This is a genomic window from Corallococcus sp. EGB (assembly GCF_019968905.1).
Lineage (GTDB): Bacteria > Myxococcota > Myxococcia > Myxococcales > Myxococcaceae > Corallococcus.
Genome location: NZ_CP079946.1, coordinates 5,255,595 through 6,178,340, shown reverse-complemented (window position 1 = coordinate 6,178,340; position 922,746 = coordinate 5,255,595). Strand labels below are relative to the sequence as shown.

General features: G+C 70.1%; 713 protein-coding genes, 15 tRNA genes, 1 other RNA gene and 5 pseudogenes (2 of these 734 running past the window's edge). 407 read left to right on the top strand and 327 right to left on the bottom strand.

Annotated features, from left to right (window positions below):
* A protein-coding gene (locus KYK13_RS25360) for an NRDE family protein (protein ID WP_223634407.1) crosses the window boundary here: on the bottom strand, positions 1 to 640 show its 5' portion. 155 nt of this gene lie to the left of the window's left edge; 640 of the gene's 795 nt are visible here — the first part of the coding sequence; its start codon is at positions 638 to 640; its stop codon lies off the left edge, out of view.
* Between the two features lie 110 nt (positions 641 to 750).
* Here KYK13_RS25360 and metG point away from each other — a divergent pair, with 110 nt between their 5' ends.
* The 3 genes from metG (at position 751) to KYK13_RS25345 (ending at position 4,805) form a co-directional block, all read left to right on the top strand.
* Positions 751 to 2,877, top strand: coding sequence for a methionine--tRNA ligase (metG, locus tag KYK13_RS25355; RefSeq protein WP_223634404.1), 2,127 nt, complete (start codon positions 751 to 753; stop codon positions 2,875 to 2,877).
* Positions 2,878 to 3,057: 180 nt separating this feature from the next.
* On the top strand, positions 3,058 to 4,032 hold the full coding sequence (locus KYK13_RS25350) for a HEAT repeat domain-containing protein (protein ID WP_223634401.1): 975 nt from the start codon (positions 3,058 to 3,060) through the stop codon (positions 4,030 to 4,032).
* Positions 4,029 to 4,805: a TatD family hydrolase gene (locus KYK13_RS25345; RefSeq protein ID WP_223634398.1), complete on the top strand. Its 777-nt coding sequence runs from the start codon at positions 4,029 to 4,031 to the stop codon at positions 4,803 to 4,805. The genes KYK13_RS25350 and KYK13_RS25345 overlap by 4 nt, the downstream gene beginning before the upstream one ends.
* On the opposite strand, the gene KYK13_RS25340 is transcribed toward KYK13_RS25345, so the two are convergent.
* From KYK13_RS25340 to KYK13_RS25320, 5 genes are all read right to left on the bottom strand, one after another.
* The gene (locus tag KYK13_RS25340) at positions 4,792 to 6,759 is read right to left on the bottom strand and encodes an HD domain-containing phosphohydrolase (RefSeq protein WP_223634395.1); all 1,968 of its coding nucleotides are present in this window, start codon (positions 6,757 to 6,759) and stop codon (positions 4,792 to 4,794) included. The genes KYK13_RS25345 and KYK13_RS25340 overlap by 14 nt on opposite strands.
* Positions 6,760 to 6,764: 5 nt before the next feature.
* Positions 6,765 to 8,246, bottom strand: a complete 1,482-nt coding sequence (locus KYK13_RS25335; RefSeq protein WP_223634392.1) for an OB-fold nucleic acid binding domain-containing protein — start codon at positions 8,244 to 8,246, stop codon at positions 6,765 to 6,767.
* Between the two features lie 64 nt (positions 8,247 to 8,310).
* A complete protein-coding gene (locus tag KYK13_RS25330) occupies positions 8,311 to 9,450 on the bottom strand; it encodes a class I SAM-dependent rRNA methyltransferase (RefSeq protein WP_223646749.1) in 1,140 nt (379 codons plus the stop codon).
* Between the two features lie 129 nt (positions 9,451 to 9,579).
* Positions 9,580 to 9,951: a hypothetical protein gene (locus tag KYK13_RS25325; protein ID WP_223634389.1), complete on the bottom strand. Its 372-nt coding sequence runs from the start codon at positions 9,949 to 9,951 to the stop codon at positions 9,580 to 9,582.
* A 47-nt stretch (positions 9,952 to 9,998) separates the two neighbouring features.
* A complete protein-coding gene (locus KYK13_RS25320) occupies positions 9,999 to 11,594 on the bottom strand; it encodes an NAD(P)/FAD-dependent oxidoreductase (protein ID WP_223634386.1) in 1,596 nt (531 codons plus the stop codon).
* Positions 11,595 to 11,924: 330 nt separating this feature from the next.
* Between KYK13_RS25320 and KYK13_RS25315 the strand changes: the two genes are divergently transcribed.
* Complete coding sequence (locus KYK13_RS25315) at positions 11,925 to 12,137, top strand: hypothetical protein (protein ID WP_223634383.1); 213 nt, start codon at positions 11,925 to 11,927, stop codon at positions 12,135 to 12,137.
* A 325-nt stretch (positions 12,138 to 12,462) separates the two neighbouring features.
* On the opposite strand, the gene KYK13_RS25310 is transcribed toward KYK13_RS25315, so the two are convergent.
* Positions 12,463 to 13,107, bottom strand: a complete 645-nt coding sequence (locus tag KYK13_RS25310) for a diacylglycerol kinase (protein ID WP_223634380.1) — start codon at positions 13,105 to 13,107, stop codon at positions 12,463 to 12,465.
* A gap of 80 nt (positions 13,108 to 13,187) precedes the next feature.
* Here KYK13_RS25310 and KYK13_RS25305 point away from each other — a divergent pair, with 80 nt between their 5' ends.
* The 6 genes from KYK13_RS25305 (at position 13,188) to KYK13_RS25280 (ending at position 19,918) form a co-directional block, all read left to right on the top strand.
* Positions 13,188 to 16,085, top strand: coding sequence for an N-acetylmuramoyl-L-alanine amidase (locus KYK13_RS25305; RefSeq protein WP_223634378.1), 2,898 nt, complete (start codon positions 13,188 to 13,190; stop codon positions 16,083 to 16,085).
* Between the two features lie 97 nt (positions 16,086 to 16,182).
* The gene (gene gap / locus KYK13_RS25300) at positions 16,183 to 17,196 is read left to right on the top strand and encodes a type I glyceraldehyde-3-phosphate dehydrogenase (protein WP_223634376.1); all 1,014 of its coding nucleotides are present in this window, start codon (positions 16,183 to 16,185) and stop codon (positions 17,194 to 17,196) included.
* Between the two features lie 55 nt (positions 17,197 to 17,251).
* Complete coding sequence (gene pgk, locus KYK13_RS25295; RefSeq protein WP_223634374.1) at positions 17,252 to 18,445, top strand: phosphoglycerate kinase; 1,194 nt, start codon at positions 17,252 to 17,254, stop codon at positions 18,443 to 18,445.
* A 36-nt stretch (positions 18,446 to 18,481) separates the two neighbouring features.
* On the top strand, positions 18,482 to 19,243 hold the full coding sequence (gene tpiA / locus KYK13_RS25290) for a triose-phosphate isomerase (protein WP_223634372.1): 762 nt from the start codon (positions 18,482 to 18,484) through the stop codon (positions 19,241 to 19,243).
* A gap of 85 nt (positions 19,244 to 19,328) precedes the next feature.
* Entirely contained in the window at positions 19,329 to 19,751 is a 423-nt protein-coding gene (gene secG / locus KYK13_RS25285; RefSeq protein ID WP_223634371.1) for a preprotein translocase subunit SecG, read from the top strand.
* A gap of 85 nt (positions 19,752 to 19,836) precedes the next feature.
* Positions 19,837 to 19,918 (top strand) — tRNA-Leu (locus KYK13_RS25280).
* 450 nt (positions 19,919 to 20,368) lie between these two features.
* On the opposite strand, the gene KYK13_RS25275 is transcribed toward KYK13_RS25280, so the two are convergent.
* The gene (locus KYK13_RS25275) at positions 20,369 to 20,683 is read right to left on the bottom strand and encodes a pyruvate formate lyase family protein (protein ID WP_223646747.1); all 315 of its coding nucleotides are present in this window, start codon (positions 20,681 to 20,683) and stop codon (positions 20,369 to 20,371) included.
* Between the two features lie 21 nt (positions 20,684 to 20,704).
* Positions 20,705 to 20,872 carry a hypothetical protein gene (locus tag KYK13_RS25270; RefSeq protein WP_223634369.1) on the bottom strand — a complete coding sequence of 56 codons (168 nt, stop codon included), beginning with the start codon at positions 20,870 to 20,872 and terminating at the stop codon, positions 20,705 to 20,707.
* A 395-nt stretch (positions 20,873 to 21,267) separates the two neighbouring features.
* Here KYK13_RS25270 and KYK13_RS25265 point away from each other — a divergent pair, with 395 nt between their 5' ends.
* Positions 21,268 to 21,810: a DUF2378 family protein gene (locus KYK13_RS25265; protein WP_223634367.1), complete on the top strand. Its 543-nt coding sequence runs from the start codon at positions 21,268 to 21,270 to the stop codon at positions 21,808 to 21,810.
* Positions 21,811 to 21,921: 111 nt separating this feature from the next.
* On the opposite strand, the gene KYK13_RS25260 is transcribed toward KYK13_RS25265, so the two are convergent.
* Both KYK13_RS25260 and KYK13_RS25255 read right to left on the bottom strand, forming a co-directional pair.
* Positions 21,922 to 22,617 (bottom strand): pirin family protein, encoded by a 696-nt coding sequence (locus KYK13_RS25260; protein WP_223634365.1) that lies wholly within the window; start codon positions 22,615 to 22,617, stop codon positions 21,922 to 21,924.
* A 108-nt stretch (positions 22,618 to 22,725) separates the two neighbouring features.
* A complete protein-coding gene (locus tag KYK13_RS25255) occupies positions 22,726 to 23,631 on the bottom strand; it encodes a LysR family transcriptional regulator (RefSeq protein WP_223634363.1) in 906 nt (301 codons plus the stop codon).
* Between the two features lie 153 nt (positions 23,632 to 23,784).
* Here KYK13_RS25255 and KYK13_RS25250 point away from each other — a divergent pair, with 153 nt between their 5' ends.
* Complete coding sequence (locus KYK13_RS25250) at positions 23,785 to 24,333, top strand: YceI family protein (RefSeq protein WP_223634361.1); 549 nt, start codon at positions 23,785 to 23,787, stop codon at positions 24,331 to 24,333.
* A 12-nt stretch (positions 24,334 to 24,345) separates the two neighbouring features.
* Here the strand turns inward: KYK13_RS25250 and KYK13_RS25245 are convergent, their stop codons facing one another.
* From KYK13_RS25245 to KYK13_RS25220, 6 genes are all read right to left on the bottom strand, one after another.
* Positions 24,346 to 25,278 carry a DUF4382 domain-containing protein gene (locus KYK13_RS25245; RefSeq protein ID WP_223634359.1) on the bottom strand — a complete coding sequence of 311 codons (933 nt, stop codon included), beginning with the start codon at positions 25,276 to 25,278 and terminating at the stop codon, positions 24,346 to 24,348.
* A 76-nt stretch (positions 25,279 to 25,354) separates the two neighbouring features.
* Positions 25,355 to 25,846, bottom strand: coding sequence for a hypothetical protein (locus KYK13_RS25240; RefSeq protein ID WP_223634357.1), 492 nt, complete (start codon positions 25,844 to 25,846; stop codon positions 25,355 to 25,357).
* 217 nt (positions 25,847 to 26,063) lie between these two features.
* The gene (locus KYK13_RS25235; RefSeq protein WP_223634355.1) at positions 26,064 to 26,720 is read right to left on the bottom strand and encodes a hypothetical protein; all 657 of its coding nucleotides are present in this window, start codon (positions 26,718 to 26,720) and stop codon (positions 26,064 to 26,066) included.
* Positions 26,720 to 28,366: a caspase family protein gene (locus KYK13_RS25230; RefSeq protein ID WP_223634353.1), complete on the bottom strand. Its 1,647-nt coding sequence runs from the start codon at positions 28,364 to 28,366 to the stop codon at positions 26,720 to 26,722. The genes KYK13_RS25235 and KYK13_RS25230 overlap by 1 nt, the downstream gene beginning before the upstream one ends.
* Positions 28,363 to 29,160, bottom strand: a complete 798-nt coding sequence (locus tag KYK13_RS25225; protein ID WP_223634351.1) for a hypothetical protein — start codon at positions 29,158 to 29,160, stop codon at positions 28,363 to 28,365. The genes KYK13_RS25230 and KYK13_RS25225 overlap by 4 nt, the downstream gene beginning before the upstream one ends.
* A 3-nt stretch (positions 29,161 to 29,163) precedes the next feature.
* Positions 29,164 to 29,739, bottom strand: coding sequence for an RNA polymerase sigma factor (locus tag KYK13_RS25220; RefSeq protein WP_223634347.1), 576 nt, complete (start codon positions 29,737 to 29,739; stop codon positions 29,164 to 29,166).
* 122 nt (positions 29,740 to 29,861) lie between these two features.
* Between KYK13_RS25220 and KYK13_RS25215 the strand changes: the two genes are divergently transcribed.
* Positions 29,862 to 30,104, top strand: coding sequence for a hypothetical protein (locus tag KYK13_RS25215; RefSeq protein ID WP_223634344.1), 243 nt, complete (start codon positions 29,862 to 29,864; stop codon positions 30,102 to 30,104).
* 18 nt (positions 30,105 to 30,122) lie between these two features.
* Here KYK13_RS25215 and KYK13_RS25210 read toward each other — a convergent pair whose 3' ends face one another.
* Together KYK13_RS25210 and KYK13_RS25205 are read right to left on the bottom strand one after the other, a co-directional pair.
* Complete coding sequence (locus KYK13_RS25210; protein ID WP_223634341.1) at positions 30,123 to 30,548, bottom strand: OsmC family protein; 426 nt, start codon at positions 30,546 to 30,548, stop codon at positions 30,123 to 30,125.
* 175 nt (positions 30,549 to 30,723) lie between these two features.
* Entirely contained in the window at positions 30,724 to 31,344 is a 621-nt protein-coding gene (locus tag KYK13_RS25205) for a class I SAM-dependent methyltransferase (protein WP_223634338.1), read from the bottom strand.
* A gap of 189 nt (positions 31,345 to 31,533) precedes the next feature.
* Between KYK13_RS25205 and KYK13_RS25200 the strand changes: the two genes are divergently transcribed.
* Positions 31,534 to 31,869, top strand: coding sequence for a hypothetical protein (locus KYK13_RS25200; protein WP_223634335.1), 336 nt, complete (start codon positions 31,534 to 31,536; stop codon positions 31,867 to 31,869).
* A gap of 84 nt (positions 31,870 to 31,953) precedes the next feature.
* Here KYK13_RS25200 and KYK13_RS25195 read toward each other — a convergent pair whose 3' ends face one another.
* The 3 genes from KYK13_RS25195 to KYK13_RS25185 all read right to left on the bottom strand — a co-directional run bounded on the left by KYK13_RS25195 (position 31,954) and on the right by KYK13_RS25185 (position 35,239).
* Entirely contained in the window at positions 31,954 to 33,123 is a 1,170-nt protein-coding gene (locus KYK13_RS25195) for a zinc-dependent alcohol dehydrogenase (protein ID WP_223634332.1), read from the bottom strand.
* A 19-nt stretch (positions 33,124 to 33,142) separates the two neighbouring features.
* Positions 33,143 to 33,757 (bottom strand): SRPBCC family protein, encoded by a 615-nt coding sequence (locus KYK13_RS25190; protein ID WP_223634330.1) that lies wholly within the window; start codon positions 33,755 to 33,757, stop codon positions 33,143 to 33,145.
* 240 nt (positions 33,758 to 33,997) lie between these two features.
* Positions 33,998 to 35,239, bottom strand: a complete 1,242-nt coding sequence (locus KYK13_RS25185; protein WP_223634327.1) for an FAD-dependent oxidoreductase — start codon at positions 35,237 to 35,239, stop codon at positions 33,998 to 34,000.
* Between the two features lie 207 nt (positions 35,240 to 35,446).
* Between KYK13_RS25185 and KYK13_RS25180 the strand changes: the two genes are divergently transcribed.
* Entirely contained in the window at positions 35,447 to 36,463 is a 1,017-nt protein-coding gene (locus KYK13_RS25180; protein ID WP_223634324.1) for an SDR family oxidoreductase, read from the top strand.
* Positions 36,464 to 36,470: 7 nt separating this feature from the next.
* On the opposite strand, the gene KYK13_RS25175 is transcribed toward KYK13_RS25180, so the two are convergent.
* The 4 genes from KYK13_RS25175 to KYK13_RS25160 form a co-directional block, all read right to left on the bottom strand.
* A complete protein-coding gene (locus KYK13_RS25175; RefSeq protein WP_223634320.1) occupies positions 36,471 to 37,109 on the bottom strand; it encodes a hemolysin III family protein in 639 nt (212 codons plus the stop codon).
* Positions 37,110 to 37,218: 109 nt separating this feature from the next.
* Positions 37,219 to 37,362 carry a hypothetical protein gene (locus KYK13_RS25170; RefSeq protein WP_223634317.1) on the bottom strand — a complete coding sequence of 48 codons (144 nt, stop codon included), beginning with the start codon at positions 37,360 to 37,362 and terminating at the stop codon, positions 37,219 to 37,221.
* A gap of 24 nt (positions 37,363 to 37,386) precedes the next feature.
* Positions 37,387 to 37,605, bottom strand: a complete 219-nt coding sequence (locus tag KYK13_RS25165) for a hypothetical protein (RefSeq protein ID WP_223634314.1) — start codon at positions 37,603 to 37,605, stop codon at positions 37,387 to 37,389.
* 32 nt (positions 37,606 to 37,637) lie between these two features.
* Positions 37,638 to 39,704 carry a methyl-accepting chemotaxis protein gene (locus tag KYK13_RS25160; protein WP_223634311.1) on the bottom strand — a complete coding sequence of 689 codons (2,067 nt, stop codon included), beginning with the start codon at positions 39,702 to 39,704 and terminating at the stop codon, positions 37,638 to 37,640.
* 735 nt (positions 39,705 to 40,439) lie between these two features.
* Here KYK13_RS25160 and mprF point away from each other — a divergent pair.
* From mprF to KYK13_RS39370, 4 genes are all read left to right on the top strand, one after another.
* Positions 40,440 to 42,986, top strand: a complete 2,547-nt coding sequence (gene mprF / locus KYK13_RS25155) for a bifunctional lysylphosphatidylglycerol flippase/synthetase MprF (RefSeq protein ID WP_223634308.1) — start codon at positions 40,440 to 40,442, stop codon at positions 42,984 to 42,986.
* Complete coding sequence (locus KYK13_RS25150; RefSeq protein ID WP_223634305.1) at positions 42,983 to 44,527, top strand: virulence factor family protein; 1,545 nt, start codon at positions 42,983 to 42,985, stop codon at positions 44,525 to 44,527. Before mprF ends, KYK13_RS25150 begins: the two co-directional genes overlap by 4 nt.
* 137 nt (positions 44,528 to 44,664) lie before the next feature.
* Positions 44,665 to 46,227 carry a carboxylesterase/lipase family protein gene (locus KYK13_RS25145; protein WP_223634302.1) on the top strand — a complete coding sequence of 521 codons (1,563 nt, stop codon included), beginning with the start codon at positions 44,665 to 44,667 and terminating at the stop codon, positions 46,225 to 46,227.
* Between the two features lie 1,197 nt (positions 46,228 to 47,424).
* Positions 47,425 to 48,891 carry a FadR/GntR family transcriptional regulator gene (locus tag KYK13_RS39370; protein ID WP_370645158.1) on the top strand — a complete coding sequence of 489 codons (1,467 nt, stop codon included), beginning with the start codon at positions 47,425 to 47,427 and terminating at the stop codon, positions 48,889 to 48,891.
* Positions 48,892 to 49,034: 143 nt separating this feature from the next.
* Here the strand turns inward: KYK13_RS39370 and KYK13_RS25135 are convergent, their stop codons facing one another.
* From KYK13_RS25135 to KYK13_RS25120, 4 genes are all read right to left on the bottom strand, one after another.
* Complete coding sequence (locus KYK13_RS25135; RefSeq protein WP_223634300.1) at positions 49,035 to 49,427, bottom strand: hypothetical protein; 393 nt, start codon at positions 49,425 to 49,427, stop codon at positions 49,035 to 49,037.
* A 76-nt stretch (positions 49,428 to 49,503) separates the two neighbouring features.
* The gene (locus KYK13_RS25130) at positions 49,504 to 50,535 is read right to left on the bottom strand and encodes a hypothetical protein (protein ID WP_223634298.1); all 1,032 of its coding nucleotides are present in this window, start codon (positions 50,533 to 50,535) and stop codon (positions 49,504 to 49,506) included.
* An 87-nt stretch (positions 50,536 to 50,622) separates the two neighbouring features.
* Positions 50,623 to 51,027, bottom strand: coding sequence for a two-component system response regulator (locus KYK13_RS25125; RefSeq protein ID WP_223634296.1), 405 nt, complete (start codon positions 51,025 to 51,027; stop codon positions 50,623 to 50,625).
* A 65-nt stretch (positions 51,028 to 51,092) separates the two neighbouring features.
* The gene (locus KYK13_RS25120) at positions 51,093 to 52,316 is read right to left on the bottom strand and encodes a glutathione-independent formaldehyde dehydrogenase (protein ID WP_223634294.1); all 1,224 of its coding nucleotides are present in this window, start codon (positions 52,314 to 52,316) and stop codon (positions 51,093 to 51,095) included.
* Positions 52,317 to 52,673: 357 nt separating this feature from the next.
* Here KYK13_RS25120 and KYK13_RS25115 point away from each other — a divergent pair, with 357 nt between their 5' ends.
* Entirely contained in the window at positions 52,674 to 52,811 is a 138-nt protein-coding gene (locus KYK13_RS25115) for a hypothetical protein (RefSeq protein ID WP_223634293.1), read from the top strand.
* 506 nt (positions 52,812 to 53,317) lie between these two features.
* Here the strand turns inward: KYK13_RS25115 and KYK13_RS25110 are convergent.
* From KYK13_RS25110 to KYK13_RS25070, 9 genes are all read right to left on the bottom strand, one after another.
* A complete protein-coding gene (locus tag KYK13_RS25110; protein ID WP_223634291.1) occupies positions 53,318 to 54,700 on the bottom strand; it encodes an MATE family efflux transporter in 1,383 nt (460 codons plus the stop codon).
* A 119-nt stretch (positions 54,701 to 54,819) separates the two neighbouring features.
* Positions 54,820 to 55,176: a response regulator gene (locus KYK13_RS25105; RefSeq protein ID WP_223634289.1), complete on the bottom strand. Its 357-nt coding sequence runs from the start codon at positions 55,174 to 55,176 to the stop codon at positions 54,820 to 54,822.
* Entirely contained in the window at positions 55,173 to 56,798 is a 1,626-nt protein-coding gene (locus KYK13_RS25100) for an ATPase domain-containing protein (RefSeq protein WP_223634287.1), read from the bottom strand. Before KYK13_RS25100 ends, KYK13_RS25105 begins: the two co-directional genes overlap by 4 nt.
* Positions 56,799 to 56,820: 22 nt before the next feature.
* Positions 56,821 to 57,945 (bottom strand): hybrid sensor histidine kinase/response regulator, encoded by a 1,125-nt coding sequence (locus KYK13_RS25095; protein ID WP_223634285.1) that lies wholly within the window; start codon positions 57,943 to 57,945, stop codon positions 56,821 to 56,823.
* Positions 57,946 to 58,110: 165 nt separating this feature from the next.
* On the bottom strand, positions 58,111 to 60,342 hold the full coding sequence (locus KYK13_RS25090) for an FUSC family protein (RefSeq protein WP_223634282.1): 2,232 nt from the start codon (positions 60,340 to 60,342) through the stop codon (positions 58,111 to 58,113).
* Between the two features lie 94 nt (positions 60,343 to 60,436).
* A complete protein-coding gene (locus KYK13_RS25085) occupies positions 60,437 to 61,474 on the bottom strand; it encodes an ATP-grasp domain-containing protein (RefSeq protein WP_223634279.1) in 1,038 nt (345 codons plus the stop codon).
* Between the two features lie 4 nt (positions 61,475 to 61,478).
* Positions 61,479 to 62,546 carry a putative zinc-binding metallopeptidase gene (locus tag KYK13_RS25080; protein WP_223634276.1) on the bottom strand — a complete coding sequence of 356 codons (1,068 nt, stop codon included), beginning with the start codon at positions 62,544 to 62,546 and terminating at the stop codon, positions 61,479 to 61,481.
* 169 nt (positions 62,547 to 62,715) lie between these two features.
* Positions 62,716 to 64,755 carry a M20/M25/M40 family metallo-hydrolase gene (locus KYK13_RS25075; RefSeq protein WP_223634273.1) on the bottom strand — a complete coding sequence of 680 codons (2,040 nt, stop codon included), beginning with the start codon at positions 64,753 to 64,755 and terminating at the stop codon, positions 62,716 to 62,718.
* Positions 64,756 to 65,051: 296 nt separating this feature from the next.
* Complete coding sequence (locus KYK13_RS25070; RefSeq protein WP_223634269.1) at positions 65,052 to 65,375, bottom strand: hypothetical protein; 324 nt, start codon at positions 65,373 to 65,375, stop codon at positions 65,052 to 65,054.
* Positions 65,376 to 65,595: 220 nt separating this feature from the next.
* Here KYK13_RS25070 and KYK13_RS25065 point away from each other — a divergent pair, with 220 nt between their 5' ends.
* Positions 65,596 to 65,997, top strand: a complete 402-nt coding sequence (locus tag KYK13_RS25065; protein ID WP_223634266.1) for a VOC family protein — start codon at positions 65,596 to 65,598, stop codon at positions 65,995 to 65,997.
* A 73-nt stretch (positions 65,998 to 66,070) separates the two neighbouring features.
* On the opposite strand, the gene KYK13_RS25060 is transcribed toward KYK13_RS25065, so the two are convergent.
* Entirely contained in the window at positions 66,071 to 69,634 is a 3,564-nt protein-coding gene (locus KYK13_RS25060) for an endopeptidase (RefSeq protein WP_223634264.1), read from the bottom strand.
* Positions 69,635 to 69,855: 221 nt separating this feature from the next.
* Positions 69,856 to 71,358: a glycosyltransferase family 39 protein gene (locus tag KYK13_RS25055; protein WP_223634262.1), complete on the bottom strand. Its 1,503-nt coding sequence runs from the start codon at positions 71,356 to 71,358 to the stop codon at positions 69,856 to 69,858.
* A 101-nt stretch (positions 71,359 to 71,459) separates the two neighbouring features.
* Between KYK13_RS25055 and tesB the strand changes: the two genes are divergently transcribed.
* Entirely contained in the window at positions 71,460 to 72,329 is an 870-nt protein-coding gene (tesB, locus tag KYK13_RS25050) for an acyl-CoA thioesterase II (protein ID WP_223634260.1), read from the top strand.
* Positions 72,330 to 72,341: 12 nt separating this feature from the next.
* Here the strand turns inward: tesB and KYK13_RS25045 are convergent, their stop codons facing one another.
* Positions 72,342 to 72,914, bottom strand: coding sequence for a hypothetical protein (locus KYK13_RS25045; protein ID WP_223634258.1), 573 nt, complete (start codon positions 72,912 to 72,914; stop codon positions 72,342 to 72,344).
* Between the two features lie 88 nt (positions 72,915 to 73,002).
* Entirely contained in the window at positions 73,003 to 74,223 is a 1,221-nt protein-coding gene (locus KYK13_RS25040; protein ID WP_223634256.1) for a heparin lyase I family protein, read from the bottom strand.
* Positions 74,224 to 74,845: 622 nt separating this feature from the next.
* On the opposite strand from KYK13_RS25040, the gene KYK13_RS25035 reads away from it, so the two are divergent.
* A complete protein-coding gene (locus KYK13_RS25035; RefSeq protein ID WP_223634253.1) occupies positions 74,846 to 76,639 on the top strand; it encodes a sigma 54-interacting transcriptional regulator in 1,794 nt (597 codons plus the stop codon).
* 27 nt (positions 76,640 to 76,666) lie between these two features.
* On the opposite strand, the gene KYK13_RS25030 is transcribed toward KYK13_RS25035, so the two are convergent.
* Complete coding sequence (locus KYK13_RS25030) at positions 76,667 to 78,055, bottom strand: hypothetical protein (protein WP_223634250.1); 1,389 nt, start codon at positions 78,053 to 78,055, stop codon at positions 76,667 to 76,669.
* A gap of 414 nt (positions 78,056 to 78,469) precedes the next feature.
* On the opposite strand from KYK13_RS25030, the gene KYK13_RS25025 reads away from it, so the two are divergent.
* Both KYK13_RS25025 and KYK13_RS25020 read left to right on the top strand, forming a co-directional pair.
* Positions 78,470 to 79,186, top strand: coding sequence for a class I SAM-dependent methyltransferase (locus KYK13_RS25025; protein ID WP_223634247.1), 717 nt, complete (start codon positions 78,470 to 78,472; stop codon positions 79,184 to 79,186).
* Between the two features lie 12 nt (positions 79,187 to 79,198).
* Positions 79,199 to 80,032, top strand: coding sequence for a ThiF family adenylyltransferase (locus KYK13_RS25020; RefSeq protein ID WP_223634244.1), 834 nt, complete (start codon positions 79,199 to 79,201; stop codon positions 80,030 to 80,032).
* A 64-nt stretch (positions 80,033 to 80,096) separates the two neighbouring features.
* Here the strand turns inward: KYK13_RS25020 and KYK13_RS25015 are convergent, their stop codons facing one another.
* Together KYK13_RS25015 and KYK13_RS25010 are read right to left on the bottom strand one after the other, a co-directional pair.
* A complete protein-coding gene (locus KYK13_RS25015) occupies positions 80,097 to 80,546 on the bottom strand; it encodes a DofA protein (protein WP_223634242.1) in 450 nt (149 codons plus the stop codon).
* A 371-nt stretch (positions 80,547 to 80,917) separates the two neighbouring features.
* A complete protein-coding gene (locus KYK13_RS25010; protein WP_223634239.1) occupies positions 80,918 to 83,509 on the bottom strand; it encodes an acylase in 2,592 nt (863 codons plus the stop codon).
* Between the two features lie 139 nt (positions 83,510 to 83,648).
* On the opposite strand from KYK13_RS25010, the gene KYK13_RS25005 reads away from it, so the two are divergent.
* The 12 genes from KYK13_RS25005 to KYK13_RS24950 all read left to right on the top strand — a co-directional run bounded on the left by KYK13_RS25005 (position 83,649) and on the right by KYK13_RS24950 (position 102,287).
* Positions 83,649 to 84,302 carry a phosphatidylcholine/phosphatidylserine synthase gene (locus KYK13_RS25005; RefSeq protein WP_223634237.1) on the top strand — a complete coding sequence of 218 codons (654 nt, stop codon included), beginning with the start codon at positions 83,649 to 83,651 and terminating at the stop codon, positions 84,300 to 84,302.
* Between the two features lie 210 nt (positions 84,303 to 84,512).
* The gene (locus tag KYK13_RS25000) at positions 84,513 to 87,467 is read left to right on the top strand and encodes a choice-of-anchor D domain-containing protein (RefSeq protein ID WP_223634235.1); all 2,955 of its coding nucleotides are present in this window, start codon (positions 84,513 to 84,515) and stop codon (positions 87,465 to 87,467) included.
* Positions 87,468 to 87,646: 179 nt separating this feature from the next.
* Positions 87,647 to 87,982 carry a hypothetical protein gene (locus tag KYK13_RS24995; protein WP_223634233.1) on the top strand — a complete coding sequence of 112 codons (336 nt, stop codon included), beginning with the start codon at positions 87,647 to 87,649 and terminating at the stop codon, positions 87,980 to 87,982.
* Positions 87,983 to 88,083: 101 nt separating this feature from the next.
* Positions 88,084 to 90,804 (top strand): serine/threonine-protein kinase, encoded by a 2,721-nt coding sequence (locus KYK13_RS24990; RefSeq protein WP_223634230.1) that lies wholly within the window; start codon positions 88,084 to 88,086, stop codon positions 90,802 to 90,804.
* A gap of 20 nt (positions 90,805 to 90,824) precedes the next feature.
* Positions 90,825 to 92,939 (top strand): serine/threonine-protein kinase, encoded by a 2,115-nt coding sequence (locus KYK13_RS24985; RefSeq protein WP_223634227.1) that lies wholly within the window; start codon positions 90,825 to 90,827, stop codon positions 92,937 to 92,939.
* Positions 92,940 to 93,094: 155 nt separating this feature from the next.
* Positions 93,095 to 93,619, top strand: coding sequence for a MerR family transcriptional regulator (locus tag KYK13_RS24980; protein WP_223634225.1), 525 nt, complete (start codon positions 93,095 to 93,097; stop codon positions 93,617 to 93,619).
* A gap of 57 nt (positions 93,620 to 93,676) precedes the next feature.
* Positions 93,677 to 94,168: a sigma factor-like helix-turn-helix DNA-binding protein gene (locus KYK13_RS24975; RefSeq protein ID WP_223634222.1), complete on the top strand. Its 492-nt coding sequence runs from the start codon at positions 93,677 to 93,679 to the stop codon at positions 94,166 to 94,168.
* A gap of 106 nt (positions 94,169 to 94,274) precedes the next feature.
* A complete protein-coding gene (gene purH / locus KYK13_RS24970; protein WP_223634220.1) occupies positions 94,275 to 95,819 on the top strand; it encodes a bifunctional phosphoribosylaminoimidazolecarboxamide formyltransferase/IMP cyclohydrolase in 1,545 nt (514 codons plus the stop codon).
* A gap of 4 nt (positions 95,820 to 95,823) precedes the next feature.
* A complete protein-coding gene (locus KYK13_RS24965) occupies positions 95,824 to 98,802 on the top strand; it encodes a zinc-ribbon domain-containing protein (RefSeq protein ID WP_223634218.1) in 2,979 nt (992 codons plus the stop codon).
* A 1-nt stretch (position 98,803) separates the two neighbouring features.
* On the top strand, positions 98,804 to 100,063 hold the full coding sequence (gene purD, locus KYK13_RS24960) for a phosphoribosylamine--glycine ligase (protein WP_223634214.1): 1,260 nt from the start codon (positions 98,804 to 98,806) through the stop codon (positions 100,061 to 100,063).
* Positions 100,060 to 101,172, top strand: a complete 1,113-nt coding sequence (locus KYK13_RS24955; RefSeq protein ID WP_223634210.1) for an LptF/LptG family permease — start codon at positions 100,060 to 100,062, stop codon at positions 101,170 to 101,172. The genes purD and KYK13_RS24955 overlap by 4 nt, the downstream gene beginning before the upstream one ends.
* Positions 101,169 to 102,287, top strand: coding sequence for an LptF/LptG family permease (locus KYK13_RS24950; RefSeq protein ID WP_223634207.1), 1,119 nt, complete (start codon positions 101,169 to 101,171; stop codon positions 102,285 to 102,287). The genes KYK13_RS24955 and KYK13_RS24950 overlap by 4 nt, the downstream gene beginning before the upstream one ends.
* A gap of 639 nt (positions 102,288 to 102,926) precedes the next feature.
* Here the strand turns inward: KYK13_RS24950 and KYK13_RS24945 are convergent.
* Positions 102,927 to 104,102, bottom strand: coding sequence for an acetate/propionate family kinase (locus KYK13_RS24945; RefSeq protein ID WP_223634204.1), 1,176 nt, complete (start codon positions 104,100 to 104,102; stop codon positions 102,927 to 102,929).
* Positions 104,099 to 106,459 carry a phosphoketolase gene (locus tag KYK13_RS24940; protein WP_223634201.1) on the bottom strand — a complete coding sequence of 787 codons (2,361 nt, stop codon included), beginning with the start codon at positions 106,457 to 106,459 and terminating at the stop codon, positions 104,099 to 104,101. Before KYK13_RS24940 ends, KYK13_RS24945 begins: the two co-directional genes overlap by 4 nt.
* A 232-nt stretch (positions 106,460 to 106,691) precedes the next feature.
* Between KYK13_RS24940 and KYK13_RS24935 the strand changes: the two genes are divergently transcribed.
* Positions 106,692 to 108,161, top strand: coding sequence for an ELWxxDGT repeat protein (locus tag KYK13_RS24935; RefSeq protein WP_223634198.1), 1,470 nt, complete (start codon positions 106,692 to 106,694; stop codon positions 108,159 to 108,161).
* A 15-nt stretch (positions 108,162 to 108,176) separates the two neighbouring features.
* Here the strand turns inward: KYK13_RS24935 and KYK13_RS24930 are convergent, their stop codons facing one another.
* Together KYK13_RS24930 and KYK13_RS24925 are read right to left on the bottom strand one after the other, a co-directional pair.
* The gene (locus KYK13_RS24930) at positions 108,177 to 109,724 is read right to left on the bottom strand and encodes an alpha/beta hydrolase (protein ID WP_223634195.1); all 1,548 of its coding nucleotides are present in this window, start codon (positions 109,722 to 109,724) and stop codon (positions 108,177 to 108,179) included.
* Positions 109,725 to 109,912: 188 nt separating this feature from the next.
* Positions 109,913 to 111,382 (bottom strand): MDR family MFS transporter, encoded by a 1,470-nt coding sequence (locus KYK13_RS24925; RefSeq protein WP_223634193.1) that lies wholly within the window; start codon positions 111,380 to 111,382, stop codon positions 109,913 to 109,915.
* Positions 111,383 to 111,562: 180 nt separating this feature from the next.
* On the opposite strand from KYK13_RS24925, the gene KYK13_RS24920 reads away from it, so the two are divergent.
* Both KYK13_RS24920 and KYK13_RS24915 read left to right on the top strand, forming a co-directional pair.
* A complete protein-coding gene (locus tag KYK13_RS24920) occupies positions 111,563 to 112,834 on the top strand; it encodes an O-antigen ligase (protein WP_223634190.1) in 1,272 nt (423 codons plus the stop codon).
* Positions 112,835 to 112,861: 27 nt separating this feature from the next.
* A complete protein-coding gene (locus tag KYK13_RS24915) occupies positions 112,862 to 113,728 on the top strand; it encodes a GNAT family N-acetyltransferase (RefSeq protein WP_223634187.1) in 867 nt (288 codons plus the stop codon).
* A 39-nt stretch (positions 113,729 to 113,767) separates the two neighbouring features.
* Here the strand turns inward: KYK13_RS24915 and KYK13_RS24910 are convergent, their stop codons facing one another.
* The 4 genes from KYK13_RS24910 to KYK13_RS24895 form a co-directional block, all read right to left on the bottom strand.
* On the bottom strand, positions 113,768 to 114,745 hold the full coding sequence (locus KYK13_RS24910; RefSeq protein ID WP_223634185.1) for a hypothetical protein: 978 nt from the start codon (positions 114,743 to 114,745) through the stop codon (positions 113,768 to 113,770).
* A 177-nt stretch (positions 114,746 to 114,922) separates the two neighbouring features.
* Positions 114,923 to 117,229, bottom strand: a complete 2,307-nt coding sequence (locus KYK13_RS24905) for a patatin-like phospholipase family protein (RefSeq protein WP_223634183.1) — start codon at positions 117,227 to 117,229, stop codon at positions 114,923 to 114,925.
* An 18-nt stretch (positions 117,230 to 117,247) separates the two neighbouring features.
* Complete coding sequence (locus KYK13_RS24900; protein ID WP_223634181.1) at positions 117,248 to 117,505, bottom strand: hypothetical protein; 258 nt, start codon at positions 117,503 to 117,505, stop codon at positions 117,248 to 117,250.
* On the bottom strand, positions 117,502 to 118,572 hold the full coding sequence (locus KYK13_RS24895; protein WP_223646745.1) for a glycosyltransferase family 1 protein: 1,071 nt from the start codon (positions 118,570 to 118,572) through the stop codon (positions 117,502 to 117,504). Before KYK13_RS24895 ends, KYK13_RS24900 begins: the two co-directional genes overlap by 4 nt.
* Before the next feature lie 95 nt (positions 118,573 to 118,667).
* Here KYK13_RS24895 and KYK13_RS24890 point away from each other — a divergent pair, with 95 nt between their 5' ends.
* The 3 genes from KYK13_RS24890 to KYK13_RS39100 all read left to right on the top strand — a co-directional run bounded on the left by KYK13_RS24890 (position 118,668) and on the right by KYK13_RS39100 (position 125,856).
* Entirely contained in the window at positions 118,668 to 119,792 is a 1,125-nt protein-coding gene (locus KYK13_RS24890; protein WP_223634178.1) for a glycosyltransferase, read from the top strand.
* Positions 119,793 to 120,009: 217 nt separating this feature from the next.
* Positions 120,010 to 121,404 carry an undecaprenyl-phosphate glucose phosphotransferase gene (locus tag KYK13_RS24885; RefSeq protein ID WP_223634176.1) on the top strand — a complete coding sequence of 465 codons (1,395 nt, stop codon included), beginning with the start codon at positions 120,010 to 120,012 and terminating at the stop codon, positions 121,402 to 121,404.
* 135 nt (positions 121,405 to 121,539) lie between these two features.
* Complete coding sequence (locus KYK13_RS39100) at positions 121,540 to 125,856, top strand: hypothetical protein (protein WP_304504056.1); 4,317 nt, start codon at positions 121,540 to 121,542, stop codon at positions 125,854 to 125,856.
* A gap of 66 nt (positions 125,857 to 125,922) precedes the next feature.
* On the opposite strand, the gene KYK13_RS24870 is transcribed toward KYK13_RS39100, so the two are convergent.
* Positions 125,923 to 128,730 carry a vitamin B12-dependent ribonucleotide reductase gene (locus KYK13_RS24870; protein ID WP_223634174.1) on the bottom strand — a complete coding sequence of 936 codons (2,808 nt, stop codon included), beginning with the start codon at positions 128,728 to 128,730 and terminating at the stop codon, positions 125,923 to 125,925.
* A gap of 581 nt (positions 128,731 to 129,311) precedes the next feature.
* Here KYK13_RS24870 and KYK13_RS24865 point away from each other — a divergent pair.
* A complete protein-coding gene (locus tag KYK13_RS24865) occupies positions 129,312 to 129,647 on the top strand; it encodes a ferredoxin (protein ID WP_223634170.1) in 336 nt (111 codons plus the stop codon).
* Between the two features lie 15 nt (positions 129,648 to 129,662).
* Here KYK13_RS24865 and KYK13_RS24860 read toward each other — a convergent pair whose 3' ends face one another.
* The 3 genes from KYK13_RS24860 to KYK13_RS24850 form a co-directional block, all read right to left on the bottom strand.
* The gene (locus KYK13_RS24860; protein WP_223634166.1) at positions 129,663 to 130,298 is read right to left on the bottom strand and encodes a LysE family translocator; all 636 of its coding nucleotides are present in this window, start codon (positions 130,296 to 130,298) and stop codon (positions 129,663 to 129,665) included.
* A gap of 30 nt (positions 130,299 to 130,328) precedes the next feature.
* Entirely contained in the window at positions 130,329 to 131,045 is a 717-nt protein-coding gene (locus KYK13_RS24855; protein WP_223634164.1) for a Bax inhibitor-1/YccA family protein, read from the bottom strand.
* A 73-nt stretch (positions 131,046 to 131,118) separates the two neighbouring features.
* On the bottom strand, positions 131,119 to 132,576 hold the full coding sequence (locus KYK13_RS24850) for a hypothetical protein (protein WP_370645442.1): 1,458 nt from the start codon (positions 132,574 to 132,576) through the stop codon (positions 131,119 to 131,121).
* A 177-nt stretch (positions 132,577 to 132,753) separates the two neighbouring features.
* On the opposite strand from KYK13_RS24850, the gene KYK13_RS24845 reads away from it, so the two are divergent.
* The 5 genes from KYK13_RS24845 (at position 132,754) to KYK13_RS24825 (ending at position 137,012) form a co-directional block, all read left to right on the top strand.
* Complete coding sequence (locus tag KYK13_RS24845; protein ID WP_370645157.1) at positions 132,754 to 133,197, top strand: hypothetical protein; 444 nt, start codon at positions 132,754 to 132,756, stop codon at positions 133,195 to 133,197.
* Positions 133,198 to 133,480: 283 nt separating this feature from the next.
* The gene (locus tag KYK13_RS24840; protein WP_223634158.1) at positions 133,481 to 133,975 is read left to right on the top strand and encodes a hypothetical protein; all 495 of its coding nucleotides are present in this window, start codon (positions 133,481 to 133,483) and stop codon (positions 133,973 to 133,975) included.
* 49 nt (positions 133,976 to 134,024) lie between these two features.
* The gene (locus KYK13_RS24835; protein WP_223634156.1) at positions 134,025 to 134,636 is read left to right on the top strand and encodes a hypothetical protein; all 612 of its coding nucleotides are present in this window, start codon (positions 134,025 to 134,027) and stop codon (positions 134,634 to 134,636) included.
* Between the two features lie 10 nt (positions 134,637 to 134,646).
* Positions 134,647 to 136,389: a hypothetical protein gene (locus tag KYK13_RS24830; RefSeq protein WP_223634154.1), complete on the top strand. Its 1,743-nt coding sequence runs from the start codon at positions 134,647 to 134,649 to the stop codon at positions 136,387 to 136,389.
* 74 nt (positions 136,390 to 136,463) lie between these two features.
* Positions 136,464 to 137,012 carry an isochorismatase family protein gene (locus KYK13_RS24825; protein WP_223634151.1) on the top strand — a complete coding sequence of 183 codons (549 nt, stop codon included), beginning with the start codon at positions 136,464 to 136,466 and terminating at the stop codon, positions 137,010 to 137,012.
* Between the two features lie 30 nt (positions 137,013 to 137,042).
* On the opposite strand, the gene KYK13_RS24820 is transcribed toward KYK13_RS24825, so the two are convergent.
* The 6 genes from KYK13_RS24820 to KYK13_RS24795 all read right to left on the bottom strand — a co-directional run bounded on the left by KYK13_RS24820 (position 137,043) and on the right by KYK13_RS24795 (position 142,413).
* On the bottom strand, positions 137,043 to 137,915 hold the full coding sequence (locus tag KYK13_RS24820; protein WP_223634148.1) for a metal ABC transporter permease: 873 nt from the start codon (positions 137,913 to 137,915) through the stop codon (positions 137,043 to 137,045).
* Entirely contained in the window at positions 137,896 to 138,717 is an 822-nt protein-coding gene (locus tag KYK13_RS24815) for a metal ABC transporter ATP-binding protein (RefSeq protein WP_370645156.1), read from the bottom strand. The genes KYK13_RS24820 and KYK13_RS24815 overlap by 20 nt, the downstream gene beginning before the upstream one ends.
* Positions 138,704 to 139,567: a hypothetical protein gene (locus tag KYK13_RS24810; protein ID WP_223634145.1), complete on the bottom strand. Its 864-nt coding sequence runs from the start codon at positions 139,565 to 139,567 to the stop codon at positions 138,704 to 138,706. The genes KYK13_RS24815 and KYK13_RS24810 overlap by 14 nt, the downstream gene beginning before the upstream one ends.
* Positions 139,568 to 139,571: 4 nt before the next feature.
* Positions 139,572 to 140,495 carry a metal ABC transporter substrate-binding protein gene (locus KYK13_RS24805; RefSeq protein WP_223634142.1) on the bottom strand — a complete coding sequence of 308 codons (924 nt, stop codon included), beginning with the start codon at positions 140,493 to 140,495 and terminating at the stop codon, positions 139,572 to 139,574.
* A 22-nt stretch (positions 140,496 to 140,517) separates the two neighbouring features.
* Complete coding sequence (locus tag KYK13_RS24800; RefSeq protein WP_223634139.1) at positions 140,518 to 141,891, bottom strand: zinc-regulated TonB-dependent outer membrane receptor; 1,374 nt, start codon at positions 141,889 to 141,891, stop codon at positions 140,518 to 140,520.
* A gap of 102 nt (positions 141,892 to 141,993) precedes the next feature.
* On the bottom strand, positions 141,994 to 142,413 hold the full coding sequence (locus KYK13_RS24795) for a hypothetical protein (RefSeq protein ID WP_223634136.1): 420 nt from the start codon (positions 142,411 to 142,413) through the stop codon (positions 141,994 to 141,996).
* 342 nt (positions 142,414 to 142,755) lie between these two features.
* Here KYK13_RS24795 and folE point away from each other — a divergent pair, with 342 nt between their 5' ends.
* The 5 genes from folE to KYK13_RS24770 all read left to right on the top strand — a co-directional run bounded on the left by folE (position 142,756) and on the right by KYK13_RS24770 (position 148,486).
* Positions 142,756 to 143,340 (top strand): GTP cyclohydrolase I, encoded by a 585-nt coding sequence (gene folE, locus KYK13_RS24790; RefSeq protein ID WP_370645441.1) that lies wholly within the window; start codon positions 142,756 to 142,758, stop codon positions 143,338 to 143,340.
* Entirely contained in the window at positions 143,337 to 144,764 is a 1,428-nt protein-coding gene (locus KYK13_RS24785) for an FAD-binding oxidoreductase (RefSeq protein WP_223634131.1), read from the top strand. Before folE ends, KYK13_RS24785 begins: the two co-directional genes overlap by 4 nt.
* Before the next feature lie 230 nt (positions 144,765 to 144,994).
* Positions 144,995 to 145,738 (top strand): RNA polymerase sigma factor RpoD/SigA, encoded by a 744-nt coding sequence (locus KYK13_RS24780; protein WP_223634129.1) that lies wholly within the window; start codon positions 144,995 to 144,997, stop codon positions 145,736 to 145,738.
* Positions 145,739 to 145,877: 139 nt separating this feature from the next.
* Positions 145,878 to 146,618 (top strand): tetratricopeptide repeat protein, encoded by a 741-nt coding sequence (locus tag KYK13_RS24775; RefSeq protein WP_223634127.1) that lies wholly within the window; start codon positions 145,878 to 145,880, stop codon positions 146,616 to 146,618.
* The gene (locus tag KYK13_RS24770; protein ID WP_223634124.1) at positions 146,615 to 148,486 is read left to right on the top strand and encodes a long-chain fatty acid--CoA ligase; all 1,872 of its coding nucleotides are present in this window, start codon (positions 146,615 to 146,617) and stop codon (positions 148,484 to 148,486) included. Before KYK13_RS24775 ends, KYK13_RS24770 begins: the two co-directional genes overlap by 4 nt.
* 179 nt (positions 148,487 to 148,665) lie before the next feature.
* Here KYK13_RS24770 and KYK13_RS24765 read toward each other — a convergent pair whose 3' ends face one another.
* On the bottom strand, positions 148,666 to 148,899 hold the full coding sequence (locus tag KYK13_RS24765; RefSeq protein WP_223634121.1) for a twin-arginine translocase TatA/TatE family subunit: 234 nt from the start codon (positions 148,897 to 148,899) through the stop codon (positions 148,666 to 148,668).
* A gap of 77 nt (positions 148,900 to 148,976) precedes the next feature.
* A complete protein-coding gene (locus KYK13_RS24760) occupies positions 148,977 to 150,026 on the bottom strand; it encodes a sensor histidine kinase KdpD (RefSeq protein ID WP_223634119.1) in 1,050 nt (349 codons plus the stop codon).
* A gap of 199 nt (positions 150,027 to 150,225) precedes the next feature.
* Between KYK13_RS24760 and KYK13_RS24755 the strand changes: the two genes are divergently transcribed.
* From KYK13_RS24755 to KYK13_RS24720, 8 genes are all read left to right on the top strand, one after another.
* Positions 150,226 to 150,600: a response regulator gene (locus KYK13_RS24755; RefSeq protein WP_223634117.1), complete on the top strand. Its 375-nt coding sequence runs from the start codon at positions 150,226 to 150,228 to the stop codon at positions 150,598 to 150,600.
* 99 nt (positions 150,601 to 150,699) lie between these two features.
* A complete protein-coding gene (locus tag KYK13_RS24750) occupies positions 150,700 to 151,029 on the top strand; it encodes an SCP2 sterol-binding domain-containing protein (RefSeq protein ID WP_223634114.1) in 330 nt (109 codons plus the stop codon).
* A gap of 90 nt (positions 151,030 to 151,119) precedes the next feature.
* On the top strand, positions 151,120 to 152,298 hold the full coding sequence (locus tag KYK13_RS24745; protein WP_223634112.1) for a CaiB/BaiF CoA-transferase family protein: 1,179 nt from the start codon (positions 151,120 to 151,122) through the stop codon (positions 152,296 to 152,298).
* Between the two features lie 148 nt (positions 152,299 to 152,446).
* Positions 152,447 to 152,743, top strand: coding sequence for a hypothetical protein (locus KYK13_RS24740; protein ID WP_223634110.1), 297 nt, complete (start codon positions 152,447 to 152,449; stop codon positions 152,741 to 152,743).
* Positions 152,740 to 153,705: an acyl-ACP desaturase gene (locus tag KYK13_RS24735; RefSeq protein WP_223634107.1), complete on the top strand. Its 966-nt coding sequence runs from the start codon at positions 152,740 to 152,742 to the stop codon at positions 153,703 to 153,705. The genes KYK13_RS24740 and KYK13_RS24735 overlap by 4 nt, the downstream gene beginning before the upstream one ends.
* Positions 153,705 to 154,070: a holo-ACP synthase gene (locus tag KYK13_RS24730; protein WP_223646741.1), complete on the top strand. Its 366-nt coding sequence runs from the start codon at positions 153,705 to 153,707 to the stop codon at positions 154,068 to 154,070. Before KYK13_RS24735 ends, KYK13_RS24730 begins: the two co-directional genes overlap by 1 nt.
* Positions 154,071 to 154,109: 39 nt before the next feature.
* Entirely contained in the window at positions 154,110 to 154,526 is a 417-nt protein-coding gene (locus KYK13_RS24725; protein WP_223634104.1) for a thioesterase family protein, read from the top strand.
* A 14-nt stretch (positions 154,527 to 154,540) separates the two neighbouring features.
* Positions 154,541 to 157,471, top strand: a complete 2,931-nt coding sequence (locus KYK13_RS24720) for an AMP-binding protein (RefSeq protein WP_223634100.1) — start codon at positions 154,541 to 154,543, stop codon at positions 157,469 to 157,471.
* Here KYK13_RS24720 and KYK13_RS24715 read toward each other — a convergent pair.
* The 3 genes from KYK13_RS24715 to KYK13_RS24705 are packed head-to-tail and all read right to left on the bottom strand — an operon-like array spanning position 157,422 to position 162,279.
* A complete protein-coding gene (locus tag KYK13_RS24715; RefSeq protein ID WP_223634097.1) occupies positions 157,422 to 157,985 on the bottom strand; it encodes a MarR family winged helix-turn-helix transcriptional regulator in 564 nt (187 codons plus the stop codon). The two genes, KYK13_RS24720 and KYK13_RS24715, sit on opposite strands and share 50 nt — an antisense overlap.
* Positions 157,985 to 161,143 carry an efflux RND transporter permease subunit gene (locus KYK13_RS24710; RefSeq protein ID WP_223634094.1) on the bottom strand — a complete coding sequence of 1,053 codons (3,159 nt, stop codon included), beginning with the start codon at positions 161,141 to 161,143 and terminating at the stop codon, positions 157,985 to 157,987. The genes KYK13_RS24715 and KYK13_RS24710 overlap by 1 nt, the downstream gene beginning before the upstream one ends.
* Positions 161,144 to 161,178: 35 nt before the next feature.
* Complete coding sequence (locus tag KYK13_RS24705) at positions 161,179 to 162,279, bottom strand: efflux RND transporter periplasmic adaptor subunit (RefSeq protein ID WP_223634092.1); 1,101 nt, start codon at positions 162,277 to 162,279, stop codon at positions 161,179 to 161,181.
* A gap of 333 nt (positions 162,280 to 162,612) precedes the next feature.
* Between KYK13_RS24705 and KYK13_RS24700 the strand changes: the two genes are divergently transcribed.
* Positions 162,613 to 163,752, top strand: a complete 1,140-nt coding sequence (locus tag KYK13_RS24700) for an acyl-CoA dehydrogenase family protein (protein WP_223634089.1) — start codon at positions 162,613 to 162,615, stop codon at positions 163,750 to 163,752.
* Here the strand turns inward: KYK13_RS24700 and KYK13_RS24695 are convergent, their stop codons facing one another.
* Together KYK13_RS24695 and KYK13_RS24690 are read right to left on the bottom strand one after the other, a co-directional pair.
* Positions 163,753 to 164,040: a hypothetical protein gene (locus KYK13_RS24695; protein WP_223634086.1), complete on the bottom strand. Its 288-nt coding sequence runs from the start codon at positions 164,038 to 164,040 to the stop codon at positions 163,753 to 163,755.
* Between the two features lie 51 nt (positions 164,041 to 164,091).
* Positions 164,092 to 164,499: a hypothetical protein gene (locus KYK13_RS24690; RefSeq protein ID WP_223634084.1), complete on the bottom strand. Its 408-nt coding sequence runs from the start codon at positions 164,497 to 164,499 to the stop codon at positions 164,092 to 164,094.
* An 80-nt stretch (positions 164,500 to 164,579) separates the two neighbouring features.
* Here KYK13_RS24690 and KYK13_RS24685 point away from each other — a divergent pair, with 80 nt between their 5' ends.
* Both KYK13_RS24685 and KYK13_RS24680 read left to right on the top strand, forming a co-directional pair.
* On the top strand, positions 164,580 to 165,212 hold the full coding sequence (locus KYK13_RS24685; RefSeq protein WP_223634082.1) for an RlmE family RNA methyltransferase: 633 nt from the start codon (positions 164,580 to 164,582) through the stop codon (positions 165,210 to 165,212).
* 59 nt (positions 165,213 to 165,271) lie between these two features.
* Positions 165,272 to 171,343, top strand: coding sequence for an alpha-2-macroglobulin (locus tag KYK13_RS24680; protein ID WP_223634080.1), 6,072 nt, complete (start codon positions 165,272 to 165,274; stop codon positions 171,341 to 171,343).
* 44 nt (positions 171,344 to 171,387) lie between these two features.
* On the opposite strand, the gene KYK13_RS24675 is transcribed toward KYK13_RS24680, so the two are convergent.
* Positions 171,388 to 172,485, bottom strand: a complete 1,098-nt coding sequence (locus KYK13_RS24675) for an EndoU domain-containing protein (RefSeq protein WP_223634078.1) — start codon at positions 172,483 to 172,485, stop codon at positions 171,388 to 171,390.
* A 95-nt stretch (positions 172,486 to 172,580) separates the two neighbouring features.
* On the opposite strand from KYK13_RS24675, the gene KYK13_RS24670 reads away from it, so the two are divergent.
* Entirely contained in the window at positions 172,581 to 173,396 is an 816-nt protein-coding gene (locus KYK13_RS24670; protein ID WP_223634077.1) for an SDR family oxidoreductase, read from the top strand.
* 32 nt (positions 173,397 to 173,428) lie between these two features.
* Here KYK13_RS24670 and tyrS read toward each other — a convergent pair whose 3' ends face one another.
* The 3 genes from tyrS to ssrS all read right to left on the bottom strand — a co-directional run bounded on the left by tyrS (position 173,429) and on the right by ssrS (position 175,629).
* The gene (tyrS, locus tag KYK13_RS24665; protein ID WP_223634075.1) at positions 173,429 to 174,691 is read right to left on the bottom strand and encodes a tyrosine--tRNA ligase; all 1,263 of its coding nucleotides are present in this window, start codon (positions 174,689 to 174,691) and stop codon (positions 173,429 to 173,431) included.
* Positions 174,692 to 174,787: 96 nt separating this feature from the next.
* Positions 174,788 to 175,417, bottom strand: a complete 630-nt coding sequence (locus KYK13_RS24660) for a 5-formyltetrahydrofolate cyclo-ligase (RefSeq protein ID WP_223634073.1) — start codon at positions 175,415 to 175,417, stop codon at positions 174,788 to 174,790.
* Positions 175,418 to 175,436: 19 nt separating this feature from the next.
* Positions 175,437 to 175,629, bottom strand: a non-coding RNA gene (gene ssrS, locus KYK13_RS24655) — 6S RNA.
* A 158-nt stretch (positions 175,630 to 175,787) separates the two neighbouring features.
* On the opposite strand from ssrS, the gene KYK13_RS24650 reads away from it, so the two are divergent.
* The 3 genes from KYK13_RS24650 (at position 175,788) to KYK13_RS24640 (ending at position 178,078) form a co-directional block, all read left to right on the top strand.
* Positions 175,788 to 176,804 (top strand): hypothetical protein, encoded by a 1,017-nt coding sequence (locus KYK13_RS24650; RefSeq protein WP_223634071.1) that lies wholly within the window; start codon positions 175,788 to 175,790, stop codon positions 176,802 to 176,804.
* A gap of 77 nt (positions 176,805 to 176,881) precedes the next feature.
* Complete coding sequence (locus KYK13_RS24645; protein ID WP_370645440.1) at positions 176,882 to 177,793, top strand: serine/threonine-protein kinase; 912 nt, start codon at positions 176,882 to 176,884, stop codon at positions 177,791 to 177,793.
* A 108-nt stretch (positions 177,794 to 177,901) separates the two neighbouring features.
* On the top strand, positions 177,902 to 178,078 hold the full coding sequence (locus tag KYK13_RS24640; RefSeq protein WP_223634065.1) for a hypothetical protein: 177 nt from the start codon (positions 177,902 to 177,904) through the stop codon (positions 178,076 to 178,078).
* Here KYK13_RS24640 and KYK13_RS24635 read toward each other — a convergent pair whose 3' ends face one another.
* The 7 genes from KYK13_RS24635 to KYK13_RS24605 all read right to left on the bottom strand — a co-directional run bounded on the left by KYK13_RS24635 (position 178,079) and on the right by KYK13_RS24605 (position 185,578).
* Positions 178,079 to 179,221 carry a cysteine desulfurase family protein gene (locus KYK13_RS24635; RefSeq protein ID WP_223634062.1) on the bottom strand — a complete coding sequence of 381 codons (1,143 nt, stop codon included), beginning with the start codon at positions 179,219 to 179,221 and terminating at the stop codon, positions 178,079 to 178,081.
* The gene (locus KYK13_RS24630; protein WP_223634059.1) at positions 179,218 to 180,339 is read right to left on the bottom strand and encodes a bifunctional oligoribonuclease/PAP phosphatase NrnA; all 1,122 of its coding nucleotides are present in this window, start codon (positions 180,337 to 180,339) and stop codon (positions 179,218 to 179,220) included. The genes KYK13_RS24635 and KYK13_RS24630 overlap by 4 nt, the downstream gene beginning before the upstream one ends.
* Positions 180,340 to 180,352: 13 nt before the next feature.
* Positions 180,353 to 181,186, bottom strand: a complete 834-nt coding sequence (locus tag KYK13_RS24625; RefSeq protein WP_223634056.1) for a deoxyribonuclease IV — start codon at positions 181,184 to 181,186, stop codon at positions 180,353 to 180,355.
* A gap of 28 nt (positions 181,187 to 181,214) precedes the next feature.
* Positions 181,215 to 182,054, bottom strand: a complete 840-nt coding sequence (locus KYK13_RS24620; protein WP_223634053.1) for a Fic family protein — start codon at positions 182,052 to 182,054, stop codon at positions 181,215 to 181,217.
* A gap of 119 nt (positions 182,055 to 182,173) precedes the next feature.
* Entirely contained in the window at positions 182,174 to 183,511 is a 1,338-nt protein-coding gene (locus KYK13_RS24615; protein ID WP_223634050.1) for an AAA family ATPase, read from the bottom strand.
* A gap of 60 nt (positions 183,512 to 183,571) precedes the next feature.
* Positions 183,572 to 184,522 carry a branched-chain amino acid transaminase gene (locus tag KYK13_RS24610; protein WP_223634048.1) on the bottom strand — a complete coding sequence of 317 codons (951 nt, stop codon included), beginning with the start codon at positions 184,520 to 184,522 and terminating at the stop codon, positions 183,572 to 183,574.
* A 114-nt stretch (positions 184,523 to 184,636) separates the two neighbouring features.
* Positions 184,637 to 185,578, bottom strand: coding sequence for a MoxR family ATPase (locus tag KYK13_RS24605; protein ID WP_223634046.1), 942 nt, complete (start codon positions 185,576 to 185,578; stop codon positions 184,637 to 184,639).
* A 191-nt stretch (positions 185,579 to 185,769) separates the two neighbouring features.
* Between KYK13_RS24605 and KYK13_RS24600 the strand changes: the two genes are divergently transcribed.
* Complete coding sequence (locus KYK13_RS24600; RefSeq protein WP_223634044.1) at positions 185,770 to 185,997, top strand: hypothetical protein; 228 nt, start codon at positions 185,770 to 185,772, stop codon at positions 185,995 to 185,997.
* A gap of 118 nt (positions 185,998 to 186,115) precedes the next feature.
* On the opposite strand, the gene KYK13_RS24595 is transcribed toward KYK13_RS24600, so the two are convergent.
* On the bottom strand, positions 186,116 to 190,714 hold the full coding sequence (locus KYK13_RS24595; protein WP_223634042.1) for a response regulator: 4,599 nt from the start codon (positions 190,712 to 190,714) through the stop codon (positions 186,116 to 186,118).
* 99 nt (positions 190,715 to 190,813) lie between these two features.
* On the bottom strand, positions 190,814 to 193,573 hold the full coding sequence (locus tag KYK13_RS24590; protein ID WP_223634040.1) for a glycosyltransferase family 4 protein: 2,760 nt from the start codon (positions 193,571 to 193,573) through the stop codon (positions 190,814 to 190,816).
* A gap of 134 nt (positions 193,574 to 193,707) precedes the next feature.
* Here KYK13_RS24590 and KYK13_RS24585 point away from each other — a divergent pair, with 134 nt between their 5' ends.
* From KYK13_RS24585 to KYK13_RS24570, 4 genes are all read left to right on the top strand, one after another.
* Positions 193,708 to 196,185, top strand: a complete 2,478-nt coding sequence (locus KYK13_RS24585; RefSeq protein ID WP_223634038.1) for a DUF4912 domain-containing protein — start codon at positions 193,708 to 193,710, stop codon at positions 196,183 to 196,185.
* Positions 196,186 to 196,211: 26 nt separating this feature from the next.
* Positions 196,212 to 197,801, top strand: a complete 1,590-nt coding sequence (locus tag KYK13_RS24580) for a glycoside hydrolase family 57 protein (RefSeq protein ID WP_223634036.1) — start codon at positions 196,212 to 196,214, stop codon at positions 197,799 to 197,801.
* A gap of 103 nt (positions 197,802 to 197,904) precedes the next feature.
* Positions 197,905 to 199,416: a Do family serine endopeptidase gene (locus KYK13_RS24575; RefSeq protein ID WP_223634032.1), complete on the top strand. Its 1,512-nt coding sequence runs from the start codon at positions 197,905 to 197,907 to the stop codon at positions 199,414 to 199,416.
* 63 nt (positions 199,417 to 199,479) lie between these two features.
* Positions 199,480 to 200,073, top strand: a complete 594-nt coding sequence (locus KYK13_RS24570; RefSeq protein WP_223634028.1) for an SGNH/GDSL hydrolase family protein — start codon at positions 199,480 to 199,482, stop codon at positions 200,071 to 200,073.
* A gap of 18 nt (positions 200,074 to 200,091) precedes the next feature.
* On the opposite strand, the gene KYK13_RS24565 is transcribed toward KYK13_RS24570, so the two are convergent.
* Positions 200,092 to 202,017 (bottom strand): diguanylate cyclase, encoded by a 1,926-nt coding sequence (locus KYK13_RS24565; protein ID WP_223634025.1) that lies wholly within the window; start codon positions 202,015 to 202,017, stop codon positions 200,092 to 200,094.
* Positions 202,018 to 202,238: 221 nt separating this feature from the next.
* On the opposite strand from KYK13_RS24565, the gene pgeF reads away from it, so the two are divergent.
* The 8 genes from pgeF (at position 202,239) to KYK13_RS24525 (ending at position 211,108) form a co-directional block, all read left to right on the top strand.
* Entirely contained in the window at positions 202,239 to 202,997 is a 759-nt protein-coding gene (gene pgeF / locus KYK13_RS24560; protein ID WP_223634023.1) for a peptidoglycan editing factor PgeF, read from the top strand.
* 89 nt (positions 202,998 to 203,086) lie between these two features.
* A complete protein-coding gene (locus KYK13_RS24555) occupies positions 203,087 to 203,941 on the top strand; it encodes a tol-pal system YbgF family protein (protein WP_370645155.1) in 855 nt (284 codons plus the stop codon).
* A 27-nt stretch (positions 203,942 to 203,968) separates the two neighbouring features.
* Positions 203,969 to 205,183 carry a LysM peptidoglycan-binding domain-containing protein gene (locus KYK13_RS24550; protein WP_223634021.1) on the top strand — a complete coding sequence of 405 codons (1,215 nt, stop codon included), beginning with the start codon at positions 203,969 to 203,971 and terminating at the stop codon, positions 205,181 to 205,183.
* 146 nt (positions 205,184 to 205,329) lie between these two features.
* Positions 205,330 to 206,460 carry a DNA-processing protein DprA gene (locus KYK13_RS24545; RefSeq protein WP_223634019.1) on the top strand — a complete coding sequence of 377 codons (1,131 nt, stop codon included), beginning with the start codon at positions 205,330 to 205,332 and terminating at the stop codon, positions 206,458 to 206,460.
* 23 nt (positions 206,461 to 206,483) lie between these two features.
* On the top strand, positions 206,484 to 209,078 hold the full coding sequence (gene topA / locus KYK13_RS24540) for a type I DNA topoisomerase (protein WP_223634017.1): 2,595 nt from the start codon (positions 206,484 to 206,486) through the stop codon (positions 209,076 to 209,078).
* A 161-nt stretch (positions 209,079 to 209,239) separates the two neighbouring features.
* Positions 209,240 to 209,995, top strand: a complete 756-nt coding sequence (locus tag KYK13_RS24535) for a MotA/TolQ/ExbB proton channel family protein (RefSeq protein ID WP_223634015.1) — start codon at positions 209,240 to 209,242, stop codon at positions 209,993 to 209,995.
* Between the two features lie 10 nt (positions 209,996 to 210,005).
* Positions 210,006 to 210,530 (top strand): biopolymer transporter ExbD, encoded by a 525-nt coding sequence (locus KYK13_RS24530; protein ID WP_223634014.1) that lies wholly within the window; start codon positions 210,006 to 210,008, stop codon positions 210,528 to 210,530.
* 2 nt (positions 210,531 to 210,532) lie between these two features.
* Positions 210,533 to 211,108, top strand: coding sequence for a biopolymer transporter ExbD (locus KYK13_RS24525; protein ID WP_223634013.1), 576 nt, complete (start codon positions 210,533 to 210,535; stop codon positions 211,106 to 211,108).
* Between the two features lie 62 nt (positions 211,109 to 211,170).
* On the opposite strand, the gene KYK13_RS24520 is transcribed toward KYK13_RS24525, so the two are convergent.
* On the bottom strand, positions 211,171 to 211,563 hold the full coding sequence (locus tag KYK13_RS24520; RefSeq protein WP_223634012.1) for a TraR/DksA C4-type zinc finger protein: 393 nt from the start codon (positions 211,561 to 211,563) through the stop codon (positions 211,171 to 211,173).
* A gap of 230 nt (positions 211,564 to 211,793) precedes the next feature.
* Here KYK13_RS24520 and trmFO point away from each other — a divergent pair, with 230 nt between their 5' ends.
* Together trmFO and KYK13_RS24510 are read left to right on the top strand one after the other, a co-directional pair.
* Positions 211,794 to 213,158: a methylenetetrahydrofolate--tRNA-(uracil(54)-C(5))-methyltransferase (FADH(2)-oxidizing) TrmFO gene (trmFO, locus tag KYK13_RS24515; protein WP_223634011.1), complete on the top strand. Its 1,365-nt coding sequence runs from the start codon at positions 211,794 to 211,796 to the stop codon at positions 213,156 to 213,158.
* The gene (locus tag KYK13_RS24510) at positions 213,155 to 214,774 is read left to right on the top strand and encodes a gliding motility protein (RefSeq protein WP_223634010.1); all 1,620 of its coding nucleotides are present in this window, start codon (positions 213,155 to 213,157) and stop codon (positions 214,772 to 214,774) included. The genes trmFO and KYK13_RS24510 overlap by 4 nt, the downstream gene beginning before the upstream one ends.
* A 43-nt stretch (positions 214,775 to 214,817) precedes the next feature.
* On the opposite strand, the gene KYK13_RS24505 is transcribed toward KYK13_RS24510, so the two are convergent.
* Positions 214,818 to 216,389 (bottom strand): HEAT repeat domain-containing protein, encoded by a 1,572-nt coding sequence (locus KYK13_RS24505; protein WP_223634008.1) that lies wholly within the window; start codon positions 216,387 to 216,389, stop codon positions 214,818 to 214,820.
* Between the two features lie 195 nt (positions 216,390 to 216,584).
* Here KYK13_RS24505 and KYK13_RS24500 point away from each other — a divergent pair, with 195 nt between their 5' ends.
* The 9 genes from KYK13_RS24500 (at position 216,585) to KYK13_RS24460 (ending at position 227,604) form a co-directional block, all read left to right on the top strand.
* The gene (locus tag KYK13_RS24500) at positions 216,585 to 218,858 is read left to right on the top strand and encodes a kinesin (protein ID WP_223646738.1); all 2,274 of its coding nucleotides are present in this window, start codon (positions 216,585 to 216,587) and stop codon (positions 218,856 to 218,858) included.
* A gap of 64 nt (positions 218,859 to 218,922) precedes the next feature.
* Positions 218,923 to 219,825 carry a tyrosine recombinase XerC gene (locus KYK13_RS24495; RefSeq protein ID WP_223634006.1) on the top strand — a complete coding sequence of 301 codons (903 nt, stop codon included), beginning with the start codon at positions 218,923 to 218,925 and terminating at the stop codon, positions 219,823 to 219,825.
* 20 nt (positions 219,826 to 219,845) lie between these two features.
* Positions 219,846 to 220,235, top strand: a complete 390-nt coding sequence (locus KYK13_RS24490) for a DUF1801 domain-containing protein (RefSeq protein ID WP_223634003.1) — start codon at positions 219,846 to 219,848, stop codon at positions 220,233 to 220,235.
* A 79-nt stretch (positions 220,236 to 220,314) separates the two neighbouring features.
* On the top strand, positions 220,315 to 220,842 hold the full coding sequence (gene hslV, locus KYK13_RS24485) for an ATP-dependent protease subunit HslV (RefSeq protein ID WP_223633999.1): 528 nt from the start codon (positions 220,315 to 220,317) through the stop codon (positions 220,840 to 220,842).
* Between the two features lie 12 nt (positions 220,843 to 220,854).
* Positions 220,855 to 222,252, top strand: coding sequence for an ATP-dependent protease ATPase subunit HslU (hslU, locus tag KYK13_RS24480; protein WP_223633996.1), 1,398 nt, complete (start codon positions 220,855 to 220,857; stop codon positions 222,250 to 222,252).
* Positions 222,253 to 222,313: 61 nt separating this feature from the next.
* Positions 222,314 to 223,537, top strand: a complete 1,224-nt coding sequence (locus KYK13_RS24475; RefSeq protein WP_223633993.1) for an aspartate aminotransferase family protein — start codon at positions 222,314 to 222,316, stop codon at positions 223,535 to 223,537.
* 92 nt (positions 223,538 to 223,629) lie between these two features.
* On the top strand, positions 223,630 to 224,949 hold the full coding sequence (locus KYK13_RS24470; protein WP_223633990.1) for a J domain-containing protein: 1,320 nt from the start codon (positions 223,630 to 223,632) through the stop codon (positions 224,947 to 224,949).
* Between the two features lie 18 nt (positions 224,950 to 224,967).
* Complete coding sequence (gene dnaK, locus KYK13_RS24465) at positions 224,968 to 226,815, top strand: molecular chaperone DnaK (RefSeq protein WP_223633987.1); 1,848 nt, start codon at positions 224,968 to 224,970, stop codon at positions 226,813 to 226,815.
* A 3-nt stretch (positions 226,816 to 226,818) separates the two neighbouring features.
* On the top strand, positions 226,819 to 227,604 hold the full coding sequence (locus KYK13_RS24460; RefSeq protein ID WP_223633984.1) for a tetratricopeptide repeat protein: 786 nt from the start codon (positions 226,819 to 226,821) through the stop codon (positions 227,602 to 227,604).
* A 21-nt stretch (positions 227,605 to 227,625) separates the two neighbouring features.
* Here the strand turns inward: KYK13_RS24460 and KYK13_RS24455 are convergent, their stop codons facing one another.
* From KYK13_RS24455 to KYK13_RS24430, 6 genes are all read right to left on the bottom strand, one after another.
* On the bottom strand, positions 227,626 to 228,108 hold the full coding sequence (locus KYK13_RS24455; protein ID WP_223633981.1) for a MaoC family dehydratase N-terminal domain-containing protein: 483 nt from the start codon (positions 228,106 to 228,108) through the stop codon (positions 227,626 to 227,628).
* A gap of 2 nt (positions 228,109 to 228,110) precedes the next feature.
* Positions 228,111 to 228,506, bottom strand: a complete 396-nt coding sequence (locus KYK13_RS24450) for a MaoC/PaaZ C-terminal domain-containing protein (RefSeq protein WP_223633978.1) — start codon at positions 228,504 to 228,506, stop codon at positions 228,111 to 228,113.
* A gap of 124 nt (positions 228,507 to 228,630) precedes the next feature.
* Positions 228,631 to 233,748, bottom strand: a complete 5,118-nt coding sequence (locus KYK13_RS24445) for a myxosortase-dependent M36 family metallopeptidase (RefSeq protein WP_223633975.1) — start codon at positions 233,746 to 233,748, stop codon at positions 228,631 to 228,633.
* 538 nt (positions 233,749 to 234,286) lie between these two features.
* Positions 234,287 to 235,456 carry an SDR family oxidoreductase gene (locus KYK13_RS24440; protein ID WP_223633972.1) on the bottom strand — a complete coding sequence of 390 codons (1,170 nt, stop codon included), beginning with the start codon at positions 235,454 to 235,456 and terminating at the stop codon, positions 234,287 to 234,289.
* A 23-nt stretch (positions 235,457 to 235,479) separates the two neighbouring features.
* Positions 235,480 to 236,076 carry a dephospho-CoA kinase gene (gene coaE / locus KYK13_RS24435; protein WP_223633968.1) on the bottom strand — a complete coding sequence of 199 codons (597 nt, stop codon included), beginning with the start codon at positions 236,074 to 236,076 and terminating at the stop codon, positions 235,480 to 235,482.
* 3 nt (positions 236,077 to 236,079) lie between these two features.
* The gene (locus tag KYK13_RS24430) at positions 236,080 to 236,562 is read right to left on the bottom strand and encodes a hypothetical protein (protein WP_223633966.1); all 483 of its coding nucleotides are present in this window, start codon (positions 236,560 to 236,562) and stop codon (positions 236,080 to 236,082) included.
* Between the two features lie 135 nt (positions 236,563 to 236,697).
* Between KYK13_RS24430 and KYK13_RS24425 the strand changes: the two genes are divergently transcribed.
* From KYK13_RS24425 to KYK13_RS24405, 5 genes are all read left to right on the top strand, one after another.
* Positions 236,698 to 237,210, top strand: coding sequence for a multiheme c-type cytochrome (locus KYK13_RS24425; protein ID WP_223633962.1), 513 nt, complete (start codon positions 236,698 to 236,700; stop codon positions 237,208 to 237,210).
* Positions 237,211 to 237,221: 11 nt separating this feature from the next.
* Positions 237,222 to 237,842: a ribosome biogenesis GTP-binding protein YihA/YsxC gene (gene yihA, locus KYK13_RS24420; RefSeq protein ID WP_223633959.1), complete on the top strand. Its 621-nt coding sequence runs from the start codon at positions 237,222 to 237,224 to the stop codon at positions 237,840 to 237,842.
* Positions 237,843 to 237,881: 39 nt separating this feature from the next.
* Positions 237,882 to 239,543, top strand: coding sequence for a DUF6178 family protein (locus tag KYK13_RS24415; RefSeq protein ID WP_223633956.1), 1,662 nt, complete (start codon positions 237,882 to 237,884; stop codon positions 239,541 to 239,543).
* Positions 239,544 to 239,742: 199 nt separating this feature from the next.
* Complete coding sequence (locus tag KYK13_RS24410) at positions 239,743 to 241,026, top strand: O-antigen ligase (protein ID WP_223646736.1); 1,284 nt, start codon at positions 239,743 to 239,745, stop codon at positions 241,024 to 241,026.
* Complete coding sequence (locus tag KYK13_RS24405; protein WP_223633953.1) at positions 241,016 to 242,170, top strand: glycosyltransferase; 1,155 nt, start codon at positions 241,016 to 241,018, stop codon at positions 242,168 to 242,170. The genes KYK13_RS24410 and KYK13_RS24405 overlap by 11 nt, the downstream gene beginning before the upstream one ends.
* Positions 242,171 to 242,738: 568 nt before the next feature.
* On the opposite strand, the gene KYK13_RS24400 is transcribed toward KYK13_RS24405, so the two are convergent.
* From KYK13_RS24400 to KYK13_RS24365, 8 genes and pseudogenes are all read right to left on the bottom strand, one after another.
* Positions 242,739 to 243,701, bottom strand: a complete 963-nt coding sequence (locus KYK13_RS24400) for an ornithine cyclodeaminase family protein (RefSeq protein WP_223633950.1) — start codon at positions 243,699 to 243,701, stop codon at positions 242,739 to 242,741.
* Positions 243,702 to 243,818: 117 nt separating this feature from the next.
* Positions 243,819 to 244,028: pseudogene (locus tag KYK13_RS24395) on the bottom strand (dihydroorotate dehydrogenase (quinone)); the annotation flags it as partial.
* A gap of 16 nt (positions 244,029 to 244,044) precedes the next feature.
* Positions 244,045 to 245,442 carry a DUF1552 domain-containing protein gene (locus KYK13_RS24390; RefSeq protein ID WP_223633948.1) on the bottom strand — a complete coding sequence of 466 codons (1,398 nt, stop codon included), beginning with the start codon at positions 245,440 to 245,442 and terminating at the stop codon, positions 244,045 to 244,047.
* A 5-nt stretch (positions 245,443 to 245,447) separates the two neighbouring features.
* Entirely contained in the window at positions 245,448 to 247,769 is a 2,322-nt protein-coding gene (locus KYK13_RS24385) for a DUF1588 domain-containing protein (RefSeq protein ID WP_223633945.1), read from the bottom strand.
* 71 nt (positions 247,770 to 247,840) lie between these two features.
* On the bottom strand, positions 247,841 to 248,917 hold the full coding sequence (locus KYK13_RS24380; RefSeq protein WP_223633943.1) for a quinone-dependent dihydroorotate dehydrogenase: 1,077 nt from the start codon (positions 248,915 to 248,917) through the stop codon (positions 247,841 to 247,843).
* Positions 248,918 to 248,920: 3 nt separating this feature from the next.
* Positions 248,921 to 249,913 (bottom strand): adenosine deaminase, encoded by a 993-nt coding sequence (add, locus tag KYK13_RS24375; RefSeq protein WP_223633941.1) that lies wholly within the window; start codon positions 249,911 to 249,913, stop codon positions 248,921 to 248,923.
* Between the two features lie 36 nt (positions 249,914 to 249,949).
* Positions 249,950 to 250,657, bottom strand: a complete 708-nt coding sequence (locus tag KYK13_RS24370) for a Smr/MutS family protein (RefSeq protein WP_223633939.1) — start codon at positions 250,655 to 250,657, stop codon at positions 249,950 to 249,952.
* A 24-nt stretch (positions 250,658 to 250,681) separates the two neighbouring features.
* Positions 250,682 to 251,479: a TerB family tellurite resistance protein gene (locus KYK13_RS24365; RefSeq protein ID WP_223633937.1), complete on the bottom strand. Its 798-nt coding sequence runs from the start codon at positions 251,477 to 251,479 to the stop codon at positions 250,682 to 250,684.
* 90 nt (positions 251,480 to 251,569) lie between these two features.
* Here KYK13_RS24365 and folD point away from each other — a divergent pair, with 90 nt between their 5' ends.
* Both folD and KYK13_RS24355 read left to right on the top strand, forming a co-directional pair.
* Positions 251,570 to 252,421 carry a bifunctional methylenetetrahydrofolate dehydrogenase/methenyltetrahydrofolate cyclohydrolase FolD gene (folD, locus tag KYK13_RS24360; RefSeq protein WP_223633935.1) on the top strand — a complete coding sequence of 284 codons (852 nt, stop codon included), beginning with the start codon at positions 251,570 to 251,572 and terminating at the stop codon, positions 252,419 to 252,421.
* Between the two features lie 608 nt (positions 252,422 to 253,029).
* A complete protein-coding gene (locus tag KYK13_RS24355; RefSeq protein WP_223633933.1) occupies positions 253,030 to 253,506 on the top strand; it encodes an SMI1/KNR4 family protein in 477 nt (158 codons plus the stop codon).
* A gap of 604 nt (positions 253,507 to 254,110) precedes the next feature.
* On the opposite strand, the gene KYK13_RS24350 is transcribed toward KYK13_RS24355, so the two are convergent.
* Positions 254,111 to 254,425, bottom strand: coding sequence for a hypothetical protein (locus tag KYK13_RS24350; protein ID WP_223633932.1), 315 nt, complete (start codon positions 254,423 to 254,425; stop codon positions 254,111 to 254,113).
* Between the two features lie 185 nt (positions 254,426 to 254,610).
* Here KYK13_RS24350 and KYK13_RS24345 point away from each other — a divergent pair, with 185 nt between their 5' ends.
* Positions 254,611 to 256,065 carry an OmpA family protein gene (locus KYK13_RS24345; protein ID WP_223633930.1) on the top strand — a complete coding sequence of 485 codons (1,455 nt, stop codon included), beginning with the start codon at positions 254,611 to 254,613 and terminating at the stop codon, positions 256,063 to 256,065.
* 180 nt (positions 256,066 to 256,245) lie between these two features.
* A complete protein-coding gene (locus KYK13_RS24340) occupies positions 256,246 to 257,178 on the top strand; it encodes an ADP-ribosylglycohydrolase family protein (protein WP_223633928.1) in 933 nt (310 codons plus the stop codon).
* 5 nt (positions 257,179 to 257,183) lie between these two features.
* Here KYK13_RS24340 and KYK13_RS24335 read toward each other — a convergent pair whose 3' ends face one another.
* Genes KYK13_RS24335 through metF form a run of 3 tightly spaced genes read right to left on the bottom strand, consistent with a single transcriptional unit; the run spans position 257,184 to position 259,527 of the window.
* Positions 257,184 to 258,239, bottom strand: coding sequence for a hypothetical protein (locus KYK13_RS24335; RefSeq protein ID WP_223633925.1), 1,056 nt, complete (start codon positions 258,237 to 258,239; stop codon positions 257,184 to 257,186).
* Positions 258,236 to 258,658 (bottom strand): hypothetical protein, encoded by a 423-nt coding sequence (locus KYK13_RS24330; protein ID WP_223633923.1) that lies wholly within the window; start codon positions 258,656 to 258,658, stop codon positions 258,236 to 258,238. Before KYK13_RS24330 ends, KYK13_RS24335 begins: the two co-directional genes overlap by 4 nt.
* Complete coding sequence (gene metF / locus KYK13_RS24325) at positions 258,655 to 259,527, bottom strand: methylenetetrahydrofolate reductase [NAD(P)H] (protein ID WP_223633921.1); 873 nt, start codon at positions 259,525 to 259,527, stop codon at positions 258,655 to 258,657. Before metF ends, KYK13_RS24330 begins: the two co-directional genes overlap by 4 nt.
* A 101-nt stretch (positions 259,528 to 259,628) precedes the next feature.
* On the opposite strand from metF, the gene gcvT reads away from it, so the two are divergent.
* The 3 genes from gcvT (at position 259,629) to gcvP (ending at position 264,152) form a co-directional block, all read left to right on the top strand.
* The gene (gcvT, locus tag KYK13_RS24320; RefSeq protein WP_223633919.1) at positions 259,629 to 260,714 is read left to right on the top strand and encodes a glycine cleavage system aminomethyltransferase GcvT; all 1,086 of its coding nucleotides are present in this window, start codon (positions 259,629 to 259,631) and stop codon (positions 260,712 to 260,714) included.
* Between the two features lie 38 nt (positions 260,715 to 260,752).
* A complete protein-coding gene (gcvH, locus tag KYK13_RS24315) occupies positions 260,753 to 261,136 on the top strand; it encodes a glycine cleavage system protein GcvH (RefSeq protein ID WP_223633917.1) in 384 nt (127 codons plus the stop codon).
* Positions 261,137 to 261,248: 112 nt separating this feature from the next.
* Positions 261,249 to 264,152 (top strand): aminomethyl-transferring glycine dehydrogenase, encoded by a 2,904-nt coding sequence (gcvP, locus tag KYK13_RS24310; protein ID WP_223633915.1) that lies wholly within the window; start codon positions 261,249 to 261,251, stop codon positions 264,150 to 264,152.
* A gap of 72 nt (positions 264,153 to 264,224) precedes the next feature.
* Here the strand turns inward: gcvP and KYK13_RS24305 are convergent, their stop codons facing one another.
* From KYK13_RS24305 to KYK13_RS24295, 3 genes are all read right to left on the bottom strand, one after another.
* On the bottom strand, positions 264,225 to 265,124 hold the full coding sequence (locus KYK13_RS24305; RefSeq protein ID WP_223633913.1) for a cation diffusion facilitator family transporter: 900 nt from the start codon (positions 265,122 to 265,124) through the stop codon (positions 264,225 to 264,227).
* A gap of 51 nt (positions 265,125 to 265,175) precedes the next feature.
* Entirely contained in the window at positions 265,176 to 266,420 is a 1,245-nt protein-coding gene (locus tag KYK13_RS24300) for an energy transducer TonB (RefSeq protein WP_223633911.1), read from the bottom strand.
* 119 nt (positions 266,421 to 266,539) lie between these two features.
* Positions 266,540 to 268,408, bottom strand: a complete 1,869-nt coding sequence (locus tag KYK13_RS24295; RefSeq protein WP_223633908.1) for a SpoIID/LytB domain-containing protein — start codon at positions 268,406 to 268,408, stop codon at positions 266,540 to 266,542.
* Between the two features lie 22 nt (positions 268,409 to 268,430).
* Here KYK13_RS24295 and KYK13_RS24290 point away from each other — a divergent pair, with 22 nt between their 5' ends.
* Positions 268,431 to 270,086, top strand: a complete 1,656-nt coding sequence (locus tag KYK13_RS24290; RefSeq protein WP_370645154.1) for a nitrous oxide reductase family maturation protein NosD — start codon at positions 268,431 to 268,433, stop codon at positions 270,084 to 270,086.
* 76 nt (positions 270,087 to 270,162) lie between these two features.
* Here the strand turns inward: KYK13_RS24290 and KYK13_RS24285 are convergent.
* A tRNA-Cys gene (locus tag KYK13_RS24285) sits at positions 270,163 to 270,234 on the bottom strand.
* 133 nt (positions 270,235 to 270,367) lie between these two features.
* On the opposite strand from KYK13_RS24285, the gene KYK13_RS24280 reads away from it, so the two are divergent.
* The 4 genes from KYK13_RS24280 (at position 270,368) to fdxA (ending at position 273,578) form a co-directional block, all read left to right on the top strand.
* Positions 270,368 to 271,519 (top strand): acyl-CoA dehydrogenase family protein, encoded by a 1,152-nt coding sequence (locus tag KYK13_RS24280; RefSeq protein ID WP_223633902.1) that lies wholly within the window; start codon positions 270,368 to 270,370, stop codon positions 271,517 to 271,519.
* A gap of 100 nt (positions 271,520 to 271,619) precedes the next feature.
* Positions 271,620 to 271,970 carry a rhodanese-like domain-containing protein gene (locus tag KYK13_RS24275; protein WP_223646734.1) on the top strand — a complete coding sequence of 117 codons (351 nt, stop codon included), beginning with the start codon at positions 271,620 to 271,622 and terminating at the stop codon, positions 271,968 to 271,970.
* 69 nt (positions 271,971 to 272,039) lie between these two features.
* Positions 272,040 to 273,128, top strand: a complete 1,089-nt coding sequence (gene asd / locus KYK13_RS24270; protein WP_223633899.1) for an aspartate-semialdehyde dehydrogenase — start codon at positions 272,040 to 272,042, stop codon at positions 273,126 to 273,128.
* Positions 273,129 to 273,239: 111 nt separating this feature from the next.
* Complete coding sequence (gene fdxA, locus KYK13_RS24265; RefSeq protein ID WP_223633896.1) at positions 273,240 to 273,578, top strand: ferredoxin FdxA; 339 nt, start codon at positions 273,240 to 273,242, stop codon at positions 273,576 to 273,578.
* A gap of 113 nt (positions 273,579 to 273,691) precedes the next feature.
* Here fdxA and KYK13_RS24260 read toward each other — a convergent pair whose 3' ends face one another.
* Together KYK13_RS24260 and KYK13_RS24255 are read right to left on the bottom strand one after the other, a co-directional pair.
* A complete protein-coding gene (locus KYK13_RS24260) occupies positions 273,692 to 274,210 on the bottom strand; it encodes a hypothetical protein (RefSeq protein WP_223633892.1) in 519 nt (172 codons plus the stop codon).
* 458 nt (positions 274,211 to 274,668) lie between these two features.
* Positions 274,669 to 275,718, bottom strand: coding sequence for a hypothetical protein (locus tag KYK13_RS24255; protein ID WP_223633890.1), 1,050 nt, complete (start codon positions 275,716 to 275,718; stop codon positions 274,669 to 274,671).
* Between the two features lie 262 nt (positions 275,719 to 275,980).
* On the opposite strand from KYK13_RS24255, the gene KYK13_RS24250 reads away from it, so the two are divergent.
* On the top strand, positions 275,981 to 276,460 hold the full coding sequence (locus KYK13_RS24250; protein ID WP_223633889.1) for a GNAT family N-acetyltransferase: 480 nt from the start codon (positions 275,981 to 275,983) through the stop codon (positions 276,458 to 276,460).
* 17 nt (positions 276,461 to 276,477) lie between these two features.
* Here KYK13_RS24250 and hrpB read toward each other — a convergent pair whose 3' ends face one another.
* The 4 genes from hrpB to KYK13_RS24230 form a co-directional block, all read right to left on the bottom strand.
* On the bottom strand, positions 276,478 to 279,042 hold the full coding sequence (gene hrpB / locus KYK13_RS24245) for an ATP-dependent helicase HrpB (RefSeq protein ID WP_223633887.1): 2,565 nt from the start codon (positions 279,040 to 279,042) through the stop codon (positions 276,478 to 276,480).
* 45 nt (positions 279,043 to 279,087) lie between these two features.
* Positions 279,088 to 280,218, bottom strand: coding sequence for a hypothetical protein (locus KYK13_RS24240; protein WP_223633884.1), 1,131 nt, complete (start codon positions 280,216 to 280,218; stop codon positions 279,088 to 279,090).
* 42 nt (positions 280,219 to 280,260) lie between these two features.
* The gene (locus KYK13_RS24235) at positions 280,261 to 280,956 is read right to left on the bottom strand and encodes an HAD family hydrolase (RefSeq protein ID WP_223633881.1); all 696 of its coding nucleotides are present in this window, start codon (positions 280,954 to 280,956) and stop codon (positions 280,261 to 280,263) included.
* Between the two features lie 87 nt (positions 280,957 to 281,043).
* A complete protein-coding gene (locus KYK13_RS24230) occupies positions 281,044 to 281,700 on the bottom strand; it encodes a HEAT repeat domain-containing protein (protein ID WP_223633878.1) in 657 nt (218 codons plus the stop codon).
* Between the two features lie 81 nt (positions 281,701 to 281,781).
* Between KYK13_RS24230 and KYK13_RS24225 the strand changes: the two genes are divergently transcribed.
* The 42 genes from KYK13_RS24225 to polA all read left to right on the top strand — a co-directional run bounded on the left by KYK13_RS24225 (position 281,782) and on the right by polA (position 328,471).
* Positions 281,782 to 282,174, top strand: a complete 393-nt coding sequence (locus KYK13_RS24225; protein WP_223633876.1) for a DsrE family protein — start codon at positions 281,782 to 281,784, stop codon at positions 282,172 to 282,174.
* A 278-nt stretch (positions 282,175 to 282,452) separates the two neighbouring features.
* The gene (cglB, locus tag KYK13_RS24220) at positions 282,453 to 283,709 is read left to right on the top strand and encodes an adventurous gliding motility lipoprotein CglB (protein WP_255653986.1); all 1,257 of its coding nucleotides are present in this window, start codon (positions 282,453 to 282,455) and stop codon (positions 283,707 to 283,709) included.
* A gap of 78 nt (positions 283,710 to 283,787) precedes the next feature.
* Positions 283,788 to 284,762, top strand: coding sequence for a RimK family alpha-L-glutamate ligase (locus tag KYK13_RS24215; protein ID WP_223633872.1), 975 nt, complete (start codon positions 283,788 to 283,790; stop codon positions 284,760 to 284,762).
* A gap of 65 nt (positions 284,763 to 284,827) precedes the next feature.
* Positions 284,828 to 285,274 (top strand): hypothetical protein, encoded by a 447-nt coding sequence (locus tag KYK13_RS24210; protein ID WP_223633870.1) that lies wholly within the window; start codon positions 284,828 to 284,830, stop codon positions 285,272 to 285,274.
* Positions 285,275 to 285,279: 5 nt separating this feature from the next.
* Positions 285,280 to 286,080: a 23S rRNA (guanosine(2251)-2'-O)-methyltransferase RlmB gene (gene rlmB, locus KYK13_RS24205; protein WP_223633868.1), complete on the top strand. Its 801-nt coding sequence runs from the start codon at positions 285,280 to 285,282 to the stop codon at positions 286,078 to 286,080.
* 125 nt (positions 286,081 to 286,205) lie between these two features.
* A tRNA-Thr gene (locus tag KYK13_RS24200) sits at positions 286,206 to 286,278 on the top strand.
* Between the two features lie 82 nt (positions 286,279 to 286,360).
* Positions 286,361 to 286,444: transfer RNA gene (locus tag KYK13_RS24195), tRNA-Tyr, on the top strand.
* 9 nt (positions 286,445 to 286,453) lie between these two features.
* A tRNA-Gly gene (locus KYK13_RS24190) sits at positions 286,454 to 286,529 on the top strand.
* Positions 286,530 to 286,550: 21 nt separating this feature from the next.
* A tRNA-Thr gene (locus KYK13_RS24185) sits at positions 286,551 to 286,626 on the top strand.
* 16 nt (positions 286,627 to 286,642) lie between these two features.
* On the top strand, positions 286,643 to 287,833 hold the full coding sequence (tuf, locus tag KYK13_RS24180; protein ID WP_143901324.1) for an elongation factor Tu: 1,191 nt from the start codon (positions 286,643 to 286,645) through the stop codon (positions 287,831 to 287,833).
* Positions 287,834 to 287,927: 94 nt separating this feature from the next.
* Positions 287,928 to 288,092 (top strand): 50S ribosomal protein L33, encoded by a 165-nt coding sequence (gene rpmG / locus KYK13_RS24175; RefSeq protein WP_002617522.1) that lies wholly within the window; start codon positions 287,928 to 287,930, stop codon positions 288,090 to 288,092.
* A gap of 23 nt (positions 288,093 to 288,115) precedes the next feature.
* Positions 288,116 to 288,191: transfer RNA gene (locus KYK13_RS24170), tRNA-Trp, on the top strand.
* Between the two features lie 88 nt (positions 288,192 to 288,279).
* Positions 288,280 to 288,723, top strand: a complete 444-nt coding sequence (secE, locus tag KYK13_RS24165) for a preprotein translocase subunit SecE (RefSeq protein ID WP_223633867.1) — start codon at positions 288,280 to 288,282, stop codon at positions 288,721 to 288,723.
* Entirely contained in the window at positions 288,723 to 289,271 is a 549-nt protein-coding gene (gene nusG / locus KYK13_RS24160; RefSeq protein ID WP_120526763.1) for a transcription termination/antitermination protein NusG, read from the top strand. Before secE ends, nusG begins: the two co-directional genes overlap by 1 nt.
* 108 nt (positions 289,272 to 289,379) lie before the next feature.
* Complete coding sequence (rplK, locus tag KYK13_RS24155) at positions 289,380 to 289,826, top strand: 50S ribosomal protein L11 (RefSeq protein WP_120549811.1); 447 nt, start codon at positions 289,380 to 289,382, stop codon at positions 289,824 to 289,826.
* A gap of 28 nt (positions 289,827 to 289,854) precedes the next feature.
* A complete protein-coding gene (gene rplA, locus KYK13_RS24150; protein WP_223633865.1) occupies positions 289,855 to 290,568 on the top strand; it encodes a 50S ribosomal protein L1 in 714 nt (237 codons plus the stop codon).
* 397 nt (positions 290,569 to 290,965) lie between these two features.
* Positions 290,966 to 291,484, top strand: a complete 519-nt coding sequence (gene rplJ / locus KYK13_RS24145; protein WP_223633863.1) for a 50S ribosomal protein L10 — start codon at positions 290,966 to 290,968, stop codon at positions 291,482 to 291,484.
* Between the two features lie 92 nt (positions 291,485 to 291,576).
* Entirely contained in the window at positions 291,577 to 291,954 is a 378-nt protein-coding gene (rplL, locus tag KYK13_RS24140; protein ID WP_223633861.1) for a 50S ribosomal protein L7/L12, read from the top strand.
* A gap of 181 nt (positions 291,955 to 292,135) precedes the next feature.
* The gene (gene rpoB / locus KYK13_RS24135) at positions 292,136 to 296,362 is read left to right on the top strand and encodes a DNA-directed RNA polymerase subunit beta (RefSeq protein WP_223633858.1); all 4,227 of its coding nucleotides are present in this window, start codon (positions 292,136 to 292,138) and stop codon (positions 296,360 to 296,362) included.
* A gap of 132 nt (positions 296,363 to 296,494) precedes the next feature.
* Positions 296,495 to 300,706, top strand: a complete 4,212-nt coding sequence (gene rpoC, locus KYK13_RS24130) for a DNA-directed RNA polymerase subunit beta' (RefSeq protein ID WP_223633855.1) — start codon at positions 296,495 to 296,497, stop codon at positions 300,704 to 300,706.
* A 176-nt stretch (positions 300,707 to 300,882) separates the two neighbouring features.
* Positions 300,883 to 301,341 carry a hypothetical protein gene (locus KYK13_RS24125; RefSeq protein ID WP_223633852.1) on the top strand — a complete coding sequence of 153 codons (459 nt, stop codon included), beginning with the start codon at positions 300,883 to 300,885 and terminating at the stop codon, positions 301,339 to 301,341.
* A gap of 104 nt (positions 301,342 to 301,445) precedes the next feature.
* Entirely contained in the window at positions 301,446 to 301,796 is a 351-nt protein-coding gene (locus tag KYK13_RS24120; protein WP_223633850.1) for a phasin family protein, read from the top strand.
* Positions 301,793 to 302,554: a lytic transglycosylase domain-containing protein gene (locus tag KYK13_RS24115; protein ID WP_223633849.1), complete on the top strand. Its 762-nt coding sequence runs from the start codon at positions 301,793 to 301,795 to the stop codon at positions 302,552 to 302,554. Before KYK13_RS24120 ends, KYK13_RS24115 begins: the two co-directional genes overlap by 4 nt.
* A gap of 162 nt (positions 302,555 to 302,716) precedes the next feature.
* A complete protein-coding gene (locus KYK13_RS24110; RefSeq protein ID WP_223633847.1) occupies positions 302,717 to 303,400 on the top strand; it encodes a hypothetical protein in 684 nt (227 codons plus the stop codon).
* 23 nt (positions 303,401 to 303,423) lie between these two features.
* Entirely contained in the window at positions 303,424 to 303,888 is a 465-nt protein-coding gene (locus KYK13_RS24105) for a social motility and stimulation tgl protein (RefSeq protein ID WP_223633846.1), read from the top strand.
* A gap of 23 nt (positions 303,889 to 303,911) precedes the next feature.
* A complete protein-coding gene (gene tgl / locus KYK13_RS24100) occupies positions 303,912 to 304,670 on the top strand; it encodes a social motility TPR repeat lipoprotein Tgl (RefSeq protein ID WP_223633845.1) in 759 nt (252 codons plus the stop codon).
* Between the two features lie 21 nt (positions 304,671 to 304,691).
* Positions 304,692 to 305,078, top strand: a complete 387-nt coding sequence (locus tag KYK13_RS24095) for a RodZ family helix-turn-helix domain-containing protein (protein ID WP_223633844.1) — start codon at positions 304,692 to 304,694, stop codon at positions 305,076 to 305,078.
* A 9-nt stretch (positions 305,079 to 305,087) separates the two neighbouring features.
* Entirely contained in the window at positions 305,088 to 305,822 is a 735-nt protein-coding gene (gene recO / locus KYK13_RS24090) for a DNA repair protein RecO (protein ID WP_223633843.1), read from the top strand.
* A 29-nt stretch (positions 305,823 to 305,851) separates the two neighbouring features.
* Positions 305,852 to 306,868 carry a carbohydrate kinase gene (locus tag KYK13_RS24085; RefSeq protein ID WP_223633842.1) on the top strand — a complete coding sequence of 339 codons (1,017 nt, stop codon included), beginning with the start codon at positions 305,852 to 305,854 and terminating at the stop codon, positions 306,866 to 306,868.
* Positions 306,869 to 306,945: 77 nt separating this feature from the next.
* A complete protein-coding gene (locus KYK13_RS24080; protein WP_223633840.1) occupies positions 306,946 to 308,232 on the top strand; it encodes a DNA polymerase beta superfamily protein in 1,287 nt (428 codons plus the stop codon).
* Positions 308,229 to 309,017, top strand: a complete 789-nt coding sequence (locus KYK13_RS24075) for a DNA polymerase beta superfamily protein (RefSeq protein ID WP_223633838.1) — start codon at positions 308,229 to 308,231, stop codon at positions 309,015 to 309,017. Before KYK13_RS24080 ends, KYK13_RS24075 begins: the two co-directional genes overlap by 4 nt.
* Before the next feature lie 94 nt (positions 309,018 to 309,111).
* Entirely contained in the window at positions 309,112 to 311,379 is a 2,268-nt protein-coding gene (locus KYK13_RS24070; protein WP_223633835.1) for a serine/threonine-protein kinase, read from the top strand.
* Positions 311,380 to 311,468: 89 nt separating this feature from the next.
* Positions 311,469 to 312,461, top strand: coding sequence for a glycine--tRNA ligase subunit alpha (glyQ, locus tag KYK13_RS24065; protein ID WP_223633831.1), 993 nt, complete (start codon positions 311,469 to 311,471; stop codon positions 312,459 to 312,461).
* Positions 312,451 to 314,550: a glycine--tRNA ligase subunit beta gene (gene glyS, locus KYK13_RS24060; RefSeq protein ID WP_223633828.1), complete on the top strand. Its 2,100-nt coding sequence runs from the start codon at positions 312,451 to 312,453 to the stop codon at positions 314,548 to 314,550. Before glyQ ends, glyS begins: the two co-directional genes overlap by 11 nt.
* Before the next feature lie 159 nt (positions 314,551 to 314,709).
* Positions 314,710 to 316,245, top strand: a complete 1,536-nt coding sequence (locus KYK13_RS24055; protein ID WP_223633825.1) for a YncE family protein — start codon at positions 314,710 to 314,712, stop codon at positions 316,243 to 316,245.
* Positions 316,242 to 318,497 carry a hypothetical protein gene (locus tag KYK13_RS24050; protein ID WP_223633821.1) on the top strand — a complete coding sequence of 752 codons (2,256 nt, stop codon included), beginning with the start codon at positions 316,242 to 316,244 and terminating at the stop codon, positions 318,495 to 318,497. The genes KYK13_RS24055 and KYK13_RS24050 overlap by 4 nt, the downstream gene beginning before the upstream one ends.
* Before the next feature lie 63 nt (positions 318,498 to 318,560).
* Positions 318,561 to 319,421: an FHA domain-containing protein gene (locus tag KYK13_RS24045; RefSeq protein ID WP_223633818.1), complete on the top strand. Its 861-nt coding sequence runs from the start codon at positions 318,561 to 318,563 to the stop codon at positions 319,419 to 319,421.
* A gap of 112 nt (positions 319,422 to 319,533) precedes the next feature.
* The gene (locus KYK13_RS24040) at positions 319,534 to 320,070 is read left to right on the top strand and encodes a prepilin peptidase (RefSeq protein ID WP_223633816.1); all 537 of its coding nucleotides are present in this window, start codon (positions 319,534 to 319,536) and stop codon (positions 320,068 to 320,070) included.
* A gap of 46 nt (positions 320,071 to 320,116) precedes the next feature.
* Entirely contained in the window at positions 320,117 to 321,565 is a 1,449-nt protein-coding gene (locus tag KYK13_RS24035) for a type II and III secretion system protein family protein (protein WP_223633813.1), read from the top strand.
* A 153-nt stretch (positions 321,566 to 321,718) separates the two neighbouring features.
* A complete protein-coding gene (locus tag KYK13_RS24030) occupies positions 321,719 to 323,479 on the top strand; it encodes an ATPase, T2SS/T4P/T4SS family (RefSeq protein WP_223633810.1) in 1,761 nt (586 codons plus the stop codon).
* Between the two features lie 7 nt (positions 323,480 to 323,486).
* The gene (locus tag KYK13_RS24025) at positions 323,487 to 325,706 is read left to right on the top strand and encodes an FHA domain-containing protein (RefSeq protein ID WP_223633807.1); all 2,220 of its coding nucleotides are present in this window, start codon (positions 323,487 to 323,489) and stop codon (positions 325,704 to 325,706) included.
* A gap of 59 nt (positions 325,707 to 325,765) precedes the next feature.
* The gene (polA, locus tag KYK13_RS24020) at positions 325,766 to 328,471 is read left to right on the top strand and encodes a DNA polymerase I (RefSeq protein ID WP_223633804.1); all 2,706 of its coding nucleotides are present in this window, start codon (positions 325,766 to 325,768) and stop codon (positions 328,469 to 328,471) included.
* A 337-nt stretch (positions 328,472 to 328,808) separates the two neighbouring features.
* Here polA and KYK13_RS24015 read toward each other — a convergent pair whose 3' ends face one another.
* The 5 genes from KYK13_RS24015 to KYK13_RS23995 all read right to left on the bottom strand — a co-directional run bounded on the left by KYK13_RS24015 (position 328,809) and on the right by KYK13_RS23995 (position 332,328).
* Positions 328,809 to 329,351 carry a hypothetical protein gene (locus tag KYK13_RS24015; RefSeq protein WP_223633801.1) on the bottom strand — a complete coding sequence of 181 codons (543 nt, stop codon included), beginning with the start codon at positions 329,349 to 329,351 and terminating at the stop codon, positions 328,809 to 328,811.
* Positions 329,352 to 329,533: 182 nt separating this feature from the next.
* The gene (locus tag KYK13_RS24010; RefSeq protein ID WP_223633798.1) at positions 329,534 to 330,805 is read right to left on the bottom strand and encodes a peptidase MA family metallohydrolase; all 1,272 of its coding nucleotides are present in this window, start codon (positions 330,803 to 330,805) and stop codon (positions 329,534 to 329,536) included.
* Between the two features lie 8 nt (positions 330,806 to 330,813).
* Positions 330,814 to 331,113, bottom strand: a complete 300-nt coding sequence (locus tag KYK13_RS24005; RefSeq protein ID WP_223633794.1) for a DUF167 domain-containing protein — start codon at positions 331,111 to 331,113, stop codon at positions 330,814 to 330,816.
* Between the two features lie 9 nt (positions 331,114 to 331,122).
* Positions 331,123 to 331,650 carry a DivIVA domain-containing protein gene (locus KYK13_RS24000; protein WP_014397740.1) on the bottom strand — a complete coding sequence of 176 codons (528 nt, stop codon included), beginning with the start codon at positions 331,648 to 331,650 and terminating at the stop codon, positions 331,123 to 331,125.
* A gap of 108 nt (positions 331,651 to 331,758) precedes the next feature.
* Entirely contained in the window at positions 331,759 to 332,328 is a 570-nt protein-coding gene (locus KYK13_RS23995; protein ID WP_223633790.1) for a HEAT repeat domain-containing protein, read from the bottom strand.
* 144 nt (positions 332,329 to 332,472) lie between these two features.
* Here KYK13_RS23995 and KYK13_RS23990 point away from each other — a divergent pair, with 144 nt between their 5' ends.
* Positions 332,473 to 332,985: a J domain-containing protein gene (locus KYK13_RS23990; RefSeq protein WP_223633788.1), complete on the top strand. Its 513-nt coding sequence runs from the start codon at positions 332,473 to 332,475 to the stop codon at positions 332,983 to 332,985.
* On the opposite strand, the gene KYK13_RS23985 is transcribed toward KYK13_RS23990, so the two are convergent.
* Both KYK13_RS23985 and KYK13_RS23980 read right to left on the bottom strand, forming a co-directional pair.
* A complete protein-coding gene (locus KYK13_RS23985) occupies positions 332,904 to 333,911 on the bottom strand; it encodes a stage II sporulation protein M (protein WP_223633785.1) in 1,008 nt (335 codons plus the stop codon). The two genes, KYK13_RS23990 and KYK13_RS23985, sit on opposite strands and share 82 nt — an antisense overlap.
* Position 333,912: 1 nt before the next feature.
* Positions 333,913 to 334,698: an RDD family protein gene (locus KYK13_RS23980; protein ID WP_223633782.1), complete on the bottom strand. Its 786-nt coding sequence runs from the start codon at positions 334,696 to 334,698 to the stop codon at positions 333,913 to 333,915.
* Positions 334,699 to 335,195: 497 nt separating this feature from the next.
* On the opposite strand from KYK13_RS23980, the gene fruA reads away from it, so the two are divergent.
* The gene (fruA, locus tag KYK13_RS23975) at positions 335,196 to 335,882 is read left to right on the top strand and encodes a response regulator transcription factor FruA (RefSeq protein WP_223633780.1); all 687 of its coding nucleotides are present in this window, start codon (positions 335,196 to 335,198) and stop codon (positions 335,880 to 335,882) included.
* Positions 335,883 to 335,943: 61 nt separating this feature from the next.
* Here the strand turns inward: fruA and KYK13_RS23970 are convergent, their stop codons facing one another.
* A complete protein-coding gene (locus tag KYK13_RS23970; RefSeq protein WP_143901243.1) occupies positions 335,944 to 336,171 on the bottom strand; it encodes an MbtH family protein in 228 nt (75 codons plus the stop codon).
* A gap of 188 nt (positions 336,172 to 336,359) precedes the next feature.
* Here KYK13_RS23970 and KYK13_RS23965 point away from each other — a divergent pair, with 188 nt between their 5' ends.
* Entirely contained in the window at positions 336,360 to 337,367 is a 1,008-nt protein-coding gene (locus KYK13_RS23965; protein ID WP_223633776.1) for a DUF4105 domain-containing protein, read from the top strand.
* Between the two features lie 9 nt (positions 337,368 to 337,376).
* On the opposite strand, the gene KYK13_RS23960 is transcribed toward KYK13_RS23965, so the two are convergent.
* Positions 337,377 to 338,120, bottom strand: coding sequence for a hypothetical protein (locus tag KYK13_RS23960; RefSeq protein ID WP_223633773.1), 744 nt, complete (start codon positions 338,118 to 338,120; stop codon positions 337,377 to 337,379).
* 103 nt (positions 338,121 to 338,223) lie between these two features.
* On the opposite strand from KYK13_RS23960, the gene KYK13_RS23955 reads away from it, so the two are divergent.
* From KYK13_RS23955 to KYK13_RS38915, 3 genes are all read left to right on the top strand, one after another.
* Positions 338,224 to 338,808 carry a YdeI family protein gene (locus KYK13_RS23955; protein ID WP_223633770.1) on the top strand — a complete coding sequence of 195 codons (585 nt, stop codon included), beginning with the start codon at positions 338,224 to 338,226 and terminating at the stop codon, positions 338,806 to 338,808.
* Positions 338,809 to 338,941: 133 nt separating this feature from the next.
* Positions 338,942 to 339,442, top strand: coding sequence for an NUDIX hydrolase (locus KYK13_RS23950; RefSeq protein ID WP_223633767.1), 501 nt, complete (start codon positions 338,942 to 338,944; stop codon positions 339,440 to 339,442).
* 226 nt (positions 339,443 to 339,668) lie between these two features.
* Entirely contained in the window at positions 339,669 to 339,800 is a 132-nt protein-coding gene (locus KYK13_RS38915; RefSeq protein WP_255653980.1) for a hypothetical protein, read from the top strand.
* 48 nt (positions 339,801 to 339,848) lie between these two features.
* On the opposite strand, the gene KYK13_RS23945 is transcribed toward KYK13_RS38915, so the two are convergent.
* Positions 339,849 to 340,739, bottom strand: a complete 891-nt coding sequence (locus KYK13_RS23945; protein WP_223633764.1) for a cyclic nucleotide-binding domain-containing protein — start codon at positions 340,737 to 340,739, stop codon at positions 339,849 to 339,851.
* A gap of 214 nt (positions 340,740 to 340,953) precedes the next feature.
* On the opposite strand from KYK13_RS23945, the gene KYK13_RS23940 reads away from it, so the two are divergent.
* Complete coding sequence (locus KYK13_RS23940) at positions 340,954 to 341,949, top strand: hypothetical protein (protein ID WP_223633761.1); 996 nt, start codon at positions 340,954 to 340,956, stop codon at positions 341,947 to 341,949.
* Between the two features lie 10 nt (positions 341,950 to 341,959).
* Here the strand turns inward: KYK13_RS23940 and KYK13_RS23935 are convergent, their stop codons facing one another.
* The 5 genes from KYK13_RS23935 to dacB all read right to left on the bottom strand — a co-directional run bounded on the left by KYK13_RS23935 (position 341,960) and on the right by dacB (position 348,048).
* Positions 341,960 to 343,045, bottom strand: a complete 1,086-nt coding sequence (locus tag KYK13_RS23935; protein ID WP_223633758.1) for an alanine racemase — start codon at positions 343,043 to 343,045, stop codon at positions 341,960 to 341,962.
* A gap of 58 nt (positions 343,046 to 343,103) precedes the next feature.
* Positions 343,104 to 343,751, bottom strand: a complete 648-nt coding sequence (locus KYK13_RS23930; protein WP_223633755.1) for a TetR/AcrR family transcriptional regulator — start codon at positions 343,749 to 343,751, stop codon at positions 343,104 to 343,106.
* A gap of 48 nt (positions 343,752 to 343,799) precedes the next feature.
* Entirely contained in the window at positions 343,800 to 344,255 is a 456-nt protein-coding gene (locus tag KYK13_RS23925) for a hypothetical protein (RefSeq protein WP_223633753.1), read from the bottom strand.
* A gap of 87 nt (positions 344,256 to 344,342) precedes the next feature.
* On the bottom strand, positions 344,343 to 346,523 hold the full coding sequence (locus tag KYK13_RS23920; protein WP_223633750.1) for a prolyl oligopeptidase family protein: 2,181 nt from the start codon (positions 346,521 to 346,523) through the stop codon (positions 344,343 to 344,345).
* A 37-nt stretch (positions 346,524 to 346,560) separates the two neighbouring features.
* A complete protein-coding gene (gene dacB / locus KYK13_RS23915; protein WP_223633748.1) occupies positions 346,561 to 348,048 on the bottom strand; it encodes a D-alanyl-D-alanine carboxypeptidase/D-alanyl-D-alanine-endopeptidase in 1,488 nt (495 codons plus the stop codon).
* Between the two features lie 190 nt (positions 348,049 to 348,238).
* Here dacB and rdgC point away from each other — a divergent pair, with 190 nt between their 5' ends.
* A complete protein-coding gene (gene rdgC, locus KYK13_RS23910; RefSeq protein WP_223633746.1) occupies positions 348,239 to 348,889 on the top strand; it encodes a recombination-associated protein RdgC in 651 nt (216 codons plus the stop codon).
* Positions 348,876 to 349,565, top strand: a complete 690-nt coding sequence (locus KYK13_RS23905; protein WP_223633745.1) for a hypothetical protein — start codon at positions 348,876 to 348,878, stop codon at positions 349,563 to 349,565. Before rdgC ends, KYK13_RS23905 begins: the two co-directional genes overlap by 14 nt.
* Before the next feature lie 54 nt (positions 349,566 to 349,619).
* Here the strand turns inward: KYK13_RS23905 and KYK13_RS23900 are convergent.
* The 4 genes and pseudogenes from KYK13_RS23900 to KYK13_RS23885 form a co-directional block, all read right to left on the bottom strand.
* Positions 349,620 to 350,156 (bottom strand): annotated as a pseudogene (locus tag KYK13_RS23900) (DUF5953 family protein).
* On the bottom strand, positions 350,065 to 350,355 hold the full coding sequence (locus KYK13_RS23895; RefSeq protein ID WP_223633744.1) for a DUF6310 domain-containing protein: 291 nt from the start codon (positions 350,353 to 350,355) through the stop codon (positions 350,065 to 350,067). The pseudogene KYK13_RS23900 and the gene KYK13_RS23895 overlap by 92 nt, the downstream one beginning before the upstream one ends.
* A 160-nt stretch (positions 350,356 to 350,515) precedes the next feature.
* Positions 350,516 to 350,737: a hypothetical protein gene (locus tag KYK13_RS23890; RefSeq protein ID WP_223633743.1), complete on the bottom strand. Its 222-nt coding sequence runs from the start codon at positions 350,735 to 350,737 to the stop codon at positions 350,516 to 350,518.
* Positions 350,738 to 350,849: 112 nt separating this feature from the next.
* Complete coding sequence (locus tag KYK13_RS23885; RefSeq protein WP_223633742.1) at positions 350,850 to 351,599, bottom strand: hypothetical protein; 750 nt, start codon at positions 351,597 to 351,599, stop codon at positions 350,850 to 350,852.
* 247 nt (positions 351,600 to 351,846) lie between these two features.
* Here KYK13_RS23885 and KYK13_RS23880 point away from each other — a divergent pair, with 247 nt between their 5' ends.
* From KYK13_RS23880 to KYK13_RS23870, 3 genes are all read left to right on the top strand, one after another.
* On the top strand, positions 351,847 to 354,123 hold the full coding sequence (locus KYK13_RS23880; protein ID WP_223633741.1) for a hypothetical protein: 2,277 nt from the start codon (positions 351,847 to 351,849) through the stop codon (positions 354,121 to 354,123).
* A gap of 95 nt (positions 354,124 to 354,218) precedes the next feature.
* Positions 354,219 to 355,199 (top strand): HmuY family protein, encoded by a 981-nt coding sequence (locus tag KYK13_RS23875; protein WP_223633740.1) that lies wholly within the window; start codon positions 354,219 to 354,221, stop codon positions 355,197 to 355,199.
* Positions 355,199 to 356,752 (top strand): MXAN_6640 family putative metalloprotease, encoded by a 1,554-nt coding sequence (locus KYK13_RS23870; protein ID WP_223633739.1) that lies wholly within the window; start codon positions 355,199 to 355,201, stop codon positions 356,750 to 356,752. The genes KYK13_RS23875 and KYK13_RS23870 overlap by 1 nt, the downstream gene beginning before the upstream one ends.
* On the opposite strand, the gene KYK13_RS23865 is transcribed toward KYK13_RS23870, so the two are convergent.
* Positions 356,749 to 357,750: a hypothetical protein gene (locus KYK13_RS23865; RefSeq protein WP_223633737.1), complete on the bottom strand. Its 1,002-nt coding sequence runs from the start codon at positions 357,748 to 357,750 to the stop codon at positions 356,749 to 356,751. The two genes, KYK13_RS23870 and KYK13_RS23865, sit on opposite strands and share 4 nt — an antisense overlap.
* Before the next feature lie 223 nt (positions 357,751 to 357,973).
* Here KYK13_RS23865 and KYK13_RS23860 point away from each other — a divergent pair, with 223 nt between their 5' ends.
* Positions 357,974 to 359,506: a LysM peptidoglycan-binding domain-containing protein gene (locus KYK13_RS23860; protein WP_223633735.1), complete on the top strand. Its 1,533-nt coding sequence runs from the start codon at positions 357,974 to 357,976 to the stop codon at positions 359,504 to 359,506.
* Positions 359,507 to 359,597: 91 nt separating this feature from the next.
* Here KYK13_RS23860 and KYK13_RS23855 read toward each other — a convergent pair whose 3' ends face one another.
* From KYK13_RS23855 to KYK13_RS23840, 4 genes are all read right to left on the bottom strand, one after another.
* Complete coding sequence (locus KYK13_RS23855) at positions 359,598 to 361,193, bottom strand: aromatic amino acid hydroxylase (protein ID WP_223633732.1); 1,596 nt, start codon at positions 361,191 to 361,193, stop codon at positions 359,598 to 359,600.
* A 93-nt stretch (positions 361,194 to 361,286) separates the two neighbouring features.
* Positions 361,287 to 362,207: a LysR family transcriptional regulator gene (locus KYK13_RS23850; protein WP_223633728.1), complete on the bottom strand. Its 921-nt coding sequence runs from the start codon at positions 362,205 to 362,207 to the stop codon at positions 361,287 to 361,289.
* A 15-nt stretch (positions 362,208 to 362,222) separates the two neighbouring features.
* Positions 362,223 to 363,044: an NAD(P)-dependent oxidoreductase gene (locus tag KYK13_RS23845; RefSeq protein WP_223633725.1), complete on the bottom strand. Its 822-nt coding sequence runs from the start codon at positions 363,042 to 363,044 to the stop codon at positions 362,223 to 362,225.
* Between the two features lie 90 nt (positions 363,045 to 363,134).
* Positions 363,135 to 363,488 carry a hypothetical protein gene (locus tag KYK13_RS23840; protein WP_223633722.1) on the bottom strand — a complete coding sequence of 118 codons (354 nt, stop codon included), beginning with the start codon at positions 363,486 to 363,488 and terminating at the stop codon, positions 363,135 to 363,137.
* Positions 363,489 to 363,641: 153 nt separating this feature from the next.
* On the opposite strand from KYK13_RS23840, the gene KYK13_RS23835 reads away from it, so the two are divergent.
* Positions 363,642 to 366,326 carry a M1 family metallopeptidase gene (locus tag KYK13_RS23835; protein WP_223633719.1) on the top strand — a complete coding sequence of 895 codons (2,685 nt, stop codon included), beginning with the start codon at positions 363,642 to 363,644 and terminating at the stop codon, positions 366,324 to 366,326.
* Positions 366,327 to 366,344: 18 nt separating this feature from the next.
* Here KYK13_RS23835 and KYK13_RS23830 read toward each other — a convergent pair whose 3' ends face one another.
* The 3 genes from KYK13_RS23830 to KYK13_RS23820 all read right to left on the bottom strand — a co-directional run bounded on the left by KYK13_RS23830 (position 366,345) and on the right by KYK13_RS23820 (position 368,290).
* Positions 366,345 to 366,743 (bottom strand): hypothetical protein, encoded by a 399-nt coding sequence (locus tag KYK13_RS23830; RefSeq protein ID WP_223633716.1) that lies wholly within the window; start codon positions 366,741 to 366,743, stop codon positions 366,345 to 366,347.
* 84 nt (positions 366,744 to 366,827) lie between these two features.
* A complete protein-coding gene (locus KYK13_RS23825) occupies positions 366,828 to 367,172 on the bottom strand; it encodes an antibiotic biosynthesis monooxygenase (protein ID WP_223633713.1) in 345 nt (114 codons plus the stop codon).
* Positions 367,169 to 368,290, bottom strand: coding sequence for a cytochrome P450 (locus KYK13_RS23820; RefSeq protein ID WP_223633710.1), 1,122 nt, complete (start codon positions 368,288 to 368,290; stop codon positions 367,169 to 367,171). Before KYK13_RS23820 ends, KYK13_RS23825 begins: the two co-directional genes overlap by 4 nt.
* Positions 368,291 to 368,353: 63 nt before the next feature.
* Here KYK13_RS23820 and KYK13_RS23815 point away from each other — a divergent pair, with 63 nt between their 5' ends.
* Positions 368,354 to 369,037 carry a helix-turn-helix transcriptional regulator gene (locus KYK13_RS23815; RefSeq protein WP_223633708.1) on the top strand — a complete coding sequence of 228 codons (684 nt, stop codon included), beginning with the start codon at positions 368,354 to 368,356 and terminating at the stop codon, positions 369,035 to 369,037.
* On the opposite strand, the gene proC is transcribed toward KYK13_RS23815, so the two are convergent.
* Positions 369,019 to 369,870, bottom strand: coding sequence for a pyrroline-5-carboxylate reductase (proC, locus tag KYK13_RS23810; RefSeq protein ID WP_223633706.1), 852 nt, complete (start codon positions 369,868 to 369,870; stop codon positions 369,019 to 369,021). The two genes, KYK13_RS23815 and proC, sit on opposite strands and share 19 nt — an antisense overlap.
* Positions 369,871 to 370,799: 929 nt before the next feature.
* Here proC and KYK13_RS38910 point away from each other — a divergent pair.
* Positions 370,800 to 370,925: a hypothetical protein gene (locus KYK13_RS38910; protein WP_255653977.1), complete on the top strand. Its 126-nt coding sequence runs from the start codon at positions 370,800 to 370,802 to the stop codon at positions 370,923 to 370,925.
* Positions 370,926 to 371,760: 835 nt separating this feature from the next.
* Positions 371,761 to 373,026 (top strand): FadR/GntR family transcriptional regulator, encoded by a 1,266-nt coding sequence (locus KYK13_RS23805; RefSeq protein ID WP_223633703.1) that lies wholly within the window; start codon positions 371,761 to 371,763, stop codon positions 373,024 to 373,026.
* Here the strand turns inward: KYK13_RS23805 and KYK13_RS23800 are convergent.
* Positions 372,947 to 373,723, bottom strand: a complete 777-nt coding sequence (locus tag KYK13_RS23800) for a YdiY family protein (protein ID WP_223633701.1) — start codon at positions 373,721 to 373,723, stop codon at positions 372,947 to 372,949. The two genes, KYK13_RS23805 and KYK13_RS23800, sit on opposite strands and share 80 nt — an antisense overlap.
* 145 nt (positions 373,724 to 373,868) lie before the next feature.
* Between KYK13_RS23800 and KYK13_RS23795 the strand changes: the two genes are divergently transcribed.
* On the top strand, positions 373,869 to 374,756 hold the full coding sequence (locus KYK13_RS23795; protein WP_223633699.1) for a PhzF family phenazine biosynthesis protein: 888 nt from the start codon (positions 373,869 to 373,871) through the stop codon (positions 374,754 to 374,756).
* 289 nt (positions 374,757 to 375,045) lie between these two features.
* Positions 375,046 to 375,543, top strand: coding sequence for an Hsp20/alpha crystallin family protein (locus tag KYK13_RS23790; RefSeq protein ID WP_223633697.1), 498 nt, complete (start codon positions 375,046 to 375,048; stop codon positions 375,541 to 375,543).
* 17 nt (positions 375,544 to 375,560) lie between these two features.
* Here the strand turns inward: KYK13_RS23790 and KYK13_RS23785 are convergent, their stop codons facing one another.
* Together KYK13_RS23785 and KYK13_RS23780 are read right to left on the bottom strand one after the other, a co-directional pair.
* Positions 375,561 to 376,256 carry a hypothetical protein gene (locus KYK13_RS23785; RefSeq protein ID WP_223633694.1) on the bottom strand — a complete coding sequence of 232 codons (696 nt, stop codon included), beginning with the start codon at positions 376,254 to 376,256 and terminating at the stop codon, positions 375,561 to 375,563.
* A gap of 13 nt (positions 376,257 to 376,269) precedes the next feature.
* Positions 376,270 to 376,947: a Fic family protein gene (locus tag KYK13_RS23780; protein ID WP_223633692.1), complete on the bottom strand. Its 678-nt coding sequence runs from the start codon at positions 376,945 to 376,947 to the stop codon at positions 376,270 to 376,272.
* Between the two features lie 157 nt (positions 376,948 to 377,104).
* On the opposite strand from KYK13_RS23780, the gene KYK13_RS23775 reads away from it, so the two are divergent.
* On the top strand, positions 377,105 to 378,025 hold the full coding sequence (locus KYK13_RS23775) for a diacylglycerol kinase family protein (protein ID WP_223633689.1): 921 nt from the start codon (positions 377,105 to 377,107) through the stop codon (positions 378,023 to 378,025).
* Here KYK13_RS23775 and KYK13_RS23770 read toward each other — a convergent pair.
* The 8 genes from KYK13_RS23770 to KYK13_RS23730 all read right to left on the bottom strand — a co-directional run bounded on the left by KYK13_RS23770 (position 378,015) and on the right by KYK13_RS23730 (position 387,727).
* A complete protein-coding gene (locus KYK13_RS23770) occupies positions 378,015 to 378,911 on the bottom strand; it encodes a protein-glutamate O-methyltransferase CheR (protein ID WP_223633686.1) in 897 nt (298 codons plus the stop codon). The two genes, KYK13_RS23775 and KYK13_RS23770, sit on opposite strands and share 11 nt — an antisense overlap.
* The gene (cheB, locus tag KYK13_RS23765; RefSeq protein WP_223633683.1) at positions 378,908 to 379,978 is read right to left on the bottom strand and encodes a chemotaxis-specific protein-glutamate methyltransferase CheB; all 1,071 of its coding nucleotides are present in this window, start codon (positions 379,976 to 379,978) and stop codon (positions 378,908 to 378,910) included. Before cheB ends, KYK13_RS23770 begins: the two co-directional genes overlap by 4 nt.
* 11 nt (positions 379,979 to 379,989) lie before the next feature.
* Entirely contained in the window at positions 379,990 to 380,325 is a 336-nt protein-coding gene (locus KYK13_RS23760; protein ID WP_223633680.1) for an antibiotic biosynthesis monooxygenase, read from the bottom strand.
* 22 nt (positions 380,326 to 380,347) lie between these two features.
* The gene (locus KYK13_RS23755; RefSeq protein ID WP_223633677.1) at positions 380,348 to 381,877 is read right to left on the bottom strand and encodes an AarF/ABC1/UbiB kinase family protein; all 1,530 of its coding nucleotides are present in this window, start codon (positions 381,875 to 381,877) and stop codon (positions 380,348 to 380,350) included.
* A 34-nt stretch (positions 381,878 to 381,911) separates the two neighbouring features.
* The gene (locus tag KYK13_RS39095; protein WP_223633674.1) at positions 381,912 to 383,975 is read right to left on the bottom strand and encodes a methyl-accepting chemotaxis protein; all 2,064 of its coding nucleotides are present in this window, start codon (positions 383,973 to 383,975) and stop codon (positions 381,912 to 381,914) included.
* On the bottom strand, positions 383,975 to 384,463 hold the full coding sequence (locus KYK13_RS23745) for a chemotaxis protein CheW (protein ID WP_223633671.1): 489 nt from the start codon (positions 384,461 to 384,463) through the stop codon (positions 383,975 to 383,977). Before KYK13_RS23745 ends, KYK13_RS39095 begins: the two co-directional genes overlap by 1 nt.
* Positions 384,460 to 386,628 carry a chemotaxis protein CheA gene (locus KYK13_RS39090; RefSeq protein WP_304504055.1) on the bottom strand — a complete coding sequence of 723 codons (2,169 nt, stop codon included), beginning with the start codon at positions 386,626 to 386,628 and terminating at the stop codon, positions 384,460 to 384,462. Before KYK13_RS39090 ends, KYK13_RS23745 begins: the two co-directional genes overlap by 4 nt.
* Positions 386,629 to 386,803: 175 nt before the next feature.
* Positions 386,804 to 387,727, bottom strand: coding sequence for a PAS and helix-turn-helix domain-containing protein (locus KYK13_RS23730; protein WP_223633668.1), 924 nt, complete (start codon positions 387,725 to 387,727; stop codon positions 386,804 to 386,806).
* 282 nt (positions 387,728 to 388,009) lie between these two features.
* On the opposite strand from KYK13_RS23730, the gene KYK13_RS23725 reads away from it, so the two are divergent.
* The 3 genes from KYK13_RS23725 to KYK13_RS23715 are packed head-to-tail and all read left to right on the top strand — an operon-like array spanning position 388,010 to position 389,689.
* Positions 388,010 to 389,068: a DUF72 domain-containing protein gene (locus KYK13_RS23725; protein WP_223633665.1), complete on the top strand. Its 1,059-nt coding sequence runs from the start codon at positions 388,010 to 388,012 to the stop codon at positions 389,066 to 389,068.
* 38 nt (positions 389,069 to 389,106) lie between these two features.
* Positions 389,107 to 389,418 (top strand): hypothetical protein, encoded by a 312-nt coding sequence (locus KYK13_RS23720; protein WP_223633663.1) that lies wholly within the window; start codon positions 389,107 to 389,109, stop codon positions 389,416 to 389,418.
* Positions 389,351 to 389,689 carry a Smr/MutS family protein gene (locus tag KYK13_RS23715; RefSeq protein ID WP_223633660.1) on the top strand — a complete coding sequence of 113 codons (339 nt, stop codon included), beginning with the start codon at positions 389,351 to 389,353 and terminating at the stop codon, positions 389,687 to 389,689. The genes KYK13_RS23720 and KYK13_RS23715 overlap by 68 nt, the downstream gene beginning before the upstream one ends.
* Positions 389,690 to 389,701: 12 nt before the next feature.
* On the opposite strand, the gene KYK13_RS23710 is transcribed toward KYK13_RS23715, so the two are convergent.
* The 4 genes from KYK13_RS23710 to KYK13_RS23695 all read right to left on the bottom strand — a co-directional run bounded on the left by KYK13_RS23710 (position 389,702) and on the right by KYK13_RS23695 (position 395,648).
* A complete protein-coding gene (locus KYK13_RS23710) occupies positions 389,702 to 392,422 on the bottom strand; it encodes an SNF2-related protein (protein WP_223646729.1) in 2,721 nt (906 codons plus the stop codon).
* A 242-nt stretch (positions 392,423 to 392,664) separates the two neighbouring features.
* Positions 392,665 to 393,990 carry a DUF58 domain-containing protein gene (locus tag KYK13_RS23705; RefSeq protein WP_223633657.1) on the bottom strand — a complete coding sequence of 442 codons (1,326 nt, stop codon included), beginning with the start codon at positions 393,988 to 393,990 and terminating at the stop codon, positions 392,665 to 392,667.
* Entirely contained in the window at positions 393,987 to 394,922 is a 936-nt protein-coding gene (locus KYK13_RS23700; RefSeq protein WP_370645439.1) for an AAA family ATPase, read from the bottom strand. The genes KYK13_RS23705 and KYK13_RS23700 overlap by 4 nt, the downstream gene beginning before the upstream one ends.
* Positions 394,923 to 394,979: 57 nt before the next feature.
* A complete protein-coding gene (locus KYK13_RS23695) occupies positions 394,980 to 395,648 on the bottom strand; it encodes a hypothetical protein (protein ID WP_223646728.1) in 669 nt (222 codons plus the stop codon).
* Between the two features lie 402 nt (positions 395,649 to 396,050).
* On the opposite strand from KYK13_RS23695, the gene KYK13_RS23690 reads away from it, so the two are divergent.
* Entirely contained in the window at positions 396,051 to 398,183 is a 2,133-nt protein-coding gene (locus KYK13_RS23690) for a peptidylprolyl isomerase (protein WP_223633651.1), read from the top strand.
* 16 nt (positions 398,184 to 398,199) lie between these two features.
* Here the strand turns inward: KYK13_RS23690 and KYK13_RS23685 are convergent, their stop codons facing one another.
* On the bottom strand, positions 398,200 to 399,321 hold the full coding sequence (locus KYK13_RS23685; protein ID WP_223633648.1) for an HD domain-containing phosphohydrolase: 1,122 nt from the start codon (positions 399,319 to 399,321) through the stop codon (positions 398,200 to 398,202).
* A gap of 247 nt (positions 399,322 to 399,568) precedes the next feature.
* Between KYK13_RS23685 and KYK13_RS23680 the strand changes: the two genes are divergently transcribed.
* The 4 genes from KYK13_RS23680 to KYK13_RS23665 all read left to right on the top strand — a co-directional run bounded on the left by KYK13_RS23680 (position 399,569) and on the right by KYK13_RS23665 (position 403,780).
* Positions 399,569 to 400,570, top strand: coding sequence for a dihydrodipicolinate reductase (locus tag KYK13_RS23680; protein ID WP_223633646.1), 1,002 nt, complete (start codon positions 399,569 to 399,571; stop codon positions 400,568 to 400,570).
* Positions 400,571 to 400,590: 20 nt separating this feature from the next.
* Complete coding sequence (locus tag KYK13_RS23675) at positions 400,591 to 401,040, top strand: MaoC family dehydratase N-terminal domain-containing protein (RefSeq protein ID WP_223633644.1); 450 nt, start codon at positions 400,591 to 400,593, stop codon at positions 401,038 to 401,040.
* On the top strand, positions 401,040 to 401,747 hold the full coding sequence (locus tag KYK13_RS23670; RefSeq protein ID WP_223633642.1) for a MaoC family dehydratase: 708 nt from the start codon (positions 401,040 to 401,042) through the stop codon (positions 401,745 to 401,747). Before KYK13_RS23675 ends, KYK13_RS23670 begins: the two co-directional genes overlap by 1 nt.
* 188 nt (positions 401,748 to 401,935) lie before the next feature.
* Positions 401,936 to 403,780, top strand: a complete 1,845-nt coding sequence (locus KYK13_RS23665) for an acyl-CoA dehydrogenase (protein ID WP_223633640.1) — start codon at positions 401,936 to 401,938, stop codon at positions 403,778 to 403,780.
* 86 nt (positions 403,781 to 403,866) lie between these two features.
* Here KYK13_RS23665 and KYK13_RS23660 read toward each other — a convergent pair whose 3' ends face one another.
* Positions 403,867 to 404,322, bottom strand: coding sequence for a biopolymer transporter ExbD (locus KYK13_RS23660; protein ID WP_223633638.1), 456 nt, complete (start codon positions 404,320 to 404,322; stop codon positions 403,867 to 403,869).
* A gap of 15 nt (positions 404,323 to 404,337) precedes the next feature.
* The gene (locus KYK13_RS23655) at positions 404,338 to 405,069 is read right to left on the bottom strand and encodes a MotA/TolQ/ExbB proton channel family protein (protein ID WP_223633636.1); all 732 of its coding nucleotides are present in this window, start codon (positions 405,067 to 405,069) and stop codon (positions 404,338 to 404,340) included.
* Between the two features lie 42 nt (positions 405,070 to 405,111).
* Here KYK13_RS23655 and KYK13_RS23650 point away from each other — a divergent pair, with 42 nt between their 5' ends.
* The 20 genes from KYK13_RS23650 to KYK13_RS23555 all read left to right on the top strand — a co-directional run bounded on the left by KYK13_RS23650 (position 405,112) and on the right by KYK13_RS23555 (position 426,333).
* Complete coding sequence (locus KYK13_RS23650; protein WP_223633634.1) at positions 405,112 to 405,942, top strand: DUF4292 domain-containing protein; 831 nt, start codon at positions 405,112 to 405,114, stop codon at positions 405,940 to 405,942.
* Between the two features lie 59 nt (positions 405,943 to 406,001).
* Entirely contained in the window at positions 406,002 to 406,751 is a 750-nt protein-coding gene (locus KYK13_RS23645) for a general secretion pathway protein GspE (protein WP_223633632.1), read from the top strand.
* A gap of 9 nt (positions 406,752 to 406,760) precedes the next feature.
* Positions 406,761 to 407,753, top strand: a complete 993-nt coding sequence (locus KYK13_RS23640; protein WP_223633628.1) for a general secretion pathway protein GspE — start codon at positions 406,761 to 406,763, stop codon at positions 407,751 to 407,753.
* A complete protein-coding gene (locus tag KYK13_RS23635) occupies positions 407,750 to 408,775 on the top strand; it encodes an ABC transporter ATP-binding protein (protein ID WP_223633625.1) in 1,026 nt (341 codons plus the stop codon). Before KYK13_RS23640 ends, KYK13_RS23635 begins: the two co-directional genes overlap by 4 nt.
* Positions 408,772 to 409,827, top strand: a complete 1,056-nt coding sequence (locus KYK13_RS23630) for an ABC transporter ATP-binding protein (protein WP_223633622.1) — start codon at positions 408,772 to 408,774, stop codon at positions 409,825 to 409,827. The genes KYK13_RS23635 and KYK13_RS23630 overlap by 4 nt, the downstream gene beginning before the upstream one ends.
* Entirely contained in the window at positions 409,796 to 410,203 is a 408-nt protein-coding gene (locus KYK13_RS23625; protein ID WP_223633620.1) for a DUF2085 domain-containing protein, read from the top strand. Before KYK13_RS23630 ends, KYK13_RS23625 begins: the two co-directional genes overlap by 32 nt.
* 64 nt (positions 410,204 to 410,267) lie before the next feature.
* Positions 410,268 to 410,915: an RNA polymerase sigma factor gene (locus KYK13_RS23620; protein WP_223633617.1), complete on the top strand. Its 648-nt coding sequence runs from the start codon at positions 410,268 to 410,270 to the stop codon at positions 410,913 to 410,915.
* Positions 410,912 to 412,312 carry an anti-sigma factor gene (locus KYK13_RS23615; protein WP_223633614.1) on the top strand — a complete coding sequence of 467 codons (1,401 nt, stop codon included), beginning with the start codon at positions 410,912 to 410,914 and terminating at the stop codon, positions 412,310 to 412,312. The genes KYK13_RS23620 and KYK13_RS23615 overlap by 4 nt, the downstream gene beginning before the upstream one ends.
* Positions 412,313 to 412,375: 63 nt before the next feature.
* Entirely contained in the window at positions 412,376 to 412,615 is a 240-nt protein-coding gene (locus KYK13_RS23610) for a hypothetical protein (protein ID WP_223633612.1), read from the top strand.
* 232 nt (positions 412,616 to 412,847) lie between these two features.
* On the top strand, positions 412,848 to 413,663 hold the full coding sequence (gene cpaB / locus KYK13_RS23605) for a Flp pilus assembly protein CpaB (RefSeq protein WP_223633609.1): 816 nt from the start codon (positions 412,848 to 412,850) through the stop codon (positions 413,661 to 413,663).
* Between the two features lie 76 nt (positions 413,664 to 413,739).
* A complete protein-coding gene (locus KYK13_RS23600; protein WP_223633607.1) occupies positions 413,740 to 414,585 on the top strand; it encodes a type II secretion system F family protein in 846 nt (281 codons plus the stop codon).
* Between the two features lie 37 nt (positions 414,586 to 414,622).
* Positions 414,623 to 415,486, top strand: coding sequence for a type II secretion system F family protein (locus tag KYK13_RS23595; protein WP_223646726.1), 864 nt, complete (start codon positions 414,623 to 414,625; stop codon positions 415,484 to 415,486).
* 73 nt (positions 415,487 to 415,559) lie between these two features.
* Positions 415,560 to 418,544, top strand: a complete 2,985-nt coding sequence (locus tag KYK13_RS23590; protein ID WP_370645150.1) for an FHA domain-containing protein — start codon at positions 415,560 to 415,562, stop codon at positions 418,542 to 418,544.
* Between the two features lie 36 nt (positions 418,545 to 418,580).
* Positions 418,581 to 420,323: an FHA domain-containing protein gene (locus KYK13_RS23585; protein ID WP_223633605.1), complete on the top strand. Its 1,743-nt coding sequence runs from the start codon at positions 418,581 to 418,583 to the stop codon at positions 420,321 to 420,323.
* A complete protein-coding gene (xseA, locus tag KYK13_RS23580) occupies positions 420,320 to 422,056 on the top strand; it encodes an exodeoxyribonuclease VII large subunit (protein WP_223633603.1) in 1,737 nt (578 codons plus the stop codon). Before KYK13_RS23585 ends, xseA begins: the two co-directional genes overlap by 4 nt.
* Positions 422,057 to 422,097: 41 nt before the next feature.
* Positions 422,098 to 422,436 carry an exodeoxyribonuclease VII small subunit gene (gene xseB, locus KYK13_RS23575; RefSeq protein WP_223633601.1) on the top strand — a complete coding sequence of 113 codons (339 nt, stop codon included), beginning with the start codon at positions 422,098 to 422,100 and terminating at the stop codon, positions 422,434 to 422,436.
* 27 nt (positions 422,437 to 422,463) lie between these two features.
* Complete coding sequence (locus KYK13_RS23570) at positions 422,464 to 422,853, top strand: PleD family two-component system response regulator (RefSeq protein WP_014397650.1); 390 nt, start codon at positions 422,464 to 422,466, stop codon at positions 422,851 to 422,853.
* A 5-nt stretch (positions 422,854 to 422,858) separates the two neighbouring features.
* A complete protein-coding gene (locus KYK13_RS23565) occupies positions 422,859 to 423,752 on the top strand; it encodes a polyprenyl synthetase family protein (protein WP_223633598.1) in 894 nt (297 codons plus the stop codon).
* Positions 423,752 to 425,596, top strand: coding sequence for a 1-deoxy-D-xylulose-5-phosphate synthase (locus KYK13_RS23560; protein ID WP_223633596.1), 1,845 nt, complete (start codon positions 423,752 to 423,754; stop codon positions 425,594 to 425,596). The genes KYK13_RS23565 and KYK13_RS23560 overlap by 1 nt, the downstream gene beginning before the upstream one ends.
* Positions 425,593 to 426,333, top strand: a complete 741-nt coding sequence (locus KYK13_RS23555) for a TlyA family RNA methyltransferase (protein ID WP_223633593.1) — start codon at positions 425,593 to 425,595, stop codon at positions 426,331 to 426,333. The genes KYK13_RS23560 and KYK13_RS23555 overlap by 4 nt, the downstream gene beginning before the upstream one ends.
* A 10-nt stretch (positions 426,334 to 426,343) precedes the next feature.
* Here the strand turns inward: KYK13_RS23555 and KYK13_RS23550 are convergent, their stop codons facing one another.
* The gene (locus KYK13_RS23550) at positions 426,344 to 427,906 is read right to left on the bottom strand and encodes a hypothetical protein (protein WP_223633590.1); all 1,563 of its coding nucleotides are present in this window, start codon (positions 427,904 to 427,906) and stop codon (positions 426,344 to 426,346) included.
* A gap of 460 nt (positions 427,907 to 428,366) precedes the next feature.
* Between KYK13_RS23550 and KYK13_RS23545 the strand changes: the two genes are divergently transcribed.
* The 9 genes from KYK13_RS23545 (at position 428,367) to KYK13_RS23505 (ending at position 437,659) form a co-directional block, all read left to right on the top strand.
* Positions 428,367 to 430,865, top strand: a complete 2,499-nt coding sequence (locus tag KYK13_RS23545) for an ATP-binding protein (RefSeq protein WP_223646721.1) — start codon at positions 428,367 to 428,369, stop codon at positions 430,863 to 430,865.
* 6 nt (positions 430,866 to 430,871) lie between these two features.
* Positions 430,872 to 432,752: a tetratricopeptide repeat protein gene (locus KYK13_RS23540; protein ID WP_223633587.1), complete on the top strand. Its 1,881-nt coding sequence runs from the start codon at positions 430,872 to 430,874 to the stop codon at positions 432,750 to 432,752.
* 12 nt (positions 432,753 to 432,764) lie between these two features.
* Positions 432,765 to 433,601 (top strand): alpha/beta hydrolase, encoded by an 837-nt coding sequence (locus tag KYK13_RS23535; protein WP_223633584.1) that lies wholly within the window; start codon positions 432,765 to 432,767, stop codon positions 433,599 to 433,601.
* A gap of 53 nt (positions 433,602 to 433,654) precedes the next feature.
* Entirely contained in the window at positions 433,655 to 433,996 is a 342-nt protein-coding gene (gene bacN, locus KYK13_RS23530; RefSeq protein WP_014397642.1) for a bactofilin BacN, read from the top strand.
* Positions 433,997 to 434,059: 63 nt separating this feature from the next.
* Positions 434,060 to 434,383: a polymer-forming cytoskeletal protein gene (locus KYK13_RS23525; protein WP_120565586.1), complete on the top strand. Its 324-nt coding sequence runs from the start codon at positions 434,060 to 434,062 to the stop codon at positions 434,381 to 434,383.
* A 3-nt stretch (positions 434,384 to 434,386) separates the two neighbouring features.
* Positions 434,387 to 435,103 carry a polymer-forming cytoskeletal protein gene (locus KYK13_RS23520; RefSeq protein WP_223633582.1) on the top strand — a complete coding sequence of 239 codons (717 nt, stop codon included), beginning with the start codon at positions 434,387 to 434,389 and terminating at the stop codon, positions 435,101 to 435,103.
* 97 nt (positions 435,104 to 435,200) lie between these two features.
* On the top strand, positions 435,201 to 436,454 hold the full coding sequence (locus KYK13_RS23515; RefSeq protein WP_223633580.1) for a ParB/RepB/Spo0J family partition protein: 1,254 nt from the start codon (positions 435,201 to 435,203) through the stop codon (positions 436,452 to 436,454).
* A 3-nt stretch (positions 436,455 to 436,457) separates the two neighbouring features.
* Positions 436,458 to 437,033: an orotate phosphoribosyltransferase gene (gene pyrE, locus KYK13_RS23510; protein WP_223633578.1), complete on the top strand. Its 576-nt coding sequence runs from the start codon at positions 436,458 to 436,460 to the stop codon at positions 437,031 to 437,033.
* On the top strand, positions 437,030 to 437,659 hold the full coding sequence (locus KYK13_RS23505) for a hypothetical protein (protein ID WP_223633575.1): 630 nt from the start codon (positions 437,030 to 437,032) through the stop codon (positions 437,657 to 437,659). Before pyrE ends, KYK13_RS23505 begins: the two co-directional genes overlap by 4 nt.
* A 32-nt stretch (positions 437,660 to 437,691) precedes the next feature.
* Here the strand turns inward: KYK13_RS23505 and KYK13_RS23500 are convergent, their stop codons facing one another.
* From KYK13_RS23500 to nadB, 3 genes are read right to left on the bottom strand one after another with little or no spacing between them, the layout of a single operon-like run.
* Entirely contained in the window at positions 437,692 to 438,294 is a 603-nt protein-coding gene (locus tag KYK13_RS23500; protein ID WP_223633572.1) for a TIGR00730 family Rossman fold protein, read from the bottom strand.
* A 2-nt stretch (positions 438,295 to 438,296) separates the two neighbouring features.
* Complete coding sequence (locus KYK13_RS23495; RefSeq protein ID WP_223633569.1) at positions 438,297 to 439,061, bottom strand: rhomboid family intramembrane serine protease; 765 nt, start codon at positions 439,059 to 439,061, stop codon at positions 438,297 to 438,299.
* Between the two features lie 6 nt (positions 439,062 to 439,067).
* Positions 439,068 to 440,654 (bottom strand): L-aspartate oxidase, encoded by a 1,587-nt coding sequence (gene nadB / locus KYK13_RS23490; RefSeq protein ID WP_223633566.1) that lies wholly within the window; start codon positions 440,652 to 440,654, stop codon positions 439,068 to 439,070.
* An 88-nt stretch (positions 440,655 to 440,742) separates the two neighbouring features.
* Between nadB and KYK13_RS23485 the strand changes: the two genes are divergently transcribed.
* The 8 genes from KYK13_RS23485 to KYK13_RS23450 all read left to right on the top strand — a co-directional run bounded on the left by KYK13_RS23485 (position 440,743) and on the right by KYK13_RS23450 (position 448,991).
* A complete protein-coding gene (locus KYK13_RS23485; RefSeq protein WP_223633564.1) occupies positions 440,743 to 441,432 on the top strand; it encodes a transglycosylase SLT domain-containing protein in 690 nt (229 codons plus the stop codon).
* A complete protein-coding gene (locus KYK13_RS23480; RefSeq protein WP_223633561.1) occupies positions 441,389 to 443,128 on the top strand; it encodes a tetratricopeptide repeat protein in 1,740 nt (579 codons plus the stop codon). Before KYK13_RS23485 ends, KYK13_RS23480 begins: the two co-directional genes overlap by 44 nt.
* Before the next feature lie 11 nt (positions 443,129 to 443,139).
* Positions 443,140 to 443,829, top strand: coding sequence for a CDP-diacylglycerol--glycerol-3-phosphate 3-phosphatidyltransferase (gene pgsA / locus KYK13_RS23475; protein ID WP_223633558.1), 690 nt, complete (start codon positions 443,140 to 443,142; stop codon positions 443,827 to 443,829).
* 88 nt (positions 443,830 to 443,917) lie between these two features.
* Positions 443,918 to 443,992, top strand: a tRNA-Gly gene (locus KYK13_RS23470).
* Positions 443,993 to 444,023: 31 nt separating this feature from the next.
* Positions 444,024 to 444,098, top strand: a tRNA-Gly gene (locus tag KYK13_RS23465).
* Between the two features lie 153 nt (positions 444,099 to 444,251).
* Positions 444,252 to 445,031 (top strand): ABC transporter permease, encoded by a 780-nt coding sequence (locus KYK13_RS23460; RefSeq protein WP_223633555.1) that lies wholly within the window; start codon positions 444,252 to 444,254, stop codon positions 445,029 to 445,031.
* A complete protein-coding gene (locus KYK13_RS23455) occupies positions 445,032 to 446,381 on the top strand; it encodes an ABC transporter ATP-binding protein (RefSeq protein WP_223633550.1) in 1,350 nt (449 codons plus the stop codon).
* A gap of 63 nt (positions 446,382 to 446,444) precedes the next feature.
* The gene (locus KYK13_RS23450) at positions 446,445 to 448,991 is read left to right on the top strand and encodes a glycosyltransferase family 2 protein (protein WP_304504054.1); all 2,547 of its coding nucleotides are present in this window, start codon (positions 446,445 to 446,447) and stop codon (positions 448,989 to 448,991) included.
* A gap of 10 nt (positions 448,992 to 449,001) precedes the next feature.
* Here KYK13_RS23450 and KYK13_RS23445 read toward each other — a convergent pair whose 3' ends face one another.
* From KYK13_RS23445 to KYK13_RS23425, 5 genes are all read right to left on the bottom strand, one after another.
* Entirely contained in the window at positions 449,002 to 451,326 is a 2,325-nt protein-coding gene (locus KYK13_RS23445) for an HAD family hydrolase (RefSeq protein ID WP_223633548.1), read from the bottom strand.
* A 21-nt stretch (positions 451,327 to 451,347) separates the two neighbouring features.
* Entirely contained in the window at positions 451,348 to 452,394 is a 1,047-nt protein-coding gene (locus KYK13_RS23440; protein ID WP_223633546.1) for a hypothetical protein, read from the bottom strand.
* Complete coding sequence (locus tag KYK13_RS23435) at positions 452,391 to 453,668, bottom strand: glycosyltransferase family 4 protein (RefSeq protein ID WP_223633544.1); 1,278 nt, start codon at positions 453,666 to 453,668, stop codon at positions 452,391 to 452,393. The genes KYK13_RS23440 and KYK13_RS23435 overlap by 4 nt, the downstream gene beginning before the upstream one ends.
* 188 nt (positions 453,669 to 453,856) lie before the next feature.
* Positions 453,857 to 454,312, bottom strand: a complete 456-nt coding sequence (locus tag KYK13_RS23430; protein ID WP_223633542.1) for a hypothetical protein — start codon at positions 454,310 to 454,312, stop codon at positions 453,857 to 453,859.
* Positions 454,299 to 455,906 (bottom strand): glycosyltransferase, encoded by a 1,608-nt coding sequence (locus tag KYK13_RS23425; protein WP_223633540.1) that lies wholly within the window; start codon positions 455,904 to 455,906, stop codon positions 454,299 to 454,301. Before KYK13_RS23425 ends, KYK13_RS23430 begins: the two co-directional genes overlap by 14 nt.
* Positions 455,907 to 456,057: 151 nt before the next feature.
* Here KYK13_RS23425 and rfbB point away from each other — a divergent pair, with 151 nt between their 5' ends.
* From rfbB to KYK13_RS23400, 5 genes are all read left to right on the top strand, one after another.
* Positions 456,058 to 457,080: a dTDP-glucose 4,6-dehydratase gene (gene rfbB / locus KYK13_RS23420; RefSeq protein ID WP_223633538.1), complete on the top strand. Its 1,023-nt coding sequence runs from the start codon at positions 456,058 to 456,060 to the stop codon at positions 457,078 to 457,080.
* Entirely contained in the window at positions 457,077 to 457,991 is a 915-nt protein-coding gene (locus KYK13_RS23415; protein WP_223633536.1) for an SDR family oxidoreductase, read from the top strand. Before rfbB ends, KYK13_RS23415 begins: the two co-directional genes overlap by 4 nt.
* The gene (rfbA, locus tag KYK13_RS23410) at positions 457,988 to 458,869 is read left to right on the top strand and encodes a glucose-1-phosphate thymidylyltransferase RfbA (protein ID WP_223633534.1); all 882 of its coding nucleotides are present in this window, start codon (positions 457,988 to 457,990) and stop codon (positions 458,867 to 458,869) included. Before KYK13_RS23415 ends, rfbA begins: the two co-directional genes overlap by 4 nt.
* Positions 458,866 to 459,411 carry a dTDP-4-dehydrorhamnose 3,5-epimerase gene (gene rfbC, locus KYK13_RS23405; protein WP_223633531.1) on the top strand — a complete coding sequence of 182 codons (546 nt, stop codon included), beginning with the start codon at positions 458,866 to 458,868 and terminating at the stop codon, positions 459,409 to 459,411. Before rfbA ends, rfbC begins: the two co-directional genes overlap by 4 nt.
* 145 nt (positions 459,412 to 459,556) lie before the next feature.
* On the top strand, positions 459,557 to 460,618 hold the full coding sequence (locus KYK13_RS23400) for a YihY/virulence factor BrkB family protein (RefSeq protein ID WP_223633529.1): 1,062 nt from the start codon (positions 459,557 to 459,559) through the stop codon (positions 460,616 to 460,618).
* A 56-nt stretch (positions 460,619 to 460,674) separates the two neighbouring features.
* Here the strand turns inward: KYK13_RS23400 and KYK13_RS23395 are convergent, their stop codons facing one another.
* From KYK13_RS23395 to KYK13_RS23370, 6 genes and pseudogenes are all read right to left on the bottom strand, one after another.
* Complete coding sequence (locus tag KYK13_RS23395; protein ID WP_223633526.1) at positions 460,675 to 461,295, bottom strand: hypothetical protein; 621 nt, start codon at positions 461,293 to 461,295, stop codon at positions 460,675 to 460,677.
* A 17-nt stretch (positions 461,296 to 461,312) separates the two neighbouring features.
* Positions 461,313 to 463,004: a serine hydrolase gene (locus tag KYK13_RS23390; RefSeq protein WP_223633523.1), complete on the bottom strand. Its 1,692-nt coding sequence runs from the start codon at positions 463,002 to 463,004 to the stop codon at positions 461,313 to 461,315.
* Positions 463,005 to 463,345: 341 nt separating this feature from the next.
* Positions 463,346 to 464,914 (bottom strand): DUF4041 domain-containing protein, encoded by a 1,569-nt coding sequence (locus KYK13_RS23385; protein WP_223633520.1) that lies wholly within the window; start codon positions 464,912 to 464,914, stop codon positions 463,346 to 463,348.
* Positions 464,915 to 464,927: 13 nt separating this feature from the next.
* Positions 464,928 to 469,352, bottom strand: a complete 4,425-nt coding sequence (locus KYK13_RS23380) for an AAA domain-containing protein (RefSeq protein WP_223646719.1) — start codon at positions 469,350 to 469,352, stop codon at positions 464,928 to 464,930.
* Between the two features lie 81 nt (positions 469,353 to 469,433).
* A pseudogene (locus tag KYK13_RS39365) lies at positions 469,434 to 470,123 on the bottom strand (DUF4011 domain-containing protein); the annotation flags it as partial.
* A 177-nt stretch (positions 470,124 to 470,300) separates the two neighbouring features.
* Positions 470,301 to 471,899 carry an ABC-F family ATP-binding cassette domain-containing protein gene (locus tag KYK13_RS23370; RefSeq protein ID WP_223633518.1) on the bottom strand — a complete coding sequence of 533 codons (1,599 nt, stop codon included), beginning with the start codon at positions 471,897 to 471,899 and terminating at the stop codon, positions 470,301 to 470,303.
* Between the two features lie 267 nt (positions 471,900 to 472,166).
* On the opposite strand from KYK13_RS23370, the gene tgt reads away from it, so the two are divergent.
* From tgt to KYK13_RS23355, 3 genes are all read left to right on the top strand, one after another.
* On the top strand, positions 472,167 to 473,336 hold the full coding sequence (gene tgt / locus KYK13_RS23365; RefSeq protein ID WP_223633516.1) for a tRNA guanosine(34) transglycosylase Tgt: 1,170 nt from the start codon (positions 472,167 to 472,169) through the stop codon (positions 473,334 to 473,336).
* A gap of 133 nt (positions 473,337 to 473,469) precedes the next feature.
* On the top strand, positions 473,470 to 474,639 hold the full coding sequence (locus tag KYK13_RS23360; protein WP_223633515.1) for a nuclease: 1,170 nt from the start codon (positions 473,470 to 473,472) through the stop codon (positions 474,637 to 474,639).
* Between the two features lie 192 nt (positions 474,640 to 474,831).
* Positions 474,832 to 475,605, top strand: coding sequence for a transglutaminase-like domain-containing protein (locus KYK13_RS23355; RefSeq protein WP_223633513.1), 774 nt, complete (start codon positions 474,832 to 474,834; stop codon positions 475,603 to 475,605).
* 21 nt (positions 475,606 to 475,626) lie between these two features.
* On the opposite strand, the gene KYK13_RS23350 is transcribed toward KYK13_RS23355, so the two are convergent.
* A complete protein-coding gene (locus KYK13_RS23350; protein WP_223633511.1) occupies positions 475,627 to 476,187 on the bottom strand; it encodes a sugar O-acetyltransferase in 561 nt (186 codons plus the stop codon).
* 104 nt (positions 476,188 to 476,291) lie between these two features.
* On the opposite strand from KYK13_RS23350, the gene KYK13_RS23345 reads away from it, so the two are divergent.
* Complete coding sequence (locus KYK13_RS23345) at positions 476,292 to 477,065, top strand: HAD family phosphatase (protein WP_223633508.1); 774 nt, start codon at positions 476,292 to 476,294, stop codon at positions 477,063 to 477,065.
* Positions 477,066 to 477,160: 95 nt separating this feature from the next.
* Here KYK13_RS23345 and KYK13_RS23340 read toward each other — a convergent pair whose 3' ends face one another.
* The 3 genes from KYK13_RS23340 to KYK13_RS23330 all read right to left on the bottom strand — a co-directional run bounded on the left by KYK13_RS23340 (position 477,161) and on the right by KYK13_RS23330 (position 483,469).
* Complete coding sequence (locus tag KYK13_RS23340) at positions 477,161 to 478,774, bottom strand: OmpA family protein (protein WP_223633505.1); 1,614 nt, start codon at positions 478,772 to 478,774, stop codon at positions 477,161 to 477,163.
* Between the two features lie 42 nt (positions 478,775 to 478,816).
* Positions 478,817 to 482,071, bottom strand: a complete 3,255-nt coding sequence (locus tag KYK13_RS23335; RefSeq protein ID WP_223633502.1) for a kelch repeat-containing protein — start codon at positions 482,069 to 482,071, stop codon at positions 478,817 to 478,819.
* A 414-nt stretch (positions 482,072 to 482,485) separates the two neighbouring features.
* Positions 482,486 to 483,469: a hypothetical protein gene (locus KYK13_RS23330; protein WP_223633496.1), complete on the bottom strand. Its 984-nt coding sequence runs from the start codon at positions 483,467 to 483,469 to the stop codon at positions 482,486 to 482,488.
* A 48-nt stretch (positions 483,470 to 483,517) separates the two neighbouring features.
* Between KYK13_RS23330 and KYK13_RS23325 the strand changes: the two genes are divergently transcribed.
* Positions 483,518 to 484,363, top strand: a complete 846-nt coding sequence (locus KYK13_RS23325; protein WP_223633492.1) for a tRNA (5-methylaminomethyl-2-thiouridine)(34)-methyltransferase MnmD — start codon at positions 483,518 to 483,520, stop codon at positions 484,361 to 484,363.
* Here the strand turns inward: KYK13_RS23325 and KYK13_RS23320 are convergent.
* On the bottom strand, positions 484,314 to 484,931 hold the full coding sequence (locus tag KYK13_RS23320) for a DUF2378 family protein (protein ID WP_223633490.1): 618 nt from the start codon (positions 484,929 to 484,931) through the stop codon (positions 484,314 to 484,316). The two genes, KYK13_RS23325 and KYK13_RS23320, sit on opposite strands and share 50 nt — an antisense overlap.
* A 79-nt stretch (positions 484,932 to 485,010) precedes the next feature.
* Positions 485,011 to 486,012, bottom strand: a complete 1,002-nt coding sequence (locus KYK13_RS23315) for a LysR family transcriptional regulator (protein ID WP_223633488.1) — start codon at positions 486,010 to 486,012, stop codon at positions 485,011 to 485,013.
* Between the two features lie 84 nt (positions 486,013 to 486,096).
* On the opposite strand from KYK13_RS23315, the gene KYK13_RS23310 reads away from it, so the two are divergent.
* Positions 486,097 to 486,990, top strand: coding sequence for an NmrA family NAD(P)-binding protein (locus tag KYK13_RS23310; protein ID WP_223633486.1), 894 nt, complete (start codon positions 486,097 to 486,099; stop codon positions 486,988 to 486,990).
* Positions 486,991 to 487,131: 141 nt separating this feature from the next.
* Positions 487,132 to 489,900, top strand: a complete 2,769-nt coding sequence (locus tag KYK13_RS23305; protein WP_223633482.1) for a bifunctional acetate--CoA ligase family protein/GNAT family N-acetyltransferase — start codon at positions 487,132 to 487,134, stop codon at positions 489,898 to 489,900.
* 30 nt (positions 489,901 to 489,930) lie between these two features.
* Here the strand turns inward: KYK13_RS23305 and KYK13_RS23300 are convergent, their stop codons facing one another.
* From KYK13_RS23300 to KYK13_RS23285, 4 genes are all read right to left on the bottom strand, one after another.
* On the bottom strand, positions 489,931 to 490,746 hold the full coding sequence (locus KYK13_RS23300; protein ID WP_223633479.1) for a hypothetical protein: 816 nt from the start codon (positions 490,744 to 490,746) through the stop codon (positions 489,931 to 489,933).
* Positions 490,747 to 490,764: 18 nt separating this feature from the next.
* Positions 490,765 to 491,595 carry a hypothetical protein gene (locus KYK13_RS23295; protein WP_223633478.1) on the bottom strand — a complete coding sequence of 277 codons (831 nt, stop codon included), beginning with the start codon at positions 491,593 to 491,595 and terminating at the stop codon, positions 490,765 to 490,767.
* Positions 491,596 to 491,655: 60 nt separating this feature from the next.
* The gene (locus KYK13_RS23290; protein WP_223633475.1) at positions 491,656 to 493,317 is read right to left on the bottom strand and encodes a serine/threonine-protein kinase; all 1,662 of its coding nucleotides are present in this window, start codon (positions 493,315 to 493,317) and stop codon (positions 491,656 to 491,658) included.
* Between the two features lie 160 nt (positions 493,318 to 493,477).
* Positions 493,478 to 494,131 carry a DUF4142 domain-containing protein gene (locus tag KYK13_RS23285; protein ID WP_223633464.1) on the bottom strand — a complete coding sequence of 218 codons (654 nt, stop codon included), beginning with the start codon at positions 494,129 to 494,131 and terminating at the stop codon, positions 493,478 to 493,480.
* 191 nt (positions 494,132 to 494,322) lie between these two features.
* On the opposite strand from KYK13_RS23285, the gene KYK13_RS23280 reads away from it, so the two are divergent.
* On the top strand, positions 494,323 to 496,884 hold the full coding sequence (locus KYK13_RS23280; RefSeq protein WP_223633462.1) for an RNA helicase: 2,562 nt from the start codon (positions 494,323 to 494,325) through the stop codon (positions 496,882 to 496,884).
* A 3-nt stretch (positions 496,885 to 496,887) separates the two neighbouring features.
* Here KYK13_RS23280 and KYK13_RS23275 read toward each other — a convergent pair whose 3' ends face one another.
* On the bottom strand, positions 496,888 to 497,190 hold the full coding sequence (locus tag KYK13_RS23275) for a LysR family transcriptional regulator (protein WP_223646717.1): 303 nt from the start codon (positions 497,188 to 497,190) through the stop codon (positions 496,888 to 496,890).
* A 101-nt stretch (positions 497,191 to 497,291) separates the two neighbouring features.
* On the opposite strand from KYK13_RS23275, the gene map reads away from it, so the two are divergent.
* Complete coding sequence (map, locus tag KYK13_RS23270) at positions 497,292 to 498,065, top strand: type I methionyl aminopeptidase (protein ID WP_223633460.1); 774 nt, start codon at positions 497,292 to 497,294, stop codon at positions 498,063 to 498,065.
* Between the two features lie 89 nt (positions 498,066 to 498,154).
* Entirely contained in the window at positions 498,155 to 499,120 is a 966-nt protein-coding gene (locus tag KYK13_RS23265) for a YeiH family protein (RefSeq protein WP_223633456.1), read from the top strand.
* Position 499,121: 1 nt separating this feature from the next.
* Here the strand turns inward: KYK13_RS23265 and KYK13_RS23260 are convergent, their stop codons facing one another.
* Positions 499,122 to 500,036, bottom strand: coding sequence for a LysR family transcriptional regulator (locus KYK13_RS23260; RefSeq protein ID WP_223633453.1), 915 nt, complete (start codon positions 500,034 to 500,036; stop codon positions 499,122 to 499,124).
* 135 nt (positions 500,037 to 500,171) lie between these two features.
* On the opposite strand from KYK13_RS23260, the gene mltG reads away from it, so the two are divergent.
* Positions 500,172 to 501,188 carry an endolytic transglycosylase MltG gene (gene mltG / locus KYK13_RS23255; RefSeq protein ID WP_223633450.1) on the top strand — a complete coding sequence of 339 codons (1,017 nt, stop codon included), beginning with the start codon at positions 500,172 to 500,174 and terminating at the stop codon, positions 501,186 to 501,188.
* A gap of 9 nt (positions 501,189 to 501,197) precedes the next feature.
* Complete coding sequence (locus tag KYK13_RS23250) at positions 501,198 to 502,892, top strand: ATP-binding protein (protein ID WP_223633408.1); 1,695 nt, start codon at positions 501,198 to 501,200, stop codon at positions 502,890 to 502,892.
* Between the two features lie 4 nt (positions 502,893 to 502,896).
* Here the strand turns inward: KYK13_RS23250 and KYK13_RS23245 are convergent, their stop codons facing one another.
* The 3 genes from KYK13_RS23245 to KYK13_RS23235 form a co-directional block, all read right to left on the bottom strand.
* The gene (locus KYK13_RS23245) at positions 502,897 to 503,865 is read right to left on the bottom strand and encodes a hypothetical protein (RefSeq protein WP_223633405.1); all 969 of its coding nucleotides are present in this window, start codon (positions 503,863 to 503,865) and stop codon (positions 502,897 to 502,899) included.
* 89 nt (positions 503,866 to 503,954) lie between these two features.
* Positions 503,955 to 506,297 (bottom strand): glycosyltransferase family 39 protein, encoded by a 2,343-nt coding sequence (locus tag KYK13_RS23240; protein ID WP_223633398.1) that lies wholly within the window; start codon positions 506,295 to 506,297, stop codon positions 503,955 to 503,957.
* 117 nt (positions 506,298 to 506,414) lie between these two features.
* Positions 506,415 to 508,775 (bottom strand): immune inhibitor A domain-containing protein, encoded by a 2,361-nt coding sequence (locus KYK13_RS23235; RefSeq protein WP_223633396.1) that lies wholly within the window; start codon positions 508,773 to 508,775, stop codon positions 506,415 to 506,417.
* 201 nt (positions 508,776 to 508,976) lie between these two features.
* On the opposite strand from KYK13_RS23235, the gene KYK13_RS23230 reads away from it, so the two are divergent.
* The 3 genes from KYK13_RS23230 (at position 508,977) to KYK13_RS23220 (ending at position 514,398) form a co-directional block, all read left to right on the top strand.
* Positions 508,977 to 511,646 carry a phosphoenolpyruvate carboxylase gene (locus KYK13_RS23230; protein ID WP_223633393.1) on the top strand — a complete coding sequence of 890 codons (2,670 nt, stop codon included), beginning with the start codon at positions 508,977 to 508,979 and terminating at the stop codon, positions 511,644 to 511,646.
* 10 nt (positions 511,647 to 511,656) lie between these two features.
* A complete protein-coding gene (locus KYK13_RS23225; RefSeq protein WP_223633390.1) occupies positions 511,657 to 512,379 on the top strand; it encodes a hypothetical protein in 723 nt (240 codons plus the stop codon).
* 75 nt (positions 512,380 to 512,454) lie between these two features.
* Positions 512,455 to 514,398, top strand: a complete 1,944-nt coding sequence (locus tag KYK13_RS23220) for a CotH kinase family protein (protein ID WP_223633387.1) — start codon at positions 512,455 to 512,457, stop codon at positions 514,396 to 514,398.
* Here KYK13_RS23220 and KYK13_RS23215 read toward each other — a convergent pair.
* The 3 genes from KYK13_RS23215 to KYK13_RS23205 form a co-directional block, all read right to left on the bottom strand.
* Complete coding sequence (locus KYK13_RS23215; RefSeq protein ID WP_223633384.1) at positions 514,392 to 514,748, bottom strand: DUF2845 domain-containing protein; 357 nt, start codon at positions 514,746 to 514,748, stop codon at positions 514,392 to 514,394. The two genes, KYK13_RS23220 and KYK13_RS23215, sit on opposite strands and share 7 nt — an antisense overlap.
* 99 nt (positions 514,749 to 514,847) lie before the next feature.
* Positions 514,848 to 516,116 carry an SGNH/GDSL hydrolase family protein gene (locus KYK13_RS23210; RefSeq protein WP_223633382.1) on the bottom strand — a complete coding sequence of 423 codons (1,269 nt, stop codon included), beginning with the start codon at positions 516,114 to 516,116 and terminating at the stop codon, positions 514,848 to 514,850.
* 207 nt (positions 516,117 to 516,323) lie between these two features.
* Entirely contained in the window at positions 516,324 to 517,211 is an 888-nt protein-coding gene (locus KYK13_RS23205) for a hypothetical protein (RefSeq protein WP_223633379.1), read from the bottom strand.
* 127 nt (positions 517,212 to 517,338) lie between these two features.
* Here KYK13_RS23205 and KYK13_RS23200 point away from each other — a divergent pair, with 127 nt between their 5' ends.
* Complete coding sequence (locus KYK13_RS23200; protein ID WP_223633376.1) at positions 517,339 to 517,695, top strand: TIGR02266 family protein; 357 nt, start codon at positions 517,339 to 517,341, stop codon at positions 517,693 to 517,695.
* 70 nt (positions 517,696 to 517,765) lie between these two features.
* On the opposite strand, the gene KYK13_RS23195 is transcribed toward KYK13_RS23200, so the two are convergent.
* The 3 genes from KYK13_RS23195 to KYK13_RS23185 form a co-directional block, all read right to left on the bottom strand.
* A complete protein-coding gene (locus tag KYK13_RS23195; protein ID WP_223633374.1) occupies positions 517,766 to 518,233 on the bottom strand; it encodes a GNAT family N-acetyltransferase in 468 nt (155 codons plus the stop codon).
* 115 nt (positions 518,234 to 518,348) lie between these two features.
* On the bottom strand, positions 518,349 to 519,404 hold the full coding sequence (locus KYK13_RS23190) for an alpha-ketoacid dehydrogenase subunit beta (protein WP_223633373.1): 1,056 nt from the start codon (positions 519,402 to 519,404) through the stop codon (positions 518,349 to 518,351).
* A 2-nt stretch (positions 519,405 to 519,406) separates the two neighbouring features.
* Entirely contained in the window at positions 519,407 to 520,414 is a 1,008-nt protein-coding gene (locus tag KYK13_RS23185; protein ID WP_223633371.1) for a thiamine pyrophosphate-dependent dehydrogenase E1 component subunit alpha, read from the bottom strand.
* 345 nt (positions 520,415 to 520,759) lie between these two features.
* Here KYK13_RS23185 and KYK13_RS23180 point away from each other — a divergent pair, with 345 nt between their 5' ends.
* The 6 genes from KYK13_RS23180 (at position 520,760) to KYK13_RS23155 (ending at position 533,011) form a co-directional block, all read left to right on the top strand.
* Positions 520,760 to 522,559 carry a PP2C family protein-serine/threonine phosphatase gene (locus KYK13_RS23180; protein ID WP_223633369.1) on the top strand — a complete coding sequence of 600 codons (1,800 nt, stop codon included), beginning with the start codon at positions 520,760 to 520,762 and terminating at the stop codon, positions 522,557 to 522,559.
* A gap of 8 nt (positions 522,560 to 522,567) precedes the next feature.
* Positions 522,568 to 525,081, top strand: coding sequence for a tetratricopeptide repeat protein (locus KYK13_RS23175; RefSeq protein WP_223633367.1), 2,514 nt, complete (start codon positions 522,568 to 522,570; stop codon positions 525,079 to 525,081).
* On the top strand, positions 525,078 to 526,004 hold the full coding sequence (locus KYK13_RS23170) for a PhnD/SsuA/transferrin family substrate-binding protein (RefSeq protein WP_223633365.1): 927 nt from the start codon (positions 525,078 to 525,080) through the stop codon (positions 526,002 to 526,004). The genes KYK13_RS23175 and KYK13_RS23170 overlap by 4 nt, the downstream gene beginning before the upstream one ends.
* A 236-nt stretch (positions 526,005 to 526,240) precedes the next feature.
* On the top strand, positions 526,241 to 528,847 hold the full coding sequence (locus tag KYK13_RS23165) for a TonB-dependent siderophore receptor (protein ID WP_223633363.1): 2,607 nt from the start codon (positions 526,241 to 526,243) through the stop codon (positions 528,845 to 528,847).
* A 26-nt stretch (positions 528,848 to 528,873) separates the two neighbouring features.
* Positions 528,874 to 529,698, top strand: coding sequence for a hypothetical protein (locus KYK13_RS23160; RefSeq protein ID WP_223633355.1), 825 nt, complete (start codon positions 528,874 to 528,876; stop codon positions 529,696 to 529,698).
* 4 nt (positions 529,699 to 529,702) lie between these two features.
* A complete protein-coding gene (locus KYK13_RS23155; protein WP_223633353.1) occupies positions 529,703 to 533,011 on the top strand; it encodes a serine/threonine-protein kinase in 3,309 nt (1,102 codons plus the stop codon).
* A gap of 71 nt (positions 533,012 to 533,082) precedes the next feature.
* Here the strand turns inward: KYK13_RS23155 and KYK13_RS23150 are convergent, their stop codons facing one another.
* Together KYK13_RS23150 and KYK13_RS23145 are read right to left on the bottom strand one after the other, a co-directional pair.
* Entirely contained in the window at positions 533,083 to 533,475 is a 393-nt protein-coding gene (locus KYK13_RS23150; RefSeq protein ID WP_223633347.1) for a hypothetical protein, read from the bottom strand.
* Positions 533,476 to 533,571: 96 nt separating this feature from the next.
* Positions 533,572 to 533,796: a hypothetical protein gene (locus KYK13_RS23145; RefSeq protein WP_223633345.1), complete on the bottom strand. Its 225-nt coding sequence runs from the start codon at positions 533,794 to 533,796 to the stop codon at positions 533,572 to 533,574.
* 243 nt (positions 533,797 to 534,039) lie between these two features.
* On the opposite strand from KYK13_RS23145, the gene KYK13_RS23140 reads away from it, so the two are divergent.
* The 4 genes from KYK13_RS23140 (at position 534,040) to KYK13_RS23125 (ending at position 540,333) form a co-directional block, all read left to right on the top strand.
* Entirely contained in the window at positions 534,040 to 534,570 is a 531-nt protein-coding gene (locus KYK13_RS23140) for a molybdenum cofactor carrier protein (protein ID WP_223633344.1), read from the top strand.
* Between the two features lie 136 nt (positions 534,571 to 534,706).
* Positions 534,707 to 535,108: a hypothetical protein gene (locus tag KYK13_RS23135; RefSeq protein ID WP_223633342.1), complete on the top strand. Its 402-nt coding sequence runs from the start codon at positions 534,707 to 534,709 to the stop codon at positions 535,106 to 535,108.
* 17 nt (positions 535,109 to 535,125) lie between these two features.
* Positions 535,126 to 539,418, top strand: a complete 4,293-nt coding sequence (locus KYK13_RS39085) for an AAA family ATPase (RefSeq protein WP_304504052.1) — start codon at positions 535,126 to 535,128, stop codon at positions 539,416 to 539,418.
* Between the two features lie 84 nt (positions 539,419 to 539,502).
* Positions 539,503 to 540,333: an acyl-CoA desaturase gene (locus KYK13_RS23125; protein WP_223633340.1), complete on the top strand. Its 831-nt coding sequence runs from the start codon at positions 539,503 to 539,505 to the stop codon at positions 540,331 to 540,333.
* On the opposite strand, the gene KYK13_RS23120 is transcribed toward KYK13_RS23125, so the two are convergent.
* Positions 540,311 to 541,726: a radical SAM protein gene (locus KYK13_RS23120; RefSeq protein WP_223633338.1), complete on the bottom strand. Its 1,416-nt coding sequence runs from the start codon at positions 541,724 to 541,726 to the stop codon at positions 540,311 to 540,313. The genes KYK13_RS23125 and KYK13_RS23120 overlap by 23 nt on opposite strands.
* A 221-nt stretch (positions 541,727 to 541,947) precedes the next feature.
* Between KYK13_RS23120 and KYK13_RS23115 the strand changes: the two genes are divergently transcribed.
* On the top strand, positions 541,948 to 543,735 hold the full coding sequence (locus KYK13_RS23115) for a hypothetical protein (protein ID WP_223633336.1): 1,788 nt from the start codon (positions 541,948 to 541,950) through the stop codon (positions 543,733 to 543,735).
* Between the two features lie 57 nt (positions 543,736 to 543,792).
* On the opposite strand, the gene KYK13_RS23110 is transcribed toward KYK13_RS23115, so the two are convergent.
* The 3 genes from KYK13_RS23110 to KYK13_RS23100 form a co-directional block, all read right to left on the bottom strand.
* Positions 543,793 to 544,818 (bottom strand): inorganic phosphate transporter, encoded by a 1,026-nt coding sequence (locus KYK13_RS23110; RefSeq protein ID WP_223633333.1) that lies wholly within the window; start codon positions 544,816 to 544,818, stop codon positions 543,793 to 543,795.
* Complete coding sequence (locus KYK13_RS23105) at positions 544,819 to 545,445, bottom strand: DUF47 domain-containing protein (protein ID WP_223633330.1); 627 nt, start codon at positions 545,443 to 545,445, stop codon at positions 544,819 to 544,821.
* Positions 545,446 to 545,617: 172 nt separating this feature from the next.
* Complete coding sequence (locus KYK13_RS23100; RefSeq protein ID WP_223633327.1) at positions 545,618 to 546,280, bottom strand: TenA family transcriptional regulator; 663 nt, start codon at positions 546,278 to 546,280, stop codon at positions 545,618 to 545,620.
* Between the two features lie 221 nt (positions 546,281 to 546,501).
* Between KYK13_RS23100 and KYK13_RS23095 the strand changes: the two genes are divergently transcribed.
* Positions 546,502 to 547,386, top strand: coding sequence for a fatty acid desaturase (locus tag KYK13_RS23095; protein ID WP_223633324.1), 885 nt, complete (start codon positions 546,502 to 546,504; stop codon positions 547,384 to 547,386).
* Positions 547,387 to 547,446: 60 nt separating this feature from the next.
* On the opposite strand, the gene KYK13_RS23090 is transcribed toward KYK13_RS23095, so the two are convergent.
* A complete protein-coding gene (locus KYK13_RS23090; RefSeq protein ID WP_223633316.1) occupies positions 547,447 to 548,868 on the bottom strand; it encodes a M28 family metallopeptidase in 1,422 nt (473 codons plus the stop codon).
* 275 nt (positions 548,869 to 549,143) lie between these two features.
* On the opposite strand from KYK13_RS23090, the gene KYK13_RS23085 reads away from it, so the two are divergent.
* Entirely contained in the window at positions 549,144 to 549,959 is an 816-nt protein-coding gene (locus KYK13_RS23085) for a hypothetical protein (protein ID WP_223633313.1), read from the top strand.
* A 56-nt stretch (positions 549,960 to 550,015) separates the two neighbouring features.
* Here KYK13_RS23085 and KYK13_RS23080 read toward each other — a convergent pair whose 3' ends face one another.
* Complete coding sequence (locus KYK13_RS23080; protein ID WP_223633310.1) at positions 550,016 to 552,466, bottom strand: transglycosylase SLT domain-containing protein; 2,451 nt, start codon at positions 552,464 to 552,466, stop codon at positions 550,016 to 550,018.
* Between the two features lie 617 nt (positions 552,467 to 553,083).
* On the opposite strand from KYK13_RS23080, the gene menA reads away from it, so the two are divergent.
* From menA to KYK13_RS23055, 5 genes are all read left to right on the top strand, one after another.
* Positions 553,084 to 553,968 carry a 1,4-dihydroxy-2-naphthoate octaprenyltransferase gene (menA, locus tag KYK13_RS23075; protein WP_223633307.1) on the top strand — a complete coding sequence of 295 codons (885 nt, stop codon included), beginning with the start codon at positions 553,084 to 553,086 and terminating at the stop codon, positions 553,966 to 553,968.
* A 249-nt stretch (positions 553,969 to 554,217) separates the two neighbouring features.
* A complete protein-coding gene (locus KYK13_RS23070) occupies positions 554,218 to 556,128 on the top strand; it encodes a hypothetical protein (RefSeq protein ID WP_223633284.1) in 1,911 nt (636 codons plus the stop codon).
* Positions 556,129 to 556,143: 15 nt separating this feature from the next.
* Positions 556,144 to 557,256, top strand: a complete 1,113-nt coding sequence (locus KYK13_RS23065; RefSeq protein WP_223633281.1) for a hypothetical protein — start codon at positions 556,144 to 556,146, stop codon at positions 557,254 to 557,256.
* Between the two features lie 96 nt (positions 557,257 to 557,352).
* Positions 557,353 to 558,609 (top strand): c-type cytochrome, encoded by a 1,257-nt coding sequence (locus KYK13_RS23060; protein ID WP_223633278.1) that lies wholly within the window; start codon positions 557,353 to 557,355, stop codon positions 558,607 to 558,609.
* 158 nt (positions 558,610 to 558,767) lie between these two features.
* Positions 558,768 to 559,682, top strand: a complete 915-nt coding sequence (locus KYK13_RS23055; protein WP_223633276.1) for a DUF5995 family protein — start codon at positions 558,768 to 558,770, stop codon at positions 559,680 to 559,682.
* A gap of 18 nt (positions 559,683 to 559,700) precedes the next feature.
* Here KYK13_RS23055 and KYK13_RS23050 read toward each other — a convergent pair whose 3' ends face one another.
* Entirely contained in the window at positions 559,701 to 561,098 is a 1,398-nt protein-coding gene (locus KYK13_RS23050; RefSeq protein WP_370645147.1) for a BamA/TamA family outer membrane protein, read from the bottom strand.
* Between the two features lie 186 nt (positions 561,099 to 561,284).
* Between KYK13_RS23050 and KYK13_RS23045 the strand changes: the two genes are divergently transcribed.
* Positions 561,285 to 561,761, top strand: coding sequence for a MaoC family dehydratase (locus KYK13_RS23045; RefSeq protein WP_223633271.1), 477 nt, complete (start codon positions 561,285 to 561,287; stop codon positions 561,759 to 561,761).
* 95 nt (positions 561,762 to 561,856) lie between these two features.
* Positions 561,857 to 563,008: a fatty acid desaturase gene (locus KYK13_RS23040; protein WP_223633269.1), complete on the top strand. Its 1,152-nt coding sequence runs from the start codon at positions 561,857 to 561,859 to the stop codon at positions 563,006 to 563,008.
* A 3-nt stretch (positions 563,009 to 563,011) separates the two neighbouring features.
* On the opposite strand, the gene KYK13_RS23035 is transcribed toward KYK13_RS23040, so the two are convergent.
* Positions 563,012 to 563,506 carry a hypothetical protein gene (locus tag KYK13_RS23035; protein WP_223633261.1) on the bottom strand — a complete coding sequence of 165 codons (495 nt, stop codon included), beginning with the start codon at positions 563,504 to 563,506 and terminating at the stop codon, positions 563,012 to 563,014.
* Positions 563,507 to 563,644: 138 nt separating this feature from the next.
* Here KYK13_RS23035 and def point away from each other — a divergent pair, with 138 nt between their 5' ends.
* The 5 genes from def (at position 563,645) to KYK13_RS23010 (ending at position 567,985) form a co-directional block, all read left to right on the top strand.
* The gene (gene def, locus KYK13_RS23030; protein ID WP_223633258.1) at positions 563,645 to 564,271 is read left to right on the top strand and encodes a peptide deformylase; all 627 of its coding nucleotides are present in this window, start codon (positions 563,645 to 563,647) and stop codon (positions 564,269 to 564,271) included.
* Positions 564,268 to 565,335 carry an NADH:flavin oxidoreductase/NADH oxidase gene (locus KYK13_RS23025; RefSeq protein WP_223633255.1) on the top strand — a complete coding sequence of 356 codons (1,068 nt, stop codon included), beginning with the start codon at positions 564,268 to 564,270 and terminating at the stop codon, positions 565,333 to 565,335. Before def ends, KYK13_RS23025 begins: the two co-directional genes overlap by 4 nt.
* A 19-nt stretch (positions 565,336 to 565,354) precedes the next feature.
* On the top strand, positions 565,355 to 566,203 hold the full coding sequence (locus tag KYK13_RS23020; RefSeq protein WP_223633252.1) for an MBL fold metallo-hydrolase: 849 nt from the start codon (positions 565,355 to 565,357) through the stop codon (positions 566,201 to 566,203).
* A 30-nt stretch (positions 566,204 to 566,233) separates the two neighbouring features.
* Positions 566,234 to 567,394 carry an FAD-dependent monooxygenase gene (locus KYK13_RS23015; protein ID WP_223633249.1) on the top strand — a complete coding sequence of 387 codons (1,161 nt, stop codon included), beginning with the start codon at positions 566,234 to 566,236 and terminating at the stop codon, positions 567,392 to 567,394.
* A 279-nt stretch (positions 567,395 to 567,673) separates the two neighbouring features.
* Positions 567,674 to 567,985, top strand: coding sequence for a hypothetical protein (locus tag KYK13_RS23010; RefSeq protein ID WP_223633246.1), 312 nt, complete (start codon positions 567,674 to 567,676; stop codon positions 567,983 to 567,985).
* Positions 567,986 to 568,051: 66 nt separating this feature from the next.
* Here KYK13_RS23010 and KYK13_RS23005 read toward each other — a convergent pair whose 3' ends face one another.
* From KYK13_RS23005 to KYK13_RS22990, 4 genes are all read right to left on the bottom strand, one after another.
* Positions 568,052 to 568,816, bottom strand: a complete 765-nt coding sequence (locus KYK13_RS23005) for an alpha/beta fold hydrolase (RefSeq protein ID WP_223633244.1) — start codon at positions 568,814 to 568,816, stop codon at positions 568,052 to 568,054.
* An 11-nt stretch (positions 568,817 to 568,827) separates the two neighbouring features.
* Entirely contained in the window at positions 568,828 to 570,387 is a 1,560-nt protein-coding gene (locus KYK13_RS23000; protein WP_223633241.1) for a mucoidy inhibitor MuiA family protein, read from the bottom strand.
* The gene (locus tag KYK13_RS22995) at positions 570,387 to 572,621 is read right to left on the bottom strand and encodes a DUF4139 domain-containing protein (protein WP_223633238.1); all 2,235 of its coding nucleotides are present in this window, start codon (positions 572,619 to 572,621) and stop codon (positions 570,387 to 570,389) included. The genes KYK13_RS23000 and KYK13_RS22995 overlap by 1 nt, the downstream gene beginning before the upstream one ends.
* Positions 572,622 to 572,756: 135 nt before the next feature.
* Entirely contained in the window at positions 572,757 to 573,026 is a 270-nt protein-coding gene (locus tag KYK13_RS22990; RefSeq protein WP_223633235.1) for a hypothetical protein, read from the bottom strand.
* 353 nt (positions 573,027 to 573,379) lie between these two features.
* On the opposite strand from KYK13_RS22990, the gene KYK13_RS22985 reads away from it, so the two are divergent.
* Positions 573,380 to 574,588 (top strand): extracellular solute-binding protein, encoded by a 1,209-nt coding sequence (locus tag KYK13_RS22985; RefSeq protein WP_223633232.1) that lies wholly within the window; start codon positions 573,380 to 573,382, stop codon positions 574,586 to 574,588.
* Positions 574,589 to 574,808: 220 nt separating this feature from the next.
* Here the strand turns inward: KYK13_RS22985 and KYK13_RS22980 are convergent, their stop codons facing one another.
* Positions 574,809 to 575,387: a hypothetical protein gene (locus KYK13_RS22980; protein ID WP_223633216.1), complete on the bottom strand. Its 579-nt coding sequence runs from the start codon at positions 575,385 to 575,387 to the stop codon at positions 574,809 to 574,811.
* Positions 575,388 to 575,804: 417 nt separating this feature from the next.
* Here KYK13_RS22980 and KYK13_RS22975 point away from each other — a divergent pair, with 417 nt between their 5' ends.
* Positions 575,805 to 578,138, top strand: a complete 2,334-nt coding sequence (locus KYK13_RS22975; protein WP_255653969.1) for a PAS domain S-box protein — start codon at positions 575,805 to 575,807, stop codon at positions 578,136 to 578,138.
* A 20-nt stretch (positions 578,139 to 578,158) separates the two neighbouring features.
* Here KYK13_RS22975 and KYK13_RS22970 read toward each other — a convergent pair whose 3' ends face one another.
* The 7 genes from KYK13_RS22970 to dgcN all read right to left on the bottom strand — a co-directional run bounded on the left by KYK13_RS22970 (position 578,159) and on the right by dgcN (position 586,578).
* On the bottom strand, positions 578,159 to 578,704 hold the full coding sequence (locus KYK13_RS22970) for a D-alanyl-D-alanine carboxypeptidase family protein (RefSeq protein WP_223633210.1): 546 nt from the start codon (positions 578,702 to 578,704) through the stop codon (positions 578,159 to 578,161).
* A gap of 121 nt (positions 578,705 to 578,825) precedes the next feature.
* Positions 578,826 to 579,233, bottom strand: coding sequence for an MGMT family protein (locus KYK13_RS22965; protein WP_223633207.1), 408 nt, complete (start codon positions 579,231 to 579,233; stop codon positions 578,826 to 578,828).
* An 89-nt stretch (positions 579,234 to 579,322) separates the two neighbouring features.
* A complete protein-coding gene (locus KYK13_RS22960; RefSeq protein ID WP_223633204.1) occupies positions 579,323 to 580,870 on the bottom strand; it encodes a patatin-like phospholipase family protein in 1,548 nt (515 codons plus the stop codon).
* Positions 580,871 to 581,236: 366 nt separating this feature from the next.
* Positions 581,237 to 582,868 (bottom strand): cell division protein FtsK, encoded by a 1,632-nt coding sequence (locus KYK13_RS22955; RefSeq protein WP_223633202.1) that lies wholly within the window; start codon positions 582,866 to 582,868, stop codon positions 581,237 to 581,239.
* An 89-nt stretch (positions 582,869 to 582,957) separates the two neighbouring features.
* On the bottom strand, positions 582,958 to 584,595 hold the full coding sequence (locus KYK13_RS22950) for a DUF2339 domain-containing protein (RefSeq protein WP_223633200.1): 1,638 nt from the start codon (positions 584,593 to 584,595) through the stop codon (positions 582,958 to 582,960).
* A 180-nt stretch (positions 584,596 to 584,775) separates the two neighbouring features.
* Entirely contained in the window at positions 584,776 to 585,504 is a 729-nt protein-coding gene (locus tag KYK13_RS22945; RefSeq protein WP_223633198.1) for a YebC/PmpR family DNA-binding transcriptional regulator, read from the bottom strand.
* A gap of 60 nt (positions 585,505 to 585,564) precedes the next feature.
* The gene (dgcN, locus tag KYK13_RS22940) at positions 585,565 to 586,578 is read right to left on the bottom strand and encodes an N-acetyltransferase DgcN (RefSeq protein WP_223633196.1); all 1,014 of its coding nucleotides are present in this window, start codon (positions 586,576 to 586,578) and stop codon (positions 585,565 to 585,567) included.
* Positions 586,579 to 586,701: 123 nt separating this feature from the next.
* Here dgcN and KYK13_RS22935 point away from each other — a divergent pair, with 123 nt between their 5' ends.
* The 5 genes from KYK13_RS22935 to KYK13_RS22915 all read left to right on the top strand — a co-directional run bounded on the left by KYK13_RS22935 (position 586,702) and on the right by KYK13_RS22915 (position 592,553).
* The gene (locus KYK13_RS22935; protein ID WP_223633194.1) at positions 586,702 to 586,878 is read left to right on the top strand and encodes a hypothetical protein; all 177 of its coding nucleotides are present in this window, start codon (positions 586,702 to 586,704) and stop codon (positions 586,876 to 586,878) included.
* 173 nt (positions 586,879 to 587,051) lie between these two features.
* Positions 587,052 to 587,597 carry an RNA polymerase sigma factor gene (locus tag KYK13_RS22930; protein WP_223633192.1) on the top strand — a complete coding sequence of 182 codons (546 nt, stop codon included), beginning with the start codon at positions 587,052 to 587,054 and terminating at the stop codon, positions 587,595 to 587,597.
* Entirely contained in the window at positions 587,594 to 590,707 is a 3,114-nt protein-coding gene (locus KYK13_RS22925) for a CHAT domain-containing protein (RefSeq protein WP_223633189.1), read from the top strand. The genes KYK13_RS22930 and KYK13_RS22925 overlap by 4 nt, the downstream gene beginning before the upstream one ends.
* Positions 590,708 to 590,761: 54 nt before the next feature.
* A complete protein-coding gene (locus tag KYK13_RS22920; RefSeq protein WP_223633186.1) occupies positions 590,762 to 591,283 on the top strand; it encodes a hypothetical protein in 522 nt (173 codons plus the stop codon).
* 313 nt (positions 591,284 to 591,596) lie between these two features.
* Complete coding sequence (locus KYK13_RS22915) at positions 591,597 to 592,553, top strand: hypothetical protein (protein WP_223633183.1); 957 nt, start codon at positions 591,597 to 591,599, stop codon at positions 592,551 to 592,553.
* 14 nt (positions 592,554 to 592,567) lie between these two features.
* Here the strand turns inward: KYK13_RS22915 and KYK13_RS22910 are convergent, their stop codons facing one another.
* Positions 592,568 to 593,098: an FHA domain-containing protein gene (locus tag KYK13_RS22910; RefSeq protein WP_223633180.1), complete on the bottom strand. Its 531-nt coding sequence runs from the start codon at positions 593,096 to 593,098 to the stop codon at positions 592,568 to 592,570.
* 181 nt (positions 593,099 to 593,279) lie between these two features.
* Between KYK13_RS22910 and greA the strand changes: the two genes are divergently transcribed.
* The 5 genes from greA (at position 593,280) to thrC (ending at position 599,529) form a co-directional block, all read left to right on the top strand.
* Positions 593,280 to 593,792, top strand: coding sequence for a transcription elongation factor GreA (greA, locus tag KYK13_RS22905; protein ID WP_223633177.1), 513 nt, complete (start codon positions 593,280 to 593,282; stop codon positions 593,790 to 593,792).
* A gap of 110 nt (positions 593,793 to 593,902) precedes the next feature.
* Positions 593,903 to 596,812 (top strand): ATP-dependent DNA helicase RecG, encoded by a 2,910-nt coding sequence (gene recG / locus KYK13_RS22900; RefSeq protein WP_223633174.1) that lies wholly within the window; start codon positions 593,903 to 593,905, stop codon positions 596,810 to 596,812.
* Between the two features lie 91 nt (positions 596,813 to 596,903).
* Complete coding sequence (locus KYK13_RS22895) at positions 596,904 to 597,539, top strand: protein-L-isoaspartate(D-aspartate) O-methyltransferase (RefSeq protein WP_223633172.1); 636 nt, start codon at positions 596,904 to 596,906, stop codon at positions 597,537 to 597,539.
* Between the two features lie 98 nt (positions 597,540 to 597,637).
* On the top strand, positions 597,638 to 598,198 hold the full coding sequence (locus KYK13_RS22890) for a hypothetical protein (RefSeq protein ID WP_223633170.1): 561 nt from the start codon (positions 597,638 to 597,640) through the stop codon (positions 598,196 to 598,198).
* Positions 598,195 to 599,529, top strand: coding sequence for a threonine synthase (gene thrC, locus KYK13_RS22885; RefSeq protein WP_223633168.1), 1,335 nt, complete (start codon positions 598,195 to 598,197; stop codon positions 599,527 to 599,529). The genes KYK13_RS22890 and thrC overlap by 4 nt, the downstream gene beginning before the upstream one ends.
* 26 nt (positions 599,530 to 599,555) lie before the next feature.
* Here the strand turns inward: thrC and ribB are convergent, their stop codons facing one another.
* The gene (gene ribB / locus KYK13_RS22880) at positions 599,556 to 600,683 is read right to left on the bottom strand and encodes a 3,4-dihydroxy-2-butanone-4-phosphate synthase (RefSeq protein WP_223633166.1); all 1,128 of its coding nucleotides are present in this window, start codon (positions 600,681 to 600,683) and stop codon (positions 599,556 to 599,558) included.
* Between the two features lie 213 nt (positions 600,684 to 600,896).
* Between ribB and KYK13_RS22875 the strand changes: the two genes are divergently transcribed.
* From KYK13_RS22875 to KYK13_RS22860, 4 genes are all read left to right on the top strand, one after another.
* Positions 600,897 to 601,235: a hypothetical protein gene (locus KYK13_RS22875; RefSeq protein ID WP_223633164.1), complete on the top strand. Its 339-nt coding sequence runs from the start codon at positions 600,897 to 600,899 to the stop codon at positions 601,233 to 601,235.
* The gene (gene tmk / locus KYK13_RS22870) at positions 601,232 to 601,888 is read left to right on the top strand and encodes a dTMP kinase (RefSeq protein WP_223633162.1); all 657 of its coding nucleotides are present in this window, start codon (positions 601,232 to 601,234) and stop codon (positions 601,886 to 601,888) included. Before KYK13_RS22875 ends, tmk begins: the two co-directional genes overlap by 4 nt.
* A gap of 241 nt (positions 601,889 to 602,129) precedes the next feature.
* Complete coding sequence (locus tag KYK13_RS22865; protein ID WP_223633160.1) at positions 602,130 to 603,785, top strand: delta-60 repeat domain-containing protein; 1,656 nt, start codon at positions 602,130 to 602,132, stop codon at positions 603,783 to 603,785.
* Between the two features lie 161 nt (positions 603,786 to 603,946).
* The gene (locus tag KYK13_RS22860; RefSeq protein WP_223633157.1) at positions 603,947 to 604,330 is read left to right on the top strand and encodes a hypothetical protein; all 384 of its coding nucleotides are present in this window, start codon (positions 603,947 to 603,949) and stop codon (positions 604,328 to 604,330) included.
* 560 nt (positions 604,331 to 604,890) lie between these two features.
* On the opposite strand, the gene KYK13_RS39360 is transcribed toward KYK13_RS22860, so the two are convergent.
* The 3 genes and pseudogenes from KYK13_RS39360 to KYK13_RS22845 form a co-directional block, all read right to left on the bottom strand.
* Complete coding sequence (locus KYK13_RS39360; RefSeq protein ID WP_370645438.1) at positions 604,891 to 605,088, bottom strand: hypothetical protein; 198 nt, start codon at positions 605,086 to 605,088, stop codon at positions 604,891 to 604,893.
* 166 nt (positions 605,089 to 605,254) lie between these two features.
* Positions 605,255 to 605,746 (bottom strand): annotated as a pseudogene (locus tag KYK13_RS39355) (acetyl-CoA carboxylase biotin carboxylase subunit family protein); the annotation flags it as partial.
* Between the two features lie 410 nt (positions 605,747 to 606,156).
* Entirely contained in the window at positions 606,157 to 606,381 is a 225-nt protein-coding gene (locus KYK13_RS22845) for a hypothetical protein (protein ID WP_223633154.1), read from the bottom strand.
* 75 nt (positions 606,382 to 606,456) lie between these two features.
* Between KYK13_RS22845 and KYK13_RS22840 the strand changes: the two genes are divergently transcribed.
* Positions 606,457 to 607,194, top strand: a complete 738-nt coding sequence (locus KYK13_RS22840; protein ID WP_223633151.1) for a molybdopterin-binding protein — start codon at positions 606,457 to 606,459, stop codon at positions 607,192 to 607,194.
* 10 nt (positions 607,195 to 607,204) lie between these two features.
* On the opposite strand, the gene KYK13_RS22835 is transcribed toward KYK13_RS22840, so the two are convergent.
* Positions 607,205 to 612,277 (bottom strand): tetratricopeptide repeat protein, encoded by a 5,073-nt coding sequence (locus KYK13_RS22835; RefSeq protein ID WP_223633148.1) that lies wholly within the window; start codon positions 612,275 to 612,277, stop codon positions 607,205 to 607,207.
* Positions 612,278 to 612,543: 266 nt separating this feature from the next.
* On the opposite strand from KYK13_RS22835, the gene KYK13_RS22830 reads away from it, so the two are divergent.
* Entirely contained in the window at positions 612,544 to 613,761 is a 1,218-nt protein-coding gene (locus KYK13_RS22830; RefSeq protein ID WP_223633145.1) for a DUF1015 domain-containing protein, read from the top strand.
* 4 nt (positions 613,762 to 613,765) lie between these two features.
* A complete protein-coding gene (locus tag KYK13_RS22825) occupies positions 613,766 to 615,013 on the top strand; it encodes a threonine synthase (RefSeq protein WP_223633143.1) in 1,248 nt (415 codons plus the stop codon).
* Between the two features lie 20 nt (positions 615,014 to 615,033).
* Here KYK13_RS22825 and KYK13_RS22820 read toward each other — a convergent pair whose 3' ends face one another.
* The 15 genes from KYK13_RS22820 to hutH form a co-directional block, all read right to left on the bottom strand.
* The gene (locus KYK13_RS22820) at positions 615,034 to 615,885 is read right to left on the bottom strand and encodes an aspartyl/asparaginyl beta-hydroxylase domain-containing protein (RefSeq protein ID WP_223633140.1); all 852 of its coding nucleotides are present in this window, start codon (positions 615,883 to 615,885) and stop codon (positions 615,034 to 615,036) included.
* Positions 615,886 to 615,913: 28 nt separating this feature from the next.
* Entirely contained in the window at positions 615,914 to 616,876 is a 963-nt protein-coding gene (locus KYK13_RS22815) for a biosynthetic peptidoglycan transglycosylase (RefSeq protein ID WP_223633137.1), read from the bottom strand.
* A complete protein-coding gene (locus KYK13_RS22810; RefSeq protein ID WP_223633135.1) occupies positions 616,873 to 618,198 on the bottom strand; it encodes a glycosyltransferase in 1,326 nt (441 codons plus the stop codon). Before KYK13_RS22810 ends, KYK13_RS22815 begins: the two co-directional genes overlap by 4 nt.
* Positions 618,199 to 619,743 carry a hypothetical protein gene (locus KYK13_RS22805; protein WP_223633132.1) on the bottom strand — a complete coding sequence of 515 codons (1,545 nt, stop codon included), beginning with the start codon at positions 619,741 to 619,743 and terminating at the stop codon, positions 618,199 to 618,201.
* Positions 619,740 to 635,345, bottom strand: a complete 15,606-nt coding sequence (locus KYK13_RS22800) for a non-ribosomal peptide synthase/polyketide synthase (RefSeq protein ID WP_223633129.1) — start codon at positions 635,343 to 635,345, stop codon at positions 619,740 to 619,742. Before KYK13_RS22800 ends, KYK13_RS22805 begins: the two co-directional genes overlap by 4 nt.
* A gap of 44 nt (positions 635,346 to 635,389) precedes the next feature.
* A complete protein-coding gene (locus KYK13_RS22795) occupies positions 635,390 to 639,931 on the bottom strand; it encodes a type I polyketide synthase (protein WP_223633126.1) in 4,542 nt (1,513 codons plus the stop codon).
* Entirely contained in the window at positions 639,931 to 654,846 is a 14,916-nt protein-coding gene (locus tag KYK13_RS22790) for a non-ribosomal peptide synthase/polyketide synthase (RefSeq protein WP_255653967.1), read from the bottom strand. Before KYK13_RS22790 ends, KYK13_RS22795 begins: the two co-directional genes overlap by 1 nt.
* 8 nt (positions 654,847 to 654,854) lie before the next feature.
* Positions 654,855 to 656,375: an FAD-dependent oxidoreductase gene (locus tag KYK13_RS22785; RefSeq protein ID WP_223633121.1), complete on the bottom strand. Its 1,521-nt coding sequence runs from the start codon at positions 656,373 to 656,375 to the stop codon at positions 654,855 to 654,857.
* Positions 656,372 to 657,445 carry a Gfo/Idh/MocA family protein gene (locus tag KYK13_RS22780; protein ID WP_223633118.1) on the bottom strand — a complete coding sequence of 358 codons (1,074 nt, stop codon included), beginning with the start codon at positions 657,443 to 657,445 and terminating at the stop codon, positions 656,372 to 656,374. Before KYK13_RS22780 ends, KYK13_RS22785 begins: the two co-directional genes overlap by 4 nt.
* Before the next feature lie 47 nt (positions 657,446 to 657,492).
* Positions 657,493 to 659,136, bottom strand: coding sequence for a cyclic peptide export ABC transporter (locus KYK13_RS22775; protein WP_223633116.1), 1,644 nt, complete (start codon positions 659,134 to 659,136; stop codon positions 657,493 to 657,495).
* A gap of 70 nt (positions 659,137 to 659,206) precedes the next feature.
* Complete coding sequence (gene sbnB / locus KYK13_RS22770) at positions 659,207 to 660,220, bottom strand: 2,3-diaminopropionate biosynthesis protein SbnB (RefSeq protein WP_223633114.1); 1,014 nt, start codon at positions 660,218 to 660,220, stop codon at positions 659,207 to 659,209.
* 21 nt (positions 660,221 to 660,241) lie between these two features.
* Positions 660,242 to 661,201 carry a 2,3-diaminopropionate biosynthesis protein SbnA gene (sbnA, locus tag KYK13_RS22765; protein WP_223633112.1) on the bottom strand — a complete coding sequence of 320 codons (960 nt, stop codon included), beginning with the start codon at positions 661,199 to 661,201 and terminating at the stop codon, positions 660,242 to 660,244.
* Between the two features lie 109 nt (positions 661,202 to 661,310).
* Positions 661,311 to 662,696 (bottom strand): serine hydrolase, encoded by a 1,386-nt coding sequence (locus KYK13_RS22760; RefSeq protein WP_223633110.1) that lies wholly within the window; start codon positions 662,694 to 662,696, stop codon positions 661,311 to 661,313.
* 2 nt (positions 662,697 to 662,698) lie between these two features.
* Positions 662,699 to 663,733 (bottom strand): serine hydrolase, encoded by a 1,035-nt coding sequence (locus KYK13_RS22755; RefSeq protein WP_223633108.1) that lies wholly within the window; start codon positions 663,731 to 663,733, stop codon positions 662,699 to 662,701.
* A gap of 152 nt (positions 663,734 to 663,885) precedes the next feature.
* The gene (gene hutH, locus KYK13_RS22750) at positions 663,886 to 665,412 is read right to left on the bottom strand and encodes a histidine ammonia-lyase (RefSeq protein ID WP_223633106.1); all 1,527 of its coding nucleotides are present in this window, start codon (positions 665,410 to 665,412) and stop codon (positions 663,886 to 663,888) included.
* A 145-nt stretch (positions 665,413 to 665,557) separates the two neighbouring features.
* Between hutH and KYK13_RS22745 the strand changes: the two genes are divergently transcribed.
* The 4 genes from KYK13_RS22745 (at position 665,558) to KYK13_RS22730 (ending at position 670,610) form a co-directional block, all read left to right on the top strand.
* Positions 665,558 to 666,835, top strand: a complete 1,278-nt coding sequence (locus tag KYK13_RS22745) for an aspartate kinase (RefSeq protein ID WP_223633103.1) — start codon at positions 665,558 to 665,560, stop codon at positions 666,833 to 666,835.
* Between the two features lie 62 nt (positions 666,836 to 666,897).
* The gene (locus KYK13_RS22740; RefSeq protein WP_223633101.1) at positions 666,898 to 667,254 is read left to right on the top strand and encodes a helix-hairpin-helix domain-containing protein; all 357 of its coding nucleotides are present in this window, start codon (positions 666,898 to 666,900) and stop codon (positions 667,252 to 667,254) included.
* 9 nt (positions 667,255 to 667,263) lie between these two features.
* Positions 667,264 to 669,264, top strand: a complete 2,001-nt coding sequence (locus KYK13_RS22735; RefSeq protein ID WP_223633099.1) for a zinc-ribbon domain-containing protein — start codon at positions 667,264 to 667,266, stop codon at positions 669,262 to 669,264.
* A gap of 155 nt (positions 669,265 to 669,419) precedes the next feature.
* Complete coding sequence (locus KYK13_RS22730; protein ID WP_223633096.1) at positions 669,420 to 670,610, top strand: glycosyltransferase family 2 protein; 1,191 nt, start codon at positions 669,420 to 669,422, stop codon at positions 670,608 to 670,610.
* Positions 670,611 to 670,737: 127 nt separating this feature from the next.
* Here the strand turns inward: KYK13_RS22730 and KYK13_RS22725 are convergent, their stop codons facing one another.
* Positions 670,738 to 671,601 carry a CHAP domain-containing protein gene (locus KYK13_RS22725; protein WP_223633094.1) on the bottom strand — a complete coding sequence of 288 codons (864 nt, stop codon included), beginning with the start codon at positions 671,599 to 671,601 and terminating at the stop codon, positions 670,738 to 670,740.
* A 134-nt stretch (positions 671,602 to 671,735) separates the two neighbouring features.
* On the opposite strand from KYK13_RS22725, the gene KYK13_RS22720 reads away from it, so the two are divergent.
* The 7 genes from KYK13_RS22720 to KYK13_RS22690 all read left to right on the top strand — a co-directional run bounded on the left by KYK13_RS22720 (position 671,736) and on the right by KYK13_RS22690 (position 678,733).
* Complete coding sequence (locus KYK13_RS22720) at positions 671,736 to 673,424, top strand: HEAT repeat domain-containing protein (RefSeq protein ID WP_223633092.1); 1,689 nt, start codon at positions 671,736 to 671,738, stop codon at positions 673,422 to 673,424.
* Between the two features lie 46 nt (positions 673,425 to 673,470).
* Positions 673,471 to 675,525 (top strand): ATP-dependent helicase, encoded by a 2,055-nt coding sequence (locus KYK13_RS22715; protein ID WP_223633089.1) that lies wholly within the window; start codon positions 673,471 to 673,473, stop codon positions 675,523 to 675,525.
* Between the two features lie 152 nt (positions 675,526 to 675,677).
* Positions 675,678 to 677,303 carry an Hsp70 family protein gene (locus KYK13_RS22710; protein ID WP_223633086.1) on the top strand — a complete coding sequence of 542 codons (1,626 nt, stop codon included), beginning with the start codon at positions 675,678 to 675,680 and terminating at the stop codon, positions 677,301 to 677,303.
* 9 nt (positions 677,304 to 677,312) lie between these two features.
* Positions 677,313 to 677,738, top strand: coding sequence for a hypothetical protein (locus tag KYK13_RS22705; RefSeq protein ID WP_223633076.1), 426 nt, complete (start codon positions 677,313 to 677,315; stop codon positions 677,736 to 677,738).
* A 27-nt stretch (positions 677,739 to 677,765) separates the two neighbouring features.
* Positions 677,766 to 678,050, top strand: coding sequence for a hypothetical protein (locus KYK13_RS22700; protein ID WP_223633075.1), 285 nt, complete (start codon positions 677,766 to 677,768; stop codon positions 678,048 to 678,050).
* Positions 678,051 to 678,134: 84 nt separating this feature from the next.
* Positions 678,135 to 678,206, top strand: a tRNA-Val gene (locus tag KYK13_RS22695).
* A gap of 236 nt (positions 678,207 to 678,442) precedes the next feature.
* Positions 678,443 to 678,733 (top strand): hypothetical protein, encoded by a 291-nt coding sequence (locus tag KYK13_RS22690; protein WP_223633073.1) that lies wholly within the window; start codon positions 678,443 to 678,445, stop codon positions 678,731 to 678,733.
* 120 nt (positions 678,734 to 678,853) lie between these two features.
* Here KYK13_RS22690 and KYK13_RS22685 read toward each other — a convergent pair whose 3' ends face one another.
* Positions 678,854 to 679,855 (bottom strand): TerC family protein, encoded by a 1,002-nt coding sequence (locus KYK13_RS22685; protein WP_223633071.1) that lies wholly within the window; start codon positions 679,853 to 679,855, stop codon positions 678,854 to 678,856.
* A gap of 378 nt (positions 679,856 to 680,233) precedes the next feature.
* Between KYK13_RS22685 and KYK13_RS22680 the strand changes: the two genes are divergently transcribed.
* Both KYK13_RS22680 and KYK13_RS22675 read left to right on the top strand, forming a co-directional pair.
* Positions 680,234 to 681,277 carry a carbohydrate-binding protein gene (locus KYK13_RS22680; RefSeq protein WP_223646713.1) on the top strand — a complete coding sequence of 348 codons (1,044 nt, stop codon included), beginning with the start codon at positions 680,234 to 680,236 and terminating at the stop codon, positions 681,275 to 681,277.
* A 248-nt stretch (positions 681,278 to 681,525) separates the two neighbouring features.
* Positions 681,526 to 683,157: a Rieske 2Fe-2S domain-containing protein gene (locus tag KYK13_RS22675; RefSeq protein WP_223633062.1), complete on the top strand. Its 1,632-nt coding sequence runs from the start codon at positions 681,526 to 681,528 to the stop codon at positions 683,155 to 683,157.
* 39 nt (positions 683,158 to 683,196) lie between these two features.
* Here KYK13_RS22675 and KYK13_RS22670 read toward each other — a convergent pair whose 3' ends face one another.
* The 6 genes from KYK13_RS22670 to KYK13_RS22645 form a co-directional block, all read right to left on the bottom strand.
* A complete protein-coding gene (locus KYK13_RS22670) occupies positions 683,197 to 683,862 on the bottom strand; it encodes a hypothetical protein (RefSeq protein ID WP_223633059.1) in 666 nt (221 codons plus the stop codon).
* Positions 683,863 to 683,972: 110 nt separating this feature from the next.
* Complete coding sequence (locus tag KYK13_RS22665; protein ID WP_223633056.1) at positions 683,973 to 685,103, bottom strand: hypothetical protein; 1,131 nt, start codon at positions 685,101 to 685,103, stop codon at positions 683,973 to 683,975.
* Positions 685,104 to 685,141: 38 nt separating this feature from the next.
* Entirely contained in the window at positions 685,142 to 686,242 is a 1,101-nt protein-coding gene (locus KYK13_RS22660) for a hypothetical protein (protein WP_223633054.1), read from the bottom strand.
* Positions 686,239 to 687,594, bottom strand: coding sequence for a glycosyltransferase family 2 protein (locus KYK13_RS22655; RefSeq protein WP_223633051.1), 1,356 nt, complete (start codon positions 687,592 to 687,594; stop codon positions 686,239 to 686,241). The genes KYK13_RS22660 and KYK13_RS22655 overlap by 4 nt, the downstream gene beginning before the upstream one ends.
* A gap of 247 nt (positions 687,595 to 687,841) precedes the next feature.
* Positions 687,842 to 688,351 (bottom strand): hypothetical protein, encoded by a 510-nt coding sequence (locus KYK13_RS22650; protein ID WP_223633048.1) that lies wholly within the window; start codon positions 688,349 to 688,351, stop codon positions 687,842 to 687,844.
* A gap of 59 nt (positions 688,352 to 688,410) precedes the next feature.
* Entirely contained in the window at positions 688,411 to 689,616 is a 1,206-nt protein-coding gene (locus tag KYK13_RS22645) for a phosphatase domain-containing protein (protein WP_223633046.1), read from the bottom strand.
* A 100-nt stretch (positions 689,617 to 689,716) separates the two neighbouring features.
* Between KYK13_RS22645 and KYK13_RS22640 the strand changes: the two genes are divergently transcribed.
* The gene (locus KYK13_RS22640) at positions 689,717 to 690,511 is read left to right on the top strand and encodes a 4'-phosphopantetheinyl transferase superfamily protein (protein WP_223633043.1); all 795 of its coding nucleotides are present in this window, start codon (positions 689,717 to 689,719) and stop codon (positions 690,509 to 690,511) included.
* A 31-nt stretch (positions 690,512 to 690,542) separates the two neighbouring features.
* On the opposite strand, the gene KYK13_RS22635 is transcribed toward KYK13_RS22640, so the two are convergent.
* Positions 690,543 to 691,316: a thioesterase II family protein gene (locus KYK13_RS22635; RefSeq protein WP_223633040.1), complete on the bottom strand. Its 774-nt coding sequence runs from the start codon at positions 691,314 to 691,316 to the stop codon at positions 690,543 to 690,545.
* A gap of 234 nt (positions 691,317 to 691,550) precedes the next feature.
* On the opposite strand from KYK13_RS22635, the gene cysD reads away from it, so the two are divergent.
* From cysD to KYK13_RS22605, 6 genes are all read left to right on the top strand, one after another.
* Positions 691,551 to 692,456 carry a sulfate adenylyltransferase subunit CysD gene (cysD, locus tag KYK13_RS22630; protein ID WP_223633037.1) on the top strand — a complete coding sequence of 302 codons (906 nt, stop codon included), beginning with the start codon at positions 691,551 to 691,553 and terminating at the stop codon, positions 692,454 to 692,456.
* On the top strand, positions 692,456 to 693,721 hold the full coding sequence (locus KYK13_RS22625; RefSeq protein ID WP_223633035.1) for a sulfate adenylyltransferase subunit 1: 1,266 nt from the start codon (positions 692,456 to 692,458) through the stop codon (positions 693,719 to 693,721). Before cysD ends, KYK13_RS22625 begins: the two co-directional genes overlap by 1 nt.
* A 9-nt stretch (positions 693,722 to 693,730) precedes the next feature.
* Positions 693,731 to 694,291 carry an adenylyl-sulfate kinase gene (cysC, locus tag KYK13_RS22620; RefSeq protein ID WP_223633032.1) on the top strand — a complete coding sequence of 187 codons (561 nt, stop codon included), beginning with the start codon at positions 693,731 to 693,733 and terminating at the stop codon, positions 694,289 to 694,291.
* Positions 694,292 to 694,364: 73 nt separating this feature from the next.
* Positions 694,365 to 696,143 carry an FHA domain-containing protein gene (locus tag KYK13_RS22615; protein WP_223633028.1) on the top strand — a complete coding sequence of 593 codons (1,779 nt, stop codon included), beginning with the start codon at positions 694,365 to 694,367 and terminating at the stop codon, positions 696,141 to 696,143.
* Between the two features lie 8 nt (positions 696,144 to 696,151).
* Positions 696,152 to 700,243: a TOMM system kinase/cyclase fusion protein gene (locus KYK13_RS22610; RefSeq protein ID WP_223633008.1), complete on the top strand. Its 4,092-nt coding sequence runs from the start codon at positions 696,152 to 696,154 to the stop codon at positions 700,241 to 700,243.
* A gap of 1 nt (position 700,244) precedes the next feature.
* The gene (locus KYK13_RS22605) at positions 700,245 to 700,658 is read left to right on the top strand and encodes a BMA_0021/BMA_0022 family TOMM bacteriocin (RefSeq protein WP_223633005.1); all 414 of its coding nucleotides are present in this window, start codon (positions 700,245 to 700,247) and stop codon (positions 700,656 to 700,658) included.
* Positions 700,659 to 700,688: 30 nt separating this feature from the next.
* Here the strand turns inward: KYK13_RS22605 and KYK13_RS22600 are convergent, their stop codons facing one another.
* The 4 genes from KYK13_RS22600 to KYK13_RS22585 are packed head-to-tail and all read right to left on the bottom strand — an operon-like array spanning position 700,689 to position 707,403.
* On the bottom strand, positions 700,689 to 702,089 hold the full coding sequence (locus KYK13_RS22600) for a SagB family peptide dehydrogenase (RefSeq protein ID WP_223633001.1): 1,401 nt from the start codon (positions 702,087 to 702,089) through the stop codon (positions 700,689 to 700,691).
* Between the two features lie 10 nt (positions 702,090 to 702,099).
* Positions 702,100 to 703,257 carry an amidohydrolase family protein gene (locus KYK13_RS22595; RefSeq protein WP_223632998.1) on the bottom strand — a complete coding sequence of 386 codons (1,158 nt, stop codon included), beginning with the start codon at positions 703,255 to 703,257 and terminating at the stop codon, positions 702,100 to 702,102.
* A gap of 3 nt (positions 703,258 to 703,260) precedes the next feature.
* Entirely contained in the window at positions 703,261 to 705,213 is a 1,953-nt protein-coding gene (locus KYK13_RS22590; RefSeq protein WP_223632983.1) for a radical SAM protein, read from the bottom strand.
* Positions 705,214 to 705,216: 3 nt separating this feature from the next.
* Entirely contained in the window at positions 705,217 to 707,403 is a 2,187-nt protein-coding gene (locus KYK13_RS22585; RefSeq protein ID WP_223632981.1) for a TOMM precursor leader peptide-binding protein, read from the bottom strand.
* Between the two features lie 94 nt (positions 707,404 to 707,497).
* Here KYK13_RS22585 and KYK13_RS22580 point away from each other — a divergent pair, with 94 nt between their 5' ends.
* Together KYK13_RS22580 and katG are read left to right on the top strand one after the other, a co-directional pair.
* A complete protein-coding gene (locus tag KYK13_RS22580) occupies positions 707,498 to 709,183 on the top strand; it encodes a protease pro-enzyme activation domain-containing protein (protein WP_223632979.1) in 1,686 nt (561 codons plus the stop codon).
* A 143-nt stretch (positions 709,184 to 709,326) separates the two neighbouring features.
* Positions 709,327 to 711,519 carry a catalase/peroxidase HPI gene (gene katG, locus KYK13_RS22575; protein WP_255653962.1) on the top strand — a complete coding sequence of 731 codons (2,193 nt, stop codon included), beginning with the start codon at positions 709,327 to 709,329 and terminating at the stop codon, positions 711,517 to 711,519.
* Positions 711,520 to 711,569: 50 nt separating this feature from the next.
* On the opposite strand, the gene KYK13_RS22570 is transcribed toward katG, so the two are convergent.
* On the bottom strand, positions 711,570 to 714,113 hold the full coding sequence (locus KYK13_RS22570; RefSeq protein ID WP_223632976.1) for a response regulator: 2,544 nt from the start codon (positions 714,111 to 714,113) through the stop codon (positions 711,570 to 711,572).
* A complete protein-coding gene (locus KYK13_RS22565; protein ID WP_223632974.1) occupies positions 714,110 to 714,880 on the bottom strand; it encodes an ATP-binding protein in 771 nt (256 codons plus the stop codon). The genes KYK13_RS22570 and KYK13_RS22565 overlap by 4 nt, the downstream gene beginning before the upstream one ends.
* 229 nt (positions 714,881 to 715,109) lie before the next feature.
* On the opposite strand from KYK13_RS22565, the gene KYK13_RS22560 reads away from it, so the two are divergent.
* Together KYK13_RS22560 and KYK13_RS22555 are read left to right on the top strand one after the other, a co-directional pair.
* Positions 715,110 to 715,541 carry a response regulator gene (locus tag KYK13_RS22560; RefSeq protein ID WP_223632971.1) on the top strand — a complete coding sequence of 144 codons (432 nt, stop codon included), beginning with the start codon at positions 715,110 to 715,112 and terminating at the stop codon, positions 715,539 to 715,541.
* A gap of 1 nt (position 715,542) precedes the next feature.
* Positions 715,543 to 717,957, top strand: coding sequence for a PAS domain-containing sensor histidine kinase (locus tag KYK13_RS22555; RefSeq protein WP_223632970.1), 2,415 nt, complete (start codon positions 715,543 to 715,545; stop codon positions 717,955 to 717,957).
* A gap of 57 nt (positions 717,958 to 718,014) precedes the next feature.
* Here KYK13_RS22555 and KYK13_RS22550 read toward each other — a convergent pair whose 3' ends face one another.
* The 7 genes from KYK13_RS22550 to KYK13_RS22520 all read right to left on the bottom strand — a co-directional run bounded on the left by KYK13_RS22550 (position 718,015) and on the right by KYK13_RS22520 (position 727,572).
* Positions 718,015 to 719,604, bottom strand: coding sequence for an MBL fold metallo-hydrolase (locus KYK13_RS22550; protein WP_223632967.1), 1,590 nt, complete (start codon positions 719,602 to 719,604; stop codon positions 718,015 to 718,017).
* 184 nt (positions 719,605 to 719,788) lie between these two features.
* Complete coding sequence (locus KYK13_RS22545) at positions 719,789 to 720,469, bottom strand: Tfp pilus assembly protein FimT/FimU (RefSeq protein WP_223632965.1); 681 nt, start codon at positions 720,467 to 720,469, stop codon at positions 719,789 to 719,791.
* Positions 720,466 to 721,656, bottom strand: a complete 1,191-nt coding sequence (locus tag KYK13_RS22540) for a prepilin-type N-terminal cleavage/methylation domain-containing protein (RefSeq protein ID WP_223632962.1) — start codon at positions 721,654 to 721,656, stop codon at positions 720,466 to 720,468. The genes KYK13_RS22545 and KYK13_RS22540 overlap by 4 nt, the downstream gene beginning before the upstream one ends.
* A complete protein-coding gene (locus KYK13_RS22535; RefSeq protein ID WP_223632959.1) occupies positions 721,653 to 722,174 on the bottom strand; it encodes a pilus assembly protein in 522 nt (173 codons plus the stop codon). The genes KYK13_RS22540 and KYK13_RS22535 overlap by 4 nt, the downstream gene beginning before the upstream one ends.
* Positions 722,171 to 726,397 carry a DUF4114 domain-containing protein gene (locus tag KYK13_RS22530; RefSeq protein ID WP_223632956.1) on the bottom strand — a complete coding sequence of 1,409 codons (4,227 nt, stop codon included), beginning with the start codon at positions 726,395 to 726,397 and terminating at the stop codon, positions 722,171 to 722,173. The genes KYK13_RS22535 and KYK13_RS22530 overlap by 4 nt, the downstream gene beginning before the upstream one ends.
* On the bottom strand, positions 726,394 to 726,804 hold the full coding sequence (locus KYK13_RS22525) for a c-type cytochrome (protein ID WP_223632951.1): 411 nt from the start codon (positions 726,802 to 726,804) through the stop codon (positions 726,394 to 726,396). Before KYK13_RS22525 ends, KYK13_RS22530 begins: the two co-directional genes overlap by 4 nt.
* A 24-nt stretch (positions 726,805 to 726,828) precedes the next feature.
* Entirely contained in the window at positions 726,829 to 727,572 is a 744-nt protein-coding gene (locus KYK13_RS22520) for a pilus assembly PilX N-terminal domain-containing protein (RefSeq protein WP_223632948.1), read from the bottom strand.
* A gap of 330 nt (positions 727,573 to 727,902) precedes the next feature.
* On the opposite strand from KYK13_RS22520, the gene KYK13_RS22515 reads away from it, so the two are divergent.
* Together KYK13_RS22515 and KYK13_RS22510 are read left to right on the top strand one after the other, a co-directional pair.
* Positions 727,903 to 727,976: transfer RNA gene (locus KYK13_RS22515), tRNA-Arg, on the top strand.
* A gap of 216 nt (positions 727,977 to 728,192) precedes the next feature.
* Positions 728,193 to 728,426: a hypothetical protein gene (locus tag KYK13_RS22510; protein WP_223632945.1), complete on the top strand. Its 234-nt coding sequence runs from the start codon at positions 728,193 to 728,195 to the stop codon at positions 728,424 to 728,426.
* Positions 728,427 to 728,850: 424 nt separating this feature from the next.
* Here KYK13_RS22510 and KYK13_RS22505 read toward each other — a convergent pair whose 3' ends face one another.
* The gene (locus tag KYK13_RS22505) at positions 728,851 to 729,819 is read right to left on the bottom strand and encodes a helix-turn-helix domain-containing protein (RefSeq protein ID WP_223632942.1); all 969 of its coding nucleotides are present in this window, start codon (positions 729,817 to 729,819) and stop codon (positions 728,851 to 728,853) included.
* Positions 729,820 to 729,988: 169 nt separating this feature from the next.
* Between KYK13_RS22505 and KYK13_RS22500 the strand changes: the two genes are divergently transcribed.
* The 5 genes from KYK13_RS22500 to KYK13_RS22480 all read left to right on the top strand — a co-directional run bounded on the left by KYK13_RS22500 (position 729,989) and on the right by KYK13_RS22480 (position 734,566).
* Positions 729,989 to 730,465, top strand: a complete 477-nt coding sequence (locus tag KYK13_RS22500; RefSeq protein ID WP_223632939.1) for a hypothetical protein — start codon at positions 729,989 to 729,991, stop codon at positions 730,463 to 730,465.
* Between the two features lie 625 nt (positions 730,466 to 731,090).
* The gene (locus tag KYK13_RS22495) at positions 731,091 to 732,356 is read left to right on the top strand and encodes a histidinol-phosphate transaminase (protein WP_223632937.1); all 1,266 of its coding nucleotides are present in this window, start codon (positions 731,091 to 731,093) and stop codon (positions 732,354 to 732,356) included.
* 50 nt (positions 732,357 to 732,406) lie between these two features.
* Entirely contained in the window at positions 732,407 to 733,522 is a 1,116-nt protein-coding gene (locus tag KYK13_RS22490; protein WP_223632934.1) for a sensor histidine kinase, read from the top strand.
* Positions 733,488 to 734,231, top strand: coding sequence for a LytTR family DNA-binding domain-containing protein (locus KYK13_RS22485; protein ID WP_223632931.1), 744 nt, complete (start codon positions 733,488 to 733,490; stop codon positions 734,229 to 734,231). Before KYK13_RS22490 ends, KYK13_RS22485 begins: the two co-directional genes overlap by 35 nt.
* A gap of 149 nt (positions 734,232 to 734,380) precedes the next feature.
* The gene (locus KYK13_RS22480; RefSeq protein ID WP_223632929.1) at positions 734,381 to 734,566 is read left to right on the top strand and encodes a hypothetical protein; all 186 of its coding nucleotides are present in this window, start codon (positions 734,381 to 734,383) and stop codon (positions 734,564 to 734,566) included.
* A 431-nt stretch (positions 734,567 to 734,997) separates the two neighbouring features.
* On the opposite strand, the gene KYK13_RS22475 is transcribed toward KYK13_RS22480, so the two are convergent.
* Entirely contained in the window at positions 734,998 to 735,411 is a 414-nt protein-coding gene (locus KYK13_RS22475) for a hypothetical protein (protein WP_223632927.1), read from the bottom strand.
* Between the two features lie 187 nt (positions 735,412 to 735,598).
* Positions 735,599 to 736,876 (bottom strand): APC family permease, encoded by a 1,278-nt coding sequence (locus KYK13_RS22470; protein ID WP_223632925.1) that lies wholly within the window; start codon positions 736,874 to 736,876, stop codon positions 735,599 to 735,601.
* 192 nt (positions 736,877 to 737,068) lie between these two features.
* Between KYK13_RS22470 and KYK13_RS38895 the strand changes: the two genes are divergently transcribed.
* Positions 737,069 to 737,305: an Rdx family protein gene (locus tag KYK13_RS38895; RefSeq protein ID WP_255653954.1), complete on the top strand. Its 237-nt coding sequence runs from the start codon at positions 737,069 to 737,071 to the stop codon at positions 737,303 to 737,305.
* A 53-nt stretch (positions 737,306 to 737,358) separates the two neighbouring features.
* On the opposite strand, the gene KYK13_RS22460 is transcribed toward KYK13_RS38895, so the two are convergent.
* Positions 737,359 to 737,874, bottom strand: coding sequence for a glutathione binding-like protein (locus KYK13_RS22460; protein WP_223632922.1), 516 nt, complete (start codon positions 737,872 to 737,874; stop codon positions 737,359 to 737,361).
* Between KYK13_RS22460 and KYK13_RS22455 the strand changes: the two genes are divergently transcribed.
* From KYK13_RS22455 to KYK13_RS22440, 4 genes are all read left to right on the top strand, one after another.
* Positions 737,873 to 738,109, top strand: a complete 237-nt coding sequence (locus KYK13_RS22455; RefSeq protein ID WP_255653951.1) for a LysR substrate-binding domain-containing protein — start codon at positions 737,873 to 737,875, stop codon at positions 738,107 to 738,109. The two genes, KYK13_RS22460 and KYK13_RS22455, sit on opposite strands and share 2 nt — an antisense overlap.
* Positions 738,110 to 738,283: 174 nt before the next feature.
* Positions 738,284 to 738,550: a hypothetical protein gene (locus tag KYK13_RS22450; protein ID WP_223632917.1), complete on the top strand. Its 267-nt coding sequence runs from the start codon at positions 738,284 to 738,286 to the stop codon at positions 738,548 to 738,550.
* 313 nt (positions 738,551 to 738,863) lie between these two features.
* Complete coding sequence (locus KYK13_RS22445) at positions 738,864 to 739,622, top strand: hypothetical protein (protein WP_223632914.1); 759 nt, start codon at positions 738,864 to 738,866, stop codon at positions 739,620 to 739,622.
* Positions 739,619 to 741,079 (top strand): putative metal-binding motif-containing protein, encoded by a 1,461-nt coding sequence (locus tag KYK13_RS22440; protein WP_223632910.1) that lies wholly within the window; start codon positions 739,619 to 739,621, stop codon positions 741,077 to 741,079. Before KYK13_RS22445 ends, KYK13_RS22440 begins: the two co-directional genes overlap by 4 nt.
* A 4-nt stretch (positions 741,080 to 741,083) precedes the next feature.
* Here KYK13_RS22440 and KYK13_RS22435 read toward each other — a convergent pair whose 3' ends face one another.
* The 3 genes from KYK13_RS22435 to KYK13_RS22425 are packed head-to-tail and all read right to left on the bottom strand — an operon-like array spanning position 741,084 to position 743,299.
* On the bottom strand, positions 741,084 to 741,860 hold the full coding sequence (locus KYK13_RS22435; protein ID WP_223632907.1) for an SDR family NAD(P)-dependent oxidoreductase: 777 nt from the start codon (positions 741,858 to 741,860) through the stop codon (positions 741,084 to 741,086).
* Positions 741,860 to 742,525 (bottom strand): SDR family oxidoreductase, encoded by a 666-nt coding sequence (locus tag KYK13_RS22430; protein ID WP_223632904.1) that lies wholly within the window; start codon positions 742,523 to 742,525, stop codon positions 741,860 to 741,862. Before KYK13_RS22430 ends, KYK13_RS22435 begins: the two co-directional genes overlap by 1 nt.
* Before the next feature lie 54 nt (positions 742,526 to 742,579).
* Positions 742,580 to 743,299 (bottom strand): hypothetical protein, encoded by a 720-nt coding sequence (locus KYK13_RS22425; protein WP_223632901.1) that lies wholly within the window; start codon positions 743,297 to 743,299, stop codon positions 742,580 to 742,582.
* A 221-nt stretch (positions 743,300 to 743,520) separates the two neighbouring features.
* Between KYK13_RS22425 and KYK13_RS22420 the strand changes: the two genes are divergently transcribed.
* From KYK13_RS22420 to KYK13_RS22410, 3 genes are all read left to right on the top strand, one after another.
* Positions 743,521 to 745,215 carry an alpha/beta-hydrolase family protein gene (locus KYK13_RS22420; RefSeq protein WP_223632898.1) on the top strand — a complete coding sequence of 565 codons (1,695 nt, stop codon included), beginning with the start codon at positions 743,521 to 743,523 and terminating at the stop codon, positions 745,213 to 745,215.
* Between the two features lie 612 nt (positions 745,216 to 745,827).
* Positions 745,828 to 747,906 (top strand): sodium-translocating pyrophosphatase, encoded by a 2,079-nt coding sequence (locus KYK13_RS22415; RefSeq protein WP_223632895.1) that lies wholly within the window; start codon positions 745,828 to 745,830, stop codon positions 747,904 to 747,906.
* Positions 747,907 to 748,072: 166 nt separating this feature from the next.
* Complete coding sequence (locus KYK13_RS22410; protein WP_223632891.1) at positions 748,073 to 748,270, top strand: hypothetical protein; 198 nt, start codon at positions 748,073 to 748,075, stop codon at positions 748,268 to 748,270.
* Between the two features lie 48 nt (positions 748,271 to 748,318).
* On the opposite strand, the gene KYK13_RS22405 is transcribed toward KYK13_RS22410, so the two are convergent.
* Together KYK13_RS22405 and KYK13_RS22400 are read right to left on the bottom strand one after the other, a co-directional pair.
* Positions 748,319 to 749,848 carry a M20/M25/M40 family metallo-hydrolase gene (locus KYK13_RS22405; protein WP_223632888.1) on the bottom strand — a complete coding sequence of 510 codons (1,530 nt, stop codon included), beginning with the start codon at positions 749,846 to 749,848 and terminating at the stop codon, positions 748,319 to 748,321.
* A 124-nt stretch (positions 749,849 to 749,972) separates the two neighbouring features.
* Positions 749,973 to 750,989 carry an alcohol dehydrogenase gene (locus KYK13_RS22400; RefSeq protein WP_223632886.1) on the bottom strand — a complete coding sequence of 339 codons (1,017 nt, stop codon included), beginning with the start codon at positions 750,987 to 750,989 and terminating at the stop codon, positions 749,973 to 749,975.
* Positions 750,990 to 751,252: 263 nt separating this feature from the next.
* Between KYK13_RS22400 and KYK13_RS22395 the strand changes: the two genes are divergently transcribed.
* Positions 751,253 to 751,486, top strand: coding sequence for a hypothetical protein (locus tag KYK13_RS22395; RefSeq protein WP_223632884.1), 234 nt, complete (start codon positions 751,253 to 751,255; stop codon positions 751,484 to 751,486).
* A 12-nt stretch (positions 751,487 to 751,498) separates the two neighbouring features.
* On the opposite strand, the gene KYK13_RS22390 is transcribed toward KYK13_RS22395, so the two are convergent.
* The gene (locus tag KYK13_RS22390; RefSeq protein ID WP_223632881.1) at positions 751,499 to 752,383 is read right to left on the bottom strand and encodes an OmpA family protein; all 885 of its coding nucleotides are present in this window, start codon (positions 752,381 to 752,383) and stop codon (positions 751,499 to 751,501) included.
* A gap of 152 nt (positions 752,384 to 752,535) precedes the next feature.
* Entirely contained in the window at positions 752,536 to 753,579 is a 1,044-nt protein-coding gene (locus KYK13_RS22385; protein WP_223632878.1) for an NAD(P)-dependent alcohol dehydrogenase, read from the bottom strand.
* A 145-nt stretch (positions 753,580 to 753,724) separates the two neighbouring features.
* Here KYK13_RS22385 and KYK13_RS22380 point away from each other — a divergent pair, with 145 nt between their 5' ends.
* Positions 753,725 to 754,630: a LysR family transcriptional regulator gene (locus KYK13_RS22380; protein ID WP_223632875.1), complete on the top strand. Its 906-nt coding sequence runs from the start codon at positions 753,725 to 753,727 to the stop codon at positions 754,628 to 754,630.
* A gap of 8 nt (positions 754,631 to 754,638) precedes the next feature.
* Here the strand turns inward: KYK13_RS22380 and KYK13_RS22375 are convergent, their stop codons facing one another.
* Positions 754,639 to 755,628 (bottom strand): aldo/keto reductase, encoded by a 990-nt coding sequence (locus KYK13_RS22375; protein WP_223632872.1) that lies wholly within the window; start codon positions 755,626 to 755,628, stop codon positions 754,639 to 754,641.
* A 303-nt stretch (positions 755,629 to 755,931) separates the two neighbouring features.
* Between KYK13_RS22375 and KYK13_RS22370 the strand changes: the two genes are divergently transcribed.
* Entirely contained in the window at positions 755,932 to 756,222 is a 291-nt protein-coding gene (locus KYK13_RS22370) for a hypothetical protein (protein ID WP_223632870.1), read from the top strand.
* A gap of 50 nt (positions 756,223 to 756,272) precedes the next feature.
* On the opposite strand, the gene KYK13_RS22365 is transcribed toward KYK13_RS22370, so the two are convergent.
* From KYK13_RS22365 to KYK13_RS22350, 4 genes are all read right to left on the bottom strand, one after another.
* Positions 756,273 to 756,584 carry a hypothetical protein gene (locus KYK13_RS22365; protein ID WP_223632868.1) on the bottom strand — a complete coding sequence of 104 codons (312 nt, stop codon included), beginning with the start codon at positions 756,582 to 756,584 and terminating at the stop codon, positions 756,273 to 756,275.
* Between the two features lies 1 nt (position 756,585).
* Positions 756,586 to 757,206, bottom strand: a complete 621-nt coding sequence (locus KYK13_RS22360; RefSeq protein WP_223632866.1) for a DUF1877 family protein — start codon at positions 757,204 to 757,206, stop codon at positions 756,586 to 756,588.
* A 109-nt stretch (positions 757,207 to 757,315) separates the two neighbouring features.
* Positions 757,316 to 757,756 carry a DUF4326 domain-containing protein gene (locus tag KYK13_RS22355; protein ID WP_223632864.1) on the bottom strand — a complete coding sequence of 147 codons (441 nt, stop codon included), beginning with the start codon at positions 757,754 to 757,756 and terminating at the stop codon, positions 757,316 to 757,318.
* A gap of 71 nt (positions 757,757 to 757,827) precedes the next feature.
* Positions 757,828 to 758,217, bottom strand: a complete 390-nt coding sequence (locus tag KYK13_RS22350; protein ID WP_223632862.1) for a hypothetical protein — start codon at positions 758,215 to 758,217, stop codon at positions 757,828 to 757,830.
* Positions 758,218 to 758,434: 217 nt separating this feature from the next.
* On the opposite strand from KYK13_RS22350, the gene KYK13_RS22345 reads away from it, so the two are divergent.
* The 4 genes from KYK13_RS22345 (at position 758,435) to KYK13_RS22330 (ending at position 762,343) form a co-directional block, all read left to right on the top strand.
* Positions 758,435 to 759,700: a CCA tRNA nucleotidyltransferase gene (locus KYK13_RS22345; RefSeq protein WP_223632849.1), complete on the top strand. Its 1,266-nt coding sequence runs from the start codon at positions 758,435 to 758,437 to the stop codon at positions 759,698 to 759,700.
* Between the two features lie 92 nt (positions 759,701 to 759,792).
* Positions 759,793 to 760,839 (top strand): tRNA 2-thiouridine(34) synthase MnmA, encoded by a 1,047-nt coding sequence (gene mnmA, locus KYK13_RS22340; protein WP_223632847.1) that lies wholly within the window; start codon positions 759,793 to 759,795, stop codon positions 760,837 to 760,839.
* 172 nt (positions 760,840 to 761,011) lie between these two features.
* Entirely contained in the window at positions 761,012 to 761,953 is a 942-nt protein-coding gene (locus tag KYK13_RS22335; RefSeq protein WP_223632844.1) for an SPOR domain-containing protein, read from the top strand.
* 3 nt (positions 761,954 to 761,956) lie between these two features.
* Positions 761,957 to 762,343, top strand: a complete 387-nt coding sequence (locus KYK13_RS22330) for a cupin domain-containing protein (RefSeq protein ID WP_223646711.1) — start codon at positions 761,957 to 761,959, stop codon at positions 762,341 to 762,343.
* A 60-nt stretch (positions 762,344 to 762,403) separates the two neighbouring features.
* On the opposite strand, the gene KYK13_RS22325 is transcribed toward KYK13_RS22330, so the two are convergent.
* Positions 762,404 to 763,003: a hypothetical protein gene (locus KYK13_RS22325; RefSeq protein ID WP_223632842.1), complete on the bottom strand. Its 600-nt coding sequence runs from the start codon at positions 763,001 to 763,003 to the stop codon at positions 762,404 to 762,406.
* Between the two features lie 93 nt (positions 763,004 to 763,096).
* Between KYK13_RS22325 and KYK13_RS22320 the strand changes: the two genes are divergently transcribed.
* The 9 genes from KYK13_RS22320 to KYK13_RS22280 all read left to right on the top strand — a co-directional run bounded on the left by KYK13_RS22320 (position 763,097) and on the right by KYK13_RS22280 (position 772,584).
* The gene (locus KYK13_RS22320; RefSeq protein ID WP_014397342.1) at positions 763,097 to 763,279 is read left to right on the top strand and encodes a ribbon-helix-helix domain-containing protein; all 183 of its coding nucleotides are present in this window, start codon (positions 763,097 to 763,099) and stop codon (positions 763,277 to 763,279) included.
* A 24-nt stretch (positions 763,280 to 763,303) separates the two neighbouring features.
* Positions 763,304 to 764,263 (top strand): UDP-glucuronic acid decarboxylase family protein, encoded by a 960-nt coding sequence (locus KYK13_RS22315; protein WP_223646710.1) that lies wholly within the window; start codon positions 763,304 to 763,306, stop codon positions 764,261 to 764,263.
* 71 nt (positions 764,264 to 764,334) lie between these two features.
* Positions 764,335 to 765,279, top strand: coding sequence for an NAD-dependent epimerase/dehydratase family protein (locus KYK13_RS22310; RefSeq protein WP_223632839.1), 945 nt, complete (start codon positions 764,335 to 764,337; stop codon positions 765,277 to 765,279).
* A gap of 156 nt (positions 765,280 to 765,435) precedes the next feature.
* Positions 765,436 to 767,247 (top strand): translation elongation factor 4, encoded by a 1,812-nt coding sequence (lepA, locus tag KYK13_RS22305; RefSeq protein WP_223632836.1) that lies wholly within the window; start codon positions 765,436 to 765,438, stop codon positions 767,245 to 767,247.
* Between the two features lie 44 nt (positions 767,248 to 767,291).
* On the top strand, positions 767,292 to 768,500 hold the full coding sequence (gene lepB / locus KYK13_RS22300) for a signal peptidase I (protein ID WP_223632833.1): 1,209 nt from the start codon (positions 767,292 to 767,294) through the stop codon (positions 768,498 to 768,500).
* 80 nt (positions 768,501 to 768,580) lie between these two features.
* Entirely contained in the window at positions 768,581 to 769,474 is an 894-nt protein-coding gene (locus KYK13_RS22295; RefSeq protein ID WP_223632830.1) for an aspartate carbamoyltransferase catalytic subunit, read from the top strand.
* Positions 769,471 to 770,772: a dihydroorotase gene (locus tag KYK13_RS22290; protein WP_223632827.1), complete on the top strand. Its 1,302-nt coding sequence runs from the start codon at positions 769,471 to 769,473 to the stop codon at positions 770,770 to 770,772. The genes KYK13_RS22295 and KYK13_RS22290 overlap by 4 nt, the downstream gene beginning before the upstream one ends.
* The gene (gene carA, locus KYK13_RS22285) at positions 770,772 to 771,899 is read left to right on the top strand and encodes a glutamine-hydrolyzing carbamoyl-phosphate synthase small subunit (RefSeq protein ID WP_223632816.1); all 1,128 of its coding nucleotides are present in this window, start codon (positions 770,772 to 770,774) and stop codon (positions 771,897 to 771,899) included. The genes KYK13_RS22290 and carA overlap by 1 nt, the downstream gene beginning before the upstream one ends.
* A 19-nt stretch (positions 771,900 to 771,918) precedes the next feature.
* Positions 771,919 to 772,584: a hypothetical protein gene (locus KYK13_RS22280; RefSeq protein ID WP_223632813.1), complete on the top strand. Its 666-nt coding sequence runs from the start codon at positions 771,919 to 771,921 to the stop codon at positions 772,582 to 772,584.
* 36 nt (positions 772,585 to 772,620) lie between these two features.
* On the opposite strand, the gene pyk is transcribed toward KYK13_RS22280, so the two are convergent.
* The 3 genes from pyk to KYK13_RS22265 form a co-directional block, all read right to left on the bottom strand.
* The gene (pyk, locus tag KYK13_RS22275) at positions 772,621 to 774,021 is read right to left on the bottom strand and encodes a pyruvate kinase (RefSeq protein ID WP_223632810.1); all 1,401 of its coding nucleotides are present in this window, start codon (positions 774,019 to 774,021) and stop codon (positions 772,621 to 772,623) included.
* 210 nt (positions 774,022 to 774,231) lie between these two features.
* Entirely contained in the window at positions 774,232 to 775,032 is an 801-nt protein-coding gene (locus KYK13_RS22270) for a bifunctional nuclease family protein (RefSeq protein ID WP_223632807.1), read from the bottom strand.
* A gap of 129 nt (positions 775,033 to 775,161) precedes the next feature.
* Positions 775,162 to 775,521 (bottom strand): hypothetical protein, encoded by a 360-nt coding sequence (locus tag KYK13_RS22265; protein ID WP_223632804.1) that lies wholly within the window; start codon positions 775,519 to 775,521, stop codon positions 775,162 to 775,164.
* 95 nt (positions 775,522 to 775,616) lie between these two features.
* On the opposite strand from KYK13_RS22265, the gene KYK13_RS22260 reads away from it, so the two are divergent.
* On the top strand, positions 775,617 to 777,440 hold the full coding sequence (locus KYK13_RS22260; RefSeq protein WP_223632798.1) for a long-chain fatty acid--CoA ligase: 1,824 nt from the start codon (positions 775,617 to 775,619) through the stop codon (positions 777,438 to 777,440).
* Between the two features lie 81 nt (positions 777,441 to 777,521).
* On the opposite strand, the gene KYK13_RS22255 is transcribed toward KYK13_RS22260, so the two are convergent.
* The 8 genes from KYK13_RS22255 to aroF all read right to left on the bottom strand — a co-directional run bounded on the left by KYK13_RS22255 (position 777,522) and on the right by aroF (position 785,637).
* Positions 777,522 to 778,823 carry a citrate synthase gene (locus KYK13_RS22255; protein ID WP_223632795.1) on the bottom strand — a complete coding sequence of 434 codons (1,302 nt, stop codon included), beginning with the start codon at positions 778,821 to 778,823 and terminating at the stop codon, positions 777,522 to 777,524.
* Between the two features lie 86 nt (positions 778,824 to 778,909).
* On the bottom strand, positions 778,910 to 780,247 hold the full coding sequence (locus KYK13_RS22250; protein ID WP_370645144.1) for a 3-phosphoshikimate 1-carboxyvinyltransferase: 1,338 nt from the start codon (positions 780,245 to 780,247) through the stop codon (positions 778,910 to 778,912).
* Entirely contained in the window at positions 780,202 to 781,272 is a 1,071-nt protein-coding gene (locus KYK13_RS22245) for a 3-dehydroquinate synthase family protein (protein ID WP_223632790.1), read from the bottom strand. The genes KYK13_RS22250 and KYK13_RS22245 overlap by 46 nt, the downstream gene beginning before the upstream one ends.
* A complete protein-coding gene (gene aroC, locus KYK13_RS22240) occupies positions 781,269 to 782,288 on the bottom strand; it encodes a chorismate synthase (protein ID WP_223632786.1) in 1,020 nt (339 codons plus the stop codon). Before aroC ends, KYK13_RS22245 begins: the two co-directional genes overlap by 4 nt.
* Complete coding sequence (locus KYK13_RS22235) at positions 782,285 to 783,532, bottom strand: shikimate dehydrogenase (RefSeq protein ID WP_370645143.1); 1,248 nt, start codon at positions 783,530 to 783,532, stop codon at positions 782,285 to 782,287. Before KYK13_RS22235 ends, aroC begins: the two co-directional genes overlap by 4 nt.
* Entirely contained in the window at positions 783,532 to 784,131 is a 600-nt protein-coding gene (locus tag KYK13_RS22230) for a shikimate kinase (RefSeq protein ID WP_223632782.1), read from the bottom strand. Before KYK13_RS22230 ends, KYK13_RS22235 begins: the two co-directional genes overlap by 1 nt.
* Positions 784,112 to 784,801 (bottom strand): bifunctional demethylmenaquinone methyltransferase/2-methoxy-6-polyprenyl-1,4-benzoquinol methylase UbiE, encoded by a 690-nt coding sequence (gene ubiE / locus KYK13_RS22225; RefSeq protein ID WP_223632780.1) that lies wholly within the window; start codon positions 784,799 to 784,801, stop codon positions 784,112 to 784,114. Before ubiE ends, KYK13_RS22230 begins: the two co-directional genes overlap by 20 nt.
* A complete protein-coding gene (gene aroF, locus KYK13_RS22220; RefSeq protein WP_223632777.1) occupies positions 784,798 to 785,637 on the bottom strand; it encodes a 3-deoxy-7-phosphoheptulonate synthase in 840 nt (279 codons plus the stop codon). Before aroF ends, ubiE begins: the two co-directional genes overlap by 4 nt.
* Before the next feature lie 206 nt (positions 785,638 to 785,843).
* On the opposite strand from aroF, the gene KYK13_RS22215 reads away from it, so the two are divergent.
* From KYK13_RS22215 to KYK13_RS22185, 7 genes are all read left to right on the top strand, one after another.
* Positions 785,844 to 787,139: an isochorismate synthase MenF gene (locus KYK13_RS22215; protein ID WP_223632761.1), complete on the top strand. Its 1,296-nt coding sequence runs from the start codon at positions 785,844 to 785,846 to the stop codon at positions 787,137 to 787,139.
* Complete coding sequence (gene menD, locus KYK13_RS22210) at positions 787,139 to 788,908, top strand: 2-succinyl-5-enolpyruvyl-6-hydroxy-3-cyclohexene-1-carboxylic-acid synthase (RefSeq protein ID WP_223632758.1); 1,770 nt, start codon at positions 787,139 to 787,141, stop codon at positions 788,906 to 788,908. Before KYK13_RS22215 ends, menD begins: the two co-directional genes overlap by 1 nt.
* A complete protein-coding gene (gene menH / locus KYK13_RS22205) occupies positions 788,899 to 789,750 on the top strand; it encodes a 2-succinyl-6-hydroxy-2,4-cyclohexadiene-1-carboxylate synthase (protein ID WP_223632755.1) in 852 nt (283 codons plus the stop codon). Before menD ends, menH begins: the two co-directional genes overlap by 10 nt.
* Positions 789,751 to 789,758: 8 nt before the next feature.
* Positions 789,759 to 790,667 carry a 1,4-dihydroxy-2-naphthoate polyprenyltransferase gene (locus KYK13_RS22200; RefSeq protein WP_304504051.1) on the top strand — a complete coding sequence of 303 codons (909 nt, stop codon included), beginning with the start codon at positions 789,759 to 789,761 and terminating at the stop codon, positions 790,665 to 790,667.
* Between the two features lie 9 nt (positions 790,668 to 790,676).
* Positions 790,677 to 791,831 carry an o-succinylbenzoate synthase gene (gene menC / locus KYK13_RS22195; RefSeq protein ID WP_223632749.1) on the top strand — a complete coding sequence of 385 codons (1,155 nt, stop codon included), beginning with the start codon at positions 790,677 to 790,679 and terminating at the stop codon, positions 791,829 to 791,831.
* A gap of 87 nt (positions 791,832 to 791,918) precedes the next feature.
* A complete protein-coding gene (gene menE / locus KYK13_RS22190) occupies positions 791,919 to 793,382 on the top strand; it encodes an o-succinylbenzoate--CoA ligase (protein WP_223632746.1) in 1,464 nt (487 codons plus the stop codon).
* Between the two features lie 105 nt (positions 793,383 to 793,487).
* Positions 793,488 to 794,813 carry a cytochrome P450 gene (locus KYK13_RS22185; RefSeq protein WP_223632743.1) on the top strand — a complete coding sequence of 442 codons (1,326 nt, stop codon included), beginning with the start codon at positions 793,488 to 793,490 and terminating at the stop codon, positions 794,811 to 794,813.
* Between the two features lie 68 nt (positions 794,814 to 794,881).
* Here the strand turns inward: KYK13_RS22185 and KYK13_RS22180 are convergent, their stop codons facing one another.
* Positions 794,882 to 795,082: a hypothetical protein gene (locus KYK13_RS22180; protein WP_120619305.1), complete on the bottom strand. Its 201-nt coding sequence runs from the start codon at positions 795,080 to 795,082 to the stop codon at positions 794,882 to 794,884.
* 107 nt (positions 795,083 to 795,189) lie between these two features.
* On the bottom strand, positions 795,190 to 795,984 hold the full coding sequence (locus KYK13_RS22175; RefSeq protein WP_223632740.1) for a hypothetical protein: 795 nt from the start codon (positions 795,982 to 795,984) through the stop codon (positions 795,190 to 795,192).
* 444 nt (positions 795,985 to 796,428) lie between these two features.
* On the opposite strand from KYK13_RS22175, the gene KYK13_RS22170 reads away from it, so the two are divergent.
* Positions 796,429 to 798,069, top strand: a complete 1,641-nt coding sequence (locus KYK13_RS22170) for a bifunctional 3-(3-hydroxy-phenyl)propionate/3-hydroxycinnamic acid hydroxylase (RefSeq protein ID WP_223632738.1) — start codon at positions 796,429 to 796,431, stop codon at positions 798,067 to 798,069.
* 4 nt (positions 798,070 to 798,073) lie between these two features.
* On the opposite strand, the gene KYK13_RS22165 is transcribed toward KYK13_RS22170, so the two are convergent.
* Together KYK13_RS22165 and KYK13_RS22160 are read right to left on the bottom strand one after the other, a co-directional pair.
* Positions 798,074 to 798,817, bottom strand: a complete 744-nt coding sequence (locus KYK13_RS22165; protein ID WP_223632735.1) for an iron-containing redox enzyme family protein — start codon at positions 798,815 to 798,817, stop codon at positions 798,074 to 798,076.
* A gap of 10 nt (positions 798,818 to 798,827) precedes the next feature.
* Positions 798,828 to 800,975 carry a hypothetical protein gene (locus tag KYK13_RS22160; RefSeq protein WP_223632732.1) on the bottom strand — a complete coding sequence of 716 codons (2,148 nt, stop codon included), beginning with the start codon at positions 800,973 to 800,975 and terminating at the stop codon, positions 798,828 to 798,830.
* Positions 800,976 to 801,375: 400 nt separating this feature from the next.
* On the opposite strand from KYK13_RS22160, the gene KYK13_RS22155 reads away from it, so the two are divergent.
* From KYK13_RS22155 to rsmI, 18 genes are all read left to right on the top strand, one after another.
* A complete protein-coding gene (locus tag KYK13_RS22155) occupies positions 801,376 to 801,918 on the top strand; it encodes a sensor histidine kinase (RefSeq protein ID WP_223632729.1) in 543 nt (180 codons plus the stop codon).
* Between the two features lie 178 nt (positions 801,919 to 802,096).
* Positions 802,097 to 803,392 (top strand): NADP-dependent isocitrate dehydrogenase, encoded by a 1,296-nt coding sequence (icd, locus tag KYK13_RS22150; RefSeq protein ID WP_223632725.1) that lies wholly within the window; start codon positions 802,097 to 802,099, stop codon positions 803,390 to 803,392.
* Positions 803,393 to 803,421: 29 nt separating this feature from the next.
* Positions 803,422 to 804,363, top strand: a complete 942-nt coding sequence (gene mdh / locus KYK13_RS22145) for a malate dehydrogenase (RefSeq protein ID WP_223632722.1) — start codon at positions 803,422 to 803,424, stop codon at positions 804,361 to 804,363.
* 226 nt (positions 804,364 to 804,589) lie between these two features.
* The gene (sdhA, locus tag KYK13_RS22140) at positions 804,590 to 806,467 is read left to right on the top strand and encodes a succinate dehydrogenase flavoprotein subunit (RefSeq protein WP_370645437.1); all 1,878 of its coding nucleotides are present in this window, start codon (positions 804,590 to 804,592) and stop codon (positions 806,465 to 806,467) included.
* A 99-nt stretch (positions 806,468 to 806,566) separates the two neighbouring features.
* Positions 806,567 to 807,373, top strand: coding sequence for a succinate dehydrogenase iron-sulfur subunit (sdhB, locus tag KYK13_RS22135; protein ID WP_223632716.1), 807 nt, complete (start codon positions 806,567 to 806,569; stop codon positions 807,371 to 807,373).
* Positions 807,374 to 807,641: 268 nt separating this feature from the next.
* A complete protein-coding gene (sucC, locus tag KYK13_RS22130; RefSeq protein ID WP_223632713.1) occupies positions 807,642 to 808,802 on the top strand; it encodes an ADP-forming succinate--CoA ligase subunit beta in 1,161 nt (386 codons plus the stop codon).
* 32 nt (positions 808,803 to 808,834) lie between these two features.
* A complete protein-coding gene (gene sucD, locus KYK13_RS22125; RefSeq protein ID WP_223632709.1) occupies positions 808,835 to 809,731 on the top strand; it encodes a succinate--CoA ligase subunit alpha in 897 nt (298 codons plus the stop codon).
* 52 nt (positions 809,732 to 809,783) lie between these two features.
* Complete coding sequence (ndk, locus tag KYK13_RS22120) at positions 809,784 to 810,206, top strand: nucleoside-diphosphate kinase (protein ID WP_223632706.1); 423 nt, start codon at positions 809,784 to 809,786, stop codon at positions 810,204 to 810,206.
* Between the two features lie 150 nt (positions 810,207 to 810,356).
* The gene (locus KYK13_RS22115) at positions 810,357 to 811,172 is read left to right on the top strand and encodes a siderophore-interacting protein (protein ID WP_223632704.1); all 816 of its coding nucleotides are present in this window, start codon (positions 810,357 to 810,359) and stop codon (positions 811,170 to 811,172) included.
* An 88-nt stretch (positions 811,173 to 811,260) separates the two neighbouring features.
* On the top strand, positions 811,261 to 812,391 hold the full coding sequence (gene rlmN / locus KYK13_RS22110) for a 23S rRNA (adenine(2503)-C(2))-methyltransferase RlmN (protein WP_223632701.1): 1,131 nt from the start codon (positions 811,261 to 811,263) through the stop codon (positions 812,389 to 812,391).
* Between the two features lie 103 nt (positions 812,392 to 812,494).
* On the top strand, positions 812,495 to 812,755 hold the full coding sequence (gene rpsP, locus KYK13_RS22105) for a 30S ribosomal protein S16 (protein WP_014397299.1): 261 nt from the start codon (positions 812,495 to 812,497) through the stop codon (positions 812,753 to 812,755).
* Positions 812,756 to 812,778: 23 nt separating this feature from the next.
* A complete protein-coding gene (locus KYK13_RS22100) occupies positions 812,779 to 813,063 on the top strand; it encodes a KH domain-containing protein (RefSeq protein WP_223632690.1) in 285 nt (94 codons plus the stop codon).
* Entirely contained in the window at positions 813,060 to 813,599 is a 540-nt protein-coding gene (rimM, locus tag KYK13_RS22095; RefSeq protein WP_223632687.1) for a ribosome maturation factor RimM, read from the top strand. The genes KYK13_RS22100 and rimM overlap by 4 nt, the downstream gene beginning before the upstream one ends.
* Positions 813,596 to 814,333 carry a tRNA (guanosine(37)-N1)-methyltransferase TrmD gene (trmD, locus tag KYK13_RS22090; RefSeq protein ID WP_223632684.1) on the top strand — a complete coding sequence of 246 codons (738 nt, stop codon included), beginning with the start codon at positions 813,596 to 813,598 and terminating at the stop codon, positions 814,331 to 814,333. Before rimM ends, trmD begins: the two co-directional genes overlap by 4 nt.
* Positions 814,334 to 814,451: 118 nt before the next feature.
* Complete coding sequence (gene rplS, locus KYK13_RS22085) at positions 814,452 to 814,841, top strand: 50S ribosomal protein L19 (protein WP_223632676.1); 390 nt, start codon at positions 814,452 to 814,454, stop codon at positions 814,839 to 814,841.
* A gap of 101 nt (positions 814,842 to 814,942) precedes the next feature.
* A complete protein-coding gene (locus KYK13_RS22080) occupies positions 814,943 to 816,859 on the top strand; it encodes a chromosome segregation protein SMC (RefSeq protein ID WP_223632674.1) in 1,917 nt (638 codons plus the stop codon).
* A 38-nt stretch (positions 816,860 to 816,897) separates the two neighbouring features.
* On the top strand, positions 816,898 to 817,263 hold the full coding sequence (locus tag KYK13_RS22075) for a YraN family protein (RefSeq protein ID WP_223632672.1): 366 nt from the start codon (positions 816,898 to 816,900) through the stop codon (positions 817,261 to 817,263).
* A 13-nt stretch (positions 817,264 to 817,276) separates the two neighbouring features.
* A complete protein-coding gene (gene rsmI, locus KYK13_RS22070) occupies positions 817,277 to 818,110 on the top strand; it encodes a 16S rRNA (cytidine(1402)-2'-O)-methyltransferase (protein WP_223632669.1) in 834 nt (277 codons plus the stop codon).
* 41 nt (positions 818,111 to 818,151) lie between these two features.
* Here rsmI and KYK13_RS22065 read toward each other — a convergent pair whose 3' ends face one another.
* From KYK13_RS22065 to KYK13_RS22045, 5 genes are all read right to left on the bottom strand, one after another.
* Positions 818,152 to 819,435, bottom strand: coding sequence for a hypothetical protein (locus KYK13_RS22065; RefSeq protein ID WP_223632666.1), 1,284 nt, complete (start codon positions 819,433 to 819,435; stop codon positions 818,152 to 818,154).
* A gap of 78 nt (positions 819,436 to 819,513) precedes the next feature.
* Positions 819,514 to 820,548 (bottom strand): M23 family metallopeptidase, encoded by a 1,035-nt coding sequence (locus tag KYK13_RS22060; protein WP_223632662.1) that lies wholly within the window; start codon positions 820,546 to 820,548, stop codon positions 819,514 to 819,516.
* A gap of 74 nt (positions 820,549 to 820,622) precedes the next feature.
* Positions 820,623 to 822,047 (bottom strand): sigma-54 dependent transcriptional regulator, encoded by a 1,425-nt coding sequence (locus KYK13_RS22055; RefSeq protein ID WP_223632659.1) that lies wholly within the window; start codon positions 822,045 to 822,047, stop codon positions 820,623 to 820,625.
* A gap of 24 nt (positions 822,048 to 822,071) precedes the next feature.
* A complete protein-coding gene (gene encA, locus KYK13_RS22050) occupies positions 822,072 to 822,944 on the bottom strand; it encodes an encapsulin nanocompartment shell protein EncA (protein WP_223632656.1) in 873 nt (290 codons plus the stop codon).
* 60 nt (positions 822,945 to 823,004) lie between these two features.
* Positions 823,005 to 823,484 (bottom strand): ferritin, encoded by a 480-nt coding sequence (locus KYK13_RS22045; RefSeq protein WP_223632653.1) that lies wholly within the window; start codon positions 823,482 to 823,484, stop codon positions 823,005 to 823,007.
* Between the two features lie 200 nt (positions 823,485 to 823,684).
* Here KYK13_RS22045 and murJ point away from each other — a divergent pair, with 200 nt between their 5' ends.
* From murJ to KYK13_RS22010, 7 genes are all read left to right on the top strand, one after another.
* Entirely contained in the window at positions 823,685 to 825,322 is a 1,638-nt protein-coding gene (gene murJ, locus KYK13_RS22040; protein WP_223632650.1) for a murein biosynthesis integral membrane protein MurJ, read from the top strand.
* Positions 825,323 to 825,549: 227 nt separating this feature from the next.
* Positions 825,550 to 827,553 (top strand): S1 RNA-binding domain-containing protein, encoded by a 2,004-nt coding sequence (locus KYK13_RS22035; RefSeq protein ID WP_223632647.1) that lies wholly within the window; start codon positions 825,550 to 825,552, stop codon positions 827,551 to 827,553.
* A gap of 102 nt (positions 827,554 to 827,655) precedes the next feature.
* Positions 827,656 to 827,729 (top strand) — tRNA-Met (locus KYK13_RS22030).
* A gap of 70 nt (positions 827,730 to 827,799) precedes the next feature.
* Positions 827,800 to 827,873 (top strand) — tRNA-Met (locus KYK13_RS22025).
* Between the two features lie 198 nt (positions 827,874 to 828,071).
* A complete protein-coding gene (locus tag KYK13_RS22020) occupies positions 828,072 to 828,584 on the top strand; it encodes a MarR family winged helix-turn-helix transcriptional regulator (protein ID WP_223632621.1) in 513 nt (170 codons plus the stop codon).
* Positions 828,577 to 829,269, top strand: coding sequence for a GNAT family N-acetyltransferase (locus KYK13_RS22015; RefSeq protein ID WP_223632609.1), 693 nt, complete (start codon positions 828,577 to 828,579; stop codon positions 829,267 to 829,269). The genes KYK13_RS22020 and KYK13_RS22015 overlap by 8 nt, the downstream gene beginning before the upstream one ends.
* 325 nt (positions 829,270 to 829,594) lie before the next feature.
* Positions 829,595 to 830,806 carry a triacylglycerol lipase gene (locus KYK13_RS22010; RefSeq protein WP_223632607.1) on the top strand — a complete coding sequence of 404 codons (1,212 nt, stop codon included), beginning with the start codon at positions 829,595 to 829,597 and terminating at the stop codon, positions 830,804 to 830,806.
* An 18-nt stretch (positions 830,807 to 830,824) separates the two neighbouring features.
* Here KYK13_RS22010 and KYK13_RS22005 read toward each other — a convergent pair whose 3' ends face one another.
* Positions 830,825 to 831,412 carry an ABATE domain-containing protein gene (locus tag KYK13_RS22005; RefSeq protein WP_223632605.1) on the bottom strand — a complete coding sequence of 196 codons (588 nt, stop codon included), beginning with the start codon at positions 831,410 to 831,412 and terminating at the stop codon, positions 830,825 to 830,827.
* A 115-nt stretch (positions 831,413 to 831,527) separates the two neighbouring features.
* Here KYK13_RS22005 and KYK13_RS22000 point away from each other — a divergent pair, with 115 nt between their 5' ends.
* The gene (locus KYK13_RS22000) at positions 831,528 to 832,247 is read left to right on the top strand and encodes an SDR family oxidoreductase (protein ID WP_223632602.1); all 720 of its coding nucleotides are present in this window, start codon (positions 831,528 to 831,530) and stop codon (positions 832,245 to 832,247) included.
* 14 nt (positions 832,248 to 832,261) lie between these two features.
* Positions 832,262 to 832,789 (top strand): lipocalin-like domain-containing protein, encoded by a 528-nt coding sequence (locus KYK13_RS21995; protein ID WP_223632599.1) that lies wholly within the window; start codon positions 832,262 to 832,264, stop codon positions 832,787 to 832,789.
* Positions 832,790 to 832,806: 17 nt separating this feature from the next.
* Here KYK13_RS21995 and KYK13_RS21990 read toward each other — a convergent pair whose 3' ends face one another.
* The 4 genes from KYK13_RS21990 to KYK13_RS21975 form a co-directional block, all read right to left on the bottom strand.
* Positions 832,807 to 833,871 carry a patatin-like phospholipase family protein gene (locus KYK13_RS21990; protein WP_223632596.1) on the bottom strand — a complete coding sequence of 355 codons (1,065 nt, stop codon included), beginning with the start codon at positions 833,869 to 833,871 and terminating at the stop codon, positions 832,807 to 832,809.
* A gap of 38 nt (positions 833,872 to 833,909) precedes the next feature.
* The gene (locus tag KYK13_RS21985) at positions 833,910 to 834,104 is read right to left on the bottom strand and encodes a hypothetical protein (RefSeq protein WP_223632593.1); all 195 of its coding nucleotides are present in this window, start codon (positions 834,102 to 834,104) and stop codon (positions 833,910 to 833,912) included.
* Between the two features lie 105 nt (positions 834,105 to 834,209).
* Positions 834,210 to 834,941, bottom strand: coding sequence for a 2OG-Fe(II) oxygenase (locus KYK13_RS21980; RefSeq protein ID WP_223632590.1), 732 nt, complete (start codon positions 834,939 to 834,941; stop codon positions 834,210 to 834,212).
* Between the two features lie 79 nt (positions 834,942 to 835,020).
* Positions 835,021 to 836,079: a DNA topoisomerase IB gene (locus KYK13_RS21975; protein ID WP_223632587.1), complete on the bottom strand. Its 1,059-nt coding sequence runs from the start codon at positions 836,077 to 836,079 to the stop codon at positions 835,021 to 835,023.
* A gap of 224 nt (positions 836,080 to 836,303) precedes the next feature.
* Between KYK13_RS21975 and KYK13_RS21970 the strand changes: the two genes are divergently transcribed.
* From KYK13_RS21970 to KYK13_RS21955, 4 genes are all read left to right on the top strand, one after another.
* Positions 836,304 to 837,116: a hypothetical protein gene (locus KYK13_RS21970; RefSeq protein ID WP_223632585.1), complete on the top strand. Its 813-nt coding sequence runs from the start codon at positions 836,304 to 836,306 to the stop codon at positions 837,114 to 837,116.
* A 115-nt stretch (positions 837,117 to 837,231) separates the two neighbouring features.
* The gene (locus KYK13_RS21965; protein WP_223632583.1) at positions 837,232 to 839,394 is read left to right on the top strand and encodes a hypothetical protein; all 2,163 of its coding nucleotides are present in this window, start codon (positions 837,232 to 837,234) and stop codon (positions 839,392 to 839,394) included.
* Positions 839,395 to 839,433: 39 nt separating this feature from the next.
* On the top strand, positions 839,434 to 844,977 hold the full coding sequence (locus KYK13_RS21960; protein WP_223632581.1) for a DNA repair ATPase: 5,544 nt from the start codon (positions 839,434 to 839,436) through the stop codon (positions 844,975 to 844,977).
* Between the two features lie 120 nt (positions 844,978 to 845,097).
* On the top strand, positions 845,098 to 845,694 hold the full coding sequence (locus tag KYK13_RS21955; protein WP_223632572.1) for a hypothetical protein: 597 nt from the start codon (positions 845,098 to 845,100) through the stop codon (positions 845,692 to 845,694).
* Positions 845,695 to 845,726: 32 nt separating this feature from the next.
* Here the strand turns inward: KYK13_RS21955 and KYK13_RS21950 are convergent, their stop codons facing one another.
* On the bottom strand, positions 845,727 to 846,329 hold the full coding sequence (locus tag KYK13_RS21950) for an expansin EXLX1 family cellulose-binding protein (RefSeq protein WP_223632570.1): 603 nt from the start codon (positions 846,327 to 846,329) through the stop codon (positions 845,727 to 845,729).
* A gap of 214 nt (positions 846,330 to 846,543) precedes the next feature.
* Here KYK13_RS21950 and KYK13_RS21945 point away from each other — a divergent pair, with 214 nt between their 5' ends.
* On the top strand, positions 846,544 to 847,146 hold the full coding sequence (locus KYK13_RS21945; RefSeq protein ID WP_223632567.1) for a hypothetical protein: 603 nt from the start codon (positions 846,544 to 846,546) through the stop codon (positions 847,144 to 847,146).
* A gap of 101 nt (positions 847,147 to 847,247) precedes the next feature.
* On the opposite strand, the gene KYK13_RS21940 is transcribed toward KYK13_RS21945, so the two are convergent.
* The gene (locus KYK13_RS21940; protein ID WP_223632565.1) at positions 847,248 to 849,080 is read right to left on the bottom strand and encodes a VWA domain-containing protein; all 1,833 of its coding nucleotides are present in this window, start codon (positions 849,078 to 849,080) and stop codon (positions 847,248 to 847,250) included.
* A 143-nt stretch (positions 849,081 to 849,223) separates the two neighbouring features.
* Between KYK13_RS21940 and KYK13_RS21935 the strand changes: the two genes are divergently transcribed.
* Complete coding sequence (locus KYK13_RS21935) at positions 849,224 to 849,715, top strand: VOC family protein (RefSeq protein WP_223632564.1); 492 nt, start codon at positions 849,224 to 849,226, stop codon at positions 849,713 to 849,715.
* On the opposite strand, the gene KYK13_RS21930 is transcribed toward KYK13_RS21935, so the two are convergent.
* The 5 genes from KYK13_RS21930 to KYK13_RS21910 form a co-directional block, all read right to left on the bottom strand.
* Entirely contained in the window at positions 849,672 to 850,799 is a 1,128-nt protein-coding gene (locus KYK13_RS21930) for a heparan-alpha-glucosaminide N-acetyltransferase domain-containing protein (RefSeq protein ID WP_223632562.1), read from the bottom strand. The two genes, KYK13_RS21935 and KYK13_RS21930, sit on opposite strands and share 44 nt — an antisense overlap.
* A 68-nt stretch (positions 850,800 to 850,867) precedes the next feature.
* Positions 850,868 to 852,733: a hypothetical protein gene (locus KYK13_RS21925; protein ID WP_223632547.1), complete on the bottom strand. Its 1,866-nt coding sequence runs from the start codon at positions 852,731 to 852,733 to the stop codon at positions 850,868 to 850,870.
* Positions 852,734 to 852,836: 103 nt separating this feature from the next.
* Positions 852,837 to 864,920 (bottom strand): non-ribosomal peptide synthetase, encoded by a 12,084-nt coding sequence (locus KYK13_RS21920; protein WP_223632535.1) that lies wholly within the window; start codon positions 864,918 to 864,920, stop codon positions 852,837 to 852,839.
* A gap of 193 nt (positions 864,921 to 865,113) precedes the next feature.
* Positions 865,114 to 865,656 (bottom strand): DUF3105 domain-containing protein, encoded by a 543-nt coding sequence (locus tag KYK13_RS21915; RefSeq protein WP_223632532.1) that lies wholly within the window; start codon positions 865,654 to 865,656, stop codon positions 865,114 to 865,116.
* A gap of 41 nt (positions 865,657 to 865,697) precedes the next feature.
* On the bottom strand, positions 865,698 to 866,177 hold the full coding sequence (locus KYK13_RS21910; RefSeq protein ID WP_223632530.1) for a hypothetical protein: 480 nt from the start codon (positions 866,175 to 866,177) through the stop codon (positions 865,698 to 865,700).
* A 264-nt stretch (positions 866,178 to 866,441) separates the two neighbouring features.
* Here KYK13_RS21910 and uvsE point away from each other — a divergent pair, with 264 nt between their 5' ends.
* From uvsE to KYK13_RS21880, 6 genes are all read left to right on the top strand, one after another.
* Positions 866,442 to 867,377 carry a UV DNA damage repair endonuclease UvsE gene (gene uvsE / locus KYK13_RS21905; protein WP_223632528.1) on the top strand — a complete coding sequence of 312 codons (936 nt, stop codon included), beginning with the start codon at positions 866,442 to 866,444 and terminating at the stop codon, positions 867,375 to 867,377.
* A 45-nt stretch (positions 867,378 to 867,422) separates the two neighbouring features.
* The gene (locus KYK13_RS21900) at positions 867,423 to 869,258 is read left to right on the top strand and encodes a M2 family metallopeptidase (protein WP_223632525.1); all 1,836 of its coding nucleotides are present in this window, start codon (positions 867,423 to 867,425) and stop codon (positions 869,256 to 869,258) included.
* A 121-nt stretch (positions 869,259 to 869,379) separates the two neighbouring features.
* Entirely contained in the window at positions 869,380 to 869,583 is a 204-nt protein-coding gene (locus tag KYK13_RS21895; RefSeq protein WP_223632522.1) for a cold-shock protein, read from the top strand.
* Between the two features lie 76 nt (positions 869,584 to 869,659).
* On the top strand, positions 869,660 to 871,747 hold the full coding sequence (locus tag KYK13_RS21890) for a hypothetical protein (protein WP_223632519.1): 2,088 nt from the start codon (positions 869,660 to 869,662) through the stop codon (positions 871,745 to 871,747).
* 42 nt (positions 871,748 to 871,789) lie between these two features.
* Complete coding sequence (locus KYK13_RS21885) at positions 871,790 to 872,425, top strand: hypothetical protein (protein ID WP_223632516.1); 636 nt, start codon at positions 871,790 to 871,792, stop codon at positions 872,423 to 872,425.
* Entirely contained in the window at positions 872,422 to 872,667 is a 246-nt protein-coding gene (locus KYK13_RS21880) for a hypothetical protein (protein WP_223632508.1), read from the top strand. The genes KYK13_RS21885 and KYK13_RS21880 overlap by 4 nt, the downstream gene beginning before the upstream one ends.
* Before the next feature lie 43 nt (positions 872,668 to 872,710).
* Here the strand turns inward: KYK13_RS21880 and KYK13_RS21875 are convergent, their stop codons facing one another.
* Positions 872,711 to 873,454, bottom strand: coding sequence for an FKBP-type peptidyl-prolyl cis-trans isomerase (locus KYK13_RS21875; protein ID WP_223632505.1), 744 nt, complete (start codon positions 873,452 to 873,454; stop codon positions 872,711 to 872,713).
* 225 nt (positions 873,455 to 873,679) lie between these two features.
* Here KYK13_RS21875 and KYK13_RS21870 point away from each other — a divergent pair, with 225 nt between their 5' ends.
* The 16 genes and pseudogenes from KYK13_RS21870 (at position 873,680) to KYK13_RS21795 (ending at position 887,512) form a co-directional block, all read left to right on the top strand.
* On the top strand, positions 873,680 to 874,012 hold the full coding sequence (locus tag KYK13_RS21870; protein WP_223632502.1) for a PilZ domain-containing protein: 333 nt from the start codon (positions 873,680 to 873,682) through the stop codon (positions 874,010 to 874,012).
* Between the two features lie 203 nt (positions 874,013 to 874,215).
* A complete protein-coding gene (locus KYK13_RS21865; RefSeq protein WP_223632500.1) occupies positions 874,216 to 875,031 on the top strand; it encodes an LPP20 family lipoprotein in 816 nt (271 codons plus the stop codon).
* Positions 875,031 to 875,417, top strand: coding sequence for a PEGA domain-containing protein (locus tag KYK13_RS21860; RefSeq protein ID WP_223632483.1), 387 nt, complete (start codon positions 875,031 to 875,033; stop codon positions 875,415 to 875,417). Before KYK13_RS21865 ends, KYK13_RS21860 begins: the two co-directional genes overlap by 1 nt.
* A gap of 152 nt (positions 875,418 to 875,569) precedes the next feature.
* Positions 875,570 to 876,754, top strand: a complete 1,185-nt coding sequence (locus KYK13_RS21855) for an AI-2E family transporter (RefSeq protein ID WP_370645141.1) — start codon at positions 875,570 to 875,572, stop codon at positions 876,752 to 876,754.
* Positions 876,751 to 877,431 carry a uracil-DNA glycosylase gene (locus KYK13_RS21850; protein ID WP_223632479.1) on the top strand — a complete coding sequence of 227 codons (681 nt, stop codon included), beginning with the start codon at positions 876,751 to 876,753 and terminating at the stop codon, positions 877,429 to 877,431. Before KYK13_RS21855 ends, KYK13_RS21850 begins: the two co-directional genes overlap by 4 nt.
* 83 nt (positions 877,432 to 877,514) lie before the next feature.
* Positions 877,515 to 877,586 (top strand) — tRNA-Val (locus KYK13_RS21845).
* Between the two features lie 88 nt (positions 877,587 to 877,674).
* Positions 877,675 to 879,603, top strand: a complete 1,929-nt coding sequence (thrS, locus tag KYK13_RS21840; protein ID WP_223632476.1) for a threonine--tRNA ligase — start codon at positions 877,675 to 877,677, stop codon at positions 879,601 to 879,603.
* Positions 879,604 to 879,661: 58 nt separating this feature from the next.
* On the top strand, positions 879,662 to 880,366 hold the full coding sequence (infC, locus tag KYK13_RS21835; protein WP_370645140.1) for a translation initiation factor IF-3: 705 nt from the start codon (positions 879,662 to 879,664) through the stop codon (positions 880,364 to 880,366).
* Positions 880,367 to 880,466: 100 nt separating this feature from the next.
* Complete coding sequence (gene rpmI, locus KYK13_RS21830) at positions 880,467 to 880,673, top strand: 50S ribosomal protein L35 (protein WP_223632473.1); 207 nt, start codon at positions 880,467 to 880,469, stop codon at positions 880,671 to 880,673.
* A 92-nt stretch (positions 880,674 to 880,765) separates the two neighbouring features.
* Complete coding sequence (gene rplT / locus KYK13_RS21825) at positions 880,766 to 881,113, top strand: 50S ribosomal protein L20 (RefSeq protein ID WP_120524871.1); 348 nt, start codon at positions 880,766 to 880,768, stop codon at positions 881,111 to 881,113.
* 123 nt (positions 881,114 to 881,236) lie between these two features.
* Positions 881,237 to 882,286 (top strand): phenylalanine--tRNA ligase subunit alpha, encoded by a 1,050-nt coding sequence (gene pheS / locus KYK13_RS21820; RefSeq protein ID WP_223632470.1) that lies wholly within the window; start codon positions 881,237 to 881,239, stop codon positions 882,284 to 882,286.
* Between the two features lie 31 nt (positions 882,287 to 882,317).
* Complete coding sequence (gene pheT, locus KYK13_RS21815) at positions 882,318 to 884,732, top strand: phenylalanine--tRNA ligase subunit beta (RefSeq protein ID WP_223632468.1); 2,415 nt, start codon at positions 882,318 to 882,320, stop codon at positions 884,730 to 884,732.
* 94 nt (positions 884,733 to 884,826) lie between these two features.
* Positions 884,827 to 885,105 (top strand): annotated as a pseudogene (locus KYK13_RS21810) (integration host factor subunit alpha); the annotation flags it as partial.
* 195 nt (positions 885,106 to 885,300) lie between these two features.
* Positions 885,301 to 885,377: transfer RNA gene (locus tag KYK13_RS21805), tRNA-Pro, on the top strand.
* 194 nt (positions 885,378 to 885,571) lie between these two features.
* Entirely contained in the window at positions 885,572 to 886,873 is a 1,302-nt protein-coding gene (locus KYK13_RS21800) for a serine protease (protein WP_223632465.1), read from the top strand.
* Positions 886,874 to 887,227: 354 nt separating this feature from the next.
* On the top strand, positions 887,228 to 887,512 hold the full coding sequence (locus KYK13_RS21795; protein ID WP_223632463.1) for a hypothetical protein: 285 nt from the start codon (positions 887,228 to 887,230) through the stop codon (positions 887,510 to 887,512).
* A gap of 403 nt (positions 887,513 to 887,915) precedes the next feature.
* On the opposite strand, the gene KYK13_RS21790 is transcribed toward KYK13_RS21795, so the two are convergent.
* From KYK13_RS21790 to KYK13_RS21730, 13 genes are all read right to left on the bottom strand, one after another.
* Complete coding sequence (locus KYK13_RS21790) at positions 887,916 to 889,010, bottom strand: LuxR C-terminal-related transcriptional regulator (protein WP_223632460.1); 1,095 nt, start codon at positions 889,008 to 889,010, stop codon at positions 887,916 to 887,918.
* A gap of 47 nt (positions 889,011 to 889,057) precedes the next feature.
* Complete coding sequence (locus KYK13_RS21785; protein ID WP_223632457.1) at positions 889,058 to 890,836, bottom strand: DUF4091 domain-containing protein; 1,779 nt, start codon at positions 890,834 to 890,836, stop codon at positions 889,058 to 889,060.
* 126 nt (positions 890,837 to 890,962) lie between these two features.
* Positions 890,963 to 892,108 carry a CapA family protein gene (locus tag KYK13_RS21780; RefSeq protein ID WP_223632455.1) on the bottom strand — a complete coding sequence of 382 codons (1,146 nt, stop codon included), beginning with the start codon at positions 892,106 to 892,108 and terminating at the stop codon, positions 890,963 to 890,965.
* Positions 892,105 to 892,503 (bottom strand): phosphoribosyltransferase family protein, encoded by a 399-nt coding sequence (locus KYK13_RS21775; RefSeq protein WP_223632452.1) that lies wholly within the window; start codon positions 892,501 to 892,503, stop codon positions 892,105 to 892,107. The genes KYK13_RS21780 and KYK13_RS21775 overlap by 4 nt, the downstream gene beginning before the upstream one ends.
* Before the next feature lie 42 nt (positions 892,504 to 892,545).
* Entirely contained in the window at positions 892,546 to 892,722 is a 177-nt protein-coding gene (locus KYK13_RS21770; protein ID WP_223632447.1) for an FmdB family zinc ribbon protein, read from the bottom strand.
* 122 nt (positions 892,723 to 892,844) lie between these two features.
* Positions 892,845 to 894,002 carry an ABC transporter permease gene (locus KYK13_RS21765; protein WP_223632444.1) on the bottom strand — a complete coding sequence of 386 codons (1,158 nt, stop codon included), beginning with the start codon at positions 894,000 to 894,002 and terminating at the stop codon, positions 892,845 to 892,847.
* A 3-nt stretch (positions 894,003 to 894,005) separates the two neighbouring features.
* Complete coding sequence (locus KYK13_RS21760; protein WP_223632441.1) at positions 894,006 to 895,172, bottom strand: FtsX-like permease family protein; 1,167 nt, start codon at positions 895,170 to 895,172, stop codon at positions 894,006 to 894,008.
* Positions 895,169 to 895,864 (bottom strand): ABC transporter ATP-binding protein, encoded by a 696-nt coding sequence (locus tag KYK13_RS21755; protein ID WP_223632438.1) that lies wholly within the window; start codon positions 895,862 to 895,864, stop codon positions 895,169 to 895,171. The genes KYK13_RS21760 and KYK13_RS21755 overlap by 4 nt, the downstream gene beginning before the upstream one ends.
* Positions 895,861 to 897,099, bottom strand: coding sequence for an efflux RND transporter periplasmic adaptor subunit (locus tag KYK13_RS21750; protein ID WP_223632435.1), 1,239 nt, complete (start codon positions 897,097 to 897,099; stop codon positions 895,861 to 895,863). Before KYK13_RS21750 ends, KYK13_RS21755 begins: the two co-directional genes overlap by 4 nt.
* A 98-nt stretch (positions 897,100 to 897,197) precedes the next feature.
* The gene (locus tag KYK13_RS38890) at positions 897,198 to 898,103 is read right to left on the bottom strand and encodes a molybdopterin oxidoreductase family protein (protein WP_370645139.1); all 906 of its coding nucleotides are present in this window, start codon (positions 898,101 to 898,103) and stop codon (positions 897,198 to 897,200) included.
* Positions 898,104 to 898,108: 5 nt separating this feature from the next.
* Entirely contained in the window at positions 898,109 to 899,860 is a 1,752-nt protein-coding gene (locus KYK13_RS21740) for a molybdopterin-dependent oxidoreductase (protein ID WP_255653949.1), read from the bottom strand.
* Positions 899,848 to 901,317, bottom strand: a complete 1,470-nt coding sequence (locus tag KYK13_RS21735) for an NADH-quinone oxidoreductase subunit F (protein WP_223632433.1) — start codon at positions 901,315 to 901,317, stop codon at positions 899,848 to 899,850. The genes KYK13_RS21740 and KYK13_RS21735 overlap by 13 nt, the downstream gene beginning before the upstream one ends.
* Positions 901,318 to 901,407: 90 nt before the next feature.
* Positions 901,408 to 903,849: a penicillin acylase family protein gene (locus KYK13_RS21730; RefSeq protein ID WP_223632420.1), complete on the bottom strand. Its 2,442-nt coding sequence runs from the start codon at positions 903,847 to 903,849 to the stop codon at positions 901,408 to 901,410.
* Positions 903,850 to 903,989: 140 nt separating this feature from the next.
* Here KYK13_RS21730 and KYK13_RS21725 point away from each other — a divergent pair, with 140 nt between their 5' ends.
* The gene (locus KYK13_RS21725; RefSeq protein ID WP_223632417.1) at positions 903,990 to 904,352 is read left to right on the top strand and encodes a YciI family protein; all 363 of its coding nucleotides are present in this window, start codon (positions 903,990 to 903,992) and stop codon (positions 904,350 to 904,352) included.
* 318 nt (positions 904,353 to 904,670) lie between these two features.
* Complete coding sequence (locus KYK13_RS21720; protein WP_223632414.1) at positions 904,671 to 906,320, top strand: cyclic peptide export ABC transporter; 1,650 nt, start codon at positions 904,671 to 904,673, stop codon at positions 906,318 to 906,320.
* A 1-nt stretch (position 906,321) separates the two neighbouring features.
* Here the strand turns inward: KYK13_RS21720 and KYK13_RS21715 are convergent, their stop codons facing one another.
* Complete coding sequence (locus tag KYK13_RS21715) at positions 906,322 to 907,647, bottom strand: glycosyltransferase (RefSeq protein ID WP_223632388.1); 1,326 nt, start codon at positions 907,645 to 907,647, stop codon at positions 906,322 to 906,324.
* A gap of 61 nt (positions 907,648 to 907,708) precedes the next feature.
* Here KYK13_RS21715 and KYK13_RS21710 point away from each other — a divergent pair, with 61 nt between their 5' ends.
* Both KYK13_RS21710 and KYK13_RS21705 read left to right on the top strand, forming a co-directional pair.
* On the top strand, positions 907,709 to 908,662 hold the full coding sequence (locus KYK13_RS21710) for a glycosyltransferase family 2 protein (RefSeq protein ID WP_223632386.1): 954 nt from the start codon (positions 907,709 to 907,711) through the stop codon (positions 908,660 to 908,662).
* Positions 908,663 to 908,666: 4 nt separating this feature from the next.
* Positions 908,667 to 910,151 carry a GMC oxidoreductase gene (locus KYK13_RS21705; RefSeq protein WP_223632384.1) on the top strand — a complete coding sequence of 495 codons (1,485 nt, stop codon included), beginning with the start codon at positions 908,667 to 908,669 and terminating at the stop codon, positions 910,149 to 910,151.
* Between the two features lie 9 nt (positions 910,152 to 910,160).
* On the opposite strand, the gene KYK13_RS21700 is transcribed toward KYK13_RS21705, so the two are convergent.
* A complete protein-coding gene (locus KYK13_RS21700) occupies positions 910,161 to 911,459 on the bottom strand; it encodes a glycosyltransferase (RefSeq protein ID WP_223632382.1) in 1,299 nt (432 codons plus the stop codon).
* 417 nt (positions 911,460 to 911,876) lie between these two features.
* Between KYK13_RS21700 and KYK13_RS21695 the strand changes: the two genes are divergently transcribed.
* Positions 911,877 to 922,746: the 5' portion of a non-ribosomal peptide synthase/polyketide synthase gene (locus KYK13_RS21695; protein ID WP_255653948.1), read on the top strand. It continues 5,336 nt past the right edge of the window; 10,870 of the gene's 16,206 nt are visible here — the first part of the coding sequence; the start codon lies at positions 911,877 to 911,879; its stop codon lies off the right edge, out of view.

Below are 922,746 nucleotides of genomic sequence, written 5' to 3'. Positions count from 1 at the left end.
GCTGCTGGAGGAACTCCGCGGGCAGGTCGCTCTCCGCGAGCGGCCCCGTCGCGGCCTCCAGGGGCGGCAGGGAATGATCCGCCAGGGCCGTCTTCAGCCCCGTCACCAGCTCCGGCCAGGGGCGCGCCGCCACCTCGCCGGCCAAGGCGAGCGCCCGCCGCACCTTGGGGATGGCCCGGTTGTCCAGGGTGTCGTTGGGGAGCACGTGCACGCCGTCCGGGACGTCCTCGTGCAACAGGCGCGCGTGGCCCGGCCGCGCGTAGGCCACCCGCACGGTGCGCGCGTCCCCGTAGAGCAGGTTGAAGGGGAGGAACTCCGGGGCGGGCAGGGTGCCGAGATAGCGCTCGATGGCCTCCACCGACCCGGCCTGCAGGGCGCGCAGCACCACCTCGCCCCGGGAGCGGGGGGCCAGGCCCTGGACGCGCGCGCCGCGCTGGTTCGTCAGGGCCACCAGGATTCCGTCGTGGGTCACCCCCATCCACGTGCCGCCCCGCTCCACGTCCTGGCCGCCCACCACGCGTGGGGACTCGCAGAGGACCTTCGGCCCGTGGGCCGGACGCGCGTAGAACTCATCCCGGTTGGCGGCGACGACCAGCGGCCACTCCGGGTGGGCGTTACGGAGGATGAGGACGGTGCACATGGCGTCCGGTCGATAACATCCATCTTCGTGCCATGCAGCCCTCGGCCTGCATGTTGGCGATGACCTCGTTTCCCCAAAGCGGCTATGGTCCGCCGCCCTCAGGAGAGTCCATGGCGGAGAGAACCCTCGTCACCAGCGCCCTTCCGTACGCGAACGGCGCCATCCACCTCGGCCACGCCGTCGAGTACATCCAGACGGACATCTACGTCCGCTTCCTGCGCTCGTGTGGCCAGGACGTCGTCTATTTCTGCGCGGACGACACCCACGGCACGCCCATTGAAATCAACGCCGCGAAGCAGGGCATCCCGCCGGAGCAGTTCGTCGCGCGCTTCCACGAGGAGCACCAGCGCGACTTCCAGGGGCTGGACGTCCGCTTCGACTACTTCCACTCCACCAACTCGCCGGAGAACCGCCACTACGCGGAGCTCATCTACGGGCGCTTGAAGGACGCGGGCGACATCGACCGCCGCGACATCGAGCAGACCTACTGCGAGAAGGACAAGCGCTTCCTGCCGGACCGCTTCATCCGCGGCACCTGTCCCAACTGCCGGTCCACGGATCAGTACGGCGACGCGTGCGAGAAGTGCGGCAAGACGTACAACCCCACGGACCTCATCGACCCGAAGTGCGCGCTGTGCGGCACGCCGCCGGTGCGCCGCAACTCCGAGCACCTGTTCTTCCGGCTGTCGCGGCACGCGGACTTCCTCCAGGAGGTCCTCAAGCGCCCCGGCTTCATCCACCCGGGCCTGGCCGCCCAGCTCCAGGGCTTCTTCGAGAAGGGCCTGTCGGACTGGGACATCAGCCGCGACGGGCCGTACTTCGGCTTCGCGATTCCAGGGGAGACGGACAAGTTCTTCTACGTCTGGCTGGATGCGCCCATCGGGTACATCGCCACGACGGAGAAGTGGGCGAAGGCGTCGGGCCGCTTCCCGGACGCGCTCGCGTACTGGGGCAAGGACGCGCCCAGCCGCATCGTCCACTTCATCGGCAAGGACATCGTCTACTTCCACGCGCTCTTCTGGCCCGCGGTGCTGAAGGTCGCGGGGCTGCACATCCCCAATGAGATCAAGGTGCATGGGCACCTGACGGTGAACGGGGAGAAGATGAGCAAGAGCCGCGGCACCATGGTGGCCGCGCGTGACTACCTGGACCTCCTGGACCCCAGCTACCTGCGCTACTTCTACGCGGCCAACCTGGGCGCGGGCGTGGAGGACCTGGACCTCAACCTCAAGGACTTCCGCCTGCGGGTGAACGGCGAGCTCGTCAACAACGTGGGCAACCTGGCCAACCGCGCGCTGTCGCTGCTGGCCGGGCCGCTGGAGAAGAAGCTCGCGCCGGGCCGCGCGGAAGGGGCGGGGCGCAAGCTGGTGGAGGACGCGCTGGCGCGCGTGCCGGAGGTTCGCGAGGCGTTCGAGAAGCTGGAGTACCGCGTCGCCATCAAGGTGATCACGGAGATCGCCTCCGCCGCCAACGCGTTCCTCCAGACGGCGGCGCCGTGGGCGCTGGTGAAGAAGGACGCGGAGGCCGCGCGGGCGGACCTGTCGGACGCGGCGGACGTGGCGTACCTGCTGGGGGCGCTGCTGGCGCCGGTGACGCCGCGCGTGTCGGAAAAGCTGTTCAACCAGCTGGGGGCGGAGCCGCTGACGTTCCAGGCCCTGGCCACCGCGAAGTACCCGCTGCTCGACCGCACCCGTCCGCTGGGCACGCCGGAGCCGCTGTTGCCCCGGCTGGAGGAGGAGCGCGTCAACGCCATCATCAAGGTCCCCGAGGGGACGCCGGCCGCCGAGCCCGCGAAGGCAGGCGGCAAGGACAAGAAGACGGAGAAGAAGCCCGTGGAAGCGAAGCCCCAGGAAGCGGTCCCCACCACGCAGGCGTCCCCGGGAGCGGGGGCGGCGGAAGGCGCGCCCGCGGCCGACATCGAGTACGCGGACTTCGCCAAGGTGGTGCTGAAGGCGGGGCGCATCGTGGCCGCGGAGAAGGTGAAGGGCGCGGACAAGCTGCTCAAGCTGGACGTGGACCTGGGTGAAGGCGCGCCGCGCACCATCGTGTCCGGCATCGCGGAGGCGTACACGCCGGAGGCGGTGGCGGGCCGGCGCGTGGTGGTGGTGGCGAACCTCAAGCCGCGCAAGCTCAAGGGCATCGAGTCGCGCGGCATGCTGTTGACGGCGGGCGCGGGCGGCAAGGACCTGTCCCTGCTGGATCCGGGCGATGTGGCTCCCGGCGCCGAGGTGAAGTAGGCCGGTCCGTCGTCTCCGGGCCTCGCCGGAGGAGGGAGTGCCTCCTCCGGCCGGGCCCTGCCGGAGTCAGGCGGGGTTCAAGGGCGCGGGGGCGGAAGGGCCTCCGCGCCAGACAGCGACCGGGACACCCAGACCGCGCTGGAGCGCGGGAGGGCCCGGGCGCGAGAGAGGTGATGAGACGTGGCGGACTGGCGTGCCGAGCGGGACCGCGCCCTGCTGACCCTGGAGCGTGAGAAGCGTCCGGCGAGCCGGGCGGAGGCGGCGGAGCTGCTGTTCCACCTGGCGTCGGAGGAGCCCGCGCACGCCGGGGAGTTCACGGACGTGCTGGTGCGGCTGCTCGCGGACGCGCAGCCGGAGGTGCGCCGCTCGGGTGTGAGCCTCGCGTCCGTCATCCTGCCGCCGGAGCAGCTGCCGGACATGCTCCTGCCCCGGCTGCGCGACGAGGACACCCGCGTGCGGCTGGAGGCCACCGGGCGGCTGGCGGACCTGGCGCTGCCGCACGCGCGCGGGGCCCTGGCCGGCATGCTGGAGGACCCCACGCCCGAGGTGCGCTTCGAGGCCGCGCGAGGCATCGCCGCCCTCAAGCACCCGGCGGGCCTGGACGTGCTCGTGGCCGCGCTGGACGTGGACACGCTGCGCTTCCGGGCGCTGGGCGCGCTGGCGGAGCTGGGGGACGCGCGGGCGCTGCCGGCGGTGAAGCGCCTCTTCGGCAAGTGGCTGCTGCCGGCGTTCGACAAGACGCAGGCCGCGGGCGTGCTGCTGAAGCTGGGCGACCCGGAGGGCGCGGACTGGCTGATGCAGCGCACGCGCAAGAAGTGGAGCGGGGACCGGGCGCTCGCGGTGGAGCTGTGCGGCGAGCTGAAGGTCCCGGGCGCGCTGGAGCGGCTGCGGGAGATCCTCGCGGACGCGAAGGACCCGTGCCGGGGCGCCGCCGCGCGCGGGCTGGGACGGCTGGGGGATGCCCGGGCGCTGCCCTGGCTGCTCGCCGTGCTGGAGGACCGCGCCGCGCCAGAGGACGACCGGCTGGACGCGGCGGACGGCGTGTGGCGCCTGGGCGTGGCGGAGGGACTGGAGCGCGTGCGCGCCGCCGTGCCCACCTTCGCCTCGGAAGAGGCGCGGACGGAGTTGGAAGAGCTGTTTCAGGAGAAGCCATGAGACTGGTTGATGCGCACTGCCACCTGGAGCCGAAGGACTACGCGGACGTGGCGCCGGTGCTGGAGCGCGCGCGCGCCGCGGGGCTGGTGCACGCGGTGCTGGTGGGGCAGTTCCACGGTCCGGGGGACTGGGGGCACGCGCTGGAGGTCGCCGCCCGGCACCCGGACTTCCTGTCGCCCACGCTGGGCATCCACCCGCACGAGGCCGCCCGCGCCACGGAGGCCGACTTCGAGATGCTGGAGCGCACCTGCGCCCGCCCGGAGCTGCGCGCCGTGGGCGAGGCCGGGCTGGACTACTACTACGACCACTCGCCGCGCGAGGTGCAGGCCACCGTCTTCCGGCGGCAGTGCGCGCTCGCGAAGCGCCTGGGCAAGCCGCTGGTGGTGCACGTGCGCGACGCGCATGACGACTGCGACGCGGCCCTGTCCGCCGAGGACGTCACGAGCGGCGTCATCCACTGCTTCACCGGCGACACCGCCGCGGCCCGGAAGTACCTGGACCGGGGCTTCTTCCTGTCGCTGTCCGGCGTCGTCACCTACAAGAAGACGGAGGCCCTCCAGGACGCGGTGCGCTTCGCGCCGCTGGAGCGCCTGATGGTGGAGACGGACAGCCCCTTCCTCGCGCCGGTGCCCCACCGCGGCCGCAAGAACGAGCCCGCGCACGTGCTGGAGACGGCGAAGAAGGTGGCGGAGCTGAAGGGCGTGTCGCTGGAGGAGGTGGCCCGCGTCACCACGGCGAACGCGGCCCGCCTCTTCAACCTCACGCTGGGGTGAGCGCGTTGGCCAGGACCTCCAGGTCCTGGTCCAGCTGCGGCATGTCCAGAAGCAGCGCGTCCGGGTCGTAGACGAAGTCCGCCTGCTTCAGCTTCAGCAGGGCCTGCAGCGCGGGCTCGCCCGCGTGGCCGCCGAACGCCGCGTGCACCACGCGGCCGCGCTCCAGGTGCAGCGAGCCCTCCAGCGTGTGGCTCCGCAGCTGGAGCTTCCCGCTCTTCTTGCCACCGCCCAGCGTGCGCAGGAGCTCCTTGGGAGGCAGCTCGTCGAAGCTGCCGCGCACCACCCGGCCCGGGCCGTTGTGCTGCACGCGGTCCTGGAAGAGGGACAGCACCGTGCGCGCGACCTCCGCCTTGTCGCTGGGGGAGAGCACCGCCGTCGCGCCCGCCATCAGCAGCCGCTCGCGCGCCTGGGCATCCGGCTCGCCCACCACGGCGATGGGCAGGCCCGCGCTCTCCGGCATGGAGCGCACGGCCTCCAGCAGGTCCATCACCTCCTGCTGGCCCAGCCGCAGGCTCACCACCAGCACGTCGCAGTCCTGCCGCGCCAGGCCGTCCAGCGCGCCGTCCAACGTGGACAGCGCGTGCGCCACCAGCTCCTGCTTGAGCACGGCCTCCAGCAGCTCGCCGCGCGTGGTCTCGTCCGGCTCCGCGATGAGCACCTGCCGGCCCTCGCTGGCCAGCCGGTGCGCCAGCAGCTCGCCGCTCTGGAGCTGGCCGACGATGTCCGCCACCACGGGGTCGTAGAGCACGCCCGCGTTCGTGCGCAGGTGCTCCAGCGCCTGCGTCTTGCTGAAGACGCGGCCGAACGCGTTGCCCGGGTTCTTGGTCAGCTCCAGGAAGCTGTCCACCGCCGCCAGGATGCGCGCGCCCAGGGTGATGTCCTCGCCCTTGGCGCCCTGGGGCGTGCCGGAGCCGTCCCAGGCCTCGTACAGCTGCGCGAGGATGGTGTTCACCTGCGCGGGCAGGTGCACCGTCTCGAAGAGCTTCGTGGGCGCGCGGCAGCACGCCTTCGCCTGGGCCTTCCACTCCGGGTTCGCCGCGTTGCTCGCCAGCGAGAAGTGCCGCTCCGGAGGCTTGCCCAGGTCGTGCAGGTACGCGGCGATGGACAGCGCCGCCAGCTCCTTGTGGGGCATGCCCATGCGCTGGCCCACGATGCCCGCCTGCCGCGCCAGCTGCGCGGAGTGTCCCCGGTGGCGGGGCCGGTCCTGCTCCAGCAGGCCCACCATCAGGCTCAGCGTCTCCACGTAGTCCGTGTCGCTGATGAGGCCGCGCGGGCCGCCCGGCTCGCGCCGCTGGGTGGAGACGCGCGCCACGTTGGTGCCGCTGCCGGAGCGCTGCAGCCGCATCCGCGCGTCCGTCTCCAGCCGCATGCTCAGGCTGGTGGGGCTGCGCCCGGCGGACGACCCTCCGCGCCCGGGCTCCGTGCCCACGTGCGTGTTCGACGGGGTGTCCGGACGGCGGGGGCCGCTGTTGGGCGCGGGGCCCTCCAGCAGCGTGGTGAACGCCGTGGGGTCGCCGTAGTAGTGCTTGCGGATGGCCGCGGCGATGGCGCTGCGCAGGCCGATGTACGCGTAGACCTCCGACATGCCGGTGACGAGGGCGATCTCGTCGAGCAGCGACTTGTTCTGCGGCTCGGCTGCCACCACCGACAGCAGCTTGCGCTCCGGATCCACGGCCAGCGGGAGCACGTTCTGCGCTTCCGCCAGCCGCACCGGCAGCTTGTCCAACACCTTCGTGTCGATGCGGACCTTGGCCAGCTTGTCCGCGGTGACGAAGCGGGTCTGGAACTCGTTGGCCAGGAGCCGCAGCAGCGCGGCCTCCTGGAGCAGGCCCAGCTCCACCAGACAGTCCCCCAGCTTGTGGCCGGTGATCTTCTGGTGCTCCAGACCCTGCTCCACGGCCCCGGGGGTCACGAGGCCGGCCTCAATCAACCGCTCTCCCAGCCGCTTCGCCATGGACTTCAGCCCTCCGAGGAGCCACCACCCTCACCGCCGGACTTCACGGCGGGGGCCAGCGCGCTGAACGGCTTGAAGGTCAGCTCGCCGGGCAGGCTCTTGGGGTCGCGGGGCGGGCGCTCCTCGCGCGGCGGACGGGGCGGGCGCTCCTCGCGGGGACCCCGGTCCTCGCGCGGCGGACGCTCGGCGCGGGGCGGCCGCGGCGGGCGCTCCGGACGGGCCTCCTGGGACGGGGACGCGGGGGCGGCGGTGCCCTCGCCGGCCGGGGCGGACGGGCCCTTGTCGGCGCGCGCCTTGCGCTTCTCCTCGCGGTGCTTGCGACGGCCGCCCTCCACGGGGGCCCGGCCGCGGCCGGTGGGCACGAAGCCCTTCCAGAGCGACCGGTCATACGCGCGCAGGTGGTCCGTCCAGCGCTCGTTCGGATCGCGCTGCATGGACTCCACCCACCCGGAGATGCGCGCGTCGAGCGAGCTGAGCGTGTCGACGATCTGCGCCTCCAGCGTCACCGGCACCTTCGCGCCGGGGGCGCCGGACACGCCCTGCTGGGAGATGGCCAGGTGCGTCAGGTGCTGCTCCAGGAGCGGCGGGAAGCCCGGGATGCCCAGGGTCTTCTCGCGGATCTTCTGCGCGGCCAGCACCGCGTGGCCCACCAGCCGGCCCTCGTCGGAGGTGTCGAAGCCCTTGTCGGAAGCGTCGCCGGCCTTCATCACGTCGTGCAGGAACGCGCCGGCCAGGAGCAGGTCGCGGTCCGCCATGGGGTAGTGGTCCGACACGCGCAGCGTCAGGCGCATCACGGACAGGATGTGCTCGGCCAGCCCGCCGCGCCACGCGTGGTGCACGCCCTTGGCGGCCGGGGCCACCGGCAGCGCCGCGGACACGTGCGCGTCGTCCAGGAACGCCAGCAGCAGCTGCTTCACGTACGGGTCGTTGACGCGCTCGGTGACGAGCTCGCGGATCTGCCCCACCGCGCGCGGGCCACCGCCGCCGCCCTCGTGGCGCTCGGGCTTGCCTTCGCCGGACTTGGGCTCGGGCTTCGCATCGCCGGACTTCGCTTCGCCGGACTTCGCTTCGCTGGACTTGGGCTCGGTCTTCGCCTCGGCGGGCGGGGCGGGGGGCGGCTCGAACTCCTTGGGGTCCAGCGGCTCCGGATCCAGGCGCTCCATGCCCTCCACGACGACCTGGGTGCGGCCGTGGAAGACGATGACGCTGCCCTGCACGAGGACGAAGTCACCGCTCTGGAAGGCGGGCTCGAGCGCGTCCACCTTGTCGAACACACGCGCGTCCACCGTGCCGCTCTTGTCGGCCAGGGACAGCGACAGGAACACCTTGCCACTGCGCGCGGTCACCTTCTCCTTCTTGGTGACGCGGAAGACGGTATGGACCCGGTCCTTCTCGCGCAGGTCCGCCGCGTACACCTTGCGGACGGTCTCGACGGAAGCCTCCGGGGTGGAAGAGGTCGCGGCCTGGAACTCGTTTTCGGTTGTCATCGCGGCGCGGACAGTAACACCGAGGCGGCCCGCCGGAGGGTGAAACGACACAGGCCGCCCCGCTTCAGCTCACCTCGAGCGCCACCGCCTCCAGGTACTCGGCCCCTGGGGAGCCGACCGGCGCCGGGTGGTCCGGCGGCAGCCCCATCCGTACCAGCCGGAAGGCGATGCGCGCCTCCTGCTCGCAGGCCGTGGCCACGCACTCCGTGAACGAGCCCAACGCCAGCGGTGGGTGGTAACCGACCACGAGCAGCCGTCCCCCATGGCGGGTGCGCCGCAGGGCCAGCCGCACCTGGCCGATGAAGTCCTCCTCGGATGCCACCCCCAGCGTGTCGAGCAGCACCAGGTCGAAGGTCTCCTTGAGGGCCCGGAGCACCGCCAATGGCTCGCCCTGTTCCACCGTCACCCGGCCGAGCAGCCCGTTGGCCTCCGCGTTCTCCCGAGCCAGGTCCGCCGAGTCCGCGTTGCCGTCGAACGCGAGGATCTGCTTCGCTCCGTGGCGCCCCGCGTGGACGAAGAGGCCGCCCACGTTGCACGCCACGTCCAGCACGCGGTCCCCGTTGCCGGTGCGCCCCAGGAAGCGGCGCAGCTCGCGGTGATCATACCCGTAGCCCGTGCCCCGGCCGTAGGTGAGGTCCACGGTGAAGCGCGCGCCCATCTCCAGGAGGCGGCACCAGCGCGGCGGCGTGCCGTACATCACGTGCGGGCGCTGCGCGGGCAGGCCCAGCGCCTTGCGCCTTGGCGTGTCGTTGCGAAGCAGCACGGAGGCCGCCCCCGTCACCTCGCCCAACGTGCGGGTGATCTCCTCCTGCCGCGCGTCCATGGAGCGGGTGAGCGTCTGGACGACGAAGTGCTGATCATACCGGTCCACGATGAGGCCCGGCAGGCCGTCCCCGTCGTCATTGACGATGCGGCAGAAGCGTGGGTCGTCCACCAGCCGGGCGCGCCGCTCGAAGGCGTGGCGCACGTGGCGGGGAATCAGCCCCTCCACGGGCTCGTCCGGCATGCCCAGGCGGCGCACGGCGTAGGAGGCCTCGAGGTCCACGTCCCCCAGCCCCAGGACATGCCCGTCCTCGTCCTTCAGCTGCATGGGGGTGCCGGGCTGCGGCTCACCCTCGATGGAGACGATGTCCTCGCGGCGCAGCCAGGGGGCGCCATGGCGAAGCTTGCGGGCGGCTTCTCGGGACAGGTAGGTGCTGAGCAAGGTGCGGCCCTCCTCCAGCGCGATGGGAGGCACCGTGGCGAGGGTGCCTTCCACCAAACATGGGCCGTGTGGGGCCTGCTGGCGGCGAGGGCCGTGCCGCTGCCCCGGAGGGCAGGGGAGGGAGCGGCATCAGACAATCGGCGGTGGCCGCTTGTATGCCTTGAAGGTCACCCGCATGAGGATGCCGCTGACCACCAGCGCCAGCGCGATGCCCAGCATGCGCACTCTGGGCCCGTCCCCGATGACCATCACCGCCAGGGAGAGGAGGCCCAGGGCCACCGCGCCCAGGACCGTGAACGTCTGCGCCCGGGTCGCTTTGCCGCTGGCAGGTTTCTTCGCCCGGGCGAGCGCCGGCAGCGAGGACGCCTTGCGCCACTTCTCCGCGCCGTCCTCGCGCACCTCGTCGTCCGGCTCCACCAGTCCCTGCACGTAGGCGCGCTCGATGTCCCCCAGCGAGGGGAACATCAGCTCACCATCCGGAGTGCGCACGCGGTACGCCATGGGTCTTCCTCCCTCCCGGCCTACCCTGCCCGGCAGGGGCGGGGACCTCAAGCCAGCTCGGTGGCAATCTGCTCAGCGGCGCGCAGTCCATCAATGGCGGAGGACACGATCCCGCCCGCGTAGCCGCAGCCCTCGCCCACCGGGTACAGCCCGCGCATGGACACGGACTGCAGATCGTCACCCCGCGTGATGCGCACCGGCGAGGACGTCCGGCTCTCGATGCCGATGAGCTTCCCCTCGTCGCTGATGAAGCCCTTCATCTTCCGGTCGAACGTGCGCAGCGCGGCCTTGATGGACTGCGTCAGCCGCGCCGGGAAGAGCTTGTTCAGGTCCGTGTGCGCCAGGCCCGGGCGGTAGCTGGTGTCGCCCGGGTCCTTCTTCACGCGGCCGGCCAGGTAGTCCGGGATGGTCTGCGCGGGCGCGAAGAAGCGGCCCCCGCCCAGCTTGTACGCCTCCGACTCCCAGTGCCGCTGGAACTCCAGGCCCGCGAGCGGCCCGTGGAAGCCCTCGCGCGCGAAGTCCTCCACGGACACGGACACGACGATGCCCGCGTTGGCGAACTTCGCGTTGCGCCGCGAGTTGCTCATGCCGTTGGTGCACTGCAGCCCCTCTTCCGTGGGCGTGGGCACCACGATGCCGCCGGGGCACATGCAGAACGAATAGACGCCGCGCACCTCGCCGTCCACGTCCAGGTTCTCCGCCAGCTTGTAGTCCGCGGGCGGCAGCTTGGAGTGCTTCGCCGCGGCGCCGTACTGGATGCTGTTGATGAGCGTCTGCGGGTGCTCCGCGCGGAAGCCCAGCGCGAAGGGCTTGGCCTCCACGCTCACGCGGCCGTCGGCGGCGAAGCGCTCGTACAGCTCGCGCGCGGAGTTGCCCGGCGCCAGGATGACGCGGTCGCTCTCCAGCGTGCGCCCGTCCGCCATCTTCACGCCCGCCACGCGGCCGTCGCGGTAGAGCAGGTCGTCCACGCGCTGCTCGAAGTGCACCTGGCAGCCGCCCGCGATGAGCTCTTCGCGCAGCCGCGCCACCGCGCCGGGCAGCAGGTCGGAGCCGATGTGCGGCTTGCCCTCGATGAGGATGTGGTCCGGCGCGCCGTACTTCGCGAAGGCTTCAATCACCTTGCGCACCATGGGGTGGTTGATGCGCGTGGACAGCTTGCCGTCCGTGTACGCGCCCGCGCCGCCCTCGCCGAAGTTCATGTTGCTCTCGCGGTCGAGCGACCCGTCGCGCATGAGCTTCGCCACGTCCTTGCGGCGCGTGACGACCTCCTTGCCGCGCTCCAGCAGGATGCTGCGCACGCCGCGCTCCAGCAGGCCCAGCGCGCAGAACAACCCCGCAGGGCCGGTGCCGATGATGAGCGGCAGCTTCTCCGGCTCCTTCACGCGCGGCGGCGCTTCCGGCGCGGGCGGGGCCTCGCTCACGTCCGGCGGCAGCCGCGGCGCCTTGCGGCCCGGGGCCAGCTCCACCTCGAGCGTGTAGATGTAGCGCGGGCTGCCCTTCTTGCGCGCGTCGAGCACCGAGCGCACCACCCGCACGGAAGCGAGGTCGCTCCGGGTGACCCCCAGCTTCTCCGCCGCGCGCTGGCCGAGCAGCTCCTCCGGCTCGTCCAGCCACAGCCCGATGTTGTTCACCCGGTACGCCATTGTGTTCTGACTCCTCGGTGGGGGCGCGTATGTGCTCCACCCCCCGGAGGGAATGCAAGCACTTGAAAAGACAAGTGGGCCCGTCAATGGGACGCCGGGGTGGTGCGTACCCTCCGATGCACCCGCGCAGCGTTCCAGGCAGGGCGGACGTCCGGGTGCGTAACCCCCTTCGCACCATCCACGTTCCGTGCCGTCCGTTCCCGGGCTTCAACCCCCCAGGACTGCTGGAGAATCCGTTCGGAAGAGAACGGCTGGCACGGAGGTTGAACACCGGACTCCCACGCAGACGCGGCGGCCAGGCACCCGGCGCCGATTCCGGAGGCAAATCCCGTGAGTACCGACCAGAAGGGCACCCGCATCCTCGCGCGCACGTTCTTCAACCAGCTGCGCGCAAGCGGTTACACGCCGCACCAGGTCATCGGCATCGCCACGGAGCTGCTGGAGCTGGTGACGACCGACCTGAAGGAGGGCGACAAGGACGTCACCGCCGCCCAGGCGACGCCGCCCTCCGACGCCGGGGCGGGCTTTCAGCAGCGCGCGTAGCCCTTTAGAATCCCGCGCATCGACCCTCCGCGGGTGGGTGGGCTCCGGACCGGTTCCGGGGCCCCCGCCCGCGAGGTGATGGGAGCCTCCTCGCCGACGGCCCCCCGGGCTCCCGGTCCCGCGAAGCTCCGTTCCTGCCGCACGCTTCGAACGTCGAGCAACAACCGGGGAACGCTGTCGCTCCCCCAGAGCGTGATCGAGCTCCGGCCGTTCTTCGAGGCAGCGGGCAGGGCCGAGGCGCTGACGCCCGATGCCCGGCCGCGCGAGAAGCTCGGCGTCGCCTGGGACCGTCAGCCGGAGCCGGCGTGCTGTCGTCCTCGGGCCTTCAGGGCTGGGGATGGCGCCGGCGCTCGCGGGCCGCCGCGGCGGCGATGACGAGCAGCGCGGCGGTGAGGGCGGTGAAGACGAGGCTGGCGGAGGCGGGCGCGGTGAGCGCGAGCAGCCCCAGGCCGGCGACGAACGCGAGCACGTCCACGGCGACGGGCCGCGGCTGGGGCAGCACGAGCACCGTGGCGCAGGCCGCCAGCGGGACGCCGAGCGCGACCTGCCGGAGGATGGCGTCGGTGCTGGTGCGCACCGTCTCCCAGTAGTTGATCAGGATGGCGGCGAAGATGACCACCGTGCCGCCCGCGAGCACGAGCACGCCCGCGGCCGCCGCGTCCTTGGTGAGGCGGGCCTTCTCGTCGAACTGCTGCACGGCCAGGTCCACCAGCTGCTCCAGCGCGCTGTTGAGGATCTCCGCGAAGAAGATGAGCAGCACGCAGAAGATGAGCGTGACCTTCTCCGCGAGTCCCAGCGGGATGCCGCTGCCCACCATCCCCACCAGCACGCCGGAGATGAGGTGGATGCGCATGTTGCGCTGCCAGGCCACGGTGTGGATGAGCCCCGCCCACGCATGGCCGAACGAGGCGAACAGCCCGTTGCTGCGGCGGGAGGGAAACTGGGGACGGGAGGGTGCAGGAACGGTCATCGGACGGTGAAGGGGTGGGCAGGCTAGCACCCACGGGTCCGATTGAAGCGGCGGAGTGAAGGGGTAAGGTCGGCTGCGTGATGCGAACGTTCCCCCCGTCCTGGTCGCGCACGCTGGCGCTGACCCTGTTGTGCACCTCCGTCCTCGCGCACGCGCAGGAGACGCCCGAGCCCTTCGAGGGCGATGACCTGGGCATCGAGCCGCCAGGTGTTCAGTACCTGCCAGCTCCGGCGCCCCGCGAGCATGAGCAGCGCCGCCTGTCGCCGGACGCGCCCGCGGTGGTGCGCCGCGAAGCGCGCGACGTGAAGTCCAACGTGAAGACCGCGGGAGTCCCGCAGACGCGGCGGGGCACGGGCGCGCTGTCCGGCAAGGTCATCTACCTGAGCCCGAGTCACGGCTTCTATCGCGACAACGGCCTGAAGCGCTGGGCGACGCAGCGGCCCAACAGCCTGGGCGTGGTGGAGGACTTCATCTCCGCGGAGGTGGTGTCGCAGGAGCTGCAGCCCATGCTGATGGCCGCGGGCGCCACGGTGGTGTCCGTGCGTGAGTCGGACCTGAACCCGCTGCTCGCCATCGTGGACGACGGCGGCACGGGCTACGCGGAGGCCGGAGACGCCGCCCGCTTCCACGCCTCCGGGCAGAAGGGCTGGGCGCCGCCGCCCGTGCCCATGGCGAACAACGTGGAGCCCTTCACGCTGGGCACCACGCGCACGCTGGACACGGCGGCCACCTCCACCGCGCGCGCGACGTGGACGCCGGACGTGCCGGCGGACGCGGCCTACAACGTCTACGTCTCCTACGGCTCCGACCCGACGCGCGCGACGGACGCGCACTACGTGGTGAAGCACGCGGGCGGCGAGAGCCACTTCCGCGTGAACCAGCAGCGCCACGGCGGGACGTGGGTGCTGCTGGGGCGCTTCTACTTCAAGGCGGGCCAGCACCCGGACTCGGGCGCGGTGGTGCTGGAGAACGACTCGGCGCAGGGCGCGGGCGCGACGCTGTCCGTGGACGCGGTGCGGCTGGGCGGTGGCCGGGGCCTCCTGGGCGACGCGGCGCAGGGACCGCTGCTCCGTCCGCGCTTCGAGGAGAGCGCGCGCTACCACGTGCAGTACAGCGGCGCGCCCTTCAGCGTGTACGCGCCGACGGGGGCGAACGCGCTGTCCAACGAGCGCAACGCGGACGTGACGGCCCGGCCGCGCTTCGCCGCGTGGCTGCACGAGGAGGGCGAGGACGCCGTCTATGTCGCGTGGCACACCAACGCGGGCACGTCCGGCACGGTGCGGGGAACGGAGGGCTACGTCTACGGGCCCAACCCGGTGGACGGCACGCTCAACTTCACCGGCGTGAAGGACAGCGACGTGCTGGCGCGCGCGCTCCTGTCGCAGATTGAGACGGACCTGAAGCGCGACGTGGATCCGAACTGGCGGGTGCGCGGCCTGCGCTCGGCGAACCTGGGCGAGGTGAACCCCACGCACAACCCGGAGATGCCCAGCGTGCTGCTGGAGATGGCGTACCACGACAACACGACGGACGCGTCGTTCCTCAAGGAGGCCCGCGTCCGCCATGTGGCCGCGCGCGCCATCGTGCAGGGGCTGATCAAATACTTCGCGACCCGCGACGGCACGGCGGTGCACCTGCCGCCGGAGGCGCCCGGCGCGGTGGCCGCGCGCAACGCGACGCCCGGCGCGGTGGAGGTGAAATGGACGGCGCCCCCGCTGGTCGCATCGGAGGAGGGCCGCGACGCTCCCACGGGCTATCGGCTGTACCAGAGCGCGGACGGCTTCGGCTGGGACGAGGGCTCGGACGTCCAGGGCACGACGGCCACCGTCACGCTGGCGCAGGGCACGGTGCGCTACTTCCGCGTGGCGGCGGTGAACGCGGGCGGCGAGTCCTTCCCGTCCGCCACGGTGGGCGTGCGCGTGAAGGGCTCGGCGCCGGACACGGTGCCGGTGCTGCTCGTCAACGCGTACGAGCGGCTGGACGCGACGGTGGCGTGCGGCGAGGAGCTGAAGACCCCGTACGACCTGGAGGCCCCGCTGCGCGTCTACCTGGAGGCGATGAACGACGGCAGCTACCTGCGCCAGCACGGCGCGGCGTTCGCGCAGGCGGCGGTGGCGTTCGACAGCGCGACGGGCAACGCGGTGGCGGCGGGGCTGGTGTCGCCCACGGGCTACCGGCTGGTGGACTGGTCCACCGGGCGCGGGGGCGTGGCTGGCGCGGGCCTCTCGCGGACGGAGCAGGACGCCCTGCGCGCGTTCGTCACCGGGGGCGGGCACCTGATGGTGTCCGGTGGACGCACGGTCTCCTCGCTCGCGGCGGGCAGCGCGGACGACAAGCTGTTCCTTTCGGACATCCTGCGCGCGTCCATCGCCACGGGGGCTCCGGCGCTCCGGGTGGAGGGCTCGGCGGGGGGCATCCTCGCGAACCTGCCGGCCACGCCGCTGTCGGCGGGGACGACGCCCGGCGCCTACCCGGTGGGGGTGACGGACGTGGTGGCTCCCACGGGCGGCGGTGCGGACGTGCTGCGCTACGCCGGCACGTCGCTGGGGGCGGGGGTCGTCTCGGCGGGCGCGGCCCCCGCGGGGCAGGTGCTGGTGCTGGGCTTCCCGTTCGAGGGCCTTGCGTCCAACCGCGAGCGGTCGCGGCTGGTGGGCGCGTTCCTGGTGCGCTCGGGAATTCTCGCCCAGGAGCCCCCGCTGCCTGTCGCGGAGGTGTCGCCCGCGGTCAGCCCCTGGCCGCTGTCGTCCTGCGGGGCGGTGCGCGAGGTGGATCCTCATCCGCCGGTGAAGCCGGAGGAGCCGGAGGAGCCGCCGAAGCCGACGGTCGTCCCGGCGCTCCCGAGTGACTATTCTCCCAAGGGAGACAGCGGCTGCGGCTGCGGGGCCGGCGGGGGAACGGCCTCCGGGCTCTGGCTGTTGGTCGGGGTGATTGTTCAGCTCCGACGTGCGCGAGTGAAAGCAGCCCACTCGAAGCGTTGACTCGGCGGGGGCGCCTGCCTACGGTCGCCCGCCTTCTTTACGAGACTCACGACGGTGGGCCGCGAAGGCCCACGCCCTTCAAGGAGACGGAAACACCATGGCCATCAAGCTCGCCATCAACGGCTTCGGTCGTATCGGTCGCTGCATCCTGCGCGCCGCGCTCAGCCGCAAGGAAGACCTCGAGATCGTCGCCATCAACGACCTCGACAAGCCGTCGGCGCTGGCCCACCTGTTCAAGTACGACTCCGTGCACCGCACGTGGCCGGGCGAGGTGAGCCACACGGACAAGGGCATCGTCGTGAACGGCAAGGAGATCGCCGTCACCGCGGAGAAGGACCCCTCCGTGCTGCCGTGGAAGGCCATGAACGTGGACGTGGTGCTGGAGTGCACCGGCCGCTTCACCGCCCGTGACGCCGCCGCGAAGCACCTGGCCGCGGGCGCCAAGAAGGTCATCATCTCCGCGCCGGCCAAGGGCCCGGACATGACCATCGCGTACGGCATCAACCAGCACGAGTACGACCCGGCCAAGCACCACATCATCTCCAACGCCTCGTGCACCACCAACTGCCTGGCGCCCATCGCCAAGGTGCTGGTGGACAACTTCGGCGTCGAGAAGGGCCTGATGACGACGGTGCACAGCTACACCAACGACCAGCGCATCCTGGACCTCACCCACGAGGACATGCGCCGCGCCCGCGCCGCCGCGCTCTCCATGATCCCCACCAGCACCGGCGCCGCGAAGGCCATCGGTGAGGTGATCCCGTCGCTCAAGGGCAAGATGCACGGCATCTCCGTCCGCGTCCCCACCCCGAACGTGTCCCTGGTGGACCTGACGGTGAACACCACCAAGAAGGTCACCCCGGAAGAGGTCATCAAGGCGATGCGTGACGCCGCCAACGGTCCGCTCAAGGGCGTGCTCGAGTTCAGCGACGCGCAGACGGTGTCGGTGGACTACAACGGCAACCCGCACTCGGCCATCTTCGACGCCACCAACTGCTTCGTGATGGGCGACAACCTGCTCAAGGTCATGGCCTGGTACGACAACGAGTGGGGCTTCTCCAACCGCATGGTCGACACGGCGAAGTTCCTCGTGTCCAAGGGCGTGGCGTAAGCCGCACCGCACTGGCACCCCAGGCTGACCGAGACAGGCACAAGGGACACCCAAGATGATCCGCTACATCGATGACCTGCAGTTGACCGGCAAGCGCGTCTTCATCCGCGTGGACTTCAACGTCCCGCTGGAGGGGCGCCGCGTCACCGACGACACCCGCATCCGCGAAGCGCTCCCCACCATCCGGCGCGCGCTGGAGATGGGCGGCAAGGTCATCCTGGCGTCCCACCTCGGTCGGCCCAAGGGGCCGGACCCCAAGCTGTCCACGGTGCTCGTCGCGGAGAAGCTCGCGGAGCTGCTGGGCGGCAAGCACGAGGTCATCCACGCGGACGACTGCGTGGGTGACAACGTGAAGAAGCAGGTGAACGACCTGAAGGCGGGGCAGGTGCTCCTCCTGGAGAACCTGCGCTTCCACAAGGAGGAGGAGGCGAACGACGAGGCCTTCGCGCGCGAGCTGGCGGCGCTGGCGGACGTCTACGTCAACGACGCGTTCGGGACGGCGCACCGCGCGCACGCGTCCACGGCCGGCATGGTGCCCTTCGTGAAGGAGAAGGCCGCCGGCTTCCTGATGCGCAAGGAGATCGAGTACCTGGGTGACAAGGTGCTGCGCAACCCGCAGAAGCCCTTCATCGCCATCCTGGGCGGCTCCAAGGTGAGCGACAAGATCAAGGTCATCGAGAGCCTGCTGCCCAAGGTGGACGCGCTGCTCGTGGGCGGCGCCATGGCGTACACCTTCCTCAAGGCGCAGGGCATCGAGGTGGGCAAGAGCCGGGTGGAGGAGGGCGACAAGCTGGCGCTGGCGGCGAAGCTGCTGGACACGGCGAAGCGGCTGAAGACGCCGCTGGTGCTGCCCATCGACCACATTGTCTGCGCGGATCCGGACGGCAACGGCCCGGTGCAGGAGACGCCGGATCAGGAGATCCCCGCGGACATGATGGGCCTGGACATCGGGCCCAAGACGCGCGCGATGTACACGCAGCGCATCCGCGACGCGAAGACGGTGGTGTGGAACGGGCCCATGGGCCGTTTCGAGGTGGCGAAGTTCGCGGAGGGCTCCCGGTCGGTGGCGGCGGCGATGGCCATCAACAAGGACGCCACGACGGTGATTGGCGGCGGCGACAGCGCGGCGGCGGTGGAGCAGATGGGCTACGCGGACAAGATGAGCCACGTGTCCACGGGCGGCGGCGCGTCGTTGGAGTTCCTGGAGGGCCGGGAGCTGCCCGGCATCAAGGCGCTGGAGACGAAGTAGGCAACCCACGCGGTACGCACCGGGGGAGACACCACGATGGCTCGTCGGAAGATCGTCGCTGGCAACTGGAAGATGAACAAGACGGTGCCGGAAGCGCTCGCGCTGGTGCGGGAGCTTCGCGGCGCGGTGGCGGCGTTGGGCGACAAGGTGGAGGTGGCCATCGCGCCCCCGTTCGTGGCGCTGCAGCCCCTGCACGTCGCGCTGGAGGGAGCCCCCATCCAACTGGCGGCGCAGAACTGCCACTGGGAGTCCTCGGGCGCCTTCACTGGTGAAATCAGCGCGCCCATGCTGGTGGAGCTGGGGTGCGCCTACGTCATCGTGGGGCACTCCGAGCGCCGGCAGTTCTTCGGGGAGACGGACGCCACGGTGAACAAGCGCGCCAAGGCGGTGAAGGCCGCCGGGATGACGCCGATCATCTGCGTGGGCGAGACCCTGGCCGAGCGCGAGTCGAACCAGACGCTCACGGTGGTGGAGCGCCAGGTGCGGGGCGCGCTGGACGGGTTCTCCGCGGCGGACGTGGCGGGTTTCGTGCTGGCGTACGAGCCGGTGTGGGCCATTGGCACGGGCAAGACGGCCACGACGGCGCAGGCGCAGGAGGTCCACGCGGCCATCCGGGGGCTGCTCACCCGGATGTACGACGAGGGGACGTCCGGCCGGGTCCGGATCCAGTACGGCGGCAGCGTGAAGCCGGACAACGCGGCGGAATTGCTGGGACAGCCGGACGTGGATGGGGCGCTCGTGGGGGGAGCGAGCCTCAAGGCGGCCGACTTCGTGGCCATCGTCAAGGCGGCTGGCTGAAGCTGCCGGGTCCCGTTAGAAGTTGTCACCCCTTGAGCACTTTGTGTAGGTTGCGCCCTCTTTTCACGGAGCGTTGGGAACACCCATGCTGACCTTCTTCACGATCGTGCACGTCCTGCTCTGCGTGTTCATGATCTTCGTCATCTTGTTGCAGCCGGGGAAGGACGCCGGCATGGGTTCCGCCCTCGGTGGCGGCGCCGCGACGAGCGCCTTCGGTGGGCGCGGAGCGGTGACCTTCTTGAGCAAGCTGACGGGCGTCTGCGCCGGCTTGTTCTTCCTGACGTCGCTGGGCCTGTCGATGGTGGGCCTGCGTTCGTCGGTGGCCGCGGGTTCGGTGGCGACGCCGCCGGCGAAGACGGCCCCCGCGACGCCGGGAGCCACCACGCCGGCTCCGGCGGCCCCGGGAGCGGTGGAGCAGGAGCGTTCCGCGACGCCGCCGGCGGAGGGCCAGCAGCAGGCTCCCGCGCCGACGACGCCGGCCGCGCCGGCCCCTGCGCCCGCGCAGTAGCGGTCGGGAAGCACCGGATTCACGCGACCGTTGAAATGGTTGTTGCGTGAATCCACGGGGTCCGGTACATGGACCCCGCCGAAACGCCCAGGTGGTGGAACTGGTAGACACACCATCTTGAGGGGGTGGCGCCGAAAGGTGTGCGGGTTCGAATCCCGCCCTGGGCACTCCGAACAAGAGCCTCCGAGTCGAAAGACTCGGGGGCTCTTGTCGTTTCTGGGCCAGTTGCGAAGGAGGCGCCGTCGGCCATGAGGTGCCTCACGGTCTGCGGCGGAGCGCCCCATTTCACGCGTGCTGATCCGCCGGAACTGGTGCTGTTTCTGCTGCCCGGCGGAATTTCGGGACGCCGAACGCCGACGTGCCTCCCATGCACACCCAGAGCACACCGTACTTCGCCGGGGCCTTCGACGCGTGCTCGCAGGTCTCCGGGTTGGCTCAGGTGATGGTCAGGATGTTCGAATCCAGTCGGGGGGCGAACGCGTGCAGCCTCTCGCTCCAGTAGAGCTCGCCGAGAAGCCCTCGCGGATATTGAAGTCCGTAGGCGCCCCGCTCGTGATGCCCTCTGCTCCCGCGCCGGTGTAACCGCACAGCATGCACGAAGCCCTCCTTTTGGTGATTCACGGGTTGGCCTTGGGGATCCTCATGTAGCGGGCTCCTCCTCCGTAAAGGTCCAATCCCTTGTCAATGCAGTCGTCCATGAACACCGACAGCAACGGCGACGGGCACACTGCGCTCATGGTGCCGATGATGCCCACCATGCCGTCCCCCTGCTTCGCGTGCATCCAGCTCACATGCTGGAAGAACAGGTCCTGGAGCTGCTCGAACGTCTGGATGGCTGACGGCGGCGGCGAGGTGAAGGACACGCGCTGGCCCCGGAAGTACATGGGACCCGCCTTGCTCCAGCTCTTGCCCTCGTTGAGCGCGGCCTCCAGCGGCGACTGCGCCGTCGTCCCTCAAAGCGTGAACCAGCTCTGTCCGACGAGCTGCGGCTCGTAGCAGCCGTCGCAGGCGCAGTCCCACGCAGCCTGGAGCACCACCTCGCTGCTCCACGCGCGCCCGGCCTTCCCGGCCACCGCCGTGGGCTGCGTTCCCTGGCCCACGTCATCACCGCTGTGCAGCATCCCAGGGATGAGCTCAGGGGCGAGCCATCGATCAAGCCCCGACCAATCATTGTCATGTCACGACAAGTCGAAGGTCGATGTCGGGGAAGCCCACTGAGGCGGGTCCCGTATGGCATTCATTTCAAGCGGTTCCCGTCGACCCGAGCTGGGTCCGTGAGTGCCGCGGCTGTCATGTGGATGTGTCTTTGTGTGGCAGTGCCCTCGAGGGCTGGAGGGGGAGCCGCCCGAGCGGGAAATCCAAGAATCGCGACGTATCGCCAGCGGCTGTGAAACATCGATGGGACGTCTCAGACCCGGGTCGTAGCCCTGGAGGGCTTCGGGTTCACGAAGTGGATGGGTTACGCTCCGGTGCGCCCTGGCGGAATGGGACCGCCGGGCCGGGGCTGGGGGATTTCGTGGAAACAGAGATCGTCTATCGCCACACGGTGGAGGGGCTCTTCCGCTCCATTGGCGACCGTTTCACTCCGGAGCTGCGGGCGAAGCTGCGCGACGTGGGCCTCGACCTGGACTCGCAGGAGCCGCGGAACACCTCCCGGTCCAGCTTCGCGGACGCCCTCCGCGTCACCGTCGAGCACCTGTATCCGGACGCAGAGCCGGGCGAGGGCTACCGGCGCCTGGGCGTCGGCATCATCCAGGGGCTGGAGCAGACCGCGCTTGGCAAGGCGCTCGTGTCCATGTGGCCCATCTTCGGCCCCGAGCGCGTCGTCGTGCGCATCCAGGAGAGCTTCGCCACGGTGAACAACTACATGCAGTCCGAACTGCTCACCCAGGGCCCCGGTCACCACATCATCCGCGTCAACGAGTGCAACGGCAACCCGGGCTACCTGCGCGGCATCATCGAAGCGGGCCTCACCAGGGCCGGCGCCCGGAACCTGCGCGTGGAGCCCTTCGACTTCGACGGCCACGCCTGCTCCTACCGCATCCACTGGGCTCCCTGATCAACCAGGGAGAGGGAGAAGGCCTTCCTCGCTCGACGCCGTGGGGCGCTGGAAACGACAAGGCCCCTGGATCCACGCATGGATCCAGGGGCCTTCTTCGTGGCCCTCGCATCAGGCCAGGTCGAACAGCAGGGCCTCCAGCGGCTCGGTGGCGCTGAGCACGAGGCTCGACTCGTCGGACACCGCGACGCCGTCACCGGCCTTCAGGGCCACGCCGTTGAGCGTGCCCGCGCCGCGTGCAATCTGCACCCAGGCGTGACGCCCCTTGGGCAGCGTGTACTCCGCCTTCTCGCCCGGGCTCAGCAGCGTGCTGTGGAGCAGCACGTCCTGGTGCACGGTGAGGCTGCCTTCGCGAGCGTCGGGGCTGGCGACCACGCGCCAGCGTCCCTGCCGGTCCTTCTCCGGGAAGAGCTTCTGCTCATACTCCGGCTTCAGGCCCTTCTTCTCTGGGATGATCCAGATCTGCAGGAAGTGGACGTCCTCGTTGGAGCCGTTCATCTCGCTGTGCATCACGCCCGTGCCGGCAGTCATGCGCTGCACTTCTCCGGCTCGCAAGAGCCCCTGGCCTCCCGTGCTGTCCCGGTGCGCGATGGCTCCGCTCAGCGGGTAGGTGATGATCTCCATGTCCCGGTGCGGGTGCGTGTCGAAGCCCTCGCCGGCCTGCACGCGGTCCTCGTTGATGACGCGCAGGGCGCGGAAGCCCATGTTCTCCGGGTCGAAGTAGCTGGCGAAGGAGAAGGTGTGATGCGAATCCAGCCAGCCGTGGTTGGCGTGACCGCGAGCTTCAGAAGGGCGAACGTTGAGCATGGTGTGTGTTTCCTTTCGAGGCACAACATGCGCTCCGGGACGCCCCCTGGCCAGACGTGAACCTCGGGACACATCGTTCCATCCACGGAACGAAACGTCGTCACTGTCTCAGCGCTTCGCCCGCTTGAGCACTTCCTGCTGCACGGGCCAGTGCTCGCGCAGCACCTCCACGAAGGCCATCACCTTGGGCACGTGGTGGCGCGTGGGTGGGTAGACTGCGTGCACTGGCGCGCCCGCGGAGCTCCAGTCCGGCAGCACGCGCTGGAGCCGCCCGGACGCCAGGTCCTCGAGGCATTGCTGGCCCGGGATGAGCGCCACCCCGGTGCCCTCCGACGTCACCGCGCGCAGCATGTCTGGCTCGTTCACCACCAGCCGCCCGGAGACCTTCACGTCGACCGAACGCCCGCCTGCGTGCAGCGTCCAGACGTTCCCCTGGAGCGACGTGCCGAAGAAGAGGCAGTCATGCTTCGTGAGGTCCGACGGAGTCTTGGGCGCCCCCCGCGCCTGGAGGTACTCGGGCGAGGCCACGACCAGCCGCTCGATGTCCCCCAGCCGCCGCGCCATCAGCGACGAGTCCGGCAGCCGGCCGGCCCGCACCGCCACGTCGAAGCCCTCCTCCATCAGGTCCACCGCGCGGTCCGTGCAGAGCAGTTCCACCTGCACGTCCGGGTACTGCTCCATGAAGCGCGCCACCAGCGGCGCCAGGAAGCTGACCGACAGGGGCGTCGTCACGCGCAACAGCCCGTGCGGGCCCGCTTGAAGCCGCGTCACCGCCAGCTCCGCGGCCTCGGCCTCCGCGACGATGCGCTCGCAGTGCGCGTAGTACGCGCGGCCCACCTCCGTCAGGTGCAGCGTGCGCGTGGTGCGCTGGAGCAGCTGCGCGCCCACGCGCTCCTCCAGTTCGGACACCTTGCGGCTGACCGTGGACTTGGGCATGCGCAGCGCCTTCGCCGCCGCCGTGAAGCTGCCGGCCTGGACCACCCGGGCGAAGACGAGGAGTTCGTTGAGGTCCATGGCCTTTTTCCCCGGGAGCGCGGGTGACTGTTCCAGCGATGGAACAGTGCTTCCTGTCCGTCCCGTCTAATCCGGAACGTGGGGGGCCGCTACCTTCCGCTTCGTTGAAACACACCGCCGCTGCCGCGGCGCTCAACGACAAGGAAGACGACCATGGCCTCGACCCTCTGGAACATCGACACCACGCACACGGGCATCCACTTCACCGTCCGGCACATGGTGGTGGCGAAGGTGCGCGGCAGCTTCACGAAGTTCGGCGGCACCCTCACCCTGGATGACGCGAACCCGGCGGCGTCCTCCGTGTCCGTCTCCATCGAGGCGGCGAGCATCAGCACGGGCGTCGAGCCGCGCGACAACCACCTGCGCTCGCCGGACTTCTTCGACGTGGAGAAGTTCCCGGCCATCACCTTCCAGAGCACGAAGGTGGAGCCGTCCGGCCATCACCTGAAGGTGACGGGCCAGCTCACCATCCGCGGCATCAGCCGCGAGGTCGTCCTGGAGACCGAGCAGCTGGGCATCGCCAAGGATCCGTGGGGCAACACCAAGGCCGCGTTCGAGGCGAAGACGTCCATCAACCGCAGCGACTTCGGCCTGACCTGGAACCAGGCCCTGGAGGCGGGCGGCGTGCTGGTGGGGGAGAAGATTGAAATCGCCCTCGAGGTCCAGGCCGTCCGCGCGCAGTCGGGCGAGAAGGCGGCCTGAACCCCGGAGCCGTCACTGGACGGTGAAGGACGTCAGCACGAAGTGCACGTCGGACTCCGTGCCCGAGCCGACCGTCGCGGTCGCCGGGCGCGCGAGGTCCGTGGTGAAGGACACGCCCGCCGGCCCCACCAGCTCCACCTGGTAGGTGCCAGGCAGCAGGTAGTTGAAGTCCGCCACGTAGCGGGTGTTCGTGCTGGCGGCGAAGGACACGGTCTCACGGCTGCCCTCCGCGTTGATGAGGACCGCGGAGAAGCCGGCCAGCTGCGCCGGACCCTGGGGGAGGGACACGCTGCCCGCCTCCAGCGTGACCCGCACGTTGCCAGAGAACTTGAGGTCGGCGCCCTTGATGACCGGCCGCATGACCCACCGGCCGGAGTTGCCGGCCTCCTTGCCGAAGCTCTGCGCCACGTCGAAGTCCACCAGGATGACCTTCTGGTCCTCATCGCTGGTGATGCTCACGTCGGCGTCCTTGTCGAACTTCACCTTGAGGCCGGAGCTGCTGGCGCTCGGCATCTGCAGGTCGCCGTCCACGTGGGCCCCCGCGGGCAGCCCCTCGTAGTTGGCGGAGGTGGCGAAGATGCGGCTTCCGCCATCCTGCTTCACCTGGACGTAGCCGCCGGTGATGACGAAGCGCAGCTCCTTGTAGGTGCCGGGCGGCACCTCCGCGTCCTTCACCAGGTCTGCGGCGTCGTTGGCCAGGGTGAGCAGGTCGGTGGTGACGGGCTCGCTCAAGAGCACGACGTCGCCCTTGCCGTTCGCGTCTCCCTCCGCGCTGCCCTTCAGGTACACCTTCGAGATGGTCACCACGGCCTTCTCGAACGTGTCGCCCGGGGCGTCGGTCAGCTTCAGTGTGACGTGGGCCTTGTCACTGTTGCCGCACGCCGTGAGGCACAGCAGGCCCGTGGCCAGCAGCAGGGTGGAGGTCAGGTGTCGCAGGGGGTTCATGAAAAATCCTTGGTTGGAATCAGGGGTGAACGCGGCGGCCGGAGCCGCTCGCGTTCGGGACGGCAATGGCGCGCGGTCAGCCGATGACAGGCCAGCAATGGCCTTCCTGGCACGACAGCGAACCGCAGCAGCCCGTCTCGCTTTCGGTGGTGCACTCGCCGCCCTCGGGGATGCACTGCGGGCCAGCGTCGATGCCGCCGCCCGAACCACCATCCGTCGTGCCCGCGTCGGGCTCGCCGCTGCCGCCATCCGCGGGCGTCTCACCGCCATCGCCACAGGCGCCCACCGTGTCGCCGTGGCGCAGGTGCGCGGCCGCCGCGGGCACGCCCACCGTGATGGTGTGCGCGTTGGCGTGATTGCCGGGCGGAATGTGGCACAGGGTGATCTTCCCGCCGTTCCCCGGCGCGGTGCCACCGTCCATGTCGGACGCCTCTCCGGCGGCGCCGCCCAGGTTGTCATCGCCCGTCACGAGCGACGGCTCCTCCGCCTGCGTGGGGCCGCCGCAGCCAAGGGTCAGCATCGCAGCGCACAACACCATCCATGCCGCGGAAGCGGTCGGGATACGCATGATATTTCTCCTGTGAGACGAGGCTACGGGGGCCCCTTCGTCGGTGGGAGCGCCTCGTTGCCAGGAAGACCCGCGAGTTCGCGAGGTGGCCACAACTCCAGACGGACGGCGAAGGTCGCGTGGACGCGATGTCTGGATGCGTATGCTGTCGCGGAAAGCTTGATCCACAGCGGAAGCCATCGCGGGCTCGAGACGTCTTGCCGTGCCTGTCGTCAGGTCATCGCGCGTCGCGGTTGTGCATCGCGGAGTGGCTGTCATCCTCACAGCCCATCAACGCGCAGCGCTCCTCGCCGGAGGAGCCCTCCGGGACGAGCTCCACGTTCAGCACCGTCTGCTTGCCCGCGTCCACGCAGCCCTGGACAGCCGTGGAGACGAAGCCCGGCGCGGAGACGCTCACGCCGTAGCAGCCCTCGGGCATGGGCCCCAGGGAGTGGGGGGCCCTGTCATCGAGCTGCGTGGCCTGGATGGGCGTGCCGTCCACGGTGGCCGTCGCGTCCGTCAACTTCCGGCTGCCCTTCCCATGGAGCTTCACGAAGAAGGTGCCAGCGGCCCGGGGCGCCACGTCCTGGACGTCCACGGACTGACCGCCCTGCACGGTGAGCGGCACGCGCGCGGCTTTGTCCACGGTGGCCACGATGAAGAGCTCCGCCGGGCCCGCGGGCACGTCCGACAGCGCGAAGCGGCCCTGCGCGTCCACGCCGCTGCGCACGTCGGGCGCGCCGACCACGGACACCAGCGCGACGGCGGGGTCGAACTCCGTGAGCCTGCCGCGCACGGTGCCCGCGCGGAAGGGGTCGTTGTCCAGGCCGCCGCACGCACCCAGGCCGAGGAGCCCGAGCGAGGACAGCGTCAGGAGCAGGCCTTGGTGACGCATCAGAAGCGGTACCCCACGCCGGCGTTTCCGCCGATGACGCCCACGGCCTGTCCCCGTCCGTCCACCACCACGTACGTCAGCATCCCGTGGCCCTGGGCGGTGAGCTCCAGCCGCTCCCCCAGGCGCAACGCCAGCCCACCCACCACACCGGGGCTGACGGTGAAGTAGCGCTGGCCTCCCGAAAAGGCCTCCACGTCAAAAGACCTGCCCAGGTACAGCGCGGCCACACGCGGCCCCGCGAACAGCGTCAGCCGCTCCCAGCGCCAGAGGTACGGCACCGCCGCGCCCAGCGTCAGCGAGGTGTAGCCGAAGGGCACCTCGCTGCCCGGCGCCACCTGGAGCTTCTTGCGTCCGTGGCCCAGCTCCACGTCCAGGAGCAGGCCCAGGTTCTGGAGCGGAAGGTCCTCCAGCCGCAGCACGACGCCCACCTGGGACGCGGCGGGCAGCAGCTCCCGCCGGCTCTTGCCATCCGCGAAGGACATCATCCCGCCCACGAGCGACAGCGAGCGGCGCGGAATGGTCTCCGACAGCAGGCGCTCCAGCGGCAGGCGCTCGCCCCGGCCCACCTCCACCTCGCGCCGCACGAGCACGGCGTCGCCCTTGGTGAGCTCCACCGTGCGCCGGCCCGGGCCCACCGCGGCGCCGCCCGGCAGCTCCAGGCGCGGCTCGCCGTCCACCTTGAGCAGGAAGCCGTCCAGGCGCGGGTTGTAGGAGAAGAGCTCCGGCTGGCCCGCGCGGTCGATGCGGCCCGCGAGGATGACCGGATCCGCGCCCACCTCCAGGATCTCCGCGGACGGCCGCTGACGCCCTTCCGTGAAGGCGAAGGTGCGGCGGCGCGAATAGTCGTGCGCCTCCGTGGCGGTGACGGCGCCGTCGCCGTTGCGGTCCGCCGCGCCGTTCAGGCCCTCGATGAGGAAGTACGTGTAGATGTCGTTGCGCAGCCCCTCGTCCTCGCGCGCCGTCTCGCCCCAGTCGCTGGCGGCGAACACCATGGAGGCCCGCGAGGACTCCTCCAGGGGGCGCGCGTAGAAGCCGGACTTGATGCCCGCGAGCTCCTCCTCCAGCTCGCGGGGCAACAGCGACTTGCCGCTGCCGCTGTGGCAGGTGGCCAGCACCAGCAGCCGGCGCCGGCTGGGCAGCTTTTCGAACTCCGCCTTCAGCGCGTCCATGGAGAGCGCCGACTGCGGAATGGCGCGGTAGGACGCGTCGCGCGTGACGAGGTAGCGCGTGAGCTCCCCCCGGCCGTCGCGCGCGAGCGTGCCGTGCGCGGACAGGTACACCATGACCACGTCGTCGGGCCGGGTGGCCTCGCGCCGCAGCTGGCGCAGCGCTTCGAGGATGGCGTCGCGGGTCGTCTCCTCCGGGCGCGTGAGGACGCGCACCTGGTCGAAGTGGCCCCGAGCGGGGTCCCTCAGCGCCGCGGCGAGGTCGGTGGCGTCCTTGGCGGAGAATCGCAGGGAGCGCCATTGCGGATCATCGAACGACGACACCCCCACGAGCAGCGCGAGCCGCCGGGGCGTGTACGCGCGCGACAGGTCCGCCGCGTCGAGCCGCAGCGGAACGAGCCCGCCCTTGTCTCCGGCCGGCGCGGACGGGCCCGCGCAGGCGCAGAGGAGGACGAGCAGCAGGGGGAGCAGGCGCCTCACGGGGCCTGAGTCTGACCGGATTGGACCCGCACGTCGAACCTTGTCACGGTGCCCGGGCGTGCCTCCGGGGTTCCGTCCGCCGAGAGTGCGGCGAGTGCGTCCTGCTCCGAGGAGGGCTCACCGGCGGCGAAGGCGACCAGCACCAGCGACAGCCGGCCTTCGTCCGATTCCAGACTCACGCCCGTGAGGCCGTCGGGGCCCTCCAGGTCGTGCGTGCCAGCGTCCAGGGGGAAGCGGCCCAGCAGCTCCGGGGCCTGGTGCCCGCGCTGCTGGTAGAGCAGGGCGGTGCCGGACTCCGTCGCGTGGTAGCGCAGGAGCAGCACCTCGTCGCTCGCGACGTCCGCCCCGGAGTCCAGCCGGCGCAGGCCGCCGTCGGTGCTCCGGGCGACCACCGCCAGCTCCAGGGAGATGCGGCCCGGGCCCTTCACGCCCGTCCCTGCGTGGGTGTCTCGTGCAGGGCCCTTCACGCGCGGCACGAGCACGACCATCAGCACGGAGGCGGCGAGCGCGCCGGCCATCCAGCCCCAGTAGCGTCCGGGCGGCGGGGCGAAGCGGCGGGCGCGGGGCGGGGTGCGCAGCGGCGGCAGGATGGCGGCGTCCTCTGCTCCAGGCTTTCGCGGTGGCGCGAGCGCCAGGAGCAGGGCGTCCGTCCGCCCGTCGAGTGGATCCGCGTGCGTGGCGAGGAACGTCTCACAGACCTCACAGGGCGAGGCGAGGTGCTCGCGGAACCAGGCCACGGCGGCGGGGTCGCGCGCGGAGAGCTCGGCCATCGCGGCGGCATCCAGGTGTCTCATGGCTCAATCCCACCGTCCGGCGAGCACCCGCTGGAGGAGCTCGCGCTTGATGCGCCCACGAAAACGCTCCAGCCGCATGGTGATGGTGCTCTTGCCCACGCCGAACTGCTCGGCGATCTCCCGCGCGGAGAGTTGACCCTCGATGTAGAAGAGCTGCACGGTCTTCTTCTCCTCGCCTTCGGGCAGCTCCGCGATGAGCTGCCGCACCACCTCGATGTCGCGCTCCACCTGGAGCGTGGGTGGCAGGGCCGGCACCGTCTCCGGCGTCGGGTCCGACAGTTCCTCCTCCATCCGCTGGAGCAGGCTGCGGCGCTCCAGTCGCGTGCGCGCCCGGTTGCGCGCGATGGTCAACAGCCACGGGGTGAAGGCCCCCGCGGACTTCAGCTGCGCCAGCCCCCGGAACGCCCGCACATAGGACTCCTGGAGGACGTCCTCCGCCTCGTCGGGATCCAATGTGCCGAAACTGGCGACCAGCCGCGCCACAAGGGGGCGGGTGCGACGATAGAGCTCACTGAAGGCGGACGACTCCCCCCGTGTCGCGCGCCGCACCGCGTCCGTGACTTCGTCCGTCTCACCCACCTGGCCAGAAGACCTCCTGGCGGAGGAAACGGCCACGGGAATGGATTCTTCCACCCGCTTTCGCGGCTAGGTTGCGGCCGTCACCGTCAGGCGGAAGGGGTGCTCTTTCGGAGGAACACGCGGTGGGCGCTGGCCGTCGTGGGGGGCTCCTGGTGGCCTGTGGCCCCGCGGATGCTCCCCCTCCGGACAGGCCTCCGGTGGAGGACGGGAGGGACCCCGAGCCAGAGCCCACCGGCGAGGAGCCCGGCACGGCGGAACATGAGCTCACGCCGTGCCTGAACCCGTGCTACGCGACCTGCGTGGGCAACACCCCGGAGGTCGTCGCGTGCCGGCAGGACTGCCGGGACGCGTGCGCCGGCGGCTGATGCTGGCGGGCGGGCCCGTCAGGTCGCGAGCTTCGCCTTCAGCGTGATGTTCGCGCCGGCGAGCGCCTTGGAGACGGGGCAGCCCTTCTTGGTCTCCTCGGCGATCTTCTGGAACTGGGCGTCGTTGGCGCCGGGGACGGTGGCCTCGGTGGTCAGCTCGATGGTGGTGATGGCGAAGCCGTCCCCCTGCTTGTCCAGGTGCACGTCCGCGTTCGTCTGGATGCGCGTGGGCTTCAGGCCCGCCTTCTCCAGCCCCACCGACAGGGCCATGGAGAAGCACCCGGAGAGCGCCGCGCCGATGAGCTCCTCCGGGTTGCTGCCCTGCTGACCCTCGAAGCGGGTGCCGACCGAGAAGGGCACGTCCGAGCCGTGGCCGGGCTTCATGCTGCCCTTGCCGTCCTTGAACCCGCCGTTCCACTGCGCACTGCCCTTGCTGATACCCATGGCGTTCATCTCCCCATGCGCCGCGCGGCGCCCTGCCGCGTCTTCGCGCGCCGGAAGGTAGAGCGCCCGCCCCTGCGTGGCGGTCCTGTTGGCGGACGTGCGCCGGGTTGTGCACGAGACTGGACGCTCCCGCGCGCGAAGGCCTGGGTTCTGGACGGTTGGTGTCCTTGTGCCGTCACCGGCTGACGGTGGGCCGCAGGAAGAGGAGGTAGTGGTCGGGCAGGTCGTTGACCTCGGAGACGATGGCGTAGCCCGCGGCCTGCGCGGCGGCGACGAGCGGCGGCTTCATGGCCCGCAGGTGCGTCACCGCGATGCGGCCCTGGGGCGTGAGCGCGGGGCGCAGCCGCGTGAGGGAGTCCACCCGGTTCGCGAAGAAGTGATCCACCTCCGAGAGGAGGATCAAATCGTACGCGCCCCCTTCGAGTCCCGGCTCGTCCGGCTCCACCTTGCGCACCTCGACGTTCCTCCGGCCGAGCATGCGCGCGCGGAGCCGCTGGATGGCTTCGCCGTCGATGTCGGTGGCCACCACCTGGCCCGTGGGCCCCACCGCGTCCGCGAGCCGCGGCGTGAAGTAGCCCAGCCCGGCCCCCACGTCCGCGACCCGCTGTCCCGGCGAAAGCCCCAGCGCGGCCACGAACCGGGCGGGCTGACGGGAGCGGTCATACGCGGCATCCACGCCCTCGACGCCCCCCACGCCATGCATCTCCGCGGACGGCTCCGGCGCGGTAGCCGCCACCGGCGCGGGCGGCGCTTCCGCCTTGCTCTCCGAGCGGCAGGCGCAGGCCGCCGTGACCATGGCGAGACACAGACTCCACCGCGTCAGGAAATGAGACACCGCCAGCGGACGAAGGAGAGCCATTGCGGGCACCGGAGCAGGAAAGGAACAGCGGGGGTCGAAGCCAGACGTCAGGGTTGCGCAGAGTATCGCTTTCTGACGGACCGCGGGCGCGAGGCGCTCTTGTCTCCGCCACCTGGAGCATTCCGCATGCGAAACATGATCCGCGCTTTGGTTTTGACGACCTTCTCCGTGGGCCTCATGGCCGCCTGTGGCCCGGCGTCGGAGCCGGACGCGGCGCCGCCGGCCCCCGAGGCCGCGCAGGTGGAGCAGGGCATTGGCAAGACGCCCAGCTGTGCCATTGGCGAGTACCTGGCCAGTGACATCATCTGGTCCCCGACCTGCGCCGCGTGTCGCGAGGTGGGCGGCGACGGCAGCTGGCCGCAGGGCAGCTACGGCCGGTCCGGCTCGCTCTACCAGACGTGCTGCGGCGACAACGGCTGCGGCGGCTGGCAGCTCATCCGGCCGGTCTGCACCAGCTGCTAGGCATTGCCCTTCAGCGCTTCGGTGGATGCGCTCGCCCCTCCCACGCGCGGGTGTGGAGCTGTGGGAAGGGCGGCCGCATTCCGCTCAAGAAGTGAACACGGCCCGCACGCAGCCATCCTCCTTCTTCTTGAAGAGCTCGTAGCCCTTCGGCGCGTCCTCCAGGGAGAAGCGGTGCGTGGCGAGGAAGGACGGATCCAGCTCGCGCTTCACCACGTGCTCCATCAGGCGGTGCAGGTACTTCTGCCCGTGCTGCTGCGCGGTGCGCAGCGTGAGGCCCTTGTTCATGATGGCGCCCAGGGGGAACTTGTCCATCAGGCCGTACACGCCCAGCACGGACAGCGTGCCGCCCTTGCGGCAGGCGAGGATGGCCTCGCGCAGGGCCTGACTCCGGTCCGTGTGCAGGTGCAGCGCCTGCTTCGTCCGGTCATACGCGTAGGCCGGTCCGGTGCCATGGGCCTCCATGCCCACCGCGTCGATGCACGCATCCGGACCGCGGCCTCCGGTCATCTCCCGGAGCGTGTCCACCACGCTCTCCACCTGGCTGTAGTCCACGGCCTCCGCGCCCACGAACCGCTCCGCCATGGCCAGGCGCTCCGGGAAGCGGTCCAGGGCGATGACGCGCTCGGCGCCAAGGAGGTACGCGCTGCGGATGGCCATCAGCCCCACGCCGCCCGCGCCCCACACGGCGACGGTGGCGCCGGGTTGGATGTCGCAGAAGTCCGCGCCCATGTAGCCCGTGGGGGCCGCGTCGGAGAGGAAGAGGACCTGCTCGTCGCGCAGGTTCGGAGGCACGAGGAAGCAGTCGTTGTCCGCGTGGGGCACCCGGACGAACTGCGCGTGCGCGCCCGCGTAGCCGCCGAAGGCGTGCGTGTAGCCGTAGATGCCGGCGGTGGGATAGCCGAACGCCACCTGCTGATAGCCAGGCTTGGGATTGGTGTTGTCACACAGCGACCAGAGCTCATGGCCGCAGTACCAGCACTCGCCACAGACGATGAAGGAGGGCACCACCACCCGGTCCCCCTTCTTCACCTTCTTCACGTCGCGCCCCACCTCCACCACCTCGCCCATGAACTCATGGCCGATGATGTCACCCGCCTTCATCGTGGGGAGATAACCGTCGATGAAGTGCAGGTCGGAGCCGCAGGTCGTCGACAGGGTGACGCGGAGGATGGCGTCGTGCGGGTTGACGATCTCCGGGTCGGGGACCGTCTCCACGCGCAGGTCGTTCACGCCGTTCCAGCAAAGGGCTCGCATGGCTTCGTCCTCCTCCAGGTCAATCCGCGCTCGCGCGAGCGGAAGGGTTGTGGGCCAGCGTGGGCAGCTCCCCGGTCTCCGCCAGGCTCTTGAACCGGCGCAGCGCCGTCATCACGCGCAGGGCGGGGATGGCTTCCAGCCGCTGCGCCAGCGCCTCCACCAGCGCGCCTCCCGGAGGGAGGAAGGCCACGTGCATGGTCACCTCGGTGCCCCAGTCCGCCGGGGCGGGACGGAAGCGGATCCATCCGCGGGTCCTCACCGCGCTGCCCTCCGTGGACTCCCAGCTCATGAACTCCGCCGGGCGGTCCTCGACGACGCGGGAGTCGAAGCTCAGCTTCCCCAGCGGCTCGTGGATCTCCCAGTGCCGGCCGTCGCCCTCCGTGGGCGTCACGTCCGCGAAGCCCGCCATCAGGCGCCTCAGCGTGGAGGGTTCACGCCACAGGCGGTAGAGCTCCTCCGCCGGGCGGCCCACCGTGAGCGTGCGCTCCACCTCGACGAAGTTTCCGCGCCGTGCCCCCTCGCGCGCCGCCCCGCGACGCGCCGTCCGGCCGTGCAGGCCCCGGTAGAGCAGGGCGCCACTGGCCAGGGCCACCACCGTCCCCCCGAAGGAACGGCGCCTCAGGCCCAGGGACATCAGCGCTCCGGCGACCACCGCCGAAGCGGCCTTGCTCCATTGCCCTGAGCGGACCCCCTCCCAGGATTCTTCTCCCCGGGACCGGATTTCCTGCAGGGCCGTCGTCGTTCGTGAATTCGCCATGGTTCCTCCCGGCCTGACGCGCAGGAGGGTGATGCGCGGGCGTCAGGCACTTCCCGCGAACCTTGGGGCCGCGCCGCGCGGGGACACGGGCCGTGGGAACCGGCGGTTCGGCGCTCCTCAGTGAAGGGGCGCGGCGGCCGGCGTGTGGATGTGCTCGGGACGGATGCCCAGGCCCACCAGGCGCGCGGGGAGGCGGCGCAGCGTGGGGATGCGCTCCACCCACTGGAGGCTCAATGGCAGCCGGCCGTCGCCGAAGGCGTGCTGCCGGAGGCCCGGGGCCACCACGCGGTGCTGGATGAACACCTGCGCGCGCTGGGTGAGGCGGGTCGGGAGCTCGCGGCGCTGCTGGACGCGGCGCAGGTCCCCGGTCGTGACACGCCGGGCGAGCAGGGGGCCCGCGAGCAGGTTGGCGGCGGCCACCGCGTCCTGCACCGCCAGGTTGATGCCCACTCCGCCCACGGGCGACATCGCGTGCGCCGCGTCGCCGATGCACAGCAGGCCGGGCCGGTACCACGTGCGCAGCCGATCCACCTGCACGGTCAGCAGCTTCACGTCGTCCCAGCTTCGGATTTCAGCGGCGCGGCCCGCGAGGAACGGCACGCGCTTCGCGAAGTCCTCGCGGAAGGCCTCCAGGCCACGCGCCTGGATGGCCGCGATGCCCCCCTTGGGGATGACCCGGCCGCACTGCCACCGGTCGCCCCGGTTGATGATGATGAAGAACTCGCCGCGCTCGAAGCGGCCCAGGGGCGGGTCCGCGTCGTCGGGCCTGCGCGTCACGCCGAACCAGAGCACGTCCATGGGCGCGCCCAGGGTCTGCACCTCCAGGCCGGACTGCTCCCGCAGCGGGGACCTGCGGCCGTCCGCCGCGACCACCAGCGGTGCGCGCACCTCCAGCGGCCCCTCGGGCGTCCGCGCGCGGACCCCGACCACCTGGTCGTCGACGTCACGCACGAGGTCCGTCACCTCCGTGCGGCGGAGCAGCTGGAAGCCGGGATACACGGCGGCCTTGCGCGCGAGGAAGTCGAGCAGGTCCCACTGCGGCATGAACGCGAGGAAGCGCGCGTGCGTGGGGAGGTGGCGGAAGTCCCCCACGGTGATGTCATGACCGGAGAACTGGAAGCGCAGGTCCTGGACCTCGGAGTGGGGGAGGGCGAGCAGCTCGTCCAGCCAGCCCAGCTCGTGCATCAGCTCCAGCGTGGAGGGGTGGAGCGTGTCGCCGCGGAAGTCGCGGAGGAAGTCCGCGTGCTTCTCCAGCACCTTCACCTCCACGCCGGCCCGGGCCAACAGCAGCCCCAGCATCATGCCCGCCGGGCCTCCGCCCGCGATGCAGCACTGCGTGATGAGCGTCTGCGCGGCCATGGTGCTCCCTCCTCGGAGGAAGGTTCCCTCTCGCCACAGGCGCGGCACCTGGATGGCCGGCCGATGCGGCGTGCGGTGACCGACAATCACAGTTCGTGGCGCGGGCCGCGGTGTCACCCACCGGTCCGTTGACGTGAATGCCTTCTGCGCGTGGCTCCGGGACCCGCTTAGGTCGGGCGCCTTTCCCCCAAGCCCTGGAGTGACACGATGGAATCAGATGACAACGGCCACGCGCCTTCACGTCGCCAGGTGGTGGGCGGGCTGGCGACGGGCATCGCCGCGGTGTTCACCACCACTCCCGCCGCGGCGGCCCCGGACGCCGGGACGGCCGCCGCGCCCGCGCCGCCCTTGCAGAACCCCGTCACCCTGTATCCGAAGCCGCCGTTCGAGAAGCAGTCGCAGCCCTGGCCGGGCCTCGCGAGCAAGATGACGCCCCGGCCGGACCACGGCGAGAAGAGCTACAAGGGCTGCGGCCGGCTCGCGGGCCGCAGGGCGCTGATCACCGGGGGCGACTCCGGCATCGGGCGCGCGGCCGCCATCGCGTACGCGCGCGAGGGCGCGGACGTGGCCATCAACTACCTGCCGGCGGAGGAGTCGGACGCGCAGGAGGTGGTGAAGCTCATCAAGGCGGAGGGGCGCAAGGCGGTGGCGCTGCCCGGGGACATCCGGACGGAGGACTTCTGCAAGAAGCTGGTGGCGGACGCGGTGGCCCGGCTGGGCGGGCTGGACATCCTGGTCAACAACGCCGGCAGGCAGGTGTCGCAGGCCTCCATCCTGGACATCACCACCGAGCAGTTCGACTGGACGGTGAAGACGAACCTCTACGCGATGTTCTGGATCACCCGGGCCGCGGTGCCGCACCTCAAGCCGGGCTCGGCCATCATCAACACCACGTCGGTGAACGCGTATGATCCGTCGGAGAACCTGCTGGACTACTCGATGACCAAGGGCGGCATCATGATCTTCACCAAGGCCCTGGCGAAGCAGCTGGCGAAGCAGGGCATCCGGGTGAACGGCGTGGCGCCGGGCCCGTTCTGGACGCCGCTGCAGGTGAGCGGAGGCCAGACGCAGGAGAACCTGGTCAAGTTCGGGGAGAACACGCCCATGGGCCGCCCCGGCCAGCCGGCGGAGCTCGCGTCCGTGTACGTGGAGCTCGCCAGCGCCCAGGCCAGCTACATCACGGGGCAGATCTACGGTGCGTCAGGAGGCCGCGGCAATCCGTGACGCGCGCTCACCGCCCCACGAAGTCCATCAGCACGGCGTAGTGCGTGGCGGCCGCGGCGACGACCATGAGGTGGAACACCTCGTGGTAGCCGAACACCCGGGGGAGGGGATCCGGCCAGCGGCGCGCGTACACCACCGCGCCCACGGCGTAGAGCGCGGCACCGAAGAAGAGCCAGCCCACCCGGTCCCGTCCCATGACCCCGGGAAGGTTCCAGAACACCGGGGCCGCCACGCAGCCCAGCGCCACGTAGAGACCGGAGCGCAGCCCTCGCGACGCGGAGATGCCCGCGAGCGTCAGCGTGGCGCCCGTCAGCGCCGCGCCCCACATCACCCAGAGCAGCCGCTGGCTCAGGCCCCCCAAGGGCTCCAGCGTCGCCAGCGGCGTGAAGCTCCCCGCGATGAGGATGAAGATGGCCGCGTGATCGAACCGGCGGATCCGCTGGTACGTCGCCGCGCTCCAGGTGGGCCAGTGGTAGCCCCCGCTCACGCCGAACATCAGCACCAGGCTGCCGCCGAACACCAGGTTCGCCGCGTATTGAACGCCCTGCACGGGCATCAGCGCCAGCCGCGCGCACGCGGCCAGCGCCGCCACGAACGCGATGACGTGGGACAGGCCGCGCAGCCGGGGCTTCATGCTCTCTTCCATGCGGTGCTCGTTACTTCCGGCACGTCATGGCTTCGTCAGCGTCCGCGCATCGCATCGCTTCGGACGTCGCAGGGTCGACGCATCGCTCCGGGCGAGTGTCGCCAGGACATCAGCGCGCGGCCTTGGCCCGCGCCCGGCACGCGGCGTGGCCCAGGACGACGTCCCCGTCCACGGTGCTCGTCGGCGTGGGCGTCCAGCCGGCGCGCAGCCTCGCGTCCAGCAGCTCATCGGCGGTAGGGCAGTGGTCCCACACGGAGACCGAGGTGACCCCGCCCAGTCAGGTCGTGTCGAAGACGAGGTAGCGCTCCTCTTCCCAGGGCAGCACCACGTCGTGGGTGAACTCGTCCTGGACCACCACCGCGGCCACGTCGCGCGGCGGCGTGCCCGCGAAGCCCCAGCGCACCACGTCCTGCAGCAGCGTGAGCGGCGCCAGCTCCCGCTCCAGCGCGGCGCGCCGCTCGGGGGGCAGTCCGGAGTGGTCGGTCAGGGGCACCATGGCCCGGAGTGTAGCCGGACCAGTCCCGGGCTTCACGTGGCCGGGGGAGGCTGCTGGCCGTCCAGCTTGCCGGAGCGGAGCGCGTTGCTCGCGGCGCTCGACATGACCTCCGCCAGCGTCTGCACGGACTGGGTGACGGTGCGCGTCTCCTCCACCGCCTGCAGCGTGCGCTGCATCTGGCCGGACAGCTCCTGGATGGCCTGGGCAATCTGGTGCGTGCCCGAGTCCTGCTGGGCCACGGCCTGGGTGATCTGCCGCACGCTGCCGCTGGTGTCGCCGATGATGCTGGCCAGCTTCTGCAACTGGGCGCCGGAGTTGCGGACGGCGTCCAGGCTCACCTGCACGCGCGCCTCACCCTGTTCGCTCGTCTGCGCGGCCTCGCGCATGCTCATGCTCACGCCGTCGAGCACGTCGCGGATGCGCTCGGTGGCGCGGATGGACTGGTCCGCCAGCCGGCGCATCTCCTTGGCCACCACGCCAAAGCCCTTGCCGCTGTCGCCGTTGCGCACCGCCTCGATGGCCGCGTTGATGGCCAGCATGTTGGACTGGTCCGCCAGCGTCTTCACGTCATCGACGATGCTGGACACCTCGCGGGTGCGCTCGTCGAGCGCGAGGATGCGCGCGGCCATCTCCGACACCTCCGTGCGGATGGCGGCCAGGTCCGTCAGCGTGCGCTCCAGGGCCGCGGCGCCCTCGCGGCCCACGGCCTCCGCGCTCTCCGCGGACGCCGCGAGCAGACGCGCCTTCTCCGACGTCACGTGCGAGCCCTGACGGATCTCCTCCACGGTCTGCTCCAACTCGCGCAGCGCCGCCGCCTGACGGCTGATGCCCACGGTCTGCTCCTCGCTGGAGGCTTGCAGTTGCTGCACGACGGCGGCGAGCTCGTCCGCGCCGCGGCCCATGCCCTCCGCCAGCAGGTGCACGTCCTTGCGGCGCGCGTCCAACTGGTGGGAGTACTCCGCCAGCGCGCGCACCACCTCCGCGGACCGCCGGGCCACGATGGCCACGAGCGACAGCGTGAGCGCGAAGAAGCCCCAGTGCACCTCGCTGTCGGTGGCCTCCATCAGCCCCAGCATGGGCAGCGTGCTGAGCAGGAGCACGAAGGTGAGGATGCCCAGGCCCGCGACGAAGATGCGCGCGTCCTTGTCCCCCTTCCAGGCCTGGACCACCACGACGCCCACGCAGATGAGCAGCCCGGGCAGCGAATAGAGGACGAAGAGGGGCAGGAGGCGCCACGCGTCCGCCAGGTCCACGACCACGAGCACCGCCTGGATGATGGCCGGGACGGTGACCACGGCCGCGCCGCGGCGGAGCCAGCGCAGCTTGTCCGCGCCGACCGTATCGGAGATGAACCACGCGAGGCCGGGCAGGATGGCGTACGAACCCAGCAGCGTGAGGATGCTCCCGGTGGCCGGCTGGCCCCAGAGCGCCGGGAGCAGGCCGCTCGAGCCCAGCAGCAGCGCGCCCGAGCCCGCGGAGAACACGGCCAGCGCGACGAGCATCCGCCACTGGCGGCGCAGGAGGGCTGCGCCCAGCGCCACCGCGCCAACGCTCAGCAGCACCGTGCCCAGGACGAACGGCGCCAGGCCCATGCGCGTCACCTCCGCGAGCAGCTCCTGGCGCGAGCCCACCTTCGCGTCGCGCGTGATGCCGATGGCGGGCCCATGGGCCTGGATGCGCAGGAGCACGCGGTGGCCGAGCGACGCGGGAGGCAGGGGCACCAGGTGCCAGACCATGTTCTCCATCGTCTCCTGGCCGGTGGGGCTCAGGCCGCCGCTGACGTAGACGCGCTGGCCGCCGGAGTAGACCTCGAAGGCATTGGCGACGTTGCCCAGGAAGAGGGCGGGCTCCAGCCAGGCGCCCTGGGGCAGCGGGATGCTCAGCCAGAGGAACGTGTTCGTCCCGCGGCCCGGAGGCTCCTTGAGCGCGCCCACGTCCTGCCAGCCCGGCGCGTCCTCCGGCTCCGTCGCCCACGTGGGAGTGCCATCAGTCCCCTGTGGCGAGTCCCCCCAGCGAAAGCGCCAACCGTCGAGCGCGGGCCGCGCCACCTGCGCTCCCGCCGTGTCCGCCCGAGCGGTGGAGGTGAATGCGAGGAGCATCACCAGCACGGCTCCCACGGCCCCGAGCCGGGGTGCGAGGGGCTTCCGGGGGCCGCGGAAGAAGGGGCGCTGGGGCGGAGAGTCGAGAGCGAAGACGCGGGAGCGACACATTCGAGACACATGCTCCAGCGCAAGCGGGGGCAAAGTAAATTGGGTCCCGGATGCCTCCCCGCAGCCCCTCCGGCCGCTGCGCTTCACTCGCTGTTCACCGCGCTGATGAATTGGACCGGATAAAAGACGTAAAACATGGAATTGTTCTCAAGGCGGCCGTCACGCCGGTCCCGCCGTCAGGCCCTACCCTGGGGGGCTGGTGCTCCTCGGAAGGCGCCGTCTCGCACGTGGGGCGGGGTCGCGTGCCTTGACGGGGGATGGGCGTGTGATGGCCCGGCAGGGTGCCGCCCACGACAGCGCATGGAGTGAGGGCCGGTGCGCCTGTACCCAGGTCCCATGCGTGTCTTCAATACAACGGGGAGCGCGCCAACGCGGTTCGAGGCCGCGGGGTGAGCAGCTCCGGCGGCGTCCTGTGCCGACGCCTCTTCGTTCAGGCGGATGGGGCGTTCACGGAGCGCAAGCCCGGATTGGAGCCAGCCCTGGCCGCACGCCTGGCTGCTGCGTCCACGAGGGTGGGGCGGAATGCCCCGGCTGGGGCATTTCGGGCGGAGATTCGCCCCCGGGTTCCTCCCACGAGGCATCGGCACGCCGGATGCTGTGTTCCTTGTCGGGGGAGAGCCCGGCATGTCGAAGGTCCAGAGAGTCCTCACCACCGCGCTGCCGCTGTTGCTGTTGGGCGTGGCGGCGTACGTGCTGCACCGTGAGTTGTCGCATTTCCACCGCGACGACGTGAGCGCGGGGCTCGCCGCCGTGACGACCGGGCGCATCCTCGTGGCGCTCGCCGTGACGGTGGTGAACTACCTGGCGCTCACGCTGTACGACGTGCTGGCGCTGGGGCACGCGGGGCACCGGATTCCGTATTCCCGTGTGGGGTTCACGTCCTTCGTGGGCTACGCCTTCGGGCACAACCTGGGCGCGTCGTTCCTGAGCGGCGGCTCCGTGCGCTACCGGCTGTATTCCACGTGGGGGCTCACCGCCCTGGACGTCGCGCGCGTGTCCGTGTTCAACGCGCTCACGTTCTGGCTGGGCCTGGCCGCTGTCACCAGCGCATCGCTGCTCATCGAGGGCGGGGGCGGGGTGCTGTCCCTGTCCGCGCCGGTGGCGCACGGGGTGGGGGCGGCGCTGGCGTTGCTGCTCGTGGGCTACTTCGTGGCGTGCGCCACGGTGCGCAAGCCGCTGCGGGTGCGCGGCATGGAGTGGACGCTGCCGACGCCCGCGCGGGCCCTGGCGCAGCTGGTGGTGTCGTGCGGGGACTGGGTGCTGGCGGCGGCGGTGCTGTGGGTGCTGCTGCCTCCGGGCAGCGGCGTGTCGCTGCCGTCGCTCACCGCGCTGTTCGCGCTGGCCCAGCTGGCGGGCATGGCCAGCCAGGTGCCCGCGGGCCTGGGCGTCTTCGAGTCGGTGATGATCTCCGCGCTCACGCCCCGCGTGCCCGCGCCCCAGGTCGTGGGCGTGCTGCTGGTGTACCGGATCATCTACTACCTGGTGCCGTTCATGGTGGCGGCGCTGCTGCTCGCGGGGCACGAACTGCTCCAGCGCCGCCATCACCTCACGCGGCTGGCGAAGGTGGTGCACAGCTCGTTCGCGCCGGTGGTGCCATGGGTCGCGTCGGCGGTGGCGTTCCTGGCGGGCACGGTGCTGCTGTTCTCCGGCGCGACGCCCGCCGAAGCCGAGCGGCTCGCGCTGCTGCGCCGGCTGGTGCCCCTGCCGCTCCTCGAGGCATCGCACCTGCTGGGCAGCCTGGTGGGCGTATCGCTGCTCCTGCTCTCGCGCGGGCTCCAGCGGCGCCTGGACGCGGCCTACGTGCTGACGCAGGTGCTGCTGGTCGCGGGCGCGGTGTTCTCCGTGGTGAAGGGCGTGGACTACGAGGAGGCCTCGCTGCTGCTCATGCTGGCCGCGGCGCTGGCGCCGTTCCACCAGCAGTTCTACCGGCATACGTCGCTGTTCGCGGAGGCCTTCAGTCCCGGATGGCTCCTGGCCACGGCGGCGGTGGTGGGCGCGTCGGTGTGGCTGGGGTTCTTCTCCTACCGGCACGTCGAATACAGCCACGACCTCTGGTGGCACTTCGCCTTCTCCGGAGATGCGCCGCGCTTCCTGCGCGCCAGCGTGGGCGTGGTCGGGGCGACAGCCGTGGCGGGGCTGGCCGCGCTCCTGCGGCCGGCGGGGCCGCGCACGCACCCGCCGACGGTGGAGGAGCTGCAGCGGGTGCGCCCCCTGGTGGCGAGCGCCCAGGAATCCATGGCCTCGCTGGCGCTGGTGGGGGACAAGTCCCTGTTGATCAACGACGCGGGCAACGCGTTCCTGATGTACGGCGTGTCGGGGCGGGCCTGGGTCTCCATGGGCGACCCGGTGGGGCCGGCGGACGCGGCGACGGAGCTGGCGTGGCGCTTTCGCGAGCTGGCGGACCGGCACCACGCCTGGGCGTGCTTCTACCAGGTGGGCCCGGGCGCGCTGCCGCGCTACCTGGATCTGGGGCTCACGCTGCTCAAGCTGGGCGAGGAGGCCACCGTGCCGCTCCAGGACTTCAGCCTGGAGGGGCCGGAGCGCCGGAGCCTGCGCCACACCGTGCGCCGCATGGAGCGCGAGGGCTGGACCTTCGAGGTTCAGCCCCGCGAGGCCGTGCCGGGGCTCCTGCCCCAGCTGCGGGTCATCTCCGACGCCTGGCTCGAGGAGAAGCACACTCGCGAGAAGGGCTTCAGCCTGGGGTGGTTCTCCCCGCGCTACCTGGAGCAGGGGCCGGTGGCGCTGGTGCGCAAGGACGGCTTCCTCACGGGCTTCGCCAACGTGTGGGCGCCGGACACGAAGGAGGAATTGAGCGTGGATCTCATGCGCTACCTGCCGGGCAGCCCGCACGGGGCCATGGACTTCCTCTTCACCTCGCTGATGCTGTGGGGCCGGCAGCAGGGCTACCAGCGCTTCAACCTGGGCATGGCGCCCTTCAGCGGCTTCGAGGAGCGCACGCTCGCGCCGATGTGGAACCGGCTGGGCGCGCTCGTGTTCCGGCACGGCGAGCACTTCTACAACTTCCAGGGGCTGCGCCAGTACAAGGAGAAGTTCCGCCCGGATTGGGCACCGCGCTACCTGGCATCCCCCGGAGGGCTCGCGCTGCCGGGCGTGCTCACGGGGGTGGCTTCGCTGGTCTCGCGAGGGCTGGGAGGGGTGGTGGCGAGATGAAGAGGCGCGCGGGCTGGTTCGTGGTGGGCGCCGTGGGGATGTTGACCCTGGTGCTTGTTCCGTGGGCGCGAACGTGCGCGGAGACGCCCGGTGTTCCGGCGCCCGTGGCCGCTCCCGCGCCCGTGGCCCCGTCCCCGCCCCGAGTGGAGACGCTGCACGCCGGGGGCCGCTTTGGCCAGGTCACGGTGGTGACGCCGCCGGAGCGGCCCGGGACGGTGGTGCTGTTCCTCGCGGACGGAGCCGCGGATCAGGGCCGCGCGCTGGAGCTGTCCAGGGTCCTGGCCTCGCACGGCGCGTTGGTGCTCGCGGTGGATGCGAGGGCCTACCTGCACGCCCTGGAGAAGGGCGCCCGGTGCGGCTACCCGGCGGGTGATTTGGAGGTCTTGAGCCAGGGGTACCAGCAGCACGCGGAACTGCCCGAGTACCTGCACCCTGTCCTCGTGGGGGATGGCGTGGGCGCGGCGGTGGCCTACGCGGCGCTGGCCCAGGCGCCGCCGGGCACGTTCCGGGGCGCGGTGAGCGTGGACTTCTCGCCGGAGCTGGCGACGTCCGCGACCCTCTGTCCGGGCGCGGGGCTGGTGCGCTCGCGCGCGGAAAAGGGCGCGCGCGAGCGGCTGGCCCCCGCGCGAGCGCTGAAGCAGCCCTGGGTGGTGCTCATCGCGGACCGCGACCCGGACCATCCGGTGAAGGCGGCCCACGACTTCACCCGCGCGTTGGAGATGGCCCGAGTGTTGACGGTGCCGGGGCCGGGACTGGCCCGAATGCCGGTGGACTCATGGCAGGGGGCGCTGCTGGCCGCGCATGACGCCGCCGCCACGCCGCTCGGCTCGGAGAAATGGCCGCCCGTCTCCACGGGCGCGCCCGCGCCGGATGCGGGTGAGGGGGCACTCGCGGGGGATGCGTCGGTGGAGGGGCTGCCGCTGGTGGAGGTCCCCGCGACGTCGAACGTCCCGAGCGACACGCTGGCGCTCTTCGTCACTGGCGACGGTGGCTGGGCCAGCCTGGACCAGTCCGTGTCCGAGTCGCTCGCCGCGCAGGGCATCCCCGTCGTGGGTTTCAACTCGCTGCGCTACTTCTGGAAGCGCCGCACACCGGAGGAGACGTCCGCGGACGTGGCCCGGGTGCTGCGACACTTCCTCTCGGCATGGGGCAAGCAGCGCGTGGTGCTGGTGGGCTACTCGCGTGGCGCGGACGTGGTGCCGGCCATCGCCGCGCGACTGCCAGGGGAACTGCGTGAGCGCGTGCGGCTGGCCGTGCTGCTCGCGCCCGGCAAGGAGGCGGAGTTCGAGGTGCACGTCACCGACATCTTCGGTGGCAAGGGCCAGCCCACGAACGCGGTGCTCCCGGACGTGCAGGCCCTGAAGGGGACGCCCGTGCTCTGTCTTTACGGCGACGAGGAACTCTCCGACAGTCTCTGCCCCACGCTGTCCGGAGTGCCCGGTGCCCGAGCCGTTTTGCTCAAGGGGGGGCACCACTTCGACGGGGACTATGCCGCCATCTCCCGGCTCGTCCTGCGGGAACTCGGTATGGCATTGCCCTGATGCTCCGGAGTCGGGGCGCGAGTCGGCTGGCGGACGGAGATTGTCTTTGGGATGTCCTGCATTGACTTGCACGAACGGAATCTCTACTTCGCTCCGGCCCGGCCCTGGCGGGTCTGGCCTCGTGGGGGGTTCCAAACATGGTCCAGCAGTCCGCACCCGTCGTCAGCACCGTCGAAGGACAGCTCCAAGGCGTGGTCGAGGAAGGGGTGTATGCCTTCAAGGGCATTCCCTACGCCCAGCCTCCCGTGGGCGCGCTGCGCTGGCGTCCGCCCGCCCCGGTCGTGCCCTGGAAGCACATCCGGCAGGCGTCCACGTTCGGCAAATCCTCGCTCCAGTCTCGCGACGCCTGCATCGCGGGAGGCGGAGGGGATCCGTACCCGATGGGCGAGGATTGTCTCTACCTCAATGTCTGGACACCCCGCGCGGATCCCCAGGCGAAGCTGCCCGTCATCGTGTGGATTCACGGCGGCGCGTATGTGATTGGCGCGAGTGGTCTGCCCCCGTACAACGGCGTCCCCCTGGCGTCGCGGGACGCCATCCTCGTCACGCTCAACTACCGCTTGGGGCACCTGGGGTTCCTGGCGCATCCGGCACTCCTGCAGGAGCCGGGGGGCGGCGCCGCCAACTTCGGCCTGTTGGACCAGCTCGCCGCGCTCCAGTGGGTGAGCCGCAACATCGCGAAGTTCGGCGGAGACGCGAGCAACGTCACGATCATCGGCCAGTCCGCGGGCGCGAAGAGCGTGCTGGCCCTCTACTGCATGGAGGCTGCGCGACCCTACTTCCACCGGGGCGTGGCGATGAGCGTGTACGGCCTGGACGAGATGCCGCTGGAGAAGGCGCTGCTCAAGGGGGAAGCGCTGATCCGCGACATGGGCGTGGCGGACGCGGACGCGACGCCGGAGCGTCTGCGCCAACTGCCCGCGGAGTCCTTCTGGCAGCAGCCGCCAGAGCACTCGCTGGCGCCCGTGGCCGTGGCGGGGGACACGGTGCTGCCGCAGTCCATCCTGTCCACGTTCAAGGCGCAGCAGCAGGCTCGCGTGCCGCTCATCCTGGGCAGCACCAGCGATGACGTGAGCGTGATGGAGGCCATGGGCAGGGACCCCGTGGAAGTCCTCCAGGCGCTACGGGACAACAACGTGCCCATCGGCCTGCTCTATCCAGGAGTGTCGCCCGACGAGGAACTGGCGCGGCAGGTGTGCCGCGACATCGTCTTCACGCTGATCCCCCGGCAGGTCGCGGACCTGCACCAGAAGGTCTCCGACGCGTGGCGCTTCTACTTCGAGTACACGGCCACCGAGCTCCGCCCGGAATTCCCCGGCGGCGTCCCACACGGCTCGGACGTTCCATACTTCCTGGACACGGTGGCCCGCTGCCCGCCCACCCAGGACGTGCTCACGGATGAGGACCGCGAATACTCGCGCCAGGTGAGTGGCTGGCTGCTCCAGTTCGCCCGCACAGGAGCGCCCGCATCCGCGACGGAGTGGCCGAAGCACCAGCAGGGCGAGGACCGCACCCTGCGCATGCAGCAGCCACCGAAGATGGAGAACAACTTCATGCAGCTGCGCCTCAATGCCTTCCTGCTCGCGAGCGCCATCATCAACGGAGCGGACAGTGGCGCGGATGAGAAGTCCGGGACGCCGCGCAACGTTCATCACGGCGCCACGCCTCAGAAGAGGTCACGGCCTGAAGGCACGCCGTAGCACCCTGAGACGAAAGAGGGCGGCTGGCAGAGAACAATCGATGCCAGCCGTCTCCGGCACCCTGCCGACCGTGGCCTGAGCCGGCCGCCAGAAACACGCAGGCGAATCCCGAGGGCGATGAGTCTCCGTGATAACCAGAATCTCGCGGAGCGCAACCATGGCCCAAGGAGGTGTGCTCGAGCAGGCGCCAACATGGAATCAGGAGCACGGACAACCATGGTCCGCGGCGGAGTATTTACACATGCCAACAGGGGACGGCGGGCCGGGACCGCCACGGTCCGCGGAGGAGTGGTCGAACAAGCGCCAGCGTGGACCCATGGACAGGAAAAGCCATGGGCCACGACGGTGTAACCATGGGAACGCCAAGATGGGGCCATGGAAGCAGAGGCTGCCCGCCGAGGCCGCTTTCCAGAAACCTGTCCGACAGTCGGACAAGTTCTAATTGGCCAACGCCACCGTCGAGAACCTGTAGGACAGTCGGACCATCGGAGAGGTTTGTTCGCGCCCCAGGGCCCAGCCACGAGCTCGTAGGACAGTCGGACAAGTCTTTCGCAGCCCCGCAGCCTGCGGCCGCGAACCTGCAAAGCAGTCGGACAGGTCTTTTTCGTAACCCAAGGCTCACGCCGCGAACCTGTAGGACATTCGGACAGGCTCAGTGCAGCCCTGGGCGACCCGTCGCGAATCTGTAGAACAGTCTGACGGGTTTCGCCGCTTGGTGGCCCGCGCCGCATTCGTTTGCGTTGTCGGACAGGTCTTCGCCAATTTCGGACAAACACCGTGAGCGCGTTCGAAAGTCAGACGGCTTCAGTCTTGGGTTCAGGGACGCGAACATCCTTGATTGTCAGGCCGGTTTTCTCCGTATGGGATCCGGCCTGTGTGCATGTCTGGCTTTCGGAAGGGTCGACACGAAGCGGGGACACGGGCCTGCGAGCTTGTAGGACAGTCGGACAGGCTGTCACCGCATGAGGACGGATGCCACGAGCTTGTCCGACAGACGGACAGGTCTGCGCTGCGGCCTCCGCGTTCGTGAACCTGTCCGACAGACGGACAGGTTTTCGCAGACTGAGGCCCGGGGCGCGCTGTCCCGGAAGGAGACGCGGACAGTTTACCACCCGCGTCCATGTCAGACCCCTGTGGTTGGATGGCGATGCTGGGACGAAGACGAGGAAGGGGATGGGGATGGGACGGGGTGGGCTCGTGGCATATATCGAGGCGGAGTTGGAGCGCGATATCGCTCTGGGGCGGCTGCCGCCCTGCGGGCAGTTCGGCTCGGAAGTGAAGCTGGCGCGTCGCCATCACGTGTGTCGGGGCACCATTCGTGAGGCGCTGCGCCGGCTGGCGGCGCGGGGCCTGGTGGTGCAGCGTCCCGGACGTAGGACGCGCGCGGTGGCACTGGATGAGTCGCTGACGCTGGAGAACCTGGGGCTGGCGCTGCATGACGCGCGCTCGGCGGAGGCCCGGTGGCTCCTGGAGGGCTACTTCAGCCTCCGGCGGCAGGTGATGGTGGAACTCCTGGTCGACTGCTGCGCGAAGGCCTCGCAGGGGGATTTGAATCAGTTGTCGCAGGTCTGCTTCGGGCTTTGGGACGCGGGGAAGTGGGAATCGGGAGAGCGGTGCGCCCAGGTGGAGTTTGAGTTGCTGCGGCTGGCGGCCCGCGTGGCGGAGCGGCCCGGGCATGTGCTCCTTGTTCAGTCTCTGCAACGGGCCTTTCTGGGAGCCGCAGCCCGACTGCTGCCGTTCATGGGCGGTGATGCGTTGCGCGAGTGGGCTATTCGCGCCATGAATGCTCTGTCGGAGCGTGACGTGCGGGCGCTCCAGCAGGACCTGCCAATGCTGATGACGGTTCGCGATGAGCGTGTGCTCGAACAGTTCGCGCGTGTCTCCAAGGAGCCTGTGTCCCACGAAACCCATCGTGACGAGGAAAGCCACCTTGGCGTCCCTGTGTCAGCCACCCCGCAGGCCGATGCGATGGAGGCCGTTCCCGGCATGAATGTGTGTGGCCCTGGCTGGGTCGAACCCGTCGCCGAGCAGTCCGCTGCGTACGAGGTGCCCCTCAACATGGAGAAGCAGGGCCTCGGTCTTCCCGTGCAAAGCCCCGTGCGAGACGAACGGCCCGACGCACGTCCCTGTAGGGAGGTGGGTGGTCTTGCTCTCCTTGCGCCAGCTCTCGTACAGGACGGACGCGCCTCCGTGGAGGCGGATGGTCTTGGTCACCTTGCGCCGGTCGCTGATCAGGACAAAGCGGTCGCGGAACACACTTGCGTGAGAACGTGCGGCATCCGCTGTCTTGTGCCTGGCTCCGAGGACGGTGATGCGCTTGGGGTCGCTCGTTGCCTCCCTGGTGAGGACCGCTTGGGGGCGCCGGAGGCTGAGGGGCAGCGGCTCCCTTCTTCGCTGGGGCTCGAATCCAGTGATGCCGGGGATTTGTCCTCCGGACGGGAGTCCGTGCTGGGCTCAGCTTCGGGAGCGCGGACCAGTTGGAGGAATTCACCCTTGGAGGCGGGCCTCGCATCCGAGGTTCCTCCTGTCGACTCTCGCCGACACGTCCCTGGGGTGAAGCCCCGGGAGGATGGACTGTTTTGCGGCACATGGGGGCGCTTGGGCCGGTGGGTCGCGCACCTCTTGCTCTTTGTTGCCCAGTCCCTGGGCGCCCCGGCCCCGTGAGTGGTGCGGGGCGCTGTGTCCTGGATCGCTCCGGATGCTGGGTGCGCCCTCCCTATGCAGGGGGGCGCGTGCATCACTGACCTTCGCGTCCTTCCGTGCTTTGCTTTCGCGCTCGAAAGGGCTGGGGATGGCTGGCGGCCTGCTCAGGCGCTGAAGAGCACCAGGACGAAGGTGCTCGACTGGGGCAACTGAAACACGGTGCCCTGGCGCAGCGACCCCTTGAAGAAGGGCGCCGCGTCGTAGGCGGTGGCTCCCTTCAGTGCCTCGCGAGTGGCCACTGGCAGCCACCCGCCGTCATCCACCTTCACCGTCAGCCGCGTGGGCTTCAGCGTGGCCTGGAGCGCCTGGCCCTCCGCCTCCGGGTACTCCAGCACCGCGAGGAACTGTGTGTCCGTGGGGCCCAGCCCTCCCTGGATGCCTCGCGGCGACTGGCGCCACTGCACCGCCTGTGGGCGGCGCGGCAGCGTCACCGTCTTCTCCAGCGTCTCCAGGTCCGTTCCCGTCTTCGCCGCCGGCGCGGCCGTCTCTGTCGTCATGGATGCACTCCCCCCTGAGGGCTTGTCACATGCCAGCGAAACACACCCCGCGAGCAGGGTGGTAGCCAGCGTGCGCCTAACGGCCACCGATGGGACGCGACGTCGCATTCTCGGGGCTCCCCTGGTTCCACGTCACGTGCCGCTGCAGCGTGCCGTAGTTGGTGTACTGGTGCCCCAGGCCCGTGCGCTCCAGCCGGCCGTTGGCCGCGTCCGGCGTGCCGGTGTTGATGTCCTGCTGGCCCGGATTGAAGTTGTAGCGGTCCTCCGCGTGGAGCGTCATGTCCATCTCGAAGCGGGGCTTCCCGCCCGGTGTCTCCGGCGGATACACCGTCACCGTCGCGCTGTTCCAGATGGAGTGGCCGCCAATCGCCTTCTGCCAGTTCTCCGTCTCCGGGTACGGGAACTGCTCGCTCGAGCCCACGCCAATCTGCGAACCGGTGATCTGGAACGTCACCGGCTTGCCGGCCAGCGACGGGTCCTGCGCGATCATCTGGTTGTACGCCGCCTCCGCCGCCTGCTGCGTGTCGCGCGTGGAGTTGGTGAGCACCGCCTGGCCAGCGGGGTCCGTGCTCACGAAGCGCTCGTAGTCGAAGTGCCGGTCCGCCCCGTTGCCGTGCAGGAAGTGGTCGTACGTGTCCAGGCCGTCCGGGATGTTGTTGTGCGGTACACCCGGGATGCCCTGGACGGCGCGCGCGGCGTTGAGCTTCAACTCCCACTCGGCGCGCGCCGCGTAGTCACCCAGGCCCGGGCTCTCCGTGGGGATGGGGGTGGGGTCGTTGGGGTCGTTGGGGTTCTGCAGGAAGCCGTTGTCGTGGTGGATGTCCGGACGCCGGGGAGGACCCACCTGGTAGTCCGCCACCGTGCCGCCGTTCGTCTGCACCGCCGTGCCAGCCGTTCCCACCGGCGTGGGCGTGGGCGTGGCCGTGGGCGCCGGCGCTCCCAGCGCGGGGCCCCCTCGGCGGGCGGCATGTCCGGACTCGAAGGTGTCGGACGGGCGCCGCGCGGCGACCGGGGCCGGCGGCGGAGGAGGCGGGCGGACCGCCGGGGTCTGCGTCTGCTGCACTCGTGCCGCGGTGACACCGCCAGGCGACTCGCCGATTCTGGACATGTTGGGTCTCCCCCTCGAACCACCGGAGACGGTGGACGTTTGATGGATTATCGACCCTTGCCGCCCGGAGTTGCGGTCTATCCGTACCTATATCCGCCCACGGCGTGAACCGTCAGGCCGCGTCCGGTAGCGGTCCACGGCGGCCAGGAGCACCTCCGTGCGCACCGGCTTGCCCAGGAGGCCCACCGTCCCGGGCGGGGCCGCCTGGAGGTCTGGGTCCGCGGTGAGCGCCAGCACAGGCAGCTTGGAGGTGAGGTCCAGGTTGCGCAGCCGGGTGAGGAAGCGCTGGTCCTCCGGGTTGCGCAGCAACAGGCTGAACAGCACCAGGGAGGGAATCCGGGGGAGGTGGGACAGCACGTCCAGGGCCTGCGTGGCCGTGGCGACGGACAACACGGTGTAGCCCTCCAGCACGAGGAGGGCCACCAGCGCCTCGCGCAGGTCGTCGTAGCTCTCGACCACCAGCACGGTCGAGGGTTTGTCGAGGACGTCCACCGTCAAACCATATACCGCCGCAGTCCCAGGGGGCACACCCTGGGACCCGGGACAGGGCCTTGTGCCTAGGCGCGGGCCTTGGGGCTCAGCTGGGGCTTGAGGATGACCTTGGTGTAGCCATCCTTGCGCGCGTCGAACTTCTGGTAGGCGTCCGGCGCGTCCTGCAGCGGCAGGCGGTGACTGACGATCATGCTCGGCCGGGCGCGGCCCGCGATGATGAGGTCGCGCAGGAAGTGGTTGTAGCGCTTCACCGGCGTCTGGCCGGTGCCCACGGTGATGCCCTTGTCGAACACCTTGGCCCACGGCAGTGGGTAGATGCCCTGCCTGGCGTTTTCGTCTGGAGCGCCCGGATCCGGAGCCATGTAGACGCCCACGACGCCAATGGAGCCCGTGGGGTTCACCAGCTCCACCAGCTGCTCCAGCACCTGGGTGGGCTTCTCCCGGCCACCGTGCGCGTCCGCGGTCTTGATGTCCCGCGACTGGTAGCCCACGGCGTCGATGCCGCACATCACGCCCATGGCCTTCTCCTCACCGGGGCGCAGCGCGCCCATGATGAGCGGGTTCTTGCGGCGCAGGTCCATGATCTGCTTCACCGGGTCGCCCTTCGTGAAGTCGATGGGGATGGCGCCCATCTCCTTCACCTTGGCCAGGCGCTCGGGGACGCTGTCCACGACGTAGACCTCCGAGGCGCCGCGCAGCAGCGCGCAGTACCCGGCGAGCAGGCCCACCGGGCCCGCGCCGAACACGGCCACCGTGGCGCCCGGTCGCACGTTCGCGAGCTCGGTGCCATGGTAGGCGGTCGGGAACACGTCCGACAGCAGCAGGAAGTCATCCTCCAGGTCGTCACCCGGCTGCCCGGGCAGCTTCAGGCAGTTGAAGTCCGCCCAGGGCACCCGGAGCAGCTCCGCCTGTCCACCCCGGTACGGGCCCATTCCCGCGTAGCCGTAGCCGGCGTGCGGTGCCTCTGGGTTGGCGACGAGGCAGGCCTCCGTGCGGCCCCGCACGCAGTCGAAGCAGGTACCGCAGGCGATGTTGAAGGGCAGCACCACGCGGTCTCCCTTCTTGATGCTCCTGACGCCCGCGCCCACCTGCTCCACGACGCCCATGTTTTCGTGGCCGAACACCTGCCCTGGCTTGGAGGCGGTGCGGCCCTCGTACATGTGCAGGTCGCTGCCACAGATGCCCGCGGAGGTGACGCGGATGATGCAGTCCGTAGGCGCCTCCACCTTGGGATCCTCGACCTCCTCCACCTTCACCTGGCTGTTCTGCTTGTAGACGACTGCGAGCATGAGCCTCTCCCGGTTTGCGCCGTCACGCGGCCCACCAAAAGTGGGATGCCGCACGTCCAAGGGAAGCGGCGCACGAGATGGCGAGCTCGGCCGCCCCGTGCAGGCGTGCAGGGCGGGCGCGGGAGCAAGGGCTGCGGCTGGCGCGCTTCCTGACGGGGAATGCGCGTGGCTTCAGTCGGAGACGAGGTCGTCGTCGCAGGGGGCCTCGTCGTCCTCCTGGTCCTTGCACCTGGGCACACGTCCCGGTCCAGGTCGCCGCCGCAGGTGGCCAGGGACTTCGCCGCCTTCCCCGCGGCCTTGTTGCACCCCACGCATCGCGCCATGCGCTGGATGTCATTGGGGTGGACGTAGACGCGCGTGGGGCTGGACGCGGTGGTGCCGCTGTTCTTGCGCTTCTTGGAATGGGTGTCCTTGATGATGAAGTCCCGGATGGGGCTGCCGGGCATGTTGAAGTCCGGAGACCGCGAGTCGCTCACCAGGTCCGCGAAGCTGTAGGTGGGCGTGGTGTTCCGCAGGGCCTGGATGGGAGGAACAGGGTCACCCTCACAGACGTGCGCGTACCGCTTCCAAGCGAAACCCGTTCCCGGATCCGAGGGGGCGCCACGCGGAAGGTGACTCCCGTGCCGTCGTGTTGCCGGGTGAGCGTGTCGCTGGTGTAGAGGACGACGTGGCCCAGCACCCCGGGGGCCGGTCGCTGGCGGTGAAGCCCTTGGACTTCGCGCCGCTGCGCCCCACGAAGCCCGTCCGGTCCGGCTCGCAAGGGGGGACATGGAAGCGCTGCAGCGGCTTCGAGCCGGAGAGGACGCCCAGCAGCGACTGGCGGGGGCGTGGTTGTGGTTCCCCGAGGAGATGAACGCGGCGGTGGGCTTCAGGGGGGCGCCGTCCGGGTGGGTACACACGGGGGCGCCCCGCTTCGTGACACCCAGCTGCTTCAGGATGCGCAGCACATCCCGGCCGCGGCCCAGCTCGCCTCCGTCGATAACGTGTCGACGCAATGCCCTCTAGTGCGCCAGCACCACCGGCGCCTCTGCCGGAGACACCAGCGACTGGCGCTCCCACGCGCGGCTGCGCCAGCGCATCCACATGGCCAGCCCGCGCGTCCACTCGTCCGCGGCCACCGCGAGCCACACGCCCGCGAGTCCCAGCTGCAGATGGAACACCAGGAAGTAGCCCAGCGGCAGGCTCATGCAGACCATGGAGATCATCGCCATGATGACCGGGAAGGTCGCGTCCCCCGCTGCGCGCAGCGCGTTCACCAGCACCAGGTTGAACGAGCGGCCCGTCTCCAACAGCAGGCTCAGCACCAGCACCTGCGAGGTGAGCCGCAGGATGTCCACGTCCTGCGTGAAGACGCGGATGAGCGGCTCACGCAGGAGGATGGCCGTCACGTCCACCGCCACCGTGATGCCGATGCTCCACTTGAGGCTCTTGAGCACCCGCGCGTACGCGTCCTGTGAGCGCTTCGCCCCCACCAGCCGGCCCACGAGGATGGACGTGCCCATGCCAATGGCCAGGCTGCACAGGAACACGTACTGGGACATCGCGTTGGCGTACTGCCGCGACGCCAGCGCCACCGGGCCCAGGTACGTCACGTAGTACAGGAACACCGTCTGGCACGCGTGGTACGTCATCTGCTCCACCGCGGACGGCACGCCCACGCGCAGGATCTTGCGCACGTACTCGCGCGTCAGCGCCACGAAGTGCGTGGGCTGCATCTTCACGTCCATCACCCGCCAGAGCATCCACCCGAAGACGCCCACCGCCACCGCGCGGCTGAAGACGGTGGACATGGCCGCGCCCGCCACGCCGTGCGCCCGGAAGCCGAAGTGCCCGAAGATGAGCACCCAGTTGCCCATCACGTGCACCACGTTCATGCCCATGGCCACGTACATGGACTGCCGCGTGAAGCCGTACGTGCGGATGAGGCTGGAGAAGACGTTGATGAGCGCCTGAAGGAAGAGGAATCCGCCCGCGATGTGCCAGTAGGTGCTCGCGTACGCGAGCGTCCCGGGCTCCAGGTTCATCCGCCCCAGGATGGCGTCCGCGGACAACAGCAGTCCGCCGCTCACCGTCAGGCCCAGGAGGAAGTTCATCGTGATGGCCTGCGCCGCGATGCGCGCCGCCTCCGCGTTGCGCTTCGCACCGAGGTATTGCGAAACGACGATGGACGCGCCGTGGCTCACCACCTCCATCACCAGGATGCAGATGAAGACGTATTGGTTGACCACTCCCACCGCGGACACCGCGGCGTCCGACACGCCGCTGAGCATCAGCGTGTCCGCCGTGCCCATCAGCATGAAGAGGAAGATTTCGAAGAAGATGGGCCAGGTGAGCCGGAACAGGCCCGGCTCTCGGGCGGGAGTCGTCTCGACTTCAGTGTGCATGGATGCGTCGCGTCAGGTGGACCCACTGTGCGCGCGCGATGTTTCGATTTCAACCAGAAGCCCCGCGCCGGCTGCCTGCCTGGCGCGGATGCTTGGCGCTGAAAAAGTGAGAGCGGGACCTACGAAGTTGTCAGCCGTGTCACGGCGTCCACCAGGTCGCGCAGGGAGAAGGGCTTCTTGAGGAAGCCGGCCCACTGCTGTTCCTCGGCCTTCGCCTTGGGCGGCTGGATGGCGCTCATGACGAGGATGGGGAAGGGGTGGCCACCGCGCTGCCGGATGGCGTCGATGGTCTCGTAGCCGTTCATCACCGGCATCATCACGTCGATGATGGCCAGGTCGGGTTTCTCCTCCTGGAGCCTGGCCAGGGCCTCGCGGCCGTTGCCGCAGATGACGACGCGCAGCTGCTCCTCCTCCAGGATGGCCTGGATGGCCTCGGCGATGTCCTGCTCATCGTCCACGACGAGCACGGTCTTCATGAGCGCCTCCGCCGGGAGGCGCCCGCCGGAGCCTTCTTCGCGGCCGGCTTCTTCTTCGCGCGCGGCTGACGGCCCTGCTTCTTGCGCGAGCCCAGGGGCGCCTTCACGTTGCCGGGGCGGGAAGACTCGCCGCCGGACATGCGCGCGTGTCCGGTGAGGATGCTCTCCGCGCTCTCGAAGGTGTCCGCGACCTGGATGCCCTCTTCGGAGATGGAGAACTCGCGGATGGCGCTGTCGTAGGCGCTCTCGCGCATCTTCATGATGGAGAGCAGCCGGTAGAGCTGCGAGCGCAGCTCCACGTAGCGCACCAGGATGACGTTCTCCACGGTGGACGCGGCCTCTGGTTGGGGCATCTCCACGCCGGGGCTGAACAGCGGCGTCTCATCCGAGTACAGCGTGGTGACGTCCATCATCCGCAGCTGGTGGGTGAGCGCGGAGAAGAAGCGGCCCATGCGGTCCGGGTACACCGCCGCGGAGCGGAAGCCGGACACGCCGTCGATGAAGAGGCGCAGGCGGTCCACCTTGCGCTCCTCGATGCGCTCCAGGAGCCGCTCCGCCAGCGAGTCCAGGTTGTGCTCCAGCGGCGGCTGCCATTGGATTTCAATGAGGCCCTCGTCCACGAACTTCTTGAGGTCTCCCATGCCGGTGCCCTCCGCCTTCTCGATGAGGCGGGGAGGCGTCTCGAAGAAGCCGAAGTAGACGCCCGGCTGGCCCTCGCGCGCGCCCTGGAGGAGGAAGTGCAACCCCAGCAGCGTCTTGCCCGTGCCGGGCGCGCCCAGCAGCAGCGTGGTGGAGCCGGACAGCACGCCGCCCCGGAGCGCTTCGTCCAGGCGGGGGATGCCAAAGGGCATGCGGATGCGGTCCTCGCGCCCCTCCGCCGCGGGGTGCGCGAACTGCACCTCCGTGCGCGGGTGGATGACCATGCCCTGGTTGCTGATCTCCACCTCGTGGCGGCCCAGCAGCGACGGCCCTCCGCGGAACTTGATGGCGATGAGCTCGCGCACCGCGCGGGGCCCGTGCAGCCACAGCGACAGCTCGAAGATGCCGTCCACCGCGGTGTTCTCCGGGTGGATCTCCCCTTCATGGTGCGGAGAGAGCAGCAGCGTGGTGCAGCCCAGGATGCTGCTGAAGGTCTGCAGGTCCTGGAGGAAGCGCTTGAAGGAGAGGTCCGAGCGGGCGAACTCCTTCGCCGCGTCCATCCCGTCGATGATGAGCAGCGTGGTGCCGTGGGACTGGGCGTTCTTGCGGAGCAGCTCCAGGAGGCCCTTGAGCCCGTCGCGCTCCAGGTCCCGGTAGCCGCTCAGGTACTGGAGCCGGTCCGGGATGATGCTGTCGTCGAAGAACGTCATCTGCGACAGGTTCTCCAGCATGCGCCCGTGCGACTCCGACAGGAGCGTCACGTAGAGCGCCTTGCCGCCGTTCTTCACGTGCTGGAAGGCGATCTGGTTGGCCAGCACCGTCTTGCCGGAGCCCGGGGGCCCGATGATGGCGTAGGAGGAGCCCTGGATGAGGCCGCCCTTGGTGATGAAGTCCAGCCGGGGCACGCCGGTGATGAGCCGCTTCGCCGGGCTCTTGCCCTCGGCGGACTTGTTGCTCCCGTCCGCGTCTTCGGTGTTCGCCACGAATCCTTCTCCTCTGGAGACGTCAGTACCGCTGGGTGCGATGCAAGGGGAGCCTCAGCTCGAAACACGCGCCCTGGCCCAGGGCGCTCTTCACGGTCAAGGTGCCGTCGTGCGCGGCGGCGATCTCCTGGGCCAGGAACAGCCCCAGCCCGAGCCCCTCGAAGCGGCCGCCGGCGGACACACGCTCGAAGCGGCGGAAGATGCGCGCGTGGTCCTCCGGCGCGATGCCCACGCCCTGGTCCTCCACGGCGAGCACCGCCTGGCCCTCGTGGATGGACAGGCGCGCCTTCGCGGGCCGGTCCTCGCCGAACTTGATGGCGTTGGACAACAGGTGGCCCACGGCCTGCTCCAGCATGCGCCTGTCGCCAAAGAGGAGCACGGGGGCGTCCGGCAGCTCCGCGTCCAGGGCCACGTTCGCGCTGCGGGCCGGAGCCTGGAAGCGCTCCACCTGCTCGCGCACCAGCTGGGTGAAGTCCACCGTGTCCACGAGCAGCGCCATGCCCTGCGTGGACAGGCGCGACACGTCCAGCAGGTTGTCCACCAGGTTCTGCAGCCGGGTGAGGTGGCGCACCGCGGGGGTGAGGCGCTTCTCCATGGGGCCGCCCGCGTTCGCGTCGCCCTCCACCATCTCCACCGCGCGCTCCAGGTTGAGGCGCAGCACGGTGAGGGGCGTCTTCAGCTCGTGCGCGGCGATGCTCAGGAAGCGGTCGCGTGCGCGCACGGCGTCCCGGGCGCGCCCCTGCAGGCGCAGGAGCGCTTCGATGTTGGCGAGCAGCTCGTCCTCCGCCAGCGGGCGCGTCCAGTACGCGTCCGCGCCCTGCGCGAGCCCCCGCACGCGGTCCTCGCGCTGCACGGACACGGACGACAGGTGGGCGATGAGCAGGTCGCCCGTGGCCTCGTCCGCGCGCAGGCGGCGGCAGACCTCATAGCCGTCGATGTCCGGCATGTGCACGTCCAGCAGCACCAGGTCGGGCCGCCCCTGGGCAAGCCTCAGCGCCTCGCGTCCTCCCGTGGCCTCGATCACCTGGTAGCCGCCCTGCTTCAACGTGAGGCTCAGCAGGTACAGCGTCGCAGGGTCGTCGTTGACGTTGAGGACCGTGGCGGCGGGCCGGGGGGCCGGGGCGTTCTTGGAGTCAGAGGCGTTCACAGGCAGTGCAGCGACTACAGTGGGGGCGCGGCCGTCCAATGGAACCACCGGCACTCAAAAATAATTGGCGGGAGTGTGGCAGGCGCGCCTCCGGGTGTTGCCCGCCGGACGGATCCGGCCCTGGAGCCGTCCGCCTGCCCCCAGGCGGACGCCGCCGGCGGTCGTTCAGGGCCCGTTGACCGGGGAGGGCCGTGCGTCGCGCGTGTCGGCGGGCAGGGCGTCCAGGCGGCGGAGCGCCGCGGTGTGCAGCACGGTGAGCTGACGCGCCAGGCGCTCCAACTGGGACTGGAGCAGCGGGGCCTCGGCGCCCAGCGCCGCGCCGGCCGCGTCCGGATGGGGAACGTTCCAGCCGATGAGCGCGTCGAAGGCGGGCAGGGGCTTGGGGCCGCGGCCGTGGTGCACGGAGTCCGCCAGGTCCTCCATGCTCGCGTCCATGGCGCGCGCGAAGCGTGACAGGGCCTCCTGGACCGCGGGCGTCGTGGGCACGGAGCGCCGCGACGCGAGCAGCGTGCAGACCGCGGCGAAGCGACGGGTGAAGGCGAGCAGCGTCATCAGCGGCTCCACGGTCTCCGTGCGCCAGCGCGGTTCGGTGAGCAGCCGCTGGAAGGACGTCTCCGCGTTGATGGTGGCCAGCCCCAGCTTCCGGCGCGCCTCCGCCAGCGCCGTCGGGTCCGGTGCCCCGCCCCGTTGCCACGAGCGGGCCAGCACGCCGAAGAACTCGCGGTCCGCGCGCAGCGCATCCGCCATCTGCGCCGGGAAGCGCTGGCCCTCCGAGCGCTGCCACAGGAAGAACGTGCCCGCGAGCGCCAGCCCGCCGCCGATGAGCGTGTTGATGATGCGCACCGGCGCCAGCGTCCAGTCCCCGCTGCCCATCTCCGCCAGCAGCACGAAGGTGAGCGTGGCGAAGATGGTGTAGAGCCCGTAGTTGAGCGGGATGAGGCTCACGCACAGGGCGGCCGTGCAGAACAACAGGCCCTGCATCGCGTGCGGGTTCTGGAGCCACGACGACACGGCGATGGCCAGCAGGCCGCCCACCACCGTCCCCAGCACCCGTTGCAGCGCCTTGAGGAAGGTGGGCCCGGTGTACGGCTGCATGATGGTGAGGACGGTGATGGTCACCCAGTAGCTGTGGTTCGGCCGGAACACGCTGGCCACGTACACCGCCGCCGTGGTGGTGATCCCCGCGCGCAGCGCGTGCCGCAGCACCTCCGAGTCCAGCGTGAGGTGCGCACGCACCGGATCCAGCAGGGACGCGTGGGACTCCTCGGCCAGCTCTCGCGCGGGGGGCGGGGCCTCGGGGAGCGGGCCCGCCAGCCGGCACGCGGTGTCCAGCGCCACGTCCGAGCGCTCGCGCAGCTCCGTGAGCAGCCGCGCGATGTCCGACAGCCGCGCGCGCTCCAGCCGCGTGATGAGGCCTCGCGCGTCCAGGTCCCCCACGACGTCGCGGAGGGCGCGCCCGTCCCACTCCGGCTGCGGCCTGCGGCTGCGGCCCTCCTGCTGCACCAGGTGCACCAGGTCCCTCGCCGTGTTCGCGCAGTCCAGGAGCGCCACGGCCACCGCCGCGCGCGGATCCCCCACCGGCCCGCTCACCGGCGGGCCCAGGCTCTCCAGCTGTTCGCCCAGGGCGACGAGCCCCATGAACATCGCGTCCGCGGCCTCCAGCAGCACCAGCAGCCGCTCGCCCCGGCCCCGCTCGACGCGGCCCTGGCGCGTGGCCGCGAGCGTGGTGCGCGCCAGCTCCAGTTGCTCGCGGATGCGCCCGTGCTGCTCCTGGATGAGCGCCTGCCACGCGTCTTCGCGCGCGCCCTGCACCGCGCGCGACAGCCCCTCCGCGTAGCCCGCCACCGCGTCGAAGCACGCCGCCACCGCCTTGCGCGCGGGCCGGTAGGGGCGGATGGGCCAGAGCACCAGCGACAGCAGCATGGCCCACGCGGAGCCCCCCAGCACCGCGACGCCGGACTCCAGCGCGGGCACGACGCCGGTCGCGGGCAGGGCCAGCGCGATGACGAACGTGGTGGCGCCGATGTTGCCGGTGATGTTCGCCGCGGCGCCGTACACGCCCGCGAAGCTGAACGCCGTCACCCACAGCAGGGTGGCGGGAATGGCCAGGGCCGGGTGCATCCCCGCCAGACCGCCCACCACCGCGGACACCGCCGCCGCCAGCGCCGTGCCGCCCATGGCGCGGAAGCGGGCATGGTAGGAGCCGCCCTTGTCTACGAAGGAGGTGTTGAAGCCTCCAATCGCGAGCCACAGGGTCCCGGGCAGGTGCAGCGCGGTGCCCACCAGGGTGGGGACGAAGAACGCGAGCGCGGCCCGGAGGCCCGCCTTCACCGCAGGCCGCACGGGCGCGAAGCGGGCCACGGCCTTCGCATGGTCCAGGAACTGACGGTGGAGCACGCCTCCCCCATAGAGCAACGCCCCCGGCCGGGCCACCGGAATCCGGGCCCGGTGCCGCGGGGGCGTCAGTCGAGCGCCGGACGCCCGCGCCGCGTCAGTGCGGGGCGGGGGCCGGCTCCGGCGCGGGCGCACCAGCCGTGGCCCTGACGCCCACCCCCAGGCCGTGGCGCCGGGCCGCGGTGTCCACGATGCGCTGGACGAGCGCCTCGTAGCTCAAGCCGCGCTCCTTCGCCCCCAGGGCCACTTCGCACTGGGTCTCCAGGTAGGGGTTGGGGTTCACCTCCAGGAGGTAGGGTTCGTTGGTGCGGCTGGACACGCGGAAGTCGATGCGGGCGTAGTCGCGCAGCTTGAGCGCGCGGAACGCCGTGACGGCCGCGCGCTCCATGCGTCCGCGCAGCTCGTCCGACAGGTCCGTGGGCAGGACCAGGCGTGGACTGCCCGGCGTCTCCGGGGCGAACTTCACCTCGCGGTTGGCGATCTTCATCCGCTTGCGGTTCCACCGGGAGCCGAAGTCCAGCTCCACCACCGGCAGCACCTCCGGGCTCGCCGCGTCGCCCACCACGCCCACGTACAGCTCGCGGCCCTCGATGAACTCCTCCGCCAGCGCGTCGTCGTCGTGCTCCTCGCGGATCCTCTTCACCCGCCTCGCGAGCCCCGCCATGTCCTTCTCCACGCCCAGGCCGATGGACGCGTCCGAGCGCGCGGGCTTCACCACCAGCGGGAAGGACAGGTCGCCGCTCGTCTGGAACGACCTGCCGTCGAAGGTGGCGAACCGGGGCGTGAGCACGCCGTGGAACTGGAGCAGCTGCTTGGTGAGCACCTTGTCCTGCGCGAGCAGCAGCCCCACCGTGCCGGCGCCCGTGAAGGGCACGCGCGCCAGCTCCAGCACCGCCGCGACGTTGACCTCCAGCCGGTAGTCCTCCGCGAACGTCTCACAGAGGTTGAAGACCAGGTCCGCGCGCGTGCTGGTGACCTGCCGCACCAGGTCGGAGACGCTCTCGTCCACGCGCACCTCCGAGGTTTCATGGCCGGCCGCGCGCAGCGCCGCGCCCACCTGCTTCACCACCGGATCCAGCTCATCATCCTTCGCCTGGTAATGGAGGATGGCGATGCGGAGGGCCTTCACGGGCATGTCCTCAGTCCTCGAAGAAGCGGTCGGTGTGCAGGTAGTTCATCGCCAGCACCGTGACGAGCGACGCGAGCTGCATCGCCGCCTCGCGGCTGTCATCCGGGTGCAGGGTGAGGTTCAGCGCGGCGGTGCGCTCCGCCAGGTGGTCCACGACCGCGCGCACGACGCCCCGGCTCACGCCCGCGTAGTGGCCCACGGTGGAGAGCAGCCGCTGGCGCTCGGCCTGCACCAGCGTGGCCGCGCTCACCGGCGCTTCACCCGGACCCCAGAAGATGTCCTCCAGCGCGTGGTCGAAGGCGTTTCGCAGCTCCACGTCCACCTTCTCGTCCAGCTCGCGCTGGCGGTAGTGGTCCTGGACGGTGCCCTCCATCTCCTCGGTGGTGAAGTCGGGCTCGGCCAGTTGCACGGGCGGCGTCGTGCGGCCCAGGCGCTTCGCGATGTCGTCCACGTAGTGGAGCTTCTTGAGCGCGCCCCAGCCCTGGTAGCGCTTCGCCCAGTCGCTGCCCGGCGTGAGCCACACCGCGAAGGTCTCCGCGAAGTCCTCGTCGGGGTGCTTCTGCGCGTACCAGCCGGAGATGTGGAAGACGTAGCGGCGCGAGAAGGGCCGGGGCTTGTAGTCGTCCCGGTAGGGCCGGCCGTAGTCGCCGAACACGCGGAGCCATTCGTCCGTGTCGTAGAGGCGGTAGGCGTAGTTGAACGCGTGGCCCGCCTCGTGGCGCAGGTACATCAGGATTTCGGCTTCCGTCTCCGCGCCGCCGCCCAGCTCCGCCTCGATGGACAGGAGGTCCGGATCCGCCAGGTAGAACGGCAGCCCGATGACGGGCACCCCTGACGGACAGCCCCACTCGTCGGACAGGTAGCACTGGGGCTTGAAGGAGATGCCCTTCGCCTCCAGCTCCGCGTGCAGCTGCGCGATGTAGCGCTCCAGGGGCGTGCCCCCCAGCCGCAGCGACAGGTCCTTGATGCGCGCCTGGAGCAGCGCCTCGCGCCGGGGCGACAGCCGGCCGCGCTCCGCGCCCTCGGAGGGGTGTTTCTCGCGCAGCACCCGGGGCTCGGCCTGGGGGGTTGGCATCATCCCCACCAAGGTGAGGCCGGGACCCGGCGAAGGACAGTCCGCCTGCCCTGATGAAGCAGCCAGCCGGCCGTGCGCCTTGCCGGGCGAAGGCCTGAAGCACGAAGGGGACCCGGGTGCGCGCCCCGGATCCCCTCCGCGTGTCACTCACTTCGCATGACTTCCGCGCGGCTCACTGGACGGTGAACACCAGGTCGTCGCGGTCGTTGTAGCTGTTGGAGACGCACGCGCTGGCCGGACTGCCGGTGCCGTAGCGGAACTGCGCGCGCACGGCCTGATCCGCGCCGGAGGGCAGGGTGTACGTGGCGGACAGCGTCTGGGAGCCCGCGGCCGTCGGCGTGAGGGTGGTGATCAGCGTCCACGTGGGCGTCGTCGCCGAGGCGTTGGCCGTGTAGTACAGGTCCAGCCGGTCCGAAGACGGGCTCGCGTAGGCCCAGACCGTGGCCTCCACCTTCACCTGCTTGCCCGCGGCGAAGTTGGAGCCATCCAGGGTGGACACCTTGACGGCCTCCACGGACTCGTCGCTCTTGTAGGTGCCCTCGCTGCCGTCGCCGCACGTGCCGCGCAGCGTGTTGGGGGTGTTCTTCTCCGGGCCCAGGTTGCCGCGGCCGTTGAAGAGGGTGCCGCTGTCGCAGGTGGCGGCCGCCGCGGTGCAACGCACCGTCTTGAGCGTGGCGTCGTAGGTGCCGGACGTGGACACGTTGGACACCGTCACCGTGCGCGCCGTCGTGGTGGCCGTGTTGCCCGAGCCGTCATACGCCTTGGCCGCCACCGTGTGGCTGCCGTTGGCCACCGTGCGGCTGTCCCACGCGTAGCTGTACGGCGAGGAGACGGACGTGCCCTTCACCGCGCCGTCCACCAGGAACTCCACCTTGCTGACGCCCACGTTGTCGCTGGCCGTCGCGGTGAGGCTGGTGGTGCCCGTCACTGTCGCGCCGCTCGCCGGGGCGGTGAGCGACACGGTGGGGGGCGTGGTGTCCGTGGGCAGGCCCGGGATGGTGCCCTTGCCCAGCTCCGCCAGGTACGCGGCGCCAATGCGCGCGAACTTCAGCGCGTTGGTGGCGTTGCCGTCCGTGCTGTTGGCCAGGGTGTCGTCGGCCGTGTGGATGTAGGGGTTGTCGTTGTTCATCTGCGCTTCGAACGGGATGGACGCCGGGTAGCCCTGCGCATTCCACGACGCGTGGTCCGAGCACCCGTAGCCGCACGTGATGTTGGTGCGCGAGTAGCCCGTGTACGTGTCGATGAGGTTGCCCAGGAACGCGTTCTGCGCCGCGTTGGTGTTGTCCGTGACGATGGTCAGGTCCCACGCGGAGCCGCGGTAGTTGGTCATGTCCAGCTGCAGCACGCCCACCACGTTGGTGCCCGCGGACTTGTGCGCCTGCGCGATGGCCTGCGAACCGTAGAGGCCCACCTCCTCCGCCGCGTACGCCATGAACTTCACCGTGCGCGCCGGCTTGTAGCCCTGGGCCATGGCCACGCGGAACACCTCCGACAGCGTGGCCACGCCGGAGGCGTCGTCATCCGCGCCCGGCGCCGTCGCCGTGGGGCGGCTGGAGGAGGCCACGGTGATGTTGATGGAGTCCAGGTGGCCGCCAATCACCACCACCTCGTCCGGGTAGACGCTGCCGGTGATGGTCGCGATGACGGACGGCTGCGTCCAGCCGGAGTGCGTGTACAGCTGCACGCTCACGTCGCCGCGCCCGCTGGCGTAGGACTCCCACGTGCTCTTCAGCCAGCTGGCCGCCTGCGTGCCGCCCGTGGAGTTGTTGTAGTAGCGGTTCGTGTAGCTGGCCAGCTGGGTGATGGTGCTACGGAGGCTGGCCTCCTGCAGGCCGGTGAAGAGCGAGTTGACCACCGGCGCGTTGTCCAGCGTGTAGCTCACCAGCGACTGCGTCGCCTGCGCGGGCTCCAGTGCCGCGAGCGCCGCCTCCTGCGTGTCGTGCGCCATGAAGCCCGCGCAGCGGTGATACTGGTCATGCATGATGGCGGAGACGTCGCCCAGCTGGGACTCGGTGAGCTTCATCACGCTCACCCCGTTCGCCTCGCGCACCAGCGTGGGCGCCGTCCCGCCCGCCGCGCGCAGCGACGAGCGCACCGTCGCCACCGTCTCCGACCCGAGGGTGATGAACACCTCCTTGTCACGCGGCTGCTCGGCGGAAGCGGTGGCGCAGCACAACGACACGACAAGGGGGGCCAAGCTCTTCAAACGCATGTTCCGCTCCGATTCCAGGCGAGGGGCGCACTGACGGGAGGCACGGCGGGGCACCCACGTCCCGGTCCGGACCCGGTGGCCAGACCTCGTGGGTCGGGGGCGCATCCTGGGGAATTCAAGATGAGGCCGTCAAGCTGGACAGTGACGCGAAACAGGATGAGACAGGTTTTTCCGCCAACAATGACGCACGCGGGCCACGCCTGGACGCGCCGCGGAAGGGCTCACGCGGGTGTCTCGGGCGGGGGGCGGAAGGGGAGGGGGAGGAGGGGCGGGCTGCCGTGTGGGGCGGGCGGCGTTCAGCTCTGCAGGTTCATGGTCAGCGAGCGGCCTGCGGCGAAGCGGGGCTCCGCCTGGAGCTTCTCCAGCACGCGCTCCGAGGCGATGAGGGTCACCTGGGGCAGGAGCCCCGGCTCGCTCATCCACTTCACCGCGCCCAACAGGTGATGGGCCTTGATGAACTCCAGGACAGCGTCGTGGAAGGCCTTGCCCTCGTCGCGCCACTCGCTGGCCAGCTCCGCCCGGCTGCGCGCTTCCGGGGCCGGCGAAGCCTTGGAGGCCTTGCCGGTGCGCCGCTTCGGGGGCTGCTCTTCGCGGGGCAGGACGATGATTTCGATGAACATCGAGGCACCCTCCTGAAGGCAAGAACAGCGAAGTGGCGTGGACTCTCGCACGAAGCTGCGTCGTCCTGCCGCCGCGCGCCCGCGCATTTGTGGAAGTTGCTGCCGCTTTCAGGACTTCCCGGGCGCCGACGCATTGACATGCGCGAATTGCCGCTCTGATGGTCGCCCGTCCGCTGTTTGTTGGACAGACCGCTCACAGCCCATTCACCGGAGGCACACCATGGAACTGCACCACGGCCGCATGTTCGACCACGTCCACCTCCAGGTCCGCGACCTGGAGGCGAGCAAGCGCTTCTACCGCGCGGTGCTGGAGGTGATGGGCATCCCGGTCTTCAACGAGAGCGAGCGGCACTTCGCCGCGGACGAGCTCTTCATCAGCAACGACCGCGAGCCCACGGCGCGCGTGCACCTGGCCTTCCAGGCGAAGGACCGGGACATGGTGCACCGCTTCCATCAGGCGGCGGTGGCCGCGGGAGGCCGCGACAACGGGGCCCCCGGGGAGCGCTCCTACCACCCAGGGTACTACGCGGCGTTCGTGTTGGATCCGGATGGCAACAACATCGAGATGGTCCACCACGGGCCCGCGAAGCGCTCGGCGCCGTCCGTCGTCTACACCTGGTAGGGGCCGCGCGGAGAAATGCACGGGGGCTCCCGGGATGACCCGGGAGCCCCCATGCCACTTCACGGACGTGTGACTAGCGCGCCGTCAGCGACCGGCCCCGCACCTGCTTCGCGGACGGAGCGGTGGGGGTCGAGGCCACGGCGGACACGACGCTGAACACCAGGTCGTCGCGGTCGTTGTACGAACCGGCCACGCACGCGCTCGTCGGCGTGCTGCTGAAGCGGAACTGCGCGCGCACGGCGTGGTTGCCGGGGGTGCTGCCGACGGTGACGGGGAAGGAGAACGTCTTCAGCCCCACCGCGGTGCAGGCATTGGCCGTGCTGATGGCGGTCCACGTGGGCGTGGTGGTGTTCGTCGTGTAGTACAGGTCCAGCTGATCGCTGGTGCCGTAGCACCACACCGTCACGTCCACCGTGAGCTGCTTGCCCGGGGTGATGGTGCCCTGGTCCACCGTCTTCAGCACGATGCGGTCGATGCTCTCATCCGAGTGGTAGGTGCCGCTGGCGCCGTCCGCGCAGGTGCCGCCCAGCGTGTTGGGCTGGTTGGGCTCCACGCCGCCGGACACCGTGCCGCGGCCATTCACCAGCGTGGGGCCGGTGTCGCAGCCGCACACGGAGCCGCAGGCCGGCGTGCGCAGGCTGGCGTTGTACGTGGCCACCGTGGGCGTGCAGACGTTGGTGGTGGTGAAGCTGAACGCGGAGCTGTACGCGCTCGCGCCGCAGCTGTCGGTGGCCCGCGCGCGCCAGTAGTAGGTGGTGAGGTTGGACAGGCCCGGCGTCACGTTCCACGCGCTGGAGGCGAGGCCCGTGGCGCTGCGCACCACGTTGGTGAACGCGCTGTCGGTGGCCACCTGCACGTCATACGCGGAGGCGCTCGTCACGTCGGACCAGTCCAGCGCCGGGGTCAGCGCGACGCCCGTGGCGCCGGTGGCCGGGGACGTCAGGGTGGGGGCCGCCAGCGTCACGCAGCCGCGCGTGGTGAAGCTGCGCGTCGCGCTCCAGGAACTGGTGCCACCGCACGAGTTGAGCGCCCGCACGCGCCAGTAGTAGGCGGTGTCCGCCGTCAGGCCCGGGGACACCGTCCAGGTGCTGGCGATGAGCGAGTTGGCGCTGCGCACCACGTTGGTGAACGCGCTGTCGGTGGCCACCTGCACCTCGTAGCCGGACACGCCCGTGATGTCCGCCCAGTCCAGGACCGCGAGCAGCTCCACGCCGGTGGCGCCGGAGGCGGGGGTGGACAGCGAGGGCACGGAGGGCGCCGCGCAGGTGGGCGTGGTGCAGGTGCACGCGGACGCCTGGCCGAAGCACGCGTTGCTGCTCGCGGGCACCACCGAGTAGCAGTACTGGCGGCCGTTGGCGACCTCCGCGTCCGTGTAGCTGGTGCCGGTGACGGTGGCCACGCGCGCCTTGCCGAAGTCACAGCCCGCGAAGCCCTCCGTCTTCATCACCCAGTACTGGTTGGCGCCCGCGGACGCCGTCCACGACAGGCTCACCTGGCTGTCGCCCGCGGTGGCCGTGGTGGTGGGGGCCGCCGTGGGGCCGGCCGCGCAACCTCCGTTGGTGGGCGCGGGCGTGGAGCAGGCGATGTTGTGGCGGTTGTAGGCGGCGTAGATGGCCGTCATGTGCGGCGTGCCGTCCGCCAGGTTGCCGTTGTCGTCGTCCGCGGCCAGCCACTGCATGTAGCCGTTCGTCGCGCCGCAGCCGTCGGACGTGCCGGCGGTGCAGTTGCAGGCGTGCCACGTGCCCACGTTGCCGGAGCCCTGGTAGAAGAGCTTGTTGCCCAGGATGAAGGCGTCGTTGGAGGTGAGGTTGAAGGGCGCGGCCGTCAGGTCGCGCGTCACCAGGTCCCACGCCGCCTGGCGCACCGGGGACGCGGCGCAGTGCACCTGCTTGCTGCACGGGCCGGAGCCGGACGAGCACATCTTGCAGGTGAAGTTCTGCGGGGTGGCCGGGATGTTCGGCGCGCTCGCCGCCCAGTCCGCGTCGCGCACGCCCGAGCAGCGCAGGTTGCACCAGGACTGGCCCGCCACCTGCGACTCCTGCTGGTTGTAGCCCGTGCCGTCCGGCGTGAGGCCGCAGCCCGTGTCCGTCGTCTGGAAGAAGCCGTAGCCCACGCAGGACGTCTGCAGGCGCAGGATGCCCGCGATGTCCGCGTAGCCCTCGCTGGAGTTGGACAGGGTGCCGTTGGCGTCGAAGTTGTCCATGCCGTGGCCCCACTCGTGGTCGAACACCGCCCCGATCTCACCCGTGTTCCGGCAGCCGCCACCGGACTTGTAGAAGTTCACGGTGCTGCCGTTCCAGAACGCGTTGCAGGTGTTGTTCAGGTTCACGTTGGCCGTGAGCTGGCCCTGCAGCCAGGTGTTGGAGGGCAGCCAGCCGCGGGCCACCTCCTTGATCTTGTTCAGCTCGTAGAAGCTGGAGCGCGCCGCCGGCGTGTTGCCCACGGACGAGCCCGCGGGCACCGTGCAGTCGTGGTCGTTGTTCGCGCCGCCCAGGTCCAGGCTGCCCGTGGCGGAGCTCTCGTTGATGGCGCCGCAGCTGTCGGCGATCTTCACGTACTTGCCGGACAGCGTCGTGTTGAGCGTGCCCGCGCTGTAGTTGTAGATGCCCGCGCCGTCGGTGAAGTTGTCGGGCGCCGCGAAGCCGGTGTTCGCCCACGGCATGGGCGTGTTGGACTGCATCGTGCCGCACGTCTCCTTCGACGTGCAGGTCCCGATGTTGGTGGACGGGTACACGCCGCCCTTCACCTGGGCGTCGAAGTAGTGGTTGTCGTCCTCCACGGCGAGCACCTCGCCGGAGTTCGCGTCCACCGTCACCTTCCAGCGCTCGTGCTCACCCGGGTTGGAGAAGCCGTAGCTCCACACCAGCGCGTGGCCATAGCCCTGGCCAAAGGCCGCGCCCGTGCGCGCGTAGGGGGTCAGCTCCAGCGTGGGCTGCTGCCACAGGCTGGTGGGTGACAGCGCCATGCCCAGGAACGCGCTGCCCGCGCTCAGGGCCTGCGCGGACGTGAAGCGGGGCTTCGTGTCGATGCCCACGTTGGACCACGCCTCCGTGCCCAGGAGGATGAGGTTGCCGTGGCTCAAGGTCGCCGCCAGCCGGCCGTGCCGCACCGGCACGCCGTTCACCACCTGCGGGATGTGCACCTGCCACAGCGTGTCCGTGACCTGCGTCACGCGCGGCGCGCCCAGCTGCAGCAGGTCCACGCCGATGGCGTCCTGGTGGTCCGCGATGAACTTGAAGACGAGCTCGCCCACCACGGCCTCGTCCACGCTCCCCACGGAGCGGCCCAACCCCTGGCGGACGGACTCCAGGGTGACGTTGTTGCGGTAGCCGTCACCCGGGATGAGGGGGAAGCTGCCCTGGATGCCCGTGGGCATGCCGGACAGCGGATCCAGGTACACCTGCACGTTGCCGCCGAAGCGGGCGACGAACCCCGCCCACTTGTCCGCGCCCGCGCGCGGCATCAGCGACCGCGCCCTCTCCAGGGGCACGTTCTGGATGGGCAGGTACAGCTCCGGCTTGAAGAAGGCCTTCTTCGCCACCGCGCTCTCTGCCGCGGGTTGCGAGGGCTGGAAGGCATACGTCGCGGATGACACCAGGAGGGCAAGACAACACAACGCGGACCGCAGGGGGCGCATGGACGTCTCCTCGGGTGATGCCGCCGGACGGGTCCGGCGGGCTCCGGGGCGGAGCGCCTCCTGCTTAGGCGATAGGCTTTTTAGGTGTGTATTGCGGTTATTCCTGATTAGGGCTGTATTTTGGAAAATCGAAGGGAATCAACGGCTTGCAGTGTTCAGTCGCCCTCGGGTCCCCGCGAAGTGTTTTGCCGTGCTCGGAGGAGTCCATCCGGACACCCTGCTCAGGGCTGGGGCCAGAGCCGGACGCGGTCGTCCTGGATGAGCTTGCCATGGAGGGCGTCGGTGGTGCCGCTGGCCATGAAGCGGCGGGGCGGCTCGCGCGTGGCGACGAGCGCGGCCTCCACCCAGACGAAGCACAGCAGCACCCCGGCGAGCACGGGCAGCCTCCGGGCCACGGCCGCGTGGCGTTCCCCCAGGACCTTGAGGGGCAGCACCAGCAGCGGCAGGAGCGCGGGGAAGATGACGAGCAGTCCGCGCGCGTAGCCGAAGAAGGCCAGCGTCACGAGCACCCGGTGCAGCACCCCCAGCGACAGCAGCCGGAAGGGCGCGTGCGCGGGCCTGAGCGACAGCAGCATCCCGGCGATGAGCAGCGCCGCGAGCGGCCACTTGAGCCACCCCGCGTCGGGGACGAACACGTCCACCGGGGCGCGCTCGCCGGTGAGGCCGCCGGGCACGTCCGACACGCCGAGGCCCAGGCGCAGGCCGTCCAGCCACAGGTCCAGCTTCGTCCCCAGGAGCCGGGCCGCGTCGCCGGGCGCGTCCACCATCCAGCGCAGCCCTTCCGCGTAGCCGTGCAGCAGGAGCCGCCGGTGCTCGGGGCGGGACGGGTCCAACTGGCCATTGCTGCCGCCCTGGTTGATCAACGCCGGGGTGAAGCCCCCGGTGGCGCCCGGGTGGTTCGCCATGGCGAAGTTGAGCGGCCCGTACACCGTGACGGGCACCCACTCCGGCAGGGGCTCCAGGTGCGGCGCCCGCGCGTTCAGTTCGCGCATCGTGTCCAGGTTGCGCAGCGCGGAGGGCACGAGCACCAGCAGTGACACGCCCACAGCCGCGCCCCAGCGCAGGGCCTGGGGCCTCCAGGGTCCGGCGCGCTCGCGCGCGGTCCACGCATACACAAGGAGGAACGGCCACAGCGCTAGGTGCTCCGCGCGGGTGAGGGTGCCCAGGCCCATCACCGCGCCCAATGACAACACCGCCGGCCATGACGGCGCCCCACCCGCCATGCGCAACACCAGCGCACAGGTCAAACACAGCCACAGCGCGGACAGGGTTTCATTGCTGTACGTGGTGGAGAGCACCAGCCACCCGAAGCTCGCGGCGTACAGGCCCGCCGCCACCAGGCTCCACGCCGTCCCCAACAGGCGCCGCCAGAAGCCCTGACAGAGGGCCACCGTGGCCGCGCCCACGCAGGCGAGCGCCAGCTTGTACGGCAGCGCGCTGCCCCTGGGCTCCCCCAGGACGCGGTACAGCAGCCCCAGCAGCGCCGGGAACAGGGGCGGGTGGTAGGGCAGGGCGGCGGGGCCCGCTCGGCCGCGGGCCAGGTCCACCGCGGCGGTGTGGAAGAACCGCGCGTCGCCCGCGAAGAAGACGGAGAAGGGCCAGTCCCGGTCCGGCGCCGCCGCCAGGTACAGCCCGCGCAACAGCAGGCTGGCCGCGAACGTGGCCGCCATGCTCCAGGCCACCGGGTGCCGCCGGATGGCGTCTGGCAGGGAAAGCGGGGCCATGGGCTCCTCCCGGGAAGAAAGGCGCCGCACTCTACATTGGCCCGCGCGCACCGGCCCGGGGCTGGGATATGGACGGGGTGCGTCAAAACGGGAGGACGTGCATGAGCCGGGTGCTGGACGAGCTGTTGGGGCTCCTGAAGCTGGAGCCCATCGAGGAGAACCTGTTCCGTGGCGCCAGCCAGGACCTGGGCTTCCGGCAGCTCTTCGGAGGGCAGGTGCTGGGGCAGTCCGTGTCCGCCGCCAGCCAGACGGTGGAGGCGCCGCGCGCGGTGCACTCGCTGCACGGCTACTTCCTGCGCCCCGGGGACGCGAGCCTGCCCGTCGTCTACACCGTGGACCGCGTGCGCGACGGCGGCAGCTTCACCACCCGCCGCGTGGTGGCCATCCAGAAGGGGCAGCCCATCTTCACGCTGATGGCGTCCTTCCAGGGGGAGGAGCCGGGCTTCACGCACCAGGCCACCATGCCGGACGTGCCGCCGCCGGAGTCGCTGCCCACGGACCTGGAGCTGTTGGGGCGCCACGCGGGCCGGATGTCGGAGCGGCACCGGGAGAAGTTCCTCTCCGCCAAGCCCATTGAGATGCGCCCCGTCACGTACGTGGACCCCTTCGAGCCCGCCGCCGAGCCGCCCGTGAAGCACGTCTGGTTCCGCGCCGACGGCGCCATGCCGGACGAGCCCCAGGTGCACCGCTACGTGCTCGCGTACGCCAGCGACTTCAACCTGCTGGGCACCGCGCTCCAGCCGCACGCGCTGACGTTCCTCAAGCCGGGCTTCCAGATGGCCAGCCTGGATCACGCGCTGTGGTTCCACGGCGACCTGAAGGTCAACGACTGGCTGCTCTACACCATTGAGAGCCCCTGGGCCGGCAACGCCCGGGGCCTGGCGCGCGGGCACGTCTTCACCCGCGACGGACGGCTCGTCGCCTCCGTGGCCCAGGAGGGCCTCCTGCGCCAGCGCGCGGACGCGCGCTGACGGGACGCGCCGTCAGAACGAAACGCCCGGCTCCGCCCGGGGCCGGGGGCCTCCCAGGTCGATGATGCCGCCGCGGTCGTCCGGGTCCGAGCCGGTGGTTTCCTTGAAGAACATGCTCACCACCACCAGCGACCCGATGACCGCCGCGCCGATGCTCCCCGTGAGGATGAGCGTCTTGCCCAGGCTGAACTCGCGCAGCTGGGCGTGGTCCACCTCCGACAGGGGCACCACGACCGCGGGCGCCGAGGTGTTGGAGGTGGAGCCCTCCAGCGGCACGCCCCGGAAGCGCTCGCCGTCCACGCCCACCGCGATGAAGCGCTGGTACTCGGCTTCCGCCTGGGCGGAGACGCGCGCCAGCGCCAGCGGTGTGTCGGAGGAGAACTGGTGCGGCTGGCCCTCCACGTCCCACACCGTGCGTTTGCGCTCGGTGGGGCGGTTGAGCATCACGTCGCCCATCTCCCGCATCAGGGCCGCGTTGTCGTCCCGGAAGCCATCCAGCCGCGCCAGCTCCGGCTTGGGGATGGCATAGGTGGTGGTGCAGGACGCCAGCAGGGACAGCGCGGTCAACGCGGCGCACAGACGCATGGGGGACGGCTCCTCCGTGACAGCAACGGACGGAAAGCCTAGCCCGGGGCGTGCCCCGGCGACTACCGGGGCACGCACACCGCGTCTCTCACTTCAGCTTGTAGTTGGCGTCCAGCACGTCCGCCAGCGTCCGGCCCATCACCCAGCCGTCGTGGTAGACGACGCCCACCGGCGCGACGGTGTCATTCCGGTACAGGCCAATCTTCAGGTAGTTGCGCATCCCGGAGAACTGCGTCGCGATGTTGCGCTTGGGCAGCACCAGGTTGCCGTCGTAGTACAGCTCCACGAAGCCCACGCTCGCGTTGGGGGACCACTTCACGTGGAAGATGAAGTCGTGCCACGTGTTGCGCACGAGCGGCGTCCTCCAGACGATGGTGCCCGGCGACCCGCCGATGTTGAGCCGCATCTCCTCGCCGTAGACGTAGAACTCCACCGGCGGAGAGCCGCAGCAGCCGTCATGGTGCCACTGGGTGAAGAGCTGCCACGTCTTCACGCTGGGGAAGTCCGGCGCGAAGCGGGTGCTCCAGCGGTACCAGTACTCGGAGCCCGCCGCCTCCTTCGTCATCTTGACGAGCTCGTTGCGGTTGCCACTGGCGTTGATGGGGTCATCGCCCTGCCGCACAGTGGCCTTGAGGGCGTAGCCGCCCTCGCGCACCGGCGACGAGACGACCTGGAGCCGGTCCGCGGACACCATCTCCGTGCCGTCCCACTGGCCGCGGCTGCCGGACTCGAAGTCGCCCCGCCACACGATGCCGCCCGGGGTGGGGGAGGTCGTCGTGCCGGCGCAGGGGCGCGCCTCAGCGACGCTGGCCCAGTCATTGAGGGTGTTGCCCTGCACCGTGAGGCGCACCCGGCGCGTGTTCACCGGCGTGAAGGTGTAGGTCTCCGCGGCGGTGGTGCTGCCCTTGCTCTTGCCGCTGTACACCTGCGTGTAGGTAATGCCGTCCGGCGACACGGAGATGGTGAAGGTGTTCACCCGCGTGTTGCCCTCGTGCCAGGCCACCGACATCGCGCCCACGCTCTTCGTGGCGCCCAGGTCGTAGTCAATCCACTGGCCCTTGCCCAGGCTGCTCCAGCGGGTGGTGAGCTGATCATCCAGCGTGTTCGTCGCGATACTGCCCGTGCCGTCGTCGCCGCTGGCCTTCACGCTGGCGGGGGTGAGCTGCGTGCAGTTGGAGGTGGTGAGGTCCTCGCCGGACGTCTCGAGCGACGGCTGGCGATCATCGACCGGAAGGGAACCATCCGGAGCGCCGCAACCGACAGCGCCAAGGACGCACAACGTTTCAACCAGGAGGAGTGTTTTCATCAAGGGGGTGGCCCAGGGGGAAAGGACAGGCAGTGAAATGCCATGCTCCAACGACAGGAGACAGGAACATGGCCGGGGGATGTCTGGCTTTACGGCGGGGCAATCCCCTCTCGTGCTCCCGGACCTGTTCGACAGGGCCGTGTCGACGGGAGGAGAAAGACAACGTGAGGTGTGTTCGCGTGCTCCATCCGGCAGCTTCGAAATGGCTGCCGTGCTCCAAGGTGATAATCCGAATAGCGAAGTTCTATTTCGAACACAAGCGACGTTGAACCCGCCTGCATGCCGGGCAGGCTCGAATTGGAAAGACAGACATCAATTTCAGACGGCCTGGGTGGAATCCTTCAACACTCCGGCAGGGGCGATACAGCCCGTCGCGTGGGACGCGTACCGCCGGAGCACGGATGTTTCGCGCCCGCGGCTGTGGTGCGGTGTGGGGGGAGGGGCCGCCGCGTTGGGGGCAGGGCATTCTGGACCCGTGTCCAGTTGTGACGTGCCCGGGGGACACCCCCTTTGCCGCCGACTTGCGATGACGGGAGAATCAGGCAGAAACCCGCTCCGAAATGTCCGTGGATTGTCAGCAAGCCCGCCGCGCGGCGGCCATGAGGCCGGTCGAGTGACGCACCCCATGTCGCGCCCCGTGTCCGCGCAGGTCGTCCGGAGCGAGCGCAAGCCGCTGTACGTGAAGGTCGTGACCCAGCCGGCGCTGCATGGCTGCTGGTCCGTGAACATCAGCGAGACAGGTATCGGGCTCATCGCCACGCCGCGCCGGCCTTCAGAGGGCCCGCACGAGAACGAGCCGGTGGAGATGGCGTTCTCGCTGCCGGACACGGGCGCCCACGTGCGGGTGCACGGCGTGGTGCGCTGGCGCCACGACACCGCGGGCGGCGGCGGCACCGTGGCGGCGCTGGGGGTGAGCTTCGGCGCCTTCGACGCGGCGGACGGCGTGAAGCTGGCGCGCTACCTGGCCACGGCGCACCTGCAGGTGGTGGTCGCCTTCGCCACGGACGAGGAGACACGCGCGGTGCGTCAGGCCCTGGACGGCGTGGCCTCGCCGCACTTCGCCCCCACCGCGGAGGACGTGCACGCGCTGTTGTCTCGCGGTGACATGGCGGCACTCCTGGTGTGCGGCGAGGACGAGTCGCGGGCGCTCGCGCTGGTGGAGTCCCTGGCCGAGCGGCGCACGGAGGTGGACCCCACGGGGGCGGGGCCGCCCAGCGACCTGGCCCCGCGCATCGTCTACTGCGCCCCCGCGGCCCCGGAGCGGCTGGTGGCCCTGTTCAACACCGGCCGCATCTACCGGGCGCTGGGGCCGTGGGCGGACGCGGACGCCGTGCGCGAGGCGGTGCTCCAGGCGGGGCGCGAGCACGGCTTTCGCACGGAGCAGTGGCGCATGGCGCTGGAGCTGGAGCGCAACCTCCTGCGCGAGCGCGCGCTGGCCCAGTCACCGGTGGTGGGGGTGGGCCGCCACGGCGAGGACGTGGGCTTTCGCAGCCCGCCCATGCAGCGGGTGATGGAGATGGTGCGCCTCGTCGCGCCCCACCGGGTGGCGGTGCTGCTGCAGGGCGAGACGGGCACCGGCAAGGAGGTGCTGGCGCGCATCCTCCACCGGCTCTCCGGCCGCGGAGACCTGCCGCTCGTCGTGCAGGACTGCGGCGCGCTCACGGAGACGCTGCTGGAGAGCGAGCTGTTCGGCCACGTGAAGGGGGCCTTCACCGGCGCGGTGTCGGACCACCCGGGCCTCTTCGTGCTGGCCAACGGCGGCACCATCTTCCTGGACGAGATTGAAAACACCACGCCCAACCTCCAGGCGAAGCTCTTGCGCGTGCTGGAGACGGGCGACATCCGCCCGGTGGGCGGCACCCAGGTGCGCCACGTGGACGTGCGCGTGGTGGCCGCGAGCAACCGGGACCTGGGCGAGGAGGTGCGCGCCGGCCGCTTCCGCGCGGACCTCTTCTACCGGCTCAACAGCTTCACCATCGACATCCCGCCCCTGCGCGAGCGCCCGGAGGACATCCCGGAGCTGGCCCGGGCCTTCGTGGAGCAGTTCAACCGCACCCTCAAGCGCTCCGCCACGGGCGTGGCCCCGGACGCGGACGAGGTGCTGCACGGCTACGGCTGGCCGGGAAACGTGCGCGAGTTGCGCAACGTGGTGGAGCGCGCGGTGCTCCTGTCGCGGCCCGGGGAGATGCTCACCCGGCGCCTCCTGCCGCCCGCGCTCGTCAACAACACCGTGCCCCGCGCGGACCTCCTGGGGGATGGCTCGCTGAGGGCCCGGCTCCAGCAGGTGGAGCGCGACCTCATCCGCGAGGCCCTGGAGCGCCATGGCGGCGTCCTGCGCCGCGCCGCCGTGGCCCTGGGCATGGACCCCGTGACGCTGGGCCGCCGGGCCCGGCGCCACGGGCTGTGGAAGGCGGAGTAGCCCCCCACCGCCCTCCACGCGCGCCCTTCAGTGCGCCTCCAACCACTGGAGCATGGGCTGCCACACGCGCACGCGCGCGTCCCGGGCGAGGAACAGGTCCGCGTGCCCCACGTCCAGCGCGCGCTGCCCCTCCGGGCGGTTGCGCACGATGAGGCGGGTGACGTCCGTGCTGCCCAGCAGGCGCAGGGAGTACTCCCCGTAGCTGCCCACGCCGCCCGCCGCGCCCACGTACAGCACCGGCACCTTCACGTCCTTCAGGTGGTCGTCATAGGGCACGTCCAGGCCGCACAGCTGCTTCTCCGTCTCCACCACCTCGTTGAGGCTCTGGTAGGGCGCCGCCTGCTGGAAGTAGCCGAACAGGAGGGGCTCCGGGGTGAAGGCCGTCTTGTCAGGCACGCCCGCGGCGTCCGGGATGGTGGCGGTCAGGTGGTAGTCCGGCGTCAACGCCTTGAGGTTGAACGCCTCGAACAGGGTCTCGGTCTTTCCGGCGGCGATGATGGCGAGCCTCCGGTTGGTGAGCGCCGGCAGCGTCGCGAGCGACGGCGGCACGAGGAGCGGGGAGGGGGCCTGTTCGGGATGCTGGGCGGCCAGCATCCCCAGCAGCCGCAGGGGAAGCCCCGCGCCGGGCCCCAGCAGGCCCCCTTCCGTGCGGCCCGCGTCGCGGTCCATCTGCAGGAGCAGGTAGCGCTGACATGCCCACTCGCGCTGCTGCTTCGCCTCCGGCGCGAAGCGCAGCACCATGTCCATGGGCACGAAGCCGTCCACCCGGCGCTGGCCGCGCGGGCGCTGCGACTCCGCGTCCAGGTACGCGTAGCCGATGGTCGCCCCCCGGCTCCAGCCCAGGAGGAACATCCGCTCATTGCCGCCGCTGCCGGACGCCCGCCGCACCACGTCCGCCAGCGCCAGCCCCGTGCCCACGTCCTTCACGTGCGTCCCCAGGGTCCAGTCCGCCATGAACGCGAAGTCCGTCTCCGCCTCCGGCACGGCCACCCAGCGCAGGTCCAGGCCCCACACGTCCACGTCCTCGCTCGCGAGGAACGCCGCCAGCGAGCGGTCCTCCGGCATCATCGTCACGGAGGTGCGGGTGAGGAACGCGGGCACGAAGCCCCACAGGTCCCCGTGCACCATGAACACCGCCCGGCGCGTCCGCGCCGGAACCCACGGGGACGACTCGCGCACCACGCGGTGCACGGTGATGGCGTCGTACCTGTCCGGCCCCACCCGCACCTTCCAGGTGTAGTGCGCCAGCCCGCCGCCCAGCGCCTCGCGCTTCGTGCTGGACGCGGCCACGCCCGCGGACACCAGCGAGCGCACCCACGGATCCACCTGAAGCGCGGCCTCGTGCGCGTCCCCCGGATTCGCGCGCAGCGCCAGGAGCAATGCCAGCGTCACCCACAAGCCCATCGTCCTACGCATACCGTCCTCCACATGCCCGAGGGTCCCCCACGCAGGCCCCCGGTGCGGACAGCCCCAGGAGCACCTTCCGCGCCAGGGGCCAAGTCATTGATTTCATTGGACCTGCCCCCGAGGGCAAGCTTCACGGGTGAAGGCCGCCGGGCAACGTGCCTGGCCTTCTCCAAGTGAACAGACGCGGCTCCCCGCGATGCTTCAACGCTGGGACATGCGCACCACGAATGACCCAGGGCCGCGGGACTGGCTGGACCGCCGCGCCGGCCCGGCAGGGCATGTCTGTGTATTCAACCCAACACATCCATCTGGGACAGGCAAGTCCTGGATGGTAGGGGAAGACGGTGGGGCAATCGCCGGGGGGCCGCGGGACGGGAGACAACACCTGTTCTCACCCTGACTCCCCATCGAGGGGGAGGACCCATGCCCGAGACCGTCTTCGTCGACAACATCTGGAATGACTTCGCGCACAGCTATGATCAGATGATCCCCGAGCTGCCGTGCTACCAGCGGCAGCGTGACAAGATCCTCCGAGACACCCGGGAGCGGGCCTACGTCATCGACGCGGGGTGCGGCACGGGGCTCGTGAGCGAGCCGATGGTGCGCCGGGGCCAGCGCGTGGTCGGCTTCGACAACAACGAGGCCATGCTCGCGCTGGCGATGCGCCGGCGGGACTCGGAGCCGGAGGCGGTGCGCGCCCGCTGGACGATCCTGCCCGGGGACGTGACGTCGTTCCCGCTGGAGGTGGAGGGGGCCGCGGACGCGGTGGTGATGAACAACGTCCTCTTCTACGTGCGCGACCCGGAGGCCGTGCTGCGCGAGGCCTGGACGCACCTGAAGCCCGGCGGCGTGCTGTGCATGACGAGCAACAAGCGCCCCCGGCCCAACCTGGAGCTGGTGCTGCGCAACTCCATCCAGGAGTGGGAGGCGCAGGGCCGGTGGACGCAAGAGCTCCAGCGCGCGGTGAGCCACCACCGCACCTGCGCCCAGCGGCTCACCACGGACCCCAACGAGATGGTCACCTTCCTGGACACGGACCAGGCCGTGAAGCTCCTGGAGAAGGCGGGCTTCAGCGAGGTGCTGGTGGCCGACGGCGACGACTACTACGGCGAGAACTTCTACGTCTGCATGCGCAAGTAGGGAGGCCCCTCCATGACGAAAGTGAACCCCCGCTTCCAGCGCAACCTGGGCGTCCTCCACCCGCAGACCATGGACAGGCTCGCCACCACCCACGTGCTCGTCGCCGGCGTGGGCGGCGCCGGAGGCCAGTGCGCCGTGGACCTGGCGCGCCTGGGCTTCGGCTGCCTGACGCTCGCGGACTTCGACGTCTACGAACGCCACAACGTCAACCGGCAGGTGGGCTGCTTCGAGAGCACCCTGGGCCAGTACAAGGTGGACGTGGTGGAGCGCATGTGCCGGGACATCCACCCGGACCTGCGCGTGCACAAGGTGAGGGAGGGCATCACCGACGCCAACGTGGCCCAGGTGCTCCAGGGCCAGGGCGGCCTGCCGCAGGTGGACTACGTGGTGGAGGTCATCGACATCGCGGGCGCCCGCGCCAAGGAGTCACTCCACCAGACGTGCCGCCAGATGGGCATCCCCATCATGACCGGCCTCATGCTCGGCTTTGGCGCCGCGCTGCATGTCTTCCAGCCGGACGCGCCGCTCTACGAGGAGCTCTTCATCCTCCCGGACGGCCGCATCGACCTGCCGAAGATCATCCCGCACCTGGGCAGCTACATGCTCCAGGAGTACATGGATGCCTGCTACCAGGGAAAGGGCCACGCGCCCACGTGTGTGATTGGCGCCACCACCGCCGCGGGGCTGATGGTGAGTGAAATCATGCGAGGCGTGATGCTGGGGGCTCGCGCGATGGTGTCCTGGCCCGAGTACCTCTACGTGGACCTGTTCGACCACCGCTACGTGCGCGGCTCCGTGGGGGCCGCCCTTCCGGCCCGGCCGGTGGGGCAGGGCGCCCGGGGCTGAACGGAGGCCCGCGCGCTTCTCCGGGGCCGGGGGCCCATGGATGGGCCCCCGAATCCCCCGGAGACTACATCACCACACCGCGTGACCGCGCTTCGTTCATCAACTGCGTCCCATCCACGCCCAGGCGCCGGGCGATGAAGCCCGCCGGCCCGTCCGCGTTCTTGTGCACGCGGATGAACTGGTCGTCGTAGGTGCGCGTGACGATGAGCATCCCCGACACGATGACGCGCTGGAGGTTGTGCTGCAGTTCGTTGCCTTCGATGATGACGTGGATCTCCGAGAACAGCGCCCGCGCGTCCGACAGCATGTTGGACAGGTGCCGCCGCTGCTCGCTGTTGGGGACCGCGGACTTCGCTCCAGCAATGGTCACCAGCACCAGGGGCTGCTGCGCTTGCTGGTAGGCCGTCTGCATTTTCTGGAACACCTGCTGAATCTCATCCGCCGTCGGCGGAGCGTCCCAGCGCAGGAAGAACACCTTGTCGATGACGTCTGTCTTGTAGACCGGAAGTGCCATGGCGTTCGCGACTCCTTCGTGTCGGACCCAGCGGCCGTCCCGGCCACAACGCATCCGGGCGTTCTCCCCTAGGCCTGGGGGACATCCTGCTCTTCAGCCGCGGTCAAGAAACTAGCCCCGGAGGCTGACATTGCTGAGACGACACATCCGGACAGCACTGACGGCGTCACGGACTGTGTACTCGCCTCTCAGGTCCCCTTGGATGTCCGCTGGAGGATTTTGAACCCAGACGCCAGGGCAGCCACCCCTGTCTGTGAATTCCGTTCCATGTGACAAGTTTCAAGGGCGGGTCCCCGTGAAAGCAAGAAGGCCCCGGGAGCGCGGTGGCTCCCGGGGCCTTCGGGTGGCTTCAGGCCTTCAGGCGGAAGGGATTACCCGCCGGAGACGGTGGTCTCCTTCAGGTTCGGGTCGCCGGCGATCTGCGCGTCCGTGAACAGGATGGGCCGCCACTGCTTCTGGGAGTACAGCCGGGTCTGGTCCGCGTAGTGCGGGGACTTCGGGTCGCCGGACTCGCTGTAGGTCAGCACCGCGTTGGCGTTGGGGCCCGCGTCGGTGAACTGGAGCGCCATGACGAACGAGCTGCCGTTGTTGATGGGGTAGCCCTCCTTCGCCAGCAGGGTGGCGGAGTTGTACGTGGCCGTGTGGGGCTGGGCGAAGTCGAACACCGTGGTGCGCGAGGCGCCGAAGGACATCACGTTGGTGGTGCCCTCGCGGCTCATGCCGCCGTGCAGGGGGATGGGCGTGCCCGCGCGGGTGGTGAACTGCACCTGGCCCAGCGTCTTGTCCAGCGCGTTGCCGGAGCGGTTGATGGTGTAGACGGCCTGCGCCAGCTTCACGAGCACCGGGTCGTCGCCCGTGGCCGGGGCCGGCGTCAGGGTGTTGGGCGTGGCGAGCGGGTCGGCCGGGTTGAACTGCACGTCGAACAGCGGGCCCTTCGTCGTGAGCTGCGCATAGGTGTAGGCGCCCAGGAACTCACGGAAGACGAACGCGCCCTTCTGGTCCACGTCGTAGCGGCCGTTCCAGGCCGTCAACAGCGCGCAGGCCTGGCTGATGTCCACCAGGTTCTCCTTGCCGGAGGTGTCCTTGTAGGTGACCGTCGTCTTGCCCGCGCAGCGCTCCACGAGCGACGCGCGCAGCAGCTCCTCCAGGGAGCTGCGGTTGCTGAACACGGCCGTCTTCAGCTCGTCGAAGCTGAACTTGCCGTCCGCGCCGGAGGCACCCGTCGCGCTGACCTCCGTGAGGACCTTGGCGTTCATGCGCGTGCGCGGCGACTGGGGGACGCCCTCGAAGCCGTGCAGCGGGGAGAAGCCGGTGAGCGGCTTGGCGGGGTTGGCCAGCCAGTAGCTGTCGTTCGCGTTGAAGACGAAGTCGGTGCGGTCCAGCTGCGGCACCTTCGCGAAGGGCACCAGGCCCGGCGTGCGCGCCGTCGCCTGCGTGTCCGTCTGCCACTCATTGGCCGGGTCGCTGCCGTTGAGCACCACGAAGCCCAGGGCGTTGTAGATGCCGTAGGTGATGTTCAGGGCGGGCGTGGTCGCCTCGGTGGCCCACTTCGTGTACGCGTCCTTGGTGAGGTTGGGCGTGGGCGTGGCGTCCGTGTACCAGGTGTTGCCTTCCTTGTCGGCGAACATGGTGTTCACCCAGGGCAGGCCCTGCTCGGTGGCGTAGACGTTCTTGAACTCGGCCAGCGTCTTGGCCTTGTTCATGCCGTGGAACTGGTCCAGGAACTTGGTGTTGTCGATGTTCGCGTCACGCAGCGTGAGCGCCGTCTGGCTGTTCCAGCCCAGCGTTCCCGGGGGGAAGCCCGCCGGGGCGGCCGAGTCCGGGAAGGCGATCATCGGGCCGTAGTGGCTGAACCAGACCGTCTGCGTGTAGTTCGTCACAGAGCCCTCGGACAGCTTCACCAGGATGGTGAAGGTCTTGGAGGTCATCTGGCGCTCTTCGTTGCCGTACTTGTAGACGGTCGGCTTTCCGGGCACGAGCTGCAGCTGGTAGATGGTCGCGCGCTGGCCGGCGGAGAACGTGTGCGTCCAGCCCAGGTTCTCATTGAAGCCGATGAGCACCGCCGGCACGCCCATGAGGCCCACGCCGTAGACGTTCATCTGGCCCGGCACGGTCAGCTGGCTCTCCCACAGGCGCAGCTCGCCCTCCCAGGGGAAGTGCGGGTTGGCCATCACCATGCCCTTGCCGTTCTCCGAACGCTCACGGCCAATGGCCCAGCCGTTGCTGCCGAAGTCAGACGTCTTCAGCTTGTTCAGCTGCTCCAGCGACGGCATCTGCGGGCGCAGCGCGGCCTGCTTCGGGTCCACGGACTGCGCGCTCACGGTGGGCGGCTGGGCCGAGGGGATGGTGAGCGCCAGCGCGTTGATGCCGGCCAGCAGCGTCAGGTCCGTGTTGTACGCCAGCAGGTCCACGGGGGTGATGGGGCGCACCCAGGCGGCGTTGGCGCACTCGGCGGGACGGGCCTCCGGGGGCGTGTCCTCCAGGTACTTGTTGTAGCCGGCCGCATAGCCGGTGACCATGTCCTGCATCTCCTGGGACAGGGTGGGGAAGGCCGTCTGCGCGCGCCCCATCAGGTCCATGGCCAGGTACGCCAGGTCGCTGCCCACGTACTGGTTGCCCGGGCCCTGGCCCAGGAAGCGCGCACGCTCGCCGCGCACCTTGAGGATCTGATCCGCCAGGGTGCAGACGTGGTCCTGCGCGAAGGCGTAACCCTGGCCGAAGCCCAGGCTGCCGTAGTTGTCCGCGGTGATGTGCGGAATGCCGTAGGACGTGCGCTTGATCTTCGCCGTGTACTTCGGGGCCGCCGGGGGCGGATTGGGATCGACGTTCTCTTTGTCGTCGTCACATCCGGTGCTGGCCGCGACGAGCGCCAGGGATGCGAGGAGGGAGTAGGAAAGACGGCGGGTCCGGACAGAACGGAACCCTCCGCGCGGAGGAAGTGTATCGGGGATGTGCTCGGGCATGGCGGCCGGAGACTAGGAAGGTGGCGATTCGCTGGTCAATGTTTCTGGGATTTGACTTTTCCACCCAGGTGCGCGCGCGGGATGCGCTGCGTCGTGGGTTTGGGAAAGCCGGAAAGATGGCGTGTGTTACACGGGGGCCATGACGCCCGAGCCCTCGTCGCCGCCCGCGGCCCGCCGCCCGCGCCGCCACTTCTCCATGATTCGCACCTTCGTGCTGGCGGACTTCGTCACGCTCGGCAACGGCTTCGCCGGAGCGGGTGCCATCCTCGCGGCCATGCAGTCGCTGGCCACGGGCAACACGCGCTGGCTGTGGGTGGCGTTCTGCCTGATGCCGGTGGCGCTGGTGATGGACGTGGCGGACGGCCGCATCGCGCGGTGGCGCTTCCGCAAGTCGCCGCTGGGCGCGGACCTGGACTCGCTGGCGGACGTCATCTCCTTTGGGATGGCGCCCGCGGCGCTCGCGTTCGCGGTGGGCCTGCGCGGCAACCTGGACGTGGCGGCGCTGCTCTACTTCGTCGCGTGCGGCATCAGCCGCCTGGCGCGCTTCAACGTCACCTCCGCGGAGCTGTCCGACGGCACCGGCAAGGTGAAGTACTTCGAGGGCACGCCCATCCCCACCAGCCTGGTGCTGGTGATGGTGCTCGCGGCGGCCACCTGGCACGACCGCATTGGCGACGCGCTGTGGGGCGGGGTGTGGAACCTGGGACCGCTCCAACTGCATCCGCTGGCGCTGCTCTACGTGGCATCCGGTAGCGCGATGATCAGCAAGACGTTGCGGATTCCAAAACTCTGAAGTCTTCCACTGTCATGGGGCCGGAACGTGCCATCCAGTGGACGTTCTGGAGGGCAGTTCCCCTGTTCTTCCCACGATGAGGCGGTTGGCAGTCCCGGGGTGGGTGCCTAGCTTCGCCACCTGATCCGCGAGGGCCACACCTGGATGGTGTGGCCGCTACCGCGGCTTCAAGGTTTCTGGGCGAGGCGGGAGGGAAGAGTGGGTGCCATCATGACAGTGCGCTGGGGCCTGCTGGGGTTGGTGGTGGTGGGGCTGCTGTCGGGGTGCGCGGACCGGGATCGTTCCTCGGTGGCGGACGGCCGGCTGACGGCGACGCCGGGCGGCATCGACTTCGCGCGGGTCGCCGTCTTCGACGCCCGAGAATCCACGGTGACGCTGCGCAACGTGGGCCGCGCGCGCATCACGGTGGACGAAGCCTGGGTGGAGGGGCCGGAGGGCGCCTACCAGGCGGAGTTCACCCACGAAGGTCCGCACAGCCTGGTGCCGGGCAGCGAGTGCACGCTGAAGGTGCGCTTCGCGCCGCTCGCGCAGGGCGGGCTGCCCGCGATGCTGGTGGTGCGCTCGGACACGCGCGTCGAGCCGTTGATGCGCATCCCGCTCAACGGCTCGGGGGTGGACGCGTGGGCCCGGGTGACGCCGCGCGCGCTGGACTTCGGCCGCATCGAGGCGGACTCCACCAAGACGCTGGGCGTGACGCTGGACAACCCCACCGAGCTCCCGGTGATGGTGACGCCCAAGCTGGTGGGCGCGGACAAGGACGAGTTCGTCGCGGCGCCGGTGACGGTGAACCCGGGCGAGCGCGTGGAGTTGCCCCTCACCTTCAACCCGGTGCGGGTGGGCAGAAAGCAGATTGCGTTGGCCATCTCGCCCTGCGTCGGGTGCGCGGACGTGCCGGTGGAGGTGAAGGCGGAGGCGCTGGAGCGCGCGGTGGTGGCGGAGCCGGAGGTGGTGGACTTCGGCGCGGTGCCGGTGGACCGCGACGCGGTGAAGGCCTCCAGCCTGCGCAACATCAGCACGGAGCCGGTGACGGTGACGTCGCTCATGCTGGACGGCACGGACGTGTCCTTCAGCCAGAACAACACGGGGCTGCCGCTGGTGCTCCAGCCGGGCGAGGTGCGCGCCTTTGAGATCCGCTACAGCCCCGGCCACATGGGCCCGGCCATGGACCGCGCCGTCTACACCGTGGTGAGCAAGCGCCACCCCACGCTGCCCGTGCCGCTGCGCGGCTTCGGCGGCGCGTCCGAGCTGTGCGTGTCTCCGATGATGCACGACTTCGGCGAGCAGCCGCTGGGCTCCAAGGTGCGCGTGGTGGTGAACGTGAAGAACTGCGGCACGGACAACGCGGGACCGCTGACCATCAACACGCTGGAGTGGACGCCGGACGCTGGCGGTGCCCAGCTCCAGTTCAACCACAAGCCGGTGGCCCTGCCGTTCACGCTGCCAGCCAACGGCGAGCTGAACCTGGAGATCTTCTACGAGCCCATGCGCGAGGGCAGCGCGTCCGGCGCGCTGGTGATGACCACGAGCGCGTTCTCCGCGGCCACGGTGCAATTGGACTTCTTCGGCAGCGCGAAGGCGCATGCGCCGTGTGAGCTGACCGTCACCCCGGAGCTGGTGGACTTCGGCACCATTCCCCCGGGCCGCGGCGCGGTCCTGGGCGTGAAGCTGGAGAACAAGGGCGCGGACCTGTGCCCCGTGAAGAACATCCGCGTGGCCAACAACGGCGGCGGCGTCTTCAAGATGCCGGGCGGCGAGCTCTTCGGCGGCATCGTCTACCCGGGGGACTGGTTCAGCTTCCAGGTGGCCTTCCAGGCGCCCTTCACCGGGGGCAGCTTCGCGGGTGAGCTGCAGGTGGAGCAGTACAACCCGGCGATGCCGGTGCGGCAGGTGCCGCTGCTGGCGAACTCGCAGCAGACGTGTCTGGTGGCGTCGCCCTGGTACCTGGACTTCGGCCTGGGCCGCAAGGACTGCCGCCCGGCGCCGCGGGAGGTGAACTACCTCAACGCGTGCACCATGCCCGTGACGGTGTCCAACGTCTTCATCGGGCCGGGCACCACGGATTCGGAGTTCGAGCTGCTGGATCACCCGGCGCCGCCCGCGTTCCAGCTCCAGCCGGGCGAGTCCTTCACGGTGGGCGTGGACTACCTGGCGCAGGTGACGGGCATGAACCTGTCGCCGCTCTTCGTGGACTCCAGCGACCTGCCCATCCCGCTGATGGTGCCGCTCATCGGTGAGTCGTCGACGAAGACGGAGAAGACGGACAACTTCGTGCAGCAGGACGTGAGCAAGGTGGACGTGCTCTTCGTCGTGGACAACACGGCGTCCATGGTGGAGGAGCACCCGAAGCTCGTGTCCGCCATCCCCGCGTTCGTGGACGCCGCGCGCAACAAGGCGGTGGACGTGAACATGGCGGTGACGACGACGGGCATCTCCGCGGTGTCCGGCGCGTGCCCGGGCGGCGCGCTGGGGGGCGAGGCCGGCCGCTTCTTCCCGGCGGACAACAGCCGCCAGCGCATCCTCACGCTGAACACGCCCAACGTGACGCAGCTGCTCCAGCAGAACGTGCAGGTGGGCCAGTGCGCCCAGGTGGAGCAGGGCTTCGAGGCGATGCGCCGCGCGCTCACCCCGCCGCTGGTGAACAACGTGGATGATCCGCGCACGCCGCTGCCCAACGACGGCAACGCGGGCTTCCTGCGCGACTCCGCGGCGCTGGTGGTGGTGTTCGTGGGCGACGAGGATGACCACTCGCCGGACGCGGTCGCCACGTACGTGCAGTGGGCGCAGCAGCGCAAGGGGGAGAACCAGCCGCAGCGGGCCACGTTCTTCGCCATCGCGCCCACCAAGACGGCCTGCGCCACGGCGGGCGGCACCGGCACCCGGTATGCGGACGCGGTGGCGCAGACGGGCGGCGAGGTGCTCAACGTCTGCGCGCCGGACTATGCGCCGCTCCTGCGCCAGGTGGCCAACAAGGCGTTCAGCGCGCAGGACCGCTTCCCGCTGAGCGAAGAGCCCGACGCGGGCACCCTGGTGGTGACCGTCAACGGCACCGCCACCCCCCGCGGGTGGACCTACGACGCGGCCACCAACAGCGTGGTCTTCTCCGTGGTGCCGCCGCCGGGCTCCAAGGTGTCCATCACCTACCGCCGCGCCTGCGCCAACGACTGAACGGTGCGGAGGTGGGGGTGTGGCGCGCGTGACGGGCCGGCCATCCGGCCCCGGACGGCGGTGTCAGACCCCGGTGCTACAGCGCTGCATCTGCCTGTGCGGATGACCAGAAAATTGGAGGCGCTCCCTCGGTGTGTACCCTGCGGAGCGTCTGCACGCTGTTGCCCTGGAGGCGCGTTGTGAGCACCTGGACCCCTGATGAGCCTGTGAAGTCCTCTCCGCGCGCCGGTGCGCCGGGGCTGCGGGTCATCCGTGGCGAGGGCCAGCGCAAGCAGGAGCCGCTGGCCTCCCGCGACGCGGTGGCCCGGGTGCTGATGGAGGCCGGGGCGGACCTGCTCCTGCGGCGCATCAGCCCGTTGAGGGCGCAGGAGATCGAGCGCAAGGTGGACCGGGTGCTGGACCTGTTCGACCGGGTGGACGCGGCGCCCGTGCTGATGCCGGTGCTCAAGCGGCACCTGGACGAGCTGGAGGCCCTGATGCGGGAGACCCGCGAGGTCCGGGCCGCCCGGCGCTAGGCCGCACCGGGGGTGGAACCGGGAGATGCTTCGGGGGACTGGATGTTTGATTCCCCTGGCCCGGCCGCTTACGCTTGGGGTTCGCCTCCTCGCGTCCGGCCGTGTCCATCGAAACCTACGGCAGCTACCAGCTCCTGAAGCGCCTCGCCACGGGCGGCATGGCGCAGATCTATCTCGCGCGCCGGCCGGGTTCGGAGGCTCCGGACAAGCTGCTGGTGCTCAAGCGCATCCTCCCGCACCTGTCGGAGAACGACGAGTTCGTCCGGATGTTCCTGGACGAGGCCCGCATCGCCGCGCGGCTCGCGCACCCCAACGTGGTGCAGATCTACGACCTGGGTGCGGAGGGGGACACGTTCTTCATCGCCATGGAGTACATCCATGGCGTGGACGCGCGCCGGCTCTGGAAGCGCTCGGAGACGGCGGGGCGTCCGCTGCCGGTGCCGCTGGTGTGCCGCATCCTGTTGGAGGCGTGCGCGGGCCTGGACTACGCGCACAAGAAGACGGACGCGGCGGGGCGCCCGCTGGGCATCGTGCACCGGGACGTGTCTCCGCAGAACATCCTGGTGACGTTCGATGGCGGCGTGAAGGTGGTGGACTTCGGCATCGCGAAGGCGGCGGACCAGGCCACCGTGACGCGCTCCGGGGTGCTCAAGGGCAAGTACTCGTACATGTCGCCGGAGCAGGCCGGCGGCCAGCGCGTGGACCGGCGCTCGGACGTGTTCGCGCTGGGCGTGGTGCTGCATGAGCTGCTGACCGGCGGGCGGCTCTTCAAGCGCCACAGCGACATGCTGACCCTGTCGGCGGTGGCCGAGTGCAACGTGCCGGTGCCATCGCAGGTGGCGCCCCGGGTGCCGGTGGAGCTGGACGCCATCGTGCTCAAGGCGCTCGCGAAGGAGCCGGACGCGCGCTACCAGCACGCGCAGGAGCTACAGCGGGCGCTGGAGGGGTGGCTCGCGTCGCAGCCGCAGCCGTGCGGCACGGTGGCGGACCTGGCCGCGTTCATGCGGGAGCTGTACGCGGACCGGCTGTCCGAAGAGGCGCGCTCCGGCGAGGTGCAGGTGACGGACGAGGAGGCGGGGGCGCCTCCGCCGCCGCCCGGGCCGCGCCGCTCGGTGATGCGCCCCGCGACGCCGCCAGGACGCACGGAGAACGAGCCCACCACCACGCTGCGTCCGAACCGGCCGAACCGCCCCAGCGGGAAGGTGGAGTCGCGCCGCGAGGACTCGGTGGGGGACGGGGCGCGCTTGGAGGTCCGGGTGGAGGCGCGGCCCGAGCCCCGGTCGGAGGTCCGCAACGTCGAGGCCCGTCCGGAGCCGCGTTCGGAGGTCCGCAATGCCGACCCGCGAGTGGAGGCCCGCGCCGCCGACGCCCGTCCCGAGCCCCGCTCCGAGGTTCGCAACTCCGAACCACGCGCCGACGCGCCGCGGGGCATGACGGGCTCGCGGCGGGCCCTGGAGTCACCGCCCTCGCGGAGCGTCCGGCCGGTGCGCCTGGAGGAGCCGTCCCTCCCGACGGTGACCCAGGACGAGGACGGGCCCACGCTCGCGATGGTGGACACGCAGGGGAAGCTCGGCGGGTTCCAGGTGGAGGAGGACGGGCCCACGCTCGCGATGGTGGACACGCAGGGGAGGCTCGGCGGGTTCCAGGTGGAGGAGGACGGCCCCACGCTCGCGATGGTGGACACGCAGGGGAAGCTCGGCGGGTTCCAGGTGGAGGAGGACGGGCCCACGCTGGATCAGCGCTCCCTGACGCTGACCCAGGAGGACGAGGACGACTCGACCCTGGACATGCGCGCTGCCTCCCGCGCGGACGTGGACGAGGGCCCCACGCAGGACCTGCGCGCCGTGCCGCGCTCGGAGGTTCCGGGCCCCCGCGCGAGCGCGCCCGCGCTGTCGGGTGAGCAGCGGGGCCACCGGCTCCCGGTGCCCGCGCCCCACGCGACCATCGAGGAGATGACCGCGTCCACCGCGCCGCGCTCCGCGTCCCGCGCCCCCGCCCCGAACGCGTGGGTGCCTCCGGCCCGCTCCGGCACGGTCACGGAGCAGTCCGCCGTGGAGCCCCCGAAGCGCCGCGGGCTCCTGTACGGCGCCATCGTGCTCGTCGCGATCCTGGTGGGCGTGGGCCTCATGTGGAGCCTGGGCCCGGGGGCGGGTGGAGTGCACGTGACGTCCGAGCCCGCGGGCGCGCGCGTCGTCTTCGAGGACCGGGTGCTCCCGGAGCGCACGCCGCTGACGCTGCCGTCGGTGAAGCCCGGCCGCTACTGGGTGGTGCTGATCAAGGAGGGCTACCGCGAGCTGCGCACGCAGGTCGTCATCCCGCCGTCGGGTCGGCTCGACGTGGGGCCGCTGACGCTCGTGCCGATGCCGTCCTCCGGAAAGCCCGCCACGGAGCCGCCCGCCACCGCGCCCCCGGCTCCAGCGGCGACGGAGCCCGGCGTGGGGCCCTCGGGCGTGGCCACGCCGCGCGCGCCGGACGCCGTGGCCCCTGAAGTGAAGCAGGCCCAGGAGTCTCCGGGCGCCCAGGCCCCCTCGCCGGCGGTGAAGGCCCCGGTCGCCGCGGCCGCCCCCGTGGTTCCCGCGGCGGACGTGCGCGAATCCGCCCGCGCGGTGGAGCGGTCCGCGGAGGTGAGCTTCGTGGTGACGCCCGGGGCGGAGGTGACGTGCAATGGCCGCAGGCTGGGGGAGACGCCGTTGCAGCCGGTGAAGCTGGGGGTGGGCCTCTATGACTGCAAGTTCACCAACCCCGGGTTGCAGCGCACCGTCAGCCGCCGCATCGAGGTGCGCCCCATCGACCTCAACGTGGTGACGGTCAAGTTCGAGTAGGCGCGGCCTTGGACCCTTCCGTGACGCTCGAGGCAGGAACCCACGTCGGCAAGTACGTCGTGCGCCGCAAGCTCGCGGAAGGGGGCATGGCGGAGATCTTCCTGTGCACCGCGCGCGGGCCGGAGGGTTTCGAGAAGGAGGTCGTCATCAAGCGGGTGCGGTCGTTCCTCGCGAGCGACCCGGACTTCGTGCAGATGTTCATCGCGGAGGCGCGGCTGGCCTCGCGGCTCAACCACGCCAACGTGGTGCAGATCTTCGACTTCGACAAGCACGAGGACACCTACTACCTGGCGATGGAGTACGTGCGCGGCTGCTCGCTGTGGGAGCTGCGCAAGCGGAGCAAGGAGACGATGACGCCGATGCCGCCCGTGCTGGTGGCGCACATCGGCGCGGAGGTCGCGCGCGGGCTGCACTACGCCCACCGCCTGCGGGTGAACGGCGAGCTCTTGAACCTCGTGCACCGGGACGTCACGCCGCACAACGTGCTCGTGTCCTACGACGGCGCGGTGAAGCTGACCGACTTCGGCATCGCGAAGGCGGGCAACAAGCTGACGAACCCCGGCGTGCTCAAGGGCAAGTTCGCGTACATGTCGCCCGAGCAGGCCCGGGGCGAGAACGTGGACGTGCGCACGGACGTCTTCGCGCTGGGCGTGGTGCTGTGGGAGCTGCTCACCGGCGGACGGCTGTTCCAGGGGGACTCGGAGATCGCCGTCCTGCGCGCGGTGCAGGAGAGCACCATCGTGCCGCCCGCGCGCCTCAACCCGGACGTGCCGCCGGACCTGGACGCCGCCATCTGCCGCGCGCTGGAGCGCGACCTGTCGAAGCGCTTCCAGACGGCGGGGGAGCTGGAGCGCGCGCTGGCGCAGTGCGTGTTGAACCACGCCCGCTCCGTTGACGACGCCGACGTGGGCGCGTTCGTCCGCGGGCTGTTCCCCGTCGCGGCCAGCAACCAGGCGCTGCCCGCGCTCCCGGAGCGCACGGCGCTGGAGGACGGAGCGCTGCCCGCCGCCGCACCGCCGCCGCGCGAGCCCACGGCGGTGATGCCGTCGCGCGAGCACGCCTCGGGAGCGAAGCGGGTCGACTCGCCGGACGAGGACCGGCACGGGACGACGCTGGTGCTGTCGCAAGACGACCGCGCCGGGAACGGACGTCCACCGCAGCCCACGCCGCAGATGCCGTTGCAGTCGATGGGCCGGGAAGCCCCGCTCGCCAGGCGCGGCGAGTCCCGTGAGCTTCCCGTCGCCAGGCAGGCGCCCTTGAGCGACGAGGACTCCGCCGGTGACGACGACTTCGCGTCCGCGAGCCGGACGGATGACGACGGTGTGCTCGAGGGCCGGAGGGCGGAGGACGCGTCGAGCCCGTCCGCCTCCGCGAGGCGCAGGGCGGAAGGCTCCGAGCGCCGGGGCTCATCCGCGAGCCGCGATGCGGAGGACTCTTCCGCACGCCGGGCCGCATCCTCCAGCAAGCCCGGCACTGCCTCCGCGCGCCGGGCCGCGTCCCCGGGGGACGACCTCCCGGGCGCCGAAGACCGCGAGCTCGACACGGTCTCCGCCACCGAGCCGGGGCCTCCCGCCGCACCGGGCCGCAAGCGCGCCCTCTGGGGAGGGGCCGCCGCGGTGGGACTCGCGAGCCTCGTGGGCGTCCTGGCCCTTGTCCGCTCGCACACCGGTGCCTTGCAATCAGGGCAGGGGAGCCCGCCCGCCCAGGCCTCGGCCCCGGCGACGAACCCGCCGGCCACCGCCACGGTCCCCCAGCCCGCGCCTGCCCGCACGCCGGCCGCGGACGCCGTCGACGCGGAGCTCGAAGGGCAGCGGCGTGAAGCCGCGCTGGCGCCGCCTCCTTCTACGGAGCCTGCCGCCCCCGCCCCCCAGCCCGAGGCGGCCCCCGCCCCCGCGCCGCCCGCCGCGGACACGGCGAAGGCCCTGGGCACACTCCAGGTGAAGGCCAACCCCTACGCCACCGTCTACCTGGGCCCGAAGCGGCTGGGCGACGTGCAGGGCCGCGCCACCTACAAGGTGCCGGCCGGCACCTACAGCCTGACCTTCGCGCACCCGTCCGGCTCGAAGACGTTCACCGTCGCCGTCCCCGCCGACGGCACCGTGACGCAGGAGTTCCGCGCGCCCCGCGGCCGCTGACGCTTCCGTCGTTCCCCCGCCACCACCTGAAGCCACCTGACGTCGGCGTCGAGCGTCGGCCGGACGACGTCCGTCCGCGGCACGCCTGCTCGTCCTCCTTGACGACTGACGCGCGAATCTGGCACCTATGGCGTCCATTCAGTAGCCTCTATTCAATGGAATCGATGGACCTGCTCGCGCCCGAAGAACTCGAGCGCATCGAGCGCGAAAACGCGGGCGGTCTTCCCGCGAACGCGATCCTGGAAATCTTCCGGCCCCGGGGCGTGAGGCTCTCGGAGGCGACGTTCCGGAAGTACGTCCAGGCCGGTCTGCTCCCCCGCAGCCGCCGTGTGGGCCGCAAGGGGAAGCACCAGGGCAGCCTGGGCCTCTACCCGGTGGAAGCGGTGCGCCGCATCAACGTCATCAAGAGGATGATGGCGGAAGGACACACCCTGGAGGACATCCGCCGCTCCTTCGTGTTCCACCGCAACCACATCGACCAGCTCCAACGCGACTTGTCGGAGGTGCTGGACGGGTTCCAGGAGGAGCTGGGAGGACGGCCCCTGGGCGGAGAACGCAGGAGGTCACTCGAAGCCCAGTTGGCAACGCTCAGGCAACGGGCGCAGGATCTGGTCCGCGATGTCGCCCGGTTGGGCAGCGCCGTCACGGCGCGTGAAGACGAAACGCTCCGGTCACAATAGGATACCCCCCAGGGTCCTGTTGAACCGGGTAGACTCCACGCATCTGGAGGACGACACATGTCGGAAGTGAAGCAGCTGCAGGAGGGCGAGGGGGGGAATGAGGAGGAGCAGCCCGCGGAACGCCGGCGCTCCAAGACGATGTCGCGCAAGGAGATGGCGCGCGACCTGCGCCGGCGGCGGCTCGCCGGTCAGCTGGACCCCGAGGAGGCGGAGACCCTCAAGCTCGTGGACGAGCAGCGGCCGCGCACCCGCGCGGACTGCATCAACGGCCCGCGCCCGTGCCTCTTCGTGTCCTGCAAGCACAACCTCTACCTGGACGTGAACCCGGAGACGGGCTCCATCAAGCTCAACTTCCCGGACAAGGAGATCACCGAGCTGGAGCACACCTGCGCCCTGGACGTCGCGGAGAAGGGCGGCATCACGCTGGAGGAGGTGGGGGAGATCATGAACCTCACCCGCGAGCGCATCCGCCAGGTGGAGACGCGCGGCCTGATGAAGCTGCGCGAGGCCACGGAGGCAGAGCCTCCCGCGTCCGCCCGCAAGCCTTGAGGGCAGGGCACTGTTTCGCGCCGGGCCTGGGGTGACGTGTTGCGTTGACACCCCAGGGGGTGGTTGCTAGGACCCGCGCCACCCCCACCCATTGCGAGGCGCACACGTGCTGGCTCTCCTGAGCGTTTCCGACAAGCGCGGTCTGGTCCCCTTTGCCCAGGGCCTGGTGCGGCTGGGTTACCGGCTGCTCTCCACGGGCGGCACCCTGGAGGCCCTGAAGGGCGCCGGCGTCCCCGCCACCCAGGTGTCCGAGCACACGCAGAGCCCCGAAATCCTCGGCGGCCGCGTGAAGACGCTCCACCCCCGCATCCACGGCGGCATCCTCGGCCGGCCCGACCTGGAGAGCGACCGGGCGGAGATGGCGAAGAACCACATCGAGCCCATCTCCCTTGTGGTGGTGAACCTCTACCCGTTCCGCCAGACGGTGGCGTCCGGCGCGGGCGAGGACGACGTCATCGAGAACATCGACATCGGCGGGCCGGCGATGGTCCGCGCGTCGGCGAAGAACTTCCGGCACGTGGCCATCGTGGTGGACCCGGATGACTACGCGCCGGTGCTCGCGGAGATTGAAGGACACAAGGCCGTGACGCTGGAGACGCGGCGCCGGCTGATGCGCAAGGCGTTCGCGCACACGGCGGCCTATGACGCGTCCATCTCCGGGTGGCTGTCCGGCGAGGCCCGCGAGCCCTTCCCCGAGGAGCTGTCGCTCGCGTTCCGCAAGGTGCAGGGGCTGCGCTACGGGGAGAACCCGCACCAGCGCGGCGCGTTCTACAAGGAATACGCCGCGCCCAAGGAGCCGTCCGTCGCCTTCGCGAAGGTGCTCCAGGGCAAGGAGCTCTCGTACAACAACATCCTGGACCTGGACGCGGCCCTGGGCCTGGTCCTGGAGTTTCCGGAGAAGCCCTGCGCCGTGGTCATCAAGCACAACACCCCGTGCGGCGTGGCGGTGGATGACGTGCTGGAGAAGGCGTACCGCACCGCCCGCGCGGTGGACGAGGTGAGCGCCTTCGGCGGCATCGTCGCCTTCAACCGCGAGGTGGACGAGGCCACGGCGAAGGCCATGGCGGAGACGTTCCTGGAGGCGGTCATCGCGCCGTCGTACGCGCCGGCGGCGCTCCAGGTGCTGGCGGGCAAGAAGAACCTGCGCCTCCTGGAGGCGGGGCCCGCGCTGGCGTCCCCCACGGCGACGCCCCGGCCCCAGGTGGACGCTCGCAGCGTGTCCGGGGGCATGCTCCTGATGGACCGGGACGCGGTGGAGCCGCCCCTGGAGTGGAAGGTGGTGTCCAAGCGCGCCCCCACGCCGGAGGAGGAGCGGGCCCTGCGCTTCGCCTGGAAGGTGTGCAAGCACGTGAAGAGCAACGCCATCGTCTTCGCGGCGCCGTCCCAGCTGCTGGCCCAGGGCGGCGGGCAGACGAACCGCGTGGACTCCGTGCGCATCGCCATGACGCGGGGTGGCGAGGCCCTCAAGGGCAGCGCCGTGGCCTCGGATGCCTTCTTCCCCTTCCGGGACGGGTTGGACGAGGCAGCCCGGGCCGGAGCGACGGCGGTCATCCAGCCGGGTGGGTCTGTCCGGGACGCGGAGGTGATCGCCGCCGCGGATGAACATGGGATGGCCATGGTGGTGACGGGAGTGCGACACTTCCGGCACTAACTTCATGCGCATCGTCTGCCAGAAATGCGCGGCGGCCTACGCGATCGACGATCGGTTGATCACGCCCAAGGGCGTCCGCGCGCAATGTCCTCGCTGCCGTCACCTCCAGCTCGTGAAGCGGGAGGCCTCGGCCGCGTCCGTGACGGCTCCTCCTGAAGGCGCCGCGCCCTCGGCCGCGGAGTCCGCGCCCCCCGCGTCCGCGCCCTCCGTCTCACGAGAGCCCCGGAGCAATCCGGCGGCTTCGGCGCAGCCGGCGCCCCGGAGCGCACCTGCCTCGGCGAAGCCCGCGGCGGCTCCGGCCGCGCAGAAGGCGCCGGCGTCGGACCTCTTCGGAGACTTCGGTGAGATGCCGGAGCTGGGGCCGCCGGGCAGCGTGGACCCGTTCGCGAACCTGGGACCGCCGGTTCCCCAGCCCGCGCCCAAGCCTGCGCCCGCCGTGAAGCCCGGTCCCCCGGTGCCCGACGCTCCCGGGGTCGCGGCTCCCGCGCCGGCGTCGGCGCCGCAGGCTCCCGCGGATCCGCTGCTCGACTTCCTCGGGCCGCCGCCCGGGGGCCTGGAGCCGGAGGCTCCTTCTTCGCCCCCCTCCGCGCGTGCGTCCTCCGCGCCCGCCGCCGGGGCGGTGTCACTGGGCCGCATGAGCCGCGCCCCCGCGCCGAACATCCCGAAGCCGGAGGTGCACTCCAACTGCCGCTCGTGCGGCAAGGACCTGGCGGATCCCTTCGATCAGGCCATGGGCATCTGCGAGGACTGCAAGCAGCGCGAGGCCGCGTTCCCCCGGGAGTCCACCGTGCTGGTGGCGCCCGAGGTGGCGGCCGCGGCGCCTGCGCCCGGCAACGGCGACCTGGTGGAGCTGCCGGTGATGGGCGGCCTGGACGCCAGCGCGTCCGGTGATGGCGCGTCTGGAGGCGAGCCCCGCTCCGAGGGGGCCACGGCGCTGGCGCCGGACTCGCGCGTGAGCTCGGTGAAGCCCGCGCGCACGTCGCACATCACGGCCGCGCCGGCCCGCAGCGCCCAGCGTGGCGGAAGCGGCGGCGGCAGCCGTGCCGGCGTCATGGGCCTGCTGGCGCTGGCCGTGCTTGGGGCCGGCGGCGCGGGCTACTACTTCCTCGTGCACAAGCCGCAGCAGGAGCAGCGGGTCCGGGAGGCGCGGCCCGCCGCACCGGCTCCGGTGCCGCAGGCGGTGCTGGCCACGGTGGGGCGGTGGAAGCTCCAGTTCCTGGAGCTGGAGGGCACCAGCGCGGAGCACCTGGCCACCGGCCAGAAGCAGCTCGCGATGGACCAGCGCATCGCGTACACGGAAGCGGAGGAGTCCTTCCAGCAGGCGTTGTTGCTCGACCCGCGCAGCGCGGACGCCATCGCCGGGTACGTGCAGGCGCTGGCGCTCGGGCGCGGTCCGGGCATGGACGACGCCTCCTTCCAGGAGGCGCGCGAGCTCATCCAGGCCGCGAAGGGCATGGCCGGCGAGACGCCCGCGCTGCTCGTCGCGCACGCGAACCTGCTGCTGGCGCGCCCGCGCCAGCCGGGCAACCTGGAGGAGGCATCGCGGCTGGCGGCGGAGGTGCTGGCCCAGCCGGCTGCCCCGGACGCCTTCAAGGCGGAGGCGCACCTGGTGCTGGGGCGCGCCCAGGTGGCCACGTCGCGCGAGCTGGCGAACCAGGAGTTCGCGGCGGCGCGCAAGCTGGCGCCGAACCTGAAGCGCGTGGACTACTACAGCGCGCTCGCCCACGAGCAGGCCGGCCAGTACGGCCAGGCGCTGAAGCAGCTGAACCAGCGGATGGAGATGGATCCGCAGGACTGGAACAGCCTGGAGGCCGCCGCCCGCATCTACGTGGAGGTGGGAGAGGCCCCTCGCGCGCGCAAGCTGTATGAGACCCGGCTGAAGTCGAAGGCGGGCGACGTGCGCGCCTCCCTGGCGCTGGCGGTGCTGCGCTATCAGGCGGAGGACAACGCGCGCGACGCCGTGCGCGCCCTGAAGGAGCTGACGAAGGGGACGTTCCGCTACAGCCCCCGCGACGCCTCCGAAATCTGGAGCCACCTGGCCGCGGCGGAGCGCACGGCGGGCAACGACGCCGGCGCGGTGAAGGCGGCGACGGAGGCCCTGAAGGCGGTGCCCGCGCTGCCGGAGGCCCACCTGCAGTGGTTCATGGTCGCGCTGGCGCAGAAGGACGCGGCCGTGGCCCGCGAGCACCTGAAGGGCTTCCAGGGCCGGCTGCAGGACGCGGCGCTGGAGAAGGTCCTGGAGGGGCGGGTCCTCCTGCTGGAGGGCGACGCGGCCGGAGCGCAGGAGCGCTTCCAGCAGGCGGTGCGGCTGGACGACCGCCGCATGGACGCGAAGCTGCTGGAGGGCGTGGCGGCGGCGAGCGCGAAGAAGCGCGACGAGGCCTTCCGCCTGTTCTACGCCGTGCTGGAGGCGCGCGAGTGGGATCCGCTGCGGCTCGCGCCCCGGCCCGCACTGTCGCGCTTCTGGCTGCGGCCGAGCGACACGCTGGTGGGGGTGGAGAACGTGGTGAAGTCCCTGGGCGAGCGCCCGGACGACGTGCAGCCCCTGCTCTACGAGGGCCTGGTGCGCTTCCACCAGGGGGACCGCCAGACGGCGGATCGGCTCTTCCAGTCGGTGTTGGACGTGACCGCGAACAGCGGCGGCGCCCAGGCGTACCGCTCGCTCATCGCGCTGGACACGAAGGGGGCGCAGGCGCGTCCCCTCGCGGAGCGCGCGGTGGGCGCCGATCGCGGGCTGCCGGTGGCGCGTCTGTCGCTGGGCCTCGCGCAGGCGGCGGACGGCAAGGTGGCGGAGGCGATGCGCACGTTGCAGTCCACGCTGGATGTAGCGCCGAAGATGCTGTCCGCGCAGACGAAGCTGGCGGAGCTGCAGGTGAAGACGAAGCCGCAGGAGGCGCGCGCGGTGCTGGAGAAGGTGGTGGGGTTGGATCCCTCCTACTTCCCGGCGAAGAAGCTGCTCTTCAAACTCGACGAGCGAGGTTGACGTGAAGGTCCTGTTGCTGGGGTCGGGCGGACGCGAGCATGCACTCGCCTGGAAGCTGGCCCAGAGTCCCCGCCTGTCGCGACTCCTGGTGGGCCCGGGCAACCCGGGGACGGCGCGGTGGGGCACCAACGTGCCGCTGCAGGCGGACTCGCCGGAGGCGGTGGTGTCGCTGGCGCGCCGCGAGCGCGTGGACCTGGTGGTGGTGGGCCCGGAGGCGCCGCTCGTCGCGGGCGTCGCGGACGCGCTGGCGCAGGTGGACATCCCGTGCTTCGGCCCCGTCGCCGCGGCCGCGCGCATCGAGGGCTCCAAGGCGTTCGCCAAGGAGGTGATGGCGGAGGCGGGCGTGCCCACCGCGGCCTTCCGCGTCTTCACGGACGCGGCGGAGGCGGAGGCCTACGCCGTCGCGCAGGGCCGCATCGTGGTGAAGGCGGACGGCCTGGCCGCGGGCAAGGGCGTCATCGTCGCGCCGGACGCGAAGGCCGCGCAGGACGCGGTGCGCGCCGTGGCGGAGATGGGGCAGGCGGGCCAGCGGATGGTGCTGGAGGAATTGCTGGAGGGCGAGGAGGTGTCGCTGATGGCCCTGTGCGACGGGGAGCGCTACGTGCTCCTGCCGCTGTCGCAGGACCACAAGCGCGTGGGCGAGGGCGACACGGGCCCCAACACCGGCGGCATGGGGGCGTACTGCCCGGCGCCGTTCCTCACGGAAGCCCAACTGGCTCAGGCGGGCGAGCGGATCATCGCGCCCACGCTGGCGACGCTCAAGAAGCGCGGCACGCCGCTGCGCGGGGTGCTGTACGCAGGGCTGATGCTCACGGCATCCGGCCCCAAGGTGCTGGAGTTCAACGCGCGCTTCGGGGACCCGGAGACGCAGGTCCTGATGATGCAACTGGACGAGGACCTGCTGCCGCTGATGGAGGCGTGCGCGAAGGGCACGTTGGAGCCCCGGCCGCTGAAGCAGTTCCCGGGCGCGTCGGTGGGCGTGGTGCTGGCGGCGGAGGGCTACCCGGAGGCACCGAAGAAGGGCCAGCGGATTGAAGGGCTGGACGCGGTGGCGTCGAACGCTCCCGTGTTCCTGGCGGGCGTGGCGAAGCAGGACGGTGCGCTGGTGACGGCCGGCGGCCGGGTGCTGACGGTGTGCGCTCGGGGCGACAGCCTGGCGACGGCGCGCGAGCGGGCCCTGGCGGCGGCGGACGCCGTGCGCTTCGAGGGCAAGCACTTCCGCCGGGACATCGGCGCGCGGGGGCTGCGGGCGCGGCCGTGAAGCTGCTGGCGCGCTATCTGCTCAAGGAGCTGCTCGTCCCCCTGGGAGTGTGGGTGGCGTTCATGTTCCTGCTGCTGTTCGTGATGCAGTTCCTGCGCGGCACGGACGTGCTACTCGGCTCCGCGGTGACGCTGGTGGACCTGGGCCGGCTCATCGCGTACCTGGCGCCGCACTTCCTGGTGATGGCGCTGCCCATCGCGTTCCTGCTGGCCATCCTGCTGGGCCTGGGGCGGCTGGGAGAGGACCGGGAGCTGACATCGCTGCAGGCCCTGGGCATCAGCCCGCTTCAGCTGCTCGCGGCGCCGCTGGGCGTGGGCGTGGCGCTGAGCGCGTTCATGGTGCTGCTCACGTCCACGGTGGAGCCATGGGGGCTCACGGGCGTGAAGGACCTGGTGGGCGAGGTCATCCAGAAGAACGTCGCGGGCGACGTGAAGTCCGGCGTCTTCTACGAGGACCTGAGCGACCTGACGTTGTACGCGCAGAAGGTGGCGCCGAAGGGCGGCGGCTGGACGAACGTGCTCTTGCACGACGACCGCGACCCCAGCTCGCCGCTGCTGGTGCTGGCGCACAAGGGCCGGGTGGGCACGTCCGAGCGGGGCGAGGCGCTCCAGATTGAATTGCAGGAGGGCGAGGTGCACCGCGCCAACCGCTCCTCGGTGGACGCGAGCGTCGTCGCCTTCGAGAAGGCGGAGATCAACGTGGGGTTGGGCGGGTCTCTGTCGCGGCGCAACCGGTTCCGTTCTCCGAAGGAGGAGCTGACGCCGGCGGAGTTGCTGGCGGCGGCGAAGGACGCGGAGGAGCGGAAGGAGGACGCGCGTCCCTTCTTGATGGCGCTGCACAGCCGGCTGGGCAACGCGGTGGCGCCGGTGGCGTTCGCGCTGCTGGCCACGCCGCTGGCGATTGGCCGCAGGCAGGCGGGCCGTGCGTGGGGCTACCTGCTGACGCTGGGCGGCTATGTCCTCTACTACCTGCTGAGCCGAGCCTTCGAGCAGATGGGGCAGAAGGGGCAGATGCCGGTGCTCGTCGCGGGGCAGCTGGCGAACGTGCTCTTCATGGTGGTGGGGGCGATCGCGCTGTACCGCGTGACGCGTTCGGGGACGGTGCGATGAGGGGCACCCTCTTCGGGTACGTGGTGCGCGCGTACGTGCGCCAGACGTTGGGCATCCTGGCGGGCGTGGTGGCGGTGTTCCTGGTGGTGGACTTCGTGGACCGCGCGAAGGCCTATGGCGGCGAGGGCTGGGTGCAGGACGTGCTCAAGCTCTACGGCTACAAGGCGCTGGTATCGGTGCAGCAGCTGGGGCCCGCGGCGTTGCTGCTGGCGGCGGGAACGACGGTGTCGGCGCTGCGCAAGAAGGGCGAGGTGACGGCGCTGAGGGCACTCACCTTCGGGCCCGCGGCGCTGTACCTGCCGATAGGGCTGTGCGCGCTGGTGGCATGCGTGGGGCTGGTGGCGTTCGACGAGACGGTGGCCGCGCGAGCGGGCCGGCGCGTGGATGAAATCACCACGCAGCGCTTCAACCGGTGGGGCGACTGGCGGATGTACTACACGCCGAAGCAGTGGTTCCGGCGGGGCGACTCCATCTTCTTCCTGCGGGGCGGCAATCCCCAGGAGGGCTTCGAGAACGTCTCCCTCTTCACGCTGACGCCGGAGTTCAAGCTGCGCCGCCGGGTGGACGCGGGGCGGATGCGCGCGTTGGAGGGAACGCGCTGGGAGTTGACGGACGTGGTGGAGCGCACGTTCACGGAGGACGGGCGCACGTCGGTGACGCAGCAGCCCACCGCGGAGTACGAGCTGGGCGTGGGCGCGACGACGTTTCGCATCCGGCCGGGCCGCCCGGAGCAGATGCGCCTGGCAGAGCTGGGCGAACAGATTGAAGCGCGAGCGGAGGTAGGGCTCGCGACGAAGGCCTTCCAACTCGCGTGGCACAACCGCTTCGCGTACCCGCTGGCGGGGCTGCCGGCGGCGTTGCTGGCGGTGGGCCTGGCGCTGCGGACGAACCGCAGGGGCCACCTGACGGCGGCGGTGGTGGAGGGACTGCTCATCGCCGTGGCGATGTGGGGCCTGATGGTGGTGTCCCGCACGCTGGTGCTCACCGAGCGTCTGGCGCCCGCGGTGGCCGCCTGGATGCCCACGACGCTGCTGACCCTGGTGGCGGCGGCCCTGTGGCTGCGCCGCGAGGGCCTATTGCATCTTCCGCGCCGGAGCGTCACGCGGCAGGCCTGAGTCCGGGGCCCCAAGGAGCCCCCTCCGGACGGGCGCGCGAAAAACCCGTCCGACAGTCAGACAGGTTCCACAGTCCGACCAGACCTGAAGCCCCAGGCAACGGTCGTCCCAACCCGTCCGATAGCCGGGCAGGTTCCGCAGTCCGATGAGACCCGAAACCTCCGGGCAACGGCCGCCCTAACTTGTCCAACAGTCGGACTGGTTCCGCTGTCTGACGGGACCGGAAGCCCCCGAGTCACGCTTGTCCCAACCCGTCCGACAGTCGGACGGGGTCCGCTGTCCGACGGGACCGGAGGCCCTCGGCCATGGTCGTCCCAGCTCGTCCGACAGTTGGACCGGCTTCGCTGTCCGACCGGGACCGGAAGTCCCCTCGGTTTGGGCCTGACCTGCCGGACAGCCGGACAGGTTTCCGCTGCCTGCTGCGACCGGGAGCCCTCCTGGACCACGGTCGTCCCGACTTGTCGGACAGTCGGACCGGCTTCGGCTGGCCGGCTGGAACGCGAGCCCCTTCCGCCTCGGTCGCCCCAACTTGTCCGACTGTCTGACAAGTTTGCGAGGTGCGTCGCGGGCGGGGCGGTCCACTGGGGGCTCAGTTCCCAGCAAAGTGGACCTGGTTCAGGCCCGGAGGTGCGGAGGGCATTACCCGCGAAGCAGTCGTCGGGTGTGGCGAGCGAGCTGTGCCTCCTCATCGCTGGGCAACACGCGTACCGGGCACGGTGACGCATCGGTGGTGATGACCTCCGTGCCTGAATCGTTCCGCTGCGCATCAAGGTGGATGCCCAGATGGCCCAGCATTGCGCACACGCCCTGGCGGACCCTCGCGCTGTTCTCCCCGATGCCGCCCGTGAACACGAACAGGTCCAGCCCTCCGAGCACCGCCGCGTAGGCGCCCACCGTCTTCGCGACGCTTCGCGTGAAGATGTCCACCGCCAGCGCGGCCGCGGCATTTCCCGCCGCCGCGTCGCGGGTGAGGGCCTGCATGTCGCTGGTTCCTTCCGACAAGCCTCGGAGTCCTGCTTCGTGGTTCACCAGCGTCTCCAGCGCATCCGCGTCCATTTGGCGCGTGCGCATCAGGAACAGCATCACGCCCGGATCCAGGTCGCCCGTGCGTGTGCCACTCGGGATGCCACCCGTGGGCGTGAAGCCCATGGACGTATCCACGGCGCGTCCACGCTCGAGCGCCACGAGGCTCGCGCCGTTGCCCAGGTGGGCCACCACGGTGCGCGCAGGCACCTGGGGCTCCAGCCTCGCGACGATGGATTCATACGACAGGCCATGGAAGCCATAACGCTGCACGCCCTGTTCGCGCACGGAAGCGGGCAGGGGAAGCGTCGACGCGACCTGGGGTAGCGTCGCGTGAAAGGCCGTGTCGAAGCAGACGAACTGCGGCACGCCTGGATAGTGCTGCTGCGTGGCCCGGATGAGCCGCAGCGCGGGAGGAATGTGCAGCGGCGCGAAGTGCGTCGCGTCCTCCAGCGCCTTCATCACCTCGGGCGTCAGCGCCTGGTGCTGGCGCAGATGGGGGCCGCCATGCACCACGCGGTGCCCGATGGCCTGGGGCCTCGCTCCGCCCAGTTCCTCCAGGTGGCGCACGGCCTCGCGGAAGGCGTCCTCTTGCGATGGATGCCGCACGTCCACGGCGCGCACCTGTTTCCCCGCGCCGTCCTTCACCACCAGCCGGCCCTGCTCCGAGCCGATGCGGGTCGCACTGCCCTTGAACCGCACCGTCTCCTGCCCGCCCTGTTCGCCATAGAGGCCGAACTTCAGCGACGACGAGCCGCTGTTGATGACCAGCACCGCGCCCGCGTCGCTCATCGCGCGGTCCACTTCCAGTTGGCGACCTCGGGCATGTCCTCGCCGTGTTCGGACACGTAGAGCTTGTGCCGCTGGCGGACCTCGGAGAAGCGCTGCTCCGCGTCGTCCAAACGGTGGCGCGTAGTCTTTGAGTGCCGGAGGGCGTCCAGGGCCAGGGTGAAGCGGTCCATGTCGTTGAGCACCGTCATGTCGAACGGCGTGGTCGTGGTGCCCTCTTCCTTGTACCCGTGCACGTGGATGTTGGCGTGGTTGGCCCGGTTGTACGTGAGCTTGTGCACGAGCGTGGGGTAGCCGTGGAACGCGAACACCACCGGCTTGTCCACGGTGAAGAGGCGGTTGAAGTCCTCTTCGTTGAGACCGTGCGGATGGGTGTGCACGGGCGCGAGCGTGAAGACGTCCACCACGTTGACCACGCGCACCTTGAGCTCTGGGGCCCACTCGCGCAGCAGCGTCACCGCGGCCAGCGTCTCCATGGTGGGTACGTCGCCCGCGCAGGCCATCACCACGTCCGGGTCACCGTCGTCATTGCCAGCCCACTCCCACGTGCCGATGCCCGTCGAGCAGTGGCGCACGGCGCTCGGCATGTCCAGCCACACCGGCGAGGGCTGCTTCCCCGCGATGATGAGGTTGACGTAGTTCTTCGAGCGCAGGCAGTGGTCCGCCACCGACAAGAGCGTGTTCGCGTCCGGTGGCAGGTAGATGCGCACCGTGTCCGCCTTCTTGTTGGCCACGTGGTCGATGAAGCCCGGATCCTGGTGGGAGAACCCGTTGTGGTCCTGCCGCCACACGTGCGAGCTGAGCAGGTAGTTCAGCGACGCGATGGGCTTGCGCCACGGGAGCTCCCTGGCGCTCTTGATCCACTTGGCGTGCTGGTTGAACATCGAATCGATGATGTGGATGAACGCCTCGTAGCAGGAGAAGAAGCCGTGGCGTCCGGTGAGCAGGTAGCCCTCCAGCCAGCCCTGGCAGAGGTGCTCGCTCAGGACCTCCATCACGCGGCCATCGACGGAGAGGTGCTCGTCCGTGGGCTCTTGCTTCGCGCCCCAGGTCTTGCCGCTGACGGCGTAGACGTCCTGGAGCCGGTTGGACGCGTTCTCGTCCGGGGCGAACATGCGGAAGTTCCTCGTCGCCAGGTTGTGGCGCATCACGTCCCGCAGGTAGCCGCCCAGCACCTTCGTGGCGCTGACCTGCTTGGAGCCGGGCACGCCCGGGTCGATGGCGTAGTCACGGAAGCCCGGCAGCGCGAGCGGCACCAATAGCTGTCCGCCGTTCGCGTGCGCGTTGACGCCCATGCGCAGCCGGCCCTTGGGCGCGATGTCCGCCAGCTCCTCGCGGAAGGTGCCGTGCGCGTCGAACAGCTCGCGGGGCCGGTAGCTGTGGAGCCACGCTTCGAGGATCTTCAGGTGCTCGGGGTTGTCGCGCACCGCCTCCAAAGGCACCTGGTGCGCGCGCCACGTGCCCTCCACGGGCTTGCCGTCCACGACCTTCGGGCCGGTCCATCCCTTTGGAGTGCGCAGCACGAGCATGGGCCAGCGGGGCCGGGTGGGGTCGTTGTTCTCGCGGGCGTGGCGCTGGAGGCGGGTGATTTCGGCGTAGAGCGTGTCGAGCACCTCCGCCATCCGCTGGTGCATGTCCTTCGGGTCGTCGCCCTCCAGGAAATAGGGCTTGTAGCCGTAGCCCTTGAAGAGGGACTCCAGTTCGTCCGCGTCGATGCGGGCGAGCACCGTGGGGTTGGCGATCTTGTACCCATTGAGGTGCAGGATGGGCAGGACCGCGCCGTCGGTGATGGGGTTGATGAACTTGTTGGAGTGCCAGCTCGCGGCGAGCGCGCCCGTCTCCGCCTCGCCGTCGCCGACGACGCAGGGGACGATGAGGTCCGGGTTGTCCAGCACGGCGCCGTACGCGTGGAGCAGCGAGTAGCCCAGCTCGCCGCCCTCGCTGATGGAGCCGGGGACCTCGGGCGAGTCGTGGCTGGGGACGCCGTAGGGCCAGGAGAACTGGCGGAACAGGCGCTTCATGCCGTCGCGGTTGCGCTCGATGTTGGGATACAGCTCCGTGTAGGAGCCTTCGAGGAACGTGTTGGCGATGATGCCAGGCGCGCCGTGGCCGGGGCCAATGAGATACATCATGTTGGCCCGGTGGTTCCGGATGATGCGGTTCAGGTGCACGTAGATGAAGTTGAGGCCAGGCGTGGTGCCGAAGTGACCCAAGAGGCGCGGCTTGATGTCCTCGCGCGTGAGGGGCCGCTCCAGGAGCGGGTTGTCCTTGAGGTAGATCTGCCCGACGGACAGGTAGTTCGCCGCGCGCCAGTAGGCGTCGATCTTCTCCAACTCCTCGTCACTCAGCGGACCCGCCATCTTCATCTCCAGAGGTGAAGGCCGTGCATCGCCCGGGCGGATGGGACTCCATCTGGCCCGCACCGTGCAATGTTTGAGATGGGAAAAGTCAAGCGCGTCGGTTTCCCGACAGCGGAACGGCCTCCACATCACTGTTGTGTTTTCCGCTAACACTGGCGCTCCCGGCCTACATTGGCAGCCAACGGCATGCGTCCCAACTTCCCATGTTTTGGGTCTGACAAGGAGTTGGGCAATGCGCATGCGGTTCGGATGGGTCGTGGCGGGGTTGTGCTGCGTGGGCTGTGGGGGCGCGCAGCAGATGGAGCCGCCCGCGGCCCGGGAGCAGCAGGTCCAGGCTCAGGCGTGCACGCCCGCCATGGCGGCCTTCAAGGTGAAGGACCTCCTCCCTCCGGGTGCGCCGCTGCCTTCGCCACTCCGGCCCATTCCCGAGTGGCTGACGAACGTGGCGGGCACGCTGTACTTCACCGCGGATCCGTACAAGGGGCCGGCGGCGCTGTGGCGCAGTGACGGCACCGAGGTGGGGACGGTGCCGGTGAGGGAGTTCCCCTTCGAGGGCTTGAACTTCCGGGACTTCGGCTCGCTCACGGCCGTGGGCACACGGCTCTTCTTCACGATGAACGACCCGGCGGTGGGCTCCGAGCTGTGGGTGAGTGATGGCACCGCGGCGGGGACCCGGCTCGTCAAGGACGTCTCGCCGGGAGCAGCGGGCTCCAACCTGACGAACCTCACCGCGCTGGGAGGCGCGTTGGCCTTCTTCCGGAACGCGGGGAGCGCGGTGGAGCTGTGGCGCTCGGACGGCACGGCGGCGGGGACATACCGGGTGGTGGACTTCGGCTCAGGCTCATCCCGGGCCTCTCCCACGCTGCGCGCGGGAGGCGCGCTGCTGTTCTTCCTCCAGGACGCGACCCAGGGCACGCGCCTCTGGCGGACAGATGGCACGGCGGCGGGAACCCTCCTCGTCAAGCGCGTGGACGCGGGCGCCCCCTTCGTGTCGGCGACGCGGGGCCTCGCGAACGGCACCGGGTTGTTCACGCTGGATGACACCTCCGGGACGGAGGTGTGGCGGACGGATGGAACGGCGGCGGGCACGGCGCGCCTGGACACCTTTGGCAAGCAGGCGCGGCTGCTGGGAGCGCTGGGCTCCTCCGTCTACCTGTCCACGCTCGCGGACGATGGTGAGCGGCTGAAGCTGAGCCGTCTGGCGCTTTCGGGAGGCGGCAAGGCCACGGTGACGACGCTGCCCAATTCCTTCCCCGGCCAGCCGGACAACACGCCCTACGTGCAGGACATGCAGGAGTCGGGGGGCAGGCTCTACCTGTCCATGGCGACCAGCTCGCCGGGCCCCGCGCCGCGTCAGGTCGGGCTGTGGGTGACGGACGGCACGGCGGGAGGGACGCGGCAGCTCAGCCGGGAGCTCACCACGTCCGACGAGCACAGCTCGCCCCTCTTCGATACGGGCTCCGGCACGCTGCTCTTCAGCTCCCTTGATGGTGACATGGGGCTCATGCCGCAGGTGACGAATGGCACGCCAGCGGGCACGGGGCGCGTCACCACGTCCAGCACCGGAGGCGACAGGCCCGAGGAGTTCACGCGCGTGGGCAACCGGATCTTCTTCCGGGGGTACTCCGGCGTCCGGGGTGACGCGTTGTGGGCCGTGCCCGTCAACGTGACCTGTACACCGCTGAGTGCCAGCGCGGAGTGACCCGGCCGGTGACCGTCAGCGCAAGGCCACGCGGCAGTGCACGTCGTCCTGGGGGAGCGTTCCGTCCTCCAGGAAGGCGTTGAAGACGTCGTCCACGCAAGAGGCGCCCTGGCCGTAGGCATAGTGTCCTCCGGCCTCGACGCCGACCCACGCCGCGCGGGCGCCCAGGGCCTTGCGCATGCCCAGCCCGGACTCCCACGGCGTCGCGTTGTCGCGGCGGTTCTGCAGGAGGAGGATGTTGTGGGGGCCCTCACTGGGGACTGCGACGGGCGGCTCCAGCGGCGCCCTCCAGAATGCGCAGGGCCAGATGTTGGCGGGCATTCCGGCGGAGAGCGGATGGGCGGCCCGGTCCACGGCGGTGGCCGCCCGGTAGTGCTCGACGTCCGTCGGCCAGCTCACGTCTCCGCAGGTGAGCGCGAGGAAGACAGCGGTCTGGTTGTCCCCGGGAATGTCTGCTTCCGCTGGCCCCTGCGCGAAGAGCTGCTGGAGCACGGCGGCATCCTCTTCGGTGGGCGCGCCGTCCGCGAGGTTGGCGGTGGTTCGCCAGACCTGGACGAGCAGGGGAAGCTGCTCGTCGCGCTCCAGGAAGGTGTAGGTGAGGGTTCGCAGCAGCCCGCCGGTGATGACGGCATCCGTGCCAGGAATGGATGCGGGAGTCGCGTCGATCCGGTTCGCGAGCGCGAGGTACGCCTCCGTCACCGCTTCGGGCGTCGTGCCGAAGTGGAAGCGGTCGTCATGGGCTGCCGCGTAACGGGCGGCATCGGGGAAGCGGCTCTCCATGCCGTCGCTCCACGTGCGGGTGAAGCCAGACCAGACGCTCGTGGGGTCCACGTTGCCTTCGAGGATCATCCGGTCGGTGCGCTCGGGGAACAGCGACGCGTACACGGCGCCCAGATAGGTGCCGTAGGACTGGCCCCAATAGGAGACCTGCTCCTCTCCGAGCGCCTGGCGAAACAGGTCCATGTCGCGAGCGGTGTTCGCGGTGGTGATGAACGGCAGCACGTCGCGCGAAGAGGACGCCGCGCAGCGGGCCGCCGTCTCCCGGGCGAGCGCGACATTCGCGTCAATGGAACCGTCCGCGGCGGGATACGGGAAGAGGTTGACGATGCTGACGTCGGTGAGCCCGCACGTGACCGGTGAGCTGTGTCCGACCCCGCGTGGGTCGAAGCCGATCAAGTCGTAGGAGTCGAGCACCGCAGGAGGCAGCAGGGGCGCGTTCAGGCTCGGCAGCTCGAGTCCACCGAGTCCCGGCCCGCCCGGATTCAGCAGGAGGACCCCACGACGCGAGGACGGACGTGCCGCGATGATGCGCGAGACGGCGATGTCGAGCGTGGCCCCTCCTGGATGGTGATGATCCAGCGGGACCTGGAGGCTCCCGCACGTCTGGCGGGGATCGCGGGCCGCGCCGTCCGGGAGCGCGGGGCAGGTGCCCCAGACAATCCGCCGGGGAGTGACAGGCGGTTCGTGGGGTGGGGACCCGGTCGAGCAGCCCGCCACGGCCATGAGCATCAGGGAGACGGCCATGCCCCGCCGGGGCGCCGACGTCATTCCTGCGAATCGCATTGCAATCCCTTTCAGGGGGCCACGAAGTGCGCGCATGGAACACCGCGCCCCCTGGAACGTGTCACTCCGGCAAGCAGGCGCTCAGCGCAGCTTCAGCCGCATGACGTGGCGCCGTGCATCCGCGCGTGGTCGACGGCGGTTTCGCGGACCGGGGCATGGTCCGCGAAGCATCGCACGAGCCTCGGGCGTCAGTGGGAGGCGGTGACGTCGGACATGTTCACCGGCGCGGTGACGCGCTTCACCCTGGGGAAGAACAGGCCGGCCGTGAACGCGGCGATCATCGCCGAGCACATGATCCAGAAGTTGATGGACAGGCCGGTGTTCAGCGCGCTGCCGAGCGTCTCCAGGACCGAGGGCGCCAGGCCGCGCCCGTGCTCGGGGCCGAGCAGCTCCGTGGCCGCGCTCACGGGGACGTTCGGGTCCTTCATGAGCTGAGACACCAGCACGCCGCCCATCGCGCCCACTCCCAGCGACCCGCCAATGGTGCGGAAGAACATGCTGCTCGCGGTGGCCACGCCGCGCAGCTCCCAGCCCACGGTGGTCTGCACGGCGACCATGGTGGACATGGCCGCGAAGCCCAGGCCGATGCCGAACAGGCCCATGGCGATCTCCGGCACCAGCATGGAGGCCCCCGGCTTGAGCAACAGCGCCATGAGCGCGGTGCCGAGCGTGGCCAGGCCCAGTCCTCCGACGATGAGCGGACGGAAGCCGGTGCGCACCATCACCTTGCCGCCGATGAGGCTCGCCAGCGGCCAGCCGACGATCATGGGGGTGATCATCCCGCCCGCCATCGTGGCCGAACCTCCGAGCACGCCCTGCACGTACAGCGGCACATAGGTGGTCGCGCCGAACTGGGCGGCGGAGAAGAGGGCGCCGGCCACGTTGGAGATGGCGATGGTGGGAATCTTGAAGATGCTCATCGGGATGATGGGCTCGGCGGCGCGGAGCTCCACGAACACGAACGCGGTGAGGAGCAGGGCGGCCAGGGGCAGCGCGAGCAGCGTCCGTCCCGAGCCCTGCACGCCGAACAGCAGCGCCACGACGCCCGAGGACAGCAGCAGCGCTCCGGCATAGTCGAGCCGCGCGCGCTCCTTGCGTTGGAGCTGCTCATGGAAGAACGCGACGATCAGCGCCATGGACGCGATGCCGATGGGGATGTTGATGAAGAAGATCCAGTGCCACGTGAGGTACTTCACGATGAGGCCGCCGGTGAGGGGGCCGGCGAGTCCGGCGATGCCCCACACGGCGCTGAACGCGCCCTGGACCTTCCCGCGCTGCTCCAGCGTGTAGATGTCCCCGATGATGGTGAGCGCGATGGGCTGCATGGCGCCCGCGCCCAGGCCCTGGAGGACGCGGAACAGGATGAGCATGTTCATCGACGTGGAGAACCCGCACGCCAGGGACGACAGCAGGAACAGGCTGGTGCCGAAGAGGATGATGGGCTTGCGGCCGTAGAGGTCCGCGAGCTTCCCGTAGATGGGGACGGTGATGGTGGAGGACAGCATGTACGCGGTGAAGACCCACGCGTAGTGCTGGATGCCGCCCAGGTCGCTGACCACCGTGGGCATGGCGGTGGAGACGACGGTCATCTCCAGCGCGGCCACGAAGAGGCACAGCGCCAGAGCCAGGGTGGTGAACGGTCGATGGGTGGTGCGCATGTCGGAAGGGGGACCCGGGAAAGGCCCCTGGGTAACGCGTGCCCGTCCGGACCGCCAACGTCAAGCGTGTGAATCGTGAGGACGGGCGCCGTCGCTCGGGATTCCACGCCCAGTCCGGAAGGGCAGGAGCCCGCGAGGTGGGATAGGGTCCAGCGGCCTCGCGAGTCCGAGGCGCACGCCATGGGCACGGATACGAAGACGGTCGAGGCAGGGCGGTGGAGGACGGCGGTCGCCGCGGTGTTGGGGCTCTACGCGGTGGGGCTGGTGCTGGCGGAGGCAGTGCTCCAGGCAGCAGCCCTCCTGGCCACCGCGCTGGCCCTCGCGCTGGTGGTGACCCGAAGGCTGCGGCTGGAGACGGACGTGAGGGCGTTCGTGCTGGCGAGCGTCGCCCTGTGCGTCTGGCAGCTGGTGTCCCCGGCGGTGGCGCTGCTGACGGGAGCCGCGGCGAAGTGGCCCCGGGGCGCGAGGTACGGCCAGGCGCTGGACACGGTCGCGGGAGCGGCCGTCGCGTGCATCGGGACGCTGGGAGTGCCGTGGCTGCTGCTGGGAGGGCTCGTCGCGGGAGGCTGGCTGGTGGCGGCGGCGCTGGGCTTCTTCCAGCACCGGGTGCCCTGGCCCTGGGAGCCGCCGAAGTTCACGAAGCTGAACCTGTCGCGCCTGCACGAGAACTTCGGGACGGAGGAGAACCCGAGGTACGCGGCGGGAGGCTTCTTCTTCCACCGGCTGCGGTTCGCGCACGGAGCGGTTGCCGTGCTGGGCCCGGCGTTGGCGGTGATCGGGCGGTCGAAGGTGACGCGGCGGCGGGTGCTGGCCGGCGTGATGGTGCTGGGGCTGCTGCTGTCCATCTACGCCGCGTTCGCGCGAGCGGCGTTGGGAGCGGCGCTGGGCGTGTGCGTGCTCGCGCTGTTGCTGTTGCTGCGGGGGACGGCGCGGAAGGCGGGGCTGGGCGTGGCGGTGGCGCTGGTGATCGTGGTGCTGCTGACGCCCGCGTGGAGGGAGCGGTTCGGCAAGGCGGTGGACAACCTCTTCGGCAGCGGCGAGCGCTCGCTGGCGATGTCCGTGGGCTGGCGTCTGGTGCGCGAGCACACCTGGGTGGGCGTGGGCTTCGGCAATCACAAACCCGCGGCCCTGGCGACGCAGGCGGAGACGGGCATCACGGACCTGCTGGCCACGGACTCGCACAACCTCTGGCTGACGACGTGGGCGGAGACGGGCCTCGTGGGCCTGGCGCTGCTGGCGACGATGCACTTCCTGCTGGCGAAGGCGCTGGTGCGAAGGCATCGGGCGGGTTCGATTCCGGCCACGGGAGCACTGCTGTCCTTCGTGGGCTTCCACGTCCTGGCCCTGGTGCACTACCTGCCGTTCCACCCCAGCGTGCACCTGTCGTTCATGTTCGTCTGGGGCCTGGGGCTGGGTGAGTTCAAGGCGCCGGTCCGCAATGGGCCTGGGTGAAGTTTCCAGCTGACAGGGGGACGTGTGATGGAACCCGTTGCTGTCATCGAGATCAGGCAGGTCGATACCGGGTTGCAGGAGCTGTTCTGTGACTACGTGCCGCAGGTGTTCCGTCGAGCAGATTTCCGGCGCTGGCGCGCATGGGGTGAGTGGACCGATGCGTACCGCGCGTTCTCGGTGGTCGAATCTGGCCGTGTGGTCGCCAATGCCTCCGTGACGCGGATGCGCCTGGTGTTGGAGGGGCGTGAGGTGACGGGGTACCAGCTGGGGGCCGTGGGATGTCTGCCGTCGCATCGTGGGCGGGGCCTGGCTCGCAAGGCCATGGACGTCGCGCTGGACGCATGCGGTGATGCGCCGGTCCTGCTCTTTGCCAATCCCACCGTGCGCCAGTTCTACCCGCGCTTCGGGTTCCAACCGTGGAAGCAGACGTTGTTCGCGGCCACGTACGAGGCCGTTCCGGAAGGTCCTCCCGCGCCCCCGCTCGACTTGGATGACGCGAAGGTGCGCGCGGGACTCGATTCACTCTCCAGCGTGGGCCTTCCTTCATCGGAGCGCTTCGGCGCGCGTGGCTACGGGAAGGTGGCGAGCTGGCCCGTGGCCAATGGCTTCGCGAGGCCCTTGCGTCAGCTGGGCTCGGAGGTCTGGGTGTTCGCGGGAGTCGAAGGCAACACGCTCTACCTGGACGATGTCTTCGCCAGGGAGCCCTTCGACCTCCGCGCCTGGATCCCCCGGTTGATTGACCGGCCCATCGAGGCCGTCCGCTTCGGGTTCACCCCGGAGCGCTACTGGCCGGGTGCCGTGGAGGCAGGAGAGGACGCGGAGGCCCACCTGTTCGTGCGCAACCTGCGGCTGTCACAGGAGGCGCACCGGTTTCCAATCATGGCTCACACGTGATTCGGTCCCCATGCGGATTCATGGGGACCGAAGCGCGCCTCACTGACAGAGCTTCTCGACCGACTTGATCCGCACCGTGCCGTCGACGTTGGGGTCGTTGGTCTGGTCTCCGATGGCGATGGTGCCGTTGGTCGTGAAGTTGTTCCGCGTGAGCTTCGCGACGCCGTCGACGCTCACCGTGGCGACCTTGGCGGCATCCACCGCGAGCTCGTAGACGTGATACGCGCCATCGGTCACGGAGAACGCGGAGGATTGCGTGTCATCCCCCCAGCCAATCGCCGCGCTATCCAGGTAGAGCATCTGTGCGCGGTCGGTGCCATTGCCGACCGAACCGGTGAGGCTCCCCAGGATGGCCGCGCCGCTGTCGAGCTGGTTGTGCTTGCTCACCGATTCGACCTGCATCGTCACGCGGATCTTGAAGGGCTGCGTCGTGTCGACCGTGTTCGGCCGCGCGATGAGCAGCTGACCGCTCGTTCGACCGTTGGTGGGCGTTGAGGTCTCAAGACGCACATAGTCCAAACCGTACGTGAGCGAGTTCGGTGCCTGTGAGTACGTCGTCCAGCCCTGGGTCGTGATGTCGGTGCCGCCAACGAGCAGCGGAATGCTCTCGCGAGGCGACCACGCCGTCGTCGATGTCGCAGGGGTGCAGACCTCGCATGGGCTCGTCGGGTTCGGTGTGCCCTCGTCGTAGAGCGTGCCGTTGATGAAGCACTTCGGGCTGCACGCGCCGGCCGCGCAGACCTGTCCCGTGCCGCACGCCGTCCCGTCAGCGAGGGGCGTCCACGCGGACGCGGACGTCGTGGGTGCGCACTGCTCGCACGCGTTCGCCGGGTTCACCGCACCGGCCGCGAACTGCTCGCCATTGATCCGGCAGACCGCGACACAGGTGCCGGATTCACAGGCCTCGGTGCTCGAGCAGGCCTGGTTGCACGCCCCGCAGTGGGCCGGGTCGCTGTCGGTGTTGACGCAGATGTCGCCGCACTGCGTGGTGCCGGGAGTCGTGCACTGTTCGGGCACGGACGCATCAGGTGTCCCGCCGGGTGGGTTGGGGGAGTCGTCACTGCAAGCGGCGAAGAGGCCGAGCACGACCACACAGGAGAGAGCAATGGATCGCATGGGGATCATGAACGTATGTGACTTTCCGTCCGGTTGACGGATCTGGGTGTTTCCGTCCTGGTATTTCGCGAGGAGTTATCAGAGCCCAAGCTCCAAGCCGATGCCCGGCGCCACGGACCAGAGCGTCTTCCGGGAACCAATTCCCGGGTACCACTCGCCGACCAACTGGGCACGGAGGAACTCCAGGAAGGTGATGCCCACGAGTCCCTGGACCACCGGCCGTGAGCACGCGGTCACGTGGCTTGCGCCTCCGGCCTCACAACTGTCCGTCCCGTAATGGTCGTTCGCGCTGAACAACCAGCCCGCGCGAAGCGCGAGCCGGCTCTGTGAGAGGAAGGTCTGCCCCGAACGGGGCTGGAACTCCACGCCTCCCGTCAGCTCCACGCCAAAGGGATCACTGCTGCTGCCGGAGGAGAGGACGTCCTCAAGGCCTCGGAACCCGACCGCCCCCGCCAACCGGAGCCCGGACGACAAGGGCATTTCGGAAAGCCCGACGCTCAGCCCCACCTCGCTCGCCGTGGGGCCCATCGTGACGTGCAGCACCAGGTGCTGGGGCTCGTAGCTGATGCTGTCCACCGCGAGCTTGCTGGCGAAGCGGACCGTGGGTCTGTCGGAGGCGGGCTGCACCGCCGCGAGCCGGCTGGCTGCCTTGCCCAGCGCGTGACGGATGCGCAGGACGGCAAGGTCGCCTCGGCCCTTCGGCACGCCCAGGTCCTCGAAGCCGAAGCCATAGGCCCCCAGCAGCCGCATCGAGTACGACAGCTCCGATTCATCCTTGCGCTGCTTCCAGTCCGGCCATTCGTTGGGTTGCAGGCCCGGGACATGGGGCGGCGGCTGGCCCGCGATGGCGCGGTCACAGTGCGTGTTGCGCCAAGTGCCCGGGGGAGCTGTCCCGGCGGACTTGCTGCATGTGTCGTAGAGCTGATCCAAGGACATCTGCAATAGCGCCCGGAAGTCCGCCAGCGCCTCGCCCTGACACGCCTGCTCCGCGTCTGGTGACGAGTCATAGACGGCGCTCATGCAGGCGAAGGGTTGCCATCCGCCAAGACCATCCATCTTTGCCGCGTGCGGTTGTTCCGCCTGCGTCCGCCCTTCCCGGAACGCGTCATCCATCATCCGGCGGGCGTCATACATGCCGAGATAGAAATCAAAGACCCGGAAGCTCTTCTCAAAGAAGCCCAGGAACGCGAAGAGGGGCGCACCGGCCGCAGGGAAGTGCCGACGGGGCAGGGTGAGGCGCTGGGCGATCTCCGGCTCTTCCTCCAGGAGCATGGCCAGTTCCTTGGACCGCGCCGTGTCCACAAACGCAGCCAAGAGCTCGGCGAGTGTTCCGGGAAGTGACGGCGGTTTTGCTACGGCCCGGGGGGAAGGGGAGATGGGGTATTCGGTTGCATCCGGATCGATGAACGCGAAAGCAATGCCTGCGGGCGTCGTGCGCACGTCAGGTTGCGGAACAGGACGCCACGCCAACTTGCCATCCGCTGTTTCGCGCAGGCCATCACGAGCCAGTCCCACGGCCAGACGAAGAGGTGTGTTGTCGAAGACGCCGCCATCAATGAACAGCTCGCGCCGTGCCTCTGAAGGCAGGCACACTCCCGGCGTGGCGGAGGCCTTCGCCGCGCAGGTCCGCAGGGGCTGAGGCGGGAACGCGATGGGGAAGGACATGGACGCGAGCAGCAACTCGCGCAGGTTCGCGAAGGGAATCTCACCGTGCTCGTCCGTTTCGAGCATCAGCTCCAAACGCCGGCCCTCGCGAGTGCTGTAGTTGGTCGCGCGAGGAGGGCGTCCACGCCCGCGTCCCTGGATGCGGATGGCGAACTTCTCTTCGAGCCGGGGCAGGTCCAGCCGCCCGTTCGCAGCCTGAAGAGCGCGCGGCGAAAGCCGCGTCGTCGAAACTCCGAGCACCACATCGCAGGAGCGATCCAGCCCGCGATTCCAGGCCTGTTCCACGTGAGATGCGCGCCGTTCCAATGATTCCCGGGAGAAAACCCCGAGCGGCGTTGTCGATGACGGGATGAACAGGTCGTTGAACCCGATGGGAACCCAGATGTCCCAGAACAGGGATTGGCCCGGCGTGGACGCATCCACGCCACAGGTCGCCATGACCGCCAGCAGGGCGTTGAGACTTCCCGCGGAGGCTCCCGTCACGAGCCGCAGGTCTACAGCGCGCTCACCCTGGGAAGACGTCCCCGAGTAATAGAGAAACCCTGCCTCATACGTGCCCAGGGAGACGCCGCCGCTCACGGTGAGTGACACGGCTTTCGGATCCGGGGGCTGGGGCGAACCGAGCGCCTGGGCGCTCGCGTTTGAAACAAACAAGCACAGCGCGCAGGCGATGGTGCCGGTCAGCAGAGCCAGGAGGCCTGACCTCGCGGGGCCGATCATGGAACGCCTTTCACAAGGTCACTCGCGCCGGAAGACCAGCTCATCCCCTCGCTGCTCAGGGTGCCAACCTGCTTCGAGCGCGCTGAGGATGACATCCCTGACCAGGCCCGGCGCGATGATGGTTCCGTGCTCCACCCAGGTCACCATGCGCTGGCCGTGCCCTGACTCGTGCTCGACGACGATTCCGAGTCCGGGTTCATCATTTGGAGCCACCGTCCAGCGGTAGTTCGTGTCCCCGACAACGATGCTCCGCGTCCCCTTTTGTCTCAGTGTCATCGGTTCTCCGGCTGCTTTCCGTGGAGGGCTCGCCTGAAGACGCCCAGCGTCTGTTGAGCGCATCGGTCCCAGGTGAATCGGGCCGCTCGCTCTCGCCCCAGCTCCATCAGATTGCGGCGCAGGTTTTCGTCCCTGAGCACCCGCAACGTCGCTTCATGCCAGGACTTCTGATCATCGGGAGGGACTCGCAGCGCCGCGTCGCCCACGACTTCCGGCAACGCCGTCGTGTCCGCTGCGATGACAGGACATCCGGACGCCATGGCCTCCAGCGCAGGCAATCCAAATCCCTCGTACTTCGAAGGCAGCAGTAGCGCCGTGGCAGCCCCATAGAACAACGGCATCTCCGACTCCGGCAGTTGCTCCAGGTCGATGACGTTCTCGTGCAGCCCCACCTCATGCGCCACCGCGCCCCTACCCGCGAGCAGGACCAGGGGCACAGGCAGCTCCGGCGCGAACTTCCCCAGCATCTCCAGGTTCTTGAACGGCTTCGCATTTCCCACGACCGCGAGGTACCGCTCCGGCAACTCATGCCGCTCCCGGAACGCCTTCGCCTCGCTCACCGTGGGCGGCTGGAACCTCGAATCCACGCCGTTGTGGATCACCTGGAACCGGTACGGCGACATCTTCAGATACTTCCCCAGCTCCTCCCGGGAGAAGTCAGACACCGTGATCAACGCAGTCGCCAACCGCGCCCGCGGCCCCACCACCGCCTTGTAATAGATGGCCTGCACCGGCGTGTACTGGTCCGCCAGCGCCAGGTGGTTCGCGTCATGCAACGTGGCCACCAACCGGCCGGGCCAGAACAACGGCAACGAGAACGACGTCGCGTGGAACAGGTCCGGCTTCAGCTTCGACAGCTCGTACGCCAGCAGCGGCTGCTCGGTCGGTGACAGGTAGCCGGCCCTGGAGCGGTGCAGCGGAATCCTCGGCGTCAGCTCGCCCAGGTCGTCCGGCAGGCCCTTCGCCGGCACCAGCGCGGAGAACTCCAGGTCCGGGGCCAGGGCGGGCAGCCGGCGCGCCAGCTCCAGCGCGTACCTCGCGATGCCGTGAAGCTGACCGCGCACCATTCTCAGGTCGAGGAGGACAGAAGGCACGCTCCCTGGCCTAGCACACGCCGGCTTCCCACCGCATCGCCGCGCGGCCAGTGCTAGAAGGCCCTCCCGTGAAGGTCGCCCTCGTCCACGACTGGCTCGTCACCCACCGCGGCGGAGAGCGCGTCCTCGACGCACTCTGCGAATTGTTCCCCGACGCGGACCTCTACACCCTCATCCACCAGCCGGGCAGCCAGTCCCCGCGCATCGAGAACCGACGCATCTCCACGTCGTTCCTCCAACACATCCCCGGCATCCACTCGCGCTACCGGCACTTCCTGCCGCTGTTCCCCCGCGCCATCGAAGCCCTGCGCATCACCGGCGACTACGACCTCGTCCTGTCCTCCAGCCACTGCGTCGCCAAGGGCATCCACGCGCCTTCCGGCGTGCCCCACCTGAGCTACGTCCACGCTCCCATGCGGTACATGTGGGACCTGTTCGACGAGTACTTCGGCCCCGGCCGCACCCGCCTCCCCGTGCGCGCCGCCGCGCTCGCCGTGCGCCCCTACCTCCAGCGCTGGGACCGCACCTCCACCCGGCGCGTGGACCGCATCGTCGCCAACTCCCAGCACATCGCCGGGAAGATCCGCCGCTTCTGGGACCGCGACGCCTCCGTCGTCCCGCCCCCCGTGGAGCTCGACCGCTTCACGCAGGTGCCGCTCGAAGGAGGAGGGCAGGGCGGCTACTTCCTGTGGCTCGGCGCCTTCGCCCCGTACAAGCGGCTGGACGTCGCCCTGGAGGCCTTCCGCACCCTGGACACGCCGCTCTGGGTCGTGGGCACGGGACAGGAGGCGTCGCGCCTGACGTCCGGTCCGCTTCCGCCCCACATCCGCTTCCTCGGCAACGTGCCTGACAGCGCGCTCCCCGCCCTCTACCGCGACGCCCGCGCGCTCCTCTTCACCCCCGAGGAGGACTTCGGCATCACCCCCCTGGAGGCCCAGGCCACCGGCCGCCCCGTCATCGCGTTCGGCAAGGGCGGCGCCCTGGAGACCGTCACCCCGAAGACGGGCCTCTTCTTCCCCGAGCAGACCCCCGCGTCCCTCGCCGCCGCCGTGCGCCAGTTCGATGCCTGGGAGCCCTCCTTCCGGCCCGCCGACGCCCGCGCCCAGGCCGAGCGCTTCAGCCGCGCCCGCTTCCAACAAGCCATCCAGGCCGAGGTGGATGCCTTGCTGTCCCCGTCCTCCCCAACAGTGTGACATCGCTGTCCGCCCCCTCCCCACTTTCCCGAGGCCTGGCCGCCCGGTGTGTCGACTTGTGTTCTCTGGCCTGCGCTCCAAGCCGTTGAATTCACGGAAAATCCCGTGATAGGACGCCGCGCGCGGGGGAGGGCCGGGCGCTTGAATGCGCCCGGGGTAAAGGGTGCGTGTCTTGCATCCAACGGACGGTCTTCGTCCCCCGACAGGAGTCATCGCGGTGTTCGGTCGCCTGCAGCGCTTCTACACGTCCATCAAGGTCGCCGCCGACGCGGGGATGCTCGGGGTGGCGTTCGTGCTCGCGTACTTCACCCGCTTCAGCGGCGTGTTCCCCATCACCGAGGGCATCCCCCCCATGGGCGAGACGTTCGTCTCGCTGGTGATGGTGCTCGTCATCTTCCCGATGACGTTCCAGCGGGCGCGGCTGTACGCGACCAACCGGGCGCGCTCGCACATGGGGGAGCTGTTCGAGCTCTTCAAGGCCACCATCACCGCGACGCTCGTCCTGGTGGCGGTGACGTACTTCATCCGAGAGCGCTACTCACGCCTCACGCTGGCCATCTTCGTCGTCTACGCCTTCACGCTCATCGCGCTGTCGCGCATGTTCATGCGCCACCTGCTCAGCGAGGTGCGCCGCCGCGGCTACAACCTCAAGTCCATCCTCGTCATCGGCGAGGAGGAGCTGGGCCTGCGCACCATCGAGACGGTGGAGAGCCACCGCGAGCTGGGCTTCCGCGTGACGGGCGTGCTGGCGCTCAAGGAGGAGAAGGTCGGCCAGTGGGTGGGCGGCGTGCGCGTCGTGGGCCACGTGGGCCAGGTGGAGTCCTACCTGGACGCCCACCCCGTGGATCAGGTCATCATCGCCGTGCCGCTGGAGGACCAGGCGCGCGTGAAGCCGCTGATGGAACAGCTGGCGCTGCGCACCGTGGACGTCAAGGTGGTGCCGGACCTGTACCAGTACATCACCCTGTACGGCGGCTTGGAGGAGTTCGGCGGCCTGCCCATCATCAGCCTCCAGGGCGACCCCATGGACGGCTGGAGCCGCGTGGCCAAGCGCGTGTTCGACGTGCTGTTCTCGCTGGTGGCCATCGCCCTCAGCGCGCCGTTGATGGTGCTGACGGCCCTGGTGGTGCGCTTCACCAGCAAGGGCCCCATCCTCTACCGCCAGGAGCGGATGGGCATGGACGGGCGGACCTTCCACATCCTCAAGTTCCGCACCATGCGTGTGGACGCCGAAGCCCAGGGCGCCACCATGGCGAGCGCGGTGGACTCGCGCCGCACGCCGGTGGGCACGTTCCTGCGCAAGTACTCGCTGGATGAGCTGCCGCAGTTCTTCAACGTGCTGCGCGGCGACATGAGCCTCGTGGGCCCGCGCCCGGAGCGGCCCGTCTTCATCGAGGAGTTCAAGCGCCAGATTCCGCGCTACCACCTGCGACACAAGGTGAAGGCGGGCATCACCGGCTGGGCGCAGATCAACGGCCTGCGCGGCCAGACGTCCATCCAGAAGCGCATCGAGTACGACCTCTACTACATCGAGAACTGGTCGCTCCTGATGGACCTGAAGATCCTCCTGCGCACCGCGCTGGGAGGATTCCTGTCGAAGAACGCGTACTGACCCGGGCGGGCGGCCCCTTCGCCCCCGCCATGGGGGCGGGGGCCGAGGCAGGCAGGCGTCCAGGGCCGGCGCGCAGGTCGTATTCGCGCGCACCCTCTCATCGGCACCGCGAAGCTGTTTAGACTGCGGGCCGACATGGCCGACAAGCTGGGAATGACGCTGGTCCGCAAGGGCCTCCTGACGCAGGCGCAGCTCGATCAGGGCATGAGCGCGCAGCTCGTGCACGGAGGCCGGTTGGGCTCCCGGCTCGTGGAGCTGGGGTTCCTCGACATCGAGACGGTGGCCATGGTGCTGGGGGAGCTGACCCGCGCACCCGTCGCGATGGAGGCGGACTTCGAGGCCGCCACCGAGGCGACGCTGAAGCTGCTCACCGAGGATCAGGCGGAGAAGCACCAGGCGTTCCCGCTCGCGGTGGAGGGCCGGCGGCTGAAGGTCGCGCTGGCCAATCCGCTGGACCTGCAGACCACGGACGCGCTGGGCTTCATCACCGGCATGCGCATCGTGCCGTACGTGGTGCCGGAGCTGCGGCTGTACCACTACCTGAACCTGCGCTACGGCATCGACCGGCCCACGCGTCCGCTGAAGCCGGCCATTCCGCTGCCCGCGCGCCGTTCGGTGTCCGTGGCGGCGGTGGCGCCTGTCGCCATGGCGCCACCGGTGGTCGTGCCGCCACCGGCCGTGCCGCCTCCGCCCGCGCCCGTGCGCGCGGAGCCCGAGGTCGCGGGGATGTTCGGCGGGCTCGCGCCGGGACAGTTCCTCAGCGATGACTCGGAGGAGCAGGAGTCCGACGCGGACCTCGCCGAAGCCGCCATCGTCGGCGAGGAGCTTCCGGACATCGTGATGGGCGAGCCGGTGCGCGCACCGCCCGTGGTGGAGGCGGCTCGGCCTGCTGGGAGCCCTCCGGTGGCGCCGCCCCGCTTGGCGCCACAGCCTCCGGGCATGGTGGCCCGGCAGGGTGGGGTGCCCCCGAATGGACCGGGCGTGTCTGGGCCGCCGGTGGTGCCGGGGATGCCCGTGCCTGCCGCGGCGGCTCCGGGAGTTCCCTCACCTGGGGCGACGCCCCTGGGGCGCGCGCCGGGTCCGGTTCCGCCGGGGGGCGCGCCAATGGGGGCTGCTCCGGTAGGGCCTCCTCCTGGAGTTGGTGGGCCTCCGCGCGCGGCGCCTCCGCCGGGGGCTCCGGGAGCTCAGCCTCCCGGGATGATTGGGCGGAGCAGCCCCGTGCCACCGGGGGCTCGGCCTTCGGGTGTGGGGATTCCCGCCGTGCAGCGGACGCCGCCTCCGGGCATGCCTCCCGCCGCGCCAGGAGCACCCGGGCCGCGTCCGGCGGGACCTCCGGGCGCACCCATGCCGCCGGGGATGGTCCGCGCGGGACCGCCGCCGGGAGCGCCGGGCATTCCGCCGGGAGCGGCGCCTCGGCCCGCTCCGGGCACGCCCGCGCCCGTGATGATGACGCCGGGTGGGGCGGGGCCTGTTCCGCCGGGACAGCGCCCTCCAATGGCTCCCGGGCTTCCGGGCGTCGGTGCTCCTCCGGGGGCACGTCCCATGGGACCTCCCGGGGCACCGGGCGCCGTGCCGCCGAATGTCATGCAGGGCCGCCCGGGGGGGCCGCCGCCTGCGCCGGGGGCACCGCCGCGTCAGGGGCCTCCGTCAGGGGTTGTGCCGACGGTGGCGCCTGGGGCGATGGGCCCCGCCGTGCCTGTTCCCGGTGCGCCGGTGGCGGCTCCGCCGCGTCCCGCCATGGCGGGTCCCGCCCAGGGAGCGACGCATGGCCCGGCGGCGGGCCTGTCGCCCGCGGGGCAATCCGGCCCGCTGACGGCTGCTTCCGGGAGCGCGACTCCTGTCGTGGCCCATGGGCTGGCTGGGGCAACGAATGCGTCTCATGGCGCCGCGCCTCGTGGTCCAGTGAATGCCCCTCAAGGCGGAGCGCAGGCCCCCGTGCCTCAAGGCGCGTCGCTGGCAAGGCCTGCCGCGAGCGTGTTCGCGAATTCCTCCGAGGGAGTTCCTCCGGCAGGGACTGCCCAGGACGTGGCGGGAGCTTCAATTCCTGCCATGGAGCCGTCGTCGGTTGGGGCCCAGCCTCTCGCGGCCCGACGCCCGTCCGGCGTGACCCAAGCGGTCGCGGCGGCCTCTCCAAGCGCGCCTCCCGCGGCCGCCTCCGCCGTGGAGGGCCCGGCCGCCACCGCACTGGTGGCGGGGCTCGGGGGCGAGTGGGCGGATGCCTTCGCGGACACAGCCTCCTCGAAGGAAGCTGCTCCGGACGTCCAGGTGCTGGCCGCCGCCACGGCTCAACCGTCCCAGACCTCATCACTGTCCGAGCCGGTGCTGGACGCCGACCTTGCCGACATCGCCGACGTCAGCCCGAGCCCCGAATCCGTCGAGGCCGCGGCGCCAGTCGCGGCCGCCGCCGAGAAGGCTCCCGAGCCCGCCGCGGTCCTGACCGGAGATGATCTCTCTGATGACGACATCCTCGGTGACGCGGACGCCGTGTCCGAAGAGCCAGCCGCCACGGCCGAGGCCTCGGACATCCTTGATGTCGACGACGTGATGTCCGCTGAGCCTCTCGAGGCCACCAAGGACGACCACGCGGACGCGGACGTGCTGTCCGCCCAACCGCTGGAGGTGACTGAAGCGAAGGACGTCCTCGAGGCCGAGGACGTGCTGTCGGCGGATCCGGTGGGGGCCAAGGAGGCCAAGGACGTCCTTGACGCCGGGGACCTGCAGTCCGCCGAGCCTCTGGATGCGACCGAGGCCACGGATGTCCGCGCCGGAATGGACGCGCAGCCCGCTGAGCCGCTTGCTGCCACTACGACCAACGACGTCTCGTCGGACGTGGACCTGCTGTCCGCCGAGCCACTGGAGGCCGCTGAAGCGAAAGACGTCCTCGAAGTCGTGGACGTCACGTCCGCGGAGTCGGCGGAGCTCCTGACCGCCGACGCTTCGGACATCCTCGATGTCGAGGACGTGACGGCCGCTGAGCCGCGGGAGGCCCAGCCGACGCTCGAAGCGGATCCGATTCCCGAGGCGGAATCCGTCTGGGATGCCGCGCCCGCAGCATCGACGGCGGACGCGACGGACGCCCCTGCGAAGGAGTCCGTTCCGGCACCCGCCGCCACTGCGGCCTCGAAGGTCGACGAGATCCCCAAGGCAATGGAGTTCGAATCCGCTCCGGAGCCGCCCGTCTCTGTCGAAGCCGTGAGTCCGGAGCGCCACTCCGTCGAGGCGTCCGCCTCCACGCCCTCCACTGAAACGCCCGTCGCACCGGAAGCGCCTGGGATGGCCGCACCGGCCACGCAGGACGCCGAAGCCGACGCACTCGAATTCAGCCTGGCGGGAGATTCGCCAACGCAGTCCGCGTCTCCGGAAGCGGAGTCCTCCGAGTCCTGGCAGGTCGCCGCCGCACCGAAGGCCGAGGTTATCCCCACCGAGCCCCCGGCACAGCCTCCCAGCCCCACGCCCACCGAGGAGCGCCGAGCCGATATCTCCCCGGAGCACGAGGCCACCCTCATCGCCAGCGCGGAAGCGGCCCCCAAGCCCGAACCGGAGTCCGCCGCTCCGTCCGACGAGGTCCCGACCCCAGCGAACGCCGAAGAGTCCGTGGCCCTACCGAAGCCGCGCCTCGTGGCCGCGCCACCGGCCCCGGTCCGGGACCGGACGCCCATCGCCCTCGACGACCTGTCCTCCTCCTCCGAGGAGCCCATGCAGCTCGCCTCCACGTGGGAGTTCGTGGGCTGGCAGGGCGGTGGGGAAGGGGAGGGCGCCGTGGGGCACAGCGCGGAGACCACCTGGGCGGACCGCGTCGTGGACCTGGACGTCCCCGCCACGACGCCCGTGGCCTCCGAGGACGGCGTGGCCCTGGCCTCCGCGTGGGAGTTCATGCAGCACCCGTGGCAGCCGCAGGCCACCGCGCAGGTGGATCCCGCCCAGTCCCTGCTCGCCGCCGCCAGCGCGTCCACCGACACGCTCGCGGACGGCCCCGCGGTCACCGCGGAGCAGGTCCTCTCCGCGCTCGATACGGCGGACTCGCAGGGCATGGTGGGCAAGGTGCTGCTCGCCTACAGCGCGGGCCGCTTCCGCCGGGCCTTCCTCCTGGGGGACAGCTTCGGGCTCGCGCGCGTGGGCCGCGCGTGGGGGCCGGGCAGCGACCGTCCGGAGGTCTCCGCGCTCAAGGTGGATCTGGACGCGCCGTCGCTCCTCCTGTCGTCGCTCAACGGCCCCAGCCCCAGCGTCTTCAGCGCCCCACAGGCCCCTCAGGATGAGGCCATCTTCTCCGCGCTGTGCGGCGGGTCCGAGTCCCACCTGCTCGTCTTCCCGCTCCACTCGCGCGGCCAGCCCGTGGCCTTCTTCGTCGCCGAGCACGGCCCCGCGCCCCTCGAAGTGGCCATGCTGGAGGAGCTGAGCCGCATCGCGGATCGCGCCGTGGAGATCTGCACCCGCCTCCACCGCTTCCCCTGAAGCACGAAGGGCTCCGGAGCCTGCCAGCCCCGGAGCCCTGCTCTCCCTCAGCAACTCACGACCGCCTCAGCTGCAGCCCGTCGTCGTGCCGCAGTTCGTGCACTTGTAGCAGGCACCGCTGCGCACGGTGATGGCGCCGCACTGGTGGCAGGGCGGTGCATCCGCCTGGTTCAGGTACGTGCTTCGCGAGTTCATCGCGGACAGCTGGAGCGTCCCCGCCTGGGCCGGCACCGCCGCCTGCGTCACCGGCTCCGGACGGGCCGCCTCCACCGGCGTCACCTCCACGTCGTCCGCGCAGGGCTCCGTGGGCAGGAACTTCAACGACAGCCACCGGAAGATGTAGTCGGTGATGGACTTCGCGATGGGGATGGCCGGGTTGCCCGTGAAGCCGCTCGGCTCGTAGCGGGTGTGGCAGAACTTGTCCGCCAGCACCTGCAGCGGCACGCCGTACTGGAGCGCCAGCGACACGCTCGTGGCGAAGCTGTCCATCAAGCCGCTCACCACCGAGCCCTCCTTCGCCATGACGACGAAGAGCTCACCCGGCGTGCCGTCCTCGTACATGCCCACCGTCAGGTAGCCCTCGTGGCCACCGATGGAGAACTTGTGCGTGATGGACTGCCGCTCATCCGGAAGCCGGCGGCGCAGCGCCTTGGGCTCGGGCGTCACGGCGGGGGCGGGCTCGGCCACCGCGCGGCGGGCCTCCGGGGCCTTGTCCTGCGACGTGTTGAGCGGCTGCGTGCGCTTGCACCCGTCGCGGTACACCGCGACCGCCTTCAGGCCGCTCTTCCACGCCTCGATGTACGCCTTCTCGATGTCCTCCACCGTGGCGTCATTCGGCAGGTTCACCGTCTTGGAGATGGCGCCGGAGAGGAACGGCTGCGCCGCGGCCATCATCTCGATGTGGCCCATCCAGTGGATGCTGCGCTGGCCCTTGGACGGCTTGAACGCGCAGTCGAACACCGCCAGGTGCTCCGGCTTCAGGTGCGGCGCGCCCTCGATGGTGTCGTGCTTGTCCAGGTACGCGATGATGTCCTGCGCCTGCGTCTGCGGGTAGCCCAGCTTCTCCAGCGCCAGCGGCACCGTCTGGTTGACGATCTTCAGCATGCCGCCGCCCACCAGCTTCTTGTACTTGATGAGCGCGATGTCCGGCTCGATGCCCGTGGTGTCGCAGTCCATCATGAAGCCGATGGTCCCCGTGGGCGCCAGCACCGTCACCTGGCTGTTGCGGAAGCCGTGCTCCATGCCGCCCGCCAGCGCGTCGTCCCACGCCGCCTTCTGCGCCGCGTGCAGCTCCTCGCTCACGCCCGACACCGGCAGCTGGTACGCCGCCTTGCGGTGCTTGCGGATGACGCCGAGCATGGGCTCCGCGTTGTTGCCGTAGCCCGCGAACGGGCCCTGCTTCTGCGCGATGCGCGCGCTCATCGCGTACGCCTCGCCGCACATGAGCGAGGTGATGGCCCCCGCCAGGTTGCGGCCGGCAGGGGAGTCATAGGGCAGACCGGACGCCATCAGGAGCGCGCCCAGGTTCGCGTACCCCAGGCCCAGCGGACGGTAGTCGTGGCTGTTCTTCGCGATGCGCTCGGTGGGGTAGCGGCTGAAGCCGACGATGATCTCCTGCGCCAGCAGCACCACGTCCACCGCGTGCTTGAAGGCCGCCACGTCGAAGCCACCCTCCAGCGTGCGGAAGTGCATCAGGTTCAGCGACGCCAGGTTGCAGGCCGAGTCATCCAGGAACATGTACTCGGAGCAGGGGTTGGACGCGTTGATGCGCGCCGTGCCGGAGCACGTGTGCCACGCGTTCACCGTGGTGTCGTACTGGAGGCCCGGGTCGCCGCACAGGTGCGCCGCCTCCGCGATCTCACGGAACAGCTCGCGGGCCTTGTACGTCTCCATCACCTGGCCGTCGCGCACCGCGCGCGTCTGCCACGCGCCGTCGCTCACCACCGCCTTCATGAAGTCGTCGGTGACGCGCACGGAGTTGTTGGAGTTCTGGAAGAACACCGACCCGTAGGCCTCGCCGTTGAAGGACGGGTCGTAGCCCGCTTCAATGAGCGCCCAGGCCTTCTTCTCCTCGTTCGACTTGCAGCGGATGAACTCGAGGATGTCCGGGTGGTCCGCGTTGAGGATGACCATCTTCGCCGCGCGACGCGTCTTGCCGCCGCTCTTGATGACGCCCGCGAACGCGTCGAAGCCGCGCATGAACGACACCGGGCCGGACGCGGTGCCACCTCCCGCGAGCAGCTCCTTGCTGCCGCGGATGGTGGACAGGTTGGAGCCCGTGCCGCTGCCGTACTTGAAGAGCATGCCCTCCGTGCGCGCCAGCCCCAGGATGGACTCCATGTTGTCGTCCACGCTGTTGATGAAGCACGCCGAGCACTGCGGGTGCTCCTCCACGCCCACGTTGAACCAGACGGGCGAGTTGAACGCCGCCTTCTGGCGCAACAGCAGGTGCGTCAGCTCCGCGTGGAACGCCTCGCGGTCCACCGCCGACGCGAAGTAGTGCCCCTCCTCACCCCAGCGGGTGAGGGTGTCCACCACGCGCGCCACCAGCTCGCGCACGCTCGTCTCACGCTCGGGCGTGCCGGGCGTGCCCCGGAAGTACTTCGACGCCACGACGTTCGTCGCCAGCATCGACCAGGACTTGGGGACCTCGATGTCCTTCTGATCGAAGACGACCTTGCCGTCCTCGCCCTTGATGCTCGCGCTGCGGTACTCCCACGCCAGCTCGTCCGCTGGGTCCACCCCCGGCGTCGTGAAGAAGCGCGCCACGGTCAGCCCCGTGGAGGCCAGCGCCGCCTTGCCCTTCGCGCGTCCGCCGCCGCGCCGCGGCTCCCTGACCCCCACCACCGGCTTCCCACTCAGTTCCTTCTCCATGACGCCCACCTCCAGATTCACTGAGAGTGCTGATGCAAAGTTTGCAAAACGGCCAACGCCGCGAGATCCCAAAGGATCCGGTGATCACTTCCAGGCATGGGGACGGCAGCGTTGGGATGGTCCGGGATGGGCAGAAGCCAGCGGGCCCACCGCTGGAATCCGGGCCCGGGCCTGACTGCCCACCCGCCGGGCGGGCGGATCCATATGATCGCTGGTGGGGTCCGTCAACATCCCCTGCTCCCCCATATCTAGTGTCCGGGCGCTGCTTACACACTTCATTTGGTGGACATTCTGAGGCGCCCGGATCTGCGTCCAAGGCTGATCTAATAACCCTCGCCCGGGTGGCAACGGCTGCCGTGGCTGGCAACGTATCGTCATGGCCATGCGGTGACCGTCCAGCAACGGAGGGGGCGCGTCCAAGCGCTTGTGATCACTCGCGGATGTTTGCTGTCAGTCCGTGTGCCGAGCGTAGGAGCGCTGTCACGCCTCCGCGACAAAACGGCCGGGGAGGGCCCGGTGGGACGGTCGCCTGCTGAACGGCGGCATCGATTTCGACGCACGGTCGCGTTAGGAGGCGAACCATGCCGCCTCCCTTCCAGCGCCACGTCTTCATCTGCACCAACCGCCGCCCGGACGGTCACCCCAAGGGGTGCTGCGCCACCAAGGGTGGGGAAGAGGTGCGGGCCGCCTTCAAGGAGGAGCTCGACAAGCGCGGGCTCAAGGGGCGCATGCGCGCCAACGCGGCGGGCTGCGTGGACACCTGCGCGTTCGGCGTCTCCGTGGTCGTCTACCCGGAGGGCACCTGGTACGGCGGCGTGAAGGTGGAGGACGTGCCCGCCATCGTGGAGGAGCATCTGGTGCAGGGCCGCCCCGTGGAGCGGCTCCTGATGCCCTTCAACAAGAAGGCGGAGCGCTGAAGGCGCCCTCCGGCCTCAGCGTCGAGCGAGGGCGAGCTTCGCGCCGAACGCGATGAACACGCCGCCCGTCAGCCGGTCCATCGTCTTCATGAAGCCAGGGCGTTGCATGAGGCGGCCCAGCGGAACCGTCAGTCCAATGAGCAGCGCGAACCACGCGGCCCCCAGCACGACGTGAATCGTCGCGAGGAGGAAGGTGTAGGGCGCGACGGGGACGTCCACCGGCACGAACTGCGGCAGGAAGGTGACGTAGAAGACCCCGACCTTGGGGTTCAGGATGTTCGTCAGTACCCCGCGCCGCATCCAGGCCATCGCGCCATGCTGGACCGCCACGGGAGGGACGGCCTTGGTGGCCTCCAGGTTCGAGCGAGGCCTCCGCAGGAGCCCGATGCCGAGCCACACCAGGTAGGCCGCGCCAATCCAGCGGAGCGCCGTGTAGGCGACTCCTGACGCGACCAGGAGCGCGCCCAGTCCCAGCGCGACCGCTCCGCCCCAGACGACACAGCCGAGGCAGATCCCCAGGGCCGCGAACGCCGCCTGCCTCGTGCCTTCGAGGGCGGACGTTCGCAGGACCATGGCCGTATCGACCCCGGGCGTGATGGCGAGGACGCCCGCCGCCACGATGAAGGCCAGCAGTGATTGGGTGACCGTCATGGTCGCTGGACCTTCACCGGGAGCCGGGCATCAGTCGCGGCGCTTGCCCAGCAGGCGCAGGAGCGACAGGAACAGGTTCACGAAGTCCAGGTAGAGCATCAGCGCGCCCACGATGCTCACCGTGGCCGTGCTCTTGAAGCCCGTGTCCGCGTGGAACTCGCGCAGCTTCTGCGTGTCGTACGCGGTGTAGCCCGCGAAGACGAGCACGCCCACGCAGGCGCTCACGAACGACACCGCATCACTGCGGAGGAAGAGGTTCACCACGCCCGAGATGAGCAGGCCGATGAGCCCCATGAAGAGGAACGTGTGCCAGCCGCTCAGGTCCTTCTTCGTGACGGTGCCGTAGATGGCCATCGCGCCGTACACCGCCGATGTGATGAAGAACACCTGGGCGACGGAGCCCGCCGTATAGAGGAGGAAGATGACCGAGAGCACGAAGCCCGTCAGCGCCGCGTAGCCCAGGAACATCACCGCGGCCACCGGACCGGACAGCCGGGGGGCCAGCGTCGACAGCAATAGCACCAGGCCCACCTCCGCGATGCTCAGGCCCAGGTAGTGCTGGGCCGCGAACCGGAGCATGGCCTCATTGGTCACGGTCAGGAGCGCCATCACGCCGGTGAGCGCCAGGCCGGCGAACATCCAGCCGTGCACGCGCGACATGAACGCGCGCTGGGACTCCTGCACCAGGATGTCGTCCACCGGGCTCGTCTGCCCGCCCTGCCACCCACCTGAAGTTTCCCACGCCATGTGTTTCGTTTCCTTTCGGGCCGGGGCCACCTTCGCCCCGGCATCTCTTTAACGAGGACCCCTGGAGGACGCCTTAAAGGGCCTTCCACGCCACCAAAAGCTTCGACGCGACGTCCGTCGTGATGAGCGGCAGCACGCCGCCGCCGCCCACGATGTTGACGATCTCCGACATGGACCCACGGCACACACCGCCCCACGCGGGCTGCTTCGCCAGTCCAACAGAGGCATACGCCGAGTAATCCACGAAGAAGGACGTGGGCAGCACCTGGTTCGTTCCGCAGAGCAGGTGGTCCTCAGGCTGCGTGTCCACCACCTCCTGCACCACGAAGCCGCCGCCCTGCGTGTCCGTGGCGGCGTGCTCGCACAGCTGGGCCCACGTCTTGGATTCACCGTAGGCGCCCTTCACGCGCTCCTCGTAGGGCACGGTGCCCACCGAGCGGCCCAGGAACACGGCCTTGCCGCCGTAGTCCCACGCGCGCTTGAGCACGAAGCGGGCGGGCTCCGCCGCGACGCGAGCCACGATGTCGTCCACCTTCGCGCCATCGGGGCCCACGCCGGGTCCGTGGCGGAAGGGACGCGTCCACGGCACCGACGCGCGAACCGCCTCCAGCTCCTCCGGCGTAAGGCCCGCGCGCTCCGCGAGCGCCCCGTCCGTCACCGCCTGCGACAGGAGCGCGAACGTCGTCTTCACCTCCACCTGCGAGGCGGGCGGGTTCAGGAACACGGCCTTCTTGCCCGGGACGACGCCGAGGAAGTCCTCCACCCACGGGGCGGGGTTCTGCTCCAGCCGGCGCACGAAGAGGTGGCGGTAGACCAGGTCGTACTTCTTGCCGTTCACCGTGAAGGCGTCGTCGCCGGACACGTCCTCCGGGTGCACCACGTCCGCGTCCGCGCCGAACTCGCGGAAGCGCTCGCACAGCCAGCGCAGCTCCGTGATCTGCGCGTCGTTCTTGCGGCAGAGCAGCGCCACCGTGTCCGGCAGCTTCCCGTTGCGCTCGGCGGCATAGCCATCCAGGAGCCCGCGGTAGAGCGCCAGCGCGTTGTTGCCGTTGAGCGTGAGCAGCGCGGGGATCGCCTTCTCCGGGTAGCGCAGGTGCCGCGCCACGACTTCGATGAAGGTGCGCGCCGCGATGTCCGAATAGCCCTGCATGGCCGGGATGGTGGCGTTCACCTCCAGCGCCCAGGGCTGGCCGCCGGAGACGAAGTAGTCCACGCGCGTGGTGGCCAGCCTGCGGCTCGCCTCCCAGGTGGACTCGGCCAGGCGGCGCTCCAGCGGAGACAGGGCGCCCAGGAGCACCTCCGCGTCCGGGCCTCCCAGGATGGCGCGCGCCATCTTCATCGTGGCGGAGGCCAGCTTCGCGGACAGCAGCGCGCGGCGCTTGATCTCCTCCGCGTCCAGGATGACCGGCGTGGCGGTGATGGGGATGGGCTGGGTGCTGCCATCCGGCTTCGTCACCGCGAGGCCGCGCTGGTAGGCGGTCCTCGCCAGTTCCGGTCCGAAATAGTGTGCCTGCCTGCGCAGGACATCCATGAGCTCGTGCACGCGCGGGAACCTACGACCCCGGAGGCTCGGGGGTCCACCACGCGAAGCGCGCGCCGCCGGGGGCTTGTGTCCGCCACCTCGCCCTCCATACCAGGGCAGGTGCGTCCCGGCTTGCACCGGGCAGGGGAGGTCGCTTAAAACAACTCAGTTGCTTTTCGAGATTGAGTGGACGTGAGCCGCCTCCATCCCCAGCTCAGCACCCGTCGCTCCCTGCCGCGCCTGTTGGCGCTGCCGTGGGTGCTCGTGTGCGTGTTGGTGTATGTGGGCAGCGTGCTCCACTTCGCGCTCGTGCAGCACACCACGTGCCTGGAGCACGGGGACGTGATGCACGTGAGCGACGTCTCCCATGACAGCCCGTTGGAGGAGGAGCTCTCCTTCGACGACGCGCGCGTGGCGAAGGCGCCGGTGTCGAAGGCCGCTCCCCACGGTGGTGAAGCCCACTGCCACCATGCCTTCTTCCGCCGTGAGGCCCCGCCTCCGGCCGAGTCCGCGCCTGTCCTGGCCGCGGTCTCCACGCGCTCCAGCCCGGCGCTGGCGGTGTTCCGCTTCCACGCGGCGCCCGTCGCGCTGTTGAGGCTCGCGCCCAAGTCGTCGCCGCCGCGCGTCTAGTCTCCGCCGTCGAAGCCCGCCGTCCCGGCTCCAGGTGTTCGCGTGGAGCAGGGTGCGCCGTGGCCACCGGAGTCCGGGTCGTGCGCGTTCCTGTTCGCTGAACGGATCCGCCGCACGCACGTGGATTTCCCCGCCACGCGCAGGGGCGCGCGCTTCGTGCCGCGGTCCCGCCTTCCAGTCCCATCCGGTCCTCCACGGACGCTCCTCTCACGGGAGCGGTGCGCGCGGGGCCATGCGGCTGGAGTTCCCGCAGTCCATCCCCCCGTGTTCCAGGAGTCCCATCATGAAGAAGAAGCTTCTGTCCGCCCTGCTGCTGTCCACCGCCCTCCTCGCCGCCGGTTGCGGTGGTGACGACGCGGAGGAAAACCACGTCGACGAGGAGGGCTGCGAGCACCTGCAGAAGGGCCCCGGCGTCGCCGTCACCGCCGCCGCCAGCGGCGCGGGCCCGGCCGTGAGCAACGACCACAAGCGCTACGACATCGCGCTGGCGGACGTCGCTGGGGGGAAGGGCGGCGCGGTGTCCTTCGCCGTCTCCGATGCCACCGACTACGTCCTCTACACGAGCGCCACTGTGCCGGTGAAGGTCACCAACGGCAGCGGTGTGGCGGTGGAGTTCGAGGAGAGCGCCACCAGCTCCCCGCTCTGCACGGACATCCAGGGCCGCTACGTCGTGCCGCTCACCGTGGGCACGCACACGCTCACCTTCGGGCCTTCGACGCTCTCCTCCGTGTCGCTCGTCATCGAAGAGGCGGGCGCGCACGACCACGACCACGGCTGATCACCCTGTTGCGAAGACGGCCGCTTCCTGGCGGACCGAGAGGCGCCCCATGTCCAAGGTCTCTTCTGGCAGTGCCAGTCCTCTTCTCCCCTGCGACGTGCGCCGCGACGGCGACCGTCTGTTCGACGTGGCCATGTGGTGCCTGGGCCAGGACGTGCGTTGCCCGGACGGCAACGTGCTGCTCCGGTATGGCCTGGTGCGCGAGGCGCGTCCGCCGGGAGTGGAGGGTCAGAGCGCGTATCAGGGGCGGCTCCTGGACGGGGGGCGCCTCACGCTGTGGGGCTTCGGCGCGCTGTGCGAGTCGTGCGGCGCCGCCATCTTCGTGCCGCGCGATGGCTTCGTGCCCCGGTGGGTGGAGGGCGCGTGTGGCAAGGCCTTCCGCGTGGACGATGTGGGCGTCCAGAGGGACGCCGCCACGGGCCCGGAGCGCACGGCGGCGCGGGCGGGGCTCGCGCGGCTGGCGGACTGGCTCGCGGAGTACGAGGCGTGGGTGGCCCGCGACGTCGGCCTGGCCTGGCGGCGCGAGTGCCTGTCGGCGCGGCGCAAGGCATCACCGATTGCAGCAGAAGAGCTGTCCAACGCCTGGAGGCGGCTGGCCGTGCGGGTGCGCGCGACCGACGCCTCCGTCAACACCCATGCCGCTCCACTGGTTGGAGCGTGAGGAGGACACCATGCTGGCACGTCTGTTCCGAGCCGATGTCCCGTCCGTCCACTCCCACGTCGCGTGGGAGGACCTGCCGGACGAAGCCCTTCCCACGCCGCCGCTCATGGACGGATTGGGAGACGCGCACCTTCCCGTGACGACGCGGGTCCCCCTGGCGCAGGCGTACTTTGATCAGGGCCTGCGCCTCCTGCACCTGGGCTGGGCGCTGGAGGCCCGGCGCGCCTTCGCGGAGGCCGCGCGTCAGGATTCATCCCTCGCCATGGCGTGGTGGGGGCTCGCGCTCGCCCGCGGTGCGGGGCAGCGCTTCAGCCCGGACCGCGCGGCGGCCATCCGCAAGGCGCTGACACTGGCGGAGGGCACCACCGACATGGAGCAGCGGCTGGTCGTCGCGGCCAGCCTCCTCGCGGACAAGGGGCCCGCCAATGGCAGACATGCGTTCGTGCGCGAGATGGAGTGCCTCATCGACCGCTTCCCCGAGGAGCCCGAGCCGCGCCTGCTGCTCGCGGGCTTCCTGCTGGACGGGTACGAATCCGACGGGCGTCCCGGACAGGGACAGCCGTACGCGCAGCTGCTCCTGCGCGAGCTGCTGCGCGCGCACCCGCGCCACGCGGGCGTGCACCTGGCCTGGCTGCACGCATGGCTGCCCAGCGCCCGGCCGGAGATGGCGCTGGAGAGCGCGGAAAAGCTGCCGTCGCTCGTGCCCGCGGGAAGTCCCGCGCTGCTCGCCGTCGGACGTCTGCTCCTGCGCCTGGGCAAGGCCTCGGAGGCGAACCGCGTCCTGGAGGCAGCGGTGGCGGCGGACGACGCGTACCTCGCGCGGGAGTCGCTGTCCCTGGAGGTGGCTCCGAGCGCGGACACCGCCCTGCGCCTGCTGAGCGAAGGCTGCGCGGAGGTGGGGCAGTACCGAGGGGCACAGGCCTGGGCGCGCAAGCTGCGGCAGCGCGTGGAGGACTCGGGAGGTCAGCCGCAGGCGGTGCTCTTCGCGGCCACCACGCTCGTCGCCGCGCACCTGCGCTTCGGTTTCAATCGGGCGGCGGCGGAGGTCCCCATGGAGCTCGGGGACAGCGCCACCGTCGCGGAGGCGGGGCTGCGCGACGGCGTGCGCCTCTACACGCGAGGCGTCTGCGCCCTGGAGACGGGCCGGCTGGGCGACGCGGAGCGCGCGTGCGGAGCGCTGGATGCGCTGGTCCTCACCCTGTCGGAGGCGCCGCGTTCGGAGGGGCGCGCGCTGTGTGCTCGCGACGTGGCGCGCACGGTGGAGGTCGCCGCGCAGGAGCTGCGGGGCACGCTGGACGCGCGACGGGGAGACTGCGGCCGGGCGGAGGCCGCGCTCACGCGGGCGCTGCGCCTGGAGCGTCGCCTGCGCCCCGTGGGCCCCGCGCTCTTCTGCCGGCCGCCCCGTGAGACGCTGGCCCGCGTGCGCTTGCGCTCCGGCCGCGAGGAGAAGGCTCTGGAGCTGGCGCTGGAGCGCGCCGGGGAGCGGCCCGGCTGTGGCCACTGCATGCTCCTGGTCGCGGAGGCCCACGTCGCGTGCGAATGCATGTCCGAGGCGGAGCACGACTTCGCCGTGGTCCTGGACCTGTGGCGCGACGCCGACCCGCACCTGCCGGGCCTGCAACGCGCGCGAGGCTTCAAGGCCCGGGGCCACCGGGGCCGGACCGTCGCGCTCCGTAGGGTGCCGGATGCACCGGTGGACACCGCGCACGGCCCTCGGGGCGGGGGAGCGACCTGGACCGTGCACGGACGCTGAGGGGGCACGCCGCCGCGCTTGACGCAGGCGCGGCGTTCACGTCACTTGGGCTGCATCCGCCAAGGAGCCGCCCCATGCCGTCGTTCCGCCTGAAGCCCGAGCAGGCCGCGTTGCTCGTCGTCGACATCCAGGAGCGCCTGTGCGCCGCGATGGAGCGCGACGCCCTGGACCGCATGCTCGCGCGCACCGGCGCCGCCGTGGAGGGCGCGAGGGCCCTGGGGCTGCCCGTCATCGTCACGGAGCAGTACCCGCAGGGGCTGGGCCGTACGCACTCGCTCCTCAAGCTGCGCCTGGGGGACTTCAAGCCGCTGGAGAAGCTGGAATTCTCCGCCGCCACACCAGACGTGCTGGCGCTGCTGGGAGACCGCAAGCAGGTGCTGATCACCGGCATGGAGACGCACATCTGCGTCTTCCAGACAGCACGCGACCTGGCGGACAGCGGACGTGAGCCGTGCCTGCTCGCGGACGCGGTGCTGTCCCGCGCGGAGGAGGACCGCCGCGTGGGCCTGGAGCTGTGCCGCGACGCGGGCGCGCGCATCCTCACCGTGGAGTCGGCCCTGTTCGACATGCTGGGCCGCGCGGGCACGCCCGAGTTCAAGAAGGTCTCCGCCGCCGTCCGCTGAGGAGTCCCGGACGACGGCGGCCCTCTTCGCTCATGCCCTGCGCTGGAAGGGCAGGCGCACCAGGCGCACGAGCATCATCAGCAGCACCAGCACCCCGGACAGGACGGTCTGCGAACCGCCCACCGGGAAGTCGTAGAAGTACGCGAACAGGTATCCACCCGCGCCCGCGATGCCGCCCAGCACGGTCGCCGTGAAGAAGGTCCACGGCAGCCGCAGGTCCAGCACCAGCGCGGCGATGGCCGACAGCGTGGAGAACGCGAAGACGGGCAGGGCGCCCAGCGCCCGCGCGGACACGCCCACCATGATGCCGATGGACACCATCAACACCGTGTCCAGCAGCTTCACCGGCAGCCCCTGCACGGTGGCGCCCACCCGGTCGAAGCTCACGAAGGCGATGCCCCGGAACCACCACAGGTGCAGCGCCATCAGCACCGCGCCCGCCACCGCCACGGCCTGGAGTTGATCGGGCGTCACCAGCACCGCGGTGCCGAAGAGGATGCCCTGGATGTCGTGCGCCTCCTGTGCGATGCGGTCACCCACCAGGATGGCCGCGCCGCCCGCGAAGGCGAACGCGCACCCCAGCAGGCTCTCCCGGGACAGCCGCAGCCGCGCGGGTTCGATCATCAGGAGCAGCGTGGACGCGACCGACAGCACCACCGCGCCCACCAGCGGATCCACGTGCACGCCCAGGTGGATCTCCGCGAAGAAGGCCAGCGCCACGCCCAGGCCCGCGGTGTTCGTCACCGCCGCGCTGACGAACACCATGCGCCGCAGCACGACGTAGACGCTGAGGAAGCCCAGCACGCACCCGGCGATGAGCGCGCAGAGGATGGGGTCTCGGAACAGCTCCCAGCCCGCCTGGAACTGCTCCCACTTCGAGGGTTCAAGCAGGGTTGTTTCCACGGTGGGGTCCCTGGGGCGCGGCGTGGCAGTAGTCGTCGCCGTATTGGCGGCGGAAGGCGGGGTGACAGAACACGGTGCGCGCGTCGCCCATGACGAAGCAGCGGTGCTCGCGGTCCACGAAGAGGATGACGTCGGCGTGCTCGGCGGCGACGGACATGTCGTGGCTCACCACCACCACGCCCAGGCCCCGGTCGTGCGCGAGCGCGCACAGCCGAAGCATCGTCTGCTTCTCCGCCACCGCGTCCATCGCCGCGGTGGGCTCATCCAACAGCACCACGTCCGCCTCGGTCGCGATGACCCGCGCGAGCAGTGCGCGCTGCTTCTCGCCGCCGGACAGGTCGCGGAACGGACGCTTCGCGATGCCGCGAGCGCCCGCCGTGTCGAGCGCCGCCTCCACCTTCTGGCGGTCCGTCTTGCTGGGGACGGGCCGGAGGAAGTTCCACCCGGACAGCCGGCCCCAACTGGTGAGCTCTCGCGCGTGCACGGGCAGCAGCGAGTCGATGGACGACATCTGCGGCACGTACGCGCTGCGGATGTGCGGCCCTGCCAGGCTGATGCGGCCGGAGACCGGAGGAATCAGCCCCAGCAGCGTCTTGAACCAGGTGCTCTTGCCAGAGCCGTTGCGGCCCACCACCGCCACGAACTGGCGGCGGCGCACCACCAGGTCCATGGGCGGCAGGATGTCCTTGCCCCCGTAGCCGATGACCAGCTGCTCGCACTTGAGCAGCGGCTCCCCCGGCTCCGGCGGCGGCACGGCGCGGTGCCCCCGGTCCAGCTCTGTCTCGTGATCACCGTGAGCCACGGCTCACCTCCGCGGTGGGGCTCAGTGCGGCCACCTTCTCCAGCAGCGCGGCGCGCACCGTCTTGTTCGCGGGCGCGTCCAGGTCCACCACGCCGTCGGCGCCCACCGTCACCGCGGACCAGTCCACCGCGTCGAAGAGGGCCGGCGTCAGCTCCAGCTTCAGGCCCAGCGTCACGCGCGGCTCGTTCTCCCGGTCGGACGGGACATCCAGGTCGCCGGTGAGCACGGCCACCGGTGTGGCCTCGTCGCCCGTCATCGCCGCGGTGAAGCGGAAGGGAAGGGCTCCCGCGAAGCGCGCCGGAACGCGGCCATCCCGCACGCGGCCCGTCATGCGCAGGCCCGTGACGGACCAGCGCCCGCGCGACAGCGACGTCTTGCCCAGTTCGCACGCGGGCTCGCAGGTGAGGTCGCGCACCGCGGGCGACAGCAGGTCCAGCTCCGCGTCCACGGGGAGCTTGGCCACCGTGACGGTGCTGCTGCCGCCACCGCCGTTCAGCTCCGCCTCGACGTCCGCGTAGTCCACGAGCGCCCCGTCTTCGCGGTGGCAGTGCCCGCCGTGGCACAGCGTGTAGCCCGGCGGCGGCGAGGACGGATCAAACGTCGTGGAGCCGCCACCGCCGGAGCTGGCCTGCAGGTCGATGCTGCCCAGGCTCACCGCGCCGGCGTCCACGCGCAGCTGGAAGTCGGTCGCGAGCGCCTGGTAGCCATCCCCCGCGTTCCGGCGGGACAGGGGCGTGTACGCGGCCTCGACGGAGGGCTCCAGCACGGCGAAGCCCTCGCCCGCGTCGAACGCGCACCCGGTCAGCAGCGCGACGGGGAGCAGCCAGGCCTTGGAGGGAATGTGCTTCATGGTGTCATTCCCCCTTCCCGGAGAGACCCTTCTCCAGTCGGCCCACCATCAGGTCCATGCGCTGCACGTACGTCTGGCCGGTGCGGAAGTCCGTCCCGCCCGGCAGCGTGACGAGCGCGGCGGGGACCTTGGACGCCACGAGCTTCGCGATGTTGTCCGGGTAGTAGTCCTCCTTGAGGACCAGCTTCACCTGGCTGGACTTGCCCTGCGCCAGCACCTGGGCGACGTGGGACGGGTTCGGCGGGATGCCCGGCTTGGGCTCCAGGAACGCGATCGTCTTGAAGCCCAGCCAGTCCTGCAGGTACGCCGTCGTGCGGTGGTACGCGATGACCGGCACGCCCTTGAGGCCCGCGAGCCGCTTCTCCCAGCCCGCCTGCGCCGTCTGCAGCTCCTGCGTGAACTTCCCGAGGTTGGCCTTGTAGGTGGCGGCGTTCTTCGCATCCAGCTGCGACATGCGCGCCTCGATGGCGACGGCCACCTTCAGGGCCTGCCGCGGATCATAGAGGTAGTGCGGGTTGCCGCCGGGGTGCACGTCGCCCTGGCTGCGGTCCACCTGCCCCGCGGGCACCTCCAGGAGGCTCACGGACCGGGACGCGTCCAGGTAGCCCGGGTTGCCCGTCTGGATGCGGTTGTTGCGCGCGCCCATCTGGAGCGTGGGCAACCAGCCGATCTCCAGGTCCAGGCCCGCGGCGATGAGCAGGTCCGCGCGGTTGAGCGCGAGCGCCAGGTTGGGCTTCGCGTCCACGAAGTGCGGATCCTGAGTGGGCAGCGCGAGCGCGGTGACGTCCGCCTTGTCCCCGCCCACGGCCTTGGCCAGCGCGGCCAGGTCCGGGAGCGTGGCGACGACCTTCAAATCCGCGCGAGCGGGAACGGCGGTGAGACTGACGACTGCGGCGCAAAGGGCCGCGAACAGGCGAAGGGAACGCATGGAAGGGCTCCGGAAGAAGAGGTCAGAACGCATGGGCACCGTGGGCGCCAGTCACGACTTCAAAGGCGAGGAAGGCCGAGTAGTCCGGCGACTCACGCCAGCCCACGCGGTCCGTGGCGGCCTGCAGGCGCAGGCGGGAGAACTCCGTGGGCCAGAACGTCACCGCCGCGGTGATGCGCTGGCGGTTGGAGATCCACTCGGGGTCCAGCGGATCCGTCGCGATGCGGCCCTCCTGCGTCTTCGCGGGCGAGCCGAACTCGTAGCGCAGGCCCGTGGCCCAGCGGTTGGAGAAGCGCCACACCGTCTGCGCGTAGCCGCCCCAGTCGGACAGCACGTCCTCCGGCACCTGCCTGCGGCGGTAGAGCACCTCCGCCTGGAGCACCAGTTGCTGCGCGCTCTGTGACGTGATGGGCCGGAACTTCAAGTACAGGTCCGTGCCATAGATGGTGCTGTGGTTGCGGTAGCCCGTGTCATTGGGGCCCGTGGCGGCGGACAGGCCCCACATGAGCGACAGGTCGTCCGACAGCGGGAAGAACTGCTTCACCGCGCCCGTCAGCTGGAAGTCCAGCGGGGACAGCACGCGCTCGGCGGAGGCGCCGAAGAAGCTGCGCGCGGTGGCCTCGCCGGTCGCGTCCGTGGCGCTGCCAATGACCTCCACGTACCAGGGCAGTGGCGTGAGCCACGAACCCTCCACGCCCAGGCCCCGGTTGCCCTCCGCGCCGAAGTAGCGGCTCATCACGAAGGGCTGATCCACGAAGTCCCACGCGTGCGGGTGCGTGGCGTTGATGCGCCCGAAGCGCGTGAGGAACTGGCCCGCGCGCACCTGGAGGTTCGCCGGCAGGTCCAGCGTGGTGACGTAGGCCTCCTCGATTTCGACGCCGAACTGGCTGAAGACGATGTTGCTGTCGAAGCGGAAGTACGGGTCCACCACCGAACCGATGGACAGCTCCAACTGCTGGAGGTTGAAGCCGTTCCTCGTCGGGTCGTGCCCGCCGCCCTGCAGCGGCTCCTTGCTGGAGAATGCCGCCAGGGCCATGTCCAGGATGAAGCTCAGGTTGAGGAAGTTGGTGCCGCCGGAGATGGCGTTGGGCAGCTTGAGCGGCGTCGTGCCGGAGTCATTCGTCGCGGTGGGCGACGCCGGTGACGTGTCGCCGGATGGACGCGCGCGCGTGCTCGTGTCCGTGCCCAGCGCCCTCTCGATCTCCGCCATCTCCTCGGGGCTCAGCGCCGGTGCCTCCTCTGGAGATTGAGGCGCGGCCGGGGCGGGGGCGTCAGCGGGAGGAGGGGACGCGGTGGAGGGAGGGGTGGACTGCTGGGCCCAAGCGGCACTCGCGGACAGCTGCGCTGCAAGCACGACGGCGAGGGCGCGGGGATTCCTGCGCGGATGGGATGACACGGATGTGGGCTCCTCGAAACCAGCCGTTCGTGGAGCGCATACCCGCGCGCCACGTAACGAACATCGACCTGATGACCTGCTTCACGGACACGACACGCGGAACTACGCGTGCGTCGGAGGCGAGGCCTTGGGCGCGGTGTCGAGGACAGCGAGCGGCGTGAAGGAGCGCGGCGGCGCGGTGGCGGGGTGGTTGCTCTCCACGCACGCCGAAGCGAGGGCGAACACCCCGGCGAAGAGGGCCTCCACCTGCGGGGCGGCCGTGAGCAGCGGGCACGTCTCGTGGTTGAGGCCCGGCGCGTCCGCCACGGCGGGCGGGACGGACGCGACGACGGGGGCGCGCTCGGTGAAGCGGGCCAGCGCCGGATTCGCTCTCCGCGCGTCCTCCTCGAACGTCTGGTGCTGCGGACAGAACCGGTGCGCGTGCTGCTCCACGTGCAGCGCCAGGCCCAGCGGCTGGGCACCCCAGAGCGCGATGAGCAGCATCGCGGTGAGACGGGCAAGGCTGTGGGCGCGCGAGAGCATCACAGGGTCCCGGCTGGCTTACTGTCGGCCCCCAGGAGTGTCAAGGCAGGCAGGGTGCATCCGTCTCCTGGGACTCCCAGCCTCGGACGATGAAGCGGCGCGGCGATTTAACATCGGCACTCGGACCTCCGTCGGGGGCATGCCGCCGAAACAGGACGACACGGGAGCTGTGTTTTCATTCCGGACGTGCCTCCGCGCCGCATCGGTTAGGTTGGGCGCGCATCACCGTCATGTCCCTTCGCGCCAGGAGTTCCGCCGCCCGTGCCTCCCTCCCGCTCCCGCCTCCGCGCCCCCGCCGCCAAGGCCCCGGCCCCTCGCGCCGCGCGCCCCGACTCCGCCGCCATGGCCCGGGCGGTCCGCGACTTCCTCACCGCCGCGGGGCTCGACCTCCAGGACGTGAACCTGGTGGACACACCCACGCGCGTGGCCGACGTGTGGGCCCATGGCTTCCTCGACGGCTACGGACGCACGCCCGAGGAGGCGCTCGGGAAGACCTACCCCGCGCCCGCGGACTCGTCGGGAGAGCTGGTGGTGGTGACGGACCTGCGCTTCCACTCCATGTGTCCGCACCACCTGCTGCCCTTCACCGGCCGCGCGCACGTGGCCTACGTGCCGGGGACGCGCGTGGTGGGCTTCGGACGCATTGGCGCGCTCGTGGACTGCTTCGCGCACCGGCTCATCCTCCAGGAAGACCTGGCGCGGCAGGTGGCGCGCTCGCTTGCTCGGGTGCTGGACAGCCCCGCCACCGCCTGCATCCTGGAGGCGGAGCAGGCGTGCCTGCGACTGAGGGCGGATCACCAGCGCGACGCCGTCACCCACGCGGAGGCCTATGAAGGGCGCCTGCGCCGCGACGGCCCCCTGCGCCGCGAGCTGTGGGCCCGCCTCGCGGCACGTCCAGGTCTGGCGACGACGAGGTCCCCGCGATGAACCCCGCCGCCCAGGCCTTCGAACGGGTGGCGCCCGAGCGCGTCGCGAAGGTGCTGGAGGCCCTGGCGGGCGTGCTGTCCGAAGGCCAGGTGAAGCGCGACGCGGACGCGCTCGACGCCTACTCGCGCGACGAGTCCGACAGCGGCGTGTACCGGCCCGACGCGGTCCTCCTGCCGGAGAACACCGCGCAGGTGTCCGCCATCTTCAAGGCGTGCCAGATGCACGGCGTGCCCTTCACCCCCTGCGGCGCGCGCAGCGGCAAGAGCGGCGGTTCGCTGCCCCTCAAGGGCGGCATGGCGGTGAGCCTGGAGCGCATGAACAGAATCCGCTCCATCTCCAAGGAGGACCTCATCGCGGTGGTGGAGCCCGGCGTGGTGACGGGCGACCTGATGAAGGCGGTGGAGGCGCAAGGGCTCTTCTATCCGCCGGATCCGAACTCCTGGGAGTTCTGCACGCTGGGCGGCAACGTGGCGGAGAACGCCGGCGGCCCGCGCGCCCTGAAGTATGGCGTCACGCGCGACTACGTCATCGGCCTGGAGTGGGTGATGCCGGACGGTGAGGTGCTGCGCGTGGGCCGGCGCACCATCAAGGGCGTGGCCGGCTACGACCTGGTGGGGCTGTTCGTCGGCTCCGAGGGTACGCTCGGCGTGGCCACCGAAATCACGGTGCAGCTCATCCCACTTCCCCGCCAGGTGATGACCGCGCTGGTGGTGTTCCCCTCCGTGCTGGACGCGGCGCGCGGCGTCTCCGCGGTGCTCGCCGCCGGCATCCTGCCGCGCTGCCTGGAGCTCATCGACGAGGTCGCCGTCCAGGCCATCGTGCACCGGGGCAGCTTCCAGTTCCCTCCGGACGCGGGCGCCGCCCTCATCGCCGAGGTCGACGGCAACACGTCCGAAGGCGTCTTCGCGGAGCTTCAGCTGTTGGGGGACATCTGCAACCAGCACGGGGCCACCCAGACCCTGGTGGCCCAGGACGATGGTCAGCGCGAGAAGCTCTGGGCCGCCCGGCGGGTCATCTCCCCGGCCCTGCGCGCGCTCAAGCCCGCGAAGATCTCCGAGGACATCGTGGTCCCCCGCTCGAAAATTCCCGACATCATCGAGCGGCTGAAGCGGATGGGCGAGGAGCTGGGGCTCACCGTGGCCACGTATGGCCACGCGGGCGACGGCAACCTGCACGCCAACATCCTGTACGAAGGTCCCGCCCAGCGTCCCCTTGTCGATGAGGCGCTGAAGCGCATGCTGGTGCTCACCGTGGAGCTGGGAGGCACCATCACCGGCGAGCACGGCGTGGGGCACGCGAAGCGGGAATATCTGGCGCTGGAGCAGTCGCCGGAGCTGCTCGCGCTGCAGCGCCGTCTGAAGACCTTTTTTGATCCATCAGGCCTGCTCAACCCGGAGAAAATCTTCCCCGCGCTCAAGCGTTGAAGCCTTCGTGGCCGGAAACGTAGGTGCTGTCCCACCCGTCGCGTCGCGTGCTTCCAAAGGCCCGGAAGTGCGAGTGCGTGACGGCCTTTTGACAAGGGCAGGCGGTCGAAATGCCCTTCTTGGAAGGAATGCGAAACCCTTTCCGCCGTTGCGCGTCCTAGTGACAGGTGGACGCGGTTCGTCGGGGGACACATCGCGTCCGGCAGTTACGAACGGAAGGACGGGAAATCATGGCCAACTCGACGAAGTACGCGGCAGAGGGCCTTTCGCATTACCTGCGTCACCTGGGCGGGCACCAGCAGCTCACGCGTGAACAGGAGTACGAGCTGGCCCGCCAGGCCCGCAAGGGTGACGAGAGCGCCCGACAGACGCTCGCCAGCTCCAACCTCGCTTTCGTGGTCGCCGTGGCGAAGAAGTTCGCCAACCGCGGTGCCCGCCTGGACGACCTCATCCAGGAAGGCAACGTGGGCCTCATGAAGGCCATCGAGCACTTCGACCCCAAGAAGAACGTGCGCTTCGCCACCTATGCCGTGTGGTGGATCCGCGCCTACATCACCCGCTACCTGAAGGACAACCGCAGCCAGGTGCGCGGTGGCGAGGCCGAGCGCGGCAGCATGGTGGACTTCTCGCTGGACGCCACCATCGACGAGGAGGGTGAGACGACCTTCCTCGACCGGCTGGAGGACGGCGGTCCCTCGCCGCAGGAGTCGTTCCTCTCCCGCGAGCAGGACACGGAGATCCAGGATGCCCTGGCCAAGGTGCGCAAGCGCATCGGCGACCTGGGCTGGGACATCCTCCAGGAGCGCCTCACGCAGGACAAGCCGCTGACGCTGGAGGAACTGGGCCAGCGCTGGGGCGTGTCGCGCGAGCGCGTGCGCCAGGTGGAGCTCAAGACGAAGAACTTCCTGGAGCGCTACCTCGTCGCCTTCAACGAGAACGAGGAGCATCCGGCCACGGCGGTTGATGCCGCCTGAAGCGCGGGCAGGGACTGTTGCACCGGCGACGGGGTTTGGCGGGGTGTTCGCACCTTGCCTGCCCCGTCTTCTTTTTTTGCCGCGCTGCGTCTTCCGCGTTCGGTTGATGGTGAGCGAGCGTGCGTGCTAAGGCTTTTCGATGCGCTTGAAATTGCTTGCCCTTTGGGTGCTTTGGGCCATCCCAGCACACGCTGCGGATCCCGCGCTGCTCGACCAACTCGACGCGTTGTACGCCAAACGCAATGACGCGGACTCCCTCAAGGCGTTGGACGCGGGCCTCTCCGAGGCGCTGAAGGCCGCGCCGGACGACTTCGACCTCGCGTGGCGCAAGGCGCGCATGCTCCAGTGGCAGGCGGACGGCGCCACGGAGAAGAAGCTCAAGATGGTCCTGGGCAAGCAGACCTGGGAGGCGGGCGACAAGGCGGCCAGGCTGCAGCCCGCGCGCGTGGAGGGCTACTACTTCGCCGCCTGCGGCATCGGCTCCTACTCGCAGGCCGTGGGCATCATGAAGGCCCTGGGTGACGGCCTGGAGGGCAAGTTCAACGAGCGCCTGGACACCGCGCTGAAGATCGACCCCACGTACGAGTTCGGCGGCCCCTGGCTGGTGAAGGGGCGATATTTCTATGAGCTGCCCTGGCCCAAGCGCGACCTCGGCAAGTCCGCCGAGTTCTACCAGAAGGCCATCGCCAAGTTTCCGCAGTCGCTGCGCGCGCACTACTACCTCGCCGAGACGCTCCTGAAGGACGGCAAGGCGAAGGAGGCGAGCGCCGCCATCGAGAAGGTCAAGCAGGGAAGCACCGCTTACAACCCCGCGGAGGGGCAGCGCGTGCAGCAGTGGGCCAAGAAGGTGGATGCCGACATCCAGGAGGAGCTCAAGTGAGGGCAGAGAGTCAGGTCACGACGGCTCCCGCGGCGGGCGGGACGCAGGAGCAGAACCTCGTCCAGTTGCTCGTTCAGCGGGCCCAGAACGCCTCCAAGGTAGGCGTCACCCACAAGAAGGACGGGCGCTGGCAGGACGTCACGTACGCGCAGGTGCTGGAGGACGTGAAGGCGCTGGCGGCGGGCCTCATCGCCCAGGGCATCCAGCCCGGGGACCGGGTGGCCATCTTCGCCAACACCAGCCTCCAGTGGATCATCGCGGACCTGGCCATCAGCGCGGCCCAGGCCATCACGGTGCCCATCTACGGCTCCAACACGCCGGATGAGTGCCGCTACATCCTGAACCACTCGGAGACGCGGCTGCTGCTCGTCGACAACGACGAGAAGGACGCCAAGCAGGCGGGCCGCCTGTCGCGCGTGCGCTCCAAGCTCGCGGACATCCCCAAGCTGGAGAAGATCGTCGTCTTCGAGGGCCCCGTCGCCGACGGCGGCAAGGAGCTGACGCTCGCGGAGGTGGTGGCCTCCGGCAAGGGCCAGCCGTTCGCCTCCGAGGCCGCGTTCGCCGAGCGCGTGGCGCAGGTGAAGACGGACGACACCAACCTGCTCATCTACACCTCCGGCACCACGGGCGACCCCAAGGGCGTCATCCTCACCCACGGCAACTGGGCCTATGAAGCGAAGGCCACCCAGGCCATGGGCATGATGAAGCCGGACGACTCCGTCATGCTCTTCCTGCCCCTGGCGCACGTGTTCGCGCAGGTGGTGAAGGCCGCGTGGCTGTCCATGGGCTTCCGCCTCATCATCGCGGAGTCGGTGGACAAGCTGCTGGCGAACCTGGCGGAGACGCGCCCCACGGTGCTGCCGTCCGTGCCGCGCGTCTTCGAGAAGGTCTACAACAACGTCGTGGCCAACGGCTCGGCGGCGCCCGGCATGAAGGGCAAGCTCTTCAAGTGGGCCTTCGGCCTCTTTGACGAGTACGCCGAGGCCAAGGCCCAGGGCCGCGAGTACAGCTCGCTCCAGTTCAGCTTGGCCAAGCGGCTGGTGTTCTCCAAGGTGCGCAAGACGCTGGATGAGAAGCTGGGCGGCAACATGCGCATCTTCATCTCCGGCGGCGCGCCGCTGTCGCGGAAGATCGCCTACTTCTTCGACCTGCTCGACCTGAAGGTGCTGGAGGGCTACGGCCTCACGGAGACGAGCGCCCCGTGCAACGCCAACCGGGTGGAGAAGATCAAGATCGGCACCGTGGGCCCGCCGGTGCCGGGCACGGAGATCAAGATCGCCGCGGACGGAGAGATCCTGGTGCGTGGCCCCTGCGTGATGAAGGGCTACTACAAGAACCCCGCTGCCACCGCGGAGGTGCTGGATCCGGACGGCTGGTTCCACACCGGCGACATCGGCGAGGTGGACTCCGACAACTACCTGCGCATCACCGACCGCAAGAAGGACATCATCGTCACCGCGGGCGGCAAGAACGTGGCGCCGCAGAACATCGAGAACACGCTCAAGACCTTCCCGCTCATCAGCCAGGCGATGGTGGTCGGTGACAAGCAGCCGTACCTCGTCGCGCTCGTCACGGTCTCCGAGGAGCCCGCGCGCAAGCTGCTGGAGGAAAAGGGCATCGCGGTGGGCAGCTACGAGCAGAACTCGCAGCGGCCGGAGATCCGCGCGGCCATCGAGGAGATCTTCAAGAAGGTGAACGCGGAGATTCCTCCGTACTCCACCATCAAGAAGTTCCAGGTGATGAAGGCGGACTTCACGCAGGAGTCCGGCGAGCTCACGCCGACGCTCAAGGTGAAGCGCAAGGTGGCCAGCCAGAAGTACGCCATGCTCATCGACGCCATGTACGCGAGCGGCAAGGGCGGAGACTGACCGTCCCCACCGCCGTGGCCCCCCGTGACCTGAAGGTCGCGGGGGGCATGGCCCCAAAAGCCCGACGCCCGTCCATGGCCGCTTCAAGCGGTCAGGGTACGGGCGTCACGGGAGAACGTCTTGAGGCTGTGATGTCGTCCGACCGGGGCGGGGCCTTCCCGGGCCCACCCGGACGGAGGTCAGGCGTTGTGGCTGGGCGACTTGGCCGCGACGTCCTTGTCCACGGTGGTGGACGCGGACAGCGTGCCGGGCTTCTTGTCGCTGACCTCGTCCTTCTCGTCACCGGAGAAGCCGCGCTTGAAGTTGCGGAGCGCGCTGCCCAGGGACGAGCCGAGCTGCGGCAGCCGCGAGCCACCGAACAGCAGCAGCAGCGCCGCGAAAATCAGAAGAATCTCAGGAAGCTTCAATCCCATGGCTTCACTCCTCACGAAATGCGCGGGGAGCATACCGGTGGGAGGGGGGGCGCGCTAGCAACTCCCGCGTGCAGGGCTCACGCCTGCCAGCCCGCTGGCTGTCCGGCTTCCTCTGGCACCGATAAGGGCAACGTGAGGTACAGGGTGGTCCCGTCCGGATCCACCCGGGCGCCCACCTGGCCTCCGTGAGCCTCCACCTCCTGCCGTGCCAGGAAGACGCGCAGCGGATCCTCCAGCTTGCGCTCACGCAGGGCGCGTGCCTCGCACTGGAAGACGGTGTGGATGTCCTCTTCCGGAACGGACGCCCCCTCGCGGCGCACCTCCACCCGCACCTGGTGTCCCAGTCGCTCGGCGCGCACATGCAGGGACTCGCCCGGCTGCGCGCGCCCCAGCAGGTGGTGGAGGAAGGCCTCCACCGCGTGCTGGATGCGGCCCGCGTCCACGTTCACGTCGGGCAGCTCCGGCAGCGCGTCCAGCACCAGCTCCACGTTGGCGGAGGAGGCGGTGCTCCGCATGCGCTCCACCGCGGCATCCAGGATGGGCAGCAGCGGCTGGCGCTCGCGCTCGCACGCCAGCGCACCCAGGTTCGCGCGGCTGGAATCGAAGAAGTCCTGGGCGAAGGAGATGGCCCGGTCGGCGTTGCGCAGGATGGTCTCCATGTAGCGCTGCACCTTGGGCTCCAGCGGGATGCGGCCGTTGAGCAGCAGCGCCGCGTACGAGCGGATGTTGGCCAGGGAGCCGCGCAGGTCATGCGACGCGAGCGACAGGTAGCGCACGCGGTCCGCCACGCGCTCGCTCGCCTCCGAGGCCTGGGGGCCATCCGGGTCGGCGCTCCAGGGCACCGGCAGCGCCCACACCAGCCGTCCGCCGTCCTCCAGGGGCTCCTCGCCCACCAGGAGGGTGCGCTCGTCGCGCTCCCAGACGTTTCGCTGGCCGTCCCTGCGGTGGAAGCCCGCGGCGGACATCAGCCCGTCGACGCCCGTCGCGCCCGGGGCGGGTGGCAGGGCCTCCAACCCCAGGTAGTCCAGGAGCAGGGGACCGAGCAGGCGCGGCGCCCCCTGGCGGGGCATCAGCGCGAGCCCCGGCGCGGCTTCGTTGCCTCCTCGCGTCTCCCCCGACCACGTCACGCGTACCTCCCCCTGGTCGTCCCTCGAATCACTGGAAGGGTGGGCAGTGACTGTCGGTTTTGCAACGGGCTCCCACGCCGGGTTGACGCCCCTTGATTTCTTGTGCCCGGGGGGCCAGTGATGGTGAAGAATCGTCCCAGGTAGCGGTATCGAGGAGACACCTCTGACCTCGCTCAACGCACAGCATGCTGGCGCACCCGTGGTGCTCGTCGTGGACGACGATCCCGACATCTTGGAAGCCCTGTCGGAGATCCTCGAGGCTGAAGGCTTCGAGATCCGCCGGGCCCGCAATGGCAAGGAGGCCCTGGAGCGCCTGGAGCCGGAGCCTCCCGACCTCATCCTGTTGGACCTGATGATGCCGGTGATGGACGGCTGGGAGTTCGCCCAGCGGATGCGCCAGAAGCCGGACGTGGCGGGCATCCCGCTCATCGTCCTCAGCGCGGACCGCAACGTCGGCAGCAAGGCGAAGGACATTGGCGCGGTGGGCCACCTGGCCAAGCCCTTCGAGCTCAACGACCTGCTGTCGATGGTGCGACAGTCCCTGCGCCCCGCAGTGGACACGTCGCGCGTCTGAGGACGCCGCGCGGTGCCGCGCTTGACCCGGTAGTGGTGCGCCACTACGGTCCACGCGGGCTTGATTCATCAATCAATGCTGCTCAAAAAGGAGCGAGTCATGTCGACCGCGAAGGACATCATCGAGACGCAGATTCCGGCGAAGCTGCAGGCGAAGCCAGAGCTGGCGAAGGAGATCAACGCCATCATCCACTTCGACGTCTCCGGCGACGGTGGCGGCAAGTGGACGCTGGACACCACCAAGCCGGACGGCTGGGTGTCCGAGGGGCTCAACGGCGCGTCGAAGATGACGGTCTCCGTCAGCAACGACGACTTCGTGAAGATCCGCGAGGGCAAGCTGAACCCGCAGATGGCCGCCATGTCGGGCAAGCTCAAGTTCAAGCCGATGGACATGGGCCTCGCCATGAAGCTGGCGAAGCTGCTGAGCTGAGCCTCTGCGTATCGTGTCGTACCGACGGCGCGTCACCCTCGTGGGGACGCGCCGTCTGCATGTCTCCACCTCCCCCTGGAGCCTCCCCTGATGTCCGAGCCGTCTTCCCCTCTCGCCGGCCTGCGGGTGTTGGACCTGTCGCGCCTGTTGCCCGGCCCGTACGCGACGCTGGTCCTGGCGGACCTGGGCGCCACCGTGGACACCGTGGAGGACCCGGACGTGGGGGACGCCACCCGCCACATGCCGCCGCACCGGGACGGGGAGGGCGCGCTCTACTACGGGCTGCACCGCAACAAGCGCTCGCTCACGCTGAACCTCAAGTCGCCGGAAGGGCGTGACGCGCTCCTGCGCCTGGTGACGCGCTACGACGTGCTGGTGGAGAGCTTCCGCCCCGGCGTGATGGACAAGCTGGGCCTGGGCGAGGCGGCGCTGCGCCAGAAGAACCCGCGGCTCATCTACTGCGCCATCTCCGGCTACGGCCAGACGGGGCCGGACCGGCTCAAGGCAGGGCACGACCTCAACTACGTGGCCCGCGCGGGGCTGTTGGGCTACGGCGGAGAGGCCGGCGGCGCGCCCGCGTTCCCGGGCGTCCAGGTGGCGGACATCGGCGGAGGCAGCCTCTTCGCGCTGGTGGGCATCCTCGCCGCGCTGCACGAGCGTGAGCGCACCGGCGTGGGCCGCTTCGTGGACGTGTCCATGACGGACGGCGCGCTGGCGTTCCTCCACCTGCACCTGGCCTCGCGCCTCTTCATGGGGCCGCAGGGCTCACCGCTCCAGCGCGGGACGGAGGCGCTCAACGGCGGATACCCGAGCTACGGGCTGTACCGCACCGCGGACGACCGCTGGCTCGCCGTGGGGGCGCTGGAGCCCAAGTTCTTCGGCGCGCTCTGCGCGAAGCTGGGCCGTCCGGAGCTGCTGGATGACGCGTACTCGGGCGGAGAGGCCTGCTCTCGCGTGAAGGCGGAGCTCACCCGCATCTTCGCGGAACAGCCGCTGGCGCACTGGCGCGAGCAGCTCTGCGGCCCGGAGTTCTGCGTGGAGCCGGTGTCCGAGGGCGACGAGGTCCTGGCGGATCCACAGCTGCGCGCGCGCGGCCTCTTCGTGGAGGCGGAGGACGCGCGGCGTGGCATTCGCGTTACGCACCTGCTCACGCCCCTGCGCATGGGCGACGTCGCGCTGCGTCCACCGCCCACGCTGGGACAGGACTCGCGCGTCATCCTGGAAGACGCGGGTTTCACGGCTGAGGAAATCTCGCGCCTGATTGCATGAATGACGCGTGGAGCGAACGCAGCAGGTCACGTTCGCCCGCGGATCCAAAGTGACCCGTTGCTGATTGACAGCCGTGGAGACACAGTTAGATCTTTCCTGTTTTCAGACAGGGAAATCGACTTTCAAGCCTTGCGAAGGAAGGTCCCCCGTGCCCGACGCGCAGGAGTTCGAGTCCTATATCCGACGGAAGTTCGCTGAAAACGTAGGCATGTCGGAGGGTGAGTTGTTCGCGGAAGACCTGACCCTGGGGGCCGTCTTGGCCCGCTCCGAGCACATGACCAATAGCGTAGACCTGATGGAGGCGTTCGCGCGGACCGCGAACGGCCTGCGCAAGGACCATGGGTTGCGCGTGAGGTTGCCCGTGCTGTCATTGGATACGCCCATGTCGAAGGTGCTCACGATGTTCCTGAACCAGGTGGTCCAGCCGGAAGGGAGCCTCGCGTGAGCTTCCAGGTTCGCATGCCCGAGGACGCGGATCAGACGCTCATCCTTCCTCCGTCGGAGGGCGGGGAGACGGAAGGGCGGCCGTACATCATGACGGAGCTCTACGACGCCATCACCCGGCGGCGCATGTCGCTGGTGGACCTGTCGTGGGAGCAGCAGCGGCTGCACGAGTCGCGGCGCTGGAGCGCGATGGAGCAGCTGGCGCGGGTGGACTTCGCGCGGCTGAGCGAGTCCGACCGGAACATCGTGTGGAACGCGGGGCGCTCCGAAATCACCACGAAGCCGAGCGCGGACCGCCTGGAGCGCCAGACGGACGCGGAGTGCCGCCGGTGGCAGGCGGTGAACCCCACGGTCGCCGTCATCATGCAGGCGTGCGGGACGTGGAGCCGCTATTGGAACGAGGAGGAGGCGCACCACGAGACGGTGTTCAACCGCCTGTCGTCGGTGCTGAAGCTGGAGCCCATCAGCGACACGACCTTCATCGAGTTCCGCAAGGTGTTCCCCGACGACGACATGCTGCGGACGCTCACCATCGTGACGTTCTCGGAGATCCTCGCGGCGGTGAACTACGGCGAGTGCGCGCGGATGACGCAGGACCCGGGCCTGAAGGAGCTCTTCCGGCTGGTGGCCGCGGATGAAGTGCAGCACATGACGTACTTCATCTCCTTCGCCAAGGCGCTGGTGGACACGGGCGCCTACCACGCGAAGGAGGCGTTCGCGGTGGGGCACCTGTTCCTGCGCAGCGGCGGTGAGCTGTTGGGCAGCAAGCGCGAGCGGTTGGAGCAGCGTGAGACGCACGTCAACTGGTGGGACCGGCTGGAGTACCGCGAAGGCCAGTACGCCCCGGAGGCGCTGCGCAAGAAGGAGCAGCTGATGTTCCACGCGCTCAAGCGCATCACCGGCATCGCCGTGGATTCGCGCCAGGCGGTGGAGGACACCTGGATGGAACTCGTCGGGTGCTGATGGGGTTGGGCCACGACCTCCAGGCCATCCCGGAGCTGGAGGCCGTGCGGGCCCTGCGCGAGCCGGACGTGTTCTTCACGGCCGCGGAGCTGGAGCGCTTCGCGGCATCCGTCTCTCCGGAGCAGAGCCTGGCGGCGGGCTTCAGCGCCAAGGAGGCGCTCTTCAAGGCGCTGCCCGCCATCGAAGGCTGGTACTGGACCGACGCCGAGCTCGTTCACGACGCGCGGCACGCGCCGCGCTTCCGGTTCCACGGCGTGCTCGCCGAGCACCTGGAGCGCGAGGGCTGGCAGGTCGCCGTCTCGCTGTCCCACAGCGGCGGGTTCGTTTCGACGGTGGTCCTCGTCACGCGCGCTCCTTCACCTTGAAGTCGCTGCCGCGGCCCTGGCAGCGGGAAGGTCCCTTTCGTGCATTTCGAAGCGTCCTCCCTCACGTTGCGCGTGCGCCCGAACGACCTGGACGTGCTGGGCCACGTGAACCACGCGACGGCGTTGGAGTACCTGGAGGCGGGCCGGTGGGCCTGGCTGGAGCAGCAGGGGCTGACGCGTCGCGGGGCGGTGGTCGCGGTGGTGTCGCGCGCGGAGGTGGACTACCGGCGTGAGATTCCCCCGGGCGAGGTGGTGGTGCACACCGCGCTGGAGTCGCCCGCGGAGGACGAGCTGGAGCCGGACGGCCTGAACTACCGCGCTCGCTTCCGTCAGCGGGTGTTCCTCGCGAGCGGCGGCCCCCCGGCCGTGGAGGCGCTGGTGAGCGTGGCCTTCCTGGACGCGAGGACCCGCGAGCTCGCGTCGTTGCAGCAGTTCCTTCAAGCGTCGCGCGCGTAGGGGAGCCCTTCCTCATGCTCGATGTCATCCAGCGGCTGGAGGCGGCGGATCCTCGGCGCGGCCTGTTCCTCTACGAGGACTTCATCGGGCCGCCGGAGTTCGTGCCCTACCGTGAGTTCTCCGCCCGAGTCGCTGGCGCGGCGGAGCACTTCCGCGCGCGCGGCGTGGCGCCGGGCACGCGCGTGGTGCTGCCCTTCGAGACCTCCGCGTCCGTCATCTTCGCCTTCCTGGGGCTGATGGAATTGGGTGCTTTGCCCCTGTCCGTGAAGCCGTACATCCTGAGCACTCCGAAGGGGCCCTACCGGGACTTCCTCGCGCGGATCCGCGAGCGCTACGGCGCCACGGTCGTGCTGGATGGACCGAGCCTGGCCGGGCTGGACCTGCCCCTGGAGCGGTTGCCGCTGCCGCCGGATGGTGCCAGGGGTCCGGGCGTGAAGCTGCGCGAGGTGGCGCCCGGAGCGCTGGCCTTCGTGCAGTTCTCGTCGGGGTCCACGTCGTTCCCCAAGGGCGTGCCCATCACGCACGAGAACCTGGCCGCGAACCTGCGGATGATCACCCGGCACGACGGGCGCACCTCCGAGGACCGGGTGACGAGCTGGCTGCCGCTGTACCATGACATGGGGCTCATCGGCGGGCTGCTCACCTGCCTCATGGTGGGCAATGATCTGATCCTGTCCCAGCCCGCCGCGTTCCTGATGGATCCGCTGGGCTGGCTGGAGCTCATCTCCCAAGAGCGGGTGATGGGCTCCGTCATCCCCAACTTCGCCATCGACTACGCGCTGAAGTCGCTGAAGGCCGCGGGCGCGGAGGACCTGAAGCGGCTCGACCTGTCGCGCGTGCGAAGCATCTATCTGGGCAGCGAGCCCATCAACATCCCCAACCTGGAACAGTTCCTGGACCTGCTGGCCCCGTGCGGGCTGCGGCGCGACGTGTTCATGCCCTGCTACGGCATGGCGGAGACGGTGCTGCTCGTCGCGAGCGCGCCGCCGTACAAGACCGTGCGCGTCGTCACCGCGCCCAATGGCCAGCCCGCCATCTCCGTGGGCCGGCCGCTCACGGAGTTCGAGGTGCGGCTGCGCGCGGAGGACGGGCGGGTGTGCGGTGAGGGCGCGCTGGGCGAGATTGAGCTGCGCGGCGGCAGCCTTGCGCCGTCGTACTTCCTGGACGACCGGCCCCTGCGTGACGCTGACGGCTTCTACGCCACGGGGGACCTGGGCTTTCAGCAGGAGGGCGAGCTCTTCATCACCGGGCGGATCAACGACCGCATCAAGCTGAACGGTCAGAGCTTCTTCTCCGCGGACTTCGAACAGGCCGTCGAGCGGCTGCCCTTCATCCGCCCGGGCCGCACCGCCGTCATCCAGGTGAAGGGCCGCCTCGTGGTGCTGGCGGAGGTGAACGCCCCGTCCGCGCTGGAGCGCCTGGAGGAAAGCCGCGGCCAGGTCTGCCAGTCGGTGCTGGAGCGGGTGGGCGTGAAGCTCGCGTCCCAGGACGTCCACTTCATCCGCTACGGCCAGCTCCAGAAGACGAGCAGCGGCAAGCTCCAGCGCCGCGCCATCACCGAGTCCTACGAACAGGGCCGCATCCGCACCGTGACGCCAATGGAGCTGCGCGCGGATCTGCTCCAGCTGCGCGCGCAGCGGCTGCTCCTGGGCTCGGTGATGGTCGCGCGGCAGCGGGGGGCGCAGATGGATGGCGTCCGGGCGCGCGGTGCTCCAGCGGCTGAGAGCCCGCCGCTAACGTCCCTGCGCGGAGGCCCACGAATCCCAGCCGCGCGCCGCGTGGCACGCATCACCCACCAGGTCCAGGGCGAGCTGGGGCTGCGTCCGGGACAGCGCCTCCGTGTCTCGGAACGCGCCCGTGGCCTCCAGCCGGAGCGTGGCGTGCTCCAGCGCGGCCTTCGCCTCCGCCACCGCGCGGGCCTGCGCGGGCGTGGGCCTCCAGCCTGTCTCATCCCGGTAGCGACCCAGCGCCTCCAGGAGGTGGCCGTAGAACTTCACCATCTGCACCAGCACCGGGACGCGGTACGCGGGCGCGGCGGCGAGGGCGGCCTCGTACTGGCGCGACTCCGAACCCAGCCGGTACACCAGCACGTCCACCTGCGCGTCCAGCCGCGCGCCCCATGCCTTGCGCACGGACGGGAAGCGCGCCCAGCCCGCGACGGCCTGGAAGAAGTGGAGCCCGCCACACGGGTGCGCGTAGATGCCCTGCTTGTTCTTGGGCACCTGCGGCAGGCCCGCCTTCATGCCCTGCATCAGCTCCGCGTTCGCGGACTCCAGCGTGGCGAGCGCCGTGTCCATCACCGCGTCGATGCGCACCGTCTCCCCGGCGCCGTTGACGAACGAGCCCCCGGGCTCCAGCACGTGCGACAACGCGTCCAGCGCCCACGCGCCATCCGGCGATGTGGCGAGCTCGGGCCGGAAGTCACTCTGGAGCGATGCCACCAGCTCCCGCAGCGTCACCTTGCCCCACGCCGCGGGGAACGCGTGCGAGCGCGGGTAGCCCGCGAGCACGAAGGTCTTCACCTGGAGCGCCGGGTGGGGCTCCACGGGCGTGCCGTCCTGCGTGAAGGCTTCGAAGAAGTAGCGGGCCGCGCCTCCCGCGTCGGGGGACTCGCGGCGCAGGAACCCCGCGACGATGGCGTCCGAGGCCGGGCGGCCATCCCGCGCGCGGAAGGACTTCCCGTCCAGATCCATGCCGTGCGCGAGCGCCCAGGGATGGGAGGGATCCGCCCCGTGCGTGCGGCACTGCGCGTGGAGCAGCGCAGTCGCGGAAGGGACAGCGGGGGAGGGCGGGGGGGCGGCGCTCAGGCCAAGCCCGAGCAGGGCCACGAAGGAGGGGAGCATGGGCGCAGGCAGTGTCGCAGCCCGCGCCCCTCCACGCACCTGCCGTGCCTCGTCAGCGCGGCGGGGCGCTCGCCTTCATGCGGGCGAGCATCCGCTCGATGATGCCGAACAGCGCCTCGCGGTCATCCTCGGAGAGCAGGCCCATCAGGCGGCGGATGCCTGCGTCCGTCATCAGCTGGATGAGGCGGTAGACCTCACAGCCCCGCTCGGTGAGCCGGGCGGTGACGGCGCGGCGGTCCTCGGTGTCCCGGCCGCGCTCCACCATGCCCATGTCCTCCAGGCGGTCCACCACCCCGGTGATGGTCTTCTTGGTGATGCCGATGCGCTGGGCCAGCACCCCGACCTGGATGGGACCGTCCATACCCAGCCACCCCAACGCGTGCACCTGCGTCGGGGTGAGCCGCATGTCGTCGCAGAGACTGGCCAGTGGATCCCTCAGGGAGCGGAAGTGGGCCAGCTCCCGGATGAGTCCGATGAAGCGGCGCGAGTCCGGCGTGGACTGGTCCCCTTCCTGGAGCAGGCGATCCATCGCGGCCTTCGCGTCGGAGGCCTCGTCCTTCCCCTCGGAGCGTCCTTCGAGCTCCGAGGGGGACGTGATGGAGGTGGGGCGGCGCATCAGGCCGTCTCCACCCGAGCCGCGGCGGCGGCAGCGGCCTCCCGCTCACGGTCCTGGTTGGACGGACCGTGCGCCGTGCCCGGGCCACCCGCGAAGCCCGCGTCGTTGCCCTTGCTGCGCTTGAAGCGCGCGGCCAGCTGATCCAGCAGTGAGTACACCACCGGCACCACGCCCAGCGTGAGGAACGTGGAGGTGATGAGGCCGCCGATGATGGTGATGGCCATGGGCGCGCGCGTCTCCGCGCCGTCGCCCTTCGCCAGCGCCACCGGGATCATGCCGGCGATCATCGCGATGGTCGTCATGAGGATCGGGCGCAGACGGACCGGGGCGGCCTCCAGGAGCGCCTCGTGCGCCGTGCGTCCCTTCTCTCGGACCTGCAGCGTGAAGTCCACCAGGAGGATGCCGTTCTTCACCACCAGACCCATGAGCATGATGACGCCGATGAGCGCGAACATGGACATGTACTGGCCGGTGACGAGCAGGCCGCCAATGGCCCCGATGAAGGCGAAGGGCAGGGACAGCATGATCGTGAACGGGTGGATGAGGCTTTCGAACTGCGCCGCGAGGATCATGTAGATGAGGATGATACCCAGCAGCAGCGCGGTGCCGAACGCGGCCACCGACTTGCCCAGCTCCTTCGCGTTGCCTTCCAGCTCGCCGATGACGCTCTTGGGCAGCTCCGTGGAGGCGTAGTGCTGCATGTAGGAGATGGCGTCCGACAGCGCGTAGCCCTCCTTCAGGTTCGCCAGCATGGTGATCTGCCGCTTCTGGGACTGGCGGTCGATCTGCACCGGCCCTTCCGCGGGGACGATGCGCGCCAGGTTGCGCAGCTCCACCAGCTGCCCGCTCGGGGCACGCACGGCCAGCTGCCCGAGCGCGTCCGCGGAGGCCAGCGTCTCCGGCGGCAGGCGCAGCTTCACGTCGTAGGTGTCACCGCCCTCGCGGTAGTCCAGCACCTTGTCGCGGCCCAGGTATGCGCGCAGCGTGGCGCCCAGGGACGCGGCCGGCACGCCCAGCGTGGCCGCGCGGTCGCGGTCCACCTGCACGTCGTACTGCGGCTTGCCTGAGCGGTAGGTCATGTCCACGTCGGTGAGGCCCGGGTTCTGGAGCATCGCCTTGCGCATCTTCTCCGCGGACTCCGTCAGCTCCTTCCAGTTGTCGCCGCGCAGGTTGAACTGCACCTGCTGCGACCGCGAACCCGCGCCTGACACGGCGGCCACGTCCTGCACCGCCACCACGACGCCCGGGGGCGGCTTGATGACCTGGCGCAGGTAGGCCTTCAGCTCGCTCTGCTTGAAGGCGCGCTCGTTCACCGACTTCAGGTTGATGAGCACCTCGCCCTTGTGGACCTCCTCCTGCACGCCGCCGCCCGCCGTGGTGAACGTGGAGGCGATGCCCGGCAGCGCCTGGACCTGCGCGGCGAAGGTGTCCAGCTGCGCCTGCGTGTCCTGGATGGTGGAGCCGATGGGCAGCTCCACCGTGAGCTTGATGTTGCCGTTGTCCTGCTCGGGGATGAACGTGAACTTCAGGAACCGCATCAGGCCGAAGGTCGCGAAGAGCACCGCCACCGCGACCACCATCGTGATGAGGCGGTGACGGAGGATGCCACCCAGGATCTTCCGGTAGCCGTTCTCCATGCCCACCAGCACCTTCTCCACCGCGGCGGAGATGCCCGTCGGGTGGCCGTGCTCACGCAACAGGCGCGAGGACAGCATCGGCGTGAGCGTCATGGACACGAAGTAGGAGATGAGCGTGGCCACCGCCACCGTGACGCCGAACTGGTAGAAGAACTTGCCGATCATGCCGTCCATGAAGGCCACCGGGATGAACACCGCCACGATGGCCAGCGTCACCGCGAGCACCGCGAGGGCAATCTGTCCCGCGCCCTCGAGCGCGGCCTGCATGGGGGACGCGCCCTCCTCCATGTGACGGACGATGTTCTCGATGACCACGATGGCGTCGTCGATGAGCAGACCGATGGAGAGGGTCAGCGCCAGCATCGTGATCATGTTGAAGGTGAAGCCCAGGGCCGCCATCACCGCGAACGTACCCACCACGGACACCGGCAGCGCGATGGCCGCCACGATGGTGGAGCGCAGGTTCCGCAGGAACACGAGCACGATGAGGACCGCGAGCACGCCGCCCAGGATGAGGTCCTCCTGCACCGCGTGGATGGACGAACGGATGAAGCGCGAGTTGTCCGTCACCGTCTCCACCTGGACGCCGCCAGGCAGGGACTTGTTGATCTCATCCAGCGACTCCTTCACCAGGTCCGCCACCTGCACCGTGTTGGAGCCGGACTGCTTGCGCACCACCAGCGCCACCGCGCTGCGCTCGCCGCTCTTCGCGCCGGAGCGCTGCTCCGCGGGGCCGTCCACCACCTCCGCGATGTCGCGCACGCGGACCGGGGCGCCGCCCGAGCTGGTGATGATGATGTTGCGGATCTCCTCCACGCTCTTCGCTTCGGAGGTCAGGCGCACGATGCGCTCACGGCCGGCGTCCATGCTGCGGCCGCCCGGGACGTCCAGGCTCTGGGCCTTGAGCGCCTGGCTGACGTCGCTGATGGCCAGGCCGTAGCCGCGCAGGCGGTTCGGGTCCACCACGAGCTGGATCTCACGCTCGCGGCCACCGACGATGTCGATGCTGCCCACGCCCGGCTGACGCTGGAGGGCGGGCTTCACGATGTCATCCGCGACGCGCGTCAGCTCCTGCACGGGGAGGGCGCCCGCGAGCGCCAGCGTGATGATGGGCGCCGCGCCGATGTCGAACTTCTCCACGACGGGCGTCTCCACCTCGTCCGGCAGCTTGCTCAGCGTGGCCTGCACGCGGTCGCGCACGTCCTGCGCCGCGATGTCCACCTTGGTGGACAGCTTGAACTGCACGACGATCTGCGAAACGCTTTCGACGTTGATGGACTTGAGCACTTCCACGCCGTTGAGCGTGTTGAGCGCCTCCTCCAGCGGGTCGGAGACGTTCTTCTCGATGGTCTCCGGGTCGGCGCCCGCGAGCACCGTCGTCACCGTGACGACGGGGAAGTCCACGTCGGGGAACTGGTCCACGCCGATTTTCGGATAGGCGAAGAGGCCGAACACCACCACCGCCAGCATCAGCATGGCGGTGAAGATGGGCCGTGAAATGAAGGTCTTGAGCGGACTCATTCAGGATCCAGAAGGAAAGAGGAGGGAAGGGACCGCTACTGCGCCACGCGCACGGCGGTCCCCTCCTTGACGTCCAGCGAGGCGTCGGCGAGCACGCGCTCCTCCGCCGTCAGGCCCTGCAGCACCTTCACGTAGCCCGGCAGCACACGCTGCACGCGCACGTCGCGCTTGCGCACGGTGCCGTCCTGCACCACCCACACGAAGCCCGTCTGGCCCTTGGCGCTGACCGCCTGCGCCGGCAGGAACAGCCCGTTGCCCGCGTTGGCCGCGGCCTTGGAGAAGTCCATCTCCACCAGCGCGCCGGGGCGCAGCGGGTGCTCCGTCTGGCCCACCACGTCCGCCAGCACCTCCACGGTGCGGCTCTGCCCGTCGATGACGGCGCCCACGTTGGCCACCTTCGCCTCGAAGCGCATGCCGCTGGGGTTCACGGTGCCCGGCGTCACGTAGCCCGGCGTCACGTTGTCGATGACGGACTCCGGCACCATCATCCGGACCTCCAGCCCGTCCGTGTCCACGATGCTGAACACCGGGGTGGAGGGCGTCATCGCCACCGAGTCACCCACGTTCTTGTTGCGCGCGGTGATGATGCCGTTGAAGGGCGCCACGATGTTGTGGTCCCGCAGGTTCTCCAGCGCCATCCGGTAGGCCGCGCCGGCCTGCGCCGCCTGGGCCGCCGCCTGCTTCTGGCCGATCTCCGCCTGCTCCAGCGCGTTGGCCGCCACGCCGCCGGACTCGGCCACCTTGCGGGTGCGCTCCAGGGTGCTGGTGGCCAGCTGCAGCGCGGCGTCCGCCATGTCCTTGGCCGCCTTCGCCTGGTCCACCGCGATGGCCACGTTGGACGTGTCCAGCTGCGCCAGCACGTCGCCCTTCTTCACCTTGTCACCCACCCGGACGTTCACCTTCGCCAGGGTGCCGGTCGCCTGGGGACCCAGCACGGCCTCCTGCTTGGACCGGACCTGTCCGGTCACCCGCGTCACGTCCTGCTCCAGCTCCGTGGCCGGGGTGATGGCCTTGACGCCCAGCGCGTTGGAACCCTCCGCCTGCGCCGGAAGCTGCGCCTTCTCCGCGCCCGCCTTCGAGCACCCCGCCGTCGACACCGCCACGGCCACCACGGCAGCCAAGATTCGCTGATTCACGCGTCCGAACTCCTGCCGGTTCGCCGGCGGGACACCCGCCCTGGCACCTGCTCCGGCTAATTCTTTGTGGGCTAGAAATTACCGACACTCGATTATCTGTCAAGAGGATACTCCGGAGTGCGGACTATCCACTCTCCAGTCATCCTGCGGGGTTGGCCGCTTGCTGCGCGGGGCTTCAGACTTCTTCACAACACCGTTGCCGGTGCGCCGCGTCACCAGCAGGGAGGGGCACCGGGCGGGGAGGGGACGCGGCGCGTCGCTTGTGACTGACGGCGGGCGCCTGCTATTGACTCGCGAATCAACCCACAGCGGGACAACCCCCGAGGACTCGCGATGCTCAACCCGTTCACCGAGGAGCATGAGGCGTTTCGCAGGTCGGTGCGCACCTTCGTGGAGAAGGAGATGGCGCCCCACGGTCTGGAGTGGGACCGGGCGGGCATCTTCCCGCGCGAGCTGTTCAAGAAGTGCGGCGACCTGGGCTTTCTGGGCATCAACCACGACCCGAAGTTCGGCGGCAGCGGCCTGGACTACTGGTACGTGACGGCGTTCGCGGAGGAGCTGTCGCGCAGCCGCAATGCGGGCGTGAACATGGCGCTCCTGGTGCAGAGCCAGATGGCCACGCCCATCATCAATGAAATCGGCACGGACGAGCAGAAGCGCGAGTTCCTGGAGCCCGCGCTCAAGGGCGACCGCATCGCGGCGCTGGGCGTGAGCGAGCCGGGCTGCGGCTCCGACGTGGCGAGCATCAAGACGACGGCGCGCCGGGACGGGGACGACTACGTCATCAACGGCTCCAAGATGTGGATCACCAACGGCACGCGCGCGGACTTCATCACGCTGGCGGTGCGCACGGGTGAGCAGGGCTACGGCGGCATCTCGCTGGTGACGTTCCCCACGGACGTGAAGGGGTTTGGCGTCTCCAAGAAGCTGGACAAGGTGGGCAACCTGTCCTCGGACACGGCCATCCTCTACTTCGAGGACTGCCGCATCCCCGCGCGCTACGTGCTGGGCGAGGAGAACGCGGGCTTCTACCACATCATGACCAACTTCCAGGGCGAGCGCCTGGTGGGCGCCATCACCACGGTGGGGGGCATGGACCGGATGCTGGAGGACGCCATCCAGTACGGCAACGAGCGCGAGGCGTTCGGCCGGCCCCTCATCAAGTTCCAGGTGTGGCGCCACAAGTTCGTGGAGCACCTGGCGGCGGTGGAGGCGGCGCGGCGGCTCACCTACCACGCGGTGGACCTCTACGACCGGAAGGAGAACCCGGTGAAGGAGATCTCCATGGCGAAGCTCTTCGCCGGAGACCTGGCCCAGCGCGTGGCCTACGACTGCCAGCAGTTCTTCGGCGGCATGGGCTACATCGAGGAGACGCCCATCGCGCGGATGTGGCGCGACGTGCGGCTCATCACCATCGGCGGCGGCACCTCCGAGGTGATGAAGGAGATCATCTCCAAGCTGTACGGGTTCTAGCTACTTCTTGCCGAAGAGGGCCGCGGCGGCGCTGAGCATCGCGTCGCGCGAGGCCTTCTGGTGCAGGCCGCCTTCGCCCAACTGGAAGAGCTCGCAGAAGTTGGCCTCGTCCTTGTCTCGGGGGACCTCCGCGAAGGGCTCCTTGCAGGCCTTGGCCACGGACTCGTCGAAGTGCCGGCAGTTGCGGCACGAGCGCAGGTCCTCGTCACAGCCGGGACACGTGTCGCGCCGGCCCACCTGGTTGGCGATGATGTCGAGCTTGTGTCCGCAGTGCGCGCAGCCGGGCATGGCGGTCCTCCCCGTCAGACGGTAACGGGGGGCATCCTGCCAGAGTCCCGTCTAACGCTGGACGCTGGGCGCGAACGCCGGGGTGGGCAGGGAGGAGGCCTCCGGGGGCCGGCGCAGCTCGCCGGTGGCGTCCAGGAGCTGGTCGTCCAGCCGCTTCAGCAGGAAGAGGACATAGGCGGACAGGGCGGACAGGACGGCGGCCATGATGCCCAGCAGCATGCCGCGCTGCCAGCGGTAGGCCTGCTCCATCACCCCGCGGCGTTCCTTGAAGGTCTTCAGCTGGGCGTCCACGGAGGTGCCGTCCAGCTTCTGGGCGAAGTCGGAGGCCTGGGCGCTGCCTCGGGCCATGAGCCAGCGGCCCTCGGCCTGCAGGGCCTCGGAACGGGCGTAGCAGAACGCAGCCCCGCCCGCGCAGAACAGGGAGATGCACAAGGCCGCTGTCACGCTCCGGGTGCCCATGCCACCAACCCTCCGGAAACTCCGTTGGCGCGACCTCATAACAGGCCGCGACTGCTCCGGCTTTCCGAAGACAGTAGCGGATGCTAGGGACGGCTTCTGACATGGGCAAGCCCTACCGTCCTAAAGACCACTATTTCCAGAAAGCCAAGCAAGAGGGCCTGCGCGCGCGTTCCGCGTTCAAGGTGGACGAGATCCTCAAGCGCTTTCCCGGCTCCGTGAAGAAGGGCGCGGCGGTGCTGGATCTGGGCGCGGCGCCGGGCGGGTTCCTCCAGATTCTCGCGGACGCGGTGGGGATGAACGGGCGCGTCGTCGGCGTGGACATCGTGGCCATCCGGCCCTTCACCCAGAAGTGGGTGACGACGGCGGTGCTGGACGTGCTCGCGGACGACTTCGACGCGAAGCTGGCCGCGATGTACGACGGCCCCTACGACGCGGTCATCTCCGACATGGCGCCCAAGACGTCCGGCATCAAGAGCACGGACGAGGCGCGCAGCCTGCGGCTCGCGGGCAAGGCGCTGGAGGTGGCCGCCACGCGCGGCCGGCCAGGCGGCACCTTCGTGGCCAAGGTCTTCATGGGGGGCGACTTCGAGGCCTTCCGTGACGAGGTACGCCAGCACTTCGAGGAGGTGAAGATCGTCCGCCCCGAGGCCACGCGCGGCGCCAGCATGGAGGTCTACGTGGTGGGGCTGCGCCGCAAGGCCCCGGCGCCGTAGCTCCCCTGAAACGAGAAGGGAACGCCAGCGGCGCGGGCGGCGTCTAGAGTGCCGCCCCTATGTCTTCTCCACCGCGCCCGCGTCCATCCGCCTCCGTGTTGTGCCTGCTGTTCCTCGTCGTGTCCTCCGTATCCGTGGCGGCGCCCGCAGCGAAGGCGCCCCCGACGTGGAAGGCCATCGACGCGCTCGTCGCCGATGACAAGGTGGAGTCCGCCGCGCAGGGCGCCGAGGCCCGGCTGGCCGAGGCGAAGGCCCAGGGCGACGCGGACGAGTGGACGCGCGCGCTGGTGCGCACGGTGCAACTGCGCTCGCGGCTTCACGGCTACGAGACGACGGTGCGCTTCCTGCGCGAGCAGCCCTGGCCGGAGGGGGTACGGCAGCAGGCCACGCTGCAACTGTTCTACGCGGCGGTGCTCGCGAACTACCTGCAGGCCTACGGCTACGAGATTGGCCAGCGCGAGCAGGTGGTGACCTCCGGGCCGGTGGACCTGAAGGCGTGGACGAAGGATCAGCTGGTGACGGAGATCCAGCGCACCTACGCCGCCGTCTGGGAGACGCGGGCGAAGTTCGGCACCGAGCCCGTGAAGGTGCTGTCCGAGTACATCGAGCCCAACACGTATCCGGAGGGCATCCGCTCCACGGTGCGCGACGCGGTGACGTACCTGTGGGTGGAGTCGCTGGCGAACACGGGGCTGTGGCGCCCGGAGCAGGAGCAGGGCGTGTACCGGCTGGACCTGGGCGCATTGCTCTCCGGCACGCCGAAGGTGGAGCTGAAGGCTCCGTCCGTGCATCCGCTGCTGAAGGTGGCGGCGGTGCTGGGAGACCTGGAGGCGTGGCACCTGGCGGCGGGCCGGCGCGAGGCGGCGCTGGAGGCGCGGCTGCGGCGCTATGAGGTCCTGTCGACGTCGTTCACCGAGGCGGCGGATCGGCGGCGCATCCGTGAGCACCTGGCCGAGCACCTGAAGGGCTTCCGGGACGTGCCGTGGTGGTCCATGGGCCAGCACCAGCTCGCGGAGATGGAGGACCAGGCGGGCCGGCCCATCACGGCGCATGCGCTGGCGAAGGCGGGCGCGGAGGCGTGGCCGACGTCGCTGGGAGGCGCGGAGTGCCGGGCGCTGATGGCGGAGCAAGAGACCCCGGAGCTGTACGCGTCCGTGATGCAGGTGGACGGACCGGGGCAGCGCTCCATCCAGGTGCAGCACCGCAACCTGGGAGCGGTGTACTTCCGGGCGTACGCGCTGGACGTGGAAGCGCGGCTCGCGAAGCCGGATGCGGACCTGTCGCTATACGCCAACAACACGGAGGCGTTGCGCCTGTTGACGTCGCGCAAGGCGGACGCCGCGTGGAGCGCGGCGCTGCCGCCCACGCCTGACTTCCAGCGGCACCAGACCTTCGTGACGCTGCCCGCGCTCAAGCCGGGTACCTACGTCATCGTCGTGTCCACGCGCGAGGACTTCGCGAAGAAGGACAGCCGGCTCCTGTCCCTGCCGATGTCCGTGTCGCCGTGGGCGGTGACGGTGCGCAAAATCTATCCCCATCAGGCGGAGGTGCGCGTGGTGGACGGGGCCACGGGTGCGGGTGCGCCGAACGTGGAGGTGCGGCTGGTGAAGCAGGACTACCGCACGCGCCGCTTCACCATCGCCAGCCGCCGCACCGACGCCAACGGAGACCTGCTGCTGGCAGGGACGGATGCGGGCAGCTACGAGGACATGATTCTGGTGGTGGGCCGGGGGAAGGGCGCGATGGTGTTCCCGGGCGCGGTGTACCTCGCGCCCTTCCATGAGGCGCCCTCGCAGGCCCAGACGCTCATCTACACGGACCGCACCGTCTACCGGCCCCAGCAGAAGCTCTTGTGGAAGGTGGTGGCCTACCAGCCGGAGGAGGCATCGAAGCGCTACCGCGTCCTGCCGGATTCGCCGGTGACGGTGACGCTCATGGACCCCAACGGCCAGGAGGTGGCGAAGCGCGAGGCGCGCACCAACGCGTTCGGCTCCGTGGCCGGCGAGTTCGACATTCCCTCCGGGCGACCCCTGGGGCAGTGGAGCGTGCACACGAGCCCCAACGGCTATAGCTGGGTGCGCGTGGAGGAGTACAAGCGGCCCACCTTCGAGGTGACGCTGAAGGACGCGCAGGATGCGCTGCGGATCAACAAACGCGCCAGTTTCCAGGGTGAGGCGCGCTACTACTTTGGCCTTCCAGTGACGCGCGGCGCGGTGAAGTGGCGCGTGTCGCGCGAGCCGGTGCTCCCGCGCTGGTGGTTCTGGGAGCCCATCCCGACCGCTGCGGAGCTGGTGGCCTCCGGCACCGCCACGGTGGGCGAGGACGGCGGCTTCACCGTGGCCTTCACGCCGGAGGCGGACGAGCGGCTCGCGAAGGCGCAGGGCATGTCCTGGCGCTACCGCGTGGAGGCGGACCTGACGGACGAGGGCGGCGAGACGCGCTCCGCGAGCCGGGCCTTCCGCCTGGGCTTCGTGTCGGTGGAGGGCCGCGTGGAGTCCGACGCGGGCTTCGTGCGCGAGGACTTCCCGTCGGAGGTGCGGCTCGTGCGCTCCAACCTGGACGGCGCTCCTCAGGCTGGCCCGGGCCGCTGGCGGCTCATCGCGCTGAAGGCGCCGGCCCGTCCGCTGATGCCGTCGGAGGTGCCGGTCGAAAAGCTCCAGTCCCTGGACTCGGAGGCGCAGGCGGGCAAGGAGATGACGCCCACGCCGGGTGATGCGCTCAAGGCCCGCTGGGATACGACCTTCGACGTGGAGCAGACGCTGCGGCGCTGGGACGACGGCGCGGAGGTGGCGCAGGCGGCGGTGACGCATGGCGCGGATGGTGTCGCCACCGTGAAGCTGCCGGCCCTGCGCGCGGGCGCGTACCGCCTGCGTTACGAGACGACGGACGCGTTCGGTCAGAAGGCCACTGCGCAGCAGGACTTCCTGGTGGCGGGGGCCCGCGCACCGGCGGGAGTGCCGGCGGTGTTGGCGGCCGAGCGCACGAGCGTGCGCGTGGGTGAGGTGGCGCGGCTGCTGGTGACCTCCGGCTTCGAGGGCCAGCTGCTGGTGATGGACGTGTACCAGGGGCGCCAGCGCATCGAGCACCGTCAGTTGAAGGCGGGGCAGGGGCGGGCGGTGGTGGAGCTTCCGGTGACGGAGGCCCTGCGCGGCGGCTTCACGGTGGTGCTGTCGATGGTTCGCGACTGGCAGGCACTGAGCTTCCAGCAGACAGTGGCCGTGCCCTTCGACGACAAGGAGCTCAGCGTGGAGTTCGCCACGTTCCGCGACACGCTGCGGCCCGGCGCGAAGGAGACCTTCCGCGTGACGGTGAAGGGGCCGAAGGGCGCGAAGCTGGAGGCGGGCGCCGCGGAGTTGCTCGCGTACATGTACGATCAGTCGTTGAACGTCTTCGGACCGCACACGCCGCCGCAAGTGGCGCAGCTGTATCCGCAGCAGTCGGTGTACGTGGACGTCCGGTCGTCCGGGGGAACCTTTGGCGCGGACTGGCTCTTCGACGAGCTCAACCAGGGCAGGACCGCGGTGTCGGAGCCCCGCGAGGACACGCTGAAGTTCGAGGACGGCTACGGCCTGGGTGGGCCGGGCTACCGAAACTACTTCGGGGGGCGCCCCATGCGTGCCATGGCCGCCTCGAAGCCTGGGGCCGTGCAGCGGGAATCAGAGGATCGCGCGGCGCCTCCTCCTCCGCCGCCGGCCCCCGCGCCCTCCGCCGCGATGCCCAAACCGTCGGGCGAGCGGGCGCAGGAGCAGAAGCGGCGCGAGCGCATCGTGAGCATCAATGGCGAGCCCGTGGCCGGGGCCGATGCGTCGGGGGAGCAGCCGCTGCGCTCGAACTTCGCGGAGACGGCGTTCTGGATCCCGCAGCTGATTACCGGCCCGGATGGCGCGGCGGTGCTGGAGTTCACGGTGCCGGATTCGGTGACGGCCTGGGACATCTGGGTGCACGCGCTCACGCGCGACCTGCGCGGGGGCTCCACGCAGAAGACCACCCGCAGCGTGAAGGAGCTGATGGTGCGCCCGTACCTGCCGCGCTTCCTGCGCGAGGGTGACCGTGCGGACCTGGAGGTCGTGGTGAACAACGCGGGGGGCCAGACGCAGCAGGGCCAGCTCACGTTCGACATCGTGGATCCGGACACGCAGAAGAGCCTGCTCTCGGACTTCGGCGTGAAGACGGCCACGCAGGCCTTCACGGTGGCGGCAGGGAAGGGCACGCACCTGCGCTTCCCCATCACCACGCCCGCGCGTGTGGGACCGGTGGCCTTCCGCGTCGTCGCGAAGACGGGCGCGTTCAGTGATGGCGAGCTGCGTCCCCTGCCGGTGCTGCCAGGCCGCATGCACCTGTCCCAGTCGCGCTTCGCGATGTTGAACAACCAGGACCGCCGCGCGCTGACGTTCGACGACCTGAAGAAGTCGGACGACCCCACGCGCGTGAACGAGCAGCTCGTGGTGACGGTGGACGCGCAGCTCTTCTACTCCGTGCTCCAGGCGCTGCCGTACCTGGTGGACTACCCCTACGAGTGCACGGAGCAGACGCTCAACCGCTTCGTGTCCACCGGCATCGTCTCCAGCCTCTTCGGCAAGTATCCCGCGGTGGCGAAGGTAGCCAAGGACCTGAGCCAGCGCAGCACGCGCTTCGAGACCTGGGACGACGTCGACCCGAACCGGAAGATGGCGCTGGAGGAGACGCCCTGGCTCAACGAGGCGAAGGGCGGGACGGGCTCCGACGACGCGCTCCTGCGCGTGTTGGATCCGAAGGTGGCCCAGGCCCAGCGCGTGTCCGCGATGGCGAAGCTGCGCAAATCGCAGAACGCGGACGGCGGCTTCCCCTGGTGGCCCGGCGGCCCGTCGTCTCCGTACATGACGCTCTACCTGCTGCACGGCTTGTCGCGCGCGATGGAGCACGGCGTGGAGGTGCCGCCCTCGATGACCGCGCAGGCGTGGGAATACCTCACCATGCACTTCCGGAACGACTACGCGAACCAGCTGATGAAGAAGGACCAGGGCTGGGAGTTCCTCACGTTCCTCAACTTCGTGGCGTCGGCGTACCCGGATGCGCGCTACACGGGCGAGGCGCTCAGCGCCGCCGAGCGGCAGGGCATGCTCGACTTCTCCTTCAAGCACTGGAAGCAGCATTCGCCGTACCTCAAGGGGTACCTGGCGCTGACGCTGAACCGCGCGAAACGCACGAAGGACGCGCAGAAGGTCTGGGACAGCGTGATGGACTCCGCGAAGACGTCGCAGGACCTGGGCACGTACTGGGCGCCGGAGGACCGGGGGTGGCTCTGGTACAACGACTCCACGGAGACGCACGCCTTCGCGCTGCGCACGCTGTCGGAGCTGCGCCCGAAGGATCCTCGCCGCGCGGGCCTGGTGCAGTGGCTGCTCCTGGACAAGAAGCTGGGCCACTGGAAGTCCACGCGCGCCACGGCGGAGGCCCTCTACGCGCTGGTGAACTACATGGAGGCGGAGGGCTCGCTGGCCGTGCGCGAGGAGCTGAAGGTGACGGTGGGCCCGAAGGTGGTCTCCATGGCCTTCTCACCGGACGTGTACACGGGGAAGAAGAACCAGGTGGTCCTCTCCGGGCCGGAGGTCAACGCGAGCACCGCGAGCACGGTGGTGGAGAAGACGACCCCGGGCTTCGCCATCGCCTCCGCGACGTGGCACTTCTCCACGGAGGAGCTGCCGAAGGAGGAGCGCGGGGACTTCTTCCAGGTGTCACGCCGCTACTTCGTGCGGATCCGCGAGGGCAACCAGACGCTCCTGCGCCCGCTGTCCGACGGCGCGACCCTGCGGCCCGGTGACGAGGTGGAGGTGCAGCTGTCGCTGCGCACGAAGCACGCGGCGGAGTACGTGCACCTGAGGGACCCGCGCGCCGCGGGCCTGGAGCCGGAGAACGCTCAGTCGCGCCACAGGTGGGACCTGGGCATCGTCTGGTACGAGGAGACGCGCGACTCGGGGACGAACTTCTTCTTCGAGTCGCTGCCGGCCGGTGAGTACACGTTCAAGTACCGGCTGCGCGCGAACCTCGCGGGCACCTTCCGCGTGGGCCCGGCGACGGTGCAGTCCATGTACGCGCCGGAGTTCACCGCGTACTCCACCGGCGCGGTGCTCACCGTGGACAAGGCGCCGTAGGCCTCGGTGGGGAGGGGGCCGGCGCCCCGTGTGGCGCCGGTCCGTTACTCCGCGCAGGTGGCGGCTTCGTCGGTGGGGTGCAGCGTGGCGATGCCATAGGTGCCGTTGCGCGTGCCGCACCAGATGCGCCAGTTACCACCGCCGATGTCCGGCGCCGCGTAGACGCCGCCTTCCTTCTTCGCCCCGCCGCGCGCACAGCACCGTGCGAAAGCACGGATTCCGATGGCGGCGATGGAGACCGCGTCCTGCGACGTCGAGAAGCCACCCGTCCGCTTCACGCCGCAGGACCACGGCGAAAGGCCCTTGAAGCGGATGAGGTACTGGTCGCCCTGCACCGCGTCCTCGCCCTTCGCGGGGCCCTGGTAGCAGACCTTCCCTTCCGCCTCGAGCTGCGCGTAGCGGGGCAGGAAATGGAGGCCGCCAATCGGGCCGCGCTGCCAGTCGTCCCCGCAGAAGACATGCGTGAACGCGTTGCGCGGGCCGGTGCTCACCCACAGGCTCGTGAGCCATTCGATGTTCGCCTGCCGTGAGCCCGGACGGCCTGCCGCGGACAGCGCGCGCTGCACCCGCGCGTCGTCGTAGTGCTTCGCGAAGAAGCGCTGCACGTCCCCGGCGCTCACGCTCGCGTCGGGGCGCGCGGGGCACAGGTCCAGCACCTCGCGGTCCAGCGCGGTCAGCGCCGGAACCTTGGCGAAGAGGGGCGGTTGATCACACGTGCTCGCGCAGGCCGCGCCTACGCCCGGAGCCGCGGCACGGCCCGCGGGGGCCCGGACCGCCACGGTTTCTTCTTCCGCCGCGTCGACGCCCCGGGCCGCCTGCTGCTGGCGCGTGTTCTCGTGGTCCGCGCGCACGAGCGCGTCCGTGCCCGGCGCCTTGCGCACGGCGTCCGTGGGCGTGCCATCGCAGAGCACCCAGCCCTCCGCCTTTGGCCCCTGGAGCTTGCACCACGCGCGGTTGGGGCCTCCCTTCTTCACGAGCGGATAGGACACACCCGGCTGCACGGAGAAGACGACCCTGGAGGACTCGGGCTGCTCCACCGCGTCCACGGCCTCGTCGGTGGTGAAGACGCCGCTGCCCGCGAGCGCCATGGGAGACACGGAGAGGGCCAGGAAGAAGCAGGCGAGCGACCCGGAAAGGCGCATGATGCGCCCGACTCTAACAGGCGCGCCCGAAGCCCGCTGTTCCCCGGTTGCGCCCGGCGCCGCGCCGCGAAATAAACGCGCCCGCTATGAAACCGATGAATTTCCGAGGCCGCTGGGTGCTCATTACCGGCGCGTCGTCCGGCCTGGGGCTGGAGATGGCCCGCCTGCTCGCGAAGGAGCACGGCGCCCACATCATCGCCGTCGCCCGCCGCGAGGACCGGCTCACCGCGCTCAAGACGGAGCTCGAGTCCGCGCACGGTGTGCAGGTGCTGCCCCTGTCCGCGGACCTCACGAAGCCCGGTGACGCCGCGCGCGTCTTCGAGACCGCCACCTCGGGCCGCAGCGTCGACGGCGTCATCCTCAACGCTGGCATCACCTACTTCGGCCACGCGCTGGATCAGCCGCCCGAGTCCTTTGACGCGATGCTGGCCACCAACATCACGAGCGTGGTGCGCATGTCGCAGCTCTTCGGCGCGCACTTCGCGAAGCGGGAGGGGGGCGGGGCGCTGATGCTCGTGGCGAGCATGGCGGGCTTCTCGCCGCTGCCGTACCAGGCGGCCTACGCGGCGACGAAGTCATTCGTCATCAGCTACGGGCGCAGCCTGGCCTACGAGCTGCGCAAGGCCGGCGTGTCCATCACCGTCTTCGCACCGGGCGGCATCGCCACGGAGATGCTGTCGCTGTCCGGCCTGGACCGGAAGTTCAAGGCGGGGGACCTGGGCATCATGTCCGCGGAGGCCTGCGCCCGCATCGCCGTGGACGCCTTCGTCCGCCGCCGCGAGCTGGCCATCCCCGGCATCCTCAACCGCTTCCTTGCCACGATGTTCAAGGTGCTGCCCCAGGGCTTCCTCGTGGGGCGCTCCGCCGCCATGTACGAAGGCGGGCTCCCGAAGGAGCCGCCCGCGACCTGAACCCAGGCCCGGGCGGCACCTGACCGCGGCGCTCAGGCCAGCTTCACCCGCGCCGCCTTCAGCTTGCCCACCTGCACGGTGTACTCGCCGGCCCCCAGCTCCGCCTTGGGGTCGGTGACCTTCTCGCCGTTCACCCGGACGCCGCCCTGGGTCATCAGCTTGCGCGCCTCCGTGGCGGACGCGACGAGCTTCGTCTCCGGCAGCAGCTTCGTGACGAAGAGCTTCTCCGCCCCCGCGAGCGACACCTCCACGAGCGGCAGGTCCTCCGCGGACAGCTCCTTCTTGGCGAAGCGCTTCTCGAAGTCCTCCGCCGCCTTGCGGCCGGCCTCCTCACCCTGGAAGCGCGCGGCCATCTCCCGCGCGAAGGCGACCTTCGCGGCCTTGGGGTGGGCCTGGCCGGACTTCGTCTTCTCCTCCAGCTCCAGCACCTGCTTGAGCGGCATGGACGACAAGAGCTTGTAGTACCGCCACATCAGGTCGTCCGTGATGCTCATCAACTTGCCGAAGATGGTGTCCGCCGGCTCGTCGATGCCCACGTAGTTGTCCAGGCTCTTGGACATCTTCGCGCCGCTGATGACGCCGTCCACCAGCTTCGCGTCCAGGCCCTCCAGGATGGGGCCGGTCATGATGACCTGCGGCTCCATGCCCTCTTCCTTCATCAGCTGCCGGCCCACCAGCAGGTTGAAGAGCTGATCCGTCGCGCCCAGCTCCACGTCCGCCTTCAGCGCCACGGAGTCGTAGCCCTGCAAGAGCGGGTAGAGGAACTCGTGGATGGCGATGGAGAGGTTGTCCCGGTAGCGCTTCTTGAAGTCGTCGCGCTCCAGCATGCGCTGCACGGAGTAGCGCGCCGCCAGGCGGATCATCCCCTCGGTGCCCAGCGCGTCGAGCCACTCCGAGTTGAACTTCACCACCGTCTTGTCCGGGTCCAGGACCTTGAAGACCTGCTGCTTGTAGGTCTCCGAGTTGACCTTCACCTGCTCGCGGGTGAGCGGAGGACGGGCCGCGTTCTTCCCGGACGGGTCCCCGATGAGCGCGGTGAAGTCACCGATGAGGAACACCACCGTGTGGCCGAACTCCTGGAAGCGCCGCATGCGCGTGAGCAGCAGCGTGTGGCCCAGGTGCAGGTCGGGACGGCTGGGGTCGAAGCCCGCCTTGATGACCAGCGGCTTGCCCTGGTCATACGAGCGCTGGAGCTTCTTCTTGAGGTCCTCCGGCACGTGCAGGTCCACGGTGCCTCGGGTGACTTCTTCGAACTGTTCTTCGGGGGTCGCCTTGCGCAGTGCGTCCGGGTTCATGGCGCCGCGGACACTAGCCCAAAAAAGACGACGGGCAGGGCGGGACTTCCGTGTCCGCCCCGCCCGTGGTTGTCCGCCCCGATGCTCGGGAGCCGCTCAGGTGTCCAGGAAATCCCAGCTGCGGCAGAGACCGCGCAGCGTCTGGCTCTGGGTGACGACCTGGTCCATGTCCACGTCGTCGCTCGTGGTGGGCAGCGCCTGGACGATCTGATCGTCGAAGGCGAGCCCCACCCGGCGGCTGCGCGGGCTGGCCGCCTTGAGGGTGGCGTCGTAGTAGCCGCCGCCGCGCCCCAGCCGCTTGCCGTCCGGGCTGAAGCCCAGCCCGGGGACGACGAAGAGGTCGATCTGGTCCACCGGAATCAGGTCCGAGGAGTTCGTGGGCTCGCGGACGCCCAGGCGCCCCGGCTCCAACTCGCTCTCCGACTTGATGGCCCGGAAGGCCAGGATGCGCCCGTGCACGTGGGACAGCGGGTAGCAGACGATCTTTTCGTCCTGCAGCGCCGCGATGAGGATGTCCCGGGTGGGCACCTCGCCCCGGATGGGGGCGTAGAGGGCCACCGTGCGCGCGTTCTGATAGTAGGGCGACGCCAGGAATCGAGACTGGACCTTCAGGCCCCGCTCATCAATGAGGTCGTTGGTCATCGCCTTGCGGCGCGCCGTCAGTTCCTCACGAAGCGTTACCTTCTTCTCCGCCGCCGCCGCCGTATCCACCGCCGTCTCGCTCACCGCCGCCGCTCCAAAGAAAGAGTCCCCCGCCGAGCCGTGTGCCCAGCGTCCATTGAACCCTTAGAAGCCAGGTGGGGACCGAAATCATGTCACCGCAGGCTTCCCTCATCCCCGGTGAAGGGGGAGGGCTTGCACATGGCGACCGAAACGGACCCCGGAATGGACGTATCGGTTCGAATTTCTGCTGGGCATCACGCACCCCGCAGGGAACAGACCTTTACTGCTCAAATCTCGCTACAAGTCCTTAGAATCACTGGGAAATTCCCAGGTCGTTCTGGGAAAATGATAAGGACGGAGAAGCGTGCGGTCAAGCCGTCCTCGCGCGTTTACAAGCCGCCCCGGGGACTTCTATGATGCCCGAGTCCCTGACATGTTGCGTCCGACCCCAACATTGGCTCTCGCGGCGGTAGCCTGCCTCACCTCCGGATCCGCCTGGGCGGGTCCGCAGCTGAACAGTACCTACCAGGCGGATGCCTTTGGTCCCATCGATTTGCGCTCGGACGGGGTGCACCTGGTCGGCACCGCGCCGGCCGGCGGGCCCTGCCAGCGCCCGGCCGCCGAGCAGATCCTGAAGGGCGCCTTCCAAGGCAACGTCTTCCTGGGCGAGCTCACGCTCTGTCAGACGGGGGATACCTGCACGCCGTCCGTGTCCTTCCCTGTGATGCTCGTCTACAACGAGGAGGAGCGGGCGCTGGGCGGCGTGGTGAGGCTGGAGCCGGAGTGCGACTCTCCCGCGCTGCCCAAGAGCCGGATGCTGGTGCTCCGGGCGACGGAGCAGGGCGCATCCCTGACGCCCGCGCCGGCGCCAGCCGCTGAAGCGCGCCAGGCGTCGGAGCAGCGTCAGGCCCAGGCCCCAGTGCCGCCCCCGCCGTCGGGTGGGGCCGCGCAGGTGGCGGCGCAGCGCCGGCTGGAGCCGGTGGATGTGGCGGCCACGTTGAAGCAGGGACAGGCGCTCCTGGCGACGAACCCCTTCGCCGCGTCGCAGCAGTTCCAGCTGGTGCTGGCCCAGGAGAAGGAGAAGAACAACGTCTCCGCGCTGACCGGCATGGGCGTGTCCCACTACCTGCGCAAGCAGCAGCCGGAGGCGCTCAAGTACCTGGAGCAGGCGCGCCTCGCGAGCAGCGGGGCGGGGCTGGCCCGGGGGGAGGTCAACTTCTGGACGGCGTGCGTGAAGCGGGCGGCCCAGGAGACGCGCCTCGCGCAGGACGCGTTGCGCCGCGCGCTGTCGGATGGGTGGACCGCGCCGGAAGGCAACTTGCTGGTGGAGCGCGAGCTCCAGCAGTTCTCCAATGAAGGAGCGGGGTACGAGGCGCTGGTGAAGCAGGCCCGCAGTCGCAAGCGGGTCCAGGGCCGTGAGTCGCAAGGAGCTGGAAGCGCCAGCCCGTGAACGCGCCGAACTCCGCCTCGAAGCCCGTCCGGGTCTTCGGCAACTACGAAATCCAATCGCTGCTGGGCAAGGGCGGCATGGCCGAGGTGTACCGTGCCCGCGTGCGCTCCGGTCCGTACGAGGGCTGGACGGTGGCGCTCAAGCGGCTGTTGCCCGCGCTCACCCGCGATCCGGCGTCAGTGGACCTCTTCCGCCGCGAGGCGCAGCTGTCGCGCCAGCTGGACCACCCGAACATCGTGAAGGTGTTGGACGCCGGGATGCTGGACGACGTGTCCTTCCTGGTGATGGACCTGGTGGACGGGCGTGACCTGGGCCACATCCTGCGCCGGTGCAAGGCGCGCGGGATCCCGCTCCCCGTCGACTTCGCGGTGTACCTGGCGAAGGTGTTGCTGGAGGCGCTCGCGTACGCGCACACGGCCACCGGGCCTGAAGGCAAGCCGCTGGGCATCGTCCACTGCGACGTGTCCCCGTCCAACCTGTTCATCTCCCGCGTAGGAGAGATCAAGCTGGGCGACTTCGGCGTGTCTCGCGTGCTGGTGGACGGCAAGCTCCAGGGCGGCGAGGTGCTGGGCAAGCCGTACTACCTGTCCCCGGAGTCGCTGCAGGGCGCCGTCACGCCGGAGGCGGACCTGTGGGCCGCGAGCGTGGTGCTCTACGAGCTGCTCACGCTGGGCCGGCCCTTCGTGGGCACGACGCCGGAGGAGGTCTTCGCCGGCATCCTGTCGCGCAAGTACCGGCCCCTGCGCGCCGTGCGTCCTGACGTCCCCCACGCCCTGGATGATGTGCTGGCGCGCGCGTTCGCGGAGAACCCCGAGGACCGCTTCCCGTCCGCGGAGGAGTACGCGAAGGCCCTGGCGCCGCACTTCGACGAGCGCGTGGGGACACCGCTGGCCATCGCGGCGGTGGTGCGTGGCCTGTTCGGCACCACGGATGAGATGCCCGTGTACCGGAGCTCGCCGTCCAGCAGCTCCTCGGAAGACAACGGGTAGCCGGGCGGGCAGGGCCCTGGCGTGCGGCTTGCCGGACGGTGGAGCCCGCTGCGGCGCCTGCCTGGGATGATGACCTTTCCTCCTGCGAACACGCACCGGGAGGAACCCATGGCGACCGAGCGCAAGCAGCAGCAGCCCGAGCAGGACGAGCCCACCCGCGAGACGCGCCGGGGCGACGAGCGGCTTCCGCCCAAGCGCGACGAGGCCAAGGAGGATGGCCTCCCGGGTTACGGACAGCCCGACCCGGACGTGCGCGAGAAGAACCTGCCGGACCAGAAGTGGTGATCAGCCCAGCGCGCGCACGAGGGGGACGTGGGTGCAGAGCGCTTCCACGACGCGTTCCACCTCGGCGTGCGTGGTGGACGGGCCCAGGCTGAAGCGCAGGCTCCCACGCGCTTCGGCCGGGGACAGGCCCATGGCGCGCAGCACGTGGGACGGGGACAGCGTGCCGGATGCACAGGCCGCTCCCGACGAGACGCGGATGTCCTCCAGGTCCAGCGCCATCAGCAGTGCTTCACCCTCCACGCCCTCGAAGCGCAGGTTGCTGGTGTTGGGCACGCGAGGCGCGGAGCCCCCGTTCACCGTCACTCCGGGCAGCCGCTGGAGGACCTGGTGTTCGAAGGCGTCCCGCAGGGCGGCGACCCGCGCGGCGGTGGCGGCCTGGTCCCCGGCGGCCAGCTCCAGGGCCAGGGCCAGGGCCTCCGCGTAGGGCACGTTCTGCGTGCCTCCTCGCCGGCCCCCCTCCTGGTGCCCTGGGGTGAGCGCCCGCACGTCCACGCCCTTGCGCACCACGAGCACGCCCACGCCCTGGGGACCGCCGAACTTGTGCGCGGAGAGGGAGAGGAGGTCCGCGTCCGCTTCGCGCAAGGTGAGCGGCACCTTGCCCGCGGCCTGCACGGCGTCCGTGTGGAAGAGGATGCCGCGCTGACGGCACGCGCGCGCGGCCTCGGCCACCGGCTGGAGCACGCCCGTCTCGTTGTTGGCCCACATCAGCGAACACAGCGCGGTGTCCGGCGTGAGCGCCTCCAGGACGGCCTCCAGCGGCACGCGGCCGTCGGAAGCAGGGGACAGCCGCACCACCTGCGCGCCGTCCTTCTCCAACTGCGTGAGCGCTCCGAGCGCCGACGGATGCTCCACCGTGGTGGACACCACGCGGCGGCGCTCCTTCACCGGGCGGGCCGCGTAGGCGCCAACGAGCGCGAGCGCATCCGCCTCACTGCCTGACGCCGTGAAGGTGATCTCCTTCGGCTCGCAGCCCAGGACGCGCGCCACCTTCGCTCGCGCCGCGTCCAGCCGGGCGCGGGCCTCTCGCCCCCCGCCGTGCACGCTGGACGCGTTGCCGAAGCCTCCTTGCGTGAAGGCCCGGGCGAGCAGCGCGCCCACCTCCGCGCGCACCGGCGCGGCGGCGTTGTGGTCCCAGTAGATCACGTGTCCTGCGCGGACAGCAGCGACACCGGCCGCTCCTCGGAGACGCCAAAGGCTTCGAGGAAGCGCGACACCACCTCGCGCTTGAGCGCCTTGCGCTTGGCCGCGCTGCCGGACAGGGGCAGCCGCGCGCCCGCCATGCTGCCGTGGCCGCCGGAGGAGCCGCCCAGGTCGTCGCACAGCTCGCGGATGAGGCGGCCCGCGTTCATGCGCCGGTCCTTCACCCGCAGGCTCAAGAAGAGCTGGTTGCGGAACGTCCCGTACGCCAGGGACCACTTCATCCCCTCCAGGTACATCATCCGCTCGGCGACCTCGGCCACCAGGTCCGGGGAGTAGACCTCCTCCAGGTCGGTGATGATGGCGGTGCCGTAGACCTTCGCCTTCTCGATGGACGTGTGGAACAGCTGGAAGAAGCGAGCGGGCAGCTCCGGGTGCTCAATCTGTCCCAGGAGCTGCTTGTCGCAGCGGGGGAACAGCCAGAGGTAGCTGTCCACGTCCGTCTGGGTCGTCTCGCGGCCCAGGTCCCGCGTGTCCGCCTTGATGCCGTAGAAGAGCGCGGTGGCGATCTCCACGGACGGCTCCAGGCGGGCGGCCCGCAGGTACTCCACCAGCATGGTGGAGGTGGCGCCGAAGTCGCCGCCCACGTCCGCGAAGGGGGCCAGCAGGCTCTCCTCGCGCAGCGGGTGATGGTCCACCACCAGGTCCGCGCGGTAGCGCGCCGGCAGCGAGTGGTTGCGCACGGGCGGCTGCGTGTCCACCAGCCCGAAGAGGTCGTACTGGCTGAAGTCGATCTGCGACACGTGCGACACCGGCAGCCGCAGCACGCGCACGAAGGCGACGTTCTCCGCGCGGCCAATGATGCCGCCGTAGCCCACGTGGGCCTCGAGGCCGGCCTTGCGCTCCAGCAGGTGCGCGAGCGACACCGCCGCCGCCATCGAGTCGGGGTCCGGGTTGTCGTGCGTCAGGATGAGCGCCCGGCGGTGGCCCTTGGCCACCTGGAGCAGACGGCCCAGCTTGTCGGAGGCTGGCATCTTCGCCAACCGCGCTGGCGGAGGCTCCGTGAGCTCGCTCCCCGCAGGAGGCTGGGTGCGGCGGCTTTGGAGGGAGGGGGTGACAGGCATGGGGGCTCTTCTTTTACTTCCTCCGGCACAGGGATTCGAGAAGTCGGATGTTCTCCCCATAACGTTCCGGAAAGGGTGTTTCCAGCACCCCAATGGTGTCGACGAACCTCGCGTCCTTCATCAGGCAGCGGAAGGCCGTCAGTCCGATTGTTCCCTTGCCTGGTTCCTCATGCCGGTCCACCCGGCAACCCAGGTCTTTCTTGCAATCATTGAGATGAAAGGCGCGCACCCGGTGGAGCCCCACCCGCCGGTCGCACTCGTCCATCACGGCCGCGTAGCCCCTGGGGGTCCGCAGGTCGTAGCCCGCCGCGAACAGGTGGCACGTGTCCAGGCACACCGCCAGCCGCGCTTCGTCCTCGACGCGGCAGAGCAGCTCCTCCAGGTGCTCGAAGCGCCAGCCCAGCGCGTTGCCCTGGCCCGCCGTCACCTCCAGGCAGAGGCGGGCCTTCATGCCGGGGCAGCGGCGGTGCACTTCATCCAGCCCTTCGGCGATGAGGCGCAGGCCGCGCGCTTCGTCCGCGTGGGAACCCGGGTGGAGGATGAGCATCGGGATGCCCAGGCGCTCGCAGCGGGTGAGCTCCTCGGTGACGCACGCGAGCGACCTCTCGCGGGCCTCCGGCGCCTCACCGGCCAGGTTCACCAGGTAGCTGCCGTGGGCGATGACGGGGAGGCCGGTGCGGCGGGCCTCCGCGCGGAAGGCCCGGGCCTCTTCGTCCGTCAGCGCGGGGGCGCTCCAGCCCCGCGCGTTCTTCGTGAAGATCTGCAGGGCGCGCGCACCGTGCGCTTCGGCGCGCTGGAAGGCCTGGCTCACGCCCCCGGCAATGGATTCGTGAGCCCCGATGCGCACGGCTTCGACTTCGTCGCTCTCTCCGCGGCTACTCGACGGTCTTGTACTTGCGGCCGAGGTCGCGGAAGTACTTCACGCCGTTGTCCAGCGAGTTCTCCATCGCGTCCATCAGCACCGTGCGGAACGTGGCCACGGGCGCGCGGAAGGACTCGTAGTAGCGCTGCCGGTCGATGGAGTGGATGACCGCGGGCATGTAGCCGTTGCGCAGCAGGATGAGGTTGCTGCACATGCGCCCCACCTTCCCGCTGTGCTCGGTGAAGGGGAAGATCTGCAGGAACTCGTGCTGCACCACCGCCGCCTGCTTGATGGGGTGGAACTCGCGGAACTCCGCGCTGGCCGTGTGGTCCACGAGCTTCTCCAGCCGGGCCTGGATCTTCGCCGGCTGGGTGATGTCGTGGAAGTAGGTGCGGTGCAGGGGCATGTCCTTGCGCAGCCCCGCGCGGTCGCGCTCCTTGGCCAGCTCCTTCTCCGTGCGCTCCCGGCGCTCCATGCGGGCGCGCTCCGCCAGGGCCTCCGGCGTGTTGCCCAGGAAGAGGTCGTGCATCCGCTTGATGGTGGTGAGCGTGAGCGCGGACTGCTTCTTCGCGCCCGCGGCCTCCTCGCGGATGAAGTCCGCCACCGCCTTGTGGTTGCGGATCTCCAGCACCACCGGGATCATGGAGGCTTCCGCCGCCGTGCGCTCGGGGAAGAGCGCCGCCATCAGCTCCTGGTGCGTGTACACGACGCCTTCGAGCGCGGCGTCGTGGTAGATCCACGACATCTCGAAACGGTCGAGGAACTCACGCGCGGGCTGCTTGTCCTTGTAGATCTCGAGGTACTCGCGCAGCTGCTCGTTCTTCTCGTCGATGTCCTGGTAGCGTTCCTTCACGGACTGCGGCTCCTTGTCGCCCCGGCCCGCCCCGGGCGCTGATCCCGGAGACTGCGCCGGGGGGTACAACGGCACGTGGATTCTAGAAATTCCGCGCGGTTGGAACAAATAAAACCCGACTACAGATTCACCAGGAACACCTCACAGGCCTGATCGAGGAGGTCTTTTGAAAGGGCTGGCGGGATTTGCCGGTATCGGGCCGCGTCCCGGATGAGTGAAACCAGGTCGCGCGGGTGACAGGAGCGCATCTCCATGCTGCGCGGCTTGTAGTAGTGCTCCACCAGGTAGGTGATGGCCTGGTCCACGTAGGGGATGCCCGCCGCCTCACACACCCGGCGGAAGATCTCCCGGTAGGACTCCTCGTCCGGGTTGCCGACCTCTATCTTGTACTTGATGCGGCGCAGGAACGCCTCGTCCACCAGCTCCTTGGGGTCCAGGTTGGTGGAGAAGACGAGGAGCTGATCAAAGGGAATCTCGAACTTCTTGCCGGTGTGCAGGGTGAGGAAGTCCACCCGCTTCTCCAGGGGGACGATCCACCGGTTGAGCAGGTCCGTGGGGTGGACCTTCTGGCGGCCGAAGTCGTCGATGAGGAGCATGCCGCCGTTGGCCTTCACCTGGAACGGCGCCTCGTAGAAGCGGGTGCTCTCCGAGTAGATGAGGTCCAGCGTCTCCAGCGTCAGCTCGCCGCCCACCACCACCGCGGGGCGCCGGCAGAGCGCCCAGCGCTTGTCCATCTCGAAGGTCTGCCGGCGGCCGCTGGCGTCGCGGTCCATCTCCAGCGACACGGGCGTGTGGATGATGCGGTCGAAGACCTTGATGATCTGGTTGTCGATCTCCAGGCAGTGCGGGACGAAGACCTCGCCGCCGAACATGTTGGAGATGGCCTCCGCCAGGCTCGTCTTGCCGTTGCCCGGCGGGCCATAGAGGAAGAGGGAGCGGCCGGAGTTCACGGCCGGGCCCAGCTTGTCCATCAGCTCCGCGGAGACGGTGAGGTGGCTCAGGGCGGCGACCAGGTCCTCCTGGCCCACGACGGGCGTCTCCTCCGTCTGGCTGCTGATGAGGGCGTTGTACTGCTCGATGGGGACGGGGGCGGGGCCCACGTAGGTGGAGCGGGTGAGGGCGTCGCGGGCGTACTCGCGGCCCTTCTCCGTGAGGGCGAACTCCACGGACGCGCGGCCAAAGCCCTTGCCGCCGCGCAGGTCCACGAGCTTCTCCGCGGCGAGGAAGTCCACCACGTGCTCCACCACGCCGGACCAGGGCAGGCACATGCTCTCCGCGATGGCCACGCCCGTGCCGGTGCCGGCGTAGTAGAGGAACTTGAGGCCCAGGTCCGACAACAGACCCATCCTCAGTCCCGTGTCCTCCAGCGACTTCGGCTCCCCCGGAGCGATGTCGAGGATGGACGGGTTCTCCAGCTTGAAGGGATTGTCTTCGTAGGCGTAGCCGGCGGGAGGCATCGGGTACGGGTTCTACCCGATTCCCCCGGCCGCCGGGGCTTCGCGTCCCAGGGACTGTCGTCAGACGTAGGTCAGCCAGTCCGCATAGCGGGCCTCCTGGCCTCGCACGACGCGGAAGTACATGTCCTGGATGTACCGGGTGATGGGGCCGGGCTTGCCGTCGCCAATCTGGCGGTTGTCCACCTCGCGCACGGGGGTAATCTCCGCGGCGGTGCCGGTGAAGAAGACCTCGTTGCAGATGTAGAGGGCGTCACGGGTGACGGTGACCTCCTCGATGGTGGTGTGGCCGGCGTCGCGCAGCAGCCGCAGCACCGTGTCGCGGGTGATGCCGTCCAGGACGGGGGACGAGAGGGGCGGCGTCTTGATGATGCCCTTCTTGTTCACGAGGAAGATGTTCTCCCCGGAGGCCTCCGCGACGAAGCCGCTGATGTCCAGGAGGATGGCCTCGTCGTAGCCGGCGAGCACCGCCTCGCGCTTGGCGAGGATGGAGTTCACGTACTGGCCGGTGATCTTCCCGCGCACCATGTTCACGTTCACGTGGTTGCGCGTGAACGAGCTGACCTTGGCGCGGATGCCTTCCTTCAAGCCCTTGTCACCCAGGTACGCGCCCCAGTCCCAGGCGGTGATGCCCACGCGGGTGGGGTTCACCGCGCCCAGGCCCATGGCGCCGTCGCCCATGAAGGCGACCGGGCGCAGGTACGCGCCGTTGGCGAACTGCGCCTTCTGCGTGCGCAAGAGCTCCAGCGTGGCCTCCACCAGCTCATCCTCGGTGTAGGGCATCTTCAGCATGATGATGTGCGCTGAATCCATCATGCGGCGGATGTGCTCGCGCAGCCGGAAGACGGCGAGCCGGCCGTCATGGGTCTTGTAGGCGCGGATGCCCTCGAAGACGCCCAGGCCGTAGTGGAGGGCGTGCGTCATCACGTGCACGTTGCCCTCGTCCCATTTCATCAGCTTCCCATCGAGCCAGATGTGTTCGGCGCGCAGCACGGTGGATGAGGTCGAGCTCATCGGGAAGTACCTCTCGGGCTAGGGGTGGGACCGCTGAAGAACTTGTACCCAGGTGCACCTGGGACGCAAAGCGTGAAGTGCCAACGATTCGCACGCCCTGTGCGGCGCTCTGCGTCAGGCCTGCGCGATGGTGGGCAGGTTGGCGCGGGCCTTCTCGATGTCGCCCTCGTATTTGAGGACGAGGTTGAGCGTGGCCGCGACGACGTCCGAGCTGAGCGCTTCGGCGTTGAGCAGCGCGAGGCTCTGCGCCCAGTCGAGCGTCTCGCTGATGGACGGGGCCTTCTTCAAGTCGAGCGCGCGGATGGCGGCCACGGCCTCCACCACCTGCTCGGCCAGGACCTGGGGGACCTCCGGCAGGCGCGCGCGGACGATGCGCAGCTCGCGCTCGCGGTCCGGGAAGTCGATGTGCAGGTGCAGGCAGCGGCGCTTGAGCGCGTCCGACAGCTCGCGGGCGTTGTTGCTGGTGAGGATGACGCGCGGGACATGCTTCGCGCGGATGGTGCCCAGCTCCGGCACCGTGACAGCGTTGTCCGACAGGACCTCCAGGAGGAAGGCCTCGAACTCCGGATCCGCCTTGTCGATTTCGTCCACCAGGAGCAGGGCGGGCGTGTCCGACAGCTGGGCCTGGAGGATGGGGCGGGGCAGGAGGAAGCGCTCGGAGAAGAACACCGCGTCCCCGGACGCGAGCCGGTCCGCGGCCTCCGCGAGCGTGGCCGTGCCTTGCGTCAGCTCGCCAATCTTGTCCTTGAGCAGCTGGGTGTAGAGCAGCTGCTTGGCGTACTCCCACTCGTAGAGGGCCTTGGCTTCGTCCAGGCCCTCGTAGCACTGGAGCCGGAGGAAGGTCCGGTCCAACGCCTGGGCCAGGGCCTTGGCCAGCTCCGTCTTGCCCACGCCGGCGGGGCCCTCCACCAGGATGGGCTTGCCCATCCGGTCCGCGAGGAACACCGCCGTGGCGATTTCGGGGGACGACAGGTAGCCCACCGCCTCCAGGCGACGCGCTGCGTCCTCCACGCTGGTGAACGAGCGAATCTCCGAGGTCAGTTGAGGGGGGCTCACGCCCGTCAACTTAACCGACGGCTCCCGTGGCCACTGCGGCAAAAATGCCAGGGTTGTGGGGGCGTCGTCCGCACTCTTGAGGGCCTTGGGAGCCGTAACCCCTTGGAATCAGGGTGCGTAAATATTTTCGCACCGCGGGCATGCACCGTGCATCTATGCGGGCGTATCTCAGGACGACGAGGTCGCGGGTCATGTGGGCGTGGTTGAAGCTGGCGATGGCGGTGTTGGTGGTGGTGATGCCGGGGGGCTTTCCCCTCGTGCTGGCGTACATCGCGACGAGGACGTTGCTGGAGCGCTGGCGGGTGGCGCAGGTGCAGGCCCGCGAGGAAGGCCGTCCGGTGTCGGTGGTGCGGGACGTGGTGGGGGCGCTGCACTTCCGGGACCTCATCCGTGAGGCCAAGGCGGCCACGGCGCTGTAACCGGCGCAGGTCAGTCTCGAGAACGACGAAGGGCCCGGCACTCCACGGAGTGCGCGGGCCCTTGTCGTTTCCGGGAAGGCCCGGCCCTCCCGGGTGAGGGGAGGGCGGGGCAGGGGGGCTACTTGTCGAGCTCGTCGACGAGCGCCGTCCAGTCGTCCTCGCCGCCTTCGGGGGCGGTGGGCAGCTGCATGACCATGGTGCGCTCCGGGGCGTCCTCGTCCTGGGGCACCGGGGCCGGGGTCGGGGCGGCCTTCTTCGCGGCGGTCTTGGCGGCGGGAGCGGCCTTGGCCGGGGGCTTGGCGGCGGCCGGGATGACCGGGTTGGCCTGGACGGTGGCGGCCAGGTGCTCCTCCTCGGTGGCCTTGGCGGCCTTCGCGGCGGGCGCGGCGGCGGCCGGGGCCTTGGTCTTGTAGCGGGCCAGCTCCAGCTCGGCGACCTTGAGTGCCTTGCTCTTCTCCTGGACGGACGTCTGGAGGCGGGCGACCTCCTGGGCCTTGATGGCCTCGCGGCGCTCGAGCTCCGCCTTCTGCTTGGCGTTGAGGTCCTCGAGCTCCTTGGCCTGACGGGCCTCCAGGTCCTTGCGCTCCTTCTGCGCGGTGGCGAGCTTCGCGGCCGCCTCGTTGGCCTTGGCCTCCGCCGCGGTGACGCGGGCGGTGAGCTCCTTCTCCGCGCGGGCGCGGGTGCTCTGGGCGTTCTCCAGCGCCAGCTCCAGGTCCTGGGCCTTCTTGGTGCGGGCCTGCAGCTGGGCCTGGGCCTCCTTGAGCTTCGCCTCCGTGTCGGCGGCGAACTTCTGGGCCTCCTGGGAGAGCTGCGCGATGCGCTGTTCCGCCTTGGCGAGCTTCGCGGCCAGGTCGTCGGACTGCTTCTTCGCCTCCGCGGCGGCGGCCTGGGCCTGCTGGGCCTGCTGCTGCGCCTGGGCCTGGGCCTGCTGGAGCTGTCCGGCCAGCCCGTCGCGCTCGCTGGTGAGCTTCTTCTGCTGCTGCCCGGCCTGCTGCAGCTGCGTGTCGCGCTCCGCGAGGGCCTTGCGCGCTCCGTCCAGCTCGCCGGAGACGTTGGCGAGCTGCTGGTTGAGCGCGTCCGCCTGCTTCTTCGCCTCGGCGGCCTGCGTCTCCAGCTGGCCTTCCAGCTGCTTCACCTGCTCCGTGCGGGTGGCGACCTCGCGGTTGAGCACCTCCGCCTGACGCATCTTCTCCTGCGTCACGTGCGTGAGCTTGCGGAGCGTGTCGGACAGCTCCTTGCCCTTGGTGTCGACCTCGTTCTGGAGGAGCTCCTCGCGGCGCTGCGACTCGTGGGTGAGCGTCTGGAGGCGGTCCTCCAGGTGGTGCCGCGCGTCCTCCGTCTGCGCGAGCGTGGACGTCAGCTGCGTGACTTCCGACACGCGCGTGCCCAGCTCGTGCTTGGTGACGATGAGCTGTTCGGCCAGGTCCTCGCCGTTGGCCTGGGCCTCGGTGAGCTGGCGCGTGAGCTCCGCCTGGATGTCCGCGGCGGCCTGGCGGGCCTGGGCGTGGGCCTGCTCTTCGCGGGCCAGCGCGTCCTGCGTGCTGGCCAGCTGGCCCTGCGTGTCGGCCAGCTGCTGCGACGTGGCGCCCAGGTCCGCGGTCAGCTGGTCGCGCTCGCCGGTGAGGGCGTGGATGCGCGCGGTGGTCTCCTCCGCGAGCGCCGCGTGGGCGGTGCGCTCCGCGTCGTAGAGGCCCTGCGTCTCAGACAGCTCCGCGCGCAGGTTGCCAATCTGGCCGGTGAGGTCCTGCTCCAGCGCGTCCTTCGCGGCGTTGAGCGCCTGCAGCTCCGCGATGCGCTGGTCGCGCTCCTCGGTGGTGCGGGCGAGGAGGCCGTTGGTCTCCTGGAGGAGGTTCCGCGTCTCGTTCAGCTCCGCGTCCAGCTCGTCGCGGTGCGAGGTCATCTTCGCCAGGTCGGAGCGGGTGACCTCCAGGGTCTCCTGGGTCTGCGTCAGCGTCTGGCTGGTGGCCTCCAGCTCGCCGCGCGTCTCCGCGAGCGTGCCTTCGGTGCTGGCGAGCGCGTTCTGCGTGTCCGCGAGCGTGGCCTCCGTGCGCGCCAGCGTGTCCTGCGTCTGCGCGAGGGTGCCCTCCGTGGTGGCCAGTGTCTGGCTGGTGGCCTCCAGCTCGCCCTGGGTGGACGCCAGGTGGGCCTCGCTCTGCGCGAGCCGCGCCTGCGTGTCCGTCAGCGTCTGGCTGGTGGCCTCCAGCTCGCCGCGCGTCTCCGCGAGCGTCCCCTCCGTGCGGGCCAGCGTGGCCTGCGTGTCGGAGAGGGTCTGGCTGGTGGCCTCCAGCTCGCCGCGCGTGGTGGAGAGCGTCTCCTCCGTCTGCGCCAGGCGGGACTGGGTGTCCGTCAGCGTCTGGGTGGTGGCCTCCAGCTCGCCGCGCGTCTCCGCGAGCGTGCCCTCGGTGCTGGCGAGCGTGTTCTGCGTGCCGGCGAGCGTGGCCTCCGTGCGCGCCAGCATGTCCTGCGTCTGCGCGAGGGTGCCCTCCGTGGTGGCCAGTGTCTGGCTGGTGGCCTCCAGCTCGCCGCGCGTGGTGGAGAGCGTCTCCTCCGTCTGGGCGAGGCGCGTCTGCGTCTCGGAGAGCTGCTGGCTGGTGGCCTCCAGCTCGCCGCGCGTCTCCGCCAGCGTGGCCTCCGTGGTGGAGAGCGTGTTCTGCGTGGTGGAGAGCTGCTGGCTGGTGGCCTCCAGCTCGCCGCGTGTCTCCGCGAGGGTGGCCTCCGTGCTGGAGAGCGTGCCCTGCGTCTCGGAGAGCTGCTGGCTCGTGGCCTCCAGGTTGCCGGTCAGCTCGGCGATGCGGGCGTCGCGGTCGGCGACGTCGGTCTGCAGGCCCTCGATGGTGCCGTCGCGCTGGGAGACGGTGTCCTCCAGCGAGGCCACGCGCGCGGAGAGCTGTTCGCCCTGGCGCTGGGCCGCGTCCAGCTGCTCGGTGAGCGCTTGAATCTGGCCGTTGAGGTCCGCCTCCAGGGCGTCCTTGGCCGCGCGCAGGTCCTCCAACTGGCTGGTGAGGTCCTGCTCCAGCGCGTCCTTGGCCTGCTGCAGCGCCTGGAGCTCCGCGTTCAGCTCGTTCTCGCGGTCCTCCAGGTGCGTCTTGACGGCTTCGACCTCGCCCTCCAGCTCACCGATTCGCTCACGGTGCTGCTGGATGGTGGCGTTGAGCTCCGCCTCGCTGTTCTCGTTGCGGGCGATGGCCTCCTGCAGCTCGCGGTCGAGCGCGGAGATCTTCCCGTCCCGCTCCTCCACGCGCTGCGTGAGGTCCGCCTCCAGGGCGTCCTTGTCCAGCCGGAGCTGGTCGCGCTCGCCGGTGACGCGCGAGATGTCGGACTCCAGGTCCGCCACCTGCTGCGTGAGGCGCTGCTCCAGCGCGGCGCGCTCGGCGTTGAGGCGTTCAATCTCCGCGTCCGAACGGCTGGCGTGCTCCTCCGCGGTGGTGGCCCGGGCCTCCAGGCCGCGCACGGTGGCGTCGCGCTCCTGCTCGGTCTGGGTCAGCCGCTCCTGGAGGGCTTGAATCTCCCCGCCCAGCTCGGCGTAGCGGTTGTCGCGCTCGCTGATGGTGCGGGACAGCTCGGACTCGAACTGGTCGCCGCGCTCGCGCAGCTGGAGGATGTCCGCCTCGTTGGCGCGGACGGTGTCCTGGAGCTTCTGCTCCTTGACCTCGAACTCCAGCGTGATGACGCCGAGGTGCTTTTCGAGCTTGTCGAACTCGTTGCGCCAGCTCTCCAGGTCCGCGCCGCGCCGGGCCAGCTCCTCGTCGCGGAGGTTGACCTCCTTGCGCAGGACGTTGATGTCCTTCTCCTTGGAGGCGACGACCTCGATGAGGTCCTTCTCCGAGGAGAACTTCTGGAGGAGCAGGTCGTCGACGGTGGCGCCGTGCTCGCGCTCCTTCTGGACGATGGACTGCTGCGCGTCGTTGAAGCGCCGGAGCAGGTCGTCCACCTGCATCTTCAGGCCCTGCAGCTCCACGTCCTTCTCGTGGAGGCGGTCCTCCACGGAGAGCAGCTCGCGCTCGCGGACGCTCCAGATCTCCGACAGGCGCGCGAGCTGGGCTTCACGCGTCTTCAGCTCGTCCCGGAGGATCTGGATCTTGCCCTCGGGCGTGCCCATCAGCTCGCGGCGCGGGGGCGGGCGCTTGAGCTGGCGCGACTCCGCGAGCAGCTCCGCCTTGCGGTCCGCGATGGACGAGAAGGCCCGGTCCATGAAGGCCTTGTCCTCGTCCGTCATCGCGCTGCGGCGCTCGCGCTTGGGCAGCTTGGGCGGGGCGCCCGTGCGCACGCCGGGCATGGGCGGCGGGGCTTCCCGAGGCGCGCCGTTGAGCGCGGCATCCAGGTCCGCGTCCGAATCATCGGTGCCGGGCGGCACGATGCCGGCGCTCATGGAGGCGAGCTCGCCCATCTCGAACGGGATGACGAGATAGCCGTCCGCGGCGGCCGGCGTCTCACGGTGCTTGTTCAGGCCCTCCACACCCGAGTCGGAGGAGAGCAGGAGGACCTTGAGGTTCTGGCCCCACTTGCCCTTCTTGATCTGCCCACAGAGGGCAAAACCGGACTGGTCCGGAAGCTCCGCGCGCACGACGACGAGGTCGGGTCGGCGCTTCTCCAACTCCCGCTGCGCGTCTGACGCAGTGGTGGCCATGGCCGTGTTGTAGCCCGCGCTCTTGAGCACGGAGGCCATGCTGAGTGCGAAGTCGTTCTGGCTTTCGACGATGAGGACGCGACGCTCCATGAAGCCCTTCACCCAGCAAAAAGTGCAGTGAAAACCGCCACATCCTATCGGGCGGGAGCGCGGCTTGAAAAGTTTCCGAGCGGTGCTCGGTCGGCTGCCTCACGAGTTCTTGCCGCGAACCGCTCCCTGGCCGACAGGGGAGACCGACCCCGGGGACACGCCGCCGTCCGGATCCCGCCCTGGGAAGTTGGTGGGCGGGGTGTGCCGGGCGAAGCGGGCCCCCTCCGGGGGACAGTACCCGTGCGCGAGCTGCGCGAACCACGGGTTGAGGGCGGATCCGGGGGGCTGGGGCGGGGGACCCGGGTCCTCGGCGTCCGCGGCCTCCACCTCGAGCGAGTCCGCGTCGTGGACCTCGTCGTTGCCGATCTCCTCCGCCTCGTCCAGCGCCGCGCTGGCGTTGGAGGGCGTGTGGCCGGCGTCGTCGTCCAGGGACTGGGCCTCGTCGGCGGCGATCTCCTCCGGCTCGTCGTCCGCGGACGCGGCCCTCGACGGCGTCAGCACGGGGGGCGTGGGGATCAGCCGGGGCGGGCCCTGGCGCGGAACGGGCGGCGGCGCGGCGGCGCGGGGCGGCAGCTGCGGCGGGCGGTCCGCGTCGGAGACAGAGCCTCCTCGGATGGGCGGCTTGTCGGACTCCGTGAGCACTGGAGGACGGGAAGTGGCGGGCCGGCCTGGATCCGCGGCGGCGCCGCCACGGATGGGCGGTTTGTCCGCGTCGGCCATGGGAGAAGGAGAGGGGAAGAGGCGGGGAGGTTCCGAGGGGACCGGCTCCGACGGGCGCTGCGGCCGGCTGGAGCCCGTGCTCCGCGTCCCGTTCATCAAGGAGCGCATGGGCACGATGGGCGTGGGCGCGGGGGCTTCCTCCTCCTCCCGCATGACTCCGGCCCGGCGCACGATGGGCGTGGGGGCCCGCTCCTCGTCCTCCATGAGGGACGCGGGGCGGCGCACGACAGGCGTGGGCGCGGGGGCTTCGTCCTCAAGGGGCCTGCGCACGACGGGCGTGGGGGCCCGTTCCTCTTCGTCCGAAGCCGGGCGGCGCACGATGGGCGTGGGGGCCGGCGTGCTCGAGTCGTCTTCCAGCGGACTGCGCACCACCGCCGTCGCACCGAAGGAGGAATCCTCGGAGGCGCGGGACTTCTCGTCCGGCTCCCCGGCATCGTCCCCGTCGGCGCTCTTCAAGCCGAGCGACTTCGCCAGGGGGCTCGTCACCATCTCCGTGGGGGGCGCCGGCTCCGAACCACGGCCTCCCAGGGGCTCCGGTACCGCCTCCTGCTTCGAGGGGGCGGAGGGCAGCGATGTCCTCGCGGTGTCGTCGGTCGTCCTGGCCGTGGGCGCGGGCTCGGGTGGACGCGCGGCTTCTTCGAGTTGGGGCTGGGGCGCGGCGGACTCGCGCAGCGGCAGACCCAGGACCAAGGGGACTTCGTCGGGCCGCATGTCCGGCTCGGTCTTGACGAGCCGCGTGTCCATGCCGTCTTCCAGGGCCATGCCCATGACCACGGGCGCGTCCTCCGCGCCTTCCTTCGCGGTAGGGGACGCGGCGGATTCGGCCGCGTCCTGCGTGGCGGGCTTCGCGGGTGGCGTGGGCGCGGGCCTGGACGCCTCTGGCATGCCCAGGTTCGCGAGCCGGTTCGTGGGAGTGCCCGTCATCGTGACGTCGGGCGGCTCGCTGGCGGCCTCCACCGGCACGTGGCCCCGCTTCTCCAGGAGCGAGTCGTAGAGGTCCAGCAGCTGACCGCGGATGATGCCCGCGTCCAGCACCTTCTGCGCGAACGCGCGCCCCGCCTTGCCCAGCGCCACGCGGCGGGGCACGTCGCGCGCCAGGTCCAGGATGCGCTCGGAGAGGGCACGGGCGTCGCCCGGGGGGAAGAAGGTGGCCGCGTCCTTCGGAATCAGCTCGCGCGTGACGGGCAGGTCCGCGGCGATGACCGGCCGGCCGGCGGCCAGGTACTCGGAGACCTTGGCCAGCGGTCCCCCCTGGAGCCGGTTGCGCTCCGAGTCGTCCAGCGGCAGCACGCCCACGTCCGCCAGCGCCAGCACCTTGACCAGGTCGTCGTGCGCGACAGGCGGCTGGAAGTCGACCTTCTCCTTGATGCCCAGGTCTTTGACCAGGTCCTCGAGGTGGGGCTTCCAGTCCGGGTGGTGCGCGCCCACCAGCGTCAGACGCACGTCCACCTGCTGGGCCGCGAGCGCGGTGGCGCGCAGCAGGGTGGGCAGGCCCTGCCAGCCCACGTGGCTGCCCAGGTACATCATGCGCAGGGGCGAACCGTCCGGGGCGCCGAGCACCTCCGGATCGTAGGGCTTCAGGTCCACGGGCGCGCGAATCGTGCGCAGCTGGTCCTCGGCCGCGCCCAGCCCCTGGATGAACGCGCGCGTCGTCTGTGAGCCGGTGACGACGAGGTCCGCGTTCATCAGGCAGAACAGCTCCTGGCGGCGGACCTTCGACAGGAAGCGGCGGTCCCCGTCCGTCTGCGGATGGGTGTAGCGCAGCTCCTGTGAAGGGAATGTCTGCGCCTCGTAGATGAGGCGGTAGCCGTAGTCCGCCTTCAGCTCGCAGAGCGCGTAGCCGCCGAAGGGGTCCGTGAAGTGGGCGAGCGCGTAGTCCTCGCTCTCCAACTGCCGGCGCACGGCCCGTTCGAAGGATTGGATGCGCGAGGCCAGGTCCCCGGAGCCTACCGGGACGCGGAGCAGCCGGGCGCCCTGGTACTTCTCGATATGGGAGTGGTCGGGCGTCTTCGCCGACAGCACCACCACGGAGAAGCGATCAGGCAATGCCTTCAGATACTCGGTCAGTCGGCGTGAGGAGCCAGACGGGCCGGGGATGACATCGAAGCTGCACAGGAGAAGTCTGGGCAGGTCACTCAAGCGGTCGCAGGATACTTGGACAGGCGTGAGGTGTCATCGGGCCTGACGGAGAAGAAGGGGGTCGGCGGAACAACACATCCCGTGACGGATGCGTTGACCCCCTGTATGCCGCGTCATAACGAGGCGAGGTGTCCATGGATGAGCGGAAGGGCGTCACCGTGAGCTACCTGCGGCAGCTGGCCCGGAAATATCTCCGGGAAGGAGCTGGCGCGTCCCGCGGACGGGAGTTGGTCTCCTCCCTTGCCGAGCGCATTCCCGCCCTGGGGCGGCTCGCGCGCATGGCCGGGCTGGCGACGTCCCGGCGCGGCTCTGGTGGCGTGGGCGGCGAGGAGCGGAAGCTGGACTCCGGCCGGGCGGAGTCCCGCCCCGCCCCGGGCCCTGCGTCCGAATCCGTACCCTTGCCTCCGCGTGAGAGCACCGCCGCGCCGCAGGCACGAGAACTTTCCGAGGAGCCCATCACGGAGCCGGGGGGCCCCAAGACGCGGCCCGCGCAGGTGGTGACGTTCCCCCCGCGCGAGAGGTCACGCCGCGAGCCGGAGCCAGAGGATGAGGACACGGTGTCGCTAGCGCGGACGCCGCGCCCGTCGAGCTCGCCCGAGGGCGATGAGCCACCCGCCACGCCCGAGCCGCCGCATGCCGCCGAGCCCCTGGTGGAGGGGTTCTTCGTGACGAAGATGGCGGGAGAGAACGAGGCGCGCCGCCACCATCTTCTGGAGGAGCAGTCACCGCGCCTTCCTCCGGCGGACGCATCGCCCGAGCGGAACGAGCACCTGGGCATGCTGCCCCTGGACTACCAGGACGACGCGCTGGTGCTGCTCGCGAGGGACCCGCACACGCTCTTCGTCTTCTGGGACTTCAGCGACGCGAGCCGGAGCCGGGCGTTGGACGACCTTCCGTCGCCGCGCGCGGTGCTGAAGGTGTTCGACGGCGAGGGCGTGTCGCGCGAAGTGGACTTCGCGTTGGAGTCGCGCAGCTACTACCTGCAAGGCATGGAGCCCGGGCGCACGTACCGGGTGGAGGCGTACTTCGTCGGCGCGGATGGCCGGTCGCGCCGCATTGGACATTCGTCCAACCGGGCCACGTTGCCGCCCGCGGGACCGTCGGCGGACACGTCCATCCGGTTCCTGCGCATGCCGCCTCCGCCGGTCGTGGACCGGCTGCGCGCGGCAGCGGCTTCCGCGTCGGCGACCGCGCGCGTTCCCCAGGTGGAGGAGCGCGAGTACGTCACCTGGCGCCGGGTGCAGTTGCCGGGGAGCGCCGGAGTGGTGGACGTGCCGGAGGTCCACCGCGAACGCACCGAGACCTATCCCGATGCGCCGCGAGTCCCGGGGGCTTCGGACCTGCGCTACGCGGAGGAGGCGTACCTGCGGAGCGAGCCGCGCGCGCCGGGCGCTTCGGATCAGCGCTATGCGGAAGAGGCCTATGAGGAGGCCTATTTCGAGAGTGCGCCGAGGATGCCGGGCGCTTCGGACCTCCGTTACGCGGAAGAGGTCTACTTCGAGAGTGCGCCGCGTGCGCCGGGCGCTTCGGATCAGCGCCATGCGCGCGTGGGCGAGGCGACGTTGGGCGAGGGCGCGGTGCTGGCTCCGTCGCGTGCGACGAGTTCGTCGGAAGCGCGCTACCTGTCGGTGGAGCGTGCGCCGGGGGCTTCGGATCAGCGCTACGGGCAGAGTGGGCCCGTGGCGGGTTCCCCGTACCTGGAGGTGCCGCGCGCGCCGGGGGCTTCGGAACAGCGCTACGGGCAGACGCTGCTTCCGGGCGGTGTCTCGGAGTATCGCTATCTAGAGGTGCCGCGTGCACCGGGCGCTTCGGATCAACGTTACGGGGCGGGCGCGGGAGGGCAGGGGGCGCCAGGGGGGCCGGGGGCCTCGGACCGTCAGTATCTGACGGTGTCCCGGACCGCGGGCGCTTCGGACCAGCGGTACTTGAGCGTGCCTCGCGCGGCGGGAGCTTCGGACCAGCGCTACCTGTCCGTGGAGCGTGCGGCTGGCGCTTCTGAGCAGCGCTATTGGGCTGTGGAACGTGCGTCTGGGGCTTCGGACCAGCGGTACCTGTCCGTGGAGCGTGCGGCGGGCGCTTCGGATCAACGATACCTGTCCGTGGAGCGCGCGCTGAGTGGTTCGGATCAGCCGCGCCTCGGTGGCTCGTCCGCGCCTTTCGACGCCGGGTCCCCGGAGGCCCTGCGCCCGCAGGCGCCTGGAGCCCCGCCGCGAGGGGATGTGCTCGAAGCGCGGGACCTGCCGCCTTCGCGTCCGGCCGACCGTCCACCGGCTCACGCCGTTTCCCCTGACTCGTGGCGGCCTGCGGAGCCCGAGCCTCCCCAGAACCCGTGGGCCATGAGCGTGGCGCGCGGTCCCACCGCGTCCGAACAGCGTGCCCTCGACAAGGCCCGCGAGGCCGCCGAGGTGGCAGGAAAGTCCGCACCCGCCACCGCGCCCGCGAAGGTCGAGCCTCCGGCGGCTCCTCCTCTTCAGGCTGAAGCCCAGGCCACTTCGAGCCCCGCCGTGTCCAAGGCGGACGCTCCGAAGGCGCCCCCGAAACCCGCCGAGCCCAAGTCCCCGGGCTCCAAGTCCTCCTCCAAGTCCCGGTCTTCGCGCCGTGGACGGAAGTGAACCCGCACGGCCTCTTGAACCGACCTATGAGCCTGGGCTCCCTCGCGCTGGTCCTTCACGCGCACCTGCCGTTCGTCCGCCACCCTGAATACGAAGACTTCCTCGAGGAGGACTGGCTCTACGAGGCCATCTCCGAGACGTACCTGCCGCTGCTGCGCGTGTTCGACAGGCTGGTCGAGGACCGCGTCCCCTTCCGGGTGACGATGACGCTCTCGCCCACGCTCGTGTCGATGCTCAACGATGACCTGCTGCGCGAGCGCTACGCCCGGCGCCTGGACCTGCTCTGCGAGCTGGGGGCCCGCGAGGTGCACCGCACCCGGGCGGACCCGACCTTCCACCCGCTGGCCGTCTTCCACCGCGACCACTTCGAATCGCTGCGCCTCGCGTACCACAACCACTACCGGCGCGACCTGGTGGCCGCGTTCCGCAGGCTCCAGGACTCGGGCCACCTGGACATCCTCACCTGCAACGCGACCCACGGCTTCCTGCCGCTCATGCAGCAGACGCCGGAGGCCGTGCGCGCCCAGGTGACGGTCGCGGCGAACCACTACCGCCAGAACTTCGGCCGCGACCCCGCCGGCATCTGGCTGGCCGAGTGCGGCTACTACCCGGGCCTGGAGCGCATCCTCTCCGCCGAGCGCATCCGCTACTTCTTCGTCGACACGCACGCGCTCACCGACGCCACGCCCCGCCCGCTGCACGGCCCCTACGCGCCCATCTTCACGGAGCCCGGCGTGGCCGCGTTCGCACGCGACCCGGAGAGCAGCCAGCAGGTCTGGAGCACCGAGCACGGCTACCCCGGCGACCCCGTCTACCGCGAGTTCTACCGGGACATCGGCTGGGACCTGGACCTGGACTACATCCGCCCGTTCATCCAGCCCACCGGCGACCGCAAGAACACCGGCTTCAAGTACTTCCGCATCACCGGCAAGACGAACGACAAGCAGCCCTACGACCCCGCAGCCGCCCGCGAGCGCGCGTGGGCCCATGCGGGCAACTTCCTCTTCAACCGCGAGCGCCAGTTCGAATACCTCGCCTCGCGCATGGGCGGCCGCAAGCCCGTGGTCGTCGCGCCCTACGACGCCGAGCTCTTCGGCCACTGGTGGTTCGAGGGCCCCCACTTCATCGACGCGCTCATCCGCCAGGCCGCGCGCAACCCCAGCCGACTCCAGCTGATCAGCCCGCTGGATGACCTGCGCGAGCACCCGGAGAACCAGGTGGCCACGCCGCCCATGTCTTCCTGGGGCGCGGGCGGGTACGCGAACATGTGGCTCGACGGGACGAACGACTGGGTCTACCGCCACCTCAGCCACGCCGCGCGGCAGATGGTGGAGCTGGCCCGGGACTTCCCGGACGCGCCGTCGCGCACGCGCCGGGCCCTGAACCAGGCCGCGCGGGAGCTGCTGCTCGCGCAGTCCTCCGACTGGGCCTTCATCATGAAGACCGGCACCATGGTGGACTACGCCGTGCGCCGCACGAAGGAGCACCTGGAACGCTTCCTGCGCCTGCATGAACAGGTGCGCGCCGGCACCGTTGACGAGTCCTGGCTGTCCCACGCGGAGGCCCGAGACAACCTGTTCCCCGAGCTGGACTACCGCGTCTACCGGCCCGGTTGAGCGGTCCGGGAACAGGCGGCCGGCCCGGGGGTTCACCTCCTGTCACCGGATGAGGTCGTTCCGGTTGCGGGGCTTCGTTTCCGCTTTAGCTTGAAGGAAATCCATGACCCACACGCTCCCTCCGTTCCGTCGCAAGCTCGTGGCCGCCGTGCTGGTGTTGGCGTCGCCCACGCTCGCCCTCGCGCAGGCCCCTGCAGCCAAACCCGCGGCGCCGCCGGCGCCCCAGACGCAGCGGGCGGTCTCCGGTCAGGCCAGCAACCTCCAGCCCGCCACGAGCGAGGCGCAATCGCTCGCCTCGCTGGCGCCGCTGGTGGATTCGGTGAAGTCCGCCGTGGTGAACGTGGACGTGCAGGCGAAGCCGGAGGTGCCGGAGGGCATGGAGGACAACCCGCTCTTCGACCGCTTCTTCGGCGGCAAGGGCGGGGGCCGCAGCCGCGGCCGCAGCGAGCGTGAGCAGATCCGCCAGGGCGCCGGGTCGGGCTTCATCATCGACCCCAAGGGCGTCGTGCTGACCAACAACCACGTCGTCGAGGACGCGGTCACCATCACCATCCGCCTGGACGACGGGCGCTCGTTCACGGGCGAGGTGGTGGGGCGTGACCCGCTCACCGACGTGGCCGTGGTGAAGATCAAGGAGAAGGTGGATCAGCTCCCCACGGTGAAGCTGGGCGACTCCGACGCCGTGCGCGTGGGTGACTGGGTGTTGGCCATCGGCAACCCGTTCGGCCTGGCCTCCAGCGTGAGCGTGGGCATCCTCTCCGCGCGCGCCCGTGAAATCGGCGCCAGCGTGTACGACGACTTCCTGCAGACGGACGCGGCCATCAACCCCGGCAACTCCGGCGGCCCGCTCTTCAACATGAAGGGCGAGGTGGTGGGCATCAACACCGCCATCGTCGGCGGCGGCACGGGCATCGGCTTCTCCGTGCCCAGCAACCTCATCAAGGCGCTGCTGCCGCAGCTGGAGAAGGAGGGCTCCGTCACGCGCGGCTGGCTGGGCGTGGGCATCCAGCCGTTGACGCGCGAGCTGAGCCAGGCGCTGAAGGTGCCGGTGAGCGAGGGCGCCATCCTCACGCAGATCACCCCTGACTCCCCCGCGTCCAAGGCCGGCCTCAAGCCGGACGACGTGGTGGTGGCCGTGGACGGCAAGACCGTGCGCTCCGACAGCGAGCTCACCCGCACCGTGGCGCTCAAGAAGCCCAACTCCGTCTCCACGCTGACCCTCTACCGCGACGGCAAGAAGCAGGACGTCAAGGTGACCATGGGCACGCGCCCGGACCTGGAGGGCCTGTCCAAGAAGAAGCCGGAGGTCACCGACGAGCAGGACGGCTCGCGCCGCGTGGGCCTGTCCCTGCAGGACCTGGATGCCCGCACGGCGTCCCAGGCGGGCTTCAACGAGCGCTCCGGCGCGCTGATCACCGACATCGTCCCGGGCTCGCCCGCGGACCGCGCGCAGCTGCTGCCGGGCATGCTGGTGGTGGAGGCGAACAAGAAGCCCATCGCGAGCGCCAAGGATCTGGCCGCGGCCATCCGCTCCGCGCCCAAGGGCAGCACGATGCTGTTGCGCGTGGCTGGCCCCGGTGGCGGGCGCATGCTGCGCGCGCTGACGGTGCCCTGACGCCGGACGGCAGGGGTTGGGGGGGCACGGCCGCGGCTCGCACTCGAGGGTGGATGAACGTCGATGAGCGTCAACTACGTCTCGTTGGGTGACAGCACGGCGGTGGGGGTGGGGGTGTCGCAGGGCGGGGGCTACCCTGACCGGCTCGCCTCCCGCCTCCGGAAGGACGGCCTCCCCGTGGGCCACATCAACCTGGGTCAGAGCGGCGCGCGCGTGCGCGACGTCGTCAACAACGCCCTCAAGCGCGTCATCGCGCTGCAGCCCACGCTGATCACCCTGGGCGTGGGCACCAACGACATCTGGCGCGGCACCGAGATGGCGGAGTTCCAGGACGACCTGGACCGCATCGCCCGGAGGCTGAAGCAGACCGGCGCGTCCATGGTGGTGGTGAACATCGCGGACATGGCGCTCGCGCCGGTGGCGAAGATGGTGCCCAGCGCGCTGTATGAAGGGCGCATCGAGCTGTTCAACGACGCCATCGCCTCGGTGGCCCGCGCGCACGGGCTGCACCTGGTGGACCTCTACACCGCCAGCCGGGAGATGATCCCCCGGCGTCCGGACTTCTTCTGCTCGGATGGCTTCCACCCGTCCGCGGCGGGCTACGAGGAGTGGGCGGACCTGATGCTCCCCGTGGTCCGGACGCTCGTGCGGCGGTAGGGGAGGGCGCCTTCCCGCTCAGGCCTTCGCGATGCCCGTGGGCGAAGCGGGCGTGGAGGGCGCGTCCGCGGGCGGCGCATTGATGCTGCGCTCGCGGCCGGGGTGCACCTCCATGCCGGGCTCGAACGCCGTCACCCGGTTGCGCCCGGTGCGCTTGCTGCAGTAGAGCGCCGCGTCCGCGGAGTCCACCAGCGCGTCCTGCGCCGTCGCGTCCGTGGGGTAGTGCGCGACGCCGATGGACACCGTGACGTGGCCTCCAGGCAGCCCCGGACGGCTGAGCGTGACGGCGTCCGCCACCGCGCGGCGCAGCGTCTCCGCGACCTCCACCGCCGTGGCCTTGGACACCTGCGGCAGCAGCAGCACGAACTCCTCGCCGCCGTAGCGTCCCAGCGTGTCCACCTTGCGCGCGCGGGTTCGCAGCACGTCGGAGACCCGGCGCAGCGTCTCGTCGCCAGCGCGGTGGCCGGCCAGGTCGTTGAGCCGCTTGAAGTGGTCCACGTCCACCATCAGCAGCGCCAGCGGCACGCCGAAGCGCTGGGCCCGCGCCAGCTCCAGGTCCAACCGCTGGAAGAGGTGACGGCGGTTGGGCACGCCCGTGAGCGCGTCCGTCAGCGTGAGCTTCACCGTCTCCGCGTGCAGGCGTGCGTTCGTCACCGCCGTCGCGGCCTGATCCGCCACCGCGGTGAAGAGCTCGATCTCCTCCTTGGAGAAGCTCGCCGTCTCCGGGCGCTGGAAGTTGATGACGCCCAACAGCGTCTCCGCGTGCACCATGGGCACCGCCAGGAGCGAGCCCTGCTCGGTGCCGCCGCGCAGGCCGCGCCGCGCGAAGATGCTGGTGCTGTCCGTGAGGTCCGGCAGGTACACCGCCTTGCGCGTCTGCGCGGCCCGGCCGCACGCGCCCTCGCCCATGGCGAAGGTGTGGCCCTCCAGGCCCTGGCCCTGCGGCCACGCGTGCTTCACCTCCAGCATGCCCTCCTCGTTGAGGAGCATGATGGAGAAGTCCTGGATGTGCAGCCGCTCCACCACCATGCGGGTGATGCGCGACAACAGCTCGTCCAGCTCCAGCGTGGTGTTGAGCGAGCGCGCCACGTCGAACAGCAGCGACAGCTCCCGCAGGCGCTCCTCCAACTCGTCCTTCAGCGCCAGCTTCTCCTTCACCAGCTGCAGGTCGCGGTGCGTGTCGATCTCCTCCACCTTCATGGAGGTGAGCCGCGCGAGCATCTGGTTGAAGGCCGCGCCCAGCCGGGAGATCTCATCCGTGCCCCGGGCCTCCGCGCGCACCAGCAGGTCGCCGTCCGCCGCGCGCCCCATGGCCTCGCTCAGCCGCTTGAGCGGCGCGGTGAGCACGAAGCGCAGGGACAGCCACGTCACGAGCCCCAGGATGCCCACGAAGAGCACCATCGCGCCCAGCGCGTCCTGGAACACCGTCTGGAGCTGGCGGTGCAGCGCGGGCTCGCCCAGGCGCACCTGGAGCACGCCCATGCGCTGCGCGGCCTCGCCGGTGTGACAGCCGGAGCACTCCGGGCCGCCCAGGGGCCGCACCACCTCCGTGCCGTGGTCGCTGGAGCGCGCCGTCTCCGGCCCCGTCGCGGACAGCCGCGCGGCCTCCGGATGCGGGTGGCCCTGCTCGGCGGGCTTGCGGCTCCAGCGGATGCGCCCGTCCGGCGTCAGCACCCGCAGGTCCTCCACGGAGCGGAACAGCCGCGTGTCCGACGACAGCACCTCCGCCACCGCGCTGTGCGGCGCCGCCCCCGGAGTCTGCGGAAGCATGAAGGTGGAGGCGACCGCCTCCGCCAGCGAGAGCGCCTCCAGGTGCGTGCCCTCCCGCACCGCCTGTCGCGCCTCGCGGGAGAAGTGGCCCACGCCCAGGAGCGCCACCACCAACCCGGGCAGCGCGATGCTCCACAAGAGCTTCCTGCCAATCGTCTCGGAACCGAGGGCCATGTGCGGGGCGCAGTGTGCTCCGCGCGCTCGCGTTCTGTCCGCGAGTGACGGAGTGTTGAAAATTGTCAGGGGCGTGACACGCCCTGTCAAACGTACTGGCGTCGAAATATTGAAACGAGGGTGTTGTTCTCCAGCATGTTCTTGTTTTCAAGGGCTGTGCCCATGGCACGGTGGACGCACCCTTGAAGAAGGTCGCTGTTGCCCGGTCAGGAGAGCCGTCCATGTCCACGCCCGTGTTCCTCACGTCCGCGCTGCTGCCGGTGCCGCACGGCTTCGCCACGCGCGCGGGTGGGGTGTCCGAAGGGCCCTACGCGTCGCTGAACCTGGGCTTCTCCGTGGGCGACGAGCGCCCTCGCGTCGAGGAGAACCACCGCCGGCTGGCCCGGGCCGCGGGCGCGCAGCTGGGCTCGCTCTGCCGGGTGTCGCAGGTGCACGGCGACACGGTGCTGGAGGCGCGCGGTGAAGCGGACGAGGTGCTGCGCCCGACGCTGGGGGAAGCCGACGCGCTGTGGACGCAAGGGGAGGGGAGCTGGGTGGCGGTGGGGACCGCGGATTGCGTGCCGGTGCTGCTGGTGGATCCGCGAGGCCGCCGCGTGGCGGCGGTGCACTCGGGCTGGCGGGGCACGGACCTGGAGATCAGCGCCCGCGCGGTGGAGACACTGGCGGCGCGAGGCAGCCGGCCGGAGGACCTGCTGGCGGCGGTGGGCCCCTGCATCCAGGCGTGCTGCTATGAGGTGTCGCCGGAGCTGGGCGACCGCTTCCGCGCGCGCTTCGGCGCGGAGGTCGTCCGTGGAGGTGCCAGACCCCACCTGGACCTTCCACGGGCAGTGAAGGCGTCGTTGGTGAAGGCGGGCATGCGGGTGGACCGGGTGGACGTGCTACAGGCCTGTACGGCGTGTGATCCGGAGCGGTTCTTCTCCCACCGCCGGGACGCGGGGCGCACCGGGCGGCACCTCAACTTCGTGGTGCACCGCTTCTAGCGGGGGCCGCGCCAGGGTCGTTTTCTTGACGGTCTCCGACCGGCCTTCCTATCCTCGACTCGGATTTCCCTCCGTCCAGGCTCGTGCCGGTGCGTCCCTTCCTCTTCCGCCTGTTTGCCGCCGTCGCGCTGTCCGCGCCGACCGCCTGCGCCACCACCGCTGCGTCGCAGACGGAAGTGGGCCGGCTGGAGGCGGAGGTGCGCACGCTGCGCGCCTCCCAGGCCTCGCTGCTGGAGCGCCTGGAGCGGCTGGAGAACCGCGACGCCGTCTCCCGCGCGCGGAGCGTCACCCCGGCTCCCGCCTCGGCTTCGACCCCGGCGGCCACCGCGAGCGTGAAGCCGGAGGCCGCTTCGTCCGAAGGGGGCGACGCGCTGAGCCTGGCGCCCGCGGAGCTGACGGTGGTGCGGCTCAAGCCGAAGAAGGAACCGGCGCCGCGCATCAACACGGCGGTGGCGGTGGTGGAGCCGGACGCGGATCAGATGGAGATGTTCATCTCCCCGGTGGAGGGCTCGTCTGGGACGGGCTCCGTCACGCCGGCCCGCATGGAGCCGCCGGAGAAGGATCCGGACATCCTCGACGCCGAATACGAGCGCGCGGTGGCCATGCTGCGCACCGGCAACGTGGAGGGCGGCGTGGAGCAGCTCACGCGCTTCGCCGCGGAGAACCCGCGCCACCCCCGCGCCGACAACGCCCTGTACTTCGCCGGCCTGGGCCAGATGGGCCTCAAGGACCCCACGGGCGCGGCGAAGACGTTCGAACGGCTCATCAAGACCTATCCCGCCGGGGACGCCGTCCAGGACGGCATGCTCCGGCTCGCGGAGTGCCGGGTGCGGCTGAACCAGGCCGTGGATGCCCGAGCCCTCTATACCCGCGTCGTCACCCAGTTCCCGGGGACGGCCGCCGCCACGCAAGCGGAGCAGCGGCTCGCCGCGCTCTCGCCGTAAGCCCTTTTCGTGAAAGGACGTCGTCCGATGCGCTCCCGGATCCTCGCCTCCCTGCTCGTGCCCCTCACCGTCGCGCCGGCATGGACGGCTTTCGCCCAGGACGCGCAGGAGGACGAATCCCAGCCCTCCTCCGAGACGGAAGGGCAGGACATCTCCGACGACGTGGAGCAGCGCCCCACGTCCGTCACGCTCCCGCCCGGCGCCCCGCAGGGCCGTGAGAGCGCGCCCGGCCAGGTGCACACCGTCGAGACGGGCGACACGCTGTGGGACCTGTCCCAGCGCTACCTGGGCAGCCCCTGGTACTGGCCCAAGGTCTGGTCCTACAACCCGCAGATCGCCAACCCGCACTGGATCTACCCGGGCAACAACGTGAAGTTCTACCCGGGCGGCGAGGAGGTGCCGTCGCGCGTGGAGTCCACGGAGCTGCCCTCGGAGGACGTGGCGGCGCCCACGGACGTGAGCGGCGGCAGCCTGGTGTCGGTGGTCGGGAAGATCGGCTACGACCCCGCCAGCGCGCGCCCGGTCGTGACCAAGGGCTTCGTGACGGCGCGCGAGCTGGACGAGGCGGGCAAGATCGAGGGCTCGGCCTCCGAGGCGCTGATGCTCTCCGCGCCGGACAAGGTCTATCTGCGCTTCAAGAAGCGCGGCAGCGCCAAGATCGGTGACCGCTACGTCATCTTCCATACCGTGGAAGAGGTGAAGCACCCGGTGACCCACGCGCGCACGGGCTACCTCACGGAGCTGCTGGGCACGGTGCAGGTCGTCGCCATCAACAACGACGTGGTGACCGCACGCATCACGGAGACGTGGGACCCCATCTCCCGTGGCGACCTGGTCGGCCCCTCCAGCGAGAAGCTGGTGGAGCGCATCGCCCCCAAGCCCAACAGCAAGGAGATCCCCGGCTACGTGCTCACGCCGATGACGCCGGGCCAGACGCTGCTGGGCGAGCACCACTTCATCGTCGTGGACCGCGGCACCGCGGACGGCGTGCAGGTGGGCAACACCTTCACCATCGAGCGCCGTGGCGACCCCAGCCTGGATGTGCTCGGCCGCACCGACTACAAGATGGGCGACGCGGGCAAGGGCCAGAAGACCTACCCCTGGGAGGCCGTGGCCCAGTGCATGGTCACCGAAGTGCGTGAGCGCACCTCCAACTGCCTGGTGACCCGCTCCCTGGTGGAGATCTCCGCCGGCGACCGCGCCACCATGCGCAAGGACGGGACGCCCACCGCCAGCCGCTGAGGTTGGCGGCGCTCAGGAACGGCAGGAATGCTGCATTCCGGCCCGCCCGGGAAGGGCGGGTCGCTTGACCCCCGAAGAGCCGGTGTTATGTGTCACGCCCCTCCCGAGACCACCTCTATATAGGTGGGAAACAGGCGGGGGACGGTATGGCGGACACGAGCACGGACACACACCTACACTGGGACGAGCAGCGCGCCACCCTGGCGCTCTGGGCCATTGCCGGCCTGGGGCCCCGGACGTTGGACGCGGTGCGCGCGTTCGCCGGGGGAGCGCTTTCCCGTCTCGCGTCCGTGCCCGTGAAGGACTGGCTGTCGGACGTGCCGGTGCCCGCGGCCGTCCGCCAGCGCCTGGCCGCCGTCGCATCCCTGGACGCCCTGGCGTCCCGCACGGAGGAGGCCTGTGCCCGAGCGGGCCTCCAGGTGGCCTTCGCGGGCACGCCCGCCTATCCCGCCCGGCTGGTGGGCCTGGAGGACGCGCCCCCGCTGCTGTTCTACCTGGGCCTTCCGGGGCCTCCCCGGCGGCGCCTGGCCATGGTGGGCAGCCGCCATCCGGACCAGGGCTTCCTTCCGTTCGCGCGCACGTTCGCCCGGAAGGTGGCGGAGGCCGGGGTCGGGGTGGTGTCGGGCGCGGCGGAGGGCGTGGACCGGGCGTGCCACTGGGGCGCCCTGGACGTGGGCGCGGAGACGTGGGCCTTCCTGGGCTCCGCGCTGGACGCGTTGGACCCCGCCCAGGCCCGGCTGCTGCCCCACTTCCTGGAGCGGGGAGGGGTGTACTTCAGCGAGCTGCCGCCCGGGGTCCGGGCGAGCACGACCACCTTCCCCCGGCGCAACCGACTCATCGCTGGCGCGTCGGATGCGGTGCTGGTGATGCGGGCGGGAGCGGGCTCCGGAGCCCTGTACACGGCGGACGCGGCCCAGCTGCAGGGCCGGCCGGTGTTCGCGCTGCCGGGGGACGTCTGGCAGCCGGCCGCGGCGGGCTGCAACGCCCTGCTGGCGGACGGGCGGGCCCGCGCATGCACGTCCCCGGAAGCAATCTGTGCGGTGGTGGGCGTTGACCCGGTTCGTGCGGTGCCGGCGGGGCGGGACGCGGGGTGGTGGGAGGCGCTGTCGGCGGAAGCGCGCGGGGCCTATGGGCTGTTGGATCGGGTTCCCCGCTCGTTCGACGAGGTGCTCGCCGCGAGTCCGCTGTCACCCGCGGCGCTCATGAGCGCCCTGGTGGAATTGGAATTGTCGGGGCTGGTGGTCCAGCACCCGGGTAAACGGTACGAGAAGGTCTAAAGGCAGTTCGAGGTAGGAGAGCCATGGCCACGCGGAAGAAGACACAGGCGGCAGAGACCGAGACGGCTGCGGAGGAGACGCCCAAGAAGGCGGCCTCCAAGAAGCCGGCGGCCAAGAAGTCCGCCAAGAAGAAGACGGCCGCGAAGAAGACGACCGCCAAGAAGAAGACGGCGGCCCGCCGCCGTGGCGCGGACGGGGACGAGCTGCCCACCGTGGACGCGGACGCGGACGCCGAAGAGGAAGTGCCCGAGCGCCGTGGCAAGGGCCCCCACTACCTGGTGGTGGTGGAGTCTCCCGCCAAGGCGAAGACCATCAAGAAGTACCTGGGCTCCGGCTACACGGTGAAGGCGTCCGTGGGCCATGTGAAGGACCTGCCCAAGAGCAAGATGGGCGTGGACGTGGAGGACGACTTCAAGCCCGAGTACACGGTCATCAAGGGCAAGGAGAAGGTCCTCAACGAGCTGAAGAAGATGGCCAAGACGGTGGACCGCGTCTTCCTGGCGACGGACCCCGACCGCGAGGGCGAGGCCATTGCCTGGCACATCAAGGAGGAGCTGGGTCACCCGGACTCCCTGCGGGTGACCTTCAACGAGATCACCAAGCGCGCCGTGCAGGACGCCATCGCGCAGCCGCGCCAGCTCAACCAGGACAACTACGACTCGCAGCAGACCCGCCGCATCCTGGACCGGCTCGTCGGCTATCAAATCTCGCCGCTGCTCTGGAAGAAGATCCGCCGCGGCCTGTCCGCCGGCCGCGTGCAGTCCGTGGCGGTGCGCCTGATCGTGGAGCGCGAGGCGGAGATCAAGGCCTTCCAGCCCGAGGAGTACTGGACGCTGGACGCGCTGGTGCAGGGCCCGCAGGGGCCGCCGCCCTTCAAGGCGAAGCTGTCCCGCGTGGACGGCAAGAAGGTGGAGCTCAAGGACCGCGCCACCACGGACGCGCTCGTGGCGGAGCTGAAGGACTCCCCCTTCACCGTGACGAAGGTGGACCGCAAGGAGCGCCGCCGCAACGCGCCCGCGCCGTTCATCACCTCCAAGCTCCAGCAGGAGGCGGCGAACCGGCTGCACTTCACCGCCAAGAAGACGATGACGCTGGCGCAGAAGCTGTACGAAGGCGTGCCGCTGGGGGAGGAGGGCCAGACGGCGCTCATCACGTACATGCGCACGGACTCCACGCGCCTGTCCGACGACGCCGTGACGCAGGTGCGCGACTTCATCGGCAAGAAGTTCGGCGCGGACTACCTGCCGCCGGAGCCCATGGTCTACAAGAGCCGCAAGGGCGCCCAGGACGCGCACGAGGCCATCCGGCCCACGTCCCTGGAGTACCCGCCCGAGCGCGTGAAGGCCTTCTTCGAGGCCATGGACGAGCTGGACATGTTCCGGCTCTACGAGCTCATCTGGAACCGCTTCGTCGCGTGCCAGATGAAGGCCGCCGTCTATGATCAGACGAGCGCGGACATCACCGCGGGCCGCGCCACCTTCCGCGCGTCCGGCAGCACGCTGAAGTTCCCCGGCTACCTGGGCGTCTACGGCGCCGGCCTCACGCCGGAAGAAGAGGCCGCGGCGGAGAAGGCCAAGGCCGCGGGTGAAGAGGGCGCCGAGGACGCGGTGGGCGAACTGCCGCCCCTCAACGAGGGCGAAGTCCTCACGCTGGACAAGCTGCTCAACGAACAGCACTTCACCCAGCCGCCCCCGCGCTTCAGCGAAGCGACGCTGGTGAAGGAGCTGGAGGAGCGCGGCATCGGGCGTCCGTCCACGTACGCGGCCATCCTCTCCAACATCCAGGACAAGAAGTACGTGGAGAAGCTGGAGAGCCGCTTCCGTCCCACCGACCTGGGGCAGATGACCAACGAGATGCTGGTCAAGCACTTCCCCCATGAGATGGACATCACGTTCACGGCCAGCATGGAGGAGAAGCTGGATCAGATCTCCGACGGCGGCGCGTCCTGGAAGACGGTGCTGCACGACTTCTACGGCCCCTTCAAGGAGACGCTGGAGAAGGCCGAAGCGGAGATGCGCGACGTCAAGCGCGAGGAGATCAAGACCGACATCGCGTGCGAGAAGTGCGGCAACCCGTTCGTCATCAAGTTCGGGAAGATGGGCCACTTCCTCGCCTGCTCCAACTACCCCGACTGCAAGAACACCAAGGACTTCAAGCGGGACGCGGAAGGGAAGATCGTCATCGTGGAGGAGGAGACCACGGACGAGAAGTGCGAGAAGTGCGGCAAGCCCATGGTGATCAAGCGCGGCCGCTTCGGGCGCTTCATGGCGTGCTCGGGCTACCCGGACTGCAAGACGTCCAAGCCCATCTCCATCGGCGTCAACTGCCCCGAGTGCAAGGTGGGCTACCTCACCGAGCGCCGCAGCGGCCGCGGGAAGATCTTCTTCGGCTGCAACCGGTATCCGGAGTGCAAGTTCGCCGCGTGGGACCGGCCGCTCGCGGAAGCCTGCCCGCAGTGCGCCTCGCCCTACCTGCTGCAGAAGTTCTCCAAGCGGGATGGCGCCTACATCGCCTGCCCCAACAAGGAATGCGACTACCGCCGCGAGGTGGTGGAGCCCGCCGTTCCGGGGGCCAACGTGGAGGCCGCCCCGGCCCCCACGCCCGCCGCCGGGACCTGAGCGGAAAGCCCAGTCATTCCAGGGGGGTAGGCCGCGCCCCCTGGCTTGACACCTTCGCGGGCGAAGTCCTAGAAGTCCGGATTGCTCCCGGCCCTCCGCATGCCTCCAGTCCGTTTCGCGGCCGGGGTGCGTGCGGGGGCAGCGAAAGGACGCGATCCGCGATGATTCCCTCTGTCAGTGAGTTGCTGCGCGTGGTGGTGGCCGAGGCCGCCCCCGCGGCGGCGGGCCATGCCTCCTCGGGAGGCCTGGGGGACTTCATCGTCGGCGCGTTCAAGGCCGGCGGCCCGTTCATGTACGTGAACCTGTTCTGGCTGGCCGCGTCGCTCACGGTCATTGGCGAGCGCGCGGTGACGCTGCTCTACCGCTACCGCCTCAACGCGACGGCGTTCATCGAGCAGGTCCACAAGATGGTGCGCAGCGGCAACCTGGACCGCGCGGTGAAGTTCTGCGGCATGGCGCCGCGCTCGCCGCTGGCCCGCGTCATCCGCGCGGGGCTCATCAACGCGAACCGCGGTGAGCTGGAGGTCGCCAAGGCGGTGGAGGAGGCGCTGGCGGAGTACACGCCGCACGTCTCTCGCCGGGTGCAGTGGCTGTGGTCGCTCGCGAACATCGCGACGCTGGTGGGCCTGGTCGGCACCATCGTGGGCCTCATCGGCACCTTCCGCGCGCTGGGCAACGTGCCGGCGGAGCAGAAGCAGGCGCTGCTCTCCAACGGCATCTCGGAGGCCATGTACAACACGGGCTTCGGCCTCTCCATCGCGGTGCTCTGCATCGTGTCGCACCTGTTCTTCAGCAACTACGCCAAGAACATGGTGGAGCTGGTGGAGCTCAACGCGCTGAAGCTGGAGAACCTGCTGTCGCGCCGGGGCTCGCTGGAAGTCGTCCCCGCGGACTCGGACGTCCGCGCCGCGTCGTAGTGGCCCCGCCATGGCGTTCCACTACTCGCGCCGGAAGCTGAAGCCGAGGGAAGAGGAGGAGGCGGGCGAGCTGAACATCGTCCCGTACCTCGACATCCTCATGAACCTCATCATCTTCATGCTGCTGTCCATCACCGGCCTCACCGCCTTTGGCGCGCTCAACGTGAACGCGCCCAGCTACGGCGCCACGGCGGGCGCGGGCGGGGACGCGGAGGGGCCCAAGCTGAACCTGTCCGTGCTGATCTCCCACCAGGGGCTCATCGTCCGGGGCGACAGCCCGGAGATTCCGGCCACGGAGGGTGGGGCGCCCACGGTGCCCCTGCGCGCGGATGGCACGCAGGACTTCGCCGCGCTGAACGCGCAGATGGTGAAGCTCAAGGCGGCCTTCCCGCAGGAGACGAAGGTCATCGTCGCGGCGGATCCGGACATCCCCTACGAGGCGCTGATCCAGACGATGGACGCCCTGCGTGAGACGCCGGGCACCGCCGCCGAGCGCAAGCTGCTCTTCCCCGACGTCACCCTGGGCGTCCTCTAGCCATGTCCGAACCCGCGCCCCTGTCCGCCGAAGAAGCCGAGCAGCTCGCGCGCATGCGCTACCGCCGGGCGCTGGCGCGCAAGAAGCGCAAGGAGCGCGAGGCCGCCAGCGAGGTGAAGGAGCTCAACATCACCGCGATGATGGACATGATGACCATCATCCTGGTGTTCCTCCTGAAGTCCTTCGCGTCGTCCTCCGCGGTCATCACCGCGTCGGAGGACGTCCGGCCGCCGGTGTCGTCCACGCGCGCCACGCCCAAGGACACGGTGGCCATCACCATCACCCCCAAGAACATCCTGGTGGGGGACAGAGAGGTGGTGCGGCTGAAGGACGGGCGCATCCCGGAGAACCAGCTCCAGGGCCGCCTGGTGCTGGGGCTGAATGATCAGCTGCGGAAGGAAGTGACGAAGCTCAAGTACATCGCGGAGCGCAACCCGGCGGCGCCGTTCACCCACGAGCTGTCGGTCATCGCGGACAAGATGGTCCCGTACGACCTGCTGCTCACGGTGCTCTACACGGCGGGCGAGAACGAGCTTCAGAACTACCGCTTCATCGTGCTCCAGCGCGACTCGGAGTAGCGGCCGGATGCACGACTCCCCCGCGCGGGATGGACGCACGGGGGAGCGCCAGGACGCCTTCGCTAGAGGGACAGGCTGCCCGCGTGGCGCGCGGCCTCCCGCGTCTCCTGCTCGTGGATGGCGGCGTCCTCCTCGCAGCGGATGGCGAAGGGCATGGCCTCCAGCCGGTCCAGGGAGATTTCATTGCCGCAGTCCACGCACTCTCCGAACACGTCGTTGTCCATGCGGCTGAGTGCGGCGTCGATGAGCATGATCTCCCGGCGCTGTGCTTCGATCAGCGTGGACAGCGTGTAGTCCGCCAGCTCCGCCTGCGCCTGCTCTTCGTACTCGGGATCCCGCTCCTGATCCTTCAGGGCGGCCAGCTCGCGCCGGGCGCCCGCCTGGGCGGCCTCGGTGTTCCTGCGACGCTCCTGCAGCAGGTCGCGGATCTTCAGCAATTCGTCGGCTCGGCTCATGGCTTCCGTCACTCCCATCCCAGAATCGCGGTTGAAGGGCGCTCGCTCGGACGCTTCCCGTTCCGAGCGAAGACCGCGAGAAACCTAGGGTTGGATCCCAGGTGGGGAAACCTCGCCTCCCATTCCGCACGCATGGTGGGACGTAGGGCAGCCGGGCGGACGTGAAAGGACGGGGCCTCTCTGCTACAGGGCCCTTTGGGGCGCCCGGTGCGGGGTGCCCGGAGGCATGCATGTCGGACGTGAAGCAGCAGCGGGTGACGGTGATTGGCGGCGGCCTGGCGGGGACGGAGTGCGCGTATCAGTTGGCGCGGCGCGGCGTGCCGGTGGTGCTGCGGGAGATGAAGCCGCACAAGCGCTCTCCCGCGCACAAGTCGGACTCGCTCGCGGAGCTGGTGTGCAGCAACTCGCTGCGCTCCGACAACCCGGAGAGCGCCATCGGGCTCCTGCACGCGGAGCTGCGCGCGCTGGGGTCGCTGGTGCTCGCGAGCGCGGATCAGCACCGCGTGCCCGCGGGCGACGCGCTGGCGGTGGAGCGCGAGGGCTTCTCGCGCGCAATCACCACCCGGCTGGTGTCCGGCGTGGGCGTGGAGGTGGTGGGCGGCGAGGTGGAGAAGCTGCCGGAGGACGGAGTGGTGGTGGTGGCCACGGGGCCGCTGACGTCGGAGGCGCTCACGGCGGACCTGGAGCGCCACGTGGGCACGAAGCTCTACTTCTACGACTCCATCGCGCCCATCCTGTCCGGGGACTCCATCGACATGGACATCGCCTTCCGCCAGAGCCGCTACGGCAAGGGCGGCGGGGACGACTACCTCAACCTGCCCATGTCGAAGGACGAGTACTACCGCTTCATCCACGAGGTGAAGGCGGGCCAGAAGGTGGTGCCGCACAGCTTCGAGGAACCGAAGTACTTCGAAGGGTGTCTGCCCATCGAAGTGATGGCCGAGCGCGGAGACGACACGCTGGCCTACGGGCCCATGAAGCCCGTGGGGTTGAAGGACCCACGCACGGGGACGGACCCGTACGCGGTGGTGCAGCTGCGCATGGAGGACCGGGCGGGCACGGCGTGGAACATGGTGGGCTTCCAGACGCGTCTGACGTGGGGTGAACAGAAGCGCATCTTCAGCACGTGCATCCCGGGTCTCCAGAATGCGGAGTTCCTGCGGATGGGGCAGATCCACCGCAACACGTTCATCGACTCGCCCCGCCTGCTGGCGGAGGACCTGTCGTTGAAGTCGGAGCGGCGGGTGTTCTTCGCGGGGCAGGTGACGGGCGTGGAGGGCTACGTGGAGAGCGCGGCGTGCGGCTACATGGTGGCGCTGGCGGTGCATGCGCGGCTGACGGGCACGCCGTTCGTGCCGCCTCCCGCGACGACGGCCCTGGGCTCGCTGTACCGGCACCTGACCGGGGAAGCGCACCCGCCGGATCATCCGCACCAGCCCACCAACGTCATCTATGGCCTGTTCCCGCCCTTGAGCGGGCGGATGAAGAAGGCGGACAAGCGCGCGGCCTACTCGGCGCGGGCGAAGCAGGATCTGGCGGCCTGGCTGCCACTCGCGGGCGTTGTCGCCCACACGGAAGGACAGACGAGCGCATGAAGCGAACCGGGATGGTGGGCCTGGTGGCCCTGCTGGCGGTGTCGGGGTGCAAGAAGGGCGATGAGGCCGGCGCGCCCTCGCAGCGCAGCGCCGCGCAGGGAGACACGGTCCGCAGCGCGGCGAAGGGCACCGCGGTGGTGGGCGGGCAGGGGCAATTGCTCGCGCAGGGGCGCGCGGCGGATCTGCGCCTGTCGCCGGACGGGCAGTTCGCCACGTTCCTGCTCAACGGGCAGAAGCCCCGGCTGGACGGCATCCCGCCGCAGATGCTGGTGGGCTCGCTGAACATCGTCCCGGTGGCGGGCGGGAAGGCGCGCGCGCTGGGCGACGGCGTGACGAACGTGCCGGGCAGCCTGCTGTTCTCCCATGACTCGAAGCACCTGCTGTACGTGACGGGCTACAACCCGGCCTCGCAGTCCGGCGAGCTGAACGTGCTGGCCCTCGCGGACGCGGCCGCGGAGCCGGTGAAGCTGGGCACGGCGGTGAGCTACTTCCTGCCGTCTCCGGACGGCGTGAACGTGGCCTTCGTGGACGCGGGCACGCTGAAGCTGGGCCCGCTGCCGCAAGGGCCGTTCCGGGACGTGGCGGGTGAGGTGAGCACCGCGCAGTTCACCCCGGACGGCAAGACGCTCCTCTTCAAGCGCAAGCTGTCGGCCGCGGGCGGGCTGGCGGCGGTGACGGTGGGCGCCCACGAGCCGCCGCGCAAGCTGGCGGATCAGGTGGGCGACTACCAGGTGTCCTCGGACGGCAAGCACGTGGCCTACCAGGTGCGCAGCGAGGCCGTGCGCGGGATGTATGACCTGTACCTCGCGGAGGTGCCCGCGCTGAAGGGCCAGAAGCTGGCCACGGGCACGAAGACGTTCGCCTTCTCGCCGGACGGGCAGTGGCTGGCGCGCACGGAGAACGGCAAGCCCGAGCAACTGGGCGACCTGTACGTGGGCCCGGCGTCCGGCGGCGCGGGGCGCAAGCTGGGCGAGGCGGTGGAGGAGCTGGCGTTCGCGCCGGACTCCAAGGCGGTGGGCTTCCTGGAGAAGTATGATCAGCCGTCGCGCGCGGGCTCGATGGGCGTCGCGTCGCTGCCGGACGGCGCGCCGAAGCGGGTGGGGGACCGGGTGCCCAACTTCGTCTGGGGCTCGGACAGCCGCTACGTGGCGTTCCTGTCGCGCTTCCTGAAGCCGGTGTTCTCCGTGGACCTGATGCTGTACGCGCTGGGCCAGGAGAAGGCGGAGAAGGTGCAGCCGGGGGTGTTCGGCTACGGCTTCACGCCGAACAACAGCGCGGTGGTGTTCCGCACCAACTGCATCCGCAACGGCCGCGCGTGCGACTTCAAGGCCGTGGAGCTGAACGAGAAGCAGGCCGAGGCGAAGACGTGGCTGCAGGGCATCTTCAGCTACAAGTTCTCCGAGGATGGCTCGCGAATGCTCGCGACGTACGCGCGCATGGACTCGGACACCTACGACGTGGCCGTGTACGACGTGAAGTCGGGGGCTCGGAAGACGCTCGACCAGGGCGTGCAGGTGCCCGTGCTCTTCGCGGGCCCGGATGACGGGCGGGCCGTCTACATCATCGGCCAGGGGCAGAACCCCGGCGTCTACAGCGCCGTCGCCACTCCGCAGTAGCGGGTGAGCCAGGGGAGGGAGGGCCTTGAAGCCCTCCTCCCTCCTACTCGTACATCAGGCACGCCTCGCACCAGCCATCGGAGGTGTCGCGCGGAGGCCCATCGGCCACGGGCCTGCCTTCCCTACGGGCCAGATGGTGCCGGAAGTGGTTGTCGACGCCCTGGGAGAAGCTTCCATTCAGGCGCACCTCCAGCAAGAGGGAGAGGTCTTCGTCCTCTCCTCTCCGGGAGAGCGCATTGAACGCGTCACGGTCGGCCTGGGCGAGCGCGTTCACGAACAAGGGTCGGCTGTCCTCGGAATCCAACACGCCGAGCCACCCAAGGGCCGCACTCCGAACACGCTTATCGGGCTCGGCAATGGCCATCCGCCGAAGTGACTCCAGCCCTTCCCGTTGACCTTGCTGAACGAGCCCTGCGAGCGCGAGGACGCGGACACGGGGACTCTCGGCGTGCGACAGGGAATGGAGTCGATCCATCCATCCGGGTCCGCTTTCGCCGAGCGAGAGCAGCGCGGACAGCGCCGGAAGCTGCACCGCCTCATCCGGCTCGCGGAGCGCCGCCAGGAGCACGGGACGGTCCTCGGTCACTGGAGCGCGGGCGATGACGCCCTCGAGGATTTGACGCAGGAGGTCCGCATTGCCGGGGTGGCGCCACGCGGCGAGCCCCCAACGCGCGGCGGCGGCGGGATCTTTCTCTCGAAGCTGCTCGTACAAATGGAGCCGGACGCCCGCCGCCATGTCGAAGTCACAGATGCGCCGGTACAACACGCGGCGCCGGGCAACCTCCCATTCTCCCAGCAGCTCCACGGCACGAGCGAAGAACGTGGGGTGCGCCACGAGCTGATGCGGCACGGTGCATGCGACATTCTCCGCCTGCACGACACGGTCCAGACGACGCAGCAACTCCTCCTCCCCCCAATGTGCCAGAAGCGCATTGAGGGAGAGCAGGAGTCGCCTCGCGGCAAAATCATGGAAGGACTTGGAGCCGTTCGCGAGCCGTGCCACCTCCTCGCGATTCCGGCCCTTCAGGCGCACCAGCAGATGCTCCATCCGGGCATCGCTCAGCCCCTCGCTCCATTCACAGAGCAGCCGCCAGGCCTCGGGGCGCCCACGCTGGATGAACGCCACGGTGACGTTGCACTCCTCGAGCAGCAGGTGACGGTCGGACTGGTACCAGTGTTCGAAGAACCACGCGTCCAGCGCTGGGGGCTGTGGGACACGACGAGGGGAACACAGGAGGCGACTCCGCTCCCTGGGAGACAGGCGGAGCAGTGCCTCCTTCATGACGTCATCGAAGGATTCGAGCCTCGCGTAGTCGAAGAGTTCGTCCAGGCTCGGAGCCAGCGCCTCCTCACGGACGGGCCCTTCGTAAAGCTGGACGAACTGCTGCCCGGAGAGCGTCAGGCCGAACCTCGCCGCCACACGCAGCGCGTTGACGCGGATGCGGTAGGGCTCCAGCGGAGCGAAGATCAACTCCCGGAGGAAGGGGAGCTGCTCCTCGCCCCCGAAGATGTCGAGCAACGAGAGGCCGCGAAACCTCAAGTCGACGGACTCTTGGGGCGCTTCCTTCAGGAGGGCAACCAACTGCGCGGCGATGCTCTCGCGCGAGGACCACACCAGACGGGGCTGCAGGGACAATTCGAACGCCGAGTTGGGACCGGCTGGCGAGACCGGCCGCGAACACGCGGGATGTGCCCCTCGAACCTAGTGCAGGCATCCGCCTCACACAATCCAGCGGCCGCCGGCTTCTCAGGGGGTAGCGGATGTTGAGGCGTGCACAGTCGGACGGGGTGTGCTGTCTTCGCCAGCCGCATGGCACAGCTCGTCTATCGCCGCTACGGCGGCTCGCTCCAGGTCGACATCCCTGACTTCAACACCCTCACCGAGGCGGTGAGGATCCCCGCGACGCAGTGGATGGCGCTCGCGTGCCCCATGGAGGGCATCGCGTGTGATCCGCGCTTCCTCACGCTGATGGACGCGGACGGCAACCGCCGCATCCGCGTGGAGGAGCTTCGCGCCGCGGTGGACTGGACGGCGGCGCGGTTGAAGGACCGCAAGGGCGCGGACGCGAGCAGCGACGTGCTGGAGCTGTCGGCGCTCTCCGACACGGCGGCCAACCTGAGGGGCGCGGCGGAGCTGGTGCTGCGCACGCTGAACGCGCCGGACACGACACGCCTGTCGCTGGAGCAGCTGCGCACCAGTGACAAGGCGCTGCGCGACGCGGGGAAGAATGGCGACGGCATCATCGCGCCGGTGACGCTGCCGGAGCGGCTGCGGCCCCTGGCCCAGTCCATCATCGCGGCCTTCCCGCAGGTGACGAACCGCGCGGGCCTGGCGGGCGTGGATGTGGGCCTGGTGAAGCGCTTCCGCGAGGAGCGCACGGCGCTGCTCGCGCACCTCGGTGGACGGGATGCCGTCTTCACCTGGGGCACGGCGAGTCTGGAGCAGGCGAAGCGCGTGCATGACGTGGCGCCGCTCTTGGAGGGCTACTTCATGCAGTGCCGCCTGGTGGCCGCGCAGCCGGAGGCCGCCGCCAGCCTGCGCCTGCGCGCGGACCGCGTGGAGGGCGCGCTGGGTGACCTGGGCGCCATGGGGAAGGCCGCGAACGAGCTGCCCATCGCGGCGCCGGATCCGGCCGGCGTGCTGGTGTGGGCGCGGCTGTACCGCGGCGCCGCCTATGAGAAGCTGGAGGCCTTCCACCAGGAGGTGGCGACGCCGCTGTTGGGCGACGGCACGAAGCTGACGGACACGGCCTGGCGCGAGCTGTCCGCGAAGGCGGAGGCCATCCTCGGCTGGCAGGCGAAGCGCGACGCGAGCCCCCTGCACGCGGTGGCGGACACGCTGGGGACTGTGTCGGAGGAGGACCTGGACGCGCTGGAGGCGGTGAGCCGCGAGGACCTGGCGCTCAAGCCCACGCTGGACGTCATCGCGGAGCTGGAGCGGCTGGTGCTGTACCAGCGCTGGCTGCTCTTGTTCGCCAACAACTTCATCAGCATGCCCAACCTGTACCTGCCCAAGCGGCGGGCGCTGATGGAGAAGGGCACGCTCATCCTGGGCGGGCGCAAGTACACGCTGTCCGTGCTGGTGACGGACCGCGCGGCGCACGCGGCGCTGACGGGGCAGGGGACCACCTGCATCCTCTACGTGAAGGTGATGCCCCGGGACGCGGCGGCGGACAGCTACGAGGTGGCGGTGCCCGTCACCGCGGGCCGCAGCACGGAGCTCGTCATGGGCAAGCGCGGCGTGTTCTACGACGTGGACGGCAAGGAGAGCGACGCCATCGTCACGCAGGTCGTCCGCCAGCCCGTGTCGCTCTGGGAGTCGATGACCATGCCGTTCATGCGCATCGGCAAGTTCATCACCAGCAAGGTGGAGGGGCTGGCCGCGTCGGGTGAGAAGGAATTCGATGCGTCGCTGGAGTCCGGCTACAAGCAGACGGTGTCCGCGCCTCCACCCCCGGCGGCTCCGGCCGCGGCGGGTGCGGCGCCCGCGGCGGGAGGCGGCATCGCGGGCGTGCTCGCGGCGGGCGGCATCGCGTTCGCGGCGCTCGGTTCTTCGCTGGCGTTCATCCTCACGCAGGTGAAGTCACTCACGCTGGTGGACGTCATCACCGCGGCCACCATCCTGGCCATCGTGGTGATGGCGCCCGCGGGCCTGCTGGGCTGGCTGAAGCTGCGTCAGCGCAACCTCGCGCTGCTCTTGGAGGGCTCCGGCTGGGCGCTCAACGACCGGCTGATGCTGACGCGCGGCGTGGCGACGCTCATCACCCGCAAGCCGAAGCTGCCCCAGGGCGCGCGCGTGGACCACGTGGACCTGGTGCGCGGTGCGCTGCGCCACACGGAGGAGGACGACGAGGGCGAGCGCATGTCGTTCGGGGCCCGGCTCGGGCTCACGCTGCTCATCCTCTTCATCCTGGGCTGGCAGGTGCGCGTGCCCGTCACGGAGTGGCTGTGCACGTACCACTGGCTGTCCGAGGACGCCTGCCGCATGTTGCTCCCCAAGCTGGTGCCGTCCGAGCTGCCGGGCGCGCCTGCTCCCTCGGGGGCGGCTCCGGCCGCTGCGCCCGCTCCGGCGCCCGCGAAGTAGCAGCGGGCTCGCGGCGCGACGCGAATCTTGCGAGGCTCGGGGAGGCCCCTAGGCTTCCCCGACCATGTCGACCCTGTCCCCGCTGCTGGAGCAGTTCAAGGTCCACCTCGAGAACGAGAGGAGCGCGTCACCGCACACGGTGCGCAACTACCTCATCGACCTGGTGGACTATGAGCGCTACCTCGTGGAGCGGATGAAGCTGTCGCTGCTCGCGGGCACGCACGCAGCCATCCGTGGGTACCTGGGCACGTTGGCGGTGGACCACGCGCCCTCGAGCCGCGCGCGGCGGCTGGCGAGCATCAAGTCCTTCTACAAGTACCTGGTGCGGCAGAAGCTGTTGTCCGCCAGTCCGGCCAAGCTGGTGAAGAGCCCCAAGCTGCCGAAGTCGCTGCCCAAGGTGCTGCCGGTGGAGGAGGTGTTCGCGATCCTCGACATGCCGGACGTGAAGACGGTGCTGGGGCTGCGCGACAAGGCCATCCTGGAGATGCTCTACGGCGGCGGCCTGCGTATCAGCGAGCTGTGCGGACTGGACCTCTTGGGCGTGGACCGGAGCAGCCGCATCGTCCGGGTGATGGGCAAGGGCAGCAAGGAGCGGCTCGTGCCGCTCAACGCGAAGGCCATCCAGTGCCTGGAGGCCTATCTCCAGCGGCGCGGGGAGCTGCTGGCGACGGTGCACGACGGGCAGGATCCGGACGCGCTGTTCCTGAACTTCCGCGGCGGCAGGCTCACGCCCCGGAGCATCGCGAGGCACCTGGACGCGTACGTGCTGAAGCTGGCCCTGGCGCGCAAGGTGAGCCCGCACGCGATGCGCCACTCGTTCGCGACGCACCTGTTGGGCGGAGGCGCGGACATCCGCAGCATCCAGGAGCTGCTGGGGCACGCGAGCCTGTCCACCACGCAGAAGTACACCCACGTGACCTTCGAGCAGTTGCAAGAGGTCTACGACGCCGCGCACCCGCGCGCGTGAGCTGAGCAGAGTGGATGCCAATGGCGAACCGCAGCGACGAAGTCGAACAGTTCATGGCGGAACTCGAGCACCCGTTGAAGGCGGAGATCGAAGCCGTGCGCCAGGCCATCCTGGCGTCCGACTCCGCCATCACCGAGCGCATCAAGTGGAAGGCCCCCAGCTTCGTGCACTCCGGTGACGACCGCGTCACGTTCCGCCTGGCCCCCAAGGGCATCTTCCAGGTCATCCTCCACCGGGGCGCGAAGGTGAAGGGCACGAAGGACTTTGCCTTCGAGGATGACTCCGGCCTGGTGGAGTGGCTGGCGCCGGACCGGGGCGTCGTCACGCTGCCGGACGCGAAGACGGTCAAGGCGAAGAAGGCTGCCCTGGTGAAGCTGGTGCGCCGCTGGATGACGGCGACCGCGACCTGAGCGCCCTCCAGGGTGCGAGAGCGGACAAGCAGGCGGTTTTTCCGAGTCGGAGGCGGTCCGGCTTGTTAAACCCCCGGTCATGTTCCACGGCACCACCATCCTCTGCGTTCGCCGCGACGGGAAGGTCGTCATCGCGGGCGACGGCCAGGTCAGCCTCGACAAGACCATCATGAAGAACACCGCGCGCAAGGTGCGCAAGCTGGGCGAGGGGCAGGTGCTCGCCGGCTTCGCGGGCAGCACCGCGGACGCCTTCACGCTCTTCGAGCGCTTCGAGGCCAAGCTCAAGGAGCACCAGAAGAACCTGGCCCGCGCCTGCGTGGAGCTGGGCAAGGACTGGCGCACCGACCGCTTCCTCCGCCGCCTGGAGGCGCTGCTCATCGTCGCGGACAAGGAGAAGACCTTCATCCTCTCCGGGGCCGGCGACGTCATCGAACCGGACCACGGCATCGCCGCCGTGGGCAGCGGGGGCCACTACGCGCTCGCCGCCGCGCGCGCCCTCCAGGCGCACTCGCAGCTGTCCGCCCGTGAGATCTGCACGCAGGCCATGGCCATCGCGGCGGACATCTGCGTCTACACCAACGCCAACGTCTCCTACGAAGAGCTCTGAGAGGACCGCCCCGTGGCCGAATCGCGCAAGTTGTCCGCCTTCACGCCTCGCGAGGTCGTCAGCGAGCTGGACCGCTACATCGTCGGGCAGAACGACGCCAAGCGCGCCGTCGCCATCGCGCTGCGCAACCGGTGGCGCCGCCAGCAGGTGTCGGACGACCTGCGGGATGAGATCTACCCGAAGAACATCATCATGATCGGCCCCACCGGCGTGGGGAAGACGGAGATCGCCCGCCGCCTGGCGAAGCTGTCCCAGGCCCCCTTCGTCAAGGTGGAAGCCAGCAAGTTCACCGAAGTGGGCTACGTGGGCCGCGACGTCGAGTCGATGATCCGCGACCTCGTCGAGGCCTCCATCGCGCTCGTGCGCGAGGAGGAGACGGAGAAGGTCCAGCCGCGCGCGGAGGAGCTGGCCGAGGACCGGCTGATGGAGCTCCTCAAGAACGGCGGGCAGGCGCGCACCACCAGCTCGCCGCCGTTCGGCTTCTCGCCTCCGCCGCCCCCCGCGTCCCCCCACCTGGGCGACGCCGAGCGGGAGAAGCTGCGCGCCCAGCTGCGCGCCGGCACGCTGGATGATCAGACCGTGGAGGTGGAGACCAGCGAGAGCTCCCCCACCTTCATGCGCAACTTCAGCGGCCAGGGCATGGAGGAGATCGGTGTCAACCTCCAGGACCTGTTCAAGAACATGCCGGGCATGAAGAACACCCGGAAGCGCCGCCTGCGCGTGCCGGAGGCGCTCCAGGTGCTGCGCGCGGAAGAAGCCCAGAAGCTGGTGGATCCGGACCGCGTCCAGCGCGAGGCCGTGGCGCGCGCCGAGTCCAACGGCATCGTCTTCATCGACGAGATCGACAAGATCGCCAGCCGCGAGGGCGGCAAGGGCGGTGGGGGCCCGGACGTCTCGCGCGAGGGCGTGCAGCGCGACATCCTGCCCATCGTGGAGGGCTCGGCCGTCAACACCAAGTACGGTCAGGTGAAGACGGACCACATGCTCTTCATCGCCGCGGGCGCCTTCCACGTGTCCAAGCCGTCCGACCTCATCCCGGAGCTCCAGGGCCGCTTCCCCATCCGCGTGGAGCTGGAGCCGCTGTCCGGCGATGACCTGGTGCGCATCCTGCGCGAGCCGAAGAACTCGCTCCTGCGCCAGTACACCGCCCTGCTCGCCACGGAGGGCGTGCGCCTGTCCTTCACCGACGACGCGGTGGCGGAGCTCGCCCGCATCGCCCAGCAGGCCAACGAGCGCACGCAGAACATCGGCGCCCGGCGGCTGCACACCGTGCTGGAGCGCCTGCTGGACGAAGTGTCGTTCACGGCCAGCGAAATGGGCCCACGCGACTTCCAGGTGGACGCGGGCTATGTGCGCGAGCGCCTGGCCGCCATCGTCCAGGACGAGGACTTGTCGCGCTACATCCTCTAGCGCGCTAGGGTCCCCGCCGCGTCGTCCCACCGCGCCATCAGGAAGAGAGAGGTACACCACCTTGCAAACGCCGTCCCCCGCAGCCGCCCCTGGCAACGAAGCCCTCATCCAGCAGGCGAAGCAGCACCTGGTGCAGAACTACAAGCAGCAGCCCATTGCCCTGGTGCGTGGGCAGGGGACCCGGGTGTGGGACGCGGATGGCAAGGCGTACCTGGACTGCATTGGCGGCATCGCGGTGTGCGCCCTGGGCCACTGCCACCCGGAGGTCGTCGCGGCGGCGAAGGCGCAGCTGGACACGCTGTGGCACGTCTCCAACGTCTTCTACTCGCAGCCGCAGATCGACCTGGCCACGCGCCTGACTGAATGGGCCGGCCTGCCGCGCGCGTTCTTCTGCAACTCCGGCGCGGAGGCCAACGAGGCCCTCATCAAGCTCACCCGCAAGGTGATGAAGGACCGGGGCACGCCCGAGCGCTTCGAGATCCTCTCCTTCGAGAAGAGCTTCCACGGCCGCACGCTGGCCACCGTCACCGCCACGGGCCAGCCGAAGTACCACGCCGGCTTCGAGCCGCTGCCCCAGGGCTTCCGGCACCTGCCCTTCGGTGACCTGGAGGCGGTGCGCCGCGCCGTGGGGCCGTCCACCGCCGCCATCCTCGTGGAGCCCATCCAGGGTGAGGGCGGCGTGCGCATGGCGCCCCCGGAGTTCCTCAAGGGCCTGCGCGCCCTCTGTGACGAGACGGGCCTCCTGCTGCTCGTGGACGAGGTCCAGACGGGCATGGGCCGCACCGGCCAGCCCTTCGGCTTCATGCACCACGGCATCCGACCGGACGCGATCAGCGTCGCGAAGGCGCTCGGCAACGGGCTGCCCATGGGCGCCATGCTGTGCCGCGAGGAGCTGGCGGTCAGCCTCTCCCCGGGCACCCACGGCTCCACGTTCGGCGGCAACCTGGTGTCCGCCGCCGCGGGCAACGTGGTGCTGCGGATCATGGGCGCGCCCGGCTTCCTCTCCGACGTCCAGGCCAAGGGCGAGCACTTCCTCGCCGGCGCGCGCGCGCTCCAGGCCTCGCTGCCGGAAGGGCGCATCAAGGCCGTGCGCGGACAGGGGCTGCTCCTGGGCGTGGAGCTGGATCGGGACGTCGCCCCCGTCATCGCGAAGCTGCGTGAAGCCGGATTGCTGGTGAACTCCGCGGGAGAGGTCACCCTGCGGTTCGCGCCGCCGCTCATCATCACGAAACAGGAACTCGACGAAGCGCTGGGAATCCTCCAGCACGTCCTCTCCGCGCTGTAGCAGATGAGGGGTTTCGGGGACCCGGGAACGTTTGACGCCTTGCTTCCCGGGCACCTACACTTGGGGATTCGCCAGCCTGGGAAACTGACACCTTGAGCGCGCCCAACCCCATCGTCGGCCTGGGGGGCAGGACCGACCACATCGCCACGGTGCCCCACCTGGACCCGGCCCGTCTCCAGCTCAGCCCGGAGGAGGGCTCGGTGCTGGCGCTGGTGGGCCGTGTCGAACGCATCGACGCCGTGCTTTCCCGCTCCTCGCTGGGCGAGGCGCGTACCATCGCCGTGCTGCTGTCGCTGCGCGCCAAGGGGGCCATCGTGCCCGCCCGGGTGGTGCAGCGCGCCCCGCCCGCCGCTCCCGTGGTGGACGCCGCCATGGCGGAGGAGGTGGACCTGGATCCCGAGCAGAAGCGCGACATCATCGAGATGGAGCGCTCGCTGGACGGGATGGACCACCACGCGGTGCTGGGCGTGGCTCGAGGCGCGTCCCCGCAGGAGGTGAAGCAGGCGTATTACAACGCGTCCCGCCGCTTCCACCCGGACCGCTACTTCGGCAAGAACCTGGGCAGCTTCCGCGCCCGGCTGGAGCGCATCTTCAAGCGCCTCACGGACGCCCACAACGCCCTCAGCCGTCAGGAGCCACCGCGCCCTCCCACGCCGCCGCCTCCGGCCGCGCGCCCGCCCACGCCGCCCCCGGCCGGGCGCACGGTGTCCGGCAGCGGCTTCGCGGCGGTGACGGCCCCGGCTCGCACGGTGTCCGGCAGTGGCTTCGCGGCGGTGACGCCCCCGGCCGCTCCGGCGCCGCCCCCCGTCGCGCCCCCGGAGGATCCGGAGTCCGAGGCCCGCCGCGCCGAGCGGCAGGCCCGCCTCGCGCGCCACCCGTACATGGCGCGCAGCCACAAGCTCACGGAGCTCATCGCCCGGGGCAAGGCGGCCACCGCGCGCGGCGACTTCGAGCGGGCCTACCAGGACTTCAACCACGTGCTGGGCCTGGACCCGAAGAACCGCGAGGTCACGCAGCTGCTGATGGAGGCGCGCCGCAAGCACGACCTGTCGCGCGCGCAGGCGGAGGTGGAGCGCGGCCAGCAATTGGAGATGAGCGGGGACTTCGCCGGAGCGCAGGCGGCCTACAAGCTGGCCGTGTCGCTCAACCCGGACAACCCGGAGGCGGCCTTCCAGGCGGCGCGCGTCGGACGGGAGCTGACGCAGGACGCGCAGGAGGTGCTGAAGCTCGCGCAGCGCGCGGTGGAGCTCAAGCCGGGGCGGGCGGACTACCAGTTGCTCCTGGCCCAGCTGCTCCTGGTGGCAGGTCAGAAGAAGCAGGCCAAGCACCACTTCGAAGAGGTCGTGCGCCTGGACCCGGACAACGCAGACGCTCGCGCCGCCCTCAAGAAGCTGCGCTGGACGTTCACGTGATGAGGTGCATGCGTCCCCATGGCTGCTGAGCCCGAACCGCTGATCGGCATCGACCTGGGGACGACGAACAGCCTCGTCGCCACGGTGCAGGACGGTCAGCCCATCATCATCAAGAACCGCACCGGCCAGGCCCTCACCCCGTCCGTGGTGGCCGTGTCGAAGAACGGCAAGCGGCTGGTGGGGAGCATCGCCAAGCGGCAGGCCATCACCAACCCGCAGGAGACGGTGTCCGCGGCCAAGCGCCTCATCGGCCGTAAGTTCTCCTCGCACCCGGTGCAGGACGCGCTGCGCGCGCTCACGTACCAGGTGGTGGGCGGCCAGCACGACGACGTGCGCATCCGGCTGGCGGGCCGCGACCTCGCCGTGCCGGAGGTCAGCGCCATGATCTTGGCGGAGCTGAAGGCGGACGCGGAGGCGCACTTCGGCCGGCCCGTCACCCAGGCCGTCATCACAGTTCCGGCCTACTTCAACGACGGCCAGCGCCAGGCCACCAAGGACGCGGGCCGCATCGCGGGGCTGGACGTCCTGCGCATCATCAACGAGCCCACCGCGGCGGCGCTGGCCTACGGCTTCGGCCGCACGGTGAACGGGAAGATCGCCGTGCTGGACCTGGGCGGCGGCACCTTCGACGTGTCGGTGCTGGAGATCAACAACGGCGTCTTCGACGTGGTGGCCACCGGCGGTGACACCTTCCTCGGCGGCGAGGATTGGGACCAGCGCATCATCGAGTGGATGGTGTTCGGCTTCGCCAAGGAGCACGGCATCGACCTGCGCAAGGACCGCATGGCGCTGCAGCGGCTGAAGGACGCCGCGGAGAAGGCGAAGGTGGAGCTGTCGTCGGTGAAGGAGACGCAGGTGCACCTGCCCTTCATCTGCACGCCGCCGGGCGGAGGCGCCGCGCTGCACCTGCAGTCCACGCTCACCCGCGAGAAGCTGGAGGAGCTCACCAACGACCTGGGTGAGCGCCTGGTGGGCATCACGTCGGAGGTGCTGGGCGAGGCGAAGGTGCGCCCCTCGGACCTGAAGGAGGTCATCCTGGTGGGGGGCATGTCGCGCATGCCCCGCATCGTGGAGCAGGTGCGCCAGTACTTCCGCCGCGAGCCCTGCAAGGGCGTGCACGCGGAGGAGGTGGTGGCCCTGGGCGCCGCCATCCAGGCACACGCGCTGGTGGGCCAGCAGAGCGAGCTGCTCCTCCTGGACGTCACGCCCCAGAGCATGGGCGTGGCCATCGCGGGCGGCTACGTGAGGCGGCTGATCCCTCGCAACACCACCGTGCCCACGTCCGCCACGGACGTGTTCGCCACCTCCAAGGACTTCCAGCGCACGGTGAAGATCATGGTGCTCCAGGGCGAGCACGAGCTCGCGCACCACAACGAGCTGCTGGGCGAGTTCCTCCTCACCGGCCTGCGCGAGGCGCCGCGAGGACAGGTCGAAATCGAGGTGACGTTCGACATCAACGCGGAGGGCATCGTGTCGGTGTCCGCGCGAGACCGCGACACGGGCCTGCGCCAGTCCATCACCGTCACCGCCTCCAGCGGCCTCACCGAGGACGAGCTGCGCCGCATCATGGACGAGCAGCGCGACTGGCTGGTGGCCGCGCGCAACACGGAGGAGCTGAAGTCCAAGCGCATGGAGCTGGACATCCTCGCCCGCGACGTGGTGGACGCGCTGTCCCGCGTGCGGCTCATGCCCGGCGCCGGCGGCCTGTCACCCGACGTCGTCGCCCGCGCGGAGGCCGCGCTGGACCATGCGCGCCAGGCGCGCGGCGGCGAGGACGTGGGCGCGCTCACCCGCGCCTGCGAGTCCCTGGCCCAGAGCCTGCCGCTGTTGCGCTCGGCGGGCGGGCGCGGGACGCCGGGGAGGTAGCCCATGAACGCGCTCCGGGCCAAGGCGCTCGTTGAAGCCGGGCTGCTCTTGCGACTGAGTGGCGACACGGCCGGCGCGGAGAGGCTGTTCGCCCGGGCCCTGGAGCTGGATCCGGACAACGTCCGCGCCCGCCGGCTGCTGGGGCGGGACGGTTCGCCGGAGCCGGGGGCCGCGGGAGGGGACACCGGGTGGAACCTGGCGAACCCGGAGCAGGAAGTGGACTGGGGCGCCTGGGCTGGCCCCTCCACGCCGGGCCCGGTGGAAGAGCCCCTGCGTGAATCCGTGAGCCTGCCGGAAGGCACGGGGATGCGCGGCGACGCGTTGGACCTGCTCGCGGAGGCGCACCGCACGCAGGAGTTCGGCCTGCCGGACACCTTCGCTCCGGTGGGCGGACTGCCGGAGGGCTCGGAGGTGGAGCGCCTGCTGCGCGGCGCGGAGGACCTGCTGGCGCTGGATGACCACTCCGGCGCGGTGGAGCTCTTGCGCCGGGCCCAGTCCCTGGCGCCGGAGAACCCGCGCGTGGAGGCGCTGCGCGACCGCAGCGAGCGCATCCTGATGTCCATGCTGGAGGCCCGGCTGGGGGACCTGAACCGCATGCCGCGCGTCCGGCTTCAGCCGGACGACATCATCTGGCTCAACCTGGACCACCGCGCGGGCTTCGTGCTGGCCCAGATTGACGGCGCGGTGAGCTTCGACGACCTGTTCGCGCTGTCCGGCATGTCGCGGCTGGACACTGCGCGCATCCTCGCGCAGCTGCTCGACGAGGGCATCATCGCCCCCGGCGAGTAGGCCGCGACGCTGCCCTGGGCGTCACGCGGGGCGGATGACGGCCGTCCACACGCCGCGCACCACGGGCTCTCCCTTCGCGTTGCGCGTCTCCGTGGTGACGACGAGGAAGTCCATGCCCGCCTTGCGATAGAGCTCCGTGATGGAGCCCGTGGTGGTGAGCACATCCCCGGGGCGAATCACGTCCAGGAACTCCAGCTCCTGCTCACCGTGCACCAGCCGCACGCGGTCCACGCCCAGCTCCGGGTCCGCGATGGCGGCGCTGAAGGGGCGGATGGCGAAGACCACCGCGAAGCTGGGGAAGGCGATGACGTCGCCATACGGGCCCGCCTGGGCCGCCTCCCGCGAATAGAGCAGGGGGCTCACGTGCGCCGGAGGCTCACCGAAGGTGCCCGCGGAGGGCACGGAGCCGCCGAGGATGAGGGAGAACTCGCGCAGCTTCTCCAGGCCGACTTCGTAGGTGAAGGGGCCGTAGGCACGGCCGACGAACTTGGGGTCCAGGGCCATGGCTATCCGAGCGAGGTTTCCACGACGGCGCCCCGGAGGACGGGCTCGCCGCGCTGGTTGGTGGCGGTGACTTCCGTGGTGAGCCGGCCGTCCGCGATGGCGGTGACGCGGCCCTGGAAGGTGACGGTGTCCTCGGGCAGCACGGGCCGGGAGAAGCGCACCTTCACACGGCGCACGAGCCCCGGGTCCCCCACGAAGGCGGCCACGGCCTCCACGGCCCAGCCCAGCGTGCAGAGCCCCTGGAGGATGACGCCGTTGAAGCCGGCCAGTCTGCCCACCTCCGGGTCGATGTGGATGGGGTTGTAGTCCCCGGAAGCGCCCGCGTAATAGACCGGCCGCAGCCGGTCGCACTGGCGGACGTGCGTGAAGGTGTCTCCCACCTGGAACGTGCGTGCCATGAGGCGCGCGAGCCTACCGCATCCGCGGGCCTGGACGTCCCGCCGGAAACGAAGAAGGGGCGGCCCCCACCTTGCGTGAGGACCGCCCCCGTCACTTCAGGACTTCAGGACGAAGCGTCCAGGCCTACGCCTTGCGACGGCGCGCGAGCGCCATCGCCGCGAACAGCGCCATCAGCGGCGCCATGCCGCCAGCGGAGCCGCCCGTGGAGGAGCAGCCGCCGCCGTCGTCGTCGGCCTTCGGCACGGAGACCTTCACCTCGGCGGTGCTGGAGAGACCGCCCGCGTCCTTCACCGTGACGGTGAAGGCGTAGGTCTCCAGCGTCTTCTTCGCCGGCGGGGTGAAGCTGGCCTCGGCGGAGTTGGTGCCGGACAGCGTCACGGACGGGCCACCCGTCTGCGCCCAGGTGTAGGTCAGCGGCTCGTTGTCCGGATCCGTGGACGTGGAGGCGTCGAGCTTCACCAGCTCACCGCCGCGGATGCCGGAGATGACGCGGGCCTTGGCGACAGGGCCCTGGTTCACCTGCTTCACGTTGACCGTGTAGACGAACGGGCCGGAGGTGGCGCCGTCGGAGTCCGTCACGGTGAGGCTGAAGGCCACGGCCGTGTCGGCCTGGACCTGCGGCGCGGTGAAGGCCAGCTGGGCCGTGCCCGCGCCCGTGGTCTGCACCGTGGGGCCACCGACCTGGGCCCAGACGTAGGTGAGCGCGTCACCGTCCGGATCCGTGATGCCGGAAGCGTCCAGCACCACGTTGGTGCCCTCGTTCGCGTCGATGGAGGCCGGAGCCTGGCCCACCGGGTGGCGGTTGGACTTGCGCACCGTCACGTTGACCAGGTCGGACGCCGTCTGGCCGCCCGAGGACACGGTGAGCTTGAAGGTGAGCTCGGTGGGGGTGTTGACGTCCGGCGCCGTGAAGGTCGCCGTCGCCGTGTCCGCACCGGACAGCGTCACCGCCGGACCGGAGGTCTGCGCCCACTCGTAGGTGACGGGCGTGCCATCCGGATCCGAGCCGGAGCCGGACAGCGTCACCGTGGAGCGTGCATCCGCCTCGATGTCCGCGCCAGCGTTGGCCACCGGAGCGCGGTCCACGTTGTTCACCGTCACGGCGACGGCCTTGGAACTCGAGGCGCCGTCGTAGTCGGTCACGGTGACCGTGAAGGTCAGCTGCGTATTCGCCTCCACTTCCGGAGCGGTGAACGTGGCCGTGGCGGAGTCAGCGCCCGTCAGCACCACGGCCGGGCCACCCGTCTGCTTCCAGGCGAACTCCAGGTCGTCCTGGTCGATCGGATCCGGATCCGTGGAAGCCGACGCGTCGAGGACCACCGTCGCGCCCTCGTTCACCGTCTCCGGAGCCGAAGCGTCAGCGACCGGGGGCTGGTTCACGTTGGCGATGCCGATCTCCACCGTCTTCGGGAGGCTCGCCTTGCCGGACGCGTCAGTGACGACGAGCTGGAAGGCGAGGACGTCGTCGTAGTCCACGTTCGCGACGAAGCTGGGCGTCGCGGTGTTCGCGCCCGTCAGCGTCACCGGCGTGTAACCACCCGTCTGCGTCCAGTTGTAGGTGAGCGTGTCACCGGGGGCGGCGTCCGGATCGAAGCTGCCGGTGCCGTTGAGGGTGACGGTCGTACGCTGGAGGATGCCGTTGACGAGCTTGCCTTCGGCGACGGTGATCGACGGACCCGGGTTGGCCACCGGGCGCAGGTTGCATGTGCCCGTGGAGGCCGGCTGCTCCGCCTGGGCCTGGAACACGGGCGAGCCACCCTGGAACTTCACGTTGTCGATGTCGATGCCGTAGCCGCCGACACCCACGTCAGCGCCCACGACGAAGCGGAAACGGACGTTCGAGATCTGGCTGTCCGCGAAGATCTTGCCGAAGTTTACGGTCACCGTGCGGAAGGCCGGGAAGCCCGTGCTCACCCCCGCCAGCGCGGCGCGGTCCTCGAGCGGGTTCGCACCACCCACTTCGAGGAAGGCGCTGTAGCCCGGGTTCAGGCGGAAATACTCGTAGGGATCCAGCCACTCCACGCCGTCGACGGTGAACTCCACCACCGCGCCGTCGTAGTAGGCGGGATTGGAGTCGAACTCGAAGGAGTGACGTTCGCTAAAGCTGAAGACGAAGTTGGTCGACGGATCGACCTTGATCCAGGGGCTGGTGAGGGAGAGAGCCGTCGCGGTGCCCGGGTCCTTGGCGTGCGCGTAGCGGTTGGCGGTCGTGCCCTCCAGCGTGAAGTCACCCGAGGACGAGAGCGCCCGTGAATTGGTCCAGCTCGACAGGCCGGCTTCGAAGGTCTCCGTGTTGGAGGCCACCGGGACGTTGTCGTAGTTGACGCGAGGATCGAACGTCACCGTCTTCGCCGACGTGGGGATCTCGTTGGAGTCGAAGACGACCTTCAGGCCCGCGGTCGCCACCGCATTGGACGTCGCGGTGAGGTTGACCGGCAGGGTGACGGTGGCCTCGGCGCCGCGCGACAGGGCCGGCACGGAGACGATGGTCCCCGCGGGGAACTGCAGGGTGGCCGTGGTGCTGGTGGTGCTGACAGTGCCCGTGAAGGCGCTCAGCCCGGTGCCGCCCACGTTGCGCACGGTGATCTTCAGCTCACCCTGCTCGCCGATGTCCAGGATGCCGTCCTGGTCGCAGCCGCCCTGGGTGTCGGTCAGCGCGATGCTGGTGACCTCCAGGTTGCCGCCCGCCGCGAAGCTCTCCGTCACGCCGATGTGGTCGAACGTGTTGCGGTCCGGCGACTTGGCTCCAAAGCCCATGCCGCGCTTGGCGAAGGCCGCGACGAAGCGCTGGTAGTCCGCGGGATCCGCAGCCAGCGTGACGGCCAGCAGCGCGTCGCGCGCCTCCGTGTAGGTAGGAGCGTTCGGCGTCGCCTTGTAGGCCGCGATGAGGTACCGCTTCATGCGGTCCTGCGCCTCGGAGAACGGGTGCGCGTTCAGCAGGTTGGCGTAGCACTCCCACAGCGTCGTGGCCCACACCTCACCGCTGTTGTGGACCTCGGCGTTGTTGGTGTTGCTCGCCGTGGCGAGCTCCAGCGGCAGGGCGGTGTAGTTCTGGATGTGCTTGAACGTGTAGCCGTTCTTGCTCATGTCCGTCGTGTAGGGGAAGCGACGGATGCCGTAGTAGTAGCCCTGGTTCTTGCCACCGCTGGTGACGTAGCCCGCGGTGCTGTAGACGCCCTGCCAGTTGCCGTTGCCCGGCTTGGCCTGGTCCTCCGCGCGAACCTGGAGCAGCATCGCGTGGAAGTCGCCCCAGCCCTCGCCCATCGAGCGGCCCTGGTTGTTGGTCAGGCCCGCGGAGTTACCGATGAGGCGGTTGCTGATGTAGTGACCCCACTCGTGCGCAATGATGCCGTTGTCGAGCGTGCCGTCGCGATCCTGGTTCGGCTCGCGCAGGAACTTCACGGTCAGCGTCTGGGTGGCGAGCGCCGCCCTCCACGCCGCGCCCGAGTCCTGGGTGATCATCAGGGCCGGGGTGGTGACCGCCGCGTTCGTGCCGCCCATCGCGAGGGGGCTGCCCGAGGTATTGTTGACGATGACCGTGGCGATCGCGCCCGCCTTCTGGGCGTTGTCCGCCTTGACGTTGAAGTCGCACGTGCCGCGGTCGATGAGGGCGATCTTCCCGGTGAAGTAACCAGGGTCGAACGCGCTGCAGCCCAGGATGTTGGCGGCGGGAGCACTCTTGATGTCTCCCGTCGTATCATAGGCCTGCTTACCGAAGCTCGCGGAGGTGGCCTCGTAGACCCCGGCCAGGGACTGCGGCGCCGTCACGGACAGCACGGGCGTGCCGTCGAACACGTACATCTGCATGCGCGGCGACGCACCGTCGGCCGGCGTGCTCATGTTCGCGTTGTTGCGGCCGCCGTAGTCCTGCGCCTGGGCCTGGATGGGGTCGCCCTCCACGCCGCCGCGGCCGAAGTTGAACGACTGGGCGTTGCCCGCGGCCTCGTCGAAGCCGGAGTCGTAGTACCAGTCGTGCAGGAAGTTGTTCACGTAGAACAGGTTCACCACCGAGGCCTTGATCTGCTGCGGGCTGGAGCCCGGGGCCTTGGTCGTGTCGTAGACGTACGCGAAGGTGTTGTCGCTCGTCGTCTCCGCGCGCATGTCGGCGCTGTTCGGCTGGAAGCCGTCCGGCGCGGACAGGTCCGCGTACGCGTCCACGTTGTTACCCGTGGTCTGCTTGGCGTTGGCCGGCAGCCAGGGGTCGTTCTTGCTGTAGGGGCTGTTGGCCAGGCTGATCTGCTGCTGCGGGCGGTTCAGCGGGGCCTGGTAGCCGTCGCGGTTGCCCGTGGGGTGCGGGGTCGCGTCGGTGCCCTGGGGACCGTCGTCCGGGAGGAACGGGGACTGGTTGCTCGCCCAGACCTGGTACGTGAACGCAGCGCCGACGTCCGCCGTCAGGTTGTTGCGGAAGAGCACCTGGCCGGTGGCCGCGGAGACCACGTAGGCGTAGTACTCGCTGGAGCGCGCGGCCTTGGGACCGGCGTTCACTTCCACGTACCAGGCCGGCTCGAGCTTGCCGGCCAGCATGAAGAACACCTGCCGGGCGCGGGCCGGAGTGGCCAGGTCCTGCGGCAGCGCGGACTTCGCGGAAGGCGCCAGCTCGAAGAAGGTGTAATCACCCTTCGTGCCCGCGTTGATGAACGAGGCGGCCTGCGTGCCGGAGCCCGTCAGGTCCTTGAACGCACCGGACACCGCGTCCGCGGCGGCCAGGTTGAAGCCGGCGCGCGCCTTGCTGCGCGCTGCGAGCCCCAGCTCGGACGGAGCCAGGTAGCCGCTCACGGCCACCAGGCGCAGGTCCTGGCCCATGACGACCTTGATCTCATTGCGGAAGACGGGGATGCCACCCACCGACTGGTTGAAGGTCGCGATGATGGCGCCCTTGCCGGTGTTGTGCACCGAGCGCAGGCTGGCGCCCGCGACGTCGTCACTCGTCAGACGGTAGCTGTCCGCCACCGCCTGCAGGTGCGCACGCGCCGCGCTCTCCGGCGTCATGCCGTTGCGGATGACGGACTTGGACTGCGCACCGTCCTGCGTCGCCCACGCGAACGTGGGAACGCCGAGCCGCTGCTCGGTCTGCTCGATGCGAAGCCCGCGGGACATGGCCGTGTTGGAATCCACGGCCGGAGAGCGGGAGTCCCGCTGCTCCAGGAACGCGTCGTAATTCGACCGCTCCTTGGCCCACGCACTGGTACCCGCGAGGGGCACCAGCAGCAGGCTGGTCAACAGCTTTTCCCTGAGACGCATGCGCCTTCCTTCTTGGGGGTGATGTACTGCCGGACGAGGGGACTGCGGGACGACGACTGCACGAGGAGAGGTCCGCCGGGGGGCGGGCCTCTCCTTACGGATGGCGGACCGTGGGTGGACAACAGCCCGAAAGGGAACGTTGCCCAACGCCAGAGGTCGCATGGACGACGGCGCGGAGCTCAGCGACGAAAGGCGTGACGCGCGAGGCGAACAGGGCAGGGGCAGCGCGCTTCGACAGGCCAGACAGTCCGGGCGCCACACCCGAACCCGGGGCGACACATGCGACGTGACTGTCAACGGTTTCCGGCAAGCGCTGCGCTCCAACCCACTCTGCCGAACGCGGCGGTGTTCACCGCGCCGGATTCAGTGGGAGCGCATGCTAACCAGGTCACTGTTTCGTTGAAAAGAGGGGGGCCACAGCAACTTTGCGTTAGCAACCCAGTAACAATTGTCAGTCTGGAATAAGCCGTAGCGGCCAGGCGGGCGCGTGCGTGTCGAAAGCGCCGCGCCGCACCTTGCGTCCGGACGGAAACCCTGTTCAGCGACGCGAGCGGGGCGCGGCGGTGTCCTCGTCGCGCGAGTGCAGCGGACCGTGGTCGAGCGGATCCTCCACCTCCGCGCCCTCCTTGCGCTGCTTGTACTGCTCGCGCACGTAGGCGACGAGCTGGTCCAGATACGACGACAGCGGCGGGCAGCGCACGCCGGTGCCGTCGAGCAGCTCCAGCGTGTTGTGACAATTATAGATGGCCAGGTGGTTCACGTAGCTGATGGCGGCCCGCTGAGGCCGGGCCAGCTTCTCCAGCACGGGCAGCCGCAGCATCACGTCCGCGGCGCGCGCGGAGAGGTTGAAGCGCGGCAGCCGCTTGTGGGCCTTCTCCGCGATGAGCTCGTACACACGCCGCGCGCTCATGGGGTTGGGGTCCACCAGATGGAAGGTGCGCCCCTTCGCGCGTGCGTCGCGCGACAGCCGCCACACCGCCTCCACCACGAAGTCCACCGGGACGACGTTGAGCGGCGCGACGCCGTTGCCCGGCAGCGGCAGCGGCACCACCAGCGGAGACGTGACGAGCAGGATGCCCAGGTAGTAGGGGCCCTCGAAGCGATCGATCTCGCCCGTGCGCGAGTCACCCACCACGCTGGACGGACGGAAGATGGTGACGGGCAGGGTGGCGCTGGCGCGCTGCACCAGCCGCTCCGCCTGGAACTTCGTCTCTTCGTAGGCGTTGCGGAAGGACTGGCCCCGGTCCAGCTCGTCCTCTGCGATGACGCCCACTCGGTCGCCGGATACGTAGCAGGTGGAGAAGTGGTTGAAGCGGGAGAGGTTCTCGCAGTCGCGCGCCAGCTCCAGCATGTTGCGCGTGCCGTCCACGTTCACCCGCCACGCGGTCTCCTTGGGCACGCCCAGCTGCGACACCGCGGCCAGGTGGAAGATGTCCGTCACCCGCTCGCACAGGCGCTGGTACTCCTCGCCGGAGAGGCCCAGGTGCATGTCCACCGCGTCGCCGGTGAGCAACTCCACGCGCGCGCCCTTCACCTTCGCCGCGAGTGCCTGCGCCTCCTTGAACGCCTTGGGCTGCACGAGCGCGTAGATGTGCCCCCGCGGGTCCTCCCGCGCGATGTGCTCCACCAGCCGCTTGCCGATGAAGCCCGGATAGCCGGTGATGAAATAGGTGCCAGGGCCCTGCCGCGTCGTCGCCGTGTCGCTCATTCGCGGCGCAGCATAACCGCCCGTCAGCCGTGTGCGAGCATCGCCCGCCACACCGCTTCCACCTGGGGACGGGTGGCCTCCGGCGTCCCACTGTTGTCGATGACCCACGTCGCGTGCGCGCGCTTGTCATCCAGCGCCATTTGCGCTGCGAGCCGCGCCTCCGCCTGAGCTTCCGTGAGGCCGTCGCGCGCCATCAGCCGCGCCTTCTGCACGTCCCGGGGCACCCACACCACGGCCACGCCCTCCATCGCCGTGTGCAGGCCCGTCTCGATGAGCAGCGGCACGTCGTAGACGGCGTGGGTGACGCCCTCCGCCTCCAGTGCCTGGAGCTTCTGGAGGAAGAGGGCGCGCACCTCCGGGTGCACGATGGCGTTGAGGGCGGCCCGCTCCGAGGCGTCCGCGAAGATGTGCGCGCCCAGCTTCACCCGGTCCAGGCGGCCGTCGGGGCCCACCACGCCGGGGAAGCGTTCATCGATGCGCTTCAGGCCGGGGGTGCCGGGCTCCACCACCTCCCGGGCGAGCACGTCCGCGTCCAGCACGCGCGCGCCCAGCTCCCGCAGCATCCGGCTCACCGTGCTCTTGCCGGAGGCGATGCCGCCCGTCAGGCCGAAGACTCGCACGGGCTACTTCGCGGCCTTGGGCGTGGTGAAGACGAAGGACTGCACCGTCTTGCCGTCCTCGTTGAAGAAGATGGCCACGCCCAGCTTCACGTAGAGGAAGTAGGTGCGGAAGTCGTCCGTCAGCTTGCGCAGGTAGCAGGGCGTGGCGGGCATGGCGCCGCCCGGGCACGCGGGGCCGTAGCTGTTCTCGATGGTGTCCTTCTCGATGACCGGCCCGGGGAAGACGTCGATGCGCTCCACCAGCTGGGTGTCCGGGTCCACCTTGAACTGGGCCTGGGTGGTGCCCTTGATGGCCTCCTTCTGGAAGTAGGCCAGGATCTCCTTGCCATCCTGGGTCATGGTCCGGGACGGCTCCCCGAACTTCTTGAGGACGTCCTCCTTCTTGGAGGACCCGGGCTCGATGCCCTGCCACGGCTTGGCGGAAGCAGGCAGGGAGACGGCAAGGACAGCGGCGGCGAACAGGACGGCAATCACGGGGGTCCGCATCACGACTCCTCCCTAGCGGATCAGGCAGGCACGCCTCAAGGTCCGTTACCTCAAGCCACGCACCTGTCCGCCCGGTATTCAATCACGAACGAGACGCCTTGCCCCCTCCAGGGGCCTCTGCTACGTGCTCAAGGCATGTCTTCTCGTGCCTTCCGGGTCTTTTCCGCCCTCCTGCTCGCCCTCTGCGGCGGCCTCGCCGGCGCCGCGGACTTCACGGGCCCCGACAGCTGCAAGGGGTGTCACCCGGAGGCGTACGACGCGTGGATGAAGTCCAAGCACGCCCGGGCCACGGAGACGCTGGCGGACACGCAGAAGAAGGACGCGCGCTGCCTGTCCTGCCACGCGCCGGACCAGGCGGAGCAGCAGCTGTCGGCCGTCACCTGCGAGACGTGCCACGGCGGCGGCCAGTACTACTCGCCGTCCTACGTGATGAAGGACCCGGAGCTGGCGCGGCTGGTGGGGCTGGTGGACCCGTCGGAGAAGCAGTGCCGCACGTGCCACGACGCGTCCTCGCCGTCCTTGCGCCCGTTCGACTTCAAGGAAGCGCTGAAGGCCATCGACCACTGGTCCGCCGAGCGCGCCCGCAGGCAGCAGACCCGCGCGGACGCGGCCCCCTCCACGCCGGCTCCCGCCACGGCGAAGAAGTAAGTGACCCCCGCTTGATCAAGATCCTCGACGCCCGCTTCGTCACCACCGCCGTGGAGCTCAAGGGGCTGCCCACGGACCACGCCGCGGAGGTGGCCTTCGTCGGCCGCTCCAACGTCGGCAAGTCGTCCATGATCAACGCCCTGACGAACCGGCGGAAGCTGGTGCGCGTGTCCAACACGCCGGGGCGCACCCGCACGCTCAACTTCTTCGACGTGGACCTGGACCGCGACGGCGTGCGCCACACGGTGCGCCTGGCGGACCTGCCCGGCTACGGCTTCGCCAAGGCGAGCAAGGCGGACAAGGCCCAGTGGCAGGAGATGATCACCACCTACCTCAAGAACCGGCACCGGCTGGAGGTGGTGGTGAGCATCATCGACGCGGAGGTGGGTCCCTCGCCGGAGGACCTGCAGACGCTGGACTACCTGCAGGAGTACAACCGCCGCATCCTGGTCGTGGCCACCAAGGTGGACCGGCTGACGAAGGCGCAGCGCAAGCCCCGGCTGCACAAGCTGGCCGAGCAGCTGGAGCTGCCCCGCGAGGCGGTCCTCCCGTTCTCCTCCACGGAGAAGCTGGGCGTGGAGGAGGTATGGGGCACGCTGCTGGACACCTTCGGCAAGGCCACCCGCGTCTGAGGCTGCCGGGGCCGGGCGCGCTGTGGTAGCACCCCCGGCGTGTCCCAGAACGGCAAGACGAATGGTGGTGGTTCGCCCCTCGCGCCTCGCGAGGAGCGTCAGCGGTGGATGCGCCTGACCCCGCGCCAGCGGGTGACGGCGCTCTTCGACGCGGAGGACACGGCCGCGCTGGTGCGCTCGCTGCCCGCGGAGGACCTCTACGTCACCATCCAGGAGGTGGGGCTGGCGGACTCGACGGAGCTCGTGCAACTGGCGTCGCCCGCGCAGTTCCGCACCTTCGTGGACCTGGGCGGCTGGACGAAGGACAAGCTGGATCCGCACGCGGTGCTCACCTGGCTGCGCGCCGCGCGCGGCGACGAGCTGGAGGACTTCCTCCGCAAGGTGCACGCGGTGGACCTGGAGGTGGTGGAGACGCTCCTCAAGGAGTTCACCGTCGTCCACGACCTGGAGGAGAACCCGGACGTCAATCCGCAGGGCGTGACGGTGGAGACCCCGGAGGGGCGCTACCTGGTGGAGCTGAAGGCGGAGGGCATTGAGATGTCCGCCATGCGCGCGCTCCTCAACGACCTCATCGCAGAGAACCCCTTCGAGGCCGTGCGCCTCTTCGAGGCCGTGCGCTGGGAGATCCCCTCCGAGCTGGAGGAGACCGCGTTCCAGTTCCGCCGCGCGCGCCTGGCGGACCTGGGCTTCCCCTCGCTGGAGGACGCGCTGACCCTCTTCAGCCGCGTGGATGTACCGCCGCGCCCCACGGGGGCGGGGACGCCCGCGCTCACCGCCTCGGGCGGCCACGTGGACTACCTGGAGGCGGCCTTCCGGGACCTGTCCGACGTGGAGCGGATGAACGCGGAGGACGAGCTGCGCGAGGTGGCCAACGCGGTGCTCGTCGCGGAGCTGGGCGACCCGGGGGACCTGGACGCCGTGCGCCGCGTGGGCGAATGGGTGCGCGACTACCTGTCGCTGGGCCTGGAGCACCTGACGGGCGCGGACCCGACGAAGGCTCCGGAGGTGCTGCGGGACACGCCGCTGCGCCGCGTCTTCCAGGTGGGCTTCACGCTGACGCTCCAGCTCAAGTACCGCGCGGATCGCCTCTTCAAGCGGCCCTTCATGAAGCTGGATGACGTGCCGCTGGTGCTCCCGGAGGAGGCCGCCGGGCTGGAGGCCCTGAGGCGCAAGCGTCCCCGGCGCGCGCTGCGCGTCCCCGGCGCGGAAGCCGTGCCGTTCCGTTCGCTGCGGGAGGTGGCAGGTTCGGAAGCGCTGCTCGCGCGGGCGGAAGCGCAGGTGGCGGCGCTGGCCGCGCTGCTGGGAGGCTCCGAGGACGCGGCGCACACCGTGATGGCGCGCTTCGGCGTGTCGCTGGACGTGCTGGGCGTGGAGCGGCTGTGGGCGGCGGTCGTGTCCATGGCCGTGCTGGAGGAGCGCGTGGACGTGCGGCCCGTGCCGCTGGGGCGCACGGTGGAGCTGGGCCAGCGCCTGTTCGAAGGCACTCCGGACGCTCCCCGCCTGCGCGCGAGCGCGGCGGAGCGCGCGGTGGCGGCGCTGTCGCCCGCGGTGCCGGAAGCTGCGCGCGAGGAGCTGCGTCGGGTGGTGAACGTCACGCTGGCGGGGCTGCTGTCGGAGCTGGGCCCGGCGTGGCTGCGGGAAGGCCGCCTGGATGTGATCGCCTCCGCGGTGCTTCCGATGGAGAGCGCGCCGGTCCCGTAGCTTTTTCAGCCTTGCGCCGCCCGGCGGTCCCGGGCGATCCCGCAACCGCCCGAAGATACGGGCGATCCCCGACGCGGGTTCCTGGCACGCGCGCTGCTTTGCCCCTGGGCCGCTAGCTGTTTGCAGTTCGCAAACCGCAACGAGGGCCAGGGGCACGCGCGTGACGGGACGAGCGACCGACAGCAAAGGGGTGGCGTACATGGGAGCGGGCGCGGAGGGGAAGCGTCGCGACGTACTGGCTTTCTTCATGCTCACGGGGTTCGCGGCGGTGATGTACGCCGTGCCGGGTGAGTGGATTCCCGCGCTGGAGCCGCTGCGGCTCGCGCTGCTGACGTCCGGGCTGGCCGCGGGCCTGATGGTGATGCGCCGCATCGGCAAGGCCGAGCCCATCTACTTCGATGGCGCGCGGGGCATCGCGCTCCTGGCGTTCTCGTCGCTGGCGTTCTGCTCGGTGGCGTGGAGCGTGAACCCGGACGTGACACGCGTCCAGGGCGTGGAGCTGCTCAAGCTCACGGCCATCTACCTGACGCTCGTCAACGTCCTCACCACGCCCAGGCGGCTGGCGGTGGTGTGCGGCGCCATGGTGCTGGGCGCCATCGTGACGTCCATTGGCGTCATCAACTGGTACATCGTTGGCGAGAACATGGTGGAGGGCTTCCGTTCGCGCTGGGTCGGCGTGTACGCGGACCCCAACCACATGGCCATGAACATGGTGCTGGTGGTGCCGCTCGCGGTGGCGTTCCTCGCGCGCAAGAGCACCCCGTGGGTGTTCCGCGTGCTGTGCGCGGTGTCCGCGGTGCTGGCGGTGGTGGCCATCGTGCTGTCGCACTCGCGCGGCGGCTTCATTGGCCTCTCGGTGGCCATGGCCATGTGGGCCATCCGTGAGAAGCGCCGCATGCAGGCCATCGTGCTGGGCACGGTGTTCGTCGCGGGCCTCGCGGTGTTCGCGCCCAAGAGCTTCTGGGAGCGCAATGAGACGGTGGCGGCGTTCCACGAGGACGCGTCCGCCATGGGCCGCGTCTACGCGTGGCAGGTGGCCAGCCGCATGAGCCTGGACCGGCCGCTGCTGGGCGTGGGCGCGGGCGGCTTCCGCTACGCGTGGTTCCAGTACGCGCCGCCGGAGGCGCACCGCGCCTACGTGGCGCACAACATCTTCCTCGACGTCATCGGGGAGCTCGGGTGGGTGGGCCTCCTGTGCTTCCTGGTGTTCTCGGGGGGCGCCGTGGGCGGAGCCGCGGCTGCGTCCGCGGACACGGAGATGGGCTGGCTGGCGCGGGCGCTGTTGGCGTCGGTGGCGGGCTATCTCATCTGTGACTTGTTCTCGGGGTACATCCTGTCCGCGCACTGCTACGTGCTCTTCGGCCTGGCCGCGAGCGCGCACCGCATCGCGCAGGCACGGGAGCGCGCCCTGACGGTGGGGAGGCAGCCGGCGATGAAACCCGCGCCGGTGGCCACGTGGGAGGGGTCTGGGCATGCGGCGTGAGGATGCGCGGGTGGGGCAGGAGCCCCTCCGCCTGGTGCAGTTCACCCGGTCGTTCCACATTGGCGGCACCGAGGTCCAGGTGCTGGAGCTGCTGCGAGGCCTGCCCTCCAGCTACCAGTTGCAGGTGTCGGTGCTGGAGGACGCCGGGCCCCTGATGGGCGCGGTGTGGAAGCTGGGCCACGCTCCGGAGGTGTTCCCGCTCAAGGGGTCGCTCGCGCAGCCCAACACGCTGTTGCAGATCCACCGGATGGCGCGCTGGCTCAAGCGCCAGCGCGTGCAACTGGTGCACGTGCACGACTTCTACTCCAGCATCGTCGCGGTGCCGGCCGCGAAGCTCGCGGGCGCGAAGGTCATCGTCGGACGGCTGGACCTGTCCCACTGGCAGGGCAAGGCGCGCCGCCTGCTGCACGCGCAGATGACCCGCATGGCGGACCACGTCGTCGCCAACGCGGAGGCCATCCGCCAGATGCTGATGCGCGAGGAGGGGCTGCCCGCCTCGCGCATCTCCGTCATCCACAACGGCCTGGACCTGCCGCGCTTCGATGCCCGCGCCGCGGAAGGACTCAAGGACGCGCTGCCGGACACCGGCGGCACGCCCACGGTCATCCACGTGGCCAACATGAATCACCCCGTGAAGCGGCAGGAGGATGTGCTCCTCGCGCTTGCCATGCTGCGTCATGAGGGGACGCGGCTGAACGCATGGTTCGTGGGAGACGGGCCGCGCCGGCCGGCGCTGGAGAAGATGGCGCACGAGCTGGGGGTGGCGGACGGGGTGCACTTCCTGCGGCACCGCACGGACGTTCCGGCCGTCTACGGGCAGGCCACGTTCGGCGTGCTGTGCTCCAAGGCGGAGGGCATGTCCAACGCGGTGATGGAGGGCATGGCGGCGGGGCTGCCCATGGTGGTGACGCGGGTGGGCGGCAACCCGGACCTCATCGCGGATGGCGAGCGGGGGCTGGTGGTGGAGCCGGAGCGGCCCGCCCAGCTGGCCCAGGCCTTCCGCCGGCTGCTGTCCCAGCCCCAGGAGGCCCGGAAGATGGGCGAGGCCGCCCGGAGCTTCGTCGCCCGCGAGCTGTCCCTGGAGAAGCTCGTGCGCCGGCATGACGCGCTGTACCGCCAGGTGGCAGGACTTCCCCCGGGCTGAAACCCGCCCCAGGGGGCCGGGAAATGTCAGACCGATCCGGATAATCCACGCCCGTCCCCAAGAAATCGGGGGCGGGCGCGTTCGTAGGGTGGAGGCGGCGCGCCTTCCGCAGGGCCTGCGTGTGCGCAGGTTATAGATGGGAATAGCTCGATTTTCGTGGAGATTGGTTAACAGTTCGTGGTAATGGCGCCACGGGCGTTGCCGGAACCGGTGATCGTGCCCACCCTGGCCGGGTCGGATCAGGCGGGTGCTGGAATCACCGCTGGTGCGCAGGGGTTGAAAAGGAAACGGACGCTGAGCGCGGGGCCTGGAGCTCACGGGACGCGGGGCGGACGGTAGGAAAACATGAAGGTGGCGTGGAGTGAGCCTGCGGGCCGCTTCACATCCGCCGCGACTTTACGAGGCCCTGCCAGTCGGCACGCGGCCCGGGGCGCTCGCCGGTAAAACTCCAAGGTGCCGGCGAGCGCTCTCTTTTTTCCCTCACAGCGCCGCACCCGTGCGCCCCCGGGGTTGTTCCCGCGAGGAGGACGCATCAGGTGGGACAGGCCGGGCGGCCCGGCACCGTGCTTCAGCCTTCGTCGACCAGGTCGAACCGCTGGCCCGCGCCCTTGGCCAGGGCGACGTCATAGAGCGCGCGGGCCAGGGCTACGTCCTGCACGGCGAGGCCGGTGGAGTCGAAGACGGTGACCTCGGTGCCGGTGCGGCCGGGCTTGCGGCCCGCGACGACCTCGCCCAGGGTTCCGGCAATCTGCTCGGGCTTGAGGAGCCCGTCGTGCAGCGGGACGTTCACCTCGCCGGAGTGGAGCGCCTGATCCGCGTCGTCGATGAAGACGCGCCCGTCGACGAGCAGCCGCGGATCCAGCTCCTGCTTGCCGGGGGCGTCCGCGCCCATGGCGTTGATGTGGGCGCCGGCCTGGACCCACTCGCGGCGGACCACGGGGGCGCGCGCGGGCGTGGCGGAGCAGACGATGTCCGCGCCGGAGGCCTCCTGGAGGCTGACCACGCGGCCGCCCTTCTCCTTCTGGAGGGCCTCCGCGGCCTGCGGGGACACGTCCGCCAGGAGCAGCTGCAGGTCACCGAAGAGGGCGCGGTGCGCGTCGATAAGCACGCGCGCCTGCACGCCGCAGCCCACGAGCCCCAGCGTACGGGGCTGCTTCTTCGCCAGGTACTTGGACGCGATGCCGCCCGCGGCGCCGGTGCGCCACGCGGTGAGCAGCGTGCCGTCCAGGATGGCCAGCGGGGACGCGGTGTCGGGGTCACTGAGCACGTACACGGCGCGCACCGTGGGCAGGCCGTGCTTACGCGGGTTCTGGGGATGGGCGTTGACCCACTTCACGCCAGCCGCGCCGTCGAGGAACGCGGGCATGGCGCGGAAGTCGCCGTCGTACTTCGGCAGGGACAGATACACCTTGGGGGGCATGAGCGCGTCGCCACGGCCATGGGCCAGGAATGCACGCTCGACGGCTTCCAGACCGAGCTCGACGGTGTAGAGGCCGCGCAGGTCCTTGGCGCTGAGGAGGAGGGTGGGCATGGTCGCGCTATACCCAAGCACCCGTGCCCGCGCACGCGTTGGAGCGAGCAACCCCCGTCGCACGGCCGCCCGCACCCTCCAAGTGTGGAATCATGTGAAGTCTCGCTCCTTCCCAGGCCCTGGCCCTCGTAGATGAAGTCCGTGCACAACTGTGGCGCCCGCGCGCAGCGCCTCGGAGACGTCCTGTGCCGTGAAGACGCCGCCCACGCCGATGAAGGGCAGGGCGCCCTTGCTGCGCTGGTACGCGCGGCGGATGACGGTGTTGGACAGCTCGCGCATGAGCGCGCCGGACAGGCAGCCGGCCTCCTTCACCTCGACAGGTTCCGCGGCCCGCTCTCACGGCTCAGCCAAACAGCTCGCTCAGCGGCCCCGGCGCGATGCGCGTGCTGCCCTCCTGCCCGAAGGTGTTGAAGGCCGCGTCTCCGAACGCGTGGCCGAGCGTGTTGAAGAGGTTGGAGACCTGCCGGTTCCGGGCCGCGTCGTACTTCGGGTACACGATCGTGCGCCCGTCGGTCTTCAGGCCCAGCGCGTTGCCGCCCACCACGAGCTTCGGCCACTCGCGCGAGGTGGAGTGGTGCTGCTCGCCGTTGTCGGACATGAAGACGATCGCCGTGTGATCCAGCATCGTGCCGCTCGCGCCAACCTCGGGCGTGGCGGCCAGCGTCCTCGCCAGGTTCGCCACCAACTGCACGTGGCGGCGGGTGACCTCGGCGACCTTCTCCCAGTTCTGCCCCGCATCCAGGCCGTGCTGCAAGTTGTGCCGCGGGGTGTCGCTCACGTCCGGGCCGTAGGACACGTCGAAGCCCGAAGTGCCCGTCGCCAGCACGACCGTGTTCGTCAGCCCCCCCAGAAGGGACGCCGTGGCGATCTGGAACTGCGCCTCGAACCACTTCAGCGAGTCGGGCGGCGAGCCCGCTCCGGTGATCAGCGGGTTGTCCTTCGGCACCGGCGGCAGGTAGGGCCGCACGCGGTCCGCCATGCCTGTGAGCTGAGCCTCCCGCGTGCGCAGCGACTCGAGCGAGGAGACGTAGCGCTCCAGTTTCAGCCGCTCGTTGGAGTTGCCGCTGAACGCCGCCAGCGCCTTGCGCGAGTCGGCCAGCGCGAAGTCGAAGAGCATCTTGCGATCGCGCCCACTCGTCGAACCGCCGAGCAGCGAGCCGAAGGTGCTGTCGAACGCGAGCGACGGGTTGACGATGATGCCCGCGGGCTTGCGGGGGCCGAGCGCGCAGGTTTCGTACACGATCGACACGCGCGCGGAGCTGGTGCCCAGGCGCAGCACGTCGAACGGGGCGCCCCGGCGCAGGCGAGGTGCGATCACCGCGTCGAAGGTCGCGCCCGCGCCGTTCACCGCGCAGCTCAACCCGCCCGTCCCGCTGGAGTGCCCGCCGCCCGCGATGAGGTTCGAAAGCCCCAGCAGCACGGCGGAGCGGTTCACCAGGTCGATGTTGCCGGAAGACGCCGCCAGCGGCCCGAGACTGATCGCGCTGGCGAGATTGTCGCCCTCACGCACCAACGGCGTGTCCTTGTACGCGTCCCAGAAGATGCGGTCGGAGGTGTTGGCGCGGCCACCCAGCGCCGCGCGGGTGCCCGTGCTCAGGAGCGCGCGGGGGTAGACGCCATTGCACTCGAGGACCAGCACCAGGCGCGCCGGCAACGCTGACGACTGGGCGTAGACGTCGTGGAAGTAGGGCGCGAAGAGGCCAGCGGCCATGCCCTTCAGGACGGTTCGTCGCGAGAACATGGCAATCACTCTCCTGCCTGCGGCACACGCCGCGTCTTCCAGGTGTCGCTGGTCATCAGCGTGGTCAGCATCTTGGAGAACGAGCCCCTGTTCTGATCATAGGCCTGCTCCATCCGCGTCAGCGTGCAGGCGTCGCTCAGGTTCTCCGGGCGTCCCATGAAGTAGCGGAAGGCCTGTCGCACGAAGCAGCGTTTCACGTGCCGCGAGGTCGCCAGGCGCTCGCTCAACTCCACCGCGTCGCGCACCGGACCGTCCAGCGCGGGGTCTGGCATCGACGTGAGTGTCGAGCTTCCGTCCGGCGTGGTCCAGCCCCCGCTGGGCGAGTGATCCCGCGCGCGCAGGAAGCCCGCGTGGTTGTAGATCTCGAAGGGCAGGCCGAGGGGTTCCATCAGACGGTGACAGCCCTGACACTGCGCTCCGGCGGTCGCCTCCTGCAGGCGGCGGCGCGCGTTCTTGTCGGCGGCGTGAGGGCCGACCTGGGCCGCCACCTGCACGCTGCTGAGCGGCGGGACGAAGCCGCACAGGAGGTTCTCGCGCACCCACTTGCCGCGGTGGACGATGGACGGATCGTCCTCGAAGTTGCCGCCATGCGACGCCAGCCACACCGGGTGGGTCAGCACGCCCGCGCGCTCGGTGGCGGGCAGCGTCTTCCAGCGGCCCGCGACGGTCGCCGGGAGGATCTCGCTGACGTTGTAGGGGTGAGAGAGGCCCTTGTGCGAGTCGTACGCCGCGTTCTGCATGGAGGGCACGTAGAAGGTGCGTGTGGTGAGCAGGTTCGCCAGCACGTCCTGATCCTCGACGACCACCCGCGCGATGAGATCGTCGAACTGCTGGATGAAGGTCGGCTCCAGCGGATGGAAGTTGGTGAGCAGGTTGTCGTACGAGACCGAGCTGATGTAGCCGAGCCCCTCGAGCTCGAAGCGCGAGGTCGCCGCCGGGGACTCCTTGAACACCGCGGACACATGCCCGTAGCCGAGCCACTCGCGGAAGAAGCCCGCGACGCCGTCACCCAGCCAGTACTGCCCGCGCTTGGAGCGCTGATCCTCGTTGTAGTCCTGCACCAGATCGAAGCGCGGGGTCCCGTTCTGGTTGGCGTCGACGCCGCCCAGGTACTTCGTGATCAGCGCGGCGGTCGTCGCATCCTGCGTGAGCGAGCCATCCTTCGCGGCAAGGGCCACGTCCGCCAGATGCCCCTCGCGGGGCGCGGAGTAGTACGGCCACACGAAGCTCGGCGTGGCCGAGGGCGCGCGCCCTGCCAGCGCGTAGGCCAGCTGCGAGCCCAGCTCGAGGCTGGTCAGCTCCACGCGGCCGTCGGCCGGCTCGCCGCCCATCTCGCGGCGGAACATGGCGCCCGTCATCATCCACGCGGCGTTGGAGATCCGCGTGATGGACTCCGCGCGGATTTGTGGGGAGTAGCTCGGCTCCTGCGCGATGACCGCGGTCGCGAAGGCGGTGAGGCGCGTGAGCTCATCCTCGGTGGGCGGGCGGAAGAAGACGCCGAACTCGAGCATCTGGCCGAGGTGGAAGCGCTTGCAGGCGTCGCTCGGGTTGGCGTCCTCGAACATGCAGCGGAAGCGGCTGTCGGTGAAGACACGCTCCATCCGGTTGCCGTCCGGGTAGTTCATCGTCCATGGCGATGCGGCCGCGCCGACCACCGGCAGGAAGAGCTCCACCGTGGCCTCGTCCAACGTCTCGTCCGTGGCCCAGGAGCTGTACTGCTCGATGGCGCTGGGATCGAGCGGGTTGTCGTAGAAGCTGAACCCGGTCCAGCTGCGCTCGACCGAGCCACCGACGTTGCGGGTGAACTCGCGCCGGTTCATGCGGCGGATGCGCGTCGGCGCATCCGAGCGCACGCCCTCGGTGCAGGTGAAGAGCGCGGACTGATCGAGCAGGTTGGGCTCGGCCACGGCGGTCACGGGCGGGCCATCCGTGCCACTGCAGAGGGGCATGCCCTCCCCGATCCAGGTCTCGAGCGCGGCGCGTTCGGCTGCGCTCGCGCGCTCATGCGGGGCCGGCGGCATCGGAGCCGCGTCGTCGCGCATCCGGATGAGCGCGCGCTGGGCGTTGCTGAGCGTCCCATCCATCGCCGAGCTCACCCGCATGTCGTGCAGGGTGCGCAGCGGCATCGTCGCCCCCTGGGTCGGCAGCGCGCCGTGACAGCTGGCGCAGCGATTGGCGAGCACCGACTGCACCACGCACGCGGCGCCCAGGTCCCCACTGGACCCACCGTCTGGGTTGTTGGGGCCGCCGTTGTGGGTGTTTGGCCCGATGTTGCCCTTGCACGCAACGAGGCTCAACAGTCCGGCCAGCAGGAGGACGCGGTTCATCCAGCCAGTCTGGCACGGACAGCAGGTGGAAGAGCAAGCAAGCCCCGCAAAACGGGCTCGTGCGTGAGCGACTACGCGGCCGCGTCCACGCCGATCACGTTGCGCACGGACGCGAAGCCGTCGCGGGTCAGCAGGGCGCCCAGCTCCGGGAGGATGCGGTCCACCATGCCCGGGCCCTCGTAGATGAAGCCCGTATACACCTGCACCACGGTCGCGCCCGCGCGCAGCTTCTCGTAGACGTCCTGCGCGGTGAACACGCCGCCCACGCCGATGAGGGGCAGGGCGCCCCGGCTGCGCTGATATGCGCGGCGGATGACGGCGTTGGACAGCTCGCGCACGGGAGCGCCGGACAGGCCGCCGGCCTCCTTCGCGTGCACGTGCTCCACGGGGCGGGTGAGCGTGGTGTTGGTGGCGATGAGCCCGGACAGCCCGCGCGCCATCGCCACGTCCACCACCTCGTCCACGGCCTCCGGCGTGAGGTCCGGGGCGATCTTCAGGAACAGCGGCGTACCCTTGGCTACCGCCTCCATCCGCTCGCGCACCGCGAGTAGCAGCGCGGACAGCTGCTCCGGCTCCTGCAGCTTGCGCAGGCCCGGCGTGTTGGGCGAGGACGCGTTGACGACGACGTAGTCGCCCAGCGGCGCGAGCGCGTCCACGCAGGCCACGTAGTCATCCACCGCGCGCTCCAGCGGCGTGTCCTTGTTCTTGCCGATGTTCACGCCCAGCGGGCCGGGCTTCCACGTGCGGGCCTTGAGGCGCTCCGCCGCGGTGGCCGCGCCGTGGTTGTTGAAGCCCATGCGGTTGATGACCGCGCGGTGCTCCGGCAGGCGGAACAGGCGTGGCTTCGGGTTTCCCGGCTGGGGCTTGGGCGTGACGGTGCCAATCTCCACGGCGGAGAAGCCGCAGGCGAACAGCCCGTCCACGGCCTCCGCGTCCTTGTCCAACCCGGCGGCGAGCGCCACCGGGTGGGCGAACTTCAGCCCCGCCAGCTCCACGGACAGGTCCATGGGGGCGCGGCGCAGCGTGTGCTCGCGCATGGCGCGGCAGCGGGCGTTCCACGTCCCCAGGGCCGCGAGCCCCGTCATGCCCAGCCGGTGCGCGGGCTCCGGGGGCAGCGTGAAGAGCAGTGCGCGAGTCAGGCCGTACATGGCTCAGCCCGGGATGAAGGACGCCTCGCGCGCCCACGCGAGCGCCTGGTCCACCTGCTCCGTCGTGAGCAGGCCATTGGACTCGACGATTTCAATCTCCCGCCGCATGTCCGTCTCCAGCAGGTAGGGGCCGTCCGTGTTGATGGTGAACTTCACCTTGCGGTCCCAGAAGGTCTGCATGATGTGCTTGAGCTCCTGCAGGTCCTCCACGGCCTTGGTGTGGATGTTGGACGTGGGGCACAGCTCCAGCGTGATGTTGTTCTCACGCAGCACCTTCATCGCGGACTCGTCGTACGCCGCGCGGATGCCGTGGCCGATGCGGTTCGGCTTGAGCTTCTCCACCACCGCCATCAGGCCGTTGGCGCCCGTGCCGGCCGTCTCGCCGGTGTGCACGGTGCACTTGAGGCCCGCCTTGCGGGCGCGGGCGTAGAGGTCCTCATACTCCGCGAGGGAAGGCTTGTGCTCCATCGCGTCGCGCTCGGTGCCGGCCAGGTCGATGCCGTACACGCCGCGCGAGCGGTACTTGATGGCCTTCTCCACGATGATGCTGTTGAGCTTGTGGTCGAACTCGCGGGCCAGGCAGAAGATGAGGCCCACCTTCACGCCGTACTCCAGCACCGCCCGGTCCATGCCCCGCAGCGCCGCGTGGATGATGTGGTCCAGGTCCAGCTCGCTGGAGAGGTTGCGCTTCATGGGGTTGAAGCGCAGCTCGATCTGCGTGACGCGGCTGCCCCGGTACTCCTTGCCAATCACCTCGTAGACGGAGCGCTCGATGGCGCTGGGAGAGGATTGGATCTTCTCCGTCCAGGTGTGGAGGATCTTCAGGTAGTCGTCGAGGCTGCCCACCTTGCCCGGGCGGGAGGTGATGAGCTCGACGAAGTCGAAGTAGTTCTTGACGGGGAGCTTGAAGCCCTGCTGGTGGGCGATGGACCACAGGATGTGCGGGGCCACCGCGCCACCCACGTGGATGTGGAGGTCAATGAGGTCGCGAACCATGGCGGCATGTATGCACAGCCACGGCCACGCGTAAAGCTATCGGCGCAGCAGGACGTAGACCGCGCCGGCTCCGCCGTCCTGCGGACGGGCAGTGCAGAACGCCAGCACCATGCGCTCCAGCCGCTTCTGCGACAGCAGATCCCTCACCGCGTCCTTGAGCACCGGGATCTGATCCTTGGAATTCAAACCGCGCCCGTGGACGATGAGCACGCAGCGGCGCTTGGCGCGGCGGCTGTCGGACAGGAAGCGCTCCACGGCGGCCTGGGCCTCGCGCTGCGTCTTGCCGTGGAGGTCCAACCGGTCCTGCACGGAGAAGTCGCCCCGGCGCAGTGAACGCAGCAGGTTGGGATCCACTCCGGGGGAGGCGCCCTCGAAGGACTCGTCGGAGCCGGTGAAGGACAGCGGGCCGTCCACGGCGACCAGGTCGGACAGCTGCGCGAGCGCCTCCGCGTTGTCGTCGATGATCTCCGGCAGGCGCGGGTTGACCTGCGGGGCCTGGCCGCGGTTCGTCACCTGCTTCACGCCGTCCATGGCGGCGAAGAAGAGGCCCACGTCGTCGTCTTCCGGGCGGGCCTTGGGGGCCTTCGCGAGCTTCGGCGCGGCGGCGGCCTTCTTCTTCGCGGCCTCGGCGGCGGCAGCGGCCTCCTTCTCCTGCTTCTGCTGATCCTGAAGCGTCTTGATGGCGGACTTGAACGGGTTGTTCTGGAACTCCGCTTCCTTCTTCTTCGGGGGACGCTGGCTCATGGGATTCCTGTCTTCTAACGCGGGCTACAGGCCGCGCAGCCTGCGGATTTCCTCGTAGGCGTCACGCACGGCCTGGAACTGACGGGCGGCCTGCTCGGCGGCCCGGGGGCCCAGGTGGCTGGCCTTGTCCGGGTGGTACCGGGCCGCGAGCTTGCGGTAGGCGCTCTTCACCTCCGCGTCGGTGGCCTCCGGAGGCAGGCCCAGCGTCTCGTAGTGGGCGGTGGCGTCGCCCAGGTGTTGTTCGGCCAGGGCCTGGGCCTTGGCGTCCGGGACGTCCAGGCCCACGGCCATGCGCTTCAGGGCCTCGCGTTCCGAGCGCTGGAGGGGACCGTCCGCGAGGGCCATCTCATAGAGCGAGTCCAACAGGCGGAGCCGTTCGCCCGAAGGCAGGGAGTCCCGGCAGGAGGCGAGGGCGGCGGGGGCGTCCAGGGTGGTGGGGTGGGAGAGGAAGTCCTTGAGGTGACGGCGCACGGCCTGGACGGTGTGGGTGTCGGCGTGGAGGACCTGCTCGAAGAAGTGGCGGACCTCTCGGACCTCCTCGCGGCGCATCTCTCCGTCGGCGCGGGCCACGTCCACGAAGAGGGCTGTGATGTCCCGGTCGAGCGGGTCTTCATCGGGGGCCTGGACGATGGGGAACTCGCCGGGGCCCTGGGAGAGGGGGGCCTGCTTGGGCGGAGGCTCGAAGGTGGCGGGGAAGTCGCTGAACAACTCCGGGAAGTCCGGAGGCGTGGCGTGCTGTTCGTCGAAGTAGTGCCCCAGGGCCGTGCCCACGATGAGGCCGAGCACGATGGCCCAGGGCCCGCCGAGGAGGAGGCCGGCCATGAGACCCAACATCGCCCCGAGAACTTTTCCCGCGCCCATGCCTTCGGTTCACTCCCTTGTGCCGGGCCAGTCTTGCATAAGGTGGGGCTCATGACGGCTCAGTTGATTGACGGCAAGGCAGTGGCGGCGCGCGTACGGGCGGAGATCAAGGAGGAGGTGGCGCGCCTGAAGGCGGAGCGCGGCATCACCCCGGGGCTCGCCGTGGTGCGCGTAGGGGAGGACCCGGCGTCCAAGATCTATGTGACGGGGAAGAAGAAGGCCGCCGAGGAGGTGGGCTTCAACTCCTGGGAGCACCACCCGGACGAGAACATCACCCAGGCGGAGCTGTTGGCGCTGGTGCACCGGCTGAACGAGGACCCGGCGGTGCACGGCATCCTGGTGCAGCTGCCGTTGCCCAAGCACATCGACGCGGACGCCATCATCGCGGCGGTGAAGCCGGAGAAGGACGCGGACGGCTTCCACCCGATGAACGCGGGCAACCTGCTGTTGGGCCGCCCGGCGACGCGGGCGTGCACGCCCTACGGCGTGATGCGGCTGTTGGAAGAGGTGGGGTGCAATCCGGCGGGCAAGCGCGCGGTGGTGGTGGGCCGCAGCAACATCGTGGGCAAGCCGCAGGCGCTGATGCTCTTGCAGAAGGACGCGACGGTGACGGTGTGCCACCGCAAGAGCGACCTGCCGTCGGAGGTGGCGCAGGCGGACATCCTGGTGGTGGCGGTGGGCGTTCCGGAGCTGGTGAAGGGCGCGTGGATCAAGCCCGGCGCGGTGGTGATCGACGTGGGCATGAACCGCAAGGCCGATGGGAAGCTGGTCGGCGATGTGGAGTTCGCCGCCGCGGCGGAGCGCGCTTCGTTCATCACGCCGGTGCCGGGTGGCGTGGGCCCGATGACGATTGCGATGCTGATGAAGAACACGCTGGAGGCGGCTCAGCGCGCGGGGAAGTAACCGCGGTCCAAGCCCCGGATGCAGGCGTCCGGGATGGAGCGTCGGCAGACCGCGAGAACTCTCGCGGTCCATTGCCATCGGTGGGGTGGGCTTACGGATGCGGAGCCCACCACGCTTGCTATGGTGCGCTGGTTCCGTCGCTGTTGATGACCCAGGCGCCGTTCGCGAGCCGGACCCAGCTCGTCTTCCGGCCGCAGCCCGTCACGCCGACACCGCGTGCGTCGCTGGGAGACTTCGGGTTTCCCGCCACGGACAGGACCTGGAGCTCAAGCTGCTCCGAGGGGCAGCTCGTGGTGAATGAGGCCTGCGAACGGATGGCTCGCTCGTCGCTTCCCCAGGTGGAGGCTCCGAGTTGGAAGCCATTGCGCTCGACAGTGGGAAAAGTGGTGGCGCACGCGGGGCCAAGCAATGCGAGGGCTGAGATGCAGAGCAGGGGGCTTCGCATGCGCGCGCCGGATAGCACCTGGCGCTTCAGCGAGCCAAGGAATAGAGCCTCACGTGGATGTGACACCCGAATGTCATTCGTGATGGATGCGCGGTCGCATCCAAATTCATTGTAGAAGGCGACTGCTATGCGGGTGCCTTCAGCTCTCATCCAGGAGGTGCTCATGGGTTTCTTCATCGCCGAGCCAGTTGGGTCGGGACCGCCACTCACCGACGCGATGGTGGCTCGCGCGGAGGCAACGCTTCAACGTCGCCTGCCTCCGGCGTACGTGGCCATCCTGCGTGAGCGCAATGGCGGCGTTCCTGTCCGACGCTGCATTCGTACGACCGCACCGACATCCTGGGCGCCCGATCACATCGAGATCTCGACCCTGCTGGGAATTGGCTTTGAGGATGGCCTCGATGGCGAACTGGGCAGTGCGTACATGGTCCAGGAATGGGGATACCCGGACATTGGACTGGTGATCTGCCACACGCCTTCTGCAGGGCACGACACCGTGATGCTCGACTACAGCGAATGTGGCCCACACGGTGAGCCGCGTGTCGTCTACGTGGACGAGGACAGGAGCGTCCTCATCCTTGCCCCTGACTTCTCCAGCTTTATCCATTCCCTACGCGAGTCCCTGGGGGCCAAGGAGTGAGGTGAGGGTGTTTGACGTGCTTCCAGGAAGTCCGGCCTGCTCAGGTGAGCGTCGTTGGTGCTGCGGGTTGCCAGACGGGACGAGGCCGGATCGGAGTGGAACGAGGGCGCTTCCTTCGAGCCTGGCAGGGGGCTCTCGCGAATGTGCTGAGGTGTCTTCAGTCAGCTGGCGGCTCGCGGGAGCACTTGGATGGTTGGACCGCCCTGCCGATACGAAGCAGGGCGGTGAGGCAACTTCGCTTACAGACCGCAGACGTAGGGGCCGCCGTGACTCTTGCAAGCGTCGTAGCGGATACACCAACCGTCTGGCGTCGAATAGGCATACATGTTGAAGCCGTCGGCGCAGCGGACACTTCCGGTGGGAACCCGGCACCAACCGATGTCGATGTCCGGGTCACAGCTGGTTGGTGGTGCCATGGCGTGCACCCGGCTGTCTGACTGCGAGGCCTGAGTCTCCTGCGCTGCTTCAGGTCCGCAAGCGACAAGCAGCAGGGCGGAACCGAACGCCCGGCCCACTGACTTCGCTAATGTCTTCCATTGCATGGCTGTCTCCGCGACGGGATGGGGACCGCGGGTACAGTCTAGCCTGGAATTCCGGGTCGGGGTTACTGAGGGCAGATGAGTTCGGGGCCCTGGCTGTACTTGCAGACGTCGCGCTGGATGCACCAGCCATCCGGCGTCCAGATGGCATACATCTCGATGCCGTTATTGCAGGGCACACGGTCGCTGTAGACGCGACACCAGCCGACATCCACGCTTTCATCACAGCTGTTCGGCGGAGCCATGGCGCGCACCGGGCGACTCGACGCCGAGGCCTGATCCGTTGGCGATACCTCCTGGGCGGCGTCGGGACCGCAGGCGGTGAACAGCAACGCGCCAACCATCAGGGAACATGACCTCTTTGACAGCTGCTTTTGCATGAGCGTGTCTCCAGGCGATGCAGGGGCGTCGCGGAGCGAGTCTAGCCGCCATTCCCCTTCGCCCCGGACGGGACCTGACGGAAGATGCGCGCATGGGTCCGGCCTTGCACCGATGCGCAGTGGGCGGAGCCGCGCTGGGGCTGCTGCTACTTGCCACCCCCGCGCGTGCCCAGGACGCCACGCCCTTGCCCACGTTCTCGCTGGAGCGATTGGACCCGAACCCGGGCCTGGGTCCCTTGACGATGGGGAACGGGGAGCTGCTGGCGCCCGGGGACCTGCGCATCTCCTTGATGGCGCACTACCAGCACTCCTCCCTGCGGATCCCGAACGGACTGCTGGAGCCCTCGCTGGTCCTGTCCCGGACCACAGGACTGGTGTCGTTGGCTGTCGGTGTGTTGCCCTGGCTGGAGCTTCAGGCCCAGCTTCCGGGTGTCATCCATCAGAGTGGCGCGGACCTGAGCACCTCGCTGTCCATTGCCTCGCCGTCACGCAGCGGACTGGGCGCGCCGAGGCTCGCGGCCCGGCTGGGTCTGCTCGGGACCTCCGCTCCCGAAGCCTTCCATCTGGCGCTCGACCTGGACGCGCGGCTCCCCGTCGGTGGTTCTGGCGCGCTCGCTCGCGACCGGGGTATCCGCGGCCAGGGGCGGATCATGATGGGCAAGCGTTGGGGGGCGGTGGCTCCGGCGCTGGAGCTGGGCGTACTCCTGCGTCGCGCGGTGTCCGACTCCTCCGTGGAGCGCATCAACGGCGTGGGCAACGAGCTTCGCGCGGGTGCGGGATTGACCGTGGGCTATGCCTTCCGCGCGGAGGTGTCCGCGCTCGGCGCGTATTCCTGGCGACAGCAGCGCGTCAGTGGCGAGCTCCTGGGCGGCCTGCGCTACGCACCCGTCCGGCCCTGGGAGTTCTTCGCCATGGGCGGCGCGGGCCTGGGCTCGGAGCCGGGGACGCCGCGCTTCCGGGTGCTCGCGGGACTGGCGCTGCTCTTCGACAAACCGCCGCCTCCTCCCCCCGAGGACATCGTCTACGAGCTGGTCCAGGGGCTGCCACGCGCCCCTGTTGAACCCCAGCTCGAACCTGAGCCCACACCTTCCGAACCCTCCAGGCCCGAGCCGTCTGCGGAGGAGGCCTGGAGCGAGACCGATACGGATGGGGACGGCGTCGTGGACACACTGGATGCCTGCATCCACGAGCAGGGAACCCGAGAGCATGGTGGCTGCCCCGAGTCCGCTGACCCGCTCGTCTCACTGACACGCGAGCGGCTCGTCCTCCATGGTCAGGTCTTCTTCGAGGTCGGCGCGACCACCCTGCCGGGCCGCTCGCGTGTCCTGGATCAGGTGGCGCGGGTGCTGCTCGAGCATCCGGAAGTGGCGCGCGTCGTCATTGAAGGGCACACCGACGTGGAGGGCTCGTCCGCCTCCAACCAGCGCCTGTCCCTGGCCCGCGCGGAAGCGGTGCGTGACTACCTCGTGCGAAAGGGTGTCCCCGCCGAGCGGCTGGAGGCGCGAGGACTCGGTGCGCGCCGGCCGGCGGGCTCTAACGGAACGCGGGCCGGTCGGGGAGAGAACCGCCGCGCGGAGCTGCTGTTGATCCTGGGCGAGCCCACCTCAGCCCGGTCCATCCCCGCGCCGCCTCCTCCCTGAGTCCAAGGGACCTCCCTGGCGATGGCGCACGGCACGAACCTGTCCGACTGTCGGACAGGTTTGGACCGCATCGCTCCCGGAGCGGCCTCGCACCCCTCACCGCCCCCGCGCCCCGCTTTCAAAGCGATGGTGTCATCGGTACACTATGGTTGCTTCATGAACCCGAGAGGAGGGGGAAGGATGAACCGCGAGGAGCGCATTGCGGGAGGGTTGTATGGGTTGCTCATTGGCGATGCGTTGGGCGTCCCCTATGAGTTCCACCGGCCGGAGAGGATTCCGCCTCCGGAGGCCATCGAATACGACCCGCCGCCTGGGTTTGATCGCGCGCATCACCGTGTCCCACCGGGCACGTGGTCGGATGACGGTGCCCATGCGCTGTGCCTGCTGGATTCACTGACGTATCAGAAGCGGCTCGACTGCGAGGACCTGGGCCGGCGGTTGGTGAACTGGCAGGACTGGGGCTACCTCGCCGTCGACGGCGACGTGTTCGACGTGGGCATCCAGACCAGCACAGCCCTGCGCCGGCTGCGCGACGGCACCCCGGCAATGCTCGCGGGCCCCAATGGCACGATGGACAATGGCAATGGTTCACTGATGCGTGTGTTGCCATTGGCCCTGTGGCACCAGGGCAAGGACGCGGCGCTCGTCTCGGATGCCATGGCTCAATCGCGCGTCACGCATGGCCACATGCGCGCCCAGGTGTGTTGCGCGCTGTACTGTCTTTGGGCCCGCCGCATCCTGGAAGGCACCGCGGATCCCTGGGCCGAAGCCGTGGCCACCTTCCGCGACCTGTACGTGGAAGGCTTTCCCCAGCGTGAGGAATTGGAGGCGCACATCCGTCCAGACGACCCGGCACCGGGAACGGGCGGCGGCTACGTCGTGGACTGCCTGCGCTCCGCTCGCGCCTGCGTGGCGAACGGGAAGACCTACGAAGAGGTCGTCAGATCCGCCATCCGGCTGGGCCACGACACGGACACGACGGCCGCGGTCGCGGGCGGCATCGCGGGCCTCATCCACGGCCTGAACGGGATTCCGCACCGCTGGCGTTCCCAGCTGCGCGGACAGGAACTCGTGGAGCCGCTCCTGGAGCGGCTCATGAAGTCCCTGGGCTGAAGCCCTCAGTCCGGGAAGATTTCGAGTACGTCCTTCAACATCGCCGCGCCCGTGCCCCGGGCGCCCTGCTCACCGTTGATGACGGTGTTCACGCCGTGCAGGTCGCTGCGGAACACCGCGCCCATCTCCATCGCGCCCAGCCGGGCCAGGGGATGGGCCGCGTCCACGGCGGTGGGCTTCACGCTCCACTCCCACCGCTCCGGGCCCACGGGCTCCCCGCGAGCCAGCAGCAGCACCTGGCCGCCTTTCGCCTTCGCCGCGTCCAGTGCCGTCCGCGTCACGCCACGCATGCCCGTCACGGACACGTCCTTCAGCGCCGTGGGCACGCGCATCACCGCGTTGGCCAGGATGACCAGCTTGCCCGCCGTGTCCCAACCATCCACGTCCAGCGTGGGGTCCGTCTCCGCGATGCCCAGCGCCTGCGCCTCCGCCAGCGCGGCCTCGTACGTCCTGCCCTCCGCCATGCGGCACAGGAGCAGGTGGCTGGTGCTGTTGAGCACGCCCTCGAACCGGCCCAACTTCCCCAGCGCCAGGTCCCTGCGGCCCACGTTCACCAGCGGCATCGACGCGCCTACCGCCGCGCTGAAGCGCAGGGGAGGGCGGCCCGGCGACTCCAGGTCGCTCAAGTGCGCCAGCTCCTGGAACCCCAACACCAGCGGCCCCTTGCTCGCGAGCACCGCCGCCATGCCCCGCATCAGCGCTTCCCGCGTGATGTCCAACCCGGGCTGTCCATCCTGGAAGCTCGTGGGCGTGGCCTCCAGCAGGAGGTCCGCCTTCACCTCGCGCACCAGCTCGCGCCCGCTCATCCCCGGACGCCCCACCACCGGCAGCGACGCCACCGAGTGCCTCGCCCGCTTCACCGCGAGCACCGCCCCGATGTCCAACCCCTGCGGCGCCACCGCCGCTCCACCCGAGTCCGCCAGCCCCACCGGCAACAGCTCCAGCCGGTAGCGCTCCATCAGCAGCGACGCGCGCGACTGGAGGATCTCCAGCAGCGGCACACCCACGTGGCCCAGCCCCGTGAGCACGAAGCGCACCGTGCGGACGGCGCGCGGGCTCATGGCGCGAAGGCCTCGCGCACCCCCTCACGGCGCAGCGTGAAGAGCATCCACACCGCCACCGGCACGCCGATGAAGCACCCCGGCGTCAGCGTGTACATCGCGCAGATGGCGCCCACCGTCGCCAGGCCGTAGCCCTTGAGCTTCATCGCGTTCAACGCGCCCCAGATGGCCAGCAGCCCGCAGAGGACTCCGCCCACGATGGCCAGCGAGAAACCCACCGTGAACTCCAGCACCACCGGCGCCTGCCCCGGCGTCGAGAAGGGCGACGCCACCTTCAGCGCCGCCAGCGTCGCGCCCAGCAGGCTGAAGGCGACGTGCAGCACGCCCACGATGAGCAGGAAGAACGCCGGGAAGCGCACGATCTGGAAGATCTTGAAGCGCGGATCATTCGGCGCCAGCTGGGGACCCGGACCGCTCATGACCGCACCTTCAGCGCGCCCACGATCATCCGCGTCGCGGGGGACTTGTTCAGTGTGTAGAAGTGGATGCCCGGCACGCCGCGCGCCAGAAGCTCCATGCACTGCACCGTGGCGTGCGCCACGCCCAGCTGTACCACCGCGTCCGGCTGATCCTTCACGCGCTCCATCTGCAACGCCAGGCGCATGGGCACTGTCGCGCCGCACATGCGCGTGAAGCGCTGGACCTGCTCGTAGTTGGTGATGGGCATGATGCCGGGAACGATGGGGACATTGATGCCCACCCGCCGCGCCCGCTCCACGAAATCGAAATAGAAGGCGTTGTCGAAGAAGAGCTGCGTCACCACGAAGTCCATCCCCGCATCCACCTTGGCCTTCAGGTGCTTGAGGTCGTCCTCGCGCGACGCCGTCTCCACGTGGCCCTCCGGATAGCACGCACCCCCGATGCAGAAGTTGAAATCCTCTTCTCGGACGAATCGGACCAACTCCTCCGCGTAGCGGAAACCCCCAGGCACCGGCTCGAAGGTCGCCTGCCCCTGGGGCGGGTCCCCTCGCAAGAGGAGAACGTTCTCGATGCCTGCCGCGTCGAGCCGGCGCAGCACGTCACGGAGCTCGTCGCGGGTGTGCCCCACGCACGTCAGGTGCGCCATCGCCTCGATGCCGGAGTGCTGCTTGATGTGGGTGACCAACTCCACCGTCCGGTCGCGCGTGCTCCCGCCCGCCCCGTACGTCACCGACACGAACCCCGGCTCCAGCGGCGCAAGCTCCTCCACCGTGCGCAGGAGCGAGGCCACGCCGGCGTCCGTCTTGGGAGGAAAAAACTCGAAGGAGAAGCTCGGCTTGGAGGGGTTGAGGCAGTTGCGGATCTTCATGTTCGCGGCAGCTTAGTCCCTTCCGCGTCGGCCTTGATCGGAGAAGGTGCGCCGCTATAGTCCGCGCCGTTTCACCTCCCCCCTGTCCAATGGAGATGTCAATGACCCGGCGTACGCCCCTCAACGAGGCCCACCGCAAACTGGGGGCCCGCATGGTCGACTTCGCGGGCTGGGACATGCCGGTGCAGTACTCGTCCGTCATCGGCGAGCACGAAGCCGTGCGCAACGCCGTCGGCCTCTTCGACGTCTCCCACATGGGGGAGATTGAGTTCACCGGCCCCGGCGCGCTGGAGACCGTGAACCGGCTCATCTCCAACGACCTCGCCCGCATCCAGGACGGACAGGCCGTCTACGCGGGCCTGCTCAACGACGTGGGCGGCTTCGTCGACGACGTCGTCGCCTACCGCTTCAGCCCCGAGCGCATCCTCATCTGCGTCAACTCGAGCAACCGCGAGAAGGACTTCACCTGGATGAAGGCGCGCGCGGAGGGCGTCACCCCGGTGGACCGCAGCGACGAGTTCGCGCAGATCGCCATCCAGGGCCCCAAGGCCGTGGACCTGGTGCAGCGCCTCACGCGGGCGGACCTGTCCAAGGTGGGCACCTACCGCTTCACCGAAGGGGAGGTGGCCGGCGTGAAGGCCATCATCTCCCGCACGGGCTACACCGGCGAGGACGGCTTCGAGCTGTACTGCGCCGCCGGCGACGCGGTGAAGCTCTGGGACGCGCTGCTGGAGGCCGGGCAGCCGGACGGCGTGAAGCCCTGCGGCCTGGGCGCGCGCGACTCGCTGCGCACGGAGATGAAGTACGCGCTGTACGGCAATGACATCGACGACTCGCACACCGCGCTGGAGGCGGGCCTGGGGTGGATCGTCAAGCTGGACAAGGCGGGCGGCTTCATCGGCAAGGACGCGCTCGTCGCGCAGAAGGCCAGGGGCGTGGAGCGCAAGCTCGTGGGCTTCGAGCTCACGGGCGCCGGCATCCCGCGCCACGGCTACCCCCTCCTCAAGGACGGCGCCCGCGTGGGCGAGGTCACCAGCGGCACCATGGGCCCCACGGTGAAGAAGTCCATCGGCATGGGCTACGTGCCCGCGAACCTCGCCACGGAAGGCTCCACCTTCGACGTGGAGATCCGCGGCCGCGCCGTGCCCGCCGTCGTCGTCAAGACCCCCTTCCTCAAGAAGTCCTGATTCCCTCCCGTTCGCACCTGTTGCGAGGAGCCGCCTCCATGTCTGACACCATCCCGCAGGACCTGAAGTACACGAAGGAGCACGAGTGGGCCCGTGCCACGGGCAAGACCGTGGTGGTGGGCGTCACGCACCACGCCCAGGAGTCGCTGGGCGACGTCGTGTACGTGGAGCTGCCGAAGCTGGGCGCCACGCTCACCGAGGGCAAGAACTTCGGCGTCATCGAGTCCACCAAGGCCGTTTCGGACCTGTACGCCCCCATCTCCGGCACCGTGGTGAAGGTGAACGAGGACCTCACGGGCAGCCCGTCCCTCATCAACTCCGACCCGTACGGGAAGGGGTGGATCGTGGAGATCGAGCCCTCGGACGCCAGCCAGGTGGACAAGCTCCTGGACGCCGCTGCCTACGAGCCGCACACCAAGTAGCCACCGCGCGCGCAAGAAGTCCGGCGTCCCGGTTGTTAGAGACGCTCCATGTGGCACCGAGCCCGCTCGGACGCCGACCTTCTTGACGCACCTCACGCGAGCCCTTCCGACCATGTCCCTCAACTGGAAGTACCAGGAGTCCTTCGCCGGCCGGCACATCGGCCCGGAGACCCCTGAAGTGAAGCAGATGCTGTCCACGCTGGGCGTCACGTCGCTCGATGCCTTCATCGAGAGCGCCGTGCCCCCCGCCATCCGTTCCCAGGAGCCCCTGCGGCTTCCCGCGGGGAAGGGTGAGAACGAGGTGCTGGCGCAGCTGGAGGCCATCGCCGCGAAGAACCAGGTGTTCCGGTCCTTCATCGGCATGGGCTACCACGACACCCACGTCCCCAACGTCATCCTGCGCAACATCTTCCAGAACCCGGGCTGGTACACCCAGTACACGCCCTATCAGGCGGAGATCGCCCAGGGCCGTCTGGAAGCGCTGCTCAACTTCCAGACGATGGTGACGGACCTCACCGGCATGGAGGTGGCCAACGCCTCCCTGCTCGACGAGGGCACCGCCGCGGCCGAGGCCATGGCGCTCGCGATGCACGCCAAGGGCGACAGCACCGGCGGCGTGTTCTTCGTCTCCGAGGGTTGCCACCCGCAGACGGTGGACGTGGTGCGCACGCGGGCCCTCCCCCTGGGCGTGGAGGTCGTCGTGGGCGACCACCGCACGGTGGACCTGTCCCAGAAGAAGTTCTTTGGCGCGCTGGTGCAGTACCCGGCCACGGACGGCGCGGTGCACGACTACCGCGCCTTCGGTGAGAAGGTGCACGCGGCCAATGGCCTGCTCGTCGTCGCGGCGGACCTGCTCAGCCTGACGCTGCTCACGCCGCCGGGCGAGTTCGGCGCGGACGTGGTGGTGGGCAGCGCGCAGCGCTTCGGCGTGCCGCTGGGCTACGGCGGCCCGCACGCCGCCTTCTTCGCCACGAAGAACGCGTACACCCGCGTGATGCCGGGCCGCCTCATCGGCGTGTCCGAGGACTCGCAGGGCCGGCCCGCGCTGCGCATGGCGCTGCAGACGCGCGAGCAGCACATCCGCCGCGAGAAGGCCACGAGCAACATCTGCACCGCGCAGGTGCTGCTGGCCGTGATGGCCGGCATGTACGCCGTCTACCACGGGCCGGAGGGGCTCAAGGCCATCGCGGAGCGCGTGCACGGCCTCACGGTGGTGCTGGCGCGCGGCCTGACGAAGCTGGGCTTCAAGCCGAAGCACGAGCAGTTCTTCGACACGCTGCGCGTGGAGCTGACGCCCGCGCAGGTGCGGGGCGTGCTGGCCGCCGCGGAGGCCGCGCGGATGAACTTCCGCCGCATCGACGAGAAGACGCTCGGCCTGGCGCTGGACGAGACGACGCGCGCCAAGGACGTGGAGGACATCCTCGCGGCCTTCATCCAGGGCGCGAACAAGTCCGCCGCCCCGGTGAACCTGGACGAGGTCGCCGAGGGCCTGGAGAGCCCGCTGCTCCCCGAGCAGCGCCGCACGAGCGCGTACCTCACGCACCCGGTCTTCAACCGCTACCACTCCGAGACGGAGATGCTGCGGTACGTGCGCCGGCTGGAGGCGAAGGACCTGTCCCTCACGCACTCCATGATTCCGCTGGGCAGCTGCACCATGAAGCTCAACGCCACCGCGGAGATGATCCCGGTGACGTGGCCCCAGTTCAGCAAGCTGCACCCGTTCGCGCCCACCTCGCAGGCGGCCGGCTACAAGGTCGTCTTCGAGCAGCTGGAGCACGCGCTGGCGCAGGTGACGGGCTTCGCCGGGTGCTCGCTGCAGCCCAACGCGGGCAGCCAGGGTGAGTACGCGGGCCTGCTCGTGATTCGCGCCTACCACCAGGCGCGCGGACAGGGGCACCGCGACGTGTGCCTCATCCCGTCCTCCGCGCACGGCACCAACCCCGCCTCCGCGGTGATGGCCGGCTACCGGGTCGTCGTCACCCGGTGCGACGAGAACGGCAACATCGACCTGAACGACCTGCGCGCCAAGGCGGACGAGCACAAGGACAGGCTCGCGGCGCTGATGGTGACGTACCCGTCCACGCACGGCGTGTTCGAGGAGGAGATCCGGGAGATCTGCTCCACCATCCACGAGCGCGGCGGCCAGGTGTACATGGACGGCGCCAACCTCAACGCGCAGGTGGGCCTCACCGCGCCAGGCCTGGTGGGCGCGGACGTCTGCCACATCAACCTGCACAAGACGTTCTGCATCCCGCACGGCGGTGGCGGCCCGGGCATGGGCCCCATCTGCGTGGCGGCCCACCTGGTGAAGTTCCTCCCCGGGCACCCCGTGATCCAGACGGGCGGGGCGGACGCCATCGGCGCCATCTCCGCGGCGCCGTGGGGCAGCGCCAGCATCCTGCTCATCTCCTGGACGTACATCCAGATGATGGGCGGCGAGGGCCTGACGCAGGCCACGAAGATGGCCATCCTCAACGCCAACTACGTCGCGGAGCGGCTGCAGCCGCACTACCCGGTGCTCTACCGGGGCAAGCGCGGCCGGGTGGCCCACGAGTGCATCGTGGACCTGCGCCCGCTGAAGAAGACCGCGGGCGTGGAGGTGGAGGACGTGGCCAAGCGCCTCATGGACTACGGCTTCCACGCGCCCACCGTGTCGTTCCCGGTGGCGGGCACGCTGATGATCGAGCCCACGGAGTCCGAGTCCAAGGCGGAGCTGGACCGCTTCTGCGACGCGATGATCGCCATCCGCCAGGAGATCCGCGACGTGGAGGAGGGCCGCGCGCCCAAGGACAACAACGTCCTGAAGAACGCGCCGCACACCGCGCGCACCCTCACCGCGCCGGAGTGGAACCGCCCGTACACCCGCGAGCAGGCCGTCTTCCCCACGCCGTGGGTGCGCGACAACAAGTTCTGGCCGTCCGTGGGACGCCTGAACAACGTGCTCGGCGACCGCAAGCTCGTGTGCTCGTGCCCTCCCATCGAGGACTACGACACGCCCGAGCAGAAGGTCGCGTGACGTTCGAAGCTCGCTGACCTGACGCACCGGGGCCGTCTTCCAGCGCATCGGAAGGCGGCCTTCGTGTTTCTTCTAGCGGGCCCTCGCGGGCTCCACGTGGACCACCACGTCCACCACCTGCGGATAGGCGCCCTGCAGCGTCTCCTCCACCTTGTCCGCGACCTCGTGGGCCTGCGCGGTGGTGAGCTGCGGGTCGACCTCGATCTTCAGGTCCACGTACACGCTCTCCTCCATGCCCCGGCTGCGTACATCGCGGCACGAGCGCACGCCCGCCACCGACAGCGTGTGCTGGGTCACCTGCGCCGGATCCAGGCGCGCCGTGTCGGAGAGGATGCCCACCGCCTGCCGGACGATGCCGTAGGCCACGCGTGCCACGAAGACCATCACGGCCAGGGCGACGAGGCCGTCCGCGCGCGGAAAGCCCAGGGCCACCAGGCCAATGGAGATGAGCACCGCGATGCTCACGAACACGTCCGACAGCGTGTGCTGCGCGTCCGCGAGCAGCAGCGAGCTCTTCAGCTTCTCCCCGTAGTGCCGCTCCACGCGCGTCACGGCCAGGTTGATGACGAGCGTGCAGACCATCACCGCCGCCATCGTCACCGACACCGTGGGGTGCTTGTCGTGCAGGAGCGAGTCGAACGCCATGCGCCCCAGCTCCAGCATGCCCACGCCAATCATCGCGCCGATGCCCAGCGACGCGAGCGCCTCGAACTTGCCGTGGCCGTAGGGGTGGTCCTCGTCCGCCGGCTGCGACGCGACGCCCATGGCGACGAGGCCCAGCACGTTGGAGCTGCCATCGATGAACGAGTGCAGGCCATCCGCCGTCACCGACGCGGACTGGGCCATCAGGCCGAAGACGAGCTTGGCCATGGCCACCACCCAGTTGGCCACGAGGATGGCCAGGAGGACGAAGCGGACCTTCCGGTTGCGCTCCTGGAGCGCGGCGCCGCGGTCGAGAAAAGAGGCTTCCACGGTGGGGCAGGGTAGTGCCCCGGGCCCTCCACCGCGAGGCCTCCGTGCGTCCTACTGTCGGAACAGCCGCATCCGGGGGCCGCCGCCCATCTCCAGGAAGAAGCCAAACTGGAAGCGCACCGTCGCGTCCCGCCCCAGGAGGCCGGACGGCGGGTTGGGGAAGGGCTGCGCGCGCTTGAAGGACGCCACGGCCTCCATGTCCAGGAAGTCCAGGCCGCTGCTCTTCTCCACCTGGATGTCCTTCACCGCGCCGCGCTCGTCCAGGGTGATGGACAGCAGGGTCTGCCGGTCGCGCCCGGAGTAGATGTTCCCCGTCGGGTCGCGCATGCGCAGCTGCTCGTTGGGGTTCCAGTGCATGCCCACGCTCTGCTTCACGCGGTTGAAGAAGCTGGCGTACTTCCACTCGCGCGTGTTGAGGAAGGTGCCGTCGCCCTCCTCCTGGTCCTGGAGCATGTCGTTGGGCGCCGCGCCCACCACCTTGTCCATGGCTGCCTGCGAGGGCATCAGCGTGGCCAGGCCCGGAGACCCCGCGCGGCCCGCCGAGCCCTCCTGGTCGCTGTCCTCGCCCTGGCCGGGCTGGATGCGCAGGCGCTTCGCGTTGCCTTCGCTGGGGTCGCTCTCCGACTGGTTCTTCACCGCCATGCCCGGGCCGCGCTCGTGCGGATCCGTCTTCATGGCGATCTCCTGCTTGCGGCGCGTCTCCGGCATCTCGAAGACGGGCTTCTTGCCCCCCTGGGACTGCGCCCGGTCGTCCGCGCCCTGGCCGTTGTTGCCCGACACTCGCGGCGGCTGCACCTGCTCCTGCGGCGTGCCCTCCTGCTTCTGGGGCGCCGTCCGCTGGGGCATGGCATTGCGGTAGAAGGCCGTCTGGTCGCGGGCCTTCGTCTCCTTCTCCACCGTGTTGTTGTGCTCGGCCAGGTACTTCGCGTCCGGGGACTGCTGATCATTCCCCGGCGCCACGTCCACCACCTGGCCGTTGGGCTTCGTCTCGTCCGGCTTCTTCTCTTCCTTGGGCTCGCGCTTCTCCGTGGGCCGGGGCTTGGTCTGCTGCTGCGCCACCTGCCCCCGGTTCTTCGCCCACTGCTCGGAGCTGAGCGGCCTCATCGCCACGGACGTGGGCCGCGCCGGGCGCTTCTCCTGGGGGAGGCTCCCCTGCACGACGGACATCAGGAGCACGAAGCCCACGAAGGCCGCCTGGGCGAGGAGCGCCAGGACGGCCGCCACCAGGTAGCGCAAGGGCGCGCGCTGCTTGCGCGCGCGCCGCTGACGCCAGTCTGTCGAGGAACCCGTGCCCACGGCCTGATGATAAACCTCCGGACCGCTTCTACAGTCCCGAACGTGCGGCCCGTAACAGCCGGGACATGGAAGAGATTCGCGAGCGTCTTCGTTGGTGCTCCGGAAATGTCCGGTTCATCTCAGTAGATGGGGGCCACCTCCGCCCCGTTGAAGTAGAAGCGCAGGATCTCCGGATAGCTCTGCCCGGCCTCCGCCCTGCCGATGGCGCCTGTCTGACACATGCCCACGCCGTGGCCCCAGCCGCCGCCCCGGAACACCCAACCGGTGAGCCGGCCCTCGGCGTCCCGCTCGGCCTCCACGGTGGCCATGCTGCTGTTGAGCATCCCGAAGAGCCGCCGGATGTTCAGCTCCCCGCGCACCTGGGTGGCCCCCCGGGTGCCCGTCACGGTGAGCAGCCGGGCGCGCCCGGACACGCCGCGCTCGGACAGGGCCAGCCCCTGGAGGGAGCCCACGCCCAGCTTCTCCGTGAGTGCGTCCGCTTGGGCCTGCGTGAAGCGCTTCTCCCACCGGAACTTCGACGGCTGCGCGAAGCTGGACAGCTTGCACGCGGCGGGCACGTCCGACGTCGCCAGCCAGGCCTTGAGGTTCGACGGGGCGGGCACGTCCGGCGCGGGCTCGAGAAGATCCGGCCGGCCGCGCAGGCTGGGGTCGGGCGGGCCGCCCCACACCACGTCGTTGTCCTCGGTGTGGCCGCCGCACACGGCGCTGTAGACGGAGTCCACCAGCCGGCCGTCCTGGCTGAAGAGCGCCTGGCCCCGGGTGGCCTCCACCGCGGCGGTGGTGCTGGCCGCCTCGCCAGTGCGGCCCCGGTACACCGCGCAGTGCTGCTCCGAGCACAGCAGGTACGGATCCGCCAGGTGCTTGATGCCCACCTTCGCGAGCACCTCGCCGCGCGCGGTGACGGCCTGGGCCTTGAGCGCCTCCGGGTGCGCACGCGCGAAGATTTCGGACGGCACCAGGCCCTTGAGCAGATCCTCCAGGCCCACCACGTTCACCACCGCGAGCTTGCCGCTCCGGTCCACCGCGAACTGGAGCGCGCCCCGGAAGCTGCGGTCCTCGAACGCGTGGAAGTCGTAGCCCACGCCGTACTCCACCTGCCGCACGTCGAAGCCGCTGCCGTCCGGGGTCTCCGCGTCCAGCCGGTCCTGGGCCAGGCCCACCACCGCGTCGTTCTCGTCCATCAGCTCGAGGATGGCGCTGGCGGGCTTGCGCACCTCCTCGAAGAGGGTGGTGCGCAGGCCGTAGCGCTTCAGCAGCTCCGCCTGCTTCTTCGCGGCGGCCGGGGGCGTCAGCGCCTCGTCCCCCAGGAGGAGGTAGCGCCGGTTGTCGATGACCTTCCCCGCGATGCCATACACGGAGCCCAGCGTGTGCGTGCGCACCGCGAGCCCTCGCGCGCGCCAGGCCTCCTGCGCCTCCGCGAGCCCCGCCTTGTCCGTGAAGCGGAACTCGCCCAGCTGCAGCCGCGCGCTCCACTGGGCCGGCTCGCCCTGCGTCACCCGCACCGTCCAGCGCGAGCCCGCGGGCGCGTCCAGCACCTTGTCGCCCGGCCCGCCGAAGCGCAGCCGCATGCGGCCGCGGGGGGAGAACGTCACCACGTCCCGCCCCTCCATCAGCTTGATGGGGAGGCGCGGCTCGCCGTTGCGGAAGTCCAGGCGCTTCAGGTCCTGCGGCCCGGGCAGCCCCGACGTGAGCGGATCCTCCAGGCCACTGGCGGCGGGCGCCGTCACGCCCGCGTCGGTGGCGGTGGGGGAGGGGACGGAGACCTCCGGCTCGCCCAGCCCCCGGGTCCCCGGGGAAGGAGCGGGCGCCGGCGCGGCGCAGGAGGTGAGCAGCAGGGCGGTCAGGAGCAGGACGGCTTTGGACACGGCGGCGGCACCGTAGCCGCCATGGGGCCAACCGTCACGGTTCTCCCTCGTACTCCCGCGCGTCTTGTCGGGGATGACCGGCAGTGAATAGAACGCCCAACGCCGTGCGTTGCCCCTGCTCATGCGAATTCTTGGAGGCAACGGATTGAAGACGCGACCCAACCTGGTGGCCTCCCTGGCCGCCTGCACCCTGCTCTTCGGAATGACCGCCTGTGGCAGCGGCGGTGGTTCTGGCGGAGGAACCGGCGGTTCTTCGAACGCAGGGCCGGGCCCCCAGACGCTCGCGACAGCCACGGCCGGTCTAGGCACGGGCGGTTCAGGCACGGGCGGCAAGGCGCCGCCCATCGGCGTGCAGCCGGTGGAGAACACGCCCGCCGCGCAGATGCAGTCGCATGCGGACCACACGCCCATCGCGGAGCCGGGCCCCCAGCCCGCCGTCAGCGCCCAGGCCATGGCGGAAACCGCCGCCACCACGCCCGCCCATGACTGGGTCGTCTCACCCAACGGCGATGACGGCGCCCAGGGCACCGAGGCCGCGCCGCTGCGCACCATCGCCATGGCGGTGAGCAAGGCAGGCCCCGGCGACCGCATCCGAGTCCTCGCGGGCAGCTACGCCGAGCGCGTCGTGCTGGGCGACAACGCCAAGGCCGGCACGGCCAACGCGAAGATCACCCTCCAGGGAGAGGGCCGTCCCAAGCTCACCCCGGGCAGCGGCTCCGGCGCCGCGGTGCAGGTGCGCCGCCCGAACTGGATCATCGATGGGTTCGACATCGACGTGGACCGACAGCCCATCTTCGGCGTCAGCTTCGAGGGCGACGTGCAGGGCACGGTGCTGGCCAACTCGGAGGTGCACAACGGCACCGGCGGCGCGGGCATCACCCTGTTCAACCAGGCCAAGGGCCCCACCGTCGAGAACAACAACATCCACGACTTCGTGCGGACCACCGGCAACAAGGACTCGCACGGCATCGTGATGCAGCCCGCGTCCTACGACCTGACGGTGCGCAACAACGACATCCACGACGTGTCCGGTGACTCCGTGCAGTGCCTGGGCCCGGAGGGCTTCAGCCAACTGCCGCCCGCCACGGGCCTGGTGGTGGAGAACAACCACCTGTTCAGCAACCGGGAGAACGCCGTGGACATCAAGACGTGCCACGACGTCGTCATCCGCAACAACCGGATGCACCACTTCCAGCAGACGGACACGGCCAAGGGCGAGGCGCTCGTCATCCACTACTCCGCCAACAACGTGCTGGTGGAGGACAACGAACTGTATGACGCCGCCAAGGGCATCGCCGTGGGCGGCAACCACGAGGGCCCCGTGCCCCAGTCCATCGTCGTGCGTCGCAACCGCGTGCACGACATCACCGACGCGGGCGGCGGCGAGGGCACCGGCATCCGCCTGGAGAACTCCAAGGGCGCCGTCGTGGTGAACAACACCATCACCCGCGCCAAGGCCGGCATCATCCTGGGCCATGGCACGGGCGGCCCCACGGAGGCGCTGCGCGTGGAGAACAACATCGTGGACGCGCCGCTCACCGTGGACGTCGGTGGCCAGGCCCCCGGCCTCCACATGGGCAACAACCTCTACCCGGCTGGCGCGCAGTTCAAGAACAACAACCAACTCATGGCCCTGGACGCCTTCAAGGCCGCCACGAAGGACACCACCTCCAACGGCGGTGACGTGACGGTGTCCGACACCTTCGCCCCATCCCCGGCCGCAGTGGACAAGGGCCAGGACGAGGGCCAGCCCTTCTGCGGCGCGGCCCCGGACATCGGCGCGGTGGAGATGGGCTGCTAGGCCCGCTCGGGAAGACACCCCCGGAAAAGCAGAAGGCCCGATGCGGAAGTTTCCGCATCGGGCCTTTTTGTCTGTGAGGCGCCACCCGGATTCGAACCGGGGAATGAAGGTTTTGCAGACCTTTGCCTTACCACTTGGCTATGGCGCCGCAGCGATTGGGGCCGGGTTTATACGCAGCCCCGTGGGAGCCGGTCAAGGAAGCAACACCGTCCAGCCGCGCTTCTCGTCCCGCTAGCATCACGGCGCGGGGTGTCAGGCCCTGACAAGCGAGGGAGCACACGATGCTGCATGGTCATGGCGTGTACCTGGAGGAGCACGAAGCCTTCCGCCGCACCGTCCGGGCGGTGGTGGACAAGGAGCTGCGCCCGTTCGCGGCGGACTGGGAGGCCCGCGAGGAGTTCCCCCGGGAGCTCTTCACCCGCTTCGGCGAGCTGGGCTTCCTGGGGCTGAAGTACCCGGAGGCCTACGGGGGCACGGCCGCCGGGGAGCTGTACGAGGCGGTGCTCCTGGAGGAGCTGGGCCGCTGCGGCTCCGGCGGCGTGGCCGCGGGGTTGGGCGGGCAGTTCACCATCGCCACCGGCCCCCTGAACCTGTTCGGCACGCACGCCCAGAAGCAGCGCTGGCTGGCCCCCGCCATCCGGGGGGAGCAGATTGGCGCCCTGGGCATCACCGAACCGGACGCCGGCTCGGACGTGGCCGGGCTGCGCACCACCGCCCGCCTTGACGGCGACCACTACGTCGTCAACGGCTCCAAGACGTACATCACCAACGGGGTGCGGGCGGACTTCGTGGTCCTGGCGGTGAAGACCGACCCCTCGCGCGGCCACAAGGGCCTGTCCATGCTGGTGGTGGAGCGGGGCACGCCCGGCTTCAGCGTGGGGCGCAAGCTCCAGAAGGTGGGCTGGCGCGCGTCCGACACGGCGGAGCTCTTCTTCGAGGACTGCCGCGTGCCGGCGGAGAACCTGCTGGGCGTGGAGGGGCAGGGGTTCTCGCAGATCATGGGCAACTTCCAGTGGGAGCGCCTGTCGCTCGCCCTGGGCGCGGTGGGCGCCATGGACGACATGCTGGACACGGTGCTCGAGCACGTGAAGCAGCGCCGTGCCTTCGGGCAGACGCTGGCGGGCTTCCAGGTGGTGCGCCACAAGCTGGCGGACCTCTACACGGCCCGCGAATGCGCGCGGCAGCTCACCTACCACGCGCTGCGCCTGCACGTGGCCGGCGAGTACGCCGTCGCGCAGACCTCCATGGCCAAGAAGGTCGCCACGGAGACCTGCTGCCGCGTGGCCGACGAGTGCCTCCAGCTCCACGGCGGCGCGGGCTACATGATGGAGTACGACATCCAGCGTCACTGGCGCGACGCCCGGCTCGGGCCCATTGGCGGCGGCACCAGCGAGGTGATGAACGAAATCATCGCGAAGCAGCTGGGGCTCTGAGCCGCGCCGGGCCACCGGGAAGCAGGCGGGCAGCCGGGCGGGAACAGCGGAAAAGGCCCGCCGGTTCATGTTCGATGGAGCAGTCGGCTCGGAGGTCCCGGTGGAGCCCACCATCATTTGCGATGAGTTGTTCATGCGTCTGGGGGACGAGGACGTGCTCGTCCTGGATTGCCGCGACGCGATGGACTGGGAGCGGTTCGAGATCCACATCCCCGGCGCGCTGCGCATGACGGCGTCGGAGATTGCCCGGGACATGGCGATGCTGCCCGACGACGAGCTCATCGTCCTGTGCGGCACCACCCAGGACTGCGCGGACATCCGCCGCATCTGCCGCGTGCTGCGCCTCAGGGGGCGCAATGCCGTATGCCTCGCCGGTGGGCTCCACGCGTGGGTGACGGGGGGCTACCCCACGGAGCGCCACGCGCGCGCCCCCTCCCACGCCCACCGTTGAGTGGCGGATGCGGTGCGTCGTGAAACGGTGTAAGGAGCGCCCTGTCGCCCCCACCGGAGAACCCCCACGATGGCAAAGCTTCGCGCCGTGCTCATTGGCGCCACCGGACTCGCGGGCCAGCAGTTCATCGCGGCCCTGAAGGACCACCCGTTCATCGAGCTCACCGGGCTCGCCGCCTCGCCCAGGTCCGCCGGAAAAACCTACGCGGACGCCCTGCGCGCCTCCAACGGCATGCTGGCCTGGTTCGTCCCGGAGCCGCTCCCGGAGGCCATCGCCCGCATGACCGTGGTCAGCGGCGACGCCGTCCAGGCGAAGGACTACGACATCGCGTTCTCCGCCGTGGAGGCGGACGTGGCCCGGGAGCTCGAGCCGCGCCTCGCCCGGGACATCCCGGTGTTCTCCGCCGCGAGCGCCTTCCGCTACGAAGCGGACGTGCCGCTGCTCATTCCCCCCATCAACGCCGCCCACGCCCCGCTCATCAACGAGCAGCGCCGGCAGCGCGGGTGGAAGGGCTTCATCGTCCCCATCCCCAACTGCACCACCACGGGCCTGGCCGTGACGCTGGCCCCCCTGGCGGAGCGCTTCGGTGTGAAGGCCGTGCTGATGACCAGCCTCCAGGCCATGTCCGGCGCCGGACGTTCGCCGGGCGTCATCGGCCTGGACATCCTCGACAACGTCGTGCCCTACATCCCCAAGGAGGAGCACAAGGTCGAGGTGGAGACGAAGAAGATCCTCGGGGCGCTCAACCCCGCGGGCGCGGCGCTCACCCCCCACGACGTGCGCGTCTCCTGCACCTGCACCCGCGTCGCCGTGCTGGAGGGCCACACCGAGTCCGTCTTCGTGTCGCTCGGGAAGAAGGCCACCGTCGCCGAGGTCACCCAGGCGATGCGCGAGTGGCAGGGCGCCCAGGTGGCGAAGGACCTGCCGTCCTCTCCGCCCCGGTGGATCGAAGTGCTGGACGACCCGTTCCGCCCCCAGCCGCGCATGGACCGGGACACCCACGGCGGCATGGCCACCACCGTGGGCCGCATCCGCGAGGATGGTGTGCTGGAGAACGGCTTCAAGTACGTGCTCGTCTCCCACAACACGAAGATGGGGGCCGCCAAGGGCGCCATCCTCGTCGCGGAGCTGCTCCGGGCGCAGGGCTTGCTGGGCTGACCAGGGAACGAAGCCGGGGTGGCCCCTAGATTCTGGGTGCCAACCCCGGCCGCAACCATCTACTGTGCGCGGCCACGGACGCGCGGAATACCGCACAGAGGAGAGAGCAACATGGCCTACGTCGTCGCCGAGCCTTGCATCAAGTGCAAGTACACCGACTGTGTCGAGGTGTGCCCGGTCAACTGCTTCTACGAGGGGGCGAACTTCCTCGTGATCCACCCGGACGAGTGCATTGACTGCGGCGCTTGCGAGCCCGTCTGCCCGACCAAGGCGATCTTCCCCGAGACCGAACTTCCCTCGGAGTGGAAGGAGTACACGAAGCTCAACGCGGACTACTCCTCCAAGTGGCCCAACATCGCGGAGAAGAAGGCCGCCCTGCCCGAGGCCGAGGAGTACAAGGACAAGAAGGGCAAGCGCGCCGAGCTGAGCACCGCGCCCGGCGGGAAGTAACCGCGGACCGCGTCCCCAGCGCGCGCCCGTCGTGATGCAGGCCCTCGCGCCCCATGGCGTGAGGGCCTTCGTCGTTCGTGGGAATGGGAGGGGATACGGCATCGTCGGGAACCTCACCCCGCCTGGAGCACGCTGAGCCGCAGCCCCCGGGCCTCCAGCGCGTCGCGCAGCCGCGCCACGTCCTCGGTGGGGACAGGCCCGTGGCGGCCCTGGATGCGCAACGCCACCTCCCGAGGCCCCGTGCGCTCCACCTCCACGGTGGCCTCCAGCGGCCCGCGCAGGCTCAGCCCCAGCGCCGGCCGCTGTGACTTCACGAAGACTTCAATCCTCTCGATGAGCGCCAGGGTGGACTCGACCTGCGTGACGGGAGGGCTCGCGGGGCCGGTGCTCCCGGCCGTGCCTCCCGATACGCGGGCACTTTCGGGCGTGGAGACCCGCTGGGACGGGCCTTCGGTGGTGAGGTCCTCATGCGCAGGAGAGGGGAGGGGCGCGGTCGCCGGACGGGGCTCGGCGCGGAACGAGCGTTCCACCTCCCGGGACAGCAGCTCCGAAGCCCGGTGCGAGGCCTGCGTCCCGCCATCCGCGAGCGCCTCCTGGCGCACCGTCCCCAGCCGCTGTGCCTCCACGTGCATGCCCTGCCGGGCCTGGCGGAGGGACTCCGGACTGCCCAGCGCACTGCGCGTCGTCGAGAGGACGGCCCCCGCCGCACGGACGCCGGGAAGCGCGGGAGTGGCCCGCGGAGTCGCGCTTGGCCCCTGCCCACCAGCGCGGAGCGGCCCGGGCTTCGGAGCGACGCCGCTCGCCTCCGGCTGGCGGCCGCCCCCGGGACGGAGCGGAGCTTCCGGCCGGCCCGAGGTCCGCTGGAGGACCTGTTTGAACGCGTCCTTCTCGGGTGGGGTCTTCTCGTTCCTGGATGGGACGTCCTGACCTTCGACCTTCATGCCATGCCTCGCGCGCAAGGGATGCGCGGGCATGAGCAGCGGCCGTGCCAGTCAGGACGGGGGCGGTCTCAGGAGGAGGGCGCGGAGGAGGCGGCACGGGCAGGGTGCCGCCCCCGGGATGGGTGTGCGGAACGCGGGATGGCGCACGCTCAGCGCTTGCTGCCGAAGCCGCCCGGCTGCACGGGCGCGGTGCCCGTCAGGTCGTTGAACGCGAGCGGACAGGCCGCCACGGCGTTGGGGTCCGCGAGCGCGGGGTTCTTGGCCCAGTCCCGGTCCTGGAAGAGGTACGCATCGCGCACCTCCAGATCCTTGAGCTGCTTGCGGTACTCCCAGAAGCGGCCGCGCAGGAGCACGCGGGCGCCCTTCGGCAGCTGGGTCAGCTGCATGTACTGGTCTTCCTTCAGCCGCGCCGTGATGTTGATCGCCGGCCGCACCTTGGGCTTGCCGTAGGTCAGCCCCGCCAGCAGGCCGTCATTGCCCGGATCCGGCAGGTAGTAGACGAGCCGGGCCACCAGCGCGGGCGGCTCCGGCGGGGGGCCCTTCTTGCCGCGCTTCTTGGGCGTCTCCAGCTTCGCGTCGATGAACTCCAGCCCCGCGAAGGCCACCTCCTTGTCGAGGTAGTCGTCGCGGAACTTCGCGTCCGCCACGCTGGCCGCGGTGGCGTTGGCCTTGATGACCTCCACGTCGTAGCGCTCCAGGATCGCGGGCAGCGTGAAGAAGAAGCTGTCCACGGGCTTCACGCCATCCGCGATGAAGCGCAGCTTGCTCAGGTCCAGCGGCGGGTAGTACGGCGCGAGCGCCACCGCCGTCTGCATCCACTCCGGCGGCAGCCGCTTGTCGATGAGGATCCGGCGGATCATCGACACCATGTACATGTTCGCCGGGAAGCGCGGCGTGGACAGCTGCGTGCCCAGCGCCTGGATCAACACGGGATCCAGGTAGAAGTTCTCGTCGCGCTTGTGGAAGTACGGCGCGGACTCGCCCACCAGGGTGAGCAGCGCGCCCACGAGCTGGGCGCAGTTCGCGTCGCTCGTCCCCTGCACCAGGGCCTGATTGACCCGTGAGCGGAGGAACCGCTTGTCCATGTCCGCTTCGCGGAACACGGGCGGCTCTCCGGTACCGAAAAAGAACTCCTTCTGGGCGAGCGCGGGCGTCGACAGCAGGCCCAGGGACAGGGCGAAGAGGGCTCGGGTACGCATTGCCTCGAATCCTACCATGCCCTCCCCCAGGGGGATCCGCTCCAGGCGGCTTCACCCCGGGCGGGGAGCGCCCTCCGGGAGGCCCCGACGCACGAGGGTTGTGGTCACCAGGTGACCCGATGCGGCGGGGCTTTCACGACAAGCCCGACCGAGGTCAGGGGGCAGGGGACGGACCGGCCGTGCGGGAGGCACTTCGGGGCGGGAGGCCGGCCATTTTTCCGCCTGTTGGCAGCGCGGGCTTTTGTGTACCTTGCCCTCAGCCATGCCGACGCCTCCCGAGACTTCCCCGGCACCCGTCACCGTCGCCCAGATCAAGGGCGAGGCGGAACTCATGCAGGCCCTCGCCATCCGCGAGGTCGTGTTCATCGAGGAACAGCACGTGCCCGAAGGCATCGAGCGCGATGCCGAGGACGCCAACGCCTACCACGTGCTGGCCTACCAGGGCGGCCACGCCATTGGCACCGGCCGCCTGGTGAAGCTGCCGGAGCCGCCCGCCGGGCAGCCGGGGACATGGGGCCAGATCGGCCGCATGGCGGTGCTGCAGTCGCACCGCAAGGCCCGCGTGGGCTCGAAGCTCCTCACGACGCTGGAGGAGGAAGCGCGCCGCCGCGGCTACAACGGCATCATGATGCACGCCCAGCTCTACGCGCTCGACTTCTACAAGAAGCACGGCTACCAGCCCGTCGGCGCCGTCTTCGACGAGGCCGGCATCGACCACCTGGAGATGCACAAGCGGCTGTAGTCGCGGTGCCGCCGCCCTCAGCGCCTCGGAGGACGGGGCGCGGGTGGCTGGGCGTGGCGCGGATCCTCGGGCCACGAGTGCCGGGGATACTTGCGGCACAGCTCCTTGCGGATCGCCGGGTAGTGACGCTCCCAGAAGCCCGCCAGGTCGGTCGTCACCTGAACGGCGCGCATGTTGGGGGCCAGCAGATGCAGCACCAGCGGCACGCGGCCCGCGCCCACGCTGGGCCCCTGCGCCATCCCGAAGAAGTCCTGCAGCCGTGACTCCACCCAGGGCGGCTTGTTGGGCTCGTAGTGCACCTTCACGCCGCGCCCGCCGGGCAGGGTGACGCGCTCGGGGGCATGGTTCGCCAGCAGGCGCTGCTGCTCGGAGGTGAGGCGCGCGTAGAGCGCGTCCAGCAGCGATAGCCCCTCCAGGTCGGAGAAGCTGCGCGCGCCCACGCACAGGGACGCCAGCGCGTCGCGCATGAAGTTCGCGTCCACGGTGGGAAAGCCCGCCTCGGGGAACGCCTTGGCGAGCAGCTCCACGCGCGTGCGCCACTGCTCCAGCGCCTCGGGCTCCGCGAAGCGCTCCGGGCCCGCGGCGAGCGCCGCCTCGGCCAGGACGCGCGCGGCCTCCTCGGACGGAGGGGCGGGCGTGCGCGTCTCCTCCAGCATGAGGTTGCCGTAGGCCAGCCGCGTGAGGCGCTCCACGCGGCGCGAGTCCGGGTTCCACTGGAGGGTGTCCACCTCCTCCAGCGCGTCCGGGTAGAGGTCCAGCAGCCACTCGGCCTCCACGGCGCTGGCGAGCCGCACGACGGCGCCGCGGCCCGGGCGCTCCTCGGCATCCACGGCGACCATCAGGTCCGCGTCCTGGACGACGCTGAACTCGGACAGGCTGGTGGTGCCGCCGCCGAACATGAGCAGCTCCGGAGAGCGGGGCCGCCGCCTGCGGGCCACGCGGTCCGGGTAGCCCGCGAGCACGCTGAGCATCAGCGCCTGCTCCACGTCCTCGGGGCGGCTGGGGCGCGCCCCCTGTTCCCGCACCGCGCGGCGCAGCTGCTTCTGCACGCGCTCCACGGACTGCACGGCGCCTGCGTCCAGCGACAAGGACTGCATGCGGCCGGAGCTGAAGCCCGAACGGCCGGCCTCGCGGAAGCGCTCCAGGAGCTCCAGCAGGTCGGAAGGGCCGCTGACGAGCGCGGACGCGCGGCCACCGCCACCCAGGTTGGCGCGGGCCTCGCGGCGGATGTCGCGCTCGCCCATGAGGGCCGCGAGCACGGCGGCATCGCCACCCACGCCCCGGCGCTCGCCCTCGACGATGACGCGCGCCTGTCGCGGGTGGACGGGGAAGCGCAGGAGCCGCTGGCCCACCTCCGTCACCTGGCCTCGGGCATCCACCGCGCCCAGCCGGCGCAGCAGCGCCTCCGCGGCCTCCAGGGCGGGGGCGGGGGGCGGCTCGAAGAACGGGAACGCCGTCAGGTCCTTCACGCCCGACGCGCGCAGGGAGAGCACGGTCTCGGCCAGGTCGGTGCGGCGGATCTCCGGAGCCTCCTGGTCGGGCCGGCCGTCGAAGTCGTGCTGGGTGTAGAGGCGCACGCAGTGTCCGGCGCGGGTGCGGCCGGCGCGGCCGGCGCGCTGGACGGCGGAGGCCCTGCTCACCTTGCCCAGCTTGAGCTGCGGCAGGCCGGACCACGGCGAGTGGGACGCCACGCGAGCCAGTCCGCTGTCGATGACGACCGCGACGCCGTCGATGGTGACGGACGTCTCCGCGACGTTGGTGGACAGGATGATCTTCCGGCGCGAGCTGCGGCGCACGGCGCGGTCCTGCTCCGCGGGGGAGAGGTCGCCATGGAGGGGGAGCACGTCCGCGTCGTGGCGCTCGGCGAACTCCGCGCAGGTGTCGCGAGCGCGGCGGATCTCCCCAGCGCCGGGAAGGAACACGAGCACGTCGCCGTCGACGCCCTGGGTGAACAGGCGCTTGAGCGCGGAGAGCACCTGTTGATCCAGGTGCCGGTCATCCGGCGCGGACAGGTACTCGACGCTGACGTCGAAGCGGCGGCCCTCGGAGCGCAGGGAAGGCGCGCCGCCGAGGTACGCGCGGACGGGCTCGGCCTCCAGGGTCGCGGACATCACCACGAGCTTGAGGTCGGGGCGGGCCGTCTCCTGCAGCCGCCGCAGCAGCGCGAGCGAGATGTCCGCGGACAGGTGCCGCTCGTGGAACTCGTCGAGCACGACGATGCCCACGTCGCGCAGCGTGGGGTCGGTGAGCAGGCGACGGCCGAGCACGCCCTCGGTGACGAAGGACATGCGCGTCTTGGGACCGCGGACGTCCTCGAAGCGGACCTGGTAGCCGACGGTCTCGCCCACGCGCTCGCCAATCTCCTCGGACACGCGCTGAGCGGCGAGCCGGGTGGGCAGCCGCCGGGGTTGGAGGACGACAATCTCCTTGCCCGCGCCCAGCCCCGCCTCCAGCAGCGCGCGGGGAACGCGGGTCGTCTTGCCCGCGCCCGGAGGCGCTTCGAGCACGAGCGACCGCGAACTCCGGAGCGTGGAGACGATGTCCGGCAGGAGGGGATCGATGGGAAGGGCGACGTCCGCCATGTCCGGGTTCCTCTTCACGGCGGGAGCTTCACCGCGCGTCGGGTCTCAAGGCGTCCCAGCCTCGGACGGGTCGGTCTTCTTGCGGCGCTTGGGGCGCACGGCCTCGGGAGCCGAGGAGGCCGGAGCCTCCGAAGGGGCCTCGGCTGGCGCGGTCTCCACGGCCGGAGCCGCGTTCTTCGGAGGACGGCCCCGCCGGGAGGGACGCGCCGCGACAGGCGTCTCCGGGGCGACGGGTCCCGAAGCAGCCGGAGCCGCTTCCGTGTCACCGCCGTCCGAAGCATCGGCCTCGGAGCTGGCTGCCTCCGGTGACGGGGCGGCTTCGGTATCGGAACCCTCCTCCACGACGTCCTCGACCGCCGACGTGTCGGCGGTCACTTCGTCGCCATGAGCCTCCGCCCCCTCGAACGTGTCCTCCACGCCCGGGTCGCCCTCTTCACCAAAGAGGTCCGAAGCCCCGTCCTCGGCGGAGAGCGCGAGCGACTTGCCCGCGCGCTTCCGGGGCTTGAGGGTGAGGCCCGCGGCCTCGAAGACCCCGGGGACAGGGACGAGCGCGGCCTCCGCGAGCAGCCGTCCCTGCCGCAGCGCCACATCCAACCGCCGTCCCAGCGACACCAGGGCTTCGCGCAGGGCGGCCTCCTGATCCGGCGGCAGCGGGGTGGGGGACAGGCTCGCGGTCCACGCGGCGAACATCGCGGCGACCTGATCCACGACGGGGCGGACCATGGCGAAGTCATCGCGGGAGAAGATGCGCGTGACGTAGGCGCTCTTGAGCCGCCGCTCGTACGACGTGGCGTACTCGTTGACCATCTCCACGGGCGCCCGGCGCAGCTGCGGGAACTTGAGGTGGGGGAAGAGGGCCTCGATGACGGGGGCGCGGCTGCTGGCGGTGAAGGTGATGCCGGCGTGCAGCTTCTCCAGTGCATCCACCCAGCGGCCCTGCTGGTCGAACGAGAACTCCTCGCGGGCCTCGTCGAGCTCCGGCAGGTCCTTCACCTGCTCCAGCAGGCCACCCGCGGGCTCCCGGGCCTCGCGCAGGCGCTCCAGCGCGGAGGCCAGCCACTGCTTCTCGGCCTCCAGCCCCGGCCTGCCGACAATCATCTCCTCCGCCGTGGCGAGCCGGGCCTCGAAGGCCTCGGCGAAGCGGATCAGCTCATAGGATTCGAGCGTGGACGACATGCGTGGATGACTCCTCGGAGGGGCGGCGGAGATACCACACCTTCACCGGCCGACGAGCAGGGCCTCCATGGCGCCGGGGGCGGTGAGGTCCGCGAAGGCCCACTCGGCCCCGGCGTCGCGCAGCGCCTGGGGCGTGAAGTTGCCCGTGCCCACGCCAATCGTCTCCGCGCCAATGCCCTTGGCGGCCGCGACGTCCTTGGGCGTGTCGCCGATGATCACCACCCGGCACGCCTCCAGCGGATGGCCCAGCTGCGCCGCCCCGGCCTGCGCGCCGTGCCGGATGAGGGCCACGCGGTCCTCGAAGTCGCAGCCGAAGCCGCCGAAGGCGAACTGGTCATGGATGTCCACGCGGTCCAGCTTCACCTTGGCCCCCGCGCGCACGTTGCCGGTGCCCAGGCCCACCGCGAAGCCCGACCGTGAGCGAGCCTCCATCACGGCCTCGCGCATGCCCGGGTGAAGCCGGTACTCACGGGCATCGACCTTGGGGACCTCCAGGCCCAGGTGGGCGACGTACGCATCGATGACCGCGCTGATGGCGTCCTCGGTGTCGGCCTGTCCGATGATGCCCAGGCCCTTGCGGACGATGGCCCGGTCCGTCATCCCGGACATGCTGAAGCCGTCGCAAGCGTCGCGCCGCTGGTGCAGCTGTTCGAAGGCCAGGCCCATGGCGCGGCGACCGGCACCGCCGGTGGTGACGAGGGTGCCATCAATGTCGAAGAGGAGGACGGTGGGGCGCATGGCCTCCCATCTAACGGAACGTCCCGCCCGACGCGAGCCCCGAGCAGTCCACCCGGGCACCCGTCCCCACCATGCCCGGCGTCCGGCTCAGGGCTCCGCCAGCGTGAGTCCCTGCTGGAGCGCCTCCCGCACCTGGGGTACCTCCTCCAGGGGAAGCCGTTCCTCCAGCACCTCGCGCACCTGCTGTCCGCCCAGCCGGCCAAGCGCCTGGGCCACGGCCTCGCGGATCCGCAGATCCTGATCCTCCAGCCGGGCCCGCAGCGTCGTCACGGCCTCGAATCCCAGGCGCTGGCCCAGCGCGGCGGCCGCCTGCGAGCGGACGTCCGAAGGCCGGTGCGGATCCTCCAGCATCGCCTGGAGCGTCTGTCCCGCCTCGGGAGACTCCACGCGAGCCAACGCCGTCACGGCCCCCATCCGCTGCGCATCGGGGACGCTCGTATCCTCGGCGAGTGCCGCGAGCACGGGCACGACCTCCGGCCCCAGCTTGCGCCACGCCGCCTCGGAAGCGACGGCCGGTTGGGAGAGCAGTTGCAGGGTCTCCGCGCGCAGCGGCCCGGGAACGACCGCGGCCGGGGGAACGGAGGCCGTGGCCGCGACCCGCGCGCGGACCGGAGCCGCCTCGGACGGGGGCGCCGCGCCCGCGAGCACGGCGAGGCCGGCCAGCGCCACCCATCGCGAGGGCGCGGAATGGAAGGGGACCGGCGAGGGACGAACACCGCGGGGGCGGAAAAGCTGGCTCGGCATGCGGGGCTCCCGGTGGGGAAGGGGAGTCCCGTTATACGACGGCTGCCGGTCCGGACTCGATGACGCTAAGGTCGGTCCATCATGGCCGGACGCGTCTTCTTCTTCCTCCAGCACGCCACGTACGAGCCCGCCTATCAGGCGGCCTCCATGGGTATCACCGCCGCCGCGATGGGCGACGACGTCTACTTCGTCTTCGCCTTCGAGGCCCTGCGCCAGCTGGTCCGCGGCGGCTTCGGCCTGGCGCACAGCGAGCGCGAGCGAACCGAAGCAGCCCGGGCTGAAGGGCTCAATGTCCCCACGCCGGCCCGAATGTTGGAGGAGGCCCGCGCCCTGGGCGCGAAGCTCGTGGCTTGCGACACCACGGTGCGCATCTGCGGCTTCTCGCCCCAGGAACTTCACGGCACCCTGGACGAGGTCATGGGCCTGGCCTCCATCTGGAGGCTGACCGAAGGCGCGCGCGTCCTCACGCTCTGAGCGGGATGCCCGAGCCGTTTCCTTCCCTCTGGAAGGAGGGGGATGTCCGACAGCGGAACCGGACTTGCCCCCGCGGATCGACTGACGTTGCAACTTGGCAGCACTACCTGAATGAAACCCGCATGCCTCGCGACGCTGTAGCCTCGGTGGGCGTCCACGCGTTACGCTGGGGCATTCGCAGTCCGTCGTTCCCCCCTGGAAGGAAACCCTCAAAGCCTATGCGCGCCAAGTCGACCCCCCTGAGCGCACTGCTGGCCGGCACCCTCGGTGTCGCTGTCATGGCCGGCTGTCAGACCTATGACTTCGAGCCGGTGGATCCGCTCGCGATCGCCCAGACGACGAAGGAGACGGTGATCACCGCCCGCAAGAGCAAGCCGGACGTGATGCTCCTCGTGGACACCTCTGGCTCCATGACCCATCCGGTCAACGGGCAGCTGCCGGCCTGCACGATCACGGTGGACGGCAGCCAGATCGAGTGTGGCGAGAAGTATCCCTGCGACACGACAAAGTGCCCCACGCGTTGGTCGGAGCTCCAGGGCGCCATGGGTCCGTTCCTCAGCGAGAGCGGCAAGCTGGTCCGCTTCGGTCTGACCACCTACCCGGCGCCCCTGCCTCCGCTGCCCCCGGGACAATCGGCGACCGTAGCCCAGCTGTGCATGGCGGCTGCCGCTGACAACCAGAGCGTCCGCGCGGAGATCCCCTTCGACCTGGATTCAGATCTGGATCTCCAGTCCTACGCGAGCCTGGTCAACGACAAGCTCCAGGGTATCCCAAACGGTGGCGACAACCGTCCCCAGGGTGGTACGCCGACGAGCGCGAGCTTGGAGTTCGTGGGCACGAAGATGAAGGTCGACTCCAAGGATCGCGACCAGATCATCATCCTGCTGACCGACGGTCTGCCCAACTGCAACGACAAGAACAAGATCGACGGCAGCAGCGCCGAGTGCCGCTGCACGCTCGAAACACTGAGCCAGTGCACGACGCCGCAGAGCCCGTATTACCGCCGCGGCTGCCTCGACAAGAACGCCTCCGTGGCGGCAGTGGAGGCGCTCAAGACGAACAAGATCTCCACCATCGTCATCGGGTTCGGCGCGGAGACGTCATCGGGTGACGGCCCCAGCGTCCTCAACGAGATGGCGCGCGCGGGTGGCTACGCACGTGACTGCAAGGCCAACATCGACTGCGGCGCGGGAGACACCTGCGACTTCGCCACCGGCACGTGCAACCGTGCCTTCTACCAGGCGGGCAACCGAGAGGAACTGGCGGCGGCCCTGAAGTCGATCAGCGAGGCGATCCAGCCGGGCGAGCCGTGCTTCACCCAGCTCGAACCGAGCCAGCTGCCCTCCGATGAGAAGCTCATCGTCGTCTACATCGACGGCGAGCGCACGCTCGCGGGCCCCGACACCTGGTCGCTGGACCTGTCGAACCCTGACAGGCTGGGCGTGCGGTTCACGGGCAGTTCCTGCGCGAAGCTGGAGGCGTCGCGCCCGGAAGATCCCGTCAAGGTCGAAGTGCGCGCCATCCGCCAGCTCTAGGCGGCAGGCAGGCGGAGGTGGCTTTACGCGGGAGGGGGCGGGGATTATAGGGTCCTCGCCGAGCCGGTCGCCTCCGCCATGAAAATCACTGTCCTCTCGCGCTCCGCATCCATCTCGTCCACGCGGCGGATCGTCGAGGCAGGGCGAGCGAGGGGACACCGGGTCCGCGTGCTCAACCCGCTCCGGGTGCAGATGCATCTGGACGGGGGCAGCCAGGCGACCCTCTTCTACGACCGCAAGAAGCTCACGCCCACCGACGTCGTCATCCCGCGCATCGCCCTGTCCATCAGCACCTACGGGCTCGCGGTGGTGAACCAGTTCGGCCTGGCGCGCGTCCCCCTGGTGAACCACGCCCAGGCCATCGCGCAGTCGCGCAACAAGATGCGCGCGCTCCAGCTCCTGTCCGCCCACGGCATCGACATCCCCGCCACGGTGATGGCCCGGGACGCCGCCCACCTCAAGGAGATGGTCGGGCTCGTGGGCGGAGTCCCCGTGCTGGTGAAGCTCCTCCAGGGCCAGGAGAAGCACGGCGTGATGGTCTGCGAAAGCCTCCAGTCGCTGGAGGCCGCGCTCGAGGCGGTGCTCGGCCTGGGGCACAACCTCGTCATGCAGGAGTACGTGCGGAGCACCGGCCAGGACGTGCGCGTCCTCGTGGTGGGCGGCGAGGCCATCGCCGGGGTGCTGCGCAAGCCGCGTCCCGGCCGTCTCTCGCACACGCTCAACCGGGGCGCCCGGCTGGAGGCCCTGCCGCTGTCCCCCAGCCATCGCGACATGGCGGAGAAGGTCGCCCGGCTCGTGGGCCTGGAGGTGGCCGCGGTGGACATCCTGGACGTCCAGGGGCACCCCAAGGTCTTCGAGGTGAACAGCTCGCCCGCGCTCCTGGAGATGGAGGCCGCGACGGGGATGGACCTGGCCACGCCCATCATCCAGCGGGCGGAGGCCCTCGTCGCCGGCGCCGCCCCCGTCTGGACCGCCGCCCTGGAGACGCCCCAGTCCCTGCCTCCGCCACCGGGGCGCAAGGGCACCGTGAAGGTGAGCGCGCCGCGGAGTTAGAAGAGAAAGCGCTCCCCGAGCGTCCGAAGCCCCGGTATACGAACGCCGCCTTCCTGGAGACACCCATGCCCAGCTCCCGCCGCCTCACGACCCTGGCCCCCCTGCTGCTGACGCTCGTCGGCGCGCCGGTGCTGGCCCAGGACGTGGACCCCGCCACCCTCTACGAAGTCACCACCGAGGGGACGTCGACGCAGGTGAAGGCGGGAGGGCAGGGCACGTTCATGCTCGCCATCAAGTCGAAGCCCGGCGCCCACGTCTCCGACGAAGCCCCGCTGAAGCTGGAGCTGAAGGGCACGCAGCTGACGCCCGCCCAGAAGACGCTGACGCGTGACCAGTCCGTGGCGAAGAAGGCCGCCGGCCAGCAGTTCGTGGATCCGCGCTTCGAGGTCCCCTTCACCGCGATGTCCGCCGGCAAGGGCACGCTGGACGCCACGCTGACCTTCTTCATCTGCACGGAGAAGATCTGCGCCCGTCAGAAGAAGTCCTTCTCGCTGCCCGTGGAGGTCCAGTAGTCCCCATGCGCGAGCGCTCCTCGAAGCCTTCTGGGGGTGAACGCGGCGGCCACGAAGCCCCGCGTTACGTCCATGGTGTCAACCCCGTGCTGGAAGCCCTGCGTGCCCACCCCGACGCGGTGGAGCGCCTCTTCATCGTCGACGGGCAGGTCGGCGCCAAGGCCGCGGGCGAGCTGCTCAGCCGCGCGCGCGACGCGGGCGTCCGGGTGGAGAAGGTCGGCCGCGAGCGGCTGGCCGCGATGGCGGATGGCGGCGTGCACCAGGGCGTGGTCGCCGAGCTGCGCGGCTTCCAGTACGTCGAGCTGGAGGACGTGCTCGACGCCGCGAAGGCCAAGGGGCAGCCCGCGCTCGTCGTCGTGCTGGACGGCATCCAGGATCCGCACAACCTGGGCGCCATCATCCGCTCGGCCCACGCGCTCGGGGCCCACGGCGTCGTCTTCGCCAAGGACCGGGCCGTGCAGGTGACGGGCACGGTGGCCAAGGCCTCCGCGGGCGCCGTCGAGTACTGCCCCATCGCGCGCGTCACCAACATCTCCCGCGCCCTGGAGGAGCTGAAGGAAGCGGGCCTCTGGGTCGCGGCCGCGGACGTGGAGGGCTCCGAGCCCCTGTGGAGCGCCCGTCTGGACGGGCCCCTGGCGCTGGTGGTGGGCGCCGAGGGGGCGGGCGTGAGGGAGGGCGTCCTCAAGCACTGCGACTTCCGCCTCCGGATTCCCATGGGAGGTCAGGTCGGTTCATTGAATGCGTCGGTTTCCGCCGCGATTCTGCTATACGAAGTCGCACGTCAGCGGGGCCGTCCTTCCCGCTGAAACCCCGGATCAATCTCCTTGACTTGGAGAGTGGGGGCTTCTAAAAGGTCGCGCCTCTCAAGTCGCTGCCGGGTGGTTGACGGTCCGCCCGGGATGAGGTAGGGCGGGGCAGTTGCTGGATGGATGCCGGTGTAGCTCAGTCGGTAGAGCAACTGATTTGTAATCAGTAGGTCGCGGGTTCAAATCCCGCCGCCGGCCAGGTAGGACGGGCCGCGGATAAGGGCCCGGGACGCAGCAAGATGGTGTAGAGAGCAGCGCGCAGGACCACAAGCGAATATCTGGAGAGATGCCCGAGCGGCCAAAGGGAGCAGACTGTAAATCTGCCGGCTCTACGCCTACGGTGGTTCGAATCCACCTCTCTCCACTCGGCAATGCGGGAATAGCTCAGTTGGTAGAGCGTCAGCCTTCCAAGCTGAATGTCGTGGGTTCGAATCCCATTTCCCGCTCCAACCGTTGTAGTGCATCGCCAAGCCCTGATAGCTCAGTTGGCAGAGCGCATCCTTGGTAAGGATGAGGTCACCAGTTCAATCCTGGTTCAGGGCTCCATTTTTCGAGGAGTGTCATGTCCAAGGAAAAGTTCGATCGCAGCCTGCCCCACGTGAACATCGGAACGATTGGGCACGTGGACCACGGCAAGACGTCGCTGACGGCGGCCATCACGAAGGTGCTGGCGAAGACGGGCGGCGCCACGTTCCTGGCGTACGACCAGATTGACAAGGCGCCGGAAGAGCGCGAGCGCGGCATCACCATCTCCACGGCGCACGTGGAGTACAAGACGAAGAACCGGCACTACGCGCACGTCGACTGCCCGGGGCACGCCGACTACGTGAAGAACATGATTACGGGCGCGGCGCAGATGGACGGCGCCATCCTGGTGGTGTCGGCGGCGGACGGCCCGATGCCGCAGACGCGCGAGCACATCCTGCTGGCGCGGCAGGTGGGCGTGCCCTACATCGTGGTCTTCCTGAACAAGGTGGACCTGCTGGACGACCCCGAGCTGCGCGAGCTCGTGGAGATGGAGGTGCGCGACCTGCTGAAGAAGTACGAGTTCCCGGGCGACACCATCCCCATCGTCCCCGGCTCCGCGGTGAAGGCGCTGGAGGGTGACACCAGCGACATCGGCGAGCCGGCCATCCTGAAGCTGATGGAGGCGGTGGACAGCTACATCCCGACGCCGCAGCGCGCGACGGACAAGCCCTTCCTGATGCCGGTGGAAGACGTCTTCTCCATCGCCGGCCGCGGGACGGTGGCGACGGGCCGCGTGGAGCGTGGCGTCATCAAGGTGGGCGAGGAAGTGGAGGTCGTCGGTCTGCGCGCGACGCAGAAGACGGTGGTGACGGGCGTGGAGATGTTCCGCAAGCTGCTGGACGAGGGCCGGGCGGGCGACAACATCGGCGCGCTGGTGCGTGGCCTCAAGCGCGAGGACATGGAGCGCGGCCAGGTGCTGGCGAAGCCGGGGAGCATCACGCCGCACACGAAGTTCAAGGCGCAGATTTACGTGCTGTCGAAGGAAGAGGGCGGCCGCCACACCCCGTTCTTCAAGGGGTACCGTCCGCAGTTCTACTTCCGCACCACGGACGTGACGGGCACGGTGAAGCTGCCGGACAACGTCGAGATGGTCATGCCGGGCGACAACATCGCCATCGAGGTGGAGCTCATCACCCCGGTCGCGATGGAGAAGGAGCTCCGGTTCGCCGTCCGCGAGGGTGGCCGTACGGTGGGCGCCGGCGTCGTTGCGGAGATCATCGCCTGATCGGCCTCCCGCCGACCAGCTACCACGGGCACTGAGTTGCGGAGGGGAGGGCTGCTTCTGTAGCCTTCCCTTCTCGCATCTGGTGAGATAAGCCATGCCGAAGGGTAATCGTTCCATCATCTCGCTCGAGTGCACCACGTGCAAGGAGCGGAACTACACGACCACGAAGAACAAGCGGAAGAGCCAGGACAAGCTCGAGCTGAGCAAGTTCTGTCCTCGTTGCCGCAAGCACACGGACCACAAAGAAGGCAAGGTCTAGGTCGTCTGGTTCATTGAAGGTTTAGGCCAGTAGCTCCAACGGTAGAGCAGCGGTCTCCAAATCCGCGTGTTGGGGGTTCGAATCCCTCCTGGCCTGCCAGCTTCAGTACAGGGACCCCCGGTACCGAGCGGTGCCGGGGGTCCCTGTATTTTCGCAGTCCCGCTTCCGCAGTCCCTCGTGAGGCACCATGGCGACGGCATCTGAGGCCAGCCAGCAGGCTAACCGCTCGGGCATCGACCCCAAGCGGCTCGTGGTCATCTTCTATCTCGTCGCGGGCATCGTCCTGGCCCTCTTCCTGGAGCACGTCTTCGGGTTGCTCTGGAGCCGGTTCGGATGGAGCGACGTCGAACTCTTCGAGGGGCTCGGCTGGCGCGTGTCGACGCTGGTGGGCTACGTGGCCGCCCTGGTCCTGGTGCTGGCGTCCTACTTCCACCCTCGCACGCACGCTCTCTCCATCGACGTGGCGTCCGAGCTGATGAAGGTCACCTGGCCTACCTGGTCGGAGACCCGCGCGTCGACCATGGCCGTGGTCGTCGCCTCGCTGGTGGCGGCCGTTCTGCTCTTCTGCATCGACACCGTCGCGTACAACTTGATGGTGGAGTGGCTGCCTGCCCTGTGGGGGAAGCTGTAATGGCGAAGAAATGGTTCACGGTCCAGACCTACTCGAACTACGAGAACCAGGCGAAGAAGAACCTGGAAGAGCAGGTGCGCCTCAAGGGCCTGCAGGACCAGGATCTGATCGGTGAGATCCTCATCCCCATGGAGCAGGTCGTGGAGATGGTGAACGGCGAGAAGAAGACCACCCGCCGCAAGCTCTTCCCCGGCTACATCTTCGTCCAGATGGAGCTCAACGACATCACCGTCCACCTGGTGAAGAACACCTCCAAGGTGACGGGGTTCCCGGGCGTGGGGCAGAACGAGCAGCCCCGGCCCATGTCGGACCGCGAGGTCGAGCGCCTCACCGCGCAGGTCACCGAGGGCGCGCACAAGGCCAAGCCCAAGGTCCAGTTCGAGACCAGCGACACGGTGCGCGTCATCGACGGCCCGTTCGCCAACTTCAATGGCACCGTGGAAGAGGTCAACCCGGAGAAGGGCCGCGTGCGCGTGCTCGTCAGCATCTTCGGTCGTGCGACCCCCGTGGAGCTCGACTTCATGCAGGTGGAAAAGACCACCGGCTAGTTTCAACAGTCTTCCGCGCCCGGGTGACGGGCGTGGAATCACGGGTGGGAGGGTCGCCCCGTCTGGCGATCCGTCGGAACCACCCCCTCGAAAGGCAGCAGTCCGCCGATGAAGAAGGTCACAGGTCAGGTCAAGTTGCAGATCCCCGCCGGCAAGGCGAACCCCGCCCCGCCGATCGGCCCCGCGCTCGGTCAGCAGGGCGTGAACATCATGGAGTTCTGCAAGCAGTTCAACGCCAAGACGCAGGCGGAGGCCAAGGAGGGTCTGATCATCCCGGTGATCATCACCGTGTATCAGGACCGCTCCTTCACCTTCATCCTGAAGACCCCTCCCGCCGCCATCCTCATCAAGAAGGCCGCGGGTCTCCACACGGAGAAGAAGAAGGGTTCGGGCGCGAAGAAGCCGGGCAAGGAGAAGGTGGGGCAGATCTCCCGCAAGCAGCTCGAGGAGATCGCCAAGAAGAAGATCCAGGACACCACCGCCGCGTCCATCGAAGCCTGCATGAACACCATTGCTGGCACCGCGCGCTCCATGGGCATCGACGTCGTCGGCTAGCCCGCCCTCATTCTCAAGGATTCCTGCAATGGCTAACTCCGGAAAGAAGTTCCGCGCGTCCAACGAGCTGGTGGACCGCAACAAGCGCTACGCCGTCGCCGAGGGCTTCGCGCTGCTGAAGAAGACCGTTGAGGCCCGCGCGACGAAGTACGACCAGACGGTCGACGTCGCCATCAACCTGGGCGTGGACCCGAAGCACGCGGACCAGATGGTCCGTGGCGCCGTGGTGCTCCCGCACGGCACCGGCGCCACCGTGCGCGTGGCCGTGTTCGCCAAGGGCGAGCGCGCCACCGAGGCCGCCAACGCCGGCGCCGACATCGTGGGCGCGGAGGACCTCCAGAAGCGCATCGAGGAGGGCTTCCTCGACTTCGACACCGTCATCGCGACGCCGGACATGATGGGTATCGTCGGCCGCCTCGGTAAGGTGCTCGGTCCCCGCGGCCTCATGCCGAACCCGAAGGTCGGCACGGTGACCATGGACGTGGCCAAGGCCATCCGTGACTCCAAGGGCGGTAAGGTGGACTTCCGCGCGGAGAAGGCGGGCATCGTCCACGCCAAGATGGGCAAGGCCTCCTTCGCCGCGGACAAGCTCGAGGCGAACTTCAACGCGCTGGTGGACCTGGTGATGAAGCTCAAGCCGGCCACCGCCAAGGGCGTGTACCTGAAGGGCATCGCCATCTCGACGACCATGGGGCCGGGCATCAAGCTCGACACCCAGGAAATCCTGGCGCGTCACCGCTAGTCGCGGGTGTCAGGACGGGCAGGGAAGGGTGCGCTCCCTGACGGGGAGCGTCAGTCCTGTCGCCCGCAGAACATTGGTCCGATAGAAAGTGCTGGATCTTTGCGAAAGCCGGGGGTATAGGCCCCCGGCTTTTGCAATTGGAGCGCCATGTCGTGAGACGCGGCGTTCCGACCTGGTTCATGACAGCAGGGACCTGGATTGGGGAAGACGCGTCCGTTGGGAACCGGGCAACCGGTCGGGCCGTCCATCCACTCCTGGTTCAAACGGCCGCAAGGTCAGCCCTGCCGAGACTGGAGGTGCGGTGTGGTGCCTCTCGGAGGCTCCTCTCTCGCTCTGCCACTTTGGCCCAGGCATCACGCCCGACCGTCAGGTCGGGCCATGAAGGAGGTGAGTCAAGGTGCTGAAGAGCGAGAAGGAAGAGATGATCAAGGACCTTCACGAGAAGTTCACGCGGACCAAGACCGCGGTGCTCGTGGAGTCGTCCAAGGTGAACGTCGAGACCGTCACTCGGCTCCGTCGCAAGTTCCGCGAGGGCAAGGTCGAGTACAAGGTCATCAAGAACACGCTGGCGCGCCGTGCCGCTCAGGGTACGTCCGTCTCCGTGATCTCGGATGACTTCACCGGTCCCGTGGCCCTCTGCATCAGCTACGACGACGAGGTGGCTCCTGCGAAGATCCTGATGGATTTCATCAAGGACATGGAGACCATCAAGGTCCGTAGCGCCGTCGTCGCCGGTAACAAGGTCGACGCCAACGGCGTGAAGGCGCTGGCGAAGCTGCCGGGCCTGAACGAGCTGCGCGGGCAGTTGCTCGGCATGCTCAACCAGCCTGCAGGCAAGCTGGTCCGGACCATCGCGGCCCCCGCGTCGAGCCTCGCGCGCGTCATCCAGGCGCACGCGGACAAGTCGCAGGGGTAGTAATCGTCCCGAGAAGTTTTTCTACCGCAACCTCTTCGGCCGAGCCACCCAAATGGGTCGCCGGCCGTTAGTCAACCAGAAGGAACAGTTCCATGGCCGATTTGAACGCGATTGCTGAAGAACTCTCGAAGCTCACTGTCCTCGAGGCGGGCGAGCTCGTGAAGCTGCTGGAGAACAAGTGGGGCGTGTCCGCCGCCGCCGTGGCCGTTGCCGCGGGCGGTGGTGGTGGTGCTGCCGCCGCCGCTCCGGTTGAGGAGAAGACGGAGTTCAACGTGGTGCTGGCGAACGCCGGCGCCAACAAGATCAACGTCATCAAGGAGATCCGCGCCATCACCGGCCTGGGCCTGAAGGAGGCCAAGGACCTGGTCGAGGGCGCGCCCAAGACGGTCAAGGAAGGCGTCAACAAGGACGACGCCAAGAAGATCAAGGACCAGCTCACCGCGGCTGGCGCCACCGTCGAGATCAAGTAGTTCTGTACAGGGGCTGCCCTGTTCTTCCGGGAAATCCCGGGTAGCCGCCTGATCGGATGAGCAGGCCGGCGCTCCCTATGCTGGGGCGCCGGCTTTGCCCATTTGACATTTGCCAAATTTCCCGGCGCCGCCGCGCGTTACTGAAGTTTGCCCCGCCCGAGCAGCCGTCCCCGGAGACCGAATGCCGACGCAGATCCAGAACAATTTCCGCGTGCGGAAGACCTTCGCGAAAATCGCGAAGATCATCGACATTCCCAATCTCATCAACATCCAGAAGCAATCCTACGAGAAGTTCCTCCAGGCCGACATCGCCCCGGAGAAGCGTGAGGACCTTGGCCTTCAGGGTGTCTTCAAGTCCGTCTTCCCGATCCGGGACTTCAACGAGACCTCCTCGCTGGAGTTTGTCAGCTACCACCTGGAGAAGCCGAAGTACGACGTCGATGAGTGCCACCAGCGCGGAATGACCTACTCGGCGCCCATCAAGGTCGTCGTGCGCCTGGTCGTCTGGGACAAGGACGAGGAGACCGGCGCCCAGTCCATCCGCGACGTGAAGGAGCAGGAGGTCTACTTCGGCGAAATCCCGCTGATGACCCAGAACGGTACGTTCATCATCAACGGCACCGAGCGCGTCGTGGTGAGCCAGCTGCACCGCAGCCCGGGTGCGTTCTTCGACCACGACAAGGGCAAGAGCCACTCGTCTGGCAAGCTGCTCTACAACGCCCGCATCATCCCGTACCGCGGCTCGTGGATCGACTTCGAGTTCGACCACAAGGACCTGCTGTACGTGCGCATCGACCGGCGCCGCAAGCTGCCGGCCACCGTGCTCATCCGCGCCCTGGGCGCCGTCGGTGACACGGCGAAGAAGAACCCGCTCGACTTCAAGGGTTCCACCGAGGAAATCCTCAACTACTACTACGCCACCGAGACCATCTACCTGCAGAGCGCCGCGGACTTCGAGAAGTCCGTCGAACTGGAGCTCCTGCCGGGTCAGCGCGCCACGCGCGACATCAAGACCAAGTCCGGTGAGCTGATCGTCAAGAAGAACCGCAAGTTCACGCGCGCCGCCATCAAGAAGCTCGAGGCGGCGAAGATGACCAAGCTGCCCATCGACGCGGACGAGCTTTTCACCAAGGTGTCCGCCTACGACGTGGTGGACGAGAACACCGGTGAGGTCATCCTCGAGTGCAACGAGGAGGTCTCCCAGGAGAAGGTGGACGAGCTCCTCAAGCGCGACATCAAGGAGTTCAAGGTCCTCTTCATCGACAACCTCAACGTGGGTCCGTACCTGCGTGAGACGTTGATGCTCGACAAGATCGAGTCGCCCGAGCAGGCCATCATGGAGATCTACCGGCGTCTGCGCCCGGGCGATCCCCCGACGCCGGAGACGGCGACGAACCTGTTCAGCAACCTGTTCTTCAACCCGGAGCGCTACGACCTGTCCAAGGTCGGCCGCCTCAAGCTGAACTTCAAGTTCAACCTCGAGGAGCCCCTGGACGGTCAGATCCTGACCAAGCGCGACATCCTGGAGGTCATCCGCTACCTGATCGACCTGAAGAACGGCAAGGGCACGATCGACGACATCGACCACCTGGGCAACCGCCGCGTGCGCGCGGTGGGTGAGCTCCTGGAGAACCAGTACCGCATCGGTCTGGTCCGCATGGAGCGCGCCATCAAGGAGCGCATGAGCCTCCAGGAGATCGAGACGCTCATGCCGCACGACCTGATCAACGCCAAGCCGGTGACGGCGGTGATCAAGGAGTTCTTCGGGTCCAGCCAGCTGTCGCAGTTCATGGACCAGACGAACCCGCTCTCCGAGGTCACGCACAAGCGTCGTCTGTCCGCGCTCGGGCCGGGCGGCCTCACGCGTGAGCGCGCGGGCTTCGAAGTCCGCGACGTGCACCCGACGCACTACGGCCGCATCTGCCCCATCGAGACGCCGGAAGGCCCGAACATCGGCCTCATCGCGTCGCTGTCGACCTACGCGCGCGTCAACGAGTTCGGCTTCGTGGAGACGCCGTACCGCAAGGTGGACGCGGGCAGCGTGACGTCCGACGTGGCGTTCTACTCGGCGCTGGAGGAGGAGAAGCACACCATCGCCCAGGCCAACGCGGAGACGGACAAGAAGGGCAAGTTCCTCAACGCGCTGGTGCAGAGCCGCCGCAGCGGCGAGTTCGTCCAGGTCAAGGCCGAGGACGTGGACCTGATGGACGTGTCCCCGAACCAGCTGGTGTCGGTGGCCGCCTCCCTCATCCCGTTCCTGGAGAACGACGACGCGAACCGCGCGCTCATGGGCTCCAACATGCAGCGCCAGGCCGTTCCGCTGCTGCGCACCGCGGCCCCGCTCGTGGGCACGGGCATCGAGGCCATCGTCGCGCGCGACTCGGGCGTGACGTGCGTGGCCCGTCGTGACGGCATCGTGGAGTCGGTGGACGCCAGCCGCATCGTGGTGAAGGCGGACGCCAACGCGGCCCTGAGCGACGTGTCCAGCGAGGTGGACATCTACAACCTGCTCAAGTACCAGCGCTCCAACCAGAACACGTGCCTCAACCAGAAGCCCATCGTGCGCAAGGGCGACCGGGTGAAGAAGGGCGACGTGATCGCGGACGGTCCGGCCACCGAGACCGGTGAGCTGGCGCTGGGGCAGAACGTGGTCGTCGCGTTCATGCCGTGGCAGGGCTACAACTTCGAAGACTCCATCCTGCTCAGCGAGCGCATCCTCAAGGAGGACGTCTTCACGTCCATCCACATCGAGGAGTTCGAGTGCATCGCGCGCGACACCAAGCTGGGCAAGGAGGAGATCACCCGCGACATCCCGAACGTGGGTGAGGAAGCCCTCAAGGACCTGGACGAGAGCGGCATCATCCGCATCGGCGCCGAGGTGAAGCCCGGCGACGTGCTGGTGGGCAAGATCACCCCGAAGGGCGAGACCCAGCTCTCCCCCGAAGAGAAGCTGCTGCGCGCCATCTTCGGTGAGAAGGCCGGCGACGTGCGCGACAGCTCCCTGCGCGTGCCCCCGGGCGTGGTCGGCACCGTCATCAACGCCAAGGTGTTCAGCCGCAAGGGCGTGGAGAAGGACGAGCGCGCCAAGCAGATCGAGTCCATGGAGGAGGCGAAGCTCCTCAAGGACCAGAACGACGAGATCAAGGTCCTCCAGGACTCCGCGTACAGCCGCATCCGCGGGCTGGTCCGCGGCAAGGAGGTCCAGGGCAAGCTCGTGGACGACAAGGGGAAGATCCTCCTGAAGAAGGGGGACCTCCTCAACGACGAGCTGCTGGCCACGGTGCCCTACAAGTACTGGGGCGAGATCTCCGTCGGGGATCCGCTGGACGCGCGCCTGCGCGACATCCTGCGCAACCTGGAGGAGACGAAGGAGGCCGTGAAGCTGGCCTTCGGCGAGAAGATCGCCCGCATCAAGAAGGGCGACGAGCTTCCCCCGGGCGTCATCAAGATGGTGAAGGTGTACGTCGCCATCAAGCGCAAGCTCGCGGTGGGCGACAAGATGGCCGGCCGCCACGGCAACAAGGGCGTCGTGTCCCGCGTCCTCCCCGAGGAGGACATGCCGTACCTGGAGGACGGGCGTCCGGTGGACATCGTCCTCAACCCGCTCGGCGTTCCGTCCCGCATGAACATCGGGCAGATCCTCGAGGTCCACCTCGGTTGGGCCGCGAAGGGCGTGGGCGAGCAGATCCAGCGCTACATCGACGAGAACTTCAGCGGCGAGCAGCTCAAGAAGCAGCTGAAGACCGTGTACGACGACAAGGCGTTCGGTGAGTTCGTGGACGGCCTGTCCGACCCCGAGGTCCAGGACCTCTGCCGCCGCCTGAAGAAGGGCATCCACGTCGCGACGCCGGTGTTCGACGGCGCCCGCGAGTCGGAGATCCACAACCTCTTCGACGAGGGCCGGCTGCCGCGCTCCGGCCAGATGGTGCTCTTCGACGGCCGCACGGGTGAGCCGTTCGACCAGAACGTCACCGTGGGCGTGATGTACATGCTCAAGCTGCACCACCTGGTGGACGAGAAGATCCACGCGCGTTCCATCGGGCCCTACTCGCTCGTCACGCAGCAGCCCCTGGGCGGCAAGGCCCAGTTCGGCGGTCAGCGTCTGGGCGAGATGGAAGTCTGGGCGATGGAGGCCTACGGCGCGGCGTACACGCTGCAGGAGTTCCTCACGGTCAAGTCGGACGACGTGGTGGGCCGCACGCGCATGTACGAGGCGATCGTCAAGGGCGACAACGTCCTCGAGAGCGGCCTGCCCGAGTCGTTCAACGTGCTCCTCAAGGAGCTCCAGTCGCTGGCCCTGGACGTGGAGCTGCTGGAGAGCGCGCCCCCGGAGCGTCAGCGCAGCTTCGGCGGCGACTTCCTGGGCGGCGGCGACGGCGAGGACCGGAAGTCGGGGACCGAGGCCTAGGCCTTTTCAAAGAAGCCGGTGCGCCCGCCTGACCGGCCGGCTGCTTCCTCGTGGGGGGAGCGGCTGGCCGGGCGCAGGGCGGGGGCCCGAAACGTTTGGCGCCTCGGGCGCTCATAAGTTTTCGGAGGCAACGTGAAGGACATTTTCAACTTCTTCGAGAAGCCGAAGGACCCGCTGTCGTTCAACGCCATTCGCATCGCGCTGGCGTCGCCCGACAAGATCCGCCAGTGGTCGCACGGCGAGGTGAAGAAGCCGGAGACGATCAACTACCGCACCTTCAAGCCGGAGCGGGACGGCCTGTTCTGCGCCCGCATCTTCGGGCCGGTGAAGGACTACGAGTGCAACTGCGGCAAGTACAAGCGCATGAAGCACCGTGGCGTCGTGTGCGAGAAGTGCGGCGTGGAGGTCATCCAGTCCAAGGTGCGTCGTGAGCGCCTGGGCCACATCACGCTGGCCACGCCCGTGGCCCACATCTGGTTCCTCAAGTCGCTGCCCAGCCGCATCGGCAACCTGCTCGACATCACCCTCAAGGAGATGGAGAAGGTGCTGTACTGCGAGAGCTACATGGTCATCGACCCCAAGGCGACGCCGCTCCAGCGGGGCGAGCTGATCTCCGAGGAGAAGATGCACCGGCTCTTCCAGGAGCACGGTGAGGACTCGTTCAGCGCGGGCATGGGCGGCGAGGCCGTCCGCGAGATGCTCAAGTCCCTGGACGTGGAGAAGCTGTCCGAGGAACTGCGCAAGGACATGCGCGAGACCACCAGCGAGGCGAAGCGGAAGAAGTACGCCAAGCGCCTGAAGGTCGCGGAGGCGTTCCGCTCGTCCGGCAACAAGCCGGAGTGGATGATGCTGGACGTCATCCCGGTCATCCCGCCCGACCTGCGTCCGCTGGTGCCCCTGGACGGTGGCCGCTTCGCGACCTCCGACCTCAACGACCTGTACCGCCGCGTCATCAACCGCAACAACCGCCTGAAGCGGCTGCAGGAGCTGAACGCGCCGGACATCATCATCCGCAACGAGAAGCGGATGCTCCAGGAGGCCGTGGACGCGCTGTTCGACAACGGCCGCCGCGGAAAGACCATCACCGGCCCGAACAAGCGGCCGCTGAAGTCGCTGTCCGACATGCTCAAGGGCAAGCAGGGCCGGTTCCGCCAGAACCTGCTCGGCAAGCGCGTGGACTACTCGGGCCGCTCCGTCATCGTCGTGGGCCCCGAGCTGCGCCTGCACCAGTGCGGCCTGCCGAAGATCATGGCGCTCGAGCTCTTCAAGCCGTTCATCTACAACAAGCTTGAAGAGAAGGGCTACGTCACCACCATCAAGTCCGCGAAGAAGATGGTGGAGAAGGAGCGTCCGGAGGTCTGGGACATCCTCGAGGACGTGATCCGCGAGCACCCGGTGCTCCTCAACCGCGCCCCCACGCTGCACCGCCTGGGCATGCAGGCCTTCGAGCCCGTCCTCATCGAGGGCAAGGCCATCCAGCTGCACCCGCTGGTGTGCGCCGCGTTCAACGCGGACTTCGACGGCGACCAGATGGCCGTGCACGTGCCGCTCTCCATCGAGGCCCAGATGGAAGCGCGCGTGCTGATGATGTCGACGAACAACATCCTCAGCCCCGCGAACGGCAAGCCCATCATCGTCCCGACGCAGGACATGGTGCTCGGCATCTACTACATGACCCGCGCCCGCGAGTTCGCCAACGGCGAGGGCCGCGTGTTCTCGTCGCCGGACGAGGTGCGTGCCGCGTACGACCACGGCGAGGTGCACCTGCAGGCGAAGATCGTCTGCCGCATCGACGGCAAGCGGAAGGAGACCACGGTCGGCCGCGTGCTGCTGTGGGAGGTCGTTCCGCGCCGCGTGGGCTTCGACGCCATCAACAAGGTGCTCGACAAGAAGTCGCTCGGTAACCTCATCGACCTCTGCTACCGCCTCACGGGCGAGAAGGAGACGGTGCTGCTGGCGGACCGCGTCCGCAGCGCGGGCTACTTCCACGCGACCCGCGCCGGTATCTCCATCGCGCTGAAGGACATGATCATCCCTGCGAAGAAGCAGGAGTTCCTGGACTACGCGCGCAAGGAAGTGTCGGAGATCGAGAACCAGTACCTGGAAGGCCTCATCACCGACGGTGAGCGCTACAACAAGGTCATCGATATCTGGGCGGAGATCACCGAGAAGGTCGCCCAGGAGATGATGCAGCAGATCTCCCAGGACGAGGCCAGCGGGGACGTGGACGGCAAGCGCGTGACGCGCAAGCAGCCGTCGTTCAACCCCATCTACATCATGGCCGACTCCGGTGCCCGCGGCAGCGCCCAGCAGATCCGCCAGCTGGCGGGTATGCGCGGCCTGATGGCGAAGCCCTCCGGCGAAATCATCGAGACGCCCATCACGGCCAACTTCCGTGAAGGCCTCTCCGTGCTCCAGTACTTCATCTCCACGCACGGCGCCCGCAAGGGTCTGGCGGACACGGCGCTCAAGACGGCCAACTCCGGTTACCTCACCCGCCGTCTCGTGGACGTGGCGCAGGACGCCATCATCAACGAGTACGACTGCGGCACCATGGACGGTCTGTTCATTGGCGCCCTGGTCGAGGGCGGCGAGATCATCGAGCCGCTGGGTGAGCGCATCCTGGGCCGCGTGGCCCTGGACGACATCCTCGACCCGGTGACGGGCGAGGTGCTGGTGCGCGCCAACGAGGAGATCGACGAGGACCGCGTCCGCCGCATCGAGAACAGCGGTCTGGACAAGGTGAAGATCCGCTCGGTGCTCACCTGCCAGGCCAAGCGCGGCATCTGCGTGGAGTGCTACGGCCGTGACCTGGCGCGTGGCCGCAAGGTGTCCGTGGGCGAGGCCGTGGGCGTCATCGCGGCGCAGTCCATCGGTGAGCCGGGTACGCAGCTGACGATGCGCACCTTCCACATCGGTGGTGCGGCGACCCGTCGCGCGGAGCAGTCCAGCCTGGAGAACCGCTACGCGGGCTCCGTGAAGTTCGCGGGCCTGAACACGGTGCAGAAGGCGGACGGCACGCTGGTGGCCATGAACCGCAACGGCGAGATCGTCGTCGTCGACGAGTCCGGCCGCGAGCGCGAGCGCTACCAGATCATCTACGGCGCCCGCATCCTGGTGAAGGAGAACCAGAAGCTGGAGCCGGGCGTGCTCCTGGCCGAGTGGGACCCGTTCGCGATTCCCCTGCTCACGGAAGTGGGCGGTGTCGTGCGCTACGAGGACATCATCGAAGGCGTGACGATGTCCGAGACGCTCGACGAGGTGACGGGCCTGTCGCGCAAGACGGTCATCGAGTCCAAGGACCCGGAGGCACGTCCGCGCGTCACCATCCGCGACGCGGCTGGCAACGTGAAGGAGCTGCCGTCGTCCAAGAACCCGGCCAGCTACTTCCTGCCCCAGGGCGCCATCATCACGGTCAACGACCAGGATGAGATCAGCGCCGGTGAAGTCATCGCCAAGGTGCCGCGGGAGACGACGAAGACCAAGGACATCACGGGCGGTCTGCCCCGCGTGGCCGAGCTCTTCGAGGCGCGCAAGCCCAAGGACGCGGCGGCGATCGCGGAGATCGACGGCGTGGTGTCCTTCGGCAAGGACACCAAGGGCAAGCGCAAGCTCATCATCACCCCCGAGGTGAACGGCGAGCAGCGCGCGGACCTGGCCAAGGAGTACCTGATCTCCAAGGGCAAGAGCATCAACGTCCACTCCGGCGACCGCGTGAAGGCCGGCGAGGCGATGATGGACGGCGCGGCCAACCCGCACGACATCCTCAAGGTGCTGGGCGAGAAGGAACTCGCGCGCTACCTGGTGGACGAAGTGCAGGAGGTCTACCGACTGCAGGGCGTGAAGATCAACGACAAGCACATCGAGACGATCGTCCGGCAGATGCTGCGCCGGGTGCGCGTCACCGACGTGGGCGACACCAACTTCCTGGTCGACGAGCAGGTCGAGAAGTGGGTGTTCGAGGAGGAGAACGAGAAGGTCATGTCCGAAGGGAAGCGCCCGGCCGTGGGCGAGCCCCTGTTGCTCGGCATCACCAAGGCGTCGCTCTCCACCGAGTCGTTCATCTCCTCGGCGTCGTTCCAGGAGACCACGAAGGTGCTCACCGAGGCCGCCATCAACGGCAAGGTGGACTACCTGCGCGGCCTCAAGGAGAACGTCATCATGGGCCGGCTCATCCCCGCCGGCACGGGCCTGCCGAACTACAAGCACCTCGACATCGAGGTGGAGAGCCCCACGGACGAGGTCAACGAGATGGAGGCCGCCCTGGCCGCCACCCACGGCGACACCGGCCCGCTGGCCCCTCCGCCGTCGCGGCCGGACACCCGGTCCACCGACGTCGCCTAGTGTTTCCCCGAGGCGTCCCTGACGCTTCGTGAGCCAGCCGCCGTCCTGGTGTCATGCCGGGACGGCGGCTTTCTCGTTTTGCACACTTCGGACCGTGTTCGCTTGACAGCATGTCGCGGTGCGTTATGTTGACGCATCACGTTACGAAACCCGGAACACCCGGGGGGGAGCGCGACATGGCGACAACGAGTGAGACGAGCGAGAAGACGGGCGTGACGCAGAACGTGGAGGCCTTCCTGAAGGGGCGGCTCTCCGAGGCGCAGAAGCGGTTCCAGGGGCTGGAGGGGGAGGCGAACAAGGCCTTCCGCGCGCTGGAGACGCGGGGCCAGGTGGCGGCGAAGGAGGTCCAGGCCCTGTGGACGAAGGTGCAGGCCGGTGAGCTGCGCGCGGATCCCCGCGTTCAGGAGCTGACGAAGAAGGTGGACGCGGCGGGCGTGGAGCTGCGCAAGCGTCTGGACGGGCTGCAGACGAAGGTTGTCGAGGCGGTGGGAGTTGCCAGCCAGTCCCAGGTGGAGCAGATCACCCGCGAGCTGAACCGCCTTTCGAAGAAGCTGGATGTGCTCCTGAAGCCCACCCGGCGTGCTCACCGGTCGACCAAGAACTCGGCCGGGGCGGCGTCTAGCCCGCGGGCCTGAGCAGCGTTTTCATCACCCATGGGGTGTGCTTAGGTCGCAAACCCCTTTGAATGCCTCAGGTTCCTTCCACCGGGAGGGCCTGGGGTAACTCCCGGAGCGACTTCATGGACAACAACACCGAGGCCCCCCGAGAGAAGACCTCCGTGGCGGAGGCATTCGAGCGGATCTGGAGCCAGGCGCTTCTGGCCGTGAACACGGCGGAGGAGGAGGCGTCCCGGGCCGTGCAGCGCGTTGCATCCGTCGCGGGCTGGAGTCAGGACGAGGTGAAGCGCCAGGCCCGTGAGTTCGCGGAGCGGCTGACGGGTCACCGCAAGGACCTGGAGCACAACGTGGAGGAGCGGGTCCGCGCGACCCTGACCCTCCTGAAGCTGCCGCGTCGCGAGGAACTGCAGGCGATGGGCGCTCGCCTGGAGCGTCTGAACGAACGCATCCAGGCCCTGGAGCACCGCAAGTGAGTGGACCCGCCGCCTCGGGCGGCAGGTCGTGGGGAACGCGGTTCTTCGCGGGGCTGCATGCCCTGAGCAGCGGGTGCTCCCGGCTCCCGCTGCTCGCGGGCGTGGCGCTCGTGGTGTCCGCGCGGGTGGTGCCGCTCCTGGAGGAGCCCACCCCCCCGTCCGTGGTTCCTGAGGTGGTGGCGCAGGAGGCCATCTCCGAGGAGGCGGCGCTCATCGACGCCGTGCTGGCCAAGCGCGCCCCGGACCTGGGGCTCACGCTGCGCCGGCGGCTGGGGCAGGCCATCGACGAGGAGTCGCGCCGCACGGGGTATGACCCGCTGCTGGTGCTGGCCCTCATCGACGTGGAGTCCGACTTCGAGGAGGAGTCCGTCTCCGAGAAGGGCGCCCGGGGGCTGATGCAGATCAAGCCCAGCACGCTGCACTTCCTGGCGGAGAAGGAGGGCCTGAAGCTGTCGCGCGAGGAGGTGGTGGCGGATCCCGCCGTCTGCGTGCGCCTGGGCATCCGCTACCTGCGCAACCTGCAGGGCCGCTTCGGCGGCGACCTGGACCTGGCGTTGATGGCCTACAACGCGGGCCCCACGCGCATCCGGGACGCCATCAAGGCCGGAGAACTGGAGAAGTTCCGCCGCTACCCCCGGGCCGTGCGGCGCGACTTCCGCCGCTTCCGCGAGGGCCATGGCCTGGGCGGAGACTGGGCGCTCGCGCAGCGCGAGCCGCCTCCGCCGACGCCCGACGAGACGCCGACCGCGGCGCCCTGAGCCGCCTGCGCTCGGCCGGGCAGGAAGACGGACCGCCCGGCGGATGTTCGCGGCGGCGGAGCGCTCCAAGGGAGGCCGTCCCCGCCTTGTCCCGCTCCCCCGGGTGCGCTAAGTCGTTTGCAAGCTCCCGGGACTGTTGAGGATTCCTGGAGGAACGCCCCCATGTCACGCCCGTCCGCCCGCATTGCCCTCACCGTCGCGGCCTCGCTCGTCCCCATGCTGGCCCTGGCCGGCTCGGTCTTCCTGAACGGAGTGAAGATCGACGGGGTGACGAACACGCGCTTCGAGAAGGCCACCGTCCGCATCGACGCCGAGGGGAACATCTACATCGACGCGCCGGGCTACGCCGCCCGCGTGACGACCGTGACGCCCACGCCGGCGGCTCCGACCACCGCCACGCCCCCAGCCGCCGCGGCCCCGGATGCGGGCGTCGTCGCGCAGGCTCCCGCACCGGCCGCTCCCGCGGCGGCCACGTCTGCGCCGGCGCGCATCACCCAGCGCTACTGGCTGGTGACGGAGCAGACGACGCCGGGCATGACGGACTTCGACATCGACGTGTACGTGAACTCGCGCTGGCTGCGTCGTTTGCGCAACAACGAAGACCAGGTGGTGATGGACATCACCAGCCAGTTGCGTCCCGGCGCGAACGCGGTGACGCTGATTGCCCGCAAGGTGAACGGGGGCAGCCGCCGCAGCACGTCGCCCGGGAACGTCTTCAAGGTGATCATCGGCGAGGGCAACGAGGGCGGCGGCAACGTGATGATTGACACGCCCCTCATCCGCTTCCAGAAGACGGCTGCGGACGCGCAGGACGCGACCGAGGAGTTCACGCTCACCACCCGCTAGGGTGCGCGGGAAGGGAGACGACGGTGTTCACCATCGACGAGCGCTACCGGGGTCTCCCCGCCAGCCGCGACCAGGTGCTCGCGCTGCACCTGTCGCTCAACACGCCGCACGTGGCCATTCCCGGCAAGCAGGCCGGGCCCGCGCAGGCCTTCGTGGTGGGGCTGCGCGGCGGACAGAGCGCGGGCGTCTTCGTGTACCTGTACCTGGTGGAGGCGGGGGACTGCGCGGTGTACGTGTCCGGCCGGCGCATCCAGTCCGCGGACGAGTTGCGCGAGGACGAGGACGACGCGCTCGCGTTCGTGGAGTCGCTGGGCTTCATGATGGACAACGCGAACTGGCGCTCCGCGGCCCCCGCGCAGCAGGACGAGTGGCTGAAGACGCTGCCCGTGTTCTTCCGGGAGCCCACGCTCGTGCCCGCCGTGAAGGCCCGCGCCGAAGAGAAGCGCAACGTCGCCACCACCCTGGGCCGCTTCCTGGCCGCGTTCTGACCCTCCACCCTGGATTGGCACCCATGTCCCGCATCACTTCCTCCTGCTTCCTCGCGTTCGCGCTCGCGTCGGCGGGCTGCGCGCACGTCCCCACGGAGAAGGAGCGCCGGAGTTCGGAGATCCACTACGACCTGGGCGTGCAGGCCCAGCAGCACGGCGCGGTGCAGGACGCGCTCGCGGAGTACCAGAAGGCGCTGGAGCAGAACCCGGACAACCCGGAGGCCCACAACGCGGTGGGCCTGCTGCTGCACTTGTCCTTCCGCCGGCTCGACGAGGCGGCGTCGCACTACGAGAAGGCGCTGAAGCTGCGGCCGACCTTCTCCGACGCGCGCACCAATCTGGGCAACCTGCGCCTGGACCAGGAGCGCTACGACGACGCCATCAAGCTGTACGAGGAGTCGCTCAACGACATGCAGTACCGCTACGGCTTCTCCGCGCAGGGGAACCTGGGCTGGGCGCTCTACAAGAAGGGCGACACGGTGAACGCGGTGCAGAACATCAAGGCCGCCGTCACCACGAACCCGGAGTTCTGCCTGGGCTACAAGAACCTGGGCATCATCTACGACGAGACGGGCAAGACGGAGGAGGCGTGCCGGCAGTTTGCCCACTACCGTGAGAAGTGCCCGGACGTGGCGGAGGCCTACCAGCGCGAAGGCGTGTGCCAGGCGAAGCTCGGGCGGGTCGAGGAGGCGAAGAAGGCGTTCGCGACCTGCGAGTCCAAGGCCCAGCCGAACGAGTCGGTGCTCAAGGACCACTGTCGCTCACTGCTGGACCACCTCTAGCCGCGGGGGCCCCGAAAGACCGTGGACCACGTCGACTTCGGCAAATACCTCAGCCAGCAGCGCGAGCTTCGCGGCATGTCGCGCGAGGACGTCTCCCGGGAGACGAAGATTCCCCCCAGCCTCGTCGCGGCGCTGGAGGCGGGGCAGGTGGAGCGTCTGCCCGAGCGCGTGTTCGTGCTGAACTACATCCGCGCGTACGCGCAGGTCATCGGCCTGTCGCCGGAGGAGGCGGCGCTGCGCTACGAGGAGGTGGACCGGGCGGTGCCCGCGCCTTCGCCGGCGCAGCTCGAGAAGGCGCGGCGCAAGCGGGCGTACCTCATCCTGGCCATCCTCCTGGCGATCGTGCTCCTGGGCGCGGGCCTGTTCCTGGTGCTGTCCGGGAAGCTCCCGCCCCCCGCCGCGCGTTGACGAGGGATCATGGAGCGGTACGCCGACGACGCGTTCGTGCTGTCCACGGTGGACTATGGTGAGTCCGACCGGCTGGTGACGCTGCTCACACGTGAGCACGGCAAGCTGACCGCGTTCGCCGCGGGCGCTCGCAAGAGCAAGCGCCGTTTCGCGGGGGCGCTGGAGCCGTTCATGCGGCTGCGCGTCCAGCTCGTGGAGACGCGCGGCAGCACGGTGCGCTTGGACTCGGCGGACATCGTCGCGGGCTTCTACGCCGCGCGTGAGGACCTGTCGCTCATCGCCCGGGCGCTGTACGCGGTGGAGCTGTGCCGCGAGCTCACGCGCGACCACGAGCCTCACCCGGAGCTGTTCGAGCTGGCGGAGGGCTACCTGCACCGGCTGGACGCGAAGGAGGCCGGGCCCACGTCGCTGCTCGCGTTCGAGCTGGCGGCGTTGGCGCAGGCGGGGCTGATGCCGCGCTTCGACTCCTGTTCGCTGTGTGGCGGCCAGCCCGGCGAGCGGCCCCGGTTCGATCAGGGCCATGGTGGCGCGGTGTGCGAGCCCTGTGGCGGACGCGCGCGCGACTCGGTGCCGGTGCCGGTGGCGCTGCTGGCGGGCTTGCGCTCGCTCCAGGAAGGTCAGCGCACGCCGCTGCCCGCGGACCTGCGCGCTCGGGCGCGGGGGCTGCTCAACGTCTTCATCGCGCACCACGTGGGCCGCAAGCTGAAGAGCGTGGAGTTCATGGCGCAGGTGGGCCTGGACTGACGGGCGGCGCGGTCCCCAGGGGAAGGGTCATGCACGAAGCCGGACCGCTGGACGTGGTGTGTGTCGGCGAGACGCTGGTGGACTTCCTTCCCGTGGCCGGTGGTGCCGCGCGCGTGCGGGACGTGGAGGCGTGGAAGCCGGCGCCGGGCGGTTCTCCGGCCAATGTCTCCGTGGGGCTCGCGCGGTTGGGGCTGCGCTCGGCGATGGTGGGCGTGGTGGGCTCCGACGAGTTCGGCCACTTCCTGCGGGACCGGCTGGCGGCGGATGGCGTGGACGTGAGCCGCCTGCGCCAGGTGGACCACGCTCGCACGGGCCTGCTGTTCGTCTCGCTGGATGCGCATGGCGAGCGTACCTTCACGTACTTCCGGACGCGGTCGGCGGAGTTCCTGCTGGACGACTCCGACGTGGATGGCGACTTCGTTCGGCGTGCGAAGGCGCTTCACTGCGGCTCCAACTCCCTGCTCCTGCCCGAGGCGCGTGAGGCCATGGTGCGCATGCTCACCCTGGCGCGTGAGGCCGGGATGCTGGTGAGCTGTGACCCGAACCTGCGGCTGCACGTGTGGACACAGCCCGAGGAGCTTCAAGTCCTCCTGGGCCGCATGCTCCCGCTGTGCACGGTGGTGAAGCTGTCCGAGGAGGAGATCCACTTCGCCACCGGCGAGCACTCGCCGGAGGCGGCCCTGCACGTCCTGGCCGCGAAGGGCGTGCGGCTGCCCGTGGTGACGCTGGGGCCGCGCGGGGCGGTGTTCCTCTGGCGGGGCGAGGTCCTCTCCGTTCCCGCGCCCCAGGTGACGGTGGTGGACACGACGGGCGCCGGCGACGGCTTCGTGTCCGCGATGTTGAGCGGGCTGGTGCGGGGGTATGGCGACGCGGCGTCACTGGAGGGCGCGACGCGCGAGGACCTGGTCGCGCTGATGACCTTCGCCGCGGGCGTGGGGGCCCGCGTGGTGACGAAGCTGGGGGCGGTGGCGGCGCTTCCCCTGGCATCCGAAGTCGAGGGGCTGCTTCCACCAGTTCCCGCAGTGAGACGCATCGCGCCGCGCTGACGGGAGGCACCGGGCCGGGTCAGGCTCGCGTGCTTCGCTGCGTCCCGCGTGGCCACCACCCCATCCAGGAGGGACCGATGAGCGACACCCGTGAGAGCGCTTCTTCCACCCCGGCGCGGGTCCGTGGGTTGGAGCAGGTCGACCGGTTGTCCGTGCCGCTGCCGCATGGCACCGAGGTCACGACCCGCGTGGAGCGCGTGTTGTCCGGACGCCGCATTCCCCAGGGCGTGGTGGGCCGCGTCGTGCGCGCGCATGACGGCGGATTCGATATCCAGATCGTGGGCGTGGGCGAGGTGTGGTTCGCGCGCGACGAGCTGGTGCCCCGGCGGGTGGGCCAGGTGCAGTTCGCCCAGCGGCGCGAGGCGGCCTGGGGCGCGCTGCGTCCGTGCGTGGTGCTGGAGACGCGCGTGGGCAGTCACGCCTGGGGGCTGGCGGATGAGCGCTCCGATGTGGACGTGCGCGGTGTGTTCGCGCTGCCGCTGCCGTGGACGCTGGGCTTGGGGCAGCCGCCGCAGGACCTGGTGAGCGCGGATGGCAGCACCACGTACTGGGAGGTCCGCAAGACGGTGGAGCAGGCGCTGCGCGCGGATCCGAACACGCTGGAGACCCTGTTCGTCCCCGGCGCGACGCCGGTGGATGAGCTGGGCACGTGGGTGCTGGAGGCCCGGGAGGCGTTCGTCTCCAAGGCCATCTTCGGGAGCTTCGGACGCTACGCCATGAGCCAGCTCGACAAGCTCACCCGCAGTCAGCGGCTGGCCGAGCACCGCGACCTGCTGCTCGCGTGGCTGTGCGAGGACCCCACGCCGGACCTGGACGAGGTGGCCAGGCGCCTGGCCGCCGTGTCGCCCCGCGCGGCGCCCACGCCCGAGGACGCGGTGCTCGCGGCGAAGACGTACGTCAAGCAGCTCTACCGCTCGCTCTGGGACCAGGGGTTGCTCGCGGCGAACGACTTCGCGGCGCTCACGGCGTACGCGCGCGGCGGCGGCCAGCGTCCTCCAGCCGCGCGGGAGCTGCGGCCGAAGAACGCCTACAACCTGCTGCGGCTGGTGTCGCTGGCGACGGGCTGGCTGCGCGACGGAGTGCCCACCTTCGAGGCGACGGGGTCGCTGAAGGCGCGGCTGCTCGACATCAAGGGCGGACAGGTGCCACTGGAGGACGTGCTGCGCGACGCGGAGTCGATGGCGCCTGCGCTGGAGGCCGCGCACCGGGAGAGCCGGCTGCCGGAACATCCGGACTACGCCCGCGCGGACCAGCTGCTGCGGCGGGTGGGGGCCGAAGTGGCGCGGCGCTGGGTCTTGAAGACGCCCGGGCCGCTGGGCCGTGACGCGCCGGAGGCTCCGGCGCTGGAAGGAGGGATGGAATGAAGGGCAAGCTGACGGAGCATCAGGAACGGATGGCGGACCGCGTGCTGGACGCCGAGTCCCTCGAGCGCGAGCACCTGGTCATCTCGTTGTCCGGCGCGCATGCGTACGGTTTCCCGTCACATGACAGCGACCTGGACCTCAAGGGCATCCACATCGCGCCCACCGCCGCGCTCCTGGGCCTCCAGCCACGGCACGTGCCGGCGGAGCGGATGGAGGTGCTGGAGGGGGTGGAGGTGGACTACTCGTCCAACGAATTGCAGCCCGTGCTGCTGGGCATCCTCCAGGGCAACGGCAACTACATCGAGCGGGTGCTCGGCGCCATCACCGTGCGGGCCCTGCCGGAGCTGGAGACGCTGCGGCCCCTGGTGCGGGCCGTGCTGTCGCGGCGCATCCACCGGCACTACCGGGGCTTCGCGCAGGGGCAGCTGCGTGAATGGGAGAAGAGCGGCTTCCGCTCCGTGAAGAAGCTGCTGTACGTGCTGCGCACCACGCTCACCGGAGCGCATGCGCTGCGAACGGGCGAGGTGGAGACGGACGTCACCGTCCTGCTGGAGCCGTTTGGCTTTGGCGAGGCGCACGCGCTGGTGGAGCGCAAGCAGCGCGGTGAGCGCATCGAGTTGGATGCAGCCCTCAGCGAGCAGTGGCAGCGCGAGGTGTCGCGTGCGTTCGCGGTGCTCGACGCGGCGGACGCGGGCTCCGTGTTGCCTCTGGAGCCTCAACCGGCGGCGGTGGCGGCGCTCGAGGGCTGGATGCTCGACGTGCGGCGCCAGCGCTTTGGCGCCTAAGCCGCTTTCCCGGGGCTCCTGGCTCCAGCGGACGGACCGGCAGTAAAGACGATCATCGACCTGGGAGGGCCTGGCGGGTAACATCCGCCCCGCCATGAGCATGCAGGGAGGCGCCGGAGAAGATCCCGACCGGGGGCGGCGCATCGGAAAATACGAGATCCTCACCCGACTCTCGATGGGAGGGATGGCGGAGCTGTTCCTCGCGTACACCTCCGGCCCCGGTGGCTTCCGCAAGTTCGTGGCGGTGAAGCAGATCCTCCCCGACATCAAGAAGGACGATCAGTTCGTCAAGATGTTCCTCGACGAGGCGCGCATCACCGCGGCCTTCTCGCACGCGAACATCGGACAGGTGTTCGACCTGGGGGAGGAGGACGGCGAGCTGTACCTCGCCATGGAGTTCCTGCCGGGCCAGAACCTGGAGCAGGTGGTGAAGATGGCGGCGCGGCGCAACTACACGCTGCCGCTGGGCTTCAGCGCGCGCGTGATGCGCGACACGTGCCTGGGCCTGCACTACGCCCACCACTTCATGGATCCGTCGGGCCGTCCCGTGGCGGTGGTGCACCGCGACGTGTCCCCGAAGAACGTGATGATCACCTACGACGGCGTCGTGAAGGTGATCGACTTCGGCATCGCCAAGGCGCGCGGCAAGCTGGGGCGCACGCAGGTGGGCACCGTGAAGGGGACCAGCGGGTACATGTCCCCGGAGCAGGTGCGCAACAAGGACCTGGACGGCCGCAGCGACCAGTTCTCCACGGGCGTGATGTTCCACGAACTGCTGACCGGTCAGCGCCTGTTCAACGCCCCGGGCGAGGCCGCCGTGATGATGCAGATCGTGGACGGGGAGATCCCCGCGCCGCGCTCGCTCAACGGTGCCGTGCCGGAGGCCCTGGAAGCGGTGGTGCTCAAGTCGCTGTCGCGCGACACCGCCCAGCGCTTCGGCACGTGCCGGGAGATGGCGCGCGCCATCGAGGCCACGCTGGGCTCCGAGCTGTTCGACGAAGACCAGATGGCCGCCGTCATGGGCGAGCTCTTCGAGGAGAAGCGCCAGAAGACGCGCACGCTCCTGGAGCTGGCCAGCCGCGCCGAGGACGCCCGCGTCAGCGAGGCCGCCGGCGCGCTCCAGGCGGAGGAGGGGAGTGTTCAGGCCGCCGCGGCGCCCACCGCGCAGGTGAAGTCGCCGCACGCGGAGGCCCCGCCCGCGGACACCGCGCAGTCTCCCAAGCCCACGCCCGCCCGCCGCGCCGCGACCGAGTCCGCGACGCCCGGCCCTCGCGCGACGCCGCGTCCCGCCGCGGACGCCATTGATGCCCGTGCGTCGCGTGTCAACACGCCCACCGTGACGCCACGAGCGCAGCGTCCCTCGGACGCGGCGCCCATTCCCCGCGTGGTGCGTCCTCCTCCGGACGCCGCCCGGCCCTCGCGCGCCCGTCCCGGCACGCGGCCCGAACCCGCCGAAGCCCGGGGCGCGTCCCAGCCCGAGGGGCTGATGGATCCGCCCAGCGAGCTCCAGACCCGGCGCTTTCCTGCCCGTCCCGCGCGCAACTCCGCCCGGGCCTCGCGTCACGCGGAAGAAGAGGGCGCCGAAGCGCCGCCCCCGGCCACCCCCGCCCGTGAAGGCTCCGGCTGGGGCATGCGCCTGTTCCTGCTCGTCCTCCTCGGCGGCGTGGCCTATCTGGCGACGCTCGAGCCCGTCCGCCGCGTGTTCATGCCGGCATACGAGTCCGCGAAGCAGTGGGTGCAGGCGGAGCTGGATCCGCCTCCGCCCGTGGACCCGGCCGCGAACGGGCAGTGGCCGCCCAAGCCCTCCGGTCCGCCTCCTGGATTCGCCCAGAAGACCGCCCCCGAGCCCGAGAAGGCGCCGGAGGTGGCGCCTTCGCCTCCATCCGAACCCGTGGTGGAGACAACGGCCGCCGACGCGAAGAAGGCGCCTGGGAGCAAGGGCAGCCACAAGGCCAGGCCGGCCGGCGCCAGCGCTGCGCCCGCCGTGGCGGAAAAGCCCGCGGTGGCGAAGGCGGAGACGCGCCCCGCGAAGCCCGAGGCCCCGGAGCCCATCACCACCGTCACGCAGGAGGCGAACCCGGAGGTGCTCGACACGTCCACCTCGAAGGGCGCCGCGAAGGCGGGCCTGGGCTGGCTCACGCTCTACACGGTGCCCAAGAACGCGGCCGTGTTCGACGGCGCCACGCAGCTGGGAACGTCTCCCTTGAGCAAGTTCCCGCTCCCCGTGGGCACCTACCGTCTGCGTGTGGTGGACCCGCAGGACCCCGGCGGAACGAGCAAGCTGTTGTCTGCTCCCATCCGTCCCGGTGAAGTGACGAAGCTGCAGATTCGACTGGCCGACCTCCCGGCCTACGCGGATTGACCGCCGTCCTTGACGCTCCTGGACCCCCTCACTAGGGTCCGCCGCGTTCCGCTTTCGCCTTCGACGCACTGCGAGAAGGACTCGCCAACATGTATTTCCAGGACCTCATCCTCACGCTCCAGAAGCACTGGGCCGACCAGGGATGCATCGTCACCCAGTCGTACGACACGGAAGTCGGCGCGGGCACGATGGCCCCGTACACGTTCCTGCGCGCGCTCGGTCCCGAGCCCTGGAACGTCGCCTACGTGCAGCCCTCGCGGCGCCCCGCCGACGGCCGCTTCGGTGAGAACCCGAACCGCCTGTTCCAGCACCACCAGTTCCAGGTCATCCTCAAGCCCGCCCCCAAGAACGTCCAGGAGCTGTACCTGGAGTCGCTCCGGAAGGTGGGGATGGATCCCCTGGAGCACGACATCCGCTTCGTCGAGGACGACTGGGAGTCCCCCACGCTGGGCGCCTGGGGCCTGGGCTGGGAGGTGTGGTGCGACGGGATGGAGGTGACGCAGTTCACCTACTTCCAGCAGTGCGGCGGCTTCGACTGCCGCCCCGTGGCCGCGGAGCTGACGTACGGGCTCGAGCGCCTGATCATGTACCTGCAGAACGTGGAGAACGTCTACGACATCGAGTGGGTCAAGGGCGTGAAGTACCGCGAGGTCTTCCACGCGAACGAAGTGGAGATGAGCAAGTACGCCCTCCACGAGTCCGACCCGCAGATGCTCTTCTCGCTGTTCGACGCGTACGAGAAGGAGTGCAAGCGGCTCATCGAGCGCCACCTGCCGCTGCCCGCGTACGACTACGCGCTGAAGTGCTCGCACACGTTCAACCTGCTGGACGCGCGCGGCGCCATCTCCGTCACCGAGCGCGCCAACTTCATCAAGCGCGTGCGTGACAACGCGCGCCTGTGCGCGGAGGGCTACCTGCAGATGCGCGAGCGTCTGGGCTACCCGCTGACGAAGACGCCGTGGACCGTGGGCGAGCAGCCGCCGGTGCTGGAGGGCAAGCCCGCCAGCGACTACTGGAAGACGGTGCAGCTCAACAAGCCGGTGGAGAAGAAGGAGAAGGCGGAGGTGTCCCGTGGCGCGTGATCTGCTGCTGGAGATTGGGTCCGAGGAGATCCCTGCGTCGTTCATCTTCCCCGCGCTGGAGGACCTGAAGCGCGTGCTCACCGAGCGCATGGCCGATGCCCGCCTGAAGCACGGCGCGGTGCGCACGTTCGGCACGCCGCGCCGGCTGGCCGTCTGGGTCCGCGACGTGGCGGACGCGGGCGAGGACATCACGAAGGAGGTCCTGGGCCCCAGCGCCAAGGCCGCCTTCGACGCGCAGGGCAAGCCCACCAAGGCGGCGGAGAAGTTCGCCGAAGGGCTCAAGCTGTCCGTGGACGCGCTCGGGCGCACCACCACGGCCAAGGGCGAGTACGTCTCCGCGCGCGTGGAGGAGAAGGGCCGTCCGGCGGAGGCCATCCTCCAGGACGCGGTGCACGCGGCGGTGCACGGCATCAACTTCAAGAAGTCCATGCGCTGGGGTGACGTGGACACGGCGTTCGCCCGCCCGGTGCAGTGGATGGTGGCGCTGCTGGGCGACACGGAGCTGCCGGTGGTGCTGGGCGACGTGAAGGCGGGCCGGACGACCTACGGCCACCGCTTCCTCGCGCCGGGCCCCATCGTGCTGAAGGCGCCGTCGGACTACGAGGCCGCGCTGGAGAAGGCGCACGTGGTGGCGGACATCGCGAAGCGCCGCGCGGAGCTGGTGCGCAGGGTGACCGCCGCGGCGAAGGCCGAGGGCGCGCAGCTGCTGGAGGACGAGGGGCTGGTGGACCAGGTGACGAACCTGGTGGAGCTGCCGAGCCCCGTGGTGGGCCGCTTCGAGGAGCGCCACCTGGACCTGCCGCCGGAGGTGCTGGTGCAGGAGATGAAGAGCCACCAGCGCTACTTCTCGCTGACGGACGCGAAGGGGAAGCTGCTGCCGCGCTTCATCGCCGTGTCCAATACGCCGGTGCGCGACGAGCAGCTGTCCCTGCGCGGCTACCAGCGCGTGCTGGCGGCGCGGCTCGCGGACGGGCGCTTCTTCTTCGACGAGGATCGCCGCGCCCCGCTGGCCGACCGCGTGGAGAAGCTGGGCCGCGTGGTGTGGCAGGGGCAGCTGGGCACGTACCTGGAGAAGGTGGAGCGCTTCCGCTCGCTGGCGCTCTGGCTGGCCCAGGCCACGGGCAGGGCAGGGGAGTCCGCCACGGTGGAGCGCGCCGCCACGCTGTCCAAGGCGGACCTCGTCACCGGCATGGTGGGCGAGTTCCCGGAGCTCCAGGGCGTGATGGGCCGCGAGTACGCGCGCGCGGGCGGCGAGCCCGAGGCGGTGGCCCTGGCCATCTTCGAGCACTACCTGCCCCGCGGCGCGGAGGACGCGCTGCCGTCGCAGGACGCGGGCGCGCTCATCGGCCTGGCGGACCGGCTGGACTCGCTGTGCGGCATCTTCGCCATCGGCAAGGCGCCGTCGGGCGCGGCGGATCCGTTCGCGCTGCGCCGCGCGTGTCTGTCCATCATCCGCATCGTGCTGGGGCGCGGCTACCGCTTCAGTCTGTCCGCCGCGGTGGACGAGGCGCTGCGCCTCCTGGCCCCCAAGCTGGCCAACGTGAAGCGCAAGCCGGGTGAGGCGGCCCCGCGCGAGCAGGTGCTGGAGTTCTTCCGCGGCCGCCTCAAGGCGCTGTGGGGCGAGCAGCACCGCACGGACGTCGTGGAGGCGGTGCTGGCCGTGGGCTTCGACGACCTGGTGGCGGCGAAGAAGCGCCTGGATGCCCTGAGCGTGCTCGTGGGCCATGCGGACTTCCAGCCGCTGGCCGCGGCGTTCAAGCGCGTGGTCAACATCGTGGAGAAGCAGGGCAAGGACGTGGCCGGCGGGCAGACCAACCCGCAGCGCTTCACGGACGAGCCGGAGAAGAACCTCCACACCGCCTTCACCCAGGCGCGCGCCAGGGTGGGCGAGCATGTGCGCGCGGACGACTTCGCCAGCGCGCTCAAGGAGATCACCAGCCTGAAGCCCGCCGTGGATACCTTCTTCGACAAGGTGATGGTGATGGCCGAGGACAAGGACCTGCGGGAAAACCGCATCCGGTTCCTCACGGAGATTGGCGCCCTGTTCAACCAGGTGGCGGACTTTTCCAAGATCCAGGCCGAGGCCTGACCGCCGCTTCACCGCCGGAGCGTGCCCGTTCCCCCTCCAGGGGAGCGGCGCACGCCTTCCGGACGGGGGTGGATGTCCGCGGGAGGGCGACCGGGAATAGCCATGGCCCTATTCAGTTGCCCGGGGCGGGGCGGCGTTCCTACACTCCGCCCCCCTCTGATGCGCCTCTACTTCCTGACTCCCGCGCTGCTGCTCCTCGGGGCGTGTTCGATTGAATCCGAACCGAACCCGCCTCCGTCCACCCGCTTCGTGTACCCCAGCGGGGTGGCGTTCTGGCGCCCTCCAGCGGCGGGCGGCCCGGCAGCGAGCAACGGCTACCTCTTCCTCGCGAACGCCAACTTCGACAACTGCTACGACTCCGGTTCGGTGATGGCGCTGAACCTGGAGGCGATGCGCACGCAACAGGACGGGCAGGCGGTCGCGCTGCCCCACCTGGGCAGCGCGCTCCCGGACTCCGCGCTCGCCTTCGAGGACCTGTCGTCCGCGCAGGAGTCGCTCGTGCAGATCCGCAGCTTCGCGGGCGAGCTGGGCCTGTGGGTGAACCCGGCGACCGGGCTGCCACGCCTGTTCGTGCCCTCGCGAGCGGAGGGGAACAACCTGAACGCCGTGGACGTGGGCCTGGAGGCTGGCGGCGCGCCCACGCTCACCTGCGTGCAGGGTGGCAAGGACTGCCGCAATGGCGCGCTGTCGCTCACGGATGACATCCCTTCGTCCCTCAGCGACGAGGGCCGCTCCGGCCTGCCGCGCGCCCCGTCGCCCATTGGCGTGACGGTGGATGACGCGAGCGGCAACCTGTACGTGACGCACTCGGAGGCGGCGGACTCGCCGGCGAAGTCCAGCAAGAACTTCGAGAGCTATCTGGCCACGGTGAAGCTGGACAACCCCACGCGGGACACGCTGGGCTTCATCCCGTTGTCGCCCAACGGCTTCGCCTACGGCGGCTCGGATTCGGTGACGGTGGGCGCGGGCTACCTCTACGTGACGGGCCGCAACTTCGTGGCCGGGGTCAACGGCACGGTGGCCGCCAACTTCGTGCTGCGGCTGGTGGACAAGAACGAGACCGGCATCATCCTGGAGCCTTCGCTGAAGTCGGTGTTCCGCATCCGCGAGGCGCGCGCGGCGCGCGTGGTGCCCCGGCCGGTGACGGCGGCGGAGCTGGCGGCGCGTCCGAACTTCGTGCGAGAGCGGCTCTACCTGCTGGCGCGCGGCCCCGACACGCTGCTCACCATCGACTTCGAGTACGACGCGGTCCCTGGCGCCGCCGCCACCCAGCCGTTCTTCCGGGTGGTGTCCGCGGTGCCCATGCCTGATGGCGTGAGCGACATGGAGCTCATCTCGCGCACGCCGGGTACGTCCAACGCGGACACCAACATCATCGCGGTGACGAGCACCGGCGACAGCGCGGTGTCCCTCTACGATGAGGCGCTCGGGCAGGTCGTGGCGCAGGTGCCGCTCGTCAACAACCTCAACCAGACCAGCAACCCGTCTCAGGCCTTCGGGCTGACGGTGGACAACCCCGCCGGGACGAACGCGGCGCGGATGTTCGTGACCAACTTCGGTGACAGCCAGGTGGCCATCGTGGACATCCCCGACCTGGCGCGTCCCCAGGACGCGCGGCTGGTGGCGAAGCTGGGCATCCAGCAGCAGCGCGATCCGAACCAGGGCACCAGCGTGTGCCAGGAGAACCGACCTTGAAGCGCGGCTTTCTTGCTGCCCTGTTGCTGAGCGGCGCGAGCCTCGCGCTCGCCTGCTCCAACACCACCTCCACCGCGGGCGCCGCCGGCCTTTCCGGCACGTACGACGTGGTGCTCTCCAACCAGCTCATCTTCGTCACCTCGCAGGACCGGGATGAGCTGCGGGTGCTGGACCTGGCGCGCTCGCCGCGTGAGTTCATCCCCGCGCCCAACCCGCTGGAGCCCCTGTCCATCCCCGTCATCGCGCGGCCGGACTCGCTCACCCGCGACGTGGGCTACGACGCCAACGGCAACGAGGTGTCGGGCCCGTACGTCTACGCGCGCAGCTCCGGCGGCCGCGGCATCTCCGTGGTGGCCGCGGACCGCGCGCGCCTCAACGAGGTGACGCGCCTGGCGACCGGCCAGCTCATCACGGCCTTCGCCGCGCACGCCCCCGTGGCGCCCGGCGCGCCCAGCGTCCTGTACTACGCGCTCCAGACACGCCCGGAGGCCGCCGAGCAGCTGTGCGGCCCCTTTGGGGGTGGGGTGGTGATGCGCCAGGACCTGCCCGGACCGGACGGCTTCGACGCGGCCGCGCTGCCCCCCGCGCTGCCTGTCTTCTGCCTCAAGCCGGCGGACACGGTGATGTCCATGATCTCGCTGCCCCCGCAGGAAAACGTGACGGACTCGCTGGTGGTCGCCATCCGCAACGTGTCCGGCACCAGCCGGCTCGTGCGCGTCGTGGCGGACGGGACCAACGTGGAGGTCGCCTACAAGCGGCCGCGCCCGGCGCCCTTCACGGTGCCCACGTACACGGACCTGGTGGACATCCCGGCGCGGCTCGTGGCCACGAACCCCATGTACGAAGTGCAGAAGGACAAGGTGAATGGGGCATGCCCGGCCGGTAGCACGGAGAGGCCTGTGAAGGCCGAGGACGGTACCATCACCTCGACGATCTGCATCGAGACCTGGCCCGCGGGCCGCTTCGTGTTCGCGGTGCTGGATGAGCTGACGTGCAACTCGTCGGACTGCGAGGGCGTCATCGCGCTCGACAACGTGCCGGATCCGTCGGTGGCGCCGTCCACGACGCCATCGCTCGCCCGCGACGTCACCGGCGCGCCCATGCTGACCCTGCGGCCGACCGCGGGCCTGCCCACGGGCCTCACCCTGGTCACGGGGCTCCAGGTCCGCGAGCTGCTGTCGGACGGCGTGGCCTACCTCACCACCATCCCGCTGCTGGGCATCATGCCGTCGTCCAGCGGGGAGATCACCCTGTTCCGCGCCGACGAGCGCCGCGCGTTCAACCTGGATCGCAATCCCGATCCCCAAAAGGGGCCGCTGGACGCGTCGGTGGCCTCGGACCTGCGCGACGGCACTGAGGTCTCCCGCACGGACCAGGCCCAGGGCGTCGTCGTGAACGAGCCGGGCTGCCCCCTGGTGAACGGGACGACCAACATCACCGCGTTCCTCTGCAACGGGACGGTGCCTGGCGGGACGTACCGCTTCGTCTACCAGGGCCTGCTGCCCGGACTCATCGGCCTCAGGCGCGACGTGACCCAGGAGGATCCGCCGCTCCTCATCGAAACGTCGCTGGCGATGGCGCGCGGGGTGGTGCCCGGGGACTCCATCGTGCTGGCCAACAACGCGGGCCCCTGCGCGGCGAGCATCCCCATCCTCCGCCTGGAGGACCAGGGCAATGGCCTGACGCGCCTCTATCCGGACCTGTCCAACCCGGCCGTCGTCGAGGCCGTGGCGCCGTGCGCGTCGTACCCCTCGTTCGACGTGCGCGCGGGCCCGAACGTGAAGCCCTTCGTGCTCTACGCGGGCCTGGAGAGCAGCGACACGTACGTGCAGCGGCTGGACGTGAACGAGCCGTACACGGTCTCCCGGTTCCTGGACTACTACTACCACCCGAACGACTTCGACCTGGGCCTGCCTTCGCCCACGTCGCCCACGAAGTACGTGCCGCCGCCGTTGACGCTCACGCTGACGCCGACCATCTGCGCGCCCAACACCGGGTGCCGGCTGGCGGCGGGGGACCGCTTCGTGGTGACGCTGCAGCCGCGCTTCCGCCGGTTCGTCTTCGGCGTGGATACCAGCTCGGCGAGCAACCTGTCGGTCTACACCCTGCCTTCATCGGTGGTCGCCGCGGACGTGGCGGGCTCCAGCCTGGCCTACGTCGCGTACCCCTCGGCGGACGGCATCCTCCAGGTGGCCCTGGAGTCGATCAGCGACAACGTGGACAACCTCACGTATCTCCGGGCGTTCCAGTAACTGGGCGCGCCCGGCCGGCTCTGCTATCGTTCCCCACGTCCAGCATTTCCCGAGCCAAGACCGATGATCGATCAGAACTCCCGTCCCGCACGCAAGGTCGGCATCGCCGAGCACCTGTGGGAGACGTACGAAGAGATGGCCCTGCAGATGGGGTCGGATCGCGACGCGCTCATCAACCAGGCGCTCTTCATGTTCGCGCGCCTCAACGGCTTCATCGAAGTGAGGACCAAGGGCGAGCCCGTCGTGGCGGCGGTGCCGGCCGCCGCGTCCGCCCCGGCCGCGCGTCCTGCCGCCGCGCCGGCTCCGGCCGCCGCCGCCAAGGGCGCTCCGCCGGTGCTGAGCCCCGCTCCGCCGCCCGCACGCCCCGCCGCGCGCAACGTGGACGAGCGCCCGTCCTCCAACGGGCTGGACAATGATCCGGTGCGCCGCGAGGTCGCCGAGCGCGTCCTGGAGACGGCCGCCGAGCTGGAGCGGCTCATCAAGGGCAAGAACGAGCCGCCCCCGCCCGCCGCGGACGACATGATCGAGGACGAGGAGGAGCCCCTGCCGGAGCAGGAGGAGCCGCCGCTCGACGACATGCAGGACGAGGCTCCCGAAGAGGCCGAAGAGGAGCCCATGGAGGAGGCGGACGAGGAGGAGGAGGGCGCCTCGCTCTACCTCGTCACCGAGTCCGGCGAGCAGGAGAAGATCGTCAAGGACCGCTACGTCATCGGCCGCGGCAAGCACTGCGACTTCGTCATCAACTCCGGCAAGGTGTCGCGCGAGCACGCCGTCATCGCCCGCGACGGCGGAGACTTCTACATCGAGGACCTCGGCTCCTCGAACGGGACCTGGTTCAACAAGCAGCGCATCAAGCGCCGCAAGGTTGAAGACGGGGACGAGTACTTCATCTGCAGCGAGAAGATCCGCCTCGTCATCCACTGACGCCGGGATGACGCAGGGCCCCACGGCGCGATGCTCCTGTTCAGGAATTGACGGGCTCCGGGCCTCCATTGTTTGATGGGGGTCGCCTGCTTCCCATGGAAGCAGGTGTCGAATGACACCTGTTCAGCTCGCGCTTTGGACGATTCTGGGAGTGGCCCTGGTGATCTCGGTGGTGACCGACGTTCTGCGCCGGCTCATCCCGAACGCCGTGACCTATCCGCTCATCGTGCTGGGGCTCGGGCTGCGCGGTGTGTCCGAGGGGATGGGCGGGCTGGAGTCGGGGTGGGTGAGCGGGCTCGTGGCGGGCGCGGGACTCGCGCTGCTGCTGGTGCCGGGTGCGCTGCGCGGGCGCATGGGGTGGGGTGACGTCAAGCTGATGGCGGGGGTGGGCTGCGTGTTGGGCTTTCCCACGGTGCTCGCGGCGGCGGCCTTCATCTCGCTCACGGGCGCGCTGCAGGCCATCGTCACGCTGCTGTGGCAGGGGGCCGTCTGGGACACGCTGGCGGCGGTGGCCCGCCGCTGGGCGGTGCGGATGAAATGGATGCGGGAGGAAACCTCGCCCGCTCCCGCGCGACACATCCCCTACGGCGTCTCCATCGCGCTTGGGACTTTCTGGGCCATGTGGTGGCAGCAACAACATCTGGGATAGCGCGCCGTCAGGCCGGGCGCGCGTACGCAAGAAGGGGATTCACACGATGTCCACTCGCTTCACGCAAGCCCTGGCGCTCGGCGCCGTCGTCACGGTGGTTGCCAGCGCTCCCGCCCAGGCCCAGGAGGGCAGCTCCGTCGCCCTGGGCGTGGGTACCCAGAAGGTGCTCACCATTCCCGGCCTCAGCCGCGTCGCGCTGGGTGATCCTTCCATCGCCGAGGTGAAGACGCTCGGCACCGGCCAGCTGCTCGTCACCGGCAACCAGGAAGGCAAGACGACGCTGCTCGTCTGGAAGTCCTCGGGTCAGCGCATCAGCTACCTGGTGACGGTCCGCAAGCAGGACCCCAACGAGGTCATCTCCGAGATCAAGCGCCTGCTGGGTGAAATCGAAGGCGTGTCCGTGCGCATGGTGGGCGACCGCATCTACCTGGACGGTCAGGCCTACACCACGCAGGACGCGGACCGCATCGAGCAGGTGGTCAGCCTGTATCCGAACGTGAAGTCGTTCGTGAAGATCGCCCCCAACGCCAAGAAGCTGGTGGCGCAGAACCTGAACGCGGCCTTCCAGAAGGCGGGCCTGAAGAACGTCCAGGCCAACGTGGTGGGCGCGACCATCTTCCTGGAGGGCTCCGTGGAGAGCCAGCAGGACCTCCAGAAGGCGGAGCTGATCACCAAGGCCATCGGTGAGAAGGTGGAGAACCTGCTCGTCGTCGGCATCAAGCGGATGATCCTCTCCGAGGTCCAGTTCGTCGAAATCCGCCGCAACAGCCGCGACCGCTACGGCATCAAGTACCCCACGGACATCACGGGGCGCCTGACGGCCACCGCGAACCTCCAGAAGGCGCTCCTGCCGGGTGGGGACGCGACGTCCGCCCTCACGCTGTCCGGGGTGGGCAACTCGGACCTGAGCATCGGGTTCCAGGCCAACGACGGCTACGGCCGCCTGCTGGCGCAGCCCAAGCTGGTGTGCGCGAGCGGTGAGAAGGCGGAGTTCCTCGCCGGCGGCGAGGTGCCCATCCCCCTCATCACCAACACGCAGTTCACGGTGGAGTACAAGCCCTACGGCGTCATCCTGAACATCCGCCCCACCGCGGACCGCAACGGCAACATCCAGACGGAGGTGGAGGCGGAGGCCTCTGAAATCGACACCTCCGTGTCGGTGTCCTTCGGTGGTTCGTCCGCCATCCCCGGCTTCCGCACGCGCAAGGTCAAGACGAACGTCACCGTGCGCCACGGTGAGACCATCGTGCTGTCGGGCGTGTTCAGCCACGACGAGCAGAAGGCCGTCGCGAAGCTGCCGGGCCTGGGGCACATCCCCATCGTGGGCGAGCTGTTCAAGAACCGCGCGTTCGACTCCACCAAGCGCGAGCTGGTGATCTTCGTCACCCCGCGCATCGTGAACCCGGACTCGGACAAGGTCCGCAGCATCATCGAGGACGTGAAGACCCGCTACAAGCAGGCCCGCTCCGAGGTGAACTTCAACATCTTCGACTGACGGCCCTCGCGCCATCACGTCGGATCCGGTCCGGGCCGGCCCCGCCCCTGTTTCAGAGGGGGAGGGTGCCGGCCCGTCCGCTACCGGGCAGCAGGCGGGCGAGCGTCGCAGGAGTCTTTGAGGTCGTAGGAGGGCTTGGTAGCATCCCGAGCCATGTTTCTCATCACGCTGACGGAGAAGGGCGGCGGCTCGGAGCAGCGGGAGTTTCCCAAGAACGAGATCACGATCGGCCGGCTCGCTGGCAACGACATCGTGCTCGCCAAGGGCAACGTCTCCAAGACGCACTCCCGCATCGTCGAGAAGGACGGTCGCTTCATCATCGTGGACATGAAGTCCACGAACGGCACCTTCGTGAACGGCAAGAAGATCGCCGGGCCCATGGTGCTCAAGCCCACCGACCAGGTCTCCATCGGCGACTACATCCTCAACGTGGAGGCGCTGGAGGACGCGCCCGCGGATGAGCCCGTCGACGAGGGCTACGACGACGAGCAGGGCGAGGAGGCCTACGAGGAAGAGGCCTACGAAGAAGAGGAGGCCTACGAGGAGGAGCCCGCTCCCGCCCCCGCGGCCCCCAGCCGCATGCCCGCGTCCATGGCCGCCGCCATGGCCAAGAACAAGCGCAAGGTGGACCCCCGGCTGGAGCGCTACTCGCGGCTCCAGAAGGAGATCCACGACCGGCTCATCGAGTACCTGGACCTGCGCCGCATGGACATGGACCGGCTCGGGGACGAGGAGCTCTGGCGCCGCACCGAGAAGGCCATCCGGGACATCATCGACCAGATGGAGGCGGACCAGGAGCTGCCCGGCGACGTGGACCGGGAGGAGCTGCTCACCGACGTCATCAACGAGGCGCTGGGCCTGGGGCCCCTGGAGGCGTTCCTCGCGTCGGAAGAGATCAGCGAGATCATGGTGAACCACGCCAACCAGATCTACATCGAGCGCAAGGGCAAGCTGACGCTGTCGGAGAAGACGTTCTCCTCCAACCAGGCGGTGCTCGGCGTCATCGAGCGCATCGTGGCGCCCATTGGCCGGCGCATCGACGAGTCCAGCCCGCTGGTGGACGCGCGCCTGAAGGACGGCAGCCGCGTGAATGCCATCATCCCGCCGCTGGCGCTCAAGGGCCCCTGCATCACCATCCGCAAGTTCAAGAAGGACGCGCTGAAGATCCAGGACCTCATCAAGTACAAGACCATCACCGCGCAGATGGCCGAGTTCCTGGAGATGTGCGTGACGGCCCGGCGCAACATCGTCATCTCCGGCGGCACGGGCTCCGGGAAGACGACGACGCTGAACATCATCAGCTCCTTCATCCCGGAGGGTGAGCGCATCGTCACGGTGGAGGACGCCGCGGAGCTGCAGCTGCCTCAGGAGCACTGGGTGCAGCTGGAGAGCCGCCCGCCCAACCTGGAAGGCAAGGGCGCCATCACCATCCGCGACCTGGTGAAGAACTGCCTGCGCATGCGGCCGGACCGCATCGTGGTGGGTGAGTGCCGCTCCGGCGAGACGCTGGACATGCTCCAGGCCATGAACACCGGCCACGACGGTTCGCTCACCACGCTGCACGCGAACACGCCGCGCGACGCCATCGCCCGGCTGGAGACGATGGTGCTCATGTCCGGCATGGAGCTGCCGGTGAAGGCCATCCGCGAGCAGATCTCCAGCGCCGTGCACCTCATCGTGCAGCAGACGCGCTTCTCCGACGGGACGCGCAAGATCTGCTTCATCACGGAGGTGTCCGGCATGGAGGTCGACATCGTGACCCTCCAGGACATCTTCTATTACAAGCAGGACGGTTTCACGGAGGACCACAAGGTGCGAGGGCGCTTCGTGGCTTCGGGCTTCGTGCCGAAGTTCTACGACGAGCTTCAGCGCAAGGGCATCCCCGTGAACATGAGCATCTTCCGCGAGGACTGACGCGCCCATGGCAACCCTGGTCGTCCGTCACCCTGACGGCACTGAGCACGAGCACGAAATCACGGGCGAGCTGAAGATTGGCCGCCAGCAGGGCAATGACCTCGTCCTCACGGAGGGCGGCGTGTCGCGGCAGCACGCGCGCCTCTACGTGGAGGGCGGCACCGTCTACGTGGAGGACGGGGGCAGCCAGAACGGCACCTTCGTGGACGGCGAGCGCATCCAGGGGCCCACGGCGCTGACGCCGGCCTCGCAGGTGCTCCTGGGAGACTACGAGCTCAAGCTCAAGGGCGGCGCCCGGAGCACCGGTGGACGCCGCGCGGCGACGGCCGCGCCCCCGGACCCCGCGACGCTCTCGGACGCGCCCGTGCGGGGCACGCGGGCCATGCCCAGCATCCGCGCCAAGGCCACGCAGAACGGCGCGGCGAAGCCCGAGGGGGCGCTCGCGAGGCGTCCGCCCTCGCGGCCCCAGCGGGCGGGTGGCGCGGAGGCGGACCCGGGTGCCGGCTCGGGTCCGGTGCTCAAGGGCATGACGGGGCCGTGGGCGGGCAAGTCGTATCCCATCCAGGGCACGCTGCTCGTGGGCCGGGCGCCTCCGGCGGCGGTCATCCTGGATGACGACTCCGTGAGCCGGAAGCACGCCGAGGTGAAGCGCGAGGGCAGCGCCGTGCTCGCGCGCGACCTGGGCAGCGCCAACGGCACGCTGCTCAACGGGGAGCTCCTGGGTGAGGAGTTCGTGGATCTGCAGGCCGGGGACGTCCTCCAGTTCGGCGTGGTGGAGATGACCTTCGAGGCCGCGGAAACGCCCGCGCGCCGTCCCGGGGCGGGTGCGCCTCCGCCACGTCGCGGTGGGGGCCGGGGCGCGCCCGCGGCGGACAACAAGCGCAAGATGCTGGTGGTCGCGGGTGGCGTGGTGGCGCTGCTGGCGGTGGCGGCGGTGGTGAAGTCGTCCATCGGGCCGGCGCACAAGGCCCAGAAGGCCGCTCCGGCCGCGCCGTTGGATCCCGCGCAGCAGGTGCAGGAGCTGCTCAGCGAGTGCCGCTCCTACTCCTCCAACGAGATGGGTGCTCCCGACTGGGCCCGCGCGGAGAAGGCGTGCGACCAGGCGCTGGACATGGACCCCATCAACGCCGAGGCGAACACCCTCGTGCGGCGCATCAAGATGGAGAAGGAGGCCTTCGATAACTTCGAGGCCGCGAAGAAGTCCATCGAGCTCAACCGCGAGCAGCAGGCGCTGGAGCTGCTGCGCAAGATTCCGAAGGAGAGCGAGTACTTCCGCCGCGCGCGCTCCAAGGCCAAGGAGACGGCCGAACGGTTCGTGGAGCGCGCGAAGGATGACTGCAAGCGCTATCTGGGCAACTCGCAGTGGGGCCCGGCGGTGCAGCGCTGCCAGCAGTACATGGAGGTGTGGTGCCAGAAGCAGAGCAAGGAGGACCTGGAGCCGCCCATTGGCCAGTCGCTCCGCCTGGAGGGCCCCCTGCGCAGGAACGAGTGGCGCCCCAAGGACGCCATGTTCGTGAAGTTCCTCGTGGCCCGCACGCGGGTGGACCGCAATGCCGGGCCGTGGACGTGCCCGGTGAGCGACATCCTGCAGGATGAAGGTCTGGGCGTGGATCAGACCACCGAGGTGCGCGCCATGTTCACCAAGCGCTACGCCCCCAAGCTCATCCAGGAGGCGATGGTGGACTACTGGAACGGCCGAGGCAGCGAGGCCATGGCGACGTTGCAGAAGCTGCGCTCGAAGGAAGATCAGGCGCAGTACCACCAGCTCGCGGACGACCTCCTCCGTGACGTGTCCAACGTGGACCAGCTGTTCAAGACGGGCGAGAGCGCGCTCACCAATGACGATCCCGAGCGCGCCGTCGGCCCGTTCAAGGAAGCGCTGGCGACGGACAAGCGCATCATGGCGGAGCTGGCGGAGTCGCACCTGTCCTTCTACCGCAAGAACATGTTCCAGGACCTGGCGGCCTCGGCCTACCTGCGCGGCAAGCACTTCGCCGACCGCGAGGACCGCCGGCGGGGCTGCCGCATCTGGAAGCTGGGCTTCGACTTCTACAAGGGCAACACGAACCTGAACCGCGTGGTGGCCTTCTGCTCCACGCAGGCGCAGAACGCGTTGAACAACGTGGGCAGCTGTCCGGACCTGGCGGCGGTGGAGGACTACGCCGTGCCAGGTGACGGCATCGCCGAGCAGGTGGCCGCGAAGAAGGCCGAGCTGAAGTGCCGCTGAGCGGCGCTCCGGTGCGGGGCTTCATGGACAGGGGGCGGGAGGCGCGCTAGGGACGGGGGATGGCCGACACCAGCCCCCCGCGCCCCGAGCGCCGCCTGGCGCTCTTCGACGCCTCCGGTTTCATCTTCCGCGCCTACCACGCCATCCCTCCGCTCACGACGAGCAAGGGGGTGCCCACCAACGCGGTGCTGGGCTTCACCCGCATGGTGCTCAAGGCCCTGCAGGAGCTGAAGCCCACGCACGTGGCGCTCGCGTTCGACAAGTCCGGCCGCGTGGAGCGCCAGAAGATAGACCCCACGTACAAGGCGAACCGCAAGGCGCCGCCGGAGGACCTGACGCCCCAGTTCCCGCTCATCCGCAAGGTGGGGGACGTGCTGAACCTGCCCTCGCTAGACGCGGAGGGCTGGGAGGCGGACGACGTCATCGGCACGCTGGCGATGCAGGCGAAGGCGGAGGGGTACCAGGTCCTGGTCATCACCAGCGACAAGGACTTCATGCAGATCGTCGACGAGGACATCACCCTCTTCGACCCCGCGAAGAACAAGCGCATCGCCATTGCGGACGTGCAGGAGAAGATGGGCATCCTGCCCAAGCAGGTGCGCGACTTCCTCGCTCTGGTGGGCGACGCGGTGGACAACGTCGCCAAGGTGCCGGGCGTGGGCGACAAGACGGCGGTGGAGCTGCTCCACCAGTTCGGCGACGTGGAGACGCTGCTCTCGCGCGTCGAAGAGGTGAAGAAGCCGAAGATCCGCGCGGCGCTGGAGGCCCACCGCGAGAGCCTGCTGCGCGCCAAGCAGCTGGTCACCTTCAACACCGGGCTGCCGCTGGGCGTGAAGCTGGACGACCTGGTGCGCCGCGCTCCGGACGCCACGCGCGCCCGGGACCTGTTCACGGAGCTGGAGTTCTTCGCGCTGCTGCGCGACCTGCCCGCGGAGGAGGCACCGGCCCGTGCGGACGTGGCGCCGCTCGCGGTCACCACCACGCTTGTCACCACCGAGGCGGAGGTGAAGGCGCTGGCGGACGCGGCGAAGGCCGCCGGGGCCGTCACCCTGGTGCCCGCCTACGAGGGCATGCCCTTCGCGGCGCCGCTGGTGGGCCTGGGCGTGGCGCTGCCGGACGGCTCCACGCGCTACGTGCCGCTGCGGCACCAGCAGCTGGGCGCGACACAGGTGCCGGTGGCGGCCTTCGCGGCGGCCATGAAGGACGTGCTCGCGGACGCGGCGGTGAAGAAGGGCGGCCACGACCTCAAGGCGCTCACGCTGGTGCTGGCCAACGAGGGGCTGACGCTGGAGGGCGCGCACGACGACGTGGAGCTCCTGAGCTACCTGCTCAACCCGTCGCGCCGGGAGCATGCGCTGGCGGACCTGACGCGCGAGCGGCTGCGCTCGGAGCTGCCCGCGCTGCCCGCGTCGGTGGAGGGCAAGAAGGGCCGCGCGCTGGCGGACCACGGACCGGAGGAGGTGGCCGCGGCGTACGCGGTGCGCGCGGACGCGGCGCGGAGGCTGGCGCCGGAACTGTGGAAGGAGCTGGAGCTGGGCGGGCTTTCGGAGCTGGCGCGCACGCTGGAGCTGCCGCTGTTGCCCGTGCTCGCGCGCATGGAACGCGAGGGCGTGAAGCTGGACGTGGCGGAGCTGGGGCGCACGTCCGAGCGCGTGGACGTGGAGGTGAAGGCGAAGGAGGCCGAGTGCCACCAGGCCGCGGGCCACGCCTTCAACCTGGGCTCCAACCCGCAGCTGGCGCAGGTGCTCTACGAGGAGCAGAAGCTGCCCATCCTCAAGCGCGGCAAGACGGGCCCGTCCACGGACCAGGAGGTGCTGGAGAAGCTGGCGGAGGAGCACAACAGCGTGCTCGCGCGCGCGCTCATCGAGTACCGCGGCCTGTCCAAGCTCAAGAGCACCTACCTGGACACGCTGCCCACGCTGGTCGCGAAGGACGGTCGCATCCACACCACGTACCACCAGGCGGCCACCGCCACCGGCCGGCTGTCCTCGTCCGACCCGAACCTGCAGAACATCCCCATCCGCACCGAGCTGGGCCGGGAGATCCGCCGCGCCTTCGTGGCGGACGCGGGGCACCAGCTGGTGAGCGCGGACTACTCGCAGATTGAGCTGCGGCTCCTGGCGCACATCGCGGAGGACCCGGTGCTCATCGAGGCCTTCCGCAACGACGAGGACATCCACAGCCGCACGGCGGCCGAAATCTTCGGCGTGGACCCCAAGGACGTGGACCGCGAGCAGCGCCGCGTGGCGAAGACGGTGAACTTCGGCATCGCGTACGGCCTGTCCGCGCACGGCCTGTCCACGCGCCTGGGCATCTCCCAGGAGAACGCGCGCGACGTCATCGAGCGGTACTTCACCCGGTACGCGGGCATCCGCCAGTACCTGGAGGACACCGTGGAGAAGGCGCGCAAGGTGGGCTACGTGGAGACGCTCTACGGGCGCCGCCGCCTGATGGGGGATCTGCTCTCCAAGAACCGCGGCGTGGCCCAGGCCGCCGAGCGCGCCGCCATCAACATGCCCATCCAGGGCACCGCCGCGGACCTGATGAAGAAGGCCATGCTGGCCGTGGACGCCGCGCTCCGGGCGCAGAAGCTGAAGACGCGCGTGCTCCTCCAGGTGCACGACGAGCTGCTCTTCGAGGCGCCGGACGCGGAGGTGGAGGCCGTGAAGGCCCTGGCCGTGAAGAGCATGGCCTCCGTCGCCGAGCTGAAGGTGCCGCTCAAGGTGGAAGTGGGCGCGGGGAAGAGCTGGGCGGACGCGCACTGAGCAAAAAAATGCGGGAGAGCGCCCACCCCCGTAGGCGCCCTCCCGCTGCCCCATCCCCATTCCCCCCGACAAAACATGCCGATCCGTCCGACCGGCGGAGCGCGCGGACCCCCATCCACGCGTTCCGGCGTTCGACTGTGTGCGGCTCACCGCTCCCCCGAGCAGGAACACGCACCCTCAAGGCGCATCACGGACCCCCATCCGCGACAGCGCTCCCTCCCGCCAGCCCCCGGACCCTTCCTCAGTGAGGAGTGTCAAGCCGGACGGATCGGCAAACCCTTGCAGCCAAACCCTGGCGCCTCCTGCGCGCCGCAATCCCAGTGCGTGGGATTCAAACTCAATGCATGGCGGACCGCTCGTCGCGGCGGCCCATGGGGGGCCGGCGCGCGTGAGAAGGCCGCTCGAAGTACTCCACCACCAGGCCGCCAAAGGGCACCCGGGGACCATCCGCCTTCGAGTCCGCCATCCGCTGGAGCAGCGCCACCGCGCTGTCCACGGCCTCGTCGAGCGCCTGGTTGATGCGCTGGCGCTCCGCGTCCCCACCGCCCAGCACCTCCAGGGCGTCCACCAGGCACCGCCGCAGCAGTGCGAACTCGTCGTGCAGGGCCCGAGCGCCACGCTCCGGCGCCAGGCGCAGCACCGCGCGGGTGCGGCTCCAGGGGCTGGACTCCACGCCCTCCAGCGTCAGCCCCAGCTCCCGGACGAAGGGCTCCACCAGCCCGTCCAGCAGGCTGGGTCCGGGAACGCCCTGGCCCTCGTGCGCCGCCAGCCGCATCCGCCGCCACAGCGCCGCGATGCGCTCCGGCTGCTTGCTGAAGACCCGGGCCGCCCCGGCCTTCTTCCGTCCGCGCTCCGCCGCCATGTCCGTTGTCGTCCGCATCGCGAACAAAGGCATAGCAAGCGCTTTGCCAACGCCAGACGTGTACTGGAGCCCAATGAATCCGCCCATTTGGGCAAGAGGCCAGCCCTGAAGGGAGGGCGGAGGACGTAAATCCTACGGGGCGGATGTTGAAAGGCTGGGGGTAGGGGAAGTTCCTTCCCTGCCTGGGAACCTCGCGCCTCTCAGTGGAGCGTTGGCTTGGGCGGGCGGCCCGACGAGGCCTCGCCGTCCAGCTCGTATTCGCCGCTGGAGGACTCCGGCTCCTCGTCCTCCGCTTCCGCGTCCTCCGGCAGACCCGCGCCCGACTCCAGGGCTTCCGGCGCACCCTCCAGGGCCTCCGGCTGGCTGGGAGCGGACGGGGTGGGCGGGGCCGGCGTGGTGGCGCCGGGCCATTCCGGCCAGGGGAGGGCAGGGGACAGCGGCTCGGTGCCGTCCACGGCGACGGGGCCCGCCGCGCGTGCGGCGGCGAGCAGGCGCAGCGCGGCGTCCTCGGCGGCGTCCTCCGCGGCCAGCTCCGTCATGCGCGCGGCCTTCTGCCGCATGCGGCGCACGAAGGCGGCCACGCACAGCACGGAGGCCGTGAGCCACAGGAGCGCGGAGCTGGTGGTGAGGGGCAGCCAGCCGTAACGGGCCGCGAGCCCCTCGCGCCAGTCCTGCTCCTCCAGCAGCAGCGATGAATGGAAGGCCTTGCCGAAGGCCTGCTCGAAGGGCTCGCCCGCGCGCACGCCGTCCACCAGCTGGCCCATGGCGCGTGAGCCGTGCTTGCCGGTGAGGAAGGCCACGAAGGCGGCGCTCTGCGCGTAGGCGATTTCGACGTCCGCGGGCACGTCCGGCCAGTCGTCGGACAGGTCCTCGAAGTGGAAGACGCGCTCCTGCGTCACCGCGCGGAAGAGGGCGCTGTAGTGGGCGACGGAGAAGCGCTCGTCGGTGAGGTTCTGCGCGACGCCCTCCTGGAACCACCGTGGCCAGCCATTCGCCAGCTGGCCCAACGCCACGTGCGCCAGCTCATGCCTCAGCGTGGTGGGCCCCTCCGCGTCGTTCAGGCTCAGCGCGTCCAGCAGGATGATCTGATGCCCGGGGTAGGCGAGCGCCACGGCCCAGCCCGGGGGCTTGCCGCCGGGGAGCGCCAGCGCCTCGAACTCCTGGCGGCCCACGCCCAGGCGGATCTCCGTGGTGCCCGGCCAGTCGCGCCCGAGCATCGCGCCGAAGGCGTCACGCACGCCCTCGATCTGCCCGGCCAGCGCCTTGGCCGCGCCCGCCGCCTTCGCGGTGTGCAGGATGACGAAGCGCTGCGTCTTCAGCTCACCCGCGATGAGGGAGGGGCGGGCGTGCGGTACGAGCGCACTGTCGGTGACGACGGCCTCCGTGGCGTGGATGCCGCGCGGACCCTCCTCTTGCGCGAACACGCCCGGTGAGGCCAGCAGCAGCAGCAGGAAGGCAAACAGGCGGAGCATGCGTGGCCTCACGGTCCACCAGAGATAACAGCCTCGACCGCCGCCGCATCAACCCCCTCCACTTTCAATCGCTTACGGCGCGACGTGTCACCCGCCACGAGTGTCACCTGGCGACGGGGCACACGCAGCCTTTTGGCGATGAATTCCACCAGGGCCGCATTCGCCTCCCCATCCACGGGCGGCGCGGCGAGTTGGATCTTCAGCTGGCCGTCATGCTCGCCCACCACCTGGGTGCGGGACGCGCGCGGCTGGACGAGCACCGTCAGCTCCACCCCGGCGGGTACGGCTTTGAGCCAGGGGGCGGGCATGCGCGGGCGCTAGTCGTTGGAGGTGGCCTTCTTCTGCGACAGGAACGCGACGTTGTCCTCCACGCGCGCGTAGTCCCGGTCCGCGAAGGTGGGCGCGGCGAAGGTCTCCAGCAGCTTGCGGTGGGCCTCCACCACCGAGCGCACCTGCGACTCGAACTGGGTGCGCTGCCGCTTGAGCTCGTTGATGTCCTCCACCACCTGCACCAGCCGCTGGTGCGCGCCATGGACGATCTTCTCCGCCTGGTGCTCCGCGTCCGCGATGATGATCTCCGCTTCCTTCTTCGCGGCGTCCTTCAGGTCCTCGCTGATGCGCTGGGCGGTGACCATCGTCTCCTGGAGGGTGCGCTCACGCTCCTGGTGCTGCTCGAGCCGCGCCTGCGTGCGCTTCAGCTCCTCCTTGAGCGCGATGTTCTCCTTCACCACCTCCTCGAACTCGCCGGCGATGAGCTCCAGGTACGCGCCCACTTCGGGACGCGCGAAGCCGCGCATCACCGTCTCGAAGCGCTTCTGCCGGATGTCGAGGGGGGTGATCTTCATGCGCCTCAGTCTAACCCATACACGCGCGCACTCCAGGAATCGGCCCGGGGCCCGGGCCCGGGCGCCGCGCCGTCATGTCTGGCGGGAGGGCAGGCGGGCAGGCGTGTTTCAGGGGGCGGCGGCCGGGGCGGCCTCCCACTGCGATGCCACCGAGCGCGCGGCGTTCTGCACCGCGTACCCCACGCGGCTGTCGGCGGCCACGTCCTGCACCACCCGGCGGGCGGTGGGGGTGCGCTGGTAGAGCAGCCCTCCCAGCGCCTGGATCTTCAGCGCGTCCGGCAGGCGCGGGTGGCGCACGACGTTGCCCAATATCTCCTCCGCGCGGCGGTGCTGGAACAGGGTCACCGCGCGCAGCGCGGCCTGCTGGATGCGCGGGTTCGGGTCCCAGATGAACGCGGCCAGCGGGTCCAGGGCGCGCGGGTCGCCCAGCAGCGCCAGGTCTTCAATCGCGAGCGCGCGAATCTCCTCTGGAGCGGGCTCCGCCGCCCACAGCAGGCCCCTCAGGAGGGCCACGTCCTGCGTGCTGCCGTCCGCCGGGGGCCGGGCGGGGGCCGCGGCCGCGGGGGCCTTGTCGGCCTTGAGGGAGGTCCTGGGCGCCGAGGCCGGAGGGGCTGAAGCGGGGGCCTGGGCGTGCGCGGCGGCGGTCAACAGCAGGGCGGCGGCGAGGAGCGGTCGCATGGCGCCGTTCTACCCGAAACCCGGGAGGCCCGGCAGCGAGCTGGGGCCACCCCCGGGTCGCGCGCGACATTTTCTTGACGGGATCCGCCGCTGTGGGAGTTTGCCGGTGCTACAGGCGTGTTGCGAACGGAGGTCCGAGTCACCATGGGTGCGGCGGTCGCGAGCTGGCAGACACTGGAGAACGTCACGGTGGAGTGCACCCACTGCGGCGTGATGATGACGCTCCAGCCCGGGAGCCGGGTGAAGTACTACCGGTGCGGTTCGTGCCACCGCTGGGTGTCCAGCACCTACAGCGAGGTCTTCCGCGCGGACGCGAAGATGCGCACGCACCCGGTGAAGGACACCGCGGACGCGGACGCGCGCTTCGTGGAGGTGAAGGACCGGCTGGACAAGTGGCTCACCGCCGTCCAGGAGCAGTGCCCGTACCAGACCCTGGGCGTGTCGCCCCTGGATTCGCCGGACGTGATTCGCGCGCGCTTCCACGCGCTGGCGCTGGAGCGGCACCCGGACCGGGGCGGCTCCGCGGAGCAGATGCGCGAGGTCAACGACGCCTACGAGCGCATCCTCAAGCACCGTCAGCGCAAGCGGCTGGAGGCCATGGCGTCCGGCGCGCCCGCGCGCGCCACCGCCTCCGTCCTGCCCGCGCGCAGCAGGTAGAGCCAGAAGAGCACTCCCAGCGACAGGCCCAGCCCCACCTTGGCCCAGGTGGGGAACAGGTGGCCCGGGGAGATGAAGCCCTCCACCCCGCCGATGCATGCGAGGAAGGGCGCGCAGCCCACCACCAGCTTCACGGCTTCACGCCCGCGCGCCTGAAGCGCCTGCGCGCGCGGCAATTCTCCGGGGTCGATGAGCGCCTGGCCCACCATCAGCCCCGCGCCCCCCGCGATGACGATGATGGACAGCTCCACCGGCCCGTGCGCGGCGATGAAGTCCAGGAAGCCCGCCGTCATGCCCTCGCGGAAGCACAGCGCGCCCACCGCGCCAATGAGCACGCCGTTGTTCACGAGCGTGAAGATGGGCCCCACGCCCAGGAGGATGCCGGACGCGAACGCGAACAGCGTGACCGTGAGGTTGTTGGTCGCGATGCCGGACGCCACGGCGTTGGGCGGCGCCACGGACAGCAGATCATCCGTCCACATGCGCCCCTGCGCCACGTAGCGGCGCACGCCCTCCGGCACCAGCAGCTCCGCGCCGCGCGGCTCCAGCGTCACCACCAGCGCGCCCAGCAGCAGGCCCAGCACCAGCAGGCCCGCGCTCACGCCCACGAAGCGCGCCTCGCGGCGCAGGGTGGCGGGGAAATCCCTGCGGAAGAAGTCGCGCGTGGAGGCCCAGCGCTCGCGCGGCGGCTGGTAGATGGCGCCATACGCCTGCGCGCACAGCTGGTTGAGGAAGCGGTGCGCGTCCGTGCCCGGGTAGAACGTCTGCGCCTGCGCCAGGTCCGCGGCCGCGCGCCGGTAGAGCGTGTCCAGCGTGCGCAGGTCCGCGAGGCCCAGCCGGCCCGCGCGCTGGCGCGTCAGGAGCGCCTGGAGCGCGTCCCAGTCCGGGCGGCGCCGCGTGACGAAGGTGGGAAGCGGCACGGCCATGTCAGTGGACCGCCTTCGCGCGCGTGCGCAGGAAGGACTCCGTGGCCTCAGGGGACTGGAGCACCCGCGCGCGCTCCTCGTCCGTCAGGGCCGCGCCCACGCGGTCCACCAGCCGGGTGCCCAGCCGCCGCCGCACCTCCGGCTCCAGGCCGGGCGCGCGCGCGAGGAACGCCAGCACCAGCTCCACGTCCTCCGTGTTCAAGGGCCGCTGCACGGCGGCGCCCGTCGCCGGCGTCACCGCGGGCGCCGCGTCCGTCGTGGGGCCTTGCGTGTACTTGTCCAGGTCGATGGCCTCCTCGCGCACCAGCACCGTGCCGGCGAGCAGGTCCCCCAGCCGGCGGTGCCGCGAGTCCAGCAGCATGGTGATGCATCCCGTTGCGTAGAGCACCGGCAGGAAGTCGACCGCACGACACAGGTTCCTCACCGCGCTTTCATAGAAGCCCACCGGCGCGCCATCGTCGCGCACCACCCGGATGCGCAGCGCGCGCTTGCCCGGTGTCTGTCCATGGAAGAAGACCTCCGCCAGCGTCCAGTACAGCCATTGCGTGGCGAAGAGGCCCACCGCCAGCAATGTCTGCGTGAGCCCCGACAGCCCCTGGAAGGCTCCCAGCACGTCGGACACCAGCAGGGTGATGACGAAGTAGAGCGCCACCCAGAAGAAGAACAGCAGGCTCGCGTCCACCAGCCAGGCAAGACAGCGGTAGCCGATGCCGGCCACGGGCAGGGAGAGGGCCACCCGCTCGGGCGTGGCGACGTCGACATGGGGTGCGGGGGCGGAGGGAGTCATGCGCGCTAGGCGCACAGCATACGCCCTTCGCGTTCAGGAAGCGTGCAACACGTGCACCCGCGCACGCTCCACCGCCCGCGCACGGATATCGCCCGAAACACCAGGTAAAACATCCAAATATGAACGCGGGACGTATGTCCCGAGCCAGACAGCGATCACGACCTGACGGACGAGGCCCTGGATTTCGATGGGATCCGTGCGCAATTGACAGTCCCGCCAGGGTCCGTTCGCAAAGAGGGCTTGGATGATGTTAGGGTCTCGGTTGGCTGGATTTGCTTTGAAGCGAAAAAGGAGGAACGGCCCGAACGGGCCAGTTCGGCAGTCGCAAGCGCAGTCCGCAGGGCAGCACTGACAGGACCCCCGGATGGAGTTGAAGCGCGGTTCTCGCACGCTCATCACAGGCGGAAGTTCCGCCGCGGTTCCACTGACTCCGGGGCAGGTTGAAGTCGACAGGTAGCATTGAAAGCAATTCGCCACGACGGCTGGGGGGCCATCGCATGGCAGCGAATCAATCGGCAGTTCGTATTTCGATTCTCGAAGGACCGTGGGCGGCCTGGCAGGGCTTGTCCGAGGGCCTTCGGGGTGAGGGTCATTCCACTTCGGTGACGCGCGACGTGCGCGGCTTCCTGGACGGCCTGGGCACGGATCCACCGCAGGTGGCCATCCTGGACGTGGAGAGCGACGGCGAAGCCGCCATCGGGTGCTCCGTGACGGAGGGGCTCAACCTGCTGCGCGAGGCCCGCAAGCGCCGGCTGGAGGTGCGCATGCTGCTCTTGTCCGCGGTGAGCACGCCGGAGGTCATCTCCCAGTGCTTCGACGAGGGGGCCTCCGGGTACCTCTTCCGCGCGGGGCTGGGCGTGAACGCGGTGTCCTCCGCGGTGCAGTCGCTGGTGCGGGGCGAGCGCCTCTTCCCGGTGCAGCTCTTGCGCAACGACTTCGAGCATCCGCCGGTGACGTCGCCCACGGCGAGCGTGCTGCTCCTGCTCACGCAACGCGAGCGCGAGGTGCTGCAATACGTGGCGGGCGGGGCGGACAACCTGAAGATCGCCGCGCACCTGCAAATCGCGGAGCGGACGGTGAAGTCACACGTCACGCAGCTCTACCGCAAGCTGGGCGCGGAGAACCGTACCCAACTCGCCTTGCGCGCCTGCCACCTGGGCGTCAGGCCTCCGCCGGACCTCTAGTGGGGACGGCCCACCCTCCCCGCTGAGGCGGGGAGGGCGCGGTGGGAAGCGGACGCGGCCTTCAGTTCTTGTTGCGGGCCGCGTCCTCTTCCATCTTCTTGCGGAGGCTCAGGGGGCGCATGTCCGTCCAGACCTCCTTGATGTACTCCAGGCACTCGGCCTTCAGGCCCTGCTTGCCGGCGTCCTTCCAGCCCAGCGCGTTCTCTCGGTCGGCGGGCCAGATGGAGTACTGCTCTTCGTGATTGACGACGACCTTGTAGATGGTCGTGTCTTCGCGCTCGTCGCTCATGGGGATGGCTCCTGAAAGCAGGGGACCCCCCTTTCGTCGCACACCCGGGGAAAAGCGGTCAAGGTAGGCGGATGCGACAAATCCCCGCCCTTCCTGGGAGGGCGGATCCACGCCCGGCCGCCCGGCCGGGGTGCTCCCGGAAGGCGCGTTCGTGACACGCGCGGAGCGGGGCGCGGATACTCGGCCGCATGCGCATCTGGAAGAACGCGGTGGCGGGGCTCGTGCTCCTCGTGGGCGGCGCCTGGGCCGCGATGGCCCTGGCCCTGACGGGGACGGGGCCGGAGGGGCCACACGTGGCGCGGGCGCTCGTCGCGGGGGGGGTGGTGGGGCTGGCGGTGGCGGCCTGGCGGTGGCGCTCGCGGCGCTGGGGCGTGGCGGTGATGGTGCTGGGCTGCTTGTCCGTCCTTGGCTGGGTGCGCACGTTCCAGCCCTCCAACGCGCGCGACTGGGCGCCGGACCTGGCGCGCGCGCCGTGGGCGGAGGTGGCCGGGACGCGGGTGACGCTGCATGACGTGCGCGACTTCCGCTACCGCAGCACCACGGATTGGGAGCCGGCCTGGTACACGGCCACCTACGACACGGACGCGCTCACGGATGCGTCGTTCATCGTGGAGCCGTTCTCCGGCTTCTACGGCGCCGCGCACACCATGGTGAGCTTCGGCTTCCAGGACGGCCGCCACGTGGTGTTCTCCGTGGAGGTGCGGCGCGAAAAGGGCGAGACGTTCTCCGCGCTGGGAGGCCTCTTCCGACGTTTTGAAATCACCTACGTCGTGGGCGACGAGCGGGACCTGGTGCAGCTGCGCTCCAACTTCCGCCATGACGACGTGTATGTGTATCCGGTGAAGGCCTCGAAGGAGCGCATCACCGCCTTCTTCCTGGACATGGTGCAGCGGATGAACGGCCTGCACACGCAGCCGGAGTTCTACGACACGCTCACCAGCAACTGCACCACCAACCTGGTGCGCCACTTCGAGAAGGTGGCCGCGAAGGACGTGCCATACGACCACCGCACGCTGATGCCGGCGTTCTCGGATGCGCTCGCGTACGAGCTGGGCATCATCGACACGGACGCGCCGCTGGAGCAGGTCCGCCAGCGCTACCACATCAATGCGCGCGCCCTGGCCGCGCAGGGGCGGGACAACTTCTCCGCCCGCATCCGCGCGCCGCTGGAGACGGCCGCGGCGCCGGCCCCGTGACGGGGCTCTTCAGGTGCCCGTCGCGGCCTGGGACGCCGGCGGCGTGACGCCGCCGCGCAGGTGCTTGTCGTAGTGCGCCTGGAGCGCGGCGAAGTAGCCGCGGTCCTCCCAGAGCTCCTGGAGGATCCGGTCGGTGAGGGACCGCACCTCCGCGTTCTCGGTCGCCGGGTCGGGCACGCGGGGGCCTCCCTTCGGGTCCAGGAAGATGCGCGTGGCCTCGGCCATCAGCACGCGGCTGCTGCGGAAGAGGCGGCGCAGGGCCTGGTTGACGGGCCGGGCGTCCATCTCCGAGCAGGCGGCGACGATGGCCGCCTGCACCTTGCGAGGCGCGTCCTCCTGGAGCGAGGCCGCGTCCAGGTCCCCTCGCTCCAACGCATGGTGCAGCAGGTAGCCGTGGTGCAGGCACACGCTCGTCAGGTCCACGCAGTCCTTCACCCAGAGGACGAAGAAGAGCTTGCGGAACACCTTGCGTACGGGGAAGAGGGCCACGCCCTTGAGGTAGGACATCAGCTGGCCGCCCAGGCTGCGCGGGTCATACGAGCCGGCGAGCACCGCCACGGCCTTGTCCGGAGCCTTCAGCCCCTTCTCCTTGAGCTGGTCGCGCACGGACTGCTCTCGCACCCGGCGCAGGGCGTAGTCGTCCAGGAAGGGCACGGGGATGAGCGGGGTGAGCCCTGCCGCCACGGCGTGGAAGGCCACGCGGGCGAGCGAGGGCGGCAGGGCATCGGGCGGACGGGCGGCGGAATCAGCCATGGCGTGTTTCATAACCGCTTCCGCGCGGCCCGCCTTCCACCGCTAGAGTGGGAGTGTCATGCACCCGGCGCGAGGCGCGGGGCAGGGAAAGGCGTTGCACCGCATGAAGGCGAAGAAGGAAGAGCTTCCCACCGTACCCTTCGCGTCCGAGAAGGCCTGGGAGAAGTGGCTGGAGAAGAACCACGCGGACTCGCCGGGTGTCTGGGTGAAGCTCGCGAAGCTCGAGTCCGGCATCCCATCCGTGACGTACGCGCAGGCGCTGGAGGTGGCGCTCTGCTACGGGTGGATCGACGGACAGAAGGGCGCGTTCGACGACGAGTATTGGCTCCAGCGCTTCACGCCGCGCAAGCCGCGCAGCAAGTGGTCGAAGATCAACTGCGCCAAGGTGGAGGCCCTGATCGCCGCCGGACGCATGAAGCCCGCGGGCCTGCGCGAGGTGGAGGCTGCGCGCGCGGATGGCCGCTGGGAGGCGGCGTACGCGGGAGCGAAGACCATCGAGGTGCCGGAGGACCTGACGCTCGCGCTGGAGAAGAACCCGAAGGCGAAGGCGTTCTTCGCCACGCTCAAGGGCGCCAGCCGTTACGCCATCCTCTTCCGTCTCCATGACGCGAAGAAGCCGGAGACTCGCGCGCGCCGGCTGGCGCAGTTCGTCGCGATGCTCGAGGCCGGGGAGCAGCTCCGCGGCTGATGTGGGTCGCGACGCCCGCCTGGAGGCTCGCGCGGGGCTCGCGGATGCATCTTCTGGATCAGGGCGGGCATCATCGGTGATGGGCCCATGCCGTCCATGCCCAGGGCCGCCGCGTCCGGGTACCATCGCCCCCATGAGCACCCCGATCGATCCCCTCATGCGCGTGGCCTACCGTGGCGCCTATCGCCTGGCGCTCGCGTGGTGGTTCGTGCGCCGTCCGCGCACGGAGGGAACGCTCGTGGGGGTGTGGCGAGGGCGTGAGGTGCTGCTGTTGCAGAACTCCTACAAGCACGCGTTCTCGCTGCCGGGCGGCGGCCGGCACCGCGGCGAGTCCCCGGAAGAGACGGGCGCGCGGGAGCTGCGCGAGGAGGTGGGCCTGCATGTGCCGGCCTCACGGCTGCGCGCCGTAAGCGAGCTGCACCACACGGACGAATTCAAGCGGGACCGGTGTCACTTCGTCGAGCTGGAGCTCGATACCGAGCCGCGTCTCGTGCTCGATCAGCGCGAGGTGGTGTGGGCTCGGTGGATCGACGTGGAGACCGCGCTGCGTTTGCCGCTCATGCCCGTGGTGCGTGCCTATCTGGAGGACGCGGCGCGGCGGCGGGGGCTCGTGTCCTCACGCTCGGCTCCCTAGCGTGAAGGCAGGCTCAGCGCTGTTCTGTGCCCTCCGGCGCTCCGCCCCACCTTCCGGTGATGGTGGCACGACAGGAGCGGGGGTGAACCGTGTTGCAAGAGGTCAGGACCACATCTTTGCAGGACATGGGGCGCGGGCTGTTGGGCTCGTTCATGGTCGGCGCAGGCACGGGCCGCCTCACGTTCACGCGAGCGCCCCTTCAGGCGCGCTGCCTGACCGGGTGCCCATGGACGATGACAAGCGCATCTCCACGCTCGGCCTGGATACGGACCTCAAGCGACTGGTCCGGTTGCTCTTCCAGCCCATGCGGATGGCCTGGTCGCTGCGGTCCACCGTTGCGCGAGAGGCATTGCGGTAAAGACAGACGCTCGCACGGGAAGGCTGCCGGATGGCGAGGGACGGCGGACTACTTCGGCTCGCCCATGACCTCCATCGTGTGCTTGAGCCGCTCCAGGCCCAGGCGCACCAGCGCGCCGCGCAGGTCGGGCTGGCCCAGGAAGGCCTTCTTGAACACGTCGCGCTCCAGCTTGAGGAGCGTGCAGGGCGTCACGGTGCGCACGGTGGCGGTGGCCAGGCGGCTGCGCAGCAGGGAGATCTCCCCGAACAAGGCGCCTTCCTCCAGCCTGGGATAGGCGGACTGGCGGCCGTCGCCGTGCGTATGGAAGACCTCGCACTGGCCCCGGATGAGGACGTAGAGCGCGTCGCCCGGCTGGCCCCGGGTGAGCAGGGTCTCGCCGGCGGGCACGGTGCAGGGGATGAAGGCATCTCCCAGGTCATGCTGCACGTCCGGGGGCAACGCCGCGATGAGCGGGTTGCTGCGCAGCGCGTCCGCGAGCAGGCGCTCCCGGGCGGCGACCTGCATCTGCTCCCCCTTCACGCCGTAGTCCTTGCCCAGCTCACGGACACCCGCCTGGGTCAGCTCCAGCAGCACGGCATCCTCCACCGTCACGATGGTGGCGGTGCGCTGCGTGCCTGTAAGCAGCGCCAGCTCTCCGAAGAAGTCACCGGCCCCCAGGCGGCCGACCTCCGTGTTGGCGCCGTTATCGCCGCCGCGAAGCACCGCGACGCGGCCCTCCAGCACGACGAACATCGAGTGTCCCGGGTCGCCCTCGCGCACCACCACCTGGCCTGCGGGCAGGTAGCGCGTGCAGACGGGAGGCGCAGCGGCGCTGTCCACGTCCGCCGGTGCGGCCGCCGCCGTGGGGGCGGTGGCGGTCGCGTGCGTCTGAGCGGGGGCTGCGTCCAGGGCGGACGGGTGGGCGGACAGCAGGGCCTGCAGGCGCGCGAACAGGGACATGGTGCCCAAATGCTACCGGCCCGCCCGGGCAGAAACTGTGAAGTGCTTCACAGACAGCCACGGAGGGGGGCTGAAAGACAGCCAGGCATGCGGAAGGCAGCCTTGAGCAGGGATTGGCCGACGTCCCCCGCGTCTGTTTTTCACCCTGTTGTCGCGGGAGACCGGGCGCCGGGGATGGCGTGGGCGGGCCGGGACACCCTACAGTCACGGTCCCATGGGAGACACGCTGGATGTCGTGGTGGACCTGGGGGATGTGGGAGAGACGGCCGCGGATGCCGTGCTGCTGAAGTACGCGCAGGGCTTCCACGGGGCGGACGGCGCGGTGGCTCGCCGGCTGGAGGGGGCCGGGGTCGACATGGGCGCCTTCGACCTGCTCCCCGGGGACCACCGCTTCATCGACACGCGCCGGAGCCTGGGGGCGCCGGTGGTGCTCTTCCTGGGCACGGTGCGCCTGCGGCAGTTCGGCTACCACGAGATCCGCCAGTTCTCCGTGCGCGCGCTCCAACTGCTGGAGCCGCGGAGTGACGTGCGCCACCTCGCGTGCACGGTGCACGGCCCCAACTATGGTCTGGACGAGGACGAGGCCGTGCTGGCCCTGGTGGGCGGCTTCGTGGATGCGTTCCAGCGCGGCAGTGGCCCGCGCGACCTGGAGCGCGTCACGGTGGTGGAGCTGAACCCCAAGCGCGTGGAGCGGCTGCGCAAGGCGCTCGCGCTGGGGCTGGGGCTCACGCCGGGTGTGGAGCCGCTGATGGGGGCCACGGGCTTCCGGGTGAGGCGGACGTCGCGTTTCGTCCAGGCGCCGCCCATGGCCTCCGCGGGCGCGAACGCCCACGAGAAGCCGCACGCCTTCGTGGCCATGCCCTTCGCGCCGGAGCTGGAGGACACCTTCCACTACGGCATCCTGAACCCCGTGAAGGCGGCCGGGCTCCTGTGCGAGCGCGTGGACCAGGCCACCTTCGACGGCCCCATCATCCAGCGCATCCGGGACCGCATCGACACCGCGAAGGTCGTCATCGCGGACCTGTCCCTGGCGAACCCCAATGTCTATCTGGAGGTGGGCTATGCCTGGGGACGCGGCAAGCCCACGCTGATGCTGGTGCGCGACGTGAAGGAGCTGCGCTTCGACGTGTCCAGCTACCGGTGTCTCGTCTACCGGAACATCCGGCACCTGGAGGAACTGCTGACCCAGGAGCTGAAGCGCATCCTGTGAAGACCGGGGTTCACCAGCCGCGCGCGGCGATCTCCCATGTCGCCACGCTGACGTCCCCGCGCAGGACGTGCAGCCGCGGATGCTGGGGGACCGAAACACAGACATGGTTGGGCACCACGCGCACCCGGTCGCCGATGCGCGGGCGCCACGTCGTCGTGGACACGTCCAGCAGGCCGTGCTCTTCCGACAGGTTCTTCACCACGACCTCTGGCCGGTCGAGCAGGACGCCATAGCCCGGAGCGGGGCCGTCTTCCTTCACCAGGGCCTTGGCTCCCGCGTCGATGACCACCTGTCCGGGCACGGCGGTGCTCACCACGGTGGCCAGCACGGAATAGGCACACTCGCTCCAATCACACGCACCGACGACGGCGGCGTTGCGGTCATTGAGCGCGTTGAGGCCGGGGCGGATCTCCGTGAGCCCCTTCACGGTATGGGATTGCCAGAGGGTGGGGGTGGAGCCACCGCTGACGACCTCCGGCGGAAGTCCCGCGCTCCGCAATGCATCCACGAACGTCGCCAGCACTTCCGACTGGGCGCTCATCGCGGCGGGCAGCTCGGTCTGCGGGACGCGGATGTGGCCCGCGTAGAACGTCAGTCCACGGAACTCCGCGCCGGGCGTGGACGCCGCGGCACGCGCCAGGGCCACGGCGTCGTCGGGCGTGCGCACCCCCACGCGGCGCATGCCCAGGTCCGCCTCCACGAGCACGCCCACGGTGCGCCCCGCGTCCCGGGCCGCGCGCGCCAACGCATCGAGCACCTCCCGGGAGTCCAGCGCCACGGTGAGTCGCACGCGAGAGGGCAGGGCCATCAGCCGCGCCAGCTTGCGCGCTCCCACGGGCGGGTACGCGAGCAGCACGTCGTCAGATACGGACGCCATGACCTCGGCTTCCAGCACGGTGGCCACCGTGACGCCGGAGGCTCCCGCCGCGACCTGCATCGCGCCCAGCTCCGCCGTCTTGTGCGTCTTCGTGTGGGGACGCCAGCGCAGGCCGTGCTCACGGGCGTAGGTGGCGACGCGCTGGAGGTTCCGCTCCACGCGGTCCAGGTCCACGAGGGGCGCGGGCGTGTCGAGGGTGTCGAGGAAGGTCGAGGACATGCGGGCCTTCTAACAGCCCCGCTCCTGAAGTCCGCCGCGCCGTACCGCCCGCGGGGAACTAACGACGACCTCTGGACGGTCGGGGAGGCGCCGCCGGGGCGCCATGGCGCAGCCCGTCCACGAGCAGGGTCACCATGCGCCGTGCCTGCTCCGCGCCTCCGCCGTGGTGGTCCGGGACGCAGAGCCTGGCGATCGCGAGCAGGAGCTCCGTCGCATCCACGTCCGGACGGATGTCGCCCGAGCGGGCCGCGGCATCGAGCAGGCCCTGAAACACGGGCCGCATCCGCTCGAGGAAGTAATCAGGCAGGGACTTGAAGGCGGGGTCGCCCGAGTGGAGCGCCGCCGCGAGCCCACGCTTGGTGGCGAGCAAGTCGACGTAGCGCTGCACCCAACGCTCGAGCGCCTCCCCGGGCTCGTATCTCGCCGCGATGTCCGACGCCGCGTCCGCGCAGGCATCCACCTCGTTACGGACGACCGCGACGATCAGGTCCGAGCGCTGCGGAAAATGGCGATAGAGCGTGCCGACACCGACCCCGGCCTTGTCCGCGATCTCCCGCACGGGCGCGTCCACTCCCGACGTCGCGAAGACCGCCATCGCCGCCTCCAGCAGCGCATCCACGTTCCGGCGAGCGTCCGCGCGCACCGGCCGCTCCACACCACCGCGAGACGGCGCATCCTTCTTGGGGGCTTTCAATGTGCCGCTCATCCTACCGATATCCGCTCAGCGGCTCTGGGGCGCTGAGCGAGCAACTGCTCAAGGCGTGACGCCGGAAGTCGCTCCAGCCGATGTCTCGGCCGGCTCGAATGAAATCGTGGGCCGCTGCCAGCTCCAGCCGCCGGACTTCAGGGCCTCCGTGGCCTGCTCATCCAGCACGCGCAGCGCCGCGAGCACGTCCGCGGGCGGGCGGGGGGCTCCCGGAGCGCTCTCCACCTCGAAGCGCGGGGGGATTCCGACGGCGTCCCGGCCGCCCATCACCACGCGCACGCGGCAGTTCTGCGGCGACAGCTCCGTCTCCCCGGACCAGGACACGTCCTGGACGAAGAGGTCCGCCGTGCCGGTGGCCTTCTGCCCCCTCAGCCGCGTCACCACCGCGTCCAGCGAGCCCTTCGCGCGCTCGTTGCGTTTCTTGCCAAGGCGGGTGAGTGACCACCAGACCAGTCCGCCCGCGACGATGGGCGAAAGGACGAAGTAGGGGATGAGCGGGCTCATGGGGCGGCAGGCTGCCACGAAACGCGGAAGAAGAAACGCCCGTCCCCGAGCACTCGGGCTCGCGGGACGGGCGCGCGAGAAGCACGGCTACTGCGGCGAGGGCGCGGCGACCTTCTTCGTCGCGTTGGGCTTGTACGTCATGCCCAGCTCGTTGAAGACGAAGGAGTAGACGTCCACCTCCTCCTCGATGCGCGCGGACAGCGGCGTGCCCATGCCGTGGCCCGTCTCCGCGTTGGCGCGCAGCAGGATGGGCTTGGGGGACGCCGTCGCCGCCTGCATCCGGGCCACCATCTTGCGCGAGTGGAACGGATCCACGCGCGGGTCATTGGCCCCGGAGGTGAACAGCACCGACGGGTACTTCGTCCCGTCCTTCACGTGGTGCACCGGCGAATAGCCATACAGCGCCTTGAACTGCTCGGGGTCCTTCACCGAGCCGTACTCGGTGATGTTGAACTGGCCGTTGGGCGTGAGCTCCGTGCGCAGCATGTCGTAGATGCCCACGCGCGCCACCACCGCGCCGTACTCCTCCGGGTGCTGCGTCACGGCCGCGCCCATCAGCAGGCCGCCGTTGCTGCCGCCCTGGATGGCCAGCTTCTTGGGCTGCGTGTACTTCTGGTCCACCAGCAGCTTCGCGCAGGCGTAGAAGTCATCGAACACGTTCTGCTTGTTCGTGAGCGAGCCGGCCTTGTGCCACTCCTCGCCGAACTCCGAGCCGCCGCGCAGGTTCGCCACCGCGAACACGCCGCCCTGCTCCAGCCACATGCCCGTCAGCGGGCTGTAGCCCGGGGAGATGGAGATGTTGAAGCCGCCGTAGCCGGTGAGCCACGTGGGATTGTTCCCGTTCAGCTTCGTGCCCTTCTTCTTCAGGATGGTGAGCGGCACCTTGGTGCCGTCCTTCGACGTGGCCTCCGTGCGCACCACCTCCACGTCGCTCATGTCGATGGGCGCCGTGCGCGCGAGCGCCGTCTTCGTCACCTTGTTGTCCGCGGACGAGTAGCGGAACCACGCGGCCGGCTGCGTGAAGCTGCCGTTGACGAAGAGCACGTCGTCCGCGCCCTGGCGCACCACGCCGCCCACCGACGACACCGGCAGCGTGGGCACCAGGCCCAGCGCCTTGCCGGTCAGGTCCACCATGCGCAGCTGCGACGGACCGCCCAGCTGCTCCAGCAGGTACAGGCGGCCCTTCGTGGGCACCACGGCCTGCACCGTCGCCTGGCCCTCGGGGACGACCACCGTCGCCTTGTCCAGCGTGGGCGTGGCCAGCGGCAGGCGCAGCACCTTGCCGCGCGAGGCGTCCTTGCGGCTGAGCAGGTACGCCGCGCCGTCGCTGCCGAAGCGCGCCGCCACCACCTTGTCCGCGTACTTCGCCACCTGCGTCCACTTGCCGGACGGGCCGTACAGGTACAGGTCGTACTCACCGCCGTCACCATTGGCCACGCGCGCGAAGGTGAACTGGCCGTCGTCGCTGGACTCCAGCTCCGTCATCGCGATGCGCGGGAAGTCCTTGCCCAGCGCGTACGTGTCCTTGTCCGTGGGCGTGCCCAGCGCGTGGAAGTACACCTGCTGGTACACCTCGCGGTCCACGGGCGGGCGCTCCTCGCCGCGCGGATAGCGCGTGTAGAAGAAGCCCGTGCCCTGTGCGTTCCAGGCGAGGCTGCCGCCCGCCGTGCCGCCGTTGACGCGCGGGACCAGCTCGTTGGGCATCGCCTTCGCGGACGCCACGTCCCACACCGTGACGTCACCGCTCTCCGTGCCACCCTTGGACATGGACACGGCGACCTTCTTGCCGTCGTGCGACAGCTGGAACCAGTCGATGGTCGTCTTGCCGGAGGTGTCCACCTGCGTGGGGTCCACCAGCACGCGCTCCTTCGACGTATCGTCCAGCGAGCCCACCACGATGAGCGAGGGCTGCTGCTTGGGTGGCTGGAACTTCAGCCCCAGGAGCGTGCCGCCCTGTTCATCCAGGCCGCCGTAGGAGGGCGACTTCCAGGACAGCAGCTCCGTGATGCGCTGGCGCAGCGGCTCGCGGCCCGGGAGCTTGTCCAGGTACGTGCGCGTGTATGCGTTCTGCGCGTCCGTCCACTGCTTCACCTTGGGGTCGGAGGCGGACTCCATCCACTGGTACGGGTCCACCACGGTGGTGCCGTGATAGGTCGTCTCCACGGGCTGCTTCTCCGCGGCGGCGGGCTTCGCGGGCGCCTTGCCCGCGGCCCCGGACACGAGCGGCAGGAGCAGCGCGGCGGTCGTCACTGTGAGTCTGGACTTCATGTTTCACCTCGCATGCGGGTGTTCCCCCGCGGGACGCTCATCGCAGGGGCAGCTCCACCAGGGCGGTGGAGAAGGTGTCGAAGGTCTCGTTGGCGGTGGGCTTCGTGCCCTCGTCCATGTTGCCGAGCATCAGCGCGAAGACGACGCGCGGGTGCTCGGGGTCGTTCGGCCGCTCCGCCACGCCCACGAAGCACTTCTGGCCCGTGAGCGTGCCCGTCTTCGCGCGGATGCGGCCCGCGGTGGTCTGCTTCGTCTTGCGGCCCGCCAGCGTTCCGTCCAGGCCCAGCACCGGCAGGCTGTCCACCAGCGCGGCGCCGTAGGGCTCCTGGAGGCTGGTGAGCAGCACGCGCGCCATGCCCCGGGGCGTGGCCAGGTTGTAACGGGACAGGCCGCTGCCATCCACGGGACGCAGGTCCTTGGCGGGCACGCCCCGGCGCGCCAGCTCCGTGGCCAGGGCGGTGCGCAGCGCGACGTAGCCCTCCTGGCCGGTGCGCTCGCGGGCGAATCGCATGCCCAGCCGCTCCGCGTACAGGTTGAGGCTCTCCTTGTTCGTCGCGCGCACCAGCTCCGACAGGGGCGGGCTGATCAGCTCCACCAGGGGTGACGGCATGGGCGGCAGGGGCGTCGTGGGGGCCTCCAGGGACAGGGGCAGCCGCGTGATTCCGTGCCGCGCCAGCGCGTCATCCACGCACGCGGCGAAGAGGGCCTCCGGCGCATCGATGGACAGCTTCACCGCGGCGGACTGGGGGCACGGCCCGCCCGAAGGCGAGCGCCACGTGCAGCGCACGCCGCCGCCTCCTCGCACGCAGGCCAGGTTCGCGCGCTCCGCGTTCGCGTCCACGTTGACCACTGCGGACAGCGTGGCGAAGGTGGGGTTCCACTGGACGGAAGGCGCGTCCGCGCAGGTGGCGCCGGGGGCGCGCGTCAGCGCCAGGTCCACCACGTTCTCGCGAAAGACGAAGGGGGTGGGCGCGGCGCTGTACGCATACGCCGCGTCATCCCAGGCCCAGCCCGGCCCCAGCCCGCTGTCCACTCCGTCCGTGCCGGAGATGCGCACGCTGCCTCGCCACTGGTGGATGCCGCGCGCCTGGAAGGCCTCCGCGATCCGGTCGCACGCGAGCGCCGTCTCCGGGAAGCGCCACGAGCCCAGCGACGGGTCCCCGGACGCCTGCGCCACCACGTCGCCCAGGAACAGGCCCCCCGTCTGCGAGCCCTCCAGGAAGACCGGCGTCACGAAGCGGAAGTCCGCTCCCAGCGCGGACAGCGCGGCGGAGGTGGACACCACCTTCATCGTGGACGCGGGCAGAAGGCGTACGTTCTCGCGGTGGGTGAAGAGGGGCTCGCCGGTGCGGGCGTCCACCACGGACACGCCCGCGAGCGCGCCGTCCGCCTCCAGGGTCTCCAGCAGGGCCCTGGTGACGCCGGACAGGGTGTCGCGCGGGGAGCCCTCCTTGATGGCGGGTGTGTGGGTGCAGGCGGACAGGAAGAGGGCAACGACGCTGGCGGGCAGGAGTGCGCGGCGCATGGCGGCGGCCACCGTATGTCGCGTGCCTGGGAGTGTCATGGATTCCCGCCAGCGGGGTGGGGCGGAGGCGTGCACGGTTGGACGTCGCGCGGGCAAACGGCCTTGGGCGGAGGCTATTCCCGGCCCAGGCCGTCCAGCCACACCGAGTGCCTTGACGCGGCGTCACAGGCCCCCCATCCTGCCGCGCCCCATGCCTGTCCTACGTGGTGCCGTGACCTTTTCGCGCTTCCGGACCGAACCGGCCAAGGATGCGCCGTCCGACGTGAAGCGCTGGCTGACCAAGGGGCTCAAGTCCCATGCGTTCGAGCCCATCGACCGCCGCTCCGAGGAGGAGCGCGCCGCGGGTTTCGTGGAGCTGGAGAACCCGGAGTCCTCCGAGTTCGCGACCGGAAATCTCTTCTACGGCGAGTACGCCCTGTTCGCCTTCCGCATCGACACGCTGAAGGTGCCCGCGTCGATGATGAAGTCGGAGCTGGACAAGTGGGCCGCCGCCTTCGGCAAGGAGAACGGCCGGCCGCCCGCGCGCGCGGAGAAGAACAAGCAGCGCGCGGAGCTCAAGCAGCTCTTGCGTCAGCGCGCGGTGCCGCGCACCAGCGTGCTGGACGTGACGTGGAACCTGAAGACGCACCAGGTGCAGATCTGGGCCGCGTCCCGCAAGACGGTGGATGAGATCGCCGTCGCGCTGGAGGGGGCCCTGGCGGTGAAGACGACGGCCATCACGCCCGCGTCCCTGGCGCAGCGTGCGGGCATCGACGAGAAGGCCCTGGGCCCCACGGCGGAGCTCATTGGCATGGACCTGCCGGCGACGGCTTCAGTGGAGGACGCCCATGGCGAGGCGTGAGCAGGCGAGGGAAGAGGCGGCGTTCGCGCGCGGCGACGTGGGCGTGGATGGTGTCGCCACGGAGGAGGAGAAGGACGAAGCCGAAGTCGAAAAGGGCAAGGCCCGCGAACAGCTGCTGCGCGGCCGGGCCTACCTGGGCCGCGAGTTCATGACGTGGCTGCTGTGGCGCTCGGAGTCGGGCGACCCGCTGGTGGAGTACGACGGCGCGGGCGTGGTGGTGCTCTTCCTGGGCAAGGTGGTGCTGCGCGGCGTGGCGGGTGACGTCACGGAGATGAGCGCCAAGGGCACGCTGGCGCCGTACTCGGAGAATGTGCGCCACTCGCTGGACCGGGGTCTGCTGGTGGCCCAGGCGCGGCTGCGCCTGTCGCACGGCGAGCGCGAGTACGAAGTCACGCTCGATTCCGAGTTCCTGGACATCCGCGCCGCGAAGCTGCCCGCGCTCCTGACGGAGGAAGAGGATGATCAGCTCTCCGAGCGTCTGGAGTTGACGGAGCAGCTCTCCGCCATGGTGGACGCGCTGGTGCAGGACTTCCTGTCCGTGCGCGCGGGCCGCGGCTGGAGCAAGCAGGTGGTGCCGGCGATGAAGGAGTGGATGAGGGGCGAGGAGAAGGGGAGCGACGTGCTCTCGAAGGCCGCCCGTGCCAGGGGCCGCGAAGCCCGCGCTGCTCGGGGCTGAGACTGGATGAAACAGCTGCCCGGGTCGGAGTCGTGACCGGGCAGCTGTTCTGATTCAAGGCGCTGTGCGCCCGCCGATCACCGGGAAGCGCTCGTAGGCCCGCTTGAGCGCGTCCAGGTGGGCGGGATTGTCGTAATCGAGCGGTGCATCCGTGAGCTGCACGAGCCCCCCGCCCGACGGAGTGCGATGCGCCCCCGCGAGCAGCTCGGTATCGCGAACTGGATCCGGGAACCCGATGACCTCCGCTGCGGCCGCGAGCACGGGCTCGTCCAGTGGCAGTTTTGCGTGTATTTCAAATGGGGGCTGGCCGCCTGGGCTGGACAATCCTGAACTCTCAACTCCCCAGACTGTCACGGGGTAACTCTCGTCGCCGTTGCACACGACCGGGAAGCCACCGTCCTCGATTCTTCCCAAGAGTCATGCGTCACGCCGCGGCAATGATCCGAGGCGCCCACCTTCGCCAACTTCCCACTCCAAGCGCAAGCCAGGGAACGCCTTCTCAATCCCATGGATGACGTTGAGCGTGCGGTTGTCTTTGCCCACGAGCGCAGGCGCATAGGTGATGAGTGTGAGTCTGTTTCGCACGGTCATCGGTTGCATCCAGTGACGACGACATCGAGCAGGGGACGAAGTCATCGCCACATGCCGTCGCAACGTCTCGCTCCTGCTTCAATTGCTTCACTTCCTTCCTGATCTCCTGTTCCCGGACAAAGTCATTGTACGAATCGAACTCGTGGGTCTTGATCTCCCACGGTTTGCGTGCACCGATGGCCCCCGCTTCCTCGGGCATCTGACACTCTGGGGCGTGGCTCCGTCGTGGCGCAGGCCGAGAAAACGAGCAGAAGCAAAAGGGCGCCGCATTTCCGCAAACGCATGGCCACCTCTTCGCAACAATTGAAAGAGCCCCCGAGTCCTGGGACTCGGAGGCCGATGGCGTCGCCGTCGCTCTTTTACGGGTTGGTGCAGCGCCAGACTCCGCAGGAGCCTTCACGGCTGCCACAGTCGAACTGGCTCGAACATGGCTTGCAGCTGGCCGAGCAGATCATCTGGACTGCCTGGGTATCGGTTGTCTCCGCCTTCGAGCCGGGAACCATGGCCAGGGCCGTACCCGCCATGATGCCGATGATCAGCGCGAATCCAGGAATCGTCTGCTTCAGTCGCGACGCGTTCATGTGTCCTCCGAGGTGAGTGCCATCGGACCCGTACTTCCTGATCCGATGGCAGGGAGGCATTCGAACAGACGCCGCGGCTCAATCCAAGACAGAACCCAGGTGCCGCACGGACTCAGTCGCGGATCCAGCGGAAGGTCACGCGGTCCCCTCCGGTGAGCCGGTCACCCAGATTGCCCAGCGAATACATCTCCGTGTGGATCCCGAGGAACTTGGCCTTGCTGAAGATGAAGCGCGTGCCCGGGTCCCGCACGATGGCCGCCCACTGCGAATTGGTGTCGCAGTTGTTCGTGGTGGGGCTGGGATAGTTGCACCAGGAGCTGCCGTCCTTGTTCCAGACGCGCCAGCTCTCACCGCCGCCCGCGATGTTCACCTCCTTCCACCACGTCACGTCCGAGGCGGAGTTGAGCCGGAACTCGACGACGTCCGGCGACGTGATGTTGTGCTCGATCTCCGCGAGGATGACGTCGCCATCGGGCAGCTCGGCGTAGACCACCTTCTGGTGGACCTCACGGTCGCACGTGATGCAGGAGTGCTGGATGTCATTGATCGACGTGCAGCCACTCTGGGAGTACTCCGCCGAGTAGAGCGTGTTGGTCCCGCAGAAGGAGCACGTGTGGTTGTAGGGCCCGGTCACGCACTCGGCTATGTACTGCACCGTCGTCTTCCCGAAGTCGTTCCACGAGATGCCCGTCGTGGACATGGCGGTGACTTCGCGACCTTCGTCCTGCGACGGAGCGACGGGCGCCTGCTCCTGGGGGACGGCTTCGGGAACGGACGGCTCCTCCAGGCCGGGGCCGCAGCCCACGCCTCCCAGGAGGCCAAGAACGAGGAACGACGACGCAAGCCGCGCGTGCTGATGCATGGAGTGTCTCCGAATGAGGCAGCGCGGACGCCGTCATGGCGCCCCGCATGTCCGTCAGACAGAAATACGGAGAAACCCCGGCGGGCTGGTTGTTCGAAATGCGCTCCATTCTGGAACACTGCTCGCGCCGGAATGGAGCGAGCGTCCGCGCCAGTCCGGCGCAGTGTGGGGCGGCTCCAGGGCGGAAGGAAGAGGCACAGGCCTCGCAATGACTCGCGGCCAAACCTCCAGCCCGAGCAGGTGTCCCGTGCCGTCCGCCCCCGCCACCGAAGCCATCCAGCGCATCTCCCTGAAGAACCGCGAGTACGCCTACATCGAGGACGCCAACCGCGGCGTCGTGCTCATGGAAGTGGGTCCTCGCGTGCTGACGCTGGAGGCGCACCTGACGCTCGTGGCGAAGGAGCGGATGGTGGAGGTGGGCGCCGGGAACTGGTGCGTGGTGCGCAACCCCGTGGTGCGCGTGGACGGCCAGGTAGCGCTCGACGAGTTCGGCCAGGCCCGCGTCGCGGTGGGCGACCGCGAGGTCCGCGTGGGCCCGAAAGTCTTTCCCCTGTACCCCGGCGAGGAGCTGGAGGGCGACATCGTCCCGGAATACGTCCTCGGCGTGTCGGAGGCGCTGCGACTGCGCGCGCTCACCGCCTTCAACGACGCGCACATCCCGGATGCGCCCCGCCGCCGCGAGGCCGGTGACGAATGGCTGGTGCGCGGCCCCGGCCGCTACGTGCCGGGCGAGTCCGTCTCCGTCGTGTCGCTGGAGAAGGCCCGCGTCCTCAAGGAGACTGAATACTGCGTCATCCTCAACCCCGTGGACCGCGCCACCGGCCGCGTCCAGGAGGGCCGTCGCAAGGTTGTCTCCGGCCCGGACGTCTTCTTCCTCGAGCCCGGCGAGGCACTGGAAGGAGACGTGCGCCGCAAGCACGTCTTGTCGGAGCTGCAGGGTTTGAAGCTCCAGGCGCTCGACGACCTCTCCGAGCACGAGGGCGGCGAACCGCGCGCACGCAAGGCCGGTGATACGTGGATCGTCCGGGGGCCTCGCACCTATGTGCCCAGCGAGAAGGTCCTCATCCACCGCGAGATTTCCGCGCTGTCATTGGGACAGGGGGAGGGCCTCTACGTGCGCGACCTGCGCTCGGGCAAGGTGTCACTGGTTCAGGGGCCGTGCCAGTTCATGCCGGAGGCGCACCAGGAACTGCACGAGAAACGACTGTCTCCGGATGCGGAGGCGCTGCTGGGACTCGCGCCGCCGGGGCCCTCCGTGGAGGCGAAGGATGCCCGCGCGCCCCGCCCCACGACCGCGACGGAGAAGGGGGACCGCACTCGCGCCATCGTGCTGCGCATCGAGGACAACACGGCGGTCCTCATCAACGACTTCGAGACCAATCACGCCCGCGTGGAGTTCGGTCCCGCGAAGGTGATGCTGCGCCCGTATGAGGACGTCACCGTGTTGGATCTGTCCGGCGGCACGCCCAAGCGCCCGCGCCAGCTCAAGGTGCTGATGCTGCGCCTGGGCCCGGACTTCGCCACGGACCTCTTCGAGGTGGCCACGCGCGACCACGCGCGGCTGCGCATCAAGCTCTCCTACAAATGGCAATTCGACGTGCAGGGCGACCCTGAGAAGGACAAGGCCATCTTCCGGGTGAATGACTTCATTGGATACGTCTGTGAAAACCTCGCATCGCGCATCCGCCAGGTCGCCGCGGAGAACGAATTCGAGACGTTTCACAAGAACGCCAGTGTGCTCATCCGCCGCACCATCTTCGGGATGGACGACGCGGGCCGCGCGCGCAAGGACCGCCTCTTCTCCGAGAACCAGCTGCGCATCATCGACATCGACATCAAGGACATCGCCCCCGTCGATGAGAAGACGGCCCTGAAGCTGCGCGAGGCCATCGACACCAACATCCAGATCCAACTGGACGCCTCGCGCCAGGAGGCCCAGGCCGCCGCGGAGCTCAAGCGCATCCGCAGTGAAGAGGAGAAGCAGCTCGCCGACATCGCCAGCCACCGCAAATCAGAGGCGGAGCGCCAATCCCTCATCGAATTGCAGAACCGCAACCACCAGTTGGAGATGCTCAGCCGCGCCAAGGTGGAGGCGGAGGCCCAACTGGAGCGAGCCCGCGTGGAGAGCGAGGAGGCCCTGGCCCGCGCCGAGTCCGACGCCCGCGCCTCCCGCATCCGCTCCGAGGCGGAGGCTGAACGCGAACGCCTCAGCACCCAGGTGACGCTGGAGCGCCAACAGCGCCTCAACGCCCTGGAGGTCGAGCGCCAGTCGCGCCTCGCGGAGGTGGAGGCCGCCCAGTTCCGCCAGCGCGTGGAGTCCCTGGGAGGAGGCGAGAACTTCGTGAAGGCCGTCGCCGCGCAGGCCCAGGCCGCCGTTGTCGGAGGCCTGGACAAGGTCGTCTTCCTCCCCAGCGGCGCCAACCTCAACCTGTTCGACGCCATGCAGGGACTCCTGGGCCCCGGCGGACCACCGCGACTGTCCGCCCACAACACCCCGAATCCGCCCGGCGACACTTCCGCCTGAAAGTTGGATTGTCGATATTGAAAATGAGAATCGTTATCGAATAGAGATGGTCCCCCTCGAACGACGGCGGGTCTCCGCATCGAAAGGTGACGACGATGAGCAACCCTGGAGGGGTGGTCCGGAAGCGCGGTGCACGGTGGTTCGGCATGGGGGCGCTGGCGGCCCTCGCGCTGGCGGCTGCGGCGCCGGGATGCAGCAGCGATGAGTGTGTGGACGCGTTCGACTGCCGGGATCAGGGCGCGGCCCCATCGGGCAAGGACTGGTCCTGCAACGCGGACAAGAAGTGCGAGCTGCGCACCCTGACGCCCGATGACCCCGATGAGTCCGAGGTTGATGCGGGCACGCAGGTCGATGCGGGCACGGAAGCCGACGCGGGCACGGGCACCGACGCGGGCACGGAGACCGATGCCGGCTCGCAGGTGTGCCCTGGCAGCACCGTGGCCTGCACGGAGCAGAGCATCGACAAGCTCCGGCTCCGGAGCACCGTCTCCGACGGCGGCGTGACCGAGGAGGGCACGACGCAGGGCGAGCACCTCACGTTCCTGGACGGCCGCGCGGGTGGCGCGAGCGCGCCGGATGCGTATACCTACGCGCGCTTCACCGCGACAGGCCTGCAGAAGGTCTACATCGATGACCAGGCCGCGTTGAACTCGACGGGGTGGGACGTCGCGGTGCGCCGGTACGTCATCCGCTTCAACAGCGGCGTGTCCGGCCCGTCTTGCGTGACGGTGGCGCAGACGCCGGACGGCACGACGTTCGAATCAGTGACGTCCGTGCCCGAGGATGCGCGGTTCCTGGCGGAGAGCTACTTCACCCCCGACACCTGCACATACCAGGCGGACGAGTTCGGCCTCCAGAGCCCGGCGACCCAGACGCTCTCGTACTGGACCTACGCCAGCTGCCTGCAGATGACGAACAAGGTCTACCTCCTGCAATTGGCGGACGGTCGCCACGTGAAGCTGCAGGTCGCGGACTTCTATGAGCCCGCGGTGCAGGAGGAGTGCGACACGACGGGCAAGGTGAGCTCGACGGCCAGCTCGGGTTCCATCCGCCTGCGGTGGGCCTACCTGCCGTGATGACCGCCGGGGTTCCCACGCTGCTCCTGCTGCTGGCCGGCGCGGGAATCCCGCGCGGCCTCCCGCACGAGCGGGAGGCAGTGGTGGGGTTGGCCGCTGAGTCCGGGCGGCCCACCTCGCCCACCGCGCCCGCGCCGCGCTACGAGCCTCAGGACGCGGTGGAGTCCGTCCTGTCGCCAGGCGAGCGCTTCCGCATCCACTTCACCCGCCGGGGCACGCACGCCGTTCCCGCGGCGGACGCGGATGGCAACGGCGTGCCCGACTTCGTGGAACTCGTCGGGCGCACCTACGAACGCGTGGCGACGTTCTACGCGGGGCTGGGCTTCCGCCTGCCACCCGATGACTCGACTCCGGCCGGGGACGACGGCGGCGACGGCCGCTTCGATGTGTACCTGGTGGACTTCGCGAAGATTGGCGACGGCTCCTTCCGGCAGGAGCGCTGTCTGGAGGGGGCCATGCGCTGCACGGGCTTCATGCTCCAGGAGAACGACTTCGCGGGCTACGGCTACCCGTCCGACGCCGAGGCCATCGAGATCCTGGCCAGCCACGAGTTCTTCCACGCGGTGCAGGCCGCCTACCGGCCCGACCTGGGCGGTGTCGCCTCCGAGGGGACCGCGGTCTGGGCCACCGAGCGCTTCGAGCCCGCGCTCGACGACCTGGAGGGCTTCACCCGCGGCTACATGCTCAGCCCGGACACCACCCTGGTCCTGGACACCGCGGGGCCGGGCGCGAGCTTCAACTACGGCGCGGGGCTCTTCTTCCAGTTCCTCGGCGAGCGCTACGGTGACGCCGCGCTCGTCGCGCTGCTGGAGGAGTCCGTGCGGCAGCCGGAGGGCCGCTGGCCGGTGCTGCTGGACACCTGTCTGCGCCGCGACTTCGCCTCCAGCTTCGACGTGGCCTTCGCGCAGTTCGCCACCTGGAACGTGGGCACCGGTCCGCGCGCGACACCAGGGTTCGGCTACGCGCGAGGGGAGGGCTATGCGCCCGTGACGACGACGGCGGCACAGCTCCCCACCACGCAGGACCGCGTGCGCGTCGCGGCGGCGGCCTCGCGGCTCTTCGAGGTCCCCGGCGGCGCGTCCTTCGTGGGCGCTTCATACGAGCCCGAACCAGGCACCGACCCGGCCGCGCTGCACCTGGTCCTCGCGGCCGTCACGGATGACGCAGTTCTGAGGGTTGTGACCGCGGATGGGCCGGATGCGCTGCGCGCCCGGGTGGCCGCGGACGACGCCACGCGCGTGGTGGTCGAGGTCGTGGATGGCCGGATGGAAGGCCTGGGGCGCTATGGCCGGCTGTGCATCGCGGCCACCGGCCAGGCCGCGTCCTGCGCACCCCTCGAAGCAGCGGACGCGGGCACGGACGCCGGGATGCCAGATGCCGGCGCCGATGCGGGCTCCCCGGACGCAGGCAGGCCCGTGGAGCCCATCGAGGATCCGCGCACGTCCCTGGACGAGGGGGGCTGCCAGTCGACAGGAGGCCCGCTGTCCGGTGCGCTCGTCGCGCTGCTGCTCGGCGGTGGTCCGCGAGCCCGGCGGCGTTCACGGGCGCGCTAGCGCTCGTATTCGTCGCAGCCTGTCTCCTGCTTGGACGGGAAGGCGGACTTCTTCTCCTGGCGCACGTAGTCGTGGCTCTGGGAGAAGAGGTCCGGGCTGTTCACGGTCACGGTGCCCTTCGCGGCGTCGGCCGTCTTCCACTGGAGCGCCTCCGGCTTGCCGTCCGCGGCCGTGAGCCCCAGCACCCAGGCCCCGGCGCCCTTGCCGGGCTCCACGGACGTCACCTTCAACGTCGTGGCCTCCTGGCCCAACTGCACGTCCATTTCACCCGTCGCGGGCTTGATGGTGAAGCTGCGCGTCTCGGCGGAACAGGGCTTGAGCACCACGAAGCCCTTGCCCTGCCGCGTCAGCTCCACCCACGTCCCCGCGAAGGGCTGGAGCCTGGCCGCGGGCACCGGGGCCGGGGCAGCCGCGGGGGCTCCTTCCGTGGGGCAGTCCAGGTCCTCGCGCTTGATCAGCCCCGCCGTCGCCTTCTGGGGCCCCTGGAAGCGGGCGGCCAGGAAGTCCGGCTCCACCGGGTCGACATAGGCCTCCACCGCATCGCCGGACACCACGAACGCCTTGCGCGGCGTGTTGGCCGCGTCCGACGCGTGGAACCCCGCCCTGGACACCTTCACCTTGCAGATGCCCAGCGGCTTGACGGTGCTGCGCGCGAAGGTATCCCGGCCGGAATAGCCCGCTTCGCAACAAGTGGGTGAACCCGTCTCCAATGTCAGTTGCCTGGGATTGACGCGTAGCGTCCAGCGGTCTTCCTCGCCCGCCTGGTGAAGTGACCAATTCGTGGCTGTCTTCTTCTGCACGACCAGGGCGCAATCACAGGTGCCCGCGCTGCTGCCCTGCGGGAACGACCCGGAGTAGTGCACGAGCGTCTCGTTGCTTCCCTCGACGATGGCCAGCCGCCCGCTCTTGTTCGAATAGACCCCCGTGAGGCCCTCGCTCCCCTGGGCCGAGGCGTCCGGGACCGCAGCCGTGACACAAATGGCAAACAGCAACGTCATGCCTTTGAAGTTCAGATTGACCATGGACATCTGATTGGACTCCCTTGAGTTCGCTATTCAGTCTCGGCGGATCAGTTCGCTGAAGCTGAATCGGCTGGAATCGCCGGTTTCACATGCTTGTGACTGAGAATGCGAAACCCGTCGCATTGCCTTTCGATAATGCGGGCAATCCAAGCACGTCCGCGGCGGCTGTGTTCGCGGCCTGACATGAGTGGAATCCTCCATGACTGACACCAACATCCGCGTCCGTTCGGGCGACACGCTCTCGGGTCTCGCGAAGCGCTACCACACCTCCGTCGACTCGCTGGCCAAGGCGAACCACATCAAGGATCCGAACAGGATCCAGGCGGGCCAGTCCCTCAAGGTTCGTGACGGTTTCGACACGCAGGGTGCGCAGCAGACGAAGCAGGCCTCGAGCACGTCCTCCACCAGCGCGGCCCACGGCGAGCTGGGCGGCCTGAGCCGCAAGTACGAGGCGCGCGGCCCGGGCACGGTGTCCACGGGCAAGGGCGACAAGGGCGGCGTGTCCTATGGCTCCTACCAGTTCGCTTCCGCGAACGGATCCGCGCAGTCCTTCGTCAACTCGCTGAAGAAGACGAACCCGGACTCTTACAAGGCGCTGTCGGGCAGCAAGCCGGGCACCGCGGAGTTCTCCGCCCGGTGGAAGCAGCTGGCGGCGAAGGACCCGAAGGGCTTCGACAAGGCGCAGCACGACTACATCAAGGCCACGCACTACGACGTGGGCGCCGCCAACATCAAGAAGGCGACGGGCATCGACCTGGACCAGCGCTCCGCGGCGCTGCGGGACGTGGCCTGGTCCACCTCCGTGCAGCACGGCCCGGGCAAGGCGGACGACATCTTCAAGAAGGCGCTGGCCGGCCGCGATCCCTCGAAGGTGAGCGACGAGCAGCTCATCAAGGACATCTACGCCGAGCGCGGCCGCACCAACGCCAGCGGCACCTTGGTGCACTTCTCCGGCAGCTCCAAGGACGTGCAGAAGGGCGTGGCGAACCGCTTCAGGTCGGAGGTGAAGGACGCGCTCGCCATGCTCAAGAAGGAGCAGTCGGGCACCCCGGCGAGGCCGGCCAACGCCAACACGGGCGTGGTTCCTCCGTCGGTGAGCGGCGACTCGAAGCCGGGCCGCGCGGAGGGCACGCACAGCGGCAGGCCCACCACCGAGGCGGACCGCACGGACACGCAGCAGGTGGCCGGTGCCAAGGACCGTCCGGCGGTGCACGTGAAGGTGCCGTACTACAGCCAGTTCGAGAACGGCCACGGCTACACCGCGAGCGACACCGCGTGCTTCAAGGCCGCGACGGCCATGGCGCGTGACTCGGGCGCGACGGTGCTGGGCCCGGACCGCCGCATCCAGGTGGGCAAGAGCGAGAACAGCATCGGCGCGCTGAAGGTGGATTCGAAGAAGGCCGCCGAGGGCCGCAAGTACATCGACCAGCAGCTGGAGGCCGGCAAGCCCGTGGTCGTGGGCGTCAGCCACAAGGACTCGAACTACAACGTGGATGGCCTCACGGACCACTTCGTGACCATCACGGGCCGCGGCGTCGACGGGAAGGGCCGCACCTACTACACGTTCCACGACCCGGGCACGACCAACGCCAGCAAGGGCAAGGACACGAACCCGAACAACCGCTTCTACGTGGATGACAAGACCGGGAACATGTACCGCCCCGGCAAGGCCGCGAACGGCTACGTGACGGACCGCCACTACGACGTGGCCATGGTGCGCATCAACAAGTAGCCCCTGGCGGAGAGAGCCCCTGCAAGTGATTCGGCCCGGTGGCCTCGTGAAAAGGTCGACCGGGCCGTGTCACGTCCGCTGTCTGTCTTTTCTACGCGCTCGCCGCGTCGCGCCGGGCGGGCACCTCGCCGCGCAGCTCCGCGACCTCCGCGCGCAGCAGCCAGTCGGAGGGGAACGCCGAGGTCGCCTGGGCGATCTGCTCCAGCCGCTCGGGGGCCAGCTGCCCCGTCTCGCGGATGCGGCGCACCTCCGTGTAGAGGGCGGCCAGCGACGGGGGCAGGGCCTGCGCCTTGCGCTCGCGGGCCTGGGCCTCGCCGTCGCCCGCGGTGAAGGCGTCCATCTCGCCAAACCACTCGTCCCACGTGCCCGGGTCGGCGGGCCCGCCCGCCACGGACGGCAGCCGGTCCGTCAGGTACAGGCGCGCCATGGACGGCAGGGTGAGCTCGCGGCCGGCCAGCGTGCCGGAGAGGGCAATCACCTCGCCGCCGCCCACCGCGAAGCCCTCCAGCACCAGCCCGCTGTCGAGCGCGAGCTTGAAGGCCCCGCGCTCCGGCAGGCGGCCCTGGCCAAAGGCGACCAGCGCCGCGCCGCTGAACGGCTTGTCCACGGCCTGCCCCTTCAGCGACGTGAGGATGGGGCCCTCCAGCCGGGCCAGCGCGGTGGACAGGCCCGGGGACACGTCCTTGCCGGCCGGCAGCAGCTCCACCACCTTGCCCGTCACCTCGCGGCCGTCCGCGAGCACCAGGTGGTTCACCGTGTGCGCGCGCAGCGCCTCGTTCAGGCCATGGTCCCCGCCGCGCTTCCACGCGAGCGTGGCCTCGAACTCCGCGAGCACCTCGAAGAGGTGCTCAAAGTCGCGCGCCACGAAGAGCTGCGGCTGCATGCGGGTGATGTCATAGTCCGTGTCCGCGCACGCCACGCCCAGGGGCAGCTTGTGCACGGCGGACGTCAGGCAGTGCTTCGCCTCGCCGATGCTGGACAGCAGGCCGGCGCCGTAGATGCGCGGGTGGCGCAGGTCCCCAATCAGGCCGTACTCCGCGGTCCACCAGTACAGGCGGCTCGCGCGGGTGCTCTCGCTGACGTAGCGGTGGCTGGCGTTGGCGGCCTCCAGGCGGGCCTGGGCGTGGGCGATCTCTTCTTCCGTGGCGGTGGGGTCCTCCTTCACCACGGAGAGGTTGCGGATGGCCTCGAAGACGGCCTGGTCCTCCACGCTGGCGATGGCCTTGAACCCCACCAGCCCCACGGCCTTGAGGTACTGCGCGTAGCGCGCGTTCGCGATGATGGGCGCGTGGCCCGCGCTCTCATGGACGATGTCCGGCGCGGGCGTGTACTGGATGTGCTCGTGCGTGCGGATGTCCGCCGCGATGGCCAGCACGCCCAGCGCCTGCAACTCCGTGAAGACGGCGGGCGGGATGAAGCCGCGCACCGCCACGCAGGCCCAGCCCAGCTTGGACAGCTTCTCGTTCATCTCGTCCAGGCTGGGGATGGCCTCCGCGCCAATGCCCGTGGCCTCCAGGCCCTCCAGGTAGACGGGGTGCGCCTTGTCGCGCAGGTGCTCGCGCAGCTGGCCCAGGATGTGACGCCAGACCGCCTGATCCCGAGGCGTGTACGCCGCGTAGTCCTGGGTCACCACGTAGCGGCGCAGGTGGGCCGGGAGGCGGGCAAGGGTCCTTTCCGTGGGCGTCATCGCAGGCGGCTCCTTGAGAAGAAACAGGACCCCTGAAGAATACGCATGGCACTGCAAGACGGAAATCCGGCAGAATTCGACGTCTTCGTCGGATTATCGCCGTTTGGCCAGTCGACGACGCACCCCGTCGAGGATGGATTGGACCGCGGGGCTGAGACCGCCGGAGGGCCAGAGGGCCACGACCTCCACGACCTGGGGCTCTTGCTCGCGGAGGGGCCAGACGTGCAGGTCCGAGGGGAACGGCTGGGTGGGGCGCACGTCCGGGGCGATGGCGCAGGCCCGGTAGGCGCGCAGCAGCTCGAAGAGGTGGAGGAAGCTCTCCACGCGGCCGACCTCGGTGACGGACACGCCGTGCGCGGCGAAGCGCGCGCTGTTGGCGCCGCCGTAGGGGTCGTCGCGCAGCCAGTCCACGAAGCGCTGTCCCTGGAGGTCCTTCACGTCCAGGGCGCGGCGGGACGGGTGCTTGCGGGCGAGCGCGGAGTCCGGGCCCGCGAGCACCACGAACGGCATGCGCAAGAGGGACTCGGTGTCCACGCCCTCGTGCGGGGGCAGGGGCGTGAAGTCGAGCACCAGGTCCTGCTGCCGGGTCTGCACCTGCCGCATGAGCTCATGCGAGCCGCCGAAGCCCACCACCAGCTTGAGGTCGGTGGCGGCGGCATCCTGAGCGATGCCGCCCAGCAGCGACATGGAGAGCGTGGGGTTGAGGCCCAGGCGCAGCGTGGGCTCCACGCGGGCCAGGTCCATCAGCCGCTTCATGTCCAGCTGGTGCAGCGGCGTCTGGGTGCCCGCGTAGAGGCGCTCCCCGCGCGCGGACAATTGCAGGCGCCGGCCCGGCCCGCGCTCCAGCAGGGCGGCGCCATCCGCGAGCGCTTCCTCCAGGGCGCGGATGTGCTCGCTCACTACGGAGCGGGCGACGCCCAGATGGTCGGCGGCGGCCTCGATGCTGCCGGCCTCCACGGCGGCGGTGAAGGACTCGAGCCAGACCAGGTGTCGCTGGAGCTTGCGCGGGGGCATGGGGCCTGGGGCGCGCTAGAGGAAGAAGTCGGGCAACAGCTCCGCGCCGGGGACGGACTGGTACGCATCGAAGTTCGTGACGCCCGCGGCGCGCAGCACTTCCTCGTCGATGCAGAAGTTCCCGGTGAAGGAGCGGCTGGGCTTCGTGAGGATGGCGTAGGCGGCGTCCGCCATGATCTCCGGCTTGCGGCTGCCCTTGATGGTGTCGTCGCCGCCCAGCAGGTTCTGCACGGCGGCGGTGGCGATGACGGTCCGGGGCCACAGCGTGTTGACGGCGATGCCGTCATCCTTGAGCTCCTCCGCCATGCCCAGCGCGCACAGGCTCATGCCGTACTTCGCGATGGTGTAGGCCACGTGCGGACCGAACCAGCGCGGCTCCATGTTGAGCGGCGGCGAGTTGTTGAGGATGTGCGGGTTGGACGACTTCTTGAGGTATGGGATGCACGCCTGCGAGCACGCGAAGGTGCCGCGCGTGTTGATGCCGTGCATCAGGTCGAAGCGCTTGAGCGGCGTGTCCAGGGTGCCGGTGAGGCTGATGGCGCTGGCGTTGTTCACCAGGATGTCGATGCCGCCGAAGGTCTCCACGGCCTTGGCGACGGCGGCGTGGATCTGCGCCTCGTCGCGGATGTCCACCATGCAGGGGAGGGCCTTGCCGCCGGCCTCTTCAATCTCCTTCGCCGCCGTGTAGATGGTCCCGGGCAGCTTGGGGTGCGGGTCCGTCGTCTTGGCGGCGATGACGATGTTGGCGCCGTCGCGGGCCGCGCGCAGCGCGATGGCCTTGCCGATGCCACGGCTGGCGCCGGTGATGAAGAGGGTCTTGCCTTGGAGGTTGGACATGGGCCGCATCCTGGCCCAGTCCCTCGCCGCGTGCATCTGGAAGACAGCGGGGGCGCCTGGGGCCGCGAGGGCCCCGGCCCGGACTGTCGGTTACTGCGTGATGCAGGTAAGCGTCTCCAGCATCGTCACGTTGGCGTTGCCGGTGGTGTTCCACGCACCGACGCCATTCGTTCCCACGATGTATGTATACGCGGACCCTCGGATGGCGGTCGTGTAGCTTTGCGCGCCGCTGTGGCCCCGGTCCTGACAGAAGCGGCGGGCGGTGTCGGCGGCGCCGCTGAAGGTCCCCGTGGGCTGATTGGGGCGGATGGTGCCAACCTGATAGCCATTGACCATGGGCGTCACATAGGTCTGGTAGGTGTCCGCGCTGGCGGACGACGCGAAGCCCACGGCAAGGAGCAGGGACACGAAGAGGGTGGGGAGTCCGCTGCTGCGATGAGACATGCTTTTCCTTGGTTCTTGTTGAAGCGGGGGAAACACGACCGTAGCGGCTCCCTGGAACTCACGCATCGTCCGGACTGCCGTGGCGCGGGTGTCCGCAGGGGGGCACCCCGCGTGTGAAGACCGGAGGGGGATGCTGATCTAGGGTGCGGTCCCATGCGACTGCTCCCACTCCTCGTCCTGGTGGTGTTGACCGTCCGCTGTGCCCACGCGCCGGAGGCCGCGCCACCTGCCTCCGCGCCTCCCGCGGTCGCCTGGCCAGACGCACTGCCTCCCGCGCTGCGGCTTCCGGACACCGTGCGGCCGGTGCACTACGCGCTGGACCTGAAGCTCGTGCCTACGGAGGCCACGTACCCGGGCAGCGTCACCATCGACGTGGAGGTCCGCGAGCCGGTGCGCCAGGTGTGGCTGCACGGGCAGGACCTGGAGGTGACGCGAGCGCGCGTCGCGGTGGGGGACCGCACCTTCGACGCGAAGCCTGTCACCGCGACGGAGGGGCGTCTGGGCTTGCTGTTGCCAGAGGAACTGCCCGTGGGGAAGGCCCGGCTGTTGCTGGACTTCACCGGCAAGGTGGACCGCGAGCGTAGCCAGGGCATCTACGGGGTGGAGGAGGGCGGTGAGTCCTACCTCTACACATTCTTCGAGCCCATCGACGCGCGCCGTGCCTTCCCGTGCTTCGACGAGCCGTCCTTCAAGGTGCCGTGGCGCCTGCGCTTCACCGTGAAGGCGGGGCATGTGGCGCTGGCCAACCACCCCGTCGTGTCGCGCGAGCCGCTGGCGGACGGCCTGGAGCGCGTCACCTTCGCGGAGAGCCAGCCGATGCCCAGCTACCTCGTGGCCTTCATGGTGGGGCCGTTCGACGTGGTGGACGCGGGCGCCGTGGGACGCACGAACGTGCCGCTGCACTTCATCGTGCCCAAGGGGCGGGGCGCCGAGACGCGCTACGCCGCGAGCGTCACGCCGCGCATCATCAAGGGATTGGAGGACTTCTTCGACCAGGCGTACCCCTACGAGAAGCTCGACGTGGCGGTGGTCCCCCGGTACTGGGGCACCATGGAGCACCCGGGCATCGTCGCACTCGGGCAGCCGCTCACGCTCATTCCGCCGGGCGAGGAGACGCTGGCCCGCCGCCGCTCCTACACGGTCATCGCCAACCATGAGCTGGGGCACTACTGGTTCGGCGACGTCGTCACCTGTTCGTGGTGGAACGACATCTGGCTGAATGAATCCTTCACCGCTTGGCTGGACCGTCAGACGGTGGACCGGCTGGAGCCGTCCTGGGACTTCCAGCAGGAGCGCGCGATGTCCGCGATCCGTTCCGCGCTGGCCTCGGATGAGCTGGCGGCGGCGCTGCCCGTGCGCAAGCCGGTGGCGAGCAACGACGACATCGTCGGCTCGTTCGACAACGGGACGACGTATGACAAGGGCTCGTCCGTCATCGCCATGTACGAGGCGTGGCTGGGGCCGGAGCGCTTCCGCGACTTCCTCCGGGGCTATGTCCGCAAGCACGCATGGCAGGTCGCGACAATGGAGGACTTCCTCACGGACCTGGCCCAGGCGGCGGGGCCGGAGGTGGCGAAGTCGTTTGGCGGGTTCATCGAGCACAGTGGAGCGCCGCGGATCACCGCAAAGCTGTCGTGCCCGGCGGGCGCTGCCCCGTCGGTGAAGCTGTCGCAGGAGCGCTACCTGCCCGTGGGCTCGAAGGCGGACGCGCGGCAGGAATGGCAGGTGCCGGTGTGCCTGCGCGTGGGGACGGGCACGCAGTCGTCGAAGGTGTGCTCGATGTTGCAGGGGCCTTCCGCGGAGGTGGCTCTGCCCGTGAAGCAGTGCCCTGCGTGGGTGCTGCTCAACGCGGGCGGCACGGGGTACTACCGGGGCGGCTACACCCGTGAGCAGTTGACGAAGCTGCTCGCGACTCCGGCCGCCGCCTTCACCCCCGCGGAGCAGGTGGCGCTCTGGGGCGACGTGGACGCGGCGGTGACGCGAGGCGACCTGCCGCTGGGCGAGGCGCTGAAGGCGGTGCCTGCCTCCGCGAAGTCGACGAACCGCCTGGTGGTGCAAAGTGGTGCCTTGCTGCTCATGCGGGTGCGCGTGGATCAGCTCACGGCGGAGGAGCGGCAGCGCTTCCGTGCGTGGGTGGCGTCGCTCTACTCCGCGCGCGCACGGGCCATGGGCTGGGTGCCGACGCCGGGCGAGGACGACTCAGTGAAGGAGTTGCGCTCGCTGCTCCTCCGGCTGGCCGGCGGCCTGGGGGATGATCCGCGGGTGGCGAAGGAAGCGCTGCCCCTGGTGCGTGCGTGGCTGGCGGACCGGAAGTCGGTGGATCCGGAGGCGTTCAGCAGCGCGCTGACCCGGGCGGCGACGCATGGTGATGCGGCGCTCTTCGACGCGCTGCTGGAGGCGGCGAAGAAGGATCAGGACCGTACCGAGCGTACCCGGCTTCTGACCTCCCTGGCGTACTTCCGGAACCCGGACCAGATGAGCCGGGCGCTGGGGCTGGTGGTGTCCCCGGACTTCGATGTGCGGGACACGCTGATCATCCTCAGGCTGGCGCTGATGTCACCGGAGTTGCAGGCGCAGGCGTGGAACTTCTACCAGACGCACTTCGACGCGCTGACCCAGCGGCTGCGCTCGGATGACCTGGGCCGGTTGATTGGCGAGACAGGGAACCTCTGCGACGACAGCGGGCTGGCGCAGGTGGAGACCTTCCTCACGCCCCGCGTGGGCAACATCGAGGGAGGACCGCGCGCGCTGGCCCGGGCCCTGGAATCCATCCGGCTGTGCATCGAGTCCCAGAAGGTCCAGTCCCCGAGCGTGAAGGCATTCCTTCGCGCCCGGTGACTCCCCGGGACTGAAGGCTCAGGGGCCGTAGGGACACAGCTTCAGCATCTCCGCGATGGGGGGCCGGCAGAGTTGCAGGAGCTGTGTCTCGTCCAGGAACGAAGACTTCCGCGCCTTGAGGAAACAGGACGCGGGATCATCCGAGGGGGTGGCGTACTGACACAGCTGGAGCGCCTCCGGGTCCTCGAGGAACGCGCTCTCCTTGGCCCGGAGGAAGCACTGCGCCGGAGTGTCGGAGCTGGCACCCTGGCAGAGCTGGGCAGCGATGGTCTCGCTCACCCCGCTGCCCTCGCGCGCCACCTGGAAGCACGAGTACTGTGGCGCGCCCGGGGGTGGCGCTTCCAACTGCCCCACGGCTGGAAGGCCGAGCAGCCCGGCGGCCAGCCCCCAGCATCGTCTCCAATGGCCTCGCTTCATCGTGCACCCCTCCGCGGAAGGTAGGGGAGGCATGGCCCGCAGGGGAGGGACGGGCGGGAGGACGGCCGCCGTGCGCCGGCCGCTTCAGCCGTGCACAGTGCGGCTGTCAGCGGGCACGGCCGCCCGGTCCTTCAAGCCGTAGTCCCGTACGACATGCGCCACGCGCAGGCGGTAGTCGTTGAACACGCCGTCGCGGCCTTCGCGTTGCGCTTCACGGTGGGCCTCCTGGCGCCGCCATTCCGCCACCGCGGCCTCGTCGCGCCAGAAGGACAGCGACAGCAATTTCCCCGGTGTACTGAGGCTCTGGAACCGCTCGATGGAGATGAAGCCGTCGATGCCCGACAGCAGGGGCCGCAGCTGCGCCGCGAGGTCCAGGTACCGCTGCCGGTGCTCGTCGTGTGTCGAGACCTCGAAGATGACAGCAATCATGTCAGTCCTCCCAGGACGCGGGTGTTGGTGGAAGCACGCCAGGTGACGGGGCCCGCCAGGGGCATCAGGTCCAGGTCGCTCGCCAGCACCTGCTCCGCCGCCGCGGTGGCCATGGCCTTCGCCAGGAGCGGCCCGGGACAGGCGTGCGTGCCCAGGCCGAAGGTGAAGCATTGGCGGCCTTCGCGCCGGGGCAGGAAGGCATCAGGCTGGGGATTCTCCAGCGGATCCCGGTTCGCGGCGGCGAGCACGACGACCACGGTCACACCGGCTTCCAGTTCCTGACCCGCGACAGTCGCGGCCGCATGGGTGAAGCGCCGCGTGTTCTGGACGGGGGAGCCATGGCGGGCCGCTTCCTGGACCACGTCGTAGAGCGTGCACTGGCCCCGCGAGACCTGTTCCCGCAGTGAGGGCCAGTGAGCGAAGGCCCGCAGCGTCGCTCCCAGGAGCCCTGCCGTCGCTTCATACGCCTGGGTAAGCAGGCCCACGGCGTTGGGAACGCGCAGGTCTTCCGCGCCCGGCCCATCCACGAGCCGGGCCGTGAACGCGGTTCTCGCCGTGGACTGGAAACAGGTCGACACTCGCTCGTGCAACTTCGCAGCGGCCTCGCCGCCCGCCGGGGGCCCGGCGACCGAGCGGACATAGGCCTCCACGTCTTCCACGGTCGCCTCCAGTGAGTCTTCCGGAAGTCCGAGCAGCGAACCCAGCACGAACACGGGAAATCGGAGGGCCGCGCCCGGCAACCGGGCCAGCGAAGACATCGTGAAAAGCCGTTCCGCCTGGCGACGGCTCTCCGACTCCACTTCGCGCAGCGCCTCCGGCAGCGCGCGCGACAGGGTCTGCTTCACGGCGGGGTAGGGGCCTCCGTCGTTCATCCGCACCAGGCGTCCAAAGAGTGCGCCGGCGGCGGTCCCCACCAGATGCGCTGGCACCGGCTCGGCATGTGGACGGACCCGGCAGTGCTCGCTCGTGAGCACCGCGCGGACGGTCGCCGCGTCCGCCGCGATCCACGGGCTGAAGCCGGGGACGCGGTGCAGTCCACCCCGGGCGCGAAGCTCCGCGTAATAGGGGTAAGGGTCAGGGTGGGTGACGGCCAGATACGGGTCGCTGGGCGGTGTCATTGGTCCTCGGTCCCGGGCACTCTCCTCCCGTTGTCGCGGCCATGTGTTAGAAATTGGTTCGTCATGGAGCGAACGATGGATGCAGGGCCGGACCTCACGACGCTGGCCGCGGCCGTGGGGGACGCCACGCGGATTCGGATGCTGGAGTTGCTCATGGAGGGGCGTGCGCTTGTCGCCAAGGAGCTCGCGTTCGGCACGGGCGTCAGCCCAGCGACAGCGACAGCGCACCTGCATCGGTTGGAGCAGGCCCGGCTGATCCGCTCCACCCGGCAGGGGCGCAACAAGGTGTTCCGACTCGCCACGCCCACCGTGGCGCGGATGGTGGAGGCGCTGATGTCCGTGGCAGTCCGGGGGCCCCGTGCGTCAGCGACGCCGGAGCCGCTGCGCGCCGCGCGCTACTGCTACGACCATCTTGCGGGCCGGTTGGGCATGGGCATCACCGACGCGCTCCTCCGGGCCGGACATCTCTCCCTCCGCCGCCGAGCGTTCGCGCTCACCCCGAGCGGCGAGGCCTGGTTCCAGGACTTCGGCATCGATCTGGCGAGCGTGCGCAAGCAGCGTCGGCACTTCGCGCACCGTTGTCTGGACTGGAGCGAGCGGCGAGACCACCTCGCGGGCGCGCTGGGCGCGGCGCTTGCCTCACGTGTGCTCGCGCTGGGGTGGGTGGAACGTCAGCCCGGGTCCCGGGGCCTCATCGTCACGTTGGGAGGCCAGCGGGGGCTGAAGCGTCACTTCGCCGTGCTGTAGGCCATGGCGTTCGCGTCCGCGCGCTCCCGCGTGCGCTGGATGGCGACGGTGACGGCTTCGTCCACGACACGGGGAAGCCCCTGGGCCTCCAGGGCCTTCAGTCCCGCCTCGGTGATGCCTCCAGGGGTCGCGATTTCCGTGATGAGGCGAGCGGTGGTGGCGCCGGGCTCGGCCAACAGTTTCGCCGCGCCGATGAGCGTTTCCCTGGCGAGCGCCGCCGCTTCCGCTGAGTCCATCCCGTGCGCCATCGCGGCCTGGGCCAGGGTCTCCACGGAGCGAAAGACATACGCGGGGCCCGTGCCGCACACGCCCGTGCAGATCGTGAGCGCTTCCTCGGTCATCCACAGTGGCCGTCCCGTCGCCGCGAAGACAGACTCAGCCGCCTGTCTCGCGGGCTCCGTCGCCCGGGTCCCAGCGGTCAGGGGCGTCACGCCCGCTCCCACGCGCACGGGTGTATGAGGCAGGGCGCGAAGGATGGAGACGCAGGAGGGCAAGGCCGCCTCCAACTGCGCGAGTCTCACATCCGCGGAAAGCGACACCACGGTCTGTCCCGGTTCCAGGGCCGGGGCGATGACAGCCATCAGGTCGCGCAGTTGTGCCTGGCGCACCGCCAGTAGGATCACCCCCGCGCCTCGTACTGCCTGAGCGTTGTCCATGAGGACGTCCACGCCATGCCGGGAGCGCAATTCCTCTCCGCGCTCAGGCCGGCGCACGGTGACGCGAAGCTCCGAAGGCTGCGCATGGCCGGAGCGCAGCAGTCCCTGGATGAGCGCTTCGGCGATCTTGCCGCCTCCCAGGAGGACGAGCGGTGCGGAGATGGAATGGGGCGCCATGCCAGAATCCTACCCTCAAGCACGCCGCCAGGAGCCCACCAACGGAGTCCAGGACGTTGCGCTCTTCGCAAGGATGCAAGCCGCGCTGAGCGCAGCAGCGAATGGTGATGGAGAGCATGAGCGGGGCGTCAGGATGAGATCGCGACAGATGCGCTCACGAGGCGCACTGTTCCAAGGCCTCCGTGGAACCGTACGTCCCGAAGCAAGACGCAGTGGGCCCAAGCGGCATGATTGCGCGGGACGCGGGGGATGGCGGTCAGGGCCGCCCGCCGGGCGCGTTCTTCAGAAACCTGTCCGACAGTCGGACAAGTCCCTGTCGCGAGTCTCCCAGGCCCGCGAACTTGTAGGACAGTCGGACAGGTTTGGGCGGCCAAGGGCCCGAGGCCAGGAACGTGTCCGACAGTCGGACAGGTCATCGCAGCCTGAACCCCAAGCCGGCGAATTTGTAGGACAGTCAGACAGGTTTGCGCGGCCAGGACCCGGGGCATGAACGTGTCCGACTGCCGGACAGGTCGTCGCGGGCTGAGACCCAAGCCCGCGAACGTGTAGGACAGTCGGACAGGTTTGCGCGGCCAGGGCCCGGGGCATGAACGTGTCTGACTGTCGGACTGGTCATTGCAGGCTGAGACCCAAGAACGCGAACTTGAAGGAGTGTCGGACTGGTTTGCACCGCCTGACAGCGGGGCTCTCTTGAGCCGAGCCGGTTGGCATTAGCTGCTCAGGCGATGATCCGGCCGATCTCCGAGGACTTGCGTCGACGCATTCGCGAGGAGCGCGGCACAGGGCGTACGAGGAATTGGCGGAGCAGTCCCGCGTAGGCCGGGCCACGGTGAACCGGGTCCTCCGGCTGAAGCGCGAGACAGGCGATGTGCAGCCGCGGCCTCCTGGCGGGCGTGCTCAAGCGCGTGTCTGACGAGGAGTTACCTCGGGTGAAGGCGCTGGTGGACGCGAATCCAGACGCGACGGTTGCCGTGCCGGTCGTCCTGGTGATCAGGAAGCTTGGCCGCTCGCTGAGCCGCCCCACCTTGGGCCGGATGATCGTGCGACTTCGGTGACTCTCGAACGAAGAAGGGGCTGGTCGCAAGCGGACGTCAGCGTCCGAGCGTCCATCAGAAGCGCGCCGAGTTCCTCACGGCCACCGAAGCCGTTGGGGGGACCGACCCGTCTTCATCGACGAGTCCGGCAGCCATATCGGCATGGAGCGTGAGTATGCCTGCGCCCTGTCGAAGCGCGTGGTGGGCCACGTCCCCAGAAACCGAGACACGGTTCTCACCATGATTGGTGCTCTCACCCAGGACGGAGTCGAGGCCCTGATGACAGTTGAAGGCGGCACGTCGGGCGCCGTGTTCCTCTGCTGTCCGGCAACGACTACCTGATCCCCAACCTACGCCAGGGCGACCTGGTGATGGACAACCTGGGAGCGCACCACGCGACCTGCGTCAAGGAGGCTTCGCTCGGTTGGGGTAGACGTCCTGTTCCTGCTGTCCCGACCTCAATCCCATCAAGCTGTGCTGGAGCAAGGTCAAGGCTCTGCTCTCGAAGTTGGCGGCCCGCCCCGGCAGCACACTCGAGGTGGCCGTCCAGGAGGCCGACGAAGCAGTCACACAGCGCGACGTGGAGGGCGGTTCATCCATTGCGGCACTCGGCTCCGTGCGACTGATCACCGCTGTGAGGCTCGAAGCCCTCGAACGTCTCTGCTTGTCGAACACGTTTGTGCCACACGATGGCCGAGCCTGCGAACCTCGAACCTGTCCGACTGTCGGACAGGTTTTCAGCTCATGCGCCCCAGGGGCGGTCCCTCCCGACATCCGACCCGGATGATGCGCCCGCGCATCCATGTCAGACCCCTGTGGTTGGATGGCGATGCTGGGGCGAGGAAGGGAGACGGGGATGGGACGTGGTGGGCTCGTGGCGTATGTGGAAGCGGAGTTGGAGCGCGATATCGCGCTGGGGCGGCTGCCGCCCTGCGGGCAGTTCGGCTCGGAAGCGACGCTGGCGCGTCGCCATAACGTGTGTCGGGGCACCATTCGTGAGGCGCTGCGGCGGCTGGCGGCGCGGGGCCTGGTGTTACAGCACCCAGGACGCAAGACGCGCGCGGTGGCCCTGGATGAGTCGCTGACACTGGAGAACCTGGGGCTGGCGCTGCATGACGCGCGCTCGCCGGAGGCCCGGTGGCTCCTGGAGGGCTACTTCAGCCTGCGGCGGCAGGTGATGGTGGAGCTCCTGGTCGACTGCTGCGCGAAGGCCTCGCTGGGGGATTTGAACCAGTTGTCGCAGGTCTGCTTCGGGCTTTGGGACGCGGGGAAGTGGGAGTCGGGAGAGCGGTGCGCCCAGGTGGAGTTTGAGTTGCTGCGGCTGGCGGCGCGGGTGGCGGAGCGGCCCGGACATGTGCTCCTTGTGCAGTCCCTGCAACGGGCCTTTCTGGGAGCCGCGGCCCGATTGCTGCCCTTCATGGGCGGTGATGCGCTGCGCGAGTGGGCCATTCGCGCCATGAATGCTCTGTCGGAGCGCGACACACGGGCACTTCAGCAGGAGCTTCCGGCGCTGATGAGGGCTTGCGATGAGCGTTTGCTGGATGCCTTCGCTCCCGTCCGGCCGGAGTCGGCCTCTCCTGACATCCTGCGTGCTCAGGAGGGGCTCATTACTGCTCCCACCTTCACCGCTCCTCAGGACGGAGGTCTGGAGGCCCACCCCTATGTGGAATCGCGGGGCCCTGATTTTATTGCATCAGCTCCCGCGCGGGACGACGCGCTGGTGGAGCGCCCTGCTGCCGAGAATCAGGGGGGCGGCTACCTTGCGTCACCTGCGGAGAACATCTCGGTGCGAGAGGGTGCACCGTGCCCTCTCGCGGAGTCCTTTGCTGGGCAGCCAGAGAACAGGGCGCAGCTGTTCCCTCCGGTCCCGGAAATGTCCGACGCCAAGCCTGGTGCGGAATGCTCCGTGTTGGATGTGCCGGGGGGCACCGTGGGGGCTGCGTGCAACGACAACGAGCGGATTGACGGCAGCTTGGGATGTCTGGGCCGGTGGGCTGCGCGCCTCTGGCGCTCCTGTGGTGGGCGCGCTCTCGTGTTGTTGATCAGAGCTTCACGCCCACCGTGGTCCGCAGCTGCGTGTCCAGGGGCGGCACCGTCGCCGGCGGCGCGCTGTCGTAGGTGAGGTTGAAGCCGATGCCCACCGTGACCCGGGGATTGGGAGTCACCGCGAACAGCGTCTCGTTGAGGATTCGCAGGTCGGCGGGGCGGGTGACTCGCGGCTGGAGGTAGACCGTCTCCACGAGGTGGATGTTCTCCATCAGCTTCAAGCGGCCCAGCAGGTAGCTGGAGACTCGGGGATCCGTGTAGCGGTCTCCCGCGTCCACCTCGCCGTCCTTGCGCAACCGCTCGTGCTCCAACATCAGCGCCACGCCGAGGGTGAGCCCTGTTTTCTCCTCGTTGAGCAGGACGACGCGCGGGCCCGCGCCCAGCAGGGCCCGGAACTGGAGCCGGCGGAACTCGTTGTATTCGTGCTGGGCGAAGGCCTCGGCTGATACACGCTCGGTGAGCCTGCGCCGGTAGCGCACGTGCTCCATCACCTGGCTGACGATCCGTTCTCCACTGGCGAACGAGTACTCGCCCCGGATGACGCCCAGCCAGACGTTCCGCTCGGAGCGCAGCTGGCCTACCAGCGAGCCCCGCACGGAGAACAGCTCCGTGCTGCCCGTGCGCCAGTCTCCCCCCAACTCGATGGCCGCGGCCGGTCCCAGCTCCGCCTTCTCGTCGAAGAGCGCCTGCACGTTGACGATCTGTGCCGCCGCGCCGCTCGCGTGGAGCAACGCCCCCAGCACCCCCCATCCAACCGACTTCAGGAGACTCATGTCCCTCTGCTGTGCCTGCTCGCGCGCTCCTGTTCAACCCTGTTGTGAGGCCCCCCGGCATGCCGGCCCGGCGCTTGACCCGATGGGGAGAGCGGAGCATGCCTGGACCTGATTCGCAGGCCCTTCTCACGCTCGGAGTCCGCCCATGCAGGTTCACATCATCGATGCCTTCACCCGCACCGCCGGTGCAGGAAACCGTGCGGGCGTGGTGCTCGACGCGTCCGCGCTGGAGGTCCCCACGATGCAACGGGCCGCCGCGGCCGTCAGTGCGTCCGAGACCGCCTTCCTCCTGTCCCGGCCCGGTGATGCCACCGTGCGCCTGCGCTACTTCACGCCCGTGGATGAGATTCCCTTCTGCGGCCATGCCACCGTCGCCACCTTCCATCTGCTCGCGGAGAAGGGGCTCCTGCGAAGCCCCGGGACGTTCAAGCTGGAGTGCCCCGGTGGCACCTTCGACATCGAGTTGGAGCCTCGGAGCGCGCATGAAACGCGGGTGTGGATTGCCACGCCCCCGCCGCCCGCTCTGCCCAACCCCGTGGCGTTGGAGGCGCTGATGGCCACGCTGGGCGGGACAGCGTCGCAGGTGGACACGTCACTGCCGGTGATCCGCCAGGGCCACCGGCTGGTGGTGCCCCTGCGGCGGCTCGCTGACCTGGAGGCCCTGACGCCGCGAGGCGCGGCGATGAACGCCCTGCTGATGCCGCACGGCTTGCGCGGCGTCTACCTCTTCGCCCGCGAAGCGAAGGAGCAGGGGAGCGTGGCCCAGGCGCGCTACTTCGTCCCGGGCTTCGGCATCCTGGAGGACCCCGTCACGGGCTCCGCCGCGGGACCGCTCGCCGCCTACCTCGCTGAACACGGCATCCTCCGCCTTCCCGCGCACGGCGGCACGGTGTCCGGTCGCATCGAGCAGGGCGACACGCTCGGCAAGCCGGGCCGCATCGACATCCAGGTCACCGGCCAGCCGGGCCACGTCGAGCGCGCCCGCGTCGGCGGGGTGGCGCTCACCGTGATGGACGCCACGCTGCTCGCGTAGCGGGGCTCCCGCCAATGACAGACACGGCGGGCCGGCGGCCCCGGACCCTTGATGGCCCTCCCTCGCGCCTCCAGGTTTGGGATTGGGATGATTCCATCCCCGCTTGGAGGACATCATGGCTGCCGACAACAGGAACCCGGGGACGGAGGGGAAGCCCTCCTCTCCGCCCGCGATGAAGAACGCCCAGTCCGACGTACAGCAGGGCGCAAGCTCACAAGGCCAGGAGCCCCGGACAGGCTCAGGCATCTCCCGCCGTGAATCCCAGGTACCCACCACCGTGCGGGAGGCCATGCCCCTGACCCCATTCGGGCTCATGCGCCAGATGATGGAGGACATGGATCAGCTCTTCATCGGCTTCGGAGGCCGGGGATTCATCCCCCGGAGCAGCGTGCTGGACGAGGGCCTCTGGTCACCCCAGGTGGACGTGCTGGAGAAGAACGGGCAGCTCATCGTCAAGGCCGACCTGCCCGGCATGAAGCAGGACGACATCCACGTCGAGCTGCAGAACGATCAGCTCGTGATTGAAGGCGAGCGCTCCTTCGAAGTGGAGGAGGAACAGGAGGCCGAGGGCGTCTGGAGTCTGGAGCGCGGCACCGGCACGTTCCGCCGCGCCATCCCGCTCCCGGAAGGCATCGACACGGAGTCGGTCGAGGCGAACTTCGAGAACGGCGTGCTGGAAATCTCGCTGAAGCTCCCGGAGGCCGAACCCCAGGGCAAGCGCATCGCGGTGAAGGGTGGCTCGCGCGACGAAGCCCGCAAGCTGACGCGCGGCAAGCCCGTCCACTGAAAGGACGGGGCAAGGACTCAGTGCGCGTGCCGGCGGCCCTCGTCCTCCACGACGGCGGCCGCCACCTTCTCCGCCGAGTCGCGCAGCTCCCCCTCGAGCGGCGAGTGCCAGGACTCGAAGGCGAACAGCTTCCGCATCAGCTTCCCGGCCTGATAGCCCGGGCGCAGTCCGATGGCGTCGAACATCCACGCCATCGCCTCGTCCGCGAAGGTGTACCAGGCCTCCTCGCAGCCGGTGGCGTCCATGGTGAGGTTCACCGTGGTGACAATGCCATCCGCCAGCGCGAGCAGCCGGATGTCCGTGTCCTCGGGCGCCGAGGGCAGGCCCTGTTTCAGCGCCTGGAAATGGGCATCCAGCTTGAACAGCCATTCGCGCGACCGCTCCAGCGCGTTGATGATGAGCTGGATGTTGTGTTCCACGCTCATGTCCGGCAGGGGCTTGTGCCGGAAGAAGCTGTGACACCAGCAGTAGCCTCCGAAGCTCTCATTGCCCAGAGACAGATTCGTGTCCGTGTACCAGGGCCCCAGGTTCTGCCGGAGCAGCCCCTGGACGTGCTTCGCCATCGCGTCGTGCTGCTCGTCCGTGAGCTTGCGCGCCTCCGGCGGCACACGCGGCGCCAGATATTCGCGCAGCATGCGGATGACCTTCTCCGGGTCGTACGCGTCCAGGCTGTCGCGGATGCGGTCCCAGGTCCCCAGGGATGCCTTGCTCATGCGGTCACCTCGTTCATCCCGGCACCTCGTTGCGGCACGGCGCGTCAGGCCCCGCGATGCTCCGGGCCAGCAGCCGGGCCAGCCGCGTGTAGTTCACCGCGTCTCCCGGGTTCTTGCGCCACAGGACCACCGGGACCAGGGGCGGGGTGGGCAGGCGGCCCCGCCGCAGCATGTATTCCAGCCACAGCCGCGCCGCTCGGGCGTTTCCGTCCGGGAAGGGGTGGAAGAAACACAGGTCCAGGTACAACCGCGTGGCGTGCGCCACCGGATGGCGCTGCTCCCGCGCTTCCGACTCCACCTTCTCGCGGAACGCCGCCTCCAGGCCGGGCGTGTGCGCGTACCGGTGCGCGCCACTCCTCGCGAAGGCGTCGCCAGTGCGGAAGCCCGTGGGACCGCCCAGCAGCATCGACTGGACCTCCACCATCCCGGTGAAGGTCAGCGGCTCACCGGCGTCCGCGAGGCGCCGGACCCGGGCGAGGGCCCGCTCGAAGCGCTCCGTCCGCGCCGGCCCCTGGGCTTCATGGGCCGGTGCGTCATGGCGGAGCAGGAAGTCCTCCTGGGCGCCCGTCTCCCGGAAGGCCTGCCGCGCCGCGGCCTCCAGGTCCCACCGGAGCGCGGGCAGTGCCCAGTCCAGGGCGCGGGTGGCCTCGCGGTGGGGCGCGAGCTGCTCGGTGGGGGGCGGGCCTTTCACTCGGGGTCCAGGGCGCGGAGAGGGTTGGGAAGCCCACCATGGACCGGTTTGGGTGACAAACACCCCGGTCAAACGGGTCATCTTGTGGGTCCTGGAGTGGAGCCCCGGCAAACAATTGCGTAAACAGGCCGTTCTCGCAGCAGGGAGAAGGTACTGAATGAAGACGTTCCTCGTGGTCAACCCGCGCAGCGCCAACGGGCAGACGGGGAAGCGATGGGTGGAGATCTCCGCGCAGGTGGGCAAGGTGCTCGGCGACTTCGGGTACGGCTTCACCAGCGGCGGCATGGATGCGGCGCGTCTGGCGCGGCAGGCCATCGACGATGGCTATGAGTGCATCGTCGCGGTGGGCGGAGACGGCACCCTCAATGAAGTCACCAACGGCTTCTTCCGCGACGGCCAGGTCATCAACCCCCAGGCCACGCTGGGGCTGTTGCCCCGGGGCACGGGCGGCGACTTCCGGCGCACCTTCGGGTGGGACCTGGAGCTGACGTCCGCGCTGGAGCGCCTGCGCTCGGAGACGACCGAGCCCTTCGACGTGGGGCGGCTGGAGTTCACCGACAACGACGGCAAGCCGGCCACCCGCTTCTTCGCGAACATCGCCTCGTTCGGCGTGAGCGCGGTGGTGGCCCGCGAGGTGAACCAGGGCAGCAAGGCGCTCGGCGGCAACCTGAGCTTCATGTGGGGCACCGTGAAGGGCCTCTTGAAGTACCAGGAGCAGCAGGTGCGCATCACGGTGGACGGCGGCGAGCCGGAGACGGTGAGCGTCACCGCGATCGCCGTGGCCAACGGCCGCTACTTCGGAAGCGGCATGTTCGTGGCGCCCGAGGCGGTGACGCACGACGGCCTCTTCGACGTCACCATCTGGTCCAACTACGGCCTGTCCGACTTCGTCCTCAAGTCGAAGGGCGTCTACAACGGCGACCACGTCACCTGGAAGGGCACGCGGCGGCTGCGCTGCCGCACGCTCCATGCGGAGCCCTTGACGGGTGACGTGTTCCTGGACGTGGACGGTGAGACGCCGGGCAGGCTGCCCTGCCGCATGACGCTGCTCCCCGGCGCCATCCGCCTCAAGGTGTAGCGCCGGAGCGCGGAGGGCGCGGCGCTTCCTTCACGGGGGCGCCCGCGCCGGCATGGGGCGGGACGGGCGCGGGGCGGTACCAGCTCGTCTGTCCCAGCAGGTGCCGCGTGAAGCCGTCCTCCACCAGGGGCGAGGCCTCCGCGGCGCCCAGCACCAGGAAGCCGTCCTGGTGGAGCATCCGCCGCACGCGGGCGAGCACCGCGCGCCGGGTGGGCACGTCCCAGTAGATCATCACGTTGCGCAGGAAGATGAGGTCCATGGGCGCTTCCATGGAGAAGTCGTCCAGCAGGTTGAGCGGCCGGAACTCCACCGGCTTGCGAACCTGGTCGTTCAGCCGCCACCCGTCGCGCTCCGGGCGGAAGTAGCGCTGACGCAGCTCGGAGGGCAGGCCCCGGTGGATCTCCTTCGCGTCGTAGCGGGCCTCGCAGGCACGCACGAGCGCGCGGGTGGAGAAGTCGGTGGCGAGGATGCGCACGGTCCAGCCGGTGATGAGCAGCCCGGCCTCGGCCAGCGTCATGGCCACGCTGTAGGGCTCCTGGCCGTAGGCGCACGCCGCGCACCAGATGCGCAGGGTCCGCGTGCGGACGCGCTTCGCCAGCAGGGCGGGCAGCGCGGTGGTGCGCAGGGCCTCGAAGACAGGGGTGTCTCGGAAGAAGGCCGTCTCGTGGTTGGCCAACGCCTCCGCCACGCGTTGATGGAGCGGGCTGCCCTCGGGCTGCGAGCGCAAACGCGACACGAGGGCGGGCAGGTCCGGCAGCCGCTCCTCGCGCAGGAGGGGCGTGAGGCGCGCCTCCACCAGGGCGTGCGTGTCGGGCTCCAGCACGAGCCCGGAGCGGCGCAACACGCGCTGCCGCAGGTACGCGAAGTCGTCGGGATGAAGCGTCATGCTCCGGTCCTCCGTCCGCGCGCGTCCACGCGCCGCGCCAGCTCCGGGGCCAGCGCGTCCAGCGACACCACCGCGTCCGCGAGCCCCGCCTGCTCCACCGCGCCCGGCATGCTGCCGATGACGCAGCTGGCCTGGTCCTGCACCACCACCTGACCGCCCGCCTCGTTCACCCGCCGGCAGCCGCGCAGCCCGTCCTGGCCCATGCCCGTGAGCACCACCGCGAGCACTCCCGCGCCGTACACCTCCGCCGCGGAGCGGAAGAGCAGGTCCACCGCCGGACGGCACGCGTTCTCCGCCGGCCCCTGATGCGTGAAGAGCCGCACGCCCGTCGCGTCCCGGCAGACGGCCAAGTGGAAGTCCCCGGGCGCGACCCACACCTCGCCCGCCCGCACGGACGCGCCGCTCACCGCCTCGCGCACGGTGAGCGGGGTGACGCCCTGCAACCGCTCCGCGAGCAGCCGCGTGAAGAGGGGCGGCATGTGCTGCACGATGAGCACTGGCACCGGCAGGCCCGCGGGCAGCGCGGACACCACGCGCACCAGCGCGCCCGGGCCTCCGGTCGAAGCCCCGATGACGATGACCTCCACCCGCGCGGGCGCCCGTGGCCGGAGCAGGGATTCGCGAGGCACTGGAGCGACGATGGGCGCGCAGGGCGGCGTGCGGACGTGGAGCGCCTTGAGCTTGCGCACCAGCTCGTCCCGCACGGCCTCCACGGTGACGTTCATCCCGCCCGCGGACGTGGGCTTCGTCACGTAGTCGCGTGCGCCCAGCGCGAGCGCCTCCAGGGTCAGCACGCCCGCGCGTTCAGTGAGCGCGCTGAACATCACCACCGGCAGCTCCGGGGCGCGCTGGCGCAGGAGCTTGAGCGTCTCCAGCCCGTCCAGCTCCGGCATCTCCAGGTCCAGCAGCACCACGTCCGGCTGGAACTGCTCCACCTTCGCCAACGCGATGCGCCCGTTGGGCGCGGTGGCGACGACCTCCAGGCCCGGGTCCGTGCCCAGCAGCAGCGACACCTGACGCCGCACCACGGCCGCGTCGTCCACCACCAGGACCCGGATGGCGTTCATGCGCACCCGCTTCACCGCGCCGCGTGCGCGACCGGACAGCGGCCCGTGGGGGCGCTGGCGGCTGACTCGCCATACACCTCGTGGCGCGGCCGGCTCGCGAGGATGGCGCTCGCCCCCCAGTCCGTCACGCGGTGGAAGGGCTCGGACGCGATGAAGGCGTCGAAGCCCTCGCGGCTTTGCCATTCCGAGACGATGAGGTAGCGCCCTGGCGCTCCCACGCTCCGGAACAGCTCCGTGTGCGCGTGCTCGGGCAGCTTGCGCATCGCCTCCTGCACGAGCGCGAACTTCCGCTCGAAGGCGTCCGCCTTGCCCTCACGCACCTCATAGTTCATGCCGATGGTGACCATCCGTAGCTTCCTTCTCCGTGTGTCACTCGAGCCAGACCCGGACATGCCGGTCGCCCTCGTCCAGGTGGAACAACTCCGACGGCCGCAGCCCCGCCGCGACCGCCGCCGCGCCAATGCCTGCCGGATCGAGCCCTCGCGCCGCGAGCCGGGAGGGCAAGTCCTCCGGCAGGAGGTCCTCCAGGTGCGCCGTCACGTCCGCGCGGAAGGTCAGCGCGACGCGGGTGTTGCCGGCCTCCGTCACGCGGACCTTCAGGTAGCGCGCGGAGCCCTCCACCCGCGCCTCGGAGTGCGACGGCGGCGGTGGCAGTGACGGCGCGCGGGCCTCGTCCAGCAGCGGCCCCCAGGCGATGGGCGTGTCCAGCACGTCCAGGTGGCGCACCAGCCCGTGGAACGCGCGCAGGACGTACAGGAGCGACGCCGGCCCCGCCGCGCGGAAGTTCCAGCGGTGCGGCCCCAGCGCCTCGGTGAGCCGCGCTCCCAGCCGCCAGCCTCGCGCGTGGAAGGGGCGGTCCTGGAGGAATGGCTCCAGCAGCACGCGGCTGACGGCGGGCAGCGCCTCCGCCATGGGCTCCAGCAGTTCCGGCGTGAACCCCAGCATCACCCACGCGGACAACAGCTGTTCCGGACGCGGTGGGGAATCAGGGCAACGGAGGAGCGCGATCAACCGCCCCAGGCCCGCGGCCACCTCTGGCGGCAATGGCTTCACGCAGCCGAAGTCGAGCACCCCCAGCACGACGTGGCCCTCCGGTCCCCGGGACACGCGGTAGTTGCCTGGATGCGGATCCGCATGGAGCGCGCCCCAGGTGAAGCAGCCGTGGAGGAGCAGGCGCACCAGTGTCGTGGACAGCGCGCGGCGGTCCGCCTCGCTCCAGCGCCAGCCCTCCGCGAGCGGCACACCGTCCACCCAGGTCATCACCAGCAGGTCTTCCCGCGTGAGCGCGTCCACGGGCGCGGGGACGACGACGCCCGGCACGTCCGCCATGCGCGTGCCCGCATCCCGCAGGGCCTGGGCCTCGAGGCGGTAGTCCAGCTCGCCCTGGAGCATCCGGGCGACTTCGTGGCGGTACGCGGACAGGTCCAACTTCCCGCGCCAGCCACCCAGCGGCGCGGCGAGCAGCCCCAGCGCGCGCAGATCATCCCGCACGGCCTCCGCGATGCCCGGGTGCCGCAGCTTCACCGCCACGGCGCGCCCGTCGTGCAGCACGCCCCGGTGCACCTGCCCCAACGACGCGGCGATGCCCAGGCCGTCCAGCGAGGCGAAGACCTCCCGCCACGGACGGCCCAGCCGGCGGGACACCTCCGCCAGCGCGGCCTCCGGCGCGAGCGGGGAGGGCGCCTCCGCGAGCGAGCCGAACCCCGGCGCCTCCTCGCCCAGCTCCGCGAGCGTGAGCACCTGCCCCACCTTCTGCGGCAGGCCGCGCAAGCCCAACAGCCTCCGGGTCAGCTCACGCCTCACATGCTCCGCGTCCTGGGGCAGGGCTTCCCGCCGCAGGCGCGTGGAGGCGCGGGCCACCTGGCCCAGTTCCCACCACCGCTTCAATCCGGTTCGCACGTGCCGTGGCTCCTGGACCCTGATTCCGCCCGCGCTACTTCGTCCGTCCCTGTTTGTCTGTCGTGTCCACCTGCACGACCAGCCGCTGAAGCGACTGCGCCATGTGGGCCAGCTCCACCGCGGAGCGCTGCGTGCTGCCCGCGCCCTCGGTGGTGCTCCGCGCGGCCTCCGCCACGGCGGCCATGTTCTCGGAGATCTGCTGGCTGCCCTTGGCGGCCTCGCCCACGTTGCGGAGGATCTCTCCCGCCGTGGCCGTCTGCTCCTCCACGGAGGAGGCGATGGACGTCTGCAGCTCGTCGATGCGGCTGATGGTGGCGCCAATTTCGAGGATGGCGTTGACCACCTCCTCGGTGTCGCCCTGGATGCTGCCGATCTTCTGGCCGATGTCCTCGGTGGCGCGGGCCGTCTCGCGCGCCAGCTCCTTCACCTCGTTGGCCACCACCGCGAAGCCCCGGCCCGCCTCGCCCGCGCGGGCTGCCTCGATGGTCGCGTTGAGCGCGAGCAGGTTGGTCTGCTGCGCGATGGAGGTGATGACCTTGATGACCTTGCCGATGTCCTGGCTGCTCGCCCCCAGCTTGCCGACGACGGCGGACGTGGAGTCCGCCAGCTTGACCGCGGAGGCCGCGACCTTGGCGGCGGTGCTCGCGTTGCGTGCCACCTCGCGGATGTTCGCGTTGACCTCCTCCATGCCGGACGCGACGCTCTGCACGTTGCGGCTGACCTGCTCCGCGCCGGCGGACACCTGGGTTGCCTGCGCGGCGGTCTCCTGCGCGTTGCTCACCAGCTGCTGGCTGACGCTGGACAGCTCCTGGGACGCCGCCGCGAGCGTCTGCGAGTGCTGCGTCACCTCCTGGAAGATGCCGCGCAGGGTGGAGTCCAGGTCCTTCTCGCGCTGCTGCACGGCGAGCTTCTCGGTGATCAGCTCCCACGTCACCATGGGGCCCAGGTAGCGCCCCTGGCCGTCGTACACCGCCGTCACCAACAGGTCCGCGGTCTCCGGGCCGATGGGGATGTTGGCGCGCACCGGCAGGTTCTTGTCGTTGGACAGGAGCTTCCGCTGGTACGTCGAGTCGCGGTGGAAGACGTCGATGTGGGAGCCCAGCACCCGGTCCGCGGTGACGGGCAGGTGCTTCTCCACGCGCTGCAACAGCCGGCGAGAGGCCGGGTTCAGGTAGACGATCTTCAGGTCCAGGTCGGCCACCATCACGCAGGTGGGCGCGTTCTCCAGCATGGCCCTGAGGCGTGCCATCTCCGTGTCCGCGCGCTGCTGATCCGTGACGTCCGTCCACGTCGCCACGTATCCGGTGAGCGCTCCGCCGCGGCCCTTGATGCCGTCGATGCGCGCCTTGATCAGGGTGGGGCCCACGGCGAAGTGGGCTTCGTGCGGAAGCGCCTCGGGGTCGCGCAGCCGCTCGTCCTCCAGGCTCAGCTGGTGCTCGAAGTGGGCGAGGAAATCGCTGCCCGCATCCCCGACGCCGCCGCTGAAACCAGACGCCTGATGGATGCGCTCGATGGCGTCCGAGGAGGCCGTGTTCGAGAAGAGGATGGCCAGGTCTTCGTCCAGCACGAACAGGTTGACGCTCGCCGCGTTCAGCACCGCCTCGCTCAGCGCCCCCTCGAGCAGCGTGGACGTCCGGCGGCGCGAGGACCGGGCCGCGGGCACTGGGGTCGCGGCCACGCGGCGCCCCTGCGTCCGCGAGGCACGTGCCGGGGCGCGCTTGCTCACGGCGTCGCCTTGAATCGTGCCCAGGGCCGCGAGCACCTCTCGAGCGACAGGGCCGGGCACGTCCAGCTCATCCAGCACGGCGGCCAGGTGCTCGGCGACGCGCTCGAAGTGATGGGGCTTGAGCTCCATGCCGGCGTGCACATCGCGCGGGGACCGGCCGCGATAGAGGGCCGGACCGCCCAGGAGCTGGGTGAGGAACGCGACCATCCGGCGCTGCACCTGGACGAGGTCCGCGCGGCGGAAGAGGGGCTTGAGCAGCGCATCCGCCAGCACCCGCGCGTAGAGCTTCTGCACGGCGGCGGTCAGTGGGGCCTTGCCGCCCAGGCGTTGGAAGGGGGTGGTTTTCACGGCGGGCGCGGTCGAGCGTGCCATCAGCGGGACTCCTGGGAACGCAAGGGGAAGGAAGGGGCGGCGGAGGCGCTGGATGCGGGCGAGAGCCCGTCCACCACCGCGTCCGCGGACAACACGAGCAGCAGCCGGTCCGGCAGCGCATGGACGCCCAACAGCAACGAGCGCAGGGGCCCGCGCAGGTTGTCCGGCAGCGGAGCCAGGGCCGACGGCTCGAAGGGGAGGATGTCGCCGATGGCATCCACGCGGAAGCTCACCGCGCCCTCGTCGCCGCGCAGGACGACGTGGGGCGCGTCCGCGGGGGACGTGCCCTCGGGCAGGCCCAGCCGGCGCCGCAGGTCGATGGCGGGGACGATCTGCCCACGCAGGTTGAGCAGCCCCGCGACCTCCGGAGGCGCGCCGGGCACGCGCGTCAGCGGAGGCGGCATCAGGATCTCCTGCACGCGTTCGATGTCCAGGCCGAACAGTTGGTCGCCCACCTGGAACGAGCACAGCTGGTGGAAGCCCTTCATGGCGCACCGCCCATCAGCAGCTCCGGGTGCACGGCGCGAACGGTGCCCTCGACGTCCAGGAACTCGGTGGCGCGGGACTGCACCACCATGGACCCCAGCACGCCCGGACGGCGGGTCTCCCGCTGGAGCGCGAGCTCCACCTCCGCGACGTCGAGGATGGCGTCCACCACCAGTCCCACGCGCGTCTCCGCGTGCGTGGTGACGACGACGGAGAGCGAGTCGTCCAGCGCGAGCTTCACGTTCCGCGCGAGCTGTTCCGTCGCCCCAGGCCTCGCCTCCAGCACGGAGGCCACGCGCACCAGCGGCAGCAACTGCCCGTGGTAGCGCGCCATCTCCATGCCTCCGCTCAGCCGCTCCACGTCCGACGCGGGCAGCTCCTCCAGCCGCGTGACGCGCGACAGCGGGATGGCCACGCGACCCTCCGCGCCGGCGCGGCACAGCAGCACCCGCTCGCGGTTCTCGTCCGCCGGTGCCGCTTCGGGAGCGGTCTCCGGGACGACCCGCTGCGCCTGCACCTCGGTCACCGAGCCCACGCGGCTGCACAGGCCCATGGCGTCCAGGATGAGCGCCACGCGCCCGTCGCCCAGCACCGTCGCGCCCGCGTAGCAGGCCAGCCCCTTCAGGTGCTTCCACAGCGGCTTGACGACGATCTCCTCCGTGTCGTGGATGGCGTCCACCCACAGCCCGAAGGTGCGCTCACCGGCCTGTAGCACGACGAGGGTGGCGCCCGCGTCCAGGTCTGGCGTCGCGGGCCCCACGCCCAGCTCCGCGGCGAGCACCACCAGTGGCAGCAGCTCCCCGCGCAATCGCAGCACGCACGCGCCCTGGATGCGGGTGATGTCCCTCCGGGCCTGCTCCGGCTCCAGGAACACCACCTCCCGGAGGGACGCCTGGGGCAGCGCGTAGCGGTCTCCCCGGCAGGTGACGAGCAGCGCCGGGATGATGGCCAGCGTGAGGGGAATCTTGAGGGTGAACGTCGTGCCCTCGCCAGGCCGGCTCCGCACCTCCACGGTGCCGCCAATGCGCTCCACCTGCGTGCGCACCACATCCATGCCCACGCCGCGGCCGGACAGCGACGTGACGCGCTCCGCGGTGCTGAAGCCCGGCAGGAAGATGAGCATCCGCGCGTCCGCGTCCGACAGCCGAGCCGCCTGGTCGGCCGTGAGCAGGCCCCGCTGCTCCGCCACCTGCCGCACCCGCTGCACGTCGATGCCCGCGCCGTCGTCGGACATGCCCAGGTGCACCAGCCCGCCCTCATGCGACGCGCTCAGCGTCAGGCAGCCCACGGGCGGCTTGCCCGCCGCGCGCCGCTGCTCGGGCATCTCCACGCCGTGGTCCACGGCGTTGCGCAACAGGTGGGTGAGCGGATCATGCAGCGCCTCCACCAGCGTCTTGTCCAGCTCCGTGTCCGCGCCCTGCAATTGCAGCCGCACCTGCTTGCCGCACCCGTTCGCCAGCTCGCGCACCAGCCGGGGGAAGCGGTTCCACACCTGGCCCACCGGCTGGAGGCGCGTCTTCATCACCACCTGCTGCACCTGCGTGGTGACGACGTCCAGCCGCTGCGACGCGGTGGCCAGGTCCGCGCCCGGCGTGGGCGAGGCCGCGCACTGGAGGACGCGGTTGCGCGCCAGCACCAGCTCACCCATCAGGTTCATCAGCCGGTCCAGGAGCGCCACGTCCACGCGCAGCTTGGAGTCCACCCCGGTCGCGGCGCCGCGCCAGGGCAGGGCACCCGGAGGCGTCAGCGGCTCCGGCACCTGCAGGGGCTTGGAGGCCGTCGCCGCGCCCGTCATGCGGGCAAGCAACGCCGAGTGGTCCACCGCGGGCTCCAGCCCCGTCGCCTCGATGTGCTCCAGCGCGCCGCGCGCCGCGTCCGCCAGCGCCAGCAGCGTGGACACGCGCTCGCGGTCCAGCACCAGGCGCCGGTCGCGCGCCAGGCCGAGCATCTCCTCGGCCGCGTGCATCAGCGCCTCCAGGCGGGTGAAGCCCAGGAAGCCGCAGGTGCCCTTCACGGTGTGCAGCGCCCGGAACAGCTGCGCCATGAGCGGCTGCGAGCCCGGCTGTGCCTCCAGCTCCAGCACCGTCGACTCGATGCCCTGCACGTGCTCGCGGGACTCGAGCAGGAACTCCCGCATCACGTCATCCCAGCCCGGAGTGTCACCCACGGACAGGACGTCCCATGACAAGAGTCCAGACAGGCTGGATGTATTTGCTGTGATGGCTGTGACCGGCGCTGCCCATGGGCAACGGCCCCCCCGACCCCCAGGACTCCGGAGTCGAGGTTCCAGCATCCTCCAAGGTCAACCGCTTGGAAGCTGTCCCGGAGGGAAGGCGCCCTGCTCAGAAGAACAGGCGGAGCAGATCGTAGCGCGTCTCGGCTCCCAGCTTTCTCAGCAGGTTGGCCTGGTGGAATTTCACCGTGCGCTCGGTAATCCCTAACACGGTGGAGATGTCGGTGGGCGAGCGGCCGAGTGCGAGGTATCGCAAGACATCGCCCTCACGCTCGGACAGGCGCGCGGCGCTGGCCATGCGCCTCACCTTCGCCTCGAAGAGCCCGCTGAGCGTGTCATCACCAATGGTGTGCACGCTGACGAGCGCGGTGCCTGCGCCGGTGGGCGTGGCGGTGACGACCTCGTAGCCCTCGGTGTCCTCCGGCGCCTGCCGCACGATGGTGTGCGGCCAGGACCCGGGGGACGACGCCGTCAGCGGACAGTCCTGGCAGGGCGCGTCGCGGTGGGCGAAGGCGCCGAAACACGGCCGGCCCACCATCTCCTCCTGCCGCGCCTGCCCGGAGGCCCACACCGCCTTGAGCGTCCCGAACGACGACAGCTCGGTGGAGATTTCGTAGCTCAAGTCCCGGTGCGCCTCCGGAGGCCGCGGAGGCTCCGCTGCGACGGTGGGCTCGGGGAGGGAGCGGGGCGGTGCCGCGCGCGTGATGATGGCCACCAGCCGCAGCGGGGGCTGGCCCACGGCGGCCACGTCCATCTCCACCGGCAGCCGCTCGCCATCGCGCGTGAGCACCTCCGTCTGCAGCCGGTGCTCCGCGGTGGTGAAGATGGCCCGCAGCGCCTGGCCCACCTCGCGCCCATGCTCCGGCGGCGTGCAGACCTCGGTCCAACGGCGCCCCAGCAATTCCTCACGGGGCCGGCCCAGCAGTGACGTGAGCGCCCCATTGGCCAGCTCGATGCGGCCGCGCCGATCCATCACGACGATGGGGCGCACATCCCGCTCCGCCAGCAGCGATGCGGTCAACGACCAGTCCATGAGGCCCCCCAGCCGCTGCAACCACGTTGGAGCTTTTCAGAAGTAATTATGAATTGCTCGGGTTGAGCATCTTACAGCGAAGCGCCTGCGTTTGCATTTGGACACAAGTTCAATCACAGACCGTCGCGCCGGAACGCGAGTGGCCCGTGCGTGCCCGTCCGCCTGGAGGGCATACCGGAAACCTGGAACGTCTCTTCGAGTCGGGGCAACCTGCTGCATCGCCCGCGACGCGGGGTTACTCCCAGGGTTCCACCGCCGCCTCCTGGGAGAGGAGCTGAACGCATGAGCGCCACGCGACGACCCGCGCAGTTCGACCTCTTCACCGGAGCGCTGGAGGAGCCACCGGCATCGTCGCGGCGCCGGAGCCAGCCGGTAGGGCCGGCCGCGCCATCCGACAGCCTGCGCATGCTCGGCGGCCAGCTGCCTCAAGGCGTGTACCTGGGCACGTCGTCGTGGACCTTCCCGGGCTGGAGCGGGCTCGTCTACGACCACGAGGCCAGCACCACCCAACTGGCGCGCGAGGGTCTGGCCGCCTACGCGCACCACCCGGTGCTGCGCACGGTGGGCATCGACCGGACCTTCTACGCACCGGTGCAGGCCACCACCTTCGCTGAGTATGCCCAGCAAGTGCCGGAGGGCTTCCGCTTCCTGGTGAAGGCGCACGAGGCCTGTACGCTCGCGCGCTTCCCCGTGCACGAGCGCTACGGCGCGCACCGGGGGCAGGTGAACGACCGCTTCCTCCAGGCGGCCTACGCCGCGGATCACGTGGTGGCGCCGTTCCTGGAAGGGTTGGGCGACAAGGCCGGCCCGCTGGTCTTCCAGTTCCCGCCGCAGGACCCGGCGGCGTTGGGAGGCGCCGGCCGCTTCGTGGAGCGGCTGCACGCGTTCTTCTCCGCGCTGCCCCGGGGCCCGCTGTACGCGGTGGAGGTGCGCAACGAGGAGCTGCTCACGGAGGCGTTCGCCCAGGCGCTCGCGGACACGGGCGTGAGCCCGGTGCTCGCGGTGTGGGCCCACATGCCGCCCGTCGCGCGGCAGGCGAAGCTCACGCGCGCCTTCGAGGCCCGCGCGGTGGTGGTGCGCTGGATGCTCCCTCCGAACCTGGGCTACGAGGAGGCCTACGCCCGCTACGCGCCCTTCAACCGGCTGGTGGACGAGGACGCGGGCACCCGCGACGTGCTGGCCCGCGTGTGCATGGCGGCCGTGCGACGGGAGCGTCCCGTCTTCGTCACCATCAACAACAAGGCGGAAGGAAGCGCCCCCCTGTCCGCCGTCCGGCTCGCTGAACGCGTCGTGTCATACAAAGAGGAGAGCGGCCAACGAAGCGCTGCGCACGCAACATGACTTGCGCGTGAGCACGGCCCTTGCTTACGTGAAAGGCCATGATGGCGATGACCGTGGCCGCGCTGTTGATGCAGATGACCTCCGCTGGCGGTGCCGGCTCGGAGGGCAGGCGTGCGGGAAATCAGCTGGACCTGACGGGCTCCCAGCACCCCGGCGGCGTGAAGGAAGAGCTCTCCTCGCTCAAGGGAGAGATCACCAGCCTCAAGGGTCAGTTCCGGCTCGCACGCGAGCGTCAGCGCCTGGCGGCCGAGGAGAAGCAGCGCCAGGAGGAGGCCCGTTACGGTGTCTCGCCGAAAGCCACTCCCGCCCCTGCCGCCGGAGGGACCGGAGCCCCCACCAACACCCGATGAGCTGGGCGCGGTAGAAATTCCGGTCGACGGGAACCTCGACCTGCACCTCTTCCAGCCCCGCGAGGTGAAGGACCTCGTCACCGAGTACGTCTGGGCCTGCCGTCAGAAGGGCGTGCTCGACGTGCGCATCATCCACGGCAAGGGCACGGGCGCGCTGCGGCGCACCGTGCAGTCCCTGCTGCCCACGCTGCCAGAGGTCGAAAGCTTCCAGACGGCCTCCGAGGCGGACGGAGGCTGGGGCGCGACGTGGGTGCGGCTCAAGCCCCTGTGACGGGGCCCGCGTTCACGACAGCCAGAAGTACGCGGAGGCGATGAGGGTGCGCTTCTCCGTCACGCGCGCCTTGTTGGCCAGCTCCGCCATCTGCCGGTCCTTCGAGGCGTAGCGCTTCTCCTCCTCGTTGCGCAGCGACGCCAGCTTGCGGCGGTAGTCACGCTCCATCCGGTCCGAGTGCGCCCGCGCCTTCGCGCGCTCCGCGACGTCCTCGATGCCGGCGACCTCCTTGCGCGCGTCGAACCACGCCTGGCGGGCGGCCTCCACCACCTCGCGCGACTCCATCAGGCAGTCCTCGACGTAGCGGTCCGCGCGCTCCTTGGCCTTGTCCAGCTCCAACGCGTTGCGCCGTTCCGCGGCCCGAATCAGCTCATCCTTGGCGGTCATGAGCGACTGCTCTTGCATGAGCTGGACCGACACCGGCGCGGGCTGCCGGCGCTTCTCCTCCTTGGCGGCGAGCTTCGTGAAGTGGACCCCGTCCGTCAGCGGCAGGGCGCGGAAGCCGCCGTCCCGGTCCTTCACAAGCACCAGGTGGACCAGCTTCTCCTCCGGCTTGAGGCCCGTGGTCTCGAACTTGTAGACGAACCACCAGCCCTCGCTGCCCGCGAGCCGCGCCAGCCGTGACGGCAGCCCCGCCGCGTCCAGCTGCAGGTAGCTGACGGAGTCCTGGGTGCGATCCCGCACCGCGTAGGCGGCCTTGGCCACCTGGAGCCGTCCGGAGGTGCGGCTGCCCAGCACGGAGCCGGTGAGCGCCTTCGCCTCCTGCTGGCGCTTGTTCACGACCTCCTTGGCCTGATCTCCGGCCACGCGCAGCCGGCGGCGCACGTCGCCGTCGAAGCGCTCCAGCACCACGGACCGCATCGACGTCATGCGCTGGGTGATGCTGCCCTCCAGCTCCTCGCGCAGCTTGTCGAAGGCGGCGTTGATGTCCTTGGGATCGCGGCAGGACTGGTAGATGTCCAGCACGCGCCGCTCGAAGTCGACGCCGCTCTCCAGCGCGCCCAGGATCTCGTCGGACGCGCCGAACACGCCGTCAAAGAGGTTGAGCTTCTTCTCCAGGAGCTCGAACAGGCGCGCGTCCGCCGCGTTCTGCCGGTTGAGGAAGTTCAGCACCAGCACGTCGCGCTGCTGGCCGTAGCGGTGGCACCGGCCGATGCGCTGCTCCACGCGCTGCGGGTTCCACGGCAGATCGTAGTTCACCACCAGGTTGCAGAACTGGAGGTTGAGGCCCTCCGCGCCCGCTTCCGTGCAGATGAGGATCTGCGTCTTGTGGCGGAACTCCTCCACCAGCGCCTTGCGCTCCTCGGGCGTGCCGCCGGCGTCGCCGGACAGGAGCGAGATCTTCCCCCTGTAGCCGTGCTCCGACAGCAGGTTGAAGAGGTACTGCTGCGTGCGCTTGGACTCCGTGAAGATGAGCGCCTTCTCCGGCCAGGAGTGAGTGCGCATCACCGCGAAGGTGCGGTCCAGGGCGCGCTTGAGCGCCTCACCCTTGGCGTTGGTGCGGATGGAGTCCGCGAGGTCCGCGTACTGCCGCAGCTCCCAGACCTCCTGCTCCAGCGTGCGGACCTGGGGGGCCTTGGCGGGGTCGTCCGACCACTCCTCGCCTTCCTCCACGTACTGCTTGGCCTCTTCCGGCTCGAAGAGCGCCAGCGCCTGCTGTCCCAGCCGCGCGGCCTCCAGGCGCTTCTGCAGGTTGTCCGACAGCCGCCGCAGCGTGGGCGCGATGGCGAACGTCGAGGAGGCCAGGAGCTTGCGGTAGCACAGCGTCAGGAGCGTCTTCTTGCCCGGCTCGATGGCCGCCACCTCCGAGCGCTGCAGGTACTCGCTGACCTTCTCGTAGAGGTCGTGCTCCTCGGGGGAGGGGAGGAAGTCCTCCACGATGCTGCGGCGGTTGGTGTAGCGGACGTACTCGCGCACCTGGCGGCGCAGCGTGCGCTGGACGACCGGGGCCAGCCGCTCCTTGAGCTCGCACGCGGCGGCCTCCGTCATGCCGCCGCCCTCGTCGGCGCGGAAGCGGCTGCGGAAGGCGTGCTCGGGGCCGAGGATCTGCTCGTCCAGGAGCGACATCAGGCCGAACAGCTCCATCAGGTCGTTCTGGAGCGGCGTGGCGGTGAGTAGCAGCTTGGGGCGGCCCGCCAGCGACGCGCGCAGCGCCTGGCCCGTCTTGTTGTTGGGCCGGTGCGCGTTCCGGAGGCGGTGGGCCTCGTCGATGATGACCAGGTCCCAGGGGATCTCCGCCACGAGCGCGGACTTGTTCGCCGCGAACGGGTGCGAGCAGATGACGGGGAAGGGCTGGTCGAAGCAGTTGTTGTGCTTCTTCACGTCGCGGCCGTCGACGAGGACGCTGTCCAGGTCGAACTTCTCGCGCAATTCTGCATTCCACTGCGCGCGCAGCACCGCGGGGGCCAGGATGAGGATGCGGTTCTTGCCCTCCGCCATCAGCTGGGCCACGACGAGGCCCGCCTCGATGGTCTTCCCCAGGCCCACCTCGTCCGCGAGCATGCAGCCGCCGCGCGACAGCGCGTCCAGCGCGAACATCGCGGCTTCGACCTGGTGGGGGTTGAGGTCCACCTTCGCTTCGGCCAGCGCGTTCGCCAGACGCTGCTGGGTGTCACCGCTGCGCGCGAGCAGTTCCTCGGCGAGGAGCCGCTCGTGGAAGGGCGTCAGCGCCGCCTCCACCAGCTCCTCCGCGGCCTGGGCCGCGATGGCCGCGGCGTCCGCCTCGACTTCCAGCTTCAAACCCCTCGCGACCTCCGCCAAGTCCCGCCTCCCGTCCGGTTTGGAGCGTGCGCGCCTGCGCGCGAACAGTTGAGGCGCGCCATTCTGTGCAGCGATCCGGATCTGTAAAGGGGGTCCTCCCGGAGGCCGAAAAATCGGCCTCCGCGCGATTGGCAAGCGTGCTGTTCGGCGGAGTGATGCATGCGCGCGTGAGCGGTGGAATGTTTCAAAGGGCTTGACGAATGCGCTGGGAGCGCTCAGAGCCGCCCGCGCGCCTTCACGTCCAGGTACACGTTGAGTGCAGCGGCGCCGAACCCGCGAGCCGGAGCGCGCACCACCAGCGCCCCCGCGTCGCGCAGCGTGGTGGCGGTGCGGCGGTACTCGGCCTCCATGCGGGCAGCGGCCTGCCGCGCGTAGGCGGACGTGGCGTCGCCGGGCACGTCCGTGGCGGCGGCCTCCAGGTCCTCGTCCAGGAGCGACGCGACGACGGGCAGGTGCCGGGGGCGCAGGGCCAGCGTGCGCGCGAGCAGCTCGGCGGACGCGTCCGGATCCACCAGGTCGGTGAAGAGCACCACCAGCGCGCGGCGCGTCTGGCGGGCGAAGGCGAAGTCGAACGCGCGGCCGTAGTCGCTCTCCTCCAGGCCGGCCTCCGCGCGGTAGAGGGACTCGGTGATGAGACGCAGGTGCTCCGCCCCCTTTCGCGGAGGCAGGAAGGCGCGCACGTCGCTGGCGAACGCGAGCACGCCCACCACGTCACCCGCGTCCAGGCTCACGCGCGCGAGCCGCAGCGCCGCGTCCACCGCGTGGTCCAGCTTCCTGCGCCCCTGCACCCGGCCCGCCATGTGGCGCCCGCAGTCCAGGAGCAGCAGCACCGGCTGGTTGCGCTCCGGATGCCACGTGCGCACCAGCGTGTGGCCGTGGCGCGCGGAGGACTTCCAGTCGATGTGGCGGTAGTCGTCGCCGGGCCGGTACTCGCGAAGCGACTCGAACTCGCGGCCCTCCATCGACTTGCGCAGGAGCGTGCGCGCGGACACGGCTTCGGACGCACGCGCCAGCGTCAGCGCCTCGCGCGAGAGGGCGCGCAGGTCCGGATACACCTTCACGTCCTGGTCCGCGGGCAGCCGCACCTGCCGCGAGCACAGGCCCAACGGGCCCATCAGGCGCAGATTCACTCCGCCGAAGCGCGCGTCGCCCCGGGAGGGCGGGTGCACCCGGTAGGTGAGCCGCGTGGACGCACCGGCCTCCAGAAGGAAGGGCTGGCGGTGGCCGTGGCTCTCCACGTCCAGGGGCGGCTCGTCGCGCAGCTCGCCGCGCACGGGCCGGTCGATGCGCGAACGCAGCTCCCAGCGCACCGTGTTGTCCACGCCGGAGGAGAGGATGGGCTCCACCTCGCGGCGCACGTCGACGTCGCGGGCGTGCGGCGCGCGCAGGAAGTCCACCGCGCACAGGAGCAGGACGGCCACGTCCACCGCGAGCGCCAGCCACCCGAAGGCGGGGCTCGCCACCGCGAGCGCGGCGGGCACGAGCGCCCCGGCGAACAGCGCCACGGCGAGGCCGCTGGGGACGGGACGCCCGAGGCTCACCGGGGCACTCGCACCCGTTCGAGCATCTGCTTCAGCACGTCGTCCGCGGTGACGCCCTCCACCTCCGCCTCGGCCTTGAGGAGGAGGCGGTGGTTGAGGACGCCCGGCGTCACGGCCTTCACGTCGTCCGGGGTGACGAAGTCGGTGCCCCGGAGCGCCGCGTGCGCCTTGGACGCCGCGAGCAGGGCCTGCGCGGCGCGGGGACTGGCACCGAGCCGCACACGGGGGTGGGCGCGGGTGTCGCGCACCAGTTGCACCACGTACTGGAGGATGGAGTCGTCACACGCGACGCGGGCCGCGCGGTCCTGCAGGTCCGTCAGCGTGGCCGCGTCCAGCACGCGAGACACTTCGGGGGCCCGGCCCTCGCGCTGGTGGAAGCCCCGCAGGAGCGCGGTCTCGGCGTCGCCGTCCGGATAGCCCACGCGCACGCGCATGAGGAACCGGTCGAGCTGCGCCTCGGGGAGGGGATAGGTGCCCTCCAGCTCCAGCGGGTTCTGCGTGGCGACGACGAAGAAGTGCGACGGCAGCGGGTGGGTGGTGCCGTCGATGGTCACCTGCCGCTCCTCCATGGCCTCCAGGAGCGCCGCCTGCGTCTTGGGCGGGGTGCGGTTGATCTCATCCGCGACCAGGACCTCCGTGAAGACAGGGCCCTTGATCAGGCGGAAGGACTGCGACTGCGGCTGGAAGACGTTGGTGCCCAGGATGTCCGCGGGCATCAGGTCCGGCGTGAACTGCACGCGCGAGAAGGACAGGCCCAACGCCCCCGCCATGCTGCGCGCGGTGAGCGTCTTGGCGACCCCGGGCACGCCCTCCAGCAGCACGTGGCCGCGCGCGAGGAAGGCCGTCACCAGGTCGGTCAGCACGCGGGGCTGGCCCACGACAGCCGAGCCCAGCGCGTCGAGGAGGCGGGAGAGGGGCGTGGCGTCGGACATGGTGGCGGGCAAAGGTAGCCCGCCTCCCGTCCGGCGCGGCAGCGAAATCCTCCAGCCCTACTCCTGGCGCTTCAGGCCCATCAGGCCACCCAGCACCGCGATGACGCCGCCGAGGATGCCCAGGAAACAGCCGATGCTCGGCGACGAGTTCATCATCTCCGAGTTGCCGAGCGGCGACGGCACCAGCGTGGTGTCCGAGGAGAGCTTCAGGAACACCAGCGCCCAGACGAGCGTCACCACGCTGCAGAACATCTGCGCACCCCACGGCAGCATGGGGTTCACCCAGGTCATCACCTGCCGCGCGCGCAGGCCCACGAAGACCATGGTCGCGACGGCGAAGAGGAAGGAGATGAACCCCAGGCTGATGAGGCCCAGGAAGTCACCGTCCGCCGCCGTCTCCTTCCACGGCATGAAGCAGGAGAGCACCACCAGCGCCGCGCCCCAGAACGCGATGCGGTCGCCGCCCTCCAGCTCGCGCAGGAACGAGCGCGCGTCGTCCAGCAGGACCTCCGGATCATCGATGGGGGAGCGCGTCGATTCAATCTCGCGCGCCTCGCGGGACCAGGGGTCCGCCGCCGCAGCTCCCACGTCGTCCTCCTCCGCTTCCTCGACGGGGGCGGGGGCCGGGGCGCGGCGGGCGGGGGCACGCGCGGGGGCGGACTTGGCGGCGCGGGCGGGAGCAGGCGCGGCGCGCTGCTGGGCCTTCTCCCGGGCGATGTCATCCATGCTGCGCACGTTGGTGGCGTCGTCGCTCGGCGGCGGCGCGGCGGGGCGGGCGCCCGTCCTGGCGCGCGCCGGGGCGGGGCGTGCGCGAGGCTCCGGAGCGGAGCGGGCCGGGGCTGGCCGCGAGCGCGGCGGAGGACGGATGCCGGTGCTCTCGTCATCGCCGCCGGAGTCTCCCTCGTCCCCGGATCCCCCAAGGAAGGACTCGTCGATGATGTGGTCGCAGTGTGGGCAGATGGCGGTGTCGTCCGCGACCTTGCGATTGCAGCCTGGGCAGTTCAGGGCCGGTGCTCCGGGAGGGGGGAATCGGCCCGGTATTCTCCCGGCCCCGGCGCGCGCCTGTCAAACCTGTTCAATGGCATAACCCCTGGATTTTCGCGGGGAATTGACCTAGCCCCTCCGGACATGGCCCGTCTGCACGCCGCCGTGTCCGCCGGACTCCTCTTCGTGAGCGCCTGTGTCCATCAGGTGCCGCCGCCCCGGCCGGACGAGGATTCGTCCCAGGGGATGAAGCAGATCCAGGACTGGGAGGACCGCCGCTCGCTGGGAGATGGCGAGCTCGTGCGGCTCGCCACCTCCGCGCAGGACGTGGTCGTGCGCGTGCGAGCCCTCCGGGCCCTGGGGCGCATCCAGGACGTGACGACGCTGGACGCCGTCATCGCGGGGCTGACGGCGCCGGACAAGGCCGTGCGCGACGAGGCCGCCTTCGACGCGGGCGAATTCGCGCTGTCGTGGGAGCCACTGCCCGACGATGCGAAGGCCGCGCTCACCGAAGCCCTGGTGCGCGCGGAGGCACTGGAGGTCGAAGGCCCGGTGCGCGTCACGCTGCTGGAGTCCCTGGGCAAGCTGGCCACGCCCGGAGCGCTGGAGGTGCTGACGGCCCGCCTGTCTCCGCCCGAAAACCCCGGAGCCGAGGCCGCCGCGAAGGCGCTGGGAGTGGCGGGGCGCAAGGCGGGCGCGGCGGCGCTGGCGACCGTCCCCCTGGAGGCCATCACCGCGCTGCTGAACGGTCAGCGGCGCGAAGGCGTGCGCTACGCCGGGGCCTATCTGCTGGCGTCGGTGAAGCGTCCGGACGCCGTGGACGCGCTGCGCGCCTGCCTGAGCGATGTGGCGCCCGATGTCGCCGCCCTCTGCGCGAAGGGGCTGGGCGACGTGGGCAGCGCGACCAGCGCCGCCGATTCAAGGGCCCTGGCCGTGCTGCTCGCGAAGGGTGCTCCCCGCGTCTCGGCCGAGGCGGCGCGGTCGTTGGCGAAGCTGTCGGCGAAGTGCCAGGACGGAGCGGCCTGCGAGCCGCTGCTCGCACTGGAAGGCATCCTGCCCCGAGCGAACAAGGTCGCGGAAGGCAACGCGGCGCAAGGTCACGCGTTGCTCGTCGTGGCGCAGCAGGGACTTCCGCCGCGGGGGCGGCCCCTGTTGCAGCGCGTGCGGAGCGCGCTCGCGGAGGCAGACCCTGGCGCGGCCAGCGAGGAGGCCCACGCGGACCTCGCCTGGCTGGACTGCCGGTTCGCGGCGGCGATGGACCGACAGCGGGGCACGCTGGAGCAGGTCCACCACTGCGGCCTTGGCCGCGTCCCCGAGCCCCGCTGGCTCGCGCTGGGGCTGCACGAGGTGGCGCAGTTCAAGGGTGAGCCCGCCACCCCGGCGAAGGCAGGCATCACTCCACCCATCCCCGGCGCGGCCTTCGCGGTGCCCTATCTGGACCACACGAGCCCTCTCGTGCGCGGCGCGGCGGTGGACGCTCTCTCCGAGCGCCCCGTGCCCGAAGCGCTGGCTCCCATGCGCGCGCTCATCGGAGGAGGCGACGCGGTGGTGGCGGGGCTGGCCGCGGCCGCCGCCGGCAAGCTGAAGGACGCCGAGGCGCTGACCGCGGTGAAGGCCCTGGCCGACCGCGTCCCCAAGGAACCGGACCTGGCGGAGGCGGTGGCCAGCGCGCTCGTCGCGTTGCAGGGCCAGGCGGCGGAACCGCGCCTGCGCCAATGGCTCACGCATCCGCACGCCAACGTGCGCCGCATCGCGGCCGAGTCCCTCACGGTGCTCACCGGAGAGCCGGTCCGCTCCGCCCGCGTGGAGCTGCCCCAGGGCACGTACCGGCCGCCGGCCGCGCCTCCGGGCACGACGCTCACGCTGCGCACGCGCAAGGGAGACATCACCGTCCTGTTGGATCCGGACGCGCCGCTCACGGGCGGCAACCTGATGGCGCTCGCGCAGCAGGGCTACTTCCGGGGCATCAGCTTCCACCGCGTGGTGCCGGACTTCGTCGCGCAGGGCGGGGACCCGCGCGGAGACGGGGAGGGCGGTCCCGGCTACTCCATCCGCTGTGAGGTGACGCGCCGGCCGTATGTACGGGGCACGCTGGGAATGGCGCTGTCGGGCAAGGACACCGGCGGCAGCCAGTTCTTCTTCACGCACTCACCACAGCCGCACCTGGACGGCCGCTACACGGCCTTCGGTCAGGTCGTTCAAGGCATGGACGTGGTGGACGCGCTCCAGGAGGGCACGATCATCGACGACGTGCTCGTCGGCATCCGCGCCCCCTGAGGCGGGCCCCCGCGCGTCAGGCCCCGGCGGCGCACGCGGGCACGGGCTGGCCGTTCGCGTCGAGCTTCGCGCCCGTCCAGCGGTGGCTCTCCGCCGCCTCCATCAGCTCCACCTCGCGGCGGATCCGGGCCCACTCCGTCTCCGGCAGGCCCAGGAACGCCTCCGCGAGCAGCGGGTCGAACTGCGTGCCCGCGCAGCGGCGGACCTCGTCGCGCGCCACGCTCATGGGCCGCCCCTTGCGATAGGGCCGGTCCGACGTGATGGCGTCCAGCGTGTCCACCAGGCAGAAGATGCGCGCCCCGATGACGATCTCCTCGCCCGTGAGCCCCAGCGGGTAGCCCTTGCCGTCCCAGCGCTCCTGGTGCTGCAGCACGATGAGCGCCGCCTCATGCAGGTAGGGCATCTTCGCGAGCATCCGGTAGCCGAACTCTGGATGCTGCTTCATCTCCACCCACTCGTCCGGCGTGAGCGGCCCGGGCTTGAGCAGGATGGAGTCCCGCACGCCAATCTTCCCGATGTCGTGCAACAGCGCGCCCTGTTCCACCGTGTCCAGCGCCGCGCCGGTGAGGCCGATCTCCTGCGCCAGCCGCCGCGCGTACAGCGACACGCGCCGCGAGTGCCACTGCGTCTCCGTGTCGCGGTAGTCCAGCGCGCTGATCAGCCCGTCCAGCAGCCCCGTCGTACGCTCGATGATCCGGTGCTCCAGGTCCCGGTTGACGGCCACGAGCTCCGCGTTCTTCTCCGCGACCTCGCGAGTCAGCCGCTCGTTGGCCGCCACCAGCCGGTGGTGCTCGACGGCCTGGCGCACGCTGCTGGTCAGCTCGCTCAGCGCCCACGGCTTGCCCAGGAGCCGGAACACCTCGCCCCGGTTCACCGCCTCCGACGCCGTCTTGAAGTCCGCCGCCGCCGTCAACATCAGCCGCACCGCGCGCGGGTTCTTCTCCCGGAGCGCCGATAACAGCTCGATGCCGTTGAGGTACGGCATCATGAAGTCCGTCAGCACCACGTCGAAGCCCTGCTCCCGCGCCGCCACCACCGGGTCGTTGTGGGTCACGACCTCGTACCCCTCCGCCACGAGGATGCGGGACAGCGCCGCGAGGATGAGCACGTCGTCGTCCACCACGAGGATCCGGGCCATGGGCAGATACGCTCCGAGCGAGTGGGCTGCGTCTTTTCTCAGAGTCTTATAGCCGGTCCATGAGCGGCCAGACAGGCCCCCCCAAGCTTTCCAGTGCCGCTAAACCACTGGAATTCTTGAAGTTTCACTCAAACCCGAGGTCGCTGGACTCCACGTCCTGCTTGCCTGCCCGACGAGCCGTGTTCTATGGTGGCTGCCTACCCGACGTAAATGGCTGTAACCCCTTGGAATTCGGGAGCAATCTCCGATGGCTAGAGCCCCTGAAGGGCCGGTGCCGGTGGTGGTGATGGGGCTGGGGTTCATCGGGCAGGAAATCGCCAGGGCGGCCCTCTCGTCCCCCGAAGTGGAGTTGATTGGCGCGGTGGATCCGCAGCCCACCCTGGTGGGTCGTCCCCTGAGCGACGTGCTCGGGCAGGGCGGACCGCGCTTCAAGGTGTCGGACTCGCTGGAGCGCGCCGTGGGGCGCCGCAAGGGCGTGGTGGTGTTGCACGCCACCGGCTCGCGGCTGGCCCAGGTGATGGATCAGCTGCTGGAGGCGCTGAAGCTGGGCCTGCCGGTGGCCAGCACCTGCGAGGAGCTGGCGTTCGCGCACCTCAAGTACCCCGAGCTGGCGGACAAGCTGGAGCGCGCCGCCCAGAAGGCGGGCGTCGCCATCGTGGGGACGGGCGTGAACCCGGGCTTCGTGCTGGACCGGCTGGTGGCCGTCGCCGGGCAGGTGTGCGGCCCCGTTCGCAAGGTGACGGCCAGCCGGGTGGTGGACGCCCGCACGCGCCGTGAGGCCCTGCAGCGCAAGGTGGGCGCGGGCCTGACGGAGGAGGAGTTCTTCGACCTGGTGGACCGCGAGGAGCTGGGCCACGTGGGGCTGGTGGAGTCCGCGGCGCTGGCGGCGCTGGGGCTGGGGCTGGACTGCGACGACTTCGAGGAGGAGGTCACGCCCGTCTTCGCCGAGGAGGACATCACCGGCGGCGCATTTGTCGTGAAGAAAGGCCGCGTCGCGGGCATGTTCCAGTCCGTGGTGGGTTTGGAGGAGGGGCAGGAGCGGGTCCGCCTGGAGCTCACCATCGCGGTTGGGGCGGACAACCCACGGGATCGCATCGAGATCGACGCGGATCCCAGGCTGGTGCTGGAGATACCGGGGGGAGTGGCGGGTGACCGGGCCACCGCGAATGCGCTGGTGAATGCCGCGCCACGTTTGACCGCAGCGGAGGCCGGGCTCCTGACGGTGCTCGAGCTTCCGTCCGGTCGCTGAAGGTTCATCAGGAGAGGGAAATGCTGGACAAGAACGCGATTGGCCGCGCCTCGCCGCCGACGCTCAACGAGGTGGAGAAGGGCGCCATCCGGCGCTTCGCCGAGGCAATCGGCGACTACAATCCCATCTACTACGACGAGGAGTACGCCCGCGCCTCGGGCTACCCCACCATCGTCGCGCCTCCCACGTTCCCCGCGTCGTTCCATTCCGCCGCGGACCTGCGGGAGCTCTTGGGGGTGGGCATCAAGAGCCTGCTGCACGCGGAACAGGGCTTCGACTACGAGCGGCCCATCTTCGCGGGGGACCGCATCTACGTGTCCACGCGCGTGTCGGACGTCTTCGAGCGTCCGGGCATGTCCGGCAAGATGGACATCGCGGTCATCGAGGACGAGGGCCGTGATGAGGAGGGCAACCTCGTCTTCCGCGCCCGCCGCACCCTGGTGGTGCGTGCCTCCAAGGAGAACGCCTGATGCCCGCGCGCAAGCTCTACTTCGAAGCCATCCGCGTCGGTGACGAGCTGCCGGCCCTGGCCAAGGCCCCGGTGGACCGCGTCCAGCTGTCCCGCTACGCGGGCGCCTCCGGTGACTACAACCCGGTGCACGTGGACGAAATCTACGCCAAGAGCGTGGGCATGCCGTCCGTGTACGCCCCCGGCATGCTCGTCATGGGCATGCTCGGCCAGCTCATCAGCGACTGGGCCCGCGGCGGCCAGCTGCGGCGCTACAACGTCCGCTTCATCAAGATGGTCTGGCCGGGCGACACCGTGGTCTGCAAGGGCCGCGTGAGCGACCGCCACGGCTCCGGCGGCCGGTACTTCGTGGAGATCGACCTCTGGGCGGAGAACCAGAAGGGCGAGCTCGTCATGAAGGGCGGCTCGCAGATCCAGCTCTTCTACTCCCTGGAGGACGAGAACCGGCAGCGCTCCGGCCAGTCCCCCATCGTGGTGGAGGTGCCGCGCGAGAGCCTGGTCGTCCCCGCCCCCGCGGCCTCCGCTCCGGAGTCCGCCTCCCCGGCCCCGGCGCCCGCCCCTGAGCGGGACCGCGACGAGGAGGATGACGAGGACGACGAGGATGCGGACGAGCCCCGCTCCGGCGCCTCGTCCAAGAAGACGGCCCCCCGGGAGAAGCCGGCTGCCAAGACGGCGTCACTTCCCACCGCCAAGAAGGCCAAGAAGTAGGCATTCCCCGGGGGCTTCCCCGCGTCCGCGCCGGTCGCTTCCGACCGTTCGTCAACGCGGGGTGTCATCTTGGGTTGACTCAAAAATCAGTCGACGCCACACTTCTCGCGTCACATGGGCCGCTGACCCTTACTTTTTCCCGCCCTGCGGGAAGCAGGCAGGCAGCGAGCCCCTACGCAGGAGTGGCCATGTCCGCCGGCATCAACACCTACAAGACCGACCTCAGGGAAATCTTCTTCACGCTGTTCGAGCAGTTCGGCTTCGGCCAGGTGGCGGGCCAGGCGCCGTATGACGCCTGGGGGCCGGACGAAGCGAAGGCGGTCCTCACGGAGACGTACCGCTTCGCGCGCGAGGTGCTGGGGCCCCTCAACTCGGTGGGTGACCGCGAGGGCTGCCGGGTGGAGAACGGCTCCGTCTTCACGCCCAAGGGCTTCAAGGACGCGTGGGGCAAGCTCTACGAGCAGGGCTTCAAGACGGTGGCGGTGAGCCCCGACCACGGCGGCCAGGGCGCGCCGATGATGCTCCAGGTGACGGTGGAGGAGATCCTCTCCGGCGCCAACACGGCCTTCAACATGTACCCGGGCCTGGCGTTCGGCGCGGCGGAGGTCATCGCCGAGTGCGGCACGCCCGCGCAGCAGAAGCAGTTCGTGGAGCGCATGCTCAACGGCACCTGGGGCGGCACCATGTGCCTCACGGAGCCGCACGCCGGCTCCGACGTGGGTGCGGCCAAGTCCACCGCGAAGCGCAACGCGGACGGCACCTACAGCATCAAGGGCACGAAGATCTTCATCTCCGGCGGCGACCACGACATGGCCGGGAACATCATCCACCTGGTGCTCGCGCGCATTGAAGGCGCGCCGGCCGGCACCAAGGGCCTGTCGCTGTTCATCGTCCCCAAGCTGCGCATCAACGCGGACGGCTCCGCGGGCCAGTCCAACGACGTCACCGTGGCGTCCATCGAGCACAAGATGGGCATCAACGGCTCCGCGACCTGTGTCCTCAACTTCGGTGAGAACGACGCCTGTCTGGGCGAGCTCGTGGGCACCGTCGAGCACGTGGGCATGAGCCAGATGTTCAAGATGATGAACGGCGCGCGCATCGCCGTGGGCATCCAGGGCGTGAGCCTGGCGTCGGCCGCGTACTACAACGCGCTCGACTACGCGAAGGACCGCAAGCAGGGCTCGCACTTCACCAAGTGGAAGGACCCCACCGCGCCCCGCGCCGCCATCATCGAGCACCCGGACGTGCGCCGCATGCTGCTGGACATCAAGGCGCACGTGGAGGGCATCCGCGCGTTGATCATCAAGCTGGCCATGCACCTGGACAAGGCGAGGCAGCTGACGGGCAAGGATGACGACGCTGCCAGCTATCACAAGGGCCAGGTGGAGGTGCTGACGCCGCTGGTGAAGGCCTACGGCTCGGATCAGGCCTTCCGCCTCTGCGCGCAGGCCATCCAGGTGTACGGCGGCGCCGGCTACATCCAGGACTACCCGGTGGAGCAGTACACGCGCGACTCGAAGATCTTCTCCATCTACGAGGGCACCAACCACATCCAGGCCATGGACCTGGTGGGCCGCAAGATGGGCCAGGCGGGCGGCGCGCACTTCCAGCAGTTCATGGGCGACGTGGGCAGCTTCGTGGAGGCGCACCGCGACCACCCGGTGCTGGGCGAGGCCGTGAAGACGCTGGCCGGCGCGCAGGAAGGCCTGATGTCCAGCGCGATGGCGCTGTTCGGCTGGTCGCAGGACCAGGCCCGCTTCCCGCTCATCCCCCTGTCCGCCAACCGCTTCCTCAACATGATGTCCGAGGTCGCCGTGGGCTGGCTGCTGCTGGACGCGGCCGTCATCGCGGAGAAGGCCGCCGCCAACGTGGCCGCGGACCACCCGGACAAGGCGTTCTACGAGGGCAAGAAGTTCAGCGCCCTGTGGTACGCCCGCAACGTGCTGCCCAACGTGGAGTACGCCGCGCGCCTCATCGCCACCGAGGACACCTCGCCCATGGACATCACCGACGCGGCGTTCGGCGGCGTCTGAGGCGGCCCCTGAGGCACCTGACATGAAGAAGGCCCTCCGGCACGTGAAGCGCCGGGGGGCCTTCTGCTTTTCGCGCCTGTCCGCGCCTAGTTGCCTTCGCGCACGCCGATGGCCAGCTGCGCGAGGCCGGCCTTCTTGGCCAGCTCCATCACCTGCACCACGGTGCCGTGGGGGACGCCCTCGTCCGCCTGCACGATGACCACGGTGTCGGGGTTCTGCTCCTTCGCCTTGTCGAAGGCCTGCTTGAGCTCCGCCTCCGCCACCACGTTGCCCGCGAGCACGAAGCGGCCGTCCGCCAGCACGGCCACGGACAGGTCCGTGGTGCGCGCGGTGACGTCCGCGGCGCCGCCCTTGGGCAGGTTCACCTTGAGGCCCGCCTTGGCGCCGCCGCCCGGGCCCTGCTGGGTGATGACCGAGCTGGTCACCATGAAGATGATGAGCAGCACCAGCATCACGTCCGTCAGCGGCGTGATGTTGATCTCCGCGAAGCCCGCGCCGTCGCCTTCGTCCTCGGACGCGCCGGGCGTCTTTCCCATGGCCATGGTGGGCGTCTCTCCTTACGAGGCGGGCTGCGGATCCGTCCGGGGGACGGGAGGCGGGGTGCTCTCGCGCGGGGGCGTGGTGGCCTCCGGCGCGGGGCCTCCGGAGGCGCGCTCCTTGAGGACCTCCACGAACTCGTCACCCAACAGCCGCAGCTCCACCAGCACCCGGGCCAGCCGGGCCTGGAAGTAGTTGTAGAAGACCATCGCCTGCACGGCGACGAGGATGCCCACGGCGGTGGCGACGAGCGCCTCAGAGATGCCCGTCATCACGGCCGCGGAGCCGCCGGTGCCGCCGGCCTCCACGTCCACGCCCAGGTCCTTGAAGGACCGCATGATGCCGGCCACGGTGCCGAAGAGGCCCACGAAGGGCGTCGTCGAACCGATGGTGGCGAGCAGCCACAGGTTGCGCCGCAGCTTGAGTCCCACCTGGGCGCGCTCGCGCTCCACGGCGGACTCGATGCCGTTGCCCCCGTTGGTGCGGGAGCGCTCCCAGCGGTCGAACCCGGCGAGGAAGATGTCGGCCGCCACGGCGTCGGAGCGCTCGGCGGCGGTGCGGGCGGCGGCCACGTCCCCCCGGAGGAGGTGCTTCTGGACGATCTCCCCCAGGTTGCGGGAGCGCTCGCTCACGCCCCAGAGGGCGATGAGCCGCTCGATGGCCACGCCCAGGGCCACCACGGAGGCGCCCAGGAGGAGGGCGAGGGTGACGCCGCCCAGGCGAAGGTAATGAAGTAGATCGTTCAGGCTCATGATGGATGACCGGGCAGGCGGCCCTGGCTCACACTAGGACATATGAACCGCGCAGCCGCCGCAATCTTCCTGGCCCTCCTCTGTTCTGCCTGCCCCAAACGCCTCGAGTTCGGTCCGGAGGGCCGCATCGAGGACGCCCAGACGCTCTACCAGCACGTGCGCGAGCGGCAGGCGAAGGTGGTGAACCTGGAGGGCGACGCCAAGCTGCACGTGGACTCCCCCCAGGGCAGCGGAACGCTCTCCACCTTCCTCTCCATCACCCGCCCGGCGTACATCCACCTGGAGACGTTCGACTTCTTCAACCGCCCGGTGGCCTCGCTCATCTCCGACGGCGAGCGCTTCGGCGTCTACCAGGCGCGGGAGAACACGTACCTCCAGGGCCCGGCGAGCGCGGAGAACGTGTCCCGCTTCCTGCCCGTCGTCCTGCCGAGCGAGGAGCTGGTCGCGGTGATGCTGGGCCAGGTCCCCCTGCTGCCCCCGGAGTCCATGACCCTGGAGTTGGACGAGAAGGAGCGGGTGTACGTGCTCAAGCTCCAGCGGGGACCCGCCACGCAGACACTGCGCGTGGACCCCAAGCACCTGCGCGTGGTGAAGAGCGAGGTCCGGGGCGTGCCGGGCTATGATCTGGCGTTCGAGGACTTCCAGCAGCGCGGAGATCTGTTCTTTCCGGACAAGGTGCACCTCATCGCCGCCTCGGCGGACACGAAGCTGGACCTGAAATACACCGACATCCGCCTCAACGGCCGGCCGGACCTGTCGCTCTACGAGCTGGCCGCTCCCGAGGGGGCGAAGGTGGTGAACGTCGACGCGCGGGGCCAGGAGGTCCACTCGGAGGGGCCGGTGTCTCAGCCGCCCCCCGCGCCGGGTTCCTGAGCTTCCAGGCGTTGAAAGGAAGCGCCCCGGCTCAAACCGGGTACTATGGCGCGCACGACATGGCACAGATCAAGCTTGGAGAACTGCTGATCAAGGCAAACGTCCTGCAGGAGAGCCAGCTCAAGGCGGCGCTCGCCGAGCAGGCCAAGTGGGGCGGGAAGCTGGGCGAGATCCTCGTCCGGATGAACCTCGTCTCCGAGGACATCCTCGTGCGCGCCCTGTCGAAGCAGCTCGGCATGCCGGCGGTGAACCTGGACTCCGTGCAGATGGTGCCGCCGCACGTGAAGGCCAAGATTCCGGCGCAGACGGCCCGCGACTTCTCTGTCGTGCCGCTGCAGCTGCGCGACGACGGCAAGACGCTGGTGGTCGCCATGTCGGACCCGCTCAACGTGCGCGTGCTGGACGAGCTGCGGGCCCTGTCCAAGTGCCGCATCGTGGCCAACGTGGCGGGGCGCACCTCCGTGGCGCGGGCGTTCGCGCGCCTCTACGAGGAGACGGCGGAGCTGGAGGACGCGGACACCAACTTCAAGGTGGTGGACGCGCAGGGCCGCACCGTCGTGAAGAACCTCAAGGACCTGGACCCGGCCGCCGCGGTGGCCATGTCCCCCAAGCCCGCCGCCGCGCCGCCGCCCCGTCAGGCGCCTCCGCAGGAGGCGCCCCGCGCGGCGTCCGGAAGCCCCGCGGAGCTGCTCAAGAGCGTGGAGGAGGTCCAGCGCAAGGAGGTCGCGGCGCTGAAGGCCATGGTGGAGCTGCTCATCGAGAAGGGCGTTTTCTCTCGCGAGGAATACCTCGCCAAGGTCAAGCGGTAGCCCCCGGCCATGCGCAAGAAGATTGGTGAGCTCCTCGTCCAGGCCGGAGTGGTGACGGACGAGCAGGTGAAGCAGGCCCTGGCCTCCGGACGTCGCGGGCAGGGACGCAAGCTGGGGGAGGTGCTGGTGTCCATGGGCCTGTGCACGGGCCAGGACATCGCGCGGGCGCTGGCGGCGCAGCACGAGCTGCCGTTCGTGAAGCTCCCCGAGTACATCCCGCACGGGGTGTCGTCGCTGGTGTCCATGGACTTCCAGACGGAGCACCGGGTGCTCCTCTTCGCCGCGGAGCAGGACGGCCGCAGCGAGAAGATCCACGTCGCGGTGGAGGACCCGGGCAACCTGATGCTGGTGGACGAGCTGCGCTTCCAGCTGCGCAAGCCGCTCAAGGTGTTCGTCGCCGCGTCGGACGACCTGGAGCAGGCGCTCTCGCGCGGCCGGGGCGAGCCGCTGGACATCGTGGAGGCTGAACCCATGGACATGGACGAGGACGATTCGCCGGACATCCTGCCGTCGCCCCCGCCGGCCGCCGCGCGCCCGCCCGCGCCGCCGCGCCCGCCCGCGCCGCCGCTGGACTGGGACCTGCCTCCGCCGCCGCCCCATGACTCCTCCACGGACGGCGCGGAGGTGCTCGAGGACATCCTGGGCTCCACGCCCCGTCCCAAGGCCCCGCGTCCTCCGCCCCCGCCCGCCGCGGCCCGTCCGCCGCCACCCCCGCCTCCCTCGGAGCCGGAGGACCCGAGCAAGCCGCGCGTGCCGGTGGTGCTCTTCGGCGGCGCCGCGCAGGGCGTGAAGCCGTCCGTGGCCCTCACGCCCAAGCCGGACTTCTCCGAGGAGGACCTGGCGGTGCTGGACGACATCGACCGCATCTCGCGCGGCGAGGAGGCCAGCCTGGACACGGAGAAGGTGAAGCCCGCGCGCATGGTCGCGAGCCTCATCCGCCTGCTCATCCGCAAGGGGCTCATCCAGGAGGCGGAGTTCCTGGAGGAGCTGGCCCAGAAGTGACCGGTGCCGCGCCGTCCCCCGGGGCCCCGGCCCCGCTCCTGGACGTGCGGGGGCTCGTCACCCAGCTGTCGCTCCCGCGCGGCACGGTGCGCGCGGTGGACGGCGTGTCCTTCACCGTTCCTCCCGGCGGCACGCTCGGGGTGGTGGGGGAGAGCGGCTGCGGCAAGAGCCTCACGGCGCTGTCGGTGATGCGGCTCGTCCCCCAGCCACCTGGCCGCGTGGTGGGCGGCGAGGTGCGCTTCCGGGGCGAGGACCTGCTGGCCCTGCCGGAGAAGGAGATGCGCCGCGTGCGCGGGCGGCACGTGGCCATGGTCTTCCAGGAGCCCATGACGTCGCTCAACCCGGTGTTCACCGTGGGCGAGCAGATTGGCGAGGGCGTCCGGCTGCACCTGGGCGCCACCAGGGCGCAGGCCCGCGAGCGCGCGGTGGAGATGCTCCGGCAGGTGGGCATCCCGGCGCCCGGCGAGCGCGTGGATGCGTATCCGCACCAGCTCTCCGGCGGCATGCGCCAGCGCGTGATGATCGCCATGGCGCTCGCGTGTGATCCGGCGCTGCTCATCGCGGACGAGCCCACCACGGCGCTGGACGTCACCATCCAGGCGCAGATCCTGGAGCTGCTCAAGCGCCTCCAGGCCGAGCGCCACATGGCGGTGATGCTGATCACCCACGACCTGGGCGTGGTGGCGGGGAGCTGCGACGCGGTGGTGGTGATGTACGCGGGCCGCATCGTGGAGCAGGCCCCGGTGCGCGAGCTGTTCGCGCGGCCCGCGCACCCGTACACGGCGGGCCTCCTGCGCTCCATCCCGTCGCTGCACGACGCGGGCGCGGCGGCGGACGGCGGGCGTCAGCGGCTGAAGGCCATTCCCGGCATGGTGCCGTCGCTCACCGCGCTGCCGTCCGGCTGCGCGTACCGGGACCGCTGCGACCGCGCCTCGGAGCTGTGCGCCCGCGTCACGCCCGTGCTGGAGCCGAAGCGCGGAGGCCAGTCCGCCGCCTGCCACCACCCGGTGCCCGCGCCATGAGCGAACCCCTGGTCCAGGTGCGCGACCTCAAGGTCCACTTCCCGGTGAAGGGCGGGTGGCTGGGGCGAACGCGCGGCACGGTGCGCGCGGTGGACGGCGTGTCCTTCGACGTCGCCCGGGGCGAGACGCTGGGCCTGGTGGGGGAGAGCGGCTGCGGCAAGAGCACCCTGGGGCGCGCGGTGCTGCGCCTCCTCGACCCGACCTCCGGCTCCATCCGCGTGGCCGGGCGCGAGCTGACCGGGCTGTCCCAGCGCGAGCTGCGCCCGCTGCGCCGGCAGATGCAGCTCGTCTTCCAGGACCCGTACGCATCGCTCAACCCGCGCATGATGGTGGGCGACATCCTCGCGGAGCCCTTCGCCATCCACGGGCTCGCGAAGGGCAAGGCTCGCGAGGACGAGGTGCTGGCGCTGCTCGACGCCATGGGGCTGCCCCGCGAGGCGCGGCACCGCTACCCGCACGAGTTCTCCGGAGGCCAGCGTCAACGCATCGGCATCGCACGTGCCATCGCGTTGCGTCCGGACCTGGTGGTGGCGGACGAGCCCATCAGCGCGCTGGACGTCTCCATCCAGGCGCAGATCGTCAACCTGCTGGTGGACCTGCAGCGCGAGCGCGGGCTGACCTACGTCTTCATCGCGCACGACCTGAAGATCGTGGAGTACGTGTCCACGCGCGTGGCGGTGATGTACCTGGGCCGCATCGTGGAGGTCGCGCCGTCGCGGGCGCTGTACGCAGGTCCCCGCCATCCGTACACGCAGGCCCTGCTGTCCGCGGTGCCGGTGCCGGATCCGGAGCGTCCCCGGGCCCGGCTGCTCCTGCCGGGCGAGCCGCCTTCGCCCCTGTCTCCGCCGTCCGGCTGCGCCTTCCATCCGCGCTGCCCGCATGCGATGGAGCGCTGCCGCCTTGAATCACCGCCGCTGTATCCCCTGGGGGGAGGCCATGCCGCGGCGTGCTTCCTGGCCGAAGGGGATTCGCGCGACATGCAGCACGGGCCCGCTGTTTCCGCGTCCGGAGGAGGTGCCGGTGTTCTGGCTCAGCCATCATCACGCGGATGAGTACAACCGCACGTACCTGCTCGCGGGCGCGCGCGTGTGCGCGCGGTGCCTGGGCACGTACCCGGTGCTCGCCGCCGTCTTCGTCGGGCTGTTCGCGCTGAAGGCGCCGCTCCAGTGGGAGTGGGACGTGCCGGTGGTGCTGGCGCTCACGCTGCCCGCGCTCGGGGACTGGGCGGTGGGACGCTTCCGGCCCGCTTCCGGTTCCAACGCGGTGCGCACGTTGACGGGCGTCCTGCTGGGGCTGGCTCTTGGCCGCTCGCTGTACGTCCATGTGCAGCGCCCGCTACCGGCGGTGCTGCTGGCGCAGGCACTTCTGGTGACAGCGGTTGCCGTCCCTGTCATTCTCGCCACTTACCGGCGGCCACGGCCGGAATAGACCTTTCGCGCGCGGCTGTCCGTTACAGGCCGTGGGCGGTGAAGGGGATGGCACCCGTGGCTTCATGGGCACTGGGGGAAGTTTGGCACCCGAAACCTCAGACGAGCAGCTGATGCTCGCCTTCCAGGCGGGAGACGCGCGCGCGTTCGAAGCGTTGGTACGCAAGCACCGCGCGCCGGTGTTCAACTTCATCCTGCGCTTCGTGGGGCACCGGGCGCGGGCGGAGGACGTGCTGCAGGAGACCTGGCTCAAGGTCGTCCGCAGCGCCCGGGAATACGAGCCCAAGGCCCGGTTCACGACCTGGCTGTACACCATCGCGAGGAACCTCTGCGTGGACAGCACCCGCAAAGAGAGCTACCGCCAGGCGACGTCCCTGGAAGCCCCCTCGGCGGGTGCCGACGGCGACGAGGGACGTCCGCTGGGCGAGGGGCTGCCGGATGCCGGGGCCAGCCCGGAGCGCGGGGCGCACAACGCCCGGCTCCGGCCCCTGTTGGAGCGGGCCCTCGGGGCCCTTCCGGAGGAACAGCGCGAGGTGTTCGTGCTGCGCGAGTACAGCGGCATCCCGTTCAAGGAGATCGCCGAGGTGACGGGCGTGTCCGAGAACACGGTGAAGAGCCGGATGCGCTACGCGCTGGAGGGCCTGCGCCGCCGCCTGGGAGAGCTGGGCGTGGACGGCGACCTGTCGGAGGATGGAAGGACGGTGGCGGGATGAGTGCCCAGAATGTCCATGCGCACGAGGACCGGCTCCTCGACTTCGCCTACGGCGAGCTGCCCGCGTCGGAAGCCCAGGTGCTGGAGCAGCACGTCCAGGGCTGTGCGCGCTGCACGAAGGCGCTGGCGGACATCCGCGGCGTGCGCACCACCATGGCGCAGCTGTCGGCCGAACCCGCGCCGGACGCGGGCCTGGAGTCGCTGCTCGCGTACGCGGAGCAGGCCGCGCGCCGCGCCGCCGCGGGGCCCGAGCCGAAGCCCTCGCGCTGGCGCCGCTGGCTGCTGCCTGCGGTGGGCGTGGCCATGGTGAGCACCTTCGGCCTCCTCTCGCTGACCATCAGCCAGAACCTCCAGCTGGAGCCGAACCTGTCGCAGAAGGCCGCTCCGGTCGCGGCGAAGGCGGAGGAGTGGGACAAGCGCCAGCCGACCGCGACGATGGCGCCTGCCCCCACTGCCGTGAAGGAGGCTTCCTCCGAGGGCGCCGCGGATGCGCTGGCGGCCGTCTCACCCGCGCCGATGGATGAGAAGTTCGACCGGAATCAGGCGGAGGCGGAGCTCAAGGGCGCGGCCCGTCCGTCGGACTGGATGAACGCGGGCAGCGGCGGCGCGCTCCTGGAGCGGCGCCGCTCGTACGACGACGCCCCGAAGAAGAAGGTGGCCAAGGCCGTCCGCGACGCGGACAACGAGTTCGCGCCGCTCGAACCGGCCGCGGGGGCTCTGCCAGCGGAGATGGCTTCATCGCTGAAGGAAGAGAAGTCCGACGGCTACCTGGCCGGAAAGGTCGTCCCCGCGCCGCGGCGTGCGACGGCGGCAGGCGCGGACACCGCGCTGGCCGCGAAGGACGACTCGCTGCGGTTGGGCGCGAAGGCCTATGGCCGGGGGCTCGCCGCGGACGACGCGGACGAGGGGGGCGCGAGCGCTTCCGCGTCGCCGCCGCCTCCTGCGGCCGCCGCGCCCCAGGCCCAGTCCGTGACCATGGCCCCCGGCACCCCGGGCTCCATTGGCGGGGCCGCGCCCCCGGAGCCCGCGTCCCCCCGGGCGTCGACCGCGAAGCCCGTGCCCGTGGGGAAGGCCGCCTCCGACAAGGCGATGACGGCGCGCGATCTGTCCGCCCAGGCCCAGGCCGCCGCGGAGCGGGGCGACCGTGCCAGCGAGGCCCGGCTGCTGCGCGCCGCGCTCGCGGCTGGAGCCAACGGCAGCGAGCGGTTGGCGCTGCTCTCCCGCCTCTGTGAGTCCGAGTCCGTCCAGGGCCGGACCCGGGAGGCCGCCGCCGTCTGCGGGCAGATCATCTCCGAGGCCCCGGACTCCAGCGCGGCCCAGCTGGCCCAGCGCCGCCTGCGTCAGGCCACGCCCCCCGCGGCTCCGTCCAAGGCGGCCCCCGCCCAGCCCGCGCAGTAGGGGAGGGCGGCAGTCCACATGACCGATGCGTCCAGGGCCCCGGTGCTGGATAATGGGGGCATCGTGCACGCTCCCCCCGTGAACAGCCCCCGGAAGTCGCCGCCGCGCCGGGCCCGCCGTGGCCAGGCCATGGTGGAGTACTCGATGATCAACTGGGTGTTGATCGTCGGGCTCGTCATCGGCGCCACGGTGAAGATCCGCTGGAACGAAGACAAGCAGTCCAACGTCATCGACCTGTTCCTCGAGGCGTACCAGATTTATTACGACTCGTTCTACTTCGTGCTGAACCTGCCGTTCCCCTGAGGGACGCCAGGGTCGCGGATCCGCTCGTGTGTCGCGCCGTCCTCCCAGCCGGGTGGGCAGGCCCCGCGAGTGCCGGAGGTCCCGGGATTCCGCTTTGTCACGAGAGGTGGTTTTGACACCCGCAGCGGTGCATGGCTAACATTAGGCCCCGTTCGCGCCCTGGCATCGCCCCCTCGTCCCAAGCAGTCCTGCCGCCACGACGGCGCCCCACCGTTCTGGAGGACCTCGAACCATGTTGAAGGGTAAGACCCCACTCGTCGTCGCACTGGTGCTCGGTTTGCTCGCGGGCATCGTGGCCTACTCGGCCATCAAGAAGAAGGAAGCCGATGTGCGCCGCGGGTGGAACCTGGTTCCCGTGGTGGTGGCGGGGCAGGACATGCCCGAGGGCTCGGTCATCACGTATGAGATGATCTCCCAGCGCTCCGTGCCGGAGCAGTTCGTCACCTCGTCGGTGGTGAAGCCGGACTCCGCCAACTACATCGTGAACCAGAAGGTGCTGGTGGCGCTGCAGGCCGGCGACCCCATCCTCTGGAGCCAGTTCGAGACCACGAAGGCCGCCGAGCGCCTGTCCACGAAGGTGCAGAAGAAGGCGCGCGCCATCACCATCGAGGCGAAGCAGACCACCGCGGTGGGCGGGTGGATCCGCCCGAACGACCACGTGGACATCATCGGCACGTTCCGCGATCCGCAGACGGACGAGAGCGTCGCGGTGACGCTGCTGCAGAACATCATCGTCGTGGCCACGGGCAAGATCACCGGTACCACGAACATCAACCTCATCCCGGAGAACCAGCGCGAGTACAGCAACGTCTCGCTGATGGTGCTGCCGGAAGAGGCGGAGATCCTCGTGCTGGCGGCGGAGCTCGGCAACCTGACGCTGTCCCTGCGCAACGAGGACGACGTGGACCTCATCGAGGAGCGTGGCCGCGCCACCATCAGCACGCTGCTCTCCGGTGAGCGCACCCGCGTGCTGGAGCAGAAGCGCCGGGAGATCATCACGGTCATCCGGGGCGGCGGCGGCGAGAAGGCCTCGGCCGGCACTCCGTAGTCCCGCGCGCGGGGCCGCCTCCTGAAGTTGGAGCGGCCCTGCCACCCCCTCCCTCATCCCCCGGGGATTCGCGCCCATGCTCGCAGGTATCGTCCTCCTTCTCGTCACCGGCTCGGTCTTCTTCTTCAGCCTGGTGATCTTCAGCGTCCTGTCGAAGGCGTATGAGCAGTACCAGGAGCGGTACGTCGCCAAGTCGATGAACGACTTGAGCGACATGTTCCTCTTCATCGACGCGCGGCAGATGTTGATCCTCAACATCGCCTGCATGTGCCTCCTGGGCATCCTCAGCTACATCGTCTTCAACCCCATCCTGGCGGTGCTGGCGACCATCTTCGGCTTCTTCCTGCCGATGCTGCTCGTGAAGCACTACCGCAAGCGCCGCATCAAGAAGTTCAACGTGCAGCTGGTGGACGCGCTGCAGGCCATGGCCAACGCGTTCAAGGCCGGCCTCACGTTCCCGCAGGCCATCGAGCACGTGGCGCGCGAGGCGATGCCGCCCCTGTCCCAGGAGTTCGGCCTCTTCGTGAAGGAAGTGAAGCTGGGCGTGCCGCTGGAGGAGGCGCTCATCAACATGGGCCGCCGCGTGGGCAGCGACGACCTGGAGCTGGTGGTGGTGTCCACCAACATCGCGCGCCAGCTGGGCGGCAACATGGCGGAGATGTTCGAGACCATCTCCACGGTGATCCGCGAGCGCTTCCGTCTGGAAGGCAAGATCGACGCGCTGACGTCCCAGGGCAAGCTTCAGGGGTGGATCGTCGCGGCCATGCCGGCGGTGCTGGGCATGGTGCTCAACTACATGCGTCCGGACCTGATGGAGCCGATGATGAACCACATCTTCGGCTACATCCTGGTGACCCTGATCGCCATCATGGAGATCATGGGCATCCTCATCATCCGCCGCATCGTCAACATCGACATCTGAAGCGAGGCGTACCGTGGAAGTCCTGACATCTCTGCTGATGGGCGGCTCGGTACTGCTGACCGCGGGCGCGGTGGCGTTCCTGGGCATCGGCCTGTACACCAACGTCCTGGAGCGCTTCCTCACGGAGGTGCGGGACGAGTCCGCTGGCGGCATGAAGGGCGCGGGCTCCGTCGCCGTCCGCAAGCTGGGCGCGATGAACCGGCGCTTCATGTGGCCGAGCTACGAGTCCAAGACGCGCCGCAAGCTGATCAAGGCGGGCGAGCCGTCGCAGTACAAGCCCGAGGACATCATGGCGTTGCAGGAGGTGAGCGCGTTCTTCGCGTTGCTCGCCGGCCTGTTCGTCGTCAACGGCATTGGCGCGAACCTGGCGTGGTCGCTGCTGGTGATGCTCCTGGGCCTGTTCTATCCGCTCATCTGGTTGAACGATCAGGTGAAGCGCCGTCACCTGGCCATCAGCCGCGCGCTCCCGTACAACCTGGACCTGCTGACGCTGTCGGTGGAAGCGGGCATGGACTTCACGGGCGCGCTGGCGAAGGTGGTGGAGAAGGGCCGCCAGGGTCCGCTGCGCGAGGAGCTGCAGCTGGTGCTCAAGCAGCTCAAGATGGGCAAGACGCGCGAAGAGGCCTTGAAGAGCATGATCATGCGCGTGGACCTGCCGTCGCTGACGACGTTCGTCACGGCGCTGATCCAGGCGGACAAGATGGGCACGAGCCTGGGCAAGGTGCTGCGCATCCAGTCCACGCAGATGCGCATCGACCGCACGCAGCGCGCGGAGAAGCTGGCCGGCGAGGCCCCGGTGAAGATGCTGTTCCCGCTGATCGCCTGCATCTTCCCGACGGTGTTCATGGTGCTCTTCGGGCCCATCGTGTTCCAGTTCATGTTCGGCAACGTCGGGGGCTAGTCCTCTGCCCATCCTGCTCACCATCACCCAGGGGCTCCAGGTCGGACGGGAGCTCGCCTTCGAGCAGGCCGAAGTGAAGATCGGCCGGACCTCGGAGAACGACCTGGTGCTGCATGACCACGGTGTCTCCCGTCGTCATGCGCGCATCACCGCGAGGGATGGGCGCTATTTCGCCGAGGACGTAGGCAGCGCGAACGGCACGCACCTCAACGGCCAGCTGCTGAGCGGTGAGAAGCAGCTGCGCGACGGGGACCGCATCACCGTGGGGCCGGTGGAGTTCACCTTCGTGTGGATGCCGCCGGACGGGGACGACGACGTCACCCGGCCCATCCGGCGGGTGCTCGCGCCGCCGCACGCGAAGGTGTCGCCGCAGGGCGTGGAGCAGGCGTCGCTCGCGGAGATCGAAGCGGCGCCCACGAGCTACCAGCAGTCGATGCCAGCCATGGCGAGGCCCGCTTCTCCGCCGCGTCCCGCCGCCACCGTGCCCTCAGGGAAGGCAGTGCCCACGCCCGTGATGCCGGCGGCGGTGACTCCACCGAAGCGCCCCTCTGCTCCAGATCTGCCCGCGGTGGGGGGCCCCACGCCAGTCAAGGCTCCACCGGTGCCCCCGGTCCTGGGGGCTGCCACTCCGGGCAGGAGTCCTCCGGTGCTGCGGGCTCCCGCGTTGGGGACCGCGCCGGTCAGGCCCCCTCCGGTGCTGGGGGGCTCCGCGTCCGGAGCGTCTGCCGCGGGCAAGGTCCCCGGCTCGCCTCCGGTGTTGGCGTCCTCGGGGCCTTCCGCGAGCGCGCCGTCCAGAACTCCCGCGGGGCCACCGGTGTTGGGGGCTGCCGCTCCTCCCGCGGGTTCGCCGGCCAAGGCGCCCGCGGGACCTGTCGTGGGCAGCGCCTCGCCGGTGAACAAGGCTCCGGGAGCATCCACCCCTGTCAGGGCCTCCGGGCCGGGACTGCCAGCGATCAATGGCTCGGGGGCCGGCCGCCCTCCCGTGTTGGACGCGCCGGCCACGCTTGCCGTGGAGCCCGCCCACATCACGGCGCTGGAGCTTCCGGCGGTGGGCGCTCCTGCCTCGACGGAGCCTGTTTCCGCGAAGCGGAATGGTGTCTCGAGCCCGCCCGGTGTTGGCACGCCGGGACCGAACCGGCCTTCGCCGGATCGCGGCGCCTCGCGTGCGTCCACGGCACCAGGCGTTGGGGCCTCCTCCGGGTCCGGCCTTCCGTTGATGACGCCGCCGGGGCTCATGGCTCCGCCACCCCCGGCGCGCCCTCCCGTCACGCCGCCCTCCAATGACCTGGCGCCCGTGGTGCCGGAGGAACCGGAGGAACGCACGCTGATGGCGATTCCCACCGTGGATTCGCCTGGGCCCGTCTCCGTGCCGGCCCCCGAGCTGCCCATCGCGGTGATGGACGAGCCGGAGGAGCGCACGCTGATGGCGATTCAGGCGACCCCGGCAGCGCCGCCTCCGGGGGGAGTGCCATCGCACGAGGCCGTGTCCGCGCTCTCCGCGCCGGCCCTGGAGGAGCCTGAAGAGCGCACGCTGATGGCGATTCAGGCGACCCCGGAAGCGCCACCTCCGGTGGACGCGCCGCCGCCACGGGACGACGCGTTTGCGCTGCCCCCTCCGACGATGGAGGAGCCCGAGGAGCGCACGGTCCTCGACCTCCGGCCCATCACCCCGGTCAGCCCGCTCGTGTCCCCGCCGGTGCGTGTCGCGAGCGCGGCACCGGCCGCACCCCCGTCGGACTCCCGCGAGCCCGCGACCTTCGTCGGCCAGGACCATGACGTCGATGCGGCTCCCGAGGAGACCCGTGCCTCGGGGACCTTCGCGGGCCAGGAACCGCCCATCGCCGCCGCGGCGGTTCCGGAGGCACCGCAGGCCCGGCTCGCTCCCGTCCCGCCGCCTCCGCCGGAGCCGGTGACGCAGGTGGGCCGCCGGCAGCACGCCGTGCCTCCTCCGGCGCTGGACCCCGGCCCGCCGCCGGGCGCGGCCCCCTTGCTGGCACCCACGCCCTCCGCGGACGGGGAGGGCGAAGGCACCCAGCCGCTCCCGCCCGACCGGGAGGACCCGTCCATCCAGCTCGTGCCCAACGGCCCGGTGACGGTCGTCGCGAAGGTCGAGCCCTCGTCCGCCGCGGACAAGGCGCGCAAGCGGCGTCAGTTGGGCAAGTCGCTCGCTGGCCAGTTCCAGCTCTTCTGGCAGCGCCAGTCACTGCCCAAGCGCATCGCCTTCGTGTCGGTGTCGGCGGTGGTGGTGCTGGCGGGGGTGACGCTGCTCGCGGCGCTCGCGATGCCGACCGCCATCCGCCTCCCGGGACGCGAGCCCTTCACGCTGGGCATGGATCCGGTACCGGACTCCTTCGGCCTGGGCCAGGGCGTGCGCTGGGTCCACGCCGACGACAAGCTCTTCGACTTCCGCTTCGTGTCCCCGACCCGCGCGGTGGCGGTGCTGCACTATCAGGCCAGCGACATCGCCCGGGACGAGGTCAACCTGTCCCTCAACGGCGTGTCCCTGGGCTGGGTGCCTCCAGACACGGCGCAGACCGCCGAGCGCGAACTGGAGCACGTCCTCCCCCCCAGCCTCCTGCGCCGCAACGCCAACAACCAGCTCCTCTTCGACAACGCCCTCAACCCGCCCGGCCATGACCCCTGGCGCATCTGGAACCTGCGCCTGGAGATCATCCCGGTGCCCGAGCTGCCACCCGACCAGTTGGTCGCTTCCGCCCGGGAGCTGGCGAAGTCCGGGGCCCGCTTCTACGAGCTCAAGGATGTGGGCGCGGAGAACCTGTTCAAGTCGTGGCGGGACTACCGGGCCGCGTGGATCACCCTGGAAGCGCTCGACGAGAAGCCGGAGCTGTACGACGACGTCCGGGAGCGGATCGCCCAGATTTCAATGGAGCTGGACCACCGCTGCAGCCAGCTGATGATGCAGTTCCAGCGGGCGGTTCAGTTCCGAAGCCGACGGGACGCGGTCGCCACCTTGGAAGACGTGCGGAGACGCTTCCCTACGGCCGAGCATCGCTGCCACAATCTCGCGCTGGAAAAAGCCTATGAGCACGAGCTTTAAGGCGCGTGCCCCCCTCAGCAGGACGCGGTGACCTCCATGTCGAACGCACCTCCCCCCGCCCGCCGACGGCCTACGTCAGGTACGCCCTCCTCCGGGACCGGACAGCGCGCGCCGGTCCGCCGGTCGACCGGTGCCTCCGCGGCCGCGGTTCGCCCGGCGAAGCTCGTCGTCGTCGCCGGCCCCATGGAGGGCGAGGAGTTCGCGCTCTCCGAGCTCGAGTACACGGTGGGCCGCTCCACCGACAACCCCATCTGCATCCAGGACACGTCCGTCTCCCGCAAGCACGTGACGCTGCGCAAGGAGTCCGCCGGCTGGATGGTCAGTGACATGGGGTCCGGCAACGGCACCATCGTCAACGGCGAGCCCATCTCCGAGGAGACGCTGCTCGCCAACGGCGACGTCATCACGCTGGGCGACTCGGAGCTGCGCTACGAGGACACCGCCAACAGCACCGCCAAGGTGCAGGCGCCCTCCAGCCCCCGGCCCCGCCCGTCCGCCTCGGGTGCTCGCGGTGCCGTGGCCGTGCCCGCGCGCCCCGCCCGGGAGGGCCGCGCGCGCCCGCAGACGTCGCGCGCCGCCGCGGCCGCGGAGCTCACGCCGGAGATGCAGCGCAAGCGCATGCGGATCAAGCTCGCGGGCGCCGCCGTGCTGGTGCTGCTCTTCGCGGGTCTGGGCGTCGCGCGCTCGCGCATGCGTCACCAGCAGGAGGAGCAGGGCCGCATCGAGGCCGAGCAGCGCAAGTACCGCGAGCAGCTGGGCGGCCTCTTCCAGGAAGCCAAGAACCTGGTGCGCGAGGGCCAGTGGCAGCAAGCCAAGGCGAAGCTGGAGGAGCTCAACGCGCAGGCGCCGGACTACCCCGGCGTGGCGGACTACCTGAAGGCAGCGGAGCGGGAGATCCCCAACCAGGGCCACCTGGCCACGGCCCAGGCGGCGCTGGCCAAGGGCGAGCTCGCCAACGCGAAGGCGTCCATCGAGAAGGTGAGCAGCGACACCCAGCTCTACGAGCAGCTCAAGGCGGCGCGCAGGAACCTGGCGGAAGCCGCCGACAAGCGCACGAAGGAGGCCAAGGGGCTGCTGGACACCCGCCAGCTGGAGAACGTGCAGAAGGCCAAGGCCATCACCGACGACGTGCTGGCGACCTTCCCAGAGCACCGCGACGGCAAGCTGGTCAATGACGATGCCGCGCGCGTCATCGCCGACATGACCCGTCCGGACCCCGTGCGCGTGGCCGCGGCGCCCAAGCCGTGGGAGCCCGCCGTGGACCGCTTCCGCGACGGCGACCTCACCGGCGCGGCGGCCATGCTCAACGCGTGCTCGGCCAAGACGGCGCAGTGCAAGCAGCTGATGGGGCAGGTGACGGAGTTCGGCAACCTCTACAAGAAGCTGGAGGACCTGGACGCCAAGGGCCTCACCCGGCTGCTCGCGCTGGACAAGGACATCACGGACGGGCGCGGCAGCAAGATGGCGCGCAACGCGGGCACCCGCGCGGCGACCATCTATTACAAGAGCGCCGCGGGCGCGAAGGCCGCCGGCCAGTGGTCGCGCGCCATGGAGTTCGCCCGCCGCGCGCTCCAGGCGGACCCCGCCCACGCGGGCGCCGCCAACATCGTCAACGACCTCAAGGGCAAGGCGAAGGACCTGTACATGCAGGCCTACTCCATCAAGGACTCCAGCCCCGAGGACGCGCTGCCCAAGTTCCGCGACGTCGTCGCGATGACGCCGCCGGACGACGAGCTGCACGGCAAGGCCCAGGGCTGGATCGAGAAGCTGTCGCGATGAAGAAGCGCAAGGGGGGCGAATCACCCCCGGCCGACGAGCCGGGGCAGGGCGATCTGTTCGGCACGTCGCTCCTGCCTCCCCTGCGTCCGGCCCCGCCGAAGGCCGCCGCCGCGAGCAAGCCGCCCAGGTCGCCGCCGTCCGCGCCGGTGGCGGAGATCGCCGCGGAGCCCCCGGCCGCCAGCACGCCGGCGCCTCCGGCCACCGTCACTCCGCCGCCTCGCGCGGAGCGCACGGTGCTGTCGGTAGGCGAGCTCACCCGGCAGATCAAGCAGACGGTGGAGTCGCGCTTCCCGCGCGTGCTGGTGCGCGGCGAGGTGTCCAGCTTCCGCGGCGCCAACGCGCGCGGCCACTGGTACTTCACGCTCAAGGACTCGGACGCCTCCATCGACGCGAAGGTGTGGGCGTCCATGGCGTCGCGGATCCGCTTCGCGCTGCGCGACGGCATGGAGGTGCTGGCCGAGGGCAGCGTGGACCTGTACGAGCCGCAGGGCCGCTACAGCCTCATCGTGTCCCGGCTGGAGCCGGTGGGCGAGGGCGCGCTGGCGCTCGCGTTCGAGCAGCTCAAGCAGCGGCTGGCGGCGGAGGGGCTCATCGGCGACCGGCGCGTGCGGCCGCCCCGGCCCGTGCCGTTCCTGCCCCGGCGCATCGGCGTCGTGACGAGCCGCACCGGCGCGGCGCTCCAGGACTTCCTGCGTGTGCTGCACTCGCGCAACCCCCGGCTGGGCGTGCTCCTGGCGGACGCGCGCGTGCAGGGGGAGGGCTCCGCGGAGGACGTGGCGCGGGCCATCGAGCGGCTCGCGCGTACGGACGTGGACGTCATCGTCGTGACGCGCGGCGGAGGCTCCGTGGAGGACCTCTGGACGTTCAACGAGGAGCGGGTGGCGCGCGCCATCTTCGCCTCGCCCGTGCCGGTGGTGTCCGCCATCGGCCACGAAATCGACTTCACCATCTCGGACTTCGTCGCGGACCTGCGCGCGCCCACGCCCAGCGCGGCGGCGGAGCGGCTGGCGCCGGTGCTGGCGGACCTGGAGCTGACGCTGGCCACGCAGTCCGGCCGCCTGCGCCGGGCCATGGAGCGCCGGGTGCTGGAGCTGCGCGAGCGCCAGGGCCAGCTGCGCTCACGGCTGCCCGACCCCCGCCGTGAGGTGAACCACCAGCGCCTGCACCTGTCCGAACAGGTGGAGGCGATGATGCGCGTGATGCGCCCCCGGACGCGCGAGCACCGGGAGACGCTGCGCGCGCTCCAGGAGCGGCTGCAGCGGGCGCGGCCCCAGACGCGGCTGTCGGAGCAGCGGGCGCACCTGTTGAAGCTGGCCATGCGCCTGTCGGAGGCGGCGCGCGCGGGCGTGTCCCGGAGGCGGGGCGCGCTGGCGGACGCGCGGCTGGGGCTGGAGCGGGCCACGCCCACGGCGCGCGTGGCGGCCGAGCGGGCGAAGGTGGCCCAGGCGCAGGCACGGCTCCTGGAACTCCAGCGGGGCATGCTGTCGTCCGCGCAGACGCACTTCGGCCGGCTGGGCGGCCGCCTGGACGCCCTGAGCCCCCTGAAGGTGATGTCGCGCGGGTACGCGGTGACGTTCCGCCAGCGGGACGGCGTGGTGGTGCGCTCCATGTCGGACGTGGTGGTGGGGGACGTGCTGGGCATCAAGCTGGCGGCCCACGGGGCGAAAACCCTGGGGGGGTGTGAAGAAATCGAAGCCACCGTTACGAGCCTGAAAGGCCCGGTGGACTGCTAGCGGGCCACCCTCTACATTCCGCGCCCCGCTCGGGGAGGTGGATGGCCGTGGCGAAGTCGGACAAGAACCCCAAGGTGGAGCCCGCTCCGGAGCAGTACGGGGACGTGGTGTCGCGCCTGGAAGAGACGGTGGCGCGGCTGGAAAGCGGCGACCTGTCGCTGGAGGAGTCGCTCAAGGCGTTCGAGGAGGGCATCCGCCTCGTGCGCCGGGGCGAGAAGCTGCTCACGGAGGCCGAGCAGCGCATCGAACAGCTGCTGGTGGACGAGGACGGCCAGGACGTGGCCGCGCCGCTGGCGGTGGCGGCCCGGCCCGCTCCCCAGGCCGCCCCCCGGACGGCCGCTCCGGCGCGTCCGCCGCCGGAGGACGATGTCCCGTTCTAGTCACCAGGGGAAGGGCGGAGGCCGGGCATGTCGAAGCCGAAGATTACGATTGTCGATGACGACCGCGACACGCGCGAACTGCTCGCCGAGGCCCTGGGAGCCGAGGGGTTCGAGGTCATGTCCGCGGCCAATGGCCTGCGGCTCGTGGCGTCGCTGGAGCTGCACCGGCCGCATGCCATCCTCCTGGACGTGAACATGTCCTGGATCAACGGCTTCGAGCTGTGCCAGGCCGTGAAGCAGAACAAGCAGTTCCGGGACATCCCCATCATCTTCATCAGCGGGCGGGGAGACCCGGAGGACAAGCGGCGCGGCATGGAGGTCGGCGCGGCCGACTACTTCGTGAAGCCGCTGGAGCTGGATGCGCTCGTCAAGCGCATCCGTGAACTCATCCCCGCCGACGTGGCGAAGGAGCCCTGACGCCAATGGCCGTCTTCAACCTGGAACCCTTCATGCGCATGCATCAGTCGCGGGTGGAGGCGCTCCTGCTCGAACGCGCGGACCGCTGGGGCTCCGCGGGCACGCCGCCGCGGCTGGCGGAGTCCATGCGCTACTCGCTGCTCGCGGGCGGCAAGCGGCTGCGCCCCGTGCTGTGCCTGGCGTTCGCGGACGCGGTGGCGAAGGCGAGCACCGACAACGCCGTGGTGTTGGATGCGGCGTGCGCCCTGGAGTACGTGCACACGTATTCGCTGGTGCACGACGACCTGCCCGCCATGGACAACGACGACCTGCGCCGGGGCCGGCCCACGAACCACAAGGTCTACGGCGAGCCGGTGGCGCTGCTGGCCGGGGACGCGCTGCTCACGGAGGCCTTCACGCTGCTCGCCTCCGGTCCGGAGCCGGTGCGCGGCACGCTGTGCGCGGAGCTGGCGCGCGCGTCGGGCGCGGCGGGGATGGTGGGTGGCCAGGTGCTGGACATCGCGGACGACCGGGCCCCGACGCTGGACTACCTCCTGCGGCTGCACCGGCTGAAGACGGGCGCGCTCATCCTCGCGGCGTGCCGGATGGGCGTGCTGGCGGCGGGCGGTGACGCGGCGGCGCTCGCGAGCGCGGTGACCTATGGCGAAGCGGTGGGCCTGGCGTTCCAAATCGCCGACGACGTGCTGGACGTGACGTCGAGCGCGGAGGCCATGGGCAAGCCGGTGGGCGCGGACGCGGAGGCCGGGCGCTTCACGTTCCCCGCGGTGGTGGGGCTGGACGAGTCGCGCCGCATGGCCGCGGAGCTGGTGGCCCGCGCGGCGGCGGCGGTGCGCCCGCTGGAGGGCGAGGGCGGTCCGCTGGCGGCGCTGGCGCGCTACACGGTGGAGCGGAAGTCCTGATGACGGACGTGCTGTCCGGTGTGGCTTCACCCGCGGACGTGCGCGCGCTCCCCGAGGACGCGCTGCCCGGCCTGTGCGAGGCGCTGCGCGAGGCCATCATCACCACCTGCGGCCGGGTAGGCGGCCACCTGGGGGCGTCGCTGGGCGCGGTGGAGCTGGTGGTGGCCCTGCACCGGGTCTTCCACACGCCGCAGGACGCGCTGCTCTTCGACGTGGGGCACCAGGCGTACGCGCACAAGCTGCTCACCGGCCGGCGCGAGCGCATGCACACGCTGCGGCAGGCGGGCGGCATCGCGCCGTTCCTGGACCCGCGCGAAAGCCCCCACGACGCGCTGGCGGCGGGCCACGCGTGCACGGCCATCTCCGCGGCGCTGGGGCTGCTCGCGGGCCGCAGGCAGCTGGGCCACACAGGGCACGTGGTGGCGGTGGTGGGCGACGGCGCGCTCACCGGAGGCCTGAGCTTCGAGGGGCTCAACAACGCGGGGGGCAGCCCGCTGCCGCTCGTGGTGGTGCTCAACGACAACCAGATGTCCATCAGCGCGAACGTGGGCGCCATCCCCGCGCTCCTGCGCACGCGCAATGCCCGCGCCTTCTTCGAGTCGCTGGGCTTCACCTACCTGGGCCCGGTGGACGGGCACGACCTGGGCGCCCTCACGCGCGCGCTGCGCGAGGCGAAGGCGTCGTCGCGTCCGGTGGTGGTGCACACGCTGACGCAGAAGGGGCGCGGCTTCCCGCCCGCCGAGGCCGACGAGCAGACGCGCGGCCACGCGATGGGGCCCTACGAGTGGCGCGACGGCAAGCTCGTGCGCTCTCGCGGGGGGCGGGCGACGTTCAGCGAGGCCTTCGCCCAGGTGCTGGGCGACGCGCTGGAGCGCGACCCTCGCGTGGTGGCGGTGACGCCCGCGATGCTGGAGGGTAGCGCGCTCACGGGCCTGAAGGCACGCTTCCCGGACCGCGTGCACGACGTGGGCATCGCCGAGCAGCACGCGGTGACGTTCTGCGCCGGGCTGGCCGCGGCGGGGGCGAAGCCGGTGTGTGTCATCTACTCCACCTTCCTCCAGCGCGCGTACGACCAGGTGGTCCATGACGTGTGCCTGCCGGGGCTGCCCGTCGTCTTCGCGGTGGACCGGGCGGGGTTGGTGGGCGCGGACGGCGCCACGCACCAGGGCGCCTACGACGTGTCCTTCCTCCGGCCGCTGCCGGGCCTCACGCAGTGGGCTCCGGTGGTGGGCGACGACATGGCGCCCATGCTCGCCGCCGCGCTCCAGGCGCCCGGGCCGTCCGTGCTGCGCTTTCCTCGCGGCACGCTGCCGGACGTCCCGCCGGAGCTGGCGCGGGGGCTGGGTGAGGCGCCGGGCCCGTCCTCGCACCTCCAAGAGGCAGACGACGCGCGCGGGGCGACGGGCTCCGCGGCTTCGCTGGCGACGCCGGGTGCGTTCCCCATGATGGGTGCCCGCTGGCTGAAGCGCGTGCCCGGTTCGCGGCTGACGCTGGTGACGCTCGGGCCGCTGGGCCTGTCCGCGCTGGAGGCCGCTCGGTCCGAACCGGACTGGAGCGTGCTGGACGCGCGCCGGGCGTGGCCCCTGGACGAAGCGGCGCTTTTGGAAGCCGCGGCGGGCGGGCACGTGGTGGTGGCGGAGGAGGGCACCATCCGGGGCGGCCTGGGCAGCGCGGTGCTGGAGCTGTACGCGGCGTCGGGTGTCTCCCCGCGGGTGACCCTCCTGGGCATGCCGGACGTGTTCCTGCCGCACGGGGACGCGCGGGTGCAGCGCGCGCAGCTGGGACTGGACGCGGCGGGCCTGCGGCGCGCGGGCCGGGCGCTGCTCGGAGAGGAGAGCCGGTGAAGCCGAAGAAGGAGCGGCTGGATGTGCTGGTGGTGGAGCGCGGGCTCGCCGAGTCGCGCACCAAGGCCCAGGCGCTCATCCTCGCCGGCCAGGTGGTGGTGGCGGATCAGCGCGTGGACAAGCCGGGCTCGCTGGTCCCCGTGGACGCGGAGCTGCGCCTCAAGGGCGAGGTGCTGCCCTACGTGTCGCGTGGCGGCCTCAAGCTCAAGGCGGCCATGGACCGCTTCGGCCTGGATGTGACGGGCCGCGTGGGCGCGGACATCGGCGCCAGCACCGGCGGCTTCACGGACTGCCTGCTCCAGCACGGCGCGGTGCGGGTGCACGCCATCGACGTGGGCTATGGCCAGCTCCACGAGAAGCTGCGCGTCGACCCACGCGTGCGCTCGCGCGAGCGTGTCAACGCGCGCTACCTGACGGACGAGGACCTGCCGGAGGAGGTGGGCGTGGTCGTCATCGACGTGAGCTTCATCTCGCTCACCCAGGTGCTGCCGTCGGTGCTGCGGTTCCTCTCACCGGGCGGGCTGCTCATCGCCCTGGTGAAGCCCCAGTTCGAGGTGGGCCCGGAGCGGGTGGGCAAGGGCGGCGTGGTGCGCGACCCACAGGCGCGCCAGGACGCCATCGACACGGTGACGGCCTTCGTGCGCGAGCACGGCCTCACCGTGCGCGGGGTGATGGACTCGCCCGTGCCCGGGCCCGCCGGCAACGTGGAGGCGCTCCTCGTCGCCGACAGGCCCTGAGGGCCGTCCGTCACTTCTTGACGGCGCGGTACTCCGGCAGCGTGAGCGCCTGGACCAGGTTGTTGCCCACACGCATCCACAGCCGGCCGCTGTCATCCACGGAGCAGGACAGGCTGCTGGAGACCTCGTAGCGGAACAGCTCGCCGTTCTCCGCGGTGTCCACCGCGACGATCTCCACCGGCAGGGCGCCGCCCTGGCCCGAACCGGCGAGCAGGTAGAACTCCGGGCTCGTGGGCTGGCCCAGCTGCGCCTGGAGGATGCGAAGCTGTCCGGAGGCGTCCACCGACGTGCCGCCCTTGTTGGTGACGAGCCCGTTCGCCGTATCCAGGAACCACACGCGCTGCGTGCCGATGACCGCCAGCCGCGTGCCCGCGTAGAAGGGCAGCAGGAAGTTCGTCGGCACCGGGAACGTGGTGCTCATCCACTTGAGCGCGCTGCCCTCGCAGCCCGCCACCTCCGCGGAGCAGGCCTGCACCCGCGACTGGTTGTTCGCGAACGCGAGCGCCAGGAAGATGGTCCGGCCGTCCGCGCTGAGCGCGATGGGGGGCGGCGAGCTGGTGTCGCCCTGATACTGGGTGATGGCCTTCTCCTGCACCAGGGGCACCTTGTCCCCGGTGGTGTTGGCATCCAGCGTCACGACCACGAGCTCCAGAAGCGAGGGCGAGGCCTCGTTGGGCACACGGGCCATGGGGAACACCACCTGCGCCCCCTTCTGCTGGGCCGGCCCGACGGGCCGCCACGACGACTGGTGCGTCCACTGGAACGCGCCGTTCGTCGAGGTGTGATTGAGCCGCGAGACGTTGATGCCATTGATGACGAGCGCGTCCCCGTCGTCCATGACGGAGAAGCGCTCCGGCGCGTAGGTGGTCGCCGTCCGGCCGGTGATGACGAAGTTGTCGTCCACGGCGATCGCGCCGATGCCGGGCGTCCAGACCCACCGCTTCTTGCTGACCTTGTTGACGGCGGTGATGACCGTGTCCGTGGTGCACGGGATGCCCATCGACACCGAGTTGCGCACCACACCCGCCGAGTCCACGCGGTAGAGCGTGCCGGAGCCCGTGGTGGGGTTGCCGCAGCCGAGGAAGGAGACGTTCGTGCCGCTGCCCTCGGCGATGAAGAAGTCCGTCACCACCTGGCCGTTGGGGTCCGGATCCTTGATGACCTTCGCCACCGGCAGGAACGTGGCCGCCTGCGGCTGGGACACGTTCGCCCGGCCGTCCGCGCACGTCGCCCGCGCGTTGAGCGACAGCCCCACGGCGAGCCCGCGGTCGTACTTGATTTCGTTCTTCTCCAGCTCGAAGTCCATGGACCCGCTGGTGTACGCAACGGACTTGAGGAACGTGTCCCGGTCGTAGATGTCCACCCGCGACACGGCGTCACACCCGGACACGATGATCCGCACCGTCAGCGAGGGGGCCGCCGTGTTGGGCTGCGGCACGGTGAGCGTCACCGTCGGCGGGTCCGGGATGGGCGCCGGCTTCTCGCCCCCACAGGCGGCGAGCATGGAGGCGCAGAAGTTCAGTGTGGCCAGGAAGGCCCGCGGCGCGAACGGGCGCGAAGGAGCGGAGTGCATGGTTCCACACTCTACCGCGCTCCCTCGGGAAGCGGGCGGGGCCACGGCCCCCGGGCCTGTCCCTGGACCGAATCCTGATCGCGAAGGCCCCGGAAACCTCCCCGCGACTCCTGCCCGCCCGCCCAGCCACCGGCCGACCGGTGGGAGTGGTGGGGGAAGAAAGTAACAGCGCCGCTGTTTTCGCGGCGTTCCATCCCTTCAAGGGCTGGGGCGGGCGGTTTCCGGTCATCGGACCGTCATGTGCGCGCGGGATTCCGGAGGAAGGAAGCCGGGCCGGGGTATACGTCGCACGCCTTTTCCCACCCCTCTCGCTTGAGGAGAGTCCCGTTCATCCGCTGGCCCGCGGACGGGTTAGACGGCATGATCCGGAATCGACCATGACCCCTTTCGCACCCAACGGGTTTCCGCGGCGTCGTTCCCTGTCTGGGCGGGGCGGAGGCGCGCCGTGAGGATCGAGATGTTGTCGTCGGAGCAGCGGGGGCGGGTGCTGGTGCTCGCGGCGAAGGCCGCGGGTGACGCGTTGGTGGAGCGGCTCACGGCGAGTGGCTACCAGTGCGCCTCCACGGAGCGGGAGACCGGGTTGGCGGAGATGGTGGATCAGCTCCAGCCGGAGGTGGTGCTCCTGGCCGTGACGGCCAAGCGGGCCGCGGAGCTGCTGGAGACGGTGCGCAAGACGGACAAGCTCCAGCGCCTGCCGGTGCTGGTGGATCAGGGCCGCGCGCGCTCGGCGGAGGCCTTCAAGCGGCTGGCGGTGGACGACTTCGTGCGCGGCGCGGACGAACTGGTGCCCCGGCTGGAGTCCGCCCTGCGCGCCTGGCGCCTGAAGGAGCGCGAGGAGCGCATCCGCATGCGCATGGGGATGCTGCTCGAAATCACCCAGGCGGCCACCAGCTCCCTGGAGCTGGAGGAGATCCTCCGCATCGCGGTGGAGAAGGTCGGCCAGGTGACGGGCACGGACCGCTGCTCCGTGGTGCTGGTGGAGGGCAGCCACGCGCGCACGGCCACGGTCGTCGCGACGCAGGAGGACCCCAGCCTCGTCCAGCTGGACATCGAGGTGGCGCGCTATCCGGAGCTGCGCCGCGCGCTGGAGACGCGGCAGCCCGTGCTGATTGAAGAGGCGCAGCGCGACCCGCTGATGGCGGAGGTGCGCACCTCGCTGTTGCCGGAAGGCGTGAAGTCCATCCTGGTGCAGCCGCTCATCTGCCAGGACGACCTGTTGGGCGCGCTCTTCCTGCGCGTGTCCAAGGGCGAGGCGTCCATCGGGCGCGACGAGCAGGAGTTCGCGGAAGCCGTGGCGGGCGTGCTCGCCAACTCCATCCGCAACGCGCGCCTGCACACGGCGGTGAAGAAGAAGCGCGAGGACCTGGAGCTGGCGTACGTGGAGCGCTACCGCGAGCTCAACGACGCGAACCGCCGCCTGAAGGAGCTCAACCGCCTCAAGGACGAGATCATCGCGGTGTGCAGCCACGACCTGCGCGCGCCGCTCCAGGTGCTCCTGGGGCACGGCCGGCTCCTGCTGGAGGGGCCGCTGGAGGCGCAGCAGAAGCAGTCCGCGGAGGCGATGATCCGCCAGGGCCGGAAGATCCTCACCCTGGTCGAGTCCCTGCTGGAGAAGGGCAAGGGCGAGGCGGCGCGCCTGTCCATCGAGCCGCGCGTGCTGGACGTGGCGCAGCTGTGCCGCGACGCCGTGGCGGAGCTCGAAATCCTCGCGGCGGAGAAGGCCGTGTCGCTGCGCTCCGAGTGCCCCGACAGCCTGATGCTCATTGGCGACGAGGTGAAGCTGCACGAGGTGCTGCAGAACCTCATCAGCAACGCCATCCAGCACGCCAGGGACCCGGGCGTGGTGGTGGTGCGCACGCAGCGGCTGTCGCGGCCGGACGGCGACGCGGTGCGGGTGATGGTGAGCGACAACGGCGTGGGCATCCCCCCGGACGAGCTGCACCTCGTCTTCGACCGCTACCGCCACGGGCCCAAGGGCACGGGGCTGGGGCTGGCCATCTGCAAGGAGTTCGTGGAGCTGCACGGCGGTGAAATCTGGGCGGAGAGCCCGACCGATGGCGGCTGCACCTTCGTCTTCACGCTGCCGCTGGCGCAGGAGGCCGCGCGCAACCCCCGGCCGCAGCCCGCTCCCGGCGCCGCCCCCGAGCAGCCGCGCGTGCTGGTGGTGGAGGACGAGCCGGAGATCGCCGCGGTGCTGTCGGAGGTGCTGCGCTCGAAGTACCGCGTGGAGGTGGCGCGCGACGGCGCGGAGGGCCTGGCGAAGGCGCGCGCGTCCCGGCCGGACCTGGTGGTGATGGACGTGTTCCTGCCCAAGCTGGACGGCCTGGACGCGGCCATGGCGCTCAAGTCCTCGTCGGACACGGCGCACATCCCCGTCATCCTCCTGTCCGCCCACCAGGGCGTGGCCGACAAGGTCCGCGCGCTCAACCTGGGCGCGGTGGACTACATGGCCAAGCCCTTCAACGCGGTGGAGCTGCTCAACCGCACCGAGCGCGCGCTCAAGCTGCGCCAGGGGGAGAAGGACCAGCAGGACAAGACGAACTCGCTCCAGCGGCGCACCGGCAGCGACCCGGTGACGGGCCTGCTCGACCGCCGCGGCCTGCTCCTGCGCCTGGAGCAGGAGGTGGCCCGCAGCCGGCGCTACCACCGCGCCCTCACGCTGGCGGTGCTCCGTCCGGACCGCGAGCTGGACGCCATGCCGCCCAACATGGCGGAGGTGATGCGCAAGCGCGTGCGCCACCCGGACTCCATCGCCCACCTGGGGCTGGGCGTCTTCGCGGTGGTGCTGCCCGAGTGCAACGCGGACGCGGCGCGCACGGTCATCAACCGCCTGATGCCGGACGTGGAGAAGGTGACGTCCATCGAGTATCGGGCCGCCATGGCGGACGTCAGCCAGGACAGCGATCCGGTGGAGAAGCTGCTGGAGAAGCTGGGCGCGCCCCCTCCGGAGGTCCACTAGCCTCCCGTGCGTCCGCTCCCGCTCCTCAGCCGTGCCGCCGTGTTGTGCCTGGCGCTGGCCGCCGGAGGCGCGGGGGCCGCGCCCGCGAGGAAGGCCCCGCGCGTCGACCGTGAGGCGATGCGCGAGGCCATGGACTCCAGCGACCGCGACGACGAGCCGTCCGCGTCGTCCGCCAGCTACGCGCACTACCTCCAGGCGCGGCTGATGCACCAGGAGGGCAACCACCGGGGCGCGGTGGACGAGCTGCGGCTGGCGCTCGCCACCGACGACGGCAACCCGACCCTCCTCACCCAGCTGGGCGAGGAGTACGCGCGCCTGGGCGACCTGGAGCGCGCCGAGCGCGAGCTGCGCCGGGCCGTGGAGCGGGCCCCCACGCACTACGCCGCCCACGTGCTCCTGGGACGCGTGCTCCTGGAGTCCGGCCGCACGGCGCGCGCGAAGCAGCACCTGCGCCGCGCGGTGGCCCTGCGCCCCCGCGAGCCGGAGGCGTACCTCGTCCTGTCCCAGCTGTACCTGGACGCGAAGGACCCCAACGAGGCGGTGAAGGTCGTGGAGGCGCTGGCCCACGCGGTGCCGGGGGAGGCGTCCGGCTACCGGCGGCTGGGGCTGGTCCTCGCCGAGCGCGGCGACGCGGCCCGCGCCGAGCGCCTGCTGGTGAAGGCCACCGAGCGCGACCCGGGCGACGTGGAGGTGTGGTCCACGCTGGCCCGGCTCTACGAGGACTCCGGCCGCCCCAAGGACGCGGAGGACGCGCTGGCCCGCGCGCTGGAGGCGGATCCGGACAGCCGCGAGGTGCTGCTGTCCGCGGGTCGCGCCGCGCTGAAGGGCGGGTCGGTGACGCGGGCGCGGGCGTACTTCGACCGGCTGCTGTCGCTCTCCGCGTCGCCGGAGCTGGCCGTGCGGGTGGCCTTCAGCTACCTGGCCTCCGGCGCGCCCGACGCCGCGAAGCAGGTGCTGGACGCCGCGCGCAAGGACGCGCCGGACGAGCCCCGGCTGGCGTACTACGCGGGCCTCGTCGCGGAGCGCACGCGCCAGTTCTCCGTCGCCGCCCGGGACTTCGCGGGCGTGCCCTCGGACTCGGAGGTGTTCCAGGACGCACGCCTCCGCCAGGCCCGCTGCCTGTCGCTGGCCGGAGACCATCCGCGCGCGCTGGCGCTCTACGGCGCCGCCATGGCGGAGGCGCCCGACGACGTGGAGGTGCGCGTCGCCTATGCCCGGGCGCTGGAGCGGAGCGGGGACGCGGCGAAGGCCGAAGCGATGCTTCGCCAGGCGTTGACGGGGGAGGGTGGGGTGCTGGCGTACGACGCGCTGGGCTCCCTGCTGGAGCGCCAGGGCCGGCCGCAGGACGCGCTCGCGCTGCTGCGGGACGCCGTCGCCGGGGCGCCGAGGAACCAGGACCTGCAGTTCGCCCTGGGAGTCCTCCTGGAGCGCCAGGGCGACGTGGCCGGGGCGCTCTCGCGCATGCGGGCGGTGCTCGTGCTGAAGCCGGACCACGCCGCGGCGATGAACTTCATGGGTTACGTGATGGCGCAGCGGGGCCGGGACCTGGACGAGGCGGAGCGGCTGGTGCGCCGCGCGCTGGCGCTCCGGCCCGACAGCGCGGCCTACGTGGACTCGCTGGGGTGGGTGCACTACCAGCGCGGCGACGCGAAGAAGGCCGTGGAGGTCCTGGAGCGCGCGGTGGACCTGTCCCCGGACGAGCCCCCCATCCTGGAGCACCTGGGGGACGCCTACCTCAAGGCCGGCCGCGCCCCGGAGGCCGCCCGGGTCTGGAGACGCGCACTCGAGGTGCTGACCCTGGAGCCGGAGGCCGCCGAGCCCGCGGACCAGCACACCTCCCTGGAGCGCAAGTTGAAGGCGCTACCCTCGACCGCGCCGGGCCGCTAAGGTCCAGGCCTCATGGCCCGCCACGACGAAGGCTTCTTCAGCGGCAAGGACAACACCCGGCTGTTCTGGACGTTGGACCTGCCGGACTCAGCCCCCCGCGCGCACGTCGCCATCGTCCACGGCTACGGCGACCACATCGGCCGCTACCGGCCCGTCATCGACGCGCTGGTGCAGGACGGCTTCGCGGTGCACGGCTTCGACTACCGCGGCCACGGCCGCGCGGACGGACGGCGCGCCTATGCCCGCAAGTGGACCGAGTTCCTCGACGACCTGGACGCCTTCTGGCAGCGCGTGCGCAAGGCCGCGGGCACGGAGAAGATCTTCCTGCTCGCCCACAGCCACGGCGGCCTGATGGCCGCGCACGCCCTGGCCGGGCGGCTGGAGGGTCTCTCCGGCGCCATCCTCTCCGCGCCCTACCTCAAGCTGGCCATCACCCCGCCGGCCGCGAAGGTGCTCGCCGCGCGCATGGTGGGCTCCGTGGTGCCCTGGATGAAGGTCCCCTCCGGACTGGCCCCGGAGATGCTCAGCACCGACCCGGACATCCAGAAGGCGGTCGGGGCGGACCCGTTGTACGTGCCCTTCGCCACGCCCCGCTGGTTCGTGGAGTCCACGGCCGCCCAGGCGCAGACGCTCTCCCTGGCGCCGAAGATTCAAGTGCCGCTGTTCGTCTTGTGCGGCCAGGAGGACGGGGTGGCGCTGCCGGCCGCGGCCCGGGCCTTCTTCGAGGCGGCGGGGACGGCGGACAAGAAGTTCAAGGAGTACCCCGGCATGCGGCACGAGCCGCTCAACGAGCGGGACCGCGCGACGGTGTTCCAGGACATCTCCGGCTGGATCTCCGCGCATCTCTGACATAATCAGGTCGCCCCGCTCCCGACGGAGCAGGCGCTGGCGAGGATCACCTCATGGCACAGGGTGAAACGGGCATCATTGGCAAGGGCATCGTCATCAGGGGCAACCTCACGGGCGGAGGGGACCTGGTCATCGAGGGGCGCGTGGAGGGGCAGATCGCCCTGAAGAACCACCTCACCATCGAGGGCACCGGCAAGGTGCAGGCGGACATCCGCGCCGAGGAACTGACCATCAACGGCGAGGCGAGCGGCAACATCGACGCCTCCACGCGCGTGGCCATCAATGCCTCGGCGAAGGTGGCGGGCGACATCAAGGCCCCGCGGGTCATCATCGAGGACGGCGCCGTGTTCAACGGCTCCATCGAGATGGACGTGAAGTTGCCGGACGACATCTAGCATCCACCGGGGACCGACCCACGGCCCCCCAGGCGCACAGCTTCGAGAAGGCGGACAACACTCATGGCGAATACGATCATTGGCTCGAGCATCGTCATCGACGGGGAGATTTCCGGTGACGAGGACCTGGTCATCCAGGGCACCGTGAAGGGGAAGATCTCCCTCAAGGAGAGCCTCTACGTGGAGGGCTCGGGCGTCGTCGAGGCGGACATCGAGACGCAGAACGTGGAGATCGCCGGCCGCGTGACGGGCAACATCGCCGCCAGCGACAAGGTGGAGCTCAAGACGGACTGCCGCGTGGTGGGCGACATCAAGGCCCCGCGCATCCTCATCGCCGACGGTGCCTCCTTCAAGGGCAACGTCGACATGGACATGAAGGAGCGCTGATCCGTGGCGACCGCGAAGGAGCTTGCAGGCAACGCCGTCGACAACACCGTGGTGGGGCCCTCCATCCTCATCAGCGGTCGGCTCACGGGTGACGAGGACCTCACGGTCCGCGGGCGCGTCGAGGGTGAGCTCACCCTCAGCCGCACCCTCATCGTGGAGCCGTCCGGCGTGGTGAAGGCCAACGTGGCGGTGAAGAACGCCATCGTCAGCGGCGTGGTGGTGGGCAACATCAACGCCACCGAGAGCGTGGAGCTCACCCGCGAAGGCCGCATGGTGGGCGACATCCGCGCCCCCCGCGTCATCATCGTGGACGGCGCCAGCTTCCGCGGCCGCGTGGACATGGGCGACGTGGAACCGGGCCGCCTGCCGTCCGAGCGCCCCGCCGTGGCACGTCCCCAGGCGGTGACGCGCCCCACGGTGCGTCCGGGCGCCACCCCGCCGCGTCCTCCGACGCCGCCGGCCGCCGCGCCGCGCACCGCCCCGACGCCGCCCCCGCCGCCCGCGCGCACTCCGCCCGCGACGACGGCGCCGGCCACCGTCGTGGCGCGTCCGTCCGCCAAGCCGCTGCCGCCCCCGCCGCCGCCCTCGGCGACCGCGCCCCGGGCTCCGGAGCCTCCGCGTCCGGCGTCCACTGAGCAGGCGAGCAGTACGGGCGCGCCTGTTCCCCGCGTGATGGGCGCTGGCGCGAAGAAGAAGGTCGTGGTGAAGAAGTCCCGCTAGATGCCGCCTGCCGCGCCGTCGTTTCCGGCGGCGCGGGGGTGGAACCACCGGGGGTGCCACCATGGACGCCGAGCATAGGGCCGAGGGACAGGAAGGGATGCCGGGCACACCGGGTGAGAATGCAACGCCGCCCCCGCAGGAGGGCGTGGCGGATGCGTCCGCGCCGAAGCACGGCGAGGGCGCGGTTGGAGACGTCACGCCGGAAGGCGCCGCTCACGGTGGGGCTCGGACGGACCTGCCCGGCGAGGCCAGTCAGGGCGCCGCGAGCGGGGCCGAGGCCACCGCTGCGCCCGAAGCGCGCACGGAGGGCGATGCGTCCCCGAGCCGTTCCGGGGAAGAGCCTCCCGCGACGCCGGGCGAAGCGGCCGTCCACGGTGCGGGCGAGGCTCTCCAGGGTGGAGCAGAAGGTTCTGGCGCGGCCGGGCAGGGCGAAGGGCCCGGTCCGGACGCCGCTTCAGGCCCCGGCCGCTACGTGGAGCTGTCCTCGGGAGAGGGCGTCCAGGACACCTCCGCCACGGGCAGCGACGGAGGCGGCGAGGCGAAGGACGTGCTGGCGGAGCCGCACTCGGGCCCGGTGTCGGGCGCGGACGCCGCGCTCCTGAGCGCCGGCATCTGGGACGTGGCGAGCCGCGCGAGCCAGGAGGACGCGGGCTCCGGCGCGGAGACGGTGGCGGGGCAGGGCTCCAACGAAGGATCGGCGACCCCGGAAGGGGAGACCCACGCGGAGGCCATCGTGCCGCGCGTGATGGGACAGGTGACGGCGATGGTGCTGCCGCTGGAGCGACTGGACGAGGACACCACCTTCCGCCTGCGGGACGAGGGCGACGTGTCCGAGCTGGCCACGGACCTGGCGCGACTGGGCCAGCTGTTCCCGGTGGACGTGCGCCCGCGCGGCGAGGAGCGCTACCAGCTCATCTGCGGCTTCCGTCGCGTGGCGGCGCTGCGCTTCCTCAAGCGCGACCAGGTCCAGGTGCGTGTGCACGAGGAGCTGTCCGACGAGGACGCGCTCCTCCTGTCCCTCGCGGAGGCCATCCACGCCTCGCCGGTGGAGCACGACGTGCTGGCGGCGAAGCGCGAGTCGCTGGAGTCCGAAGGGCGGCTGACGGCGCCGGTGCGCGACATGCTGGAGAAGGCGCTCGCCACCGAGGAGACGCTGGCGCCGGAAGGGGTCGAGGAGGAGGTCGACGCGGACGAGCTGGCGGCGGACGTCGTGCAGCGCATCGGCGCCCTCAACCAGGACCTCTCGCTGCTCGCGGACGTGTTCGCCGCGCTGGATGAGTCGCGCAGGGCGGAGCTGTTGATGCAGCTGAGGTACTCGGCGCAGCTGGTGGTGTATCTGGAGGGTCTGTAGGCCATGGCGGAAACGCTCGAACGGGACCGCGCCCGGCTGCTGGAGGTGCTCACCCAGCGCTCCTTCGAGCGCCGGCGCGTGGTGCTCTCCTCCGGCAAGGAGTCGGACTTCTACATCGACTGCAAGCGCACGGCGCTGCTCGCCGAGGGGCACTACCTCATCGGCCGGCTGCTCCTGGAGGCCATCCGGCGCGACGCTCCTTCCGCGGTGGCCGCGGGTGGCCTGACGCTGGGCGCGGATCCGCTCGCGTCCGCGGTGAGCCTCACCAGCTTCCTGGAAGGGGGCGGCGAGAAGTCCCTGCACGCGTTCATCGTGCGCAAGGAGCCCAAGGGCCACGGCACCGGCCAGTGGATTGAGGGCCTGTCCGCGCTGGGCCCGGGCGCACCGGTGGCCATCGTGGAGGACGTCGTCACGACGGGCGCGTCCACGCTCAAGGCCATCGAGCGCGCGAAGCTGGAGGGCCTGACGGTGCTGGGCGCCTTCGCGCTGGTGGACCGGCTGGAGGGCGGACGCGAGGCCGTGGAGGCCGCCGGCCACCGCCTCACCACGCTGTTCACGCGCAAGGACTTCATCCCGTGAGAAGGCTGCTGGTGGCCGCGGTGCTGCTGGGCGTGCTGGGCGGCTGCCGCACCACGCCCCCCATCGTCGGGGAGCCCGCGCCCACACTGGATGATCCGAAGCAGGAGGCCGCGTACCGCTCGGTGCTGGACCGCTACTCGGACCGCAAGGAGATCTACGACGGCTTCGATACGCGCATCTTCGCGGGGGCCACGTTTCAGACGCCCGCCTTCCGCGACGCCCGCATCCACCGTCGCGCCATCTTCCAGACGCTGCCCGCCGCGAAGGTGGAGCAGCTGCTGGCGGAGGAACAGGCCGACGCGGCGAAGTTCAACGAGTTCTTCCTCGCGGTGCACGTCAACGACTACCGCTACGACGACTTCGCCCACCGCAACAGCATCTGGCGCATCGCGCTGGTGACGCCCGCGGGCGAGGTCACCCCGCTGGAGATCCGCCGCCTGGGCCGAGCGGACCTCAACGTGCGCGCCTACTACCCGTACGCCAGCCTCTTCTGGGTGGGCTACCGCGTGCGCTTCCCGAAGACATTCACCAACGGCCAGCCCGTCATCCCCGAGGGCACCGACGAGGTGATGCTCCGCGTCGCCTCGTCCCTGGGGAACGCGGAGATGAAGGTCCACGCGCGCTGACGCCCCGGGGGTGAAGCCGGCCGCGGGCCTGCTCAGGTCTGCTGGCCGTCCTTCAGCCACTTCGACGTGAGCGGCATCGTGGGCCCCGCGAGCAGGCGGTCCAGGAGCGCGTCCGGCGAGGCATTCACCGCGAAGGGCATGCCCTGCGTCTCCGGGACGAAGCCCGCCTCCACCATCCTGCTGGCCATGGCGAGCAGCGGTTGGAAGAAGCCGTCCACGTCCAGGAGGCCCATGGGCTTGCGGTGCAGGCCCAGCTGCGCCCAGGTGACGATTTCGAAGAGCTCATCCAGCGTGCCGAAGCCGCCGGGCAGGGCGACGAAGGCGTCCGCGCGCTCGGCCATCAGCGCCTTGCGCGCGTGCATGGAGTCCACCCGGTGCAGCTCCGTCAGGCGCGGGTGGGCCAGCTCCTTCGCGTCCATGAAGTGGGGCAGCACGCCCACGGCCTTGCCGCCGTTGGCGAGCACCGCGTCCGCCACCGCGCCCATCAGCCCCACGCTCGCGCCGCCGTAGACGAGCGACAGCCCCCGCTTCGCCAGCGCGGCCCCCATCTGGGTGGCGGCCTCGCGGTACCCGGCGCGGGTGCCGGAGCGCGAGCCGCAGAAGACGCAGACGTTGCGCACGGTAGGTTCAGCCATCGTCAAAGGCCTCCAAGGCGCCCGGGATGGGCGGCGACCACGGCCAGCACCGCGGCGATGAACAGCAGGACGGGGATGGCGCGCGAGTAGAACTTCGGGCCCTGGCGCAGCGCCATGCCGCACGGCAGGCCGAAGAGGAAGCCGCCCAGGTGACCGGACCAGCTCACCCCGGGCAGCAGGCTGATGACCGCCACCTGTACGAGCCAGAACATGTGCTCCCGGCGGCCCTGCCGGGTGAGGATGGGCAGCATCGCGCCGCCCCAGCCCAGGATCATTCCGGACGCGCCCACCGTCACGGTGTTGAAGTTGAAGAAGAGCGCGAAAGCGGAGCCGCCCAGCGCCGTGACGAGCGACAGCGCCAGGAACCGCCCGCTGCCGATGCCGCGCTCCAGCGACGCGCCCAGCGAGTACACGGCGAGCATGTTGAAGAGCAGGTGCATCGGGCCGCCGTGCTCGAACACCATGCCCAGCAGGCGCCAGTACTCGCCCGCCTGGACCCACGGCCCGTAGAGCGCCAGCGGCCCCACGATTCCATAGTTCAGCCCGCCGACGATGAGCGGCCGGCCCAGCGACGGGCTGATGAAGAACATCACCACCGCGACCGCGATGATGGTGAAGCTGACGTAGGGCGTGGGCTGCTTCGGCCGGGGCCGCGGCGGGCCCGGCGGCGGCCCGTCTCCATCCCCAGGGCCCGGCACGGTGCCGCGCGCGTCATCCAGCCCGGAGGGGCCGGGGAGGTCATCCAGCATGCGGCGCGGACGGGACATGGTCGCTCACAGCTCCCGTGAGAGGACGGTGTCGCGCGTGCCCTGGTGCTCGTCCGTGTGGGGGTAGTCCAGGGTGTAGTGCAGGCCGCGGCTCTCCTTGCGGCGGCTCGCGCAGTCCACGATGAGGTGCGCCACCTCCGCGATGTTGCGCAGCTCGATGACGTCGCGGGTGACCTTGAAGCGCCAGTAGTAGTCGCGGATCTCCTCGCGCAGCAGCTCCAGCCGCCGCCGCGCGCGCATCAGCCGCTTGTCCGTGCGGACGATGCCCACGTAGTTCCACATGAGCCGGCGGATCTCATCCCAGTTGTGGGTGACGACCACGCTCTCGTCGGAGTCCACCGCGCTGCCCGAGTCCCAGGCCGGCGGATCCTCCTTGGGCAGCGACAGCGACGACAGCTCCTCCGCCGCCACCCGCACCGCGCGGTGGCCGAACACCAGGCCCTCCAGCAGCGAGTTGGACGCGAGCCGGTTGGCGCCGTGCAGGCCCGTGCAGGACACCTCGCCAATGGCGTAGAGGCCCGGGATGTTGGTGCGCCCGTCCAGGTCCGTCACCACGCCGCCGCACTGGTAGTGGGCCGCGGGCACCACGGGGATGGGCTGCACCGCCATGTCGATGTTGAAGGCCTTGCAGGTGGCGTAGATGTTGGGGAAGCGCTCCGTGAGGTACGCGCGGCCCAGGTGCGTCATGTCCAGGTAGACGCAGTCGTTGCCCGTGCGCTTGAGCTCCGCGTCGATGGCGCGCGCCACCACGTCGCGCGGGGCCAGGTCGCGCATGGGGTGGTAGCGGTCCATGAACGTCTGGCCGCCCTTGAGCCGCAGCTTGCCTCCCTCGCCGCGCAGCGCCTCGCTGATGAGGAAGCTCTTGGCCTCCGGGTGGAAGAGGCACGTGGGGTGGAACTGGTAGAACTCCATGTTCGCCACGCGCGCGCCCGCGCGGTACGCCATGGCCACGCCGTCGCCCGTCGCGACGTCCGGATTGGAGGTGTAGAGGTACACCTTGCCCGCGCCGCCCGTGGCCAGCACCGTCACCTTGGAGATGAACCGCTCGATGGAGCCGTCCTCCATCAGCGCGTACACGCCCAGGCACCGGCTGGCGGACGCGGCGTGCGGACGCCGGTCCAGGATGAGGTCGATGGCGGCCGCGTTCTGGAAGAAGGTGATGTTGGGCTGCTCGTCGCACGCGGCCAAAAGCGCGCGCTGCACCTCCCGGCCGGTGATGTCGCCTGCGTGGATGATGCGCCGGGCCGAGTGGCCGCCCTCGCGCGTGAGGTCGAACTCGCCGCCGCGCTGATCGAACGCCGCGCCCAGCGCCACCAGCTCCTTGAGGCGCGCGGGCCCCTCCCGCACCGTCACCTCCACCGCGTCGCGGTGGCACAGGCCCGCGCCCGCCACGAGGGTGTCCTGGATGTGCGCGTCGAACGTGTCCGTGGGGGACAGCACGCCGGCGATGCCCCCTTGCGCGTAGGCGGTGTTGCCTTCTCCACGCTCGCGCTTGGTGAGCACGGCGACCGTGCCGTGCTGGGCCGCCTGCAGGGCGAACGACAGGCCTGCCACGCCGCCGCCCATGACCAGGAAATCAAACCGATGAGGCATGGCCGACAGCCTTAATGGCGGTAAGTGCCGGAAACAAGGCGTTTTCTTGAGGACTTTCCGGGCGTTGTCTAAGGTTTGGCCCGCCGCCATGCGTGTCCTGACCGCCCTCGCCGTCCTGCTGACCGCCGCCCTCCCGGCCCTCGCCGCGGACGGCATCTACAGCTACGTGGAGAAGGACGGCACCATCGTCTACACGAACGTGCCGCCCGGGGGCGCCCGCAAGGCGCGCAAGCTGTCCGGGACCTTCACGCCCGCGCCGGCCAAGTCCGCGCCCGTGCGGGGCCGCTCCAAGACGCCGACGGAGCTGGATCCGCACATCGCCAACGCGGCGCTGCGCTACCGCATCCCGTCCGCGCTGGTGCGCGCCATCATGCACACGGAGAGCAACTTCAACCCGAACGCGCTCAGCAACAAGGGCGCCAGCGGGCTGATGCAGCTCATGCCGGGCACCGCGTCTGACATGTACGTGAAGGACATCTTCGACTCGAAGGACAACATCGAGGGGGGCGTGCGCTACCTGCGCGTGCTGGCCAACATGTTCGACGGCGACATGGTGAAGATGGTCGCCGCGTACAACGCCGGGCCGGACGCGGTGAAGAAGTACGGAGGCCAGGTGCCGCCGTACGCCGAGACGCAGGAATACGTGCGCAAGGTCCTCCAGCTCTATTACCACTACAAGGAGCGCGAGCGGCTCGCCCAGGCCGAGGCCAGCAGCCGTGAGCCCACATCCGAGAATGACGACGCGCACGAAGGGGACGAAGGAGCCGGGCCCCGCTGACGAGGAGTTCCTCCAGCAGCTCCACCGCGGGAGCGAGCTGCTGGGCGCCGGCAAGGTCACCGAAGCAAAGGGCTTCCTGGAGCGCGCGCACCAGCTCCAGCCGCGCCACGAGAAGGCCCAGAACCTGCTGGGCCTGACGTATTTCAAGCTGGGCCTCTTCGACCGCGCCGCGGACCTGTACGAGATGCTCGTGCGGGACAACCCCGTGGACCCGACGCTGCGGGTGAACCTGGGGCTCGTCTACCTGAAGACGAACGCGCTCCAGCGCGCGGCGCGCGAGTTTGAAACGGCCACCGACCTGGCCCCGGACCACAAGAAGGCCCACAACTACCTGGGCCTGACCTTCGCCCAGATGGGCGAGTACGGCCGCGCGCGCGAGCACTTCCTCCTGTCCGGCAGCGACGCCATGGCGGAGAAGATGTCGCGCGCCATCGCGGGGGAGGGCTACAGCCGTCCACCGCCCGCCGCCGCCCCCGCGCCGGGCCGTCCCCACGGGGAGGAGACCCCGGCCGCACCGCCGCCCGCGTCGCCCCCGCCCGTGACCTCCTCCGGCGAGAGCGACTGGGGCGCCCAGTTCGGCCTGGACGAAGCGCCGCCCATCCCTCGCACCGTCTCCGCGTCGGCGCCGCCCCCGGATGACGACCTGCGCTTCGCGGAGGACGAGGGGCCGCCCGCGCCCAAGGACGACCACGCCTTCACCCGCCGCGCCGCGCCCGAGGTCCAGGAAGACGAGGACCCCAGCCTCGCCGCTGGCGCGAGCAGCCATCGGGAGGACGCGGAGCTCGCCGCCACCACGGACGCGGCCGCCTCCGGAGCCGACGTCGAGGTCACCGACGAGCTGCCTCCCACGCCGGTGTCGGAGGAGATCGAAGTCTCCGAGGAGCCGCCCGTCCTCGCGTCCGACCTGGAGTCGGAGCCCGGCGCCGCCTTCGCGGAGACCTTCGCCCCGCTGGCCATGCCCGAGGCGCCTCCCGCCGCCCGGGCCTCCGTGCCCCGGCCGGTGGCGCGCTCCGCCGTGCCGGCCTCCACGCCCGACGCGGGAGCCCACGCGACTCCACCCGTGCTCACCGAGTGGGTGCCCACGGTGGCGCTCCCGGCCCCGGCGCCGGGGCAGTCCTTCTCCCCGGGCGCGATGGGGCTGGCGCTCGCGGTGGATGGCGAACTGCTCACCCGGCTGGAGGGGCTGGTCGCCGTGCGCGGACAGGTCTCCTTCGAGCCGGAGATGAAGCGCTTCCGGGGCCGGGCCACGGACAAGCCCTTCGGCGTGGGAGACCAGGCCATGGTGCGCGCGCGGGGGCAGGGGACGCTGCACCTGGAGCCCGTGTCCGGGCGGCAGTGGGCCGCGGTGTCCCTGGACGACGAGTCCGTCTACCTGCGTGACGCGTGCGTCTTCGCCTTCGAGGAGCCGGTCGTCTTCGAGAACGGCCGCGTGCCGTCGGAGCTGGCGGAGGACCTGGACCTGGTGCACCTGCGCGGGCAGGGGCGGGTGCTGCTCAGCCTGACGGGCCCGCTGCGCTCGGTGCCGGTGTCCATGGACCAGCCGGTGACGGTGCCCCTGACGCACCTGGTGGGCTGGGTGGGCAACCTCACGCCCCGCGTCGTGCCGCTCGTGGCGTCCGCCGTCGGGGAGACAGTGAGGGGCGCGGTGGAGCTGGGCGGTGAAGGATTTGCCCTCATCGCACTCGGGGTCCGGTAGAACGCGCGCCCATGGCCACCGAGCGAGCCCTCAGGAAGCAGCGCAAGCGCGAGGAGCGGGCCCGCCGCCGCGCGTCCCGCCGTCCCAGCATCCTGGTGCAGGAGTTCTGGAACCTGCCCAACATGCTGACGCTGGGGCGCATCCTCATCATCCCCGTGTTCGTCTGGCTCACCTACGACGCGGACCCCCTGCACTCGCTCCTGGCCGGCCTGGTGTTCGCCGTGGCCGCCATCACGGACGTCATCGACGGCTACCTCGCCCGCCGCTGGAACCTCATCACCGTGGTGGGCAAGTTCATGGATCCGCTGGCGGACAAGCTCATCGCCATGGCCGCCCTGGTGATGATGGTCCGCCTGGGCCGCATCGCCGCGTGGGTCGTCATCGTGCTCCTGGCCCGCGAGTTCATCGTCACCGGCCTGCGCACCATCGCAGCCAGCGAGGGCATGGTCATCGCCGCGGGGCAGGAGGGGAAGTGGAAGACGTCCCTCCAACTGGTGGGGATCATCTCCCTGTGCGTCCACTATGTGCACCCGCTGGACCTCGGCTTCCGCACCGTCACCGTGGACTACAACCAGGTGGGCAAGCTGCTCGTGTACCTGTCCGGTGCGTTCTCCGTCTGGAGCGCCGTCGTCTACTTCCGCGCGTTCCTCAACATGCTCGCCCGCAGGGGCAGCACGGATCCGGATGCGAAAAGTGTTTGACGTGTCCGGGAGGCCTCTGTATATCGCACCCCACTTCCGGCGCGGCACTGACCGGGCAGCAGGCAGTAGCAGTTCAGCAACATCTGATGCGGGAATAGCTCAGCGGTAGAGCATCGCCTTGCCAAGGCGAGGGTCGAGGGTTCAAATCCCTTTTCCCGCTCCAATCGAAGCACCGTGGTCCAGCAGCACCTGATGCGGGAATAGCTCAGCGGTAGAGCATCGCCTTGCCAAGGCGAGGGTCGAGGGTTCAAATCCCTTTTCCCGCTCCAATCGAAGGCCTCCTGGGAAACCAGGAGGCCTTTTTCTTTGCCCCCGAGGGCACGGCGGGGCGCATCACGGCAGGCGGGCGCGCGAGGGGCCGGCGGTCCGCTGTTCCAGGGCGTTCGCCACCGGCGGACCCTTTGCGGTATGGATACCGGCGCATGATTCGCAACTTCCGGGAGCTCTATTCGTACCGGGGGCTCCTCCTCAGCCTGGTGCAGCGCGAGCTGAAGGCGCGCTATCGCGGCTCGGTGCTGGGCTTCTTCTGGACGTTCCTGAACCCCACGCTGCACATGCTGGTGTACGCGCTGCTGTTCGGCGTGTTCATGAAGAACCAGATCCCGCACTACGCGTACTTCATGTTCGTGGGGCTGCTGCCGTGGATCTGGTTCTCCACGTCGGTGTCGGCGGGTGCGAGCGCCATCAGCGACCGGCGCGACCTGATGACCAAGGTGCGCTTCCCGGCGCAGGTGCTGCCGGCCACGGTGGTGGCCACCAACTTCTGCAACTTCATCTTCTCGCTGCCGCTGATGGTGGCGCTGGGGCTGATCTTCGGCGTGGTGCCCACGTGGCACGTGGTGCTGTTCCCCGCGGTGGTGCTGGTGCAGATGTGCTTCACCTTCGCGGTGGTGTACGCGGTCAGCGCCTTCAACGTGACGTTCCGGGACCTGCAGCACATCGTGATGAACCTGATGACGCTGTGGTTCTTCGTGACGCCGGTGCTCTACAAGCTGTCCACCATCCCGGAGGAGTACCGGCGCGTGCTGCAGGTGCTCAATCCGATGTCCATCCTCATCACCTCGTACCAGGCCATCTTCTACGAGCACCAGTTGCCGGACGCGGTGCCGCTCGTGTCGCTCCTGGGGGTCTCGCTCGTGCTGCTGTGGGGTGCCACGCAGATCTTCGAGAGCCGCCGCGAGGAGTTCGCGGAGTCCATCTAGATGGCCCAGTCACCGACCGAGGACGCCATCGTCATCCAGGACGTGGTGAAGAACTTCCGGAAGAAGACCATCCGGGGGGAATACACCACGTTCAAGTCGGAGCTCGTGCGCTGGCTGCGCGGGCAGCGCAACGCGGCTGTCCAGGGCAACCGCTTCATTGAGTCCCTGCGCGGCGTGAACCTGCGCATCCCCAAGGGCCAGACGGTGGCCATCCTGGGGCGCAACGGCTCCGGCAAGAGCACGCTGCTCAAGCTGATCACCGGCATCTACGCGCCCACGTCCGGGAGCATCCAGGTGAACGGGCGCATCTCCGCGCTGTTGGACCTGGGCGCGGGCTTCCACCCGGACTTCTCCGGCCGGGAGAACATCCTCATCAACGGCATCATCCTCGGCATGTCGCGGGCCGAGGTGCGCGCGAAGATGGACGCCATCATCGCGTTCAGCGAGCTGGGGGAGTTCATCGACGAGCCGGTGCGCACGTACTCCAGCGGCATGTACATGCGCCTGGCGTTCTCCGTGGCCACGCACGTGGACCCGGACATCCTCATCATCGATGAGATCCTCGCCGTCGGCGACGAGCACTTCAGCAAGAAGAGCCTCGCGAAGATGACGGAGTTCAAGCGGCTGGGAAAGACCATCGTCCTCGTCACGCACGACATGTCCACCGTGGAGCGCTGGTGCGACCAGGCGGCGTGGCTGGACGGCGGGCGGATCCGCCGCGTGGGGACTCCGGCGGAGATCGCCGCGGAGTACCGCCAGGCGGTGTCGCTCGCGGAGGCGCGCTCCACGGTGTTCACGCCGCCGGCCCTGACCGAAGGGGGCGGGGCGCTGCCCTCGCTGCCGGAGGGCCCGGTGGTGCGGGACGAGCCGCCGGCGTCGCCGTCGCTGGCCGTGTCGCGGGTGTGGCTGAGCGGGCCGCGTGGCGAGGAGCTGGGGATCCTCTCCTCGGAGACGCGGGCGGAGGTCTGCATCGAGTACGTGGCGCGCGAGTCGGTGGAGGACGTGGAGTTCGTCCTCACGCTGTCCAGCGCGGACGGGGCGGTGCTGTACGTGACGAGCACCCGGTCGGACCGGGTGCCGCTGCCGTCGCCGTTGCCGCCGCAGGGGCGGCTGCGCTTCGTGCTTCCACGGGTGGGGCTGTTGGGCGGCTCCTACGTGCTGAGCGTGGAGCTGAAGACGGGCAACACCGCGAACCCGGAGCCGGGCCGGGAAGCGCGCTGCACCTTCTCCGTGTCCACGGAGCATGACGACCGGGGCGTCTTCCGGCCCGAGCATTCCTGGGTGGTGGAGGAGGCTCCGGCCGCTCCCGTCCAGGCGGTGCCCGTGTCGAAGCATGTCGCCGCCTCCTGAGGGGGAGGAGGCCCACCCGCGCGCCGCGGCCCGGGGCCTTGAAGAAGGGGAGGCGCCTGGGAGGTGAGCACCTTGTTCCAAAGCGTGCCCGAGGGGGGCCTGGAGGCCGCTTCCGCCGGGGAGCTCGCCGAGCGCATCGCCGCGCTGCGGGCGGAGCCCTCCGAGGCGAATGCGCGGGAGCTCGCGGCGCTGACGGAGGCGCTGCGCCGGCGGGTGCCTCCGGCCAGCACGCCGCTGTCGCCGCTGCTCACCGCGGCCCGGCTCGCGGTGCCGTTCGAGTTCTCCGTGCCACCGTCGCACCGGGCGTCGGGAGGCCAGTGGGTGACGGCCGCCAAGCGCGCCTTCGTGCTGGGCCTGCGTCCGCTCCACGTCGAGTGGCTGAAGCCCCAGGCGGCCTTCAACCAGCGCGTGCTGCGCGTGCTGGAGCGGCTGGAGGCCCGGCGCGACCAGGGCACCCGCGAGGACCTGACGGAGTGGGTCCGGGGGCAGCTGGACGGCCCTGGAGCGTGGGCGGGTGCCGCGCCGGAAGCGCGCGGGGCGCGAGGCTTCGCTCCCGTGGACAAGGCCTGGGCGCTGGCGTGGCGCGCGTGGCGCCGGACGATGCGGCCCCTGTTGGATCCGCTGCTCGCGCGCCAGTCGGAGTGGAACGCGCTGATGCGTGAGACGCTGCTGCGCGTCGCCGCCGCGCCGGAGGCCGGGACGCTGGCGCCGATGGATGCCACCCACCGGGTGGCGCGGCTGACCGCGCTGGCCTCACCGCTGGCCCAGCCGGGGCTGCCCCGGGGCGTCCGGGCCTCCGCGCCGCTGTGGAGCGAGGTGCTTCGCCGGCAGTCCCGCTTCAACGGCGAGGCGGTGGTGGCGCTGGCCGCCATCCTCGGCGTGCGCACGCCGCCGCCGCCCGTGCCCGCTCTGGAAGACTTCCATCACTGGTGCACGCTGCGCGAGGCCGCGGACATCCAGGCCTCACGCGCGGCCGTGCAGCGGCTGCCGCGACGGCCCCGGCTGTCCCTGCTGGTGGCCACCGCGGGGGCCTCTCCCGCGCACCTGCGCGAGTGCCTCGCGTCGGTGGAGGCCCAGCTGTATCCGGAGTGGGAGCTGGTGCTGGTGGGGCCGGAGGGCGGGCCCTCGCTGCCGGAGCCCTGGAGCCCTTCGCGCCGCCAGCCGCGCATCCGCCGGGTCGCGCTCAGCGGGCCCGCGGACTTCGCCCGCGCGCTGCGCGTGGGGCTGCAGGCCGCGAGCGGGGACTTCGTGGGCGTGCTGGGCGCGGAGGACACGCTGGCCCCGCATGCCCTGGCGGAGGTGGCGCGCGTCCTGGTCGCGGATCCGGGCCTGGATGTCGTCTATGGCGACGAGGACCGGCTGGACACGCGCGGCCGCCGCACGGGCCCCTTCTTCAAGCCGGACTGGTCTCCGGACCTGCTGCGCTCCGTGGACTACCTGGGCCGGGGCGTGATGCTGCGCCGCTCTCTGGTGGAGTCCGTGGGCGGCTTCCGCGACGGCTTCCCGGGCGCGGAGGAGTACGACCTCTTCCTGCGCATCAGCGAAGCATCGGAGCGCATCGGCCACGTGCCGCGCCTGCTCTACCACCGGCGCACCGGCAGCTCCGGCCAGGTATCCCAGGAGGGCCGCCGCGCGCTCGCCGAGCACCTGGCGCGCCGGGGCGAGGACGCCGAGGTGACGCTGCCAGGGCCGGGCCGCTACCGCGTGCGGTACGCCGTGAAGGGCACCCCCAAGGTGTCCATCATCGTCCCGTTCAAGGATCGGCCGGACCTCCTCGAGACGCTCACGGATACGCTGCTCACGCGCACGAAGTACCCGCACTTCGAGCTGGTGCTCGTGTCCAACAACAGCGTCCGCCCGGAGACCTTCGCGCTCCTCGACACGCTGGATGATCCGCGCGTGGTGAAGCGCACCTGGGACTTCCCCTTCAACTACCCGGCCATCAACAACTGGGCCGCGCGGCAGGCCACGGGCGAGCTGTTGTTGTTCCTCAACAACGACATGGAGGTCGTGGACCCCGGCTGGCTCACGGAGCTGGTGTCCCACGCACAGCGCCCGGAGGTGGGCGCGGTGGGCGCGAAGCTCCTCTTCCCGGAAGGCACCGTGCAGCACGCGGGCATCGTCGTGGGGATGACGGGCATGGCGGGCCACCCCTTCTGGCGCCTGCCGGACGGGCCCATCGTCACGCCCTTCGGCCACACGGAGTGGGTGCGCAACTGGCTGTCCGTCACCAGCGCGTGCGTGATGATCCGCCGGTCCCTCTTCGACGAGCTGGGCGGCTTCGACGAGCGCTTCCTCCTGTGCGGCAGCGACGTGGACATCGGCCTGCGGCTGCACGCCCGGGGCCTGCGCGTGGTGTGCACGCCCTTCGCGCGCGTGGTGCACCACGAGTCCGCCAGCCGCCGCACGGACGCGATTCCGGAGCCGGACTACTGGCGCTCCTTCACGTCCTACCGGCCGTGGCTGCTCAAGGGCGACCCCTACTACAACCCCAACCTCACGCTGCTGTCGGGGGACTGCGACCTGCGCCGCCACGCGGAGGACGGCGAGGCGCTGGCGGTGCGCACGCTGGCCCACGAGGTGCCCAGCGCGCGCCGTCCGCCGGGGTGACGGCGGCCCGCTACCGGATGGCCCGCCAGGTGAACCAGGCGTCATAGGCCAGGTTCGCCAGCGGCACGCCGCTGCGGCGCACCACGCTGTCGCGCCAGGGGTTCGTCTCGAAGGCCTTCCAGGCCTCCTTGAGGGCCCCCTTCACCGAGCCGACCTGCGCGAGCTTCTTCAGCTCCAGCTTCAGGCCGAAGGTGGTGACCTCGTGCACGCCGAAGGACTCCACGTGCGAGTACTTGAGGAACTCGCGCGCCTCCTCGGCCGTGGGGTAGCGCGTGTAGCGCAGGAGCTCCTGGAGCGTGCCGGGCTGCAGCTCGTCCGCGGTGAAGCGCAGCAGCGGGGACAGGCGCGCGTAGTCCCGCGCGTAGTCGTACATGCCCTCCTGCACGCGGCGGAAGAAGCGGGCGCTGTTGTCCTTCTCCTGGTCGTGATGCAGCAGCTCCGGCATGGGCAGGTGCGGCGCCCACGGGTTCTGCCCATAGCGCACCGTGCTGCCGTGGTTCGCCGTGGTGATCATCTCGAAGATGGCGGTGTTGCGCAGGAAGTCCGCCTCCTCCAGGTCGCGCCGCCGCAGGTCCGACAGGTAGCCGTACTTGAAGGACTTCTTCGGCTGCGGCTGCCCGTCCGGCACGTACGCCAGATAGAAGCCGTGCAGCTCCGGGAAGCGCGGGTCGTGCTCGAAGGCGCGCAGCAGGTTGTCCTGCATGCTGCCCTTCCACCCGATGTCCACGAGCGCCGTGCGCTCCAGGCCCATCAACCCGCGGTACTCCAGATAGCGGGACAGCCGCGCGCGGGCCTCGTCGCGGCGCTGGTGGAAGGCCACGCGTACGCGGCGCGACGCGAGGAAGCGCTGGAAGGCGGCGTCCGTCGTGGGCTCCAGGATGGGGCGGTCCGGATCCGTGAGGCCGCACTCGGCGGCCAGGCGGATGAACTCGTCCTGGGGCAGGGACAGGTTCTTGAGCAGGCCGCGCAGCGACTGGCGGCTGTACTGGCGCCAGAAGCGGTGCACCTCCTCCCAGCTCAGCTCGCGCATGGACGCGAGGATGGTGGAGGCCCGGCTGACGAACAGGTAGTGCGCCTGGGGCATCCGCGGGAACACCCCGGAGTCCTTCAGGAGGGCGAAGACCTTGAGCAGCGTCAGGCCCTCGCGCGCCAGGAAGTAGACGTGGTCGATGCCCAGCTTCTGCGAGCGCTCGATGACGTCCACCACGAAGGCCACGATGCCCGGCGCCAGCGTGCGGCCCAGCTGGTAGCTGGGGTCGTCGTCCGGCGCGCGGACGTGGCGGGCCTCGTTGTTCAGCACGACGTCCACGTAGTGCGCGGACCAGAACGGGTTCCGCTCCGCGGCCTTCTGGGCGGCCTCCAGCCGGCGGCGGCGCTGCTTCTCGTCCGGGTCGTCCACGCGCAGGGTGGCGATGCCCAGCCGGCGCGGCTGCACGTTGTCCGCGTTCTCGTCGTCGCCCACGAAGAAGAGCTGCTCGGGCTTGAGCCCCTCGCGCTCCAGCACGCGCGGGAAGAGCCGGCCGGATGCCTTGCGCAGCCCCTCGTCGATGGAGACGTAGCCCGCGTCGAAGTACTGCTCCAGCCCGCAGTGCCGCAGCAGCTCACGCAGGAGCGGCTGCGACAGGTACATGTCGCTCACGAAGATGAGCCGCTTGCCCTGGGCCTTCAGCGCGGACAGCACCTCCGCGATGCCCGGCGCGGGGCGCAGCGCACGCTTCTCCAGCGACAGCTCCAGCGCGCGCAGCTCCTCCGCCATGCGCGAGCGCAGCGGCTCGCGCGGCACCCAGCTGCCCGCCCAGCGCCGCAAGAGCTCCTCGAAGTCCACCTCGTTGTCACGGCCCAGGGCCACCTGCTCCCCGGCGATCTCCATCTCCAGGGCGAAGCGGCGCTGGCGCACCTGGGCCACCGTGGGCAGGGCCTTGGGGTGCACCAGCTCCTTCAGCCGCGCGTGGAATCCGCGCGCCACGGCCGTCTTGAGCCACTCGCCCTCCACGCTGCGCACCACCAGCGTGTTGAAGACGTCGAAGCCCACCACGTCGTAGCCCGCCGTCGCGGTGAGCAGCCGCTCGCGCAGCGTGGCGAAGGGGGAGGACTCAATCGGGGGCGCGTCGTCCGCGCGAAACAGGCGCGAGGCCTGGCTGAGCCCCTCCACCACGTTCAGCGGCAGGACCTCCGACGCGAGGATGGACACGCGCTCGCCGGGCGTGGCGCGCGGGTGCAGGGTCGCGGCGGGGGCGCCCTTCTGGATCAGGTACAGGTCGCGCGCGGTCTCCACCGCCCAGCGCTGCAGGGCGGGAAGCAGCGCGGCCGCTGCGGGTTCACGGCGGGCAGTCATCTGCTTCCGGTGTCCTTGGCTCTAGTTGGGGACGGCCGCGCGGGCGCGGGACAGACGCTGGACCTTCTCCGCGCCCAGGGGCTCCGGGGCGGAGGAAGGCTCCGGAGCGCGCACGGCGGAGGACTCCACCGCCACGGGCATGTCCACCGGGGGACGCGCGGACGTCAGCGACGCCAGGTGCGCCACGGGGTCCGCGAACAGGTGGGCGTCGTGCAGCACGCGCTGGAAGCACGCCGAGGCGTCGTAGGCCTCGCGCATCTTCTGCCAGGCGCGGATGCGCACCGCCCGGAAGGACACCGGCATCCGGAACACTTCATCCAGCGAGCGCGCCCACTGGCCGTCCGGCCGGTAGAGGAACTCGTCCTCCGGCTCGATGTTCCAGTCCCCGGCGAACACCGTGTCGGCCACCAGCAGCAACCCGTGCGCCATGGCCATGAGCGGCAGCGGATCGAAGCGGCCCATCAGGTCGCGCGACGCGTAGAGGAGCGTCCCGGCCTTCTCCAGCGCCTGGGTCACCTCCTCCGGCGTGGCGTGCGCGGACAGCACGTCCACCGGGCCCAGCTTGCGCAGGTGCTCCAGCGCCTCCGGCGAGGGGCTGGCCCAGTCCGCCACCAGCATCCGCCGCGTCTCCAGCCGGGGGCCGGTGGGGCAGCGCGCGGTGTCCACCGGCAGGGGCAGCGTCTGCAGGAGGGGCAGCCGCGCCAGCTCCGGCGACGTGGGCGCCTCCAGGTACGTGAGCCAGCGGAAGCCGTCCACGTCCGGGCCGGACATGCGCGCGAGCTTCTCCGCGTCCTCCGCGCTGAACAGCGGCGCGGGGATGATGCCCACGCGCATGGTGCCGGGGACTCGCGCGGCCTGCTCCAGCGTGAGGTCCTGCGGACGGAAGACGAGGGTCGCGTTCGGGTTCCACGCGCGCGCCGCGTCGAGCGCGGGCTCCCACTGACCGGCCGTCACAGGGAAGAAGCGCACCTGGGCCCATGCCGCCTGGACGGGCACGTGCGGCTCGAAGGCCGGCTCGCCCACGAAGGCGACGCGCTGGAGGGTGGGGGAGGGCGGATGGACTCTCATGACAGGACTCGCGTGAGACGCGCGCGGAGGGACTTCTTGACGTCGTCGGACACCAGCTTCTTGAGCGCGCGGACGGGACGGGACTGCTTCAGCCGGCGGTAGCGCTCCAGCAGCACCTGCTCACCGGGGCCCACGTACGGATGCAGCGGCGAGGAGCCTCCGCGCTCCGCGCGCCACACGTCGTCCAGCCAGTGGCCATGCATGGTGGACATGGCGGCCAGCGCGGGACGCAGGTGCGTGTTCGTCCAGCCCTCCGCGTGCAGCGCCTCCAGCCCCGCGGCCACCTGACGCGTGCTTGACTCCCAGTCCGTGAACGCCTTCGCGGTGGCGAGCGCGTTCGCGCGCAGGTGCGCCAGATACGCGGGCTGCGTGCTGAGCAGGCGCAGGAACTGGACGATCTGCCGGTGGTTGTACGGCTCCACCATCAGCGAGTTCTGTCCGTGCACCATGTACTCGTCGGTGCCGGTGACGGTGTACGTGATGGCCGTGCCGCCCTGGGAGAACATCTCCAGCGGCGGGCCGAACATGCCCTCCACGCGGGAGAGCTTCAGCAGCACGTCATACCGGCCATAGACCTGGTGCACCTGGTTGATGGGGATGCGCTCGTGCACCTGCACCGGCTGACCGCCCACCGTGGGCTTCTGTCCGCCGGACGACGACGCCAGCCACCCGGTCTCGAACTGGACGCCCGCCTTCGCCGCCAGCTCCAGCACCTCGAACGTCTCCGGCACGCCCTTGAAGCCCACGCCCCAGGGGCCCTCCACCAACACGCGCAGCTTGCCGTCGCGCTGGGGCGGCGCCTGCACGCAGGGGAAGTGCTCCCGCGACAGGCCGTTCTGCACGTAGAGCGTGCGCCCTTCGGGCTGCAGCGTCTGGATGAACTCCACCAGCCACTTCGCCTCGGTGACGAACAGGAGCGGCAGCGAATACGTCTGCCGGTTGAGCAGCTTGTAGTGGCGCTCCGCGTGGAAGCGCGACTCCAGGCTCTGGTTCAGATAGCCATACACCCGGGCATTGACGCGCCACAGGTCGTAGAAGGTGATCCACCACGTGGCCAGCGCGAAGTCGAAGGACTCGTTCTCCGCCTCCGCGAGCGAACGGCGCGGCAGGTCCGCCAGACGGGGATGCCAGAGCGGATACGTCAGGGTGACGGGGCCCGGGGTGATGAGGACGGCCTCGTGGCCAAGGTCCTGCAACCGCGAGGCGTACTCCAGGATGACGTTGGAACCACCCGAGATATTGGCGATGTCCCCAACGAGGAACCCGATCTTCATGCCTTGGCAACTCGCGTCGTGGGCGGGATGCGGCCCTATGGAAACGATTCGCCGCCGCCGTGGATTCTCCCCGTGGCATCCCCCTCAGGATTACGAGGCAGGCGAAGCGAAGGGCCGATGTAGCGCGGAGCAGGTTCCTGCGTCAACGCCCGCTCGGGCCGCCGTTCGTCAACCAGACAGCCATCCGTTCAACGCGAGGATGGTCCCGATGGATCCTTTTCCAACTGCTTCAATCGCGCCTCCATCTCACGCCGCCAGAGGGCCTGCGTGCGCGCGTGCTCACGCTGGTTCTCGATGACGACGGTGAGCGCGTCCAGGATGGCTTCGTTGAAGTGCACCTGACGGCGCAGCACTTCGTTGATGAATGGCTGGAACGCGCCGCGGAAGGTTCGCTTGGCGAACACAAGCACCGGACCCACGATGGGGCGGTGTGACGTCGCGGGCTCCACGTAGCGCACGTCCGCCTTGGCTCTCGCCTCCAGGAGCAGCGCGGGCCACTGGCTCGCGACGGGGCCGCGCTGGGATGCGGCGAGGGTGCGGCGCAGCTGGTCGCGCGCGGTGGCGGAGGGCGGGGGGAGCCGCTCGGTGGCGGCGGCCACGGCCTGGGCGGTGGGCTCGGCCGTGAGCAGGTCAGCGGCGTGCATGGCGCGCTCCTCGTTTCGATGACAGGGCCTGGACCAGTCTGTCCGCCACCCCGTCCAGGTCCGAGCGATTCATCTCCAGCAGCCGCGGCCCCAGGTGGTGGCGCGCCGCTTCCATCGACACCTCGTCGGTGGCGACAGCCGTGTCGCGCACGCCCCAGCTCCTGCGGCCCACGCCCGTCATCAGCGCCTGTGCCACGGCGGTGTCCGTGCCCAGGAGCACCACCTTGCCCGGCGAGGCGCGCACGGCCGTCTCCAGCGACGACGAACCCGGGAGCGGCTCGGGCTCGGACCCCGGGGGCTGATCCGCAGTGAAGTGCCAGACGGGCGCTCCCTCGACGCTCTGGGGACCGAGCGACAGGGTGGGCTCCTCGCCGCGCGCCCGGAGGGCGAGGAGGCGGGAATCAGGCAGGCGACGGTGCAGCTCGCGGGCGAGCCGCGACATGGGGGCGTCCGGCCGCGCGGAGAAGCCGGGGCAGACGAGCTCGACGGTGGAGGCGCTCGACGGCGGCGCGGTCTCGCGAGGCCCGCGTCCTCCCAGCCAGCGCTGGAGGATGTCGCGCACCTGGATGGCGACGGCCTGCTGGGACAGCGCGGCCACGCGGGCGCGCTGCGCGGTGAGGACCTGCTGGCGCAGCGCGGGCTCGCGCTCCAGCACCGCGAGCAGCTGCGCCACGTCCATGGGCTCGCGCGAGAAGGTGGTGAGGCCCGCGCCGCCCATCGTCTCCGGGACGGCCGCGGCGCCGTACGCGACGACGGGGACGTCCCGGTACATGGCCTCCAGGAGCGGCACGCCGAAGCCCTCGTGCCGGCTCATGGACAGGTACGCGGTGGCCGAGGCGAAGCAGGCGGACAGCTGCGCGGCGTTGACGCGGCCCATGAAGCGGATGCGGTCCGGGCCGAGCACGTCCTTGAGGCCGTGCAGGAAGCTGCCGTAGGGCGCGTCGCGGTGGATGTTGCCCGCGATGAGCAGGCGGCTTTTCGGCTGATACAGGCGCTGGTACGCGGTGAAGACGCGCATGACGTCGTCCACGTACTTGCTGGGCACCGCCCGGCCCACGAAGAGGATGTTGGAGTGGCCGTCGTCCAGCTCCGCCATCAGCGCGGGGTCCGGCGGCGTGTCGAACGCATGCCAGTCGATGGCGAAGGGCAGCACGTCCACGCGCGGGTAGCCCGCGGCGACCAGCTCCTCCGCGCTGAAGCGCGAATAGGCGAACGCGCCGTCCACGTGCGGGCGCAGCGCGAGCAGCTCCACGCGGGCGACGTCGCAGGAGAGCATCGCCCCCCGGTCGTAGCCCTCGAAGAGCCGCGCGGGCGTGATGTTGTGGTAGACGAGCAGCTTGCGGCCGCGCGACCGGGCGATGAGCGGCACCTGCCTCGATTCGAAGCTGTGGTGCACGAGCAGCACGGAGTCGCGGGTGGCCTCACGCGGGTAGTTCTTGGCGAGGCGCACCTGGTCCCGGCACGCGTCGTCCCAGCTGTCCGCGTAGATTTCGGAGGTGTGTCCCCAGGAGCGCAGCAGGCTCTGGAGGTAGCGCACCTGGTTGCCAATCGCGTCACCCCAGGCCAGGCGGGTGACCAGCTGGTGGATGTGCAAGGGTCCGCCCGGGCCGAGAGGAGGTCGCGGTGACACGCGCGCGTTCCCTTACAACCGTCCCGGCCGCCCTTACAAGGGCGCCCGACGTGCCTTGACGGAGGGGCCTCCTCACAGTAGCCAGGGCGGCCCACGCATTCCCGAGGTTGGGTCCATGTCAACGAACGTCCTGGTCACGGGAGGGTGCGGCTTCATCGGGTCCAACCTGGTCCGCTTCCTCCTCCGCGCGCGGCCGGAATGGAGGGTCGTCAACCTGGACCGGCTCACCTACGCGGGCAACCTGGAGAACCTCGCCGGGCTGGAGGACGACCCGCGCCATGTCTTCGTGCGGGGCGACGTGTGCGACCGCGAGTGCGTGGACCGGGTGCTCCAGGAGCACGCCATCGACTGCGTCCTCCATCTGGCCGCGGAGAGCCACGTGGACCGCTCCATCGAGGGGCCCTCCGTCTTCGTCACCACCAACGTCCTGGGCACGCAGGTCCTGCTGGAGTCCTGCCGCGCGCGCGGCGTGCGCCGGTTCGTGCAGTGCTCCACCGACGAGGTGTACGGCTCGCTGGGGCCGTCCGGAGCCTTCACGGAAGGATCGCCCCTACAGCCCTCCAGTCCCTATTCGGCGTCCAAGACGGGCGCGGACCTGCTGGCGCTGGCGTACCACCACACGTACGCCATGGACGTGGTGGTGACGCGCTGTTCGAACAACTACGGGCGCTACCAGTTCCCGGAGAAGCTCATCCCGAGGATGGTGGTGAACGCGCTCCGCGACCAGCCGCTGCCCGTCTACGGCGACGGCCAGCACGTGCGCGACTGGCTGCACGTGGAGGACCACTGCCAGGGGCTGCTCCTCGCGCTGGAGCGCGGACGGGCGGGGCAGGTCTACAACCTGGGCGGCGGGGCGGAGCGCAAGAACCTGGACCTGGTGAAGGGCATCCTCGCGGCGTTGGAGAAACCCGAGTCGCTGATCGAGTTCGTCACGGACCGGCCGGGGCATGACCGCCGCTACGCCATCGACCCGTCGAAGTCCCGGCGCGAGCTGGGCTGGGCGCCCGTGCATTCCTTCGAGGAGGGGCTCGTGGACACGGTGCGCTGGTATGTGGACCACCCGGAGTGGTGGGAGCGCGTGATGAGCGGTGCGTACCGGAGCACCGTGACGCTGGCGCGCCGGGGGCACGGAGCATGAGCCGCTTCGTCGTCACGGGAGCGAATGGACTGGTGGGCCGCCGCGCGTGCGCGCTGCTCGCGTCGCGGGGCCACGCGGTGGTGGGGCTGGGCAAGGGCCCGCGCCGTGTGGCGGGTGCGTTCGACTACGAGACGCTGGACCTCACGCACGAGGCGGAAGTCGCGCCCGTGCTGGGCCGGCTGTCGCCCGAGGTCGTCCTGCACTGCGCGTCGATGACGGAGGTGGACGCCTGCGAGAAGGCGCCCGAGGCCGCCTACGCCGCGAACGTCACCGCCACGGCGGCGCTGGCCCGCTGGACGCGCGAGGCCGGCGCGCACCTGGTGCATGTGTCCACCGACTACGTCTTCGACGGTGACGCGGGTCCGTATGCCGAGGACGCGGTGCCGAACCCGCGCGGCGTCTACGCGGTGACGAAGCACATGGGCGAACAGGCCGCGCGCGTGCTCTCGCCTGGATGCGCGATTGCTCGGACCGCGGTGGTGTATGGCTGGCCTCCGGTGGAGGGGCGGCTCAACTTCGGCGCGTGGCTGGTGAAGACGCTGTCGGCGGGTCAGCAGGCGAAGCTCTTCGAGGACCAGGTGGTGTCCCCGAGCTTCGCGGACAACGTGGCCGCGATGCTGGTGGAGCTGGGCGAGCGGCGGCTGGGCGGGACGTGGAACACCTGCGGCGGGACGGTGCTGGACCGCGTGGCCTTCGGGCGGGCGCTGTGCGAGGTGTTCGGCTTCGACTCGGGACTGGTGGTCCCCACGCGGATGGCGGACCTGAAGCTGTCGGCGCCCCGGCCACTGAAGAGCGGCCTTCTGACGGACAAGGCGCGGGAGCAGTTGTCGGAGAAGCCGCTGGCGCTGGGCGAGTCGCTGAAGCGCTTCCACGCGAGCTGGCTCGAGGCCCGGGCCGGAGAGGCGCGATGAAGGGAATCATCCTCGCGGGAGGCTCGGGGACGCGCCTGTACCCGCTGACACTGGTGGTGAGCAAGCAGCTGCTCCCCGTCTACGACAAGCCGATGATCTACTACCCGCTGACCACGCTGATGCTGGCGGGCATCCGGGAGGTGTTGATCATCTCCACGCCCCAGGACCTGCCGCGCTTCCGCGACCTGTTGGGGGACGGCAAGCAGTGGGGCATGTCCTTCGAGTACGCGGAGCAGCCTCGGCCGGAGGGGCTGGCGCAGGCGTTCGTCATTGGCCGGGACTTCGTGGGGAAGGACTCGGTGTCGCTCATCCTGGGGGACAACATCTTCTACGGGGATGGCCTGAGCGAGCTGGTGCGGCGGGCGGTGCGGCGTCCGTCCGGTGCGACGGTGTTCGGCTACCAGGTGAAGGATCCGCAGCGCTACGGCGTGGTGGAGCTGGCGCCGGGCAACAAGGCCATCAGCATCGAGGAGAAGCCCGCGAAGCCCCGGTCCAACTACGCCGTCACGGGGTTGTACTTCTACGACAACCAGGTGCTGGACATCGCAGCCGGGCTGAAGCCCAGCAAGCGGGGCGAGTTGGAGATCACCGACGTCAACGCGGAGTACATGCGGCGCGATCAGCTCACGGTGGAATTGATGGGGCGCGGCTACGCGTGGCTGGACACCGGGACGCACGAATCACTGATGCAGGCGTCGTCGTTCATCGAGATCATCGAGCGCCGCCAGGGCTTGAAGATCGCCTGTCCCGAGGAGATCGCCTACCGCATGGGCTACATCGACGAGGCACGGCTGGAGGCGCTCGCGGAGCCCATGCTGAAGAACGATTACGGCCAGTACCTGAAGGCGCTCCTGGGGAACCGGGGGACGGCGTCATGAAGGTCCAGGAGACGGAGCTTCCGGGCGTGCTGCTGCTGGAGCCTCGGGTGTTCGGGGACTCGCGGGGCTTCTTCGTGGAGACGTTCCAGGCGCAGCGCTACCAGGATGCAGGCATCCCGGGCCCCTTCGTGCAGGACAACCTGTCGCGGTCGGTGCGGGGCACGCTGAGGGGGCTGCACTTCCAGGAGCCGAACGGGCAGGGGAAGCTGGTGCAGGTGCTGGCCGGCGCCGTCTGGGACGTGGTGGTGGACGTGCGGAAGGGCTCTCCCACGTTCGGCCGGTGGATGGGGGCGGAGCTGTCGTCGGGCAACAAGTGGCAGCTGTGGATCCCGCCGGGCTTCGCGCACGGGTTCTGCGTGCTGAGCGAGTCCGCGGACTTCTTCTACAAGTGCACCACGCTGTATGCCCCGGAGTCCGAGCGCGCCGTCGCCTGGGATGATCCGGAGCTGGCCATCCCCTGGCCGGTGAAGGAGCCGCTGCTGTCCGCGAAGGATCAGCGCGCGCCCCGGCTGAAGGACGCGCACGTGCTGCCCGTCTACTGAGAGCCGGGCGGGCGGGCAGGCGTGGAGCGGGGGCTTGTCATTTCACGCTCCCTGCGCGGTGAGCAGCCAGGGAGGCGGGCCTCGTCCTGGGGGAGGAAGCCAGCCGGGGGATGGAATGCCCAATCTCCTTCGAGGAGGAGACGGCATGGTCCTGCCTGGCAGGGGAATGAGTTGGAAGGAGTTCTTCGTATCCCTCAAGGACGAGTGGGGACGCGACAACATCAGCAACGTCGCGGGAGCGCTGACGTTCCAGGCCATCCTCGCGCTCTTCCCGTTCCTGCTGTTCCTCGTGTCGTTGGCCGGTGTGATCATCGATCCGCACCAGGCGCAGCAGCTCATCCGGGAGCTGTCGAAGGTGGCGCCGCAGGAGGTGACGAAGATCCTGGGCGAGCGGCTGGAGGCGCTGGCGAGCAGCAATCCAGTGGGGCTGCTGACGATCGGTGGCGTGGGCGCCATCTGGGCGGCGTCAAGCGGTGTGGTCGCGCTGATGGAGGCACTCAACACGGTCTACGGCGTCACGGACAAGCGCCCGTTCTGGAAGAAGCGAGGCATCGCGCTGCTGACGACATTGGGCACGGCCATCACGGTGGTCTTGTCGGCCGCCGTGGCCATCGCCTCGCCGGCCGTCGCGAACAGGCTGGGTGAGCCGTTCACCGGCATCGTGCTGTGGGCGCGCATGCCGGTGGCGGGCCTGCTGATGATGCTGCTGTTGGCGGTGCTGTACTACGTGCTGCCGGACGTGAAGCAGAAGTTCAAGTTCATCACGCCGGGGTCGGTGGTGAGCGTGATCATCTGGGTGCTCGCGTCGTGGGGCTTCTCGAAGTACGTGGCGAACTTCGGCTCGTATGACGTGAACTACGGCGCCATCGGCGGTGTCATCGTGATGCTGCTGTGGATGCAGATCTCCTGCATGGTCGTGTTGCTGGGCGCGGAGATCAACGGCGTCCTGGAGCACAAGTCGCCGGACGGGAAGTCGCCGGGCCAGCGAGACCCGAACGCACCGGGACCGAACGTGACGAAGACGGAGGCGGAGGAGCGCGGAGCGAACCTGCCCGGCGCCACGGACTTCCGGCCCGTTCCGCCGCAGCCTCAATACGAGAGCCGTCCAGTGCCGCTGGGCAAGACGCCGCTGGCCGCCGCTGCGAAGTGGGCCGCGGGCCTGGGCCTGGGCGTGTTCCTGATGCGCCGCAAGTCCGCGACGCGGTAGTGCTGGGCGTTGTTCTCCGGCGGGTGGCCCTCGGAAGGGGACCGCCCGTTGGTGTTTCACTGCGGCGAATAGGTGTGGGTCAGGTCGATGACGAGCGTCTTCACGATGGGTAGAAGGGAGAGCTCGATGCGGCCCAGGTTCAGGTCCGCGCGGGTGACCTGGTAGGAGAGGCCGCCGAACGCGTCATCGAAGGTGAAGGGGTCGTTGTCGAAGATGGAGATCTGGAGGGGATGGCGCAGCAGGTTGGAGGTGATGACCGTGCAGCTCCCGCTGTACCACTCGGGCTCCCAGCTTTCGTCCTCTTCGGTGCGGGAGCGGCCGGAGGCAGAGGGGCAGTCCATCTCCACGACGACGTCCGGCGGGGAGCCATCGGAGTCCCAGTCCTCGCCCGTGTCCGGGTCGACGTCCGCGATGACGGCGTAGCGGGGCTGCACGCGGGTGCGCATCACGCCGACGTAGCAGGCGCGCTGGTCGAGCCGGCAGACACTGCCTTCCGCGCAGGATTCACAGAGGCCGCCATTGGGGCCGCATTCGGAGTCACTGCGATAGCCGATGCACTCGTTGTTCGCGGAGCAGCACCCGTCCGCGCAGTTCTCCGGGGTGCAGTCATAGGGACCGCACGCAGAGAGGCCGAGGACGCACGTCAGGGCGATGAGGAGGACACAGGAGCGGTTCATGAAGGCCGTGGAGACTATCAGGGCTGCGTGTTGTTCGCGGAGACCGCGGCCATGATGAAGCGGGGGAGGAGCTCTTCGCGGAACTTCCGCCAGATGGAGACGTGGTTGTAATTGGCCGCGGTGAACATCACGGCGAGGTCCAACTCCGGGACGACCATCACGAGCTGACCGCCGTTTCCACTGGCCTCGTACTCGGAATACACGCGGTCGCCGACACGGAGTTCGTGGCGCCACCACGTGTAGCCATAGGTCTTTCCGGGCTCCATGGTGGCGTGGTTCGCGATGGAGCGTTCCACCCAGCGCTGGCTGACCACGCGCTTGCCGTTCCAGGTGCCACCGGACAGGTAGAGCTGGCCAAGCTTCAGTGCGTCGCGAGGCCGCATGTAGATGCCGCCGCCCAGGTACTGCTCGCCGTTGGGCATCAGGTCGAGGTGGTAGCCGCGCATCTGGAGTGGCGTGGCGACGTTCTGGGTGAAGAACTCCGGAATCCACATGCGGGTGGTGTTGCGGAGGACGCCGCCCAGCAGGTTGATGTTCGCGGAGCAGTACACGGCCTTCTCGCCGGGAGCGCGGACCATGGGGAGGTCCAGCGTGTACTTGTACCAATCCGGTACGGAGTCCTTGAGGCGGTCCTCATTTCCAGGAGACGCCGGGTCGTCGTCGTCGCAGGCGAGGCCTGTCGACATGGTCATCAGGTGCGCGACGGTGAGCTTGCGCTTGCGCGCGTCCAGGTTGGAGAGCTTGCCCTTGTACTCGGGGAAGAGTGAGACGACGGGCGTGTCCACGGTGAAGGGGGCGCCCTGGTCCAGGGCGATGCCGATGAGCAGGGATGCGTAGGACTTGGAGGAGGAGCGCGGGTCATGGGGACGCTCCTTGTCGAAGCCCTGGAAGTACTCTTCGAGGATCAGCTTCCCGTGGCGGGCGACGAGGAGTCCCTGGATGGCGGGCACGGGCTCCTGGCTGGGCTCCTGGTCGAGGATGCGCTGTACGAGCTGCTGGAGCGGTTGGACGTCCATGCCGACGTCGGCCGGAGCCGCCGTGGTCCAGCCGTCGTCCTCGGCGACGGGCTTCTGGTAGGCGTAGGGGCCAGAAGCGGGAGTACGGGAATAGAGGCCCACGGCCTGCGCGCGGTCGCGGCGGGTGAAGTCGAACGTCGTGTCGAACGGAGGGTAGGGGAGGGACAGCCGTCCGGACTGCGCGTCGAACGTGCCTTCGAACTGCGTGCCTCCCTTCGTGGACGTGAACCGGACCGTGCGGTCCTGGAGCTCCACGCGGAACAGCATCCGGTTGCCGAAGTTCCGCTCCGGGTTGCGGATGAACGCCGTCACGGAGCCATCCGGCTGCTTCTGGACGACGAGATACAGCGAGAACCGGTCCTCCAGTGGTGCCACGACTCCGCGCCAGACCCCGGGCTGAAGGGAGCGCAGTTCCACCGGGCTGGCGAACTTCATGCCGCTCATGAGCACGCGCGGCTGGATCCAGTGGCCCGTGATGCTCTGGCCATTCTCTGGAAGCGTCGCCCTCAGCTCGCCCTGCTTACCGGGGAGGACGACAGAGACCTTCCGGCCATCGACCCGAGCAGGAACGTCGAAGCCCGCGATGCGAGCGCGCCAGGCGCTCCCATCCTGAACCAGCGTCAGTTCACCCCGGACTTGAGGACCCAGGACGCGCTCACTGCCCCAGATGCCCACCAACGGGTCCGCGGGCATCGGGACAGCGCCGACATGGAGGGGAAGCAGCGCCAGCAGAAGCCCAAGGAAACGGTGAAGAGTCATGGCACGAGTGACCCTACACGACGCGGTTCCCTCCCAGGCGCTCGTTTGTCAATCTCCCACCGGACTTCTTTCGGAACTCCGGATCAGTTCGGAGAAGCCCCCGCTCCTTTGCCAGTTCATCCAGAGCATCCCGAAGCCGTAAGAGGGTGAACCGCCTGTTCCGGATTCGTCGCAGGAGATGAGCCAACGCAAGACGCCTGGAGGAGGCGCATCGTCGGAGGGCAGGAGAACAAGGGCCGTCACGGTAGTGGGTGTGGTTGTTGAGGATTCACTCACTACGCGGCGGTTTTTTGACCGGGATTGTTTTTCTCCTCTCCCTGCAACGCCAGTGACTTTCTGTACTCCGCAGCTTCAGCAATCCGGGTCAGCTCAAACTCACCATGGTGCTTGCGCACGGCATCCGCGATTTCATCCAGGCTGAAGCGGAAGAACTCCTTGCGCTCGTTGATGCGGTTGACGCGCCGGTTCGCGAAGGCTTTGTGTAGGGCGTTCTCCAAGCCCGGTGCATCCGAGGTCCGGATGATGGCGTGAACGTCGAACTCGAAGGGCACCGAGGCGTCTCCCAGTTCGTCGATGCGGTCCTGGGGTACCAGCCGCCGGGTCATCCCCAGCTTGAAGATTCCCTCGCCAAATGAGCCGATGTTCGAGATGACGTAGACATGCCCCGTTCTCGTGAGCTGAGCCTGGGAGATGGCTCGCTGCTTCTCCAGGTCCTCCGCCACGCGGCGCTCCAGCTCCGCGATGCGCTCCATCAGCTTCTGCTGTTCTGAGCCCTTGGCCTGCTCGTAGTCCGCTTTTGCCTTCGCCAGGGCCTCGGCGTCACGTTTTGCCTCGCGTTCCGCCTCCAGCTTCGCCTTCTCCAGCTCACGCTGGGCCGCTTCCTCCTCACGCATCTGCTCACGGATGCGGCGCTGCTCATCCCGCTCCTGCTGCACCTTCTCCGCGTATTCGTACGCGAGCATCAGCTCCTCGACCTTGAGCTTGACGTAGCGTCTGGCGATGACGCACTTCTGGATCTCCACGAGACCATTGATGGCGGCGGCCGCCTTCTCGATGCGCGTCTCCATGGCCTTTACGTTCTTGTAGGAGACCTTGGCGACACACGCATCCGCCTCGCCGTTGAAGGCCCGGAGCATCAGTTTCAAGGTCCGGTCGATCTGCTTCTTGCCCTCCGCCTTGCTCCCATTCACCTCCCACGTCATGGAGCACGTGGCGGCCTCCTTGTTCTTCAGCATCTGCTTCTGTGCTTCGCGGACCCTCTCCAGCCGGTCCTCGTACTCCTTGACGGACGAGAGCGCGTACACCGGCTTGTAGAAGCCGAAGGAGAGCAGCACCTCCTCCTCTTCCAGCACCTTCAACTCGGCCTTCAGCCGGGCAATGCCTGTCTCCAGGCTGGTCCTTTCGGCGTTCGCCTGCTTCCGGCGTGCTTCAGCCTCCTCCATGGCCCGTGTCGCGCTTTGCGTCGTCCGGGTCGTCTCTTCTCGGAGTCGGTTCAGCTCGGCCTTCGCCCGATTCTGTTCCGCCGCGATGGCCTGTTCCACGTCCGCCTTGGCCCTCGCGAGCTCGGTCTCCACCCGCTTCCGTTCAGTTGCCAGCGCACTGTCCGCCTCGCTCCGGGCCTTCGCCAGCTCGTTCTGGACCCGCTTCTGCTCAGAGGCCATCGCGGCGTCCGCGTCCGCTCGGGCTTTCGTCAATTCCTCGGCGACCCGGCGCCGTTCGGCCTCCAGGTCCAGGATGGGCTTGAAGCGCTCCTGCACTGCTTTCAGCTGGCTTCTCTTCTGAATCCACAGCCCCAGGAGCAACAGGCACGCCGTGCCCAGGCCGATGGCAATGATCGTGGTCATGGAGATCTCCTTGTCAGGCGCTGACGGCGCGCATCTGGTTTTCCGCCAGGGGCTCCTCGCGCACCACGGCTGGAAGCTCCGCTGCCGCTTCCTCACGGAGCAGCGCTTCGACGTGCGCGACGATGCGGGCGACCTCTTCCGAAGGTGAGCGGAACCAATCCGTGGACCAGATGCGGTGAAGGTTCCACCCGAGGCCCTTCAACACCTGGTCGCGAAGGCGATCGCGGTCCCGCGCGGAGCGCGATGAGTGATACCGCTCGCCGTCACACTCGACACCCAGGATGTATCGGCCTGGCTGCCGGGGATGCCGGAGGGCCATGTCGATGAAGTACCCGGCGACGCCCACCTGGGGAACCACTTCGAATCCTCGCGCCGTGAGCGCCTTCGCGACGGCGAGCTCGAAGTCAGAGTCCGGGGGCCGGCCGCTCCCAACACCATGTGCCACGGCTTCGCCTCTGGCTTCGAACAGGTACCGCTGGAGGACGCGCATCCCGCGGGGGCTGCTCTCCTGGATTTTGAGATCCGACGGTTCGAAGGACGCGAACACCGTCAGCGCGCACCGCGCCCGCGTGAAGAGGACGTTCAGCCGGCGATACCCGTCCGCCTGGTTGATCGGGCCGAAGTTCATCCGGAACTTCTCGTTCTTGTCGGGACCGAACGTGACCGACACGAAGATGGCGTCGCGCTCGTCGCCTTGGACGTTCTCCAGGTTCTTCACATCGAAGGGCATGGGAGACTTCTCCCACTTCGCCAGGAAGGCCCGGAGGCTCGCGTCTGTCTTCTCCTCGGCCGTCACCAGGTCGTCGATGAGGTCGCGCTGCTTCGAGTTCAACGTGACGACCAGCAGACTCTGCTCGGGACGCGTACGCGCGTGTTCTTTCACCTTCGCGAGCACTTCGCGGGCTTCGGGAACGTTCCGGTTGGACTCGTACAGCCCCTTTTCCACCTTGTGGAAGTGGAGTCCCAGTCCCTCCAACTGTTCGCCTGGAGCGGGGAAGGTGATGAGGTCGCCGTTGTAGAATTCACGGTTGCTGAAGGCGATGAGCGCGGGGTGGCGTGAGCGGTAATGCCAGCGCAACATGCGCGTGGGGAACCGCTCCGCTGCCGCCGTGAGGATGCTCTCTGAATCCTCCAGGAAGGATGGCCCCTGGGCTTCGTCGCCTTCTTCGTCGTCAGAAGCGACGTCCTCCTGCTCCACCTGGGCGAAGAAGTTGGTGGGAGGGAGTTGCTCCGGATCACCCACCACCACCAGCTGGCGTCCTCGCGCAATGGCTCCCAACGCATCTTCGGGGCGCATCTGGCTGGCCTCGTCCATCACCACCAGATCGAAGGTCAGCTGTCCGGCGGGTAGGTACTGGGCAACCGACTGCGGCCCCATCATGAAGCAGGGCATCAACGTCTGAAGTGCACTGCCGGCACGTGCCACCAGCTCACGGATGGGGAGATGGCGCTGCTTCTTTCCCAACTCGTGCTTGAGCAGGTGGGTCTCCGTCATGGCCCCCACCTTCGTCGAGGACACGCCAGAAGGAACCGGACGCTGGCTGAGTTGCCGCGCCAGATAGCGGCCCTGCTTTTCGATGCAATGCGTGTCCAGGCGCGCGAATTCCTCGCGCTGGGATGCGTGGACGGCGCCCGTGAATTGGTCGAGCTCCGGTTGGTCGCGCAGGACGGCTTCCGCCAGGGTGCGGAAGAAGACGGCTTCGAAAGCCGCGAGCAGTCGATCCGGCTCCAGTCCAGGACGTGTATCGACGCGCTCCAGGAAGCCCGTGGTTCCCCGCGTTCGTGCGACGGCGCGTCTCTGCCGTTGGTACGCGCACCAGGCTGGGAGCGTCGCGGCCCGCTCGCGAGCCTGACGCAGGCGCATGACCGTCGCTTGAAGCGGCTTCTCGGCGGCGAGGTCCTCCCAGGCGCCCGGGGCCATCTTCCCCAGTCCCCATGCCTGAGCGGCGGACTCCTTGTAGGCGACAAGTGCTGCCTCGACCTCGTTCGTGGCCGTGAGCAGGTCCGCCTGCCTGCGTGGGGTGTCCTCGCGCAGCAGCCATTCCGCGAGTCCTTCTGGCAGCGGCGCTGAGAAAACGTCATCGACATGGCGGAGGGCGCTTCGGGGCCCCGCGATGGACGTCTTCCGGCCCCGGTAGACCACCCCAGGCAATGCCGCCGCGGGAGCGTGGGCCTCCAGCCGCTCCTCGGCTTCGCAGGCCTCGCGCACCCTGCGCAGCTGGCCTTGGAGCTGGGAAAGGGGCAGGGAAGGCGAAGCGTCCCCCATCCGTGCCCATTTGAGGACTTCGCCCAGGTGCTTCAGCAGGGCGTCGAGGCTGTCCTGGGCCTTGCCGCAGGGCTCGGTGTTCCAGGGCGCGTGAGGCAGGCCCATGCGAGTCGCGGCTTCCTGCACCGAAGCGCTGACGTCGCGGACCTGGGGCAGGTCTTCGCCCAGCACTCGGGCCTTCGCCAGGGCCTCTCGCCAATGGCTCGCCGGTCGCTCCAACACTGCGCGGCGGAGCTCCGCTCCCCGTTCTCCCAGGGGAAGGAGCAACGCATCGATGGTCCGGTAGGCGTCCAACCACGAAAGGATCCGGTCGAAGCGCGTGTCGATTCCCTGGAAGCGGGCGCCCAGGGCCGCTTTCAAGGCCGCGTCTTCATGGAAGCGCTCTCGTGCGGCGTGATGCGCCAGCAGATCCGTGTAGCCCTGGCTCAACACGGGCCGCGTCGGACGGACCCCGTGGGCCATCGCCTGGAAGTCCCGTCGCGCGGCACGCCATGGGCTCGAAAGCCAGGGAATGAATGGCGCCGTCGAGACCGCGACGGCATGCGCCTTGAGCGTCGCGAGCGGAGGAACGAGCTCGGGCATGAAGCGCACAGAGAGCGCCCGCGCCTGCTCCTTCAATGTGGAGCAGGTGCCGTGGGCCTGCCGAAGCGATTCCTCGACCTCGCGCTCGACCCACCGTGCGTCCCGCCACTCCAAAGTCGCTTCGTCCAGAGCCGCCATCGCTTCGATGACGCGGGCAAAAATCTGGAGCTGTTGAGGCGTCCAGAGCGAGACGTCGACTTCCAGGCTGGAGGCCACGGCGGTCATGAACCTGCGTCCCTGCTCCAGGGCCCGGGCCGCTCCTCCCACGGCCTCGTGCGCGCGTGTCAGGGTGACCATCGTGGTGTCGGGGAAAAGCAGGCGCAGGGCGATGTCGAGGACGGCCTCCGCTGCACGCAGCGCGGGCGCAGTCAGAGCCTCCTGGGAACGCCAGCCCGCCTCCAACCCTGCCCATTGCGCCTGGACCGACTCGATGGCGTCGAGCAGGGTGCGCAATCCCTCGCGTTGCGCTGAATCAAGGAGGACAGGGACCAGTTCCGGAGGTGCTCCCTCTGGAAGCGGCGGCAGAACCCGGACGGCGGAGACCAGGGCATCCGCCGCGAGTACGCTCGACCTGGGCGTGACGCCTGTGCGGGTGGTGAAGGCAGCCAGCGCCTTCTCCAGGCGCAGCGCGGACTCCTCCCAGGATGCGAACCGTTGAATGAGCGTCTGGCGCTCCTTGTCGGTCAGCGCGTCGTTCGTCACCCCCGCCCAGGGATGGGCCGAGGGGAGAGGGGCAACGCGGCGGACGTCCGCCAGTTGCGCCGCGAGCCCCCGAACCGCGTCGCGAACCTCCGCCAGGGACGTGGGGGACATTTCTTCTGCGCCCTCGAAGCGGAGGCCATCCAGTTCAACAACCGCATCGCCCAGTTCCGCTTCGGCGCGACTGACCTTCCAGAACACGTCGTGCGGTGACATGCCGAGCATCCCGAATGGCTTGTGCATTCGCTCGGAATGAGCGCGCAGGATGCTGGCCGCGCTTGAGACTTGTTCGGTAAGTGGGCGGGGTGCGCCTGCATTCGCATCCAGCTTGAGCCTTCGGCGCAGGTCCTCCATGAACTGCTGCTTCTGGGTCTTGTGGCTGTGGAGCTCCAGGCAGAACTCGCCCAGCCCGGCCTGTTGGAGACGGCGCGAGACGACCTCCAGCGCCGCCAGCTTCTGGGTGACGAACAGCACGGTCTTGCCCGCCGCCAGCGCCGCGCCGATGAGGTTGGTGATGGTCTGTGACTTCCCGGTGCCTGGGGGCCCCTGCACCACCAGGTTCTCGCCTCGAAGCACATCCACCAGCACGCTGTGTTGGCTGCTGTCCGCGTCAGTGATGAGCGGTGGGGGAGAAGCCTCCGGCGCGTCCAGGTCGTAGACCTCGTTCCGGCGTTCCCGGATGGCTGCGCCTCCTCCGCCTGGCTCGTTCGCCTGGGCCTGGCCTCCCATCAACGTCCGGACGAGCGGGTTCGTCAGCAGGGGGCTGTTCTGCGGCCATCGAGAGGGTTCCAGGTCCCGCCACATCAGGAGCCGTCCGAAGGACAGCAGCGTCAGGGTCACCTGTCGCTCCAGGCCCCATCCTGGACGAAGGCCTTTCAACAGCGCCGTCACCTTCGCGAAGTACGCCTCCAGCCCTTCCTCCGCGGAGAATGCAGGCAGTGTGATGCCGAACTCCTGCCTCAACTTCTCCTGAAGCGTGAGGTTCAGCTCAATGGACTCGCCTTCGTTGTAGTCCACCTCGTAGGCATGGACCTGCGTGTCCGGGTGGGCCTGGCCGCGCTTGAGGCTCACGGGCATGAGCACCAGAGGCGCGCAGCGGGGCTTCTCCTGCCGCGAATCGCCGGACTCGTACCAACGCAGGAATCCGAAGGCGATGTGGAGCAGGTTGGCCCCTGTCTCCTGAATGGCCGTCTGTGCGAGGCCATGGAGGCGGTGCAGGTGGCTCTCCAGATCCTCCGGGAAGTACAGCGTCTGCAGATGGCGGTCCTGGTGCTTGCGAGGACTGGTGCCGCTTTCCGCCGCGCCCGCCTGCGGCAGCTCATACCGGGTGTCGATGCCCAGGCGTTTCGCCTGTTGAAGCAGCAGCCTCTGCCGGGAGTCCCTGCTGGTGCTCTCCTCCGTCATCGAGAACACCACGGTCGCGGCGGTGGGGTCGGAAGCCTCATGCCCGGGTTCTGTTTCCGGAGGCGGCACCGGGAGGAAGGTGAGCGCGCGGTGGTTGCTCAGCCGCTCGAAGACGACGCCTGGAAGCTCATCCACGATTCGCAGCGACGTCCTGGCCGTGTGCTTGAAGTTGAGGAGCCGGTTGGTCGCGCTCAGATCCAGCAACCGGGTGCGTTGCCGCTGAAGCTCTTTCAGCAGGACCAAGTCGTGCGGATTCATGGATGGGTTCGCCCCCCGGGTCGTCATGGGTGGGACGACCTGGCACTCCAGGTTGTGGCGCATTCCCGGCGACGCGGGCATCCCCCGTGAGAGGTATTGACACGCACACGAGAACGCCGCCTCGCTTCCGGAGGACCGGAAACGGGCGGCGTGGGCACAGCCTGGAGTGACGAAAGGCTACCGGCGCTTCAGCGCCGCGTCCGCGTGCTTCTCCATGAACTCGGAGTAGGGGCCGTTGAAGTCGAGCACGTCCTTGCCCGCCTCCAGGCTCCAGATGCGGGTCGCGACCTCGGAGATGAGCTCCTGGTCGTGCGTCACGCAGATGACCGTGCCTTCGAACTTCGCCAGGCCTTCCGCCAGCGCCGCGATGGACTCCAGGTCCAGGTGGTTCGTCGGCTCGTCGAGGATCAACACGTTGTCCTGCATGATCATCAGCTTGGACAACAGCACGCGCACCGTCTCACCACCGGAGAGCGTGTCCGTGTTCTTCATCCGCTCCTCACCCGAGAAGAGCATCCGGCCCAACACGCCGGAAATCTCCTCGTTCGTCAGCTTCTCGCTGATCTCCCGGAGGTAGCCGAAGCACGTCGTGCCCTTGTGGATGACGCCGTGGTGGTCCTGCGGCAGGTAGCCCACCGTCGCCTGGTGGCCCCAGGTGATGCTGCCCGCGTCCGGCTCCAGCTTGCCCGCCAGCATCTTCACCAGCGTCGACTTGCCCACGCCGTTGCGGCCAATCACACAGATGCGCTCGCCCTTGCAGACCAGGCCGGTGAAGGGCTTGATGACCGGCACCCCGTCGAAGGACTTCTGCAGCCCCTCGAACATCAGCGTCTGACGGCCGCTCGCCACCTTCTGGTCGAACCGGATGAACGGCCGCGCGATGTTCGAGCGCTTCAGGTCCTCCGTCTTCAGCTTCTCGATCTGCTTGATGCGGCTCTGCACCTGCGACGCGCGCGTACCCGCGTGGAAGCGCGCCACGAAGTCCTGCAACTGGGCGATCTTCTTCTTCTTCTCCGCCGTCTCGGACTCGACCCGGGTCCGCAGCTGCGACTTCTGCCGGACCATGTCGTCGTAACCACCCGTGTACTGGATGATGGTCTCGTAATCGATGTCCGCGATGTGCGTGCAGATGGAGTTCAGGAAGTGCCGGTCGTGGCTGATGGTGATCAGCACGCCCTCGTACACATGGAGGAAGTTCTCCAGCCAGCGGATGGAGTCGATGTCCAGGTTGTTCGTGGGCTCGTCGAGCAGCAGCCCCTCGGGCTTGCCGAACAGCGCCTGCGCGAGCAGCACTCGCAGCTTCAGGCCGCCCGTCAGCTGACGCATGGGCCCTTCATGGAAGGACTCCTCGATGCCGAGGCCGGCGAGCAGCGTGGCCGCGTCGCTCTCCGCGGAGTAGCCGTCCTCTTCCGCGATGACGCCTTCCAGCTCACCCAGCCGGTTGCCGTCCTCCTCGGTGATGTCGGCCTTGGCGAGCAGCTTGTTCTTCTCGTCCATCGCCGCCCACAGGTGGCGGTTGCCCATCAACACCACGTCGATGACGCGGTCGTTCTCGTAGCGGAAGTGGTCCTGGCGCAGGATGCCCAGCTTGCGCGGGCGGATGATCTCGCCCATGTCCTGCTCCTCGTCTCCCGCGAGGATCTTCATGAACGTGGACTTGCCGGCCCCGTTCGGACCAGTCAGGCCGTAGCGACGGCCCGGCGAGAAGGCGACGTTGACCTCCTCGAACAGCTTCTTGGGCCCATAGGCCTTGGAGACGTTGATGACGTTGAACATGGCGGCGGCTTGTAACGGAAATGGCGCGGCGACCCAAGACGCGCGGTAAATCGAAGCCCGGCGGCGTACCGGAGGACCCAATGTAACCGCCGACCTGCCCGGGAAATGCCGGCTTCCACTCCCCGCCATTCCCCAGCCCCCGGGGGCCGGGTAGGGAAACCGGGGCCTTCCGAGGGAGGAGGGGGGCTCCGGGCCTCCTGCTGGCCAGGCGGGCAGCCCCAGGAAGCGGGTGCCCTCGGACGGGCGGGCTGGGTATAAGGCCCGGCAATGGCCGTCCGCTTCGAGCTCCTCAATACCGACCCCACCGGCGCCCGTACGGGCATCCTCCACACCCGCAAGGGGTCCTTCCCCACGCCGATGTTCATGCCGGTGGCCACCCACGCCGGCTTCCGCCACCTCGCCATGGAGGAGGTCAAGGAGACGGGGGCCAAGGTCCTCCTCGCCAACACCTACCACCTGATGCTCCGGCCCGGCCCGGAGGTCTTCGAGCGCTTCGGCGGCATCCACCCCTTCATGGGCTGGGACGGCGCCGTGCTCACGGACTCGGGCGGGTTCCAGATCTTCTCCCTGCCGGAGGACCGGCTCATCACGGAGAAGGGCGCGCACTTCCGCAGCTTCTACGACAACAGCCGCCGGCTCCTGAGCCCCGAGTCCAGCATCGCCATGCAGCAGGCGATCAACTCGGAGATCATGATGGTGCTGGACGTGTGCATCGACTCGCGCACGGACGAGGCCGGCACCCGCGAGGCCATGGAGCGCACCCACCGCTGGGCCGTGCGCAGCCTCGCCGCGAAGGAGGCGCGCCCCACGGGCCAGGCGCTGTTCGGCATCGTCCAGGGCGGCGTGCACCCGCACCTGCGCGATGAGAGCGCCGCGTTCCTCACGAAGCTGCCCTTTGACGGTTTCGCCATCGGCGGGCTGGCGGTGGGGGAGACCAAGGTGGAGCGCGACACGATGACCGAGCGCGCCACCGCGTCCCTGCCGCAGGACAAGCCGCGCTACCTGATGGGCGTGGGCACGCCTACGGACCTCCTGGAGGCGGTGCTGCGCGGCGTGGACATGTTCGACTGCATCATCCCCACGAAGATGGCGCAGCAGGGCTACGCGTACACCTTCCAGGGCCTGGTGCGCATCTCCCGCACCGCGTACCGCCTGGAGGACGGGCCGCTCGACCCCGAGTGCGACTGCTACGTGTGCAAGAAGTACTCGCGCGGCTACCTCCAGCACCTGATGCGCGGCAAGCACCACCTGGGCTCGCGCTTCCTGTCCGTGCACAACGTGCGGCACTACCAGAAGCTCATGGAGCGCGTGCGCGAGGGCATCCTGCGCAACGGCTACGCGCAGACGTACCGCGAGCTGAAGACGGCCATCGCCACGCCCAAGGATTTGAAGGACGAGGCCGCCGCTTCCGCCGCCACCCTGAAGGACGTGGGCTGAAGTCCGGGCGCGCGTCCCTCCGCCCGCCCTCCGGCCGGGTTGCGACCCGAGTCGCTCTGGCAGCGGTGCGGCGGGACGTGGCGGGGTAGCCTGCGGTGCCCCGGGGCTTGCGGCTCCGGGGCTTCTTCGCCGCATGGACCCGCGCGTCGCCAGCCTCCTGAGTCACGTCCGCGCGAGCGCGGAGAACCGGCCCGGTGTGTACCGGTTCCTCGGCCCCGCTGGAGAGCTGCTCTACGTGGGCAAGTCCGTGCGCGTGCGCACGCGGCTCCTGTCGTACTTCCGCGCGGAGGAGGGCGAGAAGGCCTGGGAGATCGTCGCCCAGGCGCACCAGGTGGAGTGGGAGTACACGGCCAGCGAGTTCGCCGCGCTCCTCCATGAGTTCCGGCTGATCAAGAGCCACCGGCCCCTCTTCAACGTGGAGCACAAGCGCGACCGCGCGCACTGCTTCCTCCAGCTCACGCGTGAGGCCGTGCCCCGGTTGCGCGTGGTGGGGCAGCCCGGCGGTGGCGGGAGCGCGGAGTACTTCGGGCCCTTCCACGGCCGGCACACCATGGCGGACGTGGTGCGCGCGGTGAATGACCTGCTGGAGCTGCGCGACTGCCCGTCCGAGACGCCCATGCGGCTGGCGGATCAGATCCAGCTCTTCCCCCTGAAGGACGACCCCCGGTGCATGCGCGGGCAGACGGCGCGGTGTCTGTCTCCATGCGCCGGCGGGTGCACGACGGCGGAGTACCTGGCGCAGGTCGCGCTGGCGCGGGCGTTCCTCAATGGCGAGTCGGACCGGCCGCTGGTCATCCTCCGCGAGCGCATGGCGATGGCGGCGCGGCGGCTCCAGTTCGAATACGCGGCGGAGCTTCGCGACCGCGCGGAGCGGCTGGAGAACGTGCAGGCGTGGATCGTCGAGCTGGGCCGCACACTGCGGCGGCTGTCGCTCGTCTACACGGTGCGCGGACACGGCGGCGAGGACCGCGTGTACGTGCTCAGACGGGGACGGATCCGCGCGGAGGTGCCCGCGCCCCAGACTCCGGAGGAGCACGCGATGCTGGACGCGCGCGTGCAGGACATCTTCTCCGTGCCGGAGCCGGAGGCGATTGGCCTTCGCGCGCAGGAGGCCCAGGAGGTGATGCTCGTCGCAAAGTGGTTCCGCCTGCATCCGGATGAGCTGGAGTCGACGGTGCCTGCTCCCTCGCGGGCTGGGAGCGAGGAGGCCTCGGAGGCCCGCGCCGCGCTTGCTCGCACGCTGGAGCGCACCGTGGAGGGGCCGGAGGAACCGGAGCCCGACGGCACCTCCGACTCAGCGTAGGTCCGTGGGGTGATGACACCGGACACCAGCCCGCCAACGGTTGTCATCAGCCCCGCCGGCCTTCGCTGACGAGGACGGGCCCACGGGCTCAGGAAACACAGGGGTTTGGCTTCCACCTCATGGGGCACGCGTGCTGGCATGCGCCGTGCTCATGGGACAGGCATCCCCGCGGTTTCTTCGAGGCCCTGTCCCATGGCGATCTCCTCCCTGTCGCGTCCGTCCTCCAACCCGTTGGCGAACCGCCCCGCCGATGCCGCGCAGGCCCCACGGAATGTCGTGGTGAAGGTCGTCACTCCGGACGGCTCGCCGGTGAAGACGGTGGACTCCGCGAAGCAGCCCAAGGAGTTCGCCGCGCTGCTCAAGGAATTGGGTCTGACGAAGGAGTCCCTGCTGAAGGGCGAGGGTGCGAAGGCCCAGGGCCCGAAGCCCACCGGCGCACAGCGCTTCCAGCAGAACTGGCGGCGCGACAGCTTCGAGCCATCCAAGGCCCAGGCCCAGAAGCCCCAGCCGGCTCCGGCTCCCGCCCAGGCGCAGCCCACGCCGCCTCCCACGCAGGCGCAGGGCGCGAAGGGCCCGTCCTCCGGCAAGAGCGCGGATCAGGTGGCCCAGGACATCGCGAAGGAGGCCACGTCCTGGAAGTACGACTACTCGGGCGGCAAGACGTGGGATGCCGCCATGAAGAACGCCAGCAACTTCGACGCGTCCAAGTCCGGCGTCTGCGTGGACATGGCCATCGAGGCCGAGCAGCGCTTCGAGCAGGCCGGCGTGGAAGCGCACGTCGTCTTCGGCAAGACGGACCGGGGCGACCATGCGTGGGTGGAGTTCAAGGACGACAAGGGCCAGTTCCAGGCCTTCGACCCCACCGCTGCGGCCTGCACCAAGAAGGCCGACGACGCCATCACCCCATATGACAGCGGCGCGTACCAGTACCAGGGCGTCACCGAGACCCACGAGGCCGTGGCCTGAAGTCCCCGCCGTGGAGCCCTGCTACCGGAGGTTCCGGATGACGCGGCAGGGATTTCCCGCGGCGAAGACGTACGCGGGAATGTCCCGCGTCACCACGCTGCCCGCGCCGATGGTGGTCCCCTCGCCGATGGTGACGCCCGGGCAGATGATGGACCCGCCGCCAATCCACACCTTGGAGCCGATGGTGATGGGCTTGCCCAGCTCAGGGCCCTTGATGCGTTCATCCGGGTCCAGGGGATGCGTGGCCGCGTACACCTGCACGCTCGGACCGAAGGACACGTCGTCGCCAATCGTCACCGTGTTGCAGTCCAGGATGACGCAGTTGAAGTTCATGAAGACGCGGTCGCCCAGCCGGATGTGCTCGCCGTAATCGCAGTTGAACGGCGGTTCGACCCACGTGCCCGCGCCCACCTTGCCCAGCAGCTCCTGGAGCAGGCTTTCACGCAGCGGCAGTTCGTCCTGGGTGGACTGGTTGTAGGAACGCAGGAGCTTGCGAGCGCGGGCCCGCTCGGCAATCAGTTGCGGGTCGGTGGCCACGTACAGTTCGCCCGCGAGCATCTTCTCTTTCTCGGTTCGTGCCATGCCCCGGAGGGTAGTCACGCTTTCCCCCTGGCGGGTGAACATCCCGTGCCCTGGCTTCCTGGGGACGGATGACACCGGACAGGGGGCCAGCGAGGATGCCGGCCATGAGGATCGAGCGGGTCGAGGAGACGCTGGAGCGCATCCGTCGCGAGGTGGAGCGGACGCCGGACGGCGTGCTGGCCTTCGATGGGGACGGGACGCTGTGGAGCGGGGACGTGGGCGATGACCTGTTCATGGCCCTGCTGGACCATGGCGGTGTGCGCCCCGAGGCGCGCGTGGCCCTGGAGTCGCTGGGCGCGCGCCATGGCGTGGAGGCGCATCCGGACGCGGTGACCCTGGCGCATGGGCTGTTCAAGGCGTTCGAGGCAGGGCGCCTGCCGGAGAAGGACACCTACGAGATGATGGCGTGGATCTTCGCCGGCTGGCACGCGGAGGAGCTGCGAGGCTTCGCCCACGACGTCGTGTCACGCCGGGGCGTGGCGGCTCGCGTCCATCCGGAGGCCCGCCGCGTGGTGGAGTGGGCGCGCGGCCAGGGCGTGGACTGCTACGTGGTCAGCGCGTCGCCCCGCGCGGTGGTGGAGGCCGCCGTGCGCGAGGTGGGGATCCCGCCGGACTTCGTGGTGGCGTGCACGCCGAAGGAGGAGGGCGGACGGCTGCTGACGTCCGTCTTCGAGCCCGTGCCCTATGGCCCCGGGAAGGTGAACAGCCTGCGGTTGCTCACGAACCGGCCGCTCTGCGCCGCCTTCGGCGACAACGTGTTCGACCTGGACCTGCTCGCGGCGTCCCGCGTCCCGGTGGCCATCCGGCCCAAGCCCCGCCTGCGCGACCGTGCGGCGGAGCTTCCGGCGCTGGTGCAGCTGCACCCCGAGGAGGCGTGACGCAAAACGGGCGTGGAGGTCGCCCCCCACGCCCGTCTCGATGATGCAGCCTGGCGCCGCTTCGTGATGGGCCACGAAGCGGCGTCACGTCGAGGTCAGCTCCCCGTCACGGGGACGAACTCCACGCGGCGGTTGTCGCTGCGGCCTTCCGGCGTGTCGTTGGACACGCGCGGACGGTCAGGACCGTAGCCCTTCGCCTCCAGCCGCGAACCCGCGATGCCCTTCTGGATGAGGTACGCGCGCACGCGGTCCGCGCGCTGCTGGCTCAGCGTGCGGTTGGCGTCCTCCGGACCGCTGTTGTCCGTGTGGCCTTCGATCCGGACCTTCAGCTTCGGGTTCGCCTTCAGGTACGCGGCGATGTCATCCAACTGCCGCTGCTCGTTCTCGTGGAACTCCGACTGGTTCACCGGGAACTGGACGATGTGCTCCAGCGGCGACTTCGTCTCCACGGGCTGCTCCTCGGGAGGCGGCTGCTGGGGCTTGGGCTGCTCCTTCGCGGGGCAGCCGTGCTCGGACGCGGGGCCGGCTTGGTTCGGGCAGGCGTCCTCATCGTCGCGAACGCCGTCGCCGTCCGAGTCCGGCGCCGGGCAGCCGTGGTCGCGCGCAGTGCCGGCCTGCGTCGGGCACTGGTCCTCGCGGTCCACCACGCCGTCGCCGTCCGAGTCCTTGTCCGGGCAGCCGCCGTTCACCGCGGAGCCGGCCTCCAGCGGGCAGCGGTCGTCCTTGTTGGCCACGCCGTCGCCGTCGTCGTCCTCGTTCGGGCACTGCTCCGGCGTGTGGCTGCGGCCGGTGCGGCACTGGTCCACGGGGGCGGGCTCGTTCGCGTACGCGATGCCCGCGCCCAGACGGAACGACGGCGTGCCCGGGATGTCCGTGAAGCCGTGCCCCGCCAGCGCGAACGCCTCGAAGCCCGCGCCCACCGGCAGCCGCACGCCGCCCAGCAGCTCCAGCGCGACGTCGGACTGCACCAGCGACTCGGCGGCCTGCAGCGCGACTTCACCGCGCAGCCCCTTGCCGCGCGTGGCCACCACGACGCCCTGTTCCAGCTCGGTGCCGAAGTCGCGGCCCGGCTCGACCTCCTTCGAGCGGATCCGCACGCCCGCGTTGGCGCCCAGCACCACGGGCCCCAGCTCGCGGCTCACCGACACGCGGGGCGCCACCTGGAAGCCGGCCCAGCCCGCCTGACGGCCGAACGCGTCCGCGGTGCCGCCGGGCAGCCCGATGTCCAGTCCCAGGCCCAGGAACACCGGCGCGCCTTCCTCGCGCCGCAGCAGCTCGTAGCGCACGCCCAGCTCCGGCGTGCCCAGGCCGAACGAGTCCGGCGCGCTCACGCCCGCCAGCTGCTCCGCGCCGTGGCCGCCCTGCGCGATGATGACGGGCAGCTTCGCGGAGAACTCCAGCCGGTCCACCGGCGACCACGCGCCGGCCAGCCAGCCCGCGGTGCGGTAGTGGAGGATGGAGCGCTTCAGTCCGTCGTCGCCCTGGAGCAACAGGATGCCGCGCTCGTAGTTCACCATGAGGAGCAGGCGGTAGCCGCCCTCGGGGAGCACGCGGCCGGTGTCCACGAACATGGAGTCCGTCGCCGCGGGCTGGAAGCGCAGGCGCTCCAGGTCCATGGGGACGATGGGACTGGTGGTGGTCTGCCCGAACGCGGCGGGGGGGACGGCGGTGGCCAGCAGCGCGGCCAGCGCCCAGCTCTGGGTCTTCATGCGCAAGGCGGAGTCCATTCGAGAAAAGTGGGAGCGCATGTCTCAGTTCCCCCGGGCCGTGGGCTGGCGGCGGCGCGAAGTCCCCCAGGCCGCGAGCGCGGCGAGGAGGGCGAGCGCGGACGTGGTGCCGCCGGAGCTGTCACAGCCGCCGCCGGCGATCTCCACGACCTGGGCCTGGACGCGGACCTGGAACGTGCACTGCGCGGCGTTGCCCGCGTCATCCGTGGCGGTGACGGTGACGGTCGTCACCCCCGGCGAGAACGTGCTGCCCGACGCGGGCGAGGACGTCACGGCCGGGTGGGCCGTCACCGCGTCCGTGGCCGTGGGCTCGAACGTGACCGGCTCATTCCGAGCCGCCGTCCTGTCGCTGGGGCAGGTGAGGGCCGGCGCGGTGGTGTCGCGCACCGTCACCAGGAACGTGCAGGTGAGGCCGGTGGAGCTCGCCGTCACGGTCGTGGTGCCGAGCGGGAAGCGCGAGCCCGATGCCTGCGAGTAGCTCACCGGCAGCCCCGCCGGCTCCAGCACCGCGGGGTCGTAGGTCACGACGGCGCCGTCGGAGCCCGTCGCCTCCACGGTGACGTCCGCGGGGCAGGTGAGGGTGGGAGCCGCTCCCTCGACCACGGTGAGGGTGACGGTCGCGACGTTGCTGTCGTCAGCGCAGTCCCGCACGCGGTAGGTGAAGCTGTCCGTCCCCACGTAGCCCGCGGCGGGCGTGTACGTGAGCGCGGGCGGCGTGCCGGTCAGCGTGCCGTGCTGCGGCTGGGTGACGACGGTCCAGCTCAACACCTGGCCGGGATCCGGATCCGTTCCGCCCAGCGTCACCGCCACGGCCGTGTCCTTGCCCGTGGTGGCGCTCTGGTCCTGCGCGGACGGAGGCTGGTTGGCGACGACGGCCACCATGCGTCCACCGGAGATGGCGTTGGCGAAGACCGTGAGCCCGTAGGTGCCCAGCGGCGTGCCGGCGGGGACGGTCACCGTCGCGCGCGTCGCGGACGTGTCGCTGCTGGGGAGCGTCCAGAGCTGGCCGCCCTCCGCGGAGCGCAGCCGCACGAGCGGGAAGTCGGTGGGGGAGTCCGCGGAGTTGCCGCCGCTGCCGCTGGAGATGCCCCGGAACAGCAGGCCCTCCAGGACGGTGGGGCAGGCGGCGACGAGGGTCGCCGGAGCCGACACCGTGGGCCGCCACGCGGGCTGCGCGCCGTTCTCGTTGAACAGCTCCGCGTTGGGGCTGGTCATGCCGCCCGCGAGGAGCAGCTCGCCCGACGGCAGCGCCACGCTGAACAATCCTCCCGCGGTGGTGGGATCGGCGACCGTGGTCCAGCGGCCGAGCATGGGGTCGTAGGCCTCCGCGGTATTGGCGTAATCGCTGTTCGTGGTGATGCCGCCCGCGACCAGCACCTTTCCGGAGGGCAGCAGCGCGGCGGAGTGCAGCCAGCGCGGCTGCGCCAGCGCCCCGACGCTGGTCCAGGTGTTGGTGCCGGGCGTGTAGAGCTCCGTGGACGTGAGCTCCGTGCCGGCCGCGATGCCACCCGCCGCGAGCACCTGGCCCGAAGGCAGCAGCGTCAGCGACAGCTCGTCGCGAGCCCCCGCGAGGCTGGCCGCCGGCGTCCAGGTGTTGGTGGCGGGGTCGAACAGCTCCGCCGTCGCCAGCGCGGTGCCACTGCCATTGTGGCCACCCGCGACGAGCACCCGGCCATTCTGGAGGAGGACGGCGCGGTGCCCGGCGCGCGCGGTCGCGAGCGAGCCAGCCGGAGACCACGTGTCCGAGTCAGGGGCATACAGCTCCGCGGTGTTGAGCACCGTGGTGTCGCTCTGGCCGCCGACGACGAGCACCCGGCCATCCGGCAGGAGCGTGGCGGTGTGCAGGTGCCGCGAACCCGAGGGCGACGCCGCGGCGAGCCATGTTCTGGTAGCGGGGTCGAAGCGCTGCACGCTCGCCGTCGAGGTGTTCACGTTGCGGCCGCCCACGACCAGGACCTGCCCGGAGCGCAGGAGGGTCGCGGTGGCGCGCTCGCGCGGCACGTCGAGGTCGGGCAGGGCGGTCCACGCGTTGGTCGCGCGGTCATACAGCTCCGCGGCCGGCGACGACGTGAAGGCGCCACGCCCCCCCGTCACGAGCACCTGGCCCGAGGGCAGGAGCGCCACCGCGGCGTCCGTGCGGGGCGTGCCCATGGTGCCGGCCGGAGACCACTGGCTGGCGGCGGGATCGTAGACCTCCGTCGACGCGAAGAACGTCGTGGTGGGGGACGTATTGAAGCCGCCCGTGACGAACACCTTGCCGGTGGGCAGCAGCGTCGCGGTGTGGTTCTCGCGGCCGACATTCATCGTGCCCGCGGCGGACCAGGTGCCGGTGGAGGGGTCGTAGACTTCGGCCTCGACCTGCGGCGTGGTGCGGAACTCGGCGCCGCCGGTGACGAGGACGCGGCCATCGGGCAGCAGCGTGGCCTGGTGGCCGGAGCGCGGGAACGTCAGGCTGCCAGTCGCGGTCCAGGTGTTGGCGGTCGGGTCGTAGAGCTCGGACTGGGTCGTCACGCCGCCCGCGGTGAAGCCACCCGCGACGAGCACGCGGCCGTCGGGGAGCAGGGTGCTGGAGGAATAGTGGCGGGGCACCAGCGGGGGCGCGGCGGCGGACCAGGTGCCGGTGGCCGGGTCGTAGAGGTCGGCGCCGGGCACCTCACCGCTGCCGCTGAAGCCGCTCACCGCGAGCACCCGTCCGTCACGCAGCCGCGTCGCCATGTGCGCGTTGCGGCCCGCGGTCATGGCGCCGGTGGGGGTGAAGGTGTTGGCCACGGGGTCGTAGAGCTCCGCGGTCGTCAGCCGGACGCCTCCGCTGCCGATGCCACCCGCGACGAGGACCTGCCCCGAATCCAGCAGCGTGACCGTGGGCATGCCGCGGGTCGAGGACATGTTGCCCGTGGCGCTCCAGGTGCCCGCAACGGGATCGTAGACGCGGCCCGCCTGCGAGCCGTCGGTCAGGATCAGGACCTTGCCGGTGGACAGGAGCACGGCCTGCGTGATGTTGCCTTGGATGCCGGTCGTGCCCGCCGGGGTCCAGATGTTGGTGGAGGGATCGTAGGTCTCCGCCGTGCCCACGAAGCCGGAGCTGTGCACGCCGTTGATGACGAGCAGCTTCCCATCAGGGAGCAGGACGGCGGCGTGTTGCCCACGCGTCGTCGACATGGAAGCGGTGGCGTACCAGGCCGGCGCCGTCGCGAGACGCGCGTGCGTGGTGCGGACGTTCGCCGGTGCCGGGCGCTCGTTGTCGCCGCAGGACAGAAGGCCCAGGCTCGCTGCGAACACCAGGAGCCTGCTCCAGACAGCACGTTGTGACCGCATCGAAGAAACCCCGATCCGCGAGGGCTGGCGCGACCACGGCCGTCCGCCCACCGCTCGAGTTGAACACTCCGGGACGCGGATTATCAGCGCGCCGGGTGCTGGGGCAATGCGTGAAAAAATCCTGCGCGACTACCCGTCGCGTGGAGGCGTGCAGCGAGGAGCCACGGTTCCAGGCTCCGGGCCTGCTCACGATACGCCGACAGTGTTTCACCCGGCTGCGTGTCCCCAGCGCGGGGCGCAGGTCCGCCTTGAGGACAGGAAAGACCTTCCGCAGTCCTCTCGATGAGGCGAAAGACATGCGCGTACCTTGCCGGCGCTGATGCTCACGACAGGCCCAGCAGGGCGACGCACCTGACCAGCCATTTCAGCAACCGCAGCTCAGTCATCATCCTCACCCACGTCGTGCGCCGCCGCGTTGAACAGGCCGAAGCCTCCGGCCTCGTCGCTCGAAATCTCCGCGCGGCGCAGGGCAGGGGAGTCCCGCGTCTGTCCCACCGCCATCCACCGGGGCGCGGCCAGCAGCACGCCGTCCTTCGGCAACTCCGGCAACAGGTGCTCCAGGTCCCCGAGGATGAACTCCGCGTGCCCCACGCCCTCGGGCTCCGCCAGCTCCACCGGTGGGCGCCACGGCCCTCCGTCCAGATGCCCGAACGGAAAACTCCCCGAGCCCCTCGCGCCCCTGTAGCCGCCCTCCAGCAACTGCCGGGTTCTTTCCTCTCCACCCGTCACCGCCGGCAGGCACACGCGCGTCAGCCAGTCCCAGGTCGCCGTGCCCTGCTCCACCGGCCAGTCCAGCTCCACCGTGTCGCCCGCCTTCGCCAGCAGCGCGTCGATGAACGCACACGCCGCGCGAGGCCCCAGCACGCCGCCCCGGCGCGCCTCCACCACCGCCGCGGGCCACAGCTCCTCGCGGTAGTAGTGCGCGAAGTAGAACCCCGGCTCGTCCCACTCCGGGCTCGCGCCCCGCGGCAGCTTCGCCAGCACCAGCCCGCTCGACAGGTACGCGGGCCCCGTGGCCCGGGAGTGGAACTGGCTGAACGCCAGGCGGAACACCCGCACCGCCTGCCCCGCCTCCTCCGTCGCCTCCAACCCGTCCGGACACCCCGACCGCAGGTGGAAGTCGTCGAAGCGCAGGAACACGTCCACCCCCATGCCCACCGCGCTCTGGCACAGCGACTCCAGGCAGGCGGCCAGCGGATGGCCCGCGTCCACCGGGGCCTCCCACGCCGCCGCCAGCACCGTGCGCGTCGCGGCTTCCACCCGCAGCGACAGCCGCACCCGGCCTCCCGCGACGGGGGCCTCCCCATGCCGGACGTCCTCCCCGTGAAGCGCGCCCCGATGTTCCTGCCCTGGAGTCGTCATGCTAGGCACCCATCCTTTCCCACACGTCCCCTCCAGGCCAGGAGCCCCATGTCCGAGCCCTCCCATCCGCGCGACGGCGACTTCGAACTCGTCACCCTGCGCAACGGCCACCGCGCCGTGCGCCACCTGGGCCACGGCGAGGTCATGCACCCCGCGGTGGGCCCCTGGCAGGAGGCCCTGCGCCTCTATGTGGATCAACCCGGCCTCGCGGACCGCCTGCGTCAGCCCGGCCCGCCGCTCGTCATCCACGACGTGGGCCTGGGCGCCGCCACCAACGCCGTCGCCGCGCTCACCCGCGCCCGCGAGCTGGGCCCGGAGCGCGCGCGCGAGCTGCACATCGTCAGCTTCGAGGTGGACCTGGCCCCCTTGCGCCTCGCGCTCGCGGACGCGGAGGGCTTCCCCTTCCTCCAGCCGTTCCGCGCCGCCGCGGAGAGCCTCATGAAGCACGGCGCCTGGTCCGAGCCCGGCATCCAGTGGACCCTCAAGCTGGGGGACGCGGTGCCCTTCCTGGAGGAGGACCTGCCCCCCGCGGACCTCGTCTTCTTCGACCCGTTCTCACCCGCGTCCAACCCGGACATGTGGACCGAAGGGGTGCTCGCCCGGGTGCGCCGGCACTGCCGCGAGGACGGGGAGGGCGCCCTGCTGATGACCTACAGCGCGGCCACGCCCACCCGCGTCACGCTGCTGCTCGCGGGGTTCTACGTGGGCGCCGGCGTGTCCACCGGCACCAAGGGGGAGACCACCGTGGCCTCGACCCGCTACGAACCCCTCACCGCCCCGCTGGGGACCCGGTGGCTGGAGCGCTGGGAGCGCTCGTCCTCCCGGGCCCCGCATGGGGGCACCCTCACGCCTGAGGTCGAGCGTCGCCTCCGGACCCATCCTCAGTGGCGCTGAGCCCCCCTTCCGCGGGGGCCTCGCTCCAGCGCAGGTGGAACGTCGCCGCCGTGCCGTCGAACTCCTCCGGCAGCGCCACCACCCGCCAGCCCCCGCACAGCGCCACCGCGCGCGCCAGCAGCCCCGCCGCGAACGTCGGCTGATCCGCCAGCACGTCGTTCATCCACAGCTCCAGCGACGTCGCGCCGCGCTCCACGATTTTGACTTCACTGAAGTTGTTGCCGGCGCGAAAGCCGAGGTCCGCCCGCAGCAGCATCCTCCGGGGGCCCGCCAGCCGGCCCACGCCCAGCAGCGCGCGGCCGAAGAAGGTGCCGAAGTAGGCGTCCATGAAGCGCTCGCCGAGGGAGTAGTACGCCGCCTCCGCGGGCACACCGCCGTAGACGTGGCCGGCCGCGATGCGCAGGAACTCCCGCCACTGGTCCAGGGTGTAGGCGCGCTCCAGCTTGCGGTCGAGGTCCAGCCCCGCCCGCTTCAGGTGCTCGCGGCACGCGGGCGTCAGGCGGTTCTCCAGCGCCCGGACAAAGAGCGCTTCGACGGTCTGGGCGAAGACGAGCTTCTCAGGATTCATGCGGAGCACCCTACACGAAGCCTCCCATGCGATGCTCCCCCACCTGTGTACTGACGTTCAGTGCCGTGCCCCACGAGTGTCAGGAAGCTGGCGCGCGCCGCACCCTTCGTGAACTCCGGGTGTTTTCAGACCCCGCGTTGACGGCCCGCGCCACCAGTCCGCGCAGCCACTGGTGGGCGGGGTCACCGTCGAAGCGCTCGTGCCACACCTGGAGGATGTCGAAGGAGGGCAGGGGGAGGGGTGGGGGGAAGACCTTGAGTGGATACGCGTTGCTGAACGCGGCGATAAGGCGGCGGGGCGCGGTGAGGATGTGGTCGGAGCGCGACACCACCAGCGGGGCGATGAGGAAGTACGGCACCCGGACCGCGATGCGGCGCGGGGGCAGGCCTCGCCGGGCCAGGGCCAGGTCCACCGCGCCCACGCCGTCGCCCTTGGGGCTGATGAGGACGTGGGTCAGCTTCAGGTAGGTGTCCAGGTCCAGCGTGCGGCGCACGGTGGGGTGGCCTTCGCGCACCACGCAGACGAAGTCCTCGGTGAGGAGCTTCTGCTGGCGCAGGCCCGGCCCGGACGGCACGGGCGCGACGATGATGGCCAGGTCCACCTCGCCCGTCTCCAGGTGGCTGGGGAAGGTGTTGCTGTCCACGTGCAGCACGGACAGGTCCACGCCGGGGGCCTCGCGGCCCAGGAGTTCCAGCGCGCCCGGCAGCAGCACCGACCCGAAGAAGTCGCGCGTGGCCAGGGCGAAGCGCCGGGTCGCGGTGGCGGGCTCGAAGGGAGGCTCGTCGCGAAGGGCACGGCGCAGCTCGGCCAGCCCCCGCTTGAGCGGCGCGGCCAGCTGCTGCGCTCGAGGCGTCAGCACCATGCCGCCCCGGCCACGGATGAGGAGCGCGTCGCCCAACAGCTCCCGGAGCTGGGCAAGCGCATGGCTCATCGCGGACTGGGTGAGGCCCACGCGCGCGGCGGCGCGGGTGACGTGCGTCTCCTTCAGCAACGCGTCCAGCGCCACCAACAGGTTGAGGTTGATGCCGGAGAGGTCCACCTCGTCCGGGATGGGGGCGGGGGCATCATGAGCACAGCGCATGGAGGCATGCATAGCATGCAGTGGCCTCATGCAGGGGGCGGGGGCACTGTTCACGCCATCTCGCGGTCGCTGGAGGCAAACCCCATGTCCATCGTCATCAACACCCCGAACGGCAACATCGGTCGTCCCCTCGTGCAGAGGCTCTTGAAGGCGGGCCGGAAGGTCACCGTCATCTCTCGCACCCCGGAGAAGATCGCGGACCTGGTGAAGCTGGGCGCGAAGGTGGTGCAGGGCTCCCTCGACGAGCAGGCCACGCTGGACGCGGCGCTCGCTGGCGCGGAGGCGCTGTTCTGGCTCTCACCGCCCGCCATCCGCCCGGACTTCAACGCTTGGGCGACGGCGAACGGCCAGCGGGCCGCGCAGGCCGTGAAGGCGCATGGCGTGAAGCGCGTGGTGCTCATCTCCAGCGTCGGCGCGCAGAACGGGCCGGGCACGGGGCCGGTGTCCGTGATGAAGCCCCTGGAAGAGGCCTTCCAGGCGGCGGCCCCGAACGTCGTCAGCCTGCGCGCGGGCTTCTTCATGGAGAACCTGCTGCGCGACGTGGACAGCCTGGTGAAGGCCGGCGCCATCTTCAGCGTGAGCCCGGAGACGAAGCCCCTCCCCATGGTCGCCACGGCGGACATCGCGGCGAAGGCCGCCGAGTACCTGCTCGACACGTCGTGGACGGGCCACCGCTGCGTGGGCGTGCACGGGCCCAAGGACCTCACCTATCCGGAGGTCGCGAGCATCCTCACCGAGGTGCTGGGCCAGCCCGTGAAGTACGTGCGGGTGGGGCTGGAGGACCTGCGCAAGGGCATGACGGGCGCGGGCATGCCGGCCTTCGCGGTGGACAACTTCGTGGAGATGTACGGCGCCCTCCTGGACGGGCGCATGGACCCGGCCGAGCCTCGCTCGAAGGAGACCACCACGCCCACCACGCTGGCGCAGTTCGCCAGCACCGTGCTCAAGCCCCTGGTGGAGCGGGCGCGCGCGTCGTAGCGGGATTCCCGTCAGTCCGCCCGCTCGCGGAACCGGACAGGGGAGCGTCCGGGTCCCCATTCCCTCCCTGACAACTGGTGCACGATGGGGGCCTGCCGGAGATTGCTCCGGTAAGGCCACCCCACCGAAGAAGAGCGCACCATGGACGAGCAACGCCCCGCCTCGCCGCCGGCCCGGACGGACCCCTCCATCGACCTGCTCCACCAGCGGACCCGCCAGCCGCTGGAGGTCCTCTTCGCGCCCCGCAGCGTCGCGGTGGTGGGGGCGAGCGAGCGTCCCGGCAGCGTGGGGCGCACCGTCCTCTGGAACCTCATCAGCAGCCCGTTCGGGGGGACGGTCTACCCGGTCAACCCGCAGCGGCCCAACGTGCTCGGCATCAAGGCGTGGCCTTCCCTGCGCGCGCTGCCGGAGGCCGTGGACCTGGCCGTCATCGTCACCCCCGCGAAGTCCGTTCCGGCCATCATCCGCGAGTGCGCGGAGGTCGGCGTCAAGGGCGCCATCATCATCTCCGCGGGCTTCAAGGAGACGGGCCCGGAGGGCGTGAAGCTGGAGCAGGAGGTGCTGCGCATCGCGCAGGCCGCGAACCTGCGCATCATCGGGCCCAACTGCCTGGGCGTGATGCGCCCCACGGGCGGCTTCAACGCCACCTTCGCCAAGGGCATGGCCCGCCCGGGCAACGTGGCCTTCATCAGCCAGTCCGGCGCGCTGCTCACCTCCATCCTCGACTGGAGCCTGCGCGAGGCCGTGGGCTTCAGCGCCTTCGTCTCCGTGGGCTCCATGCTGGACGTGGGCTGGGGAGACCTCATCGACTTCCTCGCGGATGATCCGATGACGCGCTCCATCCTGCTCTACATGGAGTCCATCGGCGACGCGCGCGCCTTCCTGTCCGCCGCGCGAGAGGTGGCCCTCACCAAGCCCATCATCGTCATCAAGGCCGGCCGCACCGCGCAGGCCGCGCAGGCCGCCGCGTCCCACACCGGCACGCTCGCCGGCAGCGACGAGGTGCTCTCCGCCGCCTTCCGCCGCGCGGGCGTGCTGCGCGTGGACTCCATCGAGGACCTCTTCCACATGGCGGAGGTGCTGGCGCGCCAGCCCCGGCCCTCCGGCCGCAGGCTCACGCTGCTCACCAACGCGGGCGGCCCCGCGGTGCTCGCCACGGACGCGCTCGTGTCCGGCGGCGGTGAGCTGGCCGTGCTGTCCGACGACACCCGCGCGAAGCTGGACGCTTTCCTCCCGCCGCCGTGGAGCCACGCCAACCCGGTGGACATCCTGGGAGACGCGGACGCGGAGCGCTACGCGAAGGCGCTGGAGACCACCGGCGCGGACCCCAACAGCGACGGCCTGCTCGTCATCCTCACCCCGCAGGACATGACGGAGCCCACGCAGACGGCGGACCGCCTCAAGGGCTACGCGAAGCTGCCCGGCAAGCCGGTGCTCGCGAGCTGGATGGGCGGAAGCGAGGTCGCCGCCGGTGAGCGCATCCTCAACGACGCGGGCATCCCGACCTTCGGCTATCCGGACACCGCGGCCCGCATCTTCAACTACATGTGGCGCTACTCGGACAACATCGCCGGCCTCTACGAGACGCCCACGCTGGCGGAGGAGCCCACCGGCGGAGGCCGCGACGTGGCGCGCACCCTGGTGGACGAGGCCCGCGCCGCCGGCCGCACGCTCCTGTCTGAATACGAGTCCAAGCGCCTGCTGGCCGCCTACGGCATCCCCACCGTGGAGACGTGGCTCGCCACCACCGAGGACGAGGCCGTGGAGAAGGCCCGCGCGCTGGGGTTCCCGGTGGTGCTCAAGCTGCACTCGCTCACGGTGACGCACAAGACGGACGTGGGCGGCGTGCGGCTGGACCTGCGCGACGAGGCGCGCGTGCGCGACGCGTACCGCGCCATCCGCGATGCGCTCACGGCGCGGGGGCTCCAGGACGCGTTCCACGGCGTCACCGTGCAGCCCATGGCGAAGCTGGACGGCTACGAGCTGATCCTGGGCAGCAGCCTGGACGCGCAGTTCGGACCGGTGCTGCTCTTCGGCGCGGGCGGCACGCTGGTGGAGGTGATGCAGGACCGGGCCCTGGGCCTGCCGCCCCTCAACACCACGCTGGCGCGACGGATGATGGAGCGCACGCGCATCCACCACGCGCTCTTGGGCGTGCGCGGCCGGGCTCCCGTGGACCTGGGCGCCCTGGAGCGGCTGATGGTCCGCTTCAGCCAGCTGGTGGTGGAGCAGCGCTTCATCCGCGAGCTGGACATCAACCCGCTGCTCGTCTCCGGCGAGCGCCTGCTGGCGCTGGACGCGCGCGTGGTGCTGCATCCTCCGGACGTCCCGGCCTCGGCGCTTCCCCGGCTCGCCATCGAGCCGTACCCGTACCAGTACGCGAAGATGCTCACGCTGAAGAATGGCGAGCACCTGCTGGTGCGCCCCATCCGCCCGGAGGACGAGCCCGCGATGAACGTGTTCCACCAGGCCCTGTCCGAACAGACGGTGTTCATGCGCTACGCGGGCCTGATGAAGCTCAGCCAGCGCGTGGCCCACGAGCGCCTGGCGCGCATCTGCTTCAACGACTACGCGCGGGAGATGGCGCTCGTCGCGGTGCGCCCGTCGCCGGACGGGAAGGGAGGGGGGGAGATCCTCGCGGTGGGCCGGCTCACGCGCCTGCGCGGCACCAAGGACGGGGAGTTCGCCATCACCGTCAGCGACCCCGCGCAGCGGCTGGGGCTGGGCACGGAGCTCCTGCGGCGGCTGGTGGACATCGGGAAGGACTGGGGCCTGCGCCGCATCGTCGCGGACATCCTCGCGCGCAACCGCGGCATGCAGGCCGTCAGCAAGAAGCTGGGGTTCACCCTCGTGGAGCACGAGGAGCTGGCCCCGGACATGGTCAAGGCCGTGAAGGTGCTCAACGGCTGACCGTGCCCGGGGCTCCCCGGTGCGGCCCTGTTACACGTCGTCGCAGGGCGTGCCCAGCCGCGCGCCCGTGTAGACGCCCAGCTCGTTGTAGATGAACGGCAGGTTGTCGTTCACCGGCACCGCGCGCAGCTTCTGCCGCTTGCTCTTCACCACCCAGAACGACGGCTCCTCGCGGTCCACCACGAGGCGCAGGTCGCCGCCCTGCGTGGAGAAGATCTCCCCCTGCGAGTCGGTGACGACGTTGAGCATCTTCTGCGGCTTCACCTGGCCGCGCTGGCCCGTGAAGATGCGGAAGCTCTTGTTGTCCGCGCCGATGCCGCGCTCCACCAGGTAGTACACGCCCTTGTCGTCGCGCAGCAGCGCGTACGGCTGGAACTTCACCGGGCTGGGCTGGTAGCTGGCCTTGCGCAGGAGCTCCCGGGCCTCGTCGGCCGGCACCGGCTGCTGCGGCAGGGTCTTCTCACCGCAGCGCAGCGCGCACGTCTTGAAGTCGTCGCTCAGCTTCACGTCCGAGACGACCCGGTAGTCCACGCCGCGGAAGTTGTCGTTGGCCTTGGGGTTGAAGAAGCGGGGCTCGAGGAAGCCACCCTCGGTGCTGGAGGGGTAGCCCACGGGCTGCACCTGCGTGAACGTCTTGCCATCCCCGTAGTACAGGTCGCCGTCGTGCTCGGGGGTGTGGGGGACGAGGACCGTGTAGTGGCCCTTGCCATCCGCGCAGACCCTGGCGGACTCCAGCACCATGCGGTCGCGCAGCTTCTCCTCCTTCTTCCAGGGCGGATCCAGCGCGAGCGCGGCTTGCGGGGCCAGGACGAGCCCCAGGGCGATGACCATGTGTCGAAGCGTCATTGTCGGTGGGCTTTCGTTCTAGAGGTTGTCGGTGAAGAAGCTGGTGGTCTCGTCCGGCTGGACCGTCTCACTCTCGGTCACGGACCAGATGATCTTCTGGGTCTCCAGCTTCAGCGCGGCCTTGGGGTCCACGCGGCACTCCACGGACTGGAGCTTCTGCTGGACGGAGCGCCTGGCCTCGTCGGAGCGCTCGCACAGCTTCTGCAGCGACTCCAGCGGCCCCGCGCAGTAGCTGCCGAAGGACATCGCGTTGAGCTGCGCGTCCGTGATGGAGTCCCAGGCCACGGTGGACGTCAGCTTGGAGCCGCACGCCTTGTTCGTCGCCGCGAGCGCCTCACCCAGCTGCGCCTCCGCCTGGTTCGTCCAGAACTTGCGGTCGAACGCGAGCAGCGCCTGGTACTTCTTGTCGCCCTCCAGGTCCTGGTAGCGCTCGAAGACCTTCTCCACCTTCAGCGCGCCCGTCTTGGCCACGTCCGGCCGCAGGTGCGTGTAGTCCGAGTGGTTCACGCCGCTGAAGACGAGGTCCTCGTAGCCGCCCCGGTCGTTCACGGTGACGAAGCGCTGCTTGCGGCCGCGCCACAGCGTCCAGTACTCCATGGCGCGGCGGTCTGCGTCCACCCACGCGGCCAGCACCTGGCCATCCAGTTCGCTCTTCGTGCCGTCGAAGGCCACCAGCGCCTTGTGCGCGTCACCGGGCTCCAGCCCGATGATGGTGATCTTCTCGCCGGCCTCGTTCGAATACACCTTGCCGGTGGCAGGCTTCGTGCCCGCCACGGCGCTGTCGGGCCGCACGCCCCGGGAACACCCCAGGGACAGCGCCACGACGCCCACTGCCAGTAGGACTCTCACGACGACTCCTTCATTGGCGGACGCGCCCCCGCTCTGGAGATTCCGCGCGCCCGGACGACCCTAGAGGTCAATATCGTACCGCGAACAGTATTGTCGGACCCTTGGACGTTCCGTTGCCGGGACCTGGGTCCATTGCGCGCGCGCATTCGCCAGATCGTGCTGCTGGCAGTACACGCGGGTGAGCAGCGAGTACGACAGGCCGGTAATCTTCGTGCGCTGGCTGCGCCGGATGTGACGCAGTGCTTCTGCCGTGTTGGATGCGTCCAGCGCCTTCTGCGCCGCCGCCAGGTCCTCGCGGACGCTGTCCGGCATGGATTCAGGAGTGCTTGCGCGCACCCTGGGTCTGGCCGTGGGGGCGACCTCGGCGGGCTGCCTGGGCCCGTCGATATCCGACGGCTGCTTCGGCCGGGGCTCCGGCTCCACGGGCTTCTTCGCCTCCTCCGGCTGCGCCACGACCGCGGCGGGCGGAGGTGTGACGGGCGCCGGGGGCTGAACCGGCGTCTGGACCGGAGGCGCTGGCGGCGCCACCGCGACGGCGGGCGGCGGGGGAAGCGTTCCCTTCCAGAAGAAGGCGGCGGCGAAGGCGATGACGCCCACCAGCCCCACGGCCACGGCCACCGGCCACTTCGGGCGGGGACGCGCCACGGGCCGTGGGGACAGGGACGCCGTCTGGGGCCCGGTGGGGGCGGGGGACGCGTCGATGCCAGCGTGCGGGCGCATGCCCACCGTGGGGATGTGCTCCTCGCGGTCCGCCAGGCGCGGCGCCGACGGGGAGGTGGGCGTCATGGGGTGCGAGCGCTGCCCCGGCTTCACCTCCGCGAGCGTCTGGAGCGGGATGCCGGTCAGCTCCAGGATGAACGCGCCCACGTCCGGGTGGCGCTCCTCCGGCTTCTTCGCCATCGCGCGGGAGATGGCCGTCACCACGTGCGGCGGCGTCTGGGGCGCCAGCGTCAGCAGCGGCGGAGGCTCCAGGTGGACGATCTGGTAGATGAGCTCCGCGACGTTGTCGCCGGAGTAGGGCGGCCGGCCCGCGAGCATCTCGTAGACGATGGCGCCGAACGCGAAGAGGTCCGTGCGCGCGTCCACGTGGCTGTTGTGGCCCATGGCCTGTTCGGGCGCCATGTACTGCGGCGTGCCCATCAGCACCGAGTCCAGCGTCTGCACGGTGCGCGAGTCCACGAGCTTGGAGATGCCGAAGTCGAGCAGCTTCACGCGCTCGCCCACGACGCCCCCCGCTTCCGTGGGCACGAGGAACACGTTGCCTGGCTTCAGGTCGCGGTGCACCACGCCCGCGCGGTGAGCGGCCTGCAGCGCCGCGCCCATCTGCCGCGCGATGGAGAGGACCTCCTCCAGGGGCAGCTGCTTCTGCTTGCGCAGCCGGCGCGACAGGCCCTCGCCGCGCAGGTACTCCATCACCATGAAGGGCGTGCCGTCCTCCAGGGTGTCGAAGTCCAGCACCTCCACGATGTTCGGATGCCCCAGCCGCGAGGCGATCTCCGCCTCGCGCCGGAAGCGCACCGCCACCTCTTCCGACAGGGCTTCCGCGCCGTGCAGCACCTTGACGGCCACCTGCTTGCCCGGCAGGCGCAGGTGGCGGGCCAGGAACACCGCCCCCATCCCGCCCCGGCCCAGCACGGTGCCAATCTCATACGTGGCACGCAGGACCTTGCCCGTCGTCAACGGCTCGCCCTGCGCGGAGGTCGGTTCGTTTGGCTTTGCCATCGGCGGTCCGAAGTCCTACTAAACCGGGCCGACACGATTGGAAAGCACCTGGGGCGAATCCCCACCCCACACGTCGTATGAGCCGGCCCGGGCTCTCACGTTCTGAGAGCCCGAGCCGGATTTGCACCCAGGGCTTGAACCGCCCTGGAGCGTGTGAGGGCTACGGCGTGGTGGGTGGCAGCACGAAGCCGGACTGGATGCTCGCCGCCGAGTTGATGTGCGTCTGCACGGTCTGCCGCTCGGCGAGCGCCTCCTGCTTCAGGGCCGGGTTGACGATCTGTGTCGACAGCAGGGCGTCGGAGAGGAAGGCGACTTGCGCGTGCGCATCGAGCTGCGCGCTGATCAGCGCCTGGTCGAGCGCGGCGCCCTTGGCCGGGGCGTGCGGGCCGGACAGGTACTGCATCAGCTGCTGGATGTCCGACTGCAACTTGAGGCTCAGCTCGGAGTCCTCGGGCGTGATGCCCTGGGCGGAGAGCAGCGCGTCCAGCCGTTGGTTCACGGCGGTGTGCTCCGTCACCATCTGGTTGTTGAAGTCGCGCACGGCCGTGCTGGTGGCGAGCGGCGCGGCGAACTGGCCAAGCATGATCTCACCCTCGTTGGCCACCTGCAGGACACGGGCGATCTGCGCGTCGGTGAGCGTCAGCATCACGCCCGCGTCCGTGCCCGCGTCCATGCCCGCGTCAGGGCCCGCATCCATGCTCTGCTGCGGCGCGTCCTGCGGCGCTGGATCCTCCTTCGCGCTGCTCCCGCACCCGTAACCCAGCGCCAGCGCACCCGCCACCAGCGTCCCCATCCAGAATCGAGCTGTCCGCATGTCCAACCTCCGTGATTGTCGCGGGGGAGGATGGGGAGACGAAGTGTCCCTCGCCATGAGCGCTTCAGCCGTTGCCACTGTGCCTGGGTGCACAGGCCGGGCAGGCAGGGGGCCTCCGCGGGCGCCGGAGCGGGCCGGTGGACGCGCGATTTTTCACGGGGAGCGGGCGGCTCCTCCTAGAGTCGGGTCCGATGAGTGCCTCCGCCGACCCCCGCGCCCCGCTCGCCGCCCTGCTTCCGAAGCCCGGCGAGCCCCCTCTCGACGCCGACGAGATCCTCAACCGCTTCGTGGGCTACGTGGCCACCCACGGGCTGAGCCTGTACGCCGCCCAGGAGGAGGCCATCCTGGAGCTCTTGAGCGACAAGCACCTGTTCCTCAAGACGCCCACGGGCTCCGGCAAGTCGCTGGTGGCCATGGCGCTCCACTTCAAGGCCATGGCCGAGGGCAAGGTGTCGTTCTACACGTGCCCCATCAAGGCGCTGGTGAACGAGAAGTTCTTCGCGCTCTCCAAGGCCTTTGGCCCGGAGAACGTGGGCATGCTGACGGGCGACGCGTCCATCAACCGCGAGGCGCCCATCCTCTGCTGCACGGCGGAGATCCTGTCCAACCTGGCGCTGCGCGACGCGTCCGCGCGCGTGGACGCGGTGGTGATGGACGAGTTCCACTACTACTCCGACAAGGAGCGCGGGGTGGCCTGGCAGATCCCGCTGCTGGCGCTGCCCAAGACGCAGTTCCTGCTGATGTCCGCCACGCTGGGCGACACGACCGTCATCGAGCAGAGCCTGGAGAAGCTCACCGGCCGCGAGGTGGCCACGGTGCGCAGCTCCGAGCGCCCCGTGCCGCTGGACTTCGACTACCGCGAGACGCCGCTGCACGAGACCATCCAGGAGCTGGTCGCGCGCGGGAAGTACCCCGTGTACCTGGTGAACTTCACGCAGCGGGCCGCGGCCGAGCAGGCACAGAACCTGATGTCCGTGGACTTCAACACCAAGGAGGAGAAGGAGGAGATCCGCCAGGCGCTGATGGACGCCCCCTTCGACACGCCCTACGGCAAGGACTTCCAGCGCTTCCTGCGCCACGGCATCGGCATGCACCACGCGGGCCTGCTGCCCAAGTACCGGCTCCTGGTGGAGAAGCTGGCGCAGCAGGGCCTGCTCAAGGTCATCAGCGGCACGGACACGCTGGGCGTGGGCGTGAACATCCCCATCCGCACGGTGCTCTTCACGCAGCTGTTCAAGTTCAACGGCGAGAAGCTGGCGACGTTGAGCGTGCGCGACTTCAAGCAGATCGCCGGCCGCGCGGGCCGCAAGGGCTTCGACACCGAGGGCAGCGTGGTGGCGCAGGCCCCCGAGTACATGATTGAAAACATCCGCCAGGCCGCGAAGGAGGCCGCGGGCAAGAAGAAGTCGCCCAAGGCGAAGCCTCCGCAGAAGGGCTTCGTGCAGTACGACCGCAACACCTTCGAGCGGCTCCAGAACGGGCTGCCGGAGCCGCTGGAGTCGCGCTTCGACGTGAGCCACGGCCTCCTGCTCAACCTGCTCCAGAGCGACAAGACGGAGGGCAGCGGCGGCTACCGGCGGCTGGTGCAGCTGGTGATGCGCTCGCACAGCTCCGACTACACGAAGAAGAGGCTGCTCAAGGACGCGGCGATGTACTTCCGCACGCTGCGCGACGCGGGCATCGTGAAGGTGGTGCAGTGGGAGAAGCACTCGGCCACGGTGGAGGTGTCCGAGGACCTGCAGCGCGACTTCAGCCTCAACCACACGCTGTCCCTTTACCTCCATGAGACGCTGGAGCTGCTGGACCCCACGCTGGACACGTACGCGCTGGACGTCGTCACGCTGGTGGAGTCCATCCTGGAGAACCCGGACGTGGTGCTGTACGCGCAGCTGCACCAGCTGAAGGGGGAGAAGATCCAGGAGATGAAGGCGCGGGGCGTGGAGTACGACGACCGCATGGAGGAGCTGGAGAAGCTGGAGTGGCCCAAGCCCAACCGGGACTTCATCTACGGCACCTTCAACGCCTTCGCGCGCAAGCACCCGTGGGTGGGCGAGGAGAACATCCGGCCCAAGTCCATCGTCCGGGACATGTTCGAGCGCTTCATGTCCTTCCACGACTACGTGCGCGAGTACAGCCTGCAGCGCAGCGAGGGCGTGCTCCTGCGCTACCTGGGAGACGTCTACAAGTCGCTGGTGCAGACGGTGCCGGAGAAGTTCCGCAACGAGGACCTGGACGACATCATCGACCACCTGCGCGCGACGCTGCGTCAGGTGGACTCCAGCCTCCTGGACGAGTGGGAGCGGATGCGCAACCCGGAGGCCCCCACCGAAGTGAAGCCGGTGGTGGACCTGAAGCCCAAGGAGCTCACGGAGGACCCCAAGGCCTTCGCCGCGCGCGTGCGCGAGGAGCTGCACCGGCTGCTGCGCGCGCTGGGCCAGCGGCGCTACCTGGACGCGCTGGGCATGCTGGACAACGCGCTGGGCGAGTGGACCGCGCCCAAGCTGGAGCAGGCCATTGCGCCGTACTTCGAGGAGCACAAGCTGGTGGTGCTCACGCCCCAGGCGCGCAAGCCGGCGAACACGCAGCTCAAGGAGACGGGCACGCGCCAGTGGGAGGCCCAGCAGCGCATCATGGACCCGGAGGGCCATGGGGACTGGGTCATTGACTGTGAGATTGATTTGCGCGGCCGGCGCATGGACGACGGACCCATCCTGATGCTGCGCCGCATTGGCGGCATGGCCGCCTGGTCTTAGCCGTCAGGCGGGGGGCGGTTTGGGGACTCTGGAGACTCCGGAGCCTTGGGCCGCCTCGCGCACGGTGCGGGCGGCGACGTCGACCTCCGCGAGGATGCGGCGCGCGTGGTGGAGCAGGGCCTCTCCGGTGGGCAAGAGGCGCATGCCCTTGGGGACGCGCTCGAAGAGGGGCGTGCCCAGCTCATCCTCCAGCGCGAGGATGTGACGGCTGAGCGGCGGCTGGGTGATGTGCAGCCGGCGCGCGGCCCGGCCCACGTGGCCCTCTTCCGCCACCGCGACGAAGGACTGGAGGTGCGTGATGCTCACGGGCACGGAGGATAATCCGTGCCGCGAGCTCCGTGCAGGGGGCCGCGTGATGCTGGAACAGCATTGGACGCTCCAGACGGGCGGGTGCCAGCTTGCCCGGCATGGGCATTCCTCTCTTCAAGGGCAGTGAGGTGGAGCGGCTGCGGCTCGCGGGCCGCGCGGCGGCGGGCACGCTGGCGCACGTGGCGTCCCGGCTGAGGCCGGGCGTGACGACGGCGGACATCGACGCGTGGGTTCGCGAGGACACGGCCCGGCGCGGGGGCGCGCCCAGCCAGCTGGGCTACAAGGGCTATCCCGCAACGGTGTGCACCAGCCGCAACCACGTGGTCTGCCATGGCATCCCGCGCACGGACGAGGTGCTGAAGTCCGGGGACATCGTCAACGTGGACGTCACGACGCACCTGGACGGCTTCCACGGGGACACGTCCGCCACGTTCATGATTGGCGAGGTCTCCGCGGATGCGAGGCACGTCGTGGACGTGGCGCGGCGCTGCCGCGACGTGGGCGTGTCCGTGGTGCGGCACGGCGCGCGGCTGGGGGACATTGGCGCGGCGGTGATGGCGCTGGCGAAGGCGGAGGGGTGCAGCGTGGTGGAGGAGTTCGGGGGCCACGGCATCGGACGGCAGATGCACGGGGAGCCGCACGTGCCGCACGTGGCCAGGGCGGGCACGGGCATCACGCTGCGCTCGGGGATGGTCATCACCATCGAGCCGATGATCAACCTGGGGCGCCCGGACATCCGGATGATGCCGGACGGATGGACCGTCGTGACCGCGGACGGCAGCCTGTCCGCCCAGTTCGAGCACACCGTGCTCGTCACCCGCGACGGCTGCGAAATCCTCACGCCCAACGAGCTGTCGCTGCACATCCCGTGAGGTATCCAGATTGCTGATGGCACATCGCTTCTGCCATCTGGTGCTTGGAGGCTGTCCGGCGCATCTCCTGGCCCATGGAAACGCCTCCGATGATTCCCGCCGCGCGGCCCCGGGCCTGGACGCCCGGGCATGTCCTGATGCCGCTCGGCGCGGCGCTGTGTCTGCTGCCCCTCGTCTCCACTGGCGTGGCGCTGCTCGCGGGGCTGTGCGTGGCCCTGACCGTGGGCAATCCGTACTCCGCGAGGACGCGGGCCCTGACGCCGCGGCTGTTGTCCCTGGCGGTGGTGGGGCTGGGCGCCGGCATGGACCTGCGCACGGTGCTCACGGCGGGGCGCGAGGGGCTGGGCTACACGGTGGTGGGCATCGCGCTGTGCCTGACGCTGGGCGTGGGGCTCGCCCGGCTGCTGGGCGTGCCTCGCGTGACGGGGCTGCTCATCAGCGTGGGCACGGCCATCTGCGGCGGGAGCGCCATCGCGGCGGTGGTGCCGGTGCTGCGGCCCCAGGAGCATGAGACGTCCGTGGCCCTGGGCACGGTGTTCCTGCTCAACGCGGTGGCCCTGTTCGTCTTCCCCGTCGTGGGCCACGCGGTGGGGCTGACGCCGCACCAGTTCGGGCTGTGGTGCGCGATGGCCATCCACGACACCAGCTCCGTGGTGGGCGCGGCGCTGCGCTATGGCCCCGAGGCCCTGGCGGTGGCCACGCCCGTGAAGCTGGCGCGGGCCCTCTGGATCCTCCCGCTGACGTTGGGGCTGGCGGCGTGGCAGCGGCGCGAGGGACACGCGGTGACGGGCAAGGTGCGCAGGCCGTGGTTCATCGCCGGGTTCCTAGGCGCGGCGGCGGTGGTGACGGTGTTCCCCGGGCTCAAGCCGGTGGGGCAGGGGGTGGCGGCCGTCGCGAGGCAGCTGCTCGTCGTGACGCTGTTCCTGCTGGGCTCCGGCCTGACGCGCGAGACGTTGCGCGCCGTGGGCTTGCGGCCGCTCGCGCAGGCGGTGGCGCTGTGGCTGATCATGGCGGGCCTGTGCCTGGGGGCGCTGCGGCTGGGCCTGGCCACGTGAGTCAGGGCAGCAGCACCGGGGGCGTGGCGCGGGCGTGGCGCAGGAAGCTGCCCGCGGCGCCGGACGGTTCATCCACGGGCAGGGCCCAGGAGAACGCGCGCGGGATGCGCAGCCCGGGCACGGGCAGCACCTGGAAGCGGCCCAGGGACAGCTCGCCGTGGATGCTCCAGCGGGACAAGAGCGCCACGCCCATCCCGAGGGACACGGCCCGCTTGATGGCCTCCGTGCTGCCCAGTTGGAGGTCTCCGCGCTGCGGCCCCTTGCGCACGCCCGCCTTGCGCAGGGCCCGGTCCAGGACGGCGCGGGTGCCGGAGCCCTGCTCCCGCCAGAGCAGCGGCACCTCCCGCAGCGCCTCCATCGTGCGGATGCGCAGCCACTCGGCCGGGCCTTCCGACGCGACCACCGGCACGAGCTCGTCGTCGAGGTAGCGCTCCAGCCGGATGCCGGGCGCCCGCGCGTGGCCCTCCACCAACCCCAGCGGCACCCGGCCCTCCGACAGCCACGCCAGCACCTCGCGCGTGTTGCCCACTTCCAGACGGACCTGCAGTTCACGGTGCGTGCGCAGGAACGACGCCAGCAGTCCCGGCACGATGGCGTTGGCGACGGTGGTGCTCGCCGCCAGCGCGAGCTCGCCGGTGAGGGTCTCCCCGGCCGCGATGGCGAGCGCCGCTTCGTCCAGCAGGCCGTGGATCCGCTGGGCGTAGTCGAAGAGCACGCGCCCCGCCGCGTTCAGCCGCACGCCCCTCGCGGTCCGCACCAGGAGCGGCTGGCCGCAGTCCGCCTCCAACTGCCGGATCTGCGCGGTGACGGCGGGCTGTGACAGGTGGAGCTGGCGCGAGGCAGCGGAGATCTGCCCCGTCGAGGCGACGACGCGGAACGTTTCGAGCCGGCGGGGGTCGACGAACAAGGCCGCCATCCTAGACGAGGCGTGAGGGAAGGGGCGCCCTCATCGGTGGGTGTTGAGAAGGGGGCGCTTACGTCCGCCTGCCCGGCCGGCGGGACGGTGGATCTCGTTGGAAGCGTCAGTGCCTTTGATAGGTTGGCGCCCCATATGAAGAAGATCCTGGTCGCGCTCCTCGTGCTCATCGTCCTGGCGGTCGCGGGCGTGGGCGGGACGTTCATGCACTTCCAGAACGCCACCACCGCGCCGCACGCGGCGGCGGATCCGGCCCCCAAGGAGTTCGTGGTGAAGAAGGGCGCGTCCGCGCGCTCGCTGGGCCAGCAGCTCCAGGACCAGGGCTTCCTGGATGACGCCACCGTGTGGCGCTTCCACCTGTGGCGCCGGGGCGGACTCAAGGTGAAGGCGGGCCGCTTCCTGCTGAGCCCCACCGCGTCCGTGGCGGACCTGGCCACCGCCCTGGAAGGTCAGCCGCTGCCGGAGGACGTGCCCTTCGCGATGATTGAAGGCTGGCGCCTGCGCGACACCGACCAGGTGCTCGCGGCCCAGGGGCTGATCAAGCCGGGCGAGTACATCGCCGCGGCCAGCCACCCGGAGCACTTCACGGCCCCGTTCCCGATGCCCACGCGCAGCCTGGAGGGCTACCTGTATCCGGAGACGTACGGGATCATCGCGGACAACTTCAAGGTGGAGGCGTTCATCCAGCGGCAGATCGACACCTTCCGCGCGCGCTTCTACGACGAGCACAAGGACGAGATCGCCAAGAGCGGCCGCTCGCTGCACGACATCGTCGTGATGGCCTCCATGCTGGAGCGCGAGGAGCCGGTGCCGTCCCAGCGCGCGCTCGTCGCGGGCATCCTCTGGAAGCGCGTGGACAAGGGCTTCCCGCTGGGCGTGGACGCGACCAGCCGCTACGAGCTGGCGGAGTGGAACGACCGCAAGGCGTTCCTCAAGCGGCTACGGGACAACACGGATCCGTGGAACTCGCGCACGCGCGCGGGGCTGCCGCCGGGCCCCATTGGCGCGCCCACGGTGGACTCGCTGCTCGCCGCGCTGCGGCCGGTGAAGAGCGACTACTGGTACTACCTGCACGATGCGCAGAAGGTCCTGCACCCGTCGCGCAACGCGCAGGAGCACGAGGCCCTCCGGGCCAAATACAACGTCTACTGAGGCGTAGCGATGACGTCCCCCCTCCTGGACCCGAGCCGTGTCTCCATGCCCCAGGTCGGTGCCGAGGTCGCCTCGCGTGACGAGGTGACCCTGCTGCGCCAGGAGAACGAGCGGCTCCGCCGGCTGCTGGAGACCGCGGCGCAGGTGACCTGGACCTCGAACCCCGCGAGCGATGCGCAGGCGCCCATCTCTCCCTCGTGGACGGCCTTCACCGGCCAGACGCCGGAACAGATGCGCCACCCGGGGTGGCTGCTCGCCCTGCACCCGGATGACCGAGAACGGACCCTGGCCGTGTGGGAGCAGGCCCGGGCCCAGAGCGCGCCCTTCGTGGTGCGCTACCGCCTGCGCCGCGCGGATGGCGCGTACGTGTGGATGCTCGCGCGGGGCGCGCCCGTGCGGGATGCGGACGGCACCGTGCTCGAATGGGTGGGCACCTGCATCGACATCCACGCCCAGGTCCTGGGCGAGGAGCGCGCCGCGTTCCTGGATCGGGCCAGCGAGCTGTTCTCGTCGACGCTGGACGCGTCCGCCACGCTGGCGTCGCTGGCGAACCTGTCGGTGGCGGAGCTCGCGGACTGGTGCATCGTGGATGTGCTGCACCCGGACGGCCACTTCGAGCGCGCCCAGGTGGTGGCGGCGGATGCCTCCCAGGCGCCGCTCGTGGCCACCGTGCAGCGGCTGACGCCGGTGCCCCGGGAGCGGCCCCGCTATCCGCCCGCGGTGGCGCTGGCGACCGGCAGCCCCACCCTGCTGACGGAGGTGACGGACGCGCTGATGGAGTCCGTGGCGCAGGACGCCGACCACCTGGTGACGATGCGGCAGGTGGGCATCCGCTCGCTGCTCACCGTGCCGCTGCTGGCCCGGGGGCACATCCTGGGCGCGCTGACCTTCCTGAGCACCACGTCCGGCCGCCGCTACGGCGACGAGGACCTCCGCTTCGCCCAGGAGCTGGGGAACCTGGCCGCGCTCGCGGTGGACAACGCAAGGCTGCTGCAGGGCGCGCGCGAGGCCATCCGCCTGCGCGACGAGTTCCTCTCCGTCGCGAGCCACGAGCTGAAGACGCCGCTGACGCCCCTGAGCCTGAAGCTCCAGGCGCTCTCGCGCGCGGTGAAGGCGCATCCGGACTCGCCGCTCGCGCCGATCATCGAGGCCCATGTCGATACGGGGAACCGCCAGGTCCGCCGGCTCACGGATCTGATGAACGACCTGCTGGATGTGTCGCGCATCAGCGCCGGCACCTTCCGCCTGCAGCGCGAGCAGGTGGACGTCGCGGAGGTGGTGCGCGAGGTGGCCGCCGGGTTCGCGCCGAGGTTCGCCGTGGAGCACTGCGACTTCCAGGTGGAGGCTCCAGCGTCCGTGCGCGGCTGCTTCGACCGCGTGCGGCTGGCGCAGGTGTTGGACCACCTGTTGGACAACGCCCTCAAGTACGGCGCCGGAACGCCGGTGTCGGTGCGGCTCGTGGTGGACGGCCCCATGGCGCGGCTCACGGTGCGAGACGAAGGCATCGGCATCGCGCCGGACCAGCGGTCCCGCCTCTTCGAGCGCTACGGGCGCGCGGTGTCCGAGCGCCACTACGGCGGCCTGGGCCTGGGGCTCTACCTCACCCGCACCATCGTGGAGGCCGAGGGCGGGCGCGTGGCCCTGGACAGCCGTTTGGGCGAGGGCGCGACGGTCGTGGTGGAGCTGCCGCTCACGCGGCCCTGAGCCGTCAGGGCGTGGCCGCGCCGGGCGGCTGGGGCGACGTCTGGAACATGCCCGCGAGGATACGCTCGGCCGCGTCCGCGAGCAGATCCCTGGCCATGCGCGCCTCCTCGCCGAAGATGCCGCGCGAAGTGCGCGCATCCAGCACGTGCGTGGCGAGCAGCGCGAAGGCCGCGGGCTCGTCGAACGTGGCCTCGGAGGAGAGCACGCGCTTGCCGGGGTGGGGATCCTCCTCGTGGAAGCGGCCCTCCCAGGTGTCGCCCAGGGTGATGGAGAAGTACTGGGCGGCCACGTTGCCGGGGCGCGACATGTGCGAAGCGGCCACCACGGCGCGCAGCTGGCCGCGCTCCTCGGCGGTCATCTGGCGTTTCCATGCCTCGACCGAGGCATGCATCGTTTCGATTTGATCCCTCGCCGCGTCCTCGGCGTTCTTCATGAGGTCCGGCACCTGGGCGTGGATGAACGCGGAGAGCTCCGCCTGCGTCACGCGGTTCGAGGCGAGCACGGAGTCCACGAGCGCGAGCGACGCATCGAGCAGGCGATGCTGCCGGGCCAGGGCGTCCGCTGGAAGGCCACGGGTGTCCAGGCTCTGGGACGACGCGGTGATGAGGCGCCGCAGCGTGATGAGCCGCGTGCGCGTCTCGTCATCGAGCGAGTCCTTCTGGCCGGCCAGCAGGACATGGAGCGCGAGGGGGACGTGGGTGACGGACTTGTATTCGTGGTAGCGGCGCGAGCGTGCGGGGGCTTCGAAGCGCTGACCGCGCATCCGGAGGATGAGCACGTCGTCGATCTGCGCGATGACGGGCCCCATGCGTGACAGCACGGCTTCGCGGCGGGCGGCATACGCATCGCGGAACGCCTGGTTGAGCACGGAGAGCGGATCCGTGGGCTCCAGCGCCACGGCGGCGGCGACGTCGGAGGGAGGTTCAGGAGGAGGGGAGGGGGAGGCGGGACCACCCACGGGGCACTCGGCCATGGCGGCCACCGTAGTGCCTGGCGACCGTCCGTCGTCCAGGGCCGTGCGCCGGGTGTCGGGATTCCTTCAACCCGGACAGCACTCCGGGCTCACGGCGTTGCCTGGACGCGGGTGGGCGGTGGCACCGTGATTCCGGAGGGCGTCGCGGCCGTCAGCTCCCCGACGATTCGCGCCAGCCCCGCATCCTTGGGCGAAAGCGCGGAGGCCCGCGCGTACAGCTCGCGAGCCAGTTCCAGCCGTCCCGCGCGCAGGTGGTGCTCCGCGGCGATGGCCACCACCCGCCAATCCTCCGGAGCCTCCGTGAGGCGCGCCGCCACCGCGTCCTCCATGGGGGCGGTGGGAAACGCGGCATTCGGCGTGCGCTGCAGCGCGACGGTATACGACCGGAGCGCCTCCGCGTTCCGTCCCAACGCGGCCAGGGCCCGCGCCCGGAGGTACTCCGTCGGCGAGAGCTCCGGGAACAGGGCGAGCACCCCTTCTGCGTCCGACAATGCTCCCGCCGCGTTGCCCCAGGCCAGGCGCTCGGAGGCCCGCGCGTGCCGCGCATCCAGGGAGTCGTGCATCGCGAACAGCTCCGCCTCCCACGACTCGCGACGAGGATCCCCGAGCGCCTCCGCGCCCGCGACCGCGAACGCCAGCGCGTCCAACGTGCCGCCTCGCCGTTTCAGGGACTCCGCCGCGTCGGCCAGCGCCCGCTCCCGCTCGCCAGCCGCCAGCCGGCACCGGGCGGACACCAGCAGCGGATCCAACGACGTGTCATAGAGCACGCCCCGGAAGCCCGCCTCGGCGGCGGCCTCGGCCGCGGGCAGCGCCTGCTCACAGTGTCCCGCGCGCCGCGCCAGCTCCGCCATGAAGAAGAGGTCCATGGGCGTGTCCGCCCCGAACCGCTGGAGCGACAGCGCCGCGGAACGCGCCGCCACCTCGGGAGATTCGAACGGCACACCGCGCAGCGGGCGCAGCATCGCCGTGAAGGGCTGCGCCGCCTGGAGGCGCTCGAACGCGCGCGTGGCTTCGTCATAGCGCCCCGCCGCCAGCGCGGACGCCAGGGTGGAGGCATCCGCCGCGTTCGTCTCGCCGCGCTCGAACTGCCGCTGCACGTCGCGCACGAAGGGGAAGAGCACCGGCAGCGTGAACACCGCCGCCGTCAGGCCGGCATACAGCGTCAGCGCCCTGGGCCGCTGTCGCGCCTGGAACACCGCCGCGACGCCCACGCCCGCGAACAGGGCCCATGCCGGCAGCGCGGCGACGCGGTAGCGGCTCACCACGTAGAACCCCAGCGCGAGCACGGAGCTGGCGAACAGATACAGCACCCCCCAGCCCACCCGCTCGCGGCGGATCAGCGCGACGAGCAGCCCCGCCAAGCCCATCAACCCCAGCGCCTGCGCGCTCACCAGCGGCCACTCGGACAGCCGCGCCTCCGCGCGACGCACCTCCACCAGGTCGTGCCCGTCCGGCCCGAACAGGAAGAACGCCAGCTTCCGGCCCATGAGCCCCAGGAACGTGCCCGGCTCCCATGTCGCGAAGGCCCACGTCTTCTTCACCCAGAACAGCTCCGCGTCCGCCGGGGCCAGCGCATGGCCCACGTCCGCGCGCGCGAACTCGCGGTAGAGGTGGTGGGCGTAGTCCGGACGATCCACGGAGCGCAGCTGCGCCTCGTACTGCTTCAGCAGCGTGGGTGGCTGCGCGCCCAGGCCCGTGCCCTCCGGCCGGTTGCCCATGTGCAGCACCGCGCCCGCGCTCATCGTCGCACCCACCTGCGAGCCCACCTTCGCGCGCACCGCGAGCGTCGGCAGCGCGGACGCCGAGAACCCCACGGCCAGCAGCAGCCCCGGCGCGAGCCAGCGCCCCCGCCGCGCGGGCTGCCCCCACGCCTCCCGCACCATCCACAGCGCCGCGAGCCCCAGGATGAACAACCCCGTGGGCCGCGTCGCCCCTGACAGTCCCAGCAGCAGGCCCGCGCCCACCACGGAGCGAGTCCTGAAGCCCGGGCTCGCGGCGGAGAGCAGGGCCAGCGCCGCCAGGTTGAACACCATCACCAGCAGGTCGGGCTCCAGCGTCGCTTCGTACAGCAGCACCGGCACCGTCACCGCCAGGAGCGCCGCCGCCACCAGCCCCGCCGCGCGCGACACCAGCCGAGCGCCCAGCACGTACACGGCCCACAGCCCCGCCGCGCCCGCCAGGCTCTGCAGGACGCGCAAGGGCCCGGGCGACACCAGCACGTTGAGCAGCAGGTAGAGCGGGCTGAAGTCCGCACCCTGCTCCGGGGACAGCGTCCCCTGGGCCAGCATGCGCGCGCTGTCCGGATACTTCCCGAACATCCATGCGGGCAGCAGGGTCAGCCCCAGGACGATGTGGAAGAGGCACAGGAGCCCGAGCACCCCCGGGACGAACCAGGGACGGGACGCGAGCGGCGGCGCGGACGGAGCATTCACGAGCGGCCCCATCCTACAGGTCCCGCGGAGGCTGTCCCCACGAACGCGAAAGGCCGGCCCCGCGTCGAAGCGGGACCGGCCTTCCCCTGCGGCTCGGCGGTGACGCCGGTCAGGCGCTCACTCGACCGGACGCACCTGGACCTCCATCACGGTCTCGCTCGGGTTCACCGACAGCACCTCGATGATGGTGCCCGTCTTCGGGACCTTCACGCCGCCGTACGGCTGCGAGGCGTACCAGAACTCGTTCGTGTCGTTGAACACCGGCACCGCGGGCTGCGAGGGGTAGTCGTTGCGCGGGAAGCCGTTGGGCTTGAGCGACAGCGGGAAGCTGGGGTCCAGACCGAACGTCGCGTCGTGCGTCTGCACGCGGCCGGACCAGTAGCGGCCGTCGCTGCGCTGCAGGGGCTGCGGGCGGGCGTCGATGGGCAGGATGCGGCCCGCGCCCGGGTGCTGCGACACGTTGTTGTTCAGCTGCGACGTGTCCCAGTAGGTGACGAGCAGGCCGGGGTTGTAGGAGTAGCGCTCCGCCCAGTTCCCCAGGCCATCCGCGCTGAAGCCGTAGTTGTAGGGACCCGTGGCCAGCCCCTCGTCGTAGCCGCGGAACTGACGCCACTCGGCCAGGTAGTAGTGGTCGTAGAAGGTGTTGGTGCCGTCCGTGGGGAAGAACGTCGACTTGTCCCACCACTTGTGGCCCCACTCGCCGTCGTCACCAAAGACGTAGGTGTTCTTCGCCCACAGCTGCACGAAGTCCACCAGGAAGCCCTTGCCGAACTCCGCCCCGTCCGTCTTGTAGCGGATCTTCACGGTGACGGTCTTGCCCGCGTAGGCGGACAGGTCGAACTCCAGCGGGACCCACCCGGCCGACTTGCCGGTAATGCCGTTGCCCAGGTTGTTGCCGAAGGGGTTCGTGTTGCGGCTGACCGCGCTGGGCAGGTTCACGAACGGGCCCCCCTCCACGGAGAGCGCGACGTAGCCGTAGTCCCAGTCCTCCTCGATGTCGAACCAGGTCTGGAAGGAGAAGGTGATGGGCTTCTTGTTGGGCAGCTTCACCGTCTTCTCCAGCACGCGGTCCAGGTTGTTGCCCTGGCCGCCCTGCCACATGCCCTGGCCCTCCCACGGCGCGGTGGTGGGCTGCGCGACGGGCTTGCCGGGCAGCTTCACCACGAGCGCCTGCTTCGCGTTCGCCGAGGTGAACTCCGCGGGGCCCAGGTTGTGGTACGAGTACAGGCCCGCCGCCGTGCTGGCGTAGTCCAGCCAGCCCAGCTGAAGCTTGTCCCAGGCGAAGAAGTCACCCGGACGGCTGCCGATGTCCGTGGTGCCGTCGTTCAGGTACGAGCCGGACGACATGATGGTCCAGAAGCCCGTCCCGTTGTCCGCCGCGTTCGTCGTGTCGTAGTGGTCCGGCAGGCCCAGGTCGTGGCCGAACTCGTGCGCGAACACGCCCAGCCCGCCGTTCTCCGGCTGGATGGTGTAGTCGCCCACCCACTTGTCCACGCCCGGCCCGAAGCGCGCGCCGCCGTTCGGGTTCCACGCGGGGCCGGCGCCATCCGGGCCCAGGCCCGTGCTGTACGCGAACCAGCGGTGGCTCCACACGGCGTTGGGGCCCTGCGCGCCGCCGCCGACCTCCTCACCCATGCCGGCGTGGACGATCTGGAAGTGGTCGATGTAGCCGTCCGGCTCGTTGAAGTCGCCGTCGCCGTCGTAGTCGTACCGGTCCCACGTGTCGAACGTGTCCAGGTACGCCTTGATCTCCGCGGGCGTCTTGCCGGCGGCCAGCTGATCATTCGTCCACACCTTGATGGCGTCGCTGATGAGCGGCCACACGGAGTTGGAGCAGTTGGAGCTGCCGCACAGGTTGTTGCCGTAGCGGGCGGAGTTGTACGGCACCTTCACCCACTCGGACACCGTGCCGGACACGGTGTAGCGGCCGGACGACGCGGCCTTGTAGTAGTTCGCCACCGAGTCCGCGCCCGGCGTCGTGTCGAAGTAGAGCTTCTCGAAGTGCTCGCGGTTGTAGTCCGGCTGCCAGATGGTGGTGTTGTTCACCGCGCGGTCCGGGGCCGGAATCTGGTTGTGCAGCGGGCCGGGGATGTTGCCGCCCGGGTTGGTGGCGGGGTTGCCGAACACCGGGTGGATCTGCGTGCCGTACTCCACCAGGATGACGAAGATGCGGTCCGTGCGCTCCAGCCCGAGCTCCACGAACTTGCCGTTCGCCAGCTTCTGCACCTTGCCGGGCTGACCGCGACCCTCCAGCCGCTCCCTCAGCGCCTGCGCCTTCAGCTCCTTCTGCTGCTCGCCCAGACGGTGGGGCAGGTCATCCGTGATGTCCTGGACCACCGACGAAGAGCGCAGCCCCGCCGACTTCTGGGTCGGGGCGATGTCCGGTTGCGGCTTCTCGTACCACGCACGCTCCGCGTAGGCGGATGGCGCGGCGAGTGCGAGCAGGCCAATGGCCAGCCAAGACGGGTTTTTCCGCATTGCCACTCCTTGGGGTCTGGTCAGACATCCCGGTGGGGTCCGGGAAGGCCCAGTTTCTAATGGAAGCCCTGCCCTTTTGGGAAGACCGGGTGGTTAAATTTTTCCTGCAAGGACGGAGTGGGTCATCCGTCGGCTGGCGGGCGAAAATTCAAGAATGGGTAGGAGGGGGCCGGGGGCGAGGGACTACGGTTCCGGTCCGTTATGGCGCGTTCACGTCCCGTGGATCCCCCGCTGCGGCGGGATGTCCGGCTCTTGGGCCGGCTCTTGGGTGAGGTGCTGGTGGAGCAGGAGGGCCAGGCCCTCTTCGACAAGGAGGAGGAGGTCCGCCAGCTGGCCATCCAGCGTCGGCGGGGGCCGGTGGCCGGACGACGCGCCGCGGCGGCGGAGCTGGCGGCGGTTTTGCGGCGGCTGCCGTCGGAGCAGGTGGAGCCGGTGCTGCGCGCCTTCTCCGTCTACTTCCAGCTGGTGAACCTGGCGGAGCAGCACCACCGCATCCGCCGCGCGCGGGCCCACGCGAGCCCCACCGCCACCCGGCCGCAGAAGGGGTCGTTGGAGGCCACACTGCTGACGCTGAAGGCCGCGGGCGTGAGCGCTGACAAGGTGCGTGAAGCGCTGGGGACGCTGAAGGTGACGCTCACGTTCACCGCGCACCCGACCCAGGCGGTGCGGCGCACGCTCTTGGAGAAGCTCTACCGGCTGGCGCAGCTGCTGGAGGAGCGCGACCGGTGCTCGCTCACGCCGCGCGAGGCCGCCGCGAACCTCACCGCGATGCGCGAGGAGATCACCGCGCTCTGGCAGACGGACGAACTGCGCCGCGCGCGCCCCACCGTGGGCGACGAGGTGAAGAACGTCCACTGGTACGTGGAGGAGATGCTGGCGGAGCCGGTGGCCCGGCTGCCGGAGGCGCTGGACTGGGCCTTCGAGCGCGCCTACGGCGAGCCCCTGGGCGCGCTGGACACGCCCGTGCGCGTGCACTCGTGGGTGGGCGGCGACATGGACGGCAACCCGCTGGTGACGCCGGAGGTGTTCGCGGACACGCTGCGCGCGCACCGCGCCCGGGGCCTGCGGTTGCTCTTGCGCGACGTGGAGCGGCTGGGCGGGATGCTGTCCCAGTCGGAGCGGCACGCGCGCCCCACCCAGGAGCTGGAGCGCTCCCTGGAGGAGGACGCGAAGGCGCTGCCGGACGTGGCGAAGCAGCAGGGCCCGCGCACGCTGGGCGAGCCGTGGCGCCGCAAGCTGCGCTTCATGGAGGAGCGGCTGACGCTGGCGCTGGAGCACGTGCTGGCGCGGCGAGAGGGGAGGGCGTCCACGCTGTCACCCGGGGCCTACCGCTCGCCGGAGGCGCTGCTGGAGGACCTGGCGGTGCTGGAGCGGTCGCTCTTCGCGGCGCGCGCGGAGCACGCGGGCCTGCGGGAGGTGCGCCGCATGTCCGAGCGCGTCCGCGCGCTGGGCCTGGGCCTGGGGGAGCTGGAGGTGCGCGCGCCCGCGGAGGACGCGGTGAGCGCGGCGGCGTCGTTTGACGGCGGCCCGGCCCCCACGGAGGGCGGGAAGCGGCTCTTGGAGGTGCTGGCGAAGCTGCGCGAAGGGCAGGACGAGGGCGGCGAGTCCGTCTGCCGCACGCTCATCCTCTCCATGGCCTCCACCGCGGAGGACGTGCTGGCCGCCTTCCGGTGCCTGAAGCACGCGGGGCTCTGGGACGAGGAGAGGCAGTGCGCCACCGTGGACGTGGCGCCGCTCTTCGAGCAGCTGGGCGCGCTGGATGGCGGGCCGGACGTGCTGCGCCAGCTCTTCGCCCACCCCGGGTACCGCCAGCACCTGAAGAGCCGCGGGGTGCAGGAGGTGATGGTGGGCTACAGCGACTCCGGCAAGGAGGTGGGCCTGCTCGCCGCGAGCGCCGCGCTGTACCGCGCCCAGGTGGCGCTCACGCAGGTGGCGGACGAGCACGACGTGCCCCTGCGCCTGTTCCACGGCCGCGGGGAGACGGTGGCGCGCGGCGGCGGCCCCGCGCAGACGGCCATCCTCGCGCTGCCGCCGGGCACCGTGGCCGGCGCCTACAAGGCCACCGAACAGGGCGAGGCGATGGACCACAAGTACGCGCGCCCGGAGCTCACCCAGCGCACGCTGGAGCTGGTGGTGGGCGGCGTGCTCCTGCACACGCTGGACGCGCAGCCGCGCCCGTCTCCGGAGGACGAGTCCACCTTCCGCGGCGCCTTCGACACGCTGGCGGAGGCCGGGCGCAAGGCGTACCGCGCGCTCGTCTGGGAGGACCCGCGCTTCGTGGAGTTCTTCATGCAGGGCACGCCGGTGGAGGAGATCTCCGCGCTGCCCATCGGCTCGCGCCCCAGCAAGCGCAAGGCGGGCGGACTGGAGACGCTGCGCGCCATCCCGTGGAGCTTCGCCTGGACGCAGACGCGCGCCATCCTCCCGGCCTGGTACGGCGTGGGCAGCGCGCTGGAGGAGTACGCGGCCACGCCCGGGGGCGCGGCGCTCCTGCAGCGCATGTACAAGGAGTGGCCCTTCTTCCACGCGGTCATCGACAACGTGACCATGGTGCTGGCCAAGACGGACATGGCCATCGCGGCGCGCTACGCGAAGCTCGCCCCCGCGTCCACGCGGCCCCTGTGGCTGCGCATCCAGCAGGAGCACTCGCGCACGCGCCGCGCGGTGAAGTCGCTCACCGGGGAGGCGAAGCTGCTCGACAACAACCCGCAGCTGCAGCGGAGCATCGCGCTGCGCAACCCCTACGTGGACCCCATGTCCTTCCTCCAGGTGGAGCTGCTCAAGCGCAAGCGGGACGGGGACGGCGAGTGCGACCGGCCGCTCCTGCTGGCGCTCAACGGCATCGCTGCGGGCATGCGGAACACCGGTTAGAGAAGGCACCATGGCCCAGGAGACGTTCGTCGTGGAGGAGACCAACCCCAAGCACGGCTTCGCGCGCGTGCGCCCGGAAGAGGGGCAGGGGGTGTTCCATACCGCCCTCTATCCGGATCCGGAGTTCAGCCACGCGCCGCCCTTCCAGCTGCGCAAGGGAGACCGCGTGACGGGCCTGCGCCGGGGCCAGACGGTGTCGGAGGTGTCCTGGCTCAAGCGCGTGGAGCCCCCCTGGGAGGAGGTGGAGCGCGTGGCGGAGCTGCTCGCGCTGCTGGAGCGCTGGGAGATCCGCGTGCCCCACGAGGCCCGCGTCCTGGCGGAGCACGCCTGGCGCGACAGCAAGGAGGATCCGCTGCGCGACGCGCTCCAGACGCAGCTGCCCACCTTCTTCGACCCGGAGGGCGCCCACCCCTTCGAGGACCCCTCGCTGCTGGAGCGGCTGTCCGCCGCCATGCAGCCGTACCTCCCGGGCTTCGCCATCCAGCCGGTGCAGGGCCAGCCCGCGGTGCGCGTGGAGCCCGGCGCCGTGGAGATTGCCGCGGGCGTGGGGAGCTGGGACAAGCCCCAGCCCACCTTCGCCCCGATGATCGCGGAGGTGAACGCGCGGCTCGCCGCAGCCGGTGCCCCCGTGCGCTGGGTGCCCACGCGCGAGGACTGGATGCTCGCGCCGCCGGCACTGGCCGCGCTCCTCCAGAAGCACGGCCTGTTGGAGGCCGCCGCGCCCCCTGCGTGAAGGGGGCCTCCCGCCGCACCGTGTCGGAAGACGGTGGGAGCTCAAAGGTTTGTCTGGTAAAGGACGGAGTCGCCCATGCGCCTTCGTTCCTCGACCTTCCTCCTCGTTGGTCTCATCGCCCTTGTCGGGCCCGCCTGTGCGCCGGAGCCCGAGCGCCGACTGAACGAGGCCGACCTTCCACGGCCCTCGGGACCGCACGTCACCATCGACGGGCACGCGCCGGACACGCACCGGCTGTTCGGCACGGTGGCGACCGACGCGGGCGGGGCCCGGGTGGAGGTGTACGAGGACGGGCGGTTCCTGGGGTACGCGGACCTGGACAGCGGCCGCTGGAGCCTGCCGTGGTGGCCGGGCCGGCGCGCGCTGACCGTGGAGGTGGTGGCGCGCGACAGGCAGGGCGCCGAGGCGCGGGCCCGCGTCGACTTCCAGCACCTGACGTTCGACGCGCAGCCGGGGCTCTATCAGCCGGAGACGCTGCTCGCGCTGCCCACGGCGCCGGGGCTGCGGACGTACTTCACGCAGGACGGCTCCACGCCCACGCGCGAGTCGCCGCGCTACTCAGGCCCCATCGCGCTGCTGCCGCGCTCCGTGCCGCCGGTGCGGTGGTCCTTCATCCCCACGACGGCGCCCTCCGCGGCGGAGGGCACGCGGTGGGTGGAGCCACGGGAGCAACCGCCGCAGGCCGCGGTGATTCGCTACCGGCAGTACGCGGGCACGGAGCCGGTGGGCCCGGTTCGCACGCGCACGTTCATCATCGGGCGGGCGCCGTCCACGCTGCCGGTGCTGTCGCTCGTCACGGACGCGGAGAACTTCTTCGGCCCGGAGAAGGGCATCTACGTGCCGGGCCTCCTGTCCGAGGCCGCGCCCGACGACTGGGAGGCGGCCAACTACCTGCAGGACGGCAAGGACTGGGAGCGCCCCGTCCACGTGGAGTGGTTCGAGGCCTCCGGCGACCGCGTGTTCGACCAGGACGCGGGCGTGCGCATCCACGGCTCCGGCAGCGCGGCGCTGCCGCAGAAGAGCCTGCGGCTGTACGCGAAGGAGGACTACGGCCCCAAGACGTTCGCGGGGGCGGTGTTCCCCGGCTCCCCGGTGACGGAGTTCACGCGGCTGCTGGTGCGCACGTCCGGGCAGGATCAGGGCGCCACCAAGCTGCGCGACTGCATGCTGCAGGGCCTCCTGGCCGAGACCCGGCTGGCGATCCAGGCCTGCCGCCCCACGCTGGTGTTCATCAACGGCGAGTACTGGGGCCTGCACGAAATGCGTGAGCGCCTGGACGAGTACTACCTGGCCTCCCACTACGGCGTGGACCGCAAGAAGGCCGTCATCCTGGAGCGCTTTGGGCTCGTGAGCGTGGGAGAGACCGAGGACGCGCAGCCCTACCAGGACCTCCTCGCCTACGTGGCGGCGCACGACCTGTCGGTGCCGGAGCACTACGCCTGGGTGCGCGAGCGGATGGACGTGGAGGACTTCATCGACTACCAGGTCGCGCAGCTCTACCTGGGCAACGCGGACTGGCCGGACAACAACGTGAAGTTCTGGCGGCTGCGCACGAAGAAGACCGTGCAGGACGCGCCCTACGGCCAGGACGGCCGTTGGCGCTGGCTCGTGTATGACCTGGACGCCGCCCTGAGCCAGGGCCCGGACTTCGACAGCCTGGGGCGCGTGCTGAACGACCCGCCGGAGGTGCCGGCCTGGTCCACCCAGCTTCTGCGGGCGCTGCTCCAGTCGCCGGAGTTCAAGGCCCGCTTCATCGAGCGCTTCCTCTGGCACATCGAGCACACCTTCGCGGCCGAGCGGGTGCTCCCGGCCCTGGACGCGGCGGTGGAGGGGCTGGAGCCGGAGATGCCCGGCCAGGTCGCCCGCTGGAGCCAGCCGGCCTCGATGGAGGCCTGGCGCGGGCACCTGCATGACTTCCGGGAGAGGCTGCGTCTGCGGCCGGCGTCCATGCGCCAGCTGCTGGAGAAGTACCTGGGGCCGCTGTCTCCGCGCGACCCCGAGGAGGGCGTCCTTCAGTAGCCGTAGCTGCCGCTGCGCACGTCCACGAGGCGGCCGTCGCGGAAGATGGCCACCTGCATCAGCCGGTGGGGACCGAAGTTGTAGGTCCACTCCTCCACCGTCGTGGACGTCGTGACCTCCGTGGAGGCCTCCTCGCGCTCCGAGTGGCCGCGGCCCGTGCTCACCTTGCTCTTGTTGGTCACGTACTCGGTCTTGCTCTGCCTCGTCACGGGCTCGCCGCACTTGGCCAGCGCGTCCGCCTGCGAGGCGCCCTCGGACACCAGCTTGTTGTCACAGCGCAGCGCAGACGCGTGGGCGAGCGTGGGCAGGGCGAGGCACGCGACGACGAGGGCGGCGGGAAGGGCGCGCATGGGAGGGCTCCGGGGAGTGGGGAAGGTCGGGAATACCGCCTGGACGCAGCGGCCCCGAAGCTATTCAAACCCTGCGAGCGTTTTCCGGACGGCCCGGCGCTACAGGCCCCCCTTCTCCTTGAGGACCCGGACCACCTCGTTCGCCATGACGCGGTGTCCCTCCGCGGAAGGGTGGATGCCGTCCACCTCCAGGCCGTCCTTGAAGAGGTCCGCGTTGCCCGGCTGGCGCATCACCGCCTCCAGGTCGATGACATCCGCGCGCGTCAGGCCGCGGACCCATTCGTTGAACGCGCGGCGCTGGGACTTCACCAGGTCGTAGCTGCCTTCGTTCGTCTTCTCCTTGGGCAGCAGCGTGCTCACCCACAGCCGGCACCTGGGCTGGAGCTGATCCAGGATCTGGGTCATCCGCTGCTCCAGCCTCTCCACCGTCATGTCGGAGGCGCCCAGGTCATTGGTGCCCAGGAGCACGATGCAGTCCGTCACGCCCTGGAGCGCCAGCACCTCCTGCGGCAGTTGGATGTTCGCGTCCCAGAAGCCCTGCCCGGACACGCCCGAGTTCACCACCGGCACGCCCAGCTGCTTCTCCACCAGGGCCGGCCACGCGTTGCGCGTGTCGTTGAAGGTGTCCATGTAGCCCTCGGTGATGCTGTCGCCGATGGCCACGAACGCCCGCCCCGGCGGGCCCTCCACGTCCACCGTGGCCACGCCCAGGGACTTCTGCCACGACGTGCCGCCCAGCGCGCCCTGCGTGGTCGCGTAGGAGCCGGCCTTCATCCAGCTGTCCGGGAACGCGTCGATCATGCTCTGGGCCACGGCGCCCTTCACCTCGAAGGTGAGGGCCAGCTCGTCGCGGAACGCCACCGGGAACGCGACCGGATCCGACGTCACCAGGGTGCGCGCGTTCGCGGTGAAGCCGGCCTGGCCGTTGAACGTGAGCGTCACCGGCGCGGACGCCAGCGCGCCGTTGGCGCCGGCCTTGGCCACGGTGGCCTTCTGCAGCGTCAGCGTGCCGTCCCCCGAACGGAAGGTGACGCGCACGCGGCCGCCCGCGCGTCCCACCGGCACCTTCAGCCGGTAGGTGGTGACGGTCCCCACGTTGTTGGAGAGCCGCAGCGCCTGGTGGAAGCCGGGCTGGAAGCGGGCAGGGGGAGGTGTCGCGGGCGGCGTGGCCTGGACCTGATGCCCGTCATGCAGCGTCAGCGTGGGAGCGGCCTCCACGGAGTCCGTGGGGGCCGGCGCCGTCACTTCCGCGTCCGTGTGGCCAGGCCGCGCCGGCTCGTCCGTCGCGCCGTCGTCCATGCTCCCACAGCCCGCCAGCAGGCCCAGGGCTCCAAAGCAGCCCCAGCGCAGCGCCTTCCTCAGCCCCATACCCACGACCTCCCGGCGCAAGACAATGTGCACGATGTCCACGCGTGGCGACCCGGGGATTCACGGCGCGCGCCAATCGCCGAGAACAGGGGGGCAGGCACGAATGACCCACGGCGCTCCCCACGCGGTGGCGGTCCGGGCCCCAGGAGGACCCGCGCGCGCGCCACCCCGGGAGGGACGCTTCCCCTGGATGGGAAATCCGTTGCTCTACGGGGCGCAGGCGCCCACGCCGCTGTTGTTGTTGATGGCCCGGCAGGTGGCGCCGTTCGCGCAGCCCGGCGAGCCCCCGGCCGTCCGGCACAGCGTGCGGCACGTGCCGTGGCCGTTGGTCATCACGCAGGTGCTGCCCGGTGAACACTGGTTGCTGAACTCGCACGCGGCGCCCTCCGCCAGCGTCCCCTGGCCCGCGCACACCGGGCCGTTGGAGGCCGGGTAGCAGCCCAGCGGGCTCTCGCAGTCCTGCGCGAACGGATCACAGCGCGCGGACGCGGGGCCGCACACCAGCGGCAGCTCGCGCGTGCCGGGCAGCCGCAGCACGGTGTTGCACTCGCCGGAGCCGCAGTCGCTCGTCGCGTGGCACAGCTTGCGGCAGAAGAAGGCCGCGCCGCCGTCGGCCTGCGACTCGTCCTTGCAGTAGAGGCCGGCCGCGCACGTGTCATAGGTCTGGCCCGGAGGCGAGTTGGCCAGGAGGCACGGCGCTCCTTCCGTGGCGGTGCCCGCCGCGACGCACTGGCGCTCGGTGCTTCCGCCGTCCAACCCCACGTAGGTGCAGCGCTGCCCGGACGGGCAGTCCTGGCGGACCACGTCGCAAGCGCCCGCGAAGCACTGGCTGCCCGTGCCTCCATCCGCCAGGTCCGTGTACAGGCAGTCCTGTCCCGCCGCGCAGCCCTCCTGCCTCGGGACGTTGCACGCGAAGTCGGATTTTCCGCCGCCGCCATCGCCAGCGTCGACAGTCCCGGAATCTCCGGCATCCGCGCCCGAATCCAGGGTCGTTCCCCCATCCGTTGGCGGTTGGACGGTCTTTCCGTCATCGCAGCCCGCCACCCACAGCCCCAGCATCAGGGCCCCACCCAACAACACGAGACGTGCACTCATCCGGAAACTCCTGGCATCAAATTGGCCTTGGACTTACACGAGCGTTTCCGTTGTCCGGGGGCTCTTGAACCGGGCCTGGAAACCAGCCGACACTTCGGGTCCGAGAACCGAGGGGGTCAGGGTGCGCATGAATACGAAGTTGGATGGGCCGGTGGAGCCAGACCCGTACATGAACCGTCGCGCCGACGAGCGCGTGGCGGCGCGGTTCGAGGTGCGCTTCGGTCAGGCGGAGGACGCGGCGAGAGCGCTGCGGGCCTACTCGCTGAATCTGTCCGCGGGGGGCCTGTGTCTGCGCACGCGCAAGTCCTACGACGTGGGCGCGCAGGTGCGTCTGGCCATGGTCATCGACGGGGAGGAGTTCCACCTCACGGGCATCGTCGCCTGGGTGCGCGACGAGGCGGAGGCCATCGGCGTGCGCTTCACCGACGTGAGCGAAGAGGACCACGAGCGCCTGCGCCGCGTCGTCGCGAGCTTCAAGCGCTGAGTCTTCCGAAGCACCTTCTTCCGCGGAGGCGCCCGGCCGGGATGCCGGGCCCTCGCGGCGGACCCTTCCGCTACCGCTGGGGCTCGTACTCCGCGTGGCGGAACACCCCGGAGTCACCTTCCACGTAGCCGCACGCCCGGTAGAAGGCGCGCGTCTCCTCGGTGACGTTGATGGGGGCGATGAGCTGCAGCTGCTTCACGCTCAGCACCTTGCCCCGCTGCGCCACCTGCGCGAGCAGCGCGCGGCCCACGCCCCGGCGGCGCCAGCCCTCGGACACGACGAGCTCGTCCACCGTGGCCACGCGCCCGCGCAGCCGCAGCTGCGGCCGGTGGGAGAAGGACACCATCCCCACCGCGCGGTCCTGCGGATCTCCCGCGACGAAGATTTCAATCTCTGGATGGCTGATGACCCAGTGCACCGTCTGCTGATCGGTGCCCTGGGGGTAGCCCAGCTCTCGCAGCAGCTGGGCCATGACCTCGGCGTCGCCGCGACGCGCGCGGCGGATCCGGAAGGCGTTGGCGTCTGGGGCGGGGGTCATGGTGCGTACGATGGGCTGGGACACGGAAGTTGCGATTCTAACGACTGGGCCGCCGGCCTCCAAAGAGGAACGGCGGCCCCCGTGGCTTTCTACGGTGTGGGTGGAACGCCGCGCGTTACGGCTGCTCGCGGCACAGCGTGCGCAGGGCGGTGGTGATGTCGTTCTGCTGCGGCACGGACGCCATCTCCAGCGCGTCCGCCAGGCCGATGCCCGGGACGAACTTGCCGGCCACCAGCCGCGGCGGCGCGAGCAGCGAGTAGAACAGCTCCTCCACGGTGCGCCGGACCAGGTGCTCGCCGAAGTTCGTCACCTCGGTGTCCTCGTTGACGAAGAGCACGCGGCCCGTCTTCTGGACGGAGGCCTTGATCATCTCCCAGTCGTACGGCCAGAGCGAGCGCATGTCGATGACCTCCACGCTCAGGCCTTCTTCCGCCAGCTGCGAGGCGGCCTTGATGCACAGGGGCATGGTGCGGCCGTAGCTCACCACCGTGGCCTGGGTGCCCTCGCGCACGAGCTTGCCCTTGCCAATGGGGATGGCGAACGCCTCCAGCGCGGGCCACTGGGGCTTCCACTGTGAGCGGTCCCCCAGGGGCGCGTCGATCATCTTCGACAGCGCGCGGTCGTCCTCGGGCTCGCCCGGGATGCGCTCGTCGCCCTTCACGCGCAGCAGCGCCTTGGGCTCCAGGAACATGACCGGGTTGGGGTCCTGGCACGCGGAGATGAGCAGGCCGTACGCGTCCAGCGGCGTGGAGGGCATCACCACCTTCCAGCCGGGGATGTGCGTCATCGTCGCGTCGAAGGAATGCGAGTGGTACAGCGACCCGCGGATGCCGCTGCCCACGGGCGTGCGCACCACCATGGGCAGCGCCCAGTCACCGTTGGTGGACCAGTGCGTGTTGCCCGCCAGCTTGAGCAGGTCGATGGTGTTGTAGATGTAGTCGCAGAACTGGATCTCCGCGACGGGGCGGTTGCCCGCCATCGCCAGGCCCATGGCCGCGCCGATGATGCCGCGCTCGTCCAGGGGGCTGTTCCACGCCGTCTTCAGGCCCTGGGTGCAGGTGAAGACGCCGCCCAGGGGGGCGCCCACGTCCTCGCCGAAGATGTCGGTGACGCCCAGATGCTCTTCCGCGTAGTGCAGGGCCATGCGGATGGCCTGTGCCATGTTCGCCATGGTTATTTCTTCTCCGCGTAGATGTGGTCCCAGATGGAGTCGCCGGAGGGCTGCGGCTCGTCGCGCACGGTGCGCGCCGCGGCGGCCAGCTCCTCCGTGTAGCGGTTGCGCGCCTCGTCCATCTGCTTGCGGTCGAGGATGCCTTCCTGCTCCAGCCGCGCCTCGAACAGGCGCAGGCAGTCCTGCTCCTCGTTCACGAAGTTGGCGCCGGACGCGGACGAGTGCCCGTACAGGCGCGACACCCGAGCCTCGATGAAGAACGGCTTGCGCTCCTTGCGCACGTAGTCCATCGCGGCCTGGAGCTCCTGGTAGGACTCCACCGGATCATTGCCGTTGATGGTCTTCGCCGGGATGTTGAAGGCGCGCGCGCGGTCGCTGATGTTCGTCTCGCCGTGCTGGCCGTCCGCCGTGGTGCTGATGCCCCACTTGTTGTTGGTGACGATGATCAGGATGGGCAGCGGGTTGGCGGGGCGGCTGCTCCAGACGAGGCAGCTGGCGAAATCGCCCTCGGCCGTGCCCGCGTCGCCGCCGGTGACGATGGTGATGCCGTCGCCGCCGTGGCGCTTCTGGGCCATGGCCGAGCCCGGCGCGATGGCGTACTGCACCTCGATGGGGGAGGTGATGGGCGCGATGTTCTTCGAGCGCCGGCTGAAGTGGCCCGCGAAGTTGCGGCCGCCGGAGTAGGGGTCCGTCGCCGTGTTCTTCATCTGCCGCAGCGCCCCGATGGGCTCCTCGCCCATGGCCAGCAGCGTGGCGGACTGGCGGTAGTGCGCGTGCAGGTAGTCGTAGGCCGGGCCCTCGCCGACCTTCATCAGCAGGCCGAGAGGGACGTTGAACGCCTCCTCACCGGGACCGCCGATCCAGAAGTAGCCGTGACCCTGTTTGTACATCTGGATCAGGCGCTCCTCCAGGACGCGCGCCTTCACCATCAGGTCATGGATGCGGATGAGCTGCTCTCGGGGCAGGGAGAGCGGCGCGGAGTTCTCTTTGATCAACCGGGGCCGTGACACGGGCGGAGGACCTCGAAGGGGAAAGGAAAGGGACGGCCCCTATACTCCGAACGGAGCCTCCCGGCTCAAGAACCCTGATGTCACGGGCGTTTGCCACCGCCATTTGGGCCCCGGGTGGCGCGACGCGGCAATGAGCGCAACTCATTCATGGCGCGCGACACGCTGCTTCCCGGGCCTGGGGAGGGCCCCTCCCGGCCCGGGGGAGCGCACGGCCGTTGGGAGGGCGGGGGAGGGGGCGCCCGCTGGGAATAGCCCGACAGGTGGTCTCCTCGCGTCAAACAGGAAGTGCGATAGAGTCCGCTTCGCCCCGACCGCGTTGCCACGCGGGCTCCCCCAGGTCTGCCTTTGTCCCGTACGAATCCGCGCCTCGACCCCGTACCCGAATCTCCTGATGCGCCCGACGCGGCGCCCGGCACCCCGCCTCCTCCACCGGAGTACACCGGGACGCATTCGCGGGAGCTCACCGCGCTGCGTGGGGAGAGCACGGCGACCCGGCTGACCGGAGCGCTGGGGCTGCCGCCCACGGAGCCCACGAGCACGGTCATCGCGCCCATGGAGGCGGGAGAGCTGCCCAACGTGGCGGCCATCCGCGGGATGCGGTTGGATCAGCTGCTGCTGCTCACCACGGGCGCGCTGGTCATCATCATCGTGGGCCTGCTGGCCGCGCTGTCCGCGAAGACGACGGAGGCGCAGCTCACCGCGACGTCGGACCGCTTCACCCAGCGGCTCCAGTCCCAGGCGCGCGAACTGGGCCAGACGGTGAGCCACACGCTGGCGCTCACCTCCGCCACCAGCCTTCGCGACAACAACTACGCGTTCCTCACGGAAGTGGCGCGCTCCATCATCGCGGACAACCGCAACATCCTGCGCGTGCAGATGTACGACGCGGACGGGCAGCTGGTGGCGGACAGCGACCCCAACGCCAGGCTGGGCGAGTCCTCCGGAGGCCGCACCGCGGAGCGCCGCTGGGCCAGCGCCTTCTTCCAGGGCCAGCCGGTCTTCGAGTTCCAGGAGCCGCTCGACTACGGCTCGCAGGGCGGCAAGGGCGTGGTCGTGATCAGCTACTCGCTGGAGGACCTGCAGAAGCAGCTGCACGAACTGGAGGAGACCAACCGCGCCGCCGTGCGCGCCAACACGCTGCGCATCGTCGGATTGGGCGTGGGCTTCGTGGTGCTGGCCGGCGTGCTGGCCGCCTTCCAGAGCCGCCGCATCACCAAGCCGCTGGGCGTGCTCACCCACCGCGTGATGCAGCTGGCCGCCGGTGACCTGGGCGCTCGCGCGGGCACCGCTCCGGGCGCGGGCCGCGAGGTGACGACGCTGGGCGTGGTGTTCAACCACATGGCCGAGCGCATCAAGGTCCTGCTGGAGGACGTGCGCGCCAAGGCGCAGCTGGAGCGCGAGGTGTCGCTCGCGCGCACGGTGCAGGAGACGCTCTTGCCGGGCCGCGAGGCCGTGACGGTGGGGCCGCTGCGGCTGGCCGGGCTCGTGGTGCCCGCGGACGCGTGCGGCGGTGACTGGTGGTTCCGCGCCGCGCTGGACGACCGGCGGGTGGTCATCGGCATCGGGGACGTGACGGGCCACGGTCTGTCCACGTCGCTGGTCGCCACCAGCGCCACCAGCGGCTTCGCCTCCGCCATGACGCTGCGCGAGCCGTCGCAGGTGCACGCGCAGATGCTGATCACCGCGCTCAACGTGACGCTGGCCAACGTGGGCCGCGGCGAGCACCAGATGTCCAGCGCGCTCGCGGTCATCGACGTGTACAGCGGCCAGATTGACTACGCGGCGGGCGCGCACCCGGCGGCGGCCGTCTACAACCGGAACACGCGGCAGATGGCGTCGCTGCCCGCGCGCGGTCCGCTGCTGGGCGCGAACGTGGCCTCGCAGTTCACGTCGCGCCAGACGCAGCTGAGCCCCGGCGACATCATCGTCTGGTACACGGACGGCCTCACCGAGGCGCGCGACGGCGCCAACCGCCTCTACGGCACGCAGCGGCTGGCCGCCGCCATCCAGGCCCACGCCCACCTCCCCGCCGACGCCTTGCGCGACGCACTCCTCGCGGACGTGCGCGCGTACAGCGCCGGCCAGCCCCAGCGCGACGACATCACCGTCATCGTCGCCGAATTCAGCTCCGCCCCCACGCCGTGACGAACCGCATGCGCCCATTCATCCGTTCCCCGCGCCGCGTCTCCACCGCGCTCGTCCTGCTGGCCACCCTGGCCGGCCCGCCGACGGCGCTCGCCCAGTTCCGCCCGCCGCCCGCCACCGAGGCGCAGCGCATGACGGAGCAGGGTGAACAGGCGCTCGTGTCCGCCAACGCCGCCGCCGCCAAGGGCGACAAGAAGGAGGCGGAGGAGAAGTTCAAGAAGGCGCTCAACCTCTTCGAGCAGGCGCTCACCCAGGAGCCGCAGTCCGTCTCCGCCGCCGCGGGCCTGGGCAGCGCCGCCAACGCGCTCCAGGACTTCCAGCGCACGGCCGCGCGCCTTCAGCCCGTGTTCGCGCAGAACCCGCAGGACCTGGCGCTCGCGTACCCGCTGGGCACCGCGTACTTCAAGCTGCGCCGCTTCCAGGAGGCCGTCCCGGTGCTGGAGCAGGTGGCCGCGGCGGATCAGCCGGACCACCTCATCGTCCACTACTACCTGGCCAGCTACTACCTGTACGCCCAGGACGGGAACCGGGCCGTGACGCGGCTGCAGCGCTACCTGGCGCTGCGCCCGGAGAAGCTCGCGGCCAACGACTTCCAGATCCACGAGCTGCTGGGCAAGGCGCACCTCCTGCGCCGGGATGCTGGCGCCGCGCGCGCCTCGTTCGAGAAGGCGCAGGCCGGCCGGGCGGAGTCCGCGACCGCGCAGATCGGCCTCGCGGCCGTGCTGGAGCTGGAGGGGCAGGTGGCGGAGGCCCGCGCGCTCCTCGAGCGGCTGGTGACGAAGTTCCCGCAGGTGGCGGAGCCGAAGGAGCGCCTCGCGCGCCTGTACCTCGCCGCGGGCGACGTGCCGCGCGCGGACATCCAGGCCACGGCCCTGATGAAGCTGGGCGCCACGCCCGCCGCGCACCTGCTGCTCGGCGACGTGCGGCTCGCGCAGAAGCAGCCCGCGCAGGCGGAGGCCGAGTTCCGCAAGGTGCTGGAGCTGCAGCCGGGCCTGCTGATGGGGCAGATCGCCGTGGGCAAGGCGCTCCAGGCGCAGTCCCGCCACGAGGAGGCCATCCAGTTCCTGGAGTCCGCGGTGAAGTCGGGCGGCGGCAGCCTGGAGCTGTGGGCGACGCTGGGCTCCGTCAACCGCCGCGCCGGCCGCTTCCAGCGCGCGGTGGAGGTGCACCGGCGCGTGGTGGAGATGGCCCCGCGCCAGGCGCTGGGCTGGATGCTGCTGGGCGCGGATCACTTCGCCACCGGCCAGTGGGATCAGTCCATCGAGGACTATGGCAGCGCGCTCCAGGTCGAACCGGGCCACCCCGGCGCGAAGCAGTGGCTGGCGCAGGCGCTGGCCCACCGCGCGAGGGAGCGCGCCGGCACGCAGCGCCTGGATGACGCCGTGCGCGACCTGCGCCGCGCGTATGACCTGGACCGCTCCGTGCCCATGGCCCGGCGGCTGGGCGCGGCGCTGCTGGACAGCCACCAGTACGCGGAGGCCCGCAAGGTGATGGAGGGCGCGGTGACGCTGCCGGGCGCGACCTGGCGCGAGCACCTGCTCCTGGGCTACGCGCGGCTGGGCAGCGGCGACGCGCAGGCCGCGCTCGCCGCCTTCACCCAGTCCGGTGAGGCCACGCAGGAGCCGGATCAGCGCGCGGAGGCGTCCGCGGGCGCCGCGCTCGCGGAGGTGGAGCTGGGCCAGGTGGACGCCGCCGTGCAGCGGCTGACGGACGCGGGCCCCTCCAAGACGGCCGCGAAGGTGGCGGAGGCGAACCTGCCCCGCGTGCTCGTGCGCCGCGCCCTGGCGAAGCTGGAGGTGGGCGACGCCGCCGCGGCGAACCGGGACCTGGACGCCGTGGACCGCCTGGGCACCGGCAAGGGCTCGGACCTGGCGAAGCTGGCCACCTTCGCGCGGGCGCTCACGCGCGCGGAGGAGGGGCGGTTCGCGGAGGCCACCGCGGGGCTCAAGCGCGCCCTCACCCCGGCGCCGGAGTGGGCGTGGCCCAACACGCGCACGCTCGCGGACGCGTATGTCCTCTACCGCCAGGGCAAGGTGGCGCCCGCGCGCAAGCTGCTCGCCACCGCCCAGAAGAAGCCCATGCCCGGACAGCCGAAGTGGATGGGTCACTTCACCGGCGCGCTGCTGCGGCGCGAGGCCGCCCTCGCCTACGCCTCCGGCAACATGAAGGCGTCGGAGAAGGCGCTGAAGGCCGCGCTCGCCGCGACGCCCGACGACGCGGTGGTGCAGCACAACCTGGCGTGCGTGGACTGGCGCCAGGGTGACACCGCGTCGGCGCTGGCCACGTGGAAGCGCCTGGAGACGTCCGTGCCCATCGCCTCGCTCAACCTGGGCATCGACGCGCAGGAGCGCCGGCACGAGCCCGCCGAGGCCGTGGACGCATGGCGGCGCTACCTGGTGTCCGCCTCGGGAGCCCGCGCCGCCCAGGTGCGTGAATGGAAGGACCGCCTGCAGGGCCTCTATGGACTGGGTGACGCGCAGGGCGCCACGCCGGCCACCGGGGTCGCGGAGGAGACGCCGTGAAGACGCCATCCCTTGTCGCGCGGTGGAGCGTCCTGCTCGCCGCCGTGTTGTTCGCCGTCGTCGTTGCCCGCCCCGCGTCCGCCGCGCCGAAGAAGGCCACGCTGGGGGTGTTCCTCGCCACCACGCTGTCGGACGGCCAGGAGCGCTTCCAGTACGCGGAAGCGCTCGCCCAGAAGCTGGAGGCCAGCCTGGGCCGCCCCGTCACCGGCAAGAGCTTCGGCCGCTACGAGGACTTCGCCAAGGCGGTGGGGGAGGGGCAGATCGACTTCGCCGTGGTGGACGGCTGGGCCGCGGTGCAACTGGGCGCCAAGGCGCAGCCCGTGGCGTACGCGCCGCGCGCCGGTGAGACGCAGCAGCGCTGGGCCATCATCTCCAGCCAGAAGGGCAGCGTGAAGGACCTCGCCGGCAAGCGGCTGGCGGTGGTCAAGGGCGCGGGTCCCGCGGATCCCAAGTTCGTCACCCACGTCGTGCTGGGCGGCGACCTGGATGCCCAGAAGCACTTCAAGCTGGTGCCGGTGCCCAACGTGGAGTCGGCCGTGAAGATGCTGGAGGCCAAGGGCGCGGAGGCCGCGCTCGTGCCCGTCTCGCACGTGCCCAAGGACCTGCGCGTCCTCTTCAAGAGCGCCCGGGTGCCCGGCGCCGTGCTGGTGGAGGTGAAGGGCGGGGCGGACGCGTTGTCCCAGTCCCTGTCCTCCGTCGGTGCGGTCGCTCCGTTCGACGCCTTCGCCCGCATCCAGGGCCACGAGTTCGAGGACTTCCGCAAGCTCGTCACCCAGGGGCCCCCGCGCCGTCAGCCCGTCCTCGCGGACGCGCCCGACCTGCGGGTGGAGACGCCCGTCCTGGTGCGGTCCGACTCGCTGGGTCCCGCGCTGCCTCCGTTCGCGGACGACCTGTCCGTCTCCGCTGAACAGCCGGATGACTGATTGCGCCGTGGGCTGATCAGCGCACGGCGCTCCCGTCGCCGTGCGCGTGTTTTGCCGCGATCGACAGCCATGACTTGGCCTAAGGCGAGTTATTGCGGTAATTTGAGAAGTCGAGCGGAACGCCATCGTTCAGGGGTGGAAACTCGACCCCCTGAGCGATTGCCAGTCGCACCGGCTCTGGCTCCTGGCGCAAGGACCGCGGACATCCCTGCTTCCCCCTCGTGGAATTGAGAACGATGGACTCGACTGAGTACGGTGGGCCGCGCACCAACGCGGTGAAGGGGTTTGCCGGGCGGCTGAGCGCGCGCGCATGCCTTACCCTGGTGGTCTGCGCGCTGTCCCTGTTCACGCTGGAGACGGCCCGGGCCCAGGAGGCCCAGGAGCCCGCCTCCAAGACGCGGACCAAGACGGCCCGCAAACGCGCGGCCACCCCCCCGGGCGCGAAGGCGGCCACCTCCCCGGGCGCGAAGACGGCGACTCCGGGGGCGAAGCCGCCGCGCGCCGCGAAGACGCGCCGGGGCGCGAAGACGCCGCCTCCGCCGGTGGAGCCGGAGTTCATTCCGGACGAGGCGCCCACCCAGCCGCAGGAGCCCGCGCTCGCCAACGAGCCGGCGCACACGCCGCCTCCGCCCCCGCTGGCCGGCCCCGGCCCGTCCGTGTCGGATCCGCTGCCCGTGGCCTCGCCCACGTCGCCCTATGACGGGCCGCTGACCACCGACGTTCCTTCCAACCCGCCGCCCGCGCTGGGCTCCGGCGCGGTGCTGCCGTCGTCGCAGCCGCGCGCGGCGACCAACGTCCCGGACCGCGCGCCCTTCACGGAGCCCACCCCGGACCGCGCGCTGCCGCCGCCCTCCAGCCTCTCCGGCCTGGACGGCCCGGACCTGGGCGGAGGCGACGACCTGGAGAAGAACATCAACATGGCGCTGAGCGAGGCCGTCGTCACCACGGCCTCCAAGCGCAGCCAGCGCATCTCCGACGTGCCCCTCACGGTGTCCTGGATTCCGGCGGAGGAGCTGGAGGGCACCGGCCAGTTCTCGCTCTGCGAGGCCATCCAGTACTTCCCGGGCATGGAGTGCCGCCGGGGCTCCATGCGCAAGGCGGCGGTGAGCGCGCGCGGCCTGGGCTCCAACTACCTGTCCAACCGGCTCCTGCTCCTCAAGGACGGCCGTCCCCTGACGGACCCCTGGACGGGCCAGTTCTACGCGGATGAGACGACGCCGCTCACCAACCTGAAGCAGGTGGAGGTGATTCGCGGCCCGGGTTCGTCGCTCTACGGCTCCAACGCCTTCAGCGGCGTCATCAACATCATCGAGCGCCAGCCCGGCGATCTCATCGCCAAGGGCCAGAACGTGGGCGCGGACGCGCGCATCCTCGCGGGCCAGGACAAGACCTGGCGCCTGCAGACCAACGTCGCCGGCCGCGGCGGCCCGGTGGAGGCGCTGCTCGGCTACTACGGGTTCGGCTCGGACGGCCCGCAGCTCTTCAACAACCCGCAGCTCAACCAGACGGACACCAACGAGGACTCGCTGGTCCACCAGGTGAACGGCAAGGTCCGCGTGGGCCCCCTTGCGCTGGACGCGGACTTCACCGACGGCAACATCGGCCGGCCCGGCGGTCAGAACATCTCCACCGTGGGCAACTGCGGCCGCTGCCACTACACCGCGCAGGACAACGAGCACGTCCAGAACCTCAACGCCGCCCTGCAGCTGGATCAGCAGGTGACGGACAACGTGCGCGTGTTCGCCCAGGGCTACGCGTTCTTCAAGCGCCGCAACGTGACGCTGGAGAACGAGATCACCGGCGCGCTGGAGGACACGCTCGGCAAGCGCAGCCGCCTGGGCGGCGAGGCGCGCGCGCTGTTCTCCCTGGACAAGCTGTCCGTCACCGTGGGCGGCGACATCAAGGCCGACCAGGTCAACAACCAGAACGTCCTCCCCGGCCTGACCCTGGACGACACGAAGCAGACCATCCTGGGCGGCTTCGTGGACGCGGAGTACCGCATCACGGACCGGCTGGTGGTGGGCGGCGGCGCCCGGTACGACAACTACCAGATCCCCTCCAAGGTCTGGTCGGAGCGCACGGATCAGATCTCCCCTCGCGCCAGCGTCGTGTTCCACGCCATCCCGGAGCTGCTCACGCTGCGCACCAACTACGGCCGCGCCTTCCGCGCGCCCACGCTGGCGGAGCTGGCCATCAACCAGCAGATGTACGCCGCGACGCTGCTGGGCAACCCGGCGCTGCGCGCGGAGACGCTGGACACGGTGGAGGCGGCCGTGGACTTCTGGCCCTTCGACCGCAAGGTGCGCCTGACGGGCACGGGCTTCTACAACCGCGCCCGGAACTTCATCAACCAGGAGCTCCTCTTCGGCTCCACCTCGCAGTTCCAGAACCTGGGCGACGCGCGCGTGGCGGGCTTCGAGGCGGAGGCCGCGGCGCAGGTGCCGTCCCTCAACTCGTCCTTCGACGTGGCCTACCAGTTCCTGGACGCCCAGGCGTTGCCGGTGGGCGGCGGGGCCAGCTACCCGCTGGACTACGCGCCCAGCCACCGCGTGTACCTGCGCGGCCGCACCAACATCGGCAAGTTCGCCTTCGTGGAGCTCTACGGCCTGTTCGTGGGCGCACGGTATGATCCGGGCTTCGTGGTGGATGAGAACGCCGGCACCACCACCCGCGTGAAGCTGCCCAGCTACATCACCGCGACCGCGCGCGTGGGCTTCAACGTCCACGAGCGCGTGGCGGTGTCCCTGTTGGGTACCAACCTCTTCAACGCGAAGTACGAGGAGTCCCACGGCTTCCCCGCCCCGCCGCTGGGCGTCTTCACCGAAGTCCGGCTCCACTACTAGGGCCTTGTTTGGAAACCGCTGCCGCCGTGAAGGATGCTCCCCTGAAGTTGACGCCGGACACGACGCTCACGCCGGAGGCGCTGGAGAAGGCCTCCGGGGTGCTGGCCCGTGATGGCCTGCAGTTGGGGAAGGGAGACGACGCGGCACCGCACCTGGTGCTGTTCGACGGGCGGTTCACCCCCGCCCACGCCGCGCTCCTGGAGCGCAGGCCCCCAGCGCTGCTCCTGGCCACCCGCGAGGGGGGCCAGCCGTCCGCCTGGGAGGCGCGCCTCTTGAGCGCGCTCTTGCGCGGCGAGCCCATGATTCCGCAGGAGGCCGCCACGTCCGTCACGTGGCTGGGCAGCGTGGCGGAGGTGACGGCCGTGGGCGAGCGCGTGGCGGAGGCCGTCCTCCAGGCCGGCGGCTCCAAGGGCGCGGCCGGCCGGGTGGCGGATGTCGTCCATGAGATTGGCGTGAACGCCCTGCTCGACGCTCCGGTGGACGGAAGCGGCGAGCCGAAGTACGCCCACCGGCGGGGGCAGGTGCAGGCGGTGGAGGAGGAGGACCGCTGCCTTTTGTCCTGGGCGGTGGTGGAGGGCCGCGCGTGGCTGGAGGCAACGGATCGCTTCGGCCGCATGCCGGTGTCACCGCTGGTGCGGGTGGTGAGGGCGTGGGGTGAGAAGGCGCAGGTGGATGCCTCGGGGGGTGGCGCGGGCCTGGGGCTGCGGCGCATCCTGGAGCACAGCGACGCGGTCGCCGTGCGGGTGACCCCGGGGAAGCGGACCCAGTTCACCTGTGGGGTGGACCTGGGGGATGCGCGCCGCCGGGCCGCGCAGCCCAAGTCGCTGCTGTTCTGTCTGGAACGAGGGTAGGCGGGTGGAGAGCCAAACTTCCAATGCCAGCATCACCTCCCTGCGCGTGGGCAGTCTGACCCACGTGCGCGTGGCCGGGGTGATCGACGAAACCTTCCCCCTCACGTCCACCTCCAAGGGCCTCCAGGGCCTGGTGGTGGTGGACCTGGGCCTGGTGGAGCGCATCAGCTCCTTCGGCGTGCGCCGGTGGATCGAGTTCGCCGGCCACCCGCCGCAGGGCGTGTCGGGGCTGTACGTCGTCAACGCGCCGCCGGTGGTGGTGGATCAGCTCAACATGGTGGAGGGCTTCGCGGGCGTCGCGCGCGTGCTCTCCATGCTGGCGCCGTACACGTGCCGCTTCTGCAAGGAGGACCGGCTGCGGCTGGTGCGCCTGGTGGAGGAGGCGAAGGTGCTGGAGCAGGGCGGAGCCCCGCCGCACCAGTGCCCGGTGTGCGCCCAGCCGCTGGAGTTCGCGGACGAGCCCACGGAGTTCTTCGACTTCGCGCGCCGCCAGCAGTTCTCCGCGGTGGACCCGGCGGTGCTGCGCTACCTGCGCTCGGGCATCCCGTCAGAGCCGTCCGAGCTCGCGTCGCACCTGAAGATCATCCAGGACGACATCACCTTCATCACCCTGGCCAGCACGCTCAAGGGCGACCTCAACGTGCGCCGGCTGGCGTCCGGCCTGGAGGGGCGCGTCGCCTTCGACTGCTGCCACGTGAGCGTGGTGGAGCCGGAGGCGCTGCCGCGCATCGAACAGGTGCTGGAGGTCGCGTCCCAGGGCGCCCAGGTGGTCCTCTGCCGCGTGCCGCCGCCGCTCCTGAGCGTCCTGGCGAAGTCCACCAAGGCGCTCCCGGCGAAGCTGGCCACGCTGTGGCTGCCGTGCGACTGCCGCAACTGCGGCCAGGTCACCCACCAGCGCATCCAGACCTCCGAGTACCTGGAGGTCCTTCGCGCCAAGGGCACCATGGAGCGCGTGTGCCCCGTCTGCGGCGGCACCGCCCGGGCCCCGGCGCTCGCGCAGTTCCAGGGGCTGCTCGCGCGCACGCCCCTCACCGACAAGCCGCTGGACGACATCGAGGCGCTGGAGCAGCGCGCGCTCAGCCAGTACCTCTTCGGCTCCACCAACCAGGACCCCGGCGCCCGGGGCACGTCGCCCACGGACACGCACAGCGGCGGCGCGCGGCTGCAGATCATCCGCCGGCTGGGGCAGGGCGGCATGGCGGAGGTCTTCCTCGCCAAGCAGCAGGGCGTGAAGGGCTTCGAGAAGTTCGTGGTGATGAAGAAGATTCTCGCGCAGTTCGCGGAGAATCCTGAGTTCGTCGACATGCTCTTCGCGGAGGCCCGCGCCAACGCGCGCCTCACGCACCCCAACGTCGTCCAGACCTTCGACGTGGGCGTGACGGACGGCGTGGCGTACATCCTGATGGAGTACGTGCGCGGCCCGGACCTCAAGCGCCTCATCACGGAGCTGCGCCGCAAGGGCATGGCGCTGCCGCTGGAGCACGCGCTGCGCATCGTGGCGGAGGTGGCCGCGGGCCTGCATTACGCGCACAGCTACGTGGACCCGTCCGGCACGGCGCACCCGGTGGTGCACCGCGACGTCAGTCCCCACAACGTGCTGGTGTCGCTGGACGGCGCCATCAAGCTGTCGGACTTCGGCATCGCCAAGGTGCAGGGCGAGGAGCACACGCAGGCGGGCGTCATCAAGGGAAAGATTTCGTACCTCTCCCCGGAGGCCGCCAGCGGCCGCCCGCTGGACTGGCGCAACGACGTGTTCGCGCTGGGCGTGGTGCTCTTCGAGCTGCTCACCGGCCAGCTGCCCTTCCGCCGGGACCACGACGCGGCGACGCTCGCGGCCATCGTGCGCGAGCCCGCGCCGGTGCCCTCGCAGCTGCGGCCCCACATTCCGCAGGACGTGTCGGACCTCATCCTGCGCGCGCTGGTGAAGGACCCGGCGCGGCGCACGCCCTCCGCCGCGGCGATGCGCGAGGAGATTGAAGCCGTCATCGCGCACCACCGGCTGTCCTCGTCGCCCGCGTCGGTGGCGCAGTTCTTCAAGGAGGCGCTGGGCGACCGGCTCACCGAGTACGCGCCGTCGTCCATCTCCGGCTCGGGGACGGGCTCCAACCCCCGTGCGCTGATGCCGGGGACGGGCTCGCACTCGCGCAACCTGGGGACGGGCTCGGGCTCGGGCAGCGACATGCGGGCCCCGTCGGACCTGTCCCGGCCGCCCGCGCGTGGCGGTTCCGGCAGCATGCCCCGGATGGAGCCGCCCCCGGTGGCCGCTCCGCCGGAGCCCGCCGACCGTGGCACGGAGGTCGTCTCCGTCGCCGACCCCACGCGTCCCCCGGCCGCGCCGCCCGTGGCCGCGCCCGCGCAGCGTCCCTCGCGCCCGGCCGCGCCCGCGCCCGGGTCGTCGCTGCCGCCGCCCACCGCCGTGCGGCCGGCCGCCTCCGCCAACGTGCCCACGCGCGTGGGGCCTCCGCCGCAGCGTCCGTCGGTGTCGGTGCCCTCCGTCGCGCCCCTGACCTCGGCCCCTCCGCCGCCGCCCCCCGCGGCCATGTCCGTGCAGCCTGGCGGCACCCACGCGCAATACGCGGCGCCTCCCGCGCCTCAGCCGGGGACCCCTTCGCCGCCGCCGACGGGCACCCACGCGGCCTATCCTCCGCCGGGGGCCGCTCCGCCGCAGCCCGTGGCCGCTCCGCCGCTCCCGCCGGTGACCCCCATCGCGACGCCCGTGCGCCCTCCGGTGGCGCCCGTGGCCGCGCCGCCGGCCCCCGTCCACGCGGTGGCGTCCACGGCCCAGGCCCCCGCCGCCACGGCGGGCGGGAAGGGGCTCACGCCCGGTCAGCGCAAGGGGCTCATCGTGGGCGGTGTGGGCCTGGTGCTCGCGGGGCTCGCGCTGGTGTTCCTCCTGCCCAAGGGCGGTGTGGAGGTGCGCAACGCCCAGGAGGGCGAGCGCGTCTACCTGTCCGGCGTCCTGCTGGATCCGAACTCCGGTCTGCCGGAGGACCCCTCGGGCTGGCTCGTCTCCACCGCGGTGGACGGCAAGCTGCACCGCTTCGGCAAGGTGCCCAAGTCAGAGCACATCGACCTGCGCACGCTCGCGGACGCCGCGCCCCAGGCGGATGCCCGGGGCACGCTCAGCGTCACCGGCGCCCAGGGGTGCCGCGTGTCACTGGGCTCGCAGGTGCTGGAGGGCCAGACGCCGCTGTCCAGCCAGATGCCCGCGGGGCGCGAGTTCGAGGTGCGCGTCACCTGCGGCGGCAAGCCGGACGTCGTCCGCTGGGTGATGGCCGTGCCCGGCCAGGGCGTCGCGCTGGACGTGCCCTGAGCCGGACGGAATGACACGGGTTGGGAGCCGCCCTGGGACAGGGCGGCTCTCCTGCCCGGAAGGCATGCGGCCTACAGCTTCTTGTACAAGAAGTCCTTGTAGGTGCCGTAGCCGGGCAGGTCGTCGCCAATGGAGCCGTCCAGCTTCGCCCGGACGGTGAGGGTGCCGTCCTTCAGCTCCAGCGTGTAGCCCGGCGCCTCCTGGTGAACGAGGTGGACCCGCTGGAGCCCCTCCCGCACGGCCTGCTTTCCAATGGCATCGCCGCAGACGCGCCTCATGTCGTCGATGAGCCGGTCGAAGATGCCATGGGACAGCCATTGGATGGCGGCCACCGTGGTGAAGCTCTCCTCGTCGAGCGTGACCTGGAGGTCCGCCCCGCGCGCGGCCTCCTTCAGCTCCGCCAGCTTCGCTGGGAGGGTGTCCTGTTTGAACGCGGCCAGTTCCTGACGTTCGGCGAGCCCCATGGTGTCGTGCTCCGATTCCTTCGCGGGCAGCCGTGCCCGGAGTCGTGGGAAACGTCGTGGACCGACTGCCCATGTGTCAACGGCCGCACTCGCGTTTCAGTCATGGGTGCCGACGTGCAGGTCGCCGTGGCGGGCACAGACCCAGTGGAAGGCGCACGAGCACGGCTCCGCGCGGGCATGCGTGCAGCAGCGGCCCCCGAAGTCCTCCGGCAGGGCGTCGCGCTCGGGAGGGGGCGGGTCCGGCAGCTCCCGCAGCTCGCCCCCGTCGAACACCTCTCTGGCGGTGCCACGGCGCTCACAACCTCCACAGGCGTCCAACATGGGCGGCCTCCTCGCTTGGTTGTGCCGAAGGTAGAGGAGGGGTCCGACATCACGGGTCGTGCAGCCCGCGTCTGGCGCCCCGGGCGGAGGGAAGCGACGGTCAGGTGACGCTCGCGTCACGCACCTTCCACGGGTGGACGGGAGCGGGGACGCCCGGAGGTTCGTGATCCCTTGCCGCGTTGGCCGGGCATTCGCATGGAACAGGGGCACACGTAGTTCCGGTCTTTCGTGGAGGACGCAGTCATGCGCAGACACCGCCGCATCATCGGAGTGTTCGGCTCCGGCAGGGCGACACACGAGGAGTGGGTCGTTCCCCTGGCGCGGTGGATCGCCGAGGCCGGCTTCGACCTGCTCACCGGCGCGGGCGGCGGCGTCATGAGCGCCGCGGCGGGGGCCTTCGTGCAGGTGGAGGGACGGCGGGGGGCGGCCATCGGCATCATCCCCGGCACCGTGGGGGCGGACGGCCGCTACCAGCCCCGGCCCGGCTACCCGAACACGGACATCGAGATCCCCATCTACACGCACCTGCCGCTCAGCGGGGAGCAGGGCACGGACCCCATGAGCCGCAACCACATCAACGTGCTGACGCCGCACGCGCTGGTGGCGCTGCCCGGAGGGGCCGGCACCGTCGCGGAGGCCGTCCTGGCGCTGCGCTATGGCAAGCCGCTCATCCTGCACGGGCCACCGGAGGTGTTCCGGCGCTTCCCGGCCGAGGCCGAGCGCACCACCTCCCTGGAGCGGGTGGCCGAGTTCCTCCTCGCCGCCACGCGCTAGGCGGCGGGCGGGCTGGAGGCGCGGGTGGGGAGGGGGGAAGGCACCCCACGGGGTCGGAAAAGATTCTAGGATGGACGGCGTGGGGTTGGGCCGCGCCCGGCGGGGAGCACACCCGGCCCCAGCCACGTCCGCCATCATGATCAACCCCGACTATCCGCTGGCCAGCTGGTTCCTCGCGGTCTCCACCTCGGTCTTCCTGGTCGTCTACGCGCTGCCGCTGATGTTCATGCCGCTGCGCTGGGCGCGGTGGTTCGGGTGGGAGCTGCCCACGGGCAACAATGACCTGACGGTCTACTTCGCGCGCTGCCTGGGCGGCCTGGCGCTGTCCGTCATCATCGCGGTGGTGCAGTTCATCCCGGACCCCAAGAGCCACCTGGTCATCTTCGAGCTCATCGGCCTCATTGGCGGCATCATGACGGCGGTGCACATCTGGGGCGCGGTGATGAAGCAGCAGCCCTGGCTGGAGACGGCGGAGATCCCCCTCTACGGCGTCATGTGCCTGGGCGCCCTCTACCTGCGCTACGCCAACCTGGCCTGAGCGGAAAGCCCCCGAGGATGTCCTCCCCGCAGCCCATCGATCCCGCCGTCGCGATGCTGGCGCCCTACATGCCGGCGGCCATCCTCGCGCGGCTCCAGCGCCACGAGGCGGACGCGCTGCCTCGGACCGAAGGCGTGCGGGGCGCCATCCTGCTCCTGGACATCGCGGGCTTCACGCCCATCGTGGTGGGGCTGAGCGGCGCGGGGCCACGCGGCATCGACGCGCTCCAGCGCCTGCTGACGAACTACTACACGGAGATGATCGACGTGGTCCGAGACCACGGCGGGGACATCTACCAGTTCGCCGGCGACTCCATCCTCGCGTGCTTCGAGGCCGAGCCCGAGGAGGCGGACGCGGACGTGGTGCAGCGCGCGGCGGTGTGCGCGCTGCACGTGCAGCGCAGGCTCGCGCGCTTCGCCCGGCTGGAGCTGTTGGGGCAGCGCTTCGGCGTGTCGTCGCGCATCGGCATCGGGTTCGGTGAGGCCACGCGCATCGTGATGGGCGCCACCGGCCTGTGGATGCACCCGGCGCTCGTGGGCGAGCCGCTGGCGCAGGCGGTGGCCGCGGAGAAGCAGGCCGCCGTGTCGGAGGTCGTGCTGAGCCCCCGCGCCTGGGCGGCCCTGCCGGAGGCCGTGCGCAGGGGCGAGCCCCGCGAGGGCGGCAACCACCGGCTGGCGGCGGACGCGCGGCTGGAGTCGGTGAGGCGCCCGCTGCCCGCGCCCACGGGCGGAGCGGAGTTGGTGGGCCGGTGCGCGCTGCTCCTGCACCCGGTGCTCTTCACGAAGATCACCACCGCGCACCAGGAGTTCGCGGGCGACTTCCGCGACGTCACCTGCTTCTTCGTGCGCTTCACGCACGCGCGGGCGGACGCGGATCCGGACGCCTTCACCCGCGACCTCAACGCCTATTACGAATACGTCCAGCGCGAGAGCGCCCACCACGGCGGCGTGCTGCTGATGACGGACTTCACGGACAAGGGCAACGTGCTCTACGTCCTCTTCGGCGCGCCCACCGCCCAGCAGAACAAGGAGGTGCTGGCGTGCCGGCTGGCCTGCAAGCTGCTCAAGGCCCGCGAGCAGTTCCCCTTCCTGGATGAGCTGCAGATCGGCATCGCCACCGGCCACGCCTACTGCGGGGACATGGGCTCGCCCACGCGCAAGGGGTACTCGGCGCTGGGCGAGGTGGTGAACATCGCCGCGCGCCTGATGACGCACGGCGGACGCCAGGGCGGCGTGCACCTGTGCTCCCACACCCAGGCGAGATCACAGCAGGGCGGCTTCGCCACCGAGTTCGTGGAGGACGCGAAGCTGAAGGGCGTCTCGCGCTCGGTGCCGGTGTACCGGCTCTCGGGCGAGACGCGCCGCAGCCTCTTCATCAAGGGCCGGGGTGACATCATCGGCCGTGGCCGCGAGCTCGACATGCTGCGCGAGTCGCTCGACGCGGCCTTCGCGGGCCAGGGCCGCGTGTGCATGGTGTCCGGAGAGGCGGGCATCGGCAAGTCGCGCCTGGGCGCGCGCGTGCTGGAGGACGCGGAGGAGGGCGGCGCGCGGGCGCTGTACGGCGTCTGCTACTCCTACGAGGCCTTCACCCCGTTCTTCCCCTGGAAGGAGGTGCTCCTCCAGGCGTTCGGGCTGCTCGACTCGGATGACACCGAGGCGCAGCTGACGCGCCTGCGCCAGGGGCTGGACGGGCTGGAGGACGTGGGGCCGGAGTGGATCCCCGTGGTCGCGGGCATCCTCGGCATGTCCCTGGAGGAGACGTCCACCACGGCGCGGATGGACGCGCGGCGCAGGCAGCAGAAGGTGTTCCAGATCGTCTTCCAGCTGCTGGAGAAGCTCAGCCGCTCGCAGCCGGTGCTGCTCTTCTTCGAGGACCTGCACTGGGCGGACTACATCTCCCTGGACCTGCTGCAGTACGTGGCGGGGCGCGTGGGCTCGCACCGCATCATGGTGCTGGCGACGATGCGCCCGGGAGAGCAGCTCAAGGGCCTGCGCGAGCTGCCGGAGTTCCGTCCGGTGGACCTGGTGAGCCTGGACGACGCGGACACGCGGGCGCTCTTGCGCGTGCACCTGCGCCTGTCGCCGCCGGACGTGGCGCTGGAGGACCGGCTGCTCGCGAAGGTGCAGGGCAACCCGTTCTTCATCGAATCCATCGTGGAGGGGCTGGCGGAGCAGGGCTACCTGGGGCCGGTGGAGCCCGGCGCCTCGCGGATGGAGCTGAAGCGGGGCCTGCAGGACCTCCTCCTCCCGGACTCCATCCAGGACGTGGTGCTGTCGCGCATCGACCTGCTCAGCGAGACGGAGAAGCTGGTGGTGAAGGTGGCGTCCGTCATCGGGCGCATCTTCACGCTGGATGGCGTGGCGGCGCTGGTGCCCACCCTGGGCCACCGCGTCCTGCGCGAGGCCATGGACACGCTCCAGCGCCTGGGCCTCATCCTCCTGGAGACGGAGGAGCCGTACACCTGCCTCTTCAAGCACATCGTCATCCGCGACGTGGCCTACAACACGCTGCTGGTGTCGGCGCGCGAGGACCTGCACCGCCGGCTCGCGCGCTACCTGGAGGTCCGCGCCAGCGACAACCTCGCGGGCTCCGCGGGGCTGCTCGCGTTCCACTTCCTCGCGGGCAACGTGGAGGACAAGGGCCTGGAGTACACGCTGATGGCGGCCCGCAGCGCGCGGGCGCAGTACGCGAACGATGACGCGCTCTACCACTACAACCGCGGCCTGGAGCTCCTGGGCACCGTCGTCCCGGTGGACCCGGAGGTGACGCTGCTGCAGACGCGCCGGGTGATGCAGGAGCTGGCGGAGACGCTGCTGCAGGCGGGCCACTACGCCAACGCCATCCTGATGTTCGAGCAGTGCCTGGTGGACGAGGAGGAGGTCCAGCGCCAGGCGGAGCTGCACCTGGGGCTGGGCCGCGCGCACCAGGAGAAGGGCGAGTCCGCGCTCGCCACGCAGCACCTGGAGAAGTCGCTGGTGCTGCGGGGGCGCAGCCTTCCGGGGAGCCTGCCCGCGCTGGGGCTGCGCACGCTGGCGAACCTGCTGCTGCGGGGGCTCGCGTCGCTGCTGCCGTTCATCCTGCGGCCGCTGCCGGCGGCGCGGCTGGGCAACTACCTGCAGCAGCTGTCCACGCTCAACTCGCTCATCCGCATCTACTACTTCGCGGACATCACCAAGCTCACCTGGGCGACGCTGGTGTCCACCAACATGGCGGAGCGCTCGCGCAACGACTACGCCATCAGCCTGGCGCGCGGCTACTACGGCACGCTGCTGTTCGGCGCGGGCCTGCTCAAGCGCGCGCGCTACCACTGTGAGAAGGCGCTGGAGTACGCGCGGCGCTCCAAGGACCCGGTGGCGGAGGGGCTCGCGCTCAGCCGCCTGGGCATCCAGGCCTTCTTCGCCAACGAGCTGCAGCGCGCGCGGGAGTTCCAGGAGGAGGCCGTCTCCACGCTGCGCCAGGTGGGCGAGCGCTGGGAGCGCCAGACGTCCCTGATGATGCAGGCCACGGGCGAGTTCCTCCACTCGCGCTTCCGCGCCGCCGTCGCGCTCTACGAGCAGATGGGCGCCATTGGCGAGGAGCTCAACGCGCTGATGCACCAGGGCTGGGCGCACTCGTGGGCGCCCATGTGCCGCTACCTGCTGGGCGAAGGGGACGTGGGCGAACTGTGCGCGGAGCTGGAGCAGGGCCTGCGCATCAGCGTGGAGGTGGCGGACCTGGCCAACCAGTGCGCCAGCCTCAACCACCTGGCCAACGTCACGGTGCGCGAGCACCAGGTGGAGGAGGCGGCGCTCGTCGCGGTGCGCTGCTTCAAGAGCATCTGGAGCTACCAGGTGATGGTGCCCTTCCTCCAGGTGGGGCTGGTGGACGCGGCGGAGGCGGCCCTCTTCGCGCTGGAGGAGGGCGCCACGGTGGTGCCGCGCAGGAAGCTGTCGAGGATCGTCCGGCTGTCCTGCATCAAGGCGCGCCTCATCGCCCGGCTCTACCCGTACCTGAAGGGCCCGGCGCTGCGCGTGACGGCGCGCTCGCTGGCGCTGCGCAAGGGGCCGAAGGCCGCGGAGCCGGTGTTCCTGGAGGCCATCGCCGTCCTGGAGAGGAGCCCCAACCGCTGGGAGACGGGCGTGGCCTACTTCGACGCGGCGGTGGCCCTGCCGCACCGGCGCGAGGCCTTCCTCGCCCGTGCGCGCGCCATCTTCACGGAGGTGGAGGCCCGCGCGGAGCTGCGGCGCATGGACCGCTTCGAGTCCACCCTGCGGGCCCCACCCAGCCCGGCGTTCGCGCCGCCCCCGGCCCGTGACGCGCGCGTGATGTGACGCGGGGCGCGCCGGGCGCATTCCTTGTCCCGTCAGGCGGGCCCCCTAGACTGCGGGCCTCATCCTCGACGCAGCATCGAGCACATGAACACCGCGCCGCTCCGCTTCCAGCTCAGTCCCGTCATCGTCGGTTACATGGTCGTGGTCCACGGGCTGGCCGCGCTCGCGTTCTTCCTGCCCTGGCCGCCGTACGCGCTGCCGGTGGCGCTGGCCGTGTACGTGTCCATTGGCCTGGGCACGACGGTGGGGCTGCACCGGCTGCTGTGCCACCGCGCCTTCGCGTGCCCCCGCTGGGTGGAGTACGCGCTGGTCACGGTGGCCATGCTCACCGCCCAGGGCAGCCCGCTGCTGTGGGCCGCCAACCACCGGCTGCACCACGCGAATGCGGACGCGGAAGGGGACGTGCACTCGCCGGTGCACGGCTTCTGGTACGCGCACATGGGGTGGATCCTCAACGAGGCCTCCACGGAGGAGGACGGCTGGCGCACCTGGTGCCGCGACATGGCCCATGATCGCTACTACCACTGGCTCCTGCGCTACCGCATCGCGCCGCAGGTGCTGGCGGTGCTCTTCGTGGGGCTGACGTTCGGCTGGCGCGCGGTGCCCGCGTACTTCTTCCTCCCGGTGGTGTGCTGGATGCAGAGCACCTACGCGGTGAACTCCGTGTGCCACGCGGCGTTCGGTCAGCGCGCCCACGACACGCGCGACCACAGCCGCAACGTGTGGTGGGTGAGCGTGCTCGCATTGGGCGAGGGCTGGCACAACAACCACCACGCCTTCCCCGCGTCCGCGCGGCACGGGTGGGTGTGGTGGCAGTGGGACCCGGGCTGGCTCTTCATCCGCGCGCTCCAGGTCCTGGGGCTGGCGTGGGACGTGCGCCTGCCATCCCGGCTCAGGTCAGGACCTGCGGCGTGAGCCCCAGCGCGGGCATCCGCTCCGCGTCCCAGGCTTCAAGGGCATCCAACCCGGCGATGTAGCGGCGCGCCGGGTTCTTCACCGGGTTGCGGATGCTGACGATTTCGGGCCCGGAGAAGAGGATGGTCGTCTTGTAGCGGGGCAGGTCGCTCATCATCAGCTTGGACGCGTAGTGCCGGGCGATGTTGGGCAGGCTCCCCAGCGTGCGGCACAGCCGCTGGAAGTGCTCCACCACCTCGGATGCGTGCAGGTTCTTGGGCCGGTGGCACAGCGTGTAGCCGTCGTAGTCGCGGCTGGTGGTGCCGGGCAGCAGCCGGTCCTCCGCCTTCAGCTCGCGGAAGAAGGGCGTCTCCGGGTAGGGGCACACGATGCCCAGGAACGTGACGGAGAAGTACTTCAGGTCCGCCAGGTAGTCCGGCAGCCGGTGCAGGTATTCGTTGGTGTCGCCGTCCGAGCCGACGATGAGCCCGAAGGACAGGAGGATGCCGGCGGAGAAGACGCGGCGGATGACGGCGTCCACCTCCGACAGCTTGTTCTGCCCCTTGTTCATCGCCTTGAGCGAGTCCGGGTTGAGCGACTCCAGGCCGGTGTAGACGTAGCGGCAGCCCGCCTTCGCCATCAGCTTCACCAGCGACTCGTCCTTCAGCACGTTGAAGGTGAGGGCGCAGCCCCAGGTCTTCTTCAGGGGGATCAACGCTTCGCACAGCGCGCGCAGGTACTTGGGAGAACCGCCCAGGTTGTTGTCCAGGAAGACGAACGCGTCTCCCATCAGCCCCAGGAAGTTCGGGTTCCAGCGCATGCGCGTCTGGATTTCATCGATGACCTCCGGGATGGGCCGGAAGCGGTAGCGCTCGTGGCCGGTGAGCACGCAGAAGTTGCACGTGAAGGGGCAGCCGCGCGACGCCTCGATGCCCGGCAGGCGCACCTTGTTGTGCGTGAAGTCGATGAGCTCGTAGCGGTACGGCTTGATGGCCGCGGCGCCCTGCGAGGGAAGGCTGTAGCGGGGCTTGAGCTCCCCCTTCTCGAAGTCCGCGATGAGCGCGGGCACGTTGGACTCCGGCTCCCCGGTGATGACCGCGTCGAAGTACTTCGCCGCGTCATCGGGGAAGTGGCTCGCGTGCCGGCCGCCCGCCACCGTCGTCATGCCGCGCTGACGGAAGAGGGTGGAGAGCACCTTGGTGTGCTCGTAATACGAGTGCAGGTACGAGAAGAAGACCAGGTCCCAGTGCCGGTCCAGCGGGAGGTCCGCCTCCTTCTCGTTGAAGATCTCCACCTCCGCGTGCTCCGGACACAGGCCCGCGATGAGCTCCGGCACGGAGGACTGCATGATGGAGGGTTCCTTGATCCGCAGGCGGGTCGGATGGGTGTACGTGGCGATGATGGCGATGCGCATGCGTGCGGGCCCGGAAACGGCGCGGATGAAAGGCCATGCGCGCGCATTCTTGTTTTCACCTGCCGGGCCGCGTCCCCCTTCGTCCGCCGAGGATCACCCGGAGTCCGGGCGGTGGCAAAGGATCTCCGTCGCGCGCGCCGCACCCCGCGTGCTTCCGGTGTCAGCGGACGACCTGGGGGGACCTATCTCGTGTGGGGGGCCTGCTGATAGATCTTTGAAACATGGATACCTCTCCTCCGCCAGCCACCCCGGGTTGGCCGTTTAAACGTTACTTCTGGATTTCCATCGTGTTCGCGGTGGCGCTGGGCGCGTTGGCGTTGCGCTCGGGTTTCATGCCGGATGACTTCATCTGGCTGGGTGTCTGGGACCACATTCCGCCGCCCGCGCCGCTGGGCAACACGCCGCTGGACGTCTACCGCACCGCCACCGGCATCCCGGAGCACACGCTGAAGCTGGCGCACGTGGGCGTCTTCCCGTGGTGGGTGGAGCCCACGGTCCGCGTCTCGTTCTTCCGGCCCCTGGGCAGCCTGCTCTACGGACTGGATCACCTGCTCTACAACCGCGTCGCGGTGGCCTATCAGCTCCACTCGGTGCTCTGGTACGTGGGGCTGGTGGCGCTGGCGGGCGTGCTGCTCAAGCGCGTGCTGCCCACGGCGGTGGCGGGCGTGGCGATGTTCCTCTTCGCCATCTGGGGCTCGCACGCGGCGGTGCTGGGCTGGCTGTCCTACCGCAGCGTGGTGATGTCGTTGATGTTCGGCGTCCTCGGCCTCTTCTTCCACATCCAGTGGCGGGAGCAGGGGCGCAGGAACGCGCTGGTGGGGGCGCTCGTGTCCTTCGCGCTCGCGCTCCTGTGCGGCGAGACCATGGTCATCCTCAGCCCGTACGTGCTGGCCTACGAGTTCTTCTCCGGGCCGGGGGCGGCGAAGGACAAGCTCAGGGGGCTCCTCCCCTTTGGCGTGCTGATGGCCATCTACTTCGTGGCCTACCGGGCCATGGGCTACGGCGCGGGCGGCTCGGACATGTACCTGGACGCCCTGGGGACGCCCGTGGCGTGGTTCCAGGCGATGCTCGGGCGCGTCCCGGCCGCCATCGCGGGCCTGACGCTGAACGCGCCTCCGGACTTCATCTTCGACCAGTCCCTGGTGCCCCTGTTCACCCTCCTGGGCGCGGTGGGCCTGACGCTGTTCGCGCTGCTCGTGTGGGGCGTGTGGCCCCGGCTGGAGGCCTCGGAGCGGCGCACGGTGGGGTGGATGCTGACGGGCGCGTTCGTGTCCACGTGGCTGTCCAACTCCGCCTTCGCGGGCTCGCGCACGCTCATCGTGCCCAGCCTGGGCATGGCGGCGGCCCTGGCCGTGGTGCTGCGCCACGCGTGGACGGGCCGGGCGCTCAAGCCCCGCGCGGGCGCGGTGCTGGCCGGCGCGGCGGTGATGGCGGTCATCCACGTCGTGGGCTCGCCCTACATCTGGTGGCAGACCATGGACCAGTACTCCCAGGCGGACGCGCTCATGGGGCGCGTGGAGGCGCGCTACAAGGAGGCCTTTGACCAGGAGAAGCTGCCCAACCAGCGCGTGGTGGTGCTCAACGCCCCCAACGGCATCATCGGCATCTACGGCTCGGTGCGGTGGTGGTCCTCGGGCCTGACGCTGCCGAAGGCCTGGTGGGTGCTGTCCTATTCGCTCCACGAGCAGAAGGTGACGCGCACCGGCCCCAACTCGCTGGAGCTGGCGCTCACCAAGGGCGGCCACTTCCTGGACTCCGTGGAGGAGCGCATCCACCGCGCCGCGCGCCACCCGGTGCACCAGGGCGATACCTTCGACATGCAGGGCATGGTGGTGAAGATTGAAGAGGCGGACGCGCAGGGCCCCACGCGCATCTCCTACACCTTCGACGTGCCGCTGGAGGACCCGTCGCTGAAGCTGGTCCAGTGGCAGAACAAGAAGGTGGTGCCCTGGGTGCCGCCGGCGGTGGGCGGGCCGTCCACGGCGCTCAACGTCCGGGCCGTGCAGTAGTCGGGGAGCAGGTGGCGCGGGGGGCCTGTCCCCCGCGCCAGGACCCCCAGGGCTTCTTCAGCCCACCAGCCGCACCACGGCCAGCGTGAGTCCGTAGACGATGACGGACACCAGCGCGGCGGCGGGGATGGTGAACACCCACGCCCAGATGATGCGGCCGGCGGTGCCCCACTTCACGGCGCGCCAGCCGCGCGTGGAGCCCACGCCGACGATGGCGCCGGTGATGGTGTGCGTGGTGGAGACGGGGATGCCCAGCTCCGCCAGCGCGATGATGGTGACGCCGCCGCCCGTCTCCGCGCAGAAGCCGCCAATGGGCGCCAGCTTCGTGAGGCTGTGGCCCATGGTGCGGATGATACGCCAGCCGCCGAAGAAGGTGCCCAGTCCAATCGCGGCGTGGCAGGAGATGATCATCCACCAGTCGATGTGGAACGGCCGGTCGCGCCAGATGGTGCCGAAGAGCACCACCGCGATGATGCCCATGACCTTCTGCGCGTCGTTGGTGCCGTGGCTGAAGGAGAAGATGGCGGACGACACCAGCTGCAGCCGGCGGAACCAGGTGTCCACGCGCAGCGGCGTCTGTTTGCGCACCGCCCAGGTGGTGGCCAGCATCATCCCGATGCCCAGCGTCATGCCGATGAGCGGCGACAGCACGATGAAGGCCGCGATGCGCGCGATGCCGCTCCCCACCAGCCCCTGGAAGCCCAGGACGGGCAGGGTGGCGCCAATCATCCCGCCCGCCAGCGCGTGCGACGACGACGAGGGCAGCCCCCACCACCAGGTGAGCAGGTTCCAGGCGATGGCGCCCATCAGCGACGAGAAGACGACCATCAGCACCGCGGTGGGGCCGGCCGCGCGGAGCATGTCGAAGTTGATGATGCCCTTGCCCATGGTGTTGGCCACGTGCACGCCGCCCGCGAAGGCCGCCACGAAGTTGAAGAACGCGGCCCACGCCACCGCCAGGTTCGGCGACAGCACGCGCGTGGACACCACCGTCGCGATGGAGTTCGCCGCGTCGTGGAAGCCGTTGATGAAATCGAAGACGAGCGCGACGACGACAATGAGGACGACCGCTGCGAGCAGCATTCAGGAGTGCTCCAGCACGACGCCTTCGATGACGTTGGCCACGCCCTGGCACTTGTCCGTGGCCGTCTCGATGAGATCGTAGATCTCCTTCCACTTGATGATGGTCAGGGTATCCACGCCGCTCTTGAACAGCCGGCCCATGCCCGCGCGCAGGACCTCATCCGCCTGGGTCTCCAGGTGCTTGATCTCCTTGCAGCCCGCGAGGATCTGCTCCGGCTTCTTGATCAGCCGCAGCGCCGCCACGACCTCCTGCACCTTCTGCGTGGACAGCACCAGGAGCCGCGCCAGCTCCGTCGCGTCCGCCCGGCTGGAGTCGATTTCGTAATACAGCAGGCGCGCCGCCGCCGCGTTGGTCAGGTCCAGCACGTCGTCGATGCGCGACAAGAGCGTGTGGATCTGCGTCCGGTCGAACGGGGTGATGAACTGCTGGTGGAGCCGGTTGAAGGCCGTGTGGGTGACTTCGTCGCCCCGGTGCTCCACGTCCTTGAGGGCCTGGACGCGCGCGGGCACGTCGCGGAAGTCGCTCAGGAGCTCGTGCAGGAGCTTGGCTCCCTCGACGGTCTTGGAGCACTGCGCGTCGAAGTCGTCGAAGAACTCGTCCGACTTCGGCATCAGCTTTTCGAGCATGGAATCTCCCTCGGCGCCTGGAGGGACAGGCGCGGTGCGCCGCGGGAGGCCATTGGGCCAGGGTGTGACACTCCCGTGACGCGGGAGTGACTACCCTACCTGGAGAGATTCGCCAGTGTTCCGTACGAAAACGTACGGATTCCGGGGAGTTGCGTTTGACGCAGGCGGCCGCTCAGACGACGCGGTTGCGCAGCTCCTCGAAGAAGCCCACCCACAGCTGCCACATCTCCTCGGCGCCGCGGGTGATGGTGGCCAGCTCCTCGTCCGAGTACCGCAGGCCCACCGTGTGGCCGGCGGTCTCCACGTGGTCCGGCTCCTGCTTCACGTGGATGTCCACCCAGGGCAGGGCCTTGAGGCCCGTGGTGCGGCGCACCAGCTTGCCCAGCTTGGCCACCATGGTGAGGTCCGCGACCTCGGTGCCGTAGAGGAAGCCCAGGCCGGTGAGGTGGTTGTCCGTGGCGCGCTGATAGCCGTCAATGAGCCGGCGCGTCGCGGGCGTCATGTCCGCCTCCGACACGCCCGCCTTCGTGAAGCCCGCGTCCGTCATCGTCTGGATGAAGAAGCGCTCGTGCGCGCGCGCCGGGTCTCCCTCGCCCACCTCCTGGTTGAGGATGTGCGTCACCGCCGTCTTCATCTCCATCTGCGGGCAGACGGCGATGAGCTTGCTCAGGAAGTTGGGGAAGTAGTGCAGGGGGTGCCACCACTGCCCCAGCACCATCTCCGCCTGTTCGCGGCTGAAGGCCTTCTCATCCACGACCTCGAAGAACCGGTGCTTGATCAGCTGCTCACGGTGGGGATTCTTCGCCAGTGCCGCCTCGATGGTCTGGTTCCGCATCGCTGCCTCCAGGTGGGTCCAAAAGGGCTGGGTCGGCGTTTATCACAATGCAGGACTGGCATTCTTGGAATTGTGGAAATACAAGTTCAACGTGACTACGTTGTTTACCGCCAGTGTGGAACGTGCAGGCGGGCGAGGGCGGGCTGTTCGGGGTGGGGGGAGGCGGCCTACAGTTGGAAAAGCGGCATTTTGGCCCTGGCTCCCCTTGTCTCGGAAGGCGCATGACCCTGTTCCGGCACCCTGAAGATCGCATCCCGGTCCTGATGTTCCTTGGCGTGTTCGCGCTCGATGTGACGGTGTTCCTCATGGCCCGGAGCTGGTGGGTGCCGGTGCTGTGGTTCGGGCTGGGCATCATCCCCAAGGGATGGATCTGCTCGTGGAACCACCACCACCAGCACCTGTCCTTCTTCAAGCACACGCTGCCCAACCGCCTGTTGGAGATCGTCTTCGGTTTCCAGACGGGCGTGACGTCGCAGGCGTGGTTCCTCCACCACGTGCTGGGCCACCACAAGAACTACCTGGACCAGACGCAGGACGAGTCGCGCTGGAAGCGGGATGACGGCTCGACGATGGGGGAGGTGGAGTACTCGCTGGGCACGGCGCTGACGGCGTATCCGCGCGCGTTCCAGGTGGGGAGGAAGCACCACCCCAAGGCGCTGCGCACGTTCGTGGGGATGGCCGCGCTCCAGCTGGTGCTGCTGGCGGGCCTGTTCTGGGTGAACCCCTACAACGCGCTGTTCGTGTTCCTCCTGCCCATGATGGCGTCGCTCTACGTGACGACCTGGGCGACGTACTTCCACCACGTGGGCCTGGAGACGGCCAACCACTCGGAGGCCTCGTACAACATCCTCCACAAGGGCTACAACCTGATGACGGGCAACCTGGGCTACCACACCGCGCATCACACGCGGCACGGGCTGCACTGGTCCAAGCTGCCGGAGCTGCACGCGCAGCTCGCGCGCGACATCCCCGCGAACCTCTACCGGCAGCCCGGCATCCCGTTCGTCTGGCGCGGTTCCGAGGAGAAGCTCGTGCTGAGCGAGCACGAGGTCGCCGCGCTCTCCGGTGGGCCCGTGGACGGCGGCGGAGAGAAGCTGGCCGCCTGAGCGTCCAACCTCTCCAGGAAGCTCCCGCCGGAAGTGCAGCATCCGGCGGGCGGCACCGCGCTACCGGGTCTGCGTCTCCGCCGTCCGGTTCGCCGCGATGCCGATGACGTTGACGAGCAGGTCCTTCACGCGGCGCGGCTTGTTGCCGCCGTTGTCCTCGATGATCTTCTCGATGTCGTCATCCTGCCGGTGGTACTCGGGGATGAGGTCGCCGCCGCCCTCGGGGTTGGACAGGCCCTCGAAGAGGAAGAGCACGTCCTCGCCCTTCCTCCCGAAGGACGCACCGTCCTGCCGGTCGCGGTAGACGTTGATGTCGCGGTTGATGCGGTCGAACGGATCCGCCAGCTGCTGGTTCGCCTGGTCCACCACGTCGCGGAAGTAGTTGGGCTGGCCCTTGGTGTTGGTGTCCACCACGGACAGGCGCTGATCATCCCAGCGGCCCACCATGTCCGTGTTGATGACGCCCGCGATGTTCTTCAGCTCCAGCCCGGGGATGGGGTGGTCCACGAAGTACTGCGAGCCCACCAGGCCCTTCTCCTCGGCGCCCGTCCAGAGGAAGAGCACGGAGCGGTCCAGCTTGCCGTTCTTCGCGGCCTCCGCCAGCTCCGGCACCGCCGCCATCAGCACCGCGCTGCCGGACGCGTTGTCGTCCGCGCCGTTGTACGCGTTGCCCTTGCGGTCCACGCCCACGTGGTCCAGGTGGGCCATCACCACGATGACCTCGTCCTTGTGCGGGCCCGTGCCTGGCAGCAGCGCCATCGTGTTCACCGCCTGGCCCGTGGCGGTGGCCACCTGCTTCAGCTCCTCCACGCTGCGCTGCTTGCCCGCGCGCGCCGGCGCCGCGGACTGGCCCGCAGCCTTCATCGTCTGCTCGTACTGCTGGTTGAGCAGCTTCAGCGTGTCCTTGGGCATCTTCTCGTCCAGGTAGAAGCCCTCCTGGAACGTCTTGTGGCCGAACTGCTTGTGCCCGGCGTGGCCATGGGCCGCGCCCGCCGCCTCGCCCGCCTTCTCCGCGCCCAGCCAGGAGTAGACCTTGAATTTCTGCTGGAAGGGGTTCTCCGGGTTGGTGGAGTTGGGCCCCACGAGCCCGTACTTCTCGACGTGGGCCTGCACGTAGGCGGAAGCGGCGTCCAGGCCCGCGGAGGGGCTGTCACGCCCCTGCATCGCGTCCGAGGACAGGTACTCGATGTGCGTCATCGGATCCGCGTCCGCCGACACGGGCGGCTCGGTGGGCGTCTCCGGGGGCACCGGCGTCGTCGGCGCGGGCGTCGGCGTGGAGGGCGCGGGCAGCGACAGCACTGGCGGCGGGGCGGGCAGCTGGGGCAGCTGACCCGGGGCGGGACGCGTGCTGGAGGACTCGAAGCCGTCCTTGAACGCGAGGGGGCGGTTCCGGGTCTTCGCCTCCGGCGCCCGGGCGTCCTGCGAGGACAGCCGCGAGAGGGAGGTCAGGGGACGCGTGCTGTCGTTGATCTTCGAGGCCATGGTGGGCAATCCGGGGGGAGAAACCGCGCTCCCCTCATTATCCACCCGACCCGGCCGGGAGTTGTGCGCCGCGGCGAAGTTCCTCCCGCGAGTGCGGGGCCCTGACGCTCCGGGTGAGACCAACCCTGCTACAAATCACATGTTTCATGTGACATCCGGCGCTACTTCGTTTTCTCAAACAATGCAGGGCCAGAGTGAAAGCAGACGGGCTCCGGGTCTTGGCTCGCGGGGTGCAGAGGAGTGGCGCGCAGTCCACTCCCACCATGAGGTAGTGCATGCATCTGAAGAGGACGGGTCTCCTGCTGGCTTCCATGCTGCTGAGCATCACGGGCTGCGCTGGCGGTGACGACAGCCAGGCCACGGGTTCGCTGGGCGCGCAGGAGTCCGCGGCGTCCCAGTGCGTGACGAAGTTCGACGGCATCTCCAGCTGCGCGCTGGGCCAGGCGCGGCTCGATGCCGTGGCGGACGGTCTGGCGGTGTCCAAGCTCCTGACCCCGAAAGACGGCGTCTCCAGCAACTTCAAGCAGGCCGTGAAGTGGGAACAGCGCGTGGCGATGAGCCTGGGCGACAAGGGCGGCTACCAGCTGTCCGCGCGCGACGGCGATCAGGTCGTCAGCACGTTGCAGGTGAGGCCGGGGCGTGAGGCGAACACGGTCACCATGGCGCCCACGTTCACGGGCTCGCCGGGCGGCTCTGCGTTCCGGATGAACGTCTACCGGGGCGGCGTGCTCCAGGGCTCCACCCAGCAGCCCGCAGGGTTCGTGATCACCTTCGGCAGCTGGCGGGACTTCCTCCGCTGGGCGGAGATGCACCACTTCTTCCTGAGCGACTTCGACATCCTCTCGCTGACCACCGGCTCCACGGCGACGAACGTGGGCGCGTGCGTGTGGCGCGTGAACGCGGAGAAGAACACCTTCACCGTGGACATCGACGGCAAGACCGTCACGGGGGACACGGTGGAGTTCGTCGAGACCATCGCGGATGGCGCGTACCCGTACCGCCACTTCACCGGCATCGACACGAACGCCGTTGCCAGCCAGTACACCATCCGCTCGGAGTCCATCACCGAGCCCACGACCGCGGGCAAGTAGCGGGCAAGGTTGTTTCACGCGCCGGACGGGAGCCGCGCTCCCGTCCGGCGTTGCCGCTAGCGTCGTCCGGAGACGGAGGACGTGGGCGTCGCCACGTTGCGGCCGCTGCCACCCACGCCCGCGGCGGGGCTCAGCGTGGGCGTGCGCGAGGCCTCCAGCGGCGCCCTGCGGGCCGGCGCGAAGGAGGCGGGGACCTCGTTCGCGTAGAGCAGCTTGTAGGCGCTGTAGCTGCTGAGCACGCGCTTCACGTAGTCGCGCGTCTCGTCGAAGGCGATGTGCTCCACCCACTCGTCCAGCTCCGCGTCCGGCAGGGCCTTGCGCCAGCGCTCCACCGCCGCCGGGCCCGCGTTGTAGGCGGCCACCGCGTAGGCGGGGTTGCCGTCGAAGTGCTTGAGCAGCGAGCCCAGGTACGCCGCGCCCAGCCGGATGTTCTGCGCGGGCTGCAGGAGCGACGACACCTCGAACGACGCCATCTTGAGCGAGTCCGCCACCTGCCGCGCCGTCTGGGGCATGAGCTGCGCGAGCCCCAGCGCGCCGGTGGAGGAGCGCGCGCTCGGGTTGAAGCGGCTCTCCTCGCGGATGAGGCCCTGCAAGAGGTCGGGGTCCACGCGCGCGGCGCGCGAGTAGCTCTGGATGAGCGGCCGGAACGCGAGGGGCCACGTCGCCTCCCACACCGGGCGGGACGCGGCGCTGAGCGGCCCCGCGGCCTCCTGGCGCAGCGTCACGCGGGCCACCTGCCGCGTGGCCCGGCCCCGGCCGGTGCGGCGCATGGTCTGGTAGAGCAGCCGCGCGGGCGCCTCCGCCAGGCCGCGCGTGTCCACCGCGAGCAGCTCCTCCACCACGCCGGGCTGCCCCAGGCGCAACAGCTCCACGCCCGCCGCGAAGCGCGGATCCTTCTGGAGCGGCCCGGGCGGCAGGGGCCAGACCTCGTCGTTGGCCGGCGCGGCGGCGTTCAACGTCTTCGCGGCGGCGGGCCGCGCGGCGGTCTCCGTCAGCCGCGCCAGCCGCTCCGGTGCGTGCTGCGCCAGGCGCGTCCGGGACAGCAGCCCGTACCAGGCCGTGGGGCGCTCGGTGGCGATGAGCTCGTAGCGCGCGAGCGCCGCGTCCAACGCGCCGCCGTTCTCCTGCACGCGCGCCTGCCAGTAGCGCGCGCGCCAGAGGGCGTCGTCGGTGCGCGCGGCCTCCGGAAGCTGCTCCACCGCCATCAGCGACGCCAGGCCCGGCTGCGTCTCGGCCTTGCGCAGGTGCAGCCAGAAGGCGCGGAAGAGGGCCTCGGCGGCGAAGTTGCCGGCGGGGTAGCGCTTCGCCAGCGCCTCGTAGTTCTGGAGCGCCTCGTCCGCGCGGCCCAGGCGCTGCTGCGTCCAGGCCTCGAAGAAGAGCGCGTCGTCCGCGTAGCCGTGGTCCGGGTAGTCGCGCGCCAGCGTGGCGTAGGTCTCCACCGCCTCCTCGGGCTGCACCACCGACTGCGAATAGGCGAGCAGGTACAGCGCCTGCGGCCGCTGCTCGGGCGACTGGCACTCGCGCGCCACCGGCTCCAGCACCTGGATGGCGCGGCGGTGCTGGCGCTCCTTGCGCAGGGCTCGGCCCAGGGTGAGCTGGGCGCGGCAGGCCAGCTCATCCGGAAGCTCCGTGCGGGGGCCGGAGCGGGCCAGCATGTTCATGGCCGCGACGTTCTGGTGCAGCTCCACCAGCGCCTCCGCGCGACGCACGCGCCACTTCATGGGAAGGGGCAGGTCGCGCAGCAGGGTGCGCGCGCGCTCCGCCTCGCGGGACAGGGGCGCGGTGGCCCAGACCTCCAGCAGTGCGCGGTGCTCCGCGTTGTATTGCCCCGCGGCGCGCGCCAGGTCGCAGTACGCGAGCAGCGCCTTCATCCGCAGCGGGTCCGGGCCGCGCGCCTGCCGGTGGTCGATGAACTCCTGGAGCGCGGTCAGCGCCTCGGGGATCTTCAGCTGGCGCTTGAGCACCTGCGCCATGGTGAAGCGCGCCTCCGGATAGAGCGGTGAGCTGGGGCTCACCTGGCCATACTGCTCCGCCGCGCGCAGCGGCTTGTGCAGCCGCTCATGCGCCTGCGCGGCCTTCATCAGGCAGTGGTCACGCAAGGGGACGTAGTCCTCCGCGAGCGCGGTGAACTCCTCGGCGGCGGTGGTGAAGTCGCGCGCCAGGAACGCGCTCTGCGCCTGGAGGAAGCGGCCGGGGAGGGAGGGGGGAGACTCCGTCGCGAGCAGCGCCCGCGCGGACTTGTACCGGCCCCGGTCGAACTCCGCCTTCGCCTTCGCCAGCAGTCCTTCCGCGAAGTAGGGCGTCAGCCGCTCCGGCCCGAAGGCCTCCGCCGTCACCTCGTCCTCCGAGGGCTGCGCCGTGGGCGTGTCGAGCAGGGACTCCAGCTTCTCCTCCGACATCACATCGCCGGAGTCGTCCTCGTCGGGCACCTGGGCCCACGCGGCGCCCGGTGCCCACAGGCCCGCGCACGCGAGCAAGACCGCCGCCGTTCCTCGAAGTCCGTCCATGCCACCCCTCGTTCGTCCGCCAGCGACCCCGATGGATTGGCACTGCCACTCCGCTTGGAACCTGCCCGCCTGTCCCCTTGTCAGGCCTGCGTTGCCTTCTGTGCATCCGGCCCCCGGCACACACCAGGAGCCCTGCAAGAAAGCCAACGGCACGGTGGCCGCGCGGGTGGCGTCTGGGGTGCTACATACCCAGGGGTGTTCGCCTGCTGTCAGGGCGTGGCGAGCCGCACCCCCGAGGTCGCTCGGCATGCGGGGCGCTACCTCGTACGTCGGCTCGTACCGCGCGGGCTCCCAGCCCGAAGGACAGCTCCTCCTCCCGCTTGAAGTCGATGCGGACGCGAACGCGCCGGACTGATGCTGCTTCAGCGTATCAATGAATTCACGGCAGGTGCGGCTCGCGTCTGCCTTTGGGGCGCATGGCGCCGTGACGCGATGTTGACAATCCGCTCCAGCCACGGGGCGGAGGCTGCATGTATCAGGTGATACATGAGGGCAACCAATGTGATTCATTGGGTCCTCTTGCGGCCCCTGGGCCTGTAGCTTTACCGTGCGCCTGCTCCCTCCCCCGGAGACCCATGGCCGCCCCGATTTCCCCGTCGTCGAGTGTCGCGGTTGAAGTGAAACCCCCTCTGGCCCGCGTCTGGTGGCTCGCCCTCAGGCCCAAGACGCTGACCGCCTCCATCGCCCCCACGCTGCTGGGTTGGGCCTTCGCCCACGCGGAAGGGCACTGGCAGCCGGTGCCGGCGCTCACGTTCCTGGTGGGCTTCGTGCTCATGCAGATCGTCAGCAACCTGGTGAATGACTACGCGGACTTCGAACGGGGCGCGGACACGGAGGCGCGCCTGGGCCCCGCGCGCGTCACGCAGAAGGGCTGGCTCACCGCGCGCGAGGTGGCCACGGCCGCGGCGCTGGCGTTCACCGGCTCCTCGCTCGCGCTGCTGCTCCTGACCCAGGTGGATGGGTGGCCGGTGTTCCTGGGCGGCGCCTTCTGCCTGGGCGGCGCGGTCTTCTACTCCGCGGGCCCCGTCCCCCTGGGCTACCTGGGCCTGGGGGACGTGCTGGTGTTGATCATCTTCGGCCTGTTGGGGGTGAGCGGCAGCTACGGGGTGCTCACCCATCACGTCACGCCGGCGGTGCTGCTGGCGGGGCTGTCCATGGGGCTGTTCTCCGCCGGCATCCTCGCGGTGAACAACCTGCGCGACCGCAAGACGGACGTCGTCGCCGGCAAGCGCACGCTCGTGGTCCGCTTCGGCCAGCGCTTCGGCCAGTGGGAGTACACGGTGGCCGTGGCGGGCGCGTTCGCGCTCCCGGTGCTCGTCTGGGCGGTGACGCCGGAGCACCCCAAGGCCTGGCTCCTCACGCTGGCGGCCCTGCCACTCGCGGTGAGGCAGATCCGCGCCATCTGGCGCGAGGATGGCGGCGCGCTCAACCCCCACCTGGGGAAGACCGCGGCGCTGGGGCTCGTCTTCGCGCTGCTCCTGTCCGCCGGCCTCAGCCTCTAGTCCGACGCCCTGAGTCACGCGACCACTCCGCGCGATTTCCCCGGTGTGATCTGCTGTCCACGAATTGCGCGGACTCTCATAATGTGGTCAGTTCGAACCGATGAGGTGTTCTCCTCCCAACCCTTCCCGGACCTCACCCTCTCCGCGTGGCGGAAGGGTGGCGGCGTCGGGAACGGTGGGTCGTGTGGGCCCGCGCGTGTGGACACCTGCTCCCCTTCCTTCCCCTGACTGCCTCCGGCCTCGTCTTCCATGAACCGCTCAATCCTGCTGAAGAGCGCGTGGTGCGCCCTGCTGGTGCCCCTGCTGTCCTGCAACCTCCTCAAGGTCACTGACGACGAGGGATCCACGACGGGCCGCGGCGCCAAGCGGTTCGACCCGTACCAGGGCCTCAACTCCGGCGCGATCCGACTGAGTCTCCAGTACATCAACGGCTGCGCCTTCCTGCCCAACGGGCAGATGGTGGCGAAGAACGGCGTGCCCGTCCCGTACCCGGACGTGTGCGTCACGCCGCTCGCGCAGAACCCGCTGACGCTGTCGCCCCCCCAGGGGACGATGCAGATCCTGTCGGATACGCAGTACTTCCTGAACCAGTTCTCCGTGACGGAGAGCGTGGTCAACCAGCACACCAACCCCACCGACCTGACGCCGGCGCTCAACTGGATCAAGACCCAGACGGTGTTCGCCGGCCTGGACTGGACCAACGTCAACCAGGGGCCGGACGAGTGGAGCTTCTACAGCCTCGCGGGCGCGGTGGAGGACTGCTGGACGCGTGAGGTGCAGTTCGGCAACGCGAACTGGCAGAAGGTGAAGGACGACACCATCACCGTGGAGGTGCTGGACGAGACGGGCGCCCCGCGCGCGAGCCAGACGTACCTGCGCTCGGAGTTGCTGGCCTCCTCGCCCTACGCCGGCCACAGCCGCTTCGCCTGGCGGTCGGAGAACCTGAAGGCGCCGCGCTTCCCCGGCGACAAGGACCCCGGCACCGTCACGGGCATCACGGGCGGCCTGGATCAGAGCCCCACCACCCGCACCATCGCGCGCGTGGACTGGGTGGGCAGCACCAACCCGTTCAAGGTGCTGCGCATCCCGCGCCTGTCGGGCCCCGGCGCGCTCCGGGCCACCTGGAGCCAGCTGCCGGACAAGCCGTTCTACTTCCCGGTGACGTACGTCATCCCGGATGAGCGCCCGTCCACGTGCACCGACGACGCGGGCAACCCGGTGCAGTGCAGCCCGGGCCTGGACTCGCGGCTGGTCTTCTCTCCTCCGAAGGAGGGCAGCTTCTACAAGCCCGGCGAGGACGTGAGCGTCTACATCGACCTGCGCGACAGCTCCGGGGCGCACCTGCACTCCCCGGACCTGTTGCCCAGCGCGCGGGACATCATCGGTGGCCAGTCCAACGGCCTGCTGACCTTCGTCCCCGGCGTCATCTCCATCACGGCGGAGAACGACACCATCTCCAACGTGGCCATCGCGGGGCCGCTGCAGGACCTGAAGGTGCTGGGCAACCCGAGCGACACGCCGCAGTTCTTCGCCAAGCCGTTCCCGTTCCCCGTCTACGATGACGCCACGCTCACGGGCCTGACGCCGGGCCTCATCGACTACAGGTGGCCCACGCGCCAGACGTTCACGCTGCCGGCGAACGCGAAGCCGGGCACCTACGTGGCGCTGGTGAAGTTCAACCGCGGGGCCATGGGCGAGCGCATCGCGAAGCTGAACCCCTTCTTCTTCCAGGTGGGCCAGGACGAGCCGACGACGTACCCGGGCAACGTGGGCAACTGCCAGCTGTGCCACCGCGGCGTGCTGTCGCTGGACAACCTGCGCCACGGCCTGTCGGTGGACCACATCGAGAGCTGCAAGGTCTGCCACCACTACGACACGGACACCGTGGGCCGCACGCAGGAGATGGTGCACCGCATCCACATGAATTCGCCCAGCTACCCGGCGAACCGCGCGGACTGCAGCGTGTGCCACCTGACGCGCAAGAGCACGGAGCGCCCCAGCCTGGCGCTGTGCGGCTCGTGCCACATCTCGCAGCACGGTGACGAGTTCTTCCAGATCGCCTTCAGCCAGCGCGGCACGCCCAGCAAGTTCGGAACCTGCGCGCAGACGTGCCACGGCGGCGATCAGCTCCCCTCCCGCCACATCCTCCCCGCGAAGTAGGGGACGCAACCCGCCATGCACAGAGCCCTCTTCGTCGGAACGCTCCTCGGCGCGGCCCTGCTGAACGCCGGCTGCCAGGACAACACCTCCTCCCCCGCGGCGTCGAACTTCACGCCGCGCCCCGTCTACGAGAACCGCGAGCCGGAGGGTCTCACCTCGCGGCTCTCCGGCTTCGCGGTGGACCCGGAGGCCTATTTCTTCAACCTGGCCCACTGCGCCCCTCCGGGCACGCAGTGCGCGCTGCCGCCGCTGTACGCGGAGTTCAGCCCGCTGTTCCAGCGCTCGGTGGTGCGCGGCGCGCTCGTCACGCTGCAGGACACGGTGCCGGATCCCGTCACCCACATGCCCCCCGCGCCGGCCGCGCCCGTGCCGTCGGACGCGCATGGCCTGTGGACGATGGAGAAGGTGCCCACCCGCAGGGGCGCGCCGTACTTCGTCCTGTCCGTGCCGGGGCCGGGGACCGTGGCCAATGACGTCCAGGGGCCCTTCCCGCTGCCGCCCGTGCCGGCGGGCAACTACCTGACCACCATGACGGTGCGCCCGGTGGTGCCGGCCCACAGCGCGTGCGTGGGCCTGGAAGCGCTCCAGATGAGCGACAAGGGCATCCTGGACGCGGTGGCCCGGTCCCTCAGCGCCGAGACCAGCACGTCCGTGACGGTGGCGGACCTGCTCAACCCGGCGAAGTACGGCGGCGTGACGGTGTTCTGGCTCTACGCCCCGGGCTTCCCCGTGTTCCGCGTGCCCGCGGACAGCACGACGGTGGAAGCCTCCAGCGGACGTGTGTTCCACATCGACTGGGCGCCTCCGGGCGCATTGCCTCCACCCCTGGCGCCGCTGCAGTCCGCGCGCGGCTTCTTCATCCCCCCGGGACCGCCGGCGGCCAGCAGCAAGCTGGGCATCATCGTCGTCGTGCAGCCGCCGCTGATGGGGCCTCCGGCGAACATCACCTACACGGTGAAGGACACGCTGGAGATCGCGCCGGGCAAGGGCCCGCGCTTCGCGTTCCAGCCGCTGGAAATCCCGCAGGTCCCGGGCATCGTCACGTTCGCCGGGCTCCAGGTGAACAGCACCGTCCCCACGACGACCATCTCGATTCCCCCGCTCACCACCTGTCTGCCCGGGCAGTAGCAGCCGCAGTCACAGTCGCAGCGCCTCCGCTCCGTCCATCCCGTCCCGAGGGATGGCGGAGTCCCGTGTCCCCGTTCGTTCGGAGCACCGTTCCCCATGATGAAAAAGATCCTGATCGCCGTAGGCGTCCTGGTCGCGCTGGCCTTGATTGGCGCGGGTACCGCCATGGGTGTCGCCACCCACAAGATCAACAAGACGTATGACTACGTCGCGCTGCCCAACATCACGCGGGACAGCTCGCCGGAGGGCATTGCCCGCGGTGAGCAGGTGTTCCGCGCGGTGTGCGGCGAGTGCCACGCGGGCGGCGGCAACACCAAGCCCGTGGGCGGCCGGATGCACGACTTCCCGGCCGAGCTGGGCACGTTCTACTCGGCCAACATCACCTCCGACATGGAGATGGGCGTGGGCGCCTGGACGGACCAGGAGATCGCCCGCATGGTGATCAACGGCATCGACAAGAACAACCACTTCCGCCCCATGCCCCCGTTCCCCAACATGGGTGACAAGGACATCGCGGCGGTCATCGGCTTCATGCGCTCCGGGCACCCGGACTTCGCGCCGGAGAAGCAGCAGCCGCCGCGCTCCGAGCTGACGCCTCCGGGCCGCATGGCGTTCGCGTTCGCCATGGGCATCAACGACAAGGGCCGCACGGAGCCGGTGCCCGTGCCCGCGAAGGCGGCGGACTCCGTGGAGTACGGCCGCTACATCGCCTCCGCCGTCTACGACTGCACCTTCTGCCACTCGCCGGGCCTGGAGAGCAGCGCGGTGAAGATGCAGCACCCGGAGACGCTGCTGAGCGGCGGCTTCGAGTTCGACCTGGTGCCGCTGGGCGGCGAGGGCAAGCTGCTGTCGCCCAACATCACCCCCAGCGAGACAGCCGGCATTGGCAAGTGGACGCTGGACGAGTTCAAGCACGCGATGGTCACCGGCATCACGCCCGGCGGCTTCATCCTCCGCCCGCCCATGCCCAAGTACCGCTACGCGGACGACGTGGAGCTCTCGGCCCTCTACACCTTCCTGCGCTCCGTGAAGGCCAACGACAAGGTGGTGCCGCCGCCCACCGGTGGCCGCCCCAAGGTCGAGCCCTCCAACAGCGACCCCGAGAAGATGTTCAGCGCGCTGGGTTGCGCGACCTGCCACGCCGCCGGCAAGGCCTACGAGGCCAAGCTCCAGGGCGCCAAGGGCAAGGCCCCGGAGGAAGTGGCCAAGTGGATCCGCAACCCGGAGTCCTTCAAGCCCGGCACGCAGATGCCCACCTACGAGTCGCTCATCGATGAGAACAACGCCCTGTCGCTCGCGAAGTACGTGCTGGGCAAGACGGGCAGTGGCGTGAGCGAAGGCACCGCGCCCTGAAATTGACGTTCGTGTGACACAGCCCCCCCGCGTGAGAGCCAACGCGCGGGGGGCTGGTGAAACAAGACGTCAAATCGCGGTGGGCCGTCTTTGAGGGGAGGGCCGGTTTCGATAGGCTTTCAGGTGAAGTCGTTCCCCCCTCCCGCGGAGCGCTCGCCATGAACGTCTCACCGGCCTTCTCCCAGGCCACCCGGAAGCAGTCCCCCAAGTCCCGCTACCTCCATGATTCAACGGCCCCCGACGCGCGGGACGCCATCCGGCTGGATGACGTGCTCTGGCATCCTGTCGACGCGGAGGAGGCGCTGGAGGGGCTGGAGAAGATTGTCAGCCGGCTGAACGCGCGGAGCGACTCGCGCGCCATCTTCCTGGACATCTACGCGATCGTCACACGGCGGGTCGTCCACCTGCTGAACCGGCCGGACGCGGGCGGCTTCCTCGAACCCGAGTGGCTGTCCCACCTGACAGGCCGCTTCGCGGAGGAGGCGCTCGTCGCGGTGCGGGACTCGCTGATGCACCGGCCGCTGCCCAGCGCGGCGTGGCGGTTCGCGACGCATTACCCCGCGCAGGGCATCACACAGCCCTATCAGGACGCGCTGCTGGGCGTGAGCGCCCACATCAACCACGACCTGGGAATGGTGGTCCACGACAGCATCGCGCACCAGTCGCCGCCGGTGGACGCTCGCCGCCTGGCTCGCTACCGGCACGACTACTTCCACGTGAACACCATCCTTCGCGCGTGCATCCCGGAGTGCGTGGACCTGCTCGCGGAGCGCTACCGGTGCGTGTCCACGCGGCTGCTGCTGCGCATGCCCTTCAGCCGTCCCGTGGTGGAGCGGGCGGTGATGGAGATGCTCATCGTCTGGCGGCAGCGCGTCTGGGAGAACGTCGTCGCGATGCTGGAGGCGCAGACGCCGGAGGAGCACCAGGCCGTGGTGGAGCGCATCCGCGCGACGTCCGGCCGCATCGCGCAGGCGCTGTGCGCGGACAAGGCGCTGTGGCGGACGGTGCGCGGTGACGCGCCGCCGTTCCGCCTGACGCTGGCGCCGGAGGCGTGGCCTGGCGTGAGCACCTGAGCCAGGGAGCGGGCTGCTTCAGGACGGCGTGACTCCGGCGACGAGGTAGAAGCGCACCTGGCCGGAGTTGACGCCGTAGGCGACGTCCACGCCCAACAGGGGCAGCACGACGTTGTTGAGGTACAGCCGCAGGCCCGCACCCACGCCCTGGGCCACGGTGACGGAGTTCGGGCTCGCCGTCGTCTCTGGCAGATAGCCCCGGATGACGCGCCCCGCTCCGTCGCGCAAGAGCCCGTCGGAGGGCAGGTCCCGCCACGCGATGGCGCCTGAGTCGGAGAAGCCCACGCCCCGGAAGGCCAGCGACTTCACCTTGAAGAGGGGGAAGTGGTACTCGGCGGTGAAGGTGAGGCGGGTGTCGCCGCGGAACTGCCGGTACTGGAAGCCGCGCAGCGTGTTGCCGCCCATCACCAGCTCCTGGTGGAAGGGCAGGTCCTTGCCCACGGCCAGCTCGCCGCGCAGCACCAGGTTGTGCTCGCTGAAGAAGCGGATGCCGTGGCGGTAGAGGAGGCCGAACTTGCGGTAGCGGAACTCGCTCCACACGCCCGGGACGGAGACCTCGTAGGAGCCCTCCAGGTTGAGTCCTTCGGTCACCGCGTGCAGCGTCTGGCGTGAGTCCAGTCCCACCATGAAGCGCAGCGAGGCGTCGCGCAGGGCGGGGCCGGTGGAGAACGCCTGTGTCGTCACCGGCTTCTTCGGGTCCGGGGCCTGGGCGTCGATGCTGGCGAGCCGGTACTTCGCCGCCGCGCGCACGCGCTCGAAGAGGATGAAGCCCAGCTCGGAGCTGATGGACGCGGAGTTGAGGCGGGTGCGCCGGAGGATCTCCGGGTTGTCCTGGCTGGCGCCCGGGAGGTACTCGTCCACGCGGTCGCTCTTGAGCTGTCCCTCCAGGCTGAACTTGAGCTGTGGCAGGCCGAAGAGGATGGGGTCCAGATAGCCCACGTACAGGCCGCTCTCGCCGGTGCTCGCCTGCGCCGCGACCGCGAGCTTCTTTGCCCGGCCGGCCAGGTTGTTCTCCGCGTAGAGCAGTCCGCCGCCCGTGTTCGCGGAGGACAGCGCCACCGTGGGGGCCACGACCCACGACGCCTTGTCCTTCACGCGCAGCACCAGCCGCACGCGCCCGTCGGGCAGGGGCTCCGTGCTGACGTGGGCCTCCTGGAAGAGGCCCGTGGCCAGCAGCCGCCGCTCCACCTTCTCCATTTCCTCGCTGTCCACCTCGTCGCCCACGCCCACCCGCCCGAACGAGCGCACCGTCCCAGACGTCGTCTTGTTCGCGCCCTCCACCGTCACCTCCGCCACGACCGGATGGCGGAGCGAGGCATCGGGCGTGTCCTCGTCGGCGTGAGCCCGGGAGGCACCCAGGCCGGTCAGGGCCATGGCGAGGATGGACAGGTGATGGCGGACGCGGTGGAGGATCACGCCCTGCTCATACCGCATGGCCCGAGGGCCCTGGCGGTTCAACGTGTGCCGCACGGCGCGGGCGCGCAGTCTTCAACGTTCGGCCTGCGCCGCGCCCCGCCCGCTCCGGCGATGAGGCGGGCCCTCCCAGGCCAGATTTATTATGATCATCATCTGAAGATGCATCCATCTGGGAGGGCCGTGACCATGGCTTCGACGGAAGAGGGTAGGCGCCGGGAGCTTTTCCTGGACGACCTGTCGGTGGGGCAGAAGTTCATCAGCGGCACGCACACGCTGGACGCGGCGCAGATCATCGCCTTCGCGCGGGAGTTCGACCCGCAGGGCTTCCACCTGGACGACGCCACGGCGAAGGACACGCTGTTCGAGGGCCTGGCGGCGAGCGGCTGGCACACGGCGGCCCTCACCATGAAGCTCAACGTCCAGAGCGGACTGCCCTTCAAGGGCGGCATCGTGGGCGCGGGCGGAGACATCCGCTGGCCCCGGCCCACGCGCCCGGGGGACGTCCTCCATGTGGAGAGCGAGGTGTTGGAGGTCACCCCCTCGCGCACGCGGCCGGACCGGGGCATCGCCACCGTGCGCAGCGAGACGCGCAACCAGAAGGGGGAGGTGGTGCAGGTGCTCGTCGCGAAGCTGGTGCTGCCCCGCCGCCCTGCGGGCGGGTGAGCGGGACGGGACGCTTTGCGCGGGGACGGGTGGAGGCTACCGTGCGCCCCGCATCCGGCCGTGGTTCCCGTCCCGCACCCGAGGAGTCCTCCAGCATGTCGCGCGCCGCCCCCGACTTCGATGTGTCCTCCGTGGACGTGGAGGGCTTCTACCGGGAGCTGAAGGCGCTGCGCGCGCAGTTGGACGCGAACCTGGGCGAGGCGGACGCGGCGCACCTGCGGAAGATGGAACGCTGGGGCAAGGTGGCGTCGGTGCTGGGCGTGGCCACGGCGTGGATCGCCCCCAACCCGCTCTCCGCGGTGGCGCTGGGCCTGGGCCGCTCCACCCGCTGGCTGCTCATGCACCACGTGGGGCACCGCGGCTATGACCGCGTGCCGGGCATGCCCGCGTCGCGCACGAGCAAGGGCTTCGCGAAGGGGGGCCGCCGGTTCGTGGACTGGCTGGACTGGATGCTGCCGGAGGCGTGGGTCTTCGAGCACAACGTGCTGCACCACTCGCACACCGGCGAGGAGGCGGATCCGGATCTGCTGGAGCGCAACGCGGAGGGGACGCTGCGCGACACAGGCCGGCCGCTGGCCCTGCGCTACGTGCAGCTGGGGCTCCTGGCCCTCACGTGGCGCGCGAGCTACTACGCGCCGGAGACGCTGGGCTCGCTGCGGCGCAAGGGGCGGCGCGAGGGCGGGGCGCTGACGCGCGCGGAGGTCTGGGAGCTGATCACGCGCTGCTACCTGCCATACGCGGCCGTCTTCTTCGGGCTGTACCCGGCGGCGTTCCTGGTGCTGGGGCCGTGGGCCGCGTTCAGCGTGTTCTGCAACTCCGTGCTGGCGGACGTCGTCACCAACCTCCACACGTTCTTCGTGGTGGGGCCCAACCACACCGGCGAGGACCTGTACCGCTTCGACTCGGCGCCCGCGAACAAGGCGGAGCGCATGGTGCAGCAGGTGGTGGGCAGCGCGAACTACGCCACGGGCGGTGACGTCAACGACTTCGCCCACCTGTGGCTGAACTACCAGATCGAGCATCACCTCTGGCCGGACCTGCCGATGCTGAAGTACCGCGAGGCGCAGCCGCACGTGAAGGCGCTCTGCGAGAGGTACGGCATCCCCTACGTGCAGGAGAGCGTCTGGACGCGCGCGCGCAAGATGGTGGACGTCGTCGTGGGCAAGGCGTCCATGAAGCGGCTGGTGAAGGCCGCGGCTCCCGCGATGTCCGCCGCGGATGCCCGGGCGGAGGCCTCCGCGGCCTGAGCGTCAGGCGGGCGGCGAGCGACGGCGGGGCACCGGGGCGAGCGCCACGGGCGTGGCCTCGGGCGACGTGTCCTCCCTGCGCACGGCCTCCGCGTTCACCACGCGCGTGCCGTCGGGCTGGACGGGGAGGCCCAGCGTCTCCACGAACAGGCGGTAGCTCTCCTCCAGCCGGCGGTGCAGCGCGCCGAAGGTCTGGTGCGCCGTGCCGGGCATGTCCTCGGTGTAGGTGAAGTACCAGCGCAGCTCATCCAGGCGCGCGTAGAAGTGGTCCACCACCGCCTGCTCCTGTTCGGTGAGGTGGATGAGCTGGGCGAAGGCGCCGTCCGCGTAGCGCGAGGCCACCGTCTCCACCAGCGGGCCGCGGCTGCGCAGCCGGGAGAAGAGGAGGAACATCTCCTCCCGGCGTGCGGCCAGCCTGCGCATGATGCCGGCGGCGTCGAGGGCGAGCAGGTTGCGCACGCGCGCGGAGGTTTCGTCGGCCTTCTTGCGGCGAGCCATGGTGCGACACAGCCTACCGTCAGTGGCACCCCTCCACGCCAGGGGCTGCCCTCTCCGTGGGGGACCGGGCGGCCGGGCCCATGCCGGCCCCACGGCGATGCGGCGCGGCGGGAGAGCGGTTGTTACGGTGGGGCCACCATGGTGCTCAAGATCGTCCAGGCGGGGGAGCCGGTGCTGCGCGAGCGCGCGCGGGAGCTGACCCCGGAAGAAATCGGCAGTGAGGACACGCGGCGGCTCATCCAGCTGATGCGCGACACGATGCGGGACGCTCCCGGCGTGGGGCTCGCGGCACCCCAGGTGGGCGTGGGCCTGCGGCTGGTGGTGATTGAAGACCGGCCCGAGTACCAGGCCGGCGTGTCGCCCGCGGACCTGGCGCTGCGGGAGCGGGCGCCGGTGGCCTTCCACGTCCTCATCAATCCCAGGCTGGTGGTGGAGGACCCCACGCCCATGGAGTTCCACGAGGGCTGCCTGAGCGTGAGCGGCTTCGCGGCGCTGGTGGCTCGTGCGCGCGGCGTGCGCGTGGAGGCGCTGGATGAGAACGGGCAGCCGGTGACGGTGTCCGCGCGCGGCTGGTACGCGCGCATCATCCAGCACGAGCTGGATCACCTGGACGGCACGCTCTACGTGGACCGCATGGAGACGCGCAGCCTCACGACGCAGGAGAACCACCGCCGGCACTGGTTGGGCAGGAGCACGGCCCAGGTGCGCGCGGCGCTGGGGCTGCCGGAGCAGACCCCGTCGCTTCCCCGAAAGGACCCGACATGAGCAGCAGGCTGTTCACCCCCCTGAAGCTGCGGGACATCACCCTGCGCAACCGCGTGGTGGTCTCGCCCATGTGCCAGTACTCGAGCGACGACGGCTTCGCGAACGAGTGGCACGTGGTGCACCTGGGCAGTCGCGCGGTGGGAGGCGCGGGGCTGGTGTTGACGGAGGCCACGGCGGTGGAGCCGGAGGGCCGCATCTCGCCGCAGGACCTGGGGCTGTGGAAGGACGCGCACGTGGAGCAGCTCGCGCGCATCAACCGGTTCATGCACCAGAACGGCGCCGCGTCCGGCGTCCAGCTGGCGCACGCGGGCCGCAAGGCGTCCACGCCCCGGCCCTGGGACGCGGGCAAGCGCGTGGAGCCGGAGCACGGCGGCTGGCAGACGCTGGGGCCCACGACGGAGGCGTTCGAGGAGGGCTACACGGTCCCCACGGCGCTGGACGAGGCGGGCATCCAGCGCATCGTGAAGGCGTTCGCGGACGCGGCCGTGCGGGCGAAGGCGGCGGGCTTCCAGGTCATCGAGCTGCACGCGGCGCACGGCTACCTGCTGCACGAGTTCCTCTCGCCGCTGTCGAACAAGCGGACGGACAGGTACGGCGGCACGTTCGAGAACCGGACGCGCTTCGCGCTGGAGGTGACGCGGGCCGTGCGCGCGAAGTGGCCGGAGTCGCTGCCGCTCTTCATGCGCATCTCCGCCACGGACTGGGTGGAGGGGGGCTGGACGCCGGAGGACTCCGTGGCGCTGGCGCGGCGGGTGCAGAAGGAGGGCGTGGACCTGATGGATTGCTCGTCCGGCGGCGTGGTGCCCTCCGCGAAGATTCCGGTGGGGCCGGGCTACCAGACGCAGCTGGCGGAGCGGGTGCGCAAGGAGACGGGCATGCTGACGGGCGCGGTGGGGATGATCCGCTCCGCGTACCAGGCCGAGCACATCCTGGCCACGGGGCAGGCGGACGCCGTCTTCCTGGCGCGCGAGCTGCTGAGGGATCCGTACTGGCCGCTGCGCGCCGCGAAGGAGCTGCGTTCGGACGTGCAGTGGCCGCACCAGTACGAGCGCGCGAAGAATTGATCGGCGTAGGCTTGCGCGCATGCTGACCGAGGTGCAGGCGGGCCCCTATACCGTGCGCGGCGTGTCCGTGGGCGGCGTGTACACGTCGCTCCTGGTTCCGGAGCTGGGGGTGCTGCTCGACGCGGGCATCCCCATCCGTTCGTTCGCCACCACGGAGCGCATCTTCCTCAGCCATGGCCACGCGGACCATGCGAGCGCGTTGGGTTCGCTGCTGGGCATCCGCGCGCTCGTGGGGAAGGGGCCGCCGTTCGTCTACCTGCCGGCGGAGATCGAAGCGCCGGTGCAGGAGGCGCTCGCGGCGTTGGGGCGTCTGCACCGGATGAAGTCGGAGGTCCGCACCGTCCCGCTGCGCCCGGGTGACACCGTGAAGGTGCAGCAGGACCTGTGGGTCCGCGCCTTCCGCACGCACCATCCGGTGCCGTCGCTGGGCTACCAGTTCCTCCGCCGTGTCGCGAAGCTCAAGGCGGAGTTCCGCGAGCTGCCGCCCGCGGAGATCGGCCGCCGCCGTCAGGCCGGTGAGCCGCTGTTCGATGAAGTCGAACGCCTGGAGCTGGCCTACTGCACGGACACGCTCTCCAACGTGCTGGAGCGCCAGCCGTCGCTGTTCGACAGCCGGGTGCTCATCCTCGAGTGCACGTTCATCGACGCGGAGCGCACCGTGCGTGACGCGCAGGAGCGGGCCCACATCCACCTGGAGGAGATCGCCTCCATGGCGGACCGCTTCCAGAACGAGGCGCTGGTCCTGATGCACTTCAGTCAGGCTTACAGCCCCGCGCAGGTCCACGCGACGCTCCAGGCCCGCCTGCCCGCGTCGCTGTTGGAGCGCGTGCGAGTCTTTGCTCCCGACGCCGGCCGCTGGTTCGGTTGACCCGTGGTGCCGGCGTGTCAGGAGGCCGCCATGCCGTCTTCAGCTCCTCGTCACGTCCTCATCGCCGGTGCCGGCATTGGAGGCCTGACGCTGGCCTGCGCACTCCAGCGCGCGGGCTTGCGCGCCACCGTGTTCGAGCGTGCCGACGCCCTGCGGCCCGTGGGCGCGGGCCTCATCGTGCAGATGAACGCCTCGGTCGCCCTGCGCCGCATCGGCCTGTGTGACGCGGTGGTCGCGGAGGGCGAGCGCGCCGAGCGGACCGTCATCCTTGATCCAACCGGGGCCGTCATCACCGGCGTGGACGTGCGTGCGCTCCAGGAGGAGTTGCAGGCTCCGATGGTGGCCATCCACCGCGCCCGCCTCCAGGCCGTCCTTCGCGCCCACGCGGGCCCGGAGGAGGCCGTGCGGCTGGGGGTCGCCGTGACGGGCTTCCACGATGACGGCGAGCGCGTCACGGTGACGCTGTCGGATGGCGGCACGGCCACCGGCGATGTCCTGGTGGGCGCGGATGGGCTGCGCTCCGCGGTGCGGACCGGCCTGTTGGGGGCACGGCCCACGCGTTACTCCGGCTACACCAGCTGGCGCGGTGTCTGCGCGGGCGCGGAGCTGGTGCAAGCGGGCCACTTCACCGAGACGTGGGGCCCCGGTGCCCGCTTCGGCACCGTGCCCATCGGCCATGGCGAGGTGTACTGGTACGCCACGTTGAATGCGCCCGCGGGCGCGGAGGATGCGCCGGGACAGAAGCTCGCCGTCCTCCAGGAGCGCTTCGCGGGATGGCATGCGCCTATCGCGCGGCTGCTCGCGGCGACATCGCCCGAGCGCGTCCTGCGCACGGACATCCACGACCGGCCGCCAGTGCGGCATTGGAGCCGGGGGCGTGTGACGCTGCTGGGCGACGCCGCGCACCCGATGACGCCGAACCTGGGGCAGGGGGGATGTCAGGCCATCGAGGATGGTGTCGTGTTGGGGGAGTGTCTCGCGGCGCAGGTGGGCGTTGAGGACGCACTGCGGGCCTACGAGGCCCGGCGGGTGAAGCGCGCCAACATGTTGGTGGTGCGTTCACGTCAGGTGGGACGGGTGGCCCAGTGGGAAAGTGGCCCTGCGCGATTTGTCCGCGATGCGCTATTCCGACGCGTTCCGGCGTCGACCGCGCGACGGCAGCTTCAGACGCTGGTGCAAGGCCTGCGTTGAGTCAGGCTCAGTAGAGTTCGCCTCTGCCAGGAGAGCGCTGTCGGCCCCTGGCGGGGGGAACTCATGCAAAAGAATTCCAAGCGGTTGGCCGCCCTCGTCCTCGTGTCCTCGGCTGCGTGTCAGCGCACCGAGTCGCGGGGAGACACCGAACGCCCTCCCGCGTCGCCGCCCTCCCTCGCGGTCGTACCTCCCGATGCTGGGACGACTGAAGACACCGGTGCGGTCAATGCGCGCATCCAGCGTGTCCTTGGTGATCCCTCGAAGTATGAACAGGCCTTCGTGGCGTTTCAGCAGGCGGTGGCCGCGCATGACACGAAGGCCGTCGCCGCGATGGTGGCGTATCCCTTCACCGCGAACGTGGGCGGCAGGAAGGTGAAGCTGCACGACGCCGCGGCGTTCAGGAGGCACTACGACGTCATCGTCACGCCGGACATCGCCAAGGTCATCACCCGGCAGCGCTACGCGGACCTCTTCGTCAATGAGGACGGCGTGATGTTCGGCCAGGGTGAAGCGTGGCTCAACGGCGTCTGCAAAGACGCCGAGTGCAAGGACTTCGACGTCCGGGTGATTGCCATCCAGCCCACGCGGTGAAGCGGACGGCTACCAGAACTGATTTCTCCCAACCCAGGGTTCGCGGAAAAAGGCGTCATGGAACCCTCAGGACCGGGCGACTGATTCGAGGAACGGCAGCACGTGCGGCAGCACCTTGGGCGCCTTTGCCCAGGCTCCGCCGTGGTCGGCATGCTCGATGGTCGCGAACGCCGCACCAGCCCGTTGTGCCACGGCCTTCATGGAGTCGTGGTACGGGTCCATCGCGCCGCAATAGAGCAGCCCCGGCCTGCCGGATTGCACCAGCGCCTCATCCAGGCCCGCCGATGTCTCACAAGCCTTCATGCACAGCCGGAGCGCGTCCAGGTCTCCCGCGTCAATGGCCTCGGCCAATTCTGGCGCGCGCCGTGCTCCCATGAGGAGTACCTGGAACCAGTCCACGTTCGTGCCCGGCTTGAGCTGCTTCTCCAGCGCCGCGTACGCGACAGGCAGGCCCACCACTGGATCCCAGCCGCCCACCACGTAGGACGCCAGCCGCTCCGGCGCGAAGGACGCGAGGCCACACACCGTCCAGCCTCCCATCGAGTAGCCCCACATGTGCGCCCGCTCGATGGAGAGCGTGTCGAGCACCGACAGCACGTCCTCCACGCGGTGCCGCAGCCGGTAGGCCTCCAGGTCGTGCGGCGTGTCGCTCCAGCCGTGCCCCAGCGCGTCGAACGTCACCACCGTGTACTTGTCCGTCAGCGCGGGCCGGTACCCCTTGAGCTCCCAGTGCGTGCCCAGTTGGAGCAGGCCGTGCAGGAGCAACAGCGGCGGCCCGTGGCCCTGGACCTCGTAGTGGATGCGGCGGCCGGACTTCGTCGCGAATGGCATGGCGTGGCTCCCTACAGGCCCGCGACCTTCGCGGAGCGAGCCACCGTGAATCCGAACGTGACCGTCTCACGCGCGCGCGGCGGCACGTTGAGCTCGAAGCGCACGATGCCCTCGTCGCTCACCTTCGCGGGCGCGGGCTTCGTGGCGTCCTTGAGCAGCGCCACCTCCACGGCCTCCACCTCCGACACCGGCATGCGCTCCTCCACCGCGAGCGCCATGGGCTTCGCGCCCATGTTGGAGACGAACAGCTTCACCTTCTGCGTGCGCGTGCGCCGGCCGGTGATGCGGGCCGTTTCCTCGCCCACGTCCACCTGCCGCGACACGCGCAGCGAGTCCTCGCTGCCGAAGCCCAGCTTCACGCGCTCGCCGCGGCCCGCGAACTTGAGCCGTCCGCGGCCCACGTAGCCGTTGTTGCGCACCAGGTCCACCGGCCCCTCGAGCAGCACTGCCGGCCCTGTGTTGTCGAAGCGCGCCACGCGGTGCACCAGCGGTGACTGTTCCGGGCACGCCACCAGCTCCGACGTGGCGGGCGAGGTGAAGGAGAACAGCGCCACGCGGTGGCCCTCGCCATCCGACGGCACCGTGGCCTTGTGCGGCGCGGACAGCGTCACCGCCTCGCCGCCGTCGTCCATGCCCGGCAGCGCGTCCGATGCTTTCGTCGTCCCCAACTCGCCCGTCTCCTGAAGCGACTCCTCGCGGATGGCAACGTCCACCACCTGCTTCTCGCGCTGCGTCTTGTCCCGCATGTGGAGCCAGTCGTCGCTGAGTCTGGGCGGAGTGGCCCCCAGCGTGGGGCGCGCCGTGGAGAAGGCCAGCGTCACGTCCTTCCAGGGCTCGCCGGTGTTCTGCCAGACCACGGCCTCGCACTCCAACGTCACCGAGGACGTTGTCTCCGCGAGGCCCAGCACCGCGCGGTAGGCCGGCCGCCAGGCGGCACACGGCACCAGGTAGGTGAGCGTCAGCGTCGCCTCTCCGCCCGTCGCGTGGCTCACATCCAGCTCCGCGCGCACGTCCAGCGTGGGCTCCGCCGCCTCCGTGCGCGACAGCACGTCGCGGGCCTCCTGGATGTGCTGCCGCTCCAGACGACCCAGGTCGCGGCGGGCCTGCCGCAGCTGTTCGTCCGCCGTGGTCTGCTCCTGGCGGATGGTGGCGAGCTGCTCCTTCCATCGCGCCGGATCCGCTTCGCCTGCGCCGGTGCGCTCGGAGATGGCGCGGAGGATGTCCTGGCGCGCGGTCTCCAGCAGGCCGTGCCTTGCCTCCAGGCGCCGTATCACCGCCTGCGCGCGTGCCAGTACCTGCTGGCGCTCGAAGGCGCGGCGGGCCAGCTCCGAGTGGTGCTCGCGCAGGGCTTCCGGCAGCACCGCGCGCATGGAGCGGCGCAGGCGGGCCTGGGTCACCATGCCGCCGGTGAGCTTCGCCTGGAGCGAGCGATCCACCGCCACCGCCGGCAGCCCGTCCACCACGAGCCGGCAGGGGCCCGGGGGCAGCGTCACCGTGCCGCTGCGCTCGACGAGCGCCCGGTCCTCCAGGACCGTCACCTTGATCAAGGGCAACAGAATGGAAGTGCGCATCACGTCCTCCGGTTCCCGCCGCTCAGCATCTTGCTGGCGGGCAGCTTCACGACCCACGTCGCCTTCATCGAACGCTTCTCTCCGGCGGGGACGCTCACGCGCCACATCCGCTCGCCCTCCACCGCGTCCTCACCCGGCAGTGGCGTGGACTTCTGCCACGGAGGCACCACCTCCACCTCCTCCACCTTGAGGTCCTTCTGGGACTCGGGGACCACGCTGACGCGCTCGGAGATGGCGATGTTCACGGGGCGGGCGAGGTGGTTGGCCACCTCCACGGAGACATGGTGCGTGAGCACGGCGCTGTTGCCGAACATACCGCCCGTGGCCTCCTCGAAGCGGGTGTTGCGCGCCACCTGGAGCGCCTCCTCCACGCCCAATCCCAGCCGCTGCGTCTCGCCAGGCCCCAGCGTGGGCAGGGGAGACGTCATCAGGAACTCGTCGCCGAGCGTCACGTCCACCGGCCCCGCGAGCAGCGGATGCGGCGAGGCGTTGTCCAGGCGCACCGTGCGGAAGACGCGCGGCTCCAGCGAGGGGACGCACACGTACTCGGCCCGCAGGTTCAAGGGCACCGTCAGCATGGACACGGTGTGCCATGCGCCATCGGACGGCACGTCCGCGAGCGCCTCCGCGTCGAAGCGCGCGTCGAAGTGGCGCGCGGAATCGCGCGGCGGCACGGACCCGTTGGGCGGCTCCACGCTGTTCACGGACTCGGCGAAGGTGAAGGCCTGGGCCTCCAGGCGCACGACCTCCACCTGAAGTTTCACGGCGGTGACGGACAGCATCGCCTGCGAGATGAGCGAGGAGCGGGGACGCAGCCGGCCGCGCTGCCCCGGTGAGGCCGCGGAGGCCAGCGTCAGCGAGTCGTAATCGAACAGGCCATCCGCCGGCTCCAGGCCCGCGGCGCGCCGAGGCTCATCGCCGGCGCCACCTTCGTCATCCACGAGGTCGGCCATCGGCGCGTCATCGAGCTCGTCTTCCACGGCCGCGCGCTTCTTGCTGCGCATGCGCTCCATGCCGCCACCGCCCGGTGCGGCCGACATGCTGGGCACCGCGACGGCGCCGGTGCCGCTGCGGCGAGGCATCGAAGGACGGGATCCGCCCAGGAAGGCTCCCGAGGACGCGGAGGCCGGTGCCACCATGGGCGCCGGGGGGGGAGGGGCGGCCACGCTGGGCGCGGCTCCGGGGGCGCTTCCGAACGTGGCCTTCTCCTTGAAAGACTCCTGCTCCGAGAAAGACTCGACCGCCGCTTCCGGCATGGGCTCCGGCATGGGAGGGGGGAGGGGCTTGCGAAGGGTGGGCTCCGGGCGGGCCAGGTGCAGGGCGTCGTAGCCCGCGAACAACTCCTCCAGGCCCGGCGCGGGCTCACGCCATCCGGAGCGCGCGGGCGGAGGCTGGCTGCGGCCGATGCGCAGCGACTTCAGCTCCGGCACCTCCACGCGCCGCTCCAGGCTCGCGGTGGAGACGGCCAGACGCACGCCGTTCCAGTCCTCGCCGGTCCGCTGGACGACGGCGGCGCGCATGCGCAGCGTGCCTTCCTCCAGCGTGCGCGGAAGGCGCAAATCATAGGTGGGCACCCAGCGCGCGCCGGCCACCGCGTACTCCAGCACCAGCCGCGCGTCCGCGTTCGCGGCGATGGGGCCGGACAGCGTCAGCAGCGCGGCGCGGAACAGCCGGGCGCGGTCCACGCTCTTCGCGGAGGACAGCTCCTGTACGCGGCGGCGGCGCAGCTCCAGTTCATTCGTGGCATCGCGGTGCTGTCGCGCCAGGTCCAGCTCCTGGGCCTGCAGCTCCGCCAGCTCCGAGTCCACGAAGCCCAATAGCGACAGCATCGCCGGCACCGGCGCCTCGCGAGGAGGATGGCCTTTGCGCTGAGCGGGCCAGGTGGGCGTCAGGCCGCGGAGCGCCGCGATCTCCGCGCGCACCCGCTCCAGCCGGCCGTGCACGGACGCCAGCGTGGCCTCCGCCGCTTCCAACGCGTGCTGTTCGGCGGGCAGCTCCGACTCCGGCGGCAGGCGCACGTCGAAGGTGGGCTTGAGGTCGCGGACGAGGAGGCCGGAGGGCCCCTCCACCACGCGCGCGCGGAGCGAGCCCGTGCGCAGCGCCAGGGGCAGGCCGTCGATGCGGACCTGGCCGGGCAGGTGGCCGTTCTCGGGTGAGAGCACGAACGCGCGCGTGCAGAGCGCGCCCTCGGCGTGAACGGTGACGGATTCCAGGACGGACGGTACGACGCGCATGGGCCCCCCTCTTCCGTGGAGAGGACCGCACGCTACTCCGAGGCCCCCATGGATGGCGACGGAGAGGGAGCCCCAATGCGTGGATCACGCACCGCGCCGTGGGGGTCGTGCGTGGTCAGAACGCGCGGTTACTGCCTACTCGCCGGAGCAGGGGCCATTGGCGAGGGGCTCTTGAGGGCAGAGGTCGAATGCGCAGTTGCTTCCGGAAGGCAGCACGGTGAGCGTCTTCTTTCCGGCGACCTGTCGGAGGAGCCACCGGGGCGGCACGTTGCCAACGTTGAAGCCGGCCAGCTTCTGGCCCGTGTAGTTCCAGGCCAACAGCCTCACCTGACCATCGATTTCGATGGTGAGGACGAACCTGGGATTCCCGCTCGGGGTGCTGGCCTCGGCTGATTTGAAGGCCATTTCAACGGCGCGATCACACGCGTCGAGATTGGCCGGGTATCGGCCTCCTTGAATCGGTCCACGGTCTCAATCGACGGCATCAAACTCCCGGGGAGACGGGACAGCAAAGACGCGTTTCCATGACCTGCGAAGCCTGCCGTTGAAATAACGTCTGGCTTTCGTGTCAGGCGGAGGTTCTCTCCGAGATGCGTTCGTTCCTCACGCGATAGTACCGGTACCGCTCCGCCACCTCGCGAACCGTGGGAGCAAAGAATTGCATCGCATGCCGTCCCTGCTGAGAGGGGCTGGTGGCTGGGCCTGGCCGCGACCTGCTATGGGGGCCGCCCGCAGTCCTTTCAAAAGAGGCCACCGTCATGAATTGGAGAGCCCTGATCTGCCCCGCCGTCCTGGTCCTGAGCGCCTGCTCGGATCCTTCCGACCCCGACCCCACGCCCCGGCGACCGCTGAAGGCGGTCCTGTTCCCATACATCCCCGACTCCGCCGGGGACGGCTTCGCCAGCCTGGAGCAGCGGCTGGAGGCCGACTTCGAGCAGAGCCATCCAGACATCGACCTGGACGTCGTGTTCGACGCCTCCCTGGATGTCTATGACCTGGATGAAGGCGGAACGTTGAATCAACTCCTGGGCACCGGGACGGGGGCCGCCCAACTGGTGGAGGTGGACACGCTGCTGCTCGGCTCGCTCGCGGAGAAGCGATGGATCCAGCCCGTCGCGCTGGAAGCGGGCGTCGTGCATCCGGCGGCGGAGGAGGCCGTCCGCATCGGCGGTGAGACCTACGGCGTGCCCACCTACCTGTGCACGAACGTCGTCTATTCGCGGAGCACGAACCTCCGGTCCGCGTCGGACAGCGCGTCGCTCGTGCGCGTCCTCCGCGAGGCGGCTCCCGGCAAGCGCCCGCTCGCGACGAACTTCGATGGAAGCTGGAACCTGCCGTCCTCGTACATCGACGCCTGGGCGGACACGCATCCGGGGGATGCGCTCGCGAAGGCTGTCTCGCTGCCACTCGACTCGCAGACGATGAATGCGTTCGCGGAGGTCGTTGACAGCTGCTCGCTCGAAGCGGGCGTCAATCCGTGCCTGGATGGCAGCTACGCGGATAACACGGTGGCGGAAGAGGCCTTCGCCAGGGAGCAGGCCAACGGCTTCATGGGCTACACCGAGCGCCTCTTCTACATCCTCCAGGCCCAGCCCAGCATGCCGCTCCCGGAGGTCATCTCGGTCCCGCTGGGCACGGGCTCGGCGCCGGCGGTCTTCGTGGATGCGCTGGTGCTCAACGCGAACTGCACCGGGATATGCGCGGAGGATGCACGGGCCTTCACGTCGTTCATGCAGTCTCCGGAGACGCGCAGCCTCATCGCCTTCAGCAAGGACGCCCCGGCGGGCACGCGGCCTCGCTATCTGCTCCAGGCCAACCGCGCCTTCTATCAGCAGGAGCCCGCGCGCTCAGACCCCATGTACAAGCAGTACGAAGTCATCCTGCGCGGAGGGCGGCCCTATCCCAACCAGCGCTTCCCGGAGAATCGGAAGGCGCTCCAAGCGGCCCTGCTCGAACAGCTCCAGTGAGCCGAGCCGATGGGTGATCCGGCTCGACCCGATTTCTCGGGGTCGAGCCGTGTTTCATCGGGCGAGCCTTGGCTTCTCGTGTGCCCGAACGCGGTCGCTCCGCTCTCCGGGGCGGAGCGTGGGTTGAAAACCAGAGCCAGGCAGTCCCGCGAGAACAAGCACAAACCTCGCGCTGTCCTACGCGCAATCAACCTGTTGCAGGACCTTCACGCGTCCTGAATCAATCGTAGGGTCCTGGGTGGCGTCCGAGCGTGGCGACCGGGCAGAGATTCGGGATGATGAACGAATCACGGGCCGTCCTCAGCCCCAGCACCAGCAGGAGGGAGGAGACCATCAGGCTCGCGAGGGCGATCCGTCTCCTGTCGCCGAGCAGCCGGCTGCCCACGCTTCGGAAGAACATGGCCTGCAGGATGAGGAGCACCGGGGGGCTCGCCACCAGCGCCACCATCAAGAGCGGGCTCCCCGTGCACCTGTCGTAATCCTCCGAGTTGAGGTCGGAGAGCGGCCCGCCCGCCGAGATCGTCGTCACCACCAGGAGGACCGCGGCCCCAACGAGAAGGAAGAAAGCCTGTCGGCTCCAGGACGGCTTGGGCTGCTCCATCGCGGTCGGTCCCAGGACGTTGACGAGGACGACGTAGTTCAGGAACACCGCGCCTGCGGTCCAGGGGATCAGGTCGGCCCAGGGGGACATGGTGACGTCCCTGGCGATGAGGTCCGTCGAGTTGACGAAGGCAAGCACCGACAGCGGCCATAGGATCAAGGCGCAGAGCACGGTGGGGGCCAGGGCGCGGGGAGTCATCCGGCGAGAATAGCAGCAATGCCTTGCAGGCGAAGCCCGCTGCGGTTCTTCCGGTTGGGATTGAGGGCGAGTCCGGCATCTCGGGCGCGAAGGGGAGAACACCGGCTGGAGGAGGCTCCAGGCGAATGGAGGGACGGCCCCCGGGGGTGTGCCGCGACGCCTGGCCATGCGTTGGAGTTGGCTGTCGCCGGCTCGGGAAACCGCACGCAGCCATCGTCGTGGAATTGCTCGGCCGCTGCTCTTGTGGAGGGTGAGGCGACGGCTGGCACATGGGCTGGCGAGCCCCCATCGTTGAAGGGAGTGGGAGCTTGTTCCTTCCACGCGTCCCATGGCCCGCCTGTTCGACAGCCCATGCATCCGCCTTCGCGAGCTCCTCCGCCGGGACACGGCCGCCTCCTCGATGCCGTCCTCGCCAGCATGGGCGAAGGGCTCCTGGTGGCGGATGCGTCCGCGCATCTGGTGTTCATCAACCCGAAGGGGGAGCGCATCCTGGGCATGGGGGCCACCGACGAACCCGTCAGCCGGTGGCCAGCGCATTACGGCTTCTACCTGCCAGACCAGCTCACCCGCTATCCGCCCGAGCGCCTGCCCATGAGCCGGGCGCTGCGCGGCGAGACCGTCAGCCGCACGGAGGTCTTCCTTCGCAATGCCGAGAGGCCGGCGGGGACCTGGCTGCACGTCAGCTCCAGTCCGGTCCGCGATGCGGCGGGCGTGATCCGCGGCGGCGTCTCCGTCTTCAGCGACGTCACCGACCTCAAGAGTGCCCAGGACGCGGCGCGCGAGGGCGCCGACAAGTACCGGCTGCTCTACAACAACACGCCCGTGATGATGCACTCCATTGATCCGCAGGGACGGCTCATCAGTGTCAGCGATTTCTGGCTGGACACGCTGGGCTACGAACGCGCGGAGGTGCTCGGGCACGACTCGGTGGAGTTCCTGACGCCGGAGTCCCAGCGCTATGCCCGGGAGGTCGTCCTGCCCGAGTACTTCAAGGTCGGGACGTGCCGGGACGTGCCGTACCAGGTGGTGAAGAAGGACGGACAGGTCCTCGACGTCCTCCTGTCCGCCATCGTGGAGCGGGACGCCGCGGGCAGGATGGTTCGTTCGCTCGCGGTGCTCATCGACGTGACCGAACGGAGGCGGGCGGAGGCGGCGCTGCAGGAGAGCGAGATGCGGCTGCGCGCCATCCTGGACAACGCGCCGACCGTGTTCTTCCTCTTGGATCCACAGGAGCGCTTCCTGTTCGTGAACCGCGAGTGGGAGCGGCTCTTCCACCGCACCCGGCAACAGGTGGCCGGGAGGACCGTCTTCGATGTCTTTCCCTCGGACATCGCAGCCACCCTGCACCACGCCAACGAGGACATCTTCCAGCGCCGTGTCCCCGTGGAGCGGGAGGAGCGGCTTCCGCACGATGACGGCATCCACGTCCACCTCACGCAGAAGTTCCCGCTCCTCGACGCCACCGGCGCGGCCTACGCGCTCTGTGGAATCGCCACCGACATCACCGAACGCAAGCGGAGGGAGGTGTCACAGCGTTTCCTGGCCGAGGCGGGCCGCGAGCTGGTGGCGTCGCTCGACCCTGAAACCACGCTCCAGCGTGTCGCCGAGCTGGCCGTGCCCCTGCTGTCGGAGCTGTGTGTCTTCTTCGTGCGGCTGGACAGCGGGACCCTGCGGCCCGTGGCGGTGGCGGACCGCTCCCCGTCCCGCGCCGCGAGCGTGCGGGAGTTCCTGCGTCGCCACCCTCCGGATCCGGAGTCCCTTCACGGCCCGGCCCGGGTGCTGGCCACCGGAAGACCCGAGGTGTCCGAAGCGTCACAGGGCCTGTGGGACGACGAGGCGCTCGCGGAGGAGCGGTGGGCGGACGTGAGGACGCTCCAGGGGCGGCCTTCGCTCGGCGTGCCGCTCCAGGCGCGAGGCCACACCCTGGGCGTCTTGTACCTCCTCGCGCCCGAACCGAAGCGCGCGTATGCACCGGAGGACCTGGCGTTGACGGAGGAGCTGGGCCGGCGGGCCGCGCTCGCCATGGAGAATGCCCAGCTCTATTTCTCCGCGCAGGACTCCATCCGTGCGCGGGATGAGTTCCTGTCCATCGCGTCCCATGAGCTGAAGACCCCGCTGACCTCCATGCGGCTGCGGGTGCAGCAGATGGAGTCCGCGCTGAGGTCGCCGCGCCCGGTGCGCGCGGAGACGGTGGAGCGGATGCTGGCGGTCTTCGGGACCCAGCTCCAACGCCTGTCGAACCTGGCGGACCACCTGCTCGACGTCTCACGGATCCATGAGAAGCGGCTCGACCTGCGCATGGAGGAGTTGGACCTGGCGGCGGTGGCTCGGCACGTGGTGGGGCACGTCGCACCGCAGCTCCAGGATTCGGGCTGCGAGCTCGAACTGGTGGCGCACGAGCCGGTGTGGGGGCGCTGGGACCGGCTGCGGATGGAGCAGGTCATGCTCAACCTGCTGACCAATGCGATGAAGTATGGCGCGGGGCATCCCATCCGGATGGAGGTGGCAGCGCACGAGGGAAGGGCGCGGCTCACTGTGGAGGACCAGGGGGTGGGCATTCCGCTCGAAGCCCAAGGGCGGATCTTCGAACGCTTCGAGCGCGCGGCCTCCCTCAACTACGGAGGGCTCGGATTGGGACTCTTCATCACGCGGCGGATCGTCGAAGCGCACGGCGGAAGCATCCGCGTGGAGAGCGAACCGGGGCACGGCGCGAAGTTCACCGTGGAGCTGCCGCCTCGTGTTGCCCACTGACGGAACCGGCGTGGCCCCGGTCAGCTCGCGTCGTGGCGGACCACCGCGGGCGCCGGCTCCACGTTCACGGGACGGCCCAGGCAGTCCTCACCGTCCTGGGGCCCAGGCGTGCTCCTGGGCCGGTACTCCCAGTGCCACGGCTCCGACGCCACGGTGCGGCGGAAGCCGAAGCGGCACGCGTTGCCCGCGAGCCAGTCATACGTGGGGGACACCTCCTCGCTGCCCACGACCAGATCCACCGCGAGCCCGCGGTTGTGATTGGAGAGGCCTGGCAGCGCGGCCTTGGGCCCCAGGCCCTGGCGGTAGCGGCGCCACAAATAGCGCTGCTGTTGATACGAACGCCACCCGCTCGTGACGAGCAAGGGCTGTCCCGCTGCGCGCGCCTCCTCCGCCATGCGCTCGAAGGCCGCCGCCGCGTCGCGGTGGAGCCGGTGTCCGGTGTGGATCCGCACCAGGCGCGGGAGCTTCGCCTTGGACTTGCGGACCTTCACCTCCTTCGCGAACCCGACGGGTGCCAGCAGACAGACCAGGAGCACAAGGCCCCAGCGCAGCAGGGGAGAGGGCATTCTTCGGAGGTCCAAGCAGTGGGCGAGGACGCGAGGCTGCCGCCTTTATTCCGCTGTGAAAAGCAGGCGGGCCGCCGAGCGCTCTGCCCTCGCGCCAGGTCGCCCGGACGCTCCGTGAGCCCTAGAAGAGCTTGAGCTGCGCGTCGGGGGCGGCTGCGGGTGCGTCCCGGGGTGGCAGCACATGGAAGCCGTGGGCGCGTGCCCAGGTCTCGCTCGGGCCCTTCCAATGGTGCTGGTCCATGCGCGCGTGGCCCTTGTCGTCGAAGGTGACGCCCTCGGCCTCCAGCAGCTCGCGCTGGCGGTAGCCGGAGGTGCTGATACCCCCCGTGCGGTTGATGATGCGCTGCCACGGCACGGTCGCCGCTCGTGACCCGAGCGCCGCCATCGCATGGCCCACGGTGCGCGCGTCGCAGGCCCCGCCGACGATGGTGGCGATATCTCCGTAGGTGGCCACCTGCCCGGCGGGGACCTGTTCACAGACCAGGTAGATGCGCTCGTAGGGGTCCTGCAGGTCGGTGAGGGATGCCATGGGGTCTCCGGGCGGGGGCCTGCCCGAATCCTACTCACGGCATCCACCAATGCACGCCAAACCCGAGGCGTCCGCCGGCCCCGGGAACGCTAGGCCGCCAAGGATTGCAGCTCCTGGGATGGAGCGCTGGCCTGATTGAGCACCGCCCACTCGCGGCGCAGGCGCCCGTACAGGTCATTCAGCGGCTGGCCCGGCGCCTCGTACTGCCCGGCGTGGTGCTCCACGATGTGGCGCAGGAGCACGTAGCAGATGGTGGCCGCGCCGGCGCCCTCCACGGTCGTGAACTGGGCTGCGTCCGTGAACCAGAGCGTGGTGGGCATCTGGCAGGCCTGCGTGCCCGCGGCCACCAGGTGCGCGCCGGGCTTGAGCCACGGGTGCTTCGCGAAGAGGCCCGGCCGGTCCACGGTGAGGGCGGAGATGAGGTTGGAGATGCGCCGGTCCTTGAACCGCGAGTCCCCATACACCTGGCTGAACACGAGCCCGCGCACCCGCTTCATGAACACCTTGGACGTCAGCGCCAGCAGCGACGTCGCGCGGAGCACCAGCATCTGCTCGAACTCCGGCACGGTGAGCTTCTTGAATGACGGCCAGAGGTCCACATCCATCTGCCGCTTGACCAGCGTGATGCCGTCCGTCAGCCGCGCACGGACCCAGACCAGCGCCGTCGCCACGGACGCGGTGAGCACCCCCGGGATGAGGTAGAGGAAGGAGTCCCGGGGCTCCCAGTCGCCCGCGCGAGCCGTCTCGAAGCATCGCCACGCGAGGATGGCGGCGGAGAGCAGGGTGAGGAAGAAGAGCCCGTAGGCCAACCAGGAGACGCCGTTCAGCGTCACCCAGCCGCGCTTCGTCGGGTTCTCCGGGACGTTGTACATCTCCGGGTCCTGCACGCTGACGTCGGAGATGATCAGCGTGGGCGGTGGATCCTCCCGGTTGAACGCGAGCAACAGGGCGTCGATGCCCTGGTTGTCGTAGATGCCGCCATCCATCAGCGGCAGGCCGTTCTGGAAGCCCGGCCCCAGCGCCGCCAGCGCGGTGTCGAGCGGATGGTCTTTCGGCCAGTGGAACTGCTGCGGGAACACCAGCGGTTCGAAGCCGCCCGGGAAGCACGACGACGCGGCGGCGATGTCCGCCAGCCGGGCGTGACTGGCCACCGGGCGCGGCATCCGGTTGCCGTTGTTGCCCAGGAGGGCGCTCGGGTTCCTGCTGCGCCGGAAGCGGAAGTCCAGGCCGGTGTGGAACTCGGTGGTGTTGAAGATGGCCTCCTGGATCGGGAGGCCCTCCGCGTCCAGCACCTCGCCGAAGCGCCGGTCGCCCAGGAAGTCGGGCCGGGCATAGACGTCCGCGGCGGACCGGATGAGGCTGGCCCACGCGTGGCTGCCGTGGTCGCGGTTGGTGGTCAGCCCGGTGAGCGCCTCCGCAATCACATTCGTGCGCAGCAGGTAGTCGGAGAACGTCTCGTGGAACGCCTTGAACGGCTTGCCGTCCAGCTGGCTCACCACCCAGGCCAGGCCCGTGAGCGTTCCGCCGGACACCGTGGACAGGCCCACGACATCGGACAGAAGTCCAACGGTCTCGAGGAACCGCAGCGTCCCCAGGTGGAACGCCGCCGCGCGATAACCGCCGCCGGACAGGGACAACGCAAGCGGCCCAAGCGGACCGTGTTTCTCGGAAGAAGGGGGCGTGGCGTCTTGGCTCATGGGCGTGGCTGGGGCGCGGCGGAGAGGACGGCGGGAGCTTAGGCCAGATTGAGCAACGGCCATGCCACCCTGGGCCCTCAGGAGGCAGGCGATGCGCCTGTCCCAAGCGCGTTGCGCGTGGACGCGGCGCGTTCCTCCGGCACGCGTCCGGCGCCTTGGCGAATGACGGGGTGAACTCGCCCTCGGCGGACACGGACTCTCGTCTCTTCCTCTCCGCGGGCGGTCTCACGTTGGGGGAGACCCTCGACCGCGGCGGCAAAGCCACCGGCAGGAGACCGATATCCGATGTCCCATGGGGCGTCCCCATCAGGGGACGGTGTAGAGGCCGACCACGTTCGGATCCAGCGTCGCGCTGGAGATGCGCAGGCCCGTGGCGGTGCTGATGTTCGCGACATCCGTCACGCCCAGGTCCGCCAGTGAGAAGGACACGCCGCCCAGCTTGGATTGCACCGTGCCCACCGGGTCGCCGGTGAGGCTCGCCACGCCGCTGGTGTAGGAGACGGTCGCCAGCGCCGTGGAGGTGTTGCCCGCGGCGGAGCCCGTGAAGTCGCTCGCGAGCAGCGCCAGCGAGTAGCTGCCCACGATCTGGTTGGACGCGTTGATGAGCGTGACCGTGGCGTCGTCACCGGGCGTCGCGGAGGTGAGCGTGCTGTCGATGATGAAGAAGCGCGTCTTCGCGGTGAAGGCCGTGCCGAACTGGAAGTTGCCCGTGTTCAGGTTGTTCGCGCCGTCATGGATGCTCAGCCCCGTGGCGGCCGCGTTGGCGTTCGCGGGCTCCGCGCCCCGGGAGCTCGGCGTGTTGGTGCTGGTGAGCCCGTTGGCCGTCGCGCCCACGAGGTTCGTGAACGTGCCCTCCGACGTTGTCAGCGACACAAGCTGCGCATTGCCCGTGATGTTGGCTGGCGTCCCCGCCGTCACCGCCCCCGTGTAGGTCGCACCGGTAACGTGCAGGCGCGTGGGCGTACTGACGACCGGGTCCGCCAGCGCGTTGACCTCATACGCGATGCGGTGGAGGTGGGCGGCGTCGGCCGCGCTGATGCCCAGGTCCGCCGCCGCGCTGCCCGCGCCCGTCGCCAGCGTGCGGGGATCCGCCTGGGTGACCTTCGCGAAGAGCACCGCCGCGGACAGGTAGCTGCCGTACTTGCTGGAGTGACGGCTGTCCTGCGCGCTCCACAGGTTGAACATCCCCGGCGAGATGCCATCCGCGGGATTCGGGTCCGCCAGGTTCTGATCCACCGCGCGCATGAAGCCATCGCCCACGCGCGCCACGCCCGTGAAGCCCAGGTCCCGGTAGGCCTTGAAGTAGGCGTCGCGCAGCTCGGCCTGCATCGCCTGAAGCCCCGCGGTCCCGCTCGGGTAGCCCTGTGTGCCGACGGAGGTGGGCGATGACCACGTCTCATACAGGTACAGGTTCGCGGATGGGTTCGCGGCGCGCACCAGCGTGCGCAGGTCGCGCGCCCCATCCATGAAGCCCGCGGGCGAGCCGCCGCGCGAGGGGGGCAGCGGCGTGATGCTCTGCTCCTGGAACACGACGGTGTCCCAGGTCGCCTGCCCGATGGTGGAGGACCGGTTCGTGTAGTGCCACCGCAGCGTCTGGCCGCTGGCCGTCTCCAGACTCACGTTGAACTGGAAGCCTGCTTGCGTCGTCAGCTTCTTGAAGATGCCCGGGATGCCGCCCTGGCCCGAGCCGTTCGTGTCGGTGACGGCGGCCTTGTTGTACGAATAGGCGGGCTCCTCGTTGCCGTGCGTGAAGCTGTTGCCCACGAAGAGGATGTTGCCCCCAGTGACCGCGGCGGCGGTGCTCCCCAGGAGGTCGTCGGGTTCGAACTCGGAGAGAGGGGAACAGGCCGCCTGGGTCGTGAAGACGCCCCAGGCCATCAGGCACAGCACTCGCGGGTGGACGGCGGCCAGCAACACTTCGAGTCGGGACCGGCGCATGACGTCTCCATGGGTCCATGTCGTGGCGCACGGACCTGGATTCAGCATCATGACGGAATAGCTGGTTTAATGCGAGCCGGTGTCTGTCTTCACCCGCGCCGATCTCGCAGCCGTGTGTATGTGTATGAGACAACCAGGAGCATGACGCCCAGGAGGATGAACGTGAGCACGCGTTGATCCGCCGGCAGCTTCGCGACGTCCAACAGCACCAGCCGCCCCAGCGCGAGCCCCAGCACCGCGAGCGCGGCCAGCCGGTACCAGCGCTCGCGCACCGCGAAGCCCACGCCGAAGAGGAGGAACGCGGCGATGACCCACCCCAGCGTGACGAGCCCCTCGGGCATCCGCGCGCCCACCAGCGCCACCAGGGACAGCCCCGCGCCCACCGCGCAGATGGCGGTGAAGGGCAGCCGGGCCTCGGGCGCGGGCAGGCCCGCGACGCGCACCGTCCCGCCGCGCTCCACCAGCACGAACGCGACCACCAACCCGGTGAGCAGCGTCAGGCGTCCCGGCGTCTCCCATTCACACGCCCCCAGCGCCACGTAGAGGATGAGCACGCCCACGGCCCCCAACACCTGTGACTCGACGCCGCGCGCCGCGAGGCCCGCGACGAGTCCCGTCACCGTCCACGCCGCCACCAGCGCGACGTCCTCATAGTGCGCGGGCATGGCCAGCGCGAACGTCACCGCCGTCAGGGCCAGGTACGTATGCGTCAGCGCCGCGGGCGCGCGCTGGAGCCTCGACACGGCTGCCCCCGCGCCGTGCGCCACCGCGACGACGAGGAGGAAGCTGAAGAGCCGCGAGTGCTGCTCCTGGGAGACTTCGTACGCCCCCAGCGACGTGAGGCCCACCCAGTTGAGCAGGGTGAAGGCGAGGCTCGCGCGCACGGGCAGGTCGCGCGGGCGCACGAGCAGCGCCACGGAGAACAGCAGGAAGTAGAGCGTGAGGAAGGCCAGGCTCAGGAAGAGCCGGTCGCTCTCCGGCGCACCCGGCGCCATGTGGCCCGTGCGCACCGCCCAGACGACGTGTGTGCTGTAGACAGCCACCAGGCTGGACAGGGGAACGATGACCCAGCGGTTGCGCACCAGGAAGAACAGCGCGCCCGTCGCGAGCAGCGTGGTGGACAACAACGTGAACGCGGTGATGTCGCTGAGCATCCCCGTGTGCAGCCCCAGGAACAGCGCGATGCCCGCCACCGTCTCCGACTGCATCCGGTGCGCGATGGTGACGATGGCCACCACGAACCCCGCGAGCAGCACCAGCGCCAGCACCTCGCTGTCGATGACCCGCACCGCCGGGATGAAGTGCAGCGCGTAGGTGACGAAGTACGCCAGCGCCAGGCCGCCGCCGAAGACGATGCGGCCGAACAACTGGTGCCGCCGCGCCAGCCACAACCCGAACGCGCCCAGGCCCGCGCTGAGCAGGTAGCCCGCGCCCACGCGCGCCAACACCCCCAGCTCCCCGAAGTGGTACGTGATGAGGTACGCGATGCCGACGATGAGCGCCACGATGCCCAGGCGGCTCAGCCAGTAGGTGCCGACATGCGCCTCCAGGTCCCGCTGTTCGGGGGCCACCGCGGAGGGCGTGACCGCCGGGGAGCCGGGCTCGGCCACGGAGCGAGAGGGCTCGCGGGCCTCCAGCTTCGCGAGCCGCGCCTCCAGGGCCGCGACCGTTGCCTCCAGCCGCTTCACCGTGTCTCGCAGCTCCTGTCCTTCACCCTCGTCCACCATGGATGGTCCCGTACACCCGCACGCTGCCTGGCCCGGGAAAGCTTCAAGCGCGGGCCCGGCATCCCTTCAATTTGGGACGAATCCACGCGGCTCACCGCGGCGGAGCTTCAGCAGCTCGGACGCCGCGTGAGCGTGGCCCCGCCCCCCGGGAGGTCCGCACGGGGGCCGGAGGCCGGTGCTTCAGGCGAGGTTGTGGAAGACGTGCTGCACGTCGTCGTCCTGCTCCAGCATGTCCACCAGCTTGAGCACCTCCGTGGCCTGCTCCTCCGGCAGCTCCTTCAGGGTGCCGGGCAGGGGGATGTACTCGGACTGGGTGGACACCGGCGCGATGTTCTTGGCTTCAATCGCCGACATCAGCTTGCCGAAGTCCGCGAACTTGCAGCGCAGCAGCAGCTGCTTCTCGCCCTTCTCGCCCGTCGTCTCGCCCATCTCTTCCAGGCCATGGTCGATGAGCTCCAGCTCCAGCTCGTCCGCGTTCAGCCCTTCCGCGTCCAGGCGGATGGCGCCCATGTGCTCGAAGAGGCGGGACACGCTGCCCGCGGTGCCCATGCTCCCGCCCAGCTTGGTGAAGGGGAAGCGGACGTTGGCCACCGTGCGGGTGACGTTGTCCGTGGCGGCCTCCACCAGGATGCCCACGCCGTGCGGGGCATAACCCTCGTACAGGAGGATCTGGTAGTCCGCCTGGTCCTGGCCGCTGGCGCGCTTGATGGCCGCGTCCACGTTCGCCTTCGGCATGTTCGCCGCGCGGGCGTTCTGCACGGCCCGGCGCAGCGCGGGGTTCGATTCGATGTTCGGTCCACCCGCCTTCACCGCGATCACGATGTCCTTCGTGATGCGGGTGAAGACCTTCGCCATCTTGTTCCAGCGGGCGAACATCGTCGCCTTGCGTGTCTCGAAAATGCGTCCCATGGTGTCCTCAATATACCGTGAGCCGCTCCGGTGGAGAGGCTTTCGGAGATGGAGCCTGTGTCACCCTCGCGGGTAGCGGCTCGCCAGCGCGTCGGCCAGGGGCCCCGCGCCCGTTCGCAGGGGGTCCACGCAGGGCAGGCCATGCGCCCGGCCGGTGGCCTCCAGCAGCTTCAAAGCGTCGTCCTCGCCCAGGTGTTCGGTGTTGATGGCGATGCCCGTGCACTGGATGGCCGGGTTCGTCAGCCGCCCCTCCAGCACCGTGCGGTCGATGACGTCCTGGATGGACGGCAGGGGGTGTTTCACGCCGCGCATGCGCGTGCGCGTGGGCTCGTGACAGACGATGAAGGCGTCCGGCTGCGTGCCGTGCAGCAGGCCCAGCGTGACGCCCGCGAAGGAGGGGTGGAAGAGCGACCCCTGGCCCTCCACCACGTCCCAGTGGTCCGCGTCGTTCGCGGGCGTGAGCCACTCCGCCGCGCCGGAGACGAAGTCGGACACCACGGCGTCCAGCGCCACGCCCCGCCCGGAGATGAGGATGCCTGTCTGTCCGGTGGCCCGGAAGTCCGCCTTCCACCCGCGCTGGCGCAGCTCCTTCTCCAGCGCCAGCGCCGTGTACTTCTTGCCCACCGCGCAGTCGGTGCCCACCGTCAGCACGCGCAGGCCGGGCCGCTTCGTGCCCTGGCCCGTGGCGAAGTCCCGGTCCGGGAAGCGCACGTCGTGCAGCCTGCGCCCGTGCTTCGCCGCCGCCGCGGCCACGGCGGGGAAGGAGGACAGCCGCCTGTGCAGCCCGGTGGCCACGTCCAGCCCTGACTCCAGCGCCCGCACCAGCGTCTCCACCCACGCGTCCGACAGCACCCCGCCCGGGTTCACCACGCCCACCACCAGCGTGCGCGCGCCCTTCGCCTTCGCCTGGGCAAGGTCCATGTCCGGCAGCCCACAGTCCGCCGCGCAGCCCGGGAGGCGCAGCTGACCCACGCACCATTCCGGCCGCCAGTCCACGATGCCGTGAGCCGTCTTGGCCGCGAGCTGATCCTTCACGTCCCCGAGGAACAGCAGGTAGGGCTTGTCGATGTCCACGCGCGGTGCCTTAGCACGGCCGAAAAACGGCGTGGAAATGGCGCGGGGGAATAAGCGCGACACCGGACGTAACAGGGGGGAGCCCGGCCACGGGCTTCCCCTCGACAGCCCTGGAGTCCCCCCATGCCCTTCATGCCTTCCGCCGCGTTTGTCTTCGCCGCCTCGCTGGCCACCGCCCGCGGCGGACCGCTGAACGGCGTCTGGTTTGACAGGCGCCGCGCCACGGGCCCGGGCGTGGTGCCCGGCGCCTTCAAGACCCGGCTTGGCATGGGCCTCCGCCTGGAGCTCCGCTCCTGCTAGCCCTCCGGGCTGCCGTGCCGGGCCTCCCACCCGTCAGGTGGGAAGCGCCGGGGAGGGTTTCGACGGACTTCGCGGGCGATGCGGCTCCTGCTAGGAACGCCCCCGTGGTCTTCCGCCCGCGATCACCCCGCGTCGCTCCCCGGCCCGGGGAGTCCTCCGCATCCGAGCCGGGGGTGCCTTCGGCCTCCCGTGAGGACGCCGCGGAGTTCCAGGCACTCATCGCGAAGTGCGCTCCGGCCCTGGAGGAGCGCGCGCGCATCCTGTGCCGGGGCCGGAACCCGGCGGACGCGAAGGACCTGCTGCAGGAGACCTACGAGCGGGCCTTCCGCGCGTTTCATACGTATGACCGGTCCGCGCCTCCCATGGCGTGGCTGGCGTCCATCCTCGTTCGACGCTTCCTCGACTGGTGCCGGCACGACCGGCGCCACCCCCAGGAGGAATTCACCGACGCGATGGGGGATACCCTGGCGGAGGCCGAGCCCGCCCCGGAGACATGGGCGCGCTACACGTTGGACGACGTGTGGCAGGCGGTGGAACAGCTCCCCCCGGAGCTGCGCGAGGTGGTCCGCATGAAGGACATGGAGCGACAGAGCTACGCGGAGATCGGCCGGCGGCTCGGCATCCCGTCCATGACGGTGGGCACCCGTCTGTTCCGGGCGCGCAAGAAGCTCAAGGAGCTGCTCCTCGCCCGGGAAGGCACCGCGGGGGGCCCGGCGTGACCGTCTCTTGTGAACAGCTCGCCGCCTTCGCGGACGGGGAGCTTCCGCTCGACGAGGCCGAGGCCTTCCAGGTCCACCTCGCGCAGTGCGCGGAGTGCCAGGCCGGCCTGGAGGACCAGGTGCAGGCGAGCCTCCTGGTGCAGGCCGCCGCGGAAGAACGTGTCGCGCCCGGAGCAGAGCCCCTGCGGTCCGTGAGCGCCGAGTCCGGCATCGATGCACGGCCTGCGAGGGCATCGGAGGTGGAAGCCAGCCCCGCCGCATCGGCATCGGGCCCGGGGCTCCGGTCCGTGCCCGGCACTGGAGGCCAGACCGCGCCGGTGCCTGGCGGTGGGACGCGGTCCACACCTGCCCGTCCTCGTGCCCGCGCGGCCTGGGAGCGACGCCGGGTGGCGGGCTTCGCGGCCGCGGCCGCCGCGGTGGTGCTCGCGGTGCTGGCGGTGGCCCGTCCATGGCGCCCGCCTGAATCCGAACGCGCGCTGCCCTTCGCGCTCGCCTCCGCGCGCCCGCTGGAGGGCCGGCCGAGCCACCCGGGTCTGGCGGATTACCGCGCCCCGGGCACGCTGCGCGGCGGCGCGGAGGGACGGCCGGAGCTGGACCTCAAGGCCCTGTCGGAGCTGGAGGCGAAGGGCGACCTGCACGGCGTCGCGACGGCGTGGCTCGCGGCCGGGGACTTCGAACGCGCGGAGCGCATCCTGGAGCGCCTGCCCGCGTCGCCCGCCGTCCTGGGCGACATGGCCCTGGCGGCCCTGGGCCGTGCCCAGCCGGAGCGCGCGCTGACGCTGCTGGAGGCGGGGCTGGAGACGGCGCCGGACGACCCGCGGCTGCACTGGAACCGGGGCCTCGCGCTCCAGGCGCTCTCGCTGGAGCTGGCCGCCGCGGCGGAGTTCTCCCGCGTGGCGCAGGCGAAGGAGCCCGGCTGGAGCCCCGAGGCCACCGAGCGCGCGGACGGCCTGCGCAAGGGCGCGCTGGCGCGGCGGGACTCGTGGCAGGCCATGAACGCGGCCGGCATGGCGCTGGCGCTGGACGGCACGCCGTACCCGGCGTCGATGGCGCGTCGCAACCCGGACCTGGCGCGGCTGTACCTCTACCACGCGCTCCGCGCCGCCCCGTCCGTGGAGCGCGTGAAGGCGCTGGCGCCGCTGGCGGAGGTGTTGGACGACGCCAACCACACGAAGACCGCGAGCGCCTACGTGGCGCACGTGGCGGCGGCGGACTTCCGCAAGCGAGGCCCGCTGGCCAACACCTACCGCGAGCTCCTCTCCGGCACGCGGTCGCTCCAGGGGCCGGAGGCGGACGCGTTCCTCGCGCGGCTGCGGCGCTCGGGCGAGCGCGACCTGCTCCTGGGCGCCATCCTGCTGCTCCACCAGGAGGACCACCTCGTCGACGAGCTGACGCCGCTGGTCCGCCAGTCCGGCGAGCCCGCCTGGTACGACGCTCCGCTTGCCCGAGGCCGGGCGCAGGCGGCGCAGGAGCGGGGGGACATGGAGACAGCGGAGACGTCGCTCCGGAACGGTTTGGCGGCGTGCCGGAGCGCGGGCTTCGGCTACCGCTGCGTGGACCTCCAGCGGCACCTGGCCGCGCTCTACAACCGGTTGGATCGCCGCAAGGAGGCCGACTCGCTGGCGCGCTCCGCGCTGGAGGAGGCGTTCCGCAGCGACAGCTGGTACCAGGAGGAGCTGCTCCTGTCCGACCTGGTGACGAGCGCGCGGCTGAGCCACGCCCCGGCGCTCGCGCGCGCCTATCTGGACGAATACCTCCAGCACTCGCCGGAGGACTGCGCGCGGCGCTCGGAGTACCACCACGCCCGGGCGCTCCTCTTCGTGGAGGACCTGGACGCGAAGCGGGCCCGCCGCGAGGTGCAGGACGCGCTCGCCTGTCCCACCGCGCCCACGCTCCTGGAGGTCGCCGTCGCCGGAGACCTGCTGCGGCTGGAGGGCGGCACGGTGCCGGGCCGCGAGCTGGACCGCGTCCGTGAGCGCATCCGGATCCTGCGTGACGACCCGTCGCTGACGCCCGGCGAGCGGCTGCTCGTGGACCACATCGAAGGGCGCATCCTCATCGAGCGCGACCGCGAGGCGGGCCAGAAGATCCTGCGCGGCGTCATCACCGGCTCCGCGCTCCAGCGCTCCACCGACATCGAGGCGCGCAAGGCCTGGGCCCACAGCCACCACGTGCTGGTGATGGACGCGGGCCGGTCGAGGGAGTGGGGCCCCGCGGTGGACCTGCTCGCCGAGGAGGTGGACCGCACCGCGCCCACGTCCTGCCTGCTGGCGCTGGCCGGCCAGGACGAACGGCTGCTCTTCGTCGCCCGGGGACCCACGGGCGCGAGCACCGGCCTGTACCTCCACGCCCTCCAGCGGCCCCTGCGTGAGCAGATGCCCGCGGTGCCCGAGGCCATCCTCCAGGGGCTCGCCGGCTGCGACGCCGTGCGGGTGCTCGCGGAGCCCATCCTCCAGGGGCGTCCGGGGCTGCTGCCCTCGGACCGCGCGTGGAGCTACCTGGCCCCGGGGGGCCGCCGCGTGGAGGCCCCGGCCGCGGCGCCCGTCCGGAAGCGGCTGGTGGTGTCGGACGTGGAGCCGCCCGCGACGCTGGGGCTGCCGCGCCTGATGCCGTGGAAGGGCGCGACGGGCCCGGGCGACGTCCACCTGCGGGGGCGCGCGGCCACGCCGGAGGCGGTGCTCGCGGAGATGGAGGACGCCACGGAGGTGGAGCTGCACACGCACGGCCTCTCCGGCACCGTGTCCGACGCGGCCTTCCTGGCGCTGTCCCCGGACGCGGCCGGCCACTACGCGCTCACCGCGGAGGACCTGGAGGGGCACACGCTGCGGGGCTCGCCGGTGGTGATGCTGGCGGCCTGTGACGCGAACGTGGGCGCATGGCGCTACCACGCGGTGTCCAGCCTGCCCTCCGCGCTCATCCAGGCGGGCGCGCGGGCCGTGGTCGCGCCGTCCACGGAGGTGCCGGACGTGGAGGCCGGGGCCTTCTTCCAGGCGCTGGTGGAGTCGCTGCGGCGCGGCATTCCTCCGGCCCAGGCGCTCCGGGACACACGTGCCAGGTGGCTCCAGCGGGGCAGTGCCCGGTGGGTCCAGGATCTGGTCGCGTTCGAATAGGTAGAGTCCCCGCGAATATTCGTGCAGCCGCGCGTAAGGGAAGCGGGAGGAAGCATGATCACGCGTTGGAAGTCCGCAGTGGGCAGGGCGGCGGTGGGAGTCGCCACCCTGTCGGCGATGCAGGCCGGCGCCCAGCAGGCGAAGGCCCCGAACACCCCGGTGAACCTCACCCCGGTGGCGAAGTCCACCGCGAGCCCGGCGGCGCCGAAGGCCACCGGCTCGGTGGACGTGGCCGTGGACGAGGGCGCCAAGGGCACCCGCCTGTACCGGTATGACCGCGCCAGCGGGAAGCTCACGCTGCTGAAGCAGCTCACCCAGAAGGACGCCACCAGCGCCACCTCGGGGTTCAAGGCGCTGTCGGCCCTGGAGGCCGGTGGCGGCACGGCCTTCACGGATCCGGAACGCGGCGGCGCCGTGTCCCCTGAAGGCCCGCGCCCCAAGGGCGGTGGCGGCCCCCCGGGCGGACATGATCCGGGCGCCCTCACCCAGACGGAGCTGGCCAACATCAATCGCGAGCTCACCGCGATGAAGCTGAACAAGACCCAGGTGAAGATCGGCCCGCCGGTCCTGCGGTAATCCCAGCCTCACGCGGGATGCAAAGGATGGCCGTGGCGCCGGGGTGGGGGCACGTACCCTCGCCCTGGAAGGCCACGGCCTTTCACATTCCTGGATGGATGCCGACCCGCGCGTTCAACCCCAGACGCCCCGAGTGTCGGCCCTGCCGCCGCTCCCGCGTTTACCGCACCTCTCGTGGCTTGGCACACGTACAACGTGCTCACACTTTTCGTGCGTGAGGGGGCACAGCTCGCCCGTTTGTCTTTGACACCCTCCTCGTCCGAACGTCCGTGGGCCCCGGCCGGAGCGCCCGCGGTAGCAGAAGGGTGCACACATGGGGAACGTCAAGAACGGGCAGCGTCTGGGCACGGGTGTGTCCACGCGGTGGGGGGCGGTGGGGCTGATGCTGGCGGTGATGGGGTCGGGCTGTGCCCCCGGAACCCGGGAGGCTTCGTCAGCAGACCCACTGGCCGCGAAGGAGCAGGCGGCGCTCAGCTACAACAGCCTGTCGTTCAACGGGCTGTCCTTCAATGGCCTGTCATTCAATGGCTTGTCGTTCAACGGACTGTCGTTCAATGGCTTGTCATCCGAGGCCTTCACGGCGTGGTTCAACGCGGACCCCGCGCTCGCGGACGAGGTCATGCGTTACGTCGTGCGCTGCGCGGTTCCCGCCGGGCAGACGCGCTCGTACACGGAGCCCCAGACGAACACGGTGCACACCTGGGCGGGGCTCCTGGGCCTGACGCCGGGCTGGGCCGGCGGGGCGCCCGCGACCGTGGCCGAACAGCAGGTCATCTCCGCGTGCCTGGCGGCGCACACGAATCCCTTCGGCGTGAGCGTGCCCATCTCCGTGCTGGGCCGGGATGGGTTGGGGGCGGAGATCCCCGTGTCCGCGCAGGAGCTGGCCACCTTCGCCTGGCCGGAGTCGTGCTTCTTCGGCAACCTCTTCCAGGAGCAGGGCCTCTATGCGGGCAGCCAGAACCCGCCGCTGGACGCGACCCAGAGCACGACGCGCGCGTGCGCGGTGGTGGATGGCTCCGGAATGCCTCGCATGACGTGCGCGCCGCTCACCTACGTGGGGCGCTGCTCGGACCTGTGCACGTCCGGGGGGACGGGCGGTCTGGCCTTCGCGAACTGCACGGTGGGAGGCGTCACCTTCCAGCCAATCACCACGCGCGTGCGCGCCGCGGAGCTGGCCGTCTGTGGTGACGGCATCTGCCAGGTGACGGAGTCCTGCGGCGCGTCCAACACGTACGACGCGTGCGCGGCGGACTGCGGCGCCTGCCCGTGAGCCTGGGGTGGCCTTCAGCCGGAGTGGGAGCCCAGGCCGGAGGCCGCGCCCGCGCGCAGCCGTTCATGCAGTGCGTCCGTGAGCAGGTACCAGAACTGCACGTTGCCGAAGCTGAGGATGTCGCCGCCCCTCAGCGGCACCTCGCGCTGGCCGATGGTGCTGGCGTTGACGAAGGTGCCATTGGTGGAGCCCAGGTCGCGCACGGTGCAGCGCGCTTCCGCGCGGCTCCACTTGAGCTCCGCGTGCTGCTTGGACACGGACCCGTCGTCCAGGACCAGCTCGCAGTCCAGCCGCCTGCCAATGCGCAGCACCTCCGAGTCCCGGAGGGTGGGCAGGGTGGCGACGAGCAGGTCGTCGAACTCAAAGAGCAGGGAGAGCATGCCCTGTTCAACGTCGCCGGGGGCCGCCATGCGGGTGGGCGCGAGCGCGGCGGCGGACAAATCCGACGGCGGGCGCTGCACGAGCGCGAAGGGCCCCAGCTGATGTTGAAACGCACCCACGGGGAGGGCGGCGGCGAGCGCGCGCAATTCCTGGACGGACAGCACGTGGGGCAGCCTAACGGGTTGGCCGTCGGGCGCCCAGCCACTACCGGACGATGCCGGTGCGGCTTTCATTGACCGGCCAGTCACTCGTTCCATACATTGAGCGTTTCGAGTCGCGGGCCGGGTTCCAGGAGGGGACGCCGGACCCCCGATGCCAGCAGGTGACGGAAGGAGCGGTGGTTCGATGAGCGGGAGCGACAACATCCCGATGACCCCCCACGGTCTGCAGAAGCTCAAGGACGAGCTGAAGCAGCTCCAGACCGTGGAGCGGGGCAAGATTTCGCGTGAGATCGAGGTCGCGCGTGCGCACGGCGACCTGCGTGAGAACGCGGAGTACCACGCGGCCAAGGAGAAGCAGTCGCACATCGAGGGGCGCATCCTGACCCTCGGCGACTGGATCGCTCGCGCGGAGGTCATCGATCCGGCGAAGCTGGGCGGCGACAAGGTCGTCTTCGGCGCCACCGTGGAGCTGGTGGACACGGAGAATGACAAGGCCATCAGCTACCGGCTGGTGGGAGAGACGGAAGCCGACCTGAAGAAGCGGTGGATCGCCGTGACCTCGCCGGTGGCGCGCGCGCTCATCGGCAAGAAGGTGGGCGACATCGCCACGGTGCAGAGCCCCGGCGGCGTGCGCGAGCTGGAGGTCGTGGCCATCAGCTTCGAGGATCCGCAGGAGGAGCCCTCCAGCGCGAGCTGAAGCCGGCTGGCTGGATGTCCTTCGGGGGGGCGGGCCTGGGCTCGCTCCCCCGGTTTCGTTTTCCCTGCGGCGTCAGGTGCGCTTCGTAGGATGGACGCTGGAAACCCCGCGTGAACCACCCGCTCGCCAGCCTCATTGGACCTCTCAAGTACGCGTGTCAGCGTGACTTCGCCCAGCTCGGGACCGTGCGGGATCTGCGCACGTTGATGGAGCGCACCCTGGCGACGGCCGGGGGCGTGGATGCGCGGGCGCTGGAGGACCTGAGGGCGGCCTTGCCGCACGTGGATCCGCCCGCGCCACCGGAGCACCGAAAGGCCGCGCTGCGCCAGGTGCTGGGCGCGCTGAAGCTCAGCGGCGTGACGCTGCCGGAGGAGCTGGAGCGGGTGGTCGTCACGGGGGAGATCAACGCCGTGGCGTCAGGGTTCCCCCGGGCGCCGGAGCGTGCGCACGTGCTGGAAGGGGAGCTGGCCTCCGCGCCGCCTCGCCGCCGGTTGACGCCCGCGCAGGGGACGGCCGAGGTGCGGGGCAACACCGTGCCGCCGTGGCGTTCGCAGGACCCCGTGCCGCCGGTGGGCGGTGGGGCCGCACCCGCGCGCACCGCGACCTCCGCGGGGGCAAACCAGGTTCAGGCGAAGGGTGAGCCCGTGCCCTACGGCGCGCGCATGGCCGCGGCCCGGACGCGGACCGCGAACCCCGCACCGGTCGAAGTCCAGACCTACGGCGCGCGCATGGCCGCGGCCCGCAACGCCGCCGCTGTTCCCAACGGCCCGGCGGCCCGGGCTCCGAGCGCGAAGCCCAACGCCAAGGGGGCGCCGCCCGCGGACCGCGCTCCGACGGAGAAGGCCCGGAAGAAGAAGGCCAAGGCCGTGGGCGCGGAGGCGTCGCGCTCCGAGGCCAGGCTCCTGTCCATCGCGCCGCGCACCGGCCCGCTGTCCGCGCCGCTCAAGACGCTGGGCAAGCGCCTGGGGCCGCGGCTCGTCGCGGTGCTCGACAAGAAGGGCCTGCGCCGCACGGGCGACATCCTGTTCCTCCTGCCACGCTGTTACGAGGACCGCCGCAAGCTGCGCACCATCGCGGAGCTCATCCCCGGCGAGCGCGGCGTGACGGTGGGCACTGTCAAGACGGCCGACTTCGTCCCGGGGCGCGGCGGCAAGCGCATGTTCCGCGCCGTCGTGGGCGACCGCTCCGGCAGCATCGCGGCCACGTATTTCAACGCCGGGCCGTGGCTCAAGAGCCGCTTCTCCGTGGGCAAGCAGCTGGTGCTCTCCGGAGAGGTGCGCGCGTCCATGAACGGCCGGGAGATGGCGCACCCGGAGCTGGAGCCCGCCGAGGACCTGGAGAACTCCACCTCCGTCCACTTCCACCGCATCGTCCCCGTCTACCCGGGCTTCGAGCGCGGTGAGCAGCGCTCCTTCCGCGAGCTGGCCTCGCGCATCAGCGAACAGCACGCGCACCACCTGGAGGAGCCGCTGCCCGCGGAGCTGCGCCGCCGCTATCACCTGATGGGACTGCCGGACGCGCTGCGCTTCATCCACTTCCCGCCCGACGACGCGGACCTGGAGGCGTTGGATGCGCACCAGAGCCCCGCGCACCGCCGGCTCGCGTTCGACGAGCTCTTCTTCCTCCAGCTGGGCATGGCGCTCAAGCGCCAGGGCATCAAGGCGGAGGAGGGCATCGCCTTCAACGTGAGCCCGGAGCGGCTGGACAAGGCCCGCGCCGCGTTGCCCTTCCAGCTCACCGGGGCGCAGGCGCGCGTGGTGGGCGACATCGCCCGGGACATGGCGCGCCCGGAGCCCATGAACCGCCTGGTGCAGGGCGACGTGGGCAGCGGCAAGACGGCCGTGGCGCTCGTGGCCGGCATGGTGGCGTTGCAGGACGGCTACCAGGTGGCGGTGATGGCCCCCACGGAAATCCTGGCCGAACAGCACGAGCGCACCTTCCGTCGCATCCTGGAGCCGCTGGGCTATCGCGTGGGGCTCATCAGCGCGGCGGGCACCGCGAAGCACAAGCGCGAGGTGCGCGAGGCCGTGAGCAAGGGCGACATCCACCTCGCGGTGGGCACGCACGCGCTGCTGGAGGGGGGCGTGTCCTTCCAGAAGCTGGGGCTCGCGGTCATTGACGAGCAGCACCGCTTCGGCGTGCTCCAGCGCCACACGCTGATGAGCAAGGGGCTGACGCCGGACGTGCTGGTGATGACGGCCACGCCCATCCCGCGCACGCTCGCGATGACGCTCTACGGCGACCTGGACGTGTCCATCATCGACCAGCTGCCGCCGGGCCGCACGCCCATCACCACGCGCGTCTTCAACAACGAGCAACGCGCGCGCGTCTACGAAGCCGTGGGCGCGGAGCTGGCCAAGGGCCACCAGGCCTACGTCGTCTATCCGTTGGTGGAGGAGTCGGAGAAGCTGGACCTGGAGGACGCCACCCAGGGCGCGGCGAAGCTGCAGACGGTGTTCCCCAACGCCAGCGTGGGCCTTTTGCACGGGCGCATGAAGCCGGAGGAGAAGGACGCCGTGATGGAGGCCTTCCGCGACAAGCGCATCGAACTGCTCGTCTGCACCACCGTGGTGGAGGTGGGCGTGGACGTGCCCAACGCGTCCGTCATGGTGGTGGAGTCCGCGGAGCGCTTCGGCCTGTCGCAGCTGCACCAGTTGCGCGGGCGCGTGGGCCGTGGCGCCGCGGCCAGCTACTGCTTCCTCGTCGCGGGCGCCGCGCGCTCCTGGGAGTCCACCGAGCGGCTGGGCGTGATGGAGCGCAGCAGCGACGGCTTCGTCATCGCGGAGAAGGACCTGGAGATCCGCGGCCCCGGCGAGTTCCTCGGCACGCGCCAGAGCGGCCTCCCGGAGCTGGCCGTGGCCAACCTGGTGCGCGATGGCGACCTGCTGTCGCTCGCCCAGGCGGAAGCGCGGCGCATCATGGACAAGGACCCGCGGCTCCAGGACCCCGACCATCAGGGGCTCGTGAAGGCGCTGGAGGAGCGCTGGGAGGGCCGGCTCGCGCTTGCCCGGGTGGGGTAGGGGCGGCGAGGCGGGCCATCGGCCCCCGGGTTGCCTCGCACTGTCGGCGTGCTTACGTTTTCCGTCGGAGGACCACGGGGGGACGTCAGCGATGGGAGACTGGGGCCGAGCGGAGTATCTGGCACGGCAGGGCATCCGGGACCGGAAGGTGCTCGCGGCGATCGCCAACCTGAGTCGCGCGGACTTCGTGCCCGCGGGCGAGCGGGACGCGGCCTACCAGGATGTCCCCCTGCCCATCGGCCACGGGCAGACCATCAGCCAGCCCTACGTGGTAGCCCTGATGACAGAGGCCCTGCGCCTGCGCGGCTGTGAGCGCGTGCTCGAGATTGGCACCGGCTCCGGCTACCAGACGGCGGTGCTGGCTTTGCTGGCCCGCGAGGTCTTCACCGTGGAGATCGTCCGGGAGCTGGCCCGGCCCGCGCGGCGGCTGCTCCACCGGCTGGGCTTCACCAACGTGTTCTTCCGGGAGGGCGACGGCTCCCGGGGTTGGCCCCAGGCCGCGCCCTTCGACGCCATCATCGCCACCGCCGCGCCGGAGGAGATCCCCCGGGAGCTGCTGCGGCAGTTGAGACCCGGGGGGCGGATGGTCATCCCCGTGGGAGGGATGCACGAGACGCAGGATCTGCTGCGCGTGCGCCGGAGACGGCCAGGGATGCTGCCCCGGGTGGACCACCTGCTGCCGGTGCGCTTCGTTCCGATGACGGGCGTGGGCTCGGCCTCGAGTTGAGGCGACCGGAGTTGGCGGGTGCGGCGGGCCGCGCGCCTGCATGCCCGGCATCCCGGGCCGCGTTGCCGAGCGGAGAGGGGACCGGTAACGTCCCGGACATGATCATCTGCCCGGTCTGCGACCACGTGCAGTCGGAAGGCGAAGAGTGCGAAGGCTGTGGCAAGCGCTTCCCCGGCCTCGGGAACATCCCCGCGCCCGCCGTGGCCCCGCTGCCGGAGCTGGAGCTGACGCACCACGTGGGGGGCCGCGTGCCGGTGGACGCGCCCGCGCTGCCGGAGCTGGACCTGACGCGGCTGCGCTCGGGGCCGGACCTGCCGGCCACGGTCGTGCCCGACCTGGAGCTGACGCGCTCGGGCGTCACGGGCGAGGTGCCCGTCGTGGCGATGGCGGACCTGGACACGGGCCGCGCGCAGGACGACGGCGTGCGCACCGCCGCCCCCGTGGGCGCGGTGACGTGCCGCTACTGTCGCCACGTCCAGGCGGAAGGCCTCCTCTGTGACGGCTGCGGCATGCGGCTGCCCCGCGTCCGTGTCGCGGCGCCGGTGACGGCGAAGCGCGCGGCCGAGGGCGAGCGCGTGCCCTGTCCCTCCTGCCACGTGCCGGCCTGGCCGGGCCGCGCGTGCGTGGCGTGCGGCACGAAGGTGGAGGTGGAGGCATGACGGCGGCGCCGGCGCTGAAGGCGGGCTACGCGTGCAGCGAGGGGTGTGGCTTCACCGCCTCGCTGTGGGACGTCGTCTACCGCTGCCCGCGCTGCGAGGGCCTGCTGGAGGTGGTCCACGACGAGGCCGCCCTGCGCGCCATCCCCGCCGCCGAGTGGAAGCGCCGCTTCGAGTCCCGCTTCGCCACGTCCCGGCTGCCGGACGGCTCCGGCGTCTGGGGCAAGCGCGAGTGGGCGCTGCCCGAATTGCCGGTGGAGGACATCGTCTCGCTGGGCGAGGGCCGCGTGCCGCTCAAGCCGCTGCCGCGCATGGCGGCGGAGCTGGGGCTGGGCTCGCTGATGTTGAAGGAGTGCGGCGTCTCGCCGACGGGCAGCTTCAAGGACTGGGGGATGACGGTCCTGGTGTCCGCGGTGAAGCACCTGCGCGCTCGGGGCACGCCCATCCGCGCGGTGGCGTGCGCGTCCACGGGTGACACGTCCGCGGCGCTGTCCGCCTACGCCGCGGCGGCGGGCATCCCCGCGGTGGTGTTCCTGCCGAGGAACAAGGTGTCGCTCGCGCAGCTCGTGCAGCCCATCGCGAACGGGGCGCGTGTGCTGTCGCTGGACACGGACTTCGACGGCTGCATGAAGCTGGTGCAGGCGGTGACGGCGGACACGGGGCTGTACCTGGCGAACTCGATGAACTCGCTGCGCATCGAGGGCCAGAAGATGATCGCCATCGAGCTGTGCCAGGACCTGGGCTGGGAGCCGCCGGATTGGATCGTCATCCCGGGTGGCAACCTGGGCAACGCGAGCGCGCTGGGCCGTGGCCTGGACCTGCTCTTCAACCTGGGGCTCATTTCGCGCCGGCCGCGCATCGCGGTGGCGCAGGCGCAGCGGGCCAACCCCCTGGCGCGCGCCTTCCGGGGCGGCTTCCAGGAGCTGGTGCCCATGCAGGCGGGAGCGACGCTCGCGTCCGCCATCCAGATTGGCAACCCGGTGTCCTTCCGCCGCGCGGTGCGGATGCTGCGCGCGTTCGACGGCGTGGTGGAGGAGGCGACGGAGTCGGAGCTGTCCAACGCGGCGGCCCGGGCGGACCGGGAGGGCACCTTCACCTGTCCCCAGACGGGCGTCGCGCTGGCGGCGGTGGAGAAGCTGGCCACGTCGGGTGTGATGGCGAAGGGCTCCAGCGTCGCGGTGGTGGCCACCGCGCACGGGCTGAAGTTCGCGGACTTCAAGGTGGGCTACCACCGCGAGACGCTCAAGGACGTGCAGGCCGCGCACGCGAACCCGCCGCTGGAGCTGCCCGCGGACCTGTCCGCGGTGCGCGAGGCCCTGAAGGACCTGGGCTGAAGGCCTCGCGCGCCTCGCGGGTGGCGCTACTCCACCTCGAGCGGCAGGCGCGACTCGATGGTGAGCCCGAAGCCGGAGATGCCCCGGTACGTCATGTCCGTGTTGGACATCACGCGCATGGTGCTCACGCCCAGGTCGGTGAGGATCTGGCAGCCCATGCCCACGTCGCGCGACTCGTTGGCCGCGCGGCTGACGGACGCGTTGCTGCCGTCGCCCGAGCGCTTGTGGTGGATGCCGAAGTCGTTGCCGTGCATGCCGGGCAGGTAGACGATGACGCCCGTGCCCTCGCGCGCCACGTTCTGCATCGCGCGATCCAGCAGCAGGTTGCACTTGCAGTCGGGCGAGCCGAACACGTCGCCCATGGCGCAGGCGCCGTGCAGGCGCACCAGCGGGGCGGGCTGGGGCTTGGACGGGTCGCCCTTCACCAGCACGAGCGACTTCGCGCCGTCGGGCGTCCACGTGTACGTGAAGGCGGTGAACTCACCGTGGCGGGTGCGCACGACGCTCTGGCCGGGCTCGCGGCGCACCAGGCGGTCCTTGCGGCTGCGGTACTCGATGAGGTCCGCGATGGTGATGAGCTTGAGGTCGTGCTCGCGCGCGAACTGCTTCAGGTCCGGCATGCGCTGCATGGTGCCGTCGTCCTTCACCAGCTCGCAGAGGATGCCGGAGGGCTGCAGGCCGGCGAGGCGCGCCAGGTCCACGGCCGCCTCGGTGTGGCCCGCGCGGCGCAGCACGCCGCCTTCGCGGTAGCGCAGCGGGAAGATGTGGCCGGGGCGCAGGAAGTCGTCCGCGGTGCTGTTCGGGTCCGCGAGCGCGCGGATGGTCTTCGTGCGGTCGCTGGCGGAGACGCCGGTGGTGGTGCCGTGGCGGAAGTCCACGGAGACGGTGAAGGCGGTCCGGTGGGACTCCGTGTTCTCCGCCACCATCTGGGGCAGGCGCAGGGCGTCCAGCCGCTCGGCGAGCATGGGCTGGCAGATGATGCCGCTGGTGTGGCGCACCATGAAGGCCAGCTGCTCGGGAGTGGCGAGCTCGGCGGCCATGATGAGGTCGCCTTCGTTCTCGCGGTCCTCGTCGTCCGCGACGATGACGCACTTGCCGGCCTGGATGTCGCGGACGGCCTCCTCGATGGTGTTCAACTCGGAGTCTCGGCTCATGTCGGGGGAACTCATCCTGCTGACGACGTGGAGAGGCATGGTGCGCGGCATGTAACGCGAGGGGGGTGGGGTGGCAAGCCATGCCCGGCGGCGAGCGTGCGTCCGTTCAATGGCTGGGATGAGCGCAACCTGGGACTGCGCGTCCGTGTAGGTGGGTCCTGACAGGGCAGCGACTCGACGGGCTGGGGCGCGTGATGTAGGGTCCTCGGCTCCGTGAGCGCAGATATCCAGGACAAGCGGGCCCGGTTCGAGCAGTTGCAGGAGAGCCTGGCGACCCGGCAGAGCACCACACACTTCGCCCACGCGGGTGTGTCCATCATCGCCTTCATGTTGATTGGCGGAGCGGCGGGGAAGCTGTTCCACGACTCGCTGCGCACGCCGCTGTTGGCCTGGGGCGCGTCGCTGCTGGCGCTGGGGCTCCTGGTGTACGGCTTCATCAGCTACCGCAAGGGCCGCGCGGTCCTTGGGGAGGAGCTGCGGAAGTACGAGGCGATGCTCGCGCTGCGCCGCGAGCTTCACCTGGACAACCCCGCGGCGCTCCTTCCCCGGTGAGCGCCGCGAGGAGGGGCGCCCTGCCGCGGCGATTCATCGTGCTGGAGGGCCTGGACGGCGCGGGCACCACCACGCAGACGGAGCGGCTGGCGTCCGCGCTGAGGGCGGACGGGCACGCGGTGGTGACGACGCGCGAGCCCTCCGACGGCCCGGTGGGCACGATGCTGCGCCAGGCGCTCACGGGCCGCCTGGGGTTGCCGCACGGGCGTGGGCCGCTGGCGCCGGAGACGTTGGCGCTCCTGTTCGCGGCGGACCGGACGGATCACCTGCACGCGAAGGTGTTGCCGGCGCTGGAGGAGGGCAAGGTGGTGCTGTGCGACCGCTACGTGCTGTCCTCGCTGGCGTACCAGGGGGCGAGCCTGCCCATGGCGTGGGTGGACACGGTGAACGCGCACGCGGTGCCGCCGGACCTGACCCTGTTCGTGGGTGTGGATCCGAAGGTCGCGGCGAAGCGCCGGGCCGTGCGCGGTGGCCCCGCGGAGCTGTTCGAGGCGGACGAGGCCCAGCGGCGGATCGCGAAGCAGTACCTCAAGGCCATCACGCTGCGACAGAAGCGCGAGCGCATCGTGCACGTCGACGGCGAGCTGTCCGTGGAGGCCGTGACGGACGCGTGCCTCAAGGAAGTGCGGCGGTTGCTCGCGCGCAAGCGCTGAGCCGCGGTGCCCACGGCGTGCCTTCACGCCGGGGGCATTGAACCGGGGATCCATTTATCGCCGGTTCCAGGGCCACTTATCAGTTGGGGCGCACCCTTCACCCCTGACTGATATGCGCCCAATCGACCTGCGTCCCCCGGCTCCTGGCCTCCGTTCGCGGTTCCATCTCCGAAGCCTTCCGGCGCTCGCGCTGATGGTGGCCGCCTTGATGGCGGGCGCCTGCGGCGGGTCGGATGCCCCCGTGGGCCCTCCCCCGACGCCGACGCGTGATGCCGGCGTGGATGCGGGGACCGCGGACAGCGGAGTGGACGGCGGCGCGGATGCCGGCGCGGGGGAGCAGGACGGCGGCTCCGAGCCCCTCCCGGATGCGGGAGGGCCCCCTCCGGCGTTCACCTTGTCGACGATCCCCGAGCAGACGGTCCGCTTCGATCCTTCCACCCGGTACGCGTACGCGGTCGATGTGACCCGCGCTCCGGCCTTCACCGGGGAGGTCGCGCTTTCGGTGGAGGGACTGCCTCCCCACGTGCGCACCACCCAGGCCCTGCCGGTCGTCATCCCCGAGGGTGAGAGCACGACGCCGCTGGGCTACGTCCCGGATGAGTTCGCCGCCTATGGCCAGTTCTCGCTCAAGCTGGTGGGCGTGGGAGGCGGAGAGCGCGTCGAGTTCCCGCTCACCCTCAAGGTGGAGCCCGCGCCGGCCGCGCTGGACAGCGCCTTCGGGACGGAGGGCATGGCGAGCCCGGTGCTCGGCGTGTCCGTGGTGAAGATCAACGCCATGGCCGTGCAGGCGGACGGCAAGTGGATCCTCGTCGGCTCCACCGGCTACACGGGAGCGAGGGACGTGCTGGTGGCGCGCCTGCTTCCCGATGGAACGCCGGACGCCACGTTCGGCACGCGGGGCGTGGTGGTCACCGATATCTGCGGCGGCGATGACTACGTGGATGCCGTCACCTTGCAGGCGGATGGCCGCATCGTCGTCGCGGGTGGGGCCATCTCCGGGACGAACACCTGTGCGGGGACGAAGTACCAGAGCGTGCTGCTGGCGAGGTACACGCCGGCGGGCGTGTTGGACACCACGTTCGGTGGGACGGGCATGCGCACCTTCCAGATCTCCACGGGGATCTCCACCCTTCACGCGGTCACCCTGGACGCGAGCGAACGGATCATCGGCGCGGGCACGGTCGACAACAGTGGCCTGGACCTGCTGGTGATCCGCCTGACTCCGCTGGGCGCCCTGGACACGACCTTCAGCGGGGACGGCGTGGCGACGGCGGACGAGGGGCGCCAGGACGACGGCCTGTGCGTCGTCGCCGAGCCCGACGGGAAGATCGTCGTGGCGGGAACCTCCACGGGCAGCCTCGATAATCTGGTCGTGCGCCGTTTCACCGCCACTGGCACCTTGGACAGCACCTTCCGTTACAACTCGTACTCCACCTCGCCGACCATCACGCCGAGGACGCTGATCCGGCTGTCGAACGGGAAATGGTTGGTGGGGGGAAGGGCGGTGTTCTCGGATGGAACCAGCCGGGCCATGGTGGCGCGGTTGGGCGCGAGCGCGGGTCAGGACACGTCCTTCGGCGACGACGGCTTCGTCTTTTTCACGGCAGCGCTCCCGAGCGCGAAGGAGGCGGTCGTGGGCATGGACCTGCTGGCGGACGGCACCGTGGTCGCCGCCACCTGGAGTCAGGATCCGAAGGGTGCCTCTGGACTGGGAGTCGTCCACGTGGACGCGAATGGCGCGAAAGTCCTTCGCGCGCACCGGACGGACCTGCCCGGGGAGGAGCAGCCCACGGCCGCGAAGTTGGACGCACAGGGCTTCCTGCGCGTCGTCGGAACGCGAGTCCCTGCGGGACAGAGTGAAGCCGTGCCCTTCGTGACGCGCTTCCACCCGTATTGACACAGCAGTGACGGGCTGTCGTTCAATTGCTCGTCAGTGAGGTCCACGCTCCGGGGTCGCTCATGCCGATCTCGGGGCGTGGAGCTTTGGGTGTCTCCCTTTCGGGCAAGTGAGGCGTCATGCGCAGGTTGGGTCTGGGAGCGGTTTGCGGCCTTGCACTGATGAGCCTCTCCTGTCGCCATTTGACGGGGCCATCCGACTTGAAGGGACAACCGCTGCTGGTTTGCGCCTCGGTTCGTACCGCCAGCCTGCCTGACTGCGGCCTTATCGGCGGGGAGTACCGAAAGGCCTTTGAGATCGCGAGTCGGGAGTTCGAGCGAGAGCTTCTGGACGCCCTCAAGCACGATGAACCGCGTGATGATGTGGCGCGGTGTCTGGCTCGCGTGGAGAGTTACGAATCCGCCGTGGACATCCTGGATGAGAACATCAACGTCCATTTCATCATGACGGATGTCTGTCTGGGGCCGGGCGCGGTATGGGCGGATGGAGGAGCCACCTTTCGGTTTCAAAGAGGGAGCCTCCGATTCGAAAGGCTCGGGCTTTGACGGGTGACGTTGCCCCTACGCGGTCTCCAACTTCTCCGTCAAATGGGCGGGGCTGGTCTATCGGACAGAGGGCAACCAGTGTTCGAATGGTGGATATGCCACCGCGACGCCACAAGTGCTGCCCGACATGAACATGAAGCCCGAATGGCCTTTGCTGGTGCTGCTGATCCTCCTTTCTTCCTGTGCTGTGAGCCTTGGTCCCAAGCTGGCCCCAGTTCATGTTCAAGAGGGAGGGAACTGCAAGAGTAGCGCCGACTGCGAGGAGGAGCTGGAGTGCATGTTCTGGCGGCTGACAACACCGGGGCCAGCAGGTACCTGTCAGCGGCCGTGCGAAGAGACTTCGGAATGCCCCAGCGGACAGTTGTGCGGCAGCAGAGCGTTTACCGATTCGCCGGGGTCTTTTTGCACGCCTCCGGGCGTCGACTGATGGAGATGCGTTCAGACATGCCCCATTGGCACAACCTCCCGCTTTCGCCCCACCCACGTTCCCAGAGGGGGCTCAGGCCGTGATGAACGTGCCCATGTCTACAGGAGTTTGCCCCACCTCGGGGGCCGACTCCCTACGCGGTCTCCAACACGAGCCGTTGGCTGACCTCCCTGCACACGGCCTGCGCCTGCTGCACGGTGTCCGCGTAGGCCAGCACGTAGCCGGCGCGGTCCTCTGACTTCAGGGCCTGCCGGATGGTGGCACCCAGCTCTACCGCGAGCGAGATGTCCACGACTCCCGGAAGCCGCTTCAGCGCCACCGCACCATGCATGCGCTTGAGCTTGCCGGGGGGGGAAGTACTGGATGGCCGCGCCGCCGCGAGGCACCGGATCCGCTTCCAAAGGCTTCAGCGTCCCCATGGCCCACTGGAGCGTCATGTCCAGCAGGTCATGGCCCGTGGTCAGCCGGACCAGATCCCACAGGCGGTCGCCGCCCAGGCGCGTGTGCGTCTCCACGATGCGCGGGCCTCGCGACGTGTACTTCAGCTCCGTGTGCGAGGGCCCATCCTTCAGGCCCAGCACGTCCAGGAAGCTCCGGATGAAGTCGCGCACCTCGCGGTCCCGCTCCGCGGGCATTGGCGCGGGGACCTGATGGGCGACCTCCAGGAAGGCGCTGCCGTTGGGGTCCGTGCTCTTCGTCTCCTCGTTGATGCCCAGGATGACGTGGCGCCCCGCGAACGAGAAACACTGCACGGAGTACTCGGGGCCGTCCAGGTACTCTTCCGCAATCCAAGACGCTCGGGCGTTCAGCACACCCTCCAGGTCCGAGGCGGACCGGATGCGCCGCACGTCGATGCTGCCCACGCCATCCACGGGCTTGAGGATGAACGGATAGCCCTGTCGTTCGGCGAACGCGACGGCCTCCTCCTGCGTCTTCACCGAGGCCCACTGCACGGGCGAGAACCCACCGGAGTCGAGCACCCGCCGCATCGCTGGCTTGTCGCGCGTCTTCTCCACCAGCTCCAGTGGCGTCCCTCGCAGCCCCAGCGCCTCGTTGATGCGAGCGCAGGGGATGAGCGCCTCCTCCGCGACCGTGATGGCGCTCACGAAGGGCGTCACCGCGTGCGCGGCCTTCAGCATGGGGATGAGCGCCGGGTCGTCGTAGCTCATGAGGAGGACCCGGTCGGACTGCCGGTTCACGTAATCGTCGGACAGGCCCGGCTGCTGGATGATCAGCGGCCTCAGGCCCAACTGCCATGCCCGCTCCGTGATGAACTGCCTCGCGCCCAGAAGGATGAGGTTCGCCGCCATGGTCATGCGCTCCTTGCAGTGACGTCGTCCACGCGGCCCCGCGCGTGTCGGATGAAGGCCCGGCGTCCTTCCTCGGAAACGACGAACGCCTACCCCAGCTTGCCTCCACTGGTGATGTTCACCACCTTGGACGTGCGGCTGCCTCTCACGAGGAAGCCGGTGGTCCTGCCGCCATAGGAGTAGAAGCCCAGCACCAGCCGGTACTCCTCCGGCTTCGAGTCTCCATCTGCTCGCAGCCGGACGGTCTCCGCCTCCACGACACGCTGGCAGATCCATCGCTCGATGCCGGGCTCGCGCAGCTTCCGTTCCAACACGTCGGCGGGCCAGTCCGCGCCATTGCACCGTGCGGGTCCACCCCCGGGGTCCGTTGGAGTAGAGTCGGCGGCCCCATGGAGCGGACCGGCGCGGCGGCGATCATCATTGGCAACGAGGTCCTCACCGCGAAGGTGAAGGACGAGAACGGCCCCCACCTCATCCAGCGGTTGCGGGAGCTGGGCATCCCGCTCGTCTCGGTGGAGACCATCCTGGACGACGTGGACGCCATCGTGGACGCGGTGTCTCGCGCCCGGCGCAAGGCCCGCTACGTCTTCACCAGCGGAGGCATTGGCCCCACCCACGACGACGTCACCGTGCGCGCGGTGGCCCTCGCGCTGGGCAAGCCCGTGGTGCGCATGCCGGAGATGGTGTCGGCCATCCAGGCCCGCGCGGGCTCGTCTCCGGTCACGCCGGAGTCGCTGCGGCTGGCGGACGCGCCCGAGGGCGCGGTGCTCATCGCCCAGCCGGGCATGTGGTTCCCCGTGCTGACGGTGGGCGACATGTTCCTTTTGCCCGGGGTGCCGCAGTTGTTCCGGATGCAGTTGGAGACGGTCCTGTCGCGGCTGCGCGGCACGCCGGTGCACCTGGTCAACCTGTACTTCAGCCTGGGCGAGAGCGCCCTGGCCGCCGTGCTGGACCGCGTGGCGCTGGACATGCCCCACGTGGCCATCGGCTCGTATCCCGTGTTCGACGCGGCCCTGGACTACCGCGTGAAGGTCACGGTGGAGGCCCCGGAGCGGGCCCACGTGGACGATGCCGTGGGCCGCCTGCTCGCGGGCTTCCCGGCGGACGCGCTGGTCCGCCGGGAGTAAGCGCGGCGAACTACAGCGCCAGGCCGATGCGCTGGCGCAGCCGGAAGAAGTCGTCGGTCAGCAGCCACGACAGCAGGGCCTTCAGGTCCGCGCGCTCGCGCACCGCCTGGAGGATGGCGTCGGTGCTGCTGTCCTGACGGTTGGCCACGATGTTCGGATCCTCGCGCAGCACCATGGTGAGGCCCACGGACGGGTCGCCGCAGACGAGCAGGCCCGCGCGGTCCGCGGAGAAGCCGAGCGCGTCCACCACCGTCGCGACGTCGATCTTCGACTGCTCGGACAGCGCCTGCGCAGGGGCTTCCGAGGCCTTCATCGCCTTGCGGCTGAAGGCCTTCTTGAGCTGCTTGGTGGTGTCGTCGTTGCGACGGCCCAGACCGTTGAACTGCGGCACGTGGACGCGGATGGCGTTGCCGAACAGGTCCACCGTCTCCCCCTGGGACAGCTTGGAGAGGACGGCCGTCTTGTTGAGCAGCCCCAGCACCGCCTTGCCGATGAGGAACTTCTGCTCACGGGCGTTGAAGCGGCGCACCACGTCCTGGCCCACGCACAGGGACAGGGGCTCCGTCGTCTCCAACTGCAAGAGGCCGCGCCGGGCGAGGTAGACCTCGAACTCGTCCACGCCGAAGGTCTGCGCCACCGCGCGCACGGCCTTGAACACCGCCGAGTCCGGCTTGAGCTTGTCCTGCTTCGGGTTGACGCCGAGCATCTCGAACTGCGGCGGGTACACCTTGCCCAGGTGCTCGCCCATGGCGCGCAGGAGCTCCGTCACCGCGCCGCGCGCGGCCGGGTGCATGAGGACGGTGTCCACATCCGTGGCGGGCAGCGACTCACGCGGCTCCTGCGGCTGGCGGACGCGGGCCTCCGAGTAGAAGGCCTGCTCCACCTCGTTGGTGGCGCGCATGAAGGTCAGCACCGCGGCGACGGCGAAGGCCTTGTCCTGCTGCTTCTGGGACTCCCACAGCTTGAACAGCGCGTGCAGGCTCTCCACGCGGCCCGGGTCCTGGCGCAGGATCTGCCGGTGCTCCTCGATGGCGAGCGGGTAGCTGGCCATGTCGCGGCCGTACAGCTCCGCCAGCGCGGCGCGGGCCTGCAGGTTCTGCGCGTCCTGCTCCACCAGCTGCCGGTAGATGACGGTGGCGCGCGCGGGCTCCGCGAGGGGGCCCGCGTAGAAGCTCGCCACGCGCATGCGCAGGGTCGCCGCGCGCTTGACGTCCGTGGACGCGGTGGCGGCCGCCTGGGCCTCCAGCATCTGCGCCAGCTCCGGCAGGTTGCGCTGGCGCTCGTAGAGGACCACCAGCCGGTCGACCAGCGTGGGCTCGCCCGGCATCAGCTCCAGCGCCTTCTTGTAGAGCGCCGTGGCGGAGGCGACGTCGCCCAGGCCTTCCTCATGGATGCGCGCCAGCTCCACGGTGAAGCGCGCGCGGGCGTCGTTGGGCAGGTCCTGATCCAACAGCCGCCGCAGGCAGTCCACCGCGCCGCCGAAGTTGCGGCCCTGTGCGTACACCGTGGCCAGCCGCTCCAGCGCCTCCGGGTGGCGGGGCAGGGTGGCCAGCGCCGTCTGGAGGTGTGCCGCCGCGCGGCCCGGATCATTGAGGTGCTGCTGATACAGCCCGCCCAGCGTCAGGTGGTGCTGCGCGAGCACGCGGGGGTCGCCGCCCTGCTGCACGCGCTGGCCGAGCATCTGCGCGGCCTCCGCGTACTGCTGCGACTCCAGGAGCAGCAGGCCGCGGGTCTCCAGCGCGTCGGGGAAGCCGGGCCGGGCCGCCAGCGCCTTCTCCAGCACCGCGAGCGCGCGGGCCCGGTCGCCCAGGGCCACGTTGTGGAGCCGGGCCGCGGTGACGTACGCGGCAGCGGCGGCCTCCGCGTCGCGCTGCGCGAGCCGGGCCTCCGCGCGGCGCTCGTGCAGGGCCGCGAGGTCGGAGGAGCCGCCGCGCTGCGCGAGCAGCTCCTCCAGGCCGGTGGCGGCGCCCGGGTGCAGCGGATCGCGCTCCAGCGCCAGGCGGTAGAGGGCCGCGGCGCCGTCCGGGTCATTGAGCTTCTGGGCCGCGAGCTTCGCGGCGGCGACGAAGCCCTCGATGGCGCTCTTGGTGTCGCGGCTCGAGCGGGCCTCGGCCTCCATCATGGCGCGCGCGGTGGCGAAGTCGCCGCGGCGCAGGGCCACGCGGCGGGCGCCCTGGAGCGCGGGGAGGCACTGCGCCTGGAGCTCCAGCGCCTGCCGGTAGAGGGCGGCGGCCTGCTCCTGGTTGGGGTTCTTCTCCGCCAGGTCCGCGGCGCGCAGGAGCAGCTCCAGCGCCTCCGTGGCCTCGGTGGTGACGGCCAGCCGCATGCCGTACATGCGCGACAGACCGGCGATGTCACCGCTCTGGCGCAGCACGCGCTCCAGGCCGAAGGCGAGGCGCGCGTCGGAGGGGTCCGCGTCGAAGGCGCGCTGGTAGACCTCCAGGGTGCGCTCCGTGGGCTGGCCCTTCTCCTGATCCGCGGCGGCCAGCAGGCGCAGCGCGCTGGACAGGCGCGGGTCGGTGACGCGCTCGGCGATGCGGGCGCGCAGCTCCGCGCGACGGGGGCGGTCCGATACGCGGATGCGCTCCAACAGTGACAGCGCGGTGAGGTTGCCGGGCTCCAGCCCCAGCACGGACTCGCAGCACTGAGCGGCGCGGGACGGCTCCTGGAAGCGGTCCAGGTACAGCCGCGCGAGCTTGAGGTACGCGGTCACCTTGGCCGCGGGCGTCTGGCCCACCTGCGTCTCGCGGTCGAGGATGGAGACCAGCTCCTTCACGTTGTCCTGCGCGACGTACAGGCGCTCCAGCGCGCGCAGCGTGGCGGCGTGGCCCGGCGTGAGGCGCAGCACTTCCTGGTAGCCGTCGATGGCCAGCTCCGGCCGGCCCAGCTGATCCTCCCAGATGGCCGCGGCCTGGTAGAGCGCGTTGGCGCGCTCCAGCGGATCCGTGCGGTTCGCGGCGTCCGCGCGAAGCACCTCCACGAGGCTCTCCCACGCGCCGTGGGCCCGGTGGATACGGGCCAGCGCGCGCAGCGCCGGGAAGTAGCTGGGCGCCAGCATCAGCGCCTCCTGGTACGACGCCAGCGCCTCGTTCTCCTGCTTGAGGCGGTGCTCGTACAGCTCGCCAATCTTGTAGATGAGCGCGGCGGCCGCGTCGGTGGACGGAGAGATCTCCGACTCCGCGCGGTACATGTCGATGAGCTTCTCCCACCGCGCATCCTGCGCGTACAGCCGGCCCAGGGCCTTGAGCGCGGGCAGGTACGAGGGCGACAGCGCGAGCACGCGCTCGTACGCCGTGATGGCGCCCACGCGGTCCTTCAGGTGCTCGTCCAGGATCTCCGCGTTGCGGTGGAGCAGCGACAGCACCTGCTTGGTGTCGCCAGCGAACGACGCCTCCAGGTCGTTGGTCTCCAGCAGCTCACGGAAGCGCCCGGCGCGCTCGTAGAGGCGGGCCAGGTTGCGCAGCGTGGGCAGGTGATCCGACGCCAGGTCGAGGATGCGCTTCATGCACTCGATGGCGTGGTCCAGGTCACCCAGGCGGTCCTCGTAGATGACCGCCATCTTGTTGAGCGTGGTGATGACCTGATCGCGGTCGGACGTCTGGAGCAGGTCCTGCTCGTACATCGAGACCAGCTCCGCGAAGCGGCCCTGGCGCTCGTAGAGGCGGGTGAGGGCCTTCTGGGCGGGGAGGTAGCCCGGCTGCAACTGGAGGCACGCGTTGTAGCGCGCGATGGCGTCCTCCTGGCGGCTCAGGCGCTCCTCGAGGATCTCGGCCGCCTTGTACATGCGCGCGGCCTTGCCCTTGGCGTCCTCGGCGGCGGTGACCTCCGCGTCGAAGACGGCGACGAGCCCCTCCCAGTTCTTCATCCGGAAGCAAAGCTTGCCCAGGCCCGCGAGCGCGGCGGCGTGGCTCGGGATGCGGGCGAGGATGGCCTGGTAGCGGGCGGCGGCCTCCTGGTCGCGCTTGAGGTCGTCCTCGTACAGCGCGGCGAGGCGCAGGTTGATGGCGACGAGCTCGCTCTCGTCGTTGATGGAGCCCACCCACGCGAGCAGCACGTCGGCCAGCTCCTCGAAGCGCCCTTGGGTCTCGTAGATGCCGGCGAGCGCGCTGAGCACCAGCGGCTCATGAGGGCTCACGCGGCGAGCGGCGAGCAGCGCGGACAGGGCGTCGTCCTTGCGGCCCAGGCGGTCATGGACCTTGGCGATGTGGAGGTAGGCGGGAGCGCCCTGGGAGCCCTGGCCCTCGGCCTCGGAGAGGAGGGCGGAGAGCAGCTCGTCGGTGCGGCCCTCGCGCTCGGCGACGCGCTTGATGGCGGCCTGGAGCAGCGGGTCGGAGCGGTCGAGCGCGAACGCCTCGCGGAAGGCCGCGGCGGCGGCGTCCTTCTGCTTGAGGCGCTCCTCCAGGAGCATGCCCGCGGAGGTGAGGTAGTGGGCGCGAAGGGACGGCGGGACGACGGCGGCCGCGAGCAGCCGGTAGATCTCCACCAGCGCGGCGGCGTCGTTGCGCGAGGCGTAGACGGACTCCAGCTGGGTGAGGAGGGTGACGTCGGTGGGCTTGCGGTCCAGGGCCTGGCGCAGGGCATCCGCGGCGTCGTTGTCGCGGGACAGGCGCTCCTCGAGGATCTGCCCCTTCTCGAAGAGGAGCGAGGCCTGCTGGCGAGGATCCTCGGAGGCGACGAGCTCCGCGTCGATGAGCTGCACGACCATCTGCCAGTTGCCCACGTCGGCGAAGAGGCGGCGAGCGGCGCGGATGTTGGCGAGGAAGCGCGGCGCCAGCTTGTACGCGTTCTGGAACGCGACGGCGGCGTTGCGGGGATTCTTGAGCGGCTCCTCCCAGAGGAGGCCGACCTCATGGAAGAGGAGGGCGGCCGTCTGCGGCTCGGTGGTGGCGAGCGCCTTCGCCTCGCGCTCCATGGAGGCGATGCGCTCGCGGGCGTCGTCCTCGGCGCTGGCCTGGGGGACAGGGGCGGGGAGGGTGCTCAGGCTCTGGGCGAGTGTCGCGGCAGTGCCCACCGGTTCGGGGGCTCCGGGGGGAGGCACCGATGCGGAGGACGAAGGCCGCGTGACGTCATTGCGCTCGCTCATGGAAGCCGGCTCCAGGCACTTTGAATTTGAGAGGGGAACTGAACGGGAGTTCGTACCACGCGCTCGGCCGGCCCCTCAACTTCCCGTCTTTCCTGGCGATTTGAGTGCAGGGAGGGCAAGCGGACGAGCGGATGGCGACCGTGACTCCGGATCAGGGACGACAGCTCCCGCGCGCGAAACGACGCGTGCATGTCACCGCCTATCCGTTGTTTGCTCGATATTCTTTTCCAGCCTACAAAGCAGGCTTCCAACCAGGAGCGACACCCGTGGCCGACCTGCAGCCGTTCCGTGGGGTCCGTCCCGTCGAGGCGCTGGGCCAGACGCTGTGCACGCCCCCCTACGACGTGGTGAACACGGCGGAGGCGCGCGCCTACGCCGAGGGCAACCCGCGCAGCTTCTTCCATGTCTCGCGGCCGGAGATTGGTCTGCCGCCGGGTACGGATGAGCACTCGGACGCCGTCCACGCGGAGGGCCGGCGCAACCTGGAGCGCTTCATCTCCGAAGGCTGGCTGCGACAGGACGACGCGCCGTGCTTCTACCTGTACCGGCAGCGCATGGGCTCACACGAGCAGACGGGCGTCGTCGCCCTGGCCCGCGTCGCCGACTACGACCAGGGCCTCATCCGGAAGCATGAGCTGACACGCTCGGACAAGGAGGACGATCGCACCCGGCACATCGACACGCTCGGGGGCAATGACGAACCGGTGTTCCTCACGTACCGCGCGGTGCCGTCCATTGGCGCGCTGATGGCGGAGGGAACGCGCGCACGGCCCCAGTATGACTTCACCACCGAGGATGGCATTGGCCACACCTTCTGGCGGGTGGATGGGACGCTCAACGCACGGCTCACGGCGGCGTTCCACGACGTGCCGATGCTCTATATCGCGGATGGACACCACCGCTCGGCGGCGGCCTCGCGAGTCCATTCGCTGCGCAGCCAGCGCGGTGAGGGTGGAGGCCATGGCCGCTTCCTCGCCGTGGTCTTCCCGCACGATCAGATGCAGATCCTCGCCTACAACCGCGTGGTGAAGGACCTGAACGGGCTGACGCCGGAGGCCTTCCTGGCTCGGTTGTGTGAGCGGTTCGAGGTGTCGCGCGCGTCCTCGGAGCGAGAGGACCGTCCGCACCAGTTCGGCATGTATCTGGAGGGCGGCTGGCATCAGCTCACCGCCAGGCCGGGCACTTTTGGCGCCACGCCAACGGAGGCGCTGGACGTGAGCATCCTCCAGAACAACGTGCTGGGAGCGCTGCTGGGCATCCAGGACCCTCGCAAGGACGAGCGCATCCAGTTCGTGGGGGGCATCCGGGGCACGGCGGAGCTGGAGCGCCTGGTGGACTCGGGCGAATGGCGCGTGGCTTTTTCGCTCCATCCGACGAGCCTGGATCAGTTGATGGCCATCGCGGACGCGGGGGAGATCATGCCGCCCAAGTCCACCTGGTTCGAACCGAAGCTGCGCAGCGGCCTCGTGCTGCACCTGTTCTGAACCCATGGCTCTTGAGCATCTGGTCCGGGCGACCTGTGTGCGCTGCGGCAGCCACTACGGCACGCAAGGTGTCTCCACCTGCCCTGGGTGTGGCATCGAAGGCATCTTGGACCTCGAGTTTGACTACGCCGCCGTGGCGCGGACGCTCACCCGGGAGTCGCTGCGCTCCCGCGCGGCGAACCAGTGGCGCTACCTGGAGCTGCTTCCGGTGGACGGGACCCGGGAATTGCCTCATCTCCAGGTCGGGATGACGCCCGCCTACGACGCGCCACGGCTGGCGGCCGCGGTGGGCGTGAGGGCGTTGAAGGTGAAGGACGAAGGCCGCAACCCCACGGCGTCCTTCAAGGACCGCGCGAGCGCCGTCGGCGTCCTCAAGGCTCGCGAGCAGGGGAGCCGGGTCATCGCCTGTGCCTCGGCCGGCAACGCGGCCGCTTCGCTCGCGGGGTTCTCCGCGGCCCTGGGCTTGAAGAGCGTCATCTTCGTCCCGGAGCGCACGCCCGAGCCCAAGGTGACGCAGGTCCTTGTCTTTGGAGGCACCGTCCTGCGCGTGAAGGGCTCGTACGACGAAGCCTACGCGGTCTGTCAGGACGCTTGTGCGCGCTTCGGTTGGTACAACCGCAACTGCGCGGTGAATCCCTACCTCATCGAGGGCAAGAAGACCGTCGGGCTGGAGCTGGCGGAGCAGCTCGCAGAGGCATTGCCAGACTGGGTGGTCTTCTCCGTGGGAGATGGCTGCACCCTGGCCGGCGCCTGGAAGGGGCTGTGGGAGATGCACCGACTGGGGTTCATCTCCCGGCTGCCGCGCATGCTCGGCGTCCAGGCTCGGGAGGCCGCGCCCCTGGTGGACGAATACCTCCGACCGCAGGGATCCATCCGTCCGGTGGAGGCCCGGACCCTCGCGGATTCCATCGCGGTGGGACAGCCGCGCAACTGGCGCAAGGCATTGCGTGCCATCCGCGAGTCGCGGGGCGCCATGATCGCGGTGGACGACGCGAGCATCCTGGAGGCGATGCGGAGGACTGCCCAGCTCGCGGCCGTCTTCGCCGAGCCCGCGGGGGCTTGTGCTGTCGCGGGGCTGCGCCGCGCGGTGGAGCAGGGAATCGTGGGGCGCGACGAGTCCGCGCTCGTCGTCATCACCGGCAATGGGCTCAAGGACATCCGGAGCGCGACCCAGGCCTCCGCCCAGCCTATTGACCTGCCCGAGGACACGACGGCCCTGGAGGCGGTCCTCAGGGCACGCCAGTTGATCTGAGATTGCCTTGGGCCTCGGGCTCAGTCCCGCTTGCCGGACGGGGGATTGCGCACGAGGTCGAACTCCTCGCCAAAGTAGTCCTCCCACTTCCGTGCGTTCTGCTCGCTTCGGGTGATGTAGGGCGACAGGCTGATGAGCTTCACCACCGTCCGGTTGAGGCCGGACAACACCGGCGGCAGCGGCCTCAGGAAGTCCACGAAGAGCACCACGCGGTCCCCGTCGTTGTCCTTGCGCACCTCATGGTCGTGGGTGTCGTCGAAGATGAGGCTCTGCCCTTCGCGCCAGGAGGCCGTCTTGTCGCCCACGCGGATGTGACACGCGTCCGCGGGTTCGGGGACCAGCAGACCCAGGTGGTAGCGCAGCACGCCCTTGTAGTGCCCTGAGTGCGGGGGGATGTGCTTGCGGCCCCGGAGGATGGAGAACATGGCGCTCGTCATGCCCGGGATGCTCTCCAAGAGGCGCGTCGTCCGCGGACACCGGCGGCAGTTGTCCTCGAACTTCACGCCGTAGCCGTAGAAGACGAACGTCTTCCAGCGATCATCCGTGGTCAGCTCGCGCTGCTCCGGCATCAGGTCCTGGAAGTTGGGGACCAGATCCACCCCTCGCATCACCGCGTCCAATTCCTCGCGGATGACCCTCCAGTCGCGCTCCATGCGGGCGGCGAACGGAAACCCCGAGGGGTCGAAGAAGGTGTGGCTCGCCTCCGGCCGCTTGTGGATGGCCTGGGTGACCTGCCTGGCCGTGAAGAGGGCCCCGTGCGTGAGCGCCGTGCCGGCCAACTCCCGTGCCTGTTGTTTCAGCCCCTCGCGCAGACCCGAGGGGCGCGGGGGGATGGGGTTCCCGGTGCTGGAGGAGCTGTGGGTGTCTTCCATGTCTGGCTTTCTGGAGAGGGTTGGAGGGCTAGAAGGGGCCGAAGTGCGCTTCGGCCCGCTCCAGGCCACATTGCTCCGCGAGCAATTGCTCTTCGGGGATGGGCGGCGACGGCTGGAGGCTGGACATGTCGGGTTGGGACTGGGCGGGCCCCGGAGGTAGCGCCAGCGCGTCCTCGACGGGCAACGCCAGCGCCTCGTGCAGCGGCATGCTCGCATGCAGCGCCCGGTAGATTCCCTCCAGGCGTTGGTGGGACAGACGCCACTCGTCCGCGTTGATCACCGTGGCGCCGTGGAGCACGTCCAGGACGATGCGCTGGATGAAGGCGGACCGCTCCAGGTTGTCGTCCACCAGCGGACGCGAGGGCGCTGGCAGCAGCGAGGCCAGGAACACCGCCTCGAAGACGGTGAGCTGCGTCGGGGGCTTGCCCCAGTAGTGCTGGCTGGCCTGCGCGAGGCCCCAGACCCTGGGGCCCCACTCGGCGACGTTGATGTAGAGCTCGAGGATGCGGCGCTTGCCCAGCGTCTCTTCCAACCGCTCGGCGATGACGGCCTCGCGCAGCTTGCGTGACAGCGTCTGTTCGGGGCCCAGGTAGAGGTTGCGCGCCAGTTGCTGGGACAGCGTGCTGCTGCCAATGGTCCTTCCCTGGAGCTGGCTGACCAGCGCGGAGAGCATCAGGCCGTAGTTGAAGCCATGGTGCCGGAAGAAGATGGGATCCTCCGCCATCACCACCGCGCAGAGGACGCGGGGGGACAGATCGTTCAGGTCCACCCACTCCAATGCGTGCTCCGCGTCCAGCCGCTCTTCGAGCACGGCCTGTTGCATGTAGCTCGTGCGCCGCGGTGCCTCTTCCGCGAGACGTGCGACCTGCGCGGTGGAGGGAGCCTGGACCGCGGCCACCGCGAAAGACGCGCCCGCCACGCCCAGGCCGCCCAGGCCCAGGACGAGCGCGGTCCGCCCCCACCACGTCGTCCATCGCGGTCGAGCCGTCACGCCCGGACCAGGTGTTGTTCGAGGGACCCGGCCAGCGCCTGCTCCTGTTCTGCGGCCTGGAAGCACGACTGCATCCGCTCCAGGGCGCCGCGGTACGCGGGCCTGCCGATGAGCTCCTCGAGCTGCTGGAGGAGGAGGTCCGGAGTCAGCGTGTCGATGCTGGCGCGTACGCCCAGCCCGTGGTGAGCGACCCGCGCGGCCACGCCGGGTTGGTCCCATTGGACCGGCAGCACCAGCATGGGCACGCCGAAGTAGATGCATTCCTTGATGCTGTTGAAGCCGCCGTGGGTCACCATCGCTGTCGCGCGTCGGAGCATCCGCAGCTGCGGCACGTGCTTCACGGACACGAGGTTGGCTGGCGTTCCTCCCTGGGGCTCCTCCATCCACTGGTTGGTGGCGACCACGAACTGCCAGCCCGGGCGCTGGCGGGCCGCCTGGGCGACGGAGTGGTGGAAGCGGCGGGCCTGATCCGCCTGGTTGACCATCGTCCCCAGTGAGCACACCACCAGTGGGCGGTCCTCTTCGAGGCGCTCCCAGGGGAAGTCCGGCTCCTTGCGCTCCAGGTCGATGCAGGGCCCCGTATGGTGCAGGCCGGTCGAGCGCTTCGCGCCGCGGAACTCCACGAACTCCCGCGGGCAGGGCACGAGCAAGGGCTCATGCGCGCCTGTGACGCGGCCACCGAAGTCCAGGCTCGACACCGGGTAGCCATGCTTGCGCGCGAGCGCGCGCCGGAACTTCATCGCGTCCGGCTCCAGGCCCACCCAACTGCCCAGCGCGCCCAGCTTCGCGTCGAGCAGGATGCGTCCCCAGTCCATGGTGTTCCGGACGAGCGTGGGGAGGCCCTCGTCGGGGATGAGCCCCGAAGTGGTCGGGGGCGTCCGAGGCTCCCAGCGCAGGGGGATGCTCGTGCTCAGCGTCACCGTCGGGACCCGGTGACCATGGAGGACGAGGAACGGCTCCGGCAACAGGATGTCGACGACTCCCAGGTCCGGGCGTGTCCGCGCGACGATCGCGTCGAACTCGCCCTGGAGCAGCGCCTCCAGCATCTGTGTCTGCCGGCGGGCCATGTCGCGCAGGAACACCAGCTTGGACAGGCCGCTCAGCGTGCCGAGCTGCGCCTTGCTCCGGGCCTGGAAGCCCTTCGGGTAGAGGGACTCGAAGAGGCACTCGAAGTCAAAGCCCTCGGCGCGGATGAAGTCCTCCGTGTCACGGAGGCTGCAGTAGATGATGCGGTGTCCTCGCTTCTGGAGCGCGCGGGCCAGCTTGAACGTGGGATTGACGTGCCCGCGTTCGGGCAGGGGGACGAAGAGGATGGTGGACATTCAGGCACCGGGAAGAAGGGGCGATTGGCGCGGGTCGGAGTCGCGCAGCAGGGACGGCTCCAGGAAGGTGGCGTCCGGCGGGTACCAGGCCCACGCGCCCAGGGTGGAGCGCGGGGGACGCGCGGACTCCGGAGGCGTGAGCGACAGCACGCCCTTGTCGAAGAGCGCCTCCAGTGGCGTCAGCCGGGTGTCCGCGCGGAGGACGTCGCCCGCGGACTTGCCCAGCACCTGTGGCAGCAACGCCTGTTCCTCCTCGCCCAGCTGATCATCGCGGTAGTCGGAGCGGAAGCGCCCGCTGGGCGCGTCGAGCTTGCGCACGGTGGGGCTCAGCCTCACCACCAGGTCCTCGAACGCGCAGCCCGGCCGCGCCGCGTCCGACTCCAGCCGGGCGAGGCCCGCGCGGAAGCCGGACGAGAAGGCGGCGCGGGTGAAGGTGCGGCGGATGAGCGCCGCGCCTCGCTGGCAGGCCTCCCGTACGGGCGCTGGCGCGAGCACGTCCTGGAAGATGCGGGCCGCGATTGAGGCGTAGGCGTCCGGGGCGCCGGCGGCCATCGCCTCGGTCTCGTGGACGTGGATGCCATGGCGCGGCGGGAGCGCGTGGCGGTTGTTGCCCGCCCCGTTGGTGTAGACGGGACAGCCGTTGAGCACGGACTCCAGCACGTACATCCCGAACGGCTCCGGGGTGACGTTGTACGAGAGCCCGAAGCGCGCCTCGCGAAAGAGCCGGAAGAGCGCGGGCTGGCTCAGGTGTGGGACGGGCAGCAGCAGATCCTCCAGCGTCGTGTCCGCGGCCTGGAGTGCCTGCGCGAGCGCGTGGGCCGGGAAGGGGAAGCCGAAGCGGATCACGTGTTGCAGCAGCGCGAAGTCCTGTGCGGCCACCACCAGCCGCACGGGGGGACGGCCGTGCTCGCGGGCATGCGTGCGCAGACCCAGGAGGATGGCGCAGACCGCCGGCCAGTCCGCCTTGCCGGGCTGGATGGCGTGGCCCAGCACCTCGCCACGCTCCAGTGCCTCCTGCACGGCCCGGGGCAGCTCGACGCCCTGAAGGCGGCTCTCGCCATCGGGCGCCTCCAGGCACGGCAGGAACGGCACGAGCGTTCCCACGTTCGCGGCCCCGCGCGGATCCAGACACCGCCGCCCGGACCAGTCGGGGGTCAGCAGCAGCGACGTGAGGGTGTCGTGCATGTACGGCGACAGCGCCCCGTACAGGTCGATGAGCGGGTTGCCCAGCCACGTCGTCGGATGGCCGTGGAGGCCGTGAAACAACACGAGCGTCCGCCGTGCCAGCTCACGGCTGGGCGCGCGGATGCCCAGGCCCAGGTCGCAGTAGATGGCCAGGTCGGCGGCGGGCCGGGAATGCAGGGCGAGCACCCGCCGCGCGTTGGCCACCGGGATGCCGGAGTCACCCGCGTTGGGATGGAGGTGGTTGAAGCGCTCCACTTCGTGGCCGAGCGCTCGCAGCTCCTCCTCCACCCAGGCGTTGATCGCGCCCGAGGCGTTCTGGAACGGCTCCGCCTCCAAGTACAGCCGGGTCCTCATGCTCATGCGACCTCCCGTGGCTTCGAGTCCGAAGGGGGCCGTGACAGCGACGCCAGCGGCCGGTCTGGTTCCTCCACCACCTCCATCAACAGCGCCTGGAATGCGTCCGCCATCCGCGCGACCGTCGCCGCGTCGAAGAGCTCGGTCCGGTACTCCAGGTGGCCCGTGAGTCCTTCCGGGCCAGCCTTCAGCAGCAGTTGCAGGTCGTTGAGCAGCAAGCCCAGGTCGGCCTCCAGTGGCTGGATCTCCAACCCGGCCAGGGTGACCGTGGGCGCGGCGGAGGCGTGGAAGACGTAGCCGAGCGGGCTCAGCGGACGGCGATCCACGGCGCCCGGACGCAGCAGTGACACCAACTCGGCGTGGGGCAGGTCCTGGTGCTCGGAGGACTCCAGGTAGCTGGCGCGCACGCGCCGCAGGACCTCGCGGAACGAGGGGTTGCCGGACAGGTCCGTGCGCAGCAGCAGGTAGCTGGCGAACATGCCTACCAGGGGCTCCAGCTCCGGGCGTGGGCGGTTGGCGTGAACGATGCCCACCACCGTGTCGTCGCACTGGACCGTCCTCGCGAGGAAGGTCTTGAAGGCCGCCAGCCCCAGGAGGAAGGGAGTGACGCTCTCGCGCCGGGCCAGCGAGTGGAACCGTGCGGACAGCGCGGGCGCGAGCGTGAAGCCGTGGCTGCCCTTGTGGAAGGTGCCGGTTTCGGGACGCGGACGATCCAGTGGCAGCGATGGCGGTAGTGGCTTCTCCAGCCGGCGGCTCCACCAGCCTCGGTGGTGATCCAGCACGTCACCGCGCAGCCACTCGCGCTGCCAGCGCGTGTAGTCGCGGTAGCTCACGGGCAGCTCAGGCAGTGGCGAGGGCTGTTCGTCCCGGAACGAGGGATAGAGCGCCGTCAGCTCGCGCAGCATCACTTCGCCGGACACCTGGTCGGTGAGGGCGTGGTGGACGGCGAGCATGAGGACGTGGCGGTCGTCCGCGACGCGGAAGAGGCGCGTGCGCATCAGCGGCCCCTGCTCCATGTTGAATGGGCGCCAGCCTTCTTCCTTCAGCCGCGCCATCAGCGCCTGCTCACGCATGTCCGAGGGCAGGGGGCGGAGGTCCTCCACGGGGAGCCCCCACTTCGCAGGAGGGGCCACGCGCTGCACGGCCTGGCCGTCCACGGTAGGGAAGGTGGTGCGCAGCGGTTCATGGCGGCGCACCAGCTCTTCAATGGACTGCCGCAGGGCCTCCACATCCAGGGGACCTTCCAGGCGGAGGGGGGTGAGCACCTGGTTGTAGACGCTCGCCGCGCCCATGCGCTCGGGAGACCAGTAGGCGGCCTGCGCGTGGGAGAGGGGGACTTCGCCCTCCTCCGACGACGGCGTGATGGGAGGCGGCTTCGCGAGTGAGCCGCTGTGCGGCGCTCGGAGCCGATCCGCGAGACGGGCCACGGTGGGGCGGTCGAACAGTTCCTGCAGCGACACGTCCACGTCGAACACGGCGCGCAGGCGCGCGACCAGCTGCGTGGCCAGTAGCGAGTGGCCGCCCAGGTCGAAGAAGTCGTCGTGGATGCCCACGCGCTCCATTCCCAGGAGCTCCGCCCACAGCGTCGCGAGCAGTTCTTCCACCGTGTCGCGCGGAGCGACCTGGAGTGCTGCCCGTGCGGGCGGAGTGCCCGGGGCCGGCAGTGCGCGCGTGTCCACCTTGCCGCTGGCGGTGAGGGGCAGCGCGTCCAGGAACACGAACGCCGCCGGCACCATGTACTCCGGCACGCGCGCCTTGAGCAGCGAGCGCAGCGGGGCCTCGTCAGGGGCTTCGTCGCGCGAGACGACGTAGGAGACGAGGCGGAGGGAGGAGGGAGAGTCCTCGCGAAGGAGGGTGAAGGCGTCGAGGAGGGAGGGGTGGTCGCGGAGGACGGCGGAGACTTCGGAGGGTTCGATGCGGAAGCCGCGCAGCTTCAGCTGGGAGTCGATGCGGCCGAGGAACTCGATGCGGCCGGAGGGCAGCCAGCGGACGCGGTCGCCGGTGCGGTAGAGGCGGTCACCGGGAAGGTGGGAGAACGGATGGGGGATGAAGTTCTCCGCGGTGAGCGAGGGGTGGTGGAGGTAGCCGCGAGCGAGGCCCGGGCCGGAGACGAAGAGCTCACCAGGGAGGCCGACGGGGACCGGCCGCAGGAGGGAGTCGAGGACGAAGAGGCGGACGTTAGGGAAGGGGACGCCGATGGTGGGGTGGGAGGGCAGCAGCCGCGACTCGATGGAGGCGCAGACGGTGACTTCGGTGGGGCCGTAGGCGTTGAGCAGCAGGCGGAGGGGGTGGGCCCAGCGAGAGGCGACGGAGGGCGGGAGGGCCTCACCTGCGGAGATGACGGTGCGAAGGGAGTCGAGGCCCGAGGGGTCGAGCTGAGCGAGGACGGAGGGAGTGAGGGTGACGGCGGAGATGGAGCGGGAGCGAAGCAGGGAGTGGAGAGGAGGCCCCGGGAGGAGGAGCTCGCGCGGAGCGAGGTGGAGGCAGGCGCCCGCGAGGAGGGAGGAGAAGACTTCGCAGACGCAGGCATCGAAGCCGATGGAGGCGAACTGGAGGACGTGGGAGGAGGAGTCGAAGCGGTGCTCGCGAACGGCGGCGAGGGCGGTGTTGGCGAGGCCGCGATGGGTGAGGAGGGTGCCCTTGGGCCTGCCGGTGGAGCCGGAGGTGTAGATGACGTAGGCGAGGGAGTCAGGCAGCGCGCGAGGGGGAGGCGGCTGGGTGGAGCGCGAGGCCACCTGATTCCAATCCGAGTCCACGCACACCAGCACCCCGCCGTGCGCAGGCAACTCCTCCGCCAGATGCTCCTGGGTGAGGACCACCGGGGCACCGGAGTCGGCGAGCATGAAGGCGAGGCGGTCCGATGGGAGGCTCGGATCCAGGGGGACCCACGCGCCGCCGGCCTTGAGGACGGCGAGCATGGAGACGACGAGGTCGAAGGAGTGCTCGAGGCAGAGCGCGACGCGGGTCTCGGGGCCGACGCCGAAGGAGCGCAGGTACCAGGCGAGCTGATTGGCGCGGGCGTCGAGCTGCTGGAAGCAGAGCGTGTCGTCGCCAGCGGCGAGCGCGGGAGCATCCGGAGTGCGGGCCGCCTGGGCCTCGAAGAGCTGGTGGACGAGCAGGTCCCGGGGGAAGGCCACATCGCTGGCGTTCCACTCCACCAGCACCTGGCGCCGTGCCTCTTCCGTGAACAGCGATAGCGCGCCCAGCCGCTGCGTGGGTGAGGCGAGCACCGCCTCCAGCGCGGTGCTCCAGTGGGCCAGGAGCTGATCAATGGCCTCCGCGCTGAATCGCGCCGGGTCATACCCCAGCCGCAGGAGCAGCCGGCGGTCGGGGATGACCATCGCCGCGAGCGGGTAGTTGATGCGCTCCAGGAAGCTCACGTCGCGGATCGCCAGGGCGCTGCCTCGCTCGATGACGGACGTGTCCACCGGGTAGTTCTCGAAGACGAGGAAGCTGTCGAAGAGGGACGAGCCGCGCGACAGCTCGCTCCAGGCCTGCACCTTCACCAGCGGGCTGTGCTCGTGCTGACGCATCTCCGCCTGCCATGCCTGAAGGTCCTTCAGCCACTGCAACACCGGCACGTCCGGATCCAGCCTTACGCGCACCGGCAGGGCGTTGATGAAGAGACCCACCATGGACTCCACGTCCGGCAGCTCCGGTGGACGGCCGGAGACGGTGGTGCCGAACACGGCGTCGGACCTCCCCGCGCAGCGGCCGAGCACCAGTCCCCACGTCGCCTGCACCAGTGTGTTGAGCGTGAGCTGGTGGTCGCGGGCGAACGCCTGGAGCTCCAGGGTGCGCTCCGCGCTCAGGTGGAGCTCCCGCTCTCCGGGAGGGAGGGACGCCGAGCCGGCACTCACGGGCCGGGCGAGGGGGAGCGGTGTTGGCTCGGTGAAGCCTCGCAGCGACTTGCGCCAGAAGGCCTCCGCGCTTGCGTCGTCCCGGCGCTGAAGCCAGGCCACATAGTCGCGGAATGGCGGCTGGGCCCGCTCCGGAAGAGGCTCGCCGCGCAGCAGCGCCTGGTAGGTGGTGAAGAGCTCCTGGAACAGCAGGCCCAGGCTCCAACCGTCCAGCAGCACGTGGTGGTACGTCCACACCATGCGCGTGACGTCCTCCTCCAAGCGCAGGAGCGTCAGCCTCATCAGCGGAGGCCGGGAGAGGTCGAAGCCCTCGGCGCGATCACGGGCCAGGAAGTCCTCCAGCCGGGTCCGCTGCTCCGCGGGGGATACACCTCGCCAGTCCAATTCGAGCCACGGGAGCGTCGCGCGGGCGCTCACCACCTGGAGCGGCTGGGCCAGCTCCTCCCACGAGAGCGCGGTGCGCAGCAGCGGCTGGCGCTCGACCAGCCGGTCCATGGCGCGGTGGAAGGCGTCTCGGTCCAGCGGCGCGTGGAAGGTCCAGGTGAGCTGCTCCAGGTACATGCCCACCTGGGGCTCGAACAGCGTATGGAAGTGCATGCCCTGCTGCATGGGCGACAGGGGGTAGATGTCCCGCGCGAGCGGCGCCGTCTGGAGGATGCGTTCCAGGGCGCCAGGGGTGAGGCCGGCCAGCGGGAAGTCGGCGGGGGTGCGTCGCTCCGCATCCGTGCCGGAGCGGCCGGCGATGATCCTCCGCAGGGCGTCGCCCCAGGCGGTGGCGAGCGCCTGGATGGTGGCGTGGGAGTGGAGGGCCTCGCTGTAGCTGACGAAGAGGTCCATCCTGCCGGAGAGCACGTAGCCGCCCGCTTCCAGCGCGTGGGGCCGGCGCTCCGACTCGCCGATGGAGGGGCCCGCGGACTCACGCACCAGCGCGAAGGGGGCTTCACTGCGAGCCTCCATGTCGAACTGGCCCAGGTAGTTGAAGCTGACTTCCGCGGCGGGCAGGGCGCGCAGTCTCTTCGCCGCTTCGTCCTCGCGCAGGTAGCGCAACAGGCCGTAGCCCAGACCGCGCCCTGGCACCTTCGCCAGCGCCTCGCGCACCGCGCGCACCGCGTCTCCCGGGCTGGCCTCCGCGGAGACCTCCAGCAGCGCCGGGTACAGCGCCGTGAACCAGCCCACCGTGCGCGACAGGTCCACGTCGTCGAAGAGGTCCTCGCGGCCGTGGCCCTCCAGGTCCACCAACTGGCGCGGCTGGCCCGTCCAGGCGGCCAACGCCTGCATCAGCGCCGCGAGCAGCACGTCATCGATGCGTGCCCGGTACGCGGCCGGCACGTCCTGCAACAGCAAGCGGGTCTCCTCCGCGCTCAGTGACACCGTCACGCCCCGTGCCGACGCGAAGGTGTCGTCACGGTCGGCGCCGTCGCGGGGCAGCGGACGCACTCGCGCTCGGGATGCGTCGAGCCAGAAGGGCAGCTCCGCCGTCACCGCCGGCGAATGGGCGTGCGCCACCAGCCGCTCCGCCCACGCCTTGAAGGACGTGCTCTTGGGAGGCAGCGACACCTCGCGCCCTTCTTGGAGCTGCCGGTACACCGTGGTCAGGTCCTCCAGCAGCGTGCGCCAGGAGACGCCGTCCACCGCCAGATGGTGGATGACGAGCAACAGGCGTCCGGCCTTCACGTCCGACGGATCCACCAGCGCTGCCGCCACCAGCGGGCCGTCCTCCAGCGACAGGCCGCGCTGCAACTCCCCGGCGACCTGCTCCATGCGCGTCGTGTCCACCCGCCGCACCCACACTCCGCCGGAGCCCGGCGCGGCGCACGTCTGCCGCCAGCCCTCCGCCGTCCGGGTAAGGCGCAGTCGCAGCGCGTCGTGGTGCGAAAGCAGGTGGCCCAGCGCCGCTTCCAAGAGCGGTCCTTCCATCTGTTCGCGCAGCTCCAGCACCATGGCCTGATTGTTGTGGTGCGGTGCCCTCAGCTCCCGCTCCAAGAACCAGCGCTGGATGGGCGTGAGCGGCACCGGGCCCACCACCGGCCCCTGCTCGCCCGTGGGCACGTCCGCCGGCACCACCAACGGCGCGAGCTCCGCGATCGTCGGGTGCTGGAAGAGCTGCCGGGGCGTGAGGCGCAGACCCACGCGGTGCGCGCGGGCGATGATCTGCAGGCTGACGATGGAGTCTCCGCCCAGCGCGAAGAAGTTGTCGTGCAGGCCCACCTTCTCCCGCCGCAACACCTTCGCCCAGATTTCCGCCAGCCGCTGCTCCACCTCCGTCCGGGGCGCCACGAAGGGTGTCCCCGCCGAGCGCTCCAGCTCTGGCGCGGGCAGCGCGCGGCGGTCCACCTTGCCGTTGGACGTGAGCGGCAACGACTCCAGCGTGACGAGCGCCGCGGGCACCATGTAGTCCGGCAGCCGCTGCTGGAGGTGCTGCCTGAGCGCCTCCATGTCGGGCGTCTGGCCTGCAGCCGGCGTCACATAGCCCACCAGCCGCTTGCCGCCGGGTGCGTCCTCGCGCGCCACGACCACTGCTTCGCGTACGGAGGGGTGCCGGGCCAGCGCGGTTTCAATCTCGCCCAGCTCGATGCGGAAGCCTCGGATCTTCACCTGCAGGTCCGTGCGGCCCAGGTACTCCAGTTGCCCGTCGGCGCGCATGCGCGCCAGGTCCCCCGTTTTGTAGAGGCGCTCGCCGGGGCGCGTGGCGAAGGGGTGCGGCACGAAGCGCTCCGCCGTCAGCTCCGGACGGTGGAGATATCCACGGGCCAGGCCGGGGCCTCCCACATACAGCTCGCCCGGGATGCCCACGGGCTGGGGCTGAAGACGCGCGTCCAGGACGAAGGTCTGCAGGTCCGGGATGGGCACGCCCACGATGCTTCCCGAGCCCCCTTGCGCGTCCTCCGTGCGCAGCACCCGGTAGGTGACGTGCACCGTCGTCTCGGTGATGCCGTACATGTTGATCAGCTGGGGCCGTGCGTCCCCATGCCTCGCGAACCAGGGGCGCAGGCTGGCGAACTCCAGGGCCTCGCCGCCGAAGATCACGTAGCGCAGGGACAGCGCGCCGGGCTCGTCCGAGGTCGCGTCCGCGTGGAGCAGCTGCCGGAACGCGGAGGGCGTCTGGTTGAGCACCGTCACCCGTTCGCGGCGCAGCAGCGACAGGAAGCTCTCCGGCGAGCGGCTCACCCAGTAGGGCACCACCACCACGCGTCCGCCGTACAGCAGCGCGCCCCACAACTCCCAGACGGAGAAGTCGAACGCGTATGAGTGGAAGAACGTCCACACGTCCCGCGCGTCGAAGCCGTACCAGGCCTCCGTGGCGGTCATCAGCCGTACCACCTGTTCGTGCGCCAGCTGCACGCCCTTGGGCCGGCCCGTGGAGCCGGAGGTGTAGATGACGTACGCCAGGTGCTCCGGAGCCACGCCCGCGTCGGGGGCGTGGACGGGCTCCGCTTCGAGGCTGCTGTCATCCAGGAGCACCACGTGGGCGCCATGCGCCGGCAGCGCTCCCTGGAGCGAAGTCTGGGTGACGAGCACCGGGACCCGGGTGTCTTCCAGCATGAAGGCCAGCCGCTCCGCCGGGTACGACGGATCCATGGGGACGTAGGCGCCGCCCGCCTTGAGGATGGCGAGCAGACCCACCACCATCTCCAGCGAGCGCTCCACGCACAGCCCGACGAGCGTCTCCGGCCCCACCCCCCGACGGCGCAGGCGCCACGCGACCTGGTTGGCGCGCGCGTCCAGCTGCCGGTAGGTGAGGTGCTGCTCACCCCAGGTGGCGGCGAGGGCGTCCGGCGTGCGGGCCACCTGCGCCTCGAAGCGCTGGTGCAGGGTGGGGCCGTGCGCGAAGCCCTCGCGCGGGGTGTTCCACTCCACCAGGTGCTGGTGGCGCTCGGCCTCGGTGAGCAGCGTCAGCTCCGCCACGCGCCGCTCCGGGTGGACGGTGACGTCGCGCAGCAGCACCTCCAGGTGTCCCAGCAGCCGCGCCGCGGTGGCTGGATCAAAGAGGTCGGCGTTGTGCTCCAGCGCCAGCTCCTGTCCCTGCTCGCCGTCGGTGACGTAGAGGGTGAGGTCGAACTTGGCGGTGCGCCCCTCCACCGCCAGCGGGCGCAGCGTCAGCCCCGGCAGGGCCCGCTCCAGCTCCAGGCCGTGCTGGTGGACGAGCATCACCTGGAAGAGCGGCGTGCGGCTCAGGTCGCGCTCCGGTTGGAGCGCCTCCACCAGCCGCTCGAAGGGCACGTCCTGGTGGGAGAAGGCGCCCAGCACCGCCTCGCGCGCCCGGGCGAGCAGCTCGCGGAACGCAAGCGCCCCGTCGATGCGGGCCCGCAGCACCAGCGTGTTGATGAAGAGGCCGATGAGCCCTTCCAGCTCCGGTCGCCCTCGGCCGGACACGGGCGTGCCCACGGCCAGGTCGCTCTGGCCGGAGTAGCGGTACAGCAGCGCCTGGAGCGCCGCCAGATACGTGGTGAAGGGCGTGACGCCCTCGCGGCGGTGGAAGGTGCGCAGGGCGTCCGACAGGTCGCGCGGCAGCCGGCGCGTGGCCACCGCCCCCCGGGTCGTGGCGAGCGCGGGGCGTGGCCGGTCCGTGGGCAGCTCCAGCGCCCGGGGCATCCCATCGAGCTGCTGGCGCCACCAGCCGAGCTGCGCGTCGAGCACATCGCCCTGGAGCCAGGAGCGCTGCCACACGGCGTAGTCCGCGTACTGCACAGCCAGCGGCGGCAAGGGTGACGGCTCCCCGCGAAGGAAGGCGTCGTGGAGCACGGCCAGCTCGCGCAGGAGCACCTCCATCGACCAGCCATCGGAGACGATGTGGTGCAGCGTCAGGAGCAGCACATGGCGCTGGGGTTCCAGGCGCAGCAGCGCCACGCGCATCACGGGCCCGCGGGCAAGGTCGAAGGGCCGGTGCGCCTCCTCGATGGCGAGCCTGCGCGCCTCCGCTTCGCGCTCCGTCGCGGGCAGCGGCTCCAGGTCCAGCACGGTGAGGGTCGCGGTGGCCTCCGCATGCACGCGCTGTTCACCGCCGTGCTCGCCCTGGAGGAACGTCGTGCGCAGCGGCTCGTGGCGCCGGACGAGCTCCTGGAAGCAACGCTCCAGCAGGCCCACGTCCAGCGTGCCCCCCAGCTCCAGGGCGGCGGGGATGTTGTAGAGCGGGCTTCCGGGCTGCCACTGCTCCAGGAACCACAGGCGCTGCTGGGCGAAGGACAGGGGCAGCACCCCGTCGCGTGGCACGGGGCGAGGGGCCGGCGTGGCGCCTTCGTGGAGAGCCCGCGCGTCCACCAGGACGGCGAGCTTTGCGACCGTGGGCGCGTCGAAGAAGGCGCGCAGGGGCAGCTCCACGCCAAAGGCCTCATGCACGCGCGCCACCAGTCGGGTCGCGAGCAGGGAGTGGCCGCCGAGCGCGAAGAAGTCGTCGTGTGGGCCCACGCGCTCCAGCCGGAGCGCGCGCGCGAAGAGGCTGCACAGCAGCTGCTCGGTGCGGGTCCTGGGCGGTGCGTAGGCGCGCGTCGCGTCCAGCGCGGTCGTGGGCGCGGGCAAGGCCCGGCGCTCCAGCTTGCCGTTGGCGGAGAGCGGCAGCGCGGGCATCACGACGAAGGCCGCGGGCACCATGTATTCGGGCAGGCGCTGCTGGAGGTGTTGGCGCAGCGCGGCCGGGTCGACCTCGTGGTTGGCTCCAGGCACCACGTAGGCCACCAGACGCCGGTCGCCCGGCTCATCCTCACGCGCCACCACCACCGCCTCGCGCACGGTGGCGTGCTGGCCGAGGAAGGCTTCGATTTCGCCCAGCTCGATGCGGAAGCCGCGCAGCTTCACCTGGAAGTCGGCGCGGCCCAGGTACTCGATGGCTCCATCAGGCCGGTAGCGCGCCATGTCGCCCGTCCGGTAGAGGCGCTCGCCGGGCCGTGTGCCTACGGGATCCGGCACGAAGCGCTCGGCGGTGAGCTCCGGCCGGTGGTGATAGCCGCGCGCCAGGCCCAGGCCTCCAATGTAGAGCTCGCCCGGGATGCCCGTGGGCACGGGGCGCAGCGCCGCGTCGAGGATGTGCAGGCGCAGGTTCGTGATGGGCCGGCCGATGGGGACCATGCGTGACGGGTCTCCGCGCTCGCACGTCCAGTGGGTCACGTCGACGGCCGCCTCCGTGGGGCCGTAGAGGTTGAACAGCCGCGCAGGCAGCCGCTCCAGGCAGCGCTGCGCGAGGTCCGCGGGCAGCGCTTCGCCGCTGGAGAAGATGCAGCGCAGGGCGGCGCAGGACTCCAGTCCCGGCTGCTCCAGGAAGAGCTGGAGCATGGACGGCACGAAGTGCAGCGTGGTGATGCGCTCCCTGGCGATGATGCTCGCCAGGTAGGCCGCGTCCTGATGGCCCCCGGGACGCGCCATCACCAGCCGCGCGCCGGTCATCAGCGGCCAGAAGAACTCCCACACGGAGACGTCAAACCCGAACGGCGTCTTCTGCAGGACCGCGTCGCCGGGCGTCAGCGAATAGGCGGACTGCATCCACGCCAGCCGGTTGTGGATCGCGGCGTGGGTGTTGAGCGCGCCCTTGGGCCGGCCGGTGGAGCCCGATGTGTAGATGATGTACGCGGCGCCCTCGGGCGCGACGGCCACGCGAGGCCGCTGCGTGGGCTCGCGCGCGATGGCGTCCCATGCCGAGTCGAGGCACACCACGCGCCCGGAGGTCGCGGGCAGCGCGGGCTTCAGGCGCTCCTGGGTGAGGAGCACCGGGGCTTTGGCGTCCCCCAGCATGAAGGCCAGGCGCTCGGCCGGGTACGAGGGATCCATCGGCACCCAGGCACCGCCTGCCTTGAGGATGGCGAGCAGGCCCACCACCATCTCCAACGAGCGCTCCAGGCACACTGCCACCGGCACCTCGGGGCCCACGCCCAGCGAGCGCAGATGGTGCGCGAGCTGGTTGGCACGGGTGTCCAGCTCCCGGTACGTGAGTCGCTGGTCTTCGAGCGTGACCGCGGGCGCGTCCGGCGCGCGGTCCACCTGTGCCTCCACGAGCTCGTGCAGCCTCGCCTCGGTCTGGGCCGGAGCACTGGTGTCGTTCCACGTCACGAGCAGTGTCTGGCGCTCGGCGGGCGTCAGCAGCGGCAGTTCCGAGAGGAGCGCCTCCGGCCGCGCCACGATGCCGGCGAGCAGCTCCTGTAGGTGGCCGGCCATCCGGGCCACCGTCGCCGTGTCATAGAGGTCGGTGTTGTATTCGAAAGAGAGGCCCAGCCCTTCGGGGTGGTCGGTGAAGGCCAGCGACAGGTCGAAGCGGGCGGTGCGGCCCTCGACCTCCAGCGGGAGCAGGGTGAGGCCCGGCATCGCGCCGGTGAGCTCCAGCCCCTGCTGGTATATGATCATCACCTGGAAGAGCGGCGAGCGGCTGGGGTCGCGCTTCGGCTGGAGCGCTTCCACGAGCTTCTCGAAGGGCACGTCCTGGTGCGCGAGCGCGCCGAGCGTGGACTCGCGCGCCTGGGCGAGCAGCTCCCGGAAGGAGAGCCCCGGCCGTGGCCGCGCGCGCAGGACCACGGTGTTGATGAAGAAGCCAATGAGCCCTTCCAGCCCCTGCTGCTCGCGGCCCTCCACGGGCGTGCCGAGCGCGAAGTCCTCCTGACCAGAGTAGCGGTGCAGCAGCGCCTGGAGCGCCGCCAGCAGCGTCATGAAGGGCGTGACGCCCTCGCGGCGATGGAAGGCGCGCAGGGAGTCGGAGAGGGCGCGCGGAAGCCGGTGCTCGCTCACGGCGCCCCGGTAGCCCTGGTGCGCGGGGCGTGGCCGGTCCGTGGGAAGCTCCAGCGCCTGGGGCATCCCGTCGAGCTGCTGACGCCACCAGCCGAGCCGCACGTCGAGCACGTCGCCCTGGAGCCAGGAGCGCTGCCACATGGCGTAGTCCGCGTACTGCACCGGCAGCGGCGGAAGTGGCGACGGCTGCCCCCGCTGGAAGGCGTCATAGAGCGAGGCCAGCTCGCGGATCAGCACCTGGATGGAACGATCATCCGAGACGATGTGGTGCATCACACCAAGGAGCACGTGCTCCTGCTCCTCCAGCCGCAACAACGTGAGCCGCAGGAGCGGCCCCACTGAGAGATCGAAGGGCCGCTGCGCCTCCGCGTCGGCGCGCCTGCGTGCTTCGGGCATCCGGTCCGTGGCAGGCAGGCTGCTCAGGTCGATGACCGGGATGGGGATGGGCCGTGCCGGGTGGATGACCTGGTGGGGTTCGTCCTCCGTGGAATCGAAGGTGGTGCGCAGGGATTCGTGACGTTGGATCAGGGCATCGAAGGCGGACTGAAGCGCAGGGAGGTGGAGAGGACCGAGGAGGCGGAGCGCGGAGGGGACATTGTAGAAGGCGCTGAGGGGCTGCCAGCGGTCGAGGAACCAGAGGCGCTGCTGGGCGAAGGAGAGAGGGAGAGGAGCGCCGTCGCGGTGGACGGGGCGAAGAGGGGGCGCGGTGGAGGAGAAGGAGGAGTCGCGAAGGGAGTCGAGGCGGTGGGAGAGGAGTGCGGGAGAGGAGGCGTCGAAGAGGGCGCGAAGGGGCAACTCAAGGCCAAGGACTTCGCGCACGTGGGCGACGAGCCGGGTGGCGAGGAGGGAGTGGCCGCCGAGGGCGAAGAAGTCGTCGTGGATGCCGACGCGCGGGATGCGAAGCAGGCGAGCGAAGAGGCCGCAGAGGAGGGCTTCGGTGCGGGTGCGAGGAGGAACGAAGGAGGAGGCGCGCGAGGCGTCGGCTTCGGGAGGAGGGAGGGCCTTGCGGTCCACCTTGCCGTTGGAAGAGAGGGGCAGAGCGTCGAGCAGCACGAAGGCGGAGGGCACCATGTAGTCAGGCAGGTGCGAGGCGAGGGAGGTGCGGACGTCGGAGACGTCGAGAGGAGTACCGGGACGAGGGCAGAGGTAGGCGACGAGGCGAGAGTCGCCAGGAGAGTCGCTGCGGACGAGGACGACGACGTCGCGCACGGCGTGCAGGCGGCGGAGTGAGGCTTCGATTTCACCCAACTCGATGCGGAAGCCGCGCAGCTTCACCTGGAAGTCGATGCGGCCGAGGAAGTCGAGGGAGCCGTCGTGAAGCCAGCGGACACGGTCGCCCGTGCGGTAGAGGCGAGCCCCGGGAGAGGAGGAGAAGGGGTCCGGGATGAAGGACGAGGCGGAGCGAGAGGGGTCGAAGAGGTAGCCGCGGCCGACGCCGGTGCCCGCGACGAAGAGCTCGCCGGGAATGCCGACGGGGCAGGGGCGCAGGAGGGAGTCGAGGACGTAGAGGCGGGTGTTGCAGACGGGGCGGCCAATGGGGACGACGGAGGAGGGGGGAGGTGAGGAGAGGAGGGCGTGGGTGACGTCGTCAGAGCACTCGGTGGGGCCGTAGGCGTTGACGAGGGGAATGGAGGGCCAGGCGAGAAGCCAGCGGCGAGCGGTTTCGGCGGGGAGCGCCTCACCTGTGGGGAGCATGAAACGCAGGTGGGAGAGGGGAGGGCGCGAAGGCTGGTGAGAGTCGGCCTCGTCGAGCAAGGCACTCAGCAGGGAGGGGACGGACTCGACAATGGAGACAGCGTGGGCCTCGAGTGAGTGGAGGAGTGCGGAAGGCGAGTGGGCGATGTCGTCACCCAGCACGAGCGTCTGGCCGCCGACGAGCAGGGCGACGAAGGACTGCCAGACGGAGATGTCGAAGCACTGGGAGGCCGTCTGGGCGACGACGTCCTTGGGGCCGAGTCCGAGGGCGAGCACCTTGGCATGCAGGTGGTTGAGCATGCCGCGCTGCTCGACCATGGCGCCCTTGGGGGTGCCGGTGGAGCCGGAGGTGAAGATGACGTAGGCGAGGTGGGAGGGGGAGGAGCGCGAAGCGAGCCGGGAGGAAGGGACGTCCGAGCGCAGAGAGGCTTCCAGCGAAAGGACGCGAGGGCGGGAGGACTCGGGCAGCAGCGCGAGGGCGGACTCCAGCAGAGGGGTGAGGGCGTCCGCGACGAGGAGGAAGGGGGCGCGGCTGAGGGAGAGAATCTGGGCGAGGCGCTGAGGCGGGTGGAGTGGGTCGAGGGGCAGCCAGGCCGCGCCGGCCTTGAGGACGCCAAGGGTGGAAGTGAGGAAGTCGCAGCCGCGAGGGGCCAGCAAGGCGACGAGGGAGTCGGGCTGGAGGCCGGAGGCGACGAGGAGGTGGGCGAGGCGGTTGGAGCGGGCGTCGAGGGCGCGGTAGGTGAGAGAGGACGAAGCGTCGCGGACGGCGAGCGCGTCGGGAGCGCGGTCTGCCTGGGCCTCGAAGAGGTGGTGGAAGCAGACGTCGAGAGGCACGTCGACGTCGGTGCGATTGAAGTCGAGGAGCACCTGACGCTGCTCGGCCTCGGGCATCAGGGGCAGTGAGGCCAGGGACGACTCGGGGCGAGCGACGACGGCCTCCAGCACGGTGCGCAGGTGCTGGGTGAGCCGCGCGATGGTCGCCTCCTCGAACAGGTCGGTGCTGTACTCCACGTGACCGACGAGCCCGCCTCGCTCCACCTCCACCAGCGACAAGGTGAGGTCGAACATCGACCGGCCCGCGTTGCTCTTGATGGCCTCCAGCGCCAGGCCTCCCAATCGGGGCCTGCCCTGCGGCTTCTGTAGGATGAGCATCACCTGGAACAGCGGCGTGTAGCTCAGGCTCCGCCGGGGCTGTAGTTCCTCCACCAGCTTCTCGAAGGGAACGTCCTGATGGTCGAACGCGCCCGTCGCCGCCTCACGCACCCGGCCCAGCAGCTCGACGAACGTGGGATCCCCGGACAGGTCCGTGCGCAGCACCAGCGTGTTGAGGAAGAAACCGATGAGCCCTTCCACCTCGGCCTGGTTCCGGCCTGCGCTGGGGGTGCCCACGCAGATCTCGTCCTGCCCCGAGTACCGGTGCAGCACGGTCTGGAAGGCCGCGAGCAGCACCATGTAGAGCGTGGCGCCGCTACGCCGGCCCAGCACCTTGAGTTGTTCCACCAGCGAGGCGGGCAGGTCCACGAACAGCTCCGCCCCCTGGAATGTCTGCACCGCCGGACGCGGCCAGTCCGTGGGCAGCTCCAGCACCTGCGGCGCGCCGCTCAACCGCTTCTTCCAGTAGTCCAGTTGACGCCGCAGCGCCTCGCCCTCGCGTCCCTGCTGCTGCTGGCGCGCGAAGTCCGCGTACTGCCACGGCAGCGCCGGGAGCGCGGGCGCGGTGCCCGCGAAGAAGGCCTCGTAGAAGAGGCCCACCTCGCGGATCAGCACCTCAATGGACCAGCCGTCGGAGACGATGTGGTGCATCGTCAGGAGCAGGACGTGCTCCTCCTGCGACAGCCGCAGCAGCCGGGTGCGCACCAGCGGTCCGCGCGTCAGGTCGAACGGCCTCCGCGCCTCCTCCGCCATCCGCTGGCGCGTCTCGGACTCTCGCTGCTCCGGTGGCAGGCCCCCCAGGTCCTCCGGCACCAGCGCGAGCGTCAGCGATGGCTCCGCCACCTGCATGGGCTGGCCATCCTGTTCCATGAAGCGCGTGCGCAGCGACTCGTGGCGCTCCACGAGCGCGTTGAAGGCGCGCTCCAGGGCGGTCACGTCCAGCGGCCCGCGCAGACGGAACGCGGCCGGAAGGTTGAACAGCGTCGTCCCGGGCTCCAGTTGATCCAGGAACCAAAGCCGCTGCTGGGCGAAGGACAACGGCGACGGCTCTGACGCCGCGCGCGCGGGCCGCGGGGCCGGTGCGAGGTCGTTCTTCGGCGTGCCGGAGGCCTGCTGCCGTTCAGCCATCTTGCGCAACAGTTGCTCGCGCTTGTCGGGAGGAAGGTGGGCAATCCGGTTGCGAATGTCGCTCATGGGCTCGGTCGGGGCGGAAGGTGGGGCGAAGAGGGGAGCTGCGCTCACTCCAGCTCGGACAGGAGGGACTCCAGCTCTTCCTCGCTCATGTTCTCGGTGCGGCTGCTGATGATGGCCACGGCCATGCCCGCGATGGTGGGGGTCTCGAAGAGGGTGCCCAGGCGCAGCTCCACCTGGAACACCTGCCGGACGCGCGCCACGACCTGCGCTCCCACCAGCGAGTGTCCACCCAGCTCGAAGAAGTCGTCGTGGATGCCGGGCTCCGCGACGCCGAGCAGCTCCGCCCAGATGGCGGCGATCCCCTGCTCGACGGAGTCCCGGGGCGCCACGTACGGAGTCCGCACGCCGCGCCGGTAGTGCGTGGCTCCGGTGCTCGTGGCCGGCGCCACGCTGGTCCGCTCGCGCCGCAGCCACATCGCATGCCGCGCGGAGAGGTCCGTGGTGGACACCACCCAGCGGCCCTCGGCTCGCGCGGACAACAGCCGCAGCAGGGCGTCCGAGCCCTCGGCGAGCGTCATGTCCGACGCGGTGGGCGTTTCACCGTCCTGATACCAGCCGTCCCAGTCCACGCTGAGCCACTGCGTCCCGCCGGCCCGGGCGCGCTCGCACGCCAGCGTGTCCATGAAGGCATTGGCCGCCGCATAGGCACTGAACCCCGGGCCGCCCAGCACGGTGGACAGCGAGGACTGCAACACCACGAAGTCCGGCGGCGGCCCGCCGGCCAGCGCGGCCGAGAGCCACCGGGTGCCATGCACCTTGGCGGAGAGCTGCTCCTCGCTCCGCTCGCGCTCCAGGTCCACCAGTGGCACCGACGTCCGTGCGCCGATCCTGCCCGCCGAGTGCACCACGCCGTGCAGGGCTCCGAAGCGCGCACGCGTGCGGGCAATCACGGACTCCAGCTCCGCCCGCCGGGACACGTCCGCCGACAGCACCCACACCTGCGCGCCGCGGGCCTCCATCGCCCGCAGGCGATGAATCTTCCGCGACACATCATCCTCCTCGCCGTGCACGCGCAGCCACGCGTCCCATTCCTCGGGCGCGGGGAAGGTTGCGCGGCCTACCAGCACCAGCCGCGCTCGCACCGTCGCCGCAAGGTGTTCCGCCACCCCCATGCCGATCCGCCCCAGGCCGCCGGTCAGCAGGTACACGCCCGCTTCGCGCAGCGGCGCTGCGTCCGCGCCCGCGGGGGGGAGCCGCGTTGCCTCGAAGTGCTCGGCGTAGCGGCGCGAGCCGCGCCAGGCCACCACGGGCTCCGCCGCGTCCAGCCGCACCTCCGCCACCAGCCGCTCCAGCAGGCCCGCCTGCTTCGCCGCGTCACCGGGCAGGCGCACGTCGATGCAGCGCGCGCGCAGCCACGCGTGCTCTTGCGGAACCACCTTGCACGGTCCCACCACGAGCGCGCGGGCGGGCACCAGCGGTTCGTCACCCATCACCTCCAGCGCGCCGCTCACCAGCACCGCGACGTCCACTGGCCCTTGCTCCGGCCGGGCCTGGAGCGCCCGAAGCAGGGCGACGAGGCCGTGGTAGCCCCGCTCCAGCTCCGTGGCGAGCGCCGTGTCCTCGTCTCCACCGGCGGCGGGGCCCAGGCCCCAGGCGTGCACCACGCATCGGGGCGTGCTCACGGCTTCCAGCAGCGCGTGGTAGTGCGCGGGTTCGCCAGGCGAAAGCTCGAAGGTGCGCGCGTCCCGCTGAGAGAAGCCGGACGCTGGCACCACCCGCACCACCTCTGCCCCCCCCGACTCCAACCGTGCCGCCAGCTCAGCGCCGAAGCCGGTGGCATCGACGAAGGCCAGTACGCGCTCGCCACGTGCAGCAGCCGCCGGGGCGGGCGGCGGCGTGGGCCTCCAGGCCGGCTGATAGAACCACTCCGCGGCGTCATCCCGCTTGCGCGGCGGCGTCCTGGGATCCGCGGCCGCGGGCGGTGCCGCCACGGCATCCAGCCAGTAGTCCTCGCGCTGGAAGGGATAGGGAGGCAGCTCGACGCGGCGGTGCTCGCCTGGACCCTGGAGGCGCTCCACGTCCAGCTCCGCGCCCGCGAGCCACAGCCGCCCCGCGGCCTCCAGGAGCACGGCGGCATCAGGACGCGGATCCTGTGGCCGACGCATGGAGGCGACAATCGTACGCCCCGCGGCGTTCGTGGCCTGTCGCGCCAACATCGTCAGCGCCTGCCCCGGCCCCACCTCCAGCAACAGCCGGTCCGGCTCCTCGAGCAGTGTCGCCACCCCCTCCGAGAAACGCACCGGCCGCCGCACATGCTCCGCCCACGCGCGCGGATCCGTCGCCTCCGCGTCGGTGAGCCAGGTGCCGGTGAGATTGGAGATGCAGGGGATGGCCGGAGCCGACAGGCGCACGCGGCGTGCCGCCTCTTCCAGGGGCCGCAGCATCGGCTCCAACATCGCGGAGTGGCCGGCATAGATGCTGTGCAAGAGACGGCACTCCACGCCGCGCGCCGCCAGCTCCGTTTGAAGTGCCTGCACGGCGTCGGGCGGTCCCGAGACGACGCACAGCGAGGGCGCGTTGACCGCGGCGATCCCCACCGGCCTTCCCGTCAGCAGCTGGCGCACCTGCGCTTCGGGGAGCGACACGGACAGCATGGAGCCCTCGGGCAACTGCTCGAAGAGCCGGGCGCGCAGCGCGAGCAGCGCCGTGGCGTCCTCCAGCGAGAAGATGCCCGCCACGCACGCCGCCGCGTACATGCCGACGCTGTGGCCAATGAGCGCCTGGGGTCGCACGCCCAGCTCCATCCACCAGCGCGCCAGCGCGTATCCGATGGTGAAGAGCGCCGGGTGGCCGAACGTCGCCTGCTCCAGCTTCCGCGAGTCCTCCGTGTGCTTCGACGTGGCAGGGAAGAGGATGCGCCGCAAGTCAACGCCGCCCAGGTGCGGTGCGAAGCGTTCGCAGCACGCGTCCACGTGCTCGCGGAAGCGAGGCTCCGCCGCGTACAGGCCCCGGCCCATGTCCACATGGTGCGAACCCTGCCCGGGGAAGAGGAACGCCACCGAGCAGCGCCCGTCCCCAGCGACCTCCGTGAGCACCCGTGCGTCGCGTGCCGCCAGGGACTCCCGGGCTTCGCGAGTGTCCTGGCACACCAGCACGCGCCGGTGCTCGAAGCGACGGCGCCCCACCATCAGCGTGTGCGCGACGTCCCCCAGTGCCAGCTCCGGATGCCTTTCCAGGTGCGCGGCCAGCCGGTCCGTCGCCTCCTCCAGCGCGGGCGCGGTCCGGGCGGACAGGGCCAAAAGCTGCCAGGTGCGCGGCGCGAGCATGCGCGGTGCAGGCACGGGAGCTTCTTCCAGCACCACATGCACGTTGGTGCCCCCCATGCCAAAGGAGCTCACTCCGGCGCGCCGCGACTTCGCGTCGGGCCACGGCCGCGACGCGGTGTTGACGGCGAAGGGGCCTTCGTCGAAGGGGACTCGCGGATTGGGGTGCTCGAAGTGCAGGCTGGGGGGAAGCCGCCGGTGCTCCAGGGCCAGCGCCGTCTTGATGAGGCCCACTACTCCGGCCGCCGCGTCCATGTGGCCCAGGTTGCTCTTCACCGAGCCCAGGGCGATGGAGCCCCGAGGCAATCCCTGGAACACCTGGTTGAGCGCGGCGAGCTCGATGGGGTCTCCTAGCGCGGTGGCCGTCCCATGGGCCTCCACGTACTGGATGGAACCGGGCTCCACGCACGCCACCGCGAGCGCTTCGGAGATGACCTGGGACTGTCCGTCCACGCTGGGCGCGGTGAAGCCCACCTTGGCCGCGCCATCGTTGTTGAGGGCCGACCCTCGGATGACGGCGTGAATGCGGTCTCCCGCCTCCAGCGCGTCCGACAGCCGCTTGAGCGCCACCACCGCGACGCCCGAGCCGCCAAGGGTGCCTGCCCCCCGAGCATCGAAGGGCCGGCAGCGTCCGTCCGGGGAGAGGATGCCTCCGTCCCGGTAGAGGTAGCCGGCGCGCTGGGGCAGCGTCAGCGCGACGCCGCCCGCGAGCGCCAGGTCCGACTCGCCAGACAGCAGGCTCTGGCAGGCCAGGTGCACCGCCACCAGCGACGTGGAGCAGGCCGTTTGAACGGTGAGGCTCGGGCCCCGCAGGTCCAGCCGGTGGGACACCCGCGTGGCGAGGAAGTCCTTCTCGTTGGCCACCATCAGCGAGGACAGGCCCTGCGAGGCCACCAGGTCCGGCCGGCTCAGCAGGTTCGCGATGAGGTAGGTGCTCCGTCCCCCGCCCGCGAAGACGGACGTGGCGCCTCGCCCGCGCGCGTCCCCATGGCCGGAGCGCTCCAGTGCCTCCCACGCGCACTCCAGGAAGAGGCGGTGCTGGGGATCCAGCAGCTCCGCCTCCCGGGGGCTGTAGCCGAAGAAGGCCGCGTCGAAGGCAGCCACCCCGTCCAGGACGAAGCCCTCGCGCACATAGCCCGGCTGTTCGCGCACGGCGCGCGGTACTCCGGCCGCCTCCAGCTCCGCATCGGAGAAGGACGTGCGTGGCTCCACGCCGTCATCGAGCAACCGCCAGAAGGATTCCGGATCGCGAGCGCCCGGGACGCGCAGCGCCATGCCGATGATGGCGATGGCCTCGGATGGGGACAAAGGGGTCGAGTCCATCACGCGCTTCCCTTCTTGCGGCGGCTCAGCCGCTGCTCCCGCTGTTGATCCATGCGCTCCTTGCGGCTCTCTCCGCGCTCCTGGCTGGACTCCAGGCGCGAACCTCCACCGACCTGGGCCAGGTGTTCGGCCAGCGCCGCGATGGTGGGGTACTGAAACAGCACGGGCAGGGAGACCCGCAGTCCCAGCGCGGTCTGGAGTCGCTCCTGCACGCGGATGATGAGCAACGAGTTGCCGCCCACGTCGAAGAAGCGCTCGTGGCGTCCCACGCGCTTGAGGCCCAGCAACTCGCTCCAGAGGGCAGCCAGCGTGCGCTCCAGTTCACCCTGCGGCTCCACGTAGCCCTGTCCGCCGCCGACATGGGACTCGTCGGGAACGGGCAGCGCGCGCGTGTCCACCTTGCCGCTGGCGGTGAGGGGCAGCGCGTCCAGGAACACGAACGCCGCCGGCACCATGTACTCCGGGACACGCGCTCGCAGGAACGCGCGGAGCGCCGCCGGGTCGTGTCTGGGTTCGCGCGAGACGACGTAGGAGACGAGGCGGAGGGAGGAGGGAGAGTCCTCGCGAAGGAGGGTGAAGGCGTCGAGGAGGGAGGGGTGGTCGCGGAGGACGGCGGAGACTTCGGAGGGTTCGATGCGGAAGCCGCGCAGCTTCAGCTGGGAGTCGATGCGGCCGAGGAACTCGATGCGGCCGGAGGGCAGCCAGCGGACGCGGTCGCCGGTGCGGTAGAGGCGGTCACCGGGAAGGTGGGAGAACGGATGGGGGATGAAGTTCTCCGCGGTGAGCGAGGGGTGGTGGAGGTAGCCGCGAGCGAGGCCCGGGCCGGAGACGAAGAGCTCACCAGGGAGGCCGACGGGGACCGGCCGCAGGAGGGAGTCGAGGACGAAGAGGCGGACGTTAGGGAAGGGGACGCCGATGGTGGGGTGGGAGGGCAGCAGCCGCGACTCGATGGAGGCGCAGACGGTGACTTCGGTGGGGCCGTAGGCGTTGAGCAGCAGGCGGAGGGGGTGGGCCCAGCGAGAGGCGACGGAGGGCGGGAGGGCCTCACCTGCGGAGATGACGGTGCGAAGGGAGTCGAGGCCCGAGGGGTCGAGCTGAGCGAGGACGGAGGGAGTGAGGGTGACGGCGGAGATGGAGCGGGAGCGAAGCAGGGAGTGGAGAGGAGGCCCCGGGAGGAGGAGCTCGCGCGGAGCGAGGTGGAGGCAGGCGCCCGCGAGGAGGGAGGAGAAGACTTCGCAGACGCAGGCATCGAAGCCGATGGAGGCGAACTGGAGGACGTGGGAGGAGGAGTCGAAGCGGTGCTCGCGAACGGCGGCGAGGGCGGTGTTGGCGAGGCCGCGATGGGTGAGGAGGGTGCCCTTGGGCCTGCCGGTGGAGCCGGAGGTGTAGATGACGTAGGCGAGGGAGTCAGGCAGCGCGCGAGGGGGAGGCGGCTGGGTGGAGCGAGAGGCCACCTGGTTCCAATCCGAGTCCACGCACACCAGCACCCCGCCGTGCGAGGGCAGCACGGACTTCAAGCGCTCCTGGGTGAGGACCACCGGGGCACCGGAGTCGGCGAGCATGAAGGCGAGGCGGTCCGATGGGAGGCTCGGATCCAGGGGGACCCACGCGCCGCCGGCCTTGAGGACGGCGAGCATGGAGACGACGAGGTCGAAGGAGTGCTCGAGGCAGAGCGCGACGCGGGTCTCGGGGCCGACGCCGAAGGAGCGCAGGTACCAGGCGAGCTGATTGGCGCGGGCGTCGAGCTGCTGGAAGCAGAGCGTGTCGTCGCCAGCGGCGAGCGCGGGAGCATCCGGAGTGCGGGCCGCCTGGGCCTCGAAGAGCTGGTGGACGAGCAGGTCCCGGGGGAAGGCCACATCGCTGGCGTTCCACTCCACCAGCACCTGATGACGCTCTCCCTCCTTTAGGAGCGACAGCGAAGCGAGCGCGCGAGTCGGCGCCGCGATGACTTCGGCGAGCAGCGCGGACAGGTGGTCCGCCATGCGCGCCACCGTGGGCGCATCATAGAGGTCGGTGTTGTATTCGAACGACGCGCGGAGTCCTTCGCTGGTGTCGGTGAAGGAGAGGGTCAGGTCGAACTTGGAGCCCTGTCCGTCCAGGGACAGCGGGCGTGTGGTGATGCCGGGCAGGGCGTGCTCGACGTGCAGGTCCTGCTGGTACGCCACCATCACCTGGAAGAGGGGTGAGCGGCTCAGGTCGCGCTCGGGCTGAAGCGCCTCCACCAGCTTCTCGAAGGGGACGTCCTGATGCGCGATCGCACCCAGGGTGGATTCACGCGCCTGGGCGAGCAGCTCGCGGAAGCTGATGCGTGGCTCGAACCGGGCGCGCAGCACCAGCGTGTTGACGAAGAATCCGACGAGTCCCTCCATCCCGGCATGCGTGCGGCCGGAGACGGGAGCGCCCACGGTGAAGTCGTCCTGGCCCGAGTAGTGGTGCAACAGCGCCTGGGTTGCAGCCAGCAGCGTCATGAAGGGCGTGACACCCTCGGAGCGGTGGAACGCACGCAGCGCTTCGGAGAGCGGGCGCGGCAGGACCCGGGTGAGGAGCGCGCCATTGAACGTCTGCAGCGCCGGGCGAGGCCGGTCCGTGGGCAGCCGCAGCGCATGCGGCGCACCCTCGAGCTGTTGGCGCCACCAACCGAGCTGCGCATCAAGCACATCGCCCTGGAGCCAGGAGCGCTGCCATACGGCGTAGTCCGCGTATTGCACAGCCAGCGGCGGCAGGGGTGAGGACTCATCGCGGAGGAAGGCGTCGTAGAGCGAGGCGAGCTCGCGCAGGACCACCTCCGAGGAGCCGCCGTCGGAGATGATGTGATGCATCACCACCGCCAGCACATGGTGAGCCTCATCGAGGCGTACCACGGTGATGCGCAGCAGCGGCCCATGCGCGAGGTCGAAGGGCCGCCTGGCCTCGTCGCTGGCGATGCGGAGCGCTTCCGGATCGCGCTGCTCGGCAGGCAGCTCGCGCAGGTCCACCAGCGTGAGTGGAGAGGTGTGCACCGGGTGGATGAGCTGCACCGGGCCCTCGGCGCCATCCTGGAACGTCGTCCGGAACGATTCGTGACGTTGGATCAGGGCATCGAAGGCGGACTGAAGCGCAGGGAGGTGGAGAGGACCGAGGAGGCGGAGCGCGGAGGGGACATTGTAGAAGGCGCTGAGGGGCTGCCAGCGGTCGAGGAACCAGAGGCGCTGCTGGGCGAAGGAGAGAGGGAGAGGAGCGCCGTCGCGGTGGACGGGGCGAAGAGGGGGCGCGGTGGAGGAGAAGGAGGAGTCGCGAAGGGAGTCGAGGCGGTGGGAGAGGAGTGCGGGAGAGGAGGCGTCGAAGAGGGCGCGAAGGGGCAACTCAAGGCCAAGGACTTCGCGCACGTGGGCGACGAGCCGGGTGGCGAGGAGGGAGTGGCCGCCGAGGGCGAAGAAGTCGTCGTGGATGCCGACGCGCGGGATGCGAAGCAGGCGAGCGAAGAGGCCGCAGAGGAGGGCTTCGGTGCGGGTGCGAGGAGGAACGAAGGAGGAGGCGCGCGAGGCGTCGGCTTCGGGAGGAGGGAGGGCCTTGCGGTCCACCTTGCCGTTGGAAGAGAGGGGCAGAGCGTCGAGCAGCACGAAGGCGGAGGGCACCATGTACTCGGGAAGCCTCTGGCGCAGCTGGACCTTGAGAGCCTCGACTTCGAGCAAGGCATGCGCCTTGGGCGTGACGTAGGCGACGAGGCGAGAGTCGCCAGGAGAGTCGCTGCGGACGAGGACGACGACGTCGCGCACGGCGTGCAGGCGGCGGAGTGAGGCTTCGATTTCACCCAACTCGATGCGGAAGCCGCGCAGCTTCACCTGGAAGTCGATGCGGCCGAGGAAGTCGAGGGAGCCGTCGTGAAGCCAGCGGACACGGTCGCCCGTGCGGTAGAGGCGAGCCCCGGGAGAGGAGGAGAAGGGGTCCGGGATGAAGGACGAGGCGGAGCGAGAGGGGTCGAAGAGGTAGCCGCGGCCGACGCCGGTGCCCGCGACGAAGAGCTCGCCGGGAATGCCGACGGGGCAGGGGCGCAGGAGGGAGTCGAGGACGTAGAGGCGGGTGTTGCAGACGGGGCGGCCAATGGGGACGACGGAGGAGGGGGGAGGCGAAGAGAGGAGGGCGTGGGTGACGTCGTCAGAGCACTCGGTGGGGCCGTAGGCGTTGACGAGGGGAATGGAGGGCCAGGCGAGAAGCCAGCGGCGAGCGGTTTCGGCGGGGAGCGCCTCACCTGTGGGGAGCATGAAACGCAGGTGGGAGAGGGGAGGGCGCGAAGGCTGGTGAGAGTCGGCCTCGTCGAGCAAGGCACTCAGCAGGGAGGGGACGGACTCGACAATGGAGACAGCGTGGGCCTCGAGTGAGTGGAGGAGTGCGGAAGGCGAGTGGGCGACGTCGTCACCCAGCACGAGCGTCTGGCCGCCGACGAGCAGGGCGACGAAGGACTGCCAGACGGAGATGTCGAAGCACTGGGAGGCCGTCTGGGCGACGACGTCCTTGGGGCCGAGTCCGAGGGCGAGCACCTTGGCATGCAGGTGGTTGAGCATGCCGCGCTGCTCGACCATGGCGCCCTTGGGGGTGCCGGTGGAGCCGGAGGTGAAGATGACGTAGGCGAGGTGGGAGGGGGAGGAGCGCGAAGCGAGCCGGGAGGAAGGGACGTCCGAGCGCAGAGAGGCTTCCAGCGAAAGGACGCGAGGGCGGGAGGACTCGGGCAGCAGCGCGAGGGCGGACTCCAGCAGAGGGGTGAGGGCGTCCGCGACGAAGAGGAAGGGAGCGCGGCTGAGGGAGAGAATCTGGGCGAGGCGCTGGGGCGGGTGGAGTGGGTCGAGGGGCAGCCAGGCCGCGCCGGCCTTGAGGACGCCAAGGGTGGAAGTGAGGAAGTCGCAGCCGCGAGGGGCCAGCAAGGCGACGAGGGAGTCGGGCTGGAGGCCGGAGGCGACGAGGAGGTGGGCGAGGCGGTTGGAGCGGGCGTCGAGGGCGCGGTAGGTGAGAGAGGACGAAGCGTCGCGGACGGCGAGCGCGTCGGGAGCGCGGTCTGCCTGGGCCTCGAAGAGGTGGTGGAAGCAGACGTCGAGAGGCACGTCGACGTCGGTGCGATTGAAGTCGAGGAGCACCTGACGCTGCTCGGCCTCGGGCATCAGGGGCAGTGAGGCCAGGGACGACTCGGGGCGAGCGACGACGGCCTCCAGCACGGTGCGCAGGTGCTGGGTGAGCCGCGCGATGGTCGCCTCCTCGAACAGGTCGGTGCTGTACTCGAAGCGGCCGCGCAGGCCGTCGTCGGACGCGGTCAGCACCAGCTCCAGGTCGAACTTGGAGGTGCCGTGATCTACGTCCAACCTGTGCAGCTCCAGGGCTGCGTGAGCGGTATCCGGGAGGCGGGTGTTCTGGAACGTGAACATCACCTGGAACAGGGGAGAGCGGCTCAGGTCGCGCCGGGGCTGCAGCTCTTCCACCAGCTTTTCGAACGGCACGTCCTGGTGCGCGTAGGCCCCAAGCGCGGCTGTCCGCACACGCGCGAGCAGCTCCCGGAAGGAGAGCGCGTGATCCAGTCGCGTGCGCAGCACGAGTGTATTGGCGAAGAAGCCAATCAACCCCTCCAGCTCGACGCGGCCGCGATTGGCGACGGGCATGCCGACGCAGAGGTCGTCCTGTCCCGAGTACCGGTGCAACACCACCTCGAACGCGGCCAGCAGCACCATGAACGGGGTGACGCCTTCCCGGCGGCTCAGTGCCTCGACCGCGTCGGACAGCTCGCGCGGGAGGTGGACGAACCCGCTCGCGCCCCGGAGAGACTGGACCGCGGGGCGAGGCTTGTCGGTGGGCAGCTCCAGGACGCGCGGCGCGTCCCCCAACTGCTCACGCCAGTACGCCAGCTGCGTCTCCAGCACCTCGTCCCTCAGCAACCGCCGCTGCCACGCGGCGTGGTCCGCGACCTGGATGGTCAGGTCGGAGAGTGGCGAGGGCTGGCCCCGGGTGAATGCCGCGTAGAGGGCCATCAGGTCCTCGACGAGCACGTTCATGGACCAGCCATCGGAGACGATGTGATGCATCGTCAGCAGCAGCACATGCTCGCGCTCGGACAGGCGCAGCACCGTGACGCGAAGCAGGGGGCCTCGCGTCAGGTCGAAGGGCCGGCGTGCCTCCACGCCGGCCCGGTGCTGGACCTCTGCCTCGCGCTCCGCATGGGAGCGAACCGGCACATCGATGACCGTGAACTCAGGCTCCAGTGCGTCAGCGATGCGCTGCTCGGGCCCGTTCAGTCCCTCGTGGAAGGTGGTGCGCAGAGCCTCGTGGCGATGAGCGAGGGCGCGGAAGCCGCGGCGCAGGGACACCACGTCCAGGGCTCCGCTGACGCGCACGGCGGCCGGCACGTTGTACGCGACGCTGGCCGGCTCCAACTGCTCCAGCAACCACAGGCGCTGCTGCGCGAAGGACAGTGCAAGGGGCCCGTTGCGCTCCACGGGGGCGAGCGGAGGCGACTGCCGCCCCTGCCGTGTCGCGCGCAGGGCCTCGACCTTCTCCGCGAGCGCCGCGAGGGTTGGGTGTTCGAAGAGGCTGCTCAGGGGCAGGTCCACCTGGAGCGCTTCGCGGATCCGTGAGACGGCCTGGGTGGCCAGCAGCGAGTGTCCACCCAGCTCGAAGAAGTGGTCATACGCGCCCACGCGCTCCACGCGCAGGACGCGGGCCCACACGGAGGCCAGCAGCTCCTCCGTGAGGGTGCGCGGCGCGATGGTGCCGGACTCCACGGGCGCGGCCTCCGGCGCGGGCAGCGCCTTGCGGTCCACCTTGCCATTGGGCGTGAGCGGCAGCGCGGCCAGCGTGACGAAGGCGGACGGCACCATGTAGCGAGGCAGGTGGCGCTGCACCGCCTCCTTGAGGCTGGCCGCATCCGGAACCTGGCCGGGCCGGGCCACGACGTAGGCCACCAGCTGTTTCTCGCCTGGAACATCCGAGCGCGCATGGACGACGACATCGCGCACGGAGGCATGGGCGCGAAGCACCGCCTCCACCTCGCCCAGTTCGATGCGGAACCCGCGCACCTTCACCTGGTTGTCGATGCGGCCCAGGTACTCCAGGTCGCCATCCGGCAGCTGCCGGACCAGGTCCCCGGTGCGATACAGCCGCGCGCCGGGGTCGCGCGAAAACGGATGCGGGATGAACCGCTCCGCGGTGAGCTCGGGCCGGTGGAGGTACCCGCGGGCCTGTCCCGCGCCTCCCAGGTGCAGCTCGCCGGGGACGCCCAGGGGGACGGGGCGGCCGCGCGCATCCAGCACCCAGGCGGCGGTGCCGGGCAACGGGCGCCCGATGGTGGGCTCGGCTCGCGCGTCGCGGGGGACGCGGGTGAACGTGGAGTAGGTGGTGTCCTCCGTGGGGCCGTACAGGTTGTACACGTGGTCCACGTGCCCCGTGCGGTACAGGTCCGACACCAGCGCGCCCGGGAGCGCTTCACCCGCCAGGTTCACCGTGCGCAGGGACACGGGCAGTGCTCCGGCCCGCACCAGCTCCGTCATGGCCGACGGCACCGTGTTGACGAGCGTCACCTCACCCGCCGCGGCGAGCCCCGCCAACGCCAGCGCATTGTCCGCGAGGATGACGGTGCCTCCCCGCGCGAGCGGCGCGAACATCTCGAAGACGGACAGATCGAAGCAGAAGGACGTCGCGGCCAGCACTCCTGACAGCTGCTCGCGCGAGAACACCGACAGCGCCCAGCGCAGGAACGCCACCGCGCTCCGGTGCTCCAGCGCCACGCCCTTGGGGCGGCCCGTGGAGCCGGACGTGTAGAGGACGTAGGCCAGCGAGTCCGGCCCGGTGCTCGCGCGAGCCAGCGGTGCGAGCGACGCGGGGACCTCTGCTCCCACCTCCAACCGGATGACCCGCGCCCCAGGAGCGGGCAGCCTCCCCTCCAGTTTCGCCGAGGTGATCAGCACCGGCGCATGCGAGTCCTCCATCATGAAGGCCAGCCGCTCGGCGGGATAGGCGGGATCCAGCGGGACGTACGCGCCGCCCGCGCGCATCACGCCCAGCAGGGCGATGACGAGCTCGGGGGTGCGCTCCAGGCACACGGCGACGCGCGTCTCCGGCCCCACGCCCAGCTCGCGCAGCGTGTGCGCCAGTTGGCGCGTACGGGCCTCCAACTCGCCGTAGGTGAGCCGCCGCGCCTCGTGCACCAGCGCCACCGCCCCCGGCGTGCGCGCGGCCTGCTCCTCCACCAGGTGGTGGACGCACGTCTCTCCTGACGGCTCTGCGCGTGCTCCGCTCCACGCGCGCAGCTGTTGCCACTCGCGCTCGGGCAGCAGCTCCGCGCGGTCGTAACGGGCCTGGGGCGCCTTCGCCATGGCGCCCAGCACGCTCAGGTAGTGCGCCTTGATGGACTCCACCTGCTCCGCGCCCAGTCCGTTGCAGTCCAGGGCGATGTGCAGCTCGGTGCTGGCGGTGTTGACGTTGAAGTAGGCCGTCCAGGCGAAGTACGTCTGGTCGGTGGCCATCATGTCCAGGACCTCCAGCCCGCGCAGCTCGCGCAGCCGGTCCAGGATGTGGAACTGGGTGAAGTTGAAGGCCGTGTCGAAGAGAGGCTGACCGCCTCCAAAGGACTTCTGCAGCTCCGCCAGCGGGAAGCGCCGGTGCGGCAGCCGGGCGCGCTCCGCCTCGAAGGCATCGCGCGTCAGGTCCAGCCAGGACCCTCCCGCCAGGTCCATGCACAGCGGCAGGGTGTTGAGGAAGATGCCGAGCACCTGATCGCCGCCGGGCACCTCCGGGCGCCCATTGGCGATGATGCCCGTCACCACTTCATCCTTCCCGGTCAGCAGCGCCACGACGCGCGCATGCGCGGCGACGAGCACGCTCTTGAGCGGGAGCGTCGTCTCGGTGGTGATCTGCTTGAGGCCGGTGAACACCTCGCCGGCCACGGGGAAGATGATCCTCAGGTGCTGTCCGGTCGGCGCACCCTCGGCCAGGGGCCAGGGCATGAGCGGAGCACGCTCCAGCCGCGAGAGCTCCCGTGCCCAGAAGGCCCTCGACGCCTCGGAGGCCAGCGCCGCGCGCTCCAGTGCGATGAAGTCCCGGTAGGTGGTGGCGGGCGGAGGCTCCACGGGCGTCGGACCGTCCAGCGATGCCACGTAGAGCCGCAGCAGCTCCGACCACAGCGAGGCCACGCTCCAGCCGTCCAGGAAGGGCTCGGAGAGGGTGATGCGGAATTCGTCGTCCGTGAGGCGATGGACGTGGAGCCGGATGAGCGGCGGCGCGCGCCAGTTGAAGCCCTCACGGCGCTCGGCCTGGCTCCAGGCCTTGAAGTCCTGCCGCTGCTCCTTCTCCGCGCGGTCCCGCCAGTCGAACACCGTCAGCGGCGCCCGCGCCTGCGCGTACACCAGCTGCAACGGCTCACTGAACGAGACGTCGAAGGCCGAGCGCAGCATGGGGTGACGCCGCGCCAGTTGTTCAAGGGCCCGGCGCAACGCGTCCTCGTCGAAGCGCACCCGGACGTGGAAGCTGGTGAGGTAGACCTCGTAGCCCTGGCGCAGCTCCGCGTGGAAGACGAAGCCGGCTTGCAACCGCGACAGCGGATAGGCGTCCACCAGGCCCGCGGGCAGCGCCGCGCGGTCGGCCTCGGGCACCAGCGAGAAGGGCTCGGTGCGCACGGCCGTCTCACCCGAGCGGCGCAGCGCCTGGGCCAGCGCGCCCACCGTCTGGTGGTCGAACATCTCCGCCACGCTGAGCGTGAGCCCGCGCTCGCGCGCCCGCGCCACCACGCGCAGGCTGCGGATGGAGTCGCCTCCCAGCTCGAAGAAGTTGTCGTCCACGCCTACCTGATCCACGCCCAGCGCCTCGCTCCACACCTGGCAGAGCAGCCGCTCCAGGTCGTTGGTGGGCGCCACATAGCCCTCGCTCAGCGACGGTCGCAGGCGCTCCGGGGCGGGCAGCGCCCGGCGGTTCACCTTGCCGTTGGCGGTGAGCGGGAGCGCGTCCATGAAGACGAAGGCAGCGGGCACCATGTGCTCGGGCAGTCGCTCGCGCAGGAAGGCCCGCAGCTCGCCCACGGTGGGGGCCTGCGCGTCCGGGCGCGCCACCACGTAGGCCACCAGCTGCTTCTCGCCGGTCGCGTCCTCGCGCGGCACCACCACCACTTCGCGCAGCGCGGGATGCCGGGCGATGGCGCTCTCCATCTCACCCAGCTCGATGCGGAAGCCGCGCACCTTCACCTGATCATCCAGGCGGCCCAGGTATTCCACGTCGCCATCCGGCAGCCGCCTGGCCAGGTCTCCACTGCGATAGAGGCGGGCACCTGCCCCGGGACGGAAGGGGTCCTCCAGGAAGCGCTGCGCGTTGAGCTCGGGCCGCTGCAGGTAGCCGCGCGCGACGCCCGCGCCGCCCACGTACAACTCTCCGGGCACGCCCACCGGCACCGGCTGCTGGTGCTTGTCCAACAGCAGCAGCGACAGGTCCTGGATGGGCGCGCCGATGACGCTGCCGGGCGCCTCGTCCACGTCGCGCGCGCGCAGCGGACGGTAGGTGACGTGCACCGTCGTCTCGGTGATGCCGTACATGTTGATCAGCCGGGGCCGTGCGTCCCCGTGGCGCTCGAACCAGGGGCGCAGGCTGCCCAGTGGCAGGGCCTCGCCGCCGAAGATGACGTGGCGCAGGGCCAGGGAATCGGCTGGCGCGTTCAGGTCCTCCTGGATGAGCGCCCGGAAGGCGGACGGCGTCTGGTTGAGGACCGTCACCTGCTCGGCGCGCAGCAGCGCGTGGAAGGCCTCCGGGGAACGGCTCACCCGGTACGGCACCACCACCAGCCGGCCTCCGTACAGCAACGCGCCCCAGAGCTCCCACACAGAGAAGTCAAAGGCGATGGAGTGGAACAGGGTCCAGACGTCGGAGCCGTCGAAACGGAAGTCATCCCAGGTGGCATCGAAGAGCCGGGTGACGTTGTCGTGCGTCACCTGAACGCCCTTGGGGCGGCCCGTGGAGCCCGACGTGTAGATGATGTACGCAAGCAGGTCGCCCGACACCGCGACCTCCGGACGCGACCGTGGCTCTGCATCCAGGCCCGCGGGCTCCTCGTCCAGCGCCACCACGCGAACCGCCACGTCACCCAGCGAGCCCGACAGACGGCGCTGCGTGAGCAGCACGCGGGCCTGGCTGTCCTCCAGCATGAAGCGGGCCCGCTCGGCGGGGTAGGCCGTGTCGATGGGCACGTACGCCGCCCCTGCCTTCAGGATGCCGAGCACGGCCACGACCATGTCCAGCGAGCGCTCCAGGTACAGCCCCACCAGGTCTCCCGGCACCACGCCCTGGCGCACGAGGTGATGGGCCACCTGGTTGGCGCGGGCATCCAGCTCCGCGTAGGTCCACGAGCGCTCCGCGTGCGTCACCGCCACGGCGTCGGGCCGCTCCGCCGCGCGCGCCTCGAACCGCTGATGAAGGCAGGCTTCGCCTCGGGGCTCGACCCGGAGAGCGCGCGGAGGAAGGGTGAGCGCCCCGCGCTCCTCCGAGGACAGCAGGGGCAGCCGGGAGATGGGCCGCGAGGGATCCTCCGCGATGCCCTCCAGCAGCCGCTCCAGGTGCCCTGCCAACCGGACCACGGTGCCCGCGTCCAGCAGGTCCCTGTTGTAGCGAAGCGAACCCGCGAGCGTGCCCTCCACTTCGGCGAAGGTCAGCGTGAGGTCGAAGGGGGCCACGTGCCGCGCGAGCGCGAGCGACTCCACCTCCATCCCACCCAACCGCATCCGCAGGCCGCTCTCGTCGAGTGCGAAGCCGCTCACGGACTCCTGACCGGGCAGCGATGCGCGCTGCAATACCAGCTCCACCTGCGCGAGCGGCGGCCGGCTCGGGTCGCGCCGCACGCGCAGCCGGTCCACCAGCGTGGTGAAGGGCAGCTCCTGGTGCGCCAGCGCGTCCACCACCACGCTTCGGGCACGCTCCAGCAGCTCCAGGAAGGACGGCTCTCCGCTAAGGTCTCCGCGCAGCACCACCTGGTTGACCAGGTAGCCCACCACGTTCGCCAGCTGCGGCCGGGGGCGGCCATTGACGGGAGAGCCGACCCACACGTCCTCCTGCCCGGTGTAGCGGTGCAGGAGCGTCTGGAACGAGGCGAGCAGCAACGTGAAGAGCGTGACGCCGCGCTCGCGGGCCAGCGTGGAGAGCCGCTGGGCCAGCGGCGCGGGAAGCCGGAAGGAGTGCGCCGCTCCCGCGTAGGTCTGCACGGGCGGACGCGCGCGGAAGCGGGGAAGCTCCAGCGGCGTGGGCTCACCGGCGAGCCGCTCCCGCCAATGCTCCCACAGCCGCTCCCCGTCACGCGCGAGCACTTCGCGCTGCTGGCGCTCGACGCCGGGCATGTCCATGCGCACCGGAGGCAGGGCCGCCGCCTGATGGCGGAGCTCAGCCTCGTAGAGAGCGCCCAGCTCCTGGAGCAGGACCGCCATGGACACCAGGTCCACGACGATGTGGTGCACGCCCAGCAGGAGCACGTGCTCCCCCTCCGGACGCGCCAGGACGTGCACGCGCATCAACGGCCCCGAGGCGAGGTCGAAGGGCCGGGCCGCCTCATCGCCCAGGAACTGCTCCAACCGCTCCGGGGTCCATGCGGTCGCATCCCCATGGACGAAGTGCACCGGGGCGTGGGGCAGGATGCGCTGAACGGGCTGGCCCTCCACGCGGACGAAGAGCGTGCGCAGGCTGGCGTGACGGTCCACCAGGGCCTGGAAGGACCGCTGGAGCGCGGGCACCCTCAGCGCGGAGCGGATCCGCAGGGCCTGCGTGACGTTGTACTCGGTGGTGTGCGGGGAGAGCTGGTGCTGGAACCAGAGCCCCCACTGTCCGGGCGTGAGCGGGTAGTCCCCGGGCGCCACCGTCGCGGCCTCGGCCGCGGGCGCGGGCCGCACGTCATCGAGCGCCTGCGCGAGGAAGCCCGCGAGCTCCGTCGACGTAGGGCCACTCAACACGCGCTGGAGCGGGAGCGTCACGCCCAGGTGCTGCTCGACGGCGTGGCCCAGCTCCACGGTCCCCAGCGAGTCCAGTCCCAACTGGCTCACCCGGACCGCCGGATCCACGGACGGCACCGGGGCGCGCAGGGCCCGCGCCAGCTCTCGCCGCACCCACTCGAGCAGGGCCTGCTGCCGCTCGGGGAGGGGCAGCGCCCGCAGCTCGGCCACGTCCAGCCCGGGCCCTGCGTCAGGGCTCGCGTCCTGGGCGGAAGCGGAGGCGTGCGGCAGCACGGAGCGGCCCACCACCCGCATCTGGCCCTCGCCCAGCCACTGCCGGCACGTGCTGCGCATCAGCTTGCCGCTGGACGTCTTGGGCACCGCGCCGTGGGGCACCAGCACCACGGTGTCGATCCGCAGCTCGTGCTCCTGGTCCATGGCCGCGCGCACCGCGGCGGACACCTCCTCCACGTCCACCGACTCGTCGCCCACCTCCACGACCATCACCACCCGCTCGCCCTCCGACGCGTCCTCGGAGAAGGCCGCGTTGCAGCCGGGCCGGATCGCCGGGTGGCTGCGCTCGGCCGTCAGCTCCAGGTCCTGCGGGTAGTGATTGCGTCCGCGGACGATGATCAGGTCCTTGCGGCGGCCGGTGATGAAGACCTCGCCGTCCCGCAGGAAGCCCATGTCACCCGTGCGCAGGAATGGACCCGTGCCATCCGCCAGACGGGCCCGGAAGATCTCCTCGGACAGCTCGGGGCGGTTCCAGTAGCCGGCGGCCACGCTGGGGCCGGACACCCAGAGCTCGCCCACCTCGCCGGGGGCCCGGAGCTGGCGAGTCTGTGGCTCCACCACCAGGATGTCGTGGTCGGGCAGAACCCGCCCGCTGCCCACCAGCACGCGGGCTTCCGGCGCGTCCACGCTCGTGGGCTCGGGCCGGTGGTGCTCCATGCTGGAGGCGACCACCGGGAACAGCACGGGGGGCGCGTCCGGCACGCAGGCGGTGAGGGCGAGCGTCGCCTCCGCCAGGCCATAGCCTGGAATGAAAGACTCGCGGCGGAAGCCCTGGGGCGCGAAGGTCCGCGCGAAGCGCTCCAGCGTGTCCGGGCGGATGGGCTCCGCGCCGTTCATGGCGACCCGCCACCGGCTCAGGTCGAGCCTGGCCCGCTCCTCCGGCGTCGTCTTGCGCACGCACAGGTCGAAGGCGAAGTTGGGACCGCCGGACACCTGGGCTCGCAGCCGGGACATCGCCTCCAGCCACCCCAGGGGCCTGCGGAGGAAGGACAGCGGCGGCATCAGCGTCACCGGGTTGCCCGCGTACAGCGGGTTGAGGATGCCGGCGATAAGGCCCATGTCGTGGTACGGCGGCAGCCACATCACCCACCGGTCGTCCTGTCGCACGTCCAGGCCGAGCGTGATGATCCGCATGTTCGCGACGAGGTTGCCGTGGCGGACCATCACGCCCTTGGGCATGCCGGTGGAGCCGGACGTGTACTGGAGGAACGCCAGCGACTCGGCCTGCAGCTCCGGGCGCCGCCAGCCGTCCTCCAGCCCCTCGGGCAGCGCGTCGGTGGCGATCCACTCCAGGTCCCGCAGCTCCGGCGCCAGCTCGAAGATGGACTCCGCCAGGTCCAGGATGAAGGACGTGGTGAGGACCACCGTCGCCTGGGCGTCGCGGATGATGGCGCGCAGGCGCGGCAGCGTGCGCTCCAGGCGCGTCGGATCCGGCGGATACGCGGGCACCGCCACGGCGCCGCCCAGGACGCAGCCGAAGAACCCCGCGATGTATTCTGTGCCCGGCGGGTAGAGCAGCATCACCCGCTGTCCCGCGTGGCGCTCCGCCAGCCGGACGGCGATGCGCCGAGCCCGCGTGAACAACCCCGCATGCGTCAGCACGGACTCCTCTCCCGGCGTGTCCTCCAGGAACGTGTAGACGGGGAAGTCCGCGCGCGTCTCCACCCGGAGCGCGAGGAGGTCCATCAGGGTGTCGGCCTTGGGGTGAATCACTCGGTCGGTCATGGCTGGGGACGGGGCGGCGCGGGGCGCGTGGATGGAACGGAGGGGAGGGAAGCGCGAGGGGGAACCCGGGCGGCGATGCTCTCTGCCACCCGCAGCGACATGGCGATCACCGTCAGCGTCGTGTTCACCGCGCCCGCGGAGGGCAGGAAGCACGAGTCGACGACGTAGAGGTTGTCCATCCCGTGGATGCGGCAGTGAGGATCCAACACGGAGGTGGCCGGGTCTTCGCCGAAGCGCGCCGTGCCCACCAGGTGCCACAGGTCCGCGGGGCTGCGGGGCGCCAGCACGACGGGGAAGCCCGCCTTCTTGAAGATGTCCATCGCCATGCGCCGCAGACGCCGGAACGTCTTCACGTTCGGCCGCGGAGGCTCCATCCGGACGATCTGCTCGCCCTGGAACACGAAGCCGGATTCCCTGCTCGCCACGGCTTCCGTCATCAGGAAGCACGTCACGCTGCGCTCGACGATGAAGCGTACGAACGGGCGCGCCACGGCGGGCACGCTCTTCCACAGCGGCAGTTGGCCCGCGGCCTGGATGACGCCCAGCGGGTAGGGCCACTCCGCGGTGGGGCCATAGAAGGCATTGATGGCGAAGGTCTTCTGGTGCAGGTCCGGCACGCGCTCCAGGCCGCGCATGGGGAACAGCAGCCCCGCCGTGTGGCCCGCGAGGTAGCGGCCCAGGCACCCGCTGGCGTTGCCAATGCCCTCCGGGTGCGCGTCATTGCGTGAGCGCCGCAAGAGCAACGGCGTCCGGGCGAAGCCCGCGCACACGGCCACCACGTCCGCGTCCACCTCCCACGTCTCGCCGTCCTGCTTCAGCAGCACGCCCGTGGTCCGGCGCCCATCGGGCGTGGTGAGCACCCGCAGGCACTCGGTCCGCGTGAGCAGTTGGACCCGCCCTGTCGCGAGCGCGGGACGCAGCGCGGCGACCTCTGCGTCCATCTTCGCGTCGCGCTGGCAGTAGTGGCCGTCGCACCGCGCGCAGAGGATGCACCTGCCGCCGGGGCCCACGTCCACGGCCTTGGGGATGTACGAGACGGGCAGCCCCTGGGCGCGCAGGCGCTCCACGATGGGCGCGATGTACGGCTCGTGTTCGATGGGGCCGTGCGGGAAGGGGCGGGAGCGAGGCGGCTCGGAGGGATCCTCGTGCGTCGAGCCGCGCACGGCGTAGAGGTGCTCCGCCTCGTCGTAGAACGGCTCCAGGTCGCCGTAGCGGACGGGCCACGCGGGGGACTCGCCGGTCTCCGTGGCGGTGGCCTGGAAGTCCTGCTCGCGCAGCCGGTAGAGCGCCGCGCCATAGAACTTCGACGGTCCGCCCACGAAGCTTGGCTGCGGCCCTTGCATGAACTCCTGCATGTGGATGCTCGCGTCCTCCCGCGAGGGATCCGGCCGCAGGAAGTCTCCTTCCTCCACCACCAGGACCCGAGCCCCCCGCCGGGAGAGGCCATGCGCCAGCGTGCTGCCACCGGGCCCGCTGCCGATGATCACCACATCGCAGCTGCGAGGACGGGGACTCATGACAAGTCCTCCATCCGGACCGGCCTGATGACCTGGCGCTCCCGGGACGACGTGAGCAAGGCCTCGATGACCGCCAGGTCGTGCAGGGCCTCGCGGGGGCTGTTGCGGATGGGGCGGCCCGCGCGCACCCCCGCGTAGAAGTCCTCGAACTGCCGCACCGTCGTGTCCGCCGAGCGGACCTTGAACACGGTCCGATTCAGTCCCCGGACCAGCTCCACGCGGTCATGCATGAAGAAGATGGACCCGTGTGTGCCCACGATGTGCTTGCGGCCGAAGCGGTCGCGCACGGGCCGTTCGGCCCCGGAGAGCAGCGCCTTCGCCACGCTCCACGGCGTCAGGCGAACCGGCTCCAGCGCGTAGCTGACGGAGTAGTTCGCCACGAGCCCGCTCTCGAACTGGAGCGACGCGGCCAGCGTGTCGGCCGGAGGCAGCGCCGGATCCACCCCGCGCACGAACGCGCTGACGTGCGCCACCTCGCCCAACATCAATCGCAGGGCCGCGATGTCATGCACTCCGCCATCCAGCAGGAAGCCGCCCGCGTACCCCGGCTCGCGGCGCCACGGTGTCTGGAACCACTGCGTGGACTTGATGGGGACCAGCGTCGGGTAGTGGCAGAGCAGCGGCGTGCCAATCTCCCCGGAGCCGATCAGCTCCCGCACTCGCCACGCGGTCTCCCAGAAGCGGAAGTTCTCCGCGACGTACCAGACCTGCTCCGGGCGCGGAGCCTGCAGCGTGAGCAGCGCCCGGGCACGCTCCACGGACTCGGCGATGGGCTTCTCGCTGAAGACGTGCAGGCCCCGGCCCAACGCCGCCGCGATGGCGTCCGACGCCGGCAGGATGGGCAGCGCCACGTCCACGGCTTCAATCCCCGCCATCTCCAACGCACGGTCCAGCTCCGTGAACACCTCCACCGGCCCTGGCAGTTCGCGCGCCACGCCTTCCGCCTTCGCGCGCGTCCGGCTGAAGACGCCCGCGACGCGGAACGCCCCGCCCAGCCCGCGCAGCGCGGGGACGTGCGCGCCCCGGGAGAAACCGGCTCCCAGCAGCAGGAGTGGGATCGGGCGGCTCATCGGAAGTCAGGGGCCTGGGAGCGGGAGGCGTGGCGCATGCGGAGGCCTCACGCCGCCGAAGCGGGCGCCAGCGGAACGGTCTTGCCGAGCTCGAGCTTGATGACCCGGTGCGCGAGATGGAAGTAGCGGTCGTCGTGCGTGATGACGAGCACGCCCTTGCCGCGCGCGGCCAGCTCCGGAAGCAGCTTGCGGTAGAAGACCTCGCGGAACTCGGGGTCCTGGTCCGCGGCCCATTCGTCGAAGAGGTAGAACGGCTTGTCCTCCAGGAGCGCGACGACCATCGCCAGGCGCTTGCGCTGGCCGGTGGACAGGCTCGTGGTGGAGAAGCGACCGTTGACGACCTGGAGCTTCGTGTCCAACTCGAACAGCCGCAGATACTCCTGCACACGGCCCTGGATGTGAGCGGGGTCCACGCCGCGCAGGTTTTCGAAGAGGTGGAAGTCGGTGAAGATGGCGGAGAACGCGTTGCGGTACGCGCCCCGGTTCTGATCCGTCACCGGCACGCCGTTCCACAGCAGCCGCCCGGAGCGGGGCGTGTAGAGCCCCGTGAGCAGCTTGGCCATCGTCGTCTTGCCGCTGCCGTTGCCGCCCACTACGAACACCAGCTCCCCGGAGCGCAGCGCCAGGTCGATGGGGCCCACGCGGAACGCGGCCTCCTCCACGGCGTCGCTGAACGCGTACGTCGCCGACTCGACGACCACCTCCTGCCGCCCGTTGGCGGGCAGTCCCAGCGGGGTGGGCGCGGACGTCTCCTCGGAGAGTGACTCGGTGAGCGAAAGCTCCAACTGCTGGAGCTTGTCGAGCGCGATGCTCACCTGGGGCCAGCGCCCCACGTCCTCCAGCAGTCCGCGGAACGGCCCCCACATGTACATCAGCGACAGCACGTAGCCGCGCGTGGCGTCCGTGTCGTGCGCGCTGAGGGCGAAGACGCCGAACAGCATCACGCCCAGCACCAGCCAGGTGAAGAAGTGCACGAAGCTGCTGAGCAGCGCGACGCTGATGGCCGCCTGCAAGCCCTTGTGCCGCACGCGCTCCACGGCGGGCGCGAAGTCCTCGTCCATGAACTCACGCTGGCGCGGCCCGTGGAGCTTGAGCTCCTTGATGCCGTCCAGCACCTGCTGCTGCTCGCGGAACAGGTCGTCCTGGGTGTCGCGCTCTTCGCGCCACAGGGGGACCATCTTGCGGGTCGCGAAGTAGTAGAAGATCACCAGCAGCGCCATGGCGGGCAGGACCAGCGTCATCCCGCGGGGCGACAGCCACGCCATGTACCCCAGGCAACCGAGCACGATGGTCGTGCAGACGATGAGCCCGGGGATTTTCGAGGCGATGTTGACGATGGCCTGGACATCCTGGGAGAGCGCCGCGAGCACGGGCCCCTTGCCGATGATTTCCAAGCGCCGGTAGGGCGCCGCGAGGATGCCGCGGCCCAGCTTGAGCCGCAGCTCCGCGGTGATGTCGCGGGACACCTTCGCCAGCAGCAGCTCCGGCACGGTGTTGCCCACCAGCACGCCCACGCTCAGGGCGATGAAGCCCACGAGCATCGTCTTCAGGGTGGACTGGTTCGTGCCCAGCGCATGGCTGACCAGCGCGAGGAGGGCGCTGTTGCACAGGCCAGAGAAGATGCCCGTGACCGCGATGGCGACCATCGAGGACCGGGAGCGACGCAGCAGGAGCGACAGCAGGGAGAACATGGAGGGCCTCTGCGGCGTGGCACCGCCCCAGCGGCGGAAGGAGGCCTTCCCTCCCGCTCGCGATGGGGCGTCAGCGGGTGAGTTCCCAGAAGAAGTCGTTCACCGCGACGTGTTCCTCACGCGCGACGGCGACGTCGTAGACCCACTTGCCGACCGCCAGGTCCAGCACGCCAAGTCCGAAGGGCGAGAAGATGATGGGCCGGGTGCGGTCCACCTGGCAGCGGCCCAGGATGAGCTGGGCGAGCGTGCCCGTCACGAACCCCCGCCCGCCGCTCAGTTGCTCCGCGAGGTGAGGCGACGTGTTGGCCTTCATGACGTGCTCGACGTCGTCGACGATGTTGTGCGAGGCGAGGAGCAGCTCGGGAGCCAGGTCCCGCAGGGAGATGTTGAGGACGATGGGGTTGTGCGCCAGCAGGCTCGCGTCGCGGATGTAGGGCGTACCGGCGACGGTCGCCAGGACGAGCAGGTCGCTGGAGCGCACCACGGTCTCCAGCTTCTTCTCGCAGCGGATGGCGCGGTGGCGCTCCGGACGGCACGACCGTTTGGAGAAGCGCTCGGCCTCCTCGGGGACCAGGTCGTGCAGGAGGACTTCCTCCACCTCCCAGCCCAGCTCCATGAGGAACGTGTAGATGTAGCGGGCGATGAGGCCGTTGCCCACGATGCCCAGCGTGCGCACCTGGCGCTTCCGGCCGTTGAGCCACTCCGCCGCGAGCACCGCGGAGCCCGCGGTCCGCGCCGCGGAGATGATGGAACTCTCCAGGCACGCGAAGGGGTAGCCCGTCTCGGAGTCGTTGAGCAGGAGTACCGCGGAGGCGCGAGGAAAGCCCTTGGCGACATTGTCCGGGTAGCTGGCGATCCACTTGATGCCCGACACGTTGGTGTCGCCGCCCAGGTAGGCCGGCAGCGCGATGATCCGGTCGCGGGGCTTCTCGGGGAAGCGCAGGAAGTAGCTGTCCGGGTTGACGCTCTGCTTCTGCTCGTGAGCGAGGTAGGCGTCCCGCACGTGGTCCACGCACTCCTGGGTCGCGCCCTGGATGATGGAGTGGACGGTCTTGCCGGTGATGACGTTGAAGGGAAAGGCCATGGGGGCATCCAGCGCGAGGACTCAGGAGAAGCGCGCGGTCCAGGAGGGGGAGAAGATGGTGTCCAGGTAGGCCGTCCCACGGTCGGCGCACAGGAAGAGGACGGTGGGAGGCGTGGGCAGTTCGCGGAAGCGCGGCAGGTAGCGTTTGACGGCCGCGAAGCACGAACCCGAGGAGCCGCCCACGAGCAGGTTGTGTTGCAGGAGCAGCTCCCGGCAGCACTGCACCGTCTCGTGCTCCGGCACGAGCACCACGTCATCGATGAGCGCGTGGTTGACCAGCTCCGGCCGCACGCTGGCGCCGATCCCCGGGATGAAGCGTTTGCCCGCCGTGCCGCCAAAGATGACGGATCCCTGCGCGTCCACCGCGACAACCCGGATGGAGGGGAACACCTCCTTGAGCCGGCGGGACACGCCCGCGATGGTTCCGCCCGTGCTCACCCCGACGAAGACGTAGTCGAGCCGCTGGAACGTCCGGAGGATCTCCTCGCCCGTGAGCCAGTAGTGCGCCTCGATGACGTCCGGGTTGCCGTACTGGTTGGGCCAGAAGGCGCCCTGGATGCTGCCGCAGAGCTCCCTCACTTTGTCGAGGCGCGTCTTGAGGTAGCCGCCCATGTCGTCGCGCTCGGTGACCTTCACCACCTGCTCGCACGTGCGCTGCAGGAAGGACTCGTAACCGGGCGTGATGTTGGGATCGATGACCGGGATGAACTTCAGCCCGAGCAGCTTCGCGTACGTGGCCAGGGCCGACGCGAAGTTGCCGGAGGAGGACTCCACGATGGTGGAGCCCTCGTGCAGCTCCCCTCGTTCAGCGGCGCGCTTGAGGACCCACAGCGCCGGCCGGTCCTTGAGGCTGCCCACCGGATTCTGGCCTTCCAGCTTCGCGTGGAGGTCCAGCCCTTCCCACGGCAGCCGCACCGTGGGTGTTTCCTTCAGGACGAGCTGCAGGGAGGCGATTCGCTCGATGAGAGGTCGGGCTAGCACGGTGAGTGCTAGCGTCAGCCATCTAATGCCAGGAAGTCAATTTTCGTTAGTAATTCGTGAAAGAGTAGCATTTTCTGTCACAGGGGGCGGACTGGAGTGACCAAAGACGTCACTCGTCACTCGGCTCCACCTCGGAGATTCGTCCGGCCTCATCGAAGCGGACGACCCAGCGGAGCGTCTGGTCCTTTCCATGGATGGCGCGGTAGGTCCGTGACAGGTGATCCGCGGAGTCCTCCAGGAGGATCAGGCGGCCCAGCGGAGGCAGTCCGCCGAGCGCGATGGGCAGCAACTCGTTGAGGTCCGCGAGCGAGTCCTTCGCGGTGCCGGTGAAGTGGCGGGCGTCCGCCTTGCCTGCGAGCAGTGCGGGCAGCAGCTCCTTCAGGGTTTGTGTCCGCTCGGGAGTGGCGTCTGTGATGCCGGGCTCGTTGAGGAAGGGAGGAGGGGACAGGTAGAGACTCGCCACGGCGTGCGCGAGCGCGGGGCTCAGACGTCGCTGGTTGGTAAGCACGACCACGGCCAGCTTGTCGTCCGGGTAGTAGACGGTGTCGGAGAGTGCAGGCCCGCCGCTGTGGGCGACCTCGCGACGCCCCCGGTACTGGCCCACGGTCCATCCCACCGCGAAGCTGCTGACCTTGCCGGCATTGAGCGTGGGCGGCGTCCACATTGCGGAGCGCAGGTCCGCGTTCAAGAGCTTGTCGCTCATGAGGGCGGCCATGAACCGGGACATGTCCGTCACGGAGGAGAACAGGCCGCCGGCCGACAGCGTGTAGGGCGGATACACGAACCAGTACTGCTGCTGGTGGTCCGTACGCCATTGATAGGTCGCCGAACGCTCCGTGACGACGTCGCTGGTCAGGACGACATGAGCCTCGGTGGGGGTGGCATGGTCGAAGCCGCTGTGGGTCATGCCCAGGGGCGTGAGGATGCGGTCGCGCAGGAGCTGTTCGTAGGGGGCGCCGCCGACCTTCTCCAGGACATGGGTGAGGAGGACGAAGTCGTCCGACCCGTAAGCGTTCTTTTCGCCGGGGGCTGACGCAAGCGGGGCGCTCTTCGCCGCATCGATCGCGGCCGTGACGCTGGCGATGTCCGCGTCCACGGGGCCAGGCCGTAGACCCGAGGTGTGGCTGGCGAGGTGGAGCAGGGTGATGTCCTTCCAGGCGGGAGGACAGTCGGTGATGTACTGACAGACGCGGTCCTCCAGTCGGAGTTTTCCCTGGCCCACGAAGTCCATCAGGAGCACGGCCGTGAACATCTTGGTTCCGGAGGCAATCTGGAACGCCGTGCGGGTGCTGGCCGGGGCCTTCCATTCCAGGTTCGCCGTGCCGTAGGCCGCGAGCTTGATGACCTTGCCATCACGGACCACGGCGACCGCGGCCCCGGGAATGTGATTGCGAGCCATCTCCGCGCGCAGGAGCGCATCCACCTTGTCCGGTGCGGCCCAGGCCGACTGTGACAACCCCAGGAGAAGCAGCAGACCCCATCGTTGAAGCGTCATGATCAGTTCTCTTTCTTGGTGCTCTGAAGTCCGAGGATCGATTCGGCGAAGGCGAAGAGCTTTTCGTCATCGGGCCGGAGGCTGCTCAGGAGGATGACGGTCCGGCCGTCATCCAGGCCGCGCCAGGAGACGGTGCGGTAGGCGCCGCACGTTCCATCGTTCGTCGCGACGGTCCGAGCGCCCTCGAAGGTCCGGACACGACCGCCCAGCGCATAGTTGGATTCGGGGCGCTCGATGGTCAGCAGCGCCTTCCTGGACGCGGGTGACAGGAGCTTTCCCGACAGCACGCCGTGGTTCAGGCGCAGCATGTCGTCGGCGGTGCTGTAGAAGCCGCCGGCGGTCAGCAGATAGTTCGGGAGCGTGTACACGCGACGCTCCACCTTGGTGGGCTCCAGCGAGCGATAGCCCAGGGCCAGGTTCGGAACGTTTCCGGCTTCACCCGCCGAGATACCGCTGTCCGCCATGCGCAGGGGCTTGAACACCAGCCGCTGGGCGAGCTGAGCATAGGGCTGCCCGGAAACCCGCTCCACGATGGCCTGCACGAGGATCCAGTTGGTGATGTTGTAGTCAAAGCGGGAGCCCGGGGGGAACACCAGGTCGCCGCTCGCGTACCGGGTCACGGCTTCGGCCAGGGGCCGTGTCTCACGCTCGATGCTGGGGTCCTTCTTGGCCGCGTCCATGATCCCATTGGGCAGGCCGCTGCCATGACTGATCAGGTGGCGCAGGGTGATCTGCTTCCCTGTGTCCGCGCGGTACTCCGGGAGGTACGTGAGGATGGGCGCGTCGAGCGCCAGCTTTCCTTCATCCACCAGCCGCAGGACCACGATGGACGTGAGCCACTTGCTCACGGAGCCCACGAAGAAGCGGCTGTTCCGCTGGAGCGGCTTCTTCGCGTCAGCGTCCGCGACCCCGAACGCCTCGACGAACTCCGCGCGCGTCCCCTTGCCGACCAGCACGACGCCGTTGAAGTGCGCATCCGCGGCGAACTTCCGGACCTGTTCCAGCGTTCCTGGCTCGCCCGCGTGAGCCGGGAGCACGCAGCAAAGGCCAGCCAGAAGCCCAAGGCAGATTCGCTTCAGGGGACTCACGAACATGCGGCTCCTCGACGTGGGGACCCGGCCCAGGGGGGCCAGCGTCCCGGATACGTTGAGGGAGTCCCCCCGATTGCGGAGGGTGCTTACAAATGTCGTTACGCCGTGGCCGACCGCACCGCCTCGCGGATCGCCCCGGACTCCACCAGCGCCGTGACGGCGGAGATGTCGTGATGCAGCTCGCGGTCCCGGTCCATGTGGGGAACCTTGCCGCGGATCAGCTCATACGCCGCCAGCACGCCCTTGCCGGGCTTCACCGGCTGACGGAAGTCCAGCGCCTGCGCCGCGACCAGCAACTCAATCGCCAGGCATGAACGCGCGAACTCCGACACCTGACGCCCCTTCAGCGCCGCCGTCATGCCCATGGACACGTGGTCCTCGCGGCCCGCGGAGGAGGGGATGGAGTCCACCGACGCCGGGTGGCTCAGGATGCGCGACTCGGCCACCAGGGCCGCCGCCGTCACCTGGGCAATCATGAACCCGGAGTTCAACCCGGAGTTCTTCGCCAGGAACGCGGGCAGACCCGACAGGCTCGGGTTCACCATCTGCTCCACGCGGCGCTCACTGATGCTGGAGAGCTGCGTCAGCGACATGGCCACCACGTCCATCGCCAGCGAGATGGGCTGACCGTGGAAGTTGCCTCCGGAGATGATGTTCCCCGTGTCCACGAACACCAGCGGGTTGTCCGTCCCGCTGTTCACCTCCACCTCCAGGATGCGCCGCGCGAACGCCAATCCCTCTCGCGCGGAGCCGTGCACCTGCGGGATGCACCGCAGGCTGTACGGGTCCTGCACCTTGCTGCAGTTGACGTGCGACTCCACCAGCTCGCTGCCCTTCAGGATGCGGCGCAGGTGCTCCGCCACCGCCTTCTGGCCCTCGTGCGGACGCACCGCGTGGATCTCCGGCAGGAACGGCTTGTGGCTGCCCAGGAGGCCCTCCACCGTCATCGCTCCCGCGATGTCCGCCACGTCCGCCAGCAGCTCCGCCCGCAGCTGCGTCAGCGTGCCCACCGCGCACATCGCCTGCGTGCCGTTGATCAGCGTCAGGCCTTCCTTCGCCTCCAGCACCACCGGCTTCAGGCCCGCCTTCTCCAGCGCCTGCTTCGACGGCATCCGCACGCCCTCGAAGAACGCCTCGCCCTCGCCAATCAGCACCAGCGCCAGGTGCGCCAGCGGGGCCAGATCTCCGGACGCGCCCACGCTCCCCCGCTCGGGCACCACCGGCACCACGTCCCGGTTCAGCATGTCGATGGCCAGCTGCAGCGTCTCCATCCGGATGCCGCTGAAGCCCTTCGCCAACACGTTGGCCCTCAGCAGCAGCAGCACCCGCGCCTCCGGCAGCGGCAGCGGATTCCCCACGCCACACGCGTGCGACAGGATGAGGTTGCGCTGCAGGTCGCGCAGGTCCTTCCGGTCGATGCGCACCTCCGCCAGCGTCCCGAAGCCCGTGTTGATGCCGTAGGACGGCGTGTCTCCCGCCGCCACCCGGTCCACCAGCGCCCGGGAGGCCTGCACCCGCTTCGCGGCTTCGGGGGCGAGCTCCACCGTGACTTCGTGGCGGGAGACCTGGAGGATCTCCTCCAGCTTCAGGGTGTCACCATCGATGAGGAGGCGCGTGCGGGACATGTTCTGGCTACTCCGGGAATGCGGCTTGAAATCGTTGGGCCACGAACGCTAGCGGATTCGCGGCAGGCAGGTTGAGGGCCCTTTACACCCGGGCCCCGGCGCTCATATAGCCCGTGCGCGTCCGTGCAGGGAGGTCGCAAGCCCCGTGGCCCTCATCGTCCAGAAGTACGGCGGTACCTCGGTGGGTGACACCGAGCGCATGAAGAACGTCGCGCGCCGCTGCCTCGCCGCCCAGAAAGCCGGCCATGACGTCGTGGTCGTCGTCTCCGCCATGTCTGGTGAGACGAACCGCCTGCTCAAGCTCGTGTCGCAGATCACCGACCGGCCCGACGAGCGTGAACAGGACGTCGTCGTCGCCACCGGCGAGCAGGTGTCCATCGGGCTCGTCGCCCTGGCCATCCAAGCGCAGGGCGGCAAGGCCGTGAGCTTCCTCGGCCACCAGGTGCGCATCGTCACCGACAGCACCTTCTCCAAGGCGCGCATCAAGAGCATCGACGCGGAGCCCATCCGCGCCGCGCTGAAGCAGGGGAAGATCGTCGTCGTCGCCGGCTTCCAGGGCGTGGACGAGTCCGGCAGCGTCACCACGCTCGGCCGCGGTGGCTCCGACACGACGGGCGTCGCGCTGGCCGCCGCGCTCAAGGCCGACGCGTGTGAAATCTATACGGACGTCGACGGCGTCTACACCACCGACCCCAACGTCTGCCCGGCCGCGAAGAAGCTCGACCGCATCACCTACGAGGAGATGCTGGAGCTGGCCAGCCTGGGCGCCAAGGTGTTGCAGATCCGCTCGGTTGAATTCGCCATGAAGTACAAGGTGCCCCTGTGGGTGAAGTCTTCCTTCACCGAGGATCCGGGCACGCTCGTCTGCGAGGAGGACGCATCCATGGAGGACGTGCTGGTTCGAGGGGTCGCCTACGACCGGAACGAGGCGAAGATCACCGTGGTGGGCGTGCCGGATCAGCCCGGCACCGCGGCGAAGCTCTTCGGGGCGCTCGACGCGAAGCACATCGTGGTGGACCTCATCGTGCAGAACCCGTCCCGCGACGGGCGCACCGACGTCACCTTCACCGTCGCCAAGTCCGACTTCTCCAAGGCCCACGAGGTCGTGAAGCAGGCCGCGCAGGAGGTGGGCGCCACCGGTATTGAAGTGGATGACGCCATCGCCAAGGTGTCCATCGTCGGCGTGGGTATGCGCAACCACTCGGGCGTGGCGGCGAAGATGTTCCAGACGCTCTCCAGTGAGGGCATCAACATCCAGCTCATCTCCACGTCGGAGATCAAGACGTCCTGTGTGATCCACACGAAGTACACGGAGCTGGCGGTGCGCGCGCTGCACACGGCCTTCGGGCTGGACGCGCCGCCCCCCGTGCAGGCCAACCCCACCGTGTCCGAGGTGGACGCGCTCAAGGGGCAGAAGGCCTGAAGCGCTTCGGGCGCACGTCCGCGCTCGCGGCGCTGTCCCTGGGGCTGCTCGCCCTGGGGTTCATGGCCCGGGCGCGGTGGCCGGATTCACGGCCGTCGCTCGACTGCCCGCCGGAGGCCGTGCGCCTGGACCCGGCGGGCCTCGCCACCTGTGGCCCGGGAGCGGTGCCCATGGGGGCCCAGGCGCTCGCGCTGGGGCTCAAGCTGGACCTCAACGCCGCCTCCGAGTCCGAGCTGGCCCTGGTGCCTGGTGTGGGCCGTGACCTCGCCCGGCGGCTGGTGGAGGCCCGCGAGGAGCGGGGCCGGTTCACCCGTTGGGAGGACGTGGATGCGGTGCCCGGCGTGGGCGCTGCCAAGTTGGAGACCCTCCGGGCGGCCACCGTGCTGGACGCGGCGGCGGCCCGTCAGGGCGTGTGGTAAGCACGGCCGGTGCAGCTCTCCTGCCCGCAATGCTCGATGCAATACGTGCTCGATGCCCGACTCCTGCCTCCTGGCGGTGCTTCGGTGCAGTGCACGCGGTGTGGCCACGTGTTCATGGCGTCGCCCACTGGCGTCATGCCTCCCGCGCCGAAGGTTCCTCCGGCGGGTGGGGGCGAGCGGACGGGCACGCAGTCGTCCACGCAGATCTTCGGCGGTGAGAGCACCTCCGGGCTCAAGTCCACGCATCTGTTCGCGGGTTCCACCACGGCGTCGGGCTCCTTCGTTCCGCAGCCGACGCCCCCTTCGGGCTCTCTGTCTTCGTCGGGCGTGATTGCTCCGCCTCCGGCCATCGCGCCGGTCGCGGCGCCGCCGGTGGGGGCTGTGCCGTCGGGTGCGCAGGGGTCGGCGGTGATGGGGACGACGCGTGCCTTCGGGGCGGTGGGGCCCGGCGTGGGGGCTCCTCCCTCGGCCCTGGCGGAGCAGGGGACAGGGGCGGCTCCTGGCGCGACGACGCGCGCGTTCGGTGCGGTCTCGGCGTCGTCCTCGGGGTCGTTCCGGCTCGCGGAGCCCGGCTCGTCATCCCGTGGCGCGGAGGCGGGAGGCGTGACGCGTGCGTTCGGCGCGGTGTCGGGCTCCGCGCCTTCAGTTGCCGCCGACGTTGGGTCGACCCGTGCGTTTGGCGCGGTGTCAGGCCCTTCGCCCGCAGGCACGGCGGAGGTGGGCAGCGGCTCAACGCGCGCGTTCGGTGCGGTGGCGGGTCCAGGTGAGGCCCGTGGTCCGACGCAGGCCTTCGGCGCGGTGCCGGGCCCTTCGGAGTCCTCCGCGCCCCGTGCAGCTCCCCGCTCGTTCGCGGACATCTCGCCTTCGGGGGAGCCCGCGGAGACGCCCTGGGCGGGCTCCGCGCCGACCGGGGCCCTCCCGCTGCCCGGCGACGCTGCGCCCCTCGCCCGCACCGAGGGGCCCTCCAGGCCCGCGGTGTCTCCTGCTGGCGAATCCCTCCTCGGGAACGGCCTGGAGCGGCCGCTTCCCGCGCGGAAGGACTCGGGCGAGCTGCCTCCCGAGTTGCTCGGGGCTTCGTCCCGCACTGCTTCGGTCGTCATGGAGGACGGCTCGCATCGGCCCTCGACGCTGAGCCGGGTGCTCATCGTGCTCGCGGTGGTGGCAGGCGTCATCCTGGCCGGGTACCTGGCCTATCCCGCCTTCCGTGACCGCAACGCGGCCATGCCCCAGGAGGCCATGGCGAAGAAGGACGAAGCCGTGATGCTCCTTCGCCGCGATGACGCCCCCGAGCGCGAGCAGGCCATCCAGAGCCTCAAGGCCCTGGCCACCGCCCACCCCCAGTACGCCGAGGTCCAGGCCGAGCTGGCCGTGGCCTACACCCTCCAGCTGAGCGACCTGCACGCGGAGTTCGACCGGCTGCGCATCCAGGCGGACGCGGTCAAACGGCAGCTGGCCGAGGGCAGCAGCGCGCACGGGTCGCCGGAATGGCTGACCCAGGCGAACGCGCTCCGCGAGGAGCAGCGCGAGCTGGAGCGCGCCATGCAGCCGCTGCGCACCGACATCGCCGAGCGGCGCAAGGTGCTCGACGCGTTGATCGAGACCCTCCGGGCCGCTCCGGACGTGGAGCCCGCCGCCACCGTCGCCGCGCGCATCAAGGCCCAGGCGCTCCATGCCGCGGTGACCGCCGCCCCCAACGCCCTGGCCCTCGCGGAGCGCCTGCGCCACGTGGAGACCGCGACCTCCTGGAGTGTCATGGCCCGCGCCGAGTACGCCCTCAGCTCCGGCTCGCCCGCCGCCACCCTCAAGACCGTCTCCCAGGAGCTGGAGGCGCTGCGCACGCAGGACCGGCTCCTCCTGCGCGCCTTCATCCTGGGCGCCCGTCTGGCCATCCGCCTGAACGACCCGGACACGGCCCGGAAGCTGCTGGACGAGGTGGTGGCCCTCAACCCCAAGCATGAACTGGCGAAGCGCATGCTCGCTCAGACCGCCGCGGCCGAACCCTCGCCCTGAAGCGTTGACCGGATCGCCCCCGGCCTACCCTGGAGAAACTCCAGTCCTGCCCAGGGGCTCGTTGGGCTCCTCGCCCTGAAATCCCTCTGGGCATCCGGGCACGCACCTTGCTTCGTTGCGGGGCGACGAGGACTCGGGGTTTGGAGGGCAGGTCGATGGCGGAGGTCTTCTTCTGGTGCGCGGCGCTGGCGCTGGTGCACACGTATTTTCTCTATCCACTGGTCCTGTTCGCCCTGGAGGGCGCGGCCCAGGTCTTCCAGAACATGCGGAAGGTGCGCAGGGGGGAGGGCGTGCCAACGGCTGGCATGGCCGGGCCACAGCCTTCGGTGAGCCTGGTGGTGGCTGCCTACAACGAGGCGGACTGCATCGAGGCGAAGCTGAAGAACAGCCTGGCGCTGGACTACCCGGCGGACCGCTTCGAGGTCGTCATCGGCTCGGACGGCTCCACGGACGGCACGGATGGGCTCGTGAAGCAGTGCACGGACGCCCGTGTGCGCCTGTCGCCCGCGCCCCGCGCCGGCAAGACGACGGTGCTCAACCGCTGCATCCCGTCCGCGCACGGCGACATCGTGCTCTTGTCGGACGCGAACACGATGATCGAACCGGACGCGGTCCGGAAGATCGTCCGGCACTTCGAGGATCCGGAGGTCGGGGCTGTCTGCGGCAAGCTGCGCCTCTACAACCCCACGAAGCAGGACTACGAGGAGAGCGCCTACTGGAGCTACGAGTCCCTCATCAAGATGTACGAGGGCCGCCGCGGCGCGGTGGTGGGGGCCAACGGCGGGCTCTACGCCATCCGGCGCTCGCTCTTCACGCAGCTGCCGCCGTCCACCATCGTGGATGACTTCGTGATTCCGCTGCGCATCCTGGAGAGCGGCTACAAGGTCGTCTACGAGGAGGGCGCCGTCGCCCACGAGGAGACGACGGAGGACTACGACAAGGAGTTCGGCCGGCGCGCGCGCATCGCGGCGGGCAACTTCCAGAGCCTGCGCCTCGTGCCGGGGCTGCTCCTGCCCACGGCGGGCTTCGCCGCGTTCGCCTTCTGGTCGCACAAGCTCTTGCGCTGGTGCGCGCCCGCGCTGATGGCGGTGGCGCTCCTCGCGAACCTGTTCCTGCTGGACAGCCTGTTCTACCGCTTCACGCTGGGCGCGCAGCTGGGCTTCTACGCCCTGGCGTACCTGGGCCGCTCCGGCGTCTTCAAGCGCGGCGTGGCGAAGAAGGCCACGTCCATCGCGTACTACTTCGTGACCATGAACGCGGCCATCGCCGTGGGCTTCTGGCGCTTCCTGCGCAACTCGCAGCGCGCCGCGTGGGACCGCACCGCCCGCGTGCCGACCTCCACGTAGACCCGAGCTGCAACGCCTTGAGCAGTCCAGGCCCGCCGGTTCCCCGCGGCGCTCCGGCTGGTTCCGGAAGCGCACGGATGGGACCGGCGGGCTTTCTTCTTCAGCGGGACCGCGAGGGCAGGGCCCCCTACCGGGCCGCCACCGCCATGGGCTTCACCGGGCCCGAGGGCAGCACGCTGCCGAACGCGGCGAAGAGCTGGCCGGTGAGCACGTGCGGCTGGCCGGGGGCGGGGCTGCGCAGCATGTCGTTGAGCACCTCGCCCGTCTTCGGATCCCGGGGCAGGTGCGGGCGCGCCAGGTTCATCCGGTAGCGCACGACGCCGCGCTTCACCCGGTGGATGACGGTGACGGTGCCATCCGCGTCCACGCCGTCCACCAGGCCCACGTGGGTGAGCCCGTCGTTGCGCCGGCCGTCGCGGTTCTGATCATACGTCTCGCGGAAGAACACCAGGTCGCCCGGCACGGGGCGCCCCTCCGTGTACACGCGGCCGTTCGCCCGGGCGTAGCGGTACATCGCGGTGACGCCGTTGTCCCCGGGCTTCAGCGTCCCCCGGAACTTCACGCCCGCCTGGGCGTACGTCGCCTCGATGAGCGCCGTGCAGTCCGCCGGATAGCGCTTGCCGTCCACCTGCACCGAGGACTGCCCCACCAGCGCGCGCGCCGTGGCCAGCACTCGCTCGCGGGGATTGTCCGCGGGGGCCGGACTCGGCGCCGCCTGCTTCGCGGGCGTGACGCGCGGCTTCGCAGGAGCCTTGGCCGGGGCCTTCGCCATCGACGGGGCCTTCCTGCTCGGAACCGTCGTCTTCGCGGGACGCCCGGCGGGGGCGCTCTCGCGGACGGCCACCTCCTCGGACAGCGCGGCGCGCGGGAAGGCCGGCGGGGAGGCGGAGCGGTAGCGCACGGCATCCGATGCCACCCAGGCCCCCATGGGCGACCCGGTCGCACAGCCCGTCATCATCGCCAGCATCGCCATCCACGCGCCCAGCTTCATGGCCACCTCGTCCTGTAGCGTCCTGGGACGGAGGCTCCCTCCGCTGGTCCGTGTAGGCAAGAAAACCACCCAGGCAACCGGGCGGAGCGGCTCGGGTTTTCGCGCGGGGGCGGGTGGGGTATTGCTGGAGGCGAATGCCCACTTTCCGCCGCGTCCTCGCCCTCGCGCTCCTGGCCACCGGTTGCTCGCACATGTCCTTCGAAAGGGCCGCCGAGCAGGACACCGTGAAGGCCTACCAGGACTTCCTGCGTGATCACCCGGATGACCCCGAAGCCACCACGGCCCAGGGGCGCATCGAGGGGCTGGAGTTCGACGAGGCGAAGCGGCTGCATTCGGTCATCGCCTACAAGCGCTTCCTGGAGACGTACCCGGACGCGCCGCAGCGGCAGCGGGCGCAGTCGCTGCTGGAGGGCCTGCGCTTCAACGCGGCGAAGGAGACGGACACGGAGGCCGCGTGGCGGCAGTTCCTCGCCGAGCATCCCGACGGCGCGCACCGCGACGAGGCGCGCGCCCGGCTCCAGGCGGCCCAGGAGCGCGAGCTCCAGACGACCGATGATCCCCTTCGCGTGAGCCAGCTCCTCCAGGGCGAGTCCGCCGGCGCGCGCCGCGATGCGCTGGAGCGCAAGCTGGACGACGCGTCCTTCTCCCAGGCCAGCGACGCCGGGAAGCTCTTCACCTACCTGCGCGACTTCCCCGCGGGCGCGCACCGCGAGGAGGCTCGCGTCAGGCTGCTGGGGCTGGAGGTGGAGGGGCTGCTCGTCTCCGGCCTGGTGGACGAGGCCGAGGCGAAGGTGAAGACCCACCCGCTGGGGCCCAGGCTGACGGACTTCCCCGCGCGCCTGGCCCGCGCCCGCGCTGAGCAGGAGGCGCTCTCCCGCGCCGAGCCCGCCGCCCGCGCGATGCAGCCGGGCCACTACCTGCGCGACCTGGAGGACCTGAAGCGCGCGCTCGTGGCGCCGGATCCGCTGGACCGCTGGCAGGCCGCGGAGGAGCTGGGACAGCACGTCTCCGTGCGCGCGGTGGATCCGCTGCTGGAGGCGCTGCGCACGGCGCGCAACCCGCTGATCCGCCAGTACGCCTTTTCATCGCTGCGCTCGGTGCTCTCCGCGCTGCCCGCCCCGGTGGCCGGCTACGAGGTCGCCTCCCGGCTGGAGACCCTGCGCGAGCGCGCCAGCAGCCCGGAGCTCTACATCACCGTGGCGGCGCTCCTGGACCTGAACGGCCAGCTGGAGCAGGCCGCCAGCCAGTACCAGCGCGTCTATGAGTCCGGCGGCACGGATCCGCTGGTGCTCTGGCGCTGGGTGCAGCTGCGCGAGCAGCGTCAGCAGGCGTTCTCCTCGGCGGTGGCGGCCCGGCAGCTCGCGGTGTGGGCCGAGGCGACGGCGCGCGAGGAGCTCGTGTCCGCGGAGGGCGGGGTGCCCCTGGCGTCGGCCCGGCAGCTCTGCGCGGCGGTGGTGGACGCGCGCTTCGCGGCCGAGGCCATTGCCCGGGTCCGCAAGGTGAAGACGGAGTTCCCCGAGGACCTGGACACCTACGAGCGCACCGCCCAGGACGCCGTGCGGCTCGCCGAGGCGAAGCTCGCGGACGCGGAGCTGCTCCTGCGCCAGCAGCACCCAGGCGTGCGCACCTGCGCGGATCAGCAGGTCGCCGAGCGCCTGTCTCAGGGGGTGAAGGAGCGCACCCAGGCGCTCCAGCAGGCCGCGAGCGCGAAGCTGCCCAAGACCGTGGGGACGCTGCTCCTGGAGCTGGCCCGCGAGCGGGATCCGTCCCCGGAGGTCCGCGCCGCGGCGGCCTCCCGGTTGGCTGGATCCACCCCTCCCTGAGACGGACTGGCGCACCCGGCGGCGGCGGTTAGAGTCCCAGCCCCCCATGGCCGCCCCCCAGCCGCTGATCCACGCCGTCCCCGCCGGAGCGCCCGCGCGCCGTCTGGACCTGGACGGCGCGCTCAACGACGAGCAGCGCGCCGCCGTCGAGGCAGGGGAGGGGCCCGTGCTCGTCATCGCCGGGGCGGGCTCCGGCAAGACGCGCACGCTCACGTACCGCGTGGCGCGCATGCTGGAGCGGGGCGTCGCGCCGTCCTCGCTGCTGCTGCTCACGTTCACCAACAAGGCCGCGCGCGAGATGCTCCGCCGCGTGGAGGAGCTGGCCGGCGGCTTCGCGGACGTGGGCAGCCTCATGGGCGGGACCTTCCACCACGCGGCGCACGTGCTCCTGCGCCAGCACGCGGGGGCGCTGGGCTTCTCCACCGGCTTCACGGTGCTGGACCGCGAGGACGCGCGGGACCTGATGGCCACGTGCCTGGCGGAGCGCAAGCTCCGGAGCGACAAGCGCTTCCCGCGCCCGGACGCGCTCCTGGACCTGGTCTCCCTGGCCACCAACCTCCAGCAGCCCGTGTCGCAGGTGCTGGTGGACCGGCGCCGCGAGATGCTCCCCGTGGCCCCGGAGGTCTTCGCCACCGCGCGCCGCTTCCAGCAGCGCAAGGCCCAGCTGCACCTGATGGACTACGACGACCTGCTCGCGCACCTGAAGCGGCTCTTGGAGGACCACCCGTCCGTCCGCGCGGAGCTCACCGGGCGCTTCCAGGGCGTGCTCGTGGACGAGTACCAGGACACGAACCGCCTCCAGGGCGACCTCGTGGACCTGCTCGTGGGCGAGCGCAGGAACCTCACCGTCGTGGGCGATGACTGCCAGTGCATCTACGGCTTCCGGGGCGCGGAGTTCACCAACATCATCGACTTCCCCCAGCGTTACCCCGGCTGCGGCATCTACCCGCTCACGCGCAACTACCGCTCCACGCCCCAGGTGCTGCGGCTGGCCAACGCCGTCATCGCGCGCAACACCCGCCAGTTCCCCAAGGCGCTCGTGTCCGACGGTGCGCCCGGAGCGGTGCCCCAGGTGGTGCCCACCCGCGACGTGAAGGCCCAGGCCGCCTTCGTCGCCGAGCGCATCCTGGAGCTGCGCGCCCGGGGACAGCGGCTGGACTCCATGGCGGTGCTCTACCGCGCCCACCTGCACTCGCTGGAGCTCCAGCTGGAGCTGACGCGCCACGGGCTGCCGTTCCATGTCCGCTCCGGGGTGCGCTTCTTCGAGCAGCCGCACGTGAAGGACGCGCTCGCCCACCTGCGCTGGGCGCACCAGCGCACGGACGAGCTGGCCTTCAAGCGGCTCGCGCGGCGCCTTCCCGGCGTGGGTACCGCCAGCACGGAGCACCTGTGGACCGCCCTGGCCGCGCTGCCCCCGGAGCTGTCCCTCGCGGACGCGCTCGCCCACCCGGATGTCCAGGCCCACGTGCCGCGCAAGGCGCAGGCGGCGTTCCAGCGCTTCCAGGCTCTGATGACCACCCTGTCCACCGGAGGGCCCCGCGGTCCCGGCGCGCTGCTCGCGGACGTGCTGGCCGCGCGCGAGCCCCCGGCCGACCCTGGCGCGCAGGCCGCCCGCGCGGAGGACCTGCGCCAGCTCCAGGAGTTCGCCGGCCGCTTCGAGGACGTCCCCCGCTTCCTGTCCGACATCGCCCTGGTGGCCGGGGTCTCCGCCCGTGCGGCGCTGGACGGCGAGCCCCCCGACGACGCGCTCACCCTCACCACCGTCCACCAGGCCAAGGGGCTGGAGTGGCGGACCGTCTTCGTGCTGGGCCTCACGGACGGGCGCTTCCCCCTGTCGCTCGCCACGCGCGACCCGGAGAACGAGGAGGAGGAGCGCCGCCTCTTCTACGTCGCCGTCACCCGGGCCCGCGAGGCGCTGTGGCTGGTGTACCCCCACACCTCGCTGCCCCGGGAGGACGGGCGGCTGCTGCTCACCCCGTCCCGCTTCCTGTCCGAACTGCCCGTGGGGCCTGACGCGGTGTGCGACACCCTCCCGCCCCCGGAGCCTGACGGGCCGATCCGCGTGCGCGAGCTGGGGCCGGATCCAGACCGGGAGCTGTAGCCCCCACCCGGAATCAGCCCCCCTGGTGGGCGGGCTGGCCAGAACTACAGTCAGGGAGGAAGCGTCCGCCTAGAAACGCGCACGCGACGGCACGACGTGCTAGAGAGTCAGGACGGGCGCGGCCTCCCCCTGAGCCGTGCACGTTGACCTTCATGGCGGACAGACCTCGCATCGTCGGGATTGACCTGGGCACCACCAACACCCTGGTGGCGTCCGTGCGCAACCGCATCCCGAAGATCGTCCCCACGGACCGCGGCAACCTCATCCTGCCCTCCGTGGTCGCGCTGTCCGCCAAGAACGACCTGCTGGTCGGCGGAGTCGCCAAGGACCAGATGGTGACCAACCCCAAGAACACGCTCTGGGGCACCAAGCGCCTGATCGGCCGCAAGTACCACTCGAAGGCGGTGGAGGACCTCAAGGGGTACTTCCCATACGACATCGTCGAGGACGCCAACGGGGACGCCGCCGTCACCATGGGCGGCAAGCTCTACACGCTGCCGCAGATCTCCAGCTTCGTGCTCTCGCAGCTGAAGACCATCGCGGAGCAGTTCCTGGGCGGCCCCATCGACGCGGCCGTCATCTCCGTCCCCGCCTACTACAACGACAACCAGCGCAACGCCGTGAAGGAGGCGGGGCGCCTGGCCGGCTTCGACGTCAAGCGCATCGTCAACGAGCCCACCGCTGCGGCGCTCGCCTACGGCTTCAACCGCGGACTGGACCAGAAGGTCCTCGTCTACGACCTGGGCGGCGGCACCTTCGACGTCAGCGTGCTGCACCTGGCCGGCAACGTCTTCGAGGTGCTGGCCACCGGCGGCGATTCCTTCCTGGGCGGCGCGGACTTCGACAACCGCATCATGGAGTACGTGCTGGAGCGCTTCCGCGACGAGACCAAGGTCGACCTGACCGAGAGCCCCATCGCCCTCCAGCGCATCAAGAACGCCGCCGAGGCGGCGAAGATCGACCTGACGCTCATCCCCAACGTCGTCATCGACCTGCCCTACATCGAGGAGCGCAAGGGCAAGCCGCTGGACCTGCGCATCCCGCTGACCCGCGACTACCTCAACAACCTCACCGGCGACCTGGTGGATCGCACCTTCGACATCTGCGACCGGGTGCTCGCGGAGAAGGGCATCAGCCGCTCGGAGATCGATGAGATCATCCTGGTGGGCGGCCAGAGCCGCATGCCGCTGGTGCAGCAGAAGATCCAGGCCCACTTCGGCAAGGCCCCGCGCAAGGGCGTCCACCCGGACGAGTGCGTGGCCCTGGGCGCGGCGCTCCTGGGGGACTCGCTGGGCAGCATCGACGCGGTGACGCTGCTGGACGCGCTGTCCATGCCCATCGGCTACGCGATGCCCAACGGCCGCGTGAAGCGCATCATCGAGAAGAACTCGCTCATCCCGATGGTGAAGAGCTTCCGCCTGCCGCCGCCGCAGCAGCCGGGCGCGCCCTTCATCGAGCTGGACATCTATCAGGGCGACAGCGACCTGATGGTGGACAACGAGTACCTGGGCACCGTCCGGGTGCCGGCCGCCGCCGCGGGCCGGAAAATCGACTTCCGCCTCACCGAGGAGTGTCTCCTCCAGGTGCAGGTGGAGGACGCGAGCGGCATGTCGCGCAAGGTGGATCTGGCCACCCGCGACACGCCGGAGCAGTTGAAGAAGGCCCTGCAGGAAGCCGCCTCGCGCAACACGCCGGCGGCCGCCCCGTCGAGCAGCAGCGCGGCGAGCGATGACCGCGGGCTCTTCTCCAGCATCAAGAGCATCTTCCGCAGGGGGTAGGGAGGCGCGATGCCGAAGTTTCCGTCGAAGGAGTGGCTGGACGAGGCCGTCCGGCTCACCAACGCAGATCCGGAGTGCGCCATCGCCGGCAAGGGCTGGAAGGGCGACTTCGGGGCCATCATCGAGGCGGAGAAGGGCAAGCTGGACAAGCCCTTCGTCATCCACGTGGAGCCCGGGGACTGCGACATCAAGCGGGCCCGCGTGCTGTCGGATCCGGACGACCTGGAGGAGCTGGAGCCGGTGTACCTGGCCCGCGCCCCGTATTCCGTCTGGAAGCAGCTCTTGCTGGGCACGCTGGACCCCGTGGAGGCGGTGCTCAAGCGCCGCATCTCCATGCGGGGGGACCTGCAGCCGCTCATCGAGCGCATGCGCTACAAGGGCATCGCCGACCGCGTCTTCGCCGCGCTGAAGACCGAGTTCCCCGACGGCCCCTGAAGCGGGCCACCAGAGGACACCGCCGCCATGGGCATCCGGGACGACTTGAAGAAGCAGGCGCTGGGCCTGTCCACCCTGGCCATGGAGAAGCTCATGGCCGACGAGAAGCGCGCCATGGCCGTCGCCCAGGCCATTGGCCGGGTCCAGCGCGGCAAGCAGGCCCTGGACCGCGGGCAGGAAGAGGTCATGAAGGCGCTGAACTTCGCGCCGAAGGGAGACTTCAAGGCCGTGGGGAAGCAGCTCGCGGGCCTCAAGCGCCGCCTCCGCGAGCTGGACGCGAAGCTGGAGGAGCTCGCGGAAGAATCCTCCTAGAAAAGGCGTTGACACCCGCGTGAGCGAATGGCATTTACCGCCGCGTTCGTTGCGCAGCGGTGGCGCGGCGGGCGGCAGACAGCAGGGCGCGTAGCTCAGCGGTAGAGCACTGCCTTCACACGGCAGGGGTCGCAGGTTCGAAACCTGCCGCGCCCACTCAAGAAAGGCCGTGAGTCCCCAGGGGCTCACGGCCTTTCGCTTTTCCACCTCTGGACAGTCGCCGTTCCCGGGGCGGAGGCGCCCGTTGGCTGCCGCACGCGGCGGGGCCGCAGTGTCGGGTTCCGGCGGAATCGGCATGGGCGGGGCGTGGTCGGCGATCCGCGGAGTGTGCGAGCGTCACGGCCGTGCCCAGAACATTGCGATTCACGTGGGATCAGCAGGGACGGGCGGTCGTGAGTGGCCTGCCGCCCGATGACGTGCTGGCGGACTACCTCGCCCAGGAGCTGCACCCGGATCCGAATCGGGCGCAGGGCGTCCTGAACGTGCTGACGGCCCTGAGACAGGGACGGCAGGAGCGTTGGGACGTCACCGGAGAGACCTGGAGCGTGGAGCTCAACCGGGCCCGGGCCTCCATCCACAGCGAGGTGGCCATCCCCGGCCGCTCCCAGGACCTGCCCCTGGAGGAGTTCGAGGCCGCCATCCGCTCCTGGCTGGAGTTCATGGAGCTGTCGCGGGCCCACTGACTCGCGCGCCGCGGAGCGGTGGAAGAAAGAGGCCCGAGCCCCCACGCACTTCGAGGGCCCGGGCCCGGAGCCCCACACCCCATGGGACCCACAGCCAGAAGAATTTGTGCCGCGAAGGCGTCAGCTCTTCGCCGGAGCTGGTGCGTCCGTCGGCGCGCGGGGTGACGCGTCGCCGGTGGTGGGCGCGTGCGGCGGCGTCTGCTTCGCCTTCACCAGCGAGGCCACGATGCTGGCGCCCAGCACCAGCGCGATGATGCCCAGGGAGATGGCCGGGGACAGATGCACCACGTCCACCAGCGCCATCTTCGCGCCCACGAAGACGAGCACGCCGGACAGGCCGACCTTCAGGTAGGTGAACTTCTCCATCGCCCCCGCCATCAGGAAGAAGAGCGAGCGCAGGCCGAGGATGGCGAAGATGTTCGACGTGAAGACGATGAACGGGTCGCGCGTCACCGCGAAGATGGCGGGGATGGAGTCCAGCGCGAAGAGCACGTCGGACGCCTCCACCAGCAGCAGCGACATGAGCAGCGGCGTCGCCAGCTTCCGGCCGTTCTCCACCGTGAGGAAGTGCTGGCCGTTGAAGTGCGGCGTGGAGGGGATGACACGGCGGGCGGTGCGCATCAGCCAGCCGTCCCCCGGGTTCTCCTCGTGGTTGCGCTGGATGAAGAGCTTCACGCCCGTGATGATGAGGAAGGCGCCGAAGACGTAGATGAGCCAGTGGAAGCGCTCCAGCATCGCCACGCCGGCGAAAATCATCGCCGCGCGCAGCACCAGCGCGCTCAGGATGCCCCAGAAGAGGACCCGGTGCTGGTGGATGGCCGGGACCTTCATCGTGGAGAAGATGACGACGAAGACGAAGATGTTGTCGACGGAGAGCGACTTCTCGATGAGGTAGCCGGTGAGGAACTCCATGCCCGGCCCGGCGCCGTAGCGCCACCACAGGAAGCCGTTGAACGTCAGCGCCAGGCTCACCCACACCGCGCTCCAGGCCCCCGCCTCCTTGAAGCTCACCGTGTGCGCCTTGCGGTGGAACACGCCCAGGTCGAGCGCGAGCATCGCGAAGACGAACGCGATGAAGCCGCCCCACATGAGGGGGCTACCGATGGTTTGGAAGGATTCCAAGGTGTTCACCTGGGGAAGGCACGGGGAGCCAACCCCTCTCAAATAGGAGCGTTGGCTATCTTCGGCAAATAGAGATTCCGGACGCGAAGCTTCGGGAAAACGGAAGTCTCATCGGGGTCAGCGCGGACGCCAGGGTAGGGGAGCCGGACGAACGAGGGCTTTGGCGGCCCATGTCGGCACGGAAATGTTCATTTCCGTCACGGTTTTCACGGCCCCGGCTGAAGAACGCTTTGACCGGGCCAACGAGACCAGCCGAGCGTCCGAACCGCCCGTGGCCCGTGAGCCTGGAGGCATGGGGCGTGGGTGAAGCGTGCCGCCGGCGAAGGCGTCGCGGCCGCTGCCCGTCTCGACGGCCCCCGAGCACGGAAGTCCCCCCTCCTGATGCGGAACCGAATTGTCTTCACGTCCAGCGTGCTGCTGGTGGCGCTCCATGCCCTTGGCTGCAGCTCGAGCCCGGCGGGTGACACGACACCTCCAGCCAGCGAGGAGAGCCCCTCCGAGCCTGCCCTCCCCACGCCTCCCGAGCAGGCCCCCGAGCCGGGAGGCACTCCGGAGCCCATCCCCTCGGAGCCGGAGGTCCCGCAGGAGCCCTCCACGCCCGCGCCCACCGAGCCGCCGGTGACCGCGCCAGACCCCGCGCCCTCGAGCGTGGATGGCTTCGGCGTGACGATGCTCTACCCCTCGCTGCCGAACGGTGAGTCCTGGGCGCTCGCGGACAATGCGACCGCCGACCGGCGCTTCGACCCGCAGAACACCATCACGCGCAACAGCGACGGCTCCTGGAAGATGAAGAGCACGAAGGTGCGCATGAGCGCCTTCCCCTCCACGGGCTACGACGCGAAGGCGATCACGACCTACAACCGGGACATGCTGGCCAGCCGCGGCTACATGCAGGCGCCCAACGACTGGAAGAACATCGAGATGACCGGCTTCGTGAAGGTCAACGCGGTGGCGGACGCGAAGGACAACTTCGCCTGGTACGCGCGCGGCGGAAAGCACAACGACAACAACTCCGGCTGCGAGGGCAGCAGCTACAAGGGCGGCCTGCACTACGACGGGCGCGTGCGCTGGGAGAAGGAGACCTGGCACGTGTCCTATGATCAGACCCCGTACAAGCAGGTCACGTCCTCGCTGATGGGCCGCTGGGTGGGCTTCAAGGCCGTGATGCGCAACGTGGCGGGCGCCAGGGGCGCGGAGGCCGTGAAGCTGGAGCTGTACCTCAACGACAACGCCGACAAGGTGACCTGGAAGAAGGTCTACGACCAGACCGACGACGGGAACTGGGGCGGTGACGCCCAGCACTGCGGCGGATCCATGGCCGCCATGCCGATTTCGTGGGGCGGCCCCATCGCCACGTTCCGCTGGGACAACGCGACGGACGTGGACTTCAAGTGGTTGAGCGTCCGGGAGATCCAGCCCTAGGCCGGCCGCACGCTGCACGTCGTGGAGTGGAAAGGGGAGGGAGGCCTCGCGAGGCCTTCCTCCTTTTTTGTTCGCGGCCCGACGTGGCGCGCGTGGGTTTTCCAACAGGACTGGCGCGCCGGGGTGCCGCTGGCGGGAGACGCCCTAGCTTCGCAGCCTAGCTGGCGCCGGGGCCTCGGGCCGCCCGCGCACATCCACTCCAGGGCGCGGTCCTCCCGGCCGCGCCCTCCACACGAGGGACGACGTTCATGCGGATCACCTTCCTGGGTCATGCGGGCTTCGCGGTGGAGACCGCCGGGGCGCTCGTCGTCATGGATCCGTGGCTGACGCCGCAGGGGGCCTTCGACTCCGCGTGGATGCAGCTGCCGCGCAACCACCACCTGGCGCCGCGCGTGCGCGAGCTGCTGGAGACGCCGGGCAAGGAGCGCTTCCTCTACATCAGCCACGAGCACAAGGATCACTTCGACCCGGAGTTCCTGGCCACCATCGCGAAGCGGGACTTCACCGTGCTGGTGCCCAAGTTCCGCCGCTCGGAGCTGCGCGACATCTTCGAGAAGTACGGCTGCAAGCGCGTCATCGCGTGCGAGGACTCGCGCGAGATTCCCATCAAGGGCGGCTACATCAAGCTCTTCGTGTCCGAGCAGGGCACCAACCGCGACTCCAGCGTGATGGTGCGCGGCGACGGGCAGTGCTTCCTCAACATCAACGACTGCAAGATGCATGACCGGCTGGTGCGCGTCATCGCGGAGGAGGGGCCCATCGACGTCTTCTCCGCCCAGTTCTCCGGCGCCATCTGGCACCCCACCTGCTACGAGTACCCGAAGCAGACGTACTCGGCCATCTGCCAGAAGAAGCGCGACAGCAAGTTCGAGGCGGTGTCGCGTGCGCTGGAGGTGGTGCAGCCCCGCGCGTACATCGCGGCGGCGGGCCCGGCGGCCTTCCTGGATCCAGCGCTCTTCAGCCTGAACTTCGAGGACGTGAACATCTTCCCGCGCGCGCCGGTGCTCTTCTCGTACCTGGAGAAGCGCCTGCCCACGCTGCCCACGCGCTACCTGGAGCCCATGCCCGGGGACGTGCTGGACGCGGGCACGCTGGAGTTCGTGTCCCAGGTGCCGGAGCGCGTGACGACGGAGAACTTCAAGGACTACCTCCACACGTACGCCCAGGACATGGCCTACGTCTTCCGCGAGCGCCGCCGCAACCTGATGCGCGAGGAGGTGGACGACATCCACGCCCGCATGCGCGTCGAGTTGCAGCGCAAGCTGGACCTGCTGGACCTGCATGACCGGGTGGGCATGCCGCTCTACGTGGAGCTGACGGAGGCGCCCACGCGGCTGCTGCGCGTGGACTTCAAGAACCGCCGCGTGGATGAAGTGCCGGAGATGCGCGACAAGACGCGCTACGCGATGAAGGTGAACGCGAGCGACATCGTGCGAGTGCTGGACCGCAAGCTGAACTGGGAGGACTTCCTGCTGTCCTTCCGCCTGCGCCTGTCGCGCAACCCGGACGTCTACGAGCCCGTGCTGCACGGCTTCCTGGGCGTGGAGGTGGAGGACATCCGCGAGTTCTGCGACGGCATCCGCGCCACGGAGTCCCAGAAGGAGCGCACCGTGGTGGAGGCCGGCGGCAAGCGCTTCTCCATCCTGCGCTTCTGCCCGCACCAGGGCGCGGACCTGTCCGAGGGCTGGGTGGAGGAGGGCCGCTTCGTGGTGTGCCCGCGCCACCGCTGGCAGTTCGACCTGCAGAACGGCGGTACGTGCAAGACGAACAACTCCTCGCTCTGCGCGGAGCCCCTCGTGGACAAGCCGGAGAAGGTGGAGCGCGGCGGCGACAAGGCACCCGCGGTGGACAAGGCGCCCGTTGAATCTCCGCGCGTCTGAGGTCCTCCGCCGCCCCGGCCGCGTGGACGAGCGGCCGGGTCAGCGACGCGAGGTGGGACTGGTCGTCTGGGGTACGAGCAGCTCGAAGCGCACGCGCGCGTTGTCCGTGCGCATCCCGGCGGGGCCTTGCAGTCCGAGCGCCTCGCCGGGCAGCACGCCCTCCCAGACGCGCTGTTCGTCCGCGTACACGGTCAGCACGTTCGTGTCGATGCGGGCGCGCAGCGCGTGCGAGTCACCGGGGGACAGCAGCTCCAGCGGCTCCATGAAGCGGGGGCGCACGGTGGTGTAGCCGGCGTTGCCGCACTCGCTGCTCTCGTGCGCGTTCGGGTTGGACTTGAACTGGACCACGATGCCCGCGGAGGGCGCGATTCGCCACATGGCGTAGAGGACGTTGCAGCCATCCCGGGCGCGCAGCTTCAGACCCACCTGTTCGCGCAGCTGCCCCGACTCCAGGGGAATCACCTCCGAGGTGACGCCGAGCCAGGTGAAGCGCAGCTCCACCTCGTCGCCCGTCGTCTCCAGGACGACGGCGCGTTGCCGGGGCCCCTCGATGGCGAAGTGCGTCCCGTCCGGCGCCTCGTCACCGAGGCTCTCGACCTGTCCCTCCGTGACGTGCAGCTGCGACCGCGTGACCGGGGTCAGGCCGTTCAGCACCGAAGGGGCCGCGCGCTTGGCTCGCGCCGTGGAAGGAGCGGGGGGGGGCATGGGCGGCCTCGCGCTGCTGCACGCGCCGTGACTCAGGAGCAGCACCCCCGCCCACAGCATCAACGCGCCCGATGTCCCGAGCGCGATCCACCGACGTTGTCGCACATTCCTCATGACCCCGTGCCTCCCAGGAGTAACCGGAGCGTCCGCACGTGCGCGCCCAGATAGGCCTGCTCCGCCTGGAGCCGCGCCAGCTCCAGTTGAAGATAGTCGCGGAAACGGCGCACCTGGTGGGTCTGCAAGTGCTCCATGTCGCGTAGCTGTCCCTCCAGGTCGGACACCAGCGTGGACAGCTCGCCCAGCCGCTGCTGTTCGGTCCGCTCGGTGATGCGCAGCTCGCCCAGCAGCTGGCGCACGCGGCGGGGGGCCCCGTCCACCGTGTCGCGCGCCTCCTGACGGCGGCCCTCGCGCGCCTGGGCGTTGGCCCGGCCCTGCCAGAGGTGACCCAGGTTGTAGCCGAGCGTCAGCTGGCCGAAGAGGGGCGCGCTCTGGTGGACGTCGAAGACCTCGTCGTAGCCGCCGCGCACGCTCAGGCGCCAGGCGGCGGCCCTGCGCAGGCCGCCGGACAGCGCCTCCACCTCATCGTCCGCGGCCTCGAAGGCGTGGAGCAACGCGTCCAGCGTCTGGTTTTCCGGCAGCGCGGGTTCGAGCTCCAATTGCTCGCGGGCCCGGGCGGTGTCGCGCGCGAGCGAGCGCAGATGATCCAGCCGCACCTGCAGCGCGTTGAGCTCCTCCAGCGTCGCGCTGCCGTCGCGCAGGTCGTCCCGCAGCTGGGTCACCAGGCCCTCCGCGCGGGGCAGGGAGGTGGCCAGGGCGCGGGCACGTGCGTCCAGCGCCGCCGCCTCCCCCAGCCGCGAGCCCTGCTCCACGGCGCTCTGGAGCGCGGCGAGCGCCTGGTAGCGCCGGCACTCGGCCTCCGCTCGGGAGCGCAGCGTGCGGCCGCGGTAGATGCCCACGAAGTCGTAGCCCAGCCCCGCGGTGACGCGCAGCTTGGGCGACCCCAGCGGCGCCTCATCCGAGCCTCCCTCCGCGTCGCCCGCGTTCACCGCGCCGACGCTGGCGAAGACCTCTGGTGCGAACTCCAGGGCGGCCTGCGCGCTCGCGATGCCACGCATGTGCTCACAGTAGCCCCTCGTGAGGTCTCCTCGGGCCCGCACCGCCCCCGCCTCTTCCTCTGCCGGGGCCAGGCCCGCCCACAACCCGAGCCCCAACAGGGCTCCCCTCGCGAGGCTCGTCTGCATCCTCCGCTTCCTTTCTGGTTCCAGTTCCACGACGGCGCTCACAGCATCAACGGAGGCCGGCCCAGATGGAGCAGCGGCTCTCGCGCGCTGGGCGCGTCGCGAAGCTGGAGTTCCACCATCACGCCTCGCAAGTGGTACTGGCGGATGGGGTGCTGCTGGGACACCTCACCCTCCAGCGCGGGCCCCACCACGCCCACCGCACGGCACCAGAAGATCTTGAACGCGCAGGTGTAGAGCGGCGTGCCTTCCCGGGCGTTGGGCATGTTCTCGTAGGGCACGAAGGCCACGGTGAGGTTCTGCTCCAGCGCCTTCAGGTACGGCGAGCCATGCACCACCTGGAGCAGGTGGTCGAAGCGGCGGATGCGGTCATCCAGCGCGCGGACGTCCTCCTCCAGGCTCTTGCGCTGCGCCTGCGCCCGGGCCAGCGCCAGCACCGACTGCGTGTATTCGCGCTCCAGCAGCAGCGTGTCCGTCGTCAGGCCCGTGGCGGTTTCGTCGCGGCCCAGGCCGTTCTCCGCGGCGGTGAGCCCCTCGCGCTCGCGCCGGAGCGTGTCCAGGCGCATGTCCAGGTCCACCGCCTCCTGCGCCAGCGACAGGTTGTTCTGCGCCATCTGGGCCAGGTGGTGGTTGGTGGTGAGCACGTCCTCGCGCTCCATCAGCCTCGCGCTGTAGAGCGCCTTCGTGCGCGTGCGCGCCAGGCCGCTGTATGCGCGGTTGGACTCGGCGATCTCCTCGCCCGCCCGCAGGTACTCCTGGCGCAGCGCGCTCAGCCGCTTCGTCAGCCGGTCGCGAGAGGCCTTCTCTCCCTTCAGCGCCACGGCGAAGCGCTGCTGGAAGGACTGCTCCGTGGCCACGGTGCGTTCGGCCTCCTGGAGGCGGTCGGCGGCCTCGCGCCGCCTCGCCACGAGCGCGTCCCGCTCCGACTCCTGCTGCGCCGCCTGCGCGTTGAGGGCCAGGATGTTGGGGTCGGTGGGCGACAGGATGGTGGGCGTCGCCCAGCTGTTGCTCGTCAGGAAGAAGCCCTGCACCGCGAGGAAGGACATCAGTCCCAGGAGGATCAGCGCCAGCAGCACTGTCCCCATGAGCTTGTAGGCGGACACCGCGACGGTGTTGAGCCGGTTGGCGACCTGTTGATTCATGACGGGGTTCCCTCACCTGCAGACGTGGACGTGAGCTTCACGGGGGCGGGAGCGGGGACTGGGACCGGGACCGGGATGGGGGCAGGAGTCGGAGTCGCGACCGGGATGGGCGTCGCGACCGGGATGGCCGTGGCGACCGGGACGGGCGTGGCGACCGGAGCTGGCGCAGGCGCGGGCGTGGGGCTGCCGCGCGTCTCCCAGCTCCCGGAGTCGAGCGTCAGGAGCGCCAGCGGTGTGAACAGCGCGTATGTCACCGGCATGAGCAGCGCCATGGGCAGGAAGCTCACGGGATGCACGCGCCGCTCCTCGGGCAGGTAGCGCGTCTCGAGCCGGTAGATGAAGCCCAACAGGCCAATCACCAGGAAGTGGAACGCGAGGATGTCCCAGAACTCGCCGTTCAACATGTTGTGGACGATGACCACCGGGTACGACAGGAGCAGCGCCAGCTGCGACACGTAGTGCACGGTGATGACGGGGTGCAGCCGCCACGCGTGCGACAGGCCGCAGATGAGGTCCACCAGGTTGGAGCGCCGCCAGCGCAGCTGCTGGCTGAAGTAGCCCGCGAGCGTGGAGGGCGCGGCGGTGAAGCAGTATGCGTCCAGCGTGTAGACCGTCTCGTAGTCGTGCTTGACGATCTGCCGCGTGAGGAAGCGGTCCTCGCCGTACTTGATGGGGATGCCCGCGATGGCGCGCGACTCCAGGATGGGCTCCAGCTCCAGCAGCACCGAGCGGCGATATGCCGTCAGACATCCGGACAGGCACATCACCTGGCGGAACGAGCGCTCCAGGTCCTTCAGCCACTTCTGGGCGAAGTGGAACTTGATCTCGATCATCCGCGTCAGCCAGTTCTGGTGGCGGTTGATGACGAAGGTGCGCCCGCCCACGGCGGCCACGTTGGGGTGCACGAAGCGGCGGATGAGCTGGCGCACGGCGCTCTTCTCCACCACCACGTCGGAGTCCACGGAGACGATGATCTCCGCGTCCTCCGCGGCGCGGACGCCCCGGTTGATGCCCTTGCGCTTGCCCATGTTCTCCAGATTGCGCATCACCCGGACATGGGGGTGGCCGGCCGCGGCCTTGTTCGCCCACGCGACGCTGTCGTCGCGCGAGCAGTCATCCACGACGATGATCTCGGTCAGCTCGCGGGGATAGTCCTGGGCGAGCAGCGCCTGGATGGTGTGGTAGATGCCCTCGCCTTCATTGAACAGCGGAACGACGATGGCGACTTTCGGGCGGTAGGTGTCATCCACCCGTTCGAACCGCCGACCCTTCAGCCGCCTCATGAAGGGGCCAAGGATGTAGCGATTCATCAAGACGACGATGAACAGTAAATGGATGGGAAAGAGTTCCATCGGCCCGCGCCCCCCTACGCCCCGGAAGGGCCCCGGGAACCTCCCGGAGCCCTTCCTTCCGTCCCCAGACGGCCGCTCCACCCCTGTGAAGCGCCGGAAGGTTGGGGCGTCGCGGACGTCCCGCCAACTCCCCGGGACCGGTGGGCCGTGGGCTGTCAGGGAGACTGCATCCGCGGCCTGACCGCGCGGGCCCGCGTCCCGGTGGCATTCCACCTCCTCCGGACACGGGAAGGACGACAGGCGGGGTTCAGGCGCCCACCACCGTGACGAGCACGGTGGAGGTGAAAGGCGTGCGATAGTCCGCGCAGTCCCTGCGGTAGTCCGCGGTGAAGCTCAGCCCGACCTCGGAGTCCGCGGTCTCACGTCCGCCGGTGCCCGTGGTGATCGCCAGGTCGATGACGCAGGCGAACCTTCCATCCTGAGGAGGGATGAGCAGGTGGCAGGTGCCCGGGTTGACCGTGAAGGTGGACTCGCCCGTCATGGTCGCGGTCAGGTCGCAGTCGAAGGGGGAGAGGGAGACGCGCAGTCCATCCCGTGACTTCGCCACCGCACTCAGCTCGAGCGTGAGATGGAAGGACTCGGTCTCATCGGTCGCCTGCGCGGTGAGCACCATCACGGCGGGGCGGGTGCCCGTGACGCTGGCGCGCGTGTCCTTGAGTTCTTCCTCGGAGGGGCCCGCGCCCACCTCCTCCCCACCGCATGCGGCACTGAAGAGGGAGAGGGCGGCGGCGGACACCAGGGCGAGTGTGCGAAGCATCGGGCGGGCTCCTTCTGGGAATGGGACCGCGCTCGGAGACGAACACCCGCTGGGGATATTCAAACGGCCAACGCCCGGGGCAGCGCTGACGCCCGGGCCAGGTCCCGGGTGAGCTCCGCCTCCCGCGCCTGTCGCTGGGCCTCGGAGGGGAACGCGATGACCGCCAGCGATTCGCGCGCGGCGGCGGCGACGCGGTCCACCCCGTCCCGGGAGACGACGCCCGCGTGGAACGCGTCCACCGCCGCGCCCACGTAGGTGTCGAAGAAGAAGACGTGCCGTTCGCGCCAGGCGTCGCGCGTGTCCTGGGGCGTCGCCACCACGTCGTGGATGAACACGGCGCGCACCGCCTGGGGCAGGGCCTCGCGCATCCTCGCGCCGAACTCCACGTCGCCCTGGCCGCTGTCGCCCACGAAGACGAAGCCGTACTCGGGGAAGAGGCGCGCGTACTGCTCGAAGTTCTCGAACTTCTTGTGCGCGATGCGCGTGTTGCCCACGAGGTAGAAGAAGCTGCCGGACAGCATCACCGCCAGCGGCACGCCGCGCTCGCGCAGGGACTCCAGCGTCGCGTTCTCGATGAGGCCCAGCGGGTCCTGCGGACGAGCGCTCACGAACACGAGGTCGCCCGCGCGGCCCGGGATGATGCCCGGCCCCCGATCCAGCTCCTGGTAGAACGCGAGCACGCCCGGGTACACCGTCTTCGGCGGGTAGCGCTTGTCCACCCAGTTGACGAAGAACGTGTCGTCGATGTCGCTCAGGACCTTGTTCTCCCCGCTGGGGAAGGCCTGTGCCTCGCGCTGGAAGTGGGCGAGCAGCTCCGCGCGCACCGCCCGGTCGTCCACGTCGTCGAACACCAGCTTGTGCAGGTCGTGGTACTCGCCGCCGGCCTCCAGCAGGTTCTTGAACGCGGTCAGCTCGCGGCCCTTCAACCCGAGGAACAGGTCGCGCAGCCGGCGCTCCGCCTGCGCGGGCGTGGCGCCCTGCTGGAGCGCGGTGGCCAGCGACGCGCGCACCGGCAGGGACAGCTCCGCCGCCCGCCGCGTGCACAAGAGGTCCAGCAGCGCCGTGTGGTTGTCCGGGCCCACCAGCCGGTCATCCAGGTCAGACAGCAGGTGCATCAGGTCCACGTTGGACAGCAGGTGGTTCAGCTCCTCGCCGGTGGCGCCCTCCAGCAGGTCCAGGATGCGGCGCTCGTCGTTCCGGTCCGTGTGGCCCGTCATGTCCCGGCGCAGCGCCTGGAGCTTCGTCGTCGCGGTGGGCAGGTCCATGCGTGTCTCTCCCCCGGTGTGGGCCGTGAAGCCTACGCGCCCGCCGAGCGGACGGACCAGCCCCGTGACAGGCGCGGCGGTTCCTGATTGCCTGCACGCCATGACGGTGCCCCCTTCCTCCACGCCCCTCGACCTGCGCCCCGACGAGGTCCACGTGTGGCTCGTCGAGCCCGAGCGCATCGATGACCCGCGCCTCCTGGAGGCCTACAAGGCCCTGCTGGACCCCGGCGAGCGCGAGCGGCAGCGGCGCTTCCACTTCGAGCGGCACCAGCGGCAGTACCTGGTGTCGCACGCGCTGGTGCGGTTGACCCTGTCGCGCTACGCGCCCGTCGCGCCGGAGGCCTGGCGCTTCGTCCCCAACGAGTACGGCCGCCCCGCCATCGTGGGCCCCGTGGGCCAGTGGCTGCGCTTCAACCTGAGCCACACCGACGGCATGGCCCTGGTCGCGGTGGGCCGCGACGTGGACCTGGGCGCGGACATCGAGGACGCGGAGCGGCCCGGTGAGACGGTGGAGATCGCCGACCACTACTTCGCGAAGACGGAGGTGCAGGCCCTGCGCTCACTGCCGAAGGAGCACCAGCGCGGGCGCTTCTTCGAGTACTGGACCCTGAAGGAGGCCTACATCAAGGCGCGCGGTGCGGGCCTGTCCCTGCCGTTGGATCAGTTCGCCTTCGACCTGGTGCCGGGCCGGATGCCGAGCATCGCCTTCGACCCGCGGATGAACGACCTGCCGGACGTGTGGCAGTTCATGCAGCACAAGCCGTCCGCCCGACACCAGGCGGCGGTGGCCTTCCGCAGGCCCCGGGGCGGGGCGCTGTCCGTGCGGTGGCAGCACACCGTGCCGCTCGCCGGAGACATGGCCCCCCTCATCAAGACCGCACAGGCCGGGGGCTGACGTCAGGAGGCGGTCGCGCCTTCCGCGCCCGCTACGTCGCGGCCGTCATCCAGCGCGTCAGGTCCTCGCGGACGGCCGCCAGCACCGGCGGTCCGTGCGTGCGGATGAAGAAGTGGCCACCCTCGAAGTGGCGGATGCGCACGTCGGCGGTGGTCTCCTCGCGCCAGTGCTCCATCATGTCCAGGCCCACGTGCTTGTCCCCCTTGCCCGCGTACACGGACAGCGGGATGTCCAGCGGGCCCGAGTCCTGGCCGTTCTCCGCCCAGGCCAGCCCGAAGTCCGCGCGCAGCGTGGGGAGGATGAGCTCCAGCAGCTCCTTGTGCTGGAGGACCTCCTCGGGCGTGCCGTCGTACTCGCGCAGCTTCGCGATGAACCCCGCGTCAGGCAGCGTGTGGATGGGCTCGCGGTCGTTGTGCGACGGCGGGGGCGCCGCCGCGGCGATGAAGCCCAGCGGCTTCGGGCCGCCCTGGCGCTTCAGCCTGCGCGCCACCTCCAGGCCGATGCGCGCCCCCATGCTGTAGCCGAACAGCGCGAAGGGCCGGTCCATCAGCGGCGTCAGCGCGGGCATCAGCACGTCCATCAGCTCCGGCAGCGTCTTGAGCGCGGGCTCCATCAGGCGCCGCTCACGCCCGGGCAGCTGCACCGCGCACAGCTCCACGCCCGTGGGCAGCGCATGCAACCACGGGGTGTAGATGGCCGCGCTGCCGCCAGCGAAGGGCAGGCAGAACAGGCGCAGGCGCGGCTCCGGAAGCGGCTTGCGGGACGGGAACCAGCGGTCGAGGACGGGAGGGGAGGCGCTTGCCATGGCGCGGCCGTCTATACCATGCGCCCCCCGCGCGAAACTCCCCCGCGCACGCAGGGTGAAGGCCGGGGACGGGCACGCGGAAGGATGCGTGAAACATCCATCCCGTCAGGTCGTCCGGCCATGTTTCACCGCCCCCTCCGGCATGTCGCATCCGGCGTGTCTCAGCGCCGGTGGACGCGGAAACTTTCATGGGCACGGTTGGGCGTGGGACGGGTTGTGGTAGCTTGCTTGGCCGTGAGCTACGAGCTTTCACATCTTGAGGCGCTGGAAGCCGAGTCCATCTTCATCATCCGGGAAGTCGCGGCGGAGCTGGACCGGCCGGTGCTGCTCTTCTCCGGAGGCAAGGACTCCGCGGTGATGCTGCACCTGGCGGTGAAGGCCTTCTGGCCCGCGCCGCTGCCGTTTCCGCTGATGCACGTGGACACGGGTCACAACTTCCCGGAGGTCATCCAGTATCGCGATGAACGGGTGGCGGAGCTGGGCGCGCGGCTCATCGTCGCGTCCGTGCAGGAGGCCATCGACGCCGGGAAGGTGACGGAGGAGAAGGGGCCCCGCGCGTCCCGCAACCGGTTGCAGACGCAGCCCCTGCTGGAGGCCATCGAGAAGAACGGCTTCAACGCCGTCTTCGGCGGCGCCCGGCGCGACGAGGAGAAGGCCCGCGCGAAGGAGCGCGTGTATTCCTTCCGCGACGAGTTCGGCCAGTGGGATCCGAAGAACCAGCGGCCGGAGCTGTGGGCGCTCTACAACGGCCGCCACCGCCGGGGCGAGCACCTGCGCGTCTTCCCCCTGTCCAACTGGACCGAGCTGGACATCTGGCAGTACATCGCCCGGGAGAACGTGGCGCTGCCGTCCATCTACTACACGCACCGGCGCGAGGTGTTCCGCCGGGACGGCATGCTGATGGCCTGGTCGCCCTTCATGACCATGATGCCCGGCGAGACGGTGACGACGGAGACGGTGCGCTTCCGCACCGTGGGCGACATGACGTGCACCGCGTGCGTGCCGTCCACCGCGTCCACGGTGGAGCAGGTCATCGCGGAGGTGACGGCCTCCCGCGTGACCGAGCGCGGCGCCAGCCGCGCGGACGACAAGTTCTCTGAGACGGCGATGGAAGACCGCAAGCGCGAGGGATACTTCTAGTGGAACTGCTGAGATTCGCGACCGCGGGCTCCGTGGATGACGGCAAGAGCACCCTCATCGGGCGGCTGTTGTACGACACGAAGTCCATTCTCGAGGACCAGCTCGCCGCAGTGGAGCGCACGAGCCAGGCCCGGGGTGACGAGTACGTCAACCTGGCGCTGCTCCTGGACGGCCTGAAGGCCGAGCGGGAGCAGGGCATCACCATCGACGTGGCGTACCGCTACTTCTCCACCCAGAAGCGCAAGTTCATCATCGCGGACACGCCCGGACACCTGCAGTACACGCGCAACATGGTGACGGGCGCGTCCACGGCGGACCTGGCGCTCATCCTGGTGGACGCGCGCAAGGGCGTGCTGGAGCAGACGCGCCGCCACGCGTTCATCGCGTCGCTCTTGCGCGTGCCGCACCTGGTGCTGTGCGTGAACAAGATGGATCTGGTGGACTTCGACCCGGGCGTCTTCGACCGCATCCGGGACGAGTTCCGCCAGTTCTCCATGAAGCTGGACGTGACGGACCTGTCGTTCATCCCCATCTCCGCGCTGGGCGGGGACAACGTGGTGACGCGCTCGGAGAAGATGCCCTGGTACCAGGGCCCCACGCTCCTGCACCACCTGGAGAACGTGCACATCGCGTCCGACCGCGACCTCATCCACCTGCGCTTCCCCGTGCAGGGCGTGATCCGTCCGGCGTCCGCGAAGAAGTTCCACGACTACCGCGCGTACTCCGGGCAGCTCCTGGGCGGAGTGATGCGCGTGGGCGACGAGGTGATGGTGATGCCGTCCGGCTTCACCACGCGCATCAAGGCGCTGGAGCTGGCGGGCAAGCCGCTGAAGGAAGCGTTCCCGCCCATGTCGGTGAACGTGTCGCTGGAGGAGGAGCTGGACATCAGCCGCGGCGACATGCTGTGCCGCCCGGGCAACCCGCCCACCGCGAGCCAGGACATCGACGCGATGGTGTGCTGGCTGTCGGAGTCCTCGCAGCTCAGCAGCGGTTCCCGGCTGGCCATCAAGCACACCACCCGCATGGCGCGCGCCATGGTGAAGCAGCTGCACTACCGGCTGGACGTCAACACCCTGCACCGCGACGAGCAGAGCCCGGGCCTGAAGCTCAACGAGGTGGGCCGGGTGACGCTGCGCACGACGGTGCCGCTGTTCTTCGACGAGTACCGCCGCAACCGCAGCACCGGCAGCTTCATCCTCATCGACGAAAGCACCAACGCCACCGTGGGCGCCGGGATGATCAACGGCCCCGCGGTGGACAGGTAGGGAGTGGCCATGCAACAGCGTCCGGGCTTCATCCTCTGGTTCACCGGCATGTCCGGCGCGGGCAAGAGCACGCTGTCCGCCGCGGTGGCGCGGCAGCTCTCGCCCGTGCAGCGCGTGGAGCTGCTCGACGGGGACGAGGTGCGCACGTACCTCTCCCGCGGTCTGGGCTTCAGCCGCGAGGACCGCGAGGAGAACGTCCGGCGCATCGGCTACGTGGCGCGGGTGCTCGCGAAGCACGAGGTGGGCGTCATCACCGCCGCCATCTCCCCGTACAAGAGCTCCCGGGACGAGGTGCGCGCCCTGGCCACCCAGGCCGGCATCCCGTTCCTGGAGTGCTACGTCCAGGCCAGCCTGGACGCGCTCATCGCCCGCGACGTGAAGGGGCTCTACAAGAAGGCCCTGGCCGGGGAGATTCCCCACTTCACCGGCGTGTCGGACCCTTACGAGCCGCCCGAGTCCCCCGAAATCACCGTCCGCTCCGACGCGGAGACGGTGGAGGCGGGGCTGGAGCGCATCCTCGACACGCTGCGGGACCGGGGGCTGCTGGCCAGCGCCGCCAGCGCCGCCTGAGGCGGCCGGGCCGGTTCCGGCCGCCGCTTTTCGGTTAGGCTCGCGACCCGGAGGGGGTCCGAAGGCCGTGCCGATGCTCGTCTACAATCCAGGGCAGCCGGATGAGCTGTCCTACCCGCTGGGGGACGCGCCCATCACCATTGGCCGCGCGGACGACCAGGGCATCTGCATCCCCCACCGCAGCCTGTCGCGGCAGCACGCCCGCATCGAGTCCTCCGACGGGCGCTTCTTCGTCACCGACCTCCAGAGCAAGAACGGCACCTTCGTCAACGGCGTGCAGATCCGCCGCAAGGAGCTGCGCCCCGGCGACACGCTGACCCTGGGCGAGCTCGTCTTCCTGCTCACCCACGAGCCGCCCCCGGTCGCGCCCTCGGGCCCGCCCGGCGCGGCGGCCCACGAGCCCCGCCCGCAGCTCACGCGCGCGCTCACCCGCGTGCCGCTGAAGACGCTGGTGCAGGCGGTGTCCGGGCAGGAGCCGCCCCCGGTGGAGGCCGCCAGCGCGGCCACGCGCTCGCGCGAGCGGATGCGCATCCTCCAGGAGGTGGCGAAGCTGCTCTCCGTCACGGACGACCTGGAGGCGCTGCCCGGCAAGGTGCTGGACCTGGCGTTCCAGATCCTCCGCGTGGACCGGGGCGTCATCCTGCTGATGGACGAGGCCACCGGGAGGCTGGAGCCGCGCGTGACCAAGACGGCGGAGGGCGCGGCCGTGCGCGGGCCCATCTACAGCCAGAACATCGTGGACTTCGTGCTGCGCCGGAGCGTGGCGGCGCTCTTCTCCGACGCGGTGAATGATCCGCGCCTGGGCGCCGCGGAGTCCGTCATCTTCAGCTCCATCCGCGCCTCCATGTGCGTGCCGCTCAAGCCGCGCGACGAGGTGCTGGGCGTGCTGTACGTGGACAACGTCTCCACGCCCAAGAGCTTCTCCGAGGACGACCTGGACTTCCTCGTCGCGTTCGCGGGACAGGCGGCGCTCGCGCTGGAGAACGCGCGGCTCTACCGCCGCATCGAGCAGGAGACGGTGCAGCGCATGCAGCTCATCATGGACGCGAAGCTGGCCTCGCTCGCGGCGCTGGTGGGCGGCATGGCGCACGAGCTGCGCAACCCGCTCAACTTCATCAGCAACTTCGCCGGGCTCTCCGTGGGCCTCACGGAGGACCTGGCCGGCGTGCTGGAGCCGCAGCGGGAGCGGCTGACGCCGGACAGCGTGCGCGACGTGGACGAGGCGCTCGTGTGCCTGCGCACCAACGTCCAGAAGATCCACGAGCACGGCCGCCGCGCGGACGCGGTCATCCAGGGCATGCTCCAGCACGCGCGCCGCGCCCCCGGCCCGCGCGAGCCGGTGGACCTGAACGCCCTGGTGGCGGAGAGCGTGGCCCTGGGGCTGGGCGGCATGCGCGGCGAGGCCCTGACCGTCCGCCTGGAGGCCGAGTACGACCCGGCCGTGGGGCCGCTGGAGCTCAGCCGCGCGGACGTGGGCCGCGTCATCATCAACGTCGTGGACAACGCGCTCTACGCCATGCGTCAGAAGCGCCAGGCGCAGGGCGCGGCGTACGCGCCGGTCCTCAAGGTTCGCACCCTCGCGCGTCCTGAGCAGGTGGAGGTCCGGCTGCGCGACAACGGGCCGGGCATCCCCTCGGAGAGTGCGAGAAGAATCTTCGACCCCTTCTTCACGACGAAGCCGCCGGGGCAGGGGACGGGGCTGGGGCTGTCGCTCAGTCATGACATCATCGTGCAGGGCCACCAGGGCACGTTCCGCATGGAGACGGTGCCGGGTGAGTTCACGGAGTTCGTCATCACCCTGCCCAGGCGGGGGGGACGGTCATCAATGGAGCGAGGCTCGGGAGCGCGATGAAGAACCTCATGGATCCCCAGCTGCTGGAAGCCTTCCAGGGCCGGTATGAGCTGCTGTCGGAGCTGGGCGAAGGCGGCTTCGGCCGCGTCTACAAGGCCCGCCAGGTGACCACCGGCCAGAACGTGGCGGTGAAGCTCCTGCGTCTGACGGACGGCGCGACGCCGGAGTCCGTGGAGCGCCGCAGCGCGCGCTTCGAGCGCGAGATGAAGCTGTGCGCGCAGATGCACCACCCGAACATCGTGCGGCTCATCGATTCGGGCCGGGCGCAGGGCGGCGCCGTCTACTCCATCTTCGAGTTCGTGCCGGGCAAGAACCTGGCGCAGGTGCTCGCGGAGGAGGGCGCGCTGGATCCGGTGGAGGCGCGCCACCTGATGCTCCAGCTGCTGGACGCGCTGGCGTGCGCGCACGCGCAGAACGTGGTGCACCGCGACCTGAAGCCCGCGAACATCATGGTCGTGCCCACGGGCGCCCGGCGCAACGCGCTGGTGCTGGACTTCGGCATCGGGTCGGTGACGGATGAGATCGCGCGCGAGGAGGGACAGCCGCGCATCACGTCCACCAACGAGTCGCTGGGCACGCCGTCGTACGCGGCGCCGGAGCAGCTTCGCGGGCAGGCGCCCACGCCGCGCTCGGACCTGTACGCGTGGGGCCTGGTGTTCCTGGAGTGCCTCACCGGCCGGCGCGTCTACGAGGCCGCCACGGTGGCGGAGGTCATCTTCCAGCAGCTGTCCACGGAGCCGGTGCCCATTCCGCCGGTCATCGCCGCGCACCCGCTGGGCAAGCTGCTCCAGCGCGTCACCGCGAAGGACCCGTCCCAGCGCACCGTGGCCGCGGAGGTGCTGCTGCGCCAGCTGGAGGCGGTGGACGTGTCCAACCTGCCGCGCCGGCAGGCTCCGGTGCGCATCCAGCCCGCGGCCCCCAACGCGGAGACGGCGACGGTGGAGCTGTCCAGCCGCACGCCCAACGCGCTGTCCACGCGGTCGCGCCGGTGGGCGGAGGGCGAGCGCCGCCAGCTCACGGTGGTCTGCTGCACGCTGTCCGCCACGCAGACGACGCCGGGGCCGGTGGACATCGAGGAGCTGGACCACGTGCTGGGCGCCCAGCAGGAGGTCTGCATCGAGATCGCCCGGCGCCACAACGGCCACATCGCCAGCGCGCTGGGCGACATCGTCCTCTTCTACTTCGGCTATCCGGCGGCGCGCGAGGACGACGCGCGGCGCGCGGCCCAGGCGGCGCTGGACATGGTCGCCGAGGTGAAGCGGCGCGGCCGGGCCATCGAGGCCGAGCGCGGCACGCGGGTGGAGATCCGCGTGGGCCTGCACACGGGCCTGGTGGTGTCGCGAGAGCAGCGGGACCCCACGCTCTCCGGCCTGGGCTTCGTCGTCGGCACCACGCCGAAGCTGGCGTTCCGGCTGTCCACCTCCGCGCCGCCGGGCGTCATCCTCCTCACCGGCGACACGCAGCAGCTGGTGCGCAAGCACTTCCCGCTGGAGAGCGTGCCCGCGGCGCCCAGCGAGCTGTTGCCCCCGGGGCTGGAGACGTTCGCGCTCCAGGGCGCGGACGCGACGTGGAGCGGCACCGACGACACGCTGGCGCTGGTGGGCCGCTCGCGAGAGCTGGACCTGGTGCTGTCGCGCTGGGAGCAGGTGCGCTCGGGGCAGGGGCAGGCGGTGCTGCTCTCCGGCGAGCCGGGCATCGGCAAGTCGCGCCTGATGCGCGAGCTGGGTGACCGGCTGGGCGCGGAGCCCCACACGTGGCTGGAGGCCCGCTGCACGGCGGACGGCTCCGGCCAGGCGTACGCCCCCGTGGTGGAGCTGCTCTCACGGATGCTGGACCCGAACCGCGACCTGTCGCCGGAGGCCCGGCTCACGGGCCTGGAGGCGCTGCTGTCCGGCTACAGCTTCGAGCTGCCGGAGACGGTGCCCCTGTTCGCGCCGCTCCTGTCCCTGCCGCTGCCGCCGGAGCGCTGGGCACCGCTGGACGTGTCGCCCCTGAAGCACCGGGAGCTCACGCGCGACGCGCTGCTCGCGCTCCTCGCCGCGATGGCCGAGCGCCAGCCCGTGGTGCTGTCGCTGGAGGACCTGCACTGGGCGGACCCGTCCACGCTGGAGCTGCTCAAGGCGCTGGTGGAGGAGGTGTCCTCGTCGCGCCTGCTCTCCGTGTTCAGCGCCCGGCCGGAGTTCGAGCCGCCATGGGCCGCGTCGTCCGTGACGCAGGTGCAGCTGGGCACCCTGGGGCGCTCGGAGGTGGAGCGGCTGGCCACCTCCGCCGTGGGCGGTCCGCTGTCGCCGGAGGCGGTGGAGGAGATCGTCACCCGCACGGACGGCATCCCGCTGTTCGTGGAGGAGCTGGTGCGCACGCTGCGCGAGTCCGGCGCGCTGGTGGAGCGCGAGGGCCGCTTCGCGCTGGAAGCGGGCAAGGCGGGCCCCGCGGTGCCCGGCACGCTGCGCGACCTGCTCGTCGCCCGCCTGGACCGGCTGGGCCGCGCCAAGGAGACCGCGCAGGTGGCCTCCGTGCTGGGCCGCGAGCTGACCCATGAGCTCTTGCGCCACGTGAGCCCGCTGACGCCCGAGGCGCTGGACGCGGACCTGGAGCGGCTGGTGGCCTCGGGGCTCCTGCACCGCAAGCGCCGGCCGAAGGGGCCCGTCTACCTCTTCAAGCACGCGCTGGTGCGCGACGCGGCCTACGACTCCATGCTCAAGCGGTACCGGCAGCAGGTGCACGCGAAGACGGCGGAGGCGCTGGAGGCGCACTTCCCGGAGCAGGCGGAGTCGCGCCCGGACCTGCTCGCGCATCACCTGTCCGCCGCGAACCTGAAGCGCAAGGCCATCGTCTACGCGCAGAAGGCCGCGTTCGCCGCGCTGGTGCGCTCCGCGTACCTGGAGGCCATCCTCTTCGCCCGGCTGGGCCTGTCGTGGCTGGACGCCATCGAAGACCCGGTGGAGCGCGCGCAGCAGGAGCTGGGCCTCAACGGCGTGCTCGCGCCGGCGCTGATGTCCTCGCAGGGCTGGCGCTCACAGGACCTGCGCACCGTGGCCGAGCGCTCGCTGGAGCTGCTCTTCACCGTGGGGGAGAGCCCCTACGCGGCCCCGACGCTGTGGGTCCTCTCCATCTTCTACCACCTGGGGGGAGATCAGCGCCGGGTGCGCGGGCTGCTGGACCGGCTGGTGGCACTGGCGCAGCACAATGGCGACGCGGGGCAGGAGGCGGTGGCGCTCACCATCCTCTCCAACATCGAGCTGCTGGAAGGCCGCCTGGGCGAGGCGAAGGCGAAGGCGGACCGGTGCCTGTCGCTGTTCGACCCGGTCGCGCACCGGATGCACCACATCCTCTACGGCCAGGACACGCGCGTGGGCGGCGAGTCCGTGCTGTGCCGGGGGCTGTGGCTGTTGGGCTTCCCGGACCAGGCGAAGGCGCACGGCGAGGCCGCGGTGGCGTGGGGCCGCGAGTTGAAGCACGGCACCAGCGTGGGCCTGTCGTTCATCTACCTGCTGCTGATGGCGCAGGAGCACGGCGACCGGACGGAGGCGCTCAACCTCGTCGCGCAGCACTCGGAGCTGTCGCACCGCTACGGCCTGCTGGAGCAGTCCGCCTACGTGGGCATCCTGCGCGGCTGGGCGGCGAAGGACCTGGAGGCCATGCGGCGCGGCGTGGCGATGCGCGAGGCGTTCGGCACGGAGATGGACCAGCCGGCCTACTACGGCATGCTCGCGGAGCTGGAGCTGGAGCTGGGCCACCTGGAGGCGGCGCTCGCCACCGTGGAGCGCGGCCTCCAGCGCGCGCAGGCCCTGGGCGAGGCGTACCACGAGTCCAAGCTGCTGCGCGTCAAGGGACAGGTGCTGCTCCAGCGGGATGGAAACACTGCACTGTCCGCGGAGTCGTGCTTCCGGCAGGCCGCGGACGTGGCGCACGCACAAGGGGCTCGGATGCGGGAGCTGCAGGCCGTGACGGCATTGGCACGGCTGCTCCAGGCCTCGGGGCGGCAGGAAGAAGCCCGGCAGCGGCTGCAAACGGTCTACAGTACCTTCTCCGAAGGATGGGGAACCCCGCCCATCTCAGAGGCCCGCGCGTTGTTGGGAGCGCTGGGAGGAGACTGCTGACATGAGCAAGAAGAAGCCGGAGTCGAAGGCCGCGCCCGCTCGGGCCCGTCCGGTGGCGCGCAAGCCCACGCGGAGCACGGGGGGCCAGGCCTCGGTGAATGACTGGCAGGCCGTGTGGATGCGCGCCGTCGCGCTCGCGTGGAAGGAGCCCGAGTTCGAGGCGGCGCTGCAGAAGAACCCGCGCGAGGCCCTCAAGAAGCGCTTCGACTTCGACCTGCCGGCCAGCATCCACCTGAAGGTCGTCCCCACCACGGAGAAGGACGCCGCGGCGGACGGCACCTGGAAGGTGAACAGCGCGGAGGTGGAGCTGCACCTGCCCAAGAAGCCGGCGGACGTGGCGGACCACGCCGTGGCGCTCTCCAGCCTCACCGACACCTACGGCCGCTCGCACTGCTGCGGCAGCCCCTGCTGCTGAAGCCGGCGTGAGCGGCGCCGGGGGGGCGCCTCAGCGATCCCGGGCGGGAGCGTCTCCCCCCGACACCGCGAAGGCGCCCACGGAGGCCTCACCGAAGCCGTCCACGCCCGCCACGCGCTGGAAGAAGTCCGGATCGCTCCGGCCCAGCGCGTAGGGCCGCAGGCCCAGCGCGGTGGACACCAGGTAGAGCGTCTGCACCAGCGCTCCCGTGTCCTGCAGCACCAGCGAGTACGCCAGCGTCTCGTACTTCCACGCGAGCCGGGGCACGCGCGCGGCCACCACCATCAGCACCTCCGGCCGCTCGAAGGGCTCCGCCGGCGCGCGGGCTTCATCCATCAGCGCGTGGAACTCCGGCGTGGGGCCGCTCAGCTTCTCCAGCCGGTGGCCCAGCGGGTCGTAGTGGTAGGCGCCGGGGGCCAGGCCCTGGCACTCGCCCACCAGCGGGTACAGCTCCAGCGCGTACACCGCGCCCGCGCCCGGGTAGGGCCGGTCCGTGATTTCACCGTCCTGGGTGGTCCGCACGTCGCGCACGCGCGCGGCCCGGTAGAGCAGCTCTCCCAATTGCCGCAGGGTGAGCGGACTGGCGCCACGGCCCCGCAGGCTGCGGCGTGCCTCCAGCACCTCCGTGAAGGAGCGGTCTTCGGCGCGCAGCGCCTCCATGTCCGGGCGGTACAGCTCCACCGCCTCCTGGATGATGGAGGGCTTGAGGGCGGGAGGGTTGGGCAGCTCGCCCCGGAAGCGGTAGGTGGCCCCCGCGCGCGTCTGGTGGCCCCAGCCGCGTGAGCGCAGGTGGAAGAGCAGGTCGTGCGGCTCCCACTGCTTGAGCGCCGTCTGCGTCTCTTCCGACGCCGGCACGTCCAGGCCGTTGGGGACCAGGATGCCCGTCTCCGCCAACAGGCGCACCAGCTCGCGCAGGGTGAAGGACTCGATGCCGGTGTTGAACTGGTTGAGCCGCGCCAGCAGCGTGGGCCGGGCCATGTCGAAGAGCAGCGACACCACGCGCCGGTCATGCAGCGCGGCGGTGGCGTGCACCGTGGGGCAGTCCAGCACGGCGCGGCCCTCGGCCATGCGCGTGTGCGCGAAGCGGGACAGCTGCAGCGGCTGGGCGGCGTCGAACGTGGCGCGGTGGCGCAGGAAGGACGCGGACGCGGGCGTCAGCGTCAACAGCAGGTTGCCCCGCTCCTCCACCGTCCACGACAGCAGGCCCCCGTCGCCGGCCAGGTCCAGCCAGTACCACGCGAGCGTCGTGTCCCGGCCCGCGGCGGCGGGCACCTCCGACTCGTGGATGCCTCCATCCGCCAGCGACTCGAAGACGGCGCGCACGCCGGGCGCCAGCGGCCCCAACCGCAGCGAGCGGCCAGGGCCCTCCACGCGTGCGTCCTCCGCGTCGGGGCAACGCAGCGCCACACCTTCGGCGAGCGACAATCTCATTCGTGCGGCCTCACGGTTCCACACCGTAGAACCGAGTCGGGTTTTCCCAGAGAACCTTTCGTAGACGACTTTCGGTCATCGCGTCACGCAAGGACAGCAGGGACCCCAGCACATCCTCGCCGTGGTCCAGGTGCGGGAAGTCGCTGCCGAAGACGAGGCGGTCCTCCGGGAGGTGGCGCACCACGTCAGCCAGGTACGGTTCGTCCGGCTCCACGGAAACGAAGCAGTGCTGGCGCAAGTAGGAGGAAGGGAGCTGTCGGATGGTGGCGGAGACCTCTGCACCCACAGCGCGATATTCCTCGTCCAGCCGCCACGCCCAGTATGGCAGCCAGCCGCACCCGGCCTCCATGGCGCCAATGCGCAGCGCGGGGTGCCGCTCCAGCACGCCCCCCTGGAGCAGCGCGAGCAGCCCCATCATCAGCTCCATGGGGTGGGCGCAGACGTGGTTGGCGAAGCGGGTGTCGAAGCGGTCCGCGCCCGCGGACGGCACGTAGACGTGGCCGCTGCCGTGGAGCACCACCGCGAGTGAGCGTCTCTCGCACTCGGACCAGAAGGGCTCGTACGCGGCGTCGGACAGGAGCCGGCCGCCGATGGGGTTGGGGCGCACCATCACGGCGCGCCAGCCGAAGCCCGCGACGCGGCGGACCTCCGCGACCATGGCCTCCGGTTCGTGCCGGCTGATGAGCCCCACGCCGCGCAGGCGCTCCGGGGCGTGCGCGCAGAAGCCGTGCAGCCAGGTGTTGTAGACGGACGCGAACGCGGTGGCGACGTGGGGCTTCAGGGGGGAGAAGCCCTCCAGGAGCAGCGCATGGGTGGGGAAGAGGGCCGCCATGTCCACGCCGTCGCGATCCATCTGGGCCAGGTACACGTCTGGCCGCTGCAACAGTTCATTGCGCCCCAGCTGCGCGTAGGAGCGCGCGGAGAACTCCACCCACGCCTTCTCCGGCATGTGGTTCCACAGCGGCTTGCCGTCCACCTCGGGCAGCGGCAACACGGGCAGGAGGCCCTGGGGGCCCAGCCGCTCCAGGCGCTCCTCCAGCGTTTCGTCGGGGAGGCGGCCCGGGCGGGGCGCGTGGCGGCGCAGGCGGGGCTCCAACTGCTCCGCCCAGAGGCTCAGCGGCTCCAGGACATGCCGGTCCGCGTCGAAGATGCGAAGGCCGTCGCGCATGCGTCAGGGTCCCCAGCTCGCCAGTTCATCGCGCACGTCCTTGAGCAGCGCTTCCAGGAGGCCGGTGCGGCGCGCCTGCGTGCGCAGGGCCTGCTCCTCCGAGGCCTCCAGCGTGCCCGGCCGTCCGCCCCGCGCCGCCACCTCGCGGTCGCACAGCTCGCGCAGGAATTCATGGTGCTGCGGCTGGAGCACCTGGAAGCCTTCACCCCAGCGCGCGACGAAGTCCACCAGCACGTCGCGCGAGGCCTCCGGCACGTCGCGGCGGTCCGGCAGGTCGCGGCTCAGGCGCACGAAGAGGTCCGGGAACACGTCGCGCATCGCCGCGGCGAAGCCGGGAGGGACGTAGACGGGCTGCGAGTCCGGGACGAGGTCGCCCTGTCGCTCGGCGGCGAGCACCGCGTCGAAGTCCGTGAAGAGGCGCTCGTGCCGGCGGCGCTCGTTCTGGTTGCGCGCGAGGAAGAACACCGCGCGCGGCACCATCGCCGGGGCGGTGCGGCGCACCTGCGCGAGCGTGTCTCCCAGGGCCTGGCGCTCCGGTGGAGTCAGGGCCCAGGCGGCGGTGGCTTCGCGCAGGAAGCGGTCGGTGACGGCCTCCGGCCAGGGGACTTCCCGCACCTGGGGCGGGCGCTGGATGCCGGAGATGAAGCCGCGGATGCGCTCGCAGGCGGCGTCCCAGGAGGACAGCCGCTCCACCAGGTCCCGGAAGCCTTCGAGCAGCTGGGGCCGCGTCATGCCCAGGGGCATCACGTTGAGCACGATGGCGCCCCGGTCCTTCGCGTGCGCCTTGCGGGGCGTGGCGAGCCGGCCCTCCGCGCGCAGCCGCGTCCACAGCTTCGTGCCACGGGGGGCCTGGAGGGGCGCGACCACCACCCAGGGCAGGTGCGTGCGCTGGATGTTCGCGTGCAGCGAGTCGAACACCGCGGGCGTGTCGTGGTCGAACCCGACGATGAAGCTGCCCCGGGGCCCGATGCCGTGAGCCTGGATGCGCAGCAGGTCTCCCACCAGGTCCGCGCGCACGTTCTGGTGCTTCTGCGCCTCCTTGAGCGCGGCGGGGTCGAAGGACTCGATGCCCAGGACGACGGTGTAGAAGTTCGCGTCCGCCATGCCTTCCAGGAGCGCGGCGTCGCGGCTCAGGTTCATCGTCACCTGGGTGAAGAAGCGCAGCGGGCGGGGCAGGGCGCGGTTGAGGGGCACCAGCCCCGCGAGCACCTGCTTCGCGTACGCCGCGTCCCCGATGAACTCGTCGTCCGCGAAGAAGACGCCCTCCGCCCCGAGCGCCGCGTGGGCGCGCACCTCGTCCAGGACGCGCTCCACCGGCTTGTGCCGCTGCTTGCGGCCGTACAGGTAGATGACGTCGCAGAAGGAGCAGTCGAAGGGACAGCCGCGCGTCGTCTGCACGGAGCCCCACGCGTAGCGCGGGAGGTCCACCGCGACGGCGTCCCAGCGGGGCAGGGGGCTTTCGCTCAACGACGGCTTGTCCAGCTGCCGGTACTCGGGCGCGTACTCACCGCTCAGCCAGTCCGCGAGGAAGCGCGGCCAGGTGCGCTCGGCCTCGTTGACGAAGAGGGCGTCGAAGAAGCCCCGGTAGTCCTCCGGCGCGGCGGAGACGGCGGGGCCCCCCGCGACCACGGTGGCGCCCCGGTCCCGGAAATGGCCGCCCAGGAAGCGCGCCTGGTACGTGAGCGCGGAGTACATGACCGACACGCCGACGATGTCGTAGTCCGGCAGCTCGGTGTCCGCGCGCAGCTGTCCGTGCAGCTCCTCGTCCCAGATGTCCACCGTGAAGCGGTCCGGCGTGAGCGCCGCGAGCGTCGCGCAGGCCAGCGGCGTCATCGTCGCGCGCTTCACCAGGCCGCGCTCGGGGTCGAAGTCCTCGGTCTCGCGGTCCACGTGGCGCCGGTCGGGGCCGCATTGGATCAGCAGGACGCGGGGCTTGGGTTCGGGAAGCGGTGCCATCGCTCAGAAGTAGAAGGGCACGGGGTTGAGCTGCGCCTCGGTCTTCGGGGCCTTCAGCCACCCCATCCGCACGGGGACGTCATACAGCCGGCCAGGCCCCAGCCGGGGCCAGAAGTGCCTCAGCCCCGGGACGATGACCTTCACCGCGGATACGCCCACGTCCGGCCGTGATTGCTCCAGCACCAGCGTCTCCAGCCCCACGCGCTCGGCCCGGGCCACGCACTCGTGCACGTCGTCCCGCAGGTCGTCGTGCCATACGCGCGGGAAGTCGGCGCGAACGCGCGCGGGGACCGTGTCGTCGGGGAAGAGCCAGTGGGTGTCGTCATGCGCCCGGGAGTCCCAGGGCGACGGGGTCAGGTCCTTCGGGTCGTAGCACTGGGCCACCTCCGTGAGCGCGCGCTGCACGGCGAGCTTCGCGTCGAAGTGGCAGCCGCACCCGGCCCAGGCCCGCCCGCGCTCCGGCGACCACGCGAGCGCGGCGAACACCGGAATGCCCAGGTCATGCGTCAGGTCCAACACCGACAACCGGAGGCCCAGCGACCGGTAATGCGCCTCCACGGACGTGAACCAGGGCTCGTCGAAGGAGCGCAGCTCCACGCGCGGGCGGCGCAGGCGGTTGTACCACCAGAGCGCCACCGCATCGCGCTCCACCAGCTCCAGGAAGCCCTGGAGGATGGCCTCCTCCACGCAGTTGCCCGCCGCGTTCCCGTTGGAGTTGAAGAAGCAGAACGGCCCGTCCGCGGGCGTGGGCGCGAAGAGGTACGCGAACGCCGTGGGCACGTACCGGGAGACGCCATGCGTGAGCGACCACGCGGGGCTCCAGTCCATGGGTTGATCCGCGTACGGACGCGGCACCGCGGTGCGCATGTCGCGGCGGCCCGCGCCTTCGGACCGGGCCTGGAACTGCGCGGCGCTGAAGTGCTGGAGCGCGTCCGGGTGCACGGCCTGGACGCCCAGGTGTGAGGCCGTCGCGTGGACGCGCGGCTCGTCGCCCTGGAACACCGCGCTGTAGCGCTCCAAGGCCTCGCACAGCGCGCCCGCGCGGGCCTGGGCCTCCGTGCGGCCCTTGCCGCTGGCCACGCGGTGGAAGTCGTCGGAGGCCGGCGCGTCCGTCCACGGGCACACGCGGAAGACCGCGGACTGGATGTGGCCCAGCGGTGCGTCGCCCGGCACCGCGCGCAGGTCGCTCACCACGCCCGTCACCGGGCTGATGAGGTGGCGGTGGCGCTCCCAGGTCTCCTCGGGCGTGAGGATGCGGTGGCCGCCGTCGTCCGTGAAGCGCTTGGGACGTGAGGTCAGCTCCAGGGGCGCCTTCGCGCGCGCGTCCATCCAATGCGGGTCTCCGCAGTCCGGACACTGCGGACGCCGCGTCACCGCGTGCGACTGCAGCTTCCAGGTGGCGAAGTCCAGCGTCCACAGCCGCGTCTGTCCCGCGGCCTGGGGCCCGTCCACCACCCAGCGGGCCACGAGCGTCGCCGCGAGGGACAGTCCCGCCTGCGCGGTGGTGGGCAGGCCCGTGCGTGGCGGGCGGATGGCGCTCGGGGGAATGCCCTTTCGCGCGAGGTACTTCTCGATGGGACGGTTGTCCAGCAGCCGCGCGGTGAGGCACGTCCAGCAGGCGCGCTCGGGGCCCACCACCGGCCCCGCATGACACGTGGTGCCGGACACCTTCAGCGGGAGGAACGCGGCGCCGGCGCCCCGGGACTCGCGCGCCAGCGCGAGCGCCTCCTGCGACAGGTAGTCGTCCACCAGCAGCACGTGGCGCTCGGCGTCGTCGCGCACGTCCAGGCCGGCGTCGCGCAGCGCCTCCGACAGCCGCTCCGCGTCCTCGCCTGCCACCGCGCGCACGGCGACGGACATGTCCAACAGCCGCCCGGCCGCGGTGGAAGCGCCCACTCCCAGCGACTCCCAGAATCCGGCGACGCTGGCGTCGAAGACGTCATGCGCCTCCTCCACGTGCCCGCGCTCTTCCAGGAGCGACAGCGCGTAGAGCACCTCCGGCGCGGAGGCCCGCCCCGCCAGCGCGGCGATGACGCTCGCCACGGTGCGCTCGCCATCCAGGAGGGGCACGATGCTCGCGTGCAGCTCGCCCTCGAGCAGGAACTGGGCGCGCTCCCCGACGAGGAAGACGCGTCGCGAGTCGAGCACCTCGGCGCGCAGGTGGGGCTTGATGCGGAGGACTCGGTCCATGGGCAGGCGGGCGAGCCTAACCGGGGCCCGCGTCCATGGATATGACCCGGCCCGCCTTCCGGGCGCCCGGGCCGCGCGTGGTAGAACGCCGCGCATGGCCCCTCGCATCCCCCTGGCGCAGAGCGCGCGTGTGTCTCCGGCGTCTCTCCACCTCCCGCTCCGGAGCCGCGCCGCCACCGGCCTCGTGGAGGTGACCCTGGTGCTGCGACATGGGGCGCCGCTGCCCACCGTGGAGGAGTTGTGCGCGAACCCCCCGCGCCGCCCCCTCACCCACGAGGAGTTCGAGGCGAAGTACGGCACGCCCCCCAAGCACCTGGCCGCCGTGCGGCGCTTCGCGAAGTCCCACCGCCTGACCATCACCTCCGAGCGGCGTGACCGGGGCTGCGTCACGCTCCAGGGGGCCGCGGCCGCGATGTGCAAGGCCTTCGGCGTGGACCTGCGGCGCTTCACCCAGGGGCGGACGTCCTACCTGAGCCACACGAAGCCGGTGACCCTGCCGCGCGCGCTGCGGGGTGTGGTGGAGTGGGTGCTGGGCCTGGACACCCGGCCGCTCGTCACCCACAACGCGGCGTCCCTGCCCATCCCTCGCGAGGCGGCGAAGCAGGTCGGGTTGCGCTCGTACACGGCGCCGCAGGTGGCCAGCCTCTACCGCTACCCCCAGAACCAGGGCGAAGGCCAGTGCGTGGGCGTCATCGAGCTGGCGGGTGGCTACAGGCCGTCGGACCTGGAGGCGTCCCTGAAGTCCGCGGGGGTGAAGCGCACGGCGCCGGTGGTGAACGTGGGGCCGAACAAGGTGGGGATCCTCCACACCGCCTCCGACGCGGAGGTCACCATGGACGTGGAGCTGGTGGCCGCGGTGTGTCCGGCCGCGCGCGTCGTCGTCTACAACGCGGGCTCGAAGGACTACTCGCTGCGCGACTACCACCGCGTGCTGGCGGAGGCCCTCAGCGACCGGGAGAACCGGCCGTCGGTGCTGACCACCAGCTGGTCCTTCTACGAAGGGTCGCTCATCCAGCAGGGCGAGGAGGGGGTCTTCGAGCGGCTCTTCGTCGAGGCCGCGCTGCTGGGCATCACCGTGTGCGCCGCGTCCGGCGACCTGGGCTCGCAGGTGCCGGTGAATGCCGTGTCGCCCACGGGCGCCATCACCCTGGCCGCGACGAGCTACCCCGCCGCGAGCGCGCTGGTGCTGGGCTGCGGCGGCACGACGCTGGAGGCGGTGGGCGACGTCCTCCACCACGAGCGCGTGTGGAACCGCCTGGGCGAGGCGATGTCCATGGGCCTTCTGGGGCGCATGTCCACGGCCGCGGGGGCGAGCAGCGGCGGGGTCAGCACCATGAACGCGCTGCCGTTGTACCAGCAGGGCATGGGCGTGCCGGACCTGGTGAGGTCATCATGGAAGAACGGCGCGTTCGACGTCTCGCGGAGCACCGGCCGTGGCGTGCCGGACGTCGCGGCGAACGCGGACCTGCACACCGGCTATCAAATCGTCTTCAAGGGCCAGCAGGGCGTGGCCGCGGGCACGAGCGCCGCCGCGCCCATGTGGGCCGCGCTCATCGTCCGCCTCAACGAGGCGCTGGGGGAGCGCGTGGGCTTCCTCAACCCCCGGCTGTACACGCTCGTCACCGAGGGGGAGGCCGTCGTCCGGCGCATCACCCAGGGCGGCAACGGCGCGTACTTCGCCAGCGAGGAGACGCTGTGGAACGCGTGCACGGGCCTGGGCACGCCCGACGGCGAGGCGCTGCTCGCGGGCCTGCGCAAGCTCCTGCGCCGCAAGCATTGATGCCCACCACGTAACGGTCTCCCACGCGGGCCGTGGGGAGTGGGTCCGGTAGCGAACGCCTCCCGGGCCTCTGCGGCCACGCGGCCCCCGGCGGTCGCGGCGGCGCGCTACGAACCCGCGCGCCAGCCGCAGAGGAGACCCGCATGAACGACGAAGCGAAGTGCCCTGTCGCGCACGGACCCCGCCGCGCGCGCACGAACGCGCAGTGGTGGCCGGAGCAGCTCAACCTCGCGATGCTGCACCAGCATTCCTCGCTGTCGGATCCGATGGTCGAGGACTTCAACTACGCGGCGGAGTTCCAGACGCTCGACCTCAACGCGGTGGTGAAGGACCTGCACGCGTTGATGACGGACTCGCAGGACTGGTGGCCGGCGGACTACGGGCACTACGGCCCGTTCTTCATCCGCATGGCGTGGCACGCGGCGGGCACCTATCGCATCTTCGACGGGCGCGGCGGCGCGCGCTCGGGTGAGCAGCGCTTCGCGCCCCTCAACAGCTGGCCTGACAACGGGAACCTGGACAAGGCGCGCCGCCTGCTGTGGCCCATCAAGCAGAAGTACGGCCGCAAGCTGTCGTGGGCGGACCTGATGATCCTCTCGGGCAACGTGGCGCTGGAGTCCATGGGCCTGAAGACGTTCGGCTTCGGCGGCGGCCGCGAGGACATCTGGGAGCCGCACACCACGGACTGGGGGCCGGAGTCCACCTGGCTGGGCGACGAGCGCTACAGCGGCGAGCGCGAGCTGGCACACCCCCTGGCGGCCGTGCAGATGGGCCTCATCTACGTCAACCCCGAAGGCCCGAACGGCAAGCCCGACCCCGTCGGCTCCGCGCGCGACATCCGCGAGACGTTCGCGCGCATGGCGATGAACGACGAGGAGACCGTCGCGCTCGTCGCGGGCGGCCACACCTTCGGCAAATGCCACGGCGCAGGTCCGGTGCACCACGTGGGCGCGGAGCCCGAGGGCGCGAACATCGAGGAGCTGGGGCTGGGTTGGAAGAGCACCTACGAGAGCGGCGTCGGCGAGCACGCCACCACGAGCGGCCTGGAGGGCGCGTGGACGCCCACGCCGACGAAGTGGGACATGACCTACTTCGAGGTGCTGTTCGGCTATGAGTGGGAGCTGACCCGGAGCCCCGCAGGCGCGCACCAGTGGAAGCCCGTGGGCAACACCGGCGCCGGCACCGTGCCGGACGCGCACGTGCCCGGGAAGCGCCACGCGCCGATGATGACCACCGCTGACCTGGCGCTGCGCTTCGACCTCATCTATGAGCGCATCTCCCGCGACTACATGGCCAACCCGGCGAAGTTCGCGGACGCCTTCGCGCGCGCCTGGTTCAAGCTCACCCACCGCGACATGGGTCCCAGGTCCCGCTACCTGGGCCCGCTGGTGCCCAAGGAGGAGCTGCTCTGGCAGGACCCGATTCCGGCCGTCGACCACCCGCTGATCGACGCCACGGACATCGACGCGCTCAAGGCCGAGCTGCTCGGCTCCGGCCTGTCGATCCAGCAGCTGATCAAGACGGCCTGGGCCTCGGCGTCGACGTTCCGGGGGAGCGACATGCGCGGCGGCGCGAACGGCGCGCGCATCCGCCTGGCGCCGCAGAAGGACTGGGAGGCCAATGAGCCCTCGGAGCTCGCGAAGGTGCTCTCCAAGCTCGAAGCCATCCGGCAGAAGTTCAACGGCGCGCAGCGCGGCGGCAAGCGGGTGTCGCTGGCGGACCTGATCGTGCTGGGCGGCAGCGCGGGCATCGAAGCCGCCGCGCGCGCCGCCGGTCACAAGATCACCGTGCCCTTCACGCCGGGCCGCATGGACGCGTCGCAGGAGCAGACGGACGTCGAATCGTTCCTGGTCCTGGAGCCCGCGGCGGACGGGTTCCGCAACTACGTCCGGGCGGGCGCCGAGGCGACGACCGCCGCGGCGCTCATCGACCGCGCGAGCCTGCTCACGCTCACCGCGCCGGAGATGACGGCGCTCGTGGGCGGGCTGCGCGTGCTGGACGTCAACCACGGCCACACGCCGCACGGGGTGTTCACGAAGCGCCCGGGCCAGCTGACGCCGGACTTCTTCGTCAACCTGCTCGACATGCGCACCGCGTGGAAGCGCTCGGAGAAGACGTCGAACGTGTTCGAAGGCCGCGACCGCGCCACGGGTGACCTGCGCTGGACGGCGACCGTAGCCGACCTCGTCTTCGGCTCCAACTCGCAGCTGCGCGCGCTGGCGGAGGTCTACGCGGCCAGCGACGGCACCGCGCACTTCGTGCAGGACTTCGTCGACGCCTGGACCAAGGTGATGAACGCGGATCGCTTCGACCTGCCGGGCAGGAAGACGATCTGAGCGCGGCATGAGGCGCCGGCGGCACCCCCGCCGGCGCCTGCCCGGTCCTTCTAGCGGACGGCCTGGAACGCCGAGTCCACCACCCGCGGGTACCGCCCGGTGAGCGAGGCCAGGACGATGATCAGCTCCGCCGGCTCGATGGGCTTGGGAACGTGCATCTGGAAGCCGGCGAGCAGCGCCCGGGTGCGGTCCTCCATCCGCGCGAAGGCGGTGAGCGCGACGGCCGGTGTCTGGCCTCCCTGTTCCAGCGGAAGGGCACGCAGCCTGCGGATGAAGGAGTAGCCGTCCTCTCCAGGCATGCCGATGTCGGAGAGGATGACGTGCGGGCGGTGGAGCTGGTGCTTCTCCAGGGCTTCGCGGGCGCTGGAGGCCGTGTGGACCTGGGCGCCGCGGCTCTCCAGCACGACGGAGAGCAGCTCGAGCGCGTCGGCCTCGTCGTCCACCACCAGCACCTGCAGCCCCTTCAGCACCTCCTGCGCGAGCGATGGCGCCTCCTGCCGCGCCTGGGACTGGGCGACGGGAGGGCTTCCCCGCGACGAGGCCGCGACCGACAGCGGCAGCGTCAACCGGAAGAGGGCGCCATGTCCCTCGCCCTCGCTCAGCGCCTCGATGGTGCCCCCGTGCAGCTCCGTGAGGTGCCGCACGATGGCCAGCCCCAGTCCCAGGCCGCCATGCTTCCGGGTAGAGCTGCCGTCGACCTGCCAGAAGCGCTCGAAGATCTGCCCCAGGTGCGCCCGGGGGATGCCCTGGCCCGTGTCCTGGACCTCGATGAGGACGTGGCCCTCCACCCACCGCAGGCGCACGGTGACCTGGCCGCCCCGGGGCGTGAACTTGATGGCGTTGGAGAGCAGGTTCCAGACCATCTGCTGCAGCCGGTCCGCGTCGCCATGGATGGAGCCGGAGCCTGGGAGCAGCTCGGCGGAGAGCGTGACGCCCTTCGCCTCGGCCGCGTGCCGCACCGAATCCAGCGCCGCCTCGATGAAGGCGGCGGGGTCCACCGGGCGGATCTCCAGCCGCATCTTGCCGGTGATGATCCGCGACACGTCGAGCAGGTCCTCGATGAGCTGCGTCTGCACCTGCGTGTTGCGCTCCACCGCCGCCAGGGCGCGGGCGGTCTTCTCCGGCCCCAGCTGGCCCGTGCGCAGCATCCGCGTCCACCCCAGCATCGCCATCAGCGGGGTGCGCAGCTCGTGGGAGACCGCGGCCAGGAACTCGTCCTTGGCGCGGTTGGCCTGCTCGGCGACCAGGTGTTCCGCCTTGGCCATTTCGAACAGCCGCGCGTTGTCGATGGCGATCTCCGCCCGCCGCGCCAGCTCCTGCACGAGCTCCAGGTCCCGCGCGCCGTAGCGCAGGCCGGCACGGGCGGCGCAGACCATCAGCGCGCCGAAGACGCGGCGCTGCGCCCACAGCGGGACGATGATCCACGACCCCGGGCGGATCCGCTCGTCGTCCCCCGCCGGGCCCAGCGCCTCCTGGAGGACGGCGTCGGTGAGCTCGGGCACCAGCTCCGGCGCGCCCGTGCGCAGCACCCGCGCGACGCCGTGGCGGGCGGCGGCGGACGGAGGAAAGGCGCGGTGCTGTTCTCGCAGCAGGGGCACCCGGGTGGGGTCGGCGTGGGCCGCCATCACCTGGCGCACGGGGCCGTCGTCCTCCTGGAGGTAGACGGCGCACCAGTCGCCCAGCCGCGGGAGGATCAGCGCGGCGAGCCGCTCGAGCGTGACGGACATCTCCAGCGAGGCGGTGAGCATGGTGCTCGCCTCCGCCAGGAAGCTCAGCGTCTCCGCGGCGCGCTTCTGATCATCGATGTCGGTGCAGGTGCCCAGCCACTGGAGGATGCGGCCATGCGCGTTGCGCAGCGGCACGGCCTGGATGAGGTGCCAGCGCCACGCGCCGTCCGCGTGACGCCGGATGCGGCCCTCGCACTCGAACGCCGCCCCCGCATGGCGGGTCTCGTTCCACTTGCCCAGACAGCCCGCCACGTCGTCGGCGTGGATGACGTCCCGCGGGAGCAGGGGGGCGGTGCTCCCGCGCTCCTCCAGTGAAGGCGCGGGGGGCAGGCCGGTGTAGTCGTACCAGCGCCGGTTGAAGTAGTCGGGGCGCCCGTCCGGGCCCGACGTCCAGACAATCTGCGGCAGGGCCTCCGCGAGCGCCCGGTGCCGCTGCTCCGCCAGGTGCAGCCGCATCGCCTGGCGCAGGCTCTGCTCCAGCCGCTCCGCGGACAGCTGACCCTTGGCGATGTAGTCGGACGCGCCCGCCTTCATCAGCGCGACGGCCGTCTGCTCACTGCCCTGTCCGGTGAGGACGACGATGGGGGCGTGCGAGCCCCGGCTGCCCAGCTCGCGCAGCACCCAGAACCCGTCCTCCCCCGGCAGGAAGAAGTCCAGGAGGATGACGTCGAAGGCGCGCGCCTTCAGGTGCTCCAGCGCCTCGCTCCCGCTCGTGGCCTCCACCACGTCCACCGAGAGTCCCGTCGCGCCCAGGAGCCGCTGGACCCGGAGCCGGTCGACCTCGTCGTCATCCACGAGCAGCAGCCGGAGGTGCTCCGCCACGGGGGCGACTTCCACGGAGGAGGTGGAGGCAGGGGGGAGACTCACGTGAGGCGTTCCTCTGACACGGGCCAGGTGAAGTGGAACGTGGCGCCTGCGCCTTCGGCCGACTCGACCCAGGCCTGGCCGCCGCGAGCCTCCACGAGCTTCCTGACGACACACAGGCCCATGCCGGCGCCCTCCACCTTGTCGCGCGAGACGAGCGTCTGGAACGGGTTCCAGATCTTCTCGTGGTAGCGGGGGGAGATCCCCTGGCCGTCATCCGCGATGGAGAAGCGATGGGCAGCGGGCGTGGCCTCCACCTCCACGCGGATCCGCACGTCCTCGCGGCCCGCGTGCTTCAGCGCGTTCGAGAGCAGGTGGTGGAAGACCTGCTGCAACGCGGAGCGCTCCGTGACGAGCTCCGGCATCCCGGAGCCGACCTCCAGCCGAGCGGACGGACGCGGGGACAGCCGCTCCAGCGTCTCGTGGATCAGCCGGTCCACCCGCACCGGCTCCGGCTTGTCGCGGACGCGGCCCGCCCGGCTGTAGTCCAGGAGGCCATCCAGCATCGCCTCCATCCGCTGCACGCGCCCTCGCAAGAGCTCCATCTGCCTGCGCGTCGCCTGGGGCAGCTGTGGCCCCAGGTCCTCCTCCAGCCACTGGGACAGGTTGGAGATGCCCCGCAGCGGAGCCCGGAGGTCGTGACTGGCCACGTAGCTGAACTGCTCCAGGTCGGCGCTGTTCTGCCGCAGGGCCCTGCGCAGGCCCTGGAGCTCCTCGATGAGCTCTTGCTGGGTCTTCTGGGAGTCATCCTTGGGAGGGGAACGGCGCACAGGGCCTTTCGCCATACCGTCCCCGCGCGCGGGCCCTCAACCCGCGGGCGCGGAGTGATGAGCAGACGACACTCCCCAGGCGGCCTCCCGGGCGGGCGTGCGGGGAATCGCGTCACAAAGCGGACAGTCGCCCCAAGGTGCCTGATATCCGCCCGAAAGCGAACGCTAGATGCCAGCGTGCTCGGGCTCCTCTTGGGTCTGGATGCCGCGCAGGCTCGAAAGGCTTGAGATGACCACCGCTACCGCCGGCGACCGGACGCTGCACATCCTGCTGGTGGAAGACGACGAAGTGGACGTGATGAACGTCCGCCGCGCCTTCCAGAAGAACCACATTGCCAACCCGCTCTACGTGGCCACCAACGGCCTGGAGGGCCTGGAGATGCTGCGCAACGGCGCGGTGCCCGAGGGGCGCCGGCTGGTGCTGCTGGACTTGAACCTCCCGAAGATGAACGGCATCGAGTTCCTGCGCGTGCTGCGCGCGGATCCGGAGCTGCGGACCATCTCCGTGGTGGTGCTCACCACGTCCGCGGACGAGCGCGACAAGATCGACGCGTACAACCTGAACGTCGCCGGCTACCTGCTCAAGCCCGTCACCTTCATCAACTTCGTGGAGGTCATGGCCACGCTCAACAAGTACTGGACCCTCGTGGAGATGCCCTGACATGACCGTGCAGTGGAAGCCGGGAGCCGACGCGGCCGAGCGGGTCTTCGCCAACGGCGGAGAGCTGGGCGCGCTGTGCCGGGCGAAGGACTGGAGCACGCACCCGCTGGGGCCCGTGGACGCCTGGCCCCAGAGCCTGAAGACCGCGGTGAGCATGGTGCTGGGCTCCCAGTTCCCGCTCATCGTCCTGTGGGGACCGGAGCTCTACCAGTTCTACAACGATGGGTACCGGCTGCTCATGGGCCGCAAGCACCCTGGGGGCCTGGGGCAGGGCAACAAGGAGTGCTGGCCGGAGGTGTGGCACATCAACGAGGCCATCTACCCGCGCATCTTCAACGGGGAGACGGTCACGTTCGAGGAGCGGATGTACCCGCTCGAGCCGCACGGCCACCCGGAGGAGTTCTACCTCACGCTCTGCTACAGCCCGGTCCGCGACGAGACGGGCGCCGTGGGCGGCGTCTTCGTCTCCATCTTCGACGTGACCCGGGAGGTCCGCGCGCGCAAGGAGCGCGACCGCGCGCTGGCGGAGGCGCGGGCGGAGCGCGAGCGCCTGTACGAGGTCTTCATGCAGGCTCCGGCCATCATCGCCGTGCTGGAGGGGCCGGACCACCGCTTCAGCGTGTCCAACCCGCTGTACCAGCAGCTGACGGGCAACCGGGACCTGCTGGGCAAGCCGGTGACGGAGGCCCTGCCCGAGATCGCGGATCAGGGCTTCCGGGAGCTGCTCGACTCCGTGAGGACGAGCGGCCAGCCGTACATCGCGCACGACGCGCTGGTCCGGCTGGACCGCAAGGGCACCGGCGTCGTGGAGGACGTCTACGTGGACTTCGTCTACCAGCCCCTCAAGGACGCGAGCGGCAGCGTGTTCGGCATCATGGCGCACGCGGTGGAGACCACGGAGCAGGTGCTGGCCCGCAGGAGCATCGAGGCGCTCGCCGCCGAGCGCGCCGCGATGCTGGGCCACATCGCGGACGCGGTGCTCACGTTCGACCCGGCGGGCCGGGTCAGCTTCCTCAACGAGATGGCCCGGACCCTCTACCCGGGGCTGGGCGAGGGGGAGACCTTCGACACCCAGGGCTTCCGGCAGGAGCGGGTGGACGGCACGCCGCTCTCCGCCGACGAGCTGCCCTCGGCGCGGGCGGGGCGGGGGGAGCGCGTCCTCAACGAGGTGTGGATCATCCGCACGCCTGATGGCCACAAGCTGCGCGTCCAGGGCAGCGCCGTCCCGGTGTACACCGACGCCCGCGTCCATCTGGGCGTGGTGCTCACCCTGCGGGACATCACCCAGCAGCACCGCCTGGAGCAGCAGCTGGAGCTGGAGCGCAACCGGCTGACGCAGGTCTTCATGCAGGCGCCCGCCGCCATCATGGTGGCCCGCGGGCCCCAGCACGTCATCCAGGTCGTCAACCCGGGCTATGCGCAGGTGACGGGCAACCGGCCCCTGGTGGGGAAGACGATCCCGGACGCCTTCCCGGACCTGGCGGGGCAGGGGCTCTTCGAACTCTATGATCAGGTGTACGCCACGAAGCAGGCCGTCGTCGGGAACGAGGTGCCCGTGCGGGTCGAGCGCTTCGGCCGGGTGGACGACACGTACTTCAACTTCGTCTACCAGCCGCTCACCGACGAGGACGGGGCCACCTTCGGCGTGATGACCCACGCGGTGGAGGTCACCGACATGGTGCGGGCCCGCCAGCAGGCGGAGGAGCGGATGCGGGAGCTGGTGCGGCTCACCCAGGCGCTGGAGCAGTCCAACCGCGAGCTGGATCAATTCGCCTACGTGGCCTCCCACGACCTCAAGGCGCCGCTGCGGGGCATCGCCAACCTGGCGGAGTGGCTCAAGGAGGAGCTGGGCACCCACCTCACCGGCGAGGCGCGCGAGTTCATCACGCTGCTGCACGGCCGCGTGCACCGCATGGAGGCGCTGATCGACGGCATCCTCACCTATGCCCGCGCGGGCAAGCTGAGCGAGCCGACCGCGGTGGACACCGGCGCCCTCCTCAAGGAGGTGGTGGAGCTGCTGGCCCCGCCGCCCGAAGTGGAGGTGAAGGTGCAGCCGGGCGGGCCCACGGTGAGCGCCGAGCGCGTGAAGTTGCAGCAGGTGTTCCTGAACCTCATCGCGAACGCCCTCAAGTTCACCCGGCTGCACCGGCCGGATCCGCGCATCCAGGTGACGTGGCGCGACGCGGGCGAGCAGTACGAGTTCACCGTCGCCGACAACGGCCCGGGCATCGCGCCGGAGTTCCACGAGCGCATCTGGGGCATCTTCCAGACGCTGGAGAGCCGCGACAAGGTCGAGGGCACCGGCATCGGGCTGTCCGTGGTGCGGAAGATCGTCGAGACCCGCGGCGGCCGCGCCTGGGTGGACTCCGTGCCGGGCGAGGGAGCGGCGTTCCGCTTCACCTGGCCCAAGGCGTGACGCGCCTCCCCGGGGCGCCCTGCCTCCGGGGAGGGGGCGCCACCGGGAGCGGGCGGACTACTCCAGGATGCGCTCCATGCTCAGGAAGGGGCGCGCGGCGGGGATTCCGCGGCCCTTGCAGACGTCGATGAACTTGTTCGACTCGATCATCTGGGGCGCGGACTCGTCGTACTGGAGCACCATCACGTGGCGCAGCCAGGGCTCCTGGCCCATGGCGTAGATGAAGACCTCCTTGGGACTCAGGTGGTTGAGGATCTCCGTCGCGCGGGCGCTGTCGGAGCCGTTGAGCCGCCGGGACTGGTCCATCTTGCGAGGCAGCGGCTGGGTGAGCAGCGGGCCGTACATCCAGCTCATCGGGCCGCCCTCGCACTCCATGCCCAGGTAGAGCGCGTCCAGCGGGCCCACCAGCTCCGTGAGGTGCTGGTACATGCGCGGCTCCAGCGCGTTGGAGTCCGCGGCCATCAGCAGGGAACGGCCCGCAAGCCGCACCAGGTGCGCCGTCTTCGCCTGCACCGCCAGGTCGCTGTGCTCGCCGATGAAGGGGATGCCCATCAGCGACCCGCCGGGGATCTGGATCTCCTGCAGGTCGTCGATCTCCACGACGTTGCGGAAGCCCGTCTTCTCCAGCACCAGGCGCAGCGAGGGGTCCGCCAGCGAGTACGCGTTCGAGCGGGGCACCACGATGGTCCCGATGCGGTGGCGCAGCTGCAGCAGCGTCTCCATCATCAGGTGGTCCGCGTGGCCGTGGGTGATGAGGACGTAGTCAATTTTCTCCGGCAGGTCCGCATGGGTGTAGCGGCCCTGCGCGGTGGGGTGCTCGTAGCTGATGACGGGGTCGGTGAGGACGGACACCTCGCGCGTCTCCATCAGCACGCACGCGTGGCCGAAGTAGCGCACGCGCACGCCGGAGCCGGTGTACGGCTCGTGCTTGCGCGGGGCCTGTTCCGTGAAGAGGTCCGCGAACGCCTCCGCGGCGGAAGAAGGCACGCCCAGCATCTCCGCCACCTGCCCGGGGCTGCCCGGCGTGTGGCGCATGCGGAAGAGCGCGTCGATGCCCTCGTGGCGGTAGGGCACCTGGAGCCAGAGGGGCGAATCGCCCTCCAGGCGCGGGGTGCTGAAGACGTACTTGCGGGCGTCACCGCCTACGCGCATCAGCGAGATGCTCTGCGACGACTCCTTGTAGAAGCTGCTGCGGTAGAGCAGCGGCTCCATGATGCGGGCGTTGGCGCGGTGGGCCAGGTCGTAGTGCAGCTCCACGTAGCCGCGGAGGATGTCCGGCACCTTGGCGTAGAGCGGCTCCAGGGATTCACCCTTGGCGCTGGCCAGCAGCTGCTCCAGGTCCGACACGGCCTTGGTGTAGGCCAGCATGTCCGCCTGCTCGCGGGTGGTGCGGTCGAGCAGCGCCTTCACCTCGTTCACGCGCGACACGGGGTGGTTGATGAAGGGGCCGCCCATCAGCGCCGGGTTCTGGAGCGCGGCCACGTGCACGTCCGGGTTCGCCACGAACGACTGCATCAGCTTCAGGTGCAGGCGGGAGATGAACAGCGGCGCGGTGGCGGGGGAGATGAGGTACCACCAGACGTACCACTGGTTGAACAGCGGCTCGATGGCGACATCGGGCTTCAGGTACATCGGGCGGTCGAGCATGGAGTTCTCGCGAAGGCGTCCGCCGGAACCGTGAGGCCGGCGCGGGGAGATGTTGCTGCCAGTGTGAGCAGGCAGGCTCCCGGGCAATCCCGGAAGCACGCGTGAACCGCCAATGTTGATGATTCCGCGCCTGAACTCAAGGTGCCGACTTCCGGGGGAGGCACGGAAGCGGGCAGCAGACCGGCTACGGGCACCCCTTGCCCGCGTAGGCGCTCGCGGACGGCGCGTCGCAGTCGAGCACGCTCACCATGCCCGTCAGTCCCTCGACCCGGAACAGCGTGGGCACGCGCCCTGACGAATAGGTGAGCTTCAGCGTCCCGGGCGTGGCCGCCGCGAGCGCGTCAGGAAGCCCGCGGCTCGTGCGCAGGCAGCTCAGGTCCCCCTCGGCGCGCACGGCCCGTCCCGACGCGGGCAGGAAGCACAGCCCGCTCACCTGGGAGGCATTCATCGACGGGGGGAGTGGGATGTCGTCGCCCGTCTCGTCGCAGCACGACGGGTCCTGGCGGCACGTCTTCGTCAGGCAGCGCGTGGCCGGGCAGGAGTCGCTGTCCCAGGTGTTGTCACACACCGGCCGCTCCCAGCGGGCCACGCTGCCTGTCGTTCCATTCGCCTGCCGCGCGTTCGCGTCCACGACGAAGCGGATGGGCTGGTTGGTGGCCTGGGCCCGCTGGCGCGCTTCCAGCGCCGCGGACTCCAGCTCGCGCGAGGCACCGCTCTCGCGCCGGCGCTCCAGGTTGCCGCGCATGCCCGCCACCGACAGCGTCGTCATCAGGGCGAACACGGCCAGCACCGCCATCAACTCCAGCAACGTCATCCCGCGCGCGCCGTTCATCGGAGCCTCGTGCGAGTCACGGGGCCCCTTCATGGCACCCGTCCCGCGATGGCCGGGTTGCGGAGGCTGACCCGGAAGGTGAGGGTGCGACGGCGATAGCCATCCCGCGGAAAGCCGTCTTCATCGGTCTCGCCCGCCTGGACGGAGGCCTGATCGCGCCGGGGCGAACGCACCACGAGCGTCACCTCGACGGACCGGACTCGCTCCTGGAGGAGCCGCAGCAGCTCCGCGTCGGACGTAGGGGCCGCCTCGGGAGCGTCCGCGGGCCCGGCGTCCACCGCGCACGGCGCCTGGCCTCGCGTGCAGGCATCCAGCCCGGGCCTGCCGGCCGCCGCGTCCGGGAACCAGCGCAGGGGCAGCTGCGGCTGGGACAGGTCGATGAGCCCCTGACGGACCTTCAGCCGCTCCACGTCGCGGCTCACCGGGGTCCACGTCGTGGCCCCCGGAGCGAGGTATTCGAGGACGGGATCGCCCGAGGCCCAGTTCACCCGGTATGCCGAGCCCTGGGCCCGCATCAGCAGCCACCCCGTGCGTTCCCACACGGCGTCCTGCGCGTCCACGCAGGGACCGGTCTGGGTTCGCAGCGTCCCCGTGCCCGCGAAGGCGGAGACCTCCCTGGCCCCGGCCTGCACCTGCCGCAGCTCCACGTGGCAGGCCAGCGCCTGGCTGGCGTTGACCAGGAACGCGGGCGTGGTCTGCCCCGCGACAGGCTGCAGCTCCGTGGGAGGCGAGGGCGCCGTGCAGAAGCGCTCCGCGCCGCCCTCGCGCACCCGGTAGGCCTTGCCGCCCGGGCAGTCATCCAACTCGATGAGGCCCCGGCTGTCGCCCCACCACAGCTGGAGCGCGTCCGAGGCCATGCCCGCGTAGGGGCCGCTCGCGGGCGGAAGCTTGAAGCCCGGATCCGCGGCGAGGAGGGGCGGCCGGCCCACCGACAAATCCGGCGCCGTCCACACGGTGAGGCCCTGGCGCGTGTCTCCCTGGGAGAAGACCATCGTCGCGTTCCCCATGCCCGCGCCGACGCGGAGCAGTTCGGAGACGAGGAACTCCTTGAGGGCGCGCCCGTTGGCCTGCGCCAGCATCGTCTGCTGTTCCTGCGCCGAGCGCTGCTGCAACTGCACGCTGGCGCCCAGGGCCAAGGCGATCAGCGCCAGGGACACCGCGGCGCCGACCATCAGCTCCACCAACGTGAAGCCCCGCTGGAGTGAAGTCCTGCGTCTCATGGCGCCATCCGCGTCTGGAGGACCACCACCTGGCGTCCGGTCCGGGCGGGATCCGCCCAGCTGACGCTGACCCTCACGTTGACGAGGTTCCCGGGGCCCTTCCCCCGGAGGGAGCGGTTCACGGCCGGCACCCCGACGGCGCCGTTCTCGTTGAGGCTCGCCTGCACGGAGCCGTCCACGTCCACCGAGACTTCGTATTCGCGCGCGACGACGGGCGCCACGGGCTTCGACGTCAGCACCGCCCCGGCGGCGGTCTGCCACACCGTGGAGCGCGTGCCGTCCAGCGCGGCGATGTTGCCGCACGGCGGTGAGCGCGTGCAGCCCATGGAGACGATGTTCTCCAGCGACTGCTCCGCGAGCGTCTGCGCCTGCGTGTCGGTGAGGGTCCGGCGGTTGGCGCGGTTCGTCTGCAGGATCATCGCCATGGCCGCCATCAGCCCGAGGACGAGCACCACCGACGCGACCATCGCTTCCAGCAGCGCGACACCGCGGCGGGCCGCGAGCGTTCGGGTCTTCATTTCGGCAACCGCCCTTCCGGCACGGGCTCCCAGAAGAGGACCCGCGAGCGCGTGGCCGCGGTGCTTCCGGTGTCGTTGTTCCAGCTGTCGTTGCCCACCATCAGCATCTTTCCGTCCGCGGTGAGCACGAAGAGGTGCTCGTCATGCACCACCGGCGCGCTGACGCCCTGGCCCTGGAGGGCCGCGCTCTTCATCGTGGGCGCCGCCGTTCCGGTGTTGAGCTGGCCCACGGCGTAGAAGCGCCCGCTCACCGTGCTGCTCAGGCCGCAGATGTCCGCGGCCTTGCCCACCGCCGTGGTGGCGTAGACCTGGTCCTGCGACAGCGAGACGCCGCCCCACACCGCCTGGCCCGCGTCCAGCGGCTTCACCCAGAGCGGCGTCAGCGCCGCGCAGCCCTTGCTGCCCGTGGGATCCGGATCCTCGTAGCCGAGCAGGTGGTAGCGGTAGCTGGTGTTGTCCGCCGGCCCGTCGGAGGTCTCGTCCGGGTTGTCCGCCGTGCCGAAGTAGAAGCGCACCACCGGGCCGGTGGAGGCGTCCGCCACCTTCACCGCCAGGTTGGAGTAGAGCTGCTGGTAGCTCTGGTCCTGTCCCTTCGCCGCGCTGCTGCTCAACGACACGTCCACCGGCGCGTCCGCCACGCGGCACCGGCTCACCTTGGCGCCCAGCGGGGAGCTCGTGTCCACCTGCTCCAGGTTGATGCGGTAGACGCGGCCGGAGGTGGTGGGGACGTAGAGGACCTCGTAGGTGCCGTCCTGATCCAGGTCCACCAGCGCGGACTCGCCGGCGATGCCCGAGCCGTCATCCAGGGTGATGACGCCCGCCATGCGGCCCGCGGTGGTGGTGCCCAGGTCCAGCGGACGGCCCGTCTTCATGTCCAGCAGGTAGAGCGTGCCCGCCCGGCCCGAGCTGGGGACGTAGTCCGTGCCGACGACGGCGGTCCAGACGGCGTTGCTCTTGGAGCCCCACGCCAGCCGCACCACGCTGGGCGCGTGGCGCGAGCCGGAGTCATCCGGCAGCTTCACCTTCTTGGGCGTGGACTTGTCCGCGTTGCGCGCGTCCGTGAAGGCCTGCTGCACGGCGCTGTCCCCCAGGCTGAACTCCCAGAGGGGCAGGGGGAACTGCGCGGGCAGGTCCGGCCGGGTGATGTCGAGCGCGAACACCGCCGGGCTTCCCTTGCCCGTGGCGGACACGAGGACCGTCTTCGCGCCCTGCGTCTTCGAGGCCGTGCTGGACAACGTCCACGCGGGCTTGCCGGGTACGCCGAAGTCCACGTTCGCGATGGTGGGCGACGCATCCACCTGCGGGCGGGGCAGGTTGCCCGACCCGAGGAAGCGCGCGTAGCGGTTGACGTAGCGGTCCAGCAGGAGCTTCGGCAGGTAGGCGAACTGCTCCTCGCCGGTGCCGTAGTCGCGCGGCGCCGGGTTTCCCGTGCACGACTTGGGCGCGAAGTAGCCGCGCTGCTGGTCCTGGGCGAGGCAGCCATCCTTCGCGCCGGTGCGGTACGCCCCCGCGTCGAACGCGTGCAGGTAACCGCTCACCGTGCCGACGTAGGCGAGGGTGCGGCGGTCCTTCAGCGGCTCCATGAAGTTCTTGCGGTACTGGTCGCGCTCGACGACGCGGGCGTTCTGGTACCAGCCGTCGAGGAACGGCGGCACGGCCAGTGCCACGGTGGACAGGTTGATGCCGCCCACGGGCCAGGCGCGCCGCACGCTCGACCGGCCGGGCGCGTTCCGGTTCTCCCAGCCATACAGCCAGTCGCGCAGGAAGGCGCGGTCGTTGGTGTCGTCCGTGATCTGCTTGAACGGGTGCGTGGGCGTGCCGCAGATGCCGTCGTTGTTCAGGTCGAAGACGTAGCGGCCGTTGACCACCGTGTCGCAGAGCGAGTCGGGGAAGAGCGGGCTGGTGGACGCGCTGTTGGCGGCGGCCGTCCCGATGTCCGTGCGTGCACCCGCGCTGTCCATCGTGAAGAGGCTGCGGGTGCTGGGGTCGCGGCCCCTGGTCAGCGCGACCGCCATGACGCGGCCTGCGTTCCAGCGCTCGACGACGTTCGTCTTGTTGGGGGCCTCCGGGTCGTAAAGCGAGCGGAAGTAGATGTGCCCGCGCACGGACAGGTCCGTGGTGCCGTCATACGCGCGCGTGGTGGCTGGGGGCATGCCGGTGTAGCTGGGCGCGGTCCAGCCCTGGCCCCAGCCACGTCCCGGCGTCTCGTTCGCGCCCCAGACGATGGCGTTGCCCACCGTGGACGGAGACGCGCGCGCGTAGGTGCCGGCGCGCACGGCCTGGTAGCCCACGTCGACGTTGTCGATGATGGGACGGCACCGCTCGTTCGGGCTGGTGATGTCCGCCTTCCAGCACAGCTGCGAGCCGGTGAAGCCCAGCGCCAGCATGTCCAGCTCCACCTCCTGCGTCGGAGGCGAGGTGTTGGGGAACTCCACGGGGTACCAGGTGGGGGTGGGGTTGCGCGTGCAGGTTCCGTTGCTGCAGATGCGGCAGTCCACCGCCACGGCGTAGCGGATGGTGGGCAGCGGTCCGCCGGCGGGCCGGCACGCGCCGGGGATCTCCTCCGACCAGCACGGGGCGCCGCCGCTGCACGTCCGCGGCGCGGGCGCGCTGTCATCCTGCCGGCGGAAGCGGACCTTGGTGATGGTGAAGTCCTCGGCGACGCTCGGGGAGATGTCGCCGGACACGGTGCCCGAGCGGACGCCACCGCCATTCTCCTTGTTGATCATGAACACGACGTCGTTGAAGTCGCGGTCACCGCCGCCGTTGAGGTCCTCGAACCCCAAGATCCATCGGAACGGGTCGGTGCTCGGCGCGCCCATGATGACGTGGGCCATGCGGTTGTTGGCGGGCCGGGGGATGGACTCCTTCTCCATGGGCATGTCGAGGTTGCCGTAGGCCGCCGTGTTCAACCGGCCCAGCGTGGAGTTGACGTTGGTCTTGGGGCCCTCCAGCCAGCCGCACAGCAGCTCCTTGCTGCCGGACACGGCGCAGGCGCCGTTGGCCGTGGTGGGGCTGCTCGGGTTGCAGTTCGCGTTGTAGCTGCACCCGATGTTGCGCTCGGCCGTCATGGTGCCGCCCACGGAGTTCTGGTCCAGGTTCCACGCCGACTTGGAGAAGAAGACGGAGATGGACGTGCGCAGGTGGAGCGAGCACTTGTCGTCCGAGTCCTTGCGCAGGCACGGGTAGACGGTGCCGCCGCTCGTGGACGTCGGGTTGTGGGTCGCGTCGTAGAAGACGACGAGGAAGAAGACGACCTCCTTGCCGCCTTCAATCTGTCCCAGGTCCACGGTGCGGTCGTAGGTGGTGATGCCCGGATCCGGGTTGGTGGCGCGCTGCAGGCCGTTGGCGTCGTACTTGGAGACGTCGTAGTCGGGGACGCCGTCGGCGGTGGCGCTCGAGTCCGCGACCGGGGCGAGGTTGTTGAAGACGGTCAGGTCCGTGTCGTCATCGGACAGGAGGAAGACCATCTTCCCCAGGCCCATCTTGTTGTTGCGGGGATCCGCGGGCTCCAACAGGTTGGGGATGTAGTCGAAGACGCCGCGGTCGGAGAACGCGGGCGAGGTGGGGGCGCCGCCCATGGTGGTGCCCACGAGGTCCACCTTGATGGTGTTGCCCGTCTGTCCCGGCCGCGCGTCCTTCACGGACTGCTGCGAGCTGAAGGTGGACGCGCAGCTGCCGTTCATCGCCAGTTCGGGCTGGTTGTAGGTGAAGCCGCCGGAGGTGAAGGAGACGTTGCAGCGGCGGTTGGGCACGCCCGCCGAGGTGTACGGCCCGATATAGGGACGGGCCTTGGCGCCGCTGGTGGGCGCCAGGTTGAAGAGGTCCTCGTGCAAGTCGAGGATGCCATTGCCGTTGCTGTCGACGAGGTTCCCGTTGGCGTCCGCGTAGCCGCGCGCCTTCACATCGTCCAGGTACATGTAGCCGAGCGCGTGCGACGCACCGGCCGACTCGTAGACGTAGCTGATGGTGACGTGTTGATCGAACGGGAAGTAGATGTGCTCGGGGTCCAGCACCGTGAGGTTGGTGTTGAGCTGGAGCCGGGGCGGGTTCTCCGTGGTGATGTTGACGGACTGGTTCGTGTCGAACCCGCTGGCCTGGAAGTTGGGCTGCTTGTCCTGGTTGAGCACGTCCTGGCAGAGCTGGCTGAGCCCCTGGGCCTGGGTGAGCAGGGGCACCAGCAGGAGCGCGGAGACGGCGGCGTAACGGAGGGCGGGCTTCATCGCGTCTCCTTCGCGCGGCGCTCGGCCAGCTGCTGCTCCAGCTCCTGGCGCAACCGCTCCTTGCGTGGAGGTTCGGGGGGCTGGGAGGCAGTGGCGAGGAAGGACATGAGCGTGTCCAGGTCGGAGGGCGCGAGCATGCGCGTGTCACAGCCCGTGTCGGGCCGGATGCGATGCGGGCCCTGGATCCACGTGCGGACCTGGGCGTAGGTGCGGCGTTGCATCAGCTCACCCAGGTTGGGGCCGTTGCCCCTGGACGCGGCGATGAGGCCGGAGGTGGGCTCGGCCTTCGTCGGCACGCGGGCGACGTGACAGCGGGAGCAGGCCTGATTGAAGAGGACCTCGCCGCGGTCCTCCGCGGAAGCGAGCGGGGCGAGGAGGAGCAGCGCGGGGAGCAGGTGGACACGCATGGACGCCTCGAGGACTTGCGTGCTTCAGAAGAAGCGGACGGTCTGGGTGGACGGGGCCTGGCGGTCCAGGGTGTTGTTGAAGGTGTTGTTGGGGCCGCAGCCGCGGTTCACGCAGCCCGGGCCGGTGAGCTGCAAGGCATTGTCATTGGTGATGAGGGCCTGGACGACGGAGCGGGTGGGGCGCCCGCTGCTGCCCACCACTTCGCCCACGGCGACGAGCCAGACCTGACGGTTGCTGTCGGTGGTGAAGTCGGCATCGTCCGCGTCGTCGTGGACGAAGACGCGGTAGCGGACGTTGGACTGCTTCGGGTAGTCCGCGTAGGCCTCGCCCTTCGCGTTCGAGAGTTCGCCGGGAGTCATGACCTCCGGCGTGAGCGAGTACGTGTTCCAGCCGTCGGAGGAACCCGACGGAAGGACCTCGTACCAGGGCTGGCTGGCGGACCCGAGCCCGGGTTCGCTCACGGGGGAGCCGAGTTGGGCGAGCGCGGTGTTGTAGGTCTCCGAGTCCCCGAGCAGGAGGCGCATCGCTTCGCGTCCCTCCGCGAGTCCCGCCTCTGCGGCGAAGAACGCCTCCTTCTGACGGCGCAGGTCACCCTGGATGTTGGCCTCGCGGGTGATGCCGCGAACCGTCAAGGCCACCGTCACGGTGAGCGCGAGCGTGACACCCAGGGCCGCCAGCAGCGCGAAGCCGCGCTCACGTCGCTTTCTGAGGGGAGGGGTGGGACGTCGTGCGTATCGCGACCAGGACTCCGGGGGAGGAGGGGCCATGGCCCGTGCCAGAGCAAGGGCCGTGCCCCGCAGTCACGGACAGTCGACGCCTGGGTGCTTGTCTCTCATGGACAGACGTAGCGGGTCCTGAAGGCACGCCAATTCCAGACAGATGCCGCGGGTGATTCCTCCAGAATCTGGATGGCGTGAACCAGATTCTGGAAGAGCGCAAGACGCACGTACCGTGAGCACCGCGAGGGCTGGGCCATGCCCGCTTGCCGGGTGCGCGCCCGGGGAAGCGGAGGCCGGCGCGGTGGACAGAGAGCGCGGGGTATTGCGTCAGACCCGTTGCGCACACCGGGTCGCCTGCTATAACGCCCGGCGCTGTTCGACCCCGTAGCTCAGTTGGATAGAGCGGCGGTTTCCTAAACCGCAGGCCACAGGTTCGATTCCTGTCGGGGTCATTGCCCTGCTTCCCAAGTCCGCGGAAGCAGGGCGTTTTTCTGTCCGGTGACGATCCGTGACGGGCTGTCCCGGTCACGCGTGGAGCACTCCCGAGCAGTCAGGGGCTGCACCGAGGCCCGTGCGCGCCCTCCGGACGCCACCTCGATTGCGCCCATCCTCGCTGCTTCCTAGGATTTCGACCTTCGCGGCCTCCCTTCGTCGCAAGGAGCCTCACCATGCGTTACACGCGCAAGAACATCTCCGAGCTGCTCGATACCGTGCAGGGCAGCCCCGACGTCGTGGGCTTCTGGACGTCAAACTTCGGTGGTTCCGCCTTCAGCCTTGTTCCCTCGCCCGGAGGCATGATCTGGCAGGACATCTACGCGCCCAGCCACCAGGTCTGCGAGGACGGCATCCCGTACGGCACTGAGGACGGCATGAACAATCACTGCGGCGGTACCGGCTACTGAGCAGAGAACCTGGCCGGGTTCATGATGGACAGGATGGAGTCGGCGTCGCTCGTGCCGCGCGCCTTGAGTTCCAGTCACTGCACCGACAGGATGAAACAAATCCCCCGGAACCGGTACTTCTCGACTGGATCGAGGATGATCCCGTGCACCTCTCGGAACTTCCAGGCAGGGTGAAAGCCCAAGTGCACGTAGAGTTCCTGGATGAAGTCAGCTGCGATGGGGAGTCCTCCTGTGAAGGAGATGGGGGCAGGCAGGTTGCTATCGGTGAAACTGCGCCCCATCTCTGCTGCGTAGGTGCAGCAATACCCGCTGGCGGCCCCCCGTGGCCCAGGTCGAAGATGTCGTGGCCCGGCCAGGGCTTCCCGGTTCCCAACTGTGGCCACGCGCCACTCGGTACTCGGCCCCGCCGTCAAGCGATGGAACATCAAGGGCGTCGGTAGGTCCGCTGTAGGGCTCGCTCTTGGCGCCAGTCTCGGGGAGTCATGCCGTATGCCTTCTTGAAGGCGCGGCCGAAGTGAGTGAGGTCCTGGAAGCCCCAGCTGAAAGCGATGTCCGCGATGCTCCGCACGCCCATGTCTGGGTCCTCGAGGGCTTTTCGGCAGCGAGCCAGGCGACGCGAGAGGACCCACCGCATGAAGCTCTCACCCGCTTCCGCGAACAGCCCATGCAAGTAGCGCGTGGACATGTGGAAATGGGCGGCGGCTGTCGCTGGGCTGAGCGATGGCTCCGCGAGGTGCTGCTCGACGTAGACGCGGAGGGCGTGCCGCCGGGCCTCTCGCACGCTCGCGGTGTTCGTCTGGATATTGCGGCCCTGGGTGTTGAAGGCCAGCGCGAGGAGGTCCAGCAGATTCTCCGAGACAGAGCCCGCCACGGGTTCAGCGACCTGGTTCTCCGCGAAGGCGCGCAGGTAGGCGGCCACCAGGGCCCCCACGCCCTCCCGGGTATGGAGCACACTGCCCACCATCTCATCTGGATGTGAAAGTCGTGGCCGCAGCGTGGAATAGGGCGCCACGATGACGATGCGGCGGTAGTCCGCGTCGAACGAGATTTCTCCTGGCCGGGTTCCGTCAAAGAGTTCCACATCTCCGGGGTGAGAGAATCGCTCCTCGCGTCCCTGACGCAGTCGGCAGACCCCGGCCACCTGCATACAGAGGAAGTAGCACTCCCGGGGCGCTCGGGCGATCTCCGTCTCCCCCCGGTGAACGCTCTGGGCCGAGGAATGGAGATACGTCACCCCCAACGGCCCGGCGTCACGGTGATCAAGCCGTCCGAAGAAGGGCCCAGGCTTCTTGCGCTCCGTCCGCAGCCCCAAAAATACCTTGCTCGCCAATTCCTGCCAGTACTCGTGCCGCTCCTGCTCAGCGACCGCGTCCGTGGAGAAGACTGTGCGCATGGGCCCCCTCGGGTGAAGACGCACACATTCTCGCGACACCCAGGCAACCAGTCCAGCGCCCCGGGCCGAATTCCTGTGCGCTGCCAGCCGAGCCCCCTCACCGCCCTCCCCCCTATACCCTCATCAGGGCGACGCTGATGTCGCTCGGTTTCTCTCCAGGAGAATGTTCATGAAGTCGTTCCTCGCCGCGATTGTGCTTTCGATGGCCGTTGCAACCCCTGCCCTGGCCCAGGAGGAGGGGCCGTTCGCCACAACGGACGCGCTGGTGACCTACTGGATGGCGCAAAACACCAACGGCGCCACGACCCAAATCTACGTCAATGGCAAGCAGGTCTATCAGCGTGCCGGCTTCGGCTCGGCGGTCGTCAGGCAGTATTTCAAGTGTTACAATGGCTCCGGCATCAAGGCCGTGTGCAACAACATCTTCGATGGCTATTCGGAGGTGAGTGGCGCGGTGAGCACGTTCAGTAGCGGGCTCACCGTCTACCTCGACGGCGTGCTGTACCGCTCGGGCAGCCCCTACTACAGCGCTCACATCAAGACCTGCTACGGCGACACGAGCTATTACGGCGCGGTGACGTACTACATCGTCGCGAGCATGAACAACGGCTTCGGCCCGGCCTACCCAGGCAACAGCTGCTTCTGATTCACCGTCTCGAGCCGCGCCCATCCCTCCGGTGGAGCGCGGCTCCCGGGACATGTCTGTCCTGGCGCGAGAAGCGCGACTCGCATGGATGGTTCATCCACCCGGGCCCCGCCGGAGTCTTCGACGCGGGTCTCCAGACAGGCGGCGGCGGCGTAGTACCACTTGCTCTGATGCGTGATGGTCCTCGAGCAGGAGCGCGAGCGCCGAGTCTGCGAAGGCCCAGCGGACAATGGCCGAGGCGGCGCAGCAGCAGTGGCTGAAGCCGACAGCTCACCTGATGCAGTGCCCAGGGAATCCTCCTCCGTGAGGGGAAGCTCTCGACGGAGCGCGAGGTAGAGTTCCTGGATGAAGTCAGATGCGATGAGGAGTCCTCCTGTGAATGAGATGGGGGCAGGCAGGTTGCTCCCCGTCGAAATCTTCCGCGGAGAAAGGCCGTGCTGCGCAGGCTTGAAAAGGCCCTTGCCCTGAACGGCCGCGAGATCGAACACCTGATCTTGAAAGATGAAGCTGTGGCTGATCTGTGCGGTCATGCCGCCTCTCGTCGGGACGGTCCTTCGAGACGTCCAACGCGAACGTTCCACGGGCCCATTCCCGTGGAGTCCGCGTCCCGCCCCGTCATTCACCGATGACCCGCGCCGCTCACCGACGCCCGCCTCCTCTTCACAGATGCGGGCCCACCCCGGTGAAGGGAGCCCCATACCCTGCTCCTCGCGCTGGGCCCTCCCACTCCTCCAGCGCGGGGAGAACCGCCGTGTCCGACTTCATTTCCACCCGCAGAGCCCTTCTCGCTGGAGCCGCCGCGACCACCGCGGGCCTCGCCCTGGGGCCTGGACTCGTACGGGCCGCACCGGGCCCCCGGCCGCGGCCCGGCTCCGACCCGGTCCGACTCTTCTCCAACGAGAACCGCTACGGCCCTTGCGAGGGCGCCATGCGCGCCATCCGCGACTCCCTCCATCTCAGCAGCCGCTACGCCGCGCTCGACGCCGTCCAATCGCTGAGGCGCCTCATCGCGGAGCATGAGGACGTGTCACCGGAGCACATCCTCCTCACGGCCGGCTCCCTCGAGGCCTTGTGCGCCGTCGCGGGCGAGTACGCCTCGGGAGGCGGCGGCGTCGTCTGCGCGCAGCTGACCTTTCCCGCGCTTCCCTCGTTCGCTGAACACGTCGGCGGCAAGGTGACGCGCGTTCCGCTCGACGCGAACCTGGCCCATGACCTGGACGCCATGGAGGCCCATGTGAGCCCGGACACCCGGCTGGTCTCCGTGTGCAACCCCAGCAACCCCACGGGCACCATCGTCGACCCGTCGCGCCTGCGCGCCTTCTGCGAGGCGGTGTCCACCCGCGCCACCGTGCTGGTGGACGAGGTCTACATCCACTACCTTGAGCCCGCCCCTGGCCAGTCCATGGTGGACCTGGTGCGCGCCGGGAAGAAGGTCATCGTCGCGCGCTCCTTCTCCAAGATTTATGGGCTCGCCGGCATGCGCGTGGGCTACGCCATCGCCCAGCCTGACGTCGTCAAGCGGCTCACCGAGTGGAAGATGGCGCTCCCCAACCCGCTCTCCGTCGCGGCGGCCCAGGCGAGCCTCCAGGACGCGCAGTTCGTCTCGCGCATGCGCAAGCTCAACGCGGAGTCGCGCAAGGTCACCGCCAGCGTGCTGGACGAGCTGGGGCTGAAGTACGTGGCGGGCCATGCCAACTTCATGTGGATCTCCCTGAGCGCCGACCAGCTCGACCTGCCCGCGCGGCTCGCGCCCCACGGCTTCCACGTCACGACCGTCCCGAGCACCCCCATCCCCTCGGACATCTCCGCCCTGCGGCTCACGCTCGGCACGGTGGAGGAGATGCGCGCGTTCGGCACCGCGCTGCGCGCGACGCTGAAGGGCCGTGGCTGAGCCGCCTGGACGCAGCCTTGTCCCGCCCGCGCTCTGGTAGGTTGCCCGCCATGAAGCATCGGCTGGCCCTGGCACCCTCCTTCTGGCCCCTGCAGTTCGGGGGCTGGGGGCTGTACGCCGTCCTGCTCATCATCACGTTCCTGCCCATCGTCGCGGCGGAGGGCGGCGAGCTGCGGCTGGTGATGGCCAAGGGCGTGCGCGCCGTGTTCGGGCTCGTCCTCTCCAGTGTGCTGCGGCTGGGCTACCGGCGCGTCGCCCCGGGCTCGTTCTCGCGCCAGGCGGCGTGGGCCATCATGGGCAGCGCCGTGTTTGGCGCGATATGGGCGGCGCTGGGGGAGCTGTGGGCGGCCTGGTTCTACCCGGCCACCTACAAGTGGGCGGCGCAGCTGCTGCCGCGCTTCTCGTTCGAGTACGCCGTCACGCTCCTGTGCTGGAGCGGGCTCTACTTCGGCATCAAGCACGGCCGCGCGTGGCAGGAGGAGCGGGAGCGGGCGCTTCGGGCGGACGCGCTCGCGCAGGAGGCCCGGCTCGCCTCGCTCCGCCACCAGGTGCACCCCCACTTCCTCTTCAATGCCCTCACCTCCGTGCGCGCCCTGATTGGGGAGGACCCCGCCCGCGCCCGGCGGATGGTGACGGAGATGGCGGACTTCCTGCGCTTCGCGCTCCAGAAGGGCGACGCCGCCCACGTGCCCCTGGAGGAGGAACTCTCCATGGTGCGCAGCTACCTGAGCATCGAGTCGGTGCGCTTCGAGGAGAAGCTGGACGTGACCCTGGACGTGATGCCGGGCACCGAGCGGCTCGCCGTCCCGGCCTTCCTCATCCAGCCGGTGGTGGACAACGCGGTGAAGCACGGCATGGCGTCCGGCGTGCTCCCGGTGCGGATGTGCCTCCAGGTCCGCCGGGAGCAGGACGTGCTGCGCATTCACGTGGCCAACACGGGCCACTGGGCGCCCCTGGACCGTGAGCCGGGGCCCCGGGGAACGGGCACGGGACTGCGCAACGTGCGCGAGCGCCTGGCGCAGCTCTTCCCGGAGCGCGCCCGGCTGGAGCAATCCGAGGCGGGGGGTTGGGTCCACGTCACCCTCGAACTGCCCGCCATCGAATGGACCCCCACCCTTGCCGAGGAGTCGCATGACGCCCCCGCAGCGCGCCTTGTTGGTGGATGACGAGCGGCTGGCCCGCGCGGAGTTGCGCGAGCTGCTGCGGCCCTACCCCTGGGTGAAGGTGGTGGGCGAGGCGGACGGCGTCACCTCCGCGCTCGCGCGCATCGAGGAGCTCCAGCCGTCCCTCCTCTTCCTGGACGTGCAGATGCCGGGGGAGAGCGGCTTCGACCTCCTTGCCCGGCTGCCGGCGTGCCCTTTCGACGTCATCTTCGTGACGGCCCATGACGCGCACGCGCTGCGCGCATTCGAGGTCAACGCGCTGGATTACCTGCTCAAGCCGGTGCACCCGGACCGGCTCGCGCGGACGCTGTCACGGCTCGCGGGGGAGGAGCCAGGAGGGGCCGAGCCTGCTCGGGGCCCGGGCCGGCAGAAGCTCACTGAGGGGGATCTGCTGCTGCTGGAGAACGGCGCGAAGTCCCGCTTCGTGCGGGTGGAGCAGATTGTCTGCGTCCGTGGCGCGGGCGACTACTCGGAGGTCTTCGCGGCGGATGGCGGGCAGACCCTCTCGCCGCGCCCCCTGAAGGACTGGGAGCAGCGGCTCCCGGAGCGGACATTCGCTCGCATCCATCGCTCCGCGCTCGTCAACCTGGCCTTCGTCGAGCGCGTGGACCGGAGCCTGGGCGGCGGGGGAGACGTGTACCTGCGCGGACTCCCGGAGCCGCTGCCCCTCAGCCGAAGCCACGCGGCGGCCCTGCGCGAGCGGTTTGGCTAGGACTGGAGGCGCGCTCTCCTCCCGAGGGTCGAGAGACTCGGTCGCACCACTAAGCTTCGGGCTCCAGGGAGTCCTGCGCGTCGGCTTGCTTGCTGACGTGGCGGAACGCGACCCACGCGAGCACCACCAGCAGCAGTCCCGGAACCTTCATGGTGGTCCGCGTCCCGGCGAAACTGTCGCTCCTGCCCTCGGTTTCCGAGGAGAAGATCGACTGTCTCTTGAAGAGCAACGAGCCTGTCCAGGAGCTGTCGGGGCGAAGCGTGAAGAACTCCACGGCCCACTCCGAGGACGGCGCGGGTTGCCTGGGCGCAATCAAGGGAGCGTCAGCGATGTGAAGCTGGACAAACTGCGTGTCGGTCCAGCCAAACCACCATGCATGACGGTACAAGAGCGGAGACGGCGGCCGCGGTTCAGTGGTGGTCCTTCCCACAGAGAGGGCGTACCAGGGGCTGAGAAACCAGACAATCGTCAGAATTGAGGCCAGGCATAGAAGCACCCGCTGGAGACGACTGCTTGACTGGGAGCGTCGAGAAGTGGGTTCGGACATCGCCCGCGACTGTAGCCCTAATTCGCATGAGCTGGTGCCGCCGGGAGGTCTCCGCCTGCGCGTTCTTGCCCGCCAACGCGCTGGTGGCGGCGAGATCCGCCGCGACGATGCCGATGGTGTTGTCCTAGTTCCTGTCGGCAACCACGTCCGTGGCATCGGCGAAAAGCACGAAGGACCGGGGCGGAAAGCCCCTGGCGTGGTGTGACGGAGGCAGCGAAGTCAGCCGCAGCCGTCGACGCCGGCAATCTTCGCCCCTGTCATGTCGAGCCAGCCCATCTGGCCCTGGCGATTCTTCACATGCACGTACCAGATGGTCTTCGGGTAGGACACCGCAACGCCTGTTTCGGCGCCGCTGGGCTCCATGTGCGAGCTCTTCGTCTCCACTCGCCAGAACGGCTCCACGTCGCGGAAGACCTTCCCCTTGAACCAGATGTCGAAGCCCGTCTCTCCGTTGAATCGGAGCAGATAGATCCGCTCGCCCTTTCGTGCGCGTTGAATCGGTCCGTACTTCTGATACCCACGGCCTTCGCGAAACTCTGTCGGCGCGGTGACTCGGACGACTCCGGCTTGAACCGTGACGACGTTGCCCGTTTTGGCGACGAACGCCTGTCGGGGCTGAATCTCGAATGCCATGGGAGCCGTCTCGGTGGGCTCCGTCCTGACGACGAGGCGCTCGCGCGCCACCCATTTGTAGCCGTACGTGGAGCACTCCCCGTCAAAGACATTCGCCGTCGTGAACGGCAACTGGGGCCCATTGCTTTCTGGGGCTGCCGCGATGAGCAGCGTCGCTATGAGACTCCACATAGGTCGGTCCCTCTCACTATCCGAGCGCCGCCTTCCCATCTGGCTTGCGCTGAAATCGATAGAGCACGAATCCCACCGCGAGCGCGATGGCACCGGCGATGAGGTTCTCGCGCTCCGCACTCAGCCCGAAGACGACGCACAGCGCGGCGGCGGCGAGGGGAATCACCGGCCCGCCCGGGATGCGGAACGCGTTCGCGGGCGCCTGGAGTTTCCTTCGCAGCACGGGCACCGACAGGGCCGTGCCGAAGTACGTGGCGAGCCGGGCCACCACGGAGAGCGTGGCGAGCACCTCGAACGAGCCGGAGAACGCCAGGGGCAGCGCGATGGCCGTCTGCGTGAGGATGGTGACCGTTGGCGTGCGGTAGCGCGGATGCAGGGTGGCGAGCGCAGCGGGGCCAAAGCCATCCTGCGCAAGCGCGTACAGGTAGCGCGGTCCTGCGAGCACGGTGTTGCTGTTGGTCCCCAGGATGGACAGCACCCCGCCCACGGTCATGAGGAGCCCACCCCAAGCCCCGAGGAACCGCGCCGCGGCGTTGGCGAGCGGCGTCTGCGCGTCCGCGACCCCGGGCAACGTGCCCAGCGCCACCCACTGCACCGCCGTGTAGATGACCGTGACAATGCCTATCTGCATGATGAGAGCGAAGGGCACATCGCGGCGTGGGTTCTTGAACTCGCCCGCCGGAGCCGCCGTGTTCTCGAAGCCGGCATAGGCGAACAGCAGCAGCAGCACCGCGGATCCCAGGTTGCCTCCCTCCTTGGGAGCCACCGACATCGCCAGTGGCACGGACACGGAGAAGAGGCCCACGGCGATGAACACCAGCAGTGGCACCGTCTTGGTGACGGCGAGGAACACCGCGGTGCGAGCGCCGCCCTTCACGCCCACGACATTGATGGCGGTGAGCGCGAGCAGGGGCACGGCGATGGCCAATCCCTGTCCCAGGCCCGAGTTCGCCGCTGGCCACAGGAAGCCCAGCGCGCGGGAGAAGCCAACGGACAACGAGGCCACGGACGAGACGCGGGCCAGCCACGTCATCCATCCGACCTGGAACCCCACCCGTTCCCCAAAGGCTTCGCGCGTATAGAGATAGGCGCTGCCGGGCTTGTCGAAGTAGCTGGCTGCCTCCGCGAAGCAGAGCACGAGCAGCAGCACCGCCAACCCCGCGAGCACGACGGCGCCTGTGCTGGCCGAGCCCAGGTTCGCCGCGGCCGCCGCGGGTAGCAGGTAGACACCGCTGCCAATCACATCGTTGATGGAGAACCCGACGATTTCCCAGCGCGATACCGCGCGCCGCATGCCCGGCTCATGTGGTGGCGAATGGGGTCCGGTGGTCATGGATGGAAGCGAGAGGGGACCCCACTGGAGCACAGTTGCTGTGAGCTCGCGAATTCCGGCTCCGGAGAGCTGGCGCGGAGGGGGGCGGGGCGTCACGATGGTGCAGGGGCCGCGCATCCTCGCGCGGTGTCCCATTCCGTCAGGAGGCACACCATGGCCGACGCGAAGGTCTCCATCACCTACTGTACCGCTTGAGGCTACCTGCCCAGGGCCACCCGTGCGGCGGCCGTACTGAAGGATGAGTTGGAAGTGGATGTGGAACTGAAGAAGGGCGGGTCGGGGGTCTTTGAAGTAGCGGTGGACGGGAAGGTCGTCATCAAGAAGACCGGCCTGGCGTTCCCCACCGAGCAGGAGGTGGTGGACGCGGTGTTCCGCGCCCTGAACCCCTGACGTCGATGGCTTTACCGCCCGCTCTGTCCTTAAGGAGCGGGCGAACGAAGCCTTCACAGGGGCAGCCGTTGCAGGGCCTCCGCGAGGCGGATGTGCCCCTGGAATGCGCCGCCGCCCTGAGGCGTCTCGCCGTTTTCAATGGCGTGGGCGAAGCGCACGCCGGCGTCCGCCTCCAGCCGTTCGAAGAGGCCCTGGAGCTTGGGGTAGTCGCGGCGGTCCAGCACCTCGTGGTACCGGGTCCACCGGGCGATGCCGATGAAGTAGGCGTCCGCCAGCGTGCGATGGTCGCACAGAAGCCATGGTGTGTCGCCCATCAATGCCTCCAGGTTCGCATGTGCGGAGACCACCTTGCGGGCCCCGAGGTTGCGCAGCGCCTGTCTTTCGGACTCCGGCAGCCCGGCGTGCTCGAGCGCGTACCAGAGCGGCGAGAAGGCGCTGAAGAAGGTGGTGTTCAGGTACGCGAGCATCTGGTTCAACCGGTCGAAGTCCTTGATGAGCGCCACGGCCACTCCCTGGCGGCTGCGCGGGCGGGCGGGGGAGACGATCTCCGTGACGCCGCGGGCACGCATGTCCGCCGACGAGTCGCGGGTGCTCTTGAGGGCGGCCGCGGCCGGGCTGGGCGTTGTCTGTCTGCCGGAGACGTTCACCCGCGTGGACGTGGAGGCCGGGAGGCTGGTGCGCGTGCTTCCCGCCTGGACCGCGGGCGCGGTGACGACGACGATTCTGACGCCACACCGCAGGGGCCAGCTGCCCGCCGTGCGCGCCGTCATCGACTTCCTGATGGAGGGCGCCCAAGAGGCGTGAGCGTCTCCGGGGCGCTCCATAACCACCTGTTCCGACAAGGGATTTCGTCGGAATGGGGGCGCGACCTCCTCAATGAGGTTCAGACCGTGGCGCTCGCTCGCGGAGCAGCGCTTCCGGGGTTGTCGATGTGAGCCGGGTACACTTCGGGTGCGGTACCCCCCTCACGGAGGAAACATGCGAACGCTGGTACTCGGTGGTCTGTTGTCGGCGGCGTTGATGGCGGTGGGCTGTGGTGGTCCGGTGGAGCAGGAGGAGTCCCTGGACCTGGGCACGCAGAAGGCGCCACTTCCGGACTGTTCGATCAGCCCGGACAACCTGCGCAACTACTACAGCGACCCCGGCCACACGAACCTGATCGGCCAGTTCGGCTGCTGCTCCGGTGGTCTGTACAACTGGGGCATCAAGTCATCGCAGTACATCGACTTCAACGCCTCGTGCTAGCTGTTGGGCCAGGCCTCTGTGCCTGAGTTCCCGAGTGGCTTTCCATGCGGAAGCTGGGAAGCCGCCGGTCCGTCCGGCATCCGGGTCGGCCGCATCCACGCTCAACTCCTTGCGTCGCACCACGAGCCCAAGCCTCGCTGGTGTGTCCTTCATGCGCATTCACATCCGTCATGACGGCCTCCCCCTCTGCGCCGCCCCAAGCGCCTTGCAAGGTGGGAAGGGGACGCGGGGATTCTGCTGAGGAAGTGTGGAGCGGATGACGGTTCAGGACTGCGCCGTGGAGCGCGGAAGCCGGGTGGTATCCTGCGCGTCCATGGACCTGCGAATCGTGCTCGGCGTCGCGCTGATGCTGGTGTCGCCGGCCTGGAGCCAGCCGGCGGTTGCACCCGCGCCGGACTTCCAGGCCCGGATGTCCGCCGCATCCCAGTCCTATGAGGACCTCGACTACGAACACGCGCTCGAACAGCTCGGCGCGGCGAAGGCCGTGGCTCGCGATGACGGGGAGCGGAGCCGGGTGGCCGTCCTCCGGGGCATCGTGCTCGCGGACCTGGGACGCCGGCGGGAGTCGTTGTCTGCCTTCAAGGAGGGGCTGTCGCTCGCGCCCGACGCGACGCTTCCGGTGAAGGTGTCCCCCAAGGTGTCGCGCGACTTCGAGGACGTGCGCCGCAACGTGCAGCGGGAACTGGCGCGCAGTCCCCGGCCGCCGCAGGACGCGCCGGTGGCGATGACGGAGGCCCGGCCCGAGGCGGCTCCTGATTTCGTTCCGGTCCCGGCACGGGAGGAGGTGCGCACGACGCGTTCGGTGCCGGTGCTGCCGCTGGCGTTATTGGGAGGCGGCGTGGTGCTCGGAGGCATTGGGAGCGTCGTGGGCCTCCAGTCTCGGAGCAACGTGAACGCCGCGCGTGATGATGCGTTCCACAGCGATAGGGGTGATCACCTGGACACCGCGCGGGGACAGGCGGTCGCGGCCAACATCCTGTTCGGCGCGGCCGTCACTGCCGCGACTGGAGCCGTTGTCACCTGGTTCCTTTCGGGTGACCCGGCGTCGACGAGGACGGAGGTCTCTCCATGAAGCGCGCCTGGGTCGTGGGGTTCGGACTGCTCAGCATCACGTGCACGGTGCCCGACATCGAAGAGCTCGAGGCGGAGCGCCCCAGTGGTTGTGATGCAAGCCACCCGTGCGATGTCGAGGTGAGGCTGACCTACGACGGCTTCCATCCGGGGTGCGTCACGCTGCGGGTGGTGGACGCGGAGGACGCCTCCCGGACCTTCGAGCTTCCGGTGCCCAAGGGAGCAGGGGAGGTGGGCTTCATCCGCCGGGCCGGCTGGAGCGAGGCGGTGAAGGTGACAGCCTCCGCGCGCGAGCGCTCCTGCACGGGCCAGGAGGTGGCCACCGCGTCCGCGCAGGTGAAGCTCCTCGATGAGGACACCGCCAGCGTCGGGCTGACGTTGAGCGCACTGGATGAAGACGGGGATGGCTACGTGAGCACCGCCACGCGGGGCACGGATTGTGATGACCACTCCGTCTCCATCTCCCCGGGCGTGGAGGAGCGCTGCGACTTCCTGGACAACAACTGTGACGGCCGCGCGGATCCGGTGCCCGTCTGTGACGGCGTCGATTGGCGGACGACCGGGACGGTCCCGCGCGCACGCTTCCAGGCCGTGGCGCCCCATGCGCGAGGTCAGGCCTGGATGGTGGGCGACAGCAACGACGTCATCGCCCACGTCCGGCACGAGGCCGACGGTGGCTTCGACACGCAGGTGTTCACCGACTGCCACGGCGCGTGGTCCGCCGCGTGGGCACGGCCAGGTGATGGGCGTGTGTTCATGGGCTCGTGGGAGGGGCAGCTCGCCACACGGACGCTGGCCACATGGGAGCCCTGCACGGTGACGTCCTTCGATGGAGGCGGCGCGGCCATCCTGGACATCGTGGGCTTCGACGTGGATGGCGGCACGACGCTCTACGCGGTGAGCGAGGCGGGCGACATCCTCCGTTGGGACCATCCAGCGGAGCCTCGGCGGGTGGAGCACGTGGACGCGGATCTCCGCTCCATCCATGGCCTTGACCCGACGACGTTGATCGCCGTGGGTACCACGGGCGACCAGCCCGTCGCGTACCGCTTCAACGCGGACGGAGGCCCGTGGCTGCGGGAGACGCTGCCGCAAGCGTCCCAGGGGCAGGTGGCTCTGCAGACCGTGCACGTCGTGTCGCCGGGCCTGGCCTATGCCGCGGGTGACCGGGGGCTGTTCCTGGAGCGCGCGCGAGGCACCTGGAGGACGAAGCCGTCGTATCCCATCTTCGAGGACGGTGGCGTCGCACCGGGTGTCCTCGACGTGGTGGCCTTCGGGCAGGGCATCGTCTTCGCGCGCTTGGAGTCGGATGACATCGTGCGCTTCGACGGCGCGGCGTGGCAGGACTTCCGCTTCGGCACCCAGGGCTTCACGAGCCTCGACGCGCTGACGTCGGACGAGCTGTGGAGCGCGGCCATCGATGGAACCGGGTTCTACTGGGGGCCCTGGGCTCCGTGAGCTGTCAGAACGACGGCAGGTCCGAAGCCAGATGGGACGACAGCCCCCCGTCCATCACCAGCGCGCTTCCGTTGACGTAGCCGCCGAGGGGCCCGACGAGGAAGGAGACCATGCCCGCAACCTCCTCCGGCGTGCCGAAGCGCTTCACGGGGATGCGCTCCAGCAGCCGCTGGCGTGACGCGGCGGGCGCATTCGCCAGCATCTCGGTCTCGATGTAGCCGGGACAGAGCGCGTTGCAGGTGATGCCATACGCTCCCCACTCCGCGGCGATGGCCTTCGAATAGCCCACCAGCGCGTGCTTGGTGGCCGCGTAGGTGGACGATTGGGCTCCGCCGAAGAGCCCCATGATGGACGCGATGTTCACGATGCGCCCATGGGCTTGCGTCTTCATCCGGGGCAGCGCCCACTGACACAGGTTGCGCACGCCCTCCACGTTCACGCCGAACAGCTGATCCCACTCGGCGACGCTCACCTCGTCCGCGCGGTGGAACGGCCCCCCCATGCCCGCGTTGTTCACGAGCACCCGTGGCGCGCAGACCTCCGCCTCGAGCTGGTCCAGCGCGGACGTCACATCGTCGCGCTTCGTGACGTCGCAGACCCGGGGCCAGGCACGGCCTCCGGCGTCGACCACCTGCTTGCGGAGCCGCTCCAGCGCCGCCGCGTCGCGGGACAGCAGCGCCACCTCGAACCCGTTCCGGGCCAGCTCCGTGGCGATGGCGGCACCAATGCCCCGGCTGGCTCCGGTGACGACGGCGACGGGACGCTTCGTCTGCGTTTGCATCAGAGCACCCCCTGGGGCGGCACGAGGCGCACCTCGTCGACGCGCACGTTCAGCGGCTTGATGGCGACCTCCCAGATGCATTGGGCCACGTCCTCCACGGAGAGCATGTCCGCGGGACTGAACTCCGGCCGGGACTTCCAGAAGGACGTGTAGACGGCCCCCAGGGACAGCAGGGTGGCGCGGATTCCGAACGCCTTGCCTTCCTCGTTCAGCACGCCCGTCAGCCCCCGGACCCCATGCTTGCTCGCGGCGTACGCCCCGTTCATGGGCAGCGTGAGATGGTCGCTCACGGAGCCGATGTGGATGAGCCGGCCACCGCCCCGGGACTTCATCCGCCGGAAGGCCTCGCGCGCGCACAGGAAGGTGCCCGTGAGATTCACATCGAGCGTCCGGCTCCAGTCCTCCAGCGACGTCTCGTGCAGGGGCGTGAAGACCCCGACGCCCGTGCAGTTGATCAGCACGGAGACGGGCCCCAGCGCTGCCTCCGCCTTGTCGAACATCGACAGCACGGAGTCCTCGCGGGTGACATCCACGTGCAGGGTGTCGGGCGTCTCCAGCGTCACGTCATTCGCGGAGCACACCACGCGCAGGCCCTCCGCGCGCAGCTTCCGGGTGACGGCGCTCCCGATGTCGCCCGTGCCTCCAACGACGATGACGTTCCGCATGCTCCAGCGCCGTGCCTTTCCCGCGGGCGCAGGCCCACGCGGATCGCGCGCAAGCTAGTACGGATGGGCCTCCGAGTTGGAGCCGGACCGCGCGGTCACGCTCGCGTAGGAGAGGGACAAGGCCTGCCGGCCACCTTCCCGGCTCCCGTGCAGGCGGACCTCGGTCGCGGACAGATGCCATTGGGTGAGCAGGGTGTACTGCCAGGCGTCCCGGTGCGCGCCCTCGACACCCATCCATGCCTGGTCGTTCAACTGCGCCAGGTACGCGTCGTCCGGAGGACGCCGCTCCTGCACGGCCTGGATGGTCTCGAGGGTGAAGGCAAGCGCCGTCAGCGTGCTCGCCACGGCCTGCCGATGGGCCGCTTCCGCCGCCGAGTCGTGCGCCTCCTGCGGCGCGCCAAACTGCGCCTGGAGCGTGCTCGCGAGATCACGGTAGGCCTCGCGGAGATCTCCAGGGGCGCCCAGGTGGAGGGTCACCGCCGCGAGCTCCTCCTGGGCGAAGGAGAAGCGGATCACCGCAGGCATGCCCCAGCGCATCGACTGGACTTCGAGCCCGCCGCCCTCCACGGGGACCGCCCCGGGATACTGCGCGCGCACCTCGTCGGGGCTCATGCTCCAGCGGGTCTCCTCGAAGCCTGTCGCGGCGGTGCGCAGACTCCGCTGGTACGCCTCGCGGATGGCGTCGCGCCGTGTCGCCCGTTGCGCGTGCTGCGGGTTCTCACAGCCAAAGGCCAGCAGACACAGCGGGAGGAGGGCGGCGAACGTCCTGCGCATGGGGCTCCTTTCGACGAAACGTCCCCAGGACGTGGCCCCGGATTCTTTATTCAAAGTGTGCGGGGGGGCAGGGGGTGGCCAGGCCCAGGGGTCGTCTCGGAACCGGGCCCACCATGCGCACGCTGCTGGGAGGCCGACTCAGGGCCTACCCTCTGGAGTACGCCCTGGAGAGACAGCGAGCTTCGGCGCCCCCTGCGTCGAGCGCCTGCCCGGGAGTTCGCATGGAGCACCTCCTCACCCACGCCGAACAGCCTGCGGCAGCGCACCCTGCCTGGCGTGTAAGCCGGACCTGGCCCCACGGCATCCGCTACACCCTGCCAGGGGCCTGGGTCGCGCTGCTCTTCGCCTGTCTGGCATTCACGCCGTCCCTGCTGCCGCGCAGCGGACCCTTCCAGGGATTCGTCAGCGGAGTCAGCGCGGCCATGGGCTATGGGCTGGGATGCCTGGGCGCCTGGCTCTGGCGGGAGTTCGCGGACCGGCCCGCCAGGGCACCCCGCCGGCGCGCGTGGCAAGCCTTCGCCGTGACGGCGTGCGTGGCGATGCTCGTATCGCTGCTGCTCGGCTGGCATTGGCAGCACCGCCTCCGGGAGCTCATGGGCATGCCCTCGCCAGGTCGCGCGGGATACCTGGTGGCTCCCTTCGTCGCGGCAATCGTCTTCGTCCTGCTCGTCGCCGCGGGACGCGGCCTGCGGGTGATGACGCGCGCGCTGGCCCGGGGGCTCGCGAAGTACATGGGCCCCCGCGCGGCCCGGGCGATGAGCGGACTGGCCGTCGTGGTGCTCACCGCGCTGGTGGCCAGCGGGGTGCTGTGGAACGGGCTCATCCGCTCCGCGGACCGCACGCTGGAGGTGCAGGACCGGATGACGGATGAGGGCGTGGTCGCACCCCGTACCGCGCTGCGCTCCGGTGGCCCGGGCTCGATGATCCCCTGGGAGTCCCTGGGACGGGAGGGGCGCAACTTCATCGGACGGGGGCCCTCGGTCCAAGAACTCTCCCGGTTCCACGGCACGGCGGTGCAGGAGCCGATCCGCGCGTACGCGGGCTTCGACTCCGCGAAGGATGCGGAGGGCCGCGCCGCGCTCGCCGTCGACGACCTGGAGCGGGCCGGTGGCTTCGACCGCGCGTACCTGTTGGTGGTGACGACCACGGGCAGTGGCTGGGTGGTGCCGGAGGCCGTGGACGCCTTCGAGTACATCACGCGTGGCGACTCCGCGATCGTCGCCATGCAGTACTCGCATCTGTGGTCCTGGCTCTCCGTCCTGGTGGATCAAGAGCGGGCCCGCGAGTCAGGCCGGGCGCTGTTCGACGAAGTCTATGAGCGCTGGTCGCGGCGTCCTCCCGGCCAGCGCCCGAAGTTGCTCGTGTTCGGTGAGAGCCTGGGCTCCTACGGCGGCGAGAGCGCGTTCAGCGGCGAGCGGGACCTGGCCAACCGCACAGACGGAGTGCTCTTCGTGGGGCCGCCGAACTTCAACACGCTGTATCGCCTGTTCACCGACCACCGGGACCCGGGCAGCCCAGAGGTGGAGCCCATCTACAGAAATGGCCGCATCGTCCGCTTCAGCCGCCGGCCGGGGAGCGACATCCCGCCCTCGGACGCGCCGTGGGGCGGCTCCCGCGTGCTGTACCTGATCCACCCGTCCGACCCCATCATCTGGTGGAGTCCCCGGCTCCTGGTGCAGCGGCCGGACTGGCTGCGCGAGCCGCGAGGCGAGGACGTCCTGGGCCAGATGGTGTGGATCCCCTTCGTGACCTTCTGGCAGGTGACGGCGGACCTGCCCCTGGGGATGGAGGTGCCCGCCGGCCACGGCCACGTCTACACCGCCGAGCACGTGGACGGATGGGTCGCGCTGCTGCGACCCGAGGGCTGGAGCGCGGATCAGACGGCCCGGCTCCGAAACCTCCTCCTCACGCGTTGAGGCCGCCGGGACTCCCTGGCCGTCGCCGGTGTCACGGCCGGGGCGGGACGCACTTCGTTTCAAACACGCGGAGCATCCGCTGGAACTCCTGGCGCAGCTCTTCCGAGGCCAATTCGTGGAGCATGTCGCGCGAACGCTTCCCCATGGCCACGTCCCAGATGGAAGTCCAGCGCCGCCTGCGTGTGCAGGATGCCCGGGTCACCCGGCTGCAGCCCGTCAACAGCGCCAACGCAAGCCCCAGGAGCCCCCAACGCAAGAACCTGGAGGCGGCTTCTGACATACCCGGCGGCTGAAAGGACAGGGCCCCCGGCATGGCGGAAGGGGGGCGTCCCACCCCCCGGAGTGGCGGCAAAACCGTCCCCGCGCCGCGCTGAATCATCAGTGAATCCAGGCACTTCAATCCACTCGAGGGGCCCCGTAGGTCCTGGTCGGCTCCTTTGAGCCCCTCCCATGCGGGAACCCCCGGGTGGGCCCTCCCTCCCGAGGATCCGCCCGAGGAGGCTCCCCGCTTGCCCTGAAATCACGTATAGGCCCTCCGCACATTTCGCGCGGCACGCGAGCGCCCCGCAGGGCGAGCGGTCAGTGGCCCCCGGGACTGCTCTGGAGGAACGGATGGAGTTGTCGAGTCTCGAATCGGATTTTTGGGCAATTGCCCCGAGCGTCATCGGCGCCGTGGGCCTGCTCTTCGCTGCGTTCTTCTACTTCCGCGTCAAGGGACTGCCTGACGGCGACGCGACCATGAACCGCATCGCGGGCTACATCCGCGAAGGCGCCATGGCGTTCCTGGTCCGCGAGTACAAGGTGCTCGCGGTCTACTGCGTGGTCGTCGCGATCCTCATCGGACTGGCGCTGGGCCCCATCGCGAGCGCGAGCTTCGTGTCGGGCGCGTTCCTGTCGCTGCTCGCGGGCTACATCGGCATGAAGGCCGCCACGTTCGCCAACGTGCGCACCGCGCAGGCCGCGCGCACCGGCTCCAAGCCGAACGCGCTGCTGGTCGCGCTGGATGGCGGCGCCGTGATGGGCCTCGCCGTCGCCGGCCTGGGCCTCGTCGGCATGGGCGTCGTCTACTTCGTGTTCCGGGGCCACCCGTCGCTGTCCCCCATCCTCCACTCGTTCGCCGTGGGCGCCAGCTCCATCGCGCTCTTCGCGCGCGTGGGCGGCGGCATCTACACCAAGGCCGCGGACGTGGGCTCGGACATCGCCGGCAAGGTCATCGAGAACATCCCCGAGGACGACCCGCGCAACCCCGGCGTCATCGCGGACAACGTGGGTGACAACGTGGGCGACGTGGCCGGCATGGGCGCGGACATCTACGAGTCCATGGTGGCCGCCATCGTCGCCGCCATGGCCATCGCGCTGACCGCCAACGCGACGGAGCTCTCCCGCCTGGTGGCGGACGCGGCCGGTACGGCGAACGCGAAGATCGCGGGCGTGGTGCTCCCCCTGGCGCTGTCCGCCATCGGCCTGCTGGTCAGCCTGCTGAGCATCTTCATCGCGCGCGCGCTCAAGAACATGAACCCCGCGCAGGTGCTGCGCAGCGCGCTGATCATGCCGCCGGTCATCCTGTCCGCCCTGTCGTTCGTGCTGATGAACGTGTTCGGCCTGTCCCAGTCCATCACGGTGGCGCTGGCCGCGGGCGCCTTCGGCGGCGCCATCATCGGGCTCGTCACGGACTACTACACGTCCTCCACGCCGGTGCAGCGCATCGCGGAGTCCTCCATCACGGGCGCCGGCACCAACCTCATCCGCGGCCTCGCCGTCGGCATGGAGTCGGTGGGCATCTCCATGGCGACCATCGCCCTGGTGGCCTACATCGCGGACCGCGCGCTCGGCCTGTACGGCATCGCGCTGTCGGCGGTGGGCATGCTGGGTGGTACCGCGGTGGTCATGACGGTGGACGCGTACGGCCCCATCTCCGACAACGCGGGCGGCATCTCCGAGATGTCCGGCCTGGGCCCGGACGTGCGCGCCATCACGGACGAACTGGACGCGGTGGGCAACACCACGGCGGCCATCGGCAAGGGCTTCGCCATCGGCTCGGCGACCCTCACGGTCATCGCGCTTTTCTCCGCGTTCAACCTGGAGGTCAACCACACGCGTCTGGCCAACGGCCTGGCGGAGATGAGCCTGGAGCTGACCAACCCGAACGTCATCGTGGGCCTCCTGCTGGGCTCCATCCTCCCGTTCCTGGTGGGCGCTTCCACCATGCTCGCCGTGGGCCGCGCCGCCGGCGCCATCGTGGAGGAGATTGGCCGCCAGTTCCGCGAGATCCCCGGCCTGATGGAGCTCAAGGCCGAGCCGGACCCCAAGAAGATTGTCGACATCTCCACCAAGAGCGCCCTGCGCGAGATGATCTTCCCGGGCATCGTCGCCATCGTCGCGCCGCCGCTCGTGGGCTACCTGCTGGGCCCCGGCGCGCTCGCCGGTCTGCTGGCCGGCGCGCTCGTCGTCGGTGCCACCATGGCCCTCTACATGGCCAACGCGGGTGGTGCGTGGGACAACGCCAAGAAGTTCATCGAGAAGGGCAAGCTGCCGGGGCACGCCAAGGGCTCGGCCGTCCACAAGGCCGCCGTCGTCGGCGACATGGTGGGCGACCCCTTCAAGGACACGTCGGGCCCCGGCGTGGCCATCCTCATCAAGGTCATGAGCGTCGTGTCGCTGCTCGTGGCCTCGCTCATCGCGCTGCGGTGAGTTGAGCCCCGGGGTGCGGCGCCCGATGGGTCAGGCGCCGCACCGCGGGTGTCGCAGGGCAGGCATCCGGCCGGGCGCTGTCGGGCTGGATCAAGGGCAGTGGGCGAGCGCGTGCTTACCCTTCCAGCAGAAGCATCACCTTCGTTCTTCTGCCAGTGAGGGTCCCATGTTCCTGGAGCTGTCCCCGCAGCAGATCCATCTCCTCCACGCTTCCCTGGCTGAAAGCATCGATGCGCTGCGGGACGAGATCGTCCACACCGACAAGCGCGAGTTGCGTGAAGAGTTGAAGCTCAAGCTCGACCGGCTGCTGGGCCTGCAACGTCAGGTGGAAGCCGGGATGTTCGCGGAGCAGCCGGCCTTCTGAGCCAGGGCCTTTCCGGTCCCCAGGCGGGCAGCCTGGAGGCCGGGGCCGTCAGCGCGGAACCGGCGCGGGCTTGCCCTCGATGGCGTGCCCCCGGGTGCCGGCGGTCCACTCCTCCCAGACATTGAACGACTTCATCTGCGCGCCCAGGTCGGTGTCGCGGATGAGCGCCTCCACCTCCGCACGGCTCTGGCGGGGCAGGGTCTCCTCCATGGTGGCGAAGCCCCACGCGAGCGCGCCCACCACGGCCGCGTTGGCGCGCAGCGTGCGCGCGTCGCACTGTTCGAACTCGTCCGAGCGCGCGTGGTAGTTGGGCCCATAGGTGGCCGGCTCCTGGTTGGCGATGAGGTTGGCCACGCCGTGCATCATGAAGTCGAAGTTGTCCGTGCCCACCACCGGCACGTCCACCTGGGTGAAGGGCCCCATCCCCGCCACCGGCTTCAGCGCCCGGTCCACCAGCGGCACCAGCGCTGGCCGGCCATTGGTGTAGAAGCCGGTGATGCGCCCGCAGCCGATGTCCACCGACAGCGCCAGGGTGTGCCGGTCCAGCTCCGCCGCGTGCGTGCGCGTGTAGCCGGCCGAGCCATACATGCCCTGCTCCTCGCCGCTCCACAGCGCGAAGCGCACCGTGCGCGCGGGCTTCAGGCCCAGGCGCTGCATCTGCCGCGCGAGGTCGAGGAGCATCGCGACGTTGGCGCCGTTGTCCAGCGCACCGCCGCCCAGGTCCCAGCTGTCCAGGTGCGCGCCCAGCACGATGACCTGCTCCGGATGCGTGGTGCCGCGAATCTCACCGATGACGTTGCGTGACTCGTAGGGGCCGCCCGTCCTCAGGTCCAGCGCGGCGGTGAGCGTGAGGGCCTTGCCGGCGCGCAGCAGCCGCAGCGCGCGCTTCGCGCCGTCGCGCTCCATCACCAGCATGGGGCGGGTGTTCCGGGGGCCCACGGAGACGCTGTGCCGGTAGAGCTGGTTGCCGGGACGGCTGCCCATGTAGACGACGCCGGCCACGCCCGCGGCGAACGCGCGGGATTCGATCTCCGTCGCCACGTCGTACTCGCGGAAGAGCCCGTCGACGTCCTTGAGCTCGTCCGTCTCCACCAGCATGAAGGCGCCCCGGGCCTTCGGCCCCAGGCGCTGGAAGTCCGCCGGGGTGCCGCGGCCGGCGTCCAGCAGCGGCGCGGTGAGGCCGCCCTTGGGCGTGGCGGTGGAGAAGGGCATCGCGGCCACGCGCGGGGCGAAGCGTACGCCCGGGCCCTGCACGGACGCGGTGGCGCCACGCTCCAGCCACAGCGCGGGCATGGGGAAGGCCTCCGTGCGCGCCGTCACGCCCGCGGCGCGGAAGCGCTCCAGCGCCCACTCCACGGCGCGCTGGTTGGCCTCGGAGCCCGTGGGCCTCCCGCCCACCTCGTCCACCAGCGAGCGCAGGTCTTCGAGCATGGGCGTGCCTCCGAGCACGGTCCCCACGAGCAGCGCGGCCTCGCGCTCGCTCGCGGAAGGAGGCGCCTCCTGGGCCCTGGAGGGTGCCGGAAGGGTCAGCGCGAGGGACAGCGCCGCGAGGCGGATCAGCGGACGGGCAGGGGACATGCGGGGCTCACCGGGGGCGGAGGACGGTGCAAGCATTCCCGTCCCAGCCACACCCCGGCAAGCGAGAGTCCCTGCTTCAGGAAACCTCAGGCCCGTCGGATCCGCGGCGAGCTGTTCCAGGGCCTCAGCGCATCTTGAGCACCACGCGGAAGCGGGCCTTGTTGCTCATCATCCGCGCATAGGCCTCCGCGGCGCGGTCCAGCGGGAACACCTCGTTGCGCGAACGCACCCCCGCGAGCGCACTGAAGGCCATGGTCTCCTGCGAGTCCTGCGGAACCCCGCTGGGCCAGCCCTGGATGCGCGTGCGCTTCGAGATCATGGACAGACTGCTGACGGGGATGGGTTCCGAGCCCGCGCCCAGAAGCAGCAGGGTTCCATTGCGTCCCAGGCCTCCGAGCAGCTCGCCCGCGAGGCTGCTGCTCGACGCGGTCATCATGATGACGCGCGCGCCCCCGAGCTTCTGGAGTGCCTCGGCTGGAGAGCCCTTCTCTGTATCGATGTACTCGTGCGCGCCCAGCTCCATCGCGAGGGCCCGCTTGTCCGCGCCGCGCGAGATGGCGGCGGTGCGGTAGCCGAACTTGCGGGCATATTGGATGGCCAGGTGGCCCAGGCCACCAATGCCTTGCACCGCGACCAGGTCGCCCGGCCGCGCCCCCATGTTGCGCAGGGAGTTGTACGTGGTGACGCCCGCGCAGAGCAGGGGCGCGGCATCCTCGGAGCTCATCCCCTCCGGGACCCGGGCCAGCGCCTCCTGGGGCGCGACGAGGTACTCCGCGTAGCCGCCGTCGTAGCTGATGCCGCAGATCTGCTGCTTCTCACAGGTGATGAAGTCCCCGCTGCGGCACGCGACACACTGGCCGCAGTGTCCTCCGTGCCAGCCCACGCCGACGTGTTGTCCTTCCTTCCAGGCCGTCACGCCGGGGCCCACGCGGTCGATGCGGCCCACCACCTCGTGGCCCGGTACCCGCGGGTACTGGATGGGCATCCAGCCTTCCTTGGTGATGGCATCACTGTGGCAGACGCCACAGGCCTCGACCGCGAGCCGGACCTGCCCGGGGCCGGGCTCGGGGACCTCACGCTCGACCACCTCGAGCGGCCCGCCCGCCTTCTGCACCTGCGCTGCTTTCATCTTCCTGGCCATGGCGCCTCCTTCGGAGGGAGGGATGGGGATGACGCAGTGCGGGCGCACCTGGAGTGAGAAGGGACGCCAGGCCGCTCAACGGACGATGGGACGGGCGTCGGCTGTCCCGGCCTTCCTGACGCCAGTCGGGGATGACTGTTCCTGCCAGAGTCCTGGCATGTCCCCTCCAGACAGGCCGCCAGCTCCGCCGGACGGCCTTGCGTGCAGGGCGACTTCGACAAGGATGGCCCGCCGGATTACGCGTCCCCCGGCAAGGGCTATTCGTGCAACGGCTCCGTGCGGTGCTCTTCACCAGGAGTGGGAAGGTCCGGGAGGTGCTCGCCCTCCCGCGCGAGGTGCGCTGCCTCCAGCTCTACCCGCCGCGCTCGAAGCCGGGCCCCTACGGCGAGCCCAAGACCGCGCGGCAGGGACTGGTGGACTGGGGCGAGGGCAACGCCACCCGGGTCTACCTGTTCAACGCAAGGAAGTGGCGGATGTCCAGCCACTTCCCTGAATAGGAGGCCTCTCGCCTACCGGACCGACTTCTTCCCGACGGCGGGCTTCACGGCGGACGCCTTCGTGGGGGAGCCCTTCACGGGCGTCGCCTTCGCGGGCACCACCTTGGCGGGGGCCGCCTTCGCGAGGGTGGGGTTCCGCCTGGCGGCCAGCTCGGGGATCAACAGCAGCTCGATGCGGCGGTTGCGCGCGCGGCCCTGTGGCGAGGCATTGGCCGCCAGCGGCCGTGTGTCGCCGTAGCCCGCCGCGAGCATGCGCTTCGCGGGCACGCCGGCCTTCTCCTGGAGGAAGCGCACCACGTTGACGGCGCGAGCGACGGACAGCTCCCAGTTGGTGGGGAAGGTGGCCTGGAGCTTCTGCGTGGGCGGCGAGTCGTCCGTGTGGCCCGACACCTGGATGAGCTTGTCATCCACCTTGGCCAGCACGCCGCCCAGCCGCGTGAGGACCTCCTGGCCGCGAGCGCTGATGCTCGCGTCGCCCGAATCGAAGAGGACCTTGTCGACCAGGTCCACCTGGAGCCGGCCGCCGTCCTGGGACAGGCGGATGGCGCCCTCGGCGATCTCCTTCTTCAGCTTGTCCTGGAGGTCCTCGTAGGTGGCCTTGAGCCGCGCCAGCTCCGCCTCCTGCTCCTGCACCGTCTGGCTGAGCTGCTCCTTCTCGGTGCTGAGCTGATCCTTCTCCGTCGTCAGCTTCGCGCGGTCCGCCTCCAGCGCGGCGAGCTTCGCCTCCAGCTGTTGCTTCGCGGCCTCCGCCTCACTGGCCCGGGCAGACGCCGAGGCCGCCTCCGCGTCCGCGCGCGTGGTGCTGCGATGCGACAAATAAAGCACCAGCCCCGCGAGCACCGTCACCAGCGTCGTCACCAGCCAGGGCACCCAGGCCCTTCCACGTTCCTCTTCCATGTCGCGACCTCCGGGGTGGAATCGACGGAGGCCACGCTAGTGAAGGCGCCCGGGTGCGCCTCAAGGCGCCCCGGGTGCGTGCAGGTATCTGGAGGTGCATTGTTTCAACCAGGGCAGCCGGTGTTTCACTGCCCGGGTGTTGTTCTCCAGCGTTACTTCAACGTCGACGTGTCGATGACGAACCGGTACCGGACGTCGGAGGCGAGCACGCGCTCGTAGGCGTCGTTGATCTTGCTGGCGGGGATGACCTCGATGTCCGCGCCGATGTGGTGCTTCGCGCAGAAGTCCAACATCTCCTGCGTCTGCGGGATGCCGCCGATGAGCGACCCCGTGAAGGTGCGGCGGGGCATGAAGAGCGAGAACGCGTTGAGGGAGAGCGGCTCCGGCGGAGCACCCACGGTGACGAGCGCGCCATCCAGCGCCAGCAGCGAGAGGTACGCGTCCAGGTCGATCTTCGCGCTCACGGTGTTCACGATGAGGTCGAACGTGCCGGCGAGCTTCTGGAACGTCTCCGCGTCCTTGGTGGCGTAGTAGTGGTGCGCCCCCAGCCGCAGGCCGTCCTCCTTCTTGCTCAGCGACTGCGACAGGACCGTCACCTCCGCGCCCATCGCGCGAGCCAGCTTCACGGCCATGTGCCCCAGGCCGCCCAGACCCACGATGGCCACCTTCTTGCCGGGGCCCGCGCCCCAGCGGCGCAGCGGCGAGTACGTGGTGATGCCGGCGCACAGGAGCGGCGCGGCGGCGTCGAGCGGGATGCCCTCCGGAATCTTCAGGACGAAGTCCTCGGTCACCACGATGTGCGTGGAGTAGCCGCCCTGGGTGAGCTGGCCGTCCTTCCCGGTTGCGCCGTAGGTCCCGATCATGCCCTTGAGGCAGTGCTGCTCCTCACCCTTGCGGCAGGACGAGCAGTCGCCGCACGAATCCACCATGCAGCCCACGCCCACGCGGTCGCCGACGGCGTGCTTCGTGACCTTGGCGCCGACCCCCGTGACGATGCCGGCGATCTCATGGCCGGGGACGAGCGGGTAGGCGGACTCGCCCCACTCGCCGCGGACGGTGTGGATGTCGGAGTGGCAGATGCCGCAGAACTTGATCTCGATGAGCACGTCGTTCGGGCCCAGCTCACGGCGCTGGATGGCCAGGGGACCGAGCGGAGACGTCGCGGATGTGGCGGCGTAGGCGTTGACGGTAGGCATGAGTCCTCTTTCCAGGAGCAAGGGGGCCGTCGAGCCCCGTTCACGCGAAGAGAGATACGCGACGGACCCGCGGATGACTACGCGCGAAGGAGCCAATAGGCTCTTAACGCGGAGTTAACAATGGGTCCGAAGGCGGTCCTCGCGAATGACAACGGCGCCCTTCACGCAGTTGCAGGTGTTCCTCGTCGTGGCCCGGCTGCGCAGCTTCAGCGGCGCGGCGCGCGAGCTGGGCGTGTCCACGGCCGCGGTGAGTCAGGCGGTGCGGCAGCTGGAGGAACAGCTGCACGTGGTGCTGCTCACGCGAACGACCCGCAGCGTGTCGCTGACGGACACGGGCCGGCGGCTCCTGGAGGGAGCGGGCCCGGCGGTGGGCCAGACGCTCGCCACGCTCCGCGAGGTGTCCGCGCAGCCGGGAGAGGCGGTGGGCCAGGTGCGCCTGACGGTGCTGACGGCGGCGGTGCCCTACGTCATCACGCCGGTGGTCCCCACGTTCCGTGCGCGCCATCCCAGGATCGAGGTGGAGGTCGCCGTCGAGGACCGCTTCGTGGACATCGTGGCTGAGGGCTACGACGCGGGCGTGCGGCTGAGCGAGTCCATCCAGCGCGACATGGTGCAGGTGCGGCTCACCGACGCGTTCCGCTTCGTGGTGGTGGGCTCACCCGGCTACCTCGCGCGCCATGGCACGCCCCAGCGTCCCGAGGACCTGTTGAAGCATGAGTGCATCACCTTCCGTTCGCAGACGACCGGGACGCTGTACCCGTGGGAGCTGGAGCGGGGACGCAAGAGCTGGCGCGTGCCCGTGCGCGGAGGCGTCGTCACCAATGACATCCATCTGCCGGCCGCCCTGGCGGAAGCGGATGTGGGGCTGGCGTACGCCTTCGAGCCCGCGGTGGAGGAGCGGCTGCGCACCGGGAAGCTCGTGCGGGTGCTGGAAGCCTATGCGCCCACGGTCCCTGGCTTCTTTCTCTACCATCCCAGCCGTGCGCAGCGATCCACGCCGCTGCGGCTCTTCGTCGAAGCGGCGCGGGAGCTGGCGGCCAAGGGGGTGTGACGAGGACCTCAGCGGCCGGTCAATTTCTCCAGGTGCTCGGGGTAACGAGCCCCCTGCGCCGTGAGCTTCGCGGCGGCGGCGTCGATTTCGCCGACGTCGTCCGCGGTCAGCTCCACCTGGGCCGCGCCGAGGTTCTCCTCCAGCCGGTTCAACTTCGTGGTGCCCGGGATGGGGACCATCCAAGGCTTCTGCGCCAGGACCCACGCCAGCGCGAGCTGGGCCTGGGTCACGCGTTTCCGGGCGGCAACGGTGCCCAGCAGGTCCACGAAGGCCTGGTTCGCCTTGCGCGCCTCCGGCGTGAAGCGCGGAAGGATGTTGCGGAAGTCGTTTTTGTCGAGCTGGGAGGACTCCGGCAACTTCCCCGTCAGGAAGCCCTTGCCCAGGGGGCTGAAGGGGACGAACCCGATGCCGAGCTCCTCGAGCGTTGGGAGGATCTCCTTCTCCGGCTCCCGCCACCACAGGGAGTATTCGCTCTGGAGGGCGGTGACGGGGAGGACGGCATGCGCGCGGCGGATCGTCTTCGCGCCGGCTTCGGAGAGGCCGAAGTGCCGGACCTTGCCCTGCTGGATCAGCTCCTTCACCGCGCCCGCGACGTCTTCGATGGGCACGTCTGGATCCACGCGGTGCTGGTAGAACAGGTCGATGACATCCGTCTTGAGGCGCTTGAGGGAGGCCTCGGCGACCTGCCGGATGTGTTCCGGCCGGCTGTCCAGTCCGGACTGCTTGCCGTTGGCGTCAATGCCGAACCCGAACTTCGTGGCGATGACCACCTGACCGCGGACAGGGGCCAGCGCGTCACCGACGAGCTCCTCGTTCGTGAAGGGGCCATAGACCTCGGCGGTGTCGAAGAAGGTGACGCCCCGGTCGACAGCCGTCCGGATGAGGGAGCGCATCTCCTGCTTGTCCGCGGGAGGACCGTAGCCATGGCTCATGCCCATGCAGCCAAGCCCGATGGCCGAGACCTCCAGGTTGCTCTCTCCCAGCTTGCGCTTCTGCATCGTGCGGTCTCCTTCGTGAGGTTCGTCTCACGAAGGTGATACGGCCCGGCACGAACGTGCACCAGCACGTGGATGTCCATGGCCTGTGAAGCGCACGTTGATAATGGGCGGCCGGCCGGGGCTGGAAACGACGGGTTGCTGCACGCTGCTGGGGTGGATCAGGGACGGACCATCGGGTGATGCGAGCGTTCAGTTGGAGACGGTCCTGACCTGGGGCGTCTGTCATTGTCTTCCGGGGCTGGCGTCTGCTGCGAGGCGTGCCTGCCCGTCGCGCAGACACATTCCCACACCCCAGGAGTGCCGATGAACGCGCTGAAGAAGTCCCTTCTGTCCGTCGCCGCCGTCCTCGCCGTGGCCCCTGCGTCCGCCTTTGCCTATCCGCCGCAGTGCTGGGATGTCTGCACGGGGATCTGCACCCAGCCCTGTTACGAGGGCACCTTCCGGACCACCTGTGGGGACGCGGGCTACTGCTTCGAGTTCGCGCAGCCTTCGGAGGAGACTGCCTCTGTCTCCTCGGAGCAGAGTCAGCGCAGTGACGACACCGCGCCGGTCTGCGACGCCGACCATCCGGGCACGGAGCAGGCAGAGGGCTGAGCGGTTTTGAAAGTCCACGAGGCCCGGCACCGCGTCCGGGCCTCGTGGTTTCAATCACGTGAAGGCCGAAGCGCCTCCGCCGATGCTTTGAGTGCTCGCGCCTGCCGCACCCGCGTGAGCGCCGCCTTCGCATCGGGCGGGTCTCCTCGGGCCACGAGGAGCGCGGCGGCGCTCATCCCCGTGCGCCCATGTCCCTGCGCGCAGTGGACGTAGGTGCCCCACGTGGGCAGCAGGGAGGGCAGGAGCGCGAGAACAACGAAGCTCAACGCGGTCCACAGTAACAGCCATCCGAGACCGTGAATCCGCTGCGCGAGGAACGTGAGGAGCGCCGCGGCGGTGACGAAGACGAACGTGTATTTCATTTCAGTTCACGCAGACCAGGACTCCGTCCCCGTGCTGCGCGGCCGTGACGTAGAAGGCGCGGAAGAGTTCGAAGCGCTCGCGCAGCCACTGCCAGGCATGGTCGATGTTCTCCTCGCGCGGACACTTGTACACAGCCCCCTGGCTCAGGTTTTCGAAGGTGAAGTGTTCGCGAAGGGCGTCGAACCGCACGGCTTCCAGCATCCGGGCGATCCGCTCGACCGTCTCCGGCCGAGTGAAGCGCAGGGGCACGCCCTGGCCCGCAGCCACATGCGGGGCGATCTTCGCCTCACCCTCAATGGCGATGCCGGCCAGGGAGTCGTCCTCGGTTCCCGGAGCGTTCCGGCGGCGCTCGGACAGGACGAAGTGCATGTGATCCCACCGCCGATCGAGATCCACCTTTTGCGTCGCCAGATCGGGGCGGGTGCGCAGCAGATCCCTCACGGCTTCAAGGAGCTGGAGCTCCGCGGGATCCGGACCGCCGGGTGACAGGGTCTCCTCGCGCGGCTCCCGGAGAAGCCTGGTGACGCACCACAGCCATTCGCCCACACCGGTGTTCCGCCTCGCCAGCTCAAGCAACGGGGAGCCGCCGGGGAGGGCCTGGTAGCTCGCATCAAGTCCCATGGGCCCGTCCTAGCAGCCCCGCCGCAGTCGTTTCAGCGAGCTCGCGCGGTTCGCAGCTTCAGGGCCGGTGGGCAACACCAGGGCATTCGCGGCTCTCCGCGTGTTGGCTTCAATTGCGACCTGAGGTGCGTGGGGACGCGTCCAGCCAGGCGGCCAACACATCCGCATGGCATGGGCCCGGCTTGCACCAGCAGCCCAGCCGCTTGCCGCGCAGGGTCTTCACGTCGCGCAGGAAGTCCGGGTCGTGTCGGGTGCGCAGCTCCAGGTACCAGCCGAAGGATTCGAACGCGTCCGGGCCGGGCGCCATGCGCTGCTGGGCTTCATCGCGGATCCGCGCTGCTTCTTCTGGCGGCAGCTTCGCCAGCCACGGTTCGAAGTACGTGCGGATCATCGCCTTCCAGGTCTTCACACCCCCGGGCTTGAAGGGATTGCCGAAGCGGCCCGGCACGGGGTTGAGCGGCCCGGGCTTCGCCCAGGCGCGGAAGGCTCGGCCCACGTACACCTCACAGGCGTCGTGGACATGCACCGCGGTGGTTTGGGATTCGGACATGGCGGGTGCATCGTTAACAGACGCACCCGCCTCACGCCGTGCGTGATGCCCGGCCTGTCAGCAGGCAGGGGTCACCAGGGGCCGATGCCCTTCTTCTCGCTCGGCGTCTCCGTGTACGTGGACTTGAACACCGAGCCCGCCGCGTTGAGCACCGAGCCGGCAGCCTCCACGGTCCCCTGCCGGACATCGCCCTTGCGGAAGCTCTCGAAGGCGTCCCGGGCGAAGCCCACGACCTCGCGCTGGTGCGCGTTGATCTCGCTGCGCTCCCCGCTCTCCACCTTGATGACGTTGTCGATGACGCTGTCCCGCGACCGGTCGGAGATGCCGACGTTCCGCTTGTCCAGGAAGTAGTTCATGCCGTTGACCTGCTGTCCGTAGACGCTCTTCGAGCCGTCCGACGTCCGGTCAACCTGCTGGCGGGAGGGGTTCTGGAAGACGTAGTTGCTGATGGACTTGAGCATGGTTTGCCTCGCTGGAGCGGCGGCCCGTGGCCCCGCCCGCGGTGTGTGCTGCGTTTGAAATGATTGTCGGCATGTGTGGGCGGGAGTTTCCTTTGAACTCTCATTCACTCACGTATACGTCATCTGTCGTATGCCGGGCTTCGGGGCGGCCGCCGCAGTGGCAGGGCTCGCCGGAAGACGGCAACGTACGCGCCCGCCTCTTCCCACCCTTGCGGACATGATCGCCAACCTCCACGACGCCGACATTCCGAAGCCCGTGCTCGAAGTCATCACCCGCCTGCGCGAGCTGGGCCATCCCACGTACCTCGTGGGCGGCTGCGTGCGGGACATGGTCCGCAAGGTCCACCCCAAGGACTTCGACGTCGCCACCAGCGCGCTGCCGGAAGAGGTGCAGCGCGCCTTCCGCAAGGTCATCCCCACGGGCATCCAGCACGGCACCGTCACGGTCGTCACCGGCGGCAACCACGTGGAGGTGACGACGTTCCGTTCAGAGGGGGACTACCTGGACGGCCGGCGCCCCAGCTCCGTGTCCTTCGAGCGCGACATCGTGAAGGACCTGTCGCGGCGCGATTTCACCATCAACGCCATGGCGTACAACCCGCTCGACCGCGAGCTGGTGGATCCGTTCGGTGGCCAGGTGGACCTGCCCGCGAAGCTGATCCGCTGCGTGGGCTCCGCGCTGGAGCGCTTCTCCGAGGACGGCCTGCGCCCCCTGCGCGCCGTGCGCTTCGCCGCCGTGCTGGGCTTCACCCTGGACCCCGAAACGCGCGACGCCATCCCCGCCACCCTCGCCGTGTTCCGCAAGGTCGCGCTGGAGCGCGTGCGCGAGGAGCTCCTCAAGCTGCTCCTGTCCCCGCGCGCGGAGACGGGCCTCCACCTGCTCGCGGACACGGGGCTGATGGAGTGCTTCCTGCCGGAGGTCGCCCGCGTGGACGCGGAGTCCGCCCGGCTCGCCCGCGCCGCCGTGCAGGCCGCGCCGCTGGACGCGGACCTGCGCATGGCCACGCTGCTCGCGGACATCGACACCGCGACGCAGGCGAAGGAGCTGTGCGTGCGCCTGAAGTTCCCCAACAAGTCCGCCGACCTCATCGGCCTGCTCGTCGAGCACGCGAAGCTGGAGACGCGCGTGGACGACGCGGACCCCGCGCTGCGCCGGATGCTCGCCCGGGTGGGCCTGGCGAACCTGCCCGCGCTCATCGACGTCGCGAAGGCCCGCGTCCAGGTCCGGGCGCCGGAGCGGATGCCCGCGCTTCAGACGCTGGTCTCGCGGCTGGAGGCGCTGGCCGCCGCGAAGCCCCCCCTGTCCGCCAAGGAGCTGGCGCTCACCGGCGGTGACATCATGAAGACGCTGGGCATCGGCCCGTCGCCGAAGGTGGGCGAGGCGACCCGGTACCTCCTGGAGAGCGTGCTCGACGACCCGTCGCTCAACACCGCGGACACGCTCCGCGAGCGGCTCACGGCCTGGGCGGCGCGCGCTCCCTGAAGGGGGCTTCCACCCGGCCGGAGGGCAGGGGAGGGGACCTCGAGCGCGACGGGCCGTGCGTCCCGGCCCGGGGGCGTGTAGGAAGGAGCCCCATGCGAGTCGTCGTTGCCATGAGCGGTGGGGTGGATTCCTCGGCCGCCGCCGCCCTGCTCAAGGAGCAGGGCCACGAGGTCATCGGCATCACTCTGCGCGTCTGGTCCTACGAGGGCAGCGCGAAGTGTGGCAGCTGCTGCAGTCCGGACGACATCGACGACGCCCGCGCGGTGGCCCAGACGCTGGGCATCCCGTTCTACGTAGCCAACGCCGAGGAGATCTTCCAGGACCGGGTCGTCAATCCGTTCGTCCAGTCGTACCTGGGCGGCAAGACGCCCATCCCCTGCGTGAGCTGCAACCGCGACGTGAAGTTCAACTTCCTCCTCAAGCGCGCGCGCGCCCTGGGCGCCCGGCTCGCCACCGGCCACTACGCCCAGGTGGAGGAGGTGGACGGCCGCTTCCACCTGCGCCGCGCCGTGGACGCCGCCAAGGACCAGAGCTACTTCCTCTTCACCCTGGGCCAGGAGGAGCTGAAGGACGTCCTCTTCCCCGTGGGCCACCTCACCAAGGCGGAGGTGCGCGCCGTCGCCGAGCGCCACAACCTGCCCACCACCCACAAGCCGGAGAGCATGGAGATCTGCTTCGTGCCCGACGGCGACTACGCCGGGTTCGTGGAGAAGGTCGCCGGCCCCCAGCCCTCCGGTGAAGTCGTGGACCCCGACGGCAACGTGCTGGGCAGGCACAACGGCATCCACCGCTTCACCGTGGGCCAGCGCAAGGGACTCAACCTGGGTGGTGGTGAGGTGCGCTACGTGCAGCGCCTGGAGCCGGAGACGAACCGCGTCGTCGTGGGCCCCGCGGAGGGCACCGGCCGCGCGCAGTTCGGCCTGCTCCAGCCGCACTGGGTGGACGGGCCGCCCCCGCCCGAGCAGTCCGTGGAGGTCCGCATCCGCCACCGCCACGCGGGCGCACCGGGACGGATCCACATCTCGCAGCACGGCCTGGTGTCCGTGAAGCTCGACGCGCCCGCGCGCGCCGTCACGCCGGGGCAGGCCGCGGTCGTCTACGATCGCGATCGCGTGCTCGGCGGCGGGTGGATCGTCTGAGCCAACCCGGCGGGTCCTGACGCCGCCGGGGCCGACTTCCTGCCTCCCGCGCACAGGGGCTTCACCGCCTCCGTGAATTTGACCCGCCTGGGGGTGGGGCGTAGCTTGCGCGCACGTTGTCGCTACAGGCCGTTACACGGCCGCGAGCGCGCACTTTGAGGTCTGCCCCGCCATGCGTGACGCCCACCGGATGAAGGAGAAGTTCGACGTCTCGCTGGACAACCGGCAGATCGTCAGCCTGTTGATCGCCGGCATCGTCGTGATGGGCGCCGTGTTCGTGCTGGGCGTGGTGGTGGGCAAGAAGCTGGCGAGCGACGCGCAGACGGCCGCCGCCCCGGACCTGCTCTCCGCGCTGGACGCCAACGCGCAGGTCCTCAACGACGCGCGCCAGGATCCGCCGCTCACCTTCCCGGACGAGCTCACCCGCAAGACGGGCTCGGAGCCGCTGCCGCCGCTGCCCACCAAGCCCGCCGCGAAGCCGGAGGCCCCCAAGGCCGCCGCCGCGAAGCCCGAGCCGAAGCCGGAAGCCCCCAAGCCCGCGGAGGCCCCCAAGGCCGTCGCCGCGAAGCCCGCCGCCCCCGCCCCCACGCCGGACCCCGACACGGGCGAGCTGCCCGCGATGGACGCCGCCGAGGAGGACGCCATCGCCAACGGCAAGCCGCTCGCGAAGCCCGAGCCGAAGCCCTCGGAGCCCGCCAAGGTCGTCGCCGCCGTCGCGAAGCCGGAGCCCGTCAAGGCGGAGCCGGTGAAGGGAAAGGTGGAGGAGACCCCGGTGGCCACCCGCACCGCCGTGCGCGACGGGGGCATGAAGGAAGCCATCGCTCGGGCCCAGGCGCTGCCGCCCGAGCCGCCGCGCCCCTCGGAGGCCGTGAAGGGTGGGGCGTTCACGCTCCAGCTCTCCGCCTTCCAGAGCCGTCAGGACGCCGACCGTTTCGCGGCCCGGTTGCGTGACCGGGGCTATGCCCCCTATATCCTTGCAGCCGAGGTGCCTGGAAAGGGCACCTGGTACCGCGTCCGGATGGGCAGCTTCCCCTCGAAGGAGGCCGCGGGCCGGTACCTGACGGACTTCAAGCGCGAGACCCAGCTCGACGCGTACGTGGCCGGCACGAACTAGCGCCTGGCAAGGAAGAGACGAAGCAACATGATGACGACGAAGCGGGTGGAGAAGCCCTGGGGTCACGAGCTCATCTGGGCCCACACGGAGCGCTACGTGGGCAAGCTCCTGCACGTGAAGCAGGGCCACAAGCTGAGCCTCCAGTTCCACAACCGCAAGGACGAGACCATCCACGTCCAGAGCGGCAAGCTCCTCTTCGTCGTCGACGAGGGCCAGGGCCTCATCGAGAAGGAGATGAACCCCGGTGAGAGCTACCACATCAAGCCGCTGATGAAGCACCGCATGGTCGCCATCACCGACTGCGACATCCTCGAGGTCAGCACCCCCGAACTGGACGACGTGGTGCGCCTGGAGGACTCCTACGGGCGCACGGGCACCAGCGCGCCGTAGCCTTCGCCGCATCCCGCACGCTGGCGCGACCGGAAGGAGCGCCGGCGCGGGCTCCCGGCGTCACTCCTTGGACTTCGCCGCCGCGCCCGGGTTGCGCGTCCACTGGTCCACGGTGCCGTCGCCGTCCAGGTCCTCGCCAATGCGGGCCACCTGGCCGTTCTCCCAGTACTCCCAGTAGTCCACGCGGCCGTCGTGGTTCGCGTCACGCTCCTTCCGCACGAGCGTGTCGTTCTCGTAGTAGAGCCACGAGTCCATGCGCCCATCGCCGTCCAGGTCGCGCTCACCCTTCGTGCGCTTGCCCTCCGCGTAGAAGTACGTGGCGTCCACCTTGCCGTCGTAGTCCAGGTCCATCACCTCGCGGACCTTCGCGCCCTGCGGATCCAGGTACTGGGTGACGTCCACGCGGCCGTCCCAGTTCAGATCCAGCTCCTTGCGCACCAGCACGTCCTTCACCCGGTACTCCCAGACGTCCGTCCGGCCGTCGCCGTTGGCGTCCAGCTCCGTGACGGTCTCCCCGGGCTGCTGCTGCCCGCGGATGGCCTCCGCCTCCGGGCGCTTGCGCACCTGGTCCGGGGCCTCCGCCGGCTTTGACGCCGCGCAGCCAGCGAGCGCGCCTGCCGCCATGAAACCCAGGAAGATCAAGTGGTTGCTAGAAGCCATGGTGCCTCTCGGGTCGGTGGGACGCCAACTTTGTGGCATCACCACTCCGTGCTTTCGCAGGCCACGTCATTCCATATATTTTCACGTATCGCCATGGCCCGAAAGAAAGTCAGCACCACCATCTACATCACTCCGGAGCAGAACGAACTGCTCAAGGCGCTGAACCAGAAGACCAAGGTGCCCGTGGCCGAATACATCCGGCAGGGCATCGACCTGGTGCTGGAGAAGTACAAGGCGCAGCTGCCGGGCCAAGCGACCTTCGACGAACTCTCCTGACGAACGAGGCGTGACGTGACGAGCATGCGTGGCAAGCGGGCGGTGGTGTTGGGTGGGGCCGGATTCGTGGGCTCGCACCTGTGTGAGCGGCTGCTGGACGACGGCGCGGAGTCCGTCCTCGCGGTGGACAACCTCATCACGGGGAACGAAGCGAACGTGCGCACGCTGAAGCCGCGCGCGGGCTTCCAGTTCGTGAAGCAGGACATCACGGAGGGGCTGGAGGTGGACGGGCCGGTGGACTTCGTCCTGAACCTCGCCTCGCCGGCGTCGCCCATCGACTACGCGAACCTCCCCATCGAGACGCTGCGCGTGGGCTCCATCGGCACGGAGAACGCGCTGAAGCTGGCGGAGAAGAAGAAGGCCGTGTTCCTCATGGCCTCCACGTCGGAGGTCTACGGCGATCCGCTGGTGCACCCCCAGAAGGAGGATTACTGGGGCAACGTGAACCCCATTGGCCCGCGCTCGGTGTACGACGAGGCCAAGCGCTACTCGGAGGCCATCAGCGCCGCCTACGAGCGCAGCCGCGGCGTGAACGTCCGCATCGTGCGCATCTTCAACACCTACGGCCCGCGCATGCGCCTCAATGACGGCCGCGTGGTGCCCGCCTTCGTGGGCCAGGCCCTCAAGGGCGAGGACTTCAGCGTCTTCGGGGACGGCAGCCAGACGCGCTCGTTCTGCTACGTGAAGGACCTGGTGGACGGCCTGGTGCGGCTGATCCTCTCGGACGTCCGCGGCCCGGTGAACATCGGCAACCCGCGCGAGATGACCATCAAGCAGTTCGCGGAGGCCGTGCGGGAAGCGGCCGGCGGAGGTAGGCAGATCGTCTACCACCCGTTGCCCAAGGATGATCCGAAGCAGCGTCAGCCGGACATCACCCGCGCGCGCACGCTGCTGGGCTGGGAGCCCAAGGTGCGGCTGGAAGATGGTTTGCGGGACACCATCGCGTACTTCCGAGAGGTTGCCGGTCGCCCCTCCGGGGCATAGGTTGGCCGCGCGCGAGTGAACGCGAGGCAGTCGGCCCGGCCCCCTGGCGGCCGGGGCCTGGGGAGAACGGCGTGAAAGTCCTGGTAACGGGCGGCGCGGGCTTCATCGGCTCGCACGTGTGTGATGAGTTCCTGCGCAATGGCCATGAGGTCATCGCGCTGGACAACCTGTCGAGCGGCAAGAAGGAGAACCTGGATCCGCGCGTGCGGCTGGCCGTGCACGACATCCGGAGCCCGGAGGCCGCGGAGCTCATCCGCACGGAGAAGCCGCAGGTGCTCTGCCACCTGGCCGCCCAGATGGACGTGCGCAAGAGCGTGGAGGACCCCGGCTTCGACGCGGACGTGAACATCCGCGGCATGACGAACCTGCTGGAGGCCGCGCGCCAGTCCGGCGTGAAGAAGGTCATCTTCAGCTCCACCGGCGGCGCCATCTATGGCGAGCAGGACACCTTCCCCGCCCGCGAGGACCACCCCACGCGGCCCGTGTCGCCCTACGGCGTCTCCAAGGCGGCGGGCGAGCTGTACCTGGGCTACTACCGGGCGCAGTACGGCCTGCCGTACGTCGCCCTGCGGTACGCCAACGTGTACGGCCCGCGGCAGAACCCGCACGGCGAGGCGGGCGTGGTGGCCATCTTCTGCCAGCGCACCATCTCGGGGCAGGGCTGCACCATCTTCGGCGAGGGCAAGCAGACGCGTGACTTCGTCTTCGGTCCGGACGTGGCCCGCGCCAACTACCTGGCCTTCCAGAGCGACTACGTGGGCGCCGCGAACATCGGCACCGGCGTGGAGACGGACATCAACCGGCTCTACGAGCTCATCGCGGAGGCCGGCGGCAGCTCGCTGAAGGCCGCGCACGCGCCGGGCAAGCCGGGCGAGCAGATGCGCTCGTGCATCGACGCGTCCCTCGCGAAGAAGGTGCTGGGCTGGGAGCCGTCCGTGCAACTGGCGGAGGGCCTGCGCCGCACGCTGCAGTTCTTCCGCGACCAGGCCGCCGGGCCCGTCCGCGCCCGGGGTTAGGTCCCTTCGCCGTGGTGCCCCTCCGGCCCGGATGCCGGGGGGTGCACGAGGCGTCAGGCGGGTGGAGTGCCCGGCGGGCAGGAGTGCGCCGGTCGTGGATTTTCAGCGGGTTCGGTGTTACCTACGCCCGCTTCGCGACCGACGAGCGCCCTGACCATGCCGGCTGAAAACGCGCACATCCGCAACTTCTGCATCATCGCCCACATCGACCATGGAAAGTCGACGCTGGCCGACCGCCTCCTGGAGAAGACAGGCACGCTGACCAAGCGTGAGGCGCAGGCCCAGTTCCTCGACAACATGGACATCGAGCGAGAGCGGGGCATCACCATCAAGGCCCAGTCCGTGCGGATGACGTACACCGCGAAGGACGGCCAGAACTACGTCCTCAACCTCATCGACACGCCGGGACACGTGGACTTCGCCTATGAGGTGAGCCGCAGCCTGGCCGCGTGCGAGGGCGCGCTGCTCGTCGTGGACGCGACCCAGGGCGTGGAGGCGCAGACGCTCGCCAACGTCTACATGGCGCTGGACCACAACCTGGAGATCATCCCGGTCATCAACAAGATCGACCTTCCGAGCGCGGACGTGGACCGCACGCGCGGGGAGATCGAGGACGTCATCGGCATCGACGCGTCCATCGCGGTGCCGGCCTCCGCGAAGGAGGGCCTCGGCATCCACGACATCCTGGAGTCGGTGGTGCAGCGCGTGCCGCCGCCGCAGGGGTCGCCGAGCGCGCCGCTCAAGGCGCTCATCTTCGACTCCTGGTACGACAACTACCGGGGCGTGGTGACGCTGGTGCGCGTGCTGGAAGGCACGCTGAAGCTCAAGCAGAAGATCAAGATGTTCAGCAACAACAAGGTCTTCGAGGTGCAGGAGCTGGGCGTGTTCAGCCCGTTCTCGCGCCCGGTGCCGCAGCTCATGGCCGGCGAGGTGGGCGTCCTCGTCGCCAACGTGAAGGAGCTGCAGGACGCGAAGGTCGGCGACACCGTGACGGAGGAGGCGCGGCCCACGGAGGCTCCCTTCCCGGGCTTCAAGGAAGTGAAGCCCATGGTGTTCTCCGGCATCTTCCCGGTGGACTCCGCCGACTACGAGAACCTGCGCGACGCGCTGGCGAAGCTGACGCTCAACGACTCCGCCTTCACCTACGAGCCGGAGTCGTCCACGGCGCTGGGGTTCGGCTTCCGCTGCGGCTACCTGGGCCTGCTCCACATGGAGATCGTCCAGGAGCGCCTGGAGCGCGAGTACAACCTCGACCTGATCACCACGGCGCCGTCGGTGGTCTACCGCATCACCACCAGCAAGGGTGAGACGATGCTGGTGGACAACCCGGCGAAGCTGCCGCCCACGCAGAACATCGAGAAGTTCGAGGAGCCCATCCTCACCTGCCACATCCACGTGCCCAACGAGCACCTGGGCGCCATCCTGAAGCTGTGCCAGGACCGGCGCGGCGTGCAGAAGGACATGAAGTACCTGGGCTCCAGCGGCACCCGCGTGCAGGTGACGTACGAGATGCCCATGGCGGAGGTCGTCTTCGACTTCTTCGACCGGCTGAAGAGCGTGTCGCGCGGCTACGCGAGCCTGGACTACGAGCTGTCGTCCTACCAGGAGTCGGACCTCGCGAAGCTGGACATCCTCATCAACGGCGAGCCGGTGGACGCGCTCAGCGTCATCGTGCACCGCGAGCGCGCGTACCAGCGCGGCCGCGAGGTCTGCGAGAAGCTCAAGGAAGTGATTCCGAAGCAGATGTACGAGGTGGCCATCCAGGCCGCCATCGGCGCGAAGATCATCTCCCGTGAGACGATCTCCGCGATGCGCAAGAACGTGCTCGCCAAGTGCTACGGCGGCGATATCAGCCGCAAGCGCAAGCTCCTGGAGAAGCAGAAGGAGGGCAAGAAGCGCATGAAGCAGGTGGGCACGGTGGAGATCCCGCAGGAAGCCTTCCTCGCGGTCCTCAAGACGGAGCAGTAACGCCTATGAGCACGGCCAGTCCTTCCGCCAAGCTGGGAGCGGCCATGGCCGCGCGACGCACCCCGGAGCAGCTCAAGGCCCGCCGCCAGTTGATGTGGCGCGAGCTGCTCACCAGCCTCTGGGCCCCGCTGTGCGGCGTGGGCCTGGCGTTCATCCCCTACGTCACGCTCATCGAGATGGCGCCCGGCACGGCGTCCTGGGCCCAGCCCCTGATGAAGGGCTTCGGCCTCCTGATGGTGCTGGCCTTCGCGGGCCTGATCGTCTGGCGCACCGCCTCCAAGAAGGAGTCGCAGCTGCGCACGCTGCGCCACGAGGCGCGCGAGCTCATCTCCGAGGACGAGCGCATCCTCGCGCGCGTGGGCGGCAAGGTGTCCCCGGCCGCGGCGGATCGCATCACCGAGCAGGCCCTGCGCGTGGAGGCGGCCTCCATCGCGGGCAACGCGGAGCTGCTGCGCACGGAGACCCAGGCGCTGGAGAAGCTCACCCAGGAGCAGCTGGGCGCGTTCCGCAAGCAGTCCGTGTGGGACTTCCTCGGCGGCTTCGGCAAGGCGCTGCTCATCGCCCTGGTCATCCGCACGGTGCTGGTGGAGCCGTACCGCATCCCCTCCGGCTCCATGCTGCCCACGCTGCAGATTGGCGATCAGGTCTTCGTCAACAAGTTCATCTACGGCGTGCGCATCCCGTTCATCAACAAGGTGCCGTTCCGCATCGTGCGCGCGCCCGAGCGCGGGGACGTCATCGTCTTCAACAACCCGGTGGACGAGTCCAAGGACTTCATCAAGCGCGTCATCGGCATCCCTGGCGACACGGTGGAGATCGTCGACGGGGTGGTGCGCATCAACGGCGAGGTGCAGCCGCGCACGCTGGTGACGCCGGACTACGTGGTGCACAACCAGGACGACACGACGGGCCGCTGGTTCGACCAGGAAGAGGTGCTCTATCGCGAGGACCTGGGCGGCGTGGTGCACTCGGCGCTCCAGCACCCCATGCGCCTGCCGGGCCGCGAGCACGAGGGCCCCTACACGGTGCCCCCCGACAGCGTCTTCGTCATGGGCGACAACCGGGACAACAGCGCGGACAGCCGCTACAACCTGGGCGGCCCGGGCGGCGCCGAGGTCGCCTACGTGCCCTACGGCCACATCAAGGGCAAGGCCATGGTGGTGTGGCTGTCGCTCGGCTGGGGCGGCCTGCTGGGCAACCTGTTCGGCGGCACGGGCCTCAGGGTGGACCGCTTCTTCGAACCGGTGCGCTGAAGAACGGACGCCTGACAGGGGACCGCCACGCGCCGTGCTTGACGCAACGTGCGGCGCGCGGTACGCGGCGGCCCCGGCCCATGAGACATCTTCTCGGAATCGCAGGCTGGCGGCGGGACGAGCTGGAAGCGCTGCTCGACCGTGCCCAGACGCACCTGCCCGGCGGACCGGATGCCTCGCACGTGCTGCGCGGCCGCGTCGTGGCGAACCTCTTCTTCGAGGACTCCACCCGGACGCGCTCCTCCTTCGAGGTGGCCGCGCGGAGGCTGGGCGCGGACGTCCTCAACTGGAGCTACGCGGGCTCCTCCGTGTCCAAGGGGGAGACGCTCCTGGACACCGCGCGCAACATCGAGGCCATGGGCCCCGCGGCCATCGTCATCCGCCACCGCTCCTCCGGCGCGCCGGGGCTCGTGGCCCGTCACGTGAAGTGCGCGGTGGTCAACGCGGGTGATGGCGCCCATGAGCATCCGTCCCAGGCCCTGCTGGACGCCTTCACCCTGCGCCAGCGCTGGGGCCGGCTGGACGGGCGCACGGTGCTGATTGTCGGCGACGTGCTGCACAGCCGCGTGGCGCGCTCCAACCTCTTGTGCCTCAAGGCGCTGGGGGCGCGCGTCGTGCTCTGCGGACCGCCCACCCTCCTGCCGCCAGGGCTGGAGGAGATGGGCGGAGAGGTTTCGCACCACCTGGACGCCGTGCTTCCCCAGGCGGACGCGGTGATGTGCCTGAGGCTGCAGACGGAGCGCATGTCGGAAGCCTTCCTGCCGTCCCAGCGGGAGTACTCGCGGCTGTTCGGTGTCACGCCCGCCCGCGCGGAGCGGATGAAGCCGGACGCCCTCGTGCTGCACCCCGGCCCCATCAACCGAGGCGTGGAGTTGTCGCCGGTGGTGGCGGACGGGCCTCGCAGCGTCATCCTGGAGCAGGTGGCCAACGGCGTCGCGGTGCGCCGGGCCATCCTGGAGGCGTGCGCATCATGACCCCGGTGCTCTTCCAGCGGGCGCGTGTCATCGACCCGCGCAATGGCGTGGACGGCGTTCGTGACGTGCTCGTGATGGACGGCCGCGTGGCCCAGGTGTCGGAAGGCCCCTTGCCCGCGCCGAAGGACGCGCGCGTGGTGGACGCCACCGACCAGTGGCTGGTGCCGGGCTTCATCGACCTGCACGTGCACCTGCGCGAGCCGGGAGAAGAGGGCAAGGAGACGGTCCTCACCGGCTGCCGCGCGGCGGTGGCGGGCGGCTTCACCGGCGTCGTCGCCATGCCCAACACGAAGGTGGTGAACGACAGCGCGCTCGTCACGGAGCTGGTGCTGTCGCGCGCGCGGGACGCGGCCCTGTGCCACGTGTACCCGGCGGGCGCCATCACCAAGGGGCTCAAGGGCGAGGAGCTGTCGGAGGCGGGCGAGCTGATTGGCGCCGGCTGCGTGGCGCTCACCGACGACGGCCGCCCGGTGATGAACGCGGGGCTGATGCGCCGGGTGCTCCAGTACGCCACCCAGTTCGACGTGCCGGTGATGGTCCACGAGGAGGACCTCACGCTGTCCGCCGGCGGCGCGATGCACGAGGGCGCCACGTCCACGCGGCTGGGCCTGCGCGGCATTCCGTCCTCCGCGGAGGTGGCCATGGTGGCGCGCGACCTGGTGCTCCTGGAGGAGACGAAGGGTCGCCTGCACGTGGCGCACGTGTCGTGCGAGGGCAGCGTGCGGCTCATCCGCGAGGCCAAGAAGCGCGGCCTGCGCGTCACCTGCGAGGTGGCGCCGCACCACTTCACCCTGGATGACCGGGCGGTGGGGGACTACGACACCCACGCGAAGATGGCGCCGCCGCTCCGGAGCGACGTGGACGTGAGGGCGCTGCGCGAGGCGCTGGTGGACGGCACGGTGGACGCCATCGCCACGGACCACGCGCCGCACGGCGTATCCGACAAGCTGGTGGAGTTCGAGAAGGGCATCAACGGCATCGTCGGGCTGGAGACGGCCCTGGGGCTCACCCTGGCGCTGGTGCACGAGGGCGTGCTCACCCCGCGCCGGGCGGTGGAGCTGCTGTCGGACGGGCCGGCGAGGGTATTCGGCCTGCCGGGCGGTCACCTGGCGCCTGGTGCCCCGGCGGACATCACGTTGGTGTCACCTTCGGAGGAGTGGACGGTGGATGCCCACCGGTTCTATTCCCGCAGTCGCAACACGCCCTTCCACGGGCGCACGCTGAAGGGTCGCGTGACGCAGACGTGGGTGGGCGGCCGGTGTGTGTTCGAGGACGGTCAGCTCAAGGAGTCGCGGTGATGACGAAGCGGGCGGTGCTCGCACTGGCGGATGGCACCACGTTCGAGGGTCGGGCCTTTGGCGCGACCGGCGAGACGGTGGGCGAGGTGGTGTTCAACACGTCCATGTACGGCTACCAGGAGATCCTCACGGACCCCTCGTACGTGGGGCAGATCGTCACGATGGCGTACCCGGAGATGGGCAACATCGGGGCGAACGCGGAGGACGAAGAGGCGGGGCTGCCGCACGCGGTGGGCATGGTGGTGCGCTCGCTGACGAGGACGCCCTCCAACTGGCGCTCGCAGGAGACGCTGGACGCGTACCTCGCGCGCCACGGCCGCGTGGGCATCGAGGGCGTGGACACCCGCCGGCTGGTGCGCCACCTGCGCACGCACGGCGCGCAGACGGGCATCATCTCCACGGAGAACGTGTCCGCCGCCGCCCTGTCCGAGCGCGCGCGCACCGCCGCCGGCATGGAGGGCCTGGACCTGGCCACGGGCGTGTCCACCAAGGAGCCCTACGTCTTCACCACGCCGTCGCCGGACGTGTTCCTGGGCACCGGTGACAAGCGCCCGGAGCCGGAGCTGAAGTACGACGTCATCGCGTACGACTACGGCCTCAAGCGCTCCATGCTCCAGTACCTGGTGGACGTGGGCTGCCGCGTGACGGTGGTGCCGTCCCACTTCACGGCGGAGCAGGTGCTGGCGAAGAAGCCGCACGGCGTCTTCCTTGCCAACGGCCCCGGCGACCCGGCCGCGGTGAAGGGCGCGGACCGCACGGTGGCGGCGCTCCTGGGCAAGGTGCCGGTGTTCGGCATCTGCCTGGGGCATCAGATCATGGCGCTCGCGCTGGGCGGCCGGACGTACAAGATGAAGTTCGGCCACCGCGGCGGCAACCAGCCCGTGAAGGACCTCACCACGGGCAAGGTGGAGATCACCGCGCAGAACCACGGCTTCGCGGTGGACGACGCCAGCCTCAAGGGCAAGGCCGTCGTCACGCACATCAACCTCAACGACGGCACGGTGGAGGGCCTGGCCGTTCCGGACGCGCGGGCCTTCAGCGTGCAGTACCACCCCGAGGCTTCGCCCGGCCCTCACGACGCGCGCTACCTGTTCAGCCGCTTCGCGACGCTGATGGCGGGTTCGTAGGAAGAGGCTCGCAACGGCCATGGACACCGCGCTGACCCCGTTGTCGTACCAGCCGTACCTGGACCAGCTCATCGCCTTCGGCAGCTCGGAGGCGCGCAAGCCGGACCTCCTGGACGCCAAGGCGGAGTACTTCCGCCTCACCGGCGAGGTCTTCGAGGACGACAAGTTCTTCGAGCTGCGGATGGCGTCGTTCCTGGACTACTACCTCTACGACCGCGTCTCGCCGCTCACCGGCAAGACGCCGGCCGCGGAGCTGTACGAGCAGCGCCTGCAGTCCTCGGCGCCGGAAGAGGCCAACGCCTTCCGCAGCTTCACGGAGACGGTCCACGGCCTCTTCGAGGTCCGCAAGCTGGGCAAGGGCATGGTGCGCCTGCGCGAGCTCTTCTCCGGCAAGGACTTCGACGTGACGGAGCGCCGCCACGTCGCGGGCCTGGCGGTGGGGGACGTGCTGGAGGCGCGGCTGGTGCCCTTCGGCGGCCACCTGCTGTTCTCCGCGGCCTTCTGCTACCACCCGGCCATGGCGCTCAAGGCCATCAAGGCCGAGGTGAAGCGCCGCAAGAAGAAGGAGCCGGAGCGCCCCGCGAAGGAGCTCGTGTGGGAGTGCGCCCGCCGGGCCCTCAACGTGGAGCGTTACCGCCAGCTGTCCGTGGAGAAGCTCTACGACTTCGAGCAGAAGGTCCTGTAGGGCCTTCCGCTCCCGTGCCGCCGCCGCGCGCTGACTTCAGGCGCGGTGGATGCTCATCAGGTTGGTATTGCCCGGCACGTTGAGCGGTACGCCGGCCACCAGGATGAAGGGCTCGCCGACCTTGCAGAGGTGCTCCTCCTGGCAGAGCCGGCGCACCTGCTTGAGCATGGCGTCCGTGGACGCAATGCGCTTCACCTGGCGGCCCGTCACCCCCCAGTACAGCCCCATCCGGTTCACCGTGTCCGCGTTGGGCGTCAGGCCGATGATGCGCGCGCCGGGGCGGAACTCGGAGATGAGGCGCGCGGAGTGGCCGCTCTCCGTGTACGCGACGATGGTCGCGATGTTGAGCTGCCGGGACGCGGCCACCGCCGCCGCGGCGACGCCGGTGCCCAGGTCCTCGGAGCGCTCGAAGGGCGAGTGGGCCAGGGTGATGACGCTGCTGCGCTCCGTCTCCTCCACGATGCGCGCCATGGTGGACACCGCGTCCACGGGGTAGCGGCCCGCGGCCGTCTCGCCGGACAGCATCACCGCGTCCGCGCCGTCGAGGATGGCGTTGGCCACGTCCGACACCTCCGCGCGCGTGGGCCGGGCGTTGAGCACCATGCTCTCCAGCATCTCCGTGGCGACGATGACGATGCCGCCCATGCGGTTCACCTCGCGCACGGCGCGCTTCTGGATGGCGGGCAGCTGCTCCAGCGGCATCTCCACGCCCAGATCGCCGCGGGCCACCATCACCCCATCCGACTCCGCGGCGATGGCCTCCAGGTTCTCCACCGCCTGGGGCTTTTCAATCTTGGAGATGAGCGGCGTCTTGCGCTTCGCCACCAGCGCGCGCGCCTGGCGCACGTCCTGCGCGCTTCGCACGAAGGACAGCGCCACGTAGTCCACGCCCAGCTCCTGACCGAACGCCAGGTCCACCTTGTCCTTCTCCGTCAGCGTGGGCACCGACATCGCCGTGCCGGGCAGGTTGAGCCCCTTGTGATCCTTGAGCAGCCCACCCACCTCCACGCGGCACGTGACGTCCTGGCCATTCACCTTCAGCACGCGCAGGCGCACGCGGCCGTCGTCCAGCAGCACCTCGTGGCCCTTCTCCACGTCCCGGGGCAGCGTGCGCACCGGGGTGGGGATGATGCGCCCCTGTCCCAGCACCGCCCGGGTCGTGACCGTCACGGTGTCGCCGGTGGTCACCATCAGCTGGCCGCCCTCGAAGCGCCCCAGGCGCACCTTGGGGCCCTGCACGTCCTGGAGGATGGCCACCGGCACGCCCAGCTTCTTCGACACCGCGCGGATGCGCTGGACCCGCTCGCGGTGCTCATCGTGCGTCCCGTGGGAGAAGTTGAGCCGGGCCACGTTCATGCCCGCCTTCACCAGCGCCTCGATGACTTCCTTCGAGTCCGATGCCGGACCGAGCGTGCAGATGATCTTCGCTTTGCGCATAAGACCGCCCATCCTAGCCTCGGGGCGTGGCTGGCTTGACAGCCTTGCGGCCAACGGACTAACTCTTGACCTCACGCGCTGGACGGAAAGTTACCGCAGGCCAGCGCACGTCATTCGTGGCCTTCTCAGACGCTTGAGACGACGAAAGCCCGGCTACCCTGGGAGGGGGGGCCGGGCTTTCATCGTTCCGGGGCAGGCCTCTTCGGACCGCTAGAGATCAATCTCCTGGCCCTTGCCCATGGGCGCCAGCAGCGGGTGCCGCCGGGAGGAGTGATCCATGCCGATGTCCTCGGACGGCGGCTTCGGTTGGCCGGAGGGGCCCATGGGAGGCGGCGGGGGCAGGGGACCCATGTCCTCGCCATCCCCCAGGCCGCCGCTGCCGCCCACGCCCAGGTCCTGCTGCTTCTTGAGGGACTCGATCTCCTCGCGGGTGATGCCCGCCTTGGCCAGCACCTTGCGCGTCACGCGGATGCGGGCCTGGCTGTGCATGGCCATGGCGATGGAGTCCGAGGGCCTCGCGTCCAGCGCCATCTCCTTCTTGCCCTGCTGGAGGAAGACGCGGCCGGAGTAGACGTTGTCGCGCAGGTCATCGATGCGCACCTCTGTCACCTTGCCGCCCAGCTTGGACACCACGTCGTCCAGCAGGTCCTGCGACAGCGGCTGGGGCGGCGGACGCTCCGCGAGGCGGAAGGCGATGGAGACCGCCGCGCCCTCGTCCACGAAGAGGGGGAGCACCGTCTCCCCGTCCTTGGTGGTCAGCACGACGGCGTGCGTCTGCGCCTCCTCCAAGGGGACCACGTCCTTCACCTCCAGCTCCACCAGCTCCGTGCAGGCCCTGGGGTCGCTGCCCTTCTCGGTGATGCAGGGCTTCTCTTTGCTGCCTTCCGCCGGCTCACCCGCGGCGATGGCGCCGGGGATCCCGAACGCGGGAAGGAACAAGGCTCCCCCCAGCGCCAGCACCACGGCCGTGAACGGAGCGACGAAGAAATTGGCGCGGTCGGACGTTTTCACATCCCTAAGCTACGCACCTCTCCCTTCACCGGGAGGGCACCGCCCCATCGCTGTCGCGAGCAGCCCCCGGGCCCTGACCCACCCGGTAGGAGGGCGGGCGGGCAGGCGGGAAGAAAGGGCGCGAGGCGGCTAGCGGTCGTCGTCCTCGGACTCTTCGTCGTCGTAGTCCTCGTCGTCCTCGGACTCCTCGTCGTCCTCGTCCTCGTCGAGGTCCTCGTCCTCGTCGGACTCCTCCTCGTCCTCGTCCTCCTCGTCGAGCTCGTCCTCCAGCTCCTCGGCTTCGAGCGTCATCGTCACCGCGAACTTCTTGCTCAGGGTGGCGATCTGCGCGCGCATCTCCGTGAGCGCGGCGACGAAGTCCTCGGTGAGGTTGGCGGGCGCCTTCGCGTCGCAGTGGGGGCAGACAATCTTCTCCGTCCCCTCGATGAGGTCCTGGGCTTCCAACTCGAAGCTGGCCTCGCACTTCTGACAGGTGAAGTCGATGCTCATGGTCGGGCGCGGCATACAAAGCCGGTGAACATGCTGTCAACGCCTGAGACGTGGGGGCGTGGAACGGCCGGGACGCTTCCATTACGTTCCGGCGGATGGACCTGCCCAAGACGATGCTGCATGCGCTCCACGACCAGGCCGCGCGGCTGGAACACCGCCCGGCACTCTGGTCCCGCCATGGAAGCGCCTATGTCCCCACCTCGTGGTTCGACTATGCCCAGCGCGTCAAGCGCTTCGCCCTGGGATTGCACGCGCTGGGGTTCCAGGAGGGCGACCCGCTCGGCATCCTGAGCTTCAACCGCGAGGCCTGGCACGTCGCGGACCTGGGGGCCATGGCCATGGGGGGCGTGCCGGTGGGGCTCTACACCACCAGCAGCGTGGATCAGCTCGTCTACATCCTGGGCCACTGCGAGGCGCGCTTCCTCCTGGTGGAGAACGCGAAGCACCTGGCCACCGCCCTGGAGGTCCAGAAGCGGCTGCCAGCGCTCAAGCACCTCATCGTCGTGGACGCGCCCATGCCCCTGCCGGCGGGTGTCCTGCGCTACACGGACATGCTGGCCTCCGGCGCGAAGGCGGACGAAGCCCCGTACTGGGATGCCGTCCACGCGCTCCACCCGGACGCGCTGGCCACGCTCATCTACACCTCTGGCACCACCGGCCAGCCCAAGGGCGTGGCCTTGAGCCACCGCAACCTCGCGTGGACGTCGAAGCAGCTGTGCGACACCCTGGGCTTCAAGGACATGGAGGACGAGCGGCTGGTGTCGTACCTGCCGCTGTCCCATATCGCGGAGCAGATCGTCTCCCTGCACAGCCCGCTGCTCATGGGCACGCAGGTGTACTTCGCGGACTCGCTGGACGCGCTGGGCAAGAACCTCACGCAGGTGCGCCCCACCATCTTCTTCGCGGTGCCGCGCGTCTGGGAGAAGTTCAAGACGAAGGCGGAGGAGGGCCTGGCCGCGCAGCCGCCCATGAAGCGCCGGCTGGTGGAGTGGGCCCGCGCCGCGGCGCTGGAGCGCAACACGCGCATGCTCAACCAGGAGCGCGTGCCGTCGCTCATGGAGGCCAAGTTCGCGCTGGCCCGGCGCCTGGTGTTCGAGCCGCTGAAGACGCGCATCGGCCTGGAGAAGGCGAAGCTGTTCTCCACCTCCGCGGCGCCCATTGGGCGGGACGTGCTGGACTTCTTCGCCTCCATCGACGTGGTGCTGCTGGAGGTCTGGGGCATGACGGAGTTGTCCGGCCCCGCCACGGTGAGCACCACAGAGTGCGCGCGGCTGGGCACGGTGGGCCGCCCCATGCTGGGCGTGGAGGTGCGCATCGCCGAGGACGGGGAGATCCTCGTGAAGGGTGGCAACGTATGCCTGGGCTATCACCGCAACCCGGAGGCCACGCAGGACCTGCTGGCGGACGGGTGGCTGCACTCGGGCGACGTGGGGCAGTTGGACGCGGAGGGCTTCCTGCGCATCACCGGGCGCAAGAAGGAGATCATCGTCACCTCCGGCGGCAAGAAGACGTCGCCCGCGAACATCGAGGAGATGCTCAAGGCCGTCTCGCCCGTGGGGCACGCGCTGGTGGTGGGCGACCGGCGCAACTACCTGGTGGCGCTGGTGACGCTGGAGCCGGACCGGGCGCGGAAGCTGGCAAGGGAGAAGGGCTGGCCGGAGGACGTGGCCGCGCTGGTGGAGGATCCGCAGCTCCAGCAGCACCTGCTGGAGGCAATCGAGCGCGACGTGAACCCGAAGCTGTCGCGCTTCGAGACCATCAAGCGCTTCCGCGTGCTGCCGGGGGAGTTCACCATCGACGGCGGCGAGCTCACGCCCAGCATGAAGATGCGCCGCAAGGTGGTGGAGCAGAAGTACGCGGACGTCATCGACGCGCTCTACCGCGAGCCCGCCGCACCCGGCGTCGCGGCCCACGGGTAGGGGACGCAAAGCGAAAGGGGCGGGGGACTCGAACCGGAGTCCCGCGCCCCTTCGTGCTTCAGCGGCTGTCGAAGCCGGTGACTACTTGCCCGTGCGCGCCTCGCGGGCCACGTAGTCGCGGCGCGCGGAGCCCGTGTAGACCTGACGGGGACGGGCGATCTTCTGCTCGTTGTCCGTGACCATCTCCTCCCACTGCGCGCACCAGCCCACCGTGCGGGGGATGGCGAACAGGACGGGGAACATCTCCGCCTGGAAGCCCATCGCCTCGTAGATGAGGCCCGAGTAGAAGTCGACGTTCGGATACAGCTTGCGCTTCACGAAGTACTCGTCCTCGAGCGCGATGCGCTCCAGCTCGAGCGCGATCTCCAGCAGCGGGTTCTTGCCCGTCACCTCGAAGACCTCGTCCGCCACGCGCTTGATGACCTTGGCGCGCGGGTCGTAGGACTTGTAGACGCGGTGGCCGAAGCCCATCAGCTTCTTCTCGCCCTCGCCGCCCTTCACCTGCTTGATGAACTCCGGGATGGCGGACTTGGTGCCGATCTCGCGGAGCATGCGGAGCACCGCCTCGTTGGCGCCGCCGTGCAGCGGGCCGTAGAGCGCGCCCACGCCCGCGGCGACCGCGGAGTAGGGGTCCACCTGCGACGAGCCCACCGTGCGCACGGACGTGGTGGAGCAGTTCTGCTCGTGGTCCGCGTGCAGGATGAAGAGGACGTCCAGCGCCTTCTCCAGCGTCGGGTGCACCTTGTACGTCGTGGTGCCGATGCGCTTGATCATCGCCAGGAAGTTGGCGACGTAGGACAGGTCGTTGTCCGGATAGACGTACGGCAGGCCCATCGAGTGCCGGTAGGAGAACGCGGCGATGGTGGGCATCTTCGCGATGAGGCGCGTGATCTGGATCTCACGGCTGCGCGCGTCGCGGATGTTCTTCGCGTCCGGGTAGAAGCCGGACAGCGCCGCCACCGTGGAGCCCAGCATGGACATGGGGTGCGCGTCGTAGCGGAACCCGTCCATGAAGGACTTGATGTTCTCATGCACCAGCGTGTGGTGCGTCACGTTGTGCGTGAAGTTGTCCAGCTCCGCCTGCGTGGGCAGCTGGCCCTTGAGCAGCAGGTAGGCCACCTCCAGGAAGGTGGACTTCTCCGCGAGCTGCTCGATGGGGTAGCCGCGGTACTCCAGGATGCCCTTGTCGCCGTCGATGAACGTGATGGCGCTCTTACAGTTCGCCGTGTTCAGGAACGCGGGGTCGTAACCCATCAGACCGAAGTCATCGCTGCCGGTCTTGATCTGGCGCAGGTCGGGGGTGCGGATACAGCCGTTCTCGATCGGGATCTCGTACGTCTTCCCGGTCCGATTGTCGGTGACGGTCAGCGTGTCCTTGGGCATGGGCGGAGATTTCACAGGGCGGCGGACGCTTTCAACAAAAAAGAACGATAAGTCTTAGAGGCGAAGTTTCCGGGTCGGCTCCCCGCTCAGGAATAGCGGACGCCGGCGCGCGTGAGCTGCCGCCAGAAGCCCGGGAAGCTCTTCTCCACGCACTCCGGCCCCGTCAGATCCAGAGGCACGCCGGACAGCACACACAGGGTGGCCGCTGACATCGCCAGGCGGTGGTCACCCCGGCTGTCCATGGCGAAGCGCGCGGGCTTCGCCTTCGGAGGGACGATGCGCAGCGTCTCGCTGTCGGCTCCGGCCGACAGCTCCGTGGTGCCGCCGTAGGCCGCCACCAGCGCGCGGATTCCCTCCAGCCGGTCGCTCTCCTTGACCCGCAGGATGCCCACGTCGCTGAGCGTGGTGGGGCGCGGCAGCACGCACGCGAGCGCCGCCAGCGTGGGCAGGAGGTCCGGGCATTCCTTGCCCGTCGCGCGCAGCTCCCCCGTGGCCTCACCCTCGAAGCGCCAGGTGTGGGGCGCGCCCGCGGGGACCCTTTTCAGCCCCACGTCGGCGACCAGCCGGAGGATCGCCTGGTCCGGGTGCGCGCTCTCGGGCTCGGCGCGCTCCACCGTGCCACCCGTGCGCCAGGCGATGAGCACCAGATAGCCCAGCGACGACCAGTCGCCTGGCAGTGATGGGACGGATTCGGGCGCCTGATAATCCGTGACGGAGCAGTGACCTTCGGACTGTTTCACGGTGAAGCCGAAGCGGCGCAGCCACGCCACCGTGAGGTCCATGTAGCCCGCGCTGGTGAGCGTGCCTTCGATCTCCACGCTCCACGCGCGCTTCTCGCGCAGGAACCGCTCCGCGCAGCCCAACAGCAGGCTGGAGGCGTACTGGCTGCTCTGCGCGCCCGGCACGCGGAACACCGGCGCCACCTTCGAGGTGTCCCGGGGGGCGTGCAGCTCCACCGGCCACGGGGTCCCTTCGGTGATGGTCAAGCCCGCGGAGCCCAGGGCCTGCTTCAAGGACGTGAAGAGCGGGCCGTGCGGGCGCTCGCCCAGGCGGGGCGTGCCGGTGATGCGCACGCGCGCGCCGGGCGTCACCGCGGCCTGCGTGACGAGGATGCGGAAGGGGGCGCCACCGTCCGCGCAGTCCACGTCGCGCACGGGGCCTGGGGGAAGGCGCAGGGCCTCCACGCCCCGGCGCAGCACGCGCACGTCGGCGGGGAGGTCCTCGTCCGATTCCTCCTGCACCGACGGCAGCGGCCAGGAGCCCGTGAGGTGTCCCAACACCAGGGCTCGCTGGGCGTCCGACTTCGACACGGGCGGGGTGAGCGGTGAGGCGCTCAAGGCGCTCGGGTCGACGGTGAGGCGGCTCGGCGAGGCGTGGCTCAAGGGCGGGCTCCACGGGTCCAGGCGGGCCACAGGGCCCGCCATGTCTTCGGCATCACATCCACGACGTCCGCGGCGCCCACGGCGGTGAGCAGCACCATGCGCAGCTCGCCGTTGGCGCCGGCCTTCTTGTCGGCGTCCAGGAGCGCGGCCACGTCCTTCAGCGACGCGCGGCTTCCAATCTCCGCCGCGCGGTCGCGGCCCAGCACGCCCGGGCCACGCGCCAGCGCGCGCTCCACCTCGTGCGCCACGGGCTCCGGGGTGATGCCCAGGTGCCGGCCCACGTCCAGGGCCCAGAGGATGCCCAGGCCCACCGCGTCGCCGTGCGACAGCTTGAAGCGCGACAGGCTCTCCAGCACGTGGCCGAAGGTGTGCCCGAAGTTGAGCACGCGGCGCAGGCCCTGGTGCTCGTAGGGGTCCTTCGCGCAGACGTCTTCCTTCAGGCGGCGCGCGTCCTTCACCAGCTTCTCCAGCGACGGCGGCGTGCGCACGTAGCGCTTGAAGAGGGACGCATCCAGCGACGCGACCATCTTCCACGCTTCAATGGAGCCCTCGCGAATCTGGGCGTCGGACAGCGTGGCGTACAGCTCCGGGCACAGCCACGTCTCGTCCGCGTAGTGGAAGACGCCCGCGGGGTTCTTCACCACGCGGCCGCGCACCACCAGGTCCACCGCGCCCTTGCCGCCCAGGCTGCTGTCCACCGCCGCGAGCAGCGTGCTGGGCACCTGCAAGAGCCGCACGCCCCGCTTGAGCAGGTGCGCGGCCACCGTGGCCACGTCGCCCACGGTGCCGCCGCCCACGGCGACGAGCGTGCCGGAGCGCGGCAGCGTGATGCCGCCCGCGAGCACCTTCTGCAGCGACGCGAGGCTCTTGGCGCGCTCACCGCCCACCAGCTGGATGATGGCGCGCGGCTTGCGGGCCTCCAGCGCGGGGATGAGCGTGGGGTGGAAGCGCGCGACGGTGCGGTCCACGACGGCGACGCAGCCTTCGGGCAGCTTCGCGGCGAGCTTCGTGAAGGAACCCCAGCGGTCGTTCGGGGGACGGTAGGAACCGGGAGGAAGCGGGCTCATGCGGAGTGGGGACGGGCGTTGAGTTGCTGGACGAGGTCGGCGATGACGAGCGACACCATGGCCTCCAGCACCGGGACGGCGCGGGGCATGATGCACGGGTCGTGACGGCCGCCCTTGGCGTGATCCGCGAGCGTCGCGGGAGGCTTGAAGTAGGCGCGCACCTGCATGGGCTCACCGTTGGCGAGGCCCCCCTGGATGCCGCCGTAAGCGTCCTTCACGGAGTGGAACTTCGTGCCCGGCTGGCCGATGCGCTGGAGCAGATCCGGCGGGCCCCACACGACACCCGTGACGGCGCCGATGCTGCCCAGCGCCTGCGCGATGAGCGCCTTCAGCTTGCCGAAGATGGGCTCGCCCAGCCCCACGGGCAGGCCCTCCACGCGCACGTCGATGGAGCCACCGAGGCTGTCTCCGGCTTCCTTCGCGGCCAGAATCTGACGGGCCATCTCCTCGCGCACGGCGGCGTCCGGGCAGCGCGTGGGGTGTGCGTCCACCATGGCGCGGGTGAGGCCCGGCGGCGGCACGGGGGCGACGAGCTCACCCACCTGGGAGACATAGGCGACGGTGCTCAGGGAGGGCATGTCTCGCGCGAGGTACGCCTCCGCGATGGTGCCGCCGATGACGCGGCAGAGCGTCTCGCGCCCGCTGGTGCGGCCGCCGCCCCGGTGGTCGCGGTGTTTGTAACGTTCACGCCACACGGCGTCCGCGTGGCCTGGCCGGTCCACGCTGGCCAGCTGGTTGTAGTCCTGCGAGCGCTGGTTCGTGTTGCGCACGATGGCCGCGATGGGCGTGCCCAGCGTCTTGTCCTCGAAGACGCCGGAGAGGATCTCCACGGTGTCGGGCTCGTTGCGCGGGGTCACCAGGGCGGACTGCCCGGGCCGCCGGCGGTCCAACGCCGCCTGGAGCATGTCGCGCGTGAGCGGGACGCCCGCGGGGCAGCCGTCGATGACGGAGCCCAGCGCGGGGCCATGGCTTTCACCAAAGGTGGTCAGCCGGAAGAGGGTGCCGAAGGTATTCATGTCGCCGTTTCCCAGAGTTGTCGCTGCCGCCGGGCCTGGGCGACGAACCACGCCGCACCGAGCAGGAGAGGGGTGCCCCCGCGGCGAACGATCTCCGCGGCGACGCGCCGGCCCGGCGCACCGTATGCGATCACCGCCACGCGTGCCCCCTGGAATCGCAGGTTTTCAGGGGCCGCCACGCGGTCCGGCCACGTCCAGACCCAATCCCCGGACAGCGGGGCTTGAATCTCCGCGCGCTTCACGACCCGCAGGGCGAGTCCATGTTCGGCGGCCACCAGCCGCAGCGCCTGCGTGGAGCCGCCGTCGCCCAGCACCGAGACATCCTTCGCGCCCAGGCGCTCCAGCACCGCGCGGGCACCTTCCGTATCGGTGTTGAAGGACTCCCACCGCGAGCCCCGGCGCACCAGCGTGTTGATGGCGTCCAGCGAAGAACCCGTGTGCTTCGCGAGCCGCATCTTGAACGGGCTCGTCACCGCGAAGCCCGCGTAGTGCGGAAGCAGCGCGTCCACCACCGCCTCCACCGGCGCGTCCTCCGCCAGGTCGATGCGGTCGAACGGCTGACGGTGGATGCGCGGCGAGCGTGAGTGCGCAATCGCCGTGCCCAGGATGCCCAGGCGGAGCGCGTCCAGATCCTTCGCCCTGCGGTGCTCGCGCACCACGTCGTCCAGCAATCGCTGTCCCGGGGCCGCCGTCCACGGGCCGCCCATGGCCACGTACTCCAGACCGTTCCGGCGCGAGAGCACCGCGCGCGCCGGGATGGCGACAGGCCCCATGCCCAGCACGGTGACGCGCCCGGCGCCGAAGCGCTGGGACAACCGCGCCTGCGTCTCCAGCAGCACCTCCAGATGCGCGGGCCCGTCCATGGGCTCCACGTGCTTCACCAGCGCATCCGCGGGGAGGGGGCGGGACCAGCGCCTCAGCGCCTCCGCCGTCGTCAGCGGTCCTTCCGCGTGATGCGACGCGAGCAGCTTCCCAGGCGGCGCGTCCATGTCCTGCGCGCGCTCCACGTCGCGGTCCACGCGCCACGCGGCCCGCACCCAAGGGGCGGGCAGCGGCTTGCCCCGCTCGGAGACGAGCAGCGGCATCACGCGGGCGAGCGCCTCCGGGTCGATGTCGCCGGGCGCGTGCAGGTCCGTCCGCACCTCGATGACATCCGCGCCGCGCTTCAGCCCGTCGCGCGCGAAGGCCACGGCGTCCGCGCCGGTGAGCGTGGGGGGCAGGGTGATGATGCGCCGGGTGGCCATCAGGCAGGCTCCTGGGCAAGACAGCCCCGGAGGAAGTCCGCCAGGGAGATGGTGGGGACGCGGGCGTGCAGCGCCTCGCGCTCATGGAACAGCGAGTGGAGCTCCTCCTCCAGCGACACGTCCGTGCGCAGCCGCGGGCGCGTGGTGTCCGCCATCAGCCGCTCGCGGTACGTGTCGAAGGTGACGGGGACGACGAGCGTGAAGTGCTCCGCGAGCGCTTCCGGATGATGCGACAGGAAGCCGCCGCCCACCGCCACCACGCTGCCCCGGGGCAGCAGGCCCAGCGTCTCGCGCTCGGCGGCGCGGAAGGTGGTGGGGGACTCCGCGACCCAGGTGCGGAGCGGGCGCCCGTGCCGGCGCTCCAGCTCCGCGTCCAGGTCCAGCCCGGGCCTGCCGAGCAACCGCGAGACGAGCGGCAACAGGCGTGTCTTGCCCGCGGCGCGGTGTCCCGCGATGACGACGGTCTGCGCGCCCGTCGGGCGGGGGCAGGGCCCCGGGGACGACAATGCCCCCTGGAGCGCCTGCTGGAGTCTGGGGTCTACCGACGCGACGACTTGGGAGACGAGGACGCGCCGGGCCTCAACGGACGATGCCGACATAGACGTAGGCGGTTCCGAACAGCAGGGGGTGGGCGGCGCGCTCGCTGTAGGCGCCGGCCTGGTCCATCAGGGCGAGGAAGCGGTCACCGGCGGGGAAGGCCGCGGCGGTGCGGGGCAGGTACTGGTACGCCGCGCGGTTGCCCGTGAGCAGGCCGCCAATCGCCGGCATCACCGTCTTGCTGTAGAAGCGGAACAGCGCGCCGTACGCGCCCGTGGGCTGGCCGAACTCGAGCACCACCACGCGGCCGCCCGGGCGCACCACCCGCGCCATCTCCTGGAGGCACTTCACCGGATCATCCACGTTGCGGATGCCGAAGGAGATGGACGCCACGTCGAAGGTGTTGTCCGGGAAGGTGAGCGCCATGGCGTCCTGCACCTGGAACTCCACGTCCAGGCCCGCCTTGGCCGCCTTGGCCGGCGCGCTCTCCAGCATCTCCGGGCAGAAGTCCGTGCCCACCACGCGGCCCGAGGCCCCCACCTTGCGCTTGAACGTGAGCGCCAGGTCGCCGGTGCCGGTGGCGCAGTCCAGCACCTGGCTGCCCTCCCTGGCGCAGCTGAGCTTCACCGCCGAGCGCCGCCACAGCCGGTGCACGCCGAAGGAGAGGACTTCATTCGTCACGTCGTAGCGCGTGGCGATGGAGGAGAACATCTGACGCACTTCGGTGCTCATCGCGCCTCCGCGATCTGGGCCGGTCCCGCCGGCGTCCAAAGGTGTCGGTCCACCGCGGCGAGCACGCCCGGCAGCCGTTGCATCAACGTAGCGAAATCCCCGGGCGACATGGCCTGCTGCCCGTCGCACAACGCCTGCTCCGGCCGGGGGTGGACTTCAATCAACAAACCATCCGCACCGCAGGCCGCTGCCGCCAGCGACATGGGCGTGATGAGGGACGGGATGCCCGTGGCATGCGAGGGATCCACGATGACCGGCAGGTGCGTGCGCTCCTTCGCCCACGCCACCGCGGCCAGGTCCAGCGTGTTGCGCATCGCGGGCTCGAAGGTACGGATGCCGCGCTCGCACAGCATCACCTGCTCGTTGCCGCCCGCCAGGATGTACTCGGCGGCGTTGAGCCACTCCTGCACCGTGGCGGACAGCCCGCGCTTGAGCAGCACCGGCTTGCGCAGCTTCCCCAGCGCGCGCAGCAGCCCGAAGTTCTGCATGTTCCGGGCGCCCACCTGGAGGACGTCCGAGTGCTGCGCCATGAGGGGCAGTTGCTCCGTCTCCATCACCTCGCTGATGATGGGCAGACCGTGGCGCCTGCCGGCGTCCACCAACAGCTTCAGCCCCGGCTCCCCCATGCCCTGGAACGCGTACGGACTGGTGCGCGGCTTGAACACGCCGCCTCGCAAGAGGTGCGCCCCCGCCTGCGCCACCGCGCGCGCCGCCAGCTCCAGCTGCTCCGCGCCCTCCACCGCGCACGGCCCCGCCATCACCACGAAGCCGGCTCCGCCCACCTCCACGGCCCCCACCCGCACCCGCGTGCCCTCGGGACGCGTCGCGCGAAGCACGCGGTGTGCGCCCGGGTCACGCCGCGAGGCTGGGTCGTCTGCTTGCTGGCCTCCCACGGCGGCTCCCTCTTGGCTGAAGTTACGAGAATTCGTGTTTCATGGAGTTCAAGCGGTTTTGAACTCCTTGGTGCATGTATAGCCGAGATCGCTTAGAAGACAATCGAAGGTGATGTCACTCGCATCCCCGAGGTGCAGGAGAATGGCTGATGACGCCGCTCAGTCCCGCTGAGGGCCCTCGTTGGGTCGCCGGGATGATTCCCCTGCCCGGTGTGGATCCGCTGGCCGGGGCGAACAGCCTCGGTATCCCTTCCGTATACTGGGAGCGGCCGGTGGCGCGCGAGGCGGTGGCGGGTTGGGGCGAGGCGGGCGTGCTCGACGCGCACGCGCCTGGCGAGCTGCCGGCGGTGCTGGGCGCGCTCGGGCACGACAGCGTGCGGTGGCTGGACGCGGCGTCGCCTGGAATGCCGGGCCCCTGGTTCGGAGGCATGCGCTTCAGCCCGACCGCGCCAATGGACGGTGCGTGGCGTTCACATGGCCTTGCGCGCTGGACGCTGCCAGAGCTGCTGGTGTGGCGCGAGGGCCCCGAGTTGGCGGCCGCCGTGTTCGCGCCGGAGGGGCGGGGCTCGGAGGACGTGGTGCGCTCGCGGCTGGAGCGCTTGCGAGCCTCCTTCCCGCAGTCGTTCCGGCATCCGCTGGGCGCGCCGGTGACGCTGCGTACGGAGTCGTCGCGGCCGGCCTTCGAGGCGCTGGTGGAGCGCGCGGTGGAGGCCATTGGCGCGGGCCAGCTGCACAAGGTGGTGCTGGCGCGGGCGCTGGAGGCAGAGGGGCCGGAGCCCTTCGACGTGGTGGACGTGCTGGCGCGGCTGCGCGAGCAGAACCCGCGCTGCGCGACGTTCCTCTTCCGCGCGCCGGACGGCACGGGCTTCCTGGGCGCGACGCCGGAGACGCTGTGCCGGGTGGAAGGGCGTCGGCTGGAGACGGAGGCGCTGGCGGGGTCCGCGGCGCCGGGCGGCGCGGAGGCGCTGGACGCCAGCGACAAGGACCGGCGCGAGCATGAAGCGGTGGTGCGCTACATCCTCCAGGCGCTGACGCCGGTGGCGGCGAGCGTGACCGCGGACGCGCAGCCGTCGGTGCTGGCGTTGAAGAACGTGGTGCACCTGCGCACGGGCATCCGCGCGGAGCTGGCGGAGGGCGTGGACACGGCGCGCGTCGTCAATGCGCTGCACCCCACGCCGGCGGTGGGCGGCACGCCGCGCGAGCGTGCGCTGTCGTTCCTGGTGGAGCACGAGTCGTTGGACCGGGGTTGGTATGCGGGTCCGGTGGGCTGGGTGGGCCCCGGGCGGGCGCACCTGGTGGTGGCGTTGCGCTCGGCGCTGGTGCGCGGGGCGAAGGCCCGGCTCTTCGTGGGCGCGGGCATCGTCGCGGGCTCCAGCGCGGAGTCCGAATGGCGGGAGACCGAGATGAAGAGTCTGGCCATGCTGCGTGCGCTGGGGGGCCGGTGATGTCCCTGGACGCCAACCTCAACGTGCTGTGGGCGCGAGCGCTGCTGGAGGAGCTGGTGCGGGGCGGCGTCCGGCACGCGGTGGTGTGTCCGGGCTCCCGTTCGTCGGCGCTGGCGCTCGCGTGCGCGCACACGCCGGGCCTGCGGGTCTGGTCGGTCATCGACGAGCGGAGCGCGGGCTTCTTCGCGCTGGGCATTGCGAAGCAGTCGCGCCAGCCGGTGGTGCTGGTGGCGACGAGCGGCTCCGCGGGAGCGCACTTCTTCCCGGCCGTCATCGAGGCGGCCATGGCCCAGGTGCCGCTGCTCATCCTCACGGCGGACCGGCCGCTGGAGCTGCAGGGCTGGGGCGCGCCGCAGACGGTGCCCCAGGCCCGCTTCTACGGCGACTTCGCGCGGCTCTTCGCGGACGTGGGGATGCCCGAGGCGAACAGCGCCGCCATCGCGCACCTGCGGGCCACGGCCGCTCGCGCGGTGAGCACCGCGTGCCGCGCGCCCCGAGGCGCCGTGCAGCTCAACGTGCCGTTCCGCGAGCCGCTGGCGCCCATTCCGCAGGACTTCGGCTCGGAGAAGCTGACGGCGCTCGCGAGGGAAGGCCGCGCGGACGCGCCCATCACCCGCATCCTTCAGTCCTCGCGAGCCCCGGACGCGGAGGCGCTGGATGCCGTGCGCGCCCGCATCGCCGCCACCGAGCGCGGCGTCATCGTGTGTGGCCCCCGTGACGAGGACGACGGCTTCGCGGAGGCCATCGCGGCACTGAGCCAGGCGACGGGCTACCCGGTGCTCGCGGAGGCCGCGTCGCAGGCGCGCTATGGCGGCGGCCCGCTGACCGTGTCGCTCTACGACGCGCTCCTCCGCCACGAGCCCTTCGCGCGGAGCCACGTGCCGGAGGTGGTGCTGCGCTTCGGCGGAGGCCTGACGCCCAAGTCGCCTCAGCAATGGTTGGACACCTCCGGCGCGGACATCACGGTCTTCAGCGACGAGGGCGCGCTGTACGACCCGGCGCACCGGGCCACGCGCGTGGTGGAGGGCAACGCCGTCCTCGCGTGCCGCGCGCTGACGGAAGGGCTGTCGCGAGGCCCTGGCCGCTGGGCGCAGGACTTCATGGGCGCGGAGCGGGTGGCCCGCAACGCGCTGGAGGCGGCGCTCGGCGAACAGCAGGACGCGCTGACGGAGCCCCGCATGGCGCGCGAGGTGGTGGCCGCACTGCCGCAGAACGCGCTCTTCTTCGTGTCCAGCAGCATGCCCATCCGCGCGGTGGACGCGTTCGCGCACGGCGGTGGCGTGCCGCTGCGCGTGCTGGCGAACCGCGGCGCCAACGGCATCGACGGCATCGTTTCCAGCGCGGCGGGCATGGCCGCGGCTGCGGGGCGGCCCGCGGTGCTGCTGACCGGCGACCTGGCGCTCCTGCACGATGTGGGCGGGCTCGTCACGGCGGCGCGGGCGCGCGTGCCGCTGACGGTCGTGGTGGTGAACAACGACGGCGGCGGCATCTTCTCCTTCCTGCCGCTGGCGCAGGTGGCGAAGCCGGACGAGTTCGAGGCCCTCTTCGGCACGCCGCATGGCGTGGACCTGTCGCACGCGGCGGCGCTCGCGGGTGCTCGCTTCGAGCGGCCCACGACGCCCTCGGCCCTGCGTGCGGCGGTGCGCACCGGGCTGGAGGGCGGCCTCCACCTGGTGGAGGTCGTGGTGGAACGGGCCACCAACGTGGATGCGCACAGACACCTCTTCGCGCGGATGGCCGCCGCACTGGGAGAAGGATCATGGGCGTGACGCTCGCTTACGACACGTGGGGAGAAGGCCCCCATACGCTCCTGGCGCTGCACGGCTTCACCGGCAGCGGCGCCTCGTTCGCGCACCTGCGTCCGCTGCTGGGCCGCTCCGTGCGCGTGGTGGCGGTGGACCTGCCCGGCCATGGCCGCACGCCGCTGCCGGAGAAGACGGGACGCGACGGCTTCCTGGAGACGGTGGACGCCGTGGTCCAACTTGCGCGCGAGCTGGGCGGCCACGTGGACCTGCTCGGCTATTCGCAAGGCGCGCGGGTGGCGCTGGGCGCCACGGTGCGCGCGCCGGACTGCTTCGGCCGGCTTATCATGGAGAGTGGCTCGCCCGGCCTGCACCGCCGCCAGGAGCGCTCCGAGCGGCGTGAGGCGGACGGCAAGCTCGTGGAGTTCATCCGCGCCCGGGGCGTGGATGCCTTCATCGAGCGGTGGGAGGCGCTGCCCCTCTTCGACGGTCTGCGCCGCCTGCCGGAGCCGGAGCAGGCCGCGCTGCGCGAGCGCCGCAAGGCCTGCACGGCGGAGGGGCTCGCCGGGGCGTTGGAGACCCTGGGCCTGGGGGTGCAGCCCGACTACTGGCCGGCGCTGCACCGGCAGCGGCTGCCCACGCTGCTGCTCACGGGCGCCCAGGACGTGAAGTTCACGAACCTGGCGCGGCGCATGGCGGCGGAGCTTCCAGTGGTGTGGCGCCACGCGTTCGCGGGGGTCACCCACGCCCCGCACCTGGAGGCGCCGGAGGAGTACGTGCGCGAAGTGCTCTCGTTCCTCCAGACGCCCTGGTACGAAGCGCCGCAGTTCGAACACGCCATCCTGGCGCGAGAGGCGACCCACTCGTGACAACCCTGGTGAGCACTCCCCCTGACGCGGCTCCTCCCCGGCCCACGCTGAAGACGTGGCTGATGGCCGTGCGTCCGAAGACGCTGACGGCGGGCGCGGTGCCGGTGCTGGTGGCCACGGCGCTCGCCTACGGTGACGGCGTGGGGCGCCTGATGCCCGCGCTCGCGGCGCTGCTGGGCGCGGTGCTGATCCAGATCGGCACCAACTTCATCAACGACTTCTACGACTTCAAGAAGGGCGCGGACACCGAGGAGCGCCTGGGGCCCAAGCGCGTGACGCAGAGCGGGCTCATCGCGCCGGGCACGGTGCTGATGGGCGGACTCGGGTGCTTCGCGCTCGCGACGCTGGTCGGCCTGTACCTGGTGGCGGTGGGGGGCTGGCCCATCGTGTTCATCGGCGTGGCCTCGCTGGTCTGCGGCTACGCATACACCGGCGGCCCGTTTCCGCTGGCCTATCTCGGCCTGGGCGACCTGTTCGTGCTCATCTTCTTCGGCATCGTCGCGGTGACCGGCACGTACTACGTGCAGGCGGGCGTCGTGGGCCCGGCGGCCTGGTGGGTGTCGGTGCCGGTGGGCGCCATCGGCACGTGCCTCATCGTGGTGAACAACCAGCGCGACGCGAGCACGGACGTGAAGGCCGGCAAGCGCACGATGGCGGTTCGCTTCGGGAAGGGCTTCGGCCGCGCGGAGTATGTGCTGCTGCTCGTCGCCTCGTACGTCACGCCGTTCGTGCTGTTCGCCAGGGGCTACGCGAGCGCCTGGGTCTTCCTGCCGCTCCTGAGCCTGCCGCTCGTGGCGCCGCCGCTGAAGCTGATGCTGAAGGCGGAGGGCGCGGCGCTCAACCCCGCGCTGGGCGGGACGGCGCGGCTGCAGATGGTGTTCGGGCTGCTGTTCGCGGTGGGCCTGTACCTGCGCTGAAGGAGCGTCATGCGCATCACCGACGCGACGCTCACCCCGCTGCACCTCGCGCTGGCCCAGCCCCTGAGGACAGCGAGGGGCACCTACGCCACGCGCGACGGATTCCTCGTGCGGCTGTGGGATGACGAAGGCCATGTGGGGCAGGGCGAGGCGATGCCGCTGCCCGAGTTCGGCACCGAATCCCTGGCCATGACACACACGGTGCTGCGCGGATGGCTGGGGGTCCTCAAGGGCCAGGCGCTGGAGGACAGCGTCGAGGGCGTGGAGGCCACGCTCGTGCCGTCGGCCAGCGAGGAGCAGCGCCAGCGCGGCGCGCGGCTCCGGGGCATCGAGACCGAAGAACCCATCCCCGCCGCGCAGCACGCCCTGGAGCTGGCGCTGCTGGACCTGGTGGCCCAGCGAAAAGGGGTGCCCCTGTGCTGGCTGCTCGCGGAGGAGGCGCGTCAGGAGGTCTTCGTGAACGCGCTGCTGAGCGCGGAGGACCCCGGGGTGCTGTCCCAGGAAGCGCGAGCGGCGGTGGACGAGGGCTATCAGACGCTGAAGTTGAAGGTCGCGGGCCGCTCGCTGGACGCGGACGAGGCCCGGGTCCGCGCCGTGCGCGAAGCGGTGGGCCCGCGCGTGCGCCTGCGCCTGGACGCGAACGGTGGCTGGTCGGAGCCCGAGGCCAATCGCGCCCTGGATCGGCTGGGCTGGTACGACCTGGAGCTGGTGGAGCAGCCCACGCCTCCGGAGGACCTCCAGGCGCTGTGGCGGGTGCAGCGTCGTGCGCCGTGCCTCATCGCCGCGGACGAGACGCTCGCCATGCCCGCCGCGGTGCGCACGCTCCTCACGATGGACCTGGGCGGCGGGCCCGCGGTGGGCGCGGTGGTGATCAAGCCGATGGTGCTCGGGGGGCTGCTGCCCTCCATGGTGGTGGCGCTGCGAGCGGCCCACCTGGGCATGCACGCATACGTCACCAGCTCCATCGATGGCGTGGTGGCCAGAGCAGGCGCCGCGCACCTGGCCTCCGCGCTGCCGTCGGGAGAGCTGGCCTCCGGACTCGCCGTGGGGCGGCTCTTCGCGGACGAGCCGAAGGATCATCCGTATCAACCCCAGCGGGGACTCGTGCGCTTGCGCGATCTACCCGGGCTGGGACTGAGCCCGGACCCCGGCCGGGAACACTGAGTCATGCGCTCGGGCCTTCGCATCCCTGACGGTGTGCGAACGCGAGCGATGGCCACGGCGGACACATCTCCTCGGAGGAACGAGGCCATGACCTACGACTGCCCCATCCGTGAAGGCGCGAGCCAGCATCCCGAAGCGGAGGCGCTCCGCTTCACGGGTCAGACGTGGACCTTCCGCGCGCTGGACGAAGCGGTGGCGCGCTGGACCGGAGCGCTGGCCGCGCGAGGCGTGGGGCAGGGCGACCGTGTGGCGCTGCTGTCCACGAGCCACCCGGCGGTGACGTTCCTCTTCTGGGCCCTCGGCCGGCTGGGCGCGGTGTTCGCGCCGCTCAATGCAAGGCTCACCCCGGCGGAGCTGCGGCCCCTGTTGGAGGCCGTGGAGCCCCGGCTCACGCTGGCACTCGGCACACTGCGCGACCGGCTCCCCGAAGCGGAGGACCTCGAATCCCTCCCCGCGGGTGTCGCTGCTCGCTCCGTGCCCGCCCGCACCTGGGACGCGGCCACGCCCCGGGTCATCCTCTTCACCAGCGGAACGACGGGACGGCCCAAGGGCGCGGTGCTCACGGAGGGCGCCTTCCGCGCCTCGTGCCGGGCCTCCGCCGCGAACCTGGGCGCGCACCCCGCGCCGCGCTGGTTGGGTACGCTGCCCCTCTTCCACGTCGGCGGCCTGGCCATGCTCACGCGCACCGCTTACGACGGTGGCTGCCTCCTGCTGCACGAGCGATTCGACGCGGACGCTGTCAACCGCGCCATCGACACGGAGGGCGCGTCACACGCCAGCTTCGTCGCCACCACGCTGGAGCGCGTGCTCGACGCAAGGCAGGACCGCAAGCTGCCCGGCACCTTCCGGTGCGCGCTGATCGGCGGCGGCCCCGTCCCCACGGCGCTGCTCACGCGAGCCCGGGCCGCGGGACTCCTGGCCCTCCAGACCTATGGTCTCACCGAGGCCTGCTCCCAGGTCACCACCGAGCGCCCCAGCGACGCGGACGGCCGCACCGCGGGGCCGCCGTTGCCAGGGCTGGAGATCCGCATCGTCGGGACGGACGGCGCGCCGCTCGGTGAAGGACAGGAAGGGGACGTGGAGGTCCGAGGCCCCACGCTGATGGCCGGCTACTGGAACCAGCCCGACGCCACGCGCGACGCCGTCCACGACGGCTGGCTGCGCACCCGTGACGTGGGCGCCCTTGACGCGAAGGGGCGCCTCACGCTCCTGTCGCGCCGCACGGACCTCATCGTGCGGGGAGGGGAGAACCTCTACCCGGCGGAGATCGAAGCCGTCCTCGCCAACCACCCGGCCATCCTCGAGTCCGCCGTCGTCGGCGTGCCAGACGCACACTGGGGCGAGGTCCCCGTCGCCTTCGTCGTCCTGCGCCCCGGCCACGCCCTGCCCGAGGACCTGGACGCGTGGTGCCGCCAGTCGCTCGCGCGCTTCAAGGTGCCCACCCGCTTTGTTGTAATTGAAACATTGCCTCGCAATGCCATGAGCAAGGTGGAGCGCCCCGTTCTACGAATGCACGCCCTGCCTCATCCTCCACATCAGCCAGGGTCGTGAGAACCCTGTTTTCTGGATGGGTGGGGCTCTCAGGACTCGCTGAGTAGACCTGTCAGGTTGGGTTATAATATTCCACTGTGGGGGGATCCTGAGAGGAAGCTACCGGTGAGTACCGCAGTGGAAGCAGTGAAGGTGGAAGGGCCGTCCGAAGCGAGCCAGGTCGACGCGCGCGCCAACGCGGCTCTTGGCGCCATGAAGTGCCCCCATCTGGGCGCCCAGTACAACCCGTTCGCGGGACCGCACGTCGAAGACCCCCATCCGTTCTACGCGCAGCTGAGGCAGGACGCGCCCGTCAGCTACAACCCCATGCTGGGGATGTGGCTGGTGAGCCGTTACGACGACATCTGCCACGTGCTGAAGGATCCAGCGCGCTACTCGTCCTCGGACCTGGGCAACATGGGCTCGGTGCTGTCGCCCCAGACGCTCTCGGTGCTCGCCGAGGGCTATCCCCTGGCGGACAGCCTGATCAACTCGGATCCGCCCGCGCACACCCGCTTGCGCAAGCTGCTGGGACGGGGCTTCTCCGCCCAGCGCATCGCCGCGCAGGAGGGCCCCATCCGCGCCGTCTCCGAGGAGCTCGTCCAGGCATTCGCGCGCCGGGGACACGCGGACCTGGTGACGGAGTTCGCGTACCCGCTGCCCGTGCGGGTCATCCTGGGCATGGTGGGCGTGCCCCAGGAGGACATGGCGGACATCAAGCGCTGGTGCGACGACTTCTTCCGGATGATCTTCACCCGCGTCCCCGCGGAGGAGCAGCCGCCGCTGGCGCGCAGCTGGGTCACCTTCCAGCACTACGTCGCCCGCCTCATCCGCGCCCGCGAGGACGAGCCCCGCGACGACCTGATCAGCTACCTGGTCACCACCGACGCGGACGGCGAGGCGCTCACGCTGCCGGAGCTGATCATCGCCATCGCCGGCAGCATGCTGGCCGCGGGCCATGAGACCACCACGGCGCTGCTCGCCCAGTGCTGGAAGCAGGCCCTGCTCCAGCCCGGCCTCTGGCAGCGGCTGCGCGAGGACCGCTCGCTGGTGCCGCACCTCATCGAGGAGACGCTGCGCTTCGACTCGGTGGCGCACGGGATGATCCGCACCACCACGGAGGACGTGGAGCTGGCGGGCGTCGCGCTGCCCAAGGGCTCGCGGCTGCTGCTGCTCTACGCGTCCGGAAGCCGTGACCCCGCGCTGCTGCCGGACGGGGACCACTTCGACATCAACCGCAGCCACCCGACGCACCTGGGCTTCGGGCGGGGCATCCACTTCTGCATCGGGGCGCCGCTGGCCCGGCTGGAGGCGCAGATCGCCACCAACCTGCTGCTGGATCAGCTCGCGGACCTGCGCCTGGAGGAGACCCCGGACTTCGGCACCACGCAGTCGCTGACCATCCGCTCCATCCAGCACCTGCGCGTGACCTGGACCCCTACCGGGACCTGAGCGCCACCCGCACGCTCCCGTCCCGCCCGTGGGGCTCCCACGGACGGGGCGGGCACTTCATCCGTGCCTCAGCACTCCGACGCCGGGTGTCCCCAGGGGTTGCTTCGCGGGTACTGCCGCAGCAGCGTGCACAGGCGGTGCGCGGCGACCATCGTCGCGGACGGCCGCGGCGGCTCGGCGTGCATCGCCGTCTGGCCCAACCGGGCCGCCTGTAGTGCCAGCGCGTGCTGGACCTCGGGTGACCAGCGCTTGAATTCGAGCCATTCCATGAGCCTGCTCCTCCTTGATGGAGCGGCCATTGAACCCCCTTCAATCCCGGAAATCACGACGCCCCGCGTCGGCCCGGGGCGTCAGTGACCTCCTGCTGACAGGCCACTCAAGCCTGCGAGGCATTGGCGGGTCGGCCAATGAGCATCATCAGGCCGAAGGGGTTCCCCGGGTTGGTGAGCCGGTCGATTTCCCAGACGTAGTCGTCGCTCAGGCCCTGGGTGAGCTCGCGCATCTCCTCCACGGAGTACGTGCGCAGACAGGACACCACGCCGTCGAACGCCGCCGCGATGGGGATGAGCGGCATCAGGTAGGTGAGGGCGAGCCGATCCGCGCGCACGGGGCGGATGAACGGCGTCGTCAGCGGCACGTTGATCAGCGCCGCCGCCGTCATCGCGATGGCCGGCCCTCGCCGCTCCACCAGCTCCATGATGGCGATGCCCCGGCGCTGGGCCACGGCGTCCGCCAGCACCTTGCGCGCCATGTCCGGCGGCAGGTGGTGGAACGAATTGCACATGATGCGGAAGCCCTTGTACGTCGCGGGCACCGCCGTCGCGTCCACCGGCGTCGTCACGTAGTCGATGCGGCCCGGGTTCGCCGCCTTCGCCTTCTCGAACGCGGAGACCTCCGGGTACAGGTCCGTCAGGAGCGCCGTCGCCTTGTAGCCCTCCTGCGTCTCCAGCATCTCAATCAGCTTCGGCACCGGCCCCGCGCTGCCCGACGCCATGTCCAGCAGCTGTGTCTCTCCCATCGCCTCCATCGCGCCCTTGAGCCGCTTCACGAACTCCGAATAGCGGTCGTCCGACAGGCTCCACACGAACGCCAGGAAGTCCGTCACGCCCCGGCGAAGTACCTTCGGGAACCAGGGCTGATCCTCCAATTCAAAAAGTTGCAGTCTGGGCATAATCGCTGGGCGCTCCAAGGGGCTCGGGGGAAGGAAACTCCAGCACTGTCGCCCAGTCCCGCGCGACGTACAAGGGGCGCCTTCCAGGGGCATTGGCACACATCCGAGCGCCCCGGAATCCAGCTCAGATCCCGATTCCCTGCGGCTGTCGCGAAACTTTGAAGCGTTGCAGGAAATCACTGCCCGAAAGCCAGACATGCGCCGTGAAGAATGAGCCGCGGGCGCAAGGTTTCTGGAGGGGTGCGTTTGATTTACAGGCGGCCGGAAGGGCGCGGATCGGGTGATTCTGACTCGGGGGGCGGCAAACAGGATCACGCTGAAAACAGCGTTTCCGGAGTGGGGTTGCCGGTGTTTATAGGTATTATTACTTACGACCGGGGGGGGCTTCGGTCGTCCGGTCGCACGGTTCAAAACGGATCAGCTCGCACACAACGGGAGGGAGTAATGGCTCCGGAATCTGTTGATGTGATCGTCGTCGGAAGCGGCCCGGTGGGTGCCATGGCGGCGAACCTGCTGGGGCAGTACGGGCTGCGCACCGTGGTCATCGAGAAGGAGACCACCGCGCACACCCAGTCCCGCGCCATCAACGCGGACGATGAAGCGCAGCGCATCTTCCAGGCCGTCGGTCTCACGGGCGAGCTGGGGCCGGGCTTCCACCCGTGCCTGAAGATGACCTACGTGGACGATGAGATGCGGGTGCTCGCGGAGGTGGACTTCACCAAGGTGGAGCGCCCCAACGGCCACTACATCGGCGCGCTCTTCAACCAGCCGCGCCTGGAGGCGTCGCTGCACCGCGGCCTGGAGCGCTTCGCGCACGTGAGCATGTGGCGCGGCCATGAAGTCGAATCCTTCATGCAGGACGACGACGGCGTGTCCGTGCGCGTGAAGGACAACGTCAATGGCCGCACCATGACGGTGCGCGCGCGCTACCTGCTGGCGTGCGACGGCGCCAAGAGCAGCATCCGCCGCCGGCTGGGCCTGAAGCTGGAGGGCACCACGGCGCTGGAGCACGCGCTGGCCGTGTCCGTGGAGACGCCGTCGTCCGCGCCGGACTTCACGTACTACCCCTGCGGCCCGGAGCGCGTGGGCATCGTGACGCGCACCGCGCACGACGAGATGCGCTTCGACACGGTGGTGAAGCCGGGCCAGGACCTGGAGTACGTGAAGACGCCCGAGTACGTGCGCAGCATCATCGCGCCGTTCATCGACCCGGACACCGTGAAGGTGAAGAGCGTCAACCTCTACGCCTACCACAGCCGCATGGCGGAGAAGTGGCGGGTGGGCCGGGTGTTCCTGCTCGGCGACGCGGCGCACCTGATGCCGCCGTTCCTGGGGCAGGGCCTGTGCTCCGGCCTGCGCGACGCGGCGAACCTCACCTGGAAGCTGGCGTACGTGCTGGGCGGCGCGGCGGACGCGTCGCTCCTGGACACCTACGAGGTGGAGCGCCGGCCGCACGCCGCGGAGATGATGCGCCTGTCGGATTCGCTGGGCGCGATGCTGTCGTCGGGCGGCCCGTTCATGGCCCGCGCGCGCAACGCCTTCATCAAGCTGCTGTACCACATGCCCGTCACCGGCCCCTTCATCCGCGAGTACAAGATGAAGCCGAACCTCTTCCACGCGGAGGGCTTCCTCTTCGGCGGCAAGCGCGGCAAGTCCAAGCAGGCCGCGGAGGGCGCGTACTTCCCGCAGCCGCGCGTGGAGCACGGCGAGGAAGGGGAGCGCCCGCTGGATGACGTCATCGGCCACCGCTTCGCCGTGCTGACGCGGCCGGGGGCGCCCGCGGAGGTCCAGCAGGCGGCCAAGGCGATGGCGGAGGACGTCGGTGGCGTGTGGCTGTCCGTGGCGCCGGCGGCGCGCTCGGGCGCGGGCCGCTCCGGCGAGGTGGTGGACCTGGAGGGCAAGCTGGGCGAGTGGTTCGCCCAGCACGGCTCGGACCTGGTCGTCCTCCGCCCGGACCGCTACGTCTACGCGGCCACGAATCAGGCGGGGGTCGCGCAGGTCCACGCGGCGCTGAAGCAGGGCGTCCGTCCGCTCACGCGGTGGGGCAGCCGGGGTTCGCGCCGCGCGGCGCAGCTGGGGGCCTGAGGCCTCAGGCCGCGGCGGACTGGAGCAGCTGCTTGGCCTTCGCCATGCAGTCGCCGTAGAAGCGCAGGTAGATGTCCAGGGCACGGGCGCCCGTCTTCGCGATGGTCGCCGCGTGCTCGGGCTTCTGGCCCAGCAGCTTGTTGAGCATGACCTCGTTGAGCGCCGTGTGGCCCACGTCCAGCTCCACGTGCTCCTTGATGAACGACAGCGAGTTCATCACCTCCGGGCCCAGCACGCGCTTGCACTGCTCGATGAGCCGCGGCGCGAACACCACCGACAGGTTCTCGATCTCATACTCGATGGCGACCTGGCCGCCCGGCATGGGGCCGGCGATGGTCTCCTCGTGGATCTGCCGGTACTCCTGCATGGCCTGGGTGGGGGCCTGCGCCATCAGGGCCTCCGCGTCCAGCTTGGGAAAGCGGCGCGCGTTCCAGCTGGCCACCAGGTTCTTCGTGTCCTCCACCATCATCAGGTGGTGCCCGGCCTCGTGCTTGGAGTGGGTGATCAGCTTCTCGCCCACCTCCACCATCCCAATCTTCACACAGGCCTCACCGGCGCGGCGGATCCACCCGTCCACGGGCTCCGTCATGTAGACGCCCAGGGCACACAGCTCGATGAGGAAGGCCTCCAGCAAGGCGGGGTCGACGTTCGGATCCAGCAGCGTCGAGACGTGGGGGCCGGTGGCCAGCAGGTGACGGACGTCGGTGACGTGGGGGAGATACTGCTCTTCGACGAGGGGCTTGGTCATGGGGGGATCCTCAACGGGAGTGGGCACCACGGCGCCCGATGGTGAGTTCGCTGATGTGCTCCAGGAAGTCCGGGACGAGCTTGGAGGAGATGATCCACAGGTAGGGATCCGGGCCGTCGTGCAGGCCGCACTCCTGGATGTAGTCGCCGCCCTCGTCCTCGCGCAGGTAGAGGAAGGAGGGGCGGTTGCGCTCGGCGTACCAGCGGCGGGCCGCGTCCAGGAGCGCCGAGTACGCGCGCGTCCCATCCTCCAGCAGGGGGAACAGGCGCGTGTTGTCCAGCAGGCGGAAGAGGTTCGCGCCCAGCTGGCCCAGCTCCACCACGGCGGCGGCGCAGGGGACGCCATCGCGGCGCGCGACCAGGACGGTGCGCTCGCGCTCCATGCCGTGGCTCTTCCACTTCGCCGTCACGGGACCCATGTCCAGCCGGTCCCGCGTGAGGTCCAACGACTGCACGTAGCACTCGGGGAAGCGCTGCGAGACGGTCGCCGCCAGCAGGCTCAGCTCGCTCGCGGTTGCGGGGCCCACGCTGTACGGGTGCACGCGGCCGGTCAGCTCGTGGCTGAAGGCCTTCATCTTCTGGATCTTCCGCGTGTAGGCCAGGGACGAACCGGCCTCCATCTGCCGCTGCGCGTACTTCACGTGCGCCTTGTTGATCCACGGGTTGAGGGCCTCCACGTAGGCCACCACCCAGTGGAAGTCCGGGTCGCTCTGCGGGTGCTCGAAGGTGCGCAGGTAGAGGTCGCGCATGATGGTGCCCGCCTCCTGCACGCCCGGCGGCGGCTTTCCAGGCCGCTTCGCCACCTGGTGGCCCAGCCACGCGTGGCGGTACGGCTTGGTGAAGGACAGCGTCGCTTCGATGCCGCGCTCGGACGGCCACACCGCGTTGCAGAACAGCTGCGGCACCTCCGCGGCGCGCTTCGCGAGCGACGCGAAGTTCTGCTTCAGCTCCTCGAACTCCGCCGGGGTGCTGCCGCCCAGGCTGAAGAAGCCGGAGCGGTTGAACAGATCCCACAGCTGATCCACCAGGCCCTCGCTGGTGCGCGTGGCCGGGGACAGCGTCTGGGACACGAAGCGCACCCAGCGCGCCTCGTCGGAGGAGTAGGGCAGCACGCTCAGGCCGCACAGCACCGTGCCGTCCTCGCGCATGCTGCTGACGTAGCGGATCTCCCCGCGCACGCTCACCCGCTGGCCGTCGCCCAGCTCCAGCTCGATGAGGGGCGGCAGCAGGCCGGGGAAGAGCAGGTCCTGGGGCTGGCAGCGCATGCACAGGCCGGAGAAGGACAGGTCCAGCACCTCGCGGCGCATCAGGCCCTGCTCCCGCCACAGCGGGTGGTGGAACCGGGCGTGCACGCCCGCGGGGGCGGGGACGCGGCGGTGCCAGCGGTGACGGATGCGGAACAGCTGCTCGGGCAGGGGAGTGAAGAGGCGGTCCCCTTCAATCCGGCCCGACTCCACGCGCAGGCGGTGCGCGGAGTTGTAGCCAATGACGTCGATGTCGTACGCCGGCTCGCCGAAGTCCGGGGTGGACTCCTCCGTGCGCCACTCCAGCTGGCCCGCGGCGGAGTGGAAGCGCTCCAGCACCATGCGCACCACCCGGCCCTGGCGGCGCAGCACGCCCTTGTTCCCGGACGCGCAGATGGCGGTGAAGATGGAGCGGATCCGCTCCGCGTCCGTGATGATGTCCTGCACGGGCAGCGCGGAGGCCGCCGGCACCGCCACGCCCTGGCGCAACGCGTCCGCCAGGAAGCCCAGGATCTGCCGGCCCTGCTCCAGCGTCACGCCCACCAGCTGCAGCCCCACCGGCGCGTTCGGGACGTCCATGTCCGTCCGGATGAGGGCGCCGTTGAGCGGGCCAATCGTGGCGCCGTTGCAGGCCAGGTACACCGGGAACGTGCGCGACTCGCTCATGTCCGCCAGCGGCTGCCGCGGGGCCACCCACACCACCGTCGGGGACAGCCGCGTCACGTCACCCAGCACCGCGTCCGGCCGGCCCACCGCGCAGGTGATCGCCGTGGGACCGCTGCCGTGCAGCGAATAGCCCGAGTCGTCCAGGGCCGCTTCAGCAGGAGGAAGAGGAATCACGTTGCGCAGCGCGTCGCCACTGCCGAATTCAATCGCATGCCGGAACTTCGAGGATGCCGGGATCCCTCCGTCCATCGTCAGGACTCCCCTCTTGCGGGCAGCGGTACCGTTGGTGGTCGGCGATGTTGCGAGCACAACACTTCCTCCCTGATTCACTGGAGACGCTGACGGCTCTGGATTCTGGGACCACATATTGGGGAACTCGCCCGTAACAGTCAAATCGAATTTATATGCCTGGGCTGTTTTTTCGTCCCTGGCCCTGACTCACCCTGGGTCTCATTTGACCGGACGTATACGGGTTTTCCGAGGAGCAAGACGGACCCTGCGTGCACATCCTTATCAGCAAAGTGGCGCAGTGCTGTAACCCTCCGAAGTACGAAAAAGTGGCGAAGACCCGGTGCGGCGAGGCAATGGACGGCTGTCAGAAGTGGCCGTTATGGTCGGCCCTTCTGGGCTTGGGGGAAGGGAGCCGCGAATGAGCGCAGCACTGGATGTGAAGGGGTCGCCGGGTTCCGCTTCCGGTGGCCAGGGGCTGGAGCCCGTGGACCTTCCGGACGTCTTCCAGGTGGACGTGACGGCCTGCGTGCGCGACGCGCTGGGGCTGCTCGGCGCGACGCGGCGGCTGCGCGGCGTGGAGGTGGCGGTGGAGCTCCCCGACGACCCGGTGCCCGCCCGGGTCAGCCGCCGCCGCCTGGAGCAGGTCCTGCTGCTGCTCGTCGCCCACGCGGCGGACGTGGCACCGCCGGACGCGGCCGCCGTGCGGGTGGTGGTGGAGCCGCCGGATGACTTCGGGGAGGAGGGCCCGCGCTTCCAGGTGGTGATGCCGGGCGTGAGCCTGTCCGAACGGGAGACGCGCTCGGTGGCGCTGTCGCCGCTGCGCGTGGGCAGCCCCCAGCGGCGGCTCGCCCGGGCCCGGGAGCTGGTGGATGCCATGGGCGGCGAGCTTGCGCTGGAGCGCCTGGAGGAGGGGATGGCGGTGCGCGTCCTCCTGCCCGCGCCGGGGCTCGCGAGCTTCTAGTCCGCGTCCGAATCCGGAAAAACGATCCTGCTTCCGGACCATTGGCTGCGATAAGCGCGGCACGCCCCGGGTGCGTCGAACCAGGGAAACGTGCGGCCAAACTCCTTGACGACCGGGGGCGGGTTCCCGACTATCCGCCGCCTCTCAATACCCCGGTCTCAATCAGGAGTTTGCGTTCATGGCGCCTCCCTCTGGCGAGAAGATCACCCTGCAGAACGGCAAGCTGACCGTTCCGAACAACCCGATCATCCCCTACATCGAGGGCGACGGCACCGGCCGCGACATCTGGAAGGCCTCCCAGGCCGTGTTCGACGCGGCGGTGGAGAAGGCCTACGGCGGCAAGAAGAAGATCTCCTGGTACGAGGTCCTGGCCGGCGAGAAGTCCTTCAAGCAGGTGAACAACTGGCTGCCCGACGAGACGGTCGCCGCGTTCCGCGAGTACCTCGTCGGCATCAAGGGCCCGCTGACGACGCCGGTGGGCGGCGGCATCCGCTCCCTGAACGTGGCGCTGCGCCAGATGCTTGACCTGTACGTCTGCCTGCGCCCCGTGCGCTACTTCAAGGGCGTGCCCTCTCCGGTGAAGCAGCCGGACAAGGTGGACATGGTCATCTTCCGCGAGAACACGGAGGACATCTACGCGGGCATCGAGTTCGAGGCCGGCTCCGCGCAGGCGGAGAAGTTCCTGGGCTGGCTGAAGCAGGAGTTCCCCAAGGAGGCGGGCAAGGTCCGCTTCCCGGCGAACGTGGGCATCGGCATCAAGCCCGTGTCGAAGGAGGGCACGGAGCGCCTGGTGCGCGCGGCCATCCAGTACGCGGTGGACCTCAAGCGCAAGAGCGTCACCCTGGTCCACAAGGGCAACATCATGAAGTTCACCGAGGGCGCGTTCCGCAAGTGGGGCTACGACCTCGCCGCGCGCGAGTTCGGTGACAAGGTCTACACCTGGGATCAGTGGGAGGCCACCAAGGCCGCCAAGGGCGAGGACGCCGCCAACGCCGAGCAGAAGGCCGCGGTCGCCGCCGGGAAGATCGTCGTCAAGGACTCCATCGCGGACATCACCCTGCAGCAGGTGCTGACCCGTCCGGACGAGTTCGACGTCATCGCCACGCTCAACCTCAACGGTGACTACCTGTCGGACGCGCTCGCGGCGCAGGTGGGCGGCATCGGCATCGCGCCGGGCGGCAACATCAACTACGTCTCCGGCCACGCCGTCTTCGAGGCCACCCACGGCACCGCGCCCAAGTACGCGGATCAGGACAAGGTGAACCCGGGCTCCGTCATCCTCTCCGGTGAGATGATGTTCCGTCACCTGGGCTGGCACGAGGCCGCGGACCTGATCATCAAGGGCATGGACAAGGCCATCGCGGCGCGCACCGTGACGTACGACTTCGCGCGCCTGATGAAGCTGGAGACGAAGGAGACCGTGACCGAGGTGAAGTGCTCGGAGTTCGGTCAGGCCATCGTCAAGCACATGTAGTCCCCACCCCAAAGCAGGAGGGCGAAACCATGGCTCACAAGAAGAAGAAGATCGGCCTCATTGGCGGCGGTCAGATCGGCGGCAACCTGGCGCTGCTGGCGGTCCAGAAGAACCTCGGCGACGTGGTGCTCTACGACATCCCGGCGGCGGAGGGGTTGGTCAAGGGCAAGGCGCTGGACATCAACCAGCTGTCCGCGGTGGATGGCTACGACTGCCGCGTCACCGGCTCCACGGACTGGAAGGACGTCGCGGGCTCGGACGTGATCATCATCACGGCCGGCGTGCCCCGGAAGCCCGGCATGTCCCGCGAGGACCTGCTGGACGTCAACCTGAAGATCATGAAGGACGTGGCGGGCAACATCAAGAACCACGCCCCGGACGCCTTCGTCATCAACGTGGCCAACCCGCTGGACGCGATGGTGTTCGCGCTCCACAAGATCGCCGGCCTGAAGGACAACATGGTCGTGGGCATGGCGGGCGTGCTGGACACCAGCCGCTTCAAGTGCTTCGTGGCCGAGGCCCTGGGCGTGTCCATCCGTGACGTGGAGGCGCTCGTCCTCGGCGGCCACGGTGACGACATGGTCCCGCTCGTGCGCCACAGCACCGTGGGCGGCGTGCCCCTCACCCAGCTCATCGCGAAGGACAAGCTGGACGCCATCATCGACCGCACCCGCAAGGGCGGCGCGGAGCTGGTGGGCCTGTACAAGACGGGCAGCGCCTACTTCGCCCCGGCGTCCTCCTCCATCGCCATGGCGGAGAGCTACCTGTTCGACCGCAAGCGCGTGCTGCCGTCCGCGGCCCTGCTCAAGGGCCAGTACGGCATCAACGGCTACTTCTTCGGCGTCCCCGCGCAGATCGGTGCGGGCGGCGTGGAGAAGATCATCGAGGTGGAGCTCAACGACGCGGAGAAGGCCGAGCTGAACAAGTCCTTCACCTCCGTCAAGGGCACCGTCGAGCTCGTGAAGCTGTAGTTTCGGCTCCAGGTCGGGTCCGCCGGAATGCTGCTGGCGGGCCCGCCTGATGCCGTGAATGATCCGGACTTATCCCCCGGCCCACCGTCCTTGCGGCGGTATTTTTCCAAGTTAACTAGCGTGTTGGACTCGCACTGGCACGGGTGCGGGGCAGCGTCGCGAAGCAGGACTTCAGCGGCCCCCCGTGAAGGCACCCCCCCGGCTTCCGGTGCCCAAGGAGACGATGATGGCGGCAGCAGCGCGATTCACGGTGGTGGGCGGCGGTCTGGCCGGGCTGATGACGACGATCAAGCTGGCGGAGGCGGGTCACCAGGTGGACGTGCTCTCGCTCGTCCCCGTCAAGCGGTCCCACTCGGTCTGCGCCCAGGGCGGCATCAACGGCGCGGTGAACACGAAGGGTGAGGGCGACCACCCGGACATCCATGTGAAGGACACGCTGCGCGGCGGCGACTTCCTCGCGGAGCAGGTGTCCGTGAAGGGCATGTGCTACGCGGCGCCCGGCATCATCTACCTGCTGGACCGCATGGGCGTGACGTTCAACCGCACGCCGGAAGGCCTGCTGGACTTCCGCCGCTTCGGCGGCACGCTGCACAACCGCACCGCGTTCGCGGGCGCCACCACCGGCCAGCAGCTGCTCTACGCGCTGGATGAGCAGGTCCGCCGCTACGAGGCGGAGGGCAAGGTCACCAAGTACGAGTACTGGGAGTGGCTCGGCATGGTGAAGGACGAGTCCGGCCGCTGCATCGGCAGCGTGGCCATGGACCTGCGCACCATGGAGATCCGCACCTTCCCGGCGGAGGCGGTGTGCCTGGCCACGGGTGGCCCGGGCATCGTCTTCGGGCGCTCCACCAACTCCATCATCAACACCGGCACCGCCGCGGGCCGCGCGTACATGGAAGGCGCGCTGTACGCCAACGGCGAGTTCATCCAGGTGCACCCCACCTCCATCCCGGGCGAGGACAAGCTGCGCCTGATGAGCGAGTCGGTGCGCGGCGAGGGCGGCCGCGTCTGGGTGCCCAAGAAGAAGGGTGACACGCGCAACCCCCGGGACATCCCGGAGAGCGAGCGCTGGTACTTCCTGGAGGAGAAGTACCCCAAGTACAAGAACCTGGTGCCGCGCGACGTGGCGACGCGCGAGATCTTCATGGTCTGCCGCGACCTGGGCATGGGCCTGGGCGGCCGCGACGGCGTCTACCTGGACGTGACGCACATCCCGGCCAAGACGCTCGACGCGAAGATCAAGGGCGTGATGGAGATCTACGAGAAGTTCGTCGGAGATGATCCGCGCCACACGCCCATGGTCATCTTCCCGGGCATGCACTACTCGATGGGCGGCCTGCACGTCTCCTTCGAGGCCGACCCGCGCACGCAGACGCCGCTGGACGGCAGCCCGGTGAACCAGAGCACGCGCATCCCCGGCCTGTACGCGGCCGGCGAGGCGGACTACGCCTTCCACGGCGCGAACCGCCTGGGCGCCAACTCCCTGCTGTCCTGCATCTACTCCGGCATGATTGGCGGCCCGGCGATGGTGGCCTTCGCCAAGAACCAGCAGACCAGCGCGGCGGCGATGCCGGAGAAGTACTTCGCGGACGCGAAGAAGTACTGGGAGGACCGCTTCGCCACCATCAAGAAGATGAACGGTCCGGAGAACCCGTATCAGCTCGCCAAGGAGCTGGGCGAGGTGATGACGGAGAACTGCACGGTGGTCCGCTACAACGACCGCCTGAAGAAGACCATCGAGCGCGTGCGCGACCTGAAGGACCGCTGGAGCCGCGTCAACGTGCTGGACACGGGCGTCGTCGCGAACCGCGCGCTGTCGTACACCAACCAGCTTTGGAACATGCTGGAGCTGGGCGAAGTCATCGCCACCAGCGCGCTCCTGCGCGACGAGAGCCGCGGCGCCCACTACAAGCCGGACTTCTCCCTGCCGGAGCCCAAGACGAAGGACCCGCGCGAGGATCCGGAGTGGATGGCCCTGTGGCGCGCGCGCCACGAGAAGTGGGCGAAGACGACCATCGCCACGTACTCGGCCCAGGGCCCGCAGATCTCCTACCAGGACCTGCCCACGCCGGTGCTGGACCCCGAGCCCCGCTGGTACGCGTAAGCAGCGCGAGGCCTCCGTTTTCCGGTCCCGCGCGCGTCCTCTCCGGCGCACGCGGGCACCGCCACCTGATTTGGCAGTGAAGGGAAGGGCAGCCGCACCATGGACACCGCACAGGCCAGCGCCGTCAGCTCGAAGACCATCTCCTTCCGCATCTGGCGGCAGGATGATCCGAACAAGCCCGGGCACTTCGACGAGTTCAAGGTTCCCTATACGAAGGGCGCCAACGTCATCTCCTGCCTGATGGAGATCCAGCGCAACCCCGTCACCGTGGAGGGCAAGAAGGTGGCCCCCGTGGTGTGGGACTCCGCGTGCCTCGAGGAGGTGTGCGGCAGCTGCGCCATGAACATCAACGGCCGGGTGCGCATGGCGTGCTCCGCCCTGGTGGACAAGCTCCAGCAGCCCATCACCCTGGAGCCGATGAAGAAGTTCCCGGTGGTGCGTGACCTCACCGTGGATCGCGACCGCATGTTCGAGTCGCTCAAGCGCGTGAAGGGGTGGATCCCCGTCGACGGCACGTACAACCTGGGCCCCGGCCCGCGCCAGTCGCAGAAGGATCAGTCCGTGATGTACGTGCTGTCCACGTGCATCACCTGCGGCAGCTGCCTGGAGGCGTGCCCCCAGGTGACGCTGGACAACGAGTTCATGGGCGCCGCCCCCATCAGCCAGGCCCGCCTGTTCAACATGCACCCCACGGGCAAGCTGAACGCGGAGGAGCGCACGCGCGCCCTGATGGGCCCCGGCGGCATCCAGGACTGCGGCAAGGCGCAGAACTGCGTGAAGGTCTGCCCGAAGGAGATCCCCCTCACGACCTCCATCGCGGTGATGAACCGCGAGGTGAGCAAGCTGCTGATCAAGGACATCTTCTTCAAGGAAGAGGAGCAGAAGGCCTCCGCCGGTCCGGGCTAGTCCTCTGCGAACGCCGTCCTGACTTCCTCGCGGCCCCGTGCGTGCGCCCCCTGCTGGTGGGGCGCCGGGCGGGGTCGCGGCCGTTAGGGTGAAGGCCGCCTCATCCGCCCGGAAATCGGGTGTTATTCCCAGAGGCGGAGCCTGTGTCCCGTCGCGACGCTGGGGGCCAAACGGCCTTGCCATCCGTCGTTTTCTGCGCAATGAGGGCCCGCGTTGACACCCCGTGTAGGGGCTGTCCTCGTCTCCCCTCGTCCCACCCGGAGATTCGATGAAGATCCACGAGTACCAGGGCAAGGAACTCTTCCGGAAGTATGGCGTGCCCACGCCGCGCGGCATCCTCGCGCTCTCTCCCAACGAGGCGGAGGCCGCGGCGAAGGAGCTCGCCACGCCCGTCGTCGTCGTGAAGGCGCAGATCCACGCGGGTGGCCGTGGCAAGGGCGGCGGCGTGAAGCTGGCCAAAAGCCCCGCGGAGGCCAAGGAGCTCACCCAGCAGATGCTGGGCATGATGCTCAAGACCATCCAGACCGGCCCGGAAGGGCAGAAGGTCAACAAGGTCTACATCGAAGAGGGCCTGGACATCGGTCAGGAGCTCTACCTGGGCGTGACGCTCGACCGCGCCACCAGCCGCATCACCTTCATGGCGTCCACCGAGGGCGGCGTGGAGATTGAAGAAGTGGCGGAGAAGCACCCGGAGAAGATCCTCCGCGCCTCCGTGGACCCTGCGATTGGCTTCGCGGACTTCCAGGGCCGCGAGCTGGCCTTCGGGCTGGGCCTGACGGGCCCCACGGTGAACAAGTTCGTCCAGTTCTGCAGCGCGCTCTACAAGATGTACGTGGAGACGGACGCGTCCCTGGTGGAGATCAACCCGCTGGTCATCCGCAAGAGCGGCGGCGTGGTGGCGCTCGACGCGAAGGTGAACTTCGACGAGAACGCGCTCTACCGGCACAAGGATCTGCTGGAGTACCGCGACCTGGCGGAGGAGGAGCCCCGCGAGACGCAGGCCAAGGAGCACGACCTGGCCTACATCGCGCTGGATGGCAACATCGGCTGCATGGTGAACGGCGCGGGTCTGGCCATGGCCACCATGGACACCATCAAGCTGGTGGGCGGCAACCCGGCCAACTTCCTGGACGTGGGCGGCGGCGCGAGCAAGGAGAAGGTGACGGCGGCCTTCAAGCTCATCCTCGCGGATCCGCAGGTCAAGGCGGTGCTCGTCAACATCTTCGGCGGCATCATGAAGTGTGACGTCATCGCGGAAGGCATCATCGCGGCGGCGAAGGAAGTGCAGCTGAAGATCCCGCTCGTCGTGCGCCTGGAAGGCACCAACGTGGAGCAGGGCAAGGAACTGCTCCGCAACTCGGGCCTCGCCATCACCCCCGCGGACAACCTGCGCCAGGCGGCCGAGAAGGCCGTGGCGGCCATCAAGTAGGGCCTTCGCTCCCTCTTTCCTGAAAGAACGCCATGAGCATCCTCGTCAACGAGAACACGAAGGTCCTCGTCCAGGGCATCACCGGCTCGGCGGGCTCGTTCCACGCCAAGCAGATGCTGGAGTACGGGACGAAGATTGTGGGCGGTGTCACGCCGGGCAAGGGCGGCACCTCCTTCGAGGGCAAGGTCCCCGTGTTCAACACGGTGGCCGACGCGGTGAAGCAGGCGGGCGCGAACACGTCCGTCATCTTCGTGCCGCCGCCCTTCGCCGCGGACTCCATCATGGAGGCCGCGGACGCCGGCATCTCCCTCATCATCACCATCACCGAGGGCATCCCGGTCAACGACATGGTGCGCGCCAAGCGCTACCTGCAGGGCAAGCCGGGCGTGCGCCTGATTGGCCCGAACTGCCCGGGCGTCATCACCCCCGGCGCCAGGTGCAAGATCGGCATCATGCCGGGCCACATCCACAAGCCGGGCCGCATTGGCGTGGTGTCCCGCTCCGGCACGCTGACCTACGAGGCCGTGCACCAGCTGACGCAGCTGGGCCTGGGCCAGTCCACCGCGGTGGGCATCGGCGGTGACCCGGTCAACGGCACCAACTTCGTGGACGTGCTGAAGCTCTTCCAGGCCGACCCGGAGACGGACGCGGTCATCATGATTGGCGAGATCGGCGGCAGCGCGGAGGAGGAGGGCGCCGAGTACGTCAAGCGCGAGTTCACCAAGCCCATCGCCGGCTTCATCGCCGGTCAGTCCGCGCCCCCGGGCAAGCGCATGGGCCACGCGGGCGCCATCATCTCCGGCGGCAAGGGCACGGCCACGGAGAAGATCAAGGCGATGGAGGCCGCGGGCATCCTGATGGCCGCGAGCCCCGCCGAGCTGGGCACCACGCTGCAGGAGGCCGTCAAGCGCGGCCCCCCGAAGCGCTAAGACGAACCGCACACGCATTCATCCCCGCGACACACACACGAGGAGCCAAACCATGGCCATCGAGCGCACGCTGTCCATCATCAAGCCCGACGGAGTGAAGAACAACCACGTCGGCGAGATCATCGCCCGGTTCGAGAAGGCGGGCCTGAAGCCCGTCGCCATCCGCCGGCAGCAGCTGTCCCAGGCGGAGGCCGAGGGCTTCTACGCCGTCCACAAGGCCCGGCCGTTCTTCAAGGACCTGGTGTCCTTCATGATCTCCGGCCCGGTGGTCCTGATGGCCCTGGAGGGCGAGAACGCCGTCCAGAAGAACCGCGACCTGATGGGCGCCACGGACCCGAAGAAGGCCGACAAGGGCACCATCCGCGCGGACTTCGCCCAGAGCATCGACGCGAACACGGTCCACGGCTCGGACAGCCTGGAGAACGCGAAGAACGAGGTCGCGTACTTCTTCCGCGAGACCGAAATCCACAGCTGAGCAGCTTCCAGCCTGGTGACAGCGGCCCGGTGTCCACGCCCCTCGCGGCGCGGACCCGGGCCGTCGTCTTTTCCGGCTCCGTATCCAGTTGCCCTCTCCGGTGCTCCTTGCTAGCGATAATGCAAATCACTATCGACAAGGGACTCATGCATGAGTGGCGATTCGGAGCGCGTGGCCCGGCGGGGGCCGTTCCCGGTGAAGTTGCGGTTGCTGGAGGTCCTCCGCGTGACGCGGCTGTCGCCGCACATGGTCCGCATCACGTTGGGTGGTCCGGAGCTGGAGGGCTTCTCGTCCCCCGGCGCGGATGATCACGTGAAGTGCTTCTTCGCGGAGCCGGGCGTGAAGAAGCCGAACATGCCGGTGGTGGGGCCCCACGGCCTGTCCATGCCGGAGGGGCTCGCGAAGCCCGCGTCGCGCGACTACACGCCGCGCCGCTTCGACGCGAGGGCCAACGAGCTGGACATCGACTTCGTGCTGCACGGGGAAGGGCCCGCGTCGCTGTGGGCGCAGCAGGCGAAGCCCGGCGACTTCATGGGCATTGGCGGCCCGCGCAGCACGCATGACGTGGCGGACGACTTCGCCTGGTACCTGCTCGCGGGGGACCAGAGCGCGCTGCCGGCCATCGCGCGGCGGCTGGAGGGGCTGCCGGCGGGCCGGCGCGCCTTCGCCTTCATCGAGGTCTCGGACGCGGCGGAGGAGCAGCCCATCGTCAGCAAGGCGGACGTGACGGTCACCTGGCTGCACCGCGGAAGCGCGGAGGCCGGCACGACGAAGCACCTGGAGGACGCGCTCCGGGCCTGGAACCCGCCCCCCGGGGATGGGTTCGTGTTCGTGGCAGGCGAGGCCACGTCGCTCAAGCCCATCCGGGAACACCTGGTGGAGGAGCGCGGTCTGAACAAGCACTGGATGCGGGTGACGGGGTACTGGAAGCGCGGCGTCGCCGAGCACCACGACTCGAAGGGGTAGGCAGGGAAGGGGGCGGGCTCTCCTTTGACTTGCCGTGCCTTCTTGTGGGAAGCACGCCCCATTGCCCGTCGTTAGCCCCGACTGAACGATGTCCGAGTCCACCGCCACAGCCCTCCCAGTCACCGAGCCCCTGCCGGCGCCGGCCCCCGCGAAGCTGACCGACGTGGCCAGCCTGTCGCGTGAGAAGCTCACCCAGTTCCTGAGCGAGCAGCTGGGCGAGCGCCCGTTCCGCGCCACGCAGCTCTACCGCTGGCTGCACCAGCGCGGCGCCACGACGTTCGACGAGATGACCGACCTGTCCAAGGCCCTGCGCGAGAAGCTCAAGGCCAAGGCGGAGATCGTCCCGCTGGTGAAGGACCTGGAGCAGCGCAGCATCGACGGCACCATCAAGTACCGCTTCAAGACGCGCGACGGGCGCTTCATCGAGTCCGTCTACATGCCCGCGGAGGACCGCAAGACGCTCTGCGTGTCCACGCAGGTGGGCTGCGCCATGGCGTGCTCGTTCTGCATGACGGGCACGCTGGGTTTGAAGCGCAACCTCACGCCCGGGGAGATCGTCGCCCAGGTGCACGCGGTGAACCGCGAGGTGCGCGCCAACGAGGGCCTGGAGACGCTGCGCCCGCTCACGAACCTGGTGTTCATGGGCATGGGCGAGCCGCTCCACAACTTCGAGAACCTCAAGACGGCGCTCTCCATCCTCCAGTCGGAGGAGGGGCCCAACTTCAGCCACCGGCACATCACCGTCTCCACCGTGGGCCTGGTGCCCATGATCGAGCGCTTCGGCCAGGAGACGGACGTCAAGCTGGCCATCTCGCTCAACGCCAGCACGGACGAGCAGCGCAGCAAGACGATGCCGGTCAACCGCAAGTGGAACATCCAGGCGTTGCTGGATGCCTGCCGCAAGTTCCCCCTGCGCCAGGGCCGCCGCATCACCTTCGAGTATGTGCTGCTCAAAGGGTTCAACGACACCGACGAGGACGCGCACCGGCTGAGGGAGCTGTTGCGCGACATTCCCGCGAAGGTGAACCTGATCCCGTACAACGAGAACCCCGGGCTGGGCTTCCAGACGACGGGCGAGCAGCGGGCCGAGGAGTTCCGGGCCATCCTTGCCGAGGCGCACGTCGCGGCGTACATCCGGAAGAACCGGGGCCGGGACATCGCCGGGGCCTGTGGTCAGCTCGCCAATCGCGACGAGACGGCCGCGCAAGCCCCGGTGTGAGATAAGCACCCGAGCTTCCTTGACAATCCAGTCGGCAGGGCGCTAAGAGCGCCCCCCTCCGCACTGTTACCGTAGAAGTCACACGATTTCGCTGGAGCGTTCCATGGCCGTTGTCCTCCGTCTTGCCCGCGCGGGCGCCAAGAAGATGCCGTACTACCACGTGGTTGCCACCGACTCGCGCAGCCCGCGTGACGGCAAGTTCCTGGAGCAGGTCGGTTCCTACGACCCCAACCACAGCCCCGCGAAGGTGCAGTTCAACGAGGAGCGGCTGAACTACTGGCTCAAGAGCGGCGCGCTGCCCTCCGAGACGGTCGCGGACCTGATCAAGACGGCGAAGAAGCAGGCCCCGGCGACCACCGCCTGAGCACGCCCCCGTCTGGACAAGACGTGGAGCCGCTGCTCACGTATCTGGCGAAGGCCCTGGTTGATCAACCCGACCAGGTCACCTTGCGCATCTCCGAGGCGGATGGCGGCCGGCTCTATGAGCTGAAGGTCGCCCCCGAGGACGTCGGCAAGGTCATTGGCCGTGATGGGCGCACCGTGAACGCCCTCCGGACGCTGCTCAATGCCGCTGCCCAGAAGCAGGGCCAGAAGGTCCGCCTGGAGATTCTCGACGATCGGCGCACCCCGGGTTCTCCCCCGGCGCCGCCCGCTCCGGACGCCGCGCGGTGAGCGCGCAGGCGTGTCTGGAGCTGGGATACGTGGCCCGTGCGCACGGGCTGCGTGGCGAGGTGGCGGTCAAGAGCTTCGACCCCGCCTCGGAGACGCTCGGCCTCGTCGAGCGCGTCCGTCTGCGCCTGCGCTCCGGTGAGGAGCGCGAGTACGCCCTGGAGTCCTTCCGGCCCGCCAACAAGGAGGACCTCGTGGCCTTCGAGGGCGTGGAGTCCCGCACGGCCGCGGAGGCGCTGGTGGGCGCGAAGGTGTTCGTCTACCGCGAGGACCTGGAGCCGCCCGAGGAGGGCGAGTTCTTCCAGGGCGACCTCGTGGGGCTCGACGCCGTGGATGAGAAGGGCGCCCCCCTGGGCACGGTGGAGGAGATCTGGTCCACCGGCGAGGTGCCCAACCTGGTGATCCGCGCGAAGGGCCGGCCGGAGCTGGTGGTGCCCTTCGCGGATGAGTTCGTGCCGACGGTGGACCTGCCCGCGAGGCGCATCGTCATCCGGCCCCCGGAGTACCTGGAGGCGGACGACTCGGGAGACGGCGGGTGAGCTACCGCGTGGAGCTGCTCACGCTGTTCCCCGGGATGGTGTCCGGCTACCTGGGCGCGAGCATCCTCGGGAAGGCCCAGGAGAAGGGGCTGCTCTCCGTCACGCTCACGGACGTGCGTGAGTACGCCGAGGGCAAGCACCGCGTCACCGACGACGCGCCCTACGGCGGCGGCGCCGGCATGGTGATGAAGCCTGAACCCCTGGTGGCCGCCATCGAGGCCGCCCGCGCCCGCATGCCCGGAGCGAAGGCGCTCTTGATGAGCCCCCGGGGGCCTACGTTCACCCAGGCGACGGCGCGCGAGCTGGCGCGGCACGAGGCCGGGCTGATCCTCGTCTGCGGCCGGTACGAAGGCGTGGACGAGCGGGTGATGCCCTTCCTGGACGGGGAGCTGTCCCTCGGCGACTTCGTCCTCACGGGTGGGGAGGTCGCAGCCTTGGCGGTGGTGGACGCCGTGGCGCGGCTGGTGCCAGGGGTCCTGGGCAACGAGGCGTCCTCCGTGTCGGAGAGCTTCGAGGACGGCGTCCTGGAGCACCCGCACTACACCCGGCCGCCCGTCTTCCGGGGGGCCGAGGTGCCGGCCGTCCTCCAGTCCGGCGATCACGCCCGCATCGCCCGGTGGCGCCGGTGGAAGGCCCTCAAGCTCACGCAGGAGCGGCGGCCGGACCTGTTCGCGCGGCTGGAGTTCAGCAAGGCGGATCAGAAACTGCTCGCCAGGGAAGAAGAAGCGTTGTAACCCTGCGTGTTCTCGCGGAACACTTCGTTGCAGGCTTGTTCGTCCCGGCTGACTCTGCTAGGACGGCCCGCTCTTTTCCACGCGTCCTACGCGTCAAGTTCCGCTTTTGGAGTCCGTCATGCGCCGCAGCCTCATCGAGCACGTCGAAAACAAGTTCCTGCGCAAGGACATCACCGCGTTCCGCACGGGTGATTCCGTTCGCGTCCACTGGAAGGTCAAGGAAGGCGAGAAGGAGCGCGTGCAGGCCTTCGAGGGCGTGGTCATCCGCAAGACCAAGGGCACGAACCGCGCGACCTTCACGGTGCGCAAGATGTCCTTCGGCGTCGGCGTGGAGCGCATCTTCCCCATCCACAGCCCCCGCTACGAGAAGATCGAGGTCCTCACCCGCGGTGACGTGAACCGCAAGCGCCTGTTCTACCTCCGCGAGCTGAAGGGCAAGGCCTCGCGCGTGGACGTGCAGGTGGACACGGAGAAGGCGTCCGCCAAGTCCGCCGCGGCTCAGGGCTAGTAGGTCTTCAGAAACCCTCTCGCGGCCTTCGCGGCCGCGTGCGAGAAGGAGCGTCCATCAGTGGACGCTCCTTTTTTCGTTCGGGCTAGACTGCGCTCGCCATGCACTTCGTCGAGGTCGCCATCCAGAACGTCCGCGGGTTCTCTCCCTCCGGACGCTTCCCGCTGAAGACCGGCTACGTCATCCTCAAGCCGCCCACGGCGGACGTACTGCCCATGGCGAACCTGGTGCTGTCGCTGCTGTTCGCGGACGGCCGGGGCGGGGACGCGAGCCTCGTGGGCTCGGCGGGGCGCTCGGGCAAGGCCGCGCTGACGTTCGTGGGCCAGGACGGGATGACGTACCGGGTGTTGCGCGAGCTGGGCGGTTCCGGATCGCTGCACCGGCTCAACCCCGCCACGAATCAGCCGGAGCTGGTGTCCACGGACGTTTCGGAGATCAACCAGTACCTGCGCGGCCAGGCGGGCCTGCCTCCGCGCACCACCTTCGAACAGGTGTACTGCCTCCAGCTGGTGATGCTGCCGTCGCGCCGGCCCCGCAAGAGCGTGGCCAAGGCCGCGGCGGCCGCGGCCGCGGGTGGAAAGGCCTCCGGGGCCACCCCGTCTCTGGCGGTCGCCGCCCAGGTGCTGCCAGCGGAGGACGTCCCGGCCGCCGAGGCGAAGGTGAAGGTGCTGGAGAAGGAGCTCGTCACCGCGAGAGAGGTGGATCAGCTCCAGTTCAAGGTGGACGAGCTCGCGTCGCTCATCTTCGAGGCGGACGCGAAGCTCAAGGGCGGCGAGGGGCTCAAGTCCGCCATCGCGGACGCGGAGGCTGCCTGGCGCGCGGCGCCCTCGCCGGAGTCGCTGGGCCTGCCGCTGGACATCCTCTCGCGCGTGAAGCGCTACCCGAAGGCGGTGGCGCGGCGGGACGAGGCGTTGGCGCGGCTGGAGACGGACCGCGATCCGGAGCTGGAGGACGCGTCGCTGAGGGTGCCGCCGCTCACGCAGAACCGCGTCTTCTGGGGCGGGCTGGGCGCGGGCGTGCTCTTCATGGGCCTGAGCGTGGGGCTGGGCATCGCCGCGGCGCAGCCCCTGTGGCGCTACCTGGCGCTGATCAACATCCCCGCCTTCGGCACGGCCGCGTGGACGGCGCTGCGCTACGTGGACGACCTGCAGAAGGCCACGAAGCGGGGCTCCAAGGACAACCGCAAGGACGCGCGGCAGAAGAAGATCCTCGACGAGTTCGAGCTCGAGGACGCGCCGGTGCGCATGGCGGTCAAGGCGCTCAACCTGGAGAGCTACACGGAGATCCCCGCCGCGCTGGAGCAGAAGGATCTGCTCGGCATCCGGCTGGGAGAGCTGCAGACGCAGCTGGAGGAGTTCGAGGCCTCCGCCGAGTACCAGGGAGCCCTGCGCGACGCGCAGGACCTGCGCGCGCAGCAGGAGGCGCTCAACGCGGAGCTGTCCGCCAAGGGCACCTACGTGCGCGACCTGCGCGAGGTGGAGCGCGAGCTGTCCCGGCTGAAGGAGTCCATCGCGCTGGCGAAGGCGCCGCCGGTGCAGGTGGCCGCGGCCCCCGGCCAGACGCCCGCCCCGGTGGATCCGCTGGAGGACCCATCTCCCCTGGTGCTGTCGCAGGCCGCGGACGTGCTCACGTCCGACATGCTGAACGTGCAGGCGCTCCTGAAGGACCGCTGCGTGCAGTACCTCACCGCGCTGACGGACCGGCGCTACCAGGGCGTGGAGTGGGACCGCGAGGGCAACGCGTTCCTGCTCACGCAGAACCAGCGCATCCCCGTGGGCGAGCTGCCCCCGAAGGACATCGACCTCTACTACCTGGCGCTGCGCCTGACGGTGGTGGAGAAGACGTGCGCCCGGGTGAAGCGCCCCTTCCTCCTGGACGACGTGCTGACGGGCGTGGACGAGGCGAAGCTGCCCCTCGTGGCCCGCATGCTCAAGCACCTGGGCACGCTCACGCAGGTGCTGCACGTCACCGCCCACCCCGGCTTCGGACAGATGTCGGACGGCACCGTTAACGTCTAGCCGCCGCCAGGAGGTACGTGGGGCGGCGGGGGACGGGAATGGGAACGCGGCGGGACGTGGGGGACGTGGCGGAGGCGGAGGGCGTGCGCCTGCTGGAGTCGCAGGGCTTCCGGGTGGTGGCGCGCAACTGGACGTGCCGCTACGGAGAGTTGGACATCGTGGCGGAGCAGGGCGAACTCATGTGCTTCGTGGAGGTGCGCATGCGCTCCTCCGCGGCCTGGGGTGACCCGTCGCACACCGTGTCCTTCGCCAAGCAGCGCCGGGTGGTGAAGGCCGCGCTGCACTATCTCTTCCAGAACGGCATCGACGGGCGCATGGTGCGCTTCGACGTCATCTCCGTCGTGGGGCAGGGCGAACACGCCCGGGTGGAGCACCTGCCCGCCGCCTTCGACGCTGGCATGTAAAGGAATCCGTCCCTTGGCTGGAACGCTCTACCTCGTGGCCACGCCCATCGGGAACCTGGGGGATGTCACCGCCCGGGCCCTGGAGACGCTGCGCACCGTGGGCTTCCTCGCGTGCGAGGACACCCGGCACTCGCGCATCCTGCTGGACCACTTCGGCATCACCGGGAAGGACCTGGTGAGCCTGCCTGCCTTCGCGGAGGGGCAGCGCGCCGGGCGCATCCTGGACCGCATCGAGGCGGGGGAGGACTGCGCGCTCGTCACCGACGCGGGCAGCCCCGGCATCAGCGACCCCGGGGAGAAGCTGGTGGCGGAGGCGCTGGAGCGCGGCCTGAAGGTGGAGCCGGTGCCCGGGCCCACGGCGCTGGTGGCCGCGCTGAGCGCGTCGGGGCTGCCCACCGGGCGCTTCCACTTCCTGGGCTTCCTGCCGCGCAAGGGGCCGGAGCGCCGCGCCATGCTGGACGAGGTGGCCCCCCTGTCCGCCACCTGCGTCCTCTACGAATCCCCGCGCCGCCTGGCGGAGACGCTGGTGGACCTCCAGGAGGCCTGGGGCGACCGCCGCGCGTGCGTGGCGCGCGAGCTGACCAAGCTGCACGAGGAGTTCGTCCGGGGCCCGCTGTCCACGCTCGTGGCGCGCTACGCGGCCGAGGAGACCCGGGGCGAGGTGGTGGTGCTGGTGGAGGGCCGCACCGGCGAGCAGCGCTGGAGCGAGGACGAGGTGCGCCGGGCGCTGGAGTCGGGCCTGGCTCGCGGGGAGAAGCTCAAGCCGCTGAGCACGGAGCTGGCCCGGCGCGCGGGGTGGCCCGGCCAGGAGGTGTACCGGCTGGGCCTGGGGCTGAAGCAGCGGTAGGGGAGCCCCGCCGCTGCCGCGTCGTCGTCAGGGGCGGGCCTTCAGAAGTTGAAGGTCGCGCCCAGGTCGAAGCGGAACGTGGTGCTCTGGATGGCCCGGAAACGCCGGGACACCAGGTCGTAGCGCCAGTCGAACGTGGGGTTCAGCTCCGGCGAGCCCACGGCGGTGTCCACGGTGCCGTCGCCGTTCAGGTCCTGGCCAATGGCCTCGGTCGTGAGCAGGTGGTCCGTGTTGTAGAGGAACTTGCCGGAGGCGTGGATGGTGAAGGCCTGCGCGGCGCGGGCGGTGATGCCCACCTGTCCACCCACCTGGAAGTAGTCGTCCGAGGTGAGCAGCTTGCGCAGCGCGGAGGTCAGCTCGTTGTAGTACCGGCCGCGGCCCACGTAGTTGCCCAACATGCGCAGGTCCAGGATGAGCTTCTGGGACTTCGTCGCGTTCTCGAAGGGCACCAGCTCCATGCCGAAGGTGAGCGCCGTCTGCGAGGGGGCGTGAATGCCCGTCTCGTTGCGGGTCCACGGCTCCTTGTAGCAGTTGCCCGGCGCCCCCAGGTTGGGCGGGTTGGCGCCGGACTGGTCGCAGTTCGAGTATGCGCCGGGGCCCCGCACCGGGATGGTGTGGGACGCCTTGAAGTACGGCTCCGCCACGCCCATCTTGCGCGAGAAGGTCGTGTAGAGCTGGTACTTGTGCACGCGGTCGCCCACGTTGCCGCGGTCGCCGTCCGGGTCGGTGTTGTCCAGGCTCGGGTCGCGCTGCTTGGCGGTGGGCGCCTCGTAGTCGATGCCGACGATCCACGTGGGCTTGGTGTCGTCCTTCTTCTGGTTGAAGAAGGCATACGCCAGCCCGAAGTGCACGTTGCCCAGGCCGCCGCGGTAGCTCTCCTGGGGCACCTGGAACAGCCGGCCCACGCAGCCCTCGGAGGAGTAGGGCGAGCCGTCCGCGTTGAAGCAGCTGTTGGTGATGGTGGAGTTGCGCTGGTTCGTGCCGGACACGAAGTTCCAGGTCTCGTTCTGCTGGAAGACGATGGGCAGCTTGAAGCTGAACTCCAGGTCCTTCCACAGGCCGAAGGCCACGGCCAGGTTCAGCCGCGCGTCCACGCCCTTGTACCAGAGCTCGTTCACCTCCGGGACGTTGGTGACGTCGCCGCCGGTGAGCTGCTCGCGGACGATCTTCGCTCGCGTCTGCGTGCGCTCGAAGCCCACGTCGAGGAAGAGATCGAACGGATCATCCTCCTCGAAGGCGGAAGCGATCCGGGTGATCTCCGCCGCGCTGGCGGCGAACGGCACGCCCAGCGTCAGCGCGGCGATGACGGCGCGAAACCTGTGCATCCACTACCTCCGACGACCACGGCCCAGGCCTGCCAGCTAGCCGTGCCGTCGGAGGAGTGTCAAGAAATGGGTGGAGCTTTACTTCCCCGCGACGGGGGTGCCGAGCAGGCCGTCCAGCCGCTGGACCTCGGCGTCGAAGGCGCCCTTCTGGGTGGCCACGAGCGACGCGCGGTAGGTCTTGTGCTGGTCGAAGGGGTCCAGGACCCGGCCATCGCCCGACATGAGCTGGTAGTGCAGGTGGGGGGCGAAGGAGTGGCCCGTGTTGCCGCTCTGGGCCAGCACCTGGCCGGCGGACACGCGCAGCCCGGGCTGGATCGTCTTGGGCAGCTCCGACAGGTGCAGGAAGAGGGCGCTGCGGCCCTTGCCTCCGGACTCCACCAGCTCGAAGCAGTTGCCGTTGCTGCCGAAGTTCCAGTTCTTGCGCTTGATGACACCCGCGAAGGGGGCCCGGACGCTGGTGCCCACCGGGGCGCGGAAGTCCACGCCCTTGTGGCCACGGCCGTCGCGCAGGAGCGAGGTGATCTGCTCGTAGCTGTCGATGGGGGACTTCTCCATCCGCAGCTCCAGCTCGTCGCCGTTGGGGAGGTAATAGTGGGCGTTCTGCTCACCCGCGGGCGTGAAGCGGTAGGCGCGGTGCGTCTGGCCCGTCTTGCCGCTCACGAAGCGCACCGCGTACACCAGCGGCTCCTCGTTGGGGCGGCGCTGGTAGAGCACGTCCAGGGTGTCTCCCCGGAGGATTTCGCCGGGTACGCGCACCCACCACACCAGGGTGCGCGTCACCACCTGGGCCAGGGCGGGCCCCACGGTGGCGTCGGAGGCCTGGATGAGGGCGGTCTCCAGCGGACCCTCGATGCGGATGGACGCGCGCTCCAGGCCCGCGGCCTTCACGGGGTCGTTGGTGGGCGCGGGTGGGGCCACGGGGGCCGCGGCGATGGTGCCGGCGTCCTGCGGGGACGCCGGTTGAGAGGCGACGTCCATGGGGACGTCCGCCATGCGCTGTTTCCACCACCACACGCCACCCGCGGCCGCGCCGAGGATGACGGAGACGGCAACCACCGGTCCGAAGGGATTGCGCTTCGGTGGTCCACCGAGGGTGGGAAGATTCGGCCGCATTCAGGCTCCCTGAGGGTAAGAAGGTACGCGGGGGCCGAAACCGCCGGCAAAAAGGCGATATTTCGGCCCCCAGGCTACTCGTCCGGGCCGTCTTCCTGACCGTCCGGGGTGGTGTCGCGCAGGCCGAACTCCTTCATCTTCGTCTGGAGCGACTTGCGGCTGATCTGCAGGAGGCGCGCGGCGCGCGTGACGTTGCCGCCCGTCTCCTCCAGCTTCTTGACGATGAGGTCCCGCTCGAGCTCGGCGGCCTTCATGCGCACGATGTCCTTGAGGCCTACCTCGCCCACGGGGACATCCAGCGTGCCCAGCGAGGCGGCGACCGGTGCCCCCGCCTGTACGCCCGCTCCTCCGCGCACCGGCTCCGGCAGATCCCTGGCGGTGATGAGGGGGCCGTCCGCGAAGAGCAGCACGCGCTCGATGAGGTTCTCCAACTCGCGGATGTTGCCCGGCCACGCGTACGCCTGGAGCAGCGCGAGCGCGTCGTCGGCGATGCCTTCGATCTTCTTGTGGAGGCGCCGGTTGTACTTGTCCACGAAGTGCTGGGCGAGCATCGGGATGTCGCCGCGGCGCTCGCGCAGCGCGGGCAGCACGATGGGCACCACCGCCAGCCGGTAGTAGAGGTCCTTGCGGAAGCGGCCCGCTTCGATCTCCGCCTGGAGGTCGCGGTTGGTGGCGGCCACCAGGCGCACGTTCACCCGCGTCGTCTTGATGCCGCCCACGCGCTCGAACTCGCCCTCCTGGAGGGCACGCAGGAGCTTCACCTGCATCTCGACGGGGATCTCGCCGATCTCGTCCAGGAAGAGGGTGCCTTCGTCGGCCAGCTCGAAGCGGCCTGGCTTGGAGGTGACGGCGCCGGTGAAGGCGCCCTTCTCGTAGCCGAACAGCTCGCTCTCCAGGAGCGTGGCGGGGATGGCGGCGCAGTTGATCTTGATGAACGGCTTGTCGCGGCGGCTGGACTCGCCGTGGAGCGCGGTGGCGATGAGCTCCTTGCCCGTGCCGCTCTCACCCGTGATCAGCACCGTGGACGGCGTGTCCGCCACCTTGTCGATGATCTTGTAGACGTCCTGGATCTGCGGCGACTCGCCGATGATGGCGGAGCGGGCCTTGTGGTCCGCGCGCACGGAGCGCTTGGCGCTCTCGTTTGTCTTGGCGGCCTTGGCCACGACGGAGGACAGCTCCGCCTGGTCGAAGGGCTTGGTGATGTAGTCGAACGCGCCCGCCTTGATGGCCTCCACGGCGGAGTCCACGGTGCCGTGCGCGGTGATGATGATCACCGGCACGTCCGGGTTGGCGGCGCGCACGGCGGACAGCACCTCCATGCCGCCCAGCTTCGGCATCACCAGGTCGGTGACGACGATGTCCGCGCCGTTCTTGTGGAACTCGGCCAGGCCCTGCTCGCCGTTCTCCGCCACGGTGACGTCGAACCCGTCGCGGCGCAGCAGGGCGGCCAGCACCTTGCGCAGGTTCGTCTCGTCGTCGATGACCAGGACCTTCGCCATAAGCCTCCGCGCGAGGAACGCGACCTAGCGGCGCGCCGGGGGCGCGGAGGGGACGGCGCCTTCCAGCGTGCAGATGGCGTCCGGGTGCTTGATGCGCAGCAGCAGCGACTCCAGCACGCGGAACGGGTGGTTCATCTTGCTGGCGCCCAGGTATGCCGCGACCATGTCCATGGCCACCGCCAGGTCCATGTTCTCCCGGCCCGTGGACACCACCACGCCCGACTCGCCGCGCAGGCGGTTGGACTGGTAGACACCGTCGGACGCGAGCTGGCTGATGGTCTGGATCTCCAGCACGCCCGTCTTCTCGTAGATGCGGTGCAGCTGCGAGTACAGGCGCGGCGACAGCACCACGGCGTAGGGCCCGAAGTGGCCGGCCTCGTTGAGCTTGCGCGTGGCCTCCACGATGGTCTGGAAGCCGCCGCCCGGCGCCGTCCAATCCCCCAGCGTGGCGGTGAGGCGGCCGTTGGCCGTCATCAGGCCCTCGTAGCCCAGGCGCTGATCGCCGTAGAAGATGAGCTCGTCCTCCTGCTGGGCGCACAGCGCCGCGGCGCCGGCGGCGGCGGACACGTCCAGCGGCATGTTGTGCGTGCGCGCCGCCTCGATGTCCCGCCAGTGCAGCAGGAAGTCCTTGTAGATGATGGGGATGGTCTTGAACTTGCGGACGTCGGTGAAGACCATGGCGGTCTCCTGCTCACCGACGATGTCCACCGCGCCCGGGGACACGCCCTGGAACTCGTCGTAGGCCACGGTCTGCACGCCCGCGCCCAGCGGCCCGTAGATGTCCAGGATGCGGCGGCCCACCAGTGAACGGCGCGCCACCTGGATCACCGTCTCGTTGAGGCGCGCCCATTCCTCTTCGCGCAGCGGGTTCTCGGCATGTCCAAGGAAGTCAGGCATCTGTGTCTCCGTCACGAGCGGCGGCAGAGGAGGGGAGGAGGAAAGGCAACGGAAGGCTTGTCAACGACCGGAACCGCCACCGCCTCCACCGCCGCGGCGCAGGCTGCCGATGGTGAGGGGATGGCCGTTGGCGGAAGGCGGCGGCGCGGGGACGCCATAGATGAGGCGCTGGGGCGGCAGGGACGTCAGGGGTTCGTTCGCCAGGCGGCCCACCGAGGGCGGGGCCGGTGGCGGCGCGGGCGGAGGGGCCACGGTGGGCTCCGCGGCGGGGGCCCCCCCCGCGGCGGCCTGGAAGTGGCCCGGGACGAAGGGTTTGGCGAAGTGTGCGTCCTGTCCCTTGTCGAGCATCCGGAGCATGTGGGTGGCCTCGGACACGTGCTCCTTCTCCTCCGCCGCCAGGTGGAGGAAGAAGGCCTTCACCTCCGGATGGGAGGAGTCCTCGGCGTACGCCTCGTACTCGTTGATCGTCTCGAGTTCGCGTGCCAGCACGGCGCGGATTCTCGCGACGTCGGACCGCTCGGTGTCGGACTTTCCGGCCATTGGGGCGGAACCTCGCAACCTGTGGGGTGAGCGTCAAGAGAAACAGCGGTCGAAGGGTTTCCTGCTGCATGCCGAAGAACGCCGGACGTAGAGTCCGCCCCTTCGTGACCGCCCCCGCGCCTGCTTCACCGTCCCAGCCCGCCTCTCCGGCCGTCCCCCCGCCGTCCGTCCCTGAACGCAGCGCGGGAGGCCGGGGCGCCATGCTGGTGGCCATCGGCATCCTGGCGTCGCGGCTGATGGGCCTGGTGCGCGAGCGGGTCTTCGCGCACTACCTGGGCAACGCGGAGGCCGCCGCCGTCTTCAAGGCCGCGCTGCGCATCCCCAACTTCCTCCAGAACCTCTTCGGGGAGGGCGTGCTGTCGGGCTCCTTCATCCCCGTCTACGCCCAGCTGCTGGGCAAGAAGGACACGGACGAGGCGGACCGGGTCGCGGGCGCGGTGTTCGGGCTGCTGGCCCTGGCCACGGGCGTGATGGTGGCGCTGGGCATGCTGGCCACGCCGCTGTTCGTGGACCTCATCGCGCCGGGCTTCGAAGGCGGCGAGCGCGACCTGGCGGTGCGCCTGGTGCGCATCCTCTTCCCCGGCACGGGCTTCCTCGTCTTGAGCGCGTGGTGCCTGGGCATCCTCAACAGCCACCGGCGCTTCCTGCTGTCCTACCTGGCGCCCGTGGTCTGGAACGTCGTCATCATCGCCACGCTGCTGACGGTGGGCAGCGTGCATGGGGGCGCCGGCGGCCGCGCCGCGGAAGAGGCCGTGACGGAGTGGCTGGCCTACGGCGTGGTGCTGGGCAGCTTCCTCCAGTTCGCGGTGCAGGTGCCCACGGTGATGCGCCTGCTGGGCCACTTCCGCCCGGTGCTGTCCCTGGCCAGCGCCTCCGTGCGTCAGGTGCTGAAGAACTTCGGGCCGGTGGTGCTGGGGCGCGGCGTGGTGCAGTTCAGCGCGTGGGTGGACACCGCCTTCGCGTCGCTCATCTCCAACCGGGCGCTGTCCTCGCTGCTCTACGCGCAGACCATCTACCTCATCCCGGTGAGCCTCTTCGGCATGGCGGTGTCCGCCGCGGAGCTGCCGGAGATGGCGCGCGCCACGGCGGAGGGGGAGACCCAGGCGCACGCGAAGCTGCGAAGCCGCATCGACGCGGGCTCGCGCCGCATCGCCTTCTGGGTGGTGCCGTCCGCCGCCGCGCTCCTCTTCCTGGGGGACCTGGTGAGCGGGGCGCTCCTGCAGACGGGCCGCTTCGGCGCGGCGGACTCGCGCTACCTCTGGTACCTGCTGATGGGCGCGGCGGTGGGCCTGGTCGCGTCCACCGTGGGCCGGCTCTACGCCTCCGCCTTCTACGCGCTGAAGGACCCCAAGACGCCCCTGCGCTACGCCATCGTGCGCGTGGCCCTGGGCACCGTGAAGGCCTGGTTCCTGGCGCTGTGGCTGCCGGAGCGGTTGGGGCTGCCCCGGGAGCTGGGGGCGGCGTTCCTCACCCTGTCCAGCGGCGTCGTGGCCTGGGTGGAGACCACGCTCCTGCGCCGCAAGCTGCGCTCCATGGTGGGTCCTGTGGGCCTGCCGTCGGGCCTGCTGCCCAGGTTGTACGGCGCGGCGGTGGTGGGCGGGCTCGTGGCGTTGGCCGTCAAACAGGGCCTCACCGGCCTGCTGGGCCCCATGCCCGGAGTGGCCGCGGAGTGGGGCGGGGCGCTGCTCGTGCCGCCGCGCCTGCACCCGGTGGTGGGCCTGCTGGCCACGGCGGTGCCCTTCGGGGTCGTCTACTTCGCGGTGGCCGCCGCGCTGGGCATCCCGGAGGCGGGGGCGGTGTTCCGCAAGGTGGGCCGGCGGCTGGGGCTCGCCCGGTAGACGCGGCGCGGCGCATGGCGGCATGGCTGCCCTCCAGGCAATGCCTGGGGGCTCAAACGGAATGCAGGACAGGCCCCTTTCCGTTGCGATAGGAGGCCCTTTGTGCAGGGGATGGCCGCATGCGGCTTCCTCCGGGCGTGGCGCGCGTGTAGAGTGCGCCGCCTTTTTCAAGAGGCCCTGACTTCAAGGAAGTCCCGGGCCGGAATCGTCAACGGAAGGTCTCGGCAGTGAGCGACGAGAAGAGCGGCGGAAATTCGGGCGGTCCTGGCGGTTTCGGTCCCAAGAAGCCGAAGGCCACGTTTGGCGACGTGATGCTGGGCATCCCTTCGGGGGGCCAGGGCAACGAGCGCGGCGGTGGCCGTGGCGGCCGCGATGAGAAGAGCGGTCCGGGCCGCGGTGACCGCGGGCCTCGCGACGCGCAGTCGCAGTCCCGTCCCCAGGGCGAAGCGCCCCGCGGTGGCGGCGAGCGCGGCGGTGGCCGTGGCGGCGAGCGCCGGGGCGGTGGCGGCGAGCGCCGTCCGTCCGGCCCCATGGTGGTCGTGAAGCGGGCCTCGGGCTCCATCGAGACGCGCGCCCTGGAGGGTGAGAAGCCCGCCGAGGCGACGGCGACGGCCGAGCAGACCGGCGCCGACGCGCAGGCCTCCGCGGCTCCCTCGCCGGCCCCGACGCCGCGTCAGGTGACGCCGGCTCCGGCCCCGTCCAGCCCGCTGTACGACGAGGTCCCGGAGACCGAGTCCTTCGCGGACATGTTCGAGGCGCAGGTCAAGGACGGTGGCGCTCCCGGCCGCCGCAGCGTGCGCGTGGGCGAGAAGGTCTCCGGCACCATCTTCCAACTGGGCGCGGACACCGCGTTCGTGTCGCTGGACGGCGCCGCCAAGTCCGAGGCGATGATCGAGCTGCGCGAGCTCAAGGACGACGAGGGCATCCTGCGCTTCGGCGTGGGGGACCGCCTGGAGGCGCACGTCGTGGAGATGGGCGCCAAGGGCATCATGCTCAGCCGCGCGCTGGCCAAGGGCAACGCGTCCTTCGCGATGCTCGCGGAGGCCCGCGCCTCCGGCATGCCGGTGGAGGGCCTGGTCCTCAGCGTGAACAAGGGCGGCGTGGAGGTGGCGATCGGTGAGACGCGCGCCTTCTGCCCCATCAGCCAGCTGGACATCCGCTTCGTGGAGAAGCCGGATCAGTTCATCGGCGAGAAGCTCCAGTTCCGCGTGACGGAGGTGCGCGACCGCAACGTCGTGCTGTCGCGCCGGTCGCTGCTGGAGGACGAGCAGCGCAAGCTGGCCGCGGAGACGCGCAAGAACCTGGCCGTGGGCAAGACGGTCAAGGGCAAGGTCTCCGGCGTGCGCGACTTCGGCGTGTTCGTGGACCTGGGCGGCGTGGAGGGCATGATCCCCGTCTCCGAGCTCTCCTACACCCGCGTGGGTCACCCCAGCGACGTGGTGAAGCAGGGGGACGAGGTCGAGGTGGAGATCCTCCGCATGGAGGAGGGCCAGCCCAACTCCCCGGACAAGTCCAAGCAGAAGGAGCGCATCACCCTGTCGCTGCGTTCGCGCCAGGAGGATCCGTTCAAGAAGGCGCTGGAGGAGATCAAGGAAGGCGACCGGATGCAGGGCAAGGTCGTCCGGCTCCAGCCCTTCGGCGCGTTCGTGGAGCTGCGTCCGGGCGTGGACGGCCTGGTGCACATCTCCGCGCTGAGCGACCGGCGCATCGCGCACCCGCGCGACGCGGTGAAGGAAGGCGAGACCATCTGGGTCTCCGTCGAGAAGATCGACGCGAACGAGAAGCGCATCGGCCTGCGCCGCATCTCCGAGGAGGAGGCGCAGCGTCCTCCCGAGGAGCGTCCTGCGAAGGAGGCTCAGTCCCCGGCGGCTCCCAAGGAGCCCGCGGCGCCCCGTCCCAAGGTGGGCGCGGTCGTCGTCGGCAAGGTGGACCGGCTGGAGCCCTACGGCGTGTTCCTCGCGTTCCCGGGCGGCAAGGGGCTCATCCCGGCCAGCGAGACGGGCACGGACCGCGGCACGGACATGCGCAAGCACTTCTCCATCGGCCAGGAGCTGAAGGTGGCGATCATCGACATCGACGCCTCCGGGAAGATCCGTCTGTCCATCCCCGCGGCCATCCGTGCGGAGGAGCGCGCCGAGGTGGAGGCGTGGCAGAAGACGCAGCAGCCGCAGGGCGGTGGCAAGAAGGGCTTCGGCACCTTCGCGGATCTGCTCAGCAAGTTGGGCAAGTAGTGACGTCACGCCATCTCGGCGCGCCTCGCGACAATGCGAGCGGGCGCCGAGATAGGTGTTGACGGTAGCGAGGGGCTTCGGTACTTAGCCTCTCGTTCTCGCCGCGGGGTGGAGCAGCCTGGTAGCTCGTCGGGCTCATAACCCGAAGGTCGCAGGTTCAAATCCTGCCCCCGCAACTTGAAGAGCCCGGGGTCGAAATGAAAGTTTCGATCCCGGGTGTTCAAATCGAGAATCGCAGCACGGTGACGCGGGGTGGAGCAGCCTGGTAGCTCGTCGGGCTCATAACCCGAAGGTCGCAGGTTCAAATCCTGCCCCCGCAACTCTGAGAGGGCCCCGGTGGAAACACCGGGGCCCTTTCGCTTTTCAGCGTCTGTTCTTGCCGCTCAGGGGCTTGGGTGCGCGCCCGCGTTGGTGGAGGCGCTGCGGCCAGGGTGGATGACGCTCACCAGGACGAGCCGCCCCGCGAGCACCGCGTTCGCGCCCCGCCATGGTTTGGATAACGTGTTATATAACCCCTTATGCAAGATCCGGACGAAGATGTCCTGAGGGGGCTCGGCCACCTTGCGCTCGGCACCCGTCTCAAGCGCCTGGGAGATCGGCTTCAGGCGCACACCCAGGTCATTCTCGATGAGGCCAAGGTGCCGGTGCCCGCCTCGCACCTGCCGCCGCTGGCGGCGCTGGACAGCGGTGGGGCGATGACCGTTGGCGACCTCTCGCGAGCCCTCGGTGTGACGCAGCCAGGTGTGTCGCGCATGACGGGGGCGCTGGAGGCCGCGGGGTTGGTTCGCTCGGGTGCTGCCGAGGACGACGGGCGCGCGCGCGTCATCGTGCTGACCTCGGCCGGTAGGAGCCTGTTGGCACGCCTGAAGCGGCACACGTTTCCGCTCATCGAGGCCGCGGTGCGCGAGGCTTGCGACGATGAGTCGGGTCGCTTCCTCGGACAGCTGGCCGTCTTGGAGGACGCGCTGGAGGAGCTGCCACTTGCCGCCCGTGCAACCCGGCTCGCTCAAGGAGCGCGTCGTCATGTCTGAGCTCGACCGCCCTGTCTGGGCCTCCCTCACCACCTTCCACGTCTCGGTGGCCGAAGGCGACGAGCGTGCCAGGCGGTTCGTTCCAGACATCAACCTCTTCGCCTCGACGCGGGATGACGCGCCCGAATCCCAGGCGGCGCTCGCGGCGCTCGTGCGTCCCGGCGAACGGGTCTACGTCCTGCAGGTGCCTCCTGTCGTGGTGCCATCGGGTCTGCGTGCCACCAAGACCGCCGGCGGTGTGCAGATGGTCGCTACGCGGCAGCTCACGGAGGAGCGCGAGGACGACATCCAACCGCTCACCGACGCCGATGCGCCCGAGATGCTCGCGCTGGCCTTGCTTACCGAGCCCGGTCCCTTCCTGGCGCGAACCCATCAGATGGGTCGCTTTCTGGGCATCCGGCGTGGCGGCAGGCTCGTCGCCATGGCTGGGGAGCGCATGCGTTTCCCCGGCCACACGGAGGTGAGCGGAGTCTGCGCCCACCCGGACGTCCGGGGGCAGGGCCTGGCACGCCGACTCTCGACAGCCGTCGTCGCAGCCATTCAGCGGCGCGGTGAGCGTGCCTTCCTGCATGCGTGGGCGACCAATACTCCTGCGATTGCGCTCTATCGCAGCCTTGGTTTCGAGGTGCGTGCGGAGGTCAACGTGGCGGTTCTGGAGCGGGAGCCCCACGGCCGATCGGGCTAGAGAGGGCCCCGGTGGAACTGCCGGGGCCCTTTCGCTTTTCAGCGTCTGGACGGACACCACGCCTCGACGGGTAGCAGCGGGTGCTGATCGAAGTGGTTGCGCGCCGTGCGGACGAACGCGCCCACGTTCGCGGAGGCACTCCGGCGGCCCGGAGGCGGAGCTCGATGAGCTGCTGCGCCCGGTGGGGACCGAGCTCCAGACGCTCCGCGCGGAGAACCGGTCCCTGCGCGAGGAACTGGAGCGCCTGAAGCGGTCACCGGTTTGACCCTGGACCTACGGCTGGGTAGGTTACGGTCAAGTAGGTTTGGCCGTGGAGGCGTGAGCCATGAACAGCCAGTCGCCAGGCGTATGGAACAACGCGGAGGCCCTGCGGGGTGCCAGCCGCCTCGCGGTGCAGGCCACCCGGGGCGTGATGGGGCTCGTCGAAGAGGTGCACTGCACCATCGCCAGCGGGCCGTCCCTCCTGGGCAGGCCATTGGAGCGCCCGGCGCGAGCCGTGACGGGGTGGATCTATTCGAGACTCCAGGAGGCCACGCGGCACGTCGGCGCGGGGCTCGATGCCGTGCTTGCGGCGCTCTCGCCGTGGCTGGGGGATGGTGCTCCGGGGCCTCAGCGAGAGGCGGTGGTCTCCGTGCTGAACGGCGTGCTGGGGGATGCGCTGGAGGCGCAGGGCAACCCGCTCGCGATTCCAATGGCATTCCGGGTCCACGGGCAGCCGTTGCGCCTGGCGCCCGAGGCCCTGCGCGACGCCCTTCCTCAAGCAGGGCGCCGGCTGCTCGTGCTGGTCCATGGCTCCTCGATGAACGACCTGCAGTGGAGCCGGCGGGGGCATGATCATGGCGCGGCACTGGCTCGCGATCTCGGCTACACGCCGGTCTATCTCCACTACAACAGCGGCCTGCACATCTCCCGGAACGGGCGTGCGCTCTCCGGGTTGTTGGAACAGCTCGTGGCCTGCTGGCCCGTGCCGCTCGAATCTCTGACGCTCATGGGCCACAGCATGGGTGGACTCGTGGCGCGGAGCGCATGCCTCGCGGCGGAGTCCGAGGGCCTGGCCTGGCGTCCCTTGTTGCGCGGGCTGGTCTGCCTGGGGTCGCCCCATCACGGTTCGCCGCTGGAGCGCGGTGGAAGCTGGGTGGACGTGCTGCTGGAGCTCAGTCCGTACAGCGCGCCGTTCGCGCGCCTGGGACGGATCCGCGGTGCCGGGGTCACCGACCTGCGCTTCGGCAACGTACTCGACTCGCACTGGGAGGGGCGGGAGCGCTTCGGGTGGGGTGGGGATGCCCGTCGCGGCCTCGCGCTGCCGGAGGGCGTGGCCTGCTACGCGATCGCGGCGACCACCGCGAAGACGTTGGCGGAGCGGCTGCCCGGTGACGGGCTGGTCCCGGTGGACAGCGCGCTCGGGCGGCATGCCCTGCCTGAGCTGACGCTGCGGTTCCCGGAAGCGAACCAGCGCATCATCCCGGGCGCGAACCACCTGGACCTGCTTGACCACCCGGAGGTCTACGCCACGCTTCGCACGTGGCTCGTTTCCTGAGTGGTTCCAACGACCGCATCACTCTCCCCGCTGGCGTCGGCGGAACTCCTCCACCTTCGCCTTGTTGCCGCAGCCCGACATGGAGCACCAGCGCCGCTGTCCGGAACGCGAGGTGTCCACGAAGAGGAGCGCGCAGCCCTCTCCCTCGCAGTTGCGGATGCGCTCCGCCAGCGGCCCCCCCAGCAGCTCCACACCGTCCCGCGCCACGGCCGCCAACAGGGAGTGCACGCCACCGCGCGTCCACGTCAGTCCCTCGGGGCCCAGCTGCGGCGCTAGAGGAGGCTCCGCCGCCCACCGGTTCACCAGCGCCCTGGCCTTGGAGTCCAGGCCCTGGTTTCGCAAGCGGGCCACCGCCAGCTGGTAGAGGGCTTCGCGCAGCTCGCGCGCGTGCCGCAGGTCCTCGTCGGTGGGCTTTGGATCCTTCGCCGCCAGCCCGGCGGCGACCAGCCAGCGGCCCAGGTCGTGCGGCGTCTCCAGCAGGTCCTTCGGCTCGGCCTTCAGCCGCGCGGCCAACGACGCAGGCAGGTCCAGGCAGAGCCGGCCCGAGCGGAACTTGAACCCGTCCCGCAGCTCGCCGGCAGGTGCCTGGTTTTTTCTGGGTGCCATGACACTCCACAGGAAAGCATGAAACCGGATTGACAGGTTACGAAAATTCAAACATATCTCCGCTTGTAACCTGTTCGTGAGGTTACTGGATTCCATCCGTCGCGGAGGCGTACCCATGCAGTTGGAAGGCAGGAAGGTGATTGTCGTTGGGGCTGGCTCGGGCATCGGCAGGGGCGTGGCCATCGCCGCATCGGAGGCGGGTGCCCACGTGGTGCTGGCGGGCCGTACGCGGGAGACGCTGGAGGCCACCTCGGAGCTCATGAAGGGCCCCCGCGAGGTGCGCGTCCTGGACGCTTCCGTGGAAGCCGAGGTGGCGGCCTTCTGTGAAGCGGTGGGCCCCTTCGACCACCTGGTGAGCACCGTGAGTCAGGGGGCCGCAGGGCCCCTCACCGGGATAGGCTCCGCGGCCATCGAGCGGGCCTTCGCCGCCAAGCTCTGGGCGCCCATCTTCCTGGTGAAGCACGCCTCGCCGCGCATCTCCCCGGAGGGCTCCTTCACCTTCTTCTCCGGCTTCCGGGCCTGGAAGCCCGCCGTCGGCACTTCCATCACCAGCCTGGTCAATGGAGGGCTCGAAGCCTTCACCAGGGCGATGGCCTTGGAGCTCGCGCCGGTGCGGCTCAACGCCATCTCTCCGGGCGTGGTGGACTCCGGCTCCTTCTGGGACCGGCTCGGCGCCGAGGCTCGCGAGCGGCTCTTCGCGGACTACGCCAACAAAGCCCCTGCCCGCCGCGTGGGGAAGACGGAGGACCTGGCCGCCGCCACCCTCTTCGCCATGACCAACCCCTTCCTCACCGGCACCGTCCTCTCCGTGGACGGCGGTGGGGTGCTGATGTGAGCGGGGGCGACGCGATGAAGCGCTCCCATTGGTGCGCGCTCACGGCCGGGTCCCTGCTGCTCCTGGCGGTCCTCCTCACCCCTCGCGAGGCGAGCGCCCGAGAGAGGTCCCTCGCGGATCAGCTCGTGGGTACCTGGACGCTGGTCCTGGTGGACAACGTGCTTCCGGATGGGACGCGGGTGCAGCTCTACGGTGCGGAGCCCCAGGGCCTGCTCATGTTTGATGGCCAGGGGCGCTACTCCCTCCACATCCTCCGCGCGGGTCGGGTCCGGTTCGCGTCCAGCGACAAGAGCCAGGGAACGCCGGAGGAGAACCAGGCCACCGTGCGGGGGACCAACTCGCACTTCGGCCGGTACTCGGTGAACGAGAAGGAGCGCACGCTCACCTTCCACATCGACCACGCCTCGTTCCCGAACTGGGAGGGAACGGAGCAGCGGCGCACCTTCACGCTGACGGGCGACGAGCTGAAATACATCGTCCCCGCGCCGACGACCGGTGGGACGGGGACCGTCGGCGAGGTGAAGTGGAGACGCGCGAAGTAACCGCGTGGGTTCGCGGGCTACAACGGCTGGACGTGATCCGCGATGCGGCCCGAGGCCAGCAGCTCCCTCAGCTCGTCGGCCATGCGGTCGCCCTCGGTCAGCACCTGCTTCCACGCGCGGACGCGGTCGTCGGCCTGCATGTCCGTGAAGTCCGAGCGGTCCGGGATGCGTCCCCCGGGCAACCGCGCCAGGTGCGCGGGCGACGGCGTGATGATCAACGCTCGCCGGAAGTTGACCGGCCCCGCCCGGCGCCACTTGAGCGACTTGTCGAACCAGCCGGGCACCACGTACGGATAGAAGTGCGGATACAGCACCAGCCCGTCGCCCGTGCCGTAGTCGACGTCCAGGTGGTAGTCGACGACGCCGCCGTCCCGGTACATTCCGGGCGGAGCACCCGGGATGTCCTGGACGCCCGCGAGCACCATCGGAATGGATCCCGACGCGATGAGCGCCGGGCGCAGGTTGTCGCGGCTGAGGGGACGGTGGACCGACGGCAGGTCCTTGAGTCCGGCGAACGGGCTTGAGTCCCCAGCGGTATGGAAGATGACGCGCTCCATGTGGAGCCCGAGCGTCCGGCGGCTCACCACGTTCGCCAGTGCGCCCAGCACGAAGCCCGCGAGCTGCACGCTGGACTGCTCCACCCCCAGCAGCCCCTTGCACCGGGCCGTCACCACGTGCAGCCGCGCCCAGGGGTGCGTGAGGATCTCCTCCACGCCGCCCGGCCCCAGGAGGGTGTCCAGGATCGTCGAGCTCAGCTTGCTGACCAGCGCGGGCGGAGGCTTCGGCGGGTAGCGCTGCTCCACGTACGCATCCGCGAAGCGCCGGAGCGCGGCCACCGGGTCCTTCTGCGCCAGGCACGCGAGCCGCCAGCTCCCAATGGAGCTGCCAATGAGGTGCAGCGGCCGGGTGCGCGGCTGCTGGAGGAACTCGCCGAACAGCACGCGGTCGATCCCCTCCAGGCCCAGCCACTTCGGACCACCGGAAGCGCCCGGAAGGATGTCCACGTCCTCCGCACGCAGTCCGCGCTCCCGGAGGATGCGCAGGGCGTCGGGTCCCGCAAGCAACGTCAGGCTCTGGCTCATCGCGGGCGCGGACCCTAGCAGTCCGCCACCGAGGGCGCTCAGCGCTCGTCGTCCGGACGTTCCGAATCCAGCGGATGGAGTGTCACCACCTGGTGACCGTCCTCCGGCTCGGAGCGCGCCTCTTCCAGCTCCTCGGGGGTCTGGGGCGCCCGCTCGGAGAACTCGTCGTTCTCCAGGTGACGCTGGCGCTGCTCACTGGTCTCGCCGTAACCCTCCAGCTTCTTGCTCGCCATGGTCGTCCTCGCATCCGAAAGGTGAACCCCAAGCCTTGGGATGGTGTCCGGTGGGCGCAAGCGGTGGTCAGCACGGGCGGCCGCACGCTCCAGGAGCGGGTGCGCTCAATCCTCCAGGATCCCCACGGAAGGGGGCGCGCCGTCGCGCTCGCGCTGGGCCTCCAGGTAGGCGGAGAAGCCCGCCTTGGAATGGATGCGGAACACCGGCAGCCGGGGGAGCACGTGGTCCGCGAAGGCGTACTGCTCGCAGACGAGGCTCGCGCGCAGGGCTCCTTCGGGGCCTCCGGTGAAGGGCTGGACCTCGTGCTGGAGATTGCCTCGGAAGTGGACCAGCAGGCCCGGCTGGGGTCGCACCTCGCCCTGGAGTTGGTTGTCGCGCAGCAGCCGCAGCGCGCCTCCCTGCGCTCCTTCCGGGACCCGCAGGTACAGGACGCTGACGTACTCAGGGGTCGCGCCGGCCACGCCGCTCGGCTCCTGCAGTGTCGCGTCGATGTGGCGGCCCACCGGCGTGCCCGCGTCCAGCAGCAGCAGGTTCAGATAGAACGCGTTGGGACGCGGACGCGTCTCACGGCCGCCGAACCACCGCCGCTTCACCGGCACCACCTCTTGCGCGGCGGCGTCTTCGAGGACGCGGCGCAGGTAGACGGACAGGAACGGGAATCGGGCCTCCAGTGTCGCACGGCCCTCGCGCGTGAAGATGAACGCGAAGCCCCGGCTCGCGCGGAACGTCCCCATCAGCGGGCTGCGCGCGACGAACCTCGAACCGAGCAGGGCATCTCCCAGCGACTCCAGCTCGGAGTGGGGCAGGGCGTCGGGGTGGGTGACGTACTCGGGCACGAACCGGACGCTAGCGCCTTCCCGGCGCGCGCGAGAGGGGAACCGCCACCGCTCGCCTCCCTCCCGGCCAGGCCCGTGGCTACACGGAGGCCTGCCTCGCGGCGCCCTTCGCCTTGTCCAGCATGTGCAGCAGGGCCTCCTCCGAGCAGTGCATGCCCTCACCCGCGTGCGCTGCCAGCTCGTCCACGGATTCGAAGTAGCGGTCCACCACCTGGCCGCGCTCGAACATGACGAGCACGGACGGGTAGATGTACGACGCCTTCGCCACCGCGGGCGTGTTGCCCAGCTGTTCGGACGCCTCGCGCACAGCGGCCACCATGCTCTTCTTGAGCACGGTCTTCTTCACCGGGCCGCCGTCGCCGTCCGCCTTCACCCGCTCGCGAGCGCGTGCCAGCGCGCAGGCGCAGATGAGCGTGCCCGCCCAGGTGCGGAAGTCCTTCGCGCTGTAGCCCGGGCCCATCACCTGCTGGATGTATTCGTTGATGTGCCGGCGGCGCACGTCCACCACCGCGCCGTCGTCGAGCACGAACTTGAAGACGTCTCGCCCGGGCACCTTCAGCAACTGCCGCACGAGCGTCGCCACGCGCCGGTCCCTCAGCTCGCGGTGCTGCCGCACGCCGGACTTGCCCGGGTAGTCGAACACCAACGTGTCGCCATGCACCTTCACGTGGCGCGAGCGCAGCGTGGCGAGGCCGAAGCTGCCGTGCTCCTCCGCGTAGCGCTCGCTGCCGGGACGGATGAAGCACGTGCCCAGGATGCGCAGCATCCCCGCGAGCACGCGTTCCCGGCCCAGCCCCCGCTTGCGCAGATCCTTGTTCACCTGGCGCCGCATCTTCGGCAGCGCCTGCGCGAAGCTCACGATCCGCCGGTACTTCGCATCCCGCTGCTTCTGCGTGTGCGCCTCGCTGTAGCGGTACTGCCACCGGCCCGCGCCATCCCGGCCCACCGCCTGGAGCCGCGCGGAGGCCTTCGGTGAGATGAACACGTCCGTCCATGCAGGGGGCAGCCGCAGCGCGGCGATGCGCTCGCGCTCCGCGTGGGACACCGCGCGGCCTCGCGCGTCCACGTAGCGGAACCCGCGCTTCATCGTCCCCAGCCGCCGGTGGCCGCCCAGCCGCAGCCGCTCCAGCTGCGTCATCCTCCGACGGCTCAAGGGCGGAGGAATGCGCTCGGAATCTGAGACGGCGGCATGGGAGGGCATCGCCTCCCTGTAGTGCGCAGCCCACGCCGGGGCGGCAATCCGGTTGCCCCCTGGTGGCACGGAGGGTGGCCGGGCAGAAAAGCCCGGGGTGGCATTTTCGGATGGCGGTGCAGTCGCTTAGAGTTCGTTGCGACTCCCACCTCCGAATTTATTCCCGAGGCATGACGACCTTCCTCGACGCACTGCTGGCGTTTCCGACCGCCCTCTTCACCATCCTCCTGGGGGTGGTGCTGGCGTACTGGCTGTGCGTGATCATCGGCGCGGCGGGCATCGACCTGCTGGATGGCGACGTGGACCTGGAGGGCGGCGCCAAGGCGGTGAGCGGCGCCTTCGAGGGCGGCGCCAAGGCGACGTCGGGGCTGCTGGAGGGCGGCGCGAAGGCCGTCGCGGGGCATGGGGTCGACCACGGGGGCCACTCGCACCTGCACGACGCGGAGGCCGCCACGGGCCTGCTCGCGGCGCTGGGCTTCGGCGGCATCCCCGTCACCGTGTCGGTGAGCCTGGTGGTGTTCCTCTCCTGGTCCTTGTCACTGCTCAGTGGACAGGCCACGCACGCGGCGCTCTCCGTGCTGCCCTCGTGGCTGGTGAGCACGGGCCTGGGCCTGCTCTGCGCGGCGGTGGGGACGGTGGTGGGCGGGCTCGCGGTGCGGCCGCTGCGCCCCATCTTCATCGCCAAGAAGGCCCCGGGCCGCGAAGCGCTGATGGGCCGCGTGTGCACCATCTCCAGCGGCAGCGTGACGGCCAGGGATGGCCACGCCACCTTCGACGATGGGGGCGCGGGCCTCATCCTCAATGTCTTCTGTGACAAGCCCAACCAGCTCAAGCGCGGCCAGCCGGCGTTGATCCTCGGCTACGACGCGGAGCGGGGCGTATACGAGGTGGAGCCGGTGGACTGGCTCCTGCCGCAGGAAATGGAGCAGCTGCGTGATCCGCTGAAGGCCGCGGCCCTCGCGCGAGCCCGCGCCCAGCGATGAATTGGCGTCCTCCGGGCTCCTCCGGACGGACGCGACAATCGGCACCGGGTGGCTTTCGCGGGGGACCCCGAGTGCTTGGAACAAGGCCCGCCCAACGGACTTCACAGGATAGGCCATGGATCCCATCAGCCTTGCAGCAATCATCGGCGGCGGCGTCATCATCCTCTTCGGCATCTTCGTCAGCGTGGCCAAGTTCTACCGACAGGTGGATCAGGGCAAGGTGCTCATCGTCAACACCATGAAGACCGAGCCCACGGTCACCTTCACCGGCGCCGTGGTGCTCCCCATCGTCCACCGCGCGGAGGTGATGGACATCTCGCTGAAGACGGTTGAGATCGACCGCCGCGGCAAGGAAGGCCTCATCTGCCAGGACAACATCCGCGCGGACATCAAGGTCACCTTCTTCGTGCGCGTGAACAAGACGCGTGAGGACGTGCTCAAGGTGGCCCAGTCCATCGGCTGCGCGCGCGCCTCCGACCATGAGACCCTGGAGAACCTCTTCGAGGCCAAGTTCTCCGAGGCCCTCAAGACGGTGGGCAAGTCCTTCAACTTCGAGCAGCTCTACACCCAGCGCGAGGAGATCAAGGACAAGGTGGTGGAGACCATCGGCCGTGACTTGAACGGCTACATGCTGGAGGACTGCGCCATCGACTTCCTCGAGCAGACCCCGGTGGAGATGCTCGACAAGGACAACATCCTGGACGCCCAGGGCATCCGGAAGATCACCCAGCTCACCACCGAGCAGAACGTCTTCACCAACGAGCTGCGCCAGTCCGAGCGCATGGCGGTGACCAAGCGCAACGTGGAGGCGGACGAGGCCATCTTCGCCCTGGAGCGTCAGCGCGAGGAGGCCGCCGCCAAGCAGCGCCGTGAAATCGACAGCATCCAGGCGCGCGAGACGGCCGAGGCCGACCGCGTGAAGAGCGAGGAGTTCGCCAAGGCCCAGCTGGCGCGCATCAAGGCCGAGGAAGAGATCGCCATCAACGAGGAGAACAAGCAGCGCCAGGTGCAGGTGGCCCAGAAGAACCGCGAGCGCGTGGTGGGCGTGGAGACCGAGCGCGTGGAGAAGGACCGCGCCCTGGAGGCCATCAACCGCGAGCGCGAGACGGAGCTGCAGCGCATCGCGAAGGAGAAGGCGCTGGAGTCGGAGAAGAAGGCCATCGCCGACGTGATCCGCTCCCGCATCGCGGTGGAGAAGACCGTCGCCCAGGAAGAGGAGAACATCAAGGACCTGCGCGTGACGGCGGAGGCCAAGCGCACCAAGGAGGCGGTCATCATCACCGCCCAGGCGCACGCGGAAGAGGCGTCCGTGAAGGACATCCAGGCCGCGGACGCGAGCGCGAAGATCGCCGTGTTCCACGCCAAGGAGAAGCTGACCCTGGCCGAGGCGGACCTGGAGGCCGCGGACAAGCAGGCCAAGGCGAAGATGCGGCTGGCCGAGGGAATCCAGGCCGAGTCCGCCGCCGCGGGCCTCGCCAACGCGCGCGTGCGTGAGGCCGACGCGGCCGCCACGGAGAAGCTGGGCATGGCGCAGGTGCGCGTGAAGGAGGCCGAGGCCTCCGTCATCGAGAAGCAGGGCCAGGCGCAGGCCGCCGCGGTGCGCGAGAAGCTGCTCGCCGAGGCCGCCGGCGCCGAGCAGAAGGGCCTGGCCAACGCCCGCGTGCAGGAGGCCGAAGCCACCGCCATCCACAAGCGCGGCGAGGCTGAAGCGTTCGCCACGCGCGAGAAGCAGCTGGCCGAGGCCGCCGCCATCCAGGAGAAGCTGATGGCCGAGGCCCGGGGCCTGTCGGAGAAGGCCGCCGCGATGAAGGCCCTGGACGGCGTGGGCCGCGAGCACGAGGAGTACCGCCTGCGCCTCCAGAAGGAGCGCGACGTGGAGCTGGCGGCCATCAACGTCCGCAAGGAGATCGCCCAGGCCCAGGCCAGCGTCCTGGCCCAGGCGTTCAGCAACGCGAAGTTCCAGATCGTCGGCGGCGACGGGAAGTTCTTCGAGAACTTCATCAAGGCCGTGTCCATCGGCAGCTCGGTGGACGGCGCGCTGGAGCACGGCGAGTCGCTGAAGAAGGCGCTCGGTGGCTACCTCAACGGTGAGAAGGACCTGCCGGCGGACCTGAAGGAGATCCTCTCCAAGCCGGGCCTCAGCAACGACGCGCAGAACCTGGCCGTCGCGGCGCTCCTCAACCGGATGTCGGTGAGCCCCACGGAGACCACCGCCGCCGGCATCAAGGCGCTGGTGCAGTCGGAAGCCGCGGCCCTCGCGCAGAAGCAGCAGGGCTGAAGCGTCCCGCCAATCGCAACCTCCTTTCGGTGAACATCCATGGCAACTGACAGCACCAAGACCCCGGGCGCCCAGGCGCCCGGGGGCGAGGCGACGCTGGAGGGCGGCAGCTACGAGGTCATCCGTGCGCGCCTCCTCTCCCAGGCGGACGCGCTGGCGACCCAGGCGAACGACCTCAACGCCCGGCGCAAGGCGCTGTTCGGCGGCACGGAGCTCACCGTCATCGGCAATGAGCGGGTTCGCACGGAGAACAACTGCGTCCCCCGCGACATCGTCAGCGTCGGGAAGTACCTCCTCTTCGGCTACAACGTCTTCATCGGCCTGAAGAAGGAGACGAACGTCTCGGACGTCTTCTCGCTGCACCGCTTCGAGAAGACGGCCGAGGGGTTTGATCTGTCCGCCGTGCCTCCCACGGAGGCCGGCGGCTTCCTCGCGGACCCCCGGTTCGTGAAGGACTTCGGCGAGCTGTACAAGTACTACAAGGACGCGAAGCTCTTGCAGCTGCGGCGGCGGGACTCGCGGCTGCTCGCGGTGTTCCAGACGGGCCAGTCCGCGCGCGACCTCAAGGTCTTCCGCTTCAACGTGGACGTGGAGGGCCGCGCCACCTACGTGGACAACCAGGGCGAGCGCGACCACGTCTACCCGCCGTCGCACGACTTCGAGTGGACGGTGGCCACGCGCGAGCAGTACGTCCTGGGCCAGCACCCGCACGTCAACGTGTTGGATCAGGTCTTCGTGGAGACGGTGAAGGGCGACCTCACCGTGAAGGTGGAGAACAACACCGCCACCGGCCTGGGCATCTACAGCGAGCCGGTGGATGATCCGGATCAATCGCTGGACGACGCGGAGTTCGCCTGGACGCAGGTGGGCGGGCTCATCCTGCTGCGCGTGCTGCCGTTCCGGGAGAAGGCGTACCGCTACCTCGTCTTCAACTCGCGCACCCAGCACGTGGTGCGCATCGACGCCATTGGCCAGTCCTGCGTGCGGCTGCCCGAGGACCAGGGCATCGTCTTCCCGGGCGGCTACTACCTCCAGACGGGCGACTACAAGGTCTTCGACGGCGCTTCGGAGGGGATGGAGTTCCACCAGGCGGTGCGGTCGCCCAACGGGGAGGACGTGCTCTACGTCTTCCACCGCCGGGACGAGGGCGCCTACGTGCTCTTCCCGTACAACCTGGTGCGCAAGGAGGTGCAGACGCCGCTCCAGGCGCACGGCATGAGCCTCTTCGCGGACGGCGGGCTGGTGGTGTTCCGCGCCACGTCGCAAGAGCCCACGCGCGTGCACCCCATGCAGGTGTGGCAGACGCCGTTCGTCTCCGACGAGCACGCGGCGCAGCTGCCTCCCGCGCCGGGCTACCTGGGCAAGGTGGGCAACGCGGAGCTGGTGCGCGGAATCAGCGACGCGCTGACGCTGCCGCGCGTGGCGAAGACGGACAAGCCCACGCGCCGCACCTACGAGGACCTGGTCTCCGCGGCCACGCGCGCCCTGGACGCGTACTACTGGCTGTCCCACGCGGAAGTGGGGCTCCAGGAGCCCATTGAACAGCTGCGCCGGACCTCCGAGCTCATCATCGACGAGTTCGAGAAGGTCCTCGCGATGCGCAAGCGCGCGGAGGAGTCGCTCGCGCAGGCCACGCAGGCGCAGGAGACGCTGCTGCTCAACGCGCAGCCGGAGGGGCTCAACGACGCGGAGGGCTTCATGCGCGCGTTGGCGGACCTGCGCCGGCACCGCGGACATCTGATCACGCTGAAGGACGTCCGCTACATGGACCTGGGGCGCGTGGACGCCCTGGAGCAGGCGGTAGTGGCCGCGTCCGACGCGGTGAGCACCGCGTGCGTGGACTTCCTCCAGAAGGGCGAAGCGCTGCAGCCCCTGGCCTCGCGGCTGGACGGGCTGCTGGAGCGGCTGGAGCCCGTGACGACGACGGCGGAGCTGGCTCCGCTGGGCGAGGACGTGGAGCGCACCGGCCAGGGCCTGGAGGTCCTGGGTGAGGTGGTGGGCGGGCTCCAGGTGGGCGACCCGCTGGCCCGGGCCCGGATCCTCGAAGGCATCTCCGAGCTGTTCAGCCGGCTGAACCGCGTGCGCGCGGGGCTCCAGGCGAAGCGCAAGGAGCTGTCCGGCAAGGAGAAGCGCGCGGAGTTCGGCGCGCAGTTCAAGCTGCTGGGCCAGAGCATCGAGAACGCGCTGTCGCAGGCGGACCTGCCGGAGAAGTGCGATGAGGCGCTCTCCAAGCTCACCGTGCTGCTGGAGGAGCTGGAGGGCCGCTTCGGCGAGTTCGACGAGTTCCTGGGGCAGATCACCCAGAAGCGCGAGGAGCTGCTGGAGGCCTTCGGCGCGCGCAAGCAGGCGCTGGTGGACGAGCGGCAGCGCCGGGCCTCGGGCCTCTTCGGCGCGGCGGAGCGCATCCTCCAGGGCGTGCAGCGCCGGGCGAAGTCGTTCAAGGCGGACGACGAGCTCAACGCCTACTTCGCGTCCGACGCGATGATCCTCAAGCTGCGGCAGCTGTCCGAACAGCTGCTGGCGCTCCAGGACAGCGTCCGCGCGGACGAGGTGATGTCGCGGGTGAAGTCCGCGAAGCAGGACGCCCTGCGCGCCCTGCGCGACAAGCAGGACCTGTTCGAGGGCGGCGAGGGGCTCATCAAGCTGGGGGCCTACCGCTTCCACGTGAACACCCAGCCGCTGGAGCTGACCCTGGTGCCGCGCGACGGCGCGCTGTACCTCCAGCTCACCGGCTCCGACTACGCGCAGAAGGTGGAGGACCCGGAGCTGCTCAAGTACCGCGAGCTCTGGGAGCAGCACCTGGTCTCCGAGACGCGCGACGTCTATCGCGCGGAGTACCTGGCCGCGGGCCTGCTGATGGACGCGGAGGAGGGCAAGGGCGGCCTCACGCTCGCGGCGCTGTACGAGGCCCGCGCGCAGGAGCAGCTCCTGGAGCGCGTGCGCGCGTACGCGGCGGACCGCTTCGACGAGGGCTACGAGCGCGGCGTGCACGACGCGGACGCGGCGGCGATCCTCGAGAAGCTGCTCGCGCTGCACCAGGGCGCGGGCCTGCTGCGCTTCGCCCCGGTGCCTCGCGCCTGGGCCGCGCTGTACTGGGCCTTCGACACGGACGACGCGCTCCGGGGGGTGTTCCACCGACGCGCGCGGAGCCTCGCGCGGCTGCGGCAGGCGTTCGACATCGGGTCGGACCTGGTGGCGCTGGGCGATGAGCTGGGCGAGCGCGTGCTCGCGTTCCTCCACGGCCATGGCCTCACCGCTTCACCCGCGGAGGGTCGGCAGGCGGGGCGCTACCTCGTGGAGGAGCTGGCGGTGGACCGCCCGCGCTTCACCACCAGCCGCGAGGCGCTGGCACTGAAGGACGCGTTCCTTGCGCACCTGGACCGCCACGGTTCGCGCACCGCGTTCGACGAAGACCTGCGCGGCCTGGAGAAGAACCTGCCGGAGCGCCTGCGCATCGCTCGCGCCTGGGTGGACGCGTTCCTCGCCCGGCGCGAGGGCGGCCCGGGTGAAGCGGCCCACGTCGCGCTGGAGACGGCGGTGGTGCTGCTCACCGAGCGCAAGCTGGACCGCGAGACCGCGGGCGCCCTTACCGCCACGGAGGCCACGGGCCTGTTGGGCAGCCACCCGCGCATCCAGGACCGCAAGCTGTCCCTGCGCCTGGACGAGTTCCTGGCCCGCCTGGGGGAGTTCCGCCAGGTGCGCGTGCCCGCGTACTCGGCATATCGCGCGTACCTGAGGGATCTGCTCGACCGGGAGCGGCGCAAGCTGCGGCTGGAGGAGCTGACGCCCAAGGTGCTCACGAGCTTCGTGCGCAACCGGCTCATCGACGAGGTGTACCTGCCGCTCATCGGCGCGAACCTGGCCAAGCAGCTGGGCGCGGCGGGCGAGGGCAAGCGCACGGACCGCATGGGCATGCTGCTGCTCATGTCGCCGCCGGGCTACGGCAAGACGACGCTGATGGAGTACGTGGCCAGCCGCTTGGGCCTCACCTTCGTGAAGGTGAACGGACCGGCGCTGGGCCACTCCGTGAAGTCGCTGGATCCCGCGGAGGCGCCCAACGCCACCGCGCGGCAGGAGGTGGAGCGCATCAACCTGTCCTTCGAGATGGGCAACAACGTGATGCTCTACCTCGACGACATCCAGCACACGGATCCGGAGCTGCTCCAGAAGTTCATCTCCCTGTGCGACGGCCAGCGCCGCGTGGAGGGTGTCTGGAACGGCCAGACGCGCACGTACGACCTGCGCGGCAAGAAGTTCTGCGTGGTGATGGCGGGCAACCCGTACACGGAGACGGGCGAGCGCTTCCGCATCCCGGACATGCTCGCCAACCGCGCGGACACCTACAACCTGGGTGACATCCTGGACGGCAAGGAGGAGCTGTTCGCCCTCAGCTACCTGGAGAACGCGCTCACCTCCAACCCGGTGCTGGCGCCGCTGGCCACGCGCGACCCGCAGGACGTGCACCGCCTCATCCGGATGGCGAAGGGCGAGGACGTCCCCTCCGGCGAGCTGAAGCACGGCTACGCGGCGGCGGAGCTCCAGGAGATCATCGCCGTCTTCCAGCGCCTCTTCCGCGTGCAGCAGGTGCTGCTCAAGGTGAACCTCCAGTACATCGCGTCCGCCGCGCAGGACGAGCGCTTCCGCACGGAGCCTCCGTTCAAGCTGCAGGGCAGCTACCGCAACATGGGCAAGCTGGCGGAGAAGGTCGTCTCCGCGATGACGGACGACGAGCTGGAGCGCCGCATCGACGACCACTACCAGGGTGAATCCCAGACGCTCACCACGGCGGCGGAGCAGAACCTGCTCAAGCTCCAGGAGATGCGCGGGCGCCTGACGCCGGAGAAGGCGAAGCGCTGGGAGGAGATCAAGCAGGGCTTCGCCCGCGTGAAGCGCATGGGGGGCAAGGAGGACGACCCCGTGGCGCGAGTCACCGGCCAGCTGGGCGCCATCGAGGAGCAGCTGGGCTCCGTGCGCGACGCGGTGGTGCAGGCCGTCGCGCAGGTGAACGCCCCCAGCGACGACACGCCAATCGCCCCGCAGCTGGAGGCCCTGCGCGAGGCCGTGCTGGAGGTGGCCCGCGTGGGCCGTGAGGCCGCCCGGAAGCCGCCCGCCCCCGTGCAGGTGTCGCTCCCGGCCGCGCCCCCGGCTCCGGTGGCCGCCCAGGCTCCGGCCACGGACCTGACCCCATACCTCAAGCACCTGGCGCAGCTGCTCAAGGCGCTCACGGAGCGCGTGGCCACCGCGGCGGAAGCGCCCACGCTGATCAACGCGCCCATGCCGCAGGCGCCCGCGCCGGACTTCGGCCCGTACATGGCGCAGCTCGCCAAGGCCATCACGGCCCTGGCGGACCGGCCCGTGTCGGTATCCATGCCTTCACCGGCGGAGGGGCTCCATCGCGCCGCGAACGGCCCGTCACCGGCGGAGCTCAGCCGGCAGATCGAGCTGGTGGAGGGCGCGCTGCTGCCCCTGGAGCGCGCCGCACGCCGCAACGTGCAGGGGGAAGGCGAAGGCATCAAGGCGCTCCAGGTCTGGCAGGGGGTCACCGAGGCCCTGGAGTTGCTGCGCGGCATGCTGCGGCGCTAGGGGTTGGACGAACGTCGCGGATGATTTCGAACCCCCGCGGCGTCCAGGGAATGGCGTTTTTCTTGTCTGGCATTGGCCTTTAAGGGGGACGGCGCTGCTCCAACCCCCGAGGTCAATGTCATGCATCTCTTCAAGTCCGTCGTTTCCCTGAGTGCGATCGCCATGGTCATGGCGTGTGGTGGAGTGGAAGAGCAGGGCGGTCTCGCCACCCAGGAGTCCGCGCTGGTGACGGGGACGTCCCGGGGCTGCACCTTCACGGTGTCGTCCGCGGCGCGGCCGGGAACGCTGCCCCCCATCTACGACGTCACGGTCACGCGCGCGGCGGGCGACACCTGCGCGTTCGGCGCGGGCAGCGTCGCGGTGGGCTCCTCCACGGGCACCGCGCCCCTGCTGTCGCTGGCGGCCAACGACCTGGGCGTGGCCGTGAGCTACACGTCCAAGAGCAGCGTCAGCGGTAGCGCGCCCCAGTCCCTGGGCATCAAGCACCTGGCGCCGGACACGCTGGACACCGTCCGCTCCGAGGGGCTGGCCGTGTTCCTGGGCAAGGGCTCCATCTACTCGGGCAACCTGTCCATCGGCTCCGACGGGACGACGCTGACCGTGTCCGGCACGAAGAACGGCACCATCTCCGGGCAGACGGGCACCGGGAACAACTACGTGGCCACCTACCTGGACTTCTTCACCAGCGAGACGCCCCGGACCGTCATGACGTACTGATGCGCTGACGGGCGGGGCGGCGGAGGGCGCGCCTACTTCTGGGGTGCGAACTGCTCCGCCCCGTCCACGCTGCCGTCGTCCAGCACCTTCTCCACGGTGTCCACCAGCTGCTGGCCGTCACTGGCCGTGACGCGCAGCTGGAAGCGGCCCTCGCCCACGCCGGAGTCGGTGACGAAGTAGTTGTAGCTCTCGCGGCGGAGGGCCTTCCAATCGCCGTCTCGCTTCCACTCCAGCTTCTGGATGGGCAGCCGGTGGTTGCGAACCTGGATGGCCGTCCACCACGGGTTGCTGCCTTCCTTGAAGTGGTACTCCACGGGGCCCGCCACGTCGCAGGACACCGGGGTCCAGGTGATGTCCACCCGCCCGTCCTTCATCTCCGCCACCCTGGCGAAGGCCTCACGCGACAGGTCCAGGTGGCCCCGGTCGCAATCCGGGCACTGGTCCACGATGCGCACGCGCACGCTGCCCTTGGGCCCGACGATGTCCACGCACTCGCCGCAGACGGCGCTGTTGTCGTACTGCTCGCGGTTCATCGCGGCCACCATCAGGTCGCCGCCCTTGTCGAACGAGCAGTTGCCGGCGCCGGTGGCGTCGTAGAACGTCGCAATCCCTTTCTGCTCCTTCCCCAGTGACACGCCCCCGCCCGAGGCGGAGTCGCCGCATGCCACACAGGCAAGCGAGGTCAGGGCCAACACCAACGCGTTTTGCAACGAAGCGGGTCGGTTCATACCGCGCAGTATACATGCAGTGCTGCGCGTCAAGGGCAGACATCACTCCGAGTGTTGGTTCTGCCCGGCAGACTTGTTAGCGTCCGGACCTTCCCGTTCCCCAACAAGGAAAGGAATTCCCATGATGAACAAGCTGACATCGGTGGTGCGTATCGGGTCTGCCCTCGTGCTCTCCGCCTGTGGTGCTCCGGAGCAGGAGGAGGGCGCGGAGCTCTCGCAGCAGCGCGCGCGGTTGACGACGGCGTCCTCGCAGGGCTGTGACTACGAGGCGACCACGGTGCAGATCACCACGGCTCCGCCGCAGTACAACATCGTGCTGACCCGCACGGGTGGCGCCAGTTGCACCCTGACGATTGGTGATTCGCAGGTCATCCAGAGCGTCCCGCTCAGCCCTCCGGGCACCGTGTCCCTCGCTGGCTCCAGCCTGGGGCTCGCGGTGGGCTTCGTGATGCGCAACGGATGGACCGGCTCGGCCGCCAACATCATGGCCGTGCGCGCCGTGGACCCCACGACGCTCTCCACCACGCGCAACGCGGACATCTACTGTGACTACATGACGGGCAGCATCAGCACGGGCGGCATCGGCCTCAACAGCACGGGGACCAACCTGAGCGCCTCCGGCACCAAGGCGTGCAAGATCAACGGCAAGTCGGGCACCTACTGGTCGGCCAGCTTCTCCGACTTCTTCACCACCACCACGCCCCCCGTCATCACCGTCATCTGACGCATCCCTGAAAAAGCCCTGCCCGCCACCGGTGCATCCCCGGTGGCGGGCAGGGCCCCCCTTGCTGCGCGTTCCCCGTTGGTTCGAGCTGGGTATTCCTTTCAGCGGCCGCTGGCGGACGCGGTGGTCAGCGCGCGGGCCTGGCCGACGAGGCGGACGAACTCGGTGCGATCGGCGTCACCGGCCACGGCGCCCTCCGCCAGCTTCTGCGTGGTGGCCAGGCTCCAGCCCTCCGCGGCGGGCGCGGCGCGGAGGATGTCCGCGGTGGCGGCCACGGCCAGGGCGAAGCGGAAGTCAGGCGACGCGGCCTCCAGCGACGGCTTCAGGTTGGCGCGGGTGAGCGGGAAGGCCTGCTCCTTCGCCTCCGTGCCGTTGGGCGCCTTGGCGCGGATGCGCACCGTGGCCAGCTCCTGGGGCGCGTCCGCCGTGAGCTCCACCTCGTAGAGCGCCGTCACGGTGTGGCCCGCGCCGATCTCACCCGCGTCCACCTTGTCGTCGCGGAAGTCCTTGTCCGCGATGTCGCGGTTCTCGTAGCCCATCAGGCGGTAGCGGGTGACGGCCTTGGGGTTGAACTCCACCTGGAACTTCACGTCCTTCGCGATGACCTCCAGCGTGCCGGTGAGCTGCGTCTCGAAGACCTTGCGCGCTTCCTTCAGGCTGTCCACGTAGAAGCTGTTGCCGTTGCCCTTGTCCGCCAGCTGCTCCATCAGCGAGTCGTGGTAGTTGCCCATGCCGAAGCCCACCGTGGTGAGGGTGACGCCCTCGGCCACGTACTTCTCGATGCTGGCCAGCATGGCCTTCGGGGAGGTGTTGCCGATGTTGGCGTCACCGTCCGTGAGCACCACCACGCGGGACACCACGCCGCCCGCCGCCTTCTTCACCGCGTGCTTGTAGGCCAGCTCCATGCCGGAGCCCATGGCCGTGCCGCCGCCCGCGGACAGCGAGTCCAGCGCCGCGTGGATCTTCTTCACGTCCGTGGCGGGCGTGGGCGGCAGCACGTCCCGCGTGGAGCCCGCGTAGGTGACGAGCGCCACGGTGTCGTTCTCGTTGAGGTTCTTCACCGCGATCTTGATGGCCTCGATGGCCAGCGGAAGCTTGTCCGCCGAGGACATGGAGCCGCTGGTGTCCACCAGGAACACCAGGTGCGCGGGCTTGCGCTGCGACCGGGAGACGACCTTGCCCTGCACGCCCACGCGCACGAACTGGCGGCGCGCGTTGAAGGGCGAGGGAGCGCCCTCCAGGTGCACCGTGAAGGCGCCTTCCTCCGGCGGGGTGTAGCGGTACTTGAAGTAGTTGACGAACTCCTCCACGCGCACCGCCTGGGTGGGCGGCAGCTGGCCCTGCTGCAGGTAGCGCCGCGCCATGGAGTAGGAGGCCGTGTCCACGTCCGCCGCGAAGGTGGACAGGTTGTCCTTCGCCGTCTCGGTGAAGGCGTTGGGCTTGTAGGCCTCGAAGGTGTTGCCGCCCTCGGCGACGGTCTTGTCACCGTCCATGTCCAGCTTGCGCTTCTCCATCGGCTGCTGGAGCGTGATGGGGGCGCTTGCGCCAGCCAGGGCACCGACGGCCATCGGGGCCTTCATCTCCTTGGCCGGCGCCGCGCGCCGCATCGCGGGCTCCGGCGCGGCGGCCATGGCCGTGCTGGAGGGGGCATATTCCTCTGCCTCGCCCGAGGAGGCGGCGCTGGTGTCATCGGCGGCGGCGACGTCGCCCATCTTCTTCCTGGCCGCCGGGGCCGGCGTGGAGGGCGGCGGAGGCCGCGGCGCCATCTGGGACCTGGCCTCGTCCTTGGGGGCGCTCTGGGTGGTGGCCAAGGCCTGCGGCTTGAGCTCGGAGCGGGGCGCGGGCTCCAGCGAGGAGCACGCGCTCACGAGGCTTGCGCAGAGGAGGGCACCACTGACGAAGGACACGCGGCGCTTCGAGAAGAACGGGGACATGGCGGCTCCGGGACCACGGGAGGAAGTCAGCGTGCCCCTGGAAACGACCGACCTCCGGAATGGGTTTATCCGGTGAATTTTTCCCGGGTCCGGGCGTGGGCCGCGCTTGCGTGGGGGGACCCCTTTTGCGACGGTGCCCGCCCATGGAGACGACACGACCGTTCCGGATTCTGGGCATCCAGCAGATCGCCATCGGGGGGCTCGACAAGGGCGCCCTGCGCAAGCTGTGGGTGGACACGCTGGGCCTCACCGCCCATGGCACCTACCGCAGCGAGAAGGAGAACGTGGACGAGGACATCGTCGTGGCGGGCACGGGCCCCTTCAAGGTCGAGGTGGACTTGATGCAGCCCGTCAACCCCGACGGCCGTCCCAAGGTGCACGACCCCGCGCTCAACCACGTGGGGCTGTGGGTGGACGACCTGGCGGTGGCCGTCAAGTGGCTGGAGGGGCAGGGCATGCGCTTCACGCCCGGCGGCATCCGCAAGGGCGCGGCGGGCTTCGACGTGTGCTTCATCCACCCGAAGGCGAGTGATCAGTTCCCGCTGAGCGGCGAGGGCGTGCTGATTGAGCTGGTACAGGCCCCGCCGGAGATCATCCGCGCCTTCGAACAGGCCGCGGCCAGCGCGGCGCACTGAGCAGCCACTGGGTGGAGCGCGCGAAGCCCTTCTTCACCGCGCGCTCCACCGGATCCCACGCGACGCACAGCACGTACGTGCACGCGATGAGCAGCGCGAGCAGGCCCGTGAACTTCAGCCACCCGCTGGAGTCGCCCCACAGCTTCTGGAACGAGAAGACGCCGAAGACGCGGTAGTACAGCAGCATCTCGTGGAAGAAGTACGCGGACAGCGACGACGTTCCGAAGACCTCCAGGAAGCGGCGCGCGCGGGAAGGCTTCGCGTCCGGCGCCATCCGCCCCTCCGCCCACAGCATCAACCACAGCACCGCGCAGACCCACATGAAGCGGGTGGCGGAGTTGGAGGGGTTGGTGACGAAGAAACGGTGGGGCGGGTAGAGGTTGTTGAGCACGCCCGGCATCAGCGTGCCCAGAAGGCCCAGCGCGATGAGGAAGCCCAGGGCCCACGAAAGCCCCTTGCGGCCCCACGCGCCCGCGATGCAGCCCGCGAAGGCGCCCAGCCACGCGAAGCCCACCCAGGGCACCAGCGGGAAGGGGGCCCAGTTGGACTTGCGCAGGAACGACGCCCAGGGCTCGCCCGCGGAGTCGCTGAAGGGCGCCAGCGCGAACGCCACCATCGCGAGGAGGAGGGCCGTGCCCGCGAGGACTCGTGGGCGTGAGGCCAGCAGCCCGGCCAGGGGCAGGGTGAGCAGCAGGCACAGTCCCACGCAGTGGAGGATGTCCAGGCGCAGGAGCCACACGGGCTCGGAGCGGATGGGGAACCACACGGCGTTGACGAGCGCCGCGACGGCGAACACCTCCGCGATGCGGCGCAGGTTGCGGGGCACGCGCTCGTGCAGCACGCCCGCGGCGGCGCTGCGCACCATGAGCAGCGCCAGCGCGAACCCGGCGGAGAAGATGAACGCCGGGGCCACCAGTCCGTCCACCTTGAGCAGCCGCCCTGTCCACACGCTCTTGCGTAGCTCGGGGGTGAGCAGCACGAGCGCATGGGTCTGGAGCATCACGATGACAGAGAGGCCGCGCAGCCAGTCGATGGCGCGCACGCGCTCGCGGGACACGGGGACGGCGTTGGTCTGGGAACTCACGGGCGGCGCTACCCTACGCCGGTCCCGCGGGCGGTTGCACGCGCACGCGGGACCGGAAACTGCTTGGACTACCAGCTGATTGCGTCGAGGTAGACCGTTCCGTTCCACGCGCCCGTCGTCTGGAACTCCACGCCCAGCTGGTAGAGCGGGGTGGTGGAGCCGGAGGGCAACTTCACGGTGATGGCATTCCAGGTGCCGGCCTTGAGGCTGCTGGCGGCGATCCAGTTGCCCGTCCAACGCCAGTTCGCGGACGCACCCTCCAGCGTGTAGGGCTGGACGCCGGTGATGCTGCTGCCGGTGGGCAGCCACAGCTGGAACGTCACCGTCTTGCCGGACGGCACGGCCGCGTTGGACACGGCCACCGTGCCGTTGCCGGACGTGCCGTTGAAGGGCACGGCCAGTGAGCGGGTGCCCGCGTAGGCCTTGGAAGTGGTGGTGCTCACGGCGGACAGCGCGTCGCCGCTGGCGCTCCAACCCTGCGCGCTGGACTCGAAGCCGTACTTCGACGGATCGGCTGGTGTGCCCGCGTCGGTGGAGCCCGTGCCGCCGTCAGTGCCGGCATCCGGACGCGTGCCGCCGTCCACGCCACCATCGGGGCGCGTGCCACCATCGACACCGCCGTCGGTGCCCGCGTCGACGGGCGGGGTGCCGGCGTCCACGGTGCCTCCGTCGGTGGAGCCGCCGCCCGGGGGCGGAAGGGTGGTGCCGGCCGCGGGCAGCGTGAGGCCTCCCGCGTTGAGGAACACGCCCGCGCGCTGCTTCAGGTACGGCTGGCCATCGGTGGACTGGTCGTTCTGGTAGGAGCTCTGGCCGCCCGCGCCCGCGCCGTACAACAGGGCGACGACGCCCACGTTGGCGAACTTGCGCCGGTGCGCATCACCGCTCGCGCCGAAGAAGTACTCGGTGCGGTTGTCCTTGTAGCCCTGGCGCGGGCCGCCGTTGTTGTAGACGTTGAGGTGGTTGGAGTTGCCCAGCGGGATCTGCCAGAGCATCCAGCGCTTGCCAGTGGTCTGGTTCCAGAGGCGCAGCCACTCCGCGTAGCGGTTGTACGAGCGCGACGTGAGGGACGCCGTGTCGCTCATGTCCCACGCGTGATCCGCGCCCTGCGTGAGCCGGTAGTAGTCCGCGTCGCGGTCCAGCGGGTCGCCCACGAGCACGTCGTAGGTGGCGCCGGTGACGTTGGCGCCCAGGCCCAGCGGGTTGAGGAAGGTGACGACCTTGTCCACCTCCGGCTGGAGCGGATCCGTCAGCGAGTTGAACGCGATGTCCTTGCCGCTGGCCCACGCGGAGATGTGCAGGCCCAGCACGACGTTGTTCGCACCCATGGCCTTGCGCAGTTGGAGGAAAGCCAGGCTCCATCCGGCGACGGTATTGGGCAGGCCCGCAAGCTCCGGCATCCCCGTGGATGCGACGGCCGCGGGGGCGTTGGGGTTGGAGGCCGTCTGGAACTGGAGGAAGCCCACCGCGTCCGGCTCAACGTGGAGGATGACCGGGCTGCCGAAGGCCTTCGCGCGCTGGAGGAGCAGCTTCACGTCCTCGAAGTAGGAGCGCATGGTGCTGGCGTTCTTCAGCTTCGCCAGCGTCTCCTGCTCGCCGCCGCCCGGCTCACCGAAGAGCTGGTAGTAGGTGACGACGGGGACGAAGCCCTGCGCCTTCGTCTCCGTGAAGAAGCTGGCGGCCCAGCTGCCATCGTGGGCGCCGTAGCCCCAGTTGTCCGCCCAGCCCTTGGTGAAATAGCGGTATCTCGCGTCCCACGGCACGCCGCTGTCCCGCATCCAGCTCTGACCGGCCTCCTCGAAGAGGCCCACCATCAGGCGGTTCTGGAAGGCCGGGGGCACGGGCCCTTGCACACCCGTGGCGGCCTGGGCGGAGAGCGCCCCGAGACACGTCAGCGTCAGCAGCGCCGTGAAGGCGCGTCGGATGGTGTTGGTCATGGGAGCGCTAGTACGCTCCGGCGCCCCTAGTCCTTCCGGGTTCGTCCCCACGCGCCCCCGGCCGTCCGCCCCCCGGGCACGCCGCCGGGGGCTCCCCGGGCGGCTATGCGACCGAGCTACGGGGCGCGATCGCCTCGACGCGTCGCAGGCACGCGGTGAGGTGCCGCGCCATCGTCTCGACGTTCGGCGGTTCGATCATCGTCTGGTGGTTGCCGGGCACGGGCAGCACCTCCAGCCCGTGCTTCACGAGGCCCTGCCACGGCTGCTCCGGATGCAGCGGATGGGGCGGCACGTGCACCTGGGCCTTCAGGTACGTGGCGGCGCCCTCGTAGGGAACGGGCTCGTAGCTGAAGAGGGCGCGCATGTGGGCCTTCCAGACGTCCAGGAAGATCTCCAGGTCACGCAGCGAGTAGGACTCCGGCACCGTCGCGCCCTCGCGCGCCTGGCGCAGCACCTCCTTCATCTGCTCGTGCGGAGGCATCTCGCGCAAAGGCTGCGCGAGCGTTTCGTCGCCGAAAATGGCCGCGAGGAGCGCGGCGTCGTCCTCGAATCGCGTGGGCATCTGGCCGGGGCCCGGCGTGTCGAGGAAGACCAGCAGCGCAGGCGGGATGCCCAGCTTCAACATGCGCTGGGCCATCTCGTAGACGATGGTGCCGCCCATGGAGAGGCCCACGAGGTAGTAGGGCCCCTGGGGCTGCCATTGGAGCAAGGCGCTCAAGTGCTGCGACGCGAGGGCTTCGATGCTCGTGAGAGGTGGGCACTCACCGTTCACGCCCGGAGCCTGGAAGCCGTACACGGTGCGGTCGGGACCGAGTGACCGCACGAGGTCCTGGTAGCAGAACACCGTGCCGCCCACCGGGTGCATGCACCACAGCGGAGGCAGGTCGGCGCGTCCCTCCTGGAGCCGCACGATGCCTTCGGGGAGCGCGGGGCCCTGTGAAGGCACGGGTGCATCCGGCGTGAGCCTCGCCTGGATCCACTGGGCCAGCGCGGCGACCGTCGGGCTCTGGAAGAGGACCTGGAGCGGGACCTTGAAGGGGAAGTGCTCCGACAGCTTGGACACGAGCTGCGCCGCGAGCAGCGAGTGGCCGCCCAGATCGAAGAAGCTCGCGGTGACGCTGATGACCTTGCGCCCCAGGACCTCCGCCCAGATGTCCGCGATCTGCTGCTCCAACGGCGTGCGAGGCATCACGCCCGCCTCCTCCGCGTCCGTGCCGTCGGAAGGACGGGGCAGGGCGCGGCGGTCCACCTTGCCGTTCGCGTTGAGGGGCATCGCGTCCATCAGCACGAACGCGGAGGGGACCATGTGGCTGGGGAGCGAAGCGTGGACGTGGGCGCGCAGGTCGCTTGCGGTCACGGTGTCGCGGAAGGTGACGTAGGAGACGAGGCGCTTGTCCCCGGGGGAGTCCTCGCGCACAAGGACGAGGGCTTCGCGCACGGCCGGGTGCTGGCGCAGGACGGCTTCGATTTCGCCGGGCTCGATGCGGAAACCACGGACCTTGACCTGATGGTCTCGGCGCCCCACGAAGTCGAAGACACCGTCGTGCCGCTGACGGACGAGGTCTCCGGTGCGGTAGAGCCGTGCACCCGGGGTGGAAGCGAAGGGGTGGGGGATGAAGGCGGCAGCGGTGAGGTCAGGCCGCTCCCAGTAGCCCCAGGCGAGGCCGTCCCCGCCGACGAACAGCTCACCGACGATGCCTGGGGGCACCGGGTGCAGGTGCGCATCCAGCACGTAGGCCGTGCTGTTGGACACCGGGTGGCCGATGGGCACCGTGCCGGTGACGGGCTCCGTGACGAGGCGCCACGTGCTGAACGTGGTGTTCTCCGTGGGACCGTAGACGTGCACCAACCTTCGGGGCCCACCATGAGCCAGCAGCCGGTTCACGCAGGCCGGGTCCGAGGCCTCGCCACCGAAGAGGAGCGTGGACAGGCCATTGAACGCCGTGGGCTCCATCCGGGTGACGTGGTTGAAGAGCGCCGTGGTGAGGAACAGGGCGGTGATGCGTTCGTCGCGCAGACCCCGGGCGAGTGTCGCCGGGTCGATGACGTCCTCCTTGGAGAAGAGGACGAGCGTGGCGCCGTTGAGCAGCGCGCCCCACACCTCGAAGGTCGAGGCGTCGAAGGACACCGTCGCCGCCTGGGCCACGCGGTCCTCCGGACCGAAGGAGATGTAGTCCGGATCCATCACCAGCCGCATCACGGCTTGATGCGGAACGCAGACCCCCTTGGGCCGGCCCGTGGAGCCGGACGTGTAGATGACGTAGGCGGGCTCCTGGGGGTGGAAGCGCGCCGGGTCGTACGGCGAGCCGGAGTGCGCAGTGGCTTCCAAAGCATCGACGCGGATGCATCCAACGCTGTCGGAGGAGAACCGACTGGAGGTAACCGTGCTCGTGATGATCCGATGCACCTTCGCATCGGAGATCATGAGGGCAAGGCGATCCGCGGGGTAGTCGGGGTCCAAGGGCACGTAGGCGCCACCGGCCTTGAGGATGGCGACCAGCGACACGATGAGGTCAATGGAGCGGGGAAGGCACACGCCCACGCGGGGCGCATCCGGTCCGACCCCCTGCTCCTTGAGCGTCCACGCGAGCCGGTTGGCGCGGGCATCCAGCTCCGCGTAGGTGAGCGCCTGGGCTCCATGGCGCACGGCGATGGCATCCGGACGTGTGGCCGCCTGGGCTTCGAAGGCCTGCACCAGCGAGAGGTCTCGCGGATAGGGCCGCGCAGAGTCGTTCCACGCGGTGAGGACCTGCTGGCGTTCCGCATCGGAGAGCCAGGGCAGGTCATGGATGGCCGTGTCGGGTTGATGCAGTGCCCCTTCGAGGATGCGCCGGAAGTGATCCGTCATCCGCTCGAGGGTGCGGGGCTCGAACAGCGACGTCGCATACTCGAACGTGCCACTGAGGCCATCCGGGGTTTCGGTCAGCGCCAGGGTGAGGTCGAACTTGGACGTCGGGGTCTGAAACTCCAGGGCCTGCACGTGGAGGCCCGGGAGCTGGGGCGGTGAGCCGGGGGCGTTCTGCAAGGTGAACATCACCTGCACCAGTGGTCCGTGGCTCAGGGCGCGTTCGACATGCAGCTCCTCCACGAGCTTTTCGAACGGCAGCTCCTGATGCGCGTATGCCCCCAGGGCGCGGTCACGCACCTGCCGCAGCACTTCGCGGAAGGACGCGCCGTCGCGCAGATGGGCACGCAAGGGCAGCGTGTTGACGAAGAAACCGATGAGTCCTTCCACCTCCTCGCGGGTGCGGTTGGCGATGGGCGTTCCGACGATGAAGTCCCGCTGTCCGCTGTAGCGGGACAGCAGCAACTGGAAGCCCGCCATCAACGTCATGAACAGCGTGGCCCCTTCCTGTCGGCCCAGGCCTGACAGTGCGTCGAGCACGGTGCGCGGGAGGGTGAACTCATGGGTCGCGCCCGCGAACTGCTGCACGGTGGGACGGGGATGGTCCGTGGGCAGCTCCAGGACCTGCGGCGCGTCCGCGAGCTGCCCCTTCCAGAAGTCGAGCTGCCGCTGGAGCACGTCCCCCTGAAGCCACTGGCGCTGCCACGCCGCGAAGTCCGCGTACTGCACGGGCAGGGCCGCCAGCTCCGAGGCCCGCCCTTCGTGACGTGCTTCGTATTCCGCGGACAGCTCGCGGTAGAGCACGCCCATCGACCAACCGTCGGACACGATGTGATGCAGGTTGAGCAGCAGCACATGGTGATTCGAGTCCTCACACACCAGCAGCGCGCGGAACAGCGGCCCCTCCGCGAGGTCGAAGGGAGTCTCCGCCTCCTCGCGCAGCAGGGCCTCCGCCTCATCCCGGGAGGAGGCCTCGACACGGCGGAGGGACACAGCCAGGTGGGGCAGGATGCGCTGCTCGGGGACGCCTTCGCCGGGGAACACCGTGCGCAGGGAGGCATGCCGGTCCACCAGCGCCTGAAGGGCGTGCGCCATCGCGTCCACGTCCAGCGGGCCTTCCAGCCGCAGCGTCATGGGCATGTTGTACGCGGCCCGGTCCGAGTGGAACTGGTTGAGGAACCAGAGCCGCTCCTGCGCGAAGGACAGGGGCGGCGAACCCTCACCGTGCCAGGGCTGGAGCGCGGGAACGGCTCCCGCCGCGTCTTGCATGCGGCCCTCCAGCGCGCCTGCCATGCCCTCAATGGTCGGGAACTCGAAGAGCGTCCGCACGGGGACGGGGATGCCCAGCACCTGCGACGCACGGGAGACGATTTGTGTGGCCAGCAGGGAGTGCCCACCGAGGTCGAAGAAGTTCGCATCGACGGGGATGTGGGCCCGGTTCAGCACCGCGCACCAGATGGCGCTCAACGTCTGCTCCAGCGCGGTCAGCGTCCGCGTCCCGGTCGTCGGCGCTGCTTCGCCCTCGGGCATCGGCAGCGCGCGGCGGTCCACCTTCCCATTGGGTGTCATGGGCATTGCGTCCATCAGCACGAACGCGGATGGGACCATGTGGCTGGGGAGCGAAGCGTGGACGTGGGCGCGCAGGTCGCTTGCGGTCACGGTGTCGCGGAAGGTGACGTAGGAGACGAGGCGCTTGTCCCCGGGTGAGTCCTCGCGCACGAGGACGAGGGCTTCGCGCACGGCTGGGTGCTGGCGCAGGACGGCTTCGATTTCGCCGGGCTCGATGCGGAAGCCACGGACCTTGACCTGGTGGTCTCGGCGCCCCACGAAGTCGAAGGCACCGTCGTGCCGCTGACGGACGAGGTCTCCGGTGCGGTAGAGCCGTGCACCCGGGGTGGAAGCGAAGGGATGGGGGATGAAGGCGGCAGCGGTGAGGTCGGGCCGTTCCCAGTAGCCCCAGGCGAGGCCGTCCCCGCCGACGAACAGCTCACCGACGATGCCTGGGGGCACCGGGTGCAGGTGCGCATCCAGCACGTAGGCCGTGCTGTTGGACACCGGGTGGCCGATGGGCACCGTCACCGCATCGGGGTCGACGTGTGTCGGAGAGAACCACGTGCTGTATGCGGAGTTCTCCGTGGGGCCGTAGGCGTGAACCAGATGCTCTGGCGCACTGTGGGCGAGAAGCGCGCGGATGCACGCCGGGTCCGCGGCTTCGCCACCGAACAGGAGCCACCGCAGTCCCTTCAGCAACGACGCGTCAGTGCGCGCGACGTGGTTGAGGAGCGCCGTGGTGAGGAACAGGACCGAGATGCCTTCCTCACGGACCCGCCGCGCGAGCACCGTGGGCTCGATGACCTCTTCCTTCGACAGCAGGACGAGCGTCGCGCCGTTGAGCAGGGCGCTCCACAGCTCGAACGTCGAGGCATCGAAGGCGACCGTGGACGTCTGCGCGATGCGGTCCTCGGGACGGAGCTGGATGAAGTCCGGGTCGAGGACCAGGCGCGCGACGCCCCGATGCGGGATGCACACGCCCTTGGGCCGGCCCGTGGACCCGGACGTGTAGATGATGTGCGCCACGTCATCGCCCGTGCACGCATCCGGAGGCGCGTGGCGCCCCAGCCCCGCGGGCAGCGCATCCATCCGAAGGACCGTCCACGGACCCGCGGGGACCTGCTCCGCGAACTCCGAGGCACTGACGACCGCGACGAGCCGCGCATCGGTGGCCATGAAGGCAAGCCGGTCCGCTGGGTAGTCCGGATCCAGTGGCACGTAGGCGCCACCGGCCTTGAGGATGGCGACGAGCGACACGACCAGATCAATCGACCGTGGCAGGCACACGCCGACACGCGGCGCATCCCGTCCGACGCCCCGGGCCTTGAGGGCCCACGCGAGCACATTGGCGCGAGCGTCCAGCTCCGCATAGGTGAGCGCCTGGGAACCGTGGCGCACGGCGATGGCCTCCGGGCGCGTGGCCACCTGCGTGTTGAACGCCTGCACGAGGGAGGCTTCGCGCGGGTAGGGCCGCGCGGTATCGTTCCATGTCGTGAGGACCTGATGCCGCTCCGCTTCGGAGAGCCAGGGCAGGGCATGGGAGGCCACATCCGGCTGGTTGAGCGCGCCCGCCAGCAATTGGTGGAAGTGGCCCGCCATCCGTTCGATGGTGCGAGGCTCGAACAGCGCGCTCGCGTATTCGAGGACGCCCGAGAGTCCGTCGCCGGTCTCCTCCAGCATCAAGCTGAGGTCGAACTTGGAGGTCAGGAGCGGCAGGTCCAGCGACTGGACCTGGAGGCCCGGGAGCTGCGGCAACGTGCCGGGCGCATTCTGCAGCGCGAACATCACCTGCACCAGCGGTCCGTGGCTCAGGGCGCGTTCGACGTGCAGCTCCTCCACGAGCTTTTCGAACGGCAGCTCCTGGTGCGCGTACGCGCCCAGGGCCCGGTCCCGCACCTCTCGCAGCACCTCGCGGAAGGACGCGCCGTCGCGCAGATGGGCCCGCAGCGGCAACGTGTTGACGAAGAAGCCGATGAGACCTTCCAGCTCCTCTCGCGTGCGGTTGGCGATGGGCGTACCGACGATGAAGTCCCGCTGCCCGCTGTAGCGCGATAGCAGCAGTTGGAAGCCCGCCATCAGCGTCATGTAGAGCGTGGCCCCTTCTTCACGGGCCAGGGCCTCCAGCGACTGACGCAACGCGGAGGGCAACGTGAACCGGAACGAGGCGCCGTCGAACCGCTGCACCGCGGGGCGCGGCCGGTCCGTGGGCAGCTCCAGGACCTGCGGCGCGTCCGCGAGCTGTCCCTTCCAGAAATCAAGCTGCTCCTGGAGCACGTCGCCCTGGAGCCACTGGCGCTGCCACGCCGCGTAGTCCGCGTACTGCACGGGCAGCGGAGCCAGCGGCGACGACTCGCCCCGAAGACGCGCGCTGTATTCAGCGGACAGCTCCCGGTAGAGCACGCCCAGCGACCAGCCATCGGACACGATGTGGTGCAGGTTGAGCACCAGCACCGAGCACGTGCCTTCGAGCCGGAGCAGGAGCGCCCGGAACAGGGGCCCCTGTGCAAGGTCGAAGGCCCGGTCCGCCTCCTGCCGCAATCGGGACTGGACCCGTGACTCCCCTGGCTCACGTGCGTCGAGTTGCTCGATCTCCAGCGCGAGGACCGGCGACCCGGCGATGTGCTGCGTGGGGCGCTCACCCTGCGGGAAGGTGGTGCGGAGGGACTCGTGCCGCAGCACGAGCGCTTCGAGACTGGCGCGCAGCACCTCGACGTCCAGGGGGCCATCGATGCGCAGGGCCAGGGGCATGCTGTAGACGCCGGATGCGTCGTGAAGCTGGCTCAGGAACCACAGCCGCTCCTGCGCGAAGGACAGCGGGAGCGGTTCGGGTCCGCGAGGCGCCACGGGGATGCGCGAGTCCTCCCGCGGGCCCTGCGCGAGCAGGCCCTCCACGATGCGGACAAACGCCTCCAGGCGCGGTGCTTCAAAGAGCGCACGCACGGGAAGCGACACGCCCAGGGCCTCCCGCACACGGGACACCACCTGCGTGGCCAGCAGCGAATGGCCGCCCAGGTCGAAGAAGTGCGAGTGCGCTCCCACCTTGCGCCCGCCCAGCACGGCCGACCAGATGGCGGCGAGCCGTGCTTCGAGCGGGTTCCGGGGCGCGATGAAGTCCTCGGTCGCTGAGGCTTCGGGGACGGGCAGTGCGCGCCGGTCGATCTTCCCGTTGGGCGTGAGGGGCAGCGACTCCAGCACGACGAACGCGGAGGGCACCATGTGGCCCGGGAGTCGTGTCTGGAGGAACTCCCGGAGCACCGCCTCCGTGACCTCCGTGGCCGCGACGTAGGCCACGAGCCGGCGGTCGCCGGGCGTGTCCTCGCGCAGCATCACGAGCACCTCCCGCACGGCAGGGTGCTGCCGAAGGGCTGCTTCCACTTCGCCCAACTCGATGCGGAAGCCACGCAGCTTGATCTGGTGGTCTCGGCGGCCCACGTACTCCAGGACGCCGTCCGCGCGCTGCCTGACCAGGTCTCCGGTGCGGTAGAGCCGAGCGCCGGGCGTGTCGCTGAAGGGGTGCGGGATGAACTTCTCCGCCGTGAGGCTGGACCGCTCCCAATATCCGAGCGCCAGTCCATCTCCGCCCACGAACAATTCCCCCACGACGCCCGGAGGCACCACGTGCAGCCGGGCATCGAGCACATACGCCGTGCTGTTCGCGAGCGGTCCGCCGATGGGCACGGACTCGACGCCCGCGTGAGGCACCCGGTGCCACGTGCTGAACGACGTGTTCTCCGTGGGCCCGTACCCGTTGATCAACGCCGTGGGCCCTCCGTGAGACAGCACCGCGTTGACGCTGGCGACGTCCGCGGCCTCGCCGCCGAAGATCATCCAGGCCAGGTGGCGGAAGGCCTCGGGCCGCGAGCGGGCGACGTGGTTGAACAACGCCGTGGCCAGCACCATGTGCGTGATGCGCTCTTCCTCGAGCCTGCGCGCCAGGACGTCCGGGTCGATGATCTCGTCCTTGGTGAACAGGACCAGCGTGGCCCCGTTGAGCAGCGCGCCCCAGATCTCCAGCGTGGACAGGTCGAACGCGATGGTCGTGGACTGCGCCATCCGGTCGCCGGGCCCCAGGAGCACGTAGTCCGGGTTGAGCACCAGCCGCACCACGCCCTGGTGCGGGATGCACACGCCCTTGGGCCGGCCCGTGGATCCGGAGGTGTAGATGATGTGCGCCAGATCCACCGGCATCACGGGTTCGGCCGCGGGCCCTTCCTTGGCATCACACGGCACATCCAGGCACACGGGCGTCCATGACCCCGGAGGCAGCTCGGATGCCAGCGCTTCATGCGTGACGATGGCCACCAGCCGCGCATCGGTGGCCATGAAGGCGAGCCGTTCGGCCGGATGTTCCGGATCCAGCGGGACGTACGCGCCGCCGGCCTTGAGGATGGCCAACAGCGACACGATGAGGTCGATGGACCGCGGCAGGCACACGCCCACCTGCGGCGTGCGCCGTCCCACGCCGAGCGTCCGCAGCCGCCGGGCCAGCCGCTCCGCCCGCGCATCCAGCTCCGCATAGGTGAGCGTCACCGGCCCATGGCTCACGGCGATGACACCGGGACGCTGCGCGACCTGGAGCGCGAAGGTGTCCACGATGGACAGGTCCGAAGGATAGGGCCGCGCGGACGCGTTCCAGTCGCGGAGAGCGCGCCGCTGCTCCACGTCCGACAGGAAGAGGGCATCCCCGGTGATTCGCTCCGGCGCTTCGACGAAGCATCGCAGTACCTGGAGGTAGTGCTCCGTCAGGCGCTTGATGGTGACCGCATCGAACAGCGCCGTGGCGTATTCGAGCGTGCCCGCGAGCGCGTCACCGGATTCCTCCAGCGCGAGGAACAGGTCGAACTTGGACGTGCGCGTGTCCAGCGTCAGCGGGGTGACGGTGACGTCCGGGAACTCGAGCCGCGACGCGGGCGCGTTCTGGAGCGCGAACAGCACCTGGATGAGGGGCGTCCGGCTCGCGTCGCGTTCGACCTGGAGCGCGTCGACCAGCTTCTCGAAGGGCAGGTGTTGATGCGCATACGCCCCCAGCGCGTGGTCCCGCACCTGCGCGAGCAACTGGAGGAACGAAGGCTCACCCTCGAAGCGCGCCCGGATGGGCAGCGTGTTGACGAAGAAGCCGATGAGCCCTTCCAGTTCCTTGCGCGTGCGGTTCGCGATGGGCGTGCCCACCACGAAGTCGCGCTGTCCGCTGTAGCGCGACAGCAGCACCTGGAACCCGGTGAGCAGGGCCATGAACAACGTGGCCCCTTCCCGTCGGGCCAGCCCCTCCAGTGCGCGGAGGAGCGGGGCGGGGACCGTGAAGCGATGGATGGCGCCCTCGAAGCGCTGCGCCGCGGGACGCGGACGGTCGGTGGGCAGCTCCAGCACGTGTGACACGCCCGCGAGCTGCCGCTCCCAGAAGCCCAGCTCCCGCTGGAGCACGTCGCCCTGGAGCCACTGGCGCTGCCACGCCGCGTAGTCGGGATACTGGAGGGGCAGGGGCGCCAGTTCCGTGCTCGCGCCCCGGTACGCCGTGGACAGCTCCTGATACAGCACGCCGAAGGACCAACCGTCGGACACGATGTGATGCAGGTTGAGCACCAGCACGTGCTGCTGCTCCGCCTCTCGGATGAGCAGCGCGCGGATCAACGGACCCCGGGCCAGGTCGAACGGCCGCTCCGCTTCATGCTGCATGCGTGCGAGCGTCTCATCCGCGCAGCTGGCCTCGGCGCGCTCCAGCGTCACGGGCACGCGCGCGGCAACGTGCTGAAGGGCGGTGCCCTCACCCGGGAAGGTGGTGCGCAGCGACTCATGCCGGTTCACCACGGCCTGGAGCGCCTCCTCCAGCGCGGCGGGGTCCAGGGGCCCTTCCAGGCGGAACGCGAACGGCAGCGAGTACAGCGCGGACCCCGGCATCCACTGATCCAGGAACCACAGCCGCTGTTGCGCGAATGACAACTGTTCCCGTATGGCGTCCGTGCACGGAGGGATGGGGGCCTCGGCGCGCCCGGCGGTGGGCGCGGCTGCTTCCAGCGCGGCGGCGAAGTCCCGGAGGATGGGGTTCGCGAACAGCAAGCGCAGCGAGACAGGCCGCTGGAGCACGTCGCTCAGTCGGCCCATGGCCTGCGTGGCCAGGAGGGATTGGCCACCCAGCTCGAAGAAGTTCGCCGTGGCGCTGACCGCGTCCACGCGCAGCACCTCCGCCCAGACTCGCGCCAGGGTCTGTTCCAGGGCGGTCTCCGGCGCGACGAAGTCCTCGCCAGCGCCGGCGTACTCGCGCGGATCCGGCAGGGCCTTGCGCTCCACCTTGCCGTTGGGTGCGAGCGGCATCGCGTCCAGGACGACAAGGGCCGAGGGCACCATGTGCGCGGGCAGCAGTCCCTTCAGATGGGTCCGCAGCGCCGGCGCTGTCAGGGGGATGGAGGCCGTCACGTACCCCACGAGCCGCCGGTCTCCCGGCGCGTCCTCGCGCACCATCACCACGGCCTCCTTCACGGAGGCGTGCTGGCGCAGCGCTGCTTCGATTTCACCGGGCTCGATGCGGAAGCCGCGCACCTTGACCTGCTGGTCGGCGCGCCCCACGAAGTCCACCGCGCCGTCCTCGAGCCGCCGCACCAGGTCCCCCGTGCGGTACATGCGCGCGCCGGGTTCCGTGCTGAAGGGATCCGGCAGGAACCGCTCGGCGGTGAGCTCCGGACGCGACCAGTAGCCCCACGCGACGCCGCTGCCTCCCGTGTACAGCTCGCCCACCGCGCCCACCGGCAGCTCGCGGCCCTGCGCGTCCAGCACGTACATCCGCGTGCCGGAGATGGCGTGGCCAATGGGCACGGGCGCGGACCCGAGCGGCGCGCGCAGGGGCTGACAGCTCGTGAAGGCCGAGTTCTCCGTGGGGCCGTAGCAGTTGACGAGGTGCGCCCGTGGCAGCAGCTCCAGCGCCCGGCGCGCGTGGGGCAGCGACATCACCTCGCCGCCCGTGAGCAGTTGCCGCAGCGTCTGCGTGCCCGGCAGGCCCCGGTCCACCAGCGTGTTGAACAGGCCCGTGGTGAGGAACGCCGTCGTCACGCGCTCCACGCGCAGGAAGTCCCCCAGCTCGTCCAGCGCGGAGGCTCCGGGCGAGAACACCGCCAGGCAGCCCCCGTTGAGCAGCGCGCCCCAGAGCTCGAAGGTGGACGCGTCGAAGGCCACCGGCGACAGCTGCAACAGCACCTCATCCGGGCCCAGCCGCGCGTAGTTCGGGTCGAGCACCATCCGCAGCACGCCCCGGTGGGGCACGCACACGCCCTTGGGCCGGCCCGTGGAGCCGGACGTGAAGATGACGTAGGCGAGGTCGTCCTCCACGACGTCGCGAGCGACGGGCCCGTCACCGAAGTCCGCCACGGCCCGCGCGTCCGCATCCAGCCGGAGCGTGTGCCAGTCGCCGGAGGGCAGCCGCGACGCCAGCCCGGCGCGCGTAACGATGATCCGCACGCGCGAGTCCGTGGCCATGAAGGCGAGCCGCTCCGAGGGGTACTCCGGATCCAACGGGACGTAGGCACCCCCGGCCTTGAGGATGCCCACCAGCGTGACGATGAGGTCCACCGAGCGCGGCAGACACACGCCCACCTGGGGCCGTTCGCGGCCCACGCCTTGCGCCTTCAACCAGCCCGCGATCCGGTTCGCTCGCGCATCCAGCTCCGCGTAGGTGAGCTGCTCTCCGTCACAGCGGACGGCGACGGCCTGGGGACGAAGCGCGGCCTGGAGCTCGAAGGCATCAGCGATGGTTCGAGGCGCCAGACCCCGAGAGGACACGGGGACGTCGACGGTGTCGGTCATGTCGACGCGCCACCCCCGACAAAGGGGGAGAATTCAGGGCCGCCCGGGGGTGTACAGGCGGCTCAAACAAGGGGGGCGCGTGTCTCGAATTAAAGAGAGCCTGACGCAACGCGCGCAAGGTTTGGCGCCTCGTGACACCCTGGCGGGGAGGATCCGTCGCGTGTGTGCCATTTATTCCGTGAACACAGCTGTTTCACGGAGGGCAGACCAAACCCGGTTCACGGGCGTCCACGTCCTGCAGCGCGAGCAGACACGTCAATGCATCCGGATCCACGGAGTCCATCAGGTACGTGCGGCGCCACAGCAGCGCGGCGAAGCGCTTGGGCAGTTGCGAGTCCGGAGCGACGAGCGCGCGGCGCACGCCGTTGCTGCCCAGCGCGGCCCTGGCCATCGCGGCCTCCAGCTTCGCGACGTCGTCGGGGCAGCCCTCGGGGCAGTTGTAGAGGAACACCGCGTGGCCGTGCTCCAGGTTGTGGATCCACGAGCAGCGTGGCTGCTCCTCGGTGAAGCTGCGGCACGACAGCCACGTGGGACAGTGCATGCCGGAGTTGGGCGGGTTCTCTCCGTTGCCACACGCGGTGCTGCTGCACGAGCTCACGTGGCTGGACGACGACGTGTCCGACAGCGGAAACGAATACTGCGCGCAGGCTTCGCCGCTGGGGTTGGGCGGATCATCGTTCGTTGAACCGCAGGCGAGGCACAGCGAGAAGAGGAGGGCGGGGAGGGCGCGAGGCATCCGCCCCGTCATATCGCAACGGCCCCAGGGCGCTCGGCGTCTCAGCCCGGCGCGACGCCGCGTCGCTCGACGTCCCGGCGGCTCAGCCCGTGGAAGCCCAGGGCGTCCATCAGGCGCAGGAAGTCCGCGGGAGGCAGGCTGCCGCCCGTGGCCCGTGAATGGCCGTGCGCGAACGAACCGCTCATCTGCGGCAGGTCCAGCCCCCGCAGCAGCGCGAGCAGGTCCACCGGCGCGCGGCTGCGCAGCACGAAGTTCACGCGGCCGGGCAGATAGCCCGTGTTGGCGGCGATGACGATGTGCTCTGGCAACCGGGACACCCAGCGCATGGCCACCAGCGGGTGCACCTGCGCCTCGGAGCTGAACAGCAGGAGCGCCCTGTTGCCCGCGAAGCGCGGCGGCGTCTTCGCGCACCGGGCCACCTCGCGTTGCGCCTCCAGGCGGCAGTCGCGCAGCGCGTCCACGCCGGGCACTCGCCCCTCCGCGATGTCCGTCGCGCTGCCCGCGCGCAGCAGCACCTGCATCGCCAGCGGCGCCGCGAACCGGCTGGAGCGCCGGGCCGCGCCACGAGCACGTGCTTGTCCCGGCAGGCCTCCAGGAACTCGCGCGCCTGGTCCATCGCCGCCTCTGGCGCGGGCCAGTGCGCGTCCTTGGTGTGTCCCAGAAGCATGGATGAAAGCTGTCACTGCCTGGAGCGGCACGGCAGGGCGCGCACGCCATGGCTGGCTGCCCTCCGGACAGCCCCCTGGATCCAGTCGCGCGGCGCGTGCGTGAAGACCTTTCCCCGCATGGAAGGACTCTCGACCTATCGGCTGGGCTACGTGGCCCAATCCCTGACGCTGGGCGTGAGCGCCAGCCATACCTGCCGCCTCGCCACCGCGACGCCGCGGCGATTGGAGGCGCTCGCCGCACAGAACCTGGAGGAGCTGGAGCAGCTGCTGCGCTTCAACGCGGAGCACGGCATCCAGGTGTTCCGCATCGGCTCGTCGCTCATCCCGTTCGGTTCGCACCCGGTGAACACGCTGCCGTGGTGGAAGACGTTCGAGGGCACCTTCGCCACGCTGGCCCACATCGCGCGTCGGTCGCGGCAGCGGCTGTCCCTGCACCCATCGCCGGCCGGCGCGTCGCTGTCCTCGCGCCATCAGCGCGTGCGTGACGCAGCCATCGCGGAGCTGCGCTACAGCGCGCGCGTGCTGGACATGTTGGAGGCCGGCCCCGAGTGCCGCGTCGTCATCCACGTGGGCGGCGCCGCCCCCAGCCGCCCGGAGGCGCTGGACGCCGCGCACCGGGTGCTGGACGCGCTGCCGGAGGACCTGCGCCAGCGGCTCACGATCGAACACGACGACAAGGTCTGGAGCGCCCGCGAGGTGCTCCCCCTGGCCCGCGAGCACGGCGTGCCCATGGTGGGTGACAACCTGCACAACGCGGTGCTTCCGTCGGAGCCGCCCATGTCCGTGGCGGAGCTGGTGCGCGAGGCCGCCGCCACGTGGCGCGCCCTGGACCTGCGGCCCAAATTCCACCTGGCGTCGCAGCAGGAGGGCGGGCGGCCGGGCGCGCACTCGGACTTCGTCGACCCCGCGGACCTGCGCGCCATGGTGTCCGCGCTCGACGGGCCGGCGGACTTCATGCTGGAGGCCAAGCAGAAGGACCGCGCGGTTTTCGCACTGCGTCGGGATGCGGGGGCGCGGCGTTCACCCAAAGCGCAGGGCGCGCGGGCCTCGTGACTTCGCGGGTGCGAGGGCAGGGCTCTTCCCATAGTGTCCGCGCCCATGACCCGCACACCCCAGTCCCTCATGCGCGCGGCCCTGGCCGCCCTGTCGCTCGCGGCGCCGGCCGCTGGCGCGCAGACGACACCTGCTCCGGCCGCGAAGGCCACGCCCGCGGAGGCGAAGCAGTTCGTCGACAAGCTCAACGCGGACTTGAAGCAGCTCTGGACCCGCCAGGCCACCGCCGACTGGATCAAGAGCACGTACATCACCGACGACACGGAGCGGAACGCCGCCTCCGTCAACGAGGAGGTGATGGCCTACGTCAACAACGCCATCAAGGACTCGCGCCGCTTCGACGGGCTGAAGCTGGACGCGGACACCGCGCGCATGCTGCACCTCCTGCGCGTGTCCCAGACGCTGCCCGCCCCGGCCGACCCGAAGCAGCGCGCGGAGCTGGCCGCCATCGCCGCGAAGCTGGAGGGTCTCTACGGCAAGGGCAAGTACTGCGGCAAGGACGGCAAGGGGCCGTGCCGCGACCTGGAGGAGCTGTCCGACGTGATGGCCAAGAGCCGCAACGCGGACGAGCTGCTGGACGCGTGGACCGGCTGGCACGCCATCAGCCGCCCCATGCGCCCGCTCTACACCCAGCTGGTGGACCTCTCCAACGCGGGCGCGAAGGACATCGGCTTCAACGACCTGGGCACGCTGTGGCGCTCGGCCTACGACATGCCTCCGGAGGCGTTCGAGAAGGAGGCCCAGCGGCTCTGGGGCCAGGTCAAGCCCATGTACGACGAGCTGCACTGCTACGTGCGCGGCCGCCTCGCGAAGCAGTACGGCGCGTCCGTCGTGCCCCCGGGCAAGCCCATCCCCGCGCACCTGTTGGGCAACATGTGGGCGCAGGAGTGGAACAACATCTACCCGCTGGTGGAGCCGTTCCCCGGCCAGGCCAGCCTGGACGTGGACAGCGCCCTGGTGAAGCAGGGCTATGACGCGCAGAAGATGGTCAAGCTGGGCGAGAAGTTCTTCACCTCGCTGGGCCTCAAGCCGCTGCCCGACACCTTCTGGGAGCGCTCGCAGTTCACCAAGCCCCGCGACCGCGACGTCGTCTGCCACGCGTCCGCGTGGGACGTGACCTACGACAACGACCTGCGCGTGAAGATGTGCATCAAGACCACCGAGGAGGATCTGGTCACCATCCACCACGAGCTGGGCCACGACTACTACTACACCTACTACTACCAGCTCCCCGTCCTCTATCAGGCCGGCGCCAACGACGGCTTCCACGAGGCCATCGGTGACGCGCTCACGCTCTCCATCACCCCGGCCTACCTCCAGCAGCTGGGCCTGCTGGGCGCGGTGGAGAAGAACGAGAAGAACGTCATCAACCTCCAGCTGAAGGACGCGCTGGAGAAGGTGGCCTTCCTGCCCTTCGGCCTGCTGGTGGATCAGTGGCGCTGGGATGTCCTCAGCGGGAAGGTGAAGCCGGCGGACTACAACAAGAGCTGGTGGGCGCTGCGCACGAAGTACCAGGGCGTTGCCGCGCCGGTGGCCCGCACGGAGCAGGACTTCGACGCGGGCGCCAAGTACCATGTCCCCGCCAACGTGCCGTACACGCGCTACTTCCTCGCGCGCATCCTCCAGTTCCAGTTCCACAAGGCGCTGTGCGAGGCGGCCGGCATCAAGGGCCCCCTCAACGAGTGCTCCATCTACGGCAACAAGGCCGCGGGCCAGCGCCTGCAGGCCATGCTGGAGCTGGGTGCCAGCAAGCCGTGGCCGGACGCGCTGGCCGCCATGACGGGCAGCCGCCAGATGGATGCCACCCCCATGCTGGAGTACTTCGCCCCGCTGCGTCGCTGGCTCCAGGCGCAGAACAAGGGTCAGAAGTGCGGCTGGTGACGCATCCAGGGAGTGGACTTCCGCACGGACGGGCGCTTAGGCTGATGCCCGTCTTGTAGGGTCGAACTCTGTAGGACCGGACGGCGACTCTTCCTGTCCGCGATGAAAGAAGAACAAGGCAATGGCTACTGGAACCGTGAAGTGGTTCAACGACGCGAAGGGCTTCGGCTTCATCACCCAGGACGGCGGTGGCGAGGATGTGTTCTGCCACCACACCGCCATCAACATGGACGGCTTCCGCACGCTGGCCGAGGGCCAGAAGGTGGAGTTCGAAGTCACCAAGGGCCCCAAGGGCCTGCAGGCGCAGAACGTTCGCGCGGTCTGAGCCTGGCCGTTTCCTGATTCACCCAAGAAGGTCCGACCCTCACCGGGTCGGGCCTTCTGTATTTTCCGGAGTCCGCATGTCCGCCTCCCGCCTGCGCTTCCTCCCCCTCGTGGCCGCCCTGGGCTGTGCCACGACTTCGTCCACCCCGGCCCCCACGCCGCCGGCCGCCACCCCCACCGCGCCGTCCGCGCCCGCGACGAAGGCGTCGCTGGCCGCGCTCAAGCAGGAGCTGGTGAAGCAGCACGGCGAGGCGGAGCGCGCGCGCATCGAGCGGGGCGTGGAGCAGGTGGCCGCGCTCTGGCGTCCGGAGGACGGGGACCTGGCGGCCTTCGCCCGCGAGCAGTTCCTGCCCACCGGCCCCCAGCTGGACGCGACGTTCACGCGCTTCGAGAGGCTGTTCGAGCAGTTCGACGGACACATGAACGAGCTGGGGCGCGAGCTCCAGTGGTTCACGGACCTGGACCTGGGGCCGCTGCTGCCGGTGGAGCCGCTGCTCGCGGCGTATGACCCGTCCGCCAACGTCACCTCCGACCTGTTCAACGCGAAGCCGGGCTTCGTCGTCCTGCTCAACTTCCCGCTCACCACCCTGTCCGAGCGCGTGAAGGAGGGCCCGTCCTGGACGCGGCGCCAGTGGGCGGAGGCGAAGCTCGCGTCGCGCTTCAACCGGCGCGTGCCCGCGGCGGTGGAGCAGAAGGTGTCGCAGTCCATCGCGGACGCGAACCTCTACATCGCCGAGTACAACATCTGGATGCACCACCTGGTGGACGCGAAGGGCCAGCGGCTCTTCCCCCAGGGCCTGCGCCTCATCAGCCACTGGAACCTGCGCGACGAACTGAAGGCGGACTACGCGGATCCGCGGGCCCTGGCGAAGCAGCGGATGATCGTCCAGGTGATGGAGCGCATCGTCACGCAGACCATCCCCGCCGCCGTCATCGACAACCCGCGCGTGGACTGGGACCCCTTCACCAACCGCGTCTCCGTGGCGCCGCCGGAGACAGTGGAAGCGAACGCGCCCCCGCGCGCCGCGAAGGCGGACGCCGCGCCGGAGCCGGACACGCGCTATGCGCGGCTGCTCGCCACGTTCCAGGCGTCGCGGAGGGTGGACCCGTACTCGCCGGTGGCGCCCACGCGCATCGCCCGCGCCTTCGAGCTGGACCGCGGCCTGCCGGAGGAGCGCGTGCGCGCGCTGCTCACGCAGCTGCTGGAGTCCCCGCTGGTGCCTCGCGTGGCGAAGCTGGTGGAGCAGCGCCTGGGCCGCCCGCTGGAGCCGCAGGACCTGTGGTACCCCGGCTTCCGTCCGGGCTCGAAGGTGCCGGAGGCGCAGCTGGACGCGCTGACGCGCCAGCGCTACCCCACGGCGGACGCCTTCGCGCGGGACATCCCCCGCATCCTCCAGGGCATGGGCTTCACGCGGGAGAAGGCGGACGTGCTCGCGTCGTACATCCGCGTGGACGCGTCCCGGGGCGCGGGCCATGCCCAGCAGGCGCTGCGCCGCGGTGACTTCCCCCGCCTGCGCACGCGCGTGGAGAAGGGGGGCATGGACTACAAGGGCTACAACATCGCGGTGCACGAGCTGGGGCACAACGTGGAGCAGGTCTTCAGCCTGTACCAGGTGGACCACACGCTGCTCTCCGGTGTCCCCAACAACGCCTTCACGGAGGCCCTGGCCTTCGTCTTCCAGGCGCGCGACCTGGAGCTGCTGGGCCTGGGCAGGCCGGACGCGGCCAGCGAGCGCGAGCGCGTGCTCAACGACTTCTGGCAGGCGTGGGAGATCGCCGGCGTGGCGCTGGTGGACATGGCCACGTGGCACTGGATGTACGAACACCCGGACGCCACGCCCGCCCAGCTGCGCGACGCGGTGGCCGGCGTGTCGCGCGACGTGTGGAACCGCTACTACGCGCCCGTGCTGGGGCGGAAGGACAGCCCGCTCCTGGGCATCTACAGCCACATGATCAGCTACCCGCTGTACCTGCCGGACTACCCGCTCGGGCACCTCATCGCGTTCCAGATCGAAGAGCACCTGAAGCAGCACGGCCCGCTGGGCGCGGAGTTCGAGCGCATGGCCACCTTCGGCTCCGTCACCCCGGACGAATGGATGCGCCACGCCACCGGCGCCCCCGTCAGCGCGGACGCATTGTTGCGCGCCACCGAAGCCGCGCTGTGATACTCCGGTCATTCCCCATTTCGCTTGTCTGGAGGATTGACCGTGAATTTCATCTCTCGCGCGCTGGTGCTGGGCTCCCTGTCGACGATGGTGGGCTGTGCGACGACGAAGGGCGGCACGAAGACCCCGGAGCCGGCGCCCGCGTCGTTGGTGGACTACTGTGACGACACGCAGAAGGCCATCTCGAAGGAGGCGGACGCGATGGCCAGCCCCTACGGGATTGATCAGCACCTCGACAAGAACTTCCCGGACCGCAAGGTGTCGTGGCTGATGACGGACAGCGCGTACCAGAAGTTCGTGGTGCAGACGGGCGCGAAGAACTTCGGCCGCTGCAACGACGTGGGCTGCTACCTGTTCGCGGCGCCGTCGGCGGCCATCCACGGCGCGGTGGAGAAGGCGAAGACGGCGGACGGCAAGCATGACCCCGCGGTGCTGGGCCAGGCGCTGGGCCTGCCGGCGAAGAACTTCGAGGGCACGCTGCGGATGATGACGCTGGACCTGGCGGCGCAGAAGGTCTGCACGCGCCTCCCGGTGGAAGCGGACCCCGGCGTGTGGAAGTGCACCACGCCCGAGGACACCGACTGCTTCAAGTTCGGAGGCTATACGTCCGGCGGCGCGCCGGAGGTGATGGTCATCAACGCGCCGGTGGCGGACACGCAGGTGGCGGAGATTCCGTGAGCGACGAAGAGGTGCTCCTCCAGAGCCCGCTCCTGTATCGCGTGCTGCGCGGGCGGGACGGGGCGCTGTCCATCGAGGTCGTGGTGGGCGGCATCGTCCAGTTCGAGGTGCGCGTGCGCCTGAACGCGGAGGAGACCGGGGCCTTCCAGCGGGAGGGACGCGCGTTCGCGGACCGGCTGGCCCAGGCCATCATGGCCAACCCGCCCTTCGGCGGCCGGTCCGTGAAGCTGCCACCGCCGTGACACCTTCGCGGGGGCCCGTGATGCGCGGGCCCCCGTCGGTGCTTCAGTGCGTGGCGGAGGTGTTGCCGGGGATGTCCACCAGCTCCACGTCGAAGGTGAGCACGGCGTTGGGCGGGATGCGCGAGCCCGTGGGAGGGCGCTCGCCGTAGGCGGTGCTCGCGGGGCAGGTGAGCTTCGCCTTGCCGCCGACCTTCATCTTCTGCACGCCCTGGGTCCAGCAGGGGATGACGCCGTTGAGCGGGAACTCCACCGCCAGGCCGCGCTTGTAGGAGCTGTCGAACTCCGAGCCGTCCACCAGGGTGCCCTGGTAGTGCACCTTCACGGTGTCGGTGGCGCGGGGCGACTTGCCGCTGCCGGCCTTGAGCTCGCGGTAGATGACGCCGGAGGGCAGCCGGGCGGCCCCGGGCTCCTTGGACGCGCGGTCCAGCGTGGCGATGTTCACCTGGGCCTGGCGTGCCTTGGCGAGCGCCTGGATCTTGGGGGTGAACTCCTTGGTGTCCACCTCGGGCGCGGTGCCGCCGAGCGCGTCCTGGAGGCCGCGCTCGAGCAGCTGCACTTCTTCCGGAGTGAGCGCGAGCGCCGTGACGCTCTGGCCCAGCGTCACACCGAGCGAATAGATGGCCTTCTGATCATCCGTCCGAAGCTCCAGGGGCGCCTGGGCGGGGGCGGCCTTCGCGGCGGCCTCGGGCGCGGGCGCCGGCTTGGAGGGTTTGGCCGGGGCCTGGGCCAGGGCGAATCCCGGAGCGCCGAGCATCAACACCAGGGCCGCCTTCCACTGCATACGCATGCTTCCGCCTTTCACGAGAATGGGGGGGACTATAGGTGCGCAGACCGCCCGCGGGCACAAGCCAACGCGAAGAATCCAGCGAGCGGAGAAACGCTGCGCACGCAGGCCCGCCTGGCGCGCGGGAGGGCCGCCGTTTTCTTGCGCGCATGACGTCTGAACGTACTGTGCCTTCAGGTCGCTGCACCCCCGCAGCAGCCTGTTGCATCAGCTGGAGGTCATGAGCCAATGAGCGAGAAGCGGAAGGCCAACCGGGCGCCCCTGGACATCTACCTCAACAAGTACATGGGCGGCGTGCCGTACATGACCCGGGCCGCGGACATCAGCCAGGAGGGCGTCAGCCTCTCGCGCCTCATCGAGCCCCAGCACGACGCGCGCCGCGTGGGCCTCCAGTTCCAGCTCCCCGGCTCCGAGGAGATCATCTACGCCGAGGGTGAAGTCGTTCGCGAATGGAAGGAACTGGGCCGCAAGGAACAGTCCGGCGTGCGCTTCACGGTGCTCACCGAGCGCCACCGCAAGATGATTGACGCCTACGTCGACCGGCACAACAGCGGCAACTGACACGAGGCGTTACCCTCCGCGTGCGCCACCGCGATTGCGCGGTGCCACCGGGGGCTCGCGGTACGCGAAGCCGAGGGCGTCTGGTGGATCCGCCCGTCCCCGCGTCGCCTTGACTTCGCGCGAAGTGACCCCCTTGAATGACCGGAGAGGTTCCCTGTCCGCTCGCCGACGTTCCGCGGCGGCGACAACGGGAGGAGTGCTCCGTGAGGCGTTCGCTGTGGGGACTGTTGCTGGCCGTGCCGCTGACGGCGCTGGGCCAGGGCAAGGAAGCGAAGGTCGCCGCACCCGTCATGCCCGCCGCCGAGTCCGCGCGCGGCGTGAGCACCGCGGGCATCAACTGGGAGGGCCCGGTCCTGCGCGCCACGGGCGCCGGGGCCCCGGACCTCAAGGCCGCCAACCCCGGTCAGGCCCGCCTGGGCGCCGAGCGCTCCGCGAAGCAGGACGCGTTCCGCAGCCTGATGGAGCAGGCCAGGGGCATCCAGGTGAGCGCGGGCCGCACCGTGGGCGACGAGCTCGCGCGTGACGACGTGAGGACCCGCGTCGAGGGAGCCCTCCGCGGCTACAAGATCCTGGCCACGCGCTACTTCTCCGACAGCGGCGTGGAGATGGACGTGGAGGTGCCGCTCGCGGCGCTCACCGCGGCGCTGATGCCCCCTCCGGATCCGGCCATCGTGCTCAACGCGGAGGGCGCGGCGAAGTACACGGGCCTGGTGGTGGACGCGCGAGGGCTGGGCCTGAAGCCGGTGCTCGCGCCCCGCCTGGTGGACACCACGGGCAAGGCGCTCTACGCCGCGACGGTGCTCTCGCAGGAGGCGCGCGGCACGGCGGGCGTCGCGGCCTGGTTCAACAGCCTGGACGCCGCGCGGAAGGCCTCGCGCGTGGGTGACAAGCCCCTGGTGGTGAAGGCCGCGCAGCTCCAGGGCTCCGACCTGGTGCTGAGCGCCGAAGGCATCCGCGCCCTCACCGAGGCGAACACGCGCTTCCTGGCCGAGGGCCGGGTCGCCATCGTGACGCAGTGATGTCCGGGAAGGTCCGCGGAAAGACGGCAGGGGTCGCCGTGGCGCTGATGCTGACGGGCGGCTGCGCGGGGAAGCAGGAGCAGCCCGCGACGGTGGCCCGCGCGGAGCAGTTGATGGCGTCCAACGCGTCCAAGCGCGGCGATCTGGTGCTCCGGTGCGAGCCCTCCGACGCCCAGGTCCTGCTGGACGGGGTGGAGCAGGGCACCTGCACCGACTTCGCCGGGGTGTCCCGGAGCCTGCGGCTGGGCGACTCGGGCTTCCACCAGGTGGAGGTGAAGAAGCGCGGGTTCTATCCCTACACGACGTACTACGAGCCCAGCGGCGCGCGCGTGACGCTGAACGTGAAGCTCCGGCCCCTGGCCCCCGAGGCCGGCGGCGCTCCCTGAGAGGGCCCTCCCAGGCCGGCACCCTGGTCCCCGAGGCAGCGGGCGACGCATCGGGCCCGGACACGGAGCGCAATCAGGGGCTGAAGACGCCGTAGGATGGGCGGGCACAGGAGGCGGCCATCGGACGTCGTAAGAGAGGCAGTGAGCGCGCGGTGAAGGTTCCCCAGCCCATCGCGACCCTGGAGGTGTCTCCGGTGCTGCACGTCGTGCACCCGGAGCCCGTGCCTCCGCCCGGCGACCCCTCGGCCCTGGACGAGGCGGAGGCCCGCCGGGTCGACTTCATCTGGTCCGGCGTGATGGTGGGCTCATTGGCGCTGGTGTTCGCGCTCCTGTCCGTCTTCGGCGGGGTGGCGGTGCCGGTGCTGCTGGCGCTGACGGGCGCGTACGCGTTCAACCCGCTGGTGACGCTCCTGGAGAAGCGCGGCGTGGACCGCACCTGGGGCACGTCCATCCTCTTCGTCGCGGGCACGCTCCTGCTGGTGGGCGCGGGCCTGTACCTGGTGCCGGTCTTCCGCGACGAGGCCGCCAAGCTGCCCGGCTTCTTCCAGCGCGCCAGCACCCAGGTGGTGCCGCAGGTGGAGTCGCTCCTGGGCGTGTCGCTGCCGGAGCTGGTGAGCCAGCGCACCGCGGAGCTGGGGGAGAAGGCCTCCGAGCTGATCCAGAGCGCGGGCCCCACGGCGGCCCGGCTGGTGGCGAGCTTCGCCGGCAACACCGCGCGCTTCGCGGCCACGCTGCTGGGCCTGTCGGTGGTGCCGGTGCTCGCGTTCTTCTTCCTCCAGGACTACCCGCGCCTCATGGGGCGCATCCAGGACCTGCTGCCGCGCCGCTCGGTGGCGCTGGTGAGCCAGCGCTTCCGCGAGGTGGACGAGGTGCTGTCCGCCTTCGTGCAGGGCCAGCTCACCGTGGGCGCCATCCTGTCGGTGCTCTACGCGGTGGGGCTGGGCGTGGCGCGCATCGACCTGGCCATCGCCATCGGGCTCATCGCCGGCTTCGGCAACATGGTGCCCTACCTGGGCACGGGCATCGGCGTGGTGCTGGCCGTCCTGGGCGTGCTCCTGTCCTGGCAGGGGCCGTGGCAGCTCGCGGTGGTGGCGGCGACGTTCATCATCGGGCAGCTCGCCGAGGGCTTCGTCATCACCCCGCGCGTCGTGGGGGAGAAGGTGGGCCTGGCCCCCGTGGCGGTCATCATCGCGGTGCTCGCGTTCGGTGAATTGTTCGGGTTCGTGGGCATCCTCCTCGCGGTCCCGGCCAGCGCCATCCTGAAGGTCGTCCTGAGCGTCGTCCTCCAGCGCTACCGCCGCACGGAGCTCTACAAGGGGAGCGCACGCGCGCCGTGACGAAGCTGGAGAAGCTGCATCAGGAGATCATCGCCTGCCGGGCCTGCCCCCGGCTGGTGGCCTGGCGTGAAGAGGTGGCCCGCGTGAAGCGGCGCGCCTACCGCGACTGGGACTACTGGGGGAAGCCCGTCCCCGGCTTTGGCGACCCGAAGGCCCGGCTGATCATCGTGGGCCTGGCGCCCGCCGCCCATGGCGCCAACCGGACGGGGCGGATGTTCACCGGGGACCGCTCCGGCGACTTCCTCTACGCGGGCCTCCAGCGCGCGGGGTTCGCGAACCAGGCCCACAGCGAGCACCGGGAGGACGGGCTGAAGCTGACGGACGCCTTCATCGTCGCCGCGGGCCGGTGTGCGCCGCCGGACAACAAGCCCCTGCCGGAGGAGCTGTCCCGGTGCGCCCCGTTCCTGGACCGGGAGATGGCGCTCCTGCCGGGCCGGGTGCTGCTCGCCCTGGGGGCCATCGGGTGGAACGCCGCGCTGGCGTCCGCCGCCCGCACGGGCAGTCCGCTTCCCACGCCCCGGCCTGCCTTTGGCCATGGCGCCGAGTACCGGTTGCCGGACGGCCGGTGGCTCGTGGGCAGCTACCACGTCAGCCAGCAGAACACCCAGACGGGGCGGCTCACCCCCGCCATGTTCGACGCGGTGATGAAACGCGTCCGAGCGTTGTTGGAGACGTGAACGCGGGGAAGATCACGGCTCGCGCTCATGTTCCTTGACAGGTGCGGGAGCCCGCTGTTATTCCCCGCGCCCATCCGCACGACGGGTCGTTAGCTCAGCGGTAGAGCACTACCTTGACACGGTAGGGGTCAGTGGTTCGATCCCACTACGACCCATCATCAGTAAGCGTTCCATCTCGCGGGCGGCCGGCTTTTCCAAAAGCCTGCCGCCCGCGGTTTTTTCCAGCGCAGGGGTTTATCCGCCATGTCCGAATCCATCACGGTGACGCTCCCCGACGGCAGCCAGAAGCAGACCGCCCGGGGCACGACCATCGCGGACTTCGTGAAGGGCAGCATCGGCGTCGGGCTCGCGAAGGCGGCCCTGTTCGCCCGGGTCAATGATCAGGACGTGGACCTGTCCCGCACGCTCGACGCGGACGCGAAGCTCCAGATCTTCACCTCCAAGAGCCCGGAGGGCCTGGACCTCATCCGTCACGACGCCGCGCACGTGGTGGCCAGCGTCGTGCAGCGCCTGTTCCCCGGCACGCAGGTGACCATCGGTCCCGCGACGGAGGAGGGCTTCTACTACGACTTCTTCCGCGAGAAGCCCTTCACCCCGGAGGAGCTGGAGAAGATCGAGGCGGCCGCCAACGCGGAGCTCAAGCAGGACGCGCCCTTCGTCCGCACGGAAATCTCCATGGAGGACGCCATCAAGCTCTTCGAGGAGAAGGGCGAGAAGTTCAAGGTGGAGATCGTCAAGGACATCGCCGCCAAGGGCGCCAAGACGCTCACGCTCTACAGCCACGGCGAATGGGTGGACTTCTGCCTGGGGCCCCACGCGCCCAGCACCGGGAAGATCGGCGTCATCAAGATCCTCTCCTCCAGCGGCGCCTACTGGCGCGGCGACCACCGCAACCCCATGCTCCAGCGCGTGTACGGCACGGCCTTCTTCGACAAGAAGGCCCTGGACGCCTACCTCACGCGCATTGAAGAGGCCCGCAAGCGAGACCACCGCAAGCTGGGCAAGGAGCTGGACCTCTTCCACTTCCACCCGTACTCGCCGGGCGCGGCCTTCTGGACGCCCAAGGGCACCGCGCTCTACCAGACGCTGTCCAACTGGATGCGCAACCTCACGGCTGGTGACGGCTACGTGGAGATCAAGACGCCCCTGATGTTCAACAAGGGCCTCTGGGAGACGAGCGGCCACTGGGGCAAGTACAAGGAGAACATGTTCCTGGTGCTCGACAGCGAGTCCGGCGAGCACGACTTCTCCCTCAAGCCGATGAACTGCCCGTCGCACCACCTGTACTTCGGCTTCAAGAAGCACAGCTACCGCGACCTGCCCCTGCGCCTGCACACCCAGGACGTGCTCCACCGCAACGAGGCCGCGGGCTCCCTGGGCGGCCTCACCCGCGTGCGCCAGTTCGCGCAGGACGACGCGCACATCTACTGCATGGAGAGCCAGATCACCGACGAGGTGCGGCGCTTCGTGCAGCTGCTGGACCGCGTCTACAAGGCGGTGGGCCTCACCTACGCGGTGAAGCTGTCCACGCGCCCCGAGCAGCGCCTGGGCGACGACTCCCTCTGGGACCGTGCGGAAGGCGGCCTCAAGGCGGCGCTGGAGTCGCTGGGCCTTCAGTACGAGCTGGCCCCGGGTGACGGCGCCTTCTACGGCCCGAAGATCGACTTCGCCGTCTCCGACAGCATCGGCCGCAAGTGGCAGCTGGGCACCATGCAGCTGGACTACCTGGCCCCGGAGCGCTTCGACCTCACCTACGTGGGCGAGGACAACGCCGAGCACCGGCCGGTGGTCCTCCACCGCGCCATCTTCGGCTCCTTCGAGCGCTTCACCGCCATCCTCATCGAGCACTTCGCCGGCGCCTTCCCGGCGTGGCTGGCCCCGGTGCAGGCCACCATCGTCACCGTGGCGGACCGTCAGCTGGAGTACGCCCGCAAGGTGCGCGACGACCTGCGCGCCAAGGGGTTCCGCGTGGAGCTGGACGAGCGCGGCATGACGCTCAACGCGAAGATCCGCGAGGCCCAGATGCAGAAGGTCCCCTTCACCCTGGTGGTGGGCGACAACGAGGTGGAGGCCGGCGCCGTGGCCCCCCGCCGGTATGGCGGCGAGGACCTGAAGACCATGAAGTACGCCGACTTCGAGGCGCTGCTGGCCAGGGAAGCCGCGCTGCCCTGAGCCGGGGGAGGACTTGACTCTCCGTCCGGGCTGAACTACGTGCCCGGCTTTCCGGGGATTGGAGGCCTGCTCCGTCCCCGACCCGCCGGAGGGTCCTCCCATCGTTCGCGATCAGAGAACCAATCGCCGTATCCGAGCCCGCGAGGTCCGTGTCGTCGGACCCAACGCCGAGCAGCTCGGAGTGATGTCCCTGGAAGCAGCCCTGGCGCGCGCCCAGGCGGACGGACTCGACCTCGTCGAGATCTCCCCCATGGCCAAGCCGCCGGTCTGCAAGATCATGGACTACGGCAAGTTCAAGTACGAGGAGAAGAAGAAGGCCTCGGAAACGAAGAAGAAGCAGGTCGTGGTCCACCTGAAAGAGGTGAAGCTCCGCCCCAAGACGGAGGAGCACGACTACGAGTTCAAGGTCCGCAACGTCCGCCGGTTCCTGGAGGAGGGGAACAAGGCGAAGATCACCATCATGTTCCGGGGTCGTGAAATCACCCACAAGGAGCTGGGGAGCGCGATCCTCGACGACGTGACGAAGGACCTGAAGGAAGTCGCGGTGGTGGAGCAGAACCCCCGGATGGAGGGGCGCCAGATGTTCATGATCCTGGCCCCCAACCCGAAGGTGGCGCAGCGCGCCCGCGAGCTGGCCCGTCAGCAGGTGGAGGCGGCCGGGAAGAAGCAGGAAGGCAAGCCGGCGGACGTCAAGCCGGCGGTGGCGGCAGTGGTTTCTGCGTTGGCTGTAGGAAACGCTACCCCCATCGCATCAAAAGAGTGATAGAGGCTTTCGCCCAAAGCGTCCGGGGACCGTGTGCCCCGGGCCGCCGTCAGTCGCGATGACTGCCGGCCGACACGAAGCAGAAGGAAGGTTTGGGATCATGCCCAAGTTGAAGACCCGCAGCGCCGCGAAGAAGCGCTTCCACGTGAAGAAGAGCGGCCAGGTGAAGTTCGGCAAGGCGTACAGCAAGCACCTGTTCACCTTCTCCAAGACGCCCAAGCAGAAGCGCGGCAACCGTGGCACGGGCCACCTGCGCGACATGGACGCGAAGAAGGTCATCAAGGAGCTGTTCCCCTACGGCGCCTGAGTCGTTCTTCAGGGTTTGAACCAATCATGAGTCCTGGCGGAGCGGCGTGAAGCCAGCGCCCCGGGCTCCCTTCCAGCAGTCAGGAGTGTGTCATGCGCGTCAAAAAGGGTTTCAAGGCTCGTCGTCGTCGTAATCGGATTCTGAAGCTTGCGAAGGGCTTCCGCGGCCGTCGCAAGAACTGCTACCGCCGTGCGAACCAGGCCGTCGAGCGCGCCCTGGACTACGCGACCCGCGACCGCGCGGTGCGCAAGCGCAACTTCCGCTCCCTGTGGATCGTCCGCATCAATGCGGCCGCTCGCACGGTGGGCCTGTCCTACTCGAAGCTGATCGCCGGCCTGGCGAAGGCGAAGATCAACCTGGACCGCAAGGTCCTGTCGGATCTGGCCATCGCGGACCCCGCGGGCTTTGCCGCCATCGCCAACATCGCGAAGGCAGCCTGAGACACGGCCGGCGGTGACGCCGGCTCCCGAAGCTGAAACGGGCTGCCTCCACCAGGGGGCGGCCCTTTTTTTTGCCCGGCGCTCGAAGCGACCGGGGCGTGAATGGAAGGCGGGAAGAGGACCATGCGAGACCGGTTGCAGGCGTTGGCGGACGCGGCGCGCCAGGAGATCTCCGGCGTGTCGGAGCCCTCGCAGGTGGAGGCGCTGCGCATCCGCTACCTGGGCAAGAAGGGCGAGCTGTCCGCGGTGCTGGGCGGCATGGGCAAGCTGCCCCCGGACGAGCGCCGGGCCCTGGGAGAGGTGGCCAACGCCGTCAAGGCGGAGCTGGAGCAGCTCCTGTCGGACGCGGTGAAGCGCGCGGAGGACGCGGCGCTGGAGGCGAAGCTCAAGGGGCCGCAGCTGGACGTGACGCTGCCCGGGCGCGCGGTGCTGCCGGGCGGGCGGCACCCGGTGTCGCGCACCATGGAGGACATCGTCCGGACGTTCGCGCGGCTGGGGTTCGAGGTGGCGGTCGGCCCGGAGATCGAGCTCGACTACTTCAACTTCGAGGCGCTGAACCTGCCCAAGGATCACCCCGCGCGGGACATGCAGGACACGTTCTACGTGGACGAGCCCACGCTGGGCCACGCGAAGAAGGCGGACAGCCCGTCGCTCTTGCGCACGCACACGTCGCCGGTGCAGGTGCGGCACATGCTGTCGCGCAAGCCGCCCATCCGCGCGGTGATGCCGGGCCGGGTGTACCGGCGCGACTCGGACATCACGCACACGCCCATGTTCCACCAGGTGGAGGGCCTGCTGGTGGACAAGGACGTGAGCTTCGCGGAGCTGAAGGGCACGCTGGACGCGTTCGTGAAGGCGTTCTTCGGCTCGGAGACGCGCACGCGCTTCCGCCCGTCGTTCTTCCCCTTCACGGAGCCCTCCGCGGAGGTGGACGTCACCTGTGCGTCGTGCGGCGGCAAGGGCTGCCGCGTGTGCAAGCAGACCGGGTGGCTGGAGGTGCTGGGCAGCGGCATGGTGCACCCGAACGTCTTCACCGCCGCGGGCTACGACCCGAAGGAGGTGACGGGCTACGCGTTCGGCATGGGCGTGGAGCGCCTGGCGATGCTGCGCTACGGCGTCGACGACCTGCGGATGATGTTCGAGAACGACTCCCGCTTCCTCGCGCAGTTCTGATTCCGGCCCACCAGGCAAGAGGACAAACCCTGTGAAGATTTCTGTGAAGTGGCTGGGTGATTACGTCGCGCTGCCGCCGTCCGTGGACGAGCTGGCGCGCAAGCTGACCGCGGCGGGGCTGGAGATCGAGGGCGTGGAGCGCCCCGGCGAAGGCCTGCGCGGCGTGGTGGTGGCGCAGATCCGCGAGTCGGTGCAGCACCCCAACGCGGACAAGCTGTCCGTCACGCAGGTGGACATCGGCGGCTCCGCGCTGTTCCAGGTGGTGTGCGGCGCGAAGAACTTCAAGGTCGGCGACAAGGTGCCGCTGGCCACGGTGGGCGCGAAGCTGCCCAACGGCATGGAGATCAAGCAGGCCGCGCTGAGGGGCGTGGACAGCTTCGGCATGCTCTGCTCCGCGAAGGAGCTGGGCATCACGGAGGACTCGTCCGGGCTGCTGATCCTCCCCGCGGACACGAAGCTGGGCGTCCCCATCGCGGAGGCCCTGGGGCTGGATGACTCGGTGCTGGAGGTGAACGTCACCCCGAACCGGCCGGACGCGCTCAGCCACCTGGGCATCGCGCGCGAGGTGGGCGTGGTGACGGGCGCGCAGCTGAAGCCGCCGCAGCCCAAGCCCGTCGAGTCCGGCAAGGCCGTGGCCGAGCAGGTGAAGGTGCGCATCGACGCGAAGGAGCGCTGCTCGCGCTACGCGGCGCGGGTGGTGGAGGGCGTCACCGTCCAGCCGTCGCCGCAGTGGATGCAGGACCGGCTGAAGGCGTGCGGCGTGCGCGCCATCAACAACGTGGTGGACGTCACCAACTACGTGCTCCTGGAGTACGGCCAGCCGCTGCACGCGTTCGACCTGGAGAAGGTGGCGGGCCAGGAGATCATCGTCCGCACCGCGAAGCCGGGCGAGAAGCTGCGCACGCTGGACGACAAGGAGCGCACGCTGGACGCGGACGACCTGGTCATCGCGGACCGCGACCGGGCGCAGGCGCTGGCGGGCGTGATGGGCGGCGGCGACAGCGAAGTCACGCAGGGCACGAAGCGCATCGTCATCGAGTCCGCGCACTTCCACGGCTCCGGCGTGCGCCGGTCCGCGAAGCGCTACGCGCTGCACACGGAGGCGTCGCACCGCTTCGAGCGCGGGGCGGACCTGGACGCCGTGCTGCCGGCGTTGGACCGGGCCGCGCAGCTCATCGCGGAGCTGTCAGGCGGCACGGTGGCGCCGGGCCGCATCGACGTGCAGCCGGAGCCCCTGGCGCCGCGCCGGGCGACGCTGCGCTACGGCCGGGTGGAGAAGGTGCTGGGCGTGGCGGTGCCGGAGGCGGAGGTCCGGCGCATCCTGACGGCGCTGGGCTTCAAGTCCGTGGACGAGTCCCAGGGCCAGACGACGTACGAAGTGCCGAGGGCGCGAGTGGACGTGGAGCGCGAGGAGGACCTGATGGAGGAGGTCGCCCGCGTGTACGGCTACGACAACATCCCGGCGAAGCTGCCGCGAGGGCTGGAGACGCTGGCGCCCGAGCCGCCGACCATGGAGGCCGAGCGCCGGCTGCGCCATGCGCTGGGCGGGGTGGGGCTGTCCGAGGTGGTGAACTACTCGTTCGTGGCGCCCAGGTCGCTGGAGGTGTTGGGGGGGAAGGAGGCGCCCATCGCGCTCCTGAACCCGCTGAGCGTCGAGCAGTCGGTGATGCGCACGAGCCTCTTGCCGGGCCTCCTGGAGAACCTGTCGCGCAGCGTGCGGCACCAGGTGGAGGCGGTGGGGCTGTACGAGACGGGCCGCGCGTACTTCCGGGACCCCGAGGGCGGGCAGGGCATGCGCCCCGCGGCGCGCGAGGTGCCTCGGGTGGCGGGCCTGGTGTGGGGCCTGCGCGGCGGTGGCCGGACGTGGACGCAGAAGGACGCGCGCGTGGACTTCTATGACGCGAAGGGCGCGGTGGAGGCGCTGCTGCACGCGCTGCATGTGGAGGGCGTGGCCTTCACCCCGGCGGAGCCTCCGGCGTACCACCCGAGGAGCACGGCCCAGGTGGCGCTGAAGGACGGCACGGTGCTGGGCTACGTGGGCGAGGTGCACCCGCGCGTGACGAAGGCGCTGGGGCTGCCCGAGGGCGTGTTCGTGTTCGAGCTGGACACGGAGCCGCTGTACGCGGCGGCGCGGCTGGTGCCGCAAGCGGAGGGGCTGCCCAGGTACCCTGCGGTGCTGCGGGACCTGGCGGTGTTGGTGCCGCTGGAGCTGCGCAACGAGGAGGTGCGCCGGGTCATCCTGGAGGTGGGAGCGCCGCTGGTGGAGGACGCGCTGGTGTTCGACGTCTACACGGGCAAGCCCATCCCCGAGGGGAAGAAGAACCTGGCGTATGCCTTGAGGTATCGCTCGCCCGAGCGGACGCTGACCGACGCGGAGGTCACGGAGGCCCACCAGCGCATCATCGCGGAGGTGAACCAGCGGCTGGGGGCGGCACTGCGCGCCTGAATTCCTGAATGAAGTCAGGACGTTGACACGGTTCAGGGAAGGCTGACACCATGCCCCGCGTTCACCGGTCCATCACGGGTGCCAGAGGACTCGCATGACGAAAGCGGACATCATCGAGGGGGTCTACGAGAAGGTCGGCTTCTCCAAGAAGGAGTCGGCGGAGATCGTAGAGCTCGTCTTCGACACCGTGAAGGAGACGTTGGAGCGCGGGGACAAGATCAAGATCTCCGGGTTCGGAAACTTCCAGGTGCGCCAGAAGAAGGCGCGCGTGGGGCGCAACCCGCAGACGGGCAAGGAGATCGAGATCAGCGCCCGCCGGGTCCTGACCTTCCGGCCGAGCCAGGTGTTGAAGAGTGCCCTGAACGGCGAGGCGCCGCCGGAGAACCACGCGGAGATCGACGCGCAGGAGGAGGCGGCGGCGGACGCGGCGGAAGCCCGGGGCGAGGACTTCGACGAGGGAATGGAAGAGGGCGACGAGTAGGTTTTTTTCACCAGCGCCCCTCACCTCGCGCTTGACCCAAGAGAGCGGCGAGGGCATAAGGGCGCACCGTTTCACGACGGCGGTTCACGGGGCGTAGCGCAGCCTGGTAGCGCACTTGCTTGGGGTGCAAGTGGTCGCAGGTTCAAATCCTGTCGCCCCGACCAAATAGAGGCCCTGGAGTTCCCGGTGCAAGCCGGTGACTCCAGGGCCTTTGTTTTTCCGACAACACGGCTGATCAGCTTGTGAGCATCCATCCTGAGAGTCCCTGGAAAGCGGTGAGTACACGCTAGGTGCACGTTGCTGGAAGCACATGATTTGCGCGAGCATGCGCTCCTCACCCTCAAGGAGTGTTCAGCACATGCGAATCCCCCGGACTTCTGGCCGTAGGACGCTGCTTGGAACGCTGCTGTGGACCCTTTCCCTCGTGGCCTGCGGTCCGGCCCCCGAGGCCGAGCCTGCCGACAGTGCTCCCGTGGGCTCGGAGAAGCAGCCCGTCGTCTACGGCACTGACAACCGCACGGACGTGTACGCGCACGCGAACGCCACGCTGCGCGCCCGCGCTCAGCAGTCCACCGTCGCGCTGATGAGCCCTTCGGGCTTCAACGCGACCAACCCCAACAACGTCACCTTCAACGCGCCCACGCTGCGCTCCGCGTACAACCTCTGCACCTCCGAGCGCTTCCTGGACGACCTGACCCCGGCCTTCTGCTCCGGCACGCTCATCGACGATGACCTGGTGCTCACGGCGGGCCACTGCATCACCAGCGCGTCGGATTGCACCGGCACGCGCTTCGTCTTCAACTTCTACCGCACCGCCGCCGGCACCATGCAGACGGTGACGACCGCGGACATCTTCTCCTGCCAGGCGATTGTCGCGCGCCAGCAGGCCACGGTGGGCGGTCGCAACCTGGACTTCGCCGTCGTCCGGCTGGACCGGCCGGCCACCCCGCGCTTCACACCCGCCCCCATTCGCGCGGGCAACGCCGCGCTGCCTGTGGGCAGCAGCGTGACGGTCATCGGCTCGGGCAGCGGCATTCCCTTCAAGATCGACTCGGGCGGCTCGGTGCGTGATGCGCGCGCGGGCACGCTGGATTACTTCGTGGGCACCACGGACACGTTCGGCGGCAACTCGGGTTCGGGCGTGTATGAGAACGACGGCTACACGGTGGCCGGCATCCTGGTGCGCGGCGAGACCGACTACAAAGCCAACGGGAGCTGCAACGTCGTCAACACCTGCGCGGAGACGGGCTGCCGCGGCGAGGACATCACCTACGTCCGGCCGGCCATCGACGAGTACTGCGGCGTGGCGACCAGCACGCGCCTGTGCGCGGGCTACCCGCCGCCCCCGACGCCGGTGACGTTCACCTTCACCGCCACCAACACCAACAGCGCCAACCAGAACACCGTCAACCGGGACGTCACCCTGGCCGCCGGGCAGACCCTCAAGTTCGGCACCTGCACGGTGCCGGGCTCCTCCGGCACCGGTGACACGTACCTGCGCCTGTACAACGGCTCCACCCAGGTGACCTCGAACGACGACGCCTGCGGCACGCTGTCCTACGCGAGCTTCAAGGCCACGACGGCGGGCACCTATCAGATCCGCGCCGGCTGCTACTCCAGCGGGAGCTGCAGCGGCACGGTGGCCTACACCGTCCAGTAGCCCCCTGCAGGACCGAAGCGGGCGGTGGCATCCGTCACCGTCCGCGCCGGGCTCCTTCACTCGGGTCGCACGAGCGACGACGCTTAGAGTGACCGATGTCCCAGGCTCCCAGGCTCACGTGTCCCAAGGGGCGCGAGGTTCATGCGCTACGGGAGTGGACTGATGAAGCGAGCCGCGTGGAGCGTGATGTTTGGGGTGAGCTGCGCACTGCTGGGGGCCTGTCGCAAGGAGGAAGACATGGAGGACCCGGTTGCGGGCCCCTCCACGCTCGATGCGGGCCCAACCCGGTACGGCATCTGGGTACACATCCCCCTGGCAACGGACCCTTGCGGAGCCGTGACAGCAACAGCGTGGATGCCGTACGAGAACATCGGGCCTGTGCCGCTGGTCGTGGGGAACGGCGCCATCGAAGGGGTCATCCGCGACGTCCCCGTGTACCGGCAGCTTCCGGTCTACGTGACCGCGTACAACAGCGCCGGCTTGGGGGTCTACTCGGGCAACGGGAGCATCGACGTTGAAGCGAGTGGTCGTGGGGAGATCGCGAACCTCTTCACGTTCAGCAGCCCCCAGGACTGTCCGGCGGCGGGACCGGAGCGCATCTTGATCTATGGCTCTCTGCGGTCCGGTCCCATGCCGTGAAACGAGCACGCGGAGGCCGCCGACGCCCTCTACGCCACAGCGCTCCTCGGGTGTGCCGCAGTGGGGGACGCCTCCCCGGCGGTGCGCGTCTGCGCCGCGACGGCGAAGGGGCTGGCGACGAACGAGGCCGCGACCCGGGAGTCGAGCCAAGCGCTGGAGCACCGCGCCGCCCAGATGGACGACGGGTTCAAGGTGCGCCCGCCCCCGTTCATGATGCGCCCCCGCTTCTACGTGCTGGGGGCGCCTGCTCGAGCAGGTGAAGGACTTCGAGCGGCTCCTCCCGGTCGCCGTCAGGGCTGCCGTACCAGCGAAATGCCTGTGCGGATCGGCTCTCCGGCCCCTGACCGGCGGCGCGGGAGCTCCGAGGTGCTCCCTTCGGCTGGGGGCAGTCCGAGAGGCATGGTCAGACAGGAATGTTGAGGTGAGCGGCCTGGTAGAGCAGGTCCGCCCGGTTGTCGACCCCCAGTCTGGCGAAGATGTTCTTCACGTGGGTCTTCACGGTGTGATGGGAGCGCTTCAGCTCACCGGCGATCTGGTGATCGTTCCAGTTGCGGAGCATGCCCATCGCGACGGGGATCTCCTTGGGACGAAGCTTTCGCTTCATCTCTTCGGGGAGGGGAATGGAGCGCGGAATCTCTTCCAGCTTGAGGGCCCATTTCGAGGGCCCCTCGGGAGCGGACAGTTCCATGAACTGGACCTTGCGGTAGCGCTCCTCGTGGACACGGACCCAGGAGTCCTTGCCGAGCCGCTCATCCGGCGTCATGCGCATCAGGGCATCCAACTGCTCCTGGAGCGGCAGAGGAATGCCGGACGAGTGGAGGTCGGAGGGGTTGAACCATCGTTCCAGGAGGACAGCGGCATTCGGGGTGCGCATCACCTCGTGGTGAGGAGGCTCCACGACGAGGAGGGCGGCATTGGGACGGCGGTAGAGTTCTTCGAGAGTCCTGGCACGGATTTCCAGTTCCTCGAGGTCACAGTACCTGCTGACAGCGTCCGCCAGGTGCTCGGTGAGGCTCCCGAGAATGTCTGCGTTCCTGGCGGAGAAGGCGCGTGGCCGGTGTCTGTAGAGTGCGAGGGCAGCGACGCGGCCGGAGCGAGTGGGGAGGAGGACAGCCATGATGTGATCCAGGCGCGGTCCCAACTCCAGGCTGCGTTGGTGGATGAGGCTCCCCACGAACTCCTTGCGGGACATGAGCTGCGAATCGCGGACGACCCAGTGGGGCCGCTTGAAGATGGGGCCCCGGAAGGGGTCATGCTGAATCAGTTCGGCGTACTGCTCGAGAATGACGAGGCGATGGCCTGGAACGAGCCATTCAAAAACGGGTGAACGCGTGTCTGGCATGAGGCACAGCGCCACGGCGTCCGCCGGCACGACCTCAAGGAGATGCGGTCGGGTGGCCTCGAGTGCTTCACGGAGGGTCCGCGGTTTGTTGAAGGCTCGGATGGCCCTGTCCCTGATCGTGTACTCGGCGGTAGTGAGCTTCGGTAGACGGACCATTCACCCTCCTGGAGCAGGCCACCCCGTGGATTGTATGGGGTGACCTCTCATCCATAGCCACCGGCTGAAAATCCGTCCCTCACTCTCCAGAGGGATTGACGTTCGTGAGGTGTGGCCTGGCGCGGCGTGCCGCGGTCCCGGCACAACTGCAGGTAGCGCTTGATGAGCTGAAGCCGAGCCCGGTCGAAGGCCTCGCCGTCGTCGGGGACCGCCCAGGCGTGCGGGATGAGCTTCAGGGCCACGGCGCGCGCGTACGCCGGGTCGCCTGCGTCACTCACCAGCTTCAGCCATTCGTAGTCCTGCATGCCCTGCCGGATGAGCTTCATGCGCAGCGAAGGCAGGGGGATCTCGGTGGTGCCGCCGATGACCGAGGGCAGCCCCGGATAGAAGAGCGTGCCGTCACCATTGCCATTGAAGCGGAACTGCGTCGTCCACGCGGAGGAGAGCAGGCCCACCGTCTGGTAATACAGCTCGCCGCTCGCACCGTTGATGAAGTCCAGCCACTGCATGCCGCGCGCCTTGGCCGCCGAGCGGTCCACCATGTACGAGGGCCAGCCCTGGCCGGGGAGGTTCTCCGGTGGGGGCGGAGCCGCCGGATCACAGCCGTGGCTCATGCAGCTCTGGTACAGCCACAGCTCGCGGTCGGGCCGGGAGAGGAAGTCGTCGTATCTCGGGCGCTGGGACCCCTCGTAGGGCGGCTGGGTCCCGTCGATGTAGTTCACCAGCACGGTGATGATGTCGATGTCCTCCAACAGCCCGTGGGCCTCCAGGTCGGTGACGGTGCTGGTCAGCAGCGTGCGCAGGCGCGGAGCCACCGTGCGGGTGAGCCCGGCCCGGGCCGTCACCGCCTCCCAAGTGGCGCCGTAGGGCGGTTCATCCCCCACATAGTCGAACGAGCGCGACAGCCAGCCACGTGCTTGCGCTTCCGTCTGGAATTCCGACAGGGACGCACCGTTGCCAGGTCCCAGGTATTGCAAGGCCGTCATGCGCGCCCCGGGCAGGCGGTTGGGGGCGGAGCCATCAAGGAACGGCCCCCAGCGCTCGCTGAACGTGTCGTAGTCCGGCAGATCCCACGTGGGCAGGTCCACCTGTCGCGGAAAGCCGCTCGCCAGGGAGATGCGGTGCTCCAGCGCCATCCGGTGGAACCGCTTCAAGAGGCGCACCTGGGTGTCGACGGGACACACCGGATCCCCCGTGAAGGCGCGGCACACGTGGGGAGGCCAGAGCAGGAAGGCGCTGCGCAGCGAGGAGGTGCTCGGCAGGAGCGCATCCACCACCTGGAGGTCCACCTCCACGCGCGAAGTAAAGCCGTCCCCCTTCACCGATACGGCGCCACGGTAGTTGCCCGGACGGGAGTTGGGCGGCACGTGCACGTCCACCCAGACGGCGCGGGATTCGCCCGCGGGCACGTCGAAGGGAAAGGCCAGACGCTTCTCTCCCACCACCTCGTCCACATCCGGCACCAGGCCATCCGGCCATCGCCCAGGGAGCGTCCCTGGGGGCGTGGGCGTCGTGATGTCCAGGAGCGCTTCCCGGTAGAGCAGCAGGTCCCCACCGTGGATGCGCGACCGGTCACCGTGCAGCTCCGGCAGGACGGCGGTCACGCCCCGCAGGCCCGACGTGCCTCCGTGAAGCACCACCTGGAAGGACACGAATTCATTGCGCGCGGCGGTGAGTGAAACGGCCCCCTGGACTCGGGGAGGCGTTTCAGGACGCACCTTCACCATCGCGCTTTCACCCCAGACGGCCGCGCGTGACGGGTGCGCCCACACGGCCTGGCTTCCCAGCAACAACAAACAGAACATCTCCCATTTGATGTTTGGCATGGCATTGCAGCCTGAGTCCTGAGAGAGAGTGTGGCAATCCGTTGGCGCCCGTGCCGTGCGGCATCCGACACCGGCGGGCGTCCGGCCTGCCCGCAGGGACGGTAGCTGCGTGCGGAGGATGCAGCCTCACGCCCACTGGAGCACGAGGGCCCCGTCACCCCCCAGCTCCACCCGCGTCCGGGGCTCCAGGCGGCGTCCCTCGCGGTCCAAGACGCCGCACAGCCATTCAGCATCCCGCCGCGAGGCCCGGTGGGGTCGGAGCTGGCGCAGCTGCATGGGGATCATGCGCAGGCTGGCGAGCCTGCCACTCGCTGCGTCCACCGCCCCCAGGTACATCAAGGCCAGATCCGGCCGGAAGTCCTCGTGGCCGGTGATGCCTTCGTAGTCGTTCAGGAAGTCGCCGCAGCCATGGAGGATGAGCCGGCCGTGGTGGACTTCGATGCCGCGAGAGTGGTGCGAGGAGTGGCCATGGACGACGTCCACGCCGGCCTCATCGATGAGCGCGTGGGCGAAGTCCCGCTGCGCCCGTGGCACCGCGTAACCCCAGTTTCCGCCCCAGTGGATGGAGGCGATGACGACGTCGCCCTCGCGCCGAACGGACGCCACTCGCGAGCCCATGTGTCGCGCAGTGGCGGGGGACAGGTCTGGCAGCAGGTCCACACCCGGTCTGCCCCTCCCCGCCGCCCACGACGGCGGAATGCCGCTGCTGACGTCTCCGCAAGAGAACACCACGGCCCGCCGCCCGGCCCCAACCTCCAGGATGGCGGGTCGCTGGGCCTCCTCCAGGTCCTCACCCAGCCCCGCGGTGGCGATTCCCAGACGGCGGAGCGCGGCGAGCGTCTCCGTCAGCCCCGGGTAGCCCCAGTCCAGCACGTGGTTGTTCGCCAGCGTGCAGCAGCCGATTCGGGCCGCGGTGAGGCATTCGGCGTTCTCCGGGTGCATGCGGTAGTGGATGCCCTTGTCGGGCCACCACCGCTCGCTCGTGGTGATGCTCGTCTCCAGGTTGATGAGCCGTACGTCGGGCGCGGCGTGCTCCAACAAGGCGAGCGCTTCCCCCCAGATCTCACCGAAGCCCACGGGCTTGCGGATGGGGCCGTTGCGCTCCTCGGCGAGCGCGACATAGGCCCGGGCATCCCGCAGGTAGGACTCGTGGATGGCGGGCGGGGCGGGGTGGGGTAGCACCTGATCGATGCCCCTGCCGGTCATCACGTCGCCGCACAGGAAGAGGGAGAGGGCCCGTCCTGGCTCCAGGCCCTGATGGCCGGCGGTCATCCCGTCCCCTGGCCTTGCGGAGGCTCGGGGTTGGGGGCCCCGGTGAGGGGCCGCTCCTGCTCGAAGGTGCTCCGCGCCAGCGCCAGGAGCTTCACCACCTCCGCGTCGGGCACCTGGCAGAAGCCGACGTACCACTGGCCAATCGCAAACATCGACAGCGTGGAGAGTACGCACACGGCGTCATCCACCAGCGGCTTCAGCGGGGAGTCCGGAGCGCCCGGCTTGCGCACCACGCAGACGTCCAGGGGAGCGCCCAGCGCCGCCGCCACCTCGTAGGCGACAGGGACTCCGCCGCATGGCAGGCCCAGGACGAGCGTGTCCTTGCCCGTGTACCCGCGCTCGAGCAGCCTCCGCGCGAGCCGCCGGCCCGCATCCACACGGTCCTCGAAGGACATGGTAGGCCCCCTTCGAGCAGGAGGCGCGCGGCCGTGCGCGCCTCAGTAGGTGAGCGACTTCTTGGTGGTCACGGCATGGGCGGAGGAGATGCGCTTCTCCACCTCCTTCGGATCGTGGCCGCGCGGGCACTTGGGCGTTCGCTCGTCATGCTCCTTGATGGTCATGAGCTGGGTGAAGGGCTCCTGGCACGTGCGGCAAAAGAACTCGTAGACAGGCATGGCGCGATCCCCTCCGAAGGTGCGCGTGGCATTCGGAACAGGATGGGGTCCGCCGCCAGCCCATGACAGGTCACGAGGCGTCGTCCACCCGCCGGGACGCCGGCCGTGCACGGGTCCGGCCTTCAGGCGCGCAGCGCGTCCAGGATGGACAGGCGCGCGGCGCGCAGCGCTGGCAACAGCCCTCCGAGGATCCCCATCGCCGTGCCGAACAGGAGCGCGCCCAGCAGGATCGCGGGAGTGGGGGAGAAGCCGAAGCTCACCGCCGCGAACGTCTGGAAGTTGAGCGTGCGGATGTGGATCCACCGCGTGGCCAGTGCCCCCAGCGCGCCCAGCACACCGCCGGCCGCGCCCAGCATCGCGGACTCCACCACCACGCTGGCCAGCACGCTGCGCCGGCGGAAGCCCACCGCGCGCAGCATCCCCAGCTCCGCGACGCGCGTCGCCACCTGGGCGTACATGGTGATCATCGCCCCCAGTACCGCGCCCACGCTGAAGACGAGGGACACGAAGAGGCCCAGCACGCGGATGAAGGTGGCCAGCCCGCTGCCCTGATCCGCCCAGTACGCCGGCTCCGGTCTGGCCTCCAGCGTGAAGCGTGGGTTGGCCTCCACGCGCTTCACGAAGGCGTCCACCTCCACGGGGGAGCGCAGCCGTACCACCGCGGAGCTGAAGTCCTCGCGCCCGAAGGCCGCACCCAGCCGCAGGGCGTCCGCCCATACCTCGGATTCGAAGGCGCCGCCCCTCGCGGCGATGACGCCCACCACCGGCCAGCGCTGCCCGGCGAACGTCAGCGCTCCGCCCAGCCCGGCCTCCGGTGACGTGCCCACGAGCGAGCGGCCCAGCACCACTTCATTGGTGCCCGGCCGGGGCCTGCGCCCGGAGACGATTCGGACCTCCGGCCGCGCCGCGAAGCTCTCCGCGCTGATGCCTCGCGCCGTGGTGCTCATCGACCGCGCGCGCCCGCCGGGCAGTGTCAGCAGCGCCACCCGCTCGCCGGCAACCAGCGGCAGGCCGTCCGGCCCGGACGCCACCTGGGAGTCCGTGGAGAGGATGCGCACCGCTTCCTGCTCGATGCCGCTGACGAGCTCGCTGGTGGCCCCCTTGCGCAGCACGACGACATTGGACGGGTCTCCGCCAGAGGCCAGCGCGGACTCGATGCCGTGGGCCAGCATCAGCACCGAGGAGAAGACGAAGACGACGAGCCCCAGCCCCACCACCGTGAGGCCGGTGGACACCCGGCGCGCCCACAGGCTGCGCGCGTTGTAGAAGAGCGGCACCATGGCTCAGGCCACCTTCCGCAGGCCTTCCGCCACGGGCAGCCGCACCGCGCGCAGGGCGGGGCCCACGCCCGCCAGCAGGGACACCGCCACCGCCGCGAGCGCGGAGACCCAGAGCGTGTGCCCGCGCGTGAGGTGCTCCGGAAGCGTGCCCAGCCGCGCGGCGATGAGCTTCGCGAAGAGGCGGACCAGCACCGGCGCGGCCGTGACGCCCAGGGCCGCGGAGCACAGGCCGATGACGGCGGACTCGGCCATCACCAGCGCCACCACGGTGCGGGGACGGAAGCCCAGGGCGCGCAGGGTGGCGAGGTCGCGGGTGCGCTCGCGCACGCCCATGGCCAGCGTGTTGCCGATGACGAGCAGGATGATGAGCAGGACGACGCTGGACACCCCCTTCACCGCGGTGACGATGGCCGAGGTCATGGCCACGAAGCCCAGCTGGAAGGACTTCTCGCTCTCCGTCTTCGTCGGGAAGGGGCTGTTGTCGAAAAGGTGGTCGATGGCCGCCGCCACCTCGGCGGAGCGCGCCGGATCGTCCACGCGCACCGCGTAGATCCCCGCCTTGTCCTTCAGCGAGGGGGCCAGCCTGTCGCTCTCGTTGATGCAGCGGTAGCCGAACATCAGCGCCGCGGTGTTCACCCCGGGATGCGCACCCGTGTAGATGCCGCGCACGTTGAACGTCCAGTCACCGGGGTAGAACTGCCCCTTGAGCGTCACCCGGTCCCCCGGCTTCCAGCCGAAGCGCCGGGCCAGCGTCTCCCCCACGAGCGCGCCGCACGGATCGCCCCGGAACGCGGCGAGCTGCTGGGGCGGGGCGACGAACTCGGGGAAGACCTCCAGGAAGGTCTGGGGGTCGACGGAGAAGTTGGCGAAGAAGTCCTTCCGCGTGTCTCCCAGCGTGCCGCCGAAATACTCCTCGTGCGTGACGGCGGTGACGCCCGGCAGCGCGGCGATGCGCGCGGCGTAGGACAGGGGCAGCGGCTGGGTGAAGGACACCTTGTTCCGGACGATGAGCCGGTCCACCTGCGCGGCGCGCGCCTTGGAATAGAAGAGGTCGACGACGGTGCTCAGGAAGATGAAGGCCGTCACGCCCACCGCGCCCGCCAGGAGGGTCAGCGCCAGCCGCAGCGGGTTGCGCAGCAGGTTGCGACCCACGAAGCCCACGTAGCTCACTGAAGTACCCCCTTGTCCAGGTGGTGCACGCGGCCCGCGCGCTCGGCGGCGTGCGGGTCGTGCGTCACCATCACCAGCGTCTTGTGCAGGTCCCGGTGGAGTACGCCGAAGAGATCCAAGACGGCCTCCGCCGACCGGCGGTCCAGGTCCCCCGTGGGTTCGTCCGCGATGACGAGCTCCGGGTCGGAGACGATGGCGCGGGCAATGGCCACGCGCTGCTGCTCGCCGCCGGACATCTGCGGCGGACGGTGGCGCTCGCGGTGCGTCAGGCCGACGAGCTCCAGCGCCGCGGCCACGTGCCGGCGCCGCTCCCCACGCGTCAGCGGCGTGAGCAGCAGCGGCAGCTCCACGTTCTCCGCGGCGGTGAGCACGGGAATGAGGTTGTAGAGCTGGAAGACGAAGCCCACATGGGCGGCGCGCCAGTCGCTCAGCTCTCGGTCATCCAGCTCCGTCAGGTCCCGGCCGGCCACCTCGACGAGGCCGCTGCTGGGCCGGTCCAGCCCGGAGATGAGGTTGAGCAGCGTGGACTTGCCAGAGCCGGACGGGCCCATGAAGGCCTCGAAGGTGCCCGTGCGGATGGTCAGGTCCACCGCCGCCAGCACGGGCACCTCCACCGTGCCGCGCCGGTACGTCTTGGACACGCCCCGGAGGCGCACCAGGGGGGCCGGGGCTGGCCGCGCGTCCTGGCTCATCCGCCCCCTGTCTCCACCTTCACGCGCTGGCCGTCGCGCAGGCGCTTCGGAGCCGGGGCCGCCACCACCTGCGTCCCCGCGCGCGGCCCCCGCGCAAGCGACACCTCGTCTCCCACGCGCTCGCCCACGCGCACCGGTTGGCGTGTGAGCCGTCCGTCCTTCACCACCCAGACGGCGGCGCCCTTCGCGTCGCGCACCACCGCGCTGGCGGGCACGCGCGGGGACTGTCCCTGGAGGTCCAGCGCCCCAGGAGGCAGCGGCTGGCGCAGGAAGGATACCTTGGCGCCCATGTCCGGCAGTGCGCCCCGGGGGACGGATTGGAAGCGCACCAGCACCGTGGCGGTGGCCTTGGAGCGGTCGATGGCGGGGCGCACCGTGGCCACCTGGCCGGGGAAGGCCTGCCGCGGCAGCGCGTCCAGGAAGATGAGGGTGGGCTGGCCCGTGTGGATGCGCGAGAGCTGCTCCTCGCTGACCTCGGCTTCGACCTCCAGGGCGCGGAGATCCACCAGCTCGATGATGCCGCCCAGGTTGATGCCGGTGAGGGCCGCTGGCGCGAGCACCGCCCCCTCGTTCGCCAGCTTCCTCGCCACGGTGCCGTCGAACGGCGCGCGCACCACGGTGTGCGTGAGCTGGAGGCGGGCCGCATCTCGGGCCCGGCGGGCGACGGAGAGCTGCGCCCGGGCGAGGTTGAGGGCCTCCTCGGTGGCGCGCCCCGCGGTCTCCACGTCGAGGAGCTGGGCCCGGGACACGGCGCCCTGGCTGGCGAGGGTGCGCGTGCGCGCGGTGGTGCGCTCGGCGTTGAGGGTCTGGGCCTCGGAGGCGGCGAGCTGGGCCTCGGAGGCACGCACTCCAGCTTCAGCGCGGTCCAGCACCACGCGGGCGTCCCGGTCATCCAGCCGGGCAATCACCTGGCCCTGTCGCACGGCCTCGCCCTCCTCCACGGCGACCTTCACGAGCTGGCCCGCGATCAACGGTGCGATGACCGAGCGGCGCCGCGAGTCGACGTACCCGGAGGCGGACAGCTCCGTCTGCTGCTCGCCTGGAAGCGGCTCGCGCACCTCGGCCACCCGCACGGTGGGCGCGCGCCGTGCCACCGCGACCGCCGCCAGGACGAGCACCGCGAGGAGGGCCGCGGCGGGGAGCAGCCAGCGCCGCCTGCGCCGGTGCTTCATGGGGACCGCGGAGCGGTCGATGCGCAGGGCGCTCAACGCCGTCTGGGACTGTGCGTCGGTCACGGCTCCTCCCGGCCAGGACCCCGGGCCCTCGATGATGACTGTAGGGAGGCGGAGGGCGGGGTGCTACGGGCGGGGGGGCGCACGCCGCGGCGCTCCCGCTACTCCACGCGCTCCACCTGGACGGCCGTGACCTTGTATTCGGGCGTATGGGTATGCGCGTCCTGGTTCGGACCGGTGACGGCGTTGATGAAGGTCTCCGCGGTGTGGAAGGTGGTGAAGAGCTCGCCGGGCCGCAGCCCTTGCGCGCGGTGCATGGGCAGCTCCGCCTCTCCGTACCGGCTGCGCACCCGCACGCGCGCGCCGTCCCGCAGTCCCAGCCGGTCCGCGTCCGCCGGGGCCATGTCCAGCCAGTCACCGGGCTGGAGCCGCGCGTTCGGCGTGCGGGACGTCATCGTCCCCGCGTTGAACTGATGCAGGCGCCGGCCCGTCATCAGCACGAAGGGGAAGGCCTCCGAGCGCGTCTCGGGCGAAGGCGTATCGCCGATGCGGCGCAGCGCCGCCCGCGGGCCCAGGGCAAAGCCGTCGGTGTGCAGCACCCGGGTGCCCGGGTGGGCCTCGTCGGGGCAGGGCCATTGGAGGCCGCCGTGCTCCAGGCGCGCATACGACAGGCCCGCGCCCGCGGGCCACACGCGCCGCACCTCGTCCCAGATCTCCTCCGGGGATGTGAAGGCGAAGCCCTCGGGATGTCCCAGCGCGCGCGCCGCGCGGCAGAGGATCTCCCAGTCCGGCAGCGAGTCCCCCGTGGAGGCCAGCGACGCGCGCACCCGCTGCACGCGCCGCTCGCCGTTCATGAACGTCCCGTCCTTCTCGAAGGAGCTGCACGCGGGCAGGAACACGTGGCCCAGGGCCTTCGCCGTCTCGTTGAGGAACAGGTCCTGCACCACCAGCAGCTCCAGCCGCTCCAGCGCCTCGCGCGTGGTGTTCGCTCTCGGGTTGGTGAGCAGCACGTCGTAGCCGAAGGCCCACAGCGCCTTGAGTCGCCCGCCGCGTGCCGCGTCCATCATCTCCATCAGGTCCAGCCCCGGCGTGGAGGGCAGGGGGGCATCCCACGCCGCCTCGAAGCGGGCGCGGTGCGCCTCCAGGGGACGTAGCCGGTGAGCTGGCCCGGCTCGCAGCCCATGTGCGCCGAGCCCTGGACGTTGTTCTGCCCGCGCAGGGGGTTGACGCCCATGCCCGGCCCGCCGAGGTTGCCCGTCAGCAGCGCCAGGTTCACCAGCGCCATGACGGTCTCCGTGCCCTGGACGTGCTCCGTCATGCCCAGCCCGTGCACCATCATGGACGGGCCGTGCGTGGCGTAGAGGCGCGCCGCCGTCCGGAGGTCCTCCGGGGCCACCTCGCAGCGCTCCGCGGCGCGCTCGGGTGTCCAGCCGCGGATGAAGGCCTGGAAGTCCTCGACGGCGTCCACGCGCTCACGCAGGAAGTCCTCGTTGCACAGGCCCTCGGACATGATGACGTGGGCCAGCGCGTTGAGCAGGGGTACGTCCGTGCCGGGCCGGGGCCGCAGGTGCACGTCCGCGTAGCGCGCCAGCTCCGTGCACCGCGCGTCGATGACGATGAGCTTCGCCCCCCGGAGCACCGCCTGCTTGATCCGGGCACCGACGACGGGGTGGCACTCGGTGGTGTTGCTGCCCGCCACCAGCAGGGTGCGCGCGTGCTCCACGTCCTCGAAGGAGTTGGTGGCGGCGCCCGTGCCCAGCATCTGCTTCAGCCCGGCGGCGCTGGGCGCGTGGCACACGCGGGCGCAGCAGTCCACGTTGTTCGTCCCCAGCACCACGCGGGCCAGCTTCTGCGCCAGGTAGTTCTCTTCGTTGGTGGCTCGCGCGGAGCCCAGCATGCCCACCGCGTCCGGGCCGTGGGCGTCGCGCAGGTGGCGCAGACGCTCCGCGATGAAGCCCAGCGCCTCGTCCCAGGAGGCGCGCCGCCAGCCGCCCGCCTCGCGCAGGAGCGGCACGGAGACGCGGTCTGGCGCCGTCACGAAGTCGAAGGCGTAGCGTCCCTTGGAGCACAGGTGGCCCCGGTTGGACGGTCCCTCGCGCGACGGCCGCACCGTGACGATGCGGCCGCCCCGCGTGCCAACGTCCATCTCGCAGCCCACGCCGCAGTACGCGCAGGTGGTCCGGGTCCAGGCGTCGGGCCAGCCCCGGTCCACCAGGGTGCGGTCCTCCAGCGCGCCGGTGGGGCAGCTGTCCACGCATGCCCCACAGGAGACGCACGAGCTGTGCCCCAGGTCCGGCCCATCCGGGAGGATGCATGTCTCGGCGCCGCGGTTCCACACCCGCCAGACGAACTGCCCCTGCACGTCGTCGCAGATGCGCACGCAGCGGTAGCACTGGATGCACTGGGACATGTCCACGTGGAGGTACGGGTGCGAGTCGTCCCGCCGCTCCGCTCCGGGCGCGCCGCGCGCCTCGTGCTCCAGGCCGTACTCGCGCAGCGCGCGGTGGAAGGGCTTGTCCGGGTGGCGTGCCACCGCCTCGGCCGGATATTCCGAGCCGAGCAACCGCAGCAGCACCCGGCGTTGTGCCTCCACGCGGGGACTGTGCGTGTGCACCACCATGCCCTCCGCCAGCGAGGTGGTGCAGGCCGGCACGGGGCGCTCGCAGCCCTCCACGTCCACGATGCACGTGCGGCACGCGCCCACCGGCGCCAGGCGCGGATCATCGCACAGCGCTGGAACGGCGATGCCCAGCGTCTTCAGTGCATCCAGGAGGGTGCCCGGCGCGCACTCGCGAGGCTGCCCGTCGATGGTCACCCGAAGCATGCCTCCACCTCCCCCCGGTAATGGCGCAGCACGCTGCGCGCGAACTCCCCGAGTCCCGTGCCGTGCCCGCACAGACTGGTGAGGCGCAGCGCCTCGGCGATCTCCTCCCAGTCCGGCGCGGGGAGGCGGGGCGCGGAGCCGGTGTCCAGGACGCGCGCGAAGAGCTGCTCGACGTGCCGCGCTCCCAGGCGGCAGGGGGTGCACCGTCCGCAGGACTCGTATGCTCCGAAGGAGAAGACGTGGTGCACCAGCGCGGCGATGGACGTATGCGTGTCGAAGGCCACCACGCCCCCATGGCCCACGGAGGCGCCCACGGCCTGGAGCTCGTCGAAGCCCAATGGGGTGTCCAGCAGGTGCGGAGGGAGGATGCCCGCCAGGGGCCCTCCAATGAGGACGCCCTTCAACGGTCCGGTGCGCAGCCCGCCTCCCAGCTCCTCCACCACGGTGCGCACCGGCACGCCCAGCTCCACCTCGTAGAGCCCGGGGTGGCGGAAGAGGGAGTTGAGGGACAGCACCTTCGTGCCCCGGCTGCCGGGTACTCCGACCGCCGCGTACGCCTTGCCCCCGTGGCGGGCAATCCAGGGGAGGTTGGCGAGCGTCTCCACGTTCTGCACCAGGGTGGGCTGTCCGAACAGGCCCACCTGCGCGGGGTAGGGTGGCCGGGCGCGCACGAAGGGGCGGCGTCCCTCCAGGGCGTTGAGCAGCGCGGTCTCCTCGCCGCACAGGTAGCTGCCACGGCCCACCTCCAGCGAGACCTCGCAGGAGAAGTCGCTGTCCAGGATGTGCGGGCCCAGCAGGCCGGCCCGGTGGGCTTCGTGCAGGGCGACGTGCAGGATGCAGGCGGCGCGCGGATATTCCTTGCGCACGTAGATGACGCCCCGGCGAGCACCCACCGCGTACGCCGCCAGCAGCAGGCCCTCCAGCACGGCGTGGGGATCCTCCTCCATCAGGAAGCGGTCGATGTAGGCGCCCGCGTCGCCCTCGTCCGCGTTGGCCACGACGTACTTCTCCGCGCCGGGGGCGGCGGCCACCGCGCGCAGCTTGCGGCCGGTCGGGAAGCCCGCGCCTCCCCGCCCGCGCAGCTCGGAGCGCTCCACCTGGGCGATGAAGGCTGCGGGAGGGGAGGACAGCGCCTGCTCCAGGGCCGTGTAGGCGCCCCGGGGGAGGGCGTCCTCGAGGTCAGGCGCTCCGCCGCTGGCGACGCGCTCCAGCGTGATGGCGTGGGGGGCCCGGACATGCGCCCGCGGGCGGCCGTCCGCTCCGGTGATGGAGGGAGCCTGGTAGCACTGGCCCAGGCAGTAGACGCGGGTCTCGCCGGACGTGGCTTGCCGCCAGCGCGCGGCATCCAGATGGCGGGCGACGAAGCACGCCGTCCCCTCACAGGCATGGGTCCCAAGCGGGCCATGCCCGAGGTGGTAGAAGGACTCGGTCTCTGGTGTGTGCTGTCCCGGCTTCATGGGCCGTCCCCCGGGCGGCCGCACCGCGGGCTGCCCTCCCTGGCCGTCAGGTGCACCTGACGGCTTCACCCACAACCTGCACACGCGCCGCTATTCGAGCTTCGACGTGGCGTCGATGGCCAGCTCCAGCGTCGTGAGCTCCGGATCCGAGAGGATGTCCGCCTGCTCGAAGCGCACGGGCCGGAGGTGCTTGCCGGAGAAGAGGTCCGTCTGGTCCGCGAAGTGCGGCGACGCCGGATCCGTGGACTCCGCGTAGGAGAGGACCGCGTTCGCCTTGGGGCCCTCCGGCGTGAACTCCATGACCATCAGGAAGCTGGTCCCGAAGTCGACCAGGTAGCCTTCCGGCGTGAGCCCCGTACCGGGGGAGAGCAGCGGGCCCTGCGGCTGGGACTGCGGCAGCAGCGTCGCGTTCGTTCCGGAGTAGCCGACGATGTTGGTGACCCCCTCGAAGGCCTCGCCTCCATGCAGCGGCACCTTGCGGTCTCCCTTCCACGCGAACTGCACGTCCCCCAGCTTCGTTCCCACCGCGATGCCTGCCTTGCCCAGCAGCGCCACGGCTTCGCCCAGCTTCTGGTTCACCGGATCCACTCCGCCCTGCGGCGCGGGCACCAGCCCGGCCGGCGTCACCGCGGCTCGCGCCGGATCGAAGGGCTGCGCGAAGAGGGCTCCCTGGTCCACGAGTGCGGAGCCGCTGAAGGTGTTCAGGAACTCGCGCCAGACGATGGCCCCCTTCGCATCCAGCTCCAGGCGGCCATCCCAGGCGCCGAGCAACTGGCACGCTTCCGTGATGTCCACCGGCCTGCCCTCGACGAGGACGGGGGCAGCGCCCTGGCAGCGCCGCACCACCGCCGTGCGCAGCTGCTCCGCCACCCAGGTCCGGTTGCTCAGGATGGCCCGCTCGGCTTCCTCTCGCGTGAAGCGCCCGTCGCTTCCCGCGGCAGCGGTGGCTCCTTGCTCAGTGAGCAGGGTGAGGTTCATGTGCGAACGCGGGCTCATGCGGCCTCGCGTCCCGAACATCTCGTAGAGGAAGGGCAGGTCGAGCAGGGGCTCGGCGGGGTTGGTGAACGTCGCCGGATCATTCGCGTTCATCACGAAGTCCGTCCGGCGCAGCTGGGGCATCAACGTCGTCGGCACCAGGCCGTGTGTCTCGCTGTCCAGGCCCACCCATTCATCCCGGGACGTGCTGCCGTCCAGCAGGACGAGCCCCAGCGACGCGAACATCGGCGCGTCCGGTGTGGACTCGAGCGAGGTGCGATACGCGGCGACCGTCGCCGGGCTCAGGTAGGGGACCCGGGACGCGTCCACGTAGCGCGTGTGGCCGTCCGCGCTCGCCAGGAGCGTGTTCACCCAGGGCGCTCCTCGCACCGTGCGCTCCACGTCCGCGGCCTCGTCGATGCTGTGCGCCGTGTTCAGGCGCAGCCAGTGCTCCGCGAACCTCGCGTTGTCCTCCGTGGCATCTCGCGTCGTGTACGCGACCTCGCTGGTCCAGTCCGCGCCCGGGCCCGCCAGGATGGGGCCGTAGTGGCTGCGCCAGAACGTGCGCGACTCCTTCGTCATGCTGCCGTCGTCGCCCCGCACGTCGACGGTGACCGTCTGCGACGTCATGCGGCGGGGCGCTCCGTCATACTCATACGCCGTGGGGTCTCCGGGCGTGAGCTTGAGCCGGTACAGCGTCAGGTGGCTCGACGCCGTCACCGTGTGCGTCCACGCGATGTCGCGGTTGAAGCCGATGTTGATCGCCGGCACGCCCAGCAGCGATACGCCGTACACGTCGAGCTTGCCTGGAATCGTCTGGTGGCTCTCGTGGAAGCGGAGGTTGCCCTCCCACGGAAAGTGGGGGTTGGCCACGAGCATGCCCCGGCCACTGGCGGTCTTCTCGCGGCCCAGCGCCCAGCCGTTACTGCCCAGCTCGTCCTTGCGCGCTGAGAGCGCGAGGGGACGCGACTGCGGCCCGCGTCCTCCCGACTGCACGCTCGGAGGCTGCGCGTTGCTCACATACCCCAGCAGCGGGAGCAGCGTGTCGAACAGCGACAGGTCCAGGTGGTACGCCATCAGGTCGTACGCGCTGATGGGCTTCACCCACGCGGCGCCGCGGCATGGCGCTGGACGCTGAGCCGCGGGCACGTCCGCGAGGTACTGGTTGTAGCCGGCGGCGTAGCCCTGCACCAGGTCCCGCAGCTCCTGCGACTGTTCCGCGAAGGTGGCCTCGGCGCGCGTCCACAGCGCGAGCCCCCGGTAGGTGAAGTCACTTTCGAGATAGGCATCGTGGGGGCCTCGGCCCAGGTAGCGCGCTCGCTCGCCGCGGACCTTGAGGAACTGATCCGCGAGGATGCACACCGCGTCCTGGGCCTGCGCGTAGCCGATGCCGGCGCCCAGGCCCCGGTAGCCGTCGGCCTGGATGTGCGGGATGCCGTAGGCGGTCCGGTGGACGGTGGCCGTGAGCCGGGAGGGCGCGGGTGGGTCGTCGCTCTTGCATCCACTGAGGGCCGTCAGTGTCAGCAGCAGGGTCAGGGAGAGGGGAGATGTACGCATGGGGAAGCCTCACACTCAGGGCTTACAAGGGTATTCATTCAAAGCCCGTTATCCATGGTCCTGCAGGGAGTGTGGTCCTGGAGGGAGTGGTGGCCTTGTCAGACCCATGGCGTAGGCTGCGCGCCAAAAAGGAGCAGGCCATGTCGTACATGCTGGTGGTGATGCAGACCGGTGGCGGGAAACCTCGGACGGCGGAGGAGAAGCGCGTCGCGGCGGACCGGATGGCGAGGATGCAGGGCTTCGGGGCGGCGCTTCAGGCGCGTGGAATCCTCCAGGCCGCGGACTCGCTGCGTTCGGACGCGGAGGGCGTCCGGGTGGAGCGGCGGGACGGGAAGCTGAGCTTCAGCGACGGGCCGTTCACCGAGTCCAAGGAGATCATCGGCGGCTTCTTCCTCATCGACGTGAAGACGCGTGAGGAGGCGCTGGAGCTGGCCACGCAGTGCCCCGCCGCGGAGTGGTCCACCGTCGAGGTCCGTCAGAGCGGCCCCTGTTTCGACCCGTGAGGCCTCCGGCGCCTCCCCCGGAAAGAGGGATGGCCCGGGCAAAGAAGTGCGAGTGTTTACAAGGGCTTGTGAAGCGATGGGCACACCTGGACGGCTCCCGGGGGCATTGGGGGTGCAAGGGGTCGCAGGTTCAAGTTCTGTCGCCCCGGCCCGGGAGAGGCCCTGGACTTCCCGGTGCGTGCTGGTGACTTCGGGGCCTTGGGGGTGTCGCAATCCCGTGATTCCAGCGAACTGCGGCAAACCTGAAGAACTCATGTAGAGTTCCTCGCGGAATCCGGCGCGGGCCCTCGCGTCCGAGGAGTGCCGGGCCTGCCACCCATGAAATTCCTCGCCCTCCTGTTCCGGACGTCCCCCGCGTCGCTCATCCTGGTGACGCTCTGCGGGCTCCTCTCCGGCGCCAGCAACGCGGGGCTCATCGCGGTCATCAACCACGCGCTCGCGTCCCAGTTGTCCGTGAGCACGCACGTGGCCGTGGGCTTCGTGACGCTCGGCGTGGTGACGCTGCTCTTGCGCTACGGGACGCAGGCCCTGGTCAACAGGCTCAACGGGGATGCGCTCTTCGACATGCGGATGCGGCTGTCCCGTCAGGTCGTCGCCACGCCGCTGCGGCGCCTGGAGGAGCACGGCATCGCCAACGTGATGACGGTCCTCACCGAGGACCTCTTCGTCATCAGCACCGCGCTGGGCGTGTTGCCACGCTTCCTCACCCAGATCGCCATCGCCGCCGGATGCCTCGTCTACCTGGCGTGGTTGTCCTGGCAGCTGCTCGTCGGATTGTTGCTCCTCATCGGCTTGAGCGTGGTGGGCTACCGGCTCCTGTCCCGGAGCGCCATCGCGGACCTCCAGCGGACGCGGGAGCACCAGGGCGCGCTGTACAAGCAGCTTCGCGGCCTCACGGAGGGCATCAAGGAGCTCAAGCTGCACCAGGACCGGCGCGCGGCGTTCCTCACGGAGGAGGTGGAGGCCACGTCCTGGCTCGTGCGGGTGTTGCAGATCCGCATCGGCGACGTCTTCGCGGCGACGGGGAGCCTGGGAATGCTCCTGTCCTTCGCCTTCGTGGGCGCGCTCATCTTCGTGATGCCGGGCCTGGGCTGGGTGCAGCCCCCGGTGCTGGTGGGGTACTGCATCGCCGCGCTCTATCTCCAGCAGCCCCTCCAGTCCGTCATGGAGACGCTGCCCATCCTGAGCCGGGGAGATGTGTCGTGGACCAAGGTCCACCAGCTGGGGCTGGCGCTCGACACGTTGGGCTCCCGGGAGCCGGCGCCTCCGGCGGCCACGCGCACCACGTTCCAGAGCGTGGAGCTCGTGGGCGTCACCCACACCTACTACCGGGAGGAGTCGGATGGGCACTTCGTCGTGGGGCCCATCCATCTGCGGATGCACCCCGGGGAGCTGATCTTCCTCGTGGGCGGCAACGGCAGCGGGAAGACCACCCTGGCCAAGCTGCTCACCGGGCTCTACCAGCCGGAGGGCGGGCAGATCCTCGTGGACGGACAGCCCGTCACGCAGCAGACGCAGGAGTCCTACCGGCAGTTGTTCTCCGCCGTGTTCTCGGACTTCTACCTGTTCGAACGGCTGCTGGGGCTCGTGGGCGAGGGGACCGCCTCGCAGGTGAAGCACTACCTGTCGCTGCTCCAGTTGTCGCGGAAGGTCCGGATCGAGTCCGGCGTCCTCTCCACCACCGAGCTCTCACTGGGCCAGCGCAAGCGGCTCGCGCTCCTCACCGCGTACCTGGAAGACCGGCCCATCTACCTCTTCGACGAGTGGGCGGCGGATCAGGACCCCGCATTCAAGGCCGTGTTCTACACGGAGCTCCTTCCGGAGCTGAAGCGCCAGGGGAAGACGGTGGTGGTCATCTCCCACGATGACCGGTACTTCCACGTCGCCGACCGCATCCTCCGGCTCGATGCCGGGAAGCTGGTCGCCCCGGGTGACTCGACGCCGGACGCGCAGGAGCGCGCCTCCTGATTCAGGCCGCGAGCCGCTGTCCCTGGAGCAGCCGCTCGAGCGTCACCGCGCCTTGGCTCGCGGCGTCCGCGTCCCGGAAGATGCGCTGCATGGCCCGGATCCTCGCCTGGAATGTGGGCGTGCCGAGGAGCTGATCCAGCTGCGCGCCCACCTGCTCCGCGGAGGTCTCGCGGATGTTCCCCCGGAGCCCGAGGCCATGGTGGACGACGCGCGCGGCGTTGCCCGGTTGGTCGAACATCAGGGGGTACACGAGCATGGGGACGCCCAGGCAGATGCACTCCTTCACGCTGTTGAGCCCACCATGGGTGATCATCAGCGAGGACTGCTTCAACGCCGTGAGCTGGGGAACCCAGTTCGTCACCGTGACGTTGGGAGGCAGGGGGCCGAACGCATCCGTCCGCACCTCCTTGCCCACCGCCATCAGCAGCCGGAGCTGGGGCCTCCGCGCGACGGCGGAGATGACGGACTGGAAGAAGGGCTGATGCCCGCGCAGCCGGTCTCCGTGACTGCCCAGCGAGCACAGGATGTGCGGCGCGTCTCCCGGGGGTGAGGCCGTGGGGAGGGGAGGCTCGGTCCGGTCGAGGTCCACGCACGGCCCCAGGTAGTGGACGTCCGCGGACGAGCGGCGGAAGTCGAACTCCGGGGCGCTCATCACCAGGGTGGGGACCTGGAAGTGCGGACCGATCTGGAGATGGGTGTTGAAGCTGGCAGGTGGCGCGCCGGGGTGGAGGCGATAGAAGGCGCGGATCCGGTCGCGCATCTTCTCTTCGAACGGCAGGAACGTGCGCAGGTACTGCCACTGCCAGGCGAGCCGGATGCCGAGCCTCGAACCGACGGTGCCTGTCGGGACGTGGTGGGAGCTCAGCGGGGGGACGGCGACGTCCCGGTTCAACGCGAGGTTGGTGCAGAGCTGATAGGCGGGGACGCCAAGCTTGTGGGCCGCCAGCACGGGCAGGGGGAACGTCGCGTCCACGAGGAACAGATCGGCCCGGACCTCGCGCAGGCGGGCCTCCATCGTGGCCCCGAAGAGCGCCTCCGTGATGCGCAGCCCGTGCCGGTGGAGCACCTCCCGGATGATGTCCTTGCGGGCCCTCGGCGAAAGCCCTGGTGCGGCCAGCTGTGCGTCAAGCTCCGCCTGCCGCCCTCGCGGCATGGCTTCTTCATAGAGGGGGATGAAGGGCCAGGGGCGCTCTCGCAGGAAGGGCTCGCCATCCGGCGGCGCCATGTAGACGAGCTCATGCCCCCGGGACGCCAGCTGCTTCGCGAGCCCGAAGGTCGCGTGGATGTGACCGGCCTCCGGCAGGGGCAGAAAGACGATTCTCGCCATGAGTGCGGACGGTATCAGGGTGGTATTCTGGGTGAAACCGGAAGAACGAGAGCCTCCCGCGATGAATCCCTCCGTGTCCGTCATCATCCCCGCGTTCAACGTCGAGGCGTATCTGGGCGCGGCCATCGACTCGGTGCTTGAACAGACACACCAGGATTTCGAGCTCATCGTCGTCGACGATTGTTCGACGGATGGGACGGTGGCGGTCGCCGGGCGCTATCAGGACGCGCGGATCCGCGTGCTCCGCAACGCGGTGAACCAGGGGCCTTCCCAGAGCCGCAACGTGGCCATCGACCATGCTGGCGGGGCGTGGATCGCCGTCCTGGATGGGGATGATTGGTGGAAGCCGGACCGCCTGGAGCGCCTCCTTGCGCTGGCGGAGGACCACCGGGCGGACATCGTCTGTGACGATCTGCTGCTCGTCCCGGAAGGAGCGCGGAATCCCTCCGTGACGTTCTTCCAGACGCAGGCCCGGAGGCTGGGGCGGATTGAGCAGCCGTTCGAGGTGAATGCCCTGAAGATGGCGGTGGATGACTACGGCTTCCTCAAGCCCCTGTTCCGCAGGGCCTACCTGGATGCGCAGGGGCTTCGCTACAAGCCGGACCTGAGAGCGGGCGAGGACTTTGACTTCCTGCTCCGGTGTCTCCTCGCGTCCGGCCGGATGGTCGTGTCGCCGGACGCGATGTATTGCTACCGGAGCCGGCCGGGGTCGCTGACGTCGGATCCCGTGCGGTGTCTGACCCGCATCATCGACATGGCCGAGGCGCTGATCGCCTCCCTGGAGCCGCGGACACAGGGCGACGTCATCGAAGCGATGCGCCGCTATCGCGATTGGAAGTTCAGGGAGCGGGAGGATGCGCGGTTCCGCGCGCCCCTCCAGAAGGGAGCCTGGGGCGAGTGCATGTCCCTGGCCTTGAGGAACCCCGCGAAGCTTCCGCGGTACATGCCGATGGTGGGGCGGCAGCTCCTCTCACTGGCGGCTTCGCTGGTCACCTCTTCACAAGTCAGGGGTTGAGAACGTGAGCTGGGTCAAGTCTGGGTACGACGTGGTCATCATTGGCAGCGGCCCGGGGGGCAGCACCCTGGCCCAGGGACTGGCGCGCCGTGATTGCAACGTGCTGGTGGTCGAGCAGGGGGAATACCTGAAGCCGGATCCCGCCCGGAGCGAGCAGCAGACGACGTTCATCGCGGACTACCAGCGGCGGGGAATCCGCTACAACGTGGGCGGCGAGTCCAAGTTCTACGGCGCGGCGCTCTACCGGCTGCGCGAGGACGACTTCCGCGCCAGGCCGACGGAGCATGGAGAGTCCACGGCCTGGCCTTTCTCCTACGCCGACCTGGAGCCCTATTACGACGAGGGCGAGCGGCTCTATTCGGTCCACGGCTCGCCGGAAGGCGATCCCTCCGAGCCGCCTCGCTCCAGGCCCTTTCCCTTCGGGCCCATCGAGCACGAGCCCTTCATCGCGGACGTGGTGAAGCGGCTCCAGGGCTGCGGCGTTCCCGTTGGCTACATCCCCAAGGGCGTGGACCGGGGGCCCCAGGGCCGGTGCGTCCTGTGCTCGACGTGTGACGGCTACTTCTGCCACCGCGACGCGAAGATGGACGCGGAGGTCGCCGCGCTGCGGCCCGCGCTCAAGACGGGCCGGGTGGACCTGTGCACGGGCACGGACTGCCTCAAGGTGCTGACCACGCCAGATGGCCGCCGCGCCACCGGAGTCCTGCTGCGCCGCGGAAGCGAGGAGGTCACCGTGCACGCGGACGTCGTCGTCGTGAGCGCGGGCGTCAGGGAGACTCCGCTGCTCCTCTGGCGTTCACGCAACGACGCGCATCCGAAAGGCATTGGGAACGCCCGGGGCGCGCTCGGCCGGTATCTGGCCGGTCACACGAGCGGCTTCATCTTCCCCTTCCTCGGCTTGCGCCCCATTCCGGAGCTCCACCAGAAGACCTTCGCCATCAACGCCTTCTATGGACCGGCGGAGGACTGGCCCTATCCGTTGGGCGTCATCCAGGCGACCGGCCAGATTCCCATCTGGCAGCACGTGCATCCGCTCACGGCCCCGTTCGTGAAGTTCGTCGCGCGCCGCAGCCTGGTGTGTCTGTTGATGACGGAGGCGGTGGGCACCCTGGAGTCAGGGTTTGACTTCGACGGGGAGGGGATCTCCCGGGTCCACCAGCCCAGGCCCAGCCGCGACACGTACCGGAAGCTGCGGCGGACCGCCGTCTCGCTGTTTCACAAGGCGGGGTTTCGCTGGGTTCACGCCTCCGAGCACTTCGATGCGCCCTGGCACACGGTCGGGACGGCGCGGATGGGGGTGGACCCCGCGACGTCGGTGTTGGATGCGGACTGCCGCGTCCATGGCACCGACAACCTGTATGTGCTGGACGCGTCCAGCATCCCCAGCGCGGGGGCGGTCAACACCACGCTCACCATCATCGCCCTGTCGCTCCGGGCCGCGGAGACCATCGCCCGGGGCCAGCGCGGGCCTCGCGTGGAGGTGGCGTGACGCCCGGTTTCAGCCCGCCCGTTTGCTCGCGGGCGGGGCCCCGGGCAGCAACTGCTCGAGGCTGGCCAGCGCTGCCTCCGCCTCGCGGAACCCATGGCCCATCCTCGCCAGCGCCCGGGCATGAGGCTCGCTTCCCACCACGGCGTCCAGCAGCGACAGCAGCGCGCCCGGCGTCAGGCGCTTCACGGAGCCCTGGACACCGAGCCCGTGGTGCACGACGAGCCGCGTGACCTCCGGCTGATCATCCTTCATGGGGAGCGCGACCATGGGGACGCCGAAGTAGATGCACTCCTTCACGCTGTTGAACCCGCCATGGGTGATCATCGCCGCGGCCTTGCGCAGCAACTGGAGCTGGGGCGCCTTCCGCACGGCCACCGTCCGCGCGGGCCCTCCGTCGAACTCCGCCGGGTCGAGCACGGTCCCCACGGCGAGGACGAACTGCCACTCCGGCCGCATCGCCGCCGCCTCGCGCACCGACCGCAGCACCTGACGGGCCAGGTCGGAGGAGGCCAGCGTGCCCAGGGAGAAGAAGATCAGGGGCCGGTCCTCCTGGAGCCGCTCCCAGGGGAACTCCGGCTCCTGGCGCTCCAGGTCGATGGCTGGCCCCAGGTGGAGCACCGGCGCGCGGCCGTCCGTGGGGACCAGCGTCGCGAACTCCCGGGGAAAGAGCACCACGTCCCGCAGCAGCGGGAGCCGGAAGGGAGGGAAGTCCACGGGCTCCATCGGGCAGCCGTGCTTGCGCGCCAACTGGCGGTGGAACTCCTGGAAGCGCGGCACCAGGCCCGCGCGTCCGAGCAGGAGCTCGAGCGGGCGCAGCACGGGCGCGAGCGCGCTGACGAGGGGCTTGCCGCGGCTCGTCGGCAGCAGGTGCACCAGGTGCTGGGGAAGGGTGGTGTTCAGCCGCGCTACGGGAACCCCGTGGCCATGGCACACGATGGGCAGGTCGATGACCCGGTCATCACAGAGCACGAGGTCCGGACGGAGGACGTCCAGCAGCCGGTCGTATTCGCCGTCCAGGGTGGCCTGGAGCACCGCGTTTCGGCGCTGGATGTGCTCCCGCGCCAGGACGCGCAGCTCGCGGCCGCGTGAATGGGCCGCCCTGGCTGTCATCTCCGCCACCAGCCCCTTGGGAAAGATGGACGTGAAGACAGGGACGAACTCAAAGCCTTCCCCCTGGAGCGCGGCCTCCACATCCGGCAGGGAGCAGTAGATCACCCGGTGCCCGCGGGCCCGGAGCATCTTCGCCAGCTTCAGGGTGGGGTTGATGTGCCCTGCGAGCGGAAGCGGCGCGAAGAGGATTGTGGCCATGCGGCCTCCGAGGTGTCCCGGCCGGAGGGGGCTCGCGGAAACCTGCGAACTTATACTGCGAGGGACAACACTCCGACAGTCCTGGTCCGTCCGTGGAGGAGAGGGGGCGCGCGTGTGTTCCTCCGCGCCGCGCCCCAGGGGCCGCGAAGAGTGCTCGCCCCGCATGACCGCTGCTCCACGGCCGGAGCGAAGCCTCGGCGTGGCGCGCCGCGCGGACGGAGCAGCCTCTTTCCCGCTTCAGTTCTCCAGCCGAGTGGATCTGGACCCTGGATGTCCTGATTCATTGCTTTCGCAATAAATCAAAACCTCTATTGGAAACTTGGAAATGCAGTTATTTCTAGCACTTGAATGAACTCGGTATCTGCTCGACCGTCGTCTATTTCAGGTTTTACCACGTCGCCTCCGTTCGCGTCTCTGGTGGACCTGCTGCGGCAGCGGGGCGCCGAGGTGGCTGGCGGCTCCCGATACACCTTCCTGGGGGACACGGGCGAAGTCGAGGCGTCCTGGACTCACGCCGAGCTGGACATGTCCGCGCGGCGCATCGCGGTGGCGCTGGCGGGCGTCGAGCCCGGCGCGCGGGCGGTGCTGCTGTATCCGCCGGGGCTCGACTACGTCGCGGGCTTCTTCGGCTGCCTCTACGCGGGGCTGGTGGCGGTGCCGGCGTATCCGCCGGATCCCTCGCGCCTGGAGCGCACGCTGCCCCGGTTGCGCGCCATCATCGAGGACTCGCGCGCGTCGGTGGTGCTGACCACGTCCTTCATCCTGTCGATGAAGGAGTTCCTCACGGAGCAGGCGCCGGAGCTGAACGGGCTGTTCTGGGCCGCCACGGATGCGCTGGATCCCGGAGGCGAGGACGGCTGGCGCCCGCCCGTGGCGCGCCCGGACACGCTGGCGTTCCTCCAGTACACGTCCGGCTCCACGGGGACTCCCAAGGGCGTGATGCTCACGCACGGCAACCTGTTGCACAACCTGGGCGCCATCCACCGCAGCTTCCGGGCGAGCGCCGACAGCGTGGGGGTCATCTGGCTGCCGCCGTACCATGACATGGGGCTCATCGGCGGCATCCTGGAGCCGCTGCACGGCGGGTTCCCGGTCGCGTTGATGTCGCCGCTCACGTTCCTGCGCCGCCCGCTCGTCTGGCTGGAGGCCATCTCCCAGTACCAGGGCACCATCAGCGGTGGCCCCAACTTCGCGTTCGATCTCTGCGCGCGGCGCATCTCCGAGGAGGACCGGGCGCGGCTGGACCTGTCCTCGTGGGACGTGGCCTTCTGTGGCGCGGAGCCCATCCGGACGGAGACGCTGGAGCGCTTCACCCGCGCCTTCGGGCCCCAGGGCTTCCGGGCCCCGTCGCTCTACCCCTGCTACGGACTTGCGGAAGGCACGCTGATCGCCACGGGAGTGGTGCAGGGCGCGGGCGCCTCGGCGCTCACGCTGGAGCCGGAGGCGCTGGCGCGGTCCCGGGCGGTGCGCGTGGAGCCAGGCACGCCGGGCGCGCGTGAGCTGGTCGGCTGTGGCCGGTCCGTGCCGGACCAGTCGTTGATCATCGTCGACCCGGAGGCGCGCGCGCCTCGCGCCGACGGTGAGGTGGGCGAGATCTGGCTGCGCGGCCCCAGCATCGCGCAGGGCTACTGGCAGCGGCCCGAGCCGACCGAGGAGGCCTTCCAGGCGCGGCTCGCGGGCACGGGCGAGGGCCCCTTCCTGCGCACGGGCGACCTGGGCTTCGTCGTGGACGGGGAGCTGTACGTCACCGGACGGCGCAAGGATCTCATCATCCTGCGTGGTCGCAACCACTACCCGCAGGACCTGGAGCTGACGGCGGAGCGCGCGCACCCGGCGATCCGCCCGGGCTCCGGGGCGGCGTTCAGCGTCGACGTCGCGGGCGAGGAGCGCCTGGTCCAGGTCCATGAGGTCAGCCTGCGCGACGGCGTGGACCTGGCGCCGGTGCTGGCGGCGGTGCGCCAGGCGCTCAGCGAGGAGCATGAGCTCCAGCCCCACGCGGTGCTCCTGGTGGAGCCGGGAAGCGTTCCGAAGACGTCCAGTGGGAAGATCCAGCGGCGCGCGTGCCGCGAGAGCTTCCTCGACGGCTCGCTGCGCGTCGTCACGCAGTGGAAGGAGGGCGGCGTGCTCGACGCGCGGGCGGACGTCCACGAGGACGCCGCGCCGGGGAGCACCGTCGAGTCGATGGGGGCCTGGCTGAGGAGCCAGGTCGCGGCCCGGCTGCGCGTCCGTCCCGAGGAGGTTTCCACCACGGAGCCCATCACCCGGCTGGGCCTGGATTCGCTGGCGGCGGTGGAGCTGAGCCACGACATCGAGAAGGGCCTGGGCGTCGTCCTCCCGATGGAGGCGCTGTTGCGGGGGCCCACCGTGGCGGAGCTGGCCGGACGGGTGCTCGCGCACCGCGCGGGCTCCGCAGCCCTGGCGCCGTTGGCGTTGGCGCCGCGCAACCGCGAGGAGATGCCCGCCCTGTCCTTCGCGCAGCAGCGGCTGTGGTTCCTGGATGCGCTCGTGCGCGGCAGCCCCGCGTATCACATCCCCGTCGCGGTCCGGCTGGTGGGAGCGCTCGACGTGCCGGCGCTTCAGTACGCGCTGGATGTGCTGGTGCGGCGCCACGAAACACTGCGCACGACCTTCGTCTCACGCGACGGCGTTCCCGCGCAGCGCATCCACGCCGACCTCCCAGTGACGTTGGCGCGGGTGGACGTGAGCGGGCGGGAGGACCGGGCGGAGGAGACGGCGCGGCTGGCCCGGGAGGAGGCGGTGCGTTCCTTCGACCTGGAGAAGGGGCCGCTGATGCGGGCCCTGCTGGTGAAGGAGGGGGAAGGGGAGCATGTGCTGGTGGTGGTGATGCACCACATCGTGTCGGACGGCTGGTCGATGGGCGTGATGGTGCGTGAGGTCGGGAGGGCGTACGAGGCGAAGGTGAAGGGGGCCGAGGGGAAAGAGGACGCGCTGGAGGTGCAGTACGCGGACTGGGCGGCGTGGCAGCGGGAGTGGCTGGAAGGCGGAGCGCTGGAGGAGCAGTTGGGGTGGTGGAGGGAGCGGCTGGCGGGGGCGCCCGCGGCGCTGGAGCTGCCCACCGACAAGCCCCGGCCGGTGAACCCCACATTCCGTGCCCACACCGTGGACGCCAGCCTGTCGCGACCGCTGTCTGACGCGGTGAAGGAGCTGGCGCGCAAGGAAGGCGTGACGCCGTTCATGGTGCTGCTGGCGGCGTGGCAGGTGGTGCTGGCGAGGCACGCGGGGCAGGACGACGTGAGCGTGGGAACGCCGATCGCGGGGAGGCAGCGAGCGGAGACGGAGGGGCTGATCGGCTTCTTCGTGAACACGCTGGTGCTGCGGACGAGGGTGGAGGGAGGAGGGAGCTTCCGGGAGCTGCTGGGGCAGGTGAGGGAGACGACGCTGGGAGCGTACGCGCACCAGGACGTGCCGTTCGAGAAGCTGGTGGAGGCGTTGCAGCCGGCGCGGGATCTCTCACGGCACCCGCTGTTCCAGGTGATGCTCGCCTTCCAGCAGGACTCGCTGCCCGAGCTGAAGCTGCCGGGGCTGGCCCTGCGGGCGGTGCCGCTGGACTCCGGCGCGGTGAAGTTCGACCTGTCGCTGAACCTGTCCGAAACCGCGGAGGGCTTCACCGGCACGCTGATCAGCGCCGCCGACCTCTTCCACCGCGCGAGCACCGAGCGGATGGTCCGGCACTGGCACACCCTGCTGGAGGCGGCCACGGTCCAGCCCGGAACGCGCGTGGACGCGCTGCCGCTCCTGGACGACGAGGCGCGCCGTTCGGTGCTGGAGGCCTGGCCCGATGAGCGGCTGGAGGCGGGTGACGACTCCTGCCTGCATGCGCTCTTCGAGGCGCAGGCGGCCCGCGTGCCGGACGCCGTGGCGGTGGTGGGCGGAGGCCAGTCGCTGACGTACCTGGCGCTGGACGCGGGCGCGAACCAGCTCGCGGGAGCGCTGCGCGCGATGGGCGTGGGCCCTGATACCCGAGTGGGCCTCTGCGTGGACCGGCGCGCCGACGCGATGCGCGGTCTGCTGGGCATCCTCAAGGCGGGCGGCGCCTACGTGCCGCTGGACCCCGCGAACCCTGGCGAGCGGTTGCGCCTGATGCTCGACGAGGCGCAAGTGGACGTGGTGGTGACGCTCCGCGAGCTGGCCTCGCGCTTCGATGGCCACCCCGGCCGGATCGTGCTCCTGGACGGTGGGGACGCGCCGTTCGCGGCATTCCCGGCGGAGGCGCCGCCCGCCCGTGGCGCGGTGCCGTCGAACCTGGCCTACGTCATCTTCACCTCGGGCTCCACGGGTCGGCCTCGCAGCGTGGGCATCGAGCACCGCCAGATCGTGCGCTACGTGCGCGGTCTCGTTCGGCGCCTGGGCCTGACGCCGGGCGCGTCATTCGCGTCCGTCTCCACGCTGGCGGCGGACCTGGGGCACACCGCGCTCTTCCCGACGCTGGCCCAGGGCGGAACCCTGCACCTGGTGGACACCGAGACTGCGTCCGACCCGGCGGCGCTGGGCGCGTATTTCACCCGGCACGGTGTCGAGGGGTTGAAGATCGTCCCGTCGCACCTGCGGGCGCTGCTGGCGTCGGAGTCGCCGGAGCGGCTGTTGCCCCGCCGCTGGCTGGTGCTCGGCGGCGAGTCGTCCGATTGGGCGCTCGTGGATCAGGTGCGTTCGCGGGTGCCGGGCTGCGCGGTGTTCAACCACTACGGCCCCACGGAGACCACGGTGGGCGTGCTCACGCTGCCAGCCTCCGCGCTGGCGCTGGAGGATCGCCCGGTCGTCGTCCCGCTGGGCCGGCCGCTGCCGGAGGTGCGTGCCTACGTCCTGGACGCGGGGCTGCGCCCGGTGCCCCCGGGCGTCGCGGGTGGGCTCTACATCGCGGGCGGCACGGTGGGCCGGGGGTACCTGGGCCGGCCGGAGCTGACCGCCGAACGCTTCATCCCGTCGCCGTTCGCGAAGGCGCCAGGCGAGCGCATGTACCGCACGGGTGACCGTGCGCGGCTGGGACCGGATGGCGCCATCGTGTTCCTGGGCCGCGAGGACGACCAGCTCAAGGTGCGCGGCTTCCGCGTGGAGCCCGGCGAGGTGGAGGCGGTGCTCAAGCAGCACCCGGCCATCCGCGAGGCGGTGGTGGTCGTTCGCGACGCGAACGGCGGGGAGCGGCGGCTCGTGGCGTACGCCGTACCGGCCTCCGGCGGGCAGCTGGCCCCCGACCTCCTCAAGACGTTCCTGGAGGAGCGGCTGCCGTCGTACCTGGTGCCTTCCGCGGTGGTCGTGCTGGAGACCCTGCCGCTGACCCCCAACGGCAAGGTGGACCGTCGCGCCTTGCCGGAGCCGGCCGCGCTCGCGCGCGCGGAGCCCGCCGCGCCGGGGACCCCCTACGAGGCGCTGCTCGCCTCCGTGTGGTCGCAGGTGCTGGGCGTGAGCGACGTGGGGCCTGGCGATGACTTCTTCGAGCGCGGGGGACACTCGCTGCTGGCCACCCGGGCGGTGTCCCGCATCCGGTCGGTCTTCCAGGTGGACCTGCCCCTGCGCGCGTTGTTCGAGACGCCCAAGCTGGGCGCGCTCGCGAGGCGGCTGGAGGCGTTGTCGCGCACGGGCGCGGATGCCGTGCGGCCCCCGGTCGTCTCCGTGCCTCGGGACCGGCCGCTGCCGCTGTCGTTCGCGCAGCAGCGCTTGTGGTTCCTCGACCGGCTGGAGCCAGGCAACGCGCTCTACAACGTGCCCGCCATGCTCTGGTTGGAAGGGGCGCTCGATGCCGAGGCCCTGGAGCGCTCCCTGGCGGAGATCCTCCAGCGCCACGAGGTCCTGCGCACGACCTTCCACGAGACGCCGGACGGCGCGTTCCAGCGCGTCGCGCCGGCGCCTGCACGCGCGCTGACGCACGTCGACCTGCGTGACGCCGGCCCGGATGGGCGCGATGCGCGGGCCCGTGCGTGGGCGCGCGAGGAAGCGTCGCGGCCCTTCGACCTGGTCGGGGGCCCGCCCGTGCGCATGTCGCTGCTGGCGCTGGAAGACGACCGGCACGTGCTGGTGCTGGTGCTGCACCACATCGTCGCGGACGGCTGGTCGCTGGGCGTGCTCGTCCGGGAGCTGGGCGCGCTGTACGGCGCCTTCACGCGCGGCGCTGCTTCAGGTCTGCCGGAGCTCACCGTGCAGTACGCCGACCACGCCGTATGGCAGCGCGGCTGGCTCCAGGGAGAGGTGCGGGAGGCGCAGCTCTCCTGGTGGCGCGAGCAGCTCCACGACGCGCCCCGGGTGCTGGACCTGCCCCTGGCCCGCCACCGTCCGAAGGTGCGCACGTCGCAGGGGGCCCAGGCCACGCACGTGCTGCCTCGCGCCACCGCGGAGGCCGTGCGGCAGCTCGCGCTGCGCGAGGGCGCCACGCCGTTCATGGTGCTGATGGCGGCCTTCCAGGCGCTGCTGCACCGCTACACCGGCCGCACCGACCTGCTGGTGGGCACGGACATCGCGAACCGGCACCACGCGGAGACCGAGGCCCTGGTCGGCTTCTTCGTCAACCAGGTGGTGCTTCGCACCCGCCCCACGCCGGTGCTGCCGTTCCGGGCATTGCTGGGCCAGGTGCGCGAGGCCGCGCTGGGCGCCTATGCCCACCAGGACCTGCCCTTCGAGGAGTTGGTGCGCGACCTGAACCCGGAGCGCAGCCTGGGCGCGTCGCCGCTGTTCCAGGTCAAGCTCATCTTCCAGAACGCGCGTGACGCGGAGCTGTCGTTGCCAGGCGTGTCCCTTCGGGTGGAGTCCATTGACCCGGGCGCGTCGAAGTTCGACCTCACCGTGGCCTTCAGTGACACGGCGGAAGGCCTGTCCGGCCTCTGGGAGTACAGCACCGACCTCTTCGACGCGGCGACGGTGGCGCGCATGCAGGAGCACCTGCGCACGCTGCTGGAAGGCGCCCTGGCCCGGCCCGACAGCGCGCTGGAGGCGCTGCCGCTGCTCACGAAGGCGGAGCGGGCCCAGGTCCTGGGGGCCTGGAACACGGCGTCGCTTCCCTTCGGTGGGCCCTCGCGGGTCCACCGCCGCTTCGAGGCCGTGGTCGCGGCCCGCGGTGGCGAGCCGGCGCTGCGCTTCGAGGGACAGGAGGTGAGCTACCGCGAGCTGGAGGCGCGGTCCAACGTGCTCGCTCGCCACCTGCGGGCGCAGGGCGTGGGGTTGGAGACGCGCGTGGGCATCTGTCTGGAGCGCTCGCCGGAGCTGGTGGTCGCGATGCTGGCAACGCTCAAGGCCGGTGGCGCCTTCGTGCCGTTGGATCCGGCATACCCGAGTGACCGCCTGAACTTCATGCTCCAGGACTCCTCGGTGCCCGTCGTGGTGACCCGTTCGGAGCTCGCGGACGAGCTGCCGGCGACGGGCGCCCACCTCGTGTGCCTGGACGAGGACGCCGCCCGGTTGGGGCGGCTGCCGGCGACGCCGCTGGAGGACGCGGGCGCGGCCGGACACCTGGCGTACGTCATCTACACTTCGGGCTCCACGGGCAGGCCCAAGGGCACGCTGCTGACGCATGGAGGCCTCTGCAATACGGCCGTAGCGGTGGGCCGCGCGCACGGCGTCCACCCGGACAGCCGCGTGCTGCAGTTCGCCTCCAGCAGCTTCGACGCGGGCGTGTGCGAGGTCTTCTCCACGCTCCTGTCCGGTGCGTGCCTGGTCCTCGCGCCGAGGGATGCGCTGCTGCCGGGGCCCGCGCTGGAGCGGACGCTGACGGAGCAGGCCATCACCACCGTGACGCTGACGCCGTCGGTGCTCGCGCAGCAGTCGCCGGAGGGGCTCGCGACGCTCAGGACCGTCATCTCCGCGGGCGAGGCCTGCCCTCCGGAGGTGGTGCGGCGCTGGTCGCAGGGCCGCCGCTTCATCAACGCCTATGGCCCCACGGAGATCACCGTGTGCGCCACGTTGACGGATCAGCCGCTGTCGGCGGACCGGGTGACCATTGGCGGGCCGCTGGCCAACGTGAGCGTGTACGTCCTGTCCCCGGCGCTCGAGCCGGTCGCGCCGGGCGTCCCGGGCGAGCTGTACGTGGGAGGCGCGGGCGTGGGCCGTGGCTATCTGGGCCTCCCGTCGCTCACCGCGGAGCGCTTCCTGCCCGACCCCTTCGCCCCCGAGCCGGGCGCGCGCATGTACCGCACGGGCGACCGGGTGCGCTGGCTGGAGAGCGGGGCCCTGGAGTTCCTGGGCCGTTCGGACACGCAGGTGAAGGTGCGCGGCTTCCGCGTCGAACTGGAGGAGGTGGAGGCCGTGCTGGGCGCGCAGTCCGGCGTCCAGGCCGCGGCGGCGACGGTGCGCGAGGAGGCGTCCGGAGTGCGCCGGCTGGTGGGCTACGTGGTGCCCTTCGAGGGCGCGGCCCCTGACGAAGCGTCGCTGCGCGAAGGGCTGCGGCGGCGTCTGCCGGAGCACATGGTGCCGTCGGCGTTCGTGGTGCTGGACGCGCTGCCGCTGTCGCCCAACGGAAAGGTGGACCGGAGCGCGCTGCCGGAGCTCGGTGGACGCCTGGCGCGCGAGGAGGCCCCGTTCGCGGAGCCCTCCACGCCCGCGGAGCGGCTGCTCGCGTCGCTCTGGCAGCAGATCCTCCGCGTGGAGCGGGTGGGGGCGGACGACAACTTCTTCGAGCTGGGCGGCGACTCCATCATCAGTCTCCAGGTCGTCGCGCAGGCGCGGCGGGCCGGACTGGCGCTGACGCCCAAACAGCTCTTCGAGCACCAGAAGCTGCGCGATCTGGCGGCGGCGGCCACGTTGGAGGCCGCGCCGGAGGCCACCCACGCCGGCCCGGTGAGCGGGACCGTGCCGCTCACCCCCATCCAGCGCTGGTTCCTGGAGCAGAACTCGCCCGCGCCGGAGCACTACAACCAGGCGGTGCTGTTGTCAGCGCGCGAGCCCCTGGACGCGGGGCTCGTCGAGGCGGCGCTGTGGGCGCTCTGGCGGCACCACGACGCGCTCCGGCTGCGCTTCACCCGCTCGTGCGAGGGATGGTCGCAGCAGCACGGATCACCCGATGAGGCGGTCACCTTCCTCGTGCGCGAGGACCTGTCCGGCCTGCCCGAGGCCGCGCGCGAGGCGCGGCTGGAGCAGGTGGCCACCCGCGTCCAGGGCAGCCTGGAGCTGGGCTCGGGGCCGCTCATGCGCGCGGTGCTCTTCACGATGGGCGCGGGGCAGCCCGCCCGGCTGCTCTGGGTCATCCACCATCTCGTGGTGGACGGCGTGTCCTGGCGCACGCTGCTGGAGGACTTCGAGTCCGCCTACCTTGCGCTGCGCGACGGACTGGCGCCCGCGCTGCCTGCGCGCACCACGTCGTTCAAGACGTGGGCGGAGCGGCTGGAGGCCCACGCCGCGACGGACGCGGTCGCCGCGGAAGGCGAGGTCTGGGCCACCCAGGCGCGCGTGCCCGTGGAGCCTCTGCCGCAGGACGGCCCCGGCGGCGAGAACACCGTGGCCTCCGCGCGGACGGTGGCGGTGGAGTTGGACGCGCAGACGACCCGCCTGCTGCTGCGCGAGGCACCCACGGCGTGGCGCGCGCGCGTGGACGAGCTGTTGCTGGCCGCGGTCGCGCGGGCGCTGGGCCAGGTCCTGCGCGTGGGCCGCGTGCGCGTCACGCTGGAGGGGCACGGCCGCGACGTGGCGCTGCCCGGCGTGGACGTGTCGCGCACCGTGGGCTGGTTCACCGCGGCGTACCCGGTGGTGCTGGACGTGGCGGGCCACGGCTCGGAGGGGGCCCTGCTGCGCGCCGTGCGTGACTCGGTGCGGACGGTGTCTGGCCGGGGCGCTTCCTACGGCTTGCTGCGCCACCTGCGCGCGGACGACCTCTCGCGCGAGCTGGGCGCGTGGCCCGCGCCCCCGGTGGCCTTCAACTACCTGGGGCAGTTCGACGGCCTGGCTTCGGGGCTGACGCTGCTGGAGCCCGCGAACGGGAGCACGGGGTTGGCGAAGGCCCCCTGTGCCCTCCGCACGGAGGTGCTGTCGGTGGGGGCGCGCGTCTTGAACGAGCGCCTGCGCCTGGAGTGGACCTACAGCGAGCACCTGCACCAGCGCGCCACGGTGGAGGCGCTGGCTGGCGCGAGCCTGGAGACGGTGCGGGCCCTGGTGGCCCTGCGCGCCACGCCGGACGCCCTGCGCTACACGCCGGCGGACTTCCCGCTGGCGAACCTGTCCGCGGACGCGCTCGAGCGCATCCTGCCGCCCGGCGTGGCGGTGGATGACGTGTATCCGCTGTCCCCGCTCCAGGAGGGCTTGCTCTTCCACGGAATCCTGTCGCCGGAGTCGGGGGCGTACTTCGAACAGGTGAGCTGTTCGTTCCACGCGCCCCTGAACGTGCAGGCCTTCCACCGCGCGTGGCAGGAGGCCGTGGCGACCGAGCCGGTGCTGCGCACCGCGTTCCGGTGGGAAGGGCTGGAGCGGCCCCTGCAGGTGGTGCTCGCCCGGGCCGAGCTGCCCTGGCGCGAGCTGGACTGGCGCGGCCTGTCTCCCGAGGAGCAGGAGGCACGGCTCATGGCCCTCCGGGCGGAGGACCGGGCGCGGGGCCTGGAGCTCACGCACGCGCCGCTCATGCGCATGTCGCTCATCCGCGTGGACGCGCGCGTGCATCACCTGGTGTGGAGCTTCCACCACCTGCTGATGGACGGCTGGAGCGTGGGCCTGCTCCTGCGGCGCATCTTCTCCCTGTACGAGGCCTTCGGTCAGGGCCGCTCGCTGCCCCGCGGCGGCGGCGCGACCTTCCGCGACTACATCGCGTGGTTGCAGCGGCAGGACCTGGGCCGCGCGGAGCGCTACTGGCGCGACGCGCTGGCGGGCCTCACCCAGCCCACGCCGCTGCCCGAGGACCGGGGCGCGGCGCACGCGAGCGACTCGCGGATGCTGCGGCGGCTGTCCCTGTCGGGCGCCGTGACGTCGGCGCTCCAGGAGTTCGCGCGCCAGCAGCAGGTCACCCTCAACACGCTGGTGCAGGCGGCGTGGGGCCTGATGCTCGGGCGCTGCGCGGGGCTGGAGGACGTCGTCTTCGGCGCGACGGTGTCCGGCCGCCCGCCGGAAGTCGAAGGCGTCGAGTCCACGGTGGGCCTGCTGATCAACTCCCTGCCGGTCCGGGTCCGGATGCCGGCGGACGCGGTGCTGGGCCCGTGGCTCCAGGCGTTCCAGCAGCGGCAGGCGGAGCAGCGGCAGTTCGAGTTCAGCCCGCTGGTGCAGGTGCAGGGCTGGAGCGGGCTGTCGCGCGGGGCTTCCCTCTTCGAGGCGCTGCTCGTGTTCGAGAACTACCCGCTCGACTCGGCGGTGTGGGAGTGGGCGCGGG

What these genes read in the sequence shown, in the direction of transcription:
- KYK13_RS23440 (WP_223633546.1), bottom strand. Translation starts at nt 452,394, where the DNA reads ATGAGAGTCCATCCGCCCTCCCCCACCCTCCAGCGCGTCGCCTTCGTG.
- KYK13_RS23535 (WP_223633584.1), top strand. Translation starts at nt 432,765, where the DNA reads ATGGCCCGCCACGACGAAGGCTTCTTCAGCGGCAAGGACAACACCCGG.
- KYK13_RS23370 (WP_223633518.1), bottom strand. Translation starts at nt 471,899, where the DNA reads ATGTTCAACGTCATCAACGTCTCCAAGGCCTATGGGCCCAAGAAGCTG.
- KYK13_RS22525 (WP_223632951.1), bottom strand. Translation starts at nt 726,804, where the DNA reads ATGCGTGTCCACCTGCTCCCCGCGCTGCTCCTCCTCGCCCCGCTCGCT.
- KYK13_RS23930 (WP_223633755.1), bottom strand. Translation starts at nt 343,751, where the DNA reads ATGAGCGGCACATTGAAAGCCCCCAAGAAGGATGCGCCGTCTCGCGGT.
- KYK13_RS25225 (WP_223634351.1), bottom strand. Translation starts at nt 29,160, where the DNA reads ATGAGACACCTGGATGCCGCCGCGATGGCCGAGCTCTCCGCGCGCGAC.
- KYK13_RS22595 (WP_223632998.1), bottom strand. Translation starts at nt 703,257, where the DNA reads ATGCGCGACGGCCTTCGCATCTTCGACGCGGACCGGCATGTCCTGGAG.
- KYK13_RS24645 (WP_370645440.1), top strand. Translation starts at nt 176,882, where the DNA reads ATGGCCGAGGTGTACCGTGCCCGCGTGCGCTCCGGTCCGTACGAGGGC.
- KYK13_RS21790 (WP_223632460.1), bottom strand. Translation starts at nt 889,010, where the DNA reads ATGGTCCGTCTACCGAAGCTCACTACCGCCGAGTACACGATCAGGGAC.
- KYK13_RS23720 (WP_223633663.1), top strand. Translation starts at nt 389,107, where the DNA reads ATGATGGCGATGACCGTGGCCGCGCTGTTGATGCAGATGACCTCCGCT.
- KYK13_RS24805 (WP_223634142.1), bottom strand. Translation starts at nt 140,495, where the DNA reads ATGCGTTCCCTTCGCCTGTTCGCGGCCCTTTGCGCCGCAGTCGTCAGT.
- KYK13_RS24380 (WP_223633943.1), bottom strand. Translation starts at nt 248,917, where the DNA reads ATGTACGGCCTGACTCGCGCACTGCTCTTCACGCTGCCCCCGGAGCCC.
- KYK13_RS24070 (WP_223633835.1), top strand. Translation starts at nt 309,112, where the DNA reads ATGAGCATGCAGGGAGGCGCCGGAGAAGATCCCGACCGGGGGCGGCGC.
- KYK13_RS25035 (WP_223634253.1), top strand. Translation starts at nt 74,846, where the DNA reads ATGTCGCGCCCCGTGTCCGCGCAGGTCGTCCGGAGCGAGCGCAAGCCG.
- menE (WP_223632746.1), top strand. Translation starts at nt 791,919, where the DNA reads ATGACCTACGACTGCCCCATCCGTGAAGGCGCGAGCCAGCATCCCGAA.
- KYK13_RS24595 (WP_223634042.1), bottom strand. Translation starts at nt 190,714, where the DNA reads ATGGAGCGTCGCGTCCTCATCGTCGAAAGCCAGAACGACTTCGCACTC.
- KYK13_RS23350 (WP_223633511.1), bottom strand. Translation starts at nt 476,187, where the DNA reads ATGGCACGAACCGAGAAAGAGAAGATGCTCGCGGGCGAACTGTACGTG.
- KYK13_RS23000 (WP_223633241.1), bottom strand. Translation starts at nt 570,387, where the DNA reads ATGCGCACTTCCATTCTGTTGCCCTTGATCAAGGTGACGGTCCTGGAG.
- KYK13_RS22160 (WP_223632732.1), bottom strand. Translation starts at nt 800,975, where the DNA reads ATGGACGGAGGGATCCCGGCATCCTCGAAGTTCCGGCATGCGATTGAA.
- KYK13_RS22380 (WP_223632875.1), top strand. Translation starts at nt 753,725, where the DNA reads ATGACAACGGCGCCCTTCACGCAGTTGCAGGTGTTCCTCGTCGTGGCC.
- KYK13_RS24685 (WP_223634082.1), top strand. Translation starts at nt 164,580, where the DNA reads ATGCTAGGGACGGCTTCTGACATGGGCAAGCCCTACCGTCCTAAAGAC.
- KYK13_RS24355 (WP_223633933.1), top strand. Translation starts at nt 253,030, where the DNA reads ATGGGTTTCTTCATCGCCGAGCCAGTTGGGTCGGGACCGCCACTCACC.
- KYK13_RS23995 (WP_223633790.1), bottom strand. Translation starts at nt 332,328, where the DNA reads ATGCGACCGCTCCTCGCCGCCGCCCTGCTGTTGACCGCCGCCGCGCAC.
- KYK13_RS23955 (WP_223633770.1), top strand. Translation starts at nt 338,224, where the DNA reads ATGAAGGCGAAGAAGGAAGAGCTTCCCACCGTACCCTTCGCGTCCGAG.
- sdhA (WP_370645437.1), top strand. Translation starts at nt 804,590, where the DNA reads ATGGCGGCAGCAGCGCGATTCACGGTGGTGGGCGGCGGTCTGGCCGGG.
- cpaB (WP_223633609.1), top strand. Translation starts at nt 412,848, where the DNA reads ATGTTGAAGGGTAAGACCCCACTCGTCGTCGCACTGGTGCTCGGTTTG.
- tgt (WP_223633516.1), top strand. Translation starts at nt 472,167, where the DNA reads ATGGCCGTCCGCTTCGAGCTCCTCAATACCGACCCCACCGGCGCCCGT.
- KYK13_RS24255 (WP_223633890.1), bottom strand. Translation starts at nt 275,718, where the DNA reads ATGCGTACCCGAGCCCTCTTCGCCCTGTCCCTGGGCCTGCTGTCGACG.
- KYK13_RS23980 (WP_223633782.1), bottom strand. Translation starts at nt 334,698, where the DNA reads ATGACTCCCTCCGCCCCCGCACCCCATGTCGACGTCGCCACGCCCGAG.
- KYK13_RS21895 (WP_223632522.1), top strand. Translation starts at nt 869,380, where the DNA reads ATGGCTACTGGAACCGTGAAGTGGTTCAACGACGCGAAGGGCTTCGGC.
- KYK13_RS23400 (WP_223633529.1), top strand. Translation starts at nt 459,557, where the DNA reads ATGGTCCTGCCTGGCAGGGGAATGAGTTGGAAGGAGTTCTTCGTATCC.
- KYK13_RS22520 (WP_223632948.1), bottom strand. Translation starts at nt 727,572, where the DNA reads ATGGCCCCTCCTCCCCCGGAGTCCTGGTCGCGATACGCACGACGTCCC.
- KYK13_RS23230 (WP_223633393.1), top strand. Translation starts at nt 508,977, where the DNA reads ATGGCGCGTTCACGTCCCGTGGATCCCCCGCTGCGGCGGGATGTCCGG.
- KYK13_RS23215 (WP_223633384.1), bottom strand. Translation starts at nt 514,748, where the DNA reads ATGCGCGCCCTTCCCGCCGCCCTCGTCGTCGCGTGCCTCGCCCTGCCC.
- tgl (WP_223633845.1), top strand. Translation starts at nt 303,912, where the DNA reads ATGTCCCGCATCACTTCCTCCTGCTTCCTCGCGTTCGCGCTCGCGTCG.
- KYK13_RS22660 (WP_223633054.1), bottom strand. Translation starts at nt 686,242, where the DNA reads ATGAATCAACAGGTCGCCAACCGGCTCAACACCGTCGCGGTGTCCGCC.
- KYK13_RS24260 (WP_223633892.1), bottom strand. Translation starts at nt 274,210, where the DNA reads ATGCACGTGGAGGCACAGCGGCTGGGGACGGTGCGCCAGGAGGCGCTC.
- KYK13_RS24695 (WP_223634086.1), bottom strand. Translation starts at nt 164,040, where the DNA reads ATGCCCGGCTGCGCGCACTGCGGACACAAGCTCGACATCATCGCCAAC.
- KYK13_RS23925 (WP_223633753.1), bottom strand. Translation starts at nt 344,255, where the DNA reads ATGAGCCCGCTCATCCCCTACTTCGTCCTTTCGCCCATCGTCGCGGGC.
- KYK13_RS21965 (WP_223632583.1), top strand. Translation starts at nt 837,232, where the DNA reads ATGGATCCCATCAGCCTTGCAGCAATCATCGGCGGCGGCGTCATCATC.
- KYK13_RS22950 (WP_223633200.1), bottom strand. Translation starts at nt 584,595, where the DNA reads ATGGTGGACGAGGGTGAAGGACAGGAGCTGCGAGACACGGTGAAGCGG.
- KYK13_RS23025 (WP_223633255.1), top strand. Translation starts at nt 564,268, where the DNA reads ATGAGCAGCAGGCTGTTCACCCCCCTGAAGCTGCGGGACATCACCCTG.
- KYK13_RS23250 (WP_223633408.1), top strand. Translation starts at nt 501,198, where the DNA reads ATGACGTCCCCCCTCCTGGACCCGAGCCGTGTCTCCATGCCCCAGGTC.
- KYK13_RS23855 (WP_223633732.1), bottom strand. Translation starts at nt 361,193, where the DNA reads ATGACGCCCACGGAAAGGACCCTTGCCCGCCTCCCGGCCCACCTGCGC.
- KYK13_RS21785 (WP_223632457.1), bottom strand. Translation starts at nt 890,836, where the DNA reads ATGCCAAACATCAAATGGGAGATGTTCTGTTTGTTGTTGCTGGGAAGC.
- KYK13_RS22615 (WP_223633028.1), top strand. Translation starts at nt 694,365, where the DNA reads ATGCTCGTCTACAATCCAGGGCAGCCGGATGAGCTGTCCTACCCGCTG.
- KYK13_RS22985 (WP_223633232.1), top strand. Translation starts at nt 573,380, where the DNA reads ATGAATTGGAGAGCCCTGATCTGCCCCGCCGTCCTGGTCCTGAGCGCC.
- KYK13_RS22430 (WP_223632904.1), bottom strand. Translation starts at nt 742,525, where the DNA reads ATGCGGAACGTCATCGTCGTTGGAGGCACGGGCGACATCGGGAGCGCC.
- KYK13_RS24440 (WP_223633972.1), bottom strand. Translation starts at nt 235,456, where the DNA reads ATGAGCGACACGGCGACGACGCGGCAGGGCCCTGGCACCTATTTCATC.
- KYK13_RS22895 (WP_223633172.1), top strand. Translation starts at nt 596,904, where the DNA reads ATGGGAGACTGGGGCCGAGCGGAGTATCTGGCACGGCAGGGCATCCGG.
- KYK13_RS24295 (WP_223633908.1), bottom strand. Translation starts at nt 268,408, where the DNA reads ATGAGCAGGGGCAACGCACGGCGTTGGGCGTTCTATTCACTGCCGGTC.
- KYK13_RS23770 (WP_223633686.1), bottom strand. Translation starts at nt 378,911, where the DNA reads ATGACGCTTCATCCCGACGACTTCGCGTACCTGCGGCAGCGCGTGTTG.
- KYK13_RS23700 (WP_370645439.1), bottom strand. Translation starts at nt 394,922, where the DNA reads ATGTCCGACGCCACGCCCCTCTCCCGCCTCCTCGACGCGCTGGGCTCG.
- topA (WP_223634017.1), top strand. Translation starts at nt 206,484, where the DNA reads ATGGCCACGCGGAAGAAGACACAGGCGGCAGAGACCGAGACGGCTGCG.
- KYK13_RS24215 (WP_223633872.1), top strand. Translation starts at nt 283,788, where the DNA reads ATGAAAATCACTGTCCTCTCGCGCTCCGCATCCATCTCGTCCACGCGG.
- KYK13_RS22795 (WP_223633126.1), bottom strand. Translation starts at nt 639,931, where the DNA reads ATGGACTCGACCCCTTTGTCCCCATCCGAGGCCATCGCCATCATCGGC.
- KYK13_RS22610 (WP_223633008.1), top strand. Translation starts at nt 696,152, where the DNA reads ATGGATCCCCAGCTGCTGGAAGCCTTCCAGGGCCGGTATGAGCTGCTG.
- KYK13_RS24850 (WP_370645442.1), bottom strand. Translation starts at nt 132,576, where the DNA reads ATGGATGTCCTGCGCAGGCAGGCACACTATTTCGGACCGGAACTGGCG.
- KYK13_RS23795 (WP_223633699.1), top strand. Translation starts at nt 373,869, where the DNA reads ATGCAGGTTCACATCATCGATGCCTTCACCCGCACCGCCGGTGCAGGA.
- carA (WP_223632816.1), top strand. Translation starts at nt 770,772, where the DNA reads ATGACGAAGCGGGCGGTGCTCGCACTGGCGGATGGCACCACGTTCGAG.
- rfbC (WP_223633531.1), top strand. Translation starts at nt 458,866, where the DNA reads ATGAAGGTCCAGGAGACGGAGCTTCCGGGCGTGCTGCTGCTGGAGCCT.
- KYK13_RS23300 (WP_223633479.1), bottom strand. Translation starts at nt 490,746, where the DNA reads ATGACGCTTCGACACATGGTCATCGCCCTGGGGCTCGTCCTGGCCCCG.
- lepA (WP_223632836.1), top strand. Translation starts at nt 765,436, where the DNA reads ATGCCGGCTGAAAACGCGCACATCCGCAACTTCTGCATCATCGCCCAC.
- KYK13_RS22260 (WP_223632798.1), top strand. Translation starts at nt 775,617, where the DNA reads ATGGACCTGCCCAAGACGATGCTGCATGCGCTCCACGACCAGGCCGCG.
- KYK13_RS24455 (WP_223633981.1), bottom strand. Translation starts at nt 228,108, where the DNA reads ATGGCCCTGGACCCCAAGTTCGTCGGCCGTGCCTACGGCCCCTTCACC.
- KYK13_RS23430 (WP_223633542.1), bottom strand. Translation starts at nt 454,312, where the DNA reads ATGCACGCCGCTGACCTGCTCACGGCCGAGCCCACCGCCCAGGCCGTG.
- KYK13_RS25065 (WP_223634266.1), top strand. Translation starts at nt 65,596, where the DNA reads ATGGAACTGCACCACGGCCGCATGTTCGACCACGTCCACCTCCAGGTC.
- KYK13_RS25145 (WP_223634302.1), top strand. Translation starts at nt 44,665, where the DNA reads ATGGTCCAGCAGTCCGCACCCGTCGTCAGCACCGTCGAAGGACAGCTC.
- KYK13_RS23175 (WP_223633367.1), top strand. Translation starts at nt 522,568, where the DNA reads ATGCGCCCATTCATCCGTTCCCCGCGCCGCGTCTCCACCGCGCTCGTC.
- KYK13_RS24615 (WP_223634050.1), bottom strand. Translation starts at nt 183,511, where the DNA reads ATGCCTCCCGCCGGCTACGCCTACGAAGACAATCCCTTCAAGCTGGAG.
- KYK13_RS25255 (WP_223634363.1), bottom strand. Translation starts at nt 23,631, where the DNA reads ATGGACCTCAACGAACTCCTCGTCTTCGCCCGGGTGGTCCAGGCCGGC.
- KYK13_RS23895 (WP_223633744.1), bottom strand. Translation starts at nt 350,355, where the DNA reads ATGCCCGAGGAAGCGGGGGCCATCGGTGCACGCAAACCGTGGGAGATC.
- KYK13_RS23345 (WP_223633508.1), top strand. Translation starts at nt 476,292, where the DNA reads ATGAGGATCGAGCGGGTCGAGGAGACGCTGGAGCGCATCCGTCGCGAG.
- folD (WP_223633935.1), top strand. Translation starts at nt 251,570, where the DNA reads ATGACGGCTCAGTTGATTGACGGCAAGGCAGTGGCGGCGCGCGTACGG.
- KYK13_RS24040 (WP_223633816.1), top strand. Translation starts at nt 319,534, where the DNA reads ATGACACCTGTTCAGCTCGCGCTTTGGACGATTCTGGGAGTGGCCCTG.
- KYK13_RS24840 (WP_223634158.1), top strand. Translation starts at nt 133,481, where the DNA reads ATGAAGAAGAAGCTTCTGTCCGCCCTGCTGCTGTCCACCGCCCTCCTC.
- KYK13_RS23445 (WP_223633548.1), bottom strand. Translation starts at nt 451,326, where the DNA reads ATGACTGCCCGCCGTGAACCCGCAGCGGCCGCGCTGCTTCCCGCCCTG.
- KYK13_RS24445 (WP_223633975.1), bottom strand. Translation starts at nt 233,748, where the DNA reads ATGCGTCTCAGGGAAAAGCTGTTGACCAGCCTGCTGCTGGTGCCCCTC.
- KYK13_RS22155 (WP_223632729.1), top strand. Translation starts at nt 801,376, where the DNA reads ATGAGCGCAGCACTGGATGTGAAGGGGTCGCCGGGTTCCGCTTCCGGT.
- KYK13_RS22175 (WP_223632740.1), bottom strand. Translation starts at nt 795,984, where the DNA reads ATGCCCAGACTGCAACTTTTTGAATTGGAGGATCAGCCCTGGTTCCCG.
- KYK13_RS25105 (WP_223634289.1), bottom strand. Translation starts at nt 55,176, where the DNA reads ATGAAGACCGTGCTCGTCGTGGACGATGAGCAGGACATCGCCGAGGCC.
- KYK13_RS24550 (WP_223634021.1), top strand. Translation starts at nt 203,969, where the DNA reads ATGCGCTCCCGGATCCTCGCCTCCCTGCTCGTGCCCCTCACCGTCGCG.
- KYK13_RS24280 (WP_223633902.1), top strand. Translation starts at nt 270,368, where the DNA reads ATGCTGCATGGTCATGGCGTGTACCTGGAGGAGCACGAAGCCTTCCGC.
- murJ (WP_223632650.1), top strand. Translation starts at nt 823,685, where the DNA reads ATGCTGGTGGCCATCGGCATCCTGGCGTCGCGGCTGATGGGCCTGGTG.
- folE (WP_370645441.1), top strand. Translation starts at nt 142,756, where the DNA reads ATGGCCCGGGCGGTCCGCGACTTCCTCACCGCCGCGGGGCTCGACCTC.
- KYK13_RS22470 (WP_223632925.1), bottom strand. Translation starts at nt 736,876, where the DNA reads ATGCGGCGCGCGGTATCGCGCTGGGAAATCGTCGGGTTCTCCATCAAC.
- KYK13_RS21975 (WP_223632587.1), bottom strand. Translation starts at nt 836,079, where the DNA reads ATGACGCAGCTGGAGCGGCTGCGGCTGGGCGGCCACCGGCGGCTGGGG.
- menD (WP_223632758.1), top strand. Translation starts at nt 787,139, where the DNA reads ATGTCCCTGGACGCCAACCTCAACGTGCTGTGGGCGCGAGCGCTGCTG.
- KYK13_RS21740 (WP_255653949.1), bottom strand. Translation starts at nt 899,860, where the DNA reads ATGCTTCGGGTGACCATCGACGGGCAGCCTCGCGAGTGCGCGCCGGGC.
- KYK13_RS24720 (WP_223634100.1), top strand. Translation starts at nt 154,541, where the DNA reads ATGCTCGATGTCATCCAGCGGCTGGAGGCGGCGGATCCTCGGCGCGGC.
- KYK13_RS24545 (WP_223634019.1), top strand. Translation starts at nt 205,330, where the DNA reads ATGGCGGACACGAGCACGGACACACACCTACACTGGGACGAGCAGCGC.
- KYK13_RS22405 (WP_223632888.1), bottom strand. Translation starts at nt 749,848, where the DNA reads ATGTCCCCTGCCCGTCCGCTGATCCGCCTCGCGGCGCTGTCCCTCGCG.
- KYK13_RS21765 (WP_223632444.1), bottom strand. Translation starts at nt 894,002, where the DNA reads ATGGTGCCGCTCTTCTACAACGCGCGCAGCCTGTGGGCGCGCCGGGTG.
- KYK13_RS23515 (WP_223633580.1), top strand. Translation starts at nt 435,201, where the DNA reads ATGCCGGGCACACCGGGTGAGAATGCAACGCCGCCCCCGCAGGAGGGC.
- dacB (WP_223633748.1), bottom strand. Translation starts at nt 348,048, where the DNA reads ATGCGCCGCGCACTCCTGCCCGCCAGCGTCGTTGCCCTCTTCCTGTCC.
- KYK13_RS22980 (WP_223633216.1), bottom strand. Translation starts at nt 575,387, where the DNA reads ATGACTCCCCGCGCCCTGGCCCCCACCGTGCTCTGCGCCTTGATCCTA.
- KYK13_RS24390 (WP_223633948.1), bottom strand. Translation starts at nt 245,442, where the DNA reads ATGTTCTCGCGACGAACCGTCCTGAAGGGCATGGCCGCTGGCCTCTTC.
- KYK13_RS23565 (WP_223633598.1), top strand. Translation starts at nt 422,859, where the DNA reads ATGGCCGTCTTCAACCTGGAACCCTTCATGCGCATGCATCAGTCGCGG.
- KYK13_RS22345 (WP_223632849.1), top strand. Translation starts at nt 758,435, where the DNA reads ATGATCGCCAACCTCCACGACGCCGACATTCCGAAGCCCGTGCTCGAA.
- KYK13_RS24610 (WP_223634048.1), bottom strand. Translation starts at nt 184,522, where the DNA reads ATGAGCTCGACCTCATCCACCGTGCTGCGCGCCGAACACATCTGGCTC.
- KYK13_RS22350 (WP_223632862.1), bottom strand. Translation starts at nt 758,217, where the DNA reads ATGCTCAAGTCCATCAGCAACTACGTCTTCCAGAACCCCTCCCGCCAG.
- KYK13_RS22670 (WP_223633059.1), bottom strand. Translation starts at nt 683,862, where the DNA reads ATGCCCCCCCCCGCTCCTTCCACGGCGCGAGCCAAGCGCGCGGCCCCT.
- KYK13_RS23315 (WP_223633488.1), bottom strand. Translation starts at nt 486,012, where the DNA reads ATGCGCTGTGCTCATGATGCCCCCGCCCCCATCCCGGACGAGGTGGAC.
- KYK13_RS23990 (WP_223633788.1), top strand. Translation starts at nt 332,473, where the DNA reads ATGGGTGCGGCGGTCGCGAGCTGGCAGACACTGGAGAACGTCACGGTG.
- KYK13_RS22020 (WP_223632621.1), top strand. Translation starts at nt 828,072, where the DNA reads ATGCAAGATCCGGACGAAGATGTCCTGAGGGGGCTCGGCCACCTTGCG.
- KYK13_RS22915 (WP_223633183.1), top strand. Translation starts at nt 591,597, where the DNA reads ATGGGGAACGTCAAGAACGGGCAGCGTCTGGGCACGGGTGTGTCCACG.
- KYK13_RS24865 (WP_223634170.1), top strand. Translation starts at nt 129,312, where the DNA reads ATGCCGCCTCCCTTCCAGCGCCACGTCTTCATCTGCACCAACCGCCGC.
- KYK13_RS22715 (WP_223633089.1), top strand. Translation starts at nt 673,471, where the DNA reads ATGGCCGCCCCCCAGCCGCTGATCCACGCCGTCCCCGCCGGAGCGCCC.
- KYK13_RS23305 (WP_223633482.1), top strand. Translation starts at nt 487,132, where the DNA reads ATGGACGAGCAACGCCCCGCCTCGCCGCCGGCCCGGACGGACCCCTCC.
- KYK13_RS23200 (WP_223633376.1), top strand. Translation starts at nt 517,339, where the DNA reads ATGAATACGAAGTTGGATGGGCCGGTGGAGCCAGACCCGTACATGAAC.
- KYK13_RS23095 (WP_223633324.1), top strand. Translation starts at nt 546,502, where the DNA reads ATGACCCTGTTCCGGCACCCTGAAGATCGCATCCCGGTCCTGATGTTC.
- KYK13_RS24940 (WP_223634201.1), bottom strand. Translation starts at nt 106,459, where the DNA reads ATGGCGGGTCCGCTGAGTGACGAGGAGTTGGAGAAGATCGACGCCTAC.
- rpsP (WP_014397299.1), top strand. Translation starts at nt 812,495, where the DNA reads ATGGCCGTTGTCCTCCGTCTTGCCCGCGCGGGCGCCAAGAAGATGCCG.
- KYK13_RS24035 (WP_223633813.1), top strand. Translation starts at nt 320,117, where the DNA reads ATGTCCACTCGCTTCACGCAAGCCCTGGCGCTCGGCGCCGTCGTCACG.
- KYK13_RS24825 (WP_223634151.1), top strand. Translation starts at nt 136,464, where the DNA reads ATGCCGTCGTTCCGCCTGAAGCCCGAGCAGGCCGCGTTGCTCGTCGTC.
- KYK13_RS22970 (WP_223633210.1), bottom strand. Translation starts at nt 578,704, where the DNA reads ATGCCCTCTCCCCTGCTGCGCTGGGGCCTTGTGCTCCTGGTCTGTCTG.
- dnaK (WP_223633987.1), top strand. Translation starts at nt 224,968, where the DNA reads ATGGCTGCTGAGCCCGAACCGCTGATCGGCATCGACCTGGGGACGACG.
- KYK13_RS23835 (WP_223633719.1), top strand. Translation starts at nt 363,642, where the DNA reads ATGCGACTGCTCCCACTCCTCGTCCTGGTGGTGTTGACCGTCCGCTGT.
- KYK13_RS22640 (WP_223633043.1), top strand. Translation starts at nt 689,717, where the DNA reads ATGACGGTGCCCCCTTCCTCCACGCCCCTCGACCTGCGCCCCGACGAG.
- KYK13_RS24535 (WP_223634015.1), top strand. Translation starts at nt 209,240, where the DNA reads ATGATTCCCTCTGTCAGTGAGTTGCTGCGCGTGGTGGTGGCCGAGGCC.
- KYK13_RS22420 (WP_223632898.1), top strand. Translation starts at nt 743,521, where the DNA reads ATGGAGCACCTCCTCACCCACGCCGAACAGCCTGCGGCAGCGCACCCT.
- KYK13_RS21925 (WP_223632547.1), bottom strand. Translation starts at nt 852,733, where the DNA reads ATGACCAACACCATCCGACGCGCCTTCACGGCGCTGCTGACGCTGACG.
- KYK13_RS23790 (WP_223633697.1), top strand. Translation starts at nt 375,046, where the DNA reads ATGCCCCTGACCCCATTCGGGCTCATGCGCCAGATGATGGAGGACATG.
- KYK13_RS22400 (WP_223632886.1), bottom strand. Translation starts at nt 750,989, where the DNA reads ATGGCCAGGAAGATGAAAGCAGCGCAGGTGCAGAAGGCGGGCGGGCCG.
- KYK13_RS25185 (WP_223634327.1), bottom strand. Translation starts at nt 35,239, where the DNA reads ATGGCCGCGCAGACGCTCATCACGCAGTGCTGCATCGCGGGCGGAGGC.
- KYK13_RS21715 (WP_223632388.1), bottom strand. Translation starts at nt 907,647, where the DNA reads ATGGCGAGAATCGTCTTTCTGCCCCTGCCGGAGGCCGGTCACATCCAC.
- KYK13_RS22365 (WP_223632868.1), bottom strand. Translation starts at nt 756,584, where the DNA reads ATGAAATACACGTTCGTCTTCGTCACCGCCGCGGCGCTCCTCACGTTC.
- metG (WP_223634404.1), top strand. Translation starts at nt 751, where the DNA reads ATGGCGGAGAGAACCCTCGTCACCAGCGCCCTTCCGTACGCGAACGGC.
- KYK13_RS24930 (WP_223634195.1), bottom strand. Translation starts at nt 109,724, where the DNA reads ATGCGATTCGCAGGAATGACGTCGGCGCCCCGGCGGGGCATGGCCGTC.
- KYK13_RS22635 (WP_223633040.1), bottom strand. Translation starts at nt 691,316, where the DNA reads ATGGCAAGCGCCTCCCCTCCCGTCCTCGACCGCTGGTTCCCGTCCCGC.
- KYK13_RS24430 (WP_223633966.1), bottom strand. Translation starts at nt 236,562, where the DNA reads ATGCGGACCCCCGTGATTGCCGTCCTGTTCGCCGCCGCTGTCCTTGCC.
- KYK13_RS21780 (WP_223632455.1), bottom strand. Translation starts at nt 892,108, where the DNA reads ATGACCGCCGGCCATCAGGGCCTGGAGCCAGGACGGGCCCTCTCCCTC.
- KYK13_RS23395 (WP_223633526.1), bottom strand. Translation starts at nt 461,295, where the DNA reads ATGAACCGCTCCTGTGTCCTCCTCATCGCCCTGACGTGCGTCCTCGGC.
- KYK13_RS22810 (WP_223633135.1), bottom strand. Translation starts at nt 618,198, where the DNA reads ATGTCCACCATCCTCTTCGTCCCCCTGCCCGAACGCGGGCACGTCAAT.
- KYK13_RS24075 (WP_223633838.1), top strand. Translation starts at nt 308,229, where the DNA reads ATGAAGGGCAAGCTGACGGAGCATCAGGAACGGATGGCGGACCGCGTG.
- KYK13_RS22115 (WP_223632704.1), top strand. Translation starts at nt 810,357, where the DNA reads ATGAGTGGCGATTCGGAGCGCGTGGCCCGGCGGGGGCCGTTCCCGGTG.
- KYK13_RS24370 (WP_223633939.1), bottom strand. Translation starts at nt 250,657, where the DNA reads ATGAGCCAGCGTCCCCCGAAGAAGAAGGAAGCGGAGTTCCAGAACAAC.
- KYK13_RS23680 (WP_223633646.1), top strand. Translation starts at nt 399,569, where the DNA reads ATGGCTAGAGCCCCTGAAGGGCCGGTGCCGGTGGTGGTGATGGGGCTG.
- KYK13_RS22005 (WP_223632605.1), bottom strand. Translation starts at nt 831,412, where the DNA reads ATGGCACCCAGAAAAAACCAGGCACCTGCCGGCGAGCTGCGGGACGGG.
- KYK13_RS23940 (WP_223633761.1), top strand. Translation starts at nt 340,954, where the DNA reads ATGGGAGACACGCTGGATGTCGTGGTGGACCTGGGGGATGTGGGAGAG.
- pgeF (WP_223634023.1), top strand. Translation starts at nt 202,239, where the DNA reads ATGTCCACGCCCGTGTTCCTCACGTCCGCGCTGCTGCCGGTGCCGCAC.
- KYK13_RS23875 (WP_223633740.1), top strand. Translation starts at nt 354,219, where the DNA reads ATGAGCAACCCTGGAGGGGTGGTCCGGAAGCGCGGTGCACGGTGGTTC.
- KYK13_RS25130 (WP_223634298.1), bottom strand. Translation starts at nt 50,535, where the DNA reads ATGTCCAGAATCGGCGAGTCGCCTGGCGGTGTCACCGCGGCACGAGTG.
- KYK13_RS23280 (WP_223633462.1), top strand. Translation starts at nt 494,323, where the DNA reads ATGAGTGCCTCCGCCGACCCCCGCGCCCCGCTCGCCGCCCTGCTTCCG.
- KYK13_RS22535 (WP_223632959.1), bottom strand. Translation starts at nt 722,174, where the DNA reads ATGAAGACCCGAACGCTCGCGGCCCGCCGCGGTGTCGCGCTGCTGGAA.
- KYK13_RS22890 (WP_223633170.1), top strand. Translation starts at nt 597,638, where the DNA reads ATGATCATCTGCCCGGTCTGCGACCACGTGCAGTCGGAAGGCGAAGAG.
- KYK13_RS24810 (WP_223634145.1), bottom strand. Translation starts at nt 139,567, where the DNA reads ATGAAGCACATTCCCTCCAAGGCCTGGCTGCTCCCCGTCGCGCTGCTG.
- KYK13_RS22600 (WP_223633001.1), bottom strand. Translation starts at nt 702,089, where the DNA reads ATGAGATTGTCGCTCGCCGAAGGTGTGGCGCTGCGTTGCCCCGACGCG.
- KYK13_RS21920 (WP_223632535.1), bottom strand. Translation starts at nt 864,920, where the DNA reads ATGACCGACACCGTCGACGTCCCCGTGTCCTCTCGGGGTCTGGCGCCT.
- KYK13_RS22665 (WP_223633056.1), bottom strand. Translation starts at nt 685,103, where the DNA reads ATGCAGACGAGCCTCGCGAGGGGAGCCCTGTTGGGGCTCGGGTTGTGG.
- KYK13_RS25210 (WP_223634341.1), bottom strand. Translation starts at nt 30,548, where the DNA reads ATGGGTATCAGCAAGGGCAGTGCGCAGTGGAACGGCGGGTTCAAGGAC.
- KYK13_RS22440 (WP_223632910.1), top strand. Translation starts at nt 739,619, where the DNA reads ATGAAGCGCGCCTGGGTCGTGGGGTTCGGACTGCTCAGCATCACGTGC.
- KYK13_RS24585 (WP_223634038.1), top strand. Translation starts at nt 193,708, where the DNA reads ATGGATGAGCGGAAGGGCGTCACCGTGAGCTACCTGCGGCAGCTGGCC.
- KYK13_RS24920 (WP_223634190.1), top strand. Translation starts at nt 111,563, where the DNA reads ATGGGCACGGATACGAAGACGGTCGAGGCAGGGCGGTGGAGGACGGCG.
- mltG (WP_223633450.1), top strand. Translation starts at nt 500,172, where the DNA reads ATGAAGAAGATCCTGGTCGCGCTCCTCGTGCTCATCGTCCTGGCGGTC.
- KYK13_RS25000 (WP_223634235.1), top strand. Translation starts at nt 84,513, where the DNA reads ATGACAGTGCGCTGGGGCCTGCTGGGGTTGGTGGTGGTGGGGCTGCTG.
- KYK13_RS22700 (WP_223633075.1), top strand. Translation starts at nt 677,766, where the DNA reads ATGGGCATCCGGGACGACTTGAAGAAGCAGGCGCTGGGCCTGTCCACC.
- KYK13_RS23120 (WP_223633338.1), bottom strand. Translation starts at nt 541,726, where the DNA reads ATGCGCATCGCCATCATCGCCACGTACACCCATCCGACCCGCCTGCGG.
- KYK13_RS23035 (WP_223633261.1), bottom strand. Translation starts at nt 563,506, where the DNA reads ATGGCTCGCCGCAAGAAGGCCGACGAAACCTCCGCGCGCGTGCGCAAC.
- KYK13_RS25010 (WP_223634239.1), bottom strand. Translation starts at nt 83,509, where the DNA reads ATGCCCGAGCACATCCCCGATACACTTCCTCCGCGCGGAGGGTTCCGT.
- KYK13_RS23320 (WP_223633490.1), bottom strand. Translation starts at nt 484,931, where the DNA reads ATGAATCCTGAGAAGCTCGTCTTCGCCCAGACCGTCGAAGCGCTCTTT.
- tesB (WP_223634260.1), top strand. Translation starts at nt 71,460, where the DNA reads ATGAGCCGGGTGCTGGACGAGCTGTTGGGGCTCCTGAAGCTGGAGCCC.
- KYK13_RS23825 (WP_223633713.1), bottom strand. Translation starts at nt 367,172, where the DNA reads ATGATTGCTGTCATCTTCGAGGTCTCGACACACGACGAGCACCGGCAG.
- KYK13_RS24405 (WP_223633953.1), top strand. Translation starts at nt 241,016, where the DNA reads ATGCGGCGTGAGGATGCGCGGGTGGGGCAGGAGCCCCTCCGCCTGGTG.
- KYK13_RS22805 (WP_223633132.1), bottom strand. Translation starts at nt 619,743, where the DNA reads ATGAGCATGAGGACCCGGCTGTACTTGGAGGCGGAGCCGTTCCAGAAC.
- KYK13_RS23500 (WP_223633572.1), bottom strand. Translation starts at nt 438,294, where the DNA reads ATGGCTGAACCTACCGTGCGCAACGTCTGCGTCTTCTGCGGCTCGCGC.
- KYK13_RS23115 (WP_223633336.1), top strand. Translation starts at nt 541,948, where the DNA reads ATGGATACCTCTCCTCCGCCAGCCACCCCGGGTTGGCCGTTTAAACGT.
- KYK13_RS23870 (WP_223633739.1), top strand. Translation starts at nt 355,199, where the DNA reads ATGACCGCCGGGGTTCCCACGCTGCTCCTGCTGCTGGCCGGCGCGGGA.
- KYK13_RS22650 (WP_223633048.1), bottom strand. Translation starts at nt 688,351, where the DNA reads ATGCTTCGCACACTCGCCCTGGTGTCCGCCGCCGCCCTCTCCCTCTTC.
- ribB (WP_223633166.1), bottom strand. Translation starts at nt 600,683, where the DNA reads ATGAGCCGAGACTCCGAGTTGAACACCATCGAGGAGGCCGTCCGCGAC.
- KYK13_RS22965 (WP_223633207.1), bottom strand. Translation starts at nt 579,233, where the DNA reads ATGGCATCCCTCACCGACCTGCAGGACCCCTACGAGCGCATCTACCTG.
- tuf (WP_143901324.1), top strand. Translation starts at nt 286,643, where the DNA reads ATGTCCAAGGAAAAGTTCGATCGCAGCCTGCCCCACGTGAACATCGGA.
- KYK13_RS23675 (WP_223633644.1), top strand. Translation starts at nt 400,591, where the DNA reads ATGCTGGACAAGAACGCGATTGGCCGCGCCTCGCCGCCGACGCTCAAC.
- KYK13_RS22545 (WP_223632965.1), bottom strand. Translation starts at nt 720,469, where the DNA reads ATGAAGGGGCCCCGTGACTCGCACGAGGCTCCGATGAACGGCGCGCGC.
- KYK13_RS24575 (WP_223634032.1), top strand. Translation starts at nt 197,905, where the DNA reads ATGACCCACACGCTCCCTCCGTTCCGTCGCAAGCTCGTGGCCGCCGTG.
- KYK13_RS23210 (WP_223633382.1), bottom strand. Translation starts at nt 516,116, where the DNA reads ATGGGGCTGAGGAAGGCGCTGCGCTGGGGCTGCTTTGGAGCCCTGGGC.
- KYK13_RS22165 (WP_223632735.1), bottom strand. Translation starts at nt 798,817, where the DNA reads ATGACCAAGCCCCTCGTCGAAGAGCAGTATCTCCCCCACGTCACCGAC.
- KYK13_RS24080 (WP_223633840.1), top strand. Translation starts at nt 306,946, where the DNA reads ATGAGCGACACCCGTGAGAGCGCTTCTTCCACCCCGGCGCGGGTCCGT.
- KYK13_RS24935 (WP_223634198.1), top strand. Translation starts at nt 106,692, where the DNA reads ATGCGCATGCGGTTCGGATGGGTCGTGGCGGGGTTGTGCTGCGTGGGC.
- rpmG (WP_002617522.1), top strand. Translation starts at nt 287,928, where the DNA reads ATGCCGAAGGGTAATCGTTCCATCATCTCGCTCGAGTGCACCACGTGC.
- KYK13_RS23885 (WP_223633742.1), bottom strand. Translation starts at nt 351,599, where the DNA reads ATGCATCAGCACGCGCGGCTTGCGTCGTCGTTCCTCGTTCTTGGCCTC.
- rplK (WP_120549811.1), top strand. Translation starts at nt 289,380, where the DNA reads ATGAAGAAGGTCACAGGTCAGGTCAAGTTGCAGATCCCCGCCGGCAAG.
- KYK13_RS24905 (WP_223634183.1), bottom strand. Translation starts at nt 117,229, where the DNA reads ATGATCGGCCCCGCGAGGTCAGGCCTCCTGGCTCTGCTGACCGGCACC.
- KYK13_RS24765 (WP_223634121.1), bottom strand. Translation starts at nt 148,899, where the DNA reads ATGGGATTGAAGCTTCCTGAGATTCTTCTGATTTTCGCGGCGCTGCTG.
- KYK13_RS24785 (WP_223634131.1), top strand. Translation starts at nt 143,337, where the DNA reads ATGAACCCCGCCGCCCAGGCCTTCGAACGGGTGGCGCCCGAGCGCGTC.
- tyrS (WP_223634075.1), bottom strand. Translation starts at nt 174,691, where the DNA reads ATGAACCCGGACGCACTGCGCAAGGCGACCCCCGAAGAACAGTTCGAA.
- KYK13_RS22460 (WP_223632922.1), bottom strand. Translation starts at nt 737,874, where the DNA reads ATGCGTGCCCGCGGCGTCACGGAGATCGTCTCCCCCGCCCGCCCGCGC.
- thrS (WP_223632476.1), top strand. Translation starts at nt 877,675, where the DNA reads ATGTCCGAATCCATCACGGTGACGCTCCCCGACGGCAGCCAGAAGCAG.
- KYK13_RS23165 (WP_223633363.1), top strand. Translation starts at nt 526,241, where the DNA reads ATGGACTCGACTGAGTACGGTGGGCCGCGCACCAACGCGGTGAAGGGG.
- KYK13_RS24015 (WP_223633801.1), bottom strand. Translation starts at nt 329,351, where the DNA reads ATGCGGACGACAACGGACATGGCGGCGGAGCGCGGACGGAAGAAGGCC.
- KYK13_RS21775 (WP_223632452.1), bottom strand. Translation starts at nt 892,503, where the DNA reads ATGTCCTTCGAGGACCGTGTGGATGCGGGCCGGCGGCTCGCGCGGAGG.
- KYK13_RS24460 (WP_223633984.1), top strand. Translation starts at nt 226,819, where the DNA reads ATGAACGCGCTCCGGGCCAAGGCGCTCGTTGAAGCCGGGCTGCTCTTG.
- KYK13_RS24565 (WP_223634025.1), bottom strand. Translation starts at nt 202,017, where the DNA reads ATGGCCCTCGGTTCCGAGACGATTGGCAGGAAGCTCTTGTGGAGCATC.
- KYK13_RS23080 (WP_223633310.1), bottom strand. Translation starts at nt 552,466, where the DNA reads ATGGACGGACTTCGAGGAACGGCGGCGGTCTTGCTCGCGTGCGCGGGC.
- KYK13_RS25070 (WP_223634269.1), bottom strand. Translation starts at nt 65,375, where the DNA reads ATGTTCATCGAAATCATCGTCCTGCCCCGCGAAGAGCAGCCCCCGAAG.
- sdhB (WP_223632716.1), top strand. Translation starts at nt 806,567, where the DNA reads ATGGACACCGCACAGGCCAGCGCCGTCAGCTCGAAGACCATCTCCTTC.
- KYK13_RS25305 (WP_223634378.1), top strand. Translation starts at nt 13,188, where the DNA reads ATGCGAACGTTCCCCCCGTCCTGGTCGCGCACGCTGGCGCTGACCCTG.
- KYK13_RS25165 (WP_223634314.1), bottom strand. Translation starts at nt 37,605, where the DNA reads ATGGTGCCCCTGACCGACCACTCCGGACTGCCCCCCGAGCGGCGCGCC.
- KYK13_RS23015 (WP_223633249.1), top strand. Translation starts at nt 566,234, where the DNA reads ATGCCGTCTTCAGCTCCTCGTCACGTCCTCATCGCCGGTGCCGGCATT.
- rplL (WP_223633861.1), top strand. Translation starts at nt 291,577, where the DNA reads ATGGCCGATTTGAACGCGATTGCTGAAGAACTCTCGAAGCTCACTGTC.
- KYK13_RS23070 (WP_223633284.1), top strand. Translation starts at nt 554,218, where the DNA reads ATGAACCGCTCAATCCTGCTGAAGAGCGCGTGGTGCGCCCTGCTGGTG.
- KYK13_RS23570 (WP_014397650.1), top strand. Translation starts at nt 422,464, where the DNA reads ATGTCGAAGCCGAAGATTACGATTGTCGATGACGACCGCGACACGCGC.
- KYK13_RS23630 (WP_223633622.1), top strand. Translation starts at nt 408,772, where the DNA reads ATGAGCGAACCCCTGGTCCAGGTGCGCGACCTCAAGGTCCACTTCCCG.
- KYK13_RS21700 (WP_223632382.1), bottom strand. Translation starts at nt 911,459, where the DNA reads ATGGCCACAATCCTCTTCGCGCCGCTTCCGCTCGCAGGGCACATCAAC.
- KYK13_RS25260 (WP_223634365.1), bottom strand. Translation starts at nt 22,617, where the DNA reads ATGCTCAACGTTCGCCCTTCTGAAGCTCGCGGTCACGCCAACCACGGC.
- KYK13_RS23745 (WP_223633671.1), bottom strand. Translation starts at nt 384,463, where the DNA reads ATGAAGGGCTTCCACCAGCTGTGCTCGTTCCAGGTGGGCGACCAACTG.
- KYK13_RS24630 (WP_223634059.1), bottom strand. Translation starts at nt 180,339, where the DNA reads ATGCCTGTCACCCCCTCCCTCCAAAGCCGCCGCACCCAGCCTCCTGCG.
- KYK13_RS23055 (WP_223633276.1), top strand. Translation starts at nt 558,768, where the DNA reads ATGAACGTCTCACCGGCCTTCTCCCAGGCCACCCGGAAGCAGTCCCCC.
- KYK13_RS22065 (WP_223632666.1), bottom strand. Translation starts at nt 819,435, where the DNA reads ATGCACAGGTTTCGCGCCGTCATCGCCGCGCTGACGCTGGGCGTGCCG.
- KYK13_RS22000 (WP_223632602.1), top strand. Translation starts at nt 831,528, where the DNA reads ATGCAGTTGGAAGGCAGGAAGGTGATTGTCGTTGGGGCTGGCTCGGGC.
- KYK13_RS25245 (WP_223634359.1), bottom strand. Translation starts at nt 25,278, where the DNA reads ATGAACCCCCTGCGACACCTGACCTCCACCCTGCTGCTGGCCACGGGC.
- KYK13_RS22655 (WP_223633051.1), bottom strand. Translation starts at nt 687,594, where the DNA reads ATGGAACTCTTTCCCATCCATTTACTGTTCATCGTCGTCTTGATGAAT.
- xseB (WP_223633601.1), top strand. Translation starts at nt 422,098, where the DNA reads ATGGCCGTGGCGAAGTCGGACAAGAACCCCAAGGTGGAGCCCGCTCCG.
- KYK13_RS23340 (WP_223633505.1), bottom strand. Translation starts at nt 478,774, where the DNA reads ATGAAGACCCAGAGCTGGGCGCTGGCCGCGCTGCTGGCCACCGCCGTC.
- KYK13_RS24675 (WP_223634078.1), bottom strand. Translation starts at nt 172,485, where the DNA reads ATGCGCCTTTCCGGGTCGCTCGCCTGCTTCTTCCTGGCCCTCTCCGTG.
- hrpB (WP_223633887.1), bottom strand. Translation starts at nt 279,042, where the DNA reads ATGGCGGACGTCGCCCTTCCCATCGATCCCCTCCTGCCGGACATCGTC.
- KYK13_RS24495 (WP_223634006.1), top strand. Translation starts at nt 218,923, where the DNA reads ATGTCGACCCTGTCCCCGCTGCTGGAGCAGTTCAAGGTCCACCTCGAG.
- KYK13_RS23125 (WP_223633340.1), top strand. Translation starts at nt 539,503, where the DNA reads ATGAACACCGCGCCGCTCCGCTTCCAGCTCAGTCCCGTCATCGTCGGT.
- KYK13_RS21915 (WP_223632532.1), bottom strand. Translation starts at nt 865,656, where the DNA reads ATGCCTCGCGCCCTCCCCGCCCTCCTCTTCTCGCTGTGCCTCGCCTGC.
- KYK13_RS22255 (WP_223632795.1), bottom strand. Translation starts at nt 778,823, where the DNA reads ATGCCCAAGGACACGCTGACCGTCACCGACAATCGGACCGGGAAGACG.
- sucC (WP_223632713.1), top strand. Translation starts at nt 807,642, where the DNA reads ATGAAGATCCACGAGTACCAGGGCAAGGAACTCTTCCGGAAGTATGGC.
- KYK13_RS21860 (WP_223632483.1), top strand. Translation starts at nt 875,031, where the DNA reads ATGTCCGGGAAGGTCCGCGGAAAGACGGCAGGGGTCGCCGTGGCGCTG.
- rlmN (WP_223632701.1), top strand. Translation starts at nt 811,261, where the DNA reads ATGTCCGAGTCCACCGCCACAGCCCTCCCAGTCACCGAGCCCCTGCCG.
- KYK13_RS22280 (WP_223632813.1), top strand. Translation starts at nt 771,919, where the DNA reads ATGGACACCGCGCTGACCCCGTTGTCGTACCAGCCGTACCTGGACCAG.
- KYK13_RS25160 (WP_223634311.1), bottom strand. Translation starts at nt 39,704, where the DNA reads ATGCTCCTCGCATTCACCTCCACCGCTCGGGCGGACACGGCGGGAGCG.
- KYK13_RS22450 (WP_223632917.1), top strand. Translation starts at nt 738,284, where the DNA reads ATGCGAACGCTGGTACTCGGTGGTCTGTTGTCGGCGGCGTTGATGGCG.
- KYK13_RS23785 (WP_223633694.1), bottom strand. Translation starts at nt 376,256, where the DNA reads ATGAGCAAGGCATCCCTGGGGACCTGGGACCGCATCCGCGACAGCCTG.
- KYK13_RS22410 (WP_223632891.1), top strand. Translation starts at nt 748,073, where the DNA reads ATGTTCCTGGAGCTGTCCCCGCAGCAGATCCATCTCCTCCACGCTTCC.
- rfbB (WP_223633538.1), top strand. Translation starts at nt 456,058, where the DNA reads ATGTCAACGAACGTCCTGGTCACGGGAGGGTGCGGCTTCATCGGGTCC.
- KYK13_RS24230 (WP_223633878.1), bottom strand. Translation starts at nt 281,700, where the DNA reads ATGCCGAGCCAGCTTTTCCGCCCCCGCGGTGTTCGTCCCTCGCCGGTC.
- KYK13_RS24335 (WP_223633925.1), bottom strand. Translation starts at nt 258,239, where the DNA reads ATGAGCCCGCGCGCCGTCCGCACGGTGCGCTTCGTGCTCACGGGGCTG.
- KYK13_RS24240 (WP_223633884.1), bottom strand. Translation starts at nt 280,218, where the DNA reads ATGTCGTCCACGCTCGAATCCTATGAGCTGATCCGCTTCGCCGAGGCC.
- KYK13_RS24860 (WP_223634166.1), bottom strand. Translation starts at nt 130,298, where the DNA reads ATGACGGTCACCCAATCACTGCTGGCCTTCATCGTGGCGGCGGGCGTC.
- KYK13_RS21970 (WP_223632585.1), top strand. Translation starts at nt 836,304, where the DNA reads ATGACGACCTTCCTCGACGCACTGCTGGCGTTTCCGACCGCCCTCTTC.
- KYK13_RS23140 (WP_223633344.1), top strand. Translation starts at nt 534,040, where the DNA reads ATGCGCAGACACCGCCGCATCATCGGAGTGTTCGGCTCCGGCAGGGCG.
- KYK13_RS23860 (WP_223633735.1), top strand. Translation starts at nt 357,974, where the DNA reads ATGACTGACACCAACATCCGCGTCCGTTCGGGCGACACGCTCTCGGGT.
- KYK13_RS24640 (WP_223634065.1), top strand. Translation starts at nt 177,902, where the DNA reads ATGGCGACCGAGCGCAAGCAGCAGCAGCCCGAGCAGGACGAGCCCACC.
- lepB (WP_223632833.1), top strand. Translation starts at nt 767,292, where the DNA reads ATGGCCGCGCGACGCACCCCGGAGCAGCTCAAGGCCCGCCGCCAGTTG.
- KYK13_RS22530 (WP_223632956.1), bottom strand. Translation starts at nt 726,397, where the DNA reads ATGAAGCCCGCCCTCCGTTACGCCGCCGTCTCCGCGCTCCTGCTGGTG.
- KYK13_RS21990 (WP_223632596.1), bottom strand. Translation starts at nt 833,871, where the DNA reads ATGAGCCAGAGCCTGACGTTGCTTGCGGGACCCGACGCCCTGCGCATC.
- KYK13_RS23060 (WP_223633278.1), top strand. Translation starts at nt 557,353, where the DNA reads ATGATGAAAAAGATCCTGATCGCCGTAGGCGTCCTGGTCGCGCTGGCC.
- KYK13_RS22315 (WP_223646710.1), top strand. Translation starts at nt 763,304, where the DNA reads ATGCGTGGCAAGCGGGCGGTGGTGTTGGGTGGGGCCGGATTCGTGGGC.
- KYK13_RS25045 (WP_223634258.1), bottom strand. Translation starts at nt 72,914, where the DNA reads ATGCGTCTGTGCGCCGCGTTGACCGCGCTGTCCCTGCTGGCGTCCTGC.
- KYK13_RS22290 (WP_223632827.1), top strand. Translation starts at nt 769,471, where the DNA reads ATGACCCCGGTGCTCTTCCAGCGGGCGCGTGTCATCGACCCGCGCAAT.
- KYK13_RS23265 (WP_223633456.1), top strand. Translation starts at nt 498,155, where the DNA reads ATGATTCCCGCCGCGCGGCCCCGGGCCTGGACGCCCGGGCATGTCCTG.
- KYK13_RS24045 (WP_223633818.1), top strand. Translation starts at nt 318,561, where the DNA reads ATGATCGATCAGAACTCCCGTCCCGCACGCAAGGTCGGCATCGCCGAG.
- KYK13_RS22825 (WP_223633143.1), top strand. Translation starts at nt 613,766, where the DNA reads ATGGCTCTTGAGCATCTGGTCCGGGCGACCTGTGTGCGCTGCGGCAGC.
- KYK13_RS23455 (WP_223633550.1), top strand. Translation starts at nt 445,032, where the DNA reads ATGGCCCAGTCACCGACCGAGGACGCCATCGTCATCCAGGACGTGGTG.
- KYK13_RS22505 (WP_223632942.1), bottom strand. Translation starts at nt 729,819, where the DNA reads ATGCGCACAGTCTTCTCCACGGACGCGGTCGCTGAGCAGGAGCGGCAC.
- KYK13_RS23655 (WP_223633636.1), bottom strand. Translation starts at nt 405,069, where the DNA reads ATGAGCCTGAACGATCTACTTCATTACCTTCGCCTGGGCGGCGTCACC.
- KYK13_RS23105 (WP_223633330.1), bottom strand. Translation starts at nt 545,445, where the DNA reads ATGCTCGAAAAGCTGATGCCGAAGTCGGACGAGTTCTTCGACGACTTC.
- KYK13_RS25085 (WP_223634279.1), bottom strand. Translation starts at nt 61,474, where the DNA reads ATGCCCGTGAAGGCCCTCCGCATCGCCATCCTCCATTACCAGGCGAAG.
- KYK13_RS22385 (WP_223632878.1), bottom strand. Translation starts at nt 753,579, where the DNA reads ATGCCTACCGTCAACGCCTACGCCGCCACATCCGCGACGTCTCCGCTC.
- KYK13_RS21900 (WP_223632525.1), top strand. Translation starts at nt 867,423, where the DNA reads ATGACCCGCACACCCCAGTCCCTCATGCGCGCGGCCCTGGCCGCCCTG.
- KYK13_RS23685 (WP_223633648.1), bottom strand. Translation starts at nt 399,321, where the DNA reads ATGGCCCGGATCCTCGTGGTGGACGACGACGTGCTCATCCTCGCGGCG.
- KYK13_RS23290 (WP_223633475.1), bottom strand. Translation starts at nt 493,317, where the DNA reads ATGGCAAAGCCAAACGAACCGACCTCCGCGCAGGGCGAGCCGTTGACG.
- KYK13_RS21875 (WP_223632505.1), bottom strand. Translation starts at nt 873,454, where the DNA reads ATGCGTATGCAGTGGAAGGCGGCCCTGGTGTTGATGCTCGGCGCTCCG.
- KYK13_RS38890 (WP_370645139.1), bottom strand. Translation starts at nt 898,103, where the DNA reads ATGATGGACGCGGCACGCGGCGGGCGACTCAAGGCGCTGTGGGCCTTC.
- KYK13_RS23845 (WP_223633725.1), bottom strand. Translation starts at nt 363,044, where the DNA reads ATGTCCAACCTCCAAGGCAAGACCCTCTTCATCACCGGCGCCAGCCGT.
- map (WP_223633460.1), top strand. Translation starts at nt 497,292, where the DNA reads ATGGGCATTCCTCTCTTCAAGGGCAGTGAGGTGGAGCGGCTGCGGCTC.
- KYK13_RS24025 (WP_223633807.1), top strand. Translation starts at nt 323,487, where the DNA reads ATGGCAACCCTGGTCGTCCGTCACCCTGACGGCACTGAGCACGAGCAC.
- rpoB (WP_223633858.1), top strand. Translation starts at nt 292,136, where the DNA reads ATGCCGACGCAGATCCAGAACAATTTCCGCGTGCGGAAGACCTTCGCG.
- KYK13_RS24235 (WP_223633881.1), bottom strand. Translation starts at nt 280,956, where the DNA reads ATGCGCCCCACCGTCCTCCTCTTCGACATTGATGGCACCCTCGTCACC.
- KYK13_RS25190 (WP_223634330.1), bottom strand. Translation starts at nt 33,757, where the DNA reads ATGTCCCTGGGCCTGAGGCGCCGTTCCTTCGGGGGGACGGTGGTGGCC.
- KYK13_RS24530 (WP_223634014.1), top strand. Translation starts at nt 210,006, where the DNA reads ATGGCGTTCCACTACTCGCGCCGGAAGCTGAAGCCGAGGGAAGAGGAG.
- KYK13_RS22560 (WP_223632971.1), top strand. Translation starts at nt 715,110, where the DNA reads ATGACCACCGCTACCGCCGGCGACCGGACGCTGCACATCCTGCTGGTG.
- KYK13_RS22935 (WP_223633194.1), top strand. Translation starts at nt 586,702, where the DNA reads ATGCCCTTCATGCCTTCCGCCGCGTTTGTCTTCGCCGCCTCGCTGGCC.
- KYK13_RS24010 (WP_223633798.1), bottom strand. Translation starts at nt 330,805, where the DNA reads ATGCTCCGCCTGTTTGCCTTCCTGCTGCTGCTGCTGGCCTCACCGGGC.
- KYK13_RS22490 (WP_223632934.1), top strand. Translation starts at nt 732,407, where the DNA reads ATGAAGCATCGGCTGGCCCTGGCACCCTCCTTCTGGCCCCTGCAGTTC.
- KYK13_RS23660 (WP_223633638.1), bottom strand. Translation starts at nt 404,322, where the DNA reads ATGGCCATGGGAAAGACGCCCGGCGCGTCCGAGGACGAAGGCGACGGC.
- KYK13_RS23725 (WP_223633665.1), top strand. Translation starts at nt 388,010, where the DNA reads ATGAGCGCCACGCGACGACCCGCGCAGTTCGACCTCTTCACCGGAGCG.
- KYK13_RS23330 (WP_223633496.1), bottom strand. Translation starts at nt 483,469, where the DNA reads ATGACGACTCCAGGGCAGGAACATCGGGGCGCGCTTCACGGGGAGGAC.
- KYK13_RS24745 (WP_223634112.1), top strand. Translation starts at nt 151,120, where the DNA reads ATGTCCGAGCCGTCTTCCCCTCTCGCCGGCCTGCGGGTGTTGGACCTG.
- sbnB (WP_223633114.1), bottom strand. Translation starts at nt 660,220, where the DNA reads ATGGCCTTTCCCTTCAACGTCATCACCGGCAAGACCGTCCACTCCATC.
- KYK13_RS22480 (WP_223632929.1), top strand. Translation starts at nt 734,381, where the DNA reads ATGGTGGTCCGCGTCCCGGCGAAACTGTCGCTCCTGCCCTCGGTTTCC.
- KYK13_RS24730 (WP_223646741.1), top strand. Translation starts at nt 153,705, where the DNA reads ATGGGGTTGGGCCACGACCTCCAGGCCATCCCGGAGCTGGAGGCCGTG.
- rpmI (WP_223632473.1), top strand. Translation starts at nt 880,467, where the DNA reads ATGCCCAAGTTGAAGACCCGCAGCGCCGCGAAGAAGCGCTTCCACGTG.
- asd (WP_223633899.1), top strand. Translation starts at nt 272,040, where the DNA reads ATGGCAAAGCTTCGCGCCGTGCTCATTGGCGCCACCGGACTCGCGGGC.
- katG (WP_255653962.1), top strand. Translation starts at nt 709,327, where the DNA reads ATGAACGACGAAGCGAAGTGCCCTGTCGCGCACGGACCCCGCCGCGCG.
- KYK13_RS24500 (WP_223646738.1), top strand. Translation starts at nt 216,585, where the DNA reads ATGGCACAGCTCGTCTATCGCCGCTACGGCGGCTCGCTCCAGGTCGAC.
- KYK13_RS22180 (WP_120619305.1), bottom strand. Translation starts at nt 795,082, where the DNA reads ATGGAATGGCTCGAATTCAAGCGCTGGTCACCCGAGGTCCAGCACGCG.
- KYK13_RS23190 (WP_223633373.1), bottom strand. Translation starts at nt 519,404, where the DNA reads ATGGCGAACATGGCACAGGCCATCCGCATGGCCCTGCACTACGCGGAA.
- KYK13_RS23205 (WP_223633379.1), bottom strand. Translation starts at nt 517,211, where the DNA reads ATGAGTGCACGTCTCGTGTTGTTGGGTGGGGCCCTGATGCTGGGGCTG.
- KYK13_RS22245 (WP_223632790.1), bottom strand. Translation starts at nt 781,272, where the DNA reads ATGAGCCCGCTTCCTCCCGGTTCCTACCGTCCCCCGAACGACCGCTGG.
- KYK13_RS24330 (WP_223633923.1), bottom strand. Translation starts at nt 258,658, where the DNA reads ATGAGCGGTCCGGGTCCCCAGCTGGCGCCGAATGATCCGCGCTTCAAG.
- KYK13_RS21710 (WP_223632386.1), top strand. Translation starts at nt 907,709, where the DNA reads ATGAATCCCTCCGTGTCCGTCATCATCCCCGCGTTCAACGTCGAGGCG.
- KYK13_RS22295 (WP_223632830.1), top strand. Translation starts at nt 768,581, where the DNA reads ATGAGACATCTTCTCGGAATCGCAGGCTGGCGGCGGGACGAGCTGGAA.
- KYK13_RS24830 (WP_223634154.1), top strand. Translation starts at nt 134,647, where the DNA reads ATGCTGGCACGTCTGTTCCGAGCCGATGTCCCGTCCGTCCACTCCCAC.
- KYK13_RS23830 (WP_223633716.1), bottom strand. Translation starts at nt 366,743, where the DNA reads ATGAAGCGAGGCCATTGGAGACGATGCTGGGGGCTGGCCGCCGGGCTG.
- KYK13_RS22375 (WP_223632872.1), bottom strand. Translation starts at nt 755,628, where the DNA reads ATGCAGAAGCGCAAGCTGGGAGAGAGCAACCTGGAGGTCTCGGCCATC.
- KYK13_RS23985 (WP_223633785.1), bottom strand. Translation starts at nt 333,911, where the DNA reads ATGGCCGTGCCGCTTCCCACCTTCGTCACGCGGCGCCGCCCGGACTGG.
- KYK13_RS24580 (WP_223634036.1), top strand. Translation starts at nt 196,212, where the DNA reads ATGAGCCTGGGCTCCCTCGCGCTGGTCCTTCACGCGCACCTGCCGTTC.
- KYK13_RS23225 (WP_223633390.1), top strand. Translation starts at nt 511,657, where the DNA reads ATGGCCCAGGAGACGTTCGTCGTGGAGGAGACCAACCCCAAGCACGGC.
- KYK13_RS23805 (WP_223633703.1), top strand. Translation starts at nt 371,761, where the DNA reads ATGGGACGTGGTGGGCTCGTGGCGTATGTGGAAGCGGAGTTGGAGCGC.
- KYK13_RS23390 (WP_223633523.1), bottom strand. Translation starts at nt 463,004, where the DNA reads ATGCCCGCGGACCCGTTGGTGGGCATCTGGGGCAGTGAGCGCGTCCTG.
- KYK13_RS22780 (WP_223633118.1), bottom strand. Translation starts at nt 657,445, where the DNA reads ATGAGCCGCCCGATCCCACTCCTGCTGCTGGGAGCCGGTTTCTCCCGG.
- KYK13_RS24710 (WP_223634094.1), bottom strand. Translation starts at nt 161,143, where the DNA reads ATGAGTCCGCTCAAGACCTTCATTTCACGGCCCATCTTCACCGCCATG.
- KYK13_RS22045 (WP_223632653.1), bottom strand. Translation starts at nt 823,484, where the DNA reads ATGGCCGGAAAGTCCGACACCGAGCGGTCCGACGTCGCGAGAATCCGC.
- KYK13_RS22785 (WP_223633121.1), bottom strand. Translation starts at nt 656,375, where the DNA reads ATGAGTCCCCGTCCTCGCAGCTGCGATGTGGTGATCATCGGCAGCGGG.
- KYK13_RS25310 (WP_223634380.1), bottom strand. Translation starts at nt 13,107, where the DNA reads ATGACCGTTCCTGCACCCTCCCGTCCCCAGTTTCCCTCCCGCCGCAGC.
- KYK13_RS23085 (WP_223633313.1), top strand. Translation starts at nt 549,144, where the DNA reads ATGCATCTGAAGAGGACGGGTCTCCTGCTGGCTTCCATGCTGCTGAGC.
- KYK13_RS22710 (WP_223633086.1), top strand. Translation starts at nt 675,678, where the DNA reads ATGGCGGACAGACCTCGCATCGTCGGGATTGACCTGGGCACCACCAAC.
- KYK13_RS21955 (WP_223632572.1), top strand. Translation starts at nt 845,098, where the DNA reads ATGCATCTCTTCAAGTCCGTCGTTTCCCTGAGTGCGATCGCCATGGTC.
- KYK13_RS25340 (WP_223634395.1), bottom strand. Translation starts at nt 6,759, where the DNA reads ATGGCGAAGCGGCTGGGAGAGCGGTTGATTGAGGCCGGCCTCGTGACC.
- KYK13_RS23670 (WP_223633642.1), top strand. Translation starts at nt 401,040, where the DNA reads ATGCCCGCGCGCAAGCTCTACTTCGAAGCCATCCGCGTCGGTGACGAG.
- KYK13_RS22075 (WP_223632672.1), top strand. Translation starts at nt 816,898, where the DNA reads ATGGGAACGCGGCGGGACGTGGGGGACGTGGCGGAGGCGGAGGGCGTG.
- KYK13_RS22390 (WP_223632881.1), bottom strand. Translation starts at nt 752,383, where the DNA reads ATGGAAGAGGAACGTGGAAGGGCCTGGGTGCCCTGGCTGGTGACGACG.
- KYK13_RS24680 (WP_223634080.1), top strand. Translation starts at nt 165,272, where the DNA reads ATGTCTTCTCCACCGCGCCCGCGTCCATCCGCCTCCGTGTTGTGCCTG.
- hutH (WP_223633106.1), bottom strand. Translation starts at nt 665,412, where the DNA reads ATGTCCCGCACGCGCCTCCTCATCGATGGTGACACCCTGAAGCTGGAG.
- KYK13_RS24835 (WP_223634156.1), top strand. Translation starts at nt 134,025, where the DNA reads ATGTCCAAGGTCTCTTCTGGCAGTGCCAGTCCTCTTCTCCCCTGCGAC.
- KYK13_RS24750 (WP_223634114.1), top strand. Translation starts at nt 150,700, where the DNA reads ATGTCGACCGCGAAGGACATCATCGAGACGCAGATTCCGGCGAAGCTG.
- encA (WP_223632656.1), bottom strand. Translation starts at nt 822,944, where the DNA reads ATGCCTGACTTCCTTGGACATGCCGAGAACCCGCTGCGCGAAGAGGAA.
- KYK13_RS23890 (WP_223633743.1), bottom strand. Translation starts at nt 350,737, where the DNA reads ATGAACGCGTCGCGACTGAAGCAGACGATTCCTGGATTCGCGCTGATC.
- KYK13_RS23385 (WP_223633520.1), bottom strand. Translation starts at nt 464,914, where the DNA reads ATGACCACGATCATTGCCATCGGCCTGGGCACGGCGTGCCTGTTGCTC.
- KYK13_RS24895 (WP_223646745.1), bottom strand. Translation starts at nt 118,572, where the DNA reads ATGGTGCGCGGTCAGCTTCACGGCATCGCGAGGTACGCGCTGGAGCTG.
- polA (WP_223633804.1), top strand. Translation starts at nt 325,766, where the DNA reads ATGGCCGACACCAGCCCCCCGCGCCCCGAGCGCCGCCTGGCGCTCTTC.
- greA (WP_223633177.1), top strand. Translation starts at nt 593,280, where the DNA reads ATGAGCGGGAGCGACAACATCCCGATGACCCCCCACGGTCTGCAGAAG.
- cysC (WP_223633032.1), top strand. Translation starts at nt 693,731, where the DNA reads ATGCAACAGCGTCCGGGCTTCATCCTCTGGTTCACCGGCATGTCCGGC.
- KYK13_RS22445 (WP_223632914.1), top strand. Translation starts at nt 738,864, where the DNA reads ATGGACCTGCGAATCGTGCTCGGCGTCGCGCTGATGCTGGTGTCGCCG.
- KYK13_RS24520 (WP_223634012.1), bottom strand. Translation starts at nt 211,563, where the DNA reads ATGAGCCGAGCCGACGAATTGCTGAAGATCCGCGACCTGCTGCAGGAG.
- KYK13_RS23920 (WP_223633750.1), bottom strand. Translation starts at nt 346,523, where the DNA reads ATGAAGTCCAGACTCACAGTGACGACCGCCGCGCTGCTCCTGCCGCTC.
- KYK13_RS22555 (WP_223632970.1), top strand. Translation starts at nt 715,543, where the DNA reads ATGACCGTGCAGTGGAAGCCGGGAGCCGACGCGGCCGAGCGGGTCTTC.
- KYK13_RS23145 (WP_223633345.1), bottom strand. Translation starts at nt 533,796, where the DNA reads ATGTTGGACGCCTGTGGAGGTTGTGAGCGCCGTGGCACCGCCAGAGAG.
- KYK13_RS24775 (WP_223634127.1), top strand. Translation starts at nt 145,878, where the DNA reads ATGCGCTTGAAATTGCTTGCCCTTTGGGTGCTTTGGGCCATCCCAGCA.
- rlmB (WP_223633868.1), top strand. Translation starts at nt 285,280, where the DNA reads ATGCGCGAGCGCTCCTCGAAGCCTTCTGGGGGTGAACGCGGCGGCCAC.
- KYK13_RS25030 (WP_223634250.1), bottom strand. Translation starts at nt 78,055, where the DNA reads ATGCGTAGGACGATGGGCTTGTGGGTGACGCTGGCATTGCTCCTGGCG.
- KYK13_RS23485 (WP_223633564.1), top strand. Translation starts at nt 440,743, where the DNA reads ATGCGTGTCCTGACCGCCCTCGCCGTCCTGCTGACCGCCGCCCTCCCG.
- KYK13_RS23360 (WP_223633515.1), top strand. Translation starts at nt 473,470, where the DNA reads ATGGACCCGCGCGTCGCCAGCCTCCTGAGTCACGTCCGCGCGAGCGCG.
- KYK13_RS22485 (WP_223632931.1), top strand. Translation starts at nt 733,488, where the DNA reads ATGACGCCCCCGCAGCGCGCCTTGTTGGTGGATGACGAGCGGCTGGCC.
- KYK13_RS22475 (WP_223632927.1), bottom strand. Translation starts at nt 735,411, where the DNA reads ATGGCATTCGAGATTCAGCCCCGACAGGCGTTCGTCGCCAAAACGGGC.
- KYK13_RS24000 (WP_014397740.1), bottom strand. Translation starts at nt 331,650, where the DNA reads ATGAAGATCACCCCCCTCGACATCCGGCAGAAGCGCTTCGAGACGGTG.
- KYK13_RS24005 (WP_223633794.1), bottom strand. Translation starts at nt 331,113, where the DNA reads ATGCCCGCCCCCTGGCTCAAAGCCGTACCCGCCGGGGTGGAGCTGACG.
- KYK13_RS23820 (WP_223633710.1), bottom strand. Translation starts at nt 368,290, where the DNA reads ATGACACCGCCCAGCGACCCGTATCTGGCCGTCACCCACCCTGACCCT.
- KYK13_RS23615 (WP_223633614.1), top strand. Translation starts at nt 410,912, where the DNA reads ATGAGTGCCCAGAATGTCCATGCGCACGAGGACCGGCTCCTCGACTTC.
- KYK13_RS24450 (WP_223633978.1), bottom strand. Translation starts at nt 228,506, where the DNA reads ATGGCACGCACGTTCCAGGTGGGAGACACCTTCACGCACGTCCGCCAG.
- KYK13_RS22800 (WP_223633129.1), bottom strand. Translation starts at nt 635,345, where the DNA reads ATGAGCGACATTCGCAACCGGATTGCCCACCTTCCTCCCGACAAGCGC.
- mdh (WP_223632722.1), top strand. Translation starts at nt 803,422, where the DNA reads ATGGCTCACAAGAAGAAGAAGATCGGCCTCATTGGCGGCGGTCAGATC.
- KYK13_RS23090 (WP_223633316.1), bottom strand. Translation starts at nt 548,868, where the DNA reads ATGGCCTCGAAGATCAACGACAGCACGCGTCCCCTGACCTCCCTCTCG.
- KYK13_RS22080 (WP_223632674.1), top strand. Translation starts at nt 814,943, where the DNA reads ATGCACTTCGTCGAGGTCGCCATCCAGAACGTCCGCGGGTTCTCTCCC.
- KYK13_RS21720 (WP_223632414.1), top strand. Translation starts at nt 904,671, where the DNA reads ATGAAATTCCTCGCCCTCCTGTTCCGGACGTCCCCCGCGTCGCTCATC.
- KYK13_RS25005 (WP_223634237.1), top strand. Translation starts at nt 83,649, where the DNA reads ATGACGCCCGAGCCCTCGTCGCCGCCCGCGGCCCGCCGCCCGCGCCGC.
- KYK13_RS24690 (WP_223634084.1), bottom strand. Translation starts at nt 164,499, where the DNA reads ATGGGCACCCGGAGCGTGACAGCGGCCTTGTGCATCTCCCTGTTCTGC.
- KYK13_RS23415 (WP_223633536.1), top strand. Translation starts at nt 457,077, where the DNA reads ATGAGCCGCTTCGTCGTCACGGGAGCGAATGGACTGGTGGGCCGCCGC.
- KYK13_RS23970 (WP_143901243.1), bottom strand. Translation starts at nt 336,171, where the DNA reads ATGAGCGACGAGCGCGAAGACACGACCATCTACAAGGTCGTCGTCAAT.
- mprF (WP_223634308.1), top strand. Translation starts at nt 40,440, where the DNA reads ATGTCGAAGGTCCAGAGAGTCCTCACCACCGCGCTGCCGCTGTTGCTG.
- KYK13_RS22760 (WP_223633110.1), bottom strand. Translation starts at nt 662,696, where the DNA reads ATGACGCTTCAACGATGGGGTCTGCTGCTTCTCCTGGGGTTGTCACAG.
- KYK13_RS22060 (WP_223632662.1), bottom strand. Translation starts at nt 820,548, where the DNA reads ATGCGGCCGAATCTTCCCACCCTCGGTGGACCACCGAAGCGCAATCCC.
- KYK13_RS22495 (WP_223632937.1), top strand. Translation starts at nt 731,091, where the DNA reads ATGACCCGCGCCGCTCACCGACGCCCGCCTCCTCTTCACAGATGCGGG.
- KYK13_RS22360 (WP_223632866.1), bottom strand. Translation starts at nt 757,206, where the DNA reads ATGGGACTTGATGCGAGCTACCAGGCCCTCCCCGGCGGCTCCCCGTTG.
- KYK13_RS25320 (WP_223634386.1), bottom strand. Translation starts at nt 11,594, where the DNA reads ATGGCGTACCGGGTGAACAACATCGGGCTGTGGCTGGACGAGCCGGAG.
- KYK13_RS22550 (WP_223632967.1), bottom strand. Translation starts at nt 719,604, where the DNA reads ATGCTCGACCGCCCGATGTACCTGAAGCCCGATGTCGCCATCGAGCCG.
- KYK13_RS23550 (WP_223633590.1), bottom strand. Translation starts at nt 427,906, where the DNA reads ATGCACTCCGCTCCTTCGCGCCCGTTCGCGCCGCGGGCCTTCCTGGCC.
- KYK13_RS23195 (WP_223633374.1), bottom strand. Translation starts at nt 518,233, where the DNA reads ATGACCCCCGCCCCAGACGCCAACGCCTTCCGGATCCGCCGCGCGCGT.
- KYK13_RS25270 (WP_223634369.1), bottom strand. Translation starts at nt 20,872, where the DNA reads ATGCTGCACAGCGGTGATGACGTGGGCCAGGGAACGCAGCCCACGGCG.
- KYK13_RS22720 (WP_223633092.1), top strand. Translation starts at nt 671,736, where the DNA reads ATGCCCACTTTCCGCCGCGTCCTCGCCCTCGCGCTCCTGGCCACCGGT.
- KYK13_RS24980 (WP_223634225.1), top strand. Translation starts at nt 93,095, where the DNA reads ATGGAATCGATGGACCTGCTCGCGCCCGAAGAACTCGAGCGCATCGAG.
- KYK13_RS23850 (WP_223633728.1), bottom strand. Translation starts at nt 362,207, where the DNA reads ATGCCCCCGCGCAAGCTCCAGCGACACCTGGTCTGGCTCGAGTCCTTC.
- KYK13_RS22705 (WP_223633076.1), top strand. Translation starts at nt 677,313, where the DNA reads ATGCCGAAGTTTCCGTCGAAGGAGTGGCTGGACGAGGCCGTCCGGCTC.
- KYK13_RS24525 (WP_223634013.1), top strand. Translation starts at nt 210,533, where the DNA reads ATGTCCGAACCCGCGCCCCTGTCCGCCGAAGAAGCCGAGCAGCTCGCG.
- pyrE (WP_223633578.1), top strand. Translation starts at nt 436,458, where the DNA reads ATGGCGGAAACGCTCGAACGGGACCGCGCCCGGCTGCTGGAGGTGCTC.
- KYK13_RS21770 (WP_223632447.1), bottom strand. Translation starts at nt 892,722, where the DNA reads ATGCCTGTCTACGAGTTCTTTTGCCGCACGTGCCAGGAGCCCTTCACC.
- mnmA (WP_223632847.1), top strand. Translation starts at nt 759,793, where the DNA reads ATGCGAGTCGTCGTTGCCATGAGCGGTGGGGTGGATTCCTCGGCCGCC.
- KYK13_RS25235 (WP_223634355.1), bottom strand. Translation starts at nt 26,720, where the DNA reads ATGCGTCACCAAGGCCTGCTCCTGACGCTGTCCTCGCTCGGGCTCCTC.
- KYK13_RS22425 (WP_223632901.1), bottom strand. Translation starts at nt 743,299, where the DNA reads ATGCGCAGGACGTTCGCCGCCCTCCTCCCGCTGTGTCTGCTGGCCTTT.
- KYK13_RS23285 (WP_223633464.1), bottom strand. Translation starts at nt 494,131, where the DNA reads ATGCGGACAGCTCGATTCTGGATGGGGACGCTGGTGGCGGGTGCGCTG.
- pgk (WP_223634374.1), top strand. Translation starts at nt 17,252, where the DNA reads ATGATCCGCTACATCGATGACCTGCAGTTGACCGGCAAGCGCGTCTTC.
- KYK13_RS23730 (WP_223633668.1), bottom strand. Translation starts at nt 387,727, where the DNA reads ATGGACTGGTCGTTGACCGCATCGCTGCTGGCGGAGCGGGATGTGCGC.
- KYK13_RS22585 (WP_223632981.1), bottom strand. Translation starts at nt 707,403, where the DNA reads ATGGACCGAGTCCTCCGCATCAAGCCCCACCTGCGCGCCGAGGTGCTC.
- KYK13_RS22355 (WP_223632864.1), bottom strand. Translation starts at nt 757,756, where the DNA reads ATGTCCGAATCCCAAACCACCGCGGTGCATGTCCACGACGCCTGTGAG.
- metF (WP_223633921.1), bottom strand. Translation starts at nt 259,527, where the DNA reads ATGAAGATCCGCAACTGCCTCAACCCCTCCAAGCCGAGCTTCTCCTTC.
- KYK13_RS22010 (WP_223632607.1), top strand. Translation starts at nt 829,595, where the DNA reads ATGAACAGCCAGTCGCCAGGCGTATGGAACAACGCGGAGGCCCTGCGG.
- icd (WP_223632725.1), top strand. Translation starts at nt 802,097, where the DNA reads ATGGCGCCTCCCTCTGGCGAGAAGATCACCCTGCAGAACGGCAAGCTG.
- KYK13_RS22840 (WP_223633151.1), top strand. Translation starts at nt 606,457, where the DNA reads ATGGAGCGGACCGGCGCGGCGGCGATCATCATTGGCAACGAGGTCCTC.
- KYK13_RS25150 (WP_223634305.1), top strand. Translation starts at nt 42,983, where the DNA reads ATGAAGAGGCGCGCGGGCTGGTTCGTGGTGGGCGCCGTGGGGATGTTG.
- KYK13_RS23960 (WP_223633773.1), bottom strand. Translation starts at nt 338,120, where the DNA reads ATGGCTGATTCCGCCGCCCGTCCGCCCGATGCCCTGCCGCCCTCGCTC.
- KYK13_RS24110 (WP_223633847.1), top strand. Translation starts at nt 302,717, where the DNA reads ATGTCACGCCCGTCCGCCCGCATTGCCCTCACCGTCGCGGCCTCGCTC.
- KYK13_RS21795 (WP_223632463.1), top strand. Translation starts at nt 887,228, where the DNA reads ATGCCGTACGAGAACATCGGGCCTGTGCCGCTGGTCGTGGGGAACGGC.
- fdxA (WP_223633896.1), top strand. Translation starts at nt 273,240, where the DNA reads ATGGCCTACGTCGTCGCCGAGCCTTGCATCAAGTGCAAGTACACCGAC.
- KYK13_RS21890 (WP_223632519.1), top strand. Translation starts at nt 869,660, where the DNA reads ATGTCCGCCTCCCGCCTGCGCTTCCTCCCCCTCGTGGCCGCCCTGGGC.
- KYK13_RS23840 (WP_223633722.1), bottom strand. Translation starts at nt 363,488, where the DNA reads ATGTCTCATCGCAGCAGCGGACTCCCCACCCTCTTCGTGTCCCTGCTC.
- pheS (WP_223632470.1), top strand. Translation starts at nt 881,237, where the DNA reads ATGCGAGACCGGTTGCAGGCGTTGGCGGACGCGGCGCGCCAGGAGATC.
- glyQ (WP_223633831.1), top strand. Translation starts at nt 311,469, where the DNA reads ATGTATTTCCAGGACCTCATCCTCACGCTCCAGAAGCACTGGGCCGAC.
- KYK13_RS22995 (WP_223633238.1), bottom strand. Translation starts at nt 572,621, where the DNA reads ATGCGCGTCGTACCGTCCGTCCTGGAATCCGTCACCGTTCACGCCGAG.
- KYK13_RS25135 (WP_223634300.1), bottom strand. Translation starts at nt 49,427, where the DNA reads ATGACGACAGAGACGGCCGCGCCGGCGGCGAAGACGGGAACGGACCTG.
- KYK13_RS24210 (WP_223633870.1), top strand. Translation starts at nt 284,828, where the DNA reads ATGCCCAGCTCCCGCCGCCTCACGACCCTGGCCCCCCTGCTGCTGACG.
- rdgC (WP_223633746.1), top strand. Translation starts at nt 348,239, where the DNA reads ATGCCTGTCCTACGTGGTGCCGTGACCTTTTCGCGCTTCCGGACCGAA.
- KYK13_RS25015 (WP_223634242.1), bottom strand. Translation starts at nt 80,546, where the DNA reads ATGGCACTTCCGGTCTACAAGACAGACGTCATCGACAAGGTGTTCTTC.
- KYK13_RS21870 (WP_223632502.1), top strand. Translation starts at nt 873,680, where the DNA reads ATGAGCGAGAAGCGGAAGGCCAACCGGGCGCCCCTGGACATCTACCTC.
- KYK13_RS22860 (WP_223633157.1), top strand. Translation starts at nt 603,947, where the DNA reads ATGAGCCTCTCCTGTCGCCATTTGACGGGGCCATCCGACTTGAAGGGA.
- KYK13_RS24400 (WP_223633950.1), bottom strand. Translation starts at nt 243,701, where the DNA reads ATGCCCACCCTCCTCCTCAGCGCCAAGGACCTGCGCGGCCTCTACACC.
- KYK13_RS24570 (WP_223634028.1), top strand. Translation starts at nt 199,480, where the DNA reads ATGAGCGTCAACTACGTCTCGTTGGGTGACAGCACGGCGGTGGGGGTG.
- KYK13_RS24385 (WP_223633945.1), bottom strand. Translation starts at nt 247,769, where the DNA reads ATGAACCGCGTCCTCCTGCTGGCCGGACTGTTGAGCCTCGTTGCGTGC.
- aroC (WP_223632786.1), bottom strand. Translation starts at nt 782,288, where the DNA reads ATGAATACCTTCGGCACCCTCTTCCGGCTGACCACCTTTGGTGAAAGC.
- KYK13_RS25200 (WP_223634335.1), top strand. Translation starts at nt 31,534, where the DNA reads ATGCGAAACATGATCCGCGCTTTGGTTTTGACGACCTTCTCCGTGGGC.
- KYK13_RS22015 (WP_223632609.1), top strand. Translation starts at nt 828,577, where the DNA reads ATGTCTGAGCTCGACCGCCCTGTCTGGGCCTCCCTCACCACCTTCCAC.
- KYK13_RS23045 (WP_223633271.1), top strand. Translation starts at nt 561,285, where the DNA reads ATGGCTTCGACGGAAGAGGGTAGGCGCCGGGAGCTTTTCCTGGACGAC.
- add (WP_223633941.1), bottom strand. Translation starts at nt 249,913, where the DNA reads ATGGTTCGCGACCTCATTGACCTCCACATCCACGTGGGTGGCGCGGTG.
- KYK13_RS22320 (WP_014397342.1), top strand. Translation starts at nt 763,097, where the DNA reads ATGGCCCGAAAGAAAGTCAGCACCACCATCTACATCACTCCGGAGCAG.
- KYK13_RS25075 (WP_223634273.1), bottom strand. Translation starts at nt 64,755, where the DNA reads ATGCGTTTGAAGAGCTTGGCCCCCCTTGTCGTGTCGTTGTGCTGCGCC.
- KYK13_RS24780 (WP_223634129.1), top strand. Translation starts at nt 144,995, where the DNA reads ATGGCCAACTCGACGAAGTACGCGGCAGAGGGCCTTTCGCATTACCTG.
- KYK13_RS21945 (WP_223632567.1), top strand. Translation starts at nt 846,544, where the DNA reads ATGATGAACAAGCTGACATCGGTGGTGCGTATCGGGTCTGCCCTCGTG.
- KYK13_RS24410 (WP_223646736.1), top strand. Translation starts at nt 239,743, where the DNA reads ATGGGAGCGGGCGCGGAGGGGAAGCGTCGCGACGTACTGGCTTTCTTC.
- ubiE (WP_223632780.1), bottom strand. Translation starts at nt 784,801, where the DNA reads ATGAGCACCGAAGTGCGTCAGATGTTCTCCTCCATCGCCACGCGCTAC.
- KYK13_RS24650 (WP_223634071.1), top strand. Translation starts at nt 175,788, where the DNA reads ATGTTGCGTCCGACCCCAACATTGGCTCTCGCGGCGGTAGCCTGCCTC.
- def (WP_223633258.1), top strand. Translation starts at nt 563,645, where the DNA reads ATGGTGCTCAAGATCGTCCAGGCGGGGGAGCCGGTGCTGCGCGAGCGC.
- KYK13_RS21940 (WP_223632565.1), bottom strand. Translation starts at nt 849,080, where the DNA reads ATGTCCCCGTTCTTCTCGAAGCGCCGCGTGTCCTTCGTCAGTGGTGCC.
- KYK13_RS24365 (WP_223633937.1), bottom strand. Translation starts at nt 251,479, where the DNA reads ATGGCCGGCCTCCTCCTCGGCGGGCCCTGGGCCATCGTGCTCGGCCTC.
- KYK13_RS23065 (WP_223633281.1), top strand. Translation starts at nt 556,144, where the DNA reads ATGCACAGAGCCCTCTTCGTCGGAACGCTCCTCGGCGCGGCCCTGCTG.
- KYK13_RS22730 (WP_223633096.1), top strand. Translation starts at nt 669,420, where the DNA reads ATGGCGGAGGTCTTCTTCTGGTGCGCGGCGCTGGCGCTGGTGCACACG.
- KYK13_RS22740 (WP_223633101.1), top strand. Translation starts at nt 666,898, where the DNA reads ATGGCCCGGGCGCGGTGGCCGGATTCACGGCCGTCGCTCGACTGCCCG.
- KYK13_RS22920 (WP_223633186.1), top strand. Translation starts at nt 590,762, where the DNA reads ATGATCACGCGTTGGAAGTCCGCAGTGGGCAGGGCGGCGGTGGGAGTC.
- KYK13_RS25120 (WP_223634294.1), bottom strand. Translation starts at nt 52,316, where the DNA reads ATGCTCGCAGTCGTCTACAAGCAGAACAGCCAGGTGAAGGTGGAGGAG.
- KYK13_RS23800 (WP_223633701.1), bottom strand. Translation starts at nt 373,723, where the DNA reads ATGAGTCTCCTGAAGTCGGTTGGATGGGGGGTGCTGGGGGCGTTGCTC.
- gcvT (WP_223633919.1), top strand. Translation starts at nt 259,629, where the DNA reads ATGACCCGGCGTACGCCCCTCAACGAGGCCCACCGCAAACTGGGGGCC.
- KYK13_RS22590 (WP_223632983.1), bottom strand. Translation starts at nt 705,213, where the DNA reads ATGGCACCGCTTCCCGAACCCAAGCCCCGCGTCCTGCTGATCCAATGC.
- fruA (WP_223633780.1), top strand. Translation starts at nt 335,196, where the DNA reads ATGGCAGCGAATCAATCGGCAGTTCGTATTTCGATTCTCGAAGGACCG.
- KYK13_RS23040 (WP_223633269.1), top strand. Translation starts at nt 561,857, where the DNA reads ATGTCGCGCGCCGCCCCCGACTTCGATGTGTCCTCCGTGGACGTGGAG.
- KYK13_RS25240 (WP_223634357.1), bottom strand. Translation starts at nt 25,846, where the DNA reads ATGCGTATCCCGACCGCTTCCGCGGCATGGATGGTGTTGTGCGCTGCG.
- KYK13_RS22605 (WP_223633005.1), top strand. Translation starts at nt 700,245, where the DNA reads ATGAGCAAGAAGAAGCCGGAGTCGAAGGCCGCGCCCGCTCGGGCCCGT.
- trmFO (WP_223634011.1), top strand. Translation starts at nt 211,794, where the DNA reads ATGTCGGACGTGAAGCAGCAGCGGGTGACGGTGATTGGCGGCGGCCTG.
- KYK13_RS21725 (WP_223632417.1), top strand. Translation starts at nt 903,990, where the DNA reads ATGTCGTACATGCTGGTGGTGATGCAGACCGGTGGCGGGAAACCTCGG.
- thrC (WP_223633168.1), top strand. Translation starts at nt 598,195, where the DNA reads ATGACGGCGGCGCCGGCGCTGAAGGCGGGCTACGCGTGCAGCGAGGGG.
- KYK13_RS25250 (WP_223634361.1), top strand. Translation starts at nt 23,785, where the DNA reads ATGGCCTCGACCCTCTGGAACATCGACACCACGCACACGGGCATCCAC.
- gap (WP_223634376.1), top strand. Translation starts at nt 16,183, where the DNA reads ATGGCCATCAAGCTCGCCATCAACGGCTTCGGTCGTATCGGTCGCTGC.
- KYK13_RS25020 (WP_223634244.1), top strand. Translation starts at nt 79,199, where the DNA reads ATGACGAAAGTGAACCCCCGCTTCCAGCGCAACCTGGGCGTCCTCCAC.
- sucD (WP_223632709.1), top strand. Translation starts at nt 808,835, where the DNA reads ATGAGCATCCTCGTCAACGAGAACACGAAGGTCCTCGTCCAGGGCATC.
- KYK13_RS25335 (WP_223634392.1), bottom strand. Translation starts at nt 8,246, where the DNA reads ATGACAACCGAAAACGAGTTCCAGGCCGCGACCTCTTCCACCCCGGAG.
- KYK13_RS22955 (WP_223633202.1), bottom strand. Translation starts at nt 582,868, where the DNA reads ATGCGCCGGTCCCGACTCGAAGTGTTGCTGGCCGCCGTCCACCCGCGA.
- KYK13_RS24795 (WP_223634136.1), bottom strand. Translation starts at nt 142,413, where the DNA reads ATGCTCTCGCGCGCCCACAGCCTTGCCCGTCTCACCGCGATGCTGCTC.
- KYK13_RS22675 (WP_223633062.1), top strand. Translation starts at nt 681,526, where the DNA reads ATGCGGATCACCTTCCTGGGTCATGCGGGCTTCGCGGTGGAGACCGCC.
- nadB (WP_223633566.1), bottom strand. Translation starts at nt 440,654, where the DNA reads ATGCCTCATCGGTTTGATTTCCTGGTCATGGGCGGCGGCGTGGCAGGC.
- KYK13_RS25025 (WP_223634247.1), top strand. Translation starts at nt 78,470, where the DNA reads ATGCCCGAGACCGTCTTCGTCGACAACATCTGGAATGACTTCGCGCAC.
- KYK13_RS23525 (WP_120565586.1), top strand. Translation starts at nt 434,060, where the DNA reads ATGGCGAATACGATCATTGGCTCGAGCATCGTCATCGACGGGGAGATT.
- KYK13_RS22370 (WP_223632870.1), top strand. Translation starts at nt 755,932, where the DNA reads ATGAACGCGCTGAAGAAGTCCCTTCTGTCCGTCGCCGCCGTCCTCGCC.
- cheB (WP_223633683.1), bottom strand. Translation starts at nt 379,978, where the DNA reads ATGAACGCCATCCGGGTCCTGGTGGTGGACGACGCGGCCGTGGTGCGG.
- KYK13_RS23260 (WP_223633453.1), bottom strand. Translation starts at nt 500,036, where the DNA reads ATGGCGGCCTTGTTCGTCGACCCCCGCCGGCTCGAAACGTTCCGCGTC.
- KYK13_RS24340 (WP_223633928.1), top strand. Translation starts at nt 256,246, where the DNA reads ATGAACCGCGAGGAGCGCATTGCGGGAGGGTTGTATGGGTTGCTCATT.
- KYK13_RS24600 (WP_223634044.1), top strand. Translation starts at nt 185,770, where the DNA reads ATGTGGGCGTGGTTGAAGCTGGCGATGGCGGTGTTGGTGGTGGTGATG.
- KYK13_RS39100 (WP_304504056.1), top strand. Translation starts at nt 121,540, where the DNA reads ATGGCCGACAAGCTGGGAATGACGCTGGTCCGCAAGGGCCTCCTGACG.
- KYK13_RS24125 (WP_223633852.1), top strand. Translation starts at nt 300,883, where the DNA reads ATGGCGACAACGAGTGAGACGAGCGAGAAGACGGGCGTGACGCAGAAC.
- KYK13_RS22335 (WP_223632844.1), top strand. Translation starts at nt 761,012, where the DNA reads ATGCGTGACGCCCACCGGATGAAGGAGAAGTTCGACGTCTCGCTGGAC.
- xseA (WP_223633603.1), top strand. Translation starts at nt 420,320, where the DNA reads ATGAAGAAGCGCAAGGGGGGCGAATCACCCCCGGCCGACGAGCCGGGG.
- KYK13_RS23935 (WP_223633758.1), bottom strand. Translation starts at nt 343,045, where the DNA reads ATGTCCTCGACCTTCCTCGACACCCTCGACACGCCCGCGCCCCTCGTG.
- KYK13_RS22725 (WP_223633094.1), bottom strand. Translation starts at nt 671,601, where the DNA reads ATGAAGCTGGGCGCGTGGATGGCGATGCTGGCGATGATGACGGGCTGT.
- KYK13_RS22170 (WP_223632738.1), top strand. Translation starts at nt 796,429, where the DNA reads ATGGCTCCGGAATCTGTTGATGTGATCGTCGTCGGAAGCGGCCCGGTG.
- KYK13_RS23950 (WP_223633767.1), top strand. Translation starts at nt 338,942, where the DNA reads ATGAGCACCCCGATCGATCCCCTCATGCGCGTGGCCTACCGTGGCGCC.
- KYK13_RS25175 (WP_223634320.1), bottom strand. Translation starts at nt 37,109, where the DNA reads ATGGAAGAGAGCATGAAGCCCCGGCTGCGCGGCCTGTCCCACGTCATC.
- KYK13_RS23775 (WP_223633689.1), top strand. Translation starts at nt 377,105, where the DNA reads ATGAAGACGTTCCTCGTGGTCAACCCGCGCAGCGCCAACGGGCAGACG.
- KYK13_RS25195 (WP_223634332.1), bottom strand. Translation starts at nt 33,123, where the DNA reads ATGCGAGCCCTTTGCTGGAACGGCGTGAACGACCTGCGCGTGGAGACG.
- KYK13_RS23760 (WP_223633680.1), bottom strand. Translation starts at nt 380,325, where the DNA reads ATGGTCACCATCGGCATGAACTATGAGGTGCGTGAGGGCAAGGCGGAC.
- KYK13_RS23310 (WP_223633486.1), top strand. Translation starts at nt 486,097, where the DNA reads ATGTCCATCGTCATCAACACCCCGAACGGCAACATCGGTCGTCCCCTC.
- KYK13_RS25110 (WP_223634291.1), bottom strand. Translation starts at nt 54,700, where the DNA reads ATGCACACTGAAGTCGAGACGACTCCCGCCCGAGAGCCGGGCCTGTTC.
- KYK13_RS24670 (WP_223634077.1), top strand. Translation starts at nt 172,581, where the DNA reads ATGAATTTCCGAGGCCGCTGGGTGCTCATTACCGGCGCGTCGTCCGGC.
- KYK13_RS25345 (WP_223634398.1), top strand. Translation starts at nt 4,029, where the DNA reads ATGAGACTGGTTGATGCGCACTGCCACCTGGAGCCGAAGGACTACGCG.
- nusG (WP_120526763.1), top strand. Translation starts at nt 288,723, where the DNA reads ATGGCGAAGAAATGGTTCACGGTCCAGACCTACTCGAACTACGAGAAC.
- secG (WP_223634371.1), top strand. Translation starts at nt 19,329, where the DNA reads ATGCTGACCTTCTTCACGATCGTGCACGTCCTGCTCTGCGTGTTCATG.
- KYK13_RS23650 (WP_223633634.1), top strand. Translation starts at nt 405,112, where the DNA reads ATGAACCGCGCAGCCGCCGCAATCTTCCTGGCCCTCCTCTGTTCTGCC.
- hslV (WP_223633999.1), top strand. Translation starts at nt 220,315, where the DNA reads ATGTTCCACGGCACCACCATCCTCTGCGTTCGCCGCGACGGGAAGGTC.
- rplT (WP_120524871.1), top strand. Translation starts at nt 880,766, where the DNA reads ATGCGCGTCAAAAAGGGTTTCAAGGCTCGTCGTCGTCGTAATCGGATT.
- KYK13_RS24425 (WP_223633962.1), top strand. Translation starts at nt 236,698, where the DNA reads ATGTCTTCTCGTGCCTTCCGGGTCTTTTCCGCCCTCCTGCTCGCCCTC.
- KYK13_RS23865 (WP_223633737.1), bottom strand. Translation starts at nt 357,750, where the DNA reads ATGACGTTGCTGTTTGCCATTTGTGTCACGGCTGCGGTCCCGGACGCC.
- KYK13_RS22435 (WP_223632907.1), bottom strand. Translation starts at nt 741,860, where the DNA reads ATGCAAACGCAGACGAAGCGTCCCGTCGCCGTCGTCACCGGAGCCAGC.
- KYK13_RS24925 (WP_223634193.1), bottom strand. Translation starts at nt 111,382, where the DNA reads ATGCGCACCACCCATCGACCGTTCACCACCCTGGCTCTGGCGCTGTGC.
- KYK13_RS24350 (WP_223633932.1), bottom strand. Translation starts at nt 254,425, where the DNA reads ATGCAAAAGCAGCTGTCAAAGAGGTCATGTTCCCTGATGGTTGGCGCG.
- KYK13_RS22325 (WP_223632842.1), bottom strand. Translation starts at nt 763,003, where the DNA reads ATGGCTTCTAGCAACCACTTGATCTTCCTGGGTTTCATGGCGGCAGGC.
- KYK13_RS23495 (WP_223633569.1), bottom strand. Translation starts at nt 439,061, where the DNA reads ATGTCCCGTCCGCGCCGCATGCTGGATGACCTCCCCGGCCCCTCCGGG.
- KYK13_RS23965 (WP_223633776.1), top strand. Translation starts at nt 336,360, where the DNA reads ATGCGCATCTGGAAGAACGCGGTGGCGGGGCTCGTGCTCCTCGTGGGC.
- KYK13_RS24915 (WP_223634187.1), top strand. Translation starts at nt 112,862, where the DNA reads ATGGAACCCGTTGCTGTCATCGAGATCAGGCAGGTCGATACCGGGTTG.
- KYK13_RS23945 (WP_223633764.1), bottom strand. Translation starts at nt 340,739, where the DNA reads ATGTCCCTGTTCGCGCGCCTGCAGGCCCTGCTGTCCGCCCACCCGTCC.
- pgsA (WP_223633558.1), top strand. Translation starts at nt 443,140, where the DNA reads ATGGCCACCGAGCGAGCCCTCAGGAAGCAGCGCAAGCGCGAGGAGCGG.
- KYK13_RS22820 (WP_223633140.1), bottom strand. Translation starts at nt 615,885, where the DNA reads ATGGAAGACACCCACAGCTCCTCCAGCACCGGGAACCCCATCCCCCCG.
- KYK13_RS22510 (WP_223632945.1), top strand. Translation starts at nt 728,193, where the DNA reads ATGCGTTACACGCGCAAGAACATCTCCGAGCTGCTCGATACCGTGCAG.
- KYK13_RS21735 (WP_223632433.1), bottom strand. Translation starts at nt 901,317, where the DNA reads ATGAAGCCGGGACAGCACACACCAGAGACCGAGTCCTTCTACCACCTC.
- KYK13_RS39095 (WP_223633674.1), bottom strand. Translation starts at nt 383,975, where the DNA reads ATGGCACGCTCGACCGCGCCCGCCGTGAAAACCACCCCCTTCCAACGC.
- KYK13_RS22455 (WP_255653951.1), top strand. Translation starts at nt 737,873, where the DNA reads ATGTCCGCCGACGAGTCGCGGGTGCTCTTGAGGGCGGCCGCGGCCGGG.
- secE (WP_223633867.1), top strand. Translation starts at nt 288,280, where the DNA reads ATGGCGACGGCATCTGAGGCCAGCCAGCAGGCTAACCGCTCGGGCATC.
- KYK13_RS25325 (WP_223634389.1), bottom strand. Translation starts at nt 9,951, where the DNA reads ATGGCGTACCGCGTGCGCACTCCGGATGGTGAGCTGATGTTCCCCTCG.
- pyk (WP_223632810.1), bottom strand. Translation starts at nt 774,021, where the DNA reads ATGCGCAAAGCGAAGATCATCTGCACGCTCGGTCCGGCATCGGACTCG.
- uvsE (WP_223632528.1), top strand. Translation starts at nt 866,442, where the DNA reads ATGGAAGGACTCTCGACCTATCGGCTGGGCTACGTGGCCCAATCCCTG.
- KYK13_RS24715 (WP_223634097.1), bottom strand. Translation starts at nt 157,985, where the DNA reads ATGCGCCGCCCCACCTCCATCACGTCCCCCTCGGAGCTCGAAGGACGC.
- KYK13_RS25055 (WP_223634262.1), bottom strand. Translation starts at nt 71,358, where the DNA reads ATGGCCCCGCTTTCCCTGCCAGACGCCATCCGGCGGCACCCGGTGGCC.
- KYK13_RS22835 (WP_223633148.1), bottom strand. Translation starts at nt 612,277, where the DNA reads ATGAGCGAGCGCAATGACGTCACGCGGCCTTCGTCCTCCGCATCGGTG.
- KYK13_RS23005 (WP_223633244.1), bottom strand. Translation starts at nt 568,816, where the DNA reads ATGCCATTCGCGACGAAGTCCGGCCGCCGCATCCACTACGAGGTCCAG.
- KYK13_RS21935 (WP_223632564.1), top strand. Translation starts at nt 849,224, where the DNA reads ATGGAGACGACACGACCGTTCCGGATTCTGGGCATCCAGCAGATCGCC.
- KYK13_RS23100 (WP_223633327.1), bottom strand. Translation starts at nt 546,280, where the DNA reads ATGCGGAACCAGACCATCGAGGCGGCACTGGCGAAGAATCCCCACCGT.
- KYK13_RS24870 (WP_223634174.1), bottom strand. Translation starts at nt 128,730, where the DNA reads ATGGAGAAGGAACTGAGTGGGAAGCCGGTGGTGGGGGTCAGGGAGCCG.
- KYK13_RS21960 (WP_223632581.1), top strand. Translation starts at nt 839,434, where the DNA reads ATGGCAACTGACAGCACCAAGACCCCGGGCGCCCAGGCGCCCGGGGGC.
- KYK13_RS21800 (WP_223632465.1), top strand. Translation starts at nt 885,572, where the DNA reads ATGCGAATCCCCCGGACTTCTGGCCGTAGGACGCTGCTTGGAACGCTG.
- KYK13_RS23220 (WP_223633387.1), top strand. Translation starts at nt 512,455, where the DNA reads ATGCGCCTTCGTTCCTCGACCTTCCTCCTCGTTGGTCTCATCGCCCTT.
- rplA (WP_223633865.1), top strand. Translation starts at nt 289,855, where the DNA reads ATGGCTAACTCCGGAAAGAAGTTCCGCGCGTCCAACGAGCTGGTGGAC.
- KYK13_RS22990 (WP_223633235.1), bottom strand. Translation starts at nt 573,026, where the DNA reads ATGGCCTTCAAATCAGCCGAGGCCAGCACCCCGAGCGGGAATCCCAGG.
- KYK13_RS24250 (WP_223633889.1), top strand. Translation starts at nt 275,981, where the DNA reads ATGCCGACGCCTCCCGAGACTTCCCCGGCACCCGTCACCGTCGCCCAG.
- KYK13_RS21910 (WP_223632530.1), bottom strand. Translation starts at nt 866,177, where the DNA reads ATGCAGGTGCTGCTGCGCGCGGGCAGCGCGACGGACATCGCGGAGGGG.
- menH (WP_223632755.1), top strand. Translation starts at nt 788,899, where the DNA reads ATGGGCGTGACGCTCGCTTACGACACGTGGGGAGAAGGCCCCCATACG.
- KYK13_RS23020 (WP_223633252.1), top strand. Translation starts at nt 565,355, where the DNA reads ATGCTGACCGAGGTGCAGGCGGGCCCCTATACCGTGCGCGGCGTGTCC.
- KYK13_RS21995 (WP_223632599.1), top strand. Translation starts at nt 832,262, where the DNA reads ATGAAGCGCTCCCATTGGTGCGCGCTCACGGCCGGGTCCCTGCTGCTC.
- KYK13_RS23905 (WP_223633745.1), top strand. Translation starts at nt 348,876, where the DNA reads ATGGCGAGGCGTGAGCAGGCGAGGGAAGAGGCGGCGTTCGCGCGCGGC.
- KYK13_RS23150 (WP_223633347.1), bottom strand. Translation starts at nt 533,475, where the DNA reads ATGGGGCTCGCCGAACGTCAGGAACTGGCCGCGTTCAAACAGGACACC.
- KYK13_RS23695 (WP_223646728.1), bottom strand. Translation starts at nt 395,648, where the DNA reads ATGGATGACATCGCCCGGGAGAAGGCCCAGCAGCGCGCCGCGCCTGCT.
- KYK13_RS24225 (WP_223633876.1), top strand. Translation starts at nt 281,782, where the DNA reads ATGGCCGGACGCGTCTTCTTCTTCCTCCAGCACGCCACGTACGAGCCC.
- KYK13_RS22580 (WP_223632979.1), top strand. Translation starts at nt 707,498, where the DNA reads ATGGCCCCTCGCATCCCCCTGGCGCAGAGCGCGCGTGTGTCTCCGGCG.
- KYK13_RS22055 (WP_223632659.1), bottom strand. Translation starts at nt 822,047, where the DNA reads ATGGCGAAGGTCCTGGTCATCGACGACGAGACGAACCTGCGCAAGGTG.
- KYK13_RS22235 (WP_370645143.1), bottom strand. Translation starts at nt 783,532, where the DNA reads ATGGCCACCCGGCGCATCATCACCCTGCCCCCCACGCTCACCGGCGCG.
- KYK13_RS23325 (WP_223633492.1), top strand. Translation starts at nt 483,518, where the DNA reads ATGTCCGAGCCCTCCCATCCGCGCGACGGCGACTTCGAACTCGTCACC.
- KYK13_RS23600 (WP_223633607.1), top strand. Translation starts at nt 413,740, where the DNA reads ATGCTCGCAGGTATCGTCCTCCTTCTCGTCACCGGCTCGGTCTTCTTC.
- proC (WP_223633706.1), bottom strand. Translation starts at nt 369,870, where the DNA reads ATGGCGCCCCATTCCATCTCCGCACCGCTCGTCCTCCTGGGAGGCGGC.
- KYK13_RS23815 (WP_223633708.1), top strand. Translation starts at nt 368,354, where the DNA reads ATGGAGCGAACGATGGATGCAGGGCCGGACCTCACGACGCTGGCCGCG.
- KYK13_RS23110 (WP_223633333.1), bottom strand. Translation starts at nt 544,818, where the DNA reads ATGCTGCTCGCAGCGGTCGTCCTCATTGTCGTCGTCGCGCTCGTCTTC.
- KYK13_RS22975 (WP_255653969.1), top strand. Translation starts at nt 575,805, where the DNA reads ATGGGCGAAGGGCTCCTGGTGGCGGATGCGTCCGCGCATCTGGTGTTC.
- ndk (WP_223632706.1), top strand. Translation starts at nt 809,784, where the DNA reads ATGGCCATCGAGCGCACGCTGTCCATCATCAAGCCCGACGGAGTGAAG.
- KYK13_RS24055 (WP_223633825.1), top strand. Translation starts at nt 314,710, where the DNA reads ATGCGCCTCTACTTCCTGACTCCCGCGCTGCTGCTCCTCGGGGCGTGT.
- KYK13_RS38915 (WP_255653980.1), top strand. Translation starts at nt 339,669, where the DNA reads ATGGACGATGACAAGCGCATCTCCACGCTCGGCCTGGATACGGACCTC.
- menC (WP_223632749.1), top strand. Translation starts at nt 790,677, where the DNA reads ATGCGCATCACCGACGCGACGCTCACCCCGCTGCACCTCGCGCTGGCC.
- KYK13_RS24950 (WP_223634207.1), top strand. Translation starts at nt 101,169, where the DNA reads ATGAGGGGCACCCTCTTCGGGTACGTGGTGCGCGCGTACGTGCGCCAG.
- KYK13_RS24900 (WP_223634181.1), bottom strand. Translation starts at nt 117,505, where the DNA reads ATGACACTGAGACAAAAGGGGACGCGGAGCATCGTTGTCGGGGACACG.
- KYK13_RS23560 (WP_223633596.1), top strand. Translation starts at nt 423,752, where the DNA reads ATGACGGACGTGCTGTCCGGTGTGGCTTCACCCGCGGACGTGCGCGCG.
- KYK13_RS22775 (WP_223633116.1), bottom strand. Translation starts at nt 659,136, where the DNA reads ATGTTCTCCCTGCTGTCGCTCCTGCTGCGTCGCTCCCGGTCCTCGATG.
- KYK13_RS21730 (WP_223632420.1), bottom strand. Translation starts at nt 903,849, where the DNA reads ATGCGTACATCTCCCCTCTCCCTGACCCTGCTGCTGACACTGACGGCC.
- KYK13_RS22415 (WP_223632895.1), top strand. Translation starts at nt 745,828, where the DNA reads ATGGAGTTGTCGAGTCTCGAATCGGATTTTTGGGCAATTGCCCCGAGC.
- recO (WP_223633843.1), top strand. Translation starts at nt 305,088, where the DNA reads ATGGAGCGGTACGCCGACGACGCGTTCGTGCTGTCCACGGTGGACTAT.
- KYK13_RS23690 (WP_223633651.1), top strand. Translation starts at nt 396,051, where the DNA reads ATGGCCCGTCTGCACGCCGCCGTGTCCGCCGGACTCCTCTTCGTGAGC.
- KYK13_RS25060 (WP_223634264.1), bottom strand. Translation starts at nt 69,634, where the DNA reads ATGCGCCCCCTGCGGTCCGCGTTGTGTTGTCTTGCCCTCCTGGTGTCA.
- tpiA (WP_223634372.1), top strand. Translation starts at nt 18,482, where the DNA reads ATGGCTCGTCGGAAGATCGTCGCTGGCAACTGGAAGATGAACAAGACG.
- rplS (WP_223632676.1), top strand. Translation starts at nt 814,452, where the DNA reads ATGCGCCGCAGCCTCATCGAGCACGTCGAAAACAAGTTCCTGCGCAAG.
- KYK13_RS24085 (WP_223633842.1), top strand. Translation starts at nt 305,852, where the DNA reads ATGCACGAAGCCGGACCGCTGGACGTGGTGTGTGTCGGCGAGACGCTG.
- KYK13_RS23245 (WP_223633405.1), bottom strand. Translation starts at nt 503,865, where the DNA reads ATGGCCGAGTGCCCCGTGGGTGGTCCCGCCTCCCCCTCCCCTCCTCCT.
- KYK13_RS23595 (WP_223646726.1), top strand. Translation starts at nt 414,623, where the DNA reads ATGGGCGGCTCGGTACTGCTGACCGCGGGCGCGGTGGCGTTCCTGGGC.
- KYK13_RS24945 (WP_223634204.1), bottom strand. Translation starts at nt 104,102, where the DNA reads ATGAGCGACGCGGGCGCGGTGCTGGTCATCAACAGCGGCTCGTCGTCG.
- KYK13_RS23135 (WP_223633342.1), top strand. Translation starts at nt 534,707, where the DNA reads ATGATCAACCCCGACTATCCGCTGGCCAGCTGGTTCCTCGCGGTCTCC.
- KYK13_RS22945 (WP_223633198.1), bottom strand. Translation starts at nt 585,504, where the DNA reads ATGGGACGCATTTTCGAGACACGCAAGGCGACGATGTTCGCCCGCTGG.
- KYK13_RS23585 (WP_223633605.1), top strand. Translation starts at nt 418,581, where the DNA reads ATGTCGAACGCACCTCCCCCCGCCCGCCGACGGCCTACGTCAGGTACG.
- gcvP (WP_223633915.1), top strand. Translation starts at nt 261,249, where the DNA reads ATGTCCCTCAACTGGAAGTACCAGGAGTCCTTCGCCGGCCGGCACATC.
- KYK13_RS39360 (WP_370645438.1), bottom strand. Translation starts at nt 605,088, where the DNA reads ATGCATGGTGCGGTGGCGCTGAAGCGGCTTCCGGGAGTCGTGGACATC.
- KYK13_RS23435 (WP_223633544.1), bottom strand. Translation starts at nt 453,668, where the DNA reads ATGAAGATCGGGTTCCTCGTTGGGGACATCGCCAATATCTCGGGTGGT.
- rfbA (WP_223633534.1), top strand. Translation starts at nt 457,988, where the DNA reads ATGAAGGGAATCATCCTCGCGGGAGGCTCGGGGACGCGCCTGTACCCG.
- KYK13_RS21985 (WP_223632593.1), bottom strand. Translation starts at nt 834,104, where the DNA reads ATGGCGAGCAAGAAGCTGGAGGGTTACGGCGAGACCAGTGAGCAGCGC.
- cglB (WP_255653986.1), top strand. Translation starts at nt 282,453, where the DNA reads ATGGCCGGCTGTCAGACCTATGACTTCGAGCCGGTGGATCCGCTCGCG.
- KYK13_RS23480 (WP_223633561.1), top strand. Translation starts at nt 441,389, where the DNA reads ATGACGACGCGCACGAAGGGGACGAAGGAGCCGGGCCCCGCTGACGAG.
- KYK13_RS23460 (WP_223633555.1), top strand. Translation starts at nt 444,252, where the DNA reads ATGATTCGCAACTTCCGGGAGCTCTATTCGTACCGGGGGCTCCTCCTC.
- KYK13_RS24975 (WP_223634222.1), top strand. Translation starts at nt 93,677, where the DNA reads ATGTCGGAAGTGAAGCAGCTGCAGGAGGGCGAGGGGGGGAATGAGGAG.
- KYK13_RS23235 (WP_223633396.1), bottom strand. Translation starts at nt 508,775, where the DNA reads ATGCGGAAAAACCCGTCTTGGCTGGCCATTGGCCTGCTCGCACTCGCC.
- KYK13_RS23665 (WP_223633640.1), top strand. Translation starts at nt 401,936, where the DNA reads ATGTCCGCCGGCATCAACACCTACAAGACCGACCTCAGGGAAATCTTC.
- gcvH (WP_223633917.1), top strand. Translation starts at nt 260,753, where the DNA reads ATGTCTGACACCATCCCGCAGGACCTGAAGTACACGAAGGAGCACGAG.
- KYK13_RS25080 (WP_223634276.1), bottom strand. Translation starts at nt 62,546, where the DNA reads ATGATGCCAACCCCCCAGGCCGAGCCCCGGGTGCTGCGCGAGAAACAC.
- KYK13_RS25180 (WP_223634324.1), top strand. Translation starts at nt 35,447, where the DNA reads ATGGAATCAGATGACAACGGCCACGCGCCTTCACGTCGCCAGGTGGTG.
- KYK13_RS24030 (WP_223633810.1), top strand. Translation starts at nt 321,719, where the DNA reads ATGTTTCTCATCACGCTGACGGAGAAGGGCGGCGGCTCGGAGCAGCGG.
- KYK13_RS24965 (WP_223634218.1), top strand. Translation starts at nt 95,824, where the DNA reads ATGCGCATCGTCTGCCAGAAATGCGCGGCGGCCTACGCGATCGACGAT.
- KYK13_RS39085 (WP_304504052.1), top strand. Translation starts at nt 535,126, where the DNA reads ATGTCCTCCCCGCAGCCCATCGATCCCGCCGTCGCGATGCTGGCGCCC.
- KYK13_RS25205 (WP_223634338.1), bottom strand. Translation starts at nt 31,344, where the DNA reads ATGGTCACGGCGGCCTGCGCCTGCCGCTCGGAGAGCAAGGCGGAAGCG.
- KYK13_RS22230 (WP_223632782.1), bottom strand. Translation starts at nt 784,131, where the DNA reads ATGTCGGCATCGTCCGTTGAGGCCCGGCGCGTCCTCGTCTCCCAAGTC.
- KYK13_RS23355 (WP_223633513.1), top strand. Translation starts at nt 474,832, where the DNA reads ATGGCGATCTCCTCCCTGTCGCGTCCGTCCTCCAACCCGTTGGCGAAC.
- KYK13_RS23620 (WP_223633617.1), top strand. Translation starts at nt 410,268, where the DNA reads ATGGGCACTGGGGGAAGTTTGGCACCCGAAACCTCAGACGAGCAGCTG.
- KYK13_RS22215 (WP_223632761.1), top strand. Translation starts at nt 785,844, where the DNA reads ATGACGCCGCTCAGTCCCGCTGAGGGCCCTCGTTGGGTCGCCGGGATG.
- KYK13_RS24510 (WP_223634010.1), top strand. Translation starts at nt 213,155, where the DNA reads ATGAAGCGAACCGGGATGGTGGGCCTGGTGGCCCTGCTGGCGGTGTCG.
- KYK13_RS22540 (WP_223632962.1), bottom strand. Translation starts at nt 721,656, where the DNA reads ATGAGACGCAGGACTTCACTCCAGCGGGGCTTCACGTTGGTGGAGCTG.
- bacN (WP_014397642.1), top strand. Translation starts at nt 433,655, where the DNA reads ATGGCACAGGGTGAAACGGGCATCATTGGCAAGGGCATCGTCATCAGG.
- KYK13_RS22265 (WP_223632804.1), bottom strand. Translation starts at nt 775,521, where the DNA reads ATGAGCATCGACTTCACCTGTCAGAAGTGCGAGGCCAGCTTCGAGTTG.
- KYK13_RS22250 (WP_370645144.1), bottom strand. Translation starts at nt 780,247, where the DNA reads ATGGCGGGCCCTGTGGCCCGCCTGGACCCGTGGAGCCCGCCCTTGAGC.
- KYK13_RS24700 (WP_223634089.1), top strand. Translation starts at nt 162,613, where the DNA reads ATGCTCAACCCGTTCACCGAGGAGCATGAGGCGTTTCGCAGGTCGGTG.
- KYK13_RS24490 (WP_223634003.1), top strand. Translation starts at nt 219,846, where the DNA reads ATGGCGAACCGCAGCGACGAAGTCGAACAGTTCATGGCGGAACTCGAG.
- KYK13_RS21755 (WP_223632438.1), bottom strand. Translation starts at nt 895,864, where the DNA reads ATGAGCCAGGACGCGCGGCCAGCCCCGGCCCCCCTGGTGCGCCTCCGG.
- KYK13_RS23640 (WP_223633628.1), top strand. Translation starts at nt 406,761, where the DNA reads ATGCGCAAGAAGATTGGTGAGCTCCTCGTCCAGGCCGGAGTGGTGACG.
- KYK13_RS24120 (WP_223633850.1), top strand. Translation starts at nt 301,446, where the DNA reads ATGGACAACAACACCGAGGCCCCCCGAGAGAAGACCTCCGTGGCGGAG.
- KYK13_RS24855 (WP_223634164.1), bottom strand. Translation starts at nt 131,045, where the DNA reads ATGGCGTGGGAAACTTCAGGTGGGTGGCAGGGCGGGCAGACGAGCCCG.
- KYK13_RS22500 (WP_223632939.1), top strand. Translation starts at nt 729,989, where the DNA reads ATGAAGTCGTTCCTCGCCGCGATTGTGCTTTCGATGGCCGTTGCAACC.
- KYK13_RS23645 (WP_223633632.1), top strand. Translation starts at nt 406,002, where the DNA reads ATGGCACAGATCAAGCTTGGAGAACTGCTGATCAAGGCAAACGTCCTG.
- KYK13_RS22645 (WP_223633046.1), bottom strand. Translation starts at nt 689,616, where the DNA reads ATGGACCTGCCCACCGCGACGACGAAGCTCCAGGCGCTGCGCCGGGAC.